The 910,212-nt window shown below is 66.9% G+C and carries 841 protein-coding genes, 14 tRNA genes, 3 rRNA genes, 2 other RNA genes, 10 pseudogenes and 3 riboswitches (1 of these 873 only partly in view); of the genes and pseudogenes, 351 read left to right on the top strand and 519 right to left on the bottom strand.

What is annotated here, in order from left to right; all coding sequences use genetic code 11:
* Positions 1-16: 16 nt before the first annotated feature.
* The 4 genes from HCT51_RS04885 to HCT51_RS04870 form a co-directional block, all read right to left on the bottom strand.
* Entirely contained in the window at positions 17-943 is a 927-nt protein-coding gene (locus HCT51_RS04885) for a sugar-binding transcriptional regulator (protein ID WP_224760674.1), read from the bottom strand.
* Between the two features lie 77 nt (positions 944-1,020).
* The gene (locus HCT51_RS04880; RefSeq protein WP_166870871.1) at positions 1,021-2,178 is read right to left on the bottom strand and encodes an acyl-CoA dehydrogenase family protein; all 1,158 of its coding nucleotides are present in this window, start codon (positions 2,176-2,178) and stop codon (positions 1,021-1,023) included.
* Positions 2,175-3,362, bottom strand: a complete 1,188-nt coding sequence (locus tag HCT51_RS04875; RefSeq protein WP_166870869.1) for a CaiB/BaiF CoA transferase family protein — start codon at positions 3,360-3,362, stop codon at positions 2,175-2,177. Before HCT51_RS04875 ends, HCT51_RS04880 begins: the two co-directional genes overlap by 4 nt.
* Positions 3,359-3,826: a MaoC family dehydratase gene (locus tag HCT51_RS04870; protein ID WP_166870867.1), complete on the bottom strand. Its 468-nt coding sequence runs from the start codon at positions 3,824-3,826 to the stop codon at positions 3,359-3,361. Before HCT51_RS04870 ends, HCT51_RS04875 begins: the two co-directional genes overlap by 4 nt.
* Positions 3,827-3,962: 136 nt before the next feature.
* Between HCT51_RS04870 and HCT51_RS04865 the strand changes: the two genes are divergently transcribed.
* The 4 genes from HCT51_RS04865 to glpK (HCT51_RS04850) all read left to right on the top strand — a co-directional run bounded on the left by HCT51_RS04865 (position 3,963) and on the right by glpK (HCT51_RS04850) (position 9,279).
* Complete coding sequence (locus HCT51_RS04865; RefSeq protein WP_166870865.1) at positions 3,963-5,162, top strand: acyl-CoA dehydrogenase family protein; 1,200 nt, start codon at positions 3,963-3,965, stop codon at positions 5,160-5,162.
* A gap of 26 nt (positions 5,163-5,188) precedes the next feature.
* On the top strand, positions 5,189-5,962 hold the full coding sequence (locus HCT51_RS04860; RefSeq protein ID WP_166870863.1) for an SDR family oxidoreductase: 774 nt from the start codon (positions 5,189-5,191) through the stop codon (positions 5,960-5,962).
* Positions 5,963-6,070: 108 nt separating this feature from the next.
* Positions 6,071-7,756, top strand: a complete 1,686-nt coding sequence (locus HCT51_RS04855; protein ID WP_191413771.1) for a glycerol-3-phosphate dehydrogenase/oxidase — start codon at positions 6,071-6,073, stop codon at positions 7,754-7,756.
* Positions 7,753-9,279 (top strand): glycerol kinase GlpK, encoded by a 1,527-nt coding sequence (gene glpK / locus HCT51_RS04850; protein WP_166870861.1) that lies wholly within the window; start codon positions 7,753-7,755, stop codon positions 9,277-9,279. The genes HCT51_RS04855 and glpK (HCT51_RS04850) overlap by 4 nt, the downstream gene beginning before the upstream one ends.
* 77 nt (positions 9,280-9,356) lie before the next feature.
* Here glpK (HCT51_RS04850) and HCT51_RS04845 read toward each other — a convergent pair whose 3' ends face one another.
* The gene (locus HCT51_RS04845; protein ID WP_370626918.1) at positions 9,357-9,542 is read right to left on the bottom strand and encodes a dihydrofolate reductase family protein; all 186 of its coding nucleotides are present in this window, start codon (positions 9,540-9,542) and stop codon (positions 9,357-9,359) included.
* Positions 9,543-9,798: 256 nt separating this feature from the next.
* Between HCT51_RS04845 and HCT51_RS18910 the strand changes: the two genes are divergently transcribed.
* On the top strand, positions 9,799-11,367 hold the full coding sequence (locus HCT51_RS18910) for a M28 family metallopeptidase (RefSeq protein ID WP_166870859.1): 1,569 nt from the start codon (positions 9,799-9,801) through the stop codon (positions 11,365-11,367).
* A gap of 69 nt (positions 11,368-11,436) precedes the next feature.
* On the opposite strand, the gene HCT51_RS04835 is transcribed toward HCT51_RS18910, so the two are convergent.
* The 5 genes from HCT51_RS04835 to HCT51_RS04815 form a co-directional block, all read right to left on the bottom strand.
* Positions 11,437-11,808: a YccF domain-containing protein gene (locus tag HCT51_RS04835; RefSeq protein ID WP_166870857.1), complete on the bottom strand. Its 372-nt coding sequence runs from the start codon at positions 11,806-11,808 to the stop codon at positions 11,437-11,439.
* A complete protein-coding gene (locus HCT51_RS04830) occupies positions 11,805-14,849 on the bottom strand; it encodes an AAA family ATPase (RefSeq protein ID WP_166870855.1) in 3,045 nt (1,014 codons plus the stop codon). The genes HCT51_RS04835 and HCT51_RS04830 overlap by 4 nt, the downstream gene beginning before the upstream one ends.
* Positions 14,846-16,009: an exonuclease SbcCD subunit D gene (locus HCT51_RS04825; RefSeq protein ID WP_166870853.1), complete on the bottom strand. Its 1,164-nt coding sequence runs from the start codon at positions 16,007-16,009 to the stop codon at positions 14,846-14,848. The genes HCT51_RS04830 and HCT51_RS04825 overlap by 4 nt, the downstream gene beginning before the upstream one ends.
* A 170-nt stretch (positions 16,010-16,179) precedes the next feature.
* Positions 16,180-17,073: a Kiwa anti-phage protein KwaB-like domain-containing protein gene (locus HCT51_RS04820; RefSeq protein ID WP_166870851.1), complete on the bottom strand. Its 894-nt coding sequence runs from the start codon at positions 17,071-17,073 to the stop codon at positions 16,180-16,182.
* A 6-nt stretch (positions 17,074-17,079) separates the two neighbouring features.
* Positions 17,080-17,595 carry a hypothetical protein gene (locus tag HCT51_RS04815; protein ID WP_166870849.1) on the bottom strand — a complete coding sequence of 172 codons (516 nt, stop codon included), beginning with the start codon at positions 17,593-17,595 and terminating at the stop codon, positions 17,080-17,082.
* Positions 17,596-17,929: 334 nt separating this feature from the next.
* Between HCT51_RS04815 and HCT51_RS18940 the strand changes: the two genes are divergently transcribed.
* Positions 17,930-18,172: a KTSC domain-containing protein gene (locus HCT51_RS18940; RefSeq protein WP_370626917.1), complete on the top strand. Its 243-nt coding sequence runs from the start codon at positions 17,930-17,932 to the stop codon at positions 18,170-18,172.
* 154 nt (positions 18,173-18,326) lie between these two features.
* Positions 18,327-18,764: a hypothetical protein gene (locus tag HCT51_RS18935; protein ID WP_370626962.1), complete on the top strand. Its 438-nt coding sequence runs from the start codon at positions 18,327-18,329 to the stop codon at positions 18,762-18,764.
* Positions 18,765-19,082: 318 nt separating this feature from the next.
* Here the strand turns inward: HCT51_RS18935 and HCT51_RS04805 are convergent, their stop codons facing one another.
* Positions 19,083-20,480, bottom strand: coding sequence for a DNA cytosine methyltransferase (locus HCT51_RS04805; protein ID WP_166870846.1), 1,398 nt, complete (start codon positions 20,478-20,480; stop codon positions 19,083-19,085).
* A 249-nt stretch (positions 20,481-20,729) separates the two neighbouring features.
* Positions 20,730-21,926, bottom strand: a complete 1,197-nt coding sequence (locus HCT51_RS04800; RefSeq protein WP_166870844.1) for an MvaI/BcnI family restriction endonuclease — start codon at positions 21,924-21,926, stop codon at positions 20,730-20,732.
* Positions 21,927-22,184: 258 nt separating this feature from the next.
* On the opposite strand from HCT51_RS04800, the gene HCT51_RS04795 reads away from it, so the two are divergent.
* The 7 genes from HCT51_RS04795 to HCT51_RS18930 all read left to right on the top strand — a co-directional run bounded on the left by HCT51_RS04795 (position 22,185) and on the right by HCT51_RS18930 (position 31,530).
* The gene (locus HCT51_RS04795; protein ID WP_166870842.1) at positions 22,185-22,649 is read left to right on the top strand and encodes a very short patch repair endonuclease; all 465 of its coding nucleotides are present in this window, start codon (positions 22,185-22,187) and stop codon (positions 22,647-22,649) included.
* Between the two features lie 130 nt (positions 22,650-22,779).
* Positions 22,780-24,003, top strand: a complete 1,224-nt coding sequence (locus HCT51_RS04790) for a DUF6361 family protein (protein WP_370626916.1) — start codon at positions 22,780-22,782, stop codon at positions 24,001-24,003.
* 322 nt (positions 24,004-24,325) lie between these two features.
* Positions 24,326-25,756: a phospholipase D family protein gene (locus tag HCT51_RS04785; RefSeq protein ID WP_224760672.1), complete on the top strand. Its 1,431-nt coding sequence runs from the start codon at positions 24,326-24,328 to the stop codon at positions 25,754-25,756.
* Positions 25,753-28,893: a helicase-related protein gene (locus HCT51_RS04780; protein ID WP_166870836.1), complete on the top strand. Its 3,141-nt coding sequence runs from the start codon at positions 25,753-25,755 to the stop codon at positions 28,891-28,893. The genes HCT51_RS04785 and HCT51_RS04780 overlap by 4 nt, the downstream gene beginning before the upstream one ends.
* A gap of 563 nt (positions 28,894-29,456) precedes the next feature.
* Entirely contained in the window at positions 29,457-29,714 is a 258-nt protein-coding gene (locus tag HCT51_RS04775; RefSeq protein ID WP_191413769.1) for a hypothetical protein, read from the top strand.
* A gap of 79 nt (positions 29,715-29,793) precedes the next feature.
* Positions 29,794-30,702 carry a DUF429 domain-containing protein gene (locus tag HCT51_RS04770; protein ID WP_166870834.1) on the top strand — a complete coding sequence of 303 codons (909 nt, stop codon included), beginning with the start codon at positions 29,794-29,796 and terminating at the stop codon, positions 30,700-30,702.
* 198 nt (positions 30,703-30,900) lie between these two features.
* Complete coding sequence (locus HCT51_RS18930) at positions 30,901-31,530, top strand: HNH endonuclease (protein ID WP_166870832.1); 630 nt, start codon at positions 30,901-30,903, stop codon at positions 31,528-31,530.
* 166 nt (positions 31,531-31,696) lie between these two features.
* Here the strand turns inward: HCT51_RS18930 and HCT51_RS04760 are convergent, their stop codons facing one another.
* The 3 genes from HCT51_RS04760 to HCT51_RS04750 all read right to left on the bottom strand — a co-directional run bounded on the left by HCT51_RS04760 (position 31,697) and on the right by HCT51_RS04750 (position 34,497).
* On the bottom strand, positions 31,697-32,107 hold the full coding sequence (locus HCT51_RS04760; RefSeq protein WP_166870830.1) for an ester cyclase: 411 nt from the start codon (positions 32,105-32,107) through the stop codon (positions 31,697-31,699).
* Between the two features lie 119 nt (positions 32,108-32,226).
* On the bottom strand, positions 32,227-33,924 hold the full coding sequence (locus HCT51_RS04755; protein WP_166870828.1) for a helix-turn-helix transcriptional regulator: 1,698 nt from the start codon (positions 33,922-33,924) through the stop codon (positions 32,227-32,229).
* A 66-nt stretch (positions 33,925-33,990) separates the two neighbouring features.
* Positions 33,991-34,497 (bottom strand): flavin reductase family protein, encoded by a 507-nt coding sequence (locus HCT51_RS04750; RefSeq protein WP_166870826.1) that lies wholly within the window; start codon positions 34,495-34,497, stop codon positions 33,991-33,993.
* A gap of 130 nt (positions 34,498-34,627) precedes the next feature.
* On the opposite strand from HCT51_RS04750, the gene HCT51_RS04745 reads away from it, so the two are divergent.
* Positions 34,628-35,230, top strand: a complete 603-nt coding sequence (locus HCT51_RS04745) for a PadR family transcriptional regulator (RefSeq protein WP_166870824.1) — start codon at positions 34,628-34,630, stop codon at positions 35,228-35,230.
* A gap of 16 nt (positions 35,231-35,246) precedes the next feature.
* Here HCT51_RS04745 and HCT51_RS04740 read toward each other — a convergent pair whose 3' ends face one another.
* The 6 genes from HCT51_RS04740 to HCT51_RS18675 all read right to left on the bottom strand — a co-directional run bounded on the left by HCT51_RS04740 (position 35,247) and on the right by HCT51_RS18675 (position 40,989).
* A complete protein-coding gene (locus HCT51_RS04740) occupies positions 35,247-36,122 on the bottom strand; it encodes a ribokinase (RefSeq protein WP_224760671.1) in 876 nt (291 codons plus the stop codon).
* A gap of 9 nt (positions 36,123-36,131) precedes the next feature.
* Complete coding sequence (locus HCT51_RS04735; RefSeq protein ID WP_166870822.1) at positions 36,132-37,496, bottom strand: NtaA/DmoA family FMN-dependent monooxygenase; 1,365 nt, start codon at positions 37,494-37,496, stop codon at positions 36,132-36,134.
* A gap of 119 nt (positions 37,497-37,615) precedes the next feature.
* Positions 37,616-38,488 carry an ABC transporter permease gene (locus tag HCT51_RS04730; protein WP_166870820.1) on the bottom strand — a complete coding sequence of 291 codons (873 nt, stop codon included), beginning with the start codon at positions 38,486-38,488 and terminating at the stop codon, positions 37,616-37,618.
* Complete coding sequence (locus HCT51_RS04725; protein WP_166870819.1) at positions 38,481-39,332, bottom strand: ABC transporter ATP-binding protein; 852 nt, start codon at positions 39,330-39,332, stop codon at positions 38,481-38,483. The genes HCT51_RS04730 and HCT51_RS04725 overlap by 8 nt, the downstream gene beginning before the upstream one ends.
* Positions 39,333-39,340: 8 nt before the next feature.
* Positions 39,341-40,441 (bottom strand): ABC transporter substrate-binding protein, encoded by a 1,101-nt coding sequence (locus tag HCT51_RS04720; protein WP_224760670.1) that lies wholly within the window; start codon positions 40,439-40,441, stop codon positions 39,341-39,343.
* 209 nt (positions 40,442-40,650) lie between these two features.
* Positions 40,651-40,989 carry a hypothetical protein gene (locus HCT51_RS18675; RefSeq protein WP_304610880.1) on the bottom strand — a complete coding sequence of 113 codons (339 nt, stop codon included), beginning with the start codon at positions 40,987-40,989 and terminating at the stop codon, positions 40,651-40,653.
* 255 nt (positions 40,990-41,244) lie between these two features.
* On the opposite strand from HCT51_RS18675, the gene HCT51_RS04710 reads away from it, so the two are divergent.
* Entirely contained in the window at positions 41,245-42,156 is a 912-nt protein-coding gene (locus HCT51_RS04710) for a class I SAM-dependent methyltransferase (RefSeq protein ID WP_166870815.1), read from the top strand.
* Here the strand turns inward: HCT51_RS04710 and HCT51_RS04705 are convergent.
* The 4 genes from HCT51_RS04705 to HCT51_RS04690 all read right to left on the bottom strand — a co-directional run bounded on the left by HCT51_RS04705 (position 42,071) and on the right by HCT51_RS04690 (position 45,043).
* The gene (locus HCT51_RS04705) at positions 42,071-42,289 is read right to left on the bottom strand and encodes a helix-turn-helix domain-containing protein (RefSeq protein WP_166870813.1); all 219 of its coding nucleotides are present in this window, start codon (positions 42,287-42,289) and stop codon (positions 42,071-42,073) included. The genes HCT51_RS04710 and HCT51_RS04705 overlap by 86 nt on opposite strands.
* On the bottom strand, positions 42,289-42,774 hold the full coding sequence (locus HCT51_RS04700; RefSeq protein WP_166870811.1) for a DUF2975 domain-containing protein: 486 nt from the start codon (positions 42,772-42,774) through the stop codon (positions 42,289-42,291). The genes HCT51_RS04705 and HCT51_RS04700 overlap by 1 nt, the downstream gene beginning before the upstream one ends.
* A gap of 112 nt (positions 42,775-42,886) precedes the next feature.
* Positions 42,887-44,263 carry an NAD(P)-binding domain-containing protein gene (locus HCT51_RS04695; RefSeq protein ID WP_166870810.1) on the bottom strand — a complete coding sequence of 459 codons (1,377 nt, stop codon included), beginning with the start codon at positions 44,261-44,263 and terminating at the stop codon, positions 42,887-42,889.
* Positions 44,264-44,482: 219 nt separating this feature from the next.
* Positions 44,483-45,043 (bottom strand): dihydrofolate reductase family protein, encoded by a 561-nt coding sequence (locus HCT51_RS04690; RefSeq protein WP_166870808.1) that lies wholly within the window; start codon positions 45,041-45,043, stop codon positions 44,483-44,485.
* A gap of 73 nt (positions 45,044-45,116) precedes the next feature.
* Between HCT51_RS04690 and HCT51_RS04685 the strand changes: the two genes are divergently transcribed.
* A complete protein-coding gene (locus tag HCT51_RS04685; RefSeq protein ID WP_166870806.1) occupies positions 45,117-45,986 on the top strand; it encodes a DUF429 domain-containing protein in 870 nt (289 codons plus the stop codon).
* A gap of 19 nt (positions 45,987-46,005) precedes the next feature.
* The gene (locus HCT51_RS04680; protein WP_166870804.1) at positions 46,006-47,025 is read left to right on the top strand and encodes an isopenicillin N synthase family dioxygenase; all 1,020 of its coding nucleotides are present in this window, start codon (positions 46,006-46,008) and stop codon (positions 47,023-47,025) included.
* Positions 47,026-47,044: 19 nt separating this feature from the next.
* Here HCT51_RS04680 and HCT51_RS04675 read toward each other — a convergent pair whose 3' ends face one another.
* Positions 47,045-48,028, bottom strand: a complete 984-nt coding sequence (locus HCT51_RS04675; protein ID WP_224760669.1) for an ROK family protein — start codon at positions 48,026-48,028, stop codon at positions 47,045-47,047.
* A gap of 333 nt (positions 48,029-48,361) precedes the next feature.
* Here HCT51_RS04675 and HCT51_RS04670 point away from each other — a divergent pair, with 333 nt between their 5' ends.
* Genes HCT51_RS04670 through HCT51_RS04650 form a run of 5 tightly spaced genes read left to right on the top strand, consistent with a single transcriptional unit; the run spans position 48,362 to position 54,301 of the window.
* On the top strand, positions 48,362-49,663 hold the full coding sequence (locus HCT51_RS04670) for an extracellular solute-binding protein (RefSeq protein ID WP_191413767.1): 1,302 nt from the start codon (positions 48,362-48,364) through the stop codon (positions 49,661-49,663).
* 55 nt (positions 49,664-49,718) lie between these two features.
* A complete protein-coding gene (locus tag HCT51_RS04665) occupies positions 49,719-50,687 on the top strand; it encodes a carbohydrate ABC transporter permease (protein WP_224760668.1) in 969 nt (322 codons plus the stop codon).
* Between the two features lies 1 nt (position 50,688).
* Positions 50,689-51,531, top strand: a complete 843-nt coding sequence (locus tag HCT51_RS04660) for a carbohydrate ABC transporter permease (RefSeq protein ID WP_166870798.1) — start codon at positions 50,689-50,691, stop codon at positions 51,529-51,531.
* Positions 51,531-52,625: a glycoside hydrolase family 15 protein gene (locus HCT51_RS04655; protein WP_166870796.1), complete on the top strand. Its 1,095-nt coding sequence runs from the start codon at positions 51,531-51,533 to the stop codon at positions 52,623-52,625. Before HCT51_RS04660 ends, HCT51_RS04655 begins: the two co-directional genes overlap by 1 nt.
* The gene (locus tag HCT51_RS04650; RefSeq protein ID WP_166870794.1) at positions 52,619-54,301 is read left to right on the top strand and encodes a glycoside hydrolase family 66 protein; all 1,683 of its coding nucleotides are present in this window, start codon (positions 52,619-52,621) and stop codon (positions 54,299-54,301) included. Before HCT51_RS04655 ends, HCT51_RS04650 begins: the two co-directional genes overlap by 7 nt.
* On the opposite strand, the gene HCT51_RS04645 is transcribed toward HCT51_RS04650, so the two are convergent.
* The 8 genes from HCT51_RS04645 to HCT51_RS04610 all read right to left on the bottom strand — a co-directional run bounded on the left by HCT51_RS04645 (position 54,298) and on the right by HCT51_RS04610 (position 63,682).
* A complete protein-coding gene (locus HCT51_RS04645; RefSeq protein ID WP_166870792.1) occupies positions 54,298-54,708 on the bottom strand; it encodes an ester cyclase in 411 nt (136 codons plus the stop codon). The two genes, HCT51_RS04650 and HCT51_RS04645, sit on opposite strands and share 4 nt — an antisense overlap.
* A gap of 89 nt (positions 54,709-54,797) precedes the next feature.
* Positions 54,798-56,495, bottom strand: coding sequence for a LuxR family transcriptional regulator (locus HCT51_RS04640; RefSeq protein ID WP_166870790.1), 1,698 nt, complete (start codon positions 56,493-56,495; stop codon positions 54,798-54,800).
* 327 nt (positions 56,496-56,822) lie between these two features.
* The gene (locus HCT51_RS04635; RefSeq protein ID WP_166870788.1) at positions 56,823-58,538 is read right to left on the bottom strand and encodes a CocE/NonD family hydrolase; all 1,716 of its coding nucleotides are present in this window, start codon (positions 58,536-58,538) and stop codon (positions 56,823-56,825) included.
* Positions 58,538-59,503 carry an MBL fold metallo-hydrolase gene (locus HCT51_RS04630; RefSeq protein ID WP_166870786.1) on the bottom strand — a complete coding sequence of 322 codons (966 nt, stop codon included), beginning with the start codon at positions 59,501-59,503 and terminating at the stop codon, positions 58,538-58,540. Before HCT51_RS04630 ends, HCT51_RS04635 begins: the two co-directional genes overlap by 1 nt.
* Complete coding sequence (locus tag HCT51_RS04625) at positions 59,503-60,447, bottom strand: alpha/beta hydrolase (RefSeq protein ID WP_166870784.1); 945 nt, start codon at positions 60,445-60,447, stop codon at positions 59,503-59,505. Before HCT51_RS04625 ends, HCT51_RS04630 begins: the two co-directional genes overlap by 1 nt.
* Before the next feature lie 17 nt (positions 60,448-60,464).
* Entirely contained in the window at positions 60,465-61,586 is a 1,122-nt protein-coding gene (locus HCT51_RS04620) for an FAD-dependent oxidoreductase (protein ID WP_166870783.1), read from the bottom strand.
* A gap of 73 nt (positions 61,587-61,659) precedes the next feature.
* A complete protein-coding gene (locus HCT51_RS04615; RefSeq protein ID WP_224760667.1) occupies positions 61,660-62,622 on the bottom strand; it encodes a phosphotriesterase family protein in 963 nt (320 codons plus the stop codon).
* A 79-nt stretch (positions 62,623-62,701) separates the two neighbouring features.
* Positions 62,702-63,682 carry a phosphotriesterase family protein gene (locus tag HCT51_RS04610; protein ID WP_166870779.1) on the bottom strand — a complete coding sequence of 327 codons (981 nt, stop codon included), beginning with the start codon at positions 63,680-63,682 and terminating at the stop codon, positions 62,702-62,704.
* Positions 63,683-63,927: 245 nt separating this feature from the next.
* Here HCT51_RS04610 and HCT51_RS04605 point away from each other — a divergent pair, with 245 nt between their 5' ends.
* From HCT51_RS04605 to HCT51_RS04585, 5 genes are all read left to right on the top strand, one after another.
* Positions 63,928-65,406, top strand: a complete 1,479-nt coding sequence (locus tag HCT51_RS04605) for a glycosyltransferase family 39 protein (RefSeq protein ID WP_166870777.1) — start codon at positions 63,928-63,930, stop codon at positions 65,404-65,406.
* Between the two features lie 201 nt (positions 65,407-65,607).
* A complete protein-coding gene (locus HCT51_RS04600; RefSeq protein WP_166870775.1) occupies positions 65,608-65,841 on the top strand; it encodes a FitA-like ribbon-helix-helix domain-containing protein in 234 nt (77 codons plus the stop codon).
* 10 nt (positions 65,842-65,851) lie between these two features.
* Positions 65,852-66,238 (top strand): type II toxin-antitoxin system VapC family toxin, encoded by a 387-nt coding sequence (locus tag HCT51_RS04595; protein WP_166870773.1) that lies wholly within the window; start codon positions 65,852-65,854, stop codon positions 66,236-66,238.
* An 85-nt stretch (positions 66,239-66,323) separates the two neighbouring features.
* Complete coding sequence (locus HCT51_RS04590) at positions 66,324-66,626, top strand: DUF1905 domain-containing protein (protein WP_166870771.1); 303 nt, start codon at positions 66,324-66,326, stop codon at positions 66,624-66,626.
* A 45-nt stretch (positions 66,627-66,671) separates the two neighbouring features.
* Positions 66,672-67,004, top strand: coding sequence for a cupin domain-containing protein (locus HCT51_RS04585; RefSeq protein ID WP_166870769.1), 333 nt, complete (start codon positions 66,672-66,674; stop codon positions 67,002-67,004).
* Between the two features lie 29 nt (positions 67,005-67,033).
* On the opposite strand, the gene HCT51_RS04580 is transcribed toward HCT51_RS04585, so the two are convergent.
* Together HCT51_RS04580 and HCT51_RS04575 are read right to left on the bottom strand one after the other, a co-directional pair.
* A complete protein-coding gene (locus HCT51_RS04580; protein ID WP_166870767.1) occupies positions 67,034-67,594 on the bottom strand; it encodes a hypothetical protein in 561 nt (186 codons plus the stop codon).
* 23 nt (positions 67,595-67,617) lie between these two features.
* Entirely contained in the window at positions 67,618-68,247 is a 630-nt protein-coding gene (locus HCT51_RS04575) for a hypothetical protein (protein WP_166870765.1), read from the bottom strand.
* Positions 68,248-68,491: 244 nt separating this feature from the next.
* On the opposite strand from HCT51_RS04575, the gene HCT51_RS04570 reads away from it, so the two are divergent.
* From HCT51_RS04570 to HCT51_RS04555, 4 genes are all read left to right on the top strand, one after another.
* Entirely contained in the window at positions 68,492-69,238 is a 747-nt protein-coding gene (locus HCT51_RS04570; protein WP_166870763.1) for a glucose 1-dehydrogenase, read from the top strand.
* A 170-nt stretch (positions 69,239-69,408) separates the two neighbouring features.
* The gene (locus HCT51_RS18670) at positions 69,409-69,714 is read left to right on the top strand and encodes a PIN domain-containing protein (protein WP_224760666.1); all 306 of its coding nucleotides are present in this window, start codon (positions 69,409-69,411) and stop codon (positions 69,712-69,714) included.
* 101 nt (positions 69,715-69,815) lie between these two features.
* Positions 69,816-70,202 carry a DUF7715 family protein gene (locus HCT51_RS04560; protein WP_166870761.1) on the top strand — a complete coding sequence of 129 codons (387 nt, stop codon included), beginning with the start codon at positions 69,816-69,818 and terminating at the stop codon, positions 70,200-70,202.
* Between the two features lie 66 nt (positions 70,203-70,268).
* Entirely contained in the window at positions 70,269-71,795 is a 1,527-nt protein-coding gene (locus HCT51_RS04555) for an HNH endonuclease signature motif containing protein (protein WP_166870759.1), read from the top strand.
* Between the two features lie 6 nt (positions 71,796-71,801).
* Here HCT51_RS04555 and HCT51_RS04550 read toward each other — a convergent pair whose 3' ends face one another.
* Positions 71,802-72,431, bottom strand: coding sequence for a DUF2231 domain-containing protein (locus HCT51_RS04550; protein ID WP_166870757.1), 630 nt, complete (start codon positions 72,429-72,431; stop codon positions 71,802-71,804).
* Between the two features lie 222 nt (positions 72,432-72,653).
* Here HCT51_RS04550 and HCT51_RS04545 point away from each other — a divergent pair, with 222 nt between their 5' ends.
* The 11 genes from HCT51_RS04545 to HCT51_RS04495 all read left to right on the top strand — a co-directional run bounded on the left by HCT51_RS04545 (position 72,654) and on the right by HCT51_RS04495 (position 84,763).
* Positions 72,654-73,160, top strand: coding sequence for a sigma-70 family RNA polymerase sigma factor (locus HCT51_RS04545; protein ID WP_166870755.1), 507 nt, complete (start codon positions 72,654-72,656; stop codon positions 73,158-73,160).
* Positions 73,157-73,870, top strand: coding sequence for a zf-HC2 domain-containing protein (locus tag HCT51_RS04540; RefSeq protein WP_166870753.1), 714 nt, complete (start codon positions 73,157-73,159; stop codon positions 73,868-73,870). The genes HCT51_RS04545 and HCT51_RS04540 overlap by 4 nt, the downstream gene beginning before the upstream one ends.
* Before the next feature lie 226 nt (positions 73,871-74,096).
* Positions 74,097-74,621, top strand: a complete 525-nt coding sequence (locus HCT51_RS04535; protein ID WP_166870752.1) for a COG4315 family predicted lipoprotein — start codon at positions 74,097-74,099, stop codon at positions 74,619-74,621.
* Positions 74,622-75,160: 539 nt separating this feature from the next.
* Positions 75,161-76,240: a DUF1611 domain-containing protein gene (locus tag HCT51_RS04530; protein ID WP_191413765.1), complete on the top strand. Its 1,080-nt coding sequence runs from the start codon at positions 75,161-75,163 to the stop codon at positions 76,238-76,240.
* Positions 76,240-78,009, top strand: coding sequence for an ABC transporter ATP-binding protein (locus HCT51_RS04525; RefSeq protein WP_166870750.1), 1,770 nt, complete (start codon positions 76,240-76,242; stop codon positions 78,007-78,009). Before HCT51_RS04530 ends, HCT51_RS04525 begins: the two co-directional genes overlap by 1 nt.
* Positions 78,006-79,133, top strand: a complete 1,128-nt coding sequence (locus HCT51_RS04520) for a CapA family protein (RefSeq protein ID WP_166870748.1) — start codon at positions 78,006-78,008, stop codon at positions 79,131-79,133. Before HCT51_RS04525 ends, HCT51_RS04520 begins: the two co-directional genes overlap by 4 nt.
* Positions 79,126-80,124 carry an alpha/beta hydrolase gene (locus tag HCT51_RS04515; protein ID WP_166870746.1) on the top strand — a complete coding sequence of 333 codons (999 nt, stop codon included), beginning with the start codon at positions 79,126-79,128 and terminating at the stop codon, positions 80,122-80,124. Before HCT51_RS04520 ends, HCT51_RS04515 begins: the two co-directional genes overlap by 8 nt.
* A gap of 97 nt (positions 80,125-80,221) precedes the next feature.
* Positions 80,222-81,178, top strand: a complete 957-nt coding sequence (locus tag HCT51_RS04510; RefSeq protein ID WP_166870744.1) for a zinc-binding dehydrogenase — start codon at positions 80,222-80,224, stop codon at positions 81,176-81,178.
* A gap of 348 nt (positions 81,179-81,526) precedes the next feature.
* A complete protein-coding gene (locus HCT51_RS04505) occupies positions 81,527-82,363 on the top strand; it encodes a class II glutamine amidotransferase (protein ID WP_166870742.1) in 837 nt (278 codons plus the stop codon).
* Between the two features lie 125 nt (positions 82,364-82,488).
* Positions 82,489-83,619, top strand: coding sequence for an ABC transporter permease (locus tag HCT51_RS04500; RefSeq protein ID WP_166870740.1), 1,131 nt, complete (start codon positions 82,489-82,491; stop codon positions 83,617-83,619).
* Between the two features lie 166 nt (positions 83,620-83,785).
* Entirely contained in the window at positions 83,786-84,763 is a 978-nt protein-coding gene (locus HCT51_RS04495; protein WP_166870738.1) for an NAD(P)H-quinone oxidoreductase, read from the top strand.
* A 50-nt stretch (positions 84,764-84,813) separates the two neighbouring features.
* Here HCT51_RS04495 and HCT51_RS04490 read toward each other — a convergent pair whose 3' ends face one another.
* Positions 84,814-86,007: an MFS transporter gene (locus HCT51_RS04490; RefSeq protein ID WP_224760665.1), complete on the bottom strand. Its 1,194-nt coding sequence runs from the start codon at positions 86,005-86,007 to the stop codon at positions 84,814-84,816.
* A gap of 236 nt (positions 86,008-86,243) precedes the next feature.
* Here HCT51_RS04490 and HCT51_RS04485 point away from each other — a divergent pair, with 236 nt between their 5' ends.
* The 6 genes from HCT51_RS04485 (at position 86,244) to HCT51_RS04460 (ending at position 92,818) form a co-directional block, all read left to right on the top strand.
* Entirely contained in the window at positions 86,244-87,434 is a 1,191-nt protein-coding gene (locus tag HCT51_RS04485; RefSeq protein ID WP_166870736.1) for an acyl-CoA dehydrogenase family protein, read from the top strand.
* Positions 87,431-88,414, top strand: coding sequence for a VOC family protein (locus HCT51_RS04480; protein ID WP_191413762.1), 984 nt, complete (start codon positions 87,431-87,433; stop codon positions 88,412-88,414). The genes HCT51_RS04485 and HCT51_RS04480 overlap by 4 nt, the downstream gene beginning before the upstream one ends.
* A complete protein-coding gene (locus tag HCT51_RS04475; protein ID WP_224760664.1) occupies positions 88,411-89,283 on the top strand; it encodes an alpha/beta fold hydrolase in 873 nt (290 codons plus the stop codon). The genes HCT51_RS04480 and HCT51_RS04475 overlap by 4 nt, the downstream gene beginning before the upstream one ends.
* A gap of 2 nt (positions 89,284-89,285) precedes the next feature.
* On the top strand, positions 89,286-90,461 hold the full coding sequence (locus HCT51_RS04470; protein ID WP_166870734.1) for an acyl-CoA dehydrogenase family protein: 1,176 nt from the start codon (positions 89,286-89,288) through the stop codon (positions 90,459-90,461).
* Positions 90,458-91,300, top strand: coding sequence for an alpha/beta fold hydrolase (locus tag HCT51_RS04465; RefSeq protein WP_166870732.1), 843 nt, complete (start codon positions 90,458-90,460; stop codon positions 91,298-91,300). The genes HCT51_RS04470 and HCT51_RS04465 overlap by 4 nt, the downstream gene beginning before the upstream one ends.
* Before the next feature lie 81 nt (positions 91,301-91,381).
* Positions 91,382-92,818: an FAD-dependent oxidoreductase gene (locus HCT51_RS04460; RefSeq protein ID WP_166870730.1), complete on the top strand. Its 1,437-nt coding sequence runs from the start codon at positions 91,382-91,384 to the stop codon at positions 92,816-92,818.
* Here the strand turns inward: HCT51_RS04460 and HCT51_RS04455 are convergent.
* The 6 genes and pseudogenes from HCT51_RS04455 to HCT51_RS04430 form a co-directional block, all read right to left on the bottom strand.
* Entirely contained in the window at positions 92,796-93,173 is a 378-nt protein-coding gene (locus HCT51_RS04455) for an MmgE/PrpD family protein (RefSeq protein WP_370626961.1), read from the bottom strand. The genes HCT51_RS04460 and HCT51_RS04455 overlap by 23 nt on opposite strands.
* 280 nt (positions 93,174-93,453) lie before the next feature.
* Positions 93,454-94,167 (bottom strand): annotated as a pseudogene (locus tag HCT51_RS18665) (MmgE/PrpD family protein); the annotation flags it as partial.
* A gap of 2 nt (positions 94,168-94,169) precedes the next feature.
* On the bottom strand, positions 94,170-94,904 hold the full coding sequence (locus tag HCT51_RS04445; protein WP_166870728.1) for an ABC transporter ATP-binding protein: 735 nt from the start codon (positions 94,902-94,904) through the stop codon (positions 94,170-94,172).
* 10 nt (positions 94,905-94,914) lie between these two features.
* Complete coding sequence (locus tag HCT51_RS04440) at positions 94,915-96,684, bottom strand: branched-chain amino acid ABC transporter ATP-binding protein/permease (protein ID WP_166870726.1); 1,770 nt, start codon at positions 96,682-96,684, stop codon at positions 94,915-94,917.
* Between the two features lie 16 nt (positions 96,685-96,700).
* Positions 96,701-97,603: a branched-chain amino acid ABC transporter permease gene (locus HCT51_RS04435; protein WP_166870724.1), complete on the bottom strand. Its 903-nt coding sequence runs from the start codon at positions 97,601-97,603 to the stop codon at positions 96,701-96,703.
* Positions 97,604-97,672: 69 nt separating this feature from the next.
* Positions 97,673-99,004 carry an ABC transporter substrate-binding protein gene (locus HCT51_RS04430; protein WP_166870722.1) on the bottom strand — a complete coding sequence of 444 codons (1,332 nt, stop codon included), beginning with the start codon at positions 99,002-99,004 and terminating at the stop codon, positions 97,673-97,675.
* A 148-nt stretch (positions 99,005-99,152) separates the two neighbouring features.
* Here HCT51_RS04430 and HCT51_RS04425 point away from each other — a divergent pair, with 148 nt between their 5' ends.
* From HCT51_RS04425 to tcuA, 4 genes are all read left to right on the top strand, one after another.
* Positions 99,153-99,791 carry a TetR/AcrR family transcriptional regulator gene (locus HCT51_RS04425; protein WP_166870720.1) on the top strand — a complete coding sequence of 213 codons (639 nt, stop codon included), beginning with the start codon at positions 99,153-99,155 and terminating at the stop codon, positions 99,789-99,791.
* Positions 99,788-100,414 (top strand): TetR/AcrR family transcriptional regulator, encoded by a 627-nt coding sequence (locus HCT51_RS04420; RefSeq protein WP_166870718.1) that lies wholly within the window; start codon positions 99,788-99,790, stop codon positions 100,412-100,414. The genes HCT51_RS04425 and HCT51_RS04420 overlap by 4 nt, the downstream gene beginning before the upstream one ends.
* Before the next feature lie 88 nt (positions 100,415-100,502).
* Positions 100,503-101,699 carry a flavin reductase gene (locus HCT51_RS04415; RefSeq protein ID WP_166870716.1) on the top strand — a complete coding sequence of 399 codons (1,197 nt, stop codon included), beginning with the start codon at positions 100,503-100,505 and terminating at the stop codon, positions 101,697-101,699.
* The gene (tcuA, locus tag HCT51_RS04410; RefSeq protein WP_166870715.1) at positions 101,696-103,255 is read left to right on the top strand and encodes an FAD-dependent tricarballylate dehydrogenase TcuA; all 1,560 of its coding nucleotides are present in this window, start codon (positions 101,696-101,698) and stop codon (positions 103,253-103,255) included. The genes HCT51_RS04415 and tcuA overlap by 4 nt, the downstream gene beginning before the upstream one ends.
* 37 nt (positions 103,256-103,292) lie before the next feature.
* Here the strand turns inward: tcuA and HCT51_RS04405 are convergent, their stop codons facing one another.
* The 4 genes from HCT51_RS04405 to HCT51_RS04390 are packed head-to-tail and all read right to left on the bottom strand — an operon-like array spanning position 103,293 to position 106,919.
* A complete protein-coding gene (locus HCT51_RS04405) occupies positions 103,293-104,114 on the bottom strand; it encodes an aspartate/glutamate racemase family protein (protein ID WP_166870712.1) in 822 nt (273 codons plus the stop codon).
* Positions 104,114-104,731, bottom strand: coding sequence for a cysteine hydrolase family protein (locus HCT51_RS04400; RefSeq protein WP_166870710.1), 618 nt, complete (start codon positions 104,729-104,731; stop codon positions 104,114-104,116). Before HCT51_RS04400 ends, HCT51_RS04405 begins: the two co-directional genes overlap by 1 nt.
* 29 nt (positions 104,732-104,760) lie before the next feature.
* Positions 104,761-105,531, bottom strand: coding sequence for an SDR family NAD(P)-dependent oxidoreductase (locus HCT51_RS04395; RefSeq protein WP_166870708.1), 771 nt, complete (start codon positions 105,529-105,531; stop codon positions 104,761-104,763).
* The gene (locus tag HCT51_RS04390) at positions 105,528-106,919 is read right to left on the bottom strand and encodes an FAD-dependent oxidoreductase (RefSeq protein WP_166870706.1); all 1,392 of its coding nucleotides are present in this window, start codon (positions 106,917-106,919) and stop codon (positions 105,528-105,530) included. Before HCT51_RS04390 ends, HCT51_RS04395 begins: the two co-directional genes overlap by 4 nt.
* A 210-nt stretch (positions 106,920-107,129) precedes the next feature.
* Here HCT51_RS04390 and HCT51_RS04385 point away from each other — a divergent pair, with 210 nt between their 5' ends.
* Positions 107,130-108,140 (top strand): LacI family DNA-binding transcriptional regulator, encoded by a 1,011-nt coding sequence (locus HCT51_RS04385; protein ID WP_166870704.1) that lies wholly within the window; start codon positions 107,130-107,132, stop codon positions 108,138-108,140.
* The gene (locus HCT51_RS04380; RefSeq protein WP_166870702.1) at positions 108,137-109,597 is read left to right on the top strand and encodes an L-lactate permease; all 1,461 of its coding nucleotides are present in this window, start codon (positions 108,137-108,139) and stop codon (positions 109,595-109,597) included. The genes HCT51_RS04385 and HCT51_RS04380 overlap by 4 nt, the downstream gene beginning before the upstream one ends.
* 19 nt (positions 109,598-109,616) lie before the next feature.
* On the opposite strand, the gene HCT51_RS04375 is transcribed toward HCT51_RS04380, so the two are convergent.
* Positions 109,617-110,156, bottom strand: coding sequence for a TspO/MBR family protein (locus HCT51_RS04375; protein WP_166870700.1), 540 nt, complete (start codon positions 110,154-110,156; stop codon positions 109,617-109,619).
* Positions 110,157-110,327: 171 nt separating this feature from the next.
* Between HCT51_RS04375 and HCT51_RS04370 the strand changes: the two genes are divergently transcribed.
* The gene (locus tag HCT51_RS04370) at positions 110,328-111,299 is read left to right on the top strand and encodes a VOC family protein (RefSeq protein ID WP_224760662.1); all 972 of its coding nucleotides are present in this window, start codon (positions 110,328-110,330) and stop codon (positions 111,297-111,299) included.
* Between the two features lie 85 nt (positions 111,300-111,384).
* Entirely contained in the window at positions 111,385-112,167 is a 783-nt protein-coding gene (locus tag HCT51_RS04365; RefSeq protein ID WP_166870698.1) for an alpha/beta fold hydrolase, read from the top strand.
* Between the two features lie 22 nt (positions 112,168-112,189).
* Here HCT51_RS04365 and HCT51_RS04360 read toward each other — a convergent pair whose 3' ends face one another.
* Both HCT51_RS04360 and HCT51_RS04355 read right to left on the bottom strand, forming a co-directional pair.
* The gene (locus HCT51_RS04360; RefSeq protein WP_166870696.1) at positions 112,190-112,963 is read right to left on the bottom strand and encodes a DarT ssDNA thymidine ADP-ribosyltransferase family protein; all 774 of its coding nucleotides are present in this window, start codon (positions 112,961-112,963) and stop codon (positions 112,190-112,192) included.
* Between the two features lie 124 nt (positions 112,964-113,087).
* On the bottom strand, positions 113,088-113,480 hold the full coding sequence (locus tag HCT51_RS04355; RefSeq protein ID WP_166870694.1) for a PPOX class F420-dependent oxidoreductase: 393 nt from the start codon (positions 113,478-113,480) through the stop codon (positions 113,088-113,090).
* Between the two features lie 143 nt (positions 113,481-113,623).
* Here HCT51_RS04355 and HCT51_RS04350 point away from each other — a divergent pair, with 143 nt between their 5' ends.
* The 4 genes from HCT51_RS04350 (at position 113,624) to HCT51_RS04335 (ending at position 116,964) form a co-directional block, all read left to right on the top strand.
* The gene (locus HCT51_RS04350) at positions 113,624-114,532 is read left to right on the top strand and encodes an ABC transporter ATP-binding protein (RefSeq protein WP_166870692.1); all 909 of its coding nucleotides are present in this window, start codon (positions 113,624-113,626) and stop codon (positions 114,530-114,532) included.
* Positions 114,525-115,322 (top strand): ABC transporter permease subunit, encoded by a 798-nt coding sequence (locus tag HCT51_RS04345; RefSeq protein WP_166870690.1) that lies wholly within the window; start codon positions 114,525-114,527, stop codon positions 115,320-115,322. The genes HCT51_RS04350 and HCT51_RS04345 overlap by 8 nt, the downstream gene beginning before the upstream one ends.
* Positions 115,323-115,395: 73 nt before the next feature.
* Positions 115,396-115,668 (top strand): glutaredoxin family protein, encoded by a 273-nt coding sequence (locus HCT51_RS04340; RefSeq protein WP_166870688.1) that lies wholly within the window; start codon positions 115,396-115,398, stop codon positions 115,666-115,668.
* A gap of 144 nt (positions 115,669-115,812) precedes the next feature.
* Positions 115,813-116,964 (top strand): N-acetyltransferase DgcN family protein, encoded by a 1,152-nt coding sequence (locus HCT51_RS04335; RefSeq protein ID WP_166870686.1) that lies wholly within the window; start codon positions 115,813-115,815, stop codon positions 116,962-116,964.
* A 19-nt stretch (positions 116,965-116,983) separates the two neighbouring features.
* Here HCT51_RS04335 and HCT51_RS04330 read toward each other — a convergent pair whose 3' ends face one another.
* The 3 genes from HCT51_RS04330 to HCT51_RS04320 form a co-directional block, all read right to left on the bottom strand.
* Entirely contained in the window at positions 116,984-117,331 is a 348-nt protein-coding gene (locus HCT51_RS04330) for a hypothetical protein (RefSeq protein WP_166870684.1), read from the bottom strand.
* A gap of 152 nt (positions 117,332-117,483) precedes the next feature.
* Positions 117,484-118,221 carry a hypothetical protein gene (locus tag HCT51_RS18660; RefSeq protein ID WP_224760661.1) on the bottom strand — a complete coding sequence of 246 codons (738 nt, stop codon included), beginning with the start codon at positions 118,219-118,221 and terminating at the stop codon, positions 117,484-117,486.
* Positions 118,222-118,348: 127 nt separating this feature from the next.
* Entirely contained in the window at positions 118,349-119,047 is a 699-nt protein-coding gene (locus HCT51_RS04320; RefSeq protein ID WP_166870682.1) for a hypothetical protein, read from the bottom strand.
* Positions 119,048-119,262: 215 nt separating this feature from the next.
* Between HCT51_RS04320 and HCT51_RS04315 the strand changes: the two genes are divergently transcribed.
* From HCT51_RS04315 to HCT51_RS04300, 4 genes are all read left to right on the top strand, one after another.
* Entirely contained in the window at positions 119,263-121,287 is a 2,025-nt protein-coding gene (locus HCT51_RS04315; protein ID WP_166870679.1) for a sensor histidine kinase, read from the top strand.
* Positions 121,284-121,949 (top strand): response regulator, encoded by a 666-nt coding sequence (locus HCT51_RS04310; protein ID WP_166870678.1) that lies wholly within the window; start codon positions 121,284-121,286, stop codon positions 121,947-121,949. Before HCT51_RS04315 ends, HCT51_RS04310 begins: the two co-directional genes overlap by 4 nt.
* A 65-nt stretch (positions 121,950-122,014) precedes the next feature.
* Complete coding sequence (locus HCT51_RS04305) at positions 122,015-123,184, top strand: sensor histidine kinase (RefSeq protein WP_166870676.1); 1,170 nt, start codon at positions 122,015-122,017, stop codon at positions 123,182-123,184.
* A gap of 70 nt (positions 123,185-123,254) precedes the next feature.
* The gene (locus tag HCT51_RS04300) at positions 123,255-123,830 is read left to right on the top strand and encodes a response regulator (protein ID WP_370626913.1); all 576 of its coding nucleotides are present in this window, start codon (positions 123,255-123,257) and stop codon (positions 123,828-123,830) included.
* 45 nt (positions 123,831-123,875) lie between these two features.
* Here the strand turns inward: HCT51_RS04300 and HCT51_RS04295 are convergent, their stop codons facing one another.
* Together HCT51_RS04295 and HCT51_RS04290 are read right to left on the bottom strand one after the other, a co-directional pair.
* Positions 123,876-124,781, bottom strand: coding sequence for a J domain-containing protein (locus HCT51_RS04295; RefSeq protein ID WP_166870674.1), 906 nt, complete (start codon positions 124,779-124,781; stop codon positions 123,876-123,878).
* A gap of 214 nt (positions 124,782-124,995) precedes the next feature.
* Positions 124,996-125,985 (bottom strand): zinc-binding dehydrogenase, encoded by a 990-nt coding sequence (locus HCT51_RS04290; protein WP_224760660.1) that lies wholly within the window; start codon positions 125,983-125,985, stop codon positions 124,996-124,998.
* Positions 125,986-126,054: 69 nt separating this feature from the next.
* Between HCT51_RS04290 and HCT51_RS04285 the strand changes: the two genes are divergently transcribed.
* A complete protein-coding gene (locus tag HCT51_RS04285) occupies positions 126,055-126,552 on the top strand; it encodes a metallophosphoesterase family protein (protein ID WP_166870672.1) in 498 nt (165 codons plus the stop codon).
* Between the two features lie 60 nt (positions 126,553-126,612).
* On the opposite strand, the gene HCT51_RS04280 is transcribed toward HCT51_RS04285, so the two are convergent.
* Both HCT51_RS04280 and HCT51_RS04275 read right to left on the bottom strand, forming a co-directional pair.
* Complete coding sequence (locus HCT51_RS04280; protein ID WP_166870670.1) at positions 126,613-129,468, bottom strand: ATP-binding protein; 2,856 nt, start codon at positions 129,466-129,468, stop codon at positions 126,613-126,615.
* Between the two features lie 53 nt (positions 129,469-129,521).
* The gene (locus HCT51_RS04275; protein ID WP_166870668.1) at positions 129,522-129,800 is read right to left on the bottom strand and encodes a hypothetical protein; all 279 of its coding nucleotides are present in this window, start codon (positions 129,798-129,800) and stop codon (positions 129,522-129,524) included.
* Positions 129,801-130,000: 200 nt separating this feature from the next.
* On the opposite strand from HCT51_RS04275, the gene HCT51_RS04270 reads away from it, so the two are divergent.
* Entirely contained in the window at positions 130,001-131,758 is a 1,758-nt protein-coding gene (locus tag HCT51_RS04270) for a hypothetical protein (RefSeq protein WP_166870665.1), read from the top strand.
* A gap of 37 nt (positions 131,759-131,795) precedes the next feature.
* Here the strand turns inward: HCT51_RS04270 and HCT51_RS04265 are convergent, their stop codons facing one another.
* Positions 131,796-133,244 (bottom strand): L-serine ammonia-lyase, encoded by a 1,449-nt coding sequence (locus HCT51_RS04265; protein WP_166870663.1) that lies wholly within the window; start codon positions 133,242-133,244, stop codon positions 131,796-131,798.
* A 41-nt stretch (positions 133,245-133,285) separates the two neighbouring features.
* Positions 133,286-133,378: riboswitch (glycine riboswitch) on the bottom strand.
* Positions 133,379-133,465: riboswitch (glycine riboswitch) on the bottom strand. It abuts the riboswitch before it with no gap.
* Between the two features lie 66 nt (positions 133,466-133,531).
* Positions 133,532-134,344 carry a CPBP family intramembrane glutamic endopeptidase gene (locus HCT51_RS04260; protein WP_224760659.1) on the bottom strand — a complete coding sequence of 271 codons (813 nt, stop codon included), beginning with the start codon at positions 134,342-134,344 and terminating at the stop codon, positions 133,532-133,534.
* A gap of 232 nt (positions 134,345-134,576) precedes the next feature.
* Here HCT51_RS04260 and HCT51_RS04255 point away from each other — a divergent pair, with 232 nt between their 5' ends.
* Positions 134,577-134,963: a TraR/DksA family transcriptional regulator gene (locus HCT51_RS04255; RefSeq protein ID WP_166870660.1), complete on the top strand. Its 387-nt coding sequence runs from the start codon at positions 134,577-134,579 to the stop codon at positions 134,961-134,963.
* 27 nt (positions 134,964-134,990) lie between these two features.
* On the opposite strand, the gene HCT51_RS04250 is transcribed toward HCT51_RS04255, so the two are convergent.
* Positions 134,991-135,251 (bottom strand): hypothetical protein, encoded by a 261-nt coding sequence (locus tag HCT51_RS04250; RefSeq protein ID WP_166870658.1) that lies wholly within the window; start codon positions 135,249-135,251, stop codon positions 134,991-134,993.
* An 18-nt stretch (positions 135,252-135,269) separates the two neighbouring features.
* On the opposite strand from HCT51_RS04250, the gene HCT51_RS04245 reads away from it, so the two are divergent.
* From HCT51_RS04245 to HCT51_RS04210, 8 genes are all read left to right on the top strand, one after another.
* Positions 135,270-136,160, top strand: coding sequence for an aminodeoxychorismate lyase (locus tag HCT51_RS04245; protein ID WP_166870656.1), 891 nt, complete (start codon positions 135,270-135,272; stop codon positions 136,158-136,160).
* A 291-nt stretch (positions 136,161-136,451) separates the two neighbouring features.
* Complete coding sequence (locus tag HCT51_RS04240) at positions 136,452-136,661, top strand: hypothetical protein (protein WP_166870654.1); 210 nt, start codon at positions 136,452-136,454, stop codon at positions 136,659-136,661.
* Between the two features lie 31 nt (positions 136,662-136,692).
* Positions 136,693-136,908: a hypothetical protein gene (locus HCT51_RS04235; RefSeq protein ID WP_166870652.1), complete on the top strand. Its 216-nt coding sequence runs from the start codon at positions 136,693-136,695 to the stop codon at positions 136,906-136,908.
* Positions 136,895-137,089, top strand: coding sequence for a hypothetical protein (locus HCT51_RS04230; protein ID WP_166870650.1), 195 nt, complete (start codon positions 136,895-136,897; stop codon positions 137,087-137,089). The genes HCT51_RS04235 and HCT51_RS04230 overlap by 14 nt, the downstream gene beginning before the upstream one ends.
* Positions 137,073-137,525, top strand: coding sequence for a pyridoxamine 5'-phosphate oxidase family protein (locus HCT51_RS04225; protein WP_166870648.1), 453 nt, complete (start codon positions 137,073-137,075; stop codon positions 137,523-137,525). Before HCT51_RS04230 ends, HCT51_RS04225 begins: the two co-directional genes overlap by 17 nt.
* A gap of 103 nt (positions 137,526-137,628) precedes the next feature.
* A complete protein-coding gene (gene mmuM, locus HCT51_RS04220; protein ID WP_166870646.1) occupies positions 137,629-138,510 on the top strand; it encodes a homocysteine S-methyltransferase in 882 nt (293 codons plus the stop codon).
* Positions 138,511-138,588: 78 nt separating this feature from the next.
* Positions 138,589-139,245: an IMPACT family protein gene (locus HCT51_RS04215; protein ID WP_166870644.1), complete on the top strand. Its 657-nt coding sequence runs from the start codon at positions 138,589-138,591 to the stop codon at positions 139,243-139,245.
* Between the two features lie 48 nt (positions 139,246-139,293).
* Positions 139,294-141,429: a S9 family peptidase gene (locus tag HCT51_RS04210; protein ID WP_166870642.1), complete on the top strand. Its 2,136-nt coding sequence runs from the start codon at positions 139,294-139,296 to the stop codon at positions 141,427-141,429.
* A gap of 208 nt (positions 141,430-141,637) precedes the next feature.
* Here the strand turns inward: HCT51_RS04210 and HCT51_RS04205 are convergent, their stop codons facing one another.
* Entirely contained in the window at positions 141,638-142,555 is a 918-nt protein-coding gene (locus HCT51_RS04205) for an NADP-dependent oxidoreductase (RefSeq protein ID WP_166870640.1), read from the bottom strand.
* Between the two features lie 173 nt (positions 142,556-142,728).
* Here HCT51_RS04205 and HCT51_RS04200 point away from each other — a divergent pair, with 173 nt between their 5' ends.
* Positions 142,729-143,667, top strand: a complete 939-nt coding sequence (locus HCT51_RS04200) for a phosphodiesterase (protein ID WP_279588076.1) — start codon at positions 142,729-142,731, stop codon at positions 143,665-143,667.
* Here HCT51_RS04200 and HCT51_RS04195 read toward each other — a convergent pair.
* From HCT51_RS04195 to HCT51_RS04140, 12 genes are all read right to left on the bottom strand, one after another.
* Positions 143,609-145,246, bottom strand: a complete 1,638-nt coding sequence (locus tag HCT51_RS04195; RefSeq protein ID WP_166870638.1) for a stealth family protein — start codon at positions 145,244-145,246, stop codon at positions 143,609-143,611. The genes HCT51_RS04200 and HCT51_RS04195 overlap by 59 nt on opposite strands.
* A gap of 11 nt (positions 145,247-145,257) precedes the next feature.
* Complete coding sequence (locus HCT51_RS04190) at positions 145,258-147,390, bottom strand: DEAD/DEAH box helicase (protein ID WP_166870636.1); 2,133 nt, start codon at positions 147,388-147,390, stop codon at positions 145,258-145,260.
* Positions 147,391-147,591: 201 nt separating this feature from the next.
* The gene (locus HCT51_RS04185; RefSeq protein WP_166870634.1) at positions 147,592-147,924 is read right to left on the bottom strand and encodes a DUF6804 family protein; all 333 of its coding nucleotides are present in this window, start codon (positions 147,922-147,924) and stop codon (positions 147,592-147,594) included.
* 65 nt (positions 147,925-147,989) lie between these two features.
* The gene (locus tag HCT51_RS04180) at positions 147,990-149,534 is read right to left on the bottom strand and encodes an FAD-dependent oxidoreductase (RefSeq protein ID WP_166870632.1); all 1,545 of its coding nucleotides are present in this window, start codon (positions 149,532-149,534) and stop codon (positions 147,990-147,992) included.
* Positions 149,535-149,598: 64 nt separating this feature from the next.
* Entirely contained in the window at positions 149,599-151,383 is a 1,785-nt protein-coding gene (locus HCT51_RS04175; RefSeq protein WP_166870630.1) for a DUF2207 domain-containing protein, read from the bottom strand.
* Between the two features lie 41 nt (positions 151,384-151,424).
* Entirely contained in the window at positions 151,425-152,051 is a 627-nt protein-coding gene (locus tag HCT51_RS04170; RefSeq protein ID WP_166870627.1) for a GDSL-type esterase/lipase family protein, read from the bottom strand.
* A gap of 93 nt (positions 152,052-152,144) precedes the next feature.
* On the bottom strand, positions 152,145-153,038 hold the full coding sequence (locus tag HCT51_RS04165) for a glycerophosphodiester phosphodiesterase (RefSeq protein ID WP_166870625.1): 894 nt from the start codon (positions 153,036-153,038) through the stop codon (positions 152,145-152,147).
* A gap of 104 nt (positions 153,039-153,142) precedes the next feature.
* Positions 153,143-153,730, bottom strand: a complete 588-nt coding sequence (locus tag HCT51_RS04160; RefSeq protein WP_166870622.1) for an SRPBCC domain-containing protein — start codon at positions 153,728-153,730, stop codon at positions 153,143-153,145.
* Complete coding sequence (locus HCT51_RS04155) at positions 153,731-154,594, bottom strand: aldehyde dehydrogenase family protein (protein WP_166870619.1); 864 nt, start codon at positions 154,592-154,594, stop codon at positions 153,731-153,733.
* Positions 154,594-156,123, bottom strand: a complete 1,530-nt coding sequence (locus HCT51_RS04150; protein WP_166870617.1) for an aldehyde dehydrogenase family protein — start codon at positions 156,121-156,123, stop codon at positions 154,594-154,596. Before HCT51_RS04150 ends, HCT51_RS04155 begins: the two co-directional genes overlap by 1 nt.
* Positions 156,124-156,130: 7 nt before the next feature.
* A complete protein-coding gene (gene deoC, locus HCT51_RS04145) occupies positions 156,131-157,159 on the bottom strand; it encodes a deoxyribose-phosphate aldolase (RefSeq protein WP_166870614.1) in 1,029 nt (342 codons plus the stop codon).
* Positions 157,160-157,164: 5 nt separating this feature from the next.
* A complete protein-coding gene (locus tag HCT51_RS04140) occupies positions 157,165-158,154 on the bottom strand; it encodes a sugar-binding transcriptional regulator (RefSeq protein ID WP_166870611.1) in 990 nt (329 codons plus the stop codon).
* A 260-nt stretch (positions 158,155-158,414) separates the two neighbouring features.
* On the opposite strand from HCT51_RS04140, the gene HCT51_RS04135 reads away from it, so the two are divergent.
* A complete protein-coding gene (locus HCT51_RS04135; RefSeq protein WP_166870609.1) occupies positions 158,415-159,347 on the top strand; it encodes an ROK family protein in 933 nt (310 codons plus the stop codon).
* Between the two features lie 81 nt (positions 159,348-159,428).
* Here the strand turns inward: HCT51_RS04135 and HCT51_RS04130 are convergent, their stop codons facing one another.
* From HCT51_RS04130 to truB, 5 genes are all read right to left on the bottom strand, one after another.
* A complete protein-coding gene (locus HCT51_RS04130; protein WP_166870606.1) occupies positions 159,429-160,661 on the bottom strand; it encodes an MFS transporter in 1,233 nt (410 codons plus the stop codon).
* 84 nt (positions 160,662-160,745) lie between these two features.
* Positions 160,746-161,699 carry a bifunctional riboflavin kinase/FAD synthetase gene (locus HCT51_RS04125; protein ID WP_166871338.1) on the bottom strand — a complete coding sequence of 318 codons (954 nt, stop codon included), beginning with the start codon at positions 161,697-161,699 and terminating at the stop codon, positions 160,746-160,748.
* 2 nt (positions 161,700-161,701) lie between these two features.
* Entirely contained in the window at positions 161,702-162,115 is a 414-nt protein-coding gene (locus HCT51_RS04120; protein ID WP_224760658.1) for a hypothetical protein, read from the bottom strand.
* Positions 162,116-162,135: 20 nt separating this feature from the next.
* Positions 162,136-162,504 carry a hypothetical protein gene (locus HCT51_RS04115; RefSeq protein ID WP_166870600.1) on the bottom strand — a complete coding sequence of 123 codons (369 nt, stop codon included), beginning with the start codon at positions 162,502-162,504 and terminating at the stop codon, positions 162,136-162,138.
* Positions 162,501-163,409, bottom strand: coding sequence for a tRNA pseudouridine(55) synthase TruB (gene truB, locus HCT51_RS04110; protein ID WP_224760657.1), 909 nt, complete (start codon positions 163,407-163,409; stop codon positions 162,501-162,503). Before truB ends, HCT51_RS04115 begins: the two co-directional genes overlap by 4 nt.
* A gap of 37 nt (positions 163,410-163,446) precedes the next feature.
* Here truB and HCT51_RS04105 point away from each other — a divergent pair, with 37 nt between their 5' ends.
* Positions 163,447-164,442, top strand: coding sequence for a ketopantoate reductase family protein (locus HCT51_RS04105; protein WP_166871334.1), 996 nt, complete (start codon positions 163,447-163,449; stop codon positions 164,440-164,442).
* Positions 164,443-164,474: 32 nt separating this feature from the next.
* Here HCT51_RS04105 and HCT51_RS04100 read toward each other — a convergent pair whose 3' ends face one another.
* From HCT51_RS04100 to HCT51_RS04085, 4 genes are all read right to left on the bottom strand, one after another.
* Positions 164,475-165,179, bottom strand: coding sequence for an alpha/beta fold hydrolase (locus tag HCT51_RS04100; protein ID WP_166870598.1), 705 nt, complete (start codon positions 165,177-165,179; stop codon positions 164,475-164,477).
* Positions 165,180-165,241: 62 nt separating this feature from the next.
* Complete coding sequence (locus tag HCT51_RS04095) at positions 165,242-165,901, bottom strand: nucleoside/nucleotide kinase family protein (protein ID WP_166870596.1); 660 nt, start codon at positions 165,899-165,901, stop codon at positions 165,242-165,244.
* Between the two features lie 26 nt (positions 165,902-165,927).
* A complete protein-coding gene (gene fgd, locus HCT51_RS04090; protein WP_166870594.1) occupies positions 165,928-166,932 on the bottom strand; it encodes a glucose-6-phosphate dehydrogenase (coenzyme-F420) in 1,005 nt (334 codons plus the stop codon).
* 42 nt (positions 166,933-166,974) lie between these two features.
* Positions 166,975-168,174 carry a thiolase family protein gene (locus HCT51_RS04085; RefSeq protein ID WP_166870592.1) on the bottom strand — a complete coding sequence of 400 codons (1,200 nt, stop codon included), beginning with the start codon at positions 168,172-168,174 and terminating at the stop codon, positions 166,975-166,977.
* A gap of 465 nt (positions 168,175-168,639) precedes the next feature.
* Between HCT51_RS04085 and HCT51_RS04080 the strand changes: the two genes are divergently transcribed.
* The gene (locus HCT51_RS04080) at positions 168,640-169,506 is read left to right on the top strand and encodes an HhH-GPD family protein (protein WP_166870590.1); all 867 of its coding nucleotides are present in this window, start codon (positions 168,640-168,642) and stop codon (positions 169,504-169,506) included.
* A 144-nt stretch (positions 169,507-169,650) separates the two neighbouring features.
* Here HCT51_RS04080 and rbfA read toward each other — a convergent pair whose 3' ends face one another.
* The 10 genes from rbfA to ispG form a co-directional block, all read right to left on the bottom strand.
* The gene (gene rbfA, locus HCT51_RS04075) at positions 169,651-170,136 is read right to left on the bottom strand and encodes a 30S ribosome-binding factor RbfA (protein WP_166870588.1); all 486 of its coding nucleotides are present in this window, start codon (positions 170,134-170,136) and stop codon (positions 169,651-169,653) included.
* A 98-nt stretch (positions 170,137-170,234) separates the two neighbouring features.
* A complete protein-coding gene (gene infB / locus HCT51_RS04070; RefSeq protein ID WP_166870586.1) occupies positions 170,235-173,072 on the bottom strand; it encodes a translation initiation factor IF-2 in 2,838 nt (945 codons plus the stop codon).
* A 64-nt stretch (positions 173,073-173,136) separates the two neighbouring features.
* Positions 173,137-173,385, bottom strand: coding sequence for a YlxR family protein (locus tag HCT51_RS04065; protein WP_166870584.1), 249 nt, complete (start codon positions 173,383-173,385; stop codon positions 173,137-173,139).
* 27 nt (positions 173,386-173,412) lie between these two features.
* Positions 173,413-174,465 (bottom strand): transcription termination factor NusA, encoded by a 1,053-nt coding sequence (gene nusA, locus HCT51_RS04060; protein ID WP_166870581.1) that lies wholly within the window; start codon positions 174,463-174,465, stop codon positions 173,413-173,415.
* Positions 174,466-174,563: 98 nt separating this feature from the next.
* The gene (locus HCT51_RS04055) at positions 174,564-176,324 is read right to left on the bottom strand and encodes a proline--tRNA ligase (protein ID WP_166870580.1); all 1,761 of its coding nucleotides are present in this window, start codon (positions 176,322-176,324) and stop codon (positions 174,564-174,566) included.
* A gap of 66 nt (positions 176,325-176,390) precedes the next feature.
* On the bottom strand, positions 176,391-177,629 hold the full coding sequence (locus HCT51_RS04050) for an MFS transporter (protein ID WP_224760656.1): 1,239 nt from the start codon (positions 177,627-177,629) through the stop codon (positions 176,391-176,393).
* A 48-nt stretch (positions 177,630-177,677) separates the two neighbouring features.
* Complete coding sequence (locus HCT51_RS04045; protein ID WP_166870578.1) at positions 177,678-178,646, bottom strand: NAD-dependent epimerase/dehydratase family protein; 969 nt, start codon at positions 178,644-178,646, stop codon at positions 177,678-177,680.
* Positions 178,643-181,330 carry an alpha/beta fold hydrolase gene (locus tag HCT51_RS04040; protein ID WP_224760655.1) on the bottom strand — a complete coding sequence of 896 codons (2,688 nt, stop codon included), beginning with the start codon at positions 181,328-181,330 and terminating at the stop codon, positions 178,643-178,645. Before HCT51_RS04040 ends, HCT51_RS04045 begins: the two co-directional genes overlap by 4 nt.
* Complete coding sequence (locus HCT51_RS04035; protein ID WP_166871328.1) at positions 181,327-182,355, bottom strand: 3-oxoacyl-ACP synthase III; 1,029 nt, start codon at positions 182,353-182,355, stop codon at positions 181,327-181,329. The genes HCT51_RS04040 and HCT51_RS04035 overlap by 4 nt, the downstream gene beginning before the upstream one ends.
* A gap of 96 nt (positions 182,356-182,451) precedes the next feature.
* Positions 182,452-183,609 carry a flavodoxin-dependent (E)-4-hydroxy-3-methylbut-2-enyl-diphosphate synthase gene (ispG, locus tag HCT51_RS04030; RefSeq protein WP_191413759.1) on the bottom strand — a complete coding sequence of 386 codons (1,158 nt, stop codon included), beginning with the start codon at positions 183,607-183,609 and terminating at the stop codon, positions 182,452-182,454.
* 201 nt (positions 183,610-183,810) lie between these two features.
* On the opposite strand from ispG, the gene HCT51_RS04025 reads away from it, so the two are divergent.
* A complete protein-coding gene (locus tag HCT51_RS04025; RefSeq protein WP_166870576.1) occupies positions 183,811-185,289 on the top strand; it encodes an HNH endonuclease signature motif containing protein in 1,479 nt (492 codons plus the stop codon).
* A gap of 368 nt (positions 185,290-185,657) precedes the next feature.
* On the opposite strand, the gene HCT51_RS04020 is transcribed toward HCT51_RS04025, so the two are convergent.
* The 12 genes from HCT51_RS04020 to HCT51_RS03965 all read right to left on the bottom strand — a co-directional run bounded on the left by HCT51_RS04020 (position 185,658) and on the right by HCT51_RS03965 (position 196,933).
* Complete coding sequence (locus tag HCT51_RS04020; protein ID WP_166870574.1) at positions 185,658-186,731, bottom strand: alpha/beta fold hydrolase; 1,074 nt, start codon at positions 186,729-186,731, stop codon at positions 185,658-185,660.
* Between the two features lie 113 nt (positions 186,732-186,844).
* A complete protein-coding gene (locus tag HCT51_RS04015) occupies positions 186,845-187,498 on the bottom strand; it encodes a CoA transferase subunit B (RefSeq protein ID WP_191413757.1) in 654 nt (217 codons plus the stop codon).
* 2 nt (positions 187,499-187,500) lie between these two features.
* On the bottom strand, positions 187,501-188,298 hold the full coding sequence (locus tag HCT51_RS04010) for a CoA transferase subunit A (protein ID WP_166870572.1): 798 nt from the start codon (positions 188,296-188,298) through the stop codon (positions 187,501-187,503).
* Positions 188,295-189,212 carry an alpha/beta hydrolase gene (locus HCT51_RS04005; RefSeq protein ID WP_224760654.1) on the bottom strand — a complete coding sequence of 306 codons (918 nt, stop codon included), beginning with the start codon at positions 189,210-189,212 and terminating at the stop codon, positions 188,295-188,297. The genes HCT51_RS04010 and HCT51_RS04005 overlap by 4 nt, the downstream gene beginning before the upstream one ends.
* Complete coding sequence (locus HCT51_RS04000) at positions 189,209-189,958, bottom strand: 3-hydroxybutyrate dehydrogenase (protein ID WP_166870568.1); 750 nt, start codon at positions 189,956-189,958, stop codon at positions 189,209-189,211. Before HCT51_RS04000 ends, HCT51_RS04005 begins: the two co-directional genes overlap by 4 nt.
* Positions 189,955-190,665 (bottom strand): TetR/AcrR family transcriptional regulator, encoded by a 711-nt coding sequence (locus HCT51_RS03995; protein ID WP_166870566.1) that lies wholly within the window; start codon positions 190,663-190,665, stop codon positions 189,955-189,957. Before HCT51_RS03995 ends, HCT51_RS04000 begins: the two co-directional genes overlap by 4 nt.
* Positions 190,662-192,266: an AMP-binding protein gene (locus tag HCT51_RS03990; protein ID WP_166870564.1), complete on the bottom strand. Its 1,605-nt coding sequence runs from the start codon at positions 192,264-192,266 to the stop codon at positions 190,662-190,664. Before HCT51_RS03990 ends, HCT51_RS03995 begins: the two co-directional genes overlap by 4 nt.
* Positions 192,263-193,357: a branched-chain amino acid ABC transporter permease gene (locus HCT51_RS03985; RefSeq protein WP_224760653.1), complete on the bottom strand. Its 1,095-nt coding sequence runs from the start codon at positions 193,355-193,357 to the stop codon at positions 192,263-192,265. The genes HCT51_RS03990 and HCT51_RS03985 overlap by 4 nt, the downstream gene beginning before the upstream one ends.
* A complete protein-coding gene (locus tag HCT51_RS03980) occupies positions 193,354-194,229 on the bottom strand; it encodes a branched-chain amino acid ABC transporter permease (protein ID WP_166870562.1) in 876 nt (291 codons plus the stop codon). The genes HCT51_RS03985 and HCT51_RS03980 overlap by 4 nt, the downstream gene beginning before the upstream one ends.
* On the bottom strand, positions 194,226-194,966 hold the full coding sequence (locus HCT51_RS03975; protein ID WP_166870560.1) for an ABC transporter ATP-binding protein: 741 nt from the start codon (positions 194,964-194,966) through the stop codon (positions 194,226-194,228). Before HCT51_RS03975 ends, HCT51_RS03980 begins: the two co-directional genes overlap by 4 nt.
* Positions 194,963-195,718, bottom strand: a complete 756-nt coding sequence (locus HCT51_RS03970) for an ABC transporter ATP-binding protein (RefSeq protein ID WP_166870558.1) — start codon at positions 195,716-195,718, stop codon at positions 194,963-194,965. Before HCT51_RS03970 ends, HCT51_RS03975 begins: the two co-directional genes overlap by 4 nt.
* Before the next feature lie 12 nt (positions 195,719-195,730).
* A complete protein-coding gene (locus HCT51_RS03965) occupies positions 195,731-196,933 on the bottom strand; it encodes a substrate-binding domain-containing protein (protein ID WP_166870556.1) in 1,203 nt (400 codons plus the stop codon).
* A gap of 153 nt (positions 196,934-197,086) precedes the next feature.
* Here HCT51_RS03965 and HCT51_RS03960 point away from each other — a divergent pair, with 153 nt between their 5' ends.
* Positions 197,087-198,268 carry an acetyl-CoA C-acetyltransferase gene (locus tag HCT51_RS03960; protein WP_166870554.1) on the top strand — a complete coding sequence of 394 codons (1,182 nt, stop codon included), beginning with the start codon at positions 197,087-197,089 and terminating at the stop codon, positions 198,266-198,268.
* Positions 198,269-198,481: 213 nt separating this feature from the next.
* Here the strand turns inward: HCT51_RS03960 and HCT51_RS03955 are convergent, their stop codons facing one another.
* Entirely contained in the window at positions 198,482-199,807 is a 1,326-nt protein-coding gene (locus tag HCT51_RS03955) for a M50 family metallopeptidase (protein WP_166870552.1), read from the bottom strand.
* 27 nt (positions 199,808-199,834) lie between these two features.
* Here HCT51_RS03955 and HCT51_RS03950 point away from each other — a divergent pair, with 27 nt between their 5' ends.
* Positions 199,835-201,088, top strand: coding sequence for a serine/threonine-protein kinase (locus HCT51_RS03950; protein WP_166870550.1), 1,254 nt, complete (start codon positions 199,835-199,837; stop codon positions 201,086-201,088).
* A complete protein-coding gene (locus HCT51_RS03945) occupies positions 201,085-201,630 on the top strand; it encodes a hypothetical protein (protein ID WP_166870548.1) in 546 nt (181 codons plus the stop codon). Before HCT51_RS03950 ends, HCT51_RS03945 begins: the two co-directional genes overlap by 4 nt.
* 30 nt (positions 201,631-201,660) lie before the next feature.
* Here the strand turns inward: HCT51_RS03945 and HCT51_RS03940 are convergent, their stop codons facing one another.
* Together HCT51_RS03940 and HCT51_RS03935 are read right to left on the bottom strand one after the other, a co-directional pair.
* Complete coding sequence (locus HCT51_RS03940) at positions 201,661-202,743, bottom strand: 1-deoxy-D-xylulose-5-phosphate reductoisomerase (protein ID WP_166870546.1); 1,083 nt, start codon at positions 202,741-202,743, stop codon at positions 201,661-201,663.
* A 110-nt stretch (positions 202,744-202,853) separates the two neighbouring features.
* On the bottom strand, positions 202,854-203,825 hold the full coding sequence (locus HCT51_RS03935) for an FKBP-type peptidyl-prolyl cis-trans isomerase (RefSeq protein WP_224760652.1): 972 nt from the start codon (positions 203,823-203,825) through the stop codon (positions 202,854-202,856).
* A gap of 128 nt (positions 203,826-203,953) precedes the next feature.
* On the opposite strand from HCT51_RS03935, the gene HCT51_RS03930 reads away from it, so the two are divergent.
* Positions 203,954-204,685, top strand: coding sequence for a hypothetical protein (locus tag HCT51_RS03930; RefSeq protein WP_166870544.1), 732 nt, complete (start codon positions 203,954-203,956; stop codon positions 204,683-204,685).
* Here the strand turns inward: HCT51_RS03930 and HCT51_RS03925 are convergent.
* Entirely contained in the window at positions 204,618-205,136 is a 519-nt protein-coding gene (locus tag HCT51_RS03925; RefSeq protein WP_166870542.1) for an OsmC family protein, read from the bottom strand. The genes HCT51_RS03930 and HCT51_RS03925 overlap by 68 nt on opposite strands.
* Before the next feature lie 38 nt (positions 205,137-205,174).
* Between HCT51_RS03925 and gabT the strand changes: the two genes are divergently transcribed.
* Both gabT and HCT51_RS03915 read left to right on the top strand, forming a co-directional pair.
* Positions 205,175-206,521: a 4-aminobutyrate--2-oxoglutarate transaminase gene (gene gabT / locus HCT51_RS03920; protein WP_166870540.1), complete on the top strand. Its 1,347-nt coding sequence runs from the start codon at positions 205,175-205,177 to the stop codon at positions 206,519-206,521.
* Positions 206,518-207,477, top strand: coding sequence for an asparaginase (locus HCT51_RS03915; RefSeq protein WP_224760651.1), 960 nt, complete (start codon positions 206,518-206,520; stop codon positions 207,475-207,477). Before gabT ends, HCT51_RS03915 begins: the two co-directional genes overlap by 4 nt.
* 148 nt (positions 207,478-207,625) lie before the next feature.
* Here the strand turns inward: HCT51_RS03915 and HCT51_RS03910 are convergent, their stop codons facing one another.
* From HCT51_RS03910 to HCT51_RS03885, 6 genes are all read right to left on the bottom strand, one after another.
* Positions 207,626-208,870: an FAD-binding oxidoreductase gene (locus HCT51_RS03910; RefSeq protein WP_224760650.1), complete on the bottom strand. Its 1,245-nt coding sequence runs from the start codon at positions 208,868-208,870 to the stop codon at positions 207,626-207,628.
* Between the two features lie 348 nt (positions 208,871-209,218).
* On the bottom strand, positions 209,219-210,571 hold the full coding sequence (locus HCT51_RS03905; RefSeq protein ID WP_166870536.1) for a transaminase: 1,353 nt from the start codon (positions 210,569-210,571) through the stop codon (positions 209,219-209,221).
* Between the two features lie 8 nt (positions 210,572-210,579).
* On the bottom strand, positions 210,580-211,449 hold the full coding sequence (locus tag HCT51_RS03900) for an ABC transporter permease (RefSeq protein WP_166870534.1): 870 nt from the start codon (positions 211,447-211,449) through the stop codon (positions 210,580-210,582).
* Positions 211,446-212,360, bottom strand: a complete 915-nt coding sequence (locus tag HCT51_RS03895; RefSeq protein WP_166870532.1) for an ABC transporter permease — start codon at positions 212,358-212,360, stop codon at positions 211,446-211,448. Before HCT51_RS03895 ends, HCT51_RS03900 begins: the two co-directional genes overlap by 4 nt.
* A 2-nt stretch (positions 212,361-212,362) precedes the next feature.
* Positions 212,363-213,559, bottom strand: a complete 1,197-nt coding sequence (locus HCT51_RS03890; RefSeq protein ID WP_166870530.1) for an ABC transporter ATP-binding protein — start codon at positions 213,557-213,559, stop codon at positions 212,363-212,365.
* 3 nt (positions 213,560-213,562) lie between these two features.
* Positions 213,563-214,771, bottom strand: coding sequence for an ABC transporter substrate-binding protein (locus HCT51_RS03885; RefSeq protein ID WP_166870528.1), 1,209 nt, complete (start codon positions 214,769-214,771; stop codon positions 213,563-213,565).
* Positions 214,772-215,009: 238 nt separating this feature from the next.
* Between HCT51_RS03885 and ald the strand changes: the two genes are divergently transcribed.
* Positions 215,010-216,125: an alanine dehydrogenase gene (gene ald, locus HCT51_RS03880; protein ID WP_166870526.1), complete on the top strand. Its 1,116-nt coding sequence runs from the start codon at positions 215,010-215,012 to the stop codon at positions 216,123-216,125.
* On the opposite strand, the gene HCT51_RS03875 is transcribed toward ald, so the two are convergent.
* The 9 genes from HCT51_RS03875 to HCT51_RS03835 form a co-directional block, all read right to left on the bottom strand.
* Positions 216,122-219,103 carry an FtsK/SpoIIIE domain-containing protein gene (locus tag HCT51_RS03875; protein ID WP_166870524.1) on the bottom strand — a complete coding sequence of 994 codons (2,982 nt, stop codon included), beginning with the start codon at positions 219,101-219,103 and terminating at the stop codon, positions 216,122-216,124. The genes ald and HCT51_RS03875 overlap by 4 nt on opposite strands.
* 125 nt (positions 219,104-219,228) lie before the next feature.
* Positions 219,229-220,350 (bottom strand): zinc-ribbon domain-containing protein, encoded by a 1,122-nt coding sequence (locus HCT51_RS03870; RefSeq protein WP_166870522.1) that lies wholly within the window; start codon positions 220,348-220,350, stop codon positions 219,229-219,231.
* 28 nt (positions 220,351-220,378) lie between these two features.
* The gene (locus HCT51_RS03865; RefSeq protein WP_166870520.1) at positions 220,379-222,709 is read right to left on the bottom strand and encodes a transglutaminase domain-containing protein; all 2,331 of its coding nucleotides are present in this window, start codon (positions 222,707-222,709) and stop codon (positions 220,379-220,381) included.
* Positions 222,709-224,130: a DUF58 domain-containing protein gene (locus tag HCT51_RS03860; RefSeq protein ID WP_224760649.1), complete on the bottom strand. Its 1,422-nt coding sequence runs from the start codon at positions 224,128-224,130 to the stop codon at positions 222,709-222,711. The genes HCT51_RS03865 and HCT51_RS03860 overlap by 1 nt, the downstream gene beginning before the upstream one ends.
* Positions 224,127-225,092, bottom strand: coding sequence for an AAA family ATPase (locus HCT51_RS03855; RefSeq protein WP_166871314.1), 966 nt, complete (start codon positions 225,090-225,092; stop codon positions 224,127-224,129). The genes HCT51_RS03860 and HCT51_RS03855 overlap by 4 nt, the downstream gene beginning before the upstream one ends.
* A 17-nt stretch (positions 225,093-225,109) precedes the next feature.
* A complete protein-coding gene (locus HCT51_RS03850; protein WP_166870518.1) occupies positions 225,110-231,001 on the bottom strand; it encodes an Ig-like domain-containing protein in 5,892 nt (1,963 codons plus the stop codon).
* 13 nt (positions 231,002-231,014) lie between these two features.
* A complete protein-coding gene (locus HCT51_RS03845; RefSeq protein ID WP_166870516.1) occupies positions 231,015-232,430 on the bottom strand; it encodes a serine/threonine-protein kinase in 1,416 nt (471 codons plus the stop codon).
* A gap of 111 nt (positions 232,431-232,541) precedes the next feature.
* Complete coding sequence (locus HCT51_RS03840) at positions 232,542-233,378, bottom strand: PP2C family protein-serine/threonine phosphatase (protein WP_166870513.1); 837 nt, start codon at positions 233,376-233,378, stop codon at positions 232,542-232,544.
* Positions 233,379-233,421: 43 nt separating this feature from the next.
* Positions 233,422-234,081, bottom strand: a complete 660-nt coding sequence (locus tag HCT51_RS03835) for an FHA domain-containing protein (RefSeq protein WP_166870511.1) — start codon at positions 234,079-234,081, stop codon at positions 233,422-233,424.
* A gap of 15 nt (positions 234,082-234,096) precedes the next feature.
* On the opposite strand from HCT51_RS03835, the gene HCT51_RS03830 reads away from it, so the two are divergent.
* The 3 genes from HCT51_RS03830 to HCT51_RS03820 are packed head-to-tail and all read left to right on the top strand — an operon-like array spanning position 234,097 to position 237,332.
* Complete coding sequence (locus HCT51_RS03830; protein ID WP_166870509.1) at positions 234,097-234,561, top strand: Lrp/AsnC family transcriptional regulator; 465 nt, start codon at positions 234,097-234,099, stop codon at positions 234,559-234,561.
* Between the two features lie 2 nt (positions 234,562-234,563).
* Positions 234,564-235,964 (top strand): aspartate aminotransferase family protein, encoded by a 1,401-nt coding sequence (locus HCT51_RS03825; RefSeq protein ID WP_166870507.1) that lies wholly within the window; start codon positions 234,564-234,566, stop codon positions 235,962-235,964.
* Between the two features lie 33 nt (positions 235,965-235,997).
* A complete protein-coding gene (locus tag HCT51_RS03820; RefSeq protein ID WP_166870505.1) occupies positions 235,998-237,332 on the top strand; it encodes an NAD(P)/FAD-dependent oxidoreductase in 1,335 nt (444 codons plus the stop codon).
* A gap of 292 nt (positions 237,333-237,624) precedes the next feature.
* Here HCT51_RS03820 and HCT51_RS03815 read toward each other — a convergent pair whose 3' ends face one another.
* Complete coding sequence (locus tag HCT51_RS03815; RefSeq protein WP_166870503.1) at positions 237,625-238,722, bottom strand: DUF4192 family protein; 1,098 nt, start codon at positions 238,720-238,722, stop codon at positions 237,625-237,627.
* Between the two features lie 123 nt (positions 238,723-238,845).
* Complete coding sequence (locus tag HCT51_RS03810; protein ID WP_166870501.1) at positions 238,846-239,811, bottom strand: aldo/keto reductase; 966 nt, start codon at positions 239,809-239,811, stop codon at positions 238,846-238,848.
* Between the two features lie 95 nt (positions 239,812-239,906).
* On the opposite strand from HCT51_RS03810, the gene HCT51_RS03805 reads away from it, so the two are divergent.
* Positions 239,907-240,476, top strand: a complete 570-nt coding sequence (locus tag HCT51_RS03805) for a methylated-DNA--[protein]-cysteine S-methyltransferase (protein WP_166870499.1) — start codon at positions 239,907-239,909, stop codon at positions 240,474-240,476.
* On the opposite strand, the gene HCT51_RS03800 is transcribed toward HCT51_RS03805, so the two are convergent.
* From HCT51_RS03800 to HCT51_RS03745, 12 genes are all read right to left on the bottom strand, one after another.
* Complete coding sequence (locus HCT51_RS03800) at positions 240,438-241,220, bottom strand: YaaA family protein (protein WP_166870498.1); 783 nt, start codon at positions 241,218-241,220, stop codon at positions 240,438-240,440. The genes HCT51_RS03805 and HCT51_RS03800 overlap by 39 nt on opposite strands.
* A gap of 42 nt (positions 241,221-241,262) precedes the next feature.
* Positions 241,263-241,523 (bottom strand): F0F1 ATP synthase subunit epsilon, encoded by a 261-nt coding sequence (locus HCT51_RS03795; RefSeq protein WP_166870496.1) that lies wholly within the window; start codon positions 241,521-241,523, stop codon positions 241,263-241,265.
* Positions 241,524-241,525: 2 nt separating this feature from the next.
* On the bottom strand, positions 241,526-242,986 hold the full coding sequence (gene atpD / locus HCT51_RS03790) for a F0F1 ATP synthase subunit beta (RefSeq protein ID WP_166870494.1): 1,461 nt from the start codon (positions 242,984-242,986) through the stop codon (positions 241,526-241,528).
* A gap of 30 nt (positions 242,987-243,016) precedes the next feature.
* The gene (locus tag HCT51_RS03785; RefSeq protein ID WP_166870493.1) at positions 243,017-243,910 is read right to left on the bottom strand and encodes a F0F1 ATP synthase subunit gamma; all 894 of its coding nucleotides are present in this window, start codon (positions 243,908-243,910) and stop codon (positions 243,017-243,019) included.
* A gap of 105 nt (positions 243,911-244,015) precedes the next feature.
* A complete protein-coding gene (atpA, locus tag HCT51_RS03780; RefSeq protein ID WP_166870491.1) occupies positions 244,016-245,653 on the bottom strand; it encodes a F0F1 ATP synthase subunit alpha in 1,638 nt (545 codons plus the stop codon).
* 22 nt (positions 245,654-245,675) lie between these two features.
* Positions 245,676-246,467, bottom strand: coding sequence for a F0F1 ATP synthase subunit delta (locus HCT51_RS03775; protein ID WP_166870489.1), 792 nt, complete (start codon positions 246,465-246,467; stop codon positions 245,676-245,678).
* A 2-nt stretch (positions 246,468-246,469) separates the two neighbouring features.
* Complete coding sequence (locus HCT51_RS03770) at positions 246,470-247,024, bottom strand: F0F1 ATP synthase subunit B (protein WP_166870487.1); 555 nt, start codon at positions 247,022-247,024, stop codon at positions 246,470-246,472.
* Positions 247,025-247,033: 9 nt separating this feature from the next.
* Positions 247,034-247,267, bottom strand: coding sequence for an ATP synthase F0 subunit C (gene atpE, locus HCT51_RS03765; RefSeq protein ID WP_166870485.1), 234 nt, complete (start codon positions 247,265-247,267; stop codon positions 247,034-247,036).
* A 48-nt stretch (positions 247,268-247,315) separates the two neighbouring features.
* Positions 247,316-248,008, bottom strand: coding sequence for a F0F1 ATP synthase subunit A (gene atpB / locus HCT51_RS03760; protein ID WP_370626908.1), 693 nt, complete (start codon positions 248,006-248,008; stop codon positions 247,316-247,318).
* A 229-nt stretch (positions 248,009-248,237) separates the two neighbouring features.
* The gene (locus HCT51_RS03755; protein ID WP_166870483.1) at positions 248,238-248,687 is read right to left on the bottom strand and encodes a Cg1360 family ATP-synthase-associated protein; all 450 of its coding nucleotides are present in this window, start codon (positions 248,685-248,687) and stop codon (positions 248,238-248,240) included.
* Positions 248,684-249,898, bottom strand: a complete 1,215-nt coding sequence (locus HCT51_RS03750) for an MraY family glycosyltransferase (RefSeq protein WP_166871309.1) — start codon at positions 249,896-249,898, stop codon at positions 248,684-248,686. Before HCT51_RS03750 ends, HCT51_RS03755 begins: the two co-directional genes overlap by 4 nt.
* A gap of 71 nt (positions 249,899-249,969) precedes the next feature.
* Positions 249,970-250,626 carry an L-threonylcarbamoyladenylate synthase gene (locus HCT51_RS03745; protein WP_166870481.1) on the bottom strand — a complete coding sequence of 219 codons (657 nt, stop codon included), beginning with the start codon at positions 250,624-250,626 and terminating at the stop codon, positions 249,970-249,972.
* A gap of 96 nt (positions 250,627-250,722) precedes the next feature.
* Between HCT51_RS03745 and HCT51_RS03740 the strand changes: the two genes are divergently transcribed.
* Positions 250,723-251,415, top strand: coding sequence for an HAD family hydrolase (locus tag HCT51_RS03740; RefSeq protein WP_191413755.1), 693 nt, complete (start codon positions 250,723-250,725; stop codon positions 251,413-251,415).
* 211 nt (positions 251,416-251,626) lie between these two features.
* Here HCT51_RS03740 and prmC read toward each other — a convergent pair whose 3' ends face one another.
* From prmC to lysA, 7 genes are all read right to left on the bottom strand, one after another.
* Complete coding sequence (gene prmC / locus HCT51_RS03735; RefSeq protein ID WP_370626907.1) at positions 251,627-252,481, bottom strand: peptide chain release factor N(5)-glutamine methyltransferase; 855 nt, start codon at positions 252,479-252,481, stop codon at positions 251,627-251,629.
* 2 nt (positions 252,482-252,483) lie between these two features.
* Positions 252,484-253,563, bottom strand: coding sequence for a peptide chain release factor 1 (gene prfA / locus HCT51_RS03730; RefSeq protein ID WP_166870479.1), 1,080 nt, complete (start codon positions 253,561-253,563; stop codon positions 252,484-252,486).
* A 3-nt stretch (positions 253,564-253,566) separates the two neighbouring features.
* A complete protein-coding gene (rho, locus tag HCT51_RS03725) occupies positions 253,567-255,819 on the bottom strand; it encodes a transcription termination factor Rho (RefSeq protein WP_166870477.1) in 2,253 nt (750 codons plus the stop codon).
* Between the two features lie 188 nt (positions 255,820-256,007).
* Positions 256,008-256,955: a homoserine kinase gene (thrB, locus tag HCT51_RS03720; RefSeq protein WP_370626906.1), complete on the bottom strand. Its 948-nt coding sequence runs from the start codon at positions 256,953-256,955 to the stop codon at positions 256,008-256,010.
* Positions 256,956-256,960: 5 nt separating this feature from the next.
* Positions 256,961-258,037 carry a threonine synthase gene (thrC, locus tag HCT51_RS03715; RefSeq protein ID WP_166870473.1) on the bottom strand — a complete coding sequence of 359 codons (1,077 nt, stop codon included), beginning with the start codon at positions 258,035-258,037 and terminating at the stop codon, positions 256,961-256,963.
* Complete coding sequence (locus HCT51_RS03710; RefSeq protein ID WP_166870470.1) at positions 258,037-259,356, bottom strand: homoserine dehydrogenase; 1,320 nt, start codon at positions 259,354-259,356, stop codon at positions 258,037-258,039. The genes thrC and HCT51_RS03710 overlap by 1 nt, the downstream gene beginning before the upstream one ends.
* A complete protein-coding gene (lysA, locus tag HCT51_RS03705; RefSeq protein WP_166870468.1) occupies positions 259,353-260,753 on the bottom strand; it encodes a diaminopimelate decarboxylase in 1,401 nt (466 codons plus the stop codon). Before lysA ends, HCT51_RS03710 begins: the two co-directional genes overlap by 4 nt.
* A 232-nt stretch (positions 260,754-260,985) precedes the next feature.
* Here lysA and HCT51_RS03700 point away from each other — a divergent pair, with 232 nt between their 5' ends.
* Together HCT51_RS03700 and HCT51_RS03695 are read left to right on the top strand one after the other, a co-directional pair.
* Positions 260,986-261,690, top strand: coding sequence for an ABC transporter ATP-binding protein (locus tag HCT51_RS03700; RefSeq protein WP_166870466.1), 705 nt, complete (start codon positions 260,986-260,988; stop codon positions 261,688-261,690).
* Positions 261,687-262,973: an ABC transporter permease gene (locus tag HCT51_RS03695; RefSeq protein ID WP_166870464.1), complete on the top strand. Its 1,287-nt coding sequence runs from the start codon at positions 261,687-261,689 to the stop codon at positions 262,971-262,973. The genes HCT51_RS03700 and HCT51_RS03695 overlap by 4 nt, the downstream gene beginning before the upstream one ends.
* A gap of 62 nt (positions 262,974-263,035) precedes the next feature.
* Here the strand turns inward: HCT51_RS03695 and HCT51_RS03690 are convergent, their stop codons facing one another.
* Both HCT51_RS03690 and argS read right to left on the bottom strand, forming a co-directional pair.
* Complete coding sequence (locus HCT51_RS03690; protein WP_166870462.1) at positions 263,036-263,812, bottom strand: LmeA family phospholipid-binding protein; 777 nt, start codon at positions 263,810-263,812, stop codon at positions 263,036-263,038.
* Between the two features lie 15 nt (positions 263,813-263,827).
* On the bottom strand, positions 263,828-265,495 hold the full coding sequence (gene argS, locus HCT51_RS03685) for an arginine--tRNA ligase (protein ID WP_166870460.1): 1,668 nt from the start codon (positions 265,493-265,495) through the stop codon (positions 263,828-263,830).
* Positions 265,496-265,555: 60 nt separating this feature from the next.
* On the opposite strand from argS, the gene HCT51_RS03680 reads away from it, so the two are divergent.
* The 3 genes from HCT51_RS03680 (at position 265,556) to HCT51_RS03670 (ending at position 268,153) form a co-directional block, all read left to right on the top strand.
* The gene (locus HCT51_RS03680) at positions 265,556-266,188 is read left to right on the top strand and encodes an iron ABC transporter ATP-binding protein (RefSeq protein WP_166870458.1); all 633 of its coding nucleotides are present in this window, start codon (positions 265,556-265,558) and stop codon (positions 266,186-266,188) included.
* A 31-nt stretch (positions 266,189-266,219) separates the two neighbouring features.
* A tRNA-Arg gene (locus HCT51_RS03675) sits at positions 266,220-266,295 on the top strand.
* A gap of 670 nt (positions 266,296-266,965) precedes the next feature.
* The gene (locus HCT51_RS03670; protein WP_166870456.1) at positions 266,966-268,153 is read left to right on the top strand and encodes an FAD-dependent monooxygenase; all 1,188 of its coding nucleotides are present in this window, start codon (positions 266,966-266,968) and stop codon (positions 268,151-268,153) included.
* 261 nt (positions 268,154-268,414) lie between these two features.
* Here HCT51_RS03670 and HCT51_RS03665 read toward each other — a convergent pair whose 3' ends face one another.
* From HCT51_RS03665 to nhaA, 4 genes are all read right to left on the bottom strand, one after another.
* Complete coding sequence (locus tag HCT51_RS03665; protein ID WP_166870454.1) at positions 268,415-269,689, bottom strand: glycosyltransferase; 1,275 nt, start codon at positions 269,687-269,689, stop codon at positions 268,415-268,417.
* Between the two features lie 229 nt (positions 269,690-269,918).
* Positions 269,919-271,538, bottom strand: coding sequence for an ABC transporter permease (locus HCT51_RS03660; protein ID WP_166870452.1), 1,620 nt, complete (start codon positions 271,536-271,538; stop codon positions 269,919-269,921).
* Positions 271,538-272,437, bottom strand: coding sequence for an ABC transporter ATP-binding protein (locus HCT51_RS03655; protein ID WP_166870450.1), 900 nt, complete (start codon positions 272,435-272,437; stop codon positions 271,538-271,540). The genes HCT51_RS03660 and HCT51_RS03655 overlap by 1 nt, the downstream gene beginning before the upstream one ends.
* Positions 272,438-272,711: 274 nt before the next feature.
* Positions 272,712-274,055, bottom strand: a complete 1,344-nt coding sequence (gene nhaA, locus HCT51_RS03650; RefSeq protein WP_166870448.1) for a Na+/H+ antiporter NhaA — start codon at positions 274,053-274,055, stop codon at positions 272,712-272,714.
* Positions 274,056-274,632: 577 nt separating this feature from the next.
* Between nhaA and HCT51_RS03645 the strand changes: the two genes are divergently transcribed.
* The 3 genes from HCT51_RS03645 (at position 274,633) to HCT51_RS03635 (ending at position 277,832) form a co-directional block, all read left to right on the top strand.
* Positions 274,633-275,952: a quaternary amine ABC transporter ATP-binding protein gene (locus tag HCT51_RS03645; RefSeq protein WP_166870446.1), complete on the top strand. Its 1,320-nt coding sequence runs from the start codon at positions 274,633-274,635 to the stop codon at positions 275,950-275,952.
* Positions 275,949-276,836, top strand: coding sequence for an ABC transporter permease (locus HCT51_RS03640; protein WP_166870444.1), 888 nt, complete (start codon positions 275,949-275,951; stop codon positions 276,834-276,836). Before HCT51_RS03645 ends, HCT51_RS03640 begins: the two co-directional genes overlap by 4 nt.
* Before the next feature lie 99 nt (positions 276,837-276,935).
* Positions 276,936-277,832, top strand: a complete 897-nt coding sequence (locus tag HCT51_RS03635; RefSeq protein ID WP_166870442.1) for a glycine betaine ABC transporter substrate-binding protein — start codon at positions 276,936-276,938, stop codon at positions 277,830-277,832.
* 118 nt (positions 277,833-277,950) lie between these two features.
* Here HCT51_RS03635 and HCT51_RS03630 read toward each other — a convergent pair whose 3' ends face one another.
* A complete protein-coding gene (locus HCT51_RS03630; RefSeq protein WP_166870440.1) occupies positions 277,951-278,229 on the bottom strand; it encodes a hypothetical protein in 279 nt (92 codons plus the stop codon).
* A gap of 150 nt (positions 278,230-278,379) precedes the next feature.
* Here HCT51_RS03630 and HCT51_RS03625 point away from each other — a divergent pair.
* The 3 genes from HCT51_RS03625 to HCT51_RS03615 all read left to right on the top strand — a co-directional run bounded on the left by HCT51_RS03625 (position 278,380) and on the right by HCT51_RS03615 (position 279,821).
* Positions 278,380-278,451 (top strand) — tRNA-Gly (locus HCT51_RS03625).
* 63 nt (positions 278,452-278,514) lie between these two features.
* Positions 278,515-279,294, top strand: a complete 780-nt coding sequence (locus HCT51_RS03620) for an alpha/beta fold hydrolase (protein ID WP_166870438.1) — start codon at positions 278,515-278,517, stop codon at positions 279,292-279,294.
* Complete coding sequence (locus HCT51_RS03615) at positions 279,294-279,821, top strand: GNAT family N-acetyltransferase (RefSeq protein WP_166870436.1); 528 nt, start codon at positions 279,294-279,296, stop codon at positions 279,819-279,821. The genes HCT51_RS03620 and HCT51_RS03615 overlap by 1 nt, the downstream gene beginning before the upstream one ends.
* On the opposite strand, the gene HCT51_RS03610 is transcribed toward HCT51_RS03615, so the two are convergent.
* Complete coding sequence (locus HCT51_RS03610) at positions 279,750-280,076, bottom strand: hypothetical protein (RefSeq protein WP_166870434.1); 327 nt, start codon at positions 280,074-280,076, stop codon at positions 279,750-279,752. The genes HCT51_RS03615 and HCT51_RS03610 overlap by 72 nt on opposite strands.
* Before the next feature lie 56 nt (positions 280,077-280,132).
* Between HCT51_RS03610 and HCT51_RS03605 the strand changes: the two genes are divergently transcribed.
* Complete coding sequence (locus HCT51_RS03605; RefSeq protein ID WP_166870432.1) at positions 280,133-281,587, top strand: HNH endonuclease; 1,455 nt, start codon at positions 280,133-280,135, stop codon at positions 281,585-281,587.
* A gap of 48 nt (positions 281,588-281,635) precedes the next feature.
* On the opposite strand, the gene HCT51_RS03600 is transcribed toward HCT51_RS03605, so the two are convergent.
* Complete coding sequence (locus HCT51_RS03600) at positions 281,636-282,046, bottom strand: GNAT family acetyltransferase (protein ID WP_166870430.1); 411 nt, start codon at positions 282,044-282,046, stop codon at positions 281,636-281,638.
* A 98-nt stretch (positions 282,047-282,144) separates the two neighbouring features.
* Here HCT51_RS03600 and HCT51_RS03595 point away from each other — a divergent pair, with 98 nt between their 5' ends.
* Entirely contained in the window at positions 282,145-282,369 is a 225-nt protein-coding gene (locus tag HCT51_RS03595; RefSeq protein WP_166870428.1) for a PLDc N-terminal domain-containing protein, read from the top strand.
* A 3-nt stretch (positions 282,370-282,372) separates the two neighbouring features.
* On the opposite strand, the gene HCT51_RS03590 is transcribed toward HCT51_RS03595, so the two are convergent.
* From HCT51_RS03590 to HCT51_RS03550, 9 genes are all read right to left on the bottom strand, one after another.
* On the bottom strand, positions 282,373-282,801 hold the full coding sequence (locus tag HCT51_RS03590; protein ID WP_166870425.1) for a nitroreductase/quinone reductase family protein: 429 nt from the start codon (positions 282,799-282,801) through the stop codon (positions 282,373-282,375).
* Positions 282,802-282,854: 53 nt separating this feature from the next.
* Positions 282,855-283,445 carry a DinB family protein gene (locus tag HCT51_RS03585; protein WP_166870423.1) on the bottom strand — a complete coding sequence of 197 codons (591 nt, stop codon included), beginning with the start codon at positions 283,443-283,445 and terminating at the stop codon, positions 282,855-282,857.
* Positions 283,442-284,149, bottom strand: a complete 708-nt coding sequence (locus tag HCT51_RS03580; RefSeq protein WP_166870421.1) for an alpha/beta fold hydrolase — start codon at positions 284,147-284,149, stop codon at positions 283,442-283,444. The genes HCT51_RS03585 and HCT51_RS03580 overlap by 4 nt, the downstream gene beginning before the upstream one ends.
* 49 nt (positions 284,150-284,198) lie before the next feature.
* Complete coding sequence (locus HCT51_RS03575) at positions 284,199-284,618, bottom strand: hypothetical protein (RefSeq protein ID WP_166870419.1); 420 nt, start codon at positions 284,616-284,618, stop codon at positions 284,199-284,201.
* 19 nt (positions 284,619-284,637) lie between these two features.
* Complete coding sequence (locus HCT51_RS03570) at positions 284,638-286,620, bottom strand: APC family permease (protein ID WP_224760647.1); 1,983 nt, start codon at positions 286,618-286,620, stop codon at positions 284,638-284,640.
* A gap of 79 nt (positions 286,621-286,699) precedes the next feature.
* Entirely contained in the window at positions 286,700-286,879 is a 180-nt protein-coding gene (locus HCT51_RS03565; protein ID WP_166870417.1) for a hypothetical protein, read from the bottom strand.
* Between the two features lie 124 nt (positions 286,880-287,003).
* A complete protein-coding gene (locus HCT51_RS03560; RefSeq protein WP_224760646.1) occupies positions 287,004-287,687 on the bottom strand; it encodes a potassium channel family protein in 684 nt (227 codons plus the stop codon).
* Positions 287,680-289,026: a TrkH family potassium uptake protein gene (locus tag HCT51_RS03555; protein ID WP_166870415.1), complete on the bottom strand. Its 1,347-nt coding sequence runs from the start codon at positions 289,024-289,026 to the stop codon at positions 287,680-287,682. Before HCT51_RS03555 ends, HCT51_RS03560 begins: the two co-directional genes overlap by 8 nt.
* A gap of 67 nt (positions 289,027-289,093) precedes the next feature.
* Positions 289,094-289,309 (bottom strand): three-helix bundle dimerization domain-containing protein, encoded by a 216-nt coding sequence (locus HCT51_RS03550; RefSeq protein ID WP_166870413.1) that lies wholly within the window; start codon positions 289,307-289,309, stop codon positions 289,094-289,096.
* A 373-nt stretch (positions 289,310-289,682) separates the two neighbouring features.
* Here HCT51_RS03550 and HCT51_RS03545 point away from each other — a divergent pair, with 373 nt between their 5' ends.
* From HCT51_RS03545 to HCT51_RS03530, 4 genes are all read left to right on the top strand, one after another.
* The gene (locus HCT51_RS03545; protein WP_166870411.1) at positions 289,683-290,363 is read left to right on the top strand and encodes a M23 family metallopeptidase; all 681 of its coding nucleotides are present in this window, start codon (positions 289,683-289,685) and stop codon (positions 290,361-290,363) included.
* A 45-nt stretch (positions 290,364-290,408) separates the two neighbouring features.
* Positions 290,409-290,885: an NUDIX hydrolase gene (locus tag HCT51_RS03540; RefSeq protein WP_166870409.1), complete on the top strand. Its 477-nt coding sequence runs from the start codon at positions 290,409-290,411 to the stop codon at positions 290,883-290,885.
* 34 nt (positions 290,886-290,919) lie between these two features.
* Complete coding sequence (locus tag HCT51_RS03535; RefSeq protein ID WP_166870407.1) at positions 290,920-291,843, top strand: S1C family serine protease; 924 nt, start codon at positions 290,920-290,922, stop codon at positions 291,841-291,843.
* 73 nt (positions 291,844-291,916) lie between these two features.
* Entirely contained in the window at positions 291,917-292,189 is a 273-nt protein-coding gene (locus HCT51_RS03530) for a hypothetical protein (RefSeq protein WP_166870405.1), read from the top strand.
* A gap of 45 nt (positions 292,190-292,234) precedes the next feature.
* Here HCT51_RS03530 and HCT51_RS03525 read toward each other — a convergent pair whose 3' ends face one another.
* The gene (locus HCT51_RS03525; RefSeq protein ID WP_166870402.1) at positions 292,235-292,645 is read right to left on the bottom strand and encodes a VOC family protein; all 411 of its coding nucleotides are present in this window, start codon (positions 292,643-292,645) and stop codon (positions 292,235-292,237) included.
* A gap of 10 nt (positions 292,646-292,655) precedes the next feature.
* Complete coding sequence (locus tag HCT51_RS03520) at positions 292,656-293,111, bottom strand: helix-turn-helix transcriptional regulator (RefSeq protein WP_166870401.1); 456 nt, start codon at positions 293,109-293,111, stop codon at positions 292,656-292,658.
* Positions 293,112-293,146: 35 nt separating this feature from the next.
* Between HCT51_RS03520 and HCT51_RS03515 the strand changes: the two genes are divergently transcribed.
* From HCT51_RS03515 to aroD, 3 genes are all read left to right on the top strand, one after another.
* Entirely contained in the window at positions 293,147-293,893 is a 747-nt protein-coding gene (locus HCT51_RS03515; RefSeq protein ID WP_166870398.1) for an ABC transporter permease, read from the top strand.
* Positions 293,894-293,927: 34 nt separating this feature from the next.
* Positions 293,928-294,554: a LysE family transporter gene (locus HCT51_RS03510; protein WP_166870396.1), complete on the top strand. Its 627-nt coding sequence runs from the start codon at positions 293,928-293,930 to the stop codon at positions 294,552-294,554.
* Positions 294,555-294,641: 87 nt separating this feature from the next.
* A complete protein-coding gene (aroD, locus tag HCT51_RS03505) occupies positions 294,642-295,418 on the top strand; it encodes a type I 3-dehydroquinate dehydratase (protein ID WP_166870394.1) in 777 nt (258 codons plus the stop codon).
* 16 nt (positions 295,419-295,434) lie between these two features.
* On the opposite strand, the gene HCT51_RS03500 is transcribed toward aroD, so the two are convergent.
* Positions 295,435-295,839 carry a thioredoxin family protein gene (locus HCT51_RS03500; protein WP_166870392.1) on the bottom strand — a complete coding sequence of 135 codons (405 nt, stop codon included), beginning with the start codon at positions 295,837-295,839 and terminating at the stop codon, positions 295,435-295,437.
* Between the two features lie 53 nt (positions 295,840-295,892).
* On the opposite strand from HCT51_RS03500, the gene HCT51_RS03495 reads away from it, so the two are divergent.
* Positions 295,893-297,092 carry a glycerate kinase gene (locus HCT51_RS03495; protein ID WP_166870390.1) on the top strand — a complete coding sequence of 400 codons (1,200 nt, stop codon included), beginning with the start codon at positions 295,893-295,895 and terminating at the stop codon, positions 297,090-297,092.
* Positions 297,093-297,318: 226 nt separating this feature from the next.
* On the opposite strand, the gene HCT51_RS03490 is transcribed toward HCT51_RS03495, so the two are convergent.
* Entirely contained in the window at positions 297,319-298,752 is a 1,434-nt protein-coding gene (locus HCT51_RS03490) for a helix-turn-helix transcriptional regulator (RefSeq protein ID WP_166870388.1), read from the bottom strand.
* A 165-nt stretch (positions 298,753-298,917) separates the two neighbouring features.
* Here HCT51_RS03490 and HCT51_RS03485 point away from each other — a divergent pair, with 165 nt between their 5' ends.
* From HCT51_RS03485 to HCT51_RS03455, 7 genes are all read left to right on the top strand, one after another.
* Complete coding sequence (locus tag HCT51_RS03485) at positions 298,918-300,753, top strand: phosphoenolpyruvate carboxykinase (GTP) (RefSeq protein ID WP_166870386.1); 1,836 nt, start codon at positions 298,918-298,920, stop codon at positions 300,751-300,753.
* A gap of 93 nt (positions 300,754-300,846) precedes the next feature.
* Positions 300,847-301,398 carry an RNA polymerase sigma factor gene (locus HCT51_RS03480; protein WP_166870384.1) on the top strand — a complete coding sequence of 184 codons (552 nt, stop codon included), beginning with the start codon at positions 300,847-300,849 and terminating at the stop codon, positions 301,396-301,398.
* Complete coding sequence (locus HCT51_RS03475; protein WP_166870382.1) at positions 301,388-302,164, top strand: hypothetical protein; 777 nt, start codon at positions 301,388-301,390, stop codon at positions 302,162-302,164. Before HCT51_RS03480 ends, HCT51_RS03475 begins: the two co-directional genes overlap by 11 nt.
* A gap of 65 nt (positions 302,165-302,229) precedes the next feature.
* Positions 302,230-304,218 (top strand): TPM domain-containing protein, encoded by a 1,989-nt coding sequence (locus HCT51_RS18905; protein WP_166870380.1) that lies wholly within the window; start codon positions 302,230-302,232, stop codon positions 304,216-304,218.
* A 41-nt stretch (positions 304,219-304,259) separates the two neighbouring features.
* Complete coding sequence (locus HCT51_RS03465; protein WP_166870378.1) at positions 304,260-305,000, top strand: PspA/IM30 family protein; 741 nt, start codon at positions 304,260-304,262, stop codon at positions 304,998-305,000.
* Between the two features lie 10 nt (positions 305,001-305,010).
* Positions 305,011-306,069 carry a DUF418 domain-containing protein gene (locus HCT51_RS03460; RefSeq protein WP_166870376.1) on the top strand — a complete coding sequence of 353 codons (1,059 nt, stop codon included), beginning with the start codon at positions 305,011-305,013 and terminating at the stop codon, positions 306,067-306,069.
* 126 nt (positions 306,070-306,195) lie between these two features.
* Positions 306,196-307,020: an arginase family protein gene (locus HCT51_RS03455; protein WP_224760645.1), complete on the top strand. Its 825-nt coding sequence runs from the start codon at positions 306,196-306,198 to the stop codon at positions 307,018-307,020.
* 43 nt (positions 307,021-307,063) lie between these two features.
* Here the strand turns inward: HCT51_RS03455 and merB are convergent, their stop codons facing one another.
* Positions 307,064-307,732: an organomercurial lyase gene (gene merB / locus HCT51_RS03450; protein WP_166870374.1), complete on the bottom strand. Its 669-nt coding sequence runs from the start codon at positions 307,730-307,732 to the stop codon at positions 307,064-307,066.
* A gap of 45 nt (positions 307,733-307,777) precedes the next feature.
* On the opposite strand from merB, the gene HCT51_RS03445 reads away from it, so the two are divergent.
* Entirely contained in the window at positions 307,778-309,190 is a 1,413-nt protein-coding gene (locus HCT51_RS03445) for a dihydrolipoyl dehydrogenase family protein (protein WP_166870372.1), read from the top strand.
* A 5-nt stretch (positions 309,191-309,195) separates the two neighbouring features.
* On the opposite strand, the gene HCT51_RS03440 is transcribed toward HCT51_RS03445, so the two are convergent.
* The gene (locus HCT51_RS03440) at positions 309,196-310,416 is read right to left on the bottom strand and encodes a glycosyltransferase (RefSeq protein WP_166870369.1); all 1,221 of its coding nucleotides are present in this window, start codon (positions 310,414-310,416) and stop codon (positions 309,196-309,198) included.
* A gap of 40 nt (positions 310,417-310,456) precedes the next feature.
* Between HCT51_RS03440 and HCT51_RS03435 the strand changes: the two genes are divergently transcribed.
* The 3 genes from HCT51_RS03435 to HCT51_RS03425 all read left to right on the top strand — a co-directional run bounded on the left by HCT51_RS03435 (position 310,457) and on the right by HCT51_RS03425 (position 312,719).
* Positions 310,457-310,927: a hypothetical protein gene (locus HCT51_RS03435; RefSeq protein WP_166870367.1), complete on the top strand. Its 471-nt coding sequence runs from the start codon at positions 310,457-310,459 to the stop codon at positions 310,925-310,927.
* A 6-nt stretch (positions 310,928-310,933) separates the two neighbouring features.
* Positions 310,934-311,971: an LLM class flavin-dependent oxidoreductase gene (locus tag HCT51_RS03430; protein WP_166870365.1), complete on the top strand. Its 1,038-nt coding sequence runs from the start codon at positions 310,934-310,936 to the stop codon at positions 311,969-311,971.
* 121 nt (positions 311,972-312,092) lie between these two features.
* Positions 312,093-312,719, top strand: a complete 627-nt coding sequence (locus HCT51_RS03425; RefSeq protein ID WP_166870363.1) for a hypothetical protein — start codon at positions 312,093-312,095, stop codon at positions 312,717-312,719.
* Between the two features lie 5 nt (positions 312,720-312,724).
* Here HCT51_RS03425 and HCT51_RS18650 read toward each other — a convergent pair whose 3' ends face one another.
* From HCT51_RS18650 to HCT51_RS03385, 9 genes are all read right to left on the bottom strand, one after another.
* Positions 312,725-312,970 carry a VOC family protein gene (locus tag HCT51_RS18650; RefSeq protein WP_224760644.1) on the bottom strand — a complete coding sequence of 82 codons (246 nt, stop codon included), beginning with the start codon at positions 312,968-312,970 and terminating at the stop codon, positions 312,725-312,727.
* On the bottom strand, positions 312,971-313,147 hold the full coding sequence (locus tag HCT51_RS18645) for a VOC family protein (protein ID WP_224760643.1): 177 nt from the start codon (positions 313,145-313,147) through the stop codon (positions 312,971-312,973).
* A gap of 25 nt (positions 313,148-313,172) precedes the next feature.
* Positions 313,173-313,751 (bottom strand): GNAT family N-acetyltransferase, encoded by a 579-nt coding sequence (locus HCT51_RS03415; protein ID WP_166871299.1) that lies wholly within the window; start codon positions 313,749-313,751, stop codon positions 313,173-313,175.
* Positions 313,752-313,771: 20 nt separating this feature from the next.
* Positions 313,772-314,581: an ABC transporter permease gene (locus HCT51_RS03410; protein WP_224760642.1), complete on the bottom strand. Its 810-nt coding sequence runs from the start codon at positions 314,579-314,581 to the stop codon at positions 313,772-313,774.
* Positions 314,578-315,474: an ABC transporter ATP-binding protein gene (locus tag HCT51_RS03405; RefSeq protein WP_166870361.1), complete on the bottom strand. Its 897-nt coding sequence runs from the start codon at positions 315,472-315,474 to the stop codon at positions 314,578-314,580. The genes HCT51_RS03410 and HCT51_RS03405 overlap by 4 nt, the downstream gene beginning before the upstream one ends.
* 18 nt (positions 315,475-315,492) lie before the next feature.
* Positions 315,493-316,173 carry a uracil-DNA glycosylase gene (locus tag HCT51_RS03400; protein WP_166870359.1) on the bottom strand — a complete coding sequence of 227 codons (681 nt, stop codon included), beginning with the start codon at positions 316,171-316,173 and terminating at the stop codon, positions 315,493-315,495.
* Positions 316,170-316,895, bottom strand: coding sequence for a Type 1 glutamine amidotransferase-like domain-containing protein (locus HCT51_RS03395; protein ID WP_166870357.1), 726 nt, complete (start codon positions 316,893-316,895; stop codon positions 316,170-316,172). Before HCT51_RS03395 ends, HCT51_RS03400 begins: the two co-directional genes overlap by 4 nt.
* Entirely contained in the window at positions 316,892-317,374 is a 483-nt protein-coding gene (locus tag HCT51_RS03390; protein WP_166870355.1) for a phosphoribosyltransferase, read from the bottom strand. Before HCT51_RS03390 ends, HCT51_RS03395 begins: the two co-directional genes overlap by 4 nt.
* A 90-nt stretch (positions 317,375-317,464) precedes the next feature.
* Positions 317,465-318,232, bottom strand: coding sequence for an SDR family NAD(P)-dependent oxidoreductase (locus HCT51_RS03385; protein ID WP_166870353.1), 768 nt, complete (start codon positions 318,230-318,232; stop codon positions 317,465-317,467).
* A 76-nt stretch (positions 318,233-318,308) separates the two neighbouring features.
* Between HCT51_RS03385 and HCT51_RS03380 the strand changes: the two genes are divergently transcribed.
* The 7 genes from HCT51_RS03380 to HCT51_RS03350 all read left to right on the top strand — a co-directional run bounded on the left by HCT51_RS03380 (position 318,309) and on the right by HCT51_RS03350 (position 325,895).
* Positions 318,309-319,415, top strand: a complete 1,107-nt coding sequence (locus HCT51_RS03380) for an acyltransferase family protein (protein WP_166870351.1) — start codon at positions 318,309-318,311, stop codon at positions 319,413-319,415.
* A gap of 128 nt (positions 319,416-319,543) precedes the next feature.
* Positions 319,544-320,860: a bifunctional o-acetylhomoserine/o-acetylserine sulfhydrylase gene (locus HCT51_RS03375; RefSeq protein ID WP_166870348.1), complete on the top strand. Its 1,317-nt coding sequence runs from the start codon at positions 319,544-319,546 to the stop codon at positions 320,858-320,860.
* Between the two features lie 96 nt (positions 320,861-320,956).
* Entirely contained in the window at positions 320,957-322,162 is a 1,206-nt protein-coding gene (gene metX / locus HCT51_RS03370) for a homoserine O-acetyltransferase MetX (RefSeq protein ID WP_166870346.1), read from the top strand.
* Positions 322,163-322,213: 51 nt separating this feature from the next.
* Complete coding sequence (locus HCT51_RS03365; RefSeq protein ID WP_166870344.1) at positions 322,214-322,483, top strand: sigma factor-like helix-turn-helix DNA-binding protein; 270 nt, start codon at positions 322,214-322,216, stop codon at positions 322,481-322,483.
* 286 nt (positions 322,484-322,769) lie between these two features.
* Positions 322,770-323,933 (top strand): sensor histidine kinase, encoded by a 1,164-nt coding sequence (locus HCT51_RS03360; protein WP_166870342.1) that lies wholly within the window; start codon positions 322,770-322,772, stop codon positions 323,931-323,933.
* Positions 323,930-325,168: a hypothetical protein gene (locus HCT51_RS03355; protein WP_166870340.1), complete on the top strand. Its 1,239-nt coding sequence runs from the start codon at positions 323,930-323,932 to the stop codon at positions 325,166-325,168. The genes HCT51_RS03360 and HCT51_RS03355 overlap by 4 nt, the downstream gene beginning before the upstream one ends.
* A gap of 55 nt (positions 325,169-325,223) precedes the next feature.
* Positions 325,224-325,895: a response regulator transcription factor gene (locus tag HCT51_RS03350; RefSeq protein WP_166870338.1), complete on the top strand. Its 672-nt coding sequence runs from the start codon at positions 325,224-325,226 to the stop codon at positions 325,893-325,895.
* Between the two features lie 42 nt (positions 325,896-325,937).
* On the opposite strand, the gene HCT51_RS03345 is transcribed toward HCT51_RS03350, so the two are convergent.
* The 3 genes from HCT51_RS03345 to HCT51_RS03335 form a co-directional block, all read right to left on the bottom strand.
* A complete protein-coding gene (locus HCT51_RS03345) occupies positions 325,938-327,140 on the bottom strand; it encodes an MFS transporter (protein ID WP_166870336.1) in 1,203 nt (400 codons plus the stop codon).
* A 74-nt stretch (positions 327,141-327,214) separates the two neighbouring features.
* On the bottom strand, positions 327,215-327,517 hold the full coding sequence (locus HCT51_RS03340) for a thiamine-binding protein (RefSeq protein ID WP_166870334.1): 303 nt from the start codon (positions 327,515-327,517) through the stop codon (positions 327,215-327,217).
* Positions 327,518-327,569: 52 nt separating this feature from the next.
* Positions 327,570-328,454 (bottom strand): ADP-dependent NAD(P)H-hydrate dehydratase, encoded by an 885-nt coding sequence (locus tag HCT51_RS03335; RefSeq protein WP_166870332.1) that lies wholly within the window; start codon positions 328,452-328,454, stop codon positions 327,570-327,572.
* Between the two features lie 22 nt (positions 328,455-328,476).
* Here HCT51_RS03335 and HCT51_RS03330 point away from each other — a divergent pair, with 22 nt between their 5' ends.
* Positions 328,477-329,541: an NADH:flavin oxidoreductase/NADH oxidase gene (locus tag HCT51_RS03330; RefSeq protein ID WP_166870330.1), complete on the top strand. Its 1,065-nt coding sequence runs from the start codon at positions 328,477-328,479 to the stop codon at positions 329,539-329,541.
* Positions 329,542-329,774: 233 nt separating this feature from the next.
* Here HCT51_RS03330 and HCT51_RS03325 read toward each other — a convergent pair whose 3' ends face one another.
* The 3 genes from HCT51_RS03325 to guaB1 all read right to left on the bottom strand — a co-directional run bounded on the left by HCT51_RS03325 (position 329,775) and on the right by guaB1 (position 333,783).
* Positions 329,775-330,818, bottom strand: a complete 1,044-nt coding sequence (locus HCT51_RS03325) for a hemolysin family protein (RefSeq protein ID WP_166870328.1) — start codon at positions 330,816-330,818, stop codon at positions 329,775-329,777.
* Positions 330,815-332,152 (bottom strand): hemolysin family protein, encoded by a 1,338-nt coding sequence (locus HCT51_RS03320; RefSeq protein WP_166870326.1) that lies wholly within the window; start codon positions 332,150-332,152, stop codon positions 330,815-330,817. Before HCT51_RS03320 ends, HCT51_RS03325 begins: the two co-directional genes overlap by 4 nt.
* A gap of 194 nt (positions 332,153-332,346) precedes the next feature.
* Positions 332,347-333,783 carry a GMP reductase gene (gene guaB1 / locus HCT51_RS03315; protein ID WP_166870324.1) on the bottom strand — a complete coding sequence of 479 codons (1,437 nt, stop codon included), beginning with the start codon at positions 333,781-333,783 and terminating at the stop codon, positions 332,347-332,349.
* 131 nt (positions 333,784-333,914) lie between these two features.
* Here guaB1 and HCT51_RS03310 point away from each other — a divergent pair, with 131 nt between their 5' ends.
* Positions 333,915-337,691: a multifunctional oxoglutarate decarboxylase/oxoglutarate dehydrogenase thiamine pyrophosphate-binding subunit/dihydrolipoyllysine-residue succinyltransferase subunit gene (locus HCT51_RS03310; RefSeq protein ID WP_166870322.1), complete on the top strand. Its 3,777-nt coding sequence runs from the start codon at positions 333,915-333,917 to the stop codon at positions 337,689-337,691.
* Between the two features lie 97 nt (positions 337,692-337,788).
* A complete protein-coding gene (locus HCT51_RS03305) occupies positions 337,789-338,271 on the top strand; it encodes a YdeI/OmpD-associated family protein (RefSeq protein ID WP_166870320.1) in 483 nt (160 codons plus the stop codon).
* Positions 338,272-338,304: 33 nt separating this feature from the next.
* On the opposite strand, the gene HCT51_RS03300 is transcribed toward HCT51_RS03305, so the two are convergent.
* Positions 338,305-338,808: a MarR family winged helix-turn-helix transcriptional regulator gene (locus tag HCT51_RS03300; RefSeq protein ID WP_166870318.1), complete on the bottom strand. Its 504-nt coding sequence runs from the start codon at positions 338,806-338,808 to the stop codon at positions 338,305-338,307.
* Positions 338,809-338,906: 98 nt separating this feature from the next.
* On the opposite strand from HCT51_RS03300, the gene HCT51_RS03295 reads away from it, so the two are divergent.
* Entirely contained in the window at positions 338,907-339,533 is a 627-nt protein-coding gene (locus HCT51_RS03295) for an NADPH-dependent F420 reductase (RefSeq protein WP_166870316.1), read from the top strand.
* 143 nt (positions 339,534-339,676) lie between these two features.
* Here the strand turns inward: HCT51_RS03295 and HCT51_RS03290 are convergent, their stop codons facing one another.
* Positions 339,677-339,919, bottom strand: a complete 243-nt coding sequence (locus tag HCT51_RS03290; protein ID WP_166870314.1) for an alpha-ketoglutarate decarboxylase — start codon at positions 339,917-339,919, stop codon at positions 339,677-339,679.
* Complete coding sequence (locus tag HCT51_RS03285) at positions 339,916-340,551, bottom strand: sigma-70 family RNA polymerase sigma factor (protein ID WP_166871295.1); 636 nt, start codon at positions 340,549-340,551, stop codon at positions 339,916-339,918. The genes HCT51_RS03290 and HCT51_RS03285 overlap by 4 nt, the downstream gene beginning before the upstream one ends.
* Positions 340,552-340,648: 97 nt before the next feature.
* On the opposite strand from HCT51_RS03285, the gene aroA reads away from it, so the two are divergent.
* The 3 genes from aroA to HCT51_RS03270 all read left to right on the top strand — a co-directional run bounded on the left by aroA (position 340,649) and on the right by HCT51_RS03270 (position 344,024).
* The gene (aroA, locus tag HCT51_RS03280) at positions 340,649-342,031 is read left to right on the top strand and encodes a 3-phosphoshikimate 1-carboxyvinyltransferase (protein ID WP_166870312.1); all 1,383 of its coding nucleotides are present in this window, start codon (positions 340,649-340,651) and stop codon (positions 342,029-342,031) included.
* The gene (gene rsgA, locus HCT51_RS03275) at positions 342,028-343,053 is read left to right on the top strand and encodes a ribosome small subunit-dependent GTPase A (RefSeq protein ID WP_166870310.1); all 1,026 of its coding nucleotides are present in this window, start codon (positions 342,028-342,030) and stop codon (positions 343,051-343,053) included. Before aroA ends, rsgA begins: the two co-directional genes overlap by 4 nt.
* A 182-nt stretch (positions 343,054-343,235) precedes the next feature.
* Positions 343,236-344,024: an inositol monophosphatase family protein gene (locus HCT51_RS03270; RefSeq protein WP_224760641.1), complete on the top strand. Its 789-nt coding sequence runs from the start codon at positions 343,236-343,238 to the stop codon at positions 344,022-344,024.
* A gap of 43 nt (positions 344,025-344,067) precedes the next feature.
* Here the strand turns inward: HCT51_RS03270 and HCT51_RS03265 are convergent, their stop codons facing one another.
* From HCT51_RS03265 to HCT51_RS03255, 3 genes are all read right to left on the bottom strand, one after another.
* Positions 344,068-345,546 (bottom strand): MFS transporter, encoded by a 1,479-nt coding sequence (locus HCT51_RS03265; protein WP_166870306.1) that lies wholly within the window; start codon positions 345,544-345,546, stop codon positions 344,068-344,070.
* Between the two features lie 88 nt (positions 345,547-345,634).
* Complete coding sequence (locus HCT51_RS03260) at positions 345,635-346,846, bottom strand: MFS transporter (RefSeq protein ID WP_166870304.1); 1,212 nt, start codon at positions 346,844-346,846, stop codon at positions 345,635-345,637.
* Between the two features lie 73 nt (positions 346,847-346,919).
* The gene (locus tag HCT51_RS03255) at positions 346,920-347,225 is read right to left on the bottom strand and encodes a hypothetical protein (RefSeq protein ID WP_166870302.1); all 306 of its coding nucleotides are present in this window, start codon (positions 347,223-347,225) and stop codon (positions 346,920-346,922) included.
* A 73-nt stretch (positions 347,226-347,298) separates the two neighbouring features.
* Here HCT51_RS03255 and HCT51_RS18925 point away from each other — a divergent pair.
* A pseudogene (locus HCT51_RS18925) lies at positions 347,299-347,352 on the top strand (hypothetical protein); the annotation flags it as partial.
* Between the two features lie 72 nt (positions 347,353-347,424).
* Here the strand turns inward: HCT51_RS18925 and HCT51_RS03245 are convergent.
* Positions 347,425-347,919: a hypothetical protein gene (locus HCT51_RS03245; protein ID WP_224760796.1), complete on the bottom strand. Its 495-nt coding sequence runs from the start codon at positions 347,917-347,919 to the stop codon at positions 347,425-347,427.
* Between the two features lie 187 nt (positions 347,920-348,106).
* Here HCT51_RS03245 and HCT51_RS03240 point away from each other — a divergent pair, with 187 nt between their 5' ends.
* A complete protein-coding gene (locus HCT51_RS03240) occupies positions 348,107-348,619 on the top strand; it encodes a septum formation family protein (protein WP_167046328.1) in 513 nt (170 codons plus the stop codon).
* A gap of 77 nt (positions 348,620-348,696) precedes the next feature.
* Here the strand turns inward: HCT51_RS03240 and HCT51_RS03235 are convergent, their stop codons facing one another.
* From HCT51_RS03235 to HCT51_RS03190, 10 genes are all read right to left on the bottom strand, one after another.
* A complete protein-coding gene (locus HCT51_RS03235; protein WP_166870298.1) occupies positions 348,697-350,118 on the bottom strand; it encodes an LPXTG cell wall anchor domain-containing protein in 1,422 nt (473 codons plus the stop codon).
* 376 nt (positions 350,119-350,494) lie between these two features.
* Positions 350,495-351,256, bottom strand: a complete 762-nt coding sequence (locus tag HCT51_RS03230) for a hypothetical protein (protein ID WP_166870296.1) — start codon at positions 351,254-351,256, stop codon at positions 350,495-350,497.
* A 270-nt stretch (positions 351,257-351,526) separates the two neighbouring features.
* Positions 351,527-351,949, bottom strand: coding sequence for a hypothetical protein (locus HCT51_RS03225; RefSeq protein ID WP_166870294.1), 423 nt, complete (start codon positions 351,947-351,949; stop codon positions 351,527-351,529).
* Between the two features lie 358 nt (positions 351,950-352,307).
* On the bottom strand, positions 352,308-352,877 hold the full coding sequence (locus tag HCT51_RS03220) for a hypothetical protein (RefSeq protein ID WP_166870292.1): 570 nt from the start codon (positions 352,875-352,877) through the stop codon (positions 352,308-352,310).
* Between the two features lie 274 nt (positions 352,878-353,151).
* On the bottom strand, positions 353,152-353,535 hold the full coding sequence (locus HCT51_RS03215; protein WP_166870290.1) for a hypothetical protein: 384 nt from the start codon (positions 353,533-353,535) through the stop codon (positions 353,152-353,154).
* A 385-nt stretch (positions 353,536-353,920) separates the two neighbouring features.
* Positions 353,921-356,464, bottom strand: a complete 2,544-nt coding sequence (locus HCT51_RS03210) for a DEAD/DEAH box helicase (protein ID WP_166870288.1) — start codon at positions 356,462-356,464, stop codon at positions 353,921-353,923.
* Positions 356,461-359,298 (bottom strand): hypothetical protein, encoded by a 2,838-nt coding sequence (locus HCT51_RS03205; RefSeq protein ID WP_166870286.1) that lies wholly within the window; start codon positions 359,296-359,298, stop codon positions 356,461-356,463. The genes HCT51_RS03210 and HCT51_RS03205 overlap by 4 nt, the downstream gene beginning before the upstream one ends.
* Positions 359,299-359,550: 252 nt before the next feature.
* Positions 359,551-360,078: a hypothetical protein gene (locus tag HCT51_RS03200; RefSeq protein WP_166870284.1), complete on the bottom strand. Its 528-nt coding sequence runs from the start codon at positions 360,076-360,078 to the stop codon at positions 359,551-359,553.
* A gap of 315 nt (positions 360,079-360,393) precedes the next feature.
* The gene (locus HCT51_RS03195) at positions 360,394-360,810 is read right to left on the bottom strand and encodes a hypothetical protein (protein ID WP_166870282.1); all 417 of its coding nucleotides are present in this window, start codon (positions 360,808-360,810) and stop codon (positions 360,394-360,396) included.
* The gene (locus HCT51_RS03190) at positions 360,788-362,587 is read right to left on the bottom strand and encodes a site-specific integrase (RefSeq protein WP_166870280.1); all 1,800 of its coding nucleotides are present in this window, start codon (positions 362,585-362,587) and stop codon (positions 360,788-360,790) included. The genes HCT51_RS03195 and HCT51_RS03190 overlap by 23 nt, the downstream gene beginning before the upstream one ends.
* 78 nt (positions 362,588-362,665) lie before the next feature.
* On the opposite strand from HCT51_RS03190, the gene HCT51_RS03185 reads away from it, so the two are divergent.
* On the top strand, positions 362,666-362,851 hold the full coding sequence (locus HCT51_RS03185) for a hypothetical protein (RefSeq protein WP_166870279.1): 186 nt from the start codon (positions 362,666-362,668) through the stop codon (positions 362,849-362,851).
* A 13-nt stretch (positions 362,852-362,864) separates the two neighbouring features.
* Here HCT51_RS03185 and HCT51_RS03180 read toward each other — a convergent pair whose 3' ends face one another.
* From HCT51_RS03180 to ssrA, 3 genes are all read right to left on the bottom strand, one after another.
* Positions 362,865-364,505, bottom strand: coding sequence for a hypothetical protein (locus tag HCT51_RS03180; protein ID WP_166870277.1), 1,641 nt, complete (start codon positions 364,503-364,505; stop codon positions 362,865-362,867).
* On the bottom strand, positions 364,502-365,695 hold the full coding sequence (locus HCT51_RS03175; protein WP_166870275.1) for a site-specific integrase: 1,194 nt from the start codon (positions 365,693-365,695) through the stop codon (positions 364,502-364,504). Before HCT51_RS03175 ends, HCT51_RS03180 begins: the two co-directional genes overlap by 4 nt.
* Positions 365,696-366,099: 404 nt before the next feature.
* Positions 366,100-366,471, bottom strand: a transfer-messenger RNA (tmRNA) gene (gene ssrA / locus HCT51_RS03170).
* A 136-nt stretch (positions 366,472-366,607) separates the two neighbouring features.
* Between ssrA and HCT51_RS03165 the strand changes: the two genes are divergently transcribed.
* From HCT51_RS03165 to HCT51_RS03155, 3 genes are all read left to right on the top strand, one after another.
* Positions 366,608-367,273: an SIMPL domain-containing protein gene (locus tag HCT51_RS03165; RefSeq protein WP_166870273.1), complete on the top strand. Its 666-nt coding sequence runs from the start codon at positions 366,608-366,610 to the stop codon at positions 367,271-367,273.
* A gap of 111 nt (positions 367,274-367,384) precedes the next feature.
* Positions 367,385-368,803 carry an HNH endonuclease signature motif containing protein gene (locus HCT51_RS03160; RefSeq protein ID WP_191413752.1) on the top strand — a complete coding sequence of 473 codons (1,419 nt, stop codon included), beginning with the start codon at positions 367,385-367,387 and terminating at the stop codon, positions 368,801-368,803.
* 78 nt (positions 368,804-368,881) lie between these two features.
* On the top strand, positions 368,882-370,681 hold the full coding sequence (locus tag HCT51_RS03155; protein ID WP_224760640.1) for a SulP family inorganic anion transporter: 1,800 nt from the start codon (positions 368,882-368,884) through the stop codon (positions 370,679-370,681).
* A 4-nt stretch (positions 370,682-370,685) separates the two neighbouring features.
* On the opposite strand, the gene smpB is transcribed toward HCT51_RS03155, so the two are convergent.
* Positions 370,686-371,162 (bottom strand): SsrA-binding protein SmpB, encoded by a 477-nt coding sequence (gene smpB / locus HCT51_RS03150; RefSeq protein WP_166870269.1) that lies wholly within the window; start codon positions 371,160-371,162, stop codon positions 370,686-370,688.
* A 116-nt stretch (positions 371,163-371,278) separates the two neighbouring features.
* Between smpB and HCT51_RS03145 the strand changes: the two genes are divergently transcribed.
* Positions 371,279-371,791: a hypothetical protein gene (locus HCT51_RS03145; protein WP_166870267.1), complete on the top strand. Its 513-nt coding sequence runs from the start codon at positions 371,279-371,281 to the stop codon at positions 371,789-371,791.
* 42 nt (positions 371,792-371,833) lie between these two features.
* Here the strand turns inward: HCT51_RS03145 and HCT51_RS03140 are convergent, their stop codons facing one another.
* Positions 371,834-373,636, bottom strand: coding sequence for a glycoside hydrolase family 15 protein (locus tag HCT51_RS03140; RefSeq protein ID WP_166870265.1), 1,803 nt, complete (start codon positions 373,634-373,636; stop codon positions 371,834-371,836).
* Positions 373,637-373,672: 36 nt separating this feature from the next.
* On the opposite strand from HCT51_RS03140, the gene HCT51_RS03135 reads away from it, so the two are divergent.
* Entirely contained in the window at positions 373,673-375,040 is a 1,368-nt protein-coding gene (locus tag HCT51_RS03135; RefSeq protein WP_191413749.1) for a glucose-6-phosphate dehydrogenase, read from the top strand.
* A 24-nt stretch (positions 375,041-375,064) separates the two neighbouring features.
* Here the strand turns inward: HCT51_RS03135 and ftsX are convergent, their stop codons facing one another.
* A complete protein-coding gene (gene ftsX / locus HCT51_RS03130; RefSeq protein WP_166870263.1) occupies positions 375,065-375,982 on the bottom strand; it encodes a permease-like cell division protein FtsX in 918 nt (305 codons plus the stop codon).
* Positions 375,979-376,716: a cell division ATP-binding protein FtsE gene (ftsE, locus tag HCT51_RS03125; protein ID WP_166870261.1), complete on the bottom strand. Its 738-nt coding sequence runs from the start codon at positions 376,714-376,716 to the stop codon at positions 375,979-375,981. Before ftsE ends, ftsX begins: the two co-directional genes overlap by 4 nt.
* 119 nt (positions 376,717-376,835) lie before the next feature.
* Between ftsE and HCT51_RS03120 the strand changes: the two genes are divergently transcribed.
* The gene (locus HCT51_RS03120) at positions 376,836-377,138 is read left to right on the top strand and encodes an antibiotic biosynthesis monooxygenase family protein (protein WP_166870259.1); all 303 of its coding nucleotides are present in this window, start codon (positions 376,836-376,838) and stop codon (positions 377,136-377,138) included.
* A gap of 45 nt (positions 377,139-377,183) precedes the next feature.
* Here the strand turns inward: HCT51_RS03120 and prfB are convergent, their stop codons facing one another.
* Positions 377,184-378,290, bottom strand: a complete 1,107-nt coding sequence (gene prfB / locus HCT51_RS03115; protein WP_166870257.1) for a peptide chain release factor 2 — start codon at positions 378,288-378,290, stop codon at positions 377,184-377,186.
* A gap of 75 nt (positions 378,291-378,365) precedes the next feature.
* On the opposite strand from prfB, the gene HCT51_RS03110 reads away from it, so the two are divergent.
* Complete coding sequence (locus HCT51_RS03110) at positions 378,366-379,601, top strand: MFS transporter (RefSeq protein ID WP_166870255.1); 1,236 nt, start codon at positions 378,366-378,368, stop codon at positions 379,599-379,601.
* On the opposite strand, the gene HCT51_RS03105 is transcribed toward HCT51_RS03110, so the two are convergent.
* From HCT51_RS03105 to HCT51_RS03070, 8 genes are all read right to left on the bottom strand, one after another.
* Entirely contained in the window at positions 379,598-381,190 is a 1,593-nt protein-coding gene (locus HCT51_RS03105) for an ABC-F family ATP-binding cassette domain-containing protein (protein WP_166870253.1), read from the bottom strand. The two genes, HCT51_RS03110 and HCT51_RS03105, sit on opposite strands and share 4 nt — an antisense overlap.
* A 172-nt stretch (positions 381,191-381,362) precedes the next feature.
* Complete coding sequence (locus tag HCT51_RS03100; protein ID WP_224760639.1) at positions 381,363-381,848, bottom strand: pilus assembly protein TadG-related protein; 486 nt, start codon at positions 381,846-381,848, stop codon at positions 381,363-381,365.
* Positions 381,845-382,294, bottom strand: a complete 450-nt coding sequence (locus tag HCT51_RS03095) for a hypothetical protein (protein WP_166870251.1) — start codon at positions 382,292-382,294, stop codon at positions 381,845-381,847. The genes HCT51_RS03100 and HCT51_RS03095 overlap by 4 nt, the downstream gene beginning before the upstream one ends.
* Positions 382,269-382,661, bottom strand: a complete 393-nt coding sequence (locus HCT51_RS03090; protein WP_166870249.1) for a TadE/TadG family type IV pilus assembly protein — start codon at positions 382,659-382,661, stop codon at positions 382,269-382,271. The genes HCT51_RS03095 and HCT51_RS03090 overlap by 26 nt, the downstream gene beginning before the upstream one ends.
* Before the next feature lie 3 nt (positions 382,662-382,664).
* The gene (locus tag HCT51_RS03085) at positions 382,665-382,844 is read right to left on the bottom strand and encodes a hypothetical protein (protein WP_166871284.1); all 180 of its coding nucleotides are present in this window, start codon (positions 382,842-382,844) and stop codon (positions 382,665-382,667) included.
* Between the two features lie 63 nt (positions 382,845-382,907).
* Entirely contained in the window at positions 382,908-383,855 is a 948-nt protein-coding gene (locus HCT51_RS03080; protein ID WP_224760638.1) for a type II secretion system F family protein, read from the bottom strand.
* On the bottom strand, positions 383,843-384,709 hold the full coding sequence (locus HCT51_RS03075; RefSeq protein WP_166870247.1) for a type II secretion system F family protein: 867 nt from the start codon (positions 384,707-384,709) through the stop codon (positions 383,843-383,845). The genes HCT51_RS03080 and HCT51_RS03075 overlap by 13 nt, the downstream gene beginning before the upstream one ends.
* Positions 384,706-385,938, bottom strand: a complete 1,233-nt coding sequence (locus HCT51_RS03070) for a TadA family conjugal transfer-associated ATPase (RefSeq protein ID WP_166870245.1) — start codon at positions 385,936-385,938, stop codon at positions 384,706-384,708. The genes HCT51_RS03075 and HCT51_RS03070 overlap by 4 nt, the downstream gene beginning before the upstream one ends.
* A gap of 244 nt (positions 385,939-386,182) precedes the next feature.
* Between HCT51_RS03070 and HCT51_RS03065 the strand changes: the two genes are divergently transcribed.
* Positions 386,183-386,692: a hypothetical protein gene (locus tag HCT51_RS03065; protein ID WP_166870243.1), complete on the top strand. Its 510-nt coding sequence runs from the start codon at positions 386,183-386,185 to the stop codon at positions 386,690-386,692.
* A 106-nt stretch (positions 386,693-386,798) separates the two neighbouring features.
* On the opposite strand, the gene HCT51_RS03060 is transcribed toward HCT51_RS03065, so the two are convergent.
* On the bottom strand, positions 386,799-387,719 hold the full coding sequence (locus tag HCT51_RS03060; protein ID WP_166870241.1) for an NAD-dependent epimerase/dehydratase family protein: 921 nt from the start codon (positions 387,717-387,719) through the stop codon (positions 386,799-386,801).
* Positions 387,720-387,861: 142 nt separating this feature from the next.
* On the opposite strand from HCT51_RS03060, the gene HCT51_RS03055 reads away from it, so the two are divergent.
* Complete coding sequence (locus HCT51_RS03055; protein ID WP_166870239.1) at positions 387,862-388,512, top strand: VOC family protein; 651 nt, start codon at positions 387,862-387,864, stop codon at positions 388,510-388,512.
* Positions 388,513-388,541: 29 nt separating this feature from the next.
* Positions 388,542-388,626, top strand: a tRNA-Leu gene (locus tag HCT51_RS03050).
* Positions 388,627-388,640: 14 nt separating this feature from the next.
* Here the strand turns inward: HCT51_RS03050 and HCT51_RS03045 are convergent.
* On the bottom strand, positions 388,641-389,084 hold the full coding sequence (locus HCT51_RS03045) for an Lrp/AsnC family transcriptional regulator (RefSeq protein WP_191413746.1): 444 nt from the start codon (positions 389,082-389,084) through the stop codon (positions 388,641-388,643).
* A 157-nt stretch (positions 389,085-389,241) separates the two neighbouring features.
* On the opposite strand from HCT51_RS03045, the gene HCT51_RS03040 reads away from it, so the two are divergent.
* The 3 genes from HCT51_RS03040 to HCT51_RS03030 are packed head-to-tail and all read left to right on the top strand — an operon-like array spanning position 389,242 to position 392,799.
* Complete coding sequence (locus HCT51_RS03040) at positions 389,242-390,342, top strand: thiamine pyrophosphate-dependent enzyme (protein WP_224760637.1); 1,101 nt, start codon at positions 389,242-389,244, stop codon at positions 390,340-390,342.
* Positions 390,335-391,402: an alpha-ketoacid dehydrogenase subunit beta gene (locus HCT51_RS03035; RefSeq protein WP_166870235.1), complete on the top strand. Its 1,068-nt coding sequence runs from the start codon at positions 390,335-390,337 to the stop codon at positions 391,400-391,402. Before HCT51_RS03040 ends, HCT51_RS03035 begins: the two co-directional genes overlap by 8 nt.
* Complete coding sequence (locus HCT51_RS03030) at positions 391,399-392,799, top strand: dihydrolipoamide acetyltransferase family protein (RefSeq protein ID WP_166870233.1); 1,401 nt, start codon at positions 391,399-391,401, stop codon at positions 392,797-392,799. Before HCT51_RS03035 ends, HCT51_RS03030 begins: the two co-directional genes overlap by 4 nt.
* 19 nt (positions 392,800-392,818) lie before the next feature.
* Here the strand turns inward: HCT51_RS03030 and HCT51_RS03025 are convergent, their stop codons facing one another.
* Genes HCT51_RS03025 through paaA form a run of 6 tightly spaced genes read right to left on the bottom strand, consistent with a single transcriptional unit; the run spans position 392,819 to position 397,449 of the window.
* The gene (locus tag HCT51_RS03025; RefSeq protein WP_166870231.1) at positions 392,819-393,601 is read right to left on the bottom strand and encodes an enoyl-CoA hydratase/isomerase family protein; all 783 of its coding nucleotides are present in this window, start codon (positions 393,599-393,601) and stop codon (positions 392,819-392,821) included.
* A gap of 27 nt (positions 393,602-393,628) precedes the next feature.
* Positions 393,629-394,726: a 1,2-phenylacetyl-CoA epoxidase subunit PaaE gene (gene paaE / locus HCT51_RS03020; RefSeq protein ID WP_166871278.1), complete on the bottom strand. Its 1,098-nt coding sequence runs from the start codon at positions 394,724-394,726 to the stop codon at positions 393,629-393,631.
* Positions 394,726-395,292, bottom strand: a complete 567-nt coding sequence (gene paaD, locus HCT51_RS03015; protein ID WP_166870229.1) for a 1,2-phenylacetyl-CoA epoxidase subunit PaaD — start codon at positions 395,290-395,292, stop codon at positions 394,726-394,728. Before paaD ends, paaE begins: the two co-directional genes overlap by 1 nt.
* A 5-nt stretch (positions 395,293-395,297) precedes the next feature.
* Positions 395,298-396,155 (bottom strand): 1,2-phenylacetyl-CoA epoxidase subunit PaaC, encoded by an 858-nt coding sequence (paaC, locus tag HCT51_RS03010; RefSeq protein ID WP_166870227.1) that lies wholly within the window; start codon positions 396,153-396,155, stop codon positions 395,298-395,300.
* On the bottom strand, positions 396,152-396,457 hold the full coding sequence (paaB, locus tag HCT51_RS03005) for a 1,2-phenylacetyl-CoA epoxidase subunit PaaB (RefSeq protein WP_166870225.1): 306 nt from the start codon (positions 396,455-396,457) through the stop codon (positions 396,152-396,154). The genes paaC and paaB overlap by 4 nt, the downstream gene beginning before the upstream one ends.
* Positions 396,457-397,449, bottom strand: a complete 993-nt coding sequence (paaA, locus tag HCT51_RS03000; RefSeq protein WP_166870223.1) for a 1,2-phenylacetyl-CoA epoxidase subunit PaaA — start codon at positions 397,447-397,449, stop codon at positions 396,457-396,459. The genes paaB and paaA overlap by 1 nt, the downstream gene beginning before the upstream one ends.
* 83 nt (positions 397,450-397,532) lie before the next feature.
* Here paaA and paaI point away from each other — a divergent pair, with 83 nt between their 5' ends.
* The gene (gene paaI, locus HCT51_RS02995; protein ID WP_166870221.1) at positions 397,533-397,958 is read left to right on the top strand and encodes a hydroxyphenylacetyl-CoA thioesterase PaaI; all 426 of its coding nucleotides are present in this window, start codon (positions 397,533-397,535) and stop codon (positions 397,956-397,958) included.
* Positions 397,959-397,980: 22 nt separating this feature from the next.
* On the top strand, positions 397,981-398,601 hold the full coding sequence (locus tag HCT51_RS02990) for a TetR/AcrR family transcriptional regulator (RefSeq protein WP_191413743.1): 621 nt from the start codon (positions 397,981-397,983) through the stop codon (positions 398,599-398,601).
* Here HCT51_RS02990 and paaZ read toward each other — a convergent pair.
* The gene (paaZ, locus tag HCT51_RS02985) at positions 398,598-400,706 is read right to left on the bottom strand and encodes a phenylacetic acid degradation bifunctional protein PaaZ (protein WP_166871274.1); all 2,109 of its coding nucleotides are present in this window, start codon (positions 400,704-400,706) and stop codon (positions 398,598-398,600) included. The two genes, HCT51_RS02990 and paaZ, sit on opposite strands and share 4 nt — an antisense overlap.
* Before the next feature lie 5 nt (positions 400,707-400,711).
* Complete coding sequence (locus HCT51_RS02980; protein WP_166870219.1) at positions 400,712-401,464, bottom strand: enoyl-CoA hydratase/isomerase family protein; 753 nt, start codon at positions 401,462-401,464, stop codon at positions 400,712-400,714.
* Positions 401,465-401,758: 294 nt separating this feature from the next.
* Between HCT51_RS02980 and HCT51_RS02975 the strand changes: the two genes are divergently transcribed.
* Positions 401,759-402,493, top strand: coding sequence for a DedA family protein (locus HCT51_RS02975; protein WP_166870217.1), 735 nt, complete (start codon positions 401,759-401,761; stop codon positions 402,491-402,493).
* A 175-nt stretch (positions 402,494-402,668) separates the two neighbouring features.
* Here the strand turns inward: HCT51_RS02975 and HCT51_RS02970 are convergent, their stop codons facing one another.
* From HCT51_RS02970 to murI, 8 genes are all read right to left on the bottom strand, one after another.
* Complete coding sequence (locus HCT51_RS02970) at positions 402,669-403,331, bottom strand: metal-dependent transcriptional regulator (protein WP_166870215.1); 663 nt, start codon at positions 403,329-403,331, stop codon at positions 402,669-402,671.
* Positions 403,332-403,361: 30 nt separating this feature from the next.
* Positions 403,362-404,216: a metal ABC transporter permease gene (locus HCT51_RS02965; protein WP_166870213.1), complete on the bottom strand. Its 855-nt coding sequence runs from the start codon at positions 404,214-404,216 to the stop codon at positions 403,362-403,364.
* Positions 404,213-404,968 carry a metal ABC transporter ATP-binding protein gene (locus tag HCT51_RS02960; RefSeq protein WP_166870211.1) on the bottom strand — a complete coding sequence of 252 codons (756 nt, stop codon included), beginning with the start codon at positions 404,966-404,968 and terminating at the stop codon, positions 404,213-404,215. Before HCT51_RS02960 ends, HCT51_RS02965 begins: the two co-directional genes overlap by 4 nt.
* A complete protein-coding gene (locus tag HCT51_RS02955; RefSeq protein ID WP_224760636.1) occupies positions 404,961-405,887 on the bottom strand; it encodes a metal ABC transporter substrate-binding protein in 927 nt (308 codons plus the stop codon). The genes HCT51_RS02960 and HCT51_RS02955 overlap by 8 nt, the downstream gene beginning before the upstream one ends.
* A 67-nt stretch (positions 405,888-405,954) precedes the next feature.
* A complete protein-coding gene (locus HCT51_RS02950; protein ID WP_166870209.1) occupies positions 405,955-406,860 on the bottom strand; it encodes a cation diffusion facilitator family transporter in 906 nt (301 codons plus the stop codon).
* A 199-nt stretch (positions 406,861-407,059) separates the two neighbouring features.
* On the bottom strand, positions 407,060-407,635 hold the full coding sequence (gene rdgB / locus HCT51_RS02945) for an RdgB/HAM1 family non-canonical purine NTP pyrophosphatase (protein ID WP_191413740.1): 576 nt from the start codon (positions 407,633-407,635) through the stop codon (positions 407,060-407,062).
* Entirely contained in the window at positions 407,635-408,372 is a 738-nt protein-coding gene (gene rph / locus HCT51_RS02940; protein ID WP_166870207.1) for a ribonuclease PH, read from the bottom strand. Before rph ends, rdgB begins: the two co-directional genes overlap by 1 nt.
* A gap of 4 nt (positions 408,373-408,376) precedes the next feature.
* Positions 408,377-409,216, bottom strand: coding sequence for a glutamate racemase (murI, locus tag HCT51_RS02935; protein ID WP_166870205.1), 840 nt, complete (start codon positions 409,214-409,216; stop codon positions 408,377-408,379).
* 74 nt (positions 409,217-409,290) lie between these two features.
* Here murI and HCT51_RS02930 point away from each other — a divergent pair, with 74 nt between their 5' ends.
* On the top strand, positions 409,291-410,580 hold the full coding sequence (locus HCT51_RS02930; RefSeq protein ID WP_166870204.1) for a nicotinate phosphoribosyltransferase: 1,290 nt from the start codon (positions 409,291-409,293) through the stop codon (positions 410,578-410,580).
* A 315-nt stretch (positions 410,581-410,895) separates the two neighbouring features.
* On the opposite strand, the gene HCT51_RS02925 is transcribed toward HCT51_RS02930, so the two are convergent.
* The 19 genes from HCT51_RS02925 to glpK (HCT51_RS02835) form a co-directional block, all read right to left on the bottom strand.
* Positions 410,896-414,171 carry a lamin tail domain-containing protein gene (locus tag HCT51_RS02925; protein WP_166870202.1) on the bottom strand — a complete coding sequence of 1,092 codons (3,276 nt, stop codon included), beginning with the start codon at positions 414,169-414,171 and terminating at the stop codon, positions 410,896-410,898.
* A 361-nt stretch (positions 414,172-414,532) separates the two neighbouring features.
* Positions 414,533-415,558, bottom strand: a complete 1,026-nt coding sequence (gene ilvC / locus HCT51_RS02920) for a ketol-acid reductoisomerase (RefSeq protein ID WP_166870200.1) — start codon at positions 415,556-415,558, stop codon at positions 414,533-414,535.
* A gap of 30 nt (positions 415,559-415,588) precedes the next feature.
* Complete coding sequence (gene ilvN / locus HCT51_RS02915) at positions 415,589-416,095, bottom strand: acetolactate synthase small subunit (protein ID WP_166870198.1); 507 nt, start codon at positions 416,093-416,095, stop codon at positions 415,589-415,591.
* A gap of 2 nt (positions 416,096-416,097) precedes the next feature.
* Entirely contained in the window at positions 416,098-417,897 is a 1,800-nt protein-coding gene (locus tag HCT51_RS02910; protein ID WP_166870188.1) for an acetolactate synthase large subunit, read from the bottom strand.
* Positions 417,898-417,938: 41 nt separating this feature from the next.
* Entirely contained in the window at positions 417,939-419,633 is a 1,695-nt protein-coding gene (ilvD, locus tag HCT51_RS02905) for a dihydroxy-acid dehydratase (RefSeq protein ID WP_166870178.1), read from the bottom strand.
* Between the two features lie 41 nt (positions 419,634-419,674).
* Entirely contained in the window at positions 419,675-420,049 is a 375-nt protein-coding gene (gene mnhG, locus HCT51_RS02900; RefSeq protein WP_166870175.1) for a monovalent cation/H(+) antiporter subunit G, read from the bottom strand.
* The gene (locus HCT51_RS02895; RefSeq protein ID WP_166870173.1) at positions 420,046-420,330 is read right to left on the bottom strand and encodes an MrpF/PhaF family protein; all 285 of its coding nucleotides are present in this window, start codon (positions 420,328-420,330) and stop codon (positions 420,046-420,048) included. The genes mnhG and HCT51_RS02895 overlap by 4 nt, the downstream gene beginning before the upstream one ends.
* Positions 420,327-420,896 (bottom strand): Na+/H+ antiporter subunit E, encoded by a 570-nt coding sequence (locus tag HCT51_RS02890; RefSeq protein WP_166870171.1) that lies wholly within the window; start codon positions 420,894-420,896, stop codon positions 420,327-420,329. Before HCT51_RS02890 ends, HCT51_RS02895 begins: the two co-directional genes overlap by 4 nt.
* Positions 420,893-422,452 (bottom strand): Na+/H+ antiporter subunit D, encoded by a 1,560-nt coding sequence (locus tag HCT51_RS02885; protein WP_166870169.1) that lies wholly within the window; start codon positions 422,450-422,452, stop codon positions 420,893-420,895. The genes HCT51_RS02890 and HCT51_RS02885 overlap by 4 nt, the downstream gene beginning before the upstream one ends.
* A complete protein-coding gene (locus HCT51_RS02880) occupies positions 422,449-422,946 on the bottom strand; it encodes a Na(+)/H(+) antiporter subunit C (RefSeq protein WP_166870167.1) in 498 nt (165 codons plus the stop codon). Before HCT51_RS02880 ends, HCT51_RS02885 begins: the two co-directional genes overlap by 4 nt.
* Complete coding sequence (locus HCT51_RS02875) at positions 422,943-425,816, bottom strand: Na+/H+ antiporter subunit A (RefSeq protein WP_166870165.1); 2,874 nt, start codon at positions 425,814-425,816, stop codon at positions 422,943-422,945. The genes HCT51_RS02880 and HCT51_RS02875 overlap by 4 nt, the downstream gene beginning before the upstream one ends.
* 113 nt (positions 425,817-425,929) lie before the next feature.
* The gene (otsB, locus tag HCT51_RS02870) at positions 425,930-426,724 is read right to left on the bottom strand and encodes a trehalose-phosphatase (RefSeq protein ID WP_191413737.1); all 795 of its coding nucleotides are present in this window, start codon (positions 426,722-426,724) and stop codon (positions 425,930-425,932) included.
* Positions 426,721-428,136, bottom strand: coding sequence for an alpha,alpha-trehalose-phosphate synthase (UDP-forming) (locus HCT51_RS02865; RefSeq protein ID WP_166870162.1), 1,416 nt, complete (start codon positions 428,134-428,136; stop codon positions 426,721-426,723). Before HCT51_RS02865 ends, otsB begins: the two co-directional genes overlap by 4 nt.
* A gap of 120 nt (positions 428,137-428,256) precedes the next feature.
* Positions 428,257-428,373: ribosomal RNA gene (rrf, locus tag HCT51_RS02860) — 5S ribosomal RNA — on the bottom strand.
* Between the two features lie 139 nt (positions 428,374-428,512).
* Positions 428,513-431,630 (bottom strand): 23S ribosomal RNA (locus tag HCT51_RS02855).
* A gap of 475 nt (positions 431,631-432,105) precedes the next feature.
* A 16S ribosomal RNA gene (locus HCT51_RS02850) occupies positions 432,106-433,628 on the bottom strand.
* Together the 16S, 23S and 5S rRNA genes form the textbook arrangement of a ribosomal RNA operon.
* 520 nt (positions 433,629-434,148) lie before the next feature.
* Complete coding sequence (locus HCT51_RS02845) at positions 434,149-434,430, bottom strand: ABC-2 transporter permease (RefSeq protein WP_166878982.1); 282 nt, start codon at positions 434,428-434,430, stop codon at positions 434,149-434,151.
* 52 nt (positions 434,431-434,482) lie between these two features.
* Positions 434,483-435,031, bottom strand: coding sequence for a TetR/AcrR family transcriptional regulator (locus HCT51_RS02840; RefSeq protein ID WP_166878987.1), 549 nt, complete (start codon positions 435,029-435,031; stop codon positions 434,483-434,485).
* Positions 435,032-435,096: 65 nt separating this feature from the next.
* Entirely contained in the window at positions 435,097-436,614 is a 1,518-nt protein-coding gene (gene glpK, locus HCT51_RS02835) for a glycerol kinase GlpK (protein ID WP_166879006.1), read from the bottom strand.
* Between the two features lie 131 nt (positions 436,615-436,745).
* Here glpK (HCT51_RS02835) and HCT51_RS02830 point away from each other — a divergent pair, with 131 nt between their 5' ends.
* Positions 436,746-436,940, top strand: a complete 195-nt coding sequence (locus HCT51_RS02830; protein WP_166879009.1) for a hypothetical protein — start codon at positions 436,746-436,748, stop codon at positions 436,938-436,940.
* 57 nt (positions 436,941-436,997) lie between these two features.
* Here the strand turns inward: HCT51_RS02830 and HCT51_RS02825 are convergent, their stop codons facing one another.
* The 9 genes and pseudogenes from HCT51_RS02825 to HCT51_RS02790 all read right to left on the bottom strand — a co-directional run bounded on the left by HCT51_RS02825 (position 436,998) and on the right by HCT51_RS02790 (position 447,150).
* On the bottom strand, positions 436,998-438,506 hold the full coding sequence (locus HCT51_RS02825; RefSeq protein ID WP_166879012.1) for a glycosyltransferase: 1,509 nt from the start codon (positions 438,504-438,506) through the stop codon (positions 436,998-437,000).
* A gap of 105 nt (positions 438,507-438,611) precedes the next feature.
* Positions 438,612-439,379, bottom strand: a pseudogene (locus tag HCT51_RS18635) (glycine betaine ABC transporter substrate-binding protein); the annotation flags it as partial.
* Positions 439,380-439,541: 162 nt separating this feature from the next.
* Positions 439,542-440,393: pseudogene (locus tag HCT51_RS18630) on the bottom strand (ABC transporter permease); the annotation flags it as partial.
* Positions 440,390-441,712: a quaternary amine ABC transporter ATP-binding protein gene (locus HCT51_RS02815; protein ID WP_166879020.1), complete on the bottom strand. Its 1,323-nt coding sequence runs from the start codon at positions 441,710-441,712 to the stop codon at positions 440,390-440,392. The pseudogene HCT51_RS18630 and the gene HCT51_RS02815, both read right to left, overlap by 4 nt.
* Before the next feature lie 331 nt (positions 441,713-442,043).
* Entirely contained in the window at positions 442,044-442,781 is a 738-nt protein-coding gene (locus HCT51_RS02810; RefSeq protein ID WP_224760634.1) for a FadR/GntR family transcriptional regulator, read from the bottom strand.
* 42 nt (positions 442,782-442,823) lie between these two features.
* Positions 442,824-443,612, bottom strand: coding sequence for a 3-oxoacyl-ACP reductase (locus HCT51_RS02805; protein WP_166879023.1), 789 nt, complete (start codon positions 443,610-443,612; stop codon positions 442,824-442,826).
* A 52-nt stretch (positions 443,613-443,664) separates the two neighbouring features.
* Positions 443,665-445,026 (bottom strand): aldehyde dehydrogenase family protein, encoded by a 1,362-nt coding sequence (locus tag HCT51_RS02800; RefSeq protein WP_166879026.1) that lies wholly within the window; start codon positions 445,024-445,026, stop codon positions 443,665-443,667.
* Positions 445,023-445,799, bottom strand: coding sequence for a gamma-glutamyl-gamma-aminobutyrate hydrolase family protein (locus HCT51_RS02795; protein WP_224760633.1), 777 nt, complete (start codon positions 445,797-445,799; stop codon positions 445,023-445,025). Before HCT51_RS02795 ends, HCT51_RS02800 begins: the two co-directional genes overlap by 4 nt.
* Positions 445,780-447,150 (bottom strand): glutamine synthetase family protein, encoded by a 1,371-nt coding sequence (locus HCT51_RS02790; RefSeq protein WP_166879825.1) that lies wholly within the window; start codon positions 447,148-447,150, stop codon positions 445,780-445,782. Before HCT51_RS02790 ends, HCT51_RS02795 begins: the two co-directional genes overlap by 20 nt.
* Positions 447,151-447,399: 249 nt before the next feature.
* Here HCT51_RS02790 and HCT51_RS02785 point away from each other — a divergent pair, with 249 nt between their 5' ends.
* Positions 447,400-448,995, top strand: a complete 1,596-nt coding sequence (locus HCT51_RS02785; RefSeq protein WP_166879029.1) for an amino acid permease — start codon at positions 447,400-447,402, stop codon at positions 448,993-448,995.
* A gap of 420 nt (positions 448,996-449,415) precedes the next feature.
* Here HCT51_RS02785 and HCT51_RS18920 read toward each other — a convergent pair.
* A pseudogene (locus HCT51_RS18920) lies at positions 449,416-449,658 on the bottom strand (hypothetical protein); the annotation flags it as partial.
* Positions 449,659-449,822: 164 nt separating this feature from the next.
* Here HCT51_RS18920 and HCT51_RS02775 point away from each other — a divergent pair.
* Positions 449,823-450,500, top strand: coding sequence for a peroxiredoxin-like family protein (locus HCT51_RS02775; protein ID WP_166879032.1), 678 nt, complete (start codon positions 449,823-449,825; stop codon positions 450,498-450,500).
* A gap of 40 nt (positions 450,501-450,540) precedes the next feature.
* On the opposite strand, the gene HCT51_RS02770 is transcribed toward HCT51_RS02775, so the two are convergent.
* Positions 450,541-450,613 (bottom strand) — tRNA-Lys (locus tag HCT51_RS02770).
* Between the two features lie 87 nt (positions 450,614-450,700).
* Entirely contained in the window at positions 450,701-451,462 is a 762-nt protein-coding gene (locus HCT51_RS02765; protein WP_166879034.1) for an SDR family oxidoreductase, read from the bottom strand.
* A 151-nt stretch (positions 451,463-451,613) separates the two neighbouring features.
* Here HCT51_RS02765 and bcp point away from each other — a divergent pair, with 151 nt between their 5' ends.
* Positions 451,614-452,093 (top strand): thioredoxin-dependent thiol peroxidase, encoded by a 480-nt coding sequence (gene bcp / locus HCT51_RS02760; RefSeq protein WP_166879039.1) that lies wholly within the window; start codon positions 451,614-451,616, stop codon positions 452,091-452,093.
* Positions 452,094-452,120: 27 nt separating this feature from the next.
* On the opposite strand, the gene HCT51_RS02755 is transcribed toward bcp, so the two are convergent.
* Both HCT51_RS02755 and HCT51_RS02750 read right to left on the bottom strand, forming a co-directional pair.
* Positions 452,121-453,146: an MBL fold metallo-hydrolase gene (locus HCT51_RS02755; protein ID WP_166879042.1), complete on the bottom strand. Its 1,026-nt coding sequence runs from the start codon at positions 453,144-453,146 to the stop codon at positions 452,121-452,123.
* A 2-nt stretch (positions 453,147-453,148) separates the two neighbouring features.
* Entirely contained in the window at positions 453,149-453,457 is a 309-nt protein-coding gene (locus HCT51_RS02750) for a hypothetical protein (protein WP_224760632.1), read from the bottom strand.
* A gap of 260 nt (positions 453,458-453,717) precedes the next feature.
* Here HCT51_RS02750 and HCT51_RS02745 point away from each other — a divergent pair, with 260 nt between their 5' ends.
* Positions 453,718-453,966 (top strand): WhiB family transcriptional regulator, encoded by a 249-nt coding sequence (locus HCT51_RS02745; RefSeq protein WP_166879047.1) that lies wholly within the window; start codon positions 453,718-453,720, stop codon positions 453,964-453,966.
* 73 nt (positions 453,967-454,039) lie between these two features.
* Here the strand turns inward: HCT51_RS02745 and HCT51_RS02740 are convergent, their stop codons facing one another.
* The 3 genes from HCT51_RS02740 to HCT51_RS02730 are packed head-to-tail and all read right to left on the bottom strand — an operon-like array spanning position 454,040 to position 457,434.
* Entirely contained in the window at positions 454,040-455,536 is a 1,497-nt protein-coding gene (locus tag HCT51_RS02740) for a sensor histidine kinase (protein ID WP_166879050.1), read from the bottom strand.
* A gap of 9 nt (positions 455,537-455,545) precedes the next feature.
* Positions 455,546-456,790, bottom strand: a complete 1,245-nt coding sequence (locus HCT51_RS02735; protein ID WP_191413734.1) for a CpaE/TadZ family protein — start codon at positions 456,788-456,790, stop codon at positions 455,546-455,548.
* Between the two features lie 2 nt (positions 456,791-456,792).
* Positions 456,793-457,434 carry an SAF domain-containing protein gene (locus tag HCT51_RS02730; protein ID WP_166879053.1) on the bottom strand — a complete coding sequence of 214 codons (642 nt, stop codon included), beginning with the start codon at positions 457,432-457,434 and terminating at the stop codon, positions 456,793-456,795.
* A gap of 138 nt (positions 457,435-457,572) precedes the next feature.
* Between HCT51_RS02730 and HCT51_RS02725 the strand changes: the two genes are divergently transcribed.
* The gene (locus tag HCT51_RS02725) at positions 457,573-457,866 is read left to right on the top strand and encodes a helix-turn-helix domain-containing protein (RefSeq protein ID WP_166879056.1); all 294 of its coding nucleotides are present in this window, start codon (positions 457,573-457,575) and stop codon (positions 457,864-457,866) included.
* Here HCT51_RS02725 and HCT51_RS02720 read toward each other — a convergent pair.
* The 4 genes from HCT51_RS02720 to HCT51_RS02705 form a co-directional block, all read right to left on the bottom strand.
* Complete coding sequence (locus HCT51_RS02720; RefSeq protein ID WP_166879060.1) at positions 457,849-458,439, bottom strand: hypothetical protein; 591 nt, start codon at positions 458,437-458,439, stop codon at positions 457,849-457,851. The two genes, HCT51_RS02725 and HCT51_RS02720, sit on opposite strands and share 18 nt — an antisense overlap.
* An 876-nt stretch (positions 458,440-459,315) precedes the next feature.
* Entirely contained in the window at positions 459,316-460,173 is an 858-nt protein-coding gene (locus HCT51_RS02715) for an alpha/beta fold hydrolase (RefSeq protein WP_166879062.1), read from the bottom strand.
* Positions 460,170-461,519, bottom strand: a complete 1,350-nt coding sequence (locus HCT51_RS02710) for an MFS transporter (protein WP_166879065.1) — start codon at positions 461,517-461,519, stop codon at positions 460,170-460,172. The genes HCT51_RS02715 and HCT51_RS02710 overlap by 4 nt, the downstream gene beginning before the upstream one ends.
* A 58-nt stretch (positions 461,520-461,577) precedes the next feature.
* Positions 461,578-462,279, bottom strand: a complete 702-nt coding sequence (locus HCT51_RS02705) for a FadR/GntR family transcriptional regulator (protein WP_166879069.1) — start codon at positions 462,277-462,279, stop codon at positions 461,578-461,580.
* Positions 462,280-462,409: 130 nt separating this feature from the next.
* Here HCT51_RS02705 and HCT51_RS02700 point away from each other — a divergent pair, with 130 nt between their 5' ends.
* The 4 genes from HCT51_RS02700 to HCT51_RS02685 are packed head-to-tail and all read left to right on the top strand — an operon-like array spanning position 462,410 to position 465,529.
* Positions 462,410-462,637 (top strand): lipoyl domain-containing protein, encoded by a 228-nt coding sequence (locus tag HCT51_RS02700; protein ID WP_166879073.1) that lies wholly within the window; start codon positions 462,410-462,412, stop codon positions 462,635-462,637.
* A complete protein-coding gene (locus tag HCT51_RS02695) occupies positions 462,634-463,626 on the top strand; it encodes a thiamine pyrophosphate-dependent dehydrogenase E1 component subunit alpha (protein WP_166879076.1) in 993 nt (330 codons plus the stop codon). The genes HCT51_RS02700 and HCT51_RS02695 overlap by 4 nt, the downstream gene beginning before the upstream one ends.
* Entirely contained in the window at positions 463,623-464,642 is a 1,020-nt protein-coding gene (locus HCT51_RS02690) for an alpha-ketoacid dehydrogenase subunit beta (protein WP_224760631.1), read from the top strand. The genes HCT51_RS02695 and HCT51_RS02690 overlap by 4 nt, the downstream gene beginning before the upstream one ends.
* Positions 464,642-465,529: an NAD(P)-dependent oxidoreductase gene (locus tag HCT51_RS02685; RefSeq protein WP_166879080.1), complete on the top strand. Its 888-nt coding sequence runs from the start codon at positions 464,642-464,644 to the stop codon at positions 465,527-465,529. Before HCT51_RS02690 ends, HCT51_RS02685 begins: the two co-directional genes overlap by 1 nt.
* Before the next feature lie 271 nt (positions 465,530-465,800).
* On the opposite strand, the gene HCT51_RS02680 is transcribed toward HCT51_RS02685, so the two are convergent.
* From HCT51_RS02680 to HCT51_RS02665, 4 genes are all read right to left on the bottom strand, one after another.
* Complete coding sequence (locus tag HCT51_RS02680) at positions 465,801-466,823, bottom strand: NADPH:quinone reductase (RefSeq protein ID WP_166879084.1); 1,023 nt, start codon at positions 466,821-466,823, stop codon at positions 465,801-465,803.
* Positions 466,824-467,143: 320 nt separating this feature from the next.
* Positions 467,144-470,488 (bottom strand): type I restriction endonuclease subunit R, encoded by a 3,345-nt coding sequence (locus HCT51_RS02675; RefSeq protein WP_166879088.1) that lies wholly within the window; start codon positions 470,486-470,488, stop codon positions 467,144-467,146.
* Positions 470,485-471,735, bottom strand: coding sequence for a restriction endonuclease subunit S (locus HCT51_RS02670; RefSeq protein ID WP_166879093.1), 1,251 nt, complete (start codon positions 471,733-471,735; stop codon positions 470,485-470,487). The genes HCT51_RS02675 and HCT51_RS02670 overlap by 4 nt, the downstream gene beginning before the upstream one ends.
* Positions 471,732-473,435 (bottom strand): type I restriction-modification system subunit M, encoded by a 1,704-nt coding sequence (locus tag HCT51_RS02665; RefSeq protein ID WP_224760630.1) that lies wholly within the window; start codon positions 473,433-473,435, stop codon positions 471,732-471,734. The genes HCT51_RS02670 and HCT51_RS02665 overlap by 4 nt, the downstream gene beginning before the upstream one ends.
* A gap of 88 nt (positions 473,436-473,523) precedes the next feature.
* Between HCT51_RS02665 and HCT51_RS02660 the strand changes: the two genes are divergently transcribed.
* A complete protein-coding gene (locus tag HCT51_RS02660; protein WP_166879096.1) occupies positions 473,524-475,764 on the top strand; it encodes an AAA family ATPase in 2,241 nt (746 codons plus the stop codon).
* Positions 475,765-475,991: 227 nt separating this feature from the next.
* Here the strand turns inward: HCT51_RS02660 and HCT51_RS02655 are convergent, their stop codons facing one another.
* The gene (locus HCT51_RS02655) at positions 475,992-476,645 is read right to left on the bottom strand and encodes a hypothetical protein (RefSeq protein ID WP_166879100.1); all 654 of its coding nucleotides are present in this window, start codon (positions 476,643-476,645) and stop codon (positions 475,992-475,994) included.
* 179 nt (positions 476,646-476,824) lie between these two features.
* On the bottom strand, positions 476,825-477,496 hold the full coding sequence (locus HCT51_RS02650; protein WP_166879103.1) for a helicase associated domain-containing protein: 672 nt from the start codon (positions 477,494-477,496) through the stop codon (positions 476,825-476,827).
* On the opposite strand from HCT51_RS02650, the gene HCT51_RS02645 reads away from it, so the two are divergent.
* From HCT51_RS02645 to HCT51_RS02590, 12 genes are all read left to right on the top strand, one after another.
* Positions 477,495-478,088 (top strand): helix-turn-helix domain-containing protein, encoded by a 594-nt coding sequence (locus HCT51_RS02645; protein ID WP_166879106.1) that lies wholly within the window; start codon positions 477,495-477,497, stop codon positions 478,086-478,088. The genes HCT51_RS02650 and HCT51_RS02645 overlap by 2 nt on opposite strands.
* 137 nt (positions 478,089-478,225) lie before the next feature.
* Complete coding sequence (locus HCT51_RS02640; RefSeq protein ID WP_224760750.1) at positions 478,226-479,050, top strand: TnsA-like heteromeric transposase endonuclease subunit; 825 nt, start codon at positions 478,226-478,228, stop codon at positions 479,048-479,050.
* The gene (locus HCT51_RS02635) at positions 479,050-481,026 is read left to right on the top strand and encodes a helix-turn-helix domain-containing protein (RefSeq protein ID WP_166879112.1); all 1,977 of its coding nucleotides are present in this window, start codon (positions 479,050-479,052) and stop codon (positions 481,024-481,026) included. The genes HCT51_RS02640 and HCT51_RS02635 overlap by 1 nt, the downstream gene beginning before the upstream one ends.
* A 172-nt stretch (positions 481,027-481,198) precedes the next feature.
* The gene (locus HCT51_RS02630) at positions 481,199-482,074 is read left to right on the top strand and encodes a TniB family NTP-binding protein (RefSeq protein ID WP_166879115.1); all 876 of its coding nucleotides are present in this window, start codon (positions 481,199-481,201) and stop codon (positions 482,072-482,074) included.
* A 118-nt stretch (positions 482,075-482,192) separates the two neighbouring features.
* Positions 482,193-483,728, top strand: coding sequence for a zinc-ribbon domain-containing protein (locus tag HCT51_RS02625; RefSeq protein WP_166879118.1), 1,536 nt, complete (start codon positions 482,193-482,195; stop codon positions 483,726-483,728).
* Positions 483,729-483,824: 96 nt separating this feature from the next.
* Entirely contained in the window at positions 483,825-485,693 is a 1,869-nt protein-coding gene (locus tag HCT51_RS02620; protein WP_166879121.1) for a zinc-ribbon domain-containing protein, read from the top strand.
* 254 nt (positions 485,694-485,947) lie between these two features.
* Positions 485,948-486,745: a hypothetical protein gene (locus tag HCT51_RS02615; RefSeq protein ID WP_166879126.1), complete on the top strand. Its 798-nt coding sequence runs from the start codon at positions 485,948-485,950 to the stop codon at positions 486,743-486,745.
* 190 nt (positions 486,746-486,935) lie between these two features.
* Complete coding sequence (locus HCT51_RS02610; protein ID WP_224760629.1) at positions 486,936-488,087, top strand: GTPase family protein; 1,152 nt, start codon at positions 486,936-486,938, stop codon at positions 488,085-488,087.
* Positions 488,088-488,305: 218 nt separating this feature from the next.
* Positions 488,306-488,530: a DUF2188 domain-containing protein gene (locus tag HCT51_RS02605; protein ID WP_166879131.1), complete on the top strand. Its 225-nt coding sequence runs from the start codon at positions 488,306-488,308 to the stop codon at positions 488,528-488,530.
* Positions 488,531-488,532: 2 nt separating this feature from the next.
* Positions 488,533-489,252 (top strand): hypothetical protein, encoded by a 720-nt coding sequence (locus HCT51_RS02600; RefSeq protein ID WP_166879136.1) that lies wholly within the window; start codon positions 488,533-488,535, stop codon positions 489,250-489,252.
* 32 nt (positions 489,253-489,284) lie between these two features.
* Positions 489,285-489,989, top strand: coding sequence for a hypothetical protein (locus HCT51_RS02595; protein ID WP_166879139.1), 705 nt, complete (start codon positions 489,285-489,287; stop codon positions 489,987-489,989).
* Between the two features lie 21 nt (positions 489,990-490,010).
* On the top strand, positions 490,011-490,724 hold the full coding sequence (locus tag HCT51_RS02590) for an HNH endonuclease (protein WP_166879143.1): 714 nt from the start codon (positions 490,011-490,013) through the stop codon (positions 490,722-490,724).
* Positions 490,725-491,403: 679 nt separating this feature from the next.
* Here the strand turns inward: HCT51_RS02590 and HCT51_RS02585 are convergent.
* Entirely contained in the window at positions 491,404-491,973 is a 570-nt protein-coding gene (locus HCT51_RS02585) for a hypothetical protein (protein WP_166879147.1), read from the bottom strand.
* Positions 491,974-492,664: 691 nt separating this feature from the next.
* On the opposite strand from HCT51_RS02585, the gene HCT51_RS02580 reads away from it, so the two are divergent.
* From HCT51_RS02580 to HCT51_RS02565, 5 genes and pseudogenes are all read left to right on the top strand, one after another.
* The gene (locus HCT51_RS02580; protein ID WP_166879151.1) at positions 492,665-494,380 is read left to right on the top strand and encodes a hypothetical protein; all 1,716 of its coding nucleotides are present in this window, start codon (positions 492,665-492,667) and stop codon (positions 494,378-494,380) included.
* A 1,034-nt stretch (positions 494,381-495,414) separates the two neighbouring features.
* Entirely contained in the window at positions 495,415-496,038 is a 624-nt protein-coding gene (locus tag HCT51_RS02575; protein WP_166879154.1) for a hypothetical protein, read from the top strand.
* Positions 496,039-496,148: 110 nt separating this feature from the next.
* The gene (locus tag HCT51_RS02570) at positions 496,149-496,946 is read left to right on the top strand and encodes a hypothetical protein (RefSeq protein ID WP_166879159.1); all 798 of its coding nucleotides are present in this window, start codon (positions 496,149-496,151) and stop codon (positions 496,944-496,946) included.
* Between the two features lie 258 nt (positions 496,947-497,204).
* A pseudogene (locus tag HCT51_RS18625) lies at positions 497,205-497,324 on the top strand (DUF2510 domain-containing protein); the annotation flags it as partial.
* Positions 497,325-497,348: 24 nt separating this feature from the next.
* On the top strand, positions 497,349-498,236 hold the full coding sequence (locus tag HCT51_RS02565) for a hypothetical protein (protein WP_166878977.1): 888 nt from the start codon (positions 497,349-497,351) through the stop codon (positions 498,234-498,236).
* Between the two features lie 717 nt (positions 498,237-498,953).
* Here HCT51_RS02565 and HCT51_RS02560 read toward each other — a convergent pair.
* Both HCT51_RS02560 and HCT51_RS02555 read right to left on the bottom strand, forming a co-directional pair.
* Positions 498,954-499,280, bottom strand: a complete 327-nt coding sequence (locus HCT51_RS02560; protein ID WP_166879173.1) for a LapA family protein — start codon at positions 499,278-499,280, stop codon at positions 498,954-498,956.
* A 419-nt stretch (positions 499,281-499,699) separates the two neighbouring features.
* On the bottom strand, positions 499,700-500,431 hold the full coding sequence (locus tag HCT51_RS02555) for a hypothetical protein (protein WP_166879177.1): 732 nt from the start codon (positions 500,429-500,431) through the stop codon (positions 499,700-499,702).
* Positions 500,432-500,502: 71 nt separating this feature from the next.
* Between HCT51_RS02555 and HCT51_RS02550 the strand changes: the two genes are divergently transcribed.
* Entirely contained in the window at positions 500,503-500,823 is a 321-nt protein-coding gene (locus HCT51_RS02550) for a hypothetical protein (protein ID WP_166879180.1), read from the top strand.
* 198 nt (positions 500,824-501,021) lie between these two features.
* Here the strand turns inward: HCT51_RS02550 and HCT51_RS02545 are convergent, their stop codons facing one another.
* A complete protein-coding gene (locus HCT51_RS02545) occupies positions 501,022-501,816 on the bottom strand; it encodes a neutral zinc metallopeptidase (RefSeq protein WP_224760749.1) in 795 nt (264 codons plus the stop codon).
* A 231-nt stretch (positions 501,817-502,047) separates the two neighbouring features.
* Here HCT51_RS02545 and HCT51_RS02540 point away from each other — a divergent pair, with 231 nt between their 5' ends.
* Complete coding sequence (locus HCT51_RS02540) at positions 502,048-502,527, top strand: Rv3235 family protein (RefSeq protein ID WP_166879187.1); 480 nt, start codon at positions 502,048-502,050, stop codon at positions 502,525-502,527.
* Between the two features lie 103 nt (positions 502,528-502,630).
* On the opposite strand, the gene secA is transcribed toward HCT51_RS02540, so the two are convergent.
* The 6 genes from secA to mtrA all read right to left on the bottom strand — a co-directional run bounded on the left by secA (position 502,631) and on the right by mtrA (position 511,153).
* Complete coding sequence (gene secA, locus HCT51_RS02535) at positions 502,631-505,483, bottom strand: preprotein translocase subunit SecA (RefSeq protein ID WP_166879203.1); 2,853 nt, start codon at positions 505,481-505,483, stop codon at positions 502,631-502,633.
* 111 nt (positions 505,484-505,594) lie between these two features.
* Positions 505,595-506,284 carry a ribosome hibernation-promoting factor, HPF/YfiA family gene (gene hpf, locus HCT51_RS02530; RefSeq protein WP_166879222.1) on the bottom strand — a complete coding sequence of 230 codons (690 nt, stop codon included), beginning with the start codon at positions 506,282-506,284 and terminating at the stop codon, positions 505,595-505,597.
* Positions 506,285-506,381: 97 nt separating this feature from the next.
* Positions 506,382-507,089 (bottom strand): ComF family protein, encoded by a 708-nt coding sequence (locus HCT51_RS02525; RefSeq protein ID WP_166879226.1) that lies wholly within the window; start codon positions 507,087-507,089, stop codon positions 506,382-506,384.
* 88 nt (positions 507,090-507,177) lie between these two features.
* Positions 507,178-508,854, bottom strand: coding sequence for an LpqB family beta-propeller domain-containing protein (locus tag HCT51_RS02520; protein WP_166879231.1), 1,677 nt, complete (start codon positions 508,852-508,854; stop codon positions 507,178-507,180).
* Positions 508,841-510,466: an MtrAB system histidine kinase MtrB gene (gene mtrB / locus HCT51_RS02515; protein ID WP_166879234.1), complete on the bottom strand. Its 1,626-nt coding sequence runs from the start codon at positions 510,464-510,466 to the stop codon at positions 508,841-508,843. The genes HCT51_RS02520 and mtrB overlap by 14 nt, the downstream gene beginning before the upstream one ends.
* A 6-nt stretch (positions 510,467-510,472) precedes the next feature.
* Positions 510,473-511,153: an MtrAB system response regulator MtrA gene (gene mtrA, locus HCT51_RS02510; protein ID WP_166879239.1), complete on the bottom strand. Its 681-nt coding sequence runs from the start codon at positions 511,151-511,153 to the stop codon at positions 510,473-510,475.
* A gap of 111 nt (positions 511,154-511,264) precedes the next feature.
* Here mtrA and HCT51_RS02505 point away from each other — a divergent pair, with 111 nt between their 5' ends.
* From HCT51_RS02505 to HCT51_RS02485, 5 genes are read left to right on the top strand one after another with little or no spacing between them, the layout of a single operon-like run.
* On the top strand, positions 511,265-512,596 hold the full coding sequence (locus tag HCT51_RS02505) for a DUF7847 domain-containing protein (protein WP_166879243.1): 1,332 nt from the start codon (positions 511,265-511,267) through the stop codon (positions 512,594-512,596).
* Between the two features lie 26 nt (positions 512,597-512,622).
* Complete coding sequence (locus tag HCT51_RS02500; protein ID WP_224760628.1) at positions 512,623-513,285, top strand: DUF4129 domain-containing protein; 663 nt, start codon at positions 512,623-512,625, stop codon at positions 513,283-513,285.
* Positions 513,282-514,475, top strand: a complete 1,194-nt coding sequence (locus tag HCT51_RS02495; protein ID WP_166879251.1) for a DUF4350 domain-containing protein — start codon at positions 513,282-513,284, stop codon at positions 514,473-514,475. The genes HCT51_RS02500 and HCT51_RS02495 overlap by 4 nt, the downstream gene beginning before the upstream one ends.
* Before the next feature lie 5 nt (positions 514,476-514,480).
* Positions 514,481-515,437, top strand: coding sequence for an AAA family ATPase (locus HCT51_RS02490; RefSeq protein WP_166879254.1), 957 nt, complete (start codon positions 514,481-514,483; stop codon positions 515,435-515,437).
* Positions 515,438-515,459: 22 nt separating this feature from the next.
* On the top strand, positions 515,460-516,770 hold the full coding sequence (locus HCT51_RS02485) for a DUF58 domain-containing protein (RefSeq protein WP_166879257.1): 1,311 nt from the start codon (positions 515,460-515,462) through the stop codon (positions 516,768-516,770).
* Positions 516,771-517,009: 239 nt separating this feature from the next.
* Here the strand turns inward: HCT51_RS02485 and HCT51_RS02480 are convergent, their stop codons facing one another.
* Entirely contained in the window at positions 517,010-518,005 is a 996-nt protein-coding gene (locus HCT51_RS02480) for a stage II sporulation protein M (RefSeq protein WP_166879260.1), read from the bottom strand.
* Between the two features lie 16 nt (positions 518,006-518,021).
* On the opposite strand from HCT51_RS02480, the gene HCT51_RS02475 reads away from it, so the two are divergent.
* Positions 518,022-518,876: an RDD family protein gene (locus tag HCT51_RS02475; protein WP_224760627.1), complete on the top strand. Its 855-nt coding sequence runs from the start codon at positions 518,022-518,024 to the stop codon at positions 518,874-518,876.
* A 102-nt stretch (positions 518,877-518,978) separates the two neighbouring features.
* On the opposite strand, the gene ahcY is transcribed toward HCT51_RS02475, so the two are convergent.
* Positions 518,979-520,427: an adenosylhomocysteinase gene (gene ahcY / locus HCT51_RS02470; protein ID WP_166879265.1), complete on the bottom strand. Its 1,449-nt coding sequence runs from the start codon at positions 520,425-520,427 to the stop codon at positions 518,979-518,981.
* A 382-nt stretch (positions 520,428-520,809) separates the two neighbouring features.
* On the opposite strand from ahcY, the gene HCT51_RS02465 reads away from it, so the two are divergent.
* Entirely contained in the window at positions 520,810-521,142 is a 333-nt protein-coding gene (locus HCT51_RS02465; RefSeq protein WP_166879268.1) for a hypothetical protein, read from the top strand.
* A gap of 234 nt (positions 521,143-521,376) precedes the next feature.
* Here the strand turns inward: HCT51_RS02465 and HCT51_RS02460 are convergent, their stop codons facing one another.
* Together HCT51_RS02460 and HCT51_RS02455 are read right to left on the bottom strand one after the other, a co-directional pair.
* Positions 521,377-522,786: a phosphomannomutase/phosphoglucomutase gene (locus tag HCT51_RS02460; RefSeq protein ID WP_224760626.1), complete on the bottom strand. Its 1,410-nt coding sequence runs from the start codon at positions 522,784-522,786 to the stop codon at positions 521,377-521,379.
* Entirely contained in the window at positions 522,783-523,007 is a 225-nt protein-coding gene (locus HCT51_RS02455) for a DUF3499 family protein (protein ID WP_166879272.1), read from the bottom strand. The genes HCT51_RS02460 and HCT51_RS02455 overlap by 4 nt, the downstream gene beginning before the upstream one ends.
* A 45-nt stretch (positions 523,008-523,052) precedes the next feature.
* Between HCT51_RS02455 and HCT51_RS02450 the strand changes: the two genes are divergently transcribed.
* The gene (locus HCT51_RS02450) at positions 523,053-523,484 is read left to right on the top strand and encodes a metallopeptidase family protein (RefSeq protein WP_166879277.1); all 432 of its coding nucleotides are present in this window, start codon (positions 523,053-523,055) and stop codon (positions 523,482-523,484) included.
* Between the two features lie 72 nt (positions 523,485-523,556).
* On the opposite strand, the gene HCT51_RS02445 is transcribed toward HCT51_RS02450, so the two are convergent.
* The 5 genes from HCT51_RS02445 to HCT51_RS02425 all read right to left on the bottom strand — a co-directional run bounded on the left by HCT51_RS02445 (position 523,557) and on the right by HCT51_RS02425 (position 529,653).
* The gene (locus tag HCT51_RS02445) at positions 523,557-525,044 is read right to left on the bottom strand and encodes a DUF5719 family protein (RefSeq protein WP_166879280.1); all 1,488 of its coding nucleotides are present in this window, start codon (positions 525,042-525,044) and stop codon (positions 523,557-523,559) included.
* Entirely contained in the window at positions 525,037-527,895 is a 2,859-nt protein-coding gene (locus HCT51_RS02440) for a glycosyltransferase family 2 protein (RefSeq protein WP_166879284.1), read from the bottom strand. The genes HCT51_RS02445 and HCT51_RS02440 overlap by 8 nt, the downstream gene beginning before the upstream one ends.
* Positions 527,896-527,960: 65 nt before the next feature.
* On the bottom strand, positions 527,961-528,278 hold the full coding sequence (locus HCT51_RS02435; protein ID WP_166879287.1) for a WhiB family transcriptional regulator: 318 nt from the start codon (positions 528,276-528,278) through the stop codon (positions 527,961-527,963).
* Between the two features lie 233 nt (positions 528,279-528,511).
* On the bottom strand, positions 528,512-529,474 hold the full coding sequence (gene galE / locus HCT51_RS02430) for a UDP-glucose 4-epimerase GalE (protein WP_166879290.1): 963 nt from the start codon (positions 529,472-529,474) through the stop codon (positions 528,512-528,514).
* A gap of 35 nt (positions 529,475-529,509) precedes the next feature.
* Entirely contained in the window at positions 529,510-529,653 is a 144-nt protein-coding gene (locus HCT51_RS02425) for a hypothetical protein (RefSeq protein WP_166879294.1), read from the bottom strand.
* Between the two features lie 95 nt (positions 529,654-529,748).
* Here HCT51_RS02425 and HCT51_RS02420 point away from each other — a divergent pair, with 95 nt between their 5' ends.
* Positions 529,749-530,702, top strand: a complete 954-nt coding sequence (locus HCT51_RS02420; RefSeq protein ID WP_166879296.1) for a GlxA family transcriptional regulator — start codon at positions 529,749-529,751, stop codon at positions 530,700-530,702.
* A 6-nt stretch (positions 530,703-530,708) separates the two neighbouring features.
* Here the strand turns inward: HCT51_RS02420 and manA are convergent, their stop codons facing one another.
* A complete protein-coding gene (gene manA, locus HCT51_RS02415; RefSeq protein ID WP_166879300.1) occupies positions 530,709-531,869 on the bottom strand; it encodes a mannose-6-phosphate isomerase, class I in 1,161 nt (386 codons plus the stop codon).
* Positions 531,870-531,978: 109 nt separating this feature from the next.
* Here manA and HCT51_RS02410 point away from each other — a divergent pair, with 109 nt between their 5' ends.
* From HCT51_RS02410 to HCT51_RS02395, 4 genes are all read left to right on the top strand, one after another.
* Positions 531,979-533,157: an acyl-CoA dehydrogenase family protein gene (locus HCT51_RS02410; RefSeq protein WP_166879305.1), complete on the top strand. Its 1,179-nt coding sequence runs from the start codon at positions 531,979-531,981 to the stop codon at positions 533,155-533,157.
* Positions 533,158-533,341: 184 nt separating this feature from the next.
* Positions 533,342-534,643: an O-antigen ligase family protein gene (locus HCT51_RS02405; RefSeq protein ID WP_166879309.1), complete on the top strand. Its 1,302-nt coding sequence runs from the start codon at positions 533,342-533,344 to the stop codon at positions 534,641-534,643.
* Positions 534,644-534,652: 9 nt separating this feature from the next.
* Positions 534,653-534,862, top strand: coding sequence for a ribbon-helix-helix protein, CopG family (locus HCT51_RS02400; protein ID WP_166879312.1), 210 nt, complete (start codon positions 534,653-534,655; stop codon positions 534,860-534,862).
* Positions 534,859-535,242 (top strand): type II toxin-antitoxin system death-on-curing family toxin, encoded by a 384-nt coding sequence (locus tag HCT51_RS02395; RefSeq protein ID WP_224760625.1) that lies wholly within the window; start codon positions 534,859-534,861, stop codon positions 535,240-535,242. Before HCT51_RS02400 ends, HCT51_RS02395 begins: the two co-directional genes overlap by 4 nt.
* On the opposite strand, the gene HCT51_RS02390 is transcribed toward HCT51_RS02395, so the two are convergent.
* Entirely contained in the window at positions 535,239-535,925 is a 687-nt protein-coding gene (locus HCT51_RS02390) for a class I SAM-dependent methyltransferase (RefSeq protein WP_166879316.1), read from the bottom strand. The two genes, HCT51_RS02395 and HCT51_RS02390, sit on opposite strands and share 4 nt — an antisense overlap.
* Before the next feature lie 276 nt (positions 535,926-536,201).
* Between HCT51_RS02390 and HCT51_RS02385 the strand changes: the two genes are divergently transcribed.
* On the top strand, positions 536,202-538,274 hold the full coding sequence (locus HCT51_RS02385; RefSeq protein ID WP_166879320.1) for an acyltransferase family protein: 2,073 nt from the start codon (positions 536,202-536,204) through the stop codon (positions 538,272-538,274).
* A gap of 42 nt (positions 538,275-538,316) precedes the next feature.
* The gene (locus HCT51_RS02380; RefSeq protein ID WP_224760624.1) at positions 538,317-539,615 is read left to right on the top strand and encodes an O-antigen ligase family protein; all 1,299 of its coding nucleotides are present in this window, start codon (positions 538,317-538,319) and stop codon (positions 539,613-539,615) included.
* Between the two features lie 10 nt (positions 539,616-539,625).
* Here HCT51_RS02380 and HCT51_RS02375 read toward each other — a convergent pair whose 3' ends face one another.
* A complete protein-coding gene (locus HCT51_RS02375; protein WP_166879324.1) occupies positions 539,626-540,924 on the bottom strand; it encodes a hypothetical protein in 1,299 nt (432 codons plus the stop codon).
* Positions 540,924-542,465: a glycosyltransferase gene (locus HCT51_RS02370; RefSeq protein ID WP_166879327.1), complete on the bottom strand. Its 1,542-nt coding sequence runs from the start codon at positions 542,463-542,465 to the stop codon at positions 540,924-540,926. The genes HCT51_RS02375 and HCT51_RS02370 overlap by 1 nt, the downstream gene beginning before the upstream one ends.
* A 133-nt stretch (positions 542,466-542,598) precedes the next feature.
* Between HCT51_RS02370 and HCT51_RS02365 the strand changes: the two genes are divergently transcribed.
* A complete protein-coding gene (locus tag HCT51_RS02365; protein ID WP_166879330.1) occupies positions 542,599-542,778 on the top strand; it encodes a hypothetical protein in 180 nt (59 codons plus the stop codon).
* Here the strand turns inward: HCT51_RS02365 and HCT51_RS02360 are convergent.
* The 6 genes from HCT51_RS02360 to HCT51_RS02335 form a co-directional block, all read right to left on the bottom strand.
* Positions 542,736-543,722 (bottom strand): glycosyltransferase family 2 protein, encoded by a 987-nt coding sequence (locus tag HCT51_RS02360; RefSeq protein WP_166879334.1) that lies wholly within the window; start codon positions 543,720-543,722, stop codon positions 542,736-542,738. The two genes, HCT51_RS02365 and HCT51_RS02360, sit on opposite strands and share 43 nt — an antisense overlap.
* The gene (locus HCT51_RS02355; RefSeq protein ID WP_166879338.1) at positions 543,719-545,551 is read right to left on the bottom strand and encodes a cytochrome d ubiquinol oxidase subunit II; all 1,833 of its coding nucleotides are present in this window, start codon (positions 545,549-545,551) and stop codon (positions 543,719-543,721) included. Before HCT51_RS02355 ends, HCT51_RS02360 begins: the two co-directional genes overlap by 4 nt.
* Positions 545,548-546,771: a polysaccharide pyruvyl transferase family protein gene (locus HCT51_RS02350; RefSeq protein WP_166879341.1), complete on the bottom strand. Its 1,224-nt coding sequence runs from the start codon at positions 546,769-546,771 to the stop codon at positions 545,548-545,550. Before HCT51_RS02350 ends, HCT51_RS02355 begins: the two co-directional genes overlap by 4 nt.
* The gene (locus HCT51_RS02345) at positions 546,771-547,694 is read right to left on the bottom strand and encodes a lysylphosphatidylglycerol synthase domain-containing protein (protein WP_166879346.1); all 924 of its coding nucleotides are present in this window, start codon (positions 547,692-547,694) and stop codon (positions 546,771-546,773) included. The genes HCT51_RS02350 and HCT51_RS02345 overlap by 1 nt, the downstream gene beginning before the upstream one ends.
* Positions 547,695-547,719: 25 nt before the next feature.
* Positions 547,720-548,796 (bottom strand): nitroreductase family protein, encoded by a 1,077-nt coding sequence (locus tag HCT51_RS02340; protein WP_224760623.1) that lies wholly within the window; start codon positions 548,794-548,796, stop codon positions 547,720-547,722.
* Between the two features lie 139 nt (positions 548,797-548,935).
* Entirely contained in the window at positions 548,936-550,135 is a 1,200-nt protein-coding gene (locus HCT51_RS02335; protein ID WP_224760622.1) for an ABC transporter ATP-binding protein, read from the bottom strand.
* Between the two features lie 115 nt (positions 550,136-550,250).
* Here HCT51_RS02335 and HCT51_RS02330 point away from each other — a divergent pair, with 115 nt between their 5' ends.
* Complete coding sequence (locus HCT51_RS02330; protein ID WP_224760621.1) at positions 550,251-551,159, top strand: ABC transporter permease; 909 nt, start codon at positions 550,251-550,253, stop codon at positions 551,157-551,159.
* Positions 551,160-551,210: 51 nt separating this feature from the next.
* On the opposite strand, the gene HCT51_RS02325 is transcribed toward HCT51_RS02330, so the two are convergent.
* Positions 551,211-551,816 carry a GNAT family N-acetyltransferase gene (locus HCT51_RS02325; RefSeq protein WP_166879356.1) on the bottom strand — a complete coding sequence of 202 codons (606 nt, stop codon included), beginning with the start codon at positions 551,814-551,816 and terminating at the stop codon, positions 551,211-551,213.
* Positions 551,817-552,011: 195 nt separating this feature from the next.
* Positions 552,012-553,178, bottom strand: a complete 1,167-nt coding sequence (rffA, locus tag HCT51_RS02320) for a dTDP-4-amino-4,6-dideoxygalactose transaminase (RefSeq protein WP_224760620.1) — start codon at positions 553,176-553,178, stop codon at positions 552,012-552,014.
* Between the two features lie 244 nt (positions 553,179-553,422).
* On the opposite strand from rffA, the gene HCT51_RS02315 reads away from it, so the two are divergent.
* On the top strand, positions 553,423-553,872 hold the full coding sequence (locus tag HCT51_RS02315) for a GtrA family protein (protein ID WP_166879362.1): 450 nt from the start codon (positions 553,423-553,425) through the stop codon (positions 553,870-553,872).
* Entirely contained in the window at positions 553,872-554,822 is a 951-nt protein-coding gene (locus HCT51_RS02310; RefSeq protein ID WP_166879366.1) for a glycosyltransferase family 2 protein, read from the top strand. The genes HCT51_RS02315 and HCT51_RS02310 overlap by 1 nt, the downstream gene beginning before the upstream one ends.
* Before the next feature lie 10 nt (positions 554,823-554,832).
* On the opposite strand, the gene HCT51_RS02305 is transcribed toward HCT51_RS02310, so the two are convergent.
* The 6 genes from HCT51_RS02305 to HCT51_RS02285 form a co-directional block, all read right to left on the bottom strand.
* Positions 554,833-556,551 (bottom strand): hypothetical protein, encoded by a 1,719-nt coding sequence (locus HCT51_RS02305; RefSeq protein ID WP_166879370.1) that lies wholly within the window; start codon positions 556,549-556,551, stop codon positions 554,833-554,835.
* A 104-nt stretch (positions 556,552-556,655) separates the two neighbouring features.
* Positions 556,656-557,882, bottom strand: a complete 1,227-nt coding sequence (locus HCT51_RS02300; RefSeq protein ID WP_166879373.1) for a hypothetical protein — start codon at positions 557,880-557,882, stop codon at positions 556,656-556,658.
* Positions 557,879-558,010, bottom strand: a complete 132-nt coding sequence (locus HCT51_RS18825) for a hypothetical protein (RefSeq protein ID WP_255523537.1) — start codon at positions 558,008-558,010, stop codon at positions 557,879-557,881. The genes HCT51_RS02300 and HCT51_RS18825 overlap by 4 nt, the downstream gene beginning before the upstream one ends.
* A 134-nt stretch (positions 558,011-558,144) precedes the next feature.
* Positions 558,145-559,551 (bottom strand): glycosyltransferase family 4 protein, encoded by a 1,407-nt coding sequence (locus tag HCT51_RS02295; RefSeq protein WP_166879377.1) that lies wholly within the window; start codon positions 559,549-559,551, stop codon positions 558,145-558,147.
* Positions 559,548-560,510: a glycosyltransferase family 4 protein gene (locus HCT51_RS02290; RefSeq protein WP_166879380.1), complete on the bottom strand. Its 963-nt coding sequence runs from the start codon at positions 560,508-560,510 to the stop codon at positions 559,548-559,550. The genes HCT51_RS02295 and HCT51_RS02290 overlap by 4 nt, the downstream gene beginning before the upstream one ends.
* Before the next feature lie 548 nt (positions 560,511-561,058).
* On the bottom strand, positions 561,059-561,310 hold the full coding sequence (locus tag HCT51_RS02285; protein ID WP_166879383.1) for a hypothetical protein: 252 nt from the start codon (positions 561,308-561,310) through the stop codon (positions 561,059-561,061).
* Between the two features lie 183 nt (positions 561,311-561,493).
* Between HCT51_RS02285 and HCT51_RS02280 the strand changes: the two genes are divergently transcribed.
* From HCT51_RS02280 to HCT51_RS02255, 6 genes are all read left to right on the top strand, one after another.
* Positions 561,494-562,891: a DUF4214 domain-containing protein gene (locus HCT51_RS02280; RefSeq protein WP_166879388.1), complete on the top strand. Its 1,398-nt coding sequence runs from the start codon at positions 561,494-561,496 to the stop codon at positions 562,889-562,891.
* Between the two features lie 160 nt (positions 562,892-563,051).
* Positions 563,052-564,038 (top strand): GDP-mannose 4,6-dehydratase, encoded by a 987-nt coding sequence (locus HCT51_RS02275; RefSeq protein WP_166879391.1) that lies wholly within the window; start codon positions 563,052-563,054, stop codon positions 564,036-564,038.
* 7 nt (positions 564,039-564,045) lie between these two features.
* Positions 564,046-565,020, top strand: a complete 975-nt coding sequence (locus tag HCT51_RS02270) for a GDP-mannose 4,6-dehydratase (RefSeq protein ID WP_166879394.1) — start codon at positions 564,046-564,048, stop codon at positions 565,018-565,020.
* Positions 565,021-565,044: 24 nt separating this feature from the next.
* Positions 565,045-566,163, top strand: coding sequence for a glycosyltransferase family 4 protein (locus HCT51_RS02265; RefSeq protein WP_166879397.1), 1,119 nt, complete (start codon positions 565,045-565,047; stop codon positions 566,161-566,163).
* Positions 566,160-567,020, top strand: a complete 861-nt coding sequence (locus HCT51_RS02260; RefSeq protein WP_166879401.1) for a glycosyltransferase family 2 protein — start codon at positions 566,160-566,162, stop codon at positions 567,018-567,020. Before HCT51_RS02265 ends, HCT51_RS02260 begins: the two co-directional genes overlap by 4 nt.
* Positions 567,021-567,133: 113 nt before the next feature.
* A complete protein-coding gene (locus tag HCT51_RS02255) occupies positions 567,134-567,976 on the top strand; it encodes an FkbM family methyltransferase (RefSeq protein ID WP_191413719.1) in 843 nt (280 codons plus the stop codon).
* Positions 567,977-568,000: 24 nt separating this feature from the next.
* Here HCT51_RS02255 and HCT51_RS02250 read toward each other — a convergent pair whose 3' ends face one another.
* Entirely contained in the window at positions 568,001-569,647 is a 1,647-nt protein-coding gene (locus HCT51_RS02250) for a hypothetical protein (RefSeq protein ID WP_166879408.1), read from the bottom strand.
* Positions 569,648-569,681: 34 nt separating this feature from the next.
* Positions 569,682-570,416, bottom strand: coding sequence for a polyprenol monophosphomannose synthase (locus HCT51_RS02245; protein ID WP_166879412.1), 735 nt, complete (start codon positions 570,414-570,416; stop codon positions 569,682-569,684).
* A 20-nt stretch (positions 570,417-570,436) separates the two neighbouring features.
* Between HCT51_RS02245 and HCT51_RS02240 the strand changes: the two genes are divergently transcribed.
* Positions 570,437-570,904 (top strand): GtrA family protein, encoded by a 468-nt coding sequence (locus HCT51_RS02240; protein ID WP_166879415.1) that lies wholly within the window; start codon positions 570,437-570,439, stop codon positions 570,902-570,904.
* 6 nt (positions 570,905-570,910) lie between these two features.
* Here HCT51_RS02240 and rfbA read toward each other — a convergent pair whose 3' ends face one another.
* Positions 570,911-571,777 carry a glucose-1-phosphate thymidylyltransferase RfbA gene (rfbA, locus tag HCT51_RS02235; RefSeq protein ID WP_166879418.1) on the bottom strand — a complete coding sequence of 289 codons (867 nt, stop codon included), beginning with the start codon at positions 571,775-571,777 and terminating at the stop codon, positions 570,911-570,913.
* Between the two features lie 4 nt (positions 571,778-571,781).
* Positions 571,782-572,393, bottom strand: coding sequence for a dTDP-4-dehydrorhamnose 3,5-epimerase family protein (locus HCT51_RS02230; RefSeq protein WP_166879421.1), 612 nt, complete (start codon positions 572,391-572,393; stop codon positions 571,782-571,784).
* Positions 572,394-572,457: 64 nt separating this feature from the next.
* On the opposite strand from HCT51_RS02230, the gene rfbB reads away from it, so the two are divergent.
* From rfbB to HCT51_RS02210, 4 genes are all read left to right on the top strand, one after another.
* On the top strand, positions 572,458-573,453 hold the full coding sequence (rfbB, locus tag HCT51_RS02225; RefSeq protein WP_166879424.1) for a dTDP-glucose 4,6-dehydratase: 996 nt from the start codon (positions 572,458-572,460) through the stop codon (positions 573,451-573,453).
* Positions 573,450-574,298: a dTDP-4-dehydrorhamnose reductase gene (gene rfbD / locus HCT51_RS02220; protein ID WP_166879427.1), complete on the top strand. Its 849-nt coding sequence runs from the start codon at positions 573,450-573,452 to the stop codon at positions 574,296-574,298. Before rfbB ends, rfbD begins: the two co-directional genes overlap by 4 nt.
* The gene (locus HCT51_RS02215; protein WP_166879431.1) at positions 574,295-575,443 is read left to right on the top strand and encodes a glycosyltransferase family 4 protein; all 1,149 of its coding nucleotides are present in this window, start codon (positions 574,295-574,297) and stop codon (positions 575,441-575,443) included. Before rfbD ends, HCT51_RS02215 begins: the two co-directional genes overlap by 4 nt.
* A 229-nt stretch (positions 575,444-575,672) precedes the next feature.
* Positions 575,673-576,449 carry an HAD-IIB family hydrolase gene (locus HCT51_RS02210; protein WP_166879434.1) on the top strand — a complete coding sequence of 259 codons (777 nt, stop codon included), beginning with the start codon at positions 575,673-575,675 and terminating at the stop codon, positions 576,447-576,449.
* Between the two features lie 23 nt (positions 576,450-576,472).
* Here HCT51_RS02210 and HCT51_RS02205 read toward each other — a convergent pair whose 3' ends face one another.
* The 7 genes from HCT51_RS02205 to HCT51_RS02175 form a co-directional block, all read right to left on the bottom strand.
* Positions 576,473-577,156: a hypothetical protein gene (locus tag HCT51_RS02205; RefSeq protein WP_166879439.1), complete on the bottom strand. Its 684-nt coding sequence runs from the start codon at positions 577,154-577,156 to the stop codon at positions 576,473-576,475.
* Positions 577,157-577,225: 69 nt separating this feature from the next.
* The gene (locus HCT51_RS02200; protein ID WP_347877941.1) at positions 577,226-578,545 is read right to left on the bottom strand and encodes an LCP family protein; all 1,320 of its coding nucleotides are present in this window, start codon (positions 578,543-578,545) and stop codon (positions 577,226-577,228) included.
* Positions 578,542-579,045, bottom strand: coding sequence for a 5-(carboxyamino)imidazole ribonucleotide mutase (gene purE, locus HCT51_RS02195; RefSeq protein ID WP_166879442.1), 504 nt, complete (start codon positions 579,043-579,045; stop codon positions 578,542-578,544). Before purE ends, HCT51_RS02200 begins: the two co-directional genes overlap by 4 nt.
* A gap of 11 nt (positions 579,046-579,056) precedes the next feature.
* The gene (locus HCT51_RS02190; protein ID WP_166879446.1) at positions 579,057-580,184 is read right to left on the bottom strand and encodes a 5-(carboxyamino)imidazole ribonucleotide synthase; all 1,128 of its coding nucleotides are present in this window, start codon (positions 580,182-580,184) and stop codon (positions 579,057-579,059) included.
* Between the two features lie 74 nt (positions 580,185-580,258).
* Positions 580,259-581,581: a UDP-glucose dehydrogenase family protein gene (locus HCT51_RS02185; protein WP_166879450.1), complete on the bottom strand. Its 1,323-nt coding sequence runs from the start codon at positions 581,579-581,581 to the stop codon at positions 580,259-580,261.
* Positions 581,582-581,651: 70 nt separating this feature from the next.
* Positions 581,652-582,206, bottom strand: coding sequence for a PH domain-containing protein (locus tag HCT51_RS02180; protein WP_166879455.1), 555 nt, complete (start codon positions 582,204-582,206; stop codon positions 581,652-581,654).
* A gap of 3 nt (positions 582,207-582,209) precedes the next feature.
* Entirely contained in the window at positions 582,210-582,980 is a 771-nt protein-coding gene (locus tag HCT51_RS02175) for a biotin--[acetyl-CoA-carboxylase] ligase (protein WP_166879459.1), read from the bottom strand.
* Between the two features lie 107 nt (positions 582,981-583,087).
* Here HCT51_RS02175 and HCT51_RS02170 point away from each other — a divergent pair, with 107 nt between their 5' ends.
* Positions 583,088-583,840, top strand: a complete 753-nt coding sequence (locus HCT51_RS02170; RefSeq protein ID WP_224760619.1) for a polyprenol monophosphomannose synthase — start codon at positions 583,088-583,090, stop codon at positions 583,838-583,840.
* On the opposite strand, the gene HCT51_RS02165 is transcribed toward HCT51_RS02170, so the two are convergent.
* Genes HCT51_RS02165 through HCT51_RS02150 form a run of 4 tightly spaced genes read right to left on the bottom strand, consistent with a single transcriptional unit; the run spans position 583,766 to position 587,557 of the window.
* The gene (locus HCT51_RS02165) at positions 583,766-585,070 is read right to left on the bottom strand and encodes a DUF6716 putative glycosyltransferase (protein WP_166879464.1); all 1,305 of its coding nucleotides are present in this window, start codon (positions 585,068-585,070) and stop codon (positions 583,766-583,768) included. The genes HCT51_RS02170 and HCT51_RS02165 overlap by 75 nt on opposite strands.
* Complete coding sequence (locus HCT51_RS02160) at positions 585,067-585,939, bottom strand: N-acetylneuraminate synthase family protein (protein ID WP_166879468.1); 873 nt, start codon at positions 585,937-585,939, stop codon at positions 585,067-585,069. The genes HCT51_RS02165 and HCT51_RS02160 overlap by 4 nt, the downstream gene beginning before the upstream one ends.
* On the bottom strand, positions 585,936-586,613 hold the full coding sequence (locus HCT51_RS02155; RefSeq protein WP_166879471.1) for an acylneuraminate cytidylyltransferase family protein: 678 nt from the start codon (positions 586,611-586,613) through the stop codon (positions 585,936-585,938). Before HCT51_RS02155 ends, HCT51_RS02160 begins: the two co-directional genes overlap by 4 nt.
* Positions 586,610-587,557: a hypothetical protein gene (locus HCT51_RS02150; RefSeq protein ID WP_166879475.1), complete on the bottom strand. Its 948-nt coding sequence runs from the start codon at positions 587,555-587,557 to the stop codon at positions 586,610-586,612. The genes HCT51_RS02155 and HCT51_RS02150 overlap by 4 nt, the downstream gene beginning before the upstream one ends.
* Positions 587,558-587,733: 176 nt before the next feature.
* On the opposite strand from HCT51_RS02150, the gene HCT51_RS02145 reads away from it, so the two are divergent.
* Together HCT51_RS02145 and HCT51_RS02140 are read left to right on the top strand one after the other, a co-directional pair.
* Positions 587,734-589,338, top strand: coding sequence for an acyl-CoA carboxylase subunit beta (locus tag HCT51_RS02145; RefSeq protein ID WP_224760618.1), 1,605 nt, complete (start codon positions 587,734-587,736; stop codon positions 589,336-589,338).
* Positions 589,335-589,559 carry an acyl-CoA carboxylase subunit epsilon gene (locus HCT51_RS02140; RefSeq protein ID WP_166879480.1) on the top strand — a complete coding sequence of 75 codons (225 nt, stop codon included), beginning with the start codon at positions 589,335-589,337 and terminating at the stop codon, positions 589,557-589,559. Before HCT51_RS02145 ends, HCT51_RS02140 begins: the two co-directional genes overlap by 4 nt.
* Before the next feature lie 331 nt (positions 589,560-589,890).
* Here the strand turns inward: HCT51_RS02140 and HCT51_RS02135 are convergent, their stop codons facing one another.
* From HCT51_RS02135 to HCT51_RS02120, 4 genes are all read right to left on the bottom strand, one after another.
* A complete protein-coding gene (locus tag HCT51_RS02135; protein WP_224760617.1) occupies positions 589,891-590,937 on the bottom strand; it encodes a hypothetical protein in 1,047 nt (348 codons plus the stop codon).
* Positions 590,934-592,220, bottom strand: a complete 1,287-nt coding sequence (locus HCT51_RS02130; RefSeq protein ID WP_191413716.1) for a sensor histidine kinase — start codon at positions 592,218-592,220, stop codon at positions 590,934-590,936. Before HCT51_RS02130 ends, HCT51_RS02135 begins: the two co-directional genes overlap by 4 nt.
* Positions 592,210-592,893: a response regulator transcription factor gene (locus HCT51_RS02125; protein ID WP_166879483.1), complete on the bottom strand. Its 684-nt coding sequence runs from the start codon at positions 592,891-592,893 to the stop codon at positions 592,210-592,212. Before HCT51_RS02125 ends, HCT51_RS02130 begins: the two co-directional genes overlap by 11 nt.
* 71 nt (positions 592,894-592,964) lie before the next feature.
* Complete coding sequence (locus HCT51_RS02120) at positions 592,965-594,191, bottom strand: class I SAM-dependent RNA methyltransferase (protein WP_166879486.1); 1,227 nt, start codon at positions 594,189-594,191, stop codon at positions 592,965-592,967.
* A gap of 21 nt (positions 594,192-594,212) precedes the next feature.
* Here HCT51_RS02120 and HCT51_RS02115 point away from each other — a divergent pair, with 21 nt between their 5' ends.
* Entirely contained in the window at positions 594,213-594,953 is a 741-nt protein-coding gene (locus HCT51_RS02115) for a Maf family protein (protein WP_191413709.1), read from the top strand.
* 86 nt (positions 594,954-595,039) lie between these two features.
* Positions 595,040-596,791 (top strand): acetyl/propionyl/methylcrotonyl-CoA carboxylase subunit alpha, encoded by a 1,752-nt coding sequence (locus tag HCT51_RS02110; RefSeq protein ID WP_166879495.1) that lies wholly within the window; start codon positions 595,040-595,042, stop codon positions 596,789-596,791.
* A 136-nt stretch (positions 596,792-596,927) separates the two neighbouring features.
* Here the strand turns inward: HCT51_RS02110 and HCT51_RS02105 are convergent, their stop codons facing one another.
* The 8 genes and pseudogenes from HCT51_RS02105 to hpaD form a co-directional block, all read right to left on the bottom strand.
* Positions 596,928-597,884 (bottom strand): hypothetical protein, encoded by a 957-nt coding sequence (locus HCT51_RS02105; RefSeq protein ID WP_166879498.1) that lies wholly within the window; start codon positions 597,882-597,884, stop codon positions 596,928-596,930.
* Between the two features lie 269 nt (positions 597,885-598,153).
* Positions 598,154-599,590, bottom strand: a complete 1,437-nt coding sequence (locus tag HCT51_RS02100; RefSeq protein WP_166879502.1) for an NAD(P)H-quinone dehydrogenase — start codon at positions 599,588-599,590, stop codon at positions 598,154-598,156.
* A 119-nt stretch (positions 599,591-599,709) separates the two neighbouring features.
* Positions 599,710-600,561, bottom strand: a complete 852-nt coding sequence (locus HCT51_RS02095; protein WP_166879506.1) for a siderophore-interacting protein — start codon at positions 600,559-600,561, stop codon at positions 599,710-599,712.
* Between the two features lie 66 nt (positions 600,562-600,627).
* A complete protein-coding gene (locus tag HCT51_RS02090; protein ID WP_166879509.1) occupies positions 600,628-601,125 on the bottom strand; it encodes a MarR family winged helix-turn-helix transcriptional regulator in 498 nt (165 codons plus the stop codon).
* 128 nt (positions 601,126-601,253) lie between these two features.
* The gene (locus HCT51_RS02085; protein ID WP_166879520.1) at positions 601,254-602,057 is read right to left on the bottom strand and encodes an aldolase/citrate lyase family protein; all 804 of its coding nucleotides are present in this window, start codon (positions 602,055-602,057) and stop codon (positions 601,254-601,256) included.
* Complete coding sequence (hpaH, locus tag HCT51_RS02080; RefSeq protein WP_166879864.1) at positions 602,042-602,827, bottom strand: 2-oxo-hept-4-ene-1,7-dioate hydratase; 786 nt, start codon at positions 602,825-602,827, stop codon at positions 602,042-602,044. Before hpaH ends, HCT51_RS02085 begins: the two co-directional genes overlap by 16 nt.
* Before the next feature lie 5 nt (positions 602,828-602,832).
* Positions 602,833-603,522 (bottom strand): annotated as a pseudogene (locus tag HCT51_RS02075) (RraA family protein); the annotation flags it as partial.
* Positions 603,523-603,541: 19 nt separating this feature from the next.
* Positions 603,542-604,537, bottom strand: coding sequence for a 3,4-dihydroxyphenylacetate 2,3-dioxygenase (hpaD, locus tag HCT51_RS02070; protein ID WP_166879523.1), 996 nt, complete (start codon positions 604,535-604,537; stop codon positions 603,542-603,544).
* Between the two features lie 129 nt (positions 604,538-604,666).
* Between hpaD and HCT51_RS02065 the strand changes: the two genes are divergently transcribed.
* On the top strand, positions 604,667-605,599 hold the full coding sequence (locus HCT51_RS02065) for a LysR family transcriptional regulator (protein WP_166879526.1): 933 nt from the start codon (positions 604,667-604,669) through the stop codon (positions 605,597-605,599).
* A gap of 54 nt (positions 605,600-605,653) precedes the next feature.
* Here HCT51_RS02065 and HCT51_RS02060 read toward each other — a convergent pair whose 3' ends face one another.
* Complete coding sequence (locus HCT51_RS02060) at positions 605,654-606,787, bottom strand: FAD-dependent oxidoreductase (RefSeq protein WP_166879531.1); 1,134 nt, start codon at positions 606,785-606,787, stop codon at positions 605,654-605,656.
* Between the two features lie 167 nt (positions 606,788-606,954).
* Between HCT51_RS02060 and HCT51_RS02055 the strand changes: the two genes are divergently transcribed.
* Together HCT51_RS02055 and HCT51_RS02050 are read left to right on the top strand one after the other, a co-directional pair.
* Entirely contained in the window at positions 606,955-607,779 is an 825-nt protein-coding gene (locus tag HCT51_RS02055) for a purine-nucleoside phosphorylase (RefSeq protein ID WP_166879537.1), read from the top strand.
* Positions 607,779-609,500, top strand: a complete 1,722-nt coding sequence (locus HCT51_RS02050) for a phospho-sugar mutase (RefSeq protein WP_166879540.1) — start codon at positions 607,779-607,781, stop codon at positions 609,498-609,500. The genes HCT51_RS02055 and HCT51_RS02050 overlap by 1 nt, the downstream gene beginning before the upstream one ends.
* A gap of 115 nt (positions 609,501-609,615) precedes the next feature.
* On the opposite strand, the gene HCT51_RS02045 is transcribed toward HCT51_RS02050, so the two are convergent.
* A complete protein-coding gene (locus tag HCT51_RS02045; RefSeq protein WP_166879543.1) occupies positions 609,616-611,340 on the bottom strand; it encodes an alkaline phosphatase D family protein in 1,725 nt (574 codons plus the stop codon).
* 105 nt (positions 611,341-611,445) lie between these two features.
* Between HCT51_RS02045 and HCT51_RS02040 the strand changes: the two genes are divergently transcribed.
* On the top strand, positions 611,446-612,627 hold the full coding sequence (locus HCT51_RS02040) for a hypothetical protein (RefSeq protein ID WP_166879547.1): 1,182 nt from the start codon (positions 611,446-611,448) through the stop codon (positions 612,625-612,627).
* 25 nt (positions 612,628-612,652) lie between these two features.
* Here HCT51_RS02040 and HCT51_RS02035 read toward each other — a convergent pair whose 3' ends face one another.
* The 11 genes from HCT51_RS02035 to HCT51_RS01985 all read right to left on the bottom strand — a co-directional run bounded on the left by HCT51_RS02035 (position 612,653) and on the right by HCT51_RS01985 (position 624,070).
* Entirely contained in the window at positions 612,653-612,925 is a 273-nt protein-coding gene (locus tag HCT51_RS02035; protein WP_166879550.1) for a PTS sugar transporter subunit IIB, read from the bottom strand.
* Between the two features lie 8 nt (positions 612,926-612,933).
* A complete protein-coding gene (locus tag HCT51_RS02030; protein WP_166879555.1) occupies positions 612,934-613,377 on the bottom strand; it encodes a PTS sugar transporter subunit IIA in 444 nt (147 codons plus the stop codon).
* Between the two features lie 3 nt (positions 613,378-613,380).
* Positions 613,381-614,502, bottom strand: a complete 1,122-nt coding sequence (locus HCT51_RS02025) for an adenosine deaminase (RefSeq protein ID WP_166879558.1) — start codon at positions 614,500-614,502, stop codon at positions 613,381-613,383.
* 83 nt (positions 614,503-614,585) lie between these two features.
* Positions 614,586-615,881 carry a thymidine phosphorylase gene (locus HCT51_RS02020; protein ID WP_166879561.1) on the bottom strand — a complete coding sequence of 432 codons (1,296 nt, stop codon included), beginning with the start codon at positions 615,879-615,881 and terminating at the stop codon, positions 614,586-614,588.
* The gene (locus HCT51_RS02015) at positions 615,881-616,282 is read right to left on the bottom strand and encodes a cytidine deaminase (RefSeq protein WP_166879564.1); all 402 of its coding nucleotides are present in this window, start codon (positions 616,280-616,282) and stop codon (positions 615,881-615,883) included. The genes HCT51_RS02020 and HCT51_RS02015 overlap by 1 nt, the downstream gene beginning before the upstream one ends.
* The gene (locus HCT51_RS02010; RefSeq protein ID WP_166879568.1) at positions 616,279-617,559 is read right to left on the bottom strand and encodes an ABC transporter permease; all 1,281 of its coding nucleotides are present in this window, start codon (positions 617,557-617,559) and stop codon (positions 616,279-616,281) included. The genes HCT51_RS02015 and HCT51_RS02010 overlap by 4 nt, the downstream gene beginning before the upstream one ends.
* On the bottom strand, positions 617,556-618,806 hold the full coding sequence (locus HCT51_RS02005) for an ABC transporter permease (RefSeq protein ID WP_166879869.1): 1,251 nt from the start codon (positions 618,804-618,806) through the stop codon (positions 617,556-617,558). Before HCT51_RS02005 ends, HCT51_RS02010 begins: the two co-directional genes overlap by 4 nt.
* Positions 618,807-618,871: 65 nt before the next feature.
* On the bottom strand, positions 618,872-620,392 hold the full coding sequence (locus tag HCT51_RS02000) for an ABC transporter ATP-binding protein (protein WP_166879572.1): 1,521 nt from the start codon (positions 620,390-620,392) through the stop codon (positions 618,872-618,874).
* 93 nt (positions 620,393-620,485) lie between these two features.
* Complete coding sequence (locus tag HCT51_RS01995) at positions 620,486-621,589, bottom strand: BMP family lipoprotein (RefSeq protein ID WP_224760616.1); 1,104 nt, start codon at positions 621,587-621,589, stop codon at positions 620,486-620,488.
* A gap of 158 nt (positions 621,590-621,747) precedes the next feature.
* Positions 621,748-622,821 (bottom strand): BMP family lipoprotein, encoded by a 1,074-nt coding sequence (locus tag HCT51_RS01990; RefSeq protein ID WP_166879580.1) that lies wholly within the window; start codon positions 622,819-622,821, stop codon positions 621,748-621,750.
* 130 nt (positions 622,822-622,951) lie between these two features.
* Positions 622,952-624,070 carry a mannose-1-phosphate guanylyltransferase gene (locus HCT51_RS01985; RefSeq protein WP_166879583.1) on the bottom strand — a complete coding sequence of 373 codons (1,119 nt, stop codon included), beginning with the start codon at positions 624,068-624,070 and terminating at the stop codon, positions 622,952-622,954.
* A 162-nt stretch (positions 624,071-624,232) separates the two neighbouring features.
* On the opposite strand from HCT51_RS01985, the gene HCT51_RS01980 reads away from it, so the two are divergent.
* The 5 genes from HCT51_RS01980 (at position 624,233) to HCT51_RS01960 (ending at position 629,192) form a co-directional block, all read left to right on the top strand.
* A complete protein-coding gene (locus HCT51_RS01980) occupies positions 624,233-625,360 on the top strand; it encodes a glycosyltransferase family 4 protein (RefSeq protein ID WP_166879587.1) in 1,128 nt (375 codons plus the stop codon).
* Between the two features lie 399 nt (positions 625,361-625,759).
* Positions 625,760-626,197: a succinate dehydrogenase, cytochrome b556 subunit gene (gene sdhC, locus HCT51_RS01975; protein ID WP_224760748.1), complete on the top strand. Its 438-nt coding sequence runs from the start codon at positions 625,760-625,762 to the stop codon at positions 626,195-626,197.
* Between the two features lie 12 nt (positions 626,198-626,209).
* Complete coding sequence (gene sdhD / locus HCT51_RS01970) at positions 626,210-626,656, top strand: succinate dehydrogenase, hydrophobic membrane anchor protein (RefSeq protein WP_166879594.1); 447 nt, start codon at positions 626,210-626,212, stop codon at positions 626,654-626,656.
* Entirely contained in the window at positions 626,656-628,443 is a 1,788-nt protein-coding gene (gene sdhA / locus HCT51_RS01965) for a succinate dehydrogenase flavoprotein subunit (RefSeq protein WP_166879598.1), read from the top strand. The genes sdhD and sdhA overlap by 1 nt, the downstream gene beginning before the upstream one ends.
* A 2-nt stretch (positions 628,444-628,445) precedes the next feature.
* The gene (locus HCT51_RS01960; RefSeq protein WP_166879601.1) at positions 628,446-629,192 is read left to right on the top strand and encodes a succinate dehydrogenase iron-sulfur subunit; all 747 of its coding nucleotides are present in this window, start codon (positions 628,446-628,448) and stop codon (positions 629,190-629,192) included.
* A 77-nt stretch (positions 629,193-629,269) separates the two neighbouring features.
* On the opposite strand, the gene ptsP is transcribed toward HCT51_RS01960, so the two are convergent.
* The gene (ptsP, locus tag HCT51_RS01955; protein ID WP_191413706.1) at positions 629,270-630,922 is read right to left on the bottom strand and encodes a phosphoenolpyruvate--protein phosphotransferase; all 1,653 of its coding nucleotides are present in this window, start codon (positions 630,920-630,922) and stop codon (positions 629,270-629,272) included.
* Between the two features lie 88 nt (positions 630,923-631,010).
* Here ptsP and HCT51_RS01950 point away from each other — a divergent pair, with 88 nt between their 5' ends.
* Genes HCT51_RS01950 through HCT51_RS01930 form a run of 5 tightly spaced genes read left to right on the top strand, consistent with a single transcriptional unit; the run spans position 631,011 to position 635,282 of the window.
* Positions 631,011-632,060 (top strand): YihY/virulence factor BrkB family protein, encoded by a 1,050-nt coding sequence (locus tag HCT51_RS01950; RefSeq protein WP_166879605.1) that lies wholly within the window; start codon positions 631,011-631,013, stop codon positions 632,058-632,060.
* Positions 632,061-632,070: 10 nt separating this feature from the next.
* On the top strand, positions 632,071-632,937 hold the full coding sequence (locus tag HCT51_RS01945; protein WP_166879608.1) for an exodeoxyribonuclease III: 867 nt from the start codon (positions 632,071-632,073) through the stop codon (positions 632,935-632,937).
* A 58-nt stretch (positions 632,938-632,995) separates the two neighbouring features.
* Positions 632,996-634,000 carry a tryptophan--tRNA ligase gene (gene trpS / locus HCT51_RS01940; protein ID WP_166879613.1) on the top strand — a complete coding sequence of 335 codons (1,005 nt, stop codon included), beginning with the start codon at positions 632,996-632,998 and terminating at the stop codon, positions 633,998-634,000.
* A complete protein-coding gene (locus tag HCT51_RS01935) occupies positions 633,997-634,569 on the top strand; it encodes a GNAT family N-acetyltransferase (RefSeq protein WP_166879617.1) in 573 nt (190 codons plus the stop codon). The genes trpS and HCT51_RS01935 overlap by 4 nt, the downstream gene beginning before the upstream one ends.
* Positions 634,566-635,282: an HAD family hydrolase gene (locus HCT51_RS01930; protein ID WP_166879621.1), complete on the top strand. Its 717-nt coding sequence runs from the start codon at positions 634,566-634,568 to the stop codon at positions 635,280-635,282. The genes HCT51_RS01935 and HCT51_RS01930 overlap by 4 nt, the downstream gene beginning before the upstream one ends.
* Positions 635,283-635,381: 99 nt before the next feature.
* Here the strand turns inward: HCT51_RS01930 and HCT51_RS01925 are convergent, their stop codons facing one another.
* Positions 635,382-636,488 (bottom strand): hypothetical protein, encoded by a 1,107-nt coding sequence (locus HCT51_RS01925; RefSeq protein WP_166879625.1) that lies wholly within the window; start codon positions 636,486-636,488, stop codon positions 635,382-635,384.
* 217 nt (positions 636,489-636,705) lie between these two features.
* Positions 636,706-636,827: riboswitch (FMN riboswitch) on the top strand.
* A gap of 70 nt (positions 636,828-636,897) precedes the next feature.
* Here HCT51_RS01925 and ribD point away from each other — a divergent pair.
* From ribD to HCT51_RS01885, 8 genes are all read left to right on the top strand, one after another.
* The gene (ribD, locus tag HCT51_RS01920; protein WP_166879628.1) at positions 636,898-637,929 is read left to right on the top strand and encodes a bifunctional diaminohydroxyphosphoribosylaminopyrimidine deaminase/5-amino-6-(5-phosphoribosylamino)uracil reductase RibD; all 1,032 of its coding nucleotides are present in this window, start codon (positions 636,898-636,900) and stop codon (positions 637,927-637,929) included.
* On the top strand, positions 637,930-638,619 hold the full coding sequence (locus HCT51_RS01915) for a riboflavin synthase (RefSeq protein ID WP_166879632.1): 690 nt from the start codon (positions 637,930-637,932) through the stop codon (positions 638,617-638,619).
* Positions 638,616-639,926, top strand: a complete 1,311-nt coding sequence (gene ribA / locus HCT51_RS01910; protein ID WP_166879635.1) for a GTP cyclohydrolase II — start codon at positions 638,616-638,618, stop codon at positions 639,924-639,926. The genes HCT51_RS01915 and ribA overlap by 4 nt, the downstream gene beginning before the upstream one ends.
* Positions 639,923-640,393, top strand: coding sequence for a 6,7-dimethyl-8-ribityllumazine synthase (gene ribH, locus HCT51_RS01905; RefSeq protein WP_166879638.1), 471 nt, complete (start codon positions 639,923-639,925; stop codon positions 640,391-640,393). The genes ribA and ribH overlap by 4 nt, the downstream gene beginning before the upstream one ends.
* Before the next feature lie 161 nt (positions 640,394-640,554).
* Positions 640,555-641,913: an MFS transporter gene (locus tag HCT51_RS01900; RefSeq protein WP_166879642.1), complete on the top strand. Its 1,359-nt coding sequence runs from the start codon at positions 640,555-640,557 to the stop codon at positions 641,911-641,913.
* Between the two features lie 239 nt (positions 641,914-642,152).
* On the top strand, positions 642,153-642,569 hold the full coding sequence (locus HCT51_RS01895) for a YciI family protein (protein ID WP_166879646.1): 417 nt from the start codon (positions 642,153-642,155) through the stop codon (positions 642,567-642,569).
* A gap of 10 nt (positions 642,570-642,579) precedes the next feature.
* Entirely contained in the window at positions 642,580-643,881 is a 1,302-nt protein-coding gene (locus tag HCT51_RS01890) for an RNA polymerase sigma factor (protein WP_166879650.1), read from the top strand.
* Positions 643,878-644,660, top strand: coding sequence for a hypothetical protein (locus HCT51_RS01885; RefSeq protein WP_166879656.1), 783 nt, complete (start codon positions 643,878-643,880; stop codon positions 644,658-644,660). Before HCT51_RS01890 ends, HCT51_RS01885 begins: the two co-directional genes overlap by 4 nt.
* Before the next feature lie 40 nt (positions 644,661-644,700).
* Here the strand turns inward: HCT51_RS01885 and HCT51_RS01880 are convergent, their stop codons facing one another.
* Positions 644,701-645,540, bottom strand: a complete 840-nt coding sequence (locus HCT51_RS01880) for a putative RNA methyltransferase (protein ID WP_224760615.1) — start codon at positions 645,538-645,540, stop codon at positions 644,701-644,703.
* Between the two features lie 69 nt (positions 645,541-645,609).
* Here HCT51_RS01880 and HCT51_RS01875 point away from each other — a divergent pair, with 69 nt between their 5' ends.
* Complete coding sequence (locus HCT51_RS01875; RefSeq protein WP_166879661.1) at positions 645,610-647,556, top strand: ABC transporter ATP-binding protein; 1,947 nt, start codon at positions 645,610-645,612, stop codon at positions 647,554-647,556.
* 48 nt (positions 647,557-647,604) lie between these two features.
* Here HCT51_RS01875 and HCT51_RS01870 read toward each other — a convergent pair whose 3' ends face one another.
* From HCT51_RS01870 to HCT51_RS01840, 7 genes are all read right to left on the bottom strand, one after another.
* Complete coding sequence (locus HCT51_RS01870; RefSeq protein WP_166879665.1) at positions 647,605-650,631, bottom strand: alpha-mannosidase; 3,027 nt, start codon at positions 650,629-650,631, stop codon at positions 647,605-647,607.
* Positions 650,632-650,645: 14 nt separating this feature from the next.
* On the bottom strand, positions 650,646-651,458 hold the full coding sequence (locus HCT51_RS01865) for a carbohydrate ABC transporter permease (protein ID WP_224760747.1): 813 nt from the start codon (positions 651,456-651,458) through the stop codon (positions 650,646-650,648).
* Positions 651,459-651,508: 50 nt separating this feature from the next.
* On the bottom strand, positions 651,509-652,459 hold the full coding sequence (locus HCT51_RS01860; protein ID WP_370626895.1) for a carbohydrate ABC transporter permease: 951 nt from the start codon (positions 652,457-652,459) through the stop codon (positions 651,509-651,511).
* Between the two features lie 3 nt (positions 652,460-652,462).
* Positions 652,463-653,809 carry an extracellular solute-binding protein gene (locus tag HCT51_RS01855; protein WP_166879672.1) on the bottom strand — a complete coding sequence of 449 codons (1,347 nt, stop codon included), beginning with the start codon at positions 653,807-653,809 and terminating at the stop codon, positions 652,463-652,465.
* A gap of 135 nt (positions 653,810-653,944) precedes the next feature.
* Positions 653,945-655,147: an ROK family transcriptional regulator gene (locus tag HCT51_RS01850; RefSeq protein WP_166879878.1), complete on the bottom strand. Its 1,203-nt coding sequence runs from the start codon at positions 655,145-655,147 to the stop codon at positions 653,945-653,947.
* Positions 655,148-655,269: 122 nt separating this feature from the next.
* Positions 655,270-656,070 carry a TrmH family RNA methyltransferase gene (locus HCT51_RS01845; protein WP_166879676.1) on the bottom strand — a complete coding sequence of 267 codons (801 nt, stop codon included), beginning with the start codon at positions 656,068-656,070 and terminating at the stop codon, positions 655,270-655,272.
* A 32-nt stretch (positions 656,071-656,102) separates the two neighbouring features.
* Positions 656,103-657,119, bottom strand: a complete 1,017-nt coding sequence (locus tag HCT51_RS01840) for a hypothetical protein (RefSeq protein WP_166879680.1) — start codon at positions 657,117-657,119, stop codon at positions 656,103-656,105.
* Positions 657,120-657,217: 98 nt separating this feature from the next.
* Here HCT51_RS01840 and HCT51_RS01835 point away from each other — a divergent pair, with 98 nt between their 5' ends.
* The 10 genes from HCT51_RS01835 (at position 657,218) to HCT51_RS01790 (ending at position 665,523) form a co-directional block, all read left to right on the top strand.
* Positions 657,218-657,967, top strand: coding sequence for an IclR family transcriptional regulator (locus HCT51_RS01835; protein WP_166879683.1), 750 nt, complete (start codon positions 657,218-657,220; stop codon positions 657,965-657,967).
* Positions 657,968-658,057: 90 nt separating this feature from the next.
* Complete coding sequence (gene pcaH, locus HCT51_RS01830) at positions 658,058-658,828, top strand: protocatechuate 3,4-dioxygenase subunit beta (RefSeq protein WP_166879686.1); 771 nt, start codon at positions 658,058-658,060, stop codon at positions 658,826-658,828.
* Positions 658,828-659,415 carry a protocatechuate 3,4-dioxygenase subunit alpha gene (gene pcaG, locus HCT51_RS01825; protein ID WP_166879689.1) on the top strand — a complete coding sequence of 196 codons (588 nt, stop codon included), beginning with the start codon at positions 658,828-658,830 and terminating at the stop codon, positions 659,413-659,415. The genes pcaH and pcaG overlap by 1 nt, the downstream gene beginning before the upstream one ends.
* The gene (locus tag HCT51_RS01820; protein WP_224760614.1) at positions 659,402-660,739 is read left to right on the top strand and encodes a lyase family protein; all 1,338 of its coding nucleotides are present in this window, start codon (positions 659,402-659,404) and stop codon (positions 660,737-660,739) included. The genes pcaG and HCT51_RS01820 overlap by 14 nt, the downstream gene beginning before the upstream one ends.
* On the top strand, positions 660,736-661,506 hold the full coding sequence (locus HCT51_RS01815) for an alpha/beta fold hydrolase (protein ID WP_166879693.1): 771 nt from the start codon (positions 660,736-660,738) through the stop codon (positions 661,504-661,506). Before HCT51_RS01820 ends, HCT51_RS01815 begins: the two co-directional genes overlap by 4 nt.
* The gene (pcaC, locus tag HCT51_RS01810) at positions 661,506-661,910 is read left to right on the top strand and encodes a 4-carboxymuconolactone decarboxylase (protein ID WP_166879697.1); all 405 of its coding nucleotides are present in this window, start codon (positions 661,506-661,508) and stop codon (positions 661,908-661,910) included. The genes HCT51_RS01815 and pcaC overlap by 1 nt, the downstream gene beginning before the upstream one ends.
* 302 nt (positions 661,911-662,212) lie before the next feature.
* Positions 662,213-662,932, top strand: coding sequence for a 3-oxoacid CoA-transferase subunit A (locus tag HCT51_RS01805; protein WP_166879701.1), 720 nt, complete (start codon positions 662,213-662,215; stop codon positions 662,930-662,932).
* The gene (locus HCT51_RS01800; protein ID WP_166879706.1) at positions 662,929-663,564 is read left to right on the top strand and encodes a 3-oxoacid CoA-transferase subunit B; all 636 of its coding nucleotides are present in this window, start codon (positions 662,929-662,931) and stop codon (positions 663,562-663,564) included. Before HCT51_RS01805 ends, HCT51_RS01800 begins: the two co-directional genes overlap by 4 nt.
* Positions 663,565-663,573: 9 nt before the next feature.
* Positions 663,574-664,746, top strand: coding sequence for a thiolase family protein (locus HCT51_RS01795; RefSeq protein WP_166879709.1), 1,173 nt, complete (start codon positions 663,574-663,576; stop codon positions 664,744-664,746).
* A gap of 9 nt (positions 664,747-664,755) precedes the next feature.
* Positions 664,756-665,523, top strand: coding sequence for an IclR family transcriptional regulator domain-containing protein (locus HCT51_RS01790; RefSeq protein WP_166879713.1), 768 nt, complete (start codon positions 664,756-664,758; stop codon positions 665,521-665,523).
* 18 nt (positions 665,524-665,541) lie between these two features.
* On the opposite strand, the gene HCT51_RS01785 is transcribed toward HCT51_RS01790, so the two are convergent.
* The 7 genes from HCT51_RS01785 to HCT51_RS01755 all read right to left on the bottom strand — a co-directional run bounded on the left by HCT51_RS01785 (position 665,542) and on the right by HCT51_RS01755 (position 674,347).
* Positions 665,542-666,105, bottom strand: a complete 564-nt coding sequence (locus HCT51_RS01785; RefSeq protein WP_166879717.1) for an isochorismatase family protein — start codon at positions 666,103-666,105, stop codon at positions 665,542-665,544.
* A gap of 20 nt (positions 666,106-666,125) precedes the next feature.
* Entirely contained in the window at positions 666,126-667,880 is a 1,755-nt protein-coding gene (gene dacB / locus HCT51_RS01780; RefSeq protein WP_166879720.1) for a D-alanyl-D-alanine carboxypeptidase/D-alanyl-D-alanine endopeptidase, read from the bottom strand.
* Positions 667,881-667,949: 69 nt separating this feature from the next.
* Complete coding sequence (locus HCT51_RS01775; protein WP_166879724.1) at positions 667,950-669,113, bottom strand: sugar ABC transporter substrate-binding protein; 1,164 nt, start codon at positions 669,111-669,113, stop codon at positions 667,950-667,952.
* Positions 669,114-669,203: 90 nt separating this feature from the next.
* Positions 669,204-670,217 carry an ABC transporter permease gene (locus HCT51_RS01770; protein WP_166879727.1) on the bottom strand — a complete coding sequence of 338 codons (1,014 nt, stop codon included), beginning with the start codon at positions 670,215-670,217 and terminating at the stop codon, positions 669,204-669,206.
* Entirely contained in the window at positions 670,214-671,746 is a 1,533-nt protein-coding gene (locus HCT51_RS01765; protein WP_166879731.1) for a sugar ABC transporter ATP-binding protein, read from the bottom strand. Before HCT51_RS01765 ends, HCT51_RS01770 begins: the two co-directional genes overlap by 4 nt.
* Before the next feature lie 215 nt (positions 671,747-671,961).
* Positions 671,962-673,269, bottom strand: a complete 1,308-nt coding sequence (locus HCT51_RS01760) for a DUF3500 domain-containing protein (protein WP_166879735.1) — start codon at positions 673,267-673,269, stop codon at positions 671,962-671,964.
* Between the two features lie 28 nt (positions 673,270-673,297).
* A complete protein-coding gene (locus HCT51_RS01755) occupies positions 673,298-674,347 on the bottom strand; it encodes an amidohydrolase family protein (protein ID WP_166879740.1) in 1,050 nt (349 codons plus the stop codon).
* Positions 674,348-674,635: 288 nt separating this feature from the next.
* Here HCT51_RS01755 and HCT51_RS01750 point away from each other — a divergent pair, with 288 nt between their 5' ends.
* Genes HCT51_RS01750 through HCT51_RS01730 form a run of 5 tightly spaced genes read left to right on the top strand, consistent with a single transcriptional unit; the run spans position 674,636 to position 678,386 of the window.
* Entirely contained in the window at positions 674,636-675,379 is a 744-nt protein-coding gene (locus HCT51_RS01750; protein ID WP_166879743.1) for a dienelactone hydrolase family protein, read from the top strand.
* A gap of 31 nt (positions 675,380-675,410) precedes the next feature.
* Positions 675,411-676,685: an FAD-dependent monooxygenase gene (locus HCT51_RS01745; protein ID WP_166879746.1), complete on the top strand. Its 1,275-nt coding sequence runs from the start codon at positions 675,411-675,413 to the stop codon at positions 676,683-676,685.
* Positions 676,686-676,696: 11 nt separating this feature from the next.
* Positions 676,697-677,131 carry a nuclear transport factor 2 family protein gene (locus HCT51_RS01740; RefSeq protein WP_224760613.1) on the top strand — a complete coding sequence of 145 codons (435 nt, stop codon included), beginning with the start codon at positions 676,697-676,699 and terminating at the stop codon, positions 677,129-677,131.
* The gene (locus HCT51_RS01735; protein WP_166879753.1) at positions 677,128-677,982 is read left to right on the top strand and encodes a fumarylacetoacetate hydrolase family protein; all 855 of its coding nucleotides are present in this window, start codon (positions 677,128-677,130) and stop codon (positions 677,980-677,982) included. Before HCT51_RS01740 ends, HCT51_RS01735 begins: the two co-directional genes overlap by 4 nt.
* Before the next feature lie 5 nt (positions 677,983-677,987).
* Positions 677,988-678,386, top strand: a complete 399-nt coding sequence (locus HCT51_RS01730; protein ID WP_166879758.1) for a RidA family protein — start codon at positions 677,988-677,990, stop codon at positions 678,384-678,386.
* Between the two features lie 102 nt (positions 678,387-678,488).
* Here HCT51_RS01730 and HCT51_RS01725 read toward each other — a convergent pair whose 3' ends face one another.
* The 14 genes from HCT51_RS01725 to HCT51_RS01660 form a co-directional block, all read right to left on the bottom strand.
* The gene (locus tag HCT51_RS01725) at positions 678,489-679,169 is read right to left on the bottom strand and encodes a GntR family transcriptional regulator (RefSeq protein ID WP_166879761.1); all 681 of its coding nucleotides are present in this window, start codon (positions 679,167-679,169) and stop codon (positions 678,489-678,491) included.
* 137 nt (positions 679,170-679,306) lie between these two features.
* Positions 679,307-679,382: transfer RNA gene (locus HCT51_RS01720), tRNA-Thr, on the bottom strand.
* A gap of 87 nt (positions 679,383-679,469) precedes the next feature.
* Positions 679,470-680,087: a TetR/AcrR family transcriptional regulator gene (locus HCT51_RS01715; RefSeq protein WP_166879764.1), complete on the bottom strand. Its 618-nt coding sequence runs from the start codon at positions 680,085-680,087 to the stop codon at positions 679,470-679,472.
* Positions 680,088-680,133: 46 nt separating this feature from the next.
* A complete protein-coding gene (locus HCT51_RS01710) occupies positions 680,134-681,648 on the bottom strand; it encodes an alpha/beta hydrolase (protein ID WP_166879768.1) in 1,515 nt (504 codons plus the stop codon).
* Positions 681,648-682,799 carry a DNA polymerase III subunit delta' gene (locus tag HCT51_RS01705; RefSeq protein WP_166879771.1) on the bottom strand — a complete coding sequence of 384 codons (1,152 nt, stop codon included), beginning with the start codon at positions 682,797-682,799 and terminating at the stop codon, positions 681,648-681,650. The genes HCT51_RS01710 and HCT51_RS01705 overlap by 1 nt, the downstream gene beginning before the upstream one ends.
* A gap of 60 nt (positions 682,800-682,859) precedes the next feature.
* Positions 682,860-683,471 carry a dTMP kinase gene (tmk, locus tag HCT51_RS01700; RefSeq protein ID WP_166879774.1) on the bottom strand — a complete coding sequence of 204 codons (612 nt, stop codon included), beginning with the start codon at positions 683,469-683,471 and terminating at the stop codon, positions 682,860-682,862.
* A complete protein-coding gene (gene topA, locus HCT51_RS01695; protein ID WP_166879777.1) occupies positions 683,471-686,191 on the bottom strand; it encodes a type I DNA topoisomerase in 2,721 nt (906 codons plus the stop codon). Before topA ends, tmk begins: the two co-directional genes overlap by 1 nt.
* Positions 686,192-686,358: 167 nt before the next feature.
* Complete coding sequence (locus tag HCT51_RS01690; protein ID WP_166879780.1) at positions 686,359-686,691, bottom strand: Rv3654c family TadE-like protein; 333 nt, start codon at positions 686,689-686,691, stop codon at positions 686,359-686,361.
* 30 nt (positions 686,692-686,721) lie between these two features.
* On the bottom strand, positions 686,722-687,033 hold the full coding sequence (locus HCT51_RS01685; protein WP_255523536.1) for a hypothetical protein: 312 nt from the start codon (positions 687,031-687,033) through the stop codon (positions 686,722-686,724).
* Positions 687,034-687,055: 22 nt separating this feature from the next.
* Entirely contained in the window at positions 687,056-687,268 is a 213-nt protein-coding gene (locus tag HCT51_RS01680; RefSeq protein WP_166879786.1) for a DUF4244 domain-containing protein, read from the bottom strand.
* A gap of 168 nt (positions 687,269-687,436) precedes the next feature.
* A complete protein-coding gene (locus HCT51_RS01675; RefSeq protein ID WP_224760612.1) occupies positions 687,437-688,354 on the bottom strand; it encodes a type II secretion system F family protein in 918 nt (305 codons plus the stop codon).
* Complete coding sequence (locus tag HCT51_RS01670; RefSeq protein ID WP_166879789.1) at positions 688,351-689,454, bottom strand: TadA family conjugal transfer-associated ATPase; 1,104 nt, start codon at positions 689,452-689,454, stop codon at positions 688,351-688,353. Before HCT51_RS01670 ends, HCT51_RS01675 begins: the two co-directional genes overlap by 4 nt.
* Positions 689,455-689,878: 424 nt before the next feature.
* On the bottom strand, positions 689,879-691,324 hold the full coding sequence (locus tag HCT51_RS01665; RefSeq protein WP_166879793.1) for a phytoene desaturase family protein: 1,446 nt from the start codon (positions 691,322-691,324) through the stop codon (positions 689,879-689,881).
* Entirely contained in the window at positions 691,321-692,751 is a 1,431-nt protein-coding gene (locus tag HCT51_RS01660; RefSeq protein WP_166879795.1) for a lipase maturation factor family protein, read from the bottom strand. The genes HCT51_RS01665 and HCT51_RS01660 overlap by 4 nt, the downstream gene beginning before the upstream one ends.
* A gap of 162 nt (positions 692,752-692,913) precedes the next feature.
* On the opposite strand from HCT51_RS01660, the gene acs reads away from it, so the two are divergent.
* Both acs and HCT51_RS01650 read left to right on the top strand, forming a co-directional pair.
* Entirely contained in the window at positions 692,914-694,878 is a 1,965-nt protein-coding gene (gene acs, locus HCT51_RS01655; protein ID WP_166879799.1) for an acetate--CoA ligase, read from the top strand.
* A gap of 170 nt (positions 694,879-695,048) precedes the next feature.
* Positions 695,049-696,062, top strand: a complete 1,014-nt coding sequence (locus tag HCT51_RS01650; protein ID WP_166879802.1) for a hypothetical protein — start codon at positions 695,049-695,051, stop codon at positions 696,060-696,062.
* 99 nt (positions 696,063-696,161) lie between these two features.
* On the opposite strand, the gene HCT51_RS01645 is transcribed toward HCT51_RS01650, so the two are convergent.
* The gene (locus HCT51_RS01645) at positions 696,162-696,623 is read right to left on the bottom strand and encodes a RidA family protein (RefSeq protein WP_166879806.1); all 462 of its coding nucleotides are present in this window, start codon (positions 696,621-696,623) and stop codon (positions 696,162-696,164) included.
* A gap of 14 nt (positions 696,624-696,637) precedes the next feature.
* Positions 696,638-696,778: pseudogene (locus HCT51_RS01640) on the bottom strand (DUF4177 domain-containing protein); the annotation flags it as partial.
* A gap of 50 nt (positions 696,779-696,828) precedes the next feature.
* On the opposite strand from HCT51_RS01640, the gene HCT51_RS01635 reads away from it, so the two are divergent.
* The 3 genes from HCT51_RS01635 (at position 696,829) to HCT51_RS01625 (ending at position 700,482) form a co-directional block, all read left to right on the top strand.
* Positions 696,829-699,408 (top strand): transglycosylase domain-containing protein, encoded by a 2,580-nt coding sequence (locus tag HCT51_RS01635; RefSeq protein ID WP_166879812.1) that lies wholly within the window; start codon positions 696,829-696,831, stop codon positions 699,406-699,408.
* Positions 699,408-700,379 carry a metallophosphoesterase gene (locus tag HCT51_RS01630; protein WP_166879815.1) on the top strand — a complete coding sequence of 324 codons (972 nt, stop codon included), beginning with the start codon at positions 699,408-699,410 and terminating at the stop codon, positions 700,377-700,379. The genes HCT51_RS01635 and HCT51_RS01630 overlap by 1 nt, the downstream gene beginning before the upstream one ends.
* 29 nt (positions 700,380-700,408) lie before the next feature.
* Positions 700,409-700,482, top strand: a tRNA-Pro gene (locus HCT51_RS01625).
* A gap of 58 nt (positions 700,483-700,540) precedes the next feature.
* Here the strand turns inward: HCT51_RS01625 and HCT51_RS01620 are convergent.
* The 12 genes from HCT51_RS01620 to HCT51_RS01565 all read right to left on the bottom strand — a co-directional run bounded on the left by HCT51_RS01620 (position 700,541) and on the right by HCT51_RS01565 (position 715,967).
* Positions 700,541-701,707: an IS481 family transposase gene (locus tag HCT51_RS01620; RefSeq protein ID WP_191413703.1), complete on the bottom strand. Its 1,167-nt coding sequence runs from the start codon at positions 701,705-701,707 to the stop codon at positions 700,541-700,543.
* A 130-nt stretch (positions 701,708-701,837) separates the two neighbouring features.
* Entirely contained in the window at positions 701,838-702,452 is a 615-nt protein-coding gene (locus tag HCT51_RS01615; RefSeq protein WP_166875845.1) for a thymidine kinase, read from the bottom strand.
* Complete coding sequence (locus HCT51_RS01610) at positions 702,452-703,132, bottom strand: response regulator transcription factor (protein ID WP_166875849.1); 681 nt, start codon at positions 703,130-703,132, stop codon at positions 702,452-702,454. The genes HCT51_RS01615 and HCT51_RS01610 overlap by 1 nt, the downstream gene beginning before the upstream one ends.
* Complete coding sequence (locus HCT51_RS01605) at positions 703,122-704,258, bottom strand: hypothetical protein (protein WP_166875852.1); 1,137 nt, start codon at positions 704,256-704,258, stop codon at positions 703,122-703,124. The genes HCT51_RS01610 and HCT51_RS01605 overlap by 11 nt, the downstream gene beginning before the upstream one ends.
* Positions 704,255-705,466: a sensor histidine kinase gene (locus HCT51_RS01600; RefSeq protein ID WP_166875855.1), complete on the bottom strand. Its 1,212-nt coding sequence runs from the start codon at positions 705,464-705,466 to the stop codon at positions 704,255-704,257. Before HCT51_RS01600 ends, HCT51_RS01605 begins: the two co-directional genes overlap by 4 nt.
* 89 nt (positions 705,467-705,555) lie before the next feature.
* The gene (locus HCT51_RS01595; protein WP_166875858.1) at positions 705,556-707,142 is read right to left on the bottom strand and encodes an Rv2578c family radical SAM protein; all 1,587 of its coding nucleotides are present in this window, start codon (positions 707,140-707,142) and stop codon (positions 705,556-705,558) included.
* Positions 707,143-707,173: 31 nt separating this feature from the next.
* A complete protein-coding gene (locus HCT51_RS01590) occupies positions 707,174-708,508 on the bottom strand; it encodes a diacylglycerol/lipid kinase family protein (RefSeq protein WP_166875862.1) in 1,335 nt (444 codons plus the stop codon).
* Between the two features lie 69 nt (positions 708,509-708,577).
* On the bottom strand, positions 708,578-710,140 hold the full coding sequence (locus HCT51_RS01585) for a right-handed parallel beta-helix repeat-containing protein (RefSeq protein WP_166875865.1): 1,563 nt from the start codon (positions 710,138-710,140) through the stop codon (positions 708,578-708,580).
* Positions 710,124-712,682, bottom strand: coding sequence for an IPT/TIG domain-containing protein (locus tag HCT51_RS01580; protein ID WP_166875868.1), 2,559 nt, complete (start codon positions 712,680-712,682; stop codon positions 710,124-710,126). Before HCT51_RS01580 ends, HCT51_RS01585 begins: the two co-directional genes overlap by 17 nt.
* Positions 712,683-712,875: 193 nt before the next feature.
* Positions 712,876-713,508 (bottom strand): malate:quinone oxidoreductase, encoded by a 633-nt coding sequence (locus HCT51_RS01575; protein WP_166875871.1) that lies wholly within the window; start codon positions 713,506-713,508, stop codon positions 712,876-712,878.
* Positions 713,509-713,525: 17 nt separating this feature from the next.
* Positions 713,526-714,401 carry an SGNH/GDSL hydrolase family protein gene (locus tag HCT51_RS01570; protein ID WP_166875874.1) on the bottom strand — a complete coding sequence of 292 codons (876 nt, stop codon included), beginning with the start codon at positions 714,399-714,401 and terminating at the stop codon, positions 713,526-713,528.
* A 93-nt stretch (positions 714,402-714,494) separates the two neighbouring features.
* Complete coding sequence (locus HCT51_RS01565; RefSeq protein WP_166875877.1) at positions 714,495-715,967, bottom strand: malate:quinone oxidoreductase; 1,473 nt, start codon at positions 715,965-715,967, stop codon at positions 714,495-714,497.
* Between the two features lie 224 nt (positions 715,968-716,191).
* Here HCT51_RS01565 and HCT51_RS01560 point away from each other — a divergent pair, with 224 nt between their 5' ends.
* A complete protein-coding gene (locus tag HCT51_RS01560) occupies positions 716,192-718,210 on the top strand; it encodes an acyltransferase family protein (protein ID WP_166875881.1) in 2,019 nt (672 codons plus the stop codon).
* A 75-nt stretch (positions 718,211-718,285) separates the two neighbouring features.
* On the opposite strand, the gene HCT51_RS01555 is transcribed toward HCT51_RS01560, so the two are convergent.
* The gene (locus tag HCT51_RS01555) at positions 718,286-718,849 is read right to left on the bottom strand and encodes a carboxymuconolactone decarboxylase family protein (RefSeq protein ID WP_166875884.1); all 564 of its coding nucleotides are present in this window, start codon (positions 718,847-718,849) and stop codon (positions 718,286-718,288) included.
* Positions 718,850-718,940: 91 nt separating this feature from the next.
* On the opposite strand from HCT51_RS01555, the gene HCT51_RS01550 reads away from it, so the two are divergent.
* The gene (locus tag HCT51_RS01550) at positions 718,941-719,570 is read left to right on the top strand and encodes a CGNR zinc finger domain-containing protein (RefSeq protein ID WP_166875887.1); all 630 of its coding nucleotides are present in this window, start codon (positions 718,941-718,943) and stop codon (positions 719,568-719,570) included.
* A gap of 142 nt (positions 719,571-719,712) precedes the next feature.
* On the opposite strand, the pseudogene HCT51_RS01545 reads toward HCT51_RS01550, so the two are convergent.
* Positions 719,713-720,201, bottom strand: a pseudogene (locus HCT51_RS01545) (hypothetical protein); the annotation flags it as partial.
* A gap of 160 nt (positions 720,202-720,361) precedes the next feature.
* Here HCT51_RS01545 and HCT51_RS01540 point away from each other — a divergent pair.
* Genes HCT51_RS01540 through HCT51_RS01530 form a run of 3 tightly spaced genes read left to right on the top strand, consistent with a single transcriptional unit; the run spans position 720,362 to position 722,078 of the window.
* Positions 720,362-721,207, top strand: coding sequence for a CPBP family intramembrane glutamic endopeptidase (locus HCT51_RS01540; RefSeq protein WP_166875890.1), 846 nt, complete (start codon positions 720,362-720,364; stop codon positions 721,205-721,207).
* Between the two features lie 23 nt (positions 721,208-721,230).
* Positions 721,231-721,551: a hypothetical protein gene (locus HCT51_RS01535; protein WP_224760611.1), complete on the top strand. Its 321-nt coding sequence runs from the start codon at positions 721,231-721,233 to the stop codon at positions 721,549-721,551.
* Positions 721,548-722,078, top strand: coding sequence for a DUF1697 domain-containing protein (locus HCT51_RS01530; RefSeq protein ID WP_166875893.1), 531 nt, complete (start codon positions 721,548-721,550; stop codon positions 722,076-722,078). The genes HCT51_RS01535 and HCT51_RS01530 overlap by 4 nt, the downstream gene beginning before the upstream one ends.
* Positions 722,079-722,090: 12 nt before the next feature.
* Here HCT51_RS01530 and HCT51_RS01525 read toward each other — a convergent pair whose 3' ends face one another.
* Positions 722,091-723,389: an alanine racemase gene (locus HCT51_RS01525; protein ID WP_166875896.1), complete on the bottom strand. Its 1,299-nt coding sequence runs from the start codon at positions 723,387-723,389 to the stop codon at positions 722,091-722,093.
* Between the two features lie 11 nt (positions 723,390-723,400).
* Entirely contained in the window at positions 723,401-724,249 is an 849-nt protein-coding gene (locus tag HCT51_RS01520; RefSeq protein WP_166875899.1) for an MBL fold metallo-hydrolase, read from the bottom strand.
* Between the two features lie 177 nt (positions 724,250-724,426).
* Between HCT51_RS01520 and HCT51_RS01515 the strand changes: the two genes are divergently transcribed.
* Positions 724,427-724,729 carry a hypothetical protein gene (locus tag HCT51_RS01515; protein ID WP_166875902.1) on the top strand — a complete coding sequence of 101 codons (303 nt, stop codon included), beginning with the start codon at positions 724,427-724,429 and terminating at the stop codon, positions 724,727-724,729.
* 595 nt (positions 724,730-725,324) lie between these two features.
* On the opposite strand, the gene HCT51_RS01510 is transcribed toward HCT51_RS01515, so the two are convergent.
* Positions 725,325-726,122 carry an IclR family transcriptional regulator gene (locus HCT51_RS01510; protein ID WP_166875905.1) on the bottom strand — a complete coding sequence of 266 codons (798 nt, stop codon included), beginning with the start codon at positions 726,120-726,122 and terminating at the stop codon, positions 725,325-725,327.
* A 159-nt stretch (positions 726,123-726,281) separates the two neighbouring features.
* Between HCT51_RS01510 and HCT51_RS01505 the strand changes: the two genes are divergently transcribed.
* The 5 genes from HCT51_RS01505 (at position 726,282) to HCT51_RS01485 (ending at position 731,346) form a co-directional block, all read left to right on the top strand.
* Complete coding sequence (locus HCT51_RS01505; protein ID WP_166875909.1) at positions 726,282-727,235, top strand: acetaldehyde dehydrogenase (acetylating); 954 nt, start codon at positions 726,282-726,284, stop codon at positions 727,233-727,235.
* Positions 727,236-727,238: 3 nt separating this feature from the next.
* Entirely contained in the window at positions 727,239-728,267 is a 1,029-nt protein-coding gene (dmpG, locus tag HCT51_RS01500) for a 4-hydroxy-2-oxovalerate aldolase (RefSeq protein WP_166875912.1), read from the top strand.
* A gap of 1 nt (position 728,268) precedes the next feature.
* The gene (locus HCT51_RS01495) at positions 728,269-729,036 is read left to right on the top strand and encodes an HpcH/HpaI aldolase family protein (protein ID WP_166875915.1); all 768 of its coding nucleotides are present in this window, start codon (positions 728,269-728,271) and stop codon (positions 729,034-729,036) included.
* Between the two features lie 60 nt (positions 729,037-729,096).
* Positions 729,097-730,416: an MFS transporter gene (locus HCT51_RS01490; protein WP_208322676.1), complete on the top strand. Its 1,320-nt coding sequence runs from the start codon at positions 729,097-729,099 to the stop codon at positions 730,414-730,416.
* 150 nt (positions 730,417-730,566) lie between these two features.
* Positions 730,567-731,346, top strand: a complete 780-nt coding sequence (locus tag HCT51_RS01485) for a hypothetical protein (RefSeq protein ID WP_191413700.1) — start codon at positions 730,567-730,569, stop codon at positions 731,344-731,346.
* A gap of 91 nt (positions 731,347-731,437) precedes the next feature.
* Here HCT51_RS01485 and HCT51_RS01480 read toward each other — a convergent pair whose 3' ends face one another.
* On the bottom strand, positions 731,438-732,481 hold the full coding sequence (locus HCT51_RS01480) for an aspartate-semialdehyde dehydrogenase (protein ID WP_166875921.1): 1,044 nt from the start codon (positions 732,479-732,481) through the stop codon (positions 731,438-731,440).
* Positions 732,482-732,578: 97 nt separating this feature from the next.
* Positions 732,579-733,844: an aspartate kinase gene (locus HCT51_RS01475; RefSeq protein ID WP_166875924.1), complete on the bottom strand. Its 1,266-nt coding sequence runs from the start codon at positions 733,842-733,844 to the stop codon at positions 732,579-732,581.
* 292 nt (positions 733,845-734,136) lie between these two features.
* On the opposite strand from HCT51_RS01475, the gene HCT51_RS01470 reads away from it, so the two are divergent.
* Together HCT51_RS01470 and HCT51_RS01465 are read left to right on the top strand one after the other, a co-directional pair.
* Positions 734,137-734,916 (top strand): DUF2382 domain-containing protein, encoded by a 780-nt coding sequence (locus tag HCT51_RS01470; protein ID WP_166875927.1) that lies wholly within the window; start codon positions 734,137-734,139, stop codon positions 734,914-734,916.
* 26 nt (positions 734,917-734,942) lie between these two features.
* Complete coding sequence (locus tag HCT51_RS01465) at positions 734,943-735,611, top strand: hypothetical protein (RefSeq protein WP_166875930.1); 669 nt, start codon at positions 734,943-734,945, stop codon at positions 735,609-735,611.
* Between the two features lie 120 nt (positions 735,612-735,731).
* Here HCT51_RS01465 and recR read toward each other — a convergent pair whose 3' ends face one another.
* Entirely contained in the window at positions 735,732-736,331 is a 600-nt protein-coding gene (recR, locus tag HCT51_RS01460) for a recombination mediator RecR (protein ID WP_166875933.1), read from the bottom strand.
* Between the two features lie 3 nt (positions 736,332-736,334).
* Complete coding sequence (locus HCT51_RS01455; RefSeq protein ID WP_166875936.1) at positions 736,335-738,647, bottom strand: DNA polymerase III subunit gamma and tau; 2,313 nt, start codon at positions 738,645-738,647, stop codon at positions 736,335-736,337.
* Positions 738,648-738,971: 324 nt separating this feature from the next.
* Here HCT51_RS01455 and HCT51_RS01450 point away from each other — a divergent pair, with 324 nt between their 5' ends.
* On the top strand, positions 738,972-739,895 hold the full coding sequence (locus HCT51_RS01450) for a hypothetical protein (protein WP_166875939.1): 924 nt from the start codon (positions 738,972-738,974) through the stop codon (positions 739,893-739,895).
* 228 nt (positions 739,896-740,123) lie between these two features.
* On the opposite strand, the gene ffs is transcribed toward HCT51_RS01450, so the two are convergent.
* An RNA gene (ffs, locus tag HCT51_RS01445) (signal recognition particle sRNA small type) lies at positions 740,124-740,220 on the bottom strand.
* A 28-nt stretch (positions 740,221-740,248) separates the two neighbouring features.
* On the opposite strand from ffs, the gene HCT51_RS01440 reads away from it, so the two are divergent.
* Together HCT51_RS01440 and HCT51_RS01435 are read left to right on the top strand one after the other, a co-directional pair.
* Positions 740,249-740,893: an SDR family oxidoreductase gene (locus tag HCT51_RS01440; protein WP_166875942.1), complete on the top strand. Its 645-nt coding sequence runs from the start codon at positions 740,249-740,251 to the stop codon at positions 740,891-740,893.
* An 81-nt stretch (positions 740,894-740,974) separates the two neighbouring features.
* Positions 740,975-741,739 carry an MBL fold metallo-hydrolase gene (locus tag HCT51_RS01435; RefSeq protein WP_166875945.1) on the top strand — a complete coding sequence of 255 codons (765 nt, stop codon included), beginning with the start codon at positions 740,975-740,977 and terminating at the stop codon, positions 741,737-741,739.
* A gap of 45 nt (positions 741,740-741,784) precedes the next feature.
* Here HCT51_RS01435 and HCT51_RS01430 read toward each other — a convergent pair whose 3' ends face one another.
* Genes HCT51_RS01430 through HCT51_RS01410 form a run of 5 tightly spaced genes read right to left on the bottom strand, consistent with a single transcriptional unit; the run spans position 741,785 to position 747,036 of the window.
* The gene (locus HCT51_RS01430; protein ID WP_166875948.1) at positions 741,785-742,000 is read right to left on the bottom strand and encodes a CDGSH iron-sulfur domain-containing protein; all 216 of its coding nucleotides are present in this window, start codon (positions 741,998-742,000) and stop codon (positions 741,785-741,787) included.
* A complete protein-coding gene (locus HCT51_RS01425) occupies positions 741,997-743,124 on the bottom strand; it encodes an iron-containing redox enzyme family protein (protein WP_166875952.1) in 1,128 nt (375 codons plus the stop codon). Before HCT51_RS01425 ends, HCT51_RS01430 begins: the two co-directional genes overlap by 4 nt.
* A 55-nt stretch (positions 743,125-743,179) precedes the next feature.
* Entirely contained in the window at positions 743,180-744,301 is a 1,122-nt protein-coding gene (locus tag HCT51_RS01420; protein WP_166875955.1) for an acetate/propionate family kinase, read from the bottom strand.
* Positions 744,298-746,403, bottom strand: a complete 2,106-nt coding sequence (gene pta / locus HCT51_RS01415; RefSeq protein WP_166875958.1) for a phosphate acetyltransferase — start codon at positions 746,401-746,403, stop codon at positions 744,298-744,300. Before pta ends, HCT51_RS01420 begins: the two co-directional genes overlap by 4 nt.
* 42 nt (positions 746,404-746,445) lie before the next feature.
* A complete protein-coding gene (locus HCT51_RS01410) occupies positions 746,446-747,036 on the bottom strand; it encodes an NADPH-dependent FMN reductase (protein ID WP_224760610.1) in 591 nt (196 codons plus the stop codon).
* A 118-nt stretch (positions 747,037-747,154) separates the two neighbouring features.
* Here HCT51_RS01410 and HCT51_RS01405 point away from each other — a divergent pair, with 118 nt between their 5' ends.
* On the top strand, positions 747,155-747,796 hold the full coding sequence (locus HCT51_RS01405) for a TetR/AcrR family transcriptional regulator (RefSeq protein ID WP_166875966.1): 642 nt from the start codon (positions 747,155-747,157) through the stop codon (positions 747,794-747,796).
* An 82-nt stretch (positions 747,797-747,878) separates the two neighbouring features.
* Positions 747,879-747,966, top strand: a tRNA-Ser gene (locus HCT51_RS01400).
* A gap of 111 nt (positions 747,967-748,077) precedes the next feature.
* Here the strand turns inward: HCT51_RS01400 and HCT51_RS01395 are convergent.
* The 4 genes from HCT51_RS01395 to HCT51_RS01380 all read right to left on the bottom strand — a co-directional run bounded on the left by HCT51_RS01395 (position 748,078) and on the right by HCT51_RS01380 (position 753,430).
* Entirely contained in the window at positions 748,078-749,859 is a 1,782-nt protein-coding gene (locus tag HCT51_RS01395) for a helicase HerA-like domain-containing protein (RefSeq protein WP_166875969.1), read from the bottom strand.
* A gap of 129 nt (positions 749,860-749,988) precedes the next feature.
* Positions 749,989-751,263 carry a saccharopine dehydrogenase family protein gene (locus HCT51_RS01390; RefSeq protein ID WP_166875972.1) on the bottom strand — a complete coding sequence of 425 codons (1,275 nt, stop codon included), beginning with the start codon at positions 751,261-751,263 and terminating at the stop codon, positions 749,989-749,991.
* A gap of 94 nt (positions 751,264-751,357) precedes the next feature.
* Positions 751,358-752,005 carry a phosphatase PAP2 family protein gene (locus tag HCT51_RS01385; RefSeq protein WP_166875975.1) on the bottom strand — a complete coding sequence of 216 codons (648 nt, stop codon included), beginning with the start codon at positions 752,003-752,005 and terminating at the stop codon, positions 751,358-751,360.
* Between the two features lie 9 nt (positions 752,006-752,014).
* A complete protein-coding gene (locus HCT51_RS01380) occupies positions 752,015-753,430 on the bottom strand; it encodes a GH1 family beta-glucosidase (RefSeq protein ID WP_166875979.1) in 1,416 nt (471 codons plus the stop codon).
* 92 nt (positions 753,431-753,522) lie between these two features.
* Between HCT51_RS01380 and HCT51_RS01375 the strand changes: the two genes are divergently transcribed.
* The 4 genes from HCT51_RS01375 (at position 753,523) to HCT51_RS01360 (ending at position 758,184) form a co-directional block, all read left to right on the top strand.
* Positions 753,523-754,746, top strand: a complete 1,224-nt coding sequence (locus HCT51_RS01375) for an ROK family transcriptional regulator (protein WP_370626891.1) — start codon at positions 753,523-753,525, stop codon at positions 754,744-754,746.
* Between the two features lie 106 nt (positions 754,747-754,852).
* Positions 754,853-755,938 carry a sugar ABC transporter substrate-binding protein gene (locus tag HCT51_RS01370; RefSeq protein ID WP_166875982.1) on the top strand — a complete coding sequence of 362 codons (1,086 nt, stop codon included), beginning with the start codon at positions 754,853-754,855 and terminating at the stop codon, positions 755,936-755,938.
* 81 nt (positions 755,939-756,019) lie between these two features.
* Complete coding sequence (locus tag HCT51_RS01365) at positions 756,020-756,931, top strand: ATP-binding cassette domain-containing protein (RefSeq protein WP_166875985.1); 912 nt, start codon at positions 756,020-756,022, stop codon at positions 756,929-756,931.
* Positions 756,928-758,184: a sugar ABC transporter permease gene (locus HCT51_RS01360; RefSeq protein WP_166875987.1), complete on the top strand. Its 1,257-nt coding sequence runs from the start codon at positions 756,928-756,930 to the stop codon at positions 758,182-758,184. The genes HCT51_RS01365 and HCT51_RS01360 overlap by 4 nt, the downstream gene beginning before the upstream one ends.
* Before the next feature lie 70 nt (positions 758,185-758,254).
* Here the strand turns inward: HCT51_RS01360 and HCT51_RS01355 are convergent, their stop codons facing one another.
* On the bottom strand, positions 758,255-759,232 hold the full coding sequence (locus tag HCT51_RS01355) for a cyclase family protein (RefSeq protein WP_166875990.1): 978 nt from the start codon (positions 759,230-759,232) through the stop codon (positions 758,255-758,257).
* A 131-nt stretch (positions 759,233-759,363) separates the two neighbouring features.
* On the opposite strand from HCT51_RS01355, the gene HCT51_RS01350 reads away from it, so the two are divergent.
* Positions 759,364-760,320 carry an ABC transporter ATP-binding protein gene (locus HCT51_RS01350; protein WP_166875992.1) on the top strand — a complete coding sequence of 319 codons (957 nt, stop codon included), beginning with the start codon at positions 759,364-759,366 and terminating at the stop codon, positions 760,318-760,320.
* Positions 760,317-761,135, top strand: coding sequence for an ABC transporter permease (locus tag HCT51_RS01345; protein ID WP_166875995.1), 819 nt, complete (start codon positions 760,317-760,319; stop codon positions 761,133-761,135). The genes HCT51_RS01350 and HCT51_RS01345 overlap by 4 nt, the downstream gene beginning before the upstream one ends.
* 66 nt (positions 761,136-761,201) lie before the next feature.
* Here the strand turns inward: HCT51_RS01345 and HCT51_RS01340 are convergent, their stop codons facing one another.
* From HCT51_RS01340 to HCT51_RS01330, 3 genes are all read right to left on the bottom strand, one after another.
* Positions 761,202-762,479, bottom strand: coding sequence for an APC family permease (locus HCT51_RS01340; protein WP_224760609.1), 1,278 nt, complete (start codon positions 762,477-762,479; stop codon positions 761,202-761,204).
* 224 nt (positions 762,480-762,703) lie between these two features.
* The gene (locus tag HCT51_RS01335; protein ID WP_166876001.1) at positions 762,704-763,879 is read right to left on the bottom strand and encodes a cystathionine gamma-synthase; all 1,176 of its coding nucleotides are present in this window, start codon (positions 763,877-763,879) and stop codon (positions 762,704-762,706) included.
* Positions 763,880-764,044: 165 nt separating this feature from the next.
* On the bottom strand, positions 764,045-765,409 hold the full coding sequence (locus HCT51_RS01330; RefSeq protein WP_166876005.1) for a cystathionine beta-synthase: 1,365 nt from the start codon (positions 765,407-765,409) through the stop codon (positions 764,045-764,047).
* A gap of 155 nt (positions 765,410-765,564) precedes the next feature.
* Here HCT51_RS01330 and HCT51_RS01325 point away from each other — a divergent pair, with 155 nt between their 5' ends.
* Both HCT51_RS01325 and HCT51_RS01320 read left to right on the top strand, forming a co-directional pair.
* A complete protein-coding gene (locus HCT51_RS01325) occupies positions 765,565-766,275 on the top strand; it encodes a DUF3105 domain-containing protein (protein WP_224760608.1) in 711 nt (236 codons plus the stop codon).
* Positions 766,276-766,281: 6 nt separating this feature from the next.
* Positions 766,282-766,923 carry a DUF305 domain-containing protein gene (locus tag HCT51_RS01320; protein WP_166876011.1) on the top strand — a complete coding sequence of 214 codons (642 nt, stop codon included), beginning with the start codon at positions 766,282-766,284 and terminating at the stop codon, positions 766,921-766,923.
* A gap of 65 nt (positions 766,924-766,988) precedes the next feature.
* Here HCT51_RS01320 and HCT51_RS01315 read toward each other — a convergent pair whose 3' ends face one another.
* The 4 genes from HCT51_RS01315 to HCT51_RS01300 all read right to left on the bottom strand — a co-directional run bounded on the left by HCT51_RS01315 (position 766,989) and on the right by HCT51_RS01300 (position 772,202).
* Positions 766,989-768,839: an ABC transporter ATP-binding protein gene (locus HCT51_RS01315; protein ID WP_224760607.1), complete on the bottom strand. Its 1,851-nt coding sequence runs from the start codon at positions 768,837-768,839 to the stop codon at positions 766,989-766,991.
* 23 nt (positions 768,840-768,862) lie between these two features.
* Positions 768,863-769,825: a carbohydrate ABC transporter permease gene (locus HCT51_RS01310; RefSeq protein ID WP_166876015.1), complete on the bottom strand. Its 963-nt coding sequence runs from the start codon at positions 769,823-769,825 to the stop codon at positions 768,863-768,865.
* Positions 769,822-770,793: a carbohydrate ABC transporter permease gene (locus HCT51_RS01305; protein ID WP_166876018.1), complete on the bottom strand. Its 972-nt coding sequence runs from the start codon at positions 770,791-770,793 to the stop codon at positions 769,822-769,824. The genes HCT51_RS01310 and HCT51_RS01305 overlap by 4 nt, the downstream gene beginning before the upstream one ends.
* Positions 770,794-770,867: 74 nt before the next feature.
* Positions 770,868-772,202: an ABC transporter substrate-binding protein gene (locus tag HCT51_RS01300; RefSeq protein ID WP_166876021.1), complete on the bottom strand. Its 1,335-nt coding sequence runs from the start codon at positions 772,200-772,202 to the stop codon at positions 770,868-770,870.
* A gap of 234 nt (positions 772,203-772,436) precedes the next feature.
* Here HCT51_RS01300 and HCT51_RS01295 point away from each other — a divergent pair, with 234 nt between their 5' ends.
* Together HCT51_RS01295 and HCT51_RS01290 are read left to right on the top strand one after the other, a co-directional pair.
* Positions 772,437-774,026: a LuxR C-terminal-related transcriptional regulator gene (locus HCT51_RS01295; protein WP_166876024.1), complete on the top strand. Its 1,590-nt coding sequence runs from the start codon at positions 772,437-772,439 to the stop codon at positions 774,024-774,026.
* A 196-nt stretch (positions 774,027-774,222) separates the two neighbouring features.
* A complete protein-coding gene (locus HCT51_RS01290) occupies positions 774,223-775,812 on the top strand; it encodes a fibronectin type III domain-containing protein (protein ID WP_166876027.1) in 1,590 nt (529 codons plus the stop codon).
* Between the two features lie 283 nt (positions 775,813-776,095).
* On the opposite strand, the gene rplL is transcribed toward HCT51_RS01290, so the two are convergent.
* The 4 genes from rplL to HCT51_RS01270 form a co-directional block, all read right to left on the bottom strand.
* Positions 776,096-776,479, bottom strand: a complete 384-nt coding sequence (rplL, locus tag HCT51_RS01285; RefSeq protein ID WP_166876030.1) for a 50S ribosomal protein L7/L12 — start codon at positions 776,477-776,479, stop codon at positions 776,096-776,098.
* Positions 776,480-776,521: 42 nt separating this feature from the next.
* The gene (rplJ, locus tag HCT51_RS01280) at positions 776,522-777,037 is read right to left on the bottom strand and encodes a 50S ribosomal protein L10 (RefSeq protein WP_166876033.1); all 516 of its coding nucleotides are present in this window, start codon (positions 777,035-777,037) and stop codon (positions 776,522-776,524) included.
* A gap of 389 nt (positions 777,038-777,426) precedes the next feature.
* Positions 777,427-778,854, bottom strand: a complete 1,428-nt coding sequence (locus HCT51_RS01275) for a sensor histidine kinase (RefSeq protein WP_166876036.1) — start codon at positions 778,852-778,854, stop codon at positions 777,427-777,429.
* Positions 778,851-779,576 (bottom strand): response regulator transcription factor, encoded by a 726-nt coding sequence (locus HCT51_RS01270; protein WP_370626889.1) that lies wholly within the window; start codon positions 779,574-779,576, stop codon positions 778,851-778,853. The genes HCT51_RS01275 and HCT51_RS01270 overlap by 4 nt, the downstream gene beginning before the upstream one ends.
* Before the next feature lie 351 nt (positions 779,577-779,927).
* Between HCT51_RS01270 and HCT51_RS01265 the strand changes: the two genes are divergently transcribed.
* Both HCT51_RS01265 and HCT51_RS01260 read left to right on the top strand, forming a co-directional pair.
* The gene (locus tag HCT51_RS01265) at positions 779,928-780,539 is read left to right on the top strand and encodes a YqaJ viral recombinase family protein (protein ID WP_166876042.1); all 612 of its coding nucleotides are present in this window, start codon (positions 779,928-779,930) and stop codon (positions 780,537-780,539) included.
* 1 nt (position 780,540) lies between these two features.
* Positions 780,541-781,260: an alpha/beta fold hydrolase gene (locus HCT51_RS01260; protein WP_166876045.1), complete on the top strand. Its 720-nt coding sequence runs from the start codon at positions 780,541-780,543 to the stop codon at positions 781,258-781,260.
* Positions 781,261-781,282: 22 nt separating this feature from the next.
* Here HCT51_RS01260 and HCT51_RS01255 read toward each other — a convergent pair whose 3' ends face one another.
* From HCT51_RS01255 to HCT51_RS01225, 7 genes are all read right to left on the bottom strand, one after another.
* On the bottom strand, positions 781,283-782,287 hold the full coding sequence (locus HCT51_RS01255) for a sugar phosphate isomerase/epimerase family protein (RefSeq protein WP_166876047.1): 1,005 nt from the start codon (positions 782,285-782,287) through the stop codon (positions 781,283-781,285).
* The gene (locus HCT51_RS01250; RefSeq protein WP_370626888.1) at positions 782,284-783,159 is read right to left on the bottom strand and encodes a sugar phosphate isomerase/epimerase family protein; all 876 of its coding nucleotides are present in this window, start codon (positions 783,157-783,159) and stop codon (positions 782,284-782,286) included. The genes HCT51_RS01255 and HCT51_RS01250 overlap by 4 nt, the downstream gene beginning before the upstream one ends.
* A gap of 84 nt (positions 783,160-783,243) precedes the next feature.
* The gene (locus HCT51_RS01245; RefSeq protein WP_166876865.1) at positions 783,244-784,449 is read right to left on the bottom strand and encodes a substrate-binding domain-containing protein; all 1,206 of its coding nucleotides are present in this window, start codon (positions 784,447-784,449) and stop codon (positions 783,244-783,246) included.
* Positions 784,450-784,452: 3 nt separating this feature from the next.
* Positions 784,453-785,547: an ABC transporter permease gene (locus HCT51_RS01240; RefSeq protein ID WP_166876050.1), complete on the bottom strand. Its 1,095-nt coding sequence runs from the start codon at positions 785,545-785,547 to the stop codon at positions 784,453-784,455.
* Positions 785,528-786,562: an ABC transporter permease gene (locus tag HCT51_RS01235; RefSeq protein ID WP_166876054.1), complete on the bottom strand. Its 1,035-nt coding sequence runs from the start codon at positions 786,560-786,562 to the stop codon at positions 785,528-785,530. Before HCT51_RS01235 ends, HCT51_RS01240 begins: the two co-directional genes overlap by 20 nt.
* Positions 786,559-788,061 (bottom strand): sugar ABC transporter ATP-binding protein, encoded by a 1,503-nt coding sequence (locus HCT51_RS01230; RefSeq protein ID WP_166876058.1) that lies wholly within the window; start codon positions 788,059-788,061, stop codon positions 786,559-786,561. Before HCT51_RS01230 ends, HCT51_RS01235 begins: the two co-directional genes overlap by 4 nt.
* Positions 788,058-789,182: a Gfo/Idh/MocA family protein gene (locus tag HCT51_RS01225; RefSeq protein WP_166876061.1), complete on the bottom strand. Its 1,125-nt coding sequence runs from the start codon at positions 789,180-789,182 to the stop codon at positions 788,058-788,060. Before HCT51_RS01225 ends, HCT51_RS01230 begins: the two co-directional genes overlap by 4 nt.
* A 114-nt stretch (positions 789,183-789,296) precedes the next feature.
* Here HCT51_RS01225 and HCT51_RS01220 point away from each other — a divergent pair, with 114 nt between their 5' ends.
* The 3 genes from HCT51_RS01220 to HCT51_RS01210 all read left to right on the top strand — a co-directional run bounded on the left by HCT51_RS01220 (position 789,297) and on the right by HCT51_RS01210 (position 792,431).
* Positions 789,297-790,484: an ROK family transcriptional regulator gene (locus tag HCT51_RS01220; RefSeq protein WP_191413697.1), complete on the top strand. Its 1,188-nt coding sequence runs from the start codon at positions 789,297-789,299 to the stop codon at positions 790,482-790,484.
* Between the two features lie 254 nt (positions 790,485-790,738).
* On the top strand, positions 790,739-791,707 hold the full coding sequence (locus HCT51_RS01215; protein WP_370626886.1) for an NADP-dependent oxidoreductase: 969 nt from the start codon (positions 790,739-790,741) through the stop codon (positions 791,705-791,707).
* Between the two features lie 55 nt (positions 791,708-791,762).
* A complete protein-coding gene (locus tag HCT51_RS01210; protein WP_166876064.1) occupies positions 791,763-792,431 on the top strand; it encodes a hypothetical protein in 669 nt (222 codons plus the stop codon).
* Here the strand turns inward: HCT51_RS01210 and HCT51_RS01205 are convergent.
* From HCT51_RS01205 to HCT51_RS01185, 5 genes are all read right to left on the bottom strand, one after another.
* Positions 792,428-792,976, bottom strand: coding sequence for a GNAT family N-acetyltransferase (locus HCT51_RS01205; RefSeq protein WP_166876067.1), 549 nt, complete (start codon positions 792,974-792,976; stop codon positions 792,428-792,430). The genes HCT51_RS01210 and HCT51_RS01205 overlap by 4 nt on opposite strands.
* Positions 792,973-794,133 (bottom strand): flavin-containing monooxygenase, encoded by a 1,161-nt coding sequence (locus HCT51_RS01200; RefSeq protein ID WP_166876070.1) that lies wholly within the window; start codon positions 794,131-794,133, stop codon positions 792,973-792,975. Before HCT51_RS01200 ends, HCT51_RS01205 begins: the two co-directional genes overlap by 4 nt.
* Entirely contained in the window at positions 794,130-794,447 is a 318-nt protein-coding gene (locus HCT51_RS01195; RefSeq protein WP_166876073.1) for a hypothetical protein, read from the bottom strand. The genes HCT51_RS01200 and HCT51_RS01195 overlap by 4 nt, the downstream gene beginning before the upstream one ends.
* A 92-nt stretch (positions 794,448-794,539) precedes the next feature.
* A complete protein-coding gene (locus HCT51_RS01190) occupies positions 794,540-794,983 on the bottom strand; it encodes a YbhB/YbcL family Raf kinase inhibitor-like protein (RefSeq protein WP_166876076.1) in 444 nt (147 codons plus the stop codon).
* A 26-nt stretch (positions 794,984-795,009) separates the two neighbouring features.
* Entirely contained in the window at positions 795,010-796,647 is a 1,638-nt protein-coding gene (locus tag HCT51_RS01185; RefSeq protein ID WP_166876079.1) for a LuxR family transcriptional regulator, read from the bottom strand.
* A 186-nt stretch (positions 796,648-796,833) separates the two neighbouring features.
* Here HCT51_RS01185 and HCT51_RS01180 point away from each other — a divergent pair, with 186 nt between their 5' ends.
* Positions 796,834-797,133 (top strand): hypothetical protein, encoded by a 300-nt coding sequence (locus HCT51_RS01180; protein WP_166876082.1) that lies wholly within the window; start codon positions 796,834-796,836, stop codon positions 797,131-797,133.
* 17 nt (positions 797,134-797,150) lie between these two features.
* Here HCT51_RS01180 and rplA read toward each other — a convergent pair whose 3' ends face one another.
* The 5 genes from rplA to HCT51_RS01155 all read right to left on the bottom strand — a co-directional run bounded on the left by rplA (position 797,151) and on the right by HCT51_RS01155 (position 799,880).
* Positions 797,151-797,840: a 50S ribosomal protein L1 gene (rplA, locus tag HCT51_RS01175; RefSeq protein ID WP_166876085.1), complete on the bottom strand. Its 690-nt coding sequence runs from the start codon at positions 797,838-797,840 to the stop codon at positions 797,151-797,153.
* 95 nt (positions 797,841-797,935) lie between these two features.
* Positions 797,936-798,367, bottom strand: coding sequence for a 50S ribosomal protein L11 (rplK, locus tag HCT51_RS01170; protein WP_166876088.1), 432 nt, complete (start codon positions 798,365-798,367; stop codon positions 797,936-797,938).
* A gap of 90 nt (positions 798,368-798,457) precedes the next feature.
* Complete coding sequence (gene nusG, locus HCT51_RS01165; protein ID WP_166876091.1) at positions 798,458-799,393, bottom strand: transcription termination/antitermination protein NusG; 936 nt, start codon at positions 799,391-799,393, stop codon at positions 798,458-798,460.
* A gap of 74 nt (positions 799,394-799,467) precedes the next feature.
* Positions 799,468-799,746: a preprotein translocase subunit SecE gene (gene secE / locus HCT51_RS01160; RefSeq protein ID WP_166876094.1), complete on the bottom strand. Its 279-nt coding sequence runs from the start codon at positions 799,744-799,746 to the stop codon at positions 799,468-799,470.
* Positions 799,747-799,807: 61 nt separating this feature from the next.
* A tRNA-Trp gene (locus HCT51_RS01155) sits at positions 799,808-799,880 on the bottom strand.
* Positions 799,881-800,065: 185 nt separating this feature from the next.
* Here HCT51_RS01155 and HCT51_RS01150 point away from each other — a divergent pair.
* Complete coding sequence (locus HCT51_RS01150; protein WP_166876097.1) at positions 800,066-801,295, top strand: pyridoxal phosphate-dependent aminotransferase; 1,230 nt, start codon at positions 800,066-800,068, stop codon at positions 801,293-801,295.
* Positions 801,296-801,481: 186 nt separating this feature from the next.
* Here HCT51_RS01150 and HCT51_RS01145 read toward each other — a convergent pair whose 3' ends face one another.
* Both HCT51_RS01145 and HCT51_RS01140 read right to left on the bottom strand, forming a co-directional pair.
* Complete coding sequence (locus tag HCT51_RS01145; protein ID WP_166876100.1) at positions 801,482-802,126, bottom strand: LuxR C-terminal-related transcriptional regulator; 645 nt, start codon at positions 802,124-802,126, stop codon at positions 801,482-801,484.
* Positions 802,123-803,247: an ATP-binding protein gene (locus HCT51_RS01140; protein WP_166876102.1), complete on the bottom strand. Its 1,125-nt coding sequence runs from the start codon at positions 803,245-803,247 to the stop codon at positions 802,123-802,125. The genes HCT51_RS01145 and HCT51_RS01140 overlap by 4 nt, the downstream gene beginning before the upstream one ends.
* Positions 803,248-803,375: 128 nt before the next feature.
* Between HCT51_RS01140 and HCT51_RS01135 the strand changes: the two genes are divergently transcribed.
* The 6 genes from HCT51_RS01135 (at position 803,376) to HCT51_RS01110 (ending at position 809,238) form a co-directional block, all read left to right on the top strand.
* Positions 803,376-804,977 carry a PspC domain-containing protein gene (locus HCT51_RS01135; RefSeq protein ID WP_166876105.1) on the top strand — a complete coding sequence of 534 codons (1,602 nt, stop codon included), beginning with the start codon at positions 803,376-803,378 and terminating at the stop codon, positions 804,975-804,977.
* Positions 804,974-805,225 (top strand): hypothetical protein, encoded by a 252-nt coding sequence (locus HCT51_RS01130; protein ID WP_166876108.1) that lies wholly within the window; start codon positions 804,974-804,976, stop codon positions 805,223-805,225. The genes HCT51_RS01135 and HCT51_RS01130 overlap by 4 nt, the downstream gene beginning before the upstream one ends.
* 379 nt (positions 805,226-805,604) lie before the next feature.
* Positions 805,605-806,486 (top strand): ABC transporter ATP-binding protein, encoded by an 882-nt coding sequence (locus HCT51_RS01125; RefSeq protein ID WP_166876111.1) that lies wholly within the window; start codon positions 805,605-805,607, stop codon positions 806,484-806,486.
* Positions 806,483-807,379, top strand: a complete 897-nt coding sequence (locus HCT51_RS01120; RefSeq protein WP_166876114.1) for an ABC transporter permease — start codon at positions 806,483-806,485, stop codon at positions 807,377-807,379. The genes HCT51_RS01125 and HCT51_RS01120 overlap by 4 nt, the downstream gene beginning before the upstream one ends.
* Before the next feature lie 36 nt (positions 807,380-807,415).
* A complete protein-coding gene (locus tag HCT51_RS01115; protein ID WP_166876119.1) occupies positions 807,416-808,612 on the top strand; it encodes a sensor histidine kinase in 1,197 nt (398 codons plus the stop codon).
* Positions 808,609-809,238, top strand: coding sequence for a response regulator (locus HCT51_RS01110; protein WP_166876123.1), 630 nt, complete (start codon positions 808,609-808,611; stop codon positions 809,236-809,238). The genes HCT51_RS01115 and HCT51_RS01110 overlap by 4 nt, the downstream gene beginning before the upstream one ends.
* Before the next feature lie 146 nt (positions 809,239-809,384).
* Here the strand turns inward: HCT51_RS01110 and HCT51_RS01105 are convergent, their stop codons facing one another.
* Genes HCT51_RS01105 through HCT51_RS01095 form a run of 3 tightly spaced genes read right to left on the bottom strand, consistent with a single transcriptional unit; the run spans position 809,385 to position 811,332 of the window.
* Positions 809,385-810,482 (bottom strand): UDP-N-acetylmuramate dehydrogenase, encoded by a 1,098-nt coding sequence (locus HCT51_RS01105; protein WP_166876128.1) that lies wholly within the window; start codon positions 810,480-810,482, stop codon positions 809,385-809,387.
* On the bottom strand, positions 810,479-810,889 hold the full coding sequence (locus HCT51_RS01100) for a MaoC/PaaZ C-terminal domain-containing protein (protein ID WP_166876132.1): 411 nt from the start codon (positions 810,887-810,889) through the stop codon (positions 810,479-810,481). The genes HCT51_RS01105 and HCT51_RS01100 overlap by 4 nt, the downstream gene beginning before the upstream one ends.
* Complete coding sequence (locus tag HCT51_RS01095; protein WP_191413695.1) at positions 810,886-811,332, bottom strand: FAS1-like dehydratase domain-containing protein; 447 nt, start codon at positions 811,330-811,332, stop codon at positions 810,886-810,888. Before HCT51_RS01095 ends, HCT51_RS01100 begins: the two co-directional genes overlap by 4 nt.
* A gap of 54 nt (positions 811,333-811,386) precedes the next feature.
* On the opposite strand from HCT51_RS01095, the gene HCT51_RS01090 reads away from it, so the two are divergent.
* Both HCT51_RS01090 and HCT51_RS01085 read left to right on the top strand, forming a co-directional pair.
* Entirely contained in the window at positions 811,387-812,844 is a 1,458-nt protein-coding gene (locus tag HCT51_RS01090; protein ID WP_166876137.1) for a sensor histidine kinase, read from the top strand.
* The gene (locus HCT51_RS01085) at positions 812,845-813,504 is read left to right on the top strand and encodes a response regulator transcription factor (RefSeq protein ID WP_166876143.1); all 660 of its coding nucleotides are present in this window, start codon (positions 812,845-812,847) and stop codon (positions 813,502-813,504) included.
* A 79-nt stretch (positions 813,505-813,583) separates the two neighbouring features.
* Here the strand turns inward: HCT51_RS01085 and HCT51_RS01080 are convergent, their stop codons facing one another.
* Positions 813,584-814,099: a hypothetical protein gene (locus HCT51_RS01080; protein ID WP_191413693.1), complete on the bottom strand. Its 516-nt coding sequence runs from the start codon at positions 814,097-814,099 to the stop codon at positions 813,584-813,586.
* Between the two features lie 195 nt (positions 814,100-814,294).
* Here HCT51_RS01080 and HCT51_RS01075 point away from each other — a divergent pair, with 195 nt between their 5' ends.
* Genes HCT51_RS01075 through HCT51_RS01060 form a run of 4 tightly spaced genes read left to right on the top strand, consistent with a single transcriptional unit; the run spans position 814,295 to position 817,437 of the window.
* A complete protein-coding gene (locus HCT51_RS01075) occupies positions 814,295-815,395 on the top strand; it encodes a cupin domain-containing protein (RefSeq protein WP_166876148.1) in 1,101 nt (366 codons plus the stop codon).
* On the top strand, positions 815,392-816,225 hold the full coding sequence (locus HCT51_RS01070) for a fumarylacetoacetate hydrolase family protein (protein ID WP_166876152.1): 834 nt from the start codon (positions 815,392-815,394) through the stop codon (positions 816,223-816,225). The genes HCT51_RS01075 and HCT51_RS01070 overlap by 4 nt, the downstream gene beginning before the upstream one ends.
* A 4-nt stretch (positions 816,226-816,229) precedes the next feature.
* On the top strand, positions 816,230-816,982 hold the full coding sequence (locus HCT51_RS01065) for a maleylpyruvate isomerase family mycothiol-dependent enzyme (protein WP_166876157.1): 753 nt from the start codon (positions 816,230-816,232) through the stop codon (positions 816,980-816,982).
* Between the two features lie 2 nt (positions 816,983-816,984).
* A complete protein-coding gene (locus tag HCT51_RS01060) occupies positions 816,985-817,437 on the top strand; it encodes a MarR family winged helix-turn-helix transcriptional regulator (RefSeq protein WP_166876162.1) in 453 nt (150 codons plus the stop codon).
* Between the two features lies 1 nt (position 817,438).
* On the opposite strand, the gene HCT51_RS01055 is transcribed toward HCT51_RS01060, so the two are convergent.
* Positions 817,439-818,662 (bottom strand): FAD-dependent monooxygenase, encoded by a 1,224-nt coding sequence (locus tag HCT51_RS01055; protein WP_166876166.1) that lies wholly within the window; start codon positions 818,660-818,662, stop codon positions 817,439-817,441.
* 92 nt (positions 818,663-818,754) lie between these two features.
* On the opposite strand from HCT51_RS01055, the gene HCT51_RS01050 reads away from it, so the two are divergent.
* Together HCT51_RS01050 and HCT51_RS01045 are read left to right on the top strand one after the other, a co-directional pair.
* Positions 818,755-819,567: an IclR family transcriptional regulator gene (locus HCT51_RS01050; RefSeq protein WP_166876171.1), complete on the top strand. Its 813-nt coding sequence runs from the start codon at positions 818,755-818,757 to the stop codon at positions 819,565-819,567.
* A gap of 4 nt (positions 819,568-819,571) precedes the next feature.
* The gene (locus HCT51_RS01045) at positions 819,572-820,336 is read left to right on the top strand and encodes an SGNH/GDSL hydrolase family protein (protein WP_166876174.1); all 765 of its coding nucleotides are present in this window, start codon (positions 819,572-819,574) and stop codon (positions 820,334-820,336) included.
* Positions 820,337-820,369: 33 nt separating this feature from the next.
* Here the strand turns inward: HCT51_RS01045 and HCT51_RS01040 are convergent.
* The 5 genes from HCT51_RS01040 to HCT51_RS01020 all read right to left on the bottom strand — a co-directional run bounded on the left by HCT51_RS01040 (position 820,370) and on the right by HCT51_RS01020 (position 824,514).
* A tRNA-Met gene (locus HCT51_RS01040) sits at positions 820,370-820,446 on the bottom strand.
* Between the two features lie 28 nt (positions 820,447-820,474).
* Positions 820,475-820,546, bottom strand: a tRNA-Thr gene (locus tag HCT51_RS01035).
* Between the two features lie 90 nt (positions 820,547-820,636).
* Complete coding sequence (locus HCT51_RS01030; protein ID WP_166876177.1) at positions 820,637-821,581, bottom strand: sugar ABC transporter permease; 945 nt, start codon at positions 821,579-821,581, stop codon at positions 820,637-820,639.
* Positions 821,581-823,203 (bottom strand): ABC transporter permease subunit, encoded by a 1,623-nt coding sequence (locus tag HCT51_RS01025; protein WP_166876181.1) that lies wholly within the window; start codon positions 823,201-823,203, stop codon positions 821,581-821,583. Before HCT51_RS01025 ends, HCT51_RS01030 begins: the two co-directional genes overlap by 1 nt.
* Positions 823,204-823,293: 90 nt before the next feature.
* Positions 823,294-824,514 carry a sugar ABC transporter substrate-binding protein gene (locus HCT51_RS01020; protein ID WP_166876184.1) on the bottom strand — a complete coding sequence of 407 codons (1,221 nt, stop codon included), beginning with the start codon at positions 824,512-824,514 and terminating at the stop codon, positions 823,294-823,296.
* Between the two features lie 296 nt (positions 824,515-824,810).
* On the opposite strand from HCT51_RS01020, the gene HCT51_RS01015 reads away from it, so the two are divergent.
* Positions 824,811-826,532 carry a glycoside hydrolase family 13 protein gene (locus HCT51_RS01015; protein WP_191413690.1) on the top strand — a complete coding sequence of 574 codons (1,722 nt, stop codon included), beginning with the start codon at positions 824,811-824,813 and terminating at the stop codon, positions 826,530-826,532.
* A 75-nt stretch (positions 826,533-826,607) separates the two neighbouring features.
* Here the strand turns inward: HCT51_RS01015 and HCT51_RS18900 are convergent, their stop codons facing one another.
* The 3 genes from HCT51_RS18900 to HCT51_RS01000 form a co-directional block, all read right to left on the bottom strand.
* The gene (locus tag HCT51_RS18900) at positions 826,608-827,915 is read right to left on the bottom strand and encodes a M23 family metallopeptidase (protein WP_166876187.1); all 1,308 of its coding nucleotides are present in this window, start codon (positions 827,913-827,915) and stop codon (positions 826,608-826,610) included.
* Positions 827,916-828,061: 146 nt separating this feature from the next.
* Positions 828,062-828,859: an inositol monophosphatase family protein gene (locus HCT51_RS01005; protein WP_166876190.1), complete on the bottom strand. Its 798-nt coding sequence runs from the start codon at positions 828,857-828,859 to the stop codon at positions 828,062-828,064.
* 69 nt (positions 828,860-828,928) lie between these two features.
* A tRNA-Tyr gene (locus HCT51_RS01000) sits at positions 828,929-829,013 on the bottom strand.
* Positions 829,014-829,361: 348 nt separating this feature from the next.
* Here HCT51_RS01000 and HCT51_RS00995 point away from each other — a divergent pair.
* The 4 genes from HCT51_RS00995 (at position 829,362) to cls (ending at position 833,587) form a co-directional block, all read left to right on the top strand.
* On the top strand, positions 829,362-830,270 hold the full coding sequence (locus HCT51_RS00995) for a type IV toxin-antitoxin system AbiEi family antitoxin domain-containing protein (protein ID WP_166876194.1): 909 nt from the start codon (positions 829,362-829,364) through the stop codon (positions 830,268-830,270).
* Between the two features lie 286 nt (positions 830,271-830,556).
* Positions 830,557-831,582, top strand: a complete 1,026-nt coding sequence (locus HCT51_RS00990) for a LacI family DNA-binding transcriptional regulator (protein ID WP_166876880.1) — start codon at positions 830,557-830,559, stop codon at positions 831,580-831,582.
* 13 nt (positions 831,583-831,595) lie between these two features.
* Entirely contained in the window at positions 831,596-832,084 is a 489-nt protein-coding gene (locus tag HCT51_RS00985; RefSeq protein WP_166876197.1) for a YajQ family cyclic di-GMP-binding protein, read from the top strand.
* Positions 832,085-832,123: 39 nt separating this feature from the next.
* A complete protein-coding gene (cls, locus tag HCT51_RS00980; RefSeq protein ID WP_166876200.1) occupies positions 832,124-833,587 on the top strand; it encodes a cardiolipin synthase in 1,464 nt (487 codons plus the stop codon).
* Positions 833,588-833,622: 35 nt separating this feature from the next.
* On the opposite strand, the gene argG is transcribed toward cls, so the two are convergent.
* From argG to ubiE, 5 genes are all read right to left on the bottom strand, one after another.
* Positions 833,623-835,038 (bottom strand): argininosuccinate synthase, encoded by a 1,416-nt coding sequence (argG, locus tag HCT51_RS00975; protein ID WP_166876203.1) that lies wholly within the window; start codon positions 835,036-835,038, stop codon positions 833,623-833,625.
* 191 nt (positions 835,039-835,229) lie between these two features.
* Complete coding sequence (locus tag HCT51_RS00970; RefSeq protein WP_166876208.1) at positions 835,230-835,409, bottom strand: peptidase associated/transthyretin-like domain-containing protein; 180 nt, start codon at positions 835,407-835,409, stop codon at positions 835,230-835,232.
* A gap of 24 nt (positions 835,410-835,433) precedes the next feature.
* Complete coding sequence (locus tag HCT51_RS00965) at positions 835,434-836,798, bottom strand: FAD-dependent oxidoreductase (protein ID WP_166876211.1); 1,365 nt, start codon at positions 836,796-836,798, stop codon at positions 835,434-835,436.
* 91 nt (positions 836,799-836,889) lie between these two features.
* Positions 836,890-837,951, bottom strand: a complete 1,062-nt coding sequence (locus tag HCT51_RS00960) for a polyprenyl synthetase family protein (RefSeq protein WP_166876214.1) — start codon at positions 837,949-837,951, stop codon at positions 836,890-836,892.
* 16 nt (positions 837,952-837,967) lie between these two features.
* Entirely contained in the window at positions 837,968-838,750 is a 783-nt protein-coding gene (ubiE, locus tag HCT51_RS00955) for a bifunctional demethylmenaquinone methyltransferase/2-methoxy-6-polyprenyl-1,4-benzoquinol methylase UbiE (RefSeq protein ID WP_191413687.1), read from the bottom strand.
* Positions 838,751-838,875: 125 nt separating this feature from the next.
* Here ubiE and HCT51_RS00950 point away from each other — a divergent pair, with 125 nt between their 5' ends.
* Positions 838,876-840,078 carry an isochorismate synthase gene (locus HCT51_RS00950; RefSeq protein WP_166876885.1) on the top strand — a complete coding sequence of 401 codons (1,203 nt, stop codon included), beginning with the start codon at positions 838,876-838,878 and terminating at the stop codon, positions 840,076-840,078.
* Between the two features lie 18 nt (positions 840,079-840,096).
* Here the strand turns inward: HCT51_RS00950 and HCT51_RS00945 are convergent, their stop codons facing one another.
* The 5 genes from HCT51_RS00945 to HCT51_RS00925 all read right to left on the bottom strand — a co-directional run bounded on the left by HCT51_RS00945 (position 840,097) and on the right by HCT51_RS00925 (position 844,000).
* Positions 840,097-840,924: a PPK2 family polyphosphate kinase gene (locus HCT51_RS00945; RefSeq protein WP_166876217.1), complete on the bottom strand. Its 828-nt coding sequence runs from the start codon at positions 840,922-840,924 to the stop codon at positions 840,097-840,099.
* A gap of 25 nt (positions 840,925-840,949) precedes the next feature.
* Entirely contained in the window at positions 840,950-842,692 is a 1,743-nt protein-coding gene (menD, locus tag HCT51_RS00940) for a 2-succinyl-5-enolpyruvyl-6-hydroxy-3-cyclohexene-1-carboxylic-acid synthase (RefSeq protein ID WP_166876220.1), read from the bottom strand.
* Positions 842,670-843,005, bottom strand: a complete 336-nt coding sequence (locus HCT51_RS00935; RefSeq protein ID WP_166876223.1) for a PLDc N-terminal domain-containing protein — start codon at positions 843,003-843,005, stop codon at positions 842,670-842,672. The genes menD and HCT51_RS00935 overlap by 23 nt, the downstream gene beginning before the upstream one ends.
* Positions 843,006-843,158: 153 nt before the next feature.
* Complete coding sequence (locus HCT51_RS00930) at positions 843,159-843,632, bottom strand: SRPBCC family protein (protein ID WP_166876226.1); 474 nt, start codon at positions 843,630-843,632, stop codon at positions 843,159-843,161.
* A complete protein-coding gene (locus HCT51_RS00925) occupies positions 843,629-844,000 on the bottom strand; it encodes an ArsR/SmtB family transcription factor (RefSeq protein WP_166876229.1) in 372 nt (123 codons plus the stop codon). The genes HCT51_RS00930 and HCT51_RS00925 overlap by 4 nt, the downstream gene beginning before the upstream one ends.
* Before the next feature lie 89 nt (positions 844,001-844,089).
* Between HCT51_RS00925 and HCT51_RS00920 the strand changes: the two genes are divergently transcribed.
* A complete protein-coding gene (locus HCT51_RS00920; protein WP_166876232.1) occupies positions 844,090-844,347 on the top strand; it encodes a DUF4229 domain-containing protein in 258 nt (85 codons plus the stop codon).
* Here the strand turns inward: HCT51_RS00920 and HCT51_RS00915 are convergent.
* Positions 844,309-845,259, bottom strand: coding sequence for a 1,4-dihydroxy-2-naphthoate polyprenyltransferase (locus HCT51_RS00915; RefSeq protein ID WP_166876235.1), 951 nt, complete (start codon positions 845,257-845,259; stop codon positions 844,309-844,311). The genes HCT51_RS00920 and HCT51_RS00915 overlap by 39 nt on opposite strands.
* A 77-nt stretch (positions 845,260-845,336) precedes the next feature.
* Between HCT51_RS00915 and HCT51_RS00910 the strand changes: the two genes are divergently transcribed.
* The gene (locus HCT51_RS00910) at positions 845,337-847,073 is read left to right on the top strand and encodes a cation:proton antiporter (RefSeq protein WP_166876238.1); all 1,737 of its coding nucleotides are present in this window, start codon (positions 845,337-845,339) and stop codon (positions 847,071-847,073) included.
* A gap of 84 nt (positions 847,074-847,157) precedes the next feature.
* Here the strand turns inward: HCT51_RS00910 and HCT51_RS00905 are convergent, their stop codons facing one another.
* The 3 genes from HCT51_RS00905 to HCT51_RS00895 form a co-directional block, all read right to left on the bottom strand.
* Positions 847,158-848,402: an AMP-binding protein gene (locus HCT51_RS00905; protein WP_224760605.1), complete on the bottom strand. Its 1,245-nt coding sequence runs from the start codon at positions 848,400-848,402 to the stop codon at positions 847,158-847,160.
* A 157-nt stretch (positions 848,403-848,559) separates the two neighbouring features.
* The gene (locus HCT51_RS00900) at positions 848,560-849,471 is read right to left on the bottom strand and encodes a 1,4-dihydroxy-2-naphthoyl-CoA synthase (protein ID WP_166876241.1); all 912 of its coding nucleotides are present in this window, start codon (positions 849,469-849,471) and stop codon (positions 848,560-848,562) included.
* Positions 849,472-849,480: 9 nt separating this feature from the next.
* A complete protein-coding gene (locus HCT51_RS00895) occupies positions 849,481-850,047 on the bottom strand; it encodes a hypothetical protein (protein ID WP_166876245.1) in 567 nt (188 codons plus the stop codon).
* 42 nt (positions 850,048-850,089) lie between these two features.
* Here HCT51_RS00895 and HCT51_RS00890 point away from each other — a divergent pair, with 42 nt between their 5' ends.
* Positions 850,090-851,073 (top strand): o-succinylbenzoate synthase, encoded by a 984-nt coding sequence (locus HCT51_RS00890; RefSeq protein ID WP_166876248.1) that lies wholly within the window; start codon positions 850,090-850,092, stop codon positions 851,071-851,073.
* Positions 851,074-851,164: 91 nt separating this feature from the next.
* Positions 851,165-852,025 carry an Fpg/Nei family DNA glycosylase gene (locus HCT51_RS00885; RefSeq protein WP_166876252.1) on the top strand — a complete coding sequence of 287 codons (861 nt, stop codon included), beginning with the start codon at positions 851,165-851,167 and terminating at the stop codon, positions 852,023-852,025.
* 253 nt (positions 852,026-852,278) lie between these two features.
* On the opposite strand, the gene ccsB is transcribed toward HCT51_RS00885, so the two are convergent.
* From ccsB to HCT51_RS00860, 5 genes are read right to left on the bottom strand one after another with little or no spacing between them, the layout of a single operon-like run.
* Positions 852,279-853,256: a c-type cytochrome biogenesis protein CcsB gene (gene ccsB / locus HCT51_RS00880; RefSeq protein ID WP_166876255.1), complete on the bottom strand. Its 978-nt coding sequence runs from the start codon at positions 853,254-853,256 to the stop codon at positions 852,279-852,281.
* Positions 853,253-854,857 carry a cytochrome c biogenesis protein ResB gene (resB, locus tag HCT51_RS00875; RefSeq protein ID WP_166876259.1) on the bottom strand — a complete coding sequence of 535 codons (1,605 nt, stop codon included), beginning with the start codon at positions 854,855-854,857 and terminating at the stop codon, positions 853,253-853,255. Before resB ends, ccsB begins: the two co-directional genes overlap by 4 nt.
* Complete coding sequence (locus HCT51_RS00870) at positions 854,835-855,566, bottom strand: cytochrome c biogenesis CcdA family protein (protein ID WP_166876263.1); 732 nt, start codon at positions 855,564-855,566, stop codon at positions 854,835-854,837. Before HCT51_RS00870 ends, resB begins: the two co-directional genes overlap by 23 nt.
* Positions 855,567-856,160: a TlpA family protein disulfide reductase gene (locus HCT51_RS00865; RefSeq protein WP_224760604.1), complete on the bottom strand. Its 594-nt coding sequence runs from the start codon at positions 856,158-856,160 to the stop codon at positions 855,567-855,569.
* Entirely contained in the window at positions 856,157-856,798 is a 642-nt protein-coding gene (locus HCT51_RS00860; protein WP_166876266.1) for a histidine phosphatase family protein, read from the bottom strand. The genes HCT51_RS00865 and HCT51_RS00860 overlap by 4 nt, the downstream gene beginning before the upstream one ends.
* A 75-nt stretch (positions 856,799-856,873) precedes the next feature.
* Between HCT51_RS00860 and aspS the strand changes: the two genes are divergently transcribed.
* Positions 856,874-858,214 (top strand): aspartate--tRNA(Asn) ligase, encoded by a 1,341-nt coding sequence (gene aspS, locus HCT51_RS00855; protein ID WP_166876270.1) that lies wholly within the window; start codon positions 856,874-856,876, stop codon positions 858,212-858,214.
* Positions 858,215-858,319: 105 nt separating this feature from the next.
* Here aspS and HCT51_RS00850 read toward each other — a convergent pair whose 3' ends face one another.
* Together HCT51_RS00850 and HCT51_RS00845 are read right to left on the bottom strand one after the other, a co-directional pair.
* Positions 858,320-858,613, bottom strand: a complete 294-nt coding sequence (locus HCT51_RS00850) for a Dabb family protein (protein WP_166876273.1) — start codon at positions 858,611-858,613, stop codon at positions 858,320-858,322.
* A complete protein-coding gene (locus tag HCT51_RS00845; protein ID WP_166876276.1) occupies positions 858,610-858,861 on the bottom strand; it encodes a glutaredoxin family protein in 252 nt (83 codons plus the stop codon). Before HCT51_RS00845 ends, HCT51_RS00850 begins: the two co-directional genes overlap by 4 nt.
* 35 nt (positions 858,862-858,896) lie before the next feature.
* Here HCT51_RS00845 and HCT51_RS00840 point away from each other — a divergent pair, with 35 nt between their 5' ends.
* Positions 858,897-859,670 (top strand): HAD family hydrolase, encoded by a 774-nt coding sequence (locus HCT51_RS00840; protein WP_166876279.1) that lies wholly within the window; start codon positions 858,897-858,899, stop codon positions 859,668-859,670.
* A gap of 29 nt (positions 859,671-859,699) precedes the next feature.
* Here the strand turns inward: HCT51_RS00840 and HCT51_RS00835 are convergent, their stop codons facing one another.
* From HCT51_RS00835 to HCT51_RS00825, 3 genes are all read right to left on the bottom strand, one after another.
* Positions 859,700-859,798, bottom strand: a complete 99-nt coding sequence (locus HCT51_RS00835; protein ID WP_003792170.1) for a 30S ribosomal protein bS22 — start codon at positions 859,796-859,798, stop codon at positions 859,700-859,702.
* 104 nt (positions 859,799-859,902) lie between these two features.
* Complete coding sequence (locus HCT51_RS00830; RefSeq protein ID WP_166876282.1) at positions 859,903-860,097, bottom strand: helix-turn-helix domain-containing protein; 195 nt, start codon at positions 860,095-860,097, stop codon at positions 859,903-859,905.
* A 93-nt stretch (positions 860,098-860,190) separates the two neighbouring features.
* Entirely contained in the window at positions 860,191-860,637 is a 447-nt protein-coding gene (locus HCT51_RS00825; protein WP_166876285.1) for an ArsR/SmtB family transcription factor, read from the bottom strand.
* Between the two features lie 70 nt (positions 860,638-860,707).
* On the opposite strand from HCT51_RS00825, the gene HCT51_RS00820 reads away from it, so the two are divergent.
* Positions 860,708-862,153 (top strand): TrkH family potassium uptake protein, encoded by a 1,446-nt coding sequence (locus HCT51_RS00820; protein WP_166876288.1) that lies wholly within the window; start codon positions 860,708-860,710, stop codon positions 862,151-862,153.
* Entirely contained in the window at positions 862,146-862,817 is a 672-nt protein-coding gene (locus HCT51_RS00815) for a potassium channel family protein (RefSeq protein ID WP_166876291.1), read from the top strand. Before HCT51_RS00820 ends, HCT51_RS00815 begins: the two co-directional genes overlap by 8 nt.
* A 24-nt stretch (positions 862,818-862,841) precedes the next feature.
* Here the strand turns inward: HCT51_RS00815 and proC are convergent, their stop codons facing one another.
* A complete protein-coding gene (proC, locus tag HCT51_RS00810; RefSeq protein ID WP_166876294.1) occupies positions 862,842-863,672 on the bottom strand; it encodes a pyrroline-5-carboxylate reductase in 831 nt (276 codons plus the stop codon).
* 23 nt (positions 863,673-863,695) lie between these two features.
* On the opposite strand from proC, the gene HCT51_RS00805 reads away from it, so the two are divergent.
* Together HCT51_RS00805 and HCT51_RS00800 are read left to right on the top strand one after the other, a co-directional pair.
* Positions 863,696-864,658, top strand: a complete 963-nt coding sequence (locus HCT51_RS00805; RefSeq protein ID WP_166876297.1) for a cation diffusion facilitator family transporter — start codon at positions 863,696-863,698, stop codon at positions 864,656-864,658.
* A 65-nt stretch (positions 864,659-864,723) separates the two neighbouring features.
* Entirely contained in the window at positions 864,724-865,017 is a 294-nt protein-coding gene (locus HCT51_RS00800; protein ID WP_166876301.1) for a TFIIB-type zinc ribbon-containing protein, read from the top strand.
* 24 nt (positions 865,018-865,041) lie between these two features.
* Here HCT51_RS00800 and tadA read toward each other — a convergent pair whose 3' ends face one another.
* The gene (gene tadA / locus HCT51_RS00795; RefSeq protein WP_166876894.1) at positions 865,042-865,473 is read right to left on the bottom strand and encodes a tRNA adenosine(34) deaminase TadA; all 432 of its coding nucleotides are present in this window, start codon (positions 865,471-865,473) and stop codon (positions 865,042-865,044) included.
* 47 nt (positions 865,474-865,520) lie between these two features.
* Between tadA and upp the strand changes: the two genes are divergently transcribed.
* The 4 genes from upp (at position 865,521) to HCT51_RS00775 (ending at position 869,035) form a co-directional block, all read left to right on the top strand.
* A complete protein-coding gene (upp, locus tag HCT51_RS00790; protein ID WP_166876304.1) occupies positions 865,521-866,153 on the top strand; it encodes a uracil phosphoribosyltransferase in 633 nt (210 codons plus the stop codon).
* A 312-nt stretch (positions 866,154-866,465) separates the two neighbouring features.
* Complete coding sequence (locus HCT51_RS00785; protein WP_166876307.1) at positions 866,466-867,233, top strand: winged helix-turn-helix domain-containing protein; 768 nt, start codon at positions 866,466-866,468, stop codon at positions 867,231-867,233.
* A gap of 423 nt (positions 867,234-867,656) precedes the next feature.
* Positions 867,657-868,094, top strand: a complete 438-nt coding sequence (locus HCT51_RS00780; protein WP_370626884.1) for a MarR family winged helix-turn-helix transcriptional regulator — start codon at positions 867,657-867,659, stop codon at positions 868,092-868,094.
* Between the two features lie 2 nt (positions 868,095-868,096).
* A complete protein-coding gene (locus HCT51_RS00775; protein WP_166876314.1) occupies positions 868,097-869,035 on the top strand; it encodes a hypothetical protein in 939 nt (312 codons plus the stop codon).
* Here the strand turns inward: HCT51_RS00775 and HCT51_RS00770 are convergent.
* The gene (locus HCT51_RS00770) at positions 869,032-869,469 is read right to left on the bottom strand and encodes a nitroreductase family deazaflavin-dependent oxidoreductase (RefSeq protein ID WP_166876318.1); all 438 of its coding nucleotides are present in this window, start codon (positions 869,467-869,469) and stop codon (positions 869,032-869,034) included. The two genes, HCT51_RS00775 and HCT51_RS00770, sit on opposite strands and share 4 nt — an antisense overlap.
* Before the next feature lie 384 nt (positions 869,470-869,853).
* Between HCT51_RS00770 and HCT51_RS00765 the strand changes: the two genes are divergently transcribed.
* The 5 genes from HCT51_RS00765 (at position 869,854) to HCT51_RS00745 (ending at position 876,838) form a co-directional block, all read left to right on the top strand.
* On the top strand, positions 869,854-870,837 hold the full coding sequence (locus HCT51_RS00765; protein ID WP_166876323.1) for a DNA-methyltransferase: 984 nt from the start codon (positions 869,854-869,856) through the stop codon (positions 870,835-870,837).
* Between the two features lie 192 nt (positions 870,838-871,029).
* Positions 871,030-873,435 (top strand): hypothetical protein, encoded by a 2,406-nt coding sequence (locus tag HCT51_RS00760; protein WP_166876326.1) that lies wholly within the window; start codon positions 871,030-871,032, stop codon positions 873,433-873,435.
* A complete protein-coding gene (locus HCT51_RS00755) occupies positions 873,416-874,438 on the top strand; it encodes a hypothetical protein (protein ID WP_166876329.1) in 1,023 nt (340 codons plus the stop codon). Before HCT51_RS00760 ends, HCT51_RS00755 begins: the two co-directional genes overlap by 20 nt.
* Complete coding sequence (locus HCT51_RS00750) at positions 874,435-876,027, top strand: SIR2 family protein (RefSeq protein ID WP_166876332.1); 1,593 nt, start codon at positions 874,435-874,437, stop codon at positions 876,025-876,027. Before HCT51_RS00755 ends, HCT51_RS00750 begins: the two co-directional genes overlap by 4 nt.
* 466 nt (positions 876,028-876,493) lie before the next feature.
* Complete coding sequence (locus HCT51_RS00745; protein WP_166876335.1) at positions 876,494-876,838, top strand: hypothetical protein; 345 nt, start codon at positions 876,494-876,496, stop codon at positions 876,836-876,838.
* Positions 876,839-876,864: 26 nt separating this feature from the next.
* On the opposite strand, the gene HCT51_RS00740 is transcribed toward HCT51_RS00745, so the two are convergent.
* From HCT51_RS00740 to HCT51_RS00710, 7 genes are all read right to left on the bottom strand, one after another.
* A complete protein-coding gene (locus HCT51_RS00740) occupies positions 876,865-877,305 on the bottom strand; it encodes a nitroreductase family deazaflavin-dependent oxidoreductase (protein ID WP_166876338.1) in 441 nt (146 codons plus the stop codon).
* Positions 877,306-877,336: 31 nt separating this feature from the next.
* Entirely contained in the window at positions 877,337-879,727 is a 2,391-nt protein-coding gene (ppsA, locus tag HCT51_RS00735; RefSeq protein ID WP_166876341.1) for a phosphoenolpyruvate synthase, read from the bottom strand.
* Positions 879,728-879,774: 47 nt separating this feature from the next.
* A complete protein-coding gene (locus tag HCT51_RS00730) occupies positions 879,775-880,602 on the bottom strand; it encodes a pyruvate, water dikinase regulatory protein (RefSeq protein ID WP_224760603.1) in 828 nt (275 codons plus the stop codon).
* 135 nt (positions 880,603-880,737) lie between these two features.
* Positions 880,738-881,955 (bottom strand): WD40 repeat domain-containing protein, encoded by a 1,218-nt coding sequence (locus HCT51_RS00725; RefSeq protein ID WP_166876344.1) that lies wholly within the window; start codon positions 881,953-881,955, stop codon positions 880,738-880,740.
* 102 nt (positions 881,956-882,057) lie between these two features.
* Positions 882,058-882,130: transfer RNA gene (locus tag HCT51_RS00720), tRNA-Arg, on the bottom strand.
* Positions 882,131-882,200: 70 nt separating this feature from the next.
* The gene (locus HCT51_RS00715) at positions 882,201-883,283 is read right to left on the bottom strand and encodes an enoyl-CoA hydratase/isomerase family protein (protein WP_166876347.1); all 1,083 of its coding nucleotides are present in this window, start codon (positions 883,281-883,283) and stop codon (positions 882,201-882,203) included.
* Between the two features lie 49 nt (positions 883,284-883,332).
* Positions 883,333-884,385, bottom strand: coding sequence for an LLM class flavin-dependent oxidoreductase (locus HCT51_RS00710; RefSeq protein ID WP_166876350.1), 1,053 nt, complete (start codon positions 884,383-884,385; stop codon positions 883,333-883,335).
* A gap of 67 nt (positions 884,386-884,452) precedes the next feature.
* Between HCT51_RS00710 and HCT51_RS00705 the strand changes: the two genes are divergently transcribed.
* Complete coding sequence (locus HCT51_RS00705) at positions 884,453-885,298, top strand: siderophore-interacting protein (protein WP_166876353.1); 846 nt, start codon at positions 884,453-884,455, stop codon at positions 885,296-885,298.
* A gap of 38 nt (positions 885,299-885,336) precedes the next feature.
* Here HCT51_RS00705 and HCT51_RS00700 read toward each other — a convergent pair whose 3' ends face one another.
* Positions 885,337-885,765: a hypothetical protein gene (locus tag HCT51_RS00700; protein WP_166876356.1), complete on the bottom strand. Its 429-nt coding sequence runs from the start codon at positions 885,763-885,765 to the stop codon at positions 885,337-885,339.
* A gap of 79 nt (positions 885,766-885,844) precedes the next feature.
* Here HCT51_RS00700 and HCT51_RS00695 point away from each other — a divergent pair, with 79 nt between their 5' ends.
* Together HCT51_RS00695 and HCT51_RS00690 are read left to right on the top strand one after the other, a co-directional pair.
* Positions 885,845-887,134, top strand: a complete 1,290-nt coding sequence (locus HCT51_RS00695) for a DUF2252 domain-containing protein (RefSeq protein WP_224760602.1) — start codon at positions 885,845-885,847, stop codon at positions 887,132-887,134.
* Positions 887,135-887,255: 121 nt separating this feature from the next.
* Positions 887,256-888,032, top strand: coding sequence for a glycoside hydrolase family 16 protein (locus HCT51_RS00690; protein ID WP_166876363.1), 777 nt, complete (start codon positions 887,256-887,258; stop codon positions 888,030-888,032).
* Here HCT51_RS00690 and HCT51_RS00685 read toward each other — a convergent pair.
* Genes HCT51_RS00685 through HCT51_RS00675 form a run of 3 tightly spaced genes read right to left on the bottom strand, consistent with a single transcriptional unit; the run spans position 888,011 to position 889,505 of the window.
* Entirely contained in the window at positions 888,011-888,172 is a 162-nt protein-coding gene (locus tag HCT51_RS00685; RefSeq protein ID WP_166876367.1) for a hypothetical protein, read from the bottom strand. The two genes, HCT51_RS00690 and HCT51_RS00685, sit on opposite strands and share 22 nt — an antisense overlap.
* Positions 888,172-888,750, bottom strand: coding sequence for a CPBP family intramembrane glutamic endopeptidase (locus HCT51_RS00680; protein WP_166876372.1), 579 nt, complete (start codon positions 888,748-888,750; stop codon positions 888,172-888,174). The genes HCT51_RS00685 and HCT51_RS00680 overlap by 1 nt, the downstream gene beginning before the upstream one ends.
* Before the next feature lie 26 nt (positions 888,751-888,776).
* Complete coding sequence (locus HCT51_RS00675) at positions 888,777-889,505, bottom strand: TetR family transcriptional regulator (RefSeq protein WP_166876900.1); 729 nt, start codon at positions 889,503-889,505, stop codon at positions 888,777-888,779.
* A 110-nt stretch (positions 889,506-889,615) separates the two neighbouring features.
* On the opposite strand from HCT51_RS00675, the gene HCT51_RS00670 reads away from it, so the two are divergent.
* Positions 889,616-890,599 carry an NAD(P)-dependent alcohol dehydrogenase gene (locus HCT51_RS00670; RefSeq protein ID WP_224760601.1) on the top strand — a complete coding sequence of 328 codons (984 nt, stop codon included), beginning with the start codon at positions 889,616-889,618 and terminating at the stop codon, positions 890,597-890,599.
* 10 nt (positions 890,600-890,609) lie between these two features.
* Here HCT51_RS00670 and HCT51_RS00665 read toward each other — a convergent pair whose 3' ends face one another.
* Positions 890,610-891,281 (bottom strand): DNA alkylation repair protein, encoded by a 672-nt coding sequence (locus HCT51_RS00665; protein WP_166876377.1) that lies wholly within the window; start codon positions 891,279-891,281, stop codon positions 890,610-890,612.
* Between the two features lie 253 nt (positions 891,282-891,534).
* Here HCT51_RS00665 and HCT51_RS00660 point away from each other — a divergent pair, with 253 nt between their 5' ends.
* Both HCT51_RS00660 and HCT51_RS00655 read left to right on the top strand, forming a co-directional pair.
* Positions 891,535-892,899 carry an NAD-dependent succinate-semialdehyde dehydrogenase gene (locus tag HCT51_RS00660; protein WP_166876380.1) on the top strand — a complete coding sequence of 455 codons (1,365 nt, stop codon included), beginning with the start codon at positions 891,535-891,537 and terminating at the stop codon, positions 892,897-892,899.
* 31 nt (positions 892,900-892,930) lie between these two features.
* The gene (locus HCT51_RS00655) at positions 892,931-894,091 is read left to right on the top strand and encodes an NAD-dependent formate dehydrogenase (protein ID WP_166876383.1); all 1,161 of its coding nucleotides are present in this window, start codon (positions 892,931-892,933) and stop codon (positions 894,089-894,091) included.
* A 9-nt stretch (positions 894,092-894,100) separates the two neighbouring features.
* Here HCT51_RS00655 and HCT51_RS00650 read toward each other — a convergent pair whose 3' ends face one another.
* The 4 genes from HCT51_RS00650 to speB are packed head-to-tail and all read right to left on the bottom strand — an operon-like array spanning position 894,101 to position 897,529.
* Entirely contained in the window at positions 894,101-894,745 is a 645-nt protein-coding gene (locus tag HCT51_RS00650) for a cyclase family protein (RefSeq protein ID WP_224760600.1), read from the bottom strand.
* Entirely contained in the window at positions 894,742-896,142 is a 1,401-nt protein-coding gene (locus tag HCT51_RS00645; protein ID WP_224760599.1) for a purine-cytosine permease family protein, read from the bottom strand. Before HCT51_RS00645 ends, HCT51_RS00650 begins: the two co-directional genes overlap by 4 nt.
* A gap of 26 nt (positions 896,143-896,168) precedes the next feature.
* Positions 896,169-896,564 (bottom strand): YybH family protein, encoded by a 396-nt coding sequence (locus tag HCT51_RS00640; RefSeq protein WP_166876390.1) that lies wholly within the window; start codon positions 896,562-896,564, stop codon positions 896,169-896,171.
* 11 nt (positions 896,565-896,575) lie between these two features.
* The gene (gene speB / locus HCT51_RS00635; RefSeq protein WP_370626882.1) at positions 896,576-897,529 is read right to left on the bottom strand and encodes an agmatinase; all 954 of its coding nucleotides are present in this window, start codon (positions 897,527-897,529) and stop codon (positions 896,576-896,578) included.
* A 178-nt stretch (positions 897,530-897,707) separates the two neighbouring features.
* Between speB and HCT51_RS18615 the strand changes: the two are divergent.
* A pseudogene (locus tag HCT51_RS18615) lies at positions 897,708-897,830 on the top strand (cupin domain-containing protein); the annotation flags it as partial.
* Between the two features lie 88 nt (positions 897,831-897,918).
* On the opposite strand, the gene HCT51_RS00630 reads toward HCT51_RS18615, so the two are convergent.
* From HCT51_RS00630 to serS, 6 genes are all read right to left on the bottom strand, one after another.
* Positions 897,919-898,008, bottom strand: a tRNA-Ser gene (locus tag HCT51_RS00630).
* A 48-nt stretch (positions 898,009-898,056) separates the two neighbouring features.
* The gene (locus HCT51_RS00625; protein ID WP_166876403.1) at positions 898,057-899,355 is read right to left on the bottom strand and encodes an LCP family protein; all 1,299 of its coding nucleotides are present in this window, start codon (positions 899,353-899,355) and stop codon (positions 898,057-898,059) included.
* Positions 899,356-899,390: 35 nt separating this feature from the next.
* A tRNA-Ser gene (locus HCT51_RS00620) sits at positions 899,391-899,475 on the bottom strand.
* 71 nt (positions 899,476-899,546) lie between these two features.
* Positions 899,547-900,797: an LCP family protein gene (locus HCT51_RS00615; RefSeq protein WP_166876407.1), complete on the bottom strand. Its 1,251-nt coding sequence runs from the start codon at positions 900,795-900,797 to the stop codon at positions 899,547-899,549.
* Positions 900,794-901,600, bottom strand: coding sequence for a Cof-type HAD-IIB family hydrolase (locus HCT51_RS00610; RefSeq protein WP_166876413.1), 807 nt, complete (start codon positions 901,598-901,600; stop codon positions 900,794-900,796). The genes HCT51_RS00615 and HCT51_RS00610 overlap by 4 nt, the downstream gene beginning before the upstream one ends.
* On the bottom strand, positions 901,597-902,862 hold the full coding sequence (gene serS, locus HCT51_RS00605; protein WP_166876418.1) for a serine--tRNA ligase: 1,266 nt from the start codon (positions 902,860-902,862) through the stop codon (positions 901,597-901,599). Before serS ends, HCT51_RS00610 begins: the two co-directional genes overlap by 4 nt.
* A gap of 37 nt (positions 902,863-902,899) precedes the next feature.
* On the opposite strand from serS, the gene HCT51_RS00600 reads away from it, so the two are divergent.
* Complete coding sequence (locus HCT51_RS00600) at positions 902,900-903,895, top strand: diacylglycerol/lipid kinase family protein (RefSeq protein WP_166876422.1); 996 nt, start codon at positions 902,900-902,902, stop codon at positions 903,893-903,895.
* A gap of 9 nt (positions 903,896-903,904) precedes the next feature.
* Here HCT51_RS00600 and pheA read toward each other — a convergent pair whose 3' ends face one another.
* The gene (gene pheA / locus HCT51_RS00595; protein ID WP_166876427.1) at positions 903,905-904,849 is read right to left on the bottom strand and encodes a prephenate dehydratase; all 945 of its coding nucleotides are present in this window, start codon (positions 904,847-904,849) and stop codon (positions 903,905-903,907) included.
* A gap of 35 nt (positions 904,850-904,884) precedes the next feature.
* Between pheA and pgm the strand changes: the two genes are divergently transcribed.
* Complete coding sequence (pgm, locus tag HCT51_RS00590) at positions 904,885-906,522, top strand: phosphoglucomutase (alpha-D-glucose-1,6-bisphosphate-dependent) (RefSeq protein WP_166876431.1); 1,638 nt, start codon at positions 904,885-904,887, stop codon at positions 906,520-906,522.
* A gap of 22 nt (positions 906,523-906,544) precedes the next feature.
* Here pgm and HCT51_RS00585 read toward each other — a convergent pair whose 3' ends face one another.
* A complete protein-coding gene (locus tag HCT51_RS00585; protein ID WP_224760598.1) occupies positions 906,545-907,429 on the bottom strand; it encodes an amidase domain-containing protein in 885 nt (294 codons plus the stop codon).
* Positions 907,430-907,664: 235 nt separating this feature from the next.
* On the opposite strand from HCT51_RS00585, the gene HCT51_RS00580 reads away from it, so the two are divergent.
* The gene (locus HCT51_RS00580) at positions 907,665-909,404 is read left to right on the top strand and encodes an MDR family MFS transporter (RefSeq protein ID WP_166876912.1); all 1,740 of its coding nucleotides are present in this window, start codon (positions 907,665-907,667) and stop codon (positions 909,402-909,404) included.
* Positions 909,405-909,423: 19 nt separating this feature from the next.
* Here HCT51_RS00580 and HCT51_RS00575 read toward each other — a convergent pair whose 3' ends face one another.
* Together HCT51_RS00575 and HCT51_RS00570 are read right to left on the bottom strand one after the other, a co-directional pair.
* Positions 909,424-909,717 (bottom strand): hypothetical protein, encoded by a 294-nt coding sequence (locus HCT51_RS00575; RefSeq protein WP_166876434.1) that lies wholly within the window; start codon positions 909,715-909,717, stop codon positions 909,424-909,426.
* A gap of 20 nt (positions 909,718-909,737) precedes the next feature.
* A protein-coding gene (locus tag HCT51_RS00570; protein ID WP_166876439.1) for a heme ABC transporter ATP-binding protein crosses the window boundary here: on the bottom strand, positions 909,738-910,212 show its 3' portion. It continues 290 nt past the right edge of the window; 475 of the gene's 765 nt are visible here — the last part of the coding sequence; its start codon lies beyond the right edge, outside the window; the stop codon is at positions 909,738-909,740.

The following is a 910,212-nucleotide window of genomic DNA, read 5'->3' as shown; positions in this document are numbered from 1 at the left end:
GCGTGGATTTGCTCGCTCAATCTGGGTGCACATTTGTGCTCCGAAGAAGATTGCGGGCGGTCTGTTCGTCCATGAGCAGGTCGGTGATGAGGCCAGCGGCAAGTGCTCCCTTGAGGCTGTGGCACTTGCCGGGGTCAGCGACGATGGCGACGCGTCGCTGCACGGTCCGGAGGATGTCAAGCTCTGGACCGCTGCTTCGGTCGTTGAGAGGGATGCCGTCGCTTGAACCATCCGCGCGATAGAACTTGGTGGCCACGTCGCCGACGACACCGAGTTCCAGCAGCGCGGCGTGATCGGTGGCGGTGAGATAGGACCCGCGGTACACGTGCCCGGGAATGACTGAGAGCGGGTCGCCGACGCTGAAGATGGCGACATCCATACGCGCCTGGATGTCACGGATTCGCCTGATAGACCGCTCGCGCCACATGGCCTGTTTGGTGGCCGGGTCGTCGAAGAACGCCGGGACGGTGAACGGTTCGATCCGTGCTGAGAAGGCTCCGGCGAAGCGCTCGAGGAGCTCAGCGGCATAGCCGATGGCTGCGCTCTCCTCGTAGGCTGCCCCGTTCAGCTGCACCACGGTGAGGTCCGACATCGGCCGCAGCTGCACGTGGCGACTCACCGCCGACATCGTGGATCCCCACGCGACGCCGACGATCATGCCCGGCCGCACGAACTGGTTGACGAGTTTGCCGGCGTAGCGGCCCACCCGCTCCAGGCGTTCGACGGCACCCATGTCCTCGGCGCACGGAATGATGTGCGGGGTGATGCCGAATGCGAGCTTCACCTCCCATTGCAACCGAGAGATTCCGTCGGCCGTCGAGCGGATCCGGATGTCGACGAGGCCCGACTGGCGGGCGTAGCTGATCAGGCGGGACACCGACGAGCGGCTGGTGTGCAGCTGGTCAGCGATGACCTCCATCTTGCGGTCTTCGATGTAATACATGTGCGCAGCCTTCAAGGCGTTACGCGTGCGTTCCGACGTGTCCATTCACCTCATCCGTCCCCCTCGGTGCAACGCGTTCAGAACGCGCTGTGCCCCGTGATCGCGCGGCCGATGATGAGGGCGTGCACATCGTCGGTGCCCTCATAGGTGCGGACTGCCTCAAGGTTCGCCATGTGCCGCATGACGGGATAGTCCGAGGTGACGCCGTCTCCGGCGAGGATCTCGCGCGTAGTGCGCGCGGCATCGATCGCGGCACGCACGTTGTTGTACTTCGCCACGCTGATCTGCACCGGATCGACGGCGCCCTTGGCCTTGAGCCCGGCAAGGTGCAGGGCGAGCAGCACCGACGTTTCATACGAGACGAACATGCGCGCGAGCTTGTCCTGGGTGATCTGCTTGGCGGCGAGCGGCTCGCCGAACAGGATCCGGTTCTGCGAATAGCTTGTCGCGACGTCGATGCAGTCCCGGAGCACACCGGTGACGCCCCAGGCGATGCCAAAACGGGCCTCGTTCAAGCAGCCGAACGGCGCCTTCAGCCCTTCGGCCTCGGGCAGCCGCAGGCGCTCGGGCACGCGCACGCCGTCGAAGTCGATCTCGCACTGCACAGAGGCCCGCATCGCGAACTTGTTCTCGATGGCGGTGGCCCGGTACCCGGGGGTATCGGTGGGCACGATGAAGCCGCGGACGCCCTCATCGGTGCGAGCCCAGACGATCGCGACATCCGCCACGTTCGCCAGGCCGATCCATCGCTTCGTGCCGGTGATCACCCAGTCGTCGCCGTCGCGAACCGCGGTGGTGGTCATCGCTGCCGGGTCACTGCCGCCAGCGGGTTCGGTGAGCGCGAAGCATCCGATGACCTCGCCCTGTGCCATGCGCGGCAGGTACTCGTTCTTCTGTTCTTCGGAGCCGAACTTCGCGATGGCCGACATGGCGAGCGAACCTTGGACGGAGAGGAAGGTGCGCCAGCCGGAGTCGACCGCCTCGATCTCCTGGCAGACCAAGCCGTACGCAACGGGGCCGGCGCCGGCGCAGCCGTAGCCGTTGATGTGAACGCCGAGCAGTCCTGCGGCAGCGAGCTCGGGAATCACCTCACGACGAAAGTGCTTGGCCTCGAAGTCGTCATCGATGACGGGTCGGATGACCTCGTTCGCCACACGACGCGCTTTGAGCGCCCACGACCAGTCATCGGCGGAGACAAGGCCCTCCAGCGGGAGTAGGCGTTCGACGGTGCTCATTCAGTTCCCTTTTTCGTAGTTGTTTGTGTGATCCAGGCGCGGACAGCATCGGTGTGCTGACCGATCGTCGGCGGCGCAAGCTCGTACCCGGCGGGGGTGGCGGAGTAAGTGACGGGATGCCGCACAGTGGGCTCCTGCTCTGCCCCCGCGTACTGAATGGGATCGAGGCCCATTCGGGTCGCGTATTCAACGCCCTGGCCGATGGTGTTGATGGGTGAGCAGGGCACGCCGCGGGCGGAGAGCTGGTCGAACCAGTGGTCGGCACCCGCCGTCACCAATCGTGGTTCAAGGATCCGGCGCAGGGTTTCACGATGCTCGTTGCGCGCGGGCCCGGTGAGAAAACGTGCATCGTCGGCTACCGCCGGAATGTCGAGAACCGCGCACAGTGTGCGGAACTGCCGATCGTTGCCGACGGCGACGATCAGGTCACGATCGGCGGTACGGAAGGGTGCGTACGGATACAGACTCGGGTGCTCATTGCCCATGCGCTGCGGCACGACACCCGCTCCGATGTAGGCCATCGTCTGATTCGCCATGCTCGCCAGGCCGCTCGAGAGCAGGTCCACCTCGATCTCCTGGCCCTGTCCGGTGCGTTCGCGGTGGCGCAGGGCACCGAGCACTCCCATCACGGTGTGCATTCCCGCGAAGACGTCGAACAGGGCGAATCCCGCGCGGTACGGCTCACCATCCGGGTCGCCCTGGATGGACATCAAGCCGCTGACGGCTTGCGCGCAGAGGTCGTAGCCCGGCAGATGCGCGCCGGCGCCTCGGCCAAAGCCGCTGATCGAGGCATAGATGAGACCGGGACGCTCGGCCGACAGAGTCTCATAGTCGAGGCCGAACCGTCGCAGGCCGCCCACTTTGAAGTTCTGGATGACGATGTCGCTGCGGTCGATGATGTCGACGGCTGTCTGTCGGTCCTCTTCGACACCGAAATCGAGCGCGACCCCGTACTTGTTGCGGTTCGCAGACAGGTAATACGTCGCGACATCGTCTCGCAGCGGAGGCGCGAACCCCCGGGTCTCGTCACCGCTCGGGTGCTCGACCTTCACGACCGTCGCGCCCATGTCGCCGAGCATCATCGCCGCATACGGGCCGGCCATGACGCGCGAGAGGTCAGCGACGACGATGCCGCTGAGCGGCCCGGAACGCGGCGCGTCGAGGGGCACGGCAGGCGCGGTCATGCCGCGGGCTCCGCGGGAATGAGGGTGATCGCGACCGCGACGCATCCGGGTTTGGGCTCCCCGTCGATCTCCAGCACGTGACGGGTCGTCAGACGCGTTCCTGCCGACGCCGGCTCGACGCCGACCAGTTCCACCCGATTCCGGACGCGGCTGCCCACGCGGACCGCCGCGGGAAATCGCACGTTCTCGTAGCCATAGTTCACCCGTGAGGTGACGCCGTCGATGCGATACGCCTCAGTGGCGAGCGCTGGAAGGAGCGACAGCGAGAGCAGGCCGTGGGCGACAGTCGCGCCGAATGGTCCGTCCGCGGCGCGGGCCGGGTCAGTGTGAATCCACTGGCGGTCGCCCGTTACCGCGGCGAAGTCATCAACCAGCTGCTGGTCCACTGTGCGCCATCCGCTCACCCCGAGCTCTGACCCAACCGCCGCCGACAGTGATTTGACGTCGGAAAACACGTGAGTCATGAAGCTCCTTTGCTGATGCCTGGGGGTGTCTTGGAGGTGCTTTGCACAAATTCCAATTGGTATAAGAAATATGCCTTATCGCTGCTAACGTCAAATCGCATTCAGGGCCGATGCCCTCCGACTCGATGGGAACACCGTGACGCAACCCGCTCTCACCACCGACTGGTACCGGCTTTCTGACGAGCTCACCGACCGCGAACGCGACCTCATCAGCACCGTGCGTCGCTTCGTCGATGAAGAAGTCACGCCGGTCATCAACGACGCGTGGGAGCGGGCGCGCTTTCCCGAGGAGATAATTCCCAAGCTCGCTGAACTCGGAATCGTCGGCACCTTCATCTCCGGATACGGATGCCCCGGCATGACCCGCCGCGAGGCCGGACTCGTCTCGCTCGAGATGTCACGGGGCGACGGCAGCGTCAACACCTTCTTCGGCGTGCACTCCGGCCTGACGATGGGTTCGATCGACCTGCTCGGAAGCGACGAACAGAAGCAGCGCTGGCTGCCCGACATGGCTGCCCTCAGGAAACTGGGCGCCTTCGCCCTCACCGAACCCGATCACGGCTCTGACAGCGTGGCCCTCGAGACGAGCGCCGTGCTCGACGGCGATGAGTACGTGCTCACTGGCGCCAAACGCTGGATCGGAAACGCGCACCGCGCCGACGTGGTCGTGGTCTGGGCGCGCGACACTAGCGACGCCAAGGTAAAGGCATTTGTTGTCGAACGCGAGGAGTCGGGCGAGTTCCCCGCAGGGTTCTCGGCTCAGATCATCGACGGCAAGGTGGGAAAACGTGCGATCGAGCAGTCGCACATCACGATCGAATCCGTCCGCATTCCCGCAACCAATCTGCTCGCGAAGTCTGCCTCGTTCCGAGACGCCAGTGCCGTGCTCGCGAAGACCCGCTCGGGTGCCAGCTGGGAGGCCGTCGGCCACGCGATGGCCTGCTACGAGATCGCGCTCGAATACTCCAAGACCCGCCGGCAATTCGGCAGCCCGATCGCCGAGTACCAGCTCGTGCAACACCGGCTGGCCAAGATGCTCGCGGAGATCACCGCGATGCAGATGTACTGCTTCCGCCTCGCCGAGCTGGGTGACACCGACCGGCTTGACGGGTCGATGTCCTCGCTCGCCAAGATGTACACCGCCGAACGCGGCCGCTGGGTCTGCAGCGAGGCACGCGACATCCTCGGCGGCAATGGAATGCTGCTCGAGAACCATGTCGCGCGCCATCTGACGGACATGGAGGTCGTCTACACCTACGAGGGCACTGACAGCATCCAGTCCCTCATCGTCGGCCGCGCCATCACGGGCGTGGCGGCATTCGGACACCGGTCTTGAGCCGGGATCGACGGGAAGGAACATTTATGCGTTTCACTGACAAGACCGCTGTCATCACCGGAGCCGCTCGCGGTATCGGTGCGGCTACCGCTCTCCGGTTGGCGAGGGAGGGCGCCCACGTCGCCGTCGTCGACATCGATCCGGACGGCGCCGTGGCGAGCGCCCAGGCGATCTCCGCCGATGCTGAGGTCATCGCCGCAGGAGGATCCGCTACCGGTCTGCGCGCCGACGTCACGCGTCTGGAAGACCTCGAGGCAGTGGTCGCGCAGGTGCTAGCCGACCGGGCAGCCGTCGACATCTTCGTGAACAACGCGGGTATGACTCGCGACAACCTTCTGCACAAGCTCGATTCAGCCGATTGGGACCTCGTGATCGCCACGAACCTCACGGCGACCTTCAATGGGATCAAGGCCGCGCAGGCCGTAATGGTCCCGCAGCGTTCGGGTCGGATCGTCAACCTCAGCAGTCGCTCCGCGCTCGGCAATCGCGGCCAGGCGAACTACGCCGCGGCGAAGGCCGGCATCCAAGGCCTCACCGCGACAGCCGCGATCGAGCTCGGGCCATTCGGCATCACCGTGAACGCGGTGGCGCCCGGGTTCATCGCCACGCCGATGACCGACGCGACGGCGGCCAGGGTCGGCATGAGCGCCGCCGACTACCAGACCGCCGTCGCCGAGCGGACGCCGCTTGGCCGCGTCGGCCAGCCCGAGGAGATCGCGGCGACCATCGCCTTCTTCGCCAGCGACGACGCGTCATATGTGTCGGGTCAGACCCTGTACATCAACGGCGGAGCGCGCTGAGGTCATGAGACGAACGCTGGACATATGTGCGCCCCGATTGCCCCGCGCGTGACGCCCTTCTGACAATCGTCTCAACCGACATTCCTCGAACCTCACCAGGAGACCATCGTGCCCGTGCACCCCGACCGCTCTAGCGTCCATGCCCTGCGGGAACGACCGCAGGCAGATGTCCTGATCATCGGCGGCGGTGTCAACGGGCTCGCCACGCTCCGCGACCTCGCACTCCAGGGCGTCGACGTCGCCCTGGTCGAAGCCGTTGACTACTGCTCGGGCGCATCCGGGGCATCCAGCCATATGATCCACGGCGGCATCCGTTATCTCGAGAACGGCGAGTTTCGGCTGGTGCGGGAATCCGTGCAGGAACGCAATCGGCTCGTGAAGATCGCTCCTCACGTGGTGAAGCCGCTCCGCACCGTGATCCCGATCTCGACGCTGTTCTCCGGCATCATCGCCGCGCCGCTGCGCATGCTCACCCACAGGCAGGGCAAGCCGGCGCCGCGCGGAGCGGCACTGATCAAGGTCGGCCTGATGATGTACGACATCTTCTCGCGCGACGGCGGCACACTCCCGAGGCACCGCTTGCGCGGTCCGAAGGCGACGCGCGCCGCGTTCCCCGACTTCCCCGCCAAGATGCGGTACTCCGCGAGCTACTTCGACGCGTCAGTGCACGAGCCGGAGCGGATGTCGATCGACCTGCTGCATGACGCGATCGCGGCGGGTGCGCGCGCGAGCAATCACGTTCGTGCCTCCGGGTTCGCCGGCGGCAAGGTGCTGCTGCGGGACGAGCGCACAGGCGACACGTTCGACTTCGCCGCCCGCGTTGTGCTCAACGCGTCCGGGCCCTGGACTGACCTCACCAACGCGGCGCTCGGCGAGCGGACGACTCTGATGGGCGGCACCAAGGGCAGCCACATCATGCTCGACAATCCGGAGCTGGCGGCGGCGACCGGGGGCAACGAGATCTTCTTCGAGAACACAGACGGCCGCATCGTGCTCATCTACCCGATGAACGGCAACGTGATGGTCGGCACGACCGACCTCGAGGCCGACCCGAGTGAGCCCGCGGTCTGCACCGAGGCGGAGGTTGACTACTTCTTTGAACTGGTGCGCCTAGTGTTCCCCCGAATCTCGCTCGACCGCAGCCAGATCGTGTACCGGTTCAGCGGCATCCGCCCGCTCCCCCGCCACGGCGACCTCGCCCCTGGCTTCGTGTCGCGGGACTACCGTGTCGTCTCGTCGAAGGTTGGCGGCACGGACGTCCTGAGCCTTGTGGGCGGCAAGCTCACTACGTTCCGAGCCCTGGGCCAGAGTCTCAGCCAGCGGATCACCGACATGCTCGGCGTCACGCGTCGGGTCGACACCCGAACCCTGCCGATCGGCGGCGGAGCCGGCTTCCCGGTCGACACCACCGATCAGGAGCAATGGGCCATTCGCAAACGGGGCGCCCTCAGCGTTGACCGTGCACTGCAGCTGCTGCGTCGGTACGGTACCCGCAGCGCCGACTTCATCCGTTTTACGCCAGAGGAGCGGCCATTGGGCGCGGCCCCGGACTACTCGGTCGAGGAACTCGTCTGGCTGGTGCGCTCGGAGCAGGTTGCCACCGTGTGCGACCTGATTCAGCGGCGGACAAACCTGGCGATGTCGGGACGGGTCTCGGACGAGCTCCTCATCGAAGTCACCGGCATCCTCTCGGACGAACTCGCCTGGTCCACCGACGATGCCGCGCGCGAACTCGACGCCGCGCGTAACCAGCTCCACGACCGGCACGGCCTCCGCCTGGTGCAGACGGCATGACGCAGCGCGACGCGGTCCTCGCCATCGACCAAGGCACCACCAGCAGCCGCACCCTCGTTGTCGACGAGGCTGGCGAGGTCGTGGCCTCGGCACAGCTGGAGCATCGCCAGATCTTCCCCCAGCCGGGATGGGTCGAACACGACACCGACGAGATCTGGTCGAACGTGCAGGCGGTCATCCGGGATGCCATCGCCGCGGCCCCGGGGCACCGTATTCGGGCCGTCGGCGTCACGAACCAACGTGAGACCACCGTGGTCTGGGATGCCGCGACCGGGCGCCCCGTTGCCAACGCGATCGTCTGGCAGGACACCCGTTCGGCAGATCTCGTGGAGCGGCTCGCGGCCGACGGCGGTCACGATCGGTTCCGCGACATCACCGGCCTGCCGCTCGCCTCATACTTCTCCGCCACCAAGGTGCGGTGGCTCTTCGACACGGACCCCACCCTGCAGGAGCGAGCCGAGCGCGGCGAGCTCCGAATCGGAACCATCGACTCGTGGCTGATCGACCGACTCACCGGCGGGACCGAGCACGTGACGGACGTCACGAACGCCTCCCGCACCCTGCTGATGGACCTCCGAACGCTCACATGGTCCGCCGAGCTGTGCGAAGTCTTCGACATCCCCCTCGCGACGCTGCCCCGCATCCTGCCGTCATCGAGCCGCTTCGGTGAGGTCACCACGATTCCGGCCCTCGACGGCGTTCCCATCACTGGAGTGCTGGGTGACCAGCAGGCTGCGGCCTTTGGGCAGACGGCGTTCGAGCCGGGCGAGTCGAAGAACACTTACGGCACAGGAAACTTTCTGCTGCTCAACACCGGCACCGAGCTGCGCCAGTCGCAGCACGGTCTGGTGAGCACGGTCGCGTACCAGCTCGACGGTGAGGCGCCCGTCTATGCCCTCGAGGGATCGATCGCGGTGAGCGGTTCGCTCGTGCAGTGGCTGCGCGACGGTCTCGGGATCATCGAGAATGCCGCCGACATCGAGGCTCTCGCCGCCACGGTGCCCGACAGCGCCGACGTCGTGGTCGTTCCCGCGTTCCAGGGCCTCCTCGCGCCGCACTGGCGGGCGGACGCGCGTGGCACGATCATCGGCATCACGCGTTACACGACCAAGGCGCACATCGCCCGAGCCTGCCTCGAAGCGGTCGCCATGCAGACCGTCGACGTGGCCATGGCAATGGTCGAGGACTCCGGCAGGGAACTGCGGGAGCTCCGCGTCGACGGCGGAATGAGCGCGAACAACCTGCTCATGGACATCCAGGCAGATCTCTTGGGGTGCGCCGTGGTGCGGCCGACGTGCGTCGAGACGACCGCGCTCGGGGCCGCGTTCGCAGCCGGGCTGAGCATTGGCCTGTGGCCGGACCTCGCGTCGCTCCGTGCACTCTGGCGGGAGGACCGCCGGTGGACACCCACGATGGACGCCGACGAACGTTCCGACGTACATCTGCGCTGGACGGATGCCGTCGGCCGGTCATTCGGTTGGGCGCGGCCTGTTCGCGGGCTGGCAGTAGCAGCGGCTCACTAGAGCGGCTGTGCGTCACGGTGATGCGGTTCATGCGTGACTCCGCTGGGCGCCGAGGTGGCCTCGACCTCGTAGTCCTTCTACATGTGATCGACGAGCCCCGCGGCAAGGAAGTCGCGGATCACGGTCGCTCCCCCGCCGAGGCGGACGTCCTGGCCGCCGGCAGCCTGGCGGGCGGTCTCGAGCGCCTTGGTAGGCGGAGCGTCAATGAAGTGGAACGTCGTGCCGCCCATCTCGATCGGCGGGCGCTGGTGGTGGGTGAGCACGAATACCGGCGTGTGGAACGGCGGGTTGTCGGTCTCGTCAAATCGGCTCGGTGATGAAGGAACGGCCGCCGGGAGGCGGCCGTTCCTTTGTTAGGCAGCGGGTGCGAGCGCGAGTCTAGCGAGCGTCATGGGAACCAGCCGGAATTGCACATACCACGAATCCGGCTCAATAACAGTCTGTTGCTCCCGACCGGGTTACCCCTAGGCTCAGCCCCAAACGGGGGCCAATAAGGCAGCCGTATTCGAAGGGAAGAAAATGTCACAAGTCATTAGATCCCGTGGGATCGCGTTAGCGACGGCTGCGGCCTTCGCCATCGCCCTGATCCCGGCTGGGGCGGCAGCGGCTGCTCCCGCAGCGAAGTGCGACAACCGTACCAACAACACCATCTCCAAGTTGCTCGAGTGCGTCGACGCTGACGGTGCGATGGAGCACCTCGAGGCGTTCCAGCAGATCGCCGACGAAAACGGCGGCACCAGGGCTGCCGGCCTGCCCGGCTACGAGGCGAGCGTCGAGTACGTCACCGACACCCTGGAAGCCGCCGGGTGGAACGTGACGATCGACGAGTTCGACTTCACGTTCGTCGGACCGTCGACACTGACGCAGCTGACCCCCGTGAATGCGGAGTACGAGACTGGGCCGTTCACCGGCAGCGGCCCGGGTGACGTGACGGCCGCCGTCACGGCAGTCGACATTCAGCTCGGCCTCGGCAACACGTCGACCAGTGGCTGCGAAGCGGCCGACTTCGCTGGATTCCCGGCCGGTTCGATCGCTCTCATCCAGCGCGGAACGTGCCCGTTCGGCGACAAGGCCCTCAATGCCGAAGCAGCGGGTGCCGCCGGAGTGATCATCTTCAACCAAGGCAACACCGCCACTGCCGACCGCCAGGATCTCATCGTCGGCACGCTCGGCGGGTCGGACATCGTCGGCATCCCCGTGGTCGGAGCAAGCTACGAGCAGGGCGTGGCCCTCTCGCAGGCGGGATCGACGGCCCACGTCTTCGTGCCCATGCCCGAGCAGCGTCCGCAGAAGAACGTGATCGCGGAGCTTCCCGGCAAGAACACCGACAACGTCGTCATGGCCGGCGCGCACCTCGACTCGGTGCAGGCAGGCCCCGGCATCAACGACAACGGCAGCGGTTCCGCTTCGCTGCTCGAGCTCGCCCAGAGCATGTCGAAGGTGAAGCCCGAGAACACCGTGCGCCTCGCGTGGTGGGGTGCTGAGGAGGCAGGCCTGCTGGGCTCGCAGGCCTACGTCGACGGTCTCTCTCAGGCCGAGAAGGACCGCATCGCGCTGTACCTCAACTTCGACATGGTCGCGTCGCCGAACTACATCTTCATGATCTACGACGGTGACCAGTCGGGCTTCGCGGCGCCGGTCGTCGTGCCCGAGGGCTCGGTGCAGATCGAGGACCTCTTCGAGAGCTACTTCACGAGCGTGGGGCAGCCCTATGACGACGCCGAGTTCAGCGGTCGTAGCGATTACGAAGCCTTTATCCTCGCGGGCATCCCGGCCGGTGGTCTGTTCACGGGCGCCGAGGTTATCAAGACGGCGGAGCAGCAGGCGATCTGGGGTGGTGTCGCGGGTGAGTCGTACGACCAGTGCTACCACCAGGCGTGCGACACGATCGACAACGTGAGCGTCGAGGCGCTCGACGTGAACATCGATGCGATCGCGCTCTCCGTGCTCACCTACTCGTACTCCACGGAGTCGGTGAACGGTGTCAAGGGCAAGACGATCCCGGGTGGTCTCACTCTCCCGGCGCCCGCCGGTCCCCAGGGCACCGTCGGCAGCGGCGGCGGCCACTCGCACGGTTTGGAGAACTGAGTCCGGCTGACACTCTGAGAACGAAGGTGGGGGTGCCGCAACGGCACCCCCACCCTTCGCAGCTGCCTGCTACTGGTCGACGATGTCCTTGCCGAGCGGCAGCAGGGAGATGGGCACCATTTTGAAGTTCGCGATGCCGAACGGGATGCCGATGATCGTGATGCACAGGGCGATGCCGCTCAGGATGTGCCCGATTGCGAGCCACCACCCGGCGAGAATGACCCAGACCACGTTGCCGAGCACCGAGCCAATACCCGCGGTGGGTTTGTCCACCACGGTCTTGCCAAACGGCCAGAGCGCGTAGACGCCGATGCGCGCGGCGGCGATGCCCCACGGGATCGTGACGATCAGCACGAACATGATCACCGCTGCGAGCAGGTAGCCAAGGAACAGCCAGAACCCGGACAGGATCAGCCAGATCAGGTTGAGGAGCGTCTTCATCGCTGTCCAGTGCGGCAGTCGATCTCGCTCCACCCGGCATCGGTCACGCTGATCCGCAGCTTCGCCGGGATCTGCTCCTTCATCGCCTCGACATGACTGATGAGACCGATTGTGCGTCCGCCCGCGCGCAGCGAGTCCAGGGTGCTCATCGCGATCTCGAGGGTTTCGCCGTCGAGCGAGCCGAAGCCCTCGTCAACGAACAGGGTGTCCAGCGTGATGCCGCCGGCCTGATTGGTGACGACCTCCGCGAGCCCCAGCGCCAATGCCAGCGATGCAAGAAAGGTCTCCCCTCCCGACAGCGAATGCGTGGCGCGGGCTCGACCGGTGTGCTGATCCAGGATCGCCAGCCCCAGCCCCGATCGAGTGTTGCGGTACTGCACCGAATCGTCGTGCTGCAGTTCGTATCGGCCGGAGGTCATGGTGCGCAGACGCCCGTTCGCGGCCGCGACGATCTCCTCGAGCTGCGCCGCAAGCACATAGGTCTCGAGCCGCATGCGCTTGGTGTTGGACTTGCCGCCCTGCACCGCGTCGGCCAGCGAGCGCACCTGCTCGTACTCATCACGCAGGGCAGCGGATGACGCGAGCCGCCGCTCCACGTCGGTGACGAGTCGCTCGAGCTGGGCGTGCCGCTCGCGGACGCTTCCCTGAGCCTCGGTCGCCGTGGAGTGCGCTGCCCGGCATGCTGTGAGATGCTCGGCCGCGGCATCCGTCGACACCGGTTCGTCGGGCAGATCCGCGAGGTCGGGCTCGGCGAGAGTTGCCCGCGCGGTGGCGATGCCCTGCTCGTGGTCGCGGATCCGCTGTTCGAGGCTGGCCCGCTCAGCGGAGTCGAGACGGGCGGAGTCGACGGCGTGTTCGTCAGCGAAGTCGTGCTCGGCCAGCTGCACCTGCAGCGCGGTCATCGCCGTGTCGAGTGCCGTGGTGCGGGCGACGCGGTCATCGATTGCGCGTTCCAGTTGACGCGCGGCCTCGAGGTGGCGGTGCAGCGCGGCGACGCGACTGGCCACGGACTCGTGGTCGGCACGCTGACGTTCGATACGCTCGACCAGTTCCGAGCGTCGTGCCTGGGCGGCGACCCGCTCCGTCTCGACACGGTCCCGTTCGGTGCGGAGCGCCTGCTGTTCCGCGGCGAGCGTCACGAGGTCGCCGCGCAGGGCGACCTGCTCATTCTCGAGTCGGGTCGCCTCGGCCGCAGCATCGGTTGAGGTTGCGAGCGCCTTGTGGGCAGCGGCCAGCAGTTCATCGATCGCCTCGACGGTGCGCTGCTCGGCCCGGGCGCGCGCTTCGGTCAGCCGGTTGGCAAGCTCGCGAGCCTCGGCGAGTGCAGCTTCCATCGCCGCGCGTGCCTCGTCGAGCTGGTCACGGGCGGCGTCGATGTCCACGTCGGACACCGAGTCCTCGCTCGACTGAGCCGGGTTCGGGTGCTCGGTCGACCCGCACACCGCGCAGGGCTCCCCCTCCTGCAGCTTCTCGGCGAGGTCGCCCGCGGCACCGCGCAGCCGGGCGGTGAGCAGCTGCTCCACCAGACCGGACGCGACCGTGTGCGCCCGAGCGCTTTCGAGCTCGCGGGTCTGCGCGGCGGTGACCTTCGGCTCGAGTCCACCAGCCTCGACCGCGGCCGCCCGCGCTTTCGACAGCCGGTCGACGGTCGCTGCGGCATCTGTCTGCCGTCCGGCCTCAACCTTGGCGGCCGTCAGGGCTTCACCGATCTCGGTGAGGCGCACCGGCAGGTTTATGGCGCGGGCCGCCGCGGCGGTAAGCGACTCGTCGAGACCGTCAATCGTCGTGCGGAGTTCCGCGAGCGATTCGTCGAGCGCCGGCAAGCCGGTCTCGTCGCGCAGCACTTCGTCTAGCGCGCCGAGGGTGCGTGTGAGCTCGTCGGTGACGGCGGTCAGGCTCGCGGCATCCGTCGCCTCATCGCCGAACGTGCCGTACACGCCACGCGCGGTGCTCTCGTCGGCCTGCACCGCCTCGAGTGCGACCGCCGCCTCACGGCGTGCCGTGACATGCGGCCAGACAGCGGCCGCCCGCACCGCGGACTGTAGGGCGACCCGGCTGGAGTCGATCTCGCCGGTTTGCGCGCCGAACGTTGCGAGCTTCTCGAGCGCGGCATCGCGGCGGGTCTGCCGCTGCTGGGTGAGCAGCAGTGACTGGTGGGCGGATGCCGCGCCATCCGCTTGCTCGCGTGCCCGCTCGGCGTCGGCGGTCGCCTGCTCGAGAACGCCGGTCAGTGCGGCAAGCGCGGCGGCGAACCAGGTCAGGTCGGGAGCCGCGGTGCTGTCGAGAGCGAGCGCGGTGGATCCGTCGGTGGCTGCCACGGCCGCATCGTCGGTCGGCCCCGATGTGATCACCACTACTTCGGCCGAAGCCGTCGTACCGAGCAAGTCCCGCGCCCGCTGCTGATCGTGATCGAGCTCGTCGACCGCGCTGCCGAGCTTGGCTTCGAGCGCCTTGACGCGATCGACGATCGCGGTCTCGTAGCGTTCGAATCGGTCGGTGCCGAAGAGTGTGCGCAGCACGGCCTGGCGTTCGTCGTTCTTGGCGAGCAGGAACTGCTGGAAGCGGTTCTGCGCGAGCAGGATCACCTGCAGGAACTGGTCCTTGCTGAGCGCAACGATGCGGCTCAGCTCCTGCGCGACGTCGACCGGCCGAGCCGCGATTCCCTGCCAGTCGCCGTCGTGCCAGGAGGAGAGCTGGGCGTCGGCCTTCTGCGTGGTGGTGCCGGTGCCGCGGGCCTTGGGGCGTTCGTACTCGGGGGTGCGCCGCACCCGGTACCGCTGGTCGCCGACGGTGAAGTCGAGCTCGACGTAGCTGGGGTCGTCGGGCTCGCAGTGGTGGCTGCGCAGCTGGGTCTGGGTGCCGTCGTAGCGCGGCACCGAGTTGTAGAGGGCGAAACAGATCGCATCGAGGATGCTCGACTTGCCGGCCCCGGTCTTGCCGGTGATCAGGAAGATGCCGTCGTCGGCGTAGGAGTCGAAGTCGACGCTCTGCGCCCGCTTGTACGGGCCGAAGCCGGCGAGTTCGAGGCGGTTGATCTTCATGCCGAGGCCTCCGTGGCGCGCTCGGCGGCGATGACCTCGCCGATCACGGCCCGTTCGGCCTCGGTCGCGCCGACCCCGTTGCGCACCAGTTCCAGGAACCCGCCGACGATCTCGTGGTCGGACTTCGCGTTCACCCGTTCGGCATACGTCGAGGTGTCGGTGACCAGATGGATCGCCGGCCGGTGCTCAAGCTTGGCGCAGCCGGGGAAGCGCTCCTGCAGTCGCCGCATCGCGTCGATCGGTCGGGCTTGGTCGGTGAGGATGGCGGACACCCAGTCGTCCTCGAACTCGCGGTAGGCGGCATCCGTCAGCAGCTCGTCGATCGTCCCGGTGAGGATGCTCAGTCGGCGAGGCACCGGCAGGTCGACCCAGTCGACCGAGGCGAGCCCGGTGGCGTCGAGTTCGACCAGCCAAACGCCGCGCGGTTTGCCGGCCTCGGCGAAGGAGTAGTGCAGCGGCGCTCCGGAGTAACGCACCCGCTCGCTCAGCTGCGAGCGGCCGTGGATGTGGCCGAGGGCGACGTAGTCGGGTCCGTCGAACACCGACAGCGGCACGACGTCGAGCCCGCCGGCGGTGATGTCGCGTTCGACGTCGGTGGCCTCGTCGCTCGCGGCGACGCCTGCGGCGAAGCAGTGCGACAGCACCACCGAGCGGCCGCCGCGTTCGGCGGCATCGGCGCGGATGTTGCGCATGGCGAAGCCGAGCGCCTGCTCGTGGGTGCGCAGGGTTTCGTCCGGGTAGAGGTGCCGGATGAGCGCCGGCTCCATGTACGGGATGCCGTAGAAGTGCACCGGGCCGTGCGCGTCGCCGATCGTCACGGGGCGGTCGTGCTGCTCGACGCGCGTGATTACGTGCACTCCGCCGAGGCCGGCGAACTCGGCCTGAAAGCCGAGCCGCTTGGCCGAGTCGTGGTTGCCGCTGCTGACGATCACGGATGCCCCGGCTTGGCGAATCGCGCGCAACGCCTCGGTCAGCAGGTCGAAATAGTCGGCGGCGGGGGTGGCCGAGTCGAAGACGTCTCCCGACACCAGCACAACGTCGACTGCACGGTCTCGCACCACGTCGACCAGCGCGGTCAGCACGGTGCGCAGCGCGTCCACGGTGGCATGGCCGTGGAAGGTGCGCCCGATGTGCCAGTCAGACGTGTGGAGAATCCTCATGGGATGACGGTATCGGGGACCGCCGACATTGGCTGATCGATTTGCGCCAACCCCCGCGTGTGCTTCGAGCTGCCCGATGGGCTCTGTACGCGCAAGATCGTCATACCCGAGCTTCATTCGAGAAGCGGACTGCCATACCGTCGCGTTCTAACCGTCGAGTTGCGCGACTTTCAAAGACGCGACTTTCGCGCCGCAGCATACTCGTCACCTGAGAATTCGCCTTCGAAGAGGTCTTCATTCAGAAGACTCAATGTGAGTTTCGCGTTCTCCTTCGTTACAGCTAGGGCATCCCCATCCAAGTAGTCGGCCGGGTCGAGGCCGCGCTTGGAGAGGGCCTCGCGAATGCGTGTTCCCGAAAGGCCATTCAGATGCGACTTCGAGCGGATGCTCTGCATCTTCCGGCGCGCGAAGGAGTTGCCTGCGAGGTAATCCTCAAGCACCGCTAGCCCGGCAGCCGTGACCGCAATCTGCTGCGAGAACTCAGTTGCCCATATCTTCGCTGTCTCGCGCGCCGCCTCGTTAGTGCTCACAATGCGCTCAAAATTCGATGCGTTGAGAACGACTACAAAGTCATCGCGCACAATGAAATCGAATGTCTCATCGAACACAACCATGGGCGATTTCACTCGATCGAAGCTATCGGTCACGTAACCCTTGATGGACTTTGTCGAAAACTTCACAGGCGATGTGGCGCGAACAAAAATAGTGGGTACCCCTCCCTGCGATGCCGGCGCGCTGATCGCGTAGAGGTTTGGCTTGTGATCCGTGATCACATCCATTGTGACTGGATCACTGATATGTGCTTCCCGCAGAAGCGGTACTAGTTCCTGATCTGGTAGGTCGCGAAGCGGAAGTGTCGTCGGTTCCGCGCCAGATTCGTACTCAGCGTCGGGATCGAACGATTGAAGATCTTCTCGATGTGTCCCGGCATCTTCAAATTCGGAGACGATCGCAAGAAAGTCATCAACCACATCGCCACTAATCTCGATCGGACCCGCGTGTCTGGTCCCTCGCGCGGTCCACGAGACGATGAGGTCAAGTCGTTTAGCGCTTGGCTCAGTCATTCGAGTTCATCCTTTAGCCCTCAAGAGCACGTCCGCAGCAAGCCGATGCGCATCAATTACCTCGCCAATTCTGACATCTCTTCGTGTTATCAAGTATCGCGACATGCGTAAGCGCGTTCCGTGCTCGGCTTCGGTATCGACCGCGAGGACCTTATACCGCATCAAATACAGAAGGGGGTTTACCTGAACCATAGATGAGCCCACGGCCACGATCAGTGCCAACGCTAAGAAGGTTCCGCTAGCCCAGTAGAAGTCCGCGCCTGACTTGTTGAGAGTGATTAGAGGAAGCAAGTAACCGGCAAGAAACCCAGCCACCTCCGCACCAGCATCGCGGCGACTCACAATGACAAACGTTGTCGCTGCCTTCTGACGAGTCCAAGACAGAAGGGTCGCAATCCCCGCGAGTCCCACCACGGCGAGCGCGCCGAATACCCACTTGGCGGGCAGGTCCTTAACCTGGAAAGCAAGCAGGATGAAGACAGGCGAGTAAGACGACAAGAACATGATGGTTTTTGCAATCATGACGAAACCTCTCCAGTTCTGCGTTCAGGCTACTTCCAAAACGAGTTTGCCTACGCTCCTCGCCACTCAATTTGCCTGTGCCCGCCGCCCATAACGTCGCATTCCACGTCGGCGCCGGCATGACGTGCGGAAGACAAAGACACATACTGCGAGAAACGGCGCCCACCGTCCTTCCGGCATCCGTGGAAGGTGCATCCAACGCGCCAGTTGGAGGCGTTGACAAACCTCATGCCTGAACGGTAGCGGTGGCTAACGACAGTGGAGCACCTCGATGGCGACATCTCGAGAACCGAATAGCTGAACCCATTCCACTTTCTGGTGTGTCGCACGAGCGATGCGGCTCCGTACGCGATTCAATTTCAACATGGACCTAGAGCCGATTGCTTCTTCCAACCTCTCCGCGATCGGATACGACCGCCATCGCGGTGTGTTGACGGTGCGATTCATGAGCGGCGGGACCTACGAATACTTCGACGTCGCGGAGTCTCTTTTCGCGAATCTCCTTGCCGCACAGCCTCACCCGTGGACACGACATGGACGTGAGGTAAAGGCTCACCGCTACCTCCGCGTTGGGTAATCGCCGGGCGCAATCGCCACCGCAACCTGCTCCGGCCAACGCAGCTATGTGGCTCCGATGGTCATTTTGTAGCGAGCATCGCTCGCTACAAACGCTGCTCGAAAAACAATAAGGAGATTGCATTTTGCCTCGCCCGAGAATCACCGGCTTTGGTGTGGGAAACGCGCTGGCTTCGACCTCACTGTCTTGGGAGTACGTCCAGACAAACAAAGATCTGGCGAGACGCATTCTTGTTTATCTGGAGGACCGTCGCGTCCTTTACTTGAACGACAGAGAAGACTACGAAGCTTGTCGCAAATCGGCACAAGACATCCGAAACTTCTTGACGCTTGAAATCATGAATGTCCAAGGCGGCGGACATCTCGAGGAATTGCTGAAGCGCATACGTTCAGCAGCGAGGGCCTTCGTCACAGCCGCCGGTCAGGAATCCACGAACTTTAGTGATAACCACGGTCACTTCGTGGCTTGCCTTTCGGCCTTCCGTGACGCAGTCGGAGCCGAACTTAATTGGCTCTCCATGGATTACCAACTGCCACTTCAGCCGCACCTTCAAGCGATTGTGCCCCCGCGGGATCCTCGACCCGGCATGTAGGCCAACAGGCGGGATAACCAGATTCGAGGAGCCTCTCCCTTAGAGCGAGGGCGGTATGTGGACGCCGTGGCCGCGACCTGCTTCCCCGATCAGTTTACGTAGACGGCGCGCGTTACTTGCCTTGTCGCAATGCCTTGGCATTGGGCCGTAATCATGCACTCCGGCGTTCTGCAGGAAAGCGCGGACAGCCTCGGTCACATCGAAGATCTTGTGACCGAAGGTCGTCGCGCGGTTTGAAACAGTGAGTTGGGACAGCCCGCGCTCAGCAACAACCTATGTTGGAAGCTTCGAACGCCGTAGTTCTCTCACGCAGCGGTTTCAGCTGGCAAGGGATTCCGTAGCCTGGATACCAAGCACTTCCGAAATTCTGGTGCCCACTGCGAGTGCAAGCCACGGCGACACCGCGTTACCGACCTGAGAGTACTGTGGCACCTCCACTTTGCGCCTGTGAGCGCCTGTCGTTTCCTTACCGAGGAATTCGAATGAGTCAGGGAAGCCTTGAAAGCGAGCAAGTTCGCGAACAGTAAAGAGCCGGGGCTCGACGGGGTGCACGTAGTCGTCCGGAATCGTGACGACCGTTCGAGCGGGGCTGTCCCAATCGAGCACTTTCTGGGAGTGTTTCTTCGTGGCCAGTCTCAAGCAGAGATCCGTCAGTTCGTCTTCATTTCTAGCAAGCACAGTCTTGTCCGGGGCCACAGCCGGATACTTCAAGCCAGTGATCGCTTTCACGACCGTTTCCCGGGCCTGCACCGGCTCGAGCGCAGCGATCCGGTTGAGCAATCTGGCGTCAACCTTCTGTCCGTGAAGGTACTGGTACAGGCGGAATCGCTCAGTCGTCCGTTCGACGTGCTTTCGTCGAACGTCATTCTGCGGCTGCGACGGCGCCTCCCGCTGAAGTGCCCAGCGTGGGTCGCGCAACTCCGCTACATACTCGCGGCTGCGGTCGGCGGCTGGTCGCGGCTTACGATTGGCGAGGTCCGCAATCGCCTCCCCGACAGTCCTGACATTCGCGCGGGTGCGTGTTGGCACCGGCGCGAGCGACGGAATGTCGCGCACATCGAGGTTGTCCAGAAAGTCTGACCGCCAGACAGTGCTCGTCGCTTCGATCCCAGCCGCGGTCGCAATGTCGCTGCGGAGACCAATGATCATCAAGCGCGGCCGATGCTGCGGAGCTCCATAATGCATCGCGTTCACCTCGACGGCCTGCACCACGTAGCCAGGCTCTGTCTCGCGTAAAGCTTGCTGTAGTTGCTCGAATGACGACTCGCTATCGTTTGCGAAGCGCTGTTTCATGCCAACGACATTCTCAATCACAACGGCCTTCGGCTTGGCGGCCTCGACAAACCTCAGGTATTCCCATGGCAACTTGTTGCGCACGTCGTCTGGGTTCCGGCGGCCCGCGAGAGAGAAGCCCTGGCACGGAGGACCGCCGACGACGAGATCGATGCCTTCTTCACTTACACGCTGCAGAAGATCTTCATTGTTGAGGAGCGCAGCAAGTTCCCGTACCAGTACTCGCTGTTCAACCTGATCCTCGACAGAGCCATTCACGTACCTCTCCCACTCAATCGGGTCAGCGGCATCGCCAATGAAGTTGTGGAAGTAGGTTCGCGCAGCCATATCGGATTTCTCGACAGCAAGCGCAAGCTCGAAGCCTGCTCGCTCTACGCCCAGCGAGAGTCCGCCACAGCCCGCGAATAGGTCAACATACTTCATCTGGTGGTTACTTCTTTCGTGCAAGAGCTTTGGTTGGCCGGAAATGGTCATCCTGCTGGGGAGTTTTCCCAGGATTTACACCCTAATCGGATCCACCGACATTCGATCACACACCGCGCCGGGGTTGGATCGTTGGGACGCCCGTCGCCTGCGTTCCCCCATTAGCTCGCCCGACCGCGCTCTCGCGCTATACCGTCCAAGAGGAGAAAGCCATCCCTGGGCTCACCGTGAAGATGAGGAACGGGCGGGCTATGGCTTGAGTGAGTGTGCGCCCGAAGACAGGTCATAGACGGTGGAGGGGGGAAACAGCAAGCCGAGCGAGCCATGCTTGAGCTTGAAGAGTGGCCCCCGTTCGGCTGCTCGGCCATTCTTCTCCCGTACGAGGTGGTCCATTGTGATGTGACGCGTTCGAACTAGTGGCACCAATTGCTCAAGGATTGGATTCGCAGTGTGCTCGACACGATGAAATCGAAACTCCTCGTCCGCTCCCAGCCGACGCGACTCTGCCGTTACCCAAAAGGTCTCGGCGTGCTTCATCCTCAATGATTCCTCGAGACCACTAATGGGCCATGCCACTACTTTCTCGCGCGAGCTATTCACTGACCGTTCCCATAGCAACCCTTCCGCCTCTTCGACGGCTAAGAAGAGTCCCTGTCCATTAGGCCTTCCCGTCGACACAGTGCAGTAGAGCTGTTTTCGTCCGTCTTTGATATACCCAAATTCGTCCAGCACCGCCTGAGAACTCTTGAGCGGGCTGACGCTCCAGTCTGGAACCCGTGCGAATAGGTTGTGCCTGTTGGAGCGGTTTCCCCGCGCACCTTTGATCTCGATCCCTCTGTAGTCGGGTGCCTTGCTTGAGTTCGCCTTGATTCCGAGCTCCGCCTCCAGAAGCATGCCTACAGTTGTATCCGCCGACCCAATTGACCGAATAAAGCCCTTCGCGGCGACGGCCACCATTGCGCCGAGCAACTCCTCGACAGCGCTGACCTTTCGCTGAAGAAACGGCGCCAGAAACGTGGCGAAGGCACCACCGCGGGCTTGGGTCCGTTCCAGATCAAGCCTCGAGATGTCGAATATGAAAAGCTGCCCGCCCGAGTACGCGACCGCGATGATGTCTCCGCCACGAACGTGGTTCTTCAGCCTGGAAAACCACACTCTTGGATCTCCAGTCTTTGTGCGCGGCCTATATAGCGACGCGTCAGCCCGTACAAACCGATCTTCTTCGGTGAGCAGAAGAGCAGGAACTACCTTCTTGTTGTCTTGCCCCTGCGGCTGCGTTTCGTAGTCGTGGACGCCCTGTTCGGACAAGAATCGCCGAAAGTCCTCAACCGCATCGATGATGCTCTTCCCTAACGCGGTCTGCGTCGGTTCAAGCAGACTTATCGGAACCCCCGCCTTCGTCAGTAGGGACAATCGATCCACTTCAGTCTGAGACAGCAGCCTCATTACTTCCCCCAAACAGAACACTCGCGCCGCGAAGACCAAACGGCATTTCCTCACTTTTGAGTATCGCGGAACTCTCGACTCTAAGCGGCAGAATTCATGAGACCTACGTCGGCCCAGCCCCACTTCTTTCAGAACCCGTGGACTTGATTGAGGGTCCGCGCTGCGCTGCAATTGAAAACACCCACGGGACGTTGCGCGAAATTGGAGACTCCGGAAACGCGAACGCAGAACACTCGCGAATAGGACTGGTCATTCGAAATGGTCAATCGTCTACTTGATGAAAGTTACCGCAGCTACATGATGTCGCGGATCAAGTCCAAAGACTCGGAGATGGAACGCTTGGTCTTCCGCGATCTGCGCGCGCGTGGGATCTCCTTCCAGAAGCACTACGGTCGAGTTCCTGGAACTCCCGATGTTGCAAAGCCGCGGCTTCGGCGGGCGGTGTTCATCGACGGAGACTTTTGGCATGGGCGCCATCTGGATCGTGTGCGGACAAAGCACGGCGCCGACAGCTACTGGGTCGCAAAGCTCGAACGCAATGTTGAGCGGGACCGCGCTCAAGAGCAATCGTTGAGGCAGATGGGTTGGTCGATTCTTCGCATCTGGGACAGCGATCTTCGACGAAAAGCGACGCGGCTGGTGTGTTTGGACGAAATCGCGACATTTCTTTCCGCGGCTAATGAAGCCGAAGCCACAGAAGGCGCAGCGCCACCCGCGCCATAGCCTCCCGCTGGCCTGCCTTCCCTCGCGCAGATTGGGTGACCATCATCCAATCGCTCGCGCGGGTGTTGACGGCTTGACGATGAGCACAGATATATGGTGGCGATGCACCATCCCGCACGTTGGATGAGCTGTGTTCGGAGGGGGAACAGTGCCATCACTCGTTGCGTGGCTCGATGCGTCGAGCGAGGATCAACGCCGCATGCGCGAGATCGTCAACCTGTTCAGTGAGCGCGAGAGCCGCGACGAGCTCGGTATCGGCCAGGTGCGCGATGCGCTCAGCGACATCCTCTTCCCTGGAACCTCGACGCTGCTGACTCGCGCCCGTTACATGCTGCTCATCCCGTGGTGCTTCCTAGCTGCCGCGAGGCCGGGGTTGTCACCCGACAGCATCGCACAGCGGGTCGATGCGAACGAGCGCAATCTCATTGTGGCGCTAAAGGCTGAGTCCGACGGCGATGGACTCCTCGGCAAAAGCGCCGGCACGGCGCTCAAGAATCTGCCGTCGAGTATCTATTGGGTGGCGCTGCGCCAGTATGGCATTCTTACCCAGCCGACCATGAGCCAAGCCGACGCGTCGGCAGCGGGCCTCGGCCCAGTTCGCGAGCAAGACGTCGATGAGATCCTGCCCGGTGCATGGTCGCTGACGCTTCCGGGATTACCAGACGGGTTTCCCCACAACACTGGCGGCGGATTCGATCTGAAGAACGCGGAGGCTGGATGGCTGCGTGAGCGCATGCTCGAGGGATCCGAAGGCTCACTGTTGTCGCACCTGCTCGATCACCGACCAGAGCGGGACAGCGGCGCTCCCTGGTTGGACCCGGCGGTTAGCGAATTACCAGCGGACACGCACGACTCGCTCACGCACGCCCGCCTGTTCTCGTTCGCCATGCACGGGGCTGCCCTGCTCTACAACCTGTTGCTCGCGGAGGCATACGAGGAAGGGGGATTCGACCGCGTTAATGGAGCGGTCGACCGATACCAAGAGCAGCTCGCGACCTGGCGCGAACGCCAAGAGGTACTCGCTCCCGATTTGGCGTCGTGGGATCGCGACGACTTCTGGGCGACCATCCTCACCCGCAACCAGCGCGCGACCTCATCCCGTGTTTTCATCGACCGCTGGCTGGACGGGATTATCAGCGATGCTGCAGTCGATCCAGCAACTGATTCGCACCTTCGCTATTTGATTCAGCGGCGAGAGCAACAGCACAAAGGTTCGCAGTCCAGGCTGCGCAACACACGCCTGTTGCAAACATGGCAGGGGGCGTCGGGAGCGGGACAACTTGTGTTCCGGTGGCCGCAGGTCCGCGGCATCCTGACCGACCTGCACGACGGATTGGAGCGAACAGATGCTTGAGCCTGACGTGCGCGCGGCACTCACCGAACAGCTCCGGCCGCCAAGCGGGTATGCACTTCGACAAGCGGTCGGAACCACGTTCACCCTTGATCTCACCAACGCGCTTTCGGTTCCGCTGTCGTTCGCGGGCCATCAGGTGCGCGAGAGCGACGACCCGATCGCCATCCTGGATTCCGTGCGCAGGGCGGCCGAGCGGGTCGATATCTTCGCGCAGGCCGGTCAAATCGCGGTTCCGCGCGCGGCATCCGACCTCGTTGCCTTTCTCGAACCGATGGTGCACCCGGTCGTCGCTCCTCGGCGCGGGTCACTATTCCATCCAAAGGTGTGGGTGCTCGAGTATGCGCATGGACAGAATCTCGCCTACCGACTGATTTGCTCCAGCCGCAACTTGACTGGCGACCGCAGCTGGGACGCGGTCGTGCGTCTCGACGGCTTCGCCGGGACGGAGATGCGTGAGCAGAATGCCCCAGTGCAGGACTTTGTTGCCAGATTGCCGCGGCTGGCAGTCGGTGGTCTGCCCATCGCCCGCGCGGAGCGAATCGCGGACTTAGCCGAACGACTAGGGCGGGTGGAATGGGAGCGTCCTGCTGACGTAGGGGAACTTGTCTTTCATGCCTTCGGCGTCGGCCGCGATCCGTCGATCGACTTCAGCGGTCGACGACACTTGGTCGTGTCTCCATTTCTCACCGACGAAGGCATCAACATTGTTGCGCCCCGGAAGAGTGGAAGGACCGTGCACGTCGTATCACGTGCAGAATCCCTGGACAGGCTGAGCCCCGAATCACTGAAACGCCTCACCACGTATGTGCTCGACGATGCCGTTCGTGACAGTGAGGAACGGCCCGACGATCCGCTCGTTGGCCTGCACGCGAAGGCGTACGTGCTCGACCGGCAATCCGGGTCTCGAGTTTTCATTGGCTCGGCGAACGCCACCGGGCCGGCCTTCGGTGGCAACGTCGAGTTCTTGATCGAGCTGGTCGGGAAGCAGAGTCGGCTTGGCGTCGACGCCGTCTTCGGCGAGGACTCCTCGCTGAGGCAGCTCATGGTTCCCTACGAAACCGACGGAGGTGTCACAGACACAGATGATGAGAAGGCCGACCGTGCTCTTGAAGTCGCTATCAGAGCATTGGCTGCAACCCGGCTGCGAAGCAGCGTTCAAGGGACCGCGGTCGACACCTACTCGATCATCACGGAACCGATGTCCGCGGTCGCGGAGGTCTCGGGACTGGAAATCCAGCTCCAGCTGCTCACCCAGCCTGGAAGGGCCCGACCGCTTCCTGCTCGCGTCGGGGAGACCGTGGAGTTTACCGAGCTGGCGTTGACCGACATCACGCCCTTCCTCGTCATCCGGGCGACGGACACTCGTGGCACGCAACTCAGCACGGTCGTATGCGCCGACCTTGTGGGCGATCTTCCCCACCGGCGCGACGCCGTCCTTGCGCGCCAGATCGACAGCCCGGAGAAGTTTCTGCGGTTCTTGTTCCTGCTCCTCTCCTTGGGCGGAGCTGACGCGAGCGGTGCCGTACTCGATGGCGCTGGCTCCTTCGGTTCATGGGCCAGCGACGGCGCCGGCATCTTCGAATCTTTGGTGCGGTCACTGGCAGTGAATCCCGGCGGGCTCGACGATCTTGCACGCCTGATTGATCGACTGCGCGACGCGCCGGCCGCGGTGTCCGTACTGCCCGACGGATTCGAACAGGTTTGGAACCCGATCTGGCAAGCGCGGCTCGCCTTGAAGGAGGATGCCGCATGACCGGTTTCGACGCTGACGCGATCCTGGCCGAGCTCAAGTCATTCCAACTGGACGCGGTCGAGCACGTCATCGATCGGCTCTATGACGCTCCCGACTCGACCCGCCGATTCCTCGTGGCGGACGAGACCGGCCTCGGCAAGAGCGTCATCGCGCGAGGGGTGATCGCGCGAGCGATCGAGCGGCTCGAGGCAGATGACACCGTGGATCGGATCGACATCGTCTACGTCTGTTCGAACGCCGATCTCGCTTCGCAGAACCTTCGTCGGCTCAATGTGACCGGTAACCCCCACCTCGGCTTCACTAGTAGATTGACCCTCCTTGCCCGCGAGTCGGGGCGTCTCGCTCAACTCGGATCGACGGGAGGCAAGACAGTCAACCTCGTGTCGTTCACGCCCGGCACTTCGTTTGACATGGGTAGCTCGAGAACCGGTTCAGCAGATGAGCGCGCTTTGCTTCACGTCATGCTGACTGAGATATTCGACTTGAATATCAAGCGCCAGCGCGCTTCACGGATGCTGCTGCAAGGTCCTGTACGCACAGCGTCGGCATTTGCGGGGCGGGTTGACCGCACACGCAGGCAACTGGGCGGCCCCGTCGACCCCGCAATTCTCGAATCATTTCGCCGCGGCTTAATTGATTCTCGGATGGCGGAGACGTATACCAAGCTGCTCGACGACCTGGCGGGTCGCAGAAAAGTTCCCGAAGAGCGGACCCACGACGTCCGACAGCTGACGGGCCGGCTGCGCGCAGGGTTGGCACGAGCGAGCGTTGAAACCCTCGAGCCGGACCTCGTGATTCTCGACGAGTTCCAGAGGTTTCGGCACCTCCTCGATCTTGAGAACGGTGGCGATGCCGCCGAGCTCGCTCACCATCTGTTTGACTACCCCTCCGCGAAGGTACTCCTGCTCTCGGCCACGCCGTACAAGCCTTACACCGCGGCATCCAGCGATGCAGACGAGGACCACTATTCCGACTTCATGACCACGCTGTCGTTCCTTGCTGGTGACGCACCGGAAGTAGTGGACGACATTCGTGCGTCCTTCGCGGAATTCCGTACCCGTGTTGTCAACGGCAGTTCCGCGAGTCATGTGGTGGACCGCTTGCGCGCTTCACTGCTTCGGTTGATGAGCCGGACCGAGCGGCCGCAGCTGGAAAGCCACGATGCTGTCGTGGAACGATTGCTGCCATCGGCGCCACCCACTGCGGACGATCTTTTGGGCTTCACTGCGTTGGAGCGGCTCGCGGGTGACCTCGGCGTGCCGATCGGCATGGAGTACTGGAAATCGGTGCCGTACTTCGCGAGCTTCATGGACAACTACCAAGTGGCGCGCGCGCTCGACGATCGACGTGCGACCGGCGACCGGCTCCCCAGCATGGCGTCGCTTCAACGCCTCGATGCCGACGCGCTGCGCGCCTATGCTCCCCTCGATTTTGGGAACAGCCACCTCCGTGCACTTGCAAACGAGACACTCGACCGGGGGTTGTGGAAGCTGCTCTGGATGCCGCCCTCGATGCCCTATCTTCAACCGGGTTCGGTTTTTGCGCCGCTTTCCGACGGTTCGGCAACGAAGCGTGTGGTCTTCTCCTCGTGGACCGCGACACCAACCGCAATCTCAAGCCTCCTGAGCTATGAGGCAGAGCGACGAATAGTTGAAGGATCGCGCTTGACGGTCAACTCCGCCGAGGCGCGCAAATCGATCGCCAGCCGACTCGACTACAAGGTCGTCGACGACCGGCCACGGAGCATGTCGACGCTGGCGTTGTTCTGGCCACACCCAGGTTTGGCTGCGGTCGCCGACCCGCTGAGGCTCGCCCGAGCATCGGGTGATTCCATAGTCACCGCGCAGGAGGCCGAAGAACTGGTGAAGCGGGAACTGGCACCTGGTCAGACGACGGATGCCGCGTGGCAGTCCTTCTTCGGCACTGGTGGTGCAGTCCCGCGTGGGATGCCGCTGGACGCACCAACGCTAGCCCTGAATCTGTCCGCACGAACCGGCGAATTGACCGACGATGAGGATGTCGTGTCTGCCGGTTCGCAGCTGTCGAAGCACGTCGCACATGCGATAGCAACGATCGCCGGTGCCAACTCAGGCGGGACGCATCCGGAGCTCGCGCGTATTGCTTTGCACTCCCCCGGCAACATCGCCTTCCGCGCGCTCGGCCGGGTGCGCACGGCAATGGACGCCACAACTGCAGCCGGTCACTGGCGGGCTGCCGCGCTCCTGTCGAACGGTCTCCGAAGCCTGTTCAACCGACTGGAAAGCACACTGCTACTTGACGGGGTCACCGCCTCCGGCTCCGGTGAGGAGTCCTACTGGCAGGCGGTGCTCGACTACTGCGCCGACGGAAATCTGCAGGCCGTGTTGGACGAGTACATTTTCCAGCTTCAGAGCGAGACCCCCGGCAGCGAGCTCAATGATGAGCTACTCATGACGATCGCCAGCCGCGCCGTCGACGCGGTCACCCTGCGTCCCTCCACGTACCACGCGCGCGATCTCGACAATCCAGGCGAACGCATTCCATTCACGGCGCGGTTCGCGCTGCGGTATGGCGGCAAAACGCAGGACGAGGAAAGCGCTCGCCAGCCGGAGATCAGGAACGCCTTCAACAGCCCGTTCTGGCCATTCGTGCTCGCCTCGACAAGCGTCGGGCAAGAAGGAATCGACTTCCACTGGTGGAGCCACGCGGTGCTGCATTGGAATGTTCCGTCGAATCCCGTCGACTTCGAGCAGCGCGAAGGCCGGGTGAATCGGTTTGCCGGGCACGCCGTGCGGAAGAACGTCGCGACGGAACAGCGCGCTGCCGTGATGGCGTCATCCGCCGCGGACCCCTGGCGAGCCGCGTTCGATGCGGCCGATGATGCTCACCCGGAGTTTGGCGATTTTTCGCCGTTCTGGGTTTATCCGGGCGCTGCGAGGATCGAGCGCCAACTGGTCTCCTTCCCGTTGAGTAAAGACTTGCGAAAGATCGAACGATTGAAGGAAGCCCTGTCGCTGTACCGACTCACGCTTGGGCAACCTCGGCAGGAGGACATGCTCGAGATCTTGCGGCGCCGAGGGATCGACAGCGAAACGGTGCCAACACTTGACCTGCGGCCGCCGCGGCGAGGTCAAGAGCGGGATGAGCTGATCGCGTGACTGAGCAGGATGCGGCACAATGACGCTGGTCACCTGTAGCGTCTCGATTTATGGACGAAGTAATGACGCCGGATGAGCTCGGGCGCGAACTGGGTGTATCGCCCGTTCGCATTCGGAAGCACCTTCGCAGGCACTATGGGAAACTGACCGACCGCCACGAGACTCGTTGGCTTCTCACACGTGTACAAGCCGACGCCGCGCGCAAACACTTCTCGCCTCCATCCGCGCACCGCCGCGCCGGCTGAGGAACGCCGACTCATGGTGGCCTCGGAAGTTGCGGTGATTACCGCTTCTATCACTGCAATTGTTGGAATTGCGTTGTTTGTTGCTGGGGAGATCATCAAATGGCGACAAGCTATCCGGGATCGGCGCCGCATATTGTGCTCGGGATGATAGCCACGGTGGAGTCTTGGATACGAGCTCAGCAGCAGCCTCGTCTCCTAACTGCGCACCGCGTGTCAGATACAGATTTGCCTCTCGCCCTAGTTCGACTTACTGTCGACCTTCCACGCAAGGACACGACTGTCGGCGTCTGGGTGCTCGGCCAGATGCAGGAGGTCTTGGTGGCTCAATCACTCAGGAAACGCATTCTGGCGGCGTCGGCGCTGAGTACTCGGTTGAGTGAATGGAATCGGGGCGACAAGGCGACAGCTTGGTTCAAGGACAACGTCAGCACGCCGGCGGACCCGAGCGCATATGAACGATCCATCCGCCGCTACGAACGCGCGCGACTTGCGGAGGACTTGAGCTTTATCGCCATCATTGTCGTTGCAGCTCGCTGGGTCGTCGGGGGACAGATACGACCCACGCGAGCTTCCTGATGAGGGACAAATCAATCAACGTGCGAGAGTGCACGATTCATAGAGCAGCCGTTCACCGGACTTCCACAATGGCGACGGCATGAACTACATCGGCGTCGACCTAGCCTGGGGTGAGGGAACCGCAGCGAAGGCGGCCAAGGAGTCCGGGCTCGTCTGCCTCGACGCATCCGGAACTGTCGTCCATGCCGGATGGGCCCGCGGCATCGATGCAGTCGTCGAATGGTTGCTGCGTACAGCCGCTCCCGGTGACGTTGTGGCCATCGATGCACCTCTCGTCGTCGCCAACGCGACCGGAATGCGCGAGTGCGAACGCGAAGTAGGTCAACGCTATGGACGTTGGCGGGTTGCGGCCAACGCATCCAACCTGAGGCTCGGTTGGCTGGGCGGCGTCACGCTGCGCCAGCGCCTGGAGCAGGCCGGATGGGTTTACACCGACGGGTCCCAGCAGCCCCGCACCGACGTCGTGCAATTCTTCGAGTGTTACCCATACACCACCCTCGTCGGCGCCCCCGAGCTGGGCTACGCGATCGAACGTCCGCGGTACAAGCGATTGAACCTAGCGCTGCCGGATGTGGCGGCGAAGCGGGCGTTCCGCGCGGCCGAATGCGACGAGTTGCTGCGGCGGATGTCGCGGCTCACCGACGAGCAGCCACCACTCGATCTGCGCTCACATCCAACCACCGCAGAGCTGCTCAATGAACCTTCGCCTCTGCTCGACATCCCGTACAAGCATCGCGAGGATCTGCTCGACGCAGCCCTCTGCGCCTGGACTGCCGCGATGTGGGCGCAGTTCGGAACTGAGCGTTGTCAGGTTCTCGGGCTACACGATCTGCCGGACGGCCAGGGTCGCATACCGGTGATCATCGCACCCGCGCGTCCAGAGCAGCGCGCCGGCGCTGTCCGCCGGCCCATCATCCTCGTCCAGTCGTTCATCACACCGCGCCCCCTCCGACTCACCAGTCCCCCGCGATCTCGACCGACGTGCTGATTGCGACCACGAACGTGCTGCAGCTGAGCCATGTACGGATCACCACGGGCAGGCATTCGATATCGTCCACTGGCGGCGATGACAATCTCGTAAGAAAGTCGCGTGATTGGCGTGCCAGCTCTATCAGCGGCGGGTCGTTGTAAGACCCCCTTCAAGTGGGGCTAGTTCGAACTGAGTATTCTTCCGTAGGTTCCTTTTATGGGAACTTGGTCAGAAGACATCGTGCGGGCGCTCACAGAATTGGGGGGCACGGGAACCTACGATCAAATTTACTCAGAGGTTGCGAATCTCCGCAGTGGTCGCCCGCCGTCCTGGAAGCAGATTGTCCAGCGAACAATTCAGGACAGGTCTTCAGACTCTGTTGGCTACAAGGGAAATAGCGACCTGTTCTTCTCAGTTGAAGGTATCGGTCGCGGAATCTGGGGCCTTCGAGGTTTAGCCCATCCAACCCCGATTGGTGCGGACATGAGTGGTGGAAATGAAACTCCCGGCCGCATCCAACAAGCGACATACAGGGTCCTACGTGACACGACGCTGGCACGACAGCTCAAATTGATCCACCGGAACGCGTGTCAGCTATGCGGGCTCGCCCTAGGCACAGCCGGCGGTGCGACGTACTCGGAGGCCCATCACATCATTCCGCTCGGCGCGCCTCATAATGGTCCCGATGTACCGGGGAACATTATTGTGTTGTGCCCAAACGACCACGCTCTATGCGACATGGGGGCAATAATCCTCAATCGCCACGAGATCAGGCAGGTCGATGGCCATGAGATCTCTGAGGAAAGCATTTCGTATCACAATGGTCAAATCGTTCGAGCATCTTAGTTGGGAGCGCGTCGCTGACAAGCTGACCTGCTGCACATACGGGGAGTCCAGCCGGATCGATCTCCCCTTCCTTTTCCTGCGACCGTTCCGGTACCAGCGTCGGTCGATCGAGAGGACGCGGCTTGCTCGTGGTTCCAACGGCGTGTCGTTATCATCCACTTGAGCCCTACGCCGGCGCCGCCGTCGGCAACGCCCCGATCTGGTTCATCAGCACGAAAACGTCGCAGTACTGGGTGATCTCGACCATCCGGTCATCCTGGATCCGCAGCAGGTCCCAGCCCGCGATCTTGATCGGACGCCCCGTGCCGGGAACTCCCGCGAACTTGCCGGTGTGCGTCCCCTCGTAGGTGACCCAGGCACTCACTAGGTCGTCTTCGCGAACCAGGTACCGAACCTCCGCGTGGAAGTCGGAGAACGCATCGACGAACCCGGTGATGGACTGCTTCAGCTCATCCAGGTCGGCACCCGCTCCGGCGTGCCCGCGCAGGGTCGGCGAGCAGATCTCGTCGAGCTTGTCCGGCGACCAGTCGCTCATCATGTCGTAGAAGCGCCTTGCCAGCGCCTTGGGGTCGTTCATGTCAGGCTCCTTGCCCTGAGAATCTGTTTCGGCTGCTCGATATGCACCCGTGGTGCTTGTGATGTGTGTCATGCCGCCAGCTTCCCGCCGGGCAGCGTGCGGAGCATGGGGAACCTTCCCTATTCCGGCATCCGCAGTTCGGCATGCACCGCGGCGAACGCGGCCGCCTCGGTACGACTACGGACGCCCAGTTTCATCAGGATGCTGCCAACATGGTGCCCGGCGGTCTTCACGCTGATGAACAGCCGCTCGGCGATCTCGGCATTGGTGAGGCCCTGCGCCACGAGGCCGAGCACCTCCCGTTCGCGCTGGCTGAGCAGGTCCAGATTCTTCGGACCGGTGCGGCCGCGCACCCCCAGCTCACGCAGAAAGGCGGATGCTGCGTCCGCATCGGGTCGCGCGCCGAGGCGGTCGAACGCGGCGAGTGCAGCCCTTGCCTCCGTGATCGCGATCGGGATGTCGCCTTCTGCAGCAAGCGCCCGGGCCAGTGCCACGCGGGCCCGGCAGGCCTGCAGGCCGAGCTCGCATTCGCTGAACAGGCGGGCCGCGTCGCGCAGCGGCGCCTCGGCGTTCGGTTCACCGGCGGCCGCGGCCACCTTGCCTCGGGCGAACAATGCCTCGGCACGGTGCCGAGTGCTGTGGGTGCGGTCCGCGACATCCGTCACCCTCTGTGTCGTGACCTGCGCGGCGGCCCTGTCGCCGGCGGCTAGCTGCGCGTCGACCAGCACGGTCAGCAGCGGCAGGGCGGCGACCTCGAGTCCGCCGATTTCGTCGAGCCGCCGGCTGAGCCGGGCGACCGCGATGTCGGGCGAGCCGGCGGCGAGGTCGAGCACGGCCAGCGGACGCACCGCCTCGGGCAGGTCCTCGTAGAGTTCGAGCAGGGTTCGCGCCTCGTCGAGCCGGCCCTGCAGCACGCGGAGTTCCGCGAGCCGGGTGACCGGGTGCACGCAGCGCGAGGCCATGCCGCTGGACTCCAGCTCGGCGATCGCGGCCAGCAGTTCGGCCTCGGCGTCGGCCAGCCGGCCGGTGACCAGGTAGAGGCCTCCGCAGCAGGCGCCGCAGAACGAGGAGAGCGGTCCGTACGCGGTGGGTGAGCCCGGTGCGATGAGCGGGCCGAACCCGGGGCCGCTGCCGAACGCGGTGATCGCGGCGGTCCACTGCGCGAAGCGGGCGTCATCGCCGAGCAGTTCGGCGGCCTCGAGCAGGGTGCAGTAGGCGGTGGCGACGCTGGTGAGATCGGATGCCGCGCCGGCACTGGCCGCGGCCATCGCCTCATCGAGGTGGTGGACCCCGGCGTCGACCTCACCGGTCGCGATCGTGAGCAGGCCGAGGCGGGCTAGCGCCTCGATCTCGAGGTCGGGGTCGGAGTGTGCGCGCGCCCAGTTGAGAGCGTCGTGGGCTGAGGCGGCTGCGGTTGCGGCATCCGGTGTCGCCTCGGAGCGGGCGAGGGCGATCCAACCCTGGGTGCTGTCGTTCCTACTGTCCCCCGGGCTGCCCTCCCCCGCCAGCGTCTCGGCCCGCGCGAGCCAGCCGTCGGCGGCTGCGGTGTTGCGGAACAGCTGGCGGAATTGGCGGGAGATCCAGACGGCGCTGGTGGCGGCATCCGCTCGTCGTCCCTCTTGACGGAACGCGTTGTGGGCGCGGATGCGGAGATCTAAGGCGGCAGGGACGTCGTTCAGCCACCATGCGGCGTGGGCGAGTCCGTCGAGGGCGTCGGCCGAGTCGTCGCCCTGGGTCGCTTCGGTGAAGGCGTTGCGCGCGGCAGCCCAGTCGCCGACGGCGAGAGCGGCGCGCCCGACGCCGAGTGGGGTGGGCATGGTCTCAGGGCAATGATGCGACCGTGCCCGGTGGCGACGCAATGGGCGAGGCCGCTCCCCCACCGGTCAGATCGCCGCCTCAAGGGCTCGGAACTGACTCTGGTGGAAGACGAGCGGTTCGACATCGGGATACAGCTCCGAGCTGACCACCTCAAGCAAGATGACCTCATGGTCACCGCCCTCAAAGACCGAGCGCACCGTGCACTCGAGCCAGAGCGCCGCGCCCTCGAGGAACACCGCACCGGCGTCGGTAACGTGCCGCGGCGCATCGCCGAAGCGATCGTCCTTCTTTGAAGCGAGACTCCGGCACAGTTGGCCCTGGTCTGCTCCCAACACACTGAGACCCAGGCCCGCAGAGCCGGACAAGCGCGGCCAGGTCGTCGAGGTGCGGGCGACGCTGATTCCCACGAGTGGCGGATCCAGTGAAACGGACGTGAATGAGTTCACCGCGATGCCGACGGGCTCCCCATCGATCAGAGCACAGACAGCGACAACGCCCGTCGGGAAGAGCGAGAACGCCTTCCGCAGGGCGAGCAGATCCGACCGGTCCCGGGTAGTTGTCTCGACGGACATGTAGTGACTCCTTCTGACCGGCCTAAGATTCGGCAGTAATCAACTTTGACTAATACGCTTTAGACTAATCGTTGTAAGACCGTGCAGCAAGTGCCGTCGCACCGGAATTCCGCTGCCCTACGATTGAGCCATGTCGACCACCACCCGTCTCGTTGTGCTCGGTGCGGTGCACCAATTCCAGCCCGTGCACGGCTACTTCCTGCGACGCGAACTCCTCACGTGGCACGTCGACGAGTGGGCGAACATCCAGCCCGGGTCGATCTATAACGCGCTGCGCTCGCTCGAGAAGGATGGCTACATCGAGGAGGCCAGCACCGAAACCGAGGGGAAACGGCCCGAGCGGACCACCTACCGGATGACCCAGGCCGGCGAGGTGGAGTTCCTGCGTCTGCTGCGCCGCGCGCTCTGGAACGTCGAGACCTTCGACATCAAGCCCGTCATGGCGTTGACCTCGTTCATGTACGCCCTTCGCCGCGACGAGGTTCTCGAGGCACTCGAGCACCGGGTCAAGGAGATCGACGCCAAGCTCGCGAGCAACAACTACAACATCGAGGACGTTCGTCGCTCGCCGACTACACCTGCGTACGTCCGGGAGATTTTCGAGCTGTCCTCCGGACGCCTGCGCGGTGAGCAGGTGTGGGCACAGCAGCTGCACGATCGCCTGGTGGCAGGCGATTACGTCTTCGCCGGCGAAGCCGACAGCGAAGCGAGAGTCGCCGCTACAGCGGAGTGACCGCGCGCGCCGAGCCTCATGCCGCGAGGTCCTCGATCGCCTCGCGAGAAAGCGTTTCCGTCTGAGCACCGAGCGCCGTCGCGACGATCGCTCCGGCCGCTGACGCTCGTCGCAACGCGGTCGCCATATCGAAGTCGGCGGAAAGTGCGGCCGCAAGAGCGCCGCAGAACGCGTCCCCCGCGCCCGTCGTATCGACCGCGGCGACCACGAAGGCGGGAACCTCAATGCGCTCTCCCTCTTGGTTCTGCCACACAGCTCCCCGGGAGCCGAGCGTCACGAGCACAGACCGGGCGCCGGCGTGGAGCAGCGCGTCAAGACCGCCCAGGTCGGCCTCCTCGGAATCGTTCACCACCAGGATGTCGACGTCGGCAAGCAGCGACGGCTCGAAAGCCTGCGTCGGGGCGGCGTTGAGAATTGTCGTCGCTCCGATCTGACGGCCGCGCGAGAGCGCTGCGGCGGCCGTCGCCGTAGGGATCTCGAGCTGTACTAGGACAACCCGCGCTCCCGCGACGGCAGCGGTAGCGGCATCCGGAGTCAACGATGCATTCGCACCCTGCGACACGATGATCGAGTTGCCGGACTCCGGCAGCATGGCGACGTGCGCCAGGCCGGTCGGCTTCTCGGCATTCACGCCGAGGAACGCATCATCCAGACCCGCATTCACCAACGCCTCGCGCAGGAACCTGCCATCCGCATCGTCCCCGACCGCTCCGCAGAACCGGGTGGGAGCACCCGACCTGGCGGCCGCAACCGCCTGGTTGAACCCTTTGCCACCGGGCAGTCGAGCGACCTGCTCGCCCAGCACGGTCTCACCGATGCCGGGCGAGCGTTCGACGCGCACCATCAGGTCGAGGTTGACGCTCCCGACAACGCACACCACACCCATCGACATGTCCGTGCCCTACTGCGAAAGCATCCGGCGCGACGCCCGGTATGCCGCGGCCGGGTGGTCATCGCCCAGCGTCGCCGTATCGGAGCCGATCAGGCGCTGCCGCAGGGTGGGGGCGTCGTAATCGGATGCCGCCACCCCACGCTCGCGCAGAATCGGCAGCACCAGCTCGACAAAGTCGATGGTCGAGCCGGGCTGGACGAGTGGCGTGATCAGGTAGCCATCCAGATCTGCACCCTCGGCGAGTTCGCAGAGCGCGTCCGCGACCTCGTCCGGCGAGCCGACGATCGGCTTGCCGCGCACTCCCTGGGCGTGCCAATCGGCGAGGACGTCGCCGACCGTCAGTCCGGCGAAGCGAGCCACCTGCGTCTGCGAAAGCTCGGTGTGCAGATCGGTCATCGGCGTGGCCGGGTCGTAGGACGAAAGGTCGAGGCCGGTGAACATGGCGTACGAGGCGACGGCGACCTCAGGGTTCTGCGCGTCGAGGATCGACTGGAACTTCGCCTGGGCCTCCTCGCGCGTCGGCGCCACGACGGTCGGCAGCGCCGCCATGATCTTGATGGATTCCGGCGCGCGCCCCGCCGCCAGCGCCTCGGCACGGATCGACCTCACCTTCTCGGCCATCTTCGTCACGGACGAACCACCCAGGAATATGGCCTCCCCGTGTTTGCCGCCGAACTGCACGCCTCGATCGGAGGAACCCGCTTGGAAGAGCACCGGGGTGCCTTGCGGCGAGTAGGAGGAGTTGCCGTACCCGCGCGAGCGGAAGTAGGGGCCCTCGTGGTCGATCCGGTGCACCTTGGCCGGGTCGGCGAACCGACCGGTCTTGTCCCGCTCGAGGGCGTCCGGCTCCCAGCTGCCTTCCCAGAGTTTGTAGACGAGCTCCATGAAGTCGTCAGCCATGTCGTAACGCTCATCATGGGCGACCATCGGGATGCCGAAGGCGCCCGCTGCGGTCTCTGCGGTACCCGTGGTGACCACATTCCAGCCCACGCGTCCGCCCGAGATGTGGTCGAGGGTCGCCATCCTGCGCGCGAACGCATACGGCTGCTCGAGCAGGGTCGAGCCGGTGATGACCACTCCCAGCCGGTCGGTCTCTGCCACCATCGCGGCGGCGACAATCGCGGGGTCGAGGCGAGGAAGGTCGAGGCTCTCGATCGTGCTGATGTCGGGCCGCTCCCCGTTCACTTCCGACCAGCCCCACGCGTCGGCGAGGAACACGAAGTCCAGGCGTGCGTCTTCGCAGATCTGCGCGATCTGCTTCCAATAGTCCAGCGAATCGAAGTGGTCGCGCTTGTTGGCGGGGTGCCGCCAGGTCGCGGTGCCGGAGTCGTTTGCCTGAACGTTCTCAAACAGTCCAAACCGGAGTTTTCTCATTATATTGCCCTTCTTGTGGGAAAGCAGTAGCGCAGCATGGTGCGCGAGAGCCCTATGTAGGGGTAACAACGCCCGCGTCGCGAGCATTCAAAAAGTGACGGAGCGTGCCGTCGTGTCAGCTATCTGGCGACGGTCTCGCCGTTGCTCCACCAGAGCACGCGCTTGCGAACCAGCGCGAGCAGTGAGACCAGCAGCACCCCCAGCACGCAGAGCAGAACGATGCTTGCCCACGTGACCGGCAGGTTGGCTTGCGCGGCCGCGATGGTCACGAGGGAGCCGAGGCCGGCCTGCTGCCCGGCGGCGACGAACTCGGCGACGGCGGCGCCGACGATGGCGAGCGGCAGTGCGACGCGCAGGCCTGCGAAGACAAACGGCATGCTTCCGGGTAACCGGAGGTGGCGGAAGATCTCCCACCGGCTGGCGTGCACGGTGCGCAGCACGTCGAGGGCCCGTCCATCGACGTCCCGAAGGCCGGCCAGGGAGTTGACCAGCATCGGGAAGAACACGACAAGCGCCGTGACGATGTACTTGGGCATCATGCCGAACCCGAATGCGACGACGAGGGCGGGTGCGATCGCCACGATTGGAGTCACCATGATCACGACGAACAGGGGCATCACGGCCCGCTCCATGATCTCGAACTCCGCCATCACCACCGCGATCAGGAAGCCCACGAGGATGCCGGCGGTGGCGCCGATGAGCACCTCCTGCAGCGTGACCAGCATGTTGGTCCAGTACATCAGGGGGTCGTCGAGCAGACTGGCGATAATGGCGTCAATCGTGGGGATGACGTAGGGGTTTGCGATCGCGACGACCTGCCAGAGCAGACCGACGATCACGAAGGTGATTGCCGGCGGCAGCCATATGCCCCAGCCGAACCGACGCGACGACTGTCGTGACTCACGGGGCTTGCCCAGAACTGGCGGGGCGGTTGCGAGCGCGACGATGCCCTCGCGGGCTGTCTCGCCGTTCGCTGTTTGGGTGTCAGGCATGCTTCATCTCCATCACGCTTCGCAGGGTGGCCCTCACGGTTCCCTCTAGATCGCGGAATTCGTCGGTGGCGTACACGTCGGCGTCCCGCGGGCGGGGAAGGTTCACATCGATGACCTCGGCCACCCGTCCCGGGTGCGCCGCCATCACCACGATCCGATCCGAGAGCATGATCGCCTCGGGAACAGAGTGGGTCACGAAGAGCACGGCCTTCTGGTTGGACTGCCAGAAATCAAGCAGACCTAGTCGCTGCTGGTCCCGGTTCATCTCATCGAGCGCGGAGAACGGTTCATCCATCAGCAGAACGCTCGGGTCGAAGACGAAGGCCCGCGCGATGGCCACCCGCTGCTGCATTCCGCCGGAGAGCTGGGACGGATACTTGTCGATGGCGTGGCCCAAGCCGAACTTCTCCAGGATCTCCTTCGGATCGCGGAGCGCTTTCCCGTGGTTGGCCTGGCGGTTCACCGAGATGGGCAGTCTCACGTTGTCGAGCACGGTCCGCCACGGCAGCAGTGCGGGCGACTGCGGAACGAGGCCGACCATCTTGTTCTGGGCGGCGGTACTGAGCGAGCTTCCGTCGACGGTGACGGTGCCGGCATCCGCTTCGATGAGTCCGGCGACCACCTTCAGAAGCGTGGATTTGCCGCATCCGCTCGGCCCGATGACCGAGACGAACTCCCCCATACGAATGGAGAGGTCGACATTGTCGAGCACGACGGTGCGCGCCCCCTCGGGGCCGTAACTCTTGGTGACACCACTGATCTGGACGCCGCCGTCGGCGACCGGCGTTCCCGCCGGGGAGAGTCGGGTCGACTCTCCCCGGCGGTCCTCGCTGTGCGTGAGCATGGAACGTCTCATTCCCCGGGCCAGATGAGCGCGCCATCCTTGTACAGGCTGGCGACGAGCTTGGTGTCCATCATCTCGTTCACCGCGGGCAGGTCCTTGACATCGCCGTAGCGCTTGACGAGTTCATACTCGTGTTCCCACTGCGCGGCCGTCTGGACACCGGGAGACAGTTCGGGGTTGCTCACCACCCAGGTGGACTCGACACTCCAGGTGCGTTCGAGCTGCTCGCGCGGGAAAGCGGAGCCCTGCCCATTGTCCTCAGCGAGCTTGCTGATCATGTCGATGCACTCGTCGTCGTTCTCGAGGCAGTACTCGAGCGCTTTCAGGCTCGCGCGCATGAAGTCGGCGACGACCTCACGGTTTTCGGTGAGGAATTCGGTGTTCACCTCCATCACGTTGTAGGTGCCCTGCACGTCGAGTTCCTCGGGCAGGAATTCGTTGAACGGCAGGTTCATCGCCTTCAGCGTTTGCGGTTGGTTCGAGGCGTAGCCGACGATTGCGTCGACCTGTCCGCGGGTGACCACGGTCGGGTCGTAGTTGGTCATCTTGATGAGTTCAACCTTGGAGACGTCAACGCCCGCGGCATCCAGCATCGCCGACGCGATCGGCGTGAGGTTAATGAAGTATCCGAGCTTCTTGCCCTCGAGGTCCTTCAGACTCTTGACGTTCTCGTTCGCGAAGATCGAGAACGGCGAGACGCTGCCGTAGGTGGCGATCGCGGTCAGGTTCTGGCTGTTGGCGGCGGCGAGCATCACGTCCGAGGCCGAGCCCAGAGCGGTGAACTGCGCCTGCCCGGATGAGACGAGCTGCTGCCCGTTGGCTCCGGATGCGTTGATCTCGACGTCGAGGCACAGCTCGTCGAAGAAGCCCATCTCTTTCGCGAGGAATACATCGAGTTGGCCGGCGCTGGCCGAGTAGCCGTACCCCGAAATGTAGGTGATGGTGCCAGCGTCGCGGTTGCGCTCGCAATCCTCACTCGCGGATGCCCCGCCGGGAGGATTCGCGGCTGGAGCTGTCGTAGCGCACGCACTGAGTGTCAGCGCAGCGGCCAGAGCCCCGGCCAGATAGAATCCTCGGCGTCGAGCGCCCTTTTCAAGAAAAGCAGTCACGGGATGTAAATCCTTCCTCGGGCCGTATCCGTCATTGGATAACGCGCTCAACGTAACATATTCAAGCTTGAGTGTACAAACTTGAATAGTCGGATTACTCGTGAAGCCTGTAGGCGCGAAGGGCATGCTGGATGCGACATCCGACGTGCCCCCTCCGCGGGCGCACCGGCGGAGTCATCTTTGCCGAACGATCCGCTGCCTCTCGCGGATCAGTCGCGTCTGCCGCCGACATCCTGCGCATCGTCCGCGTCCTTAGGCAGCACGGGCTGCGGCCCCGTCGCATGCGGCATCGGCGGCGTCAGCACCGATGCGGTATCGGTTGCCGACGAGTAGGTGAGGAACGCGAGGTGCGCCTCGTAGCGGTCGAGCACGTCATCGATCACCTGCTGCTTGGTGAGGCCCATCAGGTCATAGCCGCCCGAGCCGGTCTGCGTGAATACCTCGAGACGGAAGTAGACGTCGGTCTCCCGCGACATCCGGCCACTGAACATCGGAACCGGCGCCTCGACGACCGCGACCTGGTAGTGGAACGGGCGGTACGAATCCATCGCCACCCGCAGCACCGGTTCATCGACGCCGGTCCCGCCGTCCAGCGTGCCCTGCTCGACCTCATAGCCCTGATTCCTAACTCGGCCGCGACGTCGTCGAGCGCCGGACCGCCGGCGTGGCGGAGGCCTAGCCTTCGGCCGCCTTCCGGTGGTGCTGCGGTTCGACGCCTTGTATCGGTTCCCGTTCCGGCGCACGCTGAAAAGCGGGGAATCCAGCAGGGCAGCACAGGCCCCGCTTGAACGAAGGGAAACACGATGACCGATGCCACCGGCACCGATGCTGACAAGGCGCTGAAAGCGAGACACCGTGCAATGTGGGCCCTCGGCGATTACCCCATGCTCGCGTCTGACCTTCTGCCCGGGCTGGGCACCGCGATCGTCGAGGCCTGCGGCATAGGTCCCGGCCAACGAGTACTCGACATCGCTGCCGGATCGGGGAATGCCGCTATTGCCGCCGCACAAGCCGGAGCCAGCGTCGTGGCCAGCGACCTCACTCCCGAACTCCTGGAAATCGGCGGGCGCCACGCCGAAGAACTCGGCCTCCAGCTCGACTGGGTGCAGGCCGACGCCGAGGCTTTGCCATTTGCCGACGGCGAGTTCGACACCGTGATTTCCACCCTCGGGATCATGTTCGCCCCACACCACGAGGCCAGTGCGAGCGAACTGACCAGAGTCTGTCGACCGGGCGGCATGATCGGGCTGATCAATTGGACGCCCGAGGGCTTCATCGGGCAGATGTTCGCCACCATGAAGCCGTATTCGCCCCCGCCTCCTCCCGGTTCCACACCTCCGCCACGCTGGGGCGACGAGGCGCATGTTCGGGCTCTGCTCGGAGACCGGGTGACTGAGTTCACCGCGAAACGCAAGGCGCTGCCGGTGACGATGTTCGACTCGGCTGAGGCGTTTCGCGACTACTTCAAGCTGCGCTACGGCCCGACGATCGCGACCTACCGCAACATCGCGGATGACCCGGAACGGGTCGCCGCGCTCGATCAGGACCTGGTTGAGCTCGCGCGACGGTTCGACCGAGGGTCGGGCGAACTCGAGTGGGAGTACTTGCTCGTGACGGCTCGCAGGGCAGCTAGGACTCCTCGCTCTCGGGCTCCCAGCGCAGCAGGTCACCGGGCTGACACTGGAGCACCTCGCACAGCGCCTCCAGCGTGGTGAAACGCACCGCCTTGGCGCGCCCGTTCTTGAGCACCGCGATGTTCGCGGGCGTGACGCCGACCCGCTCGGCGAGGGTTCCGACGGCCATTTTGCGCCGAGCGAGCATCACGTCGATGTCGACGACGATGGGCATCAGATCACCTCGTTCAGCTCGGACCGCAGCTGCTGCGCCTCGATCTCCCTCGCGACCGCCTGGGCCAGCAGCATCCGCAGCACCAAGACGATCAGAGCCACGCCGGCGACGACCAGCGCCGCGCCGCAGATGAGTCCGACGATGCCGGGCGCCGCGTCGCCAGGCGCCAACAGGACTGCGAGCAGGAACGTGAGGAGGGACGCCGCCGCGATCGCCCCGATGATGATATCGACGTACCGGAATGCAGCACGGGTGAACACCGAACCTCGTCGCACCATCGTCAGAAGCCGCCACACGCAAAGGGCACTGACTTGCATGGTCAGGATGCCGAGGACGAGGATGCCGATGAGCAGCACCCGGATGCGATCCTCAGTGCCTTCCAGATCCACCCAGACCAGCGGCATCATGACGATCTGCACGGCGAGTGACCCGATCAGCGCAAGCGCGATCACGATGCGCAGCGCGAGGATGGTGAGCTTTCCCATGATGGTGCCTTCTTCCGTATCGATAGAAAGATATCGATAAACGGTAGATATCACAAGTTGCTCGATGGGACTCCGAGGCGGGTACTCCGTACCCGTCCTCGGAGTCGGCCGATCAGGCGGCGCGGCGGGTGCCCTTAGCCGCATCCTCTGGCCGGGAGTGGTACCGCTCAGGGCTGTCGTCGAGTTCCTTCAGCCACGGCGTGTGGTGCACGGCTGCCATGGTGCCGGTCATCACGGAGGGATACACCCGGTCGCGGTAGGTGAGGATGTCGCGCTGCTTATCGTGCTTCCAGGCCAGGAAGATCCTCGAGACCTCTTCGAGGTCGAACATCGGGTAATCCGTGGCGGTGATGAGGTCCTTGATGTAGTCCGCCTGGAACCGCACCTCGTCCTCGGCGCCGTCGAGGGAAGCCAGGCGTTCCAGCCACTCGTCCATGCTGCGGCGCTGCTCTGCGACATCCGGAACAACCGCGTCGCCGAGAATCAGGTCGCGCACGTACCAGGCCTGCGCGTCGAACATGTTGAAGGTGAACCACTGGTCCTGGGCACCGAGGAAGAACAGCCTGTCGTTGTTCTCGCGAACGACGCCACGGTAAAGCGTGTCGGGGTACAGGGTGTTGCGGGAGTCCAGTGCGAGATCGGACGGGAGGAACGGGTAATGGTGGAGGTACCCCGTGCAGAGCACCACGGCGTCGAACCGTTTGCTCGTTCCGTCGATGAAGTGCACGACCGAACCGTCGAAATGGTCGACGAGCGGCACCTCGGACATGCCCTCGGGCCAGTCGAATCCCATCGGCCGCGAGCGGTAGCTGATGGTCACCGAGCGGGCGCCCATTTTGTGCGCCTGCACGCCGATGTCCTCAGCCGAGTAGCTGGCACCGACGAGGAGAACGTCCTTGCCGGCAAGGGCTTCAGCGCCCCGGAAGTCGTGCGCGTGACGCAGACTGCCGGTGAAGGTCTCGATTCCGGCGAAGGTCGGCACGTTGGGAACGGTGAAGTGGCCGGAGCCCACGATGACGTGGTCGAACTCCTCGGAGTACGTGGTCTTGGTCGCAAGGTTCTCGACGGTCACGGTGAAGGTCTGGGTGTCCTCGTGGAACTCGACCCAGCGCACTGCCGTGGCGAAGCGCACGAACTTCTTCACGTCGCTCTTGCGGGCGCGGCCATCGATGTAGTCCCAGAGCACCGCGCGAGGAGGATAGGACGAGATCGCGCGGCCGAAGTGGTCATCGAAGGTGTACTCGGCGAACTCCAGTGCTTCCTTCGGCCCGTTCGACCAGAGGTTTCGGTACATGCTCGAGTGCACGGGTTCACCGTGCTGGTCGGTGCCGGTGCGCCAGTTGTAGTTCCACTGGCCGCCCCAATCATCCTGCTTCTCAAAGCACACGATGTCGGGGATCTCGCGACCCGCCTTCTGTGCCGATTCGAAGGCCCGCAGCTGGGCCATTCCGCTGGGTCCAGCTCCGATGATCGCGATGCGCTTGCGCAAATAGTACCTTTCCGCCTTTTCAGCCTGAGTTCATCCGTCCATCCATGGCAGTGGCGATTGGTCGCCGACGCGGTGGCGGGGTAGAAATCGTCTCCAGCCAGCCGCAGAAAGACGTTCGCGGCACTATTGCTAGAGAGGAATGCCGCGTGATATAAGCGGCGGCACCTCTTCAACCTAGCATGAGCGGATTTTGAGTCGGCCGGTCTGGGGATCGTCGGCTTAAACCTGGGAGGTGTACCGCAGGTAGACGATCCCGCTGGCGAAGCGGCGTTCGTCCTCGAGCCGGAGGCCTGCTTTGACCCCGTCGGGAAAGAACGGCGTGCCACCCCCGACGATGACCGGAGTCAGGAACAGGTGGAACTCGTCGACGAGGCCGGCCGCGATCGCTGTCGCGGCGAGCGTCGCCCCGCCGATCGAGAGGTCACGCTCCTGGTCCGCCTTCAGCCGGGCGACGGCATACGGGTCGAAAGTCCGCTCGATCCGGGTTCGCGGGGTATCGACCGCTTCGAGCGAGGTCGAGAAGACGATCTTCTCAGCGGCGCGCCAGACCTCGGCGAAATCGATCATCACAGCGGACTCGTCCGGCTGCTCCGGCACGGTTTGCCAGAACTTCATCACCTCGTACATTCGCCGCCCGTAGAGGTACGTTCCTGCGGAACGCTCGAGGTCGTTGATGAAGGCGTGCACCTCCTCGTCGGGCGCGGCCCAGTCGAAGTTGCCCGCCGCATCGTTGATGTAGCCGTCGAGCGAGACGATGCCTGTGTAGTTCAAGCGGCCCACGGCGGCTCCTCCCTGCGCAGTGGGGACCAGTTGAGCACGGTTGGGCGCGCATGGCCAGCATTACCGTGTCTTTGTGAACTACATCGGCGTCGACCTGGCTTGGGGCGAGGGCACCGTGGCCAGGGCTGCCAAAGAGTCCGGGCTGGTTTGCCTCGCCGCATCCGGAACCGTCCTCGACGCCGGATGGGCTCGCGGCATCGACACGGTGGCGGGGTGGCTGCTGCGCACCGCCTCCCCCGGCGACGTTGTCGCGATCGACGCACCGCTGGTGGTGGCGAATCCAACCGGCATCCGCGAGTGCGAACGTGAGGTTGCGCAGCGCTACGGACGCTGGCAGGTGTACGCGAATCCGTCCAATCTCGGCCGACCGTGGCTGGGCGGCGTCACGCTGCGGCAACGCCTGGAGCTGGCCGGATGGGCCTACACCGACGGGTCACAACCGCCTCGCGCCGACGTCGTGCAGTTCTTCGAGTGCTACCCCTACACCACGCTGGTCGGCGCCGCCGAGCTGGGTTACGACATCGAACGGCCGCGGTACAAACGGTTCAACCCGGCGCTCTCGGACATGGCAGCGAAGCGCGCCTTCCGCGCAGCCGAATGCGACGAACTCCTGAGACGGATGTCGCGGCTCACCGATGCGCGGCCGCCCCTCGATCTGCGCTCCCACCCGGTCACCGCGCAACTGCTCGACGAGCCGTCGCCGCTGCTCGACATCCCATACAAACACCGCGAGGACCTGCTCGACGCGGCGCTCTGCGCGTGGACCGCTGCGCTCTGGGCGGAGTACCGTTTCGAACGGTGTCAGGTTCTCGGTGGAGACGACCTGCCCGACGCTCAGGGTCGCGTGCCGGTGATCATCGCTCCTGCGCGGCCAGAGCAACGGAAGGGCGGAATGCCCGTGCATGCGCGGCCTCGGTTGTCACATGTCCAGGAGCATCCGTGACGCATGCCAGCATTGACGTATGAGCTCATCCCTCCCGATCCTCGACTTCTCCCGACTGGACGCCGGCGCTGACGAAGCAGCCGCGTTCCGCGCCGATCTGCTGCGCGCGACCCACGAGGTCGGGTTCTTCTATCTCGTCGGCCATGGTGTCGACCATCAGCTCATCGACGACCTGCTCGCTCTCTCGCGCCGGTTCTTCGACCTGCCCACCGACGAGAAGCTCAAGCTCGAGAACATATACAGCCCGCAGTTCCGCGGGTACACCCGGGTCGGCGGCGAACTCACCCACGGTGACGTCGACTGGCGCGAGCAGATCGATATCGGACCCGAACGGGATGCCGTCGAACCGACATCCGAAACCGCCGACTATTGGCGGCTCGAAGGCCCGAACCTGTGGCCCGAGGCACTGCCGGAGCTGCGTGAGGTCGCCGAGCGCTGGAACGATGAACTCAGCCGGGTCTCGCTGCGACTGTTGCGGATGTGGGCGCTGGCGCTCGGCGCGCCGGAGGATGCCTTCGATGAGGCGTTTGCCGACAAGCCGTTCGCGCTGACCAAGATCGTGCGGTACCCGGGTGAGTCCGGGGCGGAGGAGCGCAAGCAGGGCGTCGGTGCGCACCGGGATGGTGGCGTGCTGACGCTGCTGCTCGTGGAGCCGGGCAAGGAAGGTCTGCAGGTCGAGTACGAGGGCGAGTGGATCGATGCGCCGTCGATTCCCGGGGCGTTCGTCGTGAACATCGGTGAGATGCTCGAGCTGGCCACCGGCGGCTACCTCAAGGCCACGCTGCACAAGGTCTTCTCGCCGCCGATCGGTACCGACCGCATCTCGGTGCCGTTCTTCTTCAACCCGGCGCTCGACACCGTGATGCCGCGGCTCGAACTCAGCCCGGAGCTGGCCGCTGCGGCTCGCGGGCTCTCCGTCGACCCGACGAACAGCCCGATCCTCGACACCTACGGGGACAATGCGCTGCGGTACCGCCTGCGGGCGCATCCGAACGTTGCCGAGATCCACCACGCGGATTTGCTGGGCGCTGCCGGCTGATCGAGCAGCCGCTCTCGCGTCAGCGAAGACGCCCGAGCACGTACGTTTGAATCGCAACGACCGCAGCACCGCGACACCACTCCCGGTCGTCGCCGCTGGTCGTCACGATCTCGAGCGCGCTTGCCCGGGGGTCGCGGTACTCTGCCAGGCTCTCGCGCAGAGCAGCGTCCGCGGATTTCACCAGTCGCACCCCTTCGCCCCCGACGATCATGAGTTCGGGGAGCGTGAGGTTTGCGATGGCGGCAAGCAGTTTGCCGAGACCCCGACCGGCGTCGTCGACGACGCGTCGGGCGGCCGGCTCGCCAGCCTCGGCTAGGCCGAGAGCTTCGTCGTAGTCGACGGACCTGCCCAGCGCTGTCGACACACCGTGCACAATCGCCGACTGGGTGAGCACGCTCTGCGCGCAGCCACGATGGCCGGAGGTACATACTGGCCCGAACGGATCGAGTGGCCAATGGCCGACCAGACCGATGCCCGAGTCATCGTTCACGACCACCTCGCCGCCGACAACCAGGCCGTAACCAACACCGGCGCCGAGCGTCAGCACAGCGAACCGATCCGCGTCTCGTCCGGCGCCGAACCAGTTCTCGTACGCCGTAAATGCGGTCAAGTCGTTCTCGATAACGGTCGGCATTCCGAGCCGCTGCTCGAGCATTGCGCCGAGATCAACGTCGGTCCAGTCGAGGAACGGTGCGCTGCGCACGATGCCGCGATCACCAACGCGACCGCCGATGCCGATACCGACAGCAGTGACCGAAGGCACGTCACGGCTGAGCAAATCGGTGAGTTCCACGATGGCGTCGGCCACAGTCTGCGGGTCTCTAGCAGACAGCCGCAACGAGGAGGTGGCGAGGACATTCGCGCGAAGATCGGTCGCCACGCCGAGCACTTCCCCGCCCGTGACCTTCATGCCAATGAAGTAGTGCGACTCCGGAACGACGTCGATCAGCCGCGATGGTCGACCGGCCCGACCGTCACTGCGCTCACCGGTTTCGACGAGCATCCCCGATTCAATCAGCGGAGTGGCCAGACGTGTCAGAGATCCGGGCGACAAATCGAGCCGACGCGCTATCTCACTGCGTGAGATCGGCCCATTGAGCAGCACCTCCAGCGCGACATCACGCGTGGGGCCCGGACTCGGCGTCCAAGACGGGGCATTCAACACCATCGCGGGTCCTCCTCTGCCCTAGGCATTACTTTTGTTACTAAAACAAGTATGGCCCTTTGACCCCCGTATGCCCACTATTGACACCCATTTATTTTTGCCGTAAAACTAATCCCAGCACCAGAGGGCATGCATGCACGCATGCCGGACAACGAAGTTCGATTGGAAGGCATGAACGTGAAAAACATGTACATGGTGACGGCCGCAGCTGTCGCGGCCAGTGCCCTCGCTCTCAGCGGATGCGCGAGCGACAACGCGACGGACACGGCGGTGTCCGCTATCGGCGAGCCGGGTGCGACGGACATCTCGGGCACCGTTACGTTCTGGCACGCCTACAGCGCGGACTCCCCCGAAGTTGCAACCCTGGATGACGTCATCATTCCGGCGTTCGAGGATAAATTCCCTGAGGTCGACGTGAAGTCCGTTCCGGTGCCGTACGACGACCTGCACCAGAAGCTCATCACGGCGGTTGCCGGCGACCAGCTTCCGGACCTGGTGCGGGCGGACATCGGCTGGGTACCCGAACTCGCCGAGCTTGGCGTGCTCGTTCCCCTGAGCGAAGAAATGCCCGACTTCCAGGAAATCGCCGACAACACCTACCCCGGAAGCCTCGCCACGAACAAGTGGAAGGACGCCTACTTCGGGCTCCCGCTCGACACGAACACCCGGGTGCTGCTGTACAACAGCGACGCGCTCGAGGCGGCGGGGGTCGAGGTGCCCACGACGGTTGACGAGTTGCTCGATGCCGCGCCGGCGCTCAAGGACTCCGGTGCGTTCGCGTTCGCAGACAATGGCGCGAGCGGCTGGAACGTGCTGCCCTGGATCTGGAGCGCAGGCGGCGACATCGTCAACGACGACGTGACGAAGGCCAGCGGCTACATCAACAGCCCAGAGTCGATCGAGGGGGTGCAAACGCTGGTCGATCTGTACGAGCAGGGATACCTACCTGACATCCTCCTGGGTGACACCGGCGGTCTAGCCACAAGCGACGGGTTGGCGCAGGGAGCGTACTCCGCAATCCTCGACGGGCCGTGGATGTACCCAATCTTCGCTAGCCAGTACCCTGACTTCGAGTTGCAGGCAGCCCAGGTGCCGGCTGGCGCTGGCGGAAGCATCTCGGTGGTCGGCGGCGAGGACATCGTGCTGACGCAATCGTCGGAGAATAAGGCGGCCGCCGCCGAGTTCCTGCGATACCTGCTGTCCGAGGAATCGCAACTCGCGATGGCCGAGGTCGGCCAGATGTCGGTGCTGAAGAGTCTGGGCGACAAGCTCGCAGACGTGAACGAGTACTACACGCCATTCGTGGAACAGCTCGCCACCGCGAAGCCCCGTCCGGTGACTCCTGCATGGAGCAAGATCGACGCCATCTTGCAGGACGAGATCCGCGCCGCGGTCAGCGGTGACAAGACGGTGAAGGACGCGCTCGACGCCGTTGCGGTCGAGGCCGATGCGCTGCTTGCGCAGTACAAGTAGACGCCCAGCAAGGCTCTAACTACACCACCTGTACCTCCAAGCAGGAAGTAAAGATGTGACCACGACACCAACCATCGCGCCGCCACAACCGGTCGCGACTAGTCCGGTCATCCGCCGGCGGCGAGCCCTGCCCGCCGCCGGCGGAGGGCGGCGCGAGGTCCTCGCGGCATATGGATTCGTGCTTCCAGGCTTTGCGCTTTACGCGCTGATCATGCTCTACCCCGCCGTGCAGACCATGCTGCTCAGCCTGCGCGACTGGAGCATCACGCCGGGCGCCGACAGCCCGTGGGTCGGCCTCGACAACTACGCACGAGCGTTCGCCGACCCGGTGTTCCTGAACTCGCTGGTGAACGCAGGGGCCTACACGCTGGTGACGGTGCCGCTGCAGATCATCATCGGACTGTTCCTCGCGGTACTGCTCGACAGCAAGCTGCCCGGACGGGTGGCGTTCCGGGTGCTCTTCTACCTGCCCGTGGTCACCAGTTGGGTCGTCGTTTCGCTGCTGTTCCGTTACATCTTCTCTTCGGGCGACGGCCTCGCCAACTTCGTGGTGGTCGATCTGCTCGGGGTCGCCGGCGAGAACGTGAGCTGGTTCCAGGACCGATGGACCGGGATGATCGCGATCTCCGCACTCGGCGTCTGGAAGGGTATCGGCTGGTCGATGATCATCTTCTTAGCCGCGCTGACTGCGGTTCCGAAGGAGTTGCATGAAGCGGCGGCGATTGACGGCGCCGGTGCCATAGGGCAATTCCGTTACGTCTCACTGCCCGCCATCCGCGGTGCGCTCGCCACAGTGTTGATCCTCCTGGTCATCGGTGGCTTCAACGTGTTCATCTCGGTGCTGCTGATGACCGGCGGCGGCCCCGGCAACGAGACCCAAGTCCCCCTCACCTACATGTACGACCAGGCGTTCAAGTTCCTCGATTTCGGCTACGGCAGTGCCGTCTCGTTCTCGCTGACCGCGCTGGTGCTCATCGTCTCAGTGCTGCAGTACTGGTGGACCCGACGAAGCCTGAGGAGCTGACATGATCACCTCGCGTCGACGCCGAAACCTCAGCCATGCGATCCGATATGCGCTGCTGGCCTTCGCCGCGTTCATTCTCGTCTATCCATTCCTGTACATGCTTTCGACGTCGTTCAAGACGCGCTCCCTGGTGCTCGGCGATCCGCTGCAGCTGATTCCGGAAGACCCGACGCTGGAGAACTACGCGGCGGTCTTCGGGGTCGAAAACTTCGCACGGTACTTCCTCAACTCCGCCGTCGTTGCGGTGGCGAGCACTGTGCTCATCGTGCTGTTGTCGTCGATGATGGCGTACGCCTTCAGCCGTCTGCGGTTCCCTGGAAAGCGCATCCTGTTCACTCTGATCATCGTCGGTCTGACGATCCCGACGATGATGCTGATCATCCCGCAGTTCCTCCTGGCTCGGGACCTGAACCTGCTCAACTCGCTGCCCGGCCTGGTGCCGTTCTATGTCGGTACAGCGCTCGGCTTCAACACGTTCTTGCTCGCGGGCTTCTTCGAGTCGATCCCCAAGGAACTCGATGAGGCCATGCTGATCGACGGCGCCGGCCCCTGGCGGCGCTACTGGCACCTTGCACTCCCCCTGTCAAAGCCGGCCCTAGCGACCTGCGTGATCTTCGCTTTCCTCGGCACGTGGGACGAGTTCGCCTGGGCGCTCACCGTGCTCAACGACGTCGAGGTGCGCACCTTGCCCATCGCGATCGCACTGTTCCAGGGTCAGCACTCCACGAGTTGGGGGCTTGTCTTCGCCGCGTCGCTGATCGCCATCATTCCCGTTCTCATCGTCTACATCGTGTTCCAGCGCTACTTCGTTGCTGGCCTAACCTCTGGAGCGCTCAAGAGCTAATGACCACCACACTGACAACCCGCGAGGTCTTGACCGCCGGCCTGCGCGTAATCGAGGGCGGCCAGTCCGCATCGGGCGCGTACATCGCCAGCCCGAACTTTACCGAGTACCACTTCGCGTGGCTTCGAGATGGCGCGTACGTGGCACTGGCAATGGATGCCGGCGGCCGGGCCGACTCGGCCGAGACGTTCCACCGCTGGGCAGCCACCGTGATCGAGAGCCAGGCCGCGCGGATCGAGGCAATCCTCGTCCGCCTCGAGGCGGGCGAGCCGCTGCGCCCTGAGGACATGCTCCCAACGCGCTACACCCTCGACGGCGAGCCAGAACTGGTTGCCGGGGAGGCGTGGCCGAACTTTCAGCTCGACGGCTACGGAACTTGGATGTTCGCGCTGCACTCGCACCTTCAGGGCGCGCCGGCGACGGCATACCATCGCGCGGTGGAGCTCACCGCGCGCTACCTGAGCTCGGCCTGGCGACTGCCCTGCTTCGATTACTGGGAGGAGTTCGGCGACCGCCGTCACACCTCGACACTCGCGGCCATCGCCGCAGGGCTTCGCGCGGCGAGCCGCCTGCTCGATGAGCCCGCGCACGATCGAGTCGCGGACGAGATTGTTGCATTCATGCGCGCCAAGTGCGTCGCCGACGGTGCGTTCGTGAAAGGACCGGAGGATTCACGCGTGGACGCCAGCCTGATCTCGATCGCCACACCATTCGGCCTCGTGGATGCCGACGAGCCGGTCATGACTGCGACGATCGAGCGCATCCGGAACGAACTCGCATCGCCGACGGGTGGGATCCGCCGGTATGACGGCGACACCTACTATGGCGGCAACCCCTGGTTGCTGCTGACCGCCTGGCTAGGCTGGCATGACCGACTCGCCGGCAACGACGAGGGCCACGCGCGTGCCCGCGACTGGGTGGTGCGGCAGGCTTCGACCGGCGGCGAGCTCGCCGAGCAGATCATGGATGAGCCGCAAGACGCCGGGTTCGTTGAACCGTGGATCGACCGCTGGGGCCCGGTCGCCGACCCACTGCTCTGGTCGCACGCGAAGTTCATCCTGATGGAGTCGGACGCCGAGGCAACACAGTGGTAGACAGCACTGTGGTCAACAGCACTGTCGCAGTCAGCACTGCCCTGCTCATGCCAGACCGGGCGGGCTACTCCCCCGGTGAGGAAGTCACCATCGACTTCGGGACGCCCCTGGCCTCGGACGGCGAACTCCACGTCACTCAGCTGCACCATGTGCTGCGGACTGTTCTGGTCGATGCCGGCGCGACGTCCGCGTCGCTCGGGCAGTTCGAGTGCGGCGGTTACGGGGTGCGCTTCGCAGCAGCGGACGGTACCGGAGGCGCGACCGCGTTCGACGTGCTCGCGACGCCGTTCGCCCGGCCGCGCTACGGATTCGTCGTGCGACTCACTAGCGATGTCGACATCGACGCCGTGGCTCGGAACTTCCGACGCATGCATCTCAACATCGCCCAGCTCTACGACTGGGCGTACCGGCACTCGACCCTCATGCCACCGAGCGAGCACTACCTCGACCCACTCGGGCAGGAGCGTGAAATCTCGGTCGTGAACCGGATGTCGCAGGCCCTGTCGGACGGCGGAACATCGCCGCTCGGCTACTCAGCCGTCTACGCGATCGGCGCGTCGGAGGTCGAAAATTGGCAAGGGTCGATCCTCACACGCTCTGACGGCGAGCCGTATCGCCTCGGCGAGAACTTCCTTGTGCTCGTCGACCCCAGCGAGCCCGCATGGCTCGAGCACTACCTCGCCGAACTCGAGCGAGTGGTACGAGAGTCAAAGATCGAGGGTTTCCACCTCGACCAGTACGGTTGGCCGAAATTTGCGCGACGGTCGGACGGCGCATCCGTTGATTTAGCAGCATCCTTCGTCACCCTGCTCAATGCGATCCGCGAGCGCCTGCCGGACACCCCATTCATGTTCAATAACGTGAACGACTTCCCCACCTATGCGACGGCTGGCACTGGTCAGGATGCCACCTACATAGAAGTCTGGGAGCCGCACTCGACGCTCCAGGACTTGGCCGGCCTGGCGCTGTCCGCCAGAGCACATCGACCGGAGCACCCGCCGATCCTCTCGGCCTATCTCTCGTGCTATCGAGATGGTGAGGTGCGGGCAAACGCTGCGGCGGCGCTGGTAATGGCGACTGCATGGTCGCACGGCGCGAGCCACCTACTGCTCGGCGAAGACGGCAACGCGCTGGTTCACCCGTACTACCCCGACAATCACCCGCTGGCCGCGGGGAGCCTGGACTTCTTCGCGACCTGGTACGACTTCCAGGTGCGCTACGGTGACCTGTTTTATGGCCCCGAGCACGCGGACGTCACCGAGTTCTTCACCGGTGGGATCAACGAGGACGTCGTTTTCGAACACGGGTCGACCCGTTTCTCGACGAAGGCAGAGGCCGGTGCAGTATGGACGCGCGTCGTGCGCACCCCACACGGGCTCGTGGTGCACCTGATCAACCTGGTTTCGCAGAGCGAAACCAGGTGGGATGCAGGCAAGAGCGAGACCAGCGTCATCGGCCACGGCGACCCGATCGTCGTCAAAATCGCGCCGATCAACCCGGGCTCAAGCGTCTGGTTCGCAGCGCCAGAGTCGCCTGAGATGATTCAACTCACGCCGACGGGTATGGGGGCCGGACGTCAGCATGACGCGCTGTCAGCTGGCCAGTCGAGCGTTGTGTTCGAACTGCCGCCGCTTGCGGAATGGGGCATTGTGTTGATTCCGATCGACGGTAGCTAAGCCGGGGCCGCCGTAGGCAACGCCCCGATCTGGTTCATCAGGGTGAACACGTCGCAGTACTGGGTGATCTCCACGATGCGGTCGTGCTCGACTCGCAGCAGGTCCCATCCCGCGATCTTGATCGGCCGCCCGCTGCCGGGCACTCCCGCGAACGTGCCGGTGTGCGTGCCTTCGTAGGTGACCCAAGCGCTAACAAGGTCGCCTTCGCCGACGAGGTACTTCACCGTCGCGTGAAAGTCGGAAAAGGCGTCGACAAATCCCGAGATGGACTGCTTCAGCTCATCCAGGTCGGCGCCCGCGCCGGCGTGTCCGCGCAGGGTCGGTGAACAGATCGCGTCGAGCTTGCTGGGCGACCAGTCGCTCATGATGTCGTAGAAGCGCTTCGCCACCGCCTTCGTGTCGGTCATGTCAGGCTCCTTTGCACTCGTTGTGTTGGCGATGTGTGTCATGCCGTCAGTTTCCCGCCGGGCAGCGCACGAAGCATGGGGAACTCTCCCTATTCCGACGCCCGCATCTCGGCGTGCACCGCGGCGAACGCGGCCGCCTCGGTGCGGCTGCGGACGCCCAGTTTCGTCAGGATGCTGCTGACGTGGTGACCGGCGGTCTTCACGCTGATGAACAGCCGCTCGGCGATCTCGGCGTTCGTGAGGCCCTGCGCGACAAGGCCGAGCACCTCCCGTTCGCGCTGGCTCAGCAGGTCAAGATTCTTCGGGCCGGTGCGGCCGCGCACTCCCAGCTCACGCAGAAATGCGGATGTCGCACCCGCATCTGATCGCGCACCCAGCCGGTCGAACGCGGCGAGCGCGGCCCGTGCCTCGGAGATCGCGACCGGGACGTCGCCGTCCGCAACGAGCGCCCGGGCCAGTGCCAGCCGGGCTCGGCAGGCCTGCAGGGCGAGCCCCGCTTCGCTGAACAGGCGCGCCGCGTCGCGCAGCGGGGTCTCGGCGTTGGGATCCCCGACGGCCGCGGCCACCTTGCCGCTCGCAAACAGTGCCTCGGCACGGTGCCGATCGCTGCGCGTGCGTTCCGCAACATCCGCCACTCGTCCTGCCGTGTTCTCCGCGGCGGCGGTGTCAGCGGCGGCAAGCTGCGCGTCGACCAGCACGGTCAGCAACGGCAGGGCGGCGACCTCGAGGCCGCCGAGTTCGTCGAGCCGGCGGGTGAGCCGGGCCACCGCGATCGCGGGCGAGCCCGCGGCGAGGTCGAGCACCGCCAGCGGACGCACAGCCTCGGGCAGGTCTTCGTACCGTTCCAGCAGGACCCGCGCCTCATCGAGCCTGCCCTGCAGGACGCGCAGTTCCGCGAGCCGAGTGACCGGGTGCACGCACCGCGAGGCCATGCCGCGCAACTCCAACTCGGCGATCGCGGCCACCAGTTCTGTTTCGGCGTCGGCCAGCCTGCCAGTGACTAGGTAGAGGCCTCCGCAGCAGGCGCCGCAGAACGACGAGAGCGGTCCGTACGCGGCGGGCGCGTCGGGTGCGGTGAGCGGGCCGAACCCGGGGCCGCTGGCGAACGCGGTGATCGCGGCGGTCCACTGCGCGAACCGGGCGTCGTCGCCGAGCACCTCGGCTGCTTCGAGCAGCGTGCAGTAGGCGGTGGCGACGCTGCTGAGATCGGACGCCGCGCCGGCACTGGCCGCGGCCATCGCCTCGTCCAACTGGTGCACCCCGGTGTCGACCTCACCGGTGGCGATGGTGAGCAGACCCAAGCGGGCGAGCGCCTCGATCTCGAGGTCGGCGTCGGAGTGTGCGCGCGCCCGGTCGAGAGCGTCGCGCGCCGATGCGGCTGCTTCCGCGGCATCCGGTGTCGCCTCTGATCTGGCGAGCGCAATCCAGCCCAGCGTGCTGCCGTCGTTGCCGTGCCCCGGGATGTCGTCGCTGGCGAGGGTTTCGGCGCGGGCGAGCCAGCCGTCGGCGGCTGCCGCGTTGCGGAACAGCTGTCGCAGCTGCCGTGAGATCCAGACGGCGCTGGTGGCGGCATCCGCGAATCGGCCTTCCTGTCTGAACGCGTTGTGGGCGCGGATGCGGTAGTCGATGGCGGCCTCGACGTCGCCCAGCCACCACGCGGCGCGGGCGAGCCCGTCGAGGGCGTCCGCCGAGTCGTCGTCGTAGGTTGCTTCGGTGAAAGCGTCGCGGGCGGTCGCCCAGTCGCCTACGGCGAGAGCGGCGCGCCCGACGCCGAGTGGGGTGGGCATGGTCTCAGGGCAATGATGCGACCGTGGCGGGGGCGGGCGCAATGGACTTCCCTCCGTTCGTCAGCCTTCGCGGTTGCGGGTGGTCCAGATCGCGCTCGGCTTGCGTCACTCACGCAAGATCGCACCGCCGCCATTCGGGAATGTCACTCTGCAGTGACAGCCCCGCACTCGTCGAGGCGACAGCACGAAACCGGGGCGAGTCACGCTGCAGTGACATTCCACTTTTGGGGCCCGTTTTCAAAATTGCCGCCGGAGCGTTCGAGGCTTCACCGCCACTTCCGCAGAGACGCCCGCGCCGGCGCCGCAGCGCGGGCGTCTCAATCGGAATCAGCGCACAGTGAACGGGAGCACCAGCCGGGACTGGTGGGCGGCGTCCCGGTAGATCTTGTGCGTGACCGGGCGGCCCACTGGCAGGTGGAAGGCGTCCGGGGGCAGCAGCGAGTTGTGCTCGTCGACCAGCGGTTCGGCGTTCGACAGCTCCGCCACCAGGCGGTGACCCGGCTTGAAGGTGTTCGCGAACGGGTAGAGCCGCAGCACGTACTCCTCGATCTTGCCCGGCTCCACCGGCTCGGTGCGGGTGTGCGGGTGGAACGGGTTGCCCTCGGTGGTGCGCTCGTCGAGCTCGCGGTGCGAGGCCTTGAGGTAGCCGGTTGTGATCAGCTGCCGCTTGCCGGTCGGCGCGACATCCCACAGCCGCATGATGAAGTTCGTGTCTGGCTGGTCGATCTCCGCGAAGATGTGCGCGGCACCGGTGCCGATCAGCTCGGTGTCTTCCTCGAACGGCGCGGTGGACCAGTTGATGATCTCCACCTTGTCGGTCACCGTCAGCGGCGCCTGGTAGAAACCGTCCGGGGCGGCGTACTCCGCACCCATCAGCTCGGGCTCGGTGGAGAGCTTGTGCCGTGGGCGCAGGTAGAGCGACTTGTACTCGATCTCCTTAGGCGGCCACTGGTCGGCGGTCACGATCTCGCGCGAGCCCTCAACGAACACGCTGACGGCCGGCTCGTCCATTACGCCGTTGTCGATGCCCTTGATCCAGTAGTCGTACCAGCGGAACATCTTGTCGTGCTCCTCGACGAAGGGGCGCGACTGCATCGGCGGGTACGGACCGACGGTCAGCTTCTTCGGACCCTTCAACGAGTCGAACAACTCGATGGTGCCATCCAGCGTCCAGCCGCGGCCCTGGTCGAGCTGCAGCCAGACCGGGATGTCGATGTTCGGCGCCAGCGTGATCGGGTTGCGCTCCTCGTACCAGTCGCCGTCGAGATCGTTCATCACGATGTCGAACCAGGCCTCGTGGTTCTTCGGGTAGTTCAGCACATGCACCAGGTTCGGCCAGGCCGCGACATCCGGATCCTGCAGCCGTTTGGCGACGAGCGCTTTGAGTTCCTCGGGCGAGTACTTCTCGATCATCCGGGACTTGACGTTGTCGGTGAACGCCCAGCCGGAGTCGCCGCCGCGACCCTCGCGGGCGGCGCGCGGCATGAACCACATAACACCACCGTGGTAGGTGGTCTCGTAGAAGTCGTAGTGGCCGCCGCTGACGAAGATCGCCTTCAGGCTCGGCGGGCGCTCGGCGGCCGCCAGCACCTGCATGGAGCCGAAGTAGGAGATGCCGACCATGCCCACGTTGCCGTCGCACCACGGCTGCGCGGCGACCCACTCGATGAAGTCGTAGGCATCCTGGCCGAGCGAGACGCCGCCGGCGTTGTAGTTGCCGATGTGCTCTCCGTCGGATGCCCCGGACCCACGCAGGTCACCGATGACGTGGACGTAGTCCTCCGCCACGATGCGGGCGATGTCGCCCGCCTCGATGCAGCCGTCCCACATCGGGCTGGGGCGCCGCTGCGGCGGGGTCGTCAGAGCCAGCGCCTGCAGTTCCTTGCCGTAGGGGCTCAGCGCGACGAGTGCCGGGCGCGGCTTGTCGTCCACTCCCTGATAGGCGTCGGCGGCGAGCTCGACGCCGTCGCGCATCGGCACGCGGAGGTCCTTGAGGATGGAGATTTTCTGCCCACCGGCATCCCACGTCGTCACGTCAACCATCAGCGTGTTGCTCCTTTTTCATTGCGAGTGTTCTGGGCGAACTGCGTCGCGTAGCCGTGCAGCGTCGTGAAGAACGGCGACGGCTCCAGGGTGGGGTCTTTGTCGTAGCCGAGCTCGTCGGCGACCCGGGCGAACGGGGAGTACACCGAATCGGTCTGCTGCACGCCGTCCTGCAGGTAGCGGTTGGCGACGTCGCTGATCCGCGCTTCGAGGTCGAGGCTCTCCTGGAGCGCTTCCCGGGCCTCGTCCGCGTCGAGTTCGACGCCGTAGGGCGTGCCGTCGCCGCGGCGGTAGGGATGCCCGAGGTAAAGGTGTTGCGGACGGATCTCGTCACGCAGGTATTCGAGGCTCGCGCGGTAACCGGCCGGGTCCTCGTAGCCGGGGAAGCCATTGGCCGCGCCGTGCACTTGCACCGCATCGCCGACGAACACGTCGTTCTGCCCGTCGACAACATAGGCGACCGCGCCTGGGGTGTGCCCCGGGATTGAGTGCACCGACACGGTGACGTCACCGCCGAGCGAGAGGGTCTCGCCGCCGGTGACCAGAACGGTGGGTTCCATCTCCCCGGAGATGACCGCGTTCCCGGCGGCCGTCTGCTTCGCCTCGCCGTCCGGGTCGTGCAGATATTGCGCGCGACCGGTCAGGTACTCGTCGACGTGGGCGCGGCGGGAGCGCAGCATCGCGGCATCCGCTTCGTGAATGACGACCTTCGCGCGTCGGCCGGTGAGCTCCCACAGGGCGTGCGCCCCGCCGAGGTGGTCGATGTGACCATGGGTCAGCAGGATCCAGCGGACGTCCTCGATGCGCCGCCCGAGCGCCTCCAGCGCGGGCGCCATGCCCTCGGCCGGCGAGGAAGCGATGCCGGTGTCCACGATCGCCGGCTCGGGCGCGTCGATGAAGAAGCTGTAGAGCCCGAACCTGCCCCACGGCGATACGAGTGGATGGATGTCGACGTGCTGCGTCATTACGCGCGGTCCTGGCTGAGGCTGGGTTGATTCAGGAAGTCAGCGGTCTCGCGGAATGCCTCGTAGAACTCCGGGATCCAGGAGAAGTTCTGCACGAACCCGTGATTGGCGCCCGGGTAGCGACTGACCGTCGCGGGCACGCCGGCGACCTGCAGGCGCTGGCCGTAGAGCTCGCCCTCGTCGCGCAGCGGGTCGTACTCGGCGGTGATGATCAGCGCCGGCGGCAGGCCGGTGAGGTCCTCACGCTTGATCGGGGAAACCAGGGGGTCCGCGGCATCCGCCCCACTATTGAGATAGAAGGAGTTGAACGGCTTCAGTCCGGCCGTTTCGAGGCCGTACCCCTCGGCGTTCTCGCGCAGCGAGGGGTAGCGGTCGACGTCGAAGTCCAGGTCGAGGGACGGGTAGAACAGCACCTGCTGGGTGATGCGGTCGAAGCCGTCGTCGTGGGCCTTCGCTACGACGGCGGCCACGAACGTGCCGCCCGAGCTGTCGCCGGCGATGGCCAGGTTCTGGCCGTCCCAGCCGAGGCGCTCGCCCTGCTCGGCGGCCCAGCGGACCACCCCGTAGCAGTCGTCGAGGCCGGCCGGGAAGGCCGCCTCGGGGGCCAGCCGGTAGCCGACCGAGATCACCTTGTAGCCGGTCTCCTTGGCCAGCGCCCGCGCAACGTGATCGTGGGTGTCGAGGCTGCCGAGGAAGAACGCGCCGCCGTGGAAGTACACCAGCAGACCGTAGGACTTCGCGTCGGCCGGGGTGTAGATGCGCACGGGCACGGTTCCGGATGTCGTGGACGCCGCGACATCCTCGACGGCGTACAGCGGCAGCCGGCCCTCAAGCGGCGGGACGTGCGCGGCCTCCCCCGCGCGCATGGCCGCAGGGTTGAGCGGCGAACCGTCTGGCGCAGGAAGGGTGCTCAGGATCTTGGCAATTTCAGGATGAATCGGCATGGTGTCTAGCCTGCCTGCTACTGAGCCGAGGCCGCGGACTGGGCCGCGGGCTTCTGTCCGGGGAAGACGTCGTCGAGTTCTCCCTCGCTCCAGCCCTGACGCGAGATGCGCTGCAGCTCGTCGGTCACCGGCTTACGGGTGGCCTGGTACAGCGCGAGCGCCTCCTTGACCGAGTCGGCCTCGGCGAGGGCGTCGGCGAGCGCGCCGGCGTCCTCGATGGCCGAGTTCGCTCCCTGGCCCTGGTGGTGCAGCATCGAGTGGGCCGCATCACCGATGAGGGCGACGGAGTCCGAGTGCCACACATCGATCGGGTCGATGTCGTACACCGCCTTGATGCTCACCGTCGACAGGTCGAGTTCGCGGGTGATTGCCACGAGCCGCTCGTCGAAGCCTTCGACGGTCTTCAGCATGTCGTCGATGGTCACGGTCGGCGTCCAGGTGCTGTCCGGGTTCAGCACGGTGATGTCGAAGGACACCTGGTTGCGGTGGCGCAGCGGCAGCAGGTAAATCTTGGTGCCGTGGCCGATGTACATCCGGAGGTTGTCGTCGACGACCATGCCGTGGGCGGCGTCGGCCGAGATCACCGCGCGGTAGGCGTGCTCGCCCGAGAACACCGGGCCCTTCTTGCTGAAGAGCTGCTCGCGCACCGCCGACTTGATGCCGTCGGCGCCGATGACCAGATCGGCTTCGACGGTCTTGCCGTCGGAGAAGGTGAGAACAGCACGGTCACCCTTGTCCTCGACCTTCTCGAGCCGGTGGTTGAAGTGCACCATGCCTTCGGGAAGCACACCGAGCAGGGCGTCGATGAAGTCCCGGCGGTGGACGAGGTGGGTCTGCTTGAGGTCACCGGACTCCGGCCAGGCATCCTTCATGATCGGCTCACCGGTCGCCGTGAGGATCTCGAAGTAGTCACTCGGCGAGGTCACCTTCGCGATCGCGTCGAACATCCCCCACTGGCGGAACCGCTGCATGGTCGCCGGGCGCAGGCCGATGCCGGCGCCGACCTCACCGGAGAAGGGTGCCTGCTCGTACACGTTGACGGTGGCGCCGAGGAGGCTGAGGGCCTTGGCTGCGGCAGCGCCGCCGTAGCCCGCGCCGATGATGGCGATGTTCAGGTTGTGGAGGTCCGAGGACTGCATTGTTCGCTCGCTTTCTTGTGTCCAGGGGTGGGCCCCGGGCAAGAGGATGTGTGGTGGTAGTGGGTATTGAGGGTCAGAGCTTGATCGACAGGAAGTCGGCCGGGTTCTCTTCGAGGATCTTCTTGATGGAGGCGTCGTCGAGACCGGCTTCGCGGAAGTCGGGGATCATCTTTTCGAAGATGTAGTTCACCGTGTGGCCCTTGACGCCCGGCCAGCCGAGCGGGCTGCAGTTCGCGTCGGCGGAGACCAGGAGCAGGTCGAGGTATCCCTTGTGCACGAGGCTGACGAAGTGGTCCAGACGCTCCTTGCGCGGTCGGGCCCAGAACGGTGGATCCTCGAGCTCGGTCTCGTAGCCGAAGGTGTCGAAGCCGATGCGGCCGCCCTGCTCGGCGATGTAGTCGTGCGGGGTGATCGGCGCGTTCAGTCCGTCATCGGCGTGGCCGAAGAGCACGCGGTCGAGCGGCAGGCCTTCCTCCCGGAAGATGTCGACAGCGGGCTGCGGGTCGATCGCCAGGTGGGTGAGGATCGGCACCCCGGTGGTGACCGAGGCACGGGCGGCGGCCCGGTAGATGCGCTTGTCGAGTTCCGTCATCCGTCCGCCGCGGCTCACGCCGACCTTGATGACGCCAGCGCGGCTGCCGGTGTCGCCGATCCCGACCGTGATCTCGTGGACGAAGACCTTGGTCAGGTAGTCCACGCTCGCCCGGGCGAAGTGCGCCAGGGCGGTGTCGCCGCCGACGAAGCCGGTGCAGGCCACGATGTGCACGCCGGTCTTCTTCGACAGGGACTTGTAGTAGTCGATGTCGCGACCGTTGCAGATGCCGGTGGCGTCGACGAAGGTGCCGCCGCCGTACTCGTGGAACGCGCGCAGCTTCGGCACCGTCTCCTCATACGCCTGTTCCGGCGTCTTCCACCACTTGCTGTCCAGCTCACTGCCGGGCATGCCGTACCCGATGTGCTCGTGGATGGCCACGAGTCCCAATTCTTCGGCTGAGATGGTTCCCAGCACTGTGTTTACCTTTGACAACGTCGTCACCTTAGAGAGTCGATGGCTGTTTGATCAGTCGTGTGTGATTGGCCGGATGTCGCGCGCCGAGCGGTCGCTTGACGCGCGGTCAACGCACCGTCAGCAGGTCGCGCGGGTTGTCGACCAGGATGCGCTGGGCATCCTCTACGCTGAGCCCGAGCGACTTGAGGAAGGGCACGAACGTCGACACCACGTGGCTGAACGGCAGGTCATAGTCGGGCTGTCCCTTGGCGACGCCGATCGCATTGCTCGAGAGCAGGACCTGGTGACCGTGGCCGGCCTTGACCAGTTCCAGCACCAGGTCGGCACGCTCGCGGTCGGTCAGGTAGTCCTCGTCATCGTCGAGACCGACGTGGTCGAGCCCGACGAATGCTCCGCGGCGGGCCACCTCGAGGGCGGCACCGGCCGCGGCGTCCTTGCGGTCGAGGCCGCCGACGAGCACCCGGTTCGCCGGGAGGGTCTCGTCAAGGACGATGTCGAGATCGTGCAGCGCGTCGGCACCGTATCGGATGGACACCGGGATGCCGGTGCTGAGCGCGGTTCGCGCTGCGCCACGGAACAGGCTCTCATCGGTCGGCGTCATGCCGTCGCGGGTGGCCGTGGTGGTCACCATGCCCGCGGCACCGCGTCGCTCGACCCGCGGAACCACCATGCCCTCGGTGACCTCCTTGGCGAAGAGGTCGGCGAACTTCTCGGCGGGCCATGGCGTCGGCGGGTTGGTCTGCGGGGTGAGGAAGTAGCCGCCGAGCATCTCCTCGGGGCCCATGCCCGTCGAGGCGACGATGTGCACGCCGGTCGAGCGGGAGAGCGCTTCGTACAGGTTCACGTCGCGGCCGTGGAACATGCCGGTGCTGTCGACGATCGTCTTACCGCCGTTGTCGCGGAAGTCGGTCAGCTTCTCGGCCAGGATCTCGAAGATCTCTGCGCGGTCCATGCTGATGTCCGGGGCGTACTGGGCGCCCGGGATCACGGAGAGCAGGGCTTCGTGCACCGCGACCACGCCGAGTTCATCAGCGGGAATGGGGCCGAGGACTGTATTGACGGTGTTGGTGCTGGTGGTAGCCGTCATTGGCACAACCTTTCGGTCTGCGTCACACCCTCGTTGGCGTCACGCGTTGCACAGGATCATCCACCTCGACCTCTGGATGGATTCCTCGCCGAACACGGTAGCTTGATTACCTGTCCTTTAGGTTTACACGCTGTATTGCCAGAAGTCAAGGCGAGTTCGCTTCGGCCGCTCTTGACTCCTAGACGCCGGGGATGTGGGCTGTCCCCGTGAGTCAGTCACTGAACACACAGCCACCGGCACCGACGGTGCCGCCCGCCGTTGCTGCAACCGGCGACAAGCGACTGGCTGTTGCGCTGGGTTTGGCTGGCGTCGCCGTTTCCGCCGCCGGCTCGTGGATCCCGTCGTTCTGGGGGGACGAAGCGGCGAGCGTGATGTCAGCGTCGCGCCCCCTGTCATCGCTCGCGCCGATGGTGCTCAACATCGACGCCGTCCACGGCGCCTACTATCTGTTCCTGCACGGCTGGATCATGCTGTTTGGAGCATCCGAGTTCGCCACCCGGGTGCCGAGCGCGCTGGCCATCGGCCTCACCGTCGCGGGGCTGACCTTGCTGGCGGCACGGTTGGGCGGGCATCGCGTCGCCCTCTTCTCCGGCATCGCCTGTGCTGTACTGCCTCGTCTCACCCTGATGGGGACGGAGACACGTGCATACGCCATGTCGGCGGCGTGTGCAGTCTGGCTAACCCTGCTGCTCCTGCGGCTGATCGATGACAGGATGCGTCCGCTGAAACGTGGCTGGATGCTGTACGCGATCGGCCTTGCCATGAGCATCTACCTCTTCCTCTACCTCGGCCTCATGCTGGTCGTGCATGCGGTCGTGCTGCTGTCCGTGACCCGCTCACGGTCCACGCTTCGCGCCTTCGCGCGAGCGGCAGGCGGTGGCCTGGCGATCGCGCTTCCAGTGATCGTGCTCGCGATCATCCAGCGCAATCAGGTGTCGTTTCTCGAGGGCACAACCCAGACTCGTTTCGACCGGCTGCTGATCGAGCAGTGGTTCGGCAACGAGTGGTTTGCCGCGCTCGCCTGGCTGCTTATCGTTGCGGTGGTGGGTGTCGGGATCACGTTCGCCCGAGTTCGCGGCTGGTTTCTGGCCACGGGCAATCCGCCCGATGCGCTGCTCGTCGCGCTCTGTTGGCTCTTCCTGCCGTGCGCCATCCTGCTGCTGGTTCATCCCGTGATTCCGCTGTATTCGATGAGGTACCTGACCTTCGCGGCTCCAGCAGCGGCTCTGCTCCTCGGGATGGCCATTGCCCAGCCTGCACGCAGGGCTGTGTCGTGGCTGCTCGTTCTGGCCGTTCTTGCGACGTCACTTCCGTCGTGGACGGATCAACGAGCACCCCACGCAAAAAACGGTAGCGACTGGCGGCAAGTGGCCCAGATGATCGGCAACTCGGCGGCCGCCGGCGACGGGGTGCTCTTTCAGGACAAGATCCGCTCGTCACTCAAGGCCCGCTCGGCCTGGCATCTGTATCCCGACAACTTCGACGGATTGCGCGATGTGCTGCTGGAGCAGCCGTACGAGCGCTCGCGCTGGCTGTGGGATGACACTCTTCCGCTCACCGAGCTGCCGCAACGCATGGCAGGCATCGATCGGGTGTGGGTCGTGAGCGACCGGCACTCACGGTGGGCCCTCGATGAACTTGAGCGGCTGGACTTCAGTGTTGTCCGCACCATCGGGCTCCACCGCACCACAATCCATGAAGCAGTCAAGAGCGTGCGCCAGTGACCAGCGCCGAAGCGAGGTTGCGCGGTTGATTCGACGCGAGAGCGCGTGCGGGCGGGCACTGAGGGCGGGAGTGTCTCGATGATGTCGGCGAGCGTGATCTCGGCCACGCTTCTACGCCGCGGTGCTGAAGAGCACGCGCGTCGCCACTGCCACATCCTCCGCGTGGCTGCAGAATGCATGCCTGCGCGCTAATCTAGCTGCATGGCCGTCACCATCACCATCCGCGCGGTCCCCGACGACGTGCGGGACGAACTCGCCGCGCGCGCCGCCCGATCGGGCCGCTCGCTGCAGGAGTATCTGAGCGCCGAGCTCATCGCGCTGGCATCCAGGCCCAGCCCGATCGAGGCGATCGCCCGGGCTCGCGCTCGCGCCGCCCATTACCCCGCGGTGGAAGCCGCCGACCTGCTGAGCGACATTGATGCCGACCGCACGTAGCGAACTACTGGTGGTCGATGCATCCGTGGTCCTCTCGGTGTTGATCGACCCGAACCCTGCCGCGGACTCGATCGGCCGACGACTGGCCACGGCAACCATGCTCGCCCCCGCGGTACTGCCGTTCGAGGTCGCCAACGTGCTGCGCCGCCGCCGGAACGCCGGCCTGCTCTCGCCGGCCGAAGCCTCCCTCGCATTCGACGGCTTCGGCGACCTGAGCATCGAGCTGTGGCCCTGGGACACGGTCGCGGCCCGCGTCTGGCAACTCGGCGAGAACCTCAGCAGCTACGACGCCGCCTATGTGGCCCTGGCGGAACAGACCGGCGCCACCCTGCTAACCCGGGACCGCCGGATTCTGGGTGCGCCCGGCATCGAGTGCCGGGTCGACGCGGTCGAGTAAACAGGCACTCCTGTCAGCGCGACGAATCCGTCACCAGGGTTGCTCCGCTCTTGCACAGCCTTCCCCACTGCGTCACCCTGAACCCATGCACTACGTGTTCGAGGCCGAACTCTGGCGGTGGAATGCGCGCAGGAACGACATCTGGACGTTCGTGAGCGTCCCCGCCGAGCAGGCGGCTGAGATCACGCAGGTGGTCGAGGGTCTGACCAGCGGCTTCGGATCGGTGCGGGTCGACGTGCGCATCGGCGAGACGCGGTGGCGCACCTCGATCTTTCCGACCAAGTCGGACGGCACGTACGCGCTGCCGATCAAGAAGGCGGTGCGCGCGGCCGAGGCGATCGAGCCGGGCCAGGTCGTGACGGTTGAGCTGGAGTTGGTTGATTTCTGACAGGTGGCGGTCCGCGACATCCGTTCGCTGGCTAGCCTCTGTTGTATGACGAACCCTGAGTCCTCGGCATCCGTTACCGTCGTTGACGACCTGCTCGAGCGCGCTCCGGTCGAAGCGGGCAAGCTCGGTCATTTCACCGTGTTGACGTCGCCGGACGTGCGCGTGGTCGTGCTCGCCTTCGAGGCCGGCTTCGTGCTGAAGGAGCACGCGGCGCCGAAGACGCTGATCATGCAGGCGCTCGATGGGCGGCTGCGGGTGACCGCCGGCGAACGCACGGTCGAGCTCACGCCGGGCGCGCTGATTCGGATGGACAGCGGCGAACGGCACAAGGTGGAGGCTGTGGAGGACTCGCGGCTAATGCTCACGCTGGTGGGGTGAGGCGGCGGCTCCTCACCTGCACTTCCGGCCTAGTCGCGGCCGCGGAACGGCAGCGATGCGGCAATCGCGAGGATCAGCACCGAGCCGGTGCCGAGCACCGCTGTCAGGGCACCGCGCGGGGTGTTGAGCGCGAGACGCTTGCCGCTGACGGTCGGAACGCTGGCCCCGGCGGCTGCCGCCACCGCCGCGGCGAGCACGCCGGTGGTGATGCGGGACCAGCTCGGGCCGCGACCCGCGAGCGCGTATCCCCCGCCGATCGCAGCGAGGGCGACCCCGCCTGCGGCGCTCCCCTGGCCGGTCGTCCTCAGCGTTTCCAGGGCACCGGGCGCGGTCAGCGGCAGCACGCCCATGACCATTGGAGCGGCCGCGATCGCGCCGCGGTGCGGCAACGGCTGGTTGTTGCGCCGCCGATGCTCCGCCCACCCGAACAGGCCGCCAACCGCCGTCGCCGGCAGCAGCACGCCGACGAAGGTGCCGTACCAGGAGACCTTCGAGTCCGGGCCCGCCATCGCCGCCATGTACTCGCGGAAGCCGGCGGCCCAGGTGAGGCCGGCGAGACTTCCCACCGCGACAGCTGCAGGCTGCGACATCCGGTGCATGTCTATTGGCATGGTTACCTCGAAACCGTTGATATCGGGGCCGGTCGCAGGTACCGGGCCAGCAGGAAGTACCAGACCGGCGTCGCCGCCCAGGCGAGCGCGAAGAGCAGCACTCCCGGGACGCCGATCACGAGTTGGGACACGGACATCGATGGCAGAAGGGCGGCGATGCCGATGAGTCCGATGGCGACGCCGTACCCGGCGCCGACCAGCTCACCGAGTCGCGCCGTGGCTTGCGGCATGGCCGAGGCTTCGCGGTAGGTTCGACACACCCAGATCAGCCATGCCGCCTGCGTCAGGAAGCCGACGATGGTGATCGCGGTTGATTCGTTGTAGGACAGCAGTTCGGCGGCAAGGAGGAAAGAGGAGAGCGCGGCCAGGAGCAAGACCGCGACGACGATCCACAGTGCCAGCTGGGTGCCGAGCGAGTTCGCGATCGCCCGGGTCAGGTACACGACGAGCACGGGGAGCATCAGGAAACTGAGGCCGCCGAGAATGTCGTTGGTGGTGCCGAAGTAATACGGGCCGTTAGTCGGCACTTCGAGCAGGAACATCAGGATCAGGGCGATCCCGGCGAGTGCCGCCACTACGGCGAGCGCGATTGCCACCCACGCCATGCGGGCGTTTTTGGCTGGAGCATCCATCGGACACCTCCGACTGCGAGGGCTCGGGTTTCGGGACCTCGGGTTTCGGGGTCTTGCCGGAGCGTCCTCATTCGTAGGGTAGGCACGGCTTCGGGGCGGGTCAATCGGGGGCGGATGCTCGCTTGCCGCGATCGTGGAATAGAAACTCAATTTCATGCGTTTGCATAAGTGTGACCAGCGAACCATGCAGTCACAGCAATCGGCGTCGAGGAAACCCGGCGCACGTCCCCACAAGGAGCAAATCATGGCCAGACTTGATGGCAAGGTAGCAATCATCACCGGTGCTGCGCAGGGAATGGGCGAGTCACATGCTCGTCTCTTCGTTGCCGAGGGCGCAAAGGTGCTGTTGACCGACGTCAACGAAGAGCGCGGCAACAAGCTGGCGAGCGAACTGGGTGAGAACGCCCGGTTCCTCAAGCATGACGTGACCTCCCTCGCCGGTTGGCAGACGGTGGTCGAGACCGCCGAGAAGGAGTTCGGCCCGGTCACCGTGCTCGTGAACAACGCCGGAATCATCGGCCCGGTGGTTGAAACGGTCGAGTTCAGCGAAGAGGACTACCTCAAGGTCGTCGCAGTGAACCAGCACTCGCAGTTCTTCGGCATGAAGACCGTCATCCCCTCCATGCAGAAGGCTGGCGGCGGATCGATCGTCAACATCTCCTCGACTGCCGGCATGCTTTCGGTGGTCGGCTCTCCGAACCTCGCCTACGTCGGCAGCAAGTTCGCCTCCCGCGGCATGACCAAGCACGTCGCGTTGCAGTACGGCCCCGACAACATCCGCGTGAACTCGGTCCACCCCGGCTACATCAAGACCCCGATGATGGCCGCAGCCACCGACGAGACCGGCGGCGGCATCGCGGACCAGGTCCCGCTGCGCCGCATGGCCGAGACGATCGAGGTATCTGAGCTGGTGCTGTTCCTCGCGTCCAACGCGTCGTCCTACATCAGCGGCACCGAGCACGTCATCGACGGCGGGCTGATCGCCGGATAGCACCTTGCGAATTACGGAACGCTCCTGAATTCTCAGGAGCGTTCCGCATTTCCGGAGTCGCAGTGGCGGTGGCGGTGGCGGTGGCGCATGGCACACGAACGGGCGTGCCCCGTCGTCGCACAGCGATCGATGTCGCTAAGGCACCCGAGAAAGTCGAATGTCACCCGAGCGTGACATTCGCGCAGTCGGCCGCACGTGAAGGCTTCACCGAGCTGCCGTTCACTGCCGCCCACCCTTCGGCACTCCGCGAGCTGGCGTGGCACCACCGAGACCCCTTCGACCGGATGCTCGTTGCGCAGGCCCTCGTCGAAGGCGCCACGTCGTCGCGATCGACGGTTGGGCGAGTACGGGGCCACGCTGGGCTGATCGATCGAGCTGGGAATCCGACCGGCTCGGAGGGACGATGGCCCGGAGCGTCAGTCGCGATTGCCGAAGGCGGCCATCAGGCGCAGGCCGCGGCATCCGCCCCCGGGTAATCATCAAGCGTCCGCGGCATCCGCCCCTCCCCTACGAATGTCGGTGGTCCAACCTACTCTCATAGCAGTGCCGGACCACCCATCCACATTTGGAGGACAGTGTGAAGGTACTGGTTGCCACCCGGAAGACCCAGGGTGCGCGTGAAGTCGATTTCTCAGACACGATTGACGGCGAACTCGTCTTTGACAGCGGTCCGTGCGGCGAAGTGCAGGATGCCGAGAACTGGGATTGCCGGTGCTCGATCGGGTTCTGGGGAGTCGCCTCGGGCGAGCTCACCACCACGGCGATAGTCGCCGACCTGCCGATCGGGCTCCGCGAGTACGAACGCGCCGTGCGTGACGGCGTGCGGAGTTGGTGCTGCAGCGATTGCGCACGCAGCTTCGCACACGACACCCGGATGGTTGCGCTCAGGTTCCCTGTTGGGACCGTGGTCGAGCGATTGCGTGACCAATTCTGCGCTCGCCCCTCCTCCACCTCGCCGCGCTAGCGTTCCCTCTCCACGGATGTCGCAGACGCTCTCGAATCTATGTTCGAAGAATTGCAGAATGTAACCATGTCCGAGTTCTCCGATCAGCTCACCGCCGCGATGGCTTCCGCCCTCGCGGCGGTGGAGCGACTGCCAGCGCAGTCGTCTCTCTTTGGCGAACTCGATGACGACACTTTGGTCGCGGCCAACCGCGATCTTGCCGAGATTCGCCGGGCCTTGGACACCCGCTGCGCCGTTGTCGCCGGGGAAGTCGCGGCCCGATCCACGCGCGAGAACGGGTACAGCGGCCTCGCGCAGCGTCAGGGGTTCCGTTCGCCGGAGAAGTTCATCCAGCACATCACCGGCACCACCTTTCGTGACGCGGGCCGACAGGTCCGGGCCGGCGGCATCCTGCGGGAGCGGGACCGGGATTCCGACCAGGGCGGGCTCGGGCTGGACGATCCTTCGCTGGCGCCTAGTCGACCGTGGCTGGCTCCGGCGAGCGCCGCGGTAACAGCCGGTTGGCTGTCCGTCGACGTGCTGGATTCGGTGGCCCGCGGGGTCGGCGAGCCCAGCGAGCAGGTGAGCGCCGAGGCACTGGCTAACGTGGTGACGACCCTTCTGGGAATACTGCATTCCGCGCACGACGCGGGCGGACCAGTCGATGCCGACCGTGCCATGCTGCTCGCCCGACAGCTTCGAGACGAGCTTGACGACCAACTCGTCGCAGAACGGGAAGCACGGCTGCATGAGGCCCGCGCATTCCGGCGGGTGAAGGGCCCGAACGGGCTGCCCCGATACATCATCGATCCCGACATCGAGACGGCAGCCCTGATCGACGACATTTGCAGTCGCATCACGTCGCCTCGGCGAGGCGGGCCACGTTTCGTCAACGAGGCGGACAAGGCCTGGGCGCAATCGGTGATCGATGACCCGCGCACCACCGATCAGTATCTCCACGATGCGATGGTGGACCTGCTGCGCGTCGCCGCGACGGCAGGAACAACCGAGACCAAACGCATCGTCGGCTCGCGGATGCCTGCCGTACGGGTACTCGTTGCTAGTCCGAATCTTGATCAACGTCAGGGAGCAGGCCACCTTGAAGGAGCCGAGTTCCCCGTTTCCATCGCCACAGTCGAACGAATCGCCTGCACCGCCGGCACCATCGATATCGGCTTCGACTCCTATGGTCAACCGCTGAATCTGGGACGTGAGCAGCGCCTCTTCAGCCGAGCACAGCGCATCGCGCTGGCTGCCAGAGATGGTGGCTGTGGGTGGCCGGGTTGCGATTGTTCGCCCGGGTTCACGGAGGCTCATCACATCGACGAATGGGTCCGAGATCATGGGAAGACCGATGTCGCGGACGGGATACTGCTCTGTCGTTTCCATCACATGCTGCTGCACAACAACGGCTGGCGCATCATTCGGAACGACTCCGGGCATTACATGCTCATCCCGCCCACGGATCGAGATCCTGACCAGACGCCGATCGCGCTGTCGTCGAGGAGTCCTGCCCTGCGGGACTTGCGAAGGCTCACCGCGTCAGGTCCGCCGCCAGCGTCCGATGAGCCGGTCCGAGCTGAGGGTGGTGGTGACAATGCTGATGGCGGATGACGTGAGTCAGCCGAGCAGCGTCCCCCACACCGCACGCGCTCCGGAGTCACCGATCAGCGCGATCATGACGACCGTGCCGACGCCCACCACTACCGACGCCACGGCCAGCGCGACGGTGATCAGGCGTGCCGTCGGTGTGGTCCGAGCCCCGGGCGCAGTCCGGGCAGAGTCGTCCGCGCGCGCAGTCTGGACAGCGTCAGCCCCGCGCGCCGTTCGGGGAGCGTCGTTCGCGCGCACGGTCCGGGCAGTTCGCGCCGCCTCGTCCGCGCGCGCCGCACCCAGCGAGCCCGTCGACGACAGCTGCATCCGCGGTACCCCGTATCGGAACCACACCCACTGCGCCACGGCCACAACGAATAGTGCGATCACCCACGGCAGCAGCATCAGTCCCAACGCCTCATGGTGCAGAACGGCGGGGATCGGCCCGACCACCTGCTTCAACGACTGCCCGGCCAGGACCGTGATCGGCACCAGGACGAGCACCACGAGTGCAGCCAGCGGGGTCACGATGCCGAGCCGCCGTCGGGCCGCGGGCCAGAACTGCCCCAACAGCAGGGCGAGCACCGTGAGCGGGGTGAGCACCACGGTGGCGTGAACGATGAGCGGATGCAACGGCAGCCCGCCGACCTGAATCACGTCGCTAGCGAAGACATTGAGCGCAAAGGCATCCATGCTTAGAGAAACGGCGTGGCGACCCGAACAGTTCACCGCACTACGCCGGCGAACCGGTGACCACCGCACTGCCCTCGCGGCCGTCACCGGCGAACCACATCCACATCCGAGCCAGCCAGCCGTTCTCACTAAAGATCCGTGAACCAACCAGCACGCAGCCTCGTTGTACAGGTCAGGAGGTGAGGGATGCCGCCAGAGGATGAACTACGGCTGATTGAGTTGTACGACGCCCACGGGCCCTCCATCTGGCGCTTCGTCGTACACCTCACCGGCAACCCGACCCAGGCGGACGACATCGTGCAAGAGACCCTCCTCCGCGCCTGGCGCAACCCGCAGATCGGACGCGGCGAGCTGGCATCCACCCGCTCCTGGATGTTCACCGTCGCCCGCAACCTCGTGATCGACGAGGCCCGCAGCGCCCGACACCGGCACGAGATCGGCGTCGCCGAAACCCCGGAACTCACCCAGGAGGACAGCACAGACGCCCTCTTTGAAAGTCTGCTCATCGAAGAGGCACTCGAGTCACTCGACATCGAACACCGCGCTGTGATCGTGCACGCCTACTACGGCGGATGCAGCATCGCCGAGGTCGCCCTTCGGCTCGGCATCCCGCAGGGCACAGTCAAGTCGCGGTTGCACTACGGGTTGCGCGCACTGCGCCTCGCATTGCAGGAAAAGGGGGTGACACGATGAACCCCGACCACCCGCGCTTCGCGCAATGGGATGCCGGATATGTGCTCGGCGCACTGTCACCGGCCGAGCGCCGCGAGTACGAGGAACACCTCGCCTCGTGTGAGGAATGCCGCCGCTCCGTCGCGGAACTCGGCCCCATGCCAGGCCTGCTGGCGCGACTCTCCGGCGAACGAGCCAGGGCACTGCTGGATAACACGGAAGCCGCAGCCAAGGGTCCGCGCGCCGACCTGGTGGACGACATCCTGCGTCAGAGCCGCGGCCGCAACGTCCGCCGCATCCGTCGAGCCCGGATCTGGGTGGGCGCAGCGGTCGCGGCGGCGGCCGCGATCCTGCTCGCGGTGATCCTTGTGCCGCTCACCCTCGGCCGATCGGACGACACCGACTCGCAGGCCGTGGCACTCGAGTCACTCAGCGACATCCCGATCACCGCCGAGGTGACCTTCACCCAAGTCGGCTGGGGCACCCGGCTCGAGTTGGAGTGCCGCTACGAGGGCGAAGCATCGCCGGATGCCCCGGATGGTCGGCCATACGCGTTGTATGTCATCGATGACCAGGGCAACCGCAGCGAAGTGTCGAGCTGGCGGGCACTTCCCGGAACTACCGCCCGACTGGAAGCCGGCACCGCGGTCGACCTCGACGACATCGCTTCGGTCGAGATCGGGTCGCTCGGCAGCGGGAGAACGCTGATGCGCGGCAGCCCGTCGGATTGAGGCGCGGGTGATGGATGTCCTCGCGCTCGGCGCGATCAACGGGTGGATCAATGTTGGGGGCTTGCGCGTTCAGCCGGTGAGAGTGGGCACGCGTTCAACCGGTGAGCGTGGGGGCACGCGTTCATCCGGTGCGAAAAGAGGCGGCGTGTCGTGAACCATTTGCCCGCCGGTGTCGTGTTCCTGACTGTGACCGCGATCGCGGGCGCGACCACGAGGGAGGGTTCCCATGAAGCTGAGATTCGCAACCGGACTGGCTGGCGCCGCCTTGGCCATTCTGTTGACGGGCTGTGCCGGTGGTGCCGGCTCCAACGGCACCGACGAACAGCCGACCGACGAGGGCACATCCGAAACCACCGCGCCCGAGGAGACCGAAGCCCCGGACAGCGAGGAGTACGCGCTCATGACCGCCGACTCCGATCTCGGTGAGATCGTGGTCGCCGGAAACGGCATGACCGTGTACATGTTCGACAACGACACTCAGGGGTCCGGCACGAGCACCTGCGAAGGACAGTGCGCCACCAACTGGCCCGCCGTGACCACCGAGTCCGCCTCGGCCGAGGAGATCGAGGTCGAGGACGTGACCGGCGAGGTCGGCACCATCACCGGCGTCGACGGCGCCACCCAAGTGACACTGAACGGCTGGCCGCTGTACTACTACATCGGCGACATGGCTGCCGGTGACACCACAGGCCAAGGCGTCGGCGGCATCTGGTGGGTACTCAGCCCCGCAGGCGAACGGATGGCCGAATAGCGGATCAGAGAAGGCACCACTGGCTGACCAGAGGAGGCAACACGCCAAACTAACCGCCGGGACAACCCGCCGGCGGTCAGGCGAATGGTGAGGCGAATGCAGTCGCGGCACGGGTCATATGGGCCGGGACTGGACGAGAAGGTGGCACCCGAACGCCTTCTCGTTCTTATGCGCAGCCACGCGCGCGTGACCCCAAGAGCACTCCGAACGAACTCCGCACCCACGCCGAACCCACGGCTCCACAAGTCATCTGTAAGCCAAAATCCGATAAATGGTACTTATCTCCGCAGTCTGAAAAACCATTGCGCACCTCGTTACCGACTCGTAACGTGGCCGAGGTTTACGCGCGGTCGACCCCCAACACAACCCCAGTCAGACCCAACTCAGACCCACTGGGCCGCGCGGGTAAGGACTTCATGCGCACCCGAACCAGAGTCACGGTCCAGAGATTTGGCCCCGATCGGCGAGACCTGGCGAAATCCGCCTTCACCACCAGGCGAGTACCGCACGGCGCCATGCACACCATCGTGTTGGGAGCCATGCGACCCCGCTCCGGAGATCTGGTCCTCGCCCGCGTCACCCGGCTCGGCCATCACCGACACATCGAACAACCGAACGGACGCCGAGCCGTCCTGCATCTCGACGACGAAATCATCGTCACCTACGGCGACCGCTACGCCACCGACCAGTTCGAGTCGCGTGTACCCGACTCACTGGGACGCACCGAGCTCGTGGCATCCGGAGGCATCGCCTCACACGTGATCAGCCGCAGCCAAGCGGTACATACCGCAACACAGATTCTGCCGGTCGGACTGATCGGCGATGACCGCGGCCGCCCGCTCAACGTGATGGACTTCGCGCTCGACCCGGTCGTCCCCACCCGGACACGACCGCCGACCATCGCAGTGCTCGGAACCGCGATGAACTCCGGCAAGACCACCACGGTGCGGTACTTGGTGAACGGTCTCAGCCGGGTCGGCATCCGCGCCGGCGCGGCGAAAGCCACCGGCACAGGATCCGGCAACGACTACTGGTGCATGCTCGATGCCGGTGCACACCGCATGCTCGACTTCACCGACGTGGGCTTCTCCTCCACCTACCGGCAGCCGCTCAGCCAGCTGGAGCGCAAGTTCCGCGAACTCGTTGATCACCTCACCTATTCCGGCAGCCTGGTCAACCTCGTCGAGGTGGCTGACGGGATCTACCAGGATGAGACATCCCGCCTCCTCGATTCGGCGGTCTTCCACGACCTCATCGACGGCGTCATCTTCGCCGCCCCCGACGCCATGGGCGCCACGGCCGGCATCAGTCACCTGCAACAGCTCGGCTACAACACGCTGGCCGTGTCGGGCATGCTCACCCGGTCACCGCTCGCGGCCCACGAAGCCGAAAAAGCCACCCACCTGCCGGTGCTCAAGATCGAGCAGCTGCGCGATGTCACCATCAGCGCTCCCCTGCTGGGCGTGCCGTACTCCCCGGCCGGACAGTGGCCAGAGGAGAAGCCCAAAGACGCTGCTGGCAACGCGGCGGCATCCGGCCGGTCCCGGAACAAGCGCTATCTGGTGCATTACGCCGGAACCGCACCGACGGCGACCGCAACGGCAGCGGGAACCCGCTGATGCGTCAGTCCTCCGGCCTGTGGCGAATCACAGGCGGCCAGGTGCTCCTTGTCCTGATGCTCGGCCTCGCCCAGGTGGGAACGCTGGTGGCGTACGTGCTGCTCATCCGCTCGATCATCGACGCCCTCGCGCCCGCAACCGTCGGCGCCGAGGCCGCGGCCATCTGGACGACTGCCATCACCCAGGGGATCGCCCTGGGTGTGGTCGCCCTGATCACCGGCTGGCTCCGGGCCGCGGAATTCTCGATCACCGAACGGATCGGATACCGAGTGGTGCAGACGCTCCGGATGCGGATGTACCGGCATCTGCAGGGCATGTCGACCCGCCAGTTCCAGGGCCGCGCCCGCGGCGGGCTGCTCCTCCGCTTCCTCGGTGACCTGTCGATGACACGACTGTGGGTGAGCCGCGGCGTGCTCGGCGGCTTCATCGCGCTGATCGTGCTCGTCGGCACGACGACCGCTCTCGTCATCCTGAATCTCTGGATGTCGCTGGCCATTGTTGCCGTGCTGCTCGCCGGTGCCGCCGCCTCGCTCGCGGCGGGCCACGCCATGCGCCGAGCCACCCGCACCATGCGCCGCCGCCGGTCCCTGGTGATGAGCAACCTCGACGAACAGATGAACACCCTGTCGGTGGTGCAGATCTTCGGCCGGACCGAGGGTGAGTACAGCCGACTGGATCGACAGAACGACACCCTGACGCGCGCGCTCATCCGGGTCGCCCGGCTACGCGGTTACCTGCGCGGCATCTCAGCCGCCACCTCCATGCTCGCGGTCGCCGCGGTGCTGGTCACCGGGCTGTTCGAAGTGCGCAGGGGAAGCAGCACGGTGGGAACCGTGGTCGCGTTCGCGATCGTGGTGCGCCAGCTGGCCGGACCGATCCGACGGCTCGGGCTCGCCCACGACTACTGGCACCGCGCGCAGGTGTCGCAGCAGAAGATCCTCGAATTCCTGCGCAGCTCCAGCCGCGAACTCAGGGACCCGGACAGCGAGCGGCTGCGGGTTCGCCGGGGCGACATCGAGTTGCGCGGAGTGAGTGTCGAGGGGGCGCTGACAGACGTGACGGTCGACATCCCGGGCGGACAGTTCGTCGCGGTGACCGGTCACGGCGGCGCCGGCAAATCGACGCTGCTCGGGCTCCTTGCCCGCACGATCGAGCCGGATGACGGATCGATCCTCATCGACGGTCAGACACTTAAGGACACCACGCTGCATTCCAGCGCCCGCTGGATCGGGGCGGTCGGTCCCGACCTGCCGCTCACCCGCGGCACGGTGCGGCGCAACCTCCTGTATGCGATGCCCGATGCGCCCGCCGAGGAACTAGAGCGGGTGCTCGCCGTCACGGGTCTCGACGACATGTGCGCCGAGCTGCCGGGCGGACTGGACAGCTGGGTGGCCGAGGGCGGCAGGAACCTGTCACTCAGTCAGCGGCAGCGCATCGCGTTGGGCCGCGCCATCATGGGTGCCCCGCCGATCCTGCTGCTGGATGAACCGACCCTCGGCCTCGACGAGGAGGGCCGCAACACCCTCCTGCAGATCATCAGCCGGCACCGTGGCACGGTGCTGCTCGCCACTCACGATCCCAACGAGGTCGCCCTCGCCGACTCCGTGCTCGAGCTGAGCGACGGCCACCTGACGGGGACGGTCTCCGGCGAGGAATTCCGCGACCGGCTGTGGCTGGCGTCCCAGGGCGGCAGTGCCGTGACGGATGCCTCGTCCTTCCTCTCTCACACCCGCAAGCCCGCCCACGTTGCCTCCCAGGAGATCCGATGAGACGCGCACTCCGCCGTGACCGCTGGCTGATCGCGATCAGCCTGACCGCGCTGATCGGCATCGTCTTCACAGTCGTCACCGACTACCGCACCCGCACCGCGCCAGCCGTCGAGACGATCAAGGTGGCGGTGCACAGCCCCCTGCCGCAGGAGTGGACACTGCAGTTCGCCGGCGACACGATGGTGAGCGACGGCGCACAGCCACTGCTCGACCAGTCCGGCTACGACGCGCCGTTCAGTCAGGTGGCGCCGCTGCTGCGCGGGGATGTCGTGATTGCCAATGCCGAAGCTCCGATCAGTGAGCAAACGGTGCCGGCGAACCCGGGCAAGTCGTACTCGTACAACTCGACTCCGCTGGTGGCCGGGGCGTTGCAGCGGGCCGGTGTCGACGTGCTCGGCCTCGGCAACAACCACGCCATGGACATGCGAGTCAGCGGGCTGCGCGACACGCAAGAATTCTCCCAGCAGGTCGGCATAGACACCTTCGGCGCCGGTGGCACCATCGCCGAGGCCGAGCAACCACTGCTGCTCACGTCGCCGATCGGCACGGTCGGGATTGTCGCGCTCGGCGAGGACTTCGGCGACGCAAACAGCGCCAGCGAGGACCAACCAGGCACCGTGGTGCTGAGCCCCGAGGCCGTGCAACGCGGCATCGACCTGGCACGAGCCGGAGGCGCCGACTGGGTCATCGCGTACGTGCACTGGGGCGACAACTACACCGACACCCTGCCGCCGCAGCGGTACTGGGCCCAGATGATGGTGGATGCCGGGTACGACCTGATCGTCGGCACTGGCCCGCACATCGCGGCACCGATCGAATTCGTCGACGGCGTGCCCGTGGTCTACAGCCTGGGTAACTTCGTCTTCGGCGCTCCCGGACGGTTCAAGAGCTTCGGCAAGGAGGGAATCGGCCTGCTGCTGAGCGTGACGCTGAGCACCACTGCCCCGACACAGTTGGCGGTTCGCTGCATCCTCACCAACAACAAGAAGACCGGGTACGTTCCGCAGGCCTGCGGCCCGGAGGACACCGCCCGAATCATGCCGAGCATCAGCCCCCGGCTGCGAGTGGACGGCACGACCGCGCGGATGTCGTGCGTGTGCCTGCCACCGGTGAAGCGTGAATAGCGGAGGCACCCGCCGGTCGCTGCTCGGCATCCGCGTCTCGTTCGTTGCCGCCGCCGTTGCCGCCACTGCCGCCGTTGCCGCGGCAAGCCTCGTGCTCAGCGGCTGCACCATCACCCCAGGAGAACCCGTGCCATCCAACACTCCCCCCGCGTCACCTCCAAAGTCCGCGTCATCCGTTATTCATGGCGGCCTAGGCCGCTTCACCTTCCGTCCGGACGGCCCACTCGAGGACAACCCGATCCGGGTCTGGTACAGCGCGCCGCACGGCTCGCTGGCTGACGCCGACATCCTCATCGTCATGCACGGCGCGCAGCGGGATGGGAAGGATTACCGGGCCGACTGGCTGCCACTGCTGAAGGGCACCAACACCCTGCTGCTGGTGCCGGAGTTCTCGGAGCGCGAGTACCGCGGGGTCGAGGCCTACAACCTGGGGCGAACGGTGGACCGCGACGGTGACCTGCGACCGCACGACGAGTGGAGCTTTGGCGCCATCGAGCAACTGTTCGACCTCGTCGTCGACGAGGTCGGCAGCTCGGCGACCGACTACGCGTTGTTCGGCCACTCGGCCGGCGCACAGTTCGTGCACCGCTTCGTCGAGTTCATGCCGGAGGCCCGTGCACGAGTGGCGGTGGCCGCGAATGCCGGCTGGTACACGGTGCCGGATGACTCGATCGCTTTCCCGTACGGCACCGAGGACGCGCCGGTGTCGGCGTCGGAGATGCGCCCCGCCTTCGCGCAACGGCTGATCGTGCTGCTCGGCCTCGACGACACCGATCCGCACGACGACCTGCTGCAACGTGACCGGAACACCGATAAGCAGGGCAAGACCCGGCTCGCGCGCGGAACCCATTTCTTCGAGCAGGCGCGCTCGGCGGCCGCCGAGGATGCCGCACCGTTCAACTGGCAATTACTCACCGTGCCCGGCGTCGCCCACGAACACGCCGAGATGGCAGCTGCCGCGCTGCCGCTGTTGGATCTGACGGACGACTGACTGACGTTCAGCGAGCGTTCTTAAAACAGGCGTAGGGTGAACTCAAGTGCATGCATATGCATAAAGTGATTCGAAAGATCGACAAAGGAGATGCCCCATGAAGGCATGGCAGTTCACCGGAACCAACAACCCCCTCGAGCTCAACGAGGTCCCTGAACCCCAGGCAGGCCCCGGTCAGGTCGTCGTCAGCGTGAAGGCATCCGGGGTGTGCCACTCCGACGTCACCGCCATTGACGATGCCGGATGGATGCCGCTGTTCCCGGTACTCCCCCGCACCATGGGCCACGAGAGCGCCGGTGTCATCACCGAGGTCGGCGAAGGCATGGACCACTGGAAGGTCGGCGACCGTGTCGGCCTCTCCCCGGTGATGAGGGACGGCGACGCCCTCGGTTACGGCAAGTGGGACGGCGGCTTCGGCCCCAAGATGCTCGCCACCGACGACAACCTGGTGAAGCTGCCCGATGAGGTCTCGTTCGAGCTCGGCGCCATGGCGACGGATGCCGGACTCACCGCCTACCACGCGATCATGGCCGTCGGCGGAGCCAAGGCCGGCATGAAGGTCGGCGTCATCGGCCTCGGCGGTCTCGGCTACATCGGCGCTCGCGTTGCGGTGCTGGCCGGCGCAGAGGTGTACGGCGCCGAGGTCAACCCCGAGACGCAGAAGCTCGCCGACGAGATCGGCCTCGCCGGAGTCGCCGACTCGATCGACGCGTTCAAGGACAAGAACCTCGACCTGATCGTCGACTACGCGGGCTTCGGCACCACCACGGCCGCGGGTATCGAGACGCTCGCCGAGTTCGGCACGTTCGTGCAGGTCGGCATGGGACGCCTCGAGGCGACCATCAACACCTACCCGATCATCATCAACCAGCTCACCATCCGCGGCTCCAAGTCGGGCACCAAGGAGGACCTCGAGAACCTCTACGCGCTGATGAAGTCTGGCCAGCTGAACCCGCCGATCAACCTGATCACCCAGGCCGAGATCCCCGAGGCGATCGACAAGCTGCGCAAGGGCGGCGTCGTCGGCCGCTTCATCGCGGTGTACGAGGACTAATTCCTTCCTGACCGGCGCTCGCACCACTCTTGGACTGCGTGCGAGCGCCGTGAAAACGGCCGAGCGCTGCCGCCGCGGCAGCAGCGCTCGGCCGTTTTCTGCGCGCTCACAGATCAGGGGTGGGGCGGATGTCGCGGGCCGGGTCTTCGCACGCTCCGAGCAGAGTCGGGTGGCGACATCCGTCCCTCCACACAGTCGGGCCGCCCACAGTTGGGCCGCGACATCCGCGCTGCACACCTGTCCCCGTGGCGCAGGTCGCGACATCCGGGTTGGGCGTTCACGGCGTCGGGCGTAGCCTCGTGGCAGACGAACCGACGCGGGCTCGATGTCCGCGAGGAGGCGATCGAGATGTGCCGCTGGCTGGCCTACTCCGGCGAACCGCTCACCCCTGCGACGGTGGTGCTCGACACCCCGCACTCGCTGGTGGCGCAGTCGCTCAACTCGCCGCTCGGCAAGGAGACCGTGAACGGCGACGGCTTCGGGCTCGGCTGGTACGTGACCGATGGACACGAGCGCAGCAGGCCGTGGCTGTTCAAGAGCATCGAACCCGCCTGGTACGACGAGAACCTGCGGGAGATCACCCACGCGGTCGAAAGCCCGCTGTTCTTCGCGCACGTGCGAGCGGCCAGTGGCCCGCCGATACAGGACACCAACTGTCATCCGTTCCGCCATGAGAACTGGATGTTCATGCACAACGGCGGGCTGCGCGAGTGGGCGCGGATACGACGCGACGTGATGCTCGCGATCGATCCCGACCTGTTCCCCAAAGTACTCGGCACCACCGACTCCGAGGCGCTGTTCTACCTGGCGCTGACGCTCGGGCTGTCCGAGGATCCGGTCGGCGGGATGGCACGCAGCATCCGTCGGGTCGAAGAGATCGGACGGCGGCTGGGCGTGGAGTTCCCGATGCAGGGTTCGATCGCGGTGTCGGATGGCGCGACGATCTGGGCGTTCCGCTATTCCACCGAGCACCAGTCGCGCACCCTGTTCCACTCCGAGGACATGCGGACGCTGCAACAGAATTTTCCGGATGTCGACAGACTCAAGGCACACGGTGAGCGGTCGCGGGTGATCGTCTCCGAGCCGCTCAGCGACCTCGAGGGCGCGTTCGTCGAGGTGCCGGAGTCGACGGTGGTGATCGTCGACGAGGAGGGGTGCCGGCAGGAGCCGTTCCTGCGCGATTAGGGTGGGTCTGCGCCGGGTGCGGGCGCGATCCGGGCGCTACCACATCTGCGGGTGGAAGCACCATGGGCAGGGCTCCACTATCCGCCCAACCTGAACGTCGGCCGTGATTCGATAGAATTCCTCATATGACCGACACGCACAATCCTCCGTCCACAGCAGACACCGACCCACAGCCGACCCCGCCGGTTCCGCCGACCGCTCCGGCCGCGCCCTTTGGTGCCCCGGCTGCTCCCGCAGGTGCGCCGTCGGTCACGCCCGCTGGTACGCCGTCGGCTCCCGCATCTGCCCCCTCGGCCGCGCCCAATGGAGCGCCCGCCGCTCCCGCCGCCACTCCGAGCTACGCACCGCCGGCACCGCCGGTCGCGCCCGACCAGTCGGCCGTGCCCAGCTACGCGCAGCCCGCTGCTACCGGTTTCGGTGAGGCTCCGGCGTACGCGCAGACCGCTGTCGCCCCGAAAGGCAAGAACGGTCTTGGTCTCGCTGCTCTCATCGTCGGTGCTGTGGCCTTCGTGATGGCCCTCATTCCGGTCGCCACTTACGTGGCCGGCTTCATCGCGTTCGTCGGTCTGGTGCTCGGCATCATCGCGCTGGTGCTCAAGAACCGCTTGAAGCGGATTGCGGCCATCGGTACCATCGTGTCCGGTATCGCTCTCGTGCTCTCGATCGTCATGTCGGTCGTCTACACGGTCGCGCTCATCGCGTCGGTGGAACCCGATTTCTTCTCCGAAGTGAACCAGGAGATCACCGGCGAGGCCCCGCTCGCTGAGGAGCCCGCAGGCGAGGAAGAGTCGCCAGCGGCCAGCGATGCAATCGGCACTCGCACCAACCCGGCACCGCTTGGCTCGGTCGTGGAGCTCACCGGATTTGACGGCATGGCCTACGACATCACCCTCGGCGCACCCACGCTGAACGCCAACGACGCGGTCGCCGCGGCCAACCAGTTCAACGAGGCTCCCCCGGCGGGCTTCCAGTACGCGATGGTTCCGGTCACCTTCACATACACCGGTGACACCACCGGCACCCCGTGGATCGACGTCAGCATCGAGTTCGTCTCGGCCGCCGGCACCACCCACACCAAATCGGACGTGAGCGTCGTCGCTCCCTCACCCGCCGTGACGGACATCAACGACCTCTACCCGGGTGCCAGCGGCACCGGCAACGTGGTCATCCTGGTGCCGAGCGCCGACGTGGAACAGGGCACCTGGGCTCTCAGCGACTCATTCGGCGACGAGACGTTCTTCTTCGCCGCGCAGTAATCGCGCAGTAGTACAGCACCACCAGGAAGCCCGCACTGCCTGCAACAGTGCGGGCTTCGTCGTACCCGCACTCGCGCTGGCGGCCCTGGGACGACGAGGAGCGTGGACGGACGTGCGTAATTGCGGTGACCGGTTCGCGTCGAGCCACGCCTCCTAAGCTGGGTCGATGCGCGCAATCCTCGTTTCAGAGCCCGGTGGGCCCGAGATGCTCACCCCCGCCGATGTCGATGTGCCGCCGGTCGGAGGCCGCGACATCCGGATCCATGTTGTCGCAGCGGGTGTGAACCGTGCGGATGTCGCGCAACGGCGCGGGCACTACCCGTCGCCGCCCGGCTCGCCGGCGTGGCCGGGGCTCGAGGTGTCCGGAACGGTCGCCGAAATCGGCGACGAAGTCACCCGGTTCGCCGTCGGCGACCGGGTCTGCGCGCTGCTCGGCGGAGGCGGCTACGCGGAACAGGTGGTCGTGAACGAAGATCTCGTGCTGCCGGTGCCGGACTCCCTCGACCTGATCGAGGCGGCCGCGCTGCCCGAGGCGATCGCGACGGTGTGGGCGAACGTGTTCCTTGCCGGACGACTCACGGCCGGCGAGACGCTGCTCGTGCATGGCGGAGCGAGCGGGATCGGCACCACCGCGATCCAGCTGGCGCGCCTGGCAGGAGCGCGAGTCGCGGTCACGGCATCGGCTCCGAAGCTCGAGGCCTGCCGAACACTCGGCGCCGACATCCTGATCGACTACCGCAGCGACGACTTCGTCGAACGCGTACTCGAGGCGACCGACGGGCGGGGCGCCGACGTGATCCTCGACATCATCGGCGGACCATACATCGCCCGCGACATCGACGCGCTGGCGACCGACGGCCGAATCCTGATCATCGCGAACCAGAGCGGCGAGCAGGCGAGTTTCGACCCGCGCCGGCTGATGGCCAAGCGCGGATCGATCACCGCGACGACGCTGCGGGCGCGACCGCTGCACGAGAAGGCTGCGATCATGCGCCGGGTGCGAACGGATGCCTGGCCGTGGGTCGAGCGGGGTGAGTTCCGCCCGCTGATCGACAGCCGGATGCCGCTCGAGCAGGCGGCGGAGGCACACCGTCGGCTGGAGTCGTCGGCACACGTGGGGAAGATCGTGCTCACCGTCGGCTGACGGCGGGCGATGCGGACCCGGCTGACCGGCACTACCGGCGCTGACCCGCGTTACGCGGCGAACCGTTGCCGGTACTTCTTGTCACCGTGCACGAAGTGATAGAGCACCATCGACGCGAGCACCAGCACGGCGAGGGCCGCATACATGCCCTCGAAGCCGATCGCGGGAATGAGCGATCCGAGCACCAGCGGCCCGAAGCCGGTGCCGGCATCCAAGGCAATGAAATAGGTGGATGTCGTCACCCCCACCCGACGAAGCGGCGCCGTCGTGATCGCGATCGCCTGTGCGCACGGCAACAGGCCACCAAAGCCGATACCGAGGAAGGCGCCCGCGACCAGCAACACAACTCCGTTTGAGGCGATCGCGATCAGTCCGAGTCCGATCGCGAAGGCAAGCAGCATCGGATAGACCACGACGTTGTCGCCGTACCGATCCTGGATGCGGCCGATGAAGAACCGCGACAGCAACGCCACACCGGCATAGATCAGGAAGAACGTGCTGGCCGCGACGACCATGTCATTCTGCTGCGCGTACGAGTTCAGGAAGGCCATCACACCGGAGTAGGCGATGGCCGCCACGAACACCACACTGGCGATGCCGAGCGCCCCCGGTTCGAACACATCACTCCACCGCATCCGCCATTTGTGCATGCGCTCGTCGGCGGTCGGCGTCCGCTCAGGCAGTCGCACGAACAGCCCGACGATCAGCGCGGCAAGCGCACAACCGGCGGCGACGAGGAACAACACATCGTAGGTCGCGGCATCGACCAGCAGCACGGCGGCGAATGGCCCGATCGCGATCGCGAGGGTGTTCGAGACCGCGAAGTAGCCGGTGCCCTCGCTGCGCCGAGCGGCCGGGATAAGCGCCATCACCGATGCCGATAGCGTCGTGCTCGCCGCTCCGAATGCCACGCCGTGGATGGTGCGAATCGTGAGGAGCAGCAGCAAGTTGTTCACCGGAATGTAGAGCAGCGCGGCGATCACCAGGATGATCAGGGCGCCCAGGAACAGTCGGCGCCGTCCGACGAAATCAAGGAACTTGCCCGCGAAGATTCGCCCGGCCAACGCTCCGACGATGAATGAGCCTGCCGCGAGGCCGGCAACGCTGTCGGACGCCTGGAACCGTTCGACCGCATACAACGCCATCGTTGTCATCAACAGGTACAAGATCGAGACGACGAAGAAGTTGGCGATGATGGAGAGCAGGAAGGCCGCTGTCCACAGTTTCTGACCGTCGCCTCGCACGCTGCCCCTTCGCCCGTCCTCGTCGGCTCCATGGCCAACCTCTCTACGGTAAGGCCACCCCGCTCTGTTGGTAGCCCACCGGCACAGGCTCGAGGCCAGGGCGCTGCGGCCCGCCCGGCCCGTTCGCAATTCTTCTGCTTGCTAATGCGCACGCCTCCGGCTATCTTCTCTGTAGCGGCCACTACAGAGAAGTAGCTGGCACTTCATCTTTCAATGACGAAGGAGAGACCCGACGCATGAGCGTTGTCGCGGAAATAGATGTCGTCGCAGCATTACGACGACTTGCACCCGAGCTGGAGCGAGGCGAACAGCAGGCGACTACTGATCGCATGCTCACCTCGGACACGTGGAAGCTGATGCAGGATCTCGGCATCCTGCGCGGTCTGCAGCCGGCCCGCTGGGGCGGAGGCGAAATCAGCCTGCGCAACCAGCTCACCCACGTTTACGAACTCGCCCGACACGCACCGTCCGCGGGCTGGGTCGCCGGCGTAGTGGGATCTCACCCCTGGCAGATCGCCCTCTTCCCGGAAGAAACGCAGCAGGAACTGTGGGGCGACAACCCGGCACACACCAACTCGTCGTCATACGCCCCAACCGGCAAAGTGGAAAAGGCGCCAGGCGGCTACCGAGTCAACGGTCGCTGGTCATTCTCGTCCGGCGGCGACCACTGCCAGGCCGTCATCCTCGGCGGCAACGCCGGCATGTTCGACATAGGCGGCTTCGAGATTCCCAACTACGGCTCGATCCTGCTGCTCGGCGATCAGTACAAGCTCGAAGACACCTGGCACACGGCTGGCCTGAAGGGAACCGGCAGCAAGGACGTCGTGGTCGACGACCAGTTCGTTCCAGAGCACCGCTTCCTCTCGCACCCGAAGTACGAATACAACCCGGCGTGCCCACCGCCAGGCTTCGAGACGAACGAATCGACCCTGTACCGCCTGCCCTGGGCGGTCATGTTCAACCTCGTCCTGGTCGCCCCGGTGCTCGGCCTGACCCGTCGATTCCTCGACCAATGGGCCGCCGAAACAACTGAGCGGCGATCGAACTGGGGAGGTTCACTGAGTGACGACCCGCTAATGCAGATGCACCTGGCAAACGCGGAATGGGTTCACGACGCCGCAGTGAAGAAGATGTTCGAGGCGGTCGACACCATCACCCAGGCGGCGGAAGAAGACGTCTACCTAGAACGCCCGGAACGCGCACGCATCCGCTGGAACATCACCAAGAGCTGCCAGGAAGTCGGCCAACAGGTCAACCATTTGGTGCGCGTATCCAGCGGCCGCACCGCCTTCATCGACCACCCGCTCCACAAGTTGTTCCAGGACGTCACGACCGCTCTCGGTCATGCCTTCCTCTCATCCGACGCCGTAGGCCAGTACTACGGTGCCTCACTTCTCAACACGAAAGCCCCGGAGGTAATGCTGTGATTCAAGAACTCGCCTATGTCGGATTCGCCTCTCCCAAGTACGAAGAGTGGCGAACCTATGGAACCGGCCTGCTCGGTTGCCAGATGGTCGACGACGGACCGGACGGTGCTGTCCGCCTGCGCGTCGACAACGTCAACTACCGCATCGCCATCCACCCTTCGGAAAAGGATGAATTCGCCTACGCCGGATGGGGAATGGCCAACGAAACCGACCTCCGCACCTTCGTCGAACACCTACGGGGGCAAGGCGTCACCGTCACCCAGGGTGACGAGGCGCTCGCCGCCGAACGCGAAGTGGTGGAGATCTACTGGTTCGAGGACCCGTGGGGCAACCGTCACGAATTGGTCTGGGGCAAACTGACCATCCCGAACTCGTTCAAGTCGCCCCGCAAGATGGATGGCTTCGTGACCGGCAGCCAGGGTCTCGGACACATCGTGCTGATTGTGCCGAACCTCGAAGAGGGCAGCCAGTTCTACGCCGACATCCTGGGCTTCCGCCTCTCCGACCGGATCAAGAGCGACATCTTCAACCTGCGCTTCTACCACTGCAACGGTCGCCACCACTCAATCGCCCTCGCCGAGGTCCCCGGGCTCACCGGGTTCAACCACCTCATGCTCGAGGTGGCGAACATCGACGACCTCGGAGCCACGATCGACCTGCTGCCGGAGTACGACACCGACACCCTGCTCTCAATCGGGCGACACACTAACGACCTGATGATCTCGACCTACATCTCGACCCCGTCGAGCCTGCAGATCGAGTACGGCTACGGCGGTCTGGTCGTTGACGATCTCAGCTGGATCGCTCGCGACTACAACCATCCGAGCATCTGGGGCCACCACCGGTCTGAGCGCTACATGACCGCGCCTCCCGGCATCATCCGCCCGGTGGAAACCGCACCGGTGGAGGCCTCGGCCGAGGCTCCCGCCGAGGGCTCGGTCGATGGACAGCCGCAGGCAGAACCGGTCCTGCAGCCGTGACATCCACCACCACCGCCGTTGCCGCACCGGCCATCCGCACCGCGGATGTGCCGGTCGGCGACGGGATGACGATGCACGTCAACCAGACGGGCACACCCGGACAGCCGGCCCTGCTCATGCTGCACGGTTCCGGCCCGGGCGTCTCCGGACACTCGAACTGGGCAGCGCTCATGCAGGGGCTGGGCGACCGGTACCACTGCATCGCGCCAGACATTATCGGCTTCGGAGACTCCACTCACCCCGACCCGTCACCACAGGGCTTCGCGACAAACATGGAACTGCGGATCGACAAGCTCATCCGGATGATGGATGAACTCGAGCTCGACACGGTCACCCTGGTCGGCAACTCGATGGGCGGCATGTTCTCGCTCGAGCTCGCCGGCCTGATCCCCGACCGCATCGAACGGATGGTGCTGATGGGCTCGGGCGGCATGCCCGACCTGCAGCCCCTTCCCGGGTTGATCCAGCTCGTCACGTATTACGACAACCCGTCCGCACAGAGCATGGAAGAACTGCTGCTGCTGTTCGTTCACGACAAGGAGGCGTTCGGCCCCAGAATCCGGGAAATCTCCGCACAACGCGCCGAGGTCGCCGCGCGGGAGGACATCCGCCGCTCCCACCTCGGAACCTTCGCACCGGGCCCGTTCCGCACCTGGTCGCCCGACGAACTGGCGGCAATTCCGCACAAGACACTCGTGGTGCACGGTCGCAACGACGCCATCGTGCCGATCGAGTCGAGCTACTACCTGGCGGAACACCTGCCGAACGCCGACCTGTACGTGCTCAACCACTGCGGGCACTGGACACAGGTCGAGCAGGCCACCCGGTTCCGCACCATCCTGTCCGATTTCGTAGAAGGACTGATCTGACCATGACTATCGCTGAGAAAGCCCGCGCGGCGGCGGCCGCCCTGGCCGAGGCCGACGCCGACAGCTCCAGGCAGCGCCACCTCGGCGACCGCTCCTGGCAACTCGTGCACGAGACCGGCATCCTCCGCGCCTTCCAGCCGAAGCGCTGGGGTGGCGATGAGGCATCGATCACCGACTTCGCCGACGGCATCGTCGCGATCGGTCGGGCATCAGCATCCGCCGGTTGGGTGGCATCGGTCGTGGGCGTCCACCCGTGGCAGATCGCGCTGTTCCCCGACGAAACCCAGCAGGAAGTGTGGGGCGACAACCCCGAACGGGCCATCGCCTCGTCTTACACCCCGACCGGAAGCTTCGAGAAGGTCCCAGGCGGATACCGGGTCTCCGGTCTCTGGTCGTTCTCCTCCGGTATCGATCGCTGCGACGGCGTCATCCTCGGGGCGGTCGTCGGCGAACGGGAGATCGACGGCGAAAGCCACCCCGACTTCATGTCGGCCATCCTGAACCTCGACCAGTACACGATCGACGACGTCTGGCACACCGCGGGCCTCCAAGGCACCGGCAGCAACAACGTCCGGGTCGACAACGCGTTCGTCCCAGAGCACCGGGTGCAGTCGCACCTGCTGTACACCAAAGCGCTCGGCACTCCCCTGCCCGGCCAAGAACTCAACCCCGCAGCGCTCTACCGCGTGCCGTGGGCAGTGCTGTTCAACCTGATCATCACCGCGGGGGCACTCGGCGCGGTCCACGGCTTCCTCGACCTGTGGACCGCCGAAACCACCACCAGACGCACTAACTACGGAACGCTGCTCCGCGACGAGGCCGTGATTCAGGACCATCTCGCGGAGGCAGCCTTCACCATCGGGGGCGCCAGCCTACGGATGCGCCGCACGGCCACCGAACTGATGGAAATCGCCGAGGCCGGCAGCGTACCGAGCGAAGACGCCCGCGCCTTCTACCGGTGGGAACTGGCCAAGAGCGCCCAGTCGGCGACGGATGCCGTGTCCGACCTGATGCGATCCGCGAGCGGTCGCACCGCCTACCTCGACCACCCGCTGCACGGAAAGTTCCAGGACGTCATGGCCGCGTCCGGGCACGCGTTCCTGGCCTCCGACGCACTCGGACGCGCATACGCCGGCCGGGTTCTCGGCAGCAGCAAGCTGCCGGCGGTGCACCTGTGAGCATCCGCCGCTCCGAGCTCGCGGTGGGCGAGCACGTCTTCCGGGTGAACGAAACCGGTGAGCCCGGCAACGAGACCGTGCTGTTCTTGCACGGCTCGGGGCCGGGTGCCACCGGCCTGTCCAACTGGGAGCAGATCATCGGCGATCTCGGCGACACGTTCCACTGCGTGGCCCCCGACATGATCGGGTTCGGCGACTCGAGTCATCCGCTCGATCCCCCACAGGGCATGGGGCCGTTCAACGAGCTGCGTGCCGAGGCACTGCTCGGGCTGCTCGACACGCTCGAACTCGACCGAGTGCACCTGGTCGGCAACTCCATGGGCGGACAACTGGCTCTGCTGATGACGCTGGCCGCACCCGACCGCATCGGCAAGGTCATGCTGATGGGTTCCGGCGGCGCCCCCACCAGTACCGTGTCACCCGGGCTGCAGCACCTCCGTGAGTTCTACGCGGAGCCGAGCGAAACCAGCCTGCGCGACCTGCTCAGCGAGTTCGTCTACGAGCCGGCACTGCTCGCCGGACGCATCGACGCGGTCGCCGCCGATCGCATGGCATACGTGGAGCGAGCGGATGTCGCGCGTTCGCACCGGGCGAGCTTCAACCCCACGGGCGCCCGTCGCATCTTCACCCCCGACGAGCTCGCCAGCATCGATCACGATGTCCTTGTCATCCACGGCCGCGATGACCGCATCATCCCGCTCGAGGCGAGCCACTACTTCGCCGAGCACCTGCCGAACGCCAACCTGTACGTGATCGGTCGGTGCGGGCACTGGACGCAGATTGAACACCCCCAGAAGTTCGAGACCCTCCTCACGCGCTTCATTGCCGAGATCGTCTGAGAACCAGCATCCGCAGTACTACTGCAACATCCGTATCTGGAACATCCGTACCAGCAGCATCCCTAGCCACAAGGAGTAACCGTGACCGACACCACCCCCGCTTTCGACGATGAATTCGACGTCATCGTGGTCGGTGCCGGCGCGGCCGGCCTGTCCGCCGCGCTCAGCGCCGTCGAGGAGACCGGCGGCAGCGCGCGCGTGGCCGTGCTCGAGCGATCGACGAAGGACATCCGCGGCGGCAATACTCGCTGGTCGGGCGCGTATCTGCGCCTGCAGAACACCACGACACCCGTTCCGAACCTCGTTGAGTACGCGATGTCGGCGTCGAAGGGCTACGCGAACCGTGACTATTACGACGCACTGGTGCGCGAGGTACCCGAGGCGTTCGACTGGCTGCATGAACAGGGCGTTGAGCTGAAGAGCCTGCCGACGATCTTCCTCACCCTGTCGGCGACGCGCTACCAGCCGGCGGGCGGCGGCGTGAACATCGTCGAACCGCTGTTCGCACGGCTGGAGGCGACGAGCGCAACCGTGCTGTACGAGACCAGCGCTGAATCGCTCATCACCGACGACCGTGGCCGGATCATCGGCCTTCGGGTGCGTGAGCGCACCGGACAGGTGCGCACGCTGGGCGCCGGCGCGGTGGTGCTCGCCTGCGGAGGCTTCCAGGGCAACCGCGAAATGATGAGCAAGTACGTCGGCCGCAATGCCTATCGGGTTCCGCCGATCTCCCGTGGTGGAGCCCACAACCGCGGCGACGGGCTGCGGATGGCGCTCGAGGTGGGCGCCGCCACCGAGGGGCAGTTCGACCTGTTCCATGCGGAGCCGAAAGACCCGCGCAGCGCGGTGGCGGAAGCCGTGGTGATGACCTACCCGTACGGCATCCTGGTCAACAGTGCCGGTGAGCGGTTCCTCGACGAGGGCGCGAAGACGGTGGACCTCACCTATGAGACGGTGGCGCGCACCATCCTGCAGCAGGACGACAGCATCGGCTACGCCGTGTTCGACCAGCAGGTGAAACAGATCCCGGGGTACGAGCACGCCATCGGCACCGACGTCGAGCCATACACCGCCGACAGCGTTGAGGAGTTGGAGACCCTGCTCGGCCTGCCCGCCGGGTCTCTCGTGCGCACCGTTGCCGAGTTCAATGCGGCGAGCGCCGATGACGTGCCGTTCGGCTGGAGCAAGCTCGACGGTCTGGCCTCGCGCCCCGCCGGGCAGCCGGTGAAATCTAATTGGGCCCGCCCGCTGACCGAGGGACCGTTCTTCGCCTACCCGCAGATCTGCGCGAACGTGTTCACCTTCGGCGGCGTGAAGACCGACCTCGACGCCCAGGTGATCACGTCGGACGGGCATCCCATCGATGGCCTGTTCGGAGCAGGCGAGATGACCGGCCTGTACTACGAGGCGTACGCCGGATCCACGTCGGTCATGCGGTCAATCACCTTCGGTCGAATCGCAGGGCGGAACGCCGCGCGGCTCTCGCTGCAGAACACTACCGAGCGGGCAATCGCCTGAGCTGATCACCGAGCGCGCGCAATCGCGGCATCGTGGCCAGGTCGGCGAGCGCGACTTCCAGCCCAGTGACATGGGCCGCGGATGTCGCGATGCCGAGCGCCACCCGCTGCTTCATCCCGGCCATGCCGTCGTCGAACGGACGGCGCGGGTGCCCGGAAGCGTGTCTCAGCTCTTGGATGAAACGCTGTCCGCGAGCGTGCACCTCGACCCGCCCGGCGAAGCGATCATCATCGCTGGTGATCAGGTCGGCGTGCACGCGAACCCGCTCGCGCAACCGATGCACCTCGCCGCGACCGAGCGCGGCCATCGAGAACTGATCGGGCCCGGCGGCCCTGTCGGTGGCGGCGACGGCCATCACCCAGGTCGGGCTGTACCGGGCCGAGTACTGGTCGTGCGGCAGTGAGACCTGCATGATCGCCGGCACAATCGGGTCGACGTGTAAGTCCGCGGTCGATCTCGTTCCCGGCCAGATCATGCCGTTCCACCACTGCGATCAGCGCCTCCACGGCGGCGTGACAGCTGCCGCAGCAGCAGTATGGCTTCTGCACGAGTCCCCACTCGGTTTCGATGCCGTGCGAACCCTCGGTCGCGGCGAGAATCGCGCGCGCGGCATCGTCGCCCGCACGGTCGCCGCTGAACGCCGGTTGCATCCCGTGCTCGCCGAGCAGCCAGTCGGCGCTGCCTTCCGCGCCGGCACGGGCGAGCTGCGCCGCCTGCACACCGTTCCGGGCGGCGAAACCGGCATGCAGCGCTTTGGTGGAGGTCCCGAAGTTGGCGCGGATGCCGCCAGCCGACGAGGCGGCGATCGCCAGCGCATGCCCGGCTTGCTGCTGGTCCAGCCCGAGCAGTCGGGCTGCGGCCGCGGCCGCCCCAATCGTGCCGACCGTGCTGGTGGCGTGCCAGCCGTGCCGGTAGTGGGCGTGGCCCAGCGCTTGGCTGACCAAATAGTTCGCCTGGTAGCCGGTCAGGTAGGCATCGGTCAGGTCGGCTCCTGATCCGTCGCGCTGCTCGGTCAGCAGCCATGCCACCGGCAGCAGCACGGCGCTGCAATGGCCGTGCATCGGGTGCATGTAGTCATCCCAGTCCAGGCTGTGACAGGCAACGCCCAGCAGGAACGCGGCATCCGGCACCGAATACTGTTCTGCTGGCGACCACGTCGGCACGGCATCCGGCTGTGCGCTGGTCAGAAGGGTCGCGCGCGCGATGCCCACCTGCGGTTCGCTCAGCCCGACCAGCCCGACGGCGAGGGTGTCGGCGATCGCCGCATCCGCCAGCTGACCGGCGCGCGCCGACCAGACGCGGTCACGGTTGGCGACCAGGTCGGCGAGCGCGGTCTCTGCGGCACCCACCGTCAGAACAGGTCCCAGTAGCTTTCCCGGGTGCGCATCTCTGCAGCGGTCGTGTCAAGGATCAGCGACCCGGACCGCATCACGTACACTCGGTCGCAAATGGTCAGCGACTGCTTGACGTTCTGTTCCAGCAGCAGGATGCCCATCTCGCCGGTGTCGGCGAGACGGCGCAGGGTGCCGAAGATCTGTTCGACCACGCTCGGCGCCAGGCCGAGCGATGGCTCATCGAGCAGCAACAGCCTCGGCTTGGCCATCAGCGCGATGCCGAGGCTGACCATCCGCTGCTGCCCGCCGGACAGTGACCCGGCGAGCTGGGTGGCGCGGTCGGCGAGTATCGGGAACAGCGCCTCAACGAAGGCGAGCTGCGCGTCACGGTCGGTGCCCCGCCGGGCGTTCACCGCACCGAGCAGCAGGTTCGCGCGGATGTTGAGGTCGGGAAAGACGAACCGTTCCGAGGGGATCAGCGCGAGCCCGAGTCGGATCGAGTCGGCAACCGAGCCGCGGCTGATGTCGGCTCCGTCCACCAGCACACGGCCGCCCTGTACCGGCAGCAGTCCATGCACCGCGCGGATCAGAGTGGTCTTGCCTGCGCCGTTGTGGCCCATCAGGCCGACGATCTCCCCCGCCGCGACGTGCAGCCCGACATCGTGCACCACCTGTTTGCGCCCGTAGCCGGTACGCAATCCCTCCACGCTGAGCAGCCGGGGAGCGTCGGTGGTTCGGTCGCCGGTGAGCATTCCGCTCGGGTTACTGTGCGCCAAAGTATGCCTCCGCCAGTCGTGGGGAACTCATCAGCTGATCGACGGATCCCTCGTCGGTGATCCGTCCGAGTTCCATGAAGTACGCGTGATCGGCCAGCTGCCGCACCACCTCGAGGTTGTGTTCGACGAGGCAGACGGTGCGCCCCTCGGCTCGCACTGCGTCGATGATGCCGAGCATCACGTCGACCCAGGCGCCGTCGACTCCGGAGGCCGGCTCGTCGAGCAGCAGCACATCGGCTTCCGTGGCGAGCGCCCGTGCCAGCGAGACGAGCTTGGACTGGCCGTACGAGATCTCGGCCGCAGCGATATCAGCGCGCCCGGCCATCCCGACGAAGTCCAGCCAACGCAGAGCCTTCTCCGCGACGTCCCGATCTCCCCGGGAGACCCGAGTGCCGGGAACGAACAGGTCGCCCAGCTGCTCCCCATGTTGATCGGGAACGGCGATCATCACGTTCTCAAGGCAGCTGACGCGGGGGAACAGGCGAACATCCTGGAAGGTGCGCACCAGCCCCAGCCGGGCGATGTGGTCCGGCTTCTTGCCGACCAGTTCGATGCCGCCGAGCATGACGCTTCCCTGCTCGGGCACCACGAATCCGGTGAGCGCGTTGAAGGTGGTGGTCTTGCCTGCCCCGTTGGGGCCGACCAGGGCGGTGACCGTGCCCTTGCGCAAGCGGATGTCGAGGTCCTTCACGGCGTGGATTCCACCGTAACTCTTGCTCACTCCAACAGCTTCGAGTGTCACGGGCTGCTCCGCCCAACCGCCGGCCGGTGGTGCTTCGACGTCGCGTGCGTACGCCGGAGGGATTGGCGCCGCGGCATCCGGGGTCACGGCATCCGTCGTCACAGCGTCCGTTCTCGCGGCATCCGCCATCACGGCTTCCGCCGGCACCGGTACCCGCCGCCGGCGTTCGCGCAGCAGGCCCTGCGGCCGCACGATCATGAACACGATCAACACCGCCCCGTAGATCGCGAGCTGCACGAGCGATGCCGTCGAGGAGTCGAGGGCGACCACGAAGCGCAGCACCGGCTCGACCAAGGTCAACACCGCGGCGGCCAGCACCGATCCGAGGAGGTTGGCTCTGCCTCCAAAGATCACGATGGCGAAGATCGTCATCGCGAACGGAAAACCGAACGCGCCGGGGGTGGCGAGCCCCAGCCAGCCGGAGTAGACCGCGCCGAACAAGCCGGCCATCGCCGAGGTGATCGCGAAGACGACCACCTTGAAGCGGAAGACGTTCTTGCCAAGCGACTGCGTGGCGAGCCCGTCTTCGCGGATGCCCTTCAGCACCCGACCGTACGGTGACTGGCCCATGCGCCAGCAGACGGAGAACACCAGCGCGAGCACGAGTGCGGCCAGGATGACCCAGTCCAACTGGTCGTCGAGCTGCCACCCGAGCAGGTCGAGATTCCTGATGTTCGTGATGCCGAGGCTCGAGCCGAGCGCATCGACGCCGGCAATCACTCCAATTAGGCCGAGCGAGAACACCAGCGTCATGAGGATCAGATACTCCTCGGACAGTCCGAGCGCGACGAGACCCAGCAGCACCCCCACGGCGCCCGCGAGAGCGACGGCCGCGAGGATCGCGAGGGCGTACGGCCACTCGTGCGCGGTGACGAGATAGCCGATGGTGTAGCCGCCGATGCCGGCGAAGGCGGCATGCGCCACGGACACCTGGCCGGCGTAGCCGACCAGCAGGTTCACGCTCACGGCGAGCGAGGCGACGAGCAGGATTTCGATCAGGTAGCTAATCCACATGTGAGTCCTCGCGGGATCAGGCGGTTGCCCGCGAACGGTTGGTGAGCCAGGGGCGCCAGATGCGCTGTGTCGACAGCGCGATCATGTACACCACCAGCACGAGGAAGACCGCGGTCTGCGACCACTGCACCGACAGCACGAGGGTTGCCCACTGCTCCAGCAACGCCACGACGGCGCCGACGGCAAGAGCGCGCAGCGGGCTGCTGCGGGTGCCGGCGAGGAAGGCGACCACAAAGCTGTAAATGATCACCCGGTCGCCCATGATCGGATCGACGGTGTACTGGAGTCCGTACCAGATCGCGCACACCCCGGTAATGAGCCCGCCGATCGCGAACACGACGATGTTGATGCGCGACGTGCGGATGCCGAGAGCGCCGGCCAGTTGTGGATTGCTGCGGGTGGCGCGGATGCTGCGGCCGAGCGGTGTCCACACCAGCAGTCCGGTCAGCGCCAGCACGAGCACCACCGAGGTGATGGCCTGGAACAGGTCGAAGTTGGTGAACAGCACCGGTCCGACGGTGATCGCCTGCAGCGGAGGACCGTAGAACGGCACACTGCCGCTGCCGAGCAGCAACTGCAACAGCGCCACACCGACGATGCTGAACCCCAGCGAGGAGACCATGACAGCGAGCAGCGTGTTGGCGCCGGCCCGGGCTGCCACCGGACGGTAGATGAGCAGTTCGATGGCCACGCTGAGCAGCACGGCCGCCAGCACACCGACCAGCGCCGCCGGCCAGAACGACAGTCCAACCGCCTGCGCGATGCCGTACGCGGCGAACGGCGCAACGGTGTAGGTCAGCGCATAGGAGAAGTGAAAACGCCCTGTCACACCGAGGATGAGCGCAAGCCCGGCTCCGAGGGCGCCGTAGAAGGCGCCGCGGAACACCCCGTTGATGGTGAGTTGAAGGAAATCTTCCATGGGTCTGCCTCCGGAAGGTGATCCGTCAGCGGGCGGGCGACCGTAATCGCCCGCCCGCTGCCGGGATGGTTACTTCAGTTCGAAATCGGCTGCGTCGATGTCGAACGTGGCGAGCGCGTGGGCGCTGCCGTCCTTCCACTGGTAGACACCCATCGCCCGGCTGGCGACACCGTGGGTTTCCAGGTTGATCGTGGTGACACCGACCGTGCTGTCGTCGCCGCCGTACAGGCTCGGCAGATCGGGGTTGGCCTCCAGTGCCGCCACAAGGTCGTCGCCGCTGGTGACATCGCCGCCGGCCTCGATGGTGCCGCGGAGGAACTGCCAGAACGCCAACGTGTTCTCGTACGCGTTGGCGGCGTAGAACGACGGCTCCGGCGAGTCAGGGTACTTCGCGGAATAGGTCTCGACGAAGTACTCGGCCAGCGGGTTGGTCGGGTTGGTCGCGTCGAAGTAGTTCATTGCGAAGTGGTAGGCGCCGGCGTCGAAACTGCCCTTCGAGGCGTCCAGCGCCGTCTTCGTGAACTCGATGCCGATCAGGGTGGAGTCGATTCCCGCCGCAACCGCCTGGCTCGTGAACGCGCCAGGAGCCTGGGCGCCCATGCCGATGAAGATGACATCGGGCTGGTTCGCCTTGATCTTGGTGATCAGGCTGGCGAAGTCCTGCGTCATCGGTGACACGGTCTCCCAGAGTCCGTTGAACTCCAGACCGGCTTCCTCTACTTTGGCGCTGAAATCTGCTCGGATCGGGTCGTTCAGTGGCCCGAGTTCCCAGCCGACCAGGCCGACGGTCTTGGCGCCGGACTCGGATTCTTTCAGCCATTCCATCGCGCCGGGCAGCACGTCGGCGGGTGCCACGGCGGTGGTGCCGTAGTAGTACGGGGTGCCGATCAGGTGGGGCTGGGCACCGCCGACGCCGTCCAGGGTGAGCATCTTGCTCGCGATGGTGTCTTCGATCATCGCCCCCAGCGCGTCACCGTAGGTGCTGATCTTGCCGGCGACACCTTCCTCGGCGAGTTCGGTTGCCGCCTGTTTCGCCGCCACCGGGTCGGGGTTCTTGATGTCCTTGGCGGAGAGGCTGATGGACGGGCCGCCGGATGCCTCGATCTGTTCGATCGCAAGTTCGATGGCCTGGCGCATCTCCTTGCCCTCGGGGGCGCCGGGTCCGGAGAGGGGTAGCGCGGCGCCGAGCGTCCATTCGACTCCCTCGCCGGCTGCTTCACCGCCCTCGACACCGAGAATTTCGCCGAGCTGCGCCGCCTCCGGCGCGTCCCCGGTCGTGTCACTGCCGGGCTGGGCGGTTGCGCCGCCGGCGCAACCCGCGAGCAGGAGAGTTCCCGCCGCTACGGATGTGAGGGTGAGCGTCCAGCGGCTGCGCCGCCGACCCATGTCTGCAAGAACCATTCGTTCTGTCTCCATTTCGCCTTTGAAGCGGATTCGGGTGCAAGGTGCTAGGTTTTACTCTGTAGTGATCACTACAGCGTGTTTCGTGAACTGTAGCTTGTAGGGTGTCGGAACAGCAAGCACGAGAACTGGACCGGAGCCCCAAGCAATGCCGCGCAAGACTGACCGCCACCACCAGCAGGGCGATGTGTCGCGACAGCGCATTCTGGAAGCCGCATTGGAAATCGCGGCCGAACGCGGCTACGACGGCACGAGCGTGGCACTGGTGACCGAGAAGACCGGATTGCCGGCCAGCTCGATCTACTGGCATTTCAAGAACAAAGACTCCCTGCTCGCCGAAGTGCTGGAGTTCAGCTACCGCAACTGGCGGGAGGTCGGTCCGACCTGGAAGGCATCCGTTACCCAGACGCCGTTCGAGGAGCAGGTGCATGCCCGGTTCCGCGACGCGGCCGCCGCCTTCAGCCGGAAACCCGAGTTCTGGCGGCTGGGGCTGATGCTGGCGCTGGAACACCGCGTTAAGGAGCCCGCCGCCCGAGGGCGGTACATCGAGATCCGTCAGGACACGCTGGCCCGGCTCACCGAGTGGTGGTCGGGGCTGCTCGAGCAGGAGCATCCTGGCACTAGTCCTGATGTTGCGATCACCCTCGCACGCTTCCACCTCGCCGCCATGGACGGGCTGTTCGTCGGCGCCAACGCAAACCGCGGCTGGGACCTGGACTGGCTGGTCGACACCGTAGCCTCGGGCCTCGCCGTGGCGGCCCGGCGACTGACGCAGGTGGCCTCATGAGCGCCGTCGACACGGCCCAGCCAGAAGAATCACGGCTGCGGATCCTCAAAGCGGCCGCCGAGATTGCCGCCGAGCGTGGCTACGAGGGCACCACCATCTCGCGCATCTGCGAACGGTCGGGGCTGCCCGCCAGCTCGCTCTACTGGTTCTTCACGGACAAGGACGACCTGCTCGCCGAAGTCGTGCGGCACAGCTTCCGGGAGTGGAACGCCGAGCAGCCGGCCTGGGAGCCGTTCCCGGCAGATATCAGTGTCGGCGATGGCCTGCGCAGGCTGCTCCACCACTCAAGCCGCTCCCTGCCGTCGGCACCCGAGTTCCTGCGGATCGGCCACATGCTCGCCCTGGAACGGCGTGAAACCGAGCCAGTGGGGCGCGCGCTGTTCCTGCAGGTGCGCGAGGAGGTGGCCGACGCGCTCGCCCGCTGGTTCGCGGCATCCATCGACGCCGACCTGATTGCCCGCCAGCCTGCCCTGCCGCACCGACTGGCGACGCTGATCATCGCACTCACCGACGGCCTGTTCCTCGCCTACCAGATCGCCGATCTCTGGGACCCCGACACGTTCGTCGACCTGATCGTCACGGTCGTGGAGACCGCTATCGCCGAAGCCGAAGCCGACCTCTAACCCGGCCGGCGTATTGCGCGTCATCCTCTTTGGTGTCATTGTAGTGATCACTACAGAGAAGTAGTGCGACTCAATGGTGAGGATTGTCATGACGACTGACACGGTGGCGGCCCGGTTCCGCCAGGTTTTGGGACAGTATCCGACGGGCGTCGTCGTGGTGACCGCAACGGATGCCGATGGCCAGCCCCTCGGAATGACGGTGGGAACCTTCAGTTCGGTATCGCTTGACCCGCCACTGGTGGCGTTCATGCCGCAGAAGAACTCCGGCTCGTGGGCGGCCATCCGCGCTGCAGGCAGCCGGTTCTGCATTAACATTCTGAGCGATACGCAGGAGGCGGTGTGCCGGCAGGTGGCGACCCGCAAGACCGACAAGCTCGCCGGCATCCCCTGGCGCCCCTCGGCGGGCGGCTCCCCCATCATCGAGGCGAGCGTCGCGTTCGTGGACTGCGAGACCGTCGCCGTGCACGATGCCGGCGACCACGAGATCGTGATCGGACTGGTGACCGACCTTGACGTGCTCGGCGCCACGAATCCGCTGCTGTTCTTTCGCGGCGGATACGGTTCGTTCCTGCCCCAGTCGCTCGCTGCGGGTGACGCCGACCTGGTGGACCAGCTCCGACTCGTCGATCTCGCCCGCCCGCACATGGAGGAGCTCGCCGCCGACTGCGACAGCGAGGTGACCGCGATCTCCCTGGTGCGCGACGAACTGGTGCTCACCGCCGCGGCCGGCCGCGCCAAGACAGCGCAATCGCCCACGAGGGTGGGGCAACGGGTTCCGTTCATGCCGCCCCTCGGCGGCGTCTTCGCCGCCTGGGGCGACGACCGACTGCGCCAGCACTGGCTCGACCGGCTCGGCAGCGACGTGCCGGAGCACCAGGTCGAGATCCAGCGGCAGGCACCCGACCGGATCCTGGAGCGCGGCTACAGCATCGCCATCGGGCACACGGACGGTGAGCGCCTGGAGTCACTCTCGACAAAGGTGAACTCCAAGGACCCGGAGGTCTCGTCCGACACGCTGCGCGACGCCATCAAGCGCGTCACCGTCGGATACAACGCCGGCGACCTCGACGAGTCGGTCTCTCACGAACTGCGGTCGCTGTCTGCCCCCGTCTTCGGACCAGACGGCAGCGTCGCCTTGACCCTCACCCTGTGGGGACCGCCCGGCCGGATCTCCACCGCAGCGATCCACCAGTACGCCGAAAGACTCATCGACACGGCGGCAGCGGCGACCCTGGCCGTCGGCGGAATGCTTCCGAGCGGGCGACTGCAGGAATCGGCCCGATGAACGCCGATCGGGCCGATGAGCCTGGTGCAATCGGTGCCGCCGGAGCCGCCGCTGGTGCTGTCGGTGCCGCCGATGTCGCTGGTGCAGCCGGTGCAGCCGGTGCAGCCGACGTGATCGTGGTCGGAGGCGGCAACGCCGGCTTCGCGGCGGCGCTCGCCGCCGTTGAACGGGGCCGACGGGTGGTGCTGCTGGAGAAGGCGCCTCGCGATGCGGCGGGCGGCAACAGCTACTACACGGCGGGCGCGACCCGCATTACGCATGGCGGACTCGACGACCTGCGCGACATCCTCGACGCCGACCCGCGGCACGAGCGTACCGTGGTGCCGCCCTACTCCGCCGAGGAGTACGTCGCGGACATCACCAGCCTGAGCGGCGGACGCAACGATCCGGACCGCACCGCCGTGCTGGTCGGCGACAGCCACGACACTCTGCGCTGGCTGCACGGCCTCGGCATGCGATACGAGCTGCTGTACGGCCGGCAGGCCTACTCACAGACGGACGGCGGCTGGTTGTTCTGGGGCGGCCTCCACGTCGGCAATGTCGGCGGCGGTGTCGGCATGATTGAGGATTACACCCGCATCGCCGGAAACCTCGGCGTCGACATCCGGTACCAGCACCGCGTCACCGCCCTGACAACCGACGGCGACCGGGTGACCGGTGTTGTCGTCGATACCCCGAACGGACGACAGCAGCTCGCGGCGGGCTCGGTCATCCTCGCCGCCGGCGGCTATCACGCCAACCCTGAACTGCTCACCGAGCACCTCGGCGCGGGCTGGGACCAGGTCGTGGTGCGCGGCACGCCGTACAGCACCGGCGACCTGATCTCGGCGGCGCTCGAGGTGGGCGCCGCCCGCGATGGCGACTGGGACACGGTGCATGCCGTGCAACTGGACGCCTGGTATGCCGAGAACTCGAGCAACCGGGAGCTGACCAACCGGCTCGCCCGGTTGAGCTATCCGCTCGGCATCGTCGTGAACCGCGACGGCGAGCGGTTCTTCGATGAGGGCGCCGACTTTCGTAACTACACCTACTCGAAGTTGGGGAAGGAAGTGCTCGCCCAGCCCGGCAACATCGCCTTCCAGCTCTTCGATTCACGCACCAGGGAGCTCTTGCGGCCCGACCAGTACGACATGCCGGGCATCTCGGTCGTGATCGCCGACACGGTCGAGGATTTGGCGAGGCAGGCCGGCATCGACCCGGCGGGCCTTACCGAAACCGTGTTGGAGTTCAACGCGTCGATCACCCCGGACGCCGCGTTCGACCCGACAATCAAGGACGGCAGGCGGGCGGATGTCGCGCCGCCGAAGAGCAACTGGGCGGTGGAGTTAGCGGCACCGCCGTTCTACGCCTACCCGGTGACCTGCGGCATCACCTTCACCTACGGCGGTATCGCCAGTGACGTGGACGGGCGTGTGCTCGACGAGCACGGCGCTCCGATCGCCGGCCTGTTCGTGTCCGGCGAAATGCTGGGCGGCATCTACTGGGGCGGCTACCCGGGCGGAGCGGGGCTCGCGCTGGGCGCCGTGTTCGGCCGCCGAGTGGGCCTGCTGGCCTGAGGCACCGCCGCGCAGGCCCGCTGGCTCGAACTGAATGTCAGGCGTCCTCGCGGGCGTCGAGGGCACCGGTCACGCCATACCAGGAACGCGCCGCGTCGAGCAGGGCACGCGGCGGCTGCTCGCCATAGAACCCCACCCGGGCCGGTCGATAGCCGGTGCGACGATACTGGTCGGCCCGACGCTCCGCCACCGACAGTGCCGTGCCCAGGCAGTCGAGCACCGGCACCTCGTCCACCCGCGCGATGCCCTGCTCGGCGAGGAACACGTTCAACGGACCTTCTCCCGGCACGATCACCGTGGCGCCCTGCGCGATCACCTCGCGAGCGGCCGCCTCAAACGCGGCGACCAGCGGGGCGGGGTCGGCGTAGGCGGCCATCACATCGCTGAACGCGGCATCCACCTGGGTGATCGGCCCGACCAGTCGCTCCAGCCCGTAGTTGCGCATGTTGCGTCGCAGCTGCGGCTCCAGTGCAGCGATGAAGTTGACGATGCCGACACGGTCACTGAGCTGGGCGGCCGCGAGCACCGAGGTCTGGCCGAGCGCAATTACAGGGATGTCGACAAGGGTGCGGATCTCCTCGTACCCGGTATCAGGGATGGTGGCGATCAGGAACGCGTCGTAGCCCTCGTCCTGGGCTTGCAGCGCGGCCGAGACGAACTGCTCCTTGTGCAGCCCGCTCAGGTAGGCGTAGCCGATGTGGGTGCCCGGGTAGTCGGACGGGTACGTGCCGGGCCGCATGCCGTGGAAGTCGATTTCGGTGCCAGGGCGGGCGACCGAACCCAAGTGGCGGCGCAGCGCGTCACGGTAGTGCGGCACGTCGTCGAGCACGGTGAAGCTCTGGTGCCAGATGCGAGTCATCAGGCGGCTCCGCGTTCGGCGTGCTCACTCAGCCGACCAATCACCTCGGCCGAGGAGAAGACACTGCCGAACATCGGCAGGATGTTCGCCATGGCAAAGTCGTGGGCCGCGGGCGAGAACGAGGCACACATGTCCTCGACGATCGTGACCTGCAGCCCGGAGTCGGACGCGTGCCGCGCGGTCGATTCGACCACCAGGTTGGTGGCGACTCCCCCGATGATGATCTCGCCGATGCCTTCGGCGTGCAGCACCGACAACAGCGGAGAACCGATGAACGGGTCCACGCAACTCTTGTCGAGAACCGGCTCCCCCTGCTCGGGTGCGAGCTGCGCGATGATCGCGGCTTCCGCCGACCCTCGCAGCATCGCCCGGTTCTCGGGGTAGCTGTCGAAGCGGGCGAGCCGGTTGGTGCGCAGCAGATAGGTGTCATCGAACGCCAGACGCACATGGATGATCAACAGCTCGGCATCCCGGGCAGCGGCCAGCACCGCCTGCGCGACCGGAACCACCGCCCGCTCGGCGACCTGAGCAGCAAGCGCCGGGGCGCGATTCGCCTCGGGGTCGCACAACGCCACCTGGTAGTCGAGCATGAGCAGGGCGGGGCGGGAGTACTGCATCGATTTATCCTTTGTTGTGTTGAGGTGGGTCACCAGGCGGACCATCCGCCGTCGACGTAGAGCACTTGACCGGTGATGTAGGCGGAGGCATCCGAGGCGAGCATCACAGCCGGGCCGGCGATGTCGACCGCTGGGTCACCGAGTCGGCCGAGCATCGTGCGATCGGAGAACCACTGCAGTCGCTCCGGCTGTTCGGCGAGCGCCGCGGTCATCTGGGTCGGGTAGAAGACACCGGGGGCCAGACAGTTCACCGTCACGCCGGAGGAACCGAGCTCGGCAGCCATCGCCCTCGTGACGTTCACGATGCCGGCCTTCGAGGCGTAGTACGCCGATTCCGGAACCGGGCCGACCCGTTCCGCGTACACAGTGGAGAAGTTGATGATCCGCCCACTGCCAGCCGCCGACATCCGCTTGCCGACCTCTCGGTTCACCAGCCAGGTTCCGGTCAGGTTCACGCTGATGACTCGCTCGAACTCGGCGACCGTGGTCTGGTCGTACTCCTTGCGCAACATCACGCCCGCCGCGTTGACCAGGATGTCGATGCGCCCGTGGGCAGCGATAACCTCGTCGACCATCGCCACGACGAGCGCCTCATCGGTGACGTCGACGAGGTGAGTGCTCGCCTCCGGATCAGAGTGCGAGGCGGTGGCGGCGACATCCGCCTCTCGTCCGGCGCGATCGGCCAGCGCCAGTCGCGCGCCGTGCTCGGCGAAGGCGCGGGCGATCGGCTCGGCCAGTCCGCCCGCACCTGCACCGATGATGAGCGCAACCTTGCCCTCGAGCGAGAACAGCGCGCTCATGCGGCCGCCTCGGTGAGCGCTGCCGCCGCGGCGGTGGCACCCGCGATGCGACCGAAGATGCCGGCCTTGCCGATGGATGTGCCGGTCATGTACCCGCCGCCGTGGAAGCCGCCCGTCACCTCACCTGCCGCGTACAGGCCAAGGATGGGATCGCCGAAGACGTCGAGCACGGCGCTATCCGGGGTGACGGTCAGCCCGCAGTATGTCGCGAGCACCACCGCTGTTGAGGCATGGGCGAAGAAGGGAGCACGCGCGATGCGACACCGGTTCCCAACTCCGCCCGATAGGTGCACCCGGCCGAACTCATCGGCCGTGTCGCCATCAATCGCGGCGTTGTACTGGTCGATGGTCGTGGTCAGTTCCGCGGCCGGAACGCCGATCAGGCGCGCAAGTTCGTCAAGGGTCTCCGCGCGCACGGCAAGACCGGTGGCCGCCCGGCCGGCGAGGTCGTAAATGGGAACGTCATCGACGCTCCGCTCCATAACGTCGGCGTCCCAGACCTGCCAGGTGTGACCGCCGTTCTGGGCGAGGCTTGCGTCGCCGAGCACCTTGTACGGCAGGGATTCGTCGGTGAACCTCCGGCCGGCCTGGTTCACGGCGATGGCGCCCTTGTACACCGCGAGCACGCCGGTTCCGTACTCGTGTTCATGCGGCCAGGGATAGATGCCGTAGGTCGCCTTGATGTGCGGGGTGTCGATCACGCCGGCACCCAGCTGCCAGGCAAGCAGCAGCCCGTCGCCGGTCGACCCGGCTCCGCCTGCGCGCACGGCGTGGTTCATCTGTGGCGCAAACCGCTCGAGCAACTGCGGATTCTGCGAGAAGCCGCCCGTGGCGATTACCACCGCCCCCGCCTCCACACGTGACACGGTGTCCCCCGCGCGCACGTCGACGGCCACGACCCGCTCCCCCACCCGGATCAACCGGTGCGCGGCTGCACCGGTGACGAGCCGGGCACCACGTTCGGCGGCCGCGGCAATCAGCAGGTCGAGGGTTCGGCGCGTGTCACTCGGGTGGGACCGAGGAACGGACTGGCCAGACGCCGCATGCACCGTGCCGTACCGAACCCCATAGGAACGGAACCACTCGTAGGTCGCCAATTGCTCCCGGCAGTAGGCGTCGACCAGTGCCGGGTCAGACACGTGCAACCCGGTTTCCAGGATGTCGCTGCGCAACAGTTCGGCCGAGTCGGTGATGCCCTGGCGCTGTTGCTCTGGCGTGCCCGCGAACGCGGACAAGCCGGCACTCAGCACAGTGCTGCCGCCGGAATGGGGCTCCTTCTCGATCTGCAGCACCGAGCACCCGGCCTCGGCCGCGGCGAGCGCGGCGGCACAGCCAGCCAAGCCGGCGCCGATGACGAGCACGTCAACGCGTCGTGGAAAGGTCGTCATCGACAGTCTCCTCGGGCACACCCTGCGGTGAAAATCCTGCAGCGACCAATCCTGTAGTGATCGCTACAGAGCAGACTGTCACACCCAGCAGTGCTTCACAAGGCCCGCCACAGGATGCCATTCGTTGCATCGACAACAGAACAAGCGTGGCCGGACCTTGCCAAAAGTTGCCGCAAATTGTCGTAGGCTGAGACCCGGAAAGCAGGTGTCATGACTGATCACACGGGTCGAATCCGCCTCGCTGACGTGGCACGAGCCGCCGGGGTTGCCGAGTCCACCGTCTCCCGGGTGTTCTCTAACCCAGACCGGGTGAGCACCGAGACGGTGGAGAGCGTCCGTCGAGTCGCGACAGAACTCGGGTTCCGTCCGCGCGGAATCGCCAAGTCACCGGCCACGCCGACGAAGAGCATCGACCTGCTGACGCAGGAGTTCTCGAACCCATTCTTCGCAAGCCTGTTCACCGGGGTCGAACGACAGGCTCGCACCGCCGGATACACCGTCACCCTCGGAGTCGCTGAGGACTCCGCCGAGATGGAGCGTCAACACGTCAGCCGGGTGGTCGACACCGTCAGCGGTTATATCGCGCACGCCCGCTGGCTGCCCGACGCCGACCTGATCGAGCTCAACCGCAGACGGCCTGTGGTGTTGTTCAACCGGGAAGTCGCGGGGATCGCCAGTGTGGTGATCGATACCGAAGACGGCAGCCGACAGATCATCGAACACCTCGCCTCGCTCGGCCACCGCCGTGTGGTCTACGTCGCGGGCCCGGCGCTGTCGTGGTCGGAATCCCGCCGGTGGAACACCCTCAGCAGCACAGCCGCCCTGCATGGCATCGAACTGGACCGGATGGGCCCGTACCAGCCCATCGTCAGCCAGGGCGCTGCCGCCGCCGAAGTGGCACTGTCCCGACGTCCGACCGCCATCATCGCGTTCAACGACCAGATCGCACTCGGCCTGATCCGCCGACTGCAGCATCTGGGTGTGGATGTGCCACGGCAGGTAAGCGTGGTCGGCTACGACGACACCTTCGGCTCCGACTTCATACAACCGGCGCTCACCACGGTGCATGCCCCGGTGGAGCAGGCCGGACGGCTGGCCACCGACGTGCTGATGTCGCTGATCGACGGCAGCGCCGAGCCCACGGCGCACCGTGTGGCCGGATCCCTTGTCGTGCGCGACTCCACCTCCGTCGCCTCAGCACCGGAATCCGCGTCCGCATGACCGAACCCAACCCGGTGCTGGACACACTGCTCGCTCTGATTCCCCTCGTGCTGCTGGTGACGCTGCTCGCCCTTCGAATGAAGCCGGTCCCCGCCGCTCTGATAGTGATCGCACTGACCGGTGTGCTCACCGGCATCCGATTCCCGATCGATCCCGGACTGTTCGACGACGTGGTGCCATCCCTCTGGCCGGTCGCCCTCTCGGTGCTCGTGATCATCTTCGGTGGCGTACTGCTTGCCGAGTATCTCGGCACCGTCGGCGCACAGGACGCCATCGGCGACTGGCTGCGTGCCGCTGCACATACGCCCGACCGCGCCGTACTGCTGATCGGGCTCGGCGTGGCCCCGTTTGTGGAATCGATCGTCGGCTGGGGACTGGGCGTCGTCGCCTCCGTCCCGCTGCTGCTGCGACTCGGGCTGACACCGACGAAAGCCGCCAGCATCGGCCTGCTCGGCATCGTGCTCGGCCCGTGGGGATCGCTCGGTCCCGGCAACATCATCATGGCCGAACTGGGCGCGGTCGACTATGTGCAGCTGGGTGTCGTTAGTGCCCTGTTCAGCCTGCCCGTACTGCTGGTGGGGGGCATCGCCATCCTGCTGGTCGGGGTGGGCTGGCGACGCGCCCGCAGCATGCTGCTCGAGGCCCTGGTCACCGTGCTCGTGATGTGGCTGATCCTGATTGCCGTGAACCTGGCATTCGGACCACCGCTCGGTGGAGTGATCGCCTCCCTCGGCGCCATCGCCATCCTGATGCTGTTCGCGCGGCTCCGGGGCGGCCGCGCGTTCACGCCCGACCGGTTCACCGTGCGCTCGCTCTACCCGTATCTGGTGCTGATCGTGACGCTGTTGCTGGCGATCGCCGTCGATCGCCTGTTCCCGCTCGGCGTGTGGGGCGACATCCTCGCGAACCCGGCGATCTGGATGTTGCTCGCCGCATTCTCCACTCCCCTGTTCTTCCGGCTGCCCTGGGCGCAGTCGCTCAGCGTGGTCACCGTCAGCCTGAAGCGGTTCGCCCCGGTGACGCTCACCACCCTGCTCTTCATCGGCTTCGGCGGACTGCTCTCGGTCAACGGCATGAGCGCGAGACTGTCGGATGCCGCGGCCTCACTCGGACTCGGATTCCTGGCCCTCATCCCGGTGATCGGATTCGTCGGCGGCTACATCACGGCGTCGAGCACCGCCACCGCCGCGATGTTTGCGTCGGGCATCAGCCACGCCGCGGTAGCCCTCGGCACCGACCAGCTGGCCGCGCTGTCGGTGCAGAACGTGGCATCCGGATCGGCGGTGATGACCTCGCCCTCCCGCGTAGCGCTCGCGGTGAGCCTGACCGAGGATGCCGTGGCCCAGGGGCGAGCACCCGCGGACCCTGCGGTGGTGATGCGACACGTGCTGCTGGCGAACCTCATTGTGGTCCTGCTGCTGGCGCCGTTGAGTTGGGCGGCCGGGGTGCTGCTCTAGCGGTCGTTCTAGGCCGCCCTCAGCGGTTCTTCGCCTGGATTCGCCCGGTGAGCACCGTGGCAAACGTGCACCACACCGCATACGGAGCCAGCGCCCACCCGAGCGCGGGCTTCACCCGACCGGCCCGCCGGGCCAAATCGGTGCTGCTCGCGGCGAGCGCAGTCGCCACCCCGAGCGAAAGTGGAAGGTTGTGCAGCTTGAAGAAACACCACGACCACGCCGCGTTCAGGGTGAGATTGAGTAGCAGCGCGCGCCGGTAGCCGCGGGCCGGGTGCGGGGACTCGACCAACTGATCGGCATCCTGGATCTCCACACTGCGCTGCCGCCCGGCAGGTCGCTCGTCGCGCTTACGGGCGGCACTGAGCACGGCCGCCGAGGTCACCGCGATGTCGCCGTACAGTGCGGTCCACACCACCGGGAACACCGCCGCAGGCGGCTGGATCGACGGTTTCTTCAGCTTGCGGTACCAGCGACTGTTGACATCCTGCGACGCAATAGTGCCCAGGGTAGCGGCGGCGGTCGTCGCGAGTCCGGTGAGAAGGAGCGCTTTCAGGAACATGCCGGGTGCCTGCTTTCGTCAGGGGTCGCGGTCGTTCCGTCTCATGCTACGGATGCGCCGGGTCCGGGTCACGGCCCCGCCGCCTGCACTCGACTCTGCGACATCCGGAACAGCGACATCCGAATACCACCATCAGGAATACAACGGATGCCGCAGACGTTGGCTTTAGCCGTGTCTTCCTCGCTTCGCATTCCCCTCTGGATCATCGGCATCTCCGTTCTGGTTGCCCTCATCGCGGGCGGGGTGACCTCGATCGTGATGGCCGCGGCCAACGCCCCGGATGCCCCGAGCGACGAGGTTCCGCAGAGTGTGCTGCACGCCGACACCCGGATGGGCGCGATCGAGCTGCAGGTGCGCGACCTGCCGGCGATGCGCGAGTTCTACGGTCCGGAGGGCGTCGGCCTGGAGCTGCTGAACGAGACCGACGGCGCCGTCTCGCTGGGCGCCAACGGTGAGGAACTGATCCGCCTTGTGCCGGCCGACGGCGAATTCGCGTCGCCGCAGGATGCCGGGCTGTACCACTCGGCGATCGTGTTCCCGGATGGCCCGGCCCTCGCCGAGTCGCTGGCGCGACTGGCTCCGCAATATCCCGGCCTGTTCCAGGGCGCGACCGATCATGCCGTCAGCGAGGCGTTCTACTTCGGCGACCCGGAGGGTAACGGTGTCGAGCTGTACATCGACACGCCCCGCGAAGACTGGGTGTGGGAGAACGGCCGGGTGCAGATGGGCAGCGAGTCGCTCGACCCGAACGCGTTCATCCAGGAGCACCTCGGCGACCGCACCGACGGTGACGCCACGATGGGACACGTGCACCTCAAAGTGGGCAACGTCGGGCAGGCCCGCGAGTTCTACGTCGACACCCTGGGCTTCGCGGTGACCGCGGAGGTGAACGGTGCGATCTTCATGTCGGCCGGCGGTTACCACCACCACCTCGCCGCCAACACCTGGGGCAGCGCGGGCGCGGGCGCCCGACCGGCCGGGCTCGGCCTGGGGTCGTTCGAGGTGCTGGTGCCCGCGGCATCCGAACTGGACGGTGTGGTCACCCGCCTGCAAGACGCCGGTCTGCCATTCGAACAGACGGATGCCGGTCTGACCGTCGCCGACCCGTGGGGAAACCAGGTGCACTTCAGCGTCGCGGACTGATCCTCGCCCGACATCCGCCCTTGCGCACCCGCCGGTGCCGGGACAAGCTGGCAGCACCCCTCGCCGGCCACCCGAAGGACGCCCGATGACGCAGACCGTGCACTCTCCCGACGGCACCTACATCGCGTATGACCGCAGCGGGGACGGCCCGCCCGTGATCATCATCGGCGGCGCATTCAACACCCGGCATACCGCCGCCGCCCTCACACCGCTGCTCGAACCGCACTTCACCGTGTTCCAATACGACCGTCGCGGCCGCGGCGACAGCACCGAAGTCGGCCCATGGACGGTTCAACGCGAGATCGAGGACCTTGGCCTACTCATCGAGGCCGCCGGCGGGGAGGCGTTCGTGTACGGCCATTCCTCTGGCGCGGTCATCGGCCTCGAAGCCGCCGCGGCCGGGCTGCCGATCACCAAGCTCGCGGCCTACGAGCCTCCATACAGCCGGAACGCCGACGGTAGCGGCGCCATCGATGGCTGGGGCGAGAGCATCCAGGCGGCGCTCGATGCCGGCGACGACCAGGGCGCCGCGGTTCGCTTCCTCACAGGCACCGGTGTCGATGAGGCCAGCGTCGCCGGGATGCAGCAACTGCCCTGGTGGCCAAGCATGGTGGCGCTCGCGCACACCCTGCCGTACGACGTGGCGCTGCTCGGCAACGGTTCGGTGCCGGTCGAGCGGTTCCGCGACATCCGCGTGCCCACACTGCTGCTGTACGGCGGCGACAGTCCAGCCTGGGCGGGCAATGCGACCGCCGCCGCGGAAACCGCCATCCCGAACGCAAGCCGGATGGTCGTCGAGGGTCAGGATCACAACACGGATGCCGCGGTGATCGCCCCGCTGCTCGTGGAGTACTTCAGCGGAGACTAGCCCCGAGCCTAGTCCGGAGAGGTCAGTCCTCGGTGGGCTGCTGGAACCACGGCGGGTACACCGCAACCTTGGGACCCTTGGCCCGCAGGATGCCGCGCACCTCGTCGCGCACCTTTTCGTTGGCGACACCGATCAGCGTGATCGACTCGAACGGGAACTGCTCCCGCACCAGCAACTCGGCGTCGGCGAGCGCATCGTCGTCGTCGATCATGTTGCGCAGCTCACGGGCGCGGGCCGCCGGGGTGGTGGCAAGCTCCGTGCGCGGGTCGGCCGCGTCGCCGCGAGCGATCACCGTGCTGGTCGGTTCGGCTTTCTCGACCGTGCTGACCAGCACCAGGAATTCGGATGCCGACCGGTTGCGCGTGTCGGCGGCAAGCCGGGGGTCAATGGCATCCGACCGCATGTCCAGCCAGAGTGCCGCGTCGGGGGTGACGAAGAACGGCACGTAGTTCGCGACGCTGTCGTCACCGTCGACGATTCCGGTGACCTGCGCCGCACGGCGCGCCTCACGGGTCTCGGCTGACGAGATGTCGACGACCGGCCGCGCGGCGATGCTCTCGGATGCGTCGGCGGTGAGGCATCCGTTCTGCACGATTCCGGCGAGGTTCGAAATGTGGGTGACGTGGTAGATACGGTGGCCGCTCACGTTCACCACGGTGCGCGGCTTCGCGGACTTCCCGCCGGCGACATCCGTGCTGCCGCCGCGCAGATTAGCCTTCGGCAGCGCGCGGGCGCGAGTAGAGCGTGGAGGGGTAAGCGCTTCCAGAACCGGCTTGGGGGAACATGCGTCGCACATTACCTCGTCGAGACCATGGATGCATTCGGCGCCCAAATACGTACCTTCCGTGTAAACGCATTCGGACAGAACTCTCGAATGCTCCCCTCAGGGTACGCGCGTTAGCTGGGAACGGTTGACCGGGTCAGCGTCCGTGCACGTTATCGATGCTCATCACCAGGATCACCCGATCGGCGGAGTCGGCCGGGGCCTGCTGCCCGGCGTTGCCGTAGCGCTGTCCCAACCGAACATAGAACGAGCCGCTCGGGTCGGGAATCGCCTCGAGCAGGCGGCCGCGCACCTCGATGTAGCTGAGCGGCTTCTCCGGGTCGAACACCGACAGCGCCATCGAGGGGTTCTGCTGCAGGTTGCGGAACTTGCCCCGCTTGGTGGTGTGCGTGAACCGGATGTGCTCACCGTCGAACTCGAACCACATCGGGTTCACCTGCGCGGTGTTGTCGGGGCGCACGGTGGCAAGGCTGCCGAAGTTTGGCTTGTCGAGCAGGTGGGCAAGGTTGGACGGAACGTCAGTGGTCATGGCCCCATTCAACCGGATCCCGCGTGCCCGCGTATGCACCAGTGGCGCACACCGGCTGCGCGCCGACGCAGACCCGCCGTGGCCTCCCCGCCGCGCCGACGCCGGGCGTTGCACCGGGCAGCGCGCACCCCTAACCTGCAGCTATGGCAGACGCGGTGCGCACCGAAGCACTGGTGAAGCGCTTCGGGCGCACCACCGCCCTGCGCGGGCTCGACCTCGCCGTGCCCGTCGGCAGCATCTTCGGCGTGATCGGACCGAACGGGGCCGGCAAGACCACCACCATGCGCGTGGTGCTCGACATCGTGCGCCCCACCTCCGGACGGGTCGAGGTGCTCGGCACCAGCCCGAGGCAGGGCGGTCCGGCGTTGCGCCGCCGCATCGGCTATCTGCCCGGCGAGCTGAAGCTCGAGTCGCGGGTGCGCGGCGGCGACCTGCTCGCGCACTTCGCGCGGATCAGCGGCGGGGTGCCCGAGCGGCGCATCACCGAGCTCGCCGATCGGCTGCGGGTCGACCTGTCCCGGCCGGTGCGCACCCTGTCCAAGGGCAACAAGCAGAAGCTCGGCCTGGTGCAGGCGTTCATGCACCGACCGGAACTGCTGGTGCTCGACGAACCCACCAGCGGACTCGACCCGCTCGTCCAGCAGGAAGTGCACGCGCTGCTGCGTGAGGCCGCCGCCGACGGGCAAACCGTATTCCTCAGCTCGCATGTACTGAGTGAGGTGCAGAACACGGCTACGGATGTCGCCATCCTGCGCGAAGGCCGGGTGATCACCGTCAACACCGTGGAGGAACTGCGGCGCACCGCCATCCGTCGGGTGCGTATTGAAATTGCGGATGCCGCGGCGCCCGCCCTGCATGCGCTGCTGGTGACCGTGCCCGGCGTCACCGACCTGGTGGAGCCGACTCCGACATCCGCGACGCTGTCGCTGTCGGGTGACCCGGATCCGCTCGTGAAGACCCTCGCCCACTTCCACGTGACCGAGTTGACGATCGAGGAACCCGACCTCGAGCAGGCCGTGCTCGGCCTGTACGGAACGCCCGCCGATGCGTGACGGGCTCCCGCTGTTCCGGCGGGCGATCACCGAGTCGTGGCGATCGATGATCGCCTGGACGCTCGGCATCGCCGCCGCTCTGCTGCTCTACCTGCCACTGTTCAGCTCGATCAGTAGCACCGACTTCCAGGAGCTGATCGCGAATCTGCCCGAGGCGCTGGTCGAGACGATCGGCTACACCAGCATCGGCACCGGCTCCGGGTACGTGCAGTCCACGTTCCTCGGGCTGATGGGGTTCGCGCTGTTCACGATCGCGGCGATCGCGTGGGGGTCGGCCGCCGTGGCCGGCGACGAGGAGAACGGCACGCTGGAGTTGACGCTCGCCCACTCGGTCAGCCGCAGCCAGGTGCTGCTGGAACGCTGGCTGGCCTTGTTCGCGCGCTTGCTCTGGCTAGGGGTCGTGTCAGCGGCGCTCATCTTGCTGTTGAACGAGCCGTCGTCGCTCGATCTCGAGGTGGGCAACGTGATCGCCGGCACCACGATGCTGGTGCTGCTCGCGCTGTCGACCGGAAGCATCGCGCTGGCGGTCGGCGCGATCACCGGGCGGCGCACCTACGCCACGGCCGCCGGCACGGTAGTCGCGGTCGGCGGATATGCCGCGAACGCCATCGCCAATCAGGTAGACGAACTGGATTGGCTGTACTCGGCCAGTCCGTACTCCTGGGCCTTCCAGTTCGAGCCCCTGGTCAACGGGATCGACTGGATCTGCGTTTCCGCGCTAGTCGGGCTGACCGCGGTGGCGGTCACGATCGGACTGGCGGTGTTCGCCCGGCGGGATGTCGACGGCTGAGCAACACGGGGGCCGACGTTCCGGATGCGGGCATGCTCTGGCCTCTCCCAGCGATGTCGTTTATGGTTCAGATATGACTTTTGCAGCTGACGAGACCAAGCGGATCACGATGTTCGGCGCTCAGTGGTGCGGAGACTGCCGCCGTTCGAAGTCGCTGCTCGATGGCATGGGCGTTGACTACGACTACGTCGACCTGGAAGCGGTTGAGGATGGCGCAGACCGTGCCCTGGCGATCAGCGGGCGCACCAACATCCCGGTGATCGTGTTCCCCGACGACACCCACGTGGTCGAGCCGAGCGACGCCGACCTGCGCGCGAAGCTGGAAGAGCTCAGCGCCGCGCGCTAGAGGGCACCACACACAGGTCACTGCTGTAGCGTGACGGTATCGGCAGTGTGCCGGTTGTCAGGGAAGACCGCTTCATTGCACGTTCGGGCCTCGTGCCTGTGCCAACGGTCAGGTCGCCTCCTCTGAGGAATCAGAGGAGCCACCATGTCCACCCCAATTTTCAGCCACGAATCCAGCGGCGACGACGACCGTCGCGCCGAACCAGAGTTCCCCGAGTTCTCAGCCATCGTCTACTGCGATGGCCAGTTCGGCGAACAGGACGGCAAGACTGCCAACGGCCTGGTGCGCCATTCCGAGAAGTTCGAGATCCTCAGCGTCATCGACAGCCTGCGTGCCGGAGCCGACGCGGGAATGTACCTCGACGGCACGGCGAACGGGATCCCGGTGCTCGGGAACTTGACCGAGGCGATCGCCCACGCTGGCTTCGTTCCCGCGTACCTCATCTGCGGCTTGGCCCCGGTCGACGGAATGCTCTCGGAACCCCAACGGGTTGTGCTGCTCGATGCCATCTCGCGCGGGATGAACATCATCAACGGTCTGCACGAGTTCCTGAACGACGACGCCGAGTTCGTGGCCGCCAGCATCCTGGCCGGTGTGACGATCACTGATGTTCGCCGCCCCAAGGACAAGAAGGACCTCAAGATCTTTACCGGCCAGATCTTCAACGTGACCTGCCCGCGCATCGCCGTGCTGGGCACCGACGGTGCCATCGGCAAGCGCACCACCGCGACCCTCCTGGTGCAGGCGCTCAGTGCCCGCGGCATCCGGGCTGTCATGGTTGGCACAGGCCAGACGACCCTGATCCAAGGCGGCAAGTACGGCGTCGCCCTAGACGCGATCGCTCCCCAATTCTGCTCAGGGGAGCTGGAAGCACAGGTGGTCGCCGCGTTCGAGAACGAAGACCCGGATGTCATCATCGTCGAGGGCCAGGGAGCTCTCAGCCATCCCGCCTATCTGACCTCCGCCTACATCCTGCGCGGCAGCCGCCCCGCCGGCGTGATTCTCCAGCACGCCCCCAAGCGCGGCACGCTGGGAGACTTCCCGATGCTGGCCATGCCGACAGTCGCCAGCGAAGTGGCCCTGATCGAAGCGTTCGCCGACACCACGGTGATCGGCGTCACCATCAACCACGAGCACATGGATGACGGCGAGATCACCGCCGCGATCATCGAGGTCGAGCTGGAGAATGGGCTTCCCGCCACCGACCCCCTCACCCGACCGCTGGATGAACTGGTCGACCTTGTGCTGCTCGCCTTCCCCGAGCTCGCGTCTCCGAAGACCTCGGCACTCCTCTAACCGGCGCGCGGGGGCCACCTCAGTCCGCGTCGATCTGCTCCAGCAGTCCCTTCGCGGCCTTCGCGATGTCGTCGTGGTCGTTCTGCGCGGCCCGGCTCTCCAGTGAGATCACCGCGCAGCGGTGCACCCGGGTGAAGTCGCCGAACGGAAAGCTGTAGTGCCCCTTGGCGTCGTCCGGCTTGTCGTCGTCGACACCCAGGTGCCACTTCGAGTACTCGCCGTAGCCGTGCTTCTCGATGAAACGATTCTCGTCGTCGGCATCCGGTGCGTGTTCGCTCCAGTCGTCGCGACTGTCGTGCGTGGCCTTGCCGTGCTTGATCAGGGCTTTCGCGTTCTCGAGCGCTTTCTTGTTGAGCGTGACAGCCATGTCGCTTCCCTTCAACTGGTTACCTGACCTCAGCCTAGGAACCCAGCGACATGCCCCAGAGGGGTTGACTGCGTGACCGCAACCACCGCTCTGGGGCATCTCGACGCGGCGCAGCTTCTCCCGTTCGGGTCGGGAAAGGATGCGCATCCCGGTCAGTGGCGAGGGACCGCCGCGGCCGCCCCGGCGGTCGGCACGCCGGCTGCAACAACCGGGGTCCAGGAGTCGGCCGTTCCCCGCCACACCGTGACGGCGAGGGCCGAGAACGAGCCGAGATACAGCAGCCCTGCGACGAGGCCCGCCCACTCGCTGAGGTTCGAACCGACGAACTCGACGACAAGGAATGCCCACAGCGCGTATGGCACCCAGCGTTGACCGACCTTCGCGCGCATCAGGGCGATGCCGAGCAGCAGAATACCGAGCACTGTGCCCGCGGTTCCCGCCATCATGAACACCTGCAGCGGCAGCGGCGGCTCGGACTCGAGCAGTCCCGCGAACAGCTCGCGGTTCGCGACATCCGGAGCCATCACGATCGTGACGAGCTGGAATCCGCCGAACACCGCGTGGCCGAATCCGCCGATCACGCCGAGGGCGCCGCCAATCGCCGACAGGATCGGTGTGCGCTGCGCGGTCAGGTGAGCGATGCCGAGCAAGGCGATGATGAACGGCAGCTGCGCCACGATGAACGCGCTGGAGGAGATGACAGCCGTATCACCGGAATCGGCGATGGCCGCCAACTGCTCGGCGGCCGTTGGCGGGAAGGGCGGCATCAACGCCACCCAGAGCGCGCTGAGCGCGGAGGTCAGCACGAGGCTGATCGCGACGGTGGTGCGGTAGTAGACGGCGGTGCGGGAGTACGCCGTGGCGCGTTGACGTTCTGCGGCGGTTCTCATGGGTTCCCCTCTCGTGATCGGCCCGGCTGGCCTCCCCCAACGCTAGGGAGCCGGGTCGTCGCTCGGCATCGGCTGGAAGTTGATCGCGTGATCAACCTGGGGATGACGGATGCCGGATGCCTCGTGTTCAGGAGGCGCGGCCGCGGAGCACCCGCACCAGGGCGGGTGTGAAGCCGGTGATCAGCAGGACCGAGTAGGCGGCGACGCCGATCGGGTTGTCTGTGCCGAGGATCACGGTCACGATGCTCGCGGCCACGACGACCACGACCGACCAGGTGGGAAGCAACCGCGCGCGGCGCAGAGCGACGGCGGCGATGGGCGCTGCGAGCAGGGCGCCCAGCAGGAAGGGCGCGAAGATCAGCACGAAGAACCACGACGCCTCCATGGCCTCGACCACGGCGAGTGCTGCGGATCCATCGACAGACTCCGCCAACCCGGCACTCAACACGTTCCACGACACCAGGTGCACGAACTGGCCCATCGCGAACAGGGTGCCGATGACGGCGGTGGTCCAGGCGCACCGCGGAGTCCGGTCAACGGTCAGCCGCCAGACGGCAGGCACCCAGGCGACGGTCAGCAGAGCAATGACGAGCATCAGCACACTGAACGTGTTCCACAATCCGATGTTCGCCGCGACGGCGGCGAGGAAGGCGTCCAGATCCGAGGTCGGATCGACGCCGGCGAGCACCAGCGACGATGCGGTTGACCCTGCCCATCCGGCGACGGGCGCGAGCAGGAGTGCGCTGGTCCCGGCGACCGTCGCACGGGACGCACGCCGCCCGCCCTCGATCTGCGTGCGGGGCGTTTCCTTGTTCAGCGTTGCCATGAGCGTTTCCTCCCGGTCGGTGCCGACGCCTCTCGTCGGCCCACCCCACGGTCGCGCGCCGCGACGGGTGCCCGCGTCCGCCGTGGGGCACCGCTCGCCGCGCCGCTCGGCGGCTGGCTCAGAGCCGCGAGTCGGGCTGGACCTCCGCCCCACGGATGACCCGGCACCGACTCAGGGTGGTGTCGCCACTTTCCGGCCCCCGCTACGCTCGCCTCATGCCGAGCCTGCCGACGCGCGTCACCTGGGTGCTGACTGCCGCGAGCATCGCGTGGGCGGGGCCGCTCCTGGCGGTGGATTGGCCAAGCCCGGGGTGGCTGGTCGCGGGCTGGCTGGGCGCGGGCCTGGCGGTGTGGTTCGGTGCGGCCACCTGGGTCGTCACGCGATGGCCGTTGCCCGGCGTGATCCTCACCGCCACGGGGGTGCTGGCGCTCGGCCTGATGGGCCTGCCGCCCGAGAACGCCGCCCCACTGGGTCCGGTGATGATCACCCTCGTCAGTGTCGGCTACCTCCTGGCACCGAGGGTGAGCGTGTGGGCAGTCCCGGTGCTGCTCGCTTCCACCGCGACATCCGCCGATTGGGATCTGCCGAGCATCGTCTTCGGGTGCCTCCTGCTGTCGCTCCCCTGGTGGTTCGGTGTGTTGGTCAGGGATCGCGACGGCCGTCGCCGACGCGCAGCGGAGCACGCTCGGCGTCTGTCGATGGTGGATCCGGCGTCGCAGGCACGGCTGGCGGCGGCATCCGAGCGGCAGGAGGTGGCGGCCGCGGCGTTCGCCGTCATCGATCGCGCGGTGGAGCGGATGACCGAGACGGCCGTCGCCGCGCGGCAGACGCTCCCGTCGACCGCGCTCGAGGCGATCCACCGGTGCGGGGAGGAGGCGACCACGCGGTTGCGGGCACTCCTCGTGCTGTTGCGCGAGGAGCCAGCCGCGAGCGAGGCCGCTCTGGCGGCGCCCGCTGCCTCGCCCGGCGCCGCGCCCTCCGACGCCGCGCCCTCGGGCACCGCACCCGATCGCGCCGGACGCCGGGGCTGGGTGCAGCTCCTGATCGGTGCATGGCCGGCCGCGCTCATGCTGGCGGATGTCTGCTTCGTGCCCATGCTGATCACCGCCTCCGGCGCCGTCGATGAGCCGTCATGGCCGGCCATCCCGTTCCTGCTGCTGGTGGTGCTGCCGATCGTGGCCGCGGTCGTGCTGCGCAACAGGTTCACCGTGTCCGCGCTGCTGGGAACTGCGGCGCTCATCGCGGTGGCGACCGTCACCGATCTGGTCGCCCTCGACCGCGACGGTCTCTGGCTGAGCATCGCGGCGGCCGCCCTGTCCTGGTCCGCCGCGCGAGCCGGCACCCGTCGCGCGGGCCTGGCGTGGCTGGTCTTCGCGGGCACGATCCTCACCCTGATCGCAATAGACACCCCCGACAACCTGCCTATCCAAATCGCGATGATCGTCCTTCCGTTCGGTGCGGCGGCCGCCTGGTCTGGGCAACACGCGGCCGAGATCATCCATCTCGGCGAGGCTCAGCTGCGGCAGGCCCAGATCGAGGCCGCGGAGCGGGCCGCAGTGTCGGACGAGCGGCTGCAACTTGCCCGTGACCTTCACGACGCGGCCAGCCACGCCGTGGGCACGATGATGATGCAGGCCAACGCGGCCAGAGTGCTGCGTGAGCGTGACCCGGATGCCGCGCGCGCTGCCCTCGACGCCATCATCGACATCGGCCGCGAGGCATCCGTCGAATTGCGTACCATCACAACACCGCCGCCGGGATCGGATGCCGCGTCCCTCACGTCACAGCCCACGAGCCGACTCGAGGACGACATCGACCTCGCCGACGGCATCACCCCACTCATCGCGGCGGCCCGGCGCGCGGGGGCCCAGGTGACCACTGTCGTCGAGCTGACAGCCGATGCAGCTCCCGAAGACGCCCGGCTGCTTCTGCGGGTGATTCGCGAGGGCTTGGCGAACGCCGTGCGTCACGCTCCCGGAAGCGACGTGACCGTGCAGGTCTGTGTCACCCCCAGCCGAGCACTCGCCAGCGTTACGAACGGCCCGGCCCGCCCGGATCCACGACACAATGCAGCCATGACACTGACCACGACGATCGGCTCGAGTCTGGGACTGCGCGGCCTGCGCGAGCTCGTCGGTGAACGGCACGGCGAGCTGTCGGCAGGGGCGACCGGTTCGGGCTTCGTGCTCACGGCGACCTTCCCCGTTCGCCGCGCCGTGAAACCGGCGGTGGTCCGGTGATCCGCATCGTGTTGGCCGACGATCAGTCGCTGCTGCGCGCCGGTCTTCGCTCGGTGCTCGCCGCGGAGGAGGATCTCGTCGTCGTCGGCGAGGCGTCCGACGGTGCGCAGGCTGCCCGCACCGCCCAGGCGCTCGACGCGGACGTCGTGCTCATGGACATCCAGATGCCGGGCGTCGACGGCATCGAGGGGTTGCGTCGCATCGCGGCCGGCGGCGTTCGTGCCAAGGTGCTGATGCTGACGATGTTCGACCTCGACGAGTACGTCTACGGCGCGCTCCGCGCCGGCGCCTCCGGATTCCTGCTCAAGTCGGCCCAGCCCGAGGAGATTGTGCGGGCGGTGCGTGACGTGCATGAGGGCGCGCTGCTGTTCGCGCCGACGGTCACGCAGCGGCTCGTGGAGGCGTACGTGCGCACCCCGCCCGTGGTCGATGGCGTGCCCGAGGCGCTCGCTGGGCTGACGGAACGCGAGCTCGATGTCGTGTCGGGCATCGCTCGCGGGTTGTCCAACGCCGAGATCGGGGCCGAGCTTCATCTCGGCGAAGCGACGATCAAGGCACACGTCAGCCACATCCTGGGCAAGCTCGACCTGCGTGATCGGGTGCAGGTGGTGGTCCTGGTGTACGAGTCGGGCTTTGTGACCGGGCAGCGCACCCAGCGCTGAAAGTTGATCGCGTGATCAACCTGGGGATGATGCCGCACCGACGGCCGCGCCAGTATGCTGACGCCGTGAAGCAGCGGTGGCTCCGGCGGGTGGTCGATGCGGTCTTCGCGGGCGCCCTGGCCGCGGTGGCCGTCGTCGAAATCTGGGTGCCGCTCGATTCGGCGTTCGGCAGCGGGTCTCCCACCCTGAGCACGGTGGTCGCCGTCATCCTGTGTCTGGCGTTGGCAGTTCGGCGCAGCTGGCCACTGGCCACCGCCCTCGTCGTGCTGCTGACGTGGCCGATCGTATTCAGCATTCAGCCCATCCTGTTGCTGTTCTGGGGCCAGCTGGTTCCGATGGCCGTCGCGACCTATTCCGTCGCGCGGTACGGCAGTTGGCGCGCCGGGCTGATCGGCGCGGGCGCCGGGGCGGCCTGCCTGCTGTTCTTCGACACCCAGGTGATGGAGATGCAGGAGCCGGGCGAGATCTTCTTCCACTGGATGGTGCTGATTCTCGCCTGGACGATCGGGCAGGTGGTCCGCAAGGCGGAGCGTCGCGCCGCCGAATCGCACCGGCGCGCCACCGAGATCGAGGTGCAGGCCCGCACCGTCACCCTGACGGCGATCGCCGAGGAGCGCGCCCGCATCGCGCGGGAACTGCACGACATCGTGGCGCACTCGGTGAGCATGATGGTGGTGCAAGCCGGCGCCGCCGAGCAGGTCGCCGACGACGACCCGGAATACACCCGTCGCGCGCTGGCGACGATCCGCACCACCGGTGCCGACGCGCTAGCCGAGATGCGCCGCCTGGTGTCGATGCTGCGCGAGCAGGATGGCGCGGGCGAGCTGCATCCGCAACCCGGAATCGACGGGCTCTCCGCCCTGGTTGAGGATGCGCGCTCCGGCGGGCTGACCGTCGGATTGCGGGTTGAAGGCGAACCGCGGATGCTGCCGACCGGGCTAGACCTGGCCGCCTACCGCATCGTGCAGGAGGCGTTGACGAACGTGCGGCGGCACGCGGCGGCGGAGCGAGCCGACGTGCTCGTGCGCTTTGCCGACGAGTCGCTGCACCTGGAGGTGCGCGACGACGGGGTGGGTGCCGCGACCGCGACCGCGACTGCGTCCGCCGGCGGGCACGGGCTGATCGGCATGCGGGAGCGGGCGGCGCTGTACGGCGGCCGGCTCGAGACGATCAGCGGGAGCGGCAGCGGCTTCCTCGTGCGCGCGGTGCTTCCCCTCGAGCCGGCGGCATCATGACACGGGTGCTGGTGGTCGACGACCAGGAGCTGGTGCGCGGCGGGTTCCGGCTGAGCGGCATGGCTTCGACGTGGTCGGCGAGGCTGGCGACGGGGTCGAAGCGGTGCAGCTGGCAGGCGTGCATCATCCGGACGTCGTCTTGATGGACATCCGGATGCCGCGGCTTGACGGCATCGAGGCCACGGCGCAACTCATGGCCGGGCCCGACCCGCGGCCGCGAGTGCTGGCGCTGACCACGTTCGATCTCGACGAATACGTGTACCGGGCGGTGCGTGCCGGTGCCAGCGGGTTCCTGCTGAAGGACGTGTCGCCGGCCGACCTGGTGCACGCGGTGACGGTGGTGGCGCGCGGCGACACCCTGCTTGCGTCGGCGGTGACCCGGCGGCTGCTCGAGCAGTTCTCGCCGCGGGTGGTGTCGGCGGCGGCGTCCGCGCTGAGCGATCGGGAAGCGGAGGTCGCCCGACTCGTGGCGCGCGGGTTGTCGAATGCGGATGTCGGCCGGCAGCTGTTCCTCAGTGAGGCCACGGTGAAGACCTACGTGTCCCGGCTGCTGGCCAAGCTCGAGCTGCGCGACCGGGTGCAGCTGGCGGTGTTCGCCTACGAGTCCGGGCTGGTGCAGGTGGGGTCGGGGTCGGCGGGGGTCTGACGGGTTTCGAAACGCGGCCGACTCCGTCGGGCGCAGCGAGAAAACCTACACGAAGCGGATCGCGGACTGCAGCCGAGTGCGCACCTCGAACAGGTCGGTGCCGCCGATGCGGTGGGCCCCGGGAAGTCCGTCGCGCAGCACCTGCAGCAGCCGCGATTGCTGCACCAGCGCGGTCACCGCTCCGCGCGAGGAGCCCAGTACTTCCACGCCCTCAGGCGACGCGTCATCCGGAACTACCAGCAGCTGGCCCGTGAATTTCACCTTCGCCGCCCGCGAGACCGACTTGGTGCGCAAGGCGAGCTCGTGCATGGGGCGCTCCCCCGCGACTGCCTCGCCGATCACCTCGCCGCGCTTGGTCTTCACCGGGGCGCCCCAGTCCTCAGATTGCACCGCGAACAGCCCGGTCGGCCCGAGCACGATCTGGTCGAGCTTTCCGGCATCCGTCGCCACGTCATGCCAGACGGTGTAGCCGATGCCGAGTGTCGCCACCGCGCGCGCCGTCGCCTCCTCGGCCAGAGCGTTCGCCAGCAGGTGCCGGATGTCGCGGGGCGCGGTGCGCACCAGTGCGGGATCGTACGGGTCGTCGAGAGGGACGCCTCGTCCCACCCATTCCCGCATCAGGGTGAGGTAGCGCTCGCGGGACCAGCCGCCGGGGTGCCCGTAGGAGCGGGCGGTCGGCCGAGTGTCCTGCCGCTTGCGCGGAGCGGCCGGGGCCCACACGTGTTCCTGCTGCTGGGTGCTGCGACCGCGGTCGTAGTTCGCCCGCGCCTCGGGCGTGCCCACCTTCTCCCAGGCCCGCTGCACCGCGTGGAATCGCACCGGGTTGCCGCCGGTGTCCGGGTGCGTGGCGCGCAGCATCTTGCGATACGCCTTGCGAAGCTCGTGCGTCGACGCGTCGGGGCTCACGCCGAGCACCTCGTACGGGCTCGCCGAGATCGGACTATCGGGCATCGGATCGCTTTCTGGCGGGATTGCACGTGAGTGCTGGTGTCTTGGACCTGTGTGCGGTGCCTTGAGAATATCGGGCACAGCCGTGCCGTAGCTGACGGCATCCACCATCCAGAGGCGAGCGCCTCAGCAGCCGAGTTCCGCAGTCGGTCCCCGCCGTCCTGACCCGTGAGTTAGCCGATTCGGCTAGACGTCACGGGCCATCGACGATTTCGAGCTAGCCGAGGACTGCCACGAGGCGACCGATGACTTCGCCGCGCTCGAGCTTTCCGATGCCCTCACCGATCTCGTCGAAGGAGATGGTGGTGACTCGGGACGAAAGCTTGCCGGCGGCGACGAGGTCCAGTACCGCGATGCAGTCCTCCTTCGTACCAGCTTGGGACCCGACAAGCTCCACCTCGTTGAGCGTGAGCTGCTGCAGGTTGATTTCGCCGCGGGCAACGCCCAGACCCACCTGAACAACACGGCCGCCACGACGAACCGTTTCGACAGCCGCATCGGTAGTGGTACCGAAGCCGGCGAAGTCGATGACGACGTCCAGCCCCTGATCGGAAAAGTCTCGGATGTCGGTTGAAACACCGGTTGCACCGAGGTCGCGCGCGACCTGGTGAACCTTCTCGTTGATTTCTGCGACATAAACGTCCGCGCCGGCAGCGAGGGCCGCTTGTGCGCCCATCATTCCGAGTCCACCCAGGCCGATAATGCCGACTTTGCTTCCCGCCGTAACCCGCCCCTGCACCATGACGGCATGGTAGGAGGTCATTCCAGCATCAGTGGCCGCTGCCGCCTGGTCGAAGGGCACGCTCTCCGGAACCGGAACAACGAGGCGCTCCAGCACCACTACTTGGGTAGCAAATCCACCGTTCTTCTCGGTGCCCGGCCCCTCAATAGCGGCCGGAATGGCGACCTTGTCGCCCACCTTGAAGTCGGCGACATCGGAGCCGACTGCCGAAACGATGCCAGCGATCTCGTGACCCAGGGTGATCGGACGGAACGGCAGCAGCGGGGTAAGGGTGCCGTCGAGGAAACCGACATCGCTGTGGCACAGACCGGCGGCCTTGACGTCGACGACGACCTCGTTTGCGGCTGGGGTTGGTGCCTCTACTTCGTTCAAAGTAAGTGGACTGCCAACTTCGACGAATTGCCATGCCTGCATGATGAAACCTTTCACGATAACGATGCCGCGAATCAGCGCCGGGACGGGCACCCGCGGCACGTCAAGCCTAGGCAGCACCGACGCCTTCCCGTGCCGGTGACATTCAGTAGCGTCTTATCTATGCCCACCCGACTGCTGCTGATCTCCGACACCCACGTGCCGAAACGGGCGCCCGCCCTGCCGGACAGCGTCTGGAGCGCGATCGATGCGGCCGATGTGGTGTTCCATGCCGGCGACTGGGTCAGCGTGGACCTGCTCGACCAGCTCGAATTGCGAGCAACGCGACTGGTCGGCGTGTACGGCAACAACGACGGCGACGACCTACGCGCCAGACTGCCCGAGATCGCGCGGACGGAAGTCGACGGGATCCGTTTCGCGATGATTCACGAGACCGGTCACGCCACGGGTCGTGAGGAGCGCGCCGACCAGCTGTTTCCGGATGTCGCCGTACTGGTGTTCGGGCATAGTCACATCCCGTGGGACAGCACCTCGCCCGGCGGCCTGCGCCTGCTGAACCCTGGCTCGCCCACCGACCGCAGGCGGCAGCCGGCGTGCACGTTCATGACCGCGGTCGCCGACGACGGCGTGCTGCGCGACGTCACCCTGCACGAGGTGTGACGGGCGCCCCACCTCGACTCGGAGCAAAAGAGGTGGGGCGCCGGCCGGCGCCCGCGACCGTCAGCGTCGAGCCGGCGAGCCGGTGCCCGCGTGGCCCGCACCCTGCGATGCAACGAACACAGCCTCGGTGCGCGACGTCGCCCCGAGCTTCCGCAAGATCGCCGAGACGTGCACCGAGGCCGTCTTGGCGCTGATGAACAGGCGCTCGCCGATTTGCCGGTTGCTAAGGCCCTGCGCGATCAGGTCGAGCACCTGACGCTCCCGCGCGGTGATCTCCGGCAGCTCGGCGGCGGGCCGCGGCGCCTCCGACAGTGTAAGTCCGGCACGCGAGGAGAACTCGTTCACGTGCCGGGTGATCAGCCGAGCACCGAGGGTGTTCGCGACATCCGCCGCCTGCCGCAACGAGTCGCGGGCCTCTTGCCGATCCCCCGCGGCGAACTGCGCCTGCCCGAGCCGGTACAGCGCGTACGGGCGCACGTGGGCGGGTCCTTCCCGGTCGAGCACACGCTGCCAGCCGGGCACGTCGTCGGCCAGTTCCGCGTCGAACAGCGCCGACCACAGCGGGTAGGTGGGCCAGACGGATGCCGCGTCGAGCGCCCGGCGGAACGGCTCAATGTCCGCGTCTGATGCTCCGCGCGCCACCAGCACGCGCGCCGCCACCGACAGCAGCGGCAGGTCGTACGCGGCGAGGCTCCGCCGGTCGGGCTCGATCAGCACGGCGACGTGCTGCCAGGCGTCGTCGAGGTCTCCCTGCTCCAGCGCTATCTCCGCCGCGACGCGGGCGACGGTGAGCCGTACCTGCACCTCGACGGCGCCGAGGGCAGCCATCCCGGAGCGCCAACCGCGATACAGCGACACCGCCGCATCGAGTTCGCCACGCCACAGCAGCGACCACAGCTTCGCGCGCCGCAGGTACGCGTTGAACGCGGTGGGGGTGGACATCGCCAGCGCCCGTTCGAGCAGGTTGTCGGCGCGATCCCAGTCGCCGACCGCGAACAACGGGTCGACCGCGTTCGACGACAGGATGATGCCGGTGCTGCGTTCCACGCCGAGTTCCCGGGCGCGCGCCATGCCCGCCTCGGCGAGCGCGAGTGCTTCGGTGAAGTTTCCGAGCAGGTACTGCACGTCGGAACTGTTCAGGTTGTGGCGGAGGAGCGCGGATCCATCGGCGTTCGCCAACTGGCCCGCCCGCTCAAGGTCGGCAAGGCCCGCGTCGATCTCGCCGCTGTGCACGCGCGACACCCCGCGCAGGTTCGCGGCGATCGACGCCTGCCGGTCGGTGCCGGCCTTCAGCGACAGGGTCAGGGCGTCGGTTGCCACCTCGATGGCCGACTCGTTCTGCGCTTGCACCATCAGCCTGCTGGCCAACTGGTTGAGCATGCTGGCGCGCACCTTGTCCATCCGGCCGGGTGGAACCAGCTCGAGCGCCTGCTCAAGCAGCGCCGCCGAACCGGGCCGACCCGAGGTGGCCAGATAGGACGCCTTGTCGCGCAACAGCCGGGCGTAGCGCACGTCGTCGTCCGCGGCATCCGGTTCAGCCAGGGCCAGATCGACGATGGCGATGGCGCGTTCTGAGTCGCCGGCGTCCAACAGGTTCGAGGCGGTGAGGGCGAGCAGCTGGACTTTGCCGAGGCCCGCGACGTCCGCGGCATCCGGCACCTGGTCCCACAGATTCAGGGCGCGCTCACCCATCTGCGAGGCGGTGATGTAGGCGTAGGAGGACTGGGCGTCATGCATGGCCTCGAGCGCCGTGACCAGCGCCTTGGCCGGGTTGTTCGCGGCAAGCCAGTGGTTGGCCACCTCGGTGGAGCCGCACGGGATGCCGCCGAAGTTCTCAAGCGCGGCCGCGTACCGGGAGTGGAACCGCACCCGCTCGCCCGGCAACAGTTCGGCGTGCACGGCCTCCCTGACCAAGGCGTGCCGAAACGCGTAACTGTTCTCGGTGATCACCAGCACGTTGGCGAGAACCGCCTCCCGGGCGGGTTCGTCGAGGTCGGCGCCTTCCGCCTCGGCCACCACCATCAGCAGGTCGTGGCGTACCGCGACGCCGCCTGCGGAGAGCAACCGCAGCAGCGACTGGGCGTGCGTGCTGAGCCGCTCATAGCGGGCGAGCAGCAGGTCGCGCAGGGTGTCGGGCAGCTCGTCGGATTCCGGCGCCGACAGCAGCTCCTCGACGAAGAACGGCACCCCGTCGCTGCGCTCGTACACGCTCTCGAGTACGAGCGGGTCGGGAAGGTGACCGAGGATGCATTCGATCTGCTCGCCGACCTCGTCGAGGGTGAGCCGGCGCAGCTCGAGCCGGTCGGACCGCCGCGACCGTTCCAGCTCGGACAGGAACCCGCGCAGCGGATGACCACGGTGCACATCGTCGCTGCGGTAGCTGAGCACGATCATGATCGGGCAGTCCGCGAGCGTGCGCTGCAGGAATCGCAGCACCGCAAGGGTGGCGCCGTCGGCCCAGTGCAGGTCTTCCACCACGATCACCAGCGGCTGCGCGCGAGAGATGTTCTCCAGCAGCACGGCGACGACCTCGTGCAGTCTCTCGGCACCGGAGGCCGAATGCTCGGGCATCTGTCCGCGCAGTTCGGGCAGCAGCACGGCGAGAGCGTCACGGCCGGGTCCGGCGGCCTCAAGCATGGTGTCAGCGCCGACCTGGCCGAGCAGGTCGTGCAGCATTCCGGTGATCGCGGCGTATGGCAGCGCGGACATGCCGAGGTCCACGCACTCACCGACCAGCACCCGGGCAGTGACGGATGCCTCGCGCTTGAACTCGGCGAGCAGCCGGGTCTTGCCGATGCCCGCCTCGCCGGCGATCACCACCGTGCGCGGTTGACCCTCGGCGGTCTCCGCCAGCATCTGACGCAAGGCCTGCGACTCGCGCGTGCGAGCAATCAGCGAGGGGCTCACGGCTCTCATGTTTTCATCGTGCCACGAACCGATGACACCGGCTGGACTCGATTGAATCGCGTTCATTCGACGCAGACCTGCTGGCGGGCGGCGGCGGGCGCTGATCCGCGTGCGGATGTCGGAGCGGGTACTGATCCGCGTGCGGGCTCGGCTGCCGGCCGACGCGTGATCTGGCGCACCGCCTCCAGGACGCGGCGCAGCGTGCGGCGCTCGCGAGCGGGCCGGGCCGGCTCCTCGGCCTGTCGTTCCCGCTGCCGACGCCGGTACTCAAGCTGCCGGGTGAGCTCCTGCTCCTCATACTTGTATACCTCGTATGAAACGACTGCTGGGTTGACCATCATGGTGTGCTCCTTGGATGTGTCGATGTACTCATCCTGATTTCTAAGGAGTGCCCACCAGATCGGGCGAATGCCTTATTTCGAGCCCGAATTGCGGCTTAGGCCGCCGGCGCTCCGCCGCTTCACCCCTGAATGGGGGCTGCCGGTTTCATGGGCGCTACCTCTATTGTCAGAAATCCATTCGACCGAGGGGGAGCGTCGACGTGACATCAGCCGACGACGGCGTCGAATCAATGACAATGAGCCGACGCCAGATGCGCGAGCAGCATCCAGAACTGTTCTGGGCGCGTGACAGAACGGATGCCGCGGCACCTGCCACATCCGCGGTGATCGAATTTGTTCCCGGCCATCTCGAAGGTTCGCCGGCGCGCGAAACCGCGCCGACACCTCACGTTGCCCAGGCACAGCCTGCACCCGCCGCGGCACCGATCGCCCCCTCCGTCACCGCGGTCGATGTGATTGAACCGCACCCGTTCGAGCAGCGTTTCGCCCCGGCGATCGCCGAGGCCAGCGCCGCGGCGAGCGCGTCGTTCAGCGAGCCGGCGCCCCAGCTGGCACACGAGTCGGAGCCAGAACCGCAGGCCGAAGCCGCGCCCGAGTTGGCGCCCGCACCGCAGCCCGAAGCCGCGCTCGAGTCGGCACCCGAATCGACACCGGAATCGTTCACTGAACCGGCACACGAATCAGTCGCGGAACTCTCCACCCCACCTGAGCAGTCGGCGGCGGAAAGCGATCTGGTCGCGTTCGCCGAGCTGTTCGATGGGCCAGCCATCGAGGAAGCCCCGGAGGACTCGCCGGAAGTCCCCGAGCACTCGGATGTCGCCGCAATGAATACCCCGCTCGTCACGCCGGAGGTGGACGACTCCCCCGCCGAGCCGACACAGACCGTCGACGCGGATGTCGCCCCGATCGCGACAGCGTTGGACGAGGCACCGCGGGACAGCCCGAACGCTGACCTGCCGCCCTTCTTCCCGGCACCCCCGGTCAGTGCGGCGCTCGGGTCAGCAGCGCTGGGCATCCCGCCCGTCACGCCTCGCCAGGCACCGGAATTCGTTCCCGCGCCCGCTGATGCCGGGTTGACCGCCGCACCCGCTGATGGCGCGTCATTTGCGACGCCAAGCTTGCCCACACCTGCCTGGGCGGCGCCTCAGCCGCTTCCCGCCGGGCCGGCATCCGAAGCGCCATTCCCCGCAGCACGGATCCCCGCACCAGCATTGGCAGCAGCGTCGACACCCGCACCGTCGGCAGCGCCATTCTCGGCCGCAGCGTTCTCCGCAGCACCTCCGGCAGCTCCGCCCGCAGCTCCGTTCTCGGCAGCACCTTCGGCAGCTCCGTTCGCTGCAGCACCTTTCGCTGGACCGGCATTTGCCGCACCCGCACAGGGCCCAGGACTTGCCGAGAAACCCACGGTCGCGACATCCGCAGCGCAGCCGTTCTCGCTCGATCTGCCGCCGGCTCCGGCACTGACCGCAGTGCGTCCGGTGGCGGTCCCCGACCTCTCCGGGTGGATCAAGCCCGGGCCAGAGCATGGGCGCACGGCATCCGTGTGGCTGCTGGTGTTCATGCCGATCCTGCAGGTCGCCGCGTTCATCGGCCTGCTGCTGGTGAACCCAGCTGCCCGTGAGCTGACGCCGACCGCCAACATCACGTCGGCCTTGCTCGCGTTCATGGGTTGGATCGTGCTCGCCGCGATGCTCGCCTGGCTGCTGGGGACGCTCGCCGTGCTCTGGATGGGATTCCGCGACCGGGCAGCGCTGCGCGCCCTCGGACACGAGAGAACCGCATCACCGTGGTGGACCCTGCTCAGCCCGGTGGTCTACCTGGCGATCCGCACCAATCACGTGCACAAGGCGACCGGTGGCGGAAGTTGGCCGCTCACCGTCTGGGTGATCCTCTACGTGCTGCCAGCCGTGGTGTTCACGGTGGTGCAGATCGTGGTGGCCGTCACCCGCAGCAGCTGAGCGCTCGCACCGGCCGCGGATTCAGCATGCCGCGGATTCAGCACGCCACGACGTTGACGGCCAGTCCGCCCATCGCGGTTTCCTTGTACTTGTAGCTCATGTCGGCGCCGGTCTCCCGCATCGTCGCGATCACCGCATCCAGCGATACGTGGTGTTTTCCGTCACCCCACAGCGCCATCTTGGCGGCGTTGATCGCTTTGCCTGCGGCGATCGCGTTTCGCTCGATGCAGGGAATCTGCACCAGCCCGCCGATGGGATCACAGGTCAGGCCGAGGTTGTGTTCCATCGCGATCTCCGCCGCGTTCTCCACCTGCTCCGGCGTACCGCCGAGGATCTCGGCAAGCCCCGCGGCCGCCATCGAGCATGCCGACCCGACCTCGCCCTGGCAGCCGACCTCGGCCCCGGACACCGAGGCATTCATCTTGAACAGTGAGCCGACCGCGGCGGCGGTCAGGAAAAACCGCTCAACAATTCCGTCCCGTTCGTCCTGGTCTGCCGCCCGCCCCTGGTCGGTGTAGTTCACCGCGTAATGCAACACCGCCGGGATGATTCCGGCGGCTCCGTTGGTGGGAGCGGTGACCAACCGGCCGCCGCTCGCATTCTCCTCGTTCACCGCCAGCGCGACGAGGTTGACCCACTCCTGCCAGAACTGCGGTGAGCGCTCGGGGTCTTGCCGTTCCAGGTGAGCCTGCAAATCGGGGGCCCGCCGCCGAACGTTCAGCGCACCAGGAAGCGTCCCCGAGCGAAGCACGGCGGATTGCTGGCATTCGATCATCGTGCGCCAGAGCCGGAGGATTCCCTCACGGATCTCGGACCGCTCCGTGGTGTGCAGCTCGTTGGCGAGCATGACATCGCTGATGCTGAGGTCGTGCTCAGCGCAGGCGGTCAGCAGTTCCTCTGCGGTGCGAAACGGGAACGGCGGGCTGAGCGCGGGCTCGTCGGCCGTCTCGGATGCGCTCTCGGTGACGATGAAACCGCCGCCGATCGAGTAGTAGGTTTCCTCGAGCAGCGATTCGCCGCGCACGTCGCGTGCCCGCAGGGTCATCGCGTTGGTATGGCGGCGCCGGATCGTGAGTGGTCGCAGCACGAACTCGTCCACCCGGCACGCCACCGATCGCAGGCCGTTGAGGGTGAGCGAGCCCGATGCGGTGATCGCAGTGGCCCGATGCTCTAGGTCGTCCTGGGTGATGGTTTCCGGGATAAAACCCTCGAGCCCGAGCAGGATCGCGGGGAACGTGCCGTGTCCGGCCCCGGTGGCCGCGAGCGAGCCGAATAGTTCCACCTGCACCGTCTGGACCTGGTCGATGTTGCCGCTGGCGCTGACCAGCTGGGCAAACTGTGCCGCGGCCAGCATGGGGCCTACAGTGTGCGAGCTGGATGGCCCGATGCCCGCCTTGAACAGGTCGAAGACGCCGATGTGCTCGTACCGGTCTGGCGCGTCCTGCTGTTTCGGCGCATCCTGCGGTGTTGCCGGCGTACCAGACATGTCGGAACTCCCATCCTCGGAGCCGAGGCTCCGCCTGAGTTCCTCCCCGCTCTGTGGTGGACCTGAGAGATTCAGCGCCCGTGTGGACGCCTTGCACCGCCGGTGAGCCCGGATGGGCTGCTTTTCAGAGTTGCCACACTGCGGCGGTACTGGGCCTGAGAGATTCCCGGGGAGGAATTTGCTCCTTCGGCGCCCGGACTGGGCTCTCCCGCTGCAGCGTAATGGCGTCTTCAATTATCACGCCGAAGCTATCGGGGAAAGACCGGCCGCGCAAGGAACGAGGGTGATCAGTACAGGAAGATCGGCAGCCACTCGGGGTTGTGCGCATGCACAAGCACGAGGAACACCACCAGGTCGAACAGCAGGTGCACGCTCACCACGTAACTGAGCGACTTCACCCGCGAGAAGATCCAGCCCTGCAGCAGCGCGAACGGAATGGTCAGCAACGGACCCCAGCTTCGGTAGCCCAACTCCCAGAGGAACGACACGAAGATCACGGCCTGCAGCAGGTTCGCCTGCCAGAGCGGGAAATGTCGGCGCAGCAGGGTAAACACCACGCAGATGAAGAACAGCTCGTCCCAGATGCCGACCACGTTCACCCCGACGAACAGGCGCGCCAGCTCATCGGGCTCGTGGATCGCCGGCCAATTCTGGTACGCCCCGGAGCCGATGAAATAGGTCGGCAGGATGGCCCAGCCGAGCAGCACGACGATCACCAGATACCAGCGTTCCAGCCGGGTCCAGCGCCGCCCGGTGTTCACCGGGAACCGAATCGTGTGCGTGCGGTAGCCGAACCGGTCGATCAGGTACGGAACCAGCACCGCGAGCGCCAGCACCGCGCCCATCAGCAGCATGTTGCCGTAACTGATGTCGGCTGCCACCGATATGGTGCTGATGATCACGAGCCCGAGCCCGATCAGCACGAGGTCGTTGAACAGCGCGCGCCGCGGGAGCGCCAGCGCGAGGCTCAGCCCGAGGGTGACGTAGCCGGCGACCTGCAGGTCGAGACCGAACAGCAGGACTGCGGATGTCGCGACGCCGGCTGCCGGCACGAGCGCCCACGATACCCGCGGCGGAGCGTCTGTCGCGGTTGTCGTCACGCCATCCAGCATGTCGCGCCCGGGCCGGGGTGTCGAGTCTTGCGAGCGGGCGAGCCCTCCCAAAAGTTCAGGAATCCGGGTCGCGCGACGAGCACCGAACCCGGAGTTCCCGCGAGACAGCAACCGCCCGCCGACGTGGTTTCCTGAATTTTCGACGTGGCGGGGTCTGGAGCAGCGACATCCGCCGTCGTCAAGGTCTTGGCGTTTGTGCACTTCGGGTGGACACTAAGGCATGCCAACAGCGACGATGACCGCGGCCCAGCGGAAGACATTTGGACAACTGCTGCGCACTGAGCGCGAGGAACTCGACCAACAGATCCTCGCGTTGAGCGGCGAACTCCAGGAGGTGCTCGACTCCCGCGGCGAGGCCTCGGCGGACGACGAGCACGACCCGGAGGGCCCGACGATGACCGCGGAATGGTCAACACTCTCCGGTGTCCACGGGGACGTGCTCGCCCATCGGGACGCCGTCGACCGTGCTATCGCCCGCATCGACGCGGGAACCTACGGCACCTGCCTGCGCTGCGGCCAGCAGATCTCCCGGGAGCGGCTGCGCGCGCGCCCGTCTGCCGATCTCTGCATCGACTGCGCACGCGCCACGGAGCCGCACCGCTACTGACGGGTTGCGCTAGCGCGGCGGCGCCAACTACTCGAGCGTGCCGAGGATCCGATCAGCGAGGTCGCGCAGCTGCCCGTCGGTCGCGGTCACTCCGGACTGCTCGCAGCGTTCCCGCAACAGGGCGAGCACCGATTCGTGCGCGGCCCCGAGCTTCACATCGGACCGCACCTGCTCGGCGATTCCGATCAGTCGCTCCTGGTTGGTGGCATCCGTCGCGCCGTCTTCTACTGGTTCAGTCTGAAACTCACCCATCACCCCATGGTTGCGGATGCCGCGGACACTGTCCACCGTTGGCAGAATGTGGGCATGGCCACTTCCGTGCTCGCGATTCTCAATCAGCCCTCGACGGATGCCGCGGCCCACGCGCCCGGAGCACCCCCCTTCGCCCTGGCCGACCCCGATGCGCCGCACGTCACCGTGTCGGATCTGGGCGTCACCCGCGGTGACGGAATCTTCGAGACCATCGGTGTCGGCAACGGCCACCCGCAGGCGCTCGAGGCGCATCTGCGACGGTTCGCCCACTCGGCCGAGCTGCTGGACCTGCCGGCGCCGGACACCGACGCCTGGCGTGCGGCGATTCTGGCCGTGATCGACGCCCTCGGCCCGGTGGCGGAGGCCTCGATCAAGACCGTGATGACGCGTGGGGTCGAGGGCGACGGTCGGCCGACCGGCTGGGTGCACGGCAGCGTGTCGCCCGACTACACCGAGCAGCGCACCACCGGCATCCGGGTGGTGACGCTGGACCGCGGCTTCACCCACGACGTGCAGACCCGCTCGCCGTGGTTGCTCGCCGGCGCCAAGTCCCTGTCGTACGCGATCAACCGGGCCGTGCTGCGCGAGGCGGAACGGCGCGGCGCCGACGACGTGATCTTCGTCTCCAGCGACGGCTTCGTGCTCGAGGGCCCCACCTCCAGCGTGCTCGCGCGCCGCGGGACCACCCTGATCACACCCGGCACCGGCCTCGGCATCCTCGACGGCACCACGCAGGGCAACATCTTCCGGTTCGCCGGCGAGCAGCACCTCGACACCGCATTCGAGCTGCTCACCGTGAAACAGCTCGCGCGAATGGATGCACTCTGGCTGGTTTCGAGCGTCCGGCATGCCGCGCCGATCAACACGCTCGACGGGTCGCCGATGCCGGTCGACGCGGAGCTGACTTTGGCGATGAATGAGTTCCTGCGGCGACCCGAGGGGTAGCGTGCGCGTCTCGTCCGCGAACGGAGGGGTAGCGCGCGCTTCACCCGCGAGGGCAGGGATGCGGGTTCGGTGGTTCTGTGGTTCGGTGGTTCGCGGGGCCACTGTGGTTCGGCTAAGAGGAGATGGGGGCGACACGCCTATTTCCGTGGCATCCTGACTCGGTGTGTCGCCCCTCCTCCGGTTTTACGAACAGTCGGAGACGCTCCGACCCGTTCGGCGGCGTTCTAGGACACTTCGGCGACCCGAAATCCACCCCTACCCCGGTTCCGCGGGCGAGCGTAGCGTTTGAGTATGACCAAGCACCACCATCCGAAACCGGATGACGAGAGTATCAAAGCTGCAGCGAAGGCTGAAGCTGAGGCGAAGCGACGCGACAAGCGACCAGCTCCGCCGCGTGACGAAGGCGGCGAGGATCCCCTGACGGTGATGCACCCCAGCCCGCTTGAGACGCGCACCGACCCGAACACCGGGCTGCCGCCGTCGCGACATGCGTTCAACTAGGAGCACACAACGCGCGTTCTAGGAGCGCACCATGAGTGAGGACACAGGGGCACCCGAGGAAGGTGCACCGGCCAACGAACAGGGTGCCGATGATGAGACGGTGGCTGAGCCAGACGACGGGCAGCTGGGGCAGGAAGTCGGCGGCCTCACTGACCCGCGGCCTGAGAGGCGCGACGGAGACTTGGGGATGGGAATCGACTCGGCAAACGATCCGCAGGCATCGCCAGATGTGGGTGGCCCGACCTGAGCTCGAGGCTAAGGCCGACACCACGGTCGCACCCGCGCCCGGGCGTATCGGCGGCCCGGACGATATCGGTGCCCAGAAGGATGTCGGTGGCGCAGAGGGCGTCGGTCGCCCTGACGATGTCGCTGGTCCGCAGGATGTCGGTGGTGCGGAGCATTCTGAGCCGCATGGCAACGTGGGCTGAGTTCGTTGCTGCGAGTCCAGAGCTCGCAGCGAAGGTACGCGAACGGTTCGACTCCGGAACCAACAAGACCATCGCCACCCTGCGCCGCGATGGGTCGCCGCGAATCAGCGGCACCGAGCTCAGCTTCTCCGACACCGAGGCACATCTCGACATGATGCTCGGAGCCAAATGGCACGACCTCACCCGCGATCCGCGGTTCGCCGTGCACAGCCCCACCCTGGAGCCGCCCGCCGAGCCCACCGAGTGGGTGGGCGAGGCGAAGATGTCGGGAGTGGTGGTGCCGTGCGATCCTCCGACGGAGGGTGCGATTCCGGATGCCGCGTACTTCACGCTCGACATCCGAGAGGTGGTGCACACTCGGGTGGCCCCGACCGGCGACAAGCTGTTGATCGAGAGCTGGCATCCTGACCGCGGCTACGAACTGCGCGAGCACTAGGCCGGCCAGTAGGCCGGCCCCATAGGGAGTGGGAGGCCGCCTTACGAGTCGAATCGTGACGCAATCCCCCTCTCACGGCCACCGAATCGCGCACACTGGATGGATGACCTCGCTCGTCGACGCGCTCGCTCAAGGCCCCGTCGTCCTCGACGGTGGTCTGGGCACGTTGCTGGAATCCGAGGGCCATGACCTGTCCAGCGACCTCTGGTCGGCACGTCTTCTCGTGGAGAATCCGGATGCGATCCGCCGCGCCCACGAGCAGTTCTTCGCCGCGGGCGCCCAGGTGGCGATCTCGTCGTCGTACCAAGTCAGCTTCGAAGGCCTCGCCCGGCGCGGCATCGGGGGCGCCGACGCCGAGCGGCTGCTGCGGCTGAGCGTGCAACTCGCGCTCGACGCCCGGCCCGACGGCGACCGGTGGGTGGCGGCATCCGTCGGCCCATATGGCGCAATGCGCGCCGACGGGTCGGAGTACCGCGGCGACTACGGGCTCACCGTCGACGAGCTGCGCGCCTGGCATCGGCCGCGCATGCGAGTGCTGGCCGACAGCGGCGCCGACGCGCTGGCGATCGAGACGATCCCGTGCCTCACCGAGGTCGAGGCGGTGCTCGCCGAGTTGCACGACACGCGACACCCGGGCTGGCTGGCGGTCACGGCCGCGCGCGGCGTGCTTCGCTCCGGTGAATCGCTCGCCGAGGCCTACGCCCTAGCGGACGCGGTCGACGAGGTCGTGGCGGTGGGGATCAACTGCGCCGACCCTGACGACGTGGCTGCGGCGATCGACGCGGCCCGCTCGGTGACGGCCAAACGGCTGGTGGTCTACCCGAACAGCGGCGAGCGCTGGGACGCCAAGAATCGCGCCTGGCTGGGAGACCCGGGCTTCTCGGACGCGCAGGTGCACGACTGGATAGCCGCCGGGGCGCGACTGGTGGGCGGCTGCTGCCGGGTCGGGCCCGAGCAGATCCGCCGGATAGCCGCCTTGACCTAACGGCAGGGAGCGGGCGCGAGCGCACGCAGCAGGCAGCGGGCCCACGCAGCAGGCAGCCGGGCGCGCCACAATGGGGGAATGCAAGACCTGACCGTGCGCGGCGGCCCGGGAGCCCGGGTGGACACAGAACTCGACGTGAAGCGGTCCCGGTTTCTCACCCGGCTGGTGCGGGTGGAGAGCGAGGATGCCGCGCGCGCGGTGATCGATGCGGCACGCCGTGAGCACTGGGACGCCCGACACCACACCTCCGCGTTCGTCATCGGTGTGGCATCCCCCGGCCAGGTCCGCCGTTCCAACGATGATGGCGAACCCTCGGGCACGGCGGGCATGCCGATGCTGGACGCGCTCACCGGCCGCGGGTTCGTGGACGTCGTCGCGGTGGTCACCCGGTACTTCGGAGGGGTGCTGCTCGGCGCGGGCGGGCTGGTGCGCGCCTATTCCGGCGCCGTGCTGGCCGCCGTCGACCGGGCCGAAGCCGAGCGGCTGGTGGTGCGGCGCGAACGTCGGCAACTGTTCGAGCTCCCCCTGCCGCACGCCGATGCCGGCAGGGTCGAGTCCGAGCTGCGCCGCCGTGGTGTGCTCGTGGTGGGCATCGGCTACGGCCAGCAGGCGGTGCTGCGGCTGGCGTCGACGGATGCCACGGCAGAGCTCGACGGGATCGTCGCCGGCGTCACGGCAGGGGAAGGACGGATGCGGCCCGCGGGCCACGAGTGGGTGGACGTCGAGCCCGGCTGACCAGACTCTCAGCGTGTCGATCCGGCCGCGGCGACGTACGCTGAAGCAATGAGTCACACCCCTCCGAAAGCAGCACAGAAGCCGCACAAGAGAGTGCACCACGGCGACGAGTTCATCGACAACTACGAGTGGCTGCGCGACAAGGAGAATCCGGCGGTACTCGCGCACCTGACTGCGGAGAACGAGTACACCCAGGCCAGAACCGAGCACCTCGCCGTGCTGCAGGAGCAGATCTACGAAGAGATCAAGCAGCGCACGCAGGAGACCGACCTCAGCGTTCCGATCCGACGCGGCGAATGGTGGTACTACACCCGCACCATCGAGGGCGAACAATACGGTGTGCACTGCCGCGCCCCGATCAGCGCGGCGGATGACTGGGTTCCCCCGGTTCTGGACGAGTCGGGCGGCACCAGCCTGCCCGGCGAGCGGGTGATCCTCGACGACAACAAGGAGGCCGAGGGTCACGACTTCTACGCGCTCGGCAGCTTCGACATCAGCGTCGACGGCTCCCTGCTGCTCTACGGCGTCGACACCGAGGGTGACGAACGGTACACGCTGCGGGTGCGCCGGCTGGACACCGGGCAGAACCTGCCGGACGAGATTCCCGGAACCTCCTCCGGGGCCCTGTTCGAGCCGAGCGGCCGCTTCATCTTCTACACCACCGTCGACGAGGCCTGGCGGCCGGACAAGGCCTGGCGGCATGAGGTGGGCACCGCGGCATCCGACGATGTCATGGTCTTCGAGGAGAAGGACGAGAAGTTCTGGGTCGGCATTGGTCGTAGCCGCAGCCGCCGGTTCGTGATGATCGAGTCAGGGTCGAATATCACCAGCGAAACCTGGCTGCTTGACGCGGCCGACCCGACGGCGCCGTTCCGGGTGATCTGGCCGCGCCGCACCGGTGTCGAATACGAGGTGAAGCACGCCGTCGTCGAGGGCGAGGACCGGCTGCTGATTGTGCACAACAACCAGGCGATCAACTTCGAGCTGATCTCGGTGCCGGTCGCTGACCCGCTCGGCCCGCGGCGCGTCGTGCTGCCGCATCGCGCCGATGTGCGGTTGGAGACCGTGGACGTGTTCCGCGACCACGTGGTCGCCGAGTACCGCCGTGAGGGCATGACCCGGGTGGGCATCGCGAAACTGCCGCACGCCGGCGGGGTGCCGATCGACGACCACAAGAACGGGCGGTTCACCGAGCTGACCTTCGATGAGGAGATCTACTCGGTGGGCACCGCCGGCAATCCCGAGTGGGAGCAGCCCACCGTGCGGCTCGGCTACACCAGCATGGTGACCCCGTCGACCGTGTACGACTACGTGGTGCAGACCGGTGAACTGCGGATGCTGAAACGGCAGCCGGTGCTCGGACGTTTCGATCCCGCCGTGTACGAACAGCGCCGGGAATGGGCGACGGCGGAGGACGGCACCCGCATCCCGATCTCGATGGTGTTCCGGCGTGACCTGGCACAACGCGGCGACCCGGCACCGACCTTGCTGTACGGCTACGGCTCATACGAGCACAGCGTCGACCCCGGATTCGGAATAGCCCGGCTCAGCCTGCTCGATCGCGGCATGGTGTTCGCGATCGCGCACGTGCGTGGCGGCGGCGAACTCGGCCGGCTCTGGTACGAGCACGGCAAGCTGCTGCACAAGCGCAACTCCTTCACCGACTTCGTGGCCTGCGCGAAACACCTGATCGACGAGGGTTACACCAGGCCGGAGCAGCTGGTGGCGGAGGGGCACAGCGCCGGCGGGCTGCTGGTCGGCGCGGTGGCGAACATCGCGCCCGAGCTGTTTGCGGGGGTGCTCGGCGGCGTTCCGTTCGTGGACACCCTCACCACCATCCTCGACCCGTCACTGCCGCTCACCGTGATCGAGTGGGAGGAGTGGGGCGACCCGCTGCACGACCCTGAGGTGTACGCCTACATGAAGGCGTACAGCCCGTACGAGAACGTGCACAAGCGGGAGTACCCCCGCATCCTCGCGGTCACCAGCCTGAACGACACCCGGGTGCTGTACGTGGAACCGGCGAAGTGGGTGGCGCGGCTGCGCGAAGTGGGCGCCGACGTGCTGCTGAAGACCGAGATGGCCGCCGGGCACGGTGGCGTCTCCGGCCGGTACCGGGCCTGGGAGGAGCGGGCGTTCGACTACGCCTGGGTGCTCGACGCCGCCGGGGTGCACCCGCAATAGCGCGACGGCGCAGGTGCCAGACAAAGCGAAAGGCTCCGAGTCCTTAACGGAACTCTGGAGCCTTTCTTGTCCAGAGGTTTCAATTTCACTGGTTTTCACCAGGTCGGTTTCGCCTCTTTCGTACGTTCCACAGTACGCCGGGCGTCCAGAAATACAAGAGCGGAATCCGTGCTTTTCGGCACGAATTTCCACTGAATCGCTACGAGCATCACTCGGTGGCGAGCAGCACCTTGCCGCGTACGTGCCCCGCCATCAGGTGCCGGTAGGCGTCTTGCACCCGCTCGATCGGGTAGATCGAGTCGATCGGCAACCGAATCTCACCGGATGCCACGAGCCTGGCCATCTCGGCCAGCTCCTCCCGACCGGCGGCCGGACCGCCGACGGTGCCCATCCCGAGCTCGGGGCGGTAGGTTTTGGCGGCGATAGTGTTGATGCGTGAAGCCGGCACTCCCAGTTCGAGGGCGACGTCGATGGTGGCACGGCCGTTCTGGTCGAGCACGGCGGTGATGCCGTCGGGCGCCAGCTCGCGCAGTCGTCCGGCCAGTCCGTCACCGTAGCTGACCGGGATGACGCCGAGCGAGCGCAGGAAGTCGTGGTTCGCCTCGCTGGCGGTTCCGATGACCGTGGCGCCGGACCGCACGGCGAGTTGCGCCGCCAGCACCCCCACTCCCCCGGCGGCGGCACTGACGAGCACGGTGTCGGTGGCGGTGATCCCGAGGGAGCGGACCGCCGCCCAGGCGGTACGCCCGGCGATGTCCAGTGCGCCAGCGCGCTCGAGGTCAAGCCCTGGTGGCAGCGGCAGCAGATGAGCGGCATCCGTGATCACGAAGTCGGCCTGCGCGAACCCGCGCACGCCTCCGTAGACGCGGTCGCCGGCCTGGATTCCCGCGACGCCGCGACCGACCTCGTCGACCACTCCGGCGAAGTCGTTGCCGTTTCCCGACGGCAGGGTGACCCCGTAACGCTCAGCCGACGGGCCGCCGCTGAAGATCTTGGCGTCGACCGGGTTCAGGCCGGCGATCACCACGCGCACTCGCACCTCACCCGGGCCGGCGGTGGGCGGCGGAACCTCGACCAGCTGCAGAACCTCGGGGCCGCCGAACTCGGTGAAGATCACGGTGCGCATGCCTCCACCTAAGCATGTGGCTGCGCAAGCCGATAAGGGATGGTCCGCCCAGGCCGCGAAATTGTCAATCCCGCGTGGCGTTCACCTTACATTCATGTACCTCTGGTCGAATGTCATAAGTAGGCGAAGTGAATCGGTAGCGATTTCACCACAGCGACTCAAAGGACATCCTTGTGACGATGCGAACGGCCGAGTATCCCAGGCCGGACCACTTCATCCTCCATCTCAGCGACACGCACCTCCTCGCCGGCGGCGACAGGTTGTACGGGTCGATCGACAGCGAAGCCCACTTGAGGCGGCTGTTCGACGAACTCGAGGCCTCCGACGGCCGTCCTGAGGCCATCATCTTCACCGGAGACCTCGCCGATCGCGGCGAACCCGACGCCTACGCGCGGTTGCGCGCCATCGTCGAGCCCGCCGCCGATCGGCTCGGTGCCCAGGTGATCTGGGTGATGGGCAACCACGACGACCGGTCGTCGTTCCGGCTGCAGCTGCTCGGCGAGATGCCGTCAGAGCACCCGATCGACGCGGTGTACAACGTCAACGGGCTGCGGGTCATCACGCTTGACTCCACCGTTCCGGGCTTCCACCATGGCGAAGTCTCCCCCGAGCAGCTGGACTGGCTCGCCGCCGAGCTGGCGACGCCCGCGCCGCACGGCACCCTGCTTGCCATGCACCACCCGCCGGTTCCGAGCGTGCTCGACCTCGCGGTCTCCGTGGAGTTGCACGATCAGGCACCGCTTGCCGAGGTGCTGCAAGGCACTGACGTGCGCAGCATCCTCGCCGGTCACCTGCACTACTCCTCCACCGCCACGTTCGCCGGCATCCCGGTGTCTGTGGCGTCGGCGACCTGCTACACGCAGGACCTGAACGTGCCGACCGGCGGCACCCGCGGCCGCGACGGTGCGCGCGCCTTCAACCTGGTGCACGTGTACCCGTCGACCGTGCTGCACTCGGTGGTGCCGCTCGGCGAGTTCCCGGCGCTCGACTACATCGATGCCGGCGAGACGGAGCGGCGACTGCAGGCCTCCGGCATCCGCATCGCCGACCGGATCAACCCGCCGGTGGAATCAGACCCGCCGATGACGATGCCGATCCCGGTGCTGCACTGACGCCTGCGCTGACTGCGGTACTGACAGATGCGACATCCGCACCGTTCTCCCAGGGCGCGGCAATCGGGAAGTACCGGTCGAGGAAGGTGCGCACCGACGCGGTGCGATCCTCCGCATTGATCTCCGGCTTGCTGCCGTCGTTCAGGCAGAAGAAGTCGTAGGAACGCCGCTTCAGCAGCCGTTCCATCTGGCCCTGCGCCCGCTTCAGCGTGGTCTCCACGTACAGCGTCTTGGCCTGCTGCTGCACCACCGCACGCCCGGTCATCAGCGCGTAGTAGTGGTAGAACGAGTTGGTCACCGAGACGTCGGTGGCCGACCGGAACGGGCTCGCCGTGGTGCGGGCGAAGTCCTGCCGGAACTCCCGCTCCATCTCGAGCAGCACGCTCTTGCGTAGCGGCGTGGCCGCGTGCTCCAGGTGGCGGGTGGTGATGCGGCCGAACCGTTCATGCAGCAGCCGCCGGTTCACCCTGGCGGCGTTCTCGAAGCCGCTGCGGCTCGGGTCGCTCTCGCCGAGGCCGATCCGGGTGGTGGCCTCGATGAACTTGGTGATGCCGCCGGGCGAGAAGAACATCTCGGGGCGCACCGGCCGGCCGAAGAACATGTCGTCGTTCGAGTACAGGAAGTGTTCGGCGAGCCCGGGGATGTGCTGCAGCTGCGACTCGACGGCGTGCGAGTTGTGGGTGGGCAGCGCGTCGGGGTTCTGGAAGAACTCCTCGCTGCGCACCACGGTGACCCGCGGGTGCCTGGCCAGCCAACTGGGCACCGGTGAGTCGGTGGCGATGAAGATGCGCCGGATCCATGGCGCGTACATGTACACGCTGCGGAGCGCGTACTTGAGCTCGTCGATCTGCCGGAATCGCGCCTCGGAGTCGTCGCCGTCGCCCACCACGTAGCTGGCCATGCGGCGTGCCCTGGCCCGCTGGAAGTCCTCGGACGACCCGTCAACCCAGGAGAAGACCAGGTCGATGTCGAAGGTGATGTCGCTGGCGTGCTGGTCGAACATGCCGCGCAGCGTTGGCCAGGTCTGACCGTGGCGGTGCACCTCATCGGTGACCGCTTCGGCGCGCGGCAGCCGCTCCCGCATCAGGGCGTTGGGCAGCGGGGCGATGATCTCGTCTTCGCCGAACTTCCACAGCTCCAGCTGCACCGCGGTCGATGATCCGTAGCGCAGCCGGCCGATCGGTTCGATCCGGGGACGATACAGGCGGAACACGGATGCCTTCCGGCCACCGCTCAGGGAGCCCTCCGCCAGCAGCACCGGCTGGTCGGTGTGGCCGTCGAGCGGCTTGGAATAGAACGGCTCGTTGGCGAACGCGGTAGCGAACGCGGCCTCGAGCGCGCGTCGATCCTTGCGGTCGATCGCGATCACCAAGCGGTCCTTGTCGCCTCTGACCAGCAGGTAGCTCACGCCAGACTCGTCGAGCACCCGGCGGATGTCGTGCAGGTCTTCGAGCATGGACTCCTGCGGGGTCAGGTGACCGTTGATGAGCGTGAACATGCCCTTCCGCACGACGATGTCGTCACGGTCGAGCCGTCCGGGCCAGGAGTCCGGGGAGACGACTACGAGTTCGTTGGTCATGGCATCGCCTCTCAGGACAATGCTTCGGTCAGCAACGCGACGAGCGCCTCCACCTGCACCGAACCCTCGGCTGCGACCTCCGCGTCGGATCCATCGAGCGCCCGGGCGGCGAGGCCGGCCTTGCTGCCGATGAGTTCCGCGATCTTCGTGTCGATGGTCTGCGCGGCGATGATGCGCCATGCGGTCACCGGCAGTTCCTGCCCGATGCGGTGCACCCGGTCGATGGCCTGCGTCTGTTCGGCGTCGGTCCAGCTGAGCTCCGCCAGCACCACGTTCGACGCGGCCTGCAGGTTCAGCCCGACGCCGGCTGCGGTGAGCGAGCACACCGCGACCGCGACATCCGGATCCTCCTGGAATGCGTCGATCTGCTTCTGCCGCTGCTGCGACGTCTGGTCGCCGCGGATGCTGATCGTCTTGAGGCCAGACTTGGCGAAGTACGCCTCGGCCTGGTCCATCACGTCGATGTGCTTCGCGAAGAACACCACCTTGCCCACGTTGCGAGCCAGCTGGACGGTGTAGTCGGCGGCGGGCACGGCCTTGGCCTGGCCGATGCGGCGCACCATGGTGAACACGTTCTCACCGGTCTTCTGCGACTTCGATTCCTCGAGCTCGGCGTGCGCGACGAGCCGGATGAGCTCGTGGTCGACGTCGTTTGTCGGGGTCTGCCGGTTGGCGAGCACGCGACGGTAGCGGTCGACGAGGCGGCTGACCAGGGCCTGCTCGGCCTCGCGGATCGATCGGCCCAGTTCGTTGTCGAGCTCGACCGGGATGTCGGCGATGCGGCGGGCCGGGATGTCGGCGGCGACATCCACCTTCTTGCGGCGCACGATGCCCAAGTCGATCACGGACTGCCTGGCCTCGGCGAAGAAGCCGAAGTCGGCCGGGGTGAGCCCGGTGTCCTCGAGCTTGTCCATCAGGTCGGGCAGCGGTTTCTTGTCGTCGATCCAGCCGAGGAACTGCCAGATCATGCGGAAGTCGTCGATCTGGTTGATCAGCGGGGTTCCGGTGAGCGCCATGAACAGGGCACGCGGATGCAGCGCCCGGATGCTCTTCGACAGGGAGAGCACGTTCTTGGAGCGCTGCGACTCCTTGTTCTTGATGAAGTGCGCCTCGTCGACCACCATGCCGCGGAAGCCGCGCTTGGCCAGCCAGTTGACGTGCCGGTCGAGCACCTCGTAGTTGACGATCACCACGTCGGCGAAGGCGTCGATGTCGTCGCCGTCGCCGTGCACCACGGTGGCGGCACGCTTCGGGGTCCAGCGTTCGACCTCGCGGGCCCAGTTCATCTTGACCACGTTGGGCACGACGACGAGCAGCGGGTACGAGTTGGAGACGTGCGCGGCGAGCAGCGCCTGCGCGGTCTTGCCGAGGCCTGGCTCGTCGGCGAGCAGGAAGGTGCGGTGGCCGTCGCGGGCGCTTTCGATCAGCTGCGCCTGGTGCCGCATCAGGTCGAGGGTGCCGGGGGTCTGCAGCGACTTCGCCTCTGGCAGGTCCATGACGGCGGATCCGCCGCCGGCGCCGTACTCGAACGCTCGGAACAGCGGCTCGATGAGCTCCCAGTTGCCGAGCCGGTTGGAGCGGTTCTCGACCGGCTTGTCCGGCACGTTGCTGAAGTCGGGGGCGAGGAACGGGTTGTAGCGGGCGAACTGGCGCACCGATTCCGGCACCACCTGCTTGTCGGCCTGGGTGTCGACCGGCTTCGGCTCGGTGACCACGATCAGCTCGTCTGCGCTCAGTTCGACGCCGGCGGAGAGCAGCAGGTCACGCTTCAGTTCGCGGGCCGCGGTGCTGATCGGGGCGTCATCCGCCAGCAGGGTGATCAGCGAGGTGTCGCGGGCCGCGGTCTTCGCGAGGATCCCGGCGAGACCGTCGAGTCGCTTCTGCTCGTTGGCGCGAGCGGCCTCGGTGATGTCCTTGTCGGCCTTGATGCGCGCGCGTTCCTCACGCAGCAGCACAGCGGCCACCTGGAACTTGGCGCGGTTGGTGGACTTCACCGGTCCGCGCTGGGCGGCCGCTTCGATCTCGCGGGCGACGCGGGCGAGCACGGGGATGACCCCCGCCTCGTCGCCGTGGGCGCGCCGACTGGTCGTCGAGCGACTGCTCGATGATGAATGCTGCTTGTTCCGCTGGCCTGAAGTGGCCATGCTCCTCCTCGTTGCTTCTCGTATTCAGAAGCAGGGCGAGACAGACGGCCCTGTGCCGGCGTCTCGAAGTACGGTTCCCGACGTGAATCTGTCGGGGAAACGCTCGTGGCGGTTCCAGACCCACTCGTGTTGCGAATGGTGGATGCCGCGGCGCTACACCTATTCTATGCCGACTGGCGCGAAATTCGGTGCACGCCGAGCTCAGTGCACCGAACGGTCTTTCACGAACACGCCGGCACCGATGAAGATGAGCGCCGCAATGTACTGCATGCCGAGCCAGAGGTCACCCTCGAAGCCGAACGGGAACACCGGGTTCCACAGCACCGCGATCGCGGCGAGCGGTAGCACCCACCACCAGCTGCGTGCCTGGACGGCGAAGACCAGCACGATAACCGCGAAGATGCTGACCACGTAGCGGATGATCGTGAACGAGTCGGTGCCGATCAGGGCCACGCCGATCAGCAGGGCGATGACGGGAATGATGCTCGGCAGCAGCGCGGTGCGACGGAAGGCGGGGGCGTTGTAGTTCGTCATCCCCTTCAGCCTAGTTGCGGCGTGGGGATGGGCGGGGCGGCTCAGTCGGAGGCTCAGTCGGAGACTCAGTCGGAGACCGGGATGCTGGTGGTGGTGCGGGTCGGCGCCGACGTGCCGGCAGGCTTCTGCTGTCGCGCCGACTTCGGCGCCTCGAACATGTCGCGCTTGGTCGGGCCCTCCAGCCGCGCACCGGACGCGCTGAACCGGCTGCCGTGCGCGGGGCAGTCCCAGGACAGCTCCGCATCGTTCCAGCCGAGCACGGCACCGAGATGCGGGCAGACGCCGGAGAGCCGGCAGGTCTCCCCGTCCACGGTGGACACCGCGGTGGGCATCAGGCCACTGCGCGCCACCAGGCCCTGACCCTCAGCAGGCGCGGCATCCGGTAGCGCGGTAACCAGCGCGGCACCCCAGCTGCGGGCGTACCACCAGGCCACTGCCGCGTTGGCGCCCAACCCGGCAGCGAACGCCATCGGCGTGGTCACCCTCCGGTGGAGGGTATTCGCCCAGGGCTGGTTCCCGCCGAGCATGTCGGCGGCAATGGTGAGCGAGGCCTGCACGGCGTTCGTCATCCCCCACTTGTCGTACCCGGTGGCGATGAAGATGCGGCCCTTGCCCCGCGGCATCCAACCGGCGAAGGGAACCCGGTGCGGGGTCTGGTAGTCCTGCGCGCTCCAGCGGTGGGTGACCCGCGCCTCGGGCCAGTACTCGCGGGTCCAGTGCACGAGGTCGTCGACGAGCAGCTTCGGCGACGGATGCCGCCCCACCGGGTGCCCGTTGCCGCCGACGATCAGGTGCCCGTGCGCCGTGCGGACGCTGCGGGTGGCCCCGTCGACCGAGAGATACATGTCGGGCGGCGGCGACTCGACCCCCTCGAAGGCGAGCGCGTAGGAGCGCAGCGGCTTGAGCTTCGCCCAGTACAGGCCGCGGTTGAGGATGGGGGTTCCGGTGGCGAGCACCACCCGGTCGCCGAAGACGGCTCCGCGCGGGGTGCGCACGGTGACCAGGTCGTCGGGGTCGACGCCGTTCACGAGGGTGTGTTCCACGATCACGCCGCCGTGCTGGCGCAGGTCAGCGGCGAGCGCCGCGAGCACATCCATCGGGTCGAACTGGGCCTGATCGTCGAGGGTCAGCGCGCCCGTGGTCGGGAACGGCAGGGTGGTGTCGCGCGTCAGTCGGGTGGCCAGCCCCGCCGATTGGGCCACCTCGTGTTCCCGTTCCAGAATCTCCAGCCCCCGCGGGGTGGTGGCGTAGCTGACGGCGGCGCGACGCTCCACCGGGATGCCGTGCTCTTCCGCGTAGCGCAGCAGCCACGACTGCCCCTCCCTGTTGGCCTCGACGTAGGCGTTCACGATGGCCGGGTACATCTGCCGGCTCAGCTGTTCCAGGTGGTGTCCCTGCAGCAGGCTGAGCTTTGCCGTGGTGTTGCCGGTGGTCACCGCACCCACCGTGCGTGACTCGAGCACCGCCACCCTCTGCCCGGATCGGGCCAGCAGCAGGGCGGTGACGAGGCCGGTGAGGCCGGCCCCCACGATCACGGTGTCGTACCGCGCGCCCGGGATGAAGGCATCCGTTTCGATGGTCTGCTGACGGTCAAGCCAGAGTGAGGTCATGGGCGCTTCCCTTCGTCGGGGTGTGCCGTTCCACCGTACCCCGGGGCTGTGCGGGGCGACAGGGTTAGACCCCGCCGCCTCCCCCGCCTCCCCCGCCGCCTCCGGACGAGCCGCCGCCCGATGATCCGCCGCTCGTACTGCTGCCGGAGTAGACGGTGCTGGCGGTGGAGCTAAGTCCGCCGACCCCGGCAACGAACACGGCCGCGTTGAACGGCTGGTTACTGACGTACCAGTCCGGTTGCTCGTCGTACCAGTGGGTGAGTTCCTCTGCCCACTCCTTCTCTTGCCCGAACAGCACCGCGTACGGCAGCATCCGCTCGTTCAGTTTCAGCATGGCGCGGCGGTCGGTGACATCCACGTGCACCCGTTCGGCGCCGTCCGGGCTTTGCAGCATCCGCAGCCGGTCCTGCTCTGCCACCTTGATGTAGAGCTCCATGCCGCGCAGGTAGTCGCGCAGCTCGGCGCCCGCGGCGGTGAGCGGTCGACGGAAGATCGCAATCGAGACCATCGTGACGGCGGCGATTGCTGGAAGCACCAGCAGCAGCGGCCAGGCACCGCCGCGGGCGTCTACTGTCATGATCACGCCGGCCACGAACACCGCAACCAGCCCGAGCAGCGCGAGCACGAACGGCAGGATCACGTTGCGAGCGGCCACCGCGCGGCGAAGCCCCAAGCGGGTGGCATCCTTGCGCACCGCGACGGTGACCTCGTGCACCCGCTTACCGACCTTGGGGTTCTTCGCCGAGAGCTGGTATTGCTCGCCCGGCCGCAACCGGGTGCCGAAGAAGGCGTTCAGCAGCTGCTGGGTGCGCGGCGACAGCCCCTCAGGGTCAACCAGCTCGATGGTGAAGGTGTCTTTCCCGAGCCGCTTCTCGTTCTCGATGATGCGGATCTTGCGCCGCACGGCCAGGTCGATCAACGCCGCCGCCGTGCCGCGACCCTGCCGGCCGAGGATCTCGGCCGAGGCCAGCAGGTCGTGCCACTTCGGCGGCAGGTACTCGGCGATGATGGTGGGTCGCCCGTCGGCGTCTCGGGTGGTGGTGGCGCGAATCACGAACCCCCACACTCCGGCGATGAGCGCGGCGAGCAGGCCGACAAGCTGCACCCAGCTGAACGGCGAGGCGAAGTAAGCGTTATCGCGTGGCACGAAGGTGCCGGCCTCGAACGCGACCGCGATCGTGACATTCTCGAACGCTGCCAGGTTCTGCTGCGACGCGGTCAGGGTGGTGCCGTCGGTGCCGGCGGCCGTGATCTCGCAGCGGTTGCTCGCGCCTTCGGGCCCCCAGTAGCAGGCGGCGTCGCCGGTGAGCCGGTCGGCGATCTGCTCGTCGACGTGCACTCGGGCGGTGACGCTGCCGAACGGTTGCGCCCAACCGGTGCCGTTGACATCCCAGTAGAACTCGTCGACGCCGGTGTCGTCGAAGTACCTGGTCGCGTTGTGCTGCTCGTAGCTGATCACGTAGGTCTGGGCGCCGTGCACGTAGTCGTCGGCGGCGATGGTCACGTACTGGATGTCGTCTTCGGATTCGGTGTCGAACGCCCGCGGCTTCCCCGACTCGTCGGTGACCCCGGTTACCGTCAGGTCGGTGGGGTGGCCGTCATAGTGCTGCACCAGGGCGCGCCGGATGCCGCGATTTTGATCGGTCTCGGGAAACCGGGCGACGAGCGTCTCCACCGTGGTCAGGGTGGACCGTCCGTCAGCGTCGACGCCGAGGTAGTAGTCCGCTGCGAAGCTATCGAAGCTGAAATTGTCGACGTCCGTGGCGCGGGGGCCCGCGGCATCCGCTGCTATCGGTGTTCCCAGCACAATGAAGAACACGGCAAGAGTGCCCGCAACGATCCGCCCCATGGTTCGAGGGTATCGGTGGGGCAACAATGGCCGGTGAACCGTCAGGCTCGGCTGTCGCCCGCCTGCCCAGAGGCGTCGCGGAGCGCCGCCTGCACGTCGGCGACTGAGATCGGTCGGCTCATCGGCGGGGCATCGTAGAGACGTTCCAAACCTGGACGGAGCTCGTTCAGCCAGGCCTCGTACCCGGCCTCGTTCAAGTGCTCGCGGTCGTCGCTGTATGCCGGGTTCAGCTCACCGTCAGGCAGCGCAAGCGCCGGCCATAGGTCAAGGTACTGCGCCCGCACGGTCGCGGCGAACTGCCAGAGGTGACGGTTGGCGTTGCGGATCTCGTCGGCGAGCTCGTGACCGCGAGGGATGATGGACTGCAGCAGCAGCCGCACCCCGGGCAGGTCCCGGCGTAGGTCCCACAGGATGGACTCGACGTTGCGCACCACGTACTCGGCCGACCGGCGCCTGGCCGAGAAGTCGTTCGAGCCGATCAGCATCACAATGGCGTCGGGCCGGGCAGCGACGATCTCGTCGCGGCGGCCGAGCAGGTCCTCGGTGGTCTGGCCGGCGACGCCGAAGTTCAGCGCCTCATGCTCGGGAAACCAGTCCTGCCACCGGCCATCGGCGGTCAGCCGGTCCCCCACGAAGACGATCCGGTCGGGTGAGTCTTTCTCGGGCATCGTGATCCTCCGCAGCTTGTACCCATAATGCGACGAATCCGCGGCGCGTGCCACCGCGACAGGCTAGTTCCCAGCAATCGCGTGGAGGCGCGCTCAGGTTCCCGGGGCGGTCGCCGCCAGCCACGAGTCGAGGTCGCTCGGGGCGTCTGTGACGATCCCATCCACCCCGAATGCCAGCGCCTCCGCCCAGTTCTGCTCGGTATTCAGCGTGTAGAGCAGGATGCCGACGCCTGCCTCGTGCATCGTCTCGACCAGCTCCGGACGACGCTCGATGGTCGCGGCCTTCGTCATCACGGCGATGGCGTCGTAGAAGCGAGCGAACCGCACCGGGTCGGCGGGCAGGTCGCGGCGCAGCACGATCCGCGGGATGGCCGGAGCCGCCTCGCGGGCGTGGGCGACGGTGGCGAGCGTGAAGCTCGCGATGATCGCCCGGCTGTGCAGGCTGTAGCCGTAGAGCAGGTTGCTCACCGCCGCGACATCCGTCTCGCTCCAGAAGCCCTTGAGCTCGATGATCGCCATGGCCTCGGTGGTCACCAGCAGCGCCAGGTACTCATCCAGGGTCGGCACCGGCACCCCGGCGAACTCTGGCGCGAACCAGCCGCCGGCGTCGAGGGTCTGCAGCTCGGCGAGGGTGAGGTCGGCCACCCGGCCGGATCCGTTCGTGGTGCGGTCAACGGTCGCATCGTGCATGAGCACCGGCACGCCGTCCTTGCTCAGCTGCACGTCGGTCTCGACGAAGCTCATGCCCGCATCCAGCGCCGCCTGCAGGGCGGGCAGGGTGTTCTCCGGCGCCGCCGACCGGTCGCCACGGTGCGCGGCGATAAAGCCGGCCTCACCGGGTGCTCGCAGCGATTCGAATGCTCCGGCCGCCTGCACGCTGCCCACCGGCAGGTTCAGGGCCACCGCCAGCACCAGGGCGATGACGCCCGCGCTCGCGGGAAGGATGCGCCGCGCACGCGGTAGGGATGATGATGCGGATGTCGCCATTGACACGCCCCGTCGTGGATTGCCCGCCTCGCTGCGGGGTGACGCCACTCTAGCGCGGCCGTTACCGTTTCGTTACGTCAGGGAGCGGGTGTCGCGGTGGGCTGTCAGGGCAGGTGGTAGGCGTGCTGGTACGAGGTGTGCAGCTTCTTCCACACCGGGAAGTAGTAGTCGTACCAGGACTCCCAGACCGGCGGATCGTCATCAAGCGTGGCCGCGAGATGGTCGAGGTGGATGTGCCATCCGGCCAGCGACATGGTGATGAACTTCTCGTCGGGCGGGGCGATGGCGTTGGAGAAGGTCAGCCGGGTGGCGCCGAGGGTCTCACCGTCCGCGGCATCCGGTGCGCCATCGATCACGGTGCCGTCCGTGCCCAGCCGCTGCAGCTCGAACCGCATCGGCCCATGTTGACTGTTCTCGCTGTCCAGCAGCCGGCCTGGGTGCAGCGCGGTGATGGTGCCGGGCCACCAGTCCAGCTTGCCCTTCGGGTCGTTCAGCCAGCGCAGGTCGTACCGGCCGCCGAGGCGAAGGTCGACCTTCGCCTCGGCGAGCCAGAGCCGCAGCAGAGCTGGCTGGGTGATGAACTCCCACACGCGCTCGATCGGGTGCTCGTAGTCCCGGGTGAAGACCAGGTCGGCCTCGTCACCGTGACGCCGGTACTCGCCGAGTCTGCTGGCGTGGAAGTCCGGCGTCATTTACAACATCGACTTCGTGTGCCACACCGTCTTGGTCTCGGTGAACGCGGTGATGCGCTCGAGCGAGGGCGCCGGGACCCCGGGCTCCGGGGTGATCACGCGCTTCAGCGTGTCGGCGGCGGCGATCTGCAGGTCGACCCAGTCGAGGGTTCCCGCGCCGGTCAGGTCGAGCGCGTTCACGTCGGCGTGCGAGGCGAGCCACGGCGCGATCTCGGCCGGCGAACCGGTGAGCAGGTTCACCACTCCCCCCGGCACGTCGCTGGTGGCGAGCACCTCGGTGAGGCTGATCGCGCTGAGCGGCGCCTTCTCGTTCGCGACCACGACGACCGTGTTGCCGCTGACCAGCGCCGGTGCCACGACGGATGCCAGGCCGAGCAGGCTCACCCCGGTGGGTTCCTGCGGTGCGATGATCGCGACGACGCCGGTGGGTTCCGGCGTGGACAGGTTGAAGAACGGGCCGGCGACCGGGTTGCCGTTGCCGGCGACCTGCACGTACTTATCTGCCCAGCCGGCGTACCAGACCCAGGTGTCGATCGCGGCGTCGACCTGCTGACCGGCGACCGCGGCGGAGACGCCCTCTGAGGCGACGATCTCGTCGATGAACTGCGCCCGGCGGCCCTCAAGCAGCTCGGCGATGCGGTACAGCACCTGCCCGCGCAGGTACCCGGTGGCGCCGGACCAGCTGCTCACGGCGGCGCGCGACGCGACGACCGCGTCACGGGCGTCCTTGCGGCTGGCCTTTGCGGCGTTGGCGAGGAAGTCGCCCTTCTTGGTGACCACCTCGTAGGTGCGTCCGGATTCGCTGCGCGGGAACTTGCCGCCGATGTAGAGCTTGTAGGTCTTCGGGATGGTCAGGCGTGACATTACTTGGAGCCCTTCTTGATCGACTTCGGGGCGGCAGCGCCAACCTGGACCGGCTCAGCCGGACCGGACAGGCTGGCTCGGCGGGCGGGTGCGGCGCTGGATTGCAGGTAGCCGGCGAGGCCGTGGCGGCCGCCCTCGCGACCGTACCCGGATTCCTTGTAGCCGCCGAACGGAGAGGCCGGGTCGAACCGGTTGAAGGTGTTCGCCCAGATCACGCCGGCGCGCAGCTTGTCTGCCACGGCCAGGATCTTGGATCCCTTGTCGCTCCAGATGCCGGCGGACAGCCCGTACGGGGTGTTGTTGGCCTTCTTCACCGCCTCGTCGGGGGTGCGGAAGGTCAGCACGGACAGCACCGGTCCGAAGATCTCGTCGCGGGCGATGCGGTTGCTGGTCGACACGTTGGTGAAGATCGTCGGGGCGAACCAGAAGCCGTTCTCGGGGATCGCGCAGTCGGCGGTCCAGCGGTCGGCGCCCTCCTGCTCGCCGATGTCGGACAGAGCGCGGATGCGCTCCAGCTGCGCCTTGGAGTTGATCGCACCGATGTCGGTGTTCTTGTCGAGCGGATCGCCCAGGCGCAGTGTGGACAGGCGGGTCTTCAGCCGGTCCACGACCTCGTCGTGCACGTTCTCCTGCACCAGCAGGCGGCTGCCGGCGCAGCAGACGTGGCCCTGGTTGAAGAAGATGCCGTTGACGATGCCCTCGATGGCCTGGTCGATCGGCGCGTCATCGAAGACGATGTTCGCGGCCTTGCCGCCGAGTTCCAGGGTGATCTTCTTGCCGGTGCCCGCGGTGGAGCGGGCGATCGACCGGCCGACGGCGGTGGATCCGGTGAACGCCACCTTGTCGACATCCGGGTGATTGACCAGCGCCTCACCGGTGTCGCCGGCGCCGGTGATGATGTTGACGACACCCGGCGGCAGGTCGGCCTGCTGCAGGATCTCGGCGAAGATCAACGCGGACAGCGGGGTGGTCTCGGCTGGCTTCAGCACCACGGTGTTGCCTGCGGCGAGCGCCGGGGCGATCTTCCAGGCCAGCATCAGCAGCGGGAAGTTCCACGGGATCACCTGGGCGGCGACGCCGAGCGAACGCGGGTTGGCGCCGAGGCCGGCGTGGTCGAGCTTGTCGGCCCAGCCGGCGTAGTAGAAGAACCAGGCGGCGACGAGCGGGATGTCGGTGTCGCGGCTCTCCTTGATCGGCTTGCCGTTGTCGAGGCTCTCGGCCACAGCGAGCTCGCGGGCGCGCTCCTGCACCAGCCGGGCGATGCGGAACAGGTACTTGCCCCGGTCGGCGCCACTCATTTTCGACCAGGTGCGGTCGTAGGCACGGCGCGCGGCGGCGACGGCGCGGTCGACGTCTTCACCGTTGGCGTTGGCGATCTCGGCGATCGGCTTCTCGGTCGCCGGTGAGATGGTGGTGAAGCCGTGGCCGTGACCATCGACGAACTCGCCGTTGATGAACAGGCCGTAGCGGTCACGGAGGTTGAGGATGGCGGTCGACTCTGGGGCCGGCGCGTAGTCAAGGAAATTCATGGGTGTCCTAGTCGATCGTGACGTAGTCGGGGCCGCTGTAGTGGCCTGTGGTCATCTTCTGGCGCTGCAGCAGCACGTCGTTCAGCAGGCTGGATGCACCGAACCGGAACAGGTGCGGGGTGAGCCACTCCTCGCCCACGATTTCGGCGACGGTGACGATGTACTTGATGGCGTCCTTGGAAGTGCGGATGCCGCCAGCCGGCTTCACGCCGATCTTCTCTCCGGTGAGCTTGTGCCAGTCGCGCACGGCCTCGAGCATCAGCAGGGTGACCGGGAGGGTCGCGGCGGGCGACACCTTGCCGGTGGAGGTCTTGATGAAGTCTCCGCCGGCGAGGATCGACAGCCAGGATGCCCGGCGCACGTTGTCGTAGGTGACCAGTTCGCCGGTCTCGAGGATCACCTTGAGGTGCGCGAAGGAGCCGTCTGCGCGCCGGCAGGCGTCTTTCACGGCGACGATCTCGTCGAAGACGCGGCCGTAGTTGCCGGAGAGGAACGCGCCGCGGTCGATGACCATGTCGATCTCGTCCGCGCCCGCGGCCACCGCGTCTGCGGTGTCGGCGAGCTTCACCTTGAGTGAGGCGCGGCCGCTCGGGAACGCGGTCGCCACGGCGGCGACGTTGATGCCGCCGACGTTCACCCCGGTGGGGCCGTCGAGGCCCTTCGCCGAACCGAGCGCCTCCACGGCGTACGGCACCATGTCGCCGTACACGCAGACCGCTGCCACCCGCGGGGTGCTGGGGTCCGCGGCATCCGGAGTCAGCGCCTTCGCCACCAGCGACCGCACCTTGCCGGGGGTGTCTGCGCCCTCGAGGGTGGTCAGGTCGATCAGGCTGATGATCTTGTCGATCGCCCACTGCTTCGAGGTGGTCTTGATCGAGCGGGTGCCGAGGCCGGCCGCGCGCTGTTCGAGGCCGACGGCATCGACGCCGGAGAGCCCCTCCAGGTGCAGCCGCAGGCTCTTCTCGGTGAGGTCACCGCCCAGCAGTTGCACGGCGCGCGCGGCAGGCGCCAGGGCGATGGGATGTTCGAGTGTCATGTGTCTCATTCCTCCAGAAGGGCCGCGGCCGTGTGCTCGTCGGTCACGATGACGGAGCAGAGTCCGCCTCCGACGACGGCCCGGGCGATGTCATGCTTCGCGCGGCCCGCGATCACCAGCACGCCGGTGGTGGCGGATCGCAGCCGGTCAAGTCCCAGTCCCACCGTACGCTGATCAAGCGCCGGGTCAACGATGTTGCCGTTGGCGTCGATGTAGCGGCCGACCACGTCGCCGACCGCGCCCTTGCGCACCAGTTCGGCGACGTCGGCAGCGGTCAGGTAGCCGCTGTCGACCAGCGCGCTGGTGTCGTCGGCGACTCCGGCGCTGTACAGATAGACGGATGCCGCGGACGCCTTCTCCAGCACGCCCGCGACGGTGCGGTCGGCCTCGATAGCCCGCTTGGTTTCGAGTCGCTCGAGGATGGCCGGGCTCGGCAGCAGGGTGGCCTGACCGCCGGCCTTGCGGGCGATCTCCACGGCGGTGCTGGCGGCGGTGGAGGCGCGCTTGTTCAGCGACACTCCCCCGTTGATCTGCACCACCTCGACGCCGGACGCCCAGCCGTCGGCCAGGTGGTCGGCGACGTCGCTCAGGGTGCGGCCCCAGCTGACGCCGAGCAGCCGAGGCACCGGGCGGAGCGCGGCAAGGAAGTCGGCGGCGGCCTGCGCGACGCGCTCGTGGGCGTCGGCGTCGGCGTCGGTGGTGCGGGTGCCGGTTCCGGTGCCGCCGGTGCCGGTGTCCGTGCCTGCGCTGGTCGGGGCGGGCACCACCACGGCGTCGGCGAGGCCGAAGCGCTCGCGCAGTTGCCGCTCGACGCCGAGCCGGCGGGCGCGCGGGTGCACGATCTCGATGCGCACGATGCCGCGCTCGCGGGCCTGGGCCAGCAGACGGCCGACCTTCCAGCGCGTGATCTTCAGCAGCGCGCCGATCTCGTCCTGCGTCTTGTCGTCTTCGTAGTAGAGCTCGGCGACTCGCACCGCCAGTACATCGTCAGCCATGGGTCGCCTCCTCTCCTATGTCCAGAATACCCGGGCGGCAGCATCCGTTGCTGTTCTTGCTCATATGAGCACCGGGCGCGTGGGCGGGTGCACATTTGTTGCCTCGGGACGAGCACCTGTCCGCGGCATCCGCTGATCGTCCGCTGATCGTCGCCGGACGGACGGACTTCGGCGGCTCGGGCGGACGTAATCCGCTGAAATGACCTCCCGAGCGCGCTTTTACCGACCGAGCGGGCGGCGCGCCTCAGTACTCTGGCCTCATGCCATACGCGCTGGCCGTCGATTTCGGCGGCACCAAGGTCGAAGCCGCCCTCGTCGACGAGCACGGGGTGCTGCTCGAGGGCAGCCGGGTGCGCCAGCTTACGGGCGCCGCCACCCGATCCGACAGGTTGGCGCACGCGGTGCGGGAGGTCGCCAGCGAGGCGCTCGCCGGACTGCCGATGGGCGACGTGCTGGTCGGCGTGGGCATCGGATGCGCCGGCCCGATCACCGTCGCCGAAGGCCTGGTCAGCCCACTCAACGTCGCGGCTTGGCGGGACTACCCGCTGCGAGCACAGCTCGAGTCGCTTGTACCCGAAGTTCCGGTCAGGCTGCAGATGGACGGGCTGTGCATCACGCTGGCCGAACACTGGGTGGGCGCCGGGGTCGGCTGCGACAACCTGATGGGCATGATCGTGTCGACCGGTATCGGTGGCGGGCTGATCCTCGGCGGCCATACCGTGTCGGGACCCACCGGCAACGCCGGCCACATCGGACACGTCGGCGTCGGCGGCTTCGACGAGCGCTGCGCCTGCGGCGGGGTCGGCTGCGTGGAGGCGATCGCGTCCGGCCCGAAGACGGTCGCCTGGGCCAGGGCGCAGGGCTGGACGGGCGAAACCGGCGAGGACCTCGCCGCCGGTTACGCCGCCGGCGACGACATCGCGGTGCGGGCGGTGCAGCGCGCCGGTCGTGCGCTCGGGCAGGCCATCGGCTCCGCGACATCCCTCGTCGATTTGGAATTGGTCGCGATCGGCGGCGGCTTCTCGCACGTCAGCCCCGACCTGTTCGACATCATCAACCAGACCATCGCGGAGCGGGCCGCGTTCGGCTTCGTCACCAAGGTGCGAGTGGTGCCCTCGGCGCTGTCGGGCGAAGGACCGCTGATCGGGGCGGCGGCGCTCGTCCACCGCCCGGCAGTGCTCGCGCCCGCCTGACCGGTGGGCTGCTGGCCCGCCCAGCCGGTGGGCTACTGGCCCGCCTAACCGGTGGGCTACGGATTGCCGAGCGGCAGCGAGCTACTGCGCGCGCAGCTCGTCGTCGACCATGCGCGGTTTCGACAGCAGGATGCCCGCGACCAGCGACCCGGCCGCGGTGAGCAGAAGGAAGACCAGCGGCAGTGTCCACGATCCGGAGACGTCGCGCAGCACACCGAACAGCAGCGGACCGACCGCGCCCATTGAGTACCCGATGCCCTGCACGAAACCGCTGACCGCGGTGGTGACCCGGTGGTCGCGAGTGTGCAGGTTGATCAGGGTGAGCGTCACCGGGAATAGCAGCGGCCCGCCCATGATGATCACCCACAGCCACGGCGCCAGGGTTGGCGCGAGCAGCAGCCCGGAATACCCGATCAGCAGCTGCGCGGTGAACAGTTGCACCAGCAAGCCCGGCCGCCGGCTGCGCACGGTGAGGAACGGCATCACCAACCCGAGCGGCAGCCCGATGAACGCGTACACCGACAGCAGCACTCCGGCCTGAACCGACGACAGCTGGGACTGCTCCATCAGCAGCTCGGGCAGCCAGGCGAACATCGTGTAGGCGTTCAGCGACGACACCGCGAACGCCAGCGTCAGCGCCCACGTGGTGCGTGATCTCCAGAGTGCGCCGACGATCTCGGCCGGCCCCTCCTCGACCTCTGGCGACGGATCGCGGCGCGCGGCGGCGAGCGTCTTGCGATGCTCCAGCCACATGAACACCCACGGGATCAGGGCGGTGAGGCCGAGCACCGCCCAGGTCATCAGCGCGGTGCGCCAGCCGGCGGCATCCGCGATCGGCACCGAGATCGCCGCCGGAATGGTGGTGCTGATCGCCAGCAGCGACACGTAGGCCGAGGTCATCAGCCCCACCCGGTCGGGGAAGTAGCGCTTGACCACCGCGGGCAGCAGCACGTTGCCCACGCCGGTCGCGGCCAGGGTCACGGCACTGGCGGCGAGGAACATCGGGTAGCCGACCGACAGCGCACGCGCCGTGAAGCCGAGCACCATGACGGCGCTCGCGACAGCCAGCGTGGCTTCCAGGCCGAGTCGACGGGCAAGCCAGGGCGTGAAGAGTCCGGATGCCGCGAACATGGCGGGCGGCAGCATGCCGAGCACTCCGAGGGCGGTGCCGTTCAGGGCGATGTCGACGCTGATCTGGTCGACGATCGGCGACACCGAGGTGACCGCGGTGCGCAGGTTAAGGGCGATCAGCAGGGTGCTGAGCAGTGCCAGGGTGCGGCCCGACCAGAGCGGCAGGGAACGCGGAGCAGTCACCGCTGCAGTCTACGAGAACTCAGACGCGGCGAGAACTCAGACGCGGGGAAAACTCAGAAGCGGCGCGGCGGAAGGCGGGGCGCCTCAGAAGCGCCGCGGCCGCAGCGCCGTGGCAAGCAACTCCCGGGTGCGCGTCACGTCGTCGCCGAGCTCCGCGATCAGGTCGTCGATCGAGGAGAACTTCACCATGCCACGGATCCGGTCGACGAAGGACACCTCCACTGTCTTGCCGTACAGGTCGATGTCCTCATCGAGCACGTAGGCCTCGACCTGACGTTCCGGAACGCCCTCGAACGTCGGGTTGTTGCCCACCGAGATTGCCGCGGGGTAGGTGGCGCCATCCACCGAGAGCCAGCCGGCGTACACGCCGTCGGCGGGGATCAGCCCTTCGACCGAGGGCTTGAGGTTGGCGGTGGGGAATCCGAGTTCCCGGCCGCGCCGTTCGCCGGGCACGACCACCGAGCGCACCGACGGCAGGTGACCGAGCACCTCGGCGGCCTCGCGCACGTCGCCGCGGCCGAGCGCCTCGCGGATCCAGGTCGAGGAGGCGCGGCGCCCGCCTCCGGATGCCACATCCTCGATCACGCGCACCTCGAAGCCGCCCTCCGCGCTGGCGTCGATCAGCGTGCCGACGGTGCCCGCCGCCTTCGCACCGAACCGGAAGTCCCGGCCGACGAACACCACCTTCGCGTGCAGCGTGTCGACCAGCACCTTCTGAATGAACTCCTGCGGCGGCTGCTGGCTCATCTCCTGGTCGAAGGTGAGCATCAGCGTGGCGTGCACCCCGGTCTCGGCCAGGCGTTCGATCTTCTGCTCATTGCTGAGCAGGGCCTCCGGGCACTGTTCGGGGCGCAGCAAGGCGAGCGGATGCCGGTCGAAGGTCACCACCGTGGAGGTGAGGTTCTCGACATCCGCAATTCGAAGCAATTGAGCGATGACGGCGCGATGTCCGGCATGCACACCGTCGAACTTGCCGATGGTGACCGCGCTCGGGCCGAAGTCCGCGGGTACGTCGCTCTGGGCGGTGAAGAGTTGCATGATCATGCCACCACTGCCGCGGTGCGGCGCCGATACAGCCAGGTGAGGCCGAGGATCGGCAGCACGAGGGGAATGAACAGATAGCCGATGCCGTAGTACGACCACACCGAGGGGTGGCCGAACAGTTGCGGGTGGGTGAGGCTGAGGGTTCCGACGATAAGCACGCCGACCAGTTCGAAGCCGATGGTGATCCACGCGACGGTGCGCCAGGTCTGGCCCGGCATGATCAGCGCGACGGTGGCCAGAATGTACACCACGGCCGACACTGCGGACAGTGTGTAGGCGAGCGGGGCCTCGTCGAACTTGGTGAGGATCTGGAATACCGAACGCCCCGTGGCCGCCATCGCGAGGATTCCGTAGACGAGCACGAGCACGCGGCCGGCGCCGGACATGCGGGAGAGGGCAGGCGTTGACATCGTGCTCAATGTTAGGCGCGTCATGCGAGTTGCACGAACCAGATGGCGTGCATCCGGATCACCATCACCGCGATCGCGAGGCTGGCGACCCCGAGTACCACGGTGCTCCAGCGGTTGCGTTCGACCAGTCCCCAAAAGCCGGCGAGCGGCGGGATCAGCACGGCACTGATCAGATAGGCCCAGAATTCGAGCGGATGTCCCGTGGGATGGTTGCCCACGAACGGGGCGACGATCGCGATCACCACCTGCACGATCAGCAGCAGCTCGACCAGGATCAGCGAGCCCAGGGTGAAGTCGTTCGGTTTCTTGCCGGCCAGGCCCATCACCAGGCAGAACACTCCGGCGGCGAGCGCCACGGCGATCTGCACCCAGCTGAACCACTCGATCACGACAGCACCTCGTCGGTGGGGAAGTTGACGACCGGACGGGCGGTGCCAGCGGAGACCTTGAGCAGGCCGACCAGGCGCCCTTCGGGCGAGATCGCCGCGGCTATCTCCGTGTCGGCGGTGTCGAGGGTGATCCGCTTGCCCTGGGTCAGGTCGCGGGTCTGCTCCGCGGTCAGGTCGACCGAGCCGAACAGCGTGCTGGCGATGCCTGCGGGGTGCTGCAGCTGCTCGGCGAGCGACTCGGGGGTTGCGTCGGTCAGGGTGGCGGCATCCGTCACGTCGAATGGGCCGACCTGGCTGCGGCGCAGTGCGGTGAGGTGTCCGCCGACGCCGAGACTGGCGCCGAGGTCGCGGGCGAGCGCCCGAATGTAGGTGCCGGAGGTGCAGCGGATGCGCACGTCGAGGTCGAGGTGTTCGCCGCGGCGGATGTCGAGGGTGGCGAATTCGTGGATGGTGACCGGGCGGGACTTCAGCACCACGGTCTCCCCCGCTCTGGCCCGGTCGTAGGCGCGGCGGCCGTCGACCTTGATGGCGCTGACGCTGGAGGGGACCTGCTCGATCGGTCCGGTGAGCGTGGCGATCTGCCGCTCGAGGTCGGCGTCGCTGATCGCGGAGGTGTCGGCGGTGTCGCTGATCTCGCCCTCCGCGTCATCCGTCGTCGAGGACTGGCCGAGCCGGATGGTGGCGAGGTATTCCTTGTCGAGGCCGACGAGGTAGGTGAGCAGCCGGGTGGAGCTGTTCAGGCCGAGCACGAGCAGCCCGGTGGCCATCGGGTCGAGGGTGCCGGCGTGGCCGACCTTGCGGGTGTTGGCGAGCTTGCGCACCCGGGAGACCACGTCGTGGCTGGTCAGACCCGCCGGTTTGTCGAGCAGCAGGATGCCGCTGCGGGGGCCGATGGTGCCAGTCACGCTTCAACGCTACCGGAGCCGCCCTAGGCTGGTGACCATGCGCGTGGCGGTATTAGGGGCGGGAGCCATGGGCGGCACGATCGCCGCGCTGCTCGCGAGGGCGGGGCACGAGGTCGAGGTGACCGCGCGGGGCGCCCAGTTGGCCGCGATCGAGGCCAGCGGCATCCGATTGTCCGGCGCGTGGGGATCGTTCACCGCTGAGGTGGCGGCCGGGGGCGTGCTTGCGCGGCGCCCGGACCTGGCGATCGTGGCGACCAAGGCGATGGATGCCGCGGACGCTGTGTCGGCGAACGCGGCGATGCTGCGCGGGGTGCCGCTGGTGGTGGTGCAGAACGGGCTCGGCGGGTTGGAGCGGGTGCTCGATGCCGCGCCGGGCTCGGACGTGATCGGGGCGCTGTCGTTGTTCGCGGCGTCGTTCGTTGAGCCGGGGTCGGTCACGGTGACCGCGGCGGCGAAGACGTACCTGGGCATCGTGCGCGGTCCGGCGTCGGCTGCCGAGGCCGCGGCATCCGTTCTGGGCAGCGCGATCCCGGTCGTGGTGACCTCCGACTTCGAGGGCGCCCGCTGGACCAAGCTGCTGGTCAACCAGGTGAACGCGCTGCCGGCGATCACCGGACTGAGCGTGCAGGACGTCATCGACGAGCCCAGGCTGCGCCGCATCATGACGCGCAGCATGCGGGAGAACGCCCGCGTCGGGCTGGCGCGCGGGGTGCGTTTCGCCACGCTGCAGGGCATCTCGCCCGCCCTGGTGCGCCTGGTGGCGTACGCGCCGCTGTGGCTGGGCGAGCGGATCCCGCTCGGCATCCGCCGGTACCTCGGCGACGTGCCGAACCCAGGGTCGACGCTGCAGTCGATCCGCCGCGGCCAGCCGAGCGAGGTCGACTACCTAAATGGTGCGGTGGTGGAGGCGGCGGCCGAAACGGATGTCGCGACCCCGGTGAACGCGGCGATGGTGCAGCTCGTGCACGAGGTGGAGCGCACCGGGCGGCACCTCTCCCCCGACGAGGTGGTGGCGCGCGTCCCTGCCCGCTGAGGCGGCCGGTCGGGCACCTGCTCGGGCACCGGTCAGCCGCGCACCGTCTCGAGGAAACGGTTGATGGCGGCGGCGGTGGCGTGCGGGTCGACGAGCATCGGCAGGTGACCGGTCGGCAGCTCCGCCTCGAACGCGCCACCGAGGGTGGCTCGAAAGCGCCGCTGCATCCGCTCGGGAAGTTCCTTGTCGTCGGCGGTGCGCACATAGCCGCGCGGCACGTCGGGAAGCGGCCCGTCGATCGTGTCCAGGTAGAGCAGCTTGGATTCCGGGCTGAACTCCTGCACCACGCGATCGGCCACGTCGGTGGGCAGGCCGTTGCACAAACCGGAGCGGATCGCATCGGCAGGAGGCTTGGTGCCGGCGAACCGCAGCATCGCGCCCATCACCAGTCGCTGCGGGAACGGTAGCGACGACACGAATCCGTGCCCCGGCTTCGGCACCACCGCCGCGATGGCGAGGAACCCGCTCACCCGGCCGCGCATCAAGCTGCCGAGCTCGGTGCCGATCACCCCGCCGATCGAGTGCCCCACCAGCACCACGCGGCTGAATCCGGAGTCGTCGATCTGTTGCAGCACGCTCTCGGCATACTGCCGGAGGCTGGCCGGCGGTGCCGTGCGCGGATAGCGGGCCACCAGGGCGGGCAGCGAGAGTTGCGGCGCGACCGCGTCCCAGATCCAGGGGTGCAGGCCCGCTCCGCCGAGCAGGACCACGCCCGACGCTGCCGGCGGTGATTCCATGGTTCGTTCTACCACTCCCGGGTGACAGGGAGGGATCGCGCCGGCTCAGTGCCGCTCGCGGGTCAGCAGGAGTCGGCGAAGATGCGGGTCGGATGCTCCGGGTCGCTGTTGTCGATCAGCGCCATCGCCCGCTCGGTGGGTTTCGCATCGGCGCGGTACAACTGCATGCCTGTGCGCTCGCGCTCACCGATCGCCGAGGAGCCGTCGCCCTCGCGGAGCCGCTGCTCCGCGACATCCTGCGGCACCTCCAGCCAGGCGGAGTAGTTCCAAATGCCGCGCAGCTCCGGGCGGTTGAGGAAGATCCCGTCGACGATGAGGATGGCGTCGGCGGGACCGGTAAGCCATTTCGGTTCCACCTGGATATCTCGCACCGCGTCGAAGGCGCGGGTGACGAAGCCGGTGCTGCCGCCCATCCTGAACGGTTCGATCAGCACCCGGCGGAAGACCGAGTAGTTGAAGGTGTCGCGGTAGTAGCCCTCGGCGGAGTCCTGACCGCGGCTGTACCGTTCGGCGCGCGGCCGCTGGAAGTCGGCGATCGAGGCCCGGAACACGGCGTGCCCTGCGCGCTTGAACGCGGTGGCGAGGTCGTCCGCGAACGCCGTGGTGCCCGCGCCGTCGATCCCGTCGATGGCCACGATTGCGCGGCCCTTGCCGTAGTTATGCAGGATCTCAGCGGCGAGCGCATCGAGGATGTCTCGCTTCGCCGGTGCCCATGTCGTCATGCCTCCAGCGTACGCCGCCCGTGTTTTTAGCTGAGCGCGCGCAGTCTCGGGGCCAGGTCGCTGCGGAACAGGTCGAGGAACCGCTTCTGGTCGTGGCCGGGCGAGTGGAACACCAGGTGGTTCAACCCCGCGTCGAGGTACGGCTGGATCTGCTCCAACGCCTGGTCGGGGTCGGATGCCACGATCCAGCGTTTCGCGATCTGCTCGATCGGCAGCGCATCGGCCGCCGCCTCCATCTCGATCGGGTCCTCGATCGAGTGCTTCTGCTCGGCGCTGAGCGACAACGGAGCCCAGAACCGGGTGTTTTCCAGCGCGGCATCCGGGTCGGTGTCGTAGGAGATCTTGATCTCGATCATCCGGTCGAGGTCATCGAAGTTGCGGCCGGCCTTCGCGGCGCCTTCCGCGACCGCGGGCAGCAGCTGCTCGGTGTACAGCTCCATGCCCTTGCCGGACGTGCAGATGAAGCCGTCGCCGGCCCGCCCGGCGTAGCGCGCCACCACCGGGCCGCCGGCGGCGATGTAGATCGGGATGCCGCCCTCCGGCACGTCGTAGATCGAGGCGCCCTTGGTGGAGTAGTACTCCCCCTCGAAGTCGACCCGGTCGCCGGTCCACAGTTGCCGCATCAGGTCGACCGACTCCCGCAGCCGGGCCAGGCGTTCCTTGAACTCGGGCCACTCGCCGCGGAACCCGGTGGCGATCTCGTTCAACGCCTCACCGGTGCCCACCCCGAGGATGATGCGGCCGGGGTAGAGACAGCCCATGGTCGCGAACGCCTGCGCCACCACCGCCGGGTTGTAGCGGAACGTCGGGGTCATCACCGAGGTGCCGATCTGCACCTGCTTGGTGCGCTCGCCGACCGCGGTCATCCAGGCCAGCGAGAACGGAGCGTGCCCGCCCTTGTGCCGCCACGGCTGGAAGTGGTCGCTGGCGGTGACGCTGTCCAACCCGTACTCCTCCGCCATCACCCCGAGCTCGACCAGCTCACGCGGCGCGAACTGCTCAGCAGACGCCTTCAATCCCAGTTTCAGCACAGACTGTCCTCCGTTGGTGTCGTGTCTTTAGGTATCGTGTCGTTACGCGTCGTAGCGCCGGATCAGCGCCGCAAGCGCCTGCCCACCACCGATGCACATCGTGACAACACCGTACTCAAGATCGCGGCGCTGCAGGTCGAGGGCGAGGCGCAGGGTCAGGATGGTGCCGGTGGCGCCCACCGGGTGCCCGAGCGCGATGGCGCCGCCGTAGGGGTTGGTGCGTTCCGGGTCGAGCCCGGCGTCGCGGATCACGGCGACGGCCTGGGAGGCGAAGGCTTCGTTGAGCTCGACGCTGCCGACATCCGCCGGGCTCAGCCCGGTGTCCTCGAACAGCTTGTTCAGGGCGAGGGTGGGCGCGTAGCCCATCAGCTCCGGTTCCATCGCCGCCGTGGTGACATGCTCAATCGTGGCAAGCCCCGTGAGACCACGGTCGCGCACGTCGCTCTCCCTCATGAGGACGACGGATGCCGCGCCATCATTGATCCCGGACGCATTACCCGCGGTGACGGTGCCCTCCGCCTGGAAGGCGGGCCGGAGCCCTGCGAGCACCTCCAGGGTCGTGTCCGGCCTGGGGTGCTCGTCGACGCTGACCTCGACCGGTTTCCGGCCGGCGGTGGTCACGGGCACGATTTCCTCGGCGAACGCGGCCTTCGCGGCATCCGTTGCTGCCCGTCGCTGGCTCTCGAGCGCGAACTCGTCCTGCTGCTGCCGGGACACACCGTACTTGGTGGCCACGTTCTCGGCGGTGACGCCCATGTGCTTGTTGCTGAACGGGTCGGTGAGCATGGCGATCGTGCCATCCTGCAGGGTGCGGTCGCCGAGCCTGTCGTTGTAGCGGGCGTTGAAATCGTAGAACGGCATGCGGCTCATGTTCTCGTTGCCGCCCGCGAGCACGACGTTTGCCCCGCCGGACTGCGCGCCCCACATGAGCTGCATCGCACCAGACCAGATCGACTGCAGGCCGCTTCCGCAGAGTCGGTTCACGGTGTACGCGGGAGTGTTCTTCGGCAGCCCAGCCTCAAGCGCCACCCGGCGAGCGTTGTAGGCATCCGGGCCGACCTGGCCGATGCAGCCCATGATCACCTCGTCCACCTCGTCGCCGCTGACGCCCGCGCGACGCAGCGCCTCGACGCTCGCTTGCGCGCCGAGGAGGTAGCCGGCGGTGTCGCGGAACACCCCGCCGAAGCTGCCGATCGGCGTGCGGGCGCCGTTCACGATGACGACTTTGTCGGTGCTGTTCACTATGACGTTCTCCTGGCTTCGGCGACGCTGCGGATGGGAGTGGTTCTCGGGTATTGGCCTATACGGATGCTACCGGGCCGCGGGTGTGGGTAAGTGCGGGGGCGACTGGTGCCGGCCGCGGCCGGGTGTGGTGGCGTCGGGCGCGGCCGGGTGTGGAGTGGCGTCCGGGAGGGCTCCACGGTCGTGAGGTCTGGCAATCGGTCCTTCACCCGCCCCGGGAACGACTAAACGCCAGACCTCACCGTCCGGAGCGGACTACCGCGTGTCCTCGTCGGGCAGACGCGACGCTCCGCGAAGGTGAGGTCTGGCAAACGGCCCTTTCCGCGCGCCGGGAACAACCAATCGCCAGACCTCACCGGGCGCCGGCGTCCCCGCAGGCAAATCCCGCATCCGTACCCGCACGGGCGTCGCGGGGACGCGGAGCCGCGGAACACGGATCCCGCGCACCGCACCTAGGCTGGTTCGGTGCCGATCGCTCCCCCCGTCATCGCCTGGTTTCGGGAGCATGCGCGGGATCTGCCGTGGCGCGAGCCGGGTTTCCCGGCGTGGGGCATCCTGGTCAGCGAGGTGATGCTGCAGCAGACGCCGGTCGTCCGAGTGATCCCGCGACTCGAGCAGTGGCTGGAGCGGTGGCCGACGCCGGCTGATCTCGCCGCCGACGCGCCGGGCGAGGCGGTGCGCGCCTGGGCACGACTGGGTTATCCGCGGCGGGCGCTCAATCTGCACGCGGCCGCGGTGGCGATCACCGAACGGCACGGCGGGGTGGTGCCGCACGACGTGGACGAACTGCTGGCACTGCCGGGCGTGGGCCACTACACCGCGCGGGCCGTCGCGTCGTTCGCCTTTGGGCTGCGGCATCCGGTGGTAGACACGAACGTGCGACGGGTGATCGCCCGGGCGATCGGCGGGCAGGGCGAGGCCGGGCCGCCGAAGACGCGCGCCGACCTCGCCGCGATGGAGGCGCTGCTGCCCGAGGATGCCGGCGAGGCGAAACTGGCCAACGCGGCGCTGATGGAGCTCGGCGCAATGGTGTGCACCGCCCGCGCCCCACGCTGTGAGGCATGCCCGATCGCCGAACTCTGCGCGTGGCGGTTGGCGGGCTATCCCGAGTACGAGGGACCGCGCGCGGCCGTGCAGAAGAAGTTCGAGGGCAGCGACCGTCAGGTGCGCGGCCTGATCATGGCGGAACTGCGCGCCAGCGACATCCCCGTCAGTCATGCCGAAATTGAGCAGGTCTGGACGGATGCCGCCCAGCGCGAGCGTGCACTGGCGGGGTTGCTGCAGGACGGCCTCGCGGTCGGCGACGCCGCGTCGGGCTACCGGCTGCCCTGACTCGTCGGGGTGGAGCGCGCAGAACGGCAGCGATCCGAGCCGACGCGCCGCGCAAATTCGCATGCGGGCGGCGTGTCAGTCCGAATCACTGCCGTTCGGCGCGGCCGGGCCAGTCCAGACCCGCAGCACACGCGGTAACGCGAGTTAGCGCGGCGGTTCCTCGTCGAAGCCGGCGTCTTCCTCGGCTTGTGCCTCAGCATCCTCGCCGATCACGCGCGGCTTCACGTACGGGTCCTCGTCGCCAGCGTACTGCGCCGACGCGGCCAAGTTCTGCGACTCGGCGTCGCGCAGGCGAGCCTCGTCGAGCAGCTTGCTGATGTGCTCGGCGTTCTCGGGCAGCGCGTCGTGGATGAACTCCAGCGACGGCGTGAGGCGTGCGGTGATGTTCTTGCCCACCTCGCTGCGCAGCATCCCGGTCGCCGACTTCAGGGCGGCGGCGGTGTCGTCGCGTTCCTCGTCGCTGCCGTACACGGTGTAGAAGATGGAGGCGTGCTGCAGGTCGCCGGTCACCTTGACATCGGTGATGGTGAGGAAGCCGAGCCGTGGGTCCTTGATCCCCCGCTCGAGCCGCCTGGCGACGATCTCCTTGATGCGGTCGGCCATTTTACGGGCGCGCTGTGGATCAGCCATTGTTCAATCCTGCCTTGTTGGGAGGTAAGTCGTTAGGGAGAAACGAAGGAACCGGCCGGGCCGCGACATGCGCGACCCGACCGGTTGGAACCCGTGGGTTAGACCCGCGGCTTCTCCTTCATTTCGATCGTCTCGATCTCGTCACCGATCCGGATGTCGTTGTACTTGCCCAGTCCGATACCGGCCTCGAAGTCAGTCCTGACCTCGGTGACGTCGTCCTTGAAGCGGCGCAGCGACTCGATGGCCAGGCCATCGGCGATGACGATGCCCTCGCGGATGACGCGGGCCTTCGCGTTGCGGGTAATGGTTCCGCTCCGCACGATGACACCAGCGACGTTTCCGAACTTCGACGAGCTGAACACCTCGCGGATCTCGGCGACACCCGACTGGACCTCTTCGAACTCGGGCTTGAGCATGCCCTTGAGCGAGTTCTCGATGTCCTCGAGTGCTGCGTAGATGACCGAGTAGAACCGCACGTCGACGCCTTCACGGGCGGCACGTTCGCGGGCCTTGGTGTCAGGTCGCACGTTGAAGCCGATGATAATCGCGTTGTCGACCGTCGCCAGGTTGACGTCGGATTCGGTAACGGCACCAACACCACGGTGGATGATGCGCAGCTGCACGCTGTCGTCGACCTCGATCTTGAGCAGCGACTCTTCCAGGGCCTCAACGGCACCGGAAACGTCACCCTTGATGATGAGGTTGAGCGACTCGACCTTGCCCTCTTCGAGTGCACGGGTGAAGTCCTCGAGGCTGATGCGCTTGCGGGCCTTGGCCAGCTGAGCGTTGCGCTCGACCGCTTCACGCTTCTCAGCGATCTGGCGGGCGGTGCGGTCTTCCTCGGTGACGATGAACGTGTCACCGGCGCGAGGCACCGACGACAGACCCTGCACCTGAACCGGACGTGACGGGTAGGCCTCGAGCACGGCGTCGCCGTTCTCGTCGGCCATGGCACGCACGCGGCCGTAGGCGGTTCCCGCGACGATGGCGTCGCCGACTCGCAGCGTTCCCGACTGGATGAGCACGGTCGCAACAGCACCGCGTCCCTTGTCGAGCTTCGCTTCGATCGCGATACCGCGGGCCGCCTTGGCGGGGTTGGCCCGCAGGTCGAGGCCCGCGTCAGCGGTGAGCAGCACGGCGTCCAAGAGGTCCTGGATACCGATGTCGTTCTTCGCCGACACGTCGACGAACATGACGTCTCCGCCGTACTCTTCCGCGACGAGGTTGTACTCGGTGAGCTGCTGACGCACCTTGGCCGGGTTGGCTTCTGGCTTGTCAACCTTGTTCACCGCGACCACGATCGGCACGCCGGCGGCCTGGGCGTGGTTCAACGCCTCAACCGTCTGCGGCATGATGCCGTCGTCAGCCGCGACCACGAGGATCGCGATGTCGGTGACCTGCGCACCACGAGCACGCATGGCGGTGAACGCCTCGTGACCCGGGGTGTCAATGAAGGTGATGGCGCGCTCGATGCCCTCGTGCTCGGTCCACACCTGGTACGCGCCGATGTGCTGCGTGATGCCGCCGGCTTCGCCCTCAACAACGTGAGCGCTCCGGATTGCGTCGAGCAGTCGAGTCTTACCGTGGTCGACGTGGCCCATGACCGTGACAACCGGCGGACGGATCTCGAGCACCGAGTCGTCTTCGTCTTCGAGCTCCTGGTCGAGGTCGATGGAGAAGCCTTCGAGCAGCTCCTTGTCCTCGTCCTCCGGAGAGACGACCTGGATCTTGTAGCCGAGCTCCTCGCCGAGCACCTGGAAGGTGGCCTCGTCGAGCGACTCGGTCGCCGTGGCCATCTCACCGAGGTGGAACAGCACGGTCACCAGGTTGCCGGGGCTGGCATCAATCTTGTCTGCGAAGTCCGAGATGGAGGCGCCACGGCGCAGTCGCACGATGGTGTTGCCGTCGCCGCGGGGAACACTCACGCCGCCCAGCGACGGAGCATCCCGCATCTCAAACTCTTGCCGCTTCGTACGCTTCGACTTGCGGGCACGGCTCTTGCCGCCACCACGTCCGAACGCACCTGCGGTTCCACCGCCGGGTCCACGGCCACGGCCACCGCCGCCACCGGGGCGGGGTCCGCTGAAGCCGGTACCCGGAGCACCGGCCGCGCCACCACCGGCGCCGCCGGGACGCTGGAAGCCGGCACCGGCCGGACGACCGGGGCCACCTGGACGCTGCTGGTGCTGGGCGCCACCCGGTGCACCTGGGCGGAAACCGCCGGGACGGGGAGCACCCGGACGCGGAGCTCCGGGACGGGGAGCACCGGGACGCGGAGCGGCCGGACGCGGGATGGATCCCGGTGTCGGGCGCTGCATGCCCTGGTTGCTGGCGAACGGGTTGTTACCGGGACGCGGTCCACCGGGGCGAGGCATGCCCTGGTTGCTGCTGAAGGGGTTGTTGCCGGGGCGGGCCGCACCGGGACGCGGGGCGTCGGGGCGAGGTGCTGGGGCTTCCTTGGCCTCTCCGGGCGTTGCGTCGGGGGCAGCGACACCCGTCGTCGTCGCAGTCTGAGCCTCGGCCTGGGCCTTCTCGGCGGCAGCGGCCTTCGCGGCGGCCTCGCGCTCGGCGACCGACAGCGGAGCTGCCGGCGTCGGGGCGTGCTCGACGGGGGCCGGAGCCGGCTCCGGGGCTTCCGGTGCGGCGGGCGCGGGCTTGGGGCCCGGCTTGTGCGCGGCCGGCGCCGGGGCCTTCTTCTCGGGCGCGGCGGCCTTCTCAGGAACCTTCACACCGTCGGCTTCGAGGGCAGCCCGGAGGCGCCGTGCGACGGGTGGTTCAATGCTGGATGACGGGCCCTTGACGAACTCGCCTAGCTCCTTGAGCTTCTCAAGGGCGGTCTTACTGTCGACACCGAATTCGCTGGCGATTTCGTGTACGCGTGGTTTGGCAGCCACATTTCTCCTGTTCGGGTTTGCACCCGAGCAGGGGCAAACCATTAGTTACGGACGGGTCTCATTTCGAGCCGCTCATTAGTTGTCCATAAGCCGTTTCAGCCATTTCTTAACTGTTGGTTGGGTATGTCAGCGCTGCTGACACGTCGATGACCTGGCCGAGTTTCAACGCTCGACCGAAGGCTTTGCGCTTCACTGCGGTATCGAGGCACACGCGGGTGGGATGCACCCACGCTCCTCGACCTGGTAGGGAAGCTGCGGTATCCGCGACGACCATGCCGTCGCGCGCCACGAACCTCAACAAAGTTGTTCGCAAGTCGCGCTGCCGACACCCCAGGCAGGTTCTGACGGGTTCCATTGTAGACCCCTTCGCTGGGTGCCCGGACTAGGCCTCCAGAACCGAGTCCGGCTGGATGTCGATTCTGGCGCCGGTGAGCTTTGCGGCGAGCCGTGCGTTCTGGCCTTCCTTGCCGATCGCCAGCGACAGCTGGTAGTCGGGAACGAGGGCACGCACCGCCTTCAGCGACTCGTCGACGACGAATGCGCTGGTCACCCGCGCGGGCGACAGGGCGTTCGCGACGAACGTGGCGAGGTCTTCGGAGTAGTCGACAATGTCGATCTTCTCGCTGTTGAGCTCGGCGGTCACGGCGCGCACGCGCTGACCGAGTTCGCCGATGCAGGCACCCTTGGCGTTGACGCCTGGCTCGGTGGCGCGCACCGCAATCTTGGTGCGGTGCCCTGCCTCGCGGGCGAGCGAGGTGATCTCGACCACTCCGCTGGCGATCTCGGGAACCTCGAGCGCGAACAACTTGCGCACGAGCGCCGGGTGGGTGCGCGACACGGTGATCTGCGGGCCCTTGAGGCCCTTGGACACGCTGGTCACGTACACCCGGATCCGGGTTCCGTGCGCGTAGTTCTCGCCGGGGACCTGCTCCTCTGGGGGCAGGATCGCCTCGATCGTGCCGAGGTCGACGTGGATCATCCGCGGGTTGGGGCCCTGCTGGATGATGCCGGCGACGATGTCACCCTCACGCCCGCGGAACTCGCCGAGCACCGCGTCATCCGCAATGTCACGCAACCGCTGGTTGATGACCTGCTTCGCCGCGAACGCCGCGATCCGACCGAAGTCGCTCGGGCTGTCCTCGGCCTCGCCGACGACGTTGCCCTCCTCGTCAAGCTCCGGCACGAACACGGTCACGTGACCGGTCTTCCGGTCCAGCTCGACCCTGGCGTGGGGCGCCTCGTGCTCGGCACGGTGCTCGGCACGGTGCTCACCATGCCCACCTTCGGAGCGACCGCCCTCGCGGTGGTGCTCAGCCGGTGCTGTGTGCTTGAGGTAAGCCGTCAGAATCGCCTGTTCGATGATCTGCACGAGTTCCTCAAACGGAATCTCGCGCTCGCGCTCCATGAGCCGCAGCACGCTCAGGTCAATGTCCACTGAGGGCCTCCACTATTCAGATCTAAGACGCCGGCGCTGCATGCGCCGGAAATCGTCCCTCTACGGTACCTGAGTCTGAGAGGCGTTTCCTCCGAACCCTATGAGAGCCGCTGCACCAGCTCGTCGACGGCGATCGATTCGCGGTCGCCGCTGCGGCGATCCCAGAGCTCGACGATGCCCTCTCCGGCGGTGCGGCCGACGATCACGATGACCGGGACGCCGATCAGCTCGGCGTCGCCGAACTTGACTCCGGGCGATACCTTGGGCCGGTCGTCGTAGAGCACGTCCTTGCCGGCCGCCTCCAGCTTCGCCGAGAGCTGCTCCGCCACCTCGAACACCACGGCGTCGCGGCCGGTGGCCACCACCTGCACGTCGAACGGGGCGACGTTCGCCGGCCAGATCAGGCCCTTCTCGTCGTTGTTCGACTCGGCGATGACCGCCATCACCCGGGTGACGCCGATGCCGTACGAGCCCATCGTCACGGTGACCAGCTTGCCGTTCTCGTCGAGCACCTTGAGGCCGAGCACCTCGGCGTACTTGCGGCCGAGCTGGAACACGTGGCCGATCTCCATGCCGCGCGCGGTCTCGATCGGGCCGGAGCCATCCGGTGCCGGGTCGCCCTCGCGCACGTGCGCCACGTCGGCGATGCCGTCGCTGAAGAAGTCGCGGCCGGCCACCAGGCCGTGCACGTGCTTCTCATCCAGATTGGCGCCGGTCACCCAGGCGGTGCCGTCAACCACGCGGGGATCGAGCAGGAACCGGATGCCGGTGGCCGACTCCTCGCCGAGCACCGCACCCTGCGGCGACCAGGGTCCGATGTAGCCCTTGGTCAGCAGCGAGTTACTGTCGAAGTCGCCCTCATTCGCGGGCTCGACCTCGGCCGGGGCAAACAGCACCTCGGCGCGCTTCAGGTCGACGTCGCGGTCGCCCGGCATGCCGATGACGACGAGTTCGCGGGTGCCGTCGAGGTGGCGCAGCGCCAGCACCACGTTCTTCAGCGTGTCGGCGGCGGTCCAGGGCCGGTCATCGCGCGGCTGCTCGGCGTTGGCGAGGTCGACCAGGGTCTGGATGGTGGGGGTGTTCGGTGAATCGAAGATCACCGGCTCGGGCAGCCCGTCGATCGGCACCGCGTCGGGCGCGGGGGTCTCGTACGCCTCCACGTTGGCCGCGTAGCCGCCGGCGGTGCGCACGAACGTGTCTTCGCCTACCGGGGTCGGGTGCAGGAACTCTTCACTGCGGGATCCGCCCATGGCACCGGCATCCGCCTTGACGATCACGTACTCCAGGCCGAGGCGCTGGAAGATGCGCTCGTACGCGTCGCGCTGGGCCTGGTATGAGACATCCAGACCGGCATCGGTGTAGTCGAACGAGTAGGCGTCCTTCATGGTGAACTCGCGGCCGCGCAGCAGGCCGGCGCGCGGCCGGGCCTCGTCGCGGTACTTGTCCTGGATTTGATAGATCGACAGCGGCAAGTCTTTGTACGAGGAGTACAGGTCCTTCACGGTGAGGGTGAAGACCTCTTCGTGGGTGGGCGCGAGCAGGTACTCGGCGCCGCGACGGTCCTGCAAGCGGAAGATGCCGTCGCCGTACTCCGTCCAGCGGTTGGTGGCCTCGTACGGCTCCCGCGGCAGCAGCGCCGGGAAGTGCACCTCTTGCGCGCCGACGGCTGCCATCTCCTCGCGGATGATGTTCTCGATGCGGCGCTTCACCTTGAGTCCGAGCGGCAGCCAGGCGAACACGCCCGGCGCCTGGCGGCGGATGTAGCCGGCGCGCACCAGGAGTTTGTGGCTGGTTACCTCGGCGTCGACGGGATCTTCGCGGAGGGTTCGGACAAAAAGCTGAGAGAGACGTGTGACCACGACGGACAGTTTAGGCGAGGCTCGCTGGTGGCCCGGTCACACGGTGCCCGGTCACACGCTGCTCGATCACACGGCGACGGCGACCCGCCCGCGGATCAGTAGCGCGGCGACCACGACGGACACCAGCGCGAGGGCCACCGCGTTCAGGGCGCCGTAGCCGATGCCGGCCATCACCAGGCCGGCGAGCGCTCCCCCGGCCGCGCCGAACAGGTTCATCGCGGTGTCGGAGAAGCCCTGCACCTTCGGGCGTTCCAGCAGGTCGACCGATTCGGTGAGCATCGCCGAGCCGGCGACGGTGGACGCCGACCAGCCGAGGCCGAGCAGCGCCAGCGCGACGGCGACGAACACGTGATTCTCCTGGCCGATCCAGTTGGTGAGCAGGGCCGCGACCAGCAGCCCCTGGCCGATCAGGATCACGACCGGGCGACCCAGCCGGTCGCTCAGCCAGCCGAACACCGGCGACAGGGCGAACATGCCCGCGGTGTGCAGGCTGATGGTGAATCCGACCAGCGCGATGGTGCCGCCGTGCTGCACGATGTGCAGGGGGGTCATCGCCATGATCGACACCATGGTCATGTGACTGAGGGCGATGGCGAGCATCGCGATGGTGGCGGTGGGATGCGCGATCAGGATGCCGCGGATGCCGCGCTTCGCGACGGGTGCCCGGCCGGACTCGACGGGCTGTCTGGTGCCCTGTTCCACCGCGGTCAGCAGCGGGTCGGGCCGCAACAGCAGCAGGTACAGCACCACCAGCGCCAGCTGCGCGGTGATCGCGAACAGGAAAGCGCCGGTGTATTGCGGCATGCCGAGTGCCGCGCCGAGCACCTCTCCCGGGGCGAGCAGGTTCGGGCCGACGACCACGCCGACCGTGGTGGCCCACACCACGAGGGACAGGTCGCGCCCGCGGCGCTGCGGGGCGGCAAGATCGGTGGCGGCGAACCGCGACTGCAGGCCGACCGCGGCGGCGGTTCCGATCATGGCAAGGCCGGCGAGCAGCAGCAGGAAGACGTCGATCACGACTGAGTAGATGACGACGATCGCACCGGCTGCCGCGATGATCGAGCCAAGCGAGAGAGCGCGGCGGCGGCCGAAGCTTGCGGCGAATCGTGCCAGTGGGATGGAGGCAATCGCGGCGCCGAGGGTCGACATCGTCGCGGCGAGGCCCGAGAACGCGTCGTCACCGGACACCGACGCCGCCAGCAGCGCGCCGAGCGACAGGGTGGCGCCAATGCCGAGGCCGCCGAGAACCTGCCCGGCGGAGAGCACCAGCACAGTGCGGCGCTGCACCTGGATGAGATCGATCACCCGTCAATGCTAGGGATATTCGACTGCCACGGTGCGGTGAATTTCTGCCTATCCGCGGTAGGAGGCGGCGAGCCGGGCGAGACCCTCGTCGAGGCTGACCGTGGGCGCCCAGTGCAGGGCCTCCCGGGTGGCGCGCTGGTCGAACCAGTGCGCGGTGGACAGCTGCTCCGCGAGGAAGCGGGTCATCGGCGGCTCATCCACGCCGGGGCGCACCGCCCACACCGCCTCAACCGCGGCGCCGGCGACCCTGGCCAGCCGGCCGGGCACCCGCCAGCGCGGCGGCCGGACGCCGGCGGCGCGGCAGATGCCGTCGAACAGCTCCGCAATGGTGCGCGGTTCCCCGTTGGTCACCACCCAGGCGCGACCGTGCGCGGTGTCGGCGTGCTCGAACGCGGCGATGATGGCGGATGTCGCGTTGTCGCGGTATGTGGTGTCGATCAGGGCCGCGCCGGAGTCGAGCAGCGGCAGCCGGCCACGGCGGGCGCGATCCACGATCCGGCCGATCAGCTGGGTGTCGCCCGGCCCCCAAATCAGGTGCGGTCGCACCGCGACGACCCGGAAGTCCGCGGCATCCGTCGCCAACGCGATCAACTCGGCCTGCCCCTTGGTGCGCGCGTAGTTGCCACGGGCGTGCTTCGGGTCGGCGGGCAGCGCCGGGTCGCCCATGATGGCGTGACCGCCGTGCGCGACCGACGGCGATGACACCTGCACGAAGCGGTGCACGCCGGCGCGGCGGGCGGCGGCGAGCAAGCCGATCGTGCCGCCCACGTTCACGGCCTCGAACTCGGCCAGCGGGCCGGTCACCGACACCTTCGCGGCGAGGTGCACCACGGCGTCCATGCCGGCGGTCGCGGTGGCGACGACCAGCTCGTCGGTGACGCTGCCGAGCAGGTCTTCGGCGCCGGCGACCCGCGATGGCCGCCGCTGCAGGGTGCGCACCTGGTGGCCCGCCGCGAGCAGGCCGGCCGCGACATCCCGGCCCAGTGCCCCGCTGGCGCCGGTGACGAGCACTCTCACGGTCGCCGCATCCGTCCGCCGGCCAGCACGCCGGTCGCCCAGCGCGCCAGGGCGCTGCGGTTGACCTTGGAGTTGTGCCGGATGTCGGTTGGCAGCAGCGGCACGATCAGAACCGCCGCGACGGCGACCCCGGCGGCGCGGCGCACGTCGGCGGTGAGCCGCGCGGAGGCGAGGTGCGGGCGACGGGCGGGCGGGCGCGACTCGGCGACGATCACTACCTGCTGGGTTCCGGAGGGGCCCACCCCGACGGCGGCGGCCCGCCCGAGACCGGGCAGCCGTTCGACGCGCTGTTCCGGGCCCACCGGGGTGATCACGCCGGTGTCGGTGACGATCACGTGCGGCAGGCGGCCTTCCACCCAGAGTCGTCCGCTGGCGTCGAGGTGACCGACATCCCCGGTCCTGTGCCAGCGCCGGTCGGGGGTGCTGTCGCGGTCACTGTCCCGCTGGGTGATCCAGAGCCGGTCGTAGTGGTCCTTGATGTGCGGTGCCGACACCACGATCTCACCGGTCACGTTGGCCGCATCGGTGAGCGGCCCGGACGCGGCGCCGGTCTCGTCGAGTGGGCTGATCCGGATGGTGGCGGATCCGGCGGCGGCGCCGACGCAGACTCCGCCGGCGTCGGTGCTCTCACTGTCGGATTCGAGGATGCCCTCGAGCGTGATGTCGGTGAGCAGCAGCCCCTCGGTCATGCCGTATGGGGTGTGCACGGTCGCCGACGGCAGCAGAGCGGAGACCTGCTCGAGTAGCGGCAGCGACAGCGGTGCGCCCGCCGAGAGCAGCGTGTGCACGCCGGCGAGGGTGACGCGTTGCCAATCGGTGAGGCTGTCCGCGGTGGCGACGACGTTCATCAGGGCGGCGGGCGAGGCGAAGATGACGTCCGCATCGGCCGCGCGGGTGGCGTCGGCAACCGCGCCGGCGGTGAGCGTGCCGGGCGAGGTGACGTCCATATCGGGACTGACGGATGTTGCGCCGAGGGCCGGCCCGAGCAGCGCGAACGGGGCGAAGCCCGCGACCAGTCCGCTGCCGACGGTCAGTCCGAACTGGGCGGACAGGGTTTCGCTGAGCGCGCCCAGCTGGCGGTGCGTGTACGCGACGCCCTTCGCTGGCCCGGTGGAGCCGGAGGTGAAGAGGATCGCGGCGAGGTCATCCGGCTGCGGCTCCGGCGGGAGCTCGCCGCCCGCGGCACGACCGGCCGCGGCCAGTTGCGACAGGCTCGCCGTCACGCCGAGGGCGCGGGCCGCGGGAGCCGCCAGGCGCGTGGCGGAGAACTTCTGGCCGGGCCAGCCGAGCGCTTTCGCGGCGAGAAGGGCGCGCTGGATTCCGATCACGTGGTCGGGCCAGGCCCCCCGCACCGCGCGGCTGAGGCCGTTCACGCCGAGTCCGGCGTCGGCGACGACCACGATTGCGCCGATGCGGAGGCACGCGTACAGCACCGCGGTCAGGTCGGCGCCGGCGGGAACGAGTACCGAGACCCGGTCGCCGGGGCGCACCCCGTGGGCAACCAGGCCGGCCGCGATCTCCCGCACCCGGCGGGACAGCAGCCGCCAGCTGACCGTGCGCGGGCCGCCGCCGGTGCTCGGCGCCATCTCCACGAGCGCGGTGTCGTTGCTGTCGCGAAGCCGGTCGAGGTAGGACCAGAGCGGTGCGGGAGCCGGTGCCTGTGCGTCGCCGACATCCGGTGTCGCGTCATGACCTGCCGCGGACGCCGTCTCGGGGGTGTTCGTGAGCACCCGCTCCGACAGCCATTGCAGCACCACCGGCGCGAAGTCGATGTCTTCGGCGATCAGGTGCCCGGCGCCCTCGAAGCGGTGCACGTCGGCGTGCGGCATCCGGTTCACCAGGTCGGCGAGGTAACGGTCGCTGAACACGGGGTCTTTCGGGCCCCAGAGCAGCAGCGCGGGCACCTGCAGCCGGCTGACTCCGGTGGCCACACGTTCCAGCTCGGGGAAGCTCCGGTGCCGCTCGTCGACGGGGATGTCGGCGACGAAGGCGCCGATGCCGCGGCGGCGCTCGGCGGTGGCGTACGGGGCGGCGTATGCGGCCCGCACCTCGGGTGAGAGCGCGGGCTGCGCCAGCGACAGGGTGACGTTCAGGAAGGCGGGCGTCTGCACGGTGCTGCCGGCGAGCAGGGACCGCTTCAGCGCGAGTCGCAGTGGGGCCGGGATCGGGGCATCGGTCGGCTGGTGCACCGCGGTGTTCAGCGCCATTACGCCGGCGAGGAGCTGCGGATGCCGCGTGGCCCAGCCCAGCGAGATCACCCCGCCCCAGTCGTGTCCCATCGTGACGACCGGGCCGTCGAGGCCGAGGGCGTCGGTGAGGGCGCCGAGATCGCCGATGCGGTCCGACAGGGTAAGCGTACGGCCGGTGCGTTCCGAGTAGCCCATCTCGAGCTGGTCGACGGCGATGACCCGCCAGGCGGGGCCGCCCGCCTCCGCCTGCGCGGTCGCGGCGGAGACGAGGCTTCGCCACAGGTAGGACCAGGTGGGGTTGCCGTGCACGGCGAGGATGGTGCCGACCGGGGTGGCGCCGAGTGCGGCGAGCGGCTCGGCGTTGTCGAGCAGGTGCCAGCGGTGCTCGGCGGCCGCGGGGTGCTCGAGCTCCGCGCCATCCGGAACCGTGACAAAACGGGAGAAACGGGGGTCGAGCCCGGGAAGGCCGAGCGGGGACAGCTGCCCGGCAGTCACCAGACGATCTCCGTCATTGCCGTGTTCAGGCCGGAGCCGACGCCCATGCAGAGCACACGGTCGCCGCGGCGCAGGTGCTTCGCCTCGGCGGCGAGCGTCATCGGCAGCGACGCGGGTCCGACGTTGCCCCAGGTCGGGTAGGTGATCGGCACCCGTTTCGGGTCGAGCCCTGCGGCCTTGATGATGCCGTTGGTGTGCACCGATGACACCTGGTGGGTGATGTAGCGGTCCATCTTCGACCAGTCCCACTCGGTCTTGGCTTCTTCCCAGGCGGCCAGCACCAGGTCCATGCCGTTCGCCAGCAGGCGTTTGGCGTCGGTGAACATGCCCTTCACGTCGCCGACGCAGAGGTTGTGGTGCTCGGTGGCGGCGCGGGTGACGCCGCCGAGGATGCGGTGGCCTTCGGGGTGCAGGTCGGCGGGTCCCATCACGGCCGCCGCGGCGCCGGAGCCGAGCGTGAGGCTGGCGAATTCCTCGATGAACTCGTCCTTGGTCAGCTCGTCGCCGGAGAGTCGTTCCAGCGTGTTGACGTGCAGCTCGTCGGCGTCTTCACCGTCGACGATCACCGCGTACTTGATCTGTCCGCCTTCGATCAGCTGCGCGGCGAGGCTCATCCCGTTCACGAAGCCGAGGCAGGCGTTGGTGATGTCGAAGTTCATCGCGGATGACGGCAGTCCGAGGCTGTGGTGAATGCCGACCGCAACCGAGGGTTCCAGGTGCTGGCGGGTCACGGAGGTGTTGATCAGCAGTCCCACCTCGGACGGGTCGATCTTGGCGTCCGCGATCGCCTTGCGCGCAGCATGCGCAGCCGCCTCATCGAAGCTCATGCTGGAGTCCCACTGGCGGCGCTCATGCACGCCGGCCACGCGCTGCAGCAGCCGCTTGGGCAGGTGAAGTCGCTTGAGCGACGCGCTGAGTTTGCGGTCGATTTCGTCGGACGTCACAACGACCGGTGCCATCGTTGCCGCTATCGCAAGGAGGGAGGTGTTGCGGTGTCGTAAGTTCGCGTTGCCGTTCACCTGAATCCTTTTCGCCCCGGCCGTTCGGCTGGGAGATGAAATCAGCCTACGTCGCAGTCCGCTGGGAGTTGGCTGATTGTTTGATGAATGGAACTCGGGTGATTAGGAACCGACTGAGACGACGGGGCTGCCGGTGGAGGTGTCGCTGGCCGGCATCTCGGCGGCGAGGCGGTTGGCCTCTTCGATCAGGGTGGCGACGATCTCGGACTCCGGCACGGTCTTAATGACCTCGCCCTTGACGAAGATCTGGCCCTTGCCGTTGCCGCTGGCGACCCCGAGGTCGGCTTCGCGAGCCTCGCCCGGGCCGTTCACGACGCAGCCCATCACGGCAACGCGCAGCGGGACGCTCATGCCCTCGAGGCCCGCGGTGACCTCGTCGGCGAGCGTGTACACGTCCACCTGGGCGCGGCCGCAGCTCGGGCAGGAGACGATCTCGAGCTTGCGCTCGCGCAGGTTGAGCGACTGCAGGATCTGCAGGCCCACCTTCACCTCTTCGACCGGCGGGGCACTCAGTGAGACGCGGATGGTGTCGCCGATGCCCTCGGAGAGCAGGATGCCGAACGCGGTGGCGCTCTTGATCGTGCCCTGGAAGGCGGGGCCGGCCTCGGTGACGCCGAGGTGCAGCGGCCAGTCGCCGCGTTCGGCGAGGAGCCGGTAGGCCTTCACCATGATGATCGGGTCATTGTGCTTGACCGAGATCTTGAAGTCGTGGAAGTCGTGCTCCTCGAACAGGCTCGCCTCCCAGACGGCGCTCTCGACGAGCGCCTCGGGGGTGGCCTTGCCGTACTTCTGCAGCAGGCGAGGGTCGAGCGATCCGGCGTTCACGCCGATCCGGATGCTGACGCCTGCCTCTTTGGCGCGCTTCGCGATCTCGCCGACCTGGTCGTCGAATTTGCGGATGTTGCCCGGGTTGACCCGCACGGCGGCGCAGCCGGCGTCGATCGCCGCGTACACGTAGTTCGGCTGGAAGTGGATGTCGGCGATCACCGGGATCTGGCTCTTCTTAGCGATGATCGGCAGCGCTTCGGCGTCGTCACGGCTGGGCACGGCGACGCGCACGATGTCGCATCCGGATGCCGTGAGCTCGGCGATCTGCTGCAGAGTGGCGTTGATGTTCGGGGTGGGTGTCGTGGTCATCGACTGCACGCTCACCGGGGCGTCGCCGCCGACGAGCACCTTGCCCACCTTGATCTGCCGCGTCTTGCGGCGCGGGGCGAGGACTTCGGGGATCTTCGGCATACCGAGATTGACTGCTGGCACGCGCCTAGCTTACGCGCGCCCTCCGTCAGCGCCGCTGTTCGGGGTTCTGCGGGGCGCCACCCGCGGCTCGAGCCTCCTTCGCGCACCGGTCGAGCACGATCCACTGTGTCTTCTCTTCTGCGTCCTCTCCTCCACAAGAAGAACTTTCACGTCTTATCAAATTCAGTAGAACATACCTTCGAATCCTGCGAAAATGGGTGCATGGCCCAGACCACGCTCCCCGACCTCGAGGCGCTGACCGCCGCCCTCGCGGCGGTCGCGGTGCTGTCGGTGGAGCAGGCCGTCCTGGGCGCGCTGTCCGATGACCGGTTGCTGGACTGGCAGGCCGGCTATGCCGAGCTGACCCGCTCGGTGCAGGTCCGCAGTGCCGCGGTGGTCGGCGAGATCGCCCGCCGCTCGGCACCGGAGCTCGGCCACGACGGGCTGGCGCAGCGCACCGGGCACCGCACCGCGGAGAAGTTCGTGGCCGCCACCACCGGGGTGACCGAGGCCGAGGCCAGAACCCTGGTCAGCGTCGGCGCGATCATGGTGAACGCGGCCGAGACCGATGCCGGCGACCCCACCACGGAGCGGTCGTTCAAGCAGTCCCGGCCCTGGCTGGACGAGGTCGGCCGGGCGGTGGCCCGCGACGAGCTGTCGGTGGCGAAGGCCGAGGCGATCCGCAACGGCCTGGGCGACCTGCCGGCCGAGCAGCCCGCCGCTGCCGCCGGCACCGACCCCGGCGCTGCTCCTGGCGCTGCTGCGGGCGGGGTGACGGCGGCCGATCTGGCCGGGGCGGTGCTGCGGTTACTCGCCGAGGCACCGGAGCTGTCCGCCGACCGGCTCTACCGGCGGGCCCGCGAGCTCCGCGACGAACTCGACGCGGCCGGCATCCTGGACCGGGAACGGGCCCTGCACCAGGCGCGCAGCATCCGCCGCTACCGGCAACCGGACGGGATGACCCGCTACGTGATCACCGCCGACCCGGAAAACGCCGAGCTGATCGATCAGACCATCGACGCCCTCACCTCCCCCAAACGCGGCGGCCCCCGGTTCGTGACCCCGGCCGACCTGGCCCGGGCCGAGGCCATCGAGGCCGACCCGCGCTCCCCGGAACAGCTCGCCTTCGACGGCTTCCTCGCCCTGCTGCAGCTGGGCATCGACGCCGACCCCGGACAGATCTGCGGCAGCCGCAAACCCGCCGTCCGCCTGCTGGTCGCCGAAACCGAACTGCAAAAAACCGACGGCCGCGGCTGGATCGAGGGACAGAAGGTCCCGGTGTCGATGCAGACCATCACCCGGGCCATGTGCGAGGCCGGAGTGGTGCCGATCAGCTTCGGCGACGACGGCCAATCGCTCCGCCTCGGCCGCGAACAACGCCTGTTCAACCCGAAACAACGACTGGTCCTCGCCGCCCGAGACGGCGGCTGCATGTGGCCGGACTGCGACCGCCCCGCCTCCTGGTGCGAAGCCCACCACATCGACGAATGGGACCGCGACCACGGGCTGACCGACGTCGAGAACGGCATCCTGCTCTGCCGACATCACCACCTGCTGCTCCACGACCACGGCTGGAGCATCACCCGCGCCCACGGACAGTACTGGCTAATCCCACCCGCCTCGGTCGACCCGCAACAAAAACCCCGACCCATGCCCTCCCGCAGCCAAGCACTCGCCGACCTACAACAACGCCCGGCATGAGCACCCGACCGGCCAACCAGCCCACCGGCATGAGCCCCGGACCGACAAGCCGGACGACCGCGCTGGCCCCGTCCAGCCGGCCGACCGCGCGACCGGCACCAGGCATCCACGCCGCCTTGTTGTTCTGGCCGTCCGCGTCTCGCCTGCTGTCCTCACCCTCGTCGCCGTCTGGGCCGACTTCTTGCCGTCCTCGTGTGGCCATGCTCGACGTCCTAGCCAGCGTCGTCGTTCTGGCCATCCTCGACGTCGTTGCCGCCCTCGCGGTCCAGGCAGTCCTGGCCATCCTTGTCCCGCTGACGGTCCTTGCTACCCGCGCGCGCCCTACAGTCCTCGCCGCTCTGGAAGGTCGCTCGGCTGCCGAAGGCCGGCTACTCCGCGACGCGCTCTCGCACGCCGATGTGCGCGTGCAGCGCCTCGTCGAACACCTCGGGGTACTCCAGGTGCGGCGAGTGGCCGCAATCGTCGAGCGCCAGTTCGCGGTATTCGCCGCCATGCGCCTGGTACTGCTCAAGCACCGCACGGGTCTGCAGGATCATCGGCTGCGACGGCGCCACCTCGTCACCCGGCCAACCCGGGATGGCACCGATCTTTCCCAGCACGTTCAGGTCGTAGAACGAGTTGTCCCCAACGATGGCGTCATCCACCCCGCGCACCCACAGGATCGGCGGCTTCGACTCAAGGTCGACAATCCCGGTCACATTGAAGTGCACCGGCGACATCGTGTTCAGGATGCCGCGCCCTCCCGCCGCGAAGCCCGGCCAGCTCTCCGACGGCACCGAGTCGCCCGGGTAGTTGCCCGGACCGGTCTTCGTCGACAGCATCGACTCCACCCAGATGTCCTCGTATGGCAGGTTCTCCGGATGCTTCACGTAGGTGGTGCGGTACACGACCCGCGGCGAGGTGGGGCCCTCATCCGAGGTGTCACGCGCCTCAAGCCTGGCCACGAAGTCGGGGTTCGTTCCCCCTCCACCGGTACCCGCGCCATCCGTGGTGAGCGGTCGGCCGTTCTCGCCCACCGTTCCGCCGAACCCGTACGGCGACACCGGTGCGATCACGGTCAGCGTCTGCACCGAAGGGCCATGGTCGAGCAGGTACTGGAACGTGACTCCGGCGCCCATGCTCCAGCCCACGAAGTGCGCCCGATCGATGCCGAGCTCCTCCAACACGGAGGCCACGTCATCCGAGTAGTCGCGCAATCCCCGCGTCGCGTCGACCGGCAACGTCTGGCTGTCACCGAAGCCGCGCAGGTCGATCGCGATGCCGCGGATGTCGTCGGGTAACGCCAGCAGCGTCGGCTGCCAGAACAGCGACGACGACACGTTTCCGTGGATGAACACCACGGTCTCGGCGTCGCCTTGCCCGGGCCTCTCGAGCACGTTCGCGGTGAGCCGATCGGTGGTAACCGACCGCTGGGTGATGCCATCGAACAGGGTTGCAACCATGGAACTCTCCTTCGTCATTGAAGAACCGTGAGTTAGCCGAAAATGCTAGTGCGCGCGCCCTCTGACCAGCATTTTCGGCTAACTCAGGGACGTTCGCGGTTGAAACAACTGGGTCAGGATGCCGCGGCGAACTCTTTCGCGTTGATCAGCGGCGGCTCGGTGGCGTCGATCACCGTCTGCACGTCGACACCGGGCGCCAGCTCGCGCAGCACCAGTCCCTGCTCGGTGACATCGATCACGGCCAGGTCGGTGATGATGCGGTCGACGACGCCCCGGCCGGTGAGCGGCAGCGAGCACTCGTTCACGATCTTCGCGCTGCCGTCTCTCGCCACGTGCTCCATCAGCACAATCACGCGTTCCGCGCCGTGCACCAGGTCCATGGCGCCGCCCGGGCCCTTCACCATCTTGCCGGGGATCATCCAGTTCGCCAGATCGCCGGCGGCGGACACCTGCATGGCGCCAAGGATCGCGGCGTCGATCTTGCCGCCGCGGATCATGCCGAAGCTGGTGGCGGAGTCGAAGAACGCCGCGCCGGGCAGCACCGTGACGGTCTCCTTGCCGGCGTTGATCAGGTCGGGGTCGACTGCGTCATCCGACGGGTATGGGCCGACGCCCAGGATGCCGTTCTCCGACTGCAGCACCACGGTCACGCCGTCCGGCACATAGTTCGGGACCAGCGTCGGCAGGCCGATGCCGAGGTTGACGTAGGAGCCGTCGCTCAATTCCTGCGCGGCACGAGCCGCCATTTCGGTGCGGGACAGTGTCATGATTACGCTCCCTCGACGGTGGTGGTGTGGTCGGCGACCGACACGGTGCGCTTCTCGATGCGCTTCTCGATGTTCGGGCCGACCTCGACGATGCGGCTCACATAGACGCCGGGCAGGTGCACCTGGTCCGGGTCGATCTCACCAGGTTCGACCAGTTCCTCGACCTGGGCAATGCAAATCCGGCCGGCCATCGCCGCCAGTGGCGAAAAGTTGCGGGCCGCCTTGTTGAAGACCAGGTTTCCGTGACGGTCGCCGCGCAGCGCGTGGATCAGGGCGAAGTCGGTGGTGATGGCGTCCTCCAGCACGAACTCGCGTGAGCCGCGCGCGGTGTCGAACTCGCGCACCTCCTTCTGCGGGGAGGCCACCGAGACGCCGCCGGCGCCGTCGTAACGCCGCGGCAGTCCGCCCTCGGCGACCTGGGTGCCGACGCCGGTCTGGGTGAAGAACGCCGCGATGCCGGATCCGCCGGCGCGCAGCTTCTCGGCCAGGGTGCCCTGCGGGGTGAGTTCCACCTCGAGTTCACCGGAAAGGAACTGCCGTTCGAATTCCTTGTTCTCGCCGACGTAGGACGAGGTCATCTTGCGGATGCGCTTCTCGGCGAGCAGCAGGCCGAGCCCCCAGTCGTCGACGCCGCAGTTGTTACTGACGATGCTGAGGTCACCGACCCCGCGGTCGAGCAGCGCGGTGATCAGCGCCATCGGGTTGCCCGACAGGCCGAACCCACCCACCGCGATCGACGCCCCGGCTGGGATGTCGGCCACGGCCTCGGCTGCGGAACCAACTTCTTTGTTGATGGTCATGCGGAAACCTCCGTTGTCTGGCCACTGCCCGCGCTCACGCGAGCGACGGCGCCGCTGACGATGGGCAGAACCTGGCGTACGCCGTGCTCGGCCATCACGATCGTATAGTGATTGACGTCCACCGCCTCGTGGGTGGTCAGCTGCGGCATCCGCGCCTCCCATTCGATGACGAGTTCGCGTGAGTACAGCGCCGGGATCTGCCCGAGCAGGCCGCGCGGCGCCCGCACGAACTGGGTCGGAATCGACAGCTCGGCCAGAGCCTCGGCGTACCGCTCGTCGCCGCTCAGCTGTCGGGAGTCCTGCGCCACGGCATCGATCAGCGCCGACGGCCGCAGCTCTGGCGCATCGCCCTGCAGGTCGTAGTCGACATACTGCTCCATGGTCGGGTTCCAGTCGGCGGCGAACGCCGGGTGCACCCGCCAGAAGTCGCGGTACTCCTCGACGCTGGCGAAACGCATCGCAAGCCGTTCGGCGGCCGGGCCGATCAGCGCGGTGAGCAGGTCATCGTCGCTGACGCCGGCAGGCACCGGGATCGGCAGCCCGCCGTCGACGAGCAGCAGTTCGCCGACGCGGGACGGATGTCGCATGGCCAGGTTCGCCGAGACGAATCCGCCCATCGAGTGTCCGAGCACGGTGCACCGCTCGACGCCGAACGCGTCGAGTACGGCGGCGGCGTCATCCGCGTGGGTGGGCATTCCCCACGGGCCAGGCAACGCGTTGCTGCGGCCTCGGCCGCGCAGGTCGGGTGCGATGATCCGCAGCTGCGGCGCGTGTTCGGCGAGCAGCGACCAGGCGCGGTGTGACGCGGTGATGCCGTGGATGGCGAGCACGGTGGGGGCGTCGTCATCACCCCAGACGCCGACCTGCAGTTCGCCGCCCTGTACCGGGATGGTGCGGCTTCGGTAGTTCGTCATCGTGCGCTCCATCCGCCGTCCATCGTGTACGACGCGCCGGTGACCATGCCGGCCGTGTCGCCGGCCAGCCAGAGCGCCAGGTCGGCGACCTCGTCCGGTTCGACCAGGCGCTTGATCGCGCTCTCGGTGAGCATCACCTTCTCCACCACCTCGGATTCCGGGATGCCGTGCAGCCGCGCCTGATCGGCGATCTGCTTCTCGACCAGCGGGGTGCGCACGTATGCGGGGTTGATGCAGTTGCTGGTGACCCCGTGCGGGCCTCCCTCGAGGCCGGTCACCTTGGAGAGACCTTCGAGACCGTGCTTGGCGGCAACGTACGCCGACTTGAACGCGCTCGCGCGCATCCCATGCACCGAACTGAGGTTGATCACTCGGCCGAACTTGCCCGCGTACATGTGCGGCAGCGCGGCGCGGATCAGCAGGAACGGCGATTCGAGCATCAGGGTGAGGATCAGGTGGAACTTCGCCGGGTCGAACTCCTCCAGTGGGCTGACGTGCTGGATTCCGGCGTTGTTGACCAGGATGTCGACGTCCAGGCTGAGGTCGGCGAGCGCCGCGGTGTCACTGAGATCGACCTGCCAGGCCTCTCCCCCGATCTCCGTGGCGATTTCGGTGGCTGCGTCGCCGTTGAGGTCGGCGACGACAACGTGCGCGCCCGCTGCGGCGAAGGCGCGCGCGGTGGCGGCGCCGATGCCGCTTGCGCCGCCGGTGACAAGGGCCTTGCGTCCGGTGAGGGTGGTGGTCACAGGGAGTCCTCCTGGTTGGTGCTGGCGTTGGTACCCGCATTGGTACTCGCGTTGGTGATGGGGTTGGTACTCGCGGTGGGCGAACCCAGGCCGCGCTGGATGAAGCGCATCATCTCGTCGAACACGTCGGGCGGAAGCACTGAGGTTTCCCCGGCCAGCGACGCACTGTCGTCATCCGCCGCGGCACGGTCGCCCCAGAGCACCCAGCGCATGCCGACCATTTCACCGATGCCCATCAGCAGCCAGGCAGCGACGGTGGGATCCGCGGTGATCTCGCCGGCATCCTTCGCCCGACTGAGCCCCTCGATGTACCCCTCGACGATGCGGGTGTAGTGCAGCCGCAGCGCGCGCGGTGACACGAACTCGGCCTCCCGCACAATGCGGTAGAGCGCGGGGTGTGCGGCGGTGAATTCGAAGAAGCCGTGGAAGCCGAGTCGTTCCGCTTCGATTCGGGATGTCGCGCCGGCTGCAGCCTCGCTCATGCTGTGCCGCACCCGCCGGTTCAGGTCTTCGACCAGTTCCTCGAACACCTGCAGCTTGCTGTCGAAGTACAGGTAGAAGGTGCCCTGCCCGACGCCGGCCTGCTCGGTGATGCGCACGATGGATGCCTCGGTGTATCCCACGTCGGCGAACACGGTCTCGGCTGCCGCGATGATGCGGGCTCGGGTGGCGGTGCCGCGGGCGGTGCGGGGGGCTGCGGCGATCATCGGATACCTCGGGTTTCAGTTGGTGCTGTTTCTGGTGGTGCTGTTTCAGAAGGCGCGGTTTCAGCCATCCAGCGTTCGAGCAGTACCCGGCGCTGCGCCTTCGAGCTTGAGGTGCGCGGAATCTCCGCGACGAAACGGATGTGCTTGGGGGTCTTGAAACGGGCCAGCTTGCCGTCGAACCAGTCGATGAGCTCCTGCTCGTCGGTCGGGAATCCGGGTCGCGCCACGACGAACGCGGCCCCGGCCTCGCCCCAGCGGTCATCGGGTACCCCCACGACCGCGACATCCGCCACCGCTGGATGCGCGAACAGCACGCCTTCCACCTCGGCGGGCGCGACGCTCTCCCCGCCCGAGATGAAGATGTCCTTGATGCGGTCGATCACCTGGAAGTAGCCGTCGCCGTCGCGGGTCACCAGGTCGCCGGTGTGCAGCCACCCGCCCTGCAGTGCCGCCTCGGTGGCCGCGGTGTCGCGGAAGTAGCCCGCGAAGACGCTCGGACCGCGCACCAGCAGTTCGCCGCTGGCTGCACCGTCGAGGAACTCGCCGGTTACCGGGTCGGCGACCGCGACCTGCACGTGCGGGTACGGCTTGCCGGCGAGGCCGACCTTGGTGCGGGCGTCTTCGTCTGGCAGGCAGAGCACGTTGGGGGATGCCTCGGTGAGTCCGTAACCCTGGGTGAGGGCCACTCCCCTGCCGTGCCAGGTGCGCAGCAGCGGCTGCGGCATGGATGCCCCGCCGACGATGGCGTGCTTCAGGCTGGATAGGTCGGCGCCGGCGAATGCCGGATGTTCAGCGAGGAACAGGTAGTTCGCGGGAACGCCCATCATGGTGCTGATGCGGCGTTCCTGGATTAACTGCAGCACCCGGCCGGGCTCGAAGGTGCGCTCGAGCACCACAGTGGCGCCGGTCCACCAGGCCAGCAGCGGCTGGATGTTCCATCCGCCCACGTGGTAGTGCGGCAGCACGGCGAGCACGATGTCGGTCCCGGTCATCTCCACCGTGCGGGAGAGCGACAGGTTCGTCCAGAAGCAGTTGGCGTGAGTAAGGATGGCGGCCTTCGGGCGGTCCACCGTGCCCGAGGTGAAGATCATCAGCAGGGCGTCGTCATCCTGCACCGCCCGGCGCACCAGGGGTTCCTCGAGCCGGCGACCCGGCGCGGGCACACGGCGCTCCACGCCGTGTTCACCGAGGCTTGACACCGGCAGCACTCGCGGGAGTCGTTCCCTGGCGGCGGTGGCGAGGGAGAGGAATTCCTCTTCGATCAGCAGCAGCGCCGGATCAGCCTGCTCGAGCTGCAGCGCCAATTCGCGAGGCGACAGCCGCCAGGACAGCGGCACCAGCACCAGGCCCGCCTTCGCGCAGGCGAAGAACAGCACCACGTGGTCGGAGCTGTTGCCGGTGACCGTGGCGATGCGGTCGCCCACCCCATATCCGGCGGTTAGCAACGCGGCGGCGAGACGCGAGGCGCGGGCATCGAGCTCGCGGTAGCTGAGCACGACTCCACGGTCATCGATGGCGGTGCGGTGCGGGGTGACGATCGCGCGATCCGCGGTCCAGCTGCCGAGGGTGTGCAGCCCGGCCGTGCCCGTCGGAAGACTCACAGTGCCGCCTCTTCTCTGCTCTCCAGCCCGACCTTCGTTGGTCGGTTCGTCCGGCGGAATCGGCCGGGAATGCTGGCCAGACCGCCGGGAAGGAAGAGCACAACCAGAATAAACAGCGTGCCGAGGATGAACAGCGGCTCAGACAGCGGGATGCGCAGGAACGCGGGCAGGTCGGCGATGGCATCGGATGACGCGAGCGCGGTGAGCCTCTGGTCGAGCAGGGTGTAAACGATGCCCCCGACCACGGCACCCCACCGGGAGCCGACCCCGCCGAGCACCACGATGACCAGGAGCGTCAGGGTGAAGTCGCTGGAGACGTTCGTCGGGTTCGCGCCGCTCTGCAGCAGCAGGTACAACATGCCGACGACAGCGGCCAGAGTGGACGCGAGCACCACGGCGATCAGTTTCACCGAAAACGGCTTCATGCCGAGCACCCGCACCCGCAGTTCGTTTTCCCGCACGGCCACGGCGACGTGGCCGGCGCGCGAGTGCTCGTACCAGGTGACGATCAGGAACACGATCACCACGATGGCGAGCGCCAGCCAGTACATGTTGCGGGTGTTCACCACCCCGACCAGGAAGTCGGGCACGTTGTCGGTGGCGAGCGCCAGGCCTTCCTCGCCGCCCGTGACCCCGGGGTTGCGGCGCACCAGCACCGAGCCGGCCTGCGCGAACGCGAGGGTCACCATGGCGAACGCGATGCCGGAGACCCTCAGGCTGAGCGAGCCGAGCAGCCCGGCGATCACGAGGGTGGCCACGAGCACGATCGCCATGCCCGCCAGCAGCGGCAGGTCGGTGAAGCGCAGCACGATGCCGAGCCCGTACGCGCCGATGGCGAAGTACAGCGCATGTCCGAACGAGAGCATGCCGGCGACGCCGAAGATCACGTGATAGCTGAGGGCCAGCGACGAGAACAGCAGGGCGAGCGCGAGCAGTTGCAGTGTTCCCGGCGTGTACGTTGCGCCCGGCAGCACACCGGGGATCGAGATGTTCAGCAGCGGCAGGATCGCGAACAGCACGACCAGGCCGATCCCGACGATCCAGGGCAGCAGTTTCCGGCGCGAGGAGGTGTGGGTATCTGTCATGGTCATGCCTTCGCTCCGAGGAGGCCTGCCGGCCGAACGAGCAGCACCGCGGCAAGCAGCAGCACAACCACCAGGTCGCCGGAGCCGTCGAGGTAGAAGTTGGCGAACTGTTGCAGTACTGCTACCAGCACCGACGCGATCGCCGCTCCGGGCAGCGAGCCGAGGCCGCCGATCACGGTGACGATGAACGCGAAGATCAGCAGCGACACCCCGAGGTGCGGTGACACGGAGCCGACATAGTGCGAGGCGAGCACGCCGCCGATGCCTGCCGCGGCACCGCCGATCGCGAAGACCAGGGTGAACGCGCGGCGCACATCGATGCCGAGCGCGGTGACCATCGACCGGTTCTCGACGCCGGCCCGGATCACCAGGCCGTACCGGGTGAACTTGAGGAACAGCACGATGGCGAGCAGCACCACTACCGCGCCGGCGATCAGCGCGAAGTACTCGTTCGGGATACGGGCGCCGAGGACGACGGTGATCTCGCCGAGCCAGGCCGGTCCGTTGACGAAGATCTGGTCGACGCCCCAGACGCCCTCGAACAGGGCGACCGTGGCAAGGCCCAGTCCGACGGTTACCAGCACCTGTTCGATGTGGCGCTGGTACAACGGCCGGATCAGCAGCAGCTCGGTGGCGGCGGCGACCAGCGCGCCGACCGCCGCGCCGACCATGATCGACACCGCGAAGGTGACCCAGCTGTCGCCCTCCATCCGCCTGGCGACTTCCCAGCCGGCGAACGCGCCGAGGGTGAGGAAGGAGCCGTGGGCGAAGTTCAGCACACCCATCAGCCCATAGATCAAAGAGAGCCCACTGGCCACCAGGAAGTAGAGAGCACCGAGCCCGAGGCCGGTGATCAACAGCAGTACTACCGTGCTCATCGCCCGGCCCCCTCGGAGAGTCGGTCGTCGTCTTTCGCTGCGCCGTGCACGCCAAGCAGCCGGGTGGTGAGTTCGTCGTCGTCGAGCAGTTCGCGCGCGTTGCCGGTGTGCACCACTCGTCCCCCCTCGATCACGACCACGGTCTCGGCGAGCTGGCGCACCACCTGCAGGTTCTGTTCGACCAGCAGGATCGGTACGGATGCCGCGGCAGTTTCCAGTGCCTGCCCGACCTCAAGCACGATCCGCGGCGCGAGGCCCTTGGTCGGTTCGTCGACCAGCAGCAGCTTGTTCTCGTTCTGCAGGGTGCGGGCGAGCGACAGCATCTGCTGTTGCCCACCGGACAGGGTGCCGGCCGCCTGGCCGGCCCGCGGGACGAGGTCGGGGAACAGGTCGTCGACCAGGGCGCGATTCGGCGCTCCGCCGCGTTCGGCGAGACGCATGTTCTCGGCCACGGTCAGCTTGGAGAACACCTCTCGGTCTTCCGGCACGTAGCCGATGCCGAGCTGCACGACTCTGTGCGTGTGTAGGCCGTCGATGCGGCTGCCGCTGAATTCCACGCTGCCGCGCCGTTCGATCAGTCCCAGGATGGCCTTGATGGTGCTGGTCTTGCCGACGCCATTGCGGCCGAGCAGCGCGGTCACGCCGGTCGGCGGCACCTCGAAGCTGACGTCCTCGACGACTTGCTGTCCGGCGATCCGGGCATTCAGCCCGGCGACTCGCAGGATGGGGGCGGTCATACGGTTTCTCCGAGGTAGGCGGTCTGCACGACCGGGTTGGCCATGATGGCCGAGGGTGTGTCGACGGCGAGCAGCTGGCCGTGGTGCATCACCGCGACGCGGTCAACCAGGCCCAGCAGAACGTCCATGTGGTGTTCCACCATCAGCACGGTGCGGCCCGATTTGTGCACCTGGTCGATGACGGCACTGAGGCCCGGGACATCCGCAGATCCCACTCCCGCCATCGGCTCATCGAGCAGGATGACGCGGGGGTCCCCGGCCAGCAGCATGGCGATCTCGAGCTTGCGCTTGTCGCCGTGCGAGAGCACGCCGGCTGAAGTGGTGAGGTGCTTCATCAGGCCGACCTCGTCGAGACGCTCCCGCGCGATGCGGGTGGCGTCGTCGGTGCCGCGCGGGAAGCGCAGCAGGCTGATCGATTGGCCGAGGGCTACCTGGGCGGCCAGGCGCACGTTCTCCAGCGCGCTGAGCGCCGGGAAGATGCTGGATGTCTGGAAGGTGCGGCCGAGACCAGCCCGTGCTCGTTTGTCGATCGGGTCGGCGGTGACGTCGTTGCCCTCCAGCAGCACTGTTCCCTCTGTGGGGGTCATTACTCCTGAGATCAGGTTGAACAACGTTGTCTTGCCTGCCCCATTGGGGCCGATCACTCCGAGCATCTCGCCCTTGCCGACCTGGAGCGACACGTCATCGATGATGCGTGCGCCCCCAATCTGCAGGCCGAGGTGCTCGACGGCGAGCACGGGCTGGTCTGTCATCAGTTGTCGGCCTTACTTGGCGAGCGGCGGGGTGACGGTGTCGGCGTCGATCGTGTCGATCAGCTCCGGAACCCAGGTCTCGCCATCCTTCGTCAGCTTCGCCTGGTACATGTTCTGCAGCATCGCGTGGTCTTCGGCGCGGATCGTCACGGTGCCCTTGGGGCCTTCGAACTCCCAGCCTTCGAGCGAGTCGATCATGGCGTCGACGTCGTCTCCGCCGCCCTCCTCGATCGCCTGCACGATCATCAGCGCGGCGTTGAAGCCGTCCGGTGAGAACAGGTCGGCCTTGTGGCCGTTCGCCTCCAGGTGCTTGATCATCGCGGCCTCAACCTCGTTGTCGGCAGCCCCGCCGTGGTAGTGGTTGAGGAAGCTGATCTTCTCGCCTGCGGCGGCGTACGCGCCGTAGGTGGCGACGTCACCGAGGCCGGTCACGACCGTGGTGGCGTCGAACACGCCCTGCTGGTCGAGCGACTGCCACATGGCGCCGGAGGTGGCGCCGGCCCAGGCCACGAAGACCAGGTCGGGGGCTGCCTGCACGATCTGCTGCGCGAACGGGGTGAACTCTGTGGCGTCTTCCGGAACCAGCACGCTGGTGACCTCGGCGCCCTTGCCGCCGAGTACCGCCTGCACGCCGGTGAAGTTGCCGTTGCCGAAGGCGTTGTTCTGAGCGAGCACCAGCACGCTCTTGCCTGCCGGGTCGCCGATGAAGGTACCGGCGGTTGCGACATCCTGGTAGGTCTGTCGGCCGGAGCGGAAGGTGTAGCCATTCACACCGGTGATGCCGTCAGCCGCGGCCGGCCCGGAGATGTAGAGCACCTTGTTCTGCTCGGCCTGCTCGGCGAGCGCGAGCGCGATGCCGGAAGACGCGGTGCCGGCGAGGATCTTGGTGCCCTGGCCGATGGCGTCGCGGGCCAGGTTGACGGCGGTGTCGGCGTCGCCGGCGTCGTCGGAGATGGTGATGTCGATCGCGCGGCCGCCGGCTTCCTTGGTGCCGTCGGTGGCGTAGTCGATGCCCGCCTCGAAGCCGGCGATGTACGCCTCGCCGTAGGTGGCGAGCGGTCCGGTCTGTGAGGTGATCAGCGACACCGCGACCGGGGCGAGTTCTTCGCCCTCGGCCGCCGGTTCGTTGGTGGTCGCGGTCGGAGCGCATCCGGCCAGTGCCAGACCGACCGACGCGATAAGCGCCGGGATCAGGTACTTCTTTGTAGCCCGCATGTGATTGCCTTTCCTGCTGTCGTAGGAGGAGATGAGAAAGTCTGGTGCTAACCTGACACTCGATTCAGGTTTCAGTAACGATAGTCACGCGGGCGTTGTACTGTCAATGTGACGGCCGCAACACTGGCCGCAACACTGGCGAAGGAGCCAAGCATGTCCACGGATGTTGTCATTCTCTCAGCTGTTCGCACGCCGCTGGGCAAAGTACGCGGGCAACTCGCGCCGCTCAGCGCCGTCGAACTCGGCGCGATCGTCATCCGCGCGGCGGTGGAACGCGCCGGTGTGTCGCCCGACGACGTGCAGGCGGTGATCATGGGCCAGGTACTGCAGGCCGGCAGTGGCCAGAACCCGTCGCGACAGGCCGCCGTCAAGGCCGGCCTCGGCTGGGACGTGCCGTCGACCACCACCAACCGGGTCTGCCTGTCCGGCCTCAGCGCCGTGATTGACGCGGCGCGCGTCATCCGCGCCGGCGAGGCCGACGTGGTCGTGGCCGGAGGCATGGAGTCGATGACCAACGCACCGCACCTGCTGCAGGGGTCGCGGATGGGTTGGGCATACGGCACGGTGTCGGCCATCGACCACGCCGCATACGACGGCCTCACCGACGCCTACGACGGACTGTCGATGGGCGCGTCGACTGAGGCGCACGTGGGCAAGCTCGGACTTACCCGGGCCGAACAGGACGAGATCGCCGCCGCCTCGCACCAGCGAGCCGCCGCCGCGCACAGCGACGGCCTGTTCGACGAGGAGATCATTCCGGTCGAGATCGTCGGTCGCCGCGGCGAGGTCACCATCGTCAGCGCCGACGAGGGCGTACGCGCCGACAGCACAGTCGACACGCTGAGCAAGCTGCGACCCGCCTTCGCCGCGCAGGGCACGATCACCGCGGGCAACTCGTCGCCGCTGAGCGACGGGGCATCCGCGCTCGTCATCGCCAGCCGCGACTTCGCTGAGGCGCACGGACTCGAGTGGCTCGCCGTGATCGGCAGCGCCGCCCAGACCGCCGGCCCAGACAACTCGCTGCACTCGCAGCCCTCGCGAGCCATCAACGCCGCGCTGGCCAAGGCGGGGTGGAGCGTCGGCGACCTCGACCTGGTCGAGATCAACGAGGCGTTCGCCGCGGTGGCGCTGCAGTCGAGCCGTGACCTGGGCATCTCGAACGAGATCGTGAACATCCACGGCGGGGCGATCGCGATGGGTCATCCGATCGGGGCATCCGGCGCCCGGCTCGTGACGCACGCAGCCCACGAACTGGCCAGGCGCGGATCGGGCAAGGCCGCGGTCTCGCTCTGCGGCGGCGGAGGCCAGGGCGACGCGCTCCTCCTGTCGCGCTAACCCGGCGCGGGCGGGCGGCCCGCTGAGTGCGCATCCGCAGCTGACGTGCGGCATCCGCGGCTGAGTCGAGCCGTCCGCGTCCGCGCCGCGCGCGCAGAACGGCAGTGTTTCGCGGTGACGCGCCGCAGATATCCGGTTTTCACCGGCGCGTTGAAGCGGAATGCTGCCGTTCTGCGCGGACCGAAACCGACTGGACAACCGGCTAGGCGCGCGCTACAGCAGGGTGATCGGCTTTACGATGTCCGCGTAGATGAGCAGCGCGCTCATGCCGCCGAGGATGATCACCACAGCCAGCGTGATCGGCACCAGCTTCGCGGTGTCGACCGGGCCCGGATCGGGCCGGCGGAACAGCTTCGCGAAGAACCGGCGGATGCCCTCCCAGAGCGCGCCGGCCACGTGTCCGCCGTCGAGCGGCATCAGCGGAATCAGGTTGAACACGAACAATGCCACGTTCAGCGACGCCACCAGCCCGACCAGGGATGCCGCGCGCTCCGTGACGGGAGCGTCGATCGACGCGATCTCCCCGGCGAGCCGACCGACGCCGACCACGCTGATCGGTCCGTTCGGGTCGCGTTCCTCGGGACCGAACGCGGCCTCAGCGATGTCGATGAGGCGCTGCGGCAGGTGGAGGATCACGTTGCCGACGGCCACGATGTTGTCCCCCACCGCGGGCAGCACCGCGGATGCCGGCTGCTGAGCCAGCTCATAGGCGGCGCCCACCCCGATGAACCCGACCTCAGTCGTGATCGGATTGCCCGCGGCATCCAGTTTCATCTGGCCGGCGTCGTCGAAGACGGGACGTTCGGTCAGCAGCGGGGTGACCTGCACGGTGCGGATGTCGCCGTCGCGTTCGATCTGGAACGCGATGGCCCGGCCGGGGTTGTCGCGGATGGTCTGGGTGGCCTGTGCCCAGGATTCCACTGGCTCGCCGTCGACGCTGAGCAGCTTGTCGCCGGGCTGGAGGCCGGCGGCGGCGCCGGGTGCGCGCGGGTCGCCCGGGGCGCACTCGGTGGCGGTGCTGTCGGCGGACTGCACGCATTCCGACACGCTGCCGAGCGTGGTGGAGGGCTGGCTGATCCCGAAGCCCATGAACAGCACGGCGTACAGCACGACCGCGATCAGCAGGTTCATGAACGGCCCGCCGAGCATCACAATGATGCGCTTGTAGACCGGTAGCCGGTAAAAGGTGCGCTCTTCCTCGCCCTCGGTGACCGTGTCGGCGGAGGAGTCCCGCGCATCCTGAACCATGGTGTCGAAGAAGCTCGTGCTGGCGGTGCGGGCCTTCGCGCCCTGCTTGGCCGGCGGGTACATGCCCGCCATCGAGATGTAGCCGCCGAGCGGGATCGCCTTCACGCCGTACTCGGTCTCGCCGCGCCGTTTCGAGAACAGCGTCGGGCCGAAGCCGATCATGTACTGGCCGACCTTGACCCTGAACAGCTTCGCCGGCACCAGGTGGCCGATTTCGTGCAGCCCGATCGACAGCGCGAGCCCGACCACAATGATCAGGATCCCCACGACATACAGCAGTACAGACTCCACGCCAGAAGAATACGGGACAATGGCTGTATGACTTCGCAGGGAACTGACAACGAGGTCGGCACTGTCTTCGCTGATCGCTACCGGGTCGTGGCAGTGATCGGGCGAGGCGGCATGGCGTCCGTTTACCGGGCCGAAGACCAGGTGCTCGGCCGCACGGTGGCGCTCAAGGTGTTCCGCACCACGCTCGCCGACGCCGACGACATCAAACGGCAGACCGATGAGATCCGGATGCTGGCCACCCTGAACCACCCGAGCCTGGTTACCCTGTTCGACGCGGTCGCCAGCGACGACGCCTCGGCGTTCCTGGTGATGGAGTTCGTCGACGGGCCGGATCTACGGCATGTGCTCGATGCGGGAGAGATGGATGCCGCGACGGCCGCGCTGCTCGGAGCCGATGTCGCCGACGCGCTGCAGTACGTGCACGAGCAGGGTGTGGTGCACCGCGACGTGAAGCCCGCCAACATCCTGGTGCCCAATGAGCGTCAGCAGTCCACCGGTCCGCGCGCGAAACTCGCGGACTTCGGCATCGCCCGGCTGGTCGACGGCGCCCACCACACTGCCACCGGCTCGGTGATCGGCACCGCCAACTACCTGAGCCCCGAGCAGGCGCTCGGCAAGCCCCTCACCGCGGCCAGCGACGTGTACTCGCTCGGCCTGGTGATCCTGGAGTGCCTCACCGGACGGCGCGCCTTCCCCGGCTCCGCCCTCGAGTCGGCCGCCGCGCGGGTGACCCGCGATCCCGAGCTGCCCGACACACTGCCCGACGGCTGGGAGAACCTGCTCACCGCGATGACCCACCGCGAACCAGAGGCCCGGCCGAGCGCGGGAGAGGTGGCGTTCATGCTGCGGCAACTTGCCGCCGTGCCGGTCGCGACCGAGGTGCTCGAACCCACCCGCGAACTGCAGGCCGTGCCGATGCCCGCCCACCCCGTCACCGCGCCCACCGAGATGATGGATGCCGCGAACACCGCCGGAGCATCCGCGGTGGGTACCGCTGCCGCGGGTATCGCCGCCGCTGCCGGTACCGCCACCGCCCCTGCCCTGCCGACCCAGCCGCCAGCCGGCAGCGCCACCGCACCGACATCCGCCCGGCCCCAGCAGAATCGCCGACGTCGCGCCCTGGTGGCTGGCGGCATTGGCGCGCTGCTAGTCGCGGCCGTGATCGCGATCCTGATCTGGGTGAATGCGCCACCGCCCGCGACTCCCCCGGTGCAGTACCCGGCGGTCGAGGGCGACCTCGGCACGCATCTCGAGCAGCTGCAGAAGACGGTAGAGCCATGAGACGTCGATTGATCACCCTGACCCTGGCCGGCACCCTGCTGCTGGCCGGCTGCGCATCGAATCAGCCGACCTTCGACCCGGCTGCGGCCGAGGATCTGCAGGCCGGTGTGCTCTCGGTGAGTGAGGCCTCGGCATCCGGCGACCTGCAGGGCGCGCTCACCCGCCTCGACGAACTCACCGTGGCCGTGAACGACGCCCTCGCCCGCGGTGCCATCACGCCGGAACGCCACCAGGCAATCGTGTCAGCCATCGACCTGGTCCGCGCCGACCTCGCCGCGGCCATCGAGGCCGCGAAGCCCAAGCCGACGCCGACGCCGACTCCGACTCAATCGGACGACGAGGACGACAACGACGGCGAGGGCAACGAGAACGGCAAGAACGACAAGGACGACAAGAAGGACGAGAAGAAGGACGAGAAGAAGAACGACAAGTCGGACGGCGACTCGGAATCGACGCCTACGCCAACCGAGACCTCCAACAACACTCCGACGCCGACCAATTCAGACGAATGGACGGATGACGGCAGCGACGACGGCGAGTAACCGCTCACCGACGCAGAACCGGCAGTACCGCTAGCCGGCCTGAGCGATCACGCGATCTGCTTCACCCCGCGCCCACACCTCGGCCGCCAGCACGCCCGGCAGCGTCGCCTCGCCCACCGAGTGCCGGTCGACGACCGCTCGCACCGTGTCGAGGATGTCGAGGTAGCCGATCGCTCCGGCGTGGAACGCGATCACCGTCTGCTCGTTCGCCGCGTTGAACACCGCCGGGAAGGTCGCGCCGGCCTCCCCCACCTGCTTCGCGAGCTGCACCGCGGGGAATGCTTCGGTGTCTAGCGGTTCGAACGTCCAGGTGCTGGCGGTGGTCCAGTCCAGCGGCGCACCGACATCCGGAACCCGGTTCGGCCAGTCCAGACCGAGCGAGATCGGCAGCCGCATGTCCGGCGGTGAGCACTGCGCGATCGTTGACCCGTCGATGAACTCGACCATGGAGTGCACGATCGACTGTGGGTGCACGGTCACCTCGATCTGCGCGTACGGCACGTCGAACAGCAGGTGCGCCTCAATCACCTCGAGCCCCTTGTTCACCAGGGTGGACGAGTTGGTGGTGACGACCAGGCCCATGTCCCAGGTCGGATGCGCCAGCGCCTCGGCCGGGGTGACATCGCGCAGCGAGTCACGGCTGCGTCCACGGAATGGGCCACCGGATGCCGTGAGCACCAGCCGCCGCACCTCGCTGGGTGCGCCCGACCTGAGTGCTTGCGCGAGGGCGGAGTGCTCGGAGTCGACCGGCACGATCTGCCCGGGCGCCGCGGCCTGCTTCACCAGGTCGCCGCCGACGATCAGGCTCTCCTTGTTCGCCAGCGCGAGCGTGGCGCCGGTCTCGAGCGCGGCCAGCGTCGGGCCGAGACCGACCGATCCGGTGATGCCGTTCAGCACGACATCCGCCTCGACGCTCCGCACCAGCGCGGCCGCGTCATCCGCGCCGAACGCGGTCTCGGTCACGCCGAACCTGGCCGCCTGCTCGGCGACGAGTTCGCGGTTGCTGCCCGCGGTGAGCCCGACCACCTGGAACCGGTCGGGGTTCGCGGCGATGACGTCGAGCGCCTGGGTGCCGATGGAGCCGGTGGAGCCGAGGATGATGACGCGTCGCATGGGTCTATCCTCCCGCAGGTTCTATTTGGCGAGCGCTGCGAAAACGGCCGAGCGCGCGTGCCGCGGCGGCGGCGTTCGGCCGTTCGGGCAGCGCTCGTGTGCGCTTCCGGCTACGAGGTAGCGAGGATGTCGACGATGAAGACCAGGGTGTCGTCGGCGGCGATGCCCGCCTTCTCGTTTCCGCCCTGCGGGCCGTAGCCCTGCGCCGGCGGGATGATCGCGATCACCTGTGAGCCGACGTTCTGCCCGACGAGTGCCTTCTGGAAGCCTTCGATCACGCCGGTGGTCGGGAACTGGGTCGGCTCACCGCGCTCCCAGCTGCCGTCGAAGACCTCGCCGGTGCGCCAGTTGATGCCCTGGTAGTGCACGGTGACCGTGTCGCCGTCCTCCACGACGGTGCCCTCTGCCTTCTGCAGCACAGCGATCTGCAGGTCGGCCGGCGGCGCGGCATCCGGAATCGTGACCGTGGGCGTGCCGTCCTCGGCCAGCTCGACGGTCGGGAATCCGGCGGGTGCCTCCTGCGGGGTGCCCTCGGCGCGCTCCAGCGGCGGTTCGGCGATCGCGAGAACGTCGGCCACGAACACGAGCGACTGCTCGCCGGTGACTCCGAGCGGCTCGGCGCCGGCGTCGCCCCACAGGTCGGCGGGCGGAATCACGCCGACCACTCGCGAACCCACCGCGCTGCACTCCAGGGTCTTCACCAGTCCGCTGAGGAACTGCTCCTCATCGACGGTGATCGGGGTGGCGGTGCCCTCGGTGTGACCGGTGGTGGAGACCTCTTCGCCGGTCTCGGCGTTCACCATGGTGAAGTCGATGTTGGCGATCGACCCGTTCTCGATCTTTTCGCCGTCACCCTCGATCACGACGCTGCGCTCGGTCTTCTTGACCGACAGCGGAGTCTCGAACTTGATCTCCGGCTTCGCGCCGAAGTCGCCGGTGACCTCGATCGACTCGGACGCCGATCCGCTCGGGGTGCAGCCCTCAGACGCCTTCTTCGCGTCGCCCGACTGCTCGGCCGGCGCACAGGCCGCGAGCGTGGCCACCAGGCCGAAAACCATTACCAGGGTTGCACCAGCGCGCACGCGAAAACCTCACAGAGAAGAAACGGGGAAGGCTCCAGTCTGGTGCATCCGCCTGAACATCGAGTGACAACCGCGGTGAGAGATCGCGGCCGGTTCACTTCTCACTGGTCGAGGCGCACAATGACCACATGCCCGACGACGCGGCAGAGCAATCAGAAAATCCGGATGCCGCGGCATCCCGAGCGCTTCGTGCTCAGTTGCTCGCGACTGAGCACTGGAGCCTGCTGGCCTCGCGGGGCACGACCCAGAGCGAGGTGCTCACCCGCATCAGCATGTTCCTCACGCTGGTGTCGGCGGGGCTCGTGAGTCTTGCCCTGGTCGGCCAGGCCAGCGATTTCTCGGAGGCGTTCGGTGTGTTCGCGATCGCCGTGCTCGGGGTGGTTGCGCTTGTCGGCGTGCTCACGCAGGTGCGCGTGCTGAACGTGGCGATGGAAGACCTGATGTACGTGCTCGCGATGAACCGGCTGCGGGCCGCCTACGTCGACCTCGACCCAGGGATCGCCGACACATTGATGGCGTCCACCCGCGACGATTACGCGGGCGTGAGGCAGACGTACTACTTCCTGACGCCGCGGCGCGGACAGAGCCAATTCGTCGGCAGCAGCATGCTGTTCATCATCGCGGTGAACTCCGCGATGATCGGACTGCTCATCGGCGCGATCGTCAACGCGCTTGGCGCGGTCACGTGGTTGGTGGTGCTTATCGGCGCCGTGATCGGGGCAGCGTTCGGCGTGTTCTCGGTCTGGCGGGGTCAACGGCGCTTCCTCGGCTTCTGGAAGCAGTACCGTCCGCTCAATCCGTCGCCGACGACGCCAGATCCGGCTCCGGATGCGGCTGCGCCTCCGGATCCGCCACACTGATCTCCGGCTCGTGCCGCACCGGGAAGTTCACCGACTGGGCGATGAAGCAGATCTGCTCCGCCTCGTCGTGCAGCCGCAACGCCAGCTCGAGGTCCCCCGACGCGATCGTCATCCGCGGCCGCAGCGTCACCTCGGTGAAGCGGCCGCCGGCTCCGTTCATCCGGATGGTGCCGGAGGCGGCGTCGGTGTAGCTGGTCACCGCGATGCCGTGCTTGGTGGCCAGGTAGAAGTAGCTCATCATGTGGCACTGGGCGAGGGCGCCGATCAGCAGCTCCTCCGGGTTCCACCGGTCGGCGTCGCCGCGGAAGACCGGGGCTGCCGAGCCGAGCAGGTCGGGCTTACCGTCGTGGGAGAGCACGTGCTCGCGGCTGAAGTCGCGCGGGCCACTGGTGCCGGTTCCGCGGTTTCCGGTCCACTGCAGCGCGACAGAAAAGTGGTGCTCAGGTGTCATGACAGGCCTTCCCTCCCCCAACTAAGATCGGTTCAATCATGACTGATGTGTCTGAAGCATCCGCACCCGTCCCGCTCACCGAGGAGCGCCGCATTGTCACGGCGATCCCCGGGCCGAAATCGCGGGCACTTCATGAGCGACGACTGGCCGTGGTGGCCGCCGGCGTCTCCAGCGCCCTGCCGGTCTACATCGAGCGCGCGCACGGCGCGATCCTCGTCGACGTGGACGGCAACCAGTTCATCGACCTCGGCGCCGGGATCGGCGTCACCACGATCGGCCACACCGACGAGGCCGTGGTGTCCGCGGCATCCGCTCAGCTGGCACAGGTCACCCATACGGCGTTCGGCATCACCCCCTATGAGCCGTACGTACGGGTCGCCGAGCTGCTCGCCGAGCACACCCCCGGCGACCACGCGAAGAAGTCGCTGCTGGTGAACTCCGGTGCCGAGGCGGTGGAGAACGGTGTGAAGATCGCCCGCAAGTTCACCGGCCGGCGCGGCGTCGCGGTGCTCGACCACGCGTTCCACGGCCGCACCAACCTGGCCATGACGATGACCTTCAAGTCGATGCCGTACAAGGCGGGTTTCGGCCCGTTCGCCCCGGAGGTCTACCGCGCGCCCGGCTCGTACCCGTTCCGGGATGGGCTGAGCGGCACCGAGGCCGCCGCGCACACGATCGCCTACCTGGAGAAGACGGTCGGGCCCTCCGACTTGGCCTGTCTGGTGGTCGAACCGATCCAGGGCGAGGGCGGCTTCATGGTCCCGGCCGACGGATACCTGCCCGCGCTGCAGGAATGGTGCAGCACCCACGGCATCGTCTTCATCGCCGACGAGATCCAGAGCGGCATGGGCCGCACCGGCCGCTACTTCGCCAGCGAGCACTTCGGCCTGGTGCCCGACCTGGTGCTGACCGCCAAGGGCATCGCCGGCGGGCTGCCACTGGCCGGCGTGACCGGACGCAGCGAGATCATGGATGCCGCGCACGCCGGCGGCCTCGGCGGCACCTTCGGCGGCAACCCGGTCTCCTGCGCCGCGGCGATCGCCGTGTTCGAGCGGATCGAGCAGCACAACCTGCTCGCCGAGGCGCAGCGCATCGAGGCGACCCTGAAGCCGGAGCTGCTGAACCTCCAGCAGAAGTACGGCGTGATCGGCGACGTGCGCGGCATCGGCGCCATGCTCGCCATCGAACTGGTGGAACCGGGCAGCACCACCCCGCTTCCCGAGGCGGTCAACAGCATCGTCGCGTTCGCCGCCCAGCAGGGCGTGCTGCTGCTGTCGGCGGGCACCTGGGGCAACGTGCTGCGTTTCCTGCCGAGCCTTGCCATCAGCGACGACCTGCTCGGCCAGGCGGTGCGCGTGCTCGACGACGCCCTCGCCGCCCTGTGACCGACGTGCTGTCGGCGGCGGGAGCCGTCGAACTCGCCGTTCTCGAGCGCTCCGGCATGATCGAGTCGCGTCACCTGGGGGTGGCGGTGGTCGTCGGACCGGATGCCGCGAGCCTGCGTGAACTAGGCGACGTCGACGCGCTTATCTATCCGCGATCGACCCTGAAACCGGTGCAGGCGATCACCGCGCTGCGGCTCGGCGCCGACCTCGACGGCGAGGAGCTCGTGCTCGCCACCGCCAGCCACGCCGGAACCGCCGAGCATGTGGCCGTGGTGCGCCGCATCCTCGACCGGGCCGGCCTCGATGAGAGCGCGCTGCAGTGCCCCGCCGACTGGCCGTCGGATCGGGCCGCCCGCACGGCCGCCACCGCGCCGCATCCGCTCAGCATGAACTGCTCGGGCAAGCACGCCGCGTTCCTGCTGGCCTGCGTCCGAAACGACTGGCCCACCGACTCGTACCTGGAGCTGGAGCATCCGCTGCAGCAGGCGATCCTCGCCTCCGTGCAGGAGTTCACCGGGCACCCGGTCGAGCACTCCGGCGTCGACGGCTGCGGGGCCCCGGTGCACGCGGTCACCGTGCGCGGGCTCGCGACGGCGATCTCGCGGGTGACCGGGCCGACCGACGACCCCGACGCCAGCCGTCTGGCCGCGGCGATCCGCGAGCATCCCTGGGCGATCGACGGCCCCGGCCGGGCGAACACGGTCACCATCGAGAAGCTGGGCTTGATCGCGAAGCTCGGCGCGGAGGGCGTTATGGTGATGGGCGCGGCCGATGGCACCGCCGTCGCGCTGAAAACGCTGGACGGCTCGCTGCGCGCCGCCACCACCGTCGCGCTGCAACTGCTGGTCGAGGCGGGTGCGGTGGACGCGGATGCCGCGGCCGAGGTGATCGCGGTGACCTCGGAGCGGGTGCTCGGCGGCGCGCGCCCGGTGGGCGAGCTGCGCGCGGTCGTCTAGCCACGGGCTTCTGCGGCGCTGAGGTCTGCCATGTGGGCCTTCCCGGCCGGAAGGACCGTTTACCAGACCTCACCCCTTGGGTTGGGGAAGTGCCTCCGGGCAAACAGGGAACTGTGGTGCTCGATCCCCCACACTCCGTGCGCCCGCGTCACTGCGGTTTGATGTTCTGGTTGTTCTGGAACACGTTGTCCGGGTCGTACTTGCGTTTCAGGGCCGCCAGGCGCTCGTAGTGATGGCCGTAAGCCGCACGCACGCGGCCCTCGCCCTCGTCGCTGAGGTAGTTCACGTAGACGTCACCCGTCGTGTGCGGCTGCATGGCGTCCCAGAACTGGCGTGCCCATTCGATGTGCCGTTCCTGCTCGTGCGGCTCGGACCAGATGGCAGCGATGATCAGGTCGTAGGCGGCGTCACGGTGGCCGAACGCAGTGGCGTCGTTGGGGACCCGGGCAACGGCGCCGCCGAACTGGTCAATGATGACCATCGGCCGCGCTGACGGCGCGGCTTCCATGAAGGCGACCAGGGTGTCGATTGCGGGGTCGCTCAGTTCGTTGAGGTTGCTGGACTTCCAATAGTTGAGGAGTCCGAACGGGAAATCGCCGTCATACGCCTGCTGCACGTCGCAGTAGCTCATCGCCATGATCATGTCCTCCAGTGGTGAGCCGAACTCGCGCACCGGCCGCAACAGTTCCTCACCCTCTTCCTGCGGCCCGAAGTACACCACGAAAAGCATGACGGCCCGCTGTCCGTCCGGCAGCGTCGCCAGGCCTGCCTCGACGAACAGGTCGTCCGGGGCGCCCTGGGAGTACTCGCGATAGAACCGCAACACGTCTCTGGCTGCGCTGAACGGGTGGACCACCGGGCCGGCGATGACCTGCCCGACGGGGTGCAACGTGTATTCGAACGAGGTGACGATCCCGAAATTGCCACCGCCGCCGCGCAGCCCCCAGAACAGGTCGACATTCTCGGTGGCGCTCGCGGTGACGAAATTGCCGTCGGCGGTGACGACGTCCGCCGAGAGCAGGTTGTCGCAGGCCAGTCCGTGTTTGCGTTGCAGCCAGCCGATGCCGCCGCCCAGGGTGAGCCCAGCAATACCCGTGGTGGACACCGCCCCACCAGTCGTGGCCAGCCCGAACGCCTGCGTCTCGCGGTCGAACTCACCCCAGGTCAGTCCAGCCTGCGCGTGCGCGACCCGCCCCACCGGATCCACCCGCATCCCCTTCATCGCCGACAGGTCGATGACGATTCCTCCGTCGCAGACAGCCTTCCCTGCCACGTTGTGGCCACCACCGCGGACCGCGACCGCAAGTCCGTGCTCCACGCCGAAACGAAGCGCGGCCATCACGTCGGCCACCCCGGAGCAGCGAGCGATCACCGCCGGCCGTTTGTCGATCATGCCGTTGTGGACCCTGCGAGCGGTGTCGTACCCCGGATCATCCGGACCGAGTACCAGGCCCCGCAATCCGGCCCTCAGAGACTCTAAGTCAGGCTCCGCGAGGATAAACGTCATCGTCTCCACCTCCATCACACATCGGGTATTCCCGATCGTCCCACCGGCGGGTGTCGCCGACAAGGGCCTGCGTTACTCGTCAAACCAGGCGAAGGCGGGCATCCGCATCGAAGGTGACAGGGGTGAGGTCTGGCACGTGTTCGTGAGGTCTGCGGTTTGGTCCTTCCCGCTTGCCCGGAAGGGCCGATCTCCAGACTTCAGCGAAATCGAAATTGGGCGCCCGAGGAGCGACCCTCACGGGAACAGCGACTCCACCACCTCACGGAACGCCTCGCCGTGGCGCGCGACATCCGCGGTACTGGTCGCCGGACTCATCAGCGCCATGTTGTGAAACGGCGTGATCAGGATGCCGCGATTCAGGGCGTGCAGGTGCAGATACTGTTGCAGCTCGAAGTCGTCCGCGTCCGCCGCCTCCCGGCCGTTGCGCGGCGGGGTCGGCCGGAAGCTGTACTCGGCGCGGCAGCCGAGCTGCGTCACCTGCCAGGGCACGTCGTAGTCGTCGATCACCTGCTGCACCCCGTCGGTCCACTCGGTGGCGCGGGCGATCATGCCCGGCCACACCTCCGGGGTCAGCACCTCAGCGAGCGTGGCGCGCACCCCCGCCATCGACACGGCGTTGCCGGCCAGGGTGCCGCCCACTCCCCCCACATCGATGTCCTCCAGCACCAGCGAGTTGCGCACCCGCGCGGCGAACTCCTCGGTCATGCCATATGCGGCGGCCGGGATGCCGCCGCCGATGGTCTTGCCCACCACCACGGCATCCGGAATCAGACCGTCACGGGCGGTCATCCCGCCGGGCCCGGCGCACAGGGTGTGGGTCTCGTCGATGATCAGCAGCGTGCCGGCGCTGTCGCAGAACTCGCGCAGCGCGTCGTGCCAGTCGGGGTCAGGCAGCACGATGCCGATATTCGTCAGCGCCGGCTCGATCAGCACCGCCGCGATGTCGCCGACGGCGAGCGCCCGCTCCAGCGCCGGCACATCGTTGAACGGCACCACCACGGTGGTCTCGGCCGGCGGCACCGGGGCGCCGATCGTGCCGCGGCGTTCGGTCACGGCGCCCTCCGGCGACAGGGTCGCAAACGTCTCGTCGACGCTGCCGTGATAGCAGTAGTCAACCACCAGGATCTTGCGCCGCCCGGTCACCTGCCGGGCGAAGCGGATCAGCGACCGGTTGGCGTCGGTGGCGGTCAGGGTGAACTGCCAGCTGCTCAGCCCGAAACGCTCGGCGAGCAGGGTCGCCGCCTCCGCGGCATCCGCGGTCGGAAGCATGAATGTCGCCCCGCGGGCCAACTGCTCACTGATGGCGCGAACGGATGCCGCGGGCGCATGCCCGCACATGGCGCCGGTGTCGCCCAGGCAGAGGTCGACGTGATCGATGCCGTCGGCGCACTCGAAGTGCGCGCCGATGGCGCCCTTCACGTACACCGGCCACGGGCCCGGCCACTTCGCCATCCACAGCATCGGCACCCCGTCAGGCAGGTGCGGGGTGGCCTCACGCCAGAGCCGCTCCGACTCCGGCCTGGCGATGCGGAAGGTGTCGACCTCGTGATCCCACAGCCGCCGCAGCCGATCCCGATCCGGGAACATTCCTACCCCTACCCCTGCCTCAATTGCCGCTTACGCCGGGCGGCACTGGAGACCTGCGCGGCGACAACGATGATGATCGCCGCGAAGAACACGATGCTGGCGATCACGTTGGCCTCGGCGGGGATGCCGCGGGCGGCCGCCGTGTAGATGTACTTCGGGAAGGTGACGGCAGGGCCGGAGTTGAACGTGGTGATGATGAAGTCGTCGAAGCTCAACGCGAACGACAGCAGCGCGGCGGCCATGATCCCGGGCAGCAGCAGCGGGAACGTGATGCGCCAGAACACCTGGTTCGGTGACCCGTACAGGTCTCGTCCGGCTTCCTCGAGCGCCGGGTCGAGCGAGGCGACCCGGGCTCGCACGGTGACCACGACGAAGCTGATGCAGAACATCACGTGCGCGATGATGATGGTGCCAAGCCCCTTGGCGACGCCGGCGGCGAGGAACTGGGCGGCGAGTCCGGCGCCGAGCACTACTTCCGGGGTGGCCATCGGCAGGAACAGCAGCAGGGTGGTGCTTGCCCTGAACCGGAACCGGTATCGCACCAGGGCGATCGCGATCATGGTGCCGAGGGCGGTGGCGATCACGGTGGCGACCACCCCGACGAAGATGCTGTTCGCGAACGCCGAGCAGACCCCCTGCGCGTTGCACAGCTGCGTCCAGTTCTCGAGGGTGAAGGCGCGCCAGGTGATGTTGGTGCGGCGGTAGTCGTTGAACGAGAAGACGATCGTGTAGACGATCGGGATGAGCAGGAAGATGAACGCGATCACGCTGTAGGCGGCGAGTCCCCAGCGTCCGGCCCCGAGCCGGAATGTGCGGCGTGGGGCGGCTGGCGTGGTGGCCGCGGCATCCGTCAGCACGGCACCGCCTTGCAGGGTCATAGCAGGTCCTCCGTTCCGGAGCGGCGCACGTAGAAGCTCACCAGCACGAGGATCGCGGCCATCAGCAGCAGCGACAGCGCGGCAGCCGCCGGGTAGTTCTGCAGCACCAGGAAGTTCGCCTCGATCACGTTGCCGATCATCGCCGTGTCGACGGAGCCGAGGAAGTCGCGGCTGGCGTTGATGTAGTCACCCGCCGCGGGAATGAAGGTGAGCAGGGTGCCCGAGAGGATGCCGGGCATCGACAGCGGAATGGTGACGGTGCGGAATGTGGTCCACGGCGACGCGTACAGGTCGCTGCCCGCCTCGACGAAGCGGAGGTCGAGTCGCTCCAGCGAGGTGTAGATCGGCAGGGTCATGAACGGGATGAAGTTGTAGGTCAGTCCGAAGATCACCGAGAACGGGGTACCGGTGAGCTGTGCGTCCGGCGGCAGCAGACTGAAGGTCTGCAGCGAGCTGACCAGCCAGCCCTCATCGGAGAGAATCTGCTTCCAGGCCAGGGTGCGCAGCAGGAAGCTGATGAAGAACGGGGCGATCACCAGGGTGAGGGCGAGGCTCTGCAGCAGCGGGAAGCGGCGCAGGTTCACCCCGATGAAGTACGCCAGCGGGTAGCTGATCAGCAGCGCGGCGATGGTGGCCGCGGTCGCATACCCGAACGACCGAATGATGTTCGGCCAGTACAGCTCCATCACGGTCAGGTAGTTCTGCCACTGGAACGCGTAGTCGTACGCTCCGATGTCGCCGATCGCGCTCGGCGTCTGCAGGCTCGTAAACACCAGCGACAGCAGCGGTGCGAGGAAGAACACCAGCAGGTACAGGATGCCGGGCAGCAGCAGGAACAGCGCGATGCGGCTCTTCTTCCGCGGTGTAGGCGCGGCGACGGGCTCTGCGGTGGCGAACGCTCCGAAGGCCATGCTCAGCCCTCCCCGAGCTCCGCTTCGAGCCGTTCGCGGCGCTGCACGGCGATCGCCTCGGTTGAGGAGTCCTGCGCGATGTGTTCCGCCTCACCGGGGTGGTCGGCGACTCCGAACCCGTGCTCCACCAGCCAACTGATCCACACCTCGTTGCCCTCCTGCACGGCTGGTCCGAACGCCGTGTTCTGCGCGAAGACAGTCACGAGGCCGGCGGGCATCGCCAGCCGGTACGAGGTGCTCATTCCGGTGAACGACACATCGGTCACCCGCCCGGGACCGGCCACATTCACCCCGGCCGTGCGTTCCGGTTCCGAGGTGTGCAGCCGCAGTTTCTCGGGTCGGATGCCGACGGTCACCGCGCCGCGGTGCCGCTGTGCTCGCGCGGTGGGCACCTCGATCCGGTTGCCGGCGATGTCGACCACGAACGAGTCGGCGCCGGTGGTGACCACCTCCCCGGTGAACAGGTTCGACTGGCCGAGGAAGTTGGCCACGAACGTGGTGCGTGGCAGCTCGTACAGGGTTTCCGGTGATCCCAACTGTTCGATCCGGCCCTTGTTCATCACCGCGACGGTGTCGGCCATGGTCATGGCCTCCTCCTGGTCGTGGGTGACGTGCAGGAAGGTCAGCCCCACCTCAGATTGGATTCCCTTCAGCTCCAGCTGCATCTGCCGCCGCAGCTTCAGGTCCAGGGCGCCGAGCGGCTCGTCGAGCAGCAGCAGCGCCGGCCGGTTGACGACCGCCCTGGCGAGCGCGACGCGCTGCTGCTGCCCGCCGGACAGTTGGGCGGGCTTCCGCTGCGCCAGATGGTCAAGTTCCACCAGTCGCAGCACCTCGTGAGCCTTGTCGAGGGGGGCGCTGATCCGGCGCCGTTTCAGCCCGAACGCCACGTTCTCCAGCACCGTCATGTGCGGGAACAGCGCGTAGCTCTGGAACACCGTGTTCACCGGCCGCTGGTACGGCTTGGTGTCCGTGACATCCTTCCCCCCGATCAGGATGCGTCCGGATGTCGCCTCCTCCAGCCCGGCGACCAGTCGAAGCGTCGTCGTCTTGCCGCAGCCGGACGGCCCGAGCAGGGCGAAGAACGACCCGGCCGGAATCGTCAGGTTCAACTCGTCGATGGCCGTGAACCCGGGAAACCGTTTGGTGATGCCGACCAGTTCGAGGTCGGCGCCCGACGCGTCAAAGTTTCCGTGAGCCAACGGTCAACCTCCGCCCAGCAAGACGCTCTGGTACTCGGCCCCGAACTCCTGCTCTTCCGCATTGCTCAGGGTGCGGAACACATGCACCTGAGACAGGGTCTCCTCGTTGGGGAAGATCAGCTGGTTGTCGGCCAGGGCAGGGTCGATCGCGGCCGCGGCCTCCTTGGCTCCCTCCACCGGGGTGACGTAGTTCACATACGCGGCCACCTCGGCAGCCACTTCCGGTTCGTAGTAGTAGTTGATCAGCGTTTCCACGTTCGTCTTGCGGGTCGAGCCCATCGGAACGACGAACGCTTCGTTCCACAGCGTGCCGCCCGCTTCCGGGATCGCGAAGATCCATTTGTCGCCGGCTTCCGCATTCAGCAGCGTGATGTCGCCTGACCAGCAGATGGCGGCGAGGGTGTCCTCGTTCTGCAGGTCCTCGATGTACGAGTTGCCGCGCACGGCACCGATCTGGCCTGAGCCCACCTGTTCGCGGAAGACATCCATGCCCGTCTGAAAGTCCGCGGCGCTGAAGTCGGTGATGTCGATGCCCTCCTGCAGCATGATCAGGCCGAGGGTGTCGCGCATCTCCGAGAGCACCCCGATGCGGCCCGACAGCTCGGGGTTCCACAGGTCGTTTACGCTCGTCATCCCGTTCGGGATCTTCTCCTTGTTCCAGCAGATCCCGGCGAATCCCGCCTGCCAGGGCACGCTCCTGGTGCGGTCGGGGTCGAAGTCCGGGTGCGCGAGCGACGGGGTCAGGTTCTTGATGTTGGGAATGTTGGCGTGATCAAGCTCCTGCACGTAGTTCAGGCGCACGAGCCGGGACACCATCCAGTCGGTCAGGACGACCGTGTCGGCGCCGATGTCCTGGCCGAGCGCGAGCTGGTCACGCACCTTGGCGTAGTAGGTGTTGTTGTCGTCGACGTCGACCAGGTATTCGACCTCGATGCCGGTCTGCTCGGTGAATGCGATCAGCGTCGGGTAGTTGCCCTCATCGTCCTGGTCGAGGTACGACGGCCAGTTGGCCCAGCGCAGCGTCTTGTCGGTGTCGGATTCGTCGGTGGCCGGCGTGAGTTCGCCTCCGGCTTGCGGCGCGCAGGCGGCCAAGGCCAGCGCTGCAGCGGAGACCCCGACGCCCTTCAATACGGCACGACGGGAGACCTGGGCGCGCTGCGCCTCGGCGATCAACCGCCGAATGATCGGGTCTTCCGGGAGCGGACGGTTCATGGCGAACTCCTCACGAACAGGACGCACCGCGCACCTTCGCGGTGTGTGCGTTGATACTGCCACACCGACGCCCGGAACAGAACAGGAAATCGGAGAAAAACCTCCCTCTGAAACACGAATGTGACGAAATCAGCACGTTGACGCAGGTTTATGCTGCGGAATCCTTACCACCGCCTATTACGCTGGCAGAGCGAGGGCAGTGTGGCCCGTCGCGCACACGTGAGGCGTGGGGAGAGTCATGAGAGTCGCCGTTCCGAGCGAGATCAAGAACAACGAATTTCGGGTGGCGATCACCCCCGCGGGCGTGCACGACCTGGTCGCGCACGGGCACGAGGTGTTCGTGCAGGCTGGCGCGGGTGCCGGTTCATCGATCAACGATGATGACTACCGCCACTCTGGAGCGACGATCACTCCGGATGCCGCCAGCTCCTGGCAGATCGCCGAACTGCTGCTGAAGGTGAAGGAACCGATCGAGAGCGAATACCGCTACTTCCGCGATGATCTGGTGTTGTTCGCGTACCTGCACCTGGCCGCGGAACCCCGGCTCACCGACGCTCTGATCGAGAGCCGGATGACGGCGATCGCCTACGAGACCGTGCAGCTGCCGTCGCGGGCGCTGCCGTTGCTGGCTCCGATGAGCGAGGTCGCCGGGCGGCTCTCGGTGATCGTCGGCGCGAACGCCATGCTGAAGCCGAACGGCGGGCCGGGGCTACTACTGCCCGGTGTGCCCGGCACCTACCCGTCCCGGGTGGTGGTGCTCGGCGGCGGCGTCGCCGGAACCAACGCGACCGCGCTGGCGGTGGGCCTCGGCGCCGACGTGACCGTGCTCGACACCAATCTTCAGCGGCTGCGCGAACTCGACGCCCAGTACGCCGGCCGCATCCGCACCGTCGCCTCGAACGGCTATGAGATCGAGCGCGCCGTGCTGGCCGCCGATCTGGTGATCGGGTCGGTGCTGGTGCCGGGCGCGAAGGCACCGAAGCTGGTGACGAACGACATGGTGTCCCGCATGAAGCCGGGCAGCGTGCTGGTCGACATCGCGGTGGACCAGGGCGGTTGCTTCGAGGACTCGCATCCCACCACGCACGCGGATCCCACCTTCACGGTGCACAACTCGCTGTTCTACTGTGTCGCGAATATGCCGGGCGCCGTTCCGCACACCTCGACGTTCGCGCTCACCAACGCGACGATGCCCTACGTGCGCGCCGTGGCCAGCAACGGGTGGCGACAGGCCATGGCCGCCGACGAGTCACTGGCCCACGGGCTCAACATCCACGGCGGTCACGTGGTGAACGAGCCGGTGGCCAGCGCGCTCGGGTTGACCCACTTCGCGCTCGACGACGTGCTGGTCTAGCTTGAGCTGACGTCCGCTGGTCCGCGCAGGCGGATCCGACAGGGCGGCGCGCCTGCCTCTACCAGCCAGGTGGTGCGGGTGCCGGCCTCGAACGGCGGCGGGAGTGCCCGGTCGCGCGTGAGTTGACGATAGTCCGCCGCGGTGCACCCGTCGACGATCAAGTCGGCGCCTGCGCGGAGTGCGCCGAGGGCGCCCCACCAGGATTGCCAGGCGTCCGGGTCTGCCACCAGAATGCGGTGACGCTCCCCCACCGCCACGCTCAGCTGCCGCGGGTCGCCGGAGCCCGCTCCGAGCTCGATCACCGTGTGATCACTGCCACCAAGGGCGGCGGCGCATTCCGCCGGGCGGTCGGCGGCCACGACGTAGTCGCGGTCACGCCGCGGCTCGAACGCGGGACGCCCGGCGGCCGGGTCGCCCGGCACCACCGGCACGCCCGCCACCACCGGCACCACCTGCACTCCCGCCACGCCCCGCACGCCTTGCACCACCAGCGGCTGGTGCTCCGACAGCCGCTGCGGCAGGTGCGCCACCTGCACCCGGTCACCGCGCCAGTGGCCGCCGCCCGGGGGCAGGTTCGGCAGGAAGGATGCCGCGTCGCCTCCGGCCAGCAGGTGCTCGTGGCGGTCGGGCAGCCGCAGGGTGACACGCGCCTCGAACAACGGCAGCAGCACCTGCAGTGCCGGGGTCGCCCGCTGCGCGGTGATCACCAGCTGCACGCCCGCGGTGTCGCGGGCGACGTGGGTGAGCATCTCGATGAACCGGTGCCGGTAGTCGTCGTCAAGCTTGGCGCAGACACTGTCGAGGTCGTCGAGCAGCAGCAGGCGCGGACCCACGACCTCACGCCGGAGCACCGCCTCGACGGCATCCCAGACCGCTTCGACTCCGGCGCCCACCCGCACCGCGGACGGATCCGCGGCCAGCACCGAGAGCAACGTCGACTTTCCGGAGCGGCGTCCACCGATCACCATCAGGTGTCCGTGCTCCTGCGGGTGGTAGACGGCTGCCTGCTGCCGTTGTTCGTGTGGAAGGTCGGTCAGCCCGAACGGGATGCCGGGTCCCGCGTGCTGCAGGTCGGCGAGCGGGATGAGCGCCGGCAGCGGGTCGCACCACGGCCGACGCGGCGCCCGTCCCGACGGAGTGTCGGCGATCGCCCGCTCGAGATCGGATGTCGCGGCCTTCGCCAACTGCACAAGCCGGGGAGGTCCCCCGGCGCTGAACACCGCTCGTCCCGCCGGATGCGTCGGAAGTTCCGCGGCATCCGGTACATCGACCACCGCGATGCTGTCCGCCCGGTTGTTGACCCGCAACGAGATGCGCACCGCGGCGTTGGCCAGCACCCCGTCGCGGACGACGCCGCCCGGCCGTTGCGTGCACAGCACAAGGTGCACGCCGAGCGAACGACCGCGGGCGGCAATGTCGCCGAATACGGTGGCGAGCTCCGGGAATTCGGCGATCATGGCGGCGTACTCGTCGACCACGATGACCAGGCGGGGGAACGCCGGGCGCCGCCCGGCGTCGTCGATCGAGCGCCGCCCGAGCCTGGCCAGTTCGCGCTCCCGGTGCCGCAGTTCCGCGCGCAGGCTGTCGAGCGCCCGGGCCGCCTCGCCGCCGTCGAGGTCGGTGATCACGCCGACGCAGTGCGGCAGGGCAGCCAGCGGGCGGAACGTGGCGCCACCCTTGAAATCGATCAGCAGGAACGTCACCGTCTCGGGAGTCCGTCCCGTCGCCATCGACAGGATCCAGCTGGTCAGCAGCTCGCTCTTGCCGCTGCCGGTCATGCCCGCGACCAGGGCGTGCGGCCCATCAGCGACCAAATCGACCCAGACGATGCCGTCGGCGTCCCGGCCGATCGGGCAGGCGAGTGTGGCGAGCGACAAGCTCGCCGGGGACACGCTCTGCGGGCCCGCGGTCACCGGGGAGGCACCGGCCGCGCCGACCGCGTCAGCCAGTAGCGGCGCCAGCTCAACCATCGCCGGCAGGCTGGCGCGCTGCCCGTCGATGGTGCCAGGAGCGGCACCTGCGCCAGCCAACCTGGCCAACCGCTCGGCCCAGGCTTCCGCCTCCCACGCGGTGACACCTCGCACCCGGATCGGGCCGGGCGCTGCGTCATCCGGAGATTCGCCGAGCACGCCGAGCGCGCCGGCCCCGACACGCAGCACCACCGCGCAGTCGCCCGGCACCAGGTCGGCGGATACCGCGACGCTGACTGCGAGGATCGACTCGCCAGATCCGCGGCGCACCGCCCGCAACTCTCCGGCGGCACCGTCCGGCGCGGTGGAGTGCGGCAGCCGGCTTGCCCAGCGCCACACGGCCGGGTCGTAGCGCCAGTGCACCGCAGCGGGCGGCAGCGCATGGGCGAGCTGCACCGCGAGTGACCGGGCGATCGGGTGCGCGATGCCGGGCGGACCGACGACGCCGATACCTGCCCGCGCGTCGACGACAACCGGTGCATCATCGAGCCGGAGGGCCTGCTCCTGCAGCAGCCGGAGGGCGCGCGCCACTGTCTCGTCACTGACGGTGGGCGCCCGGTCGACCCGCAGCGCGCTGGGCTGCACGCCCAAACCCAGCACCACCGCGACGGCATCACCGGGTACGGCGACCCAGCGGGTGGGGTCACGAGCGGGGCAGGCCAACGCCCCGGCGAGCCCAAGGTGACGGCGCTGCAGAGCCGCCCGTTCCCGGTCATGTTCGACGCCGATCGCATCGGCGGTGCGATGGCAGTCGTCGTCGAAGCGGCGCCGCTCCGTCCGCCGATGTCGCCGCGACTGCACCGCCCCGTCGCCCAGGCTCGCCACGGCGACCACCGGCCCGAGCATGGCGAACAGCAGCACGAACGGGGTCTCGGTCACCGCCCAGATTCCGAGCGACACCAGCACCGGCGCCACGGTGGCGAGCACAGGGAACGGCCGGGTCGGCACCGGTGCCGGCGGGCTGGGCAGGCTGACGCTCGGCGGCGGGTCAAACGCGCGAGCTGACATGCCGATAGCTCAGCACGAACCGGGCCGTCGCAGACCGCTGTTCAGCCGCGGAGTGGATGCCGCCGCCCGCGCGCGGAGGGGACGTCAGCTGAAGGTAATCAGCTAAGGACGCCAGCTGAATGTCGTCAGCTGATGATCAGGAACTGCTCGCCGATGTCGACTCGAGTGCCGCGGGTCACCCGGTACCGCTTGCCGGGCTCGCAGCGGCGCGGTGCGGTGCCGGGTTCGCGCACGACCGAGCCGTTGCCGGAGAACCGGTCGGTAACCCAGAACACGCCCGATTCCTGCCCGAACTCGAGGTGGGTCTTCGACACCGACTTGCCGGGATCGAAGATCGGAACGATGTGATCGAAGTACTCGCCGGGTTGAGTCTGCGGGTTGCGGCCGAGCAGTCCCGATCCGGTCACCGTCAGGTTCTCGCCGGTGCTGAACTGCAGCACGAACGGGTCGCCGCCGTGAGTGCGGCGCACGATCCGGGTGGCTTCGATGTCCTCCACTGCGGCCACGCGCGGCGACAGCACCGGGGTGAGGGGCTCGGTGGGCGGCTGCGCCAGGTCGTCCGGGCGCGGAAGGCTCGCCAGTTCCACCGGGTCGATCCGCGCCGTGTCGGAGTGCATCGCCTGGTGCACAGGGTTGACCGGTGTGGCTGGAGCCGGTGGCGCAACAGGAGCCGGTGCTGCAACCGATGCCGGCGGTGCGACCGCTGCCGGTGGTGCAACGAGCACCTCTGGCGCGGCGACCGGCGGCACGACCAGCGGCTGTGGCGCGACCGGTGGCTGCTTCGGCCGGGAATCGGTGAACCACGGTATCGAATCCGAGTCGATCAGCTCCGGCGTCGGCTGGGCCGCAGGCGTGGCCGCAGGCGTGGCCGCAGGCGTGGCCGCAGGCGTGGCCGCAGGCTCGTGCCAGCTGCGAGGCGCCTGCGGAGCGCGGAGTGGCGGAGGTGCTGGCGGCTCCACGAAGAGGACGGGTGGTGGCTGGATCGGGACGGCCGGGGTGCGCGGTCCGGTCGTGAAGTTGTCGGTCACCGAACGGGCGACGAAACCGCACTCGCCGCAGAAGATGTCGGCGGCGGCCATCGCGGCGCCGCACTGCTCGCAGTGCAACTCGGGCGCCTGATTGCCGTCCGGCTGCGGTACGACGGATGCCGGTGGCACGATCCGATTCGGCGGCGCGACAGCGCGACCGCATTCCCCGCAGAACATCGCGCCGCGCGGCAGCTCAGTCCCGCAGTGTGTGCATGTCACGAATCGGCCTCCCCCGAGCTGAAAGCCGTCAGCGGCCCTGCCGCCTGAACAGCTTCTTGCCACTATATCTGCCGCGACTTCGGGAGGAGCCGAGGGAGCGCGCGGAGAGCAGCGCCTTCAGTCGCTGCCATCTGGTCTGTCCCCGGCCCAGAGCCGCGCGCAGGTCGTGCACCGCATGCCAGACCCGGGTGGTGTCATCGGGCGCTGGTGTACTAGGCGAGAACACCGCCCGGTCGGTGACGGCGGCCAGCACGCGGGCCTGCGCACCGCCGGCAACCGCGGCCAGTTCGCGTCGGGTCGCGGATGCCGGCAGTTGGTAGCCATGGTCGAGGAGGGCGTCCTCGAACTCCTGCCAGCCGCCTCGAATGTTCTGCACCGGATCCTTCGCCCGCTGGCGGCGCCGGCGGCGCTGCACCTTCGCGGCGACCACCAGCAGGAACGGCGACGCGATCATGGCCAGCAGAACGAGGCTCACCCCGGCGACCCGCAGCGCGGCGAACAGGAACGCCAGGAACGGGTCAGGCGGCGCGATCTCCTCGGTGCTCTGCGGCGGGGACTGCTCGTTCGGATTCTCGTCCTGCACCACCGGCGGCGGAAGCACCGACTGCGGCCGCGACACCTGGGTCGGGTCTTCCGGTTGCTGCTCCGGGATGTCGCGGTGCGCGGGTGTCGGGTCGAGGCTGACCCAGCCGAACTCGGTGGTGTGCACCTCGACCCAGGCCGCGACATCCGACCCCGTCACCTGCACGGGCTGCGCGGTTGCCCCCGGCGCGAATCCGAAGACCACCCTGGCGGGAAAGCCGATCTGCCGGGCCATCAGCGCCGCGGCCACCGCGTACTGCTCCGCGTCGCCGATCATCGGGTCGTCTGCCAGCAGTTCGGTAATGCGGTCGGCCGCATGTCCCGAGCGGCTTCTCGGCTCGTCCGCGGCGATGCCGTGGCTCACATAGCCGTCACGGGCGAGCCCGTCGAGCGCGGCCACCAGTTTCGCACCGGGCTGCTCGATGCCGCTGGTGTAGTCGTCAAGCGTGTCGGGCAGCCCATCCGGCACCGCGGCGAGCGGTGGCATGGCGGCGTCGCCGGGGATGAGGGTGGCCAGCTCCCGATCGGTGGGCTGGGTCGGGATGACGGCGGTCAACCGGTAACGCGCGCCCGCGCCGACCCCGCCGAGAACCGCGGCGGTACGACTGTTGTCGTTGTAGTAGAACGCCTCACGCAGGCCGGTTGCGTCCTGGCCGGCGAAGTCGATCGCCTCGAACGCGCCCACGGTCGGCAGCCACACGCCGTCGTAGCCGTCGATACTGACGTCGACGGTCACCGACCGGCCGTCGACCTGCGACTGGTCAACGTCGGAGGGCACCCGGGTGAACGAGCCGGAGGCGCTGTCCACTTCATCGCTGCCGACGGAGTAGACCATGCCGTCGAACGTGTCGAGGGTGGCCAGGCGGATGCGGCCGTCCTCGGGCAGCCCGCTGATCGTCATTAGCGTCTCGGCGTCCGCGCCCGGTTGCAGGTAGTTGCGGAACCCGATTAGCGGGCTGACGTAGTCGCGCGGGTCGAACGGCTGCTCGATGGTGCTGCGCAGCACGATCCGGTCGCCGCCCGGCGGAAGCGCGGTCACCGCGGACGCTGCGGCGACCGAGGCGACGCACAAGATCACACCGACGCCCACCAGCGAGCGAGCGCCGGGAAAGAGGCGGTCCCGCACCGTTTCGAGCGGTCGGCCCGCGGCATCCGGCGCCTGCTTCGCCAGCAGCCGGATGGCGCCGCGTCTGCGGTACCAGCGCCGCCACACCAGCCAGAGCAGGCAGGCGGCGAGCATGCCGAGTGTCAGCAGCCGCGGCCACCATTCGGTTTCGGTGCCAAAGGCAAGGCCGGTGAGAAACAGGAGCGCGGGCGCGATCACTCCGAGCTCACCGAACGGGGCGCGCAGCGCCACGGACAGCGCGACGATCACCGAGACGAGGATCAGCACCATCGGCGGCACCAGCAGCGATTCGTAGCTGCCGACCGGCACGGTGATGGTGAGCAGCTGCTTCCAACCGAGGAACAGCCCGGAGGCGAGGTCGGTGAGTCCTTCGACGGTGGGCAGCCAGCCGAACAGGGCGCGGTCGGGCACCGCCAGGGGCACCCCGAATGCGAGCAGTGTCAGGAGGCCGGTTGCGGCGAGCACCGGAGCCGTCAGCCTGAGGAGCGAGCCGAGGATCGCCACGGCGCTCGCCAGCAGCGTCGTCAGCACTGCCATCACAACGAAGTGCGTGCTCTGGTAGATCGGCCACCAGGCGGCGATGGCGATGGCCGTGGTCGTCCACACCATGATCGTCGAGATGATCACGAACGCTGCGCTTGGCCGGCGCATCAGGCCACCGCCCGCGACCTGGCCAGCGCCTTCTGCAGGTCTTCCAGGTAGCCGATGGTGAGCACGCTCAGTCCGGCGACGCGACGCAACCCCGGCACGGCCTCCGGGTCGCAGACGATCGCCACCACTTCCACCCCGGCCGCGAACTGGGTGGAGGCGGCGCGCAGCATCGTCGGTGTCGGCGTGGACCCAATGACCAGAAACGCCACGGAGACTCCCGGCACCTTGTCGGAGGCGACGCGGGCGAGATCCAGAATGCCGAGGGCGGTCTCGGCCCGGTCAACGACGGCGAGGTCATCGAGCAGCCGGGAGCGCTTCAGCGTGGACATGGCCTTCACTGCGAACACCTTGCGTTTCGCGAACTCCGGTGTGCGGGCGCTGGCCACCACCGCCACGTCCCGTGAGTCACGGATGGCGCGCACGCCGAGGCTCGCCGCCACGCTCACAGCCAGCTCGAACTCGTCGTCGTTGCCGTAGTCGCCGTGGGCGAGGCTGAGCGCGATGACCAGGTGACTGCGCCGGGACTCCTCGAACTGGCGCACCATGTACGTGCCGGTCTTCGCTGTCGACTTCCAGTGGATGTTGCGACGCTCGTCACCCGGCGTGTACTCGCGCAGCGCGTGGAATGAGATGTCGCTCGTGGTGAGGTCGCGGGTGGGGCTGCCCTCCAGGTCGCGGATCAGGCCGGTGCTGGTCGCGGGCAGCGGGATGGTGCGCGGGTGGATGAACAGTTCCGCGCTGCCACTGAATAGGATCTCCCTCCGCACCAGGCCCACAGGGTCGGCGCGCACGGTGCGCACCGGTCCGACGGTGACGACGCCCCGTCGCCCGGTGGGCACGACGAAGTCGTGTTCACTGGAGCCACCCTTGGGCAGGCCCGGCATGGTGAACTCGGCGAGGCCGGCACCGACCGGCACCTCAACGGTCATGCTGAGCAGTCGGCGGCGGGTGGGGTTGGCGGCTTCCACTCGGCCGATCGCGGGCTCCCCGACGGTGACCCGGTTGTGCGGCACGGTGAGCGAGATGCGATGGGCGACCCGGCCGATCAGGTACACGGCCGCCACGCCGAGCAGCACCAGCCCGGCGAAGCCGAGCACGATCAGCTCGACCCAGCCGAGCAGGTATCCGGCGATCAACGCGAACGGCGCCAGCACCGCCATGGTCCAGCCCAGCGGGGTGACCACCGCGCCGACCCGGCTGGCGATCGTGGCGAGCAATGTGCGGCTCGAGTTCAGGGCGCGCGCCAGCGCGACGACGGTGTCGGCCCAAAATCCGGTGCGATGGCCGACAATGCGGGTGCGTGCGTTGGTCAGGCCGGCGGTCGCCGTCGCGAAATCGCTGTCGAACCGCGATCGTGTCGACGAAGCGTTCGCGCTCGTCCTCGTTTTCGCCGCGCGCCCCGGGTTCAGGGCCTTCTTCACACGGCTTGCCTGTCGGTGGGCGGCGGCGTTTCGATCAGGATCTGGCTGATGATGCTTGACGCGGTCACGCCGTCGAACTCGGCTTCGGCGTCCAGCACCAGACGGTGGGCCAGCACAGGCTCGACGAGCATCTTGATGTCGTCGGGCACGACGTAGTGCCGGCCGTTCGCGGCAGCGAAGGTCTTGGCAGCGCGCACCAGGGCAAGCGCGCCGCGCACACTCGCTCCGAGGCGCACCTCGGTGGTGCTGCGGGTGGCGTCGACCAGGCGGGAGACGTAGTCGTTGATCGAGGGGTCGACGTGCACGGTGCGAGCGAGCCCCGCCATGTCGATGACCACGTCGGAGGTGACGATTTCGGGCACGGTGACGTCGTGCGCCTTGGTGCCGGCACCTTCGAGGATCCGCAGCGTTGACGCGTGGTCGGGATAGCCGATCGATGCCTTCATCAGGAACCGGTCGAGCTGTGCTTCGGGCAGCCGGTAGGTGCCGGCCTGCTCGATCGGGTTCTGAGTGGCGATCACCATGAACGGCGCGGACACCGGATGGGTCACCCCATCGACGGTGACGCGTCCCTCTTCCATCACTTCGAGCAGTGCGGCCTGGGTCTTGGGGCTTGCCCGGTTGATCTCGTCGGCGAGCACGATGTTCGCGAACACCGGTCCCCGGTGAAAATCGAACGCGCCGCTGCGCTGGTCGTAGATGCTCACTCCGGTGATGTCACCGGGCAGCAGGTCTGGCGTGAACTGAACCCGGTTGCTGGTGCCGCGCACGCTCTGCGCCATCGCCCGGGCAAACGAGGTCTTCCCGGTGCCGGGAAAGTCTTCGAGCAGCAGGTGTCCCTCGCTGAACAGGGCGACGAAACCGAGCCGGATGACGGCGGTCTTACCCAGCAGCACCTTTTCGACGTTCGCGACCAGTCGGGCGAACGTCTCAGAGAACCAGGCCGCCTGTTCCGGCGTCATCGTCGCTGAGCTTTCCCTCACGGCTGTGTCTGACACCCGAATGCCTCCATCTGCCCTGGTCCGTGACCGGGGTCGGTCCACGTGTCTGTTCCGATCGTAACGGTGGCCTTGACTTGAACCGCGATGGCACCCGGGGGAACCGCAACACTGGGTGAGAAGCCGGACCAGTTGTCGTTGCCGCCGGGGCCCGGCTGGTTGTACGAGTACTGGTACTCGATCGCGGTGGGGACGCCCGCAGGATTGACCGGAGCGATCGGAACCGGCGCGCCGCCGACCGTGCACTCCTGCATGTTCGCGCGGGTGTTCACCGGCGTCGCGGTCGCGGCGTCCGATGCCGGGCCGCAGTATGCGTCTGTGCCGTCGCGACATCCGCGGAACTCGACGCCGAGAGCGCCGCCGTACACGGCCGAGTTCTGAGCGGAGGTGAGCCAGCCGTCGCCGGGTACGTCGACCCACGCCCCACCGCCGAGCCGGTACTGGAACTTCTGGGCCGTGCCGGATGCCACGTCGAGCCCGCCGCGATCGGCGACCCGCACGTCGAACCGGCCGCTGACGCCGCGGGCTTGGACGTCGACGTCTCCGGAGGCCTGACCTGGTGCCTTCATCGACACCACCGGTGGTGTCGATGCGGCCGTGCAGTAGAAGCCGTTGTCCGCGTAGACGAGGTAGGTGTACTCGCGGCCATCGACCGCGCTGGAGTCTGTCCAGCCGGAGCCCACACCACGCACGATCTCGGCCGGCTTGCTCGACGGGGTGCAGGCGGGTGCGGCCGCCTGACCGTCGACCCGACCCACCGAGTAGGTCACCGCCCCGGCCCCGTTCGGGCTGCTGTCCCCCCAAGTGACCGTCACTGCGCCCGACCCATCGGCGGCCGTGGCGGCGGTGACGCCCGGCGCCGCCGTCGGCGCACCGACCGCGACGACGGTCGCCGCGGTGGATCGACGCCAGTCGGCTTCGGTGACCTGGGCGCCGTTCCTGGCATAGACGGTCACGTCGTAGCTGGCACCTGGCTGCAGCCCGCCGTTCGCGGTGGTGGTGAGGGTAGTGGTGTCACGGCCGACCTCGGTCGACCAGCCAAGGCCTGACCCGGTGATGGCCACCACGTATCGGTTGACGGCGCTGCCGCGCGGCGGATCGGGCACTGCCGACCAGTCGATGGTGATCGACCCTGGGGCCGACGGGTGCGGCAGCGGCCGAACGGTCACGGATGTCGGAGCGGCCGGCAGGTAGTCAGCGGCGAGAGGCACGCTCAGCTGGCTCGGCTCCGACGCCCCGATCGCGTTGTGAGCGACAACCGTGAACTGGTAGCTCTGCCCAGGGGTGAGGTCGTTCAGTGCGCACCGCAGCGCGAGTCCGCAGTCGTGCCGGTAGCTGCCGTTGCTCTGGCTGAGAACCTCGTAGCGAATGATCGGCGAGTTGTTGAACTGCGGCGCGGTCAGCTGCAGGGTGAGCAGCCCCTCCTCATAGCCGCCAGTGGCCCGACTCGGTGCCACCGGGGCGTCCGGGGCATCCTGCACCGAAATGGTGACAGCGCCCCACACATAGCGGTCTCGGTCGCCGCTGGCGTCGGCGACCTGGTACTGCAGGCTGGCGTCGATCGGCAAGGCGGCGTCGGAGACGGTCACGGTCAGCCGGGAGTTGTCCGCGCTCGGGGTCACCGAGACGCCGGCCGGCAGGGTCCCGCCGCTGATGCCGCGGATCGCCACCACGCGCAGCGGCTCGCCGGGGAACGGGTTGGTGGCCTGATCGTTGGCGAGCACGTCGATGGTGGTGGTCTGTCCCCGCTTGGTGATCTGGAAGTCGGCGGCGGGACTTGCCAGCGGCCGCGTCGACGGCACCACGCGCAGTTGGATCCGACCGGCCGTGCCCGCCGTGGTGGTGTCGCGCACGCCCACGGTGACCGCCGCCGTGGTGCCCTTCGGGGTGGCTTCATCGACGCGCACGGTCAGGCGCTGCCCGTCGAGCGCGAACTCGAAGCCGGCCGGCAGGGTGCCCTGCAGCTCGTAGCGCAGTTCGTCGTAGTCGTCGGGGTACGGGTAGTTCGTCAGCCGCAGCAGGTCGAACTCGCGTTCGGTCCCCGGCTCGAACTCCACGGTGGCGCCAGCGAACGCCGGCGGCTGATTCTCGCGCGGGGTCACCGTGATCGGCAGCGCCAGGATGGCGGTGCGTCCGTCCGGGTCACTCGCCGAACTGCCGTCGGTGACTTCGAAGGTGATCGACGCGGGACCGAAATACAGATCAGCCGAGCTGAACTGCAGCGTCGACGGGTCGATGACGAGGTTCGATCCGTCGGAGTTGGTCGCCCGCACGGTGCTCGAGTCGGTCAGCCGCACCTGGCGGCCTCCGACGGCAACCACGTAGTCGTTCAGGTTGATCCGCAGGGTCTCCTCGCTGACCACGGTCAACGGGTCCGCGCTGCGGTCGATCTGCGGCAGCGCATCATCGAATCCGGGAACCCAGATGAACGCATATGCGCGGATACTGTCGTCATCCGGATGGGACACCGCGAACGGGATGATCTGGCTGTCGTTCGTGATGGTGACGGTGATCGACTTCCGCGAGTTGACCGTCGCGGTATCCCGATATCCGCTCATCACCGTCAGGCCGAGCTCGCGGGTGTTGCCGTCGGCGAAGAACACGTTGCCGAGCACGTTGACGTCGATGCTCTCCCGGTCGAGCACGTCGCTCAGGCTCACCACGCTGTCCCGGGCGATCGGGTACGCCAGCGGCGCCGTGTCCGAGACGACCACGGTCACGAAGTTCGAGCTGCTCCCTCCGAACGCGTTCTCGATCGTGTACACCAGGCCGTACCGGCCGGGCACGGCGGGAGGGGTGACCACAACGAACTGCTCGTCCACGATCTCGGCGGTAACGTCCGGGTCGGCGGTTTCCACCGCGGTCACGGTGAGGGCGCTGCCGTCCGGGTCGGAGTCGTTGGCGAGCACCTGCACCGAGACGCTCCGTCCCGGTCGCGCGGCCACCTCGTCTTCCACGGCGATGGGGTTGCGGGTGCCGACGCGTTGGGTGATGCCCACCCGCACCGTGCCGGTGGCGCGGGCACCCAACCCGTCGACGACGGTGTAGTCGAAGCTGTCTGTGCCGGCGGAGTAGTCGCCCGCCTCGTAGACGAAGTAGTCAGGACCGGATTCAAGAACGGAGCCCTTGGCCGGGTTGCCCTCCTGCCCGAGCAGCTGCACGGAGTCGCCATCCGGGTCGATTCCGCCGAGGGGGATGTCGATCCGCACTGCTTCGCCGGCCAGCACCCGCGCGGTCACGGCCTTCGGCACCGGCGGGTTGTTGGTGGCGATGTCGTCTTCCTTGACAGTCAGCGTCAGTTGCGCCTGCGCGCTCTGCCCGCCGGGCCCGGTGATCTCGTACACCGCCGTGTAGACGCCGGGACTGGATGGCGCCAGGTAGCGCAGCACGTTGCCGGCGGCGAACAGCAGACCTCCGCCGGACGGCACGTCGCGGGTGAGCGCGGGGTTCAGGGTGAGCTCTTCGCCATCCGGATGCAGGTCGTTGCTGAGCACCGGAATGTCGATCGCGTCGCCGACGCGCACGTTCACTGCGTCGTCGTTGGCGATCGGCGGCTGCAACTGGGCGGGTCGGGGTATCTCCACCACGGTGACCACGCCGTCGGCCTCCGCTAACCCGTTGCTGACCCGATAATTGAAGATCACGCTGCCCGATTCCAGCGGCGCCGTCAGCGTCACCCTGATCGAACGCTGTTCCAGAACCTCGGCGCGTACGCCGGAGTCCGCTGGCACGTTCATCACATCGGTGACCACGAGCACCCCGCCGGCCGGATCGATGTCGGTCGCGGCAACGTCCACGGTCTCCTGGCTGAGGGTCTTCACGAAGACCACCTTCGGCACCGTGATCGGTGTGGTATTCGCGTCAGCGGGCGGCGCGACGTCCACGCGCACCTGGCCGGTGACCGACTGCCCGTCATCGGCGACCACGTATTCCAGGTAGTGGGTCCTGACCTGCTCGCTGACGAAGGTGAAGCTGCCGGTCTCGTAGCTGGGCGTGATGGTGGCGCCGGTCTTCTCCGGAACGCCGTTCAAGCGCACCGGGCCGTTGCCGCCGCGCACGTGCGCCAGCGGCGAGATGGTGATCTCCTGCCCGGCGTAGGCGAGCACGACGAAGGTCTCGGCGATGATCGGCACCGATCCCGCCGGGTACACGGTGACCGTGAGCGATCCCACCCCCTGCGCGGTGCCGTCGGTGACCGCTAGCGACACCGTGCGCACGTCGCCGCTGCCGCCGCCCTCGGTGAACACCACGGTGCCGTCCGGCTCGAAGTTGGTGGTGTCTGGTTCATCGACGCTGGCCGCGGTCAGGTAGAACACGTCGCCGTCTGGGTCGACCCAGTCGCTCAGCACCTCGGTCGACTGCCTGCCGCCCTGTTGCACGGTGGACTTGGTGGCGCGGGCCTGCACCGGTGCCGAGTTCTCGTCGGCACCGCGCACCGTGACGGCGACGCTGGCCCTGGCCTCGCCGCCGCGGCCGTCGGTGATGGTGTACTCGAAGGTGAACTGCCCGCTCGCTCCCGGATCCAGCGTCAGCTGCAGTTGCTGGCGTTGGTTGATGAAGTCGATGCGGCCGCTGGTTTCGTTCGCGGCGCTGATCTCACTGATCACCAGCACGTCACCGTTGGCGTCGTAGTCGTTCAGAAGCACGGGCAACACGGTGGTGCGTCCGGGGCGAGCGCCGAGCTCGTCGTTCACGGCGACCGGCGGAACCTGGGTCTTCTCCAGTTCCGGCGGGGTGTCTTCGTCGTTCTCCTCGACGGTTTCCTGGCTCTGTTCGGTCTCGATCAGCTCAGCCCAGTTGTTGATGAGCTCGCCGTCCCGCTGCACCGCCCAGCTGGCTCCTGCCGCGCTCTCGTTCAGCACCACCCGCTTGCCGTTGCGGGCGAAGGCCAGCTCCCCGGTGCCGGGCATCCCGGCGAGGCTGAGGGTGTCTGCCGTCTGCGTGCCGCAATGCCGCCAAGCCTGCCCTCCGGTCCAGGCGGCGAACTCGCAGCCCTCGACCACGGTCGGCCGGGCGGGGGTTCCGGCCTGACCGTCGAGCACTACCTCGGCGTCGGTAGCGTCGAATGGCACACGCACCAGGCCTGCGCCGTGGGCGACCAGCACGGCGTCGCCGTCCAGACTGGGCAGCTGCAGTCGACGCTCTCCCTCGGTGATCCCGCTCAGGTCGACGACTCCGCCAACGGTCTCGAGCTGCTCGGCCGCGACATCCAGCACCACCCAACGCCCGCCTACCGAGGTGACCGCATACTCGCCGGTGTCGTCGCCGATGCTGGTGCGCACCGTGGATCGCACCACGTCGCTCTGCGCCGCGGGTACCTGGTAGACGGTGCGGGTGTCCGGCGAGAACACCGTCAGCAGGCCGTTGCCGTCCACGCTTGACACGGAGTCCACGCCGAGGCTCAGCTGCGGCTCGCTTTCCGGGTCGTATGACGCGATGTCTGCGACCGGCAAGATCCAGATCTCGCCGGTGCCCTGGGCGTGGATCACCGCGCGCTCCCCGGCCAGGAACACGGCCGGGTTCTCCGGGGGCAGCGGCACGCTCTCCACCGGCTGTGAGGTGGCGGGGTCGATCACATCCAGCTTGCTGTTGCCGTGATCGATCATCAGCACGGTGGCGCCGTCCTGCACCACCGTAAGCTCCGCACCTGTCGCCTCGACCACGGTATTGAGCGCGAGCACCTCGGTACTCACCCGGCCGACGACCTGCTCCGCACCGTTCGGCACCCACACCGACCCATCAGACAGCTCGAGTTTCTGCGCGGTGTACCCGCTGGAGACGATCGCGACGGCCGCCACCAGGGCCGCGATCAGCCCCCCGCTCGCGGCGGTGGCGACGCCGGTTTTCCGTGCTGCGAGCCAGGCCCGGATCATGAGCTCCGCGCCGTCACTCAGCCGCCTCGACGCACTTCTGGGCCGACGACGGCCCGGTCTTGCCTTCCCGGTTCACGGTGACGGTGATGCAGACGCTTTCGCCGGGCTGCGCGTCGACGGTGAAGGTCGTGGACTGCTGGGATGCCGAGACCTCATTACCGACACGCACGTCGTAGCTGTCGGTGGCGGCTAGTCCAGGGTCGGTCCAGCTGAAGCGCACCACTCCCCCAGATTCCTCACCCGCGATGTTCGAGACGACGGGGATGTCGGATGAGTTCGCCCGGATGAGCATCATGGTTGCGGTCGCGCCCAGGGCGATCACCAGCACGGCGCTCACCACCAGCACCCAGGAGAACACCTGCATGCCGCGGCTGTGTCCGGCCGAGGCGGTGCCGGTTGAGCGCTGCCCGTGGGAGTCGCGCACCACGGTGCCCACCGCCTGATAGTCCTGCTCGACGGCAGCCCGGCGACGACGGCGCTTGGCGGAGGTCACCGCGCCGGTCACGCCGCGGATGCGGGTGCGGTCTTCCAGGTCGGCAACGGTGGCAAGCGCCCAGTCGTCCATCGCCACTTCAATCGCCGTCTGCGGCACGCCCAACTCCGACTCGACGGCCTGCAGTTCGCGCACCAGTTCCAGCACGCTGGACGGGCGGTTTTCGGGCTTCCGCGACATCCCGCGCTGCAGCGCCTGTTCCAGGCTGGCCGGGACATCCGCCCGTCCGATCGACTGCGGCTTGCCGCGGGTGATCCGGTTGATCAGGTCGGCCGAGGTGTTCGACCCGCCCGGCACCTCGAACGGCGAGCGTCCGGCCAGCAGGGAGTACACGGTCGCCGCGAGCGAGAACACTTCGCTCTCCACGCTGCCCGCCGATTCGTCAAGCAGCACCTCCGGCGCCGACCAGGGAATGCTCAGGCCGATGACGCCCTCGCCGGTCGACTGGGACAGGGTGGCGGCGATTCCGAAGTCGGAGAGCACCGGATGCCCGTACGCGGTGGTGAGGATGTTCGACGGCTTGACGTCGCGGTGCAGCACGCCGGCGCGGTGCGCGGTTTCCAGGGCGCTGCCGATCTTGACGGCGATGCGCAGGACTTCCGGCACCGGGATCGGTTGACGGCGGTACCGGTCGCTCAGCACGGACGAGCACAGCTCCATCACCAGGTACGGACGCCCGTCAGAGGAGACGCTCGCCTGGTACACGGTGAGGATCGACGGATGCGAGGACAGTTGCGCCATCAGGTTGGCTTCGGCCTGAAACATCTGCCGCCCGTTGTCGTTGACGGCGTCGCTCAGCATCACCTTCACTGCGACCTGTCGGCGCGGCATGTGCTGCTCGTAGAGGAACACATCGGCGAACCCACCGGAGCCGAGCACGTGCAGGTGCATGAATCCCGGCAACACGGGAGGCTGGGACGGCAGCCTGCGCGTCATACAATCCCCCCTTGCCCCGCCAGAGCGAACCCCACCATTGTAGGCAGCTGTCCGCGCCCAGACCGGGGCATGCCCCCGAACGGGGGGCGTGTCGATGTGGTTTGGTGCCTCTTAGTTGCGGCGCGGCGCGGTGTCTTCGATGTCCTCGTCGAACTCGCGGTCATCCGGCGCCTCGAGCACATCGACGATGACCACGGTGACGTTGTCGCGTCCGCCGGCTTTCAACGCCGCGTCGACCAGGGAGTTGGCGGTGTCCAGCGATGACGCACCGGCGGCCAGCATCCCGGTCAGATCTTCGGCGCCCACCTCCTTGGTGAGCCCGTCCGAGCAGATCAGCACGCGCTGGCCGGTGCGGATCGGCACCATCCAAAAGTCCGGCTGTGGCGTGGCGCCGAAGCCGATGGCGCGGGTGATCACGTTGCTGTCGGGGTGGGACTCGGCGTCGGCAGCGCTGAGAATGCCGGCATCCACCATCTCCTGCACCACGGAGTGGTCGATCGTGACCTGCGTCAGCCGGCCGTCTTCGAACAGGTAGGTTCGGCTGTCACCGACGTTGAACAGGGCGAAGCATGGGTCGATACCGCGCAGGGCCAGGGCCGCCCCGGTCACCGTCGTTCCGACGCCGAGCATGCTGGTATCGGTGACCTTCTCGATGTCTGCGGTTGCGTTAACCAGGGCCTCGGTGATCTGGTCGGGGGTGAGAAAGTGCGAAACGGCGACGTCGGCGAGACGCGAGACGACGGCGTCGCTCGCGAGGTCCCCTGAGGAGTGCCCGCCCATGCCGTCAGCCACCGCGAAGATCGGCGCCTGGGCGATCGAGCTGTCTTCGTTGATGCTGCGGCGCAGGCCGATGTCTGTCGCGCTTGCCCAGGACAGGCGGATGCGCGCGCCCTCCCGCCCCGGAATATCCAAGGCGAAGTCGGCGATGTCATGGCCGATTTGTGTCACGGCGCCTTCCTGCGGGGGTCGTTGGGTTCGTCACTCGGCGAGCTCATGCGAGGACCTCAATACTGTTGCCATCACCGATGTTCACCACGGCGCCGGAGGTGAGCACCATTGACTCACCCTGACGCAGTTTACGCGGGTGCGATCCCGGCACCGTGACAATCGTGCCGTTTGTCGAGCGTAAATCGGTGACGACGATGGACCTGCCGTCCACGCGCAGCTGAATATGCGTGCTCGATACCTGCTTCGACGGGGACGGGACGGTGATCAGTTGCGGGGGCGCGGCGTCGTAGATGCGGGGCGTGCTCGGTCGGCGTCCGATGAACGCGGGAACGCTGAGATCGTACTCCGTCGGATCGCCCACAATACGGAACCGGTAGCGCGGCCTGGTCGCCGGGGGGCCGCTTGGCGGCTCGGTCGTCGCGGGTTGCCGCTCACCGGCTGGGACGTTCGAACGCACCACCGTGTCGGCGATCAGCACGGTATCGGCGAGCGCGGCGGCCTGCGGATCGTCGCCCCAACTGGCGCCGCGCCGGGCTCGGCCGGCAGGCTGCCCGATGATGGTGTCGTCGATGTCGGGGTCCACAACCTTCGAACCTACACCGCTAGCCACCAGACGACCCACCGCCAGTCCCGTGGCAACCATCGTTTTCAGTGGCCAACGGGTCGCTAAGGTTCGGATTCGCTTGTGAATGACCTTCTTCACTGACAGAATCGAGCCATGGTGGCCAAGAAACCCAACCAGCTGGATGACGTCTCCAAGGCGATCATCGAACAGTTGCAGGAAGACGGACGGCGCTCGTATGCCGAGATCGGCAAGGCCGTCGGCCTGAGCGAGGCCGCGGTGCGCCAGCGCGTGCAGAAGCTCACCGAGTCCGGGGTGATGCAGGTGGTTGCGGTCACCGATCCGATGCAACTGGGTTTCTACCGTCAAGCCATGGTCGGCATCCGCGCCACCGGCGACACCACCGTGCTCGCCGACATCCTGGGCAAAATGCCGGCCGTGGACTATGTCGTGCTCACCGCTGGCAGTTTCGACCTGCTCATCGAGGTCGTCTGCGAGAACGACGACGACCTCATCGACCTGCTCAACACGCAGATTCGAACCCTCGACGGCGTGCTCTCCACCGAGACGTTCGTCTACCTCCGGCTCCACAAACAGCTCTACAACTGGGGAACACGATAACCATGACCACAGAGCAGCTCGTCGAAACCACCGACCACAGCGCGCTTCAGCAGAAGGCCAAAGACCACCTGTGGATGCACTTCACCCGCCAGTCGGTGATCGAAGAGGGCCATCCGGTGCCCGTGATCACCCGCGGTGAGGGCCACAAGATCTGGGACAGCACCGGCAAGGAATACTTCGACGGCCTGAGTGGCCTGTTCGTGGTGAACGTCGGGCACGGCCGCAGGCGCCTCGCCGAAGTTGCGGCCAAGCAGGCCGAGCAGCTGGCGTACTTCCCGCTCTGGTCCTACGCGCATCCCTCCGCCATCGAACTCGCCGACCGGCTCGCCGGCTACGCCCCGGGCGACCTGAATCGGGTGTTTTTCTCCACCGGCGGCGGTGAGGCGGTCGAGACCGCGTTCAAGCTGGCGAAGCACTACTGGAAGCTGATGGGACGCCCCACCAAGCACAAGGTGATCTCGCGCGCCGTCGCCTATCACGGCACCCCGCAGGGTGCCTTGGCGATCACCGGCATCCCGGCGATGAAGGAGATGTTCGAGCCCATTACGCCCGGCGGGTTCCGGGTGCCGAACACCAACTACTACCGGGCCCACGAGATGGGCTTCGAGGGCACCGAGGAGGCGTTCGGGCTGTGGGCGGCGAACCGCATCGAGGAGATGATCCTGTTCGAAGGCCCAGAGACGGTGGCCGCGATCTTCCTCGAGCCGGTTCAGAACAGCGGCGGATGCTTCCCACCGCCGCCCGGCTACTTCAAGCGGGTGCGTGAGATCTGTGACCAGTACGACGTGCTGCTCGTCTCTGACGAGGTGATCACCGCGTTCGGACGCATCGGCAACTTCTTCGCCTGCGACACCTACGGTTTCGTGCCAGACATGATCACCTGCGCGAAGGGCATGTCGAGCGGGTACTCCCCCATCGGCGCGACAATCATCTCCGATCGCATCTATGAGCCGTTCAAGCACGGTCAGACCACGTTCTACCACGGTTACACGTTTGGCGGGCATCCGGTGTCTGCGGCGGTCGCGCTGGAGAACCTCAACATTTTCGAAGAGGAAAAGCTGAACGAACGCGTGCGTGAGAACTCGCCGATCTTCCGGTCGACGCTCGAGAAGCTGCTGGATCTGCCCATCGTCGGCGATGTGCGCGGAGACGGCTACTTCTTCGGCATCGAACTGGTGAAGGACAAGGCCACCAAGGAGACCTTCAGCGACCTTGAGTCCGAGCACCTGCTGCGCGGATACCTGTCTCGTGCGCTGTTCGACGCGGGACTGTACTGCCGGGCCGACGACCGCGGCGACCCCGTGGTGCAGTTGGCACCGCCGCTCACCACCGGGCCGGAGGAGTTCGACGAGATCGAGCGCATCCTGCGGTCGGTGCTGACCGGCGCGCTGGAGCACCTGTAGGCCGCGGTTGCGACCTCAAGGCTGGATTGCTCGGTGAAGAGCGATGGCTACCGTGACCTGTCGTTCTGGCACGACTCGGTCGATGACGATCTCACCCCGCGCGCTAGCCTGCCCGGAAACACAGATGCCGACGTCGCCATCATCGGCGGCGGGCTGACCGGTCTCTGGACCGCGTATTACCTGCTGCGGCAGGATCCGGGCCTTCGGGTTGTGGTGCTGGAGAAGCAGATCGCCGGTTTCGGTGCGTCGGGACGGAACGGCGGTTGGTGCTCCGCCCTGTTCCCGGCCTCGCCCGCAGCGCTCGAGCGGCGGCACGGTCACCGATCGGCGGTCGCGATGCGGCGGGCGATGGTTGACACCCTGGAGGAGGTGGGGCGGGTCGCGCGGGCGGAGGGCATCGACTGCGACTACGCACACGGCGGAACCGTGTCATTCGTGCGGTCAGCCGCGCAACTGGTTCGGGCGCGGGCGGAGATTGCCGAAGCGGAACGCTTCGGTGAGCCGCGCACGCTGCGTGACGAGCAGGCCGTTCTCGACCCGGCGTGCGCGACGCTGCATCCGGCGAAGCTCGTGCGCGGGCTGGCCAGGGCGGTGGAACGCCGGGGCGGCGTGATCTACGAACGCACCGATGTGCTGGGCTGGCGTCCGCATCAGGTGCGCACCCGGCGTGGCACGGTCAGCGCGCGCACCGTGGTGCTGGCCACCGAGGGTTACGGGGCCACCCTCGCCGCCACGCACCGCACTGTGCTGCCGCTGTACTCGCTGATGATCGCCACCGAGCCGCTGCCTGACGCGGTGTGGCATGCCATCGGGATCGAGCACGGGCAGAGTTTCACCGATTTTCGGCATCTGCTGGTCTACGGCCAACGCACGGCAGATAACCGGATCGCGTTCGGTGGTCGGGGCGCCCGCTACCACTGGGGCAGCAGCATCCGGCCCGGATACGACCGCAGCCCGCGGGTCTTCGAGCACCTGCGACACGCCTTGGCCGACCTGATACCGCAAGCGGCGAATGCCGCGATCACGCATCAGTGGGGTGGACCGATCGGCGTGCCCCGAGACTGGCACGCGTCCGTGCGGTTCGACCCGGTGACGGGTATCGCATCGGCTGGTGGCTACGTCGGAGACGGGCTCAGCACCACCAACCTCGCGGGACGCACGCTCGCCGACCTGATCACCGGGGTCGAGTCGCCGCTCACCCGGCTGCCCTGGGTCAATCACCAGTCGCCGCGCTGGGAACCGGAGCCGCTGCGCTTCATCGACGCGAACCTCGGCCTTCTCGCGATGGGCGCGGCAGACGCCGAGGAGCGGCTCACCGGCCGCCCGTCCGTCGCCGCGAAGCTGGTCGGACCGCTGATCGGGCACTAGAAGCGGGTGAGGTCTGGCAATCGGTCCTTCCGCCGCTTCACGAACAACCAAACGACAGACCTCAGCAGCCCGGCCCGGCCCGGCGCGGCCCGGCCCGGCTCGCTCGGCGCGGCCCGGCCCGGCTCGCTCGGCGCGGCCCGGCTCGGCTCGGCTCGGCGCGGCGCGGCCGAATCACCAGACCTCAGCTGCGCCCGCGCGAGAACGGTCCCCCGAAGCTTGGAAGGCCCGGAGCCAGGAGCGAGTCGAAGGCCCGAACCTTCGACTCACTGATCCAGAGTGACCCCGGCGCCGCTCAATCCGGTACGGCGAACGCCCACTCGGGCAGCTGGCCCGACGCGAACAGGTGGCGCAGCAGCGCGGCCATGCCATACTCGGGGTCGATCTCCAGGGCGCGGGCCACGAGGATGCTGGCGGCCGACCCTAAGCCGAGTGCCCAGTTCAGCCAGGCGAGCATCACCAGAGGCGCAGGCCGCGCAGCTCGCGGCGCCCGCGTAGCGAGCTGTTTCAGCAGCAGGATCGCTCGATCCACCCGCTCAGGGTCGGGCCGCGGCCCCTCGCCCCACAGCCGTCGAGCCCCGTCCTCAAGCGTGTCGCTGATGGTGCCGTCGTCGACGAAGCGCAGATTCTCGGTCAGCACCGCCGCCCCGATATCCAGCCCGAACGCGAACTGCAGCATCATCGCATCGCGGGCGGGCGGCCCTTGCAGGCAGTACAGCAGCAGCGCGGCGTCGGCGGGCGACACCGTCGCCGCGTCCCAGTGCAGGGCGGCTTCGAACAGCAGCGGGATGTCGCTCAGGAGCACCGGCAGCTCGTCGACGCATTCGGTGTCTTCGCAGAGCTGCTGCAGGCTGAGCAGCTCCCGGCCGACGCGCTCTCGCGTGGCGAAGTCGACGGCCGGCAGCAGGGCGCCGGCCGCGACATCCGCCACCTCCCTTCGATCGGCCGCTGGAATGGCGTCGTGCACCGACGACCGGTCCACCTCGTCAAGCGAATGCGCCAGCCGCGCGGGATCGAGGTAGCTGCTCCAGCCGTCCGCCGCCTGGCAGAGCGCATCACGCACCAGGAAGCCCGACAGCCTGGCACGCGTGATTACAGCTCTGGCGAACGAGTCCTGCGGAATCCGGCCGTCGGCCACGCTCTCGTCGGAGTAGACCACCGGCACCACGGCATCGACGCCGTGGATCTTGCAAATCAGGCCCATCATGGTGAGCGCCATCCGCTTGTGCACCTTCGCTGAGGTCGTGTCGGGCAGGTCGAAACGGATCGCGCCGCAGGTGCGATTGCCGCGAAAGGCCACGATCACCAGGCTGTTATGCGGCTGGAATCCCGCGAGCTGCGGGACGAGGGCGAGAAAATCCTGCGGCGCGGGGGCCTTCACGATGGTCTGCATGGGCCCACTGTGCGCCGATCGCGGCCCAATGGCTCGGGTCGATGCCTGGCTGTGGATAGTTCCCGCCTGTGCAGAACTAGCGGATCTCGCGGATCTCGCTCAGAGTTGCAGCAGGCCGCGCGGCTATCGGGCGGCGAACAGCTCCGAGATCGCCTGCACGTCCTGGTCCGACGGCCGCCACGCGGTCGCGGCCGCCGCGTTCTGGGCAACTTGCTCGGCGGTGGTGGCGCCGGCGATCACGCTCGTCAGTCCCGGCTGCGCGAGCAGCCAGCCGAAGGTGCCTTCCAGCATGCTCACCCCGCGCTCATCGAGGAACGCCTGATACTGCTCGATCACGTCCCACGGTGCGTTCTGCAGCAGGTGCGGCCGCTGCCGCATGATGCGGCTGTCCTGCGGGCCACCGGAGCGGCTGAACTTGCCGGTGAACAGTCCGTTGTAGAGCGGGAAATATGGCAGGAATCCGAGTCCGTACGCGTTCGCGGCCGGCAGCACTTCCTGTTCCGCGCCGCGCACGAGCAGGCTGTACTCGTTCTGCGCCGACACGAACCGGGGATGGCCGTGCAGCTGGGCGGTGAGCTCGGCGTCGGCGATCTGCCAGCCGGCGAAGTTGGAGTGCCCGATGTAGCGCACCTTGCCCTCGCGGATCAGGTCGTCGAGCACGTCGAGGGTCTCCTCGATCGGCGTCAGCGGGTCGGGAGTGTGCAGCTGGTACAGATCGATCCAGTCGGTCTGCAGACGACGAAGCGAGCCCTCGACCGCCTGCCGCACATACCGCCGCGACCCCTTCGCGCCCCAGTTCGTCAGCGGGGACTCATAGTCGGCGTGGCCGAACTTGGTCGCCAGCACGATCTGATCACGACGACCCGCGAGCGCCTTGCCCATCATGCTCTCGCTGCGGCCGTACTCATATCCGTAGATGTCGGCGGTGTCGAACAGGGTGATGCCCGCATCGATGGCGGCATGGATGACCGCCGCGGTGCCCTCTTGCGTCTCGGTCTTCGAGCCGGGGCGGCCGAAGTTGTTGCAGCCGAGGCCGATGGTACTGACGCGCAAGCCGGAACGGCCAAGGTTGCGATACTCGATAGTCACCGTCCTATCCTGCACCGACCGCAGCCATCGCAGTTCTCCCCCGAGCCGGAACCAGACAACACCGGGCGACGGATGCCGCGGCTACCGTCTGCGGCATGACCTCTGATGCCCGTCCTGACCCCGAGTTCTACATGCGCGCAGTTCCGTCGCCGATCGGTCGCCTGTACGTCGTGTCGAACGGCTTCGCGATCACGTACCTCAGCATCGCGGACCCCGCCGAGCCACCCGACGAACTGTTGACGAACCCCCACCCCCTTCTCAACGAGGCGGCGGAGCAGCTGGCCGAGTACTTTTCCGGCGACCGGCACACGTTCACGCTGCCGCTGTACCCGCAGGGCACACCGTTCCAGCAGGCAGTCTGGCACTGCCTACGAGAGACACCGTGGGGCGACGTGACCAGTTACGGGGCGATCGGCGCGGCCACCGGCCGACCCTCCGCCGGCCGCGCGGTCGGTGCGGCGGTCGCGGCGAACCCGATCGCATTGCTCGTACCCTGCCACCGCGTGCTCAACGCCGACGGGAGAATCACCGGTTACAGCCAGGGCGAGGGTGTTCTGACCAAGTCGTGGCTACTGACCCACGAGGGCATCGACCATCGGCTACCGGCGGGGTACGCCGCGAGGGCATCAGACAACGAGCTCGAGCTCGCCTGGCGCCCCTGGTGACAGCCGGACGCTGGCGGATGCCGCCCAATCAAGCAGCGAGGCAAGGTCGGCGTGGTCGATCTCCGCCTGGATGACCGCCCGCACGAAGCTGCCCTTGCCCTTCTTGTTGAAGTGGTTGAGGGCGCGGCGCACGCCGTCGTCACCCTCCGACACCACCCGCACGAAGAAGGAGCCAGCGGGCGCCGGGCCGAGGTGCACGTAGGCCTCGGAGCGCAGGTCGAGCACGAGGCCAGCGCCGGAACCGTTGCCGGAAGCGCCGCCGCCCGCCCCCGCCGCCCCCGTCGCGATCGCGAAGGCTGCTGCATCGCGCCAGTGCTTGCCGAGCGCCAGGTCGGGCAGCCGCGAGTCGTGCGACAGCCGGTATGCCGGGATCGGGTCGAGGGCGCCGATCGGGCCGAACAGCGCCGAGTGGATGACCACGTGCTGCGCGGCGAAGTCACGCTGGCTTGCACTGAGCGACGGCGCGTCCAGGGCGTCGTAGAGCACGCCGGTGTACCGGTCGATGGCGGGCATTAGCGCGGAGGAACGCACACTCCGGTTGCGGTCGATCTCGGCGTGCTGCTTCGGGCCGAGCTTGAGCGCGCGCAGCGCCGCGTCCCGGTCGCCGGAGAGCGATCTGAGCGCCGCGACCGTGGCGGTTCGCTGCCGCCGCAATGAAGGAAAGCGGAGGGCACCAAGGTCAAGCCTTGTACCCTCCGCTCCCCCGTCACGCTTGGTTTCTGAGGGTGGAAGGAGAAACAGCATCTGTGTGCGATGCGTCCAGCCGGCGAGCCGGCTGCACGGCACCTACTTCAGTGCCGCCTCGCCCGCGAGCAACGTCACCGTGTCGTGCTCGACCGAGAGGAATCCTCCGTCAGCCTTCGCCGTGATGAGTTCACCGCTCGTGGTGGTCACGCGCACATCACCGATCGCGAGGATCGCGAGGATGGGCTCGTGTCCCGGCAGGATGCCGATCTCGCCCTCGGTGGTGCGGGCCACGATCTGCTTCGCAGTTCCCGACCACACCTCCTTGTCGGCTGAGACCACGCTGACCTTGAGTTCGGCCATGGTTAGCCGTTCTCCTTCTGGATCTGTGCCCACTTCGCCTCGACGTCGCTGATGCCACCGACGTTGAAGAACGCCTGCTCGGCGACGTGGTCGAATTCACCCTTGGCGATCGCGTCGAACGACTCGACGGTCTCCTTCAGCGGAACCGTGGAGCCCTCGACACCGGTGAACTTCTTCGCCATGTAGGTGTTCTGCGACAGGAACTGCTCGATCCGACGGGCACGCGAAACCGTGACCTTGTCTTCTTCGGACAGCTCGTCAACGCCGAGGATCGCGATGATCTCCTGCAGTTCCTTGTTCTTCTGCAGGATCTGCTTGACGTTGGTCGCGACACGGTAGTGGTCCTCGCCCAAGTAGCGGGGGTCCATGATGCGGCTGGTCGAGGTCAGCGGGTCGATCGCCGGGTACAGACCCTTCGAGGCGATCGCACGGCTGAGCTCGGTGGTCGCGTCAAGGTGCGCGAACGTGGTGGCCGGAGCCGGGTCGGTGTAGTCGTCAGCGGGCACGTAAATGGCCTGCAGCGACGTGATCGAGTGGCCACGGGTCGAGGTGATGCGCTCCTGGAGCACACCCATCTCGTCGGCCAGGTTCGGCTGGTAACCCACGGCGGACGGCATACGACCGAGAAGGGTCGACACCTCGGATCCGGCCTGGGTGAAGCGGAAGATGTTGTCGATGAAGAGCAGCACGTCCTGGCCCTGCACATCGCGGAAGTACTCCGCCATGGTCAGTGCGGACAGCGCCACGCGAAGACGCGTTCCCGGCGGCTCGTCCATCTGGCCGAAGACAAGTGCGGTCTTGTCGAACACGCCCGCCTCGTCCATTTCGTGGATGAGGTCGTTGCCCTCACGGGTACGCTCGCCGACACCGGCGAACACCGACACACCACCGTGGTCCTGCGCAACGCGCTGGATCATTTCCTGGATGAGCACGGTCTTACCGACACCGGCACCACCGAAGAGGCCGATCTTTCCACCGAGCACGTACGGGGTCAGAAGGTCGATCGACTTGATGCCGGTCTCGAACAGCTGAGTCTTCGACTCCAGCTGGTCGAATGCCGGGGGCTTGCGGTGGATGGGCCAGCGCTCGGTGATCTCGAGCGTCTCACCCTCCTTGAGGTTCAGCACGTCTCCCGTGACGTTGAAGACCTTGCCCTTGGTGATGTCGCCAACCGGGACGCTGATCGCGGCGCCGGTGTTGCGCACTTCCTGGCCACGCACGAGGCCGTCGGTGGGCTTCAGGGCGATGGCGCGAACGAGGTCGTCGCCGAGGTGCTGAGCGACCTCAAGCGTGATCTCGGTCGACGAGTCGCCGATCGTGATCGTGGTCTTCAGCGCGTTGTAGATCTCGGGAATCGAGTCGTGGGGGAACTCAATGTCGACGACCGGGCCGGTAACACGGGCAATACGGCCGACGCCGGCAGCCGTGCTCTCTGCGACCGGCGCGAGGGCGGTGTCAGTCATGTCTTCTCTCTCCTGTGGGTTCTTACTTCGTTACGAGGCGAGGGCGTCTGCGCCGCCGACGATCTCGGAAATCTGCTGGGTGATCTCGCTCTGGCGGGCGTTGTTCGCAAGGCGGGTGTAGTCGCGCACCAGGTTGTCTGCGTTGTCGCTTGCCGACTGCATCGCCTTCTGACGTGCAGCATGCTCGGATGCCGCGGACTGCAGCATCGCGTTGTACAACCGGCTCTCGATGTACACCGGCAGCAGCGCGTCAAGCACGCTGGCGACATCCGGTTCGAACTCGTAGAGCGGCAGGACCTCGTTCTCGCCCGGCTCCTCGACGCCTTCGACAACCTCGAGAGGCAGCAGACGTACCACCTCTGGCACCTGGGTGACGATGCTGATGAAGCGGTTGTAAACGATGTGAATCTCGTCGACGCCGCCCTCGCTGGCGGGCTGCACGAACTTCTCCACCAGGGCCGCGCCGATCTCGCGTGCGGTCTCGAACTGCGGCTGGTCGGTCTGACCGGTCCATGCCTGCTCCGAGTCACGGTGACGGAACGAGAAGTACCCGACAGCCTTGCGGCCGACCAGGTAGTACACGACGTCCTTGCCCTGACTGCGCAGCAGTGAGGTGAGCTCCTCTGCTTCCTTGAGCACGCTGGAGCTGAACGCCCCGGCAAGCCCACGGTCGGACGCGAAGATCACAATGGCGGCACGTTCCACCTTCGCCGGCTCGGTGGTCAGCAGGTGGTCAACGTTCGAGAACGTTGCGACGGCGGAGACGGCGCGCGTCACGGCGCGCGAGTACGGCCCGGATGCGAGGACCCGTTGCTGCGCCTTGGTGATGCGTGATGCCGAGATCAGCTCCATGGCGCGGGTGATCTTCTTCATCGTCTGGGCAGACTTGATCTTCTGCCGGTAGACCCGAAGTTGCGCTCCCATGTGTCTCTTTCCCTAAGTCTGGTGTCGTCGAGATCATGTCCCCCGCTGATCGAGCATGTCGAAATCTCGACAGGCTCGATCAGCGGAAACGGACAGGTTGGTTACCTAGCGGCGACCCTTAACAATCTTCTCCTGGTTGACCTCTTCGGCAGCCAGTTCTTCGAACTCTTCGCGGCCAACCGATGCCAGGGGCTTGCCCTCGCCGGTCTGGAACTCGAGCTTGAACTTGTCAATCTCGGTTTCGAGCGTCGCGACGGTGTTGTCGTCGAGCACGTTGGTGTCGCGCAGCGTCGTCAGCACCGAGGTGTTGCGGCCCAGGTAGTCGAGCAGTTCGCGTTCGAACCGCAGGATGTCCTCAACCGGAACCTCGTCGAGCTTGCCGTTGGTTCCCGCCCAGATCGACACGACCTGGTCTTCGACCGGGTACGGCGAGTACTGCGGCTGCTTCAGCAGCTCGGTCAGTCGCGCACCGCGGGCAAGCTGACGCTTGCTGGTGGCGTCGAGGTCGGACGCGAACATCGCGAACGCCTCGAGCGAGCGGTACTGGGCGAGCTCGAGCTTGAGCGTTCCCGACACCTTCTTGATCGACTTCACCTGGGCGTCACCACCGACGCGGGACACGGAGATTCCGACGTCGACCGCGGGACGCTGGTTGGCGTTGAACAGGTCGGACTGCAGGAAGATCTGGCCGTCGGTGATCGAGATCACGTTGGTCGGGATGTAGGCGGACACGTCGTTCGCCTTGGTCTCGATGATCGGCAGGCCGGTCATCGAGCCGGCACCCAGCTCGTCGGACAGCTTCGCGCAACGCTCCAGCAGGCGGGAGTGTAGGTAGAAGACGTCACCGGGGTACGCTTCGCGTCCCGGCGGGCGACGCAGCAGCAGCGACACGGCGCGGTAGGCCTCGGCCTGCTTCGACAGGTCATCGAAGATGATCAGGACGTGCTTGCCCTGGTACATCCAGTGCTGACCGATGGCGGACCCGGTGTACGGCGCCAGGTACTTGAAGCCGGCGGGGTCGGAGGCAGGAGAGGCCACGATGGTGGTGTACTCCATGGCTCCGGCATCTTCGAGCGCTCCCTTGACGGCAGCGATCGTCGAGCCCTTCTGGCCGATGGCGACGTAGATGCAGCGGACCTGCTTGCTGACGTCGCCGGACTCCCAGTTGGCCTTCTGGTTGATGATCGTGTCGATCGCGATCGCGGTCTTGCCGGTCTGGCGGTCACCGATGATCAGCTGACGCTGGCCGCGGCCGATCGGGATCATGGCGTCGATTGCCTTGATGCCGGTCTGCATGGGCTCGTGCACCGACTTGCGCTGCATCACGCCGGGTGCCTGCAGTTCGAGTGCGCGGCGACCCTCGGTGGCGACCGGGCCGAGGCCGTCGATCGGGGTGCCGAGCGGGTCGACGACGCGGCCGAGGTAGCCCTCACCGACGGGAACGGAGAGAACCTCTCCGGTGCGGGTGACTTCCATGCCTTCTTCGATGCCGGTGAACTCACCGAGCACGATGGCGCCGATCTCGTTCTCATCGAGGTTCTGCGCGAGACCAAGGGTCCCGTCAGCGAACTTGATGAGCTCGTTAGCCATCACACCGGGAAGGCCCTCGACGTGCGCGATGCCGTCGCCGGCGTCGGTCACGTGGCCAACCTCGGCGGTGGATGTCTTGCCGGGCTCATAGGACTTGACGAAGTCCTTCAGCGCATCACGGATCTCATCCGGGCTGATGGTGATATCTGCCATGTTCTTTCCTATTCCTTGCTGGTCAGCCAGCGAGCTGAAGTCTGAGGTCGTTGAGCTTCGACGCGATGCTGCCGTCGATGACGTCGTCGCCGACCTGCACTCGCAGGCCGCCGAGGACGGAGGGGTCGATCACCTGGTTGATCTGCAGGTCACGCTTGAACTGCGCCGCAAGACCCACCCGGAGCCGCTCGAGCTGTGCGCTCGTCAGCGGAACTGCGGTGGACACGGTCGCCACAGCGAGGCCTGCCTGATCGGCCACGATCGAGGATGCCGTACGCAGCAGTTCTGCGATGCGGCGCCCGCGCGGCTGCTGTACCAAGTGCTCCAGGATCGCGACAGTCTGCGCGCTCGCCTTCGCCCCGATCAGCCGGTTGACCAGCTGTGCCTTCGCCTTCGGGCTGCCCAGCTTGCTGCCGACCGCCAATTCCAGTTCCGAATCGGAAGTCACGGCGCTTCCGAAGGAGAACAGTTCGCCGACGATGTTGACCGTGGCGGGAGCGGATGCTGCCGTGGCGCGGATCGCAATCTCTTCCACGCCGGCGAGCAGGTCATCCTGGTTCGACCAACGGGCCGCTGCGATGGCCTGCAGCAACTCGACGGTGACCGGGCTCAGCTCGGCGAACACCCTGGCGACCAGCACCTGCTTGCCGCTGGCGTCAGCGGAGGGGTCCGCGAGAGCAGCGCGCAGCTGGCCGGACTCGCCGAGCGCTCGACCCGCGGCGAAGAGCTGTTCGCCCGTCGCCATGTCGACGCCCGACAGCGCGGTTAGTTTCGCCGTTGCTTCGGCGAGTGCTTCTCTCGTTGCGGAACCCATTGCTACTTGTTCGCCTTTGCTACTTCTTCTGCCTCAAGCTCGGCCAGGAAGCGATCGACGAGCGCCGACGCCTTCTTGTCGTCGCTGAGGCTTTCACCGATGACTCCGGAAGCCAGGTCGATCGCCAGCGTGCCGACCTCGCTGCGCAGCGAGACGAGTGCGCTCTGGCGCTCCGCCTCGATCTGTGCCTGCGCGTTAGCGGTGATGCGAGCGGCCTCGGCCGAAGCCTGCACCTTGAGGTCGTTGAGGATCTTCGTACCATCGGCGCGAGCCTGGTCACGGATCTTCACCGCCTCGGCGCGAGCCTCTGCGAGCTGCTTGTTGTACTCGTCGAGTGCGGCTGCGGCCTCGGCCTGCGCGGTCTCGGCGAGCTTCATGCCGCCCTCGATGGCCTCGGCGCGAGCGTCGAGCGTCTTCTGCATCCGCGGAAGAACGACCTTCCAGAAGAGGAAGAGGATCAGCGCGAACGGAATCAGCGACCAAATGATGTCGTAGTCAGCCGGCAGAAGCGGGTTGTGCGTCGCTTCTGCTGCTGCGTTTACCAATTCGGGAAGCATGGAACCGGCTTAGACGAAGATGAAGTAGGTCGCAATACCGATGAAGGCGAGCGCCTCGGTGAATGCGATACCGATGTACATGAGCACCGTGAGGCGACCCTGCAGTTCGGGCTGACGGGCAACCGACTCGATTGTCTTACCAACGACGATACCGACGCCGATGGCCGGACCGATGGCGGCGAGGCCGTAACCGACGGTAGCAATGTTGCCGTTGATTTCAGCGAGAACGGATGTTGCGTCCACGTTGTATTTCCTTCCGTGATGGCGAACCGGGCAAGTGCCAGGTTCGTATTAGTGCTCTTCAGCCAGCGCGAGCTGGATGTAGACAGTAGTCAGCAGGGCAAAGATGTACGCCTGAAGTACGGCGATCAGAAGCTCGAAGAAGGTGAACACGATGCCGAATGCCAACGTGCCGACCCCGAACAGGCTCGGCAATCCAGTGAGCGTGAAGAAGAAGAAGTGCGTCGCCGAGAAGAAGAGCACGAGCAGCAGGTGACCGACGACCATGTTCATCAGAAGTCGGAGCGTGAGCGTGATCGGGCGGAGGACGAAGGTCGAGATGAACTCGATCGGCGTGACGATGATGTACAGGAACGGCGGGACGCCGGGAGGCATCAGCGAGTTCTTGAAGAAGGCACCGGGGTGCTTCTTGACGCCGGCGTAGATGAACGCGATATACGCGGCCGCGGCCAGCACCAGTGGAACACCGATCACCGACGTGCCGGCAATATTCAGGAACGGGATGATTCCCGTCAGGTTCATGAATAGAACCATGAAGAAGATCGTGGTGATCAACGGCAGGAAGCGCTTGCCATCCTTCTTGCCGAGCAGATCTTCGGCGATGTTGATGCGCACGAAGTCGAGGCCCATTTCGACCGCGCTCTGGAAGCGGCCGGGGACCATCTTCATCTTGCGCGTGCCGAGCCAGAAGATCAGGACGAGAACCAGGAACGCCAGCATGCGGATGAGCATGATGCGGTTCATGGCGAACGGAGTGCCCTCGAACAGCACAATGTCGGGGAAGAACTCCGCAATGGAAGGACCGTGGAACTCCGAATCGCCGCTCGCAAGCGGTGCAAATGAAGTGAGAGCGTTAACTAGCAGCGCTTATCTCCAAGCTCAGGGCATGGCGTCATGCGGCGATGGATTTTGGTGGGGGGGGCCGTCAAAGACCCTATCAAAGAAAGCGGGTCACCTACGACTTGAACCGTTCTCAATTGAGCGCGTCGTTGCTGTCGCCGGGCAATTCGGCGTCGCTGACGTATGGCATGCGCGCACGGGTCACCGCGATCAGGTCGACGGCCAGGCTGCCGATGACGGCCACCACGATCGTGACGAAGAGCACCACGGGGTCGATGAAGGGCTGATCCTTCAGCAGGAAGATCAGCACCAGGAACACGATGAACTTGACCAGCCAGGCGCCCATCACGATCGCGAAGAAGATCGGGTTGAACACCTCGGACTTCGTGACCCGGCTGGCGAGCAGAATGCTGCCGGCGGTGATGCCGAGGAACAGGGCTGCCATTGCGGTGCCGATCAGCGCGCTGATCACCCCGACGCCGCCCGCCACGATGCCACCCACGATGGAGCCGACGACGGCGATGCCCAGGGCGAGCACTCCCCCGTAGACGAGGGCTTTCTTTAATACGGGTGCGGCGATCATCCGGTTGGTTTCTCCTTGGCAGTGGTCGACGGGACGATGCGGATGGAATCCGTCGAGGCCACATCGAGCGGGTCGAGTTCAGCGGACGGCGCCGCGGCGTCATTCGGTGAGGCGAGTTGCGCGGCCGCTTCGGCGCGTTTGCGCCTGCTGAGTGGCGCGAGCGTGACCACGGTGCAGATGATCAGTCCGACGGCCAGGATGATCAGGGTCGGCACCGTGTCGAGGAACATGAACCCGAGGCATCCGAGCGCCACAACTGTGGTCCAGGCGTACAGGATCAGCACGGCGTGCAGGTGGCTGTGTCCCATGTCGAGCAGCCGGTGATGCAGGTGCTGGCGGTCGGCGGTGAACGGCGACTTGCCTGCCCGCAGACGGCGGAACACCGCGAGCGCGAAGTCGAGCAGCGGCACCAGCAGGATCGCGAACGGCAGCACGATCGGGATCAGCGACGGCAGCAGTGACGCCCGGTCGTCGGTGAATTCGTCTGGGCTGATCTGTCCGCTCACCGCGACGGTGGACGCGGCCATCAGCAGGCCCACCAGCAGTGCCCCCGCGTCGCCCATGAACAGCTTCGCCGGGTGCCAGTTGAGGAATAGGAATCCGAAGCAGACACCGATCACCACGACCGAGATCAGCGTGGACAGGTTGAAGTAGTCGGTACTGCCGCGCAGCTGCAGCAGGTAGCTGTAGACGAAGTAGACCACGTTGGCGATGATCGCGACGCCGGCGACCAGCCCGTCGAGCCCGTCGATGAAGTTGACCGCGTTCATCACGAGCACGACCAGCAACACGGTCAGCGCCAGCGACATGAACGGCGACACCACCGCGACGCCCTCGATGAACGGGAACGAGACCAGCGGCACCTGCCAGGCCAGCAGACCGGCGGCCAGGATCTGACCGGCCAGTTTGGTGACCCAGTCGAGATCCCAGATGTCGTCGGCCACACCGATCAGCACGATGATGAGCGCGGAGCCGAGCAGCGCGAAGACCTTCAACGGCTCGGCGAAGACGAGGCTGAAGGTGGGCAGCTGTGAGGCGACCGCGAAGCCGGCGAGCACTCCGATGAACATGGCCACACCGCCGAGCCGCGGGGTGGGGCGGGTGTGTACGTCGCGGGAGCGGATCTTGGGGTAGAGCCGGTACTTCATGCTGAGCTTCCAGATCACCAGCGACAAGCCGAAGCTGACGATCGCGGCGACCGCGCCCACCATGGCGTAGAAGACGGTGCGGGGAATGCGGAAGCCGCCGGCGTCGGCGGCGTTGATGATGTCGGCGAGATCCGTTACGAGCATCGATCGGCTCCCACGACGTCGCGGATCGCCTCGTCGGGAATCACGCCGTGGCGCACGATGCGCAGCTTGCCGTCTGGCAGGTGAAGCGACGTCGCATCCACAATCGTCGAGGGGTCGGAGCCCCCGTCTCCCCCGTCCAGGTAGACGGCGACACTGTCTCCGAGCATGGCTTCGGCGGCGGCCGCGGTTGCAGCGGCCGGCTGACCGGTGAGGTTGGCGGATGACACCGCCAGAGGGCCGGTCTCCGACAGCAGTTCGAGCGCGATGCGGTTGCTCGGCATCCGCAACGCCACGGTGCCGTGGGTCTCGCCGAGGTCCCAGCTCAGCGATGACTGCGCCGGCAGAATGATGGTGAGCCCGCCGGGCCAGAAGTCCTTGACCAGCGCGCGAACTTCATCCGGCACCGATTCGGCCAGGGCATCCAGTGTCGGGATGCCGGGAATCAACACCGGCGGAGGCGACTGACGCCCGCGGCCCTTCGCGTCGAGCAGACGCTGCACCGCTTTCGGGTTGAACGCGTCGGCGGCCACCCCGTAGACGGTGTCGGTGGGCAGGACTACGAGCTCGCCTCGCCCGATCGCTGCACGGGAAAGGCGCATACCGGTGAGCAGTTCGGAGTCGTCCGAACAATTGAAGATGCGGGCCATGTCGCATACATCGTAGTCGGGCGGGGCTGGGTGCCCTCTTGACAGACACACGCCGCATTGGCTTATCGCGGTGCGAGCGGGCAGACTGGAGGCACCATGAGCCTGCTTTTCATTTTCGATATGGACCAGGTGTTGTATACGTACAACTGGGAACAACGGATGTCGGGACTCACCGAGGTCACCGGGCACAGCTTGGACGAGTTGCGCCGCCGCTGGTGGCATGCCGAGGGTGAGATCGCTGCGGAGGCTGGCGGGTTCGCAACGCCCGAGGCTTATCTGGTCGCGTTCAACGAGGCCATGGGCGTCGAGGTGAGCCGCGCGGATTGGGTGCGCTTCCGCGCCACCGCGATGACGCCGACGCTCGATGCGCACGATGCCGTCCGCCGCGCGGCCGAGCTCGGCCAGGTGACATTGCTCACCAACAACGGACCGCTCAGCGGGGCGCACCTGCACGACATCGCCCCGGAGCTGGTCGGCATCTTCGGCGAGCACCTCTTCGCGTCCGCGCATTACGGTGCCCGCAAGCCCGATCCCCTGGTGTTCGAGCGGGTACTCGAGCGCTACGCGACACCGGCCGAGGACGCGTTCTTCGCCGACGACCTGCCCGAGAACGTGGCCGGCGCGGCATCCATCGGCATCAGCGCACACCTGTTCGAGGGCGCGGCGGGCATGCTGACCGCGATCGAGCAGTTCGCCGCGGAGCGGGCATCGAGCGGGTCGGGCGCATCGAGCGGGTCGGGCGCATCGAGTGATTCGGGCACGCTCCACGGGTCGACCGCGACCCGCTGATCGCACTCCCCGAGTAACGTCACCCACTCCGCCGCTGAGGTCTGGCGTTTGGCCCTTCGCCGGCTGAACGAACGACGGAAGTGCAGACCTCACCGGATGACTCGCCTCGCGAGCACTCGTGTCGCCGGCTGAGGTCTGGCGTTTGGTTCTTCCTGCGCCTGCGGAACCACTAAACGGCAGACCTCACCACGCGCGGGGTCGCCTGGAACGGCTAGCGCAGCGCGGTGGTCGCGCGATCGCGGCCGAGCAGGTCGCGGTAGGTTGCCACCGCACGCCAGCCATCGGCGGTCAGCAGTTCGCGGATGGCGGGGCCCTGCTCCTCGCCGTGCTCGATCACCAGCGTGCCGCCGGTGTGCAGCAACCGCCGGCCGGTGGCGGACACCTGGTGCACGACATCCAGCCCGTCATCGCCGCCGTAGAGCGCGTGCTCGGGGTCGTATAAACGAACTTCCGGGTCGCGCGGGATGGCGCCAAGCGGAATGTATGGCGGGTTGGAGACGACCACGTCGACGGTGCCGTCCAGTTCGGGCAGCGCGTCGGCGAGATCGGCGAACACCAGACGGGCGTTACTCGCGTTCACGCTGCGGAAGTTCTGTTTGGTCCAGACGAACGCCCGCGGTGAGTTCTCGACCGCGTGCACGGATGCCGTGGGCACCTCGGTGGCCAGCGCCAGGGCGATCGCGCCGCTGCCGGTGCCGAGGTCCACCGCGACAGCATCGCCCGGGATGGCCCGCAGCGTGTCGATCGCCAGCTGCGCCACGAACTCGGTCTCGGGCCGCGGCACGAACACACCCGGGCCGACGGCCAGTTCGAGTGACCTGAATGCGGCGAGCCCGGTGATGTGCTGCAGCGGTTCCCGGCGGGCTCGCCGCTCGATGGCATCGGCCACGGCCGCGGCATCCGCCTCGGAAATCGGCGCGTCGGTGACGGACTTCGCCTGCACCTGCCCGCGCGAGACGCCGAGCACGTGACCGATCAGCAGTTCGGCGTCGACCTCAGGGCTCTGGATGCCCGCCCGGGCCAGCACATCGATGGCGCTGGCGCGGACGGACGACACAGTGTTCACGGTCAGTGCTGGTCGCCGATGTCAGCCAGGCGCGCCTCTTCGTCGAACTGGATGCACGACTCGATCACCGGCTCGAGGGCACCGTTCATGACCGCGTCGAGGTTGTACGCCTTGTAGCCGGTGCGGTGATCCGCGATGCGGTTCTCCGGGAAGTTGTACGTGCGGATGCGCTCTGACCGGTCCATGGTGCGGATCTGAGTCTTGCGCTGAGCGCTGTCGAGCGCGGCCTGCTCTTCCTGCTGGCGGGCGAGGATGCGAGCCCGCAGCACGCGCATGCCGGCTTCCCGGTTCTGCAGCTGGCTCTTCTCGTTCTGCATGGCCACCACGATGCCGGTGGGCAGGTGGGTGATGCGCACGGCGGAGTCGGTGGTGTTCACCGACTGGCCACCGGGGCCGCTCGACCGGTACACGTCGATCTTGAGATCGTTCTGGCTGATCTCAACTTCTTCCGGGGCGTCAACCTCGGGGAACACGAGCACCCCGGTGGTCGACGTGTGGATGCGTCCCTGCGACTCGGTGGCGGGCACGCGCTGTACACGGTGCACCCCACCTTCGTACTTCAGGTGCGCCCAGACACCCTGGGAAGGGTCGCTGGCGTTGGACTTGATGGCCAGCTGCACATCCTTGTAGCCGCCGAGATCGCTCTCGGTGCGCTCGAGCAGTTCGGTCTTCCAACCCCGGGACTCGGCGTAGTGGAGGTACATCCGCAGCAGATCCGCGGCGAAGAGCGCGCTCTCGGCGCCGCCCTCTCCGCCCTTGATCTCCATGATCACGTCGCGCCCGTCGTCGGGGTCGCGCGGGATCAGCAGACGCCGCAGCTTCTCCTGGCCGGTGGCCAGCGTCTCTTCGAGCGCCGGCACCTCCTCGGCGAACGCGTCGTCCTCCTTGGCGAGTTCCTTGGCCGCGGCCAGGTCCTCTTGCGCCTGCAGCCACCCCTCGTACGCCGCCTTGATCTGACTCAATTCGGCGTACCGGCGGTTGATCTTCTTTGCCCTGGCCGCATCCGCGTGAACGGCAGGATCCGAGAGTTGCCCCTGCAGATCCTCATGCTCGGCCAGTAGCACTGCTACTGACTCGAACATGCGTTAGTCGTCCTTGTGGTTGCCCGGCTGGGGCAGCGACTTCTGGATCTGCATGAGGAACTCCACGTTCGACTGCGTCTCCTTGAGCTTGCCGAGCACGATCTCCAGCGCCTGCTGCGGGTCGACGCCGGCGAGGGCGCGACGCAGCTTCCAGGTGACCTTGACCTCGTCGGCGCCCAGCAGCATTTCTTCGCGGCGGGTTCCGGATGCGTTCACATCGACGGCAGGGAAGATGCGCTTGTCTGCCAGCTGGCGCGACAGGCGGAGCTCCATGTTGCCGGTGCCCTTGAACTCTTCGAAGATGACCTCGTCCATCTTGGACCCGGTCTCCACCAGCGCGGTGGCGAGGATGGTCAGCGAGCCGCCGTCCTCGATGTTGCGGGCCGCTCCGAAGAAGCGCTTCGGCGGGTACAGCGCCGACGAGTCGACACCGCCGGACAGGATACGACCGGATGCCGGAGCCGCCAGGTTGTACGCACGGCCGAGGCGGGTGATCGAGTCGAGCAGCACGACCACGTCGTGGCCGAGCTCGACCAGGCGCTTGGCGCGCTCGATCGCCAGTTCGGCGACCGTGGTGTGGTCTTCGGCCGGACGGTCGAAGGTCGAGGCGATGACCTCGCCCTTGACGGTGCGCTGCATGTCGGTGACCTCTTCGGGCCGCTCGTCCACGAGCACGACCATCAGATGCACCTCGGGGTTGTTCTTCGAGATGGCGTTCGCGATGGCCTGCAGCACCAGGGTCTTGCCAGCCTTCGGCGGCGAGACGATGAGTCCGCGCTGGCCCTTGCCGATCGGCGCCACCAGGTCGATGATGCGGGTGGAGAGCTTGGTGGACTCGGTCTCCAGACGCAGACGCTCCTGCGGGTAGAGCGGGGTGAGCTTGCCGAACTCGACACGGTTCGCGGCCTGCTCGAGGGTCTGGCCGTTGATCGAGTCGACCTGCACGATGGCGTTGTACTTCTGGCGTCCGCCCTGGTTGTCGCCGTCACGCGGCTGGCGGATGGCGCCGACAACGGCGTCGCCCTTGCGGAGGTTGTACTTCTTCACCTGGCCGAGCGACACATACACGTCGCTGGTGCCGGGCAGGTAGCCGGAGGTGCGCACGAAGGCGTAGTTGTCCAGCACGTCGAGGATGCCGGCGACGGGGATGAGCACGTCGTCGTCGCTGATCTCGGGCTCGAAGTCGTCGCCCTGGGCGCCGCGCCCGCGCTTGCGGTCGCGGTAGCGGCCACGGCCGCGGCCGTCACCGTCGACCTCGACCTGCTGCTGCTGACGGTCGCGCTGCTGGGTGCGGCCGCCCTCCTGCAGGTCGGCCTTCGGCTGGTTGCGGTTCTGGCCGTCGTTCTGCTGACCCTGCTGGGTCTGCTGACCCTGCTGGGGCTGCTGGCCCTGCTGGGTCTGCTGGCCCTGCTGGCCGCGCTCTCCACGCTCGCCGCGGTTGCGGTTGCGGTTGCGGCGGCCGGGACGGCCCTCGCCCTCTTCGGGCGTGGTCTCCTGCTCGGCCTCGGCGCCCGCGGGCGTCTCGGTGCGGTCGGCCTGCTTCGGTGCGGCCTCGACGGCCGTGACCTCGGGCTGCGCAGTGGCCTGCTCAGCGTCGGGCTGCGCAACGGGCTGGCCGGCGGCCTGCTTGGCGCGGCCATTGCGGCGGGCGCGGGGCGCGGCGGCCGGGGCGGCCTCGTCTGCGACGGGCGCTGCGGATGTCGCGGACTCGGTCGACGTGACCGGTGCCGTGGTGTCGACCGGTGCCGTGGCCTCGGCCGGAGCGGCGGTCTTCACCGGAGCGGTGGTCCTCGCGGGAGCCGCGGCGGTGCGGGTGGTCGTCGAGCCGGCGCGGGCCGAGATCTCGGCGGCGGTCAGCTCGGTGAGTCCGGAGCTGCGGTTGTTCGCGTGCTGGTCGGACTTCTTCGGCGCGACAAGCTCGCCGGTGGCGGCGCTGACGCGGCGCGAGGCACGCTTCTTCGGCGCTGCCTCCGTGGTGGGCTGCGCGGTGGCGGGCACCGCGTCGGAGGCGGCGGCCTCGGGGGCCACAACCTCGGGCGCTACGACCTCGGGGGCCGCAGCGGCAGCGGTTTCAGCCGGAGCGGTCGCGGCATCCGGGTTACGGGTCTCCTGGATCTTCTCCATGAGCTCTCCTTTGCGAAGTTTGGACGCGCCACTGATGCCGAGCTCGACGGCGAGAGCCTGAAGCTCCGCCAGCTTGAGACCAGTGAGGGCGCGTGTGGACGCACCGACGGTGCGTTCTGCTGTGTCAGACACTGAAAAAAGGGTTCCTTTCGCCCCCGGGAAAAGAACATCCCGGGGCTCAGCCGCTCGCCGATTCACGGTTTCGGGAGGCTGCGCAGACGCGAGTGAAGGCTGTGGTTGAAAAACTCAGACTTCACGCCTGGCAGTCCAGAGACTGCGGGTGGGCGAGTGCTAGTGATTATGCAACTCGGGATGTCTGGCTAGGCCAGGGCTTCTACCGGGTGCGTGATTACTGTAGCACCTTTGAGATCGACGGCCAGCATCATGACCTGCCACGGCGTTTCGGCGTGTTCGGCTATCAAACGCGCGGCAATCAGGCGCTGTTCCGGGTCACTGCAGAGCACCAGGATCGAGGGCCCGGCGCCGGACACGGCGGCGGCCAGTCCTGCGTCGCGCAGCGTGGTGATCAGCGCGTTGGTCTCGGGCATCGCGCTGGCGCGGTAGCTCTGGTGCAATTTGTCTTCGGTGGCCGCGAGCAGCAGTTCCGGGCTCTGCACCAGGGCTGCGATAAGCAGCGCCGAGCGCGACACGTTGAAGACGGCATCCTCGTGCGGCACGCTCGCCGGCTGCAGGCTGCGCGCGGCCGCGGTGGACATGGTGTGCTCGGGAACGCAGACCAGCGCGGACACTCCGCGGTGCACGGAGAGCCGCTTGTGCCGCGGCCCTTCCGGCGTGGTCCAGGCGATGGTCAGGCCACCGAACAGGCCGGGTGCGACGTTGTCCGGATGCCCTTCCAGCTCGGTCGCGAGGGTCAGCAGCGCCTCGGAGTCGATCTCGACGATCCCGGCAAGCAGCCCCTTCGCGGCCATGATTCCCGACACGATGGCCGCACCGGATGACCCGAGTCCTCGGCCATGCGGAATCACGTTGTTGGCCACCAGGTCAAGACCCGGCATCTCGATGCCGTACGCGGCGAAGGTGTGCGACATGGCGCGCACCACCAGGTTGCTCTCGTCGGTGGGCACTTCTCCCGCACCGTAGCCGCGCACCTCGACGGTGGCGCCGGGGCGCTCACGCACAGTCACCTCGAGGTCGTCATACAACGCAAGGGCCATGCCGAGGGTGTCAAAGCCCGGGCCGAGGTTCGCAGACGTGGCCGGAACCTTGACGCTCACCGCCGTGCCGACAGGCACTGTGCCGACTGGCACTGCGCTCATGCCTTGGCCAGCCCCAGCACGTCGGCCACCTCTGCGGTGTCCGCTGAAACGCTGGTGGGCTTCACGTCGGTGCCGTCGGCACCACGCAGCGCCCACTGCGGGTCTTTCAGGCCGTGGCCGGTGACGGTGAGCACGACGGTGGCGCCCTTCGGCACCTCGCCGGCTTCGCTGCGCTCGAGCAGACCGGCCACGCTGATCGCCGATGCCGGTTCCACGAAGATGCCGACCTCGGCAGAGAGGATGCGGTGCGCCTCAAGGATCTTGGCGTCGTCGATGGCACCGAAATAGCCGCCGCTCAACTGCCGTGCGTTCAGCGCAAGCTCCCACGAGGCGGGGTTGCCGATGCGGATGGCGCTGGCGATCGTCTCGGGATCCTTCACGATGTGGCCGCGCACGATGGGTGCGCTGCCCGCGGCCTGGAACCCGAACATGCGCGGCAGCTTGGTGCTGGCGCCGCGTTCGAGGTCTTCGCTGTAGCCGCGGAAGTACGCGGTGTAGTTGCCGGCGTTGCCGACCGGGATGAAGTGGAAGTCCGGAGCGTCGCCGAGCACCTCGACGACCTCGAACGCGGCCGTCTTCTGACCCTCGATGCGGTCGGGGTTCACCGAGTTGACCAGGTGCACCGGGTAGTTCGCGGCGAGGTCACGAGCGATGTCGAGGCAGTCGTCGAAGTTACCGCGAACCTGCAGCAGCTGGGCGTTGTGGGCGATGGCCTGGGCGAGCTTGCCCATCGCGATCTTGCCCTCCGGCACCAGCACCGCCGAGGTGATGCCGGCGTGCGTGGCGTATGCGGCGGCCGAGGCCGACGTGTTTCCGGTGGAGGCGCAGATCACGGCCTTCGCGCCGTGCTCGACGGCCTTGGAAACCGCCATGGTCATGCCGCGGTCCTTGAAAGATCCGGTGGGGTTCATGCCCTCGAACTTCACCCAGACCGTGGCGCCGGTGCGTGCCGACAGCGCCGGGGCGGGGATCAGCGGAGTGCCGCCCTCGCCGAGGGTGATGATCGGAGTCGCATCAGAGATGTCGAGTCGGTCCGCGTACTCGCGCAGAACACCACGCCATTGGTTAGCCATTACAGTCCTTCAACTCGTAGAACAGACATCACACGGCTCACCGCTGAACTCGATTCGAGCTCGGCGACGGTGGCCGCAAGATCGGACTCCATTGCCTCATGAGTGCCGATAACAAGGGTAGCGGTGGGCTGGGGGTCTTCCGCACTGGTGCTCACCGACTGCTCCACGGTCTCGACCGAGACTCCATGGTCGCTGAACACGGTGGCGATGCTTGCCAGCACGCCGGGCAGGTCGGCCACGGCGAGCGTGATCTGGTGGCGCGAGCGCACGTGCCCGATCGGCAGGATCGGCAGGTTGGCGTGCGTTGACTCGGCCACACCGGGCCCGCCCGCGACGTGTCGCCGGGCGGCGGAGACCACGTCGCCGAGCACCGCGGACGAGGTCTGCAGTCCGCCGGCGCCTGCGCCGTAGAACATGAGATCTCCTGCTGCCTCGGCGTGCACGAACACGGCGTTGTTGCCGCCGTGCACCGCGGCCAGCGGATGCTGCGCCGGCACGAGCGCCGGGTGAACCCGGGCGCTGACGCCGTTCTCGCCGGTGGCGGCATCCGTCAGTCTCTCGCAGATTGCCAGCAATTTGATGACGTAACCGGCCTTGGTGGCCGAGGCGATCTGGTCCTTGGTGATGCTGGTGATGCCCTCGCGGTACACCGAGTCGAGCGGCACCGTGGTGTGGAAGGCCAGGCTCGCGAGCAGCGCCGCCTTCTGTGCGGCGTCGTACCCTCCGATGTCGGCCGTCGGGTCGGCCTCGGCGTAGCCGAGTTCGGTCGCGGTGGCGAGAGCGTCCTCGAATGTCGAGCCGGTGGTGTGCATGCTGTCGAGGATGAAGTTGGTGGTGCCGTTGACGATTCCGAGGATGCGCTCCACCCGGTCGCCGGCGAGGCTGTCGCGCAGCGGCCGGATGATCGGAATGGCGCCGCCCACGGCCGCCTCGTAGTAAAGCTGGGCACCCACGCGTTCCGCCGCGTCGAACAGTTCCGGGCCGTGCGTGGCGAGCAGCGCCTTGTTGGCGGTGATCACGTCGGCGCCGGAATTGATCGCCTGCAGCACGTAGCTACGCGCCGGTTCGATGCCGCCAATCAGTTCGATCACGATGTCCGAACCCAGGATCAGCGACTCGGCATCGGTGGTGAACAGCTCGCGCGGCAGGTCGACGGTGCGCGGAGCGTCCACGTCGCGCACCGCGATGCCGACCAGGGTCAGGCCGGCCCCGGCCCGCTTTGCGAGTTCGTCGGAGTGTTCGAGCAGCTGCCGGGCGACTTCGGCGCCGACGCTGCCGGCGCCGAGCAGGGCTACTCGAAGGTTGCGGTATTCGATCATGCGCTGGTGACTCCTGCGTCTCTTCTCAACAGATCTTCTTCGGTTTCACCGCGCACGATAATGCGCGCCTCACCGTTGTTCACGGCGACGACCGGGGGCCGGCCGAGGTAGTTGTAATTGCTGGCGAGCGACCAGCAGTATGCGCCGGTAGCGGGAACCGCGAGCAGGTCGCCTGGGGCCACATCCCCCGGCAGGTACTCGGCGAGCACGACCAGGTCGCCGCTCTCGCAGTGCTTACCTGCGACGCGCACAAGGGCGGGGTCGGCGGTCGATGAGCGGCTGGCGATGCGGGCGCTGTAGTCGGCCGCGTACAGGGCGGTTCGGGCGTTGTCACTCATGCCGCCGTCGACGCTCACGTACTTGCGCATGGCGACGCTGTCGCCGATCGAGACCGCGACGTCCTTGATGGTGCCCACCTCGTACAGGGTGGCACCGGCGGTGCCGATGATGGCACGGCCGGGTTCGATCGCGATGACGGGAATCGGGATGTCGAGACGTGCGGCTTCCGCGGACACCACCTCGGCGAAGCTCGCGGCGATCTGCTCGATCGGGGTCACCTCGTCGGCGGCGGTGTAGGCGATGCCGAAGCCGCCACCGAGGTTCAGCTCCGGAACCGGTCCGGCAGCCAGCAATCCCACGTGCACGCCGAGCAGGCGCCTGGCCGCCTCGATGAAGCCGCCGGCGTCGAAGATCTGCGATCCGATGTGCGAGTGCAGGCCGAGGAAGTGGAGGCCGGGGAAGGAGCGGATGTGGCCGACGAACTCGGGAACATCGGTCAACGGCACACCGAACTTCTGGTCCTCATGCGCGGTCGCCAGGTATTCGTGGGTGTGGGCGTGCACCCCGCTGTTGGTGCGCAGCCGCACCGGCTGCACGACTCCGTAGCGTTCGGCGGCGTTCGCCACGCGCTCCACCTCAACCCAGCTGTCCAGGATGATCGCTCCGACGCCGACCGACACTGCACGGTCGATCTCGGCGAGGCTCTTGTTGTTTCCGTGAAAACCGAGGCGGGCGGCATCCACCCCCGCGGCGAGCGCGACGGCCAGTTCTCCCCCGCTGGCGACATCGATGTACAGGCCTTCCTCGGTCACCCAGCGGGCGACCTCGGTGGAGAGGAACGCCTTGCCCGCGTAGTAGACCTTGGCGCTGGAGCCGACGGCGGCGAACTCGGCGTCGAAGGCGGCCTTAACCTGTCGGGCGCGTCCGCGCGCGTCGGCCTCGTCGATCACGTACAGCGGGGTTCCGAAGCGGGATGCCAGGTCACGGGCGGTGACGCCGCCGAGGGCGATCTCGCCCGTCTGCGTGCGGTGGGCGTTCTGCGACCACACCGCCGGCGCGAGCGCGTTGGCGTCGTCCGGATGGGCAAGCCAGTCCGGGGCGAGCGGGTTTGTGGTCATCGGCACCTCACGAACGAACAGACGGAAAACGGGCACGAGTGCGGCGGTCAACGCGGCTTGGTCCCGAAGCCGAGCCCAAGCCTACCGAGTCGAACGGCACTGCCCCGAACCGGGTGTTATCCCCCGCAAGGTGGAGGGTTAGCACCCTGTTGCCCGCGGCCCGGTCGCCCGTAGCGTGAGGATTACGCACTTTGGTGCGCCCTTCACGGCTATACGACGAATGGATACCCAGATGACCCCTCCCGCGATCGAGGCGCGCGGCCTCAGTAAGGCGTATGGAACCGGTGCTGCCCGGTTCGATGCGCTCACCGATATTTCGCTGACGGTCGACCGCGGCGAGTCCGTGGCCATCGTCGGGAAGAGCGGCTCTGGCAAGTCGACGCTGATGCACCTGCTCGCCCTGCTCGATCGGCCGGACTCCGGGACGCTCGCCGTCAACGGCGTCGAGAGCGCCGCCCTGCGTCCGCGGGAGCTGAACGCGCTGCGCAACCGGGAGTTCGGGTTCGTCTTCCAGCAGTTCTTCCTGAACGGCTCGCAGACGGTGCTCGAGAACGTCACCCTTCCCCTGGTCATCGCCGGAGTCGGCGCGCGCGAGCGCCGTCGACGCGGCATGGAGGTGCTGACCAGACTCGAACTCGAGCACAAGGCCGGCGCGAAAGCCACCGCACTGTCGGGTGGGCAGAAGCAGCGTGCCGTGATCGCGCGCGCCCTGGTGGGCGCACCGAGCGTCATCTTCGCCGACGAACCCACCGGCAACCTCGACAGCAACACCGGCGCGGTGGTCGAAGACCTGCTGTTCTCGCTCAACCAGGAACAGGGCATCACCCTGGTCGTGGTGACCCATGATGAGGACCTTGCCGAGCGCTGCGGCCGTCAGATCACGGTGCGCGACGGCCGACTGGTGACCGAACTCGACCTGGCGGGAGTGGCCCGATGAGAACTCGTGATGTCATCGCGACCGCCTCGCGCAACGTGTTCCGCAGCAAGCTGCGCACCACCCTCACCGTGCTCGCCCTGGTAGTGGGAGCGTTCACGCTCACCCTCACCCAGGCCCTCGGCGCGGGTGTCAACCGATATCTGCAAGACCAGACCTCAGCGCTCGGCGCCGGGGACGTACTGGTCATCTCGCAGCAGCCCGAAGAATTTGAGCCGACCGACGGCCCGGCCGAGTACCAAGCCGCCGACTCCGAGGAAGCCTTCGAGACGCCACGCGGCAGCTACACGACGCTGAGCGGCGCCGACCTCGACAAGATCGAGGCGGTCGACGGTGTCGGATCGGTGCTTCCGGTTCGGCTGCTGGAGATCGACTACATCTCCGGCGAGAAGAGCGCGCAGTACGAATTCGCCTGGAGTGCCACAGCGTCGGCCACCGAGCCGCCGATCGTGGCCGGCGAACAGCTCGACCACGCGACCGCTGAACCCGAGGTGATGTTGACGAGGGACTACGCCGAGGCGCTCGGCTTCGACGACTACGACTCGGTCATCGGCGAAAAAGTGCAGATCGGTCTGACCGACGCCACCGGTGCGGTGCACGAGACCGGCGGCACCGTCGTCGGCGTCGCCGAGGACACCCTGTTCGCGGCAGGAATCGGCATCAACGAGACACTCAGCAAGACAATCGCCGACCTGCAGTTCACCGGTGCGCCGGACGGTGCCGGCGACCAGTACGCCCAGGTGATCGCACGGTTCGACCTGAACGCGGGCCAGGCAGCGCTCGACGGCATCAAGGATGACCTCGCCGCGCAAGGATACGAGGGGATGACGGTCGACGACCAGATGGGCGTGTTCAAGTCCGTCATCGACGCGATCATCGCCGTGCTCAGCGGGTTCGCGGTCATCGCGCTCATCGCTGCGGGCTTCGGCATCGTGAACACGCTGCTGATGAGCGTGCAGGAACGTACCCGCGAGATCGGCCTGATGAAGGCGCTCGGCATGGGCAGCCGGCACGTGTTCCGGCTGTTCAGCCTGGAGGCGCTCGCGATCGGATTGCTCGGCAGCGCGCTGGGTGCGGGGCTCGCCATGCTCGCCGGCGCAGGCCTGAACGGCATGCTCAGCGGAGGCCTGCTCGCCGACCTGCCGGGGCTGACGCTGCTGGTGTTCGAACCGCTCGGCCTGCTGATCGTGATCGCCGTGATCGGTGCGCTGTCGTTCCTCGCTGGCACGCTGCCCGCGGCCCGCGCCGCGAGGCAGAACCCGATCGACGCGCTGCGCTACGAGTAGCAGCTAGTAGCAGCCAGCTCGCTGATTGAGGAGCGCTGCCCCGCGTCAGGGGCGGCGCTCCTTCAGCCCCCGCAGGAGCCCGTCGTCGTGAGCGCTTCGGCAGTCAGGGGCAGGTCGGATGCCGCGACATCCAGCCGCAGCTGGCCTTCGGTCACGGCGATCCCGGTCACCTGCACCCCGGCCGGCAGCAGTTCCGCCGCGCAGATCGGGATCGCCAGGCCGGCCTCGTCGATGAAGGCCGAGATGTCGACCGGTGCGCTGCCGAGGCCCTCGATCGAGGTGGGGCTGAGGGTGACCACGTCGCCACCGATCCGCGGTTCCAGCGTCACCCGGAAGCCCACGGTCATGCCGAACACCTCGAAGCTGCTCTCGTACTGCACGGCACCGTCTACCAGCTGCGTCTGGTCGGTGAGCCCGCGTTCGACCAGCAGCGCGTTGACGGCGTCTTCACCGATCGTGAACGACCCACTGGCCTCGCGCACCGTTCCGCCCATTTCCGTGGGCACGCCGTGCGCGGTGATCTCGGCGTCGCCCGTCACTCCCCCGATGGCAAGGCTTGGCGCAGACAGCTCGACGGTGTCGAAACTGCCGGCGAGGTACTGCTGCAGGAACGAGAACCCGCCGATCTTCACCGCAACCGGTCCGGAGCCCGCGGGCAGGCGGCTGGCCAGCTGCCGCTCAACCTGGTCCGTGGCGTAGGCCCTGGCCGCGACATCCGCCAGCACGACGCCGCCGACCACGACCACCAGCACGCCGATCAGGATGCCGACACCGAGACCGCGCCGCCGGCGACGGGGCGTGACGGACGCGGCATCCGGCATTGCTGTCGACCGAGTCATCACGCCATCCTGTCGTTACATGCGTTCCGGTGCACTGACCCCGAGCAGTTCAAGGCCGTTTCGCAGCACCTGACCGGTGGCATCGTTGACCCAGAGGCGGGTGCGGTGCACGTCTTCGACCGGCGCCTCGCCCAGCGGGCTGACCCGGCAGTTGTCGTACCAGCGGTGGTAGTGGCCGGCGAGCTCTTCGAGGTAGCGGGCCACTCGGTGCGGCTCGCGCAGCTCGGCGGCCTGTTGCACGATGCGGGGGAACTCGGCGAGCGCGCCGAGCAGCACGCTCTCGGTCTCGTGGGTGAGCAGGCTGGCGTCGAACACACTGCGATCGACACCGGATGCCTCGGCATTTCGGGCCACCTGGTGGGTGCGGGCGTGCGCGTACTGCACGTAGAACACCGGGTTGTCGTTGGTGCGTTTCTGCAGCAGTTCGGGATCGAGGGTGAGCGGCGAGTCGGCAGGGTAGCGGCCGAGCGAGTAGCGCAGCGCGTCTGTGCCGAGCCAGGCCTGCAGGTCGTTCAGCTCGATGATGTTGCCGGCGCGCTTGCTGAGCTTGGCGCCGTTGATCGACACCAGCTGCCCGATCAGCACCTCGATGTCCTTCTGCGGGTCCTCGCCGGCAGCGCCCGCGATGGCCTTCAGGCGGTGCACGTAGCCGTGGTGGTCGGCGCCGAGCAGGTAGATCTTGTGCTCGAAGCCGCGGTCGGTCTTGCTCAGGTAGTACGCGGCATCCGCGGCGAAATAGGTGAAGACACCATTGGAGCGCCGGATGACGCGATCCTTGTCATCCCCGAAGTCGGTGGTGCGCACCCAGATCGCGCCGTCCTCGTCGAAGACGTGGCCCTGGGCGCGCAGGCGGTCCACGGCGGTGACGATCGGGCTCAGGCCTGAGGTCGGCTCTTCGGTGTGCAGCTGGCGTTCGCTGAACCATACGTTGAACTGCACGTTGAAGCGCTCGAGCGACTCCCTGATCTCGCCGAGCTGCAGCTGGTACGCGGTCTCGCGGGCGATCGCGAGCGCCTCGTCGGCGGGCAGCTCGAGCAGGTTCGGAACCTGCTGCTGCACGGCCGTGGCTAGGTCGGCGATGTACTGCCCCGGGTAGCCGTTCTCGGGGGTGGGCTCCCCCTTGGCCGCGGCCAGCACCGAGGCGCCGAAGTTGTCCATCTGGTTGCCGGCGTCGTTGATGTAGAACTCGTTGTCGACCGTGGCACCGGCGGCACGCAGCACGCGCGCCAGCGAGTCGCCGAGGGCGGCCCACCGGGTGTGACCGATGTGCAACGGCCCGGTGGGGTTCGCCGACACGAACTCGAGGTTGATGCTCTGCCCGGCGAGCGCGTCGCTGTGCCCGTAGGTCTCGGCACGCTCGACGACGATCCTGGCGACCGCTCCAGCCGCCGCGGCATCCAGCGTGATGTTGATGAATCCGGGGCCGGCGACGTCGACGGATGCCACGCCGTCCAGTTGCTCGATCTCACCGGCCAGCTCGGCGGCGAGCTCGCGCGGGTTGGCGCCGAGCTTCTTGGCGAACTTCATGGCGGCGTTGGATGCCCAGTCGCCGTGGTCCCGGTTGCGGGGCCGTTCGAGGGGCACATCGTCGATCGTGGCGGTGACGGTTTCGGTCGACCCGCGTCGCTCGATGGCTCCCTGGACGATGGCGAGCAGGGATGCGGAGAGTTCAGCGGGGTTCACGGTCGTCGATTCTACCCGGGGTGCACAGAGACGACTTGTAAGCCCTTTAGCATGGATGCCATGTCAGCCGCTCTTGCCCGTGTCACGTCAGCCCGCACTCTGCTTTCCGTCACGGTGGGAACGGTGCTGGTGATGGCCCTGGCAGGCTGCACGGCCGAGAACCTTGAGGCTTCCGAGACACCCAAGCCCTCGACATCCGCCACCGCATCATCCGCGCCTGAGCCCACAGAATCGGCCACGCCGGAGCCGGAACCGATCGTGGGCGTACCGATCACGCTGAGCTGCGACGAGGTGCTGGCGCCGCAGGCGGTCTATGACTACAACCCCAACTTCGGCACGGACCCGAACTACGCGCCAGCCGACGGGTCGCTGGCCGCGAGCATCGTCGGCTACTCGGGGCTGGCCTGCGGATGGGTGAACCAGACCAGCAGTGAAACCTTCGAGGTGGCGGTGGCGGAGCTTCCGGACGCCGCGTTGGACACCTTCAAGAACCAGGCCGGCGCCCAGAGCACGATGGTTCCGACCTACGGTCACGGCGGCGGTTTCGAGGGCTACTTCACCGTCAACGACGGCGTCGGCGAGGCCCGCGTGTTCACCGGAAGCAACTGGATCGTGGTGTCGAGCACCGCGTTCTATGAGCCCGGCGACGCGATTCCGATCGTCGAGCCCGTGGTGGCGGCACTTGCAGGCTAGTTGCGGCTGCTAATCTAGAGCAGCACTCCTGGCCCCCATAGCTCAGGGGATAGAGCGTCTGCCTCCGGAGCAGAAGGCCGCAGGTTCAAATCCTGCTGGGGGCACCAAAGTCACGTGACACGCCGTGACGTGACACTTCTCACGCTCGATGAAACTTTCCGTGTTCACTTGACACTTCCGTTGAGACGGTCCGGCTTCGGTGAGAAAAGTCCTCGGTGCTCGATGATTCCGATGAGCCTCTAATGCTGCCTGCATGAATTTTACAGGGTGCGCAGGCCGCCGGCCAGCCGTCAGCGCGCTCCATTTGTTATCCCTCAAGAGCCCCGCCAACGGGCTTTTAGCGGGCGGGTCTCACGAAGCCGCTGTCTTTCACACGGCGTCGAGACTTTCCACTCTTGAGCGTCACCGACCGGAAAGCCGCATTCGCAGGATGGAATCCGGTACCCGTTCAGCGTCCCGCTCGCGACTCGAGAAACGACGGGAATGGCGGCCGACGATTCGGTATGAGCGGCAGCGCCATCTGGCAAGCATTTCGGGTGCTATTTGGTGTGCTTCCCGATCCACCCTTGTAACTTTCTTGCGGGCTCTGCCGCAGTTGAGCAGCACCCATCCAGCCGCTTCCCAGCAGAATCCGAAGCATGGTGCACAACTGAATCCTGCGCTATGGACAGGCCGCGAGGAACGTGTCAACAATGAGCCAGCAGGTGTCGCAAAAACTCCTGCGGTCGCCTGCCCGGGCTCGTTCAGCCCGGCTGATCTGATCGTTCGAGGCAGGACATGAAGGCTCTTGTTGTAGGGGCGGGCATTGCGGGTCTGGTCGTGGCCCGCCAACTCGGTTTGGCTGGCTGGGAGGTCGAGCTCCTTGAGAAATCGGCCGCTCCGCGCCCCGATGGCTACATGATGGACTTCTTTGGTCCAGGAGTCGAGGCTGCGGAGAGAATAGGCCTCTACTCGCGGCTCGCAGCGGTGGCCTACCACGTCGAGGCAGCCGAGTACGTTGATGGACGAGGACGCCCCACTTCCAGCCTCGACTACGACCAGTTCGCACGGCTTGCCGGCGGGAAGGCCCTAAGTCTGCTGCGCCCCGATATGGAGCAAGCCACCCGCGCCGCGCTCGATGATGTGGACCCCGGTCGAGTGCGGGTCCGCTATGGGGCGCCGGTTTCCAGGGTGTGGAGCGATGACGAGGGCGTGCTGGTCGCCGTTGATGGCTCGCCGAACTTGACGCTCGCCGCGGACGTCCTAGTAGGCGCTGATGGCATTCATTCCGGAGTGCGCGCTGAGGTATTCGACCGGGAAGAGGAGTATTTGCGCCCTATGGGAATGCGTGCTGCGGCATTCATCGTGACCGAACCGCTCCTGAATGCCCGCTTCCGGAACCGGTTCGTCCTGACCGACAGTATCGACCGGGTAGTCGGCCTCTACAGCCTCCGCTCTGACAAGGTGGCGGCATTCATGGTCTACAGGGATGCGTCAGGCGCGACTGGGGATCTGCGATTCGAGAGTCCTAGGGAGCGGTTGCGCCGGGAGTTCGCCGGACTCGGTCAGGCGGTAGACCGGCTGCTTGAACTGTGCCCCGAGCATCCGTACGACGATGTCGTCGCGCAGATCATCATGCCGGGCTGGCAGAAGGGGCGGACGGTTCTCGTGGGGGACGCGTGCGGGGCCGTGTCGCTCCTGGCGGGTCAGGGGGGTTCGCTCGCCATCGCCGGTGCCGCGCTCCTGGGTGACATTCTCGGACCCGTGGCCTCACCTGACGGGATCAGCTCAGCCCTCACCGAATTCGAGCGACGCTGGGCACCCGTGGTAGAGGTGGCCCAGGCGGCCGGGAGGCGCTCCGCGTCATCATTCCTTCCCGCGAATCGGGTTCAGCGCCTCCTGCGTCGGTGGATCATAAGGGCAACTCGTCTGCCGGGAGTCGACCGGCTGGTGGCCCGCCAGATCGTGGCCCGCATCGCAAAGTAAGCTCGGTAAGGTCGACCGGCGGACCTCGCCGGGAAGCAGCTACTTCTTAGCCTCGATCCACCGATCCGATTTGGGCGGGTGCCTGATTTCGACCCGCAGTTCTATGGGCGGCGATCGTCGCGCCTTGGCCAACGGGCACTAGACAGCACTGGTTGAGCATTCAGAGGGCTCACCTCTTCGTCGCAGAAAAGTTGCCGCACTCATCCCGGCGGGCGCAGCGGGCACTGCATCCCCGCCCGACCGACGCGCCTCAAGTCCGTCCTATGAGTTGGGCGCCAGACGACGAGCAGCAAAAGCCGCCTCAATGAACTGCAGCACCTCGACCGCATCGCCGGTGCCATGCTCCGAGGCGATCTGCTCGCCGATAGCCGTCGACGCGGCGGCGTACTCCTCCCGCGAGATCAGGTCGAGAATTCGTCGCGCGAGGGCGGCAGGGGTCGCGCTGCGTAAGTGCAGCGGGCGAGGTCCTGTGCCGAGTTCGTGGATACGTCGGCCCCAGAACGGCTGGTCGCCCAGAACCGGGCAGATCAGCGTGGGCTTCCCGGCACGCAGGCCGGCTGCAGTGGTGCCCGACCCTCCGTGATGGACGACGGCGTCTACTCGCGGGAACAGCCATTCGTGCGGTACGTCTTTGACGACGAAGATGTCGTCCGTTGATCGAGCGGCAAGTGCGCCCCAACCGGTTGCGACCACGGCCCGCACACCAACTTGCTGGAGGGCTTGTAGCACGACTCGACCCCGCTCTTCGGCTTTCGCCCCGAATCCCATGCTGCCGAAACCGACGTAGACGACGGGCCGACTGCCCTGGAGAAAGTCGAGGAGATCTCTCGGCGGCTCCCATGTCGAGGTAGTTTCCCGAAACCAGTAGCCGGTGACGTGTGCCGTGGCGGGGTAGTCGCCCGGTACAGGGACGACGTATCGGCTGAACGAATACAGCACGGGTGCGGGATCACCGCCTCGCGTCGTCAGGTAGTCGCTGAGCCTGCTCATCCGCGGCAGCCCAAGACGTTCACGACGGAACCTATTGATCATGCCGCCGTACGCCAGCGCCGTGAAGCGGTTGAACTGGTAGGTGAGCCGGTTCAGCCGCCACGGAAGCGGGCGCGCGAGGAACGGTATCGGAAAGGCATTCGTGGGCGTGAGGAACGGCAACGGAAGGGAGGGGACGAAGGGGACGCCGAGACGCTCAGCGATGTGGAGGCCGCCGAGGGCCTTGGGGTGCGCGACGATGAGGGTCGGCCGGACTCGTTGGGCGATCTCCCACTGCTCGTGGAGCGACGTGCGCATCGCCGCCGACATCTGTCGAGCCAGCTTCAGGGCCTGCGCCGGACCGCGCAGTTCGGCCATACCGGCGCGCATGACCCGATCCATCTCCGTTGCCATCGGCTCGAAGCCGACACCGGAGGAGACGGCATCACGGTAAGGCTCGGGAGCTGAAAGGACGGCGACGTGGCCGGACACGCTGAGTCGCTCGGCGAGAGCGGCGAACGGGTCGATGTCGCCTCGGGTGCCGAAGGTGAAGATGAGAACTCGCACGGCTAAATCCAATCGACGATTACTCGCCGACCAGGCTTCCCGGCACTCCTAGGGTCACACTACAACCAAGGGCAGCTTGTCCACAGTACGTCGGCCCGGAGCACGCCGCTGGAGTGTATTTGCCGACCACCGGTTGCTTAGCAGAGCTGCTCCAGTCCAGCCTGGTGAATCGAGCCGGCCGGTGGTGTCATGCCACCCCAGCGCCACGTCTCCTGCGAAATGGGCGCCGTCAAGACACCAAGTCCCGTCGTCGGATGACCACCATTGCGAGCGCAGCGCCCAGCACGGCCGTCGCTAGGAGAACTGATGCGGCAGCGACGTTTAGGTCCTCGACGGGGAGCGCTGAGCTGTGGTGGAACGGGCTGATGTTTTGGAGCCACTCGGGGAGTTGCAGGAGTGCGCCGAACTGGCCGAGCACGAGGCCGATCACGAGCAGTCCCCAGCCAAGGGGGATCGTGAGTCGCGGCACTATGGCGAACACGAGCGCAGTGATCGCGACGAACACGAGGGCCGCGGGTGTGTGGGCGAGGGCGGCGCCGCTGAAGCGGGCCACGGCCGCGACATCTCCACTGGAGTTCGCGATCGCGATTCCCGTTACCGTTCCAATTACCGTGCACACGGCAAGCACGGATCCGGTAGCAACGACCAGTGTTGCGCCGACCCAACGCGGTCGGGAGACGGGCGTGGCGAGCAGGAGCTCCGCGCGTCCCTCGGCCTCTTCGGCGCGCAGCCGCAAAACGGCTTGTACACCGGCGGCTCCGGCGAGCACGCCGCCGATTCCGAGCAGGGCAGACGTGAAGATGTGGACGACGTCTGCCGTGGTGCCGGGAACGAGGTTGGCGATCAGGTTTGAGAGCGACGGGTTGCCTTCTACCGCTTCGGCGACCACCGGCCCGAGCCCTCCGGCGATGGAGCCCAAGACCGCGACTCCGATGCACCAGCCGAGAAGTGTGGAGCGTTGCAGCCGCCATGCTAGTCCGAGGACGCTGCGGCCGCCGAGGCGCGCTCCTGGGCGGCCTCTCCGTTCCGGAACGAGACTGGCGCCCAGGTCCCGACGACTGCGCAGGGTGAGCGCGGCGATTGCCAGCAGTCCGAAGCCCGCGGAGGACAACACAAGCGGTGCGAGCGTGGGCTCGGAGAATGGTCGAGTTGCCTGCCCCCAGCCAATCGGCGAGAGCCAGGACAACCCACTCGGGGTGACGCGCGTGAGTTGCGCATTGGGGGTCCCGAGGGCATCGCCGATGCCGCGGGTGAGGTATGCGGCGCCGACGAGCGCGGCGGCAACCCCGTTCGATGCGCGACCCGACGGCAGAAATTGAACGACCACTGCTGTGGCGCCCACGAAGAATAGCCCGACGGATCCGACGGCGAGGGCAGCGGTAATGGATCCGCCCGCAGGTAGCCCGCCAACGATGTAGCCCACCGCAACCACAACGATCAGCAGCAGGTTGGCGATCACACCGAGGGCGATCGTCGCGGCCAGCGCGGTGCTGCGGCGAATGGGGGTTGATCCAACGAGCTCTGCACGTCCCAGTTCTTCGTCGGCGCGGGTGTGCCGCACGACGAGGAAGGTGCTCATGAACCCCGCGAGAACGCCGATGAAGGAGAACGATTGGAAGAAGGCGAGAGCGCCAATGCTCAACCCGTCAGGAAGTCCACGCAGGAACAGAAACGCGGGGTTCGCCGAGGCCAACGCGGCAATGGACGCGCGTTCCGCCACATCCGCAAACTGTCCGCTGATGGCGGTGCCGATCGCGCCCCCGAGTAGTCCGATGCCCAGGATCCAAATGGGAAGCAACCACCGATCACGCCGCGCCTGCGCTGCAAGAAGGTGACCGAACGCGCGCATCACTTCACCTCGCTGTAGTGACGCAGGAACAACGATTCAAGCGACGCCGGCGCCACCGTGAGGCCAGTCACGCCGTTGCGGGCGAGGCTCGTCAGCACAGACGGGATTGCGTCGGCATCAGCCTCGAACTCGACCACATCGCCGACGACCCTCGCATCGTGCACGCCGTCAACGGTGCTCAGGATGCCGGTGTCCCCAATGCCGGTAATGCGGAAGCTCGTGCGACTGAGGTGCCGCAGGTCAGCCAGCGACCCGCTCTCGACCGCGACGCCCGCGCGGATGATCGTGACCCGGTCACACAGCTGTTCCACCTCGCTCAGGATGTGGCTGGATAGCAGTACTGTCGAGCCTTCCGCGCGTGCCCGATCGATCTGTCGACGAAAGACCGACTCCATGACGGGGTCGAGACCGGCACTGGGCTCGTCGAGGATGTACAGCCGGGCGGGTCGTGCGAAGGCGGCGATGAGGGCAACCTTCTGGCGATTGCCCTTCGAGTAGGTGCGCGCCTTCTTGCGGGGATCGAAGTCGAACTCATCGATCAGTTCGGCTCGTCGTTTAGGCTCGGCACCACCGCGCAGGCTGGTGAGGAGGTCGATGGCCTCCCCGCCGGTCAGGTTCGGCCACAGGCTCACGTCGCCCGGCACGTAGGCGATGTCGCGCAGAGTAGCGATCGGCTGCGCCCAGGGGTCGAGTCCGAAGACTCGCGCGGTGCCGCTCGTGGCTCTGATGAGCCCGAGCAGTACTCGGATGGTCGTGGACTTGCCGGCGGCGTTGGGGCCGAGAAATCCGTGAACCTCGCCCTCGGCGACAGAGAGGTCAAGCCCGTCGAGGGCGGCCGTTCGGCCGAAGCGCTTCACGAGATCGGATGTCTCGATGAGGGGAGCATTCGCAGGGGACACAGCACGGTCCTTACGTCGCAGAACAGCACCCACGGCGGCCGCCAGGGCACTCCGCGATTTTCGCGGGCCGACCAGGCTTCCCGGCTCTCCGCTGGTCAGTATAGGACCACGGCGATCGAGTGGTGTGACTTGCAGGCACGATCGTGTCGATTCTGCGGCTGGAGTCCCGAAAAGTCTGTTCGTTGTCGACCGGAGTCACTTGCGCATCAGCCGCGATGCTCTAATTGGTGCCCGTTGAGCGTCCCCTCCATGCGCGAAAAGGCGCATGTCCGCATCATGAAGCGGGTCGTTGGTACGCGTCCGGTACACCGTCGCTGTCGGCGTCGACCCGTTCGTGGGCTTCGATTCGACGGTACTGCCGGTTGCGGATGCGGAGCACAACGGTGGCTAGCGCAGCTGCGAGCAGCGAGGCGGCCAGGATGGCGACCTTGGCGTGATCGTTTGCCGGGTCGCCGAGACCGAAGCTCAGCTCGGCGACCAGTAGCGAGACGGTGAATCCGATGCCAGCGAGCAGTCCGATGCCGAGCAGGTCGATCCATTTGTACGAGGGGTCCAGCTGGGATCGGGTGAGCTTGGTTACCAGCCATGTTGTGGCGACGATGCCAAGCGGTTTGCCGATAACGAGGGCGGCAATGATGCCGATGGTGACCGTGTCGGTGAACGCCGCGCCGAGCCCGTCCGTTCCGCCGACGGCCACACCGGCGGAGAAGAATGCGAAGACCGGGACGGCGAAGCCGGCGGAAACCGGTCGGACGCGATGCTCAAGAACCTCGGCAAGTCCAGGTCCCGCATCGGGTCCACCGCTTGCCTTGCTGCGGAGCACGGGGATGGTGAAGCCGAGCACGACGCCGGCGATCGTGGCGTGAATGCCGGAGGCGTGCAGCAGCGCCCAGGCGATGATGCCGATGGGCAACAGGATCAGCCAGGCGGCGACGGGGTTGAGGCCGAAGAAGCGGCGGTATTTCTGAGCGAGGAATGCGTAGATGGCGACAGGGACGAGGAAGAGAAGCAGCGGAACCGGGGCGATGTCGGTGGTGTAGAACACGGCGATGATGGCGATCGCGAGCAGGTCGTCGACTACCGCGAGAGTGAGCAGGAAGATCCGCAGCGCGCTGGGTAGGTGCGAGCCGATGACGGCGAGCACTGCGACGGCGAAGGCAATGTCGGTGGCGGTCGGGATCGCCCAGCCGCGGATAGCTTCCGGGTCGCCCCAGTTGATCGCCGCGTAAATGAGCGCGGGGACCGCCACGCCACCGACCGCTGCCGCGACGGGGACCATGGCCTTCCGGAAATCGCGTAGGTCGCCTGCGACGAACTCGCGTTTGAGTTCCAGTCCGACCAGGAAGAAGAACACGGCGAGCAATCCGTCGGCGGCCCAGGCACCGAGGCTCAGGTTGAGGTGCCACGGTTCGTAGCCGATCGTGAAATCACGGAGCGCGAAGTAACTGTCCGAGGCGGGAGAGTTCGCCCAAATCAGGGCAATGACGGCGGCCGCGACGAGCAGCATTCCGCCGACGGTTTCCTTGCGCAGGATCTCACTGATGCGCAGGGCTTCGCGGTAACTGCCGCGGCTGAGAACAGAACGGCTCGGTTGGTGATTGGGACCGTGAGCGGTCATGGAGCTCCTTGCGGATCGACAACAGAAATGCCGACCAGACTTCCCGGCTCACCGATGTCCAACTTTACCGGCGCTTGCGGTCGCCAGCTTTGCTCGCTCCGGTCAGGCGTGCAGAGCCGCACAACGATCATCGCAAACTCGGATGGTTGTCCGTCAGGTGAGGGAGCGCCCGGCTGGATTCCCGCGCGTCCTTCAGCCCGGAGAAGTTGCATCACAACTGAGTTTTTATAACGAATTCGCAACTTCGAGAATCCGCGAATCCATGCGGATCACACGGGGTCGGCGGGTGGCGAACGGCGGATAACGGCCGCGGATCCCGCTTGTGGGGCCTTTGCCGCTGCTAGCGTAAGCAGCGGTTTTACGACCCCATCGCCAGGACGCGCATGTGGGCGGCTGCCCCTTCGGGCCGCCCCGCATTCGTACGGTGAGACGGTGAAAGACGCAGCCCCGATGGCAGCGTCGGCCCGCAGGTTGATCGAAAGATTCCCGCGGACCGGACACCGGCTACCCGTCCGCCACGAGATACCCGCGCGATCTGCCTGCTTACCTCCGGCATCGCGTGCATCGGAGCACCCCTGTGTCAGATTCCATCGCCGTCAAAGCGACCAACCTCTACAAAGTATTCGGACGCAAACCGCGCGAATCGGTGGCGAAGCTCGCCGCGGGTTCAACCCGGCAGGATGTCGCGAGCCTCGGTACCGCGGCCGTGATCGACGCCTCATTCGAGGTGCGCACCGGGGAGATCTTCGTGGTCATGGGCCTCTCGGGATCGGGCAAGTCCACGCTGATCCGATTGCTGAACGGACTGCTCGACGCCACCTCGGGCTCGGTGGACGTCGGCGGCGACAGCATTACCGACGCCAGCCCGGCCGAGCTTCGCGACATCCGTCGACGCCGTGTCTCGATGGTGTTCCAGCATTTCGCCCTACTGCCGCACCGCACCGTGCTCGACAACGTCGCCTACGGGCTCGAGGTGCAGGGGGTATCCCGCGACGAGCGACACACCAAGGCCCACAGGATCATCGAGATCGTGGGACTTGCCGGCTGGGAAGACAAGCTGCCGTCGGAGCTGTCCGGTGGCATGCAGCAGCGTGTCGGGCTGGCCCGTGCGCTTGCCGCGGACACCGACGTGCTGCTGATGGACGAGGCGTTCTCGGCGCTTGACCCGCTGATCCGGCGGGAGATGCAGGAGCAGCTGCTCGAGCTGCAGTCCGAGCTGGGCAAGACGATCATCTTCATCACCCACGATTTGAACGAAGCGATGTTCCTCGGCGATCGGATCGCGGTGATGCGCGACGGCCGGATCGTGCAGATCGGCACACCGGAGGAGATCCTCACCGACCCGGCGAACGACTACGTCGCCCAATTCGTGCAGGATGTCGACCGCGCCCGGGTGCTCACCGCCGCCAGCGTGATGGAACCTGCCCGCGCGGTGGTGAACAGGTCAGCCGGTCCGCGGGCGGCACTGCGCACCATGCGCGACCTGCAGACCTCCGCCGTGCTCGTTGTCGACCGCAATCGCGTGCTCGTGGGTGTAGCGCGCGACCAACCGGTGCTGAACGCCGTGCGCAGTGGAGGCAACGATCTCTCTGCCGTGCTGGAGGCCGGATTCGCACCGGTCGGCCCCGACACCGCGTTGGTCGACCTGATCGAGCGCGCCGTGGAAAGCAATCTTCCCCTCGCCGTCGTCGACGACCGGCAGCGACTCCTCGGCGTTGTGCCGCGGATCACCCTGCTCGCCACGTTCGGAAACGTATCGACGAGCACAGGAGAGATCGCCGTCCTCGAGCCGCCGTCCACTGTTCCGGTCGGCGTGATCACCGACACGCTGCGGGACGCATCGGCAGCGGATGCTGCGGATATTTCAGCCGCCACGTCGGTCGGAGGTCAGCGATGAACGAGATCCGCATCCCCCTGGGTGATTGGGCCGAGACCGTCATCGACTTCATCACCGAGTACTTCGGCGGCGTCTTCGACCTGATCCGCACCGTATTCCTCGGTGCGTATGACGCTGTCGATGCCGTGCTCTCCACGCCGCCGTTCTGGGCGGTGGTCCTGGTCGCCGCGATCCTCGCGCTTGCTGCCCGCGGCTGGAAACTCGCCGTCGGCGCGGTGGTCGGCCTGCTGCTGATCGTCGGGGTGGACCAGTGGGAGAACGCGATGGATTCCCTCGCGCTGGTGCTGGTCGCGAGCGTGATCGCGATCCTGATCAGCGTGCCGCTGGGCATCCTGTCCGCCCGCTCCAACGTGGCATCCGCGATCATCCGGCCGGTGCTGGACTTCATGCAGACCATGCCGGCGTTCGTCTACCTGATCCCGGCGCTGATCCTGTTCCGGGTCGGCGTGGTGCCCGGAATCGTCGCCACGATCATCTTCGCGATGGCGCCTGGCGTGCGACTCACCGAGCTCGGCATCCGCGGCGTCGACCATGAGGTCGTCGAGGCCGGCCATGCGTTCGGCTCGTCCCCTTGGCGCATCCTGCGTCAGATCCAGCTACCGCTGGCGATGCCCACCATCCTGGCGGGCGTCAACCAGGTAATCATGCTCTCTTTGTCCATGGTCGTCATCGCCGGCATGGTCGGCGCCGGCGGACTCGGCGGACAGGTCGTCGCCAGCCTGAACCGCATCGATGTCGCCCTCGGCTTCGAGGCGGGACTCTCGGTTGTCATCCTCGCGATCTTCCTCGACCGGCTGACCTCTGCCCTCGGCCGCGGCGCGACGCCGCTTTCCAGATTCCGGGCCCGTGGCCGCTCCAGAGCCGCCTCCCGCACCGGAGCCTAACTTCCCCCACTCGCGAATGCTGTCGCATTCGTGGCCAAGCGCGCGGTGACGCGTGCGCACGTCAACCCGCGCGCCTCGGCGCGCAGAACAGGAAGACACATGAAGAAACGCACCTTGTCGCTACTAGCTGTCGGAAGCATTTCCGCTCTGGCCCTCACAGGATGTTCGGCGGCCTCGGGCGGCGCATCCGCAACCCTCGAGAATGGCGACCAGCGCGACATCACGATCGCGGTGTTCAACGGCTGGGATGAAGGCATCGCCGTCTCCCTGCTCTGGGAAACCATCCTCGAAGACGAGGGCTACGAGGTCGAACTCGAATACGCAGACCCGGCACCCGTGTTCAGCGGACTCGCCTCGGGTGACTACGACGTCAACATGGATGTCTGGCTTCCCACCACCCACGAGGCATACCTTGACAAATACGGCGACGATATCGTGGAACTCGGCGTCTGGAACTCCGAAGCGCGCAACACAATAGCGGTGAACGCGGACGCACCCATCGACTCGCTCACCGAACTCGCTGACAACGCCGACCTGTTCGGCAACCGCATCGTAGGAATCGAGCCGGGAGCCGGGCTCACGGCGCTCACCGAGGACGCGGTCATTCCCGGCTACGGCCTTGAGGACATGGAGTACCTCACCTCATCGACGGCGGCCATGCTGACAGAGCTCACCGCCGCCACGAAGGCAGGCGAGAACATCGTCGTCACGCTCTGGGAGCCGCACTGGGCCTACGGCGCGTTCCCCTTGAAGAACCTTGAAGACCCGGAAGGGGCGCTCGGTGAGGCCGAGAGCATGACCAGCTACGCCCGCGACGGGCTGAAGGAAGACGCTCCGCAGCTCACCAAATGGCTGAGCGAGTTCGAGATGGACCTCGAAAAGCTTTACTCGCTCGAAACCCTGCTCTTCGTCGACAACGACACAGATGACTACGGCCCTTTGATCGAAGGATGGATCGCAGAGAACCAGGACTGGGTAGACACGCTCACGGACTAACCTCCCAAGCGGGTCACGGCGCACGCCGAGTCAATGGCCACGCATGAGCTGGCACGCCGCTCGTGCGTGGCCATTTGACGAATGCAAGGTCCTCCGCCGCATCCGCACAGCCTCGTTATCAGAAGGCAATCGAAACCCACGTCAGCATCACGATGGCAAGACCGATGCTGATCGCGATGGGCCCGATCACGCGCAGCCTCATGTGCGTCAGCTGCCGCGTCCATGGCGCGAGGATCAACATGCCGGTCACCAGCAGCGTGCTGGTCAGGACCGATACGACTGCGAGCCAATGATCTGAGTCCGCGTACACGCCGGACGCGCCGCATCCGTAGATCCCACACCAAGAGAACCTGGCCAGTACGGCCGCCCAATACTGGACTACGGCGGCAATCGGCACCGCCCACAGGAGGTGCAACGCTCCAAGCCCCTTGCGCTTCGTTGGTAATCCGGTCCATTCCGCGATGTACGTCCCGCATGTTCGGCGTGTGCGGCGCTGGCCACTTTGTCCGATAAACTCGTTACCCGTTGCAATTTATGCAACGTGATTGCGGATGTGGCGCAGTGGTAGCGCATCACCTTGCCAAGGTGAGGGTCGCGAGTTCGAATCTCGTCATCCGCTCAGAATGTATCCCGGGGGTTGCCCCCAGGGAAGCGCGTAACCCTGGTCTGGGACACTAATCCCATGAGCGCCAGCCCCGACCGAGCAGACAACCGACACCTCATCTTCATCCACGGCGGTGGCGTTGGCCCGTGGATGTGGTGCCCCCAGCGGGACTTCTTCGACGGGGCATACCGGGTTCACACACCATTCCTGCCCGGCCACAACCCTGACGCATCCGACGACTTCACGCCCCATGCTGCGGCAGCACGCTCGATTGCGGAGCAGACCGGCCTTGAGCAAATCACCGGCGATGTGACCGTGATCGGCTTCTCGGCGGGCGGCCAGATCGCCATCGAGCTGGCCGCGGCCTATCCGGAACGGATCACCCGCGCTGTGGTGACCAGTTCGCTGCTGCACCCTCTGGCTGGCGGCCGGGTGCTGGCGGGCATCGCGGCGGCCGCAGCGCCGCTCGGCAGGCTGAGAGGCTTCGCGCAGGCCCAGGCCAAGCAGCTTTATGTGTCCGACCCTGACTTCGATCAATACTTCGACCTGTCGCGCTCGATCTCGACGACCACGCTCTTTAACCTGATGCGGGCGAACTTCTCGTTCCGGGTACCTGACTCGTTCCGCACGCATTCTCGCCCGACCTTATTACTCGCCGGCGCTCGGGAACAGCGGAGCCTCATCCGCGGAATGAAGCAGTTGAACGCGGAGCTCAGCGACAGTCGTTTCGATGTGGTCGAGGGTGTTGCCCATGGAATCCCGCTGGCCCAACCCGAGCGGTTCGCCATGCTTCTGGATTCCTGGCTCGCAGCTCTGGAGGGTCGTCCCGCACGGGATGCCGCGTCGAGGCCGCAATAATGGCGGCCACACGGCTTATTTCAACGGATGACGCGGCACGACTGTCCCGACTGCTGCAGGCAAACCGGGAGTTCTTGGCCCCGTGGGAACCGCTTCGCGGCGAGCAGTACTTCACCGAACCGGGGCAGCAAGCCGATGCTGAGGCCGCCCTGGAGCGGTACGACCGGGGCGAGGCGATCCCGCACGTCATTCTCGATGAGGGCGGCCAAGTCATCGGACGGATCACGCTGAGCGGAATTGTCCGCGGCCCGTTCCAGTCGTGCAGCCTGGGCTACTGGCTCGCGTCGGAGTACACCGGGCGGGGCTTCGCCACCGCGGCGGCGCGTGAGCTGACCACTCTGGCCTTCGACTCGGGCCTTCACCGCGTGGAAGCCGGCACCCTCGTCGACAACGTCCGGTCACAGCGGGTGCTGGAGCGTGTGGGTTTCACCCGGTTCGGGCTCGCGCCTGAGTACCTAAATATCGCTGGGCGGTGGCAGGACCACGTCATGTTCCAGCTGCTGTCCGACCATCGCGAACCACTCTGAAGTAGCCGCGTTCAGCGCCTGTAACGGCGACGTCGACGCGCGTGAACAGTCCTGCTCACCCTGCGCAACCGTCTGGATATTCGGGGTGTCCGCCGCAAGGCGGTACAGCGAGTCGATCGTGTCGCCAGTGTCCAGGAACCGGCCGACAAACCAGCCGCCCAGCAGCCACAGCACGACGACGACTGAGACGATGGAGGCCGCGCTGAGACCGGCGATGGTCGCCCACCGTCCCACAGCTGCACGTCGCTCGCTCATCCGGTGAGCGTAGAGCGTGCTGCGGGAATGTCGGTGGCCCACGCTTGAATAGGGGCATGGACACAGGAGTCGAGGAATGGGGCGAACCGGACGTCATCGCTGAGTCCTACCTCGACTTCGACCAAATGCCTCCGGATCCGCTGTCTGCCGAGGACTACAACACCATCATCGAGGCGCTGATCCAGGATTTCCAACGGGGCGAATACGATGAGTCCACCGAAGAGCTGTGCTGGGTGGATGAACTACTGCCGGCCGATCCGGTGGAGCCGTCCGATGCCTCGGAGCAGCTCGAGGAACTAGAGCCGGCCGATCCGATCGCGGCGGGCATCGCGCGCGTCGCCCGGCGGCAGCAAACCCGCGCCGCGCTCGAAGCGGAAGACGCCCGAGACCTGGCGGAGCTGGCCCAGTTGGTCGTAGCCGAAGCCGGCCCGGGCGCCGACCGAGGAACCGCCCGGGCAATGACCTACCGGTCCCTCGCCGCCGAACTCGCCCTAGCCACCCACCTCTCCGACCGCACCTTCCAGACCCGGATCAACACCGCCGAGACCCTTGTCGGCGACTTCCCGGCAACCCTCACCGCGCTGGCAGCTGGCACGATCAGCATCGGCCACGCCCGGGTCATCATGGAAGCCGGGTTCCCGATCGGCGACCCCGAACAGCGCGCCCGCTACGAGCACGCGGTGCTGGAACGCGCGGAGACGATCACGCCCGGCCGGTTGGGCAAACAGGCGCAACTCGCGGCCGCCCGGCTCGGCGACGTCACCTTCCAAGACCGCCATGAGAAGGCGGTCGCGGAACGCTCGGTACGGATCGCGGATGTCGGTGACGGCATGTCCGAGGTGATCCACACCGTGTCGACCGTGTTCGCGGTCGCCATGCGCGACCGGCTCACCCAGCAGGCCAAGGCGGTGAAGGCCGCCAACCCGGCCGATCCGCGCACCCTGGACCAGATCCGCGCCGACCTCGCCTGCGAGCTGATGCTGACCGGACAACCCACCGGCCACCCGGAGGCCCCGCACGCCGCAGGGGTCGGCATCCGCGCCGAGGTATCCGTCGTCATCCCGATGCTCACCCTGCTCGGCCAGGGCGACGAACCCGCCACCATCGCCGGTGCCGGACCGATCGGACTCCAGGAGGCGCTCCGGCTCGCCGGAGACGCCCCCACCTGGGTGCGGATACTCACCCACCCGGTGTCCGAGCAGGTGCTCGCGGTGGATACCTATCGGCCGTCGGCCCAGTTGCGGCGGTTCCTGCGGGCCAGAGACGGCCGATGTCGATGCCCGTCCTGCATGCGCGCCGCGATCTGGTCCGATATCGACCACACCCTCGCGAGAGAACACGACGGACCCACCCAGGCAGATAACCTCGCCTGTCTCTGCGAAGGCCACCACACCCTGAAACACTTCCCCGGCTGGACGGTGAAACAGATCAGCCCGGGCGTGCTCGAATGGACCAGCCCCCACGGTGTGGTCGCCACCGACTACCCGGACACCCCCATCAAGTTCCAGTAAGCATGGCGGTTCGAGTGACCACAATCGTGCCCTAAGCGCAGCCGGAAGCTACGTCAACCATTTCGACCGCACCTGCACGTCGGCGTCTTCATATCCCAGGTGGTCGTAGAAGCCCAGTACTGACTCGTTGGTCGAGCGGACCATGAGCTGGACTTTCACTGCACCGTGCTCGCGAAGCCATCGCTCAGCTGCCGCCATCATCCGTCGTCCCAGCCCGGTGCCGCGCTGATCCTCACCTACGGCGAGGTAATAGACCCATCCGCGGTGCCCATCGTGACCAACCATTACTGTGCCGACCAATCGGTCGTTATCGAAAGCGCCCAGAACCGTTGAGGTGGCGCCGTCGACAGCACGCCGCAGGTCGAGCTCGGGCGGGTTCCATGGTCGGGTGAGTCCGGCTTCGTGCCACAGCGAAATAGCTGCCTCAGAGTCACCGGCAGTCAGGTCGCGGATCTGCATAGGTCAAGCTTGCCGGAACACGAACACGAGATGCTGTCGCGAACTGTTGACGAGGCGACATCCGCCCCCTAGCGTGTCCTCAAGAATGGAGGCGACGCATGGACACCTTGCTGACGCTAGTCATCGCCGCACCGATCGGCGCCGCCTATCTGGCCGCGCTCGTGTACGCCATCGTTCAGGTCATCCGCACCCCGCAGCTGTCGGACGCCGCGAAGTTGGTGTGGGGTGTGGCCATCGTCCTGCAACCGTTCCTGGCCGCGCTGGTCTGGTACTTCGCGGGGCCTCGGCCATTCGGCATCCGTTTGGTGCGCGATCTTCGCTAGCGGCTACCGCACGGGGCTCAGAATGGCCATCGGAATCAGCCGATCGACCTTGGCTTGGTAGCGGTCGAAGAACGGGGCGCGGCTGGTCAATTGGTGCCAGAGCCGTGCCCGCTCACTGGGACCAGCGATGGTCACCGTGACGGTGATGCGGCGTGGGCCCACCTCGATCACCGCCTGATCGGCGTGCCGCAGGTTGCGAAACCACTGCGGTTCCTTCGCGGACCCGCCCGCGGAGCCGGTGACCACGAACCGGTGGGCATCCATGATGTACGAGACGGCGGTGGTGTGGGGCAAGCCAGTTTTGCGGCCGGGTACCGTGAGCAGCAGCACCGATAGTCCGCCCATCCGGCCCAGCAGCCGGCCGCTGGTTGCCCGGTAGATCGCGTTGTTCAGCGCGCCCGCGGCGCGTCTCAGTCGCCGTCCAATCGTCATGTCGAGCCTCCTCTACTCGGCTCAGTGACTACTAAGTTCTGCGACCGCTGGGTTCAGCGACCGCCGGCCTCCCGCGCGGTGTTCTCCACCCGCTGGCGGTACTCCTGCCACCACGCGAGGTCACCTGGCGGCATGTTCTCGTTGCCTTTGCGCATTCCCGCCGCTCCGTCGATCAACTCGCGAACGATGTCGGCATGCCCGGCGTGCCGATGCGTCTCGGCGATCAGGTGCACAATGATCTGCTCGAGGGTGACCGCGCGACGCTCCTCCGGCCACCACGGCACCAGACCATCCGCATCGAGCGGCAGCGCCTCGATGGTGGCATCCCCGTGCGCCCAGACACGGTGGTAGACCTCGACTATCCACTCTCTGGACTCGTCGGCGGTAGCCCACATGTCGGCATTCGGCTCTGCACTCTCCTCCATCCACGGAAGTGACTCCTCGAACGGACGACCGAACACGTCTCCCAGGTAGCCTGCCTCCACGCCCGCGACGTGTTTGACCAGCCCCAGCAAGTTGGTACCGGAGGGCACCAACGGCCGGCGCACGTCGTACTCAGAGAGTCCATCAAGCTTCCAGAGAAGTGCCTCCCGTCCGGCAACGAGATACCGGTGCAGATGCGCCTTCAAAATGTCGCCGCTCATGACTGCCGCCCATCAACGGCCGCGAGAATGACGTCGGCCAGGTCGACCGGTCGGGTGAACTGCGGCCAGTGCCCGGTGGGCAGGTCAACGTACTCGACATCACGCAGACGACCGAGTTCGGACACCCACGGCTCGCCGTCCTGAATCCACCCCTGCAACTGGTCAGATGTGAACTCACAGGCGATCACCGTGGCCGGCACGCCGTAGCGCCGTTCGTCGTGCAGTTGCTGCTGGTCGGATGCCACCCGCCGCGGCTCCGGCACCGCTCGAGCGCGAAAGGCGGCCCGCACCTCGTCGGTCAGGTCGACCAGGTCTGGCTCGCCGAACTCGCTCCAGTCGGGCAGCGGCAGGTCATCGCCGTCAACCGTGAACTCGTCGGTGATGGCGTCACCGTCACCGAGCGGAAAGCTGTCCACATAGATGGCCCGCGCGACCCGATTCGGGCGAGCGTCCAGCGCCCCGTGAATGATGGCTCCGCCGCCGGAGTGACCGACCAGCACCACCGACTCGTCGAGGGAATCGATCCGGGCGATGACAGCGTCAACGTGGTCACCGAGCCCGATGCCTGCCCGCGGGGCGTCGACCGATTCCAGCCCGGGCAGGGTGAGCGGATGCACTCGGTGCCCGGCCGCAACGAGGGGCGGGGTCACCTCAGACCAGGATGACGCGTCGAGCCAGAACCCGGGCACGAGGATGATGTCCATGCCGAGAACCTACAGGGCACGGCCGAGCCGCGCAGCCCGGCCCGCCCGGTCAGTCGCCACCACCGCCGCCGTCTCCCCCGCCACCGCCACCGCTGTCTCCACCGTCGCCCCATGAGCCGCCGCCCCACCAGCCGCCGCTCGAGCCGCCAGCCCCAGAGCCAGAAGACCCAGACCCAGACCCAGACCCAGACGAGCGGATGCCGCGCTCCCGCCGCATCCGGCTGGTGAATCGCGGGTACCTGCGCACCAGCCCGATCTTGCGCACCACGGCAACGACCACGACAATCACCCCGGCCACCAGCGCGAGGAACAGCAGCATCTGCACGACCTCGGAAAACACCTGCGCGATGCCAAACATGGCCGGCACAAAACCCAGCACCATCAGGCTGACCCCGGTCCACTGCATCCGGTTCAGCGCTCTGTCGGCCTCACGGAATGCGGTGTAGGTCAACTGCTGTTCTTTGCTCACGCTTCTTATCTTCGCGCGGTCAGCCACCCACGTGTATCCCGGGGCGCTTGGCCGGGTCCGGCTCGCTCTCCCGAAGGATCTCCCGGACGACCGGAGGCGTGTCGCCACGGCCGAGCAGCAGATAGCGGAACAGGTGCGTCAGCGGGTTGCCCTCCGACCATTCGAAGAAGGCGTGCGGCCGTACCCCGGTCGCGTCTCGCAACGCCAGCAGGATGGCGGCAATGGCGTTCGGTGCGGCCGGGCTGCTGACGCGCAGGATCCGGTGGCTACCGACCTGCACCCCGTGCACGCGCAGCACCTCCCGGAACTCGGACGGGTCCACCACCTCGATCTCGAGGAACAGCACATCCGCCGTCCCCGGCACCGGGTTCATCCTGCGCTGCTCCAACTCCTTTTCCTTGTACTCCTTGCCGCTGCGCACCTGCGGACGGTGGGCGATCAGGTTCAACTGGCCATCGTGCACCAGCGAATCCGAGATGAATCGCCGCGCCGCCGAGTCGAACTCGATCCGCTCGGCGCGCAGCTCGGTGGTGCGCGTCACCCGCGAGACGAGCGAGACGACAACGATGCCGAGGATGAAGAACCCCGAGATGGCGATTCCGTCCGGTTTGGCCAGAATGTTGTCGATCAGGGCGTATCCGAGCACCGCGGTGAGCGCCGCGAACCCGACGATGCTGCGCCTACGCTGCCGCTTGATCGACGAGATGGTCACGGCGAGCGCCCCGGACACCATCATCGCCAGCACTCCGGTGGCGTACGCGCCCGCCTGCGCGTTGACATCCGCCTGGAAACCGATCGTGATCGCGATGCTGACGCCGGTGTACACCAGCACCACCGGACGGATCGCTCTGGCCCAATCCGGCGCCATGCCGTATGACGGCAAGTACCGCGGCACGATGTTGATGAGTCCCGCCATCGCCGACGCTCCGGCGAACCACAAGATCAGGATGCTGCTGATGTCGTAGACGGTGCCGAAGCCGTTGCCGAGCAGTTCATGAGCCAGATACGCCAGAGCGCGACCGTTGGCCTCGCCACCGTCTTCGAACGCCTCTGCGGGGATCAGCAGGGTGGTGACGATGCTGCTGGTCATCAGATAGACGCTCATGATCACGGCGGCTCCCGTGAGCAGCTTGCGAGTGTTGTGCACCCGCGAGGCCAGCCGTTCCTCGGGAGTCGCGCCGGATGCGCGCACCAGGGGCATCATGCTTACGCCGGTTTCAAAGCCGGAGAGGCCGAGCACCAGCAGGGGGAAGGCGATGAGTGCGGGGGCGAGGATGCTGCTGAAACCGCCGCCGGCCGAGGTCAGCGCACCCAGCCAATCCGCGGCGAGCGCCGGTTCGCTGATGATGCTGGCCAGGCCCACACCGATGATCACGGCGTTCAGGCCGAGGAAGGCCACCACGAGCGGAACCGCGACCGCCACCGCTTCGGTGAAGCCGAGCAGGAACACCCCGCCCAGAATGAGCAGCAGGATGACGGTGATCAGCACGCTCTGCCCCGAGAGCGCCTCTGGCACGAACGGGTTCTCGAGAAGGTGCACCGTCGCGTCCGCCGCCGACAGGGTGATGGTGATGATCCAGGATGTCGCCACGAATCCGAGCAGCACCAGAACAAAGATCTTGCCCTGCCAGAACGGCAACAGGCGCTCGAGCATGGCGACCGAGCCCTGCCCGTGCGGGCTCTCCTTGGCCACCCGGCGGTACATCGGCAACATCCCCAGAAGGGTCAGCGCAACGATCAGCAGCGTCGCGAGCGGCGACAACGCGCCGGCGGTGATGATGGCAATGGAGGGGAGGTAGGACAGGGTGGAGAAGTAGTCCACCCCGGTGAGGCACATCACTTTCCACCAGGCGTCGGTGTCGGCCTGTTCCGTGATCTCCGGCCCCGAGGGTTGCACCGTGTCGCGCAGAAGCCAGCGGCGGAAGGTGCTCGCGGGTGCTGTGTGCTCTCCCGGGCCGGGAACGCTCTCGGGGATATGGAACTTAGCGGCTGTCTCGCTCACGTGACTTCCTGCACTGTGTTCACCAGATCAGAAGGGCAAGCATACGCGCCCGACGACCTCCTGTCGCGGGTCGTTCCGCTCAGTCTGTGACGGGCTGCAGCACGCTCGGATGGGCCGGTTCCCGCAGTCCCAGGGCCTCTTCAATGCGCGCCAGACGGCGACTCATCATGACGAAGGCGATGACGGATGCCGTCAGCCCGACGCCCACGAGGGAAATCAGCACGAGCTGGATGGTCAGTTCGATCCCCGCGCTGATCATGTCTCCCCACCAATCGCTTCGGGCCTGTTGGTGTTACTGGGCTGAGGCTAGCTGAGCTACTCTCGCGGCGCTAGAGGAAATCTGCCCCGGATTTCCGTGGCGCACCGCACTGAATCGCGTGTGCTCAGCGCAGCTGCCCAAATGCCTCGGCTTTGCCGATCGGTCCGGACACCAGAATCGTGTCATCGTCTTCGATCACAGTCTCGAGGTCTGCATTCCGCCACCCGGCGTCGCCTCGCTTGTAGGCGAGAACCGTGACGCCGAACCGCGACCGGATGTCGCTGTCACGAAGCCGCACCCCGCGCACCAGGCTGTTCGGGCTCATCTTGACGATCGCGAAGTCCCGGTCGACCTCGATATAGTCCAGCGCCGCGCCGCGCACCAAGTGTGCGACGCGTCGCCCCATGTCCTTCTCGGGGTAGACCACATGCTGAACGCCGAGCTGTTCGAAGATTTGCCCGTGTGCATCACTGACCGCCTTGGCCCAGATCGCGGGGATGCCGAATCGCAGCAGCAACGATGTGGTGAGGATGCTGGCTTGGATATCGTTGCCGATCGCGACCACCGCCCGGTCGAACTCGTGCACACCGAGCTGCCGCAGCGCCTCCTCATTAGTGGAGTCGGCGCGCACGACGTGAGTGAGCTGGCCGTTCAGCGACTGCACCAGCTCCTCGTCGCTGTCGATGCCGAGCACGTCGGTGCCTGCCGCCATCAATTCCAGGGCGAGCGACGTGCCAAACCGGCCGAGACCGATCACGACCACGGCGTCGGCTTCGGCGATACGGGCGATGCGCTGGGATCTAGCCAATGACGGGCCTTTCCTTGGGAAGTTCGTACAAAATCCGGCGCTGCCGGAGGGCAATGGCCGTGCCGAGCGTGAGTGGCCCGATCCGGCCGAGGAACATTAGAGCCACCAGGATCGCCTGCGCCGCGGTCGGCAGGTCCGCGGTGATCCCCGTCGACAATCCCACGGTTCCAAACGCCGAGATCACCTCGAACAGCACCCGGTCGATCGCAAGATCGGTGAGCAGCATGATCGCACCGGTGGCGGCAATCACGGCGGCGACTGAGACGAGCACGATGGTGATCGCCTGACGGTGCACCGCGCGCGACAGCCGCTTGCCGAAGATATTGACGGCGCCCTCACCGCGCAGCTCGGTGACCATGATGAAGAACAGCACGAGGAAGGTGGTCACCTTGATGCCGCCGGCGGTGCCTGCTGGCCCGCCGCCGATGAACATCAGGATGTCGCTGACCAGCCAGGTCTCCGGATTCATCTCGCCGATCGGCACACTGTTGAATCCCGCCGTGCGGGTCTGCACCGAGTAGAAGAACCCCGCGAGCACCCGCTCGGCCGGCGACATCCCGCCAAGTGTCTGCGGGTTCGACCACTCAATGACACAGGTCAATACCGTGCCGATCAGCAGCAGCGTCGCGGTTCCCACCAGCACGAGCTTGGTGTTCATCGTCCAGTGCAGCGGGTGACGGAACTCCCTGCGCAACTGCATCATCACCGGGAAACCCAATCCGCCCAGGATGACCGCGAGCGCGATCGGCAGGCAGATCCACGCGTCGGTGGCGAAGCCAACCAGATTGTCACTGAAGGTGGAGAACCCGGCGTTGTTGAACGAGGAGACGGCGTGAAACACGCCGTACCAGGCCGAGTCGCCGAGGCTGTAGCCGTAGCCCAGCCAGAACCGCAGGGTGAGCATCAGGAACACCACCGCCTCGATCATCGCGGTGATCCCCACGATGCGCCGGATCAGTCCGGTGACGTCGGCGAGCCCCACGCTCCTGGCCTCGGCCGCCGCCGTGACCCGCGAGCGGATACTCATCTTGCGGGCCAGCGACATCCCGATCAAGGACGCGAAGATCATGATTCCCAGGCCGCCGACCTGGATCAGCACGAGGATGACGACCTGACCGAAGCCGCTCCAGAACACCGGGGTGTCGACGATGATGTGGCCGGTCACGCAGACCGCGGATGTCGCGGTGAACAGCGCCTCCATGAACGTCGCACCGCCCGGCCCGGCCTTGGAGATCGGCAGCAACAGCACCAGGGTGCCCACGATCACCGCACCGGCGAAACCGATGACGACAGCTTGTGCCGGGTGCAGTCCGAGCCGGCCTAGGCCGCTCCGATGCACGCGCTGACTGTGGAGCACGGCGCAAACATTACTCCTCGGCGGAGGTGTCGTGCGCCTGAGCTGATCGTCAGCTCTTCTTGGCCGCCTTCTTCAGCTTCAGCCGTTTCCGGGCGGCGCGCTCGGTCAGGATCTCCAGGTAGTCACGCACCGGCCGGCCGGCGAGGAGGCCGAACTCTTCGTTCACCACCGCCTCGAGCTCTTCGCGGGGGACCTGCGGGTACTTCTGCTCGAGCGTCTCAATGACGTGTCGGATGGTTTCGGCGTCATCTACTTCTTTGGCCACAAGTCGAGTGTGCGGCGCGGTCGGGTCCGGGTCAAGTTGAGCCCGCGGCTCCAGCCGTGTCGCGCACCCGGGATTCGCGTACTCAGGTTTCACGGAGGGTCTTAACGCAGACTTGTTGTGCTGATCGTGACCCGAACGTGACCTTCACCGCCCGCGTGTTTCTCGATCCCCCCTTCGCACTGAGACCCCCGGTGTGTCAGCCGTGCCCGACGTTGTGCGGCATCCAGTAAGTAAGCGCGTGCCTTGGTGCGCGTCCCATTACCCGGAGAATAGTTTTTTGCCCCGCCATCTTCACCCGCACCCTGCCCGTCCGAACTCCGTTCGCCCGCACGCCGTTCACCCGCACCCCACCCGCCTGTCCGGCTTTCTGCACGTGAGCCGTACCACTCTGGCCGTCACCGCCACGCTCTTTGCCGGTGGCCTGACCGCCATCAGTTCGGTGCCCGCCGCCGCGGCGCCAGCCGACTTCCAGCCGGTGTCTGCCGTGCAGCCGACCACGCTGTCCGCTCAGATGCCGCTGCAGTCGTTGGACATGCCCGCAACCGCGCTCGACCCGGCGGTCGCGCGTGACGGGTTCGGTGTCACGGTGCTTCCGCCGCCGCCACCGCCCGTCGTCGAGGCGCCGGCCGCGCCCTCAGCCGCAGTCGGCTGGCCGCTTGCCTCCGGCACCACGATGACCGCAGACTTCGGCCCCCGTCCCGCGCCCTGCGCCGGATGCTCCAGCAATCACCTCGGTATCGACTGGACCCCGGGCGCCGGCACCCCGATCTCCGCGGTCGCGGCCGGCGTCGTCACCGAGGCGACGAGTGCCGGCGCGTTCGGCGTGCACGTGAAGATCGAGCACACCATCGGCGGCACCACATACACCAGCCTGTACGCACACATGCAGGCGGGCTCGATGGCCGTCTCGGTGGGCGACAGCGTCGGCATGGGCGAGCAGATCGGCAAGGTCGGCAGCACCGGCGCCAGCACCGGCGCCCACCTGCACCTCGAGATCCACGACGCCGGCGGCACGCCGATCGACCCCTACTCCTGGCTGACTGCCCGCATCTAGGTTCGCCTCCTTGCCGCACCCCACCGCGGGTGCTTGAGTAAGACGGTGGTTGTGCACAGCGCGGGCATCCTGCTCTACCAGATCGACGACCATGCGGCGATGCGGGTGTGGATCGCGCACATGGGCGGACCGTTCTGGGCCAGGAAGGACGAGCACGCCTGGTCGATCCCCAAGGGCGAATACGACCCCGACGAGGAGCCTCTGACCGCGGCACTGCGGGAGTTCGAGGAAGAGATCGGTTCGGCCGCCCCCGCCGTGCAGTACGCGGCACTGGGCAACTTCCGGCAGCCGTCGGGCAAGATCATCGCGGTGTTCGCGGCCGAGACAGACTTTCAGCCGGACCGCGTCGTGAGCAACACCTTCTCGGTGGAATGGCCCAGGGGCTCAGGGGTGGTGCGGAACTACCCCGAGATCGATGACGCCCGCTGGGTCGCCGAGCCGGAGGCCCGGGTCAAGCTCGTGCGCGGACAGCTGCCCATCCTTGACGCGCTGGCACGCGTCATCCGCTCGACCGGACAGTAGGCATAAAGCCGCCGGCTTGCTCGTTATACCGAGCATGGCCGATGAAGACCCCCTGGACGCCTACTCGCGAGCCGTGATCAAGGTAGCCGACGCCGTGCTGCCGAGTGTGGCGAGCGTGCGCGTGCGCACCGCGCGAGGTCAGGGCGCGGGCAGCGCCAGCGTGATCACCGACGACGGCTACCTGCTGACGAGCGCCCACGTGGTGGCCGGTGCCGCCAGTGTTGACGCGGCGTTCGCCGACGGCACCGAAGTCGCCGCCGACGTGACCGGCAGGGATCCGCTCTCCGATCTGGCGGTGCTGAAGGCGCGCGGACCCGTGCCGGCGCCCGTGACGTTCGGCGATGCGGCCGGTCTTCGGGTGGGGCAACTCGTCGTGGCGGTCGGCAACGCGCTGGGCCTCGCCGGCAGTGTGACCGCCGGCATCGTGTCGGGCCTCGGCCGGTCGTTGCCGACGCCGTCCGGCCGGGTGATCGACGAGGTGATCCAGACCGACGCGGCGTTGAACCCGGGCAACAGCGGCGGAGCGCTCGCGACCAGCGCCGGCCTGATGGTCGGCGTCAACACGGCACTGGCCGGTGTCGGGCTGGGGCTCGCGGTGCCGATCAACAGCACCACGCGCGAGATCATCACCGCGCTGATGACTCAGGGCAGGGTGCGCCGCGCTTGGCTCGGCATCGCCAGCATGCAGGTGCCGCTCTCGCCAGAACTCGCCGCCCGGGTGGGCTCCCCCACGGGCCTCGAGGTGGCTCAGGTGGTGGCTGGCAGCCCCGCCGAGGAGGCGGGGTTGCACCGCGGTGACATCATCGTGCAACTCGACGGCACACTGGTGGTGACGACGACCGCCGTTCAGAAGCTGATGGTCGAAGATGCCATCAGCAGGCGAATCGAGATCACGGTCTGGCGAAACGGTGCCCTGGTCGACGTCATCGCACTGCCGCGCGAGCTGCAGGACGCCTGACTCTTGGCAGTTCGGCCCTGACGTCGTACGCTATCCCTGTTCGAACATATGTTCGAAGAATGAAGCAGGGATCATGCAGCAGACACACGAAGCGGTCGCCCTCTGGACCGACGCCGGGGTACCGGTGCGCCTGGTCTGGGAGGGACGCCGGTTCAGGGTCACCGACTCCCCCACCAGCCTCGGCGATAGCGTCGAAACCTGGTGGCATCCGGCCCTGACCCACCCGTTGGACCCCGGGATCGGCTGGCGGTTCCAGGCCTCGGACGACAGCGGCGAAACGCACATGTTCGAGGTGCGCTACGACGAGCGCCGGGGCGGCTGGGCGCTGCTGCGGGTCTACGACTGAGCGGTCAAGGCTGAGCGAACAGGACCGAGCGGTCAGGCTGAGCGATCAGGCCGCGGGCGCCTGGGCGATGCGGACGGTGTTGCCCGACGGGTCGCGGAACGCGCAGTCGCGCGGTCCCCACGGCTGGTCGATGGGCTCCTGGAGCACCTCGGCGCCCGATGCGCGCAGCGTCTCGAAGGTCGCGTCGACGTCGTCGGAGCGGAACACCATCATCGGCAGCACCCCCTTGGTGAGCAACTCTTGCAGCGCGTCACCGTCGGCCTGCGAGCGACCGGCGTGAGGCTCGGAGAGCACGATGTCCAGTCCCGGCTGCGCGTCACTGCCGAGCGTGACCCAGCGATATCCGTTTGATGACACGTCGTTGTGCACCTGGAGGCCGAGCGCTCCGCTGTAGAAGGCGATCGACTCGTCGACGTCATTGACGGTGATGTTGCAGTACTGCAGTGCGATTGTCATGATCGCGACTCTATGCCGCGACCGCGCCGCTCGCTTCTCCGATCCTGCTCGCATTTTCGGTCCTTGGCGCGTTCCGCACCGGGCGGGTGTGCGCCCGCGCGACACAGTCGGGCATCGCCTTGACCGCGTGGTGACCATGGCGCCGGTAGACGCTGGGCGACTCCCCAACGATCTCGGTGAACCGCGAGCTGAACGAGCCGAGCGAGGTGCAGCCGACCGCCATGCACGCGTCCGTGACGCTCACCCCAGCCCGCAGCAACGCCATCGCACGCTCAATCCGGCGAGTCATCAGATAGCTGTACGGCGTCTCCCCGTATGCGGCGCGAAACTTTCGCGAGAAATGCGCGGGCGACATCAGCGCCCTGCGCGCCATGGTCGGGACGTCGAGCGGTTTCGCGTACTCCCGGTCGATCAGATCCCGGGCACGTCGCAACTGAGCGAGGCCCTCCAGCTCCTGCGGGGTCATATTCCCGACGGTAGCAGCATGGTTAGAGTCAAGGAATGGACTGGACCGCCGTCGCGCTGCCGACGCTCATCGGCATCGGCGTGCTGGTCGCCATCACCGCGGCAACGCTCAAGGTCTACGGCATCCCGCGCTGGTATTCGCCCGCCATGGCGGTGGTGCGGGCGGCCGCCCAGCTCGCGATTCTCAGCCTGATCCTGTCCGCCGTGATCGGAGACATCCGCTGGGTGTGGGTGGCGCTCGTCGTGATGATGGTGGCCGCCATCCTCACCGCGTCCAGGCGCCTGCACGGGGATCGACGGATGCTGCTGGCCATCACCGTCTCGATGCTGCTGGGCGCGAGCGTGACGCTGGCCACCGTCTTCCTCAGCGGCGCGATTGCGCTCACGCCGCAGAACCTGTTGGCGACCGGCGGCATCGTCGTGGGCAACTCGATGACCATCACCACACTCACCGGTCGCCGCTACCGCTCGTCGCTGGTAGAGCGGCGTGACGAGGTGGAGGGCTGGCTCGCGCTCGGCGCGACACCGCGGCAATCCACCTTCGATCTTGCCCGCAGTGCCGTGCGGGAAGCACTGATCCCGTCGGTCGACCAGACTCGAACCACCGGGTTGGTGGTGCTGCCCGGCGCGTTCGTCGGCGCGGTGTTCGCCGGGGCGTCGCCGCTTGAGGCCGGCCGGTTCCAGCTGGTGGTGCTCGCCAGCATCCTGGCCGCCGGCGCCATCATCGCCGTCAGCCTGGCCGAGACGCTCAGCCGCGCGAAGACCGTGCCGACCGCCGTGTAACACCCGCGGCCACGTGCTCGGCCAGACTGGGTGCATGACACCAGGGGTGGCGATCGTGGCCGGGCTGCTTGCCGGGCTCGGCGTCGCGATGCCACTGGGCGCCATCGCCGTGCTGATCCTGCAGCAGGGAGTCACCGGCGGCTTTCGCCCGGCGGCCGCGGCCGCCTCGGCTGTCGCCGCGGTGGACACCGCATACTGCGTGGTGGCGCTGATGATCGGCGCTGTGGCCGGCCCCTGGATCCGCTCAATCGGTGCGGCGCCTGGCGTGGTCGCGGGCGCCTGTCTCGTGGCCCTCGGTGTGGTCGGGCTGGTTCGGCTGCGAGCATCCCGCGCCGACGGGGTACCTGCGGTGTCGCGACATCCGGGAACCGTGTTCGTCACCTTCCTCGCCCTGACCGCGGTGAATCCCGCCACGGTGCTCTATTTTGGCGCGCTCAGCGCGGCCGTGCAGTTGAGCGCCACAACCGCGCTCGGGCAGGTGATGTTCGTGGTCGGCGTCGGCCTGGCCTCGCTGGCCTGGCAGCTGGCGTTGGCCGCCGCCGGCTCGTTCCTCGGCGGGCGGATCACGCCGCGAGCGCGCATCGTGCTCAGCGCGGTGGGCTACTCGGTAGTGGTGCTGCTCGGCGTCACCGCCGCCGGTGTCGCACTGCTCGCGCGATAGAGTTCCGTGGACACAGTGCCTGGGAAACAGCGCCTGGGAAACGGTGCCGTGGACACCGAGGCACGTGAGCACAGGGCAAGGAGCAGGATGACGCGCAGCACGGTCACCGCGGTCACCGTCGGTACGGTAACCATCGGCGAGGGAATGCCAAAGATCCTGGTTCCGATTGTCGGGGCGACCCCCGACGCGCTGCGCGCGGAGGTCGACGCCCTGACCGGCCACCAGGTGGACATCGTGGAGTGGCGCGTCGATCACTTCAGCACGATCGACGACCTGGGCAGCGTCGTGGAGACGGCCGCGCAGCTGTCCGCGCAACTCGGCGCGACACCGCTGTTGGTCACCTGCCGCACCTCGGCCGAGGGCGGGGCGGCCGTCATCTCCGATGAGCAGTACGGGGCACTCAACCTCGCGGTGATCGAATCGGGTCACGCCCCGCTGGTCGACGTGGAGTACCAGCGTGACCGCGACATCGTCGCCAGCCTGATCACGGCCGCGCACGAGCGCGGCGTTGTGGTGATCACCTCGAACCACGACTTCGAGCGCACCCCGCCGAAGGATGAGATTGTGGCGAGGCTCCGCCAGATGCAGGAGCTGGGTGCCGACATCTGCAAGATTGCGGTGATGCCGCGCAGCAGCGCCGACGTGCTGACCCTGCTCGACGCCACCCGCGAGATGCACGAGCAGTACGCAACGCGGCCGCTCATCACCATGTCGATGGGCGCGCTCGGCCTGATCTCTCGCCTGGCCGGCCAGACCTTCGGCTCGGCGGCGACGTTCGGCATGGTCGGCACGGCATCCGCGCCCGGTCAGGTCGATGCCGACGAGCTACACGCGACGCTCGCGATGATCGCTCGCGCCCAGTAGCCGCCGACGGCTCGGGTTACTGCTGAGGGGTGCCCTCGGCAGCGCTCTCGGATGCGCTCTCGGCCTGCTGGCGCGCGATGTCGGCGTGCACCTTCTCCATGTCAAGCGCCTTGACCGAGTCGACCAGCTGCTCGAACTGCGGGCCGTTCAGGGCGCCCGGCTGGGAGAACACCAGCACGTTCTCGCGGAAGGCCATCAGCGTCGGAATCGAGCGGATGCCGGCGGCCGCGGCCAGCTGCTGCTCCTTCTCGGTGTCGATCTTGCCGAACACCACGTCCGGGTGCTTTTCGGAGGTCGATCCGTACACGGGTGCGAATGCCCGACACGGGCCGCACCAGTCGGCCCAGAAGTCAAGGAAGACGATGTCGTTCTGAGAAATGGTGTCGTTGAGGTTCTGTTCGGTGACTTCGATCGTTGCCATAGAGAGCTTCAACGCGCGACAGCCGCCCGTTATTCCGCCCATACACTGTCGCCATGCCCACAGATGCCATGCCGCTGCGCGTTGTCATCGCCCCGGACTCGTTCAAGGGATCCCTGAGCGCCACCGACGCGGCGGCCGCGATCGCCGAGGGCTGGCTCAGCGAACGACCGCAGGACACCCTCACGCGCATCCCGCTCGCCGACGGCGGAGAAGGCACTCTCGACGCCATCGCCGCAGCGGTTCCGGCTGCCATCTGGCGCTCGGCCGGCGCCGTCACCGGCCCGGACGGCCGCCCCACCGAGGGTCGCTGGCTCGAGCTGCCCGGCCGGGTGGCCGTGGTGGAACTCGCGCAGTGCTCCGGACTTCCGCTGATGCCGAAACTCGACCCGCTCGGCGCCAGCACCGTTGGCCTCGGCGAGGTCATCCAGGCAGCCCTCGACGCGGGCGCGCAGTCGCTGATCGTCGGGCTCGGCGGCTCCGCGTCGACCGACGGCGGAGCGGGTGCGCTCGAGGCGTTGGGACTGCGAGTGACGGATGCCGCGGACCAACCAGTCGCCCGCGGCGGCGGCGCCCTGGCCTCCGCGCACGCCATCGACCGATCGACGCTGCGACCGCCACCACCGGGCGGAGTCACGCTGCTCAGCGACGTCACAGCGCCACTGCTCGGCCCGACCGGGGCAACCGCGGTGTTCGGTCCCCAGAAGGGCGCATCCGCCGCCGAGGTGCGGATACTGGAGGCCGCACTCAGCCGCTGGGCGGAGCTGCTCGGCGAAGATCCGGGCGTTCCCGGCTCGGGTGCCGCGGGCGGCACCGGTTACGGCTTCCTCGCCGCCTGGCGGGCGGTCATCCGGCCCGGAGCGCAGCACATCGCCCGGCTGAGCGGCCTGCCCGACGCCCTGGAGCGCGCCGACATGCTGATCACCGGCGAGGGCTCGTTCGACGCGACGTCCTTCACCGGAAAGGCGGTGGGCGAGGCGTTGACCCTCGCCGACCGGCTGGGCGTCGCCACCGGCGTGATCGCCGGCCGCGTGATTGGCGACCGCGTGAGCGCCGGCCAATTCAGCGCCGGCCGCGTGATCGGAGCGGATGCCGGTGACGATGCCGCCGGCTGGCAAGGCTGGGCCCTGTCGCTCAGCGACACCGCAGGGTCACCGGATGCCGCGATGGCCGACCCGGTGCGCTGGCTGAGGACCACGGCATCCGTCGCCGCGCGAGATCACGCGCACCCCGCGCCTCGCCCACTGGCTCAGTAGGCGAGCGCCGTCTCATAACCCCGCTGGCTGAGGCACGGTGCGAGCTTGCGAGCCCCGCGGTCTCGACGCCAGCGAACCACAGCGCGGCAGCCCGCGAACGCTCGGCAGGAAATAGCGAGCTCGGGAGGACGATTTCGGCGGAAAACGGCCTTCCGAGCGACCGATCCCCGCCCGAGCCGTCGGGCTCGCTCCTCAATCAAGGGAAGATCAGCGCAAACCCCGGCCGTTAGGCGCTGGCGGAGTGCGCGTCTAGGAACTGGTACAGCTCCTGGTCATCGACGCCAGGGAACGTGCCGGACGGCAGCGGCGACAGGATGTGCGCGTGCAGCTTGGCGCTCGACCACGCCTTGCCGTGCCAGCGTTCGGTGAGTTCGGCCGACGGCCTGCGGCAGCAGCTCACGTCGGGGCACTGCGACTGCATCCGGTTGGTGGTCTCGCGGCCGCGGAACCACTTCGCGTCGTTGAACGGCACACCGACGGTGATTGAGAACTCCTCCGCGTTGGTGGTGCCGGTCTGGGTGGATTCCCAGAACGTGCCCTCCGGCGTATCGGTGTACTGGTAGAACTCGGTGGTGCGGTTGGTGCGGGAGAACGCCATCCGGGCGCTCCAGTACCGGCAAACCAGCTGACCCTCGACCGACCCTGTCACGTCGACCGGAAGCCGCATCCCGTCGTTCTCGTAGGCCTTGTACACGGCACCGTCGTCACCGACCCGCAGGAAGTGCACGGTCATGTCCAGGTGTTCGGTGGCGAGGTTGGTGAACCGCAGTGCGGCGGCCTCGTGGGTGACGCCGAACGCGTCCCGGAAGTCCTCGACCGCAATGTTGCGGTCGGCCTTCGCGGCGTGTAGGAAGTCGACGGACTGCTGCAGCGGCATCAGGCAGGCCGCGGCGAAGTAGTTGATCTCCAGGCGTTGGCGCAAGAACTCCGCGTAGCTCGACGGCTCGGAGTGCTTCAGCAGCCGGTGCGCGATCGCCTGCAACGCCATCGAGCGCAGGCCGTGCCCGCCGGGGATCGAGGCCGGCGGCAGGTAGATGCGGCCGTTCTCCAGGTCGGTCACCGAGCGCGCCGAGTGCGGCAGGTCGTTCACGTGCACCAGTTCGAAGCCGAGGTCCTGCGCCATCCGGCTCACCGAACGGTGCGTCAACGCGCCGGTGGTGTGCCCCACCCGTTTCAGGACATCCTGCGCCAGCTGCTCGATCTCGGGCAGGTAGTTGTTGCGCTTGCGCATGCCCAGTCGCAGGTCGGTATTGGCCCGGCGGGCCTCCTCTGGCGTGGCGATCGCCTCCTTGGCGCGGCGCGCCAGTTCGCGGTGCATGCCGACCAGCGCCGCAAGCGTCTCGTCGGACATCGTCCGCCCCGGCCGCAACTGGGGCAGCCCGAGCGCCCCGTACACGGCTCCGCGCTGGGCACGCTCCAGTTCGATCTCCAGCCCGGCGCGGGCGTTCGGCGGCGCACTGTTGAGCAGATCGGCGACCTCGACGCCGAGGGTTGTCGCGATACTGCCGAGCAGGGTGATGCGCGGCTCGCGCTTTCCGTTCTCCATCAAGGAGAGCTGACTGCCGGCCATGCCGACCGCAGCTCCCAGCTGGTCGAGGGTGAGGCCCGCCTCATTGCGGTAATGCCGGATGCGCTGCCCGAGGGTCACAAGATCGTTCACAAGTTCACCATAGCGAAACTTTGCGGGTTCTTTCACCCTGAATCGGCGGTAGGAACGCCCGATGAGGGTGCAGTCTGAAAACACAACAGGTTTTTGCCAACCTGTGACTGGCTGATGTGGGTCCTCGGATCCGGGTCAACCGCAGCAACGGAAGGGAAAACCAGCATGTCGACACCACTCCTGACCCGGGACACCGTCACCCCGGATGACGCAGACCTGCGCGTTGTTCAGTGGGTCGAGCAGATCGCTGAGCTCACCCAGCCGGACGCCATCGAGTGGGTGGACGGCTCGACCGCAGAGACCGATCGCCTCACCCGGCTGATGGTGGAGACCGGCACCCTGACGCGCCTGAACCCGGAGCACCGTCCGTACAGCTTCTTGGCGCGCAGCGACCCGAGCGATGTGGCTCGCGTCGAATCCCGTACCTTCATCTGCTCCGAACGCGAAGAGGATGCCGGCCCCACCAACAACTGGGTCGCCCCCGACGAGATGCGCGCCACCCTGCAGCCGCTGTTCGATGGCGCCATGCGCGGTCGCACTATGTACGTCATCCCGTTCTCGATGGGACCGATCGGCTCCCCGCTCGCGAAGCTCGGCGTGCAGATCACCGACTCCCCCTACGTGGTGGTCAGCATGGGCATCATGACCCGGATGGGCACAGTGGCCCTGCGCCAGATCACCGAGGACACCGAGTGGGTTCCCGCGGTGCACACGGTCGGCGCACCGCTGCTCGCCGGCGAAACGGATGTTCCGTGGCCGTGCAGCGACACCAAGTACATCTCCCACTTCCCCGAGACCCGCGAGATTTGGTCGCACGGTTCCGCATACGGCGGCAACGCGCTGCTGGCCAAGAAATCGTTCGCGCTGCGCATCGCATCGGTGATCGCCCGCGACGAGGGCTGGCTGGCCGAGCACATGCTGCTGCTCAAGATGACCTCCCCGCGCGGTCGCGTGTTCCACCTGGCGGCGGCGTTCCCGAGCGCCTGCGGCAAGACCAACCTCGCCATGTTGAAGCCCACGATCCCCGGCTGGAAGGTCGAGACGATCGGCGATGACATCGCCTGGCTGCGTCCCGGCCCCGACGGCCGACTGCGCGCTATCAACCCCGAGGCGGGCTTCTTCGGCGTGGCCCCCGGTACCGGCGTGTCCACGAACGCCACGGCAATCGAAACACTCTGGGGCAACACGATTTTCACGAACGTCGCCCTGCGTGAGGACGGCGACGTGTGGTGGGAGGGTCTGACCGACAAGGCACCCGATCGCCTCACCGACTGGCAGGGCAACCCGTGGAGCCCTGACTCTGGAACCACTGCGGCTCACCCCAACTCGAGATTCACGGTCGCTGCCCGGCAGTGCCCGATCATCTCGGATGACTGGGAAGACCCGCAGGGCGTCGTCATCGACGCAATAATCTTCGGCGGTCGCCGTGCGACCAACGCGCCCTTGGTGGTAGAGGCGCGCGACTGGGAGCATGGTGTCTTTATGGGCGCCACGGTCTCTTCTGAGCAGACGGCGGCCGCCGAAGGCACTGTCGGGGAGTTGCGTCGCGACCCGTTCGCGATGCTCCCCTTCTGCGGCTACAACATGGCAGACCACTGGTCGCACTGGCTCGACATCGGCCAGGAACTGCGCCGTGGCGGCCGGGTGCCGCGCATCTTCCAGGTGAACTGGTTCCGCAAGGGCGAGGACGGCAAGTTCCTGTGGCCCGGTTTCGGCGAGAACTCCCGCGTGCTGGAGTGGATCCTGGAGCGGGTCGACGGCCGGGTTCCCGCCGCAGACAGCCCGATCGGCTGGCTGCCCGCCGAGGACGGCCTCAACCTGGACGGGCTGGAACTGAAGGATGGCGCGCTGCAGCAGCTGTTCGACGTGAACGCCGACTCCTGGCTCGCCGAGACCGACGACACCCAGAAGTTCTTCGACCAGTTCGACGGTCGCGTGCCGGCCGCCGTGCAGAAGCAACTGGACGTGCTGCGCGGCCGGCTGACTGCCAGCAAGCAGTAGTCCACCGGTGGCCAGCATCCCGGCCCGCGGAACCCAACCTTTTCGCTTGCTCGTGCGTCTATAAAGGTAGACACAAGAGGAAGAGGGCTCCGTTTGGCCGAGGATGCTGGCTCGCCCGCATGGGAGAGTGTGGTCACCAAGCTGGTGACCGAGCGCGGCGACGCCCTCACCCGGTACGCGTACCTGATCTCGGGCAGCCCGGATGACGCGGCCGACCTGGTGCAGGATGCCCTCGTCAAGACGTTCAGCCGGGTGCGCAACGGGTTCTCCGTCGCCAGCGCCGAGGCGTACGTGCGCCGCGCCATCCTGAACACCTTTCTCGACGGCGGCAGGCGCCGCACCCGCTGGCGCAAGGTGGCGCATCTGGTGCTGGTCAGCGACGTCGCGGAATCCCGGGCCACGGCCACCGAGGCCCAGATCGACATGCGCGCCGAACTGATGAAGTTGAGCCCGCGGGAACGCGCGTGCATCGTGCTGCGCTACTACGAAGACCTCAAGGTCGACGACATCGCCGAGTGGCTCGACATCAGCCCCGGCACGGTCAAGCGCTACCTCAGCGACGGTCTCGCCCGCATGGCCGTGGCGATGCAGTCCCACCGGGCGACCGCGACCGACATCGAGGCAGGAGAGAACCGTGCCTACTGACCGTCACCCCGGCGCAAACCCCCACGAGGCGGAGCTGCGTGCATCGCTGCAGCGCAGTGCCGCACACACGCCGCTGCCCGGCATCGACTCCGCCGCGGTGATTCGCCGCAGCCGCGGCCGCCGCACCCCCAAGCTGGTGGCAGCCGGCGGCATCTTCTCGCTGGCCGTGCTCGGCATCGGCGTCGCGAGTGTGACCGGGCTGCAGAATCTCGGCTCACCCTTCTCGGGCACGGCCGGATCCTCGCAGGAATCCGCCACCGACAGCGGGCTTGCCGCGCCGGATGCCGCCACCGTTCCGGTGCCGGCGGATCGCCTGAACCCGTGCGGCGGCAGCCTCGCCCCGCCGAGCACCGACGCCGACATCACGCTCACCGTGCAGTTCCCGACCGAGGCGGCCATCGCCGCCGGCAGCATCAGCGGCCAGGTCACCCTGACCAACACCGGCAGCGATCGGTTGGTCGCCTCGAGCGCCGCGGTGGCGCCGGTCACGCTGTCGCAGGACGGCACGGTGCTGTGGCACACCAACGGCCCGATGATCCTGTCGCTGGCCACCATCGACCTGGCGCCCGGCGAGTCATTCAGCTGGCAGGCGAGCGTGCTGCCCGCCCACTGCACCGATGAGGCAACCCTGGAAACGACCGCCCCGGAGAGCCTGCCGCCGGTGGACCCCGGGCTGTACCAGGTGTCCGCGGCGGTGGATCTGAGCCTTCCCAACGGCACCGTGCGCCAGCTTTCGGGCACCCCGGCAGACATCACGCTGCGCTGACCGGTCACCATTCGGACATGCCGCCTCGCTAGAATCCGAGCAGGACGCCAGCGAGGGAGTGACGGATGCGGTCGTGGCCAAGGGTTTTCACGGTCCTCGCGTCGCTTGCGCTCGTTTTCGCTTTCCCCGTTGCCGCCTCGGCGACCGACCCCGTGGATCTGAACGGCGCGTACATCGGTGATGAGGCGGGCGTGCTCGGCACCGGAGCGGACGACGCCCAGGCCGCGATCGACCGGCTGATGGCTGACACCGACCTCGGCCTGTTCGTGGTGTTCGTCGACGAGTTCACCAACCCCAGCGACCGCGTTGACTGGGCGCTGCAAACGGCCGAGCTGAACCAGCTCGGCGACAACGACCTGCTGCTCGCGGTGGCGGTGACCGACCGGGTCTACCAGGTCGACCAGTCCAGCGAGTTCCCGCTCAGCGACAGCCAACTGGCCCAGATCGAGAACGAAGACCTGCTGCCTGCCCTCTCGGCCAGCGATTGGTCTGGCGCCGTGGTCGCCTACGCCGACGGTCTGCGCGAGGCGCGGCAGGGCCCGGGATTCCCCTGGCTGCTCGTCGGCGGCATCGCGGTGGTGCTGATCGGTCTGTTCCTCTTCACCCGCATCCGACAAAATCGCAGCAAGCGCGCGAAGTTGGAGAAGGCAGCGGCCAGCCAGAAGGAGCTCGACCAGCGGGCGGGCGGCCTGCTGGTGGAACTGGATGACGCGCTGATGACCAGCCAGCAGGAGCTCGGCTTTGCCGTGGCGCAGTTCGGAAACGAGGCGACCGAACCGTTCCGGGTCGCGGTGGCCAGCGCCAAGCAGAAGGTGGCGGAGGCGTTCACGCTGCGTCAGAAACTCGACGACGCCGATGAGGACACCGCAGAGGAACGTCGCGCCTGGACCGAGCAGATCATTGCGCTCTGCGAGTCTGCCGACGCCGAGCTCGATGCGCAGGCCGACGCCTTCGACGAACTGCGTGAGCTGGAGAAGAACGCCGCCACCGTGATCGGCGAGGTCGACGCCGCCCGCGCGGCGCTCGAGCAGCGGCTGGAGCAGGCCAGCCAGTCGCTCGATACCCTCCGGCAGCGCTACTCCCCCGCAGCGCTGTCGCCGGTCAGCGACAACATCGAGCAGGCGACGAACCTGCTGGCATTCGCCTCCGGCGCGCTCACCGAAGCGCGCGGTTCGATCGCGTCAGGCGCGACCGGGGAGGCCGCCGTCGACGTGCGCTCGGCGCAGGCGAGCACAGACCAGGTGAAACAGCTTGTCGACGCGATCAGCAGCCACAGCGCCAATCTGGCCGCCGCGTCCACCGCACTGGATGCCGCGGTCGCCGACCTGCGCGGCGACGTCGCGCAGGCCACAGCCCTGCAGCCGAGCCCCGGTGTCGACAGCGGAGCTCTGGCCGGCACGATCGCGGCGGCCGAGGCCGCCATCGCCGCCGCCGAGAGCGCCGACCCTGTCACATCGCTGGCGCGGCTCGAGCAGGCGCACGCGGCGCTCGATGGCCAGCTGACCGCGGTACGCGACCGTCAGTCCCAACTGGACCGTGCCCGCAGCGCGTTGGACGGCACGCTCACCGCCGCGCGGTCCGAGCTCTCGGCGGCGAACGACTTCATCGCCACCCGCCGCGGCAGCATCGGCTCCGAGGCCAGGACCCGGGTCTCGGAGGCCGAACGCTACCTGCGGCAGTCCGTCGAGGTGGCAACCGTCGATCCGGTCAGCGCCCTGGCCGCGGCACAACGCGCTCATTCGCTGGCCAGTGACGCCCTGCGGGTGGCCCAGGCCGACGCCAACTCCTACATGCAGCAGCCCGGCTACGGCGGGATGGGCGGTGGAATGGGCAGCGGAATGGGCGGAGCCGTCGGCAGGGACATCACCGGCGCCATCCTCGGCGGGATCATCGGCGGAATGCTCGGCGGTGGCGGGCGCTCCTCCGGCGGGTTCGGCGGGTTCGGCGGATTCGGCGGCGGTTCCCGCGGCGGAGGGTTCGGCGGCGGATTCGGCGGCGGAGGGCGCAGCTTCGGCGGCTCATCCCGCGGCGGCGGGCGCGGCGGACGGTTCTAGTCTTCACAACCGACGTACACAATCGATCAGAAAGGCACACCATGGCAAAGCAGTCGATCCTCGGACGGATCTCCCAGTTGGTTCGCGCCAACATCAATTCGCTCATCGACCAGGCGGAAGATCCGCAGCTGATGCTCGACCAGCTCGTGCGCGACTTCACGAACAGCATCGCCGAAGCCGAAAGCGCGGTCGCACAGACCATCGGCAACCTGCGTCTGCTCGAGCAGGACCACCGCGAAGACGTCGAGGCGGCCGCCGACTGGGGTCGCAAGGCGCTGGCCGCCAGCGCCAAGGCCGACGAGCTGCGCAGCGCTGGCAACACAACGGATGCGGACAAGTTCGACAACCTGGCCAAGGTGGCGCTCAGCAAGCAGATGTCGTCTGAGGCGGAGGCGAGGGATGCCGAGCCCACCATCGCCTCGCAGACCCAGGTGGTCGACCAGCTGAAGCGCGGTCTCGAGACGATGCGCGGCAAGCTGGAGGAGCTGCGCTCCAAGCGTGACCAGTTGGTGGCCAGGTCGAAGACCGCTGCCGCCCAGTCGCAGGTGATGGATGCGGTGAAGAGCATCGACGTGCTCGACCCCACCAGTGAGATCGGCCGGTTCGAGGAGAAGATCCGCCGCGAGGAGGCCAAGGTGCTCGGCGCCCAGGAGTTGGCGGCATCCAGTCTCGATGCCCAGTTCAACAGCCTCGAGGACTACGGCAAGCAGACCGAGATCGAAGCCCGCCTGGCCGCCCTCAAATCCGGACGCGCCCCGGGCGCCATCACGTCGGGGCAGTGATCCCCACCACGTGACTCTCACCAATGGGGGGCGGCGCAGAGCCGCCGCTCCCCATCGCACTACAGGCCGGATCGCCGCGATTGATATCGCGCGCGGGCTGGCCATCATCGGCATGTTCCTGGCCCACACGGTGCCGAACCCCGGCGACGCCGAACTGCTGGTCGACGGCCGCTCCTCGATCCTGTTCGCGACCCTCGCCGGAGTGTCGCTGGGGTTGATCACCGGGGGCGCCACCCCGGCCGGCCCCGACCGGCGCGGCGCGTTGCGGATGAGCGTGCTGATCCGCGGACTGCTGCTCGCCATGCTCGGGCTGCTGCTCTGGACCCTCGAGCACGGCATCGCGATCATCCTCGACTACTACGGCGTGATGTTCCTCTGCCTCATCCCGCTGCTGTTCGCGTCGCGGACGGTGCTCGCCGCGGTAGGGATCGCCCTGCTCGCGGTCGCCCCGTGGCTGGCCGGTGTGGCCAATCAGCTGGTGCCGCCGGGACGGGCGGTGTTCGGCCTCGACTGGTTTCTCACCGGGTACTACCCCGCCCTGGTGTGGCTGCCGCTGCTGATCGGGGGACTGATCGCGGCCCGCAGCGATCTCACCAAGCGGAAGACCCAGGTCGTGATGACGCTGGCCGGGATCACCGGCATGGTCGCCGGGTACGGCGCCGCCCGGGTGATCCCCGGAGTCGGTGCCGAGGCGCACTCCAGCACCCTCGCCGAGATCCTCGGCTCCGGCGGTTTCGCCTTCACCGTGATCGGCCTGCTGCTGCTGGCGACCGCGCCGCAGAACGCCGCGCTCGGCCGGGGCATCCGCGGCATCCTCTGGCCGATCGGCGCCGCCGGCGCCATGCCACTGACCCTGTACACCGCGCAGATCCTCGGGATCACGGCGGCGTTCGCCCTCACCCAGAACGACGACCTGGATGCGGTGATCGACGACCTGGGCTGGACCCTGCCGGTGATCCTCATCGCCGGCGCCCTACTGTTCGCGAGCCTCTGGCGCGCCACGCTCGGCGCCGGCCCACTCGAACGGGTGATGCGGCTGGCGAGCGCCCCGCCGCGTTCGAACCAGTGACAGCGACACTCACCGGCATCGCCACCGCATGGGCGGTGCTCAGGGTGGACGAATTGCGCACACTGATCTGGCGGCTCGCCCACCGTGCGGTTGCGGCACCGGCCAGCAGACCGGGACACTGAGACCGTGAGCTCGTTCGTCGTTGTGCCGCAGTGGCAAGGTTCCGCGTCATCCCGTGCCATGCGGTTGGTGGACGGGGCGCACGCCCTGGGTGCCGACCTGCCTGCCTCCCGCACCCATGCGGTTGCGGTGCCGCTCGAGGCGGGCGACGGCGTGGGGTCCGGCGTGCTGCGCTGCAGCAGCCTGATGGCAGTGCGCGACCGCCAGCGGGTTGCCCTGCGCGACGCGGATGACGGCAGCGCCGTCATCACGATCGGTGGCGACTGCGGCGTGGAACTGGCCGCGGTGGAGCACAGCCTGCTGCAGCATCCGGATGTCGCCGTCGTCTGGTTCGACGCGCATCCCGACCTGAACACGCCGGAGTCTTCGCCGAGCGGCGCGTTCGGCGGCATGGTGTTGCGCACCCTGCTCGGGGAGGGGGCGCCGCAGCTGATCCCGGAGAACGCGCTGTCCCCGTCGCGAGTGGTGCTGGCCGGCACCCGCGACTTCGACAGCGAGGAACAGCGGTACGTCACGGAAGCCGGCATCCCGGTCGTCACACCGGCGGATGTCGGCGCGGATGCCGTGATCGCCGCCGTGGAGGCGACGGGGGCGACATCCGTCTATCTGCACATCGACCTCGACGTGCTCGACCCCGGCGAGCTGGAGGGCCTCACCTCTCCGCTGCCGTTCGGCGTGACCACGAGCGTGCTGCTCGAGACGGTGCGCGGGGTGCGGTCGCGATTCCCCGTGGTCGGTGCCGGGATCGCCGCGTTCGCGCCGGCCTCCCCGGAGGCGGCAGCCGACGACATGCCCACCTTGCTGCGGCTGATCGGCGCGCTCACCCGCTGACCGGGGCGCCGGCCGGGTGCGCCCGACAGGTGAGTCTCCCGCGTCAGTCCTCGAGCCCCCAGAACGCGCCGTGCAGTCCCACCGAGCGCAGGTACTCCTGCGCGTCGGCAGGGTCGCGCCGCTGGTAGCCGCGGTCGAGCCGCCCGGCGTACCAGCTGCTGGCCAGCTGCCACAGCGTCTGCAGCGACATCAGGTAGCCGCGCTCGTTGCCGGATGCCGCCACCCAGTCGTCGACGCACTGCTCGTCGCAGAAGATCCGCTGGTTGCGGCAGCTGTGCAGCACGTCGTCCCAGATTCGCGCGGCCGGCACCAGGAAGTGCGCCACCTGCGAGCCGTGCGGCGGCTCATCCTTGTGCACCACGAACGCGTGCGGGGTGACGCAGGCGGGACAGGTGGTGGCCACCAGGCTCGGTGACGCCCCGGGAATCAGGTGCGGCATCGCGAAGGAATCCCACGCGCATCCGCCCCACCACAGCGTCTCGTCGCTCGCCACCGAGAAACCCAGGTTGCGGGTGCTGAACGGATGCGCCAGCACGATCTCGCCCGCTTCATCGAGGGCGAGGTGACGATCGACGGCGAGCACCCGGTACTGCGCGCGCACCTCGGCCTCGGTCAGCTCGAACCGGTCCGCTAGTTCGGCCACGTCCGGCTCGTGGCCGGTTCGGGCGAACGTGCGGTAGATCGCCAGGCGCACATCCTCGGTTCGGTTCATGGCTCCATGATGAACCTTGCCGGGGGCGGGGGGTAGCGTTACGTCATGTCTGAGTATGATCTCATCGTCATCGGTGCCGGGGCCGTCGGAGAGAATGTCGCCGACCGCGCCAGCCAGGGCGGCCTGCGCGTCGTCATCGTGGAGCAGGAACTCGTGGGCGGGTCGTGCTCGTACTGGGCGTGCATCCCCTCGAAGGTGCTGCTGCGCAGCCCGGCCGCAGTGAACGCCGCGAAACGGGTGCCCGGTGCGGCGGCCGCCGTCGGCGGCGAGCTGGACGTCCCCGCGGTGTTCGCCCGGCGCAACTGGTGGACCGGCGACTGGAACGATGCCAGCCAGGTCGAGTGGCTGCAGTCCGCCGGCATTGACCTGGTGCGCGGGCACGCCAGGATCAGCGGCGAGCGGGCCGTGACGGTGACCGGCGCAGACGGCAGCGTCACCGAGTTGCGCGCCACCCACGCGGTCGCGGTGTGCGCCGGGTCCGCGGCGCTGCTGCCCGACATCGACGGCCTGCCCGACGCGGCGCCGTGGACCAGCCGCGACGCGACCAGCGTGCAGACGGCGCCGACGAGCCTGGCGATCATCGGCGGCGGGGTGGTCGCCGTGGAGCTTGCCACCGCCTTCGCCGCGTTCGGCACCCGGGTCACGATCCTTGCCGGGTCGGCACTGTTGGACCGCTTCGAGCCGTTCGCCGGCGAGTTGGTCGCCGACGCGCTACGTGATCGTGGCGTCGACGTCCGGCTCGACGCAACCGCCACCCGGGTGCGCCGCGACCAGCACGGCGTGACGATCGATTGGGATGGCGGGTCGGTGACCGCCGCGGAGCTGCTGGTCGCCACCGGTCGAGTGCCGCGCACCGACGACCTCGGGCTGGAGTCGATCGACCTGGCGCCGGGTGACTGGCTGAGCACCGACGACAGCCTGCGCGTGCACGGCTTCGACTGGCTGTACGCGGCCGGCGACATCACCCACCGCGCGCTGCTCACCCACCAGGGCAAGTACCAGGCGCGGGCCGCGGGCGACGCCATCGCCGCCAGGGCCCGCGGCGAGCAACTCGACCTGGAGCGGTGGGGCAGGCACGTGGCATCCGCCGATCACACCGCCATTGCGCAGGTAACGTTCACCGATCCGGAGGTCGCCAGCGTCGGCCTCACCGCGCAGCAGGCCAAGGACGCCGACTACCCGGTGCGGGTGGTCGACTACGACCTCGGCGCGATTCAGGGCGCGCAGATCCTGGCCGACGGGTACGCCGGTCGCGCCCGGATGGTGGTCGACACGGACCGTGAGGTGCTGCTCGGGGTGACCTTCGTCGGTCAGGATGTCGGAGAACTGCTGCACGCGGCAACGATCGCCATCGTCGGTGAGGTCAGCATCGACCGGCTCTGGCACGCGGTGCCGTCATTCCCGACGATGAGCGAGATCTGGCTGCGACTGCTGGAGACCTGGCGCGACGAGGCGTAGCGGGCTCAGAGCGACTCGTACACGCCAGATAGCGACGCGGCGGACCTCGCCCAGGAGAACCCCTCGGCGTACCCGCGCGCCGACGAGGCGAGCGCCGCCAACCGCAGCGGGTTGCTCAGCAGGCTGTCCACGGCACGCGCCCACTCCAGCGGGTTGCGCGAGTCGAGCAGGATGCCGGAGCGGCCGTCGGCGATCGACTCCTGCAGCCCGGTGGTGCGCCAGCCGATCACCGGCGTGCCGCTCGCCGCCGACTCGAGCGCGACCAGACCGAAGGTCTCGGAGTGCGACGGGACCAGGGTGACGGATGCCGCGGCGAACAGTTCCGCGAGGGTGTCACGATCCAGCGCGCCGACGAAGCGCACGTCGGCGTCGATGCCGAGCTCTACCGCCAGCTCACGCAGCCGCTCCGCGTAGGCGTCGTCGCCCGGTGGCGGCTCGCCGGCGATCACCAGCACCGGCGCCCAGCCGCGCAGCGCGTGCAGCTCGGCAAGCACGTGCAGCGCCAGATCCTGAGCCTTCAGCGGCTGCACCCGCCCGACCACCGCGATGATCGGGCGGTCGTCGTCGATTCCCAGCCAGCGCCGCACCCCGGGGGCGGCCGCCGCCAGCTCCGGGCTGAACAGTTCGGAGTCGACCCCGGGCGGCACCACCCAGAGCCGGTCGGCCGGCGCGTGCACGTCGTCGATGAGGGCGTTCACCTCGGCCGAGGAGCCGGCCACCACGGCATCCGCTTCGGCCGCGAGGAACGCTTCGGCGCGCATCCGCTGTTCCGGCTCCGGCGAGTCGTCCCGCGCGAGGCTGCGGTTCTTCATCGCCCCGACGGTGTGGAAGCTCTGCACGAACGGCAGCTGCAGTTCCAGCGCCACCGGCAGGGTGGCCAGCCCGCTCAACCAGTAGTGGGCGTGCAGCACGTCGTACTCGCGTTCCCTGGCGAGCAGGGCCACCGCCTCGCCGAAGTCGTCGGCGAACTCGCCCAGTTGTTCCTTCGGGATCGGCACCGGCGGTCCGGCGATCAGCGGCAGCACGTGCACGCCGGGGGCGATCTCGCTCACCACCGGCTTCTCCTCGGCCCGGGTGAGCAGGTCGACCTCGATGCCCCGCCGGGCAAGCTCGGTGGCGAGCGCGACCATGGTCACGTTCATCCCGCCGGCGTCGCCGGTTCCGGGTTGGTCGGACGGCGACGAGTGCATCGCCACCATCGCCACCTTGCTGATACTGCCTGCCACAGTGCCCACTGTATTGGCGAGCAGGCGGTATCGTGCGGATATGCGAGCCGCGGCACCCACCCGCCTCGAGCGCCTGACCCGGGCGGCGCTCAGGCGCGGGCGACGCGTGCCCGGGCTGCGAACGGTGCTGCTGCATCCGGTCATCGCCCGCCCCGGATACTGGTTCGCCACCGGGAGCGCGCTCGTCTGGTCCGGGGTGCTCGGCCTGGGCCGGTGGCGCTCGGATGGCGGGCTCATCGTCGCCGAGCACATGCCGCGCTGGTCGTTCGGCCGCGGCGGCACCACGATCGGCGCGGTGTTCCTCACCCGAGGCCGCCCCAGCGCGAACGTGCTGGCGCACGAGGCGGTCCACCGCGCGCAGTGGCGCCGTTACGGACTGGTGTTCCCACTGCTGTACGCCGCGGCCGGGCAGAACCCGTTCCGCAACCGGTTCGAGATTGAGGCGGGCCTGGCGCTCGGCAACTACGTGCGGCCGGGGACGCGGTCATCCGGCACCACCAGAAATGTATGATTAAGTATGGAATTCGGCGTGTACAGCTTCGGAGACATCGGCAGCGATCCCACCACCGGGGCCCGGATGTCGCCAGGTCAGGCTCTGCGGGAGCTGCTTGAGCGCATTCGGCTCGCCGACCAGCTGGGGATCGACTACTTCGGTGTCGGCGAGCACCACCGTGAGGAGTACGCGGTGTCCTCCCCCGCCACCGTGCTCGCCGCGGCCGCCAGCATCACCGAGCGCATCCGGCTGAGCAGCGCGGTCACCGTGCTGAGCACCGAGGACCCGGTGCGGGTGTACCAGCAATACGCCACCATCGACCTGATCTCCGGCGGCCGCGCCGAGCTGGTGGCCGGCCGCGGCTCGTTCATCGAGTCGTTCCCGCTGTTCGGCGCGGACCTGGCAGATTACGACGAGCTGTTCCGGGAGAAGCTCGACCTGCTGCTCGACATCAACCGCGCCGCGCGGGTCAGCTTCAGCGGCCGGTTCCGCCCTGCGCTGGATGACGCGCTGATCCTGCCCCGCCCGGAGTCGGGCTCGCTCGACATCTGGATCGCCAGCGGCGGCAACCCCGAGTCATCCGACCGGGCCGGTAAATTGGGCATTCCCGTCAGCTACGCGATCATCGGCGGCCACCCGCACCGGTTCGCGCCGCTGTTCGAGCTGTACCGCCGGTCGGCCACCAGGGCCGGCCACGATCCCGCCGCGCTGAAGACCGCGGTGGCCGGGCCCGGCTTCATCGGCCGCGACTCGCGCGCGGCCAAGGAGTTGTTCTACCCGTACTGGATCGGCAACATGCGCACCATCTCCGCGGAACGCGGATTCGCGATCCCGACCCGCGAGACCTACGACGAGATGACCGCCCCGGGCGGCGCCATCTTCGCCGGCAGTCCCAACGAGGTGGCCGACCGGATGATCACGCTGCACCAGCAGCTCGGCAACGACCGGCATGGCCTGCAGATGGACTGGTCAGGGGTGCCGCACCGCGACGTGATGACCTCGATCGAATTGTTCGGCACCGAGGTTATACCGCAGGTGAACCGGGAGCTCGGCCGGGTCTAATCAGCCCCGCACGTTACAATCCGACAACGTATGCCGCGTACGTGGCTCTGCGCGATGGCTTGCGCAGAAAAGCGGGCTAGCGCCCTGCTAGATTCCTGCCAGTAACAGAAGGAGAATCAGTTTGTCGTCACGTGCCGCGCGCGGCCCCTTGGTGAGTCTCGCCGTTGTTGCGGCACTGCTGCTTGCTGGTTGCTCGGGCGAGGGCGGAGAGCCCTCGGCCGCCGCTCCCCCCGCCGAAGAGTCTGCCGCCCCGGTGGAGTCCGCCACGCCGGAACCCTCGGAGAGCGCCGAGCCGACCGATTTCGTGCAGCCGAAGAGCTGTGACGACCTGCTCGCCCCCGCACGGCTCAGCGACTTCGACGCACGCCACCTCGAGCTGCTCGGCGGCCCGGGCAACCCGTTCTACGGCGACCGCACCGACGCGGAGCTTGCCGGCGGCATCACCTGTGTCTGGGGCAACGAGGTGCTCGCCGGCTCCGACATCATCGAGGTCTCGGCGGCACCGCTCGACCTCTCCAGCCGGCGCGACCTCATTGACACGTTGACCATCGAGCAGGGCCTCAACGAAACCGAGCAGGGCGACGCGCTCGCCTACGGCGTCCAGGGCGATGAACAGGGCGCCCCGGCGCAGGTGAACGTGCTGCGCAGCACCAGCTGGATCTCGGTGCTCAGCACGCCGGGCGGTCTCACCGCGTACACCGACGCCACCGCGATCGCCGCCGAAGTGGCCGCAGAGGTCTACCGCTAGCCTGTCTACCGCTGAGCCTGCTGCGGACCCAACTCCTGGAACGCGGTGATCTGCATCCCGCCGGGCGCTTCCAGGCGCGCGTTGAGGGAGCGCCACGGAGTCTCCACCGGCTGCGCGATGACTTCGGCCCCGCCCGCTGCCAGGGCGGTCGTTGTCGCCCGCACGTCATCCACCTCGAACGCCACTCGAATGCTGAGCGGGTATGGCCGACTCGTCGGGCGCCCCACCTCCACCCGGTCGATCAGTGCCACCTAGGCCGGGTTCGCGATCTCGAGCGTTGCGCTCGGCACGGCGAGGATCGCCACCCTGGCGTCTCCCTCCCCCTCGAACGCCTCCTGCACCGGCAGCCCGAGGGCGTCGCGGTAAAACCGCAGGGCGGCGTCAAAATCTTCAGTCTCGACAACGATTCGAAGCTGGGTAGCAGTCATGCAGCCGACCCTAATGCGAAGGGCGCTACTTCAGGCTTTTCTGCATCAGCACGGTGCCGAGCCAGCGCCCGAACTTGAACCCCACCTTGCCCATGTGGCCGATCTCGGTGAATCCGAACTGCTCGTGCAGGCGAATGGATGACTCCGCGCCCTTGTCGGCGATGACGGCCACCACTTCCCGCACGCCGGCCGCCTTGGCCCGGGTCAGCAGCTCGGCCATCAGCGCCGTGCCGAGCCCCTTGCCGGTCGACGCAGGCCCCAGATAGATCGAGTTCTCGACCGTGAACCGGTATGCCGCCTTCGCCTTCCACGGGTACACGTACGCGAACCCGAGGATCTGCCCGCCGGGCGACTCGGCGACGATAAACGGGAACCCCAGCTTCTGCAGCGACTGAAACTTCGCGCGCAGCTCCTTCAGGGTCTGCGGTTCCTCATCGAAGGTCACCGTGGAGTTGGCGACGTAATGGTTGTAGATCTCGCGCACGTACGGCAGGTCGGCGAGAGTGGCATCCCGCAGCTCGAACCCGAACGGGGCCTCCGGTTCCGGTGCCTTCCGCAGGTGCCTCGGGAGTTGCCGTCGCTTCTCGTACTCGTCTTTCAGCATCAGGCTCCCGGGGGTTCGGATCAGGTGACGTCTTTCTTCCATGACGTCAGGTAGCCCGCGGCCGTCGCCACGACCGCGATGGCGAGCAGCACCAGACCGCCCTGCCACCATTCCAGCACAGGAACCGCGCCGGTTGTGGCGAGGCTCGAGAACACACTGGCGCCGACGAGCGCGTCGCTGGCAGCGCCGGGCAGGTACTGCGCCACGGCACCTGCCCACTCCCAAATTCCGGCGGCGGTGCGCAGGATCGGCTCGATGAACTGGGTGAACACCAGCACGATCACGATCACTGCCACCTGATTCGGAATCAGTGCGCCGAGGCCGACACCGATGATGGCCCACAGCGCCATGGCCAGGATGCCGCGGACGATCATCACCCAGGTGTCGGAGTCACTCAATCCGGTGTTCATGTCAGTGAGACCGAGCACCAGCGCGCCGGGCGCCACCGACGCGATGAACCCGACAACACCGAACAGAGCGCCGACCACACCGAGAGCGGCGATCTTCCCGGCAAGCACCCTGCCACGGCGGGGCGTGGCGAGGAAGGTGGGGGTGAGCGTCTGGTGGCGGAACTCCGCCGTCACGGCGAGCGCGCCGAGCAGCACGGGGAAGACGTAGCCGATGGTGGTGGCCGAGCTGTACACGAGCCGGAAGGCGTCGTCGAGTTCGACCGGCGCGCCCGCGCCGGTGTTCAGTTGGTCACTGAGCGCTCCAAACAGCACGGCGAACAGCACGGCGACGAATGCGACGTACACGACCAGCGCCGCGAGCAGGATCCACCACATTCGGGTGCTGAACAGTTTGGCCAGTTCGGCGCGGAAGATCCTCACGCGTTCACGTCCTCTCCGACGAGCTTGAGGAAGATCTTCTCGAGCCCCTCCGCTTCCGGGGCGAGCAGGTTCAGGGCGATGCCCGCGCGCAACGCCGTCAACCCGATCTCCGGGGCGGTAAGCCCGGTGACCGCGAGCCCGGTGTCCACGTCGCTGACCGCGGCGCCCGCACCGGCGAGCGCCGTGCGGAGGCCCGGGCGGTCGAGGGCGTCGACCACCACGCGGGTGCCCTGCTCGAGCGAGGCGAGCGCGCCCTGGTAGACGAGGCGTCCCTTCGCGATGATCACCACCTCGTCGACGGTCTGCTGCACTTCGCTGAGCATGTGCGAGGACACCAGCACGGTGCGGCCCTGGGCTGCGAGCTCACCGAGGAACATGCGGATCCAGCGGATCCCCTCAGGGTCGAGCCCGTTGATCGGCTCGTCGAGCACCAGCACGCCGGGGTCGCCGAGCAGCGCGAAGGCGAGCCCGAGACGCTGACGCATGCCGAGCGAGTATCCGCCGACCCTGCGGGAGCCGTAACTGGCGAGGCCGACGAGCTCCAGCGTCGTGTCGACCCTGGACTGGTCGATGCCGGCGGCCCGCGCGTACAGGCTGAGGTGGCTGCGGGCGGTGCGGCCGGGGTGGAAGCTCGCGGCCTCCAGCGCCGTGCCCACGGTCGCGAGCGGTGCGTCGAGGTTGGCGTAGGCGACCCCACCGAAGGTGGCGGTTCCGCTGCTGGGCTTCACCAGGTTCAGCAGCATCCGCAGCGTGGTGGTCTTGCCCGCTCCGTTCGGTCCGAGGAAGCCGGTGACCCGGCCGGGCTGAACCGTGAAGCTCAGGTCGGACACCGCGTGTACCTTCCCGAAGGACTTCGACAGCCCAGTGAATTCGATGGATACTCCGGAAGGCATTTATCCACCTTAGGCGGGTCAGTGCTCGAGCGCCCAGTCGACAGGCGGGGCGCCCTGCGCCTCGAGCAGGGCGTTGGCGCGACTGAACGGCCGTGACCCGAAGAATCCGGTGCGCGCCGACAGTGGGCTGGGGTGAGCGCTGGCGATCACCGGAGTGTCACCGAACAGCGCGGTCAGCCCTTGCGCGTCGCGACCCCAGAGAATGGCCACGAGCGGCTGGCGCCGGGCGACCAGCGCGCGCACCGCCTGCTCGGTGATTGCCTCCCAGCCCTTCCGCCGGTGCGATCCCGCCAGTCCGGGCTGCACCGTGAGGGTGCGGTTCAGGAGCAGGATGCCGTGTTTCGACCAGGCGCTCAGGTCGCCGTGCTCGGGGGCGCTGAGCCCCATGTCATCGGAGAGTTCCCGGTAGATGTTGTTCAGGCTGCGTGGCAGCGGCCGCACGGCGCGTTCCACGGCGAAGGGCAGCCCGATCGGGTGCCCGGGGGTCGGGTACGGGTCCTGGCCGATGATCACCACTCGCACGTCGGGGAACGATGACTGGAACGCGCGCAGCACGTGCTCCCGCGCCGGTAGATAGCCGCGGCCGGCGACATCCTCGGCCCGCAGGAATTGCTGCATCTCCTGCAGCCTGCCGACGACGGGCTGCAGCGCGTCGACCCAGCTCGGGTCGACCAGCTCGCTGAGCGGCCGGTCGGTCATGCCCCGAGCGTGCCGACCACCACGCCGGTGTCGCTGTCGCCGATGCGCCAGACGCTTCCGGCGCCCTCGACCCGCAGCGCGCCCTGACCGATGATGAGCACGGTGTATTCGTCGATGGCGACGCCGCCGTCGACGATGCCGGCCTCGGTGGCGGCGATGATGCGCGACAGTGTTCCCCACTGCGCGGCGTGCACGTCGATGGCGAGGTCGACCAGGCCCAGGCCCTCGGCCACGGTCACCTCGTCGAGGTCTTCCGAGGCGTTCTGCGGGCACACCGGCACGCCGCCGATGCGCCAACCGCCGAGCAGGGCGGTGTCGGAGGCGATCATCGCTCCGGCCGAGAAACCGAGGTATGGCAGTCCGTCAGAGACCAGCAGGCGGATCTCGTTGACGATCGGGCCGACCGCCTCCAGGTAGGCGGGGGTGCGTCCGCCGCCGATCAGCAGGCCATCGATGGCGCTGAGCGCGGTGGAGTCGAGGGTCTGACCCTCGAGCAGCATGGTCGGCACCGGTTCGAATTCGGCGCCGCGCGACAGCATGGTGATGAAGTCACCGCTGAATCGTTCGAGCTCTTCCGCGCTCTCCCGCACGAACACCACGGCGACGCGGGGAACGCTGCGTCCGGCCTTCGCGGCGCGCGCGGCCGCCTCGGCGAGGAACGGTCGATACAGGGCCCCGTCGTCTTCTGGCGCCCAGCCGCCGCCGATCAGGTGGATGCTCATGCGCTGACCCCGACCGGAGGCAGGGCGCTCCACGGGAAGGTGACCCAGTTCGGGGTTCGCCGCCACACATAGTCCGGTTCCTGAACGGTGCCGGGCTTGCTGTACAGGCAGACGGAGCGCACGTCGGCGCCGGATGCGGCCAGCAACTGCATCACCATGGCGAGGGTGCGGCCGGAGTCGGACACGTCGTCGACCAGCAGCACCTTCTTGCCCAGCAGCGACGGGGCATCCAGCATCGGCGGCAGCATGATCGGCTCGGGCAGGCGCTCGTCGATGTCGCTGTAGAACTCCACGTTCAGGGCGCCGCAGTTCTTGGTTCCGAGGGCGTAGGCGATGGAACCGGCCAGCAGCAGGCCGCCGCGGGCGATGGCGATCACGACATCCGGAGCGAAGCCGCTGTGCAGCACATCTCGTGCCAGATGGCGCGAGGCCTCGCCGAATTCAAGCCAGCCCAGTACCTCGCGGTCGTCATTTGCCATTTTTCTACGGTACCTGCTCGGCGTCGCCGTCAAGTTCCACCGGGGCGTCCAGCGCACCCGGTACGGACCCGCAGGGCTGAGCCTGCCTCGCTACAGCTTCGGCGTCAGCGTGCCCTTGATCACCTTGTGCGGCGCCGCCTGCGCGACCGGCTTCACGGTGATCAAATCGAGGTTGACGTGGCCGGGCAGTTCGATCGCGTGCGCGATGGTCTCGGCGATATCGTCCGCGGTCAGCGGGTTGGGCACGTTCTCGTACACTGCGTCGGCCTTGGCCTGGTCGCCGGCGAAGCGCACCAGCGAGAACTCTTCGGTCTGCACCATGCCGGGGGCGATCTCGATCACGCGGATCGGCTCACCGGCCAGCTCGAGGCGCAACACCTCCATCAGCGCGTGCGCGCCGGCCTTCGCCGCGTTGTAGCCGGCACCGCCCTCGTAGGAGACGTGCGCGGCGATCGAGGTGACGGTGACAATGTCAGCGTTCCCGTGCGCCGCAGCTCCGCGGCGCAACAACGGCAGCAGCGCGCTGGTCACCCGCTGCACGGCGACCACGTTGACGTCGAACATGCGCGTCCAGTCATCCGGATCACTGTCCTCGACGCTCGCCAATCCGAACGCCCCGCCCGCGTTGTTGACCAGCGCGTCGAGCGGCCGGTCGGCCAGGAAGTCACGCAGCGCAACCACGTCGGCCTGCTGGGTCAGATCCGCGACGAACACCTCAGCGCCGGTCTCGGCAGCGAGCGCCTCGAGCCGGTCGGCCCGGCGGGCGACGCCCACCACATCCCAGCCGGCGCTCCGCAGCCTGCGCACGGTCGCCGCGCCGATCCCTGAACTTGCTCCGGTCACGACCACACGCTTCATGCTGGTGCCCCTCATCTTTTCGTCCGGCAATCCCCTCACCGTAGCGCGATGCCGTGGTGGGCTTAAGCTTGCTCGGATGACCGAACAGGTACGCGCGGCAACGCCGGTGCCCACCAGACGGGTGCCGGTATGGGATAACGCCCGGTTCCTCTGCGTCACGCTCGTCGTGATCGGGCACGGCATTCAACGGCAGACCGCGGACAGCGACGCCGCGCTGACCCTCTACCTGTTCATCTACGCCTGGCACATGCCGGCGTTCGCGGTGATCAGCGGCTACTTCTCGAAACCTGGGCCGCCGACCGCCCGGCAGATGAAACGGGTGATCACCGACATCCTGCTGCCATACATGATTATGGAAGCGATCTGGTCGCTGGTGCAGTTCCTGGTCGAGGGGCAGAGCAACCTCAATCCCACTCGGCCGTCCTGGACGCTCTGGTTCCTGCTGGCGCTCGGCATCTTCCGGCTGGTGCTGCCGTACCTTGCGCTGCTGCGCTGGCCGCTGCTCTGGGCGGTGATCATCTCCGTCGGGGTGGGCTACCTCGAGAACGTGGACACCACCTTCTCGCTGTCACGGGCGCTCGGCATCCTGCCGTTCTTCGTGCTCGGCTGGAAGCTCAACGAGTGGGGCCTGGTCGATCGCTGGCGGGGCCTGGTGCGCTACGACTGGTGGGTGCGCGCGGCGGCGACCGGCGTGCTGCTCGCCTTCGCGATCGTGCTCTGGGTGAACATCGATCTCTGGCGCGAGATCGATCTGCGGTTCTGGTTCTTCTACGACCGCAGCTACAACGACCTCGGCGACGTCGCGTGGTGGTCCGGCCTGGTACGGCTGGCGCTGCTGGGGCTGGCGGTGGTGCTGAGCGCCGCGTTCTTCGTGCTGGTGCCGCGCCGGCACACCTGGATGACCGGATTCGGCCAGGCCACCATGTACGTGTACCTGCTACACAGCTTTGTGCTCTACCCGATCCGCGAAACCGGAGTGCTGCGCGACGAGGCCTCCTCGGCCACCTGGCTGCTGGGAATGGTGCTCGCCGGAGTCGCGATCTCGATCGCGCTCTCGAGTCCCCTGGTGCGCCGGGTGTTCCACCCGCTGATCGAACCCAAGCCGCGGTGGCTGTTCGTCGACGGGCAGAGCGGGAAGCCTGGTGCCTCCCGCACCGACCCCACCGGGTCGCGCCGGAACTGACGGGCGCGCTGCACCTGACAGGTGCGTTACGCCGTGTTGCACCACGGTTGACCGGCGCGAGGCACGTTCATAACGTTGCTTCCGAGCGGGCGAGCAGTCCCCTCCCCGAAACCCAAGGAGAGATCGCGATGAGCGACTGGAAGTTCGAAACCCAGCAGATCCACTCGGGCGCCGCCCCTGACCCGGTCACCAAGGCCAGGGCCACACCGATTTACAAGACCACCTCGTACGTGTTCGACAGCTCAGAGCACGCCAAGAACCTGTTCGCCCTCGCCGAGTTCGGCAACATCTACACCCGCATCCAGAACCCGACCCAGGCGGTCGTGGAAGAGCGCGTCGCGGCGCTCGAAGGCGGCACCGGTGCCCTGCTCGTGGCATCCGGGCAGGCAGCGGAGACCATCGCGGTGCTGAACATCGCCCAGGCCGGCGACCACATTGTCTCGTCCTCGTCGATCTACGGCGGCACATACAACCTGTTCAAGTACACCCTGGCGAAGCTCGGCATCGAGACAACCTTCGTGGAGAACCAGGATGACGCGCACGAGTGGGCGGCTGCGGTGCGGCCGAACACCAAGCTGCTGTTCGCCGAGACCATCGGCAACCCGCGCACCAACATCCTCGACATCCGACTGGTCGCGGACATCGCCCATGAGCATGGCGTGCCGTTGATCGTGGACAACACCATCGCCACGCCATACCTGATCAAGCCGTTCGAGCACGGCGCCGACATCGTCGTGCACTCCGCCACCAAGTTCCTCGGCGGCCACGGCACCGTGATCGGCGGCGTAATCGTCGACGGCGGCACGTTCGAATGGTCGAAGAACGTCGAGAAGTTCCCCGGGCTCACCGAACCTGACCCGTCCTACCACGGGGTCAGCTACACGTCGGTGCTCGGCGACGGCATCGCCTACATCATCAAGGCCCGCGTGCAGCTGCTGCGCGACATTGGCGCATCGATCTCGCCGGACAGCGCCTTCTCGCTGATCCAGGGCATCGAGACGCTGAGCCTGCGGGTGGAGCGGCACGTGCAGAACGCCCAGGAGATCGCGGAGTGGCTGGAGAACCACCCGGACATCGCCTCGGTGTACTACTCCGGCCTGCCGTCGAGCCCGTGGTATTCGGCCGCGAATAGGTACGCCCCGAAGGGTGTCGGCGCGGTGCTGTCCTTCGAGCTGAAGGGCGGGGTGGATGCCGGACGCGCGTTCGTCGACAACCTGACCCTGTTCAGCCACCTGGCCAACATCGGTGACGTGCGCAGCCTCGTCATCCACCCGGCCTCGACCACGCACTCGCAGCTCAGCCCCGAGCAGCAGCTCACCGCGGGCGTCACCCCAGGCCTCGTGCGGCTGTCGGTGGGACTCGAGAACATCGACGACCTCAAGGCCGACCTCACCGCGGGCCTCGACGCCGCCCGCAACGTGGTGAAGGCCGCCGCCTCGGCGTAACCGGTCTCCACAGTTCTCTGCCGTTATCTGCCCGATGTCGTCGGCGGTTGTAACACAACCGCCGGCGACTTCGGTTTTGGGCATACTGGCTAGACCATGGATTGGCAGACCCCCGAAGATACCGTCCCGTCGGAATTCATCACGGAGGAGAACGTCCGGTCGGTGCTCGGCAAGCCGAAAGCCACCGGCGCCTGGCGAGAAGGCGATCATCCAGGGCAGCGCCTGTTCGTCTCCGTCGGCTCACTCGAACTGGAGAGCGGCGCCCGCCTGCCGGGCGTGCGCATCGCCTACGAAACGTTCGGTGAGCTGAACGCCGACGCCTCCAACGCCGTGCTCGTGCTGCACGCGCTGACCGGCGACAGCCACCTGACCGGATCATCGGGACCCGGACATCCGACCGCCGGATGGTGGGGCGACATCGTCGGACCGGGGAAGGCCCTCGACACCGATCGGTGGTTCCTGGTGGCCCCCAACATGCTCGGCGGCTGCCAGGGCACCACAGGACCGGCATCGCTCGATCCCGACGGCCAGGAGTGGGGCTCACGCTTCCCGTTCCTCACCATCCGCGACCAGGTCGCCGCGCAGGTCGCCCTCACCGACGCCATCGGCATCGCCACGTGGGCGGCCGTGATCGGCGGCTCGATGGGCGGAATGCACGCGCTGGAGTGGGCCGTCGGACACCCCGACCGGCTGGACCGGGTGGCGGTTCTCGCCTCGCCCGCGATCTCGAGCGCCGACCAGATCTCGCTGAACTCGGTGCAGCTCGAAGCGATCCGGATGGACCCCGCCTTCGCCGACGGCCACTACTACGAGGCGGCGGATGGGGACGGTCCGCACCGCGGCCTCGCGCTCGCCCGGCGGATGGCGCTGCTCAACTACCGCTCACCGTCCGAGTTGAACGACCGGTTCGAACGCAGCTGGCAGTCCAGCATCTCCCCGCTCGGCGACGGCGGCGTGTACGCCGTCGAAAGCTACCTCGACTTCCACGGCAACAAGTTCACCCGGCGCTTCGACGCCAACAGCTACATCGTGTTGGCGAACGCGATGAGCTCGCACGATGTGGGCCGCGACCGCGGCGGTGTCGTCGCCGCGCTCGGCCGCGTCAGCGCGCGGGCGCTGATCCTCGGTATCGACAGCGACCGGCTGTTCCCGGTGCCCGATCAACAGCTGATCGCCCGACACATCGCGGGCAACATCGACGGCGACGAGGCGTTGGTGATCTCCTCACCGTACGGTCACGACGGCTTCCTGATCGAGGACGAGCTGGTCAGCCGGGAGCTGCGCCGCCTGCTGGAGCACTGAAAACCTTTCGCATCACCCCGCCCGCTTGCTACGCTCACGCGGGGAGGGCTCATGGACGAACTCACGGGAAAGCCGCCGGAGCGACGACCGGCTGCATCCGGTGCGGGCAGGCCGGGCCCCCGCGAGTTACACGCGATGACGCTGTACGCGAGCGGGCGCAGCATCCGGTCGGTAGCGGAGGACATGGGCATCACCGAAGAGACGGTGAAGTCGTACCTGAAGCGTGGTCGCCGCGCGTATCGCAATGCAGGCGTTGATGTCGGCACGCGAACCCTGCTGCGCGAGCTGGCGATCCGCGAGGGCTGGCTAGCTGCTGAGTAGTACTGGGCAGCAGAGTGTCCTGGCAGCAGAGCGTGACGGTGTCGGGGCCGCAGTAACCTGCGGCCCCGGTCGACCCCCCGGCCGAGCGAGTCTCCTCGCGGGCATTCCCTACGCCGCGGGCGAACCCTGGCGCGTGAGTGTGGCAGCGCTGGTAAATCAGCACACCCCTCTGGATTCAAGGATAGTCGGGCGTGCGTGACGCTACGATCGGAGTGGCACCCCCAGTATTGGTGCCACTGTGCCAGCATGGTGCTGAACTCTTCTCTCTTACCGACGCCGAGAGCACATGGAACTGATCAACAAGGAACGCGACCGCCTGCTACAGCGTGCGTCGCGTCTTGTGGGACTGTGCGGGGCAGCGGTGAGCCTGGTCTGCCTCAGTGTGCCCGGAGTGGTCAGCTGGACCACCTACCTGGCGCTGCTCCCGCTGTTCGCCCTGCTGGTTCTCGCGCACGTGCGCATCCCCGGGCGATCACAGCCGCTCTGGATCAGCGTCGGCCTGTTCGCCGGCTTCGCGATTCTCATTGTCGGGCTCTCCCCCGGGGATGCCGACGACAGCCCGGGCCTTGCGACCGCGCTCGCACCGCTCGCGGCGGCCGGGATGGGCGGATTCGCGTTCCTGCTCACCAGCAGCCTGCCCCGCCTCGCCGTGCTCGTGGTGGCCTTCGTCGGCAGCACCTGGCTGGTGCACCTCGCCACGGTCGACACCGGGCTGTTCTCGGCCGCCGCCCTGTCGGCAGGCCTCGGATGGGTGCTGTCGGGGTTCATCGGCTTGTGGCTGACCGCGAGCGTGCCCCTCGCCGCCCGTCGCATCGTCAACATCGGCACGGCGCACCGCGCGGAGCGGCAGGCCAGCGAAACCGAGGCGCAGCGCAGGCAAGGGGCACGATTGCTGCACGACACCGTGCTCGCCACGCTGACCTTGCTGGCCCACTCCGGAGTCGGAGTGTCGGAGGAGGCGCTGCGGCAGCAGGCCGCGGATGACGCCCGGTTGCTGCGACAGCTGCGCCTGGGCGCCACGCCAACTCCGCAGTCGTCCGGCCAGTACCAGCTGGAATCCGCGGAGGACACCGTGCTCGGCACCACCCTGGAGTCGGTCAAGCACCGCTTCGGCCGGATGGGTCTCGAGGTGAGCTGGCACGGCACCGGCCAGGTGCTGCTGCCGACCGATGTGCTCGACGCGTTTCTGCTCGCCCTCGCTGAATGTCTGGAGAACGTTCGCCGGCACTCCGGCGTCACCCAGGCTCACGTCACGATCACCGAAGATGACAACGCCGTGCGGGCCATGGTCACCGACAGTGGTGTCGGGTTCGAGCTCGCCGGCATCGGGGAACACAAGCTGGGCTTCCGCGAGTCGGTCGTCGGCCGCCTGCACGAGGTCGGTGGCAACGCTCGCCTGTTCTCCACCCCCGGCCAGGGCACGACCGTCGTGTTGGAGGTTCCACGGTGAACTCGGCACTCGAGAACACGCTGGGCGCCGTGCTCACCAAGCGCGGGCGCACCGTCGACCGCATCCCCAACGCGGTTCGGGCAGCGACCGCCAATGGCGCGACCCTCGGCACCGCGCATCTTGCCCTCGGCGGGAGCATCGTCGCCGGCCTGCAGGCGATCTTCGAGTTCGGCTTGTTCCTGGTCAGGCTCGACGCCTACCCGCGCCCTGAGCTGACCTTCATGGCCTGGGGGCTGTTCCTGGCCGCGTTCGTGTCCACCGTGATCGTCTTCCGCACCGTCGGCGAGCAGCTGCCGTCCTGGCTGGTTCTGGTGCTGATCCTCGCCCTCGGCGGCGTCGTCGCCCTCGATTTCATGGCCATCTGGTCGCTCGGCAACATCGGCGGATACGCCTCCGCCTCCGTCGCCGCCGGCTTCGGGCTGCTGACCGTGGTGACGGTGCGACAGCCGGTAGAAGTGATCGCCATCGCGGCCGCCCTCGGCACCGCGTTCATCGCCGCGATCGTGGCCAGCACCCCGCTCAGCCCCGACGTGCTGCCCACCCAGATCACGGTGGTCAGTCTGGTGGTGATGCCGGCGGTGGTCGGCGTGCTGATCGTGCGCGGATTCCGGCGCATGGTGCAGGTCGAACTCGACCGGGTGCTGGTGCAAAGCACGGTGAGTGCCCCGCGCTACGCGGTCGGGATGCTCGCCTCGGAGGAACTGGCACGCCTCGACCTCGCGGCGGAGAAGCTGCTTGAATCGGTGGCCACCGGCCAGGAACCACTGCCGCTCACCCCGGCGACCGCGTCCACCGCTGCGTCGCTTGCCACCGAATTGCGCCTGCACCTGATCGAGGGCCGCCGCGAAACCTGGCTGCACCACGCGGTCAGTGAGTCGGAATTCCTCGGCCGATCGGTGACTCTCGTCGACAAGGGCAGCCTGGCCGGTCTCCTCGACCCTGCACAGCGCGACGGGCTGCTGGCCGCGGTGTGGCTGCTGCTGAGCGACAGCCCGAAGGCCACCGCGAGCCGCAGCATCCGTTTGGAACTCGGCCCGGTCACCCGTACCGCCCAGACGGTGGTGGGTCACCGGCTGGTCGTTCCGGTGGTGATGACCATCGAGGGGGTCAGCCGAAACCGCATCGATCCCGCGGCCTGGGGCGCCATCGGCACTGTCGGGCAGTACACCATCACCCAGAACCAGCACATCTCGGTGAACATTGAGTGCCTGGTTGACAACCCCGCGAGCCACTGACCGGTGTCGTCACATTGAACCGATAACCTAACAAGACGTAACAGGAAGGGCCATTGTGTCGAACCCCGGAGAGACCATCCGCCTTGCAATCGTCGACGACCACCGAATGCTGCTCGGTGCGCTGACGGAATGGATTCGGAACGCCGCAGACGACATCGAGATGGTCGCCGCGGTGGCCACCTGGCCCGACCTGCTCAGCCACCCAGACTTCCCCGTCGACGTCGTCTTGCTCGACCTCGACCTGAAAGACAACATCCCGGTGTCGGTCAAGATCTCGGCGCTGCGCGGGGCCGGCGTCAAGGTGGTGTTGATGAGCACATACTCCGAGCCGAACATGGTTCGCGAGGCGCTGGCATCCGGCGCCCTCGGCTACCTGGTGAAGACCGAAGACGCCAGCATGATCGCCGAGGCGATTCGTGCCGCGTACGCTGGCGAGTCATTCGTCTCGGCCGAGCTCGACCTGGCCCTGAACGCCAACGAGATCGGCGGCACCCCCCGGTTGAGCGCGCAGGAGCGCCGCGTCATGGCCCTGTACGGCGGCGGCGAGCCGGTGAAGGCGGTTGCCTACCAGCTGTCGATCTCGGAAGAGACCGCCAAGAGCTACCTCAAGCGCATCCGCGAGAAGTACCGGGTGGCCGGCATCGACGTGGGCACCAAGGTGGCGCTGCGAAAGCGCGCCATCCAGGACGGCATCCTCACCCCGACCGACGCTCCCGGCGTCTTCTAGACACCGGCACACTTCGAGTCACGGGCGCGCGCCCGATCCGCCTCAGGGCAGGATCGACCGGCGACCGGCGAGCACGCTGACCAGCGCGATCGTGGCGCCGGTAGCGCAAAGCGCCAGCCCCACCCAGGCGGGCGCCAGGTATCCGAGCCCTGCGGCGATGGTGACCCCGCCGAGCCAGGCGCCCAGGCTGTTGCCGATGTTCAACGCCGCATGGTTGCCGGCCGCGGCCAGGGTCTGACTGTCGCCCGCGATGTCCATCAGCCGGGTCTGGATCGCCGGTGACAGAGCGGATGACGCGAAACCGAGCAGTACCAGGAAGACCAGTGCCCCGGCCAGGAACTGGGCGGTGAGCGCCAACCCGAGCAGCGCCCCGCCGAGCACGCCGAAGAACAGGAAGATCGAGCCCATCACGTGGTGGTCTGCCGCCCGGCCGCCGGCGAAGTTACCGACGGTCATGCCGATGCCGATCGCCACCAGGATCATCGGCACGGCCGCCGCGTCGAGGCCGGTGACCTCGGTGATGATCGGCGCCACGTAGCTGAACACGGCGAAGAACCCGCCGAATCCGATCGCCCCGGTGGCCAGCGCCAGCCAGACCTGCGGCCGCCGGAACGCGTACACCTCACGGCGCAGCGTCGCCCGGGGGTCGCCGGGCTGCCGCGGCACGGCCAGCCACACCGCCACGAAGGTGAGCGCGAACAGTGCGGCGACCACCAGGTACGACACGCGCCAGCCGGCACTCTGGCCGAGCAGGGTGATCAGCGGCACCCCGACGACGTTCGCGATGGTCAGCCCGCTCAGCACGAACGCGGCCGCGCGACCGCGACGCTCGGGCCCGACGAGGGAGGCCGCCACCAGTTGGGCCACGCCGAAGTACGCGCCGTGCGGCAGGCCCGCGAGGAAGCGGGCGACCAGCACGGTCTCAAAGGTGGGGGCCAGCGCGCTCGCCACCGTGCCGACGGTGAATGCGACGGCCAGGGCGAGCAGCACGGCCTTGCGGGGGAAGCGAGCCACGAGGGCGGCGATGGTGGGCGCACCCACCACCACGCCGAGGGCGTAGGCCGAAATCAGCCAGCCGGCGCGGGCGTTCGCCTCCTCGGGGGATGCCGCGTACAGGTCGGGCAGCAGGTCACGGGCGAGGTCGGGCAACAGGCCCATTGCCGCGAACTCGGTGGCGCCGATGCCGAACCCGCCGAGGGCCAGGGCGATCAGCGCGAAACGCGTGCGTGCGGGGGTGAGGTTCAAGGGTGGCAATCCGTGTTCGAGGCGATAAAGGGCTCGCCGTCGAGCGCAGGACGCACCATCCTAACCGTTGCGTCCTAACCCTTGAGCACAGACTCCAGCCGCTCGACCTTGCCCTGCATTTCACCGGTGTGACCGGGTCGGATGTCGGCCTTCAGCACCAGCGACACTCGCGTGCCGAACTGGCCCGCGGCATCCGTTGCCCGCTTGATGACGTCGAACACCTCGTCCCACTCCCCCTCGATGGTGGTGAACATCGAGTCGGTCTGGTTGGGCAGTCCGGATTCCCGGACCACGCGCACCGCGGCGGCGACCGCGTTATGCAGCGAGTCTCCCTCGGTGGGGCCGCCGCTCGGGGCGACGGAAAAGGCGACGAGCATGGTGATCACTCCTTGATGTGTGGTGCTTCCAGCCTGCCACTCGCGACCGGGCTCAGCGACCCGCGACTAGTTCGGCGATGATGACCGGGATGGCGGCGGCAAGATCCAGCACGGTGAACGGTCCCCCGGCGCTCGCCCGGGTCGCGGCCAGGCCGTGGATCAGCGCGGCCGTCGCCCCCAGCCTGGCGAGCGCATGGTCGTCGGCCTCGATCAGGTCGGCGTGCGTCGCCACCAGGGCACCGAGGATGCCACCGAGCGCGTCACCCGCCCCGGCGGTGGCCAGCCAGGCGGGCGCGGCGGTCACCGTGTACAGCGTCTGGCCCGTCCCGGCCGTTTGTGCGCGCGAAGTGGCGCTTAGGTCCGGCGCTAAGCGCTGATTTGCGCGCACAGACGGCGCCACCACTCGGGTGGTGTGGCCTTTCAGCAGCACGGTGGTGCCGAGGGATGCCGCCGCCTCCCGGGCCCAGCGTTCCGGGTCTCCGGCCACCTCGTCGCGGCGCACGCCGAGCAGGCGCGCCAGCTCCCCGGCGTGCGGGGTGATGATCGTCGGCCCGGTCGCGAGCGGCAGCAGTTCGAGCGCGCCGGCGTCGAGCACCACCGGCACGCCGGACTCGAGCGCCGCCCGCATCCGGTCTCTGCTGCCTGAGGCGCCGTCCGCGACATCCATGCCGCTGCCGAGCAGCCACGCCTGCACCCTGCCCGCCACCGTCACCACCTCGGGGCGGCGGTGCAGCACCAGGTCGGTGGGGCGTTCCGGCCCCAGGTACCGCAGCATCCCGACGCCGGTGCGCAGCGCGGCCTCCACTCCGAGCACCGCCGCGCCGGGGTATTGGTCGGAGCCGGTCAGCACCCCGAGCACGCCGCGCGAGTACTTGTCATCCGCTGCGTTCGGCACCCGCACGTGCGCCGCGGCGTCGGCTGCAGTCCATTCGCTCATGGGGCCACGATAGTTTGATCGGGTGCACCTCTTCGATCCGATCAGCATCCGGTCCGTCACGCTTCGCAATCGGCTCTGGGTCTCCCCGATGTGCCAGTACTCCGCCGTCGACGGCGTCCCGAACAGCTGGCACCTGGTGCACCTCGGCTCGTTCGCCACCGGCGGCGCCGGCCTGATCTTCACCGAAGCCACCGCGGTCACCGCCCAGGGCCGCATCGCCCCGCAGGACACCGGCATCTGGAACGACGCGCAACGGGACGCCTGGGCGCCGATCGTCGACTTCGTGCACCAGCAGGGCGGGCTGATCGGTATGCAGCTGGCGCACGCCGGCCGGAAGGCGTCGACCTACCGGCCCTGGTCGCCGGAGCGCGGCTCGGTCCCGCTGGATCGGGGCGGCTGGCCGACGGTGGCGCCGTCCGCGGTGGCGTTCGGTCGGTACGCGGCACCGGCTGCGCTCACCCTGGACGGCATCGCCGGCATCGTGCAGGCGTTCCGGGCGGCGGCGCGGCGGGCGCTCGACGCCGGTTTCGACCTGGTCGAACTGCACGGCGCCCACGGGTACCTGCTGCATCAGTTCCTGTCGCCGCTGTCCAACCGGCGCGATGACCAGTACGGCGGATCGCTTGAGAACCGGGCCAGGCTGCTGCTCAAGGTGGTGCGGGCGGTGCGCGACGAGGTGGGCGTGAAGGTTCCGGTGTTCGTGCGCCTGTCCGGCACCGACTGGGCAGAGGGCGGCTGGGATGTCGAGCAGACCGCGGTCGTCGCCGGCCTGGCCCGCGACGCCGGCGCCGACTTCTTCGACATCTCCACCGGCGGCCTGGTGGCCGGGGTCGAGGTCCCGGTGGGACCGGGCTACCAGGTGCCGTTCGCGGAGCAGGTGCGGCACGCGGCATCCGTCCCGGTCAGCACCGTCGGCCTGATCACTACCCCCCAGCAGGCGAACGAGATCGTGCAGAGCGGACGGGCGGATGCCGTGATGATGGCGCGCGCGATGATTCGCAACCCGCACCTGCCGCTGCAGGCCTCGATCGACCTCGGCACGCCGATCGACTACTGGCCGGACCAGTACCTGCGAGCGAACATTTAGGCCGCGTGGCTCGGCCTGGTGCCTGAGGTCTGGCGTTTAGTCCTTCCCACTCACCAGGAAGAACCGATTGCCAGACCTCACCGAGCCGACGGTTTCGCCTTGAGCGTGAGATCTGGCATTTAGTCCTTCCCGCCCACCCGGAAGAACCGATTGCCAGACCTCACCAAGCCGACGGCTCGCCCTTGAGGAGCATCCGGTCTCGACCCGCCGACGCGCGCTGCCCCGACCCCTCGCTACCGCCGCCGGGTGGCGTCCTGCACTTCGCCGACCAGTTCCTCGATGATGTCCTCGAGGAACAGCACCCCTTGCGTGGTCCCCTGCTCGTCGAAGGCCCGCGCCACGTGTGAGCCGTAGCGGCGCATGGTCGCGAGCGCGTCTTCCAGCTCCTGGTCGCGGTACAGCGAGATCAGCTGCCGGATCCGTTTCGGCGGCACCGGCTCGGTGAATTCGTCCTCGTCGAGGTCGATGACGTCTTTCAGGTGCAGGTAGCCGGTGGGTTCCCCGTCCTCGTTCACCAGCACGTACCGGCTGAAGCCGTGCTGGGCGACGGCCCGCTCCACGTCGGCCGGGGTTGCGTCCTCCGGCAGGGTGACGAGCGTGGGCATGCCGACCGCGACATCCTTCACCTTCTTCTCGGTGAATTCGAACGCGGCGGTGAGCGCGCCGGTGGCGTCGCTGAGCACGCCCTCCTTGGTCGAGGTCGCCACGATGTTCGCCACCTCGTCGAGGGTGAACGCGCTGGTCGCCTCGCTCTTCGGCTCCACCCGGAACAGCCGCAGCACGCCGTTGGCGATCGCGTTGAGGCTGAAGATGATCGGCTTGAACACGCGGGCGATGAACACCAGCGGCGGGGCGAGCAGCAGCGCCGCCCTGTCCGGAACCGAGAACGCCATGTTCTTCGGAACCATCTCGCCGAGCACCACGTGCAGGTATGACACCAGCAGCAGCGCCACGATGAACGACACCGTGCCGATGACCTCCGGCGACCAGCCGGTGTACTCCAGCGGCACCTGCAGCAGGTGGTGGATCGCCGGCTCCGACACGTTCAGGATCAGCAGCGAACACACCGTGATGCCCAACTGGCTGGTCGCCAGCATCAGCGTGGCGTGTTCCATTGCCCAGAGCGCGGTCTTAGCGGCCCGCGATCCGGCCTCGGCCTTCGGCTCGATCTGCGATCGGCGCGCCGAGATGACGGCGAATTCTGCGCCAACGAAGAACGCGTTGACGGCGAGCAGGATGCCGAGCCACGCGATGCCCCACCAGTCGGCGGCGCTCATCGGTTCTCCCCCTGCTCGGTGTTCTCATCGACGTTCTCATCGACGGTGGGCGTGAAGCGCACCCGGTCGATGCGACGGCCGTCCATGCGTTCCACCCTGAACTGTCCGGCTGCCACGTCGACGATGTCGCCGACCACGGGGATGCTGCCGAGTTCGCTCATGATGAACCCGGCGACGGTTTCGTACGGGCCGTCGTCCGGCACGCTCACGCCGGCGCGTTCCTTCAGCTCGTCGGGGCGGAGGCTGCCGGGGAAGGTGAGCCAGCCGCGGCTGCGCACCACGTCGGGGCGTGACCGGTCGTGCTCGTCGGACACCTCGCCGACCAACTCTTCGACCAGGTCTTCGAGGGTGGTGACGCCGGCGGTTCCGCCGTACTCGTCCACCACGATGGCCATCTGGTAGCCGCGACCACGGATCTCGCCGAGCAGCGAGTCAACTCGCATGGTTTCCGGCACGCGCAACGCGTCGGTCTGCAACGCCGAGACCGGGACATCCGCTCGCTTCTCGCGCGGGACCGCGACGGCCTGTTTCACGTGCACCAGGCCGACGACGTCGTCAATGCCGTCATCGGTGACCGGAAATCGGGAGTAGCCGGTGGTGCGGGCCAGCTCGATCACCGCGAGGGCGTTGTCGGAGCGCTGCACGCTCGCCACCCGGGGACGCGGGGTCATGACGTCCTGGGCGGTGAGATCGGAGAACGCCAATGTGCGGGCCAGCAGCGTGGCGGTGTCCACCTCGAGGCTGCCCTCCATGGCGGAGCGTCGCACCAGGGAGCTGAGTTCCTCCGCCGTGCGGGCGCCGCTCAGCTCCTCCTTGGGCTCGATCCCCAGCCCGCGCAGGATGGCATTCGCGGTGTTGTTCAGCAGCAGCACGGCCGGCTTGAACACCCAGGTGAAGGCGGCCTGGAACGGGATCACCAGCTTCGCGGTGGGCAGCGGCAGCGCCAGCGCGAAGTTCTTCGGCACCAACTCGCCGATGATCATCGACAGCAGTGTGGCGATGGCGACCGCGGCGATGGTGGCGACAGCAGAGACCGCGCCGTCGGGAATACCGAGCGCCGTGAGCGGGCCGCGCAAGAAGGCGCTGAATGCCGGCTCGAGGGTGTACCCGGTGAGCAGCGTGGTGAGCGTGATGCCCAGCTGTGCGCTGGAGAGGTGCGTGGAGGTGATCTTCAACGCCGCGATGGTCATGCCGAGTCGCGTCTCGCCGCGAGCCTGCCTCGCCTCGAGGTCGGAGCGGTCGAGGTTGACGAGTGAGAACTCGGAGGCGACGAATAAGCCGGTTCCGATGGTGAGCACGATGCCGATGATCAGCATGATCACTTCAGCGGACATCGGCACCCCCGGTCACCGGCGGCTGACTATGGGCAGGCAGCGCATCATCCGAGGCCGCGGCCTCGGTGGGGGTAGCGGTCTGATCGGTCGGTACCGGCGAACTCGAGGTGGGCGCGGTACTAGACGGAGGGTCATCCATGATTTGTCGATTATACCGAGGGAAGGTCGCAGCTTGGCTGGGAGCGGCCGCCCGTCTACCAGGACACCGGAAGCGCCTTGCCCTCCTCGTAACCGGACGCCGACTGCAGGCCCACCAGCGCCCGCTCCCGGAACTCGGGCAGGGTGGCCGCCCCGGCGTAGCTGAACGAGGAGCGCACGCCGGAGGTGATCATGTCGAGCAGGTCTTCGATCGACGGTCGCAACGGGTCCACGTAGATGCGCGAGCTCGAGATGCCCTCGGCGAACAGGGTCTTGCGGGCCAGCTCGTAGGCGTCGAGTCGGCCGAAGCGCTCGGTGACCGCCTTGGTCGATGCCATCCCCCAGCTCTCCTTGTAGAGGCGGCCGTCGCTGTCACGCTCCAGCATGCCCGGCGCCTCGATGGTGCCGGCGAACCAGGAGCCGATCATCACGGATGACGCGCCGGCGGCCAGGGCGAGGGCCACATCGCGCGGGTACCGCACGCCGCCGTCGGCCCAGACGTGGGCGCCGCGTTCCCTGGCGGCTTCCGCGGTCTCCAGCACGGCGCTGAACTGCGGGCGCCCCACCGCCGTCATCATGCGGGTGGTGCACATGGCGCCGGGTCCGACACCGACCTTGAGGATGTTGGCGCCGGCGTCGATCAGGTCACCGACCCCGTCGGCGGTCACGATGTTGCCGGCAACCAGCGGAATACCGAGGTTCAGCTCGGCCACCGCCTGCAGCGCCCGGATCATGCCCTCCTGGTGCCCGTGCGCGGTGTCGATCACCAGCACGTCGACCCCGGCCGCGGCGAGCGCCTGCGCCTTGCGCGCGGCGTCACCGTTGATGCCGATCGCGGCGGCGACGCGCAGCCGGCCGGATGCGTCCACGGCGGGCTCGTACAGGGTGCCGCGCAGCGCGCTGGTGCGGCTGAGTGTGCCGATCACGGTGCCGTGGCGAACCACCGGAGCGAAGTGGATGTCGGCGTCCACCATCAGATCGAACGCGGCGCGGGGCCCGGCGATGTCCTCGGCGTCGAGCGAGGTGAGCGACCCGTGCACCAGGTCGCCGAGCACGGCGTCCGGCTGGGCGTGTGCGAGCTGGGCGGCGGGGATGCAGCCGATGAACTCTTCGCCATCTTTCAGCACGATGCCGTGCCCGTCGATGGCCGGCAACCAGCGCAGCGCCTCGGCCACGGTCTGCCCGGGGGCAAGCACCAGCGCCGAGTCGTACGCGACCGGCTGCTCCTTCACCCAGCGGATGGCGGCATCCAGTTCCTGCAGCGGAGTGTCTTGCGGCAACACGCCGAGTCCGCCGCGTCTCGCCAGCGTCGCCGCCAACCGCGGCCCGGTCACCGAGTTCATGTTCGCCGACACGATCGGGATGCTGGCGCCCGTGCCGTCATCCGGAGCAAGCGACACCGCGAGCCGACTGCGAACTCCCGACCGGCTCGGCACCAGGAAGACGTCGGAATACGTCAGATCGAAGTTGGGCTCGTCCCCGTAAAACTGCATGAAATTAACGCTAGCCCCGTTTGGTTCTCGTCGGCACGTCCGGGCAATAACGCATAGGCTTGTAGCCGGTGTGGCCACAGGCGGTCATACCCGGAACGCAAGAGTTAGACAGTGAGAGTGGGCGGTCGGCTGTGCCTAGCCAAGTGACCGGACTCATCCCCGAGGACGGTTCCTCGAGTGAGTTCGGAGCAAACGAGTGGCTCGTTGATGAAAAATACGAGCAATACGTTGCAGACAAGAACTCAGTTGATCCATCGTGGTGGCCCATTCTGGAGCAATATCACCCGGTGACCGAAGAGAAGCCGGATGCCGCCGCCGAGCAGGCCGCAGGCGGTGAGCCGCAGATTCCGGTCGAGGTTACCTCCGAGACGCCCGCCGCCCCGGCGCCCGCAGAGCAGCCGGCGCAGCCCGCGCCGACCACCGGAACCCAGCCGGTGGCGAAGACCACCTCGGTGCAGCCCAAACCGCAGCCGATCCCGGCGCAGGCCCCGCCCGCCGGCGCCGCTCCCGCGGTCGACAAGGCCGCGGAAGTGCCGCAGGATGTCACCACCCCGCTGCGCGGCGTGGCCAAGACCGTGGCCACCAACATGGACGCCAGCATCAGCGTGCCGACCGCCACCAGCGTGCGCACCATCCCGGCGAAGCTGATGATCGACAACCGCATCGTCATCAACAACCACATGAAGCGCTCTCGCGGCGGCAAGGTGTCGTTCACCCACCTGATCGCGTGGGCGATGGTGCAGGCGCTCAAGGAGTTCCCCAGCCAGAACGTCTACTACGACGAGGTCGACGGCAAGCCGTCGGTGGTCACACCGGCGCACATCAACCTCGGCATCGCCATCGACCTGCCGAAGCCGGACGGCTCGCGCACCCTGGTGGTGCCCGGCGTCAAGCGCACCGAGACGATGGGCTTCGCCGAGTTCCTCGCCGCGTACGAAGACGTCGTCAAGCGCGCCCGCGACAACAAGCTGACCCTTGAGGACTACAAGGGCAACACGATCTCGCTCACCAACCCGGGCGGAATCGGCACCGTGCACTCGGTGCCCCGCCTGATGAAGGGCGCCGGCTGCATCATCGGCGCCGGAGCGCTCGAGTACCCTGCCGAGTTCCAGGGGTCCTCCCCGAAGACCCTCGCCGACCTCGGCATCGGTAAGACCATCACGCTCACCAGCACCTACGACCACCGCGTGATCCAGGGCGCAGGCTCCGGCGAGTACCTGAAGAAGGTGCACGAGCTGCTGCTCGGCGCGCGCGACTTCTACGAGGACATCTTCGCCGCGCTGCGCATCCCCTACGCTCCGATCCACTGGGATTCCGACATCCGGGTCGACCTGGCCGAGCGCGTCGATAAGACCGCCAGGGTGCAGGAACTGATCAACTCCTTCCGCGTGCGCGGCCACCTGATGGCCGACGTCGACCCGCTGGAGTACAAGCAGCGCACCCACCACGACCTCGACATCCGCAGCCATGGTCTGACCTTCTGGGATCTGGATCGCGACTTCGTCACCGGCGGATTCGGCGGAAAGCGGATGATGCCGCTGCGCGACATCCTCGGTGTGCTGCGCGACTCCTACTGCCGCACCATCGGCGTCGAGTACATGCACATTCAGGACCCGGTGCAGCGCAAGTGGTTCCAGGACCAGGTGGAGAAGCCGTACCAGAAGCCCACCCACGATGAGCAGATGCGCATCCTCGGCAAGCTGAACGAGGCGGAGGCGTTCGAGACCTTCCTGCAGACCAAGTACGTCGGCCAGAAGCGCTTCAGCCTCGAGGGCGGCGAGTCCACCATCGCGCTGCTCGACGAGATCCTGCAGGGCGCCGCCGAAGAGGGGCTCGACTCGGTTGCGATCGGGATGGCCCACCGTGGCCGCCTGAACGTGCTCACCAACATCGCGGGCAAGACCTACGGTCAGATCTTCCGCGAGTTCGAAGGCACCCAGGACCCGCGCACCGTGCAGGGCTCCGGCGACGTGAAGTACCACCTCGGCACCGAGGGCACCTTCACCGCCGCCTCCGGCAAGCAGATCCCGGTGTACATCGCCGCCAACCCGTCGCACCTCGAAGCGGTCGACGGCGTGCTGGAGGGCATCGTGCGGGCCAAGCAGGACCGGCAGCCGATCGGCTCGTTCCGGGTGCTGCCGATCCTCGTGCACGGTGACGCCGCCATGGCCGGTCAGGGCATCGTGGTCGAGACCATGCAGATGTCGCAGCTGCGCGGCTACCGCACCGGCGGAACCATCCACCTGGTGGTCAACAACCAGGTCGGCTTCACCACTCCCCCCGGCGAGGGACGCACGTCGATTTACTCGACGGATGTCGCGAAGACCATCCAGGCTCCGGTGTTCCACGTGAACGGCGACGACCCGGAATCCGTGGTGCGGGTCGCCGAGCTGGCGTTCAAGTACCGCCAGGAGTTCAAGCGCGACGTGGTCATCGACCTCATCTCGTACCGCCGCCGCGGCCACAACGAGGGCGACGACCCCTCGATGACGCAGCCGCTGATGTACAACCTGATCGAGGCCAAGCGTTCGGTGCGCACCCTCTACACCGAGGGGCTGATCGGCCGCGGTGACATCACCGAGGACGAGTACCAGGCCGCGCACCGCGACTTCCAGGACCGCCTGGAGCGCGCGTTCGCCGAGACACACGCCGCGCAGACCGGCTCGATGCCGATCATCACCCAGGATGACGGCGGGATCAGCGACCTGGAGCGGCCGGAATCGCAGCAGGACGACTCGGCGGGCGAACCGGTATCCACCGGTGTCGACCAGTCGGTGATCGAACTGATCGGCGACGCGCACGACAACCCGCCCGCCGGCTTCACGGTGCACGGCAAGCTGCAGCAGATGCTGAAGAAGCGCGTCGAGATGAGCCGCTCCGGCTCGATCGACTGGGGCTTCGGTGAGCTGCTCGCGCTCGGTTCGCTGCTGCTGGAGGGCACCCCGGTGCGCCTGGCCGGCCAGGACGCCCGCCGCGGCACCTTCGTGCAGCGTCACGCGGTGCTGCACGACCGCGCCAACGGTCAGGAGTGGCTGCCGCTCGGCAATTTGGCCGAGAACCAGGCCCGCTTCTGGGCGTACGACTCGCTGCTGAGCGAGTACGCGGCGATGGGCTTCGAGTACGGCTACTCGGTGGAACGCGCTGACGCCCTCGTGCTCTGGGAGGCGCAGTTCGGTGACTTCGTGAACGGCGCGCAGACCGTCGTCGACGAGTTCATCTCCAGCGCCGAGCAGAAGTGGGGTCAGCGCTCGAGCGTCGTGCTGCTGCTGCCGCACGGCTACGAAGGCCAGGGTCCCGACCACTCGTCCGCCCGCATCGAGCGCTTCCTGCAGCTCGCCGCCGAGGACAACATGACGATCGCCCGTCCGTCGACGCCCGCGTCGTACTTCCACCTGCTGCGTCGTCAGGCCTACGCCCGGCCGCGTCGTCCGCTCGTGGTCTTCACCCCGAAGGCGATGCTGCGACTGCGCGGCGCGACCAGCGAGGTCGCCGAGTTCACGTCCGGCCGCTTCGAACCGGTGATCGACGACGCCCGCATCACCGACAAGGCCGCAGTCAAGCGCGTGCTGCTGCACGCCGGCAAACTGCACTACGACCTGAAGACCGAAGCTGAAAAGCGTGAGGTGACGGATGTCGCGCTGGTGCGCCTCGAGCAGTACTACCCGCTGCCCGTCGCCGAACTCACCGCGGTGCTCGAGCAGTACCCGAACGCCGACCTGATGTGGGTTCAGGAAGAGCCGGAGAACCAGGGCGCGTGGCCGTTCATCGGTCTCGAGCTGCCGCAGTACCTCGGCGGCCGGGCGTTGTCGGTCTCGTCGCGGGCGGCGTCCGCGTCGCCGGCCACCGGGTCGAACAAGCGCAGCGCTCAGGAGCAGAGCGCCCTCATCGAGAAGGCGTTCACGCTCTAGCAAACAATTCACCACTAATCGGCGTTCGCACGTCGACAGCTCCCCGGGTTCGCTCGGTGAGCCGGTCGACATGCGGGCGCCGATTAGCATGTCAGCAATGGTCAGCTACCGAAACCCGGGCCCGGTCGAGTTCGACGCGGTCCTCACCCGCGCCGACGTCACGGGCTCATCGGCGTTCGTCGGGTTCCCGTTCAGCGTGCCGGAGCTGTTCGGGGTGAAAGGCCGGGTGCCGGTCACTGCGCGATTCGACGGCGTTTCCTACCGCGGATCGCTCGTGACCTACGGCGGGCCGCACCTGATCCTGGTGCGCACCGACCTGCAGCGGCAGATCGGCAAGTCACCGGGCGACACGATTCACGTGATCATCGACCTCGACACCGCCGAACGCGTCGTCGAACTCGACGATGATATCCGCACGGCGCTGGATGACGCCGGCCTCACCGACACCTACCGGGCCATGTCGTTTTCGCACCAGCGCGAGTATGCGCTGTGGATCGCGGAGGCGAAACGCGCTGAGACGCGGGCCGGCCGCATCCGGAAGACGGTCGAGAAAATCGCGACCGGGCAGCGGCTGAAATGATCAGCCGCTGGAGGCCACCAGCATCTGGCCTGATCAGCGACCGGGGCGCAGGATCTGGCCAGGGACCTCGTTCGGGGCGAGCACCTCGAGCATGCGGGCGCTGATTTCGTAGAGCTGCTCGACCTGCTCGGCCGACAGCTGATCGAACAGGTTGTCGATCACGGTGCTGACGTGCCCGGGCGCCGCGGCCACGAGGGCCTGCCGGCCGTCTCCGGTGAGGCAGGCGTAGCTCACCCGCTTGTCTTCGGGGTCGGCGTCGCGTCGCAGCCAGCCCAGACCCTCAAGTTTGCTGACGGCGTGCGACAGGCGGCTCGACGAGATCTTGAGCACGTCGGCCAACTCGGTCATGCGCACTCCCCCCTCGGGCGACTCGGAGAGCATGGCGAGGATCATGTAGTACGCGTGCGGCATGCCGGCGTCGCGCTGCAGCTGCCTGTCGAGCTCCTCCTGCAGGCGCGTCGACGCGACGAGGTAGGCGCGCCAGGCGCGCTGTTCATCCTCACTCAGCCAGCGGAACGGCCTCCCAGAATTGCTCATGGCCCCATGATAGCAAATTACTTGAATGTTCAACTGAAACCGCGCTATAGTTGCAGACAGGTTACTTTAACGTTCAACTAAAATAAGGATCAGTGACTATGACTTCCATCAGCATCCTCGGCGCCGGCAACGTCGCCCGCGGCATCGCCACCCGTGCCATCGCCGCCGGCTACGCCGTGCAGCTCCTCGTTCGTGACGAGTCCAAGGGTCAGACGCTGGCCGCCGACCTCGGCGGCAGCACCTCGGTTGCACCGCTGACCGGCCCCGCCACCGGAGACCTCGTCTTCATCGCGCTGCCGTACAGCGCCATCGAGGGTGCTCTTGCCGGCCTGGGATCGCTTGAGGGCAAGATCGTCGTCGACGCGTCGAACCCGATCAAGGATGACTTCAGCGGCCTGGCGGTTGAGCCCGGGACATCCGGTGCCGCGGCCATCGCCGCCCTGCTGCCGGGTGCCTCCGTGGTGAAGGCGTTCAACACGATCTTCGCCGGCAACGTCGCGGCCAATGGCGAGTACCAGCTCGACCTGTTCATCGCCGGCGACGACGCCGACGCGAAGGCTGCCGTCGCCGCGTTCGGTGAGGCCACCGGGTTCCGCGTCATCGACACCGGCGTGCTCGTCCAGTCCGTGGTGCTCGAGGGCCTCGCCTGGCTGCACATCCAGCTGCAGTTCTCCCGCGGCACCGAGTTCCAGTCGGCCATCGTCATCCTGGACAAGGTCGCGTAAGCAGCTTCCGTCACCACAACCGAACGCGGCGCCCTCCTTCTGGACGGCGCCGCGTTCGCGTTCGCGTTCGTCGTGATCCGTGGGACCGGCCGCTCACTGAAGGGCGGCCACGACCCGAGGCACCAGCACGCGAAGAGTTGCGCCTAGCGTGAAATCTGCAGCGACAGCAGACGGGCGTGCACGGCGGCCCGCAGCTCGTCTGGCGCCTTCTCCTGGCACACCTCACGCACCTTGGCGCTCAGCGTCACGCCGATCAGGTGCTCGGCAGAGCAGTCGACGCACCCGGCAAGGTGCTCAGCGACATCCCGAAAATCCTGATCGCTCAACTCTCGGTGCAGGAACTCCTCGAGTTCTGCCCGCGCTTTCTCACATCCGCAATCTGTCATTTCTTCGCTCCGGTGATCGCGGAGGCGATTCCTCGCTCCGCCGCATAATCTGCGAGACGCTCGCGCAGCATCCGTCGTCCCCGGTGCAGACGGCTCATGACGGTTCCTGTGGGTGTCTTCATGATGTCGGCTATCTCTTGATAAGAGAAGCCCTCAACGTCGGCCAGGTACACGGCCAGACGGAAGTCTTCGGGGATGGCTTGCAGCGCATCCTTCACCGCGCTCGACGGCATCTTGTCGATCGCCTCGGCCTCGGCAGAGCGGGATGAGGTGGCGGTGGCCGACTCTGCGCCGCCGATCTGCCAGTCCTCGAGGTCGTCGATGGTGCCGCGGTACGGGTCGCGCTGCTTCTTGCGGTACGAATTGATAAAGGTGTTGGTGAGGATGCGGTACAGCCACGCCTTGAGGTTGGTGCCCTGTTTGAACTGGTGGAATGCCGAGAACGCCTTCACGAACGTCTCTTGCACCAGGTCGGCCGCATCCGCCGGATTCTTCGTCATCCGCATCGCGGCGGCGTAAAGCTGGTCCATAAACGGCAGCGCCTGCTCCTCGAACAGCTCGCGCGGATCCTGCGGTTCGGGAGGGGTACTGAGCGCGGCGTTCGGGTCGAGCTCGGAAGCGTCATCTGGCATGTCGTCCATCAGGAGAGAGTCTAGGACGGGTGCCTGTACGGTCATCACCTGCATACTCTCCGCTTCCTGTTACGAACTGCCGATACTGTGGTAACCGATGCAGATCTCGCCTTATTCCAAGCCCGAGTTCAATCCCTACGGGGAGAACGATTCAGAGGATGTCGCGGCGCCCGGCCCCTGGCCGGCACCGGTGGCCACCGCGCCCTTGCTCGCTCGGCTGCAACTGCCGGGGTCCAAGAGCCTGACCAACCGCGAACTGGTGCTCGCGGCCCTCGCCAACGGTCCATCGACGCTGCGCTGGCCGCTGCACTCGCGAGACAGCGCGCTGATGGTGCAGGCCCTGAAGACCCTGAACACCGAGATCAAGGAAGTCCCCGGCGACGGCGCATACGGGCCAGACCTGCGGATCACCCCGGCTGAGCTGGAGGGCGGCGTCTCGATCGACTGCGGCCTCGCCGGAACGGTGATGCGGTTCATGCCCCCGGTCGCGGCGCTCGCCCTCGGCCCGGTCGCCTTCGACGGCGACGAGTACGCCAGACACCGGCCGATGCGTCCGGTGATCGACGCGCTGCGCGCCCTGGGCATCGACGTGAACGACGACGGCCGCGGCGCCCTGCCGTTCAGCCTGTACGGGATGGGCGCGGTCGAGGGCGGAGAGCTCTCGATCGATGCGAGCGCCTCCAGCCAGTTCGTCTCCGGGCTGCTGCTCGCCGCCCCGCGCTTCACCCGGGGGCTCACCCTGCGGCACACCGGCGAACGTCTGCCCAGCCTGCCCCACATCGACATGACCATCGCCTGCCTGCGCGCCCGCGGCGTCACCGTCGACAGCCCGAAGCCCGGGGTCTGGGTGGTCGCCCCCGGCGAGATCGCCGCGATCGACCTGACGATCGAGCCGGACCTCTCCAACGCCGCCCCGTTCCTCGCCGCAGCGATCGTCGCCGGCGGTACCGTCACCATTCAGGGCTGGCCGGATGTCACCACCCAGGTGGGCGCGGACCTGGAGACCCTGTTGCCTCAGTTCGGGGCCACGATTAGCCGCGGCGACGGCGACCTGACCATCGACGGAGGCCGCGGCATCCGTGGCGGCGCCAGCATTCCGGGACTCGACCTCGATCTCAGCCGCGGCGGTGAACTCGCCCCCGCGATCATCGCCCTGGCCGCCCTCGCCGACAGCCCGAGCCGCATCGTCGGCATTGGCCATCTGCGTGGCCACGAGACCGACCGGCTGGCCGCGCTGGCCGCCGAGATCAACGGCCTCGGTGGCGCGGTCAGCGAACTCGACGACGGGCTCGCGATCGACCCGCGACCGCTGCACGGCGGCCTGTGGAAGTCGTACGACGACCACCGGATGGCCACGGCGGGCGCGATCATCGGCCTCGCGGTGGAGGGCGTGCAGATCGACGGCATCGAATCGACCGGCAAGACGCTGCCGCAGTTCCCGAAACTGTGGCATGCGCTGTGGGGCCCGTCACTGACATGAGCTGGCTCACCGGCGACGACGATGACGAAGAGCCGTACTCGGACTACGGCGACAGTTATCGGGTGCGCCCGAACCCCAAGGGCAACCGGCCGCGCACCAAGATCCGCCCTGATCACACGAATGCCGTGGTCGGCCGGGTGCTCACCGTGGACCGCGGCCGCTACGGCGTGATCCTCGCCGAGGGCACCCCGGATGAGCGGACGCTCACCGCGGCCCGGGCCCGCGAGCTGGGCAAGAAGTCTGTGGTCACCGGCGACGTGGTCGACCTGGTCGGTGACACCACCGGCGAGGAGGGCACGCTCGGCCGCATCGTGCGTGTGCAGGAACGCGCCACCCTGCTGCGCCGCAGCGCCGACGACACCGATTCGGTGGAACGGGTGATCGTGGCCAACGCCGATCAGATGCTGATCGTGGTCGCGGCGGCCAACCCCGAGCCTCGGCCGCGGCTGGTCCACCGGTACCTGGTGGCGGCCTACGACGCCGGCATCACTCCGCTGCTGGTCATCACCAAGACCGACCTGGCCGACCCCGCCCCGTTCCTGGCGAACTTCGCCGGGCTTGACCTCACCGTGTTCACCAGCCGGCTCGACGACCTCGCCCTGGCGCCGATCATCGAGCAGCTGAAGGGCCACCGCACGGTTGCCGTCGGACACTCCGGGGTCGGCAAGTCCACCCTGGTGAACGCGCTGGTGCCGGGAGCGGACCGGGCGATCGGGCACGTCAACGTGGTCACCGGGCGGGGCAGGCACACGTCATCCTCCACCGTGTCGCTGCGGGTTCCCACCGGCGGCTGGATCATCGACACCCCCGGGGTGCGCTCCTTCGGACTCGGGCACGTGAACCCCGACAACATCCTGCGTTCGTTCACCGATCTGGCCGCGATCGCCGAGGACTGCCCTCGCGGATGCACCCATCTGCCGGATGCCCCGGACTGCGCGATCGCGGAGGCGGTGCAGCGCGGCGAGGCCAGCCAGGAGCGCTACGACTCCGCGCAGCGGCTGCTGGAGACACTGGCCGGCTAAGGCTGCCCGCCGACGTGGGCCGCTGAACTGGCCGGTCGAGACGGCCGCGGCGGCTGCTGCATCGCGAACGCGCCGGAAACGGCCGAGCGCCGATGCCGCGGCGGCGGCGCTCGGCCGATTTCGCGGCGCTCGTGGCCGGGCGCTGCCGCCGGCGCACCTCCCGACGGCGATACGCTGACAGGGTGCCGAACTACAGCCTGACCGACGACCTCAACTTCGCGCTCGCCCTTGCCGGGGAGGCCGACCTCATCTCACTCGACCGGTACCAGGCCGCGAACCTCGACATCCAGCTCAAGGCAGACAAGACCCATGTGACGGATGCCGACAAGCGCGTCGAGACCGTGCTGCGTGAGCAGATCGCCGAATCGCGGCCCGGTGACGCGCTGTTCGGCGAGGAGTTCGGCGTCGAGGGCGACTCGAGCCGGCAGTGGATCATCGACCCGATTGACGGCACCGCGAACTTCTTGCGCGGGGTACCGATCTGGGGCACTCTGATCAGCCTCGCGGTCGACGGCATCCCGGTGGTCGGCGTGGTCAGCGCGCCCGCGCTCGGCAAGCGCTGGTGGGCCGCTCGCGGCCAGGGCGCCTGGGTGCGCTCCGGAAGCCAGCAGCCGCAGCGGATCGCCGTGTCGACGGTGGCCACCCTCGCCGAGGCGAACATCAGCTACAACCGGTTGCAGGGCTGGGACGAGATCGGTCGGCTCGACCAGGTGATCGCGCTCACCCGCGCCGTCTGGCGGGAGCGCGGCATCGGCGACATGTGGTCGTACATGCTGCTGGCGGAGGGCGCACTGGATCTGGTCGGCGAACCCGATCTGAAGCCGTACGACATGGCCGCGCTGATCCCGATCATCGAGGAGGCCGGCGGCACGTTCACCTCCATCGACGGCGAGGCGGGCCCGTGGCATGGCAGCGCCCTCGCCACCAACGGGCTGCTGCACGAGGCGGCCCTCGCGGCGCTCAGCGAGTAGCGCGCGGGCCGGCGCCGCGAGTCAGCGCATCAAGCGCTGCGCATCACGCGTCAAGCACCGTGCGACGCCCGGTGACCCGGCCGCTTCGCAGGTCGAGTAGGGCGAACAGCAGCGCCACGGCGAGCAGTCCGAGCACCACCATCATCGATCGACCGAACGCATCGCCGTAGATCGTCGCCTGGTCGAGTGCGGTGTCCGCCTCGGCGTACAGGGTCGCGAAGAACGTCGACGAGGCAATGGCCACACCGACCGCGGTGCCGACCCTCTGCCCCACCTGGGCGACCGAGCCGGCCACGCCGCCCTGGATCACCGGGACATCCTGCAGCGTCAGCGTCTGGTTGGGTGAAATCACCAGTCCACCACCGGCACCCGCGAGGATCATCGCCGCGGCGAACAGCCACGGCACAGCGTCGGGCGACGCGGCGTCCGCGATCGGGATGAGCAGCACGACCCCCGCCGCTACCAGCAGGACGCCAAGCAGCACCATCACCCGGCCGAGCCGGTCGACGTGTCGTCCGCCGATCCAGGACGCCCAGGCCGACACCAGCGCGAACGGAATGGTCACCATGCCCGCGAACACCGCGGCCAGTCCCAGCCCCTGCTGCAGATAGATGGTGACCAGCAGGAAGGTGGCGGGCACCGCGGCAAAGTACGCGGTGCCGATCAGGATGCCGTTGCGGTACGACGCGTGCTTGAACAGGGCGAAGTTGACCACCGGCGACCTGCCCAGCCGCTCGTAACGGCGCTCCCACCAGGCGAACGCCGCCGCCGCGATCACGGCGCCGATCAGGAAGAACCAGCGTCGCGGGTCATCGTCCGGGCCACCGGTGGTGAGCACGAACGGGAACATCAGGAAGAACGTCGTGACACCCAGCAGCAGGATGCCGGTGATGTCGAGTTCGGTGCGCCCGGCGGTGCGCTGCTGCTTCGCCGGCAGCAGGCGCACGGCGAAGATCAGCGCCACGATGCCGAGCGGGATGTTCATCCAGAACAGCAACCGCCAGCCATCCGTGTCCCCACCGATCGCGATGAGCAGCCCGCCGAGCGTGGGTCCGAACGCGGTGGAGATTCCGATCACCGCGCCGAACAAGCCGAACGCGCGGCCGCGGGCGGGTCCCTGGAAAAGTTGCTGGATCAGGCCAAGCGCCTGTGGCATCTGGATGCCGGCGGCGAAGCCCTGCACGATGCGGCCGATCACGAGAACCTCGATGCTCGGCGCAATCGCGCAGACCAGGCTTGCCAGCGTGAACGCCGACAGGCCGATCACGAACATGATTTTGCGAGAGTGGATGTCGCCGAGCCGGCCAGCTGGCACCAGGGCAAGCCCGAACGCCAGGGCGTATCCGGCCACGATCAGCTGCAGCTCGGTGGGGCCGCCGCGCAGCGACGCCTCGATCGAGGGAAGACCCACGTTGATCTTCGACAGGTCCAGGATGGTGAGCGCGGCAACGCCGGCACACACCCAGAATGCCTCCCAGCGAGCTCGCTCGGACAAGGGTGTGGCAGCAGAAGAATCAGACATAGCGGATGCCGAGTCTACTGCGCGAGCGTGGCCTTCCGACCCTGCGCGAGCGGGGCTTCCCGACCCTGCTCGGCTCCCGTCCGGCGTGCTACCAGTAACGCTCCCGCCGAGTCTGCAGCGCGAGGCGTGCGTACACGGCGGCGGCCAGCAGCATCAGTCCGGCGAAACCCGCGGCAACCCCCGGGTACCCGGCGACGGCCAGCGCCAGCCCGCCCACCACCGAGCCGAGGAAGTAGCCGAACTGCTGCGCGGCCGCGCGCACCCCCATCGCGGCCGCCCGGTTGCCGGAGCCGACCACCAACCCAAAGGCGCCGCCGGCGAGGGTGCGACCGCCGGCGAAGAAGGCAAGCACCGCCAGCAGCACGGTGCTGACTATCGGGCCCGGCCGGATCAGGCAGAACGCGGCCACGCTGATCGTCATCGCCAGCGACAGCACCAGCAACAGGCGCACCGGCCGGCGGGAGACGATCCGTTTGACCAGCAGATTGCCGGGAAAGTAGCCGGCCGCCGCCACGGCCAGCAGCAGCGATGCAATCGCAGGCGAGACGGCATACGACTCGATGAACAGGGCACCGGAGTAGACCAGGACCCCGGCCCACGCCGAGAACGCCAGCAGCTCTGCCACCGCCCAGCCCGCTGCCACCGGGTTCGTCAGCATGCTGCGCACTCCCCCGACCGTCGGGGTCGGCGCATCCTTCGGGCGAGCGAGCACGAGCGTCGCGGCGAGCAGTGCGGCGAGCACCGGCACGGTCAGCCAGGCCACGCGCCATCCGCCCTGCAGTGCCAGCCCGATCAGCGGCAGCCCGAGCACCCACGCGGCGGGCTGGCCGAGCAGTGCCCGCGACAGCACGCGAGTGTGGTCATCGGCGGGTGCCCATTCGCCTGCGGCAGCCGTGGCGCCGGAGATCAGGAAGGCGAGGGCGGCGCCGATCAGCACCTGGTCGAGCGCGAGCAGCAGGTAGTTCGGAGCCAGCGCGGCCAGCACCGACCCGACCGCCAGCACCAGCGCCGCCGCACCCACCAGCTGTCGGAGCCCTACCCGCTTCGCCACCCAGTTGACAGCGGCCAGCGCACAGACGCCGGCAACGACCCCGGAGATGGTGCGCAGTTGGCCCGCAGTGGACACCGACACGCCCAGCTCGCGGGCGAGGGGAACCAGTGTCGGGCTGAGCACCAGCACGGACGCCTGACCGGCGAACAAGCACCAGAAGAGGGCAACGGATGGGCTCGCCTGCGGCGAGCGAGCTCCCGGGGTCTCGGTGTCGGCCCGGTTGCCCCTCCCCCGATGGAAAGCGAGCATTGTGCGTCCAGAAGTTCGTTCAGCGGACTGGCGGCAGGCTGTCACCCCATAGTCGCACTCCGGCGCTCTGGCGTCATCCGCCGGTGGAAATCCTCTGGGTGCGCGACACCCGGTTCGGCGCCCAGGCGGCAAATGCGAGCAGCACGCAGCCGAGCGCGATGACGGCGCCGTGCGCCACCCGAAGCTCGGGGGTGCCGAAGAACTGGGGCAGGAAGGTGACGAGCCCTACCGCGAGAACGACGCTGCCCCACCGGCCCAGGCGGGACCCCCGCTGGCTGATGGCGAACGGGATCGCCGCGGCGCCGAGCGTCAGCAGACCCACGATGAAGATGACGACCCCCAACCCGCCGCGCACCTCCTCGGCCAGGCTGAGCAGCATCGGGTCAGCCTCGTCCAACACCCGCTGCCCGATGGCGTTCAGGGCGAATGCCTCGGCTCCGTAGAAGGGCAGAGTGAGGGCGCTGCTGCTCTCTGAGAAGACCGTGCGAAATCATGTCGCGACGATCCTCGCCAAGCTTCAGCTGCGTGACAGGGCCGCCGCTGTTTGCTCGGGCGCGCGATCGCGGGCTGGGTGTTGCTCAGTCCGCGTCGTCGTCCGACGGGCGGGGGCCGCGCGCATCCTGATTCGCCAGGACCAGCGAGGCGATCATGAGCGCGATCATGATGATGCCGGCCGGGTTCGCGAGCCCGATGGCGATGCCGCGCCCAGGTTCGGTCACGCCGGTGATTACGGTCTGAAGTCCGATTGGCGTGATGTCTGGGATCGTGAGTCCGAGCAGGATGCCGCACACCCAAGCCCCGACGAGGGTGCCGACGGTGGAGCCCCGAGTGCGGTGCCCGCCCTGGGCCGTTTTCAGCAGCGCCAGCCCGATGAACGCGTGCAGCACGACGATCAGGATGCCGAGCAACAGGTAGAGCGGAGTCAGGTCACCGCCCGCGCCGAACAGGAACCGTCCGGCGACCACCCACGCCGCCAGGAGTATCCCGGCGACGACGACCAGCACGCCGCGCAGCGCCGTCGGCGCCGTTGGTTTCGTCGGTGCCGCGCCCGTCCGCTCTGCTGCATCTGCCATGAGTTCTACGGTAGCCGCCCGGAGCGACACTGTTTGGCCGCGCGCAGCGTCATGGCTGGCGCGGCGGCGGGCGCGGCGGCCGGGCGCGGCGGCCGGGCGCGGCGGCCGGGCGCGGCGGCCGGGTCGAACTGAGGAGTGCTCGATAGGCTGGACATTCATTCCAGCCTGCGCCAGAGAGCACCGTGTGATGTCCCCCACCTTGAAGACCGTTTCCGTTGCGATGATCACGCTGGTCGCGCTGACTCTGTCCGGTTGCAGCCTCGTTGGAGGCCTGTTCCCGGGCGACGCCGTGCGAGACTCGGACGGCCAGATCACCGAGCGCAACGACAACACCGACGTCTTCTCGATTAGGGTCGGCGACTGCACGAACGACGTGGAGGCAGAAGAGATCGCCGCCATACCGACGGTGCCGTGCAGTGAGCCGCACGACAACGAGGCGTACTTCGCCTACGAGATCGAGGCCGAGGAGTTCCCGGGCGATGAGGCTCTGCTCGCTGAGGCGGGCGATGCTTGTGTGGCCGAGTTCGAGGACTTCGCCGGCATTGCCTACGACGAGTCGATGCTCGGCGTCGGCCCGCTGGTGCCCTCCGAGTCCACCTGGGCTGAGGGGGATCGCGAGGTCGTCTGTTTCATCTTCGCCCTCGACGAGGATTTCGCTCCGACACAGTCGACGGGAACGCTGAAGGGCGCGGCCATCTGATCGACTGCTGCGCCCAGCGCGCACTCGGCATGACGAAGGGCACGGCGTTTCCGCCGTGCCCTTCCACTCTGTGCTGGTTAAGCGTGCTTGCGGCGACCAACCATGAACAGCGCGCCGCCGGTCAGCAGCAGAAGCAGTGCCCCGGCCGACAGCGGCAACGCCGCGCTCGGTCCCGTGGCCGGCAGTATCGCGGCAATGCTGAGCGCAACGCTCTGCACGCTTCCCGAGGTCTGACCGACTGCCACTAGCGTGTGCGAACCTTCCGACAGCTTGCTCAGCACGGCCGCGCTCAGGGTCATCTGCGCCACGCCGTTGACGATGGGGAAGGCACCCACCACAACCGGGCTGGAGTACAGGTAGACGTCGACGAACGCGTCGCTGCCTTCAGCCCACGGCAGCGTGGCCGTATACGGCTTCGACGGGTCAAGCGATCCCGCCGGCAGTCCCGCAGCGGTCTGGTTCTGCGGCGTCGAGCCCTTCGAGGCAAGGAAAGCAGCGAGGCCGGTGGAATCGGCAACCGGAGGGGCTCCGACGGCCTTCGCCACCGCCGGGACAGCGGTGGTCGGCGCGCTCAGGGCGGTTCCCGGTCCGTGCCCTGGCTTGGTTCCGGTGATCTCCACCATCAACCGGAATCCGATGTCGTTGGCGGTCACGGTGTAGGTCGAGCCGGTGGCGCCGTCGATTGGGCCGCCCATTCTGTCCGTCGCGCCGATCCACTGGTAGCTGAAACTGGTGTCCGCGGGCCAGCCGGCCGGGACTGCGGTCAGCACGCTGCCGACAGCGGCGGCCCCGGTGACCGCCACGGTGCCAGCCTCGATGCGGGTTCCGGGCAGGAACGTGTAGGTCGCGTAGTGCCAGCTCAGGCTGGTGACAACGCTTTCGGTGCCGTCCTGGCTCAGTACGCCAAAGCCGATCACCTGGGCGTTCTGTTCCGCGATGATCGCGTCGAGCAGGTCACCCAGCGGCGCAATCGCGTCACTGCCATAGCTGTCGTTGATGTCGCCGCTGGTGACCCAGTTCTGGTCGAGCGTTGCGGTGTTCGTTCCGGCAACCGGCGCCTCAGGGCGAAGCGTTGTGAACTTGGGCGTGACCGTGTCTGCGCCGAAGAACATCGGAATCTGGAAATATGCGGGGTCACTGCCGGCGGTTGTCGTCCACGAAATGCGTCCTGCGCTGACGTCTTCCTTGAGCAGCCAGTCGGCAGTGATGCGGTGGCCCTCCGCGTACCCGTAGATGACCTGCGACTCGCCGGTCAGCACGAGGCCTTCGGCGGTCACCTCGAAGGAGTCGGCCGCGTTGGCGTAACCCTGGTGCCAGCCCGTGTACAGGTCTTCGTTAGGCGCGATGTCGCTCGCGTACACCTCGGGAACGTTATAGCCGAAGGCCGGATCCGCCGCCATCGCCGGGGCGGTCACGGCAAGGGTCGCCCCGCCGATCATCGCGAGCCCGAGGCCCATGGCCACGGCGCGACCCAGGGTCCTCTTGTCGATTCTCTTCACGTGTGTACCCCATCATCAGTGTCAGATTCCTGCAGATGCAGCATACGGGTAGAGATGAATAGTTTTCGCACATGCCGACAATCTGCCCCGAAAGGGGGCAGAACGAAATAGGGCCGCCCAGATGGACGGCCCTAATTCCTCAACAACGCGTGACACGACCAAATGGTGGAGATAAAGGTCATATCTGACGTGTCTCCCAGGTGGACGTGTATCCCAACTCGACGGTCGATTGCCCACGCTCGTGAGCAATGATGATCACTCGGTGTCTCCCAAGAGCTTCTTGCATCAACTAAACGAATCGCGCCATTGCTCGCCGCGTACTGTTCATCTTGTCGACTCGCGTCCATAGTCGTCCCATGGTGCCGAGATACAACTGCTAGTTGTCAGCCTTCCTCAACGCATCACGAGCGCGAGCCTGCGCAACGAGGGATGGTTCAATGCCGGGATCGAACGATCCTTCACCCAACCTCTCCCACACGCCTCGAGCCACATTCATGTCATCCTCGGTATAGAGAGGGTGCCTGCGGCGGAACGCATCAAAGGGCTTGCCGTCGGCCACCGCTGCTATGGCAACCGTCGTTACAACAGCGGTGGCCATGTCAGCGTCATTCCTGCTTGGTCGCGTCTGCACGCCGAGCTTCGCTGGTTTGATACCTTCGGGATGTTCACCAATGAAGTCTTTGATGTCATCGCTTGCGCGAGTGTAGTTCGCGTAACTTTCCACATTGAGGCCCTTGAAGAACGCAAAATCAGGGAACTTATCAATCAAACCAGCGTGCTCGTAGCCATGCACGAGCAATATAGCGCTGGCTTGTAAGTCATTGAGCTCCGCCCTCGCTGCGACCTGCGGAATGGTCAGAGAGGCCTCAAGGTCTGCGCTTTGAGCGAGGATGACGAGACGAATGGCGACCCCCCATCGCTCCGTACCCAACTCCCCTTCCACTTCCTTGTAGTTCAGCAAGTGCCGCAGTAGTACAAGTGACTTGACTTCGGCGTTTATTGTGCCGGCACCGATGAAGCCCAATGATGCAGCCGCATGCGCCGACATCTGTGTTTCTGACGATTCCCACCGGCCAAGGCCGAAGGGCTCCTCCAACACTTGGATAGTGCCTTCTTCGTTCAATACAACTTCGGTCATTTTTTCAGTCCCTTTGCTTGAAAGATCGCGGTCATACTGCGGTCAACATCCCAAGCCGTCACCGTCGGAGGAAGACCTCGTACGGCTGTCACCTAAGCCTTGGCTCGAGCAGTCGGCAGGGCGGTGAAGATTCGAAAGCTCTGTCACAGCGGACAAGGACCCGCAGATCCAGCAGATCGCCGGGCCGTTGCAAGTCTCGGCGCGCACGCTTGAAGCGTGGTCCCGTCTCCTCGGTCGCACAAATGAGCAGGTCGCCCCAGCAAGGGCTGCTCAGCCTCGGCAGGTTATTTCGAAGGTGTTGTCCGGAGAACCGAGCACGGAGTGGATGCGGAGGGACTCGTTCGGGGCTGACCCTTTGCTCACGAGAGTGATCTTGTCGTCCTCCAGTACGAACCCCACTGAGGGGTCGAAGACCAGCAGGCTATTGACGTGGACGATGTATTCGTTGCCGCTCTCGCCTGTCCCCTCACCGCGGATCAAGAGGGTTATCTTGTTCGACCCATCGGCAAGTGTCTTCTGCCAAATCGTGGCCTCGCCAGTGAAAGTAACGAGCTCCCCGGAGCAGGTGTTGAACCGGTCGCTTACGAGTTGGGTTCGTATCACCTCTGTTGGCGCAGCCGCCGCCGCACCGGCGGGAATCATTAACGCTGCCGCAAACACGGCTGCCGCACCGATGTATCCGATTTTTCGCATTTCTGGCTCCTTTGTTGAGTTGCCAATTTCGGCGGATCAGACACACACGGTACGGGCGACTGACCATCCCCGGTTCACCTCGTTTGGCTGGAAGGCAAACGCTAGCAAGCGCCAAAAAGAGTATCTAGGCCTTGCATACGCGGTCATGTCACATATGATTTCTCGGACTTCCAGAGCTCGCGGCGCATGGTCTCATCGAAGAAGGAGATTCCCATGCAGCTAGCTTGTCCCGCAAACCCAGTTCCCAGCCGACACGACGTTCGACGGCCCTGTCCGCCCATGTACCGCGTCTGCAACGCTTCGCGCGCCTAAAGGTGTTGCGCTTTAGCCCATGGGGAGTGCATGAGGCAGCCCCCGCTTAGACGGATTCGCGCGCGAGCGCATCCTCATGCGCCAAAGCAGTCGCGGTCAGTTCCTTCATCTGGTCATGGAAAGCTTGAGTCGAGAGCTTTCCCGACCTCCATTTTCGAATGTCTCCGACGATCTGACCGCATGTGCCGATCTGCCATCCGATACGGCCGCGCTTCAGCATGTAGATTGTCTCCGCGACGGTCGCCAACGCCTGAACTTGATCGTCACCGCGAGCCAACATATGGGCAACATCCGCAGCCGTCTGCACATCGGCGTCCAGGGGACCTCCACTCCGGTCGCGGCTCTTGGGCCAGCTTGTCGAGATTTCACCCCTCATATTGCGTGTGTGCGACGGCGTCGACACCCACTCATCTAGCTGCTCAGCTCGTCGCCCCAGTGCTTCCATAAGGGCCTGAAGAGCGCGGTCAAACCGTTCCTCGGCTCGCTCGCGACGCTCATGACGGAATGTCCAAAGAAGACCGCCGAGGGCAATACCAGCGGCAACCAGCGTGCCCACCACGCCTAACAGCGCGCCAGTCACCGTCACAGCCGCGTTCGAGTTGATAAGCCAATCCACCACGGCACTCTATCGGGCACAGCGAACTATTCTCATCGATATCGACTGGCATCGGGTGCGCGCGCGGGTTACGGCTTAGGCGTACAGCACCCCGTGGCTCTTGAACAACTGCTCGATCGTTTTCCCTTCATCGACAGCCCCTCGCACTTTGTCCCATTCGGCAAATCGGGTGGGTGACGGGGCCATAGGAATCGGCCGCCAGCATGACGATCATCGTGCGGTGAAGGGACTGGGCTGCGTCCATCATTTACACGAAGGGTGCTCGGTTTGCTGTTTAGAGCCCTACGATTCTTGAACCGAGGTGCACAGTCACCGGGGTGCCCCGGGTCACGGGCGCCGGGAGGCTATAGACCATTGGGGCAAGGTCGGCGGTGCAGAACCAGCCCCCGGTCTTCTCGATGCGAATCTCGTAGATGGCGTCCCCGATCTCGCGGATTTCTTTCGGCTCCCAAGGGCATGACGAGCTCCCCCAAGTGAGCACCAGCCATACATCCGTGTCCCCGCCCGCCCAAGCGACCCCGGGGATCATGTCGTTGGGGTCAGCGATGTCGTAGAGCTCTGGTGGCACGTCACCCGAGCGTTCGGTGTAGACCTGCGTGCACCCGGTGACACCGAGCACAACGACGAAGGCGATGAGTACCTGCGGCCAGCGCGTCATGCGCCCATTCTTACAGCAGACCCGACTAAGCCTTGTTGCACTGGAATCGCTGCCATCCAGGCCCTGTAGCGTCGGTACGTGTTCCTCTGCTCGTAATCTTCGAGCCGTGGTGGCGCGGCTGAAGGCAACGAACGTCGCCGGGGCTGAGTCGCATCGCCACCCCCTCAGCTCAGTAGAGATTCTTGCCAGCAGGAAAACCCGGTGCTCTGAACTGAATCAGAGCACCGGGCTCACTCTATCTGCGCCCCCTAACCCACCCGATTTGCCGAATGGGCACTTTGTCGCGGGTTCCTTCGACGTGCAGCGGCACATCCGTGAGACCACTCGAGTTTCTGCAGGATCGGCGCGGACATGTCGCGCGTTTAGGTAGCGCGGAGGCCTTGACCTACCGCTTAGCGGCGAACGCGTTTCTCACATCAATCGCGGTCGTGAACTCCACACCTCGCGGACCGGTTAGGTCAGCAAGCCAATTGCCGGCTGGGAGGCGATGCTCGAGCGCTATGCGTGCTGCCCCGCGCTCCCGAGCGGATCCGGTTCCACTTGCAGACACGTAATCAGTGAACCGTTCCGCCATGAGGTCGTAGAGGGCGACGGCTGCTCCGATTTCGACGAACGATATCCGATCACTTGCCGCAGCCAGCGCCGCAGCCTCAGTGAGTGTGGTTGCTTCGGTCACGAGGCAGCCCGAGACGCGAGATCGCGGGTGAAGCGTCTCTTCCTCGAGGACGATTGCAAGGAGCTCATTCACGTCGTCGCGCTCAACACGCCCACTATGTCCGTCACGCGCCATCAGAAGTCGGAGGTGACCCGTACCGGCCGTAGCCCATGCCCATCTACTGCCACTTGGCCGTGGGGAAGCGTTCCGCCGTACGTTGAGACCACATAACCGACCCAATGTCGCCAACGCCTCGTTCTGTTCTTCCATGCGACCTTGCAGGCCTTGTCGAGCCGTAGCCAATACCTGAAGAACGCGTGACCCACTCTCGCGAATCCATTCGTCCCAGGCGAGAAAGACGGAATCCAAGGAGGAATCGCCGGGCGCAGTGCCCTCCATCGCATGAACGGTCCGCTGGAGTCGCACGAACCAAGCGGTCTGCGGCGCCGAAGCGACAGCCGTCTGCAATGCTTTGCGGGCTCGTCCTTCATCCTCCCCCGATCGTCCAACGAAATAGCTATGAGCCTCCACGTAGCTCCAAAACGCGGCATGTTCCAATTCGCCCGACCCATCGAGCAGTTCGGCAGCCCTGGCAGCATTTGTTGCTGCACCCTCGCTGTCCCCGAGCCACAGTCGAGTCACTGCAGCAATTTCGGACGGCGCACTGTCTGCGGCCGAGGCTCCAACCTGTCGGCCGGGTCGTGTCCGGCGGACCTTGGCGCTGTCCGCGTCGACCGCCTGCTGCTTGGGATCCTCGACCTGGGTCCAAAACGAGGCCGCCGCCTCCCGGACGGCGTTCCAAGAGCCGCCATGGAGTTGAATTCCCGTTGCCACTGCTTCACGCACGTCTGCGCCGAGCGCGGGATCGAGACCGATATAGAGCGCCGCATCGCCCGGCGTTCGATTCGCTCTTCCGAGCGCCTGTGTTACTCGTTGGCCAACTCGATAACGCATGTAAGCCGCGTCACCGAGATAGGCAACCACAAAGCGCTCGAACTCAGTAGAGGCCGCAGGCACACTTGGAACGATGACGAGACGACACACATCATCCGGAAAGTCGAGCCCATCGAATCGGCCGGCGGTGACAAGGTGCGCAAAAGGGACCTCTTGCCATCGTTCCACGGCGGAGTCATCTCCTTGCTTCAGCCGAAATACCCGGCTGCCGAGGTCAGTAAGCCGCTTCTCAATCTCGTTGGCTTCAGGGGTGCTGGCGCACAACCAAGCGACCCGGCCACCCGGGTGTTTAGCAGCCTGCTCGACCTGCTCCATCGCGAAAGACCACGAATTTCCTTCTAGGCTCTGTTCCAGACCGGGGTTCACAAGGAAGGTTCGCCGGCCAAGCCGTGGAATACCCGTTGGCGAACTGTCCTTCGGCCGAATGGTGGTTACAGGACGCGTTCCGAGACGACGCTGAATGTCCCCGACCTGCCCAAGCGTCGCTGAGAGGTACACCCTCTCCCGTGATTTGGTGTATCCCGGAATTGTCTGTGTCGGTATGTGGTACGGGCGGATTTCGATTGCAGTTGGGCCGACCAGCACCCCGCACCGCGCAAGGTTGCTCTTGATTGCCCGCCACGCAAAGAACGCGGAGGTGTCCGACTTGAGAAGCTCAGACTCATCGATGAGGTCGTGGACGACGGTGAGCGCTCGTTCCCAGTCAAAGAAGGAGATGAGTTCGGGCGCAACGGTTCGCGGAACCGCGCCGTCTCGAAGCGCAGGTAGTAGGGGGTACAGTCCTGGTGCGGTCTGATCGATTGCGTTACAGATGGCCTGGTAAAGGCTTGCCGCTTCAGCACTTTCCCGCCCGACGCGAAGCGTATACATCCCGGCCAATGCCTGCTCTGCAAGATGCGCATCGTCGAAGAGAATGAGGTCAGCGGGCTCGACCTTCGGCGAGGCGTTGAAGTAGACCCAGTAATTCATAATGCCGAGCGCCTCGGCCCGGTTATACGCGAGGAGATCGGCAGCCGGATAGTTCTTGCCATAGAACTGCCGTACGTCCAGCCCGGGTAAGCCCTCCGCCTGCGTTATGACTTGATTTGCAAGTTGTCGGGTCCCCGTGAGATAGGACACCCGCAGGCCGCGATCGAGCGCAAAATCCGCGATGAGCAGAGCGATGAGCGTCTTTCCCGCGCCCGTCGGAAGCTCAATCCCAATGTCAGGTGAGCTTGCAAACGTATTGCCATACTGCTCCAGCACGTCAAGCTGCGCAGGGCGGAGTGCTGTGAAGGCGTTGCTCCCAAATGATGAGAGTTGGCTCGCGAAGTCATTCATTCTGCCGCCTCGACGAGTTCCGTGATTCGTGGATCAGTCCCAACTGGTCGCCGCTCATCGACGATGGAAATGATTTGCTGCATCCAAGTCGCCGCGACGGCATCGGACGTCGACAAACTGTCGACGGCTTGCATCATCCGCTGTTCTAGCTCGGGGTCCTCAAAGAGGGGCTGCAGAGGAAGGGCATCAGTCAATTTCGCCCGCTGGAGTGCGTAGCTGCTTGCCTCTGCCGCACTGGTGTCGCGCGGCATCTTGTGATTATTCAGCAGGGTGAGGATCGCGTCTCGCCCTACTTGCTTGTCTTCCGCAAGGTCTTCATCGGGAAACGAGTCCGCAAAAATGTCACGCGCGGAGTACTTGGGTCGAACGTCACGGTCACGGGCGGGGTCAGGCCGCCAGTTCTGGTTGCGTTCCAGCATGAGATTGGCAAACGCCCCAGCTAATCCAGGCTTGTTCTTCCACGTCTTGAGTACGAGCACGGCGCTGATGTGCGCCCTGCCGCTGGACTCGAAAGCCTCAGTGATGAGACGTCGAACGAGTGTGGCTTCAGTTGCATCCTTCGTATCCACGAACGGCTTTGCAACCGTCGCGAGCTTGAGAAGTTCAGGACGGGGCCATCGTCGGAGCGCCCCTAACGAGTGCTCGAGAAGAGTGCGTCTGACACGCGGCACCGTTACCGCGACATCGTCCTCGAGCAGGTCGATTGCGAGCATCTCGCCGTAGCCGAGGAAGAGTCCGGCAGAACTGCCGGTATCGAGTTGCCGGATGCGCACTATGATGCTGTCGCGGAGGTGCTCTTTCGTGAACGCGCGCCCCAGAAAAAGCAGCATCGTGTGGCGCCAAAAGGAGGACGGAGCGAGCGCATCGATTCGGTCTAGGACCTTGTCGTCTGGTCCTGTGGACAGAGCCCGCGCAGCCATGTACTCCTGCAAGGAGCGCACCTCGAACGCAACGTGGCCCGCTTGCTTGCCAACAAGGAGTACAACCCTATTCTTCGCCGCGTTCATCAAGTTCGTCGACAATCGCGTGACTTCAGGTTCTTCGAAGCCCGATTTGGTCAGGCGGACGCGGAACAGCTGCTCGAGATCCTGATCGCTGAGCATTGCTTCGGACTCGCCCGGCATTTCAGATTTGATTTGCAAGCGGAGACCGACTTGCTCGTGCACAAAATCGATGTGCTCACGATGGAGCTCGAGCAAACTGCCTAAGTTTCCCGCTCTCCCTACCTCTCGCGAGTAAATGGTCTTGTAGTAGGCGTCGAACAGCGCGTGCTTGGTGCTCGGAACCCTCGCGACGCTCTCAAGGAGGATCGCCATGATGGTGACCTGCAGCGGAGAGCGCATCAACCGACTGGTGAGGTCGCTGTGAGTCGCCGCCTCCAATCGCATAGTTATATCCGGAATCTTGTCAGGGATCGGGGCATGGCGAATCTCGACGAGTCGTTTGCCGTAATCCAAACCCTCCGCGGAAGTCAAGCTGCGCAGCTCAAGTCGCTCCGGCTCGAACTCAGCAAATTCCTCGCGGTACCCCTGAGGTCGGGTGGTGGCGACGATCAAGACGTCGTGGTTATGCAGCCTGCTTTCGGTTACGAAGTCGGCGATCCGGTTGACGACGCGCTGCCGCGTTTCGATCTCCGCCACTTCATCCAGCCCGTCGAGAACCACTAGCCAGGGCCAATCAGCCTTCCACTTGTTAAGCTGGTTGGCCCTCAACGTTTCGCCCTCGACAGTGATGCCACTTGCGATGTGTTTCAGAAGTGAGGTTTCAGGATCGGCTGCGACAGCATCCCCAAACTTCGACAGCTCGACGTAGATGGGCCATCTGCGATTGACGGGCACGGCTACACCCATTTCGGCCATGTGCGCTCGGGTTGCCTCGAGTACCGGTTTTATGTTTCCCGGCAGACTCGCTGCCGCGTCGGAAAGCAACGCAACTCGATAGGCCTGGCATATGAGGTGGCCGATTGTGCTCTTACCTTGCCCCGGGCCGCCCACGATGACAATGCCAATCCCGTCGCCGGCGTCGTACGCATCCCGGAGATTTGTGTCCCCGCGTTCCACGACGTGCTGCAACACCCGCACTTCCCGAGCCGGCTCTTCGGCGCCGCTGTCAATGAGGCGGGCGGGAATGATGGCGGGCAGATCGATGCCTACCTGGCTCAGCGCTAGCCGGTCATCGCCGTCGCCGCCACTGTCCCCGAGGTCAACCCACTGTCGAGACCGAAGCTGCTGGGCTGCGTGAACACGAAGCTGCGTGGCGATCGCTCCGGTGGCCACTCCAAAGTGGTTCATCAGTTCAGATAGGACGTCGCCTGGGGTAACGAAGCCGGCGAAAGATCGCCTGATGGATTCGTGCTTCTCGAGCATCCGGCAGATGTTGGCGTAGTGCCAAACGAAAGTGCCCTTGAGATTGAGCTTGGTCTCCCACGACTCGAGTTCGGCTTCGACTCGATCGATTCCGCCGGATTCGTCACCTGGGGATAGTCGGACATTAGTCGCGAAGAGGAAGTACTTCGGCTTCCGCTTCCGTTTCACTGCTCCAAAAACGTCCGCCTCGAATTTCGACAGTTCAGTGCGAATCTGGGCGATGACCTCATCGGCATTCTTCTGCGGATCACCCGGGAAAGTGCGGTGCTTCGCTTGAATGATTCCGTAGCCGTCCCAGAGCTCCCCGCTTCCTTGAGGGAATTGCACAGGACCGTCAAAAGTGGCTTCTCGTCCCCCGTCAACGCCGTCCCCGAATATCTGCACACCATTACCGAGTTCCGCAAGGGAAAGGGCCTGCACGAGATGCTCGAATTGGCGCCAGCCCATCCGGTCGAGGTCGAAGTCCATACCTAATCATCACTCAGAATCTTCGCCAATCCGACCCCCAGACGGAGGTACCCAACTGCGTAACTGCAGATAAGCGTGCCCCGTGATTACGTGCCCAATCCAGCGGCTAGCGTCCGGCTGCACCTCTAACGAACGAATTTCGCTGAGGCCCGCCGGTCGGGCCATGCCAGTTCGCAAGCGAACCGACGGAACGTCCTCCTAGGAACCTTTTGCGGCGCGAAGGGTTCCACTCCAACAGTTGCGGCTAGATGTTCACCAAGCCCCGGGGTCACTCGACATCACTTGGAGCACGGTCCGCACATCGCGTCCCTGCTCAAGCCACTGAACAGGTGTAATCAGCACGTCACCAACTGCAAGCTCGCGTTGCGGAGTGTTCATGACAGTCGCGATGGTCACGGCATCACGGTCCGCTTTTCGACCCGCAGCATCCACGTCACGCCGTCGCTCCAGAAGGAAGTACCTGTTACCGTCTCCCCGGATGATCTGCCACGCCGGAATGCTCCAGCTATCAGTTTGCCGCTCCGCAACGAGGAAGCCGTCCTCGCACATTCGCTCGACCTCGCTCGCGTCGATCGACAATCGTTCCGCAGCCTTGTCCACGGATAGGAACAGGCTTCGGATCCACGCGGTCGACTCGGCGACCATTTCTTCGTACTTGGACGGGTCCTCGTCGTCGCCGGTGAGGTCAATGCCACCCGCGCGGAGAATCTCTATCTCCGCATCAGACAGCTGGTCACCCAAGGCCGGTCGGCTCGACGAGTCAGGTTCGTTCATGTCCACCCCTGCAGCGTATAGTCAAGAACTTCTTGCGCCCATTGTGCTCTCACTCACTGATCGCGAAGGTTGAGCGATGACCGACAATCGCAAACCCATTCCGTCCATCGGCCCGGCCGACGAACGAACCACGCCACTCAACGGTGACGAAGATTGGATTACAACCGAGTCGGATCTGGGCGACGACTGAGGGCACCTGTCCGCTGTCTAGAACCGTAGGCCAGACGGACACGCTCCTCCGTTACGGAGCCGGCACTCGCTCGCGAGCGAGCAAGTCGGGGTCCACAAGGATTGCCGAGGAGGTCGGGCTTCCCGCCGGAGTCAATTCTGCTTCCCTCGCGGGCGATTAATCCCGATAGGAGCGACACCGCCTAACTTCTGCTGAGTAGCTACGTGCTGGATGTAGATCATCTGCTGATAGCGAGCAGTCTGCTCCCGAAGCTGCGTGATCTCGCGATTCCGCTGGGCCAGCAGACTCTTCAACTCGGCAACATTCGCTGCGTGCGGGCTGCGCCCACCGCTGTGTGCGGTCAGTTCCGTGAATCGTGCTTCCAGCCGCCATCGGGCCACAGTCGCTGCTTGATCTTGCAAGAAAGCTCGGGCCACTGTCGCGTGGCTGAGTCCGGTCAGTTTCTCGATTTCACGTTTCGTTCTCGGCAGCGAATCGTCGCGAGCAATCGCATCAATCGCATCGCTGATGGCCTGCATCGACTGGTCACTCACTCGCTTGTGCGTCATCAGCACTCCCTTCCGAATCGTCCGTCAGAGATGACAGCACCGCCGCCCAGCCTGCGCGTTGCTCGCGGATCGAAGACGCGAAATCTGGATGCCCTCCTGGGCGGTCCAGTTGGTGGTCGAGCCGCTCGATATGCAAGGTGATCAGCGGCCGGTGCGTCTCGTGGAATACGGCGTTGGGGCAGCGGTTCGCAGCGCAAAAGTGCCCGGCGAGGTGCGGCCCGTCTGTTCCACACGCGGCAGTTCCGGGCGTATACAGGCAATCGTTTACAAGGCCGAGATGGTAGCGATCGGCTACCTGGTCGAGTAGACGTTCGGCGCGGTCGGGGTCAAGGATCACCTGTGCGCGAATCTTATCCAGGTCATCACCTCCGGATCCTGCGAGTGGCCGGGCGTCGCCCACAATGCGATCCACTTCCTCGCGTACGACTTTAATGCGCTCGTCATTGAGCAGGGAAACGGCGTGCTCGTTTCCGTCGCTGCCGTATACCGTCGTCTGGCGCAACGCGGAGTGTCCAAGCTGCATTCCGATTCCGATGATGGCGCCGGGGTGGGTCGCCGCATATACCGAGTAAGACCGACGAAGCGATGTTGCGTTGATCGCATCAGACGGGCTGAGTGCGATCTTCTCAAGAGCGAGTCCGTTTCCTCGCCCTACACGCGAGTCGGGTGCGGCGTTGACGAAGTCGATGAGACGGGCGATGTCACGATGTGGGTCATATGGGCCGGGTCGGCGCTTCTCCCCAGATCGTGGCACCCGTGCGAAGAGCCATTCGTGGGTGGAGAGTTCAGTCAGCGTATCGACGACTTTCGTCAGAACTTCCGGCGCCCACCAGACGCGCTCGATACCTTCGGGTGATCGACCTTTGAACTGCTTGGCTCGCAGGACGGTTAGGCCGTCTTGCATTTCGACGCTGCCCACGCGGAGTTCTTGGATCTCACTGTCGCGCATTCCAGTGAGGGAAGCGATCAGGATGTAACTGGCCGCCCGAAGGAGGCTCGGAAGGTACTCGGCCTCCCCCATGCCAATTTCTGTGATCCATGTGGTGCTCTCGCCGGACCCGTCCGTAATCTCTACGCTTGGCGTTACAAGACCGCCGTACGCTACTTTTCCCTCGGTGACGGCATCATCAATGATTTCGTACACTCGGGGCTGGTAGGCGTGGTGCGTCCGCTTAAAGGTGATGCCGCTCACTCCCGCAAGGCGTTGCACTAATGCAAAGTTGGCGTGGCCTCGGGAACGCCCACCCGCTTTGCCGAAGCCAGTGTGAAGTGGGATAACCCCGCCGTCGTCGAGAAACTTCTCGAGGCACTCGATGGCGTCGCTACCGGTTGCGCCTCGGTTCAATTGGTTGCTCGTCTGAGCTGCTCGCAGCGCCCGGTCTGCGGCGAGGATGTCTGTGCTGAAGCGGTCGATGAATACCGCGGATGCGGCGATCAGCGGTCGCCAAGTATCCCAGGGCAACGGCGGAGTCCGGTTCTCGAAAGCCGCGACCTCGCCTGCCACCCGAGCCGCCGACCGCATTGGCCAGGGCTCCTCTGGAAGACCAGAGGGAAGCACGCCACCGAGACGGTGAAGCAGCTTGAGTGTGGAAACATATCCACGTACCGAGCCCGGCGCCAGCGCCTGTCCCTGCGGTCGGTGGCGACCCGCTTGTAGATCGGTCAGGAAGTCGTCGAGGGTCGGCTGCGTCCACTCGCCCCAATTGTGCAGCCCTCGAGCAATTCCCCATTCCGCGATGGTTCTGAGCTGACGGAATACTTTGTACAGCTTCGCCATGGGGGCGGGTCTGCGCGCAGACACGACGGCATTCTCGGCGACGACCGGATGTGAGGGCCTGCTCAGGACGAACAGCACATGACGAGCGGTTTCAAGGTACCCCTTCGGGATATCAGAGACCCGGATGCGACGTTCCCCCTGCGAAAGCCGTGGGCGGTCACCGAATTCCCACACCTCATCACCGAATCGCGGACCCTGGAGGTTGCCCTCCTCGACCTCTTCGTCGTCATCGAAGAATCGCGGAGCGCCTCCGTGGGCGTATGAGCGGCTGACTCCGTTAGCCATTTGTTCCTCTCAAGTCGTTGCGAAGCCCCAAATCGATGTGCACTTTGTCCACGTGCTCTCGGGCGCGGGCAATGGCATCCGCGGGGAAAAGGGGCAGAATCGCTCTGGTCCCTCGCTGTATGGGCTCCCACACCTCTTTCCAGAGAGCGAGGTTGGGTGCTTCTTGAGGACTCGAAATCTCCTCCACAACCAGCAGCGCGGGCAGGTGCCGCTCGGTGACGATTCCGTTGGGGCAGCCGAAGCAATGTCCCATCTGCGCGACAGGGCACAGGTCGCCTGCCGGCGCATGGGGGGAGTCGAGTGGATTTCGACACGCGCAGAGCGCTCCTTCGAGTTGCCCGCTAATCAGAGCTGTGGCTGTGCCGGGATCGAGGACCTCGACTGTCGCTCCGGCCCGGAGCATGGCTTCTGCTTCTGGGGTGATGATGGTGGGCCCTGTGGCGATGTCGAAGTAGGAGCCGATCGTTTCGACGACTATCGCGCCAGCCTCGGCTCGAAGTACGGCGCTATTTGTGTAGTGCTCGAAGAAGGTCCGTGCAGTGTGTCGGCGGCCGTCCTTGAGGTAGCGGACGGGGTCGGCGGAGGACTCCCGCCGCAGCTTGGTTTTCCGGAGACGGGAGAATTTGTGCGGAACGCTGATCGGAGCACCCTTGACGTGCTGGCGATACCAGGTGGACAGGAGACCTGCCTTTCGCCAATCCATTTGCCGGGTCAATAGATTCTTCCTAGTGAGCCAGAGCGATCGATCTGTGGCCTGAGTGCGGGCAGCGGCGGTGAGAACAAGCAGTCTGGTGAGGCTTTGGTGGGCGGCCCGATGGTCGGACCGGGTGAATACCTCGTCGTATCGGACTCCTGCGCGTCGCTTGGTGAAGGTCACTGCAAATGATTGAATACCGTCGGCTCGGGCGAGGTCAGTCATTTGCGACCAGCTGGGGTTTCGAGGCCAATCGGCGCGACGCCCGGGCTCTGGGGTGACCTTGAGGTCGTCGATGGTCAGTGATCGAAGCACTTCGGGTGGCTCGCCGGTGGCGAGGCTGAGCAGCACGTGCAGGGCTGCTATGACGTCGCTGTTCGGCAGATAGTCGGGATCTTCTTGAGCGATGCACAGTGCGTCATAGACGAGTCGGTGCGCGGCGCTGCGTATCCGGCGGGACTCCTCGTCGGTGTGGTCTGCGTCCGGAGCGCGGCGGATGTGCGATAGACGGGTTTGCTGACGGACCCGACGTGAGACACCGCTGTGAAGCGTGCCGGGTTGGTCGTCATCGAATCGACGCAGCAGTGCGAACAGATGGACTGCGCGGCGATATGGAGTGTCTGTTCCTGATTCCGATTGGGCGATGGCGAGCTGTCGCTCCCATGCGTCGAGATGACGAGTCCGTAAGTCATTAAGGCCGAAGTCTTGCATGTGAAGAGCGTCAAGGGGCTGATTCCCCATCGATCTGCCAAAGCTGCGGATTGCCCCTGCCACCTCCTCAACCGAACCGCCGATCTCTGGCGCGATCGTTTGGAAATGTTCTGCCAGTTCTCGAACAAGTCGCGGAACGGCATACTCGTCGGACCTGATGATGAACCGGGTAGCCGTGCCGTATTTCTCCTGCACCACAACAACAATGGCCTGCTTCGAGGTAGTCATGAGTAGGTATCACTTTCTGCAAAAGCGGAACCCCCGGGACTGCCGATTGATTCAGCGACAAGCATCCGAAGTGCGTCGGGAAGCTCGTCGCTGTAGCGCAGGGCGGCGCGTAGGTATATCGCCGTGGTTTCAATGTCCGCGTGGCCGAGGAGTTGTTGAACGACGAACTCGGGTGACGCGAGGAAGTGGTAGGGGTTGCTCTTTGTTTCACGCCCTAACCGGATGAGTGCGGCGAGCATGCGGACCGCGAAGGTGTGGCGCATGACATGCGGGGTGACGTGGATGTGGCTGGGCGGCTGGGCGGGGTGGTCGAGCGGAGAGACTCTGTTGACCGCATCGTTGAACCATTGGTTTACCGTGCGGAGGGCGGGGGGCTTGCCGCCTTCCGCGACAATGAACGCGAGCGGTTCGATCGTGCCATCGGCCCGGCGGGTGACCGCGCGTGCGCGGTCGGCGTTGCTGAGCAGTTCGGGCTTCACCCGGTGGCCGTCGATGATGAGCTTGGGCGGTTCGCGGTTGTCTTGTTCAACAACGGTCATCAGGGCTCTATGCTCGCGAACACGCTTGCGGAGAGAGGATTGCGCACGAGCGATGATTTTCTCCCTGTTGGAGCTGCGATAGAGCTGAGCCTTGTCGACGAAGGTGTCGGTGATCCAGATGTCGCGAGGGCGGGAGCCCTTGCCGTATCGGGTGAACGTGTGCACTCCGCTGGCCGGCATAGTCGTCGGGGTCGGGATCTCGCAGTCGAGGACGAGCACTGCCTCTTGCCGACGGAGCCCGGTTGTCGCCAGGAGGAGCCCTAGGATGTAGTCCCGTTCCGGGTAGGGCGGCCGCGTGTCACGGTCGGAGGGTAGGTCTCCGCGGAGACCGACTTCGAGGAAGAAGCGGAGCTGTTGTTCGGTTAGGTGGCGTTCTCGGCGGTGGGTACTTGTTCGGTCGGCCAGCGTGCTGCGTTGTCGACTCCCCCACCGCGGCACCGGGTTCTGGTCGACCCAGCCGGCTTTCAGCGCATAGTCGAAGAAGCTGCTCAGGATGGCGAGCTCATTGTTCCAGCTTCCGGCTGCGAGTCGAGGTCGACGAATATCCTTGTAGTCGACTAGGTCTTCCCGTTTGGTCGCGCTCAGGTCAACCTTGGCGTTTTGTCGATTCCGGACGTGCTGAAGAAGCCGGAGCAGGGTCGGTGCATGCACGGCTTGAAGTGAATCGCCGGCGTAGGCGCGCTGCCGTGATGCTTCGAGCAGGTAGGCGTTGACGTGCGCGGCGGACAGAACGTCTCCGTCCTCGCCGATGAGAAACGGGGTTCCGTCCGGAATGGATGCCCCACGCGCAATCGACTGGATGTCGTCCGGACTAATCGGTTCACCGGTCGCGGTGAGAAGCGCCCCATTCATGGCAGCCAGTTTGATTGTTTGAACTCGCACGAACGCCCCTTCCGGTGAGCTCTCAAAAGAATCTCACCGGAGGGGGCGATCACAGTGCGTGACAACGACCATGGGGAGATCCCCTCATTTGAGGAGTTCTCCAAATGCTACGAACAGCCACCGACATTTCTGAAGCTTTCCAGAAAAGTCATGCGACACCTTGTTCATTGCTTTTGTGGAGATGCGGGGAATTGAACCCCGGTCCACTGCTGTAATTCTGCGCCTTCTACGGGCGTAGCCTGCTCAGGCGTTCTACTCGGCTCCGACCTTTGCTGCAGGCCTCTAGGTCGACGAGCCCAGCCCTAGTGCAAGTCCCGCGACACCCTAAGGCGTAATGTCGCAGCAAGTTCCCTAAATGACGCCAGCGACCGGGGCGGGAACAGACCCACGGGCTGACGGACTATCGAGCTCGCTTAGGCAGCGAGGGCGAAGTCAGTGCGCTTTGAATTGGCACTTATTGTTTGCAGAGATCGTTTACGAGATAACCCTGCATCCTCGACCCGCTTCTCGCAGTTTTGCAGGCAATGTCGAAACCGATCATCCCCATGTGCACCGTTAGGTGGGTCATTGTCACGCGCTGTTGAATTACCAATCGTGCTCCGAAGAGCACAGCTCTACAGTATAGAACACTGGACGCGGTAAGACTATGCCGCCGCCGAGTCTGTGAATAAGGAGACCGCCGTGACCGAAACGATCATCACCGTGAAGGGCAGGTTCTCGGCCTACTTCCCGGCGGAGCGCGCCAAGTTGACGGTGACCGTGAGCTTCGAGGGCGGCGACCGGGACTCGGTGTTCGAAGGCACCACTGTCGCGGCAGACCGGGTGCGCGACGACATCACCCAACTGCATCAGTCTCCAGACGGGCCGATTACCTGGTGGTCGAGCGACTCGGTGCGCGTCTGGAGCGAACGCCCGTGGCACAGTGAGGGCCGGCGCCTGGCACCGGTGTTCCATGCCGCGGTCTCGTTCACCGTCAAGTTCAGCGACTTCGAGGCGCTCGCCCGGTTCATCGAACGCGTTGTCGCGATCGATGGGGTAACCCTGGGCGAGATCGAGTGGACGCTCACCGACGCCAAGATCACCACCGTCACCGCCGAGGTGCGCTCGCGCGCGGTGAAGGATGCCGTGGCCAAGGCGAGCGTATTCGCTCAGAGCATCGGGCTCGGCACGGTGCGGGCCATCGCCCTCGCCGACCCAGGGATGTTGGGCGATCAGGGTTCGCCAGCGGCGCGCGTCTTCGAGGCGGACATGGTTCGGATGGCTAGCGCCAGCAGCGGCGATCTGCAGTTCAAGCCGGAAGAGATCGAGGTGCGTGCGGAGGTGGATGCGCGGTTCATTGCGAGCTGATTGCCGGATGTCGGAGGGCGTCCTCTCCTCCACAGGCGCCGGCTCGGTGACTTATCCCAAGATTCGCGACATTCCTTCGTATCTGTGTTCTAGAGGAGGAACATAGGAGACATGGAAACCCTCGTAGACCAGTTCGACCAGCTCGGCGCGGAACTCTCTGCCCTGCTCGGACCGGTCGGCGTCCGGACGCTGACCGATGAGGAGCTGCTGATCCTGACCGGCGCGGTGGAGCGGCTCGGCCGGACCGTGGACGGGGCCCGGGTGCTGGCCGCCGGCGAGATCGGCGACCGCTCCCGCCGCGAGCTCGGCCCGGACGGGCTGGCCTACCAGAAGGGCTGCCGGAACGCGATCGAGCTGCTGGAACGGGTCACCCTGATCGGCGGCCTGACCGCGAACCAACGGCTGAAACTCGGCCGGCAGCTGCACCCGGACACCACCCTCAGCGGCGAAGCACTGCCGGGCCGGTTCCCGCAGGTCGCCGAGGCCCTCACCGCCGGCCGGATCGGTATCGATGCCGCCGCGGCGATCGTCAAGGGCCTGCAACCGGCGAACGCCCACCCGGACGAGCTGGCCGCCGCCGAGGCCGAACTGGTCGCCGCCGCCACCGGAACCCACCCCACCAGCACCGACCCGGACCCTGCTGGCGACCCGGACACTGACCCGGATGCCGCCCCGGTGGCGCCGTTGCCCTGCGCGGCCGATGAGATCGCCATCCAGGCCTCCGTCTGGCGGGCCGTGATCGATCCCGACGGGCTGCAACCCTCCGAGGAACGCGCCATGCGCAGCCGCATGTTCGGCAAGGGACACCTGCGCGACGGACTGGTCCGCGGCCAATACGCCCTACTGCCCGAGATCGCCGCGAAACTGGACCGGCTCTTCGACGCCTACCTCTCCCCCAACACCACCGGGGTGTTCCTCACCGACGCCGAACGCGCCACCGCCGAGGCCCTCGGCGATGACCGCACCCCCGACCAGCAACGCCACGACGTGCTCGCCGCCCTGGTCGACGGCCACGCCCGCTCCGGCAAGGCCCCCAGCATCGGCGGCGCCTCCCCCACCGTGCTGGTCAGCGTCAAAGCCGAAGACCTGAACAGCGGCCGCGGACCCGGCTGGATCGACGGGCTCACCACCCCGATCTCGATGGCCGCGGTCAACCAGATGACCTGCACCGGCGGCATCCAACCGGTCAGATTCGACTCCTTCGGCCGGATCATCGAACTCGGCACCAAACAACGCGTGTTCACCCCCGCCCAACGCCGCGCCATCAACCTCCGCGACGGCAGCTGCATCTGCTGCAACATCCCCGCCGGCTGGACCGAGATCCACCACGTCCTGGACTGGGCCAAAGACGGGCTCACCCACACCGACAACGGGGTCAGTCTGTGTTGGTTCCACCACCGAACCATCGAAACCTCCGGCTGGGACATCCGCATGATCCGCGGCGTCCCCCACCTCAAGGCACCACCCTGGATCGACCCCACCGGCACCTGGCGACCCGCCAGCAAAGCCCGCACCGACAAGGGAAACTGACCGTCCTGCCCGCGATCGACCGCGACCCTGAGGGGCTGCGAGGGCCGACGGTCGGTGCCCCGCGCGTAGGCTGGCCCGGTGACCGCTGCCGTGAGGACTTTGCGCCGCTGGATCCCAGGGCTCGACGTCGCCCTCGGCTACAAGCGCGCCTGGCTCTGGCCCGACATCCGCTCGGGGCTCGTACTCACGGCACTGCTTGTTCCGGCTGGCATGGGCTATGCCGAGGCCGCCGGGCTGCCCGCCTACACCGGCCTTTACGCGACGATCATCCCCCTTCTCGCCTACGCCGTGTTCGGGCCGTCGAGGATCCTCGTGATCGGGCCCGACTCCTCGCTCGCGCCGATCATTGCGGCCGCGATCCTCCCGCTCGCACTCGGCAGCGAGGAGCGTAGCGTCGCGCTGGCGGGCCTCCTCGCGATCATGGTGGGCACCATCCTTGTGCTCGCGGGCGGTCTCCGTCTCGGGTTCGTGACTGATCTGCTGTCGAAGCCCATCCGCATCGGCTACCTGAACGGCATCGCCCTCGTCGTCATCATCTCCCAGTTGCCGAAGCTCCTCGGTTTCTCGATCGACTCGCTCGGCCCGGTACGCGACGTTGCCAGCATCGCGGAGGGCATCACGGGCGGAGAGATCGACGTCCCCGCGGCGCTCCTCGGTGTGGGGTCGATCGCCGTCATCCTCGTGTTCCGCTATGTATGGGGCGGGCGCATACCCGGCGTGTTCGTCGCCGTCGCCGGCGCGATGATGGTGACCGCGGTGTTCGGCCTCGACCGCATCGTTCCGGTCGTCGGCGCGATGCCTCAGGGGCTGCCGACGCCGGCGCTGGGTGAGATCAAATGGGCGGATGTCGCGGCCCTCGCGGCGCCCGCCGTCGGGGTTGCCCTCATCGCGTTCGCCGACACGGGTGTGCTGTCGCGCACTCTCGCCGCGCGACGGGGCGAGAAGGTGAGCGGTAGCCGGGAGATGGCGGGACTCGGCATCGCCAACATCGCAGGTGGCCTGTTCGGCGGGTTCCCCATCTCCGCCTCGACCTCGCGCACGCCCGTCGCCGAGGCCGCGGGGGCTCGCTCCCAGCTCGCGGGGGTCGTCGGTGCCCTCCTTGTTCTCGCCTTCATGGTCCTGATCCCCGGTGTCACCCGGTTTCTTCCGGAGTCAGTGCTCGCAGCGGTCGTGATCATGGCCGTCATCGGCCTCATCGACTTCTCCGGCCTGATCAGGCTGTGGAAGGTCGATCGCTGGGACGCCGTACTCTCGCTCGCGTCCTCCCTCGGCGTGCTCCTCGTGGGCGTGCTCGCGGGCATCCTGGTCTCGATCGGCCTCTCGTTCATCGCCTTTGTCGTCGATTCATGGCGGCCCTACCGAACCGAACTCGGGCGCATCGCCGAGGTGCGCGGCTATCACGACCGCGTGCGCAACCCGGAGGCGGAGCGCATCCCGGGCGTCCTGATCCTGCGCTGGGACGCTCGCCTCTTCTTCGCCAACGGCGGCATCTTCGACGACTGGGTGCGTTCCATGGTCGAGAAGGCTGCGAAGGATGCCGAACCCGGGGCACCCGCGATCCACACCGTCATCCTCGCGGCCGAGCCGATCACCGACATCGATACGACTGCCATGGACGAGCTCGTCGAGCTCGACGAGTACCTCACCCAGCGCGGCATCCGCCTCGTGCTCGCCGAAGTGAAAGGGCCGGTACGCGACATCATGCGCAAGCACGGACTGGGCACGCGATTCCCGCCCGATCGCTTCCCGCCCACCGTGGGCGCCGCGGTCGACGCCGAGACCGGCAGCCTGCGCAGCGATATCGGCGACGTCGGTGAGCCCGCCGACGACGAGAACGCGGAGGGTCCCCGCGACCCTCAGCCGCCAGCCGGCAGCTGAGCGGCTATTCGCCCAGGTGGCGCCTCGACGAGATGGCCCGGTCAGCCTCGCGGTTGTCCTGCCGCTCGCGCAGCGCCTGACGCTTGTCGTATTCCTTCTTGCCCTTGGCCACCGCAAGCTCCACCTTGGCGCGACCATCGCTGAAGTACAGCTTCAGCGGCACCAGCGTGTAGCCGCCCTCTTTGATCTTGTTATGAATCTTGAGGATCTGCGCCTTGTGCAGCAGCAGCTTGCGCTTGCGCCTCGGTGCGTGGTTGTTCCAGGTGCCCTGGGTGTACTCGGGGATGTGCACGGCATCCAGCCACGCCTCCCCGCGCTCGATAAAGGCGTAGCCGTCAACCAAAGATGCGCGACCCTGGCGCAGCGACTTCACCTCGGTGCCGGACAGCACGAGGCCCGCCTCATAGGTGTCTTCAATGAGGTAGTCGTGGCGAGCCTTGCGGTTGGTCGCAACGACCTTCTCTCCACGTTCCTTGGCCACGATCACTCCAGACGAAATGCCCAGCCGAGTGCCGGGCAGCCCATCAGTTTACCCATAGTTCACAGCGGCGTGTTGGCTTTGACCGATTCCGCGATGGCGCGACCTAGCATGGCCCCATGAGTGGAGAACTCGCCGAAGGTGATCCGCCAGTGCGCGGCGCCGGTTTCGTTACCGAAGAGGCCGTCTACGGGCTTATCCTCGTCTCCGGCATGATCGTCGTGTCGGGCAGCCACGACGAAACGTCGTGGGCGGTCTTCACGACAGTGATCGTTACCGTGCTGGTGTTCTGGGCGGCGCACGTCTACGCCGGCACGCTCGCCCACCTCAACGTCGGACGGCATCAGAGCATCGAGCTGCGGGGGGCCTTTCTGGCCTCGGTGCGCCGGTCCTCGGGGCTCCTGATCGGAGCCGCGATCCCTGCCGCCATCCTGCTGCTAGGAGCAACTCGCGTCGTGCCAGATGCCGTCGCCATCTGGCTCGCCCTGTGGGGCGAGGTCGTCGCTCTGGGGGTGCTCGGCTACGTCGCCTTCCTCCGTCGCGGCGCTCCCCTGCTCACCCGCATCCTGGGCGCCCTGGCGACCGGCGCGTTCGGGATCGTGATGATCCTGCTGAAGGCCTTCATCCACTGAATCTGGGGGGGCATGTACCCATGGTCCAGACCCGCGTGTAGGTCAGACCCGCGTGTCGGCCTTGCCCGGTTCGCCCTCCGCCTTGGCGATCCAGTCGGCCGCCTGCACCAGCGCCAGGTGCGACAGCGCCTGCGGCATGTTGCCCGCCTGACGTCCGGCCACCACGTCATACTCCTCCGACAGCAGGCCCACGTCGTTGCACAGCGCGACCAGTCGGTCCATCAGGTCGCGCGCCTCGGGAAGCCGACCCGACCGGGCATACTGCTCCACCAGCCAGAACGAGCAGGCGAGGAACGGGTTCTCCCCGGGCGGCAGCCCGTCCATCTCGGGGTCGGTGAGGTAGCGGCACACCAGCCCGCCCCGCATGAGGTCCTTCTCGATCGCCGCCACGGTCCCCAGCATCCGCGGGTCATCCGCCTCGCAATATCCGACCTGCGGCAGTTGCAATAGGGATGCGTCCACCGTGTCGGTGCCGTAGTACTGCGTGTACGTGCCGCGCTTCTCGTCGAACCCGTGCGTCTCGATCTCCTCGCGCAGCGTGTCACGCAGACGCTCCCACTCCTCCACCGGACCAGGCAGACCGAACTCCCGCACGCCGCGGATCGCCCGGTCTACCGCCGCCCACATCATCACCCGGGAGTGCGTGAATTTCCGTTCCGGTCCGCGCACCTCCCAGATGCCCTGATCCGGCCGTTGCCAGTTCTCCTCCACCAGCGTCATCAGCGCCCGCTGCAGCGGCCACGAGAACGCGTCCTCCTTGATGCCCGCCTCGCGGGCCTCGTGCAGCGCGATCATCACTTCGCCGATCACGTCGGACTGGTACTGGCCCACCGCCGCATTGCCCACCCGCACCGGGGCCGCCCCCTGATAGCCGGGCAGACTGGTGAGCTCGCGTTCCGGCAGGTACCGCTCCCCGGCCAGGCCGTACATGATCTGCACGTCGTGCGGGTCTCCGGCGATGGCACGCAGCAGCCAGTTGCGCCAGTTCTGCGCCTCGCTGACATAGGAATGCCCGAGAAACGCGCTCAGGCTCAGCGCCGCGTCGCGCAGCCAGACATAGCGGTAGTCCCAGTTGCGGGTGCCGCCGAACTCTTCCGGCAGGCTGGTGGTCACCGCCGCCACGATGCCGCCGGTCTCCTCGTGCGTGAGTGCCCGCAGCACCAGCAGCGACCGGATCACCGGTTCGAAATATGGCCCGCGGTGGCCGTAGCTGCGCGCCCAGTCCTGCCACCAGCGCGCGGTCCGCGACATCTCGAAGGTGACGTTGAGGGTGCCGGGATCGGGCAGGTGCGACGGAAACCAGGAGAGCACCAGATCGACCGTCTCGCCCGCGTCCACGATGAATTGACCACTGTGACTATGTCCGGATGCCGCGAGCTTGGGTCCCCGCAACACCAGGGCATCGGGGCCTGCCACCGCCAACAGAGCGTTGCCGCCGCGTTCCTCCATCTGACGCACCCAGGGCATGGCGTCGGCGTAGCCAAACCGGATCCGCAGGTCTTGACGCATCGCCACCGACCCGCGCACCCCCCGCACCCGCCGCACCAGGTCGCTGCGCCCGTCGCCGTGCGGCATGAAGTCGGTCACCTCCACCTCACCGGTGGACGTCACCCAGCGGGTGACCAGCAGGAAGGTGCGATCGACGTACACCCGGGTGGAGGTAGCCGTCGGGTCATCCGGCGCCAGCAGCCAGCGTCCGTGGTCCTCGTCACCGAGCAGGGCACCGAACGCCGAACTCGAGTCATACCGCGGCAGGCAGAGCCAGTCGACGCTGCCGTCGCTGCCGACGAGCGCACCGGTGTGACAATCGCTGATCAGGGCGTACTGCTCAATGGGAAGGCTCACGCCCCCATCCTCACCCCGGGGCGTACGGTGTTCAACATGACAGCCGTTTCGACGATTCTCATTCTGGGCGCCAGCGGCGACCTCACCTCTCGGCTGCTGCTGCCGGCGCTCGGGCAGCTGCTCACTGTGGAGCAGGACCGCCGGGTGCGGCTGATCGGCGCCGGCACCGCCGACTGGAGCGATGAGCAGTGGGCCGAGGTGGTGCGCACCGCCTTCACCAGCGTGGACGCCGAGGGCCCAGCGGTCGACCACCTGCTGTCGCAATTCACCTGGGTGAACGCAGATGCCACGACCGTCGACGGTCTGCGCCGCGTGCTCGCCGCGGACGACGGGCCGATGGCGATCTTCTTCGCGTTGCCGCCGGCGATCACCGCGCAGGCCTGCACGGCGTTCGAGCAGATCGGCGTGCCCGCCGGCACGGTGCTCGCCCTGGAGAAACCGTTCGGCGTCGACCAGGCCAGCGCCGAGGCGCTCAACCAGGTTCTCGACCGGCTGGTGCCCGAGAACCGGGTGCACAGGGTCGACCACTTCCTCGGCCGCAGCACCGTGTTCAACCTGCTCGGGCTGCGGTTCGCCAACCGGGTGTTCGAACCGCTTTGGCGGTCCGAGCACATCGACCGGGTCGACATCGTCTACGACGAGCAACTCGGGCTCGAGGGCCGGGCCGGCTACTACGACAAGGCGGGGGCGCTGGTCGACATGATCCAGAGCCACCTGCTGCAGGTGATGGCGGTGTTCGCGATGGAACCGCCACCGACAACGGATGCCGCCGACATCCGGGATCAGAAGGGCCTGGTGCTGCGCGCGACCAGGGTCTGGCGGAACGACCCGGCGCAGGCGAGCCGCCGCGCCCGGTACACGGCCGGGACCGTGGCGGGTCGCGAGCTGCCGTCCTATCTCGACGAGCCGGGTGTCGAGCCGGCGAACGACACCGAGACACTCGCCGAGGTGACCCTGGAGATCGACAACTGGCGGTGGAGCGGCGTGCCGTTCCGGCTGCGGTCGGGCAAGGCCCTGCGGGATCGGCACCGCGAGATCATCGTCACCTTCAAACCGCCGGCTCACGTACCGGGCGGGCTGCAGGGCACCCCGCATCCGAACCGACTGCGCATCTTCCTCGCCCCCGACGAGATGACGCTGGAACTGAACATGAACGGGCCGGATGACCCGGACGTGCTCGACCGAGTGCCGTTGATCGCGCACTTCGGCCCGGGGCGGCTGCCGGCGTACGGCGAGGTACTGGCCGGCATCCTCGACGATGACCCGTCACTGTCGGTGCGGGCCGACGTCGCGGAACAGTGCTGGCGCATCGTGCAGCCGGTGCTCGACGCCTGGCGCGCGGGCCAGGTGCCGCTTGATGAGTATCCGGCGGGCGCCACCGGCCCCAAGTCGTGGACGCGGTAGTGCTGGCCTAGAAGCAGTGCCGGCCTAGACCTTCAGGTAGCGGCGGATGGCGAAGCTGGACGACAGCGCGGCCAACACGATGCCAAGACCGAGCAGCACCGGAATCACGAGCAGCGCGTCACTCAGCCCGACGAACGAGGTGGTGGTCGACAGCGATCCGCCCAGGTAGCCCTGCACGAAGACCTGCACGATCACCACGACCGCGCCGCTGGCGAGCACCGAACCGATCAGCGCAGCGAACACGCCCTCCAGCACGAACGGGGTCTGGATGAATCCGTTCGACGCTCCGACCAGACGCATGATGCCGAGCTCCCGGCGGCGCGAGAACGCGCTGAGCCGGATGGTGGTGGCGATCAGCAGCACGGCGGCAACCAGCATCAGCGCGGCGATGCCGACGGCGGTGATGGACGCGGCGTTCAGGATCGCGAAAATGCCGTCGAGGTAGGCGCGCTGATCTTCCACGCTCTCCACCCCCGCCATACTGCCGAGGCTCTCGACCAGGATGTCGGACTGGGTGGGGTCGACCAGGTTTACCCAGAAGGCTTCGTTGAAGAACTCCGGCTCGACCAGGTCGATGATCGGGCTGTCGGCGAACTGTTTCGTGAAGTTCTCGAAGGCCTGGTCGCGGTTCTCGAACTCGAACCGTTCGATGTACGGCGCGAGCGTGTCTGACTCGAGTTCTGCCTCGACCGCGGCGATCTGCTCCGGGGTGGCCACCGACAGGGTGCAATTTCCGGCGTTTGACACTTCCGTGCAGAGGTACACCGCCACCTCGGCGCGGTCGTACCAGTAGCCCTTCATCTCGTTGATCTGCACCTGCAGCAGGATCGCGGTGCCCACGAAGGTGAGCGAGATGAAGGTGACCAGCACGATGGAGATGACCATCGAGATGTTGCGGCGCAGGCCCTGGCCGACCTCGCCGAGAATCAGTCCGAGCCTCATCGTGCCGATCCCTCTTCCGGGGCGAGACCGAACGACTGCACCGGCACCGCCTGGGTCTGATAGCCACCGCCGCGTTCGTCGCGCACCACCTGGCCGCCGACGAGCTCGATCACTCGGCGCTGCATCTGGTCGACGATGCCGGCGTCGTGGGTGGCCATCAGCACGGTGGTGCCGCTGGCGTTGATGCGCTGCAACAGGGTCATGATGCCGGCGCTCGTCGACGGGTCGAGGTTTCCGGTGGGTTCGTCGGCGAGCAGGATCGCGGGCCGGTTGACGATGGCGCGGGCGATGGCCACGCGCTGCTGCTCACCGCCGGAGAGTTCGTTGGGGAAGCGGCTGGCCTTGCCGGCCAGTCCCACCATTTTCAGCACGTCGGGCACGGCCTCCTGGATGAAGCCCTTGCTCTTGCCGATCACCTGCAGGGTGAAGGCGACGTTGTCGAACACGGTCTTGTTCGGCAGCAGGCGGAAGTCCTGGAAGACCACCCCGAGGCTGCGCCGGAAGTACGGAACCTTGCGGCTCGCGATGGTGTTCAGGCGCTGGCCCAGCACGTGCACCTCGCCCTTGGTGGGCTTCTCCTCTTTCAGCACCAGCTGCAGGAAACTCGACTTGCCGGAGCCGGAGGCGCCGACGAGGAAGACGAATTCGCCCTTGAGGATTTCCAGGCTGACCGCGTTGAGCGCCGGACGGGTATTGCCCTTATAGAGCTTCGTAACCTGATCAAACCGAATCATGACAGAACGAGCCTAGGTCGCCGAAGCCCGATCGTCAGCAGCGACTCGCACTCGGGTCACTCGGGTGTGGCTGCGATGATGGGTCCGAGACATCCGGTCTTCATCGAAAGGAATCACGCATGTCGGTCGTCAAGATCAACGCCATCCACGTTCCCGAGGGGGCCGGCGCCGAGCTGGAGAAGCGTTTCGCGGCGCGCAAGCACTCCGTCGACAGCCAGGCCGGGTTCGAGGGGTTCCAGCTGCTGCGCCCGGTGGCCGGAGACACCAGGTACTTCGTGGTGACCACGTGGGCAAGCCAGGCGGATTACGAGGCGTGGCGCGACGGCGAGAGCAAGGTGACGCACGGGCAGTCGCGCGCCGAGGGCGGCAAGCCTGTGGCGACCGGAGCCGACCTGCTCGAATTCGAGGTCGTCGACCTGTAGGCCAATTCGTTGGTTGAGTAGGCGCGAAGCGCCGTATCGAAACCCCTAGTCCTTGTCGCGCTTCCGCCACTTGATGCCGGCGCTGATGAAGCCGTCGAGATCGCCGTCGAACACGTTCGACGGGTTGTTCACCTCGTAGTCGGTGCGCAGGTCTTTCACCATTTGGTACGGCGCCAGCACGTAGCTGCGCATCTGGTCGCCCCAGCTGGCGGTGATGGTGCCGGCCAGTTCCTTCTTGGTGGCGGCCTCCTGCTCGTGCAGCTGCAGCAGCAGGCGGCTCTGCAGCACGCGCATCGCGGCGGCACGGTTCTGGATCTGGCTCTTCTCGTTCTGGCAGCTGACCACGATGCCGGTGGGCAGGTGTGTGATGCGCACCGCGGAGTCGGTGGTGTTCACCGACTGCCCGCCCGGGCCGGAGGAGCGGAACACGTCGACGCGGATGTCGTTGTCGGGGATCTCGATCGCCTCGGTCTCCTCCATCAACGGCACCACCTCGACCGCCGCGAACGAGGTCTGCCGCTTGCCTGCGGAGTTGAACGGGCTCATCCGCACCAGCCGGTGTGTGCCGGCTTCGACGCTCAGGGTTCCGAAGGCGTACGGGGCGTCCACCTCGAACGTGGCGCTCTTGATGCCGGCTTCTTCTGCGTAGCTGGTGTCGAGCACGGTGGCCTTGAACTTGTGCTGTTCCGCCCAGCGCAAGTACATGCGGAGCAGCATCTCGGCGAAGTCGGCGGCGTCGACACCGCCGGCGCCGGCGCGGATGGTGACCACCGCGGGGCGCGGGTCGTATTCGCCGTTCAACAGGGTTTGCACTTCGAGGTCGCCGAGGTTGGCCTGCAGCGCCTTCAGTTCCGCTTCGGCTTCGCGCCAGGACTCCTCGTCGTGGCCCTCGTTCGCCATCTCGACCAACACCTCGAGATCGTCGAGACGGCTCTGGATGCTGGTGATGCGGGCCAGCTCGGACTGCCGATGGCTGAGCGCGCTGGTCACCTTCTGCGCCTTCTCGGTGTCGTCCCAGAGGTCGGGCACGCCGGCCTGCTCGCTCAGGTCGGCGATCTCGGCCTCGAGCCGGTCGACGCCGACGACCGAACGGATGTCAGCGAAGGTCGATCGCAGCTGTGCGATCTGTTCTGAAATATCAAGCTCGATCATGTCGGACCCAGCCTACCCGCCGCCGGCTGCGCGGATTGAGGCAAGGCACCTCGCGCGCAATAGGCTCGAGTCGTCATGACTACCGATCCCGCCCCGTTCCGCTGGCGCGGAGTGCTCCTCTCGGCGATCCTGCCGACCCTGGTCTTCTCGATCGGTGAGGGCGCGATCCTGCCGCTCATCCCGATCGTGGCCAACAATCTGGGCGCCGGGCTGGCGGGCGCCGGGCTGATCGCATCGCTGATCACCGTCGGCGCATTGGCGGGCGCCATCCCGGGCGGCTGGATCGTCAGCCGCATCGGTGAGCGCGCGGCGATGATCACCGCGGCACTGCTGTCTGCGGTCGGCGTCTCCCTGGCCGCGCTCGCCCCGAACAGTGCGGTGCTGGGCATCGGCATCCTGCTGATTGGCATCTCGGCTGCGGTGTTCGGCCTGGCCCGGCACGCGTTCATGACCACATACGTCCCGCTGCAGTTCCGCGCGCGGGCGCTGTCCACCCTCGGCGGCACGTTCCGGCTCGGCTTCTTTATCGGCCCGTTCATCAGCGCCGCGGTGATCGCCATCGTCGGCGACAGCCAGCCGGTGTTCTGGCTGCACCTGATCGCCAGCGTCACCGCCGCGCTGATGCTGATCTTCCTGCCCGACCCCGAGTCGACGTTCCGCGAGCGACGGATTGTGCACGAGGGCGAGATCGAAGCGGCAGCGGAGAGCCACGGGGTGTTCCACACCATCTGGGCGAAACGCGGCGTGCTGCTGAAGCTCGGGTCTGGATCGGCGATGATTGCCGGCCTCCGGGCCAGCCGGCAGGTGATCCTGCCGCTCTGGGCGGTCAGCATCGGCATCAGCGAGGCGAACACCGCGCTGATCATCGGCATCGCCGGGGGTGTGGACTTCGCCCTGTTCTACACCGGTGGACAGATCATGGACCGCTTCGGCCGCCTGTGGACCGCGGTGCCGTCGATGATCGGACTCGGCATCGGCCACCTGGTGCTGGCGTTCACCCACGACCTGTCCGCGAATGTCACCTGGTTCATCGCCGCCGCGATGCTGCTGTCGCTCGCCAACGGGATCGGCAGCGGCATCATCATGACCCTCGGCGCCGACCTCGCAGACAAAGACAACCCTGCGCCCTTCCTCGGCGCGTGGCGGTTCACCACCGAGGGCGGCGGGGCGGCCGCTCCCCTGCTGCTGTCGGCAATCACCGCGGTGGCCTCGCTCAGCGTGGCGGCCGGGGCAATGGGAGTGCTCGGGTTGCTTGGGGCCGGGATCCTCGCCCGCTACATTCCGAAGTACGTGCCGCGGCGCAAGGGCTAGAGCGCCCCGGTTGCCGTCGTCTCTCTCACGCAAGGTGTGCCGTCAAAGACGAGCAGCCGATCAGCGAGTTTGTCGACGAAGAACCGGTCGTGGCTGACCACGATCACCGCGCCCGGGAAGTGCGTGAGCGCCCGCTCCATCACCTGAGTGCTCGTGATGTCGAGGTGGTTCGTCGGCTCATCCAGCACGATCACCCCTGCTCCCGAGAGCAGGCACTGCGCGATCGCCACGCGGGCGCGCTGGCCGCCTGAGAGGGTGCCGATCTTCTGCTGCAGGTCCGCCTCAGAGAACTGAAGCATCGACAGGAACCGATTCACGCTTTTCTTCGTCGCGGTGAACGCGAGCGAGTCGGGGTAGGCGTTCACCGCGTGGCCGACCGTGTCGTCCAAGTCCAGCAACGCGTAGACCCGGTTGTACGACACGAACCGCACACCCTTCGCCCACCGAACCGTTCCGGCATCCGCTTCGGCCTCACCGGTGAGCACGTCGAGCAACGTCGACTTGCCCGAGCCGTTCGAGCCGAGCACCGCGACCCGGTCGCCGCGCTGCAGGTCGAACGACAGCCCTTGGAACAGCGGCGTGCCGTTGAACCCCTTGCTGAGCCCCGTCACGGTGAGCAGGTCGTTGCTGACCCGCAGCCCGCCGTAGATGCCGGTGATGATTTGGTCGATCGGCCGTGGCGCCTGGCGCTTCTTGATGTCGGCAAGCCGCCGGGCGACCGCGTTCGATGGGTTGCGGGCCGCTTCACGACGCGCGGCCGATGCGTCCTGCTCGTAGGCCAGCAACTCCTCCTCGTGCGCGAACTGACGCTCGAGCGTCTTCAGCCGTGACTGTTTCGCCTGCACGTACGCCGAGTAGTTGCCCTCGTACTCCTGCAGCCGGTAGTTCTCGATCTCGACGATGCGGTCGACCACCCCATCGAGGAACTGCCGATCGTGCGAGACCATGAGCAGCGCGCCGCCGAAGCCCCGCAGCCAGCCCTCGATCCAGCGCACGCCGTCGAGGTCGAGGAAGTTCGTCGGCTCGTCGAGCAGCAGCACATCGGGCGCCTGCACGAGGATCAGCGCGAGCGCGGCACGGTTGCGCCATCCGCCCGAGAGCCGGTCGACGGGAAGGTGCCGCCGCTCCTCGTCGAAACCGAGGCTAGTGAGCACGGTGTCGATGGTGTTCTCGTACGTCCAGCCACCGATCGCGTCCATCCGCTCGAACAGCTCACCCTGCTCGACGAGCAGGGTGGTCATCGCAGCATCCGTCATCGGCTGCGCCAACTGGGCGCCGATCTGTTCGAGTCGGGCCTGCGTCTCGTGCACTGCGGCGAAGTGGCCGCTCAGCGTCTGCCACGCGCTCTGCTCACCGTCGAGTTCGGAGAATTGCGAGAAGTACCCGATCCTGGTGCCGAGGCTCACATCCACGGTGCCGCCCGACGGCTTCCGCCGCCCGAACACCAGCTCGAGGAACGTCGTCTTGCCGGTGCCGTTCTTGCCGATCAGCCCGATGCGGTCGCCCCGCCGCAGCTTGAGGAACGCCTCCCGCAGCACCGGCCGCCCGTCGAATTCAATGCTCGCGTCGTTCAGGCGGATCAGGCTCACTGGTGTCCTCGGATTTGGGGCGGGGTGATGGGGGTGATGAAGGCGCAGGCGAGCGGATGCCACGAGCCGGGCGTGCGCGCAGAACCCAGTCGGCGCGGGACTGCGGTGCGGCCGGGCCAACTCTACCGGGCGGTACCTGCGAGAACCGGCCAGCGGTGCTCCTCAGAAGGCACTAGAAGAACACCGACCGCGCCGTCGACGTCACCTCGATGCGCAGGCCTTCCGGCACCAGCACGGTCAGCACCGGCGGTCGCCAGTATGCCGACAGGGTGACTCTGGCGCTGCGGCCGTCATCGGTGCCGGCGTGCTCGATGGCGAGGGCTTCGAAGTCGGCGGGCGCCTCCGCCAGGTACGCGGCGGCCGCAGCCGCGACATCCGGTGTCTGCAATTTCGGAGCGCGATCGGTGACGTTCACCGCGCTGAGCGGAAAGGCTTCGGCCGCGGCGAGCGCGGCACCGTCGGCAAGGGTGAACAACCGTTTGCGTTCCAGGTACAGCGCCGTCGCCGCGGTGACCAGCAGGATCAGGATGAGCGACAGGGCCGCGTAGAAGAAGATCAGCGGCAGGGTGGAGCCGGTGTCGTCGGTGAGTCCCGGCGCCGGGGCGCCGGCCCGTCGACGGCCGGTGGCCAGGGTCCCCGCCCGTCGATGGCCGGTCACCGGGCGCTCCAGAACCGCGACACCTGCTGGGTGGCCTGCGCCTCCAGCGGCACGCTCATCCGGGCGGGCAGATCGAGCACCGGCGGCAGCAACGGGAGCGGCACGGTGAGGCGCACGGTCACCGTGACGTGGCTTCGCCTGGTCAGGCAGTCGGATGTCGCCGAGCACTCGATGCTCACGCTGGCCTGCTCGCGGTCGATGCCGTGGTCGGCCAGGGCGAACAGCACGGCGCGTTCGGCTGCGGCCGCGGCATCCGGTACCGACTCGGCCTGCACGTAGACGCGCGCGGCCTGCCGTGCCGCGCCCTCCACGGCGAGCGCACCGGCCTGCAGCGCCGCCAGAGTAAGCACGAGGTAGACCAGCGGCACCAGCAGCAGCACCCCGACGGTGATGAATTCGAGCGAGGCGGTGCCGCGCTCGTCAGTCCAGGCGTTCGAGCGCGGCATGGCCACGCACCTCCAACCCGCCGTCGATGCCGACCAGTCCGATCAGCGGCAGCGGCGTTCGCACGGTCACGATCGCGGACGGATGCCCGAGGTGGTCGGCGAGCTGCACCGTCACGTCGGCGGCGTACCCGGTGCCGATAGCGGCGCTGATCAGCTGGCGGGTGCGGTCAGCGCCCTGCTCGGGAGAGGTGTCGGCGAGCGCCGCGTATCGGGCGCCCTCGGCCGCGGCATCCAGCACGGTGTTGCGGATGTGCAGGGCGAGTCCGAGCTGGATCACCGAGAGGGTGAGCACGGTGAGCAGGGCGCCGACCATGGCGAACTCGGCGGGCGCCGATCCGCGCTCATCCGCCCAAGCTCGCCGCAGCATCGGTCAGAATCCGGTGACGCGCTCGATCGCCTGCTCGAACACGCTGCTGAGCGCCGGGCCGGCAAGGCCCCAGATGATGATCACGAGCCCCGCGGTCATTAATGTGATCAGGACCCAGCCGGGAACGTCTCCACGGTTGTCGTCACGCAACCGGTCGAGCGCAGACATGATTCGGGTGGTCATGCGTTTCACGTGTCTCTCCTTTCGTCGGAACGTCTTTCGTCGGAAACGTCGGAAGTGCTCCGATCAGAACCCGAGCTGCAGCACCGCAATGCCGGGAAAAATCGCGAACGCGACAGTGATCGGCAGAATGAGGAAGACGACCGGCACCAGCATCGCCACCTCCTTCTTGCCCGCGACCTCGAGCAGTTGCCGTTTCGCGTCGTCGCGGGAATCCTGCGCCTGCGCGCGCAGCACGTCGACCAGCGGTGTGCCGCGCTCCAGCGCCCCGGTGAGCTGCTCCACCACGCGACTGAACGCGGGCACCCGCAGTGAACGGGCCAACGCGTGCAGTGAATCGGCGAGCGGCACGCCCGCGTTCACCTCCGCCACCACGCGCGCGAACTCCGCGGCGATCTCGCCGCGACTGACCCGCGAGACGCGTCGCAGCGCGTCGAGGATGCCTTCGCCGGCCGACAGGCTGAGGGTTAGGAACTCGAGCATCGTCGGCAACTCGCTCTCGATCCGGGCAACCCGTTTCGCCGCGGCCCGCTTCAGCACCAGGTCCCGCGCCAGCAGGCCAAGCCCGGCAGTGACCAGCGTCACGGCGACGGCCATCGGTAGGCCGACGGGCTGCAGCCGACCCGCGGCAACCGCGAGCACCACCCCGAGAATCGCCCCACACACCAGCCAGACGAGTTGGCTGGAACGATACGCGTCCACGCTGAGCAGCGAACCGGACTGCCGCAGCCGCGTCTCGATCGTCGCCGTCCCGCCCAGAGCGGATGCCAGCAGCCTGCGGGTGGGGCCGATCACCGGCGCCAGCACCAGACCGAACAGTGGCAGCGGGTCGGCGGTGCGTCTGGCCAGGCGTTGCCTCGCGCCCTCGGAGACATCCAGCACGTAGGGCGCCACCCGGTCGATCAGGCGAGGCCGCCCGATCCGCGGCACGGTGCTGGCGAGCAGCCACAGTCCCAGGCCGAGACCGAGGCCGGTCAGCACCGCCCAGCCGAGCGCCGCACTCACTGGAACCACCGCCGTTCCTCCGGCAACCGGCCGAGGCCGAGCATGATCCGGTACGCCACCACCGTGACGCCTAGACCGGCCACGATCATCAGCACACCGGCGCTGCTGTTGTACGCCGCTGCGGCCTCCGGCCGGGTCGACAGCATCACCAGCACCACCCACGGCGCCGCAACGCCGAGCCGCGCGGCGTTCAGGATCCACGACTGCCTGGCCTCCACCTCGGAACGGATGGCGGCCTCCTGCCGCAGGTACGCGGACAGGTTGCGCAGCACCGCCACCAGCTCGGTGCCCCCGACATCCCGCGACATCCGCAGCGTCTCCAGAATGCGGTCGGCGACCGGATCGGCAAGGGCCGCCTTCAGCCGGTCGACGCAGGAGGAGAAATTGCCGGTCGCCCGGTAGTCGGCCTCGAACGCGGCGAACGCGGGGCGGGTGGACGCTGGTCCGGCTCGGGCGAGTGTGGACAGCCCGTCGGGCAGCGGGACCCCGGAGCGCACCGCAGACACCAGGTGATCGACGACGTCCGGCCAGAGCACTCGGGTGGCGCGCCGGGCGGCGCGCGCTCGCCAGTTGACCGCGGCGAGGGGCAGCAGCATCCCGAGCACGGCGGCGACGATCGCGAGCGGCACCACCGGCAGCAGGGCGAACAGCAGGGCGCCGATTGCCAGGCCGACGAACACCGACACCACGGCGAGCAACGGCAGCGACGCCTGCGGCAGACCGGCCAGCGCCAGCCGGCCTCGCCATTCGGCCGCCGCGCCGGGCGGCCGGGAGGTGCGGGGCGCGAAACCGGCCGGCCAGAGGAACGGGGATGCCGCGAGCAGCAACCCCACCCCGGCGACCAGCCCGAGCACGGCGCTCATCGCGGGTGACCGCCGAGCACCGCGGTCAGGTCGTACCCGCCCGCGTCGAACTTGCCCCGTTTGCCCGGGTAGCTGCCGGTCGGATCGAGCACCCCGCGCTCCAGCCGGAAAATCGGGCTGGCCTCGATCACCGACCCGGTGACCTGGCCGCTCGGCGCCAGTATCTCGGTGACGCGGCGGCGTCCGTCGCGGGCGAGTTCGCAGTGCACCACCAGGTCGATGCAGCCGGCCACGGTGGGCACCACGAACGATGAGTCGATGTTGCGCCCGGCCAGCAACGGCAGCGTGCACAGCTTGGCGAGGGCATCCCGGGCGCTGTTCGCGTGGATCGAGCACATGCCGGGCAGGCCACTGTTCAGGGCAATCAGCAGGTCGAGCGACTCGGCCTCGCGCACCTCCCCGACGATCAGCCGGTCCGGCCGCATCCGCAGCGCCTCCTTGATCAGCCGGCGCAGGCTGATCTCGCCGGTGCCCTCCAGACTCGGCTGCCGACACTGTATGCCGACCACGTCCCGGGCGGTCGGATCCAGCTCGAATGTCTCCTCCACGGTGATCAGCCGTTCGCTCGGCCTGGTCGCCGACAGCAGCGCGTTCAGCAATGTGGTCTTGCCGCTCTGGGTGGCGCCGGAGACCAGAATGTTCTGCCCGCTCAGCACGCACATCCGCAGGAATTCGGCGGCCTGCTGGCTGAGCGAGCCGAGCTCCACCAGCCGCGGCAGGTCGCGGATGCGCTTGGTGAACTTGCGCACGTTCACCGACCAATGGGCGCGCGTCACGTCGGGAATGGCCACGTGCAGCCGGGAGCCGTCGGGCAGCGAGGCGTCCACGAACGGCGAACTCAGGTCGACCCGGCGGCCGGTGGATTGCAGCATCCGTTCGACCAGGTCGCGCACCTCGCCGTCGGTCAGGCTGAGCCCGGTGAGTTCGGAGACCCCGTTTCGCGCGATGAATACGCTGGTCGGAGCGTTGATCCAAATCTCCTCCACATCTGGATCGTCGAAGAACGGTTGCAGCACCCCGTAGCCGGTGAGGGTCGCCACGATCTGCCGCGCGGTCTCGCGCTCGTCGGCCAGCAACGGCAGCGATCCGCCGAGCGCGCGTTCGCTATAGCGCTGCACCTCGTCGTGCACGTAGCGGTCGGTGAGCGCGCGGTCGAGGCCCAGGTCAACACCCTCGCGGCGCACCCGAGCACGCACCTCCTCCGCGATGATGCTGACCGCTTTGCTCATCGGCACATCATGGACGAGAAGCGGATGCCGCCGCAGAAGTTATCCACAGGCGGCGTCAGGCGGGTCGGCATCCGGGCCCAACACCGATGCGCTGTCGATGCGCCCTGCTTGTAACACACAGGGATGCTTTATGCCACGGCGTTCGCGGCATGTGCGGGCCGTGTTAGCTTGCGGAGGCATGCAGTCGGGGACTCGTCCCATCTTTCCCTGGGGGGACTTTCGCAAGTTACCAAGGAGGATCTACATGAAACGCTGGCTCACACCAATCGCGACGGTTGCCGTCGCACTCGGATTTGCCGCAGGCGCCAGTCCGGCCGTCGCCGCTCCGGCCAGGCCCGCGCCGGTCGAACTGTCGTTCGACATGACCTGTCCGACCTTCGATCCCCAGGATCCGATCTTCATAATCAAGGCTCAGGCCTCGGGCAAGATCGGGATTATCGAACTGCCAGGAGACCGTACAAAAGTCACCGGCCCTAACCTGAGGGTCACCCTCACGGGCCCCGCTCCTACCCTGAAAACGGTGACCTACGTCATCACCGGGGTGACCCACATCACGACTCTGCCCGATGGCGGCCAGGACGTCACTGCGACGGGGAAGAACCTCATTACGGTCCCCGACGCCAACGGGCACCCTGAAGGGGTGTTCCTCACGACGGGAACCGTGAGCTGGACGCTCAATGCTGACGGCAGCGAAAGGAAGTTGTTCTCCGGCTCTGGCCAGGTAGTGGACGTCTGCCAGTTGCTGGCGCCGTAACACCGACCAACAAGGCGCTTCCGGCGGCCGCCGGGAGCGCCTTGTTGTGTCTGATCTGCAAGGCCGCATTTTCCACAGGCGACGGTGTCGAACGATTTACCGCGAGCTACCTCGAGCGGTACCAGTCGACGGTCGCTGTGAGGGCGGGCTCCCACGGGGTGGGCGTGAGCGCGAGCAGCCGCTCGGTTTCGGTGGAGTCCATCACGAACGGCTTGTCGAACTGGTAGGCGGCGGAGTTCACCGCCTTGAGGAACGGCACGAAGGCGCCGAGCGTCGTCATCTGCCACGGCGGGATCTGGCGCACCCGGCCACGTTTGCCGGTGAGTGCGTTGATTCGCTCGGCGACCTGCACTCTGGTGAGCGGTTCTGGGCTCGGCACATGCCACGGGCGGCCCACGTGCTCACTGTCCGCGGCGGCCACGAGGGTTCGCACGATGTCGGGCAGGTAGCTGAACGTGTGCGGCTGCGTTGTCCCACCTACAACCCGCGCGGTCTTGCCGGCGACCACAGGTTCGAAGAACATCGATCCCATCTGGGAGGTGTTGCCGACGCCGGCGCCGAAATAGTCGCTGGCCCGCACCTCCGCGGCACGGATGTCACCGGCATCGTGCGCCGCCTTGACCATTTCCCAGCCCTGTTGCCGAGCCCTCCCGTTCGGCGCGGTCGCGTGCAGCGGCGTCGATTCGGTCATCGGCATCGTCGCCCCCTCGCCGTAGGCGTACAGGTTGCTCATCACAATCAGTCGCGCGCCGCTGCGCGCCGCCGCCTCGATCGCTGCCCGGTACAACGGCGGCCAGAGATAGGGCCACTGGTGGTACGTGGGATTCGCGGTGAGGAAGATCGTGTCGTGGTCGGCCGCGACGGTGGTGAAGGCATCCGCCTCCGCCGCGTCCAGCCTCACCGACGTGGCGCCGTTCACAGCCGTCGCGGAACGGCTCGCCACGGTTACTCGATCGCCTCGACCGACGAGGGCACCCGCCACACCAGAGCCGATGGCCCCGACGCCAACAATCAGTGATCCAGACATCCGACTCTCCGCTCCACTCGGCATTCGGCATTCGGGCATTCGGCATTCGGCATTCGGACAATATCAGCCGCCCGGCCCAACGGTTCGGCGCATCGGGCACCGCCCGCTTCACACGCCTGTGCCGCCGCCGTAGGGTGGCGCCATGACTGAACGGATCAGCTCTCAGCAGTTCCACGAGTCCCCCGGTGTGGATGACTGGCGGTCGGTGTTCGGCGGCGCCGTCGCGCAGTTCCGCACGAAGAACTTCACGACGGGGGTGAAACTCGTGACTGCGATCGGCGAACTGGCGGATGCCGCGAACCATCACCCCGACGTAGACCTGCGTTACGGGAGCGTCACGGTTCGGGTGATCACCCATGACGTCGACGGCCTGAGCCAGAAGGACGTCGACCTCGCCCGACAGATCTCGGCCGCCGCGGCCGGTCTGGGCATCTCGGCGCGGCCCGCCGCGGTGCAGACCGTGCAGCTCACCATCGACGCGCTCGAGATCGAGAAGGTGAAGCCGTTCTGGCGCGCGGTGCTCGGCTACAAGGAGCTGGGCGATGAGGACCTCGTCGACCCGCATGGACGCGGACCGTCGATCTGGTTCCAGCAGATGGACGTGCCCCGGTCGCAGCGCAACCGCATCCACGTCGATGTCTCGGTGCCGCACGATGAAGCCGAGGCACGCATCGCCGCGGCGCTCGCGGCCGGCGGGCACCTTGTCACCGACGAGTTCGCGCCCGCCTGGTGGACGCTCGCCGACGCCGAAGGCAACGAAGCCGACGTGGCGACCTGGCAGGGCCGCGACTGAGCTCTCCACCGCTACACTGGGTGTCGCTCGCGGGAGTGGTGAAATTGGCAGACACGCAGGATTTAGGTTCCTGTGCTTTCGAGCGTGCGGGTTCAAGTCCCGCCTTCCGCACCAGCTGATCAGGCCGCCTATCGCGTGTCGTGGTCCTCGAAGATGATCGACGTCTGGGTGGTCAGCACCTCAGGCAGCCCCTGCAACTCGGTCAGCACGATCTCTCGCAGCTCGGCGTTGCTCGCCGCGCGTACCAGCAGCACCACGTCGAAGTCGCCGCCGATCAGGGCAATGTGCTGCACCGCCGGGATCGCCGCCAACCGCTCGCGCAGGCTCTGCCAGGATGCCTGTTCGACGCGCAACATCACATAGGCGGATGCCGCCTGCCCCAGTTTCGCCGGATCGACCTTGGCCGTGAATCCGGTGATCGTCCCTGAGTCGATCAGCCGATTCACCCGCGCGTAGGCGTTGGCGCGGGAGATCGACACCGCCTGGGCGATCGAGCGCACGGACGCCCGCCCATCCTTCTGCAGCGCGGCCACGATGCGGCGGTCGATGTCGTCCAGCTGGTCATCTGCCATTCGTCTCACCCCCGCGTCGCGAACAGCGTACATCTCACCACTTGTCCCGCACAGGCCCCCTTACCGAGCCATTCTTCGCAGATTGCCCATCTCACCGGTACGGACGCCCTCAGCCGGGCGAATAATCAGTCCAAACACTCAGATCGGGGGTACCACAGTGACGAGTGTCGAAGCAACGCTGCTTCCGAGGCCGACGCCGGTCCAACTGATAGACGTTTCCGGTGCGCCGCATCCGGATCCTGACTATGCCGTGCCGCCCGCCGACGTGCTCCGCGAGGGGTACCGCAACCTCGTGTTCGGCCGCCGGTTGAATGACGTGTGCGGTGCGCTGGTGCGCCAGGGCAGGCTGGCCGTGTACCCGTCCTCACGCGGGCAGGAGGCCAGCCAGGTCGCGGCCGGCATGGTGCTGGGGTACGAGGATTGGCTGTTCCCCACTTACCGCGACGTGGTCGCGATCGCAGTGAAGGGAGTGTCGACCGCCGAAACCATCGGGCTGTTGCACGGCAACTGGCACTCGGGGTATGACTCGCGCGCCGAACGCGTCGCCACCCAGTCCACACCGCTGGCCACCCAGCTGTTGCACGCGGTGGGCTTTGCGTACGCGGCGAAACACCGCGGCGAAGACACTGTCGTTCTAGCGATGTGCGGTGACGGCGCCACCAGCGAGGGCGACTTCCATGAAGCCCTCAACTTCGCCGCGGTATTCAAGGTGCCGGTGGTGTTCTTCGTGCAGAACAATGGCTACGCCATCTCGGTGCCGATCGCCCGGCAGACTGCGGCGCCCGGCCTCGCGTACAAGGGCATCGGCTACGGCATCCCCAGCGAACAGGTCGACGGCAACGACTTCGCCGCGGTGTACGCCGTGCTGAGCCACTCAGTGAGCAGAGCTAGGTCGGGCGACGGCCCCTCGCTGGTCGAAGCCCTCACCTACCGAGTGGAGGCGCACACCAATGCCGACGACGACACTCGCTACCGTGACAGCGCCGAAGTCGCCGAGTGGGTGGCCCGCGACCCGGTGGATCGGCTGCGGCAGTACCTGACCGCGCAGGGGATCCTCGACGAGCAGACCGAGGCCGACATCACCGCGGGCGCCGAGCACATCGCGGATCAACTGCGTGAATCGGCGAACCTGGACGACATCCCGAACCCGCTCGATCTGTTCGCGCACGTCTACTCCGAACCGACGCCGCAGCTGCTCGAACAGAGTCGCGTTCTGGAGCGCGACCTAGCCCGAGAGCTGGAGGGCCACCATGACTGAACAACCCGCACCCACCCTCGACTCGGCGCAGCACACGCTCGAGACGGTCACCGTCGCCCAGGCGCTGAACCGGGCCCTCGCCGACGCTCTCGCCGCCGACGACCGGGTGCTCGTCTTCGGGGAGGATGTCGGCCGACTCGGTGGGGTCTTCCGGATCACCGACGGACTGGCCACCCGGTTCGGCGAGAGCCGCTGCTTCGACACGCCGCTGGCCGAATCCGGCATCGTCGGCACCGCGATCGGCATGGCGATGAACGGCCTGCGGCCTGTGGTCGAGATGCAGTTCGACGCCTTCGCCTACCCGGCGTTCGACCAGATCGCCAGCCACGTCGCCAAGATGGGCAACCGCACCCGCGGCGTGCTGCGCCTGCCGATGGTCATCCGCATCCCCTACGGCGGCGGCATCGGCGGGGTCGAACATCACTCCGACTCGTCGGAGGCGTACTACGCGCACACCCCCGGCCTGTTGGTGGTGGCGCCGTCGAACCCGCAGGATGCCTACAGCCTGCTGCGCGCCGCGATCCAGTCGCCCGACCCGGTGATCTTCCTCGAGCCGAAGAAGCTGTACTGGTCGAAGGGCGACCTCGACACAAGCCTGCCGGTGCCGCGACTCGGCGAAGCTCGCGTCGTGCGGCAGGGCACCGACGTCACCCTGGTCAGTTACGGCCCGTCGGTGCCGCTCGCGCTGGACGCGGCCGAGGTCGCCGCGGAATCCGGCCGCAGCGTGCAGGTGGTCGACCTGCGCAGCATCGTGCCGTTCGACGATGAGACGGTGATGGCGGCGGTCCGGTCCACCGGGCGTGCGGTGGTGATCGCCGAGGCGCCCGGGTTCGCGTCCGTGGCATCCGAAATCGCCGCCCGAATCTCGGAACGCTGCTTCCACTACCTCGAGGCGCCGGTGCGCCGGGTCACCGGGTTCGACATCCCGTATCCCCCGCCCAAGCTGGAGCACTACTTCCTGCCCGACCTGGATCGGGTGCTCGACGCGATCGACTCGCTGCAGTGGGATGACCAGGCGTGGGACGACGGTGCGTCTGACAACGCGGGGAGTGCCGGATGACCGCGCACACCTTCCGATTGCCCGACCTGGGCGAGGGCCTGACCGAGGCCGCCCTGGTCACCTGGCTGGTGGCGGTCGGCGATACGGTCGCCACCGACCAGCCGATCGCCGAGGTCGAAACCGCAAAGAGCGTCGTGGAGGTGCCGACGCCGTTCAGCGGAACGGTGGTTGCCGTACACGGCAGCGAGGGTGAGACGCTCACCGTGGGCGCTCCCCTGCTCGAGGTCGACGACGGCGTTTCGGAGCCCGCGGCGAGCGCGGCCGAACCCCCGACGCCTCCGGATGCCGCCACCTCGGCCGCCCACGAGACCTATCGGCAGGAGGAACAGGCCGGCTCCGGCAACGTGCTGATCGGGTACGGCACCGCCGGCGGCACCGCGAAGCGGCGCAAGCGAACCCCGCTGGGCTCCGCGCAGCGCGCTGCTTCGCCGGCCGAGCCCGTGACTTCCGAGCCGGTCGGGCACGCGGCATCCGCCCAGCCCACCGCGCTCGAGCATGGCAGCCCGGCGCCGGTGATCTCGCCGATCGTGCGCAAGCTCGCCCTGAGCGAGGGCATCGACCTGCACCGGGTACGACCGACCGGCGCGGGCGGCGTGATCACCCGCGCTGATGTGCTGGCGTCTCGCGGCGTGCCCGCCGGTGCCAGTGGTGCGGTCAGCGCGGGTGGTGCCGTCAGCGCGGGCGGGACGGACGAGCGGACCGGTCTCGACGTGGTCTCCGACGAACCGCTCAGCATATTCCGGCTGGCGGTGTCACAGAAGCTCAGCCGCAGTCGTCGTGAGATCCCCGAGGCAACTGTGTGGGTCGACGTCGACGCCACCCGGCTATGGAAACTCCGCGCGCGGCTACTGCAGGACGGCGAACGGATGTCGCTGACCGCGTTCCTCGCCAAGTTCACCCTGCTGGCGCTCGAGGAGTACCCGGTGCTGGCCGGGCGGCTGAGCGAGGACGGCAGCCACCTCACCCGGTTCGCCGGCGTGAACCTCGGCATCGCCACCGACACCCCGCGCGGGCTGATGGTTCCGGTGATCCGCAACGCCGACCGTGCCACACTGCGGGAGCTGGACGCCGAACTGCAGCGTCTCGGTAGCCGCGCCAGGGAGGGCAGCGCGCAGCCGTCCGAGCTGACCGGCTCCACCTTCACGCTGAACAACTACGGCGCATTTGACGTGGACGGCTCAGCGGCGATCATCAACCACCCAGAGGTCGCCCTGCTCGGGGTCGGCCGCATGATCGAGAAACCGTGGGTGGTGAAGGGCAAGGTGCGGGTGCGGCGCATCACCCAACTCGCGCTGGTGTTCGACCACCGGGTGTGCGACGGCGGCTACGCGGCCGGATTCCTGTCCGCGGTGAAGGCGCAGATCGAGCGGCCAGAGCGGCTGCTGCTGAGCCGCTGAGCTCAACCAGCCCAGCGGCTCAGGGCCCCAGCAGCTTGCCGGTGAAGTGCGGCTCGCGCTTCTGCTGGAACGCGGCAAAGCCCTCGTGATAGTCCGGGCTGTCGCACAGTGCCGCCTGCGCCCGGTTCTCCTCGGACAGCGACTGCCAGAGCCCGAGCCGGGTGTCCCGCAGCCCGCGCACCATCGCCTTGCTCGCGATGAACGCCTGCGTCGGCCCGGTCGCGGCAGTTCGGGCCACAGCGCGGGTGGCCTCCAGCACCTCGTCGTCGGGGAACACCCGCGAGAACAGCCCGGCCGTCACCGCCTCGGCCCCGCTCATCAGTCGCCCGGTGTAGATCAGGTCGAGCGTGCGATGGGCGCCGAGACGTTCGTAGAACAGGGCGTGCCCGCCGGAGTCGAGCGTGGCGCCCAGCTTCGCGAACGGTGACCCGATTTTCGCGGTCTCAGCCACGTACACGACATCCGTGGCGATCAGCAGGCCGAGGCCGGCGCCAAGACAGGCGCCGTGCGCCACCGCGAAGGTCGGCGCTGGAAAGGTACTGATGCGCTTCAGCAAGGGCATCACGATCACGTCGAGGTAGCCAAGCACGTCGTCGTCGGCGGGATTGACGTGGGCGATGTCGCGGCCGGCGCAGAAGGCACGGCCCTCACCACGCAGCAGCAGCGCCCGCACCCGCGCAGTCTCGGCCTCCCGGTATGCGGAGTCGAGTTCCCGCAGCGCCCCCTCATCGAGAGCGTTCAGCTTCTCTGGCGCGTTGAGCACGATCTCGGCGACGTTGTTCTCGATGGATAGCTCGATCATGGAATCCCTCGTTCCTCTCTCGTGCGCTCAGCCGTCGTAGTCGACGACGACCGCTGGCGTGGTGGGGTGCGACTGGCAGGTGAGCACGTAGCCGCGCTCCAGTTCCTCGGGTTCGAGGGCGTAGTTCTCGGTCATCCGCACCGACCCCTCGATCAACCGGGCCCGGCAGGTTCCGCAGACCCCGCCGGTGCAGGCGAACGGCACGTCCGGACGCACCCGCAGCGCGGCGGTGAGGATCGACTCGTGCGCATCCACCGGCGAGTGCACGGTGGCGGATTGGCCGTCGAGAGTGAAGTCGATGCGCACCAGCTGCTCGCCGGCATGGCGCACCGGCGGCACGCCACCGATCTCGGCGCGCGGCGCTTCCCCGGTGGTGAACAGCTCGAAGTGCACCCGATGGCGGTCCACCCCGAACTCCTCGAGGGTGTCCCGGCAGAGCTGCACTAGGTCAAACGGACCGCAGAGGTACCACTCGTCGACGGTGGCTGGCGGGATCAGCGAGGTCAGGATGCGCCGCAGCTTCGGCTCGTCGATGCGCCCGGACAGCAGCGGCGCTGTGCGCTGTTCCCGGGACAGCACGTGGTGCAGCGCCAGCCGGGCCGGGTAGCGGTCTTTCAGCTCGGCGAGCTCCTCAAGGAACATCACATCGACGGTGGAGCGGTTGGTGTAGAGCAGCGAGAACAGGGCGGTGTCGGATGCCGCCAGCACGGTGTGCGCGAGGGACATCAGCGGGGTGATGCCCGAGCCGGCGGCAATGCCGACGATGTGCCGGTGGTCGAGGTTCTGGTCGTCGATGGTGAAGGTGCCCTGCGGGCTCATCACGTCGATCTCATCGCCGGCGGCCAGCTCGGTGTTGGCCCAGCTGGAGAACAGTCCGCCGACGTCGCGTTTGATCGCCACGCTCATGCTGCCGGCGGTGGGCAGTCGGCAGAGCGAGTAGCTGCGGCGCAGTTCGTGGCCCTCGAGTTGTTTGCGCAGCGCCACATACTGGCCCGGCAGGTAGTCGTACTCGCCGTGCAGTTCCTCGGGCACCGCGAAGGTGACCTCGACACTGTCGGCGGTGAGCGGGCGCACCTCGGCCACCCGCAGCGTGTGGAAGCGCGCCCGCTTGCGGGTGAGCACCATCACAGCACCTTGAAGTAGTCGAACGGTTCCAGGCAGTCGAGGCACTCGTACAGTGCCTTGCACGATGTGGAGCCGAACCGGGCGAGCTCGCTGGTGTGCAGCGAGTTGCAGTGCGGGCATTTCACCGCGAGCGCCACCCGCACCGGTCCGGCCGGTCTGGCCGATCGGCCTAGTGCTGCGGCGTGGCCGGATGGCGCGGCGATGCCGTACTCACGCAGCTTCTGCTTGCCGACCTCGCTCATCCAGTCGGTGGTCCAGGCCGGCGCGAGCACCAGGCGCACCTCGACGTCGAGGAAACCGCCGGCGCGCAGGATGCCCACCACGTCGTCGCGGATGGCGTCCATCGCCGGGCACCCACTGTACGTGGGGGTGAGGGTGACCCGCACGCGCCCGTCCACCTCCTCAACCGCGCGCAGCACGCCGAGGTCCTCGATGGTGAGCACCGGAATCTCCGGGTCGACAACGCTCGCTGCGAGATCCCAGGCGGTGCGGATGTCGCGGGCGCTGCCGATCTCACTGGCAGTACCGATCTCGCCTGCTGAACGGATGTCGCGTGTCGTGGTCATCTCGGTCACCAGCTCGCCCCCGGGTGCTCTCTGGCGAGCACCTGCATCTCGGCGAGGATCGGGCCGAGGTACTCGCTATGCACGCCCCGGCGCCCGCCGCCGCTGGAGCTGAACCCGCGCGGCTGCTCCAGCTCGGCCTCAGCGAGCACGGGCAGCACAGCCTGATCGAACCCCCAGCGGAGCGCCGACGGTTGCACCGCGACATCCGGGATCCGATCTATCAACGGCTCGTCATGGAACAGCTCATCGACGTACGGCCACAGATCGGCAAGCGCCACCGTGACCCTCGCCCGCGATTCGTCGGTGCCGAGCGCGAGCCGCAGCAGCCACTGATCGGCATGGTCGCGGTGGTAGTCCACCTCTTTCACCGCCTTGGCCGCGATCGCCGCGACGGTGCGATCGGCGGATGCCGTCAACCGCGAGTACAGCTCGAACAGGTAGTGCGCGGCGATCAGCTGTCGCACGATGGTGTGCGCGAAGTCGCCGTTCGGCTGCTCGAACAACCAGGCCGATCGGAACTCCGATTCCCCGCGCCAGTAAGCCAGGTCGTCTTCGCTGCGGCCGGATGCCGAGCCGGCGTAGTGCAGCAGCGACCGGGCATGCCCCAGCAGGTCCAGGGCGATGTTGCCCAGCGCCACGTCTTCTTCCAGTTCCGGCGCGTAGGAGATCCAGCGACCGAGCTGCTGGGCGAGGATCAGCGAGTCGTCGCCGAGCCAGAGCGCGTACTCCGCGACATCCGGTGCCGCGGTGGTGGCGTCCCCGGCTGCCCCAATGAGCTCGGCGGACAGTTCGCGCCGGTCCACGGCCACGTCGCCGTGCGGGTCGGCAGCGGTGACAGTGTCGGGAGCGGGTTCGGTGGTCACAGGTGCTTCACCCCCTCCGACTTCGTGTAATACGAGGCATGCCGGTAGTTCTTGCCGGCGGATGACTCGAAGAATGCGCCCTTCGCGTCGGGGTCGCTCGTGGTGACCATCGCGGCCGGCACCACCCAGATCGACACGCCTTCGCCGCGGCGGGTGTACAGGTCGCGGGCGTTGCGCACGGCCATGGCGGCGTCCGGCGCGTGCAGCGACCCGACGTGCACGTGGCTGAGTCCCCGGTTGGCGCGGATGAAGACCTCCCAGAGCGGCCACACCTCGGCGGCCGAGTCGCCCGGTGTGGGCATCAGGCCACCTCCCCCGCGGCGGCCGCCTGCTTGCGGGCGTATGCGGCGGCGGCCTCCCGCACCCAGGCGCCGTCCTCGTGCGCGGCCCGACGGCGGGCGAGGCGCTGCGCGTTGCACGGGCCACGGCCGGCGAGCACCTCGTGGAACTCGTCCCAGTCGATCTCGCTCATCTCGTACAGTCCGGTCTCGTCGTTGAATCGCAGCTTCGGGTCGGGCAGCGTCACCCCGAGCACCTCGGCCTGCGGCACCAGCATCGACACGAAGCGCTGCCGCAGCGCGTCGTTGGAGAACCGTTTGATGTTCCACGCCATCGACCGGGCCGAGTTCGGCGAGTCGTCATCGGGCGGGCCGAACATCATCAGCGACGGCCAGTACCAGCGGTTGACGGCATCCTGCGCCATCCGCTGCTGCGCCTCGGTGCCGTGCATCATCTCCAGCAGGATCTCGAAACCCTGCCGCTGATGGAACGACTCCTCCTTGCAGATCCGCACCATCGCCCGGCCGTACGGGCCGAATGAGCAGCGGCAGAGTGGCACCTGGTTGCAGATGGCGGCGCCGTCGACCAGCCAGCCGATGGCGCCCATGTCGGCCCAGGTGGGCGTCGGGTAGTTGAAGATCGACGAGTAGCGGGCCTTGCCGCTGATCAACTGCTCGGTCATCTCGTCGCGGGTGATGCCCAGGGTCTGCGTCGCGGAGTACAGGTACAACCCGTGCCCTGCCTCGTCTTGCACCTTCGCCATCAGGATGGCCTTGCGTTTGAGGCTCGGCGCGCGGGTGATCCAGTTCGCCTCCGGCTGCATGCCGATGATCTCGGAGTGCGCGTGCTGCGACATCTGCCGGATCAGGGTGCGCCGGTAGTCGTCCGGCATCCAGTCGCGCGGTTCGATCCGGGAATCCGCCGCGATCAGGGCGTCGAACTGTTCCTGCTCGGGCGACGGCGGCTCGACTGAGGCCGCCGCCGTCACGGCGGTGAGGTCTGCGGGCGTGGTCATCGTCGACTCCTGCGATTCCGTGCGGTGCGCGGTTCCCATTACGTAATTAGAAACCGACCGTTCAGTCAGTATATAGTGGGGGCATGTCGGATGCCAGCAGTTCGCCGACCCGCGCGATGATGCAGCGTGACCGGGCCTCCGCCGCGCTCGGCATGGTGGTCGAGCGGGACGAGCCGGGTGTCGCGGTCGTATCGATGCGGGTGCGCGACGACATGACCAATGGGTTCCACATCACGCACGGCGGCCTCGTGTTCGCGCTCGCCGACACCGCCTTCGCGATCGCCTGCAACGAGACCGACAACCTGACCGTGTCCTCGGGCGCGGACATCACCTTCCTCAAGTCCACCCGCTCCGGTCAGACGCTCACCGCCACCGCGGTGCGGCGCGTGCTGAGCGGCCGCATCGGGCTCTACGACGTGACCGTGGTCGATGAAACCGGTGACGTCGTCGCCGAGGTGCGCGGCCGCAGCATCAGCACCAACCGCACCCTCCCGCCCGTGACAGACTGATCCGCGATGCCCGAGAATCACCATGACTGAGACCGCGCTGCCTGCAGATCCGACCGCTCGGCGGGGGCGCCCCGGATACGACCAGGACGGCATTCTCACGATCGCCGTCGATGCGTTCAACGAGTACGGCTATGACGCCACCTCGATGGGCACGCTCGCCGATCGGTTACGGCTGTCGAAGTCGGCGATCTACCACCACTTCGCCTCGAAGGAGACGATCCTCGAGCGGGCACTCGACCAGGCGCTGCGGGCGCTCGAGTCGGTGCTCGACGAGCCGCAGGCGCGGGAAGGCGACGCCGCCGCGCGCCTGGAACACGTGCTGCGCCGGGCGGTGCACGTGCTCGTGCAGTGGCTGCCGAACGTGACGCTGCTGCTGCGGGTACGCGGAAACACCGCCGTCGAGCGGGATGCGCTGCGCCGTCGTCGCGAGTTTGACCGCGCGGTGATCGCGCTGCTCGAGGAGGCCCGCGCCGAGGGTGCCGTGCGCACCGATATCGACGCCCGGGTTGCCGAGCGGCTGCTGTTCGGAATGATCAACTCGATCGTCGAGTGGTACAGGCCGAGCGGACCGGACGACGCCGACCGGCTCGCCGACGACGTCATCGCGGTCGCGCTGGACGGACTGCGCAGCACCGGCAGCTAGCCGGCGGAAGGGGTAGCCTTCTTCGCCACCAGGGTGAGCACGTCGTACTGCGCCACCACCTCGTCGCGCTGGTTCGTCAGCCGGGCATCCCAGCGCACCTCGCCGTAATCGTCGGTCTCGCGCGGGGTGATCTGCTTCGCCGTCAGCTGCACCCGGATGCTGTCACCGGGTGACACCGGGGTGACGAAGCGCAGGTCCTCGAGCCCATAGTTGGCGAGCACCGGCCCCGGCGCCGGCTCCACGAACAGCCCGGCGGCCCAGGAGATCAGCAGGTAGCCGTGCGCCACCCGGCCGGGGAAGAACGGGTTGGCCGCGGCCGCCTCCTCATCCATGTGCGCGTAGAACCGGTCGCCGGTGAACGCGGCGAACGTTTCGATGTCCTCGAGCGTCACCTCCCGGTACGGGGACAGCACCTGGTCACCGAGCCGCAGCTCGGCGAGGCTCTTGCGGAACGGGTGCACCCCGCCGGACTCGACGGTCGCGCCCGCGTGCCACACCCCGGTGAGCGCGGTGAGCAGGTCGGGGGTGCCCTGCACGGCGGTGCGCTGCATGTGGTGCAACACCGCGCGGATGCCGCCTAGCTCCTCACCGCCGCCGGCCCGACCCGGCCCGCCGTGCACCAGCTGCGGTTGCGGCGACCCGTGCCCGGTGGAGCTGCGGGCGTCGTCACGGTTGAGGAACAGCAGCCGCCCGTTGAACGCGCCGATCGCCGTGAGCAACTGTCTGGCGACGTCCGGGTCGTGGGTGGCGACGCTGGTGACGAGTGACCCGCCGCCGCGGGAGACCAGGTCGCCGGCCTGGTCGAGGGAGTCGTAGCCGACGATGCTCGCCACCGGGCCGAACGCCTCCACCTGGTGCAGGGCGTCGGCCGCGACATCCGTGAATCGCAACAGCAACGGCGAGACGAACGCTCCCTCCGGCGCCGGACCGCGGCTGCCGTCGGCTCGGAGCACCTCCGGCTGCTCGGTGGAGCCGACCACGACTTCGCCGCCCGCGGCCTGCAGGGTGGCGACCTGGCGCAGCACCTCGTCGCGCTGCGCGGTCGACGCCAGCGGCCCCATGGTCACGCCCTCGGCGCGCGGGTCGCCGAGCACCACCTTCTCGGCGATGCGGGTCGCGACCGCGTCGATCACCGCGTCGACGGATGCCGCCGGCACCACCGCCCGGCGGATCGCGGTGCACTTCTGCCCGGCCTTCGCGGTCATTTCGGTGACCAGCTGTCGCACGTAGGCGTCGAACTCGGGGGTTCCCGGCGCGGCGTCCGGGCCCAGCACGGACGCGTTCAGCGAGTCGGTCTCCACGGTGAAGCGCACCCCTCCGCTCTGCACCGCCTGATGGCGGCGCAGCTGCAGCGCGGTCGACGCCGACCCGGTGAAGGCCACCAGGTCGCCGAGCCGCAGGTGGTCGAACAGGGTCGGGACGCTGCCCGACACCAGTTGCAGCGAACCGTCCGGCAGCAACCCGGACTCGACCAGCACCCGCACCATCGCCTCGGCCACGAAGCCGGTGGGGGTCGCCGGTTTTACCAAGGTGGGCATGCCGGCGAGGAACGCCGGCGCGAACTTCTCCAGGCTCCCCCACACCGGGAAGTTGAACGCGTTGATCTGCACGGCGATGCCCGGCAGTCGGCTGTACAGGTGCCGGCCGAGGAACGAGCCATCCTTCGACAGCTGCTCGACCGGGCCGTCGACGTAGACCTGCGCGTTGGGCAGCTCGCGACGGCCCTTCGACGAGTAGCTGAACAGCACGCCGATGCCGCCGTCGATGTCGACCCAGGAATCGGCGGCGGTGGCGCCGGTGCGAGCGGAGGCCTCGTACAGCTCGGCCTTGCGGTCGGTCAGCGCGAGCGCGAACCGCTTCAGCAGCAGCGCGCGCTGGTGGAAGGTGAGCGCGCCGAGGCTTCGCTGCCCGACGGTTCGGCCGTAGTCGAGCGCGGCGGCCAGGTCGAGGCCCTCGGTCGACACTCGGGTGATGGGCTCGCCGGTCGACGCGTCCCGCACCGTGGTCGCGCGGTCGGCCGCGCTGGGGCCATCGGCGGTTGCGGCTGGGCCATCGGCGTCGGCGCTGGGCACCCACCACTGGCCGCACACATAGCTCGGCAGCATCCCGGTCACTGGCTCTTCCTCTCGAGAAACTCGGTCATCCGGCGCGTCTTCTCCGGGCTTTCGAACAGCACCGCCTGCGCCTCGGCGTCGATCGCGGGGTGCTCGGCCCGTGGTGCGTGGAACACCCGCTTGGTGAGCCGGGTGGCGAGCGGGTCGTTGGCCGCGATCCGATCGGCGATGGCGTGCGCCGCGTCGAGCAGTGTGTCGGCTGGGTGCAGCGCGGTGACCAGGCCCGCGGCGAGCGCCTCGTCGGCGTCGAGCACGCGACCGGTCAGCAGCATCTCGATCGCGAGCGGTTCGCCGACGATCCGCGGCAGCCGCCAGGACGCGCCGGCGGCGGCGATGATGCCGAGGCCGGTCTCCGGGTTGCCGATCTTGAGGGTCGGCGATGCGATCCGGATGTCGGCGGCGTACGCGAGTTCGGCGCCGCCGCCGAGCGCCCAGCCGTCGATCGCGGCGATCACCGGGGCCGGCAGTTCGTGCACCCGGATGAATGCGGTGGCGTTGATGCCGCGGCGTGCGTCATCCGCTCGCCGGTCACGGAGTTGCCGGATATCGGCGCCCGAGGCGAAGACACCGCCGGCGCCGGTGATGATCAGGATGCGCGGACTGACCTCGAGTTCGACGCACAGCGCGTGCAGCGCATCGATGGTGTGCTGGTCGATGGCGTTGCGCACCGCGGGACGGTTCAGGGTGGCGATCACCCGGTCGGCCCGGTGCTCGATGAGCAGGGGCTCGTCGTTCACGACATCCGCCATGTTTCTCCTGACAACGCTGTCTCATGGGGTCGCGACGGTCACTGCTGATTCGACACTGCTGATGCACGACTGCTGAATTAGTGACCGATCGTTCAGGAAGCAGTATGGCACGCAGCGGGCCCGCGCACGATGCCCGCAAATAAGCCTGAACGGCGCCGCCGGGCGAGCCGCCGCGCGAATTGGGGGGAAACCCCGAGGGTTGCAGGCCGCCGGTCGCTAGTACTCTGGCAGCAACGAAGATGATTCGTTCCGCAGACGGGGTCGTTCCCCGCCTTATCCCTGGAGGCTTAGCCGATGGTGCCAGCCGCCCTCATTCCGTGGCTGGACCCCGAGACGCTTGTCACGGGGTTCGGTGCCTTCGCGTTGATCGGCGTCTGCCTCATCGTGTTCGCCGAGACCGGGCTGCTGGTCGGGTTCCTGCTGCCGGGCGACACGCTGCTGATCATCACCGGGCTGCTCGCCTTCTACCCGGGGATCGGCGTCGACATCTGGTGGGTGTGCCTGGCGATCGGGTTCGCGGCGTTCCTCGGCGGTGAGGCCGGGTACTTCATCGGCCACAAGCTCGGCCCCAAGGTGTTCGAGCAAAAAGAGAGCGGCCTGTTCAGCCGCAAGAACGTGGCGCGCACCAACGCGTTCTTCCACAAGTTCGGCGGGCTGTCGGTCATCCTCGCCCGGTTCGTGCCGATCCTCCGCACCTTCGTGCCGGTCGCCGCGGGCGTCGGCCACATGAACTACAAGAAGTACACGCTGTACAACTTCATCGGCGCGATGATCTGGGGCGCCGGGCTCACCCTGATCGGCTACCTGCTCGGCTACATCCCGCCGGTGGCCGACTTCGTGCGCGGCTACATCGACGTGATCCTGCTCGGCGCGGTGGTGCTGACCCTGATCCCGACCGTGTTCCACTACGTGCAGTCCGCCCGGAAGGCGAAGAAGGCGCAGCGCGAGGGGCTCGCCCCGCTCAACGACGAGGACGTGGCGCTCGACCCGGCCTACTTCGACCAGGACCCGTCGAACGACCCGCGCTAGCGGCTCGTTACCGGCGCGTTCGGTTGTGGCTGGGCGCGACCACCGAGCGAGCCCCGGGAATGAGGTCTGGTGTTTAGTCCTTCCGGGCACCCGGGAACCACCGATTGCCAGACCTCACTCAACCGTCGACGCAAAACGACCCGGTACGCGAGCACTCGCCGCGTCAGGCGGGGCGCTAGGCCGCCGGCGCCACCCAGATTGAGGTGAGCGCCTGGTCGCCGAGGTCGTGCTCGGTGTCGTCGCCGGCGACCCGCACCGCGAACGCGCCGCCGAAGGGGGTGCGGCCGATCACGGTCAGCTCGCTGCCGACGGTGAGGCCTTCCGCGGCCAGATGCCGCAGCAGGCGAGGGTCGCGGTCGCTGACCCGCACCACCCGCACCACCCGGTGTTCCGCGACATCCGCCAGCAAGGTGGCGTCCGGACGCTCGATGGTGCCGTCCCTGCTCGGGATCGGGTCGCCGTGCGGGTCGAAGGCGGGCCGGCCGAGCTTGTCATCGATCGCGTCGAGCAGCCGGTCGCTGAGCGCGTGCTCGAGGATCTCCGCCTCCTCGTGCACCTCATCCCAGCCGTAGCCGAACTCGCGCGCCAGCCAGGTCTCGACCAGCCGGTGCTTGCGCACCATCCCGAGCGCGAGGGCCATGCCGGCATCCGTCAGGGTGATCGCGCCGTACTTCTCGTGCGCCACCAACCCCTGCTGCCGGAGTTTCTTCACCATCTCGGTCACGGATGACGCGGCCAGGCCCAGCCGTGCGGCGAGCGCCGACGGGGTGATCGGGTCGGGCTGCCACTCGGTGTGCGAGTAGATGGTCTTGACGTAGTCCTCGATCACTGTGGTCATGGAAACACCCTTGTCATGCGAGCACCTCGGTCATGCGAATACCTCCCGGCGTCGGCGCACCCAGTTCACGACGACTCCCCCGCGCGGCCCGAACAGGTAGGCCAGCCCGAACGCCAGCGACTGGGCGAGCACCACCGCGCCGCCGGTGGAGGCGTCAAGGTAGTAGCTGGCGTACAGGCCCACCAGCGCGGCAACCACGGTGACGATGACGCTGAGCAGCAGCATCCGGTCGAATTTCTTGGTCAGCAGGTAGGCGGTCACCCCCGGGGTGATCAGCATGGCGACCACCAGGATGATGCCGACCGCCTGCAGCGCCACCACCACGGTGAGCGCGAGCAGGCCGAGCAGCAGCACGGACAGCCAGCGGGTGTTGATGCCGATGGCGTTGGCGTGGCCGCGGTCGAACGCGAACAGGGTGAGGTCGCGGCGTTTCAGCAGCAGCACGGTGCAGGCGATCACGCCGATCACCACCACCTGCCAGATGTCCAGGTCACTGACGCCGAGCACGTTGCCGAACAGGATGTGGCCGAGGTCGGTCTGGCTGGGTGTCTTCGAGATGATCACCAGGCCCAGCGCGAACAGTGCGGTGAAGACCACGCCGATCGCGGCATCCGCCTTGATCTTGGTGGTCGCGCGCACGCCGCCGATCAGCGCCACCGCGCCGGCGCCGAAGACGAACGCGCCGACCGCGAACGGCCAGCCGAGGATATAGCTGATCGCCACCCCCGGCAGCACCGCGTGCGACACCGCGTCGCCCATCAGCGACCAGCCGATCTGCACCAGCCAGCAGCTGAGGATGGCGCAGGTGGCCGCGGCGACCAGGGTGACCAGCATGGCGCGGGTCATGAACTCGAACTGCAGTGGGCCGAGGATCCAGTCGATCATGCGACCGGCTCCAGTCCGAAGACGAGGGCAAGGTTCTCCGGGCTGAGCGCCTCGTCGGGCGGCCCCTGGAACAGCACCCGATTCTTCAGCAGCACCACCTCGTCGCACAGCTCGGGAACGCCGGCCAGATCATGGGTGGAGATCAGGATGCCGCGACCCTCATCACGCAACTCCCGCAGCAGCCCGATGATGGTGGCCTCGGATCCCTTGTCCACCCCGGCGAACGGCTCATCCAGCAGCAGCAGCCGGGCCTCCTGCGCGATGGCGCGGGCCACGAACACTCGCTTGCGCTGCCCGCCGCTCAGTTCGCCGATCTGCCGGTCGGCCAGCTCGGTCAGCCCGACCCGCTCGAGCGCGGCGGCGACCGCCTGCTTGTCTGCGGGGTGCGGGCGGCGGGTGAGGCCGAGGCGTCCGTACCGGCCGGTCATCACCACGTCCCGCACCGATAGTGGGAAGTCCCAGTCCACGTTCTCGGACTGCGGCATGTAGGTGACCAGGCCCTGCGCCCTGGCCTTCTTCGGGTCCTGGCCGAACAGCCGGATCCGACCGGCGGCCGGTTTCACGGTGCCCATCAGCGCCCCGAACAGCGAGCTCTTGCCCGATCCGTTCATGCCGAGCAGGCCGATGATCCGGCCGCTCGGCAGCGCCAGGTCGACGTCGCTGAGCGCCTGCACGGTGCCGTAGCGCACGGCCAGGCCGGTCACGTGGATGGTCTCGGCGCCGGTGTCAGCCACAGTTCTGGTGTCAGCCATTGAGGCCCTCCGCGATCAGGTCGACGTCGTAGCGGAGCAGGTCGAGGTAGCTGGGCACCGGGCCATCCGTGGCGCTCAGCGAGTCGACGTACAGGTCACCGACGAACTCGGCGCCGGACTCACGCGCCACCTGCTGTTGCGACGCGTCGTTTACGGTGGTCTCGCAGAACACCGCGGGCACGTCGCGGTCGCGCACCAGCTCGATGGTGGCGCGGATCTGTTGCGGGGTGCCCTGCGTGTCACTGTTCACCGGCCACAGGTAGGCCTCGGTCAGGCCGATGTCGCGGGCCAGATAGCTGAAGGCGCCCTCGCAGCTCACCAGCACGCGGTGGTCGGCGGGCAGTTCGGCGACCGTGCCGGCGAGCACGTCGGCGAGCGCCTGCAGCTCGGCGTTGTAGGCGGCACCGTTCGCGTGGAACAGCTCCGCGGCATCCGGAACTAACTCGCTCAGCGCGTCGACGATGTTGTCGACGTAGGTCTGCCCGGCGATCGGCGACATCCAGGCGTGCGGGTTGGGCAGGCCTTCGTAGTCGCCCGCGCTGATGTTGATCGGCTCGACACCGTCGCTGAGCACCACGTGCGGCACATCGAGGGTGGCGACGAAATCCTCGAACCAGCGCTCCAGGCCGAGGCCGTTGTCGAGAATCAAATCAGCGGATGCCGCGGACCTGAGATCAGACGGCGTCGGTTCGTACCCGTGAATCTCCGCCCCGACCTTGGTGATCGAATCCACGCGCACCGCGTCGCCGCCGACCTGCCTGGCCATGTCGGCGATCACGGTGAAAGTGGTGAGCACCAGTGGCACCTCGTTCTCGGCGGCCCGTGTGCCGCCTGTGCCGCTCGCGCAGGCGCCCAGCAGCCCGGCCGCGACCACCGCCGCGACCAGGTTTCGGCCCATACGTCCTTGAGTTTTCGGCATACCGAAATCATACGTGCCGCGCCCGGCGCATGTCACTCCCCCGGCGCGGACGGTGACCGCGGTGTGGTCAGGGGTGCTGCGGTTCCTCGTGGTCGGCGTGCTCGGCCGGCTCCAGCTGGAAGGTCGAGTGCGCCACGTCGAAGTGGTCGGACAGGCAGGCGCCCAGCTCGTCGAGCATGACCCCGGTGCGTCCGGTCTCGAACACGGCCCGCTCGACCACCACGTGGGCGGAGAACACCGGTGAACCGGAGGTGATCGCCCACACGTGCACGTCGTGCACGTCGACGACCCCGGATGCCCCGAGCAGGTGCTCCCGGATTTCGGCGACGCTCATCCCGGGCGGGGTCGACTCGCTGAGCACGTGCACCACGTCGCGGAGCAGCATGACGGCCCGCGGCACGATCAGCGCGGCGATCACCAGGGAGGCCAGCGCGTCAGCCTGCTCGAACCCGGTGAGCAGGATCACCCCCGCCGCGAAGATCGCGGCAATCGAGCCGATCATGTCGCCGAGCACTTCGAGGTAGGCGCCACGCATGTTGATCGATGTGTGCCGCCCGCCACGCAGCACCAGGAACGCGGCGATGTTCGCCGCCAGCCCCGCGACCGCCACCGCCAGCATCGGGCCGGCGAGCACGTGCACCGCCTCCGGGGCGATGAGCCGCCGCACCCCCTCGATCGCGACGACGATGGCCACGATCGCGAGGATCACCCCGTTGATCAGCGCACCGAACACCTCGGCGCGTCGAAAGCCGTAGGTCTGCCGGTCCGTGGCCGGCCGGGCGGCGACCGCCGTCGCGATCAGCGCGACCACCAGGCCGAGCGCGTCCGAGAACATGTGCCCGGCGTCTCCCAGCAGCGCGAGCGACCCGGTCAGCCAGGCGCCGACCACCTCGACGACCAGGAACACCACGACGATCGCCAGCGCGATGCCCAGTCGGCGTCGGTTCGCGGTGGAGTGGTGGTCGTGGCTCACGCCTCAAGGCTACCGAGCGGATGCGCGCCTGGCGGCGCGGTCTCGCGCACCCATCCCGCCGATTACGTTCGTCGCGAAGGAGTTGCGGCGACTCGCCGTGCCAACTGGCTCGCTACCGCGGCGTGGTGCCGCGTCTCCTCTGGGACGGACACCCCGCACCGCCAATACGACGGGTGCCGCCCGACCGGTCGGCCGGCGACTAGCCCAAACGCTCCCGCACCACCGGCATGATCGCGGCGAAGGCCCGCGCCCGGTGGCTGATCGCGTTCTTCTCCTCCGGGGCGAGTTCGGCCGACGACACGTCATGACCCTCCGGCTGGAAGATCGGGTCGTAGCCGAATCCGTTCGTTCCGGATGCCGCGGGCAGCACCTCGCCCGGCCAGACCCCCCGCGCTACATGCTCGAACGCGCCGTCGACGAAGGCCGCGGCGCACTCGAACGCGGCGGAGCGGTCCGCGACATCCGCCAGGTTGGCCAACAGCAGTTCGTTGTTGTCCCGATCGTTGCGCGTACCGGCGTACCGCGCCGAGTGGATGCCCGGCTCCCCACCGAGCGCGGCCACCGAAATGCCGCTGTCGTCGGCGAGCGCCGGCAGCCCGGTGTGCGCGGCCGCGGCCCGCGCCTTGATCAGCGCGTTCGCCTCGAAGCTGTCGCCGTCCTCGATCGGCTCCGGTCCGTCATAGCCGATCAGTTCGTGGTCGCCGAGCGCGGGGCCGAGGATGCGCCGCAGCTCCTCCACCTTGTGAGCGTTGTGGGTGGCGAGGACGATCTTCATCAGGCGGGAACGGATGCCGCGAGGGCCGCCAGCTGCAGCCGGGTGAGTTCCTCGCCGCCGGCGACGCCCAGGTCGAGCAGCTCGCCCAGCTCGCGGCGGTCGAACGGGGCGCCTTCCGCGGTGCCCTGCACCTCGACGAACAGGCCGCGGCCGGTGACGACCACGTTCATGTCGGTCTCGGCACGCACGTCTTCGACATATGCCAAATCGAGCATGGGAACACCGTCGATGATGCCGACGCTGACCGCGGCGACACTGTCGATCAGCGGGGTGGCCTTCTGGCCGATGAACTTCTTCTCCCGCGCCCACTCGATGGCGTCGGCGAGCGCGACATAGGCGCCGGTGATCGCCGCGGTCCGGGTGCCGCCGTCGGCCTGCAGCACGTCGCAGTCGATGACGATGGTGTTCTCGCCGAGCGCCTTGGTGTCGATCACCGCGCGCAGGCTGCGCCCGATCAGGCGGGAGATCTCGTGGGTGCGTCCGCCGATCTTGCCCTTCACCGATTCACGGTCGGAGCGGCTGTTGGTGGCGCGCGGCAGCATCGAGTACTCGGCGGTGACCCAGCCCTTGCCCTTGCCGGTCAACCAGCGCGGCACCCCATTGGTGAACGACGCGGTGCAGAGCACCTTGGTGTCGCCGAACGAGATGAGGGCGCTGCCCTCGGCCTGCTTGCTCCAGCCCCGCTCGATCGTGATCGGGCGAAGTTGGTTGGCCTCCCGGCCGTCTGTGCGGGTCATTCGTTCACTTTCTCTGGGTGGGCAGATCAATCGTGCCGGTCTCGAAGGTCTCCACGCGGGTGACCTCCGGGCCGAGGAATCGGGTGGCGAGGTGCAGGAACTCCTGCTTGTTGGCGCCGGTGGCCTCGAACAGGTGAGCCGGCGGGGTCGGCGCGGTGCGCAGCAGTGAGTGCTTCACCAGCATCCGGTACACGTCGTATGCGGTTTCCTCGGCGCTTGACACCAGCGACACGTGGCGACCCATCACGTACTGGATGGCGGCCGACATCAGCGGGTAGTGCGTGCAGCCGAGCACGAGCGTGTCGATGTCGGCCTGCTTCAACGGATGCAGGTACTCCTCGGCCACCTGGAACAGTTCGGGGCCGCTGGTGACCCCGGCTTCGACGAACTCCACGAAGCGCGGGCAGGCCTGGGTGAAGATTTCCAGCTCGGGGTCGGCGACGAAGGCATCTTCGTAGGCGCGGGACTTGATGGTGCCACGGGTGCCGATCACACCGATGCGCTTGTTGCGGGTCTTGCGCACCGCCGAGCGCACGGCCGGCTGGATCACCTCGAGCACCGGGATGCCGTGTCCCTCGGTGAACCGCTCGCGCGCGTCGCGGAACATCGCCGCCGACGCCGTGTTGCAGGCGATCACGAGCATTTTCACCCCGGATGCCACCATGTCATCGAGCACCTCGAGGGCGTACTCGCGCACCGCCGCGATCCGCTTCGGCCCATACGGTGAGCGGGCGGTGTCCCCGACATAGAGGATGCGTTCGTTCGGCAGCTGATCGATGATCGCGCGGGCCACGGTCAGTCCGCCGACACCGCTGTCGAAGACTCCAATGGGCGCGTCGGTCACGACAACCAAGCCTAGGCGACCTGCCCGTGAGCGCCGAAACCGGGAGGCGCACCGCCACGGATAGGCTTTCCCCTATGAGCACCGCCCTGCTGACCGACCGCTATGAACTGACCATGGTGGAGGCGGCGCTAGCCAGTGGCCGACACGACCGCCGCTGCGTGTTCGAGGTGTTCGGCCGTCGACTGCCCGGCGCCCGCCGGTACGGGGTGCTCGCCGGGACCGGACGCCTGCTGGATGCCATCGAGCAATTCCGGTTCGGAGATGCCGAGCTCACCTGGTTGCGCGACAACGACGTGGTGAACGCCGAGACGCTCGACTATCTGGAGTCCTACCGGTTCAGCGGCAGCATCCGCGGCTACCGCGAGGGCGAGGTGTACTTTCCCGGATCCCCGGTTCTCGAGATCGAGGGCACCTTCGCCGAGGCGGTGCTGCTCGAGACGGTGGCGCTCAGTATCCTCAACTACGACACCGCGGTGGCGACCGCGGCCTCGCGCATGGTGTCCGCGGCCGAGGGCCGCCCGCTCGCCGAGATGGGTGCCCGCCGGGTCGGCGAGCGCAGCGCCGTCGCCGCGTCACGGGCCGCGTACATCGCCGGGTTCTCGTCCACCAGCAACCTCGAGGCGGGCCGGTCCTGGGGCGTGCCCACGATGGGCACCGCCGCGCACTCCTTCACCCTGCTGCACGACAGCGAGGAGGAGGCCTTCCGCGCGCAGATCGCGGCGATGGGCGTCGGAACGACGCTGCTCGTGGACACCTTCGACATCCCCACCGCCATCGAGACCGCGGTGCGTGTCGCCGGGCCGGGGCTTGGCGCGGTGCGGATCGACTCCGGCGACCTGCCGGTGGTGGTGCGGGACGTGCGCAAGCAGCTCGACTCGCTCGGCGCGCTGAACACCAGGATCACCGTCACCAACGACCTCGACGAGCACACCATCGCCGCCCTCGCGGCCTCGCCGGTCGACGCCTACGGGGTGGGCACGCAGGTGGTCACCGGTTCCGGCGCGCCCGCGATGGGGATGGTCTACAAGCTGGTGGCGCACGTGGATGACGCGGGCGCCTGGATCCCGGTGGCGAAGAAGTCGGCCGACAAGGTGTCGATCGCGGGCCGCAAGGACGCCGTGCGCACCCTGGTCGGCGGTGTCGCGACCGAGGAGACGGTGTACGTCGAGACCACAGTGCCGGAGGGCACCGGGCGACTGCTTCAGGTGCCGCTCATCACCGACGGTGTCGCGGACGAGCGCTACCGCGGTCAGCCGGGCACGACGCTGGCCCGAGAGCATCGTGCGGCCGCGGTCGCGGAGCTGCCGGCGGAGGCGCTCCGCCTCAGCCGCGGCGAGCCGGTGCTGGACACCGTCTTCCGCTGACCTGACCCCAGGCATCCGCGCGGCGTCGCGGGTGTCGCCGCGCGAGATTGCCCGGCGTGTGCGGGTGCCGCCGTGTGAGGGTGCCCGCCATGTGAGGGTGCCCGCCGCGTGAGGCGCCCCGCCGGCGAGAGTGCCCGTAGTGCGAAGGTGCCCGCGCAGAAAGTCAGTGATCCGCCGGTCGCTGCGGCGTGTCGTCGAAAATGAGCGGCGCGCCGGGCCGTATCACTGCCGTTCTGCGCGCCGCGGCGGATCGCTGCCGGCGCCAGCCGTCCGCGCACCAGGCCGGGAGCAACCCGGCCGCCGCCAGCGCCCCGGTCAGCCGCGCGCGCTCAGCCGCTCCGTCCCGCGCAGCTCCAGCCCGCTGGTCGTGACCGCTTTCTCGTACTGCAGCTCCAGCTGCACCACGAACTCGTCGTCGAGCTCGGTGTAGCGGTGCTGCAGACCCTCGGTGATGACCTGCCACGGGCGTCCGTTCGACGGGGTGCTGGCGCGACCGTCATCCGGAACAAACTGCCGGTAGTCGTACTCGTGGCTGGCGGTCTCGCCCAGCCGGTGCGAGAACGTGTTCACCGCCACCTGCCCGGAGCCGAGGTCGACCTGGAGCAGCCGCTGGAACCCGGTGGCGCGGTCGCCGGCGTGGGTGCGGAACTCCTGGTAGTCGGCGACCAGTTCCACCACGGTGTGCCCGGGCAGTCCGCCGGCGTTCTCGGTGACAATCTGGCCGAGGCCGTGGAAGTGCCCGGAGAGCACCAGCACCACGTTCCGGTGCGGCGCGATCACCCGGTTCCACAGCTCGTCGGCGCGGGACAGCCAGCGGGAACTCGTCGACCGGGAGGCCGCTGCCGACGCATCCTTCGGCGTCACGTGTTCATGGGTTGACACGACCACGTTGTGATCGGGATGCGCGGCAACCACCTGTTCGGCCCAGCTCAGCTCGCGCTCCCCGTAGCCGTACGGCAGCGACAGCATGAGCATCCGCGCCCCGGATGCCTCAAAGGTGCTGAAGTTGGCGCTGTTATCGTCCGGCGCGATCGACCCGCCGTACCAGTCGGCGGCCTCATAGCGCGCCGGGCCGAAGAACTCGTTGAACAACCCGTTGTCCACGCCCCGGATGTTGTCGTGATTGCCTGGCAGCACGCTGTTCGGCACGCCGGCCGCATCGAGGGTCGCCTGGATCGCCGATGCCCGCTCGAACTCGCGGCGCGCCCGCGGTTCCGCCTGGTTCGGGTCGACCCAGTTCTGCACCAGGTCGCCGGTGTGCGTGACGAACTCGATCTTGCGCTCGTCCCGGTTTTCGAGGATCCAGCCCACGAGGTCCCGGTACACGTCGGGATAGGTCTCGGTGAGGTACTGGGTGTCGGTGACATGGGACACCGCGAAGTCGTAGCTGTCCGGGTGCTCGAACTGGCCGTCAGTCGCCGCAGCGAACGGCGAACGCGTGCGGGGACCGTTCTGAACCAGCACGGTCACCATGCCGCGGAGAATATCGGATGCCGCGATCCTGCCGTCCAAGGTGACCGGGTTGCCCGCGCCGCCGTCGCCGGCACCATCATCTCCGGCACCACGATCTCCGCCACCAATGTCTCCGGCACCACTGTCAAGCAGCCGCCACGCGTTCGCCTGCCAGTCCCAGACGGAGAGTTGCGCCTCGCTCCGGCCCGGGACGCTGCCGGTCCAGACCACCCGCGGCTCCTCGCCGAGGCTGGCGGCGTCCAGCAGGAAGCGCTGGTACGGGAATCGGTAGCCGTCGTCCTGCGCCGAGAGCGCCTCAACGGAGAGGCTGCGCTCCCCCTCGCCCACTCGTTCGGTCAGGTATCCGTCTGACGCGCCAGCCCAGGCGTCGAGGATGCGAGCGGTGTCCAGTCGCGCCGGTGCGGCGTCATCCGCACGGCTCACGGTGCGCGCCCGCGTGGGCCCTGCGGCAAGCGGCACCGGCTCGACCCCGGCCTGCGCTGCGTCGGCCCGCGCGACGAGGCGGGCACCGGGGGTGGCCTTCGCCACGGTGAAGTCGTCGGCGTCGTCGCCGGTGGCAGCGACGCGCTGGTAGCTCTCGCCGGCCAGCCGGTCCGGCGCGAACGTGCTCGCCGCGAGCCCATTCGTGCACGGACTCGGCACCTCGATCGGGGCATCCATCTCGTTCTGCTGGAACACGCCGACCCGGTCGATCAGTCGGCCGCGAGAGTCGCCGACCCACACCCCGCCGCCGAGGAAGTTCAGGGCGACCGGGTAGGCGGCATCCGCGTTCCCGGCGAGCGCCGTGCCCTCCCGCGCCGCGACGAAACGCGCACCGGGCGCCAGCCGGGTGCCGCCGGGAATGACCAGCTGCGGGTCCGCCGAGCGGATGCCGCTGGACTCACACCGGTAGATCCGCCAGCCATCGAGGTGCACGGTGTGGTCGCTGACGTTGTGCAGTTCGATGAAGTTCTGCTGGGTGCCCGGCAGGCTGGCCGGGTCGGTGGCGAGTTCGCTGATCTGCACGGCGCGGCCCGGGTCGGGCTGCTGCCGGAACAGGGCCGTGTCCTCGGTCGCGTTCGCGGTGCCCGGCGTGCGCCCGGCGATGATGAACCCCGGTCCGACGCGCTGGTAGGACTCGCCGGCGCCGAAGTCGAGGATGGCCGGCAGTTTGTCATGGCCGCTCTGGCAGGCGCTGTCGGCGTACGCGGAGACCGCGACCTCGTCAACGAGCGCGCCGGCGGCGTCGTGCACCGCGACCCCGAACCCGCCGTCGGCGAGGCTGGTCGAGTACCGGGCATCCGTCGCGCCGACGAAGCCGGGCCCACCGGCGACGAACCGGTCTCCCGGCCGGAGCACCCCGTGCAGGACGGTCTGCAGCGTGTCATGACTCAGCTGGCCTTGCGCGGTGCAGCGGTACAGCTGCCAGCCGGCGAGATCAACCGGCTCGCTGCCGGCGTTGACCAGTTCGACGAAGTCGTCGGCCTTGCCCGCCGGACCGGCCGGAGCGACCTCACTGATCAGCACCCCACCGCGCGGCTCGGCGACCGGCGTGCGCGCGTTCTGATCGCCGGGCGTTGCCGCTGCGGTGATAAAGTCCGCGACCGGGTCCCCGGTCGCGCCGGTGCGCTGCCAGCTCTCGGCTCGGGCGAAGGCGAGCGTCGCCGGCAGGTTTGCGTCGATCGTGCACTCGCTGCGGGTCGGCCATGGCTGCGTGGGGTAGACGCCGATCGAGTCGACGCGGTTGCCGGTCCCGGACTCGACAAACAGCCCGAACCCGGTCTGGCCGAGCGTCGGGGTGAACCGCGCCTGCGGCCGCTGCAGGTCGGCTCCGGCCAGCGCGACCGTGTACAGCTCACCCGGGGCGAGCACGCCGGAGAGGGTGATCTCCGGGTGGCCGCTGTTGCTGCGCAGGCCCTCCTCGGTGCAGCGGTAGACGCGCCATCCGTGCAGATCCACCGGCGCGGTACCCCAGTTGCGCAGCTCGAAGAATCCGTCCTCCGGGTCGTTGCTGACCTCGTTGATCAGCACCGGGCCTGACGAAGACGCCGCGGCCACACTCCCCTGCGCCGGAACGACGGTGAGAGCGGATGCCGCAACCGCAGCAGAGAGGACAAGTACGAGCGCACGTGTGGCCACGCGGCCACCCTCGCGGGTGCCTGTGAACGAGCACTATCCCGGTCGTGTCGGGCCGGTGAACATCCCGCGGCGCATCACCGGGCGGCCCACCCGGTCCGGCGGCCCACGCGCGCGGGGCCCGACCGGCCCACACACGCCTGCTCGGTCGGAGATAGTCGGCTCGGGAGGACCGTTTCAGCGAAAAACGTCCGTCCGAGCCGCCGAACTCCGCCCGAGCCAACGTGCCCCCGGTGGCCCGGCACCGATCCCCGCGCACGCGAAAAGGGGCGCACCCGGTGTGAACCGGATGCGCCCCTGATGCCTGCTGTCGAGACGCGTCACTCGCTTCGCTCGCGACGCTCCCCTCTCGGCGGGTGGCTACCTAGCGCGCAGCGCTGCCGTCGGTGTAGTCGGCGTCGGTCTGCTTCCACGCGAACAGGGCACGCAGTTCGCGGCCGGTGGCCTCGATCGGGTGCTGCTCGCCCTTGGCGCGCAGTTCCTTGAACTCCGGTCCTCCGGCATCCTGGTCCTCGATGAACCGCTTCGCGAACGCACCGGACTGGATGTCGGCGAGAACGGCCTTCATGTTCTCCTTGACGTGCGGGTCGATGACGCGCGGGCCCGAGACGTAGTCGCCGTACTCCGCGGTGTCGGAGACGCTCCAACGCTGCTTGGCGATGCCGCCCTCCCACATCAGGTCGACGATGAGCTTCAGCTCGTGCAGCACCTCGAAGTAGGCGATCTGCGGCTGGTAGCCGGCCTCGGTGAGCACCTCGAAGCCGTACTGCACCAGCTGCGAGGTTCCGCCGCAGAGCACAGCCTGCTCACCGAACAGGTCGGTCTCGGTCTCTTCGGTGAAGGTGGTCTGGATGCCGCCGGCACGCAGTCCGCCGATGGCCTTGGCGTACGACCAGGCCAGGTCCCAGGCCGATCCGCTGGCGTCGGTCTCGACGGCGGCGATCACCGGCACACCACGGCCGGCCTCGTACTCGCGGCGCACGGTGTGGCCGGGGCCCTTCGGGGCGACCATGAACACGTCGACGCCCTCGGGTGCGGTGATGTAGCCGAAGCGGATGTTGAACCCGTGGGCGAACATCAGCGCCTTGCCGGCGGTGAGGTTCGGGGCGACGTCGTCGTTGAAGATAAAGCGCTGGTACTGGTCGGGCGCGAGGATCACGATGACGTCGGCCCAGGCGGCCGCCTCGGCGTTCGGCAGAACCGTGAAGCCGGCTTCCTCAGCCTTGGCGATCGACTTCGATCCGGGCTTCAGCCCGACGACGACCTCGACGCCCGAGTCGCGCAGGTTCATCGCGTGTGCGTGGCCTTGTGAGCCGTAGCCGATCACGGCGACCTTCTTGCCCTGGATGATCGACAGGTCGGCGTCTTTGTCGTAGAAGATTTCGGTCACTAGTTGGTTCTCCTTGTTGTTATTGACTAGCTAGTTCTTGAAAAGGCGTTCGGTGATGCTTTTCGAGCCACGGCCGATGGCGAGCAGGCCGGACTGGGCCAGTTCCCGGATGCCGAATGGCTCGACGACGCGCAGGAAGGCCTGCACCTTGCCGCTGTCGCCGGTGACCTCGACCACGAGTGCGTCGGTAGCGACATCGACCACGCGGGCGCGGAACAGGGTGACCGCTTCGAGCACCTGCGAGCGGGTGACGTTGTCGACCTTGATCTTCACCAGTAGGTGCTCGCGCTGCACCGACTGCGACGGGTCGAGTTCGACGATCTTGATCACGTTGACCAGCTTGTTCAGCTGCTTGGTGACCTGCTCGAGCGGAAGCTCCTCGACATCCACCACGACAGTGATGCGCGACAGTCCGGCGATTTCGCTCTTGCCGACGGCGAGCGACTCGATGTTGAAGCCGCGCCGGGCGAACAGGCCGGCGACGCGGGTCAGCAGACCCGGCTTGTCTTCGACGAGCAGGGAGAGAACGTGCGACATCTTTACTCCTCGTCCCACTCGGGGGCGTGTTCACGGGCGTACTGGACCGACGAGTTGCCGACGCCCTGCGGAACCATCGGCCACACCATGGCGTCGCGCGACACGATGAAGTCGATCACGACTGGGCGGTCGTTGGTTTCCAGCGCGAGTTTGATCGCAGCATCCACCTCTTCCGGCTTGGTCACCCGGATGCCGAGCGCACCGTAGGCGTCGGCCATCTTGACGAAGTCGGGGATCATCGCCGTTTCCGCGCCGGTGTTCAGGTCGGTGAACGAGTGGCGTCCGTCGTAGAACAGGGTCTGCCACTGGCGCACCATGCCGAGCGAGGAGTTGTTGATGATCGCGACCTTGATCGGGATCTTGTTGATGGTGCAGGTCGCGAGTTCCTGATTGGTCATCTGGAAGCATCCGTCGCCGTCGATCGCCCAGACCACTCGGTCGGGGTTGGCGACCTTGGCGCCCATCGCTGCCGGAACACCGTAGCCCATGGTTCCGGCGCCACCGGAGTTCAGCCAGGCGTTCGGACGCTCGTACTTGATGAACTGCGCCGCCCACATCTGGTGCTGGCCGACGCCGGCGGCGTACACCGCTTCAGGTCCGCTGAGCTGCCCGATGCGTTCGATGACCGCCTGTGGAGCGAGCAGGCCGTCGTCGGTCGGGGTGTAGCCGAGCGGGTACTGCGTGCGCAGCAGGTTCAGGCGGTTCCACCACTCGCGGTAGTCGGGCGTGATCGTCTTGATCTGCTCGAGGAACGCCGCGGTGAGGTCGATGATGACGTCTTTGGCGTCGCCCACGATCGGCACGTCGGCGTTGCGGATCTTCGAGATCTCGGCCGGGTCGATGTCGACGTGCACGATCTTGGCGTTCGGGGCGAACTCGCTCACCTTGCCGGTGACGCGGTCGTCGAAACGCGCGCCGAGCGAGATGATCAGGTCGCTTTCCTGCAGCCCGAGCACCGCGGGAACGGCGCCGTGCATGCCGGGCATGCCGAGGTGCTGCTCGTGCGAGTCGGGGAAAGCGCCGCGCGCCATCAGCGTCGTGACCACAGGCACACCGGTGGTTTCCGCGAGGGTCAGCAGTTCCGCGGACGCGCCGGAGCGGATGACGCCGCCGCCGACATAGAACACCGGCTGGCTGGCCTCGGCCAGCATCTGCGCCGCGGCCTGGATCTGCTTGCCGTGCGCCTTGGTGACGGGGCGGTAGCCGGGCAGGTCAACCTTGGGCGGCCAGATAAATGGCGCCTTGTTCTGCTGCGCGTCCTTGGTGATGTCCACCAGCACCGGTCCTGGACGGCCGGTGGTGGCGATCTGGTACGCGGCGGCCAGCGTCGCCGGGATGTCCTCGGGCTTCGTCACCAGGAACGAGTGCTTGGTGATCGGCATCGTGATTCCCACGATGTCGACCTCCTGGAACGCGTCGGTGCCCATCACCGTCGAGAACACCTGACCGGTGATCGCCAGCAGCGGCACCGAGTCCATGTGGGCGTCGGCGATGGCGGTGACCAGGTTGGTGGCGCCGGGTCCGGATGTCGCGATCGCGACACCGACCCGGCCGGAGGAGGACGCATAGCCTTCCGCGGCATGGCCGGCACCCTGCTCGTGGCGCACCAGGATGTGGCGGATGGTGGTGGACGACATCAGCTCGTCGTAGAACGGCATGATCGCCCCGCCCGGCAGGCCGAAGACGTCGGTGATGCCGAGCTTCTCGAGGGATCGCAGGACGGCGCCGGAACCGGTCAGGATTTCCGGACCGGTTGGCGGGCGAACCGTCGCAGTGGGAACTGGTGTGGGTTCCGCGGACATGGAGATAGGAGTCCTTCTAATGGTTGGTCTGGCGGGGCAAGCTACCCGGTGACCGCGCCCACCGCAGCGGAGTGCACGAGCTTCGAGTACTTGGCGAGAACGCCACGGGTGTAGCGAGGGGGAAGTGGAGCCCAGCCTTCTCGGCGAGCTTCCAGCTCAGCAGGCTCGACCAGTAGGTCAAGGGTGCGAGCTGCGATATCGACCCGTATCAGATCACCATCGCGCACGAAGGCGATTGGACCTGCGTCCACCGCTTCGGGAGCTATGTGGCCGATACACAGTCCGGTTGTGCCGCCTGAGAATCGACCGTCCGTCAAGAGTAGTACATCTTTTCCGAGGCCTGCGCCCTTGATGGCGGCGGTGATCGCCAGCATCTCGCGCATGCCCGGTCCACCCTTGGGGCCCTCGTACCGGATGACGATCACGTCACCCTTGTTGATGAGACCCTCGGTGAGCGCGTCCATCGCGGCACGTTCCCGCTCGAACACGCGGGCGGGACCTTCGAACACGTCGGCGTCGAACCCGGCGGTCTTCACCACGGCGCCGTCGGGGGCGAACGTGCCCTGCAGCACGGTGAGCCCGCCGGTGGCGTGGATCGGGTTGTCGAGGGTGCGGATGACCTCACCGTCGAGCGGGTCGGGGTTCAGCTCGGCGAGGTTCTCGGCCACGGTCTTGCCGGTCACGGTAAGCGCGTCACCGTGCAGCAGGCCGGCGTCGAGCAGCGCCTTCATGATCACGGGCACGCCGCCGTGACGGTCGACGTCGTTCATCACGTACTTGCCGAACGGCTTCAGGTCGCCGAGGTGCGGCACCTTGTCGCCGATGCGGTTGAAGTCATCCAGGGTGAGCTCGACCTCGGCCTCGTGCGCGATGGCGAGCAGGTGCAGGATCACGTTGGTTGACCCGCCGAATGCCATGGCCACCGCGATGGCGTTCTCGAACGCCTTCTTGGTCAGGATGTCGCGGGCGGTGATGCCCAGGCGCAGCATGTTGACCACGGCCTCGCCTGAGCGGTGCGCGAAGTAGTCGCGGCGGCGGTCGGCCGCGGGCGGCGATGCGGAACCGGGCAGGCTCATGCCGAGTGCTTCGGCGACGCTGGCCATGGTGTTCGCGGTGTACATGCCGCCGCAGGCGCCTTCACCCGGGGCGATCGCGCACTCGATGCGCTTGAGGTCTTCGAGGCTCATCGTGCCGGCTTTGCAGGCGCCGACGGCTTCGAACGAGTCGATGATCGTGACGTCCTTCTCGGTGCCGTCGCTGAGCTTGACCCAGCCGGGGGCGATCGAGCCGGCGTACAGGAACACGGATGCCAGGTCGAGCCTGGCCGCTGCCATCAGCATGCCCGGCAGCGACTTGTCGCAGCCGGCGAGCAGCACCGAGCCGTCGAGGCGCTCGGCCATCATCACGGTCTCAACCGAGTCGGCGATCACCTCACGGCTGACCAGGGAGAAGTGCATGCCCTCGTGGCCCATGCTGATGCCGTCGCTGACGGAGATGGTGCCGAACTGCAGCGGGTATCCCCCGCCGGAGTGCACACCCTCGTTGGAGGCCTGGGCGAGCCTGTCCAGTGACAGGTTGCACGGGGTGATCTCGTTCCACGAGCTGGCGATGCCGATCTGTGGCTTCTCCCAGTCCGCGTCGCCCATTCCGACGGCGCGGAGCATCCCGCGTGAGGTGGTGGCTTCGATCCCGTCGGTGACGACGCGGGAGCGTGGTTTCAAGTCTGGCTCAGGCATGTTATGAGTCTATGACGCCCGGTCGGGCCGTCGTGACGCGCTCAGCGGTCGCGGCGGTCCTGTTCGCGGGTTGCCCGGTTGACCGCCGCTTCCAGGTCGTCGGTGAGGATGTATTCCTCGTCGAAGTTGCCGGTGCGGTAGCCGGCGCGGCCCATCATGTGTGCCGAGATCGGGGCGGTGAACATTTGGAAGATCAGTACGGGCAGCAGCGCGAGCACCGTGGACCAGTGCCGGTCGGCGAGCGCGATTGCGGCGATCACGAACATCAGGCCGAGGATCTGCGGCTTGGTGGCGGCGTGCATCCGGCTTAGCGCATCCGGAAACCGCAGCAGGCCGATGCCGGCCGCCACCGACAGCAGGCCGGCCAGCACCAGGCAGGTCAGCGCGGCCGTGTCGATCCAGTTGTCGAGCGTCATGTGGTCCCGTTCCGGTCGGCGCGGTCCTGCTTGGAGACGTAGCGGGCGACGGCGATGGAGCCGAAGATCGCGGTGGCCGCGAGCACCAGCATGATCGGGATGGTGGTGGTGTGCCCGTTGTAGACCATCTCGGCGCCGATGATGAGCATCAGCGTGGTAAGCAGGTTGTCGGAGGCGACCATGCGGTCGATGATGGACGGGCCGCGCACGATCCTGACCACGGCAAGCAGCGCCGCGACCGTGAACAGGCCCGCGATCGCGAGGAACACGACATCCGTCATCTGGTCCTCCGGATGTCGTCAACGGAGCCGAGTGCCTTCACGATGCTCGCCTCGATGCTCAGCACCTGCCTGCGCATCGCCTTCACGTCGGCCATCGATCGGGTGTTGAGCACGTGCAGGTACACGATCGAGCGTGACCGGTCGGTCTCCACGACGAGCGATCCGGGAATCAGTGAGATCACGATCGAGACGAGGGTGGTGATCAGGTCTGACCTGGTGCGCAACTGCACTCCGACGATCGCGGACGTCGGCTTGCTGCGCACATCCACCGCGAGGAACGCGACAGAGAATGAGGCCACCGCGACCGAGCCGAGGAAGCGGCCGATGAACACGGAGAACCAGAACACGTTGAACCGGCCGGAGAGTTCCACCGGCGGCAGGTAGTAGACCCGGGTCACGGCGAACGCGAACGCGATGCCGATCACCAGGTTGAGGATGGACAGCTCGCCCCAGAGCAGCATCCACAGCACCACGAGCACCGCGAGCAGCGGCGCCTGATGCAAGGCTCCCGAGCTGGCGGCCTTCTGCAGGGACGAACCGGGGGCGGCGCCGGATGCCTTCGTCATCGCGCCTCCTCGGGAAGGACGGCCTCGACATACCGGTCTGGGCCGTTCAGGTTCTCCCCGGCGCGGGAGGCGACGCCGTACAGCGGCCCGGCGAACACGGTGAGGGCAAGGCTCACCAGCACCATGCCCGCCGTGGCCGCGGTCATCAGCCGGGGCACGGTGCGCTTGTCGGTCATCACGGCACCGTTCGGCGCCTCGGTGAGCTCGGTCAGCAGCGTGGAGTCGTAGTCCTTCACCTCGTCGGCGGAGCGCCAGAATGCCATGTTCCAGACGCGGGCGAGCGCATACAGGGTGAGCAGTGACACCAGTGCACCGGCGCCGATCAGCACGTACGCCATGGGCGTTGCCACCTGGGCGCTCGCCTCGAACAGCCCCAGTTTGCCGATGAAGCCGGAGAACGGCGGGATGCCGCCGAGGTTGAGCGCGGGGATGAAGAACAGCACGGCGATCACCGGGGCCGCCTTCAGCAGCCCGCCCAGCCGGTTGATCGACGTGGTTCCGCCCTGCCGCTCGATCAGGCCGGTGGCCAGGAACAACGTGGTCTGCACCACGATGTGGTGCACGATGTAGTAGATCACCGCGCTCAGGCCCGCCACGGTGCCGAGTCCGACGCCGAGGATCATGTAGCCGATGTGGCTGATCAGGGTGAACGAAAGCAGTCGTTTGATGTCGGCCTGCGCGACCGCGCCGAGAATGCCGATGACCATGGTGAGCAGCGCCACCACCATCAGCACAGTGTTCAGCTCCGGCAGCGGGAACATGATGGTCTCGGTGCGGATGATGGCGTACACGCCCACCTTGGTGAGCAACCCGGCGAAGACCGCGGTGACCGGGGCTGGCGCGGTCGGGTAGGAGTCGGGCAGCCAGAACGACAGCGGGAACACCGCCGCCTTGATGCCGAACGCGATCAGCAGCATCAGGTGCAGGATCAGCCGCACGTCGGCCGGGATCTCGTCCATCCGCACCGAGATCTGGGCGATGTTGACCGTGCCGATGGCGCCGTAGATCATCGCGATCGAGGCGAGGAACAGGATGGAGGAAACCAGGCTGACCACGATGTATGTGGTGCCGGCTCGGATCCGCGGCTCGGTACCGCCCATGGTGATCAGCACGTAGCTGGAGACCAGCAGGATCTCGAATCCGACGTACAGGTTGAACAGGTCGCCGGCGATGAACGCGTTGAAGACACCGGTGGCGAGGATCAGGTATGTCGGGTTGTAGATCGACACCGGGGTTTCGTTGTCGCCGTCGGCGAGGCCCTGGCCGACTGAGAACAGCAGCACCGCCAGCAGCACGATGGACGACACCAGCAACAGCAGCGCCGACAGGCGGTCCACCACCAGCACAATGCCGAACGGGGCGTCCCAGCCGCCGACCACCATGGTGAGCGGGCCGCCGGCGTCGACGATGACGAGCAGCGCCACACTGATGCCGAGCACCGTGGTGAGCGCGCCGATCGTGACCAGTTGCTGGATGCGCGGGCTCCGGCCGAGAATCAGGGTGGCCGCGGCACCGATCAGCGGTACCAGCACCACGAGGGGAACGAGCGCGTTCACGAGTCCCTCCCGTCTGTCTGCGGCGAGTCCGCAGGCCCGTCGGCGCTGTCGGAGATCGCGGTGACGGCCGCTTCCGCCTCTTCGCCGAACTCGGTGTCGCTGACGGTTTCCTCCTCTGGTTCGTCCTCGCTGATGATCGAGCGCCGGCGCATCGCGAGGTCGTCGGCATCGTCGTAGACCACGTCTTCGTTGGCGAGCCGCCACGACCGGTAGATGAGGGCCATCAGGAAGGCGGAGACGCCGAAGGTGATGACGATCGCGGTGAGGATCAGCGCCTGCGGCAGCGGGTCGGACACGTCCTCCGATTCCACGCCGTCGACCAGGATGGGCGCCGCGCCGAAGCCGCCGGACATGCTCAGGATCAGCAGATTGGTGGCATTGCCGACCAGCAGGAATCCGAGCAGCACCCGAGTCATGCTGCGTTCGAGCATCAGATAGATGCCGCAGGCGTACAGCACGACCATCAGGCCGATCATCACGAGCGAGATGGTCATGTCGTCGCCCCCTGTAGCTCTTCTTCCTGACGGTCGATCTCGGCGCCGAGGCTTCTCAGCACGTCGAGGATCAGTCCGATCACCACGAGATACACGCCGACGTCGAAGATCGTGGAGGTGACGAACTCGATCTGCCCGACAACGCCGAGATCCCATTCGAACCAGGTGGAGGTGAGCGCGTCAGCGCCGAAGAACAGCGGCACCAGCGCCGTGCCCACCGCGAGGCTGAGACCGGCGCCGAGCAGCTTTCCGGCGTCGAGCGGGGCGGCAGCGCCGAGCTCGTACCGGCCGCCGGCCAGGTAGCGCGCCACCAGCGCGATGCCGGCCACCAGCCCGCCGGCGAATCCGCCGCCGACGGCGTTGTGCCCCGCGAACAGCAGGTAAAGCGAGACGATCATGATCGGGTGGAAGAGCAGACGCACCACCACTTCGAGCAGGATGGAGCGGTTGCGCGGGGCAAGCCTGCGCCCGGCCAGCAGCCAGGGGGCGCGGTCGTGCGCGGTGTCTGCGGGGTCAGCCACTCGCCGGAGCCTCTCGCGCACCTGCAAGCGGGCGTCCCGGCGGGACACCCTGGGCAGGTTGTCGGTGCGGCTGGCGATGAAGATCAGGCTGGCGACGCCGGTGGCGGCGACGATGATCACGGACAGCTCGCCCATGGTGTCCCAGCCGCGGAGGTCGACGAGCATCACGTTGACCGTGTTCACGCCGTGGCCGCCTTCGTATGCCATTCGCGGCATGTCCGCGGAGATGGGTGTGGCGGTGCGGGCGCCGAGGCTCACCAGCGCCACCGCCCCCATCACCAGACCCACGGCGATGCCGAGCGCGGCGCGCAGTCCGCGGCGCACCGACGCGTGCCGTTCGCCGAGCCGGGCGGGCAACCGGCGCAGCACCAGCACGAACGCGATCAGGGTGATCGTCTCGACCAGGATCTGGGTGAGTGCCAGGTCGGGGGCCCCCTGCAGCGCGAACAGCGCGGCCATGCCGTAGCCGGTCACGCCGACCAGCACCACCGCCTGGAACCGTTTCTGAGCGCGGGTGGCCGCGATCGCGGCGATCGCGGCGATCACGGCAACGGCCAGTTGCACCGGGTGGTCGAATAGCAGCCAGTTCTCTGGCCAGCTGTTGTTGCGCACCAGGGCGGTGCCGACGGCGACCACGAAGACGAGCAGGATGACGCTGAGGTAGAACGGCAACGAGCCGCGTTGGGTGAGCGAGGTGATCCGGGCCGCTGCCCGGTCGATGGCGCGGAGCATCAGCCAGTAGCCCTCGGATGCGCTCAGCATGTCCGGCATGCTGGCCTGGGCGCGCTGCACCCGGTCCCTGCCGACGAACAGCAGCGCGCCGAGCAGTAGGGTCACCGCCGAGATCGCCAGCGCCGGCTCGAGCCCGTGCCACAGGGCCAGGTGGTACGGATCCCCCGCGGCCTCGAATTGCGAGCTGTACCCGCTGAGCCAGCCGTCCACGAGCGCCGGCATCAGTCCGAGCGCCAACCCGGCGACCGCCAGCAGCGCCGGTGACGCCAGGAACTCGGTGCTCTGCCGGGCGGCGCGCACGTCGTCGACATCCGGTTTCCGGGAGAAAGCGCCCCAGAAGAACCGCAGGCTATACGCCACCGTGAGCACGGACCCGACCGCGGTACCGATGAGCGCGGCCCAGCCCAGCGCGGAACCGGCGCTGGCGTCGCTGATGAAGGAGGTGAACACGGCCTCCTTGGCGACGAAGCCGAGGAACGGCGGCAGCCCCACCATGGAGGCGAGGGCGAGTGCCGCGATGCCGACCAGGGCGGGCGCCCTGGCGCCGAGTCCGGACAGCTTGCGCAGGTCGCGTGTTCCGGCGTGATGGTCGATGATGCCGACCACCAGGAAGAGGGTGGCCTTGTACAGCGCGTGCGCGAGCAGCAGGGTGAGTCCGGCGAGTGCGCTGTCTCGAGTGCCGTAGCCCACCACGACGAGCAGGAAGCCGAGTTGGCTCACCGTTCCGTAGGCGAGTAGCAGTTTCAGGTCGAATTGCCGCAGCGCGCGGTAGCCGCCGACCAGCATGGTGACAACGCCGGCGGCGATGATCACTTCCTGCCAGCCGGGCGTGTCGGCGAATCCCGGGGCGAGGCGCGCGACCAGGTAGATGCCGGCCTTCACCATCGCGGCCGCGTGCAGGTATGCGCTCACCGGGGTCGGTGCCGCCATCGCGGAGGGCAGCCAGAAGTGGAACGGGACGATCGCCGACTTGGACAGCGCTCCGACCAGGATCAGCATCACCGCCGTGGTGGTGAGCGCACCCTCTGGGGCTGCGGCGATGATGACCGACAGCTGCGCGGAGCCGACCTCGACCGAGAGCAGCACCAGCCCGACGAGCATGGTCAGCCCGCCGAACGTGGTCACCAGCAACGCCTTGAGTGCAGCGCCGCGGCTGGCGGTTCTGCGGGTGTAGTGACCGATCAGCAGGTAGGAGAAGACCGTGGTGGCTTCCCAGAAGACGAAGAGCAGGTAGACGTCGTCGGCGACCACCAGGCCGTACATCGCGCCGGCGAAGGCCAGGAACACGCCGGCGAACCGGCCGAGGCCGTCTTCGTCGTCGTCGAAGTAGCGCACGCAGTAGAGCAGCACGAGCACGCCCACCCCGGTGACGACGAGCGACATCGCCCAGGCCAGCGTGTCGAGCCGGAACGACAGCGCGAGTCCCAGCTGCGGGATCCAACGCACGAACTCCGTGACCGTTTCGCCGCTGAGCACCCGCGGGGCCATGGCCACGGTGTAGATGAATGCCGCGAGCGGAATAGGCGCCGCGAAGTAGAAGACGCGGGTGCCGAATCGCCGGGCCAGCGCGGGCAGCAGCGTCGCCCCGAGGCTGAACACCGTGAGGAGGACGAGCATTATTCCTCCCAAGGCATAGCTGCGGCGAATGCTCGTCGCTTGGGGCTATCCCGGGATCAAATTCATTGCCGCACGGCTAGTTTACTGGATGCCGCCTGAGAGTTTTCCGAGGTTTACTCTCGAGTCGCGTGTTCGCGGAGCTCGGCTAGGTCGGAGAGCACCGCCGCGACCTCGATCGGGCCGGCCACCCGGTGATTCGCCAGGGTGTCGCCGGGGCCGCTCTTCAGGCCGAAGTCGCCCGGCTGCAGCGCCGCGAATCCGTCTTCGTCTGTCACGTCGTCGCCGGCGAAGAACACCGCGTCGGAACGGGTGTACCGGCGCAGGTGTTCGATCGATTCACCCTTCGTGGTCGACCGCACAGAGAACTCGAGCACGTTCTTGCCGGCGCGCACCGTGAGGTTCTGCGCGTCCGGCTGGGTGTCGCGGAGCGCCACCAGGTGCGCTTCGCGGCTGTCCTGCTCGGTGGCGAGCCGGGTATGCAGCGCGAACCCGGCCGGTTTCTCCTCCACCCAGACCCCATCGATGTTCTCAGCGACCGATCGCAGCACGGTCTCCAGGGTGTCGCGGCGCTCACGTTCCGCATCCTCGAGCAGCAGCTGGGTGTCTGGGCTGTCCAGCCGAATCTCGATGCCGTGCGATCCCACCAGCAGCGCGGAATCGGGCAGGTCGGAGACGTGCTCGAGTGACTTCAGCGCCCGCCCCGAGATCAGGGCGACGCGGGTTCTCGGCAGCGCAAGCAGGCGCAGCACGGCGGCGTGGGCCGCGGGCAACGCCCGGGCCTCCTCAGGCTCGTCGACCTCGGGCGCCAGGGTGCCGTCGAAATCGAGCGCCACGAGCAGCTGCCGGCTGGCGGTGGCCAGCCTCTGCAGGTCATCGCCGAGCCCCGGCGTCGGCACGATCTCGGTCACGACCGCGTCGCCTCCAGCGCCGTGAGGAACCCGGATGACCAGCGGGCGACGTCGTTCTCGAGCACGCGCTTGCGCATGGCGCGCATCCGTCGACGGCGCTCGGCCTTGGGCATCGCGATGGCCTGCAGCATCGCCTCCTTCATCCCGTCGATGTCGTGCGGGTTGATGCGAAGCGCGGTGCGCAGCTCATCGGATGCCCCGGCGAACTCGCTCAGCAGCAGCACGCCGTCGTTATCGAACCGCACGGCCGCGTATTCCTTGGCCACCAGGTTCATGCCGTCGCGCAGCGCGGTCACCAGCATGACGTCGGCGGCCAGATACAGCGCCACCATCTCTTCGCGCGGGAATCCGTGGTGCAGGTAGTTGACCGCCGCGTGGCTGATGGTGCCGAAGTCGCCGTTGATGCGGCCCACCGTGAGCTCAATCTCGTCGCGGAGCTGCCGGTAGGTCTCCACCCGTTCCCGGCTCGGGCTCGCCACCTGCACGAGCACCACGTCTTCGACCGAGACCCGTCCGTCGCCGAGCAGCTCCCCGTAGGCCTTCAGACGGTGGCCGATGCCCTTGGTGTAGTCGAGACGATCGACGCCGAGCATCACCGTTGTCGGGTTGCCGAGGTCTTCCCGGATCTGTCTGGCGCGTTCCTGGATCTCGGGTCGGCGGGCGAGCTCCTCGAAACCCTGCGAATCGATCGAGATCGGGAACGCCTTCGCGGTCACGGTGCGCGGGCTGGCACCCGGCACCCAGATGGTGTTGCCGCGGGTGGTGTGGCCGAGCAGCCGGCGCACTGCGCGGGCGAAATTGGAGGCATCCGCCACCCGCTGGAAGCCGATGATGTCGGCGCCGAGCAGGCCCTCGATGATCTGGCGCCGCCAGGGCAGCTGCGAGAAGATGCCGTACGGCGGGAACGGGATGTGGTTGAAGAAGCCGATCGTCAGGTCGGGGCGGAGCTCGCGCAGCATCCGCGGCACCAGTTGCAGCTGGTAATCCTGCACCCAGACCGTGGCGCCCGGGGCCGCTGCCGCTGCCGTCGCCTCGGCGAAGCGTCGGTTCACCGTCACGTAGCTGTCCCACCAGACGCGGTGGTAGCTCGGCGGCGCAATGACGTCGTGGTAAAGCGGCCACAGCGTGTCATTGCTGAAGCCTTCGTAGTAGGTCTCCACCTCGGCCTCGCTGAGGCTGATCGGCACGATGTGGATGCCGTCGTTGTCGAACGGCTCGATGGTGAGGTCGGGCTGGCCGGCCCAGCCCACCCAAGCTCCCCCGGATGCCCGCATCACCGGCACCAGCGCGGTCACGAGTCCGCCGGGCGAACCCTTCCAGTACTCGGTACCATCTGGTTCGATGACCCGATCGACGGGCAGGCGGTTGGCAACGACGACGAAGTCATAACTGGCTGCTCGTGAATCGTTCATCTGGGTGTGCGCACTCCTCCGGATACCCGGCGCGCCGCGTATGGCAGGCCGTCTTCTAGGGTATCAGGGGCTTAAATGCGAAGAGCCCACCTCGAAAGGTGGGCTCTTCGTCTAAAAGAAGTCCGGCGGTGTCCTACTCTCCCACAAGGTCCCCCTTGCAGTACCATCGGCGCAGAGAGTCTTAGCTTCCGGGTTCGGAATGTAACCGGGCGTTTCCCTCTCGCTATGGCCGCCGAAACACTATTGATTTGTGTCGTTGCGGACACAACAAAAACATGTTGTGTGCGCGGTTCCCGACCGTAAATCGAGAACCACAAAGTGGACGCAAGCAGCTCATTTCCCCAGACACCAGCCTTACAACGGTGTGTGAGTGGTGATTGTCAAGTTATCGGCTTATTAGTACCGGTCAGCTTCACGAGTCTTTAGTCCTCGCTTCCACATCCGGCCTATCAACCCAGTAGTCTGGCTGGGAGCCTCTCCCCCGAAGGGATGGAAATCTCATCTTGAAGCCGGCTTCCCGCTTAGATGCTTTCAGCGGTTATCCGTTCCGAACGTAGCTAATCAGCGGTGCTCCTGGCGGAACAACTGACACACCAGAGGTTCGTCCATCCCGGTCCTCTCGTACTAGGGATAGATCTTCTCAAATTTCCTACGCGCGCAGCGGATAGGGACCGAACTGTCTCACGACGTTCTAAACCCAGCTCGCGTACCGCTTTAATGGGCGAACAGCCCAACCCTTGGGACCTACTCCAGCCCCAGGATGCGACGAGCCGACATCGAGGTGCCAAACCATGCCGTCGATATGGACTCTTGGGCAAGATCAGCCTGTTATCCCCGAGGTACCTTTTATCCGTTGAGCGACAGCGCTTCCACAAGCCACTGCCGGATCACTAGTCCCGACTTTCGTCCCTGCTCGACTTGTCAGTCTCACAGTCAAGCTCCCTTGTGCACTTACACTCGACACCTGATTGCCAACCAGGTTGAGGGAACCTTTGGGCGCCTCCGTTACTTTTTGGGAGGCAACCGCCCCAGTTAAACTACCCACCAGGCACTGTCCCTGAACCGGATCACGGTTCGAAGTTAGATATCCAATATGACCAGAGTGGTATTTCAACATTGACTCCACGAACACTAGCGTGCCCGCTTCATAGTCTCCCACCTATCCTACACAAGCCACACCGAACACCAATACCAAGCTGTAGTAAAGGTCACGGGGTCTTTCCGTCCTGCTGCGCGTAACGAGCATCTTTACTCGTAATGCAATTTCGCCGAGTTCGCGGTTGAGACAGCTGGGAAGTCGTTACGCCATTCGTGCAGGTCGGAACTTACCCGACAAGGAATTTCGCTACCTTAGGATGGTTATAGTTACCACCGCCGTTTACTGGGGCTTAAATTCTCAGCTTCGCCTTGCGGCTAACCGTTCCTCTTAACCTTCCAGCACCGGGCAGGCGTCAGTCCGTATACATCGTCTTGCGACTTCGCACGGACCTGTGTTTTTAGTAAACAGTCGCTTCCCACTGGTCTCTGCGGCCATCAAACGCTTCCGGGAGTAAATCCCTTCACGTATCAGGCCCCCCTTCTCCCGAAGTTACGGGGGCATTTTGCCGAGTTCCTTAACCCACGATTCTCTCGATCTCCTTGGTATTCTCTACCTGACCACCTGAGTCGGTTTGGGGTACGGGCGGCTTGAACCTCGCGTCGATGCTTTTCTTGGCAGCATAGGATCACCGAATTCCCCCGTGAGGGGTATGCGTCAGATCTCAGGCATGTGAACGACGGATTTGCCTATCGTTCGCCCTACATCCTTACCCCGGGACAACCATCGCCCGGTACGGCTACCTTCCTGCGTCACACCTGTTAATACGCTAACCGCCTCAGTTTGGGTCACGCGCTAGCCCTGAACTCCTCACCCCGAAGGGATCAGAAAACAGGATTCGGGCGTTTAGCATCACCGAATTGGTTGGGGCGGTTCTTCGCCGGTACGGGAATATCAACCCGTTGTCCATCGACTACGCCTGTCGGCCTCGCCTTAGGTCCCGACTTACCCAGGGCGGATTAGCCTGGCCCTGGAACCCTTGGTCTTTCGGAGGACGGGTTTCTCACCCGTCTTTCGCTACTCATGCCTGCATTCTCACTCGTGTGGCCTCCACGGCTGGATCACTCCGCCGCTTCACTGGCCACACGACGCTCTCCTACCGATCCGCACGGCTGAACCACGAAGGCTTACCTAATATGCGAATCCTACAACTTCGGCGGTGTGCTTGAGCCCCGTTACATTGTCGGCGCGGAATCACTTGACCAGTGAGCTATTACGCACTCTTTCAAGGGTGGCTGCTTCTAAGCCAACCTCCTGGTTGTCTGTGCAACTCCACATCCTTTCCCACTTAGCACACGCTTGGGGGCCTTAGTTGGTAGTCTGGGTTGTTTCCCTCTCGACGATGAAGCTTATCCCCCACCGTCTCACTGCTGCGCTCTCACTTACCGGCATTCGGAGTTTGGCTGACGTCAGTAACCTTGTAGGGCCCATCGGCCATCCAGTAGCTCTACCTCCGGCAAGAAACACGCAACGCTGCACCTAAATGCATTTCGGAGAGAACCAGCTATCACGAAGTTTGATTGGCCTTTCACCCCTATCCACAGCTCATCCCCTCAGTTTTCAACCTAAGTGGGTTCGGTCCTCCACGCGTTCTTACACGCGCTTCAACCTGGCCATGGATAGATCACTTCGCTTCGGGTCTAGGACATGCGACTGAATCGCCCTATTCAGACTCGCTTTCGCTACGGCTACCCCTCACGGGTTAACCTCGCCACATATCGCTAACTCGCAGGCTCATTCTTCAAAAGGCACGCTGTCACCCCTACTAAGGAGGCTCCAACGGTTTGTAAGCAAACGGTTTCAGGTACTATTTCACTCCCCTCCCGGGGTACTTTTCACCTTTCCCTCACGGTACTTGTCCGCTATCGGTCATCTGGGAGTATTTAGGCTTACCAGGTGGTCCTGGCGGATTCACACGGGATTTCTCGGGCCCCGTGCTACTTGGGATACTTCCCGCCGCTGCGCAGCATTTCGACTACGGGGATCGCACCCTCTATGTCCAGGCATTCAAACCTGTTCGTCTATACCGCGCATGTCAACGTGAACTGCGGCAGCAGTCCGTGGAAGTCCCACAACCCCGACCATGCAACCCCTGCCGGGTATCACACATGATCGGTTTGGCCTGATCCGGTTTCGCTCGCCACTACTAACGGAATCGCTGTTGCTTTCTCTTCCTGTGGGTACTGAGATGTTTCACTTCCCCACGTTCCCTCTACCCGCCCTATATATTCAGGCGGGAGTCACCAGGTCGCACAAGTACGCCTGGCGGGGTTTCCCCATTCGGAAATCCTCGGATCGAAGCTCGTTTATCAGCTCCCCGAGGCTTATCGCAGATTACTACGTCCTTCTTCGGCTCCAGATGCCAAGGCATCCACCGTTTGCTCTTAGAAACTTGAAATCACATGAGTTTGAATCGTTTAGAGTCCCGGAATAAATCCGGAACAGAAATTGACCAATGATCTACCGCACACCAGCCCCAAGGGCCGGCATGCGTGTTTAGATCTTTGTGATCCAGGACAAAGTCCTGAATCTAAGATGCTCGCGTCCACTGTGTAGTTCTCAAAATACGGGCGGTACCCCCACCGGAAACGACACCCGCAAGCGGGCATTGGTCGAAACCGGTCAAGGGTCCAAGAGGTTCGTGTCCCACCCAAAGGGTGGGGCCCGGTCCCTCAGGACCCAACAGCGTGCAAAGACCAGGCCCGCCGGCGGGCTCCGTTCCCACTCCCGAAGGAGCGTACTGAGAGACCGCGTTTGGTCCTGGTCACAATGTCAATGTTCCACCCATGAGCGCCACCGGGAAACATGTGTTCCCGAAATGGCTTGGCAAGAAGTTCCGGCTGTATACAGGCCGGCTTGCACATGCTCCTTAGAAAGGAGGTGATCCAGCCGCACCTTCCGGTACGGCTACCTTGTTACGACTTAGTCCTAATCACCGATCCCACCTTCGACAGCTCCCCCCTTGCGGTTGGGCCACTGGCTTCGGGTGTTACCGACTTTCATGACTTGACGGGCGGTGTGTACAAGGCCCGGGAACGTATTCACCGCAGCGTTGCTGATCTGCGATTACTAGCGACTCCGACTTCATGAGGTCGAGTTGCAGACCTCAATCCGAACTGAGACCGGCTTTTTGGGATTCGCTCCACCTTACGGTATTGCAGCCCTTTGTACCGGCCATTGTAGCATGCGTGAAGCCCAAGACATAAGGGGCATGATGATTTGACGTCATCCCCACCTTCCTCCGAGTTGACCCCGGCAGTCTCATATGAGTTCCCACCATTACGTGCTGGCAACATACGACGAGGGTTGCGCTCGTTGCGGGACTTAACCCAACATCTCACGACACGAGCTGACGACAACCATGCACCACCTGTTTACGAGTGTCCAAAGAGTTGACCATTTCTGGCCCGTTCTCGTATATGTCAAGCCTTGGTAAGGTTCTTCGCGTTGCATCGAATTAATCCGCATGCTCCGCCGCTTGTGCGGGCCCCCGTCAATTCCTTTGAGTTTTAGCCTTGCGGCCGTACTCCCCAGGCGGGGAACTTAATGCGTTAGCTGCGACACAGAAACCGTGGAATGGTCCCTACATCTAGTTCCCAACGTTTACGGCATGGACTACCAGGGTATCTAATCCTGTTCGCTCCCCATGCTTTCGCTCCTCAGCGTCAGTTACGGCCCAGAGATCTGCCTTCGCCATTGGTGTTCCTCCTGATATCTGCGCATTCCACCGCTACACCAGGAATTCCAATCTCCCCTACCGCACTCTAGTCTGCCCGTACCCACTGCAGGCTGGAGGTTGAGCCTCCAGTTTTCACAGCAGACGCGACAAACCGCCTACGAGCTCTTTACGCCCAATAATTCCGGACAACGCTTGCACCCTACGTATTACCGCGGCTGCTGGCACGTAGTTAGCCGGTGCTTTTTCTGCAGGTACCGTCACTTTCGCTTCTTCCCTACTAAAAGAGGTTTACAACCCGAAGGCCGTCGTCCCTCACGCGGCGTTGCTGCATCAGGCTTGCGCCCATTGTGCAATATTCCCCACTGCTGCCTCCCGTAGGAGTCTGGGCCGTGTCTCAGTCCCAGTGTGGCCGGTCACCCTCTCAGGCCGGCTACCCGTCGTCGCCTTGGTGAGCCATTACCTCACCAACAAGCTGATAGGCCGCGAGTCCATCCTTGACCGAAATTCTTTCCACAACCAGACCATGCGGCCGGTCGTCATATCCGGTATTAGACGCCGTTTCCAGCGCTTATCCCAGAGTCAAGGGCAGGTTACTCACGTGTTACTCACCCGTTCGCCACTAATCCAGAGAAGCAAGCTCCTCTTTCATCGTTCGACTTGCATGTGTTAAGCACGCCGCCAGCGTTCGTCCTGAGCCAGGATCAAACTCTCCGTAAATGTTTGATTGCACGGATGCGAACATCCGGCACATCTAGTGTGTCCAGCCACCGGAATAGGCGGACAAGACACAAGTTTGAAACTGACAGAACAAATCATTACTGACTTGCTTTGTTGTTTAAATGTTTTCCAAAGGAATCTCTTCCCTAACCGAAGTCAGGGCCGAGGTTTTTGGCATTTGACATTGTGCACGCTGTTGAGTTCTCAAGGATCGGACGCACCCGAGTTACAACCAGATCTTCGATCCGGCCTGCCCTCGGGGCAACTTCTCTATCTTACATCTCTCAGCGATCCTGTCAAATCCACGCTTTCGGATGATCGGCCCGTATTGGACACAGTTATCCTGCGACGTGAACTTGAATTCAAGTTCTGAGAGTGAAGGGTTTGGCCCCCACTTGAGGCCGGGAAGCTCTTCGGCTTACCCGCACCTTTGGGGTGACAAGGGAATACATTACGTGGATCCTCATGCCTCGGCAAATCCCGGGCGCATCCCGGGCGTGTCGCCCGGAAATCCGCGGAACTACGCGGTTCGCAGCATCCGGTCCAGCATCTGGGTGCGTCGTTTTCCTGTCGTCACGGCGGCTGCCAGCAGTGCGCTGACGAGGCCGAACAGGGCGAGCGCGAGCGCCGCGGTCAGCCCATCCGCCTGCGCTCCCCCGGTGACGATCGACTGCATTCCGTTGACCGCCCAGGTGAGCGGCAATAGTGGTCCGATCTCCTGGAAGGGTTCGGGAAGCAGCTGCACCCGGTAGAGCCCGCCGGTCGAGGTGACCTGCAGCGCCAGCAGGAACAGCGACAGCACGAGCGCGAGGGTCGGGATGCGGTGGCCACGAGCACGTGGAAGGCGGGATGCTCTAGTCGCGCTGGGTGTGAACGGGGGTGAGCAGTTCGCTCAGGATGTCGATGAGCGCGCCGCGAACCTGCTCGTCGGAGTGCGGATCGGGCGAGAAGTCTTCGGCGGTGGCCAGGCAGTACGCCGCCCCGCCGAGGGCGATGCCGAAGCGCATGCGGTCTTCCACGCTGGTCGAGCTCTCGCCGAAGTACTGCGCGAGCCGCACCACGAGGGCGTTAGCCCGTTCGATCACCGGCACATCCACGAGGGAGCGGCGCTGGTTGATGAAGATGTTCACCTCGAGCCGGTAGCGCAGCAGGAAGTCGACGAACTCCTCCACGAATGAGTCGTCGATCGCGCCGCGACGCACCCGCTCGAGAATCTGCTCGATTCCGTCGAGTGCCGGGCCGATCGCCGCGTCGAGCAGTGCCTCCTTGGAGGCGTAGTGGTACAGCACGCTCGACTTGGAGACGCCGGCCAGTTCGGCGATGCGCGCGACGGATGTCCCGAGATAGCCCGCGCGCGAGAACTCGTCGAGCGCGACGGAGCGGAGGTGGTCGATGGTTGCCATGACCGCCACGCTACTGACCGATCGGTCAGCAGCGTGGTCCGATCGGGCAGGCTGTCAGCGAATTCTCAGCTGGCGGTGTCGGCATCCACCCAGTCGAAGGTCTTGGTCACGGCCTTCCGCCAGGTGCGTCGGAGCCGGTCGCGTTCGGTCGGGGCGAGCGCGGGGATCCAGCGCTCGTCCTCCCTCCAGTGCTGACGCAGCTCGTCGAGATCGGCCCACACCCCGACGGCGAGCCCGGCCGCGTATGCCGCGCCGAGCGCGGTCGTCTCGGTGACCTGCGGGCGCACCACCGGCACGCCGAGGATGTCCGCCTGGAACTGCATCAGCAGCGAATTGACCGCCATGCCGCCGTCGACCTTGAGCTCGGCGATCGGTGTGCCGCCGTCGGCGTTGACCGCGTCGAGCACCTCCCAGGTCTGGTACGCCGTCGACTCGAGCGCCGCCCTGGCCAGGTGCGCCTTGGTCACGAACCGGGTGAGTCCGACGATGGCGCCACGGGCATCCGGCCGCCAGTACGGCGCGAACAGTCCACTGAAGGCCGGCACGATGTATGCGCCGCCGCAGTCGTCCACGCTCGCGGCGAGTTGTTCGATCTCATCAGCGCTGTCGATCAGGCCGAGGTTGTCCCGGAGCCACTGCACCAGCGACCCGGTGACCGCGATCGAGCCTTCCAGCGCGTAATTCACCGGCCCATCGCCCAGCTTGTATGCGACCGTGCTGAGCAGGCCGTGCTCCGACCGCATGATCTCGGTTCCGGTGTTGACGATCAGAAAATTGCCGGTGCCGTAAGTGTTTTTCGCCTCGCCGGGTGAGAACGCCGCCTGGCCGAAGGTCGCCGCCTGCTGATCGCCGAGGATGCCGGCGACCGGCACCCCGGCAAGCGGCAGGCCGGCGGCAATGGTTCCGTACACCTCAGACGAACTGCGGATGTCGGGCAGCAGAGAGCGCGGAACGTCGAACTCTCTGAGGATGGCGTCATCCCAGTCGAGTGTGGTCAGATCCATCAGCAGCGTGCGGGAGGCGTTGGTGACGTCGGTGGCGTGCACACCGCCGTCCACTCCCCCGGTCAGATTCCACAGCAGCCAGCTGTCGGTCGTGCCGAACAGCAGGTCTCCGGCATTCGCCCGCTCACGCGCCCCCGGCACGTTCTCCAGGATCCAGGCGATCTTGGTGGCGGAGAAGTAGGTGGACAGCGGCAGCCCGGTGGTCTCGGCGAAGCGGGTCACGCCGCCCGCGGCGGCGAGGCGGTCGACGATCGGTTGGGTGCGGGTGTCCTGCCAGACGAGGGCGTTGCTGACGGGTTTGCCGGTGTGCCGGTCCCACAGCACGGTGGTCTCCCGTTGGTTGGTGATGCCCACGGCCGCGACATCCGCCGGGCTAAATGACGCGTTCTCGATCGCCTCGGCCAGCAACTCGCGGATATTGCGCCAGATCTCCTCGGCGTCGTGCTCGACCCAGCCGGGCGCGGGAAAGATCTGGCGGTGCTCCCGTTGCGCGCGGGCGACGACGACGCCGGACTCGTCGAATACCATCGCCCGACTGCTCGTGGTTCCCTGGTCGATTGCGACGACTACTCGGCTCACGAGCGAGACCTCCCTGAATTGACCTCAGTCAATCGATCAGGGAAGCGCCGTGTCAAACCGGGCGGCCGGCCGGGCTCGCCGCACAACGCGGTCACGGGGTAGCGTGGAATTCCTGACCGCGAGGAGCATCCGTGCGCAAGTTCATTCTCAACACCAGCGTCATCAGCGCCTTGTTCGGCGGCTGGAGCACCCTGCAGGCCACCCAGCGGGGGCCTCGTGACTGGCGGCTGGTGCTGATGTGGGTCAGCTGGGCCTGCACGCTCGCCATCGCAATCGGCACGGTCGCCAAGCAGTCCGACGAGATCCGCCGCCAGCTCGAGCGCTGACCCGCCCGTCTCGCTGGTGACGCGTCGTCGCAGTCGGCGCCCGGCAACCCGCGCCGGTCACAGCCGGCGGCGCACAATCCGTGCGCGCACGCTGCGCAGCGCGCGCTTGACCGTGCCGAGCAGCCGTCGAGTGCTCTGCCGGCGGCGCAGGTGGCGCATCCGTGCACCCCATCGTCTGGTGGTCGCGCTCGCCGAATAGCGTGCCGCGGTGCGCTGCGCTCGCTTCCGCATGCGCGCGACGGCGGCGTCGGGAAGGCTGCGCAGCCGGGTGATCGCATCGGCGAGCGCCTCCACGTCACCGTCGGGCACCAGGAATCCGTTCACCCCGTCCCGGATCAGCTCGGCGGGGCCGTAGCGGATGTCGTAGGCGATGGGCAGGCAGCCGTTCTGCATCGCCTCAAGCAGCACCAGCGGAAATCCTTCCGACGTGGAGGTCAGCAGCAGGAAGGACGCGGCGGGCAGCTGCCGACGAGCATGCGGGAGGTGCCCGTGCAACCGCACGCTGCCGGGTGCGGCGAGGTCGTCGGCCACGGCCGCCAGCCCCGGGCGGAGGGGCCCGTCGCCGTAAATGTCGAGTGTCAGCTGGCTGGACGCGCGCTGCTGCGCCCGCGCCACGGCGGTGATCGCGTGATCGACCCGTTTCCGGACGGTCAGTGACGCCATCATGATGCCTCGGGTGGCAACGCGGGTCGCACCGGCATCCGCTTCGCCGGTGAGCTGATTCGGGATGACGGCCAGGTTGCGCGCCGGGTCGAGAACGCGGCGCAGCTCCCGCTTCTGCCGCGCAGTGAGCAGCACGACGGCATCGAACCGGTCGGCCCGTTCCAGCGCGGCCGCGCGCAGCGGGGAAAACCCGCTGCGGGGGTTGCCCGGATCGGCGGAATGCGATCCGTGCACGATGTGGATAGTGAGGGTGCGTGGGCGCCGGTAGTCGACAAACAGGTTCGCGACCGTCTTGCTGTCCACGATGATGATGGAGTCGTCAGCACCCGCCACCGCGTCGACCCAGGCGTGATACAGCGGCGTGATTCGTGAGAAGTGCACGGTGGGGCGTCCGGCCGGATCGCACAGCACCACGGATCGGCCGCCACGCACGCCCTCCTCCCGGCAGTCGCGGCGATCGCTGGCAAGCAGCGACCCGTCCTCCCGGTAGTAGTCGGTCTGCAGTTCGGTGCTGCCGTCTGCCGCGACACGGGTTCGCGTCAGGACTCGCCCGTCTCGCTCGGCGGTGCTGAATCCGTCGTTAATGGACAGCGGTGTGAACAGCCCGGTGCCGCGGCTGGCCCGCGGCGGCAGCTCACGTTCCCGCAACCAGTCCCACAGGTTCAGCACCGTGGTGCCCGGCGAGACGGCGCCGAGCTCCCGGAGCGTCGTCAGGCGTGCCGGGTAGTCGACGCGGTTGTCGAAGGTGAGCACGTCAACCGCTGCCCCGCCGTGCGCCTTGAAGGCGCGGGAGCGTTCGAACAGCGCCGTGGTCATGCCGCCGTACTGGTCGGGAATACTCCAGGTGAGGGCGAGATGGCGCGCTGTGGGCAGGCGTGCGATGGGCAGGCGTGCGATGGGCATCCCGCATTATGGCGTGCAGGAGACACCGCACGGAAGGCCCCGCAGCTGATGGGCTGCGAGGCCTTCCGGGGTGTCACTGTGTGTGAGTGAGTGAGCTCGCTGGGCCTAGTCGGTCAGCCCATCCACCCAGTCCTGGTTGTCCGCGATCCACTCGTCGACCAACGGACCGTAGTCGTCGGTGTCGTTCTCGACGAAGAGCTTGTTCTCCAGCGAGTACAGCTTGTCGAGGTCCATCTTGAACTCCGACAACCATTCGGTGAGCTGCGGGGCATCCTCGTCCAGTCCCTCTCGGGCATACGTCGTGATGTTCTCCGCGGCGCCGAGTGCGCCTTCCGGGTCTTCGAGGTTCTTCAGCGGGAACTCGCTGTATGCCCAGTGCGGCTCCCATAGGGTGACCGCGATGTTCTCGCCTGCCTTGGTCGCTGCGGTGAGCTCGCTCAGCATGGCGGGAGTCGACGAGGTGAGGTACTCCATGCCCTCCAGACCATACGTCGGGATGACGGAATCCTGGGTGAGCCCGGTGAGTCCGGCACCCGGCTCGATACCGACGATCCGGTTGCCGAACAGGTCGGCGTTCTCGGCCAACTCGTCGAGCGAATCGATCGGAGCGTCGGCGTTCACCGCGATCGCGTTGCGGGCGCTGTCGTTCCACACGCCCAACTCGACGATGCTGTCGCCGTACTCCTTGATGTATTCCTTGTGCGTGGTGGGCAGCCACACGTCCATATTGACGTCGTAGTCGCCGGATGCCAGACCGGTGAAGGCGGGAGCCGGGTCAGCGTACTCGAGCGTGACGTCGTAGCCCTTTTCCTCCAGTACGGCCTTCCATAGTTCGGACACCGCAACGTTTTCATCCCAGCCGTTGAAGACCGCGATGGTGACATCGCTCTTGTCGCCGTTCTCGTGGGTAGCGGTGGCGGTTCCCGCTCCCCCGCCCGCGCAGGCGGCGAACACTAGACCGACCACGGCAGCGCCGGCCACGAGCACCGGAATCCGGCGGGCAGCTTTCGACTTGCCCGTCTGCTTGCGGCCGAACCGCGCCAACAGGCGGCCGAACGGCGTGGCACCGCGGCCGAGCGACGAGGTCAACCGATCGAGGAAGATCGCGATGATGACGACGGCGAGGCCGGCTTCGAAGCCGAGCGCCACATCGATGCGGTTCAGGCTGGCCACAACGTCGCCACCCAGACCACCCGCGCCGACCATGCCGGCGATGACGACCATCGACAGGGACAGCATGATCACCTGGTTGACGCCGGCGAGGATCGTGGGCGTGGCCAGTGGCAGCTGGATCTGACGGAGGATGCGCCACGGTGATGAGCCGAAGGCCTGGCCGGCCTCGACGACCTCACGGTCGACGCCGCGGATGCCGAGCTCGGTCATGCGCACGCCGGGTGCCATCGCGAAGATGATGGTCGCGACGATGCCGGGTACGACCCCGACCCTGAACAGGATGAGCGCCGGGATCAGGTACACGAAGGCCGGCATCGTCTGCATGAAGTCGAGCACCGGACGGATGATCGTGGATGCCAGGTTGGACCGCGCGGCGAGGATGCCGACGGGGACGCTGATCACGATCGCGATGATGCTCGCGACCAGGACAAGGGCGAGCGAGTCCATGGCGTTTGCCCACTGGTCGACGGCCACAATGAGCAGCAGCCCAATGATGCTGCCGACGGCCAGTTTCCAGCCGCGCACCGCGAAGGCGAGCACGGCGGCGATCAGGATGATGATGAAGAACGGCGGGGTGGACAGCACCCAGTCGACCCCGTCATAGGCGGCCTGGAAGACCGCTCCGATGAGGTCGAAGACGGCGCCGAAGTATGTGGTGATGAAGTCGACGACGGAGGATGCCCAGTCGCCGAGGGGAAGCCGGAATTCGGTCATCGCACACCTCCTTCGGTGAGGACCGCGTCATCCGTTGCGCTGCCCTCCGGGACGGCGGATTGCCTCAGCGTTTCGGTGATGATGCTGATCGGGATGGTGCTCGGCGGTTCGATCACCGGCACGTCACCGGTCGTGGTCGACACGTTGCCGAGCGCCGCGAGCAGGGTGACGCGCGGGATGACGCCGAGCAGCCGGTTGCGGTCATCGACCACCGCGATGGGCAGGTCGCTCTCGACCGACGACTCGACGAGGTCGACGAGCGGGGTGTCGAGCGTGACCGTCGCGATGTCGCGTTCGAGCGCGGTGCTGAGGTCGCCGTCACCGGCTCGCACCTGCCGCAGGATCTCGCGGTCACGCACGGCGCCCTCGAGCACGCGGTTGCGGCCGACGACGAAGGTGGCCGAGGTCTGCAGGTCGCGCATGGTGCGAAGCGCCGCGCGGGGTCCGGCGGTGATGTTGATGATGGCGCGCGCCGGTTCCATGACGCTCGCGGCGGTGAGCACGCGGGCACGGTCGACGTCCTGCACGAACTGGGCGACATAGTCGTTCGCCGGGTCGGTGAGGATGTCTTCCGGTGTGCCGATCTGCACAATGCGTCCGTCGCGCATCACGGCGATGCGGTCACCGAGGAACATCGCTTCGTTCAGGTCGTGGGTGATGAAGATGATGGTCTTGCCGAGGTCGGACTGCAGCTCGAGAAGCTGCTCCTGCATCTCACGCCGGATCAGCGGGTCGAGCGCGGAGAACGCCTCGTCCATCAGCAGCACGTCGGTGTCTGCGGCGAGCGCGCGGGCCAGACCCACGCGCTGCTGCATGCCACCGGACAGCTCCGACGGCAGCTTGTCCTCCCAGCCGGCGAGTCCGACGATGTCGACGATCTTGCGCGCCTTGGCGAGTCGTTCCTCGTGCGGGACGCCCTGGATCTCCAGCCCGTACGCCACATTGTCGAGCACGGTGCGGTGCGGCAGCAGGGCGAAGTGCTGGAACACCATGGAGATGCTCTTGCGTCGTACCTCGCGCAGTTTCGCGGGGCTGACGCCGGTGATCGGGTCGCCGGCGACCGACACGGAGCCGGATGTCACATCCTGCAGTCCGTTCAGCATGCGGATCAGCGTCGACTTGCCGGAGCCCGAGAGTCCCATGATGACGAAGATCTCGCCTTGGTTCACCTCGAACGAGGCGTCGATTACGGCCGCGGTACCGAGGTTCGCGACGTCTTGTCGACTCGCTCCCTCAGAGAGCTTGCGAACTGCTTCGCGTGGTTTGCGGCCGAATACTTTGTACAGATGATCTGCCTTGACGGCGATCGAGTTAGTCACAGCGGTGCTCCAACGCGCGCGGTCTCGACGGGTTGCGGCATGACCGCGCGTGTGTCGTTGTGGACGGGTAGACAGCGGATGGCCGTGGTCGAGTCGGTTCGTAGCGTTTACGCGCTGGTCGAGCCGATCGAGACCTGGGCCGACACGGTCATCGGGACCGTATCCGTCACTGTCGCACCGTACGAATGCGCCCCCATTGCTGGGTTAGGCAACACGCGCGTCCTGTCGAGTGGGTCGTGAGACCATCGACGAACGTATCAGGCGGCATCCAGCCTTTCCTGTATAAACCATCTTTAACCGGCGCGTGGCCGTGCTGATCGGCGTTTACGCGCTAGGCGAGGAAGCCGTGCAGCAGGGCGGCCGTTCCCTCGAGGTGCTCCCGCATGGCGTCGGCTGCGGCATTCGCGTCGCCCTGGAGAATCGCCAGCACGATTGCCTCGTGCTGGCTGTTCGAGTGCACCAGATTGCGGTCCAGCAGCGGGATCGCGTCCAACAGCAGGTTCACTAGCATCCGGTTGTCGGCGAGCAGGGGCACGAGCGAGGGAATTCCGGCCAGCTCCCCGATCGTCAGGTGCAGCCGGGAGTCGAGCCTGCGGTACTGGTCGTGCGGAGCCGCGCTGCTCTCCCCGAGCCGAGTTGTCAGCTGGTCGCGGTCAGCGGCGCTGAGCGGGCGGGACGCCGCGGCATGAGCCGCTCCCACTTCGAGGATGTCGCGCAACCCGAGCACGTCGTCGATCTCCCCCGCGACGGGCGGAGCGTGCTTCTGCGCGCCGGCTGGCGCCTCGGTGACAAAGGTCCCGCCGTAGCGACCGCGACGCGAGGTGAGGTACCCGGCATCCGTCAGCACCCGGATCGCATCGCGCACGGTGTCGCGGCTCACGGTGAGACGGAGCGCGAGGTCACGCTCGGCAGGCAGCGACTGTCCCGGCGCGACGATGCCCAGGTGCACAAGCTGCAGCAGGCGCTCCACCGTGTCTTCGAACGCGATGCCCGACCGCACCGGGCGCAACACGACGTCGAGCTGACCGTCAGCAACGGCGGGAGGCGACTCGATCTTGTTCGTGCTCACAGGGTCAATTCTCACAGGGGGCGGGTCTGACTGGAGCAAGTCTCACAGCGGCGTGACGTATGCCGCGCTGATGCCGCCGTCGACAGTGAACGTCGACGCGGTGATGAACGAGGCGTCATCGCTGGCGAGGAACGCCACCGCGGCCGCCAGCTCCTCTGGTTCGGCGAAGCGTCCGACGGGCACGTGCACCAACCGACGCTCCGCGCGTTCCGGGTCCGCCGCGAACAGCTCCTGCAGCAACGGCGTGTTCACCGGCCCGGGGCAGAGCGCATTCACCCGGATGCCCTGCCGCGCGAACTGCACCCCGAGTTCTCGCGTCATCGCCAACACCCCGCCCTTCGACGCGGTGTACGAGATCTGACTGGTCGCCGACCCGAGCAACGCCACGAACGACGCGGTGTTGATGATCGAGCCGCGCTGCTGCGGCACCATGTAGCGCAGCGCCGCGCGCGAGCACAGGTACACCGACTTGAGGTTGACATCTTGCACCTTCTGCCACGCGGGCAGTTCCGTGGTTTCGATCGAGTCGTCGTCCGCCGGCGAGATCCCCGCGTTGTTGAAGGCGATATCGAGCGACCCGTACCACTCGAACACGGTCTGGAACGCGGCATCCACCTGCTCCTGATCCGACACATCGACCTGCACGAACAGGCCGCCGACCTCGTCGGCCACCGCCTGCCCCGCGGCGGCGTCGAAGTCGGCGATCACCACCGTCGCGCCCTCCGCGGCGAACCGCCGGGCGGTGGCGCGACCGATGCCGCTGCCGGCGCCGGTGATGATGGCCACCTTGCCGGCCAGCCGCTGGGTGAGATCGATCGAGGTGATGGTCATGATGCTCCTTTGCTGCGGCGGGCTTGGGACACTGCGGGTTGGTGCGGCGGGCTCAGTCGGTGCTGATAAACACGTTCTTGGTCTCGGTGAACGCGCTCGCCGCGTCGGGGCCGAGCTCCCGGCCCAGGCCGCTCTGCTTGAACCCGCCGAACGGGGTGGAATAGCGCACAGATGAGTGCGAGTTCACCGAGAGGTTGCCGCTGTCAACCGCACGGGACACCCGGATGGCGCGGCCGACGTCGCGCGTGAAGATCGAGCCGCTCAGCCCAAAGTCGGTGGCGTTGGCCAGCCCGATCGCGTCGACCTCGTCATCGAATGGCACCACGGAGACCACCGGGCCGAAGATCTCCTCGCGCAGCGTCCGGTCACTACGGCTGGTCGGCAGCAGCACGGTGGGCGGGAACCAGAATCCTGGTCCGTCCGGCGCGCTGCCGCGGAACGCCACCGCCGCGTCATCCGGAACGTAGGAGGCCACCTTCTGCCAGTGCTCCCGGGAGATCAGCGGACCCATCTCGGTTGCCTCGTCGCCGGGGGTGCCCACCTTTACGCCCTTCACCGCGGTTTCGAGCAGCTCCATGAAGCGGTCGACGGCGCTGCGCTCGACCAGGATGCGGCTGCGGGCGCAGCAGTCTTGCCCGGCGTTCTCGAACCCGGCGGAGGGGGCGGTGGCGGCCGCCTTCTCCAGGTCGGCGTCGGCGAACACGATGTTGGCGCTCTTGCCGCCGAGCTCCAGGGTGACCCGTTTCACCTGCTGCGCGCAGCCGGCCATCACCTGTTTTCCCACCGCGGTCGACCCGGTGAACACCACCTTGCGCACCGCGGGGTGCGTCACGAACCGGTTGCCCACCACCGACCCCTTGCCTGGCAGCACCTGGAACAGCCCGTCGGGCAGTCCGGCCTCCACGGCCAGCTCCCCGATCCGCATGGCGGTGAGCGGGGTCCACTCTGCCGGTTTCAGCAGCACGGCGTTGCCCGCGGCGAGCGCGGGCGCGAACCCCCACGAGGCGATCGTCATCGGAAAGTTCCACGGCACGATCACCCCGACCACGCCGAGCGGCTCGAGGAAGGTGACATCCAGCCCGCCGGCAACCGGAATCTGCTGGCCGATCAGCCGTTCCGGTGCGGCCGAGTAGTAGGTGAGCACGTCGCGCACGTGCCCGGCTTCCCAGCGGGCCTGACCGATCGGGTGCCCGGAATTCAGCACCTCGAGCGCGGCCAGCTGCTCGATATGCATGTCGATCGTCGCGGCGAAGCGCCGCAGCGCGGCGGCCCGATCCGCCGGGGAACGGCGAGCCCAGCCGACCTGGGCCGCCACGGCCCGGGCGATCGCGACATCCGTCTCCTCGACCGTGGTTTGTTCGACCTGCCGGATGACGCTTTCGTCCGCGGGGTTGATCAGGGTGGTGGCGCTCATGCTCGTGCCCTTTCGGTCGCGTGCTGCGCGGCCGCCTGCACCAGCGCCTCGAACAGGCGGATGTCACTGTCCACGTCTTCCTCCGGATGCCATTGCACCGCCAGTCCGAACGGCACGTCGGGTAGCTCGACCGCCTGCACCAGGCCGTCGTCCGATCGGGCGGTAACCCGCAGCCCGTCGGCCAGCTGGTCGATCGCCTGGTGGTGGTAGGACTTCACGGCGACACTGTCGTCGCCGGCCAGCGCATCGGCCAGCAGAGACTCCTGCGCGACCGACACCCGGTTGACGTTGAAGATCCCGCCGCCGAGGTTGTAGCGGTTACTGCCGATCACATCGGGCAGGTGCTGGTGCAGGGTGCCGCCGAGGGCGACGTTCAGCACCTGCAGCCCGCGACAGATGCCGAGGAACGGCGTTTCGGTGTCGATCGCCGCCTGCAGCAGGGCGTCTTCCCACGCGTCGCGGTCATGGCGCGGCGCATCGGTGCTCTCATGCGGTTCCTGGCCATACCGGGCGGGGTCGATGTCCTTGCCTCCGGAGACGATCAGCCCGTCGAGGCTGCCGAGCACTTGGCGTGCGATCTCGGGCGACACCGGTTGCGGCGGCAGCAGCACGGCGATGCCGCCGGCGCGGTTCACCGCCTCGAAGTACACCCTGGGCAGGAAGGATGCCGGCACGTTCCACACCCCGGTGGATGCCTGTTCCAGGTAAGTGGTGAGGCCGATCACCGGCCGCGGGGTGTCGGAGTTGTTGATGTCAGAGTCGTTCAAAGCCACGGATGCGCTCCCAATCGGTGACGGCGGCCTCGTACGCGGCCAGCTCAACGTGCGCGTTGTTCAGGTAGTGCTCGACGACTTCGTCGCCGAAGGCGTCTCGCGCGATGCGCGAGCCGGCGAACAGGTCGGCCGCCTCGCGCAGGGTGGATGGCACGCGAGCGGCATCGCTCACGTAGGCGTTGCCGTCAAGTTCCGGCTCGAGCGGCAGCTCGTTCTCGATGCCATACAGCCCGCCTGCGATCAGCGCGGCGATGGCCAGGTACTGGTTCACGTCGCCGCCCGGCACCCGGTTCTCAACGCGGAGCCCCACACCACGGCCGACCAGCCGCAGCGCACAGGTGCGGTTGTCGACGCCCCAGGCCACCGCAGTGGGCGCGAAACTGCCGGGAACGTACCGCTTGTACGAGTTGATGTTGGGGGCGAGCAGCAGGGTGAACTCCCGCAGCGTGGCCAGCTGCCCGGCGATGAAGTGCTCCATCATCGGCGAGAAGCCGTACCGGTTGTCCGCGTCGGCGAGCACGGGCGCGCCATCCGTGCCGCGCACGCTGATGTGGATGTGGCAGCTGTTGCCCTCGCGCTCGTTGAACTTAGCCATGAAGGTGAGCGCCTTGCCGTGCTGGTCGGCGATCTCCTTGGCCCCGTTCTTGTAGATCGAGTGGTTGTCGGCGGTGACCAGGGCGTGGTCGTAGCGGAACGCGATCTCCTGCTGGCCGAGATTGCACTCCCCCTTGACCCCCTCGACGTACATGCCGGCGCCGTCCATGGCGAGCCGGATGTCGCGCAGCAGTGGCTCCATGCGGGTGGAGGCGAGCACCGCGTAGTCGATGTTGTAGTCACTAGCAGGCGAAAGCGCGGTGTAGTTCTTCGCCCAGGCCTCGCGATAGCTGTCGTCGAACACCAGGAACTCCAACTCGGTTCCCACGAACGGCACCAGGTCACGCTCAGCCAGCCGCGCGATCTGCGCTCGCAGGATTGCACGGGGGCTGGCCACCACCGGGACACCGTCGAGCCAGGTCAGGTCGGCGGTCACCATGGCGGTGCCGGGCAGCCAGGGCAGCAGTCGCAGTGTGTCGAGGTCGGGCAACATCACCATGTCGCCGTAACCGCGCTCCCATGAGCTCATCGCGTAGCCGCCGACCGTGTTCATCTCGACATCGACCGCGAGCAGGTAATTGCACGCCTCCGCCCCGTGGCTGGCGACTTCCTCACTGAACAGCCGCGCCGAGACACGCTTGCCGATCAGCCGCCCCTGCATGTCGGTGAAGGCCACCAACACGGTGTCGATTTGGCGCGATTCGATGAGTGCGCTGAGCTCATCGAGCGTGAGATTGCCCGATCGAGGTGGTGCCATGAGCGCCTCCTTGGTGCCGGTTTCGGCTGTGCGGGTTGGGGCCGTGGTGTCAAGCTCGGTGCCGGTGTCGACCATTCCATCACCGCGCCTTTCCCGACGATTCCCCCGGTGTTCGGCAATTTACACGTAAAGGTAGACAGAACCTACCAATAAACGCAACACTGTCGATTATCTGGCGCATAACGCGCCCGCCACTGTGCACTGAATGTATTGGCTCCATAGGTATTGGCTCCATCCGGGAGGTCCGAAATGACAGAGCAGAAGAGGGTCGCGGGTGTCACATACCAGCGCGCCGGCGAACAGTACTTCGAGCGGCGCAAGCTGCAGCGCTCGGCGGGCATCTGGGGCCTCTGGGGACTCGCCGTGGCCGCGGTCATCTCCGGCGACTTCTCCGGCTGGAACTTCGGCATCGACTTCGCCGGGTTCGGCGGCATGCTGATCGCGTTCGCGATCCTCGTCGCGATGTATTACGGCATGATCTTCTCGATCGGCGAGATGGCGGCAGCGATGCCGCACACCGGCGGGGCGTACTCGTTCGCCCGCTCGGCGATGGGCCCGTGGGGCGGCCTGGTCACGGGCCTCGCCGAGACTATCGAGTACGTGGCGACCACGGCAGTGATTGTGTTCTTCTCGGCCCAGTACGCCGACGGCATCACCAGTGAGCTGCTGGGCTTCACCCTCGCCGACAACATGTGGATTTGGTGGTTGGTGCTCTACGCCGCATTCATCCTCCTGAACGCCGCCGGCGCGCACATCTCGTTCCGGTTCGCCATCGTGGTGTCGATCATCTCCATCGGCATCCTGGTCGTCTTCTCGCTGATGGCGCTGTTCTCCGGCGCGTTCAACTGGGACAGTCTGTTCAACATCGAGCCAGACCCCGGGCAGTCGGCGTTCCTGCCGCACGGCGTGCTGCCGATCCTGTTCGCGCTGCCGTTCGCCATGTGGTTCTTCCTCGGCATCGAGGAGTTGCCTCTGGCTGCCGAGGAATCGCACGACCCTGTACGGGACATCCCTCGCGCCGGGTTCTGGGCGCGGGGCACCCTGATCGTCACCGGCCTGCTTGTGCTGTTTCTCAACACCGGCGTGATCGGGGCCCAGGCCGCCGCGGTGTCGCTTGAACCGTTGCTCGACGGCTTCCGGGCCATCGTTGGCGACGGGGCCGCGGCGGTGCTCGCCCTGTTCGCCTTGATCGGGCTGCTGGCATCGTTGCAGGGCATCATGTTCGCCTACGGGCGCAACATGTACTCGCTGTCGCGCGCCGGCTACTACCCCAAGTTCTTCTCGCTCACCGGCAAGCGGCGCACCCCGTGGATCGCTCTGGTGATCGGAGCGGTCATCGGGTTCATCGCGCTGGTCGTGCTGGACATCCTGAGCCGGGTTGACGCGGCAGGCGTCGGAGCGGTCGCGGGTGCGATCGTCCTGAACATCGCCGTCTGGGGAGCGGTGCTCGCCTACCTGCTGCAGATGGTGTCGTTCATCATTCTGCGCGTGCGCTTCCCGAACGCAAACCGCCCGTACCGCAGCCCCTGGGGCATCCCCGGGGCAGCGATCGCCGCGGTGATCGCTGCGCTGATCTTTCTGGGATTCCTGTTGAACGCCACATTCCAGCCGGCGATCATCGCGATTGTGGTGGTGTACGTGGTGATCCTGGTTGGGTTCGCTGTGTACGGGCGTAAACAACTGGTGCTCTCCCCCGAAGAGGAATACGCGATGAGCGGCGGACTGCATGGGGACCCGCAGACGGAGGGCTACGACGCGATGGAGGCTGAGGTCTTCGAGGCGCCGACCCCGGTCGCCGAGACCGCGGTCGCTCCCGAAGACGGCCCTGATGACCCGAGGCGGTAGAAGGAGCGGTTCCTGAGACAACAGTCGTCGGGCTTCATCCTGTCGCGCGGTCCGGTTTGGCAGTCTCCTCCTCCGTGCGGCGCCGGTCCGCGTCGGGGTGAGGTCGTGCAGGGCGCTGCTCTTGGACCGCATCCGGCGTGGTGTCTGTTCCGGGTCGACATCCGGTGGCGGGATCAGCGAATAGCTGCCGTCCCGGTAGACGATCTCCCAGTGATTGTTATGTACCAGCAGGTGGTGGTAGCGGCAGAGCAGGATGCCCTCGACGATGTCGGTGTCACCGTGATCGCGAGCCCAATGTCGGATGTGGTGCGCCTCGGTCCACGAGGCGGGCCGGTCGCAGGCCGGGTCCATGCAGCCGCCGTCGCGGGCGGCCAGGGCGATCCGTTGCTTCCGGCTGAACAGGCGCTGCTCTCGTCCCAGGTTCAGCACCTGCCCGTCGTCATCGAACACGATCGGGATGGTGCCCTGCGTGCAGGCGATCCGCTCGATCGTTTCGATCGACACCGGAAGATCAGCGCCCTCGAGCCGGCCGTGCCCGGTGCGCTTCTCCAACGCGTCGGCGGTCACCAGCACCCGCACCGCCGGGACCCGGGAACCCAGGATTGGCTTCGCCGGATCAACGGCTGTGCCGATCCGCAGCAACTCGGTGATCGCATCATGCACATACTGCTCGGTACTGCGCGGATCGGCGGCAACCCCCGCCGCCCACGCCACGTCGGATGTTCACGAGGCGATTCTGCTCTGCAGCGCGGCGCTGGCATCGACCACTGGAATCCCGCGGCGCAGTGGAATAGCGTTTTCCCTACGCTCGCTCACTGGGAGGCGGCATGATGAGCACTGTCGAGGAGCAAATCGAAGCGGCCGAGAGGGAATGGCTCGACGCCTGGCATCGTGGCCCTGAGCGGCTCCGGTGGGACCGAGTGCCCCTGCAGCTAGGCGATCCCGCACCGGACTTGGAACTGCTAGATCACACGGGCGAGTCGGTGCACCTGGCAACATTTTGGGAGCAGAGCCCGGCGCTCCTCCTGTTCTGGCGTCACTTCGGATGCAGTTGCGGGCTCGACCGGGCCGCCCGGCTCACAGCCGAGTACGACCAGTACCTCGATGCTGGTGCGTCGGTCGTCGTGATCGGCCAAGGTGAGCCGGCCCGGGCCGCAGAGTACCGGGATCGCACCGGCATTCCCTGCCCCATCCTGTGTGACCCTGATCGTGCCTCATACCGCTCATTCGATCTGCTTGAGGGAACGAGTGCGCAGATACTTTTCGATTCGCCGGATGAGTTCCTTCGCTGCGATCCGGCTGCAGGTGAGTCGCTGGCGGCTTCACGGCACGGCACGTCGCGGGCCACGGTGGACAGCCCTTGGCAGCTCCCGGGAGAGTTCGTGATCGGACACGGAGGCGTCGTGCAGCTCGCCTATCGATATCAATACTGCGAGGACTGGCCCGACCCCCGCGTGCTCACCGCGGCCATCAGATTCGGCGGATTCGAGGGTGGCCCCCAGTAATGAAAAAACCCCGAATCTGGCGAGAGATTCGGGGCTTTAGTGCACCCCCCGGGACTTGAACCCGGAACCCACTGATTAAGAGTCAGTTGCTCTGCCAATTGAGCTAGAGGTGCGTTGGCAACCGAAGTTGACCGAGAAGAAACGATAGCACCCCACCATGAACCTCGACAAATCCGCACGGTTGTCGTGCCGCCGGACGGTCACTGGGGCGGCATGCGCAGGGCAGCATCCATTCGAATCGTCTCGCCGTTGAGGTAGTCATGTTCGGCGATCATGAGCACGAGTTGCGCGTACTCGTCTGGGTGCGCAAGCCTTGCCGGGAATGGGATGTCGCGAGCCAACGCCTCGCGGGTCTCCTCGCCGAGCCCGGCGAGCATCGGCGTGTCGACGATGCCGGGCGCGATGGTGTTGACCCGGATGCCGGACCGGGCGAGGTCGCGCGCAGCGGGAAGCGTCATCGCGACCACTCCGCCCTTCGACGCGGCGTAGGCCACTTGGCCGATCTGGCCGTCGAACGCCGCGATCGACGCCGTGTTAATGATGACGCCGCGCTGGCCGTCGGCATCGGGGTCACGGTCGGCCATCACGGCGGCGGCGAGCCGCATCACGTTGAAGGTGCCGATCAGATTCACCTCGATGGCACGCCGGAACAAGTCGAGGTCATGGACACCGCGCGAGGACACCAGTCGGGCGGCCGGGGCGACCCCGGCGCAGTTCACGGCCAGCCGAAGCGGCGGGCCGTCCGGGTCGAGCGTGTCGAGGGCTCGGGCGACCTCGTCGGCGCTTGCGACATCCGCGGCGACGTACCGGACTCCCGGAGGCATCGCTCCTGCCCGCTCGATGGCCGCCGGCAGGTCGAGGCCGATGACGGATGCCCCGCGCCCGGCCAGCGCGCGGGCAGTGGCGGCCCCGAGCCCCGATGCGGCGCCGGTGACGACCGCGCTGATTCCCTCGATCTGCATGCCGCTCCCTTGCCGCGCGAAACCGCGGCGCGAGCCGCGCCGCCAGTGGCGAGTCTAGGCACCCGCCGGTCGGCGCGCATCGCGACGCGCGTCCGCGAGGCGCCGGTCAGCAGGCACGGTCCCCCATCCGCCCGGCAATAGGCTGGAGACCATGACTGACAACCGCCTCGCACCCGGCGACACCGCCCCCGCGTTCACGCTCATCGATCAGGACGGCAACTCGGTGTCGCTGTCCGACTACGCGGGTCGGAAGGTCATCGTCTACTTCTACCCGGCCGCGATGACGCCGGGGTGCACCACGCAGGCGTGCGACTTCCGCGACAGCCTCAACTCCCTGGCGGGAGCCGGCTACCAGGTACTCGGCATCTCCAAGGACAACGCTGCCAAGCAGAAGCAGTTCGAAAACAAGGAACACCTGAACTTTCCGCTGCTCAGCGACGAAGACCTCGCGGTGCACCACGCCTATGCCACCTGGGGACCGAAGTCGCTCTACGGCAAGATCATCGACGGCGTGATCCGTTCCACCTTCGTCATCGACGGGCAGGGCACGATCGAACAGGCCCTGTACAACGTGAAGGCCACCGGGCACGTGGCGATGCTGCGCAAGCGGCTCGGGATCGACGCGGCCTGAGGTCGCCCGCCGCCTCCGCGGCCGCCCTCAGACGGCCGAGCGCTGACTGACCAGGTCCACGTGCATCGCGGTCTGCGCGAGCGCGGATCGCAGCATGAAGCCTGACAGGTTCACCCAGCCGGCCGACCAGGTGAGCGACGCCGCGATGCTCCACACGCTCGGGTTAGCCAGGGTCTCGAGCGCCGCGGCGACCTCATCCGTGCGGCGCCGATGGTGGCTCAGGATGTCGTCGACGCGCTCGCCCAGACCGCTGAAGCGATATCCGTGCCCAGGCAGGGCTTCATAGTCGCGGATGTCGCGGACGCTTGCACTGCTGCGGATGTCGTCGCCCGCACCACCAAGCGCCGCGAGCGAGTCGAGGTAGTCGGCGAGCGGGTTGCCCTCGGTCGGGCCACCCAGGCCGACGCCCGGGTATATCGTCGGCAGCACGTGGTCGCCGGTGAAGACCAGACGCGCGGCGTCGTCGACCAGACAGATGTGCCCGTTGGTATGCCCTGGCGTCCATAACACCCGCAGGCTGCGGCCCGGGACATTCAGGATGTCGTCGTGCTCCAGCCGCTGGTCGGCGGTAAACGGCGGCCCGGCTGACTGTGCCGCCGCGGCCGCTGCCGACGCCTCAAGCTCGGCCCGCCGGTCATCCGGAACCTGCCACGCGGCCAGCGGCGGCGGCACGTTTCGCTCCCCCGCGTCCAGCGCGAGCTGGTCCAGCCGGTGCAGGGCCACCGGCGCCGCGGTGGCGCGCCGGATCCGCTCGGCCATGCCGAGGTGATCGTGGTGCAGGTGAGTCACCACGACGGAGGCGACGTCATCCGGTGCATGGCCGATCTCGGCGAGCGCCGCCAGCAGTGACTGCCAGTTCTCGTCGGAGTCCATGCCGGGATCGATGAGGTGAATTCCGCCGCCGGAATCACGCACCAGGTAGCTGAGTGTGTACGGCACATGCTCGTTCGGCAGGTCTACGCCGAGCGCCCACACGCCATCGCGCACTGATTCCAGCGGTGGCAGCCCGCCGGTCTGCGCCGCGGTGTACTGGGCCTCACTGGTGGGCTGCATGCTCAATCCTCTCGCGGCGGGCGCGTGGTCGACCGGATCACACCGGGCGAGAACAACAGTACGAGCACGAGCACCGCCGGCGCGAGCAGCGCCCAGCCGATGTCCGGGCGGGGTTCGGGGCCCTGGAAGCTGCCGATGGCCACCGCGATCTGCAGAACCTGCCAGACCACGGCCGCTCCGCGGATCCACGGACGCTGCCGCCACGCGTTCACGGCGATGACCCCGAGCCAGACGGCCGCGAGGGCCGTGATCACCAGGAGGGCGACCGCGCTCGCATACGAGGTCGGCCGATCGACCAGCAACTCAATCAAAAGGAAGATGGCAGAGCCGGCCAGTAAAACACACTCAGCGAACAGGAGTATTACCAGCAGGTAGACGGAAGATGACGGCCGAGTGCGATTCACAGAGATATCCCATACAGAACTATTGATTTGGCGTTGCCCTTATGAGAACCTATCTGAGGTTGATTTGAGGCCTACAACGCGGTGGGCATAACCCTAACTATCCTCTCCCCTCAGAATCTCAGGTCCTCTTGACCTGAGATTTTTCGCGATGCCCCAAAGGAGTACCCATGGATTGGCGCGACAAAGCCGCCTGTCTCACCGCAGACCCCGAGCTGTTCTTCCCGGTCGGTAATACCGGTCCTGCTGTAGACCAGATCGAGAAGGCAAAATCCGTGTGCGGACGGTGCTCCGTCACCGAACTATGCCTGCAGTATGCACTCGAGACCAACCAGGACTCCGGTGTGTGGGGCGGGCTGAGCGAAGACGAGCGCCGCGCGCTCAAGCGACGTGCCGCTCGCGCACGCCGCGCTTCCTAGAACTCGCGCTCCTAGACAACGCAGCGAAGCGGCCCGGCGATCACATCGCCGGGCCGCTTCTGTTTTCCACTTTCTACTTCTTCTTCCTGAGGTAGTGCAGCGGCACGTCGATCGTGACCTCGGTGCCCTCACCCTCGAGGGTGTGCCAGTCGATCGTTCCGCTCAGCTCACCCTGGATCAGGGTGCGCACAATCTGTGTGCCGAGGCCCGAGCCGACCTTGCCCTCCGGCAGGCCGACCCCATCGTCGATCACCTTGACCACCAACCGGTCGGTGGTGCGGCTGGCCTGAATCTCCACGTTGCCCTCACGGCCGGCGAGGCCGTGCTCGACCGCGTTGGTCACCAGTTCGGTCAGCGCCAACGCCAACGGGGTGGCGTATTCGCTGGGCAGGGTCCCGAATCCGCCGGTGGATTTCGGATGCACCGTGGTGTTGTGACTCGCGGCCACCTCGGCCACGAGCAGCAGCACCCGGTCGAACACCACGTCGAAGTCGACATCCTGATTCAGTCCCTCAGACAGGGTGTCGTGCACGACGGCGATGGCGCCAACCCGGCGCATGGCCTGGTTCAGCGATTCGCGCGCCTCGTCGCTGTGGGCGCGCCGGCCCTGGATGCGCAGCAACGACGCCACGGTCTGCAGGTTGTTCTTGACCCGGTGGTGGATCTCCCGGATCGTGGCGTCCTTGGTGATGAGTTCGCGTTCCTGGTGCCGCACCTCGGTCACGTCGCGGCAGAGCACGATGGCGCCGACCCGCTCCCCGCGGTTGCGGATCGGGATCGCGCGCAGTGACACGGTTACCCCGCGGGCCTCGATGTCGGTGCGCCACGGCGCCCGGCCGGTGACGACCAGCGGCAGCGATTCGTCGACGATGAGTTTGCCGCTCAGCAACTGGGTGGTGACCTCGGCGAGCGACTCGCCCTCCAACTCACCGGCGAAGCCCATCCGGTTGAACGCGGACAGGCCGTTCGGGCTGGCGAAGGTGACCATCCCGTCGACGTCGAGCTGGATCAGACCGTCGGATGCGCGCGGGGCACCGCGGCGCGGTCCGCTGGGCGCCGCCAGGTCGGGGAAGTCGCCGGCCGCGATCATCTTGAACAGGTCGTTGGCGCACTCGTTGAAGGTGAGCTCCTGACGGCTCGGCGTGCGCGCCTCGCTCAGGTTGGTGTGCCGGGTGATCACGGCGATCGGATGCTCGGTGGTCTCCTTGCCGCTCGGCGTGAGCCGGCGCAGCACCGGTACCGCGCGCACCCTGGTCGGGGTCTCCTCGTACCAGTCGGGCGCCGCGGTGTCCACGATCTTCGCGCTGTTGAACGCCTCGGTGACCTGCTGGTTCCACTCCGGCTTGATGCGCTGGCCGACAAAGTCGCGGTAGAACAGCGTCGCGGCGCTGGAGGGCCGGGCATGCGCCACGGCGACGAAACTGTCGTCGGCGGTGGGCACCCACAGCACGATGTCGGCGAAGGCGAGGTCGGCGAGCAACTGCCAGTCGCCGACGAGCAGATGCAGCCACTCGATATCGGCTTCGGTGGAGCGCCCGTGCGCCTGGACAAGATCACTGAGGGTCGACACGTCTCAAGGCTAACCGGTGACCCGTGCCGGGTTTCCCACCTTCCGCAGCGACCGTTTCGGCTTCGCACTGGCGGGCCGCGGCAGCACGCTGGATGTCACGAGCGTTCGGACGGCGATCCGCGCAGCTGACTTGCCCGCGACATCCGTCAATGTGACGCCGCCGAGCAGCGCGGCGTCGAACGCGGCCCGGTCGTAGGGAATCAGCGCGGGCGCCGAGATCCCGCCGAACCGGTACAGCGTCTGGGCGACCTGGCCGGCCGGGTCTAGCCCGATCGCGCTGGAGCGCACCCGGTTCATCACCACGCTGACCCGATGCGTCGACACGGTCTCGAGCAGGTCGACGTGCGCGCGCAGAAACCGGGACAGCCCGACCGGGTCGGCCGCGCCGACGGCGATCACGTGGTCGGCCTCGCGCAGGGCGCTCACCGTCGCGGCGTTGCGGCGTGGGGCGAACAGGTCGCTCGACACCTCTTCATCGTGCTCGAGGCTGAACCCGGTGTCGACCACGACGTAGTCGACCCAGTCCCGCAGGGCGGTCAATACGGCGGCGACACGGGATGCCGACAGCTCGGGCCACCGGTCTGGCCGGCCGATCCCGGTGAGCACCCGAAAACCGCCGTGCCGCGACCGGTAGTGCTGCGCGATCCGGTCGAGTTCCTGCCCGGTGAGCGCGTCCGCTCCGGCCAGCCGGCAGGCCGCGGCGAAACCGGGAGACTCGTCGAGCAGGCCGAGCGCGGGCGCGATCGTGCCGCTGTAGGTGTCGACATCGGCGAGCGCCACCGCATATCCGGCCGCCGCGATCTCCGCGGCGAGGGCGATGGCGATGCTGGTGCGCCCCGGCGCTCCCGCCGGACCCCACACCGCCAGCACGGTTCCCCGTCCCGGCGACCGGGTGACGGGAGCCGGCTGCACCTCGACCGCATGCCCGGTCAGCACCTGCTCCACCTCGGCCCAGTCGCTCTCGGCCGGCAGCACTTCATACAGGCCGAGGGCCGCAGCGTGGCGCCGTTCCGCTTCCGATTCGGCGAGCGCGATCAGTCGCACTCCGGCCGAGTCGGCCTCGGCCAGCAATCGGGCGGTGAGATAGCGGGCGGATGCCGCGACCACCGCCGCCTGCGCGCGGCGGTCGGCAATCACCACCGCCAGCTCGTCGGCGGAGTCGCAGCGGGCGACGATGGCATGCCCGTAACGCCGGCACTGATCGGCCAGGCGGTCTTCCAGAGCCAGCGGCACCGCGAACGCCAGCGTGGCCACGGTCAGCCCCTCACCGGGATGCCGACCGGCACGAGCGATAACGCCGCGTCGTTCGCGATTACTTCGAGCACGCTGGCGAGCCGGTCCCGCGGCACCAGCACTTCGACGGATGACCCGTTCCCGCCGCCGACGATGCCGTCGTCTTCGACCACCGCCACCACGAGCGCTCCCCCGACAAGCACCGCGGGAGCCTCGAACGCGCCGGATTCGCCGATGCGCGCCGCCCACAAATCCACGCCGACGCCGGCCTCGATCGCGTTGCTGAGCGGCTGTGTCACCTCGATCACGACCGCGGCGAGCCGGGCACCGGCCTGCGCGCCGACCGCCGCGAGCGGAAGCAGTTCGCCGGCTGCCACCGCCCGGGTGAGCACCAGGCCATCCGCGGGCAGATCGTCGAAGCCGATGTAGCGCGACTGCGCCTCACCCAGCCGCACGCTGTGCGACACCAGGTCGTCGGCGTCGATGTGCTGCCCAGGGCTGAGCGCCGAGCGCGCCGCGTAAACCTGAACCGTGCTGTCGCTCGCCGCCACGATGCTGACCACACCCACCACCGACCCGGCGACCAGCAGCAGCCCGATCCCGAACCGGGGATCGAGCCAGAACGATCGCGGACGCACATCGCGCGGCGTGGGTGTTCTGGCCATTCCCTGTCTCCCTCGGCACCGGAGGTCACGGTGAGTGTTCTGCACCCATAGTGCTGAAGATCGCGACAGCGCGAGGAAGTTATCCACAGGCGGCATCCGTCTTCTCCGCAGCAGCCGTCACTGGCGCATAATCGGGGCATGAACGAGACCCCTGCCGACGCGCTCGGCCGCTTTCTCTCGATCGCCGACACCGCCGAGGTGTTGAACGTGACCGTCGATGAGGCGTTCGCGCTGGTGCGGTCTGGCGAGCTGGCGGCAATCCGGGTCGGGGCGTCCGGGCCGTGGCGGGTGGAGCGCAACGTGTTGGAGTCGTTCATCGAGGCCCAATACGAAGAGGCCCGCCGGATCAGCCTGTGGAATCAGGCCGAGTTCACCGACCTGCCCGAGCTGTTCGACCGTCAGCCGCCCGGCGGCTCACATCTGCAGCAATAGCACCTGGTCGAACGGCACCACCCGGTACTGGGTGACCGCGGATTCCCGCCGGGCGTCATTCGTCGCGTGCACCGCCAGGTCGAGGTGGTCGCGGCCCACCCGGTCGATCGTGCCGTGATGGGCAGCCAGCCTGGTGGTGATCTGCACGCTGCTGCGCCGCCGGCACAGGTCGCGCAGCACGAACGGCAGCCCCAGCCGTTCCGACAGTTTCGGCGTGCGGTCATCGGCTGAGCCTGTCATCTCGATGCTCGCAGCCACCAGGTCGCGGGGCAGGATGAGCGCGGCGATCGCCGCGATCGGCAGAATGCACTGCGGGTGACGCCGGGTCTGCTCAACGAGCGTGCCAGACATCCAGTCGCGGCCAAACGCAATGGGCCGGATCACAAGGTGGCGGTCGTTGGCGAGCACCAACTGGATGTCGGATCCCACCGCGTGCAGCGCGATAAGCCGGTCGCGCAGGACGAGCCGGCCGAGCCGCAGCCGCTCCTCCTCGGCGCGGAGGTCGACTTCCTCGGCGCTGAGCCCCTGCTCGAGCTGGCTCTCAAGGTCGTCGAAGAGGTTCTCCCACCGCATGGGGACACGCTATCCACAGCCGCGCCTCGGCGCGCGGATTATCCACAGGTGTTGTCAGGAGACGATCAATTTGAGCCTTTGCCGAGATAGATGAGCCTTGGAGGCCGAGCGGTATCGCTGGACGACCGTCTCCGAGGAGGATATGCCCGAGGGCCGGACCCTGAACGGCACTCATTAAGGGGCAGGCTCAGCTCAGCGCGCGTCTCCAGTACGTGCCACCTGCAGGTCGTGGTTCGAGAGAGAAGTCCGCACAAAACGTTGCCTCTCCGTGCCGTGCTGTCCGAGTGGAGCCGAGCCGAACCCGCGAGTTCATGACTGGCTCCCACATCGGTCGTCCACGCGTTGTTGGGGTTCTTGATCAGCGCACCTTCGTTGAGGAAGAGCCGGATGTCGGGAGCAGATCCCGTCCGAAAGTCGGTGAGGGCCACCCAGACAGTTCCATCGTCTCCACGCGCTATTTTGACAGACCCGGTAAAACTTCATGCGCGTCGAGCAACCATGAGTCGACGGTAGCGTCAACTGTGCATACGTCTGCACGGGTCATGGCACTGGCTATGCAGACCCCACCGCGGGTCCGGCGTCGAATGCGACACTAGGCGGAAGACCGAGTGGGCGTGGGCGCGATCTGTTTCGCATGTTGGACAGAATGCTGACCGTCGGCCTAACCCGATTCGGGGACGCTGAACGAACGAGCCGGATGCTGAACGGACGAGGGTCCTCGGTCACCGCCGAGGCGGATATTCCAGATGCTCTCGACCGCGCGGCCGTACTGTTTCGCGCGGCGGTCTAGCCCTTTCACCCCTGCCGACGACCTCGAGGACGTCAGCAGGGGGTGAATCTACGGCGCCGAATCGGCGAGGTAGGCGATGCCACTGATCAGCTGCGCACATGCGCCTTGGACGATGTGCGGCCGAAGTGCTTCATGACCACCTCCGCGAGCTCAGCGGGCTGCTCTTCCGGGATCCAATGGCCCGCTTTTTGACAGATGTGTTCATGCACTTCGCCATCGACGAGCGGACGTAGCGAGTCGGCGACCTCGTGGGCGCGCCCCCACCCACCGGCACCTCCGACTGCGAGCACGGGCATCGAAATCGGCGGGGCTGCTGAGGCATCGGCCCTATCTTGCTCGAAGGCGCGGTAATATCCGAAGCCAGCTCGGAGGACGCTGGGGTCGCGGTACCAGCGCACGTATTCTGCGCGATCTTCCTCGCAGATCGCGGCCGGGGTCGCGCCATAATTGTCAAAGAACCAGCCAAGGTAGACGGACTCACGACCGGTGACGAGCGCTTCTGGCAACTCAGGGGTCTGGTGGAACGGGTGGTGCCATCGGCGCCCACCTTGGCTCATGAGCGGTACGGCCGCGCTCGGCACCGCCACGTCCACGACGGCCAGGGTCGCCACCGCCTCTGGATGATATGCGGCGAGCAAGTAAGCGACGACGCCGCCCCAGTCGTGGCCGACCACGTGGAAGCGCTCGATGCCGAGGTCGTCTTGCATGAACGAGACCAGATCGTTTGCGATGGAACGCTTGTCGTATCCCGTGCCCGGGTCCTTACTCTGTCCCAAACCTCGCAGGTCCGGAGCAACGACTGTGTGGCTTTCTTGCAGCGCGGGGATGACGCGGCGCCAACAGTGACTAGTCTGTGGCCAACCGTGAAGGAGCAGTACCGCCTCCCCGTCACCGGCGCGCAAGTAATGTATGCCGGCGGGGGACTTCGTGGACTCGATGCTCATGCGGCACCCCCAATGGAGGCATCCTGCGATTGCTTGGCGAGTACCTTCCGCCCGCTTGTCTCTGGGGCGATGACGGCAGCAACGAGCGAGACGAGCACTGCGCCCAGAAGGATCAGCATGATTGGTGTCGTGTTGGTCCCTTCCCCAGACAGTCCGAGCGCGATGACCGGCAGGGTTCCTGCGAGTGCTCCGATCACCTGGTACGACAGCGAGACGCCGGTGTACCTGACTCGAGCGGGGAACAACTCAGTGAGCCACGCGCCGTAAACGCCGTATCCGACGCACCAGGCGATCATGCCGAGAGCCACAGCGGTCACGCCGGCGGCGAAGTTCCCTGAGTCGAGCATCGTGAAGAAGAACGGCGAGAGGACTGCGATGAGCGCTAAGGAGGAGAGGAAGACGGGTTTCCTGCCGAAGCGGTCGGAAGCCGGGCCGACCAGGAGAATTACGGGAAGGCCAATCGCCGAGCCGATCACGGTGCCGTAGAGGCCGACCTCCGACGGCATCCCCGCCAGGCGGAGGTGCGCGAGTGCCACGGTTGTGAACGTGTAGTACGAGGCGAAGATGATGACGGTAATGCCCAGTGCCAGCAGTAGTCTGCGCCAGCTGGATTGGAGTAGATCAACGACGGGGATCTTGTGCTGGCGCGCTTCGTCGCTGATGGCCTTGAACACTGGCGTCTCCTCCACCTTTAAGCGGGTGTAGATGCCGACTGCAACCAGGAGCGCGCTGAGCAGGAATGGGATTCGCCAACCCCACGCAAGGAACTGCTCGTCCGTGGTCATGCTGATGAGGATCAGCACAACCGCGTTGGCAAGCAGCGTGCCGGCGGGCGATCCCAGTTGCGCGAAGCTTGTCGCTCGGCCGCGGCGCGCCGTTCCGGCGTGCTCTCCGAGGAAGATCACGGCACCGCCCCACTCGCCGCCAATCGCGGCGCCCTGAATGATGCGCAGGATAACGAGCGCCAGCGGCGCGAGCACACCGACCTGATCGAAGGTCGGAAGACACCCAATCAACACCGTCGAGACGCCCATCAGCATGAGAGTCAGCGTCAACGTGCGTTTGCGCCCTATCCGGTCGCCGAGCGCACCGAAGATGAGCGCTCCCACAGGGCGCGCGAGGAAACCTGCGGCGAACGTCGACAGGGCTAGCAGCGTTCCAGCGAAGGGCGAGGCGTCCGGGAAGAACAGAGGACCGAAGACGAGGGCGGCGATCGCGCCATAAACAATGAAGTCGTAGAACTCCAACGTATTGCCGATGGTGCCTGCCAGCAGCACGCGGCGGGGCGCTTGCCGTTGGACGTCCAACGGTGGCGCGGTCATTGTTTTCTCTGGGGTGACAGGCATGGGTCCTCCTACGGCGTTGTTAGGTAGGACCAAATTGTGGCTTGGAGGTACCAGAAAGTCAAGCCGTCGTATCCACCGACTGTGGCGTGGGCACGTTCTCAGTGGCGGTGAGGGAGTCGATGTGCTCGAAGTGCCGGTCCATCGCCGCCATCGCCGCGACCGGGTCGCGGGACTTCACAGCGTCTAAAATGACGCGATGCAAAGCTCGCATCTCGTCGATGTCGGTCGCTAGGGCGAGCATGCGTTGACGCCGCGCCGTCACCGACGCTTTGAGCAAGTCACCAATCGCCTCGGAGAAGAAAATCAGCGCGTCGTCCCCGGACGCGTGAAACAGGCTGCGGTGGAACGCCAGATCGGCTTCATACAACTCGTCCGGGTCCGTCGTCGATTCCATCCGCAGGACGGCCTCTTCCGCATATGCGATGGGCACCGGGCTTGCACTTTCGGCCGCCCCTTTGGCGGCCTGCCGTTCTAGCGCCACGCGTATTGTCTGAAAAGCTTCGCCGCCACCGAGCGGGGAAGCGGACAAGCCCAGCCGCAAGGCTTGAGCGACGTCGCTTGGGGCCATCGTGCGCGCGAAGGTCCCCGCAGAGCCGCGACGCTCAAGAGCACCGGCGCTCTCTAGTTCCCGCAGGCGGCTCCGAATGGCGGTCCGGGACGCACCAACCAGCTCCGCCAACTCGCGCTCGGGCGGAATGCGACCCCCAGGCCCGACTTCTTCTATGAGTCGCAGCAATGCGCTGAGCAATGCGTCAGTCATGCGTCCTCCCTTGAACGTCCTTCTATCGTAGAAGACCCGGACGCACTTGGTTGGCGTGGATTGAACTCGGTACTACCAAGTGTTACCATTCAAATACCAAGCGATGAAGCCGTGGAAGAAGGAGTACGACATGGATGTGATGATCACCAAGGATGTCCTGGGCGAGGAAACGGAGGGAGACCTCACCGAGTGGCTCGTCGCCGACGGCGATCAGGTGACAGCTGGACAAGCAATTGCTCAGATCGAGACCGCCAAAGTCATGCTGGACATTGAAGCGCCATCGGCGGGAAAGATCACACTCCTTGTCGATTCGGGTGATGTGTTCGAGCTCGGAGCCACCATCGCGAGCATCGCGTGATTGACACATCAGCGGCAGCTCCCACGTTTGATCTCGCCCGCCAAGGGCGAGAGTCGCTGGCCGAAATGATCACGATCCGTGAGTTCGAATCGAGATTGCCCGCCTACGCGAAACAGGGGCTGATCCGCGGATCGACGCATCCGTCGGTAGGGATGGAAGCCATCGCGGTGGGCGTCTCGCAGCACCTGACTGCGACAGACTCGATTGCCAGCAACCATCGCGGTCACGCACACTGCATCGCGAAGGGCGCGGACCTCGGGCGAACGCTGGCTGAGATCTTTGGGCGCCGCGATGGGTATTGCGGAGGCAAAGGCGGATCCATGCACATTGCGTCCGCAGAGCTCGGCATCCTCGGCACCAACGGCATCGTCGGAGCCGGGATCGGCCTGGCCGTCGGTGCCGCCCTCTCGGCACAGCTCGCTGAATCCGGGGACGTCGCGGTCGCCTACTTCGGGGATGGTGCCAGCAATCAGGGGGTGCTCGCTGAAGCCTTTAACCTCGCAGCCATCTGGCGACTTCCGGTGATCTTCATTTGCGAGAACAACCACTTCGCGCAGTCGGCTACCTTCGACGAGATGATCGCCCAGCCGATGGTATCGAAGCGAGGCGAAGCGTACGGGGTGCCGTCGTACGACGTCGACGGAATGGACGTCGCCGCGGTGAGCGACGCTGCAGCGGCAGCAATCAGCGCGGCACGGGCAGGAAACGGACCGACCTTCCTCGTCGCCGACACCTACCGCTACCTCGGTCACATGGCAGACGACACCGAGATCTATCGGACTCGGGAAGCTGTCGAAGCCGCACATGCCCGCGACCCAATCGCGCGGCTCACCAAGCGACTCATCGACGGTGCCGTCCTCGACGACGCCGAACTCGAACAAATTCATCAGGACGCGGTGCGCGCCGTCGACGCCGCATACGCGTTCGCCGATGCCTCACCGTTTCCCGCGGTCGGCACAGCATTTACCGACGTAGAAGCGAGCGCATGATGGCCAACCAAAATCTGACCACTTGGCGGTCGCTGAACCTCGCTCTCCACGATGCGTTCAGCGAAGACCCGCGTCTCCTTATTATGGGCGAAGACATCACCACGTGGGGCACCGGCGGGGGTATATACGGCGTCACCAGGAAGCTGGCGTCCTCGTTCGGGCGTAGCCGCGTCCGCGACACTCCCATCAGCGAGGAAGTCATTCTCGCCGCCGGTGTCGGAGCGGCCATGACCGGCACACCCACCATCGTCGAGATCATGTACTCCGACTTCACCCTCCTCGGCCTCGATGCGCTCATCAACCAGGCCGCGAAAGCTCGCTACATGTTCGGTGGCCAGTTCAAAGTCCCACTTGTGGTACGCACTAACGGCGGCTCTGGCATCGGCAAGGCAGCGCAGCACTCGCAGTCGCTCGAAACCCTTTTCGCACACATTCCGGGGCTAGAGGTCGCCGTTCCGGCAACCCCGGACGACGCGTACGGTTTGCTGCGCAGCGCGATCGCCAGCCCGAACCCGACGATCTTCCTTGAGCACAAGGATCTCTATTTCGACAAAGGCCCGGTCTCTGGTGCGGCGATCCCCTTCGGCGTCGCCCGCATCGCCCGTCCGGGGCAACATGTAACGCTCGTCGCAACTCAACGCGCATTGCGCTGGTGCCACGAGGCGGCGAATGAGCTCTCGGCGCAAGGGATCGAAGCCGAAATCGTAGATCCGCGGACCTTGCACCCGCTCGACTTTGAAGCCGTGCGCCGGTCAATCCAGAAAACCCGCAACCTCGTCGTTGTGCACGAAGCTGTTCAGGACTTCGGATGGGGCGCGGAGATTATCGCCCGCGCAGCCACGGAGTGCTGGCAGCACCTCGACAACGCACCAGCACGGCTGGGTGCGGCGCGGACTCCGGTGCCATACAGCGCCGCGCTGGAAGCAGCGATTGTTCCGCAGGTGCACGAGATCGTCGAAACGGTTCAAAGAATGCGAGCAATCAACATCGACGCCGAACTCACTGCGAGGAACTGATGAGCCAGCTCACCCGTCCCAGCGTGGGCTTCCTCGGACTCGGCGCCATGGGGTTACCCATGGCTCGACGGATATTAGAAGGCGGCTACCGCGTAATCGCGGCGGACATCGCCCAGGGTCGAGTCGACATGGCCAAAGACGCCGGCATCGCCGCCAGCACAGACGCCGCAGCGCTAACAGAGTGTCAGGTGCTAATCGTGATGGTCGCCACCCCAGAAGACCTCGCATCTCTCGCGTCAAGCGAGATCTTCTCGCAGTCGACTGCGATCGAGCTGGTTTGCGTGATGAGCACCGTCGGCGCCGATGCCGTGATCGGTTTTCAGCACGTGATGGCACCCCTCAGCATCGGAGTCGTGGACTGCCCAGTCACCGGCGGTGTCGCGGGTGCAGAGAGCGGCGGCCTGACAATCTTTGCGGCCGGAGCCGCCTTCGAAGTTCAGCTCGCTGCGGAGATCCTGTCGCACACCGGCACAGTCAAACATTGTGGCACCCGCGTCGGCGACGGGCAGCACGTCAAGGTTGTTAACCAGGTCTTAGCAACTTCACACGTCGTGGTCGCTGCAGAGGCCCTTGCTCTGGCCACACGTCTCGGCCTGGACCCGAAGACGACACTGCAGCTGATTTCTGAGGGCGCCGGTAGTTCCTGGATGCTTATTGATCGCGGACCACGGATGATCCAAGACAGCAGCAGCCGTGAGGCAGTTACTCATCTATCCATCCTCGCCAAAGACGCACAGCTTGCTCTCCAAGCCGCAGCGGGTGTCGGACTGGATGCCGTAGTTCTTCGAGCGGCATCCGAGCAGTGGAGGGCCGCGATACGGCACGGGCTCGCGGAGCACGACGATTCAGCCATCATCAATATCTATACGAACAGCGCCTCCAGCTAACAACGTCATGACCCAACGCGCTCGCCTTCGCCCGGTGGCGGCAAGTGAGCGTCACCAGGATGGCCAGCAACTCGGTGACGACTCGGACGCGCTCCGCGGCTGGTGCAACGTGCCGGGATCCATGGCCACCGAAGCCGCTGCCGAGTCCTGATGGGCGAGGTGCTCGACAGCCTCGATTCGTTTGCGCAGTGCACACGTTCGGAAGAGGTCACCGAGCGCCTCGGGGTGCACGCGAGCCGCGTGGTCCTCAGTTACCATGCGTGGGGATCCTTCAGCGTAGGTCGTCCGCGACGCTGATGAGCACCTTTCCGGTGACTCCGTCTTCAACGGCATCGTGAGCGGCTGCCGTGTCCTCGAGTGAGAACCACGTCAGCGGCAGCCCGGCTTCCGCGCCCACGGGAAGAGCACCCGCCTCGAGCGCGGCAGTGATGTCTTCCGCGGCGACGGCGAGTGCCTCCCGCCCGACGGTGTAGAGCAGCAGTCCCTGCCAGCGAACGTTCTTCGCATAGCTGGTCATGATCGGAGCGGTGAACTCGTCGCCGTTGTTGTTCGCGTAGTACGCGATGCTGCCGTGGTTGGCGAGCACCTCTACATCGAGCGCAGCGTTCTGAGCGGGTGCGACTTCGACAATGTGGTCGACGCCGCCTGGAGCGACGGAATACACCCTGGCCGAGAGCTCGCCATCCGGGTACTGAAAAACGTGATGCGCGCCCGCTGCGCGGGCGAGTGCTGCCTTGTCGTCGTTGCTGACCGTGGCAATCACGGTCGCACCTGCCCATACCGCCAGTTGGATCGCGGCGTGCCCGACGGCCCCAGCTCCGCCCTGCACCAGCACCACACGGCCATCGAGGGTGCCGGGTGCGAGACGCGCCGGGCCGAACTCGTGCACGGTGAGCGCACGGTGGGCGGTCATCGCGGGAACGCCCAGGCTGGCGGCGACGTCGAACCCGATGCTGTTGGGCAGACGGACAACGCGGCTTGCCGGCACGACCGTGAACTCCTGCGCTGTCCCCGTCGGACGCTGGTGGGCGGCGAGGAAGAGCCATACGCGGTCGCCGATCCTCAGATCCTCGACGTCCGAGCCGACAGCATCGACGACGCCGGCGCCATCCTGGTTCGGGACAACCTCTTCGAACTCGACGGGCTTGCTCGCGCGGGCCTTCCAATCCGTCGGATTGACGCCCGACACGGCGACACGGACTCGCACCTCATCCGGGCCGGGCGCGGCGGGCTCGCGGTCGGTGAGTTCGAGGACCAATGAGGGGCCGGACCGAGAGTAGATGATGGCTCGCATGATGTGTGCAAGGTGGGAGCGGCGGCGAATATTCCCTGACGCCGTCCACAGACAACCACGTGATCGCGGGACGATCGCCAAGCGCGTATCGCTATCGAGAGGTCAATCACGCTGGGCCACGATTGCAGTCGCAGGCGGAATCGTGCAGTCGACGCTCGCCGCGAGCTGGCGAGTCCGAGTGTCCGTTTGAGGGACCCTCAAAGGGCAGCGGAAGCAGCAAGAACGAGGCAGTCGGACACTCAACCAGCAGCGGCTGAAGCAGCGAGGGTGATCGCCCAGGTCCTGTGGGTTAGACGGACCAGATGATTCGTTGGAACGAATCAGGACCCTGAGCGGGCTGGTTCACCCACATAGCCCACATCCAACTGCGCCGCAACCTGAGCGGCAAAGTCGGGGTCACGATAAATGCGCGCAACGACGTCGTCTGCGATCTTGTGCACGTCGATAGGTCCCGCGTATTCGACCGTTCCCTGCGCCGGGAAGTAGAGATCAGCCCTGGGAGAGTAGGCGCTCTCTCCGTTGTCGCCGTAGGCGGTAATGACGTGGTCGAACACGAGCTGCACCTTGGTGGTGAAGATGTCCATTGTGTACGGCGCCTCAGGGAGCCCTCGGTCAAGGACACGTCGGATCGTGCTGTTGACGTCGTTTGTCGCGGCCACCTTGCGACGCCAGTCCTGGACAAGCTTGTCGTGGAGGTGCGTCAAAAGCTGCCTCGCGCTCGCCTTCACGGTCTCACGCTCGTCGGTGGTCAGCACGGGATCTGGCTGGGTCAGCAGGTCGAAGATCGCGAGTTCTTCCTCAGTCATGCCTTCGCGGACAGAGCGGCCTTCTTCTTTGGTCAACGTTTGCGTGAGTTCAATCAGACGGTGGAGATATTCATCGATGTTGACGCTTCCAGCGTTGTAGTCCGAGATCAGCTGTTCAATCCGCTCGACGAGTTCGTACCGCGTCGGATTGCGCGCCGCCGCACTGATGGCCTGCTGGCGCAATAGATGGGCTAGCCGGTCGGTCTCGGCACGCTTGCGCCCTGCGATCTTCGCAGCCAGTGCATCGAAGTCAATCAACGACAGGTCGATCAACGGATCCGGCTTGGCTCCTTCTGCTGCCGCGCGGATGACGTACTCCTCGGCACCTACAGATCGGTCGAGCAAGGCATCCACGGCGTCAGTGACCGCTGCGAGGTCAGCCTTGTGCAGCCTCGTGACGTCGGCGATGCGCTCGGCGAGGACCCGGATCGCGGCAACATTGCGTTGCTGCGCCGCAGCCTTCGGGTTAGGGAGGAGTGCCTTAAAGAGTTTCCGTACCTGGCGAGCCTTCTGCTGGAAGTTAGTCCGGGTGTCTTCGTCCACGAGGAGCGCCTCGACCGCTGCGTCGCGTTTCGCGATGTGGTCAAAACCTTCGGCATCGCGCATGGCGACGAGGTCCACCCCGAGACCAGCGCAGAACTGGAACAACTCGGCGACGGCTGCATCAAGCTCACCCGAAAGCGCGTCGACGATCTCGATGGGCGACTCGCCAGCACTTGCAGCACCGTAGATCGCCAGCGCCTTCTCAAGATTCCGGAAGACGCCGACATAGTCCACGATCAGACCATTGTCCTTCTCAGGGAAGACACGGTTGGCACGTGCAATGGTCTGCATGAGCGTGTGGTTCTTCATCGGACGGTCAAGGTAAACCGTCGACACGCTGGGGGCGTCGAAACCGGTCATCCACATCGCACAAACGAACACCAAGCGCAGCGGATCGTCGGCGTCCTTAAACTTCTCGGCAAGGTCCTCGCGATTCATTCGCTCCCGGTGAGGGCGGATGTCCAGGCCGAGGTCGTCAAGCATCTTCAACTCGTTCTGGCTCTGCGACACCACGACCGCCATGTCAGTGGTCTCCATCAATTCGATGCGTGAGGCCAGCCACGGTCGTTCCAACTCAGGAAGCGCATCATGCTGGTCCTTCAGTTCGGCAAGATGATCGGCCCACGCCTCCCCGACCATGTTGTACATGCGAACGCCAGCGGCCTTGTCGAGTCCGACGTACATCGCCTTGCCGCTGAATCCACGGCCAACGAAGTGGGTTACCAGGTCCTTGGCGATCGTCTTCAACCGCTCGGGTCGGGTCAGCAGCGTGTACTGCGTACCGAACGCTCTGGCCAGCTGGCCCTCGGCGTCCTCGTCAAGTTCGGCGTCTTCAAGGATGGCGTCAAGCTCGTCTGAAAAGTCTTCATTGACCAGCTGCAGTTCGGGGATGCGGTTCTCGTAGTACAGGGGCACCGTCGCACCGTCCTCGATGGCGTCCCGAAAGTTGTACACGCTCACGTACTCGCCGAACTGCTCGCGGGTTGCCTGTTCCTCGCCAGCGATCAACGGGGTACCGGTGAAACCCATCATCGCGGCATTGGGTAGCGCGGTGCGCATGTTGAGCGCAAGAGTGTCGTACTGGCTGCGATGCGCTTCGTCGGTGATGACGATGACATCGGAACGCTCCGAGAGCACCGGCATCTCCCGCTCGCCCAGGCCCTTGGACGGCTGGAACTTCTGGATCAAGGTGAATACGTAGCGGTGATCCGCAGCCAACAATTCCCGCAAGTGCGCGATCGACTCAGCGTGGACCCGCGCCTCAGGTGCGATGGCTCCGGCATCTGCGAACTCCCCATGCAGTTGGGTGTCGAGTTCTGTCCGGTCGGTGACCATCACGAAGGTCCACTTCCCCGCTACTTGGCGCAGCACCTTCTGCGTGAACCACAGCATCGAAAGGGACTTGCCCGATCCCTGCGTGTGCCAGAAGACACCGAGGCGCTTCCCTTGCTCAGCGCGTGCCCGGTACAGGTTCTCGATCGCGGCATTAACGCCGAGGAACTGGTGCGATCGCGCAGCGACCTTGATAAGGCCGCCGGGGCGCTCCATGTAGGCGACGAAGTTCTCGAACAAATCGAGCAAGATCGCCGGGTCGCACGTCCCCCGAAGCGCAGTTTCGAGCGCAATGGCACCGCGCGTCCCATCAGCGTCGATAACCTTCCAGTCGCTGAAGAATTCCCAGGGCGAGAACGTCGACCCCACCTTGGCCTCACTCCCGTTAGAGAGCAGCACGAAGCAGTTGGGAATGAACAGTTGAGGGACTGTGTCGCGGTAGTCCGTGAGGTTCGCATCGTAGGCGGACTTGATCGGCTCGTTGGGTTCCTTGAACTCCATTAGGACGAGTGGTACGCCATTGACGAACAGTGCGACGTCGAGACGCCGGCTGTGCAGGTTTCCCTTGACCCACATCTGTTGCACGGCCAGTAGGTCATTGTTGTGAGGATTCGCAAGATCGAGGTACGACACGGTTTCGATGCGCTTGTCACCGTTGATGTCAATCCACTCGGCGCGGTAACCATCACGCAGCAAGTCATAGACCTCACGGTTGGCACGAACGCGATCCAGGATGGACCGATCCTTGGTTAGCGCCTCGATCGCATCGTTGATCGAGGCGTCTGGCACATTTTCGAGGTTGAGTTTGCGCATGGCGAGCCGCAATCGATGAGTGAGAACGACGTCGTGTTGGGAGTCACGCCCGAGTGTGCCCTGGCGTCCGAGAGTCTCCTGGAAGGCGTCCAGCGGAGTCCATCCGAGTTGCTCAAGCAGCTCCATGCTTGGCTTCTCCACGTAGAAGTACTCCGGACCCGTGGGTGTCATAACGCCACCTGCTCCTCAATTAGCGCGTCGACGTCCAGCGTCGACAAGTCAATCTGGCCGGTCACTAGCTTTGGCAACAAGAGGTCCCGAAGCTTGGCAAGCGCGGAGGCTTCCGAACGCAGCTTCCAACCCAACTTGTGCATCGGGGCGACCTTGTCGGAGAAGGCGGCGTCGACGGATGCCTCGGGAATGACCACTTGGGCCTCCTCAAAGTCATTCGGGCGCACGGCGGGATATGCCGATCCCTGTGACCTACCGACCAGCCAATCCGAGAATCCGGTCGTTGATGTCATCTCGAACAGGAATGCAGACGAGACAGCCACGGGGGTCAGCACCGCCAACCCGGTTGAGGCAACCCAGTCCTCACCCGGCTCGACTACTAACGCATGGGCCCGACGGTTGGGGCGCACCGTTGCCCAGACTGTGTCACCCGGAGTGACTACCCTCCGTGCTCGACCCGGCGCATCTGGACCGGCGATGGAGGTCAGCTTGCCGATCTTCCGCTCAGACATTGCCGTGATGTCGAGGTAACGGATCACGTCATCCGCTCCGGGCTTTCGCGACGAACCGTTGACCTGGGCGACCGTTGCCAGCGGTTGGACTTTCCAGCCAACCGGGATTGGACCCTGTGCGGAGTCAGTGAGCGGGACGTCTTCGTGGCCGGGGTAGCGGAACTTCACGAACCACTCGCGGTACACGGCCCGAGCCATCTCGTCCAGTACCTCCACGCGCCGGTGGTTGTTCTCGATCAGCGCGTCGATGGAACGCAGAGTCCAAGCAATCACAGACCGTTCACCCGCATCCGGAATCTGGAATCGGAACGATAGTAGTTTCTCAAGCGAGAGATTATCTTGTGTAGTTCCCCGTGCTGCGTTGCCCAACCGCTCTCGATGCGCATCCAGGAGATACTTCACGAAGTACGCATCAATTGGCTGCTTCGACGGGGTGAACCCGATCACACTGTCCGGAAAGCAACCGGGAGTGGCCAACACTGCCGTGTCAGCGATGTTCGCGGCGATCGTGATGCACGTTATCCCTGGCTCCCAGACCCTGCTCTGTGCCACCCCGAGTTCCGAGTACCACTGCTGTGGACGACGCATGTGCAGGACAGAAACCTTGACGTCGCCAGTCTGAAAAAACGGCATCGTTTCGCCATACAAGCTCGGGTCATTACGAGGTCGGTGCCGAGACCGTCCTCGTTCCACCGTCCCAAGTTCGTCGAGATGCCGTTCAACCCAGCTGCTCATACGTCGAGAATTCCTTGCACAGCGGCGTCGACCTTGGCGCGCAATACATCCGACTCATTGCTGAGGAGGGTGAACCTCTCGTAAAGTTCTTCGAGTTTCACGGCGAAGTCTTCGTCGCTCTCATCGACCGCAGCGGAGCCTGTGTATCGGCCGGGGTTGAGGCTCCAACCCTGGGCTTCAATCTCCGCGCGCGTGGCGACTTTGCAGAGTCCTGCAACGTCGACGTACTTTCCGTCGGGGAAGCTCTTTTTGAGCAATACCTCGCTGCCAGTAGAGAACTCGGCGTTCTCGCCCCGATACAGCCTCACGATGTTGGCGAGGAACTCGATCTGTTCGGGATGGAAGTCGCGGTGGGCACGGTCAATCTGGTTGTAGATGTGCCTCGCGTCGAGGAACAGCACGAGGTCTTCGCGCGCCGTGCCCATCTTGGCCTTATCGAGAAACCAGAGTGTTACGGGCAGGGTGACGGTGTAGAAGAAGTTGGAACTGATCGCGACCATCACATCGACGCTCCCGGACTCGATGAGCTGCTTGCGGATGTCACGTTCGGAGTGCCCCGCGTCGCCCGCTGAGTTGGCCATGACGAAACCGGCGCGCCCCTTTGGTGAAAGGGCGGCGTAGAACTGCTGAATCCACAGGAAGTTGCCGTTGTCAGCGTTCGGGAGTCCGAACGGAAACCGCTTGTCGCCTGCGAGCTGTTCCTTCTTGATCTTGTCGACGTTGAACGGCGGATTGGCCATCACGTAGTCGAAGGCACTAACCGCTCCGTGCGGGTTCTCGTAGTAGCTGTTTGCCTGGCGGATATCGCCAGAGAGACCGTGCAAAGCCAGGTTCATCTTGGCCAATGCGACCGTGTCCTCCGTCTTCTCCGCGCCGAAGACCGACAGCTTGCGCGTCGCAGACTCATGGTGCCGTTCGACGAACTTCGCGCACTGCACGAACATTCCGCCCGAGCCACAGGCTGGATCGAATACGCGGCCCTGGAACGGCTCCAAAATCTCGACGATGAGCCGAACGATCGAGTACGGAGTGAAGTATTCACCGCCGCCCTTGCCTTCCTGAGCCGCAAAGTTGGAAAGGAAGTCCTCGTAGATGAATCCGAAGGCATCGCCTTCGAGCTGGGTGGGGAGCGGCGCGAAGAGGCGCAACAGCTCGATCAGCGTCGAGCGTTCGAGCTTTTTATAGCCGCGTGGCAGGATGTCCTTCAGTTCGGGGTTGGCGGCCTCGATCGCCTTTATCGCGTCGTCCACCGCCTTGCCGATGTCGTCACCTTCCGGAAGACCGACCAGATGCGAAAGGCGCGACTCGTCAGGAACGAAAAGGACCGACCTAGCCTTGTAGTCAGCGATGGTCGCCGGGTTTCGGGCTGTCGCCTTCGCCTCGACCTCGCCGCGGACGGCCTCGAAGCGGTTCTCGGCGTACGCGAGGAAGACCAAGCCGAGCACGGGGTCGCGGTACTGCACGGGGGTGAGCTTGGAGTTCGCTCGCAGCTCATCAGCGGCAGCCCAAAGCGTGGCCCGCACCTTGGCGAGGTCAGTAGTTTTCACCACCAAAGGATATCGGCGCTCCGTGTGGCCGAGGCCCCGACGGGCCCGCACACCGCACAAGACACGCTGCTCCACATCTCGGTCCGAACGCTCGTCTGCACCGGCCGTCGCCGTGTCGCAGACCTCGGTGTGGTAGCGGAGCATATCCTGCATGCGGATGTGAGAAAGCGTCGAATGCTGGTGCAATCGCGATAGCCCACCTCTAACTCCCAGCGACCCTTCGTTCCCGTTTGGACCTCCCATGCTCGAATCCGTGCAGATCCTCGGCAGCCCTGCCTTCGGCGATGACACCGGGCGTATCGGCCCGCTCAAGCCGGTGACGATTCTGTTCGGTGCGAACGGCTCCGGAAAAACCACGCTCAGCCGGGCCATCGCCGACTCAACCCGATACGGCGGAACGACGTTCACCTGGGCCCCCGGGACTGCCGCCACCATCAAGGTCTACAACCGCGACTACGTCGACGACACGCTCCAGCAGGCGGAAAACTTGCCGGGAGTGTTCACGCTCGGCAAGGCTAGCGCCGAAATCCAGGCCGAAATCGCCGCACTCTCGGGTCCATCCGGTTCGATCACACGAACGAAGACCCTCCTCGCGACGCAGCGCGGCACGTTGCAAGGCATGCGGGACCAGATCGCGGATGCCCGCGACCTCCTGAAGGAGGCAGCATGGCGTGCTCGCGCTGACGTGCCTGATGAGCTCAAGGCAATGTTCGTCGGGTTCAACAACAACAAAGAACGGTTGCTGAACCAGCTCCTAAGCACCGCCGCCGCCCACCAGATCTCGGCCGAGACGCTCGACGCACTCAGCCTCGAAGCAGCCGTGCTAGACGATGACGCCGTCACCCGCGATGCTCTCCCCACCCACGCGGCTGCACCGTTGGAGCAACTGGCTGGCTTCGACCTGCTTGGAACCCCGGTGGTCGGCAGCGCAGACGTGCGGATCGCCCCGCTGATCGACAAACTCCAGAATGCGGACTGGGTCGAGCACGGACGTGTGTACCTGCACGAGTCGGACGCGGTGTGCCCGTTCTGCCAGCAGAGTACGCCGGACGATCTCGTCGCCCTCCTCGATGGGTACTTCGACACACGGTACGTCGAGCAGGTTCGGTCGCTGCAGCAGTTCCGAGCGATGGTGATGTCGTGGGCCGAGAGCTGGAAAACCTATCTCGACGCCGTCGCCGCACACCCCAGCGCGTCCGACCATCTCGACCCCCGATTCAGCACGGCCCGTGAACGGCTGCTCCGGGAAATCGACAACCTCACCAGCACCGTCGACCGCAAGCTGGTCGGCCCATCCGCCGCACTCAGCATCGCGACACCGGAAGCCGCACAGGACGCGGTGCACGGTCTGGTGACGGAAGCAAACAGCGTCATCCACCAGTTCAATGATCGCCTTCGAGACCGCGCTCGGCTCCGAACAAACCTCCTCGAACGTGCATGGGCGGCGTTTGCTCGAATCACTCTTATCAGTCCGACAGCCCAGTACGAGGCGAGCATGCCCCCGCTACTGCAGGCTCAAGCCAGTCTCCAGGGCGCGATCAAGCGAACCGAGCAGACGATTCAGGAAAACGAGGCGCGGCTCCGGGAACTTCAAGGACAGGTGACGTCAAGCAAACCCATCATCGAGCGCATCAACGGTCTGCTCGCCGCGGCCGGGTTCCATTCCTTCCGACTCGAGGAGTCCTCCCTCGTCAACGACGGTTACACCATCCGCCGGGCGAACGGTGAAGTGGCGTCTGAGACTCTCAGCGAAGGTGAGCGGACGTTCATCACCTTCCTGTACTTCACACAATCACTGGAAGGAACCCCAAGGGCGGACACCGAACTCGACGACCTAGTCGTCGTTATCGACGACCCGATCTCGAGTCTCGACAGCGACGTCCTTTACGCCGTGTCCACACTGGTGCGACGGGTGATGGCGAACATTGCTGTGCCGACCGGGCGCGTTCGACAGGTCATACTCCTTACGCACAACGCGCACTTTCACAAAGAGGTGGCGTACGAGTCGCGGCCCGGTAGAGCCGGTCTTCGCGTGTACGGGGTCGTGCGGAAGCACTTCCAGCGGCCCAGCGACATCGAGCTCACGGATACAAACCCCGTCCGGACCGCGTACGCCGCACTGTGGGACGAGGCGAAACGCGCCGCCGACGACCCGTACACCTCAGTCATCAGTCTGCAGAACATTCTCCGTCGCATCATCGAGACGTATTTCAAGGTGCTCGGCGACGTCGACACCGATGCGATCACCGCGAAGTTCGGCGGAGCCGAGCAGGTCATCTGCCGCGCGCTATTTTCCTGGATTAACGCCGGGTCACATTCCATCTTCGACGACCTGCACTTCTCGCCTTCCGGTGCGACCGTGGAGATGTATTTGGACGTCTTCGAACGGATCTTTCAAGAGCAGGATCAGCACGGGCACTACCGGATGATGATGCGGATTGAAGTGGACGGCACCAAGCGGGCCGCCGCCGATGTCGCCTGAAGCACCGGCGCGGCGACGAGGACTAAACGCGTTCAAAACTCGGAAAGCGCGTTGCGAGTGTTGCAGCGACATCCTTGACGAGAGTCGTCAACGCCTCGAGCTGGCGACCAACTCGCTTGAGTTCGACCCATTGTTCGCCGAGGGACTCGCCTTCGTTCGGGAGGAGTACGCGGGCGACATCCGGGTCGCCATCCGGGTCGCCTAACACCCGCCTGCTCAACGCACGCTCACGGCGCCACCGTGTTGTCGATGGCCAGCCGCTCAATGAGGCGCACCGCAGTGGTTGTCCTTCTGGTGTACGCAACGTATCGGGGGTTCCCGAGAGGCTCGACGTCCAATACGGCGGGTAGGCCTACCGCGAGCTGATGAACAGCGAGAAGCTTGAGAAGCTGTCCGTCCCGCCGCAGGGCGACGGGCTGCGGCAGGTCCGTATCCGTCTCCCTTGCTGCAGCCGTTAGTCGTCGGAATGCCATTGCGGCGAAGTCAATTTCGTACGTGGAACCGCTCACCGTGTGAAGCCGTACCCGGCCGGCCATCTCATTCGGTTCCGGCTCCTGCAGCGCGATCGGTGCGGGAAGAGATCCGATGAGGAAGAAAAGCGTTTGCCGCACAGCCCCCTCGCGGCTCTGTATGGTGGCGCTGACGAGCTCGGGGGCGCGGCCGCCGTGGTGGATTGACATTGTTACAGAGACGGAGTCGTTCGACTCTGCTTCGATGAGCACCTTGCGGCGCTGCCGCGCCCCCATAGACGCGACGGTCACCCTTGAAGCCGCGCCCCCGATTAGTTCGGCGAGGTGCAATGCTGACTGCACCGGTTCGAATTCGGGGCCGTCGATGCGGAACACCAGCGCAGGATGCGGAATTCGGTCGGGTGTCATCATTTCCCTCCATTCGCGCAATGCCGGTTCCGCTGACGGTAGCTTGCGAGCGAAGTGGGCCGGAACGCTCGAGGGAGTAATGCATTCCGGCACGGTCAATGCCGGAACCGGATTGCTTGGCCCTTGGGCCCCGCGGCGGTGATCCCCGTTCGCGCTCCCGAACTCGGATCGCTAAGCCTCGATCAAGAGCCGTTGCGATCTTGAGACTCGCTACGGTTCCCCCACGTCCAGAAGGGCAGGTTCGATAGCGCGTTCGTGCGCTCCTCGTTCAGCCGACCATTACGGCGCGCGAACCTCTGCTTGGCCGCCCAGGCGGCGAGAGTGCTTTCTGCGGGATCCGTGGATCTCAATGCGGGGGCGCGGTGGTTCAACGTGATGAATTGTTCGTAGGCGGCCAGACGGTCTTCCCAAGCCTCCGTGAGCGGCGCCCAGGAAAATCCCGGAACGCATTCCAGTCGCCTGACTTGGTAGTCGCAGAGCCTTCCCTCGGTGTACGCCTTGCGCTGGTTGCGGATCCAATGGACCAGCATCATCTCCTGAGGCGGCACGGCGCCGGGCTGACGATTGTTCTCACGTGGCAGCCTCTTCTGGGTGCCCACGAACGTCTCCAACTCGAGAACCCGCTTGGCCCATGCTGTGTCACGTTTTCCTGGTCGGTAGTGCGCTTCAACTCCGAGGGTGCGTAGTTGCGCTTCGGCGAGATAGATCCGGAGGGATCGGTTCTCGCCGGGTTCCAGTCGTGCGTTCTCGCGTCTCGCGAGATCGGTGTACTCCTCGTACAGGAGTCGGAGCTTTTCCGCTTGCATATGTGCCTTCCCGCCCCGGCACTCGATGTGTGGGGCTAAGAAGGTCATGCGCGGCAGCATCGGCTCGACTCGCTGCGGCAGGTGTGTCGCATTCCCGCACGGTGAGTTCGACGGCAGACTGAGCGGCATGTCGGCGAGAGAGAAGCCCCGCGAAGATTCCGGAGTTCGACCCCGCAGATACGCTGAAGATCCGAGCCTGTTCGGCAAGGCGCTCCACATTCTCTGGATCCCCGATGGACCGGGTGTGGATCGGGGGCGCCTCCGAGCAGCCCAATATCAACACGAGATGGCTTTTGCCATCCGCAAGGCGCTGAAGGCGCAGCACACGACGATCAAAGAGTTCGCGGCTCGCACTCGTTCGGGCTACCGGCATTGGTCAGACGCACTGCGTGGGGATCGCGCCATGACCTTGGCCGACCTGGCGGATGCTGAACGCATTCTCGGCATCGGGCGACACGCCGCACGAGCGTCCATCATCGATGGGGACGACCTTCCGCCCCTCGGCGACGATGGCACCCCGTCTATCTACGGGGATATCTCGGTCGATGTCGTGGAAACGCCCGAGTTTCAGCGCGAGATATATAAGGCCCGATTGCGCGACCGGTTCCGCCGGCAAGACCCACCAGACCCTCGCCTCTAGCGTTCCTCGCACATGCATTCCGGCACGGGCAGCAGCAGCGGCTGATCCGGCTTACCGTTCGAGCCAAGACTCGATTGACGACGTCCGCAAAAAGCGTAAGTTTCCGCTGAAAGCGGCGTTTCTTGGTCTTGATCCAGGTGGTTCGTAAGCTCGCTCCCGAGAAAGCGACTAGCGACATGCAGAAACGCAAGAGCCCGTCAAGGCTGAAGAGACACAACCAGGGTCAGGTTGGCCTTGGGGCACTAGCCCCGGTCGAGTTACGCGACACGGTCAATTGGTACGACGAGACAGGGCGCATCCATAGGAGCCCACCGAGTCGCACCCTGCTCGATCGGGACCTGCACCTGTCGCGGCGGGCGAGAACTGCGCCGCAGCACGCCAACCAGGTGAATTACCCCGGGCTGTACTGGCAATCGCAACTGGACTCGCACATCTGGTACGAGTCCCTGTTCGAGATGACCGCCCTGATGTGGCTGGACTACCGGCATGAGCTACGCGGATTGGCGTCCCAGCCGATGCTGCTGCAATTCGCCGACGGAACAAAGCACTTCCCCGACTTCTTCGCGCTCCACGCTAACGGCCGGCAAGTGCTCTACGACGTGAAGCCGGCCGACCGCATTTCGGACCGTTTCCGCGCGCAAGCACAGGAGACGCGGCGGATTTGCGACGAGATCGGATGGGGATACGAGATCTTCACTGGCATCGATCGGGTGCTGAACCGGAATCTGACCTGGCTCTCTGCTTACCGATCGCCTCGGTACCGCCCGGAGTCGACTCTCAAAGATGCCGTGCTCGCGCGCTTCGAAGAACCCATGGAGTTCGGGGCGGCCACACAGATCCGCCTGTTCGAGAACAAGAAGCAGGGAATCAGCACGATCAGCAGCCTCCTTTGGACCCGAGCGCTGACCTTCGACATGAGCCATCCGCTCTGCACACAAACCAACCTGAAACGGGAATCCTGATGTACACGATCGATATTAACAACACGCTCGAATTCGACGACGGCAAGTACATCGTCGCGGCCGCCGCAGGAAACCTTCTCCGAGTGCGGAGCGTGGACACCGGCGAGTACAGCACCGTTCATCTTGCGGATGTTCGCCGTCGATTGCGTAATGTCCCGCAGCGGTTAGAGGGCGACCCTCGGGAGCTGGACGAGTTGCACAAGCGGATCAATCAGACAGAAATGCGCGTCATCGAGAGGAAGGTCCGGCACATCGAGGAAATGCGTTACGGCTTGCCTCATGACGCACCGGAGGGCACCGACCCGAAGCCCGAGTACGACCCCGATCGGACGACGATTACACGCAGGTTGGAAGCAAAATCTAGGGAGCTGGGCGTAGACAAGTCGACCTTGAAGAAATGGGTGAAGGCGTATCGACAACTCGGTTGGGCCGGTTTGATCGACCACCGACACCACCGGCGGCAGTCTCCGCTCCAGCACATGGATAAACCGGTATGGGACTCGATGATGAACGTCATCGAGTCGAGAACGGACAAGTCCACGGTGCCTATGACACGGCTGCTGGAACTGATGAAAGCGGACCTCAAGATGCATCACCCGGGGTATGACCAGTCCTCGCTCAAGGATCGCACGTTGCGTAAATGGGGCAACTTTTTGATGGAAGGCAGGTACACGGTGGGAGACGCCACCGCTCGCCTCTCAGCGGCGCAGACGCCGGATCGTCCTTTCGGCGCGGAGCGACCGATGCCCGGTGAACAAGTGCAAATGGACAGCACTGTCCTCGACAACTTCACGGTGCTCGATGACGAGGGCACAGTGCAGCGGCCGACGCTAACGATCCTGCTTGACGTTGCCACCCGCAGCATCCTCGCCGCGACGATCCGCGTGGGGTCAGCAAAGGCGGTCGATCATGCATTCTGCCTGGCGCAAGCGCTCGTGATGCGCCAAGACAGGCCGGGGCACCGGGAGATGTGGGAGCTGGCAAAAACCCTCGTCCCGGAACTCCGCTCGCTGCCACCGGACGACATTGAAAGGCCGTTCATCTATCCCCAACGGATCATCATTGACAACGGCTTGGACTTCCGCGGAAGCACGTTCGACGCGGCTTGCCGAAAGTTCGGAATCTCTCTCACATATGCGAGGCCCAACAAACCCATAGACAAGCCTGAAGTGGAACGGCTTTTCGGAACGATAACAAGAGGGTTCCTTTCAAAACTGCCGGGTTACGTCGGCAATGCGGTCAAGAATCGCGGCCGCTCACCCGAATCAGACAACCTCCTAAACGTGGTCCTTCTCGCAGAAGGGCTCGACAGATGGATTACCTCCGTCTATCAAAACAATCCGCACGACGGCCTTCGCGACCCGATGCACCCCCACATCGCCCTGAGCCCCAACCAGATGCACGCGGCGATGGCCAGTCTGTCCGGCACCGTCCAGATGCCGCTTAGCAGTGAGGATCTCATCGAGCTCCTGCCAATCGACCACCGCAAGATCACGAAGGAGGGCATCCAGATCAATTACCTGAAATACAACTCAAAAGAACTTCAGGCTCTCAGGCACCTTCCGTCGAACAACAAGTCGAAGAACTACAAGTGGGAGGTACGCAGCAACCCATATAACCCGCGCCTCATCTGGGTGCGCCACCCCGAGCAGGGATGGATTGAATGCAAATGGCGAGAGGACGGCAGATTCGACAATCCCCATGCCGTCGAACTGGACCGAACAGCGCGGCGGATGGCAAGGCAAGCCGCTGTCAAAGGCCAACTCATCTCCGCTGACGCGATTCTGGAGTTCCTCATGCTGTTCGGCGGCAACGCCTCGGTGCAGAAGCAAATCACGCGGGGGAAGCTCGCCCACGAACTCGCAGAGCGAGAAGGAACGCCCATGCCGACGGCGGCGCCTGAAAACAAACCAACCCGACGGAATCGCCGGCGTAACGGCTCCAAGCGAGCAATCCGACACCTTGAAGAGCCGTAAACCATCATCGACACCAGCCCGGTCAGGTCGGATTATGCCAACGCTCAGAAAAAACACCTGGGAAGGTCTCATGGCGTTCCTACAGAGAGACACTAGGCCCCCTACCGCTGTGGGTCTCGAGGAATACAAATCGCTCTCGCCAACCGCCCGAGCCGAGCACGACCGTTTACGGATGAGCTTCCTCTTCAACGACATCATCGTGCCCACGGATCCGTTGACCACAGCTGTCCGCTACGTCACCGAAGACCTCGAGCCGGTAAACAGGAACAATCCCGACCGCTGGGGCTTGGCTATCAGCGGCGAAGGGGGCATGGGTAAGACGACGATCGCTGACGCTGTGATGCGCAGGTCATTCAAGATTTACGAACAGGATCACCCAGGCGCCGCGTACCCCGAATCGCTTCCGGTCGCTTACGTCAAGATTCCCAGCTCCGCCACGCCTAAACGCATGATGCAGGCGTTCGCGGACTTCTACGGCATTACCATGACAGAGCGGGAGCCCACCGAGTCCATCGTGAAGCGAGTACTGGCGCATATGGCCGATGCGGACACGCGGCTGGTTGTTATCGACGAGTTGCACCGGCTGCCTCCCGGCTTGCATCGGGGCCTGGCCGAACCGAAAGATCTTCTCCGTGAGCTTCTGGACGACGTGGTCGCCACCTTCATCTATGCAGGCGTGGACCTGCCGGAGATGGGCATATTCGACGGGCCCACTGGCCGGCAGATCGCCAGCCGCTTCAGCCTCCTCGAGGTAAACCGACTTCCCCGCCATGCGACCGACGAAGAGGAGACCTGGCGGGGGGTCATCGAGTACATCGAAAAGAAGCTGCCCCTCTTCGCGCAGCCAGCGGGAAGCCTTGTCGACCTAGACGAGTTCCTCTATCAGCAAACCCTGGGCTCTCTTGGAACACTGATGCGCATGATCTGCGGTGCTGCCAAGACACTGATCGCTCGCGGCAACCCCGATTCTGAAGTCATCACTGAAGACATACTCCGTCGCAGGACACGGGACATGCAGGCGACCGGAATGATCACGAACATCCCGTAGATAGGCATTTTAGGAACACATCGTGTCCACGGGCACTGTTTTGGACATCTCGAGACGCCGGTACCGCGTCCTCCTGGAGCCGATGCGTCGAGAAACGTTGGACAGCTATGCCGCTCGGATGATGACCGCCAACCATGACACGGCAGTGCACAAAAGATACCTGCTGAAGCTCGCAGCGGAATCCGATCCCGACGTACCGGTGCGCGACCGTTGGCGGCTCATCATCGAGCGCAAGAGCGGGCTCGCCGACGGACACTTCACACGCGCATCCCATTCGAACTTGAAGCACCGCGACGGGACTTCCTGCCCGCACTGCGTGATCGGGCTACCCAACCGGTTCATGTGCATCGAGTGCGCAGCCGGGCAGGTGATCGAGCAGTACCCGCATATGGATTCCAACGTTTGCCTTGATCACCGCCGCTGGGTGGGTCTAAACACAAGCCCCGATGAGCAAGCCATCGTCGGCTCCGCGGAAGTCGCGGCGGAACTGGAATACCGCCGCCTGTGCGCTGAAGGAGTCATGACGGCTCCGCTTTTCCTCGAATTGAGTTACATGCTTCGCGAGCATTTCGAGTCGCACGAACACAGGGCCGCTGAACGTGCATCGGACGATGTGGCGATATACCCCGCGATGATGCAGATCGCGGCAACTCTCTCGGAACTGGACTTCATGCGACAGCTATTTGACCCCACTCAAACCTTCGCTGATGGATACCGCATGCTGCTCAGCTCAGTGGAACGGATCGTTCATGAACCCAGCCAGGATCTCGCGTGGGCGATCTGGCTCTACCTTCGGCCGACGTTCGTTACGGTTCGCGAGTTCATGCTGGCTCGCCGCAGCGGCGCCACAGTCCCGTACGCGTCGGCATGGGCACATGACTTTCCTCTTCCACCGGACCTGTGCGCGAGCTTTCGCCAACCGGTCGGACCGATGGAGCCGCTGAATCGTTACCTCAGTGTGGGCCGCGATTCGTTGGCGTCCAATGATGCCTTTCGGGCGACATTCGTGCACATCAGCAACGGCGCACGTCGCGCCGATGGAACTGTGCGGGGTGCGCGAGGCATCTGCAGCCTAGGCCATCGCATCATCATCGGCCCCGCAACCCAAAACGCAGTACTCGCCGGCAAAACAGGCTGTTGCTACTGCTCAAACGACGACGTTAAGACAGGATTCAACGATCTTGGTACAACGCACCCGCTGCAGGCGTCGCAACTTGATGCGAACGAGAACGGCGACATCACGCCGCAGAACATCATGGCCGGATCCCGAACGAAGGTTGTCTGGGACTGTCCGACCTGCGGGCAGAAGTACACCTCAGAGGTTGACCACCGGACGCGACCCGGACATGGAACCAACTGCTCCCTGTGCGAGAACCGTGAGGTGCGAAGGGGCGTCAACGACATCACGACAACTCACCCCGACAAGGCCCTTGATTGGGACTGGGACCGCAACCCCGACACCCCCTACGAATACACCGCCGGCAGCGGCCACCGCGCCTGGTGGGTATGTCGCGCCGGACACCCGTCCTACCCGCAGACGATCCTCATTCACACAGGAGGACCTCGAGGAGGCTCAGGTAGGAGCTGTCCCAAGTGCGGCGCGATTGCCTCGGGGCTGCACCGTCGCAAGCCGCACGGCACAGACCACAAATGAGCGAGAACTCTCCGAGCTTCTGAACGTATTCGTGCACGGCAACTTCCGGGCCCGATTGGGAGGTACCGTCCTTCATCAGCAGACGAAGGAGCGGGGATGCGTCCCGACGCCACCGGAATCACGACCCGCCCGTACAGGGTTCGGCCCATTCCCCTGAAATTCGAACGCTTCGACTCCTTCGCCGCGCGTCTCCTTCGGGCCAATCACGACCAACCCGCCCACCAGCGGTATCTGCTGAAACTCGCCGCACAAGCCAACCCCCAGACGCCGCGCACCCTACTATGGCCAGCGATTGTGGAGGCGAAAGCCGGCCTCTCTGCTGGTTACTTCAACGGAGCGTCGGAAACGTTGAACCACGTTGACGGGTCCACCTGCGGCCACTGCTGCACCGGGTTGGACAACCGCTACCTTTGCACCGTTTGCGCGAACGGTGAGTCGGTTCGGCAGAACCCGCACATGGACGGGAACGTCTGCCTATCCCATGCGCGATGGGTGGGTCCGGATGCCGACCCCGCACACCAGTTCGCGGTGGGTAGAGAGCACGAGATGGCAGAGAGTTGTTACCGGCGTCTGCGCGATGCGGGCCTGATATCTGCGCCGTTCTATATGGAGCTCAGGTCGATCTTCCGCACCTGGTATTCCCAAGGCGACAGCGAGCCAGACCAGCACCATCAAATCGACTACGCCTGCTACCCGCTCATGATCCGTACGGCAGCAGCCCTTACCCGCAGTGACTTCACGCGGGAATTGTTCGACCCAACGCGTACATACTTTGAGGCATTTCGCATCCTCAACAGCCTGTTGAGCCAGGTGACCGATGACCGTCCCGAGCAACTGGCTCGTGGCATTTGGCTGTACCTCCGACCCACCTTCCTGAACGTTCGTGAGCATCTGAACACCGGGAAGCCTTACCAGCCGGGATGGGTGCACGACTTCCCGCTGGCCGAAAAGATCGTCGCGGACTTCCCACCCCCAATCCGGCCTCTCGAACCGTTCAACCGTTACCTCGCAGCGTCCGGAGACTTCAGAGTCACTCCGGACAACTGGAGGGCTGTACTCATTCACGCACCCCGTCGACCCATGCCCCGCGAGTGCGTATCGGTCGCATCAAACGATCGCATCCCAGCGATCTGCGTCTCTGGTCATCGCACCACCGTTCGCCCGAACGACCTCCGGCAGGCAACGAGCGGGAACCTGGATCGCTGTAAGTACTGCTCAAAGCGGGCGGTGGTAGCAGGGTCCAACGACCTCAGCACCACCCACCCCAAGCTGGCAAAAGAGTTCCTCAAGAGACGCAACCGGCGTGTCCGACTTGAAACCCTCAGCGCGGGCTCTCGCCAGAAGGTTTGGTGGCACTGCCCACGTCGACACGAGTACCAGGCCAGCGTTTCCAACCGCGCGTTCGGCGGCACCGGCTGCCCCATCTGCATGAACACCCGCATTCAGCCGGGAGTGAACGACCTTACAACGCTCCGCCCCGAACTTCTTGACGAATGGGACTGGGACATGAACATCGTCCTTCCATCCGAAATCGGCCCCCACACCCACCTGATGATTCACTGGCGCTGCGCACGAAGACACCCCTACACAGTCGCACCCGCGCAACGTTCCAAGGGCCAAGGCTGCCCCTACTGCGCTAACAAACGAGTCTGGTCCGGCTTCAATGACATCGTCGCCCGGCAACCCTTGATGAGCACAGAGTGGAGCGTTAGGAATCCGACCTCACCGCATCTCATCCTCCCCGGTGGCGAGAAACACCAGTGGACCTGCGCGTATGGACACGAACACGCGCAAACCGTGACCAACCGGATACGCAGCAGGGGATGCCCACTATGCCCCCGCCACAACCGCATCCTCGTGCGACCAGCAGGCAACTCGAAGGCGGGTAGTAGATGGACGACAGAGCCGATCGGTTCCCGCGGCTCCGGCCGAGTCGACGAGCCTTCACCGCGGCAATTGAACTAATCGGGCGAAACGACGCGCTCCTCCTGCGCGCCCTGGCGCTATCGGAAGACGCACCTACCGGGCGGGATTTGATCCGGCGCGCGGGAACCACTTCCGAAAGCTCCGGGCGACGCGCATTGGCCCGCCTAATTTCTGCCGACATCGTTCAAGTGGAACGGCGCCCACACTTCAACACGCACACGTTGAACACGGCACATCCACTGTGGGCGAGGATCGGCGACCTAATCGGCCCATCCACCAAATTGCATCGCGACGTGGCGGACGTGATGGTCAAGAAAGCGGGCGCGGACGGGGCTGCGTTCATCCTCTCAGGGCATGCACCATCAACAACCGAGGAGTCACCGTTGATGGTACTGACGGTCTTTGCCAACCACCTGCCCGACGCGATCTGCGAAGCGGCGGTCGAGGCGATAGACCGTGTGACCCGTCCGCTCACTGGCCGAGCGACAGCAATACGCAGCATTCGCGAATCTGACCTTCGCGGAGTGACGTTACAGCTCTTGCTCGCCAACGCAGCCGACGACCCCCGCTTGGACAACGCTGAAAGGGTTGCGCAAGCAATCGCGGCTTACGTAGCTGGCGCGCCACGCGCGGGCCGACCGCAGCGGAACGAGCTCCCAGGACCAACAAAGGCGCGCGCAACGGAGTTGATTGAACTAACTCAACGACACCTTGCTGCTCTGCAGGCCCGCCGCAAGGATGTGTCCACAAACTCGCCTGGCTCCGCTGCAGAAGCTCTCTCGGAGCTTTCCGATGTCCTCGGCTCCCAGCTCGTTGCCTATATCGCCGGACTTCGAACGACGCGCCTCATCCGGATGTGGTCCGAGGGGGCCGCCTCACCTCCGGAGGGAGTGCGCGACCGCGTTCGGATTGCACTCTTCGTCGCCAGAATGATCGCTGAGCACGAGCCCAGAGGGACCGTTCAAGCATGGTTCATGGGGCTGAACCCAAACTTGAACGACAGATCGCCAGCAACAGTACTTCGCGACGACCCTGTTCTGGAAAGCGCAGGCGCAATCGCATCGGCAGCGAGAGCCTTCCTCGCAAGCTAACTCGCCTGATTCCTGATCGCGTCCGCCTTAACGGGGGAGGCTGTGCTGCGTGCTCAAGTCCGCCTCCGTTAGATCGGCGGAGTTAGACGAGAAGACCGGTCCGCCACTCCCCCCAATTCACGGATGGATACGGTGGTCCCGACGCAATGTACGGCAAGCTGTAGCCACGCAATCTCAACTAGGGGGACCCTTGACCAGACCGACCGACACCACCGAGGACGACGGCTGGTCTGATGATGAGTTCCGCCAGAAATGGCAGGAGCAGGCGGACAAGATGGGCCGCTTCAACCTGGCGATCTTCGGCAAGACAGGTGTCGGAAAGTCCACGCTGATCAACGCGATTTTCGGTGAAGAAGTCGCCCCCACTGGCGTCGGTGACCCGGTCACGATGAAGAACCATCTCTATTTGCACCGCGCTGGGTTCCTCGGCGTCCTCGACACGCGTGGCCTTGAGATCGGTAAGGACAGCGACACGCTCATCGATGAGCTCGGCACGTATCTGAGGCTCATGCGTGAGAACCCTCTATCTGAGCAGATCCACGTGGCCTGGTACTGCGTGCGCGCGACCGATCGCCGGTTCGAGGACACCGAGGCGGAGTTCATTCGTCGGCTGGATCAGCTCGGGCTTCCAGTCGTCGCCGTCCTTACGCAGGTGCCGTCACGAGATGGCGAGTATCACGGCGACGCAATGACGCTTGCCGACCACATCGCCGAACTCGGACTGCCGATCGTCGGTGGCCGTCCGATTCTGGTGATGGCCTCGGGGGACGACTTCACTGGCCAGGTGGAGCACGGTCTGAAGGATCTCGTGGATGCAACGTTTCGAGTTGCACCGGAAGGCGTCGAGTCCGCCTTCGCCGCGGCGCAAAAGATCGATTTGGGCCGAAAACGCAAAGCGGCTCACGATGCGGTCAAGTTGGCTGCGGGGCTGGCCTTGACGGTGGGCGCGATTCCGATTCCGGTGGCCGACGCCGGTCTACTCATTCCGATCCAACTCGGGATGATGGCGAAAGTCGCAGCAATCTATGGCGTCAAGGTGGAGACAGCCACGCTGGCATCCACGGTGGCGACGACGATCGCGGTGGCGGCGGGCAAAAGTGCCGTCGTGGGTCTGTTGAAGCTGATCCCCGCCGCAGGGACGGTTGTGGGTGGCGCAATCTCCGCTGCGGTCGCGAGCACATTCACACTGGCCGTTGGGTACGCCTGGGCGGTCGTCTGCGGTGAGCTCACACAGGGCAGGCTCAAGGGAGCCGACGGGGCACTAGATGACGACATGGTGCGCGATCTTTTCCAAGAGCAGTTCGCGGCCTGGTTCAGCAAAGTTCGCGCCGGCAAGGCGTAGCTAGGTCGACGGTGGCGAGAAGCTCGACCTACGCCGGTGGGCATCCTGGGTGAGCGTCTGGCAGGTATCTGAGGTGCCACGAACGCCGACTGCTCCATCGAGTGCTCGCAAGCCGGACCCTGAGCGGCACCCCAATTACTCTTCAGAGCTCAAGAAAAACGAACGATTGTCAGAGGCTGCCTCTAGCCTGCAACTACCCACTGCTATGAGGAGCGCACATGTCAAACAAGAACGTCGAAACCTACTTCGAAGACGGAACGTGGAAGAACCGCATCACCGGAAACAGTCGCGCCTCCAACACCGCCCCGACAAAAGCCGAGGCGCAAGCTAAGGGCCGACAAATGGCCATCGACCGCTCAACTGAACATGTCATCAAGAACATGGACGGTCAGATCGGGAACCGTAACTCCTACGGCAACGACCCGCACCCGCCGAAGGGATGACCGTGACCAACTCAACCACGGCTGTTCTCCCGCTCCACGGATACATCGGAGGCAGCCTCAGCCCCAGCCAGGCCGTCTCCGCCGCAGCGCGCTGGACAGCGCAATTCACGACGATTCCGGATCTGTATCTGCCGGCACGCTCGGTCATCGCGAACAATGTCGCCGTTGCAGCGCTCGTACGCCGCGGGGCTGCGGTATCGACATGGAGAAACTCCTCAGCAAACCGGCAAACCGGAGCACCGCTGATCGCCGTCGCCCCCAACTTCGAGAATCTATGCGCCGCGATCGACATGGCCCAGGGTCGGGCGCTCTGCGTGACGCAACCTTACGGCGACGAGATGCAGGCGTGGGTCGGTGGAACCAAGCCGACATGTGTGGCTGGCGAAGCGCTGCAGCCTCTGGCTACTGCTGACTCGGTCGTTCGCACGGCTATCGAATCCGTTGGCGCAATGATCAACCAAAGCAGCGGCCTCGGCCACCCATCTGACAAAGCAGCAGCCGCGGACGCGCTCGTCCGTTTGCAAGCTGCCGGCTACGAATGGTCCACCCCCTCCCTCCTTCAATCGGCATTCGAATCGGGCTGGGCGCCGAATGCCGTCTTCGATCTGCAGAATCTTTCCACGCTCATCTTGTCCGGCCGCCGCCCCAAGTATCAGGGCGGTTTAGCAGCCGACGTGGTCGCGCAGTGGGAGGCAGAAACGCAGGAAGCGGCGAGGGGCTGACGGTGCGCGGCAAACCGCTTCTGCCTTACCCGGTGACAGACCGTGTCCGGGACGGCGCGCTGGAAGTCCCCACCCTGACGTTTCGACACGACGACACGGGGAATACGATCACTCTGATCGGCGTGAAACACGTGGCATCCCACGCCTTCTGGCAGAACCTGCAGCGAGACGTTGACCTGGTGAGGCCTCCCGCCCAGGTACATTACGAACTCCCCACGCCCGGCGGCAGCGCAGGACGGATCACCCGTTTGAAGCTGCGGCTCGTTCGTGTCATGTCCGAATCCCAAGACAGAATGGTCGTCGCGGCCGGACACGCCCCTCAATTCGCCCACCTGCAGGTGCGGCCCGAATGGCGCAACCACGACCTTCCTCGACTCACTGTCATTGGCGCGTTTCGCCTGCCCATCCTGGCACTCATCGCACCGGTCATCTGGCTACTCAGCCGGAACAGCCGAGTAGCCGGAGCCTGCGGCAAGGCCCTGATCCGCGGGCTCTACGCAGACGCCGGCTCCACCCCTTCAATCGGCGCACTCGTCAGAACAACGGTTATTCAGGATCATCGGAATGCTTTCGCGGCAAAAGCGGCGCTGACCACCCCGAGTGACGTCACACTGATATGGGGTCACGCGCATCTCCGCGGGATCGGCGAAATTCTCGAAAGAGCAGGGTTCCGCGCCGCTCAGACCGAATGGCGTGCTCTTTTCGCAGGTCAAAATTCGCAGCAGGCTCAGCCTTGAATATCTCCTACCCGTGGTCCAATGGATAAGACACGCTTCCTAGTACGGACTCCACAGAGCCGGCACTTCGTCGACGACCGCTGCGCGAACTGTCTCACCGAGTTTCCCGACGATGTGCCTGGCCTCTTCTGTTCCAAATGGTGCAACGAAATCTCGTCCACCGTGCGGTACACGAGAGCGGTGCTCCGCGACGGCCGCTACCGTCGCCCCGACGTGCAGGAAGCGCTGGCGGTACGGAACGGGTTCATCCTCTACGGCGGGTATGCGTCGCTTGGTCGTGAGCTACCCACTGAGGTTCGGGATGAGATCAAGAACCGAGACCATGGTCTCTGCCGTGAGTGCGGCAAGCCGGGAAACGAGATCGACCACGTCGACGGGAGCTCTGCGGACCCCAGCAACCTGCAGCTTCTGTGCCACGACTGTCACATTGAGAAGACGACTCAGAGAATGAGACCCGCGTCGGACAAGGAGAAGTCGTTGCTCCTGGCAATACACCTGTCTCGGGTCCTCCCCGATGAGCCGGTGCTGCTCGGCGATGATGAACTCGCCTGGCAGTCACGGTGGCAGAGTCTCAAATCAGCGCGGCGGACACGACTGCTGGCGAAAGCGGAGCCGGCAAATTCGGGCGCCGCCGACACCGGCCCCGAGGTCGAGTGGCCGAACTTCGACAGTTACGGTTTCGAGTCGGAAGCGATGGGAGAGTTCAAGAGGCGTGCCAACTGGCAGCCGCGCTAGCTCCGTTCCCAGCCCACCGCCGATGGGTCCTGTAGTTGCCCACCGCGCCGATCATTCACGCGTGATGGACCGACGGGCTTGGGTGGCCACTGACGCGTACCCGGAACTCGTGATGGCCATCAACGACGCGGAGAGCTACTTGCTGAGTGATTTGCGAGCTGACCTGCTGAGGATCGGGAAACACCGTGGCAGGTCTGGCGGCCGACAGAGCGTTCGTGAGACCGGTGGGCGGCGGTTACTGACCGGTGCTAGCGTCTGCCCAGCGTCGGCAACCCTCCGGACACCCCATCAGCTCCGTCGCAGCCGCAGTACTCCTCGTGGGCGGTGCCGTGTCAAGCTGTACTGACCGGTGAACGCGGCGGTTGGTTCGCGTACGGGTGCCAGCTCGCTAATCCTGCAACGCGTCGTCGTATCCGCGGATCCCCAGCATCTCCTCCACATGGGCAAGACGTCGGCTTCCCAGCCGAGCGTTGCGGATATCACGCTGCTTCCGGCCTCTAGGCGCAACACGGACGTCGTGCTGTTTAGACCGGCTTCGGAGATCAACGGCTCAAGGGATACAGCCGCAACTGAGGACCAGGATGGGGTTGAGCAGTTGACGAACGACATCGACTGGGTGAACTTGGCCGAGTAGGCCGCGGATCTCCGGCCCATAGGCGGTGGAAGGAACCTGAGTCTGCTAGTCCTGCTCTCGATCGGGCTTTGAGTTGAGCATGGTCTCGACGTCCGTGACTAACTGCTTTGCATGCTCTTGTAGCTGCTTTTCTTCGGCCCTCTTGGTCTTCCATTCCGCAAGCCGTCGATGATTCTGTTGAGCGACGGCCAACCGGAGGGCTTCGCGCGCTGCCTTGACCTCGTCCGTATCTTGACTCTCTCTGAGAATTCTTTCGTCCCTTCGGGCTTCTGAGTCGCGGAGGAAATGCTTTGTTCTGGCGATTACTTGGTTTTTCTTGAGCCAGGTCCAGACGTCCTTCGAGCCCCAACCGCTGTAAGTCGAATTCGTGATGTCAACGACCAACCAACGGTCGCCGCCGTCCTTGCCGGTCCATTTCGTGACCCACTCATACCAGCCGCTAGCAGTCTCCTTCGTCATTACGAAGACGACCGAGCGCTGGTGTCGAATCCACCTCTCGCCCTCTTTGCCGTGCCGACGGCGGAGAGCAGCTCGGAGCTCGGCGTGTTTTTCGGACGGTAGGTCGTACATCGCGAGAAGGAGCGTCCAAGGCTTCTCGGTGAACTCATGCTGCATAGGGAGAGGCTACTCAAACGAGGAGTACCAGGCCCGCCATGGAATCATGCTCGACAGGATTCGGGATAGATGGAACTCGGTCCAGACCATCAACGTGAGCAAGGGGCTTCTAGATCTGCCCTCTCAGAAGGGCGCCCGTACGACGCCTGCTTGGCTGCATAGTGCGCTAATCGCGGCGTTCCAACGCTCAACCCAGTCCAGAGCTTGGTCCAGTCCTGCAACGCGTCGTCGTACCGCGGATCCCCAACATCTCTTCCACACGGGCGAGCCGTCGGCTGAACGATGTGAGGGCGATTGCCGTGCCGGCGATGGCAGCCAATATCAGGGCAATGAAAACTGCTCAAGAACAGCCACGACACTTCCGTGTAACATCGCTGCCTTCCCGTCGGTCGACTGCGACGGTATCGGCAGCCGATGGCGCACACCAGCCATCGCGGAGACGTCAGTTCTCGTCCTTCACCCGACGGTGGGTGTAGGCATCGATTGCTCGACGAGTCAACTGACGCTCAGGAAAATCGCAATCGCACGCGGATGGCTGGGATCAAGGAGCACGCTTGGCGCGCGACGTTGAACGGATTGGCTCGTGCGTGAACGCGGGCGCTCCTCTGTTGCCTCCGTCATAGGACCTTCGGAAACTCATACTCGCAAAGGCTCCGGAGCGGGCGGCTGACCTTGCCGCTAACCTGAGCGGGTGCCAACTTACGCCGAGCTGACGAACGCCCTCGACCAGGCTTGGCGTACGCACGATTATGGCTTCGCCCTGTCATGCATACCCGAGGTGCTGAAGCGTTACCGCGGTTCTAAGAGCCAGCTCTGGTTGGTCAGGGGCTTGGTCGCATCCCCGCGCTACTGGAGCCTGGCAGCAGCGTTCGAAGCCGACGAGGTTTTGAAGACGATGGATCGCGTAGCTAAACGGCTCTGGGCCACGGCGGACGGGCGATGGAAAGGAGCCGGGCCGGAAGAGCTCGCCGAGGAACGCAGGCAGACGCTGCTGGCGATGCAGTGGCTGCGGCGCACCGTCGAGCAGGCCGGAAGCATGGAGCTGACCACTCTGAGGATGCTCGCAGAACGCGAGAGAATAACGAAGGTGAAGAGCCGTCTCAACTGGATGGAGAAGGCGGGCACTGTTCACCTGGTCGACGGTGTCGTGCACGCGGGGTCCGCACCTGAGCCTCATTTCATGCCGATGGGAAATGCGGTCAACGGGGTTCCGCTGTTTGAGGCACAAAACCCCTCAGTGTGGGACATGGACACCTTTCAGCTGTCGTTCTTCAAAGATTTCCAGGCGCGCCACTTGGCCGGCGAGCATGTCGAACTCGAGGGCCAGTGGAGTTACGCGTTCGCGTTGATCGGCGAGCTCGAAGTGGATTACGACGGCGATCCAGTTGTTCTCCGGGAAGCATATGAGCGGTTCCGTTCGGAGTACCCCGATTTTCCGGCACAACGTGAGATTGTGGAGGACTACTCCGACAGCTACTTCCGGCGCGGGGACTGGCAGGGCGGATATGACCTGCTCTCACCCGAGCTCCCAATGGACATTTATCTAACGTTGGCGCCAGTCGTAGCCGACACTCACCTGAAGGTTGCGACAGTTGAAAACTGGACGACGAAGGGTCGCAAGATGACCGCATCGTTTCGCGACCGGAAGGCTGAGGTCGATGCTGCTCTGCAGGATCTTCTTGATGCCGCACACGATGCCCTCGGCCGCAGTATCGTCGTCGACCTCTGGCACCGGCTTATCATCGACCGCGTCCCTGGTGCCGGTGGCCCGGATATCGCGGACGAGTTCGGCAGGTTCATAACCCAGGAAAAGATAGACAAGTACCTCGCCCACCACGATCGTCATGTGTCTCGTTCCCTGGCGGACTTGCTAGTTGGATTGGGTATGGAACCAATTGAGCTGCCTGAGCGGGATACGTCGGAGGACATCCAATGGCCGGCACCGTACTGCGACACGTACTGGTTCGAGGAGATCGTTCGCGCTCGGATTCAGTCGCTGTACCGCGACGCCGAGAACATTGTGCGTCGCGGCGCCGGGATGCCGTCGGTCGGCGAAGGATGGGTCTCGGAAGTAGTGCTCTTCAGGGCCGTTCGAGAAGAATTCCCGGAACGACGAGTACTCCACCAGGGCCGACCGAGCTGGCTCGGGCAGCAATCGCTGGACATCTACTTTCCAGATCAGAACGTTGGGATCGAATATCAAGGCGCGCAACACAGCGGCCCTGTGAACTTATTCGGTGGACCGCTTGCGTTCGAACGGCAGTTGGAACGGGACGCCCGAAAGCGCAGCTTGTGCGCAGCCAACGGCTGCCAACTCATCGAAGTGCATCCAGGCTACGACCTAGCCGCCGTTCTGGCCGAAATTCGAGAAGCGGTCGATGGGTCCGATTCGCTCAAAACGCATTGAACTGTCCAGCGGCTGATGGGATCGTCGTCAGGCCATGCCGTTCGACTTTGGTGCGCCCTCATCATTCATCGCCAGCTCCATCCCGCTTCGTGCTGCGACACTATCGGTGCAGGCTGACATTGATAGGCGCATGGTGCATGGGGGCGAAAGGGCTTCCTGAATCTCACCATCGAGAGCCGTGGACGTGCACCGGACTGTGCCGACTTGAGCCGCAGGAGGTTTGCAACGCATCGAACCTGCTGTCGAAGTTCCGAAAAGGCTCAACTAAAACGGCGAGAATGTTCAGTCGGAGCAAAGCCCGTTCGCGGAAATCGTGGGCTCAAGTGCATTACGTCGGCTCGAATTGCTCGTCGTCTGACAGGTGTCGGACGCCGAGCTACTTGAGCCTCCGCCGAGATAGTTGACCCTCTGCCAGGCGAACGTGAGCCCGGGGTCAAGAACGAAAGGTCACAGCCTTTGGACTGACCATCGTCCGGATCCTCCGGATAGGTGAAGAAGTCGCGTACCGCGCCCTGACGTGGGTCGGCCGTCCCGAGGATCGCCGGATGATTGGTTATTACCGAAGCCTGGGGGCGCGTGCGAGGCAGCACATCCGACTTCGTTGCCCTCATGCGACCAACCGCTTGCACCTGACCCTTGGGATGGCGACGGCAGTGACGCCGCCCGCTTCAACTGAACAGAGCAGGCGCTCGCGCGGTGAGCAGGTACATGTCCATATCGCTCTGCTTCAGCGGTACACCGTTTCTCTGCGCAATCGTCTCGTCCGTTTACCAATAGAGCCGCCGTGCACCGGCGGTCGTGCGCTGCTGCGCGAGTGCTCGCGCCTCGGCACGCGTGAAGAGCCACACACTGTCATCGGTGAAGGACGTGACGCGAGCATCTCGGCCCGGCTTGCAGCTCATGAAGGGGTAGTCGCGACTGACCAGAGGCGCGGACATGCCGGCTGCGCTGCGCGCTCCTCCTCGGCCGCTCGAAGTGGGGGTCGCCGCGGTGAGCGGCTCTGAGGTAATCTCACGGCCGGACCTTGGAGAAATATGTCGGACACCACGACCGAAACTGCCGCTGCTGCCACCTCAGCCACGCCAGTAGAGGAATCTGCACCGCCGAAGAAGCTGCTGCCGAAGCTCGACAAGAAGGTGGTTGCGCTCATCGCAGTCTCGCTCGTCGCTCTAGCTGGGTGGGCATCCTTCGCCGCCACGTCGTCAAGTTTGGGCGAGGACCTCGCCTCTGCGAACGCCGATGTTCAGAAGCTTGAAGGCACAGTCAATAGCCGCGACGCGAAGTTGCGTTCGGTGACCGGCGAGCGAGACCAGCTCAAGGAGGAGTCGGCCGCCGTTTCGGAGAAGGAGCTCGCGGTAGCTGAGCGGGAGTCCGCGGTGAAGATCCGCGAGGATACGATCCTCGCCCAGGAGACCCTGATCAAGGATTCGACCCTCATTGATGGACGGACCTACACCGTCGGCCAGACCATGGAACCGGGACGGTACCAGGCGAACTCGTCCAGCAGCCGCTGCTACTGGGCCATCTACCGCTCTGGAACCAACTACGACGACATTGTCAACAACGACCTCGGCTCGGTAGGCACCCTGACCGTCAGTTTGAGCGGCGGGCATGACTTCAAGAGCAGCGACTGCGGCGACTGGACGAAGGTCGGCTAGACGCCTCAGCCGTCTCGGCATAACGAATTCGTGACGGCGTCTCGTCCTGATACGAAATGTCGCCGCTCACTGCTAATTTCTGAGAACTACGCACTATTTGGAGGGGAACATTGTCTCAAAGCACCATCGAAGCAGCACCTGCACCGGAGCAGCCGACGAAGAAGAAGCCGAAGAAGGCTCTGTGGATCGTCGGAATCATCGTCGCGGTCCTCATTATCGCTGGAATCGGTAACGCGATCGGCGGAGGGAGCAAGGACGAAGCTACGCCTGCGACTCAGTCTGACGGGGCGGCGCCCGCAGCTGGGGAACCGGCAGCCGAAGAAGCGCCAGCGGCTGAGGAACCCACAATCGGCAGCTGGGCTGACGACAAGTACGGCACGTTCGAGACCATGACCCAGTCCGGCACTGGCGACTCCGTTGTCGCCCTGCCCGAGGGCGTGGATGCCGCTATGGTGACCGCCACTCACGACGGTTCAAGGAACTTCGCGGTGCAGGCGATCACTCCCGCTAACGAGCCGACCATGGACCTGCTCGTGAACACCATCGGTGCCTACTCAGGTGTCACGGCGTACGGACTGAACGGCAACCTCGGTGACGCGGCGAACAACTTGAAGGTGACCGCGGACGGCAATTGGACGATCACGATCGCTCCGCTGTCCACCGCACCGGAGCTCGGAGCGTCCGGTGCCGGCGACGCCGTCTTCCTGTACTCCGGTGGCGCGGCGAACGCTGCCATCACCCATGACGGCTCGAGGAACTTCTCGTTCACCGAGCACACGGACGCCGCGTTCAACTTCGGCCTCCTCGTGAACGAGATCGGCGCATACTCGGGCACGGTTCCTATGTCCGCTGGACCGTCGGTCATCAACGTCGACGCTGACGGCAACTGGACTGTTGCCCTCGGCTGATCACGCCCTCATTAGAACACCCCGCCTGGTTCACACTTGGCGGGGTGTTCTGTTTCTCTGCAGCGTCAGTCCAGTAGATCCTCGATCTGCTGCGTCAGGCTTCCGTCGTACACGGGCGCGCCTCGGCGTCATCACTCGGGCCCCAAGGCGCGCGAAGTGGGGCCACGGGAACACTGACAGCTGCTCGCGTTCCCCGCTAAAGTCACGAGTGGCTCCGCCCCGGACCCTACAACCCGATCACAGAGAGCAACGCCGCCGATGACGCAGACTCCGCCACCCCCGCCTGTCCCCGCTGGCTGGCATCAGGACCCGAGCGACCCGTCGATCCTTCGTTACTGGGATGGCAGTGTGTGGACTTCGCACACGAGCCCCGTCGCTGTGCCTCCACCTCCGACTGCGGCGATGTCTGCCGTTGACCCTACGAGCGCCGTGCCGGTCGCGCCGACCGCGGTGATCACCGAGACGTCAGCCGCACCCGCCGAGACGAAGCCCGCAGCGCCCTCGTGGGTGAAATGGGCCATGATCGGCGCCGGCGTGTTCATCCTGCTCCTCACCGGGATTCTCAATGCCGCGGTCCCGGAGGAGGTTCAGGATTCCGGCCGTCTCACCGGGTTCGGTCCAGTGATCATCATCGTGTCCCTCGCGCTCATTGGATGGGGGTTGTTCGGTGCGATCTCCGGCAAGCCCTTGGTGCGCGGTGTGATCGTTGGCCGTGCCCTCGCCGCCGGCGTCGTGGTCTTGGGCTTGCTGCTCACATCGCTCAGCACCGTCGTTTACCCCGCGACCGCCGTGGATACCGCGTCGCAGGTCGACCCAAGCGAGGCTGAGTTCCGGGAACCAGTCGCGGCGGAGCCCGAGGAGACGGAGGCCCCGCCGGAGCCGGTGGTGACACCTGAACCGGAGCCAGAGCCGCCAGCACCGGCGCCTGCTCCGGCACCCGTCGCGGCCCCGGCGGTGGACATCGAGTTCTTCAAGACCATGGCGGGAGGTGACATCACCGACTTGAACAAGGACCTCGACGACATGATCGTCGCGGTGAACGAGGGTGGCACATGGCGAATCATGGGCAACAGCATCGAAATCTCGTTCAACTTCGGGCAGCTCGAAGCCGCGGATCCCCCAGCGTCCATCGCCGGAGAATGGGCTGCTGCCCTCGAAACCCTCCGCCCCTACGTGGACGGCATCGGCGACGCCGCGGGCACCGACAACTTCACGGGCATCCGTGCCTACGTCGATAGTGCCCGGGCGCAGCTCGCGGTCATGCAGGGAATCGTGGACCGGGCCAGCTGATCGGATCGAGCCGAGCGCCCCGCGCCGCCCGAACCGTCAGCGTGCCGAATCCGTCCCGACGCCAATGTTGCGCAGGTGTCCTCGGACTCCATGAACTGCGCCAACCGCTCGCCTGCGGAATGAAGCATGGGAGCGGAGAGTTCAAGCACGCGCAGAAGTGCGGCAGTGGCTATGGAAGGCTGGGACGCTGATTACGATGCTGACTTCCCGTCTCGCTGAGCGTTAAGTGCGGGAAGATTCAACTTAGATCAACGTTCCTCAAACGCAACAAGTCGTCGCTTGCTTGGGGCGGCGTGCAGACTGGAGAGCGGACCGTTAGCCCGTGGACGGCTCCCGACGTCGCTCCAGCACCGAACTGGGCTCACATTGGATGACTGATCGACGGGCGATTCGACTTCCAGCACCCAATAGCCGCGCGGGTTCAGGTAAGGCAAGCAGGGTCGGATTTCTCGCCGTCCGACAACAGGCGTTGTTGTATCGGACGGGCGAGTTACCTGAGGCTCCGCCAAGATACTTGACCCTCTGCCTCCCGTTCGTTGAGCCTGGGGTCAAGTACTGGAGGCCACACTCGCCGAATTACTGTGTCGACGGTTGGCTGCGACAAGGCACCGGATCTGGCTGTTGGCTTCGGCGCTGACGGGCGGTTCGGGGGACCTTGAACGGGCACTGTTGCGAGCAAGACGCGCTACTTGGATGAGCGGAAGCGCGAACTGGTTCCTAACTGTTGCGTCTGATCCGGCGCGCATTCATGCGCAGCTGAGTGACCCGTGCGATTCCGGCGATCGCAATCACGACACCGCCGCCCACGGCGGCGATCAACAAGGCCACTCCTAAGGGAACCCAGCCCGTCAATCCGAACCACCGCACCTCGACGCTCTCCTGGTTTTGGAGGATGAAGATGATCAGCAGCACTAAGAGCAACAGGGCGACGGCAGTCGTCACCCAGACCACTCCGGTGCGGGTGATTCTAGGACGAGGCTTAGGCGTCGCGCCCTGCTCGTGCGGCTCCGCGCTCGGCGGCTGAGGTCTGGGTGTGTCGGTCATCGTTATCACTACCCTTCTTGGGGCGATCAACGGCGGTCGTGAGACTGCCTGACCTTCCTTACCGATTCTCCCACGGCATGTGCCTCGATTTCGGAGCCATCTTCTGGTCCCGACGCCGGGCCTCTTGTTGTTCTCTATTGCAGCGGGAACGGAGTTCAACGGCCAGGCGGGTGGTTCCGATTTTGGTCTCCGCAACCTGTTCCTCTGGGCTCCTCTGGTCGTTCTGGTGGTGCTCGGGTTCGCAGTCCTGGTCGACGCCATCCCACGGTCGTCGCAGCCCAGTCGCGGGTGGAGTCTTCCGTTGGTAGCCGCCGGTGCGGCGCTTGCCATCTGTGTGGCGGTCTTCATGCCTTACGTCTCTTGAGCGCACACAGGAGTCAGACCGGACGCGAGCGGCCACCGGAGGGGAACTCACGAGATCAGACCGGTGGCGGGCATGCTTCGAGAACCGCCATCCCCTTGGCAGTGTCTGTCGGCAGGTTGCCCGTGTCGGGGAACCAGCCCTGGTTCGGCCAGTTCGCGATGAAGTCCGCGCGCGACGGCGGAGGCTGATTCTCGATCCCGTTGGCTTCGTAGCAGGGCACGAGGAACCGGGTCAGGTAGTCATAAATCCACGCGAGTTGCACGTCGGTCGGCGGACCCGTGGGCCGGGTCGAATGCTTGGCCTGACAGACATAGGCGCCCACGGCATGCTCCTCCACGTCGGTCGTCCACTCCATCCCGTTCACGGTGCCGTCGGCGTCAGTGCCTAGCCCGAACGGCACGCCCATCTCGGTGAAACAGGCGCTCACCACCTCGGTGTGCTGCTCCCACGTCACGAAACCGGCGAAGGTGACATCAGGGCGCACCGCGTTTGGGTGGGCGGCCACCACTCGTTCCCATGCTGAGTCGAGTTGCGCCAGACGCAGGGTTTCGGCTTGCTCCTCGGTGGGCTGATCCCGCACCGGGGCTGGACCGAGATCCGGCATCGGCACGGTGACGGCGAGCGGCGCAGGGGCGTCGACCGGATCGGCCGCTGGGGTGCGACCGGTGGCGCAGCCGGCAACGCCTACCGCCGCCAGGATGATGACGGCGATGGTGAGGCGGGCGCGCGGTGGGCATCGGGTTCCTCTCGAAGCGGCCCTGCGTTCTGCGGTCTGGCTGAGCGACACACTAGCCGGTGAGCGCCTTCAAGTGAAAGAACCTCTAGTCCGCAGGGTGAGGCGCTCGATAGTGTCGGGGCATGCAGACTTCGCGGCATCCGAGGTGGGTGCTCTTCGCGACGTCCCTGGTGCTGCTCGTCCTGCTGTTCTGGGCCGGATCGCGCTCCGCCGTCTGCGCCGCTGCGCTGGGCAGCTGCGCAACGGACAACAGGGTAGCCCTGGCGTCGGCTGGCGCGCTGGTCGTGGTGATCATGGCGGTCATCACCTGGCTGGTCAGCCTGCCGCTGCGACCGGACAAGAGGCGGCTCACGCTGTCGGCGGGAACCGTGCTCACCGCAGTCGTCGGCGTCGGATTCGCGGCGGCGTCGCTGTTCTCTGCCGGATTCGCACTCACGCTCTGACCGAGTATGTGGTCGAGGCCTGGCTCATCCCTCCGGGCATGACTCGTACCAGCCGGCCTCGCGCACATGTCGATGCCCTCCGGGGTGCCCCACCACGTTCGTTCCATCGTCTGCGGGGTCGTGCCGCCCTCATGGCGCTCCCCTCGTTTCAGCAACGAGCATATGGGCACCGAGCGCGGCACGGCCACGGGCGTGGCGTCAGTAGGTGGGCTGCAGGCAGTCGGCGACCCCGAACTGCGCACCACGGTTGAACTGGCCGAGGCGTTCGTCGGCGGAACCGTGATCTGTCGGGTTGGCCCACGGCCAGGGGTCGCCGAGGCTCGCGATCCCCACGGTCAACTCCTCGTTGTCCCCCTCTTCGAAGGCGAGTGTGCCGTCGTTTGCCATTCCCTGCAGCGCCGCGCCGGCGAGGCAGTCCGCTTGCAGCTCGATCCTGAGGTCTCGCTGCGCCGGCGCCACCCTGGCCTGGATGGCGTGCCCCCATTCATGCGCGACGATGAAGTAGATGAACGCGTCGCCCACGGTCAGCGCCCGATCCATCAGGTCGATGTCGAACGCGATGAAGTCCTCGGGAAGGCAGTACCAGGCGTTCTGGTCAGTGAGCACGAACGAGCCGCAATACACCGTTTCCGCGGGCGCGTCATACAGGCCAATGCCGAGCTCCTCGTTGCCGCTGTACAGGTTCGGTGGCACGTAGGTGCCGGGCACAAACTCCGAGAAGTGAGTGGCCCAGTACTGGCTCGTCACGTTCACCGCGGCGTTGTAGTCGGGGTACACCGACTCGTCGGAGTCGGCGGTCGGTGCATCGATGCTGGTCACGGCGACCGAATCGACGGGGTACGCCTCTGCGGCAAGTGCCGAACTCGGCGCATACCCGAAGGCTAGGACGCCGACCGCGGCAATCATCATTCCGGTCGCACTCCGTCGAAGCAGCATGAGGGGCCTCCCTGGCTCTTTCCGGCGACGATACGCCGAACACCGGCGGCGCTGCAGGGGTCAGCAATGTCTGCGGGCAGGCTGTGCGGGTTCCCGCACAGCCGGTGCGAGCGCGGCGACATCCGGCCCCCTGTCGGGGCCTATCCACAGGCTTCCCGTCCCGCCCGTTATCCACAGCTGGGATTCGGGGGCGTGGACAGGCGCCGAATGCACTGGTTAAGTCATGCACACCCCCGTTCGGGGGTAGCCATCGCCTCGTCGCAGCACCTCCTCACCCTGGGAGTCCGCATGAGCACCGCCCGACCCCGCCGCACGCTCTCCCCGACGGCCGATCCACCAGCCAGCGCCGAACCGATGCCGTCGAAGACGATCAGACCGCCATACGATGCGGATGTCGCGTTCGGGAAGCAGCCCTCGCTTGACGATCTGCTTCCCAATCCCGAACCGCTGGTCGCGAACCTCACCCGCTGTGTGATCGAGATCCTGGCGGGCGCCCGGGAGCTGGAACAGATCAGCCGCTGGGTCAGCGACGACGTCTATAAGCACCTGCTCAAACGGGTGCTGATCTCGGCACGCGGGCGCCAGGCGCGCGGGCAACCGGTGATGCGGCCGGCCTTCGCGGTGGGGTCATCGCTGATCACCCGACCGGCGCCGGGAGTGGTGGAGGCGGTGGTCGTGGTCAACGGTCGGGCGCGCACCCGGGCGGTCGCGATCCGACTGGAAGGGCTTGACCGGCGCTGGCGGGCGACCGCGATCCATGTGCTCTGACTGCGCCGCCGTGCTCTGACTGGGCCGCCGGCTCACTGAACAACCAAAACGGGTCCGGCCGCCGAGCTGATGCTCGACAAGCGGACCCGTGTGGGAACCCTGGTTAGCGGTTCTTCTTGTCTTGCGCCCGACGCTGGGCCCGGTTCACCGGGGCGTGCGAGTGATCGTGGTCGTGTTCCTCGGTCTGGGTCTGCCCGAACGCGCCACGCGCCGCGGGCTGCCCCTGCCGGGTCTGCGGTGCGGCGGCGGGCTGCTGCGGCTGACCTGCCGCGCGACGCAGCATGGCAGCGGCCTGCTGCGCACGCTGGGTCTCGGCACGCTCCAGCTGACCGCGCTGGTTGCGCACCTCCACCTCGCCGGCGTTGTCGGCGCTCGGTGCCGAGAAGCTGAGCCGCTCGGGCGGAGCCTCGGTGCCGCCGAGGCCCTTGGCGGCGACCTGCGCCTTGCCTGCGCCTCCGGTGACTTCGACCTCCAGGTTGAACAGGAAGCCCACCGACTCTTCGCGAATCTGGCCCATCATGTTCTGGAACATGGCGAAGCCCTCACGCTGGTATTCCACCAGCGGGTCGCGCTGCGCCATCGCGCGCAGGCCGATGCCGTCCTTCAGGTAGTCCATCTCATAGAGGTGGTCGCGCCAGCGGCGGTCGATCACGCTGAGCACGACGCGGCGCTCGAGTTCGCGCATCGCCGAAGCACCGAGCGACTCCTCGCGACGCAGGTAGGCCAGCTTGGCGTCGGAGATGATCTCCTGCTTGAGGAACTGCGGGGTGACCTTGCCCTGCGCTCCCGCCTCGGTGAGTACCTCGTCGATGGTGATCGAAATCGGGTACAGCTGCTTCAGCTCGGTCCACAGCGCGTCGAGGTCCCAGTCGTCGCTGTGGCCCTCCGCGGTGTTCACGTCGATCAGCTCGCCGAGCACACTCTCCAGGAACTGCTGCGCCCGCTCGTGCAGGTCGTCGCCCTCGAGGATGTGGCGGCGGTCGCTGTAGATCGCCTCACGCTGTCGGTTCAACACGTCGTCGTACTTCAGCACGTTCTTGCGGATCTCCGCGTTGCGCGACTCCACCTGCGACTGAGCGCTGCGGATGGCGCGGCTGACAACCTTGGACTCGATTGCCATGTCGTCTGGCACGTTGTTGCGGCCCATCAGCGCCTCGGCGGCGCCGGAGTTGAACAGCCGCATCAGGTCGTCCTGCAGCGACAGGTAGAACCGGCTCTCGCCGGGGTCACCCTGACGGCCGGAGCGCCCGCGCAGCTGGTTGTCGATGCGGCGCGACTCGTGGCGCTCGGTGCCGAGCACGTACAGTCCGCCGGCGTCGATGACCTTCGCGGCCTCGGTCGCGACATCCGCCTTGACCGCGTCGAACACGGCGTCCCACTCGGCTTCGTACTCTTCCGGGGTGTCGTTCGGGTTCAGGCCCTTGGCGTTCATCTGCGCGACGGCGAGGAACTCGGCGTTGCCGCCGAGCATCACGTCGGTGCCACGGCCGGCCATGTTGGTGGCGACGGTGACGGCGCCGAGTCGGCCGGCCTGGGCGACGATCGCCGCTTCACGGGCGTGGTTCTTGGCGTTCAGCACCTCGTGCTTGACCCCGCGCTTGGCGAGCATCCGCGACAGGTACTCGCTCTTCTCCACGCTCGTGGTGCCCACCAGCACCGGCTGCCCGGCGCCGTGTCGTTCGACGATGTCCTCGACCACCTGGCCGAACTTGGCCTCCTCGTTCTTGTAGACGAGGTCGGGCTGGTCCTTGCGGGCCATCGGCCGGTTGGTGGGGATGGCGACCACACCGAGCTTGTAGGTGGACATGAACTCGGCGGCCTCGGTCTCGGCGGTACCGGTCATGCCAGAGAGCTTCTGGTACAGACGGAAGTAGTTCTGCAGCGTCACCGTGGCGAGCGTCTGGTTCTCGGCCTTGACCGCCACGCCCTCCTTGGCCTCGATCGCCTGGTGGATGCCCTCGTTGTAGCGGCGGCCCATCAGGATGCGGCCGGTGTGCTCGTCGACGATCAGCACCTCGCCGTTCATCACGACGTAGTCCTTGTCCTTCTTGAACAGGGCCTTCGCCTTGATCGAGTTGTTCAGGAACGAGATCAGCGGGGTGTTGGCGGATTCGTACAGGTTGTCGATGCCGAGGTAGTCCTCGACCTTCTCGATGCCGGGTTCGAGCACACCGACGGTGCGCTTCTTCTCGTCGACCTCGTAGTCGCTGCCCTGGGTGAGCCGGTTGGCGAGGTTGGCGAACTCGGTGAACCAGCGGTTGGCTTCACCGGATGCCGGACCCGAGATGATCAGCGGGGTACGAGCCTCGTCGATGAGGATCGAGTCGACCTCGTCGACGACGGCGTAGAAGTGGCCGCGCTGCACCATGTCGGTGGCCTGCCACGCCATGTTGTCGCGCAGGTAGTCGAAGCCGAACTCGTTGTTGGTGCCGTAGGTGATGTCGCAGGCGTACTGCTGGCGGCGGATCTCCGGGGTCTGACCGGCCACGATGCATCCGGTGGTCATTCCCAGTGCACGGAACACCCGGCCCATCAGCTCGGACTGGTAGCTGGCCAGGTAGTCGTTGACCGTGATCACATGCACCCCGCGCGACGCGATTGCGTTCAGGTATGCGGCGGTGGTGGCGACCAGGGTCTTGCCCTCACCGGTCTTCATCTCGGCGATGTTGCCGAGGTGCAGGGCGGCGCCGCCCATCAGCTGCACGTCGAAGTGCCGCAGTCCGAGCGTGCGCTTCGACGCCTCGCGCACCGCGGCGAACGCCTCGGGCAGCAGGTCGTCGAGAGACTCACCGTTCGAGTAGCGTTCACGCAACTCGACCGTTTCGTTTCTCAACTCTTCATCGGTCAACCCGGTGAAGTCGTCTTCGAGCTGGTTGATCGCCTCGGCGTAAGCCTTCAGGCGCCGAAGGGTGCGGCCCTCACCGACGCGGAGGACCCTCTCTAGAACGTTTGCCACCGACTACTCCAATAGTTGTCTTGAGGCGGGTTTCACGCCTCACACCGATACGACGTGCCGACCTGCGCCGGCACGTCGTTATCGGCCCGTAATGGTAGCAAGCCTATCTATCTACCGCCTGTACGCGTGGCTCCCGCCCACAGCCTGCACACTGGTCTCTTCATCGGCCAGACTGATCACTCCGTACGCCCACCCCTTGCGGCGGTATACGACGCTCGGCCGGTCGGTCGCACTGTCCACGAACAGGAAGAAATCGTGGCCGACCAGTTCCATGTGATCCACGGCATCGTCGCAGGTCATGCGGGCGGCCGGGAAGACCTTCTCCCGGATCACCACGGGCGAGTAGTCCTCCTCTTCGACCGGTTCCTCGGTGTTCTGGATCGGTATGGAGCCGGTGGCCACCTTGTCGATCAGATCCGGGTCGGCCGGGGTGATGTCGGTTGTGCTGAAGCCGCCCGCGGATGCCTCGCTCAGCGAGGTCGGGCGGTGCTGCCCCCGGTGCACCTTGCGTCTGTCTTTGGCCTGTCTTACCCGTTCGAGCAGCTTGTCGAGCGCCAGATCGAAGGCAACGTACTTGTCCGAACCGCCAGATTCCGCCCGCACGAGCGGCCCGGGTCCGATCAGCATGAGTTCGACACGGTCCTCGGGGTTCGACCCGCGCGGCTCGTTGTGCCGGGATACCTTGATCTCGAATGCAATGGCCCGATCGGCCAGGTGTGACACTTTCGCGGCCTTTTCAGTCGCATAGTCACGGAACCGATCGGTAATTCCCAGATTGCGTCCGGTGATACTGATGTCCATGGCGGCCTCCTTGCTCTCGGCGCTGTGCCGCCCGAAGCTCAGGCGGTCGTCCCTTCTCGCGCCTTTCGCTTCACCGTAGTCGCGTTGTGCACCAAAGTCACCGACGAGAGTGTGTGAGTTCGCTGGGCGAGCTGAACCGCGGCGTGTACGCGACGGCGGCGGCGCCGACCACGATCCCGCCGGCGGCGCGCACCGCCCGCGCCGCCTCGATCAGGGTCGCGCCGCTGGTGAGCACGTCGTCGACGAGCAGCACCCGGTGCCCTTCCAGCGAACCCGTGGCGCGCATCGAGTGCTGGCGGTTGGCCTGCCTCTCGGCGACGGTCAGCGTTTTCTGCCGCGCAGTGCGGTGCGCCGGCAGGAGCAGGGGACTCGCCCGGTACCCGGCTCGGCGCAGCAGCACCGCCACCGGGTCGTAGCCGCGGCGACGCCAGGCGGCCCGCGACGGCGGCACCGCGGCAAGCACCACGCCCGGCATGGTCGGAGCGGAGGCGGCGGCGCGGGCGTCGGTGTCGGCGCGGGCGATCGCGGCGGCGAGCGCCGCCGACAGCGCGGCAGCCAGCGGACCCGCGGCATCCGTTCTGTGCTGCTCCTTGAATGACAGGATGACGCGGCGCACCACTCCCTCGTAGCGCAGCGCCGTGAACGCGGGGGTGCCATCCGGCAGGGTTCGCGCGGTGACCTGCGGGGCGAGGGCGGCGGTACAGGTCTCGCATAGGCCCCGGTCCTCGGCGCCGCAGCCGGCGCAGCCCACCGGCAGCAGCAGCGCGAGCGCGTCGAGCACGGCGCGGCGAATCAGGAGCGGCATCCCCCACGGTAGGCCGCGTCACCGGCGACCGTGCCCGCACGACCTCGCGGCTGTGCGGCGCCCGCGGCTGGGGAGGAGCAGTGCCCTGTTAGCGCCGGGTGCCGAGGAATTCCGCGTTGATCGTGGTGCTCTGCCAGCCCGTGCCGCGGGGCTGGAACACCAGCCCGTCGCTGCCGAGCACGCGCAGCCCGTCCTGGCCGTTGCCGCCTACCAGCTGGCTGCCGAACGGCAGCTGCCCGAGCGAAGTAGCGAGCCCGCCGATGGCGTGCAGCGTGACGGCATAGTCGGAGTCCGCGGCATCCAGGGTGGCCACCCTGGTGGAATCCGCCCAGGTGGCATCGACCGCGTCCGCGGCCAGCGGCAGCTCCCACGGCGGGCCGAGCGCCGTCGGCACCCCACCCTCCCGCACGATCGCGGCAACGAACAGCCGCGTGATGTCGTCGGTCTCCAGCAGAATGGCGAGCCGGGTGCCGTCGCGGGACACCTCGATGGCGTGCACGCTGGCGTCCGCCGGCAGCTGGGAGGCGATCGGATGCTGCGTGCCTGCCAGGTCGATGGTGATCAGCGAGGCCGCCGACCCGGTCTGCGCCGACCAGATCATCTCCTGGCCGTCGATCGCCGGGTCGGTGAGTCCCGGACGGGCGTCGACCAGCACCGGCAGCCCGGTCGCCGTGGCGGCGTACACCCCGGCCGGGGTGCCGATCGCGGCGTAGCGTTCCGAGTGGTCGAGCGTCACCGAGGTGGCGCCGAGGCTGGCGGCGGCCGCGCTGATCCCCTCGATCGGCACGATCTCGCCACGCTCGTAGAACCCGAACTCGCCGTCGCGGCTGAGCAGGGTGCGGCTGTCCACGTCCGGTTCGGCGGCCGGCCCTGGTGGCACGATCTCGGGCACCACCACGTCGACCTGGTTGATGGAGAGGCTGAGAGAGGTGACAGAGGTCACCTCTCTCAGGCTGTGCTGCAACTGCAGCTGCATCCGTTGCAGGCGCTCGTCGTCCGCCTCGCCCGCTTCGGCACTGAGATCGACAATCACCCGGTTCGCCTCGATGCGCACCCCGTCTGGGCCGATGCTGGTGCCGTTCGGGAACTCGGTGACCACACCGGGCGCCAGCCACTCTGTCGGTCCGGCGAGCAGGGCCACCACGATCCGCCTCGCCAGCGACGGCGTCGGGAACCAGCGCAGGTCGGGCACGAGATAGGAGAAGGTGGGGTCGAAGTAATACACCGAATACGGCTTGAAGATCTGCTCGAACGCGGATCCGGTGAGCACCACCCCGTCCGGTGCCGCGCTGATCCGCCACTGCCCGTCTACCTGCGCGAACGAGAACTGCATCACCTGCGGGCCCATCGTTTCCGACTGGGCGTAGCGGCCGTGCGCGTCGACGGTGGCCGCGGGCAGCACGCTGTATTCCAGGGTGGTGGGGCTGGTCTGCGAGTAGTTTTCGCTGCCGGCCCGGCTGACCGTGACGCCGGCGTTGGGTTTCCAGGTCTCGGCGATCTCGCCGGTGAGGAACTCGCGCGCCACCTCGTAGTCGCCCTGCGGTCCGGTGCCGGCGCGGATGAAGCCCTGCAGGATCGCCTGCGGGTCGGCGTCTTTCTCCGGCCCCTGCGGCAGCAGCACCGAGGCCGGCGCGTCTTCGTCATTCACCCGATCGCCGGCGATGACCGGGCCGGTCATGGGCACGCCGACGCAGCCGGCCAGTGCCACCAAGAGGATTGACACCAGGCCCGCTCGCAAGGCGGTCAGACGGCTACGACGGTTCATCGGTTCCATCCTCCCCCTCTGCCGCCTCATGCGTGGGCGGCAGGTCGAGCGGCGACGACGTGAGCTGGTGACGCGGATGCCGCGGAAGGGTCAGCCGGAAGCAGGAGCCGGCTCCCGGCTCGGACCAGACATCGAGCCAGCCGGAGTGCAGCGTGGTGTCCTCCAGCGAGATCGCCAGTCCCAGCCCCGATCCGCCGGTGCTGCGCTGCCGGGACGGGTCTGCCCGCCAGAACCGGTCGAAGACCCTGTCCTTCTCGACATCCGACATCCCGATGCCGTAGTCGCGCACCGCGATGGCGACCGCGTTCTCGTCGCTGTCCACGTACACGTCGATCGGCTCGCCCTCACCGTGGTCGATGGCGTTGCCGAGCAGATTCTGCAGGATTCGACGGATGCGGCGGGCGTCGACATCCGCTTCGAAGTAGCCGCCCGGGGCGACCAGCCGCAGCTCGGTGCCCTTCGCGGTGGCCAGCGGAGTGACCGACTCCATGGCGTCTTCCACCAGCCGCACCAGGTTGGTCGGCTCGGTCTCCAGCTGGGCGACTCCCGCGTCGAAGCGGCTCATCTCAAGCAGGTCGGCGAGCAGCAACTCGAACCGCTGCACCTGGGTGTGCAGCAGTTCGGCGGTGCGGGCGGTGGTCGGGTCGAAGTCATCCCGCTGGTTGTACAGCACGTCCCCGGCCAGGCGGATGGTGGTCAGCGGGGTGCGGAGCTCATGCGAGACATCCGACACGAAGCGTTGCTGCAACCGGGACAGCGTGGCCAACTGGGTGATCTGCGACTGCATGCTGTCGGCCATCGCGTTGAACGACCGGGCGAGGGTGGCGATGTCGTCCTCCCCCTTCTCCGGGATGCGCTGCTCCAGCTGGCCGCTCGCCAGCTTGCGGCTGGTCTCTGCCGCGATCCGGATCGGGCTGACCACGAACCGGGCGACCACGAACGCGATGCCGCCGATCATCGCCACCAGGGCGAACCCGCCGATGCCGAGGGTCTGCTGCGCGAAGGTGAGTGTCTCCTGCGTCTCCTGCAGGTTGTAGACCAGATACAGCTGATACTGACCGGCGGTGGGCACCTCGATCGGGGTGCCCACGACGAGGCCGGGCTGCTCCCCCTCCTCGGTGACGAGCGCCACCGACTGGTAGAACAACCGGTCATCGGCGGCCGCGACGGCCTCGCGGATGTCGGAGGAGATCACCCGGTCGAGCACCAGGTCGGTGCTGGCGATGCCCTGCATGTTGTTCAGGGTCGGCTCCTGGCCGATCGTGCGCACCAGGGCGAACCGGGTGCCGCTGGCGCTGGAGGTGGTGCGGGTAATCGCGGTCTGCGCGCCATTGCGCAGACTGTCGAGGTCGCTCGCGGTGATCTGTTCGGACGCCGTGGAGCCGTCGAAGATCTGCTGCACCTGCAGCGCCGCCCGCCCCGCCTCGACCAGCGCCTGGTCGCGCCGGGAGTCGAACAGGTTGGCCCGGATACTCAGCGACATGTACAGCACGATGACGCTGACGGCCAGGCCAGACAACAGCACGGTGATGATCACGGTGCGGGCCTGCAGGGATCGGCGCCACAACCGGGTCAGGCCGGCCAGCCGACCGGTCCCGTTGAAGCGTGTCATCGTTCCCTAAGCAGTTGCGCCGGCGCGGTATCCGACCCCGCGCACGGTCATGACGATGCGCGGGTTGTCGGGGTCTTCCTCGACCTTGGCGCGCAGCCGTTGCACGTGCACGTTCACCAGGCGCGTGTCGGCCTTGTAGTGGTAACCCCACACCTGTTCCAGCAGCATCTCGCGGGTGAACACCTGCTGCGGTTTCAGGGTGAGGGCGAGCAGCAGCTCGAACTCGAGTGGGGTCAGGTTGATCTTGCTCTCGCCGCGGCGCACCTCGTGCCCGGCGACATCCAGAGTCAGATCTCCGACGTGCAGCACGTCGGCGGTGGTCTCCGTCGAGGGGCGCAGTCGGGTGCGGATGCGCGCAACCAATTCTCTGGGGTTGAAGGGCTTCACGACATAGTCGTCGGCGCCGCTCTCCAGCCCCTTCACGACATCCGCGGTGTCGCTCTTCGCGGTCAGCATGATGATCGGCACGCCGCTTTCGGCGCGGATTTGGCGGCACACCTCGATGCCGTCGACGCCGGGAAGCATCAGGTCGAGCAGCACCAGGTCGGGGGTGGACTCGTGGAATGCCGCGAGCGCCGCACTGCCATCTGCGGCGAAGTGCGGGTCGAACCCTTCCGTGCGCAGCACGATGCCGATCATCTCGGCCAGGGCGGTGTCGTCGTCGACGACCAGGATTCGCGCGGACATACTCCTCATCTCGGGTAGTTGAGTCTTTGGCTAAAGAGTATCGGAGTGTGAAAGCATGGATGGGATCGCCCACTGGGCGAAATCACTTGCGGTGAGAATGGGGAATCATCGGTGTCCGACGACCAGACGTGGCAACCACCCGCCGGCAACGCTGTGCCGCCGCCGCCGGCGGCTCCCCAGTTCGTGCCACCGCAGTACGGGCAGCCGGCTCAGGCGCCCTCGCCGTATGGGCAGCCCGCCCCGGCACCTTCGCCCTACGGGCAACCGGCTCCCCTGCCCTACGGGCAACCGGCTCCCCGGCCGTACGGGCAGTACGCCGCCCCGGCTGGCGCCCCGTTCGGTGCGCCGGCGCTGACCGGCGCTCCCGGGTGGACGCCTCCGCCGAAGCCCGGCCTGATCCCGCTGCGGCCGCTCAGCCTCGGCACCATCCTCGGTGCCTCGTTCCAGGTGCTGCGCCGTAACCCGAAGCCCACGTTCGGCATGTCCCTGCTGATGCAGGGCATCGTGATGGCCGTCACGCTGGTGGTACTCAGCGTGGTCACGGCGATCGCCATCTCTCGTGCGGACATGGCCACCGGTCAGGATGTCGACACCGTCACCGCCGGCGCCACCGCAGCCATCCTGCTGTCGGCGATCATCCCCTTCGTGCTGTCGCTGATCGCGGCCGGGATGATGCAGGGCATCATCGTGCTCGAAGTCGGTCGGGCCACGCTCGGTGAGAAGCTGCGCTTCCGCGGACTCTGGCGGCTGGCCAAGGGTCGCATCGGCGCACTGGTCGGCTGGATCCTGTTGCTGACGTTGGTGGTGGTCATCGCGATGGCAATCGTGGCGCTGCTCGTTTTCTTTGTTGGACAGCTCGGCGACGCCGGCTTCGCGGGCGCTGTCGCGATCAGCCTCATCGGGACGCTCGGCCTCGTTGTCCTGGGCGCGTGGCTCAGCACCAAGCTCGCCATGGTGCCGAGCGCGCTGATGATCGAACGCCTGTCGCTGCGCGATGCCATGGCCCGCTCCTGGTCGCTGACGAACGGCTACTTCTGGCGCACGCTCGGCATCCTGCTGCTGGTGAACGTCATCCTCAGCGTGGCGGGCCAGATCGTGTCCGCGCCGCTCTCCATCGTGTTCAGCCTCGCGATCCCGCTGCTGACGATCGGCGGAGACCCCACGACCGCGATCATCGCGGCGGTTGTCACCTACGTGCTCCTCATCGCGGTCACTCTGGTGATCACCGCGATCACCCTGGTGGTCTCGGCCGCGACCACAGGCCTGCTCTATCTCGACCTCCGCATTCGCAAGGAAGGCCTCGACCTGGAGCTCACCCGGTTTGTCGAGGCCCGTCAGGCCGGGGACGACCGCGTGCCCGATCCGCTGTTGCCAGCGTCGCGACCGGATGTCGGGAGCCAGGCGGCCCGGTCGGCGGCCGCCGCGCAGTCGCCTTGGGCATGAGGCTGCCGGCACTGTTGCAGCCAGGCTTGCCGCTCCCGCTCGACGTGCCTCTGGATCCCGACGCTGACGAGGCGCGCGACTGGATCCTGCGCGAACTCACCGACCCCGCGTACCAGGCAGCCCGCCCCAACTGGTTCGACATGCTGGCGCAGTCGATCTGGGAGTGGTTCAGCTCGTTGCAGTTCGACGGCGGCGACGGACCCCCGTTCCTGGCGTTCGCCGTGTTCGGTGCCATCGTGCTGGTGGCACTGGTCGTCGCCTTCCTGATCTTCGGACTGCCCCGCCTGAACCGCCGCAGCCGCGCCGCCGGCTTGCTGTTCGGCGACGACGACGCGCGCACCGCGGCGGAGCAGCGCAGCGCAGCGCAGTCCGCCGCGGCCCGGTCGGAATGGAACCTCGCGATCGCGGAGATGTTCCGCGCCATCGCCCGCGGCCTGGCCGAACGCACGATCGTGACCACCAGCCCCGGCACCACCGCGCATGACTTCGCCCGCCGCGCCGGCGGCACCTTCCGAGAACACGCTGCCGGCCTGGAGGCGGCGGCCACCGCGTTCGACGGGGTGCGCTACCTCGGCAAAACCGGCACCGCCGAGCAGTACCAGCAGGTCGCGGCGCTGGAGCAGGCCCTGCGCGCGACCCGTCCCGCACTGCCGACGCCGCCGGGGGCACCGACCGGAGCACTTTCGTGACCGTCACCACCCCCACCGTGCGCGCCGCGGGTCGGAAGTCGCTGTTCTGGGTGCTCGCCGCCCTGTTCGCCGTGCTGGTCGGGGTCATCGTCTTCGCGCTCGTCGGCTCCAGCGCCGGCGGCGACCCGCTGTCGCCGACGAACGCGGCACCGGAGGGCTCCCGCGCTCTCGCCGAGGTGATGCGCGATCAGGGCGTGGAAGTCGTCCCGACGGTGTCGCTCGACCAGACGCGCAAGGAAGCGACATCCGCCGGTCTGGAAGACACCACGATCGTGCTCTTCGACCCGTCCGGTTTTCTCACCGAAGACCAGCTTCGCCAGACGACGGACCTCGCCACCCACCTGATCGTGATCGACCCCGACTTCGGTCAGCTGAACGCGCTCGCCCCCGCGGTGGAAGCGGCCGGCAACGTGTCCGGGGTGCTCGACGCCGACTGCGGCGTGCGGGCCGTCGATAACGCGTCATCCGTCACCGGTGATGGCTCCGGCTATCGCCTCACCGACCCGTCCGCCGACGCGGTGGCCTGCCTCGGCAGCGGAGACGACGTGTACTCGCTCATCCAGCTGCCCGCGGATGCCGCGGCGGAGGCATCCGTCACGGTGCTCGGCACGACCACGGCGCTCCGCAACGAAACGGTGGCGTTGGAGGGCAACGCCGCCCTCGCGCTGACGCTGTTCGGCGGCACGGACACCCTGATCTGGTACCTGCCCTCGATCGCCGACGTCGAGAATGCCGCCCTCACCCCCGAAGAGCTGATGCCGCCGTGGACGGTGGGCATTCCGTTCGCGCTGCTCGCGGTCGGGCTGGCCGCGGCCCTCTGGCGCGGGCGACGGTTCGGGCCGCTGGTGGTCGAGAACCTGCCGGTCACCGTGCGCGCCAGCGAGACCACGGAGGGTCGGGCGCGGCTGTACGAGAAGAACTCGGCGCGGCTGCGCGCGCTCGACTCGCTGCGCCTCGGCGCCTTGCAACGGCTCGCCGCCCACGTCGGCCTGTCCCGCAGCGCGACGGTCGACGAGATCCTGGCCGCCACCGCCGCGGCCACCGGCTGGCCGCTTCCCACGGTGCGGGCGATCCTGCTCGACGCGCAGCCGGGTAGCGACGCCGACCTGATGACACTGTCCGACGACCTGACCCGACTCGAAACGACGGCGGCTCGCGCCAGCCGACCGACCTCAGAACAGAAAGAATGACACCGATGACAGATCATGAACTGCGGGATGCCTTCGGCCGGGTGCGTACAGAGGTCGGCAAGGCGGTCGTCGGTCAGGACGGTGCCGTCACCGGGCTGATCATCGCGCTGCTCGCGGGCGGGCACGTGCTGCTGGAGGGGGTGCCCGGCGTCGCCAAGACGCTGCTGGTGCGCACGCTCAGCCACGCGCTGCACCTCGACACCAAGCGTGTGCAGTTCACGCCGGACCTGATGCCCGGCGACATCACCGGTTCGCTGGTCTACGACGCGCGGGCCGGCGACTTCGAGTTCCGGCAGGGGCCGGTGTTCACCAACATCCTGCTCGCCGACGAGATCAACCGCACTCCTCCGAAGACCCAGTCGGCCCTGCTCGAGGCGATGGAGGAACGTCAGGTCTCAGTTGACGGCATCACCCGGCCGCTGCCGTCCCCGTTCCTGGTCGCCGCCACCCAGAACCCGATCGAGTACGAGGGCACGTACACGCTGCCCGAGGCGCAGCTCGACCGGTTCCTGATGAAACTGGTGCTCGACCTGCCGGCCCGGGATGCCGAGGTGGAGGTGCTGACCAGGCACGCCGCCGGCTTCAACCCGCGCGACCTCGCCGCGGCCGGCGTCACCCCGGTGCTCGATGCCGCGCAGCTGAGCGCAGGCCAGGCCGCGGTCGGCAGGGTCGGCGCATCCGCCGACGTGCTCGCTTATGCGGTGGATCTGGCCCGCGCCACCCGTCAGTCGCCGTCGGTGAAGCTGGGCGTGTCGCCGCGTGGCACGACGGCGCTGCTCGCCGCCTCTAAGGCGTGGGCGTGGCTGCAGGGCTTCGACGCGATCACCCCTGACCACATCCAGGCGATGGTGCTGCCGGTGCTGCGGCACCGCATCCAGCTGCGGCCCGAAGCCGAACTGGAGGGCGTGTCCGCTGACGCCATCCTGCGCTCGATCATGCAGCAGGTGCAGGTGCCGATCTGATGCTGCGGATGGGACTCGACTCATGGCGCTGAGCGGATGGCTGGTGCTGCTCGTGGCGGCAGGCATCGTGCCGCTGGTGGCGCTGGACGATCCCGTCGTGGTGCTGTGGTGGCTCGGCCTGGTCGTGGTGCTCATCGTGGTGGACCTGCTGCTGGCCGGCAGCCCGCGCGCGCTGCAGCTGCACCGCGACCTGCCCGGCCGGGTGCGCCTCGGCGAGACGGTGACCTCGACGCTGTACCTCACCAACACCGGATCGCGCCCGGTGCGTGGGATAACGCGCGACGCCTGGCAGCCGTCGGCGGGCGCCAGCCCGGCACGGGCCCGGGTGTCGATCCCCGCCGGGGAACGCCGCACCATCACGACATCCCTCACCCCGTTCCGTCGCGGCGAGCGCCGGGCCGCACACGTGACGGTGCGCTCGTTCGGCCCGTTGCGGCTGGCCGCCCGGCAGGCGACCATCGCGCTGCCCGGGACGATCCGGGTGCTCCCGCCGTTCAATTCACGCCGCCACCTGCCCTCGCGGCTGGCCCGGCTGCGTGAGCTCGACGGCCGCACCTCGGTGATGATCCGCGGTCAGGGCACCGAGTTCGACAGTCTGCGCGAGTACGTGCGCGGCGACGATGTGCGCTCCATCGACTGGCGGGCGACCGCCCGTCGCATCGAGCCGGGCGGCGGGGCGAAGCTCGTCGTGCGCACCTGGCGCCCGGAACGTGACCGTCGGGTCGTGGTCATCATCGACAGCGGACGCACGTCCGCCGCCCGCATCGCCAACGAGCCGCGGCTCGACACGGCGTTCGAGTCGTCACTGCTGCTCGCCGCGCTGGCGACGCATGCCGGCGACCGGGTCGACCTGGCCGTGTACGACCGCAGGGTGCGCGGCCGGGTGCAGGGCGCCACCGGCCCCGAGCTGCTGTCCCGCATGGTGAACACGATGGCGCCGATCGAGCCGGAACTGATCGAGCTGGACTGGTCGGCGGTTCCGGGACTGGTGCGCTCGATCACCTCGCAGCGCGCCCTCGTGGTGATCATGACCTCGATCGACGCGGCCGGGGCATCCCGCGGCCTGCTCTCGGTGCTGCCGCAACTGACCCGCAAGCACCTGGTCGTGGTGTCGTCGGTGACGGATCCGTCGGTGCTGGATGCCACCCGCTCCCGTGACGACAAACGGCAGGTGTATCAGGCCGCCGCCGCGGAGCGGGCGCTGCTCGACAGTGCGCGGGTATCCGCGGCGATCCGTCAGCTCGGCGGCGAGGTGGTCACCGGCGCGCCAGCCGACCTGCCGCCGCTGCTCGCCGACAAGTACCTCACGTTGAAGCAGGCCGGGCGGCTGTAAGCGCCCGCGCCGGACCTCGCCGGACCGCGCGGGGTTTCTCACACCATGCGGCGCTATGTAGCCCCGCATGGTGTGAGAACCCCCGCATCGTTCAGCGCACCCGGGGCGGGCACCCGCAGTCCGCGACATCCGCAGCCCACGACATCCCGCACTCCGCGACATTCGGCGTCCGCCACACCCGCGGTCCGCGACATCCGGCGCCCGCGAAATCCACCGCGGACGACACCCGACGCCGCCGCCTATCCGGCGATCAGCCGCTTCGCGCCCGCCTCGAACTCGTCGAGGTCGCCGGTCTCGCCCGCCCGGAACGCGCGGCGGCCGCGCATCCACTGGTACCAGAGGAACGCGCCGAGCGCGATCGTGCCGATGCCGATCTTGACCGGCCACGGCCAGTCCTGCCGGGTGACGTACCCCTCGATGAGTCCAGACAACAGCAGCGCCAGGATCAGTCCGATCACCACGGCGAACAGGGCACGGCCGTCCTCGGCGAGCGCCTGGCCGCGGGTGCGGGCGCCGGGCGCCACCCAGGCCCAGAAGATCATCAGGCCTGCCGCGCCGGCGACGAAGATGGCGTACAGCTCCAACTGCCCGTGCGGGGTGATGTACAGGAAGAAGTGGTCCAGGCGGTCGAACTCGTTCATGATCGCCGCCGACTGGCCGAGGCCCACCGCGTTCTGGAACATCACATACGGCACCCAGACCCCGGTGATGCCGAACGCGATGCACTGGGCGGCGATCCAGGCGTTGTTGGTCCAGACCTGGCCGGCGAAGGATGCCTCGGGATTCGCCGAGTAATACCCGACGAAGTCCTGCTCGGCGTACCCGCGCAACGTCTCGTACGAGCCAAGGCTGGCGAGCACCTCGGGGTTCAGCGTGATCCACACCGCATACAGCGCGGCGATGATCGCCACCGCCGCCCCCACCGCGAGCGTCAGCCAGCGGATGCGGAACAGCGCGGCCGGCAGCTGGGCGCCGAAGAACACGGTCAGCTGGCGCAGCACGTTGGTGCTCGTTCCGGTGAACCGCAACCGCGCCCTGGACAGTCCGAGGCTGAGCGCGTCACCCTGCAGCGACTGGCCGGCGGTGGTCTTGATCGCGGACAGCTGGCTGGCGCCGGACTGGTATCGCTCGATCAGCTCGTCGGCCTCGGCGCCGCTGTAGCGCCGCTTCTGGCCGAGCTGGGCAAGCCGCTGCCACTCATCGCGATGCGCGGCGGAGTATGCGTCAAGATCCATCTGCTTAAATACTGTCATGTCTCGACCCGCAATGCCGGATGCCGAACTCCACGATGAGCGCACCGACGAGTTGATGACGGGTGAGGCGGTCAGCCTCGATCTGCGCCCGGCCAGTTTCGTGCTGCGCGCCGCCGGAACCATCATCGACTTCCTGCTCTACCTGGGTTCCTACTTCCTGTTCATGCTGGCGCTGTTCCAGCTGGTGAGCTTCTTCGCGATCGACGAGGCGATGGTGGCCGCGGTCAGCATCGCCGGGCTGGTCGTCTGCCTGGTCGTGGCACCCACCGCGGTGGAACTGGCCTCCCACGGCCGCTCACTCGGCAAGCTCGCCATCGGCGCCCGGATCGTGCGCGACGACGGCGGCGCGATCGGCTTCCGGCACGCGTTCATCCGCGCCATGACCGGCCTGCTCGAGATCTACTTCACCCTCGGCGGGTTCGCCGCCATCGTCGGCCTGATCGCGCCCAAGTCGAAACGGCTCGGCGACCTGATCGCCGGCACATACAGCCAGAACGAACGGCTGTCCCGGATGTCGCCGCCCGTCTACGGCGTGCCGGCCGAGTTGACCCAGTGGGCATTGACAGCGGATGTCGCGCGAATGCCCGACGCCCTCGCCCGCCGCATCTCGGCGTTCCTTGCCGAGGCGTCGCGGTTCACCCCGGCCACGCGCACGCGATTGAGCGGGCAGCTGGCGGCCGAGGCATCCGCCTATGTGTCGCCGCTGCCTGTCGTCGACCCGGAACTGTTCCTCGCCGCGGTCGCCGCGGTGCGCCGCGACCGCGAACTGCAGGCGCTCACGCTGGAGCGGCAGACCCTCGACCGGCTGGCGCCGACGCTCGGCGGGCTGCCGCACGGGTTCCCGAACCGGTAGCAGTCGCCGTAGCGCTGCCGGAGCACGCGCCAGACGACAGGATGCCGCGGGCCTAAACCCGCGGCATCCGTAATTCATCCCCGCCCGGAGCGGGAATCGCGCCTAGTAGCGGTAGTGGTCGACCTTGTACGGTCCGTCGATCGGCACGCCGATGTACGCGGACTGCTCGGGGGTGAGCTCAGTGAGCTCCACGCCGAGCGCGTCGAGGTGCAGGCGGGCGACCTTCTCGTCGAGGTGCTTCGGCAACACGTACACGTCGGTCTCGTAGTTCTCGCGGTGTGCGTACAGCTCGATCTGGGCGAGCACCTGGTTGGTGAACGAGTTGCTCATCACGAACGACGGGTGGCCGGTGGCGTTGCCGAGGTTCATCAGGCGACCCTCGCTGAGCACCAGGATGCTGCGGCCCGACGGCATCCGCCACTCGTGCACCTGCGGCTTGATCTCGATCTTCTCGGCGCCGGCGAGCTTCTCCAGCCCTGCCATGTCGACCTCGTTGTCGAAGTGCCCGACGTTGGCGACGATGGCCTGGTGCTTCATCGCCTGCATGTGCTCGACGGTGATCACGTTCAGGTTGCCGGTTCCGGTGACGAAGATGTCGACCTGGCCGACCACGGACTCGATGCGCGCCACCTGGTAGCCGTCCATCGCCGCCTGCAGCGCGTTGATCGGGTCGATCTCGGTGACGATGACGCGGGCGCCCTGGCCGCGCAGGGCCTCGGCGGCGCCCTTGCCGACGTCGCCGTAGCCGGCGACGAGGGCGACCTTGCCGCCCATCAGCACGTCGGTGGCGCGGTTCAGACCGTCGGGCAGCGAGTGCCGGATGCCGTACTTGTTGTCGAACTTGGACTTGGTGACCGAGTCGTTCACGTTGATCGCCGGGAACAGTAGCTGCCCCTCGCGGGCCAGCTCGTACAGGCGGTGCACGCCGGTGGTGGTCTCTTCGGTGACACCCTGGATGGCGTCGGCGATCTTGGTCCAGCGGTCGGTGGAGGTGGCGAGCGAGGCCCGCAGCACGTCGAGGATCACGCTGTACTCGTGGCTGGCGTCATCCGACGTCGCCGGAACGGCACCGGCCAGCTCGAACTCGCGGCCCTTGTGCACCAGCAGGGTGGCGTCGCCACCGTCGTCGAGGATCATGTTCGGGCCGTCGAAGCCTTCCGCCGACCAGTCGAAGATCTGCGAGGTGGCCCACCAGTACTCTTCGAGGGTCTCGCCCTTCCAGGCGAACACGGGAACACCGGCGGGCGCGTCGGGGGTGCCCTTGCCGACCGCGATCGCGGCGGCGGCCTCGTCTTGGGTGGAGAAGATGTTGCAGCTGGCCCAGCGAACCTGTGCGCCGAGGGCGGTGAGGGTCTCGATCAGCACCGCGGTCTGCACGGTCATGTGCAGGCTGCCGGCGATGCGGGCGCCGGCGAGCGGCTGGCTGGCGCCGAACTCTTCGCGGAGGGCCATCAGTCCGGGCATCTCGTTCTCAGCGAGGCGGATCTGGTGGCGTCCGGCCTCGGCGAGGCTGATGTCGGCGACCTTGAACGGCAGAGTAGTGACAGGCATGCGCCCATTCTCGCAGGTGGCGCTGACCGTTGCGTTCGGGATGTCGGGGCCGCGGGGATGCCGGAGGCGTCGGGGGCAGCGATGCTCGGGGGTCGGGCGTGCCGGCGGCCTCGGGGTGCGGGCGGAGCGGCGGGCTTCCGTCCCCGCGCCCGCGCACAACGGCAGTAAACGACTCCGGCGCGCGGTGTATCGCGCAAGCTGAGCGGCGTGGCGCAGCGAATCGCTGCCGTTCTTCTCAGGCCGTCGGCAGCCAAGGGCCCCGCCGGACGGCGGCCGGCAGCTGCGGCCGGGCCCGCACCCCATTCCGCGCGCCCGACCCGGGTGATACGAATGACCTATGCCGCGTCATGTGGCGCGGCTCCGATCTCTCCTGGAGGCAACGATGCCCAAGTACGTGGTGCTCTACAACTCGGAACAGTCCGCTGAGTCCCAGATGGAGGGGATGGATCCGGATGCCGCCAACGAGGGCATGCAGCAGTGGATGGACTGGGCCGGCCGCGCGGGCGATGCGCTCGTCGATTTCGGCACGCCGCTCGGCCATGGCCAGACGGTGACGAAGGATGGCGCGGCCGCCAGTTCGAGCAAGGCCGGCGGGTACTCGATCATGGAGGGCGACGAGGACCGCGTCATGGCCCTGCTGAAGGACCACCCGCACCTGATGATGCCCGGCAACACGATCGAGGTGTTCGAGACGCTGGAGATGCCGGGCATGTAACCGGAGCGTCCGGCTCCCGACATCCCGTGCTCATGAGGTCTGGCGTTTAGTCGTTCAACCTGGGGCGGACCGACCGAATGCCAGACCTCACCCGCAGAGCACTCGGCCACCCGGCATCCGTTGCTCGTGAGGTCTGGCGTTTGGTTGTTCGCGCACGCCGGGAAGGGCTAAATGCCAGACCTCAGCCGCGCAAGGTCGGCCGCGCGGACCACGACGCCAGGCGCCCCGCCCCAGCTACTCCCCGCGGATCAGCGCCAGCACCCGGTCGCGCACGCGCTCCATTTCGGCGCGCGTGCCCGCCTCCACGTTCAGCCGCAGCAGCGGTTCGGTGTTGGAGGGTCGCACGTTGAACCACCAGAAGGTGTCGCCGCCGCTGCCGGAGACGGTGAGCCCGTCGAGTTCGTCGAACTCCTCCGACGTGTAGGCGCTGACGATCCGTTCGTATGCGGCAGGGATGTCGTCGACGATCGAGTTGATCTCGCCGCTCTGGAAGTACGGGTCGAACGCCGCGGTGAACGCCGACATCGAGGCATCCTGATGTCCGAACTCGGCGATCAGGTGCATCGCGGCCAGCATGCCGTTGTCGGCGCCCCAGAAGTCGCGGAAGTAGTAGTGCGCGCTGTGCTCGCCGCCGAAGATCGCTCCGGTGGCCTTCATCTCGTCCTTGATCAGCGAGTGGCCGACCCGGGTGCGCACGGCGTCCGCGCCCGCGGCTTCGATCGTCTCTGGCACGATCAGCGACGTGATCAGGTTGTGGATGACGAGGATCTCGCCGTCCTCGCCCGCGGCCCGCGCCCGGTTGATCTCGCGCAGTGCGACGATCGCGGCGACCGCGGACGGGGTGACCGGGTCGCCCTTTTCGTCGACCACGAAGCATCGGTCGGCGTCGCCGTCGAAGGCGAGTCCCAGGTCGGCACCGTGCTCCACCACCGCGCGCTGCAGGTCGAGCAGGTTCGCCGGTTCCAGCGGGTTGGCCTCGTGGTTCGGAAAGCTGCCGTCGAGTTCGAAGTACAGCGGGATGAGCTCGATCGGCAGCGCCGGAAGGCCGGCGGCCTCCCCCAGCACCGCGGGAACGGTGAGTCCGGCCATGCCGTTGCCGGCGTCGACGACGACACGGATCGGTCGGATGTCGGACAGCCCAACTAGCGAGCGGAGGTAGGCCGCGTAGTCGCCCAGCACATCGCGCTGAACCCGGCCGCCGGGCCGGCTGACCGCGGGGATCCCGGTTTGCAGGTAGGACTGGGCGCGGTCGCGGATGCCGGCGAGTCCGGTGTCGAGGCTGATGCCCTGTGCCCCGGCGCGGCTGAACTTGATGCCGTTGTATGTCGCGGGGTTGTGGCTCGCGGTGAACATGGCAGCCGGAACGCCGAAGGTGCCGGAGGCGTAGTAGCTCTCGTCGGTCGAGCAGAGGCCGATGCTGATGACGGTGGCGCCGCGGGCCTGCGCACCGCGGGCGAACGCGTCGGCGAAGCCGGGCGACGAGTCGCGCATGTCGTGGCCGACGGCGATCTCGCCGCCGAGTGCCCCGAGTTCGTCGACGAACGCGGCCCCGAACGCCTCCACCACCTCGTCGGTGAGTTGGCTGCCGACCAGCCCGCGCACATCGTATGTTTTCACGAACTGGGTCAGATCAGGGGTGCTCACGCCCCAAAACTTACCTCACCGCCGAGTACGACGTGCTTGATCACCTGCCAGCCGAGCGGCGCGGACAGACGTTCGGCGTGGCGCGCGCAGAGGTCGTAGGTGTGCGGCTCCGCCATCAGGCTGAGCGGACCGAGCACCACCATCGAGTCGGCGTAGTCGTAGGTCAGCGTAGAGATGGCCTGCTCGCGGCAGGCCACTTTGCTACACGGTCGGGAACTCATTGTGCTGCCAGCCTAATCCTCACCACCGACGGTTAGGCTGGTGCCATGCCCCGCACTCGTCATTCCGCTCCCGCGCGCGCGAGCCGGAGGAACCGACACCGCGGTGTGCGCTCCCCCGTGACCGGCCCGTACCTGCCGCAGCTGAACACGCGCCTCGACTTCTTCGACAACGTCGTTGCCTCCACCGCCGAGTACCTCCGCGAGGTCTGGCCGCAGGAGCTCGAGTCGATCAGTTTCGAGGTGGCGGCGCTGCCCGCAGAGCTGTCGAGCCCGGCTGGCGTCGACCGCTGGAAGGTGATTCCGTCTGAGCGGCGGATCATCCTGTACCGGCTGCCGATCCAGCGACTCACCAAACTGCACCGCAACGATGAATGGCACCGCCGAGCGGTGATCGAGAGCTGCGTGTTCCGCGCGGTCGCCGAGATGCTGGGCAAGGATCCGTGGGAGCTGGCGCCAGGGCGCTTCATGCACTTCTGACGCGCGGACCGCCGGTTCGAACGCCGAGCTCGATGCCGAATTCGGATGTCGCGTCCGAAGGGGTTATCGACGCTACGGGTAGACCGTGACCGGGGCCTCGGCCGCGTGCGGGGGCCGCACAGGGTAGCTGGCGAGCGCGCCGTCGGAGGCGTAGCCGATCGCGGCCCGCAGCCCGGCGGTATCGCCGAGCCCGAAACTGCCGGCTGCGGACAGCGGAACGACCGCCGAGGCGCCGGGCGCCACGTTGATCACCCGTCCCTCGCCGCCCAGTGCGGCGAGTTCCACGTCGACCGCGGTTGCGGTGGGATTGTGCAGGTAGAGCTGCGCTCCGGCACCGTCGGCCACGCTCACCTGCAGGTCGCCGGTGATCTCCGGTGCCGCCGCATGCCAGGCGAAGTCGAAGGCGGAGTCGCTCGCGGTCGAGACCCGCATGCCGGCGACCACCGGCACCGTGCTGTCGATGGTGAGCGTGTAGCTTCCGTCGGCTTGCACGTCGATGGGCAGGTCGGTGACGATGCCGGGGCTCAGCTGCACCTCGAATGACGCGCCGGTGGGGTCACCGGCATCCGACATCACTCCCACCTGCAGAGTCGCGGGTTGGTCGCCCGGCACCAGAACGCGCAGCACGTTCTGCAGGTCGGCGAATCCCTCGCGGGCGATGTTCTGTTGCAGGGCGCTGAGCCCGGACACCACGAGGCCGGGGATGACGACGGTGTCGTCTGGCGCGGCAGTCGCACCCACGACATCCACTCCGCCGGCTTCCAGCCCTCGCACCGTGGTCTGCTGCAGGGTGGCGGCGATGGCCCCGCCACGGCTCTGCACCCGCACCACCGGGGTCTCCTCGGCGGGCATGAAGCCCGCCAGCGGCAGCACGCGCTGGCTGCCTGCGGGCACCACGAGGCCGGTTGTGCCCGGCGCGGTCACCGGGCCGGTTGCACCGTACAGGCTCAGGTCGACGGTGGCCGAGAGCTCGCTGGGATTGGTGAGGATCAGGATGCTGGTGCGCCCGACCGCATTGGAGCCGCCGACCAGCCAGCTGTCGTTGCTCGGCTCGGTGCAGTCGCTCGCGGCGAACCCGCCGAGGTCGCCGTCAGCGAGGGACTGGGACTGGGCCGCCGACACCTCGGCGGCGGGGGTGCCGGCCGGAGCGGTGAGCAGCGTCGGGCCGCTGCCCGCGGCGTCGCTCTGACCGATTGGTGCCGAGGCCAGCTCGCCGCCGGCCTGCACGGTAGGCTCGCCGAGCGATGACGGCTGCGAGGCATCCTGACCCATCTCGGTGCCGAGTCGCAGCAACGGTCCGGCACAGACGCGCTGCTGCTCCGAGGAGACCGGGGTGATGGTCTGCACCGGTGGGCTGCTCTGGATGCCGGGAATCGGAAGCATGACGGCGCCTGCGATCGCGGCTGCTGCCACGGCGACCCCGACCACGCCGGTGACGATGCGGGCCCCGGCGAGGGCGCGACGGCGCTGTGGTGTCTCGGTGCGTGCCGTGTCGGTGGGGTTCGCCGGCTCGCTGGGTTCGGCGGCGGCGTCCGTGGGCAGTTCAGTGTTCTCAGACACGGGCGTCCTCCTCGTCGAAGGTCGGCACGCGTTCGGTGAGCGAGCCGTCGCGGCGGTACGAGCGGCGACGGCCGCGCCCTGTGGGTAGCGCGAGCAGCAGGGTGAGGCCCACGATGATCGCCTGGATGAGCGGGGCGCCGGTGCCCCAGCTGTTCACCGGCAGCGCCTGGTCGGCGCCCGCCTGGTCGGTGCCCGCCACGTCGGCGCCCGCCAGGTCATAGCGCCACAGCAGGCCATTGGCGGTCTGGCCGACCGCCACGAAGTCACTGTTGGCGTCGAGCGACTGGGCCGCGATGCGGTGCGCGCGCTCTCCCGCGGCCGAGTCGGCGGGGCGCAGCACCAGGAAGGCGATCTGCATGTCTGCGAGGGGCTCGGCGGGGTCGTAGCCGCTCGGCACGGCCAGGTTGGCGGCCAGCTCGGCGAGCTGCTGCTCGGCGGCGCTCGGCTCTGGGTCTGTGGCGGCAAGGGTGGACTGGGCATCGAGGGTGGCGCCGAGGCCGCGCTGCAGGTCGACGGCGAACCCGCCGTCCGCCGTCGGGGTGAGGATGAGGGTGCCGAGGCTCGGGTCGGTCTGGGCCTCCGCCGTGACGTAGGCCGGCAGCATCCGCCCGTCGCCCGCGGTGACCGCGGAGGTGCCCGCCATCGGCGCAATCAGCAGCGGCACCACGGCGGCGATGCCGGTGATGCTCACGATCAGCGCCGGAGCGGCGGTGAACCGGCCGAGGGCGCCGAGGGCGATCACCGCGGCCCCGGTGAGTCCCAGCCAGTACAGGCTCAGGCTCGCGCCCGGCCAGATCCCCGCGGTGTCGGCGCCGACGAAGCTGAGCTCGATCTGGGCGCAGAACACCGCGGTCACGAAGCCGAGCAGTGCCACGGCCAGGGCGGGTGCCGCCTTGGCCGCGCCGGGCAGGAACAGCGCCAGCAGGGCCAGCACGCCGAGTGGGGCCAGCAGCACGGCGACGAGCATGCTGGCGGCGATGGTGTCGCCGAAGCCCAGCGACTCAGCGACGACCGTCCAGCCGTGCAGGCCGAGCTGCGGGGCGCCGAGGGCCAGTTGCCAGCCGGATGCCGGCACGCTGAGCGTCGGCAGACCGGGTTCGGCGAGCAGCGCCCACGGGGTTCCGCGCCGCAGCTGGTCGAAGACGAGCGGCGCGAACAGCGCGATGGCGGGAATCGGGATGATCGCCAGCCGGTATGCCCTGGTCGGGCGGGCGATCATTCCGGCGACCCAGGCGAGCAGCAGGGCAGGGGCCAGCACCGGAGCACTGCCAATGACCGCAGCGAACAGCAGACCAGCGGATGCCGCGGCCGACCAGGAGCGCGCGGCATTCACTGCCGCGAGCACCAGCCACGGCAACAGCAGGTGCGCGATGACCGCGCCGAGGTGCCCCTCGGTCAGCGACGACAGGAACGGCGGGGCGAAGGCCCACAGCAGGCCGGCGACGTTCGGTCCCCACGAGTGCGTCGAGAACCGGGCGGCGGCCCACCACGCGCCGAGCGCGGCGAACGGCAACGCCACCAGGTAGAGCGCGACGAGCGCGGCCGACGGCGCCCAGAACGCGAGCGATCCGAGCACCGCGAGCACCGCGGCGAACGGGTCGGCCGCGGCGGTGAAGCCGGCACCGATGTCGCGCCATCCGTATGCGGCGTTCGACCACAGCTCGGTGACGGTGCCGCTGAGTGGCAGCAGCCCACCGCCCTCAAGGGCCGGCGAGCCGGCAAATCGCGAGAACGCAATCGCGCCAGCCACGGCGGCCAGCAGTACGATCCAGGCTCCGCCGCCGGAAAAGAAGTCGGGACGCTCCCTCGGCAGGTACTCGACGGCGGGCGCGGCGGCTACCGCGCGCTCGTGCGCCCGATGCTCGCGGAGTTGGTCCCAGCGCATCCGGAGCGGCGCGACGACCGCCCAGCCGAACCGTCGGGTGCGAGCCAGGTTGCGGCGCGCGGCGAGCACGCGGCTGCCGGCGAACGCGGCGGTGAATGCGGTGGCGAATTCCCCGGGGATGGCGCCGGGGTGCTTGGCCAGCAGGTGCCAGAGTGAGCGCAGGATGGCGAGCGGCACGAGCGAGAGCCAGTGCACCGGCACCGCCGCGGCGGGCGCGTAGACCAGTCGACGGTGCAACTGGGCGGCACGGGCGATGCGACGCTCGGCCAGGCCGGTGACGGTGTCGCGGCCGAACAGGGCGGGGCCGCCGGCGCTTGTCACCCTGGCGTCGGGCACGCCGACCACGCGGTGTCCGGCGAGCCGGGCGCGTACCGAGAAGTCGAGGGCCGCGTCGATCGACGGCAGTCCGGGGTCAAATCCGCCGAGGGCTTCCCAGACCGAGCGGCGCACCAGCATGCCGTTCGCGGCGACGCCCATCACGTCGCTCTTCGTGTCGTGCTGCGCCTGGTCGAGTTCGTCGGTGACGTAGGCCACCGAGGCGCCGAGGGCGGTCAGGGTTTCGCCGTACTCGGCGATGACGACCGGGTCGTCGGCGCGCATCAGCTTCGGGCCGGCAACGGCGACGGTGGGGGCGATCTCCACAGCGCCGAGCAGTCGTTCCAGCGCCCGCGGCTCCGGCGCGTTGTCGTGCGCCAGCAGCCACAACCACTCGTTCTCGGTTTCGGCGGGGGCAGCGGCGCGCAGGGCATGGCCGATCGCGGTTCCGAAGGTGGGCCGTCCGTCGATGCGAACGATCTGCACGGGCCCGGCGGCGCCCAGCATGGCGCCGGAACTGTCGTTCGATCCGGCGTCGACCCCGATCACGGAGTCGGGCCGCCGCGTCTGTCGCCCGAGAGCCTCGATTGTGCGGTTCAGATAGCCGGCGCCGTCACGGGCAACCAGTATCGCTGTGACTCTCGGATGCATATCGTTACGAGACTAAGCGCCCGGGAGCCTTGACCGGGCACCAAACGCCGCGAGTCGGTTTCGGGCTAGCCCGCCTGCTTGCGCAGCTTGCGGCGTTCGCGCTCGGAGAGTCCGCCCCAGATGCCGAAGCGCTCGTCGTTCGACAGCGCGTATTCCAGGCACTGGGAGCGCACTTCGCAGGAGCCGCAGATCTTCTTGGCGTCGCGGGTCGATCCGCCTTTTTCCGGGAAGAAGGCCTCGGGATCGGTCTGCGCGCAGAGCGAGTCTGCCTGCCAGGCGAGCGGGTTGTCGTCGATCGCCTGTCGGACTCCGGGAACCCCCAGCCGGACCGGGTCGACGAACCAGTCATCGGGAACAGTGTTGTTATACCCGCCATGCGCCATTTGTTCGGTCTCCCCTCAACGTGTCGTGCAACCCGTTAGGGATAATTACACCGGTGTAATTAGGTTTTCGTCAAGTCGCAAATCCTAAAACCTTCAATCGCGCACAGAGAGTTGCGGCGCGCCGGAGTTTTCGTTACTTCCGAAATCGATGCCATTCCGTGTCTCGCAATGCGCCGACAACGACGGCGCGCCCCCGCACCGTTGGCGCGGCGCGCTGGTATTGCACAGGTCGGTCACCGGTGGGCGGCGCGGGCGGCCCAGGCGCTTTCGACCATGTCGCGGAGGGAGTGGCGCATCCGCCAGTCCAAATCACGCGCGGCGAGCGCGCCATCCGCGACAATGCGAGCGGGATCGCCGGCGCGTCGCGAGGCGATTTCGGGCGTGAACGGGATGTCGGTGACCTCAGCGACAACGCTCATGATCTCTTTCACCGAGACGCCGTCACCGCTGCCCAGGTTGTATGCCGGCTCGACCGGTAGCCCGGCGTCTAGCCGCCTGGCCGCGGCGACGTGCGCGAGGGCCAGATCTGCCACGTGGATGTAGTCGCGCACGTTCGTGCCATCGGGGGTGGGATAGTCCGCGCCGTTGATCCGGGGCGTGCGCCCGGCGACCAGCCCGTCGAACACCAGGGGGAACAGGTTGTGCGGGCTGGTGTCGTAGATCGCGGGGTCGCCGGAGCCGACCACGTTGAAGTAGCGCAGCGACGTGTGCCGCAGCCCCGTCGCGGTCTCGTGGTCGCGCAGCAGCCATTCCCCGATCAGCTTGGTTTCGCCGTATGGCGATTGCGGCGTGGTCGGGGTCCGTTCGGTGACCAGGTCGGTGTCGGGGGTGCCGTAAACGGCGGCGCTCGAGGAGAACACCATGCGGTCAACGCCGGCCGCGTCCATCGCGGCGAGCAGGGCCAGCGTGCCCGAGACGTTCTGCCGGTAGGTGTGCAGCGGACGCTGAACGCTCACGCCGGCGTACTTGAACCCCGCCACGTGGATGACGCCCGTGATCGAGTGATCGGCGAAGGTCTGCGCCAGCAGTGCGTCGTCGAGGATCGAACCCCTGACGAAAGGCACGTGCGCTGGCACGAAGGCCTCATGCCCGGTCGACAAGTCGTCGATGACGACGCTGGGGATTCCGGCATCCCCCAATGCGCGCACAATGTGCGCCCCGATGTATCCAGCTCCGCCCGTGACCAACCAGTTCATACGGCCAACGCTAGTGGCGCTGGCCGTATGAAAGTTCAGAGCCGCGCGCGAGTGGGGAACTGCCCGTCGCGGGTGGGCACCTGCCGGTACCCGTCGAGCCAGAACTGGCGAATGGATGCGCCGACGCCAACGGCGACAACTACAGCGATGAGAGCGATGAGAAGTAGTGCAATTACCATGGCAGAAAATCTATGCCTTGCGATATCCGGCCACGAGTGGCAGTCTTGCCATAGATCGACACTTTTCTGCCAAGGAGTATCCAAGGAGCACCGTCATGCTGCGCAAGGTCGTGTTACTCGCCCTCCCCGGGGTCGCCCCGTTCGAATTCGGCGTCGTCTGTGAGGTGTTCGGCGTCGACCGCGGCGACAGCGGCGGCCCCACCTTCGACTTCACCATCGCGACCGCGGACCCCGGCCCGGTGCGCACGAGCATGGGCGTCGACATAGTAATTCCCACTGGTTTGGATGTCGCAGCGGATGCCGACCTGATCGCGGTGCCCGCGCACCAGATCGACGGCGTTGACGACCGCTACCTCGAGGTGATCCGGCAGGCGGAAGCCCGTGGCGCCTGGGTGTTGAGCGTCTGCAGCGGCGCCTTCGTGCTGGCCCAGGCCGGCGTGCTGAACGGCCGGCGCGCCTCCACGCACTGGATGTACACCGACCGGCTGGCGGCGGAGTATCCCGAGACCAGCGTCGACCCCGACGTGCTGTTCGTCGAAGACCGGCGCGTGATCACCAGCGCCGGCACGGCGGCGGGCATCGACGCGTGCCTGCACCTGGTGCGCAAGGAACTCGGCGCGGCCGCCGCCAACGTGATCGCCCGCCGCATGGTGGTGCCGCCGCAGCGCGACGGCGGGCAGTCGCAGTACATCGCGACACCTGTGCAGGAATGCACGGACGACTCGCTCTCCGCGGTCGCGGACTGGGCCATCGCGCACCTGGACGAAGACCTTACCGTCGACGACCTGGCCCGGCACGCCCTGATGTCGTCGCGCACCTTCGCGCGGCGGTTCCGGGCCGATATGGGCACCACCCCGGCCGCCTGGCTGAACCGGCAGCGCACCATTCGCGCCCAGCAGCTGCTCGAGCAGACCGAGGAGTCGCTGGAGCTGATCGCGCAGCGCACTGGCTTCGGCAGCGCCTCGGTGATGCGGCACCATTTCGTGCGCACCCTGCAGACCACGCCGACCGCGTACCGGCGCACCTTCGCGCACACCCTCGTGGGGTGAGGCGAACTACACGCTCGGCGAGGGCTCCAGTTCCGGCTCCGACTCGGGCAGGTGGGTCGACGCGATGAACAGTTCCCCGGTTCCGTGCACCGAAAGCGTCAGCTCGTCGGATGACACGTAGAGCGCCTCACCGCGCGACACCGTCTGCTTCGACCGGGCGCCCTTGACGGTGAACGTGCCGTCGGTGACCAGCACGATCGCCGCACCCGGCAGCGGGTACTTCGCCGACCCGGTGACGTGCGCAAGCACGAAGTCGGGCACGTCGGGCTCGTAGACCGCGATGGTGTCGTCGGATGTCGTCGGCTCCAGGTACGGCACCGGAACCGGCGAGAAGTCGAGCACCGTGAGCAACTCCGGCACATCCACGTGCTTGGGGGTGAGACCGCCGCGCAGCACGTTGTCGGAGGCCGCCATCAGCTCGACGCCCAGCCCGTGCAGGTAGGCGTGAATGTTGCCGGCCGGCAGGTAGAGCACCTCGCCGCGCTTCAGGGTGACCCGGTTCAGCAGCAGCGAGATCACGATCCCGGCGTCGCCTGGGTACTCAGTGGCGAGCAACCGCACGGTGGCGAACGCGGCATCGTCGTCGGTGGTGGCCTGGGCCAGCTCGGCGACCCGCTGCACGACGGCGTCGACGGCGGGACCGCCGCTGAGCAGCCATTCGAATGCCTTGCGCAGATCGGTCAGCCTGGTCAGCAGGTCGTCCAGTGGCGATGACTCGTCGTCGTCGATCGCCCGCAGGCGCGTGATCAGCTCTCGGCTGTCCTCCAGCGGCCGGAACCCGCAGAGGGCGTCGAACGTGTTGCTCAGCGCGAAGATCAGCTCAGGCTTGTGCAGCGCGTCCTTGTAGTTACGGTGCGACGCATTCAGCGGCACGCCCGCGGCGTTTTCCTTCGCGAAGCCGAGCGCGGCCTGCACCAGGGTGGGGTGCGCCTGCAGCGAGAGTGGGGTGTCCGCGGCGAGCAGTTTGAGCAAGAACGGCAGCGTGGTGCGGCTGGCGAGCGTCGCGGCATCCGGTGCTCCTGCGATCTTGCTCGGCGAGCCGGGATGCGTGCCCAGCCAGAGTTCCGCTTCCGGGTTTCCGGATGCCTCACGCCCCAGCGCCTCGGCGATCGCCGTGTGGGATCCCCATGCGTACGGTCGCGGGTCATTGGTGATGGCTACAAACATCCGGCCTTCTCTTTCTCTCGGGACTAGCCCAAAGTACCAACCGCTTCCGACGCCCGGGTGACCCGCCCGTAGGCTCTTGGTGGATTCCGACGAGCAATGGAGCATACCGATGTCCTTCTCCCCCATACCGAGCGACTTCTACGGGTTCGAGAACCAGCTGACCGACCCGGAGAAGGCGCACCTGCTGCGGCTGCGGGAGTACCTCGAGCGTGACGTCAAGCCGATCGTGAACGACTACTGGAATCGTGACGAGTTCCCCACCGAGATCATCAAGGGCCTGGCCGATGTGCAGGCGGTCGGTCTCGGCTGGGAGGAAACCCGCCCGTTCGAGAACTCTGCGGTGTTCCGCGGCTGGGTGGCGCTCGAGATGGCGCGCGTCGACGCCAGCGTCGGCACGTACGTGGGGGTGCAGAACGGCCTCGTGATGGGCACGATCGGCGTCTGCGGCAGCGCCGAGCAGCGCGCCGAATGGCTACCCAAATTCGCCTCTGGCGAGGTCGTCGGCGCATTCGGCCTGACCGAGCCACTGTCGGGCAGCGACTCCGCGCAGGGCCTGCGCACGACGGCCCGCCGGGACGGTGAGCAGTGGGTGCTGAACGGCGCCAAACGCTGGATCGGCAACGCCACCTTCAATGACGTGACAATCATTTGGGCGAAGGATGTCGCGGACGACCAGGTCAAGGGCTTCCTGGTCGACACCGGCAGTGAGGGTTACACGGCCACGAAGATCAAGAACAAGCAGAGCCTGCGGATCGTGCAGAACGCCGACATCACCCTCGAGAACGTGGTGGTGCCCGAGACGATGCGGCTGCAGAAGGCGAACTCGTTCAAGGACACCGCGAGCGTGCTGCGGCTTACCCGCGCCGACGTTGCCTGGGCCGCGGTCGGCAACGCCATCGGCGCCTACGAGGCGGCGGTTCGCTACGCCGGCGACCGGGAGCAGTTCGGCCGGCCGATCGGCGGCCACCAACTCGTGCAAGACCTGCTGGTGAAGAGCCTCGGCAACATCACCGCGTCGCTGGCGCTCGTCGTGCAGGTCTCCCGGATGCTGGATGAGGGCACCCAGCGGGACGAGCACTCGGCGCTGGCCAAGGCGTTCACCACCGCGCGGATGCGCGAGACCGTGGCCTGGTGCCGGGAGCTGTTCGGCGGCAACGGCATCGTCACCGACTACGACGTGATTCGGCATTTCGCGGATGCCGAGTCGCTCTACTCCTATGAGGGAACCCGCGAGATGAACACCCTGATCGTCGGCCGCAGCATCACCGGCCAGGCCGCCTTCGTGTAAACCCACCCCTTGCCTCCACCAGACCGAAGGCGCATCATGGAGGAGACGACACGGACAGGTCGACCTCGTAGTCCAGCCAAGCGCTGATGACAGTACGAATGGCGAACCTGTCCGTGCCTTCGTTAACGGAGCTGCCTTCGATGACGGCGCTCTGTCATCGGCCCAGCCCAGTACGCTCGTATCCATGACCGAGGCCCGCGACATCCGTGTTGTCGCCGCCGGTTTCCTGTTCTTCGTCGGTATCGGCGGAGCCGGAATCCGCAATGCGCTCGGCTGGTGGGGCTGGGGCGCCGCCATCGCCGCCGCCACCGTGATCACCATTGTCTGGCTGGTGCGCGAGCGCCCGCGGCCGCGGTTGCCGTACTCGCTGATCGCCTGGCTCGCCCTGTCGGCGTTGAGCCTGATCTGGTCGGCGTATCCGCTCTCCACCCTGATGGGTGTCGGCGCCCAGTGGCTCGCGGTACTGTTCGCGATCCCGATGGCCGCCACCCTCAGCCGCGCGCAGCTGAGCATCGCACTCGGCGCCGCCCTGCGCTGGATCCTCGGCCTCTCCTTCCTGTTCGAATTGATCGTGTCGTGGTTCGTGCGACATCCGGTCGCCCCGCTCTGGCTCGGCATCGACTGGGAAGACTCCCTCAAGATGCACCAGTGGTCGCGCAACGTGCTGTTCGTCGACGGCAAGATCCAAGGCATCGTCGGCAATTCGACGGCGCTGGCCACCGTTGCCGCGGTCGCTGTGATCGTGTTCGCGATCCAGATGGTGGACCAGTGGAACCCGCGCGGCAAGCGCACCTGGAACACCGGATGGCTCGTGATCGCCGTCGGCGTCGTGCTGATGACCCGATCGGCCGGCGTGCTTGTGGCGTTGCTGGCCGCTGCTGCCGTGCTGCTGCTCGTGCTGGCCCTACGCGCCGCGACCACACGGCGGATGCGCATCACCATTGCCGCGGTCGCCATCGCCGCGGCCGCCGCCGCGCTCATCGCCGTCACGTTCTTCTCCGAGCAGCTGCTCGGCCTGCTCGGCAAGGACTCCACCCTCACCAACCGCACCGAGATCTGGGACATCGTGATCGGCGTCGCTGACGACCGGCCGGTGCTCGGCTGGGGCTGGGTCAGCTACTGGACACCCTGGACCGAGCCGTTCACCGACCTGGTCACCATCAACGGCGTGGTGCAGACCCACGCCCACAACGCCTGGCTCGACGTCTGGCTGCAGCTCGGCATCGTCGGGCTGGTCGTGTTCGCCGTGTTCATCATCCGCACCCTGATCCGCGCCTGGTTCGCCGCGGTCGACCGGCGGCGGCTGTCCCGCACGATCGAGGCGCCGTACGACGCGACATCCCTGCTCCCGCTGCTGGTGCTCACGCTGCTGCTGGTGCAGACCGCGTCGGAGAGCCACCTGCTGGTGGAGGGTTGGTGGCTGGTGCTCGCCACGCTGGCGATCAAACTGAAGACCGACGCGCTGCGCGATCCGGCGCGACTCTAGAATCACGGCATGGCATTCACCTTGCGGCTCACCCCCGCGCAGGACCGCGCGCTTGAGGGCCTCGCGAAGCGTCTCGGTGTCAGCAAGAACGAGGCCGCCAAGCAGGCGATCCTGCTGGCCGCCAACGACGGCACCAGTCATCCGCGGCTGGTGAAGGCGGCGGCGCAGGGCGTGATCGAGCGCGACGCGAACCTGCTGCAGCGGCTGGCCGACGCATGACGGTCTATCTGAGCGCAGCGGATGTCGCGCAGGTAATCGAACTCGTGATGAGCGAACCGCTCGATGCCTCCCTGAACGACGTTGGCCTGCTGGCCGGCGCCGTCGCCCGTCCGCGAGCCGTGCGCGACCAGATGGACGTCTACCCCACCCTGCCGCTGAAGGCGGCGGCTCTGCTGGAGTCGCTCGCGCGCAGCAACGCCCTGGTCGACGGCAACAAGCGCACCGCCTGGGTGGCGACCAATGTATTCCTCGAGCTGAACCACCACCGCACCACGTTCACCGAGAACGAGGCGTTCATCCTGGTTCAGGAGGTCGCCCACGGTCACGTGAGGCTGCACGACACCGCCGAGCGCATCGCGGCGCGGCTGGAAGCGTTCTAGTCGGCCCTCTTGGCCAGCGCCCAGACGTGTCGACGCCCAAAGGGCAGGATCTGAACTGATACATCGGATGTCGCCTGCTGCAGCAGCGCGCTCTCGCGCACCCGCGCGCCGCGCCACGCTCGATCAAGCGTGCGGCGGCCCTTGGCCAGGTGCATGATGTGACCGCCCCAGTCGAGCAGCCGCGGCACCACACCGGAGCGCCGGAACTGGATCAGCGCCCAGCCGCCAGGCGCCAGAACGCGGAGCGCCGACCGAAAGTAGGCCTCCTGCGCCGTCGCGGTCGGCACGTGCTGCATGGTGATGTAGCTGAACACCGCGGTGACCGAGCCGTCCGCGAGCGGCAGATCGCCCTCCCCCGACAACTCGACGAGTTCGACGTTCGGGGAGTCCGCCAGGTTGACCGCCGCCCGCTGCAGCATCTCGCCGCTGACGTCGGCAGCAATCACGCGCCCGGCGAGTTCAGCAAGGCGGCGCGTCATCCGTCCGGTGCCGCATCCGATTTCAGCGACAGAGTCTGAGGCTTCCAGCCCGACGCCTGCGGAGGCGAGGAAGTCGTCGACCTCCCGGGTGCCTGACTCGAAGAACTCCTTGTTCTCGCTCTGGAACCGGGTCGCGATGTACCACGCCGCGTTCTCGCGGGCGGCGCTGTTCCAGAAACGCTTGGAGGCTCCTTGTCGAGGCACGCGGCTATCGTCGCAGGTCTTGAGTCACTCAGGGCCTCGGACGGAACAGATTCTTGCGACGCGGGTAGTCTGGGGCGGCCCGCCAGGCTCATCGATCCAGCGCAGCGCAATCCGCTCGGGCGTACCAGATTCGTGGGAGCAGGTGGGGTCATCCCTTCGTACGTTCCGGCAAGCGCATTCCGCGCCCTAAAATCGAGTAGGCCTCAAACGCTGCCGGGGCTGGGCGCCGTTGAGGATCCCGCGATCCAAGCCGACACAGGCAGGAAGGGTTCCGATTTGAAGGGCACACTGGCCTTCGCGCAAACGCGTCCGGCGATTCGACCGGAGCTCCAAGCTCTTCGCGCGCTGGCCGTTCTCGCTGTCATCCTCTTCCATCTGTGGCCCGAAACCTTCCCCGGCGGCTATGTGGGCGTTGACGTGTTCTTCGTGATATCCGGTTTCCTCATCACCGGCCACCTAATGCGAGAAGTCGACGCCACGGGCAGCGTCAACCTCGGTCGGTTCTGGGCACGACGGGTGCGACGTCTGCTCCCCGCAGCACTGCTCGTCCTCGCCGCAACACTCGTTGCCACGCTGCTGTTCCTGCCGCAAGCGACTTGGCAGCGAATCCTGGCGGAGATCGCAGCCGCCTCGACTTACATGCTGAATTGGGTGCTCGCCGCCAACGCCGTGGACTATTTTGCGGCTGAGAACGCTGCCAGCGCGGTTCAGCACTACTGGTCCCTGTCAGTCGAGGAACAGTTCTACCTCGTTTGGCCGTTGCTTCTGTTGGTCATGGTCGGCGCGGCGAAATGGCGCAAAAAGAGCCCTCGCACGCTATTCACAATCGCTGTGCTCGTGATCGGCGCACTGTCGCTCGGATACTCGATCTGGTATAGCTACGCTGCGCCGTCGGCCGCATATTTCTCCACTTTTACTCACGGTTGGGAGTTCGCGGCAGGCGCTTTCGTGGCGCTGAGGTGCCCAGTGCCGTCGGCAGGCAGAAATCGGGTGCGCGCGGTCTTGGTATGGGTGGGCATCGCGATCATCCTCGCCTGCTGCTTTCTCTTTACGGGCGCTACGGTCTTTCCCGGCTGGATCGCGATCATCCCGGTGTTTGCCGTGCTCCTCGTGCTCGTCGCAGGGAACACGCCCGGCACACGCGTGCTGTCATTGCGCCCCGTTCAAGCCCTTGGAGATCTGTCGTACTCGGCCTACCTATGGCATTGGCCGCTCATAGTTGTCGCCCCATTCGTCCTGGGCGGTGAGCTTCAACTCGCGGATCAGTTCGCTTTACTTGCGATCACTTTGGTGCTTGCGTGGATGACGAAGCGTTTTGTCGAGGATCCCGCTCGGACGTCGGGCGCCTTTGCGGTAAAGCGGCGGCGGGCATTCGCATTTGCGATCGCTGGAGCACTTGTCATTCTTGCGGGCAGCGCGGTTCCCTGGGCCATCGTGAACGAGCGCACTGCCGCTGCGGTCGCACAGGCCGACGGCGTTGCACAGCGTGCATTATCAGCGGAGGAAAGGTGTTTCGGAGCCGCAGCGGCGCTCTCTGGAGCGGTGTGCGCGTCCTTGCACACGCTGGACGAGGACCTGGCTTTCGCAACGCAGCCCGTCGCAGCAAACGACGCCACTCTTAGTCTCGGGGGCACCCTCACTGCGTCCGAGTACGGCGCCCCCGACGCGGAAATAACCATCGCCCTGATTGGGGACTCCCATGCCGCCCATTACATCCCCGCAGTTGCCGAGATTGCGGACGAGAACAATTGGCGAGTCCTGCTTCTGAAGCAGAACAATTGTTCGCCATCGACCGCAACATGGTCGTCAACCTGGCCGAGTGACATGGCGGACGGCTGCCAACAGTGGCGCAAGGACTTGCATGACTACCTTCCGGGCAACGACGAGATCGACGTCATCGTCACCTCCTCTGTCGCGCCACGATATGGCCGAACCGAAACCACTGAGGTGCAAACGCAGGCCGCGAACGCTTTCACCGAGATGTGGGCGGCCTGGATCGAGGGCGGCAAGAGCGTGGTGGTGATTGCAGACGTGCCCGGCCCCGGCGAAGAGGTCGGGGAAGCGCGCGAATGCATTGAAGCACACCCCGGGGTGGTGGATCCTTGCACCGCGCCACGAAGCGTTGTGCTCGAGCGCGACGCAATGGTCGTGGCCGCCACCTCCGACCCAAAAGACGGTCTGTCTTTGGTCGATCTCACTGACGCCTATTGTGACGAGGACACATGCCACACGGTTGTCGGAGGCTTGATCGTCTACGGCGGCGGCGCTCACATTTCGAGGCTGTTTGCGTTGAGTCTCATCCCGTACTTGCAACCGGCAATCGGACAGGCCGTCGGTCTTGATCAATGACCTGGCCCACCACGCAGGCGCACAGGCGCTACCGTTGACCCGATGAACCGTCGACCCGCGATCCGCGACGCCATGCAGTCGTTCTTCGGTTCGGCGCGTCTAGCGTCCGCTTTGGCGACGGCGTCCATCGGGCTCGGCATCCTCGCGTTCTCGCTGCACCGCACGATCGGGTGGGCCGGGCTGATCAGCATGCTTGCCACTCTTGTGGTGTTTGCGCTGGCATCGCTCACCGCCCGCAAGGACTCAGTCGAATGGACCACGGGCGTACTGCCCATCTCCCTGCTCATCTTCCTGGGCTGGACCGCCGTCTCGGTGGTGTGGAGCCAATACCAGTGGGCCACCGTCGGCTCCATCGCTTACCTTTTCGGCTTCACGCTGCTCGGCGTCTACGTGGCGCTGGTGCGCGACACCATCCAGATCATCCGGGCGTTCGGTGACGTGCTGCGGTTCGTGCTCGCAATCTCGCTCGGGCTCGAGCTCTTCTCCGGGTTGCTCATCGACGCCCCGATCAGGTTCCTCGGCATCGCTGGCAACCTGGATCAGCTCGGCCCGATCCAGGGAATCGTCGGCAACCGCAATGAGCTCGGCCTGCTCGCAATCATCGGCGGCATCAGCTTCATCATGGAATGGCGCACCAAGTCGGTTCGTCCGGGCCTCGCCATCGGCTCGCTCTTCGCCGCCGGCATCACCGTGCTGCTCACCCGCTCACCGGTTGCGTTCGGCACCGCGTTCGTCGCGGCCGTCGCCATGCTGGTGCTGTACGGCATCCGCCGGCTGCCCCCCGAACGCCGCACGTTCTGGCAGTACGCGGTGCCCGTTGCCGTGATGCTGGTGGCGGCGCTGCTCTGGCTGGCACGCAGCCCAGTGATCAACGCGCTGAACGCAGGCGGCGAACTCACCTTCCGGCTGAGGTTGTGGCAGCAGCTGTGGTCGCTCATCCCGCTGCACCCGGTCGAAGGCTGGGGCTGGATCGGACAGTGGCAGACGGATGTCCCGCCCTATCTCCTCTTCGACGCGACGAATCCACGCAGCCTCAGCTCAGCCTCGAACGCCTACCTCGACGTCTGGTTCCAGCTCGGCTTCGTCGGCCTTGTCGCGTTCCTGCTGCTCGTCGGACTCGCATTCTTCCGCTCCTGGCTGCTCGCGATGCACCAGCGCAGCGTCATCTTCACCTGGCCGGCCGTGGTGCTCTCCGCCCTGCTGACCGCGTCACTCGCGGAAAGCAGCATCCTGATCGAGTTCGGCTGGGTCACCTTTGTGATCTGCTGTGTGAAGGCGTCGCAGAACCTCAGCTGGCGTAAGGCCTTCGAGCGCCCTTTGGAGCCTGACCCGTTCGCGTAGTTGCGGGCGGTTAGACGCGGGCGGTCCAGCCAACTGACGCAAAGAACTCCCGCGCATAGGCATCTGCGGCGCGGTACTGATCGGTCGTCGCGGTAGACACAACGAGTGCCTCCCCGAGTACGTCCGCCAATGCGCTGACGAGTTCTTCGACGCTGTGAGGTTCAACAATCGTGACCGGCACAGTCTCCGCCAGTTCAGCGGCAAAGCCTGAGCGCGCAGCGACGACGGGAACGCCCGCTTCCGCAGCGCCGGCCAGCAACGCGCTGTGCGTGAGGTAAGGGGCCATTACGACGACAGCGTCCGGGCGCCGCAGCAAGTCCTGCGGGTCGTTCGCTTCTACGAAGCGCACGTCCACCATCCGCCCCTCGCTGGACAGCAGGTCGGCGGCGCTGACTACCGTTGGATAATCACCGAATGCAGCATTCTCACCAAGTGCCCACACCAGAGGCCGAGTGGGGCCCCACGAGCACGGCTGTTTGGGCGCCGCGATCACCGACACCTCTGGGCCTTGCACGCCGAGGCCCTCGAGCATCAGCTTCCAACCCGCATATTCACGCGCGGCAGTCTGGGAAACCGCGACTACGCGATCCATCGTTCTGACGGCCGCAAGGTGCCAGTTGTACCGGCGAGCGCCGTCTTCGTCGCTGGGGCTCGGGAAGCTGTCGATCGCTACCAAAGGTCCGAGCCCGTACCCGACGCTTGTGGTGCTGTTGCCAGAGTGAGCGGCCAGACTCATCAGGCGAGCGGCTCGGTCTGGCTCGTCGCACAGATCGGGAAGCACATAGTGGCAGTGCCGGGGTATGAGCGCGTAGTGCCGCTGGGCGACACCGTGTGTCATCGGCATCAGCGCGGTGAGGTCGGACGACCACACAGCGTGCTGTCCACCGGCTATGACGACCGCACGCGACAATGCGTCGACGATCGCGCGACTGTCGCCAAATGTGTGCCCCGCTGATGTGAAGTGGGTGTCAACGATCGTCTCGTGCTCAACGACCAGGGGATGTCGCGCCCACTGCTCGGCGGTCAGTTCCCGCAGTTCCGCGATCACGCTCTCGACCGCGGCGTTCTCATCGTTGCTTCGCATGCTCCGGCTGACCTCGAGCACCACGGCCGATTCCGGGAACACCGTCGTGAGCGTCGCGATGACGAACCAAATGTCGCTTAGCTCGCGAGAGCGCAGCAGGCGAGCGATCTCCTCCTCGAGCGAGTCCGCCCCCGCGAGATCGACGTTGAGCGCCAAAGCGGCTGCCGAGATGCGGGCGCGAAGGGTTCGCTCGTATCGAACGGTACGGTGATCGGCAATTCTCATCACCGCTCGCCTTCCGGGAGAGCGAGGCCCGACCACAGTTCGCGCGCATAGTCGGTCCAGGAACGCACGGGTGCCGCTGTCGCCTCTTCTACGAGACCTGCGTATAGCTCGTTATCTGTGAGTAGCGCGTGCATTGCCTGATAAAGATCCTCATCGTCTCGCGGATCCACCAGAAGCGCTCCACCGCGCTGTGCAATCTGCTTGGTGCTTCCATAGTTACTGGTGACAACCGGCTTCCGCAGCGCGATTGACTCTGCCACCGGCAGCCCATAGCCCTCGTGAAGCGAAGGGAATACGGTGAATCGGCACTGCGCGTAGGCGTCCCAGATCTCAAGGTCGCTCACTTGGCGCTTGGTTACGATCCTTCGGCCCTTCCGCTGCAGATCGCTCACCTGTTTGTCGAATGCGGTGCCCCAACCGTGTCCACCGAGGAACCACATTTCGAAGTCAAGCCCGCGCGCCCACATCCGTTCGGCCGCATACAGCACTGCCAGGTGGTTCTTTCGGGGCTCATGGCTTCCGACGGAGAGGATCACGGGGCGTTGCCGGCTCGCTCGCCGCCGGGGCGTGTCGGTGGGTGCGTCCGCTGGCAGCTCGCATTCGATCACGTCGGCAACCTGTACGCCGTGTGCCGCTGTCGCTTCGAGGAAACCCCGGAACTCTTGCGCTGCTGCGACGCTGATGCCTGCGATCACGTCAACCCGGCGCATGACCTGCAAATAGTTCATGAAGTCAAGGCCACCCGGGCGGGGCATCAGGTCGGGGCTGACAAGAGGAATGCAGTCGTATCCGATGGCCGACAGCGAGTTTGCCGAGAACTCGGCTAGCGATTCGAGCCGCAGGCTCTGCGGCTTACTGGTCACTTCGACCAACACCAACCGGCTCGCCCACGGAATAACGAACGTGGATGGGCCCACAGCGCGAGACGCGATCTTCGGAGACGAAGTCTTCGTCTGAGCGCCTGTGCGGGTGCCCCACCGCAAGACGCGATCTTCTTCCTCCGATTCCAGTCGCTGCATCCGGTGGGCGCCGTCGGACCACCGAAGGAGAGTGACGCCGTGCTCGCGTGCCCAAATGGGGACAGTCTCACGCACGACCCGCTGGATGCCCGTCTGTCGGTCTGAGACCGCGCAGTTTGTCACGTCGAGCACAACTGACTCGTTAAGGATCTCTACTCGCGCCAACGGCAGGCCGTCTGCGCGACAGGTTTCAGCAGTGGTTGCGAGTAGCCAGGTATAAAACTCACCCTCGCTGACTCTCGCAAGCGCGCTGATGGCCTCTCGCATTGACTTGGAGTTGGGTACCACTGTGCTGAGCGCTGAGAGGAGCAGCCAGAGCACGCTCTTCGTTTGCCCGGTGCGCGCTAGCGCTATGACGCGGACCAGCTGTTCAGCGGCGCGCTCGTCGGGTGCACCGGGAAGCGAAGACATGGTGTGGCTGAAGAACAACACCTCGTATACCGCCGAAATACGCGCATGCAGCGCTCGCTTCGCCTGTTCTACGTGGTCCAAATTCGAAGGCACCGGCGAATCAGGGGTCACGCCGCGAACCACCTCTCAAGATTCTCAATGGTTTTGTGATTCGCCATGACTTGGTGTGGCGAATTTGAGTGACGAGATCACGCGTTGCTTCTAGTTCGGCACGAAGCTCGGCCGCGACGACATACTGCGCCCAGTGGTCGAGCTGCTGGAGGCGAACCGTCGCAAGCTCAGCGGCAAGCTGCTCTTTCTCGACGCGGAGCGCCTCAACCTCGTCCTTGAGGGCGGAATCGCCCTCAAGGCGAGACTCGCGGAGGTGCTCAGTAACGTCGCTCATGCTCCAGGTGCCTCTGTCATCGTGCGCGAAGAACTGTGATCTCCGTAGAGAATCCTGCGCGTCGCTTCAAGATTCTCCTCCAACAGTATGCGATTTGTCTTCATCAACTCGGCAATGACGCCCAAGGCGAACGAAAGCAGAGCACCGACCAAGAACGCGACGCCGAGGATCAGAGATTGGATATGGTCGCCCGCATCGGTGCCCAGTGTCACCAGCAAGAAGAGGTAGCGGATGAAAGGAATCAACGCTCCGACCAGCATGACGCTGCCGAGAGCTGCGAACAGCACGAATGGTTTGAACATCAAGTAACTACGCGAAATGGCCTCGGCCGATCGGAGCACGTGCTGCCACGGAGAGCGGAAGAGTCGGGACTCTCGGGTCTTGGCGTTGGTCTCGACAGGGATGCTGGCGATTTTCAGCCGTTTGTGGCCAGCCTGAATGATCGTTTCCATCGTGTAACTGAACTCGGTCAGTACGTTCAGCCGGAAGAGCGAATGGCGCGAGTACGCCCGGAATCCGCTCGCCGCGTCTGGCAGATCGGTGCTCGCCGCCACATTGACGACCCCGCTTCCGAACTTCTGCAGCGCCTTCTTTGACGGTGAGAAGTGCGCTATTGTCTGCGTCTGACGGTCACCGATGACGATATCTGCGTCGCCTCTGATGATCGGCTGCACCAAGTCGGAGATGCGATCCTGCGGGTACTGGTTATCACCGTCGGTGTTGACGACGATGTCTGCGCCATGGCTGAGCGCGTAGTCGACTCCATCCGCGAAGGAGCGAGCCAGACCCATCGTGCGCACGTGGCGGATGATGTGATTTACTCCGAACTGTCGCGCGACCTCCGACGTGCGATCGGTCGAGCCGTCATCAATCACGACGATTTCGAGCTCATCGACACCGGGAATGGATCGCGGAATGGATGCGAGCACGCTCGGCAGAGTTGCCTCTTCGTTCAGACACGGAATCTGGATGATTACCTTCACGGTTGCGTCTCCCCCACTACGGCGGCCAATAACCGGCCCTGGCTTGCTAGTTCATCCTGCAGAACCCCCGGCAGGACCCACAGCACATTGTCGAACATTCCTCCGTCGATCGCGACGCGCCGAGCACCGAGCTCGTCGGCTAGTGCCCAATTGAACCGGGAAATCACCAATTCAGTGGGAGGAGACTGCTCCGTGCTATTGAAGGTAATGATGGGTTCAGGGCTGGTCCAGAACTGGTACATATTCGCGCTGACGGTGTCTCCGCCCCCCTCCGCGCCGGACGCGCCTGCCTTGTCAAAAGAAATGAGCTGCGCGGGATACTCATTCACGACGTGTCGCAGTGTGAAGGACTTGTACCACGGCGCGGTGTATTCGTTCATTGTCTTCTGGTCCGCCACGACAGACGTGACAAGGAGCGTGACGAGCGTCGCAACCAGTAGCCATTTTGCACGCCGCCGGAGCAGGAGAACCGCCGCAACGCCAAGGAGTCCTGCCGCTGAAGCTGTGAGCCATGGCGCGATAGTGGCCGCCGTCACATTGGGCCAGTCCCAATGAAGCAACCCGGAAACGCTCACCGGCACCCACCAAATGGACTGCGCATTACCCATACGGTCCGAGACGACCAACAGGATAGCCACGAGGAAGACGAAAACTGCTGCGACCGAGAGACTGGCTGCGGTGAAAGCCGATCGACGGCTTTGTCCCTTGAAGAGAGCTATCAACGCGAGAGCTACCACCACGCTGAACAAGGGATCCAGATATCGCCCATACGTGTACAGGTCGAGGCGGCCGAGGACGTTGGGCAAAGCCCCGCCGATCCAGATGACGCTGATCGCTAGAACACCAATGGCGGCGATCGACGTCACGGTGTTGGCGCCGATGCTGCGACGGCGCAATTCCTCCGCCGTGCCCACTACAAGGACAAGAACGCCGATCGTGACCAGCCCGTACAACGAGACGGTTGCGTACCACGCCTGGCCGCTGGCCGCCGTGAGCAGGTCTACCGGGTGCGTCGTGAACAATCTATTGAGCCCCCTACCCTCGCGGGTAACCGAACTCGAATGCAGGACAGATAACACGTACCTGAAAAGCAGGTAACCAGGAATTGCGGTCACGGTGAGAGCTGCAAGACCGGCCAGGCTCGGCATGAGCGACCTGCGAATTCGGAATGCGAACCAGACGGCAGTGACAACCAGGAAGGGAGCCATGCGCATGTGGGTGACAAAAATGCTGCCGGCGACAAGACCGAGCAAACACGCGTTCAACACCGATGCGCGTGCGGCGAACCGAATGGACTGGAGCACGAACAGCACCACGAGGACTGCGAGGAAATTCTCGGCGAAAGCGAAGTTCGACATCATCACGCGCGAAGGCGCAACGGAGACGATCGCTCCGATCACGAGCGCCCACGGATAGGCAACGCTCAGCTGCCGCGCGAGCAGCGCGACCGGAACGACCATGAAGATGCCGAAGAATGCGGAGAGCGCCACTGCGCCGAGATATACGCTCTGCGGGTCGCCAAAGATCCACCAGAACGGGACGAGGAGCAGCGACCACCCGACGTAGTAGCCAAGGCCACTGAGGGAAGGTGCATCGCCGATCCCGGAGAGCACCTGGGCATTGGCGATATACCCGATCTCGTCTTGCGCGTAGATTGGCGCCGACGACCCAATGGCCGCAATGACGTGTACTGCGATGGCCGCCGCCACCGCCAACACACTGAGAACACTCCCGGTCATCGCCGGAAGCCGCAACCGCTTGCCTGCCCGCTCGTCAGAGGGCTTCGCCGACTGGCCGACGCCAGTTGTGATTACTGCATGATCGGTCATGCCCCGAGCGCCCCGACGATGAGGTCCGCCTGCTCCGCAGCGTCACGCTTGACACCCGGCAATCGCAACTTCAACTGAGCCGCCACTTCCTCTTGGCGGGATTCGAGTTCCGCGAAACGTTCCCTCAGGTAGTCCTGCTCGAAGCGGTCATATCCGAAGGCCCATTCCTGGGCGTCGAACATGGCGAGCACTTCCTCGTACTTGTGGCTCCAGCCCACAACGAGCACGGGAACTGCCATCGCGAGCGCCGACACCATCGCGTGAAAACGGCTTGCGACGAACAAATCGCATCGCCCGATGATGTATCGCAACTCCTGCGACGACAGCTCCCGGTCGATGAGCAGCACGTCCTCGGAGGACGACGTCAGGCGATCCCGGATTTCCAGGCACAGCGGCAGGTCGTTGTTGTGGGTGTCTGACGAGTCGCGCACGCTGTGCGGCAACAGAACCACCCGATGGCCGGTGGCGACGAGATGGTCGACGAACGAGGCCATCTCACCGGCGTAATCACGACCGCCTGCGTCGATCTTCTTGCGCACTACCACGCTCGGGGAAACTCCGACCACCGGGCGCCCCGCGAAAAACTCGTCGAGCACAAATGCACTGACGCTGTCCTTTTCGTTGCCATCGAGCTCGAGAGCGAATGCATAGTCCGCGCCCGCAACCAGATTTGTCAGGCCGAGCGACTCGGCGTGCCCATGGGTGATCGCCCCGCGAGTCACCAGGGTGTGCACGCGAGGCAGGAACATCTTGGCGAAGAACCGGTTCACGGGGCTTCGGAACGGGCCGACCGCTTGCGCACACTTGAATACCGGGGTGCCCACCATGAGCGCCGGCAGGATGGACGCGATGTTGTAGAGCAGGAACTTCTCGCGGCCATCGGTGAACGTGATGCCGCCCTGATCGAGCAAGACATCCGAATCGACCAGCGCACGGATCGCCTTCGACTTCGATCGGATGACCGGGCGCAGCGGCGGGAGAATCCGGTACGCGAGAGCGAGCAGATTGATCGTCACGCCGAGTTGCTTCGGGCTGGCAGGCACGATGGTCATTGACTCATACCGATTCAGCCGGGAGTCCTCGTTGGGGTACATGCTGAAGAGAGTGAAGCGCGCATCAGGGCGTCGCTCGGAGATCGTTGCAATTGCGCTCTCGAGCATCGCCGACGCCCCTTTGTTGCCGGACAATGCCGACCCGATGATGCTGACCTGAGTCGCCATTACTGTTCCAGTTTCTTCTGAGTCAAGCGAATTCCTCCGTATGCGAGCGCCACCAGCGCATCCGCGACCGTGCTGTAAAGCCGCGCCAGCAGGGCGATCACGATCGCTTGGGCGAGTGGCATGTAACTGGCGGCAATCGCAACGACGACCGCTTCTCGCACGCCAAGCCCGCTCGGTACGAACACAGCCAGGATGCCGACGGCACCACCAAGCGTGTATGCCGCTGCAAGCGGAAGCCAGAGGTCGCTCGTCAGCTCCACGACGGAAGCGGCAACCAGGAGGAAACCCATGCCGTTGATAATCCGTGGCACAAGATAACCGAGCTGGATTGCCAGCGTTCTGCTCGAACCCAGGAAGTACGAGTCGTCGATGTCGCGCTTCATGAACCGGCGCGTCAACATCGTCATCCCGCCGGCAAAAAGTCTGCGGTTCGTAGTAGCGAGCAACGGGATAATCGCCAACAGCGGCACCGCGACCAGCATCACATTCGACTCGAACGCCTGCGGTCCGAGCGCGAAGAAGACGATCACTGCGCCCGGAATCAAAGACGCCAGTTGAAGGAAGACGTTCTCGTAAACGAATCCGATCACAATTTGCGTCCGGCTGAGACTCCGGCGATGACCCCAGTCAACCTTGTTCACCAGAGACCCGATCTGGCCAGGAACGTACTTGAGCAGCCAGGACGAGCAGTGCACCGCGATCGCGTCAAGTGTCGAGACACGGATGCCGCCGCCACTGTTCACGATCAGGCCCCACAGCACACCGCTCACCAGCACAGCGACGGCGAACAACGCCACCGCGCCACCGACGTACGGGGTGAGCTGCAGTTCCAGGGCGCTGACTTCATTCCAGTTGGCGGCAAGAGCTGTCGCAAAGAACCATGCCACCGCAATAAGGACAACGACCGTCAGTACGCGCCGCATGAGCTTTTGTCGCGCGCGCGAGAACCTAGGCCAAGGCATTGAAAGAGCGCAGCGTGGATAACTGCTTCTTCTGGGAATACGCGACCATTCCGGTGCTGTCGGCGTAGCCGATCGCAATGAGCATCACGACTCGCTCGGTCGTGTCCAAGCCGAGGAGCTTCTGCATCTTGTTCTCAAGAGGCTCGAAATCTGGCCAGTTGATAACGCTAGTAGAGACGCCCAGCGTCTCCAGCGCGAGGAGGAACGACATCGCCGAGAGCGACGCATCCACGTAGACCGCGTGCCTGTCGCGGGGGCTAAAGTAGCTGTCGAGTTTGCCCACCACCACGGCAATAGTGGGGATGTTGTGGGCATAGCCCGCGGCGCCGAACGGGAGTCCGGCGACCTTCGCGACCATTTCGGCGTCGTCGAAGATGCGGTATTCGTACGGCAGGCGGTTGCAGGCGGTGGGTGCCTGTCTGGCCACCAACAGCGCCTTGTCGAGAACTTCACGCTCCACAGGGCGACCGTCAAACCAGCGAACCGAGCGTCGCCGTTGCGCCAGCGTGAGCATGTCGTCGTAGCCGACGGTGAGCTCAGGCAGCTGCGCGTGCGGGTACGGGTGGCGCGCGCCCGCCTCGGAGTCGAAGGCGAGCGCGTCGAAGCGCGCCCGGCACCGCTGGATGACGGGGCTCTGCTCGCCGACGGCGGCGAAGTACTCACGGAGTACGTCGCGTGCCCAGTAGACCTCGTCGGAGTCGGTGTGCTCCGGGTCCCTCCTGACTTGAGCGACCGCCACCTCGAAGAATTCCGTTGTCTCTTCGATGTAGTCGAGCGCGAACGACTCGCGGCGCGGTCGCATGAGGATGCCCTTTTCGAGCCGATGCACGTTGCGTCGAAGTTCCACGTGAGTGACGCGGCCCCGCTGCTTGTTCCGGTAGTAGTTACGTCGACCCCGGAAGACAGCTGTTTGCTCGCGACCGAACGTCAGGAAGGAGAAGAAGTAGAAGACATGAACGAGTGATGGAGTCCAACCGAGCGTCTCAAGGGTGACCCTGTTGATTGCCTCATAGGATTTTCGAATCCAGCCGATCGCCAGCAAGCGCTTAGCAAAGCGCTTCAATCGAACAAGCAAAACGACACTCCTGACACAACGGGGGCTTGCAAGTCGTCAGAAGGCGACCAAGGGTCAACTCTAACCTGCGAATGCTGCCGAGCAATATTTAGGTGAACTATGGTCAGTCTCGCGACCGATCGGGTAGCTATCCGATGGCGGTCGATACGGAGGCCTGGACAGGTGCGTCAACGAGGCCGACATTGCGGGTTCCCGTCCGCACGTTGAAGTGCCCCGCATGATCCGTGCGCGCCACTTCCCCGGCACCTCGGGTACCCACGGACGCGTGCACAATGTACTGGCCGTCACCCAGGTGCAGCTCGCCGAGGTCGAACTGCACGCGCGTCGGGCCAACGATTGACGCGATCGGCAGATCGAGCAGCTCGGTGTTCGTACCGAACACCACCTGACCCAGGGGCGTCTCGATCCCCATCCCCACGATGACGTCTGCGACTGGCTCAACCGAATCCACGACGACGCTGAACTGCAGCCGCTCACCTCGCCCCAACGCGGGCGCGGCAACCGGCTGGCCATCCAGCTCAAGGGAGGTGGCGGAGATCGACAGCTGCTCAAGGGGATGAGGAGCCTTCGCTTCCTCCTCTTGTCGCGCCTCTTCGAAGCCTTCGCGCAGAACCTTGATCGCCTCGCCGGGGTCTCCATCGAACATGACCGCACCGTGCTCAAGCACGACTGCCCGGTCGCAGATCTCACCTACCTGCGCCATCGAGTGCGTCACCAGGATGATCGTCTTGCCAGCCTGTTGGAAGGACTTGATCTTATCCATGCATTTGCGCTGGAAGGGCTCGTCACCAACCGCTAGAACCTCATCGACGATCAAGATGTCGGGATCGACGTGAACCGCTACTGAGAAAGCCAGACGCACGTACATGCCGGATGAATAGAACTTAACCTGAGTGTCGATGAACTGTTCGATTCCCGAGAACTCAATGATGTCGTCAAAATAGCGGTCTGTCTCTTTGCGGGACAGTCCGAGAATCGACGCATTCAGGTAGACGTTCTCTCGACCGGTCAAGTCAGGGTGGAATCCGGCCCCGAGCTCAAGCAACGCCGCGAGACGCCCACGGTGCTTGACCTCGCCGGTCGTGGGCTGAATAATTCCGCCGATCGTCTTCAGCAGGGTGCTCTTGCCTGAGCCATTCGGACCAATGAGGCCCACAGTGGTTCCCGCTTGAATGTTGAGGTTCACATCGCGGAGAGCATAGAAGTCCTCTTTGTGCTTGTTTGATCGCCCAAAATTGACGAGGCGCTCCTTGAGCGACTTCTCCTTCCGAATCACAAAACGCTTCGAGACGTCGCGCACTTGCACGACGACGGATGATTCGGTCAATTGGCTTCTCCGCTGGATAGTCCCGCGCTCAGGAAGGGCGCGGGAGACAACCCTAGAATAGTGCGTCGGGAGTTTCCTGCTCGGCCCAGAATGCTGAAGAGAAATCGGTGAACGCGTGACCTTCGTTGACAACGGCTCGTCCGGCGTGCCTCTACCCGACGGGGAACTTGTCACTGCTGCGCCACCGAAAGGCGCAATCGCCGGCACCAAGTACTCGGTCAAGGCTCTGTACGCACATCGCGAGCTCTTGGGCCTGTTGGTCCGACGAGAGATCAAGTCTCGTTACAAGGACAGCTCACTCGGGCTCGTGTGGAGCCTGCTACGCCCGCTCACCATGCTGCTGATCTACTATGTGGCGATCGGGAAGTTCTTAGGAGCGGAGCGGTCCATTCCGCAATTTGCGATCTTCGTCTTCACCGGCCTGACCGCGTGGGGCCTGTTTTCGGAGATCATATCCGGGTCTACTAGTTCGATAGTGGCGAACTCCGGGTTGATTAAGAAGGTCTACCTTCCGCGAGAGATCTTCCCATTGGCCACTGTCGGCTCCGCTGGCTTCAACTTCCTTGTGCAGTTTGCGATTCTGCTCGTCGCAACGATTGCGCTGGGTCAAGCCCCTCTCAGCCCGTCGCTGTGGCTGCTGCCGTTATCTTTAGTCGCCCTTGTACTTGTAGCGTTCAGCGTTGGGTTGTTACTGTCCGCTCTGAACGTCTATCTGCGGGACATCCAGCACCTCGTCGAAGTGCTCCTGCTTGTGATGTTCTGGGCGTCACCGATTGTGTATTCGTACCAATTCGTCAACACCGCGCTTGGCGGCGGCTGGCTCGAGCAGCTGTATCTCGCGAACCCATTTACCCCGATCGTGCTCGGATTCCAAAAGTCGATGTGGATCGCCGGTGCCGATCAACTGTGGCCGCCATACCTTGAGCTGCGACTCGTGGTCGTGTGCCTCGTAAGTCTGGTAGTTCTTTGGGTTGCCCAACGAATCTTCGCAAAGCTCGAAGGCAATTTCGCCCAAGAGCTGTAAGCGTTTTTCGCGGAGCCGGGGCCGTCCGCGCAACGGCCCCGGCAAGAACAACTAGCGCATGAGATGAAGCGTATCGACGGCGGCGACCGGCACGAACCCGGCTCGAGCCCACGCACGCTGAACCCTGATGTTGTGGCTCTGCGTCGAGATCAAGATCTTGTCGATACCATCCCGCAGCGCGGCGCTCCGCACTGCTTCCAGGAGGTACCGGTAGAGGCCTTTCCCTTGGCGCTGCGTACTCATCCCCGCCAACTCGATCTCCCAGGCGGTTTCACCGGCGTCGACGCTAACGACGGTTGCACACCCGACGACGCCCGACGGGTCAGAAATCAGGAATCCGCGGCTGCTTTGCCCGGTAAGCGTCGATTCCGCCCACTGCAGGTAACCCTGCGCGACGACGCCCGGATCCAATCGCGGGTTTGCGGAGTAGTGATTCGTGTAACCGGCGAATGAGTCGGTGATGAGCAGCATGGCACTGGCAAGGTCGGCACTGCCCTGGGCGAGGGATTGCACCTCTCGCGTTTCGATACCGCCCGGCACGGAGGCCGTGGGGGCGTCTTCCACGTTCAGTTCCCAGTACATCAGAGTGCCGGCGGGAATAACCTGTCGCCCTTGGTCGAGCAGCCTTGCGGGCAGAGCCTGCAGTTCACTCGGCATTCTGAGAATGACAAGGTCAGCGGATGATCGCTGCAGGACGCCGTCGAGATGTGCACCCAGTTCCCCGAGGGACGCGAAGTCCTCGCGCCATCCTCGTCCGACGCTGATGCGCTCGACCTGGAATCCGAACCGTTCAGACTCGCTCCCGCTCGCCGCGAGGGCACCGACAGAGCCCTGTAGGTCTGTCCAGCCCATTTACGCGACCATCGTGGCGCGACCTACCGCCGCGTAGCCGAGGACGCCATCAATAACGCGGTCGACCTGCGCGGTGGAGAGCCCGGCCCAGAGCGGGAGGCGAACGAGCCGGCTGGAGAATTCCGCGCTGGCAATACATGCGTCGGGGGTGCGTCCGTAGCGCAATCCACCGGGGCTGGAGTCGAGCGGGATGTAGTGGAACGGCGCCGAGATGCCATTAGCGCGCAGGTGCGCGATCAGACCCATCTGGTCGTGATGGGTCGGCATCAGGATGTAGAACATGTGCGCGGTGTGCTGCCTGTCATCGGGAACGTGCATCAGCGTCGCGCCGTTGTCGTCTGCCCAGTCCGCGAGGTTCTCTGCGTAGTCGTCCCACACCGCGTGCCGCTTGGCCTGCACCGAGTCGAACTCGGCCAACTGAGAGTCCAGCACGGCGGCGTTGAGTTCGCTCAGCAGATAGCTCGACCCGATGTCGGTCCAGGTGTACTTGTCGACCTGGCCGCGAAGGAAGCGTGACCGGTCTGTGCCCTTCTCACGAATCATCTCGGCGCGCTCCATCAGCGACTGGTCGTTGACCAACAGCGCTCCGCCTTCGCCGCAGTGGATGTTCTTGGTGTCGTGGAAGCTCTGCGTGCCGACGCTGCCGATGGTGCCAAGCGAGCGCCCCTGCCATTGACCGCCAAGACCGTGTGCGTTGTCCTCGATGATCGGCAGCCCATACTCGGAGGAGAGCGCCAGCAGCGATGCCATGTCGGCGGCTACTCCCGCGTAGTGCACGACAGAGAGCGCCTTGGTGCGGGGCGTGATCGCCTGCTCAGCGGAAGCAACGTCGACGTTGCCGCTGGTCATATCGATGTCCACGAACACCGGGGTGGCACCGCTCAGGGCGATCGCCGTCGCCGCAGACGGGAAGGTGAAGCTAGGCATGATGACTTCGTCGCCGGGGGCGAGGCCGAGCAGAAGGCTACTCATTTCGAGCGCGTGTGTGCAGGAAGTCGTCAACAGCGCATTCTGCGCACCGCTGATCTGCTTCAGTTTCTGGGTCGCGGCCGCAGTAAACGGTCCGTCACCGTGAACATGTCCTGATTCCAAGACTGCCTCGATGTTCGGAAGCTCTTTCTCGGTGCGATACGGTCGGCTGAAAACGATGTTCTCCGCAGTCAACATGGACTCCTTATTGCGTTTCTGTTCGCGACTCTTGAGTGCTGAGGTCACCGGCCGAAGTCGGCATCAGTGCGTGGGGGCAAGAACCCACGTTTCGCGCGCTTAAACCCTACTTGATACACCGGGGATCTCGAATCGTCAGCATGAATCGCCGGGAAGTACGTGATCCGAGGTGAGGCCCCGGCGGGAGCAGCAAGCGGATCGACTACAATTGCCACGTTCGTTTCGTCAACACTCTGGAGTTCATATGGCCTTGCCGACGCCCGCGAGCCTCGCGGGCCTGAGCGGCCAGGGACTCAAGTACCTCGTCGTAGCCTCATTAACTTCACTCTTCTATCTCGGCGTGATGTCACTCGGACTCCTGATCGGCTGGCATTACTTCATCGCGATAGTTATTGCGCAGGCGGTGACGATCGCTGGCGCCTTTCCTGCTTACCGGCGGTTCGTCTTCCAATCGACAGGCCCGATCGGTCGAGACTTCGTCCGGTTCCTCTCGGTATGGCTCACAGGAATGATCGCTGGTTTAGTGTTGACACCGCTGATGGTGGAGCTCGTCGGGATGCATCCGCTCGTCGCTCAAGTCATTGCGATCGCCGTGGTCAGCATCGGATCCTTCCTTGCCCACCGCTATTTTTCCTTCAAGCCGAGTACTGATGTCGCCGACAGCCGTGCGCTGCCGGGCGACGGGAACCTTTGATGAATCTTTCAGTGATAATTCCGTGTTACCGGTCTGTCGAAGCACTGCCCCCGCTGGTTGAGCGCTTGTCCGGTGCGTTGTCCGGCCTCGTTGCGAGTGGGCGCCTCGATGCCTTCGAGGTGCTCCTCATCGTCGACGGCAGCCCCGACAGCACTGCCCATGTCGCTCGCGAATTAGCGGCCGGCCTCGAGGCGTTTACAGTGCTCGAGATGCGCCGCAATTTCGGCCAGCACAATGCCCTGGTCGCGGGAGTGCGTGCCGCCCGGTACGAAGTGGTGGTGACAATGGACGATGATCTTCAGCACCCGCCTGAGCAGATAGAGCGGCTCATTGCCCCGCTCGAGAACGACCATGTTGACCTGGCGTATGGCGTACCCACCGTCGAGGAGCACGGATTCCTGCGCTCCCTGGCGTCGCGGACAGTTAAGAACGCGCTGCGGCTGGCGGGCGTGCCGAATGCACAGTATGTCGGCGCATTCCGCGCCTTCCGCACCGACCTGCGCGACGGCTTCAGCGAGGTCAACGACCCGCAAGTGAATCTCGATGTGCTGCTCTCCTGGACGACGACCGCTGTAGTCCCGGTGGAACTGACTATGGATCGACGCACGACCGGCACGTCGTCGTACAATCTGGTAGCGCTCATCCGCCATACCCTCAACATGGTCACCGGCTACGGTGTGGTTCCGCTGAAGCTGGCCACTTGGCTCGGATTCATTTGTGGAATCTTCGGGGTCGTGCTCATGGTGATCGTTGTGTTCCGCTTCGCGATCGGCGAGACGACCGTTGCGGGGTTCACTACTGTTGCCGCTTTGGTCTCACTGTTTGCCGGGGCTCAACTCATCTCGTTGGGCATCATCGGCGAGTACCTGGGTCGAGCTCACTTCAGAAGCATGCACCGGCCGATGTACCTTCTCCGACGCGAGGCCGCCGACGTAGAACCCCGCGACTAGGCCCCGACGGTTACTCGTCTGCGTGAGCGGGATACTCGATCCGGCTGAGGCACACTTTGACCTCGGCCCGATCCTGCGAGTACTCCTCGAAAGTCTCGCAGGCGAAGACGGTTGTGGGGTAGCCCTCACTCGTAAGCTCGTCCGCGATCTTCTGCTCAGCGTCGGGGTTGAATGTGTATGTGGCAAGCACATCGGGCCGGGATTGATCCAGCTCAACGAGATGGACAGGCGCCAGCTCAAAACTCGTGGTCAGCGTGTTCGGGCCGAACAGCTGCAGCGCTGCGGCCGAAATGAACCCCACGTCTGGGTCAACCCAGACGAATACCTTGTCATCCGGGGTGGTTTCCGAAATCAGCCACGCCTCTATCTCGATGCTCCGCTCCAGAGTCACGTCATCGACCGAGTCCTCGAATGCGGTCGCATAGTCGATCCGCCAACTGATTCCGTTGGACTGCGGCTGCGAATTCTGCGCGGTCTGGAACGCGACGAACAACAGGCCCGTAATCGCCAGCGGCGCCACGGATCGCGTCCACCGGGATCGACCGCTGCCGACGGGAAGTCGGAACACCGCTAACACCACGAGCGCCAGAACGGCGACAAACACCAACACGGTAACCCGCACGCGAAGCTCTACATCGAGGTGCGCAACGGGCACGAGCACGAGGAATGCGCCCACAGCCACGGCGACCGCACCGATCTTGGTTGACACAACGGGGGCGGCGAACAACTGCACGACGAAGGCAACGAGACCCATGAGCGCAGCCGGCCACAGCAACGCATTGTAGTACTGCGCTTCCAGGGTCGCGCCACCCTGCCACAACGCCCAGACGACAGCGACGACAAAGCTCGTGGCCGTCATCACCAATGACAGTCGGGCAAGCGTCGCGCCTCGCTGCTTGAGCACGCCGACCACCGACAACAGGATGGCCGCTGCCGGCACGAGCAGCGATGTCGCCGTGGGAATCCAGGTGAACGGGTCCGCGCTCGTGAAGATGGAGTAGTCGATTCCGACCGATGTCTTCAGCACGGTGTCTACCCAGTTCAGCTTCGGGAAGAGCACCTGGGCCGCGATGAGGAAGAGCGAAAGGCCCGCCAGCAGGCCGAGCACCCCGGTGCCCAACACGACGCCAGCACGAAGCCATCCGTCTCGTCGGCGAGTACACGCCAGCACGGTGATTCCCGAGGTCGCGATCGCCAGCCCAAATGAGTACGGGTTGGTCATCAGAAGCCATGCCGCGGAGAGGCCGATGCCAATACCGATCGGCCAGGGGGTTGCCGTGGGTTTCAACCAGAACCGCGCGGCAAGGGCCAGGCATACGAACATCCCCGCCATAGCGGTGCCGGGGAAGTAGGTGTTTCCTACCGAGAACAGGACAGCGGAGTTCAACCCGACTACCAACGAGCAGATCAACGCGACGAGCCGGCGCGCACCAGCCCATTTCGCGAAGTAATACACCGCGCCGACTATCAGCAGGATCAGCAGGAGGCGGTACAGCGTCCAGCCAGGACCGACCCCAAACAGGTCGAACAAGACCCGCATCGGCGCAATCACGCCCAGCTTGGTCCAGAAGTACGATGGGTTTGGGGCTCGATCTGTGACGTCATCGCCGAAGACGCCGAGCGTGAAGTAGAACTCGGAGTCGGGGCTGAACGGTGGTGTCCACTTCTCGGACCCGCTTAGCTGCGCCACGCCAATGGCGGCCGCCAGAATCACTGCGATATCGAGCATTACCCTGCCCACGCCCGACGACCGTAAGCGGCTGACAAGCCCGCCCCGAAACGCGGTCTTCCCGCCAGCAACTGTGTACATCGTTTGGAATCCTTGGCGCGGCGCTAGACGAGCGCGTTTCCGGTCTCGAGCACGTTCAAGACATAGACGATTCCGCTGACGACATGCAACACCAGCACCACCAGGGCGAGAACCACAACGGGCACGCGGCGCTTCGTGGGTCGCGCCTCGTGCAGGGAGCGTGCGAGGTTCGCGATGAGCACGATCAGCAGGATGAAGGTGGCGGTATATGCCCCCCAGAACCAGTTGCCATCGGTCGAGATTGCGCCACCGACCACCCGTTCGGCGAGCATCGCCGCCTCAAGCACCGCGACCACGACCACCAACCAGCTGAGCACGACCGCCGTGGACCGCCGTCGCTCAACCGGCAGCGCGAAGTGGGTGAGCACCGCTCCCCCGAACGACAGCACGAGCGACAGCGGGATATTCGCCGAGAACACCTGCCATACCTCGAACGGTGCGAACACCAGCCGCGCGTCACGCACTCCACTGCTGGAGAAGACGAGGAAGTACTGCACGACGAGCAAGACAGCGACAGGCATGAAGGCAACGGCACAGTAGCCGAAGGCGTCACGCCACGGTGAACGCGCTCGAACCAACTTCACGATGAGGGCGATGCCTACAACCGGGAGCAGCGCCAGCGCATAGTTCGGCTTCGTCAGTACCGACAGGAAAATGAGCCCTCCGAACGTCGCGGCGGTGCGCCATTCAGGTTTGCGAATCAGTGCGATCGCGGCGAGGGCCGCGATAATTGCGAAAGGGAGAGCAAGGATGTTCGTCGAGTTGTGCCAGACGTTCGGCGTGATCTGGCCGAGGTACACCATCTTCGGCATCGCGGGGTTGAGGATCGGCATCGCGAGCACCGAAAACACACCGATCGCGAAGCCCCAGACCGCAGACCGAGCGAACCGGCTGGTGAGCCACATGACGAGAACCGCCTTCAGCACCACACTCGCCGTCAGGAGCACGATCGACACCGGTCGGAACAACGCGGTGTCGTTGGCGCCCCCCGTAAGTACGTAAACGAGCGGGTACCAAAGAGAATATGAAATCCATCCCCCCTGTTCCACGATGTCCTTCGCAAGCCCGGCGTGCACCATGATGTCGGATGCATACATTTGCTCGGTCAGTCTCACGAATACCGGAATGCTGACGAAGGCGGCGACGAATGCAAGCCCGGCGTAGAGCAACCACGTGCCCAGCCCGATGCCGCGAGCGGTACCGTCCGTGACTACTTCCCTGAGCTGCGTGCTGCGAGTGGCGCTGCTCACAACTGCACCGGAACGATGCCAACCGTCGCTGTCGCGTCGACGACCGAACGGCCGAAATTTGGCAGCCGTTCCTTAGCCGCTCTCTTTTCGCGGATCACAAACCGCTTCGACACGTCGCGCATCTGCACGACGACTGGGGACTCGGTCAATGGGGCTCTCCGCGTAGTGGTTATTTGCCTCGGGCATTCAGGCCGAAGGAACAACCCAAGAATAGTCTGCCGGGATGATGGGAACTTCGCCCAAGAGCTCTGCACAAGCCTAGCTAGGCCAACTGCCAGAGCTCCTCAGCGTAATGGTCCCAGGATGAGGTGGGAAGGTTGGCGGCTTCGGCAGACAGCCGAGCCACCTCCTCGTCGCTGGTTAGCAGCAGACGCATCGCGTCAGCCATCTGCTCTGGGTCGTGAGGGTTGGCGAGCAGGGCCCCGCGGCCCTCTCCGAGGTCACGCATGCTGCCGAAGTTCGAGGTGATAACCGGGGTGCGGTAGGCCAGCGACTCGACCACGGGGAGCCCGAACCCCTCGTTGATCGAGCAGAACACCGAGAACCGGGCAGTCGCGTACAGGTCCCAGACCATTTCGTCAGAAACCCCGCTCAGCATGATAATCCGTCGATTCTTGCGTCGCAGGTCACTGACGAACTCGTCGATCTGCTGGGTCTCCCAAGAGTTACCGCCGACAAGTACCAGCGCGAACTCGTGTCCCGCCCGCCAGTTCAACTCGGCGGCGTGGAGCAAGCTCAGATGATTCTTGCGGGGCTCCCGGCTCCCGACCGACAGCACCACTGGCACATCGTCAAGACCGAGCTCCGCTCGCGTTGCCTCGATGCTCGCACGATCCCGGGGTTCCGGATTGGCGTTGAAGGGTAGCGGCAGGTCTGTGATCTCCGGGCCTGTGAGTCCAGCACCGCTGAGCATGCGCCGCCATCCTCGGTACTCTCGCCCTGCGGCTTTTGAGATCGGCGCAACCGCGTCGAAGCGAGCCAGCGTGCTCAGGTACTTGCTAAACGCGCCGGGCATGCCTGGGCCCGCCGTCTCAGCAGTGGTGACGGGGATGCAGTCGAAGCCGATGGCGATCGAGCGTCCTCCCGAGAATCTTGCGATCGTTCGCAGCCGAGCGGCGCGCTCGTCATCGACGGCGATTTCGGGAAGGAAAAGTGTGGCCCGGAACGGGATGATGAATTCGACTGGGCCAGCAACGACGGGCTGCAGCACGACGCGTTCAGCCTCTTCGGGCGACGCGGAGAGGAACCGGCTCGTGCGCTGATCCCAGGTGACCAGCTCAATGTCACGGCCAATCCACCAGCGCGACAGTGTCTCCCGGGCGACGCGTTGAATGCCAGTGGTGAACCGACTCCGTGCCGTGTCGGTCACGTCGGCGACGACATCCGAGACCACGCGGGTCGGAACCGCTTTGCTTCGACGACGCCTGCCTGCGATCTTCGCGTGCTCGTCGACCAGGGAGACGAGGCCGTCGAGACGCCATCGCCGCGTGAACCCCTTAATCAGGTCCGGATGCGGAATTTCTTCGTAAAGAACCGCGAGTACCAGATATGACACTGCGTGGTCCGGCTCGCCCGCCGCTTCGGCGATCAGGGCGGCAGACGGGTTCGCCGGGGCGGCACCCAGGGCGTTCGCGATAATGCCGAGCTTCACAACTGTGTCGCTTTTCATCGGTCCACCGCCTTGCTGCTCTCAACGAAGTCCCACAGCTCGTCGGCGTACGTGCTCCAACTTCGTGACGGGATCTCTCGCGCCTCGCGTTCGAGCCGCTCTATCAGCTCGTCGTCGGTGAGCATCCGGCGGAATCCGTCAACTATGTCGACGTCGTCGCGAGGATTCACCATGACGCAGCCGCCAGCTGCGGCGATCTCAGCAAGGCTTCCGAAGTTCGACGTGAGTACAGGTGTGCCGAGAGCAAGGGATTCCGCCACCGGCAGCCCGTATCCTTCGTGCAGGGATATGAACGCGGTGAAACGGGCACGACGGTAGAGCTCGAGCAGTTCATTGTCGCTGGCTCGTCGGAGAGATCGGACACGGAACCCGCGGGCGTTGAGCTGGCGCACCCTCCGGTCGAAGTCGAGGAGCACCGACGCACTCCCACCACCGACAAACACGAGTTCGAAGTCAACGCCCTGATTGAACAGAGCCTCAGCCGCGTACAGCACTCCCTCTTGGTTCTTCCGCGGTTCGTGGCTGCCAACGCAGAGCACAAGCGGGCGCTCACGCACCTTCTCCGTCAGCTCAGGTGCGACGACTGGTGTCTCAAGAGCCAGCGGAATCGCCCGCACGATCGGACCCGGGATTCCCTGCGTCGGCAGGGCGTCCCCGAAGCCTCGGAACTCCTCGGCAGCCGACTCACTGATCGCCGCCACCGAATGCGCGCGCTTCACGATCGTCAGATAATGCGCGAAGCGCTCCGATTCGTCGTTCGACTGGCCCTCGGCTGAGACAAGGGGAATCGCGTCATACCCGATGAGGCTCACCACGTTGCCCGAGTGCTCGGCAACGCAGGCCAACTGCTCGCAGAGCGATGCCATCGGCACCTCGGGCAGGAAGACCCGGCAGTTCCATGGCACAACGAGTGCGACGGGCTCCTCGTCCTCATGGTTGCGCCGCGCGGGCGGCGTCAACTGGCGATCATTCCAGTTCAGGACGCGATCAAGTTCAAAGTCCAGGAGGCGGCGCATCGCCGTGGAATCGTGTATCCATGCAACGAAGGTGACCGGTTTATGGGTTGCGTGCCAGATTGGCATCGTTTGGCGCACCACTCGTTGAATGCCGGTGTTGTGTTCCCAGGTGGCGCAGAAGTTAACGTCGACGACTGTCGAATCCTCGACCACCTCCAGACTGCGACGGCCAACGAACGGAAGCGTCGCGGGATTGACGGTCGCTTCGAGTACCGCCATCATCGCCGTGCTGTCTCTGGCAAGCGATAGCCGACGGCGCATTTCGGTCAGTTGATTCGGCTTTGGAAACGAAGCCGAGACTGCGATGAATAGCAGCCAAGCCTTCCGTGCATCGTGGGTGCGCTTGGTCTCGACCGCGAGCTGATGCAACAGTCCTGCAGTGGACGACTCAAGGCTGGCGGCGGGCGCGATCAGATGGGCGACGGCCATCAGGCGGGATCTCAGGGCCGCTTTGACCTCTTCGAGCGGCGCGGGTTCAGCAGTGCGCCGCATCACCGGTGCTTGCCCAGCTTGCGAGCCAAGGCCGCCGCAGCCAGCTGGCTCGACGGCACGAATCCGATCTCATGCACACGCTTCTCGAACCTGCGGAACACCCGAAGCGGTCGCGTCACGCGCCACGAGAACGTGTTCTGGAAGGCACGCAGGGCGTCGCCGCCTCGCGCAGTGATAAGGACCCAGTCGTCGAGCACTGCTTCGCGCAACTCGTCGAGATCCCGTTGAAGTTGCTCGGTCTCGTCGCTCACTTGGCCACCCTCGTTACACATGCTTTTTCCCGAACCTCCGGCCCGATAAGGCCTGATGGCAATAGAGACAGGGTACTGTACTCGTCGAATGCCACGACGAATCGAGTGGACATTCGAACTGCTCCGGGGGGTCATGTAGTGAAGCTGTCGACACGTGTGCGAAGTGTGAAGGTCTGGTCGGTCGTGGCAGCGATCGGAGTCGTCCTTGGCCTGGTCTTTGTGCCAGCGCCCGCCGCAGAAGCCGCAGACGTGCAAAACTTCAATCCCGGATACATCATCGATGATGCTTTGTTCTACAACTCTTCGCTGACCACTGAAGCCGGCATCCAGCACTTCTTGGAATCCAAGGTACCGAATTGCGGTGCCACCACCGGTCCTGCGTGTCTCAAGAACTACCGCGCGGATTCCGCCCCGCGGTCGGCCGACAAGTATTGCAAGCTGCCCTACCCCGGTGGCAACAACCAGCTGGCGTCGACAATCATCTACAACGTCGCCCAAGCCTGCAACATCAACCCCCAGGTGCTGCTGGTGACCATGCAGAAGGAACGCGGATTGGTCACCGATGTCGTGCCGACGAACGGCGACTACAACGTCACGATGGGGTATGCCTGTCCGGACACTGCGCTCTGCGACACGAGGTACTACGGCTTCGCGAACCAGCTTTACTCCGCTGCTCGGCAGTTCAACGTGTACCCGGCAAATCGCGATCTCTTCCGGTACGACTCCGGAGTTATGAACACCATCCAATGGCACCCGAAGGCGGCGTGTGGAAGCAGCCAGGTGTTCATCCAGAACGACGCCACCGCTGCGCTCTACAACTACACGCCGTACCGCCCGAACGACGCGGCGTTGAACGCGGGCTACGCAATATCCGCCGACCCCTGCTCTTCCTACGGCAACCGCAACTTCTGGATGTATTTCACCGACTGGTTCGGATCGACGACAATCTCACAGCCCGCGCAGGCATTCGTCAAGTCCGTCTACCAAGACGTGCTCGGTCGTCAGCCCGGCAACGCCGAGATCGGCAGCTGGGGCAAGGCGCTGATGGGCGGCATGGCCAGCGGCCACGTGGCCGGCGGATTCGTCGGCAGCGACGAGTTCCGGCTGCTGAAGATCGACGAGGCGTACCGGTCGGTACTCGGCCGGGAGCCGGAACCCGCAGGTCGGCTGGGCTGGCTCAACGGGATACGAGCTGGAACCCTTACACCCGACGACGTCTCGCGTGTGTTCATGTCCACCGATGAATATTTCCTTCGGAGCGGCGGCACGATGGAGAGCTACGTGGCCGCGGTGTACGAGCGAATCCTCAAGCGCACAGCGGCATCGAACGAGATCGCCTACTGGGCTGAACTGGCGCACGCCCACGGTCGCGGCACGATTGTGAACTTGATCTGGTTCTCGACGGAGACTGCTCGGGCACGAGTCGCGGACATGTATAACGTCTACCTCGGCAGACCCGCGTCGTGGGACGAGCTCGTGGGCTGGGGCGACACGGCACTACGCGTGGGCGACACTGCTACCCGTTCCGCCATCCTTGGCAGCGGCGAGTACTGGGTGCGCTCAATGAACCGTTTCCCCTGATCACCGGTCGAGACACCCAGTCGAAGGGCGCCCGATCAGGCGGTTCAGATCAAATCGGTAGACTGACTACGCGTCATCCGGACCGTGCGCCCGACCACGGCTGTGCCGCACTTCCGAAACGCCCGTGACCGACGGGCCCAACAATCTCTCGAGGACTCATATGCCCCGCGCACTCATTACTGGAATCACCGGCCAGGATGGCCTGTATCTCGCCGAACTCCTTCTGTCGAAGGGCTACGAGGTCTACGGCTTCATGCGCGGACAGAACAACCCCAAGCGCGAACTGGTCGAGACCACCCTTCCCGATGTGAAGCTGCTCACCGGCGATCTGACCGATCTGTCCAGCATTCTGCGTGCGCTCGACTCCTCAAAGCCGGATGAGTTCTACAACCTGGGTGCGATCTCGTTTGTCGCCTATTCCTGGGAGAACGCGCACCTCACCTCGGAGGTGACCGGACTTGGTGTGCTCAATGCGCTCGAGGCGGTGCGCCTGTACTCGAAGGACGACCCGAGCAAGGTGCGGTTCTACCAGGCCTCAAGCTCCGAGATGTATGGCAAGGTGCAGACTGTGCCCCAGAATGAGGACACGCTGCTGTGGCCGCGCTCCCCATATGGTGTCGCCAAGGTCTATGGCCACTACATGACGATCAACTACCGTGAGTCGTACGGGATGCACGCGTCATCGGGCATCCTGTTCAACCACGAGTCACCTCGCCGTGGGCCGGAGTTTGTCACTCGCAAGATCAGCCAGGCCGTCTCGCGCATCTCGCTCGGCCTGCAGAAAGACCTCTCGCTCGGCAACCTCGACGCCCGACGCGACTGGGGATTCGCTGGCGACTACGTCGATGCGATGTGGCGCATGTTGCAGCAGGACACCGCCGATGACTACGTGATCTCTACCAACGAGACGCACTCGATTCGTGAGTATCTCGACCTTGCCTTCAAGCACGTCGGCATCGAGGACTGGACGCCGTATGTGAAGCAGGACCCCCGCTTTATGCGCCCGGCAGAGGTCGACCTGCTGATCGGCGACTCAACGAAGGCTCGCACCACGCTTGGCTGGGAACCAAAGGTCGACTTCCCCTCACTCGTCGCGATGATGGTGGATTCCGACCTCGCCGAGCAGAAGCGCTTGGCCGGGCTCTAAACCGGACATGCCGGTAGCATTCATCACCGGGATCACCGGTCAAGACGGTTCGTACCTCGCCGAATCGCTCGCCAGCCAGGGCGTCGAGGTTCACGGTCTGGTGCGATCCCACGACGACAGAGCCGCTGAGCAAGGACACGTTCACCCCGACGTGATCTTGCACGAGGGTGACATTACGAACCGCGAGGACCTTGACCGGATCGTGCGCTCGATCAAGCCGAGTGTGATCTACAACCTCGCTGCGGTCAGTTCCGTCTATCGCAGCTGGGCCGAGCCGGTGAACGCCGCGTTGGTGAACGCGGTTCCGGTTGCCCAGCTGCTCGACTCCGCGTGGCAGCTTCAGGAATCGACCGGCAGCCAGGTGCGTTTCGTGCAGGCGTCGAGTGCCGAGCTCTTTGGACAGGCCGCCGAATCGCCACAGACTGAGAACACGCCCATCCGCCCGACGTCGCCCTACGGGGCGGCGAAGGCCTATGCCCACCACATGGTGGGCGTATACCGCGGTCGCGGGCTCTTCGCTTCGAGTTGCATCCTGTACAACCACGAGTCGCCACGACGGCCAGAGACGTTCGTGACCCGCAAGATCACCGCGGCGGCCGCACGCATTGCACGCGGCCAGCAAAACACATTGGAGCTCGGCACACTCGATGTGCGCCGCGACTGGGGCTGGGCACCGGACTATGCCCACGCACTGGAACTTGCCGCCGCGTCTGAAACGGCCGATGATTTCGTCATCGCCACAGGCCAGACCCACTCAATTGCCGACTTCGCACGCTTGGCCTTTGCGCGGGCCGGACTCGATTGGCAAGAGTATGTGAGCGTCGACAAGTCAATTGCGCGTCCGGTCGACCCAAGCGAGCAAGTTGGCGACGCGACGCGGGCACGCACCGTGCTCGGCTGGCAGCCTACAAAATCCTTCGAGGAGATTGTCGAGGCGATGGTCGACAACGACCTCGCGCTCGCCGACTCCGCGTTGTCCTAAGGGACTGCTGTGCAAGCGCCTGCTGTGTTGCTCGATGCCACCGCGATTCCCCGCGATCGGGGTGGTGTCGGGCGCTATCTCGATGGAGTCGTTCCGGCCCTGCAGCGTACCGACGTGCGCCTGACCGTCGTTTGCCAGCCGCGAGATTTGGCACACTTCAGGAAAGCCGGGGTTAATGCGGTAGCCGCGCCCGCCCGTGTGGCCTCAACGGCCGCTCGGCTACTCTGGGAGCAGGTTGGCCTCCCCCGGCTGGCTAAGCGGCTCAACGCAGATGTGGTGCATTCCCCCCACTACACGTTCCCGCTCTTCACTCGACGGCGCCGCGTGGTGACAGTGCACGACCTCACCTTCTTCTCACACCCCGAGCTGCATTCGCGCACGAAGCGACTGTTTTTTCGCACCTGGATCCGAGCGAGCAGGTGGTTGCCCACGAGCGTGATCGCTCCGAGCGCCGCCACTGCAGACGAATACGCGCGCATCACCGGGGCGAGCCGCTCGCTCGTCGTCGTTGCTCATCACGGTTATGACCGCGATCTATTCCACGAGCCGTCCCCTGAAGAGGTCAGCGAGTTCCGCGCCACGCTTTCGCCGGCGACCGATCGTTGGATCGCGTTTCTCGGTACGCTAGAACCGCGCAAGAACCTCGTCGCCTTAGTGCACGGCTACCAGTCGGCACTCGAGAAGGTACCCGCCGCCGAGCGACCGCCACTGCTGCTTGCGGGCGGCCCGGGATGGGATGACGCACTCGACCCGGCGATCCTCGCTGCTCGCCGCGACGGTTTCGACGTACGTAAGGTCGGTTACCTGCCAATCAACCAACTGCGGGCGTTCCTCGGCGGTTCCGAGATCGTGGCGTATCCGAGCCTGGGCGAAGGTTTCGGACTGCCCGTGCTCGAAGCGATGGCGGCTGGCGCCTGCGTGCTCACTACCCGGAGACTGGCACTCCCAGAAGTTGGCGGTGACGCCGTCGCCTATACGGAAACCGGTCATGAGTCAATCAGCGCCGCGCTGGCTGCACTGCTCAACGACTCGTCAGAGCGCCTGCGGTTGCGGGCGGCCGCACGGCACCGGGCAGAAGAGTTCACGTGGGAGAGCTGCGCACACTCCCACCTGATGGCTTACGAGCGGGCGGCCGATCGATGACGCCATACGGCACCGGAGTCGCCTGCATCACCGTGAGCTACTACTCGACGGACGCGTTGCTCGACCTGCTCGCGTCGCTCCGCACCAGCACGGTGCCGCTGGCGCAGACGATCGTGGTGAACAACGCCGTCGATGACGATCTCCGGGCGGTAAGAGAACAGCCCGGCGTGGCTGTCATCGACGCCGGACGCAACGCCGGCTACGGCGGTGCAGTGAATCTCGGTGCCCAAAGCCTCGCCGATTCGGTCGGCTGGATCCTGGTGGCAAACCCCGACACGCTCGTCGAGCCCGGCACCATCGGCGCCTTACTCGCCGCTGCCGATTCCCCTCACGTTGGCTCGCTTGGGCCCCGTGTCACCGACGACGATGGAGTCACATATCCGTCGGCCCGTGAACTGCCGTCGCTGCGAACCGGAATTGGGCATGCGCTCTTCGCCAATCCCTGGCCGACGAATCCGTGGTCAAGCCGATACAGAGGCGACTCTCGCGCTGTAACGACCACGACCCGCGAGACCGGGTGGCTGTCGGGATCGTTCGTGCTGGTGCGCCGCGAGGCGTTCGAACAGCTCGGCGGCTTTGACACCTCGTTCTTCATGTATTTCGAAGACGTGGACCTTGGCCGCAGGCTGGGCGAGGCAGGCTGGACAAACCTCTACGTCACTGATGCGACGGTCGTGCATCACGGGGCACATTCCACGAAGAGGTCTGCCAAGGCAATGAACCGTGCCCATCACGAGAGCGCCTACCGTTACCTGGCGCACAAGTACTCGGCGTGGTGGCTGTGGCCGCTGCGCGCGGCGCTGCGCGTCGCACTCACCATCCGGGAATGGTCGACGCGGCGTCGCCCGCTCGGCTGATCGGTCCGGACTACTCCCTGCATGGTGCCATCATTGAACGACCCAACCCCTGAAAGAGCTCGGTGACAATGACCAGTGCGCTCGTGTCATACGCGCAGAACGGCGAGGATGTCGTGCTGTCCCGAGCCCTCGGCTCGATCGAGAACGGCTTCTACGTGGAGGTAGGCGCGAACCACCCGACGGACGACTCCGTGTCTCGCACCTTCTACGACCGCGGATGGTCGGGCATCGCCATCGAGCCGAATCCGGAATACGCGCGGATCTACCGGGAGGAGCGGCAACGGGACGTCGTGATCGAGGCCGCGGTGACCGCGTCGGCCGAGCAGCACGTGACCTTCCACATCATCAAGGGAACCGGCCTGTCGACGCTTGTCGACAGGATCAGCGAGAAGCACGCAAGCACCGGCAGGGACGTCATTGATGTGACGGTGCCGACCGCGCGGCTCGACACGCTGCTCGATATGCATCGTCCAGATGGCGACATCCATTTTCTGTTGGTCGACACCGAAGGCGCTGAGGGCGATGTGCTCAACACCATCGATTTGCAGCGGCATAGGCCATGGATTCTCGTCATCGAGGCGACAGAACCTGACTCCACCGTGCAGTCGCACTCGGCCTGGGAGCCAGGAGTGCTCGCGGCCGGCTACGAATTCTGTCTCTTCGACGGCCTATCCCGGTTCTACGTCGCCAGCGAGCACGCGGCGGAGTTGAAAGGCCTGCTGTCGTATCCTGCGTGCGTGCTCGATGGCTACGTCAGGTCTGAGGTTCTCTCTCTGCGCAATGCGCTCGCTGAGACGTCTCATCAGCTTGAACGCACGACTGCCCGGGCTGAGACTGCTCAAGCCCGCGCCAGGCACCTCACGAGTGAGTTGATGGCAACGCGTCAGACCTTCTCGTGGAAGCTGACGGCGCCGCTGCGTCTTGTCAAAGAAATGTTCCGGCGCACCTTTCGCTGAGCTGCCCTTCCGGGCAGGCCGCGGTCAACCGCGCTCGCCGGCGTCGATGCTGCCCCGCACAATGTCGGTCAGTATCTGCTCACCCGGCGTCTGCTCAAAGTCGTAGATCTGATAGGCGCCGCAGTCGACGACCTCTGCGGGTTCACCAAGCCGATCCAGCGCTTGTACCGGCACAAACGGCGATCCGTCGATCAGCACGTACGAGAAGCTCTTGTCGTACGAGGCACGGTTGATCATCCATTCGAACGCGGTCAGGTCGTCGTTCACCTGCAGTATCGTGCCCTCGTGGTCGCCATAGACCTCGAGCGGTCTCGCGGCCCAGAAGCTGGCGACCCCGTTGGCATTGGATCCGTCGAGGAAGACGTCAAGGCAATCGGGATACACGTAGGAATCGCCGCGTACGAAGCTGGCGACGGGCGGGAGACTCAACGCCCCGAGCACGACGATTCCTGCCGCGCAGACGCCGCCGAGAGCCAGGCCCAGGCGATTGAGGCCGCGTCGAAGGCTGGCATCCCAGACGCTGCCGATCATGCGGCGCAACACATACACACCGATCAACACGCAGAGCAGTAGTGGGAAGATGAACACTGGTTCGAGATACCGGGTGGTCGTCGACCCTGTCGCCACATACCCGGCGAACAGCGACACGACGGATGCCGCAACGAACGCGACCACGAACACCTCTGCTGTCGTGATCCTCTTTGCCAGGCGCGGCCGGCTCTGAGCGTAGGCGGCGAAGACGAACACGGCGAAGACGACGACCAAGAGTCCAACGATGAGTACAAACTTGAACGCCCCAGCCGCGCTGCCGAGCAGTTCGACTACGGTGTCCCGCAGGCTTGCCAGGCTAAGCGGAATATTGTTCAGTGCCAAATAACTGGACACGTCACTAGCAAACAGCTGGGGGAATGCTGTGCGGCCTGCCAAACCAGCACCGACGCTTGCCACGTGAATCGCGGCGATCAACCAGAACCCCCGCCAGCTGAGGCGGTTCCAGAGCACAAGAAGCGTGATCGCCATGAGGAGGGGTGCCACGACCTGCAGTATGTAGAGCGGATTGGAAAACGTCGTCAGACCGCCCAGGACGAACACTGCCACGCCGTAAACCGCGGCACGTTTCCGCTCGGTCTGCGTCAGACTGAACGTCTTGGTTGCCCACAGCGTGAGCGCCACCATGGCGAGGCCGACCACGATCACACCGTAGTAGTACGTCGACATCAGATAGAGCGTCGCGATAGCACCACGATTGATCGTCGGTTGCGGCTCCAGCAGGACGAAGGTGACGAACAGCAGCGTGCTGAGCATCGCCACACTGACCTCGACGAACCGGTGACGGGACCGATGTGCGAGCAACCGTGCGTTGATGCGGAGCAGCACGTACAGAACGACCAGGTTGAGCGTCACGTTGATCGCGAGTGCGAGCTCGACTGAGTCGGTGAACAGAGTGCTGACGAAGTAGAACAAACTCTCGGGGAACAAGAAGTTCTGAGACGAGAAGACCCAGTCCTGCGGCTCTCCCCGCTGCAGGCTCTCTTCAACCAGCGGCAGCACCAACGAGTCCGCGTTATAGAAGACCAGCGCATGCCAGGTGGTGGATACGAACCTATTGAGCACGACAATACTGGCGAAGACGACGACAACGATCGGCGCAACCTCGGCGAAAATGGCCATCGGCCAGCCACGCGACGAGCGTCTCACGGCCATATCAGCGGCCACGGAGCATCCGGATCCTCGGAACCAACACGAAATTACGAAGCAAGGTGTTCTTGGGAATCTTCGACTGTCCGTGCGTTCTGTCAAAAAAGACGATGGGCAGCTCCGTCATCGATGTGCATCCGAGTAGTGCCCGATACTTCAGCACAAGGATGAAACCGTAACCGGTCGCGGTAATGGTGTGGGGCTTGATCCGACGAAGCAGCTTCGCTGAATACATGTTGAATCCGCCGGTGTAGTCCGTGATGCGACGACTCAGTACGTTCCGCGCATAAAAGTTGCCCCCTCGGCTGAGGACGCGTCGCTTCAACGACCAGTCCGGAGTGCCGCCGCCGGGGATATAGCGGGACGCGACCACGAGGTCAGTGCCCAACGTGCCCTGGTGAATGAAGCCCGTCAGGTACTTCGGGTTGTGGGAGAGATCAGCGTCCATCTGCAAGAAATAGTCGAAGTCCTCTTGGAGCAGCTGGGTGAAGCCGAAGATGTATGCGGCCCCGAGACCCTCTTTGGCCGGTTTCACCATCACCTTGACGTGGAAGTTCGGCAGTTCGTGGCTCGGGGCGATCCTCTGAATGAGATCGGCCGTCCCGTCTGGCGAGGAATCGTCCAAGTAGATCAGGGTAGTGTCGACATCCGGTATGCCCGTCACGACCTCGGAGATTTGCTGAGTGAGCGCCGAAACGTTGTTCGCTTCGTTATAGGTGGGGACAACGATCGCAAGTCGCATTGTAGGAGAAACCTCGAGACGTGAAACGCATTCTGCAGAACCAGCAAGTCCGATTCTTGTTAGCGGGCTCGTTCAACACCGCCCTGGACTTCCTACTTTTGAACGTGTTGACCCTAGCATTTGGGGTTGCACCGCTGGTTGCGAACACCGTCTCCGTGAGTTTGGGCATCGTCATCTCGTACGCGCTCAACCACTTCTTCGTGTTCCGTTACCCTTACCGGATCAGCATTGGCAAGTTTCTCGAGTTCTTTCTGGTCACAGGCTTTAGCTCGCTCGTCTTGCAGAACACGATAATTTTCCTCTTTGAGCTGCTTTTCGACACCAGCTTCGGCAACTCGCTGCTCTTCCTACCAACGGCGGAGGGCGATCAAGTGTTGGCGTTGAACATCGCCAAGTTCTCGGCCGTGCTCGTCGGGCTGGTGTGGAACTTCACGATGTACAAGTTCGTCGTGTTCCGCAAGCGCAACGAGCCGCGTCGCCTCAAGTGAGACCCGTCAGAGCCCGTCTGCCAGGCGCAGGAGGTACTCCCCATACCCGCTCTTGACCAGCGGGGTTGCGAGGGCGCGCAACTGGTCGTCATCGATCCAGCCCGCCCTGAATGCGACCTCTTCGATGCAACCGATCTTGTATCCCTGCCGGGCTTCGATCACGCGCACGTACTCAGACGCCTGCATCATCGATTCGAATGTTCCGGTGTCGAGCCAAGCCGTTCCCCGATCGAGCACCTGGACACTCAGCGCACCAGCGTCGAGATACCGCTCGTTGACGGTGCTGATCTCCAGTTCACCCCGCGCGCTGGGCGTGATCGACTTCGCGATCTCTACGACCGAGTTGTCGTAGAAATACAACCCGGGAACGGCGAAGTTGCTCTTCGGCGCCGCGGGCTTTTCTTCGATCGACACCGCAGTGAAATCGCTATCGAACTCGACGACGCCGTATGCCGTCGGGTCGCTTACCGCATAGGCGAAGATGAGAGCGCCTTCGATGTTCTGCACGCTGCGCAGGGACGTCCCCAAGCCGCTGCCGTGGAAGATGTTGTCGCCGAGCACGAGTGCGACGCTCTCGTCGCCGATGAACTCCTCGCCGATGATGAACGCCTGGGCCAGTCCGTCTGGTGAGGGTTGCACGGCGTATTCGAGACGGATGCCGAGGCGGCTTCCGTCGCCGAGCAGCGCTTTGAACTGCTCGTTGTACTCGGGCGTCGTAATAATCAGGATCTCGTTGATGCCCGCCATCATCAGCGTCGACAGCGGGTAGTAGATCATCGGCTTGTCGTAAATCGGCATCAGCTGCTTCGAGATGCCTTGAGTGATCGGCCACAGCCGGCTGCCGGATCCTCCAGCCAAAACGATTCCGCGCATCGGCTCAGCCCTCCACCTTGCTCATCGAGTCGTAATAGTCGCGAGTCGCCTCCCAGGTGGGTAGCAGCCCAGCGGCGACCGATTCTGAGAGCCCCGGGGCTTGGGTGTCCTTCTCGGACAGCAACAATTCGCCGGCATCCGCGGGAAAGACCAAGCCGACTTCGGGGTCGAGCGGATTGATCGCATGTTCGGTGCCGGGGTTGTACACGTCGCTCACCAGGTAGGTGACCGTCGCGTCATCGGTGAGCGCGACGAACGCATGCCCGAGACCCTCAGACAGGTAAACCGCGCGTCGGTCCTGATGGTCAAGGAGCACCGAATCCCACTGGCCGAACGTCGGCGAACCGACCCGGATATCGACGACAAAGTCGAGCACAGCACCGTGGGCGACAGTCACGTATTTGGCTTGACCTGGTGGCACATCGACGAAGTGGATGCCCCGCACCACACCGCGCTTCGAGACAGACGTGTTGGCTTGGCGGAGGTCCAGCGGCCGGCCGACCGTGTCACCAAGCTTGTCGAAGCGGTACCACTCAAGGAATGTGCCGCGATCATCGCCGAACTGCTGAGGTGTAATGACGTAAGCGTCGGGAATGGAGAGTTCGCGGATCTGCACTCAGCGAGCCTACCAATGCTCGCCTCGGTAGGATCGATGGGTCACTCTCGATGGAAAGAAGTTCATGAAGATTCTTGTCACCGGCGGGGCCGGGTTCATCGGCTCTAACTTCGTGCACTACCTGATCGCGAACAGCGACCACACCGTTACCGTGCTCGACAAGTTGACCTACGCGGGCAACCTCGCGTCGCTCGATGGGTTGCCTGCTGCTCGTTTCAGCTTCGTCAAAGGAGACATCGGCGACGCGGAGCTGGTGGACGACCTATTCGGGTCACACGATGCCGTCGTGCACTATGCGGCCGAGAGCCACAACGACAACTCACTCGCCGACGCTCGCCCGTTCCTCGACACGAACATCGTCGGCACCTACACCCTGCTCGAAGCGGCCCGCAAGCACGACATCCGTTTTCACCACATCTCGACCGATGAAGTGTACGGCGACCTTGAGCTCGACGACCCCGCTCGGTTCACTGAGGACACTCCATACAATCCGTCGAGCCCGTACTCGTCCACAAAGGCCGGCAGCGACCTGCTCGTGCGGGCCTGGGTGCGCTCGTTCGGGGTGCGGGCAACGATTTCCAACTGCTCGAACAACTACGGCGCATATCAGCACGTCGAAAAGTTCATTCCGCGCCAAATCACGAATGTATTGCGCGGCGAGCGACCCAAGCTCTATGGCAAGGGCGAGAACGTCCGTGACTGGATTCATGCGAACGACCATTCGTCTGCGGTACTCACAATCCTTGAGCGGGGCGCGATCGGCGACACGTACCTGATCGGCGCCGATGGCGAGAAGAACAACAAGGAGGTCGTCGAGCTGATCCTGACCCAGCTCGGGCAGGCGGCCGATGCCTATGATCACGTCGTCGACCGGCCGGGTCACGACCTGCGTTACGCCATCGACTCCACCAAGCTCCGCACCGAGCTCGGATGGGAACCAAAATTCTCGGACTTCGAAGCTGGCCTCGCCGACACCATTGCGTGGTACCGGGACAATGAGGCTTGGTGGGCGCCACAGAAGGACGAAACCGAGGCCCGGTACAAGGACCAAGGGCAGTGACGAGAATCATCATCACCGGGGCGAACGGCATGCTCGGCCGTGACCTCCAAGCCGTATTCGCCGGTCGTGACGTCACCGCGTTCAGCCGCGCCGACCTCGACATCACCGACCGGGATTCGGTGATCGACGCGGTCGCTGGACACGACGTGGTTATCAATGCCGCGGCGTACACCAATGTCGACGACGCCGAGACCAATGAGGAAGCCGCGCTCGCCACGAACGCTCTGGGAGCCGAAAATCTCGCGGTGGCGGCCGCCCTCAGTGGGGCACGCCTCGTGCAGATCTCGACCGATTACGTGTTCGACGGAACAGCGAACGAACCGTATGACGAAGATACGAATCTTCGCCCCGTGAGCGCGTACGGACGAACCAAGGCAGAGGGCGAGCGCCGCACGCGGGCGGCCCATCCCGACGGCTCGTACATTGTGCGCACGGCGTGGCTTTACGGTGCCCACGGCCCCAACTTCGCCAGAACCATGCTGCGACTCGCCGAGACCCACGCGAGCGTCAGCGTTGTCACTGACCAGGTCGGACAGCCGACGTGGTCGATGGACTTAGCAGGACAGATCCTGCGGCTGGTCGATTCCGCTGCCCCGGCGGGGATCTACCACGGCACAAACAGCGGCCAGGCCAGCTGGTTCGACTTTGCGCGAGCTGTGTTCGAAACGGCCGGGCTTGATCCGGAACGTGTAGGTCCGACAGACAGCGCCGCCTTCGTGCGCCCCGCCCCGCGTCCGGCGTATTCCGTGCTCGGCCACAACGGCTGGGCTCGCGCTGGGCTTGCGCCGATGCGGCCCTGGCGGGACGCCCTCGAGGAGGCGGCAGCGACCGGAGCCTTCGGATGACCTCGGCCAACACGCTGCGTGTCATCATCGATCAGATGGTTGCTCCCGTACCCGGTGGCATCGGTCGGTACACCGAGGAACTCACCCGCGAGCTCATCAGAACGGCGCCCGCCGGATGGTCCGTTGAGGGAGTGGTGTCGGCATCACCCGAAACGGCCTACGCCGAGATCGCGGAGAAACTCCCGGGTCTATCGGGCCTGTTCAAGAGCGCCCTCGCCCGGCGGGAGCTCTCGCTGTCGTGGCAGGCGGGGCTCACCCGGTTGCCGGGCAAGGGCATGGTGCACGCCACCAGCCTGCTTGCGCCGATGTACCGGCACAACCGGCTGTACGAACCCGGGCATCAGATCGCGGTAACGATCCACGACGCCGTGCCGTGGACTCACCCGGAGACCCTCACCCGGCACGGGGTGTCCTGGCACCGGGCCATGGCCAAGCGCGCGCAGAAGTACGCAGACGCGGTGGTCGTACCCTCACACGCGGTGGCTGACCAGCTCGCCGACTTCATCGACTTTGGCGACCGTGTGCGAGTGATCGGGGGCGCCGTGAGCTCACAGCTCACGCTGCCAGCCGACCCTGCAGGCCGCGCGAGCGAGCTCGATCTTCCCGACGAGTACGTCCTGAGCGTCGGCACGCTGGAGCCTCGCAAGGGGGTCGAATCCCTGATTCAGGCGATGGCCGACCCGGCTCTTGACCACATTCCACTCCTGATCGTCGGGCCTGGGGGTTGGGGCGACGTGGATGTCTCGCAGGTTGCTGCCGACGCAGGGCTCGCCGAGGGACGAGTTCGCACACTCGGCTACCTCAGCGATACCGACCTGGCGCTCGCGCTTGACCGGGCGACGGTGTTCGTGCTGCCGAGCATGAGCGAGGGCTTCGGCCTGCCCGTGCTCGAGGCGATGCACTTCGGCACGCCCGTTGTCCATTCCGATTCGCCAGCACTGGTAGAAACGGCAGGCGGCGCGGGAATAAGCGTTCCGCTCGCCGACCTGTCGGGCTACCCAGAGAGACTGGCGCACGCCATCGCCTCGGTGATCGGCGACACTAGCAAGAGTTCCCGGCTGAGCGTGCTGGGCAAGGACCGTGCGCGGGCCTTCAGCTGGCGGGATTCCGCCGAGAAGGTGTGGCAGCTTCACGCCGACCTGTGACGGCCTCGTCGAGTCAGATCACGCCTGAGGGCAGAGCGGGCACCACGACGTGGCAACTCCGGCACCGTCGCGCGTTTCATGGGAGACCATGACGATCCCGTGAGACGTGCATGTCGATACTGCGCTAACCATGATTTCCACAGTACCCGGTACCCGTGGGATAGTTGACGCTGGCCGTGATCCGGTCGTTACCAAACACAGACGCTTCAGCTGAGAGACATCTAAACGCATGACCACAACCTCCACGACCCTCGTCGCGTTCGACCTGGACGACACTCTGGCCCCGTCGAAGTCCCCGCTGCCGACCGCGGTGGCCGAGCTGCTGGTCGAGTTGCTGGATGTCGCGGAAGTGTGTGTCATCTCCGGTGGCCAGTTCGGCCAGTTCAAGGCCCAGGTGATCGACGCTCTCGGCGCCGCGAGCGATGATGCCCTCGGCCGGCTGCACCTGATGCCCACCTGCGGCACCCAGTACTACCGGTTCGAGGACGGCGACTGGAACCAGCTGTATGCGCAGAACCTCACTGAGGACGAGAAAGCCCGCGCTCTCGCCGCGGTCGAGGGCAAGGCGCGTGAGCTCGGCTACTGGGAGATCGAGACCTGGGGCCCGATTCTTGAGGACCGCGGATCGCAGATCACCTTCTCGGCGCTCGGCCAGGCCGCCCCGGTCGCGGCAAAGACCGCGTGGGACCCGAGCGGTGTGAAGAAGAACACCCTGCGCGAGGCCGTTGCCGCGCTGCTGCCCGACCTCGAGGTGCGATCGGGCGGATCGACATCGGTCGACATCACGCGCAAGGGCATCGACAAGGCGTACGGCATGACCAAGCTCGCCGACATGACTGGCATCGCACTCGACGAGATGCTGTTCGTTGGGGACCGCCTTGACGAGAACGGCAATGACTACCCGGTGAAGGCGCTTGGAGTTCCCTGCTATGCGGTCACCGGCTGGGAAGACACCGTCACGTTCCTGAAAGAACTCATTCCCACCCTCGCTGCACGGGTCGCCTAACGGCCACCGGCCGCTTCATGGGGTCAGCATGGGTTGGACATGTAACTGCCTCCCGTGACCCTTTGAAGCACACCATCCACGGCGTATCCGAACACTCCCCACGGGTTGTCCTCGACGGATTCTTCGCCTTCCTCAAACCCGAACCACTCCCGCTGGTCACCGGCTAAGTACGGATCGCGCAGATCGGTGCTCGGTTCACCGACGGAGTAGCCGGTGCTGGACTCGATCGTCACTCCACCAACGGACTCAGCGGTCGCGTTAACCAGGAACGTGATTCCGGGCGGCAACATCCACATGTCGGGTCCGTGCTCCAGCCGGAAAGCACCATCCTCCCAGGAAGCGATGGATCGGACCTGCTCGCAGTGCTGCTCGCCGGGGTCCTCGACCGTGGTTGGGATCTCTGCGAAGACCTCGCTCAGCACATCGATTGCGGCGGTTGCCGGTGCAGAGAACGGCACGTCATGCAGCACCGTGCCGTCGGCGGTAACCACCGTGAACTGCTCTGCCCCGATGACAACCTTCGCGGCCGTCGCGGCTGGAGCCTCCGTCGGCGTCGGTGTGGGGGTGGTCGTCCGCGTTGGCGTCCCTTCGCTCGCAGAGCCCGGGTCGGAGACAGCCGGGTCTGGCGTCGCGCAGCCCGCTATGGACAACACGCCCACCAGTAACGCAAAAGCGATTGCCGAGCGCGAGTGCTTGATGAGTGTCATACCCGCACTGTACTAATGAGACATACTCGGCCGATACTACGTTTTCGTAACACCACCCTGGTGACGGAGTCAGCTCGCGGGCTCCGCCGGACTAGTGGCGTCTGCGACCATCTGGTGAATGTGTGCGTAGTCCGGGTGGATGTGGTCGATCTGCGGCGGCACGAGTTCGAGGTCAGTGATCGGCTGCGCCTGCGTCTTGCCTGCGAGGTCGGTGAAGCGACCGAGCATCCCTTGTGGAACATCGGTGCGCACCACTTGCGCGCCGGCCTCGGCGATCGCCTGGAACTTCGTCAGTACGTTTGTCGGTTCGAACTGGGTCATGATGGCCTGCTGGATCTGCCGCTGGCGTTCCATCCGGACGAAGTCCGTGGTGTCATAGCGGGTCCGCACGTACCAGAGCGCCATTGCTCCATCCATCGTTCGGGTGCCCGCCTCTATCGCGCCGACCGGCTCCCTGCCGTTGATGCCGAGTACGACACGTTCCGGCACCTCGACCGTGACACCGCCCAGGGCGTTGATCAGGTCGGCGAAGCCCTGCATGTCGATCAGCACGTAGTACTGCATGGTGAGCCCGGTTACGCCTTCGACCGCATCACGCATGGCCTCGATGCCCGGCGTGCTGCCCTGGCTGGCGGCATCCGGATACAACTCCGGATGCTCCTCACCGTAGGTGTAGAGATAGCTGATCAGGCATTCGTCGCCGCAGTCATAGCCATTCGGGTACTCCTGCAGCAGCGGAGAGTCGGCGCTGAACGGCACCCGGTACAGGTTGCGCGGGATGCCGATCATGGTGGCAGCGCCGGTTTCGGCGTCGATGCTGACCGCGGTGATGCTGTCCGGGCGAAGGCCCATGCGGTCGGGACCGGCGTCACCGCCGAGCAGCATGATGTTGTAGCGGCCGTCGATGGGCTCGGCGACGTTGCCGCCGCCGAAGATCGACTCGATGGTGCCGCGACCCACTCCGGTCAGGTACGCGCCGTACGCCGCGGTGCCGGCCGTGGCCACCAGGGCGATGACGGTGAGCCCGGCGACCAAGGGTCTGGCGGTCGGTTTGGCGCGGATCAGTCGCACCAACCGCAGCGTGTCGATGGTCAGGATGACCCAGAGCACGGCGTAGAACGCCAGCCCGAACTGCACGATCCACAGCATCCAGAAGTTGGTCATCAGGGTGATCGTGAACTCACGCGCGGTGAACCAGAGCACGGCGAGCACCACGATCGCCGCCCACAGCACGAGGGTGGCGCCGAGGCCGAACCGGCCGAGCTTGCGGTTGCCAGCGAGTACCTGAGCGGATCCGGGGATCAGCACGTTCAGCACGACGAGCCACCAGGCCCGTTTGGTCATGACCTCGGGCGAGGTGCTGTCGGGGTTTCGGACTGGTGTGCTCACAGGCTGTTCTTGAGTGCGGCGTTCTTCTCTTCGACGAGGTCCTTAAGGCTCTCGGCGTAGTCGGACAGGCGGCGGGACAGGTCGGGGTCGGATGTCGCTAGCATCCGCACCGCGAGCAGGCCGGCGTTGCGCGCTCCGCCGATCGACACGGTGGCCACCGGCACTCCGGCCGGCATCTGCACGATGGAGAGCAGCGAATCGAGGCCGTCAAGCTTCGACAGCGGCACCGGAACCCCGATCACCGGAAGCGTCGTGACCGACGCGAGCATGCCGGGCAGGTGCGCGGCCCCTCCGGCGCCGGCGATGATGGCACGCAGGCCGCGGCCCGCGGCATCCGTTCCGAACGCGATCATCTTCTGCGGCGTGCGGTGCGCCGAAACCACCTCGACCTCGTGCGGGATGCCGAATTCGGTGAGGGCGGCGGCGGCATCCTTCATGACTGGCCAGTCAGAGTCGGAGCCCATGACGATGGCGACGAGTGGTTGAGGCACGTCGCCCATAGTAAGGCCGCTCACTGAAAGTGAGACGCGGCGGCACGCGCACGATACGCCACCTCGTCAATCTCGTCGCCGGTGACGGTGATGTGACCGACCTTGCGGCCCGGTCGCGGGTCCTTGCCGTAGTTGTGGATCTTCGCGCTCGGCTGGGCCGCCATCGCGGCCGGGTAGCGGTCGCTGAGGGTGCCCTCGGCCGGTCCGCCGAGGATGTTGATCATCACGCTTGCCGGCGCGGTGGCTGCGGTGGAACCGAGCGGCAGGTCGAGCACCGCGCGCAGGTGCTGCTCGAACTGGCTGGTGACGGAGCCCTCGATCGAGAAGTGCCCGCTGTTGTGCGGGCGCATGGCCAGTTCGTTCACCAGCAGTCGGCCGTCGGTGGTTTCGAACAGTTCCACGGCGAGCACGCCGGTGACGCCCAGGCCCTCGGCGATGCGCTGGCCGATGTTTTCGGCCAGCGGGGTGGCGATGGAGGTCTCGGCCGGGGCGATCACCTCGGCGCAGACGCCATCCTGCTGCACTGTCTCGACCACCGGCCAAGTGGCGATCTCGCCGTTCGGGCGCCGGGCGACGAGCTGGGCCAGCTCTCGGCGGAAGTCGACGAGCTCCTCGACCAGCAGCGCTCCCCCGCGTCCGTCCTCGGCCAGGGTGCGGAACCAGTCCTCCGCCTCGTCGGCCGACCGCACTACCCGAACTCCCTTGCCGTCGTAGCCGCCGCGGGCGGTTTTCACCACGGCTGCCCCACCGTTGTCGGCGAGGAACTGCTCAAGCTCGGCCTCGGTCTCCACGCGCGCCCACACGGGAACGGGCAGGCCGAGTTCGCTGAGCTTCGCGCGCATGTCGAGCTTGTCCTGCGCGTAGCGCAGAGCATCCGGGCCGGGGTGCACTTGGTAGCCGCGGTCGACCAGGGCGTGCAGGATCGCCTGCGGCACGTGTTCATGGTCGAAGGTGATCGCGTCGAGCCCCTCGGCGAACGCGAGCACGGTTGCCTCGTCGCGGTAATCGCCGACTGCGGTTGCGCCGAGTCCGGCCGACATTCCGTCGGCCTCGGCGAGCACACGGATGTCGAGGCCGAGGTTGATGGCTGCGGGGATCATCATGCGGGCGAGCTGCCCGCCCCCGATTACGCCGACTTTCAGGGTCATGACACTCCCGGTAATTTGACTGCGGTACGTACCTATCTTTCCTTATCCGATAGGCAGTCAGAGATCCGCGTGAGTTAGCTGACCGCGACCGGCGCGTGCTGCGGTCGGCCGAGTGCGCGGTAGAGCCAGCCGGCTTCCCGCCAAGCGACGGGATTCAGGCAGTTGCGACCGTCGACGATCGCGCGCACGTTCACCGACTCTGCGAGCTCTGCCGGGTCGAGCGTCTTGTAGTCGCGCCATTCCGTCAGCAGCACCACGGCGTCCGCATCCCGTGCCGCCTCCGCGGCGGTGGCGACGTAGGTCAATTCCGGGTTGCGGCGACGGGCGGTCTCGATCGCCTGCGGGTCGGTCGCGGTGACGATGGCGCCCTCCGCGACCAGGCGAGTGGCGACATCCAGCGCCGGCGAGTCACGCACATCGTCGGAGTCTGGCTTGAAGGCAAGGCCGAGCACGGCGATGCGCTTGCCCTCAAGGTCTCCCCCGACCACCTCGCGGGTGAGGTCGACCATGCGGCTGCGCCGGCGCAGGTTGATCGCGTCGACCTCGCTGAGGAAGCTGAGCGCCTGGTCGACGCCGAGTTCCTCGGCACGGGCCATGAAGCCACGGATGTCCTTCGGCAGGCATCCACCGCCGAAACCGAGGCCCGCGTTCAGGAACTTGCGACCGATGCGGTCGTCGAGCCCGATCGCGTCGGCGAGCTGGGTGACGTCGGCGCCGGTCACCTCGGCGATCTCGGACATCGCATTGATGAACGAGATCTTGGTGGCGAGGAACGCGTTGGCCGACACCTTGACGAGTTCTGCGGTGGCGTAGTCGGTGACGATGCGCGGGGTGTTCGCGGCGATCGCGGTGGCATAGATCTCGTCGAGGGTGGCGACGGCATCGCTGTCTCCGCCGGGGCGCACCCCGTAAACGAGACGGTCGGGCGTTAGCGTGTCTTTGATCGCAAAGCCCTCGCGCAGGAACTCGGGGTTCCAGGCGAGCCGGGCGCCGGTGGTCTCCACCCGCTCGGCGAGCCGGGCAGCCGTGCCGACCGGCACGGTGGACTTGCCCACCACCAGGTCGCCGGGCTTCAGATGCTCGAGCAGGGACTCGATGGCGGCATCGACGAAGCGCAGATCGGCGGCATTGCTGCCCTGCTGCTGCGGCGTGCCCACGGCGACGAAATGCACCGTTGCCGTGTTCAGGTCGGCCATCTTGGTGGTGAAACGCAGGCTGTCACCGGCTTCGAGCAGCAGCTCAGGCAGGTCGGGCTCGAAGAAGGGCGCCTGCCCGGCCGACAGGCTTGCCACCTTGTCGGCATCCACGTCTACTCCGACGACGTCGTGACCCAGTTTGGCCATGCTGGCCGCATGAACTGCGCCGAGGTATCCGCATCCGATCACAGAGATTTTCACCTTTGCACCCTACCCGTCTCAGGTAAGCGGTTGTGCCCCATCACACGTCGGCGATTTCTGCCAGCGGCGGTTACGAGGAACCCCACACCGCGGTCTGGTCATGCGGGCGCGACCGTTCCTGCTGGCGCCGGGCCGCGATCGGGTTCTGGCTGCGTTCCATCAGGTCATGCAGCGCCGCCTGCACCAGATCGGCGGACGGCACGTCCTTCAACACCACCGGATTCTCCAGTCCGGTGTTGATGCGCACGTTGCCGCTGCCGAAGAGCACCTGCAGGCCGTTCTTGCGAACAGTCACGTCATAGCCCCGGCTATGCAGCAGCTCCTGCCGTTCACGCACGAAGAATCCGCTGCGCAGCACGATTCGGCGTGTGGTGATGGTGTAGTTGCGCCCCAGCCAGGCGAGCAGTGGCAGCATCCACAGCGTCACCGCGACCAGCACTCCCGCGACGAGCACCGCGATGTTCTGCCAGTCCTCCGCGAACTTTCCGGTGAAGTACGTGGTGGCACCGACCGTCGCGATCAGCACGATCGAGGGCCAGAACATGGCCCTGGCGTGCGGTCGCAGCCGAGCTACGACGACCTCGGGAGCCGGCGCCGACGGCGCGGAGTACTGCTCAGAGGACATTCCTCATTCATACCTCAGATGCGTGACGTCGCCGGCGGCGACAGCCTGAACGTGACCATCCTGTTCTTGAACCAGCAGCCTGCCGGACTCGTCGATGCCGGTGGCGACGCCGATCAGCACCTCGTCACCTGGGAGCTGGACCCGCACCTGCAGACCGAGCGTGGTGCACGCCTCGATCAGGGCGCTGCGGATGCCGCTGGCCTCAGCATCTCCGCCGGCAGCGGTGAACGCGCGGTACAGCCGCTGCAATTCGCTCAGGTAACCGGCCAGGGCGGTGTCGGGGTCCGCGCTGCCGCTTCCGTGGGTGTGTAGCCCGACCGAGGTGGCCACCGGCGTGGGCAGCTGATCGGCGGGAATGGCCAGGTTCAGCCCGGCGCCGACGATCACGGCATCCGATGACCCATTGAGCTCGGCGAGGATGCCGCTGACCTTGAGGCCGTCGATCTGCACGTCGTTCGGCCACTTCAGGCCGACCCGCGCGTCCGGCAGCAGCTGCTGCACGGTGCGCGCCATGGCGAGCCCGGCGATCAGCGGCAGCCAGCCGAGATGCTCCGGGCTGAGTCCGGGCCGCAGCAGCACGGACACGGCGAGGGTCTGCCCGGGCGGGGCCACCCAAACGCGGCCGAGGCGTCCGCGTCCGGCGGTCTGGTTGTCGGTGACCGCGATGCTGAAGTCCGCAGCATCCGGCGCTGCCCGCAGTTCATCGTTCGTCGACCCGGTCGACTCGAAAACGGTGAGGTCGGGGTAAGCCTCGAGGCTGCGCGGCACATGCATGGGTCAAGGGTAGGACGAGTTGGGACGAAGATCGCGCGCGAACGCGGCCGCACGGCGACGAACCCGGGCTGCGGGTCCGACCGGCGCGGGTTTGGCAGAATGGCCGGGTGACCGAATCCCCGCGTGGCCCTGCTGCGCCGCGCGTGCTCGTGATCACCCCGACGTACAACGAGAAGGACAATCTCGTGCGCGTGCTGGGCCGGTTGTTCGCGGCGCAGCTGACCGTGGACGTGCTCGTTGTCGACGACAACAGCCCGGACGGCACCGGGCTGATCGCCGATTCGCTCGCGGCATCCGATGCCCGTGTGCATGTGCTGCACCGTGGCGGCAAGCACGGGTTGGGCGCGGCATATTTGGCCGGATTCCGCTGGGGCCTCGATCGGAGATACGACGTGCTGGTCGAGATGGATGCCGATGGCTCGCATCCACCCGATGCGCTGTCCCCGATGCTCCCGGCAGTGCACAACGGAGCCGGCCTCGCGATCGGTTCGCGTTGGGTTCCGGGCGGGCGGGTCGAGGACTGGTCGAAGCGTCGGGAGCTGCTCAGCCGCGCCGGCAACGCCTATGCGCGGCTCGCGCTGGGTATTCCGGTGCACGACGCAACCGCCGGCTTCCGCGCCTACCGGGGGCCGCTGCCCGCCGCGTTGCCGCTCGGCAACGTGAACTCGCGCGGATACTGCTTCCAGGTGGACATGGCGCTGCGCGTTCTGGACGCCGGAGAGCGCGTGACGGAGACGCCGATCGCCTTCCGGGAGCGGCAGGCCGGCGAGTCAAAGATGAGCTCGTCAATCGTGCTCGAGGCGATGCTCCGGGTGACGTGGTGGGGACTGCGCAGGCGCTTCAGCTGCAGGCGTGGCTAGCCTCCCGACGGGCCGCTCGCGCGCCGCTTTAACGCGTTTCAGACCGCGGTACACCGGCAACGCCACCGTGCCGACCGCCAGGGCGACGTGGCCGCCCAGGCTGCGGTCGAAGCGGCCGAGCGCCCGTTTGCGCCGCCAGGCCGAGCCGAGCGCTCCACCCAGGATCGGCCGCCCCGGGCGGGCACCGAGGCTGCCGGCATCCCGTTTCGTCGCCAACAGGTCGAGCTGGTCGAGCCAGTCGTCGTGCTCTGCGCCGTGGAAGTAGTTGTCGCCTAGCCATTTCGGGTCCACCGAGTGGAACCGGCCGCAGGCCAGGTCGTCAAGCGAACCGAGCAGATTGCTGGCGACGAAGATCTCATTGATCTGCTCGGGTCCGACCCCGAAGTCGTCAATCGCGAGCACCGGAAGGCCACGAGCCAACGCCTCGAGGGCCGCCGTCGAGCTCACCGTCACCAGCGCCCCCGCCGTGTCCAGCGCGCGCACCATCGGCCCATGGTCAAGCACCAGGTTCGCCGGCGGGGTGCGGTGCGCGGTGAGCAGTTGGTCGTAGGCGTCGCGCTCCACGTGCGTCTGCTGTTCCCCCGCTCTGGCACGCAGCTTCACCACGACCCGTCGCTCCGGGTACCGCCGGGCCAGACTGATAAGGGTGTCGAGCACCCGCTGTCGATCCCGCCGCTCGGCGGGCACCAGGGCCTGCGCGGCGAACACCACGTCCGTCGCATCCGCTGCCGACACCGCGGGCGCCAGGAACGGCAGCGTCAGCAGTCCGAACCGCATCGGAATGCGCTGGATTTCGGCCAGCTCACTGAACTCGCGGCGTTCCCGCCGACTGTGCACCAGGAACAGGTCGGCCTGCGCCCGATGCACCACCGCCCGCTTGCGCACCGGAATGCCGATCCCCGGCAGCCCACTGATCAGCAGCGGGCGGGGGCTAGGCAGGTCGTGCGCCGCAGACAGCACGATCTCAGCCACCGAGCCCAACGCCGACGCGACCACCACATCAGGCTGCCAGCCCGCCAGCTCGCGCCGCAGCTGGTGGAACGGCACCGTCGCGACATCCGCCGTGTCGATGCCGGTTCCGGTCAGCGCCGTTCTCAGCTGTTCGGCGCTCGGCGCCAGCGGCGTTTCGAGCACGAGCAGCCGCTTCTGCCAGCCGGAGGGCATCGCCGCCAGCAGCGACGCCCCCCATTTCGCATACGAGTCGGTATCGACTACCGCGACCGCCCTCACGCCAGAACGCGACGCAGCTTCGCCTGCGGGGCAAGCTCTCCCGGGAACACGCGCTTGACGCCGTCGCCCATGGCGCGTTCGATGACGCGGATGTCGCGGACCAAGTTCTCGAAACCGTGCGGCTCAAGCGACGCGGCGTGGTCGGAGCCCCACATCGCCCGGTCGAGGGTGATGTGGCGTTCCACGACGGTGGCACCGAGCGCGACGGCGGCCAGCGAGATCTGCAGGCCGGTCTCGTGACCGGAGTAGCCGATCGGCACACCAGGGTAGCGCTGCTGCAGCGTCGGGATCATGCGCAGGTTCGCCTCTTCCGGCGGCAGCGGGTAGGTGGAGGTGGCGTGCAGCACCACCAGTCCGTGGGTGCCGAGCAGGTCGACAGCGGTCTCCACCTGCTCGAACGTGGACATGCCGGTCGACAGGATCACCGGCTTGCCGGTGGCGGCGATCCGGGCAAGCAGGCCGGTGTCGGTGATCGACGCGGACGCGATCTTGTATGCGACAACGCCGAGGTCCTCGAGGAAGTCGACGGACGGCTCGTCCCACGGCGACGCGAACCAGTCGAGGCCGCGCATGGTGGCGTAGTCACCGATCTCGATGTACTGCTCGCGCTCGAACTCGACCCGGTAGCGGTACTGCAGGTAGCTCATGGTGCCCCACGGCGTCTCGCGCGGGGTGAGCTTCATGTGCTCTGGCGTGGAGATGTCGGGGGTGCGTTTCTGGAACTTGACCGCCTGGGCGCCGGCATCCGCGGCTACATCGATCAGGCGCTTGGCGTTCTCGACGTCACCGTTGTGGTTGAGGCCGATCTCGCCGATCACGTAGACCGGCTCGCCTGCGGCAATGGTGTTGTCTCCGATGCGGACCTTCATCTGTTCCATCTTTCTGCAAGGGTCTCGGCGAGCGCGAACTGCTCGGCCGTGTCGATTTCGAGTGCGTCACCGTCTGCGGTGATCGCGATGCCGATCCGCCCGAAGAATCGGAAGCGTGCCTCGGCGAATCCGGCGGCGCGCATCACGTAGAACGCGCCGGTCTCCTGGTAGTGCGGTTCGCGGTCTTGTCGACGCGGCCGCACGGCGGCATCGTGGTTGACCGCGGCGGCGCCGTCTGGGGTGTTCCGCCAGAGGAAGGCATGGGTGGGCACCGCCGAGAACACGACATCCGCGGCGCCGGCGCGCACCCGGCCGACCGCGGCATCCAGCGCGGCCGGGTCGATGAACGGCGACGTGGCCTGGATGAAGACGAGGATGTCGGGGCTCACGCCATCGGCGGCGAGCGACTGCAATGCGTGCAGGAGGGCGTCTTCGGAGCTCGATTCGTCGCGAGCGAGCTCGGCCGGGCGGTCGATTACGCGCGCTCCGGCGAGCGCGGATACCGCGGCGATCTCGGCGTCGTCGGTTGAGACGTAGACGGCGTCGATCTGGTCCGCGGCGAGCGCAGCATCCACGGCGCGGGCGATCAGCGGGCGGCCGCCGACCTCGCGCACGTTCTTGCGCGGAACACCCTTGGATCCGCCGCGCGCCGGGATCACGGCGATCACGGTCATCGGACTACTCCTACGGCGCGGCGATCCCGCTGCTCCCGCTGGTCGAGCCTGTCGAGACCCGGCACATCCACCAGCCGCACGGTGCTGCCGGTTCCCTCGAGCACACGCTGCAGGGTGTCCACGGCGCTGGATGGCAGGCTCACCACGTCCAGCGGCTCGCTGGTGCCGGCGAGCGCCAGTTCCACCGGGATGCCGGTGAGCTGCACGGCCACGCCGCCGATCGCGGAGACGCGGCGAAGGTCCTCCGGCCGCTCGCGACGGTGCGGCAGATAAATCACCGGCCCGTCCTGCGCCTGATCGGCCACCCAGCGGCTGTGGTCATCGGCGGACATCAGCCCGTCGACCACCCGCGCCGTTCCGAGCAGGATGCGGCCGGTCGGCACCCGAACGCCGGGCGCGGTGGAGCGCGACCAGTCGAACAGGTTGGTGCGCACCTCGCCGGAGCGTCGGAACGCACGCAGTTCGGGCCTCGACGACCCGTAATAGCTGAACAGGGTGGGGCGTGCGCGGCGGAGCGCGGACTTGGCCACGCGGCCGAGCACCCGCATCCGAAGTGCTTCTGGTTTCGACGGGCGCTGCAACGGCAGCGATCCCGCGACCGCGGTCGCCAGGTGCAACGTCATCGTGCCGTCATCCAGCAGCACCACCCCGGCGGGCCAGAGCCGGGCGAGCGCGAGGCGCGCCTGCCCGGACAGGGCATCGCCGAGCACCCAGGTGCGGTGCCGTCGGAGCAGGTCCCACGGGATGCCGGCCACCGGGTCACCTATGGCCACACCGGCCGGCAGCCCCCGACGGCGCAGTTCCTCGGCCGTGGAGTGCATCTGCGGGCCGGAGTCGCGCGGCACGACGTGCACCGGCTCGCCGCTTGCGGCCGCGAATTCGACCGCGTTCAGCAGTTGCAGGGGAGACTCCACCCAGGCAAGGCTGACAGCGCGTTCGGGCATGATGGGCAACCCTAGAAAACCCAAGAGTCCAGCTCGGTGGCGTCATGGTGAACGGCAGGCAACGTTTTCGTGCACATCGTGTTCAGCACAGTCGCGGGGCGCGACAACGCTTCCGGCCGATCTTGTGGCGTTGCCACAACGGCATTGCCCTTCCCGTGGTAGGTAGAGTGAAGCGCGTGACCGCAGCAGACAGTACCCCGGCTCCCGACCTCTACACGACCGCTGGCAAGCTCGCCGACCTCAAGGAGCGCTACCACGAGGCCGTGACCGCGAGCGGGGAAGCCGCCATCGCGAAGCAGCACGCCAAGGGCAAGAAAACCGCCCGCGAGCGCATCGAAGCGCTGCTTGACCACGGCTCCTTCGTGGAACTGGACGAGTTCGTGCGGCACCGCACCCACGCCTTCGGCATGGAGAAGAAGCGTCCATACGGCGACGCGGTCGTCACCGGAACCGGCACCATCCACGGCCGGCAGGTGGCGGTCTACTCGCAGGACTTCACCATCTTCGGCGGATCGCTCGGCGAGGTCGCCGGCGAGAAGATCATCAAGGTCATGGACCTGGCGCTGAAGACCGGGGTGCCGATCATCGGCATCCTCGATTCCGGCGGAGCCCGCATCCAGGAGGGCGTCGTCGCGCTGGGCAAGTACGGCGAGATCTTCCGACGCAACACCCAGGCCTCCGGCGTCATCCCTCAGATCTCGATCATCTGCGGTCCCGCCGCCGGCGGCGCGGTGTACTCCCCCGCCCTCACCGACTTCGTGATCATGGTCGACAAGACCAGCCAGATGTTCGTCACCGGCCCCGACGTGATCAAGACCGTCACCGGTGAGGATGTCGGTATGGAGGAGCTCGGCGGAGCACTCACCCACAACAAGATCTCCGGGGTCTCGCACTACCTCGCCAGCGACGAGGACGACGCGCTCGACTACGCGCGCACCCTGCTCGGCTACCTGCCGGACAACAACCTGGCCGAGCTGCCGGTGTATGAGAGCGACGCGGAACTCGAGGTCACCGACTCCGACCGCAAGCTGAACACGGTGATCCCCGACTCGCCGAACCAGCCGTACGACGTCACCATGATCATCGACCATGTCACCGACGAGGGATCCTTCCTCGAGGTGCAGCCGCTGTTCGCCCCGAACATCGTGATCGGCTTCGCCCGGGTTGAAGGACGCTCGGTGGGCATCATCGCGAACCAGCCGAACGCGATGGCCGGCACGCTGAACATCGACGCCGGCGAGAAGGCGGCGCGCTTCGTGCGGTTCTGCGACGCCTTCTCGATCCCGATCATCACCCTCGTCGACGTGCCGGGCTACCTGCCGGGCACCGACCAGGAATGGACCGGGGTCATCCGCCGCGGTGCCAAGCTGTTGTACGCCTACGCCGAGGCCACCGTGCCGCTGGTGACCGTAATCACCCGCAAGGCATACGGCGGCGCGTACATCGTGATGGGTTCGAAGCAGCTCGGTGCCGACCTCAACTTCGCCTGGCCGACCGCGGAGATCGCGGTAATGGGCGGCCAGGGTGCCGTCAACATCCTCTACCGCACCGAGATCCGCGATGCCGAGCAGAACGGCGAGGATGTTGCCGCGGTGCGCACCAAGCTCGCGAACGAGTACACCTACAACGTGGCCAGCCCCTTCCTCGCCGCCGAACGCGGCGAGCTCGACGGTGTGATCGAACCGGCCGCGACCCGCGTGGCCATCATCAAGGGCCTGCGCGCGCTGAAGGGCAAGCGGGCGCAGCTGCCGCCGAAGAAGCACGGGAACATCCCGCTGTGACCGACGCGAACACAGGCCTCGACATCCGCGTGCAGGCCGGCACGCCGACCGCCGCGGAACTCGCCGCAGTGCACGCGGTGCTGGGCGCCGCCGTGCAGGAACTCTCGGACGACTCGAAACGGATCACGGAAACCGGCCCGTCGCGGTGGGAACGCTCCCAGCGGTCAGTCAGGTCGCCGCTTCCCCACGGTGCCGACACGTGGCGCTCATTCGGCGCCTGAGGTAGACAGGACTGTCAACACCCCGGCGTACCCCGATTAGGGGTAGACTGCCGCCGTGGGGCCGCATGCTGGAGCCAAACTCTGGGCAGGACACGCAGAAATTGTCCCCCTAGTGTCCCCCTAAATGACGACTTTCGCTCCTGCGAGGCGGCCGCCATTATTGATAGTGCTAGGTGTTCCTCTTCGGAGGACTCACTGACCAGATCATTAGCCGACTAGGGTAAGCGGGCTAATGACTTGGGGGCGAGTCAAGGTGATATTCGGGTTGTTGCCTTGACTCGGGGTTAGCGAAGGGCCGCACGGGATGTGCGGCCCTTCCATCGTTAACGCGCTACGGCGCGGGGGTGCGCGGAATCTCTAGCCAGAGGGCGACTTCGTCGTCCTCGTCGGGTTCCTGGCCGAGAGCGCTCGCGACGGAGGCTCCCCCGCCACCGCTCAGGCCCACCACGGTCACCGCGACATCCGACCCCTCTGGCACGGTGCGGGCGATCACCCGCTCCGCGGTCGTGTCACGCAGGGCGTCGGCCAGCTGGTCGAGCACCACGTCGAGTTCCGATTCGGACAGATCGTCGATCCCGCCTTCGTCGAGCAGGGTGACGGTGGCACCGCGCCGGCGCGCCGCCATCACCTGCTCACGAACCGAATCGTTCAGCAGCTTGCGCCCTCGGATCTCGTCGCGGATGGCGCCTTCCAGGTGCAGGCACTCCTGGCGCTCCGCGGGGGTCAACGCTCCGCCGCGACGCACGATCTGCTCGAGCATGGGCAGCGCCATCATGCTCGTCTGCTCCAGCCGGAACTGCCGCTCGTACAGGTGCGCCTCCTGCGCGGCGTGCCACTCGGCGGCCTCCCGCTCGGCCGACGCGAACCGACGCGCATCGAGGGTGGCCTTCCAGATCGCGACGCTCAGGATGTGCGACACCGCCACCCAGACGACGCTGCCGATCACCCCGAGGCCAGCGAGGGCGCCGAACCCCGACCAGATGACCGTCTGCACCACGAGGAAGCTGACGCCGATCCAGGCCCAGAGGTGCCGGCGCCGGGTGGAGGTGATCGTCATCAGCGTGCCCACCGCGGCGATGTACCAGGTGGCGTAGCCGTTGCCGCCTTCGCGGTCCGGGTCGAGCTGGCTGGTGACCAGCAGCGGCAGGGCGATGACGACAACCACGTTGACGATCGCCAGCCACAGCGGCATCCGCCGGGATCCGAGCGGAACCAGGCTGGCCACCGTGGCGATCGCGTATGCCACCATGGCCAGCACGATGGGCGCCACGGACTCCGCGTAGTTGCCGAGCAGCGAGTATGCGGCCAGCACCAGGTGGTAGGCCGAGAACAGTGCCCCCATGCCTACGATCAACGCGCGGGGTATCCCGATGTTCACGACTGGGCCTCCTCGTCGACGGCGACCCGGCCGGTGACGCCGGGGGTGGCCTCGCTGGTGCGGGCGACCGAAACGGCCTCGGGGCAGGGCCAGCGGATACTGACCACCGTTCCGGCGCCGGGGGCGGTCGCGACATCCGCTCGTCCGCCCACGTTGGCCAACCGTTCGATGATGGAGACGCGCACGCCGAGCCGTTCGTTCGGCACCGAGTGCAGGTCGAAGCCGACGCCGTCGTCGCCGACCACGATGTGCAGTCCGTTCTCGACGCCCTGCACGTTCACCCAGCGCCGCACCGCAGTGCCCGCGTGCTGACTGGAGTTCACCGCGGCCTGCACTGCGGCGGAATACAAGGCCTCGGCCGCGGCAACCGGCACCAGTGCGGTGCCGAGGTCTCGCACCGACACGGCGACATGCCCGGGCAGCGGACCGACCGCGTCGGCGATGCGCTTGGCCACCACGCTGGCGCGCACCGTGGAGCCGTCGGCGGGCGCGCCGGTGGCCGCGTCGCTGAGGTGGCCGATCGCCCGGCGGGCCATCTCGGCCGACAGCCGCTGCGCCTCCGGACTGTGCGCGCGACCCGCGGAGAGCAGCGTGGTGAGCACGCTGTCGTGCACGATGGCGTCGACCTGCACCCGCTCGACATCCGTGGCGTGCTGGCGCACCGCGTTGCCATAGCGACTGAGGGCGGTGGCCTGCGCCGCATCGACCGCGGACGAGGCCTGCCGCAGCATGGTGACGATGATCATCACGGCGCCGCCGAGAATGATGGCGTACACGGCGTCGAGCACGGCCTGCGAGACGGGCACCGCACCGCCGGGCTCGGTGAGCCGGATCAGCGCGTACAGCGTCGGCACGACAAAGAGGTACGCGGTGGCGAGGCGGGTCGAGAAGCTGATCGCCGCGGTCGCGGTCGCGACGGTGAGCAGGTAGTAGAGCCAGTGGTTGGCGCCGCTGACCAGCTGCGGGTTAGTCACCGCGAACGGCCAGCTGATCAGCGCCATCAGGTAGACGATCGCCACCAGACCGTGCGCGGGACGCACCCAGCGTTGCAGGATCGAGGCGATCACCGCGATCAGCAGGCTTCCGCCGATCGCGGTGAGGGCGGCGGCGGCCCACACCGGGTTGGCCTGGTCGATCTGGTCGAGAATCGCCGGCAGGGTCTGCGCGCCGAACACGATGCCGAACGCCGCGACACTGCGCGAGATGATGGATTCGACCTGCCGGCGGCTGATCGGGTTGCGCGGCTGCTTGTCCGCGAACGCGGGGAGCTGGTTAGCGCTCATCACCGGCATCCGGGTCAAGCCCGGGCAGGATGCCGTCTTCCACCGCTCGGCGCAGCAGGTCGACCTTCGTCGGTGCGGGACGTCCCACCTCGACATACTTCACGCGGATGCGGTCGAGGTACTCCCTGGCGGTCGAATAGCCGATGCCGAGCTGCTCGGCCGCGAGCTTGAGCGGCAGCCCCGATGCATACAGGTGCAGGATCTCGCGTTCACGCCGGCCCAGTTGCGCCTTGGCGAAGTCACGGTCGGCGTCGATCGCGCTGGCCCACTCGAGGTTGTTCAGCACCTCGCCGCGGGCCACGGTGGCGGCGGCGGCCAGCACCGTGGAGGTGGCGGACGACTTGGGGATCACGCCGGCGGCGCCGGCGGCGAGCGCCTCGCGCACGCTGGCGACCCGGTCGGCGATGGAGTGCACCAGCACGGCAGCGCCGAGGGCCTGCACCCGCTTCACGTTCTCGGTGACGGTGGACCCGTCGCCGAGGGACAGGTCGAGCACCACCACGTCGCATTCGCGTCCGGCCAGGGACTCGACCAGATCTTTCACCGTGGGGGCCGCGACGACGAAGTCGAAGCCCTCATCAATGAATGCCGCCTTGAGCCCGAGGCGCACCGATTCGTGGTCGTCGACAACAGCGACCCGCACCGGCCTCGCCTGAGCGCCTGCTGGAGCCATCGTCATCCTTCAACCCCCGAAATTCTGCCCCGTTCGGGGCACACGCGTAACCGATTCCATCGTATCGGTGCTCACGCGCGTCGGAGTGTCCCGATCGCTTCGACGTGGTGCGTGTTGGGGAACATGTCCAGCGCCCGCAGCTCGGAGAGCTCGTACCCGCGTTCGTGGAACAGGTTCACGTCGCGGGCGAAGGCCACAGGGTCGCAGGCCACGTAGACCAGTTGCGCCGGTTGCAGGTCGACCAGGGAGTCGACGACTTCCCGTCCCGCCCCAGATCGTGGCGGGTCGAGCACGATGGTGGCGGCGTGCAGCCTGGCGCGTTCCTCGTGACCTGCGGATGCCGCCAGCTCACGCACCCAGCGTTCCACCCGAGCGGTGACCGCCTGGGCGCCCACCCAGTCCGACAGGTTCTCGGCGGCGTGGTCGGTGGCGTCCGCGTCGGATTCCACACTGGTGATCCGCACGCCGTGGCCGTACTTGTCGCCGATCGCCGCGGCGAGCAGGCCCACCCCGCCGTACAGGTCGAGGTTCGCCGCCTTCGGGTCGAACAGGGTGTCATCGATCGCCCGCTGCACCGCATCGGTGAGGGTTCCCGCCGCGTGCCGGTGCACCTGCCAGAAGCCGGAGTCGAACAGCTGGAACTGCCGGTCGCCGACCGTCTCGGTGATCGCGCTCTTCGCCTGGTCGCCGATCCGCAGTCGCGCGCCGCCGGTAGACGGGGCCAGGATGTCGATCGATTCCACGCCCGGGAAGCGGTCGCCGAGCGGCGCCACCTCGGCGAGCGCGCTGGTCGCCAGCGGCAGGTCGTCCACCGTGATCACCCGGTGCGACCGGGCCGCATACGGGCCGGGGCGGCCGCTGTCATCGACGTGCAGCCGCAGTCGGGTGCGCCAGCCGGTGCCGTCTGCCGGTCCGGGCAGCGCCTCGACCGCGACATCCGACTCCACCTTCGCCATGCGCTGCAGCGAGTCGACCAGCACCTGTCGTTTCAGCTCACGCTGGTGTTCAAGCGTGATGTGCCCGAACTCGGCGCCTCCCGCACGGTTCTCGGGGGCACGCTCCACGCTGGCGGCGCTCCAGATGTGCGCCCGCCGGTGCGGGCTGGCCTCGAGCACCTCCACCGTGTCCGCTCGCCAGAAACTCTTCTTGTTGTCGTCGCTGATGCGCGCGCGCACCCGTTCACCGGGGATCGCGTCGGCCACGAAGACCACGCGCCCCTCATGCCGCGCGACGGAGATTCCGCCGTGGGCAATATTGGTAACCTCAAGCTCGACGTCGCGTCCGATCCATTCACCCATCCTTCGAGCATAGGAGCCTTGGTGCGCCTTTATCTCGCCTCGACCTCACCTGCCAGGCTCGCCACGCTGCGCGCCGCCGGAATCGAACCGGCCGGGCTGATCAGCCCAGGAGTCGACGAAGACGCCGTGGTCGCGGCGATGCCGCCGCACACTCCGCAGGAGATGGTGCTGGAACTCGCCAGGGCCAAGGCCGCCGCCGTGATCGGGCAACTTGTGGACGGCGAACCGATCGACGGGTTCATCCTCGGCGGCGACTCCGCGTTCGAGTTGAACGGGGAGATCTTCGGCAAACCGCATACGGCGGATGTCGCGCGCTCCCGCTGGGCGCAGATGGTGGGGTCGACCGGGGTGTTGCACTCCGGGCACTGGCTGATCGACCACCGTGGCGGCCGCGTCCGGGGCGAGGTCGGGGCGGTTGGCGGAGTTGGCGGGGCTGGCGGAGTTGGCGGGGCCGGCGGAGTTGGCGGGGCCGGCGGAGTTGGCGGGGCCGGCGGAGTTGGTGCAGTTGGCGGGGTTGGCGCGGTCGAGTCGGCACGGGTGTCGTTCGCCGATGACATCTCCCCCGCTGAGATCGACGCCTACGTCGCCACCGGCGAACCGCTGCAGGTGGCCGGGGCATTCACCATCGATGGTCGCGGCGCCGCGTTCATCTCCAGCATCAGCGGCACCCCAAGCGCGGTGATCGGACTGTCGGTCCCGACGCTGCGCGAGTTGCTGCACGACGGGTTCGGGGTCGAGGTCCACCGTTTCTGGAACCGGTAACTTGTAGGTCTGAACCACAGGCTGGCACCCGTTTTTGTGGGTGCCGTCCAATTCTGAGGGCGATCACGCCCGTAGGCTGGATAACTATGGCTCGCATCACGAAGGTTCTCATCGCCAACCGCGGAGAAATCGCGGTCCGCGTCATCCGCGCGGCCCGGGACAGCGGCATCCGCTCGGTTGCTGTCTACGCCGATCAGGACCGCGAGGCCCAGCACGCCCGTCTCGCCGACGAGGCGTACGCGCTCGACGGCAGCACCTCGGCCGAGACCTATCTGGTGATCGACAAGATCCTCTCCGTCGCCCGCCGGTCCGGCGCCGACGCCGTGCACCCCGGCTACGGCTTCCTCGCCGAGAACGCCGCGTTCGCGCAGGCGGTCATCGACGCCGGCCTGGTCTGGATCGGCCCGTCCCCCGCCGCGATCGAGCAGCTGGGCGACAAGGTGTCGGCCCGCCACATCGCCGAGCGGGTGGGCGCGCCGCTCGCCCCCGGCACCCTGAACCCGGTGGCGGATGCCTCGGAAGTGCTGGCGTTCGTCGACGAGCACGGGCTGCCCGTGGCGATCAAGGCCGCCTTCGGTGGCGGCGGCCGCGGCCTCAAGGTCGCCCGCACCCGCGACGAGGTGCCCGAGCTGTTCGACTCCGCCACCCGTGAGGCCATCACCGCGTTCGGTCGCGGCGAGTGCTTCGTCGAGAAGTACCTCGACCAGCCCCGCCACGTCGAAACCCAGTGCCTCGCCGACGCGGCAGGCAACGTGGTCGTGGTCTCCACCCGTGACTGCTCGCTGCAGCGCCGCCACCAGAAGCTGGTCGAGGAGGCGCCCGCGCCATTCCTCACCGACGAGCAGAACAAGGCGCTCTACGACTCGTCGAAGGCGATCCTGCGTGAGGTCGGCTATGTCGGCGCAGGCACCTGCGAGTTCCTCATCGGCAAGGACGGCACCGTCTCGTTCCTCGAGGTGAACACCCGCCTGCAGGTGGAGCACCCGGTCTCCGAAGAGGTCACCGGCATCGACCTGGTGCGGGAGCAGTTCCGTCTCGCCGAGGGCGGCATCCTCGACTACGACGACCCGGTGGCCAAGGGCCACTCGTTCGAGTTCCGCATCAACGGCGAAGACCCCGGCATGAACTTCATGCCCTCCCCCGGCCCGGTGCACGTGTTCAAGGCGCCCGGTGGACCCGGGGTGCGCGTCGACTCCGGCGTCGTAGCCGGCGACGAGATTTCGGGCAGCTTCGACTCGCTGCTCGCCAAGCTGATCGTCACCGGCGCCACCCGTGAGGAGGCGCTCGAACGCGCCCGCCGCGCCCTCGACGAGTTCGAGGTCGCCGGGCTGCCCACCGTGCTGCCGTTCCACCGCGCCATTGTGCGCGACCCGGCCTTCACCTCGGCGCCGTTCGAGGTGTACACCCGCTGGATCGAGACCGAGTGGGTGAACGAGCTGGAGCCGTGGAGCGGCGAACTGCTCGACGCCACGGCTCGGGCGAAGCGGCACGCGGTGGTCGTTGAGGTTGACGGCAAGCGCATCGAGGTGTCGCTGCCGACCCGGCTGCTGCCGGCGACCGGAGCCGTGGCATCCGGTCCCGCCCCGCGCCGTCGCACCGCCGGGACCGTGTCCACCGTCACCGGAGACACTGTGAAGGCGCCGATGCAGGCCACCGTCGTGAAGCTCGCCGTGGCCGAGGGCGACCATGTTGTCAAGGGCGACCTGATGCTGGTGCTCGAGGCCATGAAGATGGAGCAGCCGATCACCGCGCACAAGGACGGCACCGTGACCGGCGTGAACGCACTGGTGGGCGCCACCGTGTCGTCGGGGCACCTGCTGCTCTCGATCGCGTCCTAGCTGTCCCAACCGCGGGCTTTCCCAACCGCGCGGTGTTTCTCACACCGTGCGGCGCTACGTAGCACCGCATCGTGTGAGAAACCCCGCATGGTCCAGCGGGGGGCCGGCTTAGCGGACGCTGGTCAGCGGAAGCCCGTCAGTGAACGCCCGCCCGGTGCAGGTGCTCTCGCAGCCGCTGCGGCGAGACGGCGAGCGCCCACTTCCACCGACTCATCCCGCGGCCGGTGGCGCGTAAGTCGTCCTCACGATCCTTCTCGTCGAGCAGGACCTGGTGGGGCGTCCTGCCGCGCAGAAACTCCGGATCGGTGTACTTGAAATCGCCGTCGAACTCGCCGATCACATTGAACTCCGGCCACCAGAAGTCGACGATGTAGACGCGACCACTCGCCCCCGCGATCGGCACCTGCAACTGAGGTGCGGTGATCCCGGCCTGATGCATACTCACTCGGCTCATCGACTCGCCGGGCCGATCCGCGGCGCCGTTCGCGAACATGATCACCCGCTCCGCTTTCTTCTGCCCATGCTGAAGTGGGATACGGCGGAGTTCGCCCAACAGTTCGTCCCGGCTCAGGAACGTTCGCGGCACGTCGCCGCGAGGGTGCGCGGTGCGCCTCAGCGCAGCGTCGGCCGTGGTAACCGCCTGCCCGAATGACGCGGTCGCCGACAGGTCGACGACGGTGCGCGCGAGGGATGTCACGGAGAGACCGTCGATCACCTCGACGTCGTCGGGCACGCCGACGCCGTGCCGGAACGTGAAGCCATTGGACCGCCCGCCGGCAGCGGGTTCGGTGAGAACGTGCACACGGGTCGGCCACTGTCCCACCCAGGGCAGTCGCCAGAGCGCAGCCGCCGACTGGTGCGAGAACACCTGGTCGTGGTCCGCAGCGAGTGCGGCCGCCCTAACCGTCGCCCGGTAACGCGCGTGTCGGTCGAGTTGGCTCCAGACGTCCGCGCGCACATAGATTCCGCGCACCACACGCACGAACTCGCCCTTCAGCGCCCGCGCCAGGAACGGGTTCCGACCACCGACCGGGTCGAGATCCCGCACCCGCAAGAGGTGCTGCGTCCATGGGAGTGGCTCCGAGGCTGTCATGGCCCCGATAGTGGCCCTGTCCCGGGGCCCAGAGCCGCGACATCCGTCACCTGTGGACAATCCACCGCTGTGGATAACTCGCCCTGGCCGCTGCACCGGTCAAACAATGCGGGGTTTCTCACACCGCGCGGGGCTACGTAGCCCCGCATGGTGTGAGAAACCCCGCATTGTTCGCCGTGAACGGATGTCGTTAGCCTGCCGGCCGCCCGCTGGGCCCCGCATGGTTCGGGATGGACCGGGATGGACGGGGATGGACCCCCCGGACCGCCCTAGTTCACGATATGCATCGCCCGCGCGGCATCCGTGATGCTGCCCGACAGCGACGGGTACACCGCGAACGCCAGCGCCACCTCATCCACCGTCAGCCGGTGCTCGATCGCGATGGCGATCGGCAGGATCAGCTCGGATGCCTTCGGCGCCACCACGACGCCACCGATCACGGCGCCGGACCCCGAGCTGGCGAACAGCTTCACGAAACCGTCCTTGATGCCCATCATCTTGGCGCGCGGGTTCTCCGACAGCGGCAGCTTGTAGATCATGCCCCGCACGAGGCCCTCTTCGATCTGCTTCTGCGACCAGCCGACCGTGGCAATCTCGGGCTGGGTGAAGATGTTCGAGGTGACGTTGCGCAGCTCGGTGGGGTTCACCGCGTCGCCCATCGCGTGGTAGACGGCGGTGCGGCCCTGCATCGACGCGACCGAGGCCAGCGGCAGGAAGTCGCTGCAGTCTCCGGCGGCGTAGATCATCGGCATCGAGGTGCGCGCGACCCGGTTGACGCGGATGTGACCGGACTCGGTCATCTGCACCCCGGCCTCCTCCAGCCCGATGCCCGCGGTGTTCGGGATCGCGCCGACCGCCATCAGACAGTGCGAGCCCTCGACGGTGCGTCCGTCGGAGAGGGTGGCGACCACGCCGTCCTTGGTGCGGGTGACGGATGCCGCACGGCTCTTCGACAGCACGGTCATGCCGTTGCGGGTGAAGACATTCTCGATCACCGCGGCGGCGTCGGCGTCCTCGCCGGGCAGCACCTGGTCGCGGCTGGAGATCAGGGTGACCTCCGCGCCGAGCGCCCGGTACGCCGACGCGAACTCCGCGCCGGTGACACCGGAGCCGACCACGATCAGGTGCTCAGGGGTGGCCTTCAGGTTGTACAGCTGGGTCCAGGTGAGGATGCGCTCACCGTCGGGCTTCGCCGACTCGAGCACGCGCGGGCTGGCGCCCACCGACACCACGATGGTGTCGGCGTCGACGGCGTCGAAGTCGGTGCCGGTCTTGCCCTTCGCCGTGGAGACGACGATGCGGTTCGGGCCCTCGAGGCGCCCCTCGCCCTGCACGATGCGCACGCCGGAGCGGGTGAGTAGCTTCTTCATGTCCTCGGACTGGCTCCGTGCCAGCCGCAACAGCCGCTGATTGACCGCGGAGAGATTCACGGCGACCTCCGGGCGCACCGGGCGTCCGTCATCCGTTCTGGTGAAGAACTGCACGCCCAGCTCGGTCGCCTCGGTGATCGCGGTTGCCGCCTCCGCGGTGGCGATGAGCGACTTCGACGGAACAACATCCGTCAGCACGGCCGACCCGCCGACCCCGGTCCGCTCGATCAGCGTGACCTCGGCGCCGAGTTGCGCACCCGCGAGCGCGGCTTCGTATCCGCCTGGCCCTCCACCGAGTACTGCGATCCGTTGCTTGCGCTCAAACTGGTAGGCCATATCTCCTATTGTCTCGTGCGCGCGGGTAGCGCTCCAAACCGGCAACACCATAGAGAGAGCGGATGTCGCGTGCCCTCGTGACGCCTCGACCTAGCAACCGGGCCGGCCGCTACCGAGCCTCAGCGCAGCGCTGGGGCGAGCGGTCTCCGGGATGAGTGGCCATCCGCACGAGGCTCGTCGCCGTCTGCACGGGCGAACTCCGACTTCCACTCCCGGAAGCCGTCTTCGGTGCGGCCGCGGCGCCAGTAGCCCGAGATCGACAGCTGGTCGCGGTCGAGGCCGCGCTCGGTGCGGAGGTACGGCCGCACACCCTTCATGATCTCTTCCGCCTCGCCGTGCACAAACGCCTGAACCCGCCCGTCCAGCCACTCCACCGCGCGGACGGCAGCCTCGAGGGCACCATCCGCCGCGCTGTTGCGGTGCACGAACGTGACGGTTCCGTCCGCCGGCAGCGACAGCTGCGGCTCATGGGCTCCCGTTTCGACCAGCACAACCACCCGCGCCACCGCGTCGTGGGGCAGTGCCGCGAGCGCCGCCGAGACCGCCGGGATCGCCGACTCGTCGCCGACCAGCAGATGCCAGTCCGCCGTCGGGTCTGGCCGGTAGGCGCCGCCCGGCCCGTTCGCAATCAGGATGTCGCCGACCTCGGCGGACGCGGCCCAGGGGCCGGCGATGCCCTCGTCGCCGTGCACGACGAAGTCGATGTCGATCGTTCCCGCCTCGGGGTCGGGGTTCAACGCGGTGTAGGTGCGCACATCCGGCAGCTGCTCGGGCGGAAGGATGCCGCGGAGGGCCCGCGCATCGATCTGGTCCGGGTAGTCCACGCCGGGTTTGGGGAAGACCAGCTTCACGTACCGGTCGGTGAACGAACTCTCGGCGAAGGCAGAGAGGTCTGAGGTGTGCAACTGCACCCGCCGAAGCGAGGGGGTGACCCAGGAGGTCGCGGTCACAACGAAGCGGTGGGTCGGCATGGCCGTTCCTTCCAAATGAGGAGGTTTTTGATACAGCTCACACTATTACAGATATCTGTAAATGCGTCAGAGGGTGTTACGGATCGGCCAGAGCAGTTCCATCGGCCGGTCGCTGCCTTCCAGCTCCAGCAGGACGCGGCGCAGCTCGCGAACCACGGCCTCCGCGCCGCCGTCGGACATGACACCCGTCACCCGTTCCGTGACGGCTGCCATGCGCGCGGAGCCCTCACGCACGCCGTCGAGTCCGCGCTCCGAGATGTTGAACAGCACGACCCGGCCGTGCACCGGGTGCGGCTGGCGATCCACCCAGCCGATCGCATCGAGGCGGGCCAGCGCGGTGGCCACGCTCTGCGGGGTGATGTGAATCCCCCGGGCGAGGTCGGAGGCCGAGAGCGGGCCGAGCTTGTGCAGGTGCACGGCCAGGCCGAGCTGGGTCACGGTGACGCCGAGGTCTTTGATCGCATCCTGCAGGCAGCGGTGTACCGCATTCTGGGTTCGCCACAGGATGTAGGGCAGGCCGTCCTCCCAGGAGAATCCGCCTTGATTATCGGATGTCGCGGACACGGTTTCCTCCTGAGGCGTTGGTTCCTGGGCGTGGTGACGCCGCACACCATCCTAGGTTGAACATGCCGACAAATGACGCAGACGGCTGTAATACCTGTCCCGACAACCCGGTTAGCCGAACACGCTGGTCAATAGGATCCGCGCTCGCGATCCTCCGCTGTCGACCCGAACCGGGCGGCCAAACCTTCCGAACCCCTGGCCAGCATCGAAACGTCCGCGCCGACGAGCGCGAATGCGGCGCCAGCGTCGAGGTAGGACTGCGCCACGGCCGGATCGAACGCGTTGACGCCGACAGGCTTGCCCGCCGAGCGCACCGCGTCGAAGGCGCGCAGCACGGCCGCCACCACGTCGGGATGCGTCTGCTGACCGATCACGCCCATCGACGCGGCGAGGTCCGACGGCCCGACGAACACCCCGTCGACCCCGTCGACGGCGGCAATCTCCGCCGCGGCTTCCACCCCGCCGATGGTCTCGATCTGCACGAACAGCGACAGGTAGCGGTCGGCCTCCGTGAGGTAGTCCTCAACCCGGTTCCACCGCGCCGACCGCGCGAGCGCCGAGCCCACTCCCCGCACCCCGCGCGGCGGATAACGCACCGCGCGCACGATCTCTTCCGCCTGCTCGGCCGAGGAGACCATCGGCACGAGCAGATTCTGCGCGCCGAGATCGAGCACCTGCTTGATCATGACCACGTCGCCCGACGGCACTCGTACGACCGGCGTCACCGGATACGCGGCCACGGCTTGCAGCTGGGACAGGGTGGATTGCAGATCGTTCGGCCCGTGTTCCTGGTCGATCAGCAGCCAGTCGATCCCGGATCCGGCCACGATCTCGGCGGCGAGCGGGCTGCCCGAGCACACCCAGATCCCGGCCAGGGGGCGGGTTGCGGCGTGAAGCGCATCGCGCAGGGTCGGTTTCAGATGAATCGGCATGAGATGGTCCCCAGTTCACGGTAGTCGGCGAGCACGGTGTCGCCCTTCTCCACCCACATCGGCCGGGTGAACGAACCGGCGAGCACGATCTCGCCGGCTTCAAGCCGGTCCCCATGCTGCGCGAGCTTATTCGCCAGCCAGGCCACCCCGGTCGCGGGATGGTTCAGCACGGCGGCAGCAACACCGGACTCCTCGATGGTCTCATTGCGGTAGAGCAGCGCGGAAACCCAGCGCAGGTCGACCTCGGAGACCGTGACCGGGTTGCCGCCGTAAATCAGGCCACCGAACGCGGCGTTGTCGCTGATCGTGTCGACGATCGTGCGGCCGGGCATCTCGATCCGCGACGACAGGATCTCGAGCGCCGGCACGACGTATTCCGTTGCCCTCAGCACGTCGAACACCGTGACGTTTGGGCCTTCCAGCGGTTCGGCCAGCACGAACGCCAGCTCCACCTCGATGCGCACGTTCGAGAACCGATCGTGTTCGATGACCGAACCGTTCTCGAACACGGCGTCGGCGAAGATCGCGCCGTAGTCCGGCTCGCTGATTCCGGTCGCGACCTGCATCACTTTCGATGTCAGGCCAATCTTGCGACCGACGAGTCGGCGGCCCTCGGCGATGCCGCGGCGGCGCCACTCGTTCTGCACCGCGTACGAGTCCTCGACCGCCATGCCGGGATACCGTGCGGTCAGCAGCGGCACGGTCGTGCGGTCGCGCTCGGCCGCGGCGAGCTCGTCGGCGATCGCGGCAATGGTCTGGCTGTCCAGCATCCCGGTCACCGCTCGCGCTCCACGTCGAACCGTGCACGCCAGTCTGCGTTCATCGGGAACAGCCCCTCGATCGGGTGCCCTTCCGCGACGCGTCGCGCGATCCAGGCGTCTTCGTCTTCCTGGGCGAGCGTCGCGTCGACGACTTCCTCGGCGATTCCGGGCGGAATGACGATCACGCCGTCGGCGTCGCCGACGATGACGTCGCCGGGCTGCACGATGGTGCCGCCGCATCCGATCGTCACGTCGGCCTCCCACGGCACATGCTTGCGGCCCAGCACGGCCGGGTGTGCGCCCTGCGAATACAGCGGAATGCCCACCGCCGCGACCGCGTCGTAGTCACGGATGCCCCCATCGGTGACAATGCCCGCGGCCCCACGGCTGTGCGCCCGGATGGCGAGAATGTCACCCAGGGTGGCGGATCCGACCTCGCCGCGTGCCTCGATTACGATGACCTCGCCGTCTTCGACCTCGTCGAACGCGCGCTTCTGCGCGTTGTAGCCGCCGCCGTGGCTGGCGAAGAGGTCTTCGCGGCTGGGCAGGAAGCGCAGCGTCTTGGCGGTGCCGACCAATTTGGCCTCCGGATGCACCGGGCGCACGCCGTCGATGGTCATGTTGTTCAGGCCGCGCTTGCGCAGTTGTGCGGACAGGCCAGCGACCGGTGCCATTTCGAGCTTCGCGCGCAACTCGGGCCGGAGCGTGCCGAGCCCGCCGGGCTCAGTGGACACCGAGGTAGTCCTCGAGCGTGGCGGGCGACGCGTGCAGCAGCGGCTGGTGCACGGGCTCGTGCGGGAACTCGCTGGCTTCAAAGAACCAGCGGCGCGAGGCCGGCATGCCCCACAGCTGGGCGCGCCGCGGGTTGCTGATATCCCATCTGATCGGAACCTCTTCCAGATCGATGAATTGATAGTGCGTGGTGAACAGTTCGATCCGGTGCTGGTCGGGGTCGCGCAGGTAGAGGAAGAGCGCGTTGCTGATTCCGTGTCGGCCGGGACCCCGGTCGATCTCTTCCCCGAAGCCGAGCGCGCCGGCGACGTCCGCGGCGTGCAGCAGCGCGGTGGCGTCCGGGACCGTGTAGGCGAAGTGGTGCAGCCGGGGCCCTTGACCGTTGGTGAACACGAGGTCGTGGGTGTTGCCTTTGACCTCCATCCAGGTTCCCCAAAGCTCGTCGGTGCCGTCTTTGGCCGTGTATTCGGCCATGCGCATGCCCAGCCCCGTCCAAAAATCGGTGGCGCCCTGAACATCGTGCGTGACCACCTGGAAGTGGTCGAGCCGTTGCGGGGCCCCCGCGACGAACTCGTTGAAGTTCTGCATCTTCCGCGGCACCAGGTCCATCGACGAGGTGAGCTCCATGTGGGTGCCGACGGCGTCGCGGAACTGGAGCGTCGGACCCTGATGGGGTTTTTCGACTCGCTCGTGCTCGATCCCGGTGGCGGCGAAGTACTTCTCGGCGGCGGTGACGTCCGCGTCGGTCCGCACGCGCAGCCCGACGCGCAGCGCCTTGGCCTCATCCGCTCGCTCGAGCACCAGGCTGTGGTGCGCCGACTCTTCGAGTCCCCGCAGATATACAGCGTCGTCGGTCGATTCCGTCACGACGAGGCCGATCACGTCGCGGTAGAAGTCGCGGCTGGCCTCCAGATCCGTCACCGCGAGCGAGACATGGCTGGCGCGGGTGAGCGTGAACGGCGGATTTGGGTTGGTGGTCGGCATCATCGGCGGCTCCAGACTGTGCGGTTGTTGTGCACCGCGAGCCTGACAGGGGAAGGCCCGGAGGAGAACTACCGTCTCGCTCTGCCAGCTATAGCGGATGGCTATAGCTAACCCCGTTGTATGCTCTGGGCTATGGAGCTGCGTCACCTGCGATACTTCGCCGCAGTCGTCGAGGCCGGGTCCTTCACTGCGGCCGCGGCGAAACTGCATGTCTCGCAGCCTCCCTTGAGCGTCGCGATCGCGCAGCTCGAAGCGACCGTCGGGGTGCCGCTGCTGGTGCGCACCTCGCGCGGCGTGCACCCCACCAGCGCGGGACGCTATCTACTGGATGCCTCATCGCGAGTTCTCGGCGACATCGACGACATCGTCTCCGTGCTCGGCCGGTTCGGCGCGGGCACGGCCGGATCGCTGACCATGGCGGCCGTGCCCGTGCTGATGTGGCATCGTCTCCCCGAACTGCTGCGCGCGCATGCAGCCCAGGCGCCCGATGTGGAGATCCGGCTGGTCGACCCGCCGCCGTGGGTCGCCATCGATATGCTCCAGCAGCGAACCGCGGATCTGGCCGCGATCATGGTCTCCGATCCGCAGCGCTTCGCGCGCCGCCACCGTGGCTCCCTGGACGTCATCGACTGGGGCGACATCCCGCTGGTCGCGGTGCTACCACCGGATGCGCAGGATGCGCCGGATCCGTTGCCGCTTGCCGCGTTCACCGGCCAGGTCGTGCTGCTGCCTCGCCGAACCGCCGCGGTTCCCAGCCTCCCCGAGGCGGTCGAGGACGCCTTCCACCGTTACGGCGTCGTTCCGGCGTCAATCCGAACCGTCGAGACCATCCAGACCAGCCTGCCGTTGATCGAAGCCGGCGTCGCGCGCGCGATCCTCCCCGATCCCGACCGCGTCAGCCTCGCCCGATTCGACGTGACGGTGCGCCGCCTGGAACCCGAACCGAAGCCGCTGCGGGCCCTGGTTCTTGCACGCGCGGGTGGCCAGCACAACGCGACCGTCGCACGGTTGCTCGAGACGATATCCGGGCAACAACAAGATCCTGCGCGGCTAAATCCGTCCTGAACGCACGAAAGCCCCGGCAGATGAGTACCTGCCGGGGCTTGCGGTCGCGGGATGCTAGATCGGCTGTGCCATCACATCCATCACGTGGTTCGTGGCGGTCACGTTGTCGAAATTGGGCAGCCGGCCCATCTCCCACTCGCCGATCGCGAGTGACGTGTCAACGATGAGCTTGCACCGCTCGAATCGCCGGTCGGTGTACTCGAGGAAGGCCGACTCCAGGTCATCGTGCTTGGAGAGGCAATCCGCCAGCACGACACCGTCTTCGATGGCCTGGGCTGCGCCCTGTCCCATGTGTGGCGTGATGGCGTGAACGGCGTCACCCAGCAGCACGATCCGGCCCTTGTGCCAGGGACCCTCGGCGATGAGTGATTCTTCGGGGCGCAGCACGACCGCGGTCGGGTCATTGATGTACTTGTCGCGAACGCGGCCAGTCAGCCCACCGAACGGAGCGAGGTGCTCCTTGAGCACGTCGGCCAGGTCCTCGTCGTTCGGCCGGTCGCTGCGCTCCATCTGGGCGTTGTAGAAGAGGTACGCGAGGTCGGGACCGATCGGCACGAAGCCAGCCATTCCGTGCGGGCCTTCCTGCAGGATGATCCGGTCGATCTCCGGTTCACGCGGGATGTTCACGCGGAAAGCGGACTGGCCGATGTAGCGAGGCTGCAGGTCTGCGTCCAGAACGTATCCGCGCACCTGCGACCGGACACCGTCGGCACCGACCACGAGGTCGACGCGCTCCGTCGTGCCGTCAACATAGGTGACCTCTACTGCGTCGCCGTCGTCCACAAGGTTTTCGAAGGTGGTCGAGTAGTGGATGTCCACTCCGACCTCGATGGCCTTGTTGGTGAGGATCTCGTGCAGCTGCGGGCGAGTCAGACCGTTCAGCGGCGGAAGGGTGGATCCCTCGATGCGGGCGCCCGGCATGTCTCGCAGCCAGTTCCCGTCGACGTCGTACATGCTGCCCCACGCCGTCGCGGGGTAGCCGACCGCCATGCAGGCCTCGGCGCATCCGATCGCCTCGAGGGCGCGCAGGGCGTTGATGGGCTGGATGATGCCGACACCGTAGACCGATGAATGAAGGTCGGGGTGACGTTCGATCACCTTGACGTCGAAGCCAGCGTTCTGTACAGCGATCGCCGTGGAGAGACCGCCGATGCCGCCGCCAACCACGAGCACTTTTCCATTACCCATATTTCCACCTACGTCTTTGTGAGATTTCATCCGCGCAACTCTGTGCGGACGGGATGCTTCCGTCTGTCATTATGCCAGACAGTTGAAACAGTGAGTGGAGAATTTTTCGGCTGGCGGGTCGATGGGCGGGATAGGCCGGGGCGATGGCCCGCCGCTACTCTGGGGGGATGATTCAGCAGACCCTGGATGACCCGACAACCAACCCGTTCGAGGTCGCGAAGCAGGCGGCATCCGAAATCGCCGAGAAGACCGGCGTCGACAAGCACGATGTCGCCCTCACCCTGGGCAGCGGCTGGGCGAAGGCCGCCGACCTGATCGGCGAGACCACGGCCGAGTTCCCGGCCACCGAGATCACCGGGTTCGCGAAGCCCGCCGTCGAGGGCCATGTCGGTTCACTGCGCTCGGTGAAGCTGCCGAGCGGCAAGCGCGCCCTGGTGATCGGCGCCCGCACCCACTACTACGAGGGGCTCGGGGTGCGCCGGGTGGTGCACTCGGTGCGCACCGCGGCCGCGGCCGGCGTCACCACGATGATCCTCACCAACGGGGCGGGCGGCATCCGCGAGACCTGGACCCCCGGCCAGCCGGTGCTGATCAGCGACCACCTGAACCTCACCGCCAACTCGCCGCTCGAGGGCGCCACCTTCGTCGACCTCACCGACCTGTACTCCAGCCGGCTGCGGGCGCTCGCCAAGCGGATCGAGCCGAGCCTCGACGAGGGTGTGTACGTGCAGTTCCGCGGCCCGCACTACGAGACCCCGGCGGAGGTGCAGATGGCGAAGATCATCGGCGGGCACATCGTCGGCATGTCCACCGCGCTCGAGGCGATCGCCGCGCGCGAGGCCGGCATGGAGGTGCTCGGGATGTCGCTGATCACCAACCTCGCCGCCGGCATCCAGACCACGCCGCTCAGTCACGCCGAAGTGATCGAAGCCGGCAAGAACGCCGAACCGGTGATCAGCGCACTGCTCGCCCGCATCGTGGCGGAACTCTAATGACGACGGATGCCGCGGACCAGGGCCCCGCAGAGCTGGCGCCCGACGCCAGCGCGCCCTCCCTCGCCGCCCTGGTCGAGACGGCGAACGCCTGGCTCGCGCAGGATCCCGACCCGGTGACCCGTGCCGAGTTGGGCGCCCTGGTGACGGATGCCGCGGCCGGCAGCGCCACCGCGCGCGCCGACCTCAACGACCGGTTCACAGCCCGTCTCGAGTTCGGTACGGCCGGGCTGCGCGGCGAGATCGGCGCGGGTCCCAACCGGATGAACCGGGTGCTCGTCTCGCAGGCGGCGGCCGGGCTCGCCGCCTACCTGCTCACCAAGAGCGCGACACCGAGCGTGGTGATCGGCTACGACGGCCGCACCAATTCCGACGTGTTCGCCACCGACACCGCGGAGATCATGGCCGGCGCGGGAGTGCGCGCCATCCTGCTGCCGCGGCTGCTTCCGACGCCGGTGCTCGCGTTCGCCGTGCGTCACCTCGACGTGTCGGCCGGCGTGATGGTCACCGCGAGCCACAACCCGCCGCGCGACAACGGCTACAAGGTGTACCTCGGGGGCGATGACCAGGGCTCGCAGATCGTGCCACCGGCGGATGCCGAGATCGCCGAGTTCATCCACACGGTCGCCGCCGGCAGCGTGCTCGACCTGCCGCGCTCTCCGGAGTATGAGACCTCAGACGAATCGGTGCTCGACGCCTACGTCAGCGCCACCGCCGCGCTGGTCGAGACCGCACCGGCGCCGCTGCGGGTGGTCTACACAGCCATGCACGGCGTCGGCTGGGAGACCGCGCGACGCGTGTTCGCGGCATCCGGATTCCCGGAACCGATCGTGGTCAGCGAGCAGATCGCCCCAGACTCGGCATTCCCGACCGTGGCGTTCCCCAACCCGGAGGAGCCCGGCGCGCTCGATTTGGCGCTGGAGCTCGCGGCCCGGGAGCGCGCCGACCTGATCATCGCGAACGACCCGGACGCCGACCGCCTCGCGGTGGCGGTTCCGGATGCGGCAGGTGCCTGGCGCCGACTGAGCGGCAACGAGGTCGGGCTGCTGCTCGGCTGGCGGGCCGCCGAGCGCCTCGCCCGCGCCGGGCAGCACGGCACGTTCGCGGCATCCATCGTCTCCTCCCCCGGGCTTGCCGCGGTGGCGAACGCGTACGACCTCGAGTACGCCGACACGCTCACCGGGTTCAAGTGGATCTCCCGGGCGGCGGGCCTGGCCTACGGCTTCGAGGAGGCCCTCGGCTACCTGGTCAACCCGGCCACGGTGCGCGACAAGGACGGCATCTCCGCCGCCCTCGACTTCCTCGCGCTGGCGAGCGAGCTGAAGGCCGCCGGCCGCAGCCTCGCCGAGCACCAGGCCGCGTTCGATGAGAGGTTCGGGGCGTTCGCGTCGAGCCAGATCTCGCTGCGGATGACGGACCTGTCCGAGATTCCGCGGATCATGGCCCGGCTGCGCGCCACCCCGCCGACAGCGGTGGGCGGCATCCCGGTGCGGGTGATCGAGGACTTCCGGGAGGGCTTCGGCGACTTCCCGCCGAGCGACATCCTGCGCATCTGGCTGGACGGCGGGGCCCGGATCGTGGTGCGGCCGAGCGGCACGGAACCGAAGCTCAAGGTGTACATCGACGCCTCGTCGACCAGCGGCACCGCCAGCGAGCGCCGCGCCGACGCCGAGGCCACGGTCGCAGCGCTCTACGCCGGGATGCGCACGCTGGTCGCGTAGCTCACACGCCGCGAGCGCCGCACTTTCCGGTGGGCGCCGCGCCCGAACGTCGGCGTTCGTGCGAAAGTACGGCGCTCGCTCTGGTCGAGCATCAACGACGGATGTCGCGAAGGCGTCAGGTTCGCGGCATCCGCCGTTCTCGCCCCGACCTGCCCGACCCTCGCTGCCTGCCCGACCGGCCCGCCGCACGTCGCGGCGACACGGTTGCGGCGGCCACCTGCTGAAACGTCGGATGCAGCTCGTCGCCGTCCTGCACCACCCCGGTCTGCCAGGTGAGCTGTAACCCCGCGGGCGCCACGGCGAGTGAGGCCAGGTTGTTGTCGAACCAGGGGCCCTCGATGGTTCGCCAGCGGAACGGCGGGTCGGGAACCTTCGCCGAGTGCGCCGCCAGCGCCCCGAGCGGCGCCGCGATGCCGTACGACATCACCACCGCGAACGAGCGCAGCACCCGCGGCAGCGGGTTGCGCACCGGCGAGCACACAGCCTGGATGATGCGGCTACCCGAATCACGGTCGACCTCCGCGACATAGGAGTAGTGCACGTCGCCAGACAGAAACGTGACCGTGTCCGGCGCGGGGCCCCGCTTGCCCTCAGCCAGCTCGATCGCCATCCGCGCCACCGCCTGGAAGCTGTTCTGGAACGCCGCCCAGTGCTCCAGGTCGACCATCTGCCGGAGGCTCTCCCCGATCCGGGCCGCCGGCCTGCCCCACGCACCCTGCGCCAGCGCTTCGTCCCAGGCCTCCAGATGATGTAGGCCAAGCGGCAGCAGGAACGGCAGCGAGGTGGCCACCAGCACGTGCCGGAATCCGCCCTGCAGCTGCTCGTCGAGCCAGTGCAACTCCTGCTTGTTCAGCAGCCCGCGCGCGTCGGGGGTCAGATCGCGCGCCACCCGGGAATCCACCACGATCAGCCGCACCGTGTCGAAGTCACGGCGGTAGCTCCAGCGGTAGCTGGTGGGCTGCTGGTCGGCGCGGTCGGCGAACGCGTCCAGGTCGTCGCTCAGGTCGAGTTCCTGGTCGCCGTGATGGGCGGCGATCCGCTGCCAGAACTCGTCGCTGGCGCGGGCCTCCGGTGACAGGTTTCCCAGATGCTGGTAGACCCAGTACGCCGCGAGCCCGGCGACGATCCGGCCGTGCCACCAGGAGGTGGCCTCCATCTTCTTCTTCCAGTCCAGCGACGCGTTCCAGTCGTCACGGATGTCGTGGTCGTCGAAGATCATCCCGGTGGGCTGGGTGGAGAGCAGCCAGCGGTTCGCCTCATCCGACCAGGCCAGTTGGTACAGGTGCGCGTACTCCTCGAAGTCCTTCAGCTCCTCACCCGGCGGCTCGTCGATGTCACGCCGGCTGCGGATGAACTTCTGCATCTCCTCTGTGGTGGAATCGGCGTACACCTGGTCGCCGAGGAACAGCAGCAGGTCGGGCAGCTCCACCGCACCGGCGGCGGCGGCCAGCGCGAACGTTCGCAGGGCATCGACACCGTGGGTGCGGTTGCCGGTCGCATCGTGCGAGACGCTGGTGCGGCACGACCCGTAGGCCAGACGCAGCGGCTTGCCCGGCATCCGGCTCGCGATCACCGACGGCGGAAAGCTCGCCCCTTCCAGCGGCCAGGCCGGAACCCCGTTCACTTCCACCAGGTAGGGCAGCGTGGTTCCGGGCTGCAGCCCGTCGGCGACCACGAGCGCGTAGTGATGCCCGTGCACCGCGAACGTGTCGGTCTGCCAGGATCGTCCCTCGGCGATCACCCGCACCTCGGCGCGCTCCCGCGTTTCAACCCAGATGCTGGCGGACGTCTCGTCGACGTACCGCATCATCGGGCCCAACAGCAGGGGCGATGCCGTCATGACTCCGTTTTACCCCGTCGGCGCGCGCGCGGCCATGGGGTGCGTGCCGACGAATCATCCGAGCGGTGGATGCCGCGAACCGGCGCCGAATGGTTGGCTGAAAGTATGACGATCCCTCGCACTTCCCTTGTGCTCAGCACCATCGGACTGCTCGCGGCGATCGCCGGACCGGTCATCCTGTTCACCGCGGTCTTCGACCGCGCCATGGCGGAGGCCGCGGGGAACAACACGGCCGCGTCGACGGCGCTGCACCGCATCGCCCTCGGGTTGAGTGCCGGCGTCGCCCCCGCCGGATTGCTGGCCGCGTTGGCAATGCTCTCCGTGCGGGGCCGGGCTCGCGGCGTGGTGGTCGCGCTCGTGGTCCTGGGGAGCGCGGCCTGCGCACTGACGGCGATTGGCTGGGCGGCCGGCTTCGCCGAAGCGGATGCCGGCGGCCCGTCCAGTCTGCTGGCCGAGTTCACGCTTCCGGCGGCCGGAATCGCTGTTGTGCTGCTCGCCGCGGCGATCGCGATCAGCGTCGGATCGCTGCTGCCCCTCGGCCGGGTAGCGCGTGTGGTGCTGGGCGTGCTGGCCGGCGCGATCGCGGCTCCGCTGATGCTGGCCATCGCCCTGCTGGGGTACCAGCTGATGGTGATTCTCCTGCTCGCGCTGACGCTCACGCTCGTCGTAGTGCGGGCACGCCAGGCGCCACCCGCACCTGCCACGGGACCGGCCGGAATCGCTGGCACGGGGCAGGCCGGGGCCGCGGGCACCGACCAGACCGGGATCCGCGCCGCCGCGATTACGTCCCTCGCCATCACCGTGTCGGCGCTCGGCGGTGGCCTGATCGCCGGGATCGCCCTGAACGGCACCGACGCCGCGACCCGCGCGATGGGTCTGATGATGGCAGCCGGTAACCTCGCCGCGGTGCCGCTGATCGTCGCCGTCACCCTGTGGCTCGGGCGCGGCCGCGGCGTCGCGTTCCTCGCCGCGGCCATCGCGATGCTGGGGATCGCGGCATCCTGCGTCTACTTCGCGGTCAGCGACCCGGCCGACCCGTTCGCGGTGACCGCACTGCAGGTGATCGCGGCATCCGTCGGGCTCTGGGCTGCCGCGATGATCTGGGTGCGCCTGCCGTTCCGGGCGGGCTCGCGCGCCGTGATCGGGGTGCTGGTCGGGGCCGGGTCAGCGCTGATCTACTTCATGCTCGCGATCGCCACCGCCGGCGGCCTGCTGCTGGTGGCGAGCGGTTACCTGGCGTTCCGCGGCATCCGTCGACAACGCCAGCCCGACCCCGCGGCCCTGTAGTGGCGGCCGAGGGATCGTTGGCAAGTTAGCCGAGCGCCGCCTCGAGCTTCGCCGTGAGCTCGGCGGTGTCGAAGTAGTTCTCGATCACGATCACGTCGGCGTAGGTCTTGCCGATCTTGTCGACGAACTCCGGCCCGGTCAGGATCACCTGCGCGTCGCCGGCGACCGAGGCCAGCGAGGCCATGTCGGCCGCGGTCACCTGCGCGTCGATGTCGAGCTTTTTCAGCACGCGTTCCGCGTTGATCTTAAGGATGCCGCTGGTGCCGATGCCGGCACCGCAGATGGCGACGATCTTCATGGGGGCTCCTACTCGATGCCGAGGATGCTGCGGACGCCGTGTTCGTCGGTGGCCGCGGCAAGCCGAGGAATGGTGTCGGAATCGTTGAACACGTTGGCCAGCTCCGCCACGCTCAGCAGGTGGCTCTCCGGCGACATGGTCGCGAGTCCGATGATCACGTTCACCGGGTCGTTGTACGGGTGCCCGAACAGCACCGGCTCGACCAGGGTGACCACGCTCAGACCGTCGCCGAGCACGTCGGGGCCGGGTCGCGCGTGCGCCAGGGCGAGCCCCGGGGCGATCACGATGTATGCGCCGTGTTCCTCGATCATCTCGATCATCCGGTCGGAGTACTCCGCCCGGGTCGAGCCGCTGCGCATCAGCGCGTCGCCGGCGAGGTGGACGGCGTCACGCCAGTCGTCGGCGTGCACGCCGACCATGATGGCGCTGTCGGGAAGCGGGGGCAGCGGCATCCCTTATGCCTCCGCGAAGCCGACGGTGATCTGCTCGGCGAGGTCTTCGCGGTCCTCGAGCGGCAGGAACGCCGCGGCGGCGGCGTTCAGCTGGAAGACTTCGAGGTCGGCCAGGTCGTAGCCGAACGCGTCGGTGAGCAGCTGCAGTTCACGGCTGAGGCTGGTGTTGCTCATCAGCCGGTTGTCGGCGTTCACGGTGACGCGGAAACCCAGCTGGTAGAGCAGATCGAACGGGTGGTCGACCATCTCGGTGCCCCACTGCGCGATGGCGCCGGTCTGCAGGTTCGATGACGGGCTGGTCTCCAGCGCGATCTCGCGGTCCTTGACCCACTGCGACAGCTCGCCGAGCGACACGTAAGTGTTCTCGCCGTCGTCGCTCTCGATCAGGATGTCCTCGGCGACGCGCACGCCGTGGCCGAGTCGCAGGGCGCGGCCATCGAACAGGGCGCTGCGGATACTGTCCAGCCCGGCGGCCTCGCCGGCGTGCACGGTGACCGGCAGGAAGTTCTGCGCCAGATAGTCGAACGCGTCCCGGGACTTGCTGGCCGGGAAGCCGGCTTCGGCGCCGGCGAAGTCGAAACCGACGACGCCACGGTCGCGGTGCCGCACCGCGAGTTCGGCGATCTCCATGCCGCGATCGGCATGGCGCATCGCGGTCAGCAGCTGGCCGGTGCGGATGCTGCGGCCGGTGGCCGCGACATCCGCCGCCCCGGCATCCAGCCCTTCCTGCACGGCGTCGACGACTTCGTCGAGGCTGAGGCCGCGGGTCAGGTGCTGTTCCGGTGCCCAGCGGATCTCACCGTAAACGACGCCGTCCCGGCCGAGGTCCTGCACGAACTCGCGGGCGACCCGCTCCAGGCCGTCGCGGGTCTGCATCACCGCGGTGGTGATGTCGAAGGTCTTGAGGTATTCCACCAGCGACCCTGAGTCGCTCTTCTCGGCGAACCACTCACCGAGGGCGACGGCATCCGTGGCCGGAAGCTTCAGGTCGAGCTCGTCGGCCAATTCGATGATGGTCTCGGCCCGCAGCCCCCCGTCGAGGTGGTCGTGCAGCGACACCTTGGGCAGCGCGTTGATCGACGCACCGCCGCCCGGCAACAGATAGTCCTCAGTGGCGGCGTTCATGGAAACAAATCTACTAGGCAGCAGAGCCGCAGCACGGTGGGAATCAGGATTCCTGAGTTTCAGACGATCGGCGCCCGCACCCGCTACGAGATGCGGTCGACGATCAGCGGGCCGCCATCGTGAACGGATGCCCCGGACTCACCGATCTCGTACGCCGCCTCGAGCGCCTCGAGCGCCCGCGCGAACCGCTCCGGCTCGTCGGCGGAGAGGGTGAACAGCGGCTGCCCCGCGGTGACGGTGTCGCCGGGCTTCGCGTGCAGGTCGATGCCGGCGGCGTGCTGCACCGGGTCCTGCTTGCGGGCGCGGCCGGCGCCGAGCCGCCACGCCGCGATGCCGAACGGCAGGGCCTCCTGGCGCACGAGCACGCCGGAGCGCGGCGCAGTGACGACGTGAGTTTCCCGGGCGACCGGCAGCGCGGCATCCGGGTCCCCGCCCTGCGCGCTGATCATCGCGCGCCAGGTGTCCATCGCCTGACCGTTCTGCAGGGCGGCCTCGACGTCGGCGTCGGGCTGGCCGGCCAGCGCCAGCATCTCGCGGGCGAGCGCGACGGTGAGTTCCACGACATCCGCCGGTCCGGCGCCGGCGAGCACCTCGATGGACTCGCGCACCTCGTTGGCGTTGCCGATGGCAAATCCGAGTGGCACGTTCATGTTCGTGAGCAGCGCGGTGGTGGCGACGCCGGCGTCCTTGCCGAGCTGCACCATGGTCTCGGCCAGCTTGCGGGACTGCTCGATGTCCTTGAGGAACGCGCCGGAGCCGAACTTGACGTCGAGCACCAGCGCGGCGGTGCCCTCGGCGATCTTCTTCGACATGATCGACGACGCGATCAGCGGGATCGCCTCCACCGTTCCGGTGATGTCGCGCAGCGCGTAGAGCTTCTTGTCCGCGGGGGCGAGCCCCTCGCCGGCGGCGCAGATAACTGCGCCGACGATCTCCAGCTGGTCGAAGAACTCCTCGTTCGACAGGTCGGCGCGCCAGCCCGGGATCGACTCCAGCTTGTCCAGGGTGCCGCCGGTGTGGCCGAGTCCGCGGCCGGAGAGCTGCGGGACGGCGACGCCGAAGGACGCGACGAGCGGTGCGAGCGGCAGCGTGATCTTGTCGCCCACTCCCCCGGTCGAGTGCTTGTCCGTGGTGCGCTTGGACAGCGCGTCGAACTTCATGGTCTCGCCGCTGGCGATCATCGCCAGGGTCAGGTCGCGGATCTCGCTGCGCTCCATGCCGTTCAGGAAGATCGCCATGGTCATGGCGCTCATCTGCTCGTCGGCGACGTAACCGCGGGTGTACGCGTCCACCAGCCAGTTGACCTGCTCGGTCGACAGGATGCCGCGGTCGCGCTTGGTGCGGATCAGGTCGACGACGTCGAAGGCTTCGATGGCCATCAGCGGTATTCCTCCAGTGTGCGGGGCCCGAACGCGTCGGGCAGTACCTCGTCGATGGTCTTGATGCCCGACACCGTCTGCAGCAGCATGCCCGAGCTCGAGTGCTCGAACAGCAGCTGCCGGCAGCGGCCGCACGGCATCAGCGTGTTGCCGTGCCCGTCGACGCAGGTGAAGGCGACAAGCTTGCCGCCGCCCGACATGAACAGGTCAGACACCAGGCTGCACTCGGCGCACAGCGTGACCCCGTACGAGGCGTTCTCGATGTTGCAACCCGAGACGATTCGGCCGTCGTCGACGAGCGCGGCGGCCCCGACCGGGAATGCCGAGTACGGCGCGTACGCCTTCTGCATGGCGGCGGTGGCGGCGGTGCGCAGGGCCTCCCAGTCGATGGCGGCGGTCATGACTTGATGTACGGCTTGCCGTCGGCCGCGGGCGCCCGCGAGATGCCGACCAGCCCGGCGACCGCGAAGATCGTGACCACGTACGGCAGCATCAGCATGAACTCGCTCGGCACCGGCGAGCCGATCACGCCGAGCACGTTCTGCAGGTTGGTGGCGAAGCCGAACAGCAGGGCGGCAAGCGTCGCCTTGATCGGATGCCACTGGCCGAAGATCACGGCGGCGAGGGCGATGAAGCCGAGGCCCGCCGTCATCTCCTTGTTGAAGGCGCCGACCGAGCCGAGGGTGAAGAATGCGCCGCCGAAGCCGGCGATCGCGCCGCCCAGCGACACGTTCCAGAACCGGGTGGCGTTCACCTTGATGCCGACCGTGTCGGCCGCGGTGGGGTGCTCGCCGACGGCTCGCATCCGGAGTCCCCACCGGGTGCGGAACATCGCGAAGGTGATCAAGGCGACCGCGATGTACATGGAGTACACGATGATCGTCTGCTGGAACAGCACCGGCCCGATGATCGGGATCTCCGACAGCACCGGGATCGGCAGGCGCTCAAACCGCGGCGGCGTGTTCAGCAGCGCGGTGTTCTCGGACAGCACCTGCGAGAACAGGAAGCTAGTGAGACCGATGACCAGCACGTTCAACACGACACCGACGATCACCTGGTCGACGAAGTACTTGATCGCGAAGGCTGCGAGCACAAACGACACCAGCACACCGGCGACGGCGGCCGCGGCGAGTCCCAGGTAGGGATTGCCGGTGACCGACGCGACCAAGGCGGAGCTGAACGCGCCGCCGAGCAGCTGGCCCTCGATGGCGATGTTCACGACACCGACGCGCTCGCTGATCACGCCGGCCATGGCACCGAAGACGAGGGGCACGCTGAGACTCACCGTGCCGGCCAGCAGTCCGGGGATCGGGATGGTTGCCCCGGCGCCTGCCCAGGTGAGGAACGCGAGCATGAACACGATCGCGAAGAGGATCGGCACCCACAGCGGGACTTTGCGTCCGCCCGCGACGACCCAGCTCGCGTACCCGGTGAACAGGGCCAGGACCAGCACCGCCGCGATGACGGTGGGCAGCACCGGCAACACGATGTCGGGCAGCTGGATCACGTCGTTCAGCGTGGAGATCCGGAATGTGCTCTGCGTGGCATCCGTCGGGATCAGAACGAAGGCCAGCGAGATGAGCGTGAAGATGCCGAGCGCGATTGGGGTGCGCCAGCTGGTGATCGTCGTGGTTTCGAGACCTGCGATCCTCTGCGGCACTGCTGCGGTTGTGCTCACTTTGCAGTCACCTCCTTGGTGACGAGACGGCGCTCGTGACGGCTCAGGGCGCTCGGGGTGGGCAACCGGAAGATCGCTCTCACCAGCGGTGGGGCGGCGATGAAGAGCACGATCAGCGACTGGACGACGAGCACGATGTCGATCGGCACGCCCTCGGCCGCCTGCATCGAGAATCCGCCGGCCTTGAACGCGCCGAACAGCACGCCGGCGACGAAGATCCCGATCGGCCGGGACCGGCCGAGCAGCGCGACCGTGATGGCGTCGAAACCGATGCCGGCGTCGATGCCCTGGCTGAACCCGGTGGTCACCGTGCCGAGCATCTGGCTGACACCGGCAAGCCCGGCGAGGCCGCCCGAGAGCAGCATTGCCCAGATGTAGACGCCCTTCACGTTGATGCCGGCGACCTTCGCCGCCCGCGGGTTCTCACCCACGGCGCGGAACTGGAAGCCCAGGTTCGACCGGTTCAGCAGCCACCAGATGAACGCCGTCGCGCCGATCACGACGATGAACCCCCAGTGCAGGTTGAACTGGGGGCCGAGCAGTTCGGGGAAGATTGCGGTGTCCTGCATGGCCGCGGTCTTGGGATTGCTCGATCCGGGCGCCTGCAGCAGGCCCTGCGTGCGCAGCATGTATGCCAGCAGGTAGAGGGCGATGAAGTTCATCATGATGGTCACGATGACCTCATGGGCACCGGTCTGCGCCTTCAGCACACCGACGATGCCGCCCCAGATTGCGCCGGCGATGAGTCCGGCGAGCACGGCGAGGATGAGGTGCAGTACCGGCGGGAACGACATGTACGCCCCGACGTAGCCGGCGGCAGCGGCTGCCATCAGCATCTGCCCGCGCGCACCGATGTTGAACATGCCCACCCGGAAGGCGAGACCGACTCCGAGGCCTGCCGCGATGAGCGGGGTCGCGAAGGTCAGTGTCTCGGTCAACGGACGGATGCCGGCGGCGAAGCCGTCGACCCGGAAGTTGAAGATCGAGCCCTGGAACAGGGCACCGTATGCGCCAAAGACCGAACTCCCGATCGCGCCGAGCATGTCGGTCGGGCGGGAGAAGAAGTAGACCGAGGTCTCTTGCACTCGTTCGTCGGTGATCGCGATCAGGATCGCTCCGGCGAGCAGCGCGAGCACGACCGCCAGGATGGAGATCATGAAGCTGCCGCCGACGATGTCACGCAGCGCTTGCTGCCAGCGGGACTCCGGCTCGGCCTCGACACTTCGGTCTTCGACCCGGGCGATCATGGTGTCGGGTTCCGTGTGAACGATGCGGTTCTCCGGCGGAGTGGTCATCGGGTCGCGGTCGTCGCTCATGCTGCTTCTCCCGTACCAGTAGTAGTTTCGCCGGCCATCATGAGCCCGAGCACGTCGCGCGGGGTACCGGCCGGGACGATGCCGACGATCGCACCGCGGTACATCACCGCGATCCGGTCGGCGAGTGCCTCGACCTCGTCGAGCTCGGTGGACACCACGATGACGGGGACGCCGGCGTCGCGGGCCTCGATGATGCGGGTGTGCACGAACTCGATCGATCCAACGTCGAGGCCGCGGGTCGGCTGCGCCGCGATGAACAATTCCAGCTCCCGGCTGAGCTCGCGGGCGAGCACAACCTTCTGCTGGTTGCCGCCGGAGAGTCTGCCGGCGTGGGTGAGGATGCTTTGGGTCCGGATGTCGAATTCCTCGACCTTCTCCCTGGCGAAGTCGTCGCGGAGCTTCAGCTGCAGGTTGCCGCCCTTGACGAACGGAACCCCGTTGCTGCGGTCGAGCATCAGGTTCTCGGCGATGGTGAACTCCGCCACGAGGCCATCCTCGGTGCGGTCCTCGGGGACGAATCCGACGCCAGAGTCGAGGATGCGGCGCACGCCGTGTCCGACCAGCTCCGACCCGTTGAGCATGATGCTGCCGGTGACGTGCTGTTGCAGTCCGACGAGCGCCTCGGTGAGCTCGGTCTGCCCGTTGCCTTGCACACCGGCGACGACGAGCACCTCGCCGCCGCGCACCTCGAAGCTGACGTTGTTCACCACGAGTTGCCCGAGCGGGTTGACCACGGTGAGCCCATCGACGACGACACCCTTGTCGCGGACGACCGGCGGGTTCTTCTCGATCATCAGCTCGACCGGGCGGCCGACCATGAGCGAGGCGAGCTCGGCGTTCGTCGCCGTCGGGGATGCCTCGCCGACGACCTTGCCGAGTCGGATCACGGTGATGCGGTCGGCGACCTCGCGTACCTCGCGCAGCTTGTGCGTGATGAAGACGATCGAGGTGCCGCTCGCCTTGAGCTGACGCATGATCGCGATGAGCTCGTCGGTTTCCTGCGGGGTAAGCACGGCGGTCGGCTCGTCGAAGACCAACAGTTTCGCGTCCCGGGAGAGCGCCTTGATGATCTCCACTCGCTGCTGCACACCGACCGGAAGATCCTCGACGAGGGCATCCGGGTCGAGATCGAAGCCGAATCGTGCGGAGATTTCGCGCACCTTCGCGCGGGCTCCGTCCAGATCGAGGATGCCGCCGGTCTTGACCGATTCGTTGCCGAGCATGACGTTCTCGGCAACCGTGAACACGGGGATCAGCATGAAGTGCTGATGAACCATGCCGATGCCGGCGTTCATGGCATCGCCCGGCCCGGCGAAGTGCTGCACCTCATCACCCAGGAGGATCTCGCCTTCATCGGCTCGATACAGGCCGTACAGCACGTTCATGAGGGTGGACTTGCCTGCACCGTTCTCACCGAGCAGAGCATGGATCTCACCCGCCTCAACAGTGAGGTCAATGTGGTCGTTAGCGACCAAGGCACCGAATCGTTTCGTGATGCCGCGAAGTTCGAGCTTCATGGTTCCTGATTCTAGGGGTCGGTGGGTCGTTGAGGCGGGTATTAGAACGGGGAGGCCAGCAGTGCTGACCTCCCCGCTAGTGGTGAAGCTGGATTACTCGGCCAGGTAGGAAGTGACCTTGATCTCGCCGGAGATGATGGCCTCCTTCAGCGCCTGCACCTCGGCATCGAGCTCGGCCGGCACGCGGTCTGCCCAGTCGTGGTAGTCGGCGATGCTGACGCCCTCGTTCTCCAGGGTGCCGACGTACGGCGAGTTGTCGAAGTTGCCTTCGCCCGCCATGGTGACGGCTTCCTCGACCGAGACATCCATGCCCTTGCGGATCGAGGTCAGCAGCAGGTCGCCGATCTCGGGGGCGGACACGTACTGGTCGGCGTCGACGCCGATCATGGCGATCTCACGGCCGGAGTCGCGGATGGCGGCAGCGGCGCTCTGGTAGATCGGGCCGCCGACGGGCAGCAGCACGTCGATGTTCTGGCCGATCAGCGAGTTCGCGGCGTTCAACGCCTCGGTGCCGGCCGCGAAGCCACCGGTGAAGGTGCCGGTCTCGGCGGCGCTGTCCCACCCGAAGACCTTGACGTCGGTGCCCTTGACCTCGTTGTAGTGGGCGACGCCCTGCGCGAAACCGTCCATGAAGATGGTGACGGTCGGGAACTGCATGCCACCGAAGGTGCCGACGGCGCCGGTCTTCGAGACGCCAGCGGCGAGGTAGCCGGCGAGGAACGCGGCCTGCGCGGTGTCGTAGACCAGCGGCTTGATGTTCTCGAAGTCGGTGGTGCCATCGAAGTCGAGGTCGACCGCGTCGTCGATCGAGACGTACTCGACCTCCGAGTTGGCCTCAGCAGACTCGGCTGCGGCTTCAGCCAGCGCGAAGCCGACGGTGACGATCAGGTTGCAGCCTTCGGCCACGAGGTTGGTGAGGTTCGAGGCGTAGTCGGTCTCGGCTGCCGACTCGACTTCTTTGTACTCGACGCCCAGGCCGTCCGCCGCGGCCTGCAGGCCTTCGAAACCGAGCTGGTTAAACGACTTGTCGTCGAATCCACCCGCGTCGGAAACCATGCAGGGCAGGAAGTCGTTCGACGCGGCGCCGTCGCCGTCTCCGCTGTCTTCGGGTGCTGCTGCACAGCCGGAGAGCACGAGTGCGCTCGTGCCGAGCAGTGCGAGGCCGCTGAGGGCGGACTTGCGCGTTGTGATTCTCAAGGTGTCCTCCAAGGAAAGCCCGGCCATCGCCGGGATTGATGGCTTCAACTTATCGAATGTTGCACGGGATGACGGCAAACGAGGGCCGCGAGGGGAGAACAGTTACAATTCCGCGACTTAGCCGAAACATTCGCAGAACATTTCGGCTGGTCCGCCGCCTATTTTGGAGTGGCCGGCGAGGTGACCGTGATGGTGCCGTCGATGATGTCGGCGCGCAGTTGGTCGATCTCGGCGGCCAGCTCAGCGGAGACCAGCGGGGCCCGATCGTGGAACGGGGCGATATCGACGCCGCCGTTCTCGAGCGTGCCAATGAAGGGTTCGTTGCTGAAGTCGCCCTCGATGTCCTTGCCCACGATCTCGACCACCGCGTCCTGCGTGTTCTTCAGGATGCTGGTGAGCACGATCGGTCGGAAATCTTCGGGCAGCGTCTCGTAGCCGTCGTTGTCGACCCAGATCAGCGAGGCATTGCCGCGCTCCAGGATCGCCGCGGCGGCGCCTTCGCCGACCTGTCCGGCCACCGGCAGGATCACGTCTGCTCCCTGGTCGAGCATGCCCTCGGTCGTGGTCTTGCCCAGGCTGGTGTTCTCGAAGTCGCCGGTGAACGCGCCGTTCTGCGTTGCCTTGTCCCAGCCGATCACGGCCACGGCGGTGCCGTGCACGTCGTTGTAGTGGGCCACGCCGTCGACGTAGCCGTCCATGAACAGCGTCACCGGAGGCTGGTTGCCGCCGCCGAACGTGCCGACGATACCGGTCTGGCTGACGCCGGCCGCAAGGTAACCGGCCAGGAACGCCGCCTGCGCAGTGTCGAAGACGATGGGCTTGATGTTCTCGCCATCGACGAACTCGTCGACGATTGCGAAGTGGATGTCGGGGTTCTGCCCGGCAGCCTCGGACGTGGCATCCGTCAATTCGAAGCCGACCGTGAGCACGAACTGGCAGCCGGTCTCGACCGCCTGCTGCACATTGGGGGCCAGGTCGGTCTCGGTCTGCGACACGATGGCGTCGACTTCGATGCCGTACTCGTCCGCGGCGCGTTCGAGGCCTTCCCAGCTGGACTGGTTGAACGACCGGTCTTCGAGACCACCCGAGTTCGTCACCATCCGGGCGCAGTAGTCCGTGTTGGCGGTGTCGTCGGTTCCGGTGCCCTCGTCGGGGGCGGCGGCGCAGCCGGCTAGGAGGAGGGCCGACGCGGCGAAGAGGATGACGGGGCGTGCACTGCTGCGAATGGTCATGGTGATGCGAACTCCCGGGGCGACTGATGAGGGTTTTGGGCGTTAGTCAACCGTCCCCACAGTGCTGACGGCAACCGGGCAACCGCTTACGGACGTTGCGATTGGGTCACGGACACGCAGAGCAAATCGCTCAGAGCACGTCGTTGCGACCGGACAGCTTGAGCGCGTCGACCACGGCCTTCACCCGCTGTGCGTTCGCGCTGGTGGTCACCAGCAGCGCATCCGGGGTGTCGACCACGACGATGTCGTTGACGCCGATCAGCGAGATGAGCCGGCCGGTCTGGCTGACGACGACGCCGCTGGATGCGTCGGCGAGCACGCGGGCGTTCTCGCCGAGGATCGCGAGATCCGACTTGCGACCGCCGGAGTGCAGCTTGGCGAGCGAGGCGAAGTCGCCCACGTCATCCCAGTCGAAATCGCCGGGGATGACCGCGAGCTTGCCCTCGGCTGCGGCGGGCTCGGCAACCGTGTAGTCGATGGCGATCTTCTTCAGCCCCGGCCAGACCTTGTCGACCACGGCACCGCGGCGCGGGGTGTCCCAGGCCTCGGCGAGCTCGAGCAGGCCGGCCAGCAGCTCCGGCTCTGACCTGCCCAGCTGTTCGAGCAGCACGCTCGCCCGGCTGATGAACATGCCGCCGTTCCATAGGTAGTCGCCGCTCGCGACGTACTCCTGGGCGGTCTCCAGATCGGGCTTCTCGACGAACGAGTCGACCTCGACCGCGGATGCCGCGCCGTCGATCTGAAGCGGGGCGCCGCAGTGGATGTAGCCGAATCCGATCGCCGGTTCGGTCGGGGTGATGCCGATCGTGGCGATGTACCCGGCATCGGCCGCGGCGATGGCCTCGATCGCCGCGCGACGGAACCCGCGGGTGTCGCGGATCACGTGGTCAGCGGCGAACGAGCCGATGATCACACCCGGTTCCCGTTTCTCCAGGATCGCGGCGGCGAGCCCGATCGCGGCGCTGGAGTCGCGCGGTTCGCTCTCGAGCACGACGTTCTGGTCGGCGAGGGCCGGAATCTGCTTCTCCACGGCGGCGCGGTGGGCGCGCCCGGTGACCACCATGATGCGCTGCTCCCCCGACAGCGGGCCGAGACGGTCCCAGGTGTCGCGCACCAGGCTCTGCCCCGACCCGGTGAGGTCGTGCAGGAACTTGGGGGCGTCGGCCCGTGACAGCGGCCACAGCCGGGAGCCGATGCCGCCGGCGGGGATAACACTGTAGAAACGGTCGAGTCCGGGCGCGTCGGTCATGGGCTCCAGCCTATCCAGTTGATCCTGCACGCCCGCCCGTGCTCCGGCGATTGCGGGTGAGAACCGTCGCCCACTGCACCACGGCCGTTCAAGTGGGGTTCACCCGGCTGTCACCCTGGCTCGGAATCGTGAGTGGCGAAGCCGAGTGGATCGAGGAACGCAATGCGCGTGGTCGTCGTCAGCGAAAGTTTTCTCCCCACCCTCAATGGCGTGACCACGAGTGTGCGCAAGGTGCTCGATCACCTGCAGGCCGAAGGGCACGAGGCGATCGTGATCGTCCCCGCAGCGGGCGCCCCCGCCTCGTACGCCGGCTTCCCCGTGCACGAGGTCCCGGCGATCGCCTACCGCCAGTTCCCGGTGGGACTGCCGAGCGTGCACGTGCAACGACTGATCGCCGACTTCGCCCCAGACGTCATCCACGCCGCATCACCGTTCCTGCTGGGTGCGCAGGCGATCGCCGCGGGTCGGCGTCTCGGCATCCCGTCTGTGGCAATTTTCCAGACGGATGTCGCCGGCTACGCCCGCCGCAACAAACTGGCCGCCGCCACCAAGTTCGCCTGGCGAGTGGTGCGCTGGATCCACGACGGCGCCGACCTGACCCTCGCCCCCTCGACGTCGTCGATGGCCGACCTCGAGCGCGCCGGCGTTCCCCGACTCTCCCGCTGGGGACGCGGGGTGGATGTCGCCACCTACCACCCGAACAACCGGCTCGACGCCGACACCATCCAGTTGCGCGACCAGCTCGCCCCGCACGGCGAGGTCGTGATCGGCTACGTCGGCCGGTTCGCCCCAGAGAAGCAGATCGAACGGCTGCGCACGCTGCGCGGCCTACCCGGGGTGCGCCTGGCGCTCGTCGGAGACGGCCCGTCGATGCCGTCGGTGCGACGCGCCCTCGCCGGAATGCCGGTCAGCTACCTCGGACCGCTCGGCGGCCGCCAGCTCGCTGCCGCATACGCGAGCTTCGACCTGTTCGTGCACACCGGCACCGAGGAGACCTTCGGCCAGACCATCCAGGAGGCCCACGCCAGCGGCATCCCGGTGATCGCGCCGCGCGCCGGTGGCCCGATCGACCTGGTTGACTCCGGCTGGACCGGCTTCCTGTTCGACCCGGACGACGACCGGATGCTGCGCAGCCAGGTGGAGACCCTGGTTCAGGATGAGGCCATGCGTGCCCGGATGGGCGAGGCCGGTCGCCGTGGCGTGCTGGGCAAGACGTGGGCGTCCGTCTGCGGCGAACTGGTCGGCCATTACGAGTCCGTCGTCGCGCGCAAGGCCGTGCGCGTTTCCTGAGCGCGGGCCCGCCCACCAAGGGGGTGCCTGCGCCCGAGGGTGGGCCTGCCCTCAGGCGCGAGCGCGCCGTTTTCGGCCGAGCGCTGGCGCCGCGGCGGGCTCGCTCGGCCGGTAACGCCGCGCCCACGTCGGAATGCCTGCGCTGCGGACGCGAGCGCCGCAGAAACCTCCGAACGCCGCTGATATGGCGGCGGCGCTCGACAGAAAGTACGGCGCTCACCGGTACCACCGCCGCCACCCACCTGGTTTGCCCACGGGTCGAGCAAGTATCTTGACGTCGAGCTAGTTAGGGCGACCTAAGCAGCACGGGTCGGACGGCGACAATAGACTAGTCAGCGTTCGATGATCGAACGAAGGCTGGTCGCACTGCATCGCGGCCACGACAAGGAGGGTTCCCTCGTGCCAGAATCGGCCGAAGCCCTGGCGGCATCGCCCGGGCGCTCCGTACCTAAGATCTCGCCTCCGCGACGCCCAGCCGGTACTCTCTACCGCGGCCGCGAAGGCATGTGGTCCTGGGTCCTGCACCGCATCACCGGTGTGGCGATCTTCTTCTTCCTGCTGGTGCACGTGCTCGACACGGCGCTCGTGCGGGTGAGCCCAGAGGCGTACAACGCCGTCATCGGCACCTACCAGACCCCGCTCATGGGTCTCGGCGAGGTTGGCCTGGTTGGCGCGATCGTGTTCCACGCCTTCAACGGCCTGCGCATCATCCTGATCGATTTCTGGGCGGGTGGCACTAAGTACCACCGCGTCATGTTCTGGGTCGTCATCGCCCTCTGGGTGATCACGATGCTGAGCTTCACGCCGCGCCACCTGATCAACGTCTTCAGCCACTAAGGGAGGGCCGACATGTCAACCGCAATCGAAACTCCCCGTTCCGCTCGCCCGGCACGCCGTAAGGGCGTGAACTGGGAAAAGTGGGGCTGGCTCTACATGCGCGTCTCCGGCGTGGTGCTGGTCGTGCTGATCTTCGGCCACCTGTTCGTCAACCTGATGGTCGGCGACGGCGTCAAGGCCATCGACTTCGCCTTCGTCGGCGGCAAGCTCTCCGACCCGTTCTGGAAGGTGTGGGACACGCTGCTGCTGTGGCTCGCGCTCATTCACGGCGCCAACGGCATGCGCACCATCATCAACGACTACACGCGCAACGAGACGGTGCGCCGCATCCTCGTCTGGGCTGTCGCCGCGTCGGCCATCGTGCTGATCATCCTCGGCACCCTCGTCATTTACACCTTCGACCCCTGCCCGGCTGGCCAGCCGGCCGACCTGCTGCCTAGCTTCTGTGGAGATCTTTAATGCCTGAATTCGAAGACGGATCGATCGTCGACGGGGTTCACTACCACCAATTCGACATCGTCATCGTGGGCGCCGGCGGTGCCGGCATGCGCGCCGCCATCGAGGCAGGGCCTCAGGCAAAGACCGCAGTGATCTCGAAGCTGTACCCCACCCGCTCGCACACTGGTGCGGCGCAGGGCGGCATGGCTGCGGCGCTCGCCAACGTCGAGGAAGACAGCTGGGAATGGCACACCTTCGACACCGTCAAGGGCGGCGACTACCTGGTTGACCAGGATGCCGCGGAGATCCTGGCGAAGGAAGCCATCGACGCCGTTCTCGACCTGGAGAACATGGGCCTGCCGTTCAACCGCACGCCGGACGGCAAGATCGACCAGCGCCGCTTCGGCGGGCACACCGCCGATCATGGCAAGACCCCGGTGCGCCGGGCCTGCTACGCCGCCGACCGCACGGGTCACATGATCCTGCAGACCCTGTACCAGAACTGCGTCAAGCACGGCATCAACTTCTTCAACGAGTACTACGTGCTCGACCTGGTGATGAACGACGACAAGCCCGCCGGCGTGGTCGCCTACGAGCTGTCCACCGGAACGATCCACGTCTTCCAGGCCAAGGCCGTGATCTTCGCGACCGGCGGCTTCGGAAAGATCTTCAAGACCACCTCGAACGCGCACACCTTGACCGGTGACGGAGTCGGCATCATCTGGCGCAAGGGCCTCCCGCTGGAGGACATGGAGTTCTTCCAGTTCCACCCGACCGGCCTCGCCGGTCTCGGCATCCTGCTCACCGAGGGCGCCCGCGGTGAGGGCGCGATCCTGCGTAACGCCAGCGGCGAGCGGTTCATGGAGCGGTACGCGCCGACCATCAAGGACCTCGCTCCCCGTGACATCGTCGCGCGCTGCATGGTGCAGGAGGTCGCGGAGGGACGCGGCGCCGGCCCCAACAAGGACTACGTCTACCTCGACTGCACCCACCTGGGCGCCGAGGTGCTCGAGACGAAGCTTCCGGACATCACCGAGTTCGCTCGCACCTACCTGGGTGTCGACCCGGTGACCGAGCCGGTTCCCGTGATGCCGACCGCGCACTACGCGATGGGCGGCATCCCGACCAACGTCAACGCAGAGGTGCTCAGCGACAACACCACCGTGGTGCCCGGTCTCTACGCCGCCGGTGAATGCGCCTGCGTCTCGGTGCACGGCTCCAACCGCCTCGGCACCAACTCGCTGCTCGACATCAACGTGTTCGGCAAGCGCGCCGGCAACAACGCCGTCGAGTACGTGCGCACCGCCGACTGGGTGGAACTGCCCGAAGACCCCTCGCGCGACGTGCGAGAGTGGCTGCAGCGGATGCGCGACTCCACCGGAACCGAGCGCGTCGCCGTGCTGCGCAAGGAACTGCAGGACTCGATGGACCGCAATGCTCAGGTGTTCCGCACCGACGAGTCGCTGGCCGAGGTCACCGATGTCATCCACAACCTGCGCGAGCGTTACCAGCACGTGTCGGTGCAGGACAAGGGCCAGCGGTTCAACACCGACCTGCTCGAGGCCGTCGAACTCGGCTTCCTGCTCGACCTTGCCGAGGTCGTCGTGTTCTCGGCGCGCAACCGGCTGGAATCGCGCGGCGGTCACATGCGGGATGACTACCCCAACCGTGACGACGAGAATTACATGAAGCACACCATGGCCTACCTGACCGGCGACCGACGGTCGGCGGATGCCGGTGACCACATTCGTCTTGACTGGAAGCCCGTGGTGATCACCCGCTACCAGCCCATGGAAAGGAAGTACTAGTCGTGAGCGAAGTAGCAGCAGAGGCACCCGTGGAGGCGATCCAGTCCTTCACGGTCACCCTGATCATCCGCCGGTTCGATCCGGAGAATGACACCGAGCCGCGCTGGGTCGACTACGACGTGGAGATGTACCCCACCGACCGCATCCTCGACGCCCTGCACAAGATCAAGTGGGACATCGACGGCTCGCTGTCGTTCCGCCGCTCCTGTGCGCACGGCATCTGCGGCTCCGACGCCATGCGCATCAACGGCCGCAACCGGCTCGCCTGCAAGACGCTGATCAAGGACCTCGACATCTCGCAGCCGATCTACGTCGAGGCGATCAAGGGCCTGCCGCTGGAGAAGGACCTGATCGTCGACATGGAGCCGTTCTTCGAGTCCTACCGCGCGATCCAGCCGTTCCTGCAGGCTTCCTCGAAGCCCGAGAAGGAGCGCATCCAGTCGGTGGCGCAGCGCGCCGCGTTCGATGACACCACCAAGTGCATCCTGTGCGCGGCGTGCACCTCGAGCTGCCCGGTGTTCTGGACCGACGGCCAGTACTTTGGCCCGGCGGCGATCGTGAACGCGCACCGCTTCATCTTCGACTCGCGCGATGAAGAGGCCAAGGTTCGCCTCGACATCCTCGACGACAAAGAGGGCGTGTGGCGCTGCCGCACCACGTTCAACTGCACCGAGGCGTGCCCGCGCGGCATCCAGGTGACCCAGGCCATCGCCGAGGTCAAGCAGGCCATGCTGAAGAACAAGGCGTAAGCCCCTCGTTCACAGAAATAGGGCCGGATCCCCTCGGGGATCCGGCCCTATTTTCATGCGCGACAGGGCAGGGCGGGTTAACCGGATGCCGCGGCGGTGCGCGCTCCGGCTGCCGTGCTGGCCCCCAGCGCGGCGGCTGCCCGGGCGGTGGCCTGCTCGAGGGTGACGGTCGCCAGTTCCGCGCGCACGTCGGCGAGCGCGGCCGGTGTCATCGACAGCGTGGTCACTCCCAGACCCACCAGCACCACCGCAAGCTGCGGGTCGGCGGCGGCCTCACCGCAGACACCGACGGGCTTGTTCGCAGCGTTGCCGGCATCCCCGAGCATCTTGATCAGCCGCAGCACAGACGGATGCCACGGATCCTGATAGCTCGCCACGCTGCCGAGCATCCGGTCGGCCGCGAGCGTGTACTGGGTGAGGTCGTTGGTGCCGATGCTGACGAAGTCGGCCACGGCGAGCACCTGGTCGGCGAGCACTGCGAGGCTCGGCACCTCGGCCATCACACCGACGGTGTTCAGCCCCAGCTCACGGCCCAGCCGCACGAAGTACTCGGTCTCCTCGGCGTCGGAGACCATGGGGGCCATCACCCACAGGTCGGCGTCGGTGGCATCCTGTGCCCCCTTGAGCGCGGTGAGCTGGTCGCGCAGGATCTGTTCCTTCACGCGCAGCACCCGCAGCCCGCGCAGGCCGAGCGCCGGGTTCTCCTCGTGCGCGTCGGTGAGGAACGCGAGCGGCTTGTCAGCTCCGGCGTCGAGCGCTCGAACCACCACTTTCTTGCCGGGGAAGGCCTGCAGCAGCGTGGTGTAGCTCGCCTGCTGGCTCTCGACGCTCGGCGCTGTCTGCGCGCCGAGGAACAGGAACTCGGTGCGGAACAGGCCGACGCCCTCCGCCCCCAGCTCCACGGCGCCGGGCGCCTCGTCGGGGTTGCCGAGGTTGACCAGCAAGGGAACCGAGGTGCCGTCGGCGAGCGCGCCGTTCGTGATCGGGGCGCTGATCGCGGCGGCCCGCTCCTCGATCCGGTGCTGCGCGTCGGCGATCTGGTCGCTGCTCGGATCGACGATGACCGCACCGGTGCTGGCATCGACGATCACCATGGTGCCATCGGCGAGATCGAGCGCGCCGGCAACGCCCACGATTGCCGGGATCGACTTGGCCCTGGCGAGGATCGCGGTGTGACTGGTCGGACCACCGTCGCGGGTGACCAAGGCGAGCACTTTGTTGAGGTCGAGCAGCGCAGTGTCGGCGGGGGCCAGGTCGGCGGCGACCAGCACGAACGGCACGTCGCTTTCGGGCACACCGGGCGCGGGCACGCCGCGCAGGTGCGCGATGGTGCGCTGCGCGACATCCCCCAGATCGGTGGCGCGCTCTGCCATGTAACCACCCAGGTCGGTCAGCATCTTCTGAAAGGTGTGGAACGCGTCGAACACGGCGCGCTCCCCCGTCGACCCGTCATTGATGCGGGTGCTGATGTCTTCGGTGAGCATGGGGTCCTGCGCCATTTGCGCGGCAGCATCCAACACCTCTTGCGCCGGGCCGCCGGCCTTGACGCCGCGCGCGGTCAGGTCTGCCGCGACGGCGGCCAGCGCGGCGGTCACCGCATCGTTTTCCTCGGCCGCGTCTCCGTTGTGCTCTGCTACCGGCGGTTCGGGAATCGGGTCAGGCATCCGGAGCACGGTCCCTACGGCCACTGCGCGTCCGACTCCGACACCGTGCAGCTCGTGCAGGTCCATGGTTGCTCCTTGCCGTCGCATGCTTGCCGAGGGCCCCTCGGGGAGGGCCCTGTGGTCAGACTAGTCTCGGCCTCGATAGTCTGGCCAGATGGCGGATGGCACGCGGAGTGGCCTTCGCGCCCGGGTCACGGAGACCGTTGCCACCGGCCGCACCTCGCGCCCGGTGCGCGTCGTTCAGCGCTATCTCGACCGGCGCGGCTCACTGCTCGCGGCCGGAATGTCTTATCAAGCGTTGTTTGCCGTGTTCGCCGGCATCTGGGTGGGGTTCTCGGTCGCCGGCCTGTTCCTCGCCGGCCATCCGGCACTCAGCGACGCCCTGTTCACGTTTCTCAACACCTCGGTTCCGGGACTGATCGACACCGGAGCCGGCGGCATCATTGACCCGGATCAGTTGCTTGAAGCCCAAACGCTCGGCTGGACCGGCATCGTCGCGCTCGTCAGCCTGCTGATCACCGCGCTCGCCTGGCTGGCCTACGCGCGCACGTCGGTGCGGGCAATTTTCGAGGTTCCACTCCCCACCACGCCGTATCTGCTGCTCAAGCTGAAGGACTTCGGGCTCACCGTCGCGTACGGGCTGGCGGTGCTCGTGTCTGCGGCACTGTCCGTCGTGAGCACCTCCGCCCTCGAGGGAATGTTCGGGCTACTGGGGCTCACCGACTCCCCGGTCGCGGTGGCGACCACCCGGTCCGTGGGTCTAACCCTGATGTTCGTACTCGACACGGTCGTGCTCGCCACCCTGTACCGCGTGCTCTCGGGTCTGCGGATTCCGCTGCCCAGGCTGGTCGCCGGGTCGATGCTGGCCGCAGCGGGACTCGGCCTGCTCAAGGTGCTCGGCACCGCGCTGCTCGGGGGCGCGACCAGGAACCCCCTGCTCGCCTCGTTCGCCGTGGTCATCGGTCTGCTCATCTGGTTCAACCTGGTCTGCCACGTGATCCTGATCGGGGCAGCATGGATCGCCGTCGGCATGGCCGATCGCGGCCTCGCCCCCGACCCGAGACTGGCCGCGGCCGAGGAGGAACGGCGGCGCGCGGAACGCGAGCGTGTCCAGACCGAGGCGCGCGAACTGGTGCCGCGCTGGCTGCGCTGGGCTGTGAGATCGCCCGACCGGCGGCGCAAGCGTGACGGTGGCTCTGCCTAAACTTGTCGGCATGCCTCAGCCTGCTCTTCGTATCGCCACAATCAACGCCAACGGGATCCGAGCGGCCTACCGCAAGGGCATGGGCGACTGGCTCGACGGCCGAGACATCGACATCCTCGCCATCCAGGAGGTGCGCGCCTCCACCGAAGACCTGGAGAACCTGCTGGGCTCCGACTGGGACATCTTGCACGACCCGGCCACCGCGAAGGGCCGCGCCGGGGTGGCGATCGCCAGCCGCCTCGGTGGCCGGCACCGCCGCGGCGCCTCAATCCACCGGGTCGAGCTCGGCCACCCCGACTTCGACTCCGCCGGCCGCTGGCTGGAGGCCGACTACGAGGTGGGCGACCGGATCGTCACCGTGGTCAGCACCTACGTGCATTCCGGTGAGGTCGAGACCCCGAAGCAGGTGGAGAAGTACAAGTTCCTCGACGCGATGACCGCGCGGCTGCCCGAGCTGGAGAAGCACTCCGAGCTGGCGGTGGTCCTCGGCGACCTGAACGTGGGTCACCGTGAGCTCGACATCCGCAATTGGCGGGGCAACCGCAAGAAGTCCGGCTTCCTGCCCGAGGAGCGCGCATACTTCGACCGTTTCTTCGGCCCGGCCGGCGTGCCGGTCGAGGGAGTCGACGGGTCGGCCGGCCCGGGCCTCGGCTGGGTCGACGTGGGTCGCACCTGGGCGGGCGAGGTGGACGGTCCGTACACCTGGTGGAGCCAGCGCGGCAAGGCGTTCGACACCGACACGGGCTGGCGCCTCGACTACCAGGTGGCCACCCCGGCGCTCGCGGCGACCGTGACGAGCTACGCGGTAGACCGCGCTGCCGCATACGACCAGCGCTGGTCGGATCACAGCGCGGTCGTCGTCGACTACGCCGTGTAGCCCGCGCGAGCGGCGCCCGCCGTCTCCGCGACATCCGATCACCTGAGAGAATCACACTATGAATCAAGCGCGTCTCTTCTCTGGCATGCAACCGTCCGCCGACAGCCTCCACGCGGGCAACTACATCGGTGCGCTGCTGCAGTGGAAGCAGATGCAGGATGACTACGAGGCGCTGTTCTGCGTCGTTGACATGCACGCGATCACCGTGCCGCAGGATCCCGCGCAGCTGCGCGAGCAGACCCGGCGCACCGCCGCGCAGTACATCGCCGCCGGCATCGACCCGGCCAAGTCGACCCTGTACGTGCAGTCGCACGTGCCGGCGCACGCGCAGCTGGCGTGGGTGCTGAACACCATCACCGGCTTCGGTGAGGCCAGCCGGATGACCCAGTTCAAAGACAAGTCCTCCCGGTTCGGCGCGGATGCCACCACCCTCGGGTTGTTCGCGTACCCGACGCTGATGGCGGCCGACATCCTGCTGTACAACGCAGCGGTGGTGCCGGTGGGCGATGACCAGAAGCAGCACGTGGAGCTCACCCGCGACCTGGCCACCCGCTTCAACTCGCGCTTCGGCGACACCTTCACCGTGCCGGAACCGGTGATCATGGCCTCGAACGCGCGCATCTACGACCTGCAGAACCCGGAATCGAAGATGTCGAAGTCCGCGGCATCCGAGGCCGGCATCATCTGGCTGCTCGACGAGCCATCGAAGACCGCGAAGAAGATCAAGTCGGCGGCCACCGACTCGGAGCGGGAGATCCGCTTCGACCGGGGCGCGAAGCCGGGCGTGTCCAGCCTGCTGTCGATCCTGTCGGCGTTCACGGATGTCACCATCCCCGCGCTGGAGGAGCAGTACGTGGGCCGCGGCTACGGCGACCTGAAGAAGGATGTCGCGGACGCCGTGGTGGCCACGTTCGGCCCGATCCGGGAGCGCGCCCTCGAATTGCTCGCCGACCCGGCGGAGCTGGACCGCGTGCTCGCCGGGAACGCCGCCCGCGCCAACGAGATCGCCCAGCAGACCCTGGCCGACGTGTACGACCGGGTCGGGTTCCTCTCGCGCGCATGACCCCGTTCGCGCTGACCTCGGAGCGGCTGCGGCTCGACCCGCCCGCCGCCTCTGATGCGGCGCGCATTGTCGAGTACTGCCAGGACCCGCTGTTCGAACGGTTCCTGGCGACCCCGTGGCCGTACCAGCCAGCCGACGCGGCCGGGTTCATCGAGTCGTTCGTGCCCGACGGCTGGGCGTCGGGCACCGAGTACACCTGGGCGGTGCGCAGCGGTACCGGAGCGCCGCTGATCGGCGTCATCGGGCTGCGGCGGGAGGCGCCCGGCGTCGCCAACCTGGGTTTCTGGATCGGCGCACCGCACCGCGGCCGCGGATACATGACCGAGGCGGTGCGCCTGGTGTCGGCGTGGGCGTTCCGCGACGGAGGCGTCGAGACACTGAAGTGGGAGTGCTACCTCAGAAACGCGGCATCCGCTGCGGTGGCTCGCAAGGTGGGCTTCCGGTACGTCGGGACCGGTCCGGCCGACCTCGCCGACCGCGACGGTCGGCATCGCGAAGCGTGGCACGGCGTGCTGACCGCCGAACTACAGGCGCAGCCGCCCGCCGCGGTGGAAGACTGGCCGGTATGAGTATCCCGGTTGTGTTGTTCGATCTGGATGACACCCTGTTCGCGCACCGCGACTCGGTGATTACCGGGATCGGCGCCCACCGGCGCGTGCTCGGCGGCGCGTTCCTCGCCGCCGACGACCGGGCCGAGGCGGTGCGCTGGCATGCCCTGGAGGAGGAGCACTATCACCGCTACCTCGCCGGGGAACTGACCTTCGCCGAGCAGCGGCGTGCCCGTGCCCGCGGTTTCGTGGAGCATTTCGGTGTGGTGCTCGACGACTCTGAGGCGGATGCCTGGTTCGACGCTTACTTCGATGAGTACCAGCGCGCCTGGCAGCTGCACGATGACGCCCTGCCCTGCCTGGACGCGCTGGCCGGTGCCCGGTTCGGCGTGATCACGAACGGTGAGCTCGACTTTCAGCTGCGCAAGATCGAGTCCGTCGGGTTGCGGTCGCGCCTCGAGCAGGTGGTGGCGTCGGGCGAGGTCGGCTACGCGAAGCCAGATCCGCGCATCTTCAACCACGCCTGCGGGCTATTCGGCGTGGCTTCGGCGCAGGCGGCATACGTGGGCGACCGGCTGCGAACCGACGCGATCGGTGCCGCCGAGGCGGGGCTGCTGGGCGTGTGGCTCGACCGGGAGGGTGCCGCGTCTGGCCCCGATCTGGAGACGGCGCGGGAGGCCGGGGTTCGCGTCATCCGTTCGCTGACGGAACTGCCGGCGGTACTGGGTTACTGACCGCCGGCGCCCTGCGCCGCTACGGAACAATGCGGTGCTTCTCACACCATGCGCGCCTACGTAGCGCCGCATCGTGTGAGAAACACCGCGCGGTTGCGGCTAGCTCAGGGTGGCGGACAGGTCAGGGCTGCCGTCGGGGAGGGCGGGAACCGGCTGCCCGGTGGTGTAACGGGGCCAGGCGAGCGCGCCAGCCGGGACGTTCAGGTCGGGCAGGCCGTTCGGCAGGGCGTGCACCGGCTGCCCGGTGGTGTACCGCGGCCACTCCAGCTGCAGCGGCTGCGCCTGCGGTAGCACCGGCGCGGCGACCTGCGGCACCGGCGGAGTGAACGGGGGCACCGGCGGGGCGGCGTCCGGAGCGATGAATCCTGCCCGGTACCCGGCGGTGGGCTGGGCGGCGGCCGGCTGCGCGACAACCGGCTGCGGGTATGCCTGGGGCACCGGCACGCCGTACTCCGCCTGGGCGGTCGCGACCGGCGCGTATCCCTGCTGGGCGGTCGCGACCGGGGCGTATCCCTGCTGGGGAGCGGGCGCCGGGTAGCCCGACTGTCCCGGGTACGCAGGCACCGCCGCCGGGTAGTACGGCTGCGCGGCCGGACGCGCCGGACGGTGGAACAGCACATAGACCAGCGGGATCAGCACCGTGCCCAGCACGTCCAGGATGGCCACGGCGAACAGGATGCGCCAGTACCACTCCTCGTACGTGGGGTCGGGCAGCAGCGCCGGCAGCGACAGCATGGCCGCGAGAATGACCACGAGCCCGAACGTCACCGTGGTGACCCCGCTCATCACCGGCGTGGTGAACTTCGTCTGCTGCACGATCAGCAGGTGCACATGCAGCAGTGCGATGCGGGCCACCAGCACGATCCAACCCCAGGCGAGGAAATCCTCGATCATGCTCGAGGATGCAGCCGGGAACCAGATCTTGAGCATGCCCGCCGCGAACAGGTACACCGAGACTCCGGCGGAGGCGAAGCCGAACCACGCCGCCCGCTTCGCCGACACCTCGGCGTCGTACCAGCTCATCAGCGAGAACACGACGAACAGCATCACCGTTCCGAGCAACCGCCACGACAGTGCGGCGAACTCTCCGACCAGTACAGACACCACCGCTACTAGGGCGGCGCCGATCACCGAGGCGACGATCGACTTCAGGACGAGGACTCTCGCCCGGTTCGGCGTCGGGGTTATGGCGGGTGCGTCTGTCACGGTGGGGCCTCTCTCTGGTGAACAGCGAAAGCTACAGAAATACTCAGCTCCGGCCACAGGATAGCCTGCGAGGGTTCCGGGCGGGCGTATTTTAGGCCTGCTGTGGAGAGCATCCCCGCACTCCCGACACGCACCACTGGTCATCCGCGGGCATAATTCCGCTTTCAGCGGGAATAAGTCACGGCATCAGACGTTTGACTATGCTGAACGAAGTAATAACGTGCTCCGGGGTCGGTGAGAATCCGAACCGGCGGTGATAGTCCGCGAACCTCCCTCGGGAGGCTGACCTGGTGAAATTCCGGGACCGACGGTTAAAGTCCGGATGGGAGGTAGCACGGCATGCGTTCGCGCATGCAGGTTTCACGACCGCATAATTCCCCGGAGCCCGTCTGAACAGACAGAGGACCGGATGATCACGAGCGAGAAACTCGACGCGGCAATGCGCCACGCGCTGAGCCTGGCCGCGCACGGCCCGGCATTCGGCGGCAACCCGCAGGTCGGTTGCGTGCTGCTCAACGACGCCGGCGAGATCGTCGCCGAGGGATGGCACCGGGGTGCGGGCACCCCGCACGCCGAGGTTGACGCCCTGTCGAAGCTCGCGGATGCCACCGGGCTCACCGCCGTCGTCACCCTGGAGCCGTGCAACCACACCGGCCGCACCGGACCTTGCGCCGAAGCCTTGGTCGCCGCCGGGGTGAGCCGCGTCGTGTACTCGGCCTCCGACCCGGGTGACGTATCCAGCGGCGGCGCCGAGCATCTGCGTAACGCCGGAATTCCCGCGGACGGCGGCGTACTCGCCGACGAGACCGTGGAATTCCTGCACCCCTGGCTCACCTCCATGCGTCTGGGGCGCCCGTACGTCACGGCGAAGTGGGCGTCGACCCTGGACGGTCGGGCCGCCGCCGCGGACGGCACCAGCCAGTGGATCACCGGCACCGCCGCCCGGCAGCGGGTGCACGAGCAGCGCGAGCAGTCCGACGCCATCCTGGTGGGCACCGGCACTGTGCTCGCCGACGACCCCTCCCTCACCGCACGCGGCGACGCCGGCGAGCTGATGGAGCACCAGCCGATCCCCGTCGTAGTCGGCGAACGGCCGATCCCGACCGACGCCAAACTGCACGCCCACCCGCAGGGCGTGATCGAAACCGGCACCCGGGATCTGCACGCCGTGCTCGCCGACCTGCACCAGCGCGGCATCCGCCGGGTCTATCTGGAGGGCGGGCCCACTCTCACCAGCCGTTTCATTGCGGCAGGCCTGGTGGACGAATACCTTGTCTTCCTCGCGCCGAGCCTGCTCGGCGGCGACCGCCTGGCGATCGGCGACATCGGCGTCGGCACTGTGGCAGACGCCCGCACACTCACCATTCACAACCTCGAACAGCTGGGCGACGACATTCTCGTGACCGCCCGACCGAAAGCGCCGACAGAAGGACAGCAGTAAATGTTCACCGGAATCATTGAAGAGATTGGCGAAATCGTCGACTGGCAGCCGAGCGCGGATGCCGGACGCCTGACCGTTCGCGGACCACTCGTCGTCAGCGACGCCGGGCACGGCGACTCCATCTCGGTCAGTGGCGTCTGCCTCACCGTGATCGACCAGGGCGACGACTGGTTCACCGCCGACGTGATGCACCAGACGCTCGCCATGAGCACGCTGCACGACGTCGCGCCCGGCCGCCGGGTGAACCTCGAGCGGGCCACCCAGGCCGGCACCCGACTCGGCGGACACATCGTGCAGGGCCACATCGACGGAACCAGCGAACTGCTGAGCATCACCGAGGGTGACGCGTGGCGGGTTCTGCGCTTCAGCCTCGACCCGGAGCTCGCCCCACTCGTGGCAGGCAAGGGCTCGATCGCGATCGACGGCATCTCGCTCACCGTCAGCGGAATCGGGCTGGACTGGTTCGAGGTGTCGCTGATTCCCGAAACCCTGACCGCCACCACCCTCGGCGACCGAGTGGTCGGCGACCGGGTGAACATCGAGACCGACATCCTGGCCCGGCACGTGCTACGCCTGGTCGACCTCGGCCTGCTGCCCGCCCGCGACATCACCTCCCAGACCCGCGTCTCGACCACCGACTCGAACGTCGGCCTGGGCGCAAGCTCAACAAACGAACGGAGCGACGCATGAGCCTCGCTGATATCCCCACCGCCCTCGACGCCCTGCGTCAGGGCCGCCCGATCATCGTCGTCGACGATGAAAGCCGAGAGAACGAGGGCGACGTGGTACTCGCCGCGGAGCTGGCCAGCCAGGAATGGATCGCCTGGCTCGTGCGCAACTCGTCCGGGTTCATCTGCGCGCCGATGACCAACGCGATCGCCGACGAACTCGACCTGCCGCCGATGGTCAGCATCAACGAAGACCCGCGCGGCACCGCATACACGGTCACCGTGGACGCCAGCGATCGCCTCTCCACCGGCATCAGCGCCGCCGACCGCGCGCACACCCTGCGCGTGCTCGCGAACCCCGCCTCCACCCCGGCGAACCTGTCCCGCCCCGGTCACATCGTGCCGCTGCGCGCCGTGGACGGCGGCGTTCGCGAGCGCGATGGCCACACCGAGGCATCCGTCGACCTGATGAAGCTCGCCGGATTGCGCCCGGTGGCGGCCATCTCCGAGATCGTGGCCGAAGACGGCGAGATGATGCGGCTGCCCGGGCTTCTCGAGCTGGGCGAGCGTGAAGGCATCCCGGTGATCACCATCGGCGAACTGATCGACTACCTCGAGCTCAAGCACGACGGTACCGAGGCGGCGCCGGCTGCATCGCTCGAGCTGATCGAACCGATCGCCGAGTCGGCTCGGATCTACTTTGAGGTCGAAACTACCGTGCCCACGGTGCACGGCGATTTCCGGGTGCGCGCCTACCGCGACCGAAAGACCGGCGCCGATCACGTGGCGTTCGTGGCGGGCGAGCTAACGGATGGCGCGCTGGTGCGGGTGCATTCGGAGTGCCTCACCGGTGAAGCCTTCGGCTCGCTGAAGTGCGAGTGCGGCCCGCAGCTGGATGCTGCCCTCGGCGAGGTGCAGCGAAACGGCGGCGTCGTGATCTACCTGCGCGGCCACGAGGGCCGCGGCATCGGCCTGATCAACAAGCTGCGGGCGTACCGGCTGCAGGAAGACGGCTTGGACACACTCGACGCCAACCTGGCGCTGGGGTTGCCCGCCGACTCCAGGGATTACGGCGCCGCGGTGGCGATGCTGCACGACCTGGGCCTCAGCTCGATCCGCCTGCTCACCAACAACCCCGAGAAGGTGCGCCAGCTCGAAGAGCGGGGCATCGCCATCTCAGAGCGCGTGCCGCTGATGGTGGGCATCGACGCCGCCAACCAGAGCTACCTCGCTGCCAAGCGCGACCGTATGGGCCACCAGCTCCCCGGCGACGACGCGCTCGACGCGGCGCTGACGGCACACCTCACCAAGAACGGAGACACCAAATGAGCGGGCACGGAGCACCGACCATCTCGTCAGACGGAACCGGCCTCAAGGTCACCATTGTGGCGAGCCTGTGGCACACCGAGATCATGAACGGCCTGCTCGCCGGCGCCCGCCGCGCGCTGAGCGCAGCGAACGCCGAGTTCACCGAGATCCACGTGGCTGGCAGCTTCGAACTGCCCGTGGTCAGCCAGACCGCGTTGCAGAACGGCGCGGACGCGGTGGTGGCGCTCGGTGTCATCATCCGCGGCGGCACCCCGCACTTCGAATACGTGTCAGCTGCCGCGACCGACGGGTTGACCCAAGCGGCTCTCGCCACGGGTAAGCCCATCGGATTCGGCCTGCTCACGGTTGACGACGAGCAACAGGCGCTCGACCGTGCCGGCCTGCCCGGCTCCAAAGAGGACAAGGGCGTGGAGGCAGCCGAGGCGGCCATCGCCAGCGCCCTGGTGCTCAAGCAGATTCGTAACTGATCCTCACCGATTATTTACCCGCCGGAAACACGGCGTAAACTGTTCCGAGCCCGTCACAAGCGAGTTTCCTTCTCTTCAGCAGTGCCGCTCGAAGCCCTGAGCGCGTACCTGCGCCTTTTCGAGCCCGCAACAGCTTCATCCGTTTCGGAGCACCTTTTTTCATGAGTACAACTGTCACGCCGTCCACGACGGCCCCGGCGAACCCGCGGAGCCGGGTCATCCTGGCCAGCCTCATCGGCACCACGATCGAGTTCTACGACTTCTACGTCTATGCAACCGCCGCGGTGCTGGTCTTCCCGCACCTGTTCTTCCCGACGGGTGACGCCACCACAGCGCTGCTGTCGTCGTTCGCCGTTTTCGGTGCAGCCATGGTGGCGCGCCCCCTCGGTGCCGTCTTCTTCGGCCACCTCGGCGACAAGCGGGGCCGCAAGATCACGCTGGTCGGTGCACTGCTCACGATGGGTGTCGCCACATTCCTGATCGGGTTGCTGCCGACGTACGCGATGGTCGGCTGGTTGGCCCCGGCGCTGCTCGTGCTGATGCGCCTCGCCCAGGGCTTCGCGCTCGGCGGCGAGTGGAGCGGTGCGGCACTGGTTGCCACCGAGAACGCGCCCAAGGGCAAGCGCGCCGTGTTCGGCACGTTCCCGCAGCTCGGCGCGCCGATCGGCTTCATCATCGCGAACGGCCTGTTCCTGATCATCGCCGCGGTTCTGCCCTCGGATGACCCGTCGATGCCGTCCGAAGCGTTCCTCGAGTGGGGCTGGCGTATCCCGTTCCTCTTCTCGGTCGTCATGGTGATCGTCGGCCTCTGGGTGCGTCTGCGCCTGGTCGAGTCGACCGCGTTCGAGAACACCGTGAAGAGCGGCCAGGTCAAGAAGCTTCCGCTCGCCGCGGTCTTCAAGGACAACTGGAGGCAGCTGGTTCTCGGCACGTTGTACATGCTCGCCACGTACGTGCTGTTCTATCTGATGACGACCTTCTCGCTGAGCTACGGCAGCGCCCCGATCGCCCCGATAGACGAAACCAAGCAGCCGGGCCTCGGCTACAGCTACCAGACGTTCGTGCTGATGCTGATCGTCGGTGTCGTCTTCTTCGGTATCTTTACCCTCGTCTCTGGTCCGCTGGCCGACAAGTTCGGCCGCCGGAAGACGCTGATCTGGGTCACCCTCGGTATCATCGTGTTCGGTCTGGCCTGGGTGCCGCTGCTCGGCGCTGGCGACCTCGGTGTCATGGCCTGGCTGATCCTCGGCTTCACCCTGATGGGCATGACGTTCGGCCCGATGGGCGCTCTGCTGCCGGAGCTGTTCCCGACGAGCGTGCGCTATACCGGCTCCGGCCTCTCATACAACGTCTCGTCGATCCTCGGCGCCGCGGTTGCTCCGTTCATCGCGGTCTGGCTGTGGAGCGTTGCCGACGGCAGCCCGTTCCTCGTGGGCCTCTACCTGTCCGTGATGGGTGTCCTGACCCTGGTGGCCCTGCTACTCGGCAAGGAGACCAAGGACGTCGACATCGACGACTAGCGACATCCGGATGTCTCGGCATCCGTAAGACCGGACTCCCCCGCCCCTTCTCGGCGGGGGCGTCCTCTTTGTGTCCGGCACGGCTTGTATTCCCACACCGCGCGATGGGTGGTCGACTTCGCCGCCCAGACCGGGAAGACTGGCCGCAGAAAAATTCTGGGTGCGTGTCGAAATCGGCCGCGTTCGTTCGACGTCTTGGTGAGGGGCAGTTCGGCCCCGCACCACAGAAGGAGATCACGATGAAGTTCATGATGCTGCTGCAGTCCGACGAGAGCAGCCCAGAGACCGCTGGCCCGAGCGAGGAGGCCCTGAACGCGATGGGCGCCTACAACGAGGAGCTGATGAAGGCGGGCGTCATTCTCGCTGGCGAGGGCCTGCACCCCAGCTCGACCGGCGTGCGCGTGCACTACGACGGGGACGACCGCACCGTCGTGGACGGACCGTTCACCGAGAGCAAGGAGCTGCTCGCCGGGTTCTGGATCATCCAGGTCAAGGACCGCGACGAGGCGATCGAGTGGGCGCGCCGCATCCCGCTGCCCTCCGGCCAGGTCGAGGTGCGCCAGATCTTTGACATCTCGGAGTTCGACCAGGACAACGAGTACGTGCAGAAGGAGAAGGAATGGCGCGAGACCCAGGGCGAATCACGCACCGCCTAGGGGACGCCCGATGACGGCCTCGACGACGCACGGCGCCGTCGAGGCCGTCTGGCGCATTGAATCGGCTCGCGTCGTCGGCGCCCTGGTGCGTCTGGTGGGGGATGTCGCGCTGGCCGAGGATCTCGCGCAGGATGCGCTGGTCGCCGCTCTCGAGCAGTGGCCACGCGACGGTGTGCCGAAGAACCCCGGCGCCTGGCTGACCGCGATCGCCAAACGTCGCGCGATCGACGCGTGGCGGAGGCAGGACACGCTCGACGCCAAGTACGCCGAACTCGCGAACACGCTCGAACGGGATGAGCGGCCCGGGGAACCGGAACAGGCCCTCGCCCGGGTGATCGACGACGACGTGCTGCGGCTGGTCTTCGTCGCCTGCCACCCCGTGCTGCCGAAACCGGCGCGGGTCGCACTCACCCTGAAGCTGGTCGGCGGGCTGTCGACCGAGGAGATCGCGCGGGCGTTCCTCGTGCCGACCTCGACGATCGCGCAGCGGATCGTGCGCGCCAAACGTGCGCTGAGCGCGGCGAGCGTACGGTTCGAGGTGCCCGACCACACCGAGTTCGCCGCCAGGCTCTCCTCGGTTCTGGAAGTCATTTACCTCATCTTCAACGAGGGCTATTCCGCGACATCCGGCGACGACTGGATGCGACCGGCGCTCTGCGATGAGGCGCTCCGGCTCGGCCGGGTGCTGGCCGGACTGGTGCCGCGTGAACCCGAAGCGCACGGCCTCGTCGCCCTGATGGAGTTGCAGGCATCGCGAATCGGCGCTCGCACGACCGCGGGCGGCGAGCCGATCCTGCTCGCCGACCAGGACCGGACGCGCTGGAACCGACTGCTCATCGGCCGCGGGCTCGCCGCCTTGGCCCGTGCCGACGCGCTCGAAACCGCACTCGGTCAGGGGCGCGGGCCATACGCGCTACAGGCCGCACTGGCCACCTGCCATGCCACCGCCCCGAGCATCGACGAGACCGACTGGGCGCTGATCGTGCGCCTCTACGAGCAGCTCGGACGGGTGGCCCCGTCGCCGGTGATCGAGCTGAACCGTGCCGTTGCCGTCGCGATGGCACACGGTCCCGCCGCCGGGCTCGAAATCGTCGATGCGCTGCGGGAACACTCGGCGCTGCGGCGATACCACCTGCTCCCCGCGGTGCGCGGGGACCTGCTCACCAAGCTCGGCCGAACGACCGAGGCCAGTGCGGAACTCGAGCGCGCCGCCGAGTTCACCGACAACGAGCGGGAGCGGGCGCTGCTGCTTGCCCGTGCCGCGCAGCTCGCCGGTTCCACTGAGCTCGCAGGCGGGCGGATGACGCCATGACTCGCTCTGTACGGAGTGCGCTGGTCGGGCTGGCATCGATGTCGTTGCTCCTTAGCGGCTGCGCTGTGCAGCCCTCTCCCCCGTCCACGACGCCGACGCCGACGCCGACGCCACCGTCCAGCACCGCGCCGGTCGTGCCCGCTCCGGACACCGCCCTGCTCACCGTCGACGCGGTGGCCACCGCGCCAGAGGGGTCGACGCTTGCCGTCCGGCTCGTCGTGCAGCGGTCGCTCCCGGCGGATGACGCCGCGGCGTCCGAGTTGCGTGCCCTGCTCAGCGACGCCTGCGGTCCGGATTTCGTCACCGACGACCGGCTCGACGGTGAGGCCTGGGGGCTGGTACGGGTGGATGTCACCGCCGAGTCGACCGGCGACGTCGACTGGCCGGACGGGCTTCCGATCTCCCTCGTCTCCGCGCCGCGCGGCGAGCTCGGCGCGGCAGCAGTCGCGGCATCCGCCGATCCACTGGCCACACCCGTCGACCCCGCCGGCGAACTGGGACCGTGCCTCGTCGAGCAGCAGCTGACCGGACCGGGCAGCGGATACCTGGTCCTCGGCATCCGCGGCGATTTCGCGTCGCCCGACGCGCAGGGCCTGTTCTGGAACGGCTTCCGCTACGGCTTCACGACCGTGCTGTTCGGCGAGCCGAGCGGGGTGGAACTGAGCGACTGCGTGGTCGAGAAGACATCGCTCGGCGAGCAGCTGGCCGCCCCCGAGGTGGGATATTCCGAGCGCACGGATGCCGCCGAGTGCTCGGCGGGGATCCCGCCCGCCGCCTGACCCGCTGGCTGAGGAGGCGGCCCGCGCCGTCTCGAAGCCGCTACCGCGGCGCGTACACCGCGACCGACACCGAGATCGTGACCGCCGTCGGCTCGGGCAACCGGCCGACCGCGGCGCGCAGCGCGTCAGCGTCGACATGATGCGCACTCGGACCCATCAGCACGTCGTTCAGGATGTCGCGGTGCACGAGCTGCACGGTGTACTCGACCGGCGTCTGCGACAGGCGCTGGAATGCGGCGAGCTGCTCGTCCAGCCGCTGCTGCTTGAGCGCGTCGACCGCGATCATCCCGAGCGGCCCCACCAGCTGCCCGAGGTGGGCCGGCGTCGGCGTGACGACGATCAGCCGGCCGGTCTCCGGCAGGATGCGACGGATCTCGGGGGCGTTGCGCGGCCCGAAGATGCTGAGCACGACGCGGGCTGCGGCATCCTGAACCGGCAGCGGCTGCCACACGTCGGCGGCGACGGCGGCCAGCCGGTCATGGGCGCCCGCCGCGCGTCGCAACGCGTACGTGGAGAGGTCGATGTCGAGACCCACCAACTGCGGGTGGCGCTCGAGTACCGCGGACAGGTAGTAGCCGGTGCCGCCGGCGAGATCGACGGCGAGCCCCTCGGCGTCGGCCGGGATCGCGTCGCTGACCGCCTGCGCGATCGGGGCGTAATGCCCGGCGGAGAGGAAGTCGGCCCGCGCCTGCACCATCGCTGGGGTGTCGCCGGTGTTGGCGCGACGGCCGCCACCGAACAACGAGACGTAGCCCTGCCGGGCGATGTCGAAGGTGTGCCCGCGCTCGCACCGCACGGCGCGGTCATCGACGGCCATCGCCAACCCGCAGACTGGGCAGGCGAGAAACTGCTCGACCAGTCCTAATCCGTTGGCATGCACCGCTTGAGTGTAGAGCCGTTCCGCCGCGAGGCTACGCTGGTTCGGAGTGCTCAGAACCGAAAGAGCGAAATGACCGAAACCTCCGCGCCGACCGCGTCGCGCGCATCCCGTCCCTCCCGTCGCCGCCCCGGCAGCCCGGCCGAGAGCGGCCCCCGCGCGCGCTTCAGCCAGCTGATGCCGTACCTGCTGGAACACAAGGTGGTGCTCAGCTGGGTGATCCTGCTGAGCGTCCTCGGCGCGGCCGCGTCGCTCGCCCAGCCGGTGCTCGTCAGCCAGGTGATCACCCTGGTGGAGCGCGGCGACACCATCGGCACTCTGGCCTGGGTGCTGGTCGCGCTCGTGGTGCTCTCCGGGCTGCTCAGCGGCTTCCAGCACTACCTGCTGCAACGCACCGGAACCGGCGTCGTGCTGTCCGCGCGGCGTCGGCTGGTGTCGCGGCTGCTGCGCTTGCCGATCCGCGAGTTCGACACCCGCCGCACCGGTGACCTGGTCTCCCGCGTCGGTTCGGACACCACTCTGCTGTACGCGGTGATGACGCAGGGACTGATCGACGCGGTCGGCGGTGCGTTGATCTTCGTCGGCGCCATCATCGCCATGCTGCTGATCGACGCGGTGCTGCTCGGACTCACCCTGCTCGTAATCGCGGTGTCGGTGGTCACGGTGACCCTGCTGTCCGGCCGCATCCGGGTGGCCAGCCAGGAACAGCAGCGGAAGGTCGGCGATCTGGCCGCGAGCGTGGAGCGCGCGATCAGCTCGATCCGCACGGTGCGCGCCGCGAACGCCACCGACCGGGAGAACGCCACGATCGACGCGGAGGCTCGCGGCGCCTGGACGATGGGCATCCGCGTGGCCAAGATCAGCGCCCTGGTGGTGCCGGTGGCCGGCATCGCCATGCAGGTGTCCTTCCTGACCGTGCTCGGCGTCGGCGGGTTCCGGGTCGCCAGCGGGGCAATCACCATCGCGTCGCTGGTGTCGTTCATCCTGTTCCTGTTCATGATGATCATGCCGCTCGGCCAGGCCTTCGGCGCGTTCACGTCGGTGAACCAGGCGCTCGGGGCCCTCGGCCGAATTCAGGAGATCATCGACCTGCCGAGCGAGACCGAGGCGGATGCGTCGATCACCCCGGTCGCCGCGATCGAGACGGATGACGCGATCACCTTCGAGAACGTGGAGTTCAGCTACCCGGAGGGCGCGGTCCTGGTGGATGACGCGAGCTCCGGCGATGGGATGTCGCCAGGCTTGCGCCCTGCTGTGATCGAGGGCACCCCTCTGGGCGAGCGCACCGCACTGGTCGAGACCCGCGACGACACCCTCGACCAAGGACAGCCCCACGACCGCACCGTACTGCGTGGCGTCTCGTTCTCGGTCCCCCGCGGCCAGCGGATCGCGCTGGTCGGCCCGTCCGGCGCCGGCAAGTCCACCATCCTCGCGCTGATCGAGCGCTTCTATGACCCGACCGGCGGCGTCGTGCGGCTCGGCGGCGTCGACATCCGCGGCCTGGATCGCACCGAACTACGCTCCCAGATCGGCTACGTCGAGCAGGACGCGCCCGTGCTCGCCGGTTCGCTGCGCGACAACCTCACCCTCGGCGCACCGGACGCCACCGACGAGGAGTGCGTGGCGGTACTCGCCTCGGTCAACCTGCTTGAGGTGCTCGAACGCGATGAACGCGGCCTCGGCGCCCAGGTCGGCGAGGACGGCGTGATGCTCTCCGGCGGTGAACGGCAACGGCTGGCGATCGCCCGCACCCTGCTGGCGGCTCCGCCCATCCTGCTGCTGGACGAGTCGACGTCCTCGCTCGACGGCCTGAACGAACAGCTGTTGCGGGGCGCGATCGACGCGGTCGCCGAGCACCGCACGCTGATCGTGATCGCGCACCGACTCTCGACCGTGGTCGACAGTGACCAGATCGTGGTGCTCGAGCGCGGCCGGGTGGTCGGCGTGGGCACACACTCCGAACTGGTGAAGTCGACCCCGCTGTACCGCGACCTGGCGAAGCACCAGCTGCTGGTGTAGCTCGGGGCTCCTAGACGGCTTGGTGCTCGGCTGGCGACCGGAAGCCGGTCAGCGGCGGAACCTGATCGTCACCAGCTGGAAGGGTCGAAGCTCCAACCGCCAGGAGCGGTCCGCTGACGGGGCGAGTAGCGTCTCCGGAGAGGCCGTCGGCCGCTCGAGTAGATCGGTGAGCACGGCATCCGTCGCATCGAAATCCGCGCTCAGCGTCGCCGCGGCTCGACCGCCGTGCGCCTCGTACAGCCGAACAATGACGTCGCCGCTCTGGTCTTCAGCCAGCTTTACGGCCTCCACCACGACGCCTGCGCCGTCGACTCGCACCAGCGGCGCGATGTGCTCGACGCCGACGCCCTCGACCGGCCGCAGCGGGAGATTCAGCCGATAGCCTTCCTCGACCGCTTCGGGGATGCCGGCGCCCGGCGCGATTGCCACTCGCATGCGGTGCTCCCCCTGATCGCTCTCCGGGTCGGGATACAGCGGGGCACGCAGCAGCGACAGTCGAACCGTTGTCGAGCGTCCCTCTCCGGTGCGCCGGATGTCGTGGCCGTAGGTTGAGTCGTTTGCCACGGCGACCCCATAGCCCGGCTCGCCGACGTGCACCCAGCGGTGAGCGACAGTCTCGAAGCGCGCGGCATCCCACGACGTGTTCGAATGGGTGGGCCGCAGAATGTGCCCGAACTGGATTTCGGATGCCGCCTGGGCGGCCTGCACATCGATGGGGAAGGCGAGCTTCAGCAGCTTCTGCCGCTCATGCCAGTCGATGGCGAGTTCCACGTCGAGGGCGCGCTCCCCGGAACTGAGCGAGACGGTTTCCTCGACCGTGGAACTGCCGAAGCGCCGGATGATCCGTACCGCCACCCGCTCAGAACCTGACTCGCATATCTCGACACTGTCGGCGACTCGCAGCTCGGTCATCGTGCGCACGTAATCGGCGTCGATATCCCAGGCATCCCACTGTCGTGGCGTGTCGCGGAACAGTTGCAGCACCTTCGACGGCTGCCCTGTCGGAATGGATTCTCGGCCCGTGACCAGATCCCGCAGCGAGACCAGCAGGCCGTCCGCGTCGAGGGTTGCGCGCAGCCGATCGTTCTGCAGCACGATCCCCTCGGCGGTGCGGCTCACCGTCGCAGCAGCGCGGCCTGCCGTCAGCTCACCGGCACCCAACGCGGGCACTCCCGCGCGATCGAACGGACCGGAGTTCAGCGCAAGCGTTCGTGTGCCGTCGCCCGCGAGTGCGCGCACCGAACGGTCGATGATCTGCTCGAGCGTGACCCGAACCTCCTCATACCGGAGCTCGGCCTCACGGTGCACCCACGCGATGGACGACCCGGGCAGGATGTCGTGGAACTGAAGCAGCAGCACCGTGTGCCACGCCTGCTCGAGTGCCGCGTAGGGGTAGTCGGCCGCGCCGCGCACCGCGGCGGTCGTGGCCCAGAGCTCCGCCTCGCGCAGCAGGTGCTCGCTTCGGCGGTTGCCGCGCTTGGTGCGCGCCTGCGAGGTGTACGTGCCGCGGTGGAACTCGAGGTAGAGCTCCCCCGACCACACCGGCGGCTGCGGGTACTCGGCCTCGGCTGCCTCGAAGAACCCGCGCGGGCTGGACAGCAGCACGGTCGGCGATCCCTCGAGCGATGCGGTGCGTCTGGCCGCGGCGATCATCTCCTCGGTTGGCCCGCCACCGCCGTCACCCCAGCCGAACGGCACCAGAGATGTGTTCGCGACGCCCTTCTCCGAGTACTGCCGCTCGGCCCTGGCCAGATCGGAGCCGGAGAGCTCCGAGCTGTAGGTGTCCACCGGCGGGAAGTGCGTGAAAATGCGGGTGCCGTCGATGCCCTCCCACTGGAATGTGTGGTGCGGCATGACGTTGGTCTCATTCCAGGAGATCTTCTGGGTGAGGAACCAGCGTGAGCCCGCCGCCCGCGCAATCTGCGGCAGGGCACCGGAATAGCCGAACGAGTCCGGCAGCCACACCTCGAGCGGCTCGACCCCGAACTCCTCCATGAAGAAGCGCTTGCCTGCCACGAACTGGCGGGCGAGCGCCTCGCCACCTGGCAGGTTGCTGTCGGATTCCACCCACATTCCACCGACCGGCACGAACGAGCCCTCCGCCACCCGCCGGCGGACCCGGTCGAACAGGTCGGGATAGTGCTCCTTGAGCCAGGCAAACTGCTGGGCGGATGACGCGGCGAACACGAAGTCTGGATTCTGCTCGATCAGCGCGTCGACGTTGGCGAAGGTGCGCGCCACCTTGCGCACCGTCTCCCTGAGCGGCCACAGCCAGGCGCTGTCGATGTGGGCGTGCCCGACGGCGTGCACGCGATGCGAACTCTGCCAGGCCGGCGCCGCGAACGCCGGAGCGAGCAGGTCCCGGCCAGCCTGCGCCGTTCCCGCGACATCCTGCGGGTCCACCGCGTCGATCGCCAGATCAAGGGCGCGCAGGATCTCGGCCTTCCTCGGCAGGTGCGCGGGCAGTTCGGCGTACAGGCCGTGCAGCGTCCAGAAGTCTTGAGCGAGGCTCCACACAGTGTTGTCGCGCAGCGCGACGACCATTCCGGCCAGCCGGTACAGCGGCCCGTCCCCCGCCGTTTCCCGCGCGCCCATCGGGGTCGGCGCGAACGTCCACGCCTGGCTGAGGTCGGGGTTCGAGGCCGCCTCAATGTAGAACTCGAATGCGTCACCGGGGGCAGTCGTGAGCGGCACCCCGGTGTTCAGCGGCTCCACCGCCTTGATGATCGATCCGCTCGCCGAGAACACCAGCCCCTCGGATTGGAAGCCCGGCTGGGCGGAGTCGAATCCGAGATCGACGACCAGCTGCACCCGCGCGTCCGCGGCATCCGCCCACTCTGCGGGGACAGTGCCGGCGACCTTGAACCAGGTCGTCCCCCACGGCTTGCCCCACGCGCATCCAGCCTCCACCGGCTCGAACGGTTGAGCGACGGCGTGAGCGAACGAGACGGGTTCGCCCGGAGCCTCCCAGCGTTGGATGTCCACCGCCACGCTGGCTCGAATGATCCCCGGCTGGAGCCGTTCGGTGACGAACCGGTTGATCCGCATCTGAACGAGTGGTGCGTCGTCGTGCATGTGATTCGAGCTCCCTAACCCTTTACTGCGCCCTGCATGGCGAAGGAACCGCCGATGCCCTTGGAGACGATGGCGTACAACACGACAACCGGAAGCGCGTAGAGCAGCGAGAACGCTGCCAGCTGTCCGTACGCGATCGTGCCGTACTGGCCGAAGAAACTGAACACGCTGACCGCCGCCGGCTGCTTGGCTGGCGACAACAGCAAGATGAACGGCACGAAGAAGTTTCCCCAGGCCTGGATGAACACGAAGATGAACACGACTGCGATGCCCGGCCGCATCAGCGGCACGACGATGTGTCGCAGGGAAGCCATCGCGGAGGCGCCATCCACCCAGGCCGCTTCCTCCAGGCTCATCGGCACCGAGTCCATGAAGTTCTTCATCATCCAGATCGCCATCGGCAGGCTGGTGGCCGCCATGAAGAACACCACGCCGGCCATATTGTCGAGCAGGCTGAGCCGCACGAACAGGCTGTAGACCGGAACCATGATCGCGGTGATCGGCAGGCAGGTTCCGAACAGGATGGCGTACAGGTACGGCTTGTTGAAGCGCGACCGGTAACGGGACAGCGGATACGCGGCGAGTACCGCAACGATGACAGTGACGAGCGCGGCCCCGGTGGAGAGCACGGTGCTGTTCCAGAGCGGCAACAGGATGCGCTCCGGCGTCAGGACGGCCAGATAGTTGTCGAGGGTCAGGCTCTCGGGAAGCCGAGTTTGTTGGCTGGGGGCGGTGTCAAAGGATGCGAGCACCAACCACGCCAGCGGAATCAGGAAAGACAGGCCGATCAGCCACAGCATGGCATTAGAGATGAACGCCACAGTCATCCGTCGGCGGGGCTGGATGCCGCGGGCGCGCCGTGCCTCAACCAGCGGGGTCATGCGTCCCTCCCCGGTCGGAGCGCTCGGATGTAGACGACGGAGAAGACCGCACCGATGAGCAGCATCACCACGGCGATCGCGGCGCCATAACCGATCTGTTGGAACTTGAACGCCTCTTGGTAGGCGAGCACCGGCAGCGTCGAACTCGCCATTCCCGGCCCACCCTGCGTCATGACCCAGATGAGCGTAAAGACCGCGAGTGTCTGCAGAGTGATCAGCATCAAGTTCGTGGCGATGCTGCCACGGATCATCGGAATGGTCACGAAGATGAGCTTCTGGAATCCGTTGGCCCCGTCGATCACCGCCGCCTCCGTGATCTCCGGCGGGACGTCATTGAGCGCGGCTTGGTAGATCATCATCGAGAAGGCGGTCCCGCGCCAGATGTTTGCGAGCACGATCGCGAGCATCGGGAAGTCGAACAACCAGTTCGGCCCGCTGATGCCCACCGCGCCGAGTAGCTGGTTGAGCGTGCCATCCTTCGCGAAGTATGCGTATGCGGCGAACGCGGCCACGATCTCGGGCAGCACCCACGCGGCGACGACGATCGTGCTGATCACGGCTCTGCTGACTCGATTCACTCGATCCTGCAGAAGGGCGATGCCGAGTCCGAGCAGGTTCTGCCCGATGACGGCCGACGCCACCACAAAGACGACGGTGAGCCAGAGCGAGAGCGGAAAGTCCGGGTCGCTCAGCAGATCGGCGTAGTTCTCCAGCCCCACGAAGGAGGGACTCTTCGCGGCACGTCCGGTGAGCGCCGTATCGGTGAACGAGATGTAGAACGACCAGAGGATCGGCCCTGCGAGGAAAAGCGCGAGCAGCAGAACCGACGGCAGGAGCGGAAGCATCCGCAGGCCCCTGGCCCGGATCCGGATGCCGCCGCGAGGGTTGCGGTTCCCTCGCGGCGACTCGGATGCTTCCCGACTAACGGTCGTGACAGTTGCAGTCACGCGCTACTGGGTGACCCTGTCGTCACCGACGATCCCGACGACCGCCTTGTCATAAGCGGCGGCCGCTTCCTCTGGCGACATCTGCCCGGTCATGACCGCCTCGGTCGCCGCCTGGATCTCTGCCGAGATCTGGGGGTAGTCCGCTGTTGCCGGTCGGAAATGGGTGTAGGTGACGAGCTCGGTGAAGAATCCGATGAACGGGTTCGACTCCAAGTACTCCGGGTCTTCCGCAACGTCGGTGCGCACGGCGATCTGGGAGTTCGTGATGTTGTAGGTGAGCGAGTTGTCCTTGCTCAGCGCCATCGCGAGGAAGTCGAACGCGGCATCCGGGTTCTTGCTCTCTGCCCCCACCGCGAGCGTCCAACCTCCCGAGAGGCTAACCGCTCCCGGCCCGCCGCCATCCTGGGTGGGGAAAGCCGCGACGCCGATGTCGTCGACGTACTCTGCCCATTCGTACGAGCCGCCGTCCTTCCAGAACGACGGCGACCAGGAGCCCTCGATCGTCCCGGCGATGTTCCCATTCGGGAACCACTCGCCGAACAACGTCTGCCACATGGAACCGTCCAGCGCGACATCCGGAGCAGGTGCGAGTCCCTCGCTGAACAGCGTCTCGATGAACCCGAGCGAGTCGATGAAGCCCTGAGAACCGGTGACCCACTTCTGCGAGTCAGCGTCGTAGAGGGTGTCACCCGTGCCGTACATCAGCATGCCAAAGCCCTGCATCACGGAGCCTTCACCGGCGGGCTTGCCCGCGTAGACGTTGAACGCCACCTTGTCCGGAACCGCCTGTTTGACCTTGCGGGCCGTGTCCAGGATCTCCTCCCAGCTCTTGGGTTCCCATGGCAGGGCGACGCCCGCCTGCTCCAGCACCGGCTTCGAGTACCAGATGCCGCGGGTGTCGGTGCCGAGGGGAACGGCATAGATACTGCCGTCGTCGGCGCGGCCGGCTTCCTTCGCTCCCTCGTTGAATTGCGACCAGTCCTCCCAGTCGGCGAGATGGTCATCGAGGTTCAGAACGTAGCCCGCGTCCACGTCGCTGCGCAGCTTGAAGGTGTCTTCATAGAAGACGTCGGGGGCGGTATCGGGGCTTTGCAGCATCAGGGCGAGCTTGGTGGCGTAGTCGCTCTCATCCGCCACGATCGGCTCGAGTTCGACCGTGATGCCGGTCTCCTTCTCGAACACGGGCTTGACCGCCTTGAACAGTTCATCGAGAGCGACGAAGCCGTCGGTCTTCTGGTAGACGATCCGGATGCTGTCGGAGTCGCCCCCGCTGTCGGTGCTGCAGCCAACGACGGCAAGAACCGCCGCTGCCGCTGTAACGATCCCAGTGATGACACGTCTGCGCTGCATGGTGCTCCTTTGCTCCAAGCGGGACTGATGATGCCGCAATAATCGAATAGTAAATCGAATGGAGTTATTAGCGAAAGTGGCAGACCAGATTTGATGCGAGGCCGTTATGCGACTGTGATCTGCGGGCGGTGCGGCTCATCCCTCGAGGAGCAGCCTGGTTGCGGAGGGGGAGAGCGTCCGTTCCAGCACCAGGCAGGCCGCTCCGATCGCGCCGACGTCATCACCGACGCCTGTGCCGACGAGCGGCACCGCGCGAATCGACCGCGTGACACTGAGCTCGTCGAGCAGCACGGGCACCCGCCTGAGGTAATACGCACTGAGACGCCTCCAGTAGGGGCCGCCAATCACCACACGGTCGACGTCGAGCATGTTGGTCATGACCGAGATCGCTCTGGCGGTGCGCCGTGCCGATTGCTCGATAATGTCTAGCGCCGCCGTGTTGCCGAGGTCCGCCAGGTCGCACAGTCGGCTGAATTGCACGGCGACGTCGCTGGCAGCACTGCTCAGCCGCGTGTCGGGCAGAACGCCGCGCCGTTCGGCCTCGGCCACGAGCGCCTGAGGGGTGCAGGTGACCGCGACGCAGCCTCGGGCCCCGCAGGAGCAGGGCGGACCGGATGGGTCGACGATGATATGGCCGATCTCCCCGGCGTTTCCGGACGAGCCTCGCTCCACCTCGTCGCGCAGCACCACTCCGGCACCGATACCGGTACCGACGTAGTAGAAGACGAAGCTGCCGGCACCGGTGTCCCCGCCCGCCCAGGCCTCTGCGACGGCGGCGGCCGTCACGTCCTTGTCGACGAACACGGGCAGTCCGGTCAGGCGGGCGAGCCAGTCGCGCAGCGGAACACGATGCCAGCCGAGCAACAGCGGAGGGTCGATGACCATTCCCTCGTCGATCTCCACTGGACCGGGGGCGGCCACCCCGACGCCGACGATCTTCTCGCGGGGAACCGCCGAACGACTGATGATCTGCTCCAGCTCGGTCTGGATGCTGGCCACAACCTGCTGCGGGTCTTGCCCGACCGGCGTGGGGCGCACCGAGTGCTCAACGACCCGTCCAGTGAGGTCAAGGAGCACGCAGGTCAATACCGCCGGGTCGATGTGCACTCCCGCTGCATACATGCCAGCCGGATTCAGGCGCAGGATCGTCCGTGGCTTGCCCGGTCCTGTGCCGGATTTTCCTGCCTCGACGATAAGACCGGAATCAAGCAGCCGTCTGGCGATGTTCGACACGGTCTGCGCGGACAGGCCGGTGGCGTCGATCAGATCAACGCGCGAGCATCCGTCCGGCGACCGGCGTACGGCGTCCAGAATGACCGACTGGTTGAAGTCGCCCATCCGGGGCAGATTCGTGCCGCGGCGGGCGCCTTCGATGGCACGATGCATTCAGCTCCCTCGAGTTATTCACGTCGATGGAGGAAATACTATGCCTGACCTTCCCGGGTGCGCGCGCTCCCGCATTACAGCGCGAGCGCGTACATCGCGACCGCTGATGCCGTCGCCACGTTCAGGCTGTCGATGCCGTGCCGCATCGGGATCTGCACGATCGTGTCGGCGGCCTGGATTGCGGCATCCGTCAATCCCTCGCCCTCGGCCCCGAGCACCAACGCCACCTTCTCGGGTGCGGATGCCGCGAACTCGCGCAGCGACACGGCGTCGTCGGTCAGCGCCAGCGCGGCGACGTGGAAGCCGGATGCCGTCAGAAGCTCCCGGGTGGACGGCCAGTCGCCCACGCGGGTCCACGGCACCTGCAGCACCGTGCCCATGCTGACCCGGATCGCCCGCCGGTAGAACGGGTCGGAGCAGCGCGGCGTGACCAGCACCGCGTCGGCACCGATGCCAGCCACCGAGCGGAAGATGGCGCCCACGTTGGTGGGGTCGACCACGTTCTCGAGCACCACCACGCGTTGGGCGTCGCGCAGCAGCTCGGCCGGGTCGGGCAGCGCCGGCCGGTGCATCGAGGCGATCAGTCCGCGGTGCAGGATGTAACCGGTCAGCTCGGCGAGCAGCTCGCCGGGGCCGACGAAGATCGGGATGTCGAATCCCTCGGTGGCGGCGAGCGCGTCGTCGACCGACCCGCCGAGCGCAAGCACCGAACGCGGCCGATGCCCGGCGCGGATCGCCCGCTCCAACACCAGCAGCGACTCGGCAAGGTAGAGCCCGTGCTCACTGGACCGCGCCTTCTTCAGGGCGACGTCGGTGAGGTGCGCGTAGTCGACGAGTCGCGGGTCGGCCAGGTCGCTGATCTCGATGACGGGCATGCCTCAATTCTGCCGGGTGGGCGAGACCACCCTCACAGGCCGGTGGGCGCGAGCAGCAGCCGGGCGATGATGACGCCCACAACGCTGGAGGCTATCGTCACCACCCGGGCGAACGTGGCCTCGTCGAAGGGCCAGCGCTGGATGCGTTCCGCGCGTTTCTCCAGCGTCTCGGCGGCCGTGAGCAGACCGATCTTCTGCTGCAGCACATCGAGCGATGACTCGTGCTGCACCTGCTCGTATGCCTGCCGGTACAGCTCGAGCACCCTGGCCAGTTCCGCCCTTTTCACCTGGACCATGCGCAGATGCAGCCGACGCAGCGACAGGAAGAAGGCGACGAACCCGGCCACCAGCACCGCGGAGCTCACCACCACGGCCGACAGGTCGGACACCCCGGTAATCAGCAGCGGCAGCACGATCCCGACCAGCATGAGCAGGCCGGTGAACGCCACTCTGCCGACCGGATCGAGGCCGAGTGTGCGGTCGCCGGTGTAGCGGAGTCCGCTGCCGTCCAACCGGCCGAGCCCGAACTGCAGCACGAGGTAGGCCCACCCGGCGGTGCAGAGCGGGATGCCGATCACCAGCCAGGTGATGCCCTGAACGACGGCGGCAAGCGGTGCGCCCGCCACCAGCTCGTCGAGCGGCAGCACCAGCGCGACCACGACCGTCGCCACCAGTGGAGCGATGACGCTGTCGATGCCGCGGAACAGCTTGCCCGCGGTCGGCGACGACAGCTCAGGGAGCACCTTCGCGCTGCCCCGCAGCTTCTGCAGCTCGTCGCTCAGCCGGGCGGCGCTCCAGAGTGACAGCACGATCGCCGCCGTCACCGCAGCCCGGTTCAGCACATCGCCGGGCTGCGGGCCGCGCACATCGTCCGTGACTCCCAGCCAGACGACGACCGCCAGGTTCAGCCAGGGGACCAACGCCCACACCAGCACCCACAGCCATTTCGGGCCGGGCAGGGCGAGCAGTATCCGTTCGGTCAACGGCAACCGCCGCCCCAGTCCGGCTGTGGCATCCTTCGGCACCGAATCGGCCCCGGCCAGATCCATCGCACACCTCCCGTCGGGCACTGCACTGTTTCCAGTTCACGACGAGCACGAGGCGCACGCAAGAGGGCCACCGGCGCCGGGCGCGGTACCGTGGCTGCATGGCAGGTGGCATCGGCACGCCCGGCGACTCGGTGCTCGGACGGGCGGGCCGGATGCTGCGCGCATTCGGCGAAGACGACGGGCCGCTGACCCTGTCCGAGCTCGCCGCGCGCAGCCGGCTGCCGCTGCCGACCGCGCATCGCATCGCGGCCGAGCTCACGCAGCAGGGCTTCCTCGACCGCGCGGACGGCCGCTTCAGCATCGGCACCGGGCTGTGGGAACTCGGCCAGCTCGCCCCGGTCAGCCTCCGGCTGCGGCACGCGGCGATGCCGCACCTCATGCGGCTCTACGACGCCACCGGTGAGAACGTGCATCTCGCGGTGCTCGACGGGTTCGAGGCGCTGTACCTGGAGCGGATCACCGGCCCGCGCGCCGTCCGCCTGCTCAGCCGGGTGGGCGGGCGGCATCCGTTGCACACCACCGGGGTCGGCAAGGCGCTGCTCACCACCCGCGACGACGCGTGGTTCAGCGCATATGCCGCCGTACCGCTCGAGCGCGACACCACCTTCTCGATTACCAGCCACGAGCGGTTACGCGCCGACATCCGCGCCGCCCGTGAACGCGGTTACGCGATCACCCGCCAGGAGATGACGCTCGGCAACGTCTCGATCGCCGCGGCGGTTCCGGATGTCGCGGGGCTGCCGCCCGCCGCGATCGGGGTGGTGACCCATCTCGAGCGGGCCGACGAGGACCGGCTCTCCCCGCTGATCGTCGCGACGGCGCGGGACATCGCCGCCGAACTCCGGTAGATTTCACTGAGTGAAACCGTCGCTTTGGTGACGGCCCGCCTCCGGTGGCACGCTGAGCAGGTCACCCACCCCGGTCGAAGGAGCCCACGGATGTCACTGTCCAGCCAGCAAGAGATCACCGACGAGATCCGCGCGCGGCACGCCGAATACGCCGCCGCGATCGCGGCAGGGGCGCCGGAGCAGACGCAGCCCGACATCGGCTTCGCACCATACCGGTCGAGCATCCTGCGCCACCCCACCAAAAACCCGAAGCTGGTCGACCCCGAGACGATCGAGCTGTTCTCCCCCACCTACGGGCAGCGTGACATCGCCGACGTCGAATCCGACCTCACCATCCAGCACGCCGGCGAGCCGCTCGGCGAGCGGATGGTCGTCACCGGACGTGTCCTGGACGGCGACGGCCGCCCGGTGCGCAACCAGCTCATCGAGGTGTGGCAGGCCAACGCGGCCGGCCGGTACATCCACCAGCGCGACCAGCATCCGGCACCCCTCGACCCCAACTTCACCGGGGCCGGCCGCTGCATCACCAACGACGCCGGCGAGTACCGATTCACCACCATCAAACCGGGCGCCTACCCGTGGAAGAACCACCACAACGCGTGGCGGCCCGCGCACATCCACTTCTCCATCTTCGGCTCCGCGTTCACGCAGCGGATCGTCACCCAGATGTATTTCCCGGGCGACCCGCTGTTCCCGCTCGACCCGATCTACAACTCGATCCTGGATCAGAAGGCGCGCGACCGGCTGATCGCTACCTACGACCACGACCTCACCAGCCCGGAATGGTCGCTGGGGTACCGTTGGGACATCGTGCTGACCGGCACGCAGAGAACCTGGTCAGAGCCGGAAGGAGCCGAATAATGACGACACTTCAGCCCACCCCTGGCCAGACCGTCGGCCCGTTCTTCCACTACGGACTCGAGATCGAACGCGGTAACGAACTCGTGCCGCCGCACACCCCCGACGCGGTGCTGCTGACCGGCCGGGTGCTCGATGGCAACGGCGACCCGCTGCAGGATGCCCTGGTCGAAATCTGGCAGACGGATGCCGCGGGCAAAGTGCCACGCGGACGCGCCATGCTGCGCCGTCCCTCCTACATCGGAACCCACCCGGTGCGCCGTGAGGGCACCGAGTTCACCGGTTTTGGCCGTTCGGCCACCACCGCCGAGGGCGAGTACTCGTTCTGGACGGTGAACCCTGGAGCAGCGGCCGATGGATCAGCCCCGTTCTTCGCCGTGGCCGTGTTCGCGCGCGGACTGATGAACAAGCTGCACACCCGCATCTACCTGCCAGAGGCATCCGACGCCATCGCCTCCGACGCGCTGCTGTCCTCGCTCACCGACGAGGAACGCGCCAGCCTGGTCGCCTCCCGCGACGAGCGCGGGAACCTTCATCACGACATCCGCCTTCAGGGTGAGAAGGAGACCATCTTCCTTGCCTTCAACTGACGACGGCGACTTCGGCCTGCTCTCCCCGGTGTGGGCGGGCACGGCCGTCGTCCCGTTGACCAGCGACCAGGCCGTGATCCGCGCCATGATCGACGTCGAGATCGCCTTGGCTCAGGTGCAGGCCCCGCAGAACGCCGCCGACGCCATCGAGGCGGCGCTGCGCGGGGCCGACATCCACCCGGAACACCTGGCCGTGGCCTCCCGCGGCGGCGGCAACCCGGTGATTCCACTGCTTGCCGAGCTGCGGCCGCTGATCGAACCGGATGCCGCAATCTGGCTGCACCGCGGAGCCACCAGTCAGGACATCCTCGACACCGCGCTCGTCATCGTCGCCCGCGACGCTGCGCTGCTGACCGTGGTGCAGGCTCACACGATCGCCGAATCACTGATCGAGCTTGCCGGCGCGCACGTGGACACCCTGATGGTCGGCCGCACCATCACCCAGCACGCCACCCCGACCACGTTCGGGTTGAAGGCCGCCGGCTGGCTGAGCGCCGTGGTCGCCGCGGAACGGCAGCTGGCCGCCGCCGTCACCGCCTTACCGGTGCAACTCGGCGGCTCCTCCGGCACCCTCGCCTCCTTCATCGAGCTGCACGGTGACGCGCAGCCGATCGTCGGGTCACTGGCCGAAATCCTCGACCTCGCCGAGCCGACCCTGCCCTGGCACGTGCACCGGGCACCGCTCACCACCCTCGGCGACGCCCTGGTGCAACTCAGCGACGCGCTCGGCACCATCGCCGCGAACGTCGCACTGCTCGCCCGCAGCGAGATCCGCGAGCTGTCGGAACCGGTACGCGCGGGAGGTGGCGGCTCCTCGGCCATGCCGCACAAGCAGAACCCAGTGCTGGCAACGCTCATCTCCGCCGCCGCGCTGCGCGCCCCGTCACTGGCCGCCGACCTGCACCGCGCCGCGGTCACCGTCGACGAACGCCCGCCGGGCGCCTGGCACAGCGAATGGTCGACCCTGCGCGAGCTGCTGCGCACCGTGGGCGGCCAGGCCGAGACGGCGCGCGAACTCGTGGCGGGCCTCGGCGTGAACGTGCAACGGATGCGGCAGCACGTCGATGCCTCGGCGAATGTGTTGGTCAGCGAGCGGCTGATGCTGCGGCTGGCCCCGCTGATCGGCAAGAAGGCTGTGCAGCAGATCGTCGATACCGCGGTCAGCAGCGGCCGCGACATCCGCTCGATCCTGCGCGACGAGGTGACGCTGGCCGACTGGAGCGATGACAACCTCGCCGAGCTCGCCGACCCCGCCCAGTACACCGGTGCCGCCGCCGAATTGGTTGCGCGCGCCATCGCCGATGCCCGAGAGGACCACGCATGACCACCCCCGCGATCACCGCCGTGCACACCCCAGGAGACGGGCCGACGCTGGTGCTCGGCCCGAGTCTCGGCACGTCGACCGCGGTCTGGAACCCGGCGCTGCCGTACCTGCGCGGCAGCTTCGACCTGCTCGCCTGGGACCTTCCCGGGCACGGTGAATCGGTCGCGGCATCCGCCCCGTTCACCGTCGCCGACCTCGCCGACGCGGTGATCCGGTGCGCGGATGAGGCCGGCATCGACCAGTTCTTCTACGCCGGGATCTCGCTCGGCGGCGCGGTGGGGCTCGAGCTGGCGCTGAACTACCCGACCCGCCTGCACGGGCTGGCTGTGATCTGCTCGGCGGCCAAGATCGGTGCCGTCGAGGCGTGGCACGAACGGGCGCAGGCGGTGCGCTCGCTCGGCACCCCGCACCTCGTGGTGCCCTCCGCCACCCGCTGGTTCGCGCCAGGCTCGATCGAGGCGCATCCGGAGATCACCAGCAGGCTGCTGCACGACCTGTCGAACGCCGATGACCGCAGCTACGCCTTCGCCTGCGAGGCGCTGGCCGGCTTCGACGTGCGCGACCGGCTCGGTGAGATCAGCACACCGGTGATCGCGATCGCCGGCCTGCACGACGAGGTGTCGCCGTTCCGTGAGCTGGAGGCGATCTCGGTCGCCGTGCAGCGCGGCGAGGTCGCCGAAGTGGTGGGCGCCTCACACCTGGCTCCCGCCGAGAAGCCCGCCGAGGTCGCCACGCTGCTGCGCGACTTCTTCCTGAAGGAACACTGATGACAGACCTCTCAGACTCCGCCCGCTACGACCAGGGGATGTCGGTGCGCCGACAGGTGCTCGGAGATGCCCACGTCGATCGCGCCAATGCTGCCATCACACCGGACACCACCGACTTTCAGAACTTCATCACCCGCACCGCGTGGGGTGACGTGTGGTCGCGTCCCGGGCTCGACCGCCGCAGCCGCAGCATCAGCGTGTTGTCCTCGCTGGTCGCGCACGGCCACGACGAGGAACTGGCCATGCACATCAGGGCGGCGATCACCAACGGGCTGACCCGTGAGGAGATCGGTGAGATCTTCCTGCAGACCGCGATCTACTCCGGGGTGCCCGCGGCCAACACCGCGTTCCGTATCCTGCAGCAGACGCTCCCGCAGCCCGGCGCGGACGGCGCCGCGGAGTAACGCGCCCGTCTGAGGGCGGCGCCGCGGAGCAACGCGCCCGTCGCTCAAGCGACCCCCGAGCATCTCCGCAAGACACTCGTGGCCGCGCCAGCCACGAGAATTCAGGAAGTTCTTCGGCAGCGTCACGACTCCCCCGCACTTCCAGGGGTGCCCCTTCCCAACCGGCCCGTTTTCCTGAATTTCCGACGTTCCCGTGCCCCGAGCCAGCCCTTGCCGCCTCGTAAGCACCCTGCTACGCTCGCTTTAAGAACACGTGTTCACAATGCGTACACTTCACACTTTGCGACAAGAAAGTTGATCGGATGCTGTCAAAGCTGACACCGAGCGTGGCGGATGCCCTGGCCGACATTCCCGATGGTGCCACTATCATGATCGGCGGTTTCGGCCGCGCCGGCCAGCCGGTCGAGCTGATTGATCAGCTGCTCGCTCAGGGCGCGACGGGCCTCACCGTGATCAACAACAACGCCGGAAACGGCGACACCGGACTCGCGGCGCTGCTCGCGGCCGGCCGGGTGAGCAAGATCGTCTGCTCCTTCCCGCGACAGACCGACTCCCACGTCTTCGATGGGCTGTACCGAGCGGGCAAGATCGAGCTCGAACTGGTGCCGCAGGGCAACCTGGCCGAACGCATCCGGGCCGCCGGATCCGGCATTGGCGCGTTTTTCACCCCCACCGGTTTCGGCACCACCCTGGCCGAAGGCAAGGAGACACGCGTCATCGACGGGCGCAACTACGTGCTCGAGTACCCGATCCGCGCCGACTACACACTGATCAGCGCCTTCCGCGCCGACCAGCTGGGCAACCTCACCTATCGCAAGACCAGTCGTAACTTCGGGCCGGTGATGGCCGCCGCCGCAGACGTGACCATCGCCCAGGTCGACCGCGTGGTCGAGGTTGGCGAACTCGACCCGGAAGCCGTGATCACCCCCGGCATCTTCGTCAGCCGTGTGGTCGAGGTCGGCGACCGCGCCTGGATCGCCGGGGCGGACGTCGCCGTTGAGCTCGAGGGAGCCGAAGCATGACCGGAATCAACCGCACCGAGCTCGCTGCCCGTATCGCCGCCGACATCCCCGTCGGTGCTTATGTGAACCTCGGCATCGGCGCGCCAACGCTCGTCGCCGATCACCTGCCCGCGGAGCGCAACATCACGCTGCACACCGAGAACGGCATGCTCGGGATGGGGCCGGCGGCCGAAGGCTCCGAGATCGACCCCGACCTGATCAACGCGGGCAAGATTCCGGTCACCGAGCTGCCCGGCGCCTCATACTTCCACCACGCCGACTCGTTCGGCATGATGCGCGGCGGTCACCTCGACGTCTGCGTGCTCGGTGCCTTCCAGGTGTCCGTCGGCGGCGACCTGGCCAACTGGCACACCGGTGCCCCCGACGCGATTCCCGCGGTCGGCGGCGCGATGGACCTGGCTATCGGCGCGAAGAGCGTCTGGGTGATGATGGACCTGCTCACCCGCGACGGCGTCGCCAAGCTGGTCGAGGCCTGCGCCTATCCCCTCACCGGAGTCGCCTGCGTGAACCGCGTGTACACCGACCTCGCCGTATTCGCGGTGGGCCCTGACGGTGCATCCGTCATCGAGACCTTCGGCGACACCACCATCGACGACTTGCGCGAGCTCACCGGGCTCGCCCTCACCGAATAGAGACGAACCATGGGCAGCAGCTTCATCTACGACTCCGTGCGCACCCCGTTTGGCCGCATCGGCAAGGGGCTCGCCGATGTACGACCCGACGACCTCGCCGGCTACACCCTGGAGGCGCTCATTGCGCGGCATCCGGGCTTCGATCTGGAGAAGGTCGACGACGTCATCCTCGGCGACGCCAACGCGGCCGGTGAAGACAACCGAAACGTGGCGCGGATGGCGGCGATCCTTGCCGGCTTCCCCACGACCATCCCCGGCGTGACCGTCAACCGGCTGTGCGGGTCGAGCGTCGAATCGGTGATCCAGGCCAGTCGCGCGATTGAGACCGGCGACGCCGACCTGATGATCGCCGGCGGCGTCGAGTCGATGAGTCGCGCGCCCTGGGTGATGCTGAAGTCGAACCGGCCCTATCCCACCGGCAACGAGACCATGCACTCCACGACCCTCGGCTGGCGCATGACCAACCCGCGCATGCCCGGACAATGGACCGTGTCGCTCGGTGAGAGCACCGAGATCCTGGCCGAGCGTTACGGCATCGGCCGTGCGGCGCAGGACGAGTTCGCCGCGCGCAGCCACCAACTGGCCGCCGCGGCATGGGATGCCGGTATCTACGACGACGAGATCGTGCTGGTGCCCGGCACCACTCTCACCCGCGACGAGGGCATCCGCCCGGACACCACGGTCGAGACTCTCGCCGGGTTGAAGACCGCGTTCCGCAAGGAGAACGGCACGGTGACCGCCGGCAACGCGTCCACCCTGAACGACGGCGCGTCCGCGCTGATCATCGGCGCGGAGGGCGCGATCGACGCTGAGCCGCTCGCTCGGATCGTGTCGCGCGGCGCCTCCGGCGTGGATCCCGACGTGTTCGGCATCGGCCCGGTCGAGGCCGCGAACCAGGCACTCGCCCGCGCCGGCAAGACGTGGGCCGACGTCGATGTGGTTGAGCTGAACGAGGCGTTCGCGGCGCAGAGTCTGGCCTGCCTGCAGCTCTGGCCCGACCTGGACCCGGAGAAGGTCAACATTCACGGCGGCGCCATCGCGATCGGGCACCCGCTCGGCGCATCCGGTGGCCGCATCATCGGCCATGTCGCGCACGAGCTGAAGCGCCGCGGTGGCGGTGTCGGTGTGGCCGCGATCTGCATCGGCGTTGGGCAGGGCCTCGCGGTCGTGCTGGAACGCTAACCTCGGCGAATGACGATCCCTCCGAGCGGCGAGTATGTGCAGTCGCTCGCCCGCGGCCTGTCCGTGATCCGTGCGTTCAGTGCCGAGAGCCCGTCGATGACGCTCGCCGACATTGCCCGCGCCACCGGCCTCACCCGGGCGACCGCGCGGCGGTTCCTGCTGACCCTGGAGGAACTCGGTTATGTGCGTGCCGACGAGCGCGCGTACTCGCTCACCCCGCGGGTTCTCGAGTTGGGCTTCAGCTACCTGTCGTCACTGTCGCTGACCGAGGTGGCGCAGCCACACCTCGAACAGCTGTCGCGCGCGGTCGGTGAGTCGACGTCGGCCTCGGTGCTCGACGGCGCCGATATCGTCTACATCGCCCGGGTGCCCACCCGGCGGATCATGACCGTCAACATCACCATCGGCACCCGGTTTCCCGCGCACGCCACCTCGATGGGGCGGGTGCTGCTCGGCAACCTGTCCGCCGATGAGCTTGACCACTTCCTCACCAGATTCCACGCCGAATCCCTGACGCCGCGCACCATCACCACGCGGGACGCGTTGCTCGAGGAGCTGGGCCACGTGCGCGAGCAGGGCTGGGCAATGGTGGACCAGGAGCTCGAGTTCGGACTGCGTTCCCTGGCGGCGCCGGTGCGTCGCGCCGGTCAGGTGGTCGCGGCGATCAACGTGTCCACCGTGGCGGGTGGGTCGTCGGTCGCGCACACCAAGGATCGGCTGCTGCCGGAGCTATTGAAGGCATCGACCGGGATCACCAGCGACCTCTCGCACTACTAGGCGGGTCGCCCGGCGGCGTCAGCGCACGATCTGGGCGCCGGCGGACCGCATTTCGGCGAGCGCCGCCTTGCTGCTCTCTGGTGCGACGCCCGCGATCATTCGGGTCAGCACACGCACCGACCGCCCGGCGCGCAGCGCGTCCAGGGCGGATGCGCGCACGCAGTGGTCGGTAGCGATTCCGACAACGTCGACGTCGGTGACGTCCAGGTCGTCGAGCGTGGCAATGACCGAGCGGCCCTCGTCGGTGACGCCGTCGAAGATCGAGTATGCCGGTTTGCCCTGGCCCTTCTGGACGTGCACATCGACCTTGTCGAGCGTGAGCGCCGGGTGGTACTCGGCACCCGGTGTTCCGCTGACGCAGTGCGGCGGCCAGCTGTTCACGAAGTCGGGTTTCGGCGAGAAGTGTCCGCCGTTGTCGTTGTCGGCGTCGTGCCAGTCTCGGGAGGCGAACACGTGATCGTAGTCATGCTCGGCCAGCCACTCGGTGATGCGCGCGGCTACCGCGTTACCGCCGTCGCAGCCGAGGGCGCCGCCCTCGGTGAAGTCGTTCTGTACGTCGATGATGAACAGGGCCCGTGTCATGCGCCCAGCTTACGACCGGGTCAATTGTTGCTGAGGTTGTTGCCGCACCGGAACACTCCGGCGGTCAGCTCGTCGAGCGCGGGCATCGCGGATTCCTTTCCGGTGCCCACGGCGTAGAACGCGAAGGCGAGCTCGCTGCCGTCGGCGGCGTGCACGACTCCGGCCAGGGTGCGAGCGGTGTCGATCCATCCGGTCTTGGCGTTGACCGCGCCGCGCGCGACGGCGGCGTCGCCGGTGAACCGCGACTTGAGGGTTCCGCTCTGACCGGCGACCGGCAGCGTGTCGTACATCACCTTAAGGTTCTGCTCGCCGTGCAGCGCCTTCGCCATTAGCTGCGCCACGTACACGGGAGTCACCCGGTTGTGTTCGCTGAGCCCGGATCCGTCTCGGATCACCATGCCGGTGGTGGGAATGCCGTAGACGCTGAGCGCGCTCGCGTACGCATCCTGCAGCGATCCGAAGGTGCCGGGCAGGCCCTGTTCGATCGACACCAGGCGTGCCAGCATTTCGGCGAGCGTGTTGTCGCTGAGATCCATCATCTGGCGCACCAGCGTGGACACCGGCTGCGACTGAACCTGGGCGATGGCGGTTGCGCCATCCGGGGCTGCTCCGGTACTCGTGCCGGTGACTGTGATCCCCTCGGCGGCCAGGGCGGCGGCGAATGCCTCGCCCGCGCTCCCGATCGGGTCGGTGCTGCGGGGGCTGGTGTTCTTGTTCGGGTCGGCTCGGTCGGCGTCGACCTGCAGCGCCGTCACCTCGGACATGTACCCGATGGTCTGCTGATCTCTATCCCAGCTCGAATCCCACTTGTCGGTGGGGTCCCAGAGGGTGGCGTCCAGCACCAATGCCACATCGGTCTGACCGGCGGGCAGGCCGGCCTTCACCTGCGCGGCCAGATCGCTGAGCTTCGGCGCTCCGGCGTAGAAGCTTTCCGCGCCCGCGCCCCGCTGGCTGAGGGTGGCGTCTCCCCCGCCGACGAGGGTGATCGTGGTCGGGTCGGTGGCGACCACAACGCTGGTAGTGATGCGGTAGTCCGCTCCGAGGGCGGCGAGAGCGGCGGCGGCGGTGACCGTCTTCAGCACGCTGCCGGTGCGCTCCGGGGTGGCGGCGTTGCGGTCGAACAGCACCTCTCCGGTGGTGGCGTTCAGCACCGAGGCGTGCAGGTTGGCGAGCCGCGGGTCGGTGGCGAGGCCGCCCAGCGTGCAGGTGCGCAGCGCGGTCGGCCCGGCGATCGGGTTCGGCACCGGGCGCGGCGGCTCGATGGTCTCGGTTGGTGTCGGGGTGGATGTCGGAGCGGCGACGACGGATGCCTCGGGCCGGGCGCTCGCCATGCCGGCGAAGACTGCCCCACCGCCGAGCAGCACGAAGGCGAGTCCGAGCGTGGACACGAGCCAGGCTTTCGGATGCCGGCGGAACAGCGCACCGATTCCTCCACCGGCCGGGGGCAGGCTGCCATCGCCCCCGGCATCGCGGGAAGTGTCGCCGGCGGCACCGCTGGGCGCGGCGGCAAGGAGCTCAGTGGGAGCGACCGGCAGCTCGGGGGCCCGCATCGCCACGGTCGGCTGTTCCGGCGCCGCGGGCTGGGTCGGCAGGGCCACCGTGGACTGGCCACCGAGCCAGCCTGGGGTACCGATGGCCGCGGTCGGGGTGTCTGCGCCGGACTGTTCACCCGACTGGGTCGGCATCGCCTGCGTCGGCTCGCCCTCGTCAAATGGGGTCGGCGTCGCCTGCGTCGGCTCGCTCTGCGGGTCGTCAGGCTGGCGCGGATCAGTCACCCACCAATAGTAAAGGTGGTTCGTCACCGGCCTCTGCCCTGAGGCAGAGGCCGGTGAGAGTGGCGTTCGCTAGTTGGTGCCCCACAGCTCGAGGAACCCGGCCTGGTAGTCGGCGTCGCCGAACCACTCCCCGGATGCCTCAGCCTCGGGCGTCAGTGTGAGGTCGCCGAGGTTCGTCTCGTTGAACGCGCGACGGAACGGGAAGTCGAGGTTCTGGACGGCAGGCTGTCCGGCGGCCAGACGCGCGGCGGCGTCAGCCAGGTACCAGCCCAGGGCTGACTTGTTGTAGGCGACGGCGGACTTGATGTTCCCACCGGCCTCCATGTCCTGCAGTGTTGACAGGAAACCGTCGACGCTCGCGACCGTGATGTCGTCGCGCGCGGCGGACTGGATGCCCTGGGCGACGGCCGGCAGGAACTGGTCGAACTGCGCCTGGATGTAGGTGATGTCGGGCTTCGCCACCAGCGTCGAGCTGATCAGGCTCTGCAAGCGGTCGAGCTGGCCCGAGTTGATCTCGATGACCTCCACGACGCAGTCCGCGCAGCCCTTCTCGTAGGTCGCGAGGATCCCCGCGTCGGCCCACATCGTCGTCGCCGGGGTGTCGGTCAGCTTGATCACGAGCACGTTCGCTTTGGCATCCGAGTCGGCGATGACCCAGTTGGTGGACCAGCTCTGCAGCAGGACCTGGTTCTCCGTGACGTAGGCGACCTGCGTCGGGTCGGCGGCGCCGGCCGGGGCGGTGAGGCCCTGCACCCAGGGAATCCCCGCGGCGGTCAGGTCGGCGAATGCGGCCGGTGCGAACTCCGGGGTGATGCCTGCGGTGACGACGGCACCGGCATCCGCTGCGATCGCCTGCGCGACGCAGCTCGCGATGTCGGCGGGGTTCGCCTTGCCGTCGCAGACCTGGACGGTCGCGTCGAGGTTGTCGAGCGCATCGGTCAGGTTTTCGCCGATGACTTTCAGCACCGGAACCTGCAGTGTGGCGGGGATGTAGTACACGGTCTTGCCGGCGATGGCGCTGCCGTCGATCGCGTCGCCTGGTGCCTCGAACTCGTCGACGGAGACGGATGCAGCCTCGACGATCTCGAGCGCCGCCTGAGCCTCGGAGCTCAGCTCGGCTGCCGGTTCGGCCGGTGCGGCGGTGTTGTCCCCTCCGTCGCCGGCGCAACCGGCGAGGATGAGCATGCTCGCGGCGGCGAGAGCGACGCCGAGAGCTCGTAGTGACTTCGTCATTCGAGTGACTCCATTCGTGGGTGTGGGTAGTGCTCTTGGTGATGGGTAGTGCAGCTGGTGCGGGGTCTGCTCTCGATCGCTTGTCGAGGGTCAGCCCTTGATTCGGCGTTGCAGAAGGTGCGACACCGTGACGGCGACGATCAACGCCATGCCATAGAAGACCTCGGTCACCCAGCCGGTGAAGTGGAGGAGCTGCAGCAGGAAGACACCGGTGATGAGGAAGTATGCGGCGATCAGCATGCCGATCGGGTTGAACCGGCCAGGCACGACCGCGACCGTGCCGAGGAACACCGCGGCGAACGTGGGCAGCAGGTACGCCCCGGCGGATGCCGGGTTGAAGCCGCCGTTTCCGATCGAGATCACGACGCCAGCGAGCCCTGCGAGCAGGGCGCTCGCGAGATACGCGCCAATCCGCACCCGGCTGACCGCGATCCCGGCGAGCGCAGCGACGGCGCGGTTGGATCCCACGAACGCCATGTGGCGGCCGATGGGAGTGGCTCCCATGATGTACGCGGCGATCGCAACCAGGATGACGCCATACCAGAACACGTGCGGCAGCCCGAGGAATCGACCCGTCGAGATCGCGGCGAGCGCGGGGTCGAGACCGCTGACGGTGGTCTCACGCGACAGCCAGAACGCGAGCCCGCCGGCGACGCTCCAGACACCGAGGGTGACGACGACCGAGTTGATTCCCAGCCCCACGATCAGCGCGGCATTGATCGCACCCAAGACGAGGGCAATGACGATCGCGGCAAGCACTGCGAGGCCGACGGGCCAGCCGTAAAGGACGGCAAGCGACGGGACCGCGACCGCGGAGATGCTGAAAATTCCCGCGAACGACAGGTCGAACTCGCCGACCGACATCGTGATCACCACGCCGAGCGCCAGGAAGATCACGGGCGTGATCTGGCTGAAGACCGTGCGCATGGCGTCGAACGGGCTGACGTCACCCGGCACGAACGCCAGGAGCACCAGCAGCATGATGATCCACAAGATCACGAGCGCATAGCGGGAGAGGATGTTGAACGCGATCCGTCGCGCCGGCGAGACGGGCTTCGGAATCGTGACGTTGGAGGTGGTGGGATTCGGGGTCGTGGTGGTCATCGGTCAGATCCTTCGGAGTCGTGGAAGATCGCGGAGAGGATGTCGTCGGCAGTGAACGGGCGCTCGAGTTCGAGCAGCACCTTCCCCTCCTCCAGAACGAGAACGCGGTCACAGACCGCGGCGAGGTCGTCGACCTCGGAGCTGCACAGAACGACGGCGGCACCGTCGACTGCGGCCTGGCGCGTGGCTCGCAGCACCGCCGAGCGGGCACCGACATCCACCGCCTGGGTCGGGTCGTCGAGCACAAGCGCAGTGGGCCCGCCCAGCAGCCACTTGCCCATGAGGACCTTCTGCTGGTTGCCGCCCGAGAAGGTAGCGACAACGGCATGGCGATTCGGCGGCGTGACCTCGAAGGCCTTGAGCACCGCTTCCGTTTCGGACTTCTGCCAGCCCAGCCCGGTCCACCACGGCTTGCCCCGCCGGTGCAGATGCGGGAGCGTGACGTTCTCCTCGACGGTCAGACCGGTCGCGAGTCCCTGGCCATGGCGATCCTGCGGGATGTAGGCGATTCCCGCACGAAGTGCCTTCCTGATGCTCGCGCTCTCGAGCGGGAGTTCCGAGTGATCGACGACGATCGTCCCACGCCCACTGACCGCGCCGGCGATGAGCGGCGCCAGGCTGGAAAGCCCGGAGTCGACGCTGCCGGTGAAGCCGACCACCTCGCCCCGCTTGACCGCTGTGGAGACATTGCGAATGCGCCCGCCGCTGATGCCGCGCAGTTCGATGCCGCCATCCCGGATGTCGGCGGGCATGGCCGCCTGGAAATCGTCGAGCTCTCCGTAGTGGCCGAGGACGAGCTTGGTCAGTGCCGCTTCGTCGAGATCGGCGGTGGAGAGCCCCATCTCAACCACACGGCCGTTACGGAGGGCTGTCACCCGGTCGGCGATCTGCAGCACCTCGTTGAGGTTGTGGCTCACGATCACCACGCCGGTCCCCTGGGAGGTGAGCAGACGGATCATGTCGTAGAAGTCATCCAGCGACTCGTGCGGAATCGCGCGCGAGGACTCATCGAACACCACAACGCCGCTGCCGAGCTGTCGCTCCTGCAGCGCTCGCGCGATGGCGACACCGACGCGTTCACTCGGGCGCAGGCTGCCGACCTTGGCGTCGGGTGAGATGTGGCCGAGGCCCAGAAACTCCAAGGCCTCGCGGACCGCCTTCGCGTCCTTGCCCTTGTTGATCCATCCGGTGAACCGGGTTGTCGAATGCCGGCCGACGCGCACGTTTTCACGGACGCTGAGATCCGGGATGAGGCCGAGGTCCTGGTGGACGAACGCCAGTCCCTCGTCGTGCAGTCGCCCTGGATCTACGGGAGTACCGATGCGCTCACCGTCGACGAACACCTCGCCGCCATGGTCTGCGCGGTAAACGCCACTGATGAGCTTGATCAGCGTCGACTTGCCAGAGCCGTTCTGCCCGATGAGGGCGTGGACCTCTCCTGCCTGGACTTGCAGGTGGGCGTCCTTGAGCACTGTCACTCCGGCGAATGTCTTCGACAGGGAGCGCACTTCCAGCCTTGGTGCGGTCATCTACGCAACACCTCCTCGTGTAGCAGTAGCCCGGCGCGTCCGCTTTGACGCGCTTCGGTACAGTTTTTTTAGCACTCACTGGACTCTGTGTCTAGTGAAACAGCGCAACGTATCGGTAACGTACGTTTTGTCAACTCACGATCTGCCTTCTCTGGCGGATCGTGTGTGAAATCTTATGCGATAACACGCGTGATCGCGAATCAGATCGCGTGTGATCAGCTGAACCCGCGGTGGCGCCACTCGTCGAGGTATGCCTTGCCGTAGTCGTTCCCGTTGGGCAGCCGCAGCGTGGTGTGCACGTGGAATCGCGCCGGCAGGCGGTTGTTCAGCCAGACACCCGCGTGATGGTCGAGCTCGGCGATGATGACGGGACTCTGGATGCGGAAGTAGAACGGCTGCGAGCCATCCGTCGCCCCATACCAGCTGAAGAAGGTCTCGTCCCGATGTGCATCGACTTCGACGAGCGACTGCTCACGTTGCGACTCGGTGAGCAGCACCAGGAAGTCCTCCGCCATGTCACGCAGCAACGCCCACTGAGCATCAGTCAGCGCCGACGCGCGGATTCCTTCATACGGCACCACGCGGTTATCCCGGAAGGCACCCGCGACGTGGCGCTCGTCGGCAGGATGCATCCGGCCCTCCGGCATTGCCGGGTCGAGCACCGACCGGTAGACGATGGCCTGCTCTCGCTGGCCGGCGTCGAGCGACTCGGCAAGCTCGATCGCCACCTTCTCGCGTGCGTCGAACAGCGGCTGGCGGTCGTCGTCTGACAGCGCCGGTTCCGCGCCGATGAACACCGGAGCGACGACGTGTCGGCCGCCGACGGTGACGAAGTTGAGGGCGACGTGATGGCCGTATAGCTGCCAGCCCCACGGCTGGTCCGCGGAGGGCGTGCCGAACAGCGCGAACCAGTAGCTGCGGTTGTTCATGATCTTCGGCAGCGCAACCAACTCGCCGAGGTATCCGTTCAGATCCATCGCCTCGCGCACGCGGTCGAACCCCTCGGGGCTCAGGGACGCCTGGACGACATCGAGTATCGCTTCCGCGACCTCGTCGCTCTGGTCCTCCATGCGCAGGCCAGTGCGGAAGAACACGAACTCCGGGTTGCTCCAGCCTCGCCACTCCGGAGCATCCAGCGGATAGCCGATTCTCTCCTTCTGCTCGGCGCTCAGCAGCGAGAGCAGTCTCGCAGCCGACGCGGCAGGCGCGGGGTCGGGCGTCGTACTGTCGGGCAGCCGGTACAGCCCCTCCCGGCGCTCGCCGTCGGAGGTGATGCCGACGAAGGGCTCGTCGTACAGTCCTTTCCAGTAGTCCAACAGCTCGCGCAGGAATGGGGCCTTGTACCGATCGGCCGCGAACTCTTCGTAGTCCATCCCGCGCACCTCGGCGAGCATCGGGTCATCGAGGTCGATGAGATGCTCGCGATAGCTCTGCGAGGTGAGCTCGACCGCTTCCTCGCGCCCGGACACCCGGTCGCTGGAGAAGAAGTCGTCGATGTCGTTGCTGTTGGGGTGATCAACCATGATCGGCTCCGAAAGTCGTCGTCGTGGATCAGATGGGGAGGTTGAACATCCGCTTGGCGTTGCCGTAGAAGATCGCCTCGCGGTCTTCCTCGCTGATCTCGAGCTCATTCTTGACGAACTCGACGCCCTGGCTCATCCAGCTGTAGAAGACCGGGAACGACGATCCGAACATGTAGTGGTCGGCTCCGTTGATCTTGAGCGCTGCCTCGACCTGGATCTTGCCCCAGGAGTGCGGGTGGGTGAGGTCGAAGAAGATGTTCTCCTCCAGGTACTGCTTGATCTTCTGGCCGCCGGTCGGGTCGAGTCGCTGCATCGCCTCGGCCTTCGGGGAGGCGTGCGGGGTCAGCAACTCGGTGTTGGCGAACCAGTTGCCGCCGAGCATGGTGTGGATGAAGCGGAGTCCGGGCATCCGGTCGAACATGCCGCTGAACAGCTCGCGCCCGACGGCCGTGGCCTGATCGGTGATGCGACCGAACTCACGACGCAGGTTCGTGTAGTCGAGCACCGACTTGTACTCGACCGGAAGCGGCGTGTGGTGCACGATGACCGGGATGTCCAGCTTCTCGATCACCTTGAGATAGGGCTCGAACACCGGGTCGTCGAGGTAGAGCTGACCGTAGTGGCAGGCGAGCTGCACACCGACAGCACCGAGGTCACCCACGGCACGCTCGAGTTCGTAGACGTTCTCCTTGCCGCCCCACGGCGGAACGCAGGCAGTGGCGAAGAGGCGGCCGTTCGACTTCGTGACGATCTCGGCGGCGTTGTCGTTCACTGCCTTGCAGGTCTCGAGCCCCAGCCACTCCTGCCAGACGGGCACGCGCATGATGCCGAAATCGACGCCGGCTTCGTCCATCGCCGCGAGCTTTGACTCGGCGGAGTAGTCCCCGTCGACGTAGTTCAGGTTCGGGTAGCCCTTGGGCTTCTCGAGCACCAGCTGCTTCTTGCCGTTCTCCATCGTGATGACGCTGGCGATCTCCCCGAAACCGCGCGGAGCGCTGTCGAGGAAGCCGTTCAGGATCTTCTCGTTGGTGAAGAGGTCCTCGGGGAGGTGATGGATATTGATGTCAACGACGGTCATGCGGACCCTTCTTTCGTGTGCGCTCGCTGAGATGCAAGAAGATCTCAGCAGATCATGTGCGATACCGTACGCGAAAATTGCGAGCGTCGCCAGCGCCACCCTCCGCTGCGGGCGCCCCTTGCCACGATAAGGCCCGGTCACCGGGCATAAAAGCTGTGAGTCGGATGCTGTGGGCGCGACATCCGGAATGGGATCGCAGACGCGACCTGCGATCCCATTCTCAGAATCTCGTTTGAAATCGCGTGCGATTCCACGTACGATCGGCTCCAGATTCAAGGAGGAATACAAATGGTCACCCTGTCGCAGCGCGATGTCGAGTACCGGCTCGGCGACACCCTCATGCAGGGGATCCTGGTCGCCTCGGAGGGCGCGTTCGAGCTTCCCACGGTCGTGCTGCTTCACGATGCATTCGGCCTCGGTGCGGACATGATTGCCATCGCGGAGAAGATCGCCGCACTGGGGTTCTCGGTGTTCGGCGCCGACGTTTGGGGTAACCGCACGACGCTCAAGGCGCAGCCGGAGATCGGCCCGTATATGGGGTCGATGGTGGGTAATCGCCCGGAGTGGATCGCCCGCGTCGCCGAGGCCCATCGCACCGCGGCAGCCCAGCCCGAGGTCGATGCCGACAGCATCGTGCTGCTCGGGTACTGCTTCGGCGGCTCGTCGGCACTCGAGTTTGTCCGCACCGGCGGGCAGGTGCGCGGTGTCATCGCCATCCACCCCGGGCTCGACATCCTCGAGTTCGACTGGTCTGCCGCGAACGCCGGCACCGCGGCTCTCGTCTCGCTGGGCGCAATCGACCCGATGGCGACTTCCGAGCAGCGCGCGCAGTTGGAGCGGGCGCTGAACGGCGCCGACATCCACTGGGAACTCACCCTCTACAGCCACACCGTGCACGCCTTCACCAGCGTCAAGGCGCAGTTCTCACCGAAGCCGGAACTGTTCAACTACCACCCGCGCAATGCCGAGCGGGCCTGGAACGCGACGACCCGGTTCCTGAGCGAACTGTTCCCCCAGACTTCCGGCGCGTAGCCGGATCAAACAACGAGAAGAACAGGACACCATGTCTGACATCGCCATCATCGGAGCCGGGCCCGGCGGGCTCATCACGGCCCTGCGCCTTCACCAGAAGGGGTTCCGCCCAACCATCTACGAAGCAGCCCCCGAGCTCAGGCCTCTCGGTGTCGGTGTCGACATCAAGGTCTACGGGGTCAAGGAGATCGAAGAGCTCGGGCTTCTCGAGGAGTTCCGGGCGATGTCTGTGGACGCCGTCGACTCGATCTTCTACAACCACTACGGCCAGGAGATCTACGCCGAGAAGTGCGGTGTGCACATGGGCTACCTGCACGAGCAGCGCTTCGTGCACCGCGGTTCCCTGCAGATGATGTTCTACCGGACGGTGCTCGAGCGCCTCGGCGAGGATGCCGTGAAGCTCGGCCGCCGAGTGGTGTCGTACTCCCAGGACGACCAGAGCGTGACCCTGGAGATCGCCCACGAGGACGGCACGATCGAACACGTGACGCACAGCGCCGTCATCGCCGCCGATGGCATCAAATCTCCCACGCGCAAGCAGATGCATCCCGAGGCCGCGGAGCCGGAGTACTCCGGCATCACGATGTACCGCGGAACGACGCTCTGGGACCCGATCCGCGACGGGCACACCATCCTGCACATCGGCGACCCGCGCATCTCCACGATGATCATCTACCCGATCGCCGACGACTTCGAAGGCTCCGGCAAGCAGCTGATCAACTGGGTCGTCGAGGTCGACGGCGAGGAATCGATCGAGGACTGGAACCAGCTCGGCTCCATAGAGGACGTCATCCCGCTCTACGACACGGTCGACATACCGTACTTCGACGTGCAGCAGCTCATGCGCGATGCGCGCGAGGTGTACCTGTTCCCGCTGATCCGCCACACGCCGCTCGACAACTGGGTCGACGGACGTGTCGTTTTGCTGGGCGATGCGGCACACGCGATGTACCCGCGCGGCGGTAATGGCGTGTGCCAGGCGTTCCTCGACGCGCGTGTCGTGGCCGAGAAGCTCGTGGAGTTCGACAACCCCCACGACGCATTTGTCGCATACGATGAGGCGCGGCGCGAGCCGGTCAACCGGATCGTCATGAACATGCGCGGCGAGGGCTACGAGGTCATCCGCCGGATGGTCGCCGAGCGCTCCGACGGCAAGCCCTTCGACGACATTGAGCACGTGCTGCCGCTGACCGAGGCCGACGAGATCTTCAGCAAGTACCACGCGCTCGTCGGTCAGCCCCGACCCGGCTTCGAGGCCGGCGAAGCCACCGGATTCCGCACGTGGGACGAGGTCGAGGCCAAGTGAGTACGGATGCCGTGACAGCCGAGATCCTCGCCGTCGAGACGCGGCGGCAGAATGCCCTCATCGCCGGCGACCTTGAAACTCTCGACGAGATGTTCGACGAGTCGCTCATCCACATCCACGCCCCCGGCCTCGTGCACACGAAGCCCATGCTGCTTGAGCACGTCGCCACTCGCCAGGCCTACCTCGAGATCACGCGTCAGGATCTTCTCGTACGCGTTTTCGGCGACACCGCCGTCGTGACCGGCGGCATCGTGAACCGCATGCGGGCCCCGCAGGGCGGCGAGCGAACCGTTGACGGCGTCGTCACCCAGGTTCTGCACCGCGGAGCCGACCAGCAGTGGCGGTTCGTCAGCTTTCAGATGACACCCTACGGTGATCAGGTATGGGGCCAGCTGCCCTCGGAAAAGGCTGCCGAGACAGCCGAGGAGAAGGAGAACAAGGCATGAAGCTCGCACGCTTTCACAACGGCGACGGAGACGTCAGGGTCGGCCGCGTCGACGGCAACTCGGTCGTCGATCTCTCGGGCGTCGAGGGCGTGGGCCGTTCCGTCCGCGAGATCCTGCCGCACCTTCCCGCCCTGCGGGACGCGATCCTCGCCGCAGACGGTGCGCGGCATCCGCTCGACTCCGTCACGCTCCTCGCACCGATCGACGACCCGCAGAAATACCTCGCCATCGGCATGAACTACGCCGAGCACGCCGAAGAGGCCCGCCAGGCCGGCATCCCCATCCCCACGAGCCAGTTCTGGTTCAACAAGCAGGTGTCGTGCATCGGCGGCCCGTTCGACCCGATCGTGAAGCCCGACGTCTCGGACGAGCTCGACTACGAGATCGAACTCGGCGTCGTGATCGGGCAGCAGTGCAAGCACGTGTCCGTCGAGGACGCCCGCTCGGTGATCGCCGGCTATTTCGTGACCAACGACGTGTCGGTCCGCGACTGGCTGGCGAAGCGCTCTCCCACGTTCACGCTCGGCAAGTCGTTCGACACCCACGGGCCGATCGGCCCCTGGCTGACCACCGACGATGAGATCGCCGATCCGCTGGCCCTGCGCATGCGCCTGAGTGTCAACGGCGAGGTGCGTCAGGACTTCCCGACGAACGACATGATCTACAACATCTACGAGCAGATCGCGTACCTCACCCAGGTGATGACGCTCATGCCGGGAGACATCCTCGCGACGGGCACGCCGTCGGGCATCGGCGCCCCGACGGGCCGCTTCCTCAAGGTCGGCGACGTGGTGCGTGCCCAGATCGAGGGACTGGGCGCGATCGAGAACCGCGTCATCGCAGAGGGCTGAACGGGATGCCGCGCCGAGTCAGCATCTATCTGCCGGGGTTCGGGCACCAGAACCCAGTCCCGGTCGCGAGCCGCATCGGTCAGCACCTCGTCTCAGGCGTGCTGACGGGGCGGGATCCGGTGACGCGAGAGATGCCGGCTTCGCTCGACGAACAGGTTGCGAACGTCTTCGCACACGTGCGCGCACTCATGGATGCCGCCAGCGGCTCGAGCGACGACATCATCAAGATGACGTTCTGGCTGGTCGATTATCGCGACCGCGATGCTCTGAACCGTGAGTGGACGACCATGTTCCCCGACACCGCGAACCGCCCGGCCCGTCAGGTCATGGCGGCGACACTCGATGGTGCATCGCTCGTCCAGTGCGACCTCCAGGCAGTGCTCGCCGAGCCGATCGACGGGTGAGCCGGGCACGGCCATGCAGCATGCGGGGCGCGGATCGTGCGCGGGACCTATCGGAGATCGCATGGAGAATCGCACACGATTTCTAGTGCGATTTCACAGAGTTCAGCGAGCGGGCGCCGCCCCCTCGCGTTCCGCAAGGCGTTCCGCCTCGTGCTTCGCTACGGCATCGAGGGTGTTGATCTCGTGACGGCGAACCGAGGTTTCGATGAGATCCGGATCGGCGCCACCCTCGATCAGGTCGAGGATCTGATCATGCTCGGACAGCGACGCGAGGGCCCGCCCGGGCGCGTACCAGAACGCGGTACGGCGGATGAGGTCCAGTCGGGTCCATTCGGCGTGCACCAGATCGTTCAGCCGCACGTCGTCGGACTGCGAGCACAGCAGTTCGTGGAACTTTCTGTTCAGGTCACCGAACCGCTGCGGATCGAAGTTCGCCAGCGCTTCACCCATCTCTCGGTTGAGCGAGCGTGCCTCGGCGAGCTGATCCGAGGTGAGGCGGGATGCCGACAGCGCCGTCGCATACCCTTCGAGACGGGCGAGTAGGTTCATCGTGCGGTGCCAGGAATCGACATCCACCGTCGTCACGACCGCGCCCGCGTTGGGAATGATCTCGACCCAGCCCTCGGCCTCGAGCCGGCGCAGCGACTCGCGCCACGGCACCGAACTGATGTTGTACTCGCGTCCGAGCTGATCGATCACGACACGCTGACCAGGACCATACGTGCCATCCATGATGCGCTGCTTGAGGATCGCGTATGCCTGTTCTGCCTTGCTGGGAGCCATGCTCGTCTTCTCTCTATGCTCGTACAATCCTATCCGCTATCGCACGCGATCCGTCCGGTGTTGAGACCACGAGTTCGAGCGAGCGCACGGTCAGGACGAACCACTGAGGCGCGCGCGATCGGGGTTGAAGAGAAAAGTGGAGCCGCCCAAGGGAATCGAACCCTTGACCTTCTCATTACGAGTGAGATGCTCTGCCGACTGAGCTAGGGCGGCGTGGCATCCGAGTGAACTCGGTGACACAGCAAGACAGCTTAGCCGATTCTGGCGGCCGCCCGGTCACGCCGGCCGGATTACCCGGTTTCACGGCAGAATCGTGCGCAGCTCCGCAAACGACCGGTGTACGCAGTCGGCCAGGGGCGGGTTTCCCGCGGCGTTCGCCCAGACCCCCCAGGAGTGTCGCACGGTCGCAATTGCGACCATAGTCAACAGGCGACTGCGGCTGGCGAGCGACTCGGGGTCGTCTGCCAGGCCAGGATCGGATTCACGGAGCCGCCGGGAAAGGATCTCGTCCAGGTCGGCCTCGAATTGGTGCATCCTGCCCATTCTCAATGCCAACAGCTGCGGATGCTGCTTCACCAGGTCACGCCGCAGCGCGAGGTTCTCGCGGTCCACCACCGCCTCCTCCGCCGCGTGCGCCAGCAGAGCCCCGAGGTCGTCAACGACGTTGCCGCGCTCTAGGACGAAGGACTCGATCGCGTCGGAGTCAGGCAGCCCTGGCCCGTCGTCGAGCAAGGCGGCTTCCTTCGAGGAGAAGTAGTTGAAGAACGTGCGCGGAGAGACATCCGCGATTCTGCTGATCTCTTCGACGGTCATGCCATCGAGGCCGCGCTCCAGCGCCAACTGCAGCGCCGCGCTTTGGATGGCGCGGCGCGTGGCGATGCGCTTGCGCTCGCGCAGGCCCAGCTCGGCGGTACTCATGGTCACAATTATTGCACAGGCTGCAAACTTGCAGCGTGGAGGATTGCTAACAGTTGGGGTCTGCTTCCGGCACTGTGCCGTCGATGAAGTAGTCCTCCACGGCATCCTGCACGCAGCTGTTCGACTTGTTGTACGCGGTGTGTCCCTCGCCGTTGTAAGTGACGAGGTGCCCATTCTCCAATTGCCCGGCCATGTTCTCAGCCCACACGTACGGTGTTGCCGGGTCGTTGGTGGTGCCGACCACCAGGATGTCGGACGACCCCGCCGCCGCAATCGGGCCGCGTTCCCGTTCCGCCGGGAACGGCCAGCCGGCGCATCCCGTGCCGTACGACATCCGCGGGCCGAACACCGGCGCGAGCACCGCCATTTCCGCCGCCTGCTCGCGAATCTGGTCGTTGGTGGGGTTCGACTCGTAGTCGAGGCAGTTGATCGAGATGAACGCCTCGGTCTGGTTGTTCAGGTACGTGCCGTCGGCCGATCGCCCGTTATAGCTGTCGGCGAGCATGAATGCGGTGTCGGTCTCACCGGTGAGCACCTCGGCGAACAGGTCATTCAGCAGCGGCCAGCTTGCCGTGTTGTACAGCGGCAACACAATCGCGGTGAACATGGTGCTGCCGCCCAGCTCGCGGCCGTCGCTGTGCCGCAGCGGGCTGGCGTCGAGGCTGGTCAGCAGGTCGGCGATGGTCTGCATGCCCTCGTCGACGGTGCCGTGGAACGGGCACTCGTTCGAGGTCAGGCAGTCGTCCAGGTAGGAGCGCATTGCGCTTTCGAAGCCCTGCGCCTGGGTGGCCGAGACGTCGAATTCGCTGGTCGCCGGGTCGACGGCTCCGTCGAATACCAGTCGGCCGGTGTGGCCGGGGTACAGCTCGGCGTAGGTCGCGCCCAGCAGGGTGCCATAGGAGTAGCCGAGGTAGTTGAGCTTCTCGTCGCCGAGCACCGCGCGCAGCAGGTCAAGGTCCCGGGCGGCGCTCACCGTGTCGATGTGCTCGAGCAGCGGGCCGGTGTGCTCGAGGCAGGCCTGACCGAAGCTGGCCATGGATGCCCTGGTCTCCTCGATCCCCGCGTCGCTGCCCGGTTGCTGGGTGGGCAGTTCGTACAGGTAGGTGTCCATCTCGGCCGGGTCGTCGTAGCAGTCCACCGCGGATGAGCTGCCGACGCCGCGGGGGTCGAAACCGACGATGTCGTAGCGGGACTGCAGCCGCTCGCTGGTGGCGAAGTCCAGGCTGTCCTTGACGAAGTCATAGCCGGATGACCCTGGCCCGCCGGGGTTGACCAGCAGCGACCCGAGCCGGTCGCCACCCTGCGCCACCTGGCGCACCAGGGCGAGCTCGATCGACTCCGCCTGCGGGTTGTCCCAGTCGAGCGGCGCGTCTGCCGTGGTGCATTGCAGGCTGGCACCGCAGCTTTCCCACTGCAGTTGCTGGTCGTAGAACGGCTGGAGTGCGGCGCTGACCTCCTCGCCGGTGGGCGTCGAGGTGGTGGGCGCCTGGCTGGGGGCACAGCCGGCGAGGGCGAGGAGGACAACCACGCTGAACGCGGCGAGTCGGATGCTGCGGGGCACTAACGAGAATCCCTTCGGGTGGCCGACACGAGCATCGCTTCCAGGGCCAGCGCGGGTGCCACGTTGGCCTCGATCCGCCCGCGGGCGGTGGTGATGGCATCGAGGACACCGAGGATCTGGGCGGGCGCCGTGCGGTCCGCGACATCCTGCAATCGGTCGCGGATTGCCGCGTTGATGAGGTCGGTGTCGACACCCAGCTGCAGCAGCAGCACGTCACGGTACAGCGATTGCAGGTCAACCAAGATGCGGTCGATGCCGTCGCGCAGGCTGCGGGTGGCCCGCCGCTTCTGGTCTTCGTCGAGCGACTTGAGTTGCCCGCGCAACGCGGGCGGGATCGTGCCGCCCGGCTCGATCCCGAGCGAGCGCAGGGCGTGCTCGCGCTCCTCGGCGTCGCGTTCCACCGTGATCGCGTTGCCGTCGTCTTTGGCCAGGTCGATGAGCTTGCCGGCGGCCACGACCGCGTCAGACACCGAACGCACGCCAAGGGCGATGTCGAGCGTGCGTTGGCGGCGTTCGCGCGCGTCGGTGTTGGTGGCGAGGCGCCTGGCCATGCCGATGTGGCTCTGTGATTCGCGGGCGGCGCGGATGGCCACGTCGTGCTCGACCCCGTCGCGGCGGATGAGCAGCGCGGCCACGTCGTCGACGCTCGGCGTGCGCAGACGCACGGTGCGCACCCGGGAGCGGATGGTGGGCAGCAGGTCGGCCTCGCTGGGGGCGCAGAGGATCCAGACGGTGCGCGGCGGCGGCTCTTCGAGCGACTTCAGCAGCAGGTTCGAGGTGCGTTCGACCATGCGGTCGGCGTCTTCGATCACCATCACCCGGAACTGGCTGACGCTCGGCGAGTAGTGGCTGGAGCCGACGATGCCGCGAACGTCGTCGATTTTGATGATCACGTTCTCGGTGCTCAGCACGCTGAGATCGGGGTGGCTGCGGGCATCCACCTGTTTGCGCACGGCCTCTTCATCGTCCTGGCCGATCGCGAGCAGTGCTGTGGCGAACGCGTAGGCCAGGTTGGAGCGGCCGGAACCGGGCGGGCCGGTGATCAGCCAGGCGTGGGTCATGCCGGCGGAGCCGCTGGCTGCCGCGGCGGCGGCGTGCCGGAACACCGAGATCGCGGCATCCTGCCCCGTCAGTTCGTCCCACACCGCCATGCATCTAGCCTAGGGGCCGCACCTGACAGTGCCGGCCGCCTGTGGACGGCGCCGCGGGAATCAGAGCAGCGGCTGCACCCGCTCGCGGATGCGCTCGGCGATCGCGTCGATGCTGTCGGTGGCCGGCAGCACCAGAAAGCGGTCGGGCTCGGCCGCGGCGAGCGCCAGATAGCCCTCACGCACCCGCTGATGGAAGTCGAGCGCCTCGGCCTCGAGCCGGTCGTACTTCTTGCCCTCGAGCCGGCCGCGGCCGACGGTGGGGTCGAGGTCGAGCAGGATGGTGAGGTCGGGCAGCAGCCCTTCCGAGGCCCAGAGCGACAGGTCGCGGATCTCGGTGGCATCGAGCACCCGGCCGGCGCCCTGGTAGGCCACCGACGAGTCGATGTAGCGGTCCTGGATCACGATCTCGCCGCGCTCGATCGCGGGCCGCACCTTGGTGGCGATGTTGTGTGCGCGGTCGGCGGCGTACAGCAGCGCCTCCGCGCGCGGCGCCATGTAGCCGCGGCGATGCAGGATGATGTCGCGCAGTTCGAGGCCGAGCGGGGTGCCGCCGGGCTCCCGAGAGTGCTCGACGGTGTGCCCGGCCGCCTCCAGCCACTGGGTGAGCAGCGCCGACTGGGTGGACTTGCCGGAGCCGTCGCCGCCCTCGAGCGTGATGAAACGTCCTGGCACTATTTCTTCTTCGCGGGAGCGCGCTTGGCCGCGGGCTTCTTCTTCGCGGGGGCCTTGCGCACCACCGGTCCCTTGGCGCGCTTGTCGGCGAGCAGTTGCACGGCGCGGTCGAAGTCCACTTCTTCCACCGATTCGGCCTTCGGAATCGTGGCGTTGGTGGTGCCATCGGTGACGTACGGGCCGAAACGGCCGTCCTTCACCTTGATCGGCTTGCCGCTCTCGGGATCTGGCGTCTCGAACTCCTTGAGCGCGCTGGAGGCGCGGCGGGCGCCGTACTTCGGCTGCGCGAACAGCGCGAGCGCGCCGTCCAGGGTGATGTCGAAGATCTGGTCTTCGTTCTCAAGCGAGCGGGTGTCTGTGCCCTTCTTCAGGTAGGCGCCGTAGCGGCCGTTCTGAGCCAGGATCTCCTCCCCCGACTCCGGGTCGGCGCCCACGGCGCGCGGCAGGTCGAGCAGCTTCAGCGCGGTCTCGAGGTCGACGGTGGCAGGATCCATCGACTTGAACAGCGACGCCGTGCGGGGCTTCACTACGGCCGGCTTCTTGGCGGCGCGCTTCTTCGGCGCGGCCACCTCTCCGGTCGCCTCGTCAAGGACCTCGGGCACAGCCTCCGGTTCCGGCTCAAGCTCGGTGACGTAGGGTCCGAAGCGGCCGTCCTTCGCCACGATCTCCTTGCCGGTGGCCGGGTTCGTGCCGAGCACACGGTCGCCGACGACGGGAGCGTCGATCAGCTCGCGGGCCTTCTCGGCGGTGAGCTCGTCGGGGGCGAGTTCCTGCGGGATGTTGACCCGACGCGGGGTGTCAGGGGTCTCGCCCGGGGTCTCCAGGTATGGCCCGTACTTGCCGATGCGCACGGTGATGTCGTCGGTGATCCGCACCGAGTTGATCTCGCGCGCGTCGATGTCGCCGAGGTTGTCGATCACGGTGCGGAGCCCGCGGTGGTCGTCGTTGCCGAAGTAGAAGCCCTGCAGCCAGTCGACGCGGCCCTGCTCGCCGCGGGAGATGCGGTCGAGGTCTTCTTCCATCTCGGCGGTGAAGTCGTACTCGACCAGGTCGCCGAAGTGCTCTTCCAGCAGCCGCACCACCGAGAAGGCGATCCAGCTGGGCACCAGGGCGCTGCCGCGCGGGCTGACGTAGCCGCGGTCGACGATGGTCGAGATGATCGCGCTGTAGGTGGACGGGCGGCCGACGCCGAGTTCTTCCAGCGCCTTGATCAGGCTGGCCTCGGTGTAGCGTGCGGGCGGCGTGGTGGCGCTGCCCTTGGCTTCGACCTCGTGCACGGCCAGCGCCTGGCCCTCGCTGAGCGCGGGCAGGCGGGTCTCGTCGTCGGTGTCCGGCTTCTCGTCGTCGCTGCCCTCTTCGTAGGCGAGACGGAATCCGGGGAAGGTGATGACGGTTCCGGATGCGGTGAGCTCGGCGGTTTTCGCGCCATCCTGCACGGCGACGTCGGCCTCGATGGTGAGCGTGGCGGTGGTGCCCTTGGTGTCGGCCATCTGCGAGGCGACGGTGCGCTTCCAGATCAGGTCGTAGAGCTTCCAGTCGTTGCCACGCAAGGTGCCCTGCAGCTGCTGCGGCGTGCGGAACGTGTCACCGGCGGGGCGGATCGCCTCGTGCGCTTCCTGCGCATTCTTCGACTTGCCGGTGTACAGCCGCGGCTTGTCCGGCACCGTCTCGGCACCGTAGAGCGACTTCGCCTGCTTGCGCGCGGCGTCGATGGCCTGCTGCGACAGCGACACGGAGTCGGTTCGCATGTAGGTGATGAACCCGTTCTCGTACAGCGACTGGGCCACGCTCATCGTCTGACGGGAGGTGAAGCGCAACTTGCGCGAGGCCTCCTGCTGCAGCGTCGATGTGGTGAACGGCGCGGCGGGGCGACGCGTGTATGGCTTCGACTCCACCTTCGCCACGCGCACGGCAATGTCCGGGCGGCGCAGGGCGTCGGCCAGCGTCTGCGCCGCTTGCTCGTCGAGCGCCACGACATCCGTCTTCTTCAGCTGTCCGAGCGAATCGAAGTCGCCGCCGGAGGCCACCTTGCGGCCGTCCAGCCGGGCGAGCCTGGCGCCGAACTGCTCGGCGCCCTCTGCGGGGCGCAGCCGGGCGGTGATGCCCCAGTAGCCGGCCGAGACAAAGGCGAGCCGTTCCCGTTCGCGGTCAACGACCAGGCGGGTGGCGGCGGACTGCACGCGTCCGGCGGAGAGTCCCGGGCCGATCTTGCGCCACAGTACCGGCGACACCTCGAAGCCGTAGAGACGGTCGAGGATGCGGCGGGTCTCCTGCGCGTCGACGAGGGCGGTGTCCAGGTCGCGCGTGTTCTCCTTGGCGCGTTCGATGGCTTCCTTGGTGATCTCGTGGAACACCATGCGCTTGACGGGAACCTTGGGCTTCAGCACCTCGAGCAGGTGCCAGGCGATGGCCTCCCCCTCGCGGTCCTCATCAGTTGCGAGGTAGAGCTCGTCGGCGTTCTTCAGGGCTCGCTTCAGCGCGGCGACGGTCTGCTTCTTGCCGTCGGACACCACGTAGTACGGCGCGAAGCCGTTTTCCACGTCGACGGAGAACTTGCCGAGTGAGCCCTTCTTCAGTTCCGGCGGCAGGTTCTTGGGCTCGACGAGGTCGCGGATGTGCCCGACCGAGGCCTGCACCTCATAGTCGTCGCCCAGGTACTGACCGATCGTCTTCGCCTTGGCCGGCGACTCGACGATGACCAGCTTCTTCGTGCCTGGCACAGTGCTCCTTGCAATAGAGAGGTACGGCGCTGAAACCTCGCCAGCGTCAGGCACACGATACATCCCCTCGCCGCGCAGTTACCTAATCGTGGTCGGGGCTGTGAACCGCCGCAGCCGATCGTGCCGAACACGAACGGGAGCACCGGCCCGCTCGCGATGAGGGATTGTCAGGGTGCCGGACCCGCCGTCGCCGAGGCAGAAACCGGGAGCACGCCGACCGTCGCCGAGACCCGCACGGTCGCCACCAACCCGTCGAGCTGGCAGGCAGCGAGTGCCGCCCCATTCGCGGCAGCGACGGATGCCGCGACCTCGCAGGGGTAGCCCGCCACCAGCCCCGTGGCGACGTCGGCGGCGGCGAGCGCGGCGGCATCCGCGGCACCGGTGACCCGCTGTTTCGCCACCAGGGCCACAGACACCGGGAGCATTAATGAGGCAAGGCCGATGAGTGCCGCGATCACCGCGAGTCCGAGCACCGTACCCGCACCGCGCTCGCTACTCATCGGAACTGTCACTCATCGGCCACCGTCGCTTCATCGGCCACCGTCGAGCGCGCAGCTCACGGCGGTCACGCTCAGCACGCTGGCCAGCGGCACCGCGGTTGCCGCGGGCGCGGTGAGCCGGGCACAGACCAGGTCACCGCTCACGCTCGACGCCAGGTCGGCATGCACCTGCCCGGCCCGGACGCTGGCCGCCGCGACACCGTCGCCGCGGGCCAGCGCTCGCGCGGCATCTGCCGCGGCATCCTGCAGGCGCACCTGCTGCGCCCCGATCTGCGCACCGGCCAGGCAGAATGCCAGCACCAGCACCGCGGCGGGCACGACGGCGGCGAACTCTGCCGTCACACTCCCCCGCTCGGCACGCCAGCTACCCGGTGAACGTGAGCGCATTGCGCACCAGTTCGGTGAGGATGCCGCGCACCTCATCCGACCGCATGATCACGACCAGCAGCCCGGCAAAGCCGACCGCCGCCATGGTGGCGATGGCGTACTCGGCGGTGGCTGCCCCGGTCTCGTCGGAACCCGCTCGGGTGAGGCTGCGCCGCAACCACTGCGCGGTTGTGCTGTGCGCTGTTTTCATGGTGTGTGTCCTTCGCATCGTGCGGCACGAGCAGCATCAGTCTGATCCTCACCGGCTGCTTGCGGGAGGGCTGTGCGGCAAGGTTGGCAAAGCCGACGGCTTGCGCCGGCTGTTGACGAGAGGGGCACGGCGACCGGCACTCAGAAGGTCGAGCTCAGAAGGTCGAGCTCAGAAGGTCTGAACCGTGGACGAGATGACGCTGAGCATCAGCGGAGCCACGCCGAGCAGCATGAAGGCCGGCAGCACGCACACGCCAAGTGGCAGCATCAGCCGGATCGACAGCGCAGCCGCCTTCTGCTGGCTGTCGTTGCGGGCGCTCCTGCGCCGTTCGTCTGCCTCGCTGCGCAGCAGTTCTGCCGCCGGCACACCCGCCCGGCGGGAGAGATCAAGCACGTCATCGAGGGTGGCGGTGTCCGCGGTGGCGATGCCGCGTGCCGCCGCTGCCGACAACGCCGAGGCCCTGGCCCGGTCAACCGGCGCCCCGCCGGACAGCGCGATCGCGGCAAGGTCGAGCAGCAGGCCAGGGGTGAGGTCGGTCGGCTGGGCGGATGCCACCAGCCTGCGGTTCCAGGCGCGTGCGGCCACCAGCAACCCGGCGCCGCCGCCGAGGCAGACCAGTCCCAGCGGGCTCCCGAACAGCACCGTGACGGTGTTGAAGCCCAGCAGCATGCCGAACAGCAGCGCCACCGCGGGCAGCACCATCACGAGACGGGCAGTGGCGATGGGCTCTGCCAGCGCCACGGCGATGTCACGCTGGGCCTGCGCCAGTGAGCGCAAGGATGCCGCGAACTCGCGGAGCGCCGGAGCCAGCGGCGCGCCGGCGTCGGAGGCAATCGCCCACGCGGCGGCCAGCGCCCGCCACGGGGCGGCCTCGGCGGGTGGCGCCCGGTCTGCCGCGTCATCGATCGCCGAGGCGACGGTCGCCCCGGTCTCGAGCGCCGCGTTCACGCCGGCGACGACCGGCGACTGCGCGGTCAGGTACCGCCAGGCCGACGCCGGGGCGACCCCGGCCGCGAGAAGCACGGCCAGTCGCTGCACCACGGACGCCACCTCGTCCAGCCGGTGCGGCCGGTTCCGCCCGGTCACGCCGACACCGCGGTGGTGGGTAGCGGCGCGAGGCTGAGTCGGTCGCGTTCGTCGAGGCGGAACTCGCCGAGTTGCACCAGCGCCCGGAGCCCGTTCCTCCGCTCCAGGTGCAGCACGGCGCCGATGGCGCTCACGGTCTGCCGCGCCACCGCTTCCACCGACATTCCGGCGAGCGCCCCGAGCGCCTCCAGCCGAGCCGGCACGTCGGCCAGCGAGTTGGCGTGCAGGGTTCCGGCGCCGCCGTCGTGGCCGGTATTCAGTGCGGCCAGCAGCTCCCGAATCTCCGCTCCCCGACACTCGCCGAGCACGAGCCGGTCTGGCCGCATTCGCAGCGCTTCCCGCACCAACCGTTCCAGGCCAATGCCACCGGCACCCTCGAGGTTCGCCTGCCGCGCTTCGAGGCTGACGAAGTGCGGATGGCGCACGTTCAGCTCCGCGACATCCTCGATCGCCACGATCCGCTCGGTCTCGGGGGCGTCAGCGAGCAGCGCCGACAGCAGCGTGGTCTTCCCGCTGCCGCCGGCGCCGGTGATCAACAGGTTGGCGCGACGCGCCACGAGCTGCCGGATGGCGTCGAGCGGCGCCGCGACGAAGAACCCCTGCTCGGCCAGATCGTCGACGGACAGCCGGTCGAGCTGCGGCAGCCGGATGGAGAGCAGGGTGCCACCCGGCGACACGGGTGGCAGCACCGCGTGCACCCGGATGCCGTCGTGCAGCCGCACGTCGACGCAGGGCGATGCCTCGTCGATGTGCCGACCGCCGGACGCAATCAGCCGGACGGCAAGCTCGCGCAGGTCGGCCTCGGGAAGCTCGAACGGATGCCGCTCGAGCCCGGCGCCGCGGTCGATCCAGAGCTGCTGCGCCCCGTTCACGAAGACATCGGTGGTGCGCGGGTCGGTGACGAAGCGCGCCAGCTCGCCGAACTCGGTGAGAGGGCCTCGGGTGCGGGCAGTTGTACCCCGGTCGTCGCGGATCGTCCCTGGCCGGTGTGCGACGAACGGCCCGGCACCATGGGCCCAGGCATCGCGGTCAGCCGGCCGTTCCTCCGAGCCTGTGTGCACACTCGTCACGCTCGGCGAACGGGCTGCAGGCTCGGTCATGTGATCCAGCCTCGCCCCTGTCGCGGGCACTGTGCGTTGCCGCGGGCGCCGCGTGGAGGGGTGCGCCCTGTGGACGGGAGGTCGGGTACGCACACCGCACGGGTAACCGAGGGCCCCGGGCGATCGCACCGTCTGGCAGATGTGCCGCAACCAACCCGGAGCCGCGGGTGAGCCAGCTGTCGCGGAGCGTCAGACGCTGAGAACGGGTTCTGGGAAACCGCCCGTTAAAAGAGAGGGGCGGCGCCTGTTGGGGGGAACCGGCGCCGCCACAGCAGCGCCAGATTGGGGGGAATCAGGGGCGCTGCAATCCGAACTTTGATTCGGTGCCACCCAGTGTACCCCAGCGCTCGCTCGCCGCGGCCATGTTTTCTGCAATTATCGGCGGGCACTCAGGTAGGCCTCACGGCCCTCCCACACTGCCCCGTCACTCACCGATTCCAAGCCGGGGCGGCTGCGTGATTCCGAACACATCGCGCAGCGCCAGGCGGGCGGCGTACCACCCATTCATGCCGTGCACCGCCGGCCCGGGTGGCGTTGCCGCCGAGCACAGGTACACGCCCGGGATCGGGGTGCGCCACGGCTTGGTCGACAGCACCGGCCGCTGCACCAGCTGCCGCAGGGTCACTTGACCGCCGAGGATGTCGCCGCCCACGTCGTTCGGGTTGTATTCGGCGAGCCGGGCCGCGGTCGTCGGAACGCTGACGATCACCGTGTCGCGAAAGCCGGGGGCGAACCGCTCGATCTGCTCGGTGATCACCCGGGTGGCGTCGACCGACGAGCCCAGCGGCACGTGCGTGTAGGCCCACAGCACCTGGTGCCCCTCCGGCGCCCTGCTGTCATCGAGCACACTCTGTTGCGTCAGCAGCACGTACGGTCGCATCGGGTGCCGGCCGCGGCGCACCGCGTTCTCCGCCTGCGCGATCTCGCGCCGGCTGCCGCCGACATGCACGGTGGGCGCGTGGCGCACATCGGGATTGCTCCACGGCACCGGCGCGTTCACCGCGAAGTCGACCTTCGCGATGGCGGCCCCGTACCGGTAGTTCTGCAGCTGGCGCAGGTAGCGGCGGGGCAGCGGAGCGAACGCGGCCAGGAACCGCACCGATGTGTCCAGCAGCACCACCTTGGACGGCTCCAGGTCATCCAGGCGCTGCACATTCACCCCGGTCTCGATCCGCCCGCCGTGCTCCAGCAGGTCCGCGGCGAGCGCATCGGCGATGGCCTGCGAGCCTCCACGCGGGTACCCCCAGCCGTGCGCGTGGGCGTGGGTGGCGAGCAGGAGCCCCGCCCCGGCCGCCGACAGCGACGGGATCGGAGCGGCGGCGTGCGCGGCGACACCGGCGAGCATGGCGGGTGCCACGTCATCCCGGAACCGGATGTGTCTGCCCAGGCCGCTGCCGTACTCCAGCACTCGCAGCGCGTAGCGGGCGGCCGCGATCGGGTCGTGCGGCATCCGCAGCAATTGCGAACCGGTGAAGTCGACGACACCGCCAATGCTGTCGACGAGAGGCCTGAACAGCCGCCGCCAGGCGCGGCCGTCCACGCCCAGGCCTGCCGCGGTGCGATCGAGGTCGCGCCAGGCGATGCCGGCGCGACCGTGATCCAACGGGTGCGCGTACGACACCTTCGGTACCAGGAACCGCACCCGCTCCCTCAGCTCGAATGCCCGAAAGAACGGGGAGGCGAGCGCGGCCGGATGCACGGCCGAGCAGACGTCGCTGAGATAGCCCGGCATGGTCACCTCGGCCGAGCGCAACCCGCCGCCGATGGTGTCTGCGCGTTCGAGCAGGTGCACCGACAGCCCGGCGCGGGCCATGGTCACCGCGGCGGCCAGCCCGTTGGGTCCGGATCCCACCACGGTCACGTCGATCATCGCCGGCCGTCCAACGACAGCGCCGGCACGAACTCGTCGACCGGTTCACGCACCCACCAGGCGCCGGTGGCCCGCTTCTGCGCGCGGGTCGTGAAGTGGTAGACGAACAGCCGCGCCCGCACCGCGTGCGGCGGCCGGCCGTGGAACGGGTCGACCCGCAGCAGCCGCAGCGTCCGCCGGTCGGCCTCGAGCAGACGCACGAGGAAGGCGACGAACCAGCGCTCCGGGCCGCCCCGCAGCGGCAGGAACCACATCAGCCAGTCCAGACGCAGGTGATACGGGGCGAACTGCCGCGGCATCCGCATCACGTCGCCCGGTTTGCCTTTGAACTGGTACTCCCGCCAGTCCGCGGCATCCGTCGGCTCGGCGGCATCCGTGCCCTCCACGATCACCTCGTAGCGCGGCCGGGTGATGCTGCCGAATGCCCCGTACGCGTTGACCAGGTGCCAGCCGTTGAAGCTGGCGTTCATCAGCTGCCGCCGCGAGACCAGGTTGCGCGCCGGCCAGTAGCTCAGCACCAGCATGAACGCGGTGGCGGCGAGCACGATCACGATCCACCAGATCGGGGCGGATGTCGCGGCGCCCCAGTCCAGCGGAATCGCCGGCACCAGCGCGTGCGCCACCGAATCGCTGACGGCCCCGAACGCCAGCACGATGGTGAGCCAGTTCAGCCAGGCGAAGTTGCCGGAGATGACCAGCCAGAGCTGGGTGAAGATGATGATCGCGGCGGCGCCGCTGCGCACCGGCTGCGGGAAGAACAGCAGCCACGGCACCACCAGCTGCGCGAAGTGGTTGCCGAGCACTTCCAGCTTGTGCACCGGCTTCGGCAGGTGGTGTGCGAAGCGGCTCACCGGGTTCGGCATCGGCTGGGTCTCGTGGTGGTAGTAGAGCGCGGTGAGGTCGCGCCACACCCGGTCTCCGCGCATCTTGATCATGCCGGCGCCGAACTCGAGCCGGAACACCAGCCAGCCGGTGAGGATCAGGATCGCGGTCGGTGGTGGTACCGCATCCGATCCGAGGAACGCCACCAGGAACCCGGCCTCCAGCAACAGGCTTTCCCAGCCGAACGAGTAGAAGGTCTGCCCCACATTGACGATAGAGAGGTACAGCCCGTACATCGAGAGGAAGACGATCAGCGGCAGCCACGGCGGGCCCAGCTGCGGCAGCCCGGCCACCACGGTCACGGCGAGCGCTGCGCCCACGATGGTCACCGCCATCAGCAGCCGGTCGGAGTATCGCCAGCGGAACAGGGTCGGGCCCCGCCGGTGGTACTTCAGCAACTGGGTGACGGGCAGCAGGCCGTGCTCGCCGAGCAGGGCACGGAACTGGGCGGCCGTCGACAGGAAAGCGATCAGGTAGATCGCGGCGACACCGCGTTGCAGCACCTGCCGCGCCAGTTCGTAGTCGTTCGCATTCAGCCAGTCCACGGTGCGCCTCTGATCCGCTTGAGTGTCCGCTCGCTCTCCGCTCGCCTTCACGCTAGGCCGCGACGGCGGGTCGATCAAGGGATGACCGACGGCGACATCACCGGCGGCCGAATAGGATCGAGACGTTCAAAGACGAATTGACAGAAGGATAACGCAGCCCTCATGAACGCGATCGACAACCTGTTGCACGAGAACCGCCGCTTCGCCCCGACGCCCGAGTTCAGCGAGAACGCCGTCGCCAACTCCGCGCTGTACGACCGGGCGCGCGCCGACCGGCTGGAATTCTGGGCGGAGCAGGCGCGCGAGCTGCACTGGCAGACCCCGTTCACCCAGACACTGGACTGGAACAACGCCCCCTTTGCGCGGTGGTTCGCCGACGGCCGATTGAACGTGGCATACAACTGCCTCGACCGGCACGTGCTCGCCGGCAACGGCGACCGGGTGGCGCTCCATTGGGAGGGCGAGCCGGGCGATTCCCGCAGCATCACCTACGCGGAGCTCACCTCCGAGGTGAAGAAGGCCGCGAATCTGCTCACCGCGTTGGGCGTGCGCGCGGGCGACCGGGTGGCGATCTACCTGCCGATGATCCCGGAGGCGGTCATCGCCATGCTCGCCGTCGCCCGGATCGGCGCGGTGCACTCGGTGGTGTTCGGCGGCTTCAGCGCCGAATCGCTGCGCACTCGCATCGACGACGCCAGCGCCAAGCTGGTGATCACCGCTGACGGCGGATACCGCAAGGGCAAGGTGTTCCCGCTGAAACCCACCGTCGACACGGCGCTGGCCTCGGGTGATTCCACCGTGCAGCACGTGCTGGTGGTGCGGCGCGGCGGCAACGACGTGGCTTGGACCAAGGGCCGCGACCTGTGGTGGGACGAGGAGATCGCCCAGGTCGACGCCGACCACGTGGCGAAGGGCTTCGAGGCCGAGAACCCGCTGTTCATCCTGTACACCTCCGGCACCACAGGCAAGCCGAAGGGCATCCTGCACACCTCCGGCGGCTACCTCACGCAGACCGCCTTCACCCACCGGGTGGTGTTCGACCTGCATCCGGAAACCGACGTCTATTGGTGCACGGCGGATGTCGGCTGGGTCACCGGGCACTCCTACGCCGTCTACGGGCCGCTGGCGAACGGCGCCACCCAGGTGATGTACGAGGGCACCCCAGACACGCCGCATCCCGGCCGCTGGTGGGAGATCGTCGAGAAGTACGGCGTCAGCATCCTGTACACCGCGCCGACCGCCATCCGCTCGTTCATGAAGATCGGGCGGGAGCACCCGGAGAAGTTCGACCTGTCGTCGCTGCGGGTGCTCGGCTCGGTCGGCGAACCGATCAACCCTGAGGCGTGGATCTGGTACCGCGATGTCATCGGCGGCGGCTCCACCCCGGTCGTGGACACCTGGTGGCAGACCGAGACCGGCGCGATCATGATCTCGGCGCTGCCCGGGGTCACCACGACCAAGCCGGGGTCGGCGCAGGTGCCGATTCCGGGCATCTCGGTCGACGTGCTCGACGACGACGGCAAGCACGTCGGCAACGGCAACGGCGGGCTGCTGGTGGTGACCGAGCCGTGGCCGGCGATGCTGCGCGGCATCTGGGGCGACCCGGAGCGCTTCATCGAGACCTACTGGGAGAAGTTCGATTTCGAGGGCACCCCGCAGCGCCGCATGTACTTCGCCGGCGACGGTGCCCGCCTCGACGAGGACGGCGACATTTGGCTGATGGGCCGCGTCGACGACGTGATGAACGTGTCGGGGCACCGGCTCTCCACCGCCGAGATCGAGTCGGCGCTGGTGTCGCACCCGATCGTGGCCGAGGCCGCGGTGGTCGGCGCGGCGGACGAGGCCACCGGTCAGGCGGTGGTCGCGTTCGTGATCCTGCGCGCCAGCCAGGCCGAGGCGCAGACCGCGGACGAGGCATCCGTCCTGCTGCGCGCCCACGTCACCGAACAGATCGGGGCGATCGCCCGGCCGAGCAAGGTGTTCGTGGTCGCGGAACTGCCGAAGACCCGCTCCGGCAAGATCATGCGGCGCCTGCTGCAGGATGTCGCGGAGGGCCGCGAGATCGGCGACACCACCACGCTCGCCGACACCTCGGTGATGCAGATCATCAGCTCAACGCTGAAGTAGGGCGCGCGGCGGCGCGTCTGCCGCGAGCGCGCCCCAAACGGCCGAGAGCTCCAGCCGCGGCGGGCGCGCTCGGCCGTTTTCGGCGCTCTCGCAGATGATGGGCGCTGCGTGGCGCCTCCTCTCCACCCCGCTCCCCTGTCGCCTCTGCACAGTTGCCGACCGAGATCGGCATGACCAACCTCGCTGGTGGGAACATCGGCGACATGCCTGACCTGACCGCGCCCGAACTGACAACGCCGCAACTGTTTCTCAGCCGCATGGCCGAGGCCGTTCACGCGGATCGCGACCTGCGCCGGGCATACGAGCGCGGCGAGTACGTGCGCATCCTGCCAGGAGTCTTCGTCCGCAAGTCGGACTACGCGCAGCTCAACTACGACGCGCGGTACCGGCTGAGGGTTCAGGCCGCCGCCCGGCACACACCGGGCACGCAGTTCTCCCACGACTCCGCAGCTGTCATGCTGCGGATGCCGACAACCGGACCGTGGTCGAAGTCGCTGCACGCCCTGGCGCCGCGCGCGGATGGCGGCCGGTCGACTTCGCTCGTGAGTCGGCACTGCGTGGATCTCGATGCCAGCCCGCTCGAAATCGACGGCGTGACCGTCACATCACTGGCCCGCACCGCGGTCGACATCGCGGCGTCGCAGCCCTCCACGCGTGCCGTGGGGATGGTCGACGACGCACTCCGGCAGCCCGACCCGCAGAACGTGGACGACGTCAGGGCGCGGTACGGCATCGCGCAGGCCACGAAGGCAGAGATGCACGCCATCCTCGACGCGCAGGAATCCGCTCGCGGAAAGCGCAAGGCGGCCACGGTCATCGACTTCGCCGATGGATCGTCTGGGTCGGTTTTCGAATCCCGAAGCCGCGCGGCAATGCACCTGCTGGGGATACCGGCGCCGCTGTTGCAGGTGCCGTTCTACGACGAAGACGGGCTTATCGGGTACGTCGACTTCTATTGGCCCGACCTCAACGTGATCGGAGAAGCCGACGGGTTCGACAAGTACCGGAACCCCAAGTTCTTGCGCGGCCGCACTCCCGAGCAGGCACTTCGGGATGAGAAGGACCGCGAGAACCGGCTCAGGCGCCAGGGCCCCTTGGTCGCTCGCTGGGATCCTCCGATTCTCAGTGACCTGCGCCGATTCGTCGCGAGGCTCGCACCCTTCGGCATCCGCCCCACGCGGTGATTGCCGCCACCACGGTGAGCGCGGTGAAAACGGCCGAGCGAGCCCGCCGCGGCGGGCTCGCTCGGCCGTTTCGGCAGCGCTCGCGGGTTCGCGGGTTCGCTACGCGAACTCGAGGACCAGCTCCACCTCGACGGGCGCGTCGAGCGGCAGCACGGCCACGCCCACGGCAGAGCGGGCATGCTGGCCAGCGTCACCGAAGACGTCGCCGAGCAGGTTCGACGCGCCGTTGATCACGCCGGGCTGGCCGGTGAAGGCCGGGTCGGATGCCACGAAGCCGACGACCTTCACGATGCGGGTGACCCGGTCGAGCGACCCGATCACCGAGTGTGCAGCGGCGAGGGCGTTCAACGCGCAGGTGCGGGCCAGCTCCGTGGCCTGCTCAGCGGTGACCGTGGCGCCCACCTTGCCGGCCAGCGGCAGGGCTCCGTCGACGAACGGAAGCTGCCCCGACGTGAAGACGAGGTTGCCCGACACGACGGCGGGCACGTAGGCGGCGACCGGCGGAACGACCACCGGAAGGGTCAGTCCGAGTTCGGCCAACCGAGCATCAACCTGGCTCATTCTGCGACCTTCTCCCGCTTGAAGTAGGCGACGAGTCCACCCTCTGGGCCTTGCACGACCTGCACCAGCTCCCAGCCCTGCTCACCCCAGTTATTCAGGATCGCGGCCGTGTTGTGCACGATCAGTGGCGTCGTGAGGTACTCCCATGTGCGCATTGCTGGTTTCCATTCAGGTTGTGGGGCGGATCTTCCCGTACCCTAATCGTATGTCTGCCCAAAAAACGAAGCGCTCCGGCGTGTTCGGAGCCATCCTGGGAATGCTCGGTTTCAGCGGTCTCGCTGGCCTGCTTGTTGCCATCATGGTCACCCCCGCTATCGCCGTGACGGGCATGACGGCCAACAACTCGATCGGCATCTTCAACGAGCTGCCCGAGTACGCCACCCTCGGCGAGGACCTCGCGCAGCGGGTCACCCTCTTCGGCAAGCAGGATGGCGCCGACGTTCCGTTCGCGACCATCTTCGAGACCAACCGCGAAGAGGTGGCCTGGGAGCAGATCTCGCAGTACGCGAAGGATGCCGCGGTCTACGGCGAGGACGTGCGCTTCTACGAGCACGGTGGTGTCGACACCCAGTCGGTCGTGCGAGCGGCTCTCGGCTACCTGGGCTTTGCCGACACCGACAGCGGCGCGTCGACGATCACCATGCAGCTGATTAAGAACATCAGCGTCGAGCAGGCGAACCAGATGCAGGACCAGAACGCGAAGGAGAAGGCCTACAAGGAGGCCACCGCTCCGACCCTGGATCGCAAGCTGAAGGAGATGAAGCTCGCGATCGGCCTGGAGAAGGAGTACGACAAGCAGACAATCCTGCTCAACTACCTCAACATCGCGCACTTCGGCGGCGTCACCTACGGCATCGAAGCCGCAGCGCAGCGCTATTACGGCATCACCTCCGCCGACCTCAACCCGGCGCAAGCTGCCAGCCTGATCGCGATCGTGCAGTTCCCGAACAGCCGCAGCCTCGACAAAGAGGAGAACTTCGAGAACAACAAGGTTCGGCGCGACTACATCCTGAACCAGATGCACAAGTACAACACGATCACCAAGGAGCAGCTCGACGAGGCCCTGGCCACGCCGATCCAGCCGAACCTGCAGCCTCTGAAGACGGGCTGCATGAACGCCAGCGTTGCCCAATACTTCTGTGACGCCGTGGTCAAGGAGCTGAAGGCCAACGAGGCCTTCGGCGCCACCAGCGAGGAGCGCAACAACGCCTTCCGCAACGGCTACGACGTCTACACGACCCTCGACCTGAACATGCAGAACCATGCTCAGGCCACCCTGTCGAAGTGGGTTCCGTCGAGCGACGAGCGCTTCCAGCTCGGCTCAGCGTCGACCGCCGTCGAACCAGGCACCGGCCGCGTTCTATTCATGGCCCAGAACACCGGTTTCAACGACACCCTTGCCGGCGGCGGGCCGGGCACCACCTCGGTGAACTATTCCACCGATCAGAACCGCGGCGGCTCCTCCGGATTCCAGGCGGGCTCGACGTTTAAGGTGTTCACGCTTGCGGAATGGTTGAAGGCCGGCCACGGGCTCAACGAGCATGTCTCCGGCTCGTTGCGCACGTACAACATCCGCGACTTCGTCTACTGCGGCGGCCCAACCGGCCAGAACGGGTGGAAGCCGAAGAACGCCGGACCGTCCCCGTCGAGCGTGAGCGTGCTGAACGCCACCGCGGACTCGGTGAACACCGCGTTCCTGAACATGGCCACCGAGATGGACCTCTGCGACATCGAGAACACGGCAGCATCCTTCGGCATGCACCCGGCCAATGGCAACCAAGACCCCGAGGGCATGATGGAGAAGCCGTCGTCGGTGATCGGTGGCGCTGAGACGTTCTCGCCGCTCACCATGGCCTCCGCCTTCGCCACCATCGCCGCCCGCGGTCAGTACTGCTCGCCGGTGATGATCGACAGCGTGGTCAAGTTCAACGGCGAGACCCTGACACCCCCGGCCACCCAGTGCAACCAGGCCGTCGACCCCGAGATCGCTGACGCGATGATCTACGCGCTGAAGCGCGTGTTCACCGAGGGAACCGCCACGATGGCGCGGGTGGGTGACGGCACCCCGATCTTCGGTAAGACCGGATCGACGGACAGCTACAACCAGACCTGGCTCGCCGCGGCGACGAGCACCGTTGCCAGCGCGACCTGGATCGGCAACGTCGTGGGCGAGCAGCGTCTGAACAAGACCAACATCGGCGGCCAGACGGGGTCGAACATCCGTTTCCGCATCGGCAAGGAGCTGTACAGCGTCTTCAACGACATGCGTCCCGGTGAGAACTGGCCAGAGCCCAAGGCCAATTACCTGAGCGGCAACAACAGTCCGGTGCCGGATGTCACGGGGCAGACCCTCGAGCAGGCGAAGAGCCTGATCCAGAGTCTCGGCTTCAAGTTCGCCGACGGTGGTGCGACCGCATCCGCTGCCGAGGTCGGACGTGTCGCACACACCGATCCGGGCGCCGGCGCCAGCGTGCCGCGCGGCCGCACGATCACCGTGTATACAAGCGACGGATCGCTCGCCACGGCGATGCCGAATGTGGTCGGCAAGGAACTCAGCGTCGCACAGGCCGACCTCGCCGCGGCCGGATTCGATCCGGCCAAGGTGACGGTCAACTACCGCGGCGGCGAGCAAGGCGGCACCTGTGTCGTCGAGGCCAGCGACCCCGCCGCCGGCGCCGGAACATCGAAGGCTGCCGCGGTCACCCTGACCGTGGTGTGCACTGGTGGCGGTGGCAACGGCAACAACGGGGGCGGCAACAACAACAACAAGGGCCCCGGTCAGTAATGGCTTCCTCAACGGGTGGGCGTAACGCGGCGATCGCCTCGGCCGCTGTCATGGCCGTCGGAGCTGGCGCGTTCGCCTACGGCTCGCTGATCGAACGGAACGCGTTCCGGGTTCGCCAAGAGTTCGTGCCGGTGCTCGAGCCCGGTGCCCGCCCACTGACGGTGCTGCACCTGTCGGACATGCACATGGCGCCGTGGCAGACGGCCAAGCAGAACTGGATCCGCTCGCTCGTGCGCTACGAGCCTGACCTGATCATCAACACCGGCGACAACCTCGGGCACGCGGAAGGTCTGGTCGGTCTGGAGCGGGCGCTTGAGCCCTTCCAGGATGTGCCCGGCGTGTTCGTGCACGGGTCGAATGACTACTTCGGTCCGGTGATGAAGAACCCGCTGCGGTACTTCACCGGGCCGTCGAAGCTGCGGCAGCGGTCGGCGTCGCTCGACACCGACGCGCTGGAACGGTACTTCGAAGACACCCTCGGTTGGCTGAGCCTCAACAATTCCGCCAGGGCGATGACGATCCGCGGCTCCAACCTCGAGTTCTTCGGAACCAACGACGCACACCGGGGCTGGGACCGTCTGGACATGCTCGCGGGCGCCATCGACGAGATGCGTGAGAATGTCGGCTGGCAGGATGACGTGAACACCCCGGAAACCGTCACGATCGGCGTGACGCACGCGCCGTACCAACGAGTGCTTAACTCGTTCGTCACGAACGGTGCCGACATGATCTTCGCCGGGCACACTCACGGCGGCCAGGTGCGCGTGCCCGGTTACGGCGCGCTGGTCACCAACTGCGACATCCCGCACGGCAAGGCGCAGGGGCTCAGCACCTGGCATCACGCCCGCAACTCGGCGTACCTGAACGTATCGGCCGGCCTTGGCACCAGCATTTTCGCTCCGGTGCGCTTCGCGTGCCCGCCGGAAGCCGTGGTTGTGACATTCACCGCGTCAGATATCGGGTATTCTTGACAAGTTGCCAGTGCAAACTGGAGGGACATCGGGGTATGGCGCAGTTTGGTAGCGCGCGTCGTTCGGGACGACGAGGTCGCAGGTTCAAATCCTGTTACCCCGACAGTGTCATGTCGCAGGACATCGTTCATAGATGTCGCAAGACATGGTTCACAAAACCCTCACTCTTCGGAGTGGGGGTTTTGTTGTTTCTGGGGTTGGTAGTCGCGGGTGGGGTCGAGGATCAGTTCGCGGAGCAGCTGTCCGGTGGTGGTGGCGATGACCCGGATGTGCCGGTCGTGGACGAGGACCTTGACGCGGGTGTGTTTGTGGGCGCGGCCGATGCCGATGTGGTGCAGTTTGGAGTTGTAGCGAAGCGTGATTGAGCCGGTCGCGTCGACGCGGTCTTCTCGGATCCGCCAGTGCCCGTCGACGGTGCCGGAGGGGCCCGCTTTTCCGAGTGCGGAGTAGGCCTGGGCTGGTGTTTTTCGGGCCAGTGAGCGGTGCGGGCGCTGGGTGTTGTAGTAGTCCCGGAACTGGTCGAGGTGGTGTTGGAGCTCGGCGATGGTGCTGGCGGGAGGCTGTTTGGCGAGCCAGTTCTTCATCGTCTGTTGGAACCGTTCGACCTTGCCTTGGGTTTGCGGGTGGTTGGGTCGGCCGTTCTTCTGGGTGATGCCGAGCAGGCGCAGGTCGTTCTCGAAGGCGTTCTTGCCGCCGCGGACGCGGGTGGTGAACACCAGCCCGTTGTCGGTCAGTGTGGAGGCGGGCGGCCCGTATTCCTGGATGTTTCGGCGGAAGTCGGCGACCACGATCTGGCCGGTGGTGACGCGGTTGGCGGTGACCGAGAGGGCGAGTCGGGAGTGGTCGTCGAGGAAGGTCAGGATCTCCACTCCGGTGGAGTCGGCCAGGTGCCAGTGGGTGAAGTCGGATTGCCAGGTCTCGTTGGGCAGTTCGGCCTGGAACCGAGTGTAGGAGGAGCGCGGGCGCTTCCGGGGTTGCGGAGTGATGAGGTCGTGGCGGTCCAGGATTCGCCAGATCGTGGCGACCGAGGGAACGGTGTCGAATCGGGTGCTCAGGTGGAAGTGGATGGTGTGTGGGCCGGCGTCATGGCCTTGCGCGGCGAGCTCCCGGCGCAGTCGGAGGATCTCCGCTTCGATCTCCGGCTTGGTCTTGGTTGGGTTCCTTCTCGGCCGGCGGGAGCGTGGCTCGATGGCGTCCCAGCCTCCCTCGAGGTATCGCCGCACCAGGGTGTGCACCCATCGGGAGGAGACGCCGTAGTCGCGGGCGACGTCGGCCTTTGACCGGCCCTCGAGAACGACACTGGTCACGATGATTCGGTTTTTCGTCACATCCGAGAAGTGTGAACGATGTCTTGAGACATAGGTGAACTATGTCCTGAAACCAAGCACTGTTACCCCGACAGAAAGTGAAAGGGCCGCCCAGCAGGGCGGCCCTTTCGCGTTGAGTAAGGGGCAGCGGCTAGTGCCGCGCGGCCAGCTGCCCGCCGCTCTCCTGGAGGTAGCAGGCGGCGCACAGCGACTCGTAGGTGACGTGCGCGCCGTCGATGGCCACCTGGTCGCCGTCGAAGATGAAACGCCCGTCGATCTGCCGCGCGTTGAACACGGCCTTGCGTCCGCAGCGGCAGATGGTCTTCAACTCCTCCAGGGAGTGCGCGATCTCCAGCAGGCGGCGACTACCGGGGAACGCCGCGGTCTGAAAGTCGGTTCGGATGCCGTAAGCCAGCACCGGCACATCATCAAGCACGGCGATGCGGAGTAGATCGTCGACCTGGCTGGCATTGAGGAACTGCGCCTCGTCCACCAGCAGGCACGCGACATCCTGACCAGTGGTGTTCTTCACGTTCGCGCGCTCGGCGGCGAACAGGTCGCGGATGTTGTCGTCGGCGCCTACGGTGAAGTCGACAAGCCGGGTGACCCCGAGCCGGGACACGATGGATGCCTCGCCCTTGGTGTCGATGTCCGGCTTGGCCAGCAGCACGGTCTGGCCGCGTTCTTCGTAGTTGAAGGCGGCCTGCAACAGCGAGGTGCTCTTGCCGCTGTTCATCGCCCCGAACCGGAAATACAGCTTGGCCACTACTGCAGGTACCCGTCTTCGGCGGCGCGGCGGATGAGCTCTGACTTCTTGCTCGCCGGTCGGCCCACCCGCGAGTACTTCTCCCGCACCCGGCGCAGGTAGGTCTTCGCGGTCTCATACTGCACGTTCATCTGGTGGGCGACCTCGCTGGTGCTGAGGCCCCGCACATACAGCCGCAGCGCATCCTCTTCGCCGGCACTCAGCTTGGGCCGCACCGGGTTGGTGGCGCCAACCGGCAACGGGCGCCAGTCCTTTTGCAAGCTGCTGTCGCGGGCCACGCCCATGATGCCGCGCGCGGCATCCATCACTTCGCCCATGCCCATCGTCTTGGGGAGGAACGCGACGGCTCCGGCCTGCAACGCGCGTTCGCGGGCTTCGGTGGTGTCCAAGCCGCTGAGCACGATCACGGTGGCGCCGGCCGCGCGGCAGGTGCGCACGCGGGCCTCAATCGACACCGGTTCGTTCAACTGGAAATCGATGAAGACGAGGTCGGTCGGGAAGTTGTCGCTGTGAACCATCTCGATCCACGTGCTCGCGCTCAGCACGAGGTGAAAATCCGGCGCATTCTGGATGATCCAGCTGCTCATGCTGTCCAGCAGAACCTCGTGGTCATCGAGAATGGCGAGGCGCACCCGCCGGGTGGCCTGAGCGGCACCCTCACTCACATCGCTAATGACCATAGGAGAAGTTTAGTCTGCGCGCGGGACCGATACCGGTGACGGTCAGGTCACCGAAAACCATGCGAAGCACCGCAAAGTACGGGGCGAATTCGGAGCGCACCGTGAACTCCGGGCCGCGGATGGTGACCGCGACATCCGCCACGCAGCCACTGCCGTCAGCCGCCCGGATGACGATCCGAAATCGGCGCGGGTCGAAGCCGGGATGGTGAAGCGCCGCCACGACAAGCGCGCGCAGCGCCGTGCGCTGGTCGGTGTCCATGCGCTCCGCGTTCCCGTCGGGATCGTCGAGCGCGTCGGGCAAGCCGCTCTGCGCAAGCGTTGATGCCAGCCAGCTGCGGCCGACCTCGGCCACCATCACCGACCGAAGCGTCTGCGCGATGCGGAGCGCCTCGATGCGGTCGGCCTCGGTGAGCTGGCCACGCGCCACGAGGGTGGACAGGTACGGCACGACCTCCCGGCTGAGCACGGTCACGTGTTCCTGCTGCACCGACCGTGCGATCGGGTCGCGCCACTCGTCGGCGAGTGCCGTGGCCGCCCCCGCTGCTCGCCGGTTCCACCCCTGCAGCGCGTCGACCATCACTGCGGTGAACGCGGACGCCCACCCGGTGAGGACCAGCACGGGGGTGACCGCCACCACCACTTCGATGGCGTGGGGAAGCTGAGAATCGCCGGGGGCGTATTCCACCGCCATCACCAGCCCGATCACCGCGCTCGAGAGCAGGCCAAGCGCCACGATCTCCTTCACAGGTCGGAACGGAGACTGCGCGACAATGAGCAGCCCGAGCACGATGGGCCCCCAGTCGTCGCGCGGATGTCGGAGGACCTCCCAGGTCGACACCGCATTGAGTGTGACTGCACCCATGCCGAGCAGGAGCACCAGCAGGTTGGTCGATCGCGAGTACGGCGCGCGCAGCGGATCGGATGCCAGCACCATCACGGTGCAGGCGACGACGAGCAGTCCGAGCGCCGCCCAGGCCGCCTCGGGCGAGCGCAGCTCGTCGCGGTGCGTCCAGGTTGCGATCCCTGCGTAGACGATGGCGAACGCGCCGACGGTGATCGCCATGCCCCGCGCCGACAACCCGCTGAGCGGGTCGAACCGCTGCATGGTGAGTTCGGACGCGCTCATCTGCCGTTCACCTGCGGGGTGGTGTGCGCGGCGGGCACCTGCATCATCACCGACGTGCCGCGGCCCGGGGTGGACCACACCCGCACCTGGCCGTCGACGGCCTCGATCCGGCGGTGGATGGAGGTGCGCATGCCCAAGCGGTCACCGCCGGTGTTGTCCTGCAGGAAGCCGCGACCGGTGTCGATCACCATCACCGCGACATCCGTGTCCGTGCCGTAGATCGCGACCTGCGCTCTGTCCGTTCCGGCGTGTTTGAGAACATTCACCAGACACTGCTTCACGGCCAACGCGAGAGCGGCGCCACGCTCGACGCTCAGGCGACGCACCGCGGCGATGTCGCCGGTGGTCTCCACGTCGAGACCCAGCCGTCGACAGTCGTCGATGGCGGCGCTCAGTCGCCGCTGCTGCTCGCCGTCGGTGGCCGGGTCTGCGGGGTCCTCACCGAGTTCGCGCAACCAGTCGCCGCCGATGAGCAACTCCAGGTCGCGCTGCAGTTGTGTGCGCAGCCCCGCGCTCACGCGGCCGGGGGCGGATGCCGCGACCGCGGCGAGGGAGTTCAGCACGGTGTCATGCACCAGCGCGGCGGCCTGAGTTTCGATGCGGGTGCGCAGCCGTGACAGCTGCTCGTCGCGGGCGGCGAGGTGCAGGGTGGGGCGCGCGAGCCGGGTGGACCGGCGGTTTGCCGCGGACGCGGCGATCAGCGCGAGCGTCACCGCGAAGAGGATCAGCACCGACACATCGACCTGCGCAGTCGCTGGCGTCTGCGCCACGGCGGCCAGGGTCGCCGCCTCACCGGCCACGTACCCGGCGACGCACCAGAGCAACCGCAGCCGGATGCGAGGCGCGGGAGCCGCCACCAGGATCAGCGCCATTTTCGGCAGCGCGAGCAGGAACGCATCGCTGGTGGCCACCATCGCGTATTGCGCGGTGACGGTCAGCGCGAACCAGTACACGCAGGCGGCGCCGATCACGAGGTATGCGCCAGCGGCGAGCGGCGTAGGCCGGCGTTCGAGCAGAACCAGCAGCACCATCATCGGGATGAGCGCAAGCATCGCCGGCCAGAGGATGAGACCGATGCCGGACAACTGCAGGATGCCGAGGATGAGAGCGGCGACCGCGAGGCACACGCCGGCTGCCGCGTGAGAGGCGCGCGTCACAGCGCGGACGAAGGTGCTCTCCGCGAGGTGGAGCGGCAACCCGAACGGCATGAAACCTCCTGAGGCGTCGGCCCAAGAATTATGACAGCGGTTCAAGCCCGGGTCGACCCCCTTGTCTACCCCCGTCGACCCGGTTTCCCCTAGAACAGCGTCGGCTGCGCCCCCTGCATCGCCCGGGCCGCCATGCTGGGCGGCAGCTCCTCGGCGATCAGCGACGCCCGCTCGCCGTCGGCAGTGCGCAGCAGGCCAAGGGCCGCCGACCGCACCCCGCCGGTCGCAGGGTCTTCTCGGCCACGCTGCAGCCCGTGCTTGTGGATCAGCGGTTTCATCCGCGCGGCCAGCCAGCTGCGGTAATCCTTCGGCGCATATGCGGTGCGATACATGGCCCGGTACTTCGAGCCCAGTTCCGGAAACTCCCGGTCGAGCCAGAGCATGTACCAGTCCTTGACGTCGGCCCGCAGGTGCAGCGCCGTGTACAGCACGCTGGTCGCTCCCGCCGCCTTGATCTGTCGCAGCGCCTCGTCGAGGTGGGCCGTGGTGTCGGTGAGGAACGGCAGAATCGGCATCATGAACACGCTGCAGTCCATGCCGGCGTCGCGCACTGCGGTGACAGTGGCCAGCCGCGCCGTGGGCGTGGGGGTTCCTGGCTCGATGGACTGTTGAATGCGGTCGTCGAAGATCGCGATGGACATGGCGACGTCGACCGGAACACGCTCACTCGCTTCGGCGAGCAGCGGGATGTCGCGGCGCAGCATCGTGCCCTTGGTCAGGATCGAGAACGGCGTGCCCGACTCGGCGAGCGCCGCGATGATGCCGGGCATCAGCCGGTAGCGCCCCTCCGCCCGCTGGTACGGGTCGGTGTTCGTACCGAGCGCCACCGGGTGGTGTTCCCAGCTGGGTTTCGCGAGTTCTTTGGCCAACACCTCGGCCACGTTCACCTTGACGATGATCTGGCTGTCAAAGTCTTTGCCGGTGTCGAGGTCAAGGTACCTGTGAGTGGAGCGAGCGAAACAGTTGTGGCTGATCACGCCGTTCGCGATGAAGTCACCGGTTCCGGTAGTGATGTCATACATGTCGATGGGACCACCCCGAAGCGGCACGATCGACACAATCTGAAGCCGCGCGTCGGATTTCACTGCGGCGCCATCGATGCTGAGTGTGACGCCGCCGAGGCCGGTTGTACCGAAGCCCATGAGCTTGTTGTTCGTCGTGAGGTAGGGACGGGTGTCGGGCCCGGACATGGCACCGGTCACGTGTTTCCAGCCCCGATCGCTGAGGAACCTGTGATCGCCGCTTGCGACGAGTTCGGTGCCGTCGGCCAGGGTGATCAAGTACCCCGGCTTACTCGTCTTCCAGTGCGCCAGCACGGTTGTCTTCACATATCGTCGGTGGCTGCCGCGAACCTCGGTGCCGTAGATCTCATCACCGACGCGCACGTCTTGCAGGGGTTTCTGATTCCCGTCGCCCATCAGCACGAAGGTGTCGCCGCTGAGGCAGTACACACAAGAATGAGTGCAGCCCCGATAGGGGTTGATGGTCCAGCCGAAGGGCATCGCGCTGGGGCCCGGCACGTGGTTGAGCGCGCTCTTGGCGAGGACCTCGTAAAAGGTGATGCCGTCAAACTCGGGGGTGCGCACCGTGCGCACCAGATTGTTCAGCTTGGCGAGCCCGGGCAGTGCCCCGTCCTGCTCCTGCTCCGTGTTGACCTGCTGACCGCTCCACCGCATGCAACTATTCGAACACATGTTCGAATCTGGGTCAACCGCGCCCTGCCAGCTGGAGCAGTCGAATCCAGTCGACCGGACGTCTGGCCGGGAGAACGCCGGGACGGTTCCGGGGTACCCGAACCCGCAGCGCCCGGGGTGTGATCGTGCACCGCACGGGCGTCGGGACGATGAGCGCCTCACCGTCGATGCCGATGGGGATCTCCGCCTCGTCCGCGTCGACGACGACCTCGAGACCGGTGTGTTGCGTCAGTCCGTTCTGGTGTGTCCGGCGCAGCAGGCCGACAGCCTGTCGCGCGCTGCTCACCGAGATCGTCACCACTCCGAGGGTTCCGCGGTCCAGTCGTGGCCGACGGCCCAGCCCCGCCAGATCGTGTGTCTCGTATGGCCCGTTGCTCACCAGCACGGCCTGCGGCTTCTCGATCGTCACGCCCCCGACGCGAGCGAGCAGCCGCGCCCCGGTGTGCCCGCCGATCAAGTCCGGGAGCATCCGCAGAACCGTCCCGGTCTTGTCGTCTCGGTACGCCGGGCTTTGCACCACCTCGGCGTAGGCGCCGAAGGAGGCGTTGTTGACGAAGGTGCGCCCATCGACGTCTCCGAGGTCGATTCGGAGTTCGAGCCCGTCCGACAGGGCGTCGAGGCACCTGGACGGATCCGCGAGGTCCAGTCCGAGATCGGATGCGAAGTGGTTGCGGGTTCCGGCACTGATCACCAGGAACGGAAGGTCATGCTCGGCAGCGATGCCCGCGACCAGAGCCTGCGTACCGTCACCACCGGCCACGCCGAGGAGGTCCGCCCCCTGCTCCACCGCTTGTCGGGTCAGCGCCGCGACGTCGACGATGCCGGGCCCCTCGAGCAAGGCCACCTCTGCACCGAGCGCCTCTGCTTGTTTCTTGAGGTCGAACTTGCCCACCTTTCCCCCGCCCGAGCGCGGATTCATCACCAGAAAAGCGTTCTTGGGCGGCGGAACCGGATGCTCGGGCATGGCCCACTCCGCGCGGTCGCGGCGGAGGGCTGCGCGGCCACAGACACCGGCCAGCACCGCCAGCCCCAGAGCAAGCAACACCACCCACAGGAGCTGCGCGCGAATGAGAAGGCCGAGCACGACGAGGGGAACCACGATGACGATCCCCAACCAGATCCAGCGCAGCGCGCCTCGGGTAGTGAGGAACCAGAAGAATGCGGCGATCCCCACCACGAGAGCGCCCACCACCACGAGCAGCAGCGTCACGGTTTTCAGTCCAGCGAACACCACGAGCACGACAGCCGCGGCAAACGCGGCAAGGAACGCCGCCCTGGCCAGCCAGCGTTGGCCCGGCGATGCCGAATTCGCGGATGGTGCGGAGCCTTGCTGGTTGTGGAGCGCCATTGCCGGTACCTCCCGGAAAACTCGCGCATGTCTGCGTCGACATCCGCTTCACTCTGTGACCCTCTAAATCTACCGAGGGTGGCGGCGTACGCGCGCGTCAGGACGAACTCTTGCGAGCTGGCGCAAGCCCAGCACCGCCGGGATGCCGAGGATCGCCGCCCACAGCACGAGCAGCGGGTTCCACCGGAACACGCGGCCGATCACGGTGATCAGGTCCTCATCCCGCACCGCTTCGCCCGCGATCGCCATCGGAGCGGAGGCGTCCTGCAGGTGATTGTTCGTCAGCGCAGCTGCCCCCTGCTCGCTGAGCGCGATACTCGCCCAGCCGCCGGTGATCACGTTCTCGGCTACCGTGACTCGCCCGGCGTTCGCGAGCACGTCGACGCCGGCCAGGGCGTTGTCGACCAAGCGATTGTCGTGGATGAACGCCGAGGCGCCGTTCTTCACGCGCACACCGACATGATTACGTTCGACCAGGTTGTCGACGATGACCGTGCCGGAGCCACCCTCGATCTCGATTCCGCTGCCGTCGTTGTCGTAGGAGTGATTGCGGATCAGCGTGTTGTCGTTCGAGGGAAGTCGCCTGGCCGCCCCGTATTCGGAACCCTCGGTGCGACCGTCATCGATCATGAAGCCGTGGCCGCGATTGTCGTAGGCGACGTTGTCGCGCAGCACGTTGCGGTCGCAGCCTCGCGAGAAGATGAACCCGTGCCGACCGTTGCCGTGAGCAACGTTGCCCTCGACCAGGAAGTCGTTGCTCAGGTCGTGTGGGTCAAAGCCGTACGCCGTGTTGTTGGCGAGCGTGTTGCCGATCCAGCGCATGCCCCGCGCTTCGTAGGTGTACGCGCCGAACCAGTTGTTGTGCAGTACAGAGTTGCTGACGTCGCCCAGCGCCGGGTCCGGCGGTTGACCGACCACGTGCTCGGCGCCGCGCCAGGCCATGCCCGAGCTGGTGCCGGTGCCGAAACCCAGGTATCCGATGTCGGCGTAGGCGATGTCCATCCGACCGCCGAGAGTGAGTATGAATGACCGCCCATCATCTGGATTCTCGTCGACAGCGCCCGCCACGGGATCCCAGGACGACACCTTCAACGGCGTCGTCCTGGTTCCGCGCACGTCGAGTGTGCCGCCGCGGGCGATGATGGTGGCGAATCCGTCGGGTGAGCTCAGGAGTCGAAGTTCAGGGCTGGCAGCGCCATCGATTATCAAACGAGCACCGTCGGGAATCTCAAGACTGGCCCGCAGCAGCACCGCATTGTCCATCGTCTCGAAGGCGTCGGGGAGGAGCCCCTGCACCTCCGTCAGGCTGTACGGTTCAGCGCGCGGCGGGAGCAGAATCGTCGGGATCGGCTCCGGAAACTGGGCAGGCAGCAGTTGCGGCCCGGCGTACAGCGCCGCGGCGTACAACGGCGCGTTCGCAGTTACCCTGCGGCTGCGCTGCAACTCCCTGGCTTGTAAGGCATTGAGGATTCCGTCCTTCGGCAGGGGCACCGGGTTGTAGGCGGGAGGACCGGGCGGGGGCTGCGGGGGGCTGTACATCGCGGCCGAAATGGCAAGGACTGCCGGCAGGAGTGCGAGTAGGAGCAGGGCGACCAGGAGCCGCCGCGGGGTCAGCTCAGCCCTGACCGACATCGAGTGAGACCTCGCTTCGAATCTCCTGCTGGCCCTGTACCCGCTGGCCTTCCTGGCGGGTAAGCCAGCCCTGCTTGTTCATCGTGATCCCGGCCCAGAGCTTGATCGGCAGCGCGATGACAGCGATGGTGAGGGCCACCAGTGGGGCCAGCACAATCTCCCGCGGGTTCTCCATCAGGTGCGACATGCCACGAAGGGCTCGGCCCCCGATCGCCCAGGCGAGCACGATTGCCGCAGCGATCCAGCCGCCCTCCCGGATCCAGCTGGTGGCGTACCAGATCGTCGCCCCCATCGAGATCGGGGTCAGCAGGATCTGCAGGACGGTCACCTGCGTGACGAAGGGCTGCCCCCACAGCCAACCCTGCGATGCCGCGGTGAGGTAGCAGCGGTAGGAGTTGCGGCTCCATCGAACTCGCTGGCGCAGGAAGGCCTTCAGATCATCGGGGAACATCGAGTCGGCCTGCGCGGTGTCCTGATGCACTGTGGTGAAGCCCGATGCCAGAACCAGCCAGGTGAGCCGACCGTCGTCGCCGGCCACGCACTGGCGCCCAAGGAAGATCTCGTGTTCGAGCGCCGGCAGGAGCGGCGTGATGGCCGAGCGTCGGTAGGCCGCCGTGCGTCCCGAGAGGCAGGCGACCCCTCCTCGTCGTGACATGGCGGGCACGTAGTCGAGGTACCGCGTGTTCAGCATCCAGTACGCAACCCGGCGCCAGACGTTGGTCTGCGGAAGGTACACGTGCTGGCGGCTGCCGACACCGCCGACCTTCGGGTCGACGAAGGGCATCTGCAACGAGGCGAGCATGCCCGGGCGCCATTCTGTGTCGGAGTCGGCGAAGACCACGACTTCGCCGGTAGCCCGACGCACGCCCGCGCCGAGGGCACCCCGCTTGCCGGTGTGATGCCATTCGAGAATGTGCACTTTCTCGAAGTTCAAGCCATGCAAGTGCTCGAGCAGGGCATCATCCAGATCGTCGACAACGAGGATGACTTCGGTCGGGTCTTCCCGCAGCCAGGTGCGCAGGCAGCGTTCGAGGACGTCCGGGTCTTCTCTGTAGACCGGCACGACCACGGATGTCGTGGTGCGAAAGTCGTTCTCTACGACACGGTAGCGGTGACGGGCGAGGAAGCGCCGGATGAACCAGACCGACCACGACAGGATTCCGATGACGCCCAGAGGCCAGTAACTGTGCACCGTCGATTCCGCAACCACGGGCGGGGCTTCGTAGTCGAAGCTCACGGACTCCGGAGCTTCCGCGCTGATGCCAGTGTCCGTGGTGACTGTCACCGGCACCTCGCCAACGGTTGTTCGTTCCGGGGCTTTCACGCGCAGCTGCGTGCCTGAGATGACCTCCAGATCGCTGCCCTCCTCACCACCGAAGGTCACCTCTGACACCTGCTCAAGGTTCGCCCCGCGCAGAGTGACCATCGTTCCACCCTCGGTGGTCCCGGTGTCCGGCGAGGTGGACGAGATCACCGGGGTCGCAGCGTAGACGAACGATCCATCCGGCACCGGAACGGTCGTGCCACCGAGCGTGGTGACGCGCACGTCGACAGGACCGGGGTGCTGCCGCGGCGGGGCAACGACGCGAACCCTGTTCTGGTTCATAGTGACGATCTGGGCAGGGGTGTCGCCGAACGTCACGGAACTCGCCCCGTTAAGCTCGGTGCCCGAGATCAATACGAGCGTGCCGCCAAGGTCACTGCCCGCCGAGGGCGTTACACGCGTGAGGGCGGGGATGGGTACGAACCGGAAATCCACCGGGGAATCTCCCGCGCTGCGTCCACCGGCGGCCGTGAAGACACGCACGTTGACGTTGCCGTCGTTGCCCCGCGCGGGGGTCGTCACCCAGAGTTCGGTGCTTGAGACCACTTGGATGTCGGTTCCGCGAATGCCACCGAAGAGCACCTCGTCTGCGCCGAGGAAATGTTGCCCGGTGATCTGCACCCTCGTTCCACCGACGATCGAACCCGCGTTGGGGGTAGCACTCGTGAGAACGGGATCGACTGCCCGCGCGACTCGAGGCTCGGATGCGCTGGAAGTGGTGGGCGGCGCCGCGGGGGCGGGCGCCGGCACACGTGGTGCTTGCGGGGCGGGAGCTGGAGCAGGCGCTGGGACGGGGGCCGGCGCCAGCTCGGGCGTGGGCTCAGCCTTCGGTGCCGGCTGCGGCTCCACCTCGGGTGCTGGGTCCGTCTCCAGCTCCGGTTCCGACTCATTCTCCGACTCCTCCTCCTCCTCCTCCTCCTCCTCCTCCTCCGCTGTTGGTTCCGGCTCAGGGTCCGGTTCGGGTTCGGTCGTTTCCTCCGGAACGGCGGTCTCATCAAGATTTTCGTCGATCGCGTCACCGTCGTCTGGTGCGATGTCGGCTGCTGCCGCGCTCGGGGGCGTTGCGATCAGCACCGGAGAGGCGAAGAGCAGGAGCGCGGCGGATGCGGCACCGAGGACTTCACAGGCACGAGGCAGCCGACGCGCTCCATCCTGACCCCCGCGCAGGTCGCTCTCGGGGGTACAAATGCGGGTGCGGGTGCGGCGGTGCCAGATCATGGGGTACGTCGGTTAACTCGTGAACGCGAGCAGTGACGCTTGACGTTCTCGGCGAATGTAACCGAGAGCAATCCGGCGTTCAAGGGGGTCACCCACGACTTCCCCGAGAAGACTCCCCAGGCGCGCTCACCTGCGGGACGCGGTTAAGCAGAAACGGGGGATGTTGCCATCCCCCGCTCCAGTGACGCTACAGCTACGGCTGCAGCTCCAGCACCTTCGCGGTGCTCTTCAGCGTGCGGCTGGCCACGGTCTTGTTATCAGAGAGCCGCTTGCCGTAGCTCGGCACCATGGCCTTGAGCTTCGGCTGCCAGTCGATGATCCGCCTCTGCACCGAGTGCCTCGGCTTGCTTCTTGAGGTCGAACTTCCCCACCTTCCCCCTCCCGAGCGAGGATTCATCACCAGAAAGGCGCGTTTCGGCGGTGGGGCCGGATGCACGAGCATGACCCAGTCCGCGTGGTGGCGGTGGAGGGCGGCGCGGGCACAGATCCCGGCGAGCACCGCGAGCCCCAGGGTGAGCAACACCACCCATAAGAGTTGCGCGCGGATGAGCAGGACCACCACCACGATGCGCGTCAACACCAGGACACCGAGCGATATCCACCGAAGCGCACCTCGGTTTGTGAGGAACCAGAAGAATGCCGCGATCCCCACTGCGAGAGCGCCGACCACGAGAATCAGCAGTGGCAAGGTTCTCAGCCCTGCAAAGACGACGAGCACGGCAGCCGCGAGGAACGCGGCGAGGAACGCGAGTCGGGCCAACCAGCGTTGGCGCGGGGTAACAGAGTTCGTCGATTGTGCGGGGCGTTGCGGGTGTTGGACCACCATGTCCGGTACCTCCCGACTTAGAGCTGCGCAGCGCCGATCAGGCTGATCACCGCTTGGTAGTACCCGCCCTTGTAGCCGAGGGCTGTCGGGTGGAAGGCGCGGGGGTCGGTGCCGGCGGGATCGAACCAGATCCACGGATCCGCCGCCCCGATGCCGTGACCCGCGAAGCGGCCGACGACGTCGGCGTACACGACACCCGGAACCTGCGCCGCCGCGTCGGCGATCGCCGCGTTCAACACGTCGGTGCCGCCGTTGAACAATGACGCGGCCTCCGCGCTGATCATGCCGGTGCCGGCGATTGACGGGTCAAGCAGGTGCGGATAGCCGAGCGCGACGATGGTGGCGTTCGGGGCACGCTGCCGCATCACCGAGTAGTCGGCGACCAGCGCACTGCGCACGGCGGGAATCGAGGCCGACGCCACGCCGATCGCCCGCTGGCAGGCCGGCGTGCCCTCGCGACAAGCGTGCAGGATGCCGCCGAAATCGACGTCGTTGCCACCGGCGGTGATCGTCACCAATCCGGTGTCGGTGTCGAGGTACCCGCCGTCAACCGCGATCGCGATCTGACGCTGCACGCTCAGCGAGGTGGCGCCGTAGCACGCGGCGTTCATCGCCAGGTGCAGCTGCGCGCGCTGGCCGAGCAGGTCGCCGTATCCGGGCGCCGCCTGATAACACCCGGGAATCTGCGGGTTCGGCTGCATGGTCCCTGCGCCGATTCCCGCCGAGTAGGAGTCGCCGAACACCACGAGTTCCGCTCGCGCGGCGGCCGCGGTCGTCGTCAGCACAGCCGAAGTCGGCGCAGGCACTGCGATCGCAGGCGCCGCACCGACCAGCAGGCCTGCGCCCAGAGCGAGCGCTCCCACGGCCCGCCCAACGCCGCCGCGCAGATTCATGGGCTAAACGGTACGCCGCAACAGCGCGGCAGGGTAGAACGAAAAGCGCGCATTTACCGCAGAGCGGATGTCGCCACCCACGCCTGGGAACTCTTAGAGCTGCAGCTCCAGCACCTTCGCTGTGCTCTTCAACGTGCGGCTGGCGACGGTCTTGTTATCAGACAGCCGCTTGCCGTAGCTCGGCACCATGGCCTTGAGCTTCGGCTGCCAGTCGATCATCCGCTCGGGGAAGCACTTCTCGATGAGTTCGAACATGATCGGCACCGCGGTCGACGCGCCAGGCGAGGCGCCGAGCAGTCCGGCGATCGAGCCGTCGGCGGCCGACACGATTTCGGTGCCGAACTGCAGCACACCCTTGCCCGCGGCATCCTTCTTGATCACCTGGACACGCTGTCCTGCAGTGATCTGGTACCAGTCCTTGGGGTTGCCGTTCGGCACGAACTCCTTCAGCGCCTTGAACTTCTTTGACGGGCTGGCGAACACCTCGCCGATCAGGTACTTCACCAGGTCGAGGTTGCTGAGGCCGACCTGGATCATCGGGATCAGGTTGTGCAGCCGGATCGACGCGAACAGGTCGAGATACGATCCGGTCTTCTGGAATTTGGGGCTGAAGCCGGCGTACGGGCCGAACATCAGGCTGGGCTTGCCGTCGACGATGCGGGTGTCGAGGTGCGGCACCGACATCGGCGGCGCGCCGACCGCGGCCTTGCCGTACACCTTGGCGTGGTGCTTGGCGACCACTGCGGGTTCATCGGTGCGCAGGAACTGCCCGCTGATCGGGAACCCGGCGAAGCCCTTGATCTCGGGGATGCCCGACTTCTGCAGCAGGTTCAGTGCGCCTCCGCCGGCGCCGACGAAGACGAACCGCGCCTTGTGCTGGCTGGGGGTCATCCCGACCTCGTGGCGGGTGCTGATCTGCCACAGCCCGTCCCTGGTCCTCTTCAGCCCGGTCACCTTGTGCTCGGTGACCATCGTGGCGCCGTTCTCGGTGAGGTAGTCGAGCAGGTGCTGAGTGAGCGCACCGAAGTCCACATCGGTACCCGAGGTCATCCGGGTGGCGGCGATCGGCTGAGACTTGAGCCGGCCGGGAATCAGCAGAGGAGTCCAGCTGCGGATGACGCGGGCGTCCTCGCTGTACTCCATGCCCTGGAACAGCGGGTGGTCTTTCAGAGCCTCCCAGCGCTTCCGCAGGTACTCGACGTTCGACTCACCCCACACGAAGCTCATGTGCGGCACGTTGTTGATGAACGAGCTCGGGTCGGGCAGCATGCCCTCGTTCACGAGGTACGACCAGAACTGGCGTGAGACCTGGAACTGCTCGTTGATGTCAACGGCCTTCGTGATCTCAACCGAGCCGTCAGGCTTCTGCGGCGTGTAGTTCAGCTCGCAGAGTGCCGCGTGACCGGTTCCCGCGTTGTTCCACGGGTTGCTGGATTCGCGGGCGGCCCCGCCGAGGCGTTCAAAAATCTGGATGTTCCAGGAAGGTTCTAGCTGCTTGAGAAGGGCTCCGAGGGTGGCACTCATGATGCCCCCACCGATCAGCGCGACGTCGATGGGATTATTCACCCCCCTAGCCTACTAATTGTCGGGAACATGTTTTTTGACACCGCTGGGGTGCCCGATCCGATCGCGCCCTCGTTCACGGCCTCGGTGTGAACGTCAGGTAAAAAGATGTGAGCATCCCCCAAACAGGGGTAGAACTGTGAGACGGTGGACAGTGCCGCCGCGTCCACCGACGTCGCGCGGCGCTGTTCCACGCGGCGATTGGCCGCTGTTCCACGGGGAGAACCATGAACACTCGCGTCCGGCGCACATTCCGCTCAGACATTCAGGGCATGCGCGCAATCGCCGTGATGCTGGTGGTGCTCTACCACTCCGGGGTCACCGTGCTGTCCGGCGGATACGCGGGCGTCGACGTGTTCTTCGTGGTCTCCGGCTTCCTGATCACCGGCAACCTGCTCGACTCGCTCGAGCGCAACGGGCGCATCAACTTCGGTGACTTCTATGCCAAGCGGGTGCGGCGCATCCTGCCCGCCTCGCTCGTGGTGCTGGTGCTCACGGTGATCGCCGCGTTCCTGTTCATCCCCCCGCTGCAGATGCAGAACCTGCTGCGCGATGCCCTGGCCACCGCGGCGTACCTGCCGAACATGTGGTTCGCGGTGGAAGGCACCAACTACCTGGCCGAAACCGCGCCGTCCGCGTTCCAGCACTACTGGTCGCTCGGCGTCGAAGAGCAGTTCTACCTGTTCTGGCCGGCGATCCTCGGCCTCGGCTTCCTGCTGGTGCGCAAGTCGCGCACCGGGCTGTTCGTGCTCGTGGCGGTGATCGTCGCGGCATCCTTCCTCTTCGGCCTGTGGCTGACGACCGAGAACCAGCCGTGGGCGTTCTTCTCGCTGCCGTCACGGGCGTGGGAGCTCGGCGTCGGCGGCCTGCTCGCCTTCCTGCTCAGCCGCGGCTACCGCTGGTTACAGGGCGCGCCGGCCGCCCTGCTCGGCTGGGCCGGCGTCGCGGGACTGATCGCGGTGGCGCTGCTGTTCGATGAGACCACCGTGTTCCCCGGCGTCAACGCGGCACTCCCGGTGCTGGCAAGCGCCGCGGTGATCATCGGCGGCACGGCCGCGCACCCGCTCAGCCCGGTGAGGGTACTCAGCATCCGACCGATGCAGTACCTGGGCAAGATCTCCTACTCGCTGTACCTCGTGCACTGGCCGTTGCTGGTAATTCCGGAGGCCGCGTTCCGGAACATCGACCCGCTGCAGCCCATGGACAAGCTGATCCTGGGCGCGCTCAGCATCCCGATCGCCGCCCTGCTTTACACCTTCGTGGAAGACCCGGCCCGGCGCGCGAAATTCTGGGCGCAGTCGCGGCCTGCGCGCTCGATCATGACCGGCGGCATCGCCTCGATCGTGGTGCTGGTGCTGGCCGGCGGGTCGCTGGCGGTCACCTCGCAGACCGAGCTCAGCTCCGGCAGGACCGTGGCCGCCGCCGCGGGGTCCGGTATGGCGCTGCCCGCCACCGAGTTCGTGCCAGACAATCTGCAGCCGTCGCTGACCGAGGCAGAGGACGACAACCCGTCGATCTACGCCACCGACTGCCACCTCGGTTTCGATGACACCGACCCGGCCGGCTGCCTGCTCGCTCCGAACGCGGATGCGCCGCGGGTTGTGCTGTTCGGCGATTCGCACGCTGCGCAGTGGTACCCCGCGCTGGAGAAGCTGGCCCAGGAGGGGCAGATCCAACTCGACTCGAACACTAAGAGCTCGTGCCCGTCGGTGACCGTGGAACTGATGCGCGACGGCTCGCGTTACACGGAGTGCGACCGCTGGCGTGACGGCGTGATCGACCGGCTGGTCGCCGACCCGCCGGCGCTGGTGCTGCTCACCAACTACGGCCAGGCCGACCTGGTGCGCGGCGACGACCGCTTCTCCGAGGAGTGGGGCGCCGGGCTCGAGGCCACCGTCGCCGCGCTGCCTGACACCTCGAAGGTAGGCGTCATCTCTGACAGCCCCGACATGGGCGAGACGCCGGCGATCTGCCTGTCGTCGAACCTGGACGACGCGACTGCGTGCGGCCGCACCCCCGACGAGGCGATCAACCACGACGTGCGATCGGCAGAACAGGATGCCGCGGAGTCAGCTGGCGCGAGCTACGTCGACCTGCTCGGCAGCTTCTGCGACGACCAGCTCTGCCCCGCGGTGCTGGGCGACACCTTGGTCTACCGCGACAGCCACCACATCACCGCCACATTCAGCGCCGGCCTGAGCCCGGTGCTCGGCGAGCAGATCCAGGGGTTGCTCGCGGCCCAGTGAGACACAGACGTGGCGACATCCGTCGGTAAACGGATGCCGCCACTGTGCTGTTCGCGCCAGGCAGTGCCGGTCTGGCTAGGCGGCGTCGACGTTGCCCGCGGTGCCGGGCAGCACGACCGGGAAGTCGATGTCGGTCTGCATCGCCTTGTTGAAGAAGTTGGTCAGCGAGTTCAGCCCGACGGCGCCGATCACCTCGACGATTTCGGCATCGCTCAGGCCGGCGGTGCGCGCGGCCTCGAAGTCGGCGTCGGCGATGTCACCGCGGCTGGCGTTCACGGCGAGGGCGAAGGTGAGGATGGCGTTCTCCTTCGGGTCGACCGCGGAGCCCTCGCGAGCGGCCAGGATGTCTTCCTCGTCGAGCTTGGCGGCGTGCTCACCCGTGTAGGTGTGCACCGAGAGGCAGTAGGCGCACTCGTTCGACTCGGCGATGGCCAAGGCGAGGCGCTCGCGGGTGGCGTTACGCAGCACGCCCTTGCCGAGCGCACCCGACAGACCCAGGTATCCCTTCAGTGCGGCCGGGCTGTTCACCATGGCGCGCGCCATGTTCGGCACCGCGCCCATCGCCTGCTGGGTGGCGTCGAGCTGCTCGGCGGCAGCTCCGGTGGCGGTGGCGGGGTCGATGAGGGGAATGCGAGTCATGAGGCTCCTTCTAACGGTTAGGGGCGGCGTGTGCCGTTAGAGAGTTCATCAGATTACTCTCACGGTTGCAAATCGCGAGTACCATAAGAAGATGACGTCCGCCGAATACCGGGGCGGCGCCCCGATCCTCGGCGAGGGCCTGGCGCTCGACCTGATGAACACCTACCACGCCGTGCGCGGCAAGCCGGCCGAAGGCCTGGGTTCGCCAGACGACGCGACCGCGTGGGTCCAGCAGCTCGCCGAGCGGCTCGCTCGGGCCGGCGCTCCTGCAGCGACCGCGGCGCACCTGGCCGATGTCGAACTCGACACCCTGCTCACGCTCCGGGATGCCGTGCGCAGCATCGCGGGTTCGCTGGTCTCGGCAGAGGTGCCCGACCAGCACGACGTCGACGCCGTGAACCAGGCAGCCGCGAGGTCACCACGCTGGGCCTCCCTCGCGTGGGCCCACGACGGCGCGGCGTCTGCCGCGCAGACCGCCGCGCCGCCGGTCGACCAGGTACTTGGAACGCTCGCGGCCGACGCCATCAACCTCTTCACCGGCACAGATGCCGCTCGCCTGCGACTCTGCGAACGCCCGGGCTGCGTCCTGTTCTTCCTCAAAGACCACCCGCGCCGGGAATGGTGCACCCCGGCTTGCGGGGCGCGCGTGCGCGCGGCGCGAGCCTACGCAAAGCGCAGCGGTCGGCGTGATTCGGTGTCGTCCGCGACATCCGTTCGCTGAATCGGCCAGCGCGGCCCCGTCAGCCTCGCTTCATCTTCATGGCCTTCCTCGCAATCAGCGCGGTGACCAGGTCGGAGACTTTGCCGTACTTGTTGTAGTTGCTGTGGTTGTTGTGCTTGCTGTACTTGCCGCCGCCAAGCAAACCGGCGACCGGACGCTGCTGCTCGCCCTGGTGAGCTCCCATGATGATCAGCGCGGCGGTCATCGCCGGGATGGCCCATTGCAGGATCTTCTGCTGGCTCTGCGCGGAGGTCAGCTCGTCCGAGGCCAACACTGACGGCTCGGTCACGCCCGCCGCGCCTTCTTCGGCGTGCTTCGCCATCTTGGCGCCGACCATCGCCGAGTACGCGGTGGTTCCCATGGCAACCAGGGTGACCACGCCCTTCACAATCGTGTTGGTGCGGGCCTCGGGCTGGGAGGCCAGGCGGGACTTGTTGGCAACGATCAGCGCGACGCCGCCGACGCCGTGCACCACGATCGCGGCGGCCTGCACCGGCGCCCATTTGGCCCAACCCTTCGAGGACAGTCGCAGTCGCTCCTGCGGGTCTTTTGCCTCGGCGGTGCCACCGTTCAGCCCGACGGCCCCCATCAGGGTTCCGCCGAACCAGGCGGCAAGGCCAAGGTCGTGCATGCTACGGATCAGGGTGTTGCGTTCAGACACGGGTTCTCCAATGCTCGAGCGGACACCTGCCACCCTGCGCGAGGGCAGCCGGCAAATCTAGGGCTTGACGCGCTGCGACGATGGCGGCACCCCATTCCGGTGAGCCACCTTCGTGCTTACAGTGAGACTCATGGGTGCCTCCCCCAGTCCCGCCACCCGCCACTCATCGGTCGGGCGCTGGATCGCCGCGCATCCGGTATGGGCGTTCCTGATTCTCGCGATCGGGCTCACCTGGATCGCGCAGGTGCTGGCGATCCTGCTGCTCGGCGACATCACGCCCGGCATCCTGGCCGAGCTGATCATTCTGCTCGGTGCAACGGTGTTGGTGACCGCGATTGCCGAGGGCAGACCGGGGGTGCGCAGGCTGTTCGCGCAGGTGGTTCGGTGGCGCGTCGGGATCGGCTGGTACGTCGTGGCCGTCGTCGCGCTGCCCGTGCTGACCCTGCTGGTGGCGCTGGCCACCGGCACATTCCAGAATCCTGACGCGGGTTGGCCCGCGCTGACCGGCTTCTATCTGCTGCAGACCGTGATCTGGGGCGCACTGCTGGCCAACATCTGGGAGGAACTGGCCTGGACCGGACTCGTGCAACGCCGCTGGATGGAGCGGTGGGGGCTGCTGGGCGGCTCCGCGCTCACGGCCATCCCGTTCGTGCTGATTCACCTGCCGATGGTGTTCGGGCAGGGGTTCAACGTCGCGTTCAACGACGTGCTGCTCTCCTGGGGTCTGCTCGTCGTCGTCGCCTTGCTTGTGCGCGTGCTGTACGGCATCACCTACCTGGAGACCGGCGGCAGTGTCCTGCTTGTCGGGCTGCTGCACGCGTCGTTCAACGCATCGGGTCAGTTGCCCGCGATGATCGGCGGCTGGCAGCAGATTGTTGCGATGATGGTGCTGCTGGCGATCGTGGCGCTGTACCGAGTAGGCCGGCTGCGGCGCAAGGGCCGCCGCTTCAATATTGGACGGGTCCGCACCGTGTGATGGTGCCGAATGAGGAGACGCCGATGTTCGATGCACCATCAGGAAGCGTGATGCGCAGCTGGACCGGCTGGATCAAGCCGGAGGATCGGCAGGCCTACACCGAGTACATCGAGGGAACCGGGATGTCGGAATACCGGGAGACCCCCGGCAACCTCGGCGCGCTCATGCTGTTCCGCGACATGCCCGACGGTCGCTGCGAAGTCCGCACGCTGTCATTCTGGCGATCCCGAGACGACATCGTCGCGTTCGCCGGTGACGACATCGGCCGGGCGGTGTTCTATCCCGAGGATGACCGGTTCCTGATCGACCGCGAGACCACGGCCGAGCACTTCGACATCGCATGACCGCATACGCGGCGCTTCTGCGCGCGGTCAACGTCGGCGGTACCGGCAAACTGGCAATGCCGGAACTGACGCGCCTCTGCGAGCAGCTCGGGTTCGACCGCGTGCGCACATACATCCAGAGCGGAAACGTGGTGTTCCAGTCCGGCCAGGGCGAGGCACAGGTGCAGGAGGCACTCGAAGCGGCGCTCGAGCGCCACGTGGGCAGGCGGGTCGACGTGGTGGTGCGCACCGCGGGCGAGTTGGCGCGCATCGTTGACTCGAACCCCTTCCCCGACGCGGCCGGAGCGAAGGTCACCGTGGCGCTCGGCTCGCGTCGGGTGACGGCGTCGGCGGCGAACGAGATCGTCACGCCGGGTGCGGAGCAGGTGGCGGTGGCCGGCGGCGAGCTCTTCATCCACTACCCGGACGGCATGGGCCGCTCGAAGCTCACCCTGCCCAAGTCGCTCGGCCCGGTGACGGTGCGGAACCTCAACACGCTGACGAAGCTGCGGCAACTCGCCGACGAGGTTGGCGGCCAGACGGGTTAGAAGCCCGACGGGTTAGAAATACGTGGCGATCGCGCCGCGGATGGTCGGATCCCCGTCTGGCGTGCTCTCGAGCAGCAACGCGGTGCGCCACTTGTCGAAGATCGTGCACGGATGCGACAGCCCGAGCTGCACCAGGTCGCCGACCCGCAGTGTGTCCACCCCGCCCCCCACGGGCGCGCTCGACACGTAAGCGTGCTGGTCATTGGTCTTCACGATCGTGAGGCCGCCGACGGGCACCGGCTTGTGGCCAGCTCCGTCATGGCGAAACACTTGCTGTACCTCGGGAAGTCCGGAGTCATACGAGAGGTCGCGCTTGCCCGCATCCAGCAGCGCGAGCCCCGGTTCGGGAGTGGAGATGACCCGCGCCCAAACATGGGCGGCGGCGCGAAACTCCGGACCGACCCGGGATGCCGACGGCGTGGTCCGCCGGTACATCCCGTCGTCGTGGATGATGTACGCCCCGGAGCGCAGCACGGCGTCGACATCTGGATGCTGCTCGATGACCGGGGCGAACGCCTCCGCAACCAGGTCGAAATATGCGCTGCCGCCTGCCGTGAGCAGCGGCCGCTCGGCCTCCACCAGCGGCAGCACGGCCGTGAACGTCTCGGTGAGCTGCTCCAGGAACTGGCGAACGCCGAGCAGCTTCGCGTCGGCGTCGGCGCCCGGCACGTTCCCCTCGTATCCGGCGATGCCGCGCAGCTGCAGCACCCCAGAGGCCCGCACGGCCGCCGCAATTTCCAGTGCCGCCGCTTGGCTGCGGGCACCGCCGCGGGCGCCCTCCGCCCCCAGCTCGACGCACACGCCGAGCGGCCGGGTTGCCCCCTGCAGGTGCCGCGTCATCAACGCCACCCCGTCCAGCGAGTCGACCCAGCAGACCACGTCGAGCGCCGGGTCGCTCGCGAGCTCGCCGGCCAGCCAGGCGAGGCCTCGCGGCGAGACGAACTCGTTGGCCAGCAGCACGCGCCGCACCCCGAATGCAATGGCCACACGGAGTTGTGCCTCGTTCGCCACCGTGATGCCCCAGGCGCCAGCATCCAACTGCCACGACCACAGCGCCGGCGCCATGGTGGTCTTGCCGTGTGGCGCGAAGAGCAGTCCGCGCGCGTCCATCCACTGCTGCATCGTGCCAACGTTGTGCGCGAGCGCGTCGACGTCGAGGGTGAGCACCGGAGTGGCCGTCTCGTCGAAGGCGACGCGCCATCCGTCGTCTCCCCGGGTCTCGGCGGTGAGGGCCGGCGTGTAGTTCTTGTCAGTCACGGCGGGTATGACGAGGAAATCCTTCAACGCCGTGCTCCAGTCATCCGCCAGCATGGTCTGCTCCTTCAGCGTGCCTCGGTGGGGGCGTCGAGTTGCCGGAGTCCGCGGTCGAACGCCCAGAACACGCCGTCGACGGGGAATGGCCAGTCATCGCGCTCCCACAGCGCCTCGTCGGGGCTGAGACCGCGCGCGTGCGCGTCGCGGATGCCGTCGGCCACGAGCTTCAGCTGGGCGGTCTGACGCACCACGAACGAGCGGTCCACGACCTGCCCATGACCCGGGATCATCCGGTCGCCGGGACGCATCTGCTCGAGCAGCTGCTCGAGCACACCGGGCCAGCCGAGCGGAAAACTGCCAGAGCCGTACATCGGCGGTCCCGACTCCTCAATGATGTCGCCGAGCACCCAGGTGTTGGCGTCGCGCACCAGCAGCACCAGGTCGGTGTCGGTGTGGCCGGGTCGCAGCGGGATGAGGTCGACCTTGCGGTCGCCGATGTTCAGGGTGGTGCGCTCGGCGACCTCGTGCGTCGGCGGCGTCAGCGTCACCTCGCTCCAGTCCTGCCCGCCGGGTTCGCGGCTGGGATCCCGCCTGGCCGCCGCCAGCCGTGGCGCCTCGAACTGCGCGAAATGCCGGCGGATGTTGCGGTGTCCGTACACGTCGACATCGAGCCCGAACGGGCCGAACCGCTGATTGCCGAACGTGTGGTCATAGTGGGCATGGGTGTTGACCACCCAGCGGATCGGCTTGTCGAAGCGCGCGCTGATGTCGGCGATCAGCTCGTCGGCCTCGCGCGGCGACGATCGGGTATCGACGGCGAGCACGCCGAACTCCCCCTCGATCACGACGATGGAGACGTCGAGCGGGTTGTAGCGCTTGTGGTGCACGCCGTCGGCCACCTCGGTCCAGTCGCCCATTGCCTCATGCTATGGCCGAACAGGCCCCCGGGGCGAGGTGTTACGGCAGCCAATCCAGCGCGTCGCTCGGCGCCTCGGAAATGACACAGAAGGCATATCGCGCGCGTAAATTCAAGCCCTTGAGCGGCCGAACCTCGCGTCCTATCGTCTCTTTGGCATCTCGGAAAGGACCCCCCCTTGATCGTCGAACGACACGAAACCCGAACCTCAGACGACATCAGAGTCGACGCAATCTCCGAACACGAATGGCGGATCTGTGACCGCCGCATCCCGCACGACGACGCGCGGTCGCTGCTCGGATTCATCGAACTGACCCATGGCCGGTACGAGGTCATGGAGTTCGCCGACCCCGTCCGTTTCAGCTTCTGCACCTGCCTCGATGACGCCCTGGCGCGATTCACTCAGCGCGGAGACATCGTCAAGGCCGGGGCGAAGGATGCTGCGATCCTGCGATTCCCGAGGCCACGTCCAGCAGCGTGAGCGCAGGGCCGGGGCTCCCGGGCGTGTCCGTCCCACACGACCCGGCGGCCCCGGTTTTCGCCCCCGCAGGTCGCGGGGTCTCCCGCTTCAGCACGTGACGCAGGAGTTTCGAACATCCGCGCACCCGAAACCGGTGTTCTGTGACGGGCCGGCGCGCTCACGAAGGATCATTTTCGAAATCCGCACCCGGCGAAGGACAAATTCAGGCCGCGGATTTCCCCTTCCTGGCTGCAGCGCGCTGCCCCGTTTTCTCCTTCCCCGCCGCGCCTGCCCCCAGTTTCTCCTTCGCGGTGCCGTACCCATGACGAGGTTTCTCCTTCGCGGTCCCGCACCGGCCGAACTTCTCCTCCGCGGCGACACACACACACACACACACACACACACACACACACACACACACACGGCTTTTCGCCCTCGGTGGCGTCGCGCTCTCCGCACACCCTCGGTTCTCGCGCGCTCACGCGCCCGCTGGGCAGCACGTGTCCGCAGCGGAGGAGCTGCGGCCCCACGCCGCCTCAACCTGGCCGCCGGGGCGGCGTGTCCACAGCACATCCTCCGTGACGGACGCGCGGAGCCAGCTCGGCCCCTCAGCGGCTCAGCCGGCGAGGTTGCTCGGGTCTGCTGAGCGAGCCGGCGCGTAGCCGAGTTCCGCCGACAGTCGGGCCGCGGCATCCTGCACCAGATCCACCCAGTACTGCTCCGGATGCTGCTGCCAGCGCGGCACCGGAACCGAGGTGCTGATCGCCGCCACCACGTCGCCCGATGCCCCGCGCACCGGCGCGGCGGCACAGCGGATGTTCGGCGTCGACTCCTCACGCTCGAAGGCCACGCCGCGCTCGCGCACTCCGGCCAGCTCGCGCTCGAGCTCCGGCAGGGTTCGGATCGTTCGCTCGGTCATCACCGGCAGGTTCTCGGGGTCGGGGAACAGCGCGTGCAGCTGGTCGGTGGGCAGGTAGGCCAGCAGCACCTTGCCGAGCCCGGTCGCGTTGGCCGGCAGTCGTTGGCCGATGCTCGAGGGCAGGCGCAGGATGTCGCGGCTCTCGACCTTGGCCAGGTAGAAGACCTCCGCGCCCTGGCGCAGCGCCACACTCACCGTCTCACCGCTTCTGTCCGATGCCTCGCGCGCCACCTCGTTCGCCGCCTTCAGCAGGTCGAACCGCGCCGAGTATGCGTTGCCCAAGTGCAGCAGCCGCACTCCCAGCCGGAAGGTGCTGGTAGCGTCATCCCGCTGCAGATAGTTGCGCGCCACCAGCGTCGAGAGCAGTTCGTGCACGGTGGTGCGCGGCAGGCCGGTGAGCCGCACCACGTCGGGCGCGCTCAGCGGCTCGTCGCCGTCGAGAAACAGCTCGAGGATGTCGAGCGTCCGCAGCACTGCGGGGGTGAGTCGAGGCATGCCTTATGAATATCGGGCAACCGCCCGCCGCGCAAATCGCGGTGAACATTCCTCTGAGTTGACAGCGTGACCCGCGCGGGTGTTCGATATCCTGAACGAGTGACGAAGTTTCGAACAGGTATGTACGAACCGGCACACAAAGAAGTGAAAGGGCCTGGCATGACTCAGCCTGTAAGCGCAGCGATTATCGGCTCGGGGAACATCGGTACCGACCTGATGATCAAGATCCTCCGAGGCAGCGGCATCCTCAAGATCGCAGCGATGGTCGGCATCGACCCCGAGAGCGACGGGCTGGCCCGCGCCGGACGACTCGGCGTCACCCCGATCTCCACCGGAGTCGACGGTCTGATCGAGCACGAGGTCTTCGCCGACATCGACATCGTCTTCGACGCCACCTCCGCCGGCGCGCACCGCTACAACTCCGAGAAGCTGCTTGCGGCCAAGCCGTCGATCCGCCTGCTCGACCTGACCCCGGCGGCCATCGGCCCGTACTGCATCCCGGTGGTCAACCTCGAGGAGCACCTCGACGCCCCCAACCTGAACATGGTCACCTGTGGTGGCCAGGCCACCGTGCCGATCGTCGCCGCCGTCTCCAGCGTCACCAACGTGAAGTACGCCGAGATTGTCGCTTCGATCTCCAGCAAGTCCGCCGGACCCGGCACTCGCGCGAACATCGACGAGTTCACCGAGACCACCTCGGCCGCGCTCGAAGCCGTCGGCGGCGCAGACAAGGGCAAGGCCATCATCGTGCTGAACCCGGCCGAACCGCCGCTGATGATGCGCGACACCGTCTTCACCCTCTCCGAGGTAGCCGACCAGGACGCCATCGAGAAGGCCATCGAAGACATCGTCGAGAAGGTCAACGCCTACGTTCCCGGCTACCGGCTGAAGCAGAAGGTGCAGTTCGAACTGATCGAAGAGCCGGTGGTCATCCCCGGCGTTGGCGAGTTCACCGGTCTCAAGACCAGCGTCTTCCTCGAGGTGGAGGGCGCGGCGCACTACCTGCCCGCCTACGCCGGCAACCTCGACATCATGACGTCGGCCGCCATGCGCACCGCCGAAACCATCGTTCAGCGCCAGCAGAAGCGCGCCGAAGACCAGGAGGTGGCATAAGCCATGTTCGACCCCACCACCGACAAGCTGTTCATCTCTGACGTCACCCTGCGCGACGGCAGCCACGCGGTTCGCCACCAGTACAGCACCCAGAACGTGCGCGACATCGTCACCGCCCTCGACGCGGCCGGCGTCGACAGCGTCGAGGTCGCCCACGGCGACGGACTGAACGGCTCCAGCGTCAACTACGGCTTCGCCGCGCACTCCGACGTGGAATGGATCGAGGCAGCCGCCGAGGTCGCCGAGAACATCGCCATCGCCACGCTGCTGCTGCCGGGCGTCGGAACCATCCACGACCTCAAGCGCGCGGCATCCGCCGGCGTCAGCTACGTGCGCGTCGCGACCCACTGCACCGAGGCGGATGTCTCCGCCCAGCACATCGCGACCGCCCGGGAACTCGGCCTCAACACCACCGGCTTCCTGATGATGAGCGCCATGACCACGCCCGCCGAGCTCGGCAAGCAGGCCAAGCTGATGGAGGGCTACGGCGCGCAGTGCGTGTACGTGGTCGACTCCTCCGGTGCGCAGAACATGCACGACGTCACCGACCGGGTGAACGCGCTGCGCGACGTGCTGAACCCGGACACCGAGATCGGCATCCACGCTCACCACAACCTGTCGCTCGGCGTCGCGAACTCCATCGCCGCCGTCGAGGCCGGAGCCAACCGCGTCGACGCCAGCCTCACCGGTATGGGCGCCGGAGCCGGCAACGCGCCGCTCGAGGTGTTCATCGCCGTGGCCGACAAAATGGGCTGGAACCACGGCACCGACGTGTTCGCGCTGATGGATGCCGCGGACGACATTGTTCGCCCGCTGCAGGTGCGCCCGGTGCAGGTCGACCGCGAGACCCTGGGCCTCGGCTACGCCGGCGTCTACTCCTCGTTCCTGCTGCACGCCGAGCGGGCCTCTGCCCGCTACGGCATCCCGACCATCGAGATCCTGATGGAGCTCGGCCGTCGCAAGATGGTCGGCGGCCAGGAAGACATGATCGTCGACGTCGCTCTCGACCTGGTGAAGGCGAAGGCCGCCTAGTTTGTCGTACGGTTCCATCCCTCTGGGCACCGCTGCGCCCGCGAGCCTGCGCGCCGCCCTCGACCAGGGCGCGCTCGTCGGCACCTTCCAGCTGATCGGCCACACCACGGTCACCGAGGCACTCGTCTACGCGGGCGCCGACGCGATCGTGGTCGACGCCGAGCACGCCGCGCTCGATCTGACCACCATCGAACAACTGGTGCGCGCCGGGTCTGGCCGCGTGATCGTGCGGGTGCCCGAGATCAGCTCGGCGATCAGCCGCAGCCTCGATACCGGCGCGGCGGGCATCGTGGTGCCGCACGTCGAGAGCGCAGCGCAGGCTGTCGCCCTCGTCGACGCCGTGCGGTTCCCACCGCTCGGCTCCCGGGGCATCGGCGCGGCCCGCGCCGCCCAGTACGGCTTCGGCATGGCCGACTACCTGGCCACCGCCAACGACAGCCTGCTGGCGATCGCCATGGTGGAGACCCGCGAGGGCCTCGAGCGTGTCGACGAGATCGCCGCGGTCGACGGCCTCGACCTGATCTTCATCGGCCCGACCGACCTCGCGGCAAGCCTCGGCACGGCGGCCGGCTCGGCCGAGCACCGGGCCGCGATCGGCCGCATCATCGAGGCCACCCTGGCCGCAGGCAAGCACGTGGGTATCCACTGCGCCGACGCCGCGCAGGCCGCTGAATACGAGGCATCCGGTGTCCGTCTGCTGCTGGTCAGCACGGATGTCGCCTTCCTCGCCAGCACGGCGAACACAAGTTTCACCGACTCACGTCGGTGATTGCAGCACACCTATCTACCACCACGTAAGTCAAAGAGGAACCTTCGTATCATGAGCACAATGACAGGCGCGCCTGAAGACGCTGTCGTCGACAAGTCCCAACTGATCAGCGACAAAGACCGCCGCCGCGCCCTGTTCGGCAGCGCCGTCGGTAGCGCCGTCGAGTGGTACGACTTCTTCCTGTACGGAACGATGTCGGCGCTCGTCTTCGGACCGCTGTTCTTCCCGTCCGACGACCCGGTGTCGAGCCAGCTCCTGTCGCTCGCGGCATTCGCGTTCGCGTTCGCGATCCGCCCCATCGGCGGCATCGTGTTCAGCCACATCGGTGACCGCATCGGCCGCAAGAAGACCCTGGTCATCACGCTCGGCATGATGGGCGTCGCCACGGTGCTGATCGGGCTCATGCCCACTTACGCGCAGATCGGCGTCTGGGCTCCGATCATCCTCACCCTGCTGCGCCTGGTGCAGGGCCTCGCCCTCGGCGGCGAGTGGGGCGGCGGACTGCTGATGGCGGTCGAGTACTCGCCTCGCAAGAAGCGCGGCTTCTACGGCGCCATGCCGCAGGTCGGCGCGCTGGTCGGCCTCGCGCTCGGAAACCTCGCGGCATCCGCGAGCAGCGCGATCTTCAGCGAAGCGGACTTCCTCTCGTTCGGATGGCGCATCCCGTTCCTGTTCTCGATCGTGCTGGTCGCGGTCGGCTTCTGGATCCGGCACACGGTGGATGAGACCCCGTCGTTCAAGATGGTCCAAGAGACGTCGAAGACCGCCAAGCTGCCGCTCGTCGAGACGCTGCGCCACCACTGGCGTTCGGTGCTCATCGCCGTCGGCGCCAAGATCATCGAGACCTCGACGTTCTTCCTGTTCGCCACCTTCACCGTCTCGTACGCGGTCAGCCTCGGCTTCGAGCGCAACGAGGCCCTGAACGCCGTGCTCATCGCCGCCGTCGTGGGCATCCCGATGATGCTGCTGATGGGCTCGCTTTCCGACCGCATCGGCCGCAAGAAGCAGTTCATCGTCGGCGCCGTGCTGGTAGCCGCGTTCATCGTGCCGTTCTTCTGGCTGATCAACCAGGGCACCTTCTTCTCGCTCACGATCGCCGCGGTGATCGGCTTCGGCGTGATCTGGACCAGCTACGGCTCGGTGATCGGCACGTTCTTCGCGGAGAGCTTCCCCGCCGAGGTGCGCTACACCGGTGTCTCGCTGGGCTACCAGGTCGGCGCCGCGATCGCCGGTGGTACCGCGCCGCTGATCGCCACCGCGCTGCTTGCCCAGTACGAGGGCGCCTACCTGCCGGTCGCCGTCTTCATCGGCGTCTGCGCGGCCATCTCGATCGTGGCCGTGGCGTTCGCGAAGGACCGCTCGGGTCAGGAACTCGACTAGTCACTGCAGCACTCCGAGGACCCCGGTCGCCCGCGCGGCCGGGGTCCTCCGCTGTCTGCGGGCGCGCGCCCGCTTGGCACCGTCATAGATGGTTACGGATGCCGGAACTCTCAGGTTTCACCCCGATTCGGCGGGTAACTTGTATGACTTATGGTCCGCTCGAAATTTGCAGCGCTCGTCGCCGTACCCGCCGCCCTTGCCGTTCCCCTGATCTTCGTTGCTCCCGCATCATCGGCGGAGGCGGTCACGATTACCGTCTCGTCGGAGGACGAGCAGGGCTCTGAGAAGAAGCCGAATGGCATCGCTCCGGGGCTGCAGAAGAAGCTCGACCAGAACTCGACCTTGAGGCAGACGCTCGACCCGACGCCGAGCCCGACGCCCACGCTCTCCCCGACGCCGACGCCCACTCCGACGCCGACCCCCACGACGTCTCCGACGCCCGAGCCCAAGCCCGCGCCCGCGCCAGCTCCTGCCCCTGCCCCTGCCCCAGCTCCTGCTCCTGCTCCTGCTCCTGCTCCTGGTGCGCCTGCCCCGGCACCCGGCGCGGCCACCCCAGAGGCCCCTGCGGGGTCGACCAGCGGCACGGACACCACTAAATCAGTCACGCGCGACGGCACGACGCCCGCAGACGAGGCCACGCCGACGCAGTCCGGCGTCTCCCCCACACCCGCGGGCGAATCAGATTCGGACCGCAAGTCGGATTCGACTCGGGACACCACCGACAACGACAAGAACAGCGATGAGCAGCTGGAGCGCACCAGCGCCACCAGTCCGCTGGACGAGAACCCCGCGGCATCCGCTGCTCTCATTGCGGGTATATCGGTGGCCGGCACCGGCGCGCTGCTCTTCGGCGGATCGGCCGGGCTGCTGAAGCTGTTCGGCTTGGGCAAACGGGGCCGTCACGTCGGTGCGACGCCGACGCTCGACTAACCGCGGAACGCCCCGCCCCGCAAGACAACAGAAGGCCCAGCGAACACTGTTCGCTGGGCCTTCTCGTGTGCTGAGTTAGTTGTGTGATGCGCTACTTCGCGGCGGCGATGAGCTCCGCAATCTGCACCGCGTTGAGCGCGGCACCCTTGCGCAGGTTGTCGTTGGCGACGAATAGGGCGAGGCCGCGACCGCCGGGAACACCGGGGTCCTGGCGGATGCGGCCCACGAAGCTGGGGTCCTTTCCGGCCGCTTCCAGCGGGGTCGGGACATCCGTGAGCTGCACGCCCGGGGCATCCTGTAGCAGCTGCTGCGCGCGCTCTACCGTCAGGGCGCTGCCGAACTCGGCGTTGATCGAGAGCGAGTGGCCGGTGAGCACCGGCACGCGCACGCAGGTGCCACTGACCAGCAGGTCGGGCAGTTCCAGGATCTTGCGGCTCTCGTTGCGCAGCTTCTTCTCTTCGTCGGTCTCGTAGAGCCCGTCGTCGACGATCGAACCGGCGAGCGGCACCACGTCGAACGCGATCGGGCGCACGTACTTGACCGGAGCCGGGAAGTCGACGGCCCCGCCGTCGTGCACGAGGCCCTCCAGGTTCTGGTCGACGACGGCGCGGACCTGGCTGATCAGCTCGTCGGCTCCTGCGAGGCCGCTGCCGGAGACCGCCTGGAACGTGGTGACGATCAGACGCTCAAGGCCGGCTTCTTCGCTCAGCACCTTCAGCACCGGCATGGCGGCCATGGTGGTGCAATTGGGGTTGGCGATGATGCCCTTCTTCGCCTCGGCGATGGCGTGCGGGTTGACCTCGCTCACCACGAGCGGCACGTCGGGGTCCATGCGCCAGGCACTGGAGTTGTCGATCACGATCGCGCCAGCTGCGGCGAACCGCGGCGCCTGTGCCCGGCTGCCCGTTGCCCCGGCGCTGAACAGCGCGATGTCCAGGCCGGTCGGGTCGGCGGTCTCAACGTCTTCGACGATGATCTCCTCGCCCCTGAACGGCAGGGTCGTGCCGGCGCTGCGCGCGGTCGCGAAGAAGCGGATGCTCTTGATCGGAAAGTTGCGCTCCTCGAGCAGGCCGCGCATGACTTTGCCGACCTGGCCGGTGGCGCCGACGATGCCGACGTTCAGTGCTTCTGCCACAAGGTTTCTCCCTTTGCTTGCTGTGTTCTGTTCGTGCAGTTTCTGGGTACGCGTGAATCAGCGACGCGGATGTCGCGAAACGTGCGAAACGACCGGGCTAGCGGCCGGTTCCTCCGTAGACGACGGCCTCGCCGTCGGAGTCCAACCCGAACGCGGTGTGCACCACACGCACCGCCTCGTTGATGGTGTCGGCGCGCGTCACCACCGAGATGCGGATCTCACTGGTGGAGATCATCTCGATGTTGATCCGGGCGTCGGACAACGCCTGGAACAGTCGCGCCGAGACACCCGCGTTGGTGCGCATGCCGGCGCCGACCAGGGCCAGCTTGCCGATCTGGTCGTCGTACTGCAGCGCCTCGAAGCCCACAGACTCCTGCTCGCTGCGCAGCGCCTGCAGTGCAATGGCGCCCTGCGCCTTGGGCAGGGTGAACGAGATGTCGGTGCGGCCGGTGTCCGCGCCCGACACGTTCTGCACGATCATGTCGATGTTGGCGTTCGCCTTGCCGAGGATCGTGAAGATCTGGGCGGCCTTGCCCGGGATGTCTGGCACACCGACCACGGTGACCTTCGCCTCGCTCAAGTCGGAGGCGACGCCCGAGATGATTGCCTCTTCCACTTTCTCTCCGTCCCGTGCATTGATGACCAGGGTGCCCTCGGCGTTGCTGAACGAGGAGCGCACATGAAGGGTAACGCCGTGCCGGCGGGCGTACTCCACAGCGCGGATGTACAGCACCTTCGACCCGGCGGCCGCGAGTTCGAGCATCTCTTCGGTCGAGATGCGGTTGATCTTGGTTGCGGTGCTTACGACGCGAGGGTCGGCGGTGAAGATGCCGTCGACGTCGGTGTAGATCTCGCAGATGTCGGCATCCAGCGCGGCGGCGAGCGCGACGGCGCTGGTGTCCGATCCGCCCCGACCGAGGGTGGTGATGTCCTTGGTGTCGCGGTTGAACCCCTGGAAGCCGGCGACGATCACGATCGCACCCTCGTCGAGAGCTTCCCGCAGACGCACCGGCGTGACATCCACGATCCTGGCAGCGCCGTGACGGGCGTCGGTGATCATGCCAGCCTGACTGCCGGTGAAGCTGCGGGCGTCGTGGCCCATGCCCTTGATGGTCATGGCGAGCAGCGCCATCGAGATGCGCTCGCCCGCGGTCAACAGCATGTCAAGTTCGCGCGGTTCCGGCATGGGCGTCACTTGACCGGCCAGGTCGAGCAGCTCGTCGGTGGTGTCGCCCATGGCGCTCACCACCACGACCACGTCGTTTCCGGCGCGCCGAGTGTCGACGATGCGTTTCGCGACTCGCTTGATGCTTTCGGCGTCAGCGACGGATGACCCACCGTACTTCTGCACGATCAAGCTCACACGGACTCCTACGTTCGAATACCGACTGTCTATTCTATCCGGGCCAGAGCAGGCCTCTTGCGTACGTTACGCCCGGCACTCCGGTGTGCTTCTGCTCGGCCGTCGCGAAGGGAGCGGTGGACGGTAACTCACTAGCTAAGGGGGGCGCAACCCCGTTGTGCAGATACAGCGGTGGCCGCGTAATTGATGAGGTCGCTCGACCACCTGAAGGTCCGATCGACCATCTGAGAGGCCCGCGAACTTCGACAGTCCGGGCCTATTCGCTACAGAAACCCTGAATGGAGCACGACCAATGCTTGACACCAACCAGATCCAGACCCTCACCCAAGGCCACGGAGCCGTCTACGACACCAATGGCAACAAGATCGGGAAGATCGGCCAGGTGTACCTTGACGACCAGACTGGCCGCCCGGAATGGCTGACTGTCTCCACCGGACTCTTCGGCACTTCTGAATCATTCGTGCCGTTGCGGGACGCGAGAATCAATGGTGATGACGTGACGGTGCCCTTTGACAAGGACATGGTGAAGGACGCCCCGCGGGTTGATGCCGACCGTCATCTCGACGAAGCCGAGGAAGCGAAGCTGTACAGCTACTACTCGCTCGACTACGGCGACAGAAGCGACCGTGACCTGCGCGGCGACGTCACTGATCGCGACCTTGACCGCGACCGCGCCCGCACCGATGACGCGATGACTCGCTCCGAGGAACGTGTGAACGTCGGCACGGAGCGCCACGCCACCGGCAAGGTGCGCCTGCGCAAGTACGTGGTGACCGAGAACGTCACCCAAACGGTGCCGGTCAGCCACGAAGAAGTTCGCATCGAGCGCGAACCGATCACCGACGCCAACGCCAACGAGGCGCTGCGCGGAGCGGACATCAGCGAGGCCGAGCACGAGGTCACCCTTCACGCCGAAGAACCGGTCGTGGAGAAGAAGACCGTGCCGGTGGAGCGCGTGCGGCTCGACACCGAGACGGTAACCGACGAAGCCCGGGTCACCGAGGAAGTTCGCAAGGAAAAGATCGATACGGATGTCGAGGGCGATGCTCGTCGCCGTGACAAGGGCATCTGACCCCTTGGTCTGGAGGGAGAGACAACATGAGCACAAGCAGTGACAGCACGGGAAACCAGCCTCCGTTCGCGCGAGATGACCCTACTGGGGGTGTTCCCTCGCGGTCGTCCACGGGTCAAGAGCGTGTGACAACTCCCGAGCGCGTCGTCGAGCGGGAACAGGAGCAATACGGCGGAGTCAAGATCGGGTCCGCATTCTTCGGTTGGCTCACCGCGATGGGAATGGCGGTGCTCTTGGTGGCCCTCCTCGGCGCTATCGGCACGGCACTTGGCCTGGCGACCAACGTCGACGTCAACGACGTCAACGCTGCTGCCACCGATGCACCTGAGGCCATCGGCATCACGGGCGCCATTCTGTTAGCAATCGTCCTATTCATCGCCTACTTCTGCGGCGGCTACGTCGCGGGGCGAATGGCGCGGTTCGACGGCGTGAAGCAGGGCATCGCGGTGTGGGTGTGGGCTCTGGTGATCGCGATCCTGGTCGCGATCCTCGGGGTCGTCGCCGGCAGCCAGTTTGACGTACTGGCGAACATGAACGTGTTCCCCCGCCTGCCGATCAACGAGGGCACGCTGACGACGGCCGGGATCATCACCGCCATCGTCGCCGCGCTGGTCGCACTCGGCGGCGCGATCCTCGGCGGTGTGGCCGGCATGCGCTATCACCGAAAGGTGGACCGCGCCGGTTACGCTGCTTGACCAACTGTGCCGAAGCCGCGTGGACGCCGCCACGCAGAAACGGCGACGCATCGGAACTCCGGTGCGTCGCCGTTTCGCATGTGTTGGCACCGTGGCGCCCACCGGTCTGCGGGCTTCCGACTAGTACTCGACCAGTCGCCGGCCTTCGAAGGCGCGGCCGAGGGTGACTTCGTCGGCGTACTCGAGATCGCCACCCACGGGGAGTCCGGATGCCAGACGAGTGACCCGCAGACCGGGCTGCTGCAGCATGCGGGTAAGGTACGTCGCTGTCGCCTCGCCCTCGAGGTTGGGGTCAGTGGCGATGATCACCTCGGTCACCGTGCCGTCTGCGAGGCGTTGCAGCAGCTGACGGATGCGCAGGTCGTCGGGACCGATGCCGTCGATTGGGCTGATCGCTCCGCCGAGCACGTGGTACAGCCCACGGAACTCACGGGTGCGCTCGATCGCGACGACATCCTTCGCCTCTTCGACGACGCAGATGGTCTGCGGCTGGCGTCGGGGATCGCGGCAGATGGAGCAGGTCTCGTGCTCGGACACGTTGCCGCAGATCGCGCAGAAACGCACCTTCTCTTTGACCTCCATCAGCACCTGCGCCAACCGGGTCACGTCGACGCTTTCGGTCTGCAGGATGTGGAACGCGATGCGCTGCGCCGACTTGGGGCCGATGCCGGGCAGCCGCCCCAGTTCGTCGATGAGTTCCTGGACAATGCCCTCGTACACGGGTTAGAACTCACTTCTTGCGGTGGAGCGCGGCACTATGGTCTGCTCCTCGATGAAACTGGCGTTGAGGATCTCACGCACGACGGATTCGCCGTAGCGCTGACGGCCGGTTCCGGATGTCGCGGCGCCCGGCGACTGGCGGGTGGCTGGCGCCTTCGCGGCGGCCTTCGCGGCGGTGGCCGTGTCGTTCGAGGGCGACTGCGTCGCGGGAGCACCGGCGGTGGCGCTCGGCGACGGGCTGCTCTTCGAGGAGGCGGCGGACGAGGGACTGCGCTTCGAGCCAGCGGCGACCGGTGCCGAGGCAGGCGCGGGCTCAGCGTCAGAGCCGGGGATTGCCACGACGTCCCAGCCGGTCGATGCCGGTTCCGCTGGGACCGATGGCTCCTCGCTCGGGTACGGGTCGTGCGGGGGTTCCTCGTGCAGATCCTGCGGGCCGGTCGCGTCGGTCGGGCCCTGCCTGTCGGTCGCAGCCTGCGCGTCGGTCGGGGCCTGCGGGTCATTCGATCCCTGCTGGCCAGTCCGGCCCTGTGCATCAACCGGGCCCTGAGTGACATTCGCGCGCGACGCCGCGGGCGCCGGAGCCCGGGTCGGGACAGTCGGGGCGGGAGTCGACGCGGGCGCGGCGGCGGTCTGGGCGGCCGTGAGCGGCTTGCCTGGCGCCTCCACCTTGGCGATGAACTTCACCCGCACGCCGAGCACGCTCAGGATGGCGCGGCGCAGATTCTCGCTGACCCCCTCGAGGCCCTGCTGCTTGAAGTTATCGACATCCTTCTGGCTCGGGAAGGTGACCGTGAGCACATCGTCGACCAGCACTCGCGCTTGCGAGGTGTACACAACCATCCACGCGCTGCGCTTGGCCTTCTGCACTACCTCGAGAATCTCGGGCCAGGCGTCTCGCACCTGCTGCAGCGTGAGGGGACCAACCGGCGGGGCCGCGGGTGCGGGTGCGGGTGCGGCGGGTGCAGCGGGCTGCGGAGCCTCGGCTGGTGTTGTTGCGGGCGGGCCGGACGCGGGCGGGCTGGTAACAGGCGTGGTAGCCGGAATCGGAGCAGGGCTCGACGCTGCCGGGGTTGCCGCGGGTGCCGGTGGCGGCGATACCGGCGCCGAGGCGGTCTGCGCGACGGGTGCTGCGGGTGGGCCGTCTGCGGCGCCGGCCATGCCGACGCGACGCTCCAGCCGCTCCACCCTGGCCAGGGCGCCGCGCTCGGTGTCATCGCTTGCGGGCAGCAGCACCCGGGCGACCATGAGTTCAAGGTGCAACCGTGGGCTCGTGGCGCCCGTCATCTCGGTGAGTGCCGCGTTCACGACATCCGCTGCCCTCGACAGCTCCGCCGTTCCGAACTTGGCGGCCTGCTGGATCATGTGGTCGAGCTCGTCTTGCGGGATGCCGCGCAACACGGCGGCCGCGTTCTCGCGGGTGGCGCCGACGATGATGAGGTCGCGCAGGCGCTCGAGCAGGTCTTCGACGAAGCGGCGAGGGTCTTGTCCGGTCTGGATCACCCGGTCGACCGCGGCGAACACAGCGGCGGCGTCGCGGGCGCCAATCGCGTCGACGACCTCGTCGAGCAGGGCGCCGTGGGTGTAGCCGAGCAGGGCAACGGCTCGCTCGTATTCGACGGTGTCGTTCTCGGAGCCGGCGATCAGCTGGTCGAGCAGCGAGAGGGTGTCGCGAACGGACCCGCCGCCGGCACGCACGACGAGGGGCAGCACGCCGGCGTCGACCTTGACGCCCTCGCTCTCCGACAGTTGCTGCACGTACTCGAGCATCTGCGCGGGCGGCACCAGCCGGAACGGGTAATGGTGGGTGCGCGACCGGATGGTGCCGATGACCTTCTCGGGCTCGGTGGTCGCGAAGATGAACTTGACGTGCTCCGGCGGCTCTTCGACGATCTTCAGCAGCGCGTTGAAGCCCTGCGGCGTGACCATGTGGGCCTCGTCGAGGATGAAGATCTTGAACCGGTCGCGGGCGGGCGCGAACACGGCGCGTTCACGCAGGTCGCGGGCGTCGTCGACACCGTTGTGGCTGGCCGCGTCGATCTCCACAACATCGAGGGAGCCGCCGCCGTCGCGGCTGAGCTCGATGCAGCTCGGGCAGACACCGCAGGGGGTGTCGGTGGGGCCTTCGGCGCAGTTCAGGCAGCGGGCCAGGATGCGGGCGGACGTGGTCTTGCCACAGCCGCGCGGTCCGCTGAACAGGTACGCGTGGTTCACCCGGTCGGTGCGGAGGGCAGTGCGCAGCGGATCGGTGACCTGCGTTTGCCCAATGAGCTCAGCGAAGGTCTCCGGTCGATAGCGACGGTAGAGAGCGGTAACCACGCCTACAGCGTAGTGGGCGGGTCTGACATCCGATGCCGCTGTGGAGAGTGCGGGCGGGTGGTGCGGATGTCGGTGTCTGATCGGTTTCCACATGCCTGTCCGCTGCCGCGTCCGCTGCGGTCCGCTGCGGAGGATGCCGCGAGACACACCGCCCAGATTGGCCGTTCTGCGCGGCGTGGTGCCGCAACTCCTCCGCCAGCGACGCCATCTCGCCGCGCAGCTGCATGCGGTTTCCATTCCCCCACAGCGGGGCGCCTCCACCACGGTTCGACAGAACGGATGCAGCCGCCCGCTCCGGCCCGCGCGCTGGAGCACACTCAGCGGATGCTGACCGTCTCCGCCGCACTCTGCCGCGTCGGACACGTGGCTTCGTTCGGGCAGCTGTCCGCCGCGGGCCTCACCGGCCGGCAGCTGCGGGCTGCGGTGCAGACCGGTGGCATCAATCGATTGCGGCGGGGCACTTACGCCTGCGCACATCTGCACCCGGTCCTCGCCGATGCGGCGCGCCTGGGCGCCGCGGTCACCTGTGTGTCGGCGCTGCGAGCCGCCGGCGTGTGGGCAGGCAACGACCGGCGGCTCCACGTGCAGGTGCGACCCAACGCCTCGCATCTCGCTTCGCCGCACGAGCTCGGCTCAACCGTGCGATACCACTGGGAGCGCCCGCGTTTCCCGGCCGTGACGCCCTGGTGGACGGGTCCGTTGCAATCGCTGTGGCAGGCCATGCACTGTCTCGACGAGGAGAACGCCATCGCCGCGATGGAGTCCGCCGTGCACGAGGGGTTTCTCACAGCGGCTGAGGTGACGCGACTGGCCGGGCTCGCTCCGCGACGGCTCATTGACGGGATCCGGCGCCTCGATTTCGCCAGCGGATCAGGGAACGAGACCATCGTGCGGTTGCGGCTGCAACACGCCGGCTATCGGGTCGAAAGTCAGGCGTTCGTTCCCGGAATGGGTCACGAGGATCTCGTTATCGAGGGATGCGTCGGACTCGACGTCGACGGTCGGCAGTGGCACGGCGAGGACCGGTTCGCGATCGACCGGGATCGCGACATCCACGTCGAGGGGCTGGGGCGCCGCGCGCTTCGGATTCGCACGGCGCACATCGAAGACACCTGGCCGCACACGCTGGCCGCGATCGACCGAGTGGTGGCGGACGCGCTGCGGGAGCAAAACCGCCGCGTCGGCCGGGTGGTGCTGACCGTCGACGACCCACTGGACGCCCTCCCCCAGCGCTACCGGCGACAGTAGCCGGGGACAACCTCGCGCGACGAGTATCGCCAACCGAGAAACGCCTGGTTCGCTGAGCGTCGCTAACCAAGGATGTGCTGCGCCACGCCTTGCAAACCTGGCAACTTTGCCCGGCGTGGTGCCGCAGCTCCTCCGCAAGGAACCCTCGCGCTGCTCGGGACGAACCGGGCGGCAGCAACCGCGCACACGAACGCCGATAACGGGACCCCCTGGACCGTCCCGCGCACAAAAAAGGACTCCTCGCGCACCCGCCAGAGCCCGGTTACCCTTGCTACGTTTCCGTCCTAGGGGAGTTGGCCTGGGTGGCGCCACGCGAGGAGCCGTCAACCAGTTTACCCGGCTAACGTCGAGTCATGCGCATCGTCATCGCCGGAGGCCACGGAAAGATCGCCCTACTGCTGTCGAAATTACTGACGGATGCCGGTCACGAACCGGTCGGCATCATCAGGAACCCCGACCAGATCCCCGACCTGGAGCGGGTCGGGTCGCAGCCGCTGCTGCTCGACCTCGAGCACACCGACACCGCAACCCTCGCCGCGAAACTGCGGGAGACGGGTGCCGACGCCGTCGTCTTCGCAGCAGGCGCCGGCCCCGGCAGCGGCGCGGTCCGCAAGACCACGGTGGACCGTGACGCCGCGATCCTGCTCGCCGACGCGGCTGAGGCTGCCGGCATCCGGCGTCTGGTTCAGATCTCGGCGATCGCCACCGACCGGGTCGACCCGAACGCCGACGAGGTGATGCAGGCGTACTCCCGGGCCAAGAGCGAGGCCGACGCCGATATCCGCGGCCGCGACCTCGAGTGGAGCATCGTGCGACCCGGCGGGCTCACTAATGAGGCACCCACCGGCTTGGTCACCGTGGGCGACACGGTCGACCGCGGCACCATCCCGCGAGCGGATGTCGCAGCCGTCGTCGCCCATCTGCTGCAGTCCGGCGGTGCGGTGCGCCGCCAATTCGAACTGGTCAGCGGAGACACGCCGATCGCCGAGGCCATCTAGTCCCAACGCTCCCGTGACCAGCCAGCCCGACCGGCGTACGCTGGCCCTCACCGCACTCGCCGAAGCTTGTGGAGGGCCGCCATGGCCGCTGGAAACCACCCGACGCTCACCCGCAACATCGCGCCCGGAGTTCATCGCCTGGGCCACGCCTACGTAAATTGTTACCTGATCGAGGACGGCACCCGGGTGACCGTCGTGGATGCGGCGCTGCCGGCGACCTGGTCGCACCTGGAGCAGTCGCTGCAGGCCATTGGCCGCAGTCGCGACGACGTGGAGGCGCTGGTCATCACCCACGCGCACCCCGACCACCTGGGCTTCGCCGCCCGGATCGCCGCCCAATGGTCGGTGCCGATCTGGGTGCACGCCGCCGATGAGCGCATCGCGCAGCATCCGTACCGCCACGAACGTGAGGGCAATCCGCTGGTGTCGACGCTGCGGCATCCGCGGGCGGTTCCGATGCTGACGGCGATGGTGGCGGCCGGCGCGCTGCGGGTGAAGGGCGTGACCAACACCCGCCGGCTGCCTCCGTCGGCGGTGCTGGATGTTCCGGGCCACCCCACCGTGCTGTTCACACCCGGGCACACCTTTGGGCACTGCGCGCTGCACCTGCCCGATCGCGGCGTGCTGATCTCCGGCGACGCCCTGGTCACCCTGGACCCGTACACCGCCGCCCGCGGTCCCCGACTGATCGCCGGGGCCGGCACCGCGGATTCCGTGATGGCTCTCGCCTCACTGCAGGACATCGAGGACACGGATGCCGCGACCGTGCTGCCTGGGCACGGCGAGCCCTGGCAGACCGGCGCTCGCGCGGCGGTGGCCGCCGCACGGGAAACGGCAGCGCTCTGAAGGGGTGCCACTGAGACGCCAGGTGGCGCACACAACCGCCGCCTGCTACTCGGTGTCCGCCTCGGTGGTGAAGCCGATCAGCTTGTGGCTGCCGTCGCAGAACGGCTTGATCGTGGACACCCCACAGCGGCAGAGCGCGAAGGTGCGGCGGTTCGCGGTGATGACTTCACCGGAGGCGGCCAGGATCTCCACGTCGCCGCGCACCAGCAGGGGCCCGTTCGGGCAGGCGGTGATGCTGGGCGTGACCGGGGGAATGTTCATGCCGCCCCGCCGATCTCCGTGTCCAGCGGCATCCGCAGCGATGATTGCCCCGCGGTCCACGAGTTCAGGATGTGCTCGCCCACCCAGCCGTCGACGGTGAGGCAGGCGGCCGCGCCGAAGAAGATGTCGCCGAGCAGCGCCGGTTCGTCCTCGGCCAGTGACCCGGCGACTTCCCGGGCGGCCAGCTGTTCGTGCACGGCGTCGGCTTCCACGTGTTCGTCGAAGTACCAGGTGACGTCGTCGCCGTAGCCGTGGCGGCGGAAGCCGTTTGCGTAGAACCGGTTCGGCACCGACGAGGTCATCTCGAATGCGGCGAAGTGCCCGACCGAGGCGCCGCGCAGCCGCCGGTTCAGGCCGAACATCGTCATCAGGTTGAACGAGGCGAGGGTGATCGCCGACACCTGGTCGAGGTAGGCGCCGTAGCGGTCATCGAGCCCGACACCGCGCATCGTGCCGGCGTAGATCGCGGCGTGCATCCGCTCCGGCCGCCCTCCCCCGTACTCGTCGGCCTGAATCTCGACCAGCCCGGCCTTGGCCCGCCCGCGCAGCCGCGGAATCGCCCAGGTCTGCGCATCCGCTTCCTTCAGCGTGTACACGGACTTCTGCACCACCAGCTCGATCAGCTGCTCACGGCTGGCCTCGCGGGCGACGTAGCGCGACAGGCTCGGCCCGGTATCGCGTCCCGTCAGCTCGAACAGGGCGGCGGCGACCGTCTCGCGGGTGGGCTGCGGCAGCTCGGGCGCGGCAATGCGCTGCCGCAGCTCCCGCTCAAACGCCTCCTCGATCGTCAGGCGGGCGGCGAGCGTGGCCGGGTGCCATTCCCAGTCACCGTCGGTCTCGACCAGCGAACCGTAATGCAGCCCGTACAGGATCAGCAGCGCCAGTTGCAGGTCGTCGTCGCGCAGAATGTCGGATGTCGCGGCGAGCGCCTGCTCGACCAGCCGGGTCAACCCGGCGAGCGCCGCATCGACCTCGGCGCGCGGTCGCGGCAGGGCATCGATGAGAAGCTCGCTGACCGGGCCGCGGCCGTGGAACAGCGGGGCGGGCACGGCGCGCGTCGGTGTCGTGGGTGTCGGCGCCGCCGGTGTCGGAGTCGCGAGCGTAGGGGGGTTGCGCGTTTCCATGCAGCCCAGTCTCGTGGTGAAACGGGCAGCGTCAACCCCTAGCGCCGACCTGCCCTCACACCACCGACGCGGTCTGCCGCGCGATCTCCAGTTCCTCGTTGGTCGGCACCACTAGCACCGCGACCCGTGCGCCGTCCGGCGAGATCAGGCGGGCCTCGCGCGACATCAGCTCGTTGCGGTCGTCGTCGACCCGGATGCCGAGGTGCGCAAGTCCGCCGAGCGCACGCCGCCGCAGCAGCGCGTTGTTCTCGCCGATGCCCGCCGTGAAGATCACCGCGTCGAGCCCGCCAAGCTGGGCGTAGTACGCGCCGATGTAGTGCCGGATCCGGTGCCGCCAGACCTGCAGGGCCAGCTCGGCATCCGCGTTCCCCTGCTGCGCCGCCTCCTGCACGTCGCGCATGTCGTTCATGCCGGTGAGGCCGAGCAGCCCGCTCTTGCGGTTCAGCAGGGTGTCGATCTCGTCGACGTCGAGGCCCGCGTGCCGCTTCAGGTGGAACACCACCGCGGGGTCGATGTCGCCGGACCGGGTGCCCATCACCAGCCCCTGCAACGGGGTGAGCCCCATCGACGTGTCGACCGACTGGCCGCCGTCGATGGCGGTGACGGATGCCCCGTTGCCGAGGTGCAGCACGATCATCTTCAGCTCGGCGTACGGCTTGCCGAGCACGCGCGCGGCTTCCTCAGACACAAACTTGTGCGAGGTGCCGTGGAAGCCGTAGCGGCGGATCTGGTGCGTGCGGGCGAGCTCCGCGTCGATGGCGTAGGTGTACGCGGCAGGCAGCAGGCTCTGGTGGAACGCGGTGTCGAACACGGCAACGTGCGGGATGCCGGGCAGCGCGGCGCGGGCGGCACGGATGCCGAGCAGGTTCGCCGGATTGTGCAGCGGCGCCAGCTCGGAGAGCCGGTCGATCTCGGCTTCGACCGCGTCATCGATCAGCGTCGGCACGGCGAAGGCGCTGCCGCCGTGCACAACGCGGTGGCCGACCGCCAGGATGTCGCGACCCTCGCCCAGCTCCTCGAGCACGATCTGCATGCCCTCGACGTGGTCGGCGATGAACGAGCCGGGTTCGCCGATCCGTTCGATCAGACCGCCCATGACGGCTGTCCCGGACTCCAGGTCGACCAGCTGGTACTTGATCGAGGATGATCCTGAGTTGACGACGAACACCTGCGTCATGCGGTTTCCCCTTGTGCTTGGATCGCGGTGATCGCGACCGTGTTGACGATGTCACGCACGAGCGCCCCGCGCGACAGGTCGTTGATGGGTTTGTTGAGGCCCTGCAATACCGGGCCGATGGCCACGGCGCCGGCGCTCCGCTGCACGGCCTTGTAGGTGTTGTTGCCCGTATTGAGGTCGGGAAAGATGAACACGGTGGCGCGGCCGGCGACCTTCGAATCGGGCATCTTGGCGGCCGCCACGGTGGGGTCGGCTGCGGCGTCGTACTGGATCGGGCCCTCCACCAGCAGGTCGGGGCGCCGTTCCCGCACCAGCGCGGTGGCCTGCCGCACCTTGTCGACATCCGCCCCGGAGCCAGAGTCGCCGGTGGAGTAGCTGAGCATCGCCACCCGCGGTTCGATGCCGAACTGGGTGGCGGTCTCCGCGGAGGAGATCGCGATGTCCGCGAGCTGCTCGGCGGTGGGCACCGGAATGATGGCGCAGTCGCCGTACACCAGCACCCGATCGGCGAGCGCCATCAGGAACACACTGGACACCACGTTCACACCCGGCTTGGTCTTGATGATCTCGAACGCCGGCCGGATGGTGTGCGCCGTGGTGTGCTGGGCGCCGGACACCATGCCGTCGGCGAGGCCGAGTTGCACCATCATGGTGCCGAAGTACGAGACATCCGTCACGGTATCGGCGGCCATCTCGGAACTGATGCCCTTGTGCGCGCGCAGTTTCGCGTATTCGGCGGCGAAGCGTTCCCGAAGCTCGGGGTCGAACGGGCTGACGATATCTGCACCGTTCAGCTCGATGCCGAGTTCGGTGGCGCGGGCGCGCACCGCCTGCGGGTCGCCGAGAATGGTCAGGCGCACCGTGCCGCGGCGCAGCAGGATGCCGGCGGCGTGCAGGATGCGGTCATCCAGCCCCTCAGGCAGCACGATGTGCTTCACCTGGCTCTTGGCCCGCTCGACCAGCCCGTGCTCGAACATCAGCGGCGTGACCACGTGCGAGCGGGTCAGTTGCAGCCGCTCGAGCAGCCGTTTCTCGTCGACGTTCGCCTCGAACAGCGCCAGCGCGGTGGCGTACTTGCGCGGCGATTCCGCGGCCAGCCGGCCGCGGGTTTCGGTGATGCGGCGGGCGGTCTCGTAGGTGCCGAGACCGGTTCGGGCGATCGGCAGCGTGGTTCCCGACCCGGTGATCAGCTGTCTCATCTGCGGTGAGATGGCAAAACCGCCGTTCAGGATGACGCCGGACAGGCTCGGGAAGGTGCCGGAGGTGTGCGCCATCAACGCTCCGACCAGCGCGTCCATCCGGTCGCCGGCGATCACGATGATGGATTTCTCGATCAGCCGCGGCAGCACGTTCTCCATCGACATGCCGGCGATCACCACGCCCATCGCCTCGCGGTCGAGCAGGGTCTCGTCTCCGAACAGCAGCTCGGACTCGGTCTCGGTGAGCAGCGAGCGCACGGTGGGCGCGACCAGCACCGGGTCTTCGGGGATGGCCCAGACCGGAACCGGCCCGTCGTGGCTGCGGTCGACGGATGTCTCGATGGCCGTCACAATCTCGGCAAGACGCTCCGGGTCGCTGCGGTTGGCGATGATGGCGAGCAGTTCGGCGTGCTCGTGACGCAGTTCCGCCGCAGTGACCTCGGCCACCTGGCGCATCTCCTCGGGGGTGCGCACGCCGGTGCCGTTCGAGCGTCTTCCGCCGAGCACCAGCAGCACCGGCGCCGCCAGGTTCGCGGCGACCCTGGCGTTGAATGCCAGCTCGGTGGGGCTGCCGACGTCGGTGTAGTCGGAACCGAGGATGACGACGGCGTCACAGCGTTCCTCGATCAACGCGAACCGGTTGACGATGTCGGCGAGCGCGACATCCGGGTCGCTGTGCACCTGTTCGTAGCTGACGCCGACGCAGTCGTCGTAGTCGAAGTCGACGCTGTCGTGAGACAGCATGAGCTCGAGCACGTAGTCGCGTTGCTCTGTGGATCGGGCAATCGGGCGGAACACCCCCACCCGCCCGGTTTCACGGCTCAGTGCTTCGAGCACTCCAAGCGCGATAGTCGACTTGCCGGTCTGCCCCTCGGCAGACGTGATGAAAATCCGTTTTGCCACCTGTCCAGCCTACGCGGGTCGCTTCTGTCGGCAGGCCAGCGGTCAGGACTTTGCAGCCAGCAACCCGTCGCGCAGCGGCTGCAGGGCAGCGGTCATCTCGTCGAGCTGGTCGAGCAGGATCGTCGCCGAGTCTTCGATGATCGGCGTGGGGACGAACCGGCCGTCCTCGTCGCGCAGCGCGCCGATCATGGGGATGATCACGGTGTCGGGCAGCGTCGCCATCTTCAGCGCCGAGCCGACCTGCTTCAGCATCTGGGCGGCACGCAGGCCGCCAGAGATTCCGCCGTAACTGACGATGCCGAGCGCCTTGCGCGCCCACTCGGTGGACAGGTAGTCGATGGCGTTCTTCGTCGCCGCATTCAGCGCGTAGTTGTACTCCGGGATGACGAAGACATAGGCATCCCCCCGCTCGATCGTGGCGCTCCACGCCTTGGTGTGCTCGTGCTGGTAGGCGCGCAGACGCGGGTGGTGGGGTTCGTCCATCAGCGGCAGGCCGACCTCGGCGAGGTCGAGGACCTCGATCTCGAAGCGGTCGTCGTCACGCGCCCGCTCAGCGAACCATTCCGCGACGGCGCCTCCGGCGCGACCCGGGCGGGTGCTGCCGATGATGATCTGCAGCAGGGGCTTCGTCACAATGTTCTCCATTCGTGGGCGTTCTATTCTGTCGGTCTCATTCACGCGACACAGTGTCTCGTGAAATGACCGTAACGAAACTGAGCATGCACGGCGACTGTTCGTCTACCCTGACCTCATGGCCACCCTTCGCGACCTCCACAAACAGCAGACCCGCAAGCTCCTGATGGAGACCGCGCTCGAGCTGTTCCAGTCCAAGGGCTATGCCCCCACGACCATCGACGACATCGCCGGCACCGCGGGCACCACCCGCACCACGTTCTACCTGCACTTCTCCTCGAAGTCGCAGCTGATGAGCGAGCTGATTACCGAGGTTGACGCGATCCTCACCGCGATCGACGACCCGCCACTCGATGTAGTGGTCGAGCTGGGGCGCCGCGACCAGGTCGAGCAGTGGCTGAACAGCAAGTTCGACCAGTGGCCGGTGATCCGCCCCTACCTGATGGCGGCCGACCAGGCATCAGGCGAGCCTGAGGTAGCCGCCGCCATCGAGAAATGGTTCGAGCACGTGGCGGAGGCGATGGAATCCGGCCTCGATCGTGCCGGGCGGTTCGAGCAGCACACCCGCAGAATCCGCTGCATTCTGGCGTTCGGTCAGTTCGAGTACCTCTCGCGCCGCTGGTTCCGCGTCGGCTGGGTGGTTCCGCGCGAGATCTGCCTGCAGACGCTCACCGACGCCTGGTGCCATCTGCTCGTCGACGACAGCACGCCAGCAAGCGACACGACCCTACGAGAGTTCACTGGCCGCGACACCAACTGAGTGAGTCGTGGATGCCACGCCTGGGTACAAGCAGCCATTCGAAAGCCTGTAAGATTTCGGGAGGCCTGTACGCAGGCCGCCCGGAGAATTCGCCTAGTGGCCTATGGCGCACGCTTGGAAAGCGTGTTGGGTGCAAGCCCTCGGGGGTTCGAATCCCCCATTCTCCGCCACATTCCTTCCTCACCGCGAGCGCGGCCTAATCGGCCCACCGTTGCCGCCGCGGCTGGCGCGCTCGGCCGTTTTCGCCGCGCTCGATCGGCCAGACCCTGCGCGGGGGGGCGTCACCGCCGCTTCAGGGTGCCGAAGATGCCCCGGAGCACCTCGCGCACCATCGTCTTGCCGAGCTGCGAGCCGAGCACGTCGCCGACCGGGTTCGACGGACGGCTGGTGGTGCGCCGCGTCGTTGAGGTTCGGGATGTCGTGCGCTTCTCGGCCCGCTCCCATTCGCGTTGCGCTTTCTCGTAGTCGGCCTGCGCCTTCGCCCGCGCTTGAGCCTCGGCGGCCGCCGACTTCTCGGCCTGCTCCCGGGCTTCCTCCGCGGCATCCGCTTCTGCGGCCGCGTTCATCCGCGCCGCGAGGATCTCGCGCGCCGACTCCCGGTCGATCGCCGTGCCGTACTCGGCCAGCAGCGGACTCGCGTTCACGGTTGCGGCGATGGTCGCGGCATCCGTCGGCTCCATCGAGCCTTGCGGCGCCCGCAGCCGCGTCCAGGCCACCGGGCTCGGCGCGCCCTTCTCGTTCATCACCGTGACGATCGCCTCACCGGTCGCGAGCGACGTGAGCACCTCACCGAGGTCGTACCCGCTGGTCGGGTAGGTCGACACGGTGGCGCGCAAAGCCTTCGCGTCATCCGGAGTGTGCGCCCGCAGTTGGTGCTGCACCCGACTGCCGAGCTGAGCGAGCACGTCGTTCGGCACGTCCTTCGGCGTCTGGGTGACGAAGAAGATGCCGACGCCCTTCGACCGGATCAGCCGCACGGTCTGCACGATCGAGGCGATGAAGTCCTTCGAGGCGCCCGAGAACAGCAGGTGCGCCTCGTCGAAGAAGAACACCAGCTTGGGCTTGTCGGTGTCGCCGACCTCGGGCAGGTCGTTGAACAGGTCGGCGAGCAGCCACATCAGAAAGGTGGAGAACAGCGCCGGCTGATCGCGCACGCTCGGCACCTCGAGCAGGCTGACGATGCCGCGGCCGTCGGCGGCGGTGCGCAGGAACTGCGCGGTGTCGATCTCGGGCTCACCGAAGAACACGTCGGCGCCCTGGTCGGCGAAGGTGATCAGCTCGCGCAGGATCACGCCAACGGTCGCACTGGACAGCCCGCCGAGGTTCTTCAGCTCGGCCTTGCCGTCGTCACTGGTGAGGAAGCTGAGCACGCTGCGGAGGTCGGCGAGATCGAGCAGCGGCAGCCCGGCCTGGTCGGCGTAGTGGAAGACAAGGCCGAGACTCGACTCCTGTGTTTCGTTCAGCCCGAGCACCTTGCTCAGCAGCAGCGGACCGAAGCTGGAGATCGTGGCGCGAATCGGGATGCCGGCGCCGATGCCGCCTAGGGAGTAGAACTCGGTCGGGGCCGCGGCCGGTGCCCAGTCCTGGCCGATGCTGGCGGTACGCGCGGTCAGCTTCGGATTGGGTTGCCCCGGTGTCGCGATCCCGGAGAGGTCGCCCTTGATATCTGCCGCGAACACCGGAACACCGTTGGCGCTGAGCTGCTCGGCGAGCACCTGCAGCGTCTTGGTCTTGCCGGTTCCGGTGGCACCGGCGACCAGACCGTGGCGGTTGGTCATCGCGATCGGGATACGTACCGGCACGTCCGCGAGCGGTTCGCCATTGACGAGCGCACCCATTTCCAGCGCGGGGGCGGCGAAGGCGTAACCGGCTTGGATGGTGTCGATCTGCTCCGCAGAGAGGGGACCGGATGTCGCGGACGACTCAGGTACCGCGGCATCCGTTGGCGTGGCCGTGGCCGCATCCGTCGGTGTCTTAGCCGCATCCTCGGCCGCTTTCAACGCCTGCTGCGCTTCTTCGAGCGCCTTCTTTGCCGCCTCGACTGCGGCTGCCGCATCCGTCATGGGCTCACCCTACCGACGTGACACGATGAGCGCCGGGGAAATTCACGAGCGCCGCGGCAATGCCCACGGCGCTCGCGAGTTATGCGGCGCTCGACCGCCGCGGTGGCTGAGCTCGACGAAGGCGAGCGATTACCGCGCCAGCCGGTCCTCTATACCCCAGGGCTGGCCGTAGCCGCCGTTCGCGACCGGGCGGGCCATCAGCTCGAGGTATGGATCGGCGTCGAACGCCTCCGGGCCGAGCACTCCGATGCCCGACCACACGCCGCCGGCCAGCAGTTCGAGCGCGATCACCGGGTTCAGGGCGGTCTGCCACACCACGCACTGCGCCTCGTACTCGGCCATCGTCCACTCGTTGTCGCTGACGTGATAGAGGTACACCTCGCGCGGCTCACCCTGCGGATCACGCCCCGTCACCCAGACGCCGGCACAGGTCTTGCCGGTCATCCGCGGGCCGATGGTGGCGGGGTCAGGCAACGCGGCGGCGACCAGGTCGCGCGGTGCCACCTCGACCGGGCCGTTCGCCGAGCGCACTCGGATCGGCGTGGTGGAGTCGAGCCCGAGCTGATGCAGGGTCTTCAGGATCCCGATGAACTCGTCACCGAGGCCGTACTTGAAGGTGACCCGGTTCGCGTTGAGCACGCGAGGCATCAGCAGCACCTCCTCGTGTTCCACGTTCACGCACTCCACCGGGCCGATGCCCTCCGGAAACTCGAATACCTCGGGTTCGGAGAACGGCGGTGTCGTGTACCAGCCGCGGTCCTTCTCCCACACCACGGGTGGGTTCAGGCACTCCTCGATTGTGGTCCAGATGCTGAAGGACGGGGCGAAGATCTCGGCACCCATCTCATCGCGCACCACCAGGTTCGCGCCGTCCCGCGTGCCCAGTTCGTCGATCTCGCCGAACAGATGGTCGGCCGCGTACCGGGCGAAGACGTCGCTGAGCCCCGGCTCGACGCCCATCCCGAGCAGCGCGAGCCGGCCGGCCTTTTCCCAGTCCGGAGCCTGCTCGAACTGGTCGTCGCCCAGCTTGATCCCGGTCTGGGCGTACGGATCGGTGCGGTGCGGTTCAGACAGGCTCATCGCCATGTCGAGGTAGTCGGCGTCCGCGGCGAGTGCTCCCGCGAAAATGGTCGGCACGAACTTCGGCTCCACCGCGTTCACCACGTGGGTCGCCTGGTGCGCCCGGGCCACCGCTTCCACGCTGTCAGGGTCGGAGGCATCAATCCTCGCCGCCACGAAGCGGCCGTGCTGTGCGCCGTGGCGAGCCTCAACCCAGGCGATGGTGCGCTCGGCCCGGGCCAGGTCGTAGTCGCTGACAACCATCACCTCGAAGAAGTCGCGTCGCGCCGCAATCTTGGCAATCGCGTCGCCGACGCCACCCGCACCCACCAGAAGTATCCGCATGCCGCGACGCTACCGGCGGCGCAATGGCCGCGCCAGAGCACGGTCGGAATGCCGCGCCAGAGCACGGCCGCGTGGCCGCGCGAGCGCAGCCCCGTCACCGGTGTCTTCGGCCCGCGGCTTCCTGCTGCAGCTTGGCGGCCAACGGGGCCCACACGATCACCGCGACCGCGGCCCCGAGCAGCAGCCCACCCACCGTGTCACTCAGCCAGTGGGCACCCAGATAGGTGCGGCTCAGCAGCATCAACACGGTGTACACCGCGCCCGCGAACCACACCCAGGTGCGCGCGAAAATGAAGCCAAGCGACACCGCCATGGTCGCCGCGTTCGCTACATGCCCCGAGGGGAATGAACCGTAGTCGGAGGTCACCAGCATGTCGAGAGGTCGGGCTCGGCCAAAGATCTCCTTGAGCAACTGCACCAGCGCCACGCTCACCCCGGCCGCCACACCGTAGTACAGCGCCCCCCAGAATCGGCGGACCAGGCAGAGCGCCACGATGGTGCCAACCGGCACGATGATTGCGGCGAAGAGCCCGCCGCCGAGAAAGTTCATCACCAGCGAGGGAACGTCCCAGATCGGGTTCCGATGCTCGAGGATTTCCTCCATCCACTCGTCGTCGATCAAGTTCGACGTTCGGGCGGCGACCAGCGCTCCGCCGGCGATCACAAGCAGCACCGCGACGAGTCCGCTGATCAGCGGCCAGCGTCGCGAAACCTTCCGCGCCCGCCGTTCGCTCTGCGTCATGCGCCAACGCTACCGGGGCGCCGGGATCCGTCGTGTCTCGATCACCTTGGCCAGCCACATGCCGCTGTCTTTCACGGTGCGCTCCTGCGAGCGGTAGTCCACGTGCACGATGCCGAATCGGCGCGAGTAGCCGTACGCCCACTCGAAGTTGTCAAACAACGACCAGACCAGGTAGCCCCGCAGGTCGACGCCCTGCTGCATCGCCCGATGCGCGGCGCTGAAGTGACGCACCAGGTAGTCGACCCGCCGTTCATCGTGCACGCGCCCGTTGCGCACCTCATCGTCGAAGGCGGCCCCGTTCTCGGTGATCATCAGCGGCAGGTCGGGGAATTGCTGGTGCAGCGAGACCAGCATGTGCTCGAGCCCGCTCGGCACGATGTCCCAGCCCATCGCGGTGCGCGGATTCTGACGCTCGAGGAACTCCACGTCCTCGGCGGATGGCCACTCCGACATTGCCATCTCGACCCGCGACCGCAAAGTCGGCTCCGTCCGCAGGCGCACGGTTCGCGCGGTGTAGTAGTTCACTCCCAGTATGTCGATCGGCTGATGGATGAGCTCAAGGTCGCCCGGTCGCACGAAAGACCAGTCGGTGATGGCACGAGTGTCGCGCAGCAGGTCATCGGGGTACTCACCGCGAAGCATGGGGCCGGTGAACGCCCGATTGCCGATCGCATCCAACCGGCGGATCGCCTCCGGCGACGTGTCGTCGTCGCCTTCGAAAACGTGCAAGTTCAGGGTCACCGAGAACTGCGGGTCGTTCTTCACCACCGGCCGCAGCGCCTGCAGCGCGCGCCCGTGGGCCAGGTTGAGGTGATGCACCGCCGTGAATGCGGCCACCGGCTCCCTGCGACCCGGCGCGTGCACGCCGGATGCGTAGCCGAGGAACGCCGAGCACCATGGTTCGTTCAGCGTGGTCCAGGCCTGCACCCGATCACCGAGCCGCTCCCCCATGATGTGCGCGTACTCGGCGAAGCGGTACGCGGTGTCTCGGTTCGCCCAGCCATCCGCGCTTTCCAGCGCCTGGGGCAGATCCCAGTGATACAGCGTCGCGATCGGACGGATGCCGCGGGCCAGCAGCCCGTCAACCAGACGCTCGTAGAACCCGAGCCCCTTCTCGTTGGCCTTGCCTCGACCGTTTGCCTGGATCCGCGGCCAGGCGATCGAGAACCGGTACGCCTCCAGGCCGAGCTTCCCCATCAGATCGAGGTCGCTCTCCAGCCGGTGATAGTGGTCGTCCGCGACATCCCCGGTGTCACCGTTCTCCACCTTGCCTGGCGTGCGGCTGAAGATGTCCCAGATCGACGGCCCGCGTCCGTCCTCCTGCGTCGCCCCCTCCACCTGATACGCCGCCGTGGCCGAGCCGATCACGAAGTCCTTCGGAAACTCGGCGCCGAAATCGCGGTATTCGGTGGGTGCGTCAGTCATTCGTGGAACCTCTCCATGGCCGTGGCGGCATCGGTCGAGACTAACCCCCCATCGAACCGGTCACCGGTCGGCCAAAGTGTATGGTGTCACTCGTGACGGGCCTCAACAGGATGCCGGGCTCCCAGACTTCACTGCGTGAAGCCAACCGGGCCCGGATTGTCGACGCCCTGAAACAGCACGGTCGACTCACCCAGGTGGAGCTTGCCGGGGTCACCGGGCTGTCGCCGGCAACCGTCTCCAACATCGTCAAAGAGCTCTCCGGCTCGGGTGTGCTGCACACCGCCATCACCTCTCGCAGCGGCCGCCGGGCCACCCAGGTGCGGCTGGCCCGCCGGCTCGGGCTGGTCGCGGGGCTGCATTTCTCCACCCGGCACCTGCGGGTGGCGATCGCGGATGTCGCGGGCACCATCGTTGCCGAACACCACGTTCCGCTCGCCGCCGACCACCGCCACGACAGCGAACTGGACCGCGCCGCCCTGCTCATCACCGACATGCTCGAGACGCTCGGCGCCACCCGCGACGAGTTGCTCGCCATCGGCTTGGGCCTGCCCGCCCCGATTGACCCCTCCACCGGCATGATCTCCACGCTCGGGCTGATGCGCGGCTGGGAGGGGGTCCGCGTCGACGAGGCCTTCCGCAGCCGGATCAAACGCCCGGTGTACGTGGACAGTGAGGCGAACCTCGGCGCGCGCGCCGAACTGCACAGTGGGGCCGCCCGGGGAGCACGCGGCGCCGCTTACATCCGCGCCGGGCACGTGATCAGCGCCGGCCTGATCATCGATGGCACCATCTTCCGCGGCGTGACCGGCAAGGCCGGCCAGATCGGCCACATCACGATCGACGAGAACGGTCCGATCTGCCGCTGCGGCAGCCGTGGCTGCCTCGACATGTTCGCCTCCGGACCCGCGCTGCTCGACCTGTTCCGCGCGGATCCGGGCATGCGGCGACTGCAAGACCTGCTGCAGCGCGCCGAGTCGGGTGACGCCAGCAGCCAGCGTGTGATCGCCGACGCCGGTCGACACATCGGCATCGCGGCGGCCAGCCTCAGCAACCTGTTCGACCCGCAGGTGATCATCATCGGCGGCGAGCTCGCCCAGACCGGTGAGACCCTGCTCGCCCCGTTGCGGCACGCGCTGGAGCGCTCGGTGTTGGCCGGTCACTCGGGATGGCCGCGCGTCGTGCAGTCCCAGCTCGGCGAGAAGGCTGAGCTGATCGGATGCCTCGCCCTGGCGATCGAACAGGCTGAGTTGAGCGCCCTCCCGCCGGTGGCATTCTTGAGCGAAGATCCGGCCTTGCGTTCGGAAGCTAACGCCTGAGTTTCGATTGCCCGCCTGCTTGCGTTCAAGTGTTGACGGCAATGAACACGGGTGCCACACTCAGGATCATCCGCCACTGTGGGCGGCCTGATGAGAGGGCACCTCAATGATGAGACGCACCAAGACACTCACAGCGATTGCGATCGGATCCCTCCTCGCAACCGGCGCTCTGACCGCCTGCGCATCCAATGGCGGCGACGGAGGCGGCGACGGAGGCGGCGACGGAGGCGGGGACGGCAGCGACGGCACCATCGGCCTGCTCCTTCCCGAGTCCAAGACCTCGCGCTACGAGGCATTCGACCGTCCGCTGTTCGAGGCCAGGGTCGCGGAACTCGGTAACTTCGAGGTTTTGTACTCGAACGCCGACCAGGATGCGGCGAAGCAACAGCAACAGGCGGAATCCGCCCTCGCATCCGGCGTCGACGTGCTCGTGCTCGACCCGGTTGACGCCGAGGCGGCCGTCAGCATCGTCAACGAGGCGAGCGGCCAGGGCGTTCCCGTCGTGTCGTACGACCGACTGGTAGCCGGCGGCGACCTGGCCTACTACATCTCCTTCGACAACGAGCAGGTCGGTGTACTCCAGGGCGAAGCGCTCACCGAGAAGCTGGGCGGCACCGGCAGCATCATCATGGTTAACGGGTCGCCGACCGACGGCAACGCGGCGCAGTTCAAGCAGGGCGCGCACAGCGTGATCGACGACAGCGGGGTCACGGTTCTCGCCGAGTTCGACACCCCCGACTGGAGCCCGGATAAGGCGCAGGAGTGGGTGGCCGGTCAGCTGACGCAGTTCGCCGGTCAGATCAACGGGGTCTATGCGGCGAACGACGGCACAGCCGGCGGCGCGATCGCGGCCATGAAGGCAGCGAACGTCACCCCGTGGCCGATCGTGACCGGCCAGGACGCCGAGCTCGCTGGCATCCAGCGCATCGTCGCCGGAGACCAGTTCATGACCGTTTACAAGGCGATTAAGGCGGAGGCCGAACTGGCTGCGGAGGTTGCCGTGAAGCTGGCGCAAGGGGAGACTGTGGAAGGAGACACCGATACTGATGGTGTTCCGACGACGCTGCTCACCCCCGTCGTCGTCACTGTTGACAACATCATGGACACGGTCGTCGCTGACGGGTTCTTCACCGTCGACGACATCTGCACCGCTGAGTACGCGGACGCTTGCGCCGCAGCAGGCATCCAGTAACCCTGCGGACGGTTGGCCGGGCGTCCGCACGGGCCCCGGCCATCCGATCGTTCACCGACCTCACATGAGAAGAGCACGACGATGACAATGCTGTCACCCCAGGATGTGAACGTCACATCCGCGCAGGAGCCGCTGCTGTCACTGGAAGGCATCAGCAAGCGTTTCGGAGCCGTCCAGGCGCTGAGCGACATCGGGATGGACGTCCACGCCGGTGAAGTGGTCGCCATCGTCGGCGACAACGGCGCCGGCAAGTCGACGCTGATCAAAGTTCTCGCCGGCGTACACCCACAGGACACCGGCACCATCGACTTCGACGGGTCGCGCGTGCACATCGCCAGCCCGGCGGACTCCCGCAAACTGGGGATCGCCACCGTGTTCCAGGACCTCGCCCTCTGCGACAACCTCGATGTGGTGGCGAACCTGTGGCTGGGCCGCGAGCTCACCCACCAGGCCACCCTCAACGAGGTGGATATGGAGAAGCGATCCTGGTCGCTGCTGCGCGAGTTGAGCGCCAAGATCCCGTCGGTGCGCACGCCCGTGGCATCCCTCTCCGGCGGCCAGCGACAGACCGTGGCCATCGCCCGGTCCTTGATCGGCGAGCCGCGCGTCGTGATTCTCGACGAGCCGACTGCCGCGCTGGGTGTCGCCCAGACCGCGGAGGTGCTCAACCTGATCGAGCGGCTGCGCGAACGCGGGCTCGGCGTCATCCTGATCAGCCACAACATGGCCGACGTGCTTGCGGTGGCCGACCGCGTGGTCGTGCTGCGCCTCGGTCGCAACAACGGTGAGTTCCGGGTCTCGGAGGTGACCAGCGAAGACATCATCGCCGCCATCACCGGCGCGACCGACAACGCGGTCACCAGACGAGCGGCCGGTCGGCCGAAGCCGTCAGACGCAGCGGATGTCGCCGACACGCCGGATATCGCAGACACCGCGGATGTCGCGGACACCACACCCCCACCCGCTTCAACTCCGACGGAGGACCAACCATGACCGCGACGCGGGATGAAACCGGCAGCAGCGTCGCTGCCGACCTGCAAGACGAGCGACTGATTCAGCACGCTGGGTTCCGAGGTAGCGTCCGTGCCACGATGACCCGCGTGCGGGGCGGCGATCTCGGATCGTTGCCGGTCATCATCGGCGTCATCGTCATCTGGGCGGTCTTCCAGTTGCTGAACGACAACTTCCTGTCCAGCACCAACCTGGTCAACCTCACCCTGCAGTGCGCGGCGGTCGGCACCATCGCGATCGGCATCGTCCTGGTGCTGCTGCTCGGCGAGATCGACCTATCGGTCGGGTCGGTTAGCGGCCTGTCGGCGGCCATCCTCGCGGTCTCCTTCGTGCAGTTGGGCTGGCCGCTTCCGCTCTCGATCCTCGCCTCGCTCGTCGCCGGCGTCCTGATCGGCCTGCTCTACGGGTTCCTGTACACCCGGTTCGGTGTGCCCAGCTTCGTGATCACGTTGGCAGGGCTCCTCGGATTCCTCGGTCTGCAGCTCTGGGTGCTCGGCGACACGGGCTCGATCAACATCCCGTTCGAATCCTGGATCGTGCAGTTCGCGCAGCAGATGTTCCTGCCCGCCTGGCTGTCTTACGTGCTGGTGGTCTTGGCGGCGCTGATCTACGTTGCCACGGCCTACGTGCAGTCCCGCCGGCGCACCAGCGCCGGACTGTCCGCGCAATCGATGACCACGATCCTGCTGCGCGCGGGCGGCCTGGTCGTGCTGCTCGGCGTTGCAGCCTGGTACCTGAATCAGACCCGCGGCGTAGGGCTGATGTTCCTGCTGTTCCTGATCCTGGTCGTGGTGATGAACTTCTTCCTCACCAAGACCCGGTGGGGGCGCTCGGTGTACGCGGTCGGCGGCAGCGTCGAGGCCGCCAGGCGCGCGGGCATCCGCGTCAACCGGGTGTACGTGTCGGTGTTTGTGCTGTGCTCCACGTTCGCGGTGGTCGGCGGGCTGCTCGCGGCGGCCCGACTCGGCTCGGCGAATCAGGGCAGCGGTGGCGGTGACACCAACCTGAACGCGATCGCCGCGGCCGTCATCGGCGGGGCGAGCCTGTTCGGTGGACGCGGGTCGGCGTACTCTGCACTGCTCGGCATCGTGGTGATCCAGTCGATCTCGTCTGGCCTGACCCTGCTGAACCTCGACTCCTCGGTGCGCTACATGATCACCGGGGTGGTGCTGCTGCTGGCGGTCATCATCGATTCGCTGTCGCGGCGTTCCCGCGCCGTCTCCGGACGCGGTTAGCCGCGCCCGGGGCTTGTGGCGCTTGCGGCTCCACTGCCGCCAGCGCCGCACAAACGTGCGAGCGCCGCAGTTATTGCTGCGGCGCTCGTGTGTTTCTGCGGCGCTCGTTCGCCTGACCGGTTCGGGGCAGCTTCGCGAATGCGCGCACCGGGAACGTGCCGAACCGCTCGACCCTGGGCGGCGTTGCGGTGAACAGGCTGCCGGTCGGCGGCAGCGCGGCGAGGCCGGTCAGGTGCTCCACCACGTGGACACCGGCGGCGAGCAGTTCACTGTGCGCCGGCCGTGCCCCGCCCGACGTCGGCTCGGCGTCGTCGAGGTTCAGCGAGTCGATCCCCACCAGCAGCACACCCTGCTCGACCAGGTAGCGGGCGCCCTCCTCGGTCAGGAAGGGAGCGTCGTGCGCGTAGGCCGGCTGGCCGAAGTGGCGGTCCCAGCCGGTGTGCAAAAGCACCGCGCGCCCGGCCAGATCCCGATCGGAGAAGACGGATGCCGGGATGCCCCGGTCGAGCGAATCCTGCAGGTGGAACACTTCCGCCGGCAGGTCCACGAGCGTCTCGAGTGGCAGGCCGGCGAGATCCGCGTCCTTCTCGTAGCGATGGAACGGGCTGTCCAGGTAGGTGCCGGTGTTGCCGATCATGGTGATCAGGTCCAGGGCGAACTGGGTGCCCTCGGCGTACTTGCTGATCGACTGCTCGCGGGTCAGGTGCGGCGTGAACACCGGCGCTGGCAGCCCCGGGTAGGTGACGAGCGCCTCGCGAATGACATGGCTCAGTTCCACGAAGCGCGGCACGCTGGTCTGCGCTGCGGTCGCCTCGGCCCCGGCCGTCTCAATCCCCCGGGTGCCGCGGTGCTGCTCCTCGACAACGCGTAGGTTCCGGATGTCGGTGCGCCGAATCAGCGCGAGTCCGAGGTGTTGCACGAACAGGCGGCCGACGAGCGCGGCATCCGCCTCGGGCGACGGCAGGTCGATCCGAAACTCCTCGGCGGTGAGGCTTCCGCCGTTGGTGAACTCGACCGTTGCGTCGAAGTGGGCTCGGTGCTCGGTCACGGGATCTCCTCGGCTGCCGGGGCTCGAGACATCCGGCGTCTCTGCAGATACTAACGACGGCCGCCAGACCGCAAAGCGGGAATCATCCCAGCGGCGGATGCGCCGGCCCGCGACATCCGTAAGCTTAAATCATGATTAAAGCTGAAGGACTTTCCAAACGCTACGGCGCCAAGACCGCCGTTGACGGCATCAGTTTCACCGTCAAACCGGGCATGGTCACGGGGTTCCTCGGGCCGAACGGTGCCGGCAAATCGACCACGATGCGCATGATCGTCGGGCTCGACCGCCCGACTTCGGGCAGCGTCATCGTCAACGGCAAGCCATACGCCCAACACACCGCACCCCTTCGGGAGGTCGGCGCCCTGCTCGACGCGAAGGCCATCCACACCGGCCGCAGCGCCTACAATCACTTGCTCGCCATGGGTGCGACACACGGTATCGGCAAGGCCCGCGTGCGTGAGGTCATCGGCCTCACCGGGCTTGAGTCGGTCGCCGGCAAGCGAGTCGGCGGTTTCTCGCTCGGCATGGGCCAGCGCCTCGGCATCGCCGCGGCACTGCTCGGAGACCCGGCGACCCTCATCCTCGACGAACCCGTCAACGGCCTCGATCCCGAGGGAGTCATGTGGGTGCGCAATCTCGCCCGGCATCTCGCCAACGAGGGCCGCACCATCTTCCTCTCCTCGCACCTGATGAGCGAGATGGCCCTCACCGCCGACCATCTCATCGTGCTGGGCCGCGGCCGCATCATCGCCGACGCTCCCGTCGCCGAGATCCTCGCCGCCGCCACGCGCACCGCGGTGCGGCTGCGGAGCCCGCGCGCCGATCAACTCGCCCAGTTGCTGCAGGGGCCCGACGTATCAATCACCGCAATGGAGAACGGCGTACTGAGCGTCACCGGCCTGACCGCCGAGGTCATCGGCGACGCCGCGGTCGCGGCGGGCATAGCCCTGCATGAGCTCACGCCCGTCGCCGCATCGCTCGAGGAGGCTTACATGGAACTCACCCGCGACGACGTGGAGTACCACGCTGGCGGCACGAACGCGCCCGACTCCGCGACCACCGCTACCGCCGAGGAGGTCGCTCGATGAGCACCCCAATCACCGCACCGCGCCCCTCCGCTCACCTGACAACCGGCGGCATCCTCCGCTCCGAGTGGATCAAGTTGCGCTCCGTGCGCTCCACGATCTGGTCGTACGGGATCATCGTGGTGGTGTCTGTGGGAATGGCGCTCCTGCTGTCGTCGACGATCGACTTCGGCGGCCAGACTCCGCCCCCCGAAGCGCATCAGATCCTGGCGCTTCAGACCGCCACGTTCGGCATCTACATGGGTCAGCTCATCGTGGCGGTGCTGGGCGTGCTGGTCATCAGCGGCGAGTATGCCACCGGCATGATTCGGTCGACGCTGACGGCGGTGCCCAAGCGCATCCCGGCGCTCGCGGCCAAGACGTTCGTGTTGTTCGTCGCGACGTTCCTCCTCGGCCTGGTGAGCACCTTCGGCGCTCTCCTGGTGGCGCTCCCGATCCTCGCTGGCAAGGGCATCGAAGTAGACCTCACCGCGCTGGCCGGCAATCTCGTTCTCGCCTCGGTCTACCTCGCGCTCGTCGCGGTGTTCGCATTGGGGCTCGGCAGCATTCTGCGCAGCAGCGCAGGCGGAATCGCCGCGGCGCTCGGTGTCATCTTGCTGTTGCCGACCATCTTCCAGGTGGTCGCCGGACTCACCGGCGCCCAATGGGCAATCGACATGATGCCTTACCTGTTCTCCACCGCGGGGACCGGCATGTTCACGCCGACAATCGAGGGCGCCGAGGGGCTGCTGCAGTGGCAGTCCGCGCTCGTAGTCGTGGCCTGGGCCGCCGTGTCGCTCGTCGGTGGCGCGCTGCTGCTGAAGAGGCGCGACGCGTAGCCAACCGAATAGGCGATGCTCCCGCGGCCGGTGATACCGGTCGCGGGGGCATTTTGTGCCCGAGCACTATCGGGCTCGCGACATCCGGCGTCTCTGCACGATACCGACGATGATCGCGGCGATCGCAAGGATCGCCGCTATCGCGAGGTTCGGACCGGCGAGCACGGCGAGTCCGGCAACGAGCAAGACGGACGTCGCGGCGAACCACCAGCCGAGGCTGAACCGGTCGAGCAGTCGAAGCGCCGCCACCATGCCGAGCGCGTACACGCCGACGATCGAGCTGGTCTGCACCAGGATGAACGGGGTCAGGTCGAAGTTGCTCGCCACCAGCAGGCTGAAGTTCACGGCGGTCAGCGCCCCCACCACCGCGAGCGATCGGCGGGGCACACCGCCGGGCTCGGCGCCGCTGCCGAGGAATCTCGGCAGGTCGCCGTCACGGCCGAGGGAGGCGCCGAGCTTCGAGAAGGCCGCCAGGTAGGTGTTCAGCACGCCGATCGAGACCAGGCCTGCCACCACCGCGACCAACAGCGGTCCGGCGCCCGGCGCCGTGACCGCGATCAGGTCGACGAGCGGCACGCGGCTGGTTCCGGCGTCGTCGCCGAGCACGCCGACGGTGACCACCTGCAGGGCGAGGTACGCGGCGCCGACCACGATGATCGCGATCGCCGTGGCGATGGGGATGGTGCGCCGCGGGTTGCGGAACTCCGCGGCGATGTGGGTGACAGCCTCCCAGCCGGCGAACGCCCAGACGAACAGGCTGACCACGGTACCGACCGGCGCCCAGCCGTGCGGCGCGAATGGGCTGAAGTTCGCCGCGTCGGTCGCCGGCGCGGCCAGCGCGACCACCCCGATCACGAGCACGAGCAGCGCGGCGGTGACCGCGAACTGCACGCTGCCTGACACCCGCACCCCGAAGCTGTTCGCGAGGAATGGCGGTGCGAGGATCGCCAGCGCGACCACGCCGACCCAGCCCCGGTCGGCTCCGAGCAGCGCAATGACGTACTCGGCGCCGAGCACGCCGACGATGGGGATGCCCATGCTCACGCCGAAATAGAACCAGTACCCGGCGGTGCGGGCGGCGGTGGCGCCGAGCGCGCGGCGGACGAAGGTGGCGACGCCCCCGGCGTCCGGGTGCCGGGCGGCGAGAGCGGCGAACGCTCCCGCGAGCGGCACAGACATCAGCAGCACCGCGGCGACCCCGACCAGCGACGCCGGGCCGGCGGCACTGGCGGCGAGCGCCGGCAGCACCAGGATGCCACTGCCGAGCACGGACGCGATGTACAACGAGGAGGCGCGCAGGATGCCGAGGCCTGAGGTGGCGACGGGGGCCGTGGTTGTGGTCACCCGTCTACTCTGCACCGGCAGGAACGCGACATCCATCGATAATCTGCCACACGGTGGCCGCTTCGCGCCAACGCGATGAGCGCCGCCGAGGGCCGCAGGCCGCCGGGCGCCGGGCGCGGCCAAAGCGGCCGAACGACGGCGCCGCGGCGAGCGCGCTCGGCCGTTTCCGCAGCGCTCGGCGATGGGCGAAGCGGAAGCGGGCCGAGCAGCCGAGCGCGGTCCCGCTAGGCCAGCCGGTCGAGCGCCCCGGTCACGTCGGCCAGCAGGTCGTCGATGCCCTCGATGCCGACCGAGAGCCGCACCACATTCTCGGGCACGGCCAGCTCGGTGCCCTTCACCGAGGCGTGGGTCATCTCCGAGGGGTAGCTGATCAGCGACTCCACGCCGCCGAGCGACTCCGCCAGCTGGAACACGCTGGTGCCCTCCGCGAACTTCTTCGCCGCGGCCGGGCCACCGCGCAACGCAACGGACAGCATGCCGCCGAACGAGCGCATCTGCTTCGCGGCGATCTCGTGGCCGGGGTGCGATTCGAGGCCCGGGTAGAACACCGTCTCGACCGCCGGATGCGGCTGCACGGCTTCCGCGATCGCCTGCGCGTTCTCGGAGTGCCGGTCCATCCGCACGGCCAGCGTCTTGATGCCGCGGACGGTCAGCCAGGCCTCCATCGGCGAGGACACCGCTCCGGCGCCGAACTGCAGGAAGCCCACCTTCTCGGCGATCTCCTCGTCGCTGGTGACGACGGCGCCGCCGAGCACGTCGGAGTGGCCGCCCAAGTACTTGGTGGTGGAGTGCACCACCACGTCGGCGCCGAACGACAGCGGCTGCTGCAGGTATGGCGACGCGAAGGTGTTGTCGACCACGACGATCGCACCGGCCTCATGGCCGATCGCCACCAGCGCGGCGATGTCGGTAATCTTCATCAGCGGGTTGCTCGGGGTCTCCAGCCAGAGCACGCGGGTCTTGCCCGGGCGGATCGCGGCGCGCGCGGCATCCGGGTTGCTCATCTCGGCGGTGGAGAGCTCCACTCCCCACGGCACATGCATCCGGTTCACCAGCCGGTGGGTGCCGCCGTACACGTCGTTGCCCATCAGCACGTGATCGCCGGGCTTCAGGATGGCCCGCAGCAGCGCGTCTTCGGCGGCCAGTCCCGAGGCGAAGCTGAACGCGTGGGTGCCGCCCTCGAGTGAGGCGAGCAGGGTCTGCAGCGAGTCGCGGGTGGGGTTGCCGCCGCGGGCGTACTCGTAGCCGCCGCGGAATCCGCCGATACCGTCCTGCACGAACGTGGAGGACAGGTAGATCGGTGGAACCACGGCGCCGGTGGTCGGGTCGAACTCCTGGCCGGCGTGGATCGCGCGGGTGCTGAAGTCGTGGTCGGTGGTGTTGTCGCGGGTGTCAGTCATTTCAGGTCCTTATGCGGTATCGGAAATTCAGCAAGCTGGGTCAGTGGGGGCGGTTGTCGTGCCCCAACATCGGTTTCCGGGCGCCGGGTGCTGAATTTTCGACAGCGGATGTCGCGGACCGGTCATTCGCGACTCCTCACAGTTCCGCCAGCCACCGGTCGCGCCTTACGCCGACAGGTAGGCGAGCAGGTCGTGCCGGGTGAGCACCCCGGCCGGTTTGCCGTCGGCCACCACGAGTAGGGCATCGGCGGAGCTCAGCGCCGTGCGCGCCGCGCCCAGCGTCTCGTTCACGCCGATCAGCTTCAGCGGCGGGCCGACGAAGGTGTCCAGCGCGTCCGTCATCTTCGCCTTGCCACTGAAGATCGACTCGAGCAGGGAGCGCTCGTCGACCGCGCCGATGACCTCGCCCATCACGACCGGCGGTTCGGCCGACAGCACGGGCATCTGCGACACGTCGTACTCGGTCATGATGCCGATGACGTCGTGCAGGGTGTCGCTCGGGTGCGCGTGCACCAGGTCGGGCAGCTTGCCGGTCTTGGCGCTCAGCACGTCGCCGACCGTGCGGTCTTCCGAGGGCGCGGAGAAGCCGTACGACTGCATCCACTTGTCGTTGAAGATCTTGCCGAGGTAGCCGCGGCCGCCATCGGGCAGCAGCACCACGATGATGTCGTCAGGGCCGAGCTTCTCGGCGGCCTTGAGCGCGGATACCACGGCCATGCCGCTCGATCCGCCGACGAGCAGCCCCTCTTCGCGGGCCAGACGACGGGTCATCTCGAACGACTCGGCATCCGATACCGCGATGATTTCGTCGACCACGCTGGGGTCGTACGCGGTCGGCCAGAAGTCTTCGCCGACGCCCTCCACAAGGTATGGGCGACCGGTGCCGCCGGAGTACACCGAACCTTCCGGGTCGGAGCCGATCACGGTGACGGCGCCGTTCGACATTTCCTTCAGGTACCTGCCGGTGCCGCTGATGGTGCCACCGGTGCCGACGCCGGCGATGAAGTGCGTGACCGTGCCGTCGGTGTCGCGCCAGATTTCAGGCCCGGTGGTCTCGTAGTGGCTGAGCGGGCCGTTCTGGTTGGCGTACTGGTTCGGTTTGAACGCGCCGGGGATCTCCTTCACCAGGCGGTCGGAAACGCTGTAGTACGACTCGGGGCTGTCGGGGGCGACGGCGGTGGGCGTCACCACGATCTCGGCACCATACGCGGTGAGCACGTTGCGCTTGTCTTCGCCCACCTTGTCCGGCAGTACGAAGACGCAGCGGTAACCGCGCTGCTGCGCCACCAGCGCCAGGCCCACACCGGTGTTGCCGCTGGTCGGTTCGACGATGGTGCCGCCCGGCTTCAACAGGCCCTCCTGCTCGGCGGCATCGATGATCCGCGTGGCGATGCGGTCCTTTGACGAGCCGCCAGGGTTGAGGTACTCAACCTTGACGAGGATGGTGGGGGCGTATCCCTTGGTCACACTGTTGAGCTTCACGAGCGGGGTGTTGCCCACGAGATCAATGACGCTGTTGGCGTACTTCATAGTGGGCAGGTTACCAGCGCGGCACGACTGTTACCCGGCCGCGCTGCCGCCGGGCTACCGCCCACCCGTGAGGCCCGAACGCGTTACATGAATCCTCAAGCTTTTACTGCGATAATCGAGCAACTCCCAATCCGATGAAAACGACAGGAATCTCTGTGGCCTCCCGCGACCAAGACCAGTCCTCCCCCGTGCCACCGAAGGTGGCCAAGGATCAGACCGTCAAGCAGCAGCGCGAGGCGCGTCGTGCCGAGAAAGTGGCGAAGCTGAAGGCGCAGCAGGCCAAGGAGAAGCGCAACCGCATCCTGGGCATCTCGCTCGCCAGCGTCGCCGGTGTCGCGATCGTCGCACTGGTGGTCACCTTCGTCGTGACCAGCGCGGAGCCCGAGCGGGATCGCGCGTCGATCCAGATCGAGGGCGTCCAGACCTGGGGGGATGAGCTGGACTTCAATCACGTCGAGACCGCCGTCGATTACGCGACCCAGTACGGCACCAACCCGCCCGCCGGCGGCAGCCACAACCCGGCATGGTTGAACTGTGGCGTCTACACCGAACCGCAGCAGAACGAGAACGCGGTGCACTCGCTCGAGCACGGCGCGGTCTGGGTGACCTATGACGCTTCCGCCGTCAACGAGGACGAGGTCAACGCGCTGCGCTCGAAGCTGCCGGACAGCTACGTGCTCGTCTCGCCATACGAGGGGCTGCCCTCGCCGATCGTCGTCTCGGCTTGGGGTGCCCAGCTCGCGTTCGAGGACCCGGAAGACCCGCGCCTCGCCGACTTCATCGCGAAGTACTGGCAGAACCCCGACCTCCCCGAGGCCGGCGCTTCCTGCAGCGGCGCCATTGACGGCCCAGGGAAGGTCGCCTAAGCGCCCATGCGGATGCGCTTCATCGTCGCTCTGATCCTCGGCGCGGCCGCCCTCATCGCCGGTGCGTTCATCGCCGGGCGGGCCACCGCGCCGATAACCATCACCCCGTCGAATACCAGCTCGGAAGCGGGTTTCGCGCGGGACATGCAACGCCACCACCTGCAGGCGGTGGAAATGTCCCTGATCGTGCGCGACCTGACCGACGACGAGTCGGTTCGCATGCTCGCGTACGACATCGCCACCACGCAGCAGCAGCAGGCCGGCCAGATGTACGCCTGGCTGAACCTCTGGGGTTTGCCGCAAGCGTCATCCGAACCCTCAATGACATGGATGACGCGACCTACGCTCGACGGAGCCGCCCACGGACACGGCGACAACGGCGACGCCAGCGCGCACGAGCCGGGTTCGCCGATGCCAGGGCTTGCCACGCCGGAGCAACTCGCCGAGCTGCAGTCGCTCACCGGTGTCGAGGCGGAGAAGTTCTTCCTTGAGCTGATGATCGCCCATCACAGGGGCGGCATCGAGATGGCCGAGGCGGTGCTTGATCGCAGCGAGAACGACATCGTCACGTCGCTTGCGGCGGGCATGGCGGCGGCCCAGCAGAGCGAGATCGACCTCATGGAGGGGATGCTCGCCGAGCGCGAGTAACCCTCGTCGGCTGCACATCGGATCAAGCGCCGCTCAAACGCCACCGTGCAGGCGGGCTACCGCACCTACCGCACCTGCCGCGCGTACAACCCGGCGTACACCCCGCCGGCGGCAAGCAGTTCCTCGTGCGTTCCGCGTTCCACGATGCGGCCGGCGTCGACCACGAAGATGACGTCGGCACCCACGATCGTGGAGAGCCGGTGGGCGATCGCGATGGTGGTGCGTCCCCGCGACGCGGTGTCCAGAGCCTGCTGCACCACCCGTTCCGACACGGTGTCGAGCGCGCTGGTGGCCTCGTCGAGGATCAGCACCTCGGGATCCTTCAGCAGCACGCGCGCGATCGCCACGCGCTGCTTCTCGCCGCCGCTCAACCGGTATCCGCGTTCGCCCACCACGGTGTCGTAGCCGTCAGGGAAGCGGGCGATGGTGTCGTGGATGTTCGCGGCCCTGGCCGCCGCTTCCAGCTCAGCGTCCGTGGCATCCGGTTTCGCATACCGAAGGTTCTCGGCAATCGTGGCGTGGAAGAGGTACGTCTCCTGGCTGACGATGCCGATGTGGGTGACGAGGGATTCCTGCGCGAGGTCACGCACGTCGGTGCCGGCGAACAGCACGCTGCCCGCGCTCGCCTCCTGGAAGCGCGGAATCAGGTAGCTCACCGTGGTCTTGCCGGCCCCGCTAGGTCCGACGAAGGCGGCGAACTCGCCGGGCTCGATCTCGAACGACACGTCGTTCAGGGTGGGCGCCCCGTCGTCGCGGGCGTCGGGGTAAGCGAAGGTGACGCCGTCGAATTCGACCCGGCCGAGCTGCTCGGTGTCGACCTGCTTGGCGCCCGGCCGGTCACTGATCGAGGGAACCAGGTCGAGGTACTCGAAGATCCGCGCGAACAGCGCAGAGGATGTCTGCAGGTCGAGCGCCACCCGCATCAGCCCCATCAGCGGGAACATCAGCCGCGCCTGCACCGTGGTGAACGCCACGATGGTGCCGGCAGTGATGCCGGTCACTCCCCCGACGATCAGGTAGCCGGCGACCAGGTACACGATCGCCGGTATCGCCGACAGGAAGATGTTCACCATGGCGAAGAACCACTGGCCGCTCATCTGCAACCGCACCTGCAGCCCGATCTGGTTCTGGTTCTCGTCGGCGTAGCGTGCGGTCTCCGCCTGCTGCCGGTTGAAGCTCCTGGACAGCAGGATGCCGGACACGCTGAGCGTCTCCTGCGTGATCGCGGTCATGTCCGACAAAGACTCCTGCGTCTTGCCGGCGATGCGGGCCCGCACCTGCCCGACCCGGCGTTGCGCGATCGCCAGCACCGGCATCAGCACCACGGCGATCAACGTCAGTTGCCAGTTCAGCAGCAGCATGGCCACGAACGCGGCGATCACCGTGACGGTGTTGCCCAGCACACTTGACACGGTGTTGCTCAGCACCGACGCGACCCCGCCGACATCGTTCTGCAGCCGGGACTGGATGATGCCGGTCTTGGTTTTGGTGAAGAAGCTCAGTTCCATCGCCTGCAGGTGACTGAACAGCCGAACGCGGAGCGCGCCCATCACGTTGTTGCCGACGGTGGAGGTGAGCCAGGTCTGCCAGACGCCGAGCAGTGCCGACAGGATGTATAGGCCGATCATCAGGCCGACGATGATGCTCAGGGTTCGGATGTCGGGGCCGCCCGGCGGGAACAGGCCGTCGTCGAACGCACGCTGGGTGAGCAGTGGCGGGATCACCGACAGGGCGGCGTTCAGCAGCACCAGCACGACGGTAACGGCGAGCGGGCCCTTGTGCGACTGGAACAGTTCCGTGATGCGCCGGAACAGGTGCGGGATCTTCGGCGCCTCGGCGTTCTCGGCGCGCTGAGTGGCGGCATCCCCGGAGCCGATCCGTGTGCGTTGCTTGCCGTGCTGGCCGACCTGAGTCACCCTGCCACTCTAAGCCGCGCGTGTCATCCCTTCGTCGAGCCCGCCAACAGCCCGCGCACGAAGTAGCGCTGCAGGGCGAAGAACACGATCAGCGGGACGACCAGCGCCACGAACGCCGCCGCGGTCAGGCGTTGCCACTCCTGGCCTTTGCTTCCGGTGAGTTCGGCTAGCCGTTGGGTAATCGGCGCGGCTTCCGCTGTCCCTCCGGAGAAGATCAGGGCCACGAGCAGGTCGTTCCACACCCAGAGGAACTGGAAGATCGCGAACGAGGCAATTGCCGGCAGTGCCAGCGGGATGATGATGCGGAAGAAGATCTGCCCGTGCCCCGCGCCGTCGACTCGTGCCGCCTCGATCAGCTCACCCGGGATCTCCGAGATGAAGTTGTGGAGGAGGAAGATCGCGAGCGGTAGAGCGAAGATCGTGTGGGCGATCCATACCGGCGCATAACCCGCCTCGGGGATGGCGGGAACGGCGTCGTGCAGTGCCCGCTGCGCCGGCAGCAACCACGTCGAGAACATCTGCAGCAGCGGAATCAGCGCCATCTGCAACGGCACCACCTGCAGCGCAAAGATCAGCACGAACAGGGCGGCGGCGCCCTTGAACTTGATCCAGGCGAACGCGTAGGCGGCCATGGTCGCGAGCACCAGCGGAAAAATGGTCGCCGGGATGGTGATAGCGAGCGAGTTGACGAAGTACTGCCCGAGTTGCGGGGCCGTGCTGGATGACGAGAAGAGCACCTCCCGGTAGTTGTCCAGCGTGAATCCCGGGTTCTGCAATATCGTCCACCAGCCGGTGGTCTTGATTTCCTCTTCGGGGCGGAATGAGCTGATGAACAGGCCGAATGTCGGAATCGTCCAGACCACCGCGATGACCAGCGCCACCACGGTCGCGGTGCGCGATGTCAGGCGGCGCTTCACCCGTCGGGTCCTAGACTCGGGAATGACGTCCTCGTCGGGAACGGGCAGGATCGGGGTTGACGTGCTCATCGGATCTCCCTCTGCTGGCGCAGCACTCTCACGTTGTAGATGACGATCGGCAGCACCATGATCATCAGGATGACGGCGAGCGCGGCCCCCCGGCCGGCCTCGCCGGCCCGGAACGCCTGGGTGTACATCTCGTTGGCCACGACGCTGGTCTCGAAGTTTCCGGCGGTCATGGTGCGCACGATGTCGAAGATCTTGAGGGTCGCGATCGAGATGGTGGTCACTACGACGACCAGAGTGCCGCGGATGCCGGGAAGCGTCACGTGGATGAATCGCTGCCAGGGGTTGGTGCCGTCGAGCTCGGCGGCTTCAAGTTGCTCGGTCGGCACTCCCTTGATCGACGCCGAGAGCACCACCATGGCAAACCCGGTCTGCACCCAGATCATCACCACGATCAGGAAGAAGGTGTTCCACGGCGCTTCCTGCAGCCACCGCATCGGTTCGCCGCCGAGCCAGACCACGATCTGGTTCAGCAAGCCGATCTGGTCGTTACCCGGTGCGCGGTACTCGTACACGAAGCGCCAGATGATGCCGGCGCCCACGAATGAGATCGCCATCGGCATGAAGACGAGAGCCTTGTAGTACTTCTCACCGCGCGACTTGTCGATGAATACCGCGTAGGCAAGCCCCACAATGGTGGAGATCAGAGGCACCAGAATCACCCAGATGATGGTGTTGCGCAGCGAGATCAGGCCGGCCGGCTGGGTGAAGGCCCAGGCGAAGTTGTCGAGCCCGATGAAATCGCCCGCGCCACTTCCAAACGACAGGACCGTCGTGCGCACGACCGGGTAGATCAGGCCGATCGCCAGCAACAGCAGCGCCGGAACGATGAAGGCCGCCAGCTGCCAGTAGTCGCGGCCGCGTTTCGGCGCCCTGTCAATGAAGAACAGGAGCAGCCCGATGACCACCGCGAACAACGCGAGGGCAAGCACCACCTGGACAATCTTTACGATGAGGTCTTCGGTCGTCATTGACCAATTCCGTCCTGTCGAGAGTGAGCGGTGGGGTCGTCCGAGTCACCTCGGACGACCCGATCGGTGACGAGTCAGCTGGCGGGCCAGCTGGCTTCGATGGTGTCTACCGTTGCCTGTGTCTCCTGCCCGCCGATCCAGGCGACGATGCCCTTCCAGAAGGAGTCAGAACCGACGGCTCCGGGCATCAGGTCGGATGCGTCGAAGCGGAACGTCGTGTTCGGGTCCTGGAGGGTTTCGATCACGTTGGACAGCAGTGGGCTGGACGCGTTCGCCGGGTCGACGCCGGAGTTGGCGCTGACAGTTCCCCCCAGTTCAACGCGCAGGTTCGCCCAGGTGTCGCTGGACATGAACGTCTGCACGGCCTTGACCGCGTCGGAGTCGGTGAAGGCGCCGACGATCTCGCCACCACCGGTGACGGCGGCCGCGTCAGCTTCAACACCCGGGGTCAGGAACGCCCAGACGTCTCCGTCTTCGGCGATCGTGGTTCCCTCCGGCCACAGCCCTTCGTAGAAGGACGCTTGGTGGTGCATGGCACACTCGCCGTCGAGGATGGGCCATCCGCCTTCTTGGAAGATGACATCGAGGATCGATCGAACGTCACCGTATCCACCGTTGACGTACTCCGGGTTCTTCAGGATGTCACCGACCGCGTCAAACGCTTCGACGATCTGGGGGTCGTTGAACGGGATCTCGTGGTTCACCCACTGGTCATACACCTCGGGACCGTGCAGGCGAAGCACCATGTCTTCGATCCAGTCGGTGCCCGGCCAGCCCGTGGCCTCGCCCGATGCGAATCCGGCACACCACGGCAGCATCGCGCCGTCAGCGGCGATGTCTTCGGTCAGCGTGGTCATCTCGTCCAGAGTCTCCGGAATCTCCCACCCGTTCTCCTCGAATGTGCTCGGGGAGTACCAGATCAAACCTTTGACGCTGGCCATGAGCGGTGCGCCGAGGAACGTGCCGTCGACCGTGCCGTACGCCTTCCAGTCCTCGGACCAGAACTCATCCACGTTGGCCTCTACCTCAGCCGGCGGGGCGATGAGGCTATCCGCGAACGACGCGAACAGGCCCGGCTGCGGGAACATGGCGAGGTCCGGTGCGTTATCTCCCTCGACCAGCACGCGAATCTGCGCTTCGAACTCCTGAGAGCCCTGATACGTCACCTCGATACCGGTGCAGTCGCCGAAGGTGTCGAATGAGGTCTGGAGGTGATCAGCCTCGATATCAACCGGGGTTCCGAGCAGGCTGACCTCTTCGCCTTCGAAGGTGCCGTAGTCCTCGTAGTCGCCGCAGTCGGCGTCGCCCGGCCCTTCCGCTTGGTCTCCGGTACAGCCGGCGAGCACGAGGCCGATGACGCCTGCTGCGGCGATCGGCGCGAGAATGCGGCGGTGCAAGGTGGATCTCATGTCCATTCCTCCTCATTGAGTCGACAGGAGACGCGATCATCCGAAAGCGTTTCCAGCGCTCACGCTATGCCCCCATGCGGGGGCTGACAAGCAATGCCGACTAAATGTCGAGCCAGAGGCCGAATCGTTACCGCCGCTTCGTCCGCGGCATCCACAGCCCTCGACTGCAGTCTGACAGCGGTGTAATGTAACGGCACCACGCCCTCACACGTACCCGAGTAGAGACTTGGCACCATGTTGGACCCGACCGACATTTTGCGAGCGAATGGCTCCGCAGTTGTGGGGCTGAGCCGTGACCAGAACGTCGATGAAGCGGAAACCGAGCCAGACACGCTGATGCTCGGCAGCCCGGGCGAGCGCGCCCGGCTGGTGCGCGAACTCATCCTGTCGATGCCGGAGGAGACCTGGGTCGAGGACCCGGCGATGCTGCTCGCGCTCGCTGCCAGCTTCCGCGCGGTCGACTCCGTGAACGCGGTCGCCGCGCTGCCCTACCTCGATTCGGCCGACGGCATCCTCGCCGCCGGCGACCGCGACTGTTCATTGATCGTCGTTGCCCGGCTGCTGCGCGCGATCATCTACCGCGCGCTCGGGCGACTGGTGGATGCCGCGGAGCAGGCCGAGTTCGCGCTGCGGCTGGCCGACACGGCCGCGGCCCCGCTCACCGAGCGCATTACCCTGCGCGCGCTTGCCCTGATTCAGCTCGGCATCTGCGGTACGCTGCTCGGCCAGCACGACGACGCACGCTCAGCACTGCAGCAGGGGATGGCACTCGGCGGCGACCATCTGGCGCGGGATGCCGGGATCGAGGCCCTGGGATGCCTCGCGCTGATCGATTTCTCCTCGGGAAGTGTGCAATCGACGGCAAAACACCTCGCCGCCGCCGAGGAGCTGATGGGCGCTGCCATGACATCCGCCGACCTGCCCTGCGCTCCGGTGTCACTCGCCCAGGCCTTCGTCGCCCTGGAGTGCGGTCGTGTCACCGTCGCGCGCGACCTCGCCTCGGCACTCACCGCAAGCACTCTCGCCACCGAGTACGAACCGCTCACCCTGCACGTGTCGGCGCTGCTACTCATGGCCGAGGGGCAGTTCCTTGAGGCGCTCGAGGTACTGAGCGACGAGCAGATCCTGATTCGCGGCTGGCAGAGTCCGCGGATGCTGCAGTCACTGCACGACGCGGATCGCGCGAACGCGCTCATCCACGTCGGCGAGATGCCCGCCGCCCGGCAGCTGATCACGCGGCTCACCGCCGACGCCCACCACGCGCTGTGCCCGGCCCGACTGGCGGCGCTGCTGGAACTCACGACCGGCAATCTCGCAGACGCGCTGGCCGCCGCCGAGGGCTGCCTCACGCTGGGCGACGATCATGCCCCGCGCACATCGCTGTACATCGAGGTGTTGCGGGCGGCCGCGCACGACGCGCTCGGCGATTCCGGCATCGCAGCGGCGGGAACCGATCGCGCCCTGGCCCATGCGGCACGCACCGGCGAGCGCAGGGCATTCACGACACTGCCGGCCGACCGACTGCTGAGCCTGCTTAAGGCGGCGGGCGCTCGACCGCAGCCCGCCGTACGGCGCAGCGTCATCGATGACCTGCTGCGGTCGGTCACCGACAGCAGCCAGCCCGCCATCTCGCCCCTTACCGACCGCGAGCGTGTCGTGCTCAGGCGTATCGCCTCCGGTGAGAGCGTCAAGCGCATCGCGGCGGAGTTGCAGGTGTCACCGAACACCGTGAAGTCCCAGGTTCGAAGCATCTACCGCAAGCTCGGAGCCTCCAACCGGCACGAGGCCGTGAACCAGGCGAGCGCGTTCGGCATCGCCCCGTAACGCCGAGCCGATCACCGCACACCACCCTCGCTTCACCCTCCAGTCACCCCCGTTGGCGCCCCCAATCACCCGCCCGCCGGTGGTTGTATGCCGGGTACCCGGATCCCACTGAAATGCGAGGGTAACCATGCAACATAATGCTGCACCACCCACATCTGAAACCCGATCAGGCGCTTTTCACAACCGTCGCCGCAGCATGCTGGCCGGCTTTGTCGTTGCGATACTGACCGGCGCAGGCGTTCTCGCCTTCCCGCTGTCAGCGTCGGCAGATGACGCCGCCGCCCCCGCGGTCGAGCAGGTCGTCGAGCCGGCACCCGAGCCGGCTGCTGAGCCCGCTCCTGAGGAGCCGGCCGCTGAGGAGCCTGCTCCGGCCGCCCCGGACCCCGAACCCGCTCCTGCACCGGCGGAGGATTCGGCGCCCGCCGAAGAGCCCGCAGCGCCTGAGGCACCCGCGCCCGCCGCGGAGCCCGAAGCCCCGGATGCCGCGGAGCCCGAAGCCCCGGATGCCGCCGAACCCGACGACGCGACAGCACCGCCGGCGGAGCCGGAAGCCACTGACCCCGAGGCCACCGAGTCAGATTCATCCGGCTCCGAGTCCTCCGAATCGCCGGCCCCGGCCACGTCTGAGGACGCGACAACCGAGCACTCCGAGGAGGGTGAACACTCCGACGACGGTGAGCACTCCGACGAGGGAGAGGATGTCGCCGATCCGCGCGTCTGGGTGGACGAGACATCCTGCCCCGGAACCGCGACCATCAACCTGCGTGACCTCGACGAGTCGGTGCGCTACATCGTGAAGCTCGACGACGAGTTCGTCGACGCGATCAAGGGCGAGACCAGGGCGTCGGTGTACGTGGACGATCTCGACCCCGGCAAGCACACCGTCACCGTCTGGTTCAACGGCAAGAAGTTCTCGGACGACTCACACGGCGACGATTCCCGCTCCGACCGCGGCGAGTGGAAGCACGTGGAGAAAGAGTTCTGGACCAAGCCGTGCCCTGACATCAACGTGAGGGTGAACGACTGCACAGAGCCCGACGGGGACGCGTCGATCCGATTCTGGATCAACGACCTGTCCGAGCACGCCTGGTACCGCGTCACGCTGACGAACAACGACACGGGCGATTCCGAGACGTGGGACGTGAGCGACGCGACCGAGTTCAGTGAGCGAGTGGACGTCGATCCGGGCACGGACTACACCTTGACGGTGAAGGGCAAGCTGCACCATGGCGGTCCGATCGGTCCGGTCTCGAAGGACTTCGACACGGCGGACTGCCCGGAGGACGTTGCCATCGAGGCGACGGTGACCGCCTGCCCAACGGTCGGTGAGGTCGAAGTGACCCTGTCGAACCTCATCGAGGACACCGAGTACACGGTGTCGGTGACCGGTGAGGACGACGTGACCTTCGTTGCAGACTCCGACACCGAAACCTTCACGTTCACCGACTTGGAGCCGGGATCGTACGAGGTGACGGTGACGACGAACAACGGGTCTGGCAAGCACGGCGATCACAAGCCGCGGGTTGTCAGCGAGAAGTTCACCGTTCCGGAGTGCGAGGTTCCGGTGACCCCACCGGTGCCGCCGGCACCACCAGCACCGCCTGCACCGCCTGCACCGCCTGCAGTGATTCAGCCGACAGTGGTTGCGCCCGCGGCCATCCTTCCGGTGACCGGTGGTGACGCATCCGGCCTGGCATTCGCAGGCTTGGTGCTGCTGCCGCTCGGTGCCGCGATGATGGCCGTGGCCAGCCGGCGTCGGCGTCAGCTGAGCGAGTCGAAAGGATAAAGATCCGGTTCGGCGCGCGTGACGGATCTCCCCGGGTTCCACGCCGCTGAACCACCCCGGGTGCCCCGCTTCCCCGCGCGGGGCCCCGCCCCCGGGCGAACGGGGGCGGAACCACACGGTTCCGCCCCCGTTTGTCGCGCGCGCATGTCTGGCCGTTAAATGCCGAGAGGGCGTCGCCCCGTTTTAGGGGGCGACGCCCTCGAGCGCGGATTACTCGATGAGGAGTAACCGCGTTACAGGCGTTGTCACACCAAGTGATATCGGATGCCCCGTGGGGCCCGAATTACTTGAGGGTAACGGTGGCGCCAGCTTCTTCGAGCTGGGCCTTTGCCTTCTCAGCGGTCTCCTTGTTCGCGCCCTCGAGCACGGCCGAAGGGGCGTTGTCAACGAGTGCCTTCGCCTCACCAAGGCCGAGGCTGGTGAGTGCGCGCACCTCCTTGATGACCTGGATCTTCTTCTCGCCAGCGGCCTCGAGGACGACGTCGAACGAGTCCTTCTCTTCGACCTCTTCAACAGCAGCGGCGGCGCCACCAGCAGCAGCAACGGCGACGGGGGCAGCGGCGGTGACCTCGAAGGTCTCCTCGAACGCCTTGACGAACTCGCTGAGCTCGATGAGGGTCAGTTCCTTGAACGCTGCAATCAGTTCGTCAGAAGTGAGCTTTGCCATGTTTTTCTCCTTGGTGTTGTTGTCTGATTCCGCGAGGCTGAATTAGCTCGCGGACTCCTGCTTCTCGCGCAGCGCGTCGACCGTGCGAACGGCCTTCGACAGCGGTGCGTTGAAGAGATATGCGGCACCGAACAGCGACGCCTTGAAGGCACCGGCCAGCTTGGCCAGCAGCACCTCCCGGCTTTCGAGGTCGGCGAGCTTCGTAACCTCGTCGGCGGTCAGCGGGTTACCGTCGAAGTAACCACCCTTGACGACCAGCAGAGGATTGGCCTTGGCAAAGTCACGCAGGCTCTTCGCGACGGCGACAGGGTCACCGTGTACGAACGCGATCGCCGACGGGCCAACAAGCTCGTCGTCGAAGGCGGTGATTCCGGCGTTGTTCGCCGCAATCTTGGACAGCGTGTTCTTCACCACGGCGTAGGTTGCGTCCGCACTGATGGACTTGCGCAGCGTCTTCAGCTGGGCAACAGTGAGACCGCGGTACTCGGTCAGCAGAACGGCGGTCGAGCTCTGGAATTTCTCCGTGAGCTCGGCAACCGAGGCTTCCTTGTTCGCCATGGCGCTCCTTGATGAATAAAGCCGGCAGCCCCTGGTGTGCTCATAAGAAAAGCTCCGGCGCAAGCGCACGGAGCAACACCCAGAAAGGGACTTGACTTCATACACCTGCGCGGGCCGTTCACACGAGTGAACCTTCGATCAGTGACATCCCTCACGGGCGCACCGATAACCGGCGGTCTTTGGCTCCGATCAGGCTACGGGATGCCGCCCGCCACCGCAAATCGGACACCCCAGCCTCGCCCGGCGCGCCCGCGCAGGCCCGCGCCCGCGCAGAACGGCAGCGTATCGCGATGACACGCCGCCTGAACGCGACGCTGCACGGCGTGCCGCCTCGGATCGCTGCCGTTCTGCGCACTCGTCGCTGGCGCGGGCGCTGGCGCTGGCGCGTCTCAGGCCCGCGGCAGCCGTAGCTCGAAGCGGGTCGCTCCCGGCTGGCTCTCGACATCCAGGGTGCCGCCATGGCGTTCCACGATGGCCCGCACGATCGCGAGGCCCAAGCCGGTGCTGCCCGCGGCGCGGGAGCGGGAGGAGTCGCCGCGCACGAAACGTTCGAACAGGCTCGGCAGCAGCTCGGGGTCGATCCCCGGCCCGTCGTCGGCGACCGTGATGATCGCGTGCCTGTTGGCGGTCTGCGCGGCAACGGTCACGGTGGTGCCGGCCGGCGTGTGCACGCGCGCGTTGGTCAGCAGGTTGGCCACCGCCTGGTGCAGGCGTCCCTGATCACCGGTCACCGTGATCGGCGTCTCGGGAAGCTCGAGATGCCAGATGTGCTCCGGACCGGCCGCGTGCGCGTCGGCGACCGCGTCGGCGAGCAGGCGACTGACGTCGACCTCGTCGTGGCGCAGTTCGGTGCCGGCATCCAGCCGGGCGAGCAGCAGCAGTTCCTCGACCAGGGCGGTCATCCGGATCGACTCGGACTCGATGCGGGACAGCGCATGGCTGATGTCCTCCGGCAGTTCGCGCCCGCTCATGCGGGTGAGTTCGGAGTAGCCGCGGATCGACGCGAGCGGCGTTCGCAGTTCGTGGCTGGCGTCGGCGACGAACCGGCGCACCTTGCTCTCGCTCGCCTGGCGAACCGCCAGCGCCTCGCCGACGTGGTCGAGCATGAGGTTCAGGGCGGCGCCGACCTGGCCGACCTCGGTGCGCGGGTCGGTGTCGACGTCCGGCACCCGTTCGGCGAGCGCAACCTCGCCCGTGGCCAGCGGCAGCTCGGCCACGCGACGCGCGGTGCCCACCACCCGCCCGAGCGGGCGGAGGGCCACGCGAACCACCGCCGTTCCGGCGAGCGCGGTGATCACCAGCGCAGCGAGCGACACCCCGGCGATGGTCAGGAAGAGCTGCCCGCTGGCGCTGTCGACCCCGGACTGCGGAAGTCCGACGATCAGGCCGATGCTGTCGGTGAGTTGCACGTGCACTACCCGATAGCTGCCGAGGTCGCCGGCGAGGTCGACGCTGTGGTGGGTCGCGTCATCCGGAATCTGGATTAATGCCTGCTGCTGCGCATTGGTGAGGGTGCGCAGCCGCGCCTGCTTGTCGAAGTACTGCGGGGTCGCGATCCGGTCGGCGGCCACGACCACGCCGAGGGTGCCGCCGGCTTGCGCGTTTCCGATGCCAGGCGGCGGCGACACCTCGGGGCGTTGGGTGAGCGCCCTGACGCTGCGCTCGGTGGCGAGGTTCACCTCAACGTCGAGCTGGCCGAGCAGGTACCCGCGCAGCGACAGCACGCTGACGGCGCCGATGATGATGCTGACCACCGCGACCAGCGCGACGATGCCGACCACCAGCCGGCGCTTTAGCGACCAAGGCGCGCGCGTCATACCGCCGGCTTGATCATGTATCCGACGCCGCGCACGGTGTGGATCATGGGTGCGCCGAGGGCGTCGATCTTCTTCCGCAGATAAGAGATGTAGATCTCGACGATGCTGGCCCGCCCGCCGAAGTCGTAGCTCCAGACCCGGTCGAGAATCTGGCTCTTGCTGAGCACCCGGCGCGGATTACGCATCAGGAAGCGCAATAGCTCGAACTCCGTGGCCGTCAGCTCGATCGAGGTGTCGCCGCGGTACACCTCGTAGCTCTCCTCGTTCAGCACCAGATCGCCGACCTGCACCTCTGGGTCGACGGCGCCACCGAGCACGACCGCCGAGCGGCGGATCAGCCCGCGCAGCCGGGCGACGAGTTCCTCCAGGCTGAACGGCTTGGTCACGTAGTCGTCGCCGCCGGCGGTGAGGCCGACCACCCGGTCATCCACCGAGTCCTTGGCGGTGAGGAACAGCACGGGGATGTCGTTGCCATCCGCCCGCAACCGGCGCAGCACATCGAGCCCGTCGATGTCGGGCAGCATGATGTCGAGCACGCAGATGTCCGGTTCGAACTCCCGCGCGAGCTTCAACGCCTGCTGGCCGGTGGCCGCCGTGCGCACCTCCCAGCCCTCGTAACGCAGCGCCATCTGCAGCAGGTCGGCGAGAGAGGTTTCGTCGTCGACGACCAGCACACGGATGGGCGATCCGTCGACGCGGGTAAGGCGAGTCTGCTGAGTCACGTCCATAGTGTCGCCCCGCTCGCTAAGAGCTTCCTAAGAGAAGTCTGAATGTTACCTGAAGCGATCTGCGGTGCGGGCGGTTCGGGTGGGTCGGGTGGTTGCGAGTGAGGCCTGGCAAGCGCGCTTGGTTGCGGGTGAGGTCTGGAGTTTCGTCCTTCCGGGCGCTCGCGAAGGACCAAACTCCAGACCTCACCCCAACCGACCCGCTCTGGGATGGGCGAGTCGTGGCCGAGGTCTGGCAAACGGTCGTTCCCGGGCCGAGGGAAGGACTAAAGGGCAGACCTCACCCGAAGCAACCGACCGCGTCGCGTCGCGTCCGGCGGTGACGGCGCCCGGGGAGACAATGGACGGGTGACGATTGCGCAGCCGACCCTCCCCCTGTGGGAGGACGAGCCGCTTCCCGACCACCGATCCCGGATCGTGGCGCGGTCGAGCGACCGGTTCGCCTGGTTGCGGGCGCGCAGTCAGGGCGTCACAGCAACGGATGTCGCGCGCCTGTCCAGCGCGAAGGCGCTGCAATCGGTGGCCCAGGACAAGATCCTGGGCAGCGGTTTCTCGGGCAACGCCTACACCGATCACGGTCGCGCGCGGGAACCGGAGATCGCCAAGTGGGTGCGCGCCGAGCACCGCATCGAGCCGAGCGACGCCCTGTTCCACGCCTACGGCGAGCGCTCGCACCTGGCCACTCCCGATGGGCTGGCCGAGCTGAACGGCACGCTCGTGCTCGCCGAGATCAAGACCACGGCATCCGCCTGGAAGTCGATTCCGCGCTCCTACCTCCGCCAGGTGTGGTGGCAGCAGTACGTGCTCGGCGCCGAACGCACCCTGGTGGTCTGGGAACAGCACCTGGACTTCGTGCCGATCTCCACCGAGCCGAAATGCCGCTGGGTCGACCGCGACGACAACGAGATCCACCAGCTGGTCGGACTCGCCGACCAATTGCTCAGGCTGATCCGGCGCTGACGTGGCGACGGTGCTGCTGCACGGCCTCGGCGGAGACCGCCGGCAGCCGCTCAGCCTGCTTGGCCCCGTGCTGCCCGCCGACACCATCGCGCCGGACGTACGCGCGCACGGCAGCTCGACGCTGATCGGACACCCGGCCGACTTCACCCTCGCCGCCCTGGCCGCGGACCTGCCGCTGCCGGCCGGCCCGCTCACCCTGATCGGCGTCTCGATGGGCGCGGCACTGGCGCTGCGCATCGCCCTCACCCGGCCGGTTGAGCGGCTGATCCTGCTGCGGCCATCGTTCACCACCCAGCCGCTGCCGGCGCATCTGCGGGTGTTCCCGGTGATCGGCGAACTGCTTGCCCACCACGGCGCCGAGCGCGGCGAGGAAGTGTTTCGGTACAGCAACCTGTTCCACGCGATCGAGGCGGAGTCCGAGATCGGCGCGCAGGGCATGCTCGATCAATTCCGGAAACCGGATGCCGCGGCCCGGGCGATCCGGCTGGTGGAGATTCCGCGCAACCGGGCATACCGCGCAGCCTCCGAGCTCGCGGGCCTGGGCATCCCGGCATCCGTCATCGCAGCGCCTCGCGACCCGGTGCATCCGGTGGCCGTCGCCGAGCAGTGGACGGCCGACCTGCCGAACGCGCGCCTGACGGTGCTGCCCGCCCGCGACGACGGGGTGCGCGCCTACACCGACGCGACCCGCGCGGCGGTGGCGGAGGCGCTCACCCGCTGACGCAGGCACCCGCGAAGTGCCGCTACTGGTTGCTGAAGGCGGCGTCGAAGGATGTCGTCGGCCGGTCCCAGAGCAGCGACCGGATGTACTGCAGCGCCTCGGCGGCGCCGTGCAGGCGGTCCATCCCGGCGTCCTCCCACTCGATCGAGATCGGGCCGGTGTAGCCGATGGCCTCCAGCGCCCGGAACGCGTCCTCCCACGGCACGTCGCCGTGCCCGGTGGAGACGAAGTCCCAACCGCGCCGCGGGTCACCCCAGGCCAGGTGCGAGCCGAGCACCCCGGCGCGGCCGTTCTTCGGCCGCATCCGGGTGTCCTTGCAGTCGACGTGGTAGATGCGGTCCTTGAAGTCCCAGATGAAGCCGACGGGGTCGATGTCCTGCCACATCATGTGCGACGGGTCCCAGTTGAAGCCGAACGCCGCCCGGTGCCCGATCGCCTCGAGGGAGCGCACCGAACTCCAGTAGTCGTAGGCGATCTCCGACGGGTGCACCTCGTGCGCGAAGCGCACCCCCTCGGCGTCGAAGACGTCGAGGATCGGGTTCCAGCGGGTGGCGAAGTCCTGGTAGCCGGCGTCGATCACCGAGGCAGGCACCGGTGGGAACTGGGCGACGTATGGCCAGATCTTCGACCCGGTGAAGCCGACCACGACGTCAATGCCGAGCTTGCGGGCCACTCGCGCGGCGCGCTTCATGTCGTCCGCGGCGCGCTGCCGCACCCCCTCCGGGTCGCCGTCGCCCCAGGTCGACGGGCGGAGGATCGCCTGATGCCGGAAGTCGATCGGGTCATCGCAGACCGCCTGCCCGGTCAGATGGTTCGAGATCGCGTACACCTTCAGGCCGTGCCGGTCGAGGATCTCCAGCCGGGAGCGCAGGTACGCGTCATCTTGATCGGCGCGTTCCAGATCGAGATGGTCGCCGGATGCCGCGATCTCGAGTCCGTCGTAGCCCCACCCGCTGGCGAGCCTGGCCACCTCCTCGAACGGCAGGTCGGCCCATTGGCCGGTGAACAGGGTGACGGGATGGCTCATGCTGCTGCCTCGCGTTCGTTCTGTAGTCGGGTCAGGTAGTCGAGGGTGCGCCGGGCGAGCGCGTCCTGGGAGGAGGCCAGCGGCCGCCAGATGGACGTGGCGGTGGCGATCGCGTCGTTGTCGCCGGTGAAGCTCTCCAGGTTGAGCGGGCCGCGGTAGCCGGCCACATCGAGCGCGTCGAGGAACGCCGGCCAGGCGAAGTGATCGTCGCCGACGGCTCCCCGGTCGGTGCCGCTGACCTGCACGTGGGCGATGTGCCCGCCGGCCAACTCGACGGCGGCCGAGACATCCTTCTCTTCGATGTTCAGGTGGTAGGTGTCCAGCATCAGGCCGAGGCCTGTGCCGAGCAGGGGGCCGAGGGCGTCGAGGGCCTGCTCGACCGTGTTGATCAGGCTCGTCTCGTACCGGTTGAGCGGTTCGATCGCGAGGGTCACGCCAGCGCGTTCGGCCCGGTTCACCACCGGGGTAAGGCTGCTGCGCAGCTGCTGGTAGGCGTCGGCGCGGTCGGCCTCCGACATCCGCCAGGTGCGGCCGGTTGCGGCCGTGAACGGGCCTGCCACCACCGGGGCGCCGAGGATGCCGGCGACGGTGATGCAGTGCGCCAGGTAGTTCTGGGTGCCCACGATGTCCGACGCGGGGGCGGCCACCAGGTTGCGGCCCGGCGCCATCGCGCCGACGATGTAAGGGCGCAGCCCGAGTTCGCCGAGCAGGTCGCGCGCCAGGTGCGGATCCCAGTCGCCCGGGTTCTCCACCGGCAGCTCGATGGCGCGAAAGCCCATGTTGGCGATCTTCACCGCGAGTTTTTTCAGGGTGTCGTCGGTGAGCGGCGACGCCCACACCCAGGTGTTCACTCCGAGGACTCGTCGCATCATGCTCCTTCGCATCGTGCCCCGCCCGCGCGCGGACCCTTTCCCCGAGTATCTCGCGGAAAGGGCCTGGCGCCTCGATTGAGCGGTTTACGGGATTTGGCGGTTCTGCCACACCTCCGGGTAGCCGGGCAGGTCCTCGCCGCCGAACTTGGCATAGTGCCCGTCGGGCATGCCGTCGTTCGCCTCAAGGAACTGCGCTCGCTCGTCTTCGGTGATCGGCACCTGCGGAAGCACCCATTCCTTCGGCACTTCCTGCCCGGCGAAGATCATCTGCGCCGCGAGCAGCGGGGTGCGCCACTGGAAGTTCGAGTACACCGGGGCGAGCGCGGTCATCCCGGTCTCCTCCCACTTGCGCATGAAGCTCAGCTCGTCCTCGCCGGTCATCACCGGGTAGTCGACGCCGGCGTCCTCGAACGCCTCGATCGCGGCGACGGCGCCGTCACCGGCATCCATCCAGATTCCCTGGACGTCGCCGGTGGCGAGTTCGTCCGAGATGATTTTCTTGATCTCGGCCGGGTCCGCTCCGGTGAAGTAGTCGACAGCGTCGATGCCGGCCTCCTCGAACAGCTTCTCGGCCGCGGCCCAGCGCTGTTCCAGCACGTCGACGCCGGGCAGGATGCGCAGCGCCACCACCTTGTCGCCCTCATTGAGCTGGTCAATCAGGAACTCGGCGGTGTCGATGCCCCAGGCGAAACCACCGATCGGGTGGATGAACGTGACCGGGCAGTCGGTCTCCACACCGCGGTCGAACACGATCACCGGCTTGCCAGTGTCACAGGCCCGCTCCACGGCCGGGGTCATCGCCGCCGTGCTGTTCGGCGAGATGATGAAGACGTCGCAGTTGCCCTCATTGATGAAGTAGTCGATGTCGGCGATCTGTGTGTCGTCATTGTCTTGGGCGTCGCGGGTCTCCATCTCGCTGATCGCGCCGGCCTGCTGCAGCACCTTGAGCTGTTCGTTCATGGTGATCCAGCCGGTCTGCCGCCAGGGGTTCGAGATCGACGCGTTGGCGAAGCAGGCCTTCTTGGCGCCCGGGCTGGCGAACCCGGCGGTGTCGACCATCTCTGCGTTGATGTGCTGCAGCCACGGCTGACCTTCCGGGCCTTCCGGGGTCACCCCTCGCTCTTCGTCTTGCTTGTCGTAGAGCTCCTGGTTGAACCACTCCGTGCTGTCGGTCTCCTCGTCGGCGCCGTTGGTGGGCGCTGTGACGGTGGGGTCGGTGGTACAGCCGGCGAGCGCAATGACGGCGGCGGCTCCCAAAATCGCGGGGGCCCATCGAGTGTGGCGTCGCATCATCTAACCTCCTTTGGTTACATGCGGTGCAGGTTCGGCCCGGCTCTCTTCGGGAGCGGGCTCCCCTCCCGGTGCGGGAGAAGCTTCGAGCGGGCGGCCCTTGCGGCGAGCCCGGAAGGTGACGGCGGAGTAGGCCACAGCGAGGATGATGATGACGCCCTGAATGGAGTCGCGCAGGGTGGACGGCACTTCGGCGAAGTTGAGCAGAGTGAACAGCGCCTCCAGCGCGAAGGCTCCCGCCGCCGCCGCAACGACCCAGCCGCGGCCGCCGCCGAGCACCACTCCGCCAAGCACCACGGCGGTGATCGCCATGAACTCGTAGCCGCGGCCGACCGATGGGTGCACCCCGGCATACCCGACGAGCAGGATGCCGGCGACGGTGGCGGACAGGGCCGAGAGGATGAACGCGCTGGTCTTCACCCACCAGACCCGAACTCCGGTGTAGCGAGCCGTGACGACATTGTCGCCGACCGCGATCAGGGTACGGCCGAACGGGCGCCGCATGAACCAAACCGCCGCGGCCAGGATCACAGCGAGGATGATCACCGGGTACGGGATGATCTCGAGCACCGGAACGTCGCGGATGCCGCCGCGGCCGATCTGCCGGAACGAGTCGGCGGGGTTGCCGGTTGCCGCACCGCCGGTCATGTAGAACACCGCGCCGAGCAGGGCGAGCATCATGCCGAGCGTCACGATGAACGACGGCACGCGCAGCAACGTGGTGATGAGGCCATTGATCAGCCCGATGAAGGCACCGAACACGAGCATGAGGATTAGGACCGGGATGCTGCGGCTGTCGTCTTGCCCGATCAAGTTTCCGGCGATCACCACCTGCGCGGTCACCAGCGACCCCATCGACAGGTCGAACTCACCCGACACGATCACGAAGTACTGGCCGATGGCGGCGATCGCGATCGGCGCCACCCGCTGTACGAACCGGATCAGGTTGTCTGGCTCGGCGAACCTGGGGTTCAGGATGATGATCGCGATCAGCAGCACGATCAGCAGCAGGAAGACGGCCCCGCGCGGGCTGATCAGGTTGCGGCCCACCGTGGCGATGCGGCTGCCGATTGAGGGGTTAGGAACCGACTGGCTCACGAGCGGCCTCCTCTCGCTGCACGGCCGGCGTGAATCGCGCCCGTCGCCGCTCCACGCCCCGGCCGGTGTAGACCGCGACGGCGGCAACGATGACCACGCCTCGCACCACGTCTTTCATGAACGGGTTCACCTGCATCACGCTCATCACGTTGTCGAGCACCGCGAAGATGGCGACGCCGCCGATGGTTCCCCACACCGACCCGCGGCCGCCGAGCAGCAGCGTGCCGCCCAGCACTACGGCGGCGATCGACAGCAGGTCGTAGCCACCCTGGCTGCCGACGGTGGGGCTGCCGACGCCGAGCCGGCTGGCCAGCAGCAGCCCGGCGAACGCCGCGGTGATCGAACACAGCATGTGCGCCACGATCAGCGGCTGGCTGGTGTGCAGCCCCGACAGTCGCGAGACGGCCACGCTGCCGCCGACCGCGAAGATATGGTTCCCGGTGCGGGTACGGCTGAGGAACAGCGCCACCAGCACCGCGATGGCGATCATGATGAGGGTCGACACCGGCACCGGACCGATGCCGGTGGCACCGATCAACTGGAACTCCGCCGGCACGCTTCCGGCGGTGCCTTGATACCGGGTGTCGAGATAGCCCTTGATGATCAGGCCGGTGCCGAGCGTGGCGATGAAGCCGTTCACCTTCAACTGGGTGACGATCAGCCCATTCGCCAGGCCGATCAGCGCGGCCACGAACAGGGTGAGCAGCACCGCCGGCGCGATGTTCGCGGCGGACCCATTCATCGTCTGGGCGGCGATCAGGCTCGACAGGCTCACCACGTACGGCACGGACAGGTCGAGCGACGCGCAAAGGATGACCAGGGTCTGCCCGATCGCCACGAAGCCGAGCACGCTCATCCCCGTCAGGATGTCGCGGATGTTGCCTGGGCTGAAGAAGTTGCGCCCCACGGTCGAGACCAGGATCGCACCGATCACGATCACCCCGATCAGGGCGATCAGCACGATCGCGGTGGGGTCGAGGCGGCGACGACGCACCGCCCGGGCAATCCCGCTCATTCGAGCACCCCCACGTTTCCGGTCGCGGCGCCGAGCACCGCTTCCTCACTCGCACCGGCCGGCAGTTCGCCGATGATGCGTCCGTCGTGCATCACCAGGATCCGGTCGGACATGCCGATCACCTCTGGCAGTTCCGAGGACACCATCAAAATCGCGACACCGGATGCCGCCAACTCACGCATCAGCCGGTACACCGCGATCTTCGCGCCGACATCGATGCCGCGCGTGGGTTCATCCAGCAGCACAAGCCGGGGTTTCGTGGCCAGCCACTTGGCGAGCACCACCTTCTGCTGGTTGCCGCCGGAGAGGAACTGCACCTCCTGGTCGACGCCCTGCGAGGACACCTCGAGCGAGCTGAGCACGCCCGGCGCTGCCGCCCGCGCCTTGGCCGTGCGGCCGGGGAACACCCCGCGGATGGCCAGCAGCACGTTGTTCAGCACGGATTGGTTAAGCGCGAGGCCCTGCGCCTTGCGATCCTCGGTGATCAACGCGATGCCCGCTTTCACCGCCATCCGGGGCCCGGTGGTGCGGATCTCGCGGCGGTCCAGCCGCATCTGTCCGCTGGTGAACGGGACGGCGCCGAACACCGCCTCCACCAGTTCGGTGCGTCCGCTGCCCTGCAACCCGGCCAGGCCCACGATCTCGCCGGCGTGCACGTCGAGATCGATGCCCTGCACATAGGCGTTGCCACAGCCGCGCAGCTCGAGCCGGGGCGCCCCGAGCACGGTGCCCTCGATCGGCCCCGGAAAGTAGGTGGAGATCGCCCGGCCGACCATCAGCCGTACGAGTTCGTTGGTGTCGAGTTCAGCCGCGGGGCGACTCGCCACCATCGCTCCGTCCTTCAGCACGGTGATGGTGTCGCACAGGTCGAAGATCTCCTTAAGCCGATGCGACACGTAGAGGATGGCGACCCCGCGTGCGGTGAGCCGGCGCACGATTGCGTAGAGCAATTCGACCTCGTGTTCGGCGAGCGCGGCGGTCGGCTCGTCCATCGAGATCACCCTGGCGTCGAACGACAGCGCTTTGACGATCTCCACTACCTGCTGCTCGGCCACGGTCAGTGTGCCGGCGCGGGCGGACGGGTCGATGAAGTCGATGCCGAGCTCGGTGAGCAGCGTCTGCGTGTCCCGCGACATCCGTCCCTTGTCGACGAACCCGCCCTTGCGCGGTTCGCGCCCGAGGAAGACGTTCTCGGCGACGCTGCGTTCGGGCAGCAGGTTGAACTCCTGGAACACGGTGACAATGCCGGCGCGCATCGCCTGCACCGGGTGGGTGAAGGCGACCGGGTTGCCGGCGAAGGTGATGCTGCCGGCGTCGGCGTGGTACACGGCGGCGAGGATCTTCATCAGGGTTGACTTGCCCGCGCCGTTCTCACCGACCAGGCCGTGTACCCGGCCGGGGTACAGATCGAGGTCGATGCCCTTCAGCACTGTGACGCCGAAGAATCCCTTTTCGATGCCGCGGGCGGACAGCACCGGGGCATCAGGTGCGTCGGTCATGCGGTCACCTCCTCACGTGTTCGGGTTGTGGGCAGGTCGACCCAGCCGCCGTCTCGCGCCGAGCGCAACACTGCCTCGGTCACTTGGGCCGCGCGCAGCCCATCGACGAAGGTCGGCAGCCCCTCGGGTTGCGCCCCGCCGATCGCGGCATAGGCGTCGGCGACGAAGGCGTTGAAGGCGTCCTGATAGCCGAGCGGATGTCCCGCCGGAAGCACCGAGAGGCGTGCCGAGTCCGGGCTGGCCTGCGCGGGGTCGCGGGGCAGCAGCATGCTGCCGGTGCGACGTCCGAGCCAGAGGGTCTCGGGGTTCTCCTGCTCGAAACGCACGCTCTCGTCGCTGCCGCCGATCTCGATCACGAGTGCGTTCTTGCGCCCCGCGGCGACCTGGGAAACCAGCATCGTGCCGATCGCGCCGCCGGTCAGCTCGAAGGCCAGCGCGACGGCGTCTTCGGTGGCCACCGCGGCGCCCGCGCGGGTCGCGTGTGCCCGGCTGACCACGGCGCACAGCCGGGCGATGCGGTCGGAGGTGGCGAACTCGACGAGGTCGGCGAGATGCGAGCCGATGTCGGCGAACGCGCGGGAGGGCCCACCGAGCGACGGGTCGACCCGCCAGTCGGTGTCGTCGACGCCGAGCAGCCAGTCCTGCAGGTAGGAGCCCTGCACCGACAGCAACCGGCCGGCGTCGCCGCGGGCAATCCGGGCGCGCGCCTCGCGCACCAGCGGGTGGAACCGGTACACGAACGGCACCGCGGCCACCCTGCCCGCGGCGGCGGCCTGGTCCACGAGCGACTCGGCGTCGGCGACATCCACCGCCAGCGGCTTCTCGCAGATCACGTGCTTGCCGGCGTCGAGGGCGGCCTGCGCGTACCCGGCATGGGTGACGTTCGGGGTGCAGATGTGCACTACGTCGATGTCGGGCTGCTCGAGCAGTTCGGCCACCGAGCCGTAGGCGGTGCCGAGGTCGAGGCTGGCGGCGGCGCGCTCGGCGCTTTCCCTAGAGGATGACGCGACCCCCACCACGGTTCCCCGCGCGGCACGGATGGCACGGCTGTGCACCGCGGCCATGAAACCGCCGCCGACGATCGCCGCGCGCAGCGGTGAGGCCGTGACATCCGTTGTCATGTGCCCATTGTCTGCCCGCCCCACGCACTTCTGTCAAGGCACATGCAAAAGTTGTTATGCAAAATTCTTTAGCTGCTGGTATCCGAACGAATGTGTCTGTGATTAACTGTCGACATGGTGGACATCAGCCGCGCAACAGCGCTCGGCACCTCGGGGGCGAGCGAGCTGTTCCAGTTGCTGCGCGACGGCCGGCCGCGCACTCGCGCCGAGCTGGCGAACCTCACGGGACTGGCCCGTTCCACCATCGCCGCCCGTGTCGACTCGCTGATCCGCCTCGGGCTGGTGAGCCCGGTCGACGATGCGATCTCCACCGGCGGCCGCCCCTCATCACAGTTCGCCCTGAACCCCGGAGCCCGCATCGTGCTCGCCGCCGACCTCGGCGCGACGCACGCCACCGTGGGCATCAGCGACCTCAGCGGGGTAATCCTGGCGCAGCGCCGGGAAAGCGTCGCCATCGACCGCGGGCCGGAAGCGGTGCTCGGCTGGCTGGTCGAAACCGGCCAGGACCTGGTGAACACCGTGGGCCGCGAGGCCAGCGATCTGATCGCGATCGGCATCGGCCTGCCAGGCCCTGTGCACCACGCCAGCGGCCGGCCGGTCAACCCGCCGATCATGCCGGGCTGGAACGCCTTCGACGTGCCGGGCTGGGTGCAGCAGCACCTCAAGGTGCCGGTACTGGTCGACAATGACGTGAACATCATGGCGCTCGGCGAGCAGGCCTTCGCCTGGCCGGACGAGGACCACTTCATCTTCGTCAAGGTGGCCACCGGCATCGGCTCCGGCGTGATCTCGGGCGGCCGGCTGCAGCGCGGCGCGCAGGGCATCGCCGGCGACATCGGGCACGTGCAGATCCCGCGCGGTGCCGGCATCCCGTGCCACTGCGGCAACCGCGGCTGCCTCGAGGCGATGGCCTCCGGGCCGGCGATCGCGGCGGAACTGCGCCGCTCCGGCATCGACGTGCAGACCGGTCAGGATGTCGTCGACCTCGTGAAACGCGGAAACATTGACGCCATCCAGGCGGTGCGGCAGGCCGGCCGCGACATCGGCGAGGTGCTGACCGCGTGCGTCAGCCTGATCAACCCTTCGGTGATCGCGATCGGCGGGTCGATGGCGCAGGCCGGCGAGCACCTGATCGCCGGAGTGCGTGAGGTCGTCTACACCCGCTCGATGCCGCTCGCCACCGAGCACCTGCAGATCGCCCAGTCGCGGGCCGCCGAGAACGCCGGGGTGATCGGCGCGAGCATGCTCGCCATCCACCACGCCCTGTCGCCGGAGAGCATCGACAGCATGGTGCAGGTGTAGCTCGCCCGCTCGGTCGGAGTTCGGCGGCTCGGCAGGACGAAATCCGCGAAAAACGTCCTCCCGAGCGCCCGAAGTCCGCCCGCCGGGAGACCGCGAGGCCCAAGCCGGGACCGGCCTCCCCCGGCGGAGTGGGCCGCCACCACCCGGTATCCTCGGTAGGCGGCAGCACACAGTTTGCACGCGTTTGACATGGCTGAAACGCGGATGACTCATTGCCCCGGTTGACTAGGGGCACACGGCGGGAAGGCATGACAATGACGACGATGCGCGCGGCGGTAATCAACGAGACCGGGGCGCCCGACGTGCTGGTGCTGGCCGAGATCGACATGCCCGCGAAAGTGAACGCGGAGTTCCTTATCAAGGTCGAGGCCGCCGGGATCAACCCCATTGAGGCCAAGACCCGCGCCGGTCGCGGCGTGATCGCCGGCATCCGGAACTTCCCGGCCGTGCTCGGCAGCGACTTCAGCGGGGTCGTCGTCGAGGCGCCGTACGAGGCGCACCCGTTCCAGCCGGGCACCGAGGTGTACGGCATGGCGCCAGCGCCCCGTGTCGCTAGTGGCAGTTACGCCGAGTACATTGCGGTGCAGGCGCTCAGCGTTGCGAAGAAGCCAGCCAACCTCTCGCACGTCGAGGCGGCCGGCGTGCCGCTGGCGGCAATGACCGCGTGGGGCGCTGTCGTCGACGTGGCCCGCGCCCATGAGGGACAGCGGATACTGATCCACGCCGGCTCCGGCGGTGTCGGGCACTTCGCGGTGCAGTTCGCCGCGTACTTCGGCGCGCACGTGATCGCCACCGGCTCCACCCGCAATCTCGGCTGGCTGCGCGACCTTGGCGCCACCGAGGTCATCGACTACACCAGCACCCGGTTCGAGCAGCAGGTGTCCGACGTTGATGCCGTGATCGATTTGATCGGCAACGTGCACGACGACACCGGAACCCGCTCCCTGGCGACGATGCGGCCCGGCGGGCTGCTGGTCAACGTGCCGACCGGAAGCTGGCCCACTTTCATGACGGATGCCGCGGCCGCAGGCATGCGCTCCACCAGCTACAAGGTGTCACCCTCCGCGTCCACGCTCGAGGTCATCACCCGGCTGATCGAGGCCGGAGACGTGCGGGTGCACGTCGACGAGGTGTTCCCGCTGTCCGACGCGGCCGAGGCGCACCAGGCGCTGGAACGCGGCCACACCCGGGGCAAAATCGTGCTGGCGGTAACTGAGAGCTAGCCACGTTCCGCCGCCGAGGAGTAGAGTGCGGGAACTCCTCACCAAAGGCGGTGTCATGGAACACGATCCTCGGATTGCGCGCTCGAAGATGCGGGCGTTTGCGCAACTCAGTGCGGTGACCGGAATCATTGCGGGCCTGTTCCTGCTGGGGTATTACACCTTCGGCGACCCGTTTCCCCTCGTGCCGACCGGCTGGTCGTGGGCCGGTTTCTTCGGCAACTTCGCCAGCGTCGCCTCCCTGATCGCGTTGATGCCGGTCGCCTTCGCGCTGTGGGTGCTGCTGCCGGCCAGTCGCACCCTGCGAGTCTGGACCGTGCTCGGTGGAGCCTCGATGGCCCTGATCGCCCTCAGCTGCTTGCTGCTCGTGCTGCGCCAGATCGACTTCCAGGTGCAGGGTGTGACCTTCGCGATCTGCATCGCGTTCGTCTTCGGCTGGCAGTTCGTGGTCAGCCAGCAGGCCAGACGACTGCAGCCGGAACAAGACGGGCTGCTCTGGCGGTGGGGTTCGGCGCTGGGCTCCATCGGGATCGCCGCCGAGGTGGTGCTCGCGTCGGCTTTGCTGCTGCCCTGGGGTTCCGCCGCCCAGCTGCTGGTGCTGACGGTGGGCGGCGTGCCGAGCGTGCTCAGCTGGTTGGCGCTCCCGTTGTGGACGCTGGCGCTCTCCCGCGACGACTTCGCCGGCCGGGCGGTGCCGCTGCCGAGAGGGCGGGCGGCCGCCTTCTAGAGCACGCGCTCCCGCACGAAGTCTTCGTGCCATTCCGAGCCGACCAGGAAGCGCTTCTCGCCCACCCTGGTGAACCCGTTCTTCTCGTAGAACCGGTTGGCGCGTTCGTTCTGCTGGTTGACCCCCAGCCACACCGCGACGGCGCCGCGCTGGTGGGCCATCTCGACGCTCTGGGCGATCAGGTGGGATGCAACTCCGTGTCCGTGCTGGGTGGAGAGCACGTAGCACTTGCTCAGCTCCGCGGTCGGTCGCACGGTGATCGCCTTGGCGACATCCGCATCCTGCGGCTCCCCGAACACGAGCATGGTGTACCCGGCGACGACGCCGTTCACCTCGGCGATGAGCAGCGCCCGGTCGGGATCGGCGAGATGGAGCCGAAACTTCTCTTCGGACAGGTGTTCCGCGATGAACGCATCGATGTCGGGCTGCTGGGTGCCGGGAGGGCAGGCGAGCGCGAACGTCTCCCCCGCGACGACGTGGAGGGCAGCGGCATCCGTTGGCTCGGCGTGGCGCACCGTGATCGTTGACGTCTCGTGAGTGCTCATACCCTTTCGAGCTTACGGCTCCGCAGCTGCGTGAACGACGGCGCGCCGAGGGTCGCGTCACGCCGGCGGTGCACCTGCCGCGCGATGTAGCGGGCGTCCCGGCCGACGCCGGGGAGAGTCGCAGAGACAATCGAGAACAGCAATTCCTGCCCGAGGAAGTACAGGCCGGGAACCGTGCTGGAGACCCCGCGGCGCTGCGCGAGCCGACCCTCCGAGTCCACCGCCGGAAGGCTCAGCCAGCCGTACTCTTCGGCATACCCCGTGCACCAGATCACTGCAGAGGGGTTCAGGATGTCGCCATCCTCGGTCACCGGAAGGCCGTCCCGCACGTCCGCGATGCGGGCCGCGAAGCGCACTCCGGCGCGCTCGAGATCCCGACGCTTGGTGCGAATCAGCGGTGTCGCCTCTCGCTCCAGTATCGGCAGCACCCGTCGGCCGATCGGCGAGCGATGGTTCAGCACGTGCAGGCCGACGAAGCGAATGACAGGCAACGCGAATCGAGCCGCGGTACGCCCATGGCGGATCGGCAATTCCCTGCCGGGCCGCGCGGCCAGCACGGTGGGATGTGTGCGGCTCACCTCGAGCGCGATCTCGGCGCCGGAGTTGCCCAACCCGACCACCAGCACCTCACCGGGTGGCAGCTGATCCGGGTTGCGGTAGGCGATGGAGTGCAGCTGGGTGATCGTCGGCGCCAACCGGTTTGCGAACGCCGGGATTCTCGGCACCTGGTAGCTGCCCGTCGCGACGACCAGGTTGCGCGAACGCCACCGGTGACCGGCGGCCTCGAGCACGAAGAAGGGGCCGTCCCGGTGCACCCCGTCAACCCGCACCCCGTTCCTGATGGGAAGCTGCTCGCGTTCGGCGTAGGCCTCGAGGTAGGCGGCCTGTTCGTCCTTGGTGGGGAACGCCAGCCGGTCACCGGGGAATCTCATGCCCGGCAGCCCGTCGAACTTGGCGGGCGTGAACAGCCGCAGCGAGTCCCAGCGTTGCCGCCAGGCGTCGCCGACGCGGTCGTTCGCGTCCAGCACGACGAAGTCGTCGCCGTGCCGGGCCAGATAGTGGGCGAGGGCAAGCCCCGCCTGACCGCCACCGATGATGGCGGTGTCCACCGTTTCCGGGTTGGCGGACGGGTGGACAGGGGGTGTGTGAGTAGTCATGATGCGTGCTCCAGAATGTGCAGAGTGGGTGCCTCGACCGTTCCTTCCGCACGGTCGCGGGCGTGATATCGCAAGAACCAGGCGAGCATCAGAGCGGATGCCACAACGTAGAAGCCGTGCAGCAGCCAGATCGGTCCGGTGGGAAGGCTGGCGACATAGGCCGTGTGCACCAGGTTGGCGAAGTTCGTCAGGGCGAGGTTGCTCAGGCTGTACGAGGCCAGGTCGCGGGTTCTGGCGGCCTTCGCGAGCATGGGCAGCATGCTCGCGGCAAACAGCACCGTGGAAATGGTGCCGGCGATGATCGGGAGGTTCATGCCAGCAACATTAGGAACGCAACTGCCAACGTTCGTCGGCCGAATCACCCATTTCGCGCCGGGGCGGCGTGGGTAATTCTGCGCATACGGCCCTACCCGCGCGCCTTGAATGTGCCAGACAGCGTCGCGGCGTCGAGGGTGTGCCCATTCACCGCCCGCTCGAACGCAGGCAGCGAGACCCCGGCGGCCAGATCGAGGCGATCGGTGTCCAGGGCGTACAGCGTGAACTCGTATGTGTGCGTGCCCGACGGCGGAAACGGCCCGACATACCGCGTCAGCTCCCGGGAGCCCTCCGGCATCCGACCGGATCCCGAAGCGTCGTCATCCAGAGCCGTGACCGTGCCCGGGATGTCGCAGGCCAGCCAGTGCACGTACACGTTGCCGGGTGAGATTCGATCCAGAGCCGATAGAGCGAAGGATCGTGTGCCAGCCGGAACGCCGGTCCACGACAGCGACGGAGACGCGTTGCCCGCTCTCTTGCCGTGCCGCTCCGGGATCGGCTGCGCCGAGGCGAATGCTGACGAACTGAGTTCCATGCCGGCTCCAATCTCGGGAAGAGCAGTTACGACACCAACTGGTGCTCGTAGGCGTACGCCGTCGCCGCCGCCCTCGACGGCAGGTCGAGTTTCGTGAAGATATTGCTCAGATGGCGCGCCACGGTCTTCTCGCTCAGGTACAGCCGCTCGGCCACCTGACGGTTGGTGAGCCCGGCCGAAACCAGCCGTAGCACCTCGATCTCCCGGGCGGTGAGCGGACCTCGGGCGTCCTCCTGGTGAGCGCGCGCCAGGGCGTCGAGCTCGGCGAGGGCAGGCTTTGCACCGAGTTCGGCGAAGATGCTGCGGGCGGTGTCGAACTCCATGACGGTCGAGTCGTCGTCGCCGAGGGCACGGCAGGCGCGTCCCATCAGCATCCGGCACTCGCCTTCCTCGTATGGCGCCTCGAGTTCGCGCCAGAGCAGCACGGCCCCGCGCAGCCTGCCAAGCGCGTCGCTCGGCCTGCGCTCGGCGACCAGCACGGCGCCGTCGGTCTGGGCGGCCGTGGCCAACAGCAGCGGCATGGGATTCTGTTCCGCGATTGCCGCGAACTCGTCCGCCGCAGCCCGTGCTCCCGCGACATCCGCGGCCGCCAGCATGATCTCGGCCATCGCCGGCAGCAACTGGCGGCGGGTCGCGGGGTCGGCACTGTCCGCCGCGCGCTGGATCTGCGACTGCGCCTGGGCCACATTGCCGCGTGCGAGCTGTAGCAGCGCCAAGCCTGGCTGCGGATCCCATCCCGATCGGCCGGCTTCCCGGAAGCACAGCTCCGCGGCGTCGAACTCGCCGCGTCGGCGAAGCACCTCGCCCTGTTGATAGAACGCCCCGAAGCCGGCGGCTCGGTCGCCGCGCCGAAACAGGTCTTGCGCCGTTTCGGCGGCCACCAGGGCCTCGGCCCACGCGCCATGCAGTAAGAACAGGGCCGCGCGATGTGCCTGGCACTGCCCGCTGAAGTTCACCAGATCCGGCTGGGTGTCGCACCAGTGGTCGAGGGCGAGGGTCCACTCGTATGCGCGGCGCACGTCGAACGCCAGGTGGCAGGTGCCGATCACGGCGCAGTAGATGATGCCAGACGGGATCGGCGACACCTCACCGGCGGTGACCGAGACCATCGCCTCATCGAGCGCGCGAAGACCCGTGGTCACATCGCCGAGGATCACGGAGGCCTGCCCGTACCCCAGCCGACCGAGGGCGAGCAGGTCGGGGTCATCGAACCGCGCACCGATCTGGGCGGCCCGCTCGAACAACGCCAGGGCGCCTGTCGCGTCTCCGGAGCCATACATGGTGACCAGTGCGGCGCCGATCAGCGGCATCCCCGGCAGGTAGTCGTCATCCGGGTCCTCCTCGACGAGGCGTTGCGCTCGGGCAAACCACCCGGCGCTTTGCGCGCGGTCACCCGAGTTCTGGAATTGCAGGCCGAGCCAGGACGCGGCCCGCACCGCGCCGCGGAGGTCGCCCGCCGCCAAATACTTCTCGTGCGCGCGGGTGAGGAAATCGGTACCTGCCACGACGTCACCCACCATGGTGGCCGACGTCGACAACCGCATCATGTCATCGGCGGCGAGTGCCTCCGAGCGGTCAGCGTCGGCGAACCGGGCGACGGCCTCGGTCCACTGACGGTCGACGTACGCGGCGCGACCGCGATCCAGCTCGGTCGCGGATGTCATGATGCTTGCTCGCCCATGATGCAGGTCGCGGCGGGAGGGCCTGCACCCGCCGTTCACGGTCAGGGTACTGCCGACCACCGGGGGCTGCAACCGGGCAACCTAAGCCGAAACTTCACAGAGGGTTGCCACGCCCGGCATCCCCCGGCACAGTTTAGAGCCAGGCTGGCTGGCGAAGGAGAGGGATTCATGGGGCTCTATGAAGTGATCATGGAAGTGATCATATTTTTCGGCGCGCTGTTTATCGTCGCCACCCTCATCCTGCTCGTGTACCTCATGCCGTTGCTCTGGGTGATCGCCGACCTCATGCGCGACCCTTCGCTGAGCGGCTGGTACCAAGCGCTGTGGATATTCTTCCTGCTCCTGGTTCCCCTCCTCCCGGTGCTCGCGTATCTCATCACGCGCGGCTCCGGGATGGACGATCGCAAGCTGGCCGAGCACAACGAAAGAAGGGCCCGCCAGATGGCGGACCCTTCTCTGTCTAACTGAGCGCTGTTAGCTGTTAGCTAGATGGCGTTGACGTCCAGCGGGATGCCGGGGCCGAACGTGGTCGACAGGGCGCCCTTCAGCACGTAGCGGCCCTTCGAGCTCGACGGCTTCAGACGCACGATCTCGTCGAGAGCCGACTTCAGGTTCTCGTCGAGCTGCTCGGCGGTGAAGTTCGCCTTGCCGATCACGAAGTGCACGTTGGAGTGCTTGTCGACGCGGAACTCGATCTTTCCGCCCTTGATGTCGGAGACAGCCTTCGCGACATCCGGGGTCACGGTGCCGGTCTTCGGGTTCGGCATCAGGCCGCGCGGGCCCAGCACCTTACCGAGGCGACCGACCTTGCCCATGAGCTCGGGGGTCGAGACTGCCGAGTCGAACGAGGTGTAGCCGCCGGCCACCTTCTCGATCAGCTCGTCGCCACCAACCTCGTCGGCGCCGGCTGCGATAGCAGCCTCGGCCGCGGGGCCGGTTGCGAAGACGATGACGCGGGCGGTCTTGCCGGTACCGTGAGGAAGAATGACGGTGCCGCGGACCATCTGGTCAGCCTTGCGGGGGTCGACGCCGAGCTTCAACGCAACCTCAACGGTCGAGTTGGGCTTGGTCGCACCGGTCTCGCGGGCAACCGCGACGGCCTCGGTGGGGGCGTAAAACTTGCCGGGCTCGAGCTTCTCGGCCGCGGCGCGGTAGGCCTTGGACTTCTGTGCCATGTTGTTCTCCTAAAAAGTGAGTTCGTGGGTAACGAGCCAGGCGGGCTCTTCCACTTTGCGACCCCGCTTGGCGGGGCCTGAGGTTCTGGTGCCGACTACGCGTCGACCGTGATGCCCATCGACCGAGCGGTGCCGGCGATGATCTTCTCGGCGGCAGCGATGTCGTTGGCGTTGAGGTCGGCCTGCTTCTGCTCGGCGATCGCGCGAACCTGGTCGCGGGTGAGCTTGGCAACCTTGACGGTGTGCGGGGTGGCGGAACCCTTGGCGACGCCAGCCGCCTTCTTGATGAGCTCGGCTGCCGGAGGAGTCTTCAGGATGAAGGTGAACGAGCGGTCCTCGTACACGGTGATCTCAACCGGGATGACATTGCCGCGCTGCGACTCGGTCGCCGCGTTGTACGCCTTGCAGAACTCCATGATGTTCACGCCGTGCTGACCCAGGGCCGGGCCGATGGGCGGGGCGGGGTTCGCGGCGCCGGCGTTGATCTGAAGCTTGATCAGACCAGTAACCTTCTTCTTCGGTGCCATTGTTCTTCCTTCTTATTGGTGTTCGAGCAGCCGGAATTCCGGACCGCTCTCCCGCGAACCCGGGCGGGTTGCGGTGGTTTAGGGGAGCTCTTAGAGCTTGGTGACCTGGTCGAAGCTGAGCTCGACCGGAGTCTCACGCTCGAACAGCGACACGAGCACGGTGAGCTTGCCGCTCTCCGGCTTGATCTCGCTGATCGTGCCGGGAAGGCCGGCGAACGAGCCTTCCTTGATGGTGATGGTCTCGCCGACCTCGAAGTCGATCTCGGCGGGGATGACGCGAGCCTGCAGCTTCTGGCCACCCTTGCCTGCCGCGCCCTTCGCGGTGGGAGCAACCTCGACCTGCACGAGGCTCTTCAGCATCGAGAAGGCCTCTTCGAAGCGCAGCGGGGTGGGGTTGTGCGAGTTGCCGACGAAGCCGGTGACACCGGGCGTGTGACGCACGACCGACCAGCTGTCCTCGTTGAGGTCCATGCGCACCAGCACGTAGCCGGGAATGCGCACCCGGTTGACCAGCTTGCGCTGACCGTTCTTGATCTCGACGACGTCTTCCATCGGCACCTGGACCTCGAAAACGAAGTCCTCCATGCCGAGGCTGACGCGGCGGTTCTCGATGTTCTGCTTGACGCGCTTCTCGAACCCGGCGTAGGAGTGAATGACGTACCACTTGCCGAACTTCGCACGGAGTTCAGCGCGGAACTCCTCGTACGGGTCAACCTCTGCGGCCTGCTCGTCCTCGGTGGCTTCGACGGCGGCTTCCGCCTCGTCGAGGGAGTCGACATCGAGGGCGTCATCGACCACGGAGTCGGCTTCGGGGTCCATGGCGGCGTCGAGGTCATCGAGCAGACCGCTCAGGTCGCCCTCCTCTTCGACTTCGCCCTCTTCGAAGACGTGGATGGCCTCGTGCTCGGCGGAATCGACGGATCGCTCATCCGCGGCGAGCGTGTTGCCCTCCTGAGCCTCGTCCTCTTCGGACGACTGCTCGGCGGCAGTCGCGAGGTCGATGTCGCGGCGCTCTTGTTCAGACACTGGATCTCATTTCAATTCTGGTGATCACCGCGGTGCAGCCAGTACGGCGCAGCCAGCGATGAGCGGGAAGTTGTTTAGTTGATTGGGCCGTCGCCGAACACGTACGACACCAAGGTTCCGAACCCGAGGTCGAGCAAGGAGACCAGCGCCATCATGATGACAACGAACACCAACACGACGCCGGTGTAGCTCAGCAGCTCTTTGCGGGTCGGGGTGACAACCTTTTTCAGTTCGCCGATGACCTGACGGAAGAACAGTGCAAGCCGAGAAAACGGACCGCGGCGTTCGGCGCGTTCCTTTTTCGCGTTGGCGACGACATCCTCGCTGGGTTCGTCGATAACTTTCTTGGCCATCACTACCTTCTGACGTCTGTCACGGGTGTTAAGTCCTCCGCGAGCTTCGCGAAGTAACTTGCAGGGCGGACAGGACTCGAACCTGCAACCTGCGGTTTTGGAGACCGCTGCTCTACCAATTGAGCCACCGCCCTTTGCGCGTTGCCAAGACAACGCACTCTCAAGGATACGAGTGAAACAGCATAGCTTCGCTACGGTTGGTCAAGGCTGGATTGCCCGAAACAGGCGCGACAAAGCTTGGCAGATTTCAACTACCTCGCCCTAGTGTAGAGGACGCCGGGAGACCACGCAAAAGCGCGCCGATCAGTAGTCTTGACGCGTGCCTGAATTCCCCCGCGTATCCCGTCGTATCGGCTCGATCAGCGAGTCCGCCACCCTCAAGGTCGATGCCAAGGCCAAGGCGTTGCAGGCCGAGGGCCGCCCGGTGATCAGTTATGCCGCCGGTGAGCCCGATTTCGCCACGCCCGACTACATCGTGGAGGCGGCCCTCGCGGCCGTGCACGACCCGAAGAACTACCGGTACACGCCGGCCGCGGGGCTGCCCGACCTGCGGGAGGCGGTCGCGGCGAAGACGCTGCGGGACAGCGGGCTCGCGGCATCCGCTTCCCAGGTTGTGGTGACCAACGGCGGCAAGCAGGCCGTGTACCAGGCGTTCGCCACGCTGCTCGACCCCGGCGACGAGGTGCTGATGCCGGCGCCGTACTGGACCACATACCCGGAGGCGATCCGGCTCGCCGGCGGCGTGCCAGTCGAGGTGTTCGCCGGCTCCGACCAGGGCTACCTGGTCACCGTGGAGCAGCTGGAGGCGGCTCGCACCCCTCGCAGCAAGGTGCTGCTGTTCGTATCGCCGTCCAACCCGACCGGCGCCGTCTACTCGGCCGAACAGACCCGGGCGATCGGCGAGTGGGCGCTGGAGAACGGCCTGTGGGTGATCAGCGACGAGATCTACCAGAACCTGGTCTACGACACCGCGGGCACCCCGTCATCTGCCGAGGTTCCCGGTCACGCCACCTCGATCGTGGAAGCCGTGCCGGAGCTCGCCGACCGCACCATCCTGGTCAACGGCGTGGCGAAAACCTACGCCATGACCGGATGGCGGGTGGGATGGATGGTCGGCCCGACCGATGCGATCAAGGCCGCCGCGAACCTGCAGTCGCACCTGTCATCGAACGTGTCGAACATCTCGCAGCGCGCGGCGCTCGCGGCGCTCACCGGCCCGCAGGATTCGGTGGAAACTATGCGGCAGGCGTTCGACCGCCGCCGCAAGCTGATCGTGTCGGAGCTGAACACCATCCCGGGCATGGTCACGCCGACGCCGGAGGGCGCGTTCTATGTGTATCCGGATGTCACGGGCCTGCTGAACCGCGAATGGGGTGGCGTCACCCCGACCACGTCGCTCGAGCTCGCCGACCTGATCCTCGAGCAGGCCGAGGTGGCCGTGGTTCCCGGGGAGGCGTTCGGCCCGAGCGGCTACATCCGCCTGTCGTACGCGCTCGGCGACGAGCCGCTGCTTGAGGGTGTGCGGCGGCTGCAGAAGCTGTTCAGCTAGCTACTGTTCAGCTAACAGCTGCCCGGCCCCAGCTTGCGTAGAACGGCAGAGATTCGGGGCGGCGCGCCGCTCAACCCTGCCGGCGGACGGCGTGTCGTCACGAAACGCTGCCGTTGTCCGCAGGCTGCCGACTGCCGGACTGCCGGACTGCCGGACTGCCGGACTGCCGGACTGCCGGCTGCCGGGCTACAGCAGCTTGCGCTCCAGCGCCCAGGCGGTCAGCTCGTGCCGCGACGACATCTGCAGCTTGCGCAGCACCGCGGAGACGTGTGTTTCCACCGTTTTGATCGAGATGAACAGCTCGCTGGCGACCTCCTTGTAGGCGTAGCCGCGGGCGATCAGCCGCATCACCTCACGCTCCCTGGCCGAGAGCCGGTCGAGCTCGTCGTCGCGCACCGCCTGCTCCCCCGCGACCGCGCCGAACGCGTCGAGCACGAACCCGGCCAGCCGCGGCGAGAACACGGCATCGCCCGCCGCCACGGTGGCCACCGCGCGCGAGACCTCGGAGCCCGATGACCCCTTGGTGATGTAGCCGCGGGCACCGGCCCGGATCACGCCGACGACATCCTCGGCGGAATCCGAAACGCTGAGCGCCAGGAACTTGACCCGGTCGAGCAACGCCGCGCTGCGCTTCAGCACCTCGGCACCTCCGCCGCCGGCACCACCGGGCAGGTGCACATCGAGCAGCACCACCTCCGGCTCGAGCGACGCGATCAGCTCGACCGCCTCGTCCACGGTCGCGGCCTCACCGACCACCTCGAGCGAGGCGTCGAGGTCGGCGCGCAGCCCAGACCGGAAGATCGAATGGTCGTCGACGATGAGCACTCTCATTTACCGTCTCCCGTCTCGAGGTGCAGGTGGATCTCGGTGCCGGTGTCGCTTGAGGTGACGGTCGCGGTGCCGCCGTGCCGCGACATCCGGCCGATGATCGAGCCTTTCACGCCCAGCCGGCCGTCCGGCACCGCATCGAGCGCGAATCCGGGACCGCGGTCGCGGATGAACACGTCGAGGGCGGATGTCGACAGCTCGACGTACACGGACACGTCGCCTCCGGCGTGCCTGGCCGCGTTCAGCATCGCCTCCCGGGCGGCGGCGAGCACCGGCGGGAAGGTGCGATCGGTGAAGTCTCCGGTGGTGACGATGTCGAAGCGCACCGGCAGCTGCAGCTCGATCTCGGAGGCGATCTCGCGCAGCTCGGAGGCGAAGTCGCCGTCGCTTGGCCTGGTTCCGGCGAACAGCCAGTCGCGCAGCTCGCGTTCCTGGGCGCGGGCGATCCGGGCGATCTCGGTGGATGCCCCGGCCCGGTTCTGGATCAGGGCCAGGGTCTGCAACACGGAGTCGTGCAGGTGCGCGGCCACCTCGGCGCGGCTCTCCTCGCGCACCCGGGCGCTGCGCTCGGCGATGAGCTCGGTCCAAAGTCGCACCACGTACGGGGCCACCAGCACGCCAACTCCGGCGATGATCATCGCAACCGAGAGCACCGTGGTGAGCACCATCGGCTCCGTGGACAGCAGCAGCACCGCGGTGACCAGCATAAGCGCGGCCGCGACGGTGCGCACGATCACGCCGTACCGCTCGGACCGCTCGGGATCCCGCCGGTCGAACAGCAGGCTCCACGCCACGGCGCCGCCCGCCAGCAGGATCGTCGCCAGCACGAGGAACGCCGCGTCGGCGCCGCTGGCCTCCGCCAGCAGCAGCGAGATGATCGCGGTCACCCCGGCGAGCGCGACCAGGATCGGGGCGGTCGGGAACCGGCGACGAACCTCGCCCGCGGCATCCGGTGCCAGCTCAAGCGGGGTGAGCGCCCAGAGCCACAGATAAAACAGCACACCGGCGCCGCCGAGGAACGCCGCGAGCACCATCAGCAGGCGCACCACGGGCACCGGCACGCCGAGGTGGGCGGCGAGTCCGGCGCAGACACCGCCGATCATCGCGTGACGCGGGCGAGTCATTGGGGCGCGGGCAGGGAAGGACACGATCAAATCCAAGCACGCCGCGGGCGCTCTTCTGACGGGTTTCAGGGTGCGATCAGGGGAAAACCCTATGGCAGCGGATGCCGGGAACCTGCAAGCATCGAACCATGCCCACCGAATCCTTCCCCGAGACGCCGGATGCACCGCAGCCGGGTCCGCAGCCACAGCCGCCGTATTTCTCGCAGCCGCCGCCTGCGCAGCCGGCCAGCAACCGATTCTTCGCCTGGCTCCGAAACCTTGACCTGACACGTCAGCCGGGCTGGATCGGCGGCGTGGCCGCGGGCATCGCCCAGCGGTTGAACATCGACCCGCTGATCGTGCGCGGCATCCTCGTGGTGGTGGGGCTGCTCGGCGCCCCGGTGCTGCTGCTCTACGCCGCCGCCTGGATGCTGCTGCCCGACCACACCGGCAAGATCCACGCCGAGGAACTGAGCCGCGGACGCTTCGAAGCCCCGGTGGCCGGCGCCGGCCTGATGGTGTTGCTCGAGCTGCTTCCCGGCGCGAACGTCGCGCTGCCGTTCGTGGGGCCGATCTTCCCGTGGTGGTCGGTCGACGGCAACTTCGGCGACGTGCTCCGCGTCTTCTGGACCCTTGCCGTGGTGGGCGCCGCAGTGTGGTTCGCGGTGTGGCTGTCCCGCCGGTCGAGCGCGCAGGGATCCGCGACATCCGACCCGTCCGGCCCGACCGTGGTGCCGGCGACCACCGACACCGACCCGGCCACCGTGCCGTACGGCTCCGAGGTGTTCAACTCGGCGGCGTCCACGGTGCCGTTCGGCTCGGCCTCCCCGGACGCCGCCGGCCTGGTGCCGCCCATCGCCACCCAGCCCACCGTGCCGCTGCCGAATGCGGGTGCGGCGCCGACGGATGCCGCGGAGCTCGCCGCCTGGAAGGAACAGCAGGAGCGCTTTAAGCAGGAACGCGACCAGTACGTGCGCGACCAGCGGGATGCGCAGCGCGCCGCGACCGCCGCGCGCGCCGCCGAGCAGAAGCGGGAGCGCGATGCCCGCGCCGCCGCCTACCGGGAGGAGCTCGACCGCACCCGGTCGAACCCGCTGTACAGCCTGATCACGATCGGCGTCGCGCTCGTCGCGGGTGCCGGGGTGATGATGCTGGTCGGCGACGGCACACTCACCAACACCGCGGTGGTCGCCGGACTCGCCACCACCCTCGGCGTGCTCGGCCTCGCCGTCATCGGCAACGGCGTGATGGGCAAGCGCAGCGGTGGCGCCAGCGGCATGGCCTGGGTGGTCGCGGCGGCGTTGATCGCGACATCCGTTCTCTCGATCGGCGGCCGGATCGTGTTCGCCGGCAATCCCGAGTTCGCGCCGCAGTACCGCGACCAGACCAGCGTCACCTACCTGGTCGGCGCCGGTCAGCCTGTGGTCGACCTGAGCGACTACTGGGACGGCGCCCCGCGGCCTGCGGTGCGCGGCAACGGCCACCAGTACGGCTCGGTCACGCTGCTGCTCGGCGCAGGGGACACCACGGTGATTCTGCCCGACGACACCGCCGCCAGCCTCAACCTGCGCTCGGGCGTCGGAGACGCCGAGCTGCGCCAGCCGGACGGCAGCACCGATTCCGGCTTGCAGGGCTTCCATCAGCTGCTTCCGGCCGGCGCCGACTGGGACGAGCTGGCCCGCGAAATTTCACTCACCGTCATGCTGGGCGCCGGCGAGATCACCATCATCACCGAAGGAGAACTGCGATGAAGACCCGGGTTTCCACCATCGTCTGGGGATGCTTCATCCTCGCCGTCGCGGCAGCGTTCCTCGTGGGCAGCCTGGCCGACCTCAGCGCCCTCAACCCCACCGTGCTCGTCGTCGGGGCGATCGGCGGGATCGGCGCCGTGCTGGTGCTCGGCGGCATTCTCGGCCTGATCCTCAAGACGGCACGCCCCGGTTCGGCGAGCGCCGAGGCGGGGCCACGGCCCGAGTCTCGGGATCAGGACCGTCTCTGAGTGGGCACTGACGGTCCCTGGTGGGGCGAGCATCCCACCAGCAGGTCGCTGATCTGGCCCGGTTTGTGAGGTCTGGCGTTTAGTCCTTCCGAAGCGTCGGGAAGGACCAAATGGCTCACTTGAGAGCAACTCGGCATCGCACGCCGCCTGCGGCCCACGTGAGGTCTGCCGTTTGGTCTTTCCCACTCGCCGGGAAGGACTAAAGGGCAGACCTGAGCGGCACTCGACGGCAGCCCGGGGGTTGGCGTCGGGGTCGCCGTCGGCATCGGGTCGGCGTCAGACACGAGCGGGTCAAGCCCGCGGCATCCACCGATCGGTTGAGCCGAATTCAGCCGGTGCATCACTGGTCGGATGTCGCGGCCTTCGCCAGCATGGAGGCATGACCTCTTCAGACCTGGCCGTCCGCGTGCGCGACCTGCGCAAGACGTACGGTGACTTCTCCGCCGTCGACGGCGTGAGCTTCGACATCCATCGCGGCGAGACCTTCGCCCTGCTCGGCCCGAACGGGGCCGGCAAGTCCACCACCATCGAGATCCTCGAGGGCTATCGCGACCGCACGAGCGGCGAGGTCACCGTACTCGGCGAGGACCCGCAGCGCGGCCGGCTCGACTGGAAGGCGCGGCTCGGCATCGTGCTGCAGGAGACCGGCGAGCAGGGCAACGTCACCGTGCGGGAGCAGCTCGCCCACTTCGCCAGCTTCTACCCAAACCCGCGCAACGTCGACGAGGTGATCGCCGCCGTCGGGCTGGAGCAGAAGGCGGGTGCCCTGATCCGCACCCTGTCCGGCGGGCAGCGTCGCCGGGTGGACGTGGCACTCGGCATCGTCGGCCGGCCGGAACTGCTCTTCCTCGACGAGCCGACCACCGGCTTCGACCCGGAGGCCAGGCGGCAGTTCTGGGACCTGGTGCGCGAGCTGAGCGACGAGGGCACCACGATCCTGCTCACCACGCACTACCTGGACGAGGCCGCGCAACTCGGTGACCGCGCCGGCATCATCGCGAACGGCGGGCTCGTCGACATCGGGCGGATCGACGAGATCGGCGCTCCGGATGCTCGGGTCCCCCTGGTGCGCTGGCGGGAGAACGGCGTGCCCCAGGAGCGACGCACCCGGGAGCCCGGGGCGGTTGTGGCGCAACTGTTCGATGCTCTCGGGCATGAGCCCGACGGCCTCGAGGTGGTGCGACCCACCCTGGAAGACGTGTACCTCGGCCTGGTCGGACACCACGCCACCGAAATCATCGAATTGGAGCGGGCATCATGACGGTTTCGACAGGCTCAACCAGCGGAGTCGGCTCAACCAGCGAAGTCGGCCTAACCAGCGGAGGCGGCAACCGCAACCGCACCCGCCCGAACGCCCTCGCCCTCGGCGTCCGGCGGGTCGGGTACGAGGTGAAGAGTTACTTCCGGCAGAAGGACGGCCTGGTCTTCACCTTCCTGTTCCCGATCATCATGCTGCTGATCTTCTCGGTCGCGTTCAGCGAGGCGAGCTTCGGCCAGGACGCCGACGGCAACGACGTGACCGCCGCCTGGTTCTACCTGCCGGCGATGCTCGCGGCGGGCCTGCTGCTGAGCGGGGTGCAGAACCTCGCTGTGGACATCGCGACGGAGAAGAGCGACGGCACCCTGAAGCGGCTCGCCGGCTCTCCGCTGCCGGTATTCAGCTACTTCATCGGCAAGATCGGCCAGGTCTTCGTCACCGGCGTGCTGCAGGCGGCGCTGATCGTCGGCGTCGCAGCACTCGCCTTCGGGGTGCCTCTGCCCAGCGAGCCAGAGAAGTGGCTCACCTTCCTTTGGGTGTTCGTGTTGGGCATCGTGACATCCGCTGCCCTCGGAATCGCACTGAGCGGCGTTCCGCGCTCCGGAAAATCGGCGACCGCGGTCGTGATCCCGATCGTGTTGCTGCTGCAGTTCATATCGGGTGTGTATCTGCCGTTCTCGCAGCTGCCGGACTGGCTGCAGGGGTTCGCCAGCGCCTTCCCGCTGAAGTGGATGGCGCAGGGGATGCGCAATGTGTTCCTGCCGGAGAACTTTGAGGCGCTCGAGGTGGGCGGCGTCTGGGATCTGGCCGGTGTCGGGCTGTGGCTCGGCGTCTGGCTGGTGGCGGGTCTAATCCTCTGCAGACTGACGTTCCGCTGGATCCGCAAGGACAGCTGACCTACGGCGCGCGCCGGAGGGTGGCAAGGTGAGGATATGCAAACTTTGAAGTGGTGGCACGTCGTGTTCAGCGGCGTGCCACTGCTGCTGGTGCTCGTTGTCCTGCTCTCAGCAGAGGACCCGGCCCACGGGGCTGGCGCCGTGATCGCGCTGGCCCTGGTTCCCGCCAGCTGGTTCGCGTTCGGCCGACGGTCGTTCCAGTCGCGCGCGGTTGGTGTGACCTTCTTCGCCGTGTTACTGGTGCTGCTCGCAACCGCCATCTCGTTCTCACCGAACACCGCGATCCTGCAGGCGCTCGCCTTCCCGTTCGCGTGGACCTTCTCGCGGACGAGGCGCGAGGTGATGGTCACCAACGTGCTGGTGGCCGTCGCCGTGGGCAGCGGCTTCTTCCTGGCGTTCGGTCAGGAAGCGACATCCGTTCCACTCATCCTCTTGACCATGGGCTTCTCATTCGCGCTGAGCATGGCGATCGGGTTCTGGATCAGTTCCGTCGAGGTTCATTCCGCAGAACGCGGCCGGCTGCTCGAGGAGCTCACCGCGGCGCAGGAGCAGCTGGCGGTGTTGCACCGGGATGCCGGTGCAACCTTCGAACGGGAACGCATGGCCCGCGAACTGCACGACACTCTCGCCCAGAGCCTCACCGGCATCGTGATGCTGGTGCAGAGCGCCAGACGAGATGCGGATGTCGGTGACCTGGAGCGTGTGCGCGGACGGCTGGAGCTGCTCGAGGAAAGCGCCCGCGAATCGCTCGTGGAGACCCGCACGTTGGTGGCCGCCGGCGTGCCGGTGGCCGTCGACGGCGGCATCGTGCCGGCGCTCCGGCGACTGGCCGCACGCTTCGAACGCGAAACCGGCGTCACCGTCGACGTGGACGCGGACACCGCGCTGCCGACGCTCGCCCGCGACCGGGAGGTGGTGCTGCTGCGCTGCTCGCAGGAGTCCCTCGCCAACGTGCGCAAGCACGCGCACGCCAGCAGCGTGCGCATCGCGCTGCGTGAGCACGAGGGCGAGGTAACCCTCACCGTGCGCGACGACGGGGTGGGGATCGCGCGGCACTCCGGCGTGGGTTTCGGGCTGCCCGGCATGCGGGACAGGCTCGGGCTCGTCGGCGGTTCGCTCGACGTGGCGAGCGACGCCTCCGGGACGGTGCTGACCATGACGATGCCTGGCGGCGTCGCCGTCGCGGGCGAAGGGGTACCCGCCGCCGAGCCGAGCCGGCAGGAGGCCTCATGACCGACACCCCGATCCGCATCCTGGTCGCCGACGACCACCCCATCGTGCGCGGCGGCATCGTGGCGATGCTGCAGGAGTTCCCCGACCTGGCGGTGGTCGGCGAGGCCACCAACGGCCTAGAAGCGGTGAAGTTGGCGGCCGAGCTTGCCCCCGACTTGATACTGATGGACCTGCGCATGCCCGAACTCGACGGTGACGAGGCCACCAGCCGAATCCTCGCCGCGCAGCCCGACATCCGCGTTGTCGTGTTGACGACGTATGAGACGGATGCCGCGATCCTCACTGCGATCGAGGCCGGGGCCAGCGGCTACCTGCTGAAGGCCGCGCCGCAGGAGGAGTTGCTCGCCGGCATCCGCTCGGTCGCCCGCGGCGAGGTGGCGCTGGCCCCGTCGATCGCGGCGAAACTGGTGGACTCGATGCGACGCCCGCCGACGCCGACGCTCACCCCGCGCGAGCTGGAGGTGCTGCGCCTGGTCGCGCAGGGGCAGAGCAACCCGGCGATCGCCCGCACCCTGTTCCTCAGCGAGGCGACCGTGAAGACGCACCTGCTGCACGTGTTCGAGAAGCTCGGCGTCGACGACCGCACCCGCGCGGTGACCCTGGCGATGGAGCTGCGGCTGCTGTAGCCGCCGCCACGACGTGCCCGGCGCGCAGAACGGCAGCGATCGGGGGCGACACTCCGGTCGACGGCGCCCGCGGGCGGCGTGTCGTCACGAAACACTGCCATTCTGCGCGGGTCATCGCCCGAGCAATCGCAGCTCCGGCGGAATTGCTAGTCGCTGCTGACGATCACAGGCTCCGGATGCAGCTGCACACCGAACTCGGACATCACCCGGGTCTGCACGTACCGGGCCAGCTGCAGGATCTCGTCGGCGGTGGCGCCGCCGGTGTTGGTCAGCGCGAGGGTGTGCTTGCTCGAGACGGCGGCGCGGGAGCCGGGCAGCCGGAACCCCCGTGAGATGCCCGAACGCTCGATCAGCCAGGCGGCGCTGAGCTTCACCCGGTCGTCGGCGGGCGGCGGCGGCAGCGCCGGCTCGAAGCCGAGCGGCACCACCCGGTCCGCGACATCAGGCGCCATCGACCAGCGTGGCGCGTCTGTGGGCAGCGACCTGGCGAAGTTCTCGCTCACGATCGGGTTGGTGAAGAACGACCCGGCACTGACCGAGTCGGGGTCGGCAGCATCCAGCACCATGCCCTTCGACGCGCGCAGCGCCAGCACGGCATCCCGCACCCCGCTCAGCGCAACCCGGTCGCCGAGCGGGGCGCCCAGGGCGGTGGCCAGTTGGGCGTAGGCGATCGGCTGGCTGGTGCCGCCGGTGTCGGTCAGCTCGAGTTCGACGGCCAGGACGAGTCCGGCGCGGCCGCGCTTGAAAGTGCTGGTGCGGTAGCCGAGTCCCAGTTGGTCTGCGGTGAGTCGCTCGAGCTCGCCCGACTCGTAGTCGAGGAAGTCGACGGCGACGAGGGCTGCGGAGAGCTCTTGACCGTAGGCGCCGATGTTCTGGATCGGAGCGGCGCCGACCGAGCCGGGGATGCCGGAGAGCGCCTCGATGCCCGCCCAGCCGTTCTCGACGGTCCAGGCCACGAGTTCGTCCCAGTTCTGGCCGGCCTGCACGCGAATGCGGACGGTGGCGGTGGCGGCGTCCGGACCCGACCGGAACACCTCGATGCCGGGCGTCACCACGCGGATCACCGTGCCGTCGAAGCCCTCATCGCTAATCACCACGTTCGAGCCGCCGCCAAGCAACAGCCAGTTCTCGCCCGACCCCCAGACCTCGAGGGTGGTGTCGATGAGTTCCTGCGTGGTGAGCGGCGCGACGATGCGGTGGGCGGGACCGCCGACCCGCAGCGTGGTCAGGTCAGCGAGGTTCACAGTGTGACGCGCACCTGGGCCTTGCCGAGCACGGTCTGCCCGCCGTAGGCCACGGTGAGGTCGATGCGGGCACCGGCGGCGTCCACGGCGCCGACCTTGGCGACCACGGTGACGTCCGCGCCATCCGTGCCGTCAACGACCACCGGGCGGGTGAACTTGACCTGGTAGTCGACGACCTTGCCGCTGTCTCCGATGAAGTCGACGACCGGCTGCACCGCGAACCCCATGGTGAGCATGCCGTGCGCCAGGACGCCGGGCAGGCCCACCGACTCCGCGACGTCGTCGCGGTAGTGGATCGGGTTGAAGTCGCCCGACGCTCCCGCGTACCGCACGAGCGAGTCGCGGGTCAGGTGGAAGGTCTTCTCGGCGATGATGTCGCCAACGGTCAGGTCCACGATGACGGTCATTCTTCTCCCCTGACAACGAGGGTGGATGTCGCGGTCACCACGTGTTCGCCGGCGGCGTCGACCACGTTCGACTGCGCGGTGACCATGCTGTGCGGGCCGAGGGTCTTGACGCTGGCCACGGTGAGGGTCGCGGTGAGCTCGTCGCCGGCGACGATCGGACGGGTGTAACTGAAGCGCTGGTCGCCGTGCACGACCCGACTGAAGTCGATGCCGGCATCCGGTTCCGACAGCAACTGCGCGAGGGTCCGCTCCTGCACCACAACGGCGAAGGTGGGCGGCGCGACGATGTCCGAGTAACCCGCGGCACGCGCGGCATCCGGATCATGGTTGACGGGGTCGGTCGCGAAGACGGCATTCGAGAACTCGCGGATCTTCTCGCGACCCACCAGATACGGTGCGGTCGGCGCGAACTCGCGGCCCTGCAATTCGGGGTTCACTGGCACCCCGACAGTCTAGTTCGGCGTCCGTCCGGGCGAGCGTGTGAGGATTGTCGGGTAATGAGCAGGCATTCGGCGCGCACCCGCCACGTTTCAGTGCGAGCGCGGATCATTCTCGCCATCCTGCTGGTCGCGGCGCTGGGAATGGGCGCCCTGACCGCCTCGGTCTACCTGGTGGAACGGCAGCGTGCCCTCGGCGAGGTGGGCGACCGGATGTATCAGCTGGCCGACGAGCTGACGGCGATCGCCGAGGGCGACGAGGTGGCAGCTCCCCCGGCAACGGTGGAGTCCTTCCTGAACACAGCGATGCAACGCATCCTGCCGGAGCCGAACGAGAGCGTGCTGGGCATCCTGAACGGCGAGGCCGCATACGTGCCGGACGCCAACCTGCCCTTCCGCATCGACGCGGATGCACGCTTCGTCGAGTTTCTGGTCGCCTCCGCCGATCCGACCGCCGTGGTCACCGGCACCAGCATCCTGCCGGTCGGCACCGTGCAGTACTCGATCGTGCCGGTCGCGGTGACCGGCGACGACAGCAGCGGCTTCTACGTGTCGGCGTTCCTGCTTGACCGGCAGCTCGATGACGCCGCTGCGATCCTGCGCACGTCGATCGCCGTCTCGCTGGTCGCCCTGCTGCTGATCGGCGCGGTCGGCTGGTTCGTGTCCGGCAGGCTGCTTCGCCCGCTGCGACGGCTGCGCGAAGCCGCCGGCCGGATGAGCGCCTCCGATCTCAGTGAGCGCATCCCAGTGCGTGGCCACGACGACGTCTCGCTGCTCACCGTCACGGTCAACGACCTGGTCGACCGCCTGGAACGCGCGTTCACCGCGCAGCGTCAACTGGTGGATGACGTTAGCCACGAGCTGCGCACGCCGATCACGATCATCCAGGGGCACCTGGAACTGCTTGACGGTCGCCAGCCGGACAGGGTCGACCGAGTGCGGGAACTCGCCCTCGACGAACTCGCCCGGATGGGCGCCCTCGTCACCGAACTGTCGGTGCTCGCCGAATCCGGCACCACCGGGTTCGTGGTGCGGCTGCCCACCGACGTCGACGAGTTGCTCAGCGACCTGGCGGCGAAGGCGAAGGCGCTGTCGCCCCGGCACAGCTGGCGGGTGCGCTCCGACACCGACGCGCTGGTGCCGCTCGATGGCACCCGCATCACCCAGGCGTACCTGCAGCTGTGCCAGAACGCCGTGAAATATTCGGATGTCGGCAGCATCATCACCCTCGGCGGCGAAACGGTCGGCGACGGGGCAGCCCGGGAACTGCGGCTGTGGGTGCGCGACGAAGGCGTGGGGGTCGCCGAGGCAGACCAGCAGCGCGTGTTCGAGCGCTTCCACCGGGTGGAAACCGGCCGCGGTGTGGAGGGGTCCGGGCTCGGGCTCAGCATCGTCCGGGCGATTACCCATGCGCACGGGGGTAGCGTTCTGCTGGATTCCGAGCCGGGGGTCGGGTCGACGTTCACAATGGTGCTGCCGGCAGCCGAACCCGTCCGAGAAGAAGTAGGAGTCAGCTGAGTGGCCACCATCCTGATCGCCGAAGACGAGGCGCGGATCTCCCAGTTCATCGAGAGCGGGCTGACCGCCGCCGGCTACTCGGTGTCGGTCGCGAGCACCGGGTCGGAGGCCATCGCCATGGCCCGGTCGTTCGAGTTCGACCTGATGATTCTGGATGTCGGCCTGCCGGTGATCGACGGCTTCAGCATCCTGAAGACGCTGCGCGGCGAGGGACACCAGCTCGCGATCATCATGCTCACCGCCCGCGGCAGCTCGATGGATACCGTGCGCGGCCTCGAAGGCGGCGCCAATGACTACCTGTCCAAGCCGTTCCGCTTCGACGAACTGCTCGCCAGGGTACGGCTCAGACTGAAGGATGCCGCGCCCTCGACATCCTCGGACCTGCTCCGCCATGGCGACCTGGAGCTCGATCACCGCACCCGACGCATCTCCGTGGCGGGGAAGACGGTCGACCTGTCGGCCAGGGAGTTCGGTCTCGCCGTGGAGTTCCTGCAACATCCGGAGCAGGTGCTCAGCCGCGAGCAGCTGCTCAGCCGGGTCTGGGGCGTGGACTTCGATCCGGAGTCGAACATCGTCGACGTCTACATCCGGCACCTGCGCGCGAAGATCGGGCGGGAGCGCCTCGAGACGGTGCGCGGCATGGGCTACCGGCTGAAATAGAGAAGCACCCCGGCGGGCGAGTACCGACTCACGTCCGCCAGGGTGCTGGAGGCGCGGCGCGAGGCCGCGGCGGTCTGGGTTAGCGGCTGCGCTCGGTGACGCCACCCTCGACGTCGACCTCGGCCGAGCCGTCAACGGTGACCTCGGCTTCGGCGGCGGCCTTCTTGTTGGCCTGCGTCTTGGCCCACTCGGAGATGGTCTCGCCGGTCTCGCTGCCCGCGACCTCGGAGGCGAGCTTCGACGCCTCGCGGGGAACGAGCGCCACTTCCTGGCTGCGCGCGCTGCCGTTGGCGGCGGCCTCGGCCTGCGCCTCGGCGGCACGGGCGGCACCGGCCGCTGCGGCGGCCTCGGCCGCGACATCCGCTGCCGCCTCTGCCTCGACCGCGGCGTCGACCTCAGCCTCGGCGGCCACAGCGGCAGCGCCCTCGAGCGCCGCGTCGTCGGGGTTCGCCGTCGGCACGGCCACATCGGTGACAGCGACCGGCTCGGTCTCGACCGGGGCCAGAACGCCGTTCGCGGCGAAGGCGGCGCCTCCGATGAGCGTGACGGCGACGGCAGCGGTGGCGGCGGTGAGAGTGATGGACGACTTCTTCATGGTGCTCCTCTGAATCCTGTGCGCCAGACCGATATCCCGGGCGCATGAATCAGGTTGCCAGCCGACCATGACGCAAAAAGTAGAGCCGGGTGAAAAAGTGTTCATCCGATCGACGTGCGCTCTGGACATCGCCGCGCCGCGATGCAATAGTTGGTGTACTGAGTACTTTGGTGCCCAGGATTCGAGGAGGAGTCCATGACTGAAATCACCGACGCGATGAACACGCCCGTCGATGCCGAAACAGAGGCCGAACTCGCGAAGCTCTATGCCGCGTTCGAAGCCAACCACATGTCGCCGCTGTGGACGCAGCTGGGTGACCTGATGCCGATGGTGCCGAGCCCGCAGGCCGTGCCGCACGTCTGGCGCTGGAAGACCCTGTTCGAGCTGGCGCAGAAGTCCGGTGAGCTGGTGCCTGTCGGCCGCGGCGGCGAGCGCCGCGCCATCGGCCTGGCCAACCCCGGCCTGCCCGGCACCGCGTACGCGACGCCCACCCTCTGGGCCGCCATCCAGTACCTCGGCGGTCACGAGACCGCGCCGGAGCACCGCCACTCGCAGAACGCGTTCCGCTTCGTGGTGGAGGGCGAGGGCGTCTGGACCGTGGTGAACGGCGACCCGGTGGCCATGCGCCGCGGCGACCTGCTGCTCACCCCCGGCTGGAACTTCCACGGCCACCACAACGACACCGACAAGCCGATGGCGTGGATCGACGGCCTCGACATCCCGCTGTCACACTACATCGACGTGGGCTTCTTCGAGTTCGGCTCGGAGCGCGTCACCGACGAGGCATCGCCGAACGTGTCACGCGCCGAGCGCCTCTGGGCACACCCCGGGCTGCGCCCGCTCTCGGTCCTCGACGACCAGCGCTCCAGCCCGCTCGCGGCGTATCGCTGGGAGCACACGGATGCCGCGCTGCGCGAGCAGCTGGCGCTGGAGGACGAGGGCTACCCCGCCACCGTCGAGCAGGGCCACGCCGCCATCCGGTACACCAACCCGACCACCGGCGGCGACGTGATGCCGACGCTGCGCGCCGAGTTCCACCGGCTGCGTGCCGGCGCCGACACCGACACCCGGCACGAGGTCGGCTCGTCGGTGTGGCAGGTGTTCGAGGGCGACGGCAGCGTTGTGCTCGGCGGCGTCGAGCACAAGCTCGAGACCGGTGACCTGTTCGTGGTGCCCTCCTGGGTGCCATGGTCGCTGCACGCCACCACCCAGTTCGATCTCTTCCGATTCAACGACGGCCCGGTCATGGACCGTCTGAAGTTTGCCCGTACCTACATCCCTGGAGCACAAAAATGAAGTTGGCCACCCTCCGCAACGGCACCTCAACGGTGGCAGTCCGCGTTGACTCAGACTCGGCCGTCGAGATCGACGGTTTCAGCAACGTCGGCGAGCTGCTGGCAACCGAAGGATGGAAGAGTGTCGCCGAGCAGGCGTCCGGCACCGCGCATCCGCTCAAGGACATCGCCCCCACCCGCTGGGACGCGGTCGTACCGCGCCCGGGCAAGATCGTCTGCGTCGGCCTGAACTACAAGAACCACATCCTCGAGATGGGCCGCGAGCTCCCCGAGTTCCCGACCCTGTTCGCGAAGTTCCCCGAGGCGCTAGTCGGACCGTTCGACGACGTGGAACTGGCCTCCGTGTCAAACCAGGTGGACTGGGAGGGTGAGCTCGCCATCATCATCGGCAGCCCGGCCCGCAAGGTCTCGGGCGAGGCCGCCACGGCCGCGATCGCCGGCTACGCCGTGCTGAACGACGTGACCATGCGCGACTACCAGTACCGCACCCCGCAGTGGCTGCAGGGCAAGACCTTCGAGAACACCACCCCGTTCGGGCCGTACCTGGTCACCGCGGACGAACTCGGCGACGACGCGGTGCTGCGCACCAAGGTCAACGGCGAGACCGTGCAGGAAGTGGCGATCGCCGACCTCGTGTTCGACCCGACCACGCTGGTGTCGTACATCTCCGACATCCTGACCCTGAACCCCGGCGACGTGATCGCCTCCGGCACCCCCGGCGGCGTCGGTCACGCGCGCAAGCCCGCGCGCTACCTGGCCGAGGGTGACATCCTGGAGACCTCGATCGACGGGCTCGGCGCGCAGTCGAACCGCGCCGTCCGCGTGGACTGAGCCCATGGTCGCCCGCACCGACAACGTCACCGATCCGAAGCTGGCGGCAGACCTGCTGCTGGCCCGACGGGGGCAGGCGTACTTCAGCCGCAAGCTGAATGAGCTCTCCGACGCCGAGTTCGCTGAGCCGTCGCTGCTGCCTGGCTGGAGCCGGGCGCACGTGATCGCGCACGTCGGCTACAACGCCAGGGCCATCACCCGGCTGGTCGAGTGGGCGTACACCGGGGTCGAGACTCCGATGTACACCTCCACCGCGCAACGCGGTGAGGAGATCGAGTTCGGCGCCACCCTGCCGCCGATCGCGCTTCGCAACCTGTCCGCGCACGCGGCGGTGCACCTCAACGTGGAATGGCGCGACCTGCCGGAGGACAAGTGGTCGGCGACCGTGCGCACCGCGCAGGGTCGCCTGGTCCCGGCATCCGAAACCGTCTGGATGCGCACCCGCGAGGTGTGGATGCACGCCATCGACCTCGACAACGGCGGCAAGTTCGAGCAGCTGCCCGCGGAGTTCGTCGACCGGCTGCTGCGCGACATCGTCGGCACCTGGAGCAAGCGGGCCGAGACCGACGACAGCATTCCGCCGGTGCACCTGGTCACCCACCTCGGCGACGTGATCGCGGTCGCGGGAGCCGCGGGCGACCCGGTTGCGGTGCACGGCACCGCCGTGGACCTGCTCCGCTGGGCGACCGGCCGGGGCGGCGACCGCGTCAGCTACGCGGACGGGTCTCCGGCAAAACCGGCACCGCGCTGGCTGTGACCATGACCGTCGCGCCGGAGCTGGAGGCGTACACGGGCTTTCTGGTGCGCGCGCTGCAGCAGGTCCATCTGGACCTGTGGGCAGCGGGCGCACCATTCGGCGTCACCGGCATCCAGTTCGGCGTGCTCACCCTCGTTGAGGCGCACCCCGGCATCGACCAGAAGAGCCTCGGCGAGCTGCTGCAGCTGGACCGGTCCACCATCGCCGACCTGGTCGCGCGCCTGCAACGCCAGGGATATCTCGAACGGATTCCGGATGTCGCGGACCGACGCCGCCGGCTGCTCACCCTTACTCGGGCGGGCCGCGACGCGCTGACACCGTTACGCGCCCACGCCGAGGACATCAACGCCCGACTCATCGCGACACTTGCTCCCGAGGAGCAGGCGCAGCTCAGGCGCATCCTCACCACGCTGCTGTCAGCGCGCGAGGATGCGCCCGTGGAGCCTGCCCCCTGACCTACTTCGTGACGGCCAGATTGCGCTCGGCGTAGATCCAGTCGAGGTACTCGTAGCTGTGCGCGTCGCGGCCCTTGTACAGCGCGTTCCGCGCCACCCGGGCGGCGCCATCGACGTGCCAGGACGCGCCCCATTTGCGAGCACTGCGCTGCACCTGGGCGGTGCGCACCGTGCGCTCCGCGGCGAACTCCTCGAGCGCGGCGGGCCAGCCGGCGTTGTTGGCCTGCTCGGCGTTGTCGGCCTGCGCGGCCAGGACATGATTCGCGACAGCGCGGCCGATGGCCTCGGCATCCTCGATCGCCTGGCAGGCGCCCTGCGCCAGGTACTGCAGCATCGGGTGTGCCGCGTCACCGACGAGCACCATCCGGCCCTGCACCCAGGTGCCGATCGGCTCCCGGTCGTACATCTGCCATTGGCGGTCTTTCCAGATGTGCTCGAGGCCCTCGCGGATCGGTTCGACGCAGTCCTTGTACGCCGCTTCGAGCTCTTCGGGTCCTCCCCATTCGGCTTCGCCGCGCTCGAACGCCGGTGACTGGAACACGGCCACCTGGTTGAGCACCTCGCCGCCGCGCAGCGGGTACTGCACGAAGTGGCAGCCCGGGCCGACCCACACCACAACGTCGTCGTGGTGCTGCAGTTCCGGGACCTCGTCGATCGGGCAGGTACCGCGGTAGGCGACGTAGCCGGATGCCACGGGCGCATCGTCTGAGATCTGAGCGCGCAGCGCGGACCGCAGTCCGTCGGCGGCGATCACCGCGTCGACCTCCCAGGTCTTCCCGCTCACCGCGTGCGCGATGGCGCGGTCACCCACGGTCTCGACCCGGTCGATCTGCTCGCTCGTCACGAGGGTGACGCCCGCGTCCCGGGCGGCGTTCAGGAACACGGTGTGCAGGTCGCTGCGGTGCGCAACGACATAGGGGGCGCCGTAGCGCTCGGCGAAGTCGCCGAGCAGCTCTTGCCTGGTGAGTTCCTCATTGGTGATCGCGTCGCGCACCACCAGGTTGTGCGGAACGACTCCGATCGCCTTCACGTTCTCGAGCAGGCCCCAGTCATCGAGGATGCGGGTGGCGTTCGGGCCGAGCTGCAGGCCGGCTCCCACCTCGCCGAACTCGGCGGCCCGCTCGATGAGCGTCACGTTCACGCCGGCCCGGCGCAGCACGAATGCGGTCGCGAGTCCGCCGATTCCACCGCCGACGACAAGAACTTCGGGTGTTGTGGTGCCCATGGTCACTCCTTTATGAACCAACGCCATGATTGGCGCGAAAACTTCCTCCCACTCTGGCAAACCTCTCCGCGAACCGGCACTAGAATTCTGGCGTGCAGAATCAGCCGCTGGCACGTCCGCCGCAATACACGATCGAGTCGGTCGACAGCGCCCTGCACCTGCTGCAGTTACTGCGCGATCATGGCAGCGTGCGAGTGAAGGACGCCGCGAAACAGCTCGGGGTCGCCCCGTCCACCACGCACCGCTTGCTCGCCATGCTGGTCTACCGCGGGTTCGCGATTCAGGACGAGTCGCGGGTCTACCTGCCCGGCCCGGGCCTGGGCGTGATGCCGATCCGCGCGACCTGGACGAGAGCACTGCTCGACATCGCGCATCCGCATTTGAAAGTTCTCTCACACAGCATCACCGAGACGGTGAACCTGATGGTGCGGGTCGGCGCCGCGGTGCGCTTCCTGTCCACGGTGCAGTCCGAGAACGAGGAACGGGTCAGCGACCGTCAGGGGCAGGTGCTCTCGGCTCGGCGCGCGTCGGGCGGCAAGGCGCTGCTCGCCACCGTCGACGAGCGCGTGCTGGAGCGGCTGTACCGCTCGGCCGGGTCGGAGCTGTCGGGCGAGTGGATGACGGATGCCGAGTTCCACGCGTTTCAGCGTGAGCTGGACACGATCCGCCGTCAGGGGTTCGCGATCAACCGGCAGCAGACCGAGCGAGGGGTCTGCGCGATCGGCTTCGCGATTCCCGGCGCCGACGACCGGCCGATCGCGGCGTTCTCGATCGCCACCCCGGTGTCCCGATTCGAGCGGGTGCTGAGCCGGGACACCGTGGCCGCGGCGCTGCAGACCAGGGACGCGATCCACGCCGAGCTCGTGGAGCACGGCATCCGTGTCTCCTCCGGCCGAGTAGCGTAGCCGCATGGGCGAGAGCGCGGTGTTTCGAAGCTACGTGGCCATCGGTGACAGCTTCACCGAGGGGGTCGGCGACGAGTTGCCCGACGGACGCGTGCGCGGCTGGGCCGACATGGTCGCCGCCGGGCTGGCTGCCGCATCCGAGGAGCCGGTGAGCTACGCCAACCTCGCCATCCGTGGTCGCCTGCTCGGCCGGATCATCAGCGAGCAGCTGGAGCCGGCGCTCGCCCTGAAGCCGGAGCTGCTCTCGTTCAATGGCGGCGGGAACGACATGATGCGCCCGCGGATGTCGCTGGAGTACCTGGTCGCCCTCACCCGGCACGTACTGGACCGGGCCGCAGACACCGGAACGCATGTGCTGCTGCTGAGCGGCGCGAATCCGTCGCTGCACCTGCCGCTTGGGGCGGTCATGCAACGTCGCGGCGATGAGCTGGCGGTCGCGCTGAAACCGGTGATCGCCGGCCGTAAGGCCGTCACGATGGTGCACAACTGGTCAGACCCCGAGCTGATGAAGCGTGATTACTGGTCGGCTGACCGGCTGCATCTGAACGCGACGGGGCACGCGCGGGTCGCCCGCAACGTGCTGACCGCACTCGGTGTCGACTGGCACCCGCCGGTAGACGAGTCGGTGGCCGAGCGGATTGGCACGGCCACGTATTACCGGCAGTACGTGCTGCCGTGGATCGGGCGACGGCTCACCCGCAAGTCATCGGGCGATGGCCGGGAACCGAAGTTCGCGGAGCTCACACCGGTGGAACGCCCGCGTCTGTGACGCAGCGCGCCGCGAGGCGATGTGGAGCGGTGTTGGTAGCGGGAGCGGGACTTGAACCCGCGACACCACGATTATGAGCCGTGTGCTCTGACCACCTGAGCTATCCCGCCGCGACCTGCAGTCAATACTGCCCGATCGAGCCCCCTGTGGGAATCGGACCCACTACCTCTTCCTTACCAAGGAAGTGCTCTACCAATGAGCTAAGGGGGCATAGTTTCACAACTGTGAAACCGTGCCGGTGTTTTGGCAACCGCTAAACAATATCATCCCCAAGAGGCCTCATTGAACGCGGGCGCTTCGTTACTTCACCGCCCCCGCGGTCAGGCCGCCCACGATGTACTTCTGCAGGAACAGGAACAGCGCCATCACCGGCAGAGCGGCCAGCACGGCACCGGCCGAGAATGCACTCCAGTCGGCGTAGTTGGGGTTGGAGACGAGTTTGTAGAGGCCGACGGCGAGCGTCTGCTTCTCCGGGTCGATCAGCAGGATGCTGGCGACGACGAATTCGTTGGTGGTCGAAATGAACGACAGCAGTGCGACCACGGCGAGGATCGGCGCCACCAGCCGCAGGATGATGGTGAAGAAGATGCGGGCGTGGCTGGCTCCATCGATCTTCGCTGCCTCGTCGATGTCGGTCGGCACCGTGTTGAAGAAGCCGTACATCAGGTAGGTGTTCACGCCCAGCGCACCGCCGAGGTACACCATGATGAGGCCGATGTGGGTGTTCAGACCGATCGCCGGGAAGATGTCGCTGATCGTCGACATCACCATGAAGATCGCCACCACGGCCAGCAGCTGCGGGAACATCTGCACCAGCACCACCGACATCAGGCCCATTCGGCGGCCCTTGAATCGCATCCGTGAGAACGAGTACGCGGCGAGCGCGCCGAGGAAGACGCTGCAGACCGCGGTGACTCCGGCGATCAGAAGGGTGTTGCCGAACCAGGCGGCGAACGGCTGGTCCGGGTCGTTCAGTAGGCGCGCGTAGGCGTCCAGTCCGATGGCCGAGAACAGCTGGTTCGAGCCGGTGAGGGTGCCGCGCGGGTTGAGCGACGCCGACAGCACGTACAGCAGCGGGAACACCGAGTACAGCACCATGATGACGCCCACAATGTGCCGCCATCCGGTGGCGAAGAACCAGCGGCGCAGGTCGAATGGCCGCCGGGGAAGATCGGGCGCCATCTTCAGCGCGCGCGGCGAGCTGGCGGTGCCGGCGTGGGCCCTGGTGGTGGTCGAGTCGCTCATCAGTTCAGCTCCTCCAGCATCTTGGTGCGTCGGAACGCGATGATCGAAATAGTCGCCACGATGATGAAGATGATGATCGAGAACGCGCTGGCCAGGCCATAGTCACGCGCCTGCCCGGTAAAGGCCACCTTGTAAACCATGGAGATCAGGATGTCGGTGGCGCCGACGTTCACGCCGGCCAGCGGGTCGCGCGGGCCTCCGCCGGTGAGCATGTAGATCAGGTTGAAGTTGTTGAAGTTGAACGCGAACGACGAGATCAGCAGCGGCGCCAGCGACACCAGCAGCAGCGGCAGCTTGATCAGCCGGAAGATCGCCCATGGCTTCGCGCCGTCCATCTTCGCGGCTTCCAGCACGTCATCCGGAATCGACTGCAGCGCTCCGGTGCAGACCAGGAACATGTAGGGAAATCCGAGCCAGAGGTTGACCATCAGGATGCTGACCTTGGCGAGGAACGGGTCGGTCAGCCACGGGATCTCCGCGCCGCCCAGCACCACCTGGTTCACGAACCCGAAGCTCTCACTGAGCATGCCGGACCAGACCAGCGCCGAGAGGAACGCCGGGAAGGCGTACGGCAGGATCATCAGCACCCGGTAGAACTTGCGCCCCTTCATCCGCATGTCGTTGAAGACAATGGCGAGGAAGAGCCCCAGGAAGAACGTGGACGCCACCGAGATCAGCGCGAACACGATGGTCCAGATGATCACGTTGACCAGCGGATCGCGGATGCTCTCCTCGCTGAACGCGCGGGTGAAGTTATCGAAGCCCACGTTGATGCGCCAGCCGGGCAGCATTTCCTCGCCGTCGGCGGAGGTGAACGCCCCGGTGCCCTGGTCGGTGTAGACGGTTCCGGTGGCCGTGTCGGTCATGGTGTCGGCCGCCTGGTCGTAGACGAGGCTCGAGGTGTAGAGGTATCCGGTTTGGCCGTCCGGGGTGCGCAGCGACCCGTCATTGGGGTCATCCGAGAACGGCACAGACAGCGACGAGATCTCGTTCTGCCTGGTGAGGATCTGCTGGAACGACAGGCTGGTGTACCCGTCTGCGGCGACCGCCTTACCGCCGTCCATCGTGGCGTTGCGCACCGGCTCGAGCGGTGAGTCGGGTTTGCCGACGGAGACGTCGCCGTCAGGGTCGGTGACCAGCACGCCGAGACCCTCGAGGTTCTCCACCACCGTCACGCCGTACGTGGGGGAATCCGGCACGCGCTCCTGCGCGGAGCTGATCAGGGCGGAGACCGCCTGCTCCTTGTCACTGTTGTGACCGGTGCTGTAGTTGGTGAAGCCGATGTACCCGGTGTAGACGATGACGAAAATCTGGAACACGACCAGGAAGATGACGCCGGGCGTGAGGTATTTCGCGGGCAGCTTGCCCGGGCTGAAGTAGATCCAGTTGGCGAGCAGGGTGACGACCAGCACGATCGCGCCGATCACCCACTGTTCCTTCATCACGAGGATGAAGAGCGCCCACACTGCGATGGCGTCGACGATGCCGAGCAGCAGGATCTTGACCAGCAGCGCCCTCACACCGATCGATGCGTGCTCGGCCAGACGCGCGGCCTGCCTCTGCCTCTTGGTCGGAGGCAGCGACTCCGACTCTGTGACCTCGTCATCGGTGAGCGTGCTCATCGGCTTCTTTCTTCGAGAGACCTGCTGGTGTAGTGCTGACTCCCCCGGGCGAAGCGTGTGCCTCGCCCAGGGGAATCGGGGAGACCGGTGTTAGCCGATTGCGCCCTGCACGTCGGTGGCCAGCTTCTGCCAGATGGTGACAGGGTCGGCGCCGTCGATGATCGCTGCCTCAGCGATGCCCCAGAACTGCCAGACCGAACCCATCGCGGGAACGGCGGGCATCGGCACGGCCTCGGCGCCCACGGCTGCGAAGCCGCCGACGATCGGGTCAGAGGAAGCAGCCTCAGCGGATGCCGCCAGCGCGGGAAGGATGTTGCCCGACTCGTAGAGGGCGGTCTGCACGTCTTCGGTGGCGAGGTAGTTCACCAGGAAGTCGTTGGCGGCAACCTTGTTCTTGCTGGTCTCGCTGAGCAGGAAGCCCTTGACGCCGGCGAACGGCTGGGCCGCCTCGGGTCCGGGGCTGGCGATGACGTCGACCTCAACGTTGATGCCGGCGTCGACTGCTGCGCCGACGTTCCACGGTCCGGTCAGCCAGAAGGCAGCCTGGCCGGCGGTGAACTTCTCCTTGGCGATGTCACCGGTGATCTCGGTGCTCAGCGTGCCGGCGACACCCTGTGCGGCCAGCCACTGGGCGAACTGCTCGCCTCCGGCGTTGCCGAGCTGCAGGTCGGTGGCGTCATAGCCGCCCTCGTTGCTGCCGAAGACCGGGGCGCCGAATGCGGTCTGGAACGGGTACAGGTGGTAGGGGTTGCCCTCGGCACCCTGCTCGACGACGAACGGAAGCTCGACACCGGCTGCGGTGCCCTTGGCGATCATGTCGTCGAAGGAGGACGCTGCCTCGGGAACGAGGTCGGCGTTGCGCAGCAGTGCGAGGTTCTCCACTGCGTAGGGCAGCAGGTACTGGTTGCCGTCGTAGGTGGCAGCCTTGTAGGCGACCTCGAGGAAGTCACCTTCCTTGTCGGACAGCTCGATCGGAGCGACGACACCGTTGGTGACGAGCTCGCCCAGCCAGTCGTGGGCGCCCATCACGATGTCAGGGCCCTTGCCGGTCGGCGCCTGCTGGATGAAGTCATCCTTGATCTTGGCGACGTCCTTGGAAACCAGGTCGACCTCGACACCGGTCTTGTCCTGGTATGCCGCCGCGGCATCTTTCAGGGCATCGACGCGCTCGGCGTCGACCCAGACCGTCAGCGTGCTGGTCGCCGCGGCGTCACCGGAATCGTCTGCTCCGCCCGCGCACCCGGCGAGCACCAGTGCTGCCGTGGTTGCGAGCGCACCAGCCGTGAGGATGCTGCGTGTTTTCACCTTCATTGGTGTCACCTTTCATGTGCGGACGATCTCCGCACACGCCTGGCCAGCCTGCGGCCTGGATTGGTGATTGCAATCCATAACGTGTCCCAGAGGTCGTTCTCTTGATGGGGGTGCCTGCGATATGCAAGCGCTTCCATTCATACACCGGTCAAATCAGATTTAGCAAACTTTTGTCGCTAATCCACAACCGCGGACGGCCAGCCGCGCTGCCCTCCGGAATGGGGGCGCCAGCCCGCTTCCACTCACCTCTGCAAGCGCTTGCACACAGGGTGGGGGTTTGGCGTATTGTGGCGCTCATGTCCAACGAGAGCGCACTGCCCGCTGCCATGCCCTCCGCCACCGACGCCGCGCTGGCGCCCGGTGCCGAGTGGTGGCGCACGGCTGTCATCTACCAGATCTACCCCCGGTCATTCGCCGACGCGTCGGGTGACGGCATCGGCGACCTGCCCGGCATCACCGGCCGGCTCGACTCGCTCGCCGCCCTTGGTGTCGACGCCATCTGGCTGTCGCCGTTCTACACCTCGCCGCAGAAGGACGCCGGTTACGACGTCGCCGACTACTGCGACATCGACCCGCTGTTCGGCACTCTGGCCGACTTCAACGCCATGACGGCGCGGGCTCACGAACTCGGCATCCGCGTCATCGTCGATCTGGTGCCCAACCACTCGTCCGACCAGCACCGCTGGTTCCAGGCGGCGCTGGCCGCGGGCGCCGGCTCGGTGGAGCGCGCCCGGTACATCTTCCGCGACGGCAAGGGCAAGAACGGCGAACTGCCGCCGAACAACTGGCAGTCGGTCTTCGGCGGACCCGCCTGGACCCGCGTGACCGGCGCCGACGGTCAGCCCGAGCAGTGGTACCTGCACCTGTTCGACTCCTCGCAGCCAGATCTCGACTGGAACAACCGCTGGGTGCGCGACCAGTTCCTCGACGTGCTGCGCTTCTGGCTCGACCGCGGCGTCGACGGCTTCCGCGTCGACGTGGCGCACGGCATGATCAAGGCCGACGGCCTGCCCGACTACACCCCACCGGCCGAAGGCGGCAGCATGGGCGGCGGAACCGCGACCCTCGAACCGGGGATCAGCGACGAGGCCACCGACGACCCGCCGTATTGGGCTCAGGACGGCGTGCACGAGATCTACCGGGAGTGGCGCATCCTGCTCGACAGCTACCCGGGCGGGCGCATCCTCGCCGCCGAGGCCTGGGTGGATCCGCTGAGCAAGGTGGCCAACTGGGTACGCCCAGACGAGATGCACCAGGCCTTCAACTTCGCCTACCTCGAAACACCCTGGGCGGGCAAGGACCTGCGCGCGGTGATCGACGACTCGATCGAGGCGTTCAGCGCGGTCGGCGCACCGAGCACCTGGGTGCTCAGCAACCACGACGTGGTGCGACACGCCAGCCGACTCGCCCTCACCGCCGACAATCTGCAGGGTCACGGCATCGGACCGAAAACCGTCGGCCTTCCCGACCAGGAAGTCGGCCTGCGTCGCGCCCGCGCCGCCACCGCGCTGATGCTGTCGCTGCCCGGCAGCGCATACATCTACCAGGGCGAGGAACTCGGCTTGCCCGAGGCCATCGACCTGCCGGACTCGGCGCGCCAGGACCCGACCTGGTTCCGCACCAACGGCGAGCGATATGGCCGAGACGGATGCCGCGTTCCGCTGCCCTGGGAAGCGGACGCCCCCGCGTTCGGCTTCAACGGCACGGGAGCCAGCTGGCTGCCGCAGCCGACCGGCTGGTCTGCGCTGGCTCGCGACAAGCAGCTCGGCGTTCAGGGCAGCACCCTGGAGCTGTACCGCCGCGCACTCGAGCTGCGACGCGAGCACGCGCTCGGCTCGGGCGACGTGACCTGGCTCGACGGTTACCCGGACGACGTGGTCGCCTTCCGCAACGGGTCGGTGACCGTAATCGCGAACACCGGCACGAAACCGATCGCGCTGCCCGCCGGCGACGTCGTGCTCTCCAGCGCGCCGATCGACGGCGAGCTGCCCGGCGACGCCACCGTGTGGCTGGTGTAGCGAGCGGCCTCACTGGTCACCCAGTTCGAAACACGGATGCCCCGCGCGAGCGGGGCATCCGTTGTTAAGCGGGACTTAGAAGGCGTTTGCCTTGAGCCACGTGAACGGGTTCACGGGAACGCCATCGAGGTGGATTTCGAAGTGCAGGTGCGGGCCGGTGGATGCGCCGGTGTTGCCGACGAGACCGATGAACTCGCCCACCGGGATCATGTCGCCCTCGGACAGCGGGCTGGAGCCCCACTGCATGTGCGCGTACAGGCTGGTGACCTTCTTGCCGTTGATCACATGCTCGAGCACGACATGGTTGCCGTACGCGCCACCCTGGGTGTGGCTCTTCACCACGCCATCGGCGATCGCGAAGATCGGCGTGCCGGCTCCGGGCACGAAGTCGACGCCCTCGTGCTGGCTGGAGCAGCCGCGGCAAGGTGCCACGCGGTCGCCGTAGCCGGAGCTGAGCGGAACGGCCACCGGGAACGGCCAGCGGACCGGGCCGGTTCCGCTGGTCGTGTACGACAGGTCACGGTTGCCGGTGCCGTACTTGAGGCGCTGCACCTGGGCGAAGTCGGTCACTGTGAACGCGTCGCGAGTGGTCGCCTGAGCGTCGGCGGAGGCGCCGGCAAGGTCGAGGCTCTGGCCGACGATCTTCTGGTCGGCGTCGGTGCCGAGTTCCTGGTAGGTCTCGATGCGGAAGGCATTCGCCGGAACGGTCATACCGACCATCAACGTGCCCGCAAACAGGAATGCCGCGCCCGAGAGCACCTTGCGGGCCACGCCGTTGGCGAAGCCGGGCTTTGCACGCACCGTCGCCGGACGGGCGGCGACCTGACGCTTCCGACCCGAGCGCGCGGGCGCCGCGAGGCGGGCCGCACGGCGCGGGCTGACCGCCGGCTCGGAGGGAGCGGTCTGCTCGGGAACCGGGATGGATGCGGTGGCGGTGGGCAGCGCGGCGGGCGTGACCAGATCGACGGTGGTGGTGGTGACCGCGGGCTCGGCAACCTGCATGACCGCATCGGCCAGGAAGCCGAACAGCGGCTCGGTCGCCGCGGCGACCTTCGCCTCTGCAGCGCTGTCAGCAGCGGGGCGAGCGGCCGGCGGCGTGACTGCCATGGTGGGCTGGAACAGCTGGGGAACGAATGGCTCGACGGTCTCGTCGATGACCGGGCTCACCGCGCCGACCTCGACTACGGCGGGCAGCATCTCGGTCGGGGCGATCGAGTCGGACGGCTTGCGGGCAGCGGCTGCTCGCTCCCGCTCGCGCAGTTCGCGGCGAGTCAGCGGCTGAGCCGTCGCCGCTGGCGTTGCGGCCTGCTCGAATCCCTGTGTGAAGAGTCCGTTGGGTCGCTGGGTCGGCGAAGACTTGCCGGGTTCAGCGATCTTTTCCAACTTCGGTGACTCTCCAGGACATGTTCCGCACACACAGGTGTTGTGGAACCGATTCTTCGGGGTGGTATCCGTCGCGACGTTCAAGCCAGATATAACGGATTTATAAACCCTACACAGCGATCGGATTCGGTGCCAGTCGAATTTCTTTAACTGTGGAACTCGGTGAGCAACTGCTCCAGTGCCTCCGCCACGGTGGGCTCCGCGGCGAGGATGAACTCGGAGGTCGCCGGCCTGCCCGACCAGCCGCTTACGCGGGCGCCTGCCTCGGCCGCGACCAGCGCACCGGCGGCGTGGTCCCACGGGTTCAGTCCCCGCTCGTAATACCCGTTCAGGCGGCCGGCTGCCACGAAGCACAGGTCGAGTGACGCGGTTCCGAGGCGACGGATGTCGCGGACCCGCGGCAGCAGCCGTGCGACCAGCGCGCCCTGCTCGGCCCGCCGGTCGGCCGAGTAGCCGAACCCGGTGCCAATGAGCGCCTGCGACAGGTCGACCGCGGGTGCCACCTGCAACCTCTCCTCCCCCAGGAACGCGCCGTGTCCGGCCGCGGCGGAGTACACCTCGCCCGTCTCCGGGTTTACCACGCAGCCGGCGAGCGCCGTCCAGGTGAGCGGGTCGGGCTCGCCTTCGACGACGGCGATGCTCACGGCGTAGTGCGGGATGCCGTAGAGGAAGTTGACGGTGCCGTCGATCGGGTCGACCACCCAGGTGAGCCCGGTCGTGCCCGACTCGGCCGCGCTCTCCTCGCCGAGGAAGCCGTCGCCGGGGCGCGCATCGGCGAGCCGTGCGCGGATGAATGCCTCGGTCTCGCGGTCGGCGTGGGTGACGACATCCACCGCCGACGACTTGTGATCGGCCACCTCGACGCCCTCGATGCGCCGGCGCTGCGCCAGTTCCCCCGCCTCGACGGCGATGGTGCGGGCGAGGTTCAGCAGCTCAGAGTTCATATCGCCACTCTCCCACGTGCCGAGAGCCGCCGGAAAACGAAAGAACCCCCGGCGTCCGGGGGTTCTTGCTGGTGGCGAGTGAGGGATTCGAACCCCCGAATGCGATGCAGTCTGATTTACAGTCAGATCCCTTTGGCCACTTGGGTAACTCGCCAGGTGCGCGCTCGACCGAGTGTAGTCACCAATCGAGGGCGCTCGACAAGAATACCTGCTGTTGGGAGTGCTCGAGAACACGGCACTGGCGAGCCGGTCGGCACCCTGCGCAACACCTCCCGCCCAGCACCCCGCGCAGAACGGCAGTGATCGCTGGCGACACGCCGCTCAGCTGCGAAGACACGCCGCCCACCCCGACGGATCACTGCCGTTCTGCGCGGACCCGCCCACCGCCGACAGTCCCACCGGTCCGCGGCATCCGCTCCTCCACCGCCCGCGGGCGGCGCGACCATCCCCCGATGCCGGAGCCACCCCCACCGGCCGCACGGGCTCGGTGATGCTCATACTCGTGGCAGCAGCATCCGTACTCCGCACCCTCGTGGCACTGGGCGGTGTCGCGAGTGCGCGCCAACTGCTGGCTGCCGGCCACTCGCACGACGCCGTGCACCGCGCTCAGCAGCGCGGCGACATTGTGCGCGTGCGTCGCGGAATCTATGCCGCACCGGGGGCACCGCCGGACATCGTCCGTGCCGCGCGGGTGGGTGGCGCGCTGGCGGGCGTCTCGGCCGCCCAGTTCCACTCATTGTGGGAGCCGCCGCACCAGAAGCTGCACGTCAGCGTCGCCGCCGACGCGCACCAACTCAAGCATCCCAACGACTTCGGTCGCGCGCTCGGTCCCGACGATGGCGTGGCGGTGCGACGCGACCGCAAGAGGTTCGACCCCGATCTAGAGGCGTTCGTGGTGCCGCTGGTCACCTGCCTCGAACAGTCCCTGCGAACGCTGCCCGAGGAGTACGCGATCGCCATGCTCGATTCCGCGCTGCACGTTGGACGCGACGCTGCGGGCCAAACGGTCGGGCCACTGATGACGGCGGAGCAATACCGCACCCTCCAGCTCCGGATGCCGGCGCGGTTCCAGTCGACCTTCGCCCAGGTCGAGCCATGCGCCGATACCGGCTCGGAGTCGGTCGCCCGAGTGCGGGCCCTGCGCGCCGGAATCCCGGTGCGCCCGCAAGTCTGGGTGGCAGAGGGTATTCGCGCCGACCTCGCGGTCGGCGACCGCATGCTGATCGAAATCGGAAGCATCGCGCACCACAGCTCGCCAAGCGACTACAACCGGGACCGTGACCGCGAGGCGATCCTGAACGGGTACGGCTTTCTGACCCTCGAGTTCAGCAACCGTCAGGTGATGTGGGATTGGCTGACGGTCGAAGCAGTGATCTTCCGAAAGATGGACCGCGGCGAACACCTCAGGTGAGCCGCGCGACCAGCCTGGACGTGCGGATGCCGCGATGCTGCCGCGTACAACGGCAGTGATCCGCGGCGAGAAGCGGCGTGTCGCCCGAGTTGAGCGGCGTGGCGCGACGGAATGCTGCCGTTCTGCGCGCCCCCGCCATCGCATCCGTCCGCCAGCGCCCAGCATCCGTCCGCCAGCGCCCAGCACCCGCCCCGCAGACCACCGCCAGCCACCGAAGAAAACACGGAACGAACACGCGCCGCCGCACCGCTACTATCAGGGAATGCCAAAGGAGGTGCCGTCGCGGATGCCCGGTATCAACGACGTCGCCGCGCTGGCCGGTGTGTCCACCGCCACCGTGTCGCGCGCGCTCAGCGGCAACGGGCACGTGCTCGAGGCCACTCGGCAGAAAGTGCTGCTCGCCGCGGGTGAGCTGGGCTATGTCGCCTCGTCGAATGCCTCCAGCCTCGCCACCGGCCGCACCAAGAACGTGGGCGTGGTGGTGCCCTTCCTCGACCGGTGGTTCTACACCTCGGTGCTCGAGGGGGCAGAGTCCGCGCTGCTCAGCCACGGCTACGACCTCACCCTGTACAACCTCGGCGGCGGCGGCGAAGAGCGGCGCAGCGTGTTCGAGCACTTCCTGATGCGCAAGCGGGTGGATGCCGTCATCGCGGTGAGTCTCGAACTTACCGCCAACGAGGTGAGCCGGCTGCTCGCCATCAACAAGCCCATCGTCGGCGTCGGCGGACCGCTGCCCGGGGTGCGCACGCTCAGCGTCGACGACGTGGAGATCGCCCGGCTCGCCACCGAACACCTGATCGCGCTCGGGCACAAGAAAATCGCACACATCGGCGGTGACAAGGAGTTCGAGCTCGACTTCCACCTGCCCACCAACCGCCGCGTTGGCTACGAGGCCGCGCTGGAAGCGGTCGGCATCCCGGTGCAGCCCGAGCTGTTCCACACCGCCGACTTCACCATCCAGGGCGGGTACCGCGCCGCCAAGCAACTGCTCGGCAACCCGCGCAACCGGCCGACCGCGATTTTCGCCGCATCCGACGAGATGGCGATCGGCACCATCCTCGCCGCCCGCGACATGGGCCTGCACGTGCCGGACGATGTCTCGGTGATCGGGGTCGACGATCACGAGCTCGCCGAGTTCTTCGGGCTCTCCACGGTGGCGCAGTTTCCGGCGCTGCAGGGCCGCAAGGCGGTCGAGATCCTGATGGACCAGCTGCATCCCGGCAGCCGCGAACGGGGCTCGGTGAACACGCCGCTGCCGTTCGAGCTGATGGTGCGCGCCAGCACGGCACGCCCCGATGCGCGCCGGCACTAGCTAAACTCCCCCCATGGCAGATTCATCATTCGACATCGTCAGCAAGGTCGACCAGATGGAGGCGGAGAACGCCGTCAACCAGGCGCAGAAGGAAATCGCGCAGCGGTATGACTTCAAGGGCGTCGGCGCATCCGTGGAATGGAGCGGCGAGAAGCTGCTGCTCAAGGCGAGCGCCGAGGAGCGGGTGAAGGCGGTGCTCGAGGTGCTCGAGCAGAAGTTCATCAAGCGCGGCATCAGCCTGCGCTCTCTGGATGCCGGCGAGCCGTTCGCGAGCGGTAAGGAATACCGCATCGAGGTGAGCCTGAAGAACGGAATCGCCTCGGATGACGCGAAGAAGATCTCGAAGATCATCCGCGACGAGGGCCCGAAGAGCGTGAAGAGCCAGATCCAGGGCGACGAGCTGCGGGTGCAGTCGAAGAGCCGTGACGACCTGCAGGCAACCATGGCGCTGCTCAAGGGCAAGGACCTCGAGGTCGCCCTGCAGTTCGTGAATTTCCGCTAACTTACAAGAAATCCTCTCGAATCAGTAGGATTCGAGACTATGGATGCCTCGACGATCACGCTGGTGATCACGGTGGCAGTCATCATGATCGACCTCGCGGTGCGTGTCGTTTCACTGATCGTCGTGCCGCGCAACCGTCGCCCGCAGACCGCGACCGCCTGGCTGCTTGCGATCTTCCTGCTGCCGTTCATCGGCATCCTGCTGTTCCTGCTCATCGGCTCCACCAAGCTGCCGAAGAAGCGCCGGGAGCGGCAGGAGACCATCAACACCTTCATTCTCGAGACCACCGAGGGCATCGAGGCGGTGCGCACCGACACGCCCTGGCCGATCTGGCTGGAGTCGATCATCGAGATGAACCGCACGCTCGGTGCGATGCCGCTGGTCGGCGGCAACTCGGCCAGCCTGCTGCCGAATTACAACGAGTCAATTCAGGCGATGACGGATGCCGTGAAGACGGCCAACCGGTACGTGCACGCCGAGTTCTACATCCTCAATCTCGACCCGACCAGCGAGCCCTTCTTCATCGCGCTTGAGGATGCCCGCAAGCGCGGCGTGACCGTGCGGGTGCTGCTCGACCACGTCGCGTCGGTGCGCTACCCGGGGTACCGCCGCACCGTTCGCCGGTTGAAGCGGATGGGGGTGCAGTGGCAGCTGATGCTGCCGGTGCAGCCGCTGAAGGGCAAATACCAGCGCCCCGACCTGCGCAACCACCGCAAGTTGCTGGTGATCGATGGCACGCTCGCGTTCACCGGTTCGCAGAACATGATCGACGCCAGCTACAACAAGAAGAAGAACCTCCGCAAGGGTCTGCAGTGGAAGGACCTGATGGTGCGCTTCGAGGGCCCGATCGTGGCCGGCATCGACGCGCTGTTCATCACCGACTGGTACAGCGAGACCGACGAGCTGCTGCTGCGCGAGACCGAGGTCGCCCGCCAGGTGCAGACCGTGGCGCCGCTCGACTGCCAGGTGGTGCCGAGCGGGCCGGGCTTCGAGGGTGAGAACAACCTGCGCCTGTTCAACGCCTTGCTCTACAACGCGCTGGAACGCATCATCATCACCAGCCCGTACTTCGTGCCGGACGAGTCGATGCTGTACGCCATCACCACCGCGGCGCAGCGGGGTCTCGATGTGCAGTTGTTCGTGAGCGAGGTCGCCGACCAGCCCACGGTGTACCACGCGCAACGCAGCTACTACGAGGCACTGTTGCGGGCGGGCGTGCGGATCTGGCTGTACAAGGCACCCACCGTGCTGCACGGCAAGCACTTCACCATCGACGATGAGGTGGCGGTGATCGGCTCAAGCAACATGGACATGCGCTCGTTCACGCTGAACCTCGAGATCTCCGTGATGATCCACGGCGCGAGCTTCGTGCGCGACCTGCGCAAGGTCGAAGAGGACTACCGGCGCAACAGCCGCGAACTGGGCCTGGACGAATGGCTGGAACGGCCGTTCCGTAGCCAGGTGCTCGACAACCTGGCCCGCCTGACCGCGGGGCTGCAGTAGCAACTGCAGCCCGCGGCCTCTAGTCGGTGCCGCCGTTAGTCGGTGCCGGCCTCCATTGCCGCGCGGTCGAGCATCGACTCGGCCTCGGTCTGCTCTTCGCCGCCGGCGATGGCGGCCGCGCCGCCGGTGGTGAGGTCGCCCATCAGCTTGGCCGTCTCGCCCGAGACGATGCCCTGCGCTGCGTACTGCTCGAGCCGTGACCGCGAGTCGGCGATGTCGAGGTTGCGCATGGTGAGCTGGCCGATGCGGTCGCCCGGGTCGAACGCGGCGTTCTCGACGCGCTCCATCGAGAGCTTGTCCGGGTGGTAGCTGAGCGCCGGTCCGCGGGTGTCGAGGATCGAGTAGTCGTCGCCGCGACGCAGCCGCAGCGTGACCTCGCCGGTGACGGCCGAGCCGACCCAGCGAGTGATCGACTCGCGCAGCATCAGCGACTGCGGGTCAAGCCAGCGGCCCTCGTACATCAGCCGGCCGAGGCGGCGGCCCTCGGAGTGGTAGTTGGCGATGGTGTCTTCGTTGTGGATCGCGTTCAGCAGGCGCTCGTAGGCGATGTGCAGCAGCGCCATGCCTGGCGCCTCGTAGATGCCGCGGCTCTTCGCCTCGATGATGCGGTTCTCGATCTGGTCGCTGATGCCGAGACCGTGGCGGCCGCCGATCGTGTTCGCCTCGTGCACGAGGGCCACGGCATCCGCGAACTCACGTCCGTTGATCGCGACCGGGCGTCCGGCCTCGAAGCTGATCGTGACGTCCTCGGTGGCGATCGCGACATCCTCGCGCCACGGGGCGACGCCCATGATTGTCTCCACGATCTCGACGCCGGTGTCGAGGTGCTCCAGGCGCTTGGCCTCGTGGGTGGCGCCCCAGATGTTTGAGTCGGTGGAGTACGCCTTCTCGGCCGAGTCTCGGTAGGGGAAGCCGCGAGCGACGAGCCATTCGCTCATCTCCTGGCGGCCGCCGAGCTGGTTCACGAAGTCGGCGTCGAGCCACGGCTTGTAGATGCGCAGGCGCGGGTTGGCGAGCAGGCCGTAGCGGTAGAAGCGCTCGATGTCGTTGCCCTTGTAGGTGGAGCCGTCGCCCCAGATGTCGACGCCGTCCTCCTTCATGGCGCGCACCAGCATGGTGCCGGTGACGGCGCGGCCGAGCGGCGTGGTGTTGAAGTAGGTCTTGCCGCCGCTGCGGATGTGGAACGCGCCACACTGCAGGGCCACCAGGCCCTCCTCGACGAGAGCAGCGCGGGCGTCTACCAGGCGCGCGATCTCGGCGCCGTACTCGGTGGCGCGAGCGCGCACCGCGTCGATGTCCGGTTCGTCGGGCTGGCCGATGTTCGCGGTGTAGGTGCATGGCACCGCGCCGTTCTCGCGCATCCAGGCGACTGCGACCGAGGTGTCCAGCCCTCCTGAGAAGGCAATTCCGACACGTTCACCGATGGGGAGGCTTGAGAGTACTTTCGACACGCGTAAATCCTACGGGTCGCGGCGCAGGTCCCGGCATCCGCTCACCGAGTCAGAGCCGATGAGCAGCCGATGTCACAGCCCCAGGTTCAGGTAGGCGAGGTAGCCATCGCTGGTTTGCTCCACGGCGAGCAGCCCGCTGTCGGTGAAGATTCTGTCGTTGCGGTTCTAGGTGTCCCGGCCGGTGTGGTCGCTTACGGCGCGGCCTGGTAGACCACGTCGTTCAGGTCGTCGTCGAAAAACAGCTGGCCGGTGACCACGTTCACCTTGTTCACGTGCACCTTCAGGTGGATGTGCACCGTCCGGCCGCGGTACCAGCCGGGCCAGCGCCTCCAGAGGATGTTGCGCCCATGCTGCAAGCCGGCGCTGGGCAATCCCTATGCCGCGCTATGCGCCCGCTACGAACGCGAGATGTGCACCATCTCGTCGCGCGGCACGACCTTGATGCGCTCCCGGCCCTCGGGTTCGCCGAGCGCGCGTTCGTGCTCGTCGAGCGAGTGCCATCCCTCCAGGGTGGTGAACTGGATGCCGCGCGACTCGAGCAGCTCGACGATCGCCGACTCCTCGGGGTGCGATGGCAGCCACCAGTTGCCCTGGTCGTTCACCAGGTGCTGCACGGTCTGCATGGCATCGGACTTGGTGTGCCCGATCAGCCCGACCGGGCCGCGCTTGATCCAGCCGGTGGCGTACACGCCGTGCACCTGCTGGTTGTCGTCGTCGAGCACCTGGCCCTCGTGGTTCGGGATCACGCCGTGGTGTTCGTCGAACGGGATGCCATCCAGCGGCGACCCGAAGTAGCCGACCGCGCGGTAGATGGCCTGGATCGGCAGCTCCCGGATCTCGCCGGTGCCGACGATGCCGCCCTCCCCGTCGGGCGCGGTGCGCTCGTAACGGAAGCCCTCCACCTTGCCGTTGCCGAGCACCTCGAGCGGCTTGGCGTAGAAGTGCAGGTGCAGTCGCCGGGACGCCGGCGTGCCCTCGGCCCGCCGCTCGGCCTGGCGTTCGCGCCACTTGGTGAGCACCCGGTCGATCACCATGACCTGCTTGTTGCTCTCGATCGCCAGCTTCGAGGCCTCGTCGTAGTCGAAGTCCTCGTCGTAGAGCACCATGTCGACGTCGTGCAGCTCGCCGAGCTCGCGCAGCTCCAGCGGGGTGAACTTCACCTGCGCCGGACCGCGCCGACCGAACACGTGCACGTCGGTCACCGGCGAGGCCTTCAGGCCCTCGTAGACATTCGCGGGGATCTCGGTCGGCAGCAGGTCGTCTGCGTGCTTGGCGAGCACGCGGGCGACATCCAGCGCCACGTTGCCATTGCCGATCACGGCGACTTCTCTGGCCTCGAGCGGCCACTCCCGCGGAAAGTCCGGGTGGCCGTCGTACCAGCTGACGAACTCGGCGGCACCGTACGAGCCGGGCAGGGTGATGCCGGGGATGCGCAGGTCGGCATCGCGCACCGCGCCGGTGGCGAAGATCACCGCGTTGTAGTGCTTCTTCAGGTCGTCAAGGGTGATGTCGCGGCCGTACAGCACGTTGCCGAAGATGCGGATGTCGCCGCGGTCGAGCACATCGCGAAGCGCGTTGACGATGCCCTTGATCCGCGGATGATCGGGGGCCACGCCGTACCGGACAAGCCCGTACGGGGCCGGGAGGTGCTCGAACAGGTCGACCGACACGTCGAACTGCTTTTCGTACTTCAGCAGGATGTCTGCGGCGTAGATACCCGCGGGTCCGGCACCGACAATGGCCAGCCTCAGCTTGGTCACGGTGTTTCCTTTCAGGATTCTTCCCCGAACGTATCGAAGGGATTTCATCAAGTCTTGCGCACAGCCCCTGTCAGAGACTGAGCGAATGGCGTCAGCTCGAGCGCTCCACAATCGCGTCGGCGAACTTGACGAGCGCCTTCTTGACCGGGCCACGTGGCAGCGATTCCAGCGCGGCGATCGCGGAGCGTGCCCACGCGTGCGCCTCGTCGAGGGTGCGTTGCGTTGCCGGGTGCTTGCGCAGTTCGGCGACTGCCGACTGCACGCCGGCCTCATCGTCGGCCTGTACCGCGCGGTCGATCCGTTCGAGCAGGGCGGCGGATGCGGCATCCGTCGCTGCCTGTTCGGTCAGGTAGAGCAGCGGCAGGGTGGACACGCCCGCGCGCAGGTCGGTGCCGGCATTCTTGCCGGTGTTGTCGTCCTTGGGAGCGAGGTCGATGACATCGTCGATCAGCTGGAACGCGACGCCGATCTTCTCGCCGTATTCCGTGACCGGATCCAGGTACTCCTCGGGCGCTCCCGAGTACTGCACTCCCACGCGCGCGGCGGCGGCGATCAGCGAGCCGGTCTTGTCTCGGAGCACCTGCAGGTAGTGCTGCACCGGGTCCTGGCCGTCCTCCGGCCCGATCGTCTCGTGCAGCTGGCCAAGGCACAACCGCTCGAAGGTGTCAGCCTGCACGTCGATGGCGTGCGATCCGAGCCTGGCCATCAGCTTGCTGGCGCGGCCGAACAGCAGGTCTCCGGTGAGGATGGCCACCGAGTTGCCCCACTTCGCCTGCGCCGACGGAACCCCGCGGCGCATCGGCGCGTCATCCATCACGTCGTCGTGGTACAGCGACGCCAGATGGGTAATCTCAATGGCCATGGCTGCGGTGATCACCCCGTCGGTGTTGCCGTCGCCGAGCTGCGCGGTGAGCAGGGTGAGCACCGGACGCACCCGCTTGCCGCCGGCCTCGAGCAGGTACCGGCTGGTGACATCCGCGAGGTTATCGGCGAACGACATCTCGGTGAGCAGGCCCTCTTCGACGACGGCGAGCCCCTTCTCGATCGCGGTGGCGAAGCGGCGCTCATCACTCGAGGCGAACAGTTTTTCGCCCAGTCCAAGAGAGGAGCTGAGGGTGTTGCGGCGACGAGCCAGCGGAACGCTCGTATTCACTCGGTTGCCGATCTGATCAGGTGGCCTGTGCGGAAGGCGCGGTGGGCGGAGAGGTGCGGCGCGTCAGCTTGCGACGGTTCGCGACGGAGGCGCGGATCTTCGCGTCGGCCGGTTTGTGTCCGCGGTGCAGTGCGACCACACCCACGGTGAGATTGCGGTAGGCCACGCGGCTGAACCCCGCAGCGCGGATCCACTGGCTGAGCGTGCCCTGATCGGGCCACTCAGCGATGGACTCGGCAAGGTAGGTGTATGCCGGCGAGTTCGACCCGGTGACCCCGGCGACCTTCGGCAGCACCCACTTCAGGTACACCGAATAGCTCGCGCGCATGATCGCGACCGGCGGCTTGCTGAACTCGCAGATGATCACGCGTCCGCCGGGCTTCAGCACCCGGTACATCTCGTCCAGCGCCTGCTTCGGATGCTGCACGTTGCGCAGCCCGAAGCTGATGGTGACCGCGTCGAACTCGTCGTCACCGAACGGCAGCGCCTCGGCGTTGCCCTCGATGAACTCAATGTCGGGGTGACGGCGACGGCCCTCTTCGACCATGCCGCGTGAGAAGTCGAGCGCGACCACGTCGGCGCCGGTTCGCGCGATGGCGACGGCACTGGTTCCGGTTCCCGCCGCGATGTCCAGCACGCGCTCCCCCGGCTTAGGGTCGATCGCGCGCACCGTGGCCATCCGCCACAACGCCGCGTTGCCCATCGACAGCACGGCGTTGGTGCGGTCGTACTTGGGAGCGACGTCATCGAACATGCCCGCGACCTCTGAGGGCTGCTTGTTCATGTCGGCTCTACTCACGCACTCCATGCTACTTGGGTTCAGTGAGCCGCGAGTCGGCGCGAGGCTACGCTGGAGAGGTGACCGACCGTACGCCTGTTCCCGCGCTCACGGTCGTGACCGAAGCCATCGATGACATCACGCCGATGATTCCGTTGGTGGATCCGCGGCATCCGCTGGTCTTCCTGCGCCGCAGGCAGGGTGTGATCGGCATCGGCGAGGCGCTGCGGTTGGAATTCCGAGGACCGAGCCGGATGTCGGATGCCGCCGCCGCCTGGAAACGGGTCGTCGACGCCGCCTCGGTGACCGACCCGGTCGGGGTGCCCGGCAGCGGTCTGATCGCGCTCGGCAGCTTCGCCTTCAGCGACAGCTCGGCCGAGGCCAGCGTGCTGATCGTGCCGGCGATGATCATCGGCCGGCGCGACGGGGCCAGCTGGGTGACCCGCATCGGCACGGGCTCTGGTATCGACACTGGCTCTGGCATCGACGCTGCCGTCATCCCGACCGCGCGCCCCTGGGGGCACCCGTTCACCGTCGACCTGCAGCCGGACTCGTTCGACGGCGACGCCTACAAGCGCGCGGTGACCGACGCGGTGACCCGCATCCGCCAGCAGGACCTGAGCAAGGTGGTGCTGGCCCGCACCCTGACCGGTCACCTGCCGGCAGACGCCGATCTGCGCCGGGTGCTGGCAGCGCTGGCGCTCGGTTACCCCGACACCCACATCTACGCGGTGGACGGCATGCTCGGCTCCAGCCCGGAGACGCTGGTGCGGGTGATCTCGAACACGGTGAGCGCCCGGGTGTTGGCCGGCAGCACGGCACGCGGCACGGATCAGGCCAGCGATGAGGATGCCGCGGCCGCCCTCGCCACCTCGACCAAGGATCTCGACGAGCACCAGTTCGCGGTGCAGAGCGTGCTCGCCGCGCTCCGCCCGCACAGTCGGGCGGTGACCTTCGACGAAGTGCCGTTCACCCTGAAGCTGCCGAACCTGTGGCATTTGGCGACGGATGTCGAGGGTGCGCTGAGCGGCGGAGCCACGTCGCTCGACCTGCTGGCGGCGCTGCACCCGACCGCCGCGGTCGCCGGCACTCCCACCGGGTCGGCGCTGGCCCTGATCGACCAGTTGGAACCGTTCGACCGCGGCCGCTACGCCGGTCCGGTCGGCTGGGTCGGCGCGAACGGCGACGGCGAGTGGGCCATCGCGCTGCGCGGCGCGCAGGTGGCGCCGGAGGGAACGGTCACGGCGTTCGCCGGGGCCGGCATCGTGGCCGATTCCGACCCGGAGTGGGAACTCGTGGAGACCCGGATGAAGTTCCGGCCGATCGTGGAGGCGTTCGGCGGCAGCTAGTGCCAGCTAGCGGTGCGGTTACGTCTTCGCGAGCCGTTTCTTCTCGGCCTTCACATCGAAGTCGGCCTTCGGCCACTCCAGCTCGAGGGAGCGCAGCGTGTCGAGCAGCAGGTTCTGCACGGCAAGGCGCGCGTACCACTTCTTGTTTGCCGGAACCACATGCCACGGGGCAACGGGGGTGCTGGTACGCTCCAGGGCGATCTGGTAGGCGTCGCCGTACTCGTCCCACCGCTTCCGTTCGTCGACGTCCGTGGGGTTGTACTTCCAGTGCTTGTCCGGGTTCTCGAGCCGCGCGGTGAGGCGGGCCTTCTGCTCGGCCGAGCTGATGTGCATCATGACCTTGATGATCGAGGTGCCGGATGCCGCGACATCCGCTTCGAACTGGTTGATCAGGCCGTAGCGGCGCTCGATCTCGTCGGGCGGAGCCAGCTTCCGCACCCGCTGGATCAGCACGTCTTCGTAGTGCGACCGGTCGAACACGCCGATCATGCCGGGGTCGGGAAGCCGCCGCTTGATGCGCCAGAGGAAGTCGTGTCGGCGCTCGGCCCGGCTGGGCGCCTTGAATCCGGTATGGTCCACGCCCTGCGGGTCGACCGCCCCGACGACGTGGCGCACGATTCCGCCCTTGCCGGAGGTGTCCATCCCCTGCAGCACGAGCAGCACGCTGAGGTTACGGCCGCCGCCTCGGCTCTCGGCGAAGAGCATCTCCTGCAGGGCGGCGAGTTCGGCGACGCCCGCCTCGAGCGCTACCTGGCCGTCCAGCTTGGTGCCGTCGAAGCCCGGCGTGGCGTTGGGGTCCATTGTGGCGAGCGTGAAACCGGGCTCGACTCTGAGCAGGTCATCCATATGGTGATGCTAGCGCCCGCCGCAATCAGCGCGGCAGCGGAACCTCGATGAGCAGCTGCGGGTCGGGCGCGGTGAGCGCCTGATCGAGTTCGCCCCGGGTGGTGACCAACCGGTGCTGCCAGCCGTACGCGGCGGCGAGCGCCTTCATCTCGACGTGCTGCGGCGTGTACAGCACCCGGTCGATCGCGGCCTGCCCGGCGGTGGCGGCCACCTCGAGGCCGTCGAAGATCGTGCCCCCGCCGTCGTTGCCCACGATCAGCTGCACGCGCGGCCGCGGTTCCCCGTCGCCGAACAGCAGCCCGCCGACGTCGTGCAGCAGGGTGAGGTCGCCGAGCAGCACCCGCGTGGTGCCGTGCCCGCCGGCGGCCTCCGCGGCGAGCGCGATGCCGATGGCGGTCGAGACGGTTCCGTCGATGCCGGCGAGCCCCCGGTTGGCATGCACCCGCAGCTTCTTACCCGGCAGCACCTTGTCGGCGTCACGGATCAGGCGGGATGCGCCGAGCACCAGGCGGTCGTGCGGCCAGGTGGCGCGCCAAACTGACTCGACAAGCATCCGCCGGGTGACCGGTTGCCGCACCGCTGCCAGTTCGGCGCGGGCGAAGGCGGCACGGTCCAGGCGGTCGTTCGAGCGGGAGGCCGCGACATCCGGAGCCGACTCATGCTGATCCGTGTCGAGCAGACTGCGGCTGGCATGCACCCAGCGGCCCACCCAGCGTCGCAGCTCGGGGGATGCCGGGTCGGCGCCGGGAGCGGCGGTGCCTGTGCCGTCGACGGTGATCGAGTCGAGGAACCGGTCCACTCGGTGGCCGGGGTTGTAGTCATCGGCGCCCGCTGAGCGCACCACGATGGTCTGCACGCCGTCCCGCTGGATCAGCGCCGGGACCTCACGGCTGAGGGTCGGATGGCCGAACACGATCACCCGCTGAACCTGGCCGCCGAATTCTGGATCGCGCAGCAGCTCACGGTAGGCGACCGCGAGGTTCGGTCCGAAGTGTGCGCCGCTGGCGACCTCGGCGATCAGCGGTGCGCCGAGCAGCCGAGCCGCGCGTTCGGCCTGCTCCCCCGCCCCCTGGCCGGCGACGACCACCGTGCCGACCATCGGGCTGAAGGTTTGTGCCTCCGACGCAGTGGCGGTCGCGGTGCCCGTCGCTGACTCACCCGGTTCGTCGGGGTCTGCGGCGCCGCGCTGTGCCGTGTCGGGCAGCACCGGATTCGCCGAGGACAGCGGTTCGGTGAAGGCGAGGTTCAGGTGCACGGGGCCGGCGGCGGCCGCGGTCACCGCGTCGCGGGCCAGCAGGGCCGCGGCATCCGTTTCCCCGGGCTCGCCGGTCGGTGCGCCGATGTCCCACGCGGCCTCGGCGGCGAGGCCGAACAGTCCGGCCTGCCGGGTGGTCTGGTTGCTGCCGATGCCGCGCAGCTCCTCTGGCCGGTCGGCGGTGACCACGATCAGCGGAACACCCGCGTGGTGCGCCTCCAGCACCGCCGGGTGCAGATTCGCCACCGCGGTTCCCGAGGTGGTGATCACCACCACCGGCGCGGCGGATTCCACGGCGAGACCGACCGCGAGAAAACCGGCGGCCCGCTCGTCGATGCGCACGCGCAGCCGCACCTGTCCGGCGATTTCGAACGCGGCAGCGGCCAGGGCGAGTGCCTGTGAACGCGAGCCGGGGCTGAGCACGATGTCGTGCACGCCGAGTCGGATGAATTCCGAGATCAGGGCCACCGAGAACGCGGTGGCCGGCGACTCACTCCTTGGAGGGAGAGTCATCGTCGAGATCGGCGAGCTCCTGCTCCAGCCGGCGAATGCGTTCCTCGGTCTCGCGGTCCCTGATGATGCCGTTCAGGAATTCCGGGTCGTCGTCTGGCGCCAGCCGCCGGGCGGGTCCGCCGGGCTGACGGCGCGACTTGCCGAGGGTCAGCCACAGCACGCCGCCGATCACCGGCACCACCACGATGATGATGACCCACAGGCCCTTGTTCAGAGCGCGCACGCGTGACCGGTCGGTCATGATCAAATCAATGACCGCGTACACCGTGAACGCCACGACAACCACGGCGAGAACGACGAGCAGGCGGGTCATACCCTGATTCTACGGCGATTTCTCGCTCGCGTACCCGAGAGGCCGCTGAACGTCCCGCGTGAACGTCGCCGAATTGCTCAATTCGTGCACGGCGCAACGAACGGATGCCGGAAGACTCCGACATCCGTTCGCACGGCGCTCGGGTGACGCCGGTCAAGCGGCTGCGAGCAGCTGGTCAAGCCGGGTGTAGCCCTCGCTCATGCCGACCTCCATGTCGCTGGAAATCATGCCGTCGCGGGCTTCCTGACTCGGGTAGACCGAGTGGCCGCGCAGCCTGGTGCGCCCGTTGCCGAGATCTTCGAAGGTCATCGCCTCGATGCTCACGACATCCGGGAATCCCTCGAACTCGAAGGTCTGGATGGCGAACTCGTTCTCGCGCACCACGTGGAAGACACCGTGGAAGGCGTACTCGCCGTCGGCGTTGCGGTGGATGTAGCGGTAGCCGCCGCCGGTGCGGAAGTCGAAGTGTTCGATCTCCATCTCGTACCCGTTCGGGCCGAGCCACTGCTTGATCAGCTCGGGGTCCTGGTGGGCGCGGAACACGGCGCTGACGGGGGCGTCGAACTCGCGCTCGAAGTCGATGAACGGCAAGCCTTCTGGAGCGGTGACGGTCAGTGCGTTGGTCATTTCTTCTCCCTTTCGTTGGTGCCGGCCTCCTCGCCGGTCATCTGTGCGAGCAGAGTGTCAAGGTTGCGGAACTGCTGCTCGTGGGTCAATCGGTAGCTGTCGATCCAGGCGGTGAGTGCCTCGAGCTGGGGCGCGTTCAGGTGAACCGGGCGCCGTTGCGCGTCGCGCGTGCGCGTGACCAGTCCCGCGTGCTCGAGCACCTGAATGTGCCGCGACACCGCCTGCTTGGTGATGTCGAAGGGCTCCGCGAGCTCGTTGACGGTGGCAGGTCCCCGGCTCAGGCGGGCGATGATGCCCCGGCGCACCGGGTCACCGAGTGCCATGAAGGCCCTGTCGAGTCGCTCCTCCGCGACCGGATCAACCGCCATTGAACAACCACTTCCTTGATCAACCGATTTGTTGAATAAAGGCTACGCGGCAGCATCCGGCCGTGTCAAGGGTCTCGTAGACTTGAGGGATGTCTACCCGCACCCAGTGGATCCTCTACTCGATCGCCCGGATCGTTCTGTTCCTCGGTGTCTTCGCGATCCTGATGCTGCTCGGCGTGGACCTGTGGATCTCCGGCCTCGCCGCGGCGATCATGGCGCTCTGCATCTCGTACATCTTCCTCAAGCAGCCGCAGCGCGCGCCGCGTCCCGAGAAGCCGGATTCCGATGCGGTGGCGGAAGACGCCGCCCTAGAACGCGATCGCGGCAGCGAGCCCAAGCCCGAATAGCAGGGCGGTCAGGCTGGTCAGCTTGAGCGCCAGGATGAACTCTCGCGACGTCTTCGCGGTCAGCACGATCAGCACGGTCGGCAGCGCCGCCAGCAGCGTGAAGTAGACGAGCGTGGCACGCGGGTAGAACAGCGTGAAGAAGACCAGGAGCCCGTAGGGCGCGAGCATCAGCACGGCGAAGAGCACCCGTGATGCGCGGTCGCCGATCAGTACGGACAGGGTGCGCTTGCCGGCCAGCGCGTCTTGCTGCCGGTCTCGCAGGTTGTTGACGAGCATCACCGCGGCGACGAACAGCCCGATCGCGACTGCGGCCACCCAGGTGTCGGGGGTGACCCGGTCGAGCTGGACGAACGTGGTACCCACGGTGGCCACGATGCCGAAGAACAGGAACGACACGATCTCGCCCAGGCCGTAGTAGCCGTACGGCCGCTTGCCGCCGGTGTAGAACCAGGCCGCTACCAGGGCCACCGCGCCGACGGCGAACAGCCACCAGTGTTGGCTGAGCACGATCACGGCCACGCCGGCGAGCGCGCCGCCGGCCATGAACGCCAGCGCCACGATCAGCACCTGCTTGGGCTTGGCTGCGCCGGATCCGGTCAGCCGGGACGGGCCCACCCGGAAGTTGTCGGTGCCGCGCACCCCGTCGGAGTAGTCGTTCGCGTAGTTCACGCCGATCTGCAGCAGCACCGCGACCGCCAGACACAGCAGCGCAATGGTGAGGTCGAAGCCGTGCGCCACCGACGCGGTGGCACTGCCGAGCGCCACCGGCGCGATCGAGAGCGACAGCGTGCGCAGCCGGGCTGCGGCGATCCAGTCGGCGGCCGTGGCCTTGGGGCGCGCCGCGGGCGAACCCTTCTTCGCGCCACGCGCTATTTTCGCCGGGTCGATGCGTTGTTGTCTGGGATGTGCCACGAAGTGAATTCTAGTGATCCCAGTGCGCCCGCCCGCCGTGGAAGAATCGCTTCCAAGGGTGAATCGGAGGCGAACCGATGGATGTGGTTGTTCCCATCGTCGCCGCCGTGCTGCTGATCGTCGGTTTCTCCACCGTAGCGAAGCGGCTGGGTGTGGCGGCTCCCCTCGTCCTGCTCATCGTTGGCGCCGGTATCTCCTATCTGCCGGGCGTTCCGCACATCGAGGTGCCGCACGAGATCATCCTGATCGGGATGCTGCCGCCCATCCTGTACTCCGCCGCACTCACGGTGCCGGTGATGGACTTCCGCCGCAACCTCGGCTCGATCTCCAGCCTGTCGGTGTTCCTGGTGATCGCGTCGGCGTTCACCACCGGGTTCGTGCTGCACCTGCTGCTGCCAGAGCTGAACTTCGCCCTGGCCGTCGCCGTCGGCGCCGTGATCAGCCCACCGGATGCCGTAGCGGCGGTGTCCATCGGCAAGAAGCTGGCCCTGCCGCCCCGGCTGCTCACGGTGATGGAGGGCGAGGGGCTCGTCAACGACGCCACCGCGCTGGTGCTGCTGCGCTCCGCGATCGCGGTCGCCGCCGGCGGGGTGGCCACCGTTTGGGAAGGCGTGATGGACTTCGGCTACGCCGTCGTGGTCGCTGTTGCGGTCGGTTTGCTGGTCGGGTTCCTCACCGTGTGGGTGCGCTCGCGCCTCACCGACACGCTGGCGGATAACGCGGTGTCGCTGCTGGTGCCGTTCATGGCGTTCATCCCCGCGGAGTCGCTGCACGCATCCGGAGTGCTCGCTGTGGTGATCGCCGGCATCTACGTGGGCCATCAGTCGCCACGCTACGTGCGGGCGCAGCCGCGGATGAGTGAGCGGATCAACTGGCGCACCGTGCAGTTCGTGCTCGAGAACGGCGTGTTCCTGATCATGGGCCTCGAGCTGAGGGCCTTGGTCGACGACATCGGCCCCACCGAGCTGTCCGGCCGAAGCGCGGTCGGCATCGGCCTGATCCTCACCGCCGTGCTCATCGTGCTGCGGATGCTCTGGGTGAATCCGATGATCGTGGTGCTGCGCTACAGCGCGAAACGGGCGGAGCACAGGGTTTACCGGCTGCACCTGGCGCTCGCCAGCATGGAAGAGAACGACTCAGACCCGCGGCGGAAGCGGCGCCGGGCACGGCTGCAACACGTGTACGCCCGACGCCGGGCCGACCTCGAAAGCCACCGCACCGAGGGGCTGGACTGGCGCGGCGGCTTGGTGCTGTCGTGGTCGGGAATGCGCGGCGTGGTCACCCTGGCCGCGGCCCAGTCGCTGCCGGATGACACCCTCTACCGCTCCCAGCTCATCCTGATCGCGTTCACCGTGGCCGTGGTGACCCTGGTGCTGCAGGGCGGCACCCTCCCGTGGCTGATCCGGCTGCTCGGCATCCAGGGCGCCGATCCGCGCAAGGACCGCCAACAGCTCGCCGCGCTGCTGGAGTCGATCAGCACCCAGGGGCTTCGCGTGCTGGACCACCCGCACGACCTGCTCGGCAAGGACACCACCGTCGACCCGACCATCGTCGACCGGGTGCGGCACGACACCACGATGCGCACCGCGGCGGCGTGGGAGCGGGCGAACGCGGAGGGTCCAGATGTCGGGGCCCCGCACCTGCAGTACCTCATGCTGCACGAAGCGGTCGTGCACGCGGAGTACAAGGCGCTGCTGCGGGCGCGCAGCAGCGGGCGCTACCCGTCGCGCGTGCTGACGACGGCGCAGACCATCCTGGAACTCGAAGAGGCGCGACTGGCGCCCAGACACCCCGGGCAGGTCGGCGGGCACTGAGCCGCCAGGCAGGTGGGGAGGGCAGTCGCGGGCTTGGTGCGGGCAGCCGCGGACGGTCGGGTCAGGTGGGCGGGCGGTCGCGAGTCAGGTGGGCGACTGGTCGCGGGCCAGGTCTGCGAGCCGCCGGCGATCCGGTTTGCCGGAGGCGAGCAGCGGCATCCGTTCCACCAGAAGAACGCGGTCAGGTCGGGCGGCGGGGCCGGCGGATGCCGCGACCGCGGCGCGTACCGCGTCGAGGTCGACCGGGTGTTCGCTGACCAGCACCGGCACCTCGCCCCACGCGGCATCCGGTGCTCGCACCACCACGACATCCGCGAGTCCCGGCAGTTCACGCGCGAGCCGCTCCACGACGCCGAGCGATACCTTCACTCCACCGGAGATGATCACGTCGTCGTGGCGGCCGGTGACCCGCAGCCGCCCATCGAGCACCTCGCCGGTGTCGCCGGTGTGATACCAGCCGTCGACGAAGCGTCGCGCGGTGAGCTCGGGGTCGCCGAGATAGCCCTCGGCGAGCACCGGCCCGGCCAGCTGGATCTCGCCCTCGACGATCCGCACCTCGACCGTGCCGAAGGGGACGCCGTCGTACACGCAGCCGCCGCTGGTCTCGCTCGACCCGTAGGTGCGGGTCACCCGCGCGCCCGCCGCCCGCGCCCGCTCGAGTAGGGCCGCGGGGGTCGCCTGACCGCCGACCAGGATGCGCTCAAAACTTGCGAGTGCCGGATGCGCCTCGGGGGCGTCGAGCAGTCGGGACAGCTGCGCGGGCACGAGTGAGGTGTAGCGCCGCGGCCACTCCATCCGGCCTGTGGCCTCGATGAACGCGGCCGGGGTGAAGTGCTCACCGGCGAGCGCCACCGGCTCGGACTCGGCGGCGATCGACCGGGTGAGCACGTTCAGCCCGGCGATGTAATGGGTGGGCAGGGCGAGCAGCCACTGTCCGGGGCCGCCGAGCAGGGCATCGGATGCCGCGGCGCTCGCCAGCAACGCGTCGGCCGACAGCGCCACCCGCTTGGACACTCCCGTGGAACCACTGGTCTCCACCACGAGCGCCACCCGCTGCGGCACGGTTCGCGGCAGCCCCGCGTCGGCCGGGGTCCCGTCGGCCGGGGACCCGTCGGCCGGGCGCACGTCGCGCGGGGTCGAGTCGCCCGGGGTCCCCGAATCCGCGTGAGGTCTGCCGTTTGGTTCTTCCGGCACCGCGGGAAGGGCCGAATGCCCGACCTCAACTGCAGCCGAAGCGGGCCGGGGCAGGATGGCGCGTCCGCCGGCGAGCGCATCGCGCAGGGCGGGGTAGATTTCGTCGCCGCTGACGACGCGAAGGGGCCGCGTCATCCGGCGCTCCCACCCAACGGGCGCGCCCCGCCCAACGAGGGAGTCCTGCCGGCCGAGCGAGCCCCACCCAGCGAGCGCCGCGAAAACGGCCGAGCGCGCCCGCCGCGGCAGCGGCGCTCGGCCGTTTTCGCAGCGCTCACCATTAGGGCAGCAAGCATCAGTACTGCCAGGGGTACGGCGACCAGTCCGGCTCGCGCTTCTCGAGGAACGAGTCGCGCCCCTCGACCGCTTCGTCGGTACCGTAGGCAAGCCGGGTGGCCTCGCCGGCGAAGACCTGCTGCCCGACCATGCCGTCATCGACCGCGTTGAACGCGAATTTCAGCATGCGCACCGCCGTCGGCGACTTGGTGAGGATGGTGTTCGCCCAGGCCAGCGCGGTGCTCTCCAGTTCGGCATGCGGCACGACGGCGTTCACGGCGCCCATCTCGTACGCCCGCTGGGCGGAGTACTCCTCGGCGAGGAAGAACACCTCGCGAGCGAACTTCTGCCCGACCTGCTTGGCGAAGTATGCGCTGCCGTATCCGGCGTCGAAGGAGCCGACATCCGCGTCCGTCTGCTTGAACTTGCCGTGCTCGGCAGAGGCGATCGTGAGGTCGCAGACCACGTGCAGCGAGTGCCCGCCGCCGGCCGCCCAACCGGGCACCACCGCGACGACGACCTTCGGCATGAAGCGGATCAGCCGCTGCACCTCGAGGATGTGCAGCCGCCCACTGCGGGCCGCGTCGATGCCGGATGCGGTCTCGCCCTCGGCGTACTTGTAGCCGTCCCGGCCGCGGATGCGCTGGTCGCCGCCGGAGCAGAACGCCCAGCCGCCGTCCTTCGGGCTGGGCCCGTTGCCGGTGAGCAGCACGACGCCGATGCGGGAGTTCTGCCGCGCGTGATCCAACACCCGGTACAGCTCATCGACCGTGTGCGGCCGGAACGCGTTGCGCACCTCCGGCCGGTTGAACGCCACCCGCGCCACCCGCCCGGCGACATCGTGGTGGTACGTGACGTCGGTGAGCGAGGAGAAGCCGGCGACATCCGTCCACGCGTTGGAATCGAACAGGTCTGAAACCGCGGTTGCCATCCCCTCAGCCTAGTAAGGCGTGAACGTCTGACCTGCCGAGAGCGCAGCCGCCACCACCAGCGGGTTGGCGACCAGGCTGACCAGGATCGCGCCGAGCGCCGCCAATCGGCGCCAGCCAGCAATCAGCGCCACCAGCGCGCCGATCAACGCCGCGGACGACACCAGCACCGCCACCCAGGCCAGCGCGTTGCCCACCTCTGGGAGGCCGGCCGCCGAGGTCAGCCAGGCGGCGACCTGCAGGGCGAAGGCCACCAGCGCCACCACCAGGGCCACAAGCCCGAATTGCCCACGGATGTCGCGGCGCGGGCGATACGTCAGTTCGGGTTGCGCCGGTCCCGGTTGCGCCAACCACGGGTCGGCCGGCTGGGTCGCTTCCGGGTGCGTCGCCCATGGGTCGGTGGCGTGCACCTGCCACGGTTCGGCCGGGCGCTCTGGCTCTGTCCGTGCCGGTTCTGCCCTTGCCTGTTCTGGCTGCGTCGGTTCCGGTTGCGCCGCCAACGGCTGCGCCGCCCACGGGTTGGCTGGCTGCGCCTGCCGCGGGGTGGTCGGCTCCGGATTGCGCGGGTCAAAGCTCATGATTCATCACACTAGCCGCGGTGACCGGGCAGACTGGGAGGCATGCACCCGCCGCTGACAGAGTTGCTCGCCTCGGCCAGAGTGGTGCAGCTGCCGCTGGCGTCACGCTTCCGCGGAGTCACCGTTCGCGAGGCCGTGCTGATGCAGGGGCCGAACGGCTGGACCGAGTTCTCGCCGTTCCTGGAATACGACGATGCTGAGGCATCCGCCTGGCTGGCCGCCGCGATCGACTTCGGCTGGGGCGAGCTGCCGCCGCTGCACCGGTCCCGGATCCCGGTCAACGCGACCCTGCCGGCGGTCCCGGCGGCCGAGGTCCGCGACATCCTGAACCGGTATCCCGGTTGCCGTACCGTCAAGGTGAAGGTGGCCGAGGTCGGCCAGACGCTCGCCGACGATGTCGCGAGGGTGGCGGCGGCGCGCGAATTCGTGGGCGATGAGGGTCGGGTTCGGGTCGACGCCAACGGCGGCTGGAACGTGGACGAGGCCGAGCGGGCCATCCATGCGCTGGCGCCGTACGACCTCGAGTACGTCGAGCAGCCGTGCGCCTCGGTGCCGGAGCTCGCCGAGATCCGCGAGCGGGTGCGCTACATGGATATCCCGATCGCCGCGGACGAAAGCGTGCGCAAGGCGGAAGACCCGCTCGCCGTCGCGAAGGCGGAGGCGGCCGACATCCTGGTGATCAAGGCGCAGCCGCTTGGCGGCATCCGTTCCGCGCTGCGGATTGCGGATGCCACGGGCCTGCCGGTCGTGATCTCCAGCGCCCTCGATACCTCGGTGGGCCTCTCGATGGGCGCGCACCTGGCCGCCGCCGTGCCGGAGCTGGAGTTCGACTGCGGGCTGGGCACCGCGGCGTTACTCGACGCCGATGTCACCGACACCCCCCTGCTGCCGGTGGACGGCGAGATTCCGGTGGAGCGGGTCGACGTGTCGCCGCTGCTGCTGGAGTGGCACGCGGCATCCGTCGAGCGCCGGGACTGGTGGCTGGAGCGGATCGTGCGCTGCCACGCGCTGCTCCCCGAGTCGTAGCCGGGGCGGCAACGCGGCATCCCTGATGCTCCGGATGTCGGTGGGCAGTCCTACCGCTGCGGATGTCGGTCGGCGGTGAGACGATGAACGTGTGCCAGAGCTGCCCGAAGTGGACGCGCTCGTGGGATTCCTGCGGGAGCACGCGGTCGGCCATGCCGTCACGTCGGCGACCGTCGCGGCCATCGCGGCGCTGAAGACCTTCGAACCGCCGCTCGACGACCTGACCGGGCGCACCATCGAGGGCGCCCGGCGGCACGGCAAGTTCATCGACCTTGAGGTCGGCGGGCTGCACCTCATCTTTCACCTCGCGCGCGCCGGCTGGCTGCGCTGGTATGACGAGGTGCCGGCGACGCTGATCAAGCCCACCAAATCGCCGATCGCGCTCCGGGTGCGGCTGGCGAACGGCGCCGGTTTCGACCTCACCGAGGCGGGCAGCAAGAAGTCGCTGGCGATCTATCTGGTGCGTAAGCCGGGCGACGTGCCCGGCATCGCCAGGCTCGGCCCCGACCCCACCGCGCCGGACTTCAGCCTCGACGACTTCGCGGCGATCCTCGCCGGCCGGCGCACGCAGGTGAAGGGGTTGCTGCGCGAGCAGTCGGTGTTCGCCGGGGTCGGCAATGCCTACTCGGACGAGATTCTGCACGCCGCACGGATGTCGCCGTACGCGATCGCCGCGAACCTCAAGCCGGACGACGTGGAGCGGCTCTACATCGCGCTGCGCAGCACGCTCGGTGAGGCGATCGAGGCTGCGGCCGGCCGCCGCCCCGACGAGCTCAAGGACTCCAAGCGCACCCGGATGCAGGTGCACGGCCGCACCGGTGAGGCGTGCCCGGTCTGCGGCGACACGGTGCGCGAGGTCATCTTCGCCACCTCGACGTTCCAGTACTGCCCGACCTGCCAGACCGGCGGCAAGCTGCTGGCCGACCGGGTGCTGTCGCGACTGCTGAAGTAGGTAGCGCAGCCGCGCGACGCCCCCGGCAGGCTCAGCCCGGCACCGCCGGCTTGGCCCGGCACCACCGGCGATATGGCTCCGGTCCCGCGATGTCGGCGATGTGACCCGGGCTGGCCTTCCTGCGATGCGGCGGGCGCGCAACGGCAGCGATCCGTGCCGACACGCCGCTCAACTGGAGCTGCGGGCTGCGTGTCGTAGCGAAACGCTGCCGTTCTGCGCGCACCCAGCGACCGGCGCCGAGCGCGACCCCGGCCTACAGGCCGCTGTACGCGTGCAGGCCCTTGAAGAACAGGTTCACGATCGTGTAGTTGAACAGGATCGCCGAGAAGCCGATGATCGCCAGCCAGGCCGAGCGGCTGCCGCGCCAGCCGCGGGTGGCGCGGGCGTGGATGTAGCCGGCGTAGAGCACCCAGATGATGAAGGTCCAGACCTCCTTGGTGTCCCAGCCCCAGTAGCGACCCCAGGCGCGTTCCGCCCAGATGGCGCCGGCCATCAGGGTGAAGGTCCAGAAGATGAAGCCGACGATGTTGATGCGGTAGGCCAGGTTCTCCAGGTGCTCGGCCGTGGGCAGCGAGCTGAGGAAACGCATCTTGAGCTGCTTCACCTCGCTCGACAGGCCCGCCCGGTAGCTCTGCAGCAGCTGAACCACCGACAGCGCGAAGCCAATCGCGAAGAAGCCGGTAGCGAGCGACGCCACGAACACGTGGATCACCAGCCACCAGGACTGCAGCGCCGGCGGCAACGGGATGACGCCGACATAGAAGCCCACCGTCGAGACACCGAGGAGCAGCACCACGAGGCCGACCACGAAGGTGCCGAGGAAGCGCAGGTCTTCCTTCAGCAGCACGGCGAGGAACACGCCGGTGACGATCAGCGTCATGGTGAGCGAGAACTCGAACATGTTGGCCCACGGCACCCGACCGGCGGCGAGGCCGCGCAGGATGGTGGCGGCCAGGTGGATCACGAAGCCGAGGATGGTGAGCGATACGCCCACGCGGAGGCTCGGCGACGCCTTCTCGCGGCCGGGTGCGGCGGCCTTGTCCAGCACGACCGTGCCTGCGCCACCGCCGACCGACCCGCGCGCACCTACCCCCGCCACAGCACTAGCGACGGCCGGTTTCGCCGCGGAACGCCGCGCCAAATCGAGGGAGAAGAAGATGAACGCGAGCGTGTACACGGCGATTGCCGAGTACACGAGCACGATCGAAATGGAATCGAGTGTTGCGTTCACGAGGGCATCCTACGCTCTAGGTTTTCAGCATGTTTGGCGGCGAAGTCGCCGACCGCGGGCTCCAGGGTGGGGTCTTCACCGCGGGCGAGCGCCGCGTATTCCAGCCGGGTTGAGCCGTCGGCGGCGACCGTCGCCTTGACCCACATCCGCCGACGCGGAACGAACAGCGCCGCGGCCAGCCCCCCGACGATCAGGATCGCGAACCCGAGCACCCAACCCTGAGACGGGTCGTCGTGGATGTCGAGGCTGACGAAGCGGCGGAGCTCGGTGAACTCCACCCGGCCGAGCCCGTCCGGCAGGTCGGCGCTCTCGCCTGGGGCAAGCTCGAGGGCCGCGACATCCGTCTCTCCACCGGCCACCTGGGTGAGGTTGTCGGTGTTCAGTTCGTACACCGACTTCGGAATGCCGTCGTTCAGGCCGAGGTCGCCGGTGAATACGTTCAGGGTGAGCAGCGGATTGCCGGGTTCCGGATGCGCGGACGCCAGCGCGCCACCGTGGCCGTCGGCGGCCCACGGATAGAAGAAGCCGACCAGGCCGAGCTGCTCCGGCAGCGAGTCCGGCACCTTGACCACGCCGACGCTGGTGAGGTTGGCGTCTTGCGGCAGGAACGGCACCGCCTGGGAGAACGCCACCTCGCCGGCTCCGTCGTACACGGTGATGATCGGGGCGTAGCCATTGCCGAGCAGGTATGCAGTGTTGCCGGCGATGCCGAGCGGTTCGTTCACCTTGACGCTGCCGGACTGCGGCTGCTCCCCCTTGATGGTGGTGGTGACGGATGCCTCGTAGTCAAGCGGCACGGCGGCGCCGGTGGTGTGGTCGATGCCGTATTCGGCGGTGAACGAGTCCAGGCTGATCGAGTACGGCACCAGCTCGGACTCGCTGAAGAACCGGCCGGGGCTGAACGAGTCGAAGCCGGCGAGCACGTTGCTGAACGACTGCCCCTCCACGATCACCTTCTGGCCGTTGTAGCCGAAGCCGCTGATGATGCCGACCGCGAACAGCATGCCGACCAGGGCCATGTGGAAGACCAGGTTGCCGGTCTCGCGCAGGTAGCCGCGCTCAGCGGACACCGACAGTCCGTAGCGTTCCACCCGGTAACCCTGCTTGCGCAGCAGCGTGCGGGCGCTCTCGATGGCGGCCTCGGCATCGGTCGGGGTGTCGGCGGTGGTGTAGCCGGCCAGCCGCTGCAGCCGGGCGGGCGTCTTCGGCGGCCGGGCTTTGAGCGCCTGCCAGTGGTGCTTGGTGCGCGGGATGACGCAGCCGATCAGCGAGATGAACAGCAGCAGGTAGATCGACGAGAACCACACCGAGCTGTACACGTCGAACATCTGGAACCAGTCCAGCACCGGGAACAGGTCCGGGTGGTCGGCCTCGTACTGCACCACACCGTTCGGGTCGGAGGTGCGCTGCGGCACCAGCGATCCGGGGATCGCGCCGACCGCGAGCAACAGCAGCAGCACCAGCGCGGTGCGCATGCTGGTCAGCTGCCGCCAGAAGAACCGCAGGTAGCCGACGAAGCCGAGCTTCGGCTGGGTGATCCCGGCGGGTTCCTGCGGCGGGGCCGCGACGTCGAAGTGGTCAGAGGGGCGTAACGGTTCCATCGATCACCCCTTGCAGTGCGAGCATCATGGCGCGCCAGGCGCCGCTCACCATCAGCACACCCATCACGATCAGCAGGGCGCCGCCGATGATGTTGATGGTGCGCACGTGCCGCTTGATGAACGCCATCGAGCCGCTCACCCAGTCGAGGCCGGCCGCGACCAGCACGAACGGGATGCCGAGACCGAGGCAGTACACGGCACCGATCAGGGCGGCGCGGCCCGGGCTCTCGCCGAGCGCGAGCGTCGACACGGCGGCGAGCACCGGACCCATGCACGGCGACCAGCCCACCGCGAACACGGCACCGAGCACGGGAGCGCCGGCCAGGCCCGCTGCCGGCCGCCAGGTGGGCTTAAAGGTGCGCTGCAGGAACGTCACCTGACCGATGAAGACCAGGCCGAGCAGGATGACGACGACCCCGGCAATGCGCAGGATGATGTCCTCGTACACCGCGAAGAACACCCCGACCGAGCCGACCAGCACGAAGAAACCGAGGAACACCACGCTGAAACCGAGCACGAACAGCACGGAGCCGGTGAGCATTTTTCCGCGGCGGATGTCGCGGACGTCGGTGATCCCGGTGACATAGGCCAGGTAGCCGGGCACCAGCGGCAGCACGCACGGCGACAGGAACGCGATCAGCCCGGCGAGCAGCGCGAGGGGAAGTGCGAGAAGCAGGCTGCCGTTCGCGACGATGTCGGTGGGGCCCACCTAGCTGCCCTCGGCGACGGTGTCGCTGATCAGGGTGCTCAGCACCGACGGGTCGACCAGGCCGTTGATACGGGCGGCGATCCGACCCTCCCGGTCGAGCACCAGGGTGGTAGGCACTGCCTTCGGCGAGACCTTGCCGGCGAACGCGAGCAGCATCGGGGTGGGCGATCCGGCCTCGATCACCGACGGGTAGGTGATGCCGTAGGTGCGGGCGAAGGCCAGCGAGCCCTGGGCGCCGTTGTACAGGTTGACGCCGAGGAACTCGACGCCGTCGGGCTTGAACTCCTCGTACACGTCCTGCAGGTCGGGCGCCTCAACCCGGCAGGGCGGGCATTCGGCGTACCAGAAGTTGACCACGAGCACCTCGTCGGCGTAGTCGCCGCTGGTCACCTGCTCACCGGCATCCGTAGTGCCCTCGAAACTGATCGCCTCGGTGCGCTGCGCCTCGGGGATCTCGGTGACGGTGCCGTCGCCCGAGATGTAGTTCTCGGTGGTGCCGTCGGCGTACTGCGCGGCGAGCGGATCGGCGGAGCATCCGGCGAGCAGGGTCGCCAGAGCGACCGCGGCAGCGGGCAGGAGAAGTCGGTGTCTCACACGGCTCCAAAATCGACGGATGCTGCGAGCAAGTCTCGTGCAGGATCCTGATAGTTGACCTCGACGAAGCGGTCGCCGTCGCGCTCGAGGGTGGTAATGCTCGACAGGTTGCAGCGCCGACGCCGGGGGTCGTGGTACAGCTTCGCGCCGGTCAGCGCGCGGTGCACCATCCAGATCGGCAGCTGGTGGCTGACCAGCACCACCTCGCTGTCGTCATCCGTCTCAGTCCAGGATTCCTCGATCACGGCGAGCATGCGCGCGGCGATCGACACGAACGCCTCACCCCAGCTGGGCCGGAACGGGTTGGTGATCCACGGCCAGGACTGCGGGTTGGTGAGCACCTGCGGGCCGAACTCGAACCGCTTGCCCTCGAACTTGTTGGTCGGCTCGATCAGCCGGTCGTCGGTGTGGATCGGCAGCCCGAACTTCTCCGACCACGGCGCCGCCGACTCCTGGGCGCGCTGCAGCGGGCTGGCGTACAGCCGGCTGATCGGCCGGTCGCTGAGCGCGTCGGCCGCGCTTGCTGCCATCTTGTGACCGAGCTCGGACAGGTGAAACCCCGGGATGCGTCCGTAAAGGATGCCGTCGGGATTGAAGACCTCGCCGTGACGAACCAGGTGAATCTGCCGCGCTACCACGGGTTCCAGTCTATGTTCGGCAACGAGTCGGGCACGCCGCCGACCGTCCGGCGCAGGCCGGTAGACTCGGATGCCGTGACTGAACGCACCCTCATCAAGAACCTGGCCGCCCTTCCCGATGGACCGGTCACCGTGTCCGGCTGGGTCGAGACCGTGCGCGATCAGAAGAAGGTGCAGTTCGTCGTGCTGCGCGACGAGTCCGGTGCGCTGCAGCTGGTGAACCCGGCCGTCCGCGAGGTTAACCCGGAAGACGCGACATCCGAAGCCCGCCTGGACATCACCGAGACGATCTCCGGCCTCAGCGTCGGCAGCTTTCTCACCGTCACCGGCGAGCTGAAGCATGACGAGCGGGTCAAGCTCGGCGGCATCGAGGTCAAGATCGGGACACTGGATGTCGCCAGCCTCGCCATCCCCGAGACGCCGATCGCCGACGACTCCAGCGTCGACAAGCGGATGGACTGGCGCTTCCTCGACCTGCGTCACCCGAAGCAGAACCTGATCTTCCGGATCCAGACCACGTTCGAGCACGCGCTGCGCACCTACTGGATCGACAACGACTTCATCGAGATCCACACCCCGAAGCTGATGGCCTCGGCGTCGGAGTCGCGCGCCGAACTGTTCGAGGTCGGCTACTTCGACACCACCGCCTACCTCGCGCAGAGCCCGCAGTTCTTCAAGCAGATGGCGCAGCCGGCCGGGTTCGGCAAAGTGTTCGAGATCGGCCCGGCGTTCCGCGCCGACCCGTCGTTCACCTCGCGGCACTCCACGGAGTTCACCTCGATCGACAGCGAGATCAGCTGGGTCGAGAGCCACGAAGACGTGATGCAGCTGCACGAAGACCTGATGGTCGCCGGCGTCACCGCGGTCAAGGCGAAGCACGGCGACGAGATCGAGGCGCTGTTCGGCATCGCGCTCGAGGTGCCGGCCACGCCGTTCCCGCGCATCCCGCTCGCCGAGGCGAAGCGGATCGTCGCCGAGCGCGGCTACGAGGTTCCCCGCCACGATGACGACATGGACCCGGAGGGCGAGCGCCGCATCTCCGCGTACGTCAAGGAGGAGTTCGGGCACGACTTCGTGTTCCTCACCGACTACGCGTCGAGCATCCGGCCGTTCTACCACATGCGCCACGAGGGCGACTCGACGCTGACCAACAGCTACGACCTGGTCTACAACGGCACCGAGATCTCCACCGGAGCGCAGCGCGAGCACCGCATCGACGTGCTGATCGCGCAGGCCAAGGAGAAGGGCCTCGATCCCGAGGAACTCGACTTCTACCTGGACTTCTTCCGCTACGGCGTGCCGCCGCACGGTGGCTTCGGCATGGGCCTCGCCCGCGTGATCATGCTGATGCTGGGTCTGCCGTCGATCCGCGAGGTGACCTACCTGTTCCGCGGCCCGAACCGCCTGCTGCCCTAGCCTGCGGCGCACCACTCGGGGCGAGGCTCGGGATTGAGCGAGTTTGTCGCGCTTGAGCCACTGCGAACTGGCTCATTCGCGACAAACTGGCTGAAACGCGTGGCGCTAGAACTCGAAGTCGACGCAGCTGCGCTCGGCGATGTGCGAGCGGATGAACGGCAGCAGCGCCTGGTGCGCGGGGTGCTCGATGTATCCGGTCAGGTCGTCAATGGTGTCGAAGTCGGCGACCAGCGCGAGGTCCCAGTTGCCGTTGCCCACGGCATCCGGTCCGATGCTCAGCGACCTGATCTGCGGCACCTCGCCGACGAGAGCACGAAGGCTGTCGGCGATCTGGGTCGCCGCCTCACGCCGCGCCTCACCCTCGGTGTTCAATTTCCAGCTGACGATGTGACGGATCATGCGGATGCTTCCTCCAGTGCTGTGCGAAGGCGGTCGGGGTTGACCCGCCAGATGTTGTGCACCTTGTCGTTGATCAGCACCACCGGGATCTCCTCGGCGTACGCGGCGTTCAGCTCGGGATCGTCGAGGATCGACCGCTCCTCGTAGCGCACGTCGGAGAACTCGGTGAGCACCGTGTGCACGATGCCGCGGGCGTCGTCGCAGAGGTGGCAGCCCGGCTTGCCGATCAGGGTGAGAGTGGTGGACACCCGTCCAGCCTAGGTGCCGCATTACGATGGTTGGGATGTCTGACTCCACAGCCGCGAGCGATAGCCCCATCATCGCCTTCTTCGACGTGGACAACACGCTGATGCGCGGCGCCAGTATTTATCACCTCGGCCGTCGGGCGTTCAGCCGCGGGTATCTGACCTTTCGCGACCTGCTCAGGTTCGGCTGGCATCAGGCCCGCTTCGTTGCCGTCGGCGAGAACAAGCGGCACCTGTCCAGCATCCGTGACCGCGCCCTGGAGCTCATCGGCGGGCACACCGAAGAGGGCCTGCAAGACCTGGCGGAGGAGATCTACCGCCGCGACCTGTCGCACCGGCTGTGGCCGGAGACCGTGGCCCTCGCCCGCGAGCACCTGGACAAGGGGCACGAGGTGTGGCTGATCACCGCATCGCCGGAGGTTGTGGCGCGGGTGATCGCGCAGAAGCTCGGCCTGACCGGCGCGCTCGGCACCCGGATCGAGGCCGTGAACGGGGTGTTCACCGGCAAGCTCGACGGCCCGGTGATGCACGGTGAACGCAAGGCCGTAGTCGCCGAGCAGTTGGCGCTCAGCAAGCGGGCTCGGCTGCTCGACTGCTGGGCGTACAGCGACTCCCGCAACGACATCCCGCTGCTGAACCTGGTCGGCAACCGGGTGGTGGTGAACCCGGACTCGAGCCTCGCCAGCTACGCGACGGCCCGCAACTGGCCGGTGCTGCGACTGAATCCGGCGAGCATCCGTGACGCACGGCGACGGGTGCGTCGAGACGCGCGCGCGGTCAAGGCCGGCGGCAGGGCAAAGAAAAGGCGCTAACCCCGAGGGGTTAGCGCCTTCGTCGAAGACTACTTCTTGTTGCGACGCTGGTGGCGTGTCTTACGAAGCAGCTTGCGGTGCTTCTTCTTCGCCATGCGCTTGCGACGCTTCTTGATTACGGAACCCATAAGGACCTCACTGATTTCTGAACAGAGCACCGGGTCCGTTCAGAACCGCGGAAAAACGTACCGGGGTAGTCTACCTCGGTTTCTGTGAAGCGAAATTCGCTCCGTTAGCCGATGTCAGACATCGGCTTGTGGATCACCTGCTCGACCGCCGATTCGGGGATCCGAAACGAGCGTCCGAACCGGATGGCCGGCAACTCGCCGGAGTGCACCAGCCGGTACACCGTCATGTTCGACACTCGCATCATACTGGCGACCTCGGCGACCGTGAGAAAACGCATCTGTGACAGATCACGCGGCATTGCTCGGGTCCCTTGCTCGAAAGCACTCGTGACGGGTGTGACTGGAGTGCTTGATCAGAACATTAGGGGCTGGAGTGACTGACGTCCAGACTCTTATTTCTTTTTCCGCCACGGCAGGCGCTTGGTCACCTGCTCCTGGGCGCCGTGGATGGTGGTGCGCGCCTGGTGCAGCCGTTCTGCGGTGGCGCGGCCGAGGTTGCTGCCCACCTCGGTGCCGGCCCAGGCGGCGTACGCGGCCGTCTCCTGCGCGTCGAAGTCGGCAGACAGGAACGGGATCAGCCAGTCTTCGAGCTCCTCGAGCGGAGAGGCCTCGAGCCGGTAGTAACGGTGCTGACCCTCTTCGCGCACGGTCACCATGCCGTGCTCGCGCAGCACCTTCAGGTGCTTCGAGACGGTGGGCTGGCTCACCCCGAGGCGGTCCACGAGCTCCCCGACGCTGATCTCCCCGGTCGCCGAGTCGATCGAGCTGTAGCGCTCGAGGAGGGCGTGGAGGAGGTCGCGGCGGGTCGCGTCGGCGACCACGTCAAAAATGTCAGCCATCCTCACAGAGTATCCAAGCCGCGCACGGAGAGTACGATGACAAGCTGTCACCGACAGTTGGGGGTTACGAATGCCCGCGAATACCACGAGTCGCGGTCTCGCCCATGAAGTGCGCAGAACGCCGCTTCGCCGTATCCGTGACTTCATCGACTTCCTCGCCTCCACGTCGTCGGCCCGGTTCGCGATCCTTGTCTTCAGCTCGCTGATCCTGATTTGGACGCTGCTGCTGTCGCTGCCGATCTCGGCGCGCGACCGTCAGGTCACGCCGCTCGCCGACGCCTTCTTCACCGCGATGTCCACCATCTGCGTCACCGGCTTGTCCGTGGTGGACATGGCCACGCACTGGTCGACGTTCGGCACCGTGGTGATCCTGCTCGGCTTGCAGATCGGCGGCATCGGTGTGCTCACCCTGGCGAGCATCATGGGGCTGGTGGTGTCGCGCCGGCTGGGTCTTCGCCAGAAGCTGATGGCGGCCAGCGACAGCAACCCGCTGCGGCTGCACCATGGCCCGGTCGTCGAGGCGCAGGCGGTACGGCTCGGTGAGATCGGCGGCCTGCTCGCCACCGTGGCGATCAGCTCGCTGATCATCGAGGGCGCCGTGGCGCTGCTGATCGCGCCCCGGCTGCTGGTCGAGGGGGCCGACCTCTGGTCCGCGGTCTGGCAGTCGTTCTACTGGTCGGCGTCCGCGTTCACCAACACCGGATTCACGCCCACGCCGGAAGGGCTCGCGCCGTTCGCCACCGACCCGTGGATGCTGTCGTCGCTCGCGATCGGCGTGTTCCTCGGCAGCATCGGCTTTCCGGTGATCTTCGCCCTGGCCCGCGGCTGGCGCACCCCGAAGCGTTGGTCGCTGCATGTGAAGCTGACGCTCACCACCACGCTCATCCTGATCGTGCTCGGCGCGATCGCCATCTACGTGCTCGAGGTCAGCAACGCGGCGACGCTCGGGGCGCTGGATCCCGCGGCCGGCCCGATGACGGCCACCTTCCTCTCGATCATGACCCGCTCCGGCGGCTTCTCGACGATCAACATCAGTGAGATGAACGGGTCGACCCTGCTGGTGATGGACATGCTGATGTTCGTCGGCGGCGGCTCGGCGTCGACCGCGGGCGGCATCAAGGTCACCACCCTGGCCGTGCTGTTCCTCGCCGCCCTGGCCGAGGCCCGCGGCGACTCGGACATGCAGATCTTCGACCGCCGGATTCCCACCGACGTGCTGCGCCTGTCGGTGAGCGTGGTGCTGTGGGGCGCCACGATCGTGGCCACCGCGTCCATCGCCATCCTGCAACTGACCAAGCAGCCACTCGACTTCGTGCTGTTCGACGTGATCTCGGCGTTCGCCACCGTGGGCCTGTCGACCGGGCTCACCGCCGAGCTTCCGGATGCGGGCAAGTACATCCTGGCCGCCACCATGTGGGCCGGTCGCGTTGGTACAGTGACGTTGGCCGCCGCGCTCGCTGCGAGCCAGCGCCGGCAGCTGTTCCGGAGGGCTGAAGAAAGGCCGATCGTTGGTTGAGAGAATCCCGCATGATGCGCCCGTCCTGGTGATCGGACTGGGGCGTTTCGGTGCAGCGACCGCAGGTCAGCTGGACCGGCTGGGACGCGAGGTGTTGGCCGTGGACGCCGATGCCAACCTGGTGCAGAAATGGTCCGAGCGGGTGACCCACGCGGTGCAGGCGGATGCGCGCAACATCGACGCGCTGCGGCAGATCGGCGCTCAGGACTTCGCGGTGGCCGTGGTCGCCACGGCCTCCGCGATCGAGGCCAGCGTGCTGATCACCGCGAACCTGGTCGACCTCAAGATCCCGCAGATCTGGGCCAAGGCGATCAGCCAATCCCACGGCAAGATCCTCGCCCGCATCGGCGCGAATCATGTCATCTACCCCGAGGCGGAAGCCGGCGAGCGCGTGGCGCACCTGGTCTCCGGCCGGATGCTCGACTTCATCGAGTTCGACGACGAGTTCGCCCTCGTGAAGATGTACCCGCCGAAGAACGTGCGCGGGATGACGCTGGCCGAGTCTCAGGTGCGCAAGAAGTACGGCATCAGCGTCGTCGGCGTGAAGTCCCCGGGCAAGGAGTTCACCTACGCGACTCCGGAGACCGTGGTGTCGAGCCACGACCTGATCATCGTGTCGGGCAACAGCCAGGACATCGAGAAGTTCGCCACGCTGTCGGCGTAGCACCTCCTCCGCGCCAGCGGGTGATCATGCCCCCGCGGCCAGCTCCTTCGAGCGGGCCAGCGCCGCGGCCGTCGCCTTGTCGAATAGCCCCTTGAGATCGGCCTTCTCGAGTTCCGCGATGGCGCGCTCGGTGGTGCCCTTCGGGCTGGTGACACGACGGCGCAGCTCAGCCGGCGCCTCGCCGGTGGCGGCCAGCAGCTCGGTTGCCCCGAGGAAGGTGTTGTTCACCATGATCGCCGCCTGCTCCGGGCTGAAGCCGAGCCCGATCGCCGTGGCGGTGAGCTGCTCGATGAAGTAGAACACGTAGGCCGGACCCGAACCGGAGATGGTGCCGAGCGCGTCGATCTGCTCTTCCGGCACCACGAGTACCGACCCCACGGTCTCGAACAGGGCCCGGACGACCTCCAGGTCGGCATCCGATGACCGGGTTCCGGCGGCAAGCCCGGTCACGGCGCGTCCGACCACGGCGGGCGTGTTCGGCATCGCGCGCAGCACCGGGGTGCTGACGAGTGACTCGATCGTGGCGATGGTCACCCCCGCGGCAACGCTGACGACCACGGCATCCGGCTCCAATGACGGCGCAATCTCGCGCAGCAGATCGGGAACCATCGCCGGCTTCACGCCGATCAGTACGATGCGGGCGCCGGCGACGGCCAGGTGGTTCGCCTTTGGCTCGACGGATGTCGCGTAGCTGGTGACCGCGTCGGACCGCAGGGCGTCGGCCTTCTCGACCGAGCGGTTGGTGACGCGGATGCCGCCAGCCACCGTGACGCCCGGTTTCACCAGCCCGCTGAGGATGGCACCGCCCATCGATCCGGTTCCGAGAATGGCAATGGTCGGCAAATCAACGCTCATCGGGCCATTCTAAGATGGAGCCCATGAGCGCTAGCGGCGGAACCAAGGCAGTCATCGCGGCCCTTCTGGCCAACACCGGCATCGCGATCACCAAGTTCATCGCCTGGGCGTTCTCCGGTTCGAGCTCGATGCTGGCCGAGAGCGTGCACTCGGTCGCCGACGCCGGCAACCAGCTGCTGCTGCTACTAGGCGGCAAGCGGGCCCAGAAAGAGGCCGATGCGGAGCACCCGTTCGGCTACGGCCGCGAGCGCTACCTGTGGGCGTTCGTGGTGTCGATCGTGCTGTTCAGCGTCGGCGGCATGTTCTCGATCTACGAGGGCATCGACAAGCTCACGCACCCGCACGCCCTCGAGGTGCCGTGGCTGCCGGTGCTGGTGCTGGTCATCGCGATCGTGCTCGAGTCGTTCTCGCTGCGCACCGCGGTCAAGGAGTCACTGCCGCACAAGGGCAAGAGCAGCTGGATCTCATTCGTGCGGCACGCCAAGTCGCCGGAGCTACCGGTGGTTCTACTCGAGGACATCGCCGCGCTGTTCGGCCTGGTCTTCGCCCTGATCGGCGTCGGGCTCACCATCATCACCGGCAACCCGCTATTCGACGCACTCGGCACCCTCGCGATCGGAGCCCTGCTCATCGTGGTCGCGCTGGTCCTGGGTATCGAGACGCAAAGCCTGCTGGTCGGTGAGGGCGCCCGACCCGACGACGTCACCACGATCCGCGACGTGATCAACGCCCACCCCGACGTCGAAGCGCTCATCCACATGAAGAGCCTGTACCTCGGCCCCGACGAGCTGATGGTGGCCGCGAAGATCGCGTTCCCCCGCACCGACAAGCTGGGCCAGGTGGCGGCGGCGATCGACGAGGTGGAGAAGAGCATCCGTCAGGCGGTGCCGGTGGCCAGGGTGATCTACATCGAACCCGACGTGTACCGCGGCAATCCCAACGAGCATCCGTCGACGGATGCCATCGTCATCCGCGCCGTCGACTGACGATCCGTCAGAGCTTTCCCACCTTTCCCTCGTTAGGTTTGAAGGCCGACGGAAGGAAACCCATCGTGCAGTGTCCAATAGACGGCTCCGTGCTTGTCATGTCAGACCGTTCCGGAGTCGAGATCGACTTCTGCCCGCAGTGTCGGGGCGTGTGGCTTGACCGCGGCGAACTCGACAAGATCATCGACCGCGCATCGGTGCAGCAGGTGCCGCCGGCGGCGGCGCCGCCGCGCAACGTCGGATACGACAACCGGGGTTACGGCGACCGCGACCGTGGGTACGACAACCGCGGCTACGGCCAGCAGCAGCCCTACGGCAAGCGCAAGAAGGAGAACTGGCTCAGCGACCTGTTCGACTGAGGCATCCGTTCGTCGCCGGCTGCCTCACCGCTTCTGTTCGAAGAAGTCGGTGAGCAGTTCGGCGCAGGCCTCCGCCTGCACCCCGGCGATCACCTCGACCCTGTGCGGCAGGCGGCGATCGCGCAGCAGATCGTGCACGCTGCCGACCGCGCCGGCCTTGTCGTCCCACGCCCCGAACACCACCCGCGGAATGCGGGCAGACAGGATCGCACCCGCGCACATCACGCACGGCTCGAGCGTGACAACCAGGGTCACGTCGGTCAGGTGCCAGTCGCCGACGGATGCCGCGGCCTGCCTGATCGCCACAACCTCGGCATGCGCGGTGGGGTCTTGCAGCAACTCACGCTCGTTGCGGCCGATCCCGATGACATTTCCCGACGCATCCAGAACCAGGGCGGCGACCGGCACATCCCCGGTATCCAGCGCCTGGCGCGCCTCGGCCACAGCCTGCAGCATCCAGTCGTCGTATCGGGCCACCTGCCACCTCCAGTAACGTTGAGCCTATGCGAGTGCATGTTGCCGACCACCCTCTGGTTACCCACAAACTCACGGTGCTGCGCGACAAGCGCACGCCCTCACCGACGTTCCGACAGCTCACCGAAGAGCTCGTAACCCTGCTGGCCTACGAGGCCACCCGCAATGTGCGGGTCACCCCTGTCGACATCGAGACCCCGGTCGCCGCGACGACGGGCGTGACGATCGCCAACCCGCGGCCGCTCGTGGTGCCGATCCTGCGCGCCGGGCTGGGCATGCTCGAGGGCATGACCCGTCTGCTCCCCACCGCCGAGGTCGGATTCCTCGGCCTGGTGCGCGACGAAGAGACGCTGCAGCCGGTCACCTACGCCGAACGCCTGCCCGACGACCTGTCGAACCGGCAGTGCTTCGTGATCGACCCGATGCTGGCCACCGGCGGCTCGCTGATCGCCGCGATCGACTACCTCTTCGCTCGCGGCGCGGTGGATGTCACCGCCGTCTGCCTGCTCGGCACCCCGGAGGGACTCGCCGCCGTTGAGGCCGCGACAAAGGGCCGCGAGGTCACCATCGTGCTCGGCGCGCTGGACGAACGCCTCAACGAGCACGGCTACATCGTTCCCGGACTCGGCGACGCCGGCGACCGCCTGTACGGGCTGGTGTAGCGCCACCCAGATTTGACAAGAGTGCGGAAAGTGTCGGAAACTGTCCGACATGACTCTCGACGCGTTCACCCCGACCTCTTGCGAGGCTCGAGGATTCTCTGGCACCATGCCGGCGAGCGCTGTCATGTGTTGTCGAATGTGTGCCTAATCGGCTGAAACCTCGCCGAGTTCGCCCGCCGTTCATCAACGGGGCTGAAACTCCGGGTACGTCTCCTTCATAACGGAATGCACCCCGCACCGCTCGAAACACCGAAGGATCACAACCTCATCATTACGAGGCCTTCAAATCCCTGTCTCCAAAGGATTCTTGTAATGTCTCTCGCCACCCTTGACCTCGCCCGTCCCATCACCGTTGCGCCGTACGCCCCGCGTGTCGATGCCGCTCCGGCGCCCACGACTTCCGCCGCGTCGGCGCCCACCGCTACCCCGGACGCCGAGCGGGCCGCAGCTCCCCGCATCCGCGCCGTGCCCGAGGGCACCGAGGCGCGCGGATTCGTGCTCTACGTCGGTCTCGACGAGGCAAAGGCTGCCGCCGCCGGAACCGACCTCGGCGCCATCGTCGACGCGTTGAAGAAGCTCACCGCGGCGCTCGCCCCCGACGCCGAAACCCACGCGGCGATCGCCCTGGCCCCGCAGGGCTCCGGCGGCCGCGATGTCGACGTCGTGCGCCTCGCCCTGCAGGACCCCGCCGCCGTCGCCAAGCGCCGGCAGGCCGCCGCCGAGCCCGTCATCGAGAAGACCCGCGGCGGTGTGGTCGTTGACCTGTCGCGCAAGCGCGTCGTGCTCGACGGCGATGCAGCCCCGCTCACCTACAAGGAGTTCGAGCTGCTGCAGTACTTGGTGCTGCGGGAAGGCCGCACCATCGAACGACTCGAGCTGATCCACGCGCTGTGGTCGGACGGCGACGAGGGCGATGCCCCGAACGAGCGCACCATCGATGTGCACGTGCGCCGTCTGCGCTCCAAGCTCGGCGCCTACGAGGACATCGTGCGCACCGTGCGCGGCGTCGGCTACCGGTTCGACCGGCACGCCGACGTGTCCATCCGGCACTCCACCACCCCCTCCCCCGACTTCTTCTAAGGCCGGCCCGGCTGCGCGGCCTCGCTGCGGTGAGCGCCTGCCCGCGCGAATGAGCGCCGCGAAAACGGCCGAACGCCGCCGCCGCGGCAGGCGCGCTCGCCCGTTTTCGCGGCGCTCGTGGCTCCCGACATCCCGCAACGCACACCCGCCGAGGCACTCCGAGCAAACTTTCAGAAAAATAACGGTTCGGTAACTAGCTTTCCGTTACCTCACCGTTATATATTCATGGAGCGGAAGTTGTTTGCTGTGGCAGCTCCCGCGGAATGTGATTGCAGGACACTCTTGGTGCAAGGGAAGAGGGCCGGTCGTTAGCCTCAACGACCGGCCCTCAGTCACGTCCGGGGTGAGGTCGGCGTCGTAGTCGGGCGTCATCTTCGGTCACGGATTTCGCCAGATTCGTTGCATATGAATAGAGTTATGGGCGTGAGTGACCGTTCAATCGCCGTTGATGCCTGGGAAGCCCTGTTTCGGGCGCAGGTCACCGTGCTGCGCGAGCTGAACAGTGTGTTCCCGAACGACCAGCTCTCCCTGAACGAGTACGACGTGCTGTTCAACCTCTCCCGGCAGCCCGGCTGGCGGCTGCGGATCCGCGATCTGAACAAGCACATCCTGCTCACCCAGCCGAGCGTCAGCCGTCTGATCGACCGGCTGGCCAGCCGCGACCTGGTGACCAAGACCCCCGACCCGGGCGACGGGCGCGGAACGATCGTGACGTTGACGGATGCCGGCTTCGACCTGTTCCGCACGGTCGCCGCCACCCACACCAGGTCGATCACCGACCGGGTGGGCTCCGCCCTCAGCAACGACGAACTGCTCACCCTCACCGACCTCTGTAACAAGCTCAGGCTGTCCGAGGACTGACCATGCGCGCCCGCCGCCTCCTCAATTGGAGAACGGCCGCGCCCCTCGCCCTCGCCACCGCACTCATCGGCACTGTGCTGGTCACCGGCTGCGCGACTCCGGCGGACGCGTTGCCCGACGGCATCCGCGTCGAGCTGGTGCAGAATCGCGCCGACCAGGCCGTGCGCCGGTTGCAGCTGCGGGTGGTGAACGAGGGCGAGCAGGCGATCACGGTCAGTCGGGCTGTGCTTAGCTCGCCGCGGCTGGCAGAGGATGTCGTGTGGACCGGCGACACCACGGTGCCCGCCGGATCCGCACGTGACCTGCGGCTCACGCTGCCCGCCGCGAACTGCGCGGCGGCAGGCGAGGGTACAGCGAACGAGGCGCCAACGGGCGACGGCACAGCTCGCGAGGGCGCAGCGGAGGTGGCGCGGCTCACGGTGACGAGCGAGTCGGGCACCGCGACATCCGGATTCATCACACCGACTGACCCGATCGACTCGTTCGCGCAGTTCGCCGAGCGGGACTGCTTCGAACGGGCCGTGGCGGAGCGCGTTGACATCACCTTGGCCGACGCGATCAGGAGCGAGACACAGGATGCCGCCCTCATCGGGCAGCTCGACATGACGCTGACCGCGGTCGGCGATGCCGGGCAGAGCGCGCGGGTGACCCATGTGCTTGGCACCACGCTGCTCGAGCCGCTCGGCGACCCGCAACAGTGGCCGCTGGACGAGCTGGTCGCGGCCGGGTCGCCTCCGCGCACGATTCAGCTGCAGTTCCTGCCCGCCCGCTGCGACCCGCACGCGGTAGCCGAAGATAAGCGGGGCAGCCTGCTTCCGATTGGCGTCGAGCTGGAGACCGGTGAGAGCGGCACCGTGTGGGTACCGACATCCGATGCGGTCAGACTGCAGATCTACGACTACATCGGCGCGGCCTGCGGCTGGCCGGCGTCCACTGGTTAGTCGGTCGGCACCAGCACGAACACCGGGATCTGCCGCGACGTCTTGAGCTGATAGTCCGCGTACGGCGGGAACGCCTCAACCGCGCGCTGCCACCAGGCCTCGCGCTCCTCACCATCGGCCTCGTGGGCGAGGTAGTCGCGGCGGTGCGGGCCGTCCTGCAGCTCCACATGCGGGTGCGCGCGCACGTTGAACACCCAGGCCGGGTGTTTCGCGGCCCCACCCTGCGACCCGATGACTGCGTACTGGCCCTCGTGCTCCACCCGCATCAGCGCGGTCTTGCGCAGCTTCCCGCTGGCGGCGCCCATTGTGGTGAGGATGATCACCGGCAGCCCCCGAAGCGTGGTGCCTTCGGCGCCGCCGGACGCTTCGTAAAGCTCGGCCTGGTCGCGGGCCCATTGAAAGGTACTGGGGGCGTATTCGCCGGACAGCGGCATGGAGGCATCCTTCGTTCAGAATCTTGTCCACTGTAGCGGGGCAGCTGGCTGAGCAGTTCGCTCCGTCCCTTACGGTTCACGGAAGCCAGCCGATAGTGATGACGGCACCGCGCGTTCGAGAGCTGTCTGGGTAGGATCGCTCCCCGGACCGAGGTGGGCCGGCTTCAATCCCGAAGCGTGCGTTGGCAGGTTGGACAAAGCAGCAGATTCGCGCAGAATAAAGTTGAAGTATTTTCGGAGAGAGTTTCGGCGCGATTTGGAACGAACACAATGTCGGCTCGAGAGGCGGCGCAATCGGCTCCAAGCCGGGCGCGGCTTGCCGCTGAATGAGTGCACGAAATTCACAGGCCCGCAAGTGCGGCCGCACTTGGTTACTATCAAGTCATGAGCATCGCTGTCGACCACCCGCCCGAGGAACGCAAGTCGAACGCACCCTTGAACCGTAACTGGGAGATTCGCCAGGGCGACGCGTGGGATCTTTCTCAAGAGGTCCAGGAAGACTCAGTGGATCTCGTACTTACCTCCCCGCCGTACTGGGGCTTGCGCTCCTATGGGCATGAACACAATGACGAGGTGCTGAAGGAGTGGGTGTCCACCGGGGCCGATGGCGTCACTCCGCCCGGTTACGAGTGGTATCGCGCTCATGGGGGCGTGCTGGGGCTGGAACCCTATCCGTCGTGGTTCATCGACCATCTCGTGTCGCTCTTCGATCGCCTCGAGCCGGCGCTGAGGGCATCGGGAAGCATTTGGGTCAACCTTGGAGACACATACTTCGGACGCTGGTCATCCATCCGCGACGAGGGTCGACAAGGTCTTCACGAAGGTGAACGACGCAGAAGAAGGACTCCGACGGGTGGAGCGCTCCACGACAAGCAACTCCTGATGATTCCAGCCAGATTCGCGATTGCAATGCAAGACGCCGGATGGATCTTGCGGAACGACCTCGTCTGGAGCAAACCACACATGGCTCCTCGGCCGGAAAAGGATCGATTGAAGCTCAGTCACGAGCACCTCTTCCACTTCGTCAAGAGGAATCCGAAGGGGCGGCCCACTTACTTCTATGATCTGGACGGTGCCGAACAGGGGGGCCTGGATGTCATTTCAGTCCGTCCGGATAGGTCAGAAACAGGACATTCAGCCACTTTCCCTGTCAAGCTCGTGGCACCGAGAATACGGAGCAGTTCGCCCCCTGGCGGCGTTGTCTTGGACCCTTTCTCTGGATCAGGATCGACGCTGGTCGCAGCAGTGTCATCGGGACGAGACGCGATTGGATTCGAACTCTCGCAACAGTTCGCCACCGACGCCGCCAGTCGGATGGCTAAGTTCGTCTCGGAACATCTTAAGAAAGATACGGTAACAGACCTATGAGCAGTTCACATGGCGCGACCGACGCCCCCGAGGCAATCGCCGCGATTCGCCCATCTCTTGATCCTGCCGTCCGCACAACCATGGACCTTGTAATGTCGGAGCGTCTGACCGGTGAGGAGCTGGCCCGGCGACTCCTGGCCGACTCGTCAGGGCGATTCCCGGTCGTTCCCGACTCCGAAACAGGGGAAACCGATGAAGATTAGTATTTCGCTTTCCGACAAGGCCACGTTGGCGGCATTGCCTCTGATCGAGGTGAACAGTGTCAGCCGGCTGGAGGGCTATAACGGCGTCGGCAAGAGCACCGCGGTTCGCATTCTTATGCTCTGCACCGGAACCATGCCGTATCGCGATTCCGAGCGGGCCTGGCAGAGCCTCAAAGACAGTTTGGGCCCAGTGACGGTTCGAGTAGACGGGCTGAGCGACGACAAGAGCATCGCGTGGAGATTCGATACTCACAAATGGCAGGACTTGCTGCCTCCTGTGGCAGACCACTGGTTCGAGTCGATCGAGATCGACGGGCACAAGGTCACTCTGCAGGAGGTGACGGAGTTGTTTACGGTTTACCGTCTAGCGGGAGATGTGGGCGTACTCGAGACACTCGCGTCGCAAATCGATCAGTATGCAGACGGCGTCGCGATGTCCAGAAGCGCCTTCGGCCCAAGCGACACCTCTCCTGGGATCCACGCGTCAACTCTTCTTCAAACGGTGAAGGACGAACTTTCCGTCGTGAATGCGGGGGTTGTTAGTGAGGATCAAAGACGACTCGATCTCGCCGAAGGAGCGGCCAAACGCGCCTCCGAGCAGATCGAGTCCGCCAGAACTCATATCGACAAGATTGATGAAACCATCGAGATCTTCGACCAGGTTCGCGAGGTTGAGAGCGAAGGTCCGAATCTCGCCCGCAGAACGCACGAAGCCTCCGAGGCGCTTCAGCGGGCACAAGCACAGCGAGAAAGACTCGACGATGCACTCGAGAAAATGGCCGTTGCGGCATCGCTCGGAGCGGACATCAGTACCCAGCTCCTGAACGCGGAAAAAACCTATAAACGAAATCACGGGAACCTAAAGTCCGCGACCGTGAGGCTCACTGAGGCGGTCACAGAGCTAAATGTTGACCCGAACGCTCAGAACGTCTTATCCGCGGCGGAGAAGTCTCGCGAAACGATTCGTGTGCTCGGCGTGCGCATCGATGAGCTCAGCGCTTCACCGAACCTGCTCGCTTTGTCGGAGCGCGTTACTACGGAACTTGACAATGCCATCAACGCTGGCATGGGACATGAAAGCATTCTGCGCCGTGCCGACTCGCTTCGCCCCGAAGTCGCGCAGTTGCGGGACGACATAGATCGTCGAAGATCAGAGATGCGATCTGAGCTCGAATCTAAGGATGCTCGCGATCTAGCCCAACAGCGTCAGCATGAGGCACGCCGCCTAGCCAGTCTTGAAGGTCTTCCGGAGCTGATTGACGAGGTAGAACGGCTCAACAGGCTAACTGAATCGGCGAAGACCCGGCTGGCAGAGTTGGCAAAGTCGCCCAATCTCGAAGCCTCGCAAAAGCTCGAGGAACTGCGTGGGGAGAGGGATTTCGCAGATTCGGAGATCATCCGCTTAGCGGGCGAACACGCAAAACTTCTCCGCCAGCACGGCCTTCTGGGCGGCGGCCGAAATGCAGAATGGCTAAACACGGAGCTCCAAACGCGGCGTAAGGAACTCGGGCTGTCGGCGGAAGACGACCTTGTCGCGGAGGCCAAACGCCTGCAGCAAGAACTTGCGGACCGCGAGCGCCGCCAGACTCACATCATCCGCGACTTGGAAGACGCGCGGGCGCTCTTCAATCAGCATCAGGAGGATCTCCTCGCTTCGCGCGACAGCCTCTTGAACTCTCCCGAATATGCGTGGCTCCGCGATGGATTGAGCGCCCTTCTGGCCAGGCAGAACGACGACAGAGAGACGATACTCGCTCGGCAAACTGATCTGGATCATCGGGTCACAAAAGCCCTAGACCTTCTCAACACAGCGCGCATCACAGCAATCACTCTCGAGGAAGCGTTGAGATACGTCGCACGCGTGATTCGAGGCACCGCCGATGAATCAACACCTCGTTACCACAAAGAGGTTGTTGTTTGGCTCGAACAGCAGTTTTCGATCTACTTTTCCCAAGCGGAAGTTAGCGAGCTACTGATGGGCACGGGGGCTACCGATGTTCATGTTGATCTCATCGCGGCGTCGCTCAATTGGACTAGACAGTCGGGTGAAAGCGACTCGCGCCCCCTGGAGGCGTTTAGCAGCGGCCAGCAGGCGTTCGCCTATACGAGGGCGCGGCTTGGGCTCATTGACTCTCGACCAGCTAAACCCCTGAATCGCCTCGTATGTCTCGACGAGTTCGGGGCGTTCATGGCTGAAGACATCCGAGACAGTCTCTACACCGACTTGCAGGTCCGCTCAGCCAGTAATCCGCTTGACCATTATCTGCTCATACTGCCCGTGGCACAGGATTATGAGGCCAGTGCCCTGTCCGCGTTGCCATCCGAACGGAAAGCCCTCTCGGCGATCGCAGACCAGATAGAAACGGCTGGCTACCATGTCAAACAAATCTACTGATGGAGCGGCGGCAGGGCTCAGTCTTGGGTTGCACAGTGTCATACGCCGGGGGGAGGCTGAACAGCTCCATTTGCTTCTCCTGTCAGCTTTTCACCAGCAGTACGGCACTTCTGAGGGCCTTCGCGCCGATCTAAAGTCGACCGGCGCTTTCTTCAATCCGATCTCGCAGGGCCATCGCCTCCGTAGCGCGCTGGCTCTACTGTCTCCTGTGACCGTCCCCGCCAGCATTGCCGACGACTGGTTCCTTGCAGTCGACAGCGAGACCAGCCTGCTCACTCCTGAAGGTGTTGCCGCAATGCATGCGCTTGGCGCCGCACTCGACGACCCACGGAACGACTTCGATGTTCTGACAACCGCGCATGCCTTGAATGCTGCTTCCTGCCTTTACGATCTCTACCGTGAGTGGTCACGGCACCGAATTGTTGGCGTTGTGTCACTGCTGAACGGAGAAGACAAGCCGTTGCAAGTGCGTGCAGCAGGCGTCCTCCTGGCGATGCTGGTAAACAACAACACGTCGCCAGAGAACGCGGTGCAGCGCTACGGCGCTTCGCATCAGAAATTGCGCAATCTCATAGACCTCACCTTCTTCGCACCAGTAGAGAGGTTCGCAGCCGCTCTCGTCCCGACTAGCTCGCCAAAAACCGGTGGCGCGCGCCTGATTAGTGGCTGGTCTATCGGCGAGGTGTCACGTCGACTCGGTGATTCGTTCGTGACGACGAAGGCAAGTAGAGACTCGCCTTCTTCAATTTACGTGCATCCCGAAGGTACGACTGCGGCGATCGAACTGATTGCCCGCGATCTCGCACGGGGACACCGCAAACGACCGACCGTGGAAGAACTCGCTGTTGCATTCGACGGACTGGTCGAACAGTTCCGAAGGCAAGAGGGCGACATGGCGCGTTACGGTCTTTTACACGAGAATCCTTCAACAACCGCGGCAATTCGCAACAGGCTCGTGAGGGCATATTCATCTGCTCTCGCCAACCGCGAGGACCGCGAGTGAGACTTTCTCCACTATTTCAGCTCACTCAAACGCTCGCTAACCGTATTGACATTCACCGATCAGCCGATGGCATCGATGTTGTAATGGTGCTAACAGATAGCTCGGGCTATCCGCGTGTGATGGACGCACTAGGCGCGTTGACGCGAGCCTTCGACGGCGACGCTTATCTCGCCGATTCGGACGAGGTATCCCTCGCAACGCCGCTGGAACATCCATCGCCCAATTCCGAGGTGATCGCGCGACTCGAGTCCGCCCTCTCGATCGTGCGCACGCGGAATCCGAGGACTCTGACTGTCGATGCCACTGCAACACCTACCCTTCACGTGACGTTTAGTGAGATTGCATCGCCAACCTCGGCCAGCGTCGGCGAGCAGCGCTTACTAAAGCTCGCACGAGCAGTGCTTTCCCCGGGCATGCTGGAATCAAGCTTGAGCGTCGTGGGGTACAAGGAGTCAGGGATGGATCGACTGCTGCGGCGGTCCGCCTGGTTGCTCGCGTCCGGACAACTGCGAGAGATGCCAACGTCGTCGCTCCGAACCGCCTTCGTCGTGGTGGAGGCTGATGCCGACGCAGTCGATGTGATGCTGCACTGCAAGCACGGCTTCGGTTTTGACTTTGCGTATCTCGGTGGCGAACTCCTAGCACGACACCCCGCGTCTTCGCTTCCAAGCCGCGTTGCCGAACTCGCGGCATCCACATCGCCTCTTGTCTTGTTTTTGGGCGCAGGGTTCTCCGCATCGTCGCGTGTTCCGATGGGAAACAGCTTGCGCGACAGTGCAATCCGCCGGCTTCTGGGGGGGCCGTCAGTCGTGCCCGACGAGACGTCAAGCATCGAACTCGCGAGACGTTTCCATGAACTTATCGCGGGTAGCCTGACCGGAAACGAAGCCCAACAAGACGTCGCAGAGTTTTCTCGAATGCTGTCTTTCGAGCGGGTACTGCGCGTGGAAAAGCAGAGGTATCCGAGCATGCCTACCCTCAAAGAGCTTCGCGTGCTCGAAGCTGACGTACTCGCCAGTCCGGGGCCGGCTGTCCAGTTCCTCCATCAGCTTCTCGAATCAGACAGAAAGCTCATCCTGATCACCGTGAATCTCGATCGCCTAATCGAGCATGGGCAAGAGGCACGCACTAAGGTATTTGCGTCAGACACCGACTTCGAGAATGCGCTCTCTTACCTCGACAGCTATCTAGCTGGTGCGGAGACAAGCGTCCCTGTTTTCAAGCTGCACGGCTCAATCGAGGATTTTGACACCTGCGTTGTCACGGACGATGTCACCGGCCAGTCAGTTAGCGGTGGAAAGCTACAACTCTTGCAGGGCCTTGTTGGCACAACGTCGCCTCGCCCGTGGGTCTATATAGGCGCGAGCATGAGAGACCTTGACCTGCTTCCACATTTCAAGTCACCCGGGTTTATGCAGTCCACGCAGGAATTTTGGGTCATGCCTCATCTCATCGAGACTGTTCAGGAAATCGCCCACACACGTCATCAGGTGTGGGCCGTTCGGCCGGGCTTCTCTGACATCCAAGACCATCTCATTACGGAGACGGCCGATGCGTTCTTGGAATCGTTGGCAGGCTACTGGAACTGACGCTGCGACCGAATTCTGCATACCGTCAACGTGAGTGTCACTCGCTAGCTGCGAGCCCTCGGGTCGAGGCCTCATCCTGTCGGCTCGAAGCCGACACTTCCTGCGGTTCGTTGGTCACTGCATACGTTCGAGATGTCGGCTGTTATTCGCGACTTCACGATGCTCCTCTACTGGGGGCGTATTCGCCGGACAGCGGCATGGAGGCATCCTTCGTTCAGAATCTTGTCCACTGTAGCGGCGGCAGCTGGCTGAGCAGTTCGCTCCGTCCCTTACGGTTCACGGAAGCCAGCCGATAGTGATGACGGCACCGCGCGTTCGAGAGCTGTCTGGGTAGGACCTCTCCCCCTGGACCGCGGTGCGCTGGCTTCATCCTCCGGGACTTCGGGTTGCCTCGGAGGATGAAGCACTGCGCGCTCGTAGAATTGCAGTGCAGCGGCCGGGCTGCTCCAGCACCGCAGGAGCACCAATGGCCATGCAACACAGTCGGCAGGATGCCGTCGACGCGCGCGCTCGAGCCGCGAAGAACCCCACGCCGAACTGGCATCCCATCCTGGCCGCCGTCGAGACCGAGCCCGGCCAGTGGCAGATGGTCGGCGACGGCCACGGTCCATACGCCATCGTCAAGCTCATCCGCATCGGCGATGAGGCGGGATACCGGGCGGTGACCTGGGCGCCGGCAGCGGAAGACCGCCAGCTAATCGGGTACTACCGCACGCTCCGTGCCGCGTGCGAGGCCGCCCATCGGGTGTTCATCGCGTCCCACGGGCCGAACGGCTTCGCGCCGAACCCGTGGGGACGGAAGGAGAAATGAGGAAGGGCCGATTGGCCAGGCTCGGGTCAGCCCTCGACCGGCATGAGCACGAACACCGGGATCAGCCGTTTCGTCTTCAGCTGGTAGCTCGCATACGTCGGAAACGCCTCAACCGCGCGCTGCCACCACAGGTCGCGCTCCTCGCCCTCAGTCTCGTGAGCGGTGTAGTCGCGCCTGATGCGGCCGTCCTGCAGTTCGACCAGCGGATTCGCGCGCACATTGAACACCCACTTCGGATGCTTCGCTCCCCCACCCTTCGACCCGACGACGGCGTACTGGCCGTCGTGCTCCACCCGCATCAGCACCGTCTTGCGCAGTTTGCCGCTGATCGCGCCGAGAGTCGTCAGCAGCACCACCGGGCGACCACCCAGCGTCAGTCCTCTGGTGCCGCCGGATGACTCGATCAGCTCGGCCTGCTCGCGGGCCCACTTCGACGTGCCCGGGCCATATTCGCCAGACAGCGGCATACGGGATCCTTCGTTTCAGCGCCCCACTCTCTCACGACTTTGCGAGGGCCACGCTTCGTTCGGCGAGCCTCAGCCAGGTTTCCACGACGGTGTCGGGGTTCAGCGACATGGACTCGATCCCCTGCTCCACGAGCCATTCGGCGAGGTCTGGGTGGTCGCTGGGCCCCTGTCCGCAGATTCCGACGTACTTGCCGGCGCGAAGGCACGCTTCGATGGCCATCGACAGCATGCGGAGCACTGCGGGGTCGCGTTCGTCGAAGGTTGCGGCGACCAGGCCCGAGTCGCGATCGAGCCCGAGGGTGAGCTGGGTCATGTCGTTGGAGCCGATCGAGAAGCCGTCGAAGTACTCGAGGAACTCGTCCGCGAGGACGGCATTGGAGGGCAGCTCGCACATCATGATGACGCGCAACCCGTTCTCGCCGCGATGGAGTCCGTTCTCGCCGAGTAGCTCGATGACCGCGCGCGCTTCGCCGACGGTTCGAACGAACGGCACCATGATCTCGACGTTGGTGAGTCCCATCTCATCCCGCACGAATTTCAGAGCCTCGCACTCCATATCGAAGCACTCCCGGAAGTCCTCTGAGATGTACCGAGACGCCCCGCGGTACCCGAGCATCGGGTTCTCCTCGTCGGGTTCGTACGTCTCGCCGCCGATGAGGTTGGCGTACTCGTTGGACTTGAAGTCCGAGAGCCGCACGATCACCGGCTCCGGTGCGAAGGCCGCGGCGATCATCGACACGCCCTCGGCGACGCGCTGCACGAAGTAGTCGCGCGGTGACGGGTAGGCGGTGATACGCTCCGCGATCTCATCATGCAGGTCGGTGGGCAGCGTCTCGAAGTCCAGCAGTGCTCGGGGGTGAATGCCGATCTGCCGGTTGATGATGAACTCGAGGCGGGCGAGACCGACGCCCCGGTTGGGAAGCTTCGAGAACGCGAATGCCTGGTCGGGGGTTCCCACGTTGAGCATGATCTTCGTGGGGCTTTCGGGCATCTCATCGAGGCGGGTGATGACCTCTTCGAAGCCGAGGATGCCCTCGTACACGAAGCCGGTGTCGCCATCCGCGCAGGACACGGTGACGTCACGGCCGTCCTGCAGCACGATCGTCGCATCACCAGTGCCGACGACGGCGGGGATGCCGAGTTCCCGCGCGATGATCGCGGCGTGGCAGGTGCGACCCCCGCGGTTCGTGACGATCGCGGATGCCAGCTTCATGATCGGTTCCCAATCCGGGTCGGTCATGTCGGCCACCAGCACGTCGCCCGGCTGGAATGTGTCCATCTGCGCGAGCGATGTCATCACTCGCACCGGGCCGGCGCCGATTTTCTGCCCGATCGCACGGCCGGTGGTGATTACCGTGCTCACGTCCTCGAGTACGAATCGACGGGTCTCGTTGCCGTCGGTGCGGGAGACGACGGTCTCCGGGCGCGCCTGCAGGATGTAGAGGCGTCCGTCGATCCCGTCCTTGCCCCATTCAATGTCCATGGGCCGGCCGTAGTGATCCTCGATGATCAGCGCCTGCCGACCGAGCTCTTCCACGTCGGCGTCGGCGATGCTGAACTGCGCGCGATCCGCGAGTGGCACGTCGGTGAAGACCGTGCTGCCGCCGGCATGCGTTTCATCGGCGTAGACCATTTTCACGGCTTTCTCCCCGATCGACCTCTTCAGGATCGCGGGCCGCCCCTCACGCAAAGCCGGCTTGTAGGCGTAGAACTCGTCGGGATTCACTGCGCCTTGCACGACCGCTTCACCGAGCCCGTACGAGCTGGTGATGAACACCGCCCGGTCGAATCCGGACTCGGTGTCGACGGTGAACAGCACGCCGGAAGCCCCGACGTCGGACCGCACCATCCGTTGGATTCCCGCAGACAGCGCCACGTCATGGTGGTCGAAGCCGTGGTGCACCCGGTAGGCGATCGCGCGGTCGTTGTAGAGCGAGGCGAACACGCTGCGCACCGCCGCGAGGATGTTCTCGATTCCGCTGATATTGAGGAACGTCTCCTGCTGTCCTGCGAACGAGGCATCCGGAAGGTCCTCCGCGGTCGCGCTGGATCGCACGGCCCACGAGACAGACTCCGGCTGCGGATCGTTGTCGACCAGGGTCTTGTAGGCAGCGCGGATGTCGGCCTCGAACTGTGCCGGGAGCGGCTGCTGCTCGATCCACCCCCGCACGGTCGCGCCCACGCGAGCGAGCTCGGCAACGTCCGCGACATCCAGCGCCTCCACCGTCGTTCGGATGCGGTCGTACAGTCCGTCCACGGCGAGGAACTCTCGGTACGCGTCCGCGGTCGTCGCGTACCCGCCCGGAACGCTCACCCCGGCATCCGAAAGATTGGAGACCATCTCGCCGAGGGAGGCGTTCTTGCCACCCACCTGAGCCACGTCAGCCATACCGATTTCTGTGAACCAGAGAATGTTGGTCATGAGATCTCCTGATCTATTGGTGCGGTGCGCAAGGCGTGAGTGGTCGATCAGCTGCGAAGACGCAGTGATTGCATGATGACGGCCGACATCTCCTCGACCGACTTTGTGGATGAATTCAGGAACGGGACGCGGTTGCGGCGGTACAGATCTTCAGCGCGACGAAGCTCGAGCGTGCACTGGGCAAGGCTGGAGTAGGTGGAACTGGGTCGGCGCTCGTGTCGCACCTGGCTCAACCGCAGCGGAGTCGTCGTCAATCCGAAGCACTTGTCGACGTATTGCGCGACCGGCGCAGGCAGCCCGTCGGAGGGGAAGTCATCGTCCGTCAACGGGTAGTTCGCGACAAGGAGTCCGTACTGCAGCGCCAGGTACATCGTTGTCGGCGTCTTGCCGCATCGCGAAGGGCCGATGATGATGACGTCAGCGATGTCGAGCGCGCGCATGCTCTGGCCGTCATCGTGCTCGATCGCGTACTCGACTGCTCGCATGCGGGCGAAGTACCGCTCCATGTCGCCGACGCCGTGGTATTGGCCGAGCTGTTCCGATGCGGTACTTCCGAGCGCGTCTTCGAGCTCGCGGAGGTGTCCGCCGAGAAGGTCGATGACCACGGCGCCGGATGTCTGGAACTCCTGCAGAATCGCCGCGGACTTCACCGTCGCGAACACGAGGGGCACGGACCCCTGGGTCGCCGATTTCTGGATGTCGCCGACCACGTTGCGGGCGCCCGCCGGCGTGTCAACGAACGGAATCGTGTGGCGCTGGAACACCACCCCGGGGAAGTTCGCGAGCAGGGCGCTGCCCAGAGTCTCGGCGGTGATGCCCGTGCTGTCTGAGACGAAATAGGCCGCACGCACCAGCGATGCGCTCGGATCCGACAAAGCAGTCGCGGTGTTGATGTCTGCCTCCCTCGGAACGATAAGTCCACGTTAAGGAAAGAAGACAGCAATATTCAGGGCAAACTGCGCGAAGGAATGCCCGAATTTACTCGAAGAAGAAGAGTCAGGCGAATTGCACTAACCGCGAGTCCTCCGCGGTTTCCACCGCCGCGGGGTGGCAACCCAAACGACGAGACCGAGCAGCACAGCGAGCGGAATCGTCAGCAACACGGGCGGCGCCCCGCGGTCAGCCTGCCGGTCATCCACCCGCCAGAGCGGCAAGAGGTCCCGGGCGACGTCCGGGGCGATCAGGGAGGCGCCAGTGAAGTCCGGGGCGTACGAGGCGAACGGTTTCCGTGCACCCGACTCCACATCGACCCAGGAGAACTTCGACTCGTTCGAGTCACCCGCGGCCCGCGTGTGCACGAGCACCGTGCTTGCATCGCGCCATCCGATCGCCGACCCTGACACAACACCGGGCAGAGTCACCTTCTCCTCGACAAACTCAGTAGCCGTGACGGTGACGATTCGCAGGATCTCCCCGCTCAGCAGCGCGAAGCGGCGTCCGTCGGGCGACCACGCGTCGCCATCCAGCTCACCTGCCGGCGACAAGCGGGTGTCTGTGACCTTTCCCGTGACCGCATCCACCACGACGAGGCCGGCCGCGGTGTCGGCGACGATCGAGGTGCCGTCGGGAGAGAGCGCCGCCGCGTTCACATCGGTGAGGTCGGCGTACTTACGTACCGTGCCCGTCTTCAAGTCCAGGAGTGAGAGAGCTCCGTGCAACCTAAAGTTCAGGTCATGCGGCGGCGAAAGGCTGCTCTCACTGGTGAGGATGAGCACAAGCCTGCCGTCGGCCCCGATGCTGACCGGGATGGTGCTGAGCCCGTCGCCCACGAGGATGGATTGTCGGTGGTTGTCGCGCAGCCTCGTCACGTCGACGCCGCCTCCGCGCGCCGCCTTGCCGACCACGACGAACTTGCCGTCTGCAGACAAGACGCTCGCAGCAGGATCGCCCTGGTCCTCCCAGATTTTGAGCGACTCGGCCGCATCCAGCCGGCGATAGGCGGTTCCATCGGCCCCGAGGACAACCGCTTGCGGGACGTCGCCAAACTCGACTCCCGCCCCGTTCTGGTACACCATGGTCGCCACGTCGACCGACGACGAGGAATGCATCGCCGTCCACCACGAATAGGGGGCGACCTGCCGAGGAAACACCGGCACCGCGACGCTCGACCGCGGAACGGACGACACTGCCGCCTGAATGAAGACAATGACGATGAGGACGACAGCCACGGTGAATGCGGGAATCAAGCTGCGTCGACTCGTGCGCTGGTGGGAGGCGGCAATGGGCACGAGTCTCCTCTGCTCCTTTGATGTCAGTGTTTGCCACCATACAGAACGGGCCATTTTGGAGCACAAAAAAACCCCGTAAACGTTGCGTTTACGGGGTTAGTGTGCGCCCGGAGGGATTCGAACCCCCAACCTTCTGATCCGTAGTCAGATGCTCTATCCGTTGAGCTACGGGCGCATGTCGGCGTAAAAGCCAACTCGAAGACTATAACAGGAGAACGTCCGCCGAAATAACTGAGGGACGCTCCTCACACGTTGGGCGGGGTCGGATGCCGCGCAGTCAGGGTCAGCTCGGCATCGCCGAGCGGGGCGAAGTATGCGGCGACATCCGCGTCGGTCACACTGGACAGCTCCGCCGGGCGCCAGCGCGGTCGGCGGTCCTTGTCGATCACCTGCGCCCGCACCCCCTCGGCGAAGTCCGCGGCGGCGAGCGACCGGAGCGAAACCCGGTAGTCCTGGCGCAGCACGTCCTCGAGCGCGTGGGCCTGCCGGGCGCGGCGCAGCGCCTCGAGGGTGACGGCGAGCGCGGTCGGCGACTTCTCGGCGAGCGCGTCCGCCGCCTGCTGCGCGGCCGGTTCCGGCGACGCCCGCAACCTGGCACTGATCTCGGTGACGGTGTGCGCCGAGAAGGCGGCGTCGATCCACGGCCGCTCAGCGAGCAGCGGCGACTGCGGCGCCGGGGTGGCGACCGCGGCGATCGCCTCGGCTGCGGGCGTCGATTCCAGCGCGGCGATCAGGGTGGGCAACCGCTCCGACGGCACGCAGGAGTCGGCCAGCCCGAGCGCGATCGCGTCGCCGGCACCGACCGGGCGGGCGGTGAGCGCCAGGTAGAGGCCGAGCTCGCCGGGCGCGCGCGTGAGCAACCAGGCGCCGCCGACATCCGGCACGAATCCGATGCTGGTCTCGGGCATGCCCACCGCGGTGCGCTCGGTCACGATGCGGTGCGAGCCGTGCGCGGAGACGCCCACTCCCCCGCCGAGCACGGTGCCGTCCATGATCGCCACGTAGGGCTTCGGGTACCGCGCGATGTGCGCGTTCAGGCGGTACTCATCACGCCAGAACCGGGCGGATGCCGCGCCGTCGCCGTCCCGGGCGTCGCGGTAGAGCGACACGATGTCGCCACCCGCGCACAGCCCACGGTCGCCGGCGCCGGTGATCAGCACGGTCTGGATCGCCGGGTCCGCCTCCCACTCGTCGAGTGCCGTCTGAATGTCGGCCACCATGCCCACGGTGAGCGCGTTGATCGCGCGCGGCCGGTTCAGCGTGATGTGGCCGAGCCTGCCCCGGCGGTCGATGAGCACCTCGGCTGCGGCGGGTTCGGGCCGATTCACTGATGGCACCTCCGACAGTCAGCTTGGCGTACCAGGCCCTTGGGCGCAGCTACTTGCGGGCGAGCAGCCGGTCCACCCGCGGCTTCACCTCGGTGGCGAGCAGGGTGATCGAGTCGAGGAAGTGCTCCTGCGGCAGGCCGCCGATGTCCATCTGCAGAAAGTGCCGCATGTGGCCGAGGTGTGTGTGCAGGTCGACGATGCGTTCCGCGATGTCGTCGGGGCCGCCGACGTAGTACGCGCCGGGCGCCTCGGCGAGCGCGTCGAATTGCTGGCGGGTGGGGGCGGCCCAGCCGCGGACCCTGCCGAGGCTCTCGAACATGGCGCTCCATCCCGGGTACCAGCGTTCCTTCGCCTCGGCCGTGGTCGGCGCGACCAGGCCGAGCGCGGCGACCGACACCTTGATGTTCTCGGTGTGCCCGGCCTGCGCGGCGGATCGCCGGTACAGCTCGGCGAGCGGCGCGAACCGGGCCGGCATCCCTCCGATGATCCCGTACGCCACCGGCATCCCGAGCCGTCCGGCGCGTGCAGAGGACGGCGCGCTGCCGCCGGTTCCGAGCCAGATCGGCAGCGACCCGGCGACCGGACGCGGCACCACCACCGCATCGGTGAGTGCCGGACGCACCGAACCGGACCAGGTCACCCGTTCGTTGGCGTTGATGCTGAGCAGCAGGTCGAGCTTCTCGGCGTACAGCTGGTCGTAGTTCGCCAGGTCGTAGCCGAACAGCGGGAAGGACTCGGTGGAGGAACCCCGCCCGGCGGTGATCTCGACGCGGCCGCCCGAGACGGCGTCGGCGGTGGCGAACTGCTGGAACACCCGCACCGGGTCATCCGTGCTGATCACACTCACCGAACTGCCCAGGATGATTCGGGATGTCGCGGCTGCGGCCGCCGCGATCATCGCGCCAGGCGATGAGGCTGGCATCTCGAGAGTGTGATGCTCGCCCACGCCGAAGTAGTCCAGGCCCACCTGGTCGGCCACCACGATCGCATCGAGCAGGTTTTGGATCGCCTCAGCGCTGGAGCGCAGGCTGCCATCGGGGTTTCGTTGCGTGTCGCCGAAGCTGTATGCGCCGATCTGAATGCTGGGAGGCGTGGATGTCATATCCCCAAGCCTGCCAGTGCCATCCGACGGTGCGGGTACCATGCATACGACCCAAGGAGTTGTACCCGTGACCACTGAATCCACCGCCGGGGTATCGGCGCGCGAACGGGTGCGGCATCCACTCACGATGCGCTCACTTGTTGTGACCCGCACCCTCGACATCGCACCGACGCTGCGCCGGATCACGCTCAGCGGCGACGACCTGCACGGTTTCGTGAGCCAGGGCCCAGAGGACCACGTGAAGGTGTTCTTCCCGGATCCGGCGACCGGCACCGTGACGCTGCCGGTGCGCGACGAATTCGGTCGCCCCGTGCCGGGCGCCGCCCCGGTGATCTCCCGCGACTACACGCCCGCCGAGTTCCGGCCCGGCACGGCCGGGGATGCCCCGGAGCTCGACCTCGACTTCGTGCTGCACGGCGACAACGGGCCGGCGAGCGCCTGGGCGGCACGGGCCGGCACCGGCAGCACGCTGATCATCGGCGGCCCGCGCGGGTCGCAGTTGCCGCCGACCGGCATCAGCCGGCTCGTGCTCGTCGCCGACGAGACCGGCTTTCCGGCCGCTGCCCGGTGGCTGCGCGCAACGCCGGATGCGGTGGATGTGCGGCTCATCCTGGCAGCCGACCCGGATCTGACCGACACCTACTTCACAACGGCCGGCGGCAACGTGTCGATCACCGTGGTGCCCCCGCGAAGCGACGAACTCGAGGCGGCGGTGCGGATGATCTCAGAATCGGATGTCGCCACCTACGTCTGGGCGGGAGCGGAGGCGACCTCGCTCATCCCGGTGCGCCGCTACCTGCGGCGCGAGCTCGGACTCCACCCCGCGGCGTTGAACATCTCCGGCTACTGGAAGCGCGGCGTCGTCGCGCTCGACCACCACGCGCCGCTCGACCCGGAGGATCCGGAGAACTAAAGCGCTGGCGACATCCACCCTGTCGTTCGCGGCGGCTGTCAACTACCGTGGCTTGTAACCCTGACGGGGGCAGAGCAGGGTCTCGCGCAACGGAGCAGCAGAGGCAGGCGTGTCATGGCCGCACCAGCAACGAAGGCAAGCAGGAAGTCGGGCCCGAAGAACAAAGCCGGTTCGAAGTCGACAACTAAGGCAAAGCCGAGTTCGAAGTCGACGAAGACCACGGCGAATGATTCGAAGTCGACCACGAAGCCCAAGGCGAGCTCAAAGCCCAAGTCGAGTCCGAGCTCGAGTACGAGGCCCAAATCGAGTCCGAAGCCGACCACGAAGCCCAAGTCGAACCGAAAGCCGGCTACGAAGCCCAAGGCCAGTCCGAGTTCCCGTTCAACTTCGGCGACAAAGCCCAAGTCCAAGTCCAGTCCGAGGACATCGGCCGCGAAGACCGGTCCTAGCAGGTTCGCTGATCGCAAGCGTGCCGGGCACGATGTCCGAGGTCGTGTGCCGCGTTCGGCGCTCGCGACCCCACCGAACCCGGACCGGCCCAATCCCGTGGATCTTCTTGAGGAGCAGGCCGTCTCCCGGGTGCCTGATCTGGTGCCCATCCGGTACGGCCGAATGATGGTTTCGCCGTTCACGTTCTACCGGGGTGCCGCCCTGCTGATGGCGTCAGATCTGGCGTCGCAGCCGCATACCGGGCTGCGCGTGCAGCTCTGCGGAGACGCCCACCTGTCCAACTTCGGCGTGTTCGGCACACCAGAGCGCGCCCTCGTCTTTGACATCAATGACTTCGACGAGACCCTTCCCGGCCCATTCGAATGGGACGTCAAACGACTCGCCGCCAGCTTTGAGATCATGGCGCGGGAGCGCAAATTCTCAGACAAGACGCGGCGCGCGGTCGTCAAAGCGTGCGTGCGCGGCTACCGCCAGCAGATGCGGAAGGCGGCGAAGGCGAACGTTCTTGACTCGTGGTACGAGCGGATCGATTCCGACGAGATGATGCGGCGCATCCGCGACCAGCGCACAAGTGACGGTCTCGTCGCGGGGCGCGCGAGTGCGGCGCTCGACAAGGCTCGAACTCGCGACAGCCTGCACGCGACGGCAAAGCTCGTGCACGAAGTTGATGGGCAGCTGCGAATCGTCGGCGATCCGCCCTTGATCGTGCCCGTCGAAGATCTGCTGACGCCGGGTGGCCCGTTCGAGCACATCGAAGAAACCATGACCGACCTGCTGAACTCGTATCGGTCAACGCTCAGCCGCCAGAAGCATCCGGTCGAGGATTTCACCTACGTACACATGGCGCGCAAAGTCGTCGGCGTCGGAAGCGTCGGCACACGGGCATGGATCATGCTGCTCGTGGGGCGCAACAATTACGACCCACTGCTCTTACAGGCGAAGGAGGCGCAGGAGTCGGTGCTGGAACGGTTCCTGGAGCCCAGCGAGTTCGCGAACCACGGCGAGCGGGTGGTGAGGGGGCAGCGGTTGATGCAGGCAGCGAGCGACATCTTCCTCGGCTGGCAGCGCGTGGCATCCGCGCTCGACGGCACGGAGCGCGATTTCTATCTGAGACAACTGCACGACTGGAAGGGGTCGGTCGACGTCGACACCATCCAGAAGCCCGGCGCGCTGCTCTACGCGCAGCTGTGCGGCGAGACACTCGCCCGGGCGCACGCCCGCACTGGAGACCGAGTGCAGATCGCCGGTTATATGGGCAAGGGCAAGGGCTTTGACAAGGCCATAGCCGCCTACGCCGAGGCCTACGCCGATCAGAACGCTGCTGACTTCGCCGCCTTCACCGAGGCGGTGCGTTCAGGGCGCCTCCGCGCACAGCAGGGAGCGTGATCGCCTCGATGGTCCGCTGAAGTCCGCGATTCGGCCCTTCCCGCTCGATGGGAAAGGTGAAACGCCAGACCTCAAGCCCGTTTGGGCGGATGTCGGCCGACCCGCGCTCTACGCTGAGCGCATGAGGGTCGACCGCTCCCGCTACCTGCTCGAGTTCTCGGACGATTTCACCGGCGCCGAACTCGACCGCAGCAAGTGGATCCCGCACTACCTTCCGCAGTGGAGCAGCCGAGACCTGTCGGCTGCCCGGTATCGCATCGCCGATGGCCGGCTGACCCTCCTGATCGAGGAGGACCAACCGGCTTGGGCGCCCGAGCTGAACGGGGGCCTGCGCGTGTCGAACTTGCAGACCGGGGTGTTCGCCGGACCGGTCGGCAGCGCCATCGGGCAGCACCAGTTCGCTCCGGGCCTTCGGGTGAGCGAGAGCCAGCCCGAGCAGCGGTTGTTCACCCCGCATTTCGGACTCATCGAGGCGCGCATCGCCGCGACATCCGACCCCCGGTCGATGGTGGCGCTGTGGATGATCGGCTTTGAAGACGAACCCGAGCACTCGGCGGAGATCTGTGTCTTCGAGATCTTCGGGTCGGAGCTGACGCCGGATGCCGCCATCGTCGGTATGGGGGTGCACCCGTTCGGCGACCCGGGCATCCGCGACGACTTCCGCAAGGTGCCCGTGGCGCTCGATGCGCGCGAGTTCCACACCTACGGTGCCGAGTGGATGCCGCACGAGGTGCGGTTCTTCATCGACGATGAGTTGGTGACATCCGTTGAGCAATCGCCGAACTATCCGATGCAGCTCATGCTGAACATCTACGAGTTCGAGGGCGAGCCGAGCGGCGCGTATCCCAAGGCGTTTCAGGTGGACTGGGTGCGCGGCTACCGGCCGATAGCCGACTGAGCCCTGGCGGTCGTGCGAAGGGGATGTCGCCGCAGCACGACGAGCCCGAACAGCACGAACAGCACCGCGGTCACGGCGATGACCGCGTCGCCGTGCTGAGCGGTGCCGAGGATCACGGTGAAGTCCGCGAAGCCGTGCATCAGGATGAGCGGCCAGATCCAAGCGAACCGGTACTGGAATGCTGCCAACGCAAAGCCGGTGGCTGCCGACACCACGATGTTGCCGAGGATGTCGAGCGTGCCGCGATCCGTCGTGGCGAACAGTGACAATGCTGCAGCCCGAACAAGGCCGCGGTCAGCGCCACCGCAGGGATGGCGATGAAGCTGCGCGAGAGCCGATCGAGCACGACACCGCGACTGATCAGCTCCTCATTGAAGCCCACCATCAGCAGGGTGAGCGCCCAGAGACCATACCCGGGCGACTGTTCGAGTAGGCCGTCCGGCAGCATCCAGAACAGCGCCTCCGCCACCAGCGGCACGAGTGCGGCAAGCGCCAGCCAGCCCCGCCAGGGCGTGAGAAACCCGATCCGCTTCCAGAGCCCCAACCGGGTGACGAGCACCGCGGCGTAGATGCAGCACAGCGCGTTGGCGAACAGTCCCATGTACCAGCCGGTGATGCCGATCACCGGGGCCAGCCATAGACCGAGCATGATCACCACGAACCGGCCGCCATGCACCGCAACACTGAACAGGATGTCGCGGCGCTGACGTTCGCTCATGGCCGGAGGCTAACGGATCGAGGTGGCTAGCCGTAGTTCGCGTGCGCCCGAGTCGGGCTCCAGCCCTGCTCGTGCCGCCGCTCGAAGCCGTCGAGCAGCAGATCCAAGGCGAATTCGAACTCAAACTGGTCGTCGCAGCCGTGCGCCACGACCGACCCGTCGTGGTTCGCCGAGGTGGCGATCGCAAAGAGGTTCGGATACCGCTCGCCGATGTACTGGAGCATGGCCGCTTGTTCCGCTGGCGACGGCTCGGCCGACGCCTCTGGCTTCGAGCCGGCCGACTCGTCGAACAACTCCTGGGTGAATCCCCACATTCGCCCGCCAATGGCGTGCATCGCGTGGTGGGCGAGGTCGGCCGAGAACCCGCCGGCGAGGAGCATCCCGGTGAACGAGTCCATATACTGCAGAACGATGGGCGTCTTGGTGGTGCGGGACTCGATCGCCTGCCGCGCCCACGGATGCCACTGCAGCGTGCGCCGCGCGGAGAGCACCCGGTGCCGCACCGCGCTCTTCCACTCGACATCCTGAACCGGCGGATCGATCTCCCCGATGATGACCTCGACCATGCCGTCGAGCAGTTCCTCTTTGTTCTGAACGTGCTTGTAGAGCGCCATCGGCACCACGCCGAGTTCCTGCGCGAGCCGGCGCATGCTCAGGGCCTCGATGCCGATTTCGTCGGCGAGTGCCACGGCCGCCGCCAGCACCCGGTCGCGGTTCAGTCGCACTCGGCGTTCAGCCGCACCCTGCTGCGCCATCTCGACCCCCTGCGGATTCGTGGTCTGCCCTCTTGACAAGAGTACACCGTACACTTTAGCCTTCGAGAAAACGAGGTGTACGTCGTACACCCAAGGACTCTGGAGACCCAATGCCCACGATGCAAGCCGCCACCTACCGCCGAGTGGGCGGCCCCGAACTGGTGCAGATCGAACGACTTCCCATTCCTACCCCTGGTGCTCACGAGGTGCTCGTCCGGGTTCACGCGAGCACCGTGAGTGTCGCCGACCACCGGGCCCGAAGCCGCGACATCCCGAAGGGGCTGCGGCTGCTGAGCTCCTTCGCACTCGGCGTCTTCAGGCCGCGCACCCCGGTGCTGGGCATGGATGCCGCGGGGGTTGTCGCCGCGGTCGGCGAGAAGGTCACGCGCTTTCGGCCCGGCGACGAGATCATCGCCATGCTCGGCGGCAAGTTCGGCGGTCACGCCGAATACGTGCTCATTCCCGAGGACGGCGCGATCACCGCGAAGCCCGGCAACATGAGCTTCGACGAGGCGGTGACCCTGGTGTTCGGAGGAATTACCGCGCGCGGCTTTCTGAACCAGGTCACGATCAAACCGGGCGACACCGTGCTCGTCAACGGGGCGTCGGGCGCGGTCGGCACCGCCATGGTGCAGCTCGTGAAGCAGTTGGGGGCGGATGTCACCGGGGTCTGCAGTGCCGCGAACGCGGAGCTCGTCAAAAGCCTGGGCGCCGATCGGGTGATCGACTACACCACGGTTGACTTCCTCGCCGAGGGCACCACGTACGACGTGGTCGTCGACTGTGTCGGAAACGCGGGCTTCGAGCGGGCCGCGGCGTCCGTGAAGCCGGGCGGAGCACTGCTCCTGGTCATCTGCGATTTGACCGGCCTGCTGCTCGCATCGACCCGAAGCCGACGAAGCGGGAAGCTGGTCACCGCAAACGTCGGCCCGTACAAGGCGGAAGACCTGGCGTTCCTCGTGGAGTTGGCCCAGGCGGGGCAGTACCGCGCGGTGATCGACAGCACTTACGAGCTCGATGACATCGTCAGCGCCCACCGCTACGTCGACACCGGCCGCAAGCGCGGCAACGTCGTTGTGCGGATGCCGGCGTGAGGGCACTCGGTCAGATCGCCGTTTGGCGGCGCACGATCTCGTTGATCCAGATCGGAGCGAACGGGGACGTGCAATTCGGCGGCGTCGGATAGTCCTTCAGGACTTCGAGCCGTTCGCCGATGTCGATGGCCCGGGCGCGGTGCTCGGCATGGCTGATCCCGATCTGGGCCAAACAGGTGTTCATCGCCCATTGCAGGCGATCCGGTGCATCCTTCATCTGCGCTTCGATCGTGTTGAGCAGCCCCGGATGGTCAAGCCCCTCGGGATTCTTCGCGACCCGCTCGCTGGTCAGTGCCCATCCGGCGCTGGCGACCACGGGATCAGGATCCGCGGTCCAGGCCACGCGCAGCTCCTCGGCGTGCGGGCTCTTCTTGACCACGTAGTTGACGAGCCAGTCGTGCACCTTGGGCGCCCGAGCCGCACGCAGCATGGCATCCAGTTCATCGCGTCCGAACGCCTTCGGCCGGCAGGTCAGCAGCGCCAGCAACCGGGCGGCAGTGTCATCCGTTGCCCACAGCTCCTGAGCGAGATCCTGCTGCGTCTTCAACCGTTTCGCGATGGCGCGCAGCGCAGCCAGGTTCACGCCGTGGTCGTCGCCGCGCTTCTCGTTCGCCGCGCGCACCTTCGGATCCTGGAGGTCGGCCAGCTCGGCCATCACCTCGGGCAATGCCGTCCCGGACATGACACCTTCCCCCTCGTACGCAACTGAGCTCCCAGCCTAGGCGAACGCCCTCGACGGACCACCCGTTCAGAGGCGGCGACCCCAGCGTGCGCCCGGCCAAAACACGAGCTGGCGGATCTCGTCTGTGTCCTCGTAGGTGCGCACCGGCAACGGCGCTTCCGCGCGCCTTGACTCGCATCTAGGCTGGGCGCAGGTGTGCACCCTCGTCGCCGTCCGGTTGGCGAGTCGGTGCACCGTGGACAAAGGAGTTCCATTGAGCTACGCCGTGGTCAATCCTGCTACCGGAGAGACGCTGAAGACCTTCCCGACGATCACCGACGCGGAGCTCGACGCCGCGATCGCCGCCGCAGACGACGCCCATCGCAACTGGTCCAAGTCGACAACGCTCGAGGAGCGCGCCGCACTCGTGCGACGGGTCGGCGAGCTGCACGTCGAGCGGCGACAGGAACTTGCCGAGATCATCGTGCGCGAGATGGGCAAGCCCGTCGAACAGGCCCTCTCCGAGGTCGACTTCGCCGGGGACATCTACGGCTACTACGCCGACCACGCGGCCGACTTCCTGAAGGACGAGCCGGTCAAGCTCCTCGCTGGTGAAGGTTCGGCGCTCATCCGCCGCAGCTCGCTCGGCGTGCTCCTCGGCATCATGCCGTGGAACTTCCCGTACTACCAGGTTGCCCGTTTCGCGGGTCCGAACCTCATCATCGGCAACGCCATCCTGCTGAAGCACGCTGAGCAGTGCCCCGAGTCGGCGGCCGCGATCGCACAGGTGTTCCACGACGCCGGCTTCCCGGCCGGCGCCTACGTGAAGCTCTACGCGTCGCACGATCAGATCGAGAAGGTCATCGCCGATCCGCGGGTGCAGGGCGTCTCGCTCACCGGCTCCGAGCGGGCCGGCGCGGCGGTCGCCGAGATCGCCGGTCGGCACCTCAAGAAGGTCGTGCTGGAGCTCGGCGGCTCCGACCCCTTCATCCTTCTGTCGACGGACGACCTCGATGCCACGGTTCAGGCCGCGATCGATGCCCGACTCGATAACAGCGGCCAGTCCTGCAACGCGGCGAAGCGCTTCATCGTCACCGAGGAGCTGTACGAGCCGTTCCTCGAGAAGTTCACCGCGAAGCTCGCCGAGGTCGAGGCGGGCGACCCCACGTCGGATGCGACCACCCTCGGTCCGCTCTCGTCGCTGAAGGCCGCAGAGAACCTCGACGAGCAGGTCAAGCGCGCGGTCGAGCATGGCGCCACCCTCGTGCGCGGCGGCACCCGCGACGGCGCCTTCTTCCAGACGACGGTGCTGACGGATGTCGCGCCCGACAACCCGGCGTCGAAGGAGGAGTTCTTCGGGCCAGTGGCGCAGGTGTACCGCGCGACCGACGAGGCCGACGCGGTGCGCATCGCCAACGACATCCCGTTCGGGCTTGGCTCGTACGTCTACACGACCGACGAGGCCCAGGCGCTGCGCGTGGCCGATGGCATCGAGGCCGGGATGGTGTTCGTGAACGTCGTGCTCGCCGACGGCGCAGAGCTGCCGTTCGGCGGCATCAAGCGCTCCGGTTCCGGCCGTGAGCTGGGGCGCTTCGGGGCCGAGGAGTTCGTGAACAAGAAGATGATCCGCATCGGCTGACCAACCCATCCGCTCATCCTGAGGAGCCATCATGGCGAAGATCATCATCGTGCTCTACCCGGACCCGGTCGGCGGGCAGCCGACGTCGTATGCGCGGGACTCGCTGCCGGTGATCGAGAAGTACCCGAACGGGCAGACCCTTCCGACACCGAAGGCCACCGACTTCCAGCCGGGAACGCTGCTCGGCTCGGTCTCCGGCGGTCTGGGCCTGGTGAACTGGCTCGAGTCGCTCGGCCACACCGTCGTCGTCACCGACTCGAAGGAGGGCGCCGATTCGGTTCTCGACCGCGAGCTGCCGGATGCCGACGTCGTCATCTCGCAGCCGTTCTGGCCGGCCTACCTCACCGCGGAGCGCCTCGACGCGGCGAAGAACCTGAAGATCGCGATCACGGCAGGCATTGGCTCCGATCATGTTGACCTGCCGGCCGCCATCGACAAGGGGATCACGGTCGCGGAAGTCACCTACTGCAACTCGATTTCCGTCGCCGAGCACACGGTCATGCAGGTGCTCGCGCTCGTTCGCGACTACATTCCCCAGTACAAGATCGTCGTGGACGGCGGGTGGAACATCGCCGATTCCGTCGCTCGTTCCTATGATCTGGAGGGGATGGACGTGGGGGTGTTCGGGGCCGGTCGGATCGGCAGCGCGGTGCTCGAGCGGCTCGCGCCCTTCGACGTGAAGCTGCACTACAGCGACCGCTATCGTCTCCCGGCCGAGGTGGAGGAGCGGTTGAAGCTCACCTGGCATGACGACATCCGGTCGCTCGTCCCGCACCTGGACGTGCTCACGGTGCACGCGCCGTTAACTGCCGAGACGCAGGGGCTCATCGACGATGAGTTGCTGTCCACGTTCCGTCACGGTTCGTACATCGTGAATCCGGCACGCGGCGCGATCGCCGACCGTGACGCGATCGTGCGCGCCCTGGAGTCAGGGCAGCTCGGCGGGTACGCGGGCGACGTCTGGTTCCCGCAGCCGGCGCCGGCCGATCACCCGTGGCGCACCATGCCGCACCACGGCATGACCCCGCACACGAGCGGCACGTCGCTTTCGGCGCAGTCGCGCTACGCGGCCGGCGTTCGGGAGATTCTGGAGAACTTCTTCGAGGGCACGCCGCTGCGCGACGAGTACATCATCGTGCAGGGCGGCGGCTACGCCGGCACGGGAGCGCACTCATACGCAGCCAAGAAATAGAGCGTGGACCTAGGTGAAGGCGACCGCGCGCACAGGCGCCCCGTCACCGTCAAGGCGCAGGGGGAAGAAGCCGATCCGCACATGTACGGGAAGTGTTTCCAACCCACAGAGGTTCTCGACGATCAGTCCGCCACCGCCGAGCACGACCTCGTGTACGGGGAAGTCTGCCGAGCCGTCAGTGAGGTCGGGGCTGAACGTGTCGACGGCGAGGATGCGCATTCCGCGCGTGACGAGTTCGCGAGCCGCCGCGGCGTCTAAGGCAGGATGCCTCATCGCCCGCGCGTCACTGAACCACCTGGCCCAACCCGTGTCGATCACAATGATCGGTGGCACATGCGACGGTATCGGCGCGCCGGCGTTCAAGTGGACCCATCCATAGATCTCGTGCTCGTGAAGCTCCGGCATTCGGATCACCAGGGCATCGCCGACCAGCTCTTCGAGCGTTACGTCGGCCATTGTTCGACCGCCCTTCACGGTGTGCGAGGGCGCGTCGATGTGCGTGCCGGTGTGCGATCCAAGGCGCAGGCCCGTTACGGCCACACCGTCTTGTTCGAGGTCGAGCGCGGTGTGGATGTGGACGGTTGGGTCGCCGGGATACACCGGCATGCCGTCGGTGATCAGGTGGCTGAGGTCATGCAGCTTCGGGGGCATCATCGCGGCGATGTCGCGGTGTCAGCGTGCGGCGTCCCGCGATCGGCGAGATGCCGACTCGGCGTGAATGGCGTCTTGGCGCGTCGAGATAGGGAGACCGCGAGATACACGACGAAGGTGAGGATGAACGCGGGGATGGTTGCCCCGAACGGGAGTGGCAAGACGTAAGCCCACACGTAAGCGGAAGCGGCGCCGATCGCCCAGGCAACGACTGCGAGCCAGTTGATCCCGGCAGTAAACCAGTATCGTCCGCCGCGGGCCTTGAGGATGTCGGCGTCGTAGCTGCCGCGCGCGACGATGTAGTAGTCGACGATCATGATCGCGAAGATCGGCGCGAAGAGTGCGCCAATCGTGATGAGGAAGGTCGTGAACTGCGCAAGCAGACCGAAGAACGTCGATCCGATGATGGAGATGATCCCGAGGACGATCGCGGTCGGCAGGAATTTCGTCCTACGGCCAGGGAGTGAGTTCACGACGGTCGTGACCATGCCGTAGACCACCATCGTGTTCGTCGCCATGACGGACAGGAAGATGGCGACCGCGAACAGTGCTCCGAATGGCTCGACGATCGTCACCGGGTCGAACGGGACCGCGTCGCCGCCGCGAAGCACGACGTAACCGATCGCGGTCGCGCCGAGCGACATCGAGATCACTGTGGACAGGGTGTAGCCGACTCCGGAGCCGATCACGCCCGAGCGGGTAGACGATGCAAAGCGATTGAAGTCGGCGGAGAGCACCGTCCACGAGATGGCGGTGGCGACCACGACATCGAATGCCAGGCCGGGCGAATAGAACGGCGCTTCCGGCGGCGCGATCGCAGCGAAGTCCGCGGGCGCATAGGTCGTGAACGCCACGAAGAATATGTATGCGGCGATCGCGAGGATGACGGCAGCGAACCACGGTTCAACCCGGGCAACGCCCGCGTGGCCGAAGATCGCGAGAATCACGACGATCGTCTGGCACAGCACGGCGAAGACGACGGGGCTCGAGAACCCGGTGATTGTCGCGACGATGTAGTTGAGGGCGATGCCGGCGAGCATTGCCTGCACCCAACTCCAGCCCATGAGGATCACGACGTTCGCGGCAACGGAAAGCAGGCTTCCCCGCGTTCCGAACGGGCCGCGGGTGAGGGCCATCGTGGGCAGTCCGGTGCGGGTGCCGATCGCGCCGATGGCGACGAGCACGGCTGCTCCGACGATCGTGCCGCCCACTATCAGTGCGAGGACGAGGCCGTACGGCAGATCCGGCACGAAGAGCGTGCCGGTAAGCAGCGTGGTCACGACCAAGTTCGCGGCCAGCCAGATCATGAGAATCCGAGCGAGCGAGTAGGTACCGCGAACTGGACCGGCGTCATCCGATTGGTCTTCCAGGCGGCGTTCGAGGCGGGTGTAGAGCGACATCATTGGGCTCCTCGGGGAATATCAGGCTAGGGCTGTGGTGAAAGGTGTTCGTGGATCGCGATGAGCCCGTTCGGCTCTGAACGGAAGACGATCGTCTCCCGCTCCTGATAGGAGTCGGGGCCGTCCGGGGTGTCGACGGATGTGCTCACCGAGTGGCTGAAGACGGCACCACCGGGCAGGAGCTGAACTCGTTGTGCGCTCGACGAGCAGGACGTCACTCGCCAGCCGCTCGCGACCCAATCCCGCCACAGCCGTTCGTAGGCCGCGCGGTCATCCAGCCGTGCCTGCTCGGTGTGGAAGACGAAGGTCGCGTCCGGCGCGAAGAGCGAGAAGTAGCGCTCGCCATCGTTCGCCGAGAACGCATCGACGATTGCGGCTGCCGCATCGAGAACGTCCTGCTCGTTCGGTGTTGTCGGGGTCATCGCATCCTCCGTCAGGTGCTTGGGTCAATGGGCGCCATCGCGCTCAGGAGTTCATAGACGACGTGGCTTGCCGCGACGGCGGTCAGTTGGGCGTGGTCGTAGGCAGGAGCCACCTCGACCACGTCGGCGCCGACGATTCGGCGATCGGCCAGACCACGCAGCATCCGGAGCAGTTCTCTGCTGGTCAGTCCCCCTGCCTCAGGGGTGCCCGTGCCCGGCGCGTGCGCGGGGTCGAGCACGTCGATGTCGATTGAGATGTACAACGGTGCGTCCCCGATCCGCGCGCGGATGCGGTGCATGGCGGCTTCGACGCCGTGCTCCTCAACGAACTCGCTTGTGACAATCGCGAAGCCGAGCCGCGAGTCGTCTTCGAGGTCGCTCTTGGAATACAGCGGGCCTCGAATCCCGACGTGCATGCTGGCGGTGAGGTCGATGAGGCCCTCCTCCGAGGCGCGACGAAACGGTGTTCCGTGAGTTATCGGCGCCCCGAAGTAGGTGTCCCACGTGTCGAGGTGGGCGTCGAAGTGAAGCACAGCGACCGGTCCGTGCTTCGCATGTGTCGCGCGCAGGAGGGGCAGGGCGATGGTGTGGTCCCCGCCGATGACGACGAGCCGATCGACTTGCTCACCGAGGAGGCGCGCGCCCTCCTCAATCTCCGCCACGGCGGCGGCGATGTCGAAGGGGTTCGCAGCGATGTCGCCTGCATCCGTCACTTGTTGTGCACGGAATGGAAACACATCCTGCGCGGGGTTGTATGGCCGCAGCAGTCGCGACGCCTCACGAACGTGCGCGGGACCGAAGCGAGCCCCCGGTCGGTAGCTGACACCGCTGTCGAACGGGACACCCACGATCGCGATATTCGCGCGCTCAACCTCGTCGAGGCGCGGAAGGCGCGCGAAGGTTGCGATGCCGGCGAATCGCGGCACGACGCTCGCGTCCACCGGCCCTCGGGGCTCCGTCGGCACGACTCCATCAGCGGGTTGCATATCGGGCGACCATCGATCCTGTCTAGACACTTTGCGATCAAGCTACGCCGCCGCCTTCGCCGAGACAACGGGCCTCAGCAAAGGGTTTTCTGAGTCGGGTCGAGCGAGACGAGACATCACCGAGTGTGGCGACGTTCGTGCAGCTGCGCCAGGTGTTCTCGCTGCCGGCGACTCCCTGGCCTTTCCGGGCCGTGAGCCCCACACCTGGCAGGTTGAGGGCAGCGGACCGGCGGTCGTGCTGTGGGTACTGGTTCCCGCGCCGTGGAGCGGCTCGGCTTAGAAACCACAAAACCCCCACTCAGAAGAGTGAGGGTTTTGGAACCATGCCGTGAAAACATTTATGAACGATGTCTGCGACATGACATGAGCGGAGACGGAGAGATTTGAACTCTCGGTTCCCATAAAGGGAACTCCACCTTAGCAGGGTGGTGCACTAGGCCGGACTATGCGACGTCTCCATGGTCCCCAGCCATCTTAGCCATACTGGCGACAGCTTTCGAATCGGTTTAGTTCGCCGCGGCGCAGGTGTAGTCCGCCGCGGTCTGTCCCTTGACATTGCCGAGCACTTCGGCGGGGGCCGCGACGGCGGTTTCGCCGGGCGCCGGGGTTGCGGAGTCGGAAGGAGCTGCCGTTTCCGTAGGCGCGGCAGTTTCGGGCGCTTCCGGCTCGGGAGCGGCCTGCACCGGGGCGTTCGGGTCAACCGTGGAGCCGATACCGGTGTTGCCCTGCTCCAGCATGAACGGCTCGTCGGCGCGGATCTTGTCGAACAGTTTCTCGGCCTGGGCCTTGATCGGCGCCACCTTGCCGGAGTACACCCCGCCCTGACCGGTGGTGCCCGGGTACTGCACGAAAGTCACCTGGGTGAGGTCGAGCTTGCGCAGCACGTTCGCCATCGACACCATCGTGTCGAGGTTGGCGAGGCTGTTCGACAGCTGCATGTTCTGGGTCGCCGTGGTGGCGATGTTGTACAGCTTCGTCGGATCGGTGAGCGTGCCACCGGACTGCAGCGTGCGCACCAGCGACGACAGGTAGACCTGCTGCGAACTGATGCGGCCGAGGTCGCTCCCGTCACCGACGCCGTGACGGCTGCGCAAGAAGGCCAGCGCGTCGTATCCAACCAGGTTGTAGGTGCCAGCCTTGGGCAGGTTCAAACCGGTGTATCGGTCTTTGATCGGGCCGTCCACGCAGACGGGCACGCCGCCGACCGCGGTGGACATCTGGGCGACACCGTCGAAGGTGATCAGACCGGCGTACGGGATCTCGAGTCCGGTGAGTTTCTCCACCGTCAGCACGGTGCAGGCAAGCCCACCGTAAGACAGGGTCACGTTGATGGGCTGCGCCGACATCGAGCGGTAGCTGCCCTCGCCGTCTTCCCGCGGGCAGGCGGGAATCGGCACCACGAGGTCGCGCGGGAAGCTGACGGCCACGGCGCTGGTTTGGTCCTGCGCCACGTGCAGCAGCATGGTGACGTCGTTCAGCTCGCTGTCCGACTTGCCGAACTGGTCGCCCTGCCCCTGACGAGTGTCGCTGCCGACCACGAGTACGTTGAAGCCGCCATCGAAGTCGCCGATCTGGGGCAGCGGTTTTGTGCCGTCTTCGCTCGCCAGTTCCACCCGGTCGATGCCCTGGTTCAGGTTGTTCAGCGCGATCGCGGCAACCGAGACGCCACTCACCAGCAGCACGGCGAGCGTGCCGGCGATGAACTTGAGCGCGGTCAGCCAGGGTCGGCGTCTCGGCAGTTGGCCGTGCCGGGCGACGCTGGACACCGTGCCCGACCGGTTGGCTCGGGGCCGCAGTTCACTCACGCTTGTCCCTCCGGTCGTCGGTTACGTCGGTGAAGCGGAGGGCGTGGGATTCGAACCCACGAGACATTTCTGCCCACCAGTTTTCAAGACTGGCTCCATCGGCCGCTCGGACAGCCCTCCCATAACAAAAATCGAGCATAACCGAAAGGATGCTCGAAACGCTGACAGGCGGCCGAGGGCGACGCTCCGGGTCAGCGCGTGACCGAGCAGGTGTGGTCGGCCGCGGTCTGCCCCTCGAGGCCCTCGATCACCTCAGGTTCCGCGGCTGTGGGGGCCGTGGCATCCGGTGTCTCGGTGGTTGTCGGCTCCTCGGTCGCAGGCGGAGCGGTCGGCTCGGTGACCGGCGCCTTCGGGTCGATCGTCGCCCCGGCTCCGGTCTCGCCTGCGGCGAGCTGGAATGGCAGGTCGGCGGCAATCGCCTCGAACAGCTGGCCCGCCACCGGCTTGTTGGGGCGCACCTTCAGGAAGTCCGCGCTGTACTGCGTCGGGTACTGCACGAACTGCACCTGGTCGAGCGGGATGTCTTTCAACGCTTGCGCAAGCGAGATGAGAGTGGTGATGTTGCCGAGGCTGGCGGAGAAGGTCATGTTGTTCAGCGCCACCTCCGCGATTTGATACACCTTCACCGGATCGCCGAGAGTGTCGCCGCTCTGCAGGGTGCGCACGAGTGATGACAGGTAGACCCGCTGTGACGCGTTGCGGGCAAGGTCGCTGCCGTCGCCGACGCCGTGCCGGGTGCGCAGGAAGGCGAGCGCCTCCGCGCCGGAGAGAACGTACTCCCCCGCCTCAGGAAGATTGATCGTGGAATATGCGTCGACCATCGGCCCATCGACGCACACCGGAACACCGCCCACGGCGTTGCTCAGTTCGATCACACCTTGGAAGGTGATCATGCCGGCGAACTGGATGTCGAGATCGGTGAGCCGCTCGACGGTCGCTACGACGCAGCCGAGGCCGCCGTGGGAGAGCACACTGTTGATCGGCTGGCCCGACATCGCCGACTTGACCCTGCCCTTATCGTCTTCACAGCTCGGCACCGGCACGATGGTGTCGCGCGGGATGCTGACCGCGATCGCTCGGGAATGGTCGGCAGACACGTGCAGCAGCATGTTGACGTCGTTCAACGTGCCAGCGGTCTTGCCGTATGCCGCACCCTGCCCCTCGCGGGTGTCGCTGCCGACGATCAGGATGTTGAACCCGCCAGGGTAGGCGCCGACGGAGGGCGGCGGGGCGTCGCCCTTGCCGATGTCGACGATGTCGATGCCGCTGCTGAACCGCACCGCGGTAATGCCGATGACCGCGACGGTGCTGATCAGCAGTACGCTCAGCACGAGCGCGAGGCCCTTCAGTGCCGTGGGCCAGGCCTTGGCCTCAGGCAGGCGGCCGTGCCGAGTCGGGGCGCCCGCGGGTCGCCCGTTCTCGCCCGACCGCATCTTGGTCATGGCACCAGTTTGCCGAGGATGACGGCCACGCCGTTGTTCAGGCCGGTCTCGGTGACCGTGTTCGCGGCATCCTGAACGTCTTCGGGGGCGTCGCCCATCGCCACTCCGTGTCCTTCTTCCGAAGCCCAGCGGAGCATGTCGATGTCGTTACGGCCATCGCCGATCGCGATCACGTTGGCGCGCGGAATGCCGAGTTCGGCGCGCACCCGCTCGAGCGCGGTGGCCTTGTTCACCCCGTCGGGAGCGATGTCGAGCCACGCGGTCCAGCCCACGTTGTAGCTGACCTTGTGCAGGCCCATGTTCTCGACGATCTTCAGGAACTCTTCGATCTGGTGCTCCGGCGAGATCACGACCACGCGCGTGGCGCGGTGCGTCATCAGCTCCTCGAACTCCACCTTCTCGCTGTACGCGCCCAGGCTGCCGTCGGGGAACCAGCCGGTGAACCGGTACAGGCCGGTCTGGTCCTCCACCGCGTAGTTCGCCGACTCCAGGCTCTCGCGCACGGTGAGCAGCACCTGCGACGGGTCAAACGTTTCGACGTGCTCGCGGGAGTAGCCGAACGGCGCCTCCGGGTCCCGCCTCAGGGTGATCGCACCGTTCGAGCAGACCAGGTATTCGGCGGTCAGGCCGAGCCGCTCCAGCACCGGAATCGTCATCGCCGGCGCGCGGCCGGTGGCGAGCATCACCTCGTGGCCCGCGGCGTGCGCGCGGGTGACCTCGTCGTGCACGGCCTCGGTGATCGTGCCGTCTTCATGCAGCACGGTGCCGTCGATGTCGAGCGCGATCAGGAGGCGGTCGGTCATTTCTTCGGTTCCAACACGGTCAGGCCGCCGAGATACGGACGCAACGCCTCGGGCACCAGCACCGAGCCGTCGGCCTGCTGATGCGTTTCGAGCAGCGCCACGATCCAACGGGTGGTGGCCAGGGTGCCGTTCAACGTGGCCACCGGGGTGGTCTTGCCGGATTCAGTGCGGTGACGGATGTCGAGACGGCGCGCCTGATAGGTGGTGCAGTTACTCGTGCTGGTCAGCTCCCGGTACGCGTTCTGGGTGGGCACCCAGGCTTCCACGTCGAACTTGCGGGCGGCGCTGGATCCCAGGTCGCCGGCGGCGGTGTCGATCACCCGGTAGTTCAGCCCGAGGGATTGCAGCATGCCCTCCTGGAACGCGAGCAGACGCTCGTGCTCTGCCGCGGCATCCGCTGGATCGACATAGCTGAACATCTCCAGCTTGTTGAACTGGTGTACCCGGATGATGCCGCGGGTGTCCTTGCCGCCGGATCCGGCCTCGCGCCGGTAGCAGGTGGACCAGCCGGCGTAGCGGATCGGGCCGTCGGAGATGTCGAGAATCTCATCGGCGTGATAGCCAGCGAGCGCCACCTCGCTGGTGCCGGTGAGGTACAGGTCGTCGGCGGGCAGGTAGTAGATCTCCTCGGAGTGCGCGCCGAGGAATCCGGTGCCGGACATGATCTCCGGCTTCACCAGCGTGGGCGTGATCAGCGGGATGAAGCCGCCCTCGAGCGCGCGGTCGAGTCCCATGTTCATGATGGCGAGCTCCAAGCGCGCGCCGATCCCCTTGAGGAACGCGAACCGGGCACCGCTGACCTTGGCGCCGCGGGTCATGTCGATGGCGTCGAGCAATTCGCCGAGTTCGAGGTGGTCACGGGGTTCGAAGTCGAACGTGGGCCTCTCGCCCACCTCCTTGATCGTGATGAAGTCGTCTTCGCCGCCGGCGGGCACGCCGTCGAGCACGATGTTCTCCAGCGCCCCGACGATCCGGTGGAACTCCACTTCGGCCTCGTTGGCCGCCTGTTGCGCCGACTTCACCGAGGCGGCGAGTTGCTGCGCCTGGGCTACCAGGGCCTTCTTCTCATCCTTCGGCGCCTTCGCCACGGTCTTGCCGAACACATTCTGCTCAGCGCGCAGCGTTTCGAAGCCGGAAATGGCGGTGCGGCGGGCGGCGTCGGCGGCAATGGCCTCGTCGACGAGCTCTACAGGGGCGCCACGGACTTCCTGCGACTTCCTGATCACATCGGGATTTTCACGGAGAAGCTGCGGATCGATCACCGGACTAGTTTTGCATGTTATGGCCTACCGTTGAGGCATGCCAGCGACGACCAACCCTGCCCTCCGGACCGCAGCCGTTGTTTACAACCCGATCAAGGTGGATCTTGACGTGTTGCGCGCCGCCGTGGCCGAAGCCGAGCAAGAAGCGGGCTGGGCGCCGACGCTGTGGTTCGAGACCACGGAAGCCGACCCCGGCGGTGGGCAGACGAAGGAAGCCCTCAAGCAGGGTGCCCACATGGTGATGGCCGCCGGTGGCGACGGCACGGTGCGCGCGGTCGCGGAGTCACTCCACGGCACCGAGGTGCCGATCGGGTTACTGCCATCCGGCACCGGGAACCTCCTCGCCCGCAACCTGGATCTCACCCTCGATCACCTGGAGGAGTCGCTCACCAGCGCCTTCAGCGGCAAGAGCCGGCCGATCGACCTCGGCTTCGTCGAAGCGCGCCGCCCCGACGGCAGCAAGAGCCGGCATGTGTTCGTGGTGATGGCCGGTGTGGGGCTCGACGCGCAGATGATCGCGAACACCAAGCCGGAGCTGAAGAAACGAGTCGGTTGGCTCGCCTACGTGGACGCGATTGCCCGGTCGCTGCGAGGCAACAACAAGGTGCGGCTGCGCTACAGCCTGGACGGCGCGCCGGCCAGGGCGATGCGCGCGCACACCGTGCTGATCGGTAACTGCGGGTCGCTGCCCGCGAACATCCTGCTGCTGCCGGAGGCCGCGGTCGACGACGGGCTCTTCGACATCGTGGCGCTGCGCCCGGAGGGTTTCTTCGGTTGGGTGCAGATCTGGATCAAGATCGTGTGGGAGAACGGTGTGCTGCGGCGCAGCCAGGTGGGGCGCAAGCTGATGAGCCTCACCCGGGAGGTGCGCACGCTGCGCTACCTGAAGGGCAAGGAGCTGATCATGAAGCTCGATCACCCGGAGGAGTTCGAACTCGACGGCGACGCGTTCGGTCTGGCGGTGGCCCTGAAGACCTGGGTGGTGCCGGGCGGGCTGCTGGTGCGCATCCCGGCGGACTACGAACTGGACTAGAGCGGGGCGCTACTCCGGCTCGCCCGCGATCAGGCCGCGCAACCAGTCGCGCGCCTCCACGAAGATGTCGTCGCCGTAGCGCTGGGTGACCTGGATCTGCACCTTGTCGGCGCGCGGGTACGAGCCGAGGAAGATCACCTGGGGGCTGAACCGCTTGAGCCCGAGCAGGGCGTCGGCAACCCGCTCGTCGAGGATGTGCCCGTCGAGGTCGATCACGAACCGGTAGCGGCCGAGCGAATCCCCGATCGGCCGTGACTCGATCAGGCTCATGTTGACACCGCGGGTGGCGAACTGCTCCAGCATCTCGAGCAGCGAGCCCGGGGCATCCGTCGGCAGTTCCGCGATGATGCTGGTCTTGTCACTGCCGGTCTGCGGCGGCAGCTGCCCGGTGCGGCTGACCAGCACGAACCGGGTGGCGGCGTTCGGGTTGTCGCCGATGTCGGAGGCGAGCTGCACCAGGTCGAGGTGCTCGGTGATGCCGGGCGGGGCCACCGCGGCGTCGGCGATGTCGTTCTCCAGCAGGCTGTGCGCCGCCGCGACGTTCGAGGTTGCCGGCAGGTGCGCGTGCTTGGGCAGGTGCTTGTCGAGCCAGCCGTGGGTCTGCGCGTAGGCGACAGGGTGCGCGTTCACCACCTGAACGTCGTTCAGGGAAACGCCCGGGCGGGCGACCAGCACAAAGTTCACCGGAACGACATACTCGCCGATGATGCGCAGCCCGGGGATGTTCGCCAGGGCATCCTGAGTGGCGCTCACTCCACCCTCGATGGAGTTCTCCATCGCGATCATTGCCGCCACGCTGCGCCCAGACACTACGTCGTCGAGGGCCTCGGTGACGCTATTGACCGATCGCCACGGCTTGTTCGCGGCATCCGGAACCTGCGCGAGCGCGGCCCACGTAAACGTGCCGACGGGGCCCAGATAGCTGTAAGTCTCGTGGGCGCTCGAATCAGGCATGGTCACGAGTTTATGGCCAGTGACACACTGGACAGATGAACGCGCGTGCGGGGCAGCCGGCCCAGAAGACTGATCTGATCAATGTTCCCGAGCTGGTGAAGGCGTACTTCACGAGAATTCCGGATGTCGCCATCCCTGAGCAGCGGGTGGTGTTCGGTACCAGCGGCCATCGTGGCTCCTCGCTCGATACCGCTTTCAACGAGATGCACATCGCGGCGATCACCCAGGCGATCTGCGAGTATCGCGCCGAGCAGGGCATCACCGGGCCGCTGTTCGTCGGCCGTGACACGCACGGTCTCAGCCGCCCGGCCGAGACCACGGCGCTGATGGTGCTCGAGGCGAACGGCGTGAATGCACTGGTCGACGAGTTCGACGACTTCGTGCCGACCCCGGCGCTCAGCCACGCGATCATCGCCTACAACAAGCGGGTTTCGACGGATGGCTCCTCCAACGAGGGCAAGGCCGACGGCATCGTGATCACCCCGAGCCACAACCCGCCGCGTGACGGCGGCTTCAAGTACAACCCGCCGCACGGCGGACCGGCAGATAGCGACGCCACCGGCTGGATCGCCAACCGCGCCAACGAGCTGATCGCGAACGGCAACCGCGACGTGAAGCAGCAGGAGGCATCCGGGGTCGACACCTACGACTTCCGCGGCAAGTACGTGGCCGACCTCGGCGACATCATCGACATGGAGGCCATCAAGAAGGCCGGTATCCGCATCGGCGCGGATCCGTTGGGGGGCGCCAGCGTGCACTACTGGCAGCTGATCGCCGAGCAGTACGGCCTCGATCTGACCGTGGTGAACCCGCTCGTCGACCCCACCTGGGAGTTCATGACCCTGGACTGGGACGGCAAGATCCGCATGGATCCGTCCAGCTCGTCCGCGATGGCGTCGGTGCTCAAGAACAAAGACAGCTTTGACATCCTCACCGGCAATGACGCGGACGCCGACCGGCACGGCATCGTCACGCCCGACGGTGGGCTGATGAACCCGAACCACTTCCTCGCCGTCGCAATCCAGTACCTGTACACGCACCGGCCCCAGTGGAAGCAGGATGCCGCGATCGGCAAGACCTTGGTCTCCAGCTCCATGATCGACCGGGTGGCACAGTCGCTCGGCCGCCAGCTCTGGGAGGTGCCGGTCGGCTTCAAGTGGTTCGTTCCCGGCCTGATCGACGGCTCGGTCGCCTTCGGCGGCGAGGAAAGCGCCGGCGCGAGCTTCGTACGCCGCGACGGGTCGGCGTGGACCACCGACAAGGACGGCATCCTGCTCGCCCTGCTCGCCAGCGAGATCCTCGCCGTGACCGGCAAGAGCCCGTCGCAGCTGTACCGCGAGCTCACCGAGCAGTTCGGCGACCCGGTGTACGAGCGAATTGACGCACCGGCCAGCAAGGAGCAGAAGGCGCGGCTCGGCAAGCTCACCGGCGACGACATCACCGCCGACACCCTCGCGGGCGACCCGATCACCGCCAAGCTGAGCACCGCGCCCGGCAACGACGCAGCCATCGGTGGCGTGAAGGTGGTCACCGAGCACGCCTGGTTCGCCGCGCGTCCGAGCGGCACCGAAGACGTCTACAAGATCTACGCCGAGTCGTTCAAGGGAGCCGAGCACCTGCGCGAGGTGCAGGCCGAGGCCAAACGCATCGTCGACGCGGCGCTGGCCGGGTAGCGATTAGCCGGCGAGCGTCGCCTTACGGAATGCTCCAGAAGTAGGCGGTGCCGCCCGGGTGGTCGACGGTGAGGGTGTCGTCGAGGTCACGCCAGTTCGAGTCGCGGTTGTGACCGACCATCTTGATCTTGGTGGCACCGTCGACGACGGTCACCTCTGAGACGATCTGGGTGTGATCGAGCGCGCCGTTGACGTTCCAGTCGAACATCACCACGTCGCCCACCTTCACCTGGTCGCGCTGCTCGAGGCTGAGCTCGGTGACGCCGAGGCGGTCGGCGTTGTCCCGCAGCCAGTTGTCGAAGGTGGGAACGTGGATCCAGGAGTAGGTCCAGTCGTCGCCGCCGTTGTTGTTGTACCAGTCGTCGGTCTCGGCCCAGCCGCGTGCCATCAGGGTCTGGCTCACGAAGTTGACGCAGTCGCCGCCCACCGGGTTGAAGGTGCCGTACTCGTCGAGGTTGTAGTTGTTCCAGTGCGCGAACGCGTACTGCAGCTGCGAGTCGACGGGCGTGACCGCGGCGTAGCTGAAGGTCAGCGGAGCCGAGGCGGGCACCGCGATGTCGCCGGCGAACACCTCAACGGATGCCGCGACCGGCTGGTACTCGGCGGCGCGCGGCACCACCGCGGTCACGGTGTCAGCCTTGGCCACCACATTCGCGGCATCCACCCCACCGATTACCACCCGGGTGACATCGCCCAGGCTGCTGCCGGTGATGGTGACGGTGTCGCCGCCGGAGATCGACCCGGTGGCCGGTGACAGTTCCGCGGCCGCAGGGGCGGCGGCCGCCTCGGGCGGTGATGCGGCCGACTGCTGCTCGGCAGGAACCGCAGTGCAGCCGGCGAGCATCAGGGCGCTCACCGCGAGCGCTGCGGAGGCGGACATCAGTCGGGAGCGCAGAGAAGAGACCACGGCTCAAGGCTAACGGCGACCCTGTCGGCGCGGTTGACAGACTCGGTGCGAAGCGTGTAATTTTGCAGTCCACGCAATAATTACGCCGCAATAACCACGCCACCGTCGCTGCTCCCGCGCGACGCGGTGGCGTTTCTTGATTCTTCGAGGTCGAATGTCCCGCAAGTCCGCATCGTCCAAACCCATCTCCCGCGGCAAGGCCCGGGCGAATGCCATCGCCGACGCCGGTGGGGTGATGAGCCACCGCCAGATCATGGCCGTCATGGTCGGCCTGATGGCCGCGATGTTCCTGTCGTCGCTGAACCAGACCGTGGTGGGCACGGCGATGAAGACCATCGCCGACGACCTCGGCGGCATGGCGCTGCAGGCCTGGGTGACCACGGCGTTCCTGATCGTCTCCACGATCAGCACCCCGATCTACGGAAAGCTCAGCGACATCTTCGGGCGGCGTCCGCTGTTCCTCGCGGCGATCGTGATCTTCCTGATCGGATCGCTGCTCAGTGGCCTCGCCAACACCATGTACGAGCTTGCCGCGTACCGGGCGATCCAGGGCCTCGGCGCCGGTGGACTGATGGCGCTGCCGCTCACCGTGATGGGCGACATCCTCGCCCCACGTGAACGGGCGAAGTACCAGGGTTACTTCCTCGCTGTCTTCGGCATCACCAGCGTGATCGGCCCGCTGATCGGTGGCCTGTTCGCCGGGGTGGACGAGATCCTGTTCGTCTCCGGATGGCGCTGGGTGTTCTTCCTCAACCTGCCGATCGGGCTGATCGCGCTGGGCCTGGTGATGGCGTTCCTGCACATCCCGCACAACCCGCGGCCGGCGCGCATCGACTGGTGGGGCGCCGTCGCGGTGATCGTCGCGGTGGTTCCGCTGATCCTCGTGGCCGAGGAGGGCCGCGAGTGGGGCTGGTTCTCGCCGCTCGCGCTCGCCATGTACGGCCTCGTGATCATCGGCACGGTCGGGTTCGTGCTGATCGAGCGCCGGATGGGAGATGACGCGCTCATCCCGCTGAAGCTGTTCAGCTCGAGCACGTTCTCGGTGGCCACCGTGCTCGGCGTGCTCGTCGGCTTCGGCATGTTCGGCGCGATGATGACCATTCCGCTGTACGTGCAGATGGTGTCGGGCGCGACGCCCACCGAGAGCGGCTTCCTGATGCTGCCGATGATCATCGGCCTGATGGCCTCGTCGATAGTGAGCGGCAACCTGATCGCCAAGAGCGGACGATACAAGGTCTTCCCGATCATCGGCTCCGGCATGCTCGCCGCCTCGTTCCTCTGGCTCAGCTTCGTCTCCGCCGACAAGCCGCTGTGGTTCATCATCGTCGGGATGCTGTTCGCCGGCCTCGGGCTCGGCCAGCTGATGCAGACGCTGACGATCGCCAGCCAGAACTCGGTGGGACACCAGGACCTCGGGGTGGCAACGAGCTCCGCCACCTTCTTCCGGCAGATGGGTGGCACGCTCGGCACCGCGGTGGTGTTCTCGGTGCTATTCGGTGTGCTGCCCGATCGGTTGCGGGCAGCGTTCGCCGACCAGTCGACCATTGCGGCGATGCAGGCGGCCATGGCCGATCCCGACGTGCTCGAGAACCCGGTGAACAAGCCGATCCTGCAGCTGTTGCAGAACCCGGCGTCGATCAGCGGCTCCCTGAACGGCGACTCGTCGTTCTTGATCGGCGCGGATCCGCGCCTGGCCGCTCCCTTTTTGGAGGGCTTCGCCAGCGCCAGCAGTACCGTGTTCGTGGTGGGCTTCGTGGTTGTCCTGCTGGCGTTCCTACTCAGCTTCTTCCTGAAGGCAACCCCGCTGCGCGAGCAGTCGGGCATCCAGGAAGCGCACTCCGACATGGCGGCAGAGGCGCAGCACGCGGCGGAGAGCATGGGATCACCGGCAGCGCCCGGCCTCGCCGATCGCACCGAACCGGTGGACATCGAGCCGGTCGATATCGGGTCGGGGCGCGGCGACCGCTCCAGCTAACCCGGTGAGACGGCGGCGGTCAGCGCTTCGGCGTGCCGTCGTCGTCCAGTGCGATCTGCACCCGGCCGCGGTACACGCCCTTGTCGCCGTCGCCCGGAATCGGGGCGGGGGCGGGCAGCACGGTCTGCCGGTCCATTTCGACCTGCGCCTCGTGCCGGGTCGGATGGAAGACCTCGTCGCCGATGCCCAGGCCACTGCCGCTGCCACGGCCGCTGCGGTGCTTGTCGCTCAGATCGATCCAGCCTTTGTGGTTCGCGATCAGCGCCATCACGATGATCGCGATGACGATGCCGAGCACGACCCACCAATCCACCCGGACAGTGTACGTGACGCCTATCCGCGCAGCGGAAGCACCACCGGGCGGTCATCCTGCAGCAGCACCTGCACCCGTAGCCCGTAGATCGCGCCGATCCGCTCCGCCGTCAGCACCTGGTGCGGTGGCCCGGTGGCGGCCAGGCACCCCTCGGAGACCAGGGCGATGCGATCGGCGTACGCCCCGGCAAGCGACAGGTCGTGCAACACCACCACGACGGCCCGGCCGGCATCAGCGAGCGCGCGCGCGGTGCGCATCACGTCTTCCTGATGCCGCAGGTCGAGCGCGGCCGTCGGTTCGTCGAGGAACACGATCGGGGTCTGCTGCGCCAGCACCCTGGCCAGCGCGACGCGGGCCTTCTCTCCGCCAGACAGCGACGTGATCCGCCGCTCGAGCAGGTGTCCCACGTCGGTTGCCGCCACCGCCTCGGCCACCGCCGCCTCATCATCCTCGAAGCCGGGGGTGCGGGCCCACGGCGCCCGCCCCATCTCGATC

Source organism: Salinibacterium sp. ZJ450, from assembly GCF_011751885.2.
Lineage (GTDB): Bacteria > Actinomycetota > Actinomycetes > Actinomycetales > Microbacteriaceae > Ruicaihuangia.
This window is presented reverse-complemented; position numbering and strand designations above follow the sequence as displayed.

What these genes read in the sequence shown, in the direction of transcription:
- HCT51_RS04885 (WP_224760674.1), bottom strand. Translation starts at nt 943, where the DNA reads ATGTATTACATCGAAGACCGCAAGATGGAGGTCATCGCTGACCAGCTG.
- HCT51_RS04880 (WP_166870871.1), bottom strand. Translation starts at nt 2,178, where the DNA reads ATGAGCACCGTCGAACGCCTACTCCCGCTGGAGGGCCTTGTCTCCGCC.
- HCT51_RS04875 (WP_166870869.1), bottom strand. Translation starts at nt 3,362, where the DNA reads ATGACCGCGCCTGCCGTGCCCCTCGACGCGCCGCGTTCCGGGCCGCTC.
- HCT51_RS04870 (WP_166870867.1), bottom strand. Translation starts at nt 3,826, where the DNA reads ATGACTCACGTGTTTTCCGACGTCAAATCACTGTCGGCGGCGGTTGGG.
- HCT51_RS04860 (WP_166870863.1), top strand. Translation starts at nt 5,189, where the DNA reads ATGCGTTTCACTGACAAGACCGCTGTCATCACCGGAGCCGCTCGCGGT.
- glpK (WP_166870861.1), top strand. Translation starts at nt 7,753, where the DNA reads ATGACGCAGCGCGACGCGGTCCTCGCCATCGACCAAGGCACCACCAGC.
- HCT51_RS18910 (WP_166870859.1), top strand. Translation starts at nt 9,799, where the DNA reads ATGTCACAAGTCATTAGATCCCGTGGGATCGCGTTAGCGACGGCTGCG.
- HCT51_RS04835 (WP_166870857.1), bottom strand. Translation starts at nt 11,808, where the DNA reads ATGAAGACGCTCCTCAACCTGATCTGGCTGATCCTGTCCGGGTTCTGG.
- HCT51_RS04830 (WP_166870855.1), bottom strand. Translation starts at nt 14,849, where the DNA reads ATGAAGATCAACCGCCTCGAACTCGCCGGCTTCGGCCCGTACAAGCGG.
- HCT51_RS04825 (WP_166870853.1), bottom strand. Translation starts at nt 16,009, where the DNA reads ATGAGGATTCTCCACACGTCTGACTGGCACATCGGGCGCACCTTCCAC.
- HCT51_RS04820 (WP_166870851.1), bottom strand. Translation starts at nt 17,073, where the DNA reads ATGACTGAGCCAAGCGCTAAACGACTTGACCTCATCGTCTCGTGGACC.
- HCT51_RS04815 (WP_166870849.1), bottom strand. Translation starts at nt 17,595, where the DNA reads ATGATTGCAAAAACCATCATGTTCTTGTCGTCTTACTCGCCTGTCTTC.
- HCT51_RS18940 (WP_370626917.1), top strand. Translation starts at nt 17,930, where the DNA reads ATGCGGCTCCGTACGCGATTCAATTTCAACATGGACCTAGAGCCGATT.
- HCT51_RS04805 (WP_166870846.1), bottom strand. Translation starts at nt 20,480, where the DNA reads ATGAAGTATGTTGACCTATTCGCGGGCTGTGGCGGACTCTCGCTGGGC.
- HCT51_RS04800 (WP_166870844.1), bottom strand. Translation starts at nt 21,926, where the DNA reads ATGAGGCTGCTGTCTCAGACTGAAGTGGATCGATTGTCCCTACTGACG.
- HCT51_RS04795 (WP_166870842.1), top strand. Translation starts at nt 22,185, where the DNA reads ATGGTCAATCGTCTACTTGATGAAAGTTACCGCAGCTACATGATGTCG.
- HCT51_RS04780 (WP_166870836.1), top strand. Translation starts at nt 25,753, where the DNA reads ATGACCGGTTTCGACGCTGACGCGATCCTGGCCGAGCTCAAGTCATTC.
- HCT51_RS04770 (WP_166870834.1), top strand. Translation starts at nt 29,794, where the DNA reads ATGAACTACATCGGCGTCGACCTAGCCTGGGGTGAGGGAACCGCAGCG.
- HCT51_RS18930 (WP_166870832.1), top strand. Translation starts at nt 30,901, where the DNA reads ATGGGAACTTGGTCAGAAGACATCGTGCGGGCGCTCACAGAATTGGGG.
- HCT51_RS04760 (WP_166870830.1), bottom strand. Translation starts at nt 32,107, where the DNA reads ATGAACGACCCCAAGGCGCTGGCAAGGCGCTTCTACGACATGATGAGC.
- HCT51_RS04755 (WP_166870828.1), bottom strand. Translation starts at nt 33,924, where the DNA reads ATGCCCACCCCACTCGGCGTCGGGCGCGCCGCTCTCGCCGTCGGCGAC.
- HCT51_RS04750 (WP_166870826.1), bottom strand. Translation starts at nt 34,497, where the DNA reads ATGTCCGTCGAGACAACTACCCGGGACCGGTCGGATCTGCTCGCCCTG.
- HCT51_RS04745 (WP_166870824.1), top strand. Translation starts at nt 34,628, where the DNA reads ATGTCGACCACCACCCGTCTCGTTGTGCTCGGTGCGGTGCACCAATTC.
- HCT51_RS04740 (WP_224760671.1), bottom strand. Translation starts at nt 36,122, where the DNA reads ATGTCGATGGGTGTGGTGTGCGTTGTCGGGAGCGTCAACCTCGACCTG.
- HCT51_RS04735 (WP_166870822.1), bottom strand. Translation starts at nt 37,496, where the DNA reads ATGAGAAAACTCCGGTTTGGACTGTTTGAGAACGTTCAGGCAAACGAC.
- HCT51_RS04730 (WP_166870820.1), bottom strand. Translation starts at nt 38,488, where the DNA reads ATGCCTGACACCCAAACAGCGAACGGCGAGACAGCCCGCGAGGGCATC.
- HCT51_RS04725 (WP_166870819.1), bottom strand. Translation starts at nt 39,332, where the DNA reads ATGCTCACGCACAGCGAGGACCGCCGGGGAGAGTCGACCCGACTCTCC.
- HCT51_RS18675 (WP_304610880.1), bottom strand. Translation starts at nt 40,989, where the DNA reads ATGGATTCGTACCGCCCGTTCCACTACCAGGTCGCGGTCGTCGAGGCG.
- HCT51_RS04710 (WP_166870815.1), top strand. Translation starts at nt 41,245, where the DNA reads ATGACCGATGCCACCGGCACCGATGCTGACAAGGCGCTGAAAGCGAGA.
- HCT51_RS04705 (WP_166870813.1), bottom strand. Translation starts at nt 42,289, where the DNA reads ATGCCCATCGTCGTCGACATCGACGTGATGCTCGCTCGGCGCAAAATG.
- HCT51_RS04700 (WP_166870811.1), bottom strand. Translation starts at nt 42,774, where the DNA reads ATGGGAAAGCTCACCATCCTCGCGCTGCGCATCGTGATCGCGCTTGCG.
- HCT51_RS04680 (WP_166870804.1), top strand. Translation starts at nt 46,006, where the DNA reads ATGAGCTCATCCCTCCCGATCCTCGACTTCTCCCGACTGGACGCCGGC.
- HCT51_RS04675 (WP_224760669.1), bottom strand. Translation starts at nt 48,028, where the DNA reads ATGCTCGTCGAAACCGGTGAGCGCAGTGACGGTCGGGCCGGTCGACCA.
- HCT51_RS04670 (WP_191413767.1), top strand. Translation starts at nt 48,362, where the DNA reads ATGAACGTGAAAAACATGTACATGGTGACGGCCGCAGCTGTCGCGGCC.
- HCT51_RS04660 (WP_166870798.1), top strand. Translation starts at nt 50,689, where the DNA reads ATGATCACCTCGCGTCGACGCCGAAACCTCAGCCATGCGATCCGATAT.
- HCT51_RS04655 (WP_166870796.1), top strand. Translation starts at nt 51,531, where the DNA reads ATGACCACCACACTGACAACCCGCGAGGTCTTGACCGCCGGCCTGCGC.
- HCT51_RS04645 (WP_166870792.1), bottom strand. Translation starts at nt 54,708, where the DNA reads ATGACCGACACGAAGGCGGTGGCGAAGCGCTTCTACGACATCATGAGC.
- HCT51_RS04640 (WP_166870790.1), bottom strand. Translation starts at nt 56,495, where the DNA reads ATGCCCACCCCACTCGGCGTCGGGCGCGCCGCTCTCGCCGTAGGCGAC.
- HCT51_RS04635 (WP_166870788.1), bottom strand. Translation starts at nt 58,538, where the DNA reads ATGGTTGACGTGACGACGTGGGATGCCGGTGGGCAGAAAATCTCCATC.
- HCT51_RS04630 (WP_166870786.1), bottom strand. Translation starts at nt 59,503, where the DNA reads ATGACGCAGCACGTCGACATCCATCCACTCGTATCGCCGTGGGGCAGG.
- HCT51_RS04625 (WP_166870784.1), bottom strand. Translation starts at nt 60,447, where the DNA reads ATGCCGATTCATCCTGAAATTGCCAAGATCCTGAGCACCCTTCCTGCG.
- HCT51_RS04620 (WP_166870783.1), bottom strand. Translation starts at nt 61,586, where the DNA reads ATGCAGTCCTCGGACCTCCACAACCTGAACATCGCCATCATCGGCGCG.
- HCT51_RS04610 (WP_166870779.1), bottom strand. Translation starts at nt 63,682, where the DNA reads ATGACGGCTACCACCAGCACCAACACCGTCAATACAGTCCTCGGCCCC.
- HCT51_RS04600 (WP_166870775.1), top strand. Translation starts at nt 65,608, where the DNA reads ATGGCCGTCACCATCACCATCCGCGCGGTCCCCGACGACGTGCGGGAC.
- HCT51_RS04590 (WP_166870771.1), top strand. Translation starts at nt 66,324, where the DNA reads ATGCACTACGTGTTCGAGGCCGAACTCTGGCGGTGGAATGCGCGCAGG.
- HCT51_RS04585 (WP_166870769.1), top strand. Translation starts at nt 66,672, where the DNA reads ATGACGAACCCTGAGTCCTCGGCATCCGTTACCGTCGTTGACGACCTG.
- HCT51_RS04580 (WP_166870767.1), bottom strand. Translation starts at nt 67,594, where the DNA reads ATGTCGCAGCCTGCAGCTGTCGCGGTGGGAAGTCTCGCCGGCCTCACC.
- HCT51_RS04575 (WP_166870765.1), bottom strand. Translation starts at nt 68,247, where the DNA reads ATGGATGCTCCAGCCAAAAACGCCCGCATGGCGTGGGTGGCAATCGCG.
- HCT51_RS04570 (WP_166870763.1), top strand. Translation starts at nt 68,492, where the DNA reads ATGGCCAGACTTGATGGCAAGGTAGCAATCATCACCGGTGCTGCGCAG.
- HCT51_RS04555 (WP_166870759.1), top strand. Translation starts at nt 70,269, where the DNA reads ATGTCCGAGTTCTCCGATCAGCTCACCGCCGCGATGGCTTCCGCCCTC.
- HCT51_RS04545 (WP_166870755.1), top strand. Translation starts at nt 72,654, where the DNA reads ATGCCGCCAGAGGATGAACTACGGCTGATTGAGTTGTACGACGCCCAC.
- HCT51_RS04540 (WP_166870753.1), top strand. Translation starts at nt 73,157, where the DNA reads ATGAACCCCGACCACCCGCGCTTCGCGCAATGGGATGCCGGATATGTG.
- HCT51_RS04535 (WP_166870752.1), top strand. Translation starts at nt 74,097, where the DNA reads ATGAAGCTGAGATTCGCAACCGGACTGGCTGGCGCCGCCTTGGCCATT.
- HCT51_RS04530 (WP_191413765.1), top strand. Translation starts at nt 75,161, where the DNA reads ATGCGACCCCGCTCCGGAGATCTGGTCCTCGCCCGCGTCACCCGGCTC.
- HCT51_RS04525 (WP_166870750.1), top strand. Translation starts at nt 76,240, where the DNA reads ATGCGTCAGTCCTCCGGCCTGTGGCGAATCACAGGCGGCCAGGTGCTC.
- HCT51_RS04520 (WP_166870748.1), top strand. Translation starts at nt 78,006, where the DNA reads ATGAGACGCGCACTCCGCCGTGACCGCTGGCTGATCGCGATCAGCCTG.
- HCT51_RS04510 (WP_166870744.1), top strand. Translation starts at nt 80,222, where the DNA reads ATGAAGGCATGGCAGTTCACCGGAACCAACAACCCCCTCGAGCTCAAC.
- HCT51_RS04505 (WP_166870742.1), top strand. Translation starts at nt 81,527, where the DNA reads ATGTGCCGCTGGCTGGCCTACTCCGGCGAACCGCTCACCCCTGCGACG.
- HCT51_RS04500 (WP_166870740.1), top strand. Translation starts at nt 82,489, where the DNA reads ATGACCGACACGCACAATCCTCCGTCCACAGCAGACACCGACCCACAG.
- HCT51_RS04495 (WP_166870738.1), top strand. Translation starts at nt 83,786, where the DNA reads ATGCGCGCAATCCTCGTTTCAGAGCCCGGTGGGCCCGAGATGCTCACC.
- HCT51_RS04485 (WP_166870736.1), top strand. Translation starts at nt 86,244, where the DNA reads ATGAGCGTTGTCGCGGAAATAGATGTCGTCGCAGCATTACGACGACTT.
- HCT51_RS04470 (WP_166870734.1), top strand. Translation starts at nt 89,286, where the DNA reads ATGACTATCGCTGAGAAAGCCCGCGCGGCGGCGGCCGCCCTGGCCGAG.
- HCT51_RS04455 (WP_370626961.1), bottom strand. Translation starts at nt 93,173, where the DNA reads ATGGCCGTCGCCGCCACCGACAGGGCCGCCGGGCCCGATCAGTTCTCG.
- HCT51_RS04445 (WP_166870728.1), bottom strand. Translation starts at nt 94,904, where the DNA reads ATGCTCACCGGCGACCGAACCACCGACGCTCCCCGGCTGCTCAGCGTG.
- HCT51_RS04440 (WP_166870726.1), bottom strand. Translation starts at nt 96,684, where the DNA reads ATGTGGATTAGCTACCTGATCGAAATCCTGCTCGTCGCCTCGCTCGCC.
- HCT51_RS04435 (WP_166870724.1), bottom strand. Translation starts at nt 97,603, where the DNA reads ATGGAAGATTTCCTTCAACTCACCATCAACGGGGTGTTCCGCGGCGCC.
- HCT51_RS04430 (WP_166870722.1), bottom strand. Translation starts at nt 99,004, where the DNA reads ATGGTTCTTGCAGACATGGGTCGGCGGCGCAGCCGCTGGACGCTCACC.
- HCT51_RS04425 (WP_166870720.1), top strand. Translation starts at nt 99,153, where the DNA reads ATGCCGCGCAAGACTGACCGCCACCACCAGCAGGGCGATGTGTCGCGA.
- HCT51_RS04420 (WP_166870718.1), top strand. Translation starts at nt 99,788, where the DNA reads ATGAGCGCCGTCGACACGGCCCAGCCAGAAGAATCACGGCTGCGGATC.
- HCT51_RS04415 (WP_166870716.1), top strand. Translation starts at nt 100,503, where the DNA reads ATGACGACTGACACGGTGGCGGCCCGGTTCCGCCAGGTTTTGGGACAG.
- tcuA (WP_166870715.1), top strand. Translation starts at nt 101,696, where the DNA reads ATGAACGCCGATCGGGCCGATGAGCCTGGTGCAATCGGTGCCGCCGGA.
- HCT51_RS04405 (WP_166870712.1), bottom strand. Translation starts at nt 104,114, where the DNA reads ATGACTCGCATCTGGCACCAGAGCTTCACCGTGCTCGACGACGTGCCG.
- HCT51_RS04400 (WP_166870710.1), bottom strand. Translation starts at nt 104,731, where the DNA reads ATGCAGTACTCCCGCCCCGCCCTGCTCATGCTCGACTACCAGGTGGCG.
- HCT51_RS04395 (WP_166870708.1), bottom strand. Translation starts at nt 105,531, where the DNA reads ATGAGCGCGCTGTTCTCGCTCGAGGGCAAGGTTGCGCTCATCATCGGT.
- HCT51_RS04390 (WP_166870706.1), bottom strand. Translation starts at nt 106,919, where the DNA reads ATGACGACCTTTCCACGACGCGTTGACGTGCTCGTCATCGGCGCCGGC.
- HCT51_RS04385 (WP_166870704.1), top strand. Translation starts at nt 107,130, where the DNA reads ATGACTGATCACACGGGTCGAATCCGCCTCGCTGACGTGGCACGAGCC.
- HCT51_RS04380 (WP_166870702.1), top strand. Translation starts at nt 108,137, where the DNA reads ATGACCGAACCCAACCCGGTGCTGGACACACTGCTCGCTCTGATTCCC.
- HCT51_RS04375 (WP_166870700.1), bottom strand. Translation starts at nt 110,156, where the DNA reads ATGTTCCTGAAAGCGCTCCTTCTCACCGGACTCGCGACGACCGCCGCC.
- HCT51_RS04365 (WP_166870698.1), top strand. Translation starts at nt 111,385, where the DNA reads ATGACGCAGACCGTGCACTCTCCCGACGGCACCTACATCGCGTATGAC.
- HCT51_RS04360 (WP_166870696.1), bottom strand. Translation starts at nt 112,963, where the DNA reads ATGTGCGACGCATGTTCCCCCAAGCCGGTTCTGGAAGCGCTTACCCCT.
- HCT51_RS04355 (WP_166870694.1), bottom strand. Translation starts at nt 113,480, where the DNA reads ATGACCACTGACGTTCCGTCCAACCTTGCCCACCTGCTCGACAAGCCA.
- HCT51_RS04350 (WP_166870692.1), top strand. Translation starts at nt 113,624, where the DNA reads ATGGCAGACGCGGTGCGCACCGAAGCACTGGTGAAGCGCTTCGGGCGC.
- HCT51_RS04345 (WP_166870690.1), top strand. Translation starts at nt 114,525, where the DNA reads ATGCGTGACGGGCTCCCGCTGTTCCGGCGGGCGATCACCGAGTCGTGG.
- HCT51_RS04340 (WP_166870688.1), top strand. Translation starts at nt 115,396, where the DNA reads ATGACTTTTGCAGCTGACGAGACCAAGCGGATCACGATGTTCGGCGCT.
- HCT51_RS04335 (WP_166870686.1), top strand. Translation starts at nt 115,813, where the DNA reads ATGTCCACCCCAATTTTCAGCCACGAATCCAGCGGCGACGACGACCGT.
- HCT51_RS04330 (WP_166870684.1), bottom strand. Translation starts at nt 117,331, where the DNA reads ATGGCTGTCACGCTCAACAAGAAAGCGCTCGAGAACGCGAAAGCCCTG.
- HCT51_RS18660 (WP_224760661.1), bottom strand. Translation starts at nt 118,221, where the DNA reads ATGAGAACCGCCGCAGAACGTCAACGCGCCACGGCGTACTCCCGCACC.
- HCT51_RS04320 (WP_166870682.1), bottom strand. Translation starts at nt 119,047, where the DNA reads ATGGCAACGCTGAACAAGGAAACGCCCCGCACGCAGATCGAGGGCGGG.
- HCT51_RS04315 (WP_166870679.1), top strand. Translation starts at nt 119,263, where the DNA reads ATGCCGAGCCTGCCGACGCGCGTCACCTGGGTGCTGACTGCCGCGAGC.
- HCT51_RS04295 (WP_166870674.1), bottom strand. Translation starts at nt 124,781, where the DNA reads ATGCCCGATAGTCCGATCTCGGCGAGCCCGTACGAGGTGCTCGGCGTG.
- HCT51_RS04285 (WP_166870672.1), top strand. Translation starts at nt 126,055, where the DNA reads ATGCCCACCCGACTGCTGCTGATCTCCGACACCCACGTGCCGAAACGG.
- HCT51_RS04280 (WP_166870670.1), bottom strand. Translation starts at nt 129,468, where the DNA reads ATGAGAGCCGTGAGCCCCTCGCTGATTGCTCGCACGCGCGAGTCGCAG.
- HCT51_RS04275 (WP_166870668.1), bottom strand. Translation starts at nt 129,800, where the DNA reads ATGATGGTCAACCCAGCAGTCGTTTCATACGAGGTATACAAGTATGAG.
- HCT51_RS04265 (WP_166870663.1), bottom strand. Translation starts at nt 133,244, where the DNA reads ATGTCTGGTACGCCGGCAACACCGCAGGATGCGCCGAAACAGCAGGAC.
- HCT51_RS04255 (WP_166870660.1), top strand. Translation starts at nt 134,577, where the DNA reads ATGCCAACAGCGACGATGACCGCGGCCCAGCGGAAGACATTTGGACAA.
- HCT51_RS04245 (WP_166870656.1), top strand. Translation starts at nt 135,270, where the DNA reads ATGGCCACTTCCGTGCTCGCGATTCTCAATCAGCCCTCGACGGATGCC.
- HCT51_RS04240 (WP_166870654.1), top strand. Translation starts at nt 136,452, where the DNA reads ATGACCAAGCACCACCATCCGAAACCGGATGACGAGAGTATCAAAGCT.
- HCT51_RS04235 (WP_166870652.1), top strand. Translation starts at nt 136,693, where the DNA reads ATGAGTGAGGACACAGGGGCACCCGAGGAAGGTGCACCGGCCAACGAA.
- HCT51_RS04225 (WP_166870648.1), top strand. Translation starts at nt 137,073, where the DNA reads ATGGCAACGTGGGCTGAGTTCGTTGCTGCGAGTCCAGAGCTCGCAGCG.
- mmuM (WP_166870646.1), top strand. Translation starts at nt 137,629, where the DNA reads ATGACCTCGCTCGTCGACGCGCTCGCTCAAGGCCCCGTCGTCCTCGAC.
- HCT51_RS04215 (WP_166870644.1), top strand. Translation starts at nt 138,589, where the DNA reads ATGCAAGACCTGACCGTGCGCGGCGGCCCGGGAGCCCGGGTGGACACA.
- HCT51_RS04210 (WP_166870642.1), top strand. Translation starts at nt 139,294, where the DNA reads ATGAGTCACACCCCTCCGAAAGCAGCACAGAAGCCGCACAAGAGAGTG.
- HCT51_RS04205 (WP_166870640.1), bottom strand. Translation starts at nt 142,555, where the DNA reads ATGCGCACCGTGATCTTCACCGAGTTCGGCGGCCCCGAGGTTCTGCAG.
- HCT51_RS04195 (WP_166870638.1), bottom strand. Translation starts at nt 145,246, where the DNA reads ATGACCAACGAACTCGTAGTCGTCTCCCCGGACTCCTGGCCCGGACGG.
- HCT51_RS04190 (WP_166870636.1), bottom strand. Translation starts at nt 147,390, where the DNA reads ATGGCCACTTCAGGCCAGCGGAACAAGCAGCATTCATCATCGAGCAGT.
- HCT51_RS04185 (WP_166870634.1), bottom strand. Translation starts at nt 147,924, where the DNA reads ATGACGAACTACAACGCCCCCGCCTTCCGTCGCACCGCGCTGCTGCCG.
- HCT51_RS04180 (WP_166870632.1), bottom strand. Translation starts at nt 149,534, where the DNA reads ATGACCTCACTCTGGCTTGACCGTCAGCAGACCATCGAAACGGATGCC.
- HCT51_RS04175 (WP_166870630.1), bottom strand. Translation starts at nt 151,383, where the DNA reads ATGGGGCGGATCGTTGCGGGCACTCTTGCCGTGTTCTTCATTGTGCTG.
- HCT51_RS04170 (WP_166870627.1), bottom strand. Translation starts at nt 152,051, where the DNA reads ATGCCCGAGAAAGACTCACCCGACCGGATCGTCTTCGTGGGGGACCGG.
- HCT51_RS04165 (WP_166870625.1), bottom strand. Translation starts at nt 153,038, where the DNA reads ATGGCGACATCCGCATCATCATCCCTACCGCGTGCGCGGCGCATCCTT.
- HCT51_RS04160 (WP_166870622.1), bottom strand. Translation starts at nt 153,730, where the DNA reads ATGACGCCGGACTTCCACGCCAGCAGACTCGGCGAGTACCGGCGTCAC.
- HCT51_RS04155 (WP_166870619.1), bottom strand. Translation starts at nt 154,594, where the DNA reads ATGTCACGCCTGACCATCCCGAAGACCTACAAGCTCTACATCGGCGGC.
- HCT51_RS04150 (WP_166870617.1), bottom strand. Translation starts at nt 156,123, where the DNA reads ATGAATTTCCTTGACTACGCGCCGGCCCCAGAGTCGACCGCCATCCTC.
- deoC (WP_166870614.1), bottom strand. Translation starts at nt 157,159, where the DNA reads ATGACACTCGAACATCCCATCGCCCTGGCGCCTGCCGCGCGCGCCGTG.
- HCT51_RS04140 (WP_166870611.1), bottom strand. Translation starts at nt 158,154, where the DNA reads ATGGCTGACGATGTACTGGCGGTGCGAGTCGCCGAGCTCTACTACGAA.
- HCT51_RS04135 (WP_166870609.1), top strand. Translation starts at nt 158,415, where the DNA reads ATGCCATACGCGCTGGCCGTCGATTTCGGCGGCACCAAGGTCGAAGCC.
- HCT51_RS04125 (WP_166871338.1), bottom strand. Translation starts at nt 161,699, where the DNA reads ATGCAACTCTTCACCGCCCAGAGCGACGTACCCGCGGACTTCGGCCCG.
- HCT51_RS04120 (WP_224760658.1), bottom strand. Translation starts at nt 162,115, where the DNA reads ATGTCAACGCCTGCCCTCTCCCGCATGTCCGGCGCCGGCCGCGTGCTC.
- HCT51_RS04105 (WP_166871334.1), top strand. Translation starts at nt 163,447, where the DNA reads ATGCGCGTGGCGGTATTAGGGGCGGGAGCCATGGGCGGCACGATCGCC.
- HCT51_RS04100 (WP_166870598.1), bottom strand. Translation starts at nt 165,179, where the DNA reads ATGGAATCACCGCCGGCAGCGTCGGGCGTGGTCCTGCTCGGCGGAGCG.
- HCT51_RS04095 (WP_166870596.1), bottom strand. Translation starts at nt 165,901, where the DNA reads ATGACGACATGGGCACCGGCGAAGCGAGACATCCTCGATGCGCTCGCC.
- rbfA (WP_166870588.1), bottom strand. Translation starts at nt 170,136, where the DNA reads ATGGCTGATCCACAGCGCGCCCGTAAAATGGCCGACCGCATCAAGGAG.
- infB (WP_166870586.1), bottom strand. Translation starts at nt 173,072, where the DNA reads ATGGTTTGCCCCTGCTCGGGTGCAAACCCGAACAGGAGAAATGTGGCT.
- HCT51_RS04065 (WP_166870584.1), bottom strand. Translation starts at nt 173,385, where the DNA reads ATGGAACCCGTCAGAACCTGCCTGGGGTGTCGGCAGCGCGACTTGCGA.
- HCT51_RS04025 (WP_166870576.1), top strand. Translation starts at nt 183,811, where the DNA reads ATGGCCCAGACCACGCTCCCCGACCTCGAGGCGCTGACCGCCGCCCTC.
- HCT51_RS04020 (WP_166870574.1), bottom strand. Translation starts at nt 186,731, where the DNA reads ATGGTTGCAACCCTGTTCGATGGCATCACCCAGCGGTCGGTTACCACC.
- HCT51_RS04015 (WP_191413757.1), bottom strand. Translation starts at nt 187,498, where the DNA reads ATGACACTGTCCCGCACCGAAATGGCGGCTCGTGCCGCGCAGGAATTG.
- HCT51_RS04010 (WP_166870572.1), bottom strand. Translation starts at nt 188,298, where the DNA reads ATGACCATCAACAAAGAAGTTGGTTCCGCAGCCGAGGCCGTGGCCGAC.
- HCT51_RS04005 (WP_224760654.1), bottom strand. Translation starts at nt 189,212, where the DNA reads ATGACGAACTACCGAAGCCGCACCATCCCGGTACAGGGCGGCGAACTG.
- HCT51_RS03995 (WP_166870566.1), bottom strand. Translation starts at nt 190,665, where the DNA reads ATGATCGCCGCAGCCCCCCGCACCGCCCGCGGCACCGCCACCCGAGCC.
- HCT51_RS03985 (WP_224760653.1), bottom strand. Translation starts at nt 193,357, where the DNA reads ATGACCATGACAGATACCCACACCTCCTCGCGCCGGAAACTGCTGCCC.
- HCT51_RS03980 (WP_166870562.1), bottom strand. Translation starts at nt 194,229, where the DNA reads ATGAGCACGGTAGTACTGCTGTTGATCACCGGCCTCGGGCTCGGTGCT.
- HCT51_RS03975 (WP_166870560.1), bottom strand. Translation starts at nt 194,966, where the DNA reads ATGACCGCCCCCATCCTGCGAGTCGCCGGGCTGAATGCCCGGATCGCC.
- HCT51_RS03970 (WP_166870558.1), bottom strand. Translation starts at nt 195,718, where the DNA reads ATGACAGACCAGCCCGTGCTCGCCGTCGAGCACCTCGGCCTGCAGATT.
- HCT51_RS03965 (WP_166870556.1), bottom strand. Translation starts at nt 196,933, where the DNA reads ATGCGGGCTACAAAGAAGTACCTGATCCCGGCGCTTATCGCGTCGGTC.
- HCT51_RS03960 (WP_166870554.1), top strand. Translation starts at nt 197,087, where the DNA reads ATGTCCACGGATGTTGTCATTCTCTCAGCTGTTCGCACGCCGCTGGGC.
- HCT51_RS03950 (WP_166870550.1), top strand. Translation starts at nt 199,835, where the DNA reads ATGACTTCGCAGGGAACTGACAACGAGGTCGGCACTGTCTTCGCTGAT.
- HCT51_RS03945 (WP_166870548.1), top strand. Translation starts at nt 201,085, where the DNA reads ATGAGACGTCGATTGATCACCCTGACCCTGGCCGGCACCCTGCTGCTG.
- HCT51_RS03940 (WP_166870546.1), bottom strand. Translation starts at nt 202,743, where the DNA reads ATGCGACGCGTCATCATCCTCGGCTCCACCGGCTCCATCGGCACCCAG.
- HCT51_RS03930 (WP_166870544.1), top strand. Translation starts at nt 203,954, where the DNA reads ATGCCCGACGACGCGGCAGAGCAATCAGAAAATCCGGATGCCGCGGCA.
- HCT51_RS03925 (WP_166870542.1), bottom strand. Translation starts at nt 205,136, where the DNA reads ATGACACCTGAGCACCACTTTTCTGTCGCGCTGCAGTGGACCGGAAAC.
- gabT (WP_166870540.1), top strand. Translation starts at nt 205,175, where the DNA reads ATGACTGATGTGTCTGAAGCATCCGCACCCGTCCCGCTCACCGAGGAG.
- HCT51_RS03910 (WP_224760650.1), bottom strand. Translation starts at nt 208,870, where the DNA reads ATGATCGACAAACGGCCGGCGGTGATCGCTCGCTGCTCCGGGGTGGCC.
- HCT51_RS03905 (WP_166870536.1), bottom strand. Translation starts at nt 210,571, where the DNA reads ATGTTCCCGGATCGGGATCGGCTGCGGCGGCTGTGGGATCACGAGGTC.
- HCT51_RS03900 (WP_166870534.1), bottom strand. Translation starts at nt 211,449, where the DNA reads ATGACCCTGCAAGGCGGTGCCGTGCTGACGGATGCCGCGGCCACCACG.
- HCT51_RS03895 (WP_166870532.1), bottom strand. Translation starts at nt 212,360, where the DNA reads ATGGCCTTCGGAGCGTTCGCCACCGCAGAGCCCGTCGCCGCGCCTACA.
- HCT51_RS03885 (WP_166870528.1), bottom strand. Translation starts at nt 214,771, where the DNA reads ATGAACCGTCCGCTCCCGGAAGACCCGATCATTCGGCGGTTGATCGCC.
- ald (WP_166870526.1), top strand. Translation starts at nt 215,010, where the DNA reads ATGAGAGTCGCCGTTCCGAGCGAGATCAAGAACAACGAATTTCGGGTG.
- HCT51_RS03875 (WP_166870524.1), bottom strand. Translation starts at nt 219,103, where the DNA reads ATGTCAGCTCGCGCGTTTGACCCGCCGCCGAGCGTCAGCCTGCCCAGC.
- HCT51_RS03865 (WP_166870520.1), bottom strand. Translation starts at nt 222,709, where the DNA reads ATGCGCCGGCCAAGCGCAGCGTTCGTGATCATCTCGACGATCATGGTG.
- HCT51_RS03855 (WP_166871314.1), bottom strand. Translation starts at nt 225,092, where the DNA reads ATGACGCCGGAACAGGCGGCCTGGTTCTCTGAGACGTTCGCCCGACTG.
- HCT51_RS03850 (WP_166870518.1), bottom strand. Translation starts at nt 231,001, where the DNA reads ATGATCCGGGCCTGGCTCGCAGCACGGAAAACCGGCGTCGCCACCGCC.
- HCT51_RS03845 (WP_166870516.1), bottom strand. Translation starts at nt 232,430, where the DNA reads ATGACGCGCAGGCTGCCGTCCCAGCCTCCCGTGTTGCCGGGATTCATG.
- HCT51_RS03830 (WP_166870509.1), top strand. Translation starts at nt 234,097, where the DNA reads ATGGTGGCCAAGAAACCCAACCAGCTGGATGACGTCTCCAAGGCGATC.
- HCT51_RS03825 (WP_166870507.1), top strand. Translation starts at nt 234,564, where the DNA reads ATGACCACAGAGCAGCTCGTCGAAACCACCGACCACAGCGCGCTTCAG.
- HCT51_RS03815 (WP_166870503.1), bottom strand. Translation starts at nt 238,722, where the DNA reads ATGCAGACCATCGTGAAGGCCCCCGCGCCGCAGGATTTTCTCGCCCTC.
- HCT51_RS03805 (WP_166870499.1), top strand. Translation starts at nt 239,907, where the DNA reads ATGACCTCTGATGCCCGTCCTGACCCCGAGTTCTACATGCGCGCAGTT.
- HCT51_RS03800 (WP_166870498.1), bottom strand. Translation starts at nt 241,220, where the DNA reads ATGCTGTTTCTCCTTCCACCCTCAGAAACCAAGCGTGACGGGGGAGCG.
- HCT51_RS03795 (WP_166870496.1), bottom strand. Translation starts at nt 241,523, where the DNA reads ATGGCCGAACTCAAGGTCAGCGTGGTCTCAGCCGACAAGGAGGTGTGG.
- atpD (WP_166870494.1), bottom strand. Translation starts at nt 242,986, where the DNA reads ATGACTGACACCGCCCTCGCGCCGGTCGCAGAGAGCACGGCTGCCGGC.
- HCT51_RS03785 (WP_166870493.1), bottom strand. Translation starts at nt 243,910, where the DNA reads ATGGGAGCGCAACTTCGGGTCTACCGGCAGAAGATCAAGTCTGCCCAG.
- atpA (WP_166870491.1), bottom strand. Translation starts at nt 245,653, where the DNA reads ATGGCAGATATCACCATCAGCCCGGATGAGATCCGTGATGCGCTGAAG.
- HCT51_RS03775 (WP_166870489.1), bottom strand. Translation starts at nt 246,467, where the DNA reads ATGGGTTCCGCAACGAGAGAAGCACTCGCCGAAGCAACGGCGAAACTA.
- HCT51_RS03770 (WP_166870487.1), bottom strand. Translation starts at nt 247,024, where the DNA reads ATGCTTCCCGAATTGGTAAACGCAGCAGCAGAAGCGACGCACAACCCG.
- atpB (WP_370626908.1), bottom strand. Translation starts at nt 248,008, where the DNA reads ATGAACCGCATCATGCTCATCCGCATGCTGGCGTTCCTGGTTCTCGTC.
- HCT51_RS03755 (WP_166870483.1), bottom strand. Translation starts at nt 248,687, where the DNA reads ATGATCGCCGCACCCGTATTAAAGAAAGCCCTCGTCTACGGGGGAGTG.
- HCT51_RS03750 (WP_166871309.1), bottom strand. Translation starts at nt 249,898, where the DNA reads ATGGTGGGCGCGGTCGCCGCGATCGTCAGCTTCGGCTTGTCGCTGGTG.
- HCT51_RS03745 (WP_166870481.1), bottom strand. Translation starts at nt 250,626, where the DNA reads ATGGCCCGCATCTTCAATTGTTCGGACGACTCCGAACTGCTCACCGGT.
- HCT51_RS03740 (WP_191413755.1), top strand. Translation starts at nt 250,723, where the DNA reads ATGAGCCTGCTTTTCATTTTCGATATGGACCAGGTGTTGTATACGTAC.
- prfA (WP_166870479.1), bottom strand. Translation starts at nt 253,563, where the DNA reads ATGTTCGAGTCAGTAGCAGTGCTACTGGCCGAGCATGAGGATCTGCAG.
- thrC (WP_166870473.1), bottom strand. Translation starts at nt 258,037, where the DNA reads ATGGCTAACCAATGGCGTGGTGTTCTGCGCGAGTACGCGGACCGACTC.
- HCT51_RS03710 (WP_166870470.1), bottom strand. Translation starts at nt 259,356, where the DNA reads ATGATCGAATACCGCAACCTTCGAGTAGCCCTGCTCGGCGCCGGCAGC.
- lysA (WP_166870468.1), bottom strand. Translation starts at nt 260,753, where the DNA reads ATGACCACAAACCCGCTCGCCCCGGACTGGCTTGCCCATCCGGACGAC.
- HCT51_RS03700 (WP_166870466.1), top strand. Translation starts at nt 260,986, where the DNA reads ATGACCCCTCCCGCGATCGAGGCGCGCGGCCTCAGTAAGGCGTATGGA.
- HCT51_RS03695 (WP_166870464.1), top strand. Translation starts at nt 261,687, where the DNA reads ATGAGAACTCGTGATGTCATCGCGACCGCCTCGCGCAACGTGTTCCGC.
- HCT51_RS03690 (WP_166870462.1), bottom strand. Translation starts at nt 263,812, where the DNA reads ATGACTCGGTCGACAGCAATGCCGGATGCCGCGTCCGTCACGCCCCGT.
- HCT51_RS03680 (WP_166870458.1), top strand. Translation starts at nt 265,556, where the DNA reads ATGTCAGCCGCTCTTGCCCGTGTCACGTCAGCCCGCACTCTGCTTTCC.
- HCT51_RS03670 (WP_166870456.1), top strand. Translation starts at nt 266,966, where the DNA reads ATGAAGGCTCTTGTTGTAGGGGCGGGCATTGCGGGTCTGGTCGTGGCC.
- HCT51_RS03660 (WP_166870452.1), bottom strand. Translation starts at nt 271,538, where the DNA reads ATGCGCGCGTTCGGTCACCTTCTTGCAGCGCAGGCGCGGCGTGATCGG.
- nhaA (WP_166870448.1), bottom strand. Translation starts at nt 274,055, where the DNA reads ATGACCGCTCACGGTCCCAATCACCAACCGAGCCGTTCTGTTCTCAGC.
- HCT51_RS03640 (WP_166870444.1), top strand. Translation starts at nt 275,949, where the DNA reads ATGAACGAGATCCGCATCCCCCTGGGTGATTGGGCCGAGACCGTCATC.
- HCT51_RS03635 (WP_166870442.1), top strand. Translation starts at nt 276,936, where the DNA reads ATGAAGAAACGCACCTTGTCGCTACTAGCTGTCGGAAGCATTTCCGCT.
- HCT51_RS03620 (WP_166870438.1), top strand. Translation starts at nt 278,515, where the DNA reads ATGAGCGCCAGCCCCGACCGAGCAGACAACCGACACCTCATCTTCATC.
- HCT51_RS03615 (WP_166870436.1), top strand. Translation starts at nt 279,294, where the DNA reads ATGGCGGCCACACGGCTTATTTCAACGGATGACGCGGCACGACTGTCC.
- HCT51_RS03610 (WP_166870434.1), bottom strand. Translation starts at nt 280,076, where the DNA reads ATGAGCGAGCGACGTGCAGCTGTGGGACGGTGGGCGACCATCGCCGGT.
- HCT51_RS03605 (WP_166870432.1), top strand. Translation starts at nt 280,133, where the DNA reads ATGGACACAGGAGTCGAGGAATGGGGCGAACCGGACGTCATCGCTGAG.
- HCT51_RS03600 (WP_166870430.1), bottom strand. Translation starts at nt 282,046, where the DNA reads ATGCAGATCCGCGACCTGACTGCCGGTGACTCTGAGGCAGCTATTTCG.
- HCT51_RS03595 (WP_166870428.1), top strand. Translation starts at nt 282,145, where the DNA reads ATGGACACCTTGCTGACGCTAGTCATCGCCGCACCGATCGGCGCCGCC.
- HCT51_RS03590 (WP_166870425.1), bottom strand. Translation starts at nt 282,801, where the DNA reads ATGACGATTGGACGGCGACTGAGACGCGCCGCGGGCGCGCTGAACAAC.
- HCT51_RS03585 (WP_166870423.1), bottom strand. Translation starts at nt 283,445, where the DNA reads ATGAGCGGCGACATTTTGAAGGCGCATCTGCACCGGTATCTCGTTGCC.
- HCT51_RS03580 (WP_166870421.1), bottom strand. Translation starts at nt 284,149, where the DNA reads ATGGACATCATCCTCGTGCCCGGGTTCTGGCTCGACGCGTCATCCTGG.
- HCT51_RS03565 (WP_166870417.1), bottom strand. Translation starts at nt 286,879, where the DNA reads ATGATCAGCGCGGGGATCGAACTGACCATCCAGCTCGTGCTGATTTCC.
- HCT51_RS03535 (WP_166870407.1), top strand. Translation starts at nt 290,920, where the DNA reads ATGGCCGATGAAGACCCCCTGGACGCCTACTCGCGAGCCGTGATCAAG.
- HCT51_RS03530 (WP_166870405.1), top strand. Translation starts at nt 291,917, where the DNA reads ATGCAGCAGACACACGAAGCGGTCGCCCTCTGGACCGACGCCGGGGTA.
- HCT51_RS03525 (WP_166870402.1), bottom strand. Translation starts at nt 292,645, where the DNA reads ATGACAATCGCACTGCAGTACTGCAACATCACCGTCAATGACGTCGAC.
- HCT51_RS03520 (WP_166870401.1), bottom strand. Translation starts at nt 293,111, where the DNA reads ATGACCCCGCAGGAGCTGGAGGGCCTCGCTCAGTTGCGACGTGCCCGG.
- HCT51_RS03515 (WP_166870398.1), top strand. Translation starts at nt 293,147, where the DNA reads ATGGACTGGACCGCCGTCGCGCTGCCGACGCTCATCGGCATCGGCGTG.
- HCT51_RS03510 (WP_166870396.1), top strand. Translation starts at nt 293,928, where the DNA reads ATGACACCAGGGGTGGCGATCGTGGCCGGGCTGCTTGCCGGGCTCGGC.
- aroD (WP_166870394.1), top strand. Translation starts at nt 294,642, where the DNA reads ATGACGCGCAGCACGGTCACCGCGGTCACCGTCGGTACGGTAACCATC.
- HCT51_RS03500 (WP_166870392.1), bottom strand. Translation starts at nt 295,839, where the DNA reads ATGGCAACGATCGAAGTCACCGAACAGAACCTCAACGACACCATTTCT.
- HCT51_RS03495 (WP_166870390.1), top strand. Translation starts at nt 295,893, where the DNA reads ATGCCCACAGATGCCATGCCGCTGCGCGTTGTCATCGCCCCGGACTCG.
- HCT51_RS03485 (WP_166870386.1), top strand. Translation starts at nt 298,918, where the DNA reads ATGTCGACACCACTCCTGACCCGGGACACCGTCACCCCGGATGACGCA.
- HCT51_RS18905 (WP_166870380.1), top strand. Translation starts at nt 302,230, where the DNA reads ATGCGGTCGTGGCCAAGGGTTTTCACGGTCCTCGCGTCGCTTGCGCTC.
- HCT51_RS03465 (WP_166870378.1), top strand. Translation starts at nt 304,260, where the DNA reads ATGGCAAAGCAGTCGATCCTCGGACGGATCTCCCAGTTGGTTCGCGCC.
- merB (WP_166870374.1), bottom strand. Translation starts at nt 307,732, where the DNA reads ATGAACCGAACCGAGGATGTGCGCCTGGCGATCTACCGCACGTTCGCC.
- HCT51_RS03445 (WP_166870372.1), top strand. Translation starts at nt 307,778, where the DNA reads ATGTCTGAGTATGATCTCATCGTCATCGGTGCCGGGGCCGTCGGAGAG.
- HCT51_RS03435 (WP_166870367.1), top strand. Translation starts at nt 310,457, where the DNA reads ATGCGAGCCGCGGCACCCACCCGCCTCGAGCGCCTGACCCGGGCGGCG.
- HCT51_RS03430 (WP_166870365.1), top strand. Translation starts at nt 310,934, where the DNA reads ATGGAATTCGGCGTGTACAGCTTCGGAGACATCGGCAGCGATCCCACC.
- HCT51_RS18645 (WP_224760643.1), bottom strand. Translation starts at nt 313,147, where the DNA reads ATGACTGCTACCCAGCTTCGAATCGTTGTCGAGACTGAAGATTTTGAC.
- HCT51_RS03415 (WP_166871299.1), bottom strand. Translation starts at nt 313,751, where the DNA reads ATGCTGAAAGACGAGTACGAGAAGCGACGGCAACTCCCGAGGCACCTG.
- HCT51_RS03405 (WP_166870361.1), bottom strand. Translation starts at nt 315,474, where the DNA reads ATGCCTTCCGGAGTATCCATCGAATTCACTGGGCTGTCGAAGTCCTTC.
- HCT51_RS03400 (WP_166870359.1), bottom strand. Translation starts at nt 316,173, where the DNA reads ATGACCGACCGGCCGCTCAGCGAGCTGGTCGACCCGAGCTGGGTCGAC.
- HCT51_RS03395 (WP_166870357.1), bottom strand. Translation starts at nt 316,895, where the DNA reads ATGAGCATCCACCTGATCGGCGGCGGCTGGGCGCCAGAAGACGACGGG.
- HCT51_RS03390 (WP_166870355.1), bottom strand. Translation starts at nt 317,374, where the DNA reads ATGGCAAATGACGACCGCGAGGTACTGGGCTGGCTTGAATTCGGCGAG.
- HCT51_RS03385 (WP_166870353.1), bottom strand. Translation starts at nt 318,232, where the DNA reads ATGAAGCGTGTGGTCGTGACCGGAGCAAGTTCAGGGATCGGCGCGGCG.
- HCT51_RS03380 (WP_166870351.1), top strand. Translation starts at nt 318,309, where the DNA reads ATGACCGAACAGGTACGCGCGGCAACGCCGGTGCCCACCAGACGGGTG.
- HCT51_RS03375 (WP_166870348.1), top strand. Translation starts at nt 319,544, where the DNA reads ATGAGCGACTGGAAGTTCGAAACCCAGCAGATCCACTCGGGCGCCGCC.
- metX (WP_166870346.1), top strand. Translation starts at nt 320,957, where the DNA reads ATGGATTGGCAGACCCCCGAAGATACCGTCCCGTCGGAATTCATCACG.
- HCT51_RS03365 (WP_166870344.1), top strand. Translation starts at nt 322,214, where the DNA reads ATGGACGAACTCACGGGAAAGCCGCCGGAGCGACGACCGGCTGCATCC.
- HCT51_RS03360 (WP_166870342.1), top strand. Translation starts at nt 322,770, where the DNA reads ATGGAACTGATCAACAAGGAACGCGACCGCCTGCTACAGCGTGCGTCG.
- HCT51_RS03340 (WP_166870334.1), bottom strand. Translation starts at nt 327,517, where the DNA reads ATGCTCGTCGCCTTTTCCGTCGCCCCGAGCGGCGGCCCCACCGAGGGA.
- HCT51_RS03335 (WP_166870332.1), bottom strand. Translation starts at nt 328,454, where the DNA reads ATGAGCGAATGGACTGCAGCCGACGCCGCGGCGCACGTGCGGGTGCCG.
- HCT51_RS03325 (WP_166870328.1), bottom strand. Translation starts at nt 330,818, where the DNA reads ATGAGCGCCGCCGACTGGTGGGGCATCGCGTGGCTCGGCATCCTGCTC.
- HCT51_RS03320 (WP_166870326.1), bottom strand. Translation starts at nt 332,152, where the DNA reads ATGTCCGCTGAAGTGATCATGCTGATCATCGGCATCGTGCTCACCATC.
- guaB1 (WP_166870324.1), bottom strand. Translation starts at nt 333,783, where the DNA reads ATGCAGTTTTACGGGGACGAGCCCAACTTCGATCTGACGTATTCCGAC.
- HCT51_RS03305 (WP_166870320.1), top strand. Translation starts at nt 337,789, where the DNA reads ATGGTCAGCTACCGAAACCCGGGCCCGGTCGAGTTCGACGCGGTCCTC.
- HCT51_RS03300 (WP_166870318.1), bottom strand. Translation starts at nt 338,808, where the DNA reads ATGAGCAATTCTGGGAGGCCGTTCCGCTGGCTGAGTGAGGATGAACAG.
- HCT51_RS03295 (WP_166870316.1), top strand. Translation starts at nt 338,907, where the DNA reads ATGACTTCCATCAGCATCCTCGGCGCCGGCAACGTCGCCCGCGGCATC.
- HCT51_RS03290 (WP_166870314.1), bottom strand. Translation starts at nt 339,919, where the DNA reads ATGACAGATTGCGGATGTGAGAAAGCGCGGGCAGAACTCGAGGAGTTC.
- HCT51_RS03285 (WP_166871295.1), bottom strand. Translation starts at nt 340,551, where the DNA reads ATGCCAGATGACGCTTCCGAGCTCGACCCGAACGCCGCGCTCAGTACC.
- aroA (WP_166870312.1), top strand. Translation starts at nt 340,649, where the DNA reads ATGCAGATCTCGCCTTATTCCAAGCCCGAGTTCAATCCCTACGGGGAG.
- rsgA (WP_166870310.1), top strand. Translation starts at nt 342,028, where the DNA reads ATGAGCTGGCTCACCGGCGACGACGATGACGAAGAGCCGTACTCGGAC.
- HCT51_RS03265 (WP_166870306.1), bottom strand. Translation starts at nt 345,546, where the DNA reads ATGTCTGATTCTTCTGCTGCCACACCCTTGTCCGAGCGAGCTCGCTGG.
- HCT51_RS03260 (WP_166870304.1), bottom strand. Translation starts at nt 346,846, where the DNA reads ATGCTCGCTTTCCATCGGGGGAGGGGCAACCGGGCCGACACCGAGACC.
- HCT51_RS03255 (WP_166870302.1), bottom strand. Translation starts at nt 347,225, where the DNA reads ATGCTGCTCAGCCTGGCCGAGGAGGTGCGCGGCGGGTTGGGGGTCGTC.
- HCT51_RS03245 (WP_224760796.1), bottom strand. Translation starts at nt 347,919, where the DNA reads ATGGCAGATGCAGCAGAGCGGACGGGCGCGGCACCGACGAAACCAACG.
- HCT51_RS03240 (WP_167046328.1), top strand. Translation starts at nt 348,107, where the DNA reads ATGTCCCCCACCTTGAAGACCGTTTCCGTTGCGATGATCACGCTGGTC.
- HCT51_RS03230 (WP_166870296.1), bottom strand. Translation starts at nt 351,256, where the DNA reads ATGACCGAAGTTGTATTGAACGAAGAAGGCACTATCCAAGTGTTGGAG.
- HCT51_RS03225 (WP_166870294.1), bottom strand. Translation starts at nt 351,949, where the DNA reads ATGCGAAAAATCGGATACATCGGTGCGGCAGCCGTGTTTGCGGCAGCG.
- HCT51_RS03215 (WP_166870290.1), bottom strand. Translation starts at nt 353,535, where the DNA reads ATGACGCGCTGGCCGCAGGTACTCATCGCCTTCGTCGTTGTGCTCGGT.
- HCT51_RS03210 (WP_166870288.1), bottom strand. Translation starts at nt 356,464, where the DNA reads ATGAATGACTTCGCGAGCCAACTCTCATCATTTGGGAGCAACGCCTTC.
- HCT51_RS03205 (WP_166870286.1), bottom strand. Translation starts at nt 359,298, where the DNA reads ATGGACTTCGACCTCGACCGGATGGGCTGGCGCCAATTCGAGCATCTC.
- HCT51_RS03195 (WP_166870282.1), bottom strand. Translation starts at nt 360,810, where the DNA reads ATGACGCACAAGCGAGTGAGTGACCAGTCGATGCAGGCCATCAGCGAT.
- HCT51_RS03190 (WP_166870280.1), bottom strand. Translation starts at nt 362,587, where the DNA reads ATGGCGAAGCTGTACAAAGTATTCCGTCAGCTCAGAACCATCGCGGAA.
- HCT51_RS03185 (WP_166870279.1), top strand. Translation starts at nt 362,666, where the DNA reads ATGACGAGCGGTTTCAAGGTACCCCTTCGGGATATCAGAGACCCGGAT.
- HCT51_RS03180 (WP_166870277.1), bottom strand. Translation starts at nt 364,505, where the DNA reads ATGACTACCTCGAAGCAGGCCATTGTTGTTGTGGTGCAGGAGAAATAC.
- HCT51_RS03160 (WP_191413752.1), top strand. Translation starts at nt 367,385, where the DNA reads ATGGAAACCCTCGTAGACCAGTTCGACCAGCTCGGCGCGGAACTCTCT.
- HCT51_RS03145 (WP_166870267.1), top strand. Translation starts at nt 371,279, where the DNA reads ATGAGTGGAGAACTCGCCGAAGGTGATCCGCCAGTGCGCGGCGCCGGT.
- HCT51_RS03135 (WP_191413749.1), top strand. Translation starts at nt 373,673, where the DNA reads ATGACAGCCGTTTCGACGATTCTCATTCTGGGCGCCAGCGGCGACCTC.
- ftsX (WP_166870263.1), bottom strand. Translation starts at nt 375,982, where the DNA reads ATGAGGCTCGGACTGATTCTCGGCGAGGTCGGCCAGGGCCTGCGCCGC.
- ftsE (WP_166870261.1), bottom strand. Translation starts at nt 376,716, where the DNA reads ATGATTCGGTTTGATCAGGTTACGAAGCTCTATAAGGGCAATACCCGT.
- HCT51_RS03120 (WP_166870259.1), top strand. Translation starts at nt 376,836, where the DNA reads ATGTCGGTCGTCAAGATCAACGCCATCCACGTTCCCGAGGGGGCCGGC.
- prfB (WP_166870257.1), bottom strand. Translation starts at nt 378,290, where the DNA reads ATGATCGAGCTTGATATTTCAGAACAGATCGCACAGCTGCGATCGACC.
- HCT51_RS03110 (WP_166870255.1), top strand. Translation starts at nt 378,366, where the DNA reads ATGACTACCGATCCCGCCCCGTTCCGCTGGCGCGGAGTGCTCCTCTCG.
- HCT51_RS03095 (WP_166870251.1), bottom strand. Translation starts at nt 382,294, where the DNA reads ATGCCGCGCTCGAACGCCTGGACTGACGAGCGCGGCACCGCCTCGCTC.
- HCT51_RS03090 (WP_166870249.1), bottom strand. Translation starts at nt 382,661, where the DNA reads ATGCTGCGGCGAGCTTGGGCGGATGAGCGCGGATCGGCGCCCGCCGAG.
- HCT51_RS03085 (WP_166871284.1), bottom strand. Translation starts at nt 382,844, where the DNA reads ATGACCACCCGAATCATGTCTGCGCTCGACCGGTTGCGTGACGACAAC.
- HCT51_RS03075 (WP_166870247.1), bottom strand. Translation starts at nt 384,709, where the DNA reads ATGAGCGCCGTGCTCGGGCTGGTCGCCGGGGTGGGGTTGCTGCTCGCG.
- HCT51_RS03070 (WP_166870245.1), bottom strand. Translation starts at nt 385,938, where the DNA reads ATGAGCAAAGCGGTCAGCATCATCGCGGAGGAGGTGCGTGCTCGGGTG.
- HCT51_RS03065 (WP_166870243.1), top strand. Translation starts at nt 386,183, where the DNA reads ATGAAACGCTGGCTCACACCAATCGCGACGGTTGCCGTCGCACTCGGA.
- HCT51_RS03060 (WP_166870241.1), bottom strand. Translation starts at nt 387,719, where the DNA reads ATGTCTGGATCACTGATTGTTGGCGTCGGGGCCATCGGCTCTGGTGTG.
- HCT51_RS03055 (WP_166870239.1), top strand. Translation starts at nt 387,862, where the DNA reads ATGACTGAACGGATCAGCTCTCAGCAGTTCCACGAGTCCCCCGGTGTG.
- HCT51_RS03045 (WP_191413746.1), bottom strand. Translation starts at nt 389,084, where the DNA reads ATGGCAGATGACCAGCTGGACGACATCGACCGCCGCATCGTGGCCGCG.
- HCT51_RS03035 (WP_166870235.1), top strand. Translation starts at nt 390,335, where the DNA reads ATGACTGAACAACCCGCACCCACCCTCGACTCGGCGCAGCACACGCTC.
- HCT51_RS03030 (WP_166870233.1), top strand. Translation starts at nt 391,399, where the DNA reads ATGACCGCGCACACCTTCCGATTGCCCGACCTGGGCGAGGGCCTGACC.
- HCT51_RS03025 (WP_166870231.1), bottom strand. Translation starts at nt 393,601, where the DNA reads ATGATCGAGCTATCCATCGAGAACAACGTCGCCGAGATCGTGCTCAAC.
- paaE (WP_166871278.1), bottom strand. Translation starts at nt 394,726, where the DNA reads ATGGTGCTCACCCGCAAGCGGGCGCGCTTCCACACGCTGCGGGTGGCC.
- paaD (WP_166870229.1), bottom strand. Translation starts at nt 395,292, where the DNA reads ATGACCACGACACGCGACATCCGTTCAGCAGGCGAGATCGGTACTGCC.
- paaB (WP_166870225.1), bottom strand. Translation starts at nt 396,457, where the DNA reads ATGCCCACACCGGGCGACTCGGCCGCCGAGGTGTGGCCGCTCTGGGAG.
- paaA (WP_166870223.1), bottom strand. Translation starts at nt 397,449, where the DNA reads ATGACCACGCCCGCAGACCTCACCGCCGTGACGGCGGCGGCCTCAGTC.
- paaI (WP_166870221.1), top strand. Translation starts at nt 397,533, where the DNA reads ATGTCGGATGCCAGCAGTTCGCCGACCCGCGCGATGATGCAGCGTGAC.
- HCT51_RS02990 (WP_191413743.1), top strand. Translation starts at nt 397,981, where the DNA reads ATGACTGAGACCGCGCTGCCTGCAGATCCGACCGCTCGGCGGGGGCGC.
- paaZ (WP_166871274.1), bottom strand. Translation starts at nt 400,706, where the DNA reads ATGCTGCCGAGCTATGTGTGCGGCCAGTGGTGGGTGCCCAGCGCCGAC.
- HCT51_RS02980 (WP_166870219.1), bottom strand. Translation starts at nt 401,464, where the DNA reads ATGGCGGATGTCGTGAACGACGAGCCCCTGCTCATCGAGCACCGGGCC.
- HCT51_RS02975 (WP_166870217.1), top strand. Translation starts at nt 401,759, where the DNA reads ATGGTGCCAGCCGCCCTCATTCCGTGGCTGGACCCCGAGACGCTTGTC.
- HCT51_RS02970 (WP_166870215.1), bottom strand. Translation starts at nt 403,331, where the DNA reads ATGACCACAGTGATCGAGGACTACGTCAAGACCATCTACTCGCACACC.
- HCT51_RS02965 (WP_166870213.1), bottom strand. Translation starts at nt 404,216, where the DNA reads ATGATCGACTGGATCCTCGGCCCACTGCAGTTCGAGTTCATGACCCGC.
- HCT51_RS02960 (WP_166870211.1), bottom strand. Translation starts at nt 404,968, where the DNA reads ATGGCTGACACCAGAACTGTGGCTGACACCGGCGCCGAGACCATCCAC.
- HCT51_RS02955 (WP_224760636.1), bottom strand. Translation starts at nt 405,887, where the DNA reads ATGCCGAAAACTCAAGGACGTATGGGCCGAAACCTGGTCGCGGCGGTG.
- rdgB (WP_191413740.1), bottom strand. Translation starts at nt 407,635, where the DNA reads ATGAAGATCGTCCTCGCCACCCACAACGCTCACAAGGTGGAGGAGCTG.
- rph (WP_166870207.1), bottom strand. Translation starts at nt 408,372, where the DNA reads ATGACCCGCACAGACGGCCGGGAGGCCAACCAACTTCGCCCGATCACG.
- HCT51_RS02930 (WP_166870204.1), top strand. Translation starts at nt 409,291, where the DNA reads ATGAGCACCGCCCTGCTGACCGACCGCTATGAACTGACCATGGTGGAG.
- ilvN (WP_166870198.1), bottom strand. Translation starts at nt 416,095, where the DNA reads ATGTCGCACGTTCTCTCCCTGCTCGTCGAAGACAAGCCGGGTCTGCTG.
- HCT51_RS02910 (WP_166870188.1), bottom strand. Translation starts at nt 417,897, where the DNA reads ATGTCCGCGGAACCCACACCAGTTCCCACTGCGACGGTTCGCCCGCCA.
- ilvD (WP_166870178.1), bottom strand. Translation starts at nt 419,633, where the DNA reads ATGCCTGAGCCAGACTTGAAACCACGCTCCCGCGTCGTCACCGACGGG.
- mnhG (WP_166870175.1), bottom strand. Translation starts at nt 420,049, where the DNA reads ATGACGCTCGACAACTGGATCGACACGGCCGCGCTGACCTGCCTGGTG.
- HCT51_RS02895 (WP_166870173.1), bottom strand. Translation starts at nt 420,330, where the DNA reads ATGACGGATGTCGTGTTCCTCGCGATCGCGGGCCTGTTCACGGTCGCG.
- HCT51_RS02890 (WP_166870171.1), bottom strand. Translation starts at nt 420,896, where the DNA reads ATGACGAAGGCATCCGGCGCCGCCCCCGGTTCGTCCCTGCAGAAGGCC.
- HCT51_RS02880 (WP_166870167.1), bottom strand. Translation starts at nt 422,946, where the DNA reads ATGACCATCTCGCTCGTGATGATCGGCCTGATGGTCGTGCTGTACGCC.
- HCT51_RS02875 (WP_166870165.1), bottom strand. Translation starts at nt 425,816, where the DNA reads ATGCTCGTCCTCCTCACGGTGTTCAGCCTCGGGGCGACGCTGCTGCCC.
- HCT51_RS02865 (WP_166870162.1), bottom strand. Translation starts at nt 428,136, where the DNA reads ATGAACGATTCACGAGCAGCCAGTTATGACTTCGTCGTCGTTGCCAAC.
- HCT51_RS02840 (WP_166878987.1), bottom strand. Translation starts at nt 435,031, where the DNA reads ATGGCAACCATCGACCACCTCCGCTCCGTCGCGCTCGACGAGTTCTCG.
- HCT51_RS02825 (WP_166879012.1), bottom strand. Translation starts at nt 438,506, where the DNA reads ATGCCCATCGCACGCCTGCCCATCGCACGCCTGCCCACAGCGCGCCAT.
- HCT51_RS02805 (WP_166879023.1), bottom strand. Translation starts at nt 443,612, where the DNA reads ATGACCATCACCTCGATCGATCTCACCCAGCGGCTGGCCGGCAAGGTG.
- HCT51_RS02800 (WP_166879026.1), bottom strand. Translation starts at nt 445,026, where the DNA reads ATGAGCGCCACCACCCTGATCAACCCCGCGGACGAAAGCGTCATCCGG.
- HCT51_RS02790 (WP_166879825.1), bottom strand. Translation starts at nt 447,150, where the DNA reads ATGGCACCACCTCGATCGGGCAATCTCACGCTCGATGAGCTCAGCGCA.
- HCT51_RS02785 (WP_166879029.1), top strand. Translation starts at nt 447,400, where the DNA reads ATGACAGAGCAGAAGAGGGTCGCGGGTGTCACATACCAGCGCGCCGGC.
- HCT51_RS02775 (WP_166879032.1), top strand. Translation starts at nt 449,823, where the DNA reads ATGATGAGCACTGTCGAGGAGCAAATCGAAGCGGCCGAGAGGGAATGG.
- HCT51_RS02765 (WP_166879034.1), bottom strand. Translation starts at nt 451,462, where the DNA reads ATGCAGATCGAGGGAATCAGCGCGGTCGTCACCGGCGCCGCATCGGGG.
- bcp (WP_166879039.1), top strand. Translation starts at nt 451,614, where the DNA reads ATGACTGACAACCGCCTCGCACCCGGCGACACCGCCCCCGCGTTCACG.
- HCT51_RS02755 (WP_166879042.1), bottom strand. Translation starts at nt 453,146, where the DNA reads ATGCAGCCCACCAGTGAGGCCCAGTACACCGCGGCGCAGACCGGCGGG.
- HCT51_RS02745 (WP_166879047.1), top strand. Translation starts at nt 453,718, where the DNA reads ATGGATTGGCGCGACAAAGCCGCCTGTCTCACCGCAGACCCCGAGCTG.
- HCT51_RS02730 (WP_166879053.1), bottom strand. Translation starts at nt 457,434, where the DNA reads ATGGCCAGAACACCCACGCCGCGCGATGTGCGTCCGCGATCGTTCTGG.
- HCT51_RS02725 (WP_166879056.1), top strand. Translation starts at nt 457,573, where the DNA reads ATGAACGAGACCCCTGCCGACGCGCTCGGCCGCTTTCTCTCGATCGCC.
- HCT51_RS02720 (WP_166879060.1), bottom strand. Translation starts at nt 458,439, where the DNA reads ATGCGGTGGGAGAACCTCTTCGACGACCTTGAGAGCCAGCTCGAGCAG.
- HCT51_RS02715 (WP_166879062.1), bottom strand. Translation starts at nt 460,173, where the DNA reads ATGAGCATCGAGTCCACGAAGTCCCCCGCCGGCATACATTACTTGCGC.
- HCT51_RS02710 (WP_166879065.1), bottom strand. Translation starts at nt 461,519, where the DNA reads ATGCCTGTCACCCCAGAGAAAACAATGACCGCGCCACCGTTGGACGTC.
- HCT51_RS02705 (WP_166879069.1), bottom strand. Translation starts at nt 462,279, where the DNA reads ATGACTGACGCATTGCTCAGCGCATTGCTGCGACTCATAGAAGAAGTC.
- HCT51_RS02700 (WP_166879073.1), top strand. Translation starts at nt 462,410, where the DNA reads ATGGATGTGATGATCACCAAGGATGTCCTGGGCGAGGAAACGGAGGGA.
- HCT51_RS02690 (WP_224760631.1), top strand. Translation starts at nt 463,623, where the DNA reads ATGATGGCCAACCAAAATCTGACCACTTGGCGGTCGCTGAACCTCGCT.
- HCT51_RS02685 (WP_166879080.1), top strand. Translation starts at nt 464,642, where the DNA reads ATGAGCCAGCTCACCCGTCCCAGCGTGGGCTTCCTCGGACTCGGCGCC.
- HCT51_RS02680 (WP_166879084.1), bottom strand. Translation starts at nt 466,823, where the DNA reads ATGCGAGCCATCATCTACTCTCGGTCCGGCCCCTCATTGGTCCTCGAA.
- HCT51_RS02675 (WP_166879088.1), bottom strand. Translation starts at nt 470,488, where the DNA reads ATGACACCCACGGGTCCGGAGTACTTCTACGTGGAGAAGCCAAGCATG.
- HCT51_RS02670 (WP_166879093.1), bottom strand. Translation starts at nt 471,735, where the DNA reads ATGAGCAGCTGGGTTGAACGGCATCTCGACGAACTTGGGACGGTGGAA.
- HCT51_RS02665 (WP_224760630.1), bottom strand. Translation starts at nt 473,435, where the DNA reads ATGCAGGATATGCTCCGCTACCACACCGAGGTCTGCGACACGGCGACG.
- HCT51_RS02660 (WP_166879096.1), top strand. Translation starts at nt 473,524, where the DNA reads ATGCTCGAATCCGTGCAGATCCTCGGCAGCCCTGCCTTCGGCGATGAC.
- HCT51_RS02655 (WP_166879100.1), bottom strand. Translation starts at nt 476,645, where the DNA reads ATGATGACACCCGACCGAATTCCGCATCCTGCGCTGGTGTTCCGCATC.
- HCT51_RS02645 (WP_166879106.1), top strand. Translation starts at nt 477,495, where the DNA reads ATGCGCGGCAGCATCGGCTCGACTCGCTGCGGCAGGTGTGTCGCATTC.
- HCT51_RS02650 (WP_166879103.1), bottom strand. Translation starts at nt 477,496, where the DNA reads ATGACCTTCTTAGCCCCACACATCGAGTGCCGGGGCGGGAAGGCACAT.
- HCT51_RS02635 (WP_166879112.1), top strand. Translation starts at nt 479,050, where the DNA reads ATGTACACGATCGATATTAACAACACGCTCGAATTCGACGACGGCAAG.
- HCT51_RS02630 (WP_166879115.1), top strand. Translation starts at nt 481,199, where the DNA reads ATGAGCTTCCTCTTCAACGACATCATCGTGCCCACGGATCCGTTGACC.
- HCT51_RS02625 (WP_166879118.1), top strand. Translation starts at nt 482,193, where the DNA reads ATGATGACCGCCAACCATGACACGGCAGTGCACAAAAGATACCTGCTG.
- HCT51_RS02620 (WP_166879121.1), top strand. Translation starts at nt 483,825, where the DNA reads ATGCGTCCCGACGCCACCGGAATCACGACCCGCCCGTACAGGGTTCGG.
- HCT51_RS02605 (WP_166879131.1), top strand. Translation starts at nt 488,306, where the DNA reads ATGTCAAACAAGAACGTCGAAACCTACTTCGAAGACGGAACGTGGAAG.
- HCT51_RS02590 (WP_166879143.1), top strand. Translation starts at nt 490,011, where the DNA reads ATGGATAAGACACGCTTCCTAGTACGGACTCCACAGAGCCGGCACTTC.
- HCT51_RS02585 (WP_166879147.1), bottom strand. Translation starts at nt 491,973, where the DNA reads ATGCAGCATGAGTTCACCGAGAAGCCTTGGACGCTCCTTCTCGCGATG.
- HCT51_RS02575 (WP_166879154.1), top strand. Translation starts at nt 495,415, where the DNA reads ATGTCGGACACCACGACCGAAACTGCCGCTGCTGCCACCTCAGCCACG.
- HCT51_RS02565 (WP_166878977.1), top strand. Translation starts at nt 497,349, where the DNA reads ATGTCTGCCGTTGACCCTACGAGCGCCGTGCCGGTCGCGCCGACCGCG.
- HCT51_RS02560 (WP_166879173.1), bottom strand. Translation starts at nt 499,280, where the DNA reads ATGACCGACACACCCAGACCTCAGCCGCCGAGCGCGGAGCCGCACGAG.
- HCT51_RS02550 (WP_166879180.1), top strand. Translation starts at nt 500,503, where the DNA reads ATGCAGACTTCGCGGCATCCGAGGTGGGTGCTCTTCGCGACGTCCCTG.
- HCT51_RS02540 (WP_166879187.1), top strand. Translation starts at nt 502,048, where the DNA reads ATGAGCACCGCCCGACCCCGCCGCACGCTCTCCCCGACGGCCGATCCA.
- hpf (WP_166879222.1), bottom strand. Translation starts at nt 506,284, where the DNA reads ATGGACATCAGTATCACCGGACGCAATCTGGGAATTACCGATCGGTTC.
- HCT51_RS02525 (WP_166879226.1), bottom strand. Translation starts at nt 507,089, where the DNA reads ATGCCGCTCCTGATTCGCCGCGCCGTGCTCGACGCGCTCGCGCTGCTG.
- HCT51_RS02520 (WP_166879231.1), bottom strand. Translation starts at nt 508,854, where the DNA reads ATGAACCGTCGTAGCCGTCTGACCGCCTTGCGAGCGGGCCTGGTGTCA.
- mtrB (WP_166879234.1), bottom strand. Translation starts at nt 510,466, where the DNA reads ATGACACGCTTCAACGGGACCGGTCGGCTGGCCGGCCTGACCCGGTTG.
- mtrA (WP_166879239.1), bottom strand. Translation starts at nt 511,153, where the DNA reads ATGTCCGCGCGAATCCTGGTCGTCGACGACGACACCGCCCTGGCCGAG.
- HCT51_RS02490 (WP_166879254.1), top strand. Translation starts at nt 514,481, where the DNA reads ATGACAGATCATGAACTGCGGGATGCCTTCGGCCGGGTGCGTACAGAG.
- HCT51_RS02485 (WP_166879257.1), top strand. Translation starts at nt 515,460, where the DNA reads ATGGCGCTGAGCGGATGGCTGGTGCTGCTCGTGGCGGCAGGCATCGTG.
- HCT51_RS02480 (WP_166879260.1), bottom strand. Translation starts at nt 518,005, where the DNA reads ATGGATCTTGACGCATACTCCGCCGCGCATCGCGATGAGTGGCAGCGG.
- HCT51_RS02475 (WP_224760627.1), top strand. Translation starts at nt 518,022, where the DNA reads ATGTCTCGACCCGCAATGCCGGATGCCGAACTCCACGATGAGCGCACC.
- ahcY (WP_166879265.1), bottom strand. Translation starts at nt 520,427, where the DNA reads ATGCCTGTCACTACTCTGCCGTTCAAGGTCGCCGACATCAGCCTCGCC.
- HCT51_RS02465 (WP_166879268.1), top strand. Translation starts at nt 520,810, where the DNA reads ATGCCCAAGTACGTGGTGCTCTACAACTCGGAACAGTCCGCTGAGTCC.
- HCT51_RS02455 (WP_166879272.1), bottom strand. Translation starts at nt 523,007, where the DNA reads ATGAGTTCCCGACCGTGTAGCAAAGTGGCCTGCCGCGAGCAGGCCATC.
- HCT51_RS02450 (WP_166879277.1), top strand. Translation starts at nt 523,053, where the DNA reads ATGCCCCGCACTCGTCATTCCGCTCCCGCGCGCGCGAGCCGGAGGAAC.
- HCT51_RS02440 (WP_166879284.1), bottom strand. Translation starts at nt 527,895, where the DNA reads ATGCATCCGAGAGTCACAGCGATACTGGTTGCCCGTGACGGCGCCGGC.
- HCT51_RS02435 (WP_166879287.1), bottom strand. Translation starts at nt 528,278, where the DNA reads ATGGCGCATGGCGGGTATAACAACACTGTTCCCGATGACTGGTTCGTC.
- galE (WP_166879290.1), bottom strand. Translation starts at nt 529,474, where the DNA reads ATGAACTGGTTGGTCACGGGCGGAGCTGGATACATCGGGGCGCACATT.
- HCT51_RS02425 (WP_166879294.1), bottom strand. Translation starts at nt 529,653, where the DNA reads ATGGTAATTGCACTACTTCTCATCGCTCTCATCGCTGTAGTTGTCGCC.
- HCT51_RS02420 (WP_166879296.1), top strand. Translation starts at nt 529,749, where the DNA reads ATGCTGCGCAAGGTCGTGTTACTCGCCCTCCCCGGGGTCGCCCCGTTC.
- manA (WP_166879300.1), bottom strand. Translation starts at nt 531,869, where the DNA reads ATGTTTGTAGCCATCACCAATGACCCGCGACCGTACGCATGGGGATCC.
- HCT51_RS02410 (WP_166879305.1), top strand. Translation starts at nt 531,979, where the DNA reads ATGTCCTTCTCCCCCATACCGAGCGACTTCTACGGGTTCGAGAACCAG.
- HCT51_RS02405 (WP_166879309.1), top strand. Translation starts at nt 533,342, where the DNA reads ATGACCGAGGCCCGCGACATCCGTGTTGTCGCCGCCGGTTTCCTGTTC.
- HCT51_RS02400 (WP_166879312.1), top strand. Translation starts at nt 534,653, where the DNA reads ATGGCATTCACCTTGCGGCTCACCCCCGCGCAGGACCGCGCGCTTGAG.
- HCT51_RS02395 (WP_224760625.1), top strand. Translation starts at nt 534,859, where the DNA reads ATGACGGTCTATCTGAGCGCAGCGGATGTCGCGCAGGTAATCGAACTC.
- HCT51_RS02380 (WP_224760624.1), top strand. Translation starts at nt 538,317, where the DNA reads ATGAACCGTCGACCCGCGATCCGCGACGCCATGCAGTCGTTCTTCGGT.
- HCT51_RS02375 (WP_166879324.1), bottom strand. Translation starts at nt 540,924, where the DNA reads ATGAGAATTGCCGATCACCGTACCGTTCGATACGAGCGAACCCTTCGC.
- HCT51_RS02355 (WP_166879338.1), bottom strand. Translation starts at nt 545,551, where the DNA reads ATGACCGATCATGCAGTAATCACAACTGGCGTCGGCCAGTCGGCGAAG.
- HCT51_RS02350 (WP_166879341.1), bottom strand. Translation starts at nt 546,771, where the DNA reads ATGGCGACTCAGGTCAGCATCATCGGGTCGGCATTGTCCGGCAACAAA.
- HCT51_RS02345 (WP_166879346.1), bottom strand. Translation starts at nt 547,694, where the DNA reads ATGCGGCGCGTACTGACGGTCGTTGTCCTTATTGCGGTGGCATGGTTC.
- HCT51_RS02325 (WP_166879356.1), bottom strand. Translation starts at nt 551,816, where the DNA reads ATGCCGAGTGAACTGCAGGCTCTGCCCGCAAGGCTGCTCGACCAAGGG.
- rffA (WP_224760620.1), bottom strand. Translation starts at nt 553,178, where the DNA reads ATGTTGACTGCGGAGAACATCGTTTTCAGCCGACCGTATCGCACCGAG.
- HCT51_RS02315 (WP_166879362.1), top strand. Translation starts at nt 553,423, where the DNA reads ATGGCCTTGCCGACGCCCGCGAGCCTCGCGGGCCTGAGCGGCCAGGGA.
- HCT51_RS02310 (WP_166879366.1), top strand. Translation starts at nt 553,872, where the DNA reads ATGAATCTTTCAGTGATAATTCCGTGTTACCGGTCTGTCGAAGCACTG.
- HCT51_RS02305 (WP_166879370.1), bottom strand. Translation starts at nt 556,551, where the DNA reads ATGCTCGATATCGCAGTGATTCTGGCGGCCGCCATTGGCGTGGCGCAG.
- HCT51_RS02295 (WP_166879377.1), bottom strand. Translation starts at nt 559,551, where the DNA reads ATGAAAAGCGACACAGTTGTGAAGCTCGGCATTATCGCGAACGCCCTG.
- HCT51_RS02275 (WP_166879391.1), top strand. Translation starts at nt 563,052, where the DNA reads ATGCCCCGCGCACTCATTACTGGAATCACCGGCCAGGATGGCCTGTAT.
- HCT51_RS02270 (WP_166879394.1), top strand. Translation starts at nt 564,046, where the DNA reads ATGCCGGTAGCATTCATCACCGGGATCACCGGTCAAGACGGTTCGTAC.
- HCT51_RS02260 (WP_166879401.1), top strand. Translation starts at nt 566,160, where the DNA reads ATGACGCCATACGGCACCGGAGTCGCCTGCATCACCGTGAGCTACTAC.
- HCT51_RS02250 (WP_166879408.1), bottom strand. Translation starts at nt 569,647, where the DNA reads ATGGCCATTTTCGCCGAGGTTGCGCCGATCGTTGTCGTCGTCTTCGCC.
- HCT51_RS02245 (WP_166879412.1), bottom strand. Translation starts at nt 570,416, where the DNA reads ATGCGACTTGCGATCGTTGTCCCCACCTATAACGAAGCGAACAACGTT.
- rfbA (WP_166879418.1), bottom strand. Translation starts at nt 571,777, where the DNA reads ATGCGCGGAATCGTTTTGGCTGGAGGATCCGGCAGCCGGCTGTGGCCG.
- rfbB (WP_166879424.1), top strand. Translation starts at nt 572,458, where the DNA reads ATGAAGATTCTTGTCACCGGCGGGGCCGGGTTCATCGGCTCTAACTTC.
- HCT51_RS02215 (WP_166879431.1), top strand. Translation starts at nt 574,295, where the DNA reads ATGACCTCGGCCAACACGCTGCGTGTCATCATCGATCAGATGGTTGCT.
- HCT51_RS02210 (WP_166879434.1), top strand. Translation starts at nt 575,673, where the DNA reads ATGACCACAACCTCCACGACCCTCGTCGCGTTCGACCTGGACGACACT.
- HCT51_RS02205 (WP_166879439.1), bottom strand. Translation starts at nt 577,156, where the DNA reads ATGACACTCATCAAGCACTCGCGCTCGGCAATCGCTTTTGCGTTACTG.
- purE (WP_166879442.1), bottom strand. Translation starts at nt 579,045, where the DNA reads ATGGGCGACGTGCCTCAACCACTCGTCGCCATCGTCATGGGCTCCGAC.
- HCT51_RS02190 (WP_166879446.1), bottom strand. Translation starts at nt 580,184, where the DNA reads ATGACCCTGAAAGTCGGCGTAATCGGGGGCGGGCAGCTCGCCCGCATG.
- HCT51_RS02180 (WP_166879455.1), bottom strand. Translation starts at nt 582,206, where the DNA reads ATGTCCTCTGAGCAGTACTCCGCGCCGTCGGCGCCGGCTCCCGAGGTC.
- HCT51_RS02175 (WP_166879459.1), bottom strand. Translation starts at nt 582,980, where the DNA reads ATGCATGTGCCGCGCAGCCTCGAGGCTTACCCCGACCTCACCGTTTTC.
- HCT51_RS02160 (WP_166879468.1), bottom strand. Translation starts at nt 585,939, where the DNA reads ATGAAGGTCCGCATCGGAGACAACACCATTGCCGCAGGCGAGCCGGTC.
- HCT51_RS02155 (WP_166879471.1), bottom strand. Translation starts at nt 586,613, where the DNA reads ATGACCGTGATCGCCGTGATCCCGGCGCGCGGCGGATCCAAGGGTGTT.
- HCT51_RS02150 (WP_166879475.1), bottom strand. Translation starts at nt 587,557, where the DNA reads ATGCCCGAACGCGCTGTCAGCCTTGCCTGGGTGGAGTCTCCCCTGCAA.
- HCT51_RS02130 (WP_191413716.1), bottom strand. Translation starts at nt 592,220, where the DNA reads ATGAGCGCTAACCAGCTCCCCGCGTTCGCGGACAAGCAGCCGCGCAAC.
- HCT51_RS02125 (WP_166879483.1), bottom strand. Translation starts at nt 592,893, where the DNA reads ATGGCTCCAGCAGGCGCTCAGGCGAGGCCGGTGCGGGTCGCTGTTGTC.
- HCT51_RS02120 (WP_166879486.1), bottom strand. Translation starts at nt 594,191, where the DNA reads ATGGGTGAATGGATCGGACGCGACGTCGAGCTTGAGGTTACCAATATT.
- HCT51_RS02110 (WP_166879495.1), top strand. Translation starts at nt 595,040, where the DNA reads ATGGCTCGCATCACGAAGGTTCTCATCGCCAACCGCGGAGAAATCGCG.
- HCT51_RS02105 (WP_166879498.1), bottom strand. Translation starts at nt 597,884, where the DNA reads ATGACAGCCTCGGAGCCACTCCCATGGACGCAGCACCTCTTGCGGGTG.
- HCT51_RS02100 (WP_166879502.1), bottom strand. Translation starts at nt 599,590, where the DNA reads ATGGCCTACCAGTTTGAGCGCAAGCAACGGATCGCAGTACTCGGTGGA.
- HCT51_RS02095 (WP_166879506.1), bottom strand. Translation starts at nt 600,561, where the DNA reads ATGCCGACCCACCGCTTCGTTGTGACCGCGACCTCCTGGGTCACCCCC.
- HCT51_RS02085 (WP_166879520.1), bottom strand. Translation starts at nt 602,057, where the DNA reads ATGCCGATTCATCTGAAACCGACCCTGCGCGATGCGCTTCACGCCGCA.
- hpaH (WP_166879864.1), bottom strand. Translation starts at nt 602,827, where the DNA reads ATGCTGGACAGCCAGACCATTGCCGCGATCGCCGACGAGCTCGCCGCG.
- hpaD (WP_166879523.1), bottom strand. Translation starts at nt 604,537, where the DNA reads ATGATGCCGACCACCAACCCAAATCCGCCGTTCACGCTCACCCGCGCC.
- HCT51_RS02065 (WP_166879526.1), top strand. Translation starts at nt 604,667, where the DNA reads ATGGAGCTGCGTCACCTGCGATACTTCGCCGCAGTCGTCGAGGCCGGG.
- HCT51_RS02060 (WP_166879531.1), bottom strand. Translation starts at nt 606,787, where the DNA reads ATGGGTAATGGAAAAGTGCTCGTGGTTGGCGGCGGCATCGGCGGTCTC.
- HCT51_RS02055 (WP_166879537.1), top strand. Translation starts at nt 606,955, where the DNA reads ATGATTCAGCAGACCCTGGATGACCCGACAACCAACCCGTTCGAGGTC.
- HCT51_RS02050 (WP_166879540.1), top strand. Translation starts at nt 607,779, where the DNA reads ATGACGACGGATGCCGCGGACCAGGGCCCCGCAGAGCTGGCGCCCGAC.
- HCT51_RS02045 (WP_166879543.1), bottom strand. Translation starts at nt 611,340, where the DNA reads ATGACGGCATCGCCCCTGCTGTTGGGCCCGATGATGCGGTACGTCGAC.
- HCT51_RS02040 (WP_166879547.1), top strand. Translation starts at nt 611,446, where the DNA reads ATGACGATCCCTCGCACTTCCCTTGTGCTCAGCACCATCGGACTGCTC.
- HCT51_RS02035 (WP_166879550.1), bottom strand. Translation starts at nt 612,925, where the DNA reads ATGAAGATCGTCGCCATCTGCGGTGCCGGCATCGGCACCAGCGGCATC.
- HCT51_RS02030 (WP_166879555.1), bottom strand. Translation starts at nt 613,377, where the DNA reads ATGCCGCTGCCCCCGCTTCCCGACAGCGCCATCATGGTCGGCGTGCAC.
- HCT51_RS02025 (WP_166879558.1), bottom strand. Translation starts at nt 614,502, where the DNA reads ATGAACGCCGCCACTGAGGACTATCTGTTGCCGGGCGGCGGTGCGTCG.
- HCT51_RS02020 (WP_166879561.1), bottom strand. Translation starts at nt 615,881, where the DNA reads ATGGCCATCGAAGCCTTCGACGTCGTCGACCTGATCCGCACCAAGCGC.
- HCT51_RS02015 (WP_166879564.1), bottom strand. Translation starts at nt 616,282, where the DNA reads ATGACCGCCGCCATCGACTGGGAGGCCCTGCGCACCGCCGCCACCGCC.
- HCT51_RS02005 (WP_166879869.1), bottom strand. Translation starts at nt 618,806, where the DNA reads ATGATCGCCCGGGTCGAAGACCGAAGTGTCGAGGCCGAGCCGGAGTCC.
- HCT51_RS02000 (WP_166879572.1), bottom strand. Translation starts at nt 620,392, where the DNA reads ATGAAGCTCGAACTTCGCGGCATCACGAAACGATTCGGTGCCTTGGTC.
- HCT51_RS01990 (WP_166879580.1), bottom strand. Translation starts at nt 622,821, where the DNA reads ATGACCATTCGCAGCAGTGCACGCCCCGTCATCCTCTTCGCCGCGTCG.
- HCT51_RS01985 (WP_166879583.1), bottom strand. Translation starts at nt 624,070, where the DNA reads ATGACCGACGCGCCCGGACTCGACCGTTTCTACAGTGTTATCCCCGCC.
- HCT51_RS01980 (WP_166879587.1), top strand. Translation starts at nt 624,233, where the DNA reads ATGCGCGTGGTCGTCGTCAGCGAAAGTTTTCTCCCCACCCTCAATGGC.
- sdhD (WP_166879594.1), top strand. Translation starts at nt 626,210, where the DNA reads ATGTCAACCGCAATCGAAACTCCCCGTTCCGCTCGCCCGGCACGCCGT.
- sdhA (WP_166879598.1), top strand. Translation starts at nt 626,656, where the DNA reads ATGCCTGAATTCGAAGACGGATCGATCGTCGACGGGGTTCACTACCAC.
- ptsP (WP_191413706.1), bottom strand. Translation starts at nt 630,922, where the DNA reads ATGGACCTGCACGAGCTGCACGGTGTCGGAGTCGGACGCGCAGTGGCC.
- HCT51_RS01950 (WP_166879605.1), top strand. Translation starts at nt 631,011, where the DNA reads ATGGCGGATGGCACGCGGAGTGGCCTTCGCGCCCGGGTCACGGAGACC.
- HCT51_RS01945 (WP_166879608.1), top strand. Translation starts at nt 632,071, where the DNA reads ATGCCTCAGCCTGCTCTTCGTATCGCCACAATCAACGCCAACGGGATC.
- trpS (WP_166879613.1), top strand. Translation starts at nt 632,996, where the DNA reads ATGAATCAAGCGCGTCTCTTCTCTGGCATGCAACCGTCCGCCGACAGC.
- HCT51_RS01935 (WP_166879617.1), top strand. Translation starts at nt 633,997, where the DNA reads ATGACCCCGTTCGCGCTGACCTCGGAGCGGCTGCGGCTCGACCCGCCC.
- HCT51_RS01930 (WP_166879621.1), top strand. Translation starts at nt 634,566, where the DNA reads ATGAGTATCCCGGTTGTGTTGTTCGATCTGGATGACACCCTGTTCGCG.
- ribD (WP_166879628.1), top strand. Translation starts at nt 636,898, where the DNA reads ATGATCACGAGCGAGAAACTCGACGCGGCAATGCGCCACGCGCTGAGC.
- HCT51_RS01915 (WP_166879632.1), top strand. Translation starts at nt 637,930, where the DNA reads ATGTTCACCGGAATCATTGAAGAGATTGGCGAAATCGTCGACTGGCAG.
- ribA (WP_166879635.1), top strand. Translation starts at nt 638,616, where the DNA reads ATGAGCCTCGCTGATATCCCCACCGCCCTCGACGCCCTGCGTCAGGGC.
- ribH (WP_166879638.1), top strand. Translation starts at nt 639,923, where the DNA reads ATGAGCGGGCACGGAGCACCGACCATCTCGTCAGACGGAACCGGCCTC.
- HCT51_RS01900 (WP_166879642.1), top strand. Translation starts at nt 640,555, where the DNA reads ATGAGTACAACTGTCACGCCGTCCACGACGGCCCCGGCGAACCCGCGG.
- HCT51_RS01895 (WP_166879646.1), top strand. Translation starts at nt 642,153, where the DNA reads ATGAAGTTCATGATGCTGCTGCAGTCCGACGAGAGCAGCCCAGAGACC.
- HCT51_RS01890 (WP_166879650.1), top strand. Translation starts at nt 642,580, where the DNA reads ATGACGGCCTCGACGACGCACGGCGCCGTCGAGGCCGTCTGGCGCATT.
- HCT51_RS01885 (WP_166879656.1), top strand. Translation starts at nt 643,878, where the DNA reads ATGACTCGCTCTGTACGGAGTGCGCTGGTCGGGCTGGCATCGATGTCG.
- HCT51_RS01875 (WP_166879661.1), top strand. Translation starts at nt 645,610, where the DNA reads ATGACCGAAACCTCCGCGCCGACCGCGTCGCGCGCATCCCGTCCCTCC.
- HCT51_RS01870 (WP_166879665.1), bottom strand. Translation starts at nt 650,631, where the DNA reads ATGCACGACGACGCACCACTCGTTCAGATGCGGATCAACCGGTTCGTC.
- HCT51_RS01865 (WP_224760747.1), bottom strand. Translation starts at nt 651,458, where the DNA reads ATGACTGTGGCGTTCATCTCTAATGCCATGCTGTGGCTGATCGGCCTG.
- HCT51_RS01855 (WP_166879672.1), bottom strand. Translation starts at nt 653,809, where the DNA reads ATGCAGCGCAGACGTGTCATCACTGGGATCGTTACAGCGGCAGCGGCG.
- HCT51_RS01850 (WP_166879878.1), bottom strand. Translation starts at nt 655,147, where the DNA reads ATGGGCGACTTCAACCAGTCGGTCATTCTGGACGCCGTACGCCGGTCG.
- HCT51_RS01845 (WP_166879676.1), bottom strand. Translation starts at nt 656,070, where the DNA reads ATGCCCGTCATCGAGATCAGCGACCTGGCCGACCCGCGACTCGTCGAC.
- HCT51_RS01840 (WP_166879680.1), bottom strand. Translation starts at nt 657,119, where the DNA reads ATGGATCTGGCCGGGGCCGATTCGGTGCCGAAGGATGCCACAGCCGGA.
- HCT51_RS01835 (WP_166879683.1), top strand. Translation starts at nt 657,218, where the DNA reads ATGGCAGGTGGCATCGGCACGCCCGGCGACTCGGTGCTCGGACGGGCG.
- pcaH (WP_166879686.1), top strand. Translation starts at nt 658,058, where the DNA reads ATGTCACTGTCCAGCCAGCAAGAGATCACCGACGAGATCCGCGCGCGG.
- pcaG (WP_166879689.1), top strand. Translation starts at nt 658,828, where the DNA reads ATGACGACACTTCAGCCCACCCCTGGCCAGACCGTCGGCCCGTTCTTC.
- HCT51_RS01815 (WP_166879693.1), top strand. Translation starts at nt 660,736, where the DNA reads ATGACCACCCCCGCGATCACCGCCGTGCACACCCCAGGAGACGGGCCG.
- pcaC (WP_166879697.1), top strand. Translation starts at nt 661,506, where the DNA reads ATGACAGACCTCTCAGACTCCGCCCGCTACGACCAGGGGATGTCGGTG.
- HCT51_RS01805 (WP_166879701.1), top strand. Translation starts at nt 662,213, where the DNA reads ATGCTGTCAAAGCTGACACCGAGCGTGGCGGATGCCCTGGCCGACATT.
- HCT51_RS01800 (WP_166879706.1), top strand. Translation starts at nt 662,929, where the DNA reads ATGACCGGAATCAACCGCACCGAGCTCGCTGCCCGTATCGCCGCCGAC.
- HCT51_RS01795 (WP_166879709.1), top strand. Translation starts at nt 663,574, where the DNA reads ATGGGCAGCAGCTTCATCTACGACTCCGTGCGCACCCCGTTTGGCCGC.
- HCT51_RS01790 (WP_166879713.1), top strand. Translation starts at nt 664,756, where the DNA reads ATGACGATCCCTCCGAGCGGCGAGTATGTGCAGTCGCTCGCCCGCGGC.
- HCT51_RS01785 (WP_166879717.1), bottom strand. Translation starts at nt 666,105, where the DNA reads ATGACACGGGCCCTGTTCATCATCGACGTACAGAACGACTTCACCGAG.
- HCT51_RS01775 (WP_166879724.1), bottom strand. Translation starts at nt 669,113, where the DNA reads ATGACGAAGTCACTACGAGCTCTCGGCGTCGCTCTCGCCGCCGCGAGC.
- HCT51_RS01770 (WP_166879727.1), bottom strand. Translation starts at nt 670,217, where the DNA reads ATGACCACCACGACCCCGAATCCCACCACCTCCAACGTCACGATTCCG.
- HCT51_RS01765 (WP_166879731.1), bottom strand. Translation starts at nt 671,746, where the DNA reads ATGACCGCACCAAGGCTGGAAGTGCGCTCCCTGTCGAAGACATTCGCC.
- HCT51_RS01760 (WP_166879735.1), bottom strand. Translation starts at nt 673,269, where the DNA reads ATGGTTGATCACCCCAACAGCAACGACATCGACGACTTCTTCTCCAGC.
- HCT51_RS01755 (WP_166879740.1), bottom strand. Translation starts at nt 674,347, where the DNA reads ATGACCGTCGTTGACATCAATATCCATCACCTCCCCGAGGACCTCTTC.
- HCT51_RS01750 (WP_166879743.1), top strand. Translation starts at nt 674,636, where the DNA reads ATGGTCACCCTGTCGCAGCGCGATGTCGAGTACCGGCTCGGCGACACC.
- HCT51_RS01745 (WP_166879746.1), top strand. Translation starts at nt 675,411, where the DNA reads ATGTCTGACATCGCCATCATCGGAGCCGGGCCCGGCGGGCTCATCACG.
- HCT51_RS01735 (WP_166879753.1), top strand. Translation starts at nt 677,128, where the DNA reads ATGAAGCTCGCACGCTTTCACAACGGCGACGGAGACGTCAGGGTCGGC.
- HCT51_RS01730 (WP_166879758.1), top strand. Translation starts at nt 677,988, where the DNA reads ATGCCGCGCCGAGTCAGCATCTATCTGCCGGGGTTCGGGCACCAGAAC.
- HCT51_RS01725 (WP_166879761.1), bottom strand. Translation starts at nt 679,169, where the DNA reads ATGGCTCCCAGCAAGGCAGAACAGGCATACGCGATCCTCAAGCAGCGC.
- HCT51_RS01715 (WP_166879764.1), bottom strand. Translation starts at nt 680,087, where the DNA reads ATGAGTACCGCCGAGCTGGGCCTGCGCGAGCGCAAGCGCATCGCCACG.
- HCT51_RS01705 (WP_166879771.1), bottom strand. Translation starts at nt 682,799, where the DNA reads ATGGCGGTGTGGGACGAACTGACGGGGCAGGATGCCGCGATCTCGGTG.
- HCT51_RS01690 (WP_166879780.1), bottom strand. Translation starts at nt 686,691, where the DNA reads ATGAGTAGCGAGCGCGGTGCGGGTACGGTGCTCGGACTCGCGGTGATC.
- HCT51_RS01680 (WP_166879786.1), bottom strand. Translation starts at nt 687,268, where the DNA reads ATGAAAACAGCGCACAGCACAACCGCGCAGTGGTTGCGGCGCAGCCTC.
- HCT51_RS01670 (WP_166879789.1), bottom strand. Translation starts at nt 689,454, where the DNA reads ATGACCGAGCCTGCAGCCCGTTCGCCGAGCGTGACGAGTGTGCACACA.
- HCT51_RS01665 (WP_166879793.1), bottom strand. Translation starts at nt 691,324, where the DNA reads ATGATCGACGTGACCGTGGTGGGATCCGGACCCAACGGGCTGGCCGCC.
- acs (WP_166879799.1), top strand. Translation starts at nt 692,914, where the DNA reads ATGAACGCGATCGACAACCTGTTGCACGAGAACCGCCGCTTCGCCCCG.
- HCT51_RS01650 (WP_166879802.1), top strand. Translation starts at nt 695,049, where the DNA reads ATGACCAACCTCGCTGGTGGGAACATCGGCGACATGCCTGACCTGACC.
- HCT51_RS01645 (WP_166879806.1), bottom strand. Translation starts at nt 696,623, where the DNA reads ATGAGCCAGGTTGATGCTCGGTTGGCCGAACTCGGACTGACCCTTCCG.
- HCT51_RS01635 (WP_166879812.1), top strand. Translation starts at nt 696,829, where the DNA reads ATGTCTGCCCAAAAAACGAAGCGCTCCGGCGTGTTCGGAGCCATCCTG.
- HCT51_RS01630 (WP_166879815.1), top strand. Translation starts at nt 699,408, where the DNA reads ATGGCTTCCTCAACGGGTGGGCGTAACGCGGCGATCGCCTCGGCCGCT.
- HCT51_RS01610 (WP_166875849.1), bottom strand. Translation starts at nt 703,132, where the DNA reads ATGGTCATTAGCGATGTGAGTGAGGGTGCCGCTCAGGCCACCCGGCGG.
- HCT51_RS01605 (WP_166875852.1), bottom strand. Translation starts at nt 704,258, where the DNA reads ATGAGCGCGTCCGAACTCACCATGCAGCGGTTCGACCCGCTCAGCGGG.
- HCT51_RS01600 (WP_166875855.1), bottom strand. Translation starts at nt 705,466, where the DNA reads ATGCCGTTCGGGTTGCCGCTCCACCTCGCGGAGAGCACCTTCGTCCGC.
- HCT51_RS01595 (WP_166875858.1), bottom strand. Translation starts at nt 707,142, where the DNA reads ATGCGGTGGAGCGGTCAGCAGGTCAACACGGAGCAGGAGCAGGACGGG.
- HCT51_RS01590 (WP_166875862.1), bottom strand. Translation starts at nt 708,508, where the DNA reads ATGGCGCTCCACAACCAGCAAGGCTCCGCACCATCCGCGAATTCGGCA.
- HCT51_RS01585 (WP_166875865.1), bottom strand. Translation starts at nt 710,140, where the DNA reads ATGTCGGTCAGGGCTGAGCTGACCCCGCGGCGGCTCCTGGTCGCCCTG.
- HCT51_RS01580 (WP_166875868.1), bottom strand. Translation starts at nt 712,682, where the DNA reads ATGATCTGGCACCGCCGCACCCGCACCCGCATTTGTACCCCCGAGAGC.
- HCT51_RS01575 (WP_166875871.1), bottom strand. Translation starts at nt 713,508, where the DNA reads ATGGTGGTCCAACACCCGCAACGCCCCGCACAATCGACGAACTCTGTT.
- HCT51_RS01570 (WP_166875874.1), bottom strand. Translation starts at nt 714,401, where the DNA reads ATGAATCTGCGCGGCGGCGTTGGGCGGGCCGTGGGAGCGCTCGCTCTG.
- HCT51_RS01560 (WP_166875881.1), top strand. Translation starts at nt 716,192, where the DNA reads ATGAACACTCGCGTCCGGCGCACATTCCGCTCAGACATTCAGGGCATG.
- HCT51_RS01555 (WP_166875884.1), bottom strand. Translation starts at nt 718,849, where the DNA reads ATGACTCGCATTCCCCTCATCGACCCCGCCACCGCCACCGGAGCTGCC.
- HCT51_RS01550 (WP_166875887.1), top strand. Translation starts at nt 718,941, where the DNA reads ATGACGTCCGCCGAATACCGGGGCGGCGCCCCGATCCTCGGCGAGGGC.
- HCT51_RS01540 (WP_166875890.1), top strand. Translation starts at nt 720,362, where the DNA reads ATGGGTGCCTCCCCCAGTCCCGCCACCCGCCACTCATCGGTCGGGCGC.
- HCT51_RS01535 (WP_224760611.1), top strand. Translation starts at nt 721,231, where the DNA reads ATGTTCGATGCACCATCAGGAAGCGTGATGCGCAGCTGGACCGGCTGG.
- HCT51_RS01530 (WP_166875893.1), top strand. Translation starts at nt 721,548, where the DNA reads ATGACCGCATACGCGGCGCTTCTGCGCGCGGTCAACGTCGGCGGTACC.
- HCT51_RS01525 (WP_166875896.1), bottom strand. Translation starts at nt 723,389, where the DNA reads ATGCTGGCGGATGACTGGAGCACGGCGTTGAAGGATTTCCTCGTCATA.
- HCT51_RS01520 (WP_166875899.1), bottom strand. Translation starts at nt 724,249, where the DNA reads ATGGGCGACTGGACCGAGGTGGCCGACGGCGTGCACCACAAGCGCTAC.
- HCT51_RS01510 (WP_166875905.1), bottom strand. Translation starts at nt 726,122, where the DNA reads ATGCCTCGACTCACCCCCGCAGTGCTGCGGACGCTCGACATCCTCGAG.
- HCT51_RS01505 (WP_166875909.1), top strand. Translation starts at nt 726,282, where the DNA reads ATGACTCAGCCTGTAAGCGCAGCGATTATCGGCTCGGGGAACATCGGT.
- dmpG (WP_166875912.1), top strand. Translation starts at nt 727,239, where the DNA reads ATGTTCGACCCCACCACCGACAAGCTGTTCATCTCTGACGTCACCCTG.
- HCT51_RS01490 (WP_208322676.1), top strand. Translation starts at nt 729,097, where the DNA reads ATGACAGGCGCGCCTGAAGACGCTGTCGTCGACAAGTCCCAACTGATC.
- HCT51_RS01485 (WP_191413700.1), top strand. Translation starts at nt 730,567, where the DNA reads ATGGTCCGCTCGAAATTTGCAGCGCTCGTCGCCGTACCCGCCGCCCTT.
- HCT51_RS01470 (WP_166875927.1), top strand. Translation starts at nt 734,137, where the DNA reads ATGCTTGACACCAACCAGATCCAGACCCTCACCCAAGGCCACGGAGCC.
- HCT51_RS01465 (WP_166875930.1), top strand. Translation starts at nt 734,943, where the DNA reads ATGAGCACAAGCAGTGACAGCACGGGAAACCAGCCTCCGTTCGCGCGA.
- HCT51_RS01450 (WP_166875939.1), top strand. Translation starts at nt 738,972, where the DNA reads ATGCTGACCGTCTCCGCCGCACTCTGCCGCGTCGGACACGTGGCTTCG.
- HCT51_RS01440 (WP_166875942.1), top strand. Translation starts at nt 740,249, where the DNA reads ATGCGCATCGTCATCGCCGGAGGCCACGGAAAGATCGCCCTACTGCTG.
- HCT51_RS01435 (WP_166875945.1), top strand. Translation starts at nt 740,975, where the DNA reads ATGGCCGCTGGAAACCACCCGACGCTCACCCGCAACATCGCGCCCGGA.
- HCT51_RS01430 (WP_166875948.1), bottom strand. Translation starts at nt 742,000, where the DNA reads ATGAACATTCCCCCGGTCACGCCCAGCATCACCGCCTGCCCGAACGGG.
- HCT51_RS01425 (WP_166875952.1), bottom strand. Translation starts at nt 743,124, where the DNA reads ATGGAAACGCGCAACCCCCCTACGCTCGCGACTCCGACACCGGCGGCG.
- HCT51_RS01420 (WP_166875955.1), bottom strand. Translation starts at nt 744,301, where the DNA reads ATGACGCAGGTGTTCGTCGTCAACTCAGGATCATCCTCGATCAAGTAC.
- HCT51_RS01405 (WP_166875966.1), top strand. Translation starts at nt 747,155, where the DNA reads ATGGCCACCCTTCGCGACCTCCACAAACAGCAGACCCGCAAGCTCCTG.
- HCT51_RS01395 (WP_166875969.1), bottom strand. Translation starts at nt 749,859, where the DNA reads ATGACGGATGCGGCAGCCGCAGTCGAGGCGGCAAAGAAGGCGCTCGAA.
- HCT51_RS01390 (WP_166875972.1), bottom strand. Translation starts at nt 751,263, where the DNA reads ATGCGGATACTTCTGGTGGGTGCGGGTGGCGTCGGCGACGCGATTGCC.
- HCT51_RS01385 (WP_166875975.1), bottom strand. Translation starts at nt 752,005, where the DNA reads ATGACGCAGAGCGAACGGCGGGCGCGGAAGGTTTCGCGACGCTGGCCG.
- HCT51_RS01380 (WP_166875979.1), bottom strand. Translation starts at nt 753,430, where the DNA reads ATGACTGACGCACCCACCGAATACCGCGATTTCGGCGCCGAGTTTCCG.
- HCT51_RS01370 (WP_166875982.1), top strand. Translation starts at nt 754,853, where the DNA reads ATGATGAGACGCACCAAGACACTCACAGCGATTGCGATCGGATCCCTC.
- HCT51_RS01365 (WP_166875985.1), top strand. Translation starts at nt 756,020, where the DNA reads ATGACAATGCTGTCACCCCAGGATGTGAACGTCACATCCGCGCAGGAG.
- HCT51_RS01360 (WP_166875987.1), top strand. Translation starts at nt 756,928, where the DNA reads ATGACCGCGACGCGGGATGAAACCGGCAGCAGCGTCGCTGCCGACCTG.
- HCT51_RS01350 (WP_166875992.1), top strand. Translation starts at nt 759,364, where the DNA reads ATGATTAAAGCTGAAGGACTTTCCAAACGCTACGGCGCCAAGACCGCC.
- HCT51_RS01345 (WP_166875995.1), top strand. Translation starts at nt 760,317, where the DNA reads ATGAGCACCCCAATCACCGCACCGCGCCCCTCCGCTCACCTGACAACC.
- HCT51_RS01335 (WP_166876001.1), bottom strand. Translation starts at nt 763,879, where the DNA reads ATGACTGACACCCGCGACAACACCACCGACCACGACTTCAGCACCCGC.
- HCT51_RS01330 (WP_166876005.1), bottom strand. Translation starts at nt 765,409, where the DNA reads ATGAAGTACGCCAACAGCGTCATTGATCTCGTGGGCAACACCCCGCTC.
- HCT51_RS01320 (WP_166876011.1), top strand. Translation starts at nt 766,282, where the DNA reads ATGCGGATGCGCTTCATCGTCGCTCTGATCCTCGGCGCGGCCGCCCTC.
- HCT51_RS01310 (WP_166876015.1), bottom strand. Translation starts at nt 769,825, where the DNA reads ATGAGCACGTCAACCCCGATCCTGCCCGTTCCCGACGAGGACGTCATT.
- HCT51_RS01305 (WP_166876018.1), bottom strand. Translation starts at nt 770,793, where the DNA reads ATGACGACCGAAGACCTCATCGTAAAGATTGTCCAGGTGGTGCTTGCC.
- HCT51_RS01300 (WP_166876021.1), bottom strand. Translation starts at nt 772,202, where the DNA reads ATGAGATCCACCTTGCACCGCCGCATTCTCGCGCCGATCGCCGCAGCA.
- HCT51_RS01295 (WP_166876024.1), top strand. Translation starts at nt 772,437, where the DNA reads ATGTTGGACCCGACCGACATTTTGCGAGCGAATGGCTCCGCAGTTGTG.
- HCT51_RS01290 (WP_166876027.1), top strand. Translation starts at nt 774,223, where the DNA reads ATGCTGGCCGGCTTTGTCGTTGCGATACTGACCGGCGCAGGCGTTCTC.
- rplL (WP_166876030.1), bottom strand. Translation starts at nt 776,479, where the DNA reads ATGGCAAAGCTCACTTCTGACGAACTGATTGCAGCGTTCAAGGAACTG.
- rplJ (WP_166876033.1), bottom strand. Translation starts at nt 777,037, where the DNA reads ATGGCGAACAAGGAAGCCTCGGTTGCCGAGCTCACGGAGAAATTCCAG.
- HCT51_RS01275 (WP_166876036.1), bottom strand. Translation starts at nt 778,854, where the DNA reads ATGACGCGCGCGCCTTGGTCGCTAAAGCGCCGGCTGGTGGTCGGCATC.
- HCT51_RS01255 (WP_166876047.1), bottom strand. Translation starts at nt 782,287, where the DNA reads ATGAGCCATCCCGTCACCCTGTTCACCGGCCAATGGGCCGACCTGCCG.
- HCT51_RS01250 (WP_370626888.1), bottom strand. Translation starts at nt 783,159, where the DNA reads ATGATGCGACGAGTCCTCGGAGTGAACACCTGGGTGTGGGCGTCGCCG.
- HCT51_RS01245 (WP_166876865.1), bottom strand. Translation starts at nt 784,449, where the DNA reads ATGCGACGCCACACTCGATGGGCCCCCGCGATTTTGGGAGCCGCCGCC.
- HCT51_RS01235 (WP_166876054.1), bottom strand. Translation starts at nt 786,562, where the DNA reads ATGAGCGGGATTGCCCGGGCGGTGCGTCGTCGCCGCCTCGACCCCACC.
- HCT51_RS01230 (WP_166876058.1), bottom strand. Translation starts at nt 788,061, where the DNA reads ATGACCGACGCACCTGATGCCCCGGTGCTGTCCGCCCGCGGCATCGAA.
- HCT51_RS01225 (WP_166876061.1), bottom strand. Translation starts at nt 789,182, where the DNA reads ATGACAACGGATGTCACGGCCTCACCGCTGCGCGCGGCGATCGTCGGC.
- HCT51_RS01220 (WP_191413697.1), top strand. Translation starts at nt 789,297, where the DNA reads ATGGTGGACATCAGCCGCGCAACAGCGCTCGGCACCTCGGGGGCGAGC.
- HCT51_RS01215 (WP_370626886.1), top strand. Translation starts at nt 790,739, where the DNA reads ATGACGACGATGCGCGCGGCGGTAATCAACGAGACCGGGGCGCCCGAC.
- HCT51_RS01210 (WP_166876064.1), top strand. Translation starts at nt 791,763, where the DNA reads ATGGAACACGATCCTCGGATTGCGCGCTCGAAGATGCGGGCGTTTGCG.
- HCT51_RS01205 (WP_166876067.1), bottom strand. Translation starts at nt 792,976, where the DNA reads ATGAGCACTCACGAGACGTCAACGATCACGGTGCGCCACGCCGAGCCA.
- HCT51_RS01200 (WP_166876070.1), bottom strand. Translation starts at nt 794,133, where the DNA reads ATGACTACTCACACACCCCCTGTCCACCCGTCCGCCAACCCGGAAACG.
- HCT51_RS01195 (WP_166876073.1), bottom strand. Translation starts at nt 794,447, where the DNA reads ATGAACCTCCCGATCATCGCCGGCACCATTTCCACGGTGCTGTTTGCC.
- HCT51_RS01190 (WP_166876076.1), bottom strand. Translation starts at nt 794,983, where the DNA reads ATGGAACTCAGTTCGTCAGCATTCGCCTCGGCGCAGCCGATCCCGGAG.
- HCT51_RS01185 (WP_166876079.1), bottom strand. Translation starts at nt 796,647, where the DNA reads ATGACATCCGCGACCGAGCTGGATCGCGGTCGCGCCGCGTACGTCGAC.
- HCT51_RS01180 (WP_166876082.1), top strand. Translation starts at nt 796,834, where the DNA reads ATGGGGCTCTATGAAGTGATCATGGAAGTGATCATATTTTTCGGCGCG.
- rplA (WP_166876085.1), bottom strand. Translation starts at nt 797,840, where the DNA reads ATGGCACAGAAGTCCAAGGCCTACCGCGCCGCGGCCGAGAAGCTCGAG.
- rplK (WP_166876088.1), bottom strand. Translation starts at nt 798,367, where the DNA reads ATGGCACCGAAGAAGAAGGTTACTGGTCTGATCAAGCTTCAGATCAAC.
- secE (WP_166876094.1), bottom strand. Translation starts at nt 799,746, where the DNA reads ATGGCCAAGAAAGTTATCGACGAACCCAGCGAGGATGTCGTCGCCAAC.
- HCT51_RS01145 (WP_166876100.1), bottom strand. Translation starts at nt 802,126, where the DNA reads ATGAGAGTGCTCATCGTCGACGACCATTCGATCTTCCGGTCTGGGCTG.
- HCT51_RS01140 (WP_166876102.1), bottom strand. Translation starts at nt 803,247, where the DNA reads ATGACTCGCCCGCGTCACGCGATGATCGGCGGTGTCTGCGCCGGACTC.
- HCT51_RS01135 (WP_166876105.1), top strand. Translation starts at nt 803,376, where the DNA reads ATGCCCACCGAATCCTTCCCCGAGACGCCGGATGCACCGCAGCCGGGT.
- HCT51_RS01130 (WP_166876108.1), top strand. Translation starts at nt 804,974, where the DNA reads ATGAAGACCCGGGTTTCCACCATCGTCTGGGGATGCTTCATCCTCGCC.
- HCT51_RS01125 (WP_166876111.1), top strand. Translation starts at nt 805,605, where the DNA reads ATGACCTCTTCAGACCTGGCCGTCCGCGTGCGCGACCTGCGCAAGACG.
- HCT51_RS01120 (WP_166876114.1), top strand. Translation starts at nt 806,483, where the DNA reads ATGACGGTTTCGACAGGCTCAACCAGCGGAGTCGGCTCAACCAGCGAA.
- HCT51_RS01115 (WP_166876119.1), top strand. Translation starts at nt 807,416, where the DNA reads ATGCAAACTTTGAAGTGGTGGCACGTCGTGTTCAGCGGCGTGCCACTG.
- HCT51_RS01110 (WP_166876123.1), top strand. Translation starts at nt 808,609, where the DNA reads ATGACCGACACCCCGATCCGCATCCTGGTCGCCGACGACCACCCCATC.
- HCT51_RS01100 (WP_166876132.1), bottom strand. Translation starts at nt 810,889, where the DNA reads ATGACCGTCATCGTGGACCTGACCGTTGGCGACATCATCGCCGAGAAG.
- HCT51_RS01090 (WP_166876137.1), top strand. Translation starts at nt 811,387, where the DNA reads ATGAGCAGGCATTCGGCGCGCACCCGCCACGTTTCAGTGCGAGCGCGG.
- HCT51_RS01080 (WP_191413693.1), bottom strand. Translation starts at nt 814,099, where the DNA reads ATGAAGAAGTCGTCCATCACTCTCACCGCCGCCACCGCTGCCGTCGCC.
- HCT51_RS01075 (WP_166876148.1), top strand. Translation starts at nt 814,295, where the DNA reads ATGACTGAAATCACCGACGCGATGAACACGCCCGTCGATGCCGAAACA.
- HCT51_RS01070 (WP_166876152.1), top strand. Translation starts at nt 815,392, where the DNA reads ATGAAGTTGGCCACCCTCCGCAACGGCACCTCAACGGTGGCAGTCCGC.
- HCT51_RS01065 (WP_166876157.1), top strand. Translation starts at nt 816,230, where the DNA reads ATGGTCGCCCGCACCGACAACGTCACCGATCCGAAGCTGGCGGCAGAC.
- HCT51_RS01060 (WP_166876162.1), top strand. Translation starts at nt 816,985, where the DNA reads ATGACCGTCGCGCCGGAGCTGGAGGCGTACACGGGCTTTCTGGTGCGC.
- HCT51_RS01055 (WP_166876166.1), bottom strand. Translation starts at nt 818,662, where the DNA reads ATGGGCACCACAACACCCGAAGTTCTTGTCGTCGGCGGTGGAATCGGC.
- HCT51_RS01045 (WP_166876174.1), top strand. Translation starts at nt 819,572, where the DNA reads ATGGGCGAGAGCGCGGTGTTTCGAAGCTACGTGGCCATCGGTGACAGC.
- HCT51_RS01030 (WP_166876177.1), bottom strand. Translation starts at nt 821,581, where the DNA reads ATGAGCGACTCGACCACCACCAGGGCCCACGCCGGCACCGCCAGCTCG.
- HCT51_RS01025 (WP_166876181.1), bottom strand. Translation starts at nt 823,203, where the DNA reads ATGAGCACGCTCACCGATGACGAGGTCACAGAGTCGGAGTCGCTGCCT.
- HCT51_RS01020 (WP_166876184.1), bottom strand. Translation starts at nt 824,514, where the DNA reads ATGAAGGTGAAAACACGCAGCATCCTCACGGCTGGTGCGCTCGCAACC.
- HCT51_RS01015 (WP_191413690.1), top strand. Translation starts at nt 824,811, where the DNA reads ATGTCCAACGAGAGCGCACTGCCCGCTGCCATGCCCTCCGCCACCGAC.
- HCT51_RS01005 (WP_166876190.1), bottom strand. Translation starts at nt 828,859, where the DNA reads ATGAACTCTGAGCTGCTGAACCTCGCCCGCACCATCGCCGTCGAGGCG.
- HCT51_RS00990 (WP_166876880.1), top strand. Translation starts at nt 830,557, where the DNA reads ATGCCCGGTATCAACGACGTCGCCGCGCTGGCCGGTGTGTCCACCGCC.
- HCT51_RS00985 (WP_166876197.1), top strand. Translation starts at nt 831,596, where the DNA reads ATGGCAGATTCATCATTCGACATCGTCAGCAAGGTCGACCAGATGGAG.
- cls (WP_166876200.1), top strand. Translation starts at nt 832,124, where the DNA reads ATGGATGCCTCGACGATCACGCTGGTGATCACGGTGGCAGTCATCATG.
- HCT51_RS00950 (WP_166876885.1), top strand. Translation starts at nt 838,876, where the DNA reads ATGATTCCGTTGGTGGATCCGCGGCATCCGCTGGTCTTCCTGCGCCGC.
- HCT51_RS00945 (WP_166876217.1), bottom strand. Translation starts at nt 840,924, where the DNA reads ATGGATGACCTGCTCAGAGTCGAGCCCGGTTTCACGCTCGCCACAATG.
- menD (WP_166876220.1), bottom strand. Translation starts at nt 842,692, where the DNA reads ATGACTCTCCCTCCAAGGAGTGAGTCGCCGGCCACCGCGTTCTCGGTG.
- HCT51_RS00935 (WP_166876223.1), bottom strand. Translation starts at nt 843,005, where the DNA reads ATGACCCGCCTGCTCGTCGTTCTCGCCGTGGTTGTCGTGGCGTTCACG.
- HCT51_RS00930 (WP_166876226.1), bottom strand. Translation starts at nt 843,632, where the DNA reads ATGACCAACGCACTGACCGTCACCGCTCCAGAAGGCTTGCCGTTCATC.
- HCT51_RS00925 (WP_166876229.1), bottom strand. Translation starts at nt 844,000, where the DNA reads ATGGCGGTTGATCCGGTCGCGGAGGAGCGACTCGACAGGGCCTTCATG.
- HCT51_RS00920 (WP_166876232.1), top strand. Translation starts at nt 844,090, where the DNA reads ATGTCTACCCGCACCCAGTGGATCCTCTACTCGATCGCCCGGATCGTT.
- HCT51_RS00910 (WP_166876238.1), top strand. Translation starts at nt 845,337, where the DNA reads ATGGATGTGGTTGTTCCCATCGTCGCCGCCGTGCTGCTGATCGTCGGT.
- HCT51_RS00905 (WP_224760605.1), bottom strand. Translation starts at nt 848,402, where the DNA reads ATGACGCGGCCCCTTCGCGTCGTCAGCGGCGACGAAATCTACCCCGCC.
- HCT51_RS00900 (WP_166876241.1), bottom strand. Translation starts at nt 849,471, where the DNA reads ATGGCAACCGCGGTTTCAGACCTGTTCGATTCCAACGCGTGGACGGAT.
- HCT51_RS00895 (WP_166876245.1), bottom strand. Translation starts at nt 850,047, where the DNA reads ATGAGCTTTGACCCGCGCAATCCGGAGCCGACCACCCCGCGGCAGGCG.
- HCT51_RS00890 (WP_166876248.1), top strand. Translation starts at nt 850,090, where the DNA reads ATGCACCCGCCGCTGACAGAGTTGCTCGCCTCGGCCAGAGTGGTGCAG.
- resB (WP_166876259.1), bottom strand. Translation starts at nt 854,857, where the DNA reads ATGGAACCGTTACGCCCCTCTGACCACTTCGACGTCGCGGCCCCGCCG.
- HCT51_RS00850 (WP_166876273.1), bottom strand. Translation starts at nt 858,613, where the DNA reads ATGATCCGTCACATCGTCAGCTGGAAATTGAACACCGAGGGTGAGGCG.
- HCT51_RS00840 (WP_166876279.1), top strand. Translation starts at nt 858,897, where the DNA reads ATGTCTGACTCCACAGCCGCGAGCGATAGCCCCATCATCGCCTTCTTC.
- HCT51_RS00835 (WP_003792170.1), bottom strand. Translation starts at nt 859,798, where the DNA reads ATGGGTTCCGTAATCAAGAAGCGTCGCAAGCGCATGGCGAAGAAGAAG.
- HCT51_RS00830 (WP_166876282.1), bottom strand. Translation starts at nt 860,097, where the DNA reads ATGCCGCGTGATCTGTCACAGATGCGTTTTCTCACGGTCGCCGAGGTC.
- HCT51_RS00825 (WP_166876285.1), bottom strand. Translation starts at nt 860,637, where the DNA reads ATGGCTGACATTTTTGACGTGGTCGCCGACGCGACCCGCCGCGACCTC.
- HCT51_RS00820 (WP_166876288.1), top strand. Translation starts at nt 860,708, where the DNA reads ATGCCCGCGAATACCACGAGTCGCGGTCTCGCCCATGAAGTGCGCAGA.
- proC (WP_166876294.1), bottom strand. Translation starts at nt 863,672, where the DNA reads ATGAGCGTTGATTTGCCGACCATTGCCATTCTCGGAACCGGATCGATG.
- HCT51_RS00805 (WP_166876297.1), top strand. Translation starts at nt 863,696, where the DNA reads ATGAGCGCTAGCGGCGGAACCAAGGCAGTCATCGCGGCCCTTCTGGCC.
- tadA (WP_166876894.1), bottom strand. Translation starts at nt 865,473, where the DNA reads ATGCTGCAGGCTGTGGCCGAGGCGCGCCAGGCGCTGGATACCGGGGAT.
- upp (WP_166876304.1), top strand. Translation starts at nt 865,521, where the DNA reads ATGCGAGTGCATGTTGCCGACCACCCTCTGGTTACCCACAAACTCACG.
- HCT51_RS00785 (WP_166876307.1), top strand. Translation starts at nt 866,466, where the DNA reads ATGTCTCTCGCCACCCTTGACCTCGCCCGTCCCATCACCGTTGCGCCG.
- HCT51_RS00775 (WP_166876314.1), top strand. Translation starts at nt 868,097, where the DNA reads ATGCGCGCCCGCCGCCTCCTCAATTGGAGAACGGCCGCGCCCCTCGCC.
- HCT51_RS00770 (WP_166876318.1), bottom strand. Translation starts at nt 869,469, where the DNA reads ATGCCGCTGTCCGGCGAATACGCCCCCAGTACCTTTCAATGGGCCCGC.
- HCT51_RS00765 (WP_166876323.1), top strand. Translation starts at nt 869,854, where the DNA reads ATGAGCATCGCTGTCGACCACCCGCCCGAGGAACGCAAGTCGAACGCA.
- HCT51_RS00760 (WP_166876326.1), top strand. Translation starts at nt 871,030, where the DNA reads ATGAAGATTAGTATTTCGCTTTCCGACAAGGCCACGTTGGCGGCATTG.
- HCT51_RS00755 (WP_166876329.1), top strand. Translation starts at nt 873,416, where the DNA reads ATGTCAAACAAATCTACTGATGGAGCGGCGGCAGGGCTCAGTCTTGGG.
- HCT51_RS00745 (WP_166876335.1), top strand. Translation starts at nt 876,494, where the DNA reads ATGGCCATGCAACACAGTCGGCAGGATGCCGTCGACGCGCGCGCTCGA.
- HCT51_RS00740 (WP_166876338.1), bottom strand. Translation starts at nt 877,305, where the DNA reads ATGCCGCTGTCTGGCGAATATGGCCCGGGCACGTCGAAGTGGGCCCGC.
- ppsA (WP_166876341.1), bottom strand. Translation starts at nt 879,727, where the DNA reads ATGACCAACATTCTCTGGTTCACAGAAATCGGTATGGCTGACGTGGCT.
- HCT51_RS00710 (WP_166876350.1), bottom strand. Translation starts at nt 884,385, where the DNA reads ATGACATCCACGCCTCCCAGCATTCAGATCGGCGCATACAGCTTCGGC.
- HCT51_RS00690 (WP_166876363.1), top strand. Translation starts at nt 887,256, where the DNA reads ATGAGGGTCGACCGCTCCCGCTACCTGCTCGAGTTCTCGGACGATTTC.
- HCT51_RS00685 (WP_166876367.1), bottom strand. Translation starts at nt 888,172, where the DNA reads ATGCACGGCTTCGCGGACTTCACCGTGATCCTCGGCACCGCTCAGCAC.
- HCT51_RS00680 (WP_166876372.1), bottom strand. Translation starts at nt 888,750, where the DNA reads ATGAGCGAACGTCAGCGCCGCGACATCCTGTTCAGTGTTGCGGTGCAT.
- HCT51_RS00675 (WP_166876900.1), bottom strand. Translation starts at nt 889,505, where the DNA reads ATGGCGCAGCAGGGTGCGGCTGAACGCCGAGTGCGACTGAACCGCGAC.
- HCT51_RS00670 (WP_224760601.1), top strand. Translation starts at nt 889,616, where the DNA reads ATGCCCACGATGCAAGCCGCCACCTACCGCCGAGTGGGCGGCCCCGAA.
- HCT51_RS00665 (WP_166876377.1), bottom strand. Translation starts at nt 891,281, where the DNA reads ATGTCCGGGACGGCATTGCCCGAGGTGATGGCCGAGCTGGCCGACCTC.
- HCT51_RS00655 (WP_166876383.1), top strand. Translation starts at nt 892,931, where the DNA reads ATGGCGAAGATCATCATCGTGCTCTACCCGGACCCGGTCGGCGGGCAG.
- HCT51_RS00650 (WP_224760600.1), bottom strand. Translation starts at nt 894,745, where the DNA reads ATGATGCCCCCGAAGCTGCATGACCTCAGCCACCTGATCACCGACGGC.
- HCT51_RS00645 (WP_224760599.1), bottom strand. Translation starts at nt 896,142, where the DNA reads ATGTCGCTCTACACCCGCCTCGAACGCCGCCTGGAAGACCAATCGGAT.
- HCT51_RS00640 (WP_166876390.1), bottom strand. Translation starts at nt 896,564, where the DNA reads ATGACCCCGACAACACCGAACGAGCAGGACGTTCTCGATGCGGCAGCC.
- HCT51_RS00615 (WP_166876407.1), bottom strand. Translation starts at nt 900,797, where the DNA reads ATGACCAAGATGCGGTCGGGCGAGAACGGGCGACCCGCGGGCGCCCCG.
- HCT51_RS00610 (WP_166876413.1), bottom strand. Translation starts at nt 901,600, where the DNA reads ATGACCGACCGCCTCCTGATCGCGCTCGACATCGACGGCACCGTGCTG.
- HCT51_RS00600 (WP_166876422.1), top strand. Translation starts at nt 902,900, where the DNA reads ATGCCAGCGACGACCAACCCTGCCCTCCGGACCGCAGCCGTTGTTTAC.
- pheA (WP_166876427.1), bottom strand. Translation starts at nt 904,849, where the DNA reads ATGCCTGATTCGAGCGCCCACGAGACTTACAGCTATCTGGGCCCCGTC.
- pgm (WP_166876431.1), top strand. Translation starts at nt 904,885, where the DNA reads ATGAACGCGCGTGCGGGGCAGCCGGCCCAGAAGACTGATCTGATCAAT.
- HCT51_RS00580 (WP_166876912.1), top strand. Translation starts at nt 907,665, where the DNA reads ATGAGCCACCGCCAGATCATGGCCGTCATGGTCGGCCTGATGGCCGCG.